The sequence below is a fragment of the Polaribacter sejongensis genome, from assembly GCF_038024065.1.
In the GTDB taxonomy this organism is placed as follows: Bacteria; Bacteroidota; Bacteroidia; order Flavobacteriales; family Flavobacteriaceae; genus Polaribacter; species Polaribacter sejongensis.
In genome coordinates this window covers 2,191,885-3,114,630 of record NZ_CP150667.1, presented here as the reverse complement: position 1 = coordinate 3,114,630, position 922,746 = coordinate 2,191,885, and the positions used below count along the sequence as shown (strand labels likewise).

Sequence of the window (922,746 nt, the reverse complement as noted above, 5' to 3'; positions counted from 1 at the left end):
TTCTTCATGAGAAGTAGCATGACTATCACCATGTGAAGCCTGTTGTGCAATAATTTCTTTAGCTTCTTCAACTGTTTTAGGAGCTGAATAAAAACCATAACCAATTCCCACTAAACCAATAAGTATTAGTGCTAATGAGAATGTTTTTAATTTACCTGAGAATTGATACATATCTTTTTCGTATTCTTTCTAATTGAAATTATAATTCTGAACGTAATTTTTCTACGTACTGTACTATTTGCCAACGCTCTGTATACGTTGTTTGAGATGCATGTGAACCCATTAAGTTTTTACCGTGCATAATTACATGATAAATACTCCCTGTGTTAATATCTCTATCTTTATAATTAGGGATACCAGAAAATTTATCTCTTTGAGATAAAACTCCATTACCATCTCCTGCTTTTCCATGACACGTTGCACAATAGATCTCGTACATTGCTTTTCCATTTGCTAAACTTTCTTCTGTAGTTTCTAACGGATTAGTAACCGTAAGTTTAGACAATTCATATCCTTCATTTGTATTAGGGATATCATAAGTAGCATGTCCGCCTCTTGCAATTGTCCCTGCAACAGGTTTAATGTTTACAGGTTCTCCGTTAAGACCATTGGCTCCATTTACATCATAAGGCACAGATACGTACATATCTGGCATAAATTGTAATTGCGGCTTAGTTTTATCATTACAAGAAATGATACTTGTAAGCGTAAATAAAGCGATAATTAATTTAAAATTCTTCATTTTCTATATATTAGTGCTTGTCTACTACATTAATTTCCACAGCTCCTGTACTAGCTAATAAATCAATAATTTTAGCTTCGTTGTTGTTTACAGGGATTTCCATTAAAAAATGATCATCTGTAGTTCTTGGATCTGGGTTCTCAGCTTCTTTAAATGGCCATAATCTACTTCTCATATAAAAAGTAATTACCATTAAGTGGGCTGCAAAAAACACTGTTAATTCAAACATAATTGGCACAAACGCAGGCATGTTTGCCCACCAAGAAAAGTTTGGCTTACCACCAATATCTTGTGGCCAATCTTGAATCATCATGTAATTAGTCATCCAAATAGCAAATGCTAATCCTGTAATTCCGTATAAGAACGCAGTAATTGCTAATCTTGTTGGTGCTAATCCCATTGCTTTGTCTAAACCGTGAACTGGAAAAGGACAAAATACTTCTTCTATATGAAGATGTTCTGCTTTAACAGCTTTCACTGCGTCCATTAGAACTTCGTCATCATTATAAAATGCGTGAATAACTTTTGATGATTCCATAATTATTCTTTATTAGATTTATCAGTTGTACCTGCTACGTTTGCTACATTAATAGCTGGTTTAGTTGGTATACCTTGTTCTCTTCTCTTCTTGTAAAACTCTCCAGAAGATTTTAAAATTGTTTTTACTTCCGCTTGTGCAATTACTGGGAATGTTCTTGCGTATAATAAGAATAATACACCAAAGAAACCTATAGTTCCCACAAAAATACCAACATCTACAAACGTAGGTTCAAAACGCCACCATGTAGATGGTAAATGACCTTTACTTAATACAATTGCTATAATATCGAAACGCTCAAACCACATACCAATGTTAATTGCAATAGAAATAATAAAAGTAATTACAAAACTTCTTCTAAATTTCTTAATCCATAATAACTGTGGTGTAATAATATTGAATAATATTAGTGACCAGAATGCCCAAGCATAAGGCCCCGTTGCAGCACCTACAGATAAATAGGTATAGTTCTCATAAGGTGAACCTGTATACCAAGCAATAAAGAACTCAGTTGCATACGCTACAGCTACAATACCACCTGTTAAGATAATTACAATGTTCATATACTCAATGTGCATACGTGTAATGTAATCTTCTAAGTTAGTAACTTTTCTCATTATTCCTAATAACGTTTGTACCATTGCAAATCCAGAAAAGATTGCTCCTGCTACGAAATAAGGAGGGAAAATAGTTGAGTGCCAACCTGGGTTAATAGAAGTAGCAAAATCCATAGATACAATTGTATGTACAGAAAGTACTAATGGTGTTGCTAAACCTGCAAGTACCAAAGATACTTCTTCAAAACGTTGCCAGTCTTTTGCTCTACCAGACCAACCGAATGATAATAAAGCATATATTTTCTTTTGGAAAGGCTTCACAGCTCTATCTCTAATCATTGCAAAATCTGGTAATAAACCTGTCCACCAGAAAACTAATGATACAGATAAATACGTTGATATTGCAAAAACATCCCATAATAATGGTGAGTTAAAGTTTACCCATAACGAACCAAATTGATTTGGCATTGGCAGTACCCAGTATCCATTCCATGGTCTACCCATGTGAATCAATGGAAACAATCCTGCTTGAAAAACGGCGAAAATTGTCATTGCTTCTGCAGAACGGTTAATTGCCATTCTCCATTTTTGACGGAATAATAATAGTACTGCAGAAATTAGTGTTCCTGCGTGACCAATACCTACCCACCATACAAAGTTTGTAATATCCCAAGCCCAACCAATGTTCTTGTTCAATCCCCAAACTCCAATACCAGTACCTATGGTGTAAAAAATACATCCAAATCCCCAAAGCGTTGCAGCCAAAGAGATATAAAATGCTATGTACCAATTTTTATTTGCAACTCCTTCAATAGGTTTTGCAATGTCTTCTGTAATATCGTGATAACTTTTATCACCTAGTACTAAAGGTTCCCTTATGGGTGCTTCGTAATGAGACATATTTTTATTACTTAGTTTAATTATAGTTTTTAAACTTTCAAAGTCCTTTAACTTTGAGTTTTCAATTTAAAATTTTCTTACGCTTCGTTTGTATTTCTAACTTTCACTTGATATACTACATTCGGTTTCGTTTGTAAGTAATCTAATACGTGATAAGCTCTCTTGTCTTCTGCTAATGCTGCTACTTCGTCTTTTTCGTTATTTATGTCTCCAAAAACCATAGCACCTGTTGTACAAGCTGATGAACAAGCTGTTTCAAACTCATCTGTATTAACAGCTCTTCCTTCTTTTTTAGCTTTTAGAATTGTTGCTTGTGTCATTTGAATACACATAGAACATTTTTCCATAACCCCTCTAGAACGAACTACAACATCTGGGTTTAAAACCATTTTACCGTAGTCATTATTCATATTGAAGTCAAACTCTTTGTTATTAGAATACTGGAACCAGTTAAAACGACGAACTCTATAAGGACAGTTGTTTGCACAATATCTTGTACCAACACATCTATTATATGCCATTTGGTTTTGACCTTGACGACCATGAGATGTTGCTGCAACTGGACAAACAGTCTCACAAGGAGCATGATTACAGTGCTGACACATCATTGGTTGAAAAGTAACCTCTGGATTTTCTGCTTCAGTTTCTATCGCTTTATACAAGTCTCCACCGCTTAAGCCCATTGCTTTCGCTTCTTCTCTTGTTGCAACCTCAGAAGAGTAATATCTATCGATACGCAACCAGTGCATATCTCTACCAACTCTAACCTCATTTTTACCTACAACTGGCACATTGTTTTCTGCATGACATGCTATAACACACGCACCACAACCTGTACAAGATGATAAATCTATTGATAAGTTAAAGTGATGACCAACTTCTCTATTGTGCTCTTCCCATAAATCTATAGATTTTGCTTCAACTTCTTGATGATCATAAGATACAAAAGCAGGCTTGTTCCAAGAATGTTTTGGATCTACACTACTTACTACCTCTTTTAAAGAAGCTACTTTTAAAATATCATGACGACCTGCAATTGTTTTTTGTACTTGTGTACAAGCAAATTTATGGGTGCCAGATACTTTTTCTATTGTAACTCCGTACTGAATATTGTTTCCGTTAATGTATAATGGATATCCATTAACACCAACTTTCATTTCGTCTTTTAAACCAAAAGTTTTACCATAACCTAATGCTAAACCTACAGAACCAATAGCCTGACCTGGTTGTACCATTACTGGAACAATAACATCAACACCATTAACAGATACTTTGGCGTAATCACCATTAATAGCACCGTTATCTTTTACAGGATTAGAAAAACCTAATTCTCTGGCATCTGCCATAGACATCATTAAGTAATTATCCCAAGAAGCTCTTGTAATAGGGTCTGGAAATTCTTGTAACCAAGGATTGTTTGCTTGTTTACCGTCTCCTAAACCTGTTTTAGTATATAAGTTTAATTCAAAACCAGAAGCTTTCTTCGCTGAACTTGCTAATTTTGATGCAATATCAGAAATTACAACAGTAGATTCAAAAACTTCTCCCTCTTCTTCTAAAGAAAGGTCTTTTTTGAAAAAACCATTATGTAAAGCTTTGTTCCATGAAGCACCACCTAAAACATTGGTAGCTGCGTATGTTTTTAAATAATCGTAATATTTTGTAGTATCTCCAGACCATTTTAATAACGTATCTTGAACCTGACGTGTATTAAATAATGGTTGAATTGTTGGTTGCATTAAACCATACGTTACAGAATCGAACTGTGCATCTCCCCAAGACTCTAAAAAGTGTGGAGTTGGTAATGCATAATCCATTAAAGCAGTAGTGCTGTTATGTTCTGTAGACAATGCTACTGAAATTTCTAGTTTACCTAATCCTTCAGAAAAATCTGATGCATTTGATAATGAATATACAGGATCTACATTGTATGCAATTAATCCTGATACTTTACCAGCTTTCATATCTGAAACTAATTGAGCAACTTCAGCATCATTTCCTTTACGGATGTTTAGCGTATTTTTTGTATCAATAATTTCACTATTTAATGCCTTATTAATCGCTAATGAGATTAATTGTGCATTTTTATCATTCAATCCTGTTAAGACAACACCTTTAGGACCAGCTTTCTTTAAATCTGAAGCTAATTTTTTAATAGTTGCATCTACAGAAGTTGCTTTAGAAGGAACATTTGCTCCTGTAATAGCGTTGTATAAATTTAACAATGCAAATACCTGGTCAGATGGTTTTACAACCACTCTTTTATCAGAATTAGCACCTGTTAAAGACATATTACTCTCTACCTGTACATGGTAAGACATATATCCTTTTTCTGGTTTTCTACCAGCAATATATTTCTTCTCTAAACCTCCGTGGAAATCTCCAAGAAAATCAGCACCAAAAGAAACAATTGTTTTTGCATTTTCTAAATGATAATTTGGTAACACACGTTTACCGTACATTGCCATAAAAGCATCTGCCGCTCCAGATTCTGAAACTGCATCATAAACAACATGTTTTACATTTGGGTTTGCAGCAATAAAGCCTTCAATAACTTTATCCGTAGACGGACTTGCCATTGTACCTGTTAATAATACAACAGGTTTATTTGCCTCTTTTAACTCGCTTAATTTTGCACCAATTTTAGAATCAGCATCTGCCCAAGTTAAAAAAGCTTCTTTATCTTGAGGTTCTTTTAAACGTAATTGTTCATCATATAAAGATAAAACAGAAGCTTGTACTCTCGCACTTGTTGTTCCGTCCGCTTCTTTATTAGGCATAATTTGAATAGGGCGCCCTTCGCGTGTTTTTACCAACACATTTGCAAAATCATAACCATCTGCCATTGAAGTTGCGTACCAATCTGCAATACCAGCAATGATATCGTCTGGTTTTACAACATAAGGAATAGCCTTTCTAACGGGTCCCTGACAAGCTGCTAATGAAGCTGCAGCTGTAGTAAAACCAACATATTTTAAAAAGTCTCTACGTGAAGTAGAAGAATTCTCTAAAGTTTCTTTATCACCTAAAAACTCATCTGATGGAAGTTCTTCCACAAATTCGTTTTTACTTAACGTTTCAACAATAGAACTACCTTTAAGTTCCTCAACACTTTGCCAGTATTTTTTGTCTGAAGCCATTTATACTTTTTATTTAATGATTGAAAGATTCAAACTAGAAAACCCCCAGTTTTGTAACCTTTTAATTTTTAATTCTTTTTAATTAGTAGTGACATTTACCACACTCCTTACCACCTAACTGTGAAATGGTAACTTGATCTACATTGTATTTCTTTGCCAAATCTTCATGAATTTTCTTGTAATAATCATTACCTTTTAAATCCACTTTAGTGTCTTTATGACAATCTATACACCAACCCATTGTTAAAGGAGCATGTTGATACAACTCATCCATTTCCTCTACAGGTCCATGACATTTTTGACAATCGATACCTGCAACTGTTACGTGCTGTGAGTGATTGTAATAAACGAAATCTGGTAAATTATGAACTCTCACCCATTTAATTGGAGCCGTTTCACCTGTATACTCTAAGTTATCTGCATCCCAACCAGCGGCTGTATAAATCTTTGCAATTTCAAGATCTAATTCTTCTTTTCCAAGAACAACTCCATCTCCTAATTCTACAACAGTATCATCTGCAACTTCAGAAATATTTAAGTGACAATTCATACAAACATTTACTGATGGTATACCAGATGTTTTACTATGTTTTGCCGAAGAGTGACAATATTGACAATCTATCTTATTATCTCCTGCATGTATTTTATGTGAAAATGCAATTGGCTGAATAGGTTGATACCCTTCATCCACCCCTACCTGAAATAAGAATCCGAATAAGACATAAATACCAATTAACACTAAAAATATAGTAGTTAAAACCTTTAAGAAAGTATTTTTCATTATACCCGCCCAAAGCTCATGTAAATCTCTTTTAAGATTTGAATCTTCTCCTGCAGCAGTATCACCTTTTAATTCACTTACTTGTTTTAACAAACTAGCAATCATTAAAAAAGCAACTATAATAGCAGCAGACAGTACATATATTAACCAACCTGGAGCACCTGCAGAAGAAACATTTGCAGAAGCATCACCTGCCGCTACTTCTCCTACTTTTTTAAGCTCACCTACAGTAGTATAATATAAAATATCATCTACATTCTGATCAGTTAACTGAGGGAAAGCAGACATTGCAGCTCCATTGTACTCGTCAAAAATTGCATTAGCATCTGAATCTCCAGTAGCTCTTAATTCTGCATTATTTTTAATCCAAGAATGTAACCAATCATTTTCTCTTCTTTCCTCGACACCAGCCAAAGCTGGTCCAATTAATTTCTTATCTAACTTGTGACAAGAAGCACATAACGATTTAAATAATTTTTTCCCTTCTTTTTGGCGTGCCTCATCTATATCTTGTGAATAAGCAGATACACTGAATGCAAAAATTAGGAGAAAAGTAATACTTTTAAGAAGTAATGTGGTTAGTCTATTGTGCAGTTCTACACTTTTCATATTTAAACTTTGATTAAAAATATCTAATATAAAATGACAAAAGTCATTTTTTTCCGTTTGACAAAAGTAATACTTCTTCCTAAGGTTTGAAAAGCTAAAAGAATGTAAAACATAATTTATAATTATTCTAAATAAGCGTTTAATCTAATTTATTCCTAAACTAGTCGTTATTTTTGTACAAAATAAAATTAAGCATGAAAAGTAAATTAACAACACTCTCGTTTTTGATTGTTTTATTAGCAACAAGTTACAATTCTTTCTCACAAAATAGCACAAATGAATCTGCAGAAATAAAGGATATTGTTTCTAAAAAAAGAAGTTTTAATAGCACTTTTGGGTTTGGATATAGAATTCAACTTTACAACGGAAACGAATCAAAAGCAAGACAGTTTATGGCTCGTTTTAGAGCAGAATTTCCCGGAAATTTCTCGAAACTAGTTTATTACGCTCCAGAATGGAAAGTACAAGTGGGTAATTACAAAACAAAATTAGAGGCTGATAAAGATCTAATAAAATTTCAAGAAAAATTCTCTGGAATTATTGTAATTCCAATGGGGAAGTAAATAATACAAAAAACACATTAAAAGTAATTAAAAAAGCTTCATTATTTTGCTCTCTAATAAGAAAACAAAATAATGAAGCTTTTTAATATTACATACTTAAGTAGGTTTTACATGGAAGTAAACGACCAACTATCTAAAGTAAGCAGTAAAGCTTTAATACTCTACCAAGACTGTAATAAGAAAACCTATTCTTCTAAATCAACTTCTTCTTCCAAGGAAACGGAAACTACCGTATTACCCCAACCTAAATGCATGGTAACCGCGTTACCTTCAACTTCATTAAAAACAATTGAAAAAGCTTCAATACTTTTTTCAGATTCAGAAACTTTACCAGAAACTCTAATAACATCATCCTTTTCATCATAAGTATAATGTCCCCATACGTTTCTAACATTACTAAGAATCAGTGTCCACTCTTTATCACCAGGAACCGAAAACAAAGTATACGTACCCGCTTTTACGCTTTCTCCTCCAAATAAAACATCCTTAAAAAAAGTAATTTCAGAAGCTTCATTAGCACCAGTTCTCCAAACGCCTTTATCTGAAACCTCAGCCAAAGAAGACAATGCTCTTCCTTTTAATTGTGGTCTTCCGTAAATAACTCTTACTAACTTATCAGAATTCCTCCAATCACTTGGGTAGGCAGCAACATCTAAAGGACTCACATCTAATCTTGGAAATTTTTGAGCATAAGTATCTGTTGATGAAATAATTGAAAGTACAAGAACAGCAAATAATAGAATTGTTTTTTTCATTTTTATAATTTATGAGGTGATATAAAGATCAGTCATCAAAAATAAAAAATCTTACAATCTTATTTTACTAATTTCATGTTAAACATAATGAAGCGGTAATAAAAGGAATTAAGCAGACACAAACTGACATCCTCATTTCATGAAAATTTGTAGTAGAAAAATATCTTAAATGGTTATAAAAAAGCGAATTAACAACCACAACCAGCGCTACATCCTTTCTTTTTTTTAGAAGGAAAAACATATTTTCTTAATAAAAAAGCTACGGCTAAAACAACTAATATATATGCTATAATTTCTTGCATTAACTTAAAATTTGATAGGTTATAAATGAAGCAACATATGCCATTAAGCCCATTCCGAACAATTGGATCAATGGCCATTTCCAAGTTTTCGTTTCACGCTTTACAATAGCTAAAGTAGCCATACACTGCATTGCAAAGGCATAAAAAACCATTAAAGACATTCCGACAGGGAAATTAAATCTTTTACCACCGGTATCTGGATTTATTTCTGACCTCATCTTTTCTTTAATCGTAGATGTATTTTCATCATCTGCTTCTACACTATAAATGGTTGCCAGCGTACCTACAAACACTTCTCGTGCGGCAAAAGATGTAATTAAGGCAATTCCAATTTTCCAATCATACCCTAAAGGTCTAATAGATGGCTCTATTGTTTTACCAAGAATACCAATATAAGAATTCTCTAACTTTACAGAGGCTATTTTTTGCTGTAACTCTTGATCTGTTAAACCCTGGTTAGCAACATTTTCAATCGTATTTTTCTCAGCGTTCTCAAAAGAAGCTGGCCCATTTGATGCTAAAAACCATAAAACGATAGACAAAGCTAAAATGATTTTCCCTGCTTCTAAAACAAACGATTTTGTTTTTTCAACTACCTCATAAAAGACATTCTTAACAGATGGTAATTTATAATTTGGCATTTCTACCACAAAAAACGACTTCGATTTTATCTTTAACGTTTTATGCAATATATAAGCTGCTATCACTGCTGTTGCAAACCCTAATCCGTATAACAATAACAAAACTACACCTTGTAAATTTAAGAATCCAAAGATTTTTGTATCAGGAATAATTAAAGAAATTAAAATAGCATACACAGGTAAACGCGCAGAACACGTAGTAAACGGCACTACCAAAATAGTAATTAATCGCTCTTTCCAACTAGCAATTGTTCTAGTTGCCATAATTGCAGGAATTGCACAAGCAGTTCCAGAAATTAACGGAATTACACTCTTACCATTCATTCCAAATCGGCGCATAATTTTATCCATTAAAAACACCACACGACTCATATACCCCGTTTCTTCTAAAACTGAGATAAATAAAAATAGAATGGCAATTTGTGGAATAAATATAATGACACCTCCAATACCCGGTATTATCCCTTCTGTTAACAGATCTGTAAGTACTCCATTTGGCAGATTACTTTTTGCAAAATCTGCAATTTGAGCAAAACTAGTATCTATAAAATCCATAGGTACTGAAGCCCAATCGAAAACAGATTGGAAGATAATCAACAATAAAAATACAAAGAAAAAATAACCAAAAACCTTATGCGTAAAAACCCTATCTAGCCTACCACGAAGGTCTTTGGCTTTGGTTTTATCTACTATATAGGTCTTTTTAAGTATTTTATTAATTTCTTGATAACGATAAATAGTTTCTTTATGTTGATACTTTTTCAACTTAGAAACGTCTTTTTTAAAGTTAAGTAATTTTTGTTTTTCTTCTGATGAAATTGTGTCTGGATAATTATTCTGCGTTACCATCAACCATAATTCATACAAAGAATAATTAGGGCTAATTTCTTTTAACTTATCAAAATAATCTGGATCAATCTGATGATTAATTCCACATAAAGGAGAAGCTTTTGCAGCAACATGACAACGAATAATTGCCGCTTTTACATCATCTATTCCCTCATTTTTTCTTGCACTAATTAAAACTACCTCTGTATTTAATTCTTTCTTTAATAAAGATAAATCGATAGTAATTCCTTTTCTGTTCATTTGGTCAACCATATTGATTGCCAAAACTGTTGGAATTTCTAAATCTTTAATTTGAGAAAAAAGGAGTAAATTTCTTTTTAAATTCTCTACATCTGCAACCACCAAAATAACATCTGGAGATTCTTTAATATCCTTTTTTAACAAGGTCTTTAAAACAATACTCTCGTCTAAAGAAGTAGGATTTATACTATAGGTACCTGGTAAATCTGTAATAATTGCATTCTGAGTAGCAGATAGCTTACTAACTCCATTTTTTTTATCAACAGTAATTCCCGGGTAATTTCCAACTTTCTGATTTAAACCTGTAAGTTGATTGAAAAGTGATGTTTTTCCGGTATTTGGGTTCCCTATTAAAGCAACCTTTATATCATTTTTAGACATTATAAATGCGCTTTAAGGATTCGAATTTTAGAAGCTGTTTCTATTCTTATTGCCAAATGACTACCGTTTACGCAAATATACAAGGGGTCTTTTAATGGCGCTATTTGAACTAACTGAACCTCAGCTCCTGGTAGACAGCCCATTTCTAACAATTTTAAAGGAATAAAATCTAAAGACTCTTCAGAAATATATCCTATCTCTCCCTTACGTAATGTAGCTATTGTGCTCAATGAATTTTATTTGGAAGGCAAATATAATCATTTAGAATGATTCTAAACAAGTTATTCAGAAGCATATTCTTCTTTTAACAAAACAATATCATTTTTAAGTTTCTCCATATCCTCTTTCTCCGTCCCATCATAATACCCACGAATTCGTCTGTCTTTATCAACTAAAACAAATTGTTCTGTGTGTATAAAATCACTTTCATCACCATTCCCTTCATCTAAAACTGCAAAATAACTTTTTCGCGCCAACTCATAAATGTGCTTTTTAGAACCTGTAGTTACATTCCATTTCCCATCAATAACCCCTTTTCTATCTGCATATTCTTTTAGAACAGAAACGCTATCCATAACTGGAGTAACAGAATGCGACAAAAACATAATATCATTATCATCTTTATAAAACTCTTGCAACTCTCCCATATTATACGCCATGGCAATACAAATTGTTTGGCAACGGGTAAAAAAGAAATCTGCTATGTAAATTTTATCTTTATAATTATTATTAGTAATCGTTTCTCCATTTTGATTGGTCAGTTTAAAGTCTGCAATGGTATGGTTGTTTTGAATATGCACCATACTATCGTCTACCAATCTTGGGTTAACATCAATAGGGTTAAAAATTTTAAGACGAGTATCTACCTTTAATAAATGATAATAAACTGTAAGTGAAATTGCAGAAAACACCGCAAAAAAGATAAGTAGAGGAATAGACTTTTTAAAGATTTTAAACTCCATAAGATAATTTTGTGACAACAAATTTACGACTTAATAAAACCTTAGAGAAAAAAACAAAAGGGAATAGTTTCCAAAATCTTTGTTAAATTAAAAAGGTACCTCAATTTGTTCTTTTGCAACTACCTTTAAAAACGTACATTTGCGACTATTTTAACTATGATTTAACGCTGAATGGAAATATTAATAAAAGCATCACAATTTATTTTAAGTTTATCTTTATTGATTGTATTGCACGAGTTAGGGCACTTTATCCCTGCAAAATTGTTTAAAACCAAAGTAGAAAAATTCTACTTATTCTTTGATTATAAATTCTCTATTTTTAAGAAAAAAATTGGTGATACCGTTTATGGTATTGGTTGGATTCCTCTTGGTGGATATGTAAAAATATCTGGTATGATAGACGAAAGTATGGATACCGAGCAAATGGCTTTACCACCGCAACCTTGGGAATTTCGTTCTAAACCGGCATGGCAACGTCTAATTATAATGTTGGGTGGAGTTTTTGTAAACTTTGTTTTAGGTATTTTTATCTACATTATGTTAATGTATGCTTATGGTGAAAACTTTTTACCAAACGAGAATGTAAAAGACGGTGTTTGGGTACAGGATTCTTTAGCTATGAACTTAGGTTTACAAACTGGAGATAAAGTTTTAACTATTGATGGAGAAAAAATTAAAAAATTTAACGAACTAACTCTAGGGTTTGTAAACGGTAATAATTTTCAGATTGAAAGAGAAGGACAAGTTATTGATAAAGTAATTCCAGAAGATTTTATCTCTCAATTAGTAGACAGAGGTAAAGATGCTGGTGTAATTTTACTACCTAGATATCCTTTTGCTATTACAAGTGTTTCTGAAGATTCACCAAATAAAAATGCTGATTTAAAAGCGAAAGATATTGTTGTTGCCATTAACGGAAACCCAATAAAGTATTTTGATGAAGCTCAGGTTGAATTAAATAAGTTTAAAAATCAAGATATTTCTGTTACCATAAAAAGAGAAAACGAAACAAAAGATGTCGCTGTAAAAGTTACCAATGACGGTAAATTAGGTGTTGGTTTTGGCTTATTACCTTCTAAAGACTTAGAAAGACTTGGCTACTACGATTTAGCGAATATCGAATACACTTTTGCAGAAGCAATTCCTGCAGGATGGAACAAATCTGTAAAAACACTTACAGACTATATAAAACAATTAAAGAAGATCTTTAACCCAAGCACAGGAGCTTATAAAGGATTAGGTGGATTTATTTCTATAGGAAGTATTTTCCCTTCGGAATGGAGCGCAGAATCTTTCTGGAACATCACAGCATTCTTATCTATTATGTTAGGTTTTATGAACCTTTTACCAATACCTGCTTTAGATGGTGGTCATGTTGTTTTTACCCTTTGGGAAATGATAACTGGTAAAAAACCAGGAGATAAATTTTTAGAATATGCACAAGTAACAGGCTTTATTCTTTTAATAGCTTTATTACTTTTCGCAAACGGAAATGATATCTTTAGGTTGTTTAACTAAACAAAATAAAAGCAATTAAAAAGCCTCACTTTAATAAAAGTGAGGCTTTTTTTATACCTTAAAAGAACGGTTGATAAAAGAAAACCAAGTGTACTGCGTGTTACACTTATCGCAAGCATAAGCCTTAGTACCTGGTATCATTTTAACAAATGCCCCCCTTCTCATTCTGTGGTTAGATGTAGATTTACACTTTGGGCAAGCTTTCATAATTAGTCTGTTTGGTTTACCCCTGAAATTTAGCAAGTTACAACAAGATAATTCTATTCTAAATTATCTGATTTATATACTAAACTAGGATACAAAAAAGAAAGCTTATATAATAAGAAATTTTGGGAAATCTGAATTGATATCAAGTTCTTATAAATACTGATTTTGAGCAAACAGAGTCACAGAAACAAGTTCTGTATAAAAAGATTATACTCTTTTAGAATGGCTTTTTTACTACACTCTAAACGTACGATTGATAAAAGAAAACCATGCATACTGTGTATTACAATTATCACAAGCATAACCTCTTGTTCCTGGAATAATCTTTACAATTCCTTTTCTCATCATTCTATGTCTAGATTCAGATTTACATTTCGGACAAGATTTCATAAGCTAGGGGATATTTATTTTAAACCGCAATTTACTAAATACAAGCAATGTATTTACCCCGTATTAATACCTGTTTAAAAATCAACACTTTAAATCTTCTGCAATAAATTATATATCAAAAAAACCATCATTTAAAAAATAAATGATGGCTTCCGTTAAAACTTGTATGTTTATAAACTAGTTATCTTTGGTATCAATAACCTCAGCAGGTAATTCCGCAGGGATATCTTTTCCTTTTAAATAACTTGGCAACTCCATACCTGCCATATTAAACATTTCTTGTAAAGGCGGTACCGCTTTATACATTCCAGAAATAAAGTTAGAGGTTGATGTTTTTCCATCTGCTCCTCCTCCGTTTTCCCAAACAGTAACTTTATCAATCTTAATATTTTTAATAGCTTCTGCTTGTATTTTTACCAATTCTGGTAATTTATCTGCAATTAATAATAAGGCTGCATTTTGAGAATCGTTTCCAGCAGCTTTCACTATTTGATCTAAACCTTGTGCTTGTTTTGTTAAAACCTCAAACAAACCTTGTGCTTCCGCTTGTGCTTTAAATAAAATTGCATCGGCTTCACCTTTTGCAATTCTTCTAATGTTTTCTGCTCTTGCTTCTGCGTCTATTTCTACTTTACGTTTGTCTATTTCGGCAGGTACAATAATATCTGCTAATTGAGAAGAACGCTCTCTTTCCGCTCTTGCAACCTCTGCTTCTTGCTCTGCAGCATAAGATTCTTTTAATGCATTTGCTGTTTGTACTTTTTCTGATGCAATTGCTGTACGTTCTGCTTCTGCCTCTCTTTGTCTTCTTAAAGAGTCTGAATTTGCTACATTAATTTTTGCTGTATTTTCCCCAGCTACTGCTTGTGCATTTGCTGCTGCAACTTGTGTTCTTTCATCTTGTACTGCGTTTGCTTCACCAATAGAACCATCTCTATTTTTTTCTGCAACCGATTTACGTGCCGCGTTAATTGCGTGCGCAGCTGCTTCTTTTCCTAAAGCTTCTATATAACCAGATTCATCAACAATATCTGTAATATTTACGTTGATTAATTTTAACCCTACTTTCTTTAACTCTGTTTCTACAGATTGAGAAATATTGGTTAAAAACTTATCACGGTCGTTGTTAATTTCTTCAATATCCATCGATGCAACTACCAAACGTAACTGACCAAATATAATTTCTTGTGCTAAATCTTGAATGCTATCTTGATCTAAACCTAACAATCTTTCTGCAGCATTTTGCATGATTCCTGGTTCTGTAGAAACCCCAATAGTAAATCTTGAAGGAACATTTACACGAATATTTTGCTTAGAAAGTGCATTTACCAAATTTACTTCAATAGAAATAGGTGTTAAATCTAAAAATTGATAATCTTGAATTACCGGAAATATAAATGCAGCTCCACCATGAATACATTTAGCAGATTCTCCTCCACCTACTTTTCCATATACCACCAAAATTCTGTCTGATGGACATCTCTTATATCTTTTTACCATTGCAATTAGCAATATAAAAACGAAGAGAATTGCAATTCCGATTCCGATTAATCCGGCAAATTGACTAGTTTGTAATATCATAAAGTTTAGCATAGTTATTTTTTAGTTTTGAGGTTCTATAATTAATGTTCCGTTGTTTGTTACTTCTATTACTTTTATAATTTTTCCTTGTTTTAAATCTTCATTATGATCTGTTAAAGCTTCTAATTCTCTTAAAGCCCCTTGAATTTTAATTTGAATTTTACCTGTTTTAGATCTATTTGCACCTACAGTTAAATAGACTTCACCAATAGAGTTTAAAGCATTTTTCATTTTTAAAGTTCCGCTAGAACTTAATTTACTGATGTAATAAAATAATGCTGCCATCACAAACATCATTACCAATCCACAAAACACAGAGATAATTACAGTAACTACTTTAGAGTTTCCTGCATCTACACTAGCAATACCGCTCCAACCAAATATGGCAAAAAAAGCGACTAAGTTTTTCAACGTAAAAAATTGAAATCCTGCACCTGTATCTGCATCAATTTCTGCATCTACATCACCAATATCATCTGTTTCTGCACCAATTATTGTTGATATTAATACCAACAAAAACATAAAGGTAGAAATCCCTGTAATTATCCAATAGGTCTTCTCGAAAGCAGTTAATTCTTGAAACCATTCCATCATAGCAGTTTGTTTTAAAAGAGATTAAAGATAAATGTTTTTTGACTGAATAAAGCGATTTATTCCATCAATATAAAGTGCAATACCATTTTATAACATCAACTTTTAAGAGCTCTCTTTTTAAGTTGATTTTAAACTTTTTTAACCTCTTTTTTATTCTAGAAATAATAAGATTAAAGTGAGTTGGTATAATTAAGCTTCTCTTATAAGTAGTTAAAGAATCTATTTTGTTACAGTTTTTTTTTGAAAAATTCATCAAAAAAGAAAAAGCCTTGATAAAATAGATCAAGGCCTTTTAAAATTATATAATTTATTTATGTAAAAAATAGTTGCTATAACATCTAAATTAAATACATAATTCATTTCTTAAATCAATTAAAAGAAGGAATATTACTTTTAACCTTTTAGCATCTTACCTTTTTGTTTGGCAGCTTCATTTCTGTCAATTTTATGGCTTGGTCTCGTCCATTTTGGTTTTTCTTCTAAAGATTGATATTTAGAATCTTCTGCAGCAATGGTTTCTGGTTGAACTTTTTTAGTAAATGGTTTTTGAGGATTCAAACCTAATAATTGAAACATCTTCATATCTTCATTTACATCTGGGTTTGGAGTTGTTAATAATTTATCTCCAGCAAAAATAGAATTTGCCCCCGCAAAGAAACACATTGCCTGCCCTTCTCTACTCATTTGAGTTCTACCTGCAGATAAACGAACTTGCGTTTCTGGTAAAACAATTCTTGTGGTGGCAACCATTCTAATCATATCCCAAATTTCCACTGGTTTTTCATCTTCCAAAGGAGTTCCTTCAACCGCAACTAACGCATTAATTGGCGTAGATTCTGGCTGTGGATTTAAGGTAGACAATGCAACTAGCATTCCTACTCTATCTGCAGCAGATTCTCCCATACCAATAATTCCGCCAGAACAAACTGTAACATTCGTTTTACGTACATTACTTATAGTATCTAATCGATCTTGGTAACCTCTTGTAGAAATTACTTCTTTATAATATTCTTCTGACGAATCTAAATTATGATTATACGCATATAAACCAGCTTCCGCCAACCTTTTAGCCTGATTTTCGGTTACCATACCCAAGGTGCAACAAACCTCCATGTCTAACTTATTTACGGTTCTTACCATATCTAAGACGCTATCAAATTCTGGCCCATCTTTTACATTTCTCCATGCAGCTCCCATACAAACACGAGAACTTCCACTTTCTTTTGCTCTTAATGCTTGTGCCTTTACCTGATTTACAGTCATTAAATCATTACCCTCTACATTGGTATGATATCTTGCGGCTTGCGGACAATACCCACAATCTTCTGAACAACCTCCTGTTTTTATTGATAATAAGGTTGACACCTGCACCACATTAGGATTATGTTGTTTTCTATGAACTGTTGCAGCTTCATACAGCAACTCCATTAATGGCTTATTATAAATTTCTAAAACTTCTTCTTTTGTCCAATTATGCCTTACTTCACTCATAGCTATTTTTTTTTAGTAACTATAACGCAAACCAAATAACACATTACTTGGTGGCATTGGTACAAAACCAGATTCTATATATTCTGCATCAAAAATATTATTTGCAGTAACTGTAAAACTAAATTTATTAAAATCTACAATTACAGAAGCATCCCAAACATTATAGCTTGTACCTACAGTACGTTCTGCATGTTTGTAAATAATATTCTGACTTACATTTTTAAATAATTTTGATGAAAAACGAGTTATAAATTGATGTCTTAACGTATTTAAAGAATAACGAGACAACTCTTTATTCTGATCTAAAATGTCATCATCTAAAAAATTATATCCAAAAGATAAAGTCTGATTAAACTCATTTAATTTAAAACGATAATCTGCATTCAATTCAAAACCTCTGGTATTTACTTTTGCAATATTAGTTGCCTCATATTGTGAAGTAGGATCTGTGTCTGGTCTAATAAAATCAATTAGATTATCTGCATCTCTATTAAAAATGGCAACAGAAGTTGTAAATTTTCCAGAGTTATACTTTAAACCAATTTCTTGTGCAAATGCTTCTTCTGGGTCTAAATTTTCATTTCCAATAGTTCTAGGATCATTATAAAATAAATCGGTATAAGTAGGTATTCTATAGGTAACTCCTAAATTCCCATAAGCTTTTAAGTTTTCAGAAACCTGATACCCAATATCTACTCCTGGAAAAGCATGAAATTTAAAATCAGAAAAATAAGTAACTGCAACTCCCGGAGTAATATCTAACTTTTCATTAGCCAATTTAAAACGATGTTCTAAAAATAGATTTGCCATTGTTCTATTTCTTTTTCCTAAATTATTACTACTTATAGAAACTCTAGAAAGATCTATACCAAAACCAGTAATTCCTAAATTAGAAGCATATGAAGCATTAGCCTCTGCACCCACTTTGTTGGTAATATGTAAATTTCTAAAAAAACTAGGATCCTCTCTTTTTAATAAGAAAATATCTTGCCCTCTTCTCCAATAAACTCTTGGTGTAATCTTAAATTTTTCAGTTCTAAAAACTGTAGAAACTCCTATTACGCTATTCTGAGTTTCTTCATACTCATGCCAATCTGGATTTGTTGTATAAAAATTCTCTGCACCATATTTTTTATCGAAAAAAGTACCTAAAACCTCAATAGGCTGTTTCTTCTTATTAAAAATCCCTTTTAGTACATAATTCTTATTTTCATAATCAGAATTAGTTCTATAACCATCTGAAGTTAATGCACCAACATGCACCATAAAAGAAGCGTTCTCGTATTCTTCTCCAAAAGTTACAGAACTATTTAATTGTCCGAAAGAACCACCTTCTACATTTATACTAGCACTGCTTGCTAACCTCTTTTTAGTAACAATATTTATAGCTCCTGTAAATGCATTCTGACCGAAAACTCTTGCTGCAGGACCTTTAATAATTTCTATTCTTTCGATAACCTCTATAGGTAAAGCGGCATTTAATGTATGATGACCGGTTTGAGAATCATCCATTTTAATACCATCAACCAATAATAAAGTCTGGTCGAAACCTCCTCCTCTAATATATAAATCTGCCTGACTACCAGCAGTTCCCCTTCTTCTAATATCTACACCCGCAACTTGCTGTAATAAATCTGCAACATTTGTAGCCGCACTATTTTTAATTGCTTCAGATGAAATAACATCTATAGTTCTAGAGTTCTCTTTAAAAGGTAAATCTATTCTTGTAGACGTAATTACTACTTCTTTTAAAGTATCTCTTTTTATAGGATCTACTTGTGCTTTTGTATGTATCGCTGATAATAACAAAGTTGCTATTAAGGTAATTTTAATTTTCATAAATAATCATTTAAATACGCTGCAAAACTCGTAACTTTCCGGACGATTAAACTAGTCCAGTTTTAAAATGATAGATAGTCCGGTTATTGCACTTTTTAAACAGTTAATTAATTTTGATAAATCAATACCTCAGCCTGTTTACATACAAGTGTCTCAGCAAATTATAAATGCAATACAACGTAGGTTTTTAGTTAAAGGTACCATTTTACCAGGAACACGCATATTGGGGCAGACCTTAAAAATTCATAGAAATACAGCCGTTGCTATTTACGAGGAGTTGGCGTCACAAGGTTGGGTAGAAATTATACCTAATAAAGGTACGTTTGTCTTAGAGCCAGAGCAGAAATCATCAAAAATAAAAGCACCTTCTCAAAAAATAAATCAGGCATATACGTATGCAAAATCTACAGGGTTTCCTTTTCAAAAATCATTTCATTTAGCATCCACAACTCAATTAACAACAGCAAAGTATACCATTAATGATGGTAAACCAGATTTACGTCTACATCCTGTACATGAATTTACAAGATGGTACAGCGCTGCTATGAAGCGAAAAACGCTGATAAAAAAATGGAACAAACCCAATGAATCTTCCTATTCTTTATTTCAAACACAACTTTGTAATTATTTAAATGCAACGAGAGGTTTTCATATAACCCCAAATAATTTAATTAATACACGTAGTACAGAAATGAGTTTGTATATTGTTTCTCAACTATTGATAAAACAAAACGACCTTGTTTTAGTTGGTAATTTAAGTAATTATGCAGCTAATATGATTTTTCAACAAGCCCACGCAACCATTAAAACAATCCCTGTAGATGCAGATGGTTTAGATGTAGATTATATTAAAAAACATTTTATAAAAGGAAGTATTAGATGTGTGTATGTATGTGCACATAGAGATTACCCAACAACAGTAACCTTAAGTGCAGAACGCCGTTTGGCTTTATTGCAATTGGCAAAAGAATATGGTTTTGCTATTATTGAAGATGATTATGATTACGATTTTCAGTTTACTGGTTCTGCAATGTTACCCATGGCAAGTGCAGATACTAACGGAATGGTTATTTATTTAGGAAAATTGGGCCAATCCTTATTCCCTAGTTTTCAAACAGGATTTGTAGTTGCGCCAGAAAATTTAATTTCGGAAGCTAACAATTATTTACAGCTACTAGACAAACAAGGCGATTTAATTCAAGAACAAATGTTGTCTGAATTAATTAATGAAGGTGAAATTTATCGTCTCATGAAAAAAAACATTGTTGTCTATAAACAAAGACGAGATTGTTTGTGTAAACTCTTAACGCACTATTTTTCTGAAACGGCGAAATGGGAAATTCCTGCTGGCGGATTAGCACTTTGGTTGCAATTTTCACAACAAATTTCTTTGGTAAAACTAGCTGAAGAAGCAGAAAAAAACGATTTATTTCTACCCAAAACAATTCTGTATCAAGATAAAAACACGTGTGCAATCCGTTTTGGTTTTGGTCATTTGGCTATAGAAGAAATTGAGATTGTTATTCAGAAATTAAAAAATGCTTACAGTAAAGTGTCTTTAAAATAAAATTTTGTCAATCTGAATTTATTTCAGATTCTCTTAGCTATATCGATCACTTTAATGAGATGCTAGAAATTAAAAAAGGCTTACAGTAAAGTGTCTTTAAAGTAAAATTTTGTCAATCTGAATTTATTTCAGATTCTCTTAGCTATATCGATCACTTTAATGAGATGCTGAAACAAGTTCAGCATGACAATGTCTATTTTATTTATTTCGTTTAATTTTAGGTGGATTTTGTCGAGTATCAAAAACATCACTTATTTCAATCCTCTTTTCTTTAAAATTTATCCAATAAATTAATTTGTAGTTTTTGTAAATTAAAGACCTGAATTCTTCTTTTCGATTTTCTAACAATCCTTCAATTTGTCCTATTTCAGGTTGGTTTTTTTTAAATTAAGCGTTTCATTATAAATTCCTTTTACAAGTTTTTTAGAGATTACAATTCCTGCTTTTTCTCGATAATATTTATAAATACCCTCAAGTTCATTCTTAGCAAATTCAGTCCAAAATAGATTTAATTCCATTCCTCTATTTTGGACTTCAATTCACTTGAACTTATTAATCTTCCATTTTTAGAGTCATTTATAGACTGGTCTATTCGTGAATTAAACTCCTCAATAGACATAGGTTTAAAATTTTCTTGCTTAGAATTTCCTTTTTCTTTTCTTAAGATTTTTTCAAAACGAGAAATAACTTCTTCACTTTGCAGTTTAAGAAATTCTTGAACAAATTCTATTTTTCTAGTTTGTAAATCCATTTTAATTGACTTTTTTCAAAGATATGAAATTTTAAAAAAAGCTAAAATCAATTTATTTTTTATAAATTAAGATATTAACAACGCTATTTTACCTGCTATTTTTAGGTACTTTTATAGCATGTTTGCACTTATAGATTGTAATAATTTTTATGCTTCTTGCGAGCGGGTTTTTAACCCCAACTTACAAGGAAAACCCGTTGCTATTTTAAGTAATAATGATGGTTGTGTTATTTCTATGAGCGATGAAGCTAAGAAATTACAATTGCCTTTTGGTGCGCCTATTTTTAAGTGGGACGCCTTTTGTAAAGCAAATAATATTACGGTTTTGTCTTCTAATTATCCGTTGTACGGAGATATGAGTGCAAGAGTGATGAATATTTTGGCTGATTTTTCTCCGGATGTAGAAGTTTATTCTATTGATGAATCTTTTTTACAATTAAAAGGATTTGAAAATTATGACCTGCAGGAATACGCTACAAGAATGAGAAGTCGTATTTTAAAATGGACAGGCATACCAACTTGCGTTGGCATTGCACCAACCAAAGCATTGACTAAAGTTGCCAATAAAATTGCGCGTTCTAACCTAAAACAATCGAAAGGGATTTGTATTATAGATTCTGACGAAAAAAGAATCAAAGCCTTAAAATGGACAAAAATTGGCAATGTTTGGGGAATTGGGAGTCGTTTAAAAAAAAGATTGGAAGCAAAAGGCTGTATTACGGCATACGATTTTACACAACTTTCTAGTGATTGGGTTTTAAAAGAATTTTCTATTGTAGCATGGCGTTTGCAAAAAGATTTACAAGGCATTTCTAAAATTCCGTTAGAAGAAGTTTCATCAAAAAAAATGATTGCTACCACACGTAGTTTTGAGTACACCTATGCTGATATTGACAATATAAAAGAGCGTATTTCTACCTTTGCAGCTAGTTGTGCAGAAAAATTACGAAAGCAAGAATCTAGTTGTCACATGTTAATTGTACAACTTTCTAGCGATCGTCATAAAAAAGAATTTCAACAACATAGAGAAAGTACAACAGTTGTTTTTTCCTCTCCAACAGATTCTACTTTAACCATTGCCAATGCAGCTGTAGAAGCTGTAAAAAGTATTTTTAAAGCAGGCATAAAATATAAAAGAGCAGGTGTTATTGTTACAGGTTTAGTACCTAATGATAATTTTCAGTTGAATTTATTTTCAAACGAAAACCCAAAACACAAACCTTTAATGTCCGCAATAGACAAATTAAATCGTAAATTTAAAGCAGACAAAATTAAATTAGGAAATCAAGATTTAAACCGCACGTGGAAAATGCGTCAAGAAAGATTATCTGCTAGGTTTACCACAAATATTAATGATGTTTTTATTGTAAAAGCATCTAAATAAAAAATAAAATCTTTTTAAATTCAGTTTGTCATTCCGAACGAGGAACGAGGAGGAATCTCATAATTACAAGGTTTTAACCTTTAAATTGATAATAAATGATATTTTTATGAATGATAATTACAAAATATTAGCCGTTTTTCAATATTCTATAGAAGCACATGTTACTAAGTCTAAATTAGATTTAGAAGGCTTTGTAACAATGTTAATGGATGAAAAGACCATAGATGCAGATCCTTTTATTAGTGATGCTATTGGAGGTGTAAAATTACTGGTTCATAAAAATGATTTTGAAAAAGCCTCTGAAATTTACAATGAAATTAGAATTTATCAAAAGGATGAAAATGGAAATGATTTTATTTGTCCAAAATGTAATTCAAACCGAATTCTAATTGCTCCAATTCAAAGTAAAAATATATTTTACAAGTTATTTCCTTTTTTCGAAAAAACAAGACGCATTTGTAATAATTGTAAGACCCTATTTTAATTGCAAAATAATACCTCTAACATTTAAAGAAAAGTTATAATTTGCAAACATTATGAACGGAACTAAAAACCTTACTTTTTTTACACCTAAAACTTCCTCTGGTAACGGAGCTATTTTGGTTGATGTTGGTATTTCTGCTGGTTTTCCTTCTCCTGCAGATGATTTTAGAGAAACTAGAATTTCTTTAGATGATGAATTAATCCACAACAAAGACGCTACTTTTTTTGCAAAAGTAAAAGGGCAATCTATGATTGATGCAGGTTTAGATGACAATGATTTATTAGTTATTGACAGAAGTTTAGAACCTGCCAACAATAAAATTGCTGTTTGTTTTTTAGATGGCGATTTCACTGTGAAACGTTTACGTGTAGAAAAAAACGAAGTTTGGTTACAACCAGAAAACCCTAATTATCCTATTATAAAAATCACAGAAGAGAATGATTTTATGATTTGGGGAATTGTAACAAGCGTTATCAAAAAAGTTTAAAATTACCTTTTTTTAATATTTTATTATTGTTTTTCGATAATTTTTATATATTTACAGTGTCAAATATGTAAAGTCATGAGAAAAATTAATATTTTAAAAGCAATTGTAGATTTACTTTGGATTTTTTCCATGCCAATAGTCTTAATAATTATCGGATTTTCTATTGCGATTTTCTTTGTAGACCTAGGTGATTTAAATATAAAAATAAACTCAATAGGTCTTAATACCGACACACTATTCTCAAAAACACTTCTTGTTGTTTCTACACTAAATTATTTATTAATTATTGCTGCTTTGTATTTTTTTAAGAAAGTACTAAACCACTTTGTAAGAGTAAAAATATTTGAAGAAACCGTTATTTCATCCTTCAAAAAGGCAGGAAATCTATTATTGATTTCCGGAATTATTTCATTCACAATTTCTATAATCAATAAAGTGTATTTTGAGCAAAAAATATCTTTAGAATTCGGTTTAAATCAGCATTTAGTTATTATCTGTTTAGGATTATTCTTTTTGACTTTAAGTGAAATCTTTAAAATCGCAAAACATCAGAAACAAGAAAACGACTTAACAATATAATATGGCAATCATAGTAAACTTAGATGTAATGCTTGCCAAACGTAAAATGCGGAGTAAAGAATTGGCAGAAATCATTGGCATTACAACCGCAAACTTATCCGTTTTAAAGTCTGGCAAAGCAAAGGCCGTTCGTTTTTCTACCTTAGAAGCAATTTGCAAAGCACTAGATTGTCAACCTGCAGATATTTTAGAGTATCAAAAAGATTAAAAACAGTACTTTTAATCTGCCTTATAAACACATCAAATTAGTTAACGAATCGTAATGACAAAACATTTAAAAATTTTAAGCATACTTTTCTTTTATATATTTATAACAGCTGTAAATGCTCAATTTTCTCCTAGTCTAAAAAACTATATGCTGGCAGAATACAAAGCTGGTAACCAAAATTGGGACATTACAAGAACTGAAAACGGCAAAGTATATGTTGCTAATAATAGTGGCTTATTAGAATATAATGCGCTGGTTTGGAAACTGTATCAATTACCTAATAAAACAACCGTTCGATCAGTTTTAGCTGTAGATGATATCATTTACACAGGTTCGTTCGAAGAATTTGGCTTTTGGGAAAGAGATCATTTCGGAATCCTTAAATACCAATCATTAAGTGACACGATTCTTAACAAGATTTCTCCTAATGAAGAAATATGGAGTATTGTAAAATATAAAGACAAAATAATTTTTCGTTCTTTCTTAAATATTTATATATATGATTATAAGAGCATTACACAATTAAAGTCTGACTCCATACTTATTTCACTTAGTGCTATTGACGATGATTTATATGTAAGTACTTTAAATGGAGGTGTTTTCTTACTTAAAGACAATAAACTAGCACCTTTTTATTCTAATGACTTGCTTTTAGATACTAAAATCATATCTATCAACAAATATGAAGATAAGCTTCTGTTGATGACCTCTCTAAAAGGAAGTTTTTTTCTAAAGAAAGGAAAGCTAATTCCTACCGGTTTTGAGATAAATGAAGCCATTAAACTACATCAACTTAATGATTTTTCTATTCTAAAAAATGGAGAAATGGTTTTCGGAACTATAAAAGACGGCGTTTTCTTAACGGATCATTTAGGGAACTTAAAATTTCATATCAGTAAAGAGAATGGTTTATTAAATAATACTGTTTTGGGTCAAGCACTAGATGATTCAGACAACCTTTGGTTGGGTTTAGATAATGGAATTGCTCATATAGAACTAAGCAGTAGTAATTATTTCTTTAATGATGTTTCTGGGAAACTCGGTGCTGTTTATGATATTATTGAATACAAGGATGTTATTTATATCGGAACTAATACTGGGCTTTTTAAACTTGATGCTAATGATCAATTAGTGTTTATAGAAGGTTCGCAAGGTCAGGTTTGGGATTTAACAATTATAGGTGATGAGCTTTTTTGTGGTCATAATGAAGGAACTTTTTTAGTAGACACGAATACTTTTAAAAAAATCTCTAATTTTACTGGAGGCTGGACGATAAAGAAAGTTCCTGAAAGAAATGATACCTATATTCAAGGTACCTATTCTGGATTGGTAAAGTTTGAAAAGAAAAATGGAGAGTGGACTGTAAAACAGTTTGACAAAGCCTTAATACCTTCTCGCTTTTTAGTATTTGAAAATTCTTACACAGCTTGGGTTGCACATGAAACCAAAGGCGTTTATAAGATTCAGTTTGATGAAGATTATGAAACCATACGTAGTGTAGAGAATTATGAAAAAAAAGGTATTAGCTCTAATTATAATATAAGGGTTTATAATATTAAGAACAATATTAGTTTTAAAACAAGTGAAGGTTGGCAGAAATATGAACCTATTTTAGACTCTATTATTCCTTATAAACTACTTAATAATAAGTTAGGAAAGCATAGTTATATAATATCTGAAGATGACACGAATCTTTTTGCACTGAAAAACAATCATGGCTTTATTAATTTTAAATCTTTCTCTAATGATGACGAACTACTCATTTTAAGTGATGATCAATTAAAAAACAGATACATTATAGGTTACGAAAATGTATCTAAAGTAAATGATTCTGCTTATGCTTTAAATTTAGACAATGGTTTTATGATGATTAATAATACCACAGCCTCTAATAATCGTTTACAAAAGCCAAAAATAGAAGTTATATCTGTAGATGGAATTCCTATTGATATATCTAAGATTAAAAACAATGAAGTCCGTTTTAATTTTAATGAAAATATTACGGTAGCGCTGTCTTCTTCAAAGTCCTTAAACCATTATTTTGAATACAAAATATCTAACACCGGTAATTTATGGTACAAAGCAGAAAACGATAAAATAGAGTTCCCTAACCTTAAAGACGGAGAATATACAATTTCCTTTAGAGCAAAAGGGAATTCAGGAAATATATCAACTGTTCAAAATTTACATATAGATGTATTACCACCCTGGTATAGAGATACTTTTGGGTTCTTGCTATACGCAATTATTGCACTTTTAATTATTGTACTATTATATGTTTTGCAAAATAAAAAAATAGCAAAAGAACAGCGTCTTATAAAAATCAAGTACCAAAAAGAACAAGAAAAATTACTACGCGAAAAGACCTTAGAAAACGAAAAACAAATTGTAGAGTTTAAGAATGAATCTTTGCAAAAAGAAATTAAGCTTAAAAGTAAACAGCTAGCCAATAATGCGATGGCTTTGGTGAAGAAAAATGAAATCCTTGAGGAAATTAAAAAAGATCTGATGGGGCATAAAGAAGGGTTTAATAGTCAGTACAACTTTAAAAAATTGTTGAAAAAATTAGATAATTCTATTGTACTTAAAGATGAATGGGCTGTTTTCGAAAATAACTTCAGTCAAGTTCATGATGAGTTTTTCGAAATCTTAAAAACCAAACACCCAAAACTTACTCCAAAGGATTTAAAGATATGTGCTTACATCAAAATGAATCTTTCTTCAAAAGAAATTGCACCTTTAATGAATATCTCTCATAGGGGTGTAGAAACGCATAGATATAGGTTAAAAAAGAAGTTAAATTTAGAAAATGACATTTCTATCACTGATTATTTGTTAAATATCAAATAATGAACTTCTTTTTTTACCTAATACACAATTAATAACTACGTCATCTATACGTCATTTATTAAATTCACCTTCAACTACAACGTTTTATTTAGGGCAACAAAGTACGTCAACCGCGATTTGTTAATGATTTTTAACATTTGGTGCATTTAGTGACGTATTTAAAATGTAAAGCTCTTTTTAATTTATTTAATAATAGTTTATAATTTAGTCTACCGAATAAACTGAATATTTAATAATTAATAACACTAATATGAAAACAAAGATTAGTCTATTATTAATACTGTTTTTTTCATTAGGTGCTTTTGCACAAGAAATGGAAATAAATGGTATTGTAACAAGTAAAAATGGAGGTACTCCTTTACCAGGAGTAAGCGTTGCTGTAGCAGGAACAAGCAACGGAGTCTCAACCGATTTTGATGGAAAGTACGCTCTTACCGTTAATAAAGGTGAACAATTAACATTTAGCTACATTGGCTTTAAAAAAATTACAGTAACAGTAAATAGTGAAAATGTTATCGATATTTCATTAGAAGATGACGTAGAATCTCTAAATGAGATTGTAGTTATTGGTTATGGTACCCAAAAAAGATCAGATCTTACAGGTGCTGTTTCTAGTATTAAATCAGATGATTTATTAAAACAACCAGCGGCAAACGCAACACAATCTATACAAGGAAAATTGTCTGGTGTAAATATTATTAACACCAATGCACCTGGTAGCGATCCTGTAGTAATGATAAGAGGATTAGGTACTGCCGCATCTGGTACAACACCTCTTTATATTGTAGATGGTATACAAGTAAGTGGTATTAGTAACATAAACCCTTCTGATATTGAAACAATGGATGTTATGAAAGATGCTGCCTCAGCTGCTATTTATGGTATGGATGCTGCAAACGGTGTTATATTCATTACAACCAAAAAAGGAAAGAATGGAAAAGCTAAAGTTTCATTAAGTTCTTACTACGGAGCAACGAGTACGCTGAACCCAGTAAAAATGGCAGATGCTTCAGAGTACATTACTTACTTTAATGAAGTTCGTACATCTTTAGGGTCTACAGATTTATTATCACCGAACCAAGCAAATGATACAGATTGGTATGATGAGTTAACAGACGTTAGATTATCTAATAGTAATAATGTTTCTATTTCAGGAGCTAATGAACATACAAATTATTTCTTTAGTTTAAATAATTACAATGAAGATGGACTTTTAAAAGATCAAAACTTAACTAGAAATACGTTAAGATCTAACAATACCTTCAACCTTTTTGAAAACAGGGTAAAATTAACGCAAAGCTTTAGTGCTGCAATTTCAAAAGGAACTCCAAAACCTTTTAATGCCTTTAATGAAGCATACAGACAATCTCCATTAGTGCCTGCGTACTATGATAATGGTGCTTTTGGTCAATCTAACTGGAATACGAATACAGGAATTGTTGGTTACCAAGGTAACAGCCGTTTAAACTCTATAGGTAACCCTTTGGCAACTGTATATTATAACAATCAAAAAGACGAAACTACAGATTTACAAGGATCTTTTGATTTAGAGGTTAAGATAACAGGTTCTTTAAAAGCAAACTCTCGTTTTGGAGGTACTAAATCGTACTACAAATCAAGATCTTTTAATGATATTAAGTCTCAGTATTTAACTACAAATACAGGGCAAAATGAAGCTGATTTTAATGCTTTAAAAGAAGCAAACCCAACAACTACAGCATATGCAGATAACAACTTATCTTTTAGTAGATCTGAAAGCTATAGATACAACTGGGATAACTATTTAACTTTCGACAAAATAATAGGTAATCACAGCATTAATGTGGTAGCAGGTCTTACAAAAGGAAGTAAAAACAATACGTTTAGCACTTATCAACTTGCTTATGATGTACCACAAAAAGAACAATACTGGAACATCAACTTTGCTTCTGAAGATTATGAACAAACGTCACAACAAAGTTCATCTACGCCTACAAATCAATTATCGTATTATGGAAGGTTGCAATATAACTACAACGAAAAATACTTTCTTCAAGCAAACATTCGTAGAGATGGTATAAGCACATTCAATAATGATAACAATACAGAATATTTTGGAAACTTCCCTTCTTTTAGTGCAGGTTGGGTGTTAACTAAAGAATCATTTTTAAGTGATATAGAAAACCTAAATTTCTTAAAAATGAGAGTAGGTTGGGGTAAATTAGGAAATTCAGATGTTCCTTTTAATGTGTCAACATATTCAACCGCTACCGGAAGTAGTAATGTAAATTACGTATTTGGGGCGAATCAAGATTTAGTGTACGGTGCAGCTTTAGGTGCTTCTATCTACCCTATTTCTTGGGAAATTACTAAAGAAACAAACGTTGGTTTAGATTTTCAGGCGTATAGCTCAAGATTATCTGGTAGTTTTAACTACTACAACAGAAACACAGAAAATGCCATTCTAAATGTAACTCCCGTTTACACTTCTGGTGAAGGAACCAATTATTATGATCATGGAGCTGAGGTGCTAAACAAAGGTTATGAAATAGAATTTAACTGGAGAGATAATATCACTGAAGATTTATCTTACAATTTAGGTTTTGTGTTTTCTGATAATAAAAATAATGTTGAGAATGTAAAATCAGCTTATGATGGTCAAACCGGAGGTAGTTTATCTAACGGTCAAATCACAAAGAAATTACAAGAAGGACAACCTATTTATGCTTGGTGGATGTACGAAGCAGATGGTGTTTGGCAAAACCAAGATGAAATAAATAACAATGCACATTACGGTACTCCATCTCCAGGACATTTACGTTATAAAGATCAAAATAACGATGGTGTTATCGATGATAATGATAAAAAATTCTTCGGTTCTTACATTCCTACTTACAACTTCGGATTTAATGTAGGTTTAAACTATAAAAGTTTTGACTTAGCTATTGATGCTTTTGGAGCTGGAGGAAATAAAATTTATAATGGATTAAAAGGAACGAGCATAGACGGTGGTGAAAACATAGCGTATGATACATTTGCAAATAGATGGACAGGCGAAGGATCTACCAACGTAAACCCAGGAGCAGGTAAAGACTCTTATGCATCAAGTTATTATTTAGAAGATGGAGATTATTTAAGAATCAACAATATTACTATTGGTTATACTTTACCAGTACTAATGAATCAAGTTTCTAGAATTAGAGTTTATGCAACTGCTAAAAACCCATTTATGTTTACTAAATATTCTGGTTTTACTCCAGAAATAGTTGGTTCATCTGGTTCTGCAGGAGCAAGTGGAGCAGCAGGAATAGAACTTTCTGCATACCCAAACACTAAAACCTTCTTATTTGGTGTAAACATCGATTTATAAAATTTTAAAAAATAATTATCATGAAAAATAATATTAAAAATATACAGATTCTATTTGCTATAGGACTGCTTTTCACTACTGTTTCTTGTAGTGAAGATTATTTAAATGTTGATAGTAAAGATCGTTTAGAGCAAGACGATACTGAAACAGTAACGCCTAAAGAAATGGTAAATGGTACCTACGGTATGTTAACCGAATGGGATTATGCTTTTTCTTATCTTGGAATAACAGAAATTATATCTGACAATTCAGATAAAGGTAGTTCTTCTACCGATACTGGGGGTGATAAAGACGTATTAGATGCCTTAACCTATACAAGTAGTGCAGGTTCAATTCTTTCTATGTGGCAAAATTGGTATAAATCTATAAACAGAGCGACTATTGCTATAGATTATACAGAAAATTATGGTCTAACAGATGAAAACGTAAAAAACAGATTAGTGGGTGAAGCGAAGTTTTTAAGAGCTTTAAATTATTTTTGGCTAGTAAGATCTTTTGGTGCTGTACCATTACAAGATGTAGATTTAGTTGAAAGACAACCTGTAGCAGATGTATACGCTTATATAGAAGCAGATTTATTAGACGCTATAGAAAAATTACCTCTTAAAAGTAAGTATGCTTCAGAAGATTTAGGTCGTGCAACTAAAGGAGCTGCTCAAGCACTTTTATCTAAAGTTTACCTTTATGAAGAAGAGTGGCAAAAAGCATATGACATGGCAGAAAATGTTATTAATTCTGGAGAATATGGATTGCATCCAAATTATGAAGAATTATGGAGAGCTTCCACAGAAAATGGTATAGAATCTATTTTTGAGGTGCAAGCTAGAGGAGAATCTATAGCTCATGGTGTGCAACAATATTCTCAAACTCAAGGTGCCAGAGGTGCTGACGGTTGGGGATGGGGATATAACAATCCATCTGAAACACTTGTAAAAGCTTTCGAAGCAGAAGGTGATCTAATTAGAATGAATGCTTCTATTATTTTTGAAGGTGAAACACTATGGGATGGTCGTGAAGTTTTTGAAGTTGAAAACCCTAGGTATAATGAAAAAGCATATTCTACTGCTTCCGCAGGATCAGACGATGGAGATAAAAACATACGAATACTTCGTTATGCAGAAATTCTATTAATAAAAGCGGAAGCTGCAACCTATATTGGTCAAGATGCTGCAACACCACTTAATTTAGTAAGAAGCAGAGTAAATTTACCTTCTATTAGCAACCCTACAGTAGCACAAATCTGGAAAGAAAGACATTTAGAATTAGCGATGGAACACGACCGTTGGTTTGATATTGTTAGAACAGGACAAGCTAAAGAAGCAATGGCTGCAGATGGTAAAACGTTTGTTGTTGGTAAACACGAATTGTTTCCAATTCCTTACAATCAATTAATACAAACTCCAGGAATGACACAAAATCCAGGATGGGAGTAATCTACAATTTCAGCTATGCTTATTATTTTTAAGTATAGCTGAAATTTAATGTATCATTTAAGAACATGTTATATATGCGTAATTTTCTATTAATAAGTATACTATCACTAGCTCTATTTGGTTGTAATAAGCAAAAAGAAGAAACTACTACAGATACCGTTGTAGAGGATAACTTTATTTCTGATGATGCTCTTTTAGATCGTATTCAAGAGCAAACTATCAATTATTTTTGGGAAGGAGCAGAACCTAGTTCAGGTTTGGCACTCGAAAGAATACATATGGATAATGTGTATCTTGAATCGCCTAAAACTACCGTAACTACTGGAGGAAGTGGTTTTGGATTGATGGCTATTTTAGTAGGAATTGAAAGAGGATTTATATCGAGAGAAGCAGCACTTCTAAGGTTTCAAAAAATAGTAGATTTTTTAGACAAAGCAGATCGTTTTCATGGTGCTTGGCCACATTGGATTAACGGTGAAACAGGAAAAGTACAGCCTTTTAGTGAAAAAGATAATGGAGGAGATTTGGTTGAAACAGCTTTTCTTATTCAAGGTTTATTAACTGTTTCTGAATATTTTGATGGCAATACTGTAGAGGAAAAAGAATTGGTTTCTAAAATCGATAATCTTTACAGAACTGTAGAATGGGACTGGTACACCAAAAACGGAGAAGATGTTTTGTATTGGCATTGGTCGCCAGAATATGGTTGGGACATGAACTTACCCGTTCAAGGTTATAATGAATGCTTAATTATGTATGTGCTTGCCGCGGCATCACCAACACACCCAATAAAAAAATCTGTTTATGAACAGGGATGGGCTAAAAATGGTGCTATTGTTTCTAATAAAACCTATTATGATGAAAACATCGTTTTAAACTATTTTTATAATGATACAGATTTGGTTGGACCTTTATTTTGGGCGCATTACTCCTATTTAGGTTTAGATCCTAGAAATTTATCAGATCAATATGCAAATTATTGGACACTAACACAAAATCAAGCTAAAATTCATTACAAATACGCAGTCGATAATCCACTTAATTTTAAAGGATACGGAGAGGATCTTTGGGGCTTAACTTCTAGCTATTCCATAGATGGTTATCATGGACATAGACCGGGTGATGATCTTGGTGTAATTTCACCAACTGCAGCATTATCTTCTTTTCCATATACACCAAATGAAAGCATGAATGTTTTAAGAAACATTTATAAAAATCACGATAGTCTTGTTGGTAAATACGGCCCTTATGATGCTTTTAGTCTTGAAGATAATTGGTACATAGAAAAATATCTTGCAATAGATCAAGGTCCTATTCCTATAATGATAGAAAATCACAGAACAGGTTTGTTATGGCGATTATTCATGAAAAATAGTGATGTACAAAATGGTTTAGATGCACTTGGTTTCACCTATTAATAAGTAAGAAAAATGAAGCTAAAAACACTTATAACAACACTCTTTTTAGTTTTTGTGATGTCTTTTTTAATGAGCGCACAGCAATTAAAAAAGTCTGAAAGTTTGTTTCTAAACAAAACACATATTGTTCAGAAAGACACGCTTAAATACAGAGTATTATTGCCTAAAAACTTTTCTAAAAACAAAACATATCCGTTGGTATTGTTTCTTCACGGAGCAGGAGAACGAGGCGACGATAATAAAAAACAGTTAGCAAATGGTAGCGATTTATTTTTAAATGAAACGACAAGAGATTCATTTCCTGCAATCGTTATTTTTCCACAATGTCCAGAAAATGATTATTGGGCTAAGTTAAAAGCAGATCGATCTACAAAACCAATTACGTTTAAATATAAATACAAGAAATCACCAACCAAAGCAATGGGTTTGGTAATGAATTTGATGGATGAAATGGTAGAAAAACCATATGTAAAAACCAATCAAGTTTATGTAATGGGTTTATCTATGGGAGGTATGGGAACCTTCGAAATTATCTATAGAAAACCAGAAATGTTCGCAGCAGCCATTCCTATTTGCGGAGGCGGACATCCAAAAACGGTATCAGCATATGCCAAATCTATACCTTTATGGGTTTTTCATGGAGCAAAAGATGATGTTGTAGACCCGAATTTATCAGTAAATATGGTATCTGCAATTCTTAAAAATGGCGGATTTCCAAGATTTACACTCTATGATTTTGCAAATCACAACAGCTGGGATCCTGCTTTAGCAGAACCAGAATTATTAACATGGCTTTTCTCTAATTCAAAATAAAAAAAATGACAAAACAATCTATTCTAAAAATAACAGGTATTCTAATTATAGCAATGATCTTTTCGAGCTGTAATTCTAACAATAATACAGGTACAAGTTCTAAAGCAACAGCAGAAAATCCATTCGAGTCAAAAATAGATTCAATTCTAGAACTGATGACCTTAGATGAGAAAATTGGGCAACTTAATTTACCAACTTCTGGAGATATAACAACAGGAACAGCCAAAGGAACTGATGTTGGGGAACGTATAAAAGAAGGTAAAGTTGGTGGGTTATTCAATATTAAAACTGCTGAAAAAATTTATGAAGTTCAAAAAATTGCTGTAGAACAAAGTAGATTAGGAATTCCTCTAATTTTTGGAATGGACGTAATTCATGGTTACAAAACAACGTTTCCAATTCCTTTAGGTCTTTCTAGTTCTTGGGATATGGAAATGATTGAAAAAACGGCAAGAGTAGCAGCTACAGAAGCAAGTGCAGACGGAATTAACTGGACGTTCTCTCCGATGGTTGATATTTCTAGAGACCCACGTTGGGGACGCGTTTCTGAAGGAAATGGAGAAGATCCTTATCTAGGAAGTAAAATTGCTGTAGCTATGGTAAATGGGTATCAATCTGATGATTTATCAGCAAATAACACCTTAATGGCTTGTGTAAAACACTTTGCACTTTACGGTGCTTCTGAAGCAGGTAGAGATTACAACACTGTTGATATGAGCCGTAATAGAATGTATAATGAATACTTAGCTCCTTACAAAGCAGCAGTAGATGCTGGAGTGGGTTCTGTAATGGCTTCCTTTAACGAAATAGACGGAATTCCGGCAACTGGAAACAAGTGGTTACTTACAGATGTATTAAGAGACGATTGGGGTTTTAATGGTTTTGTAGTAACTGATTATACGGGTATTTATGAAATGATAGCACATGGTGTTGGAGATAAATATCAAGTTTCGGAACAAGCTTTAAAAGCAGGTGTAGATATGGATATGGCAGGAGATTCTCCTTCAGTTCCAGCTGCTTTTATAAAAACTTTAAAAGAGTCTTATGAAAATGGTAAGGTAACCATGGATGAAATTGATACTGCGGTAAAACGTATGTTAACAGCAAAATACCAATTAGGTTTATTTGACAATCCTTATAAATATTGTGATCTTGATAGAGCTAAAACAGAAATTTTTACACCAGAAAACAAAGCGTTTGCACGTAAAGTTTCTGCAGAATCTATGGTATTGCTAAAAAATGAAGATCAATTACTTCCGCTTAAAAAATCTGGAACAATTGCTTTAATTGGTCCATTAGCAAAAGCAGCTAACAATATGGCTGGAACTTGGAGTGTAGCTACAGATCAAGAAAAATCAAATTCTGTTTTTGACGGATTAAAAGAGGTTATTGGCGATAAAGCAACCATGCTATACGCAAAAGGAAGTAACATCGATTATGACTTAGAATTAGAACAACGTGCTACTATGTTCGGAAAAGGGATTCCTAGAGATGGACGTACAGACAAACAATTGTTAGATGAAGCTCTTAAAATTGCTGCGAAGTCTGATATTATTGTAGCAACTATTGGAGAATCTGCCGAATTAAGTGGAGAAAGTAGTAGTAGAACTGATCTTGGTATTCCACAAGTTCAAAAAGACTTATTGAATGCTTTGTTAAAAACAGGAAAACCTATTGTTTTAGTATTATTTACAGGAAGACCTTTAGTTTTAGTGGAAGAAAATGAAAATGTACCTGCTATACTTAACGCATGGTTTCCGGGTAGTGAAGCTGGTTTAGCAATTTCTGATGTATTATTCGGAGACGTAAATCCTTCAGGAAAATTAACAGCTACTTTTCCAAGAAATGTAGGTCAAGTACCATTATTTTACAATCATAAAAATACAGGAAGACCTCTTGGAAATACAGAAGGTAAATTTGAGAAATTTAAAAGTAACTATATCGATGTTCGTAACGAGCCTTTGTATCCTTTTGGTTATGGATTAAGCTACACTACGTTTGATTATGAAAACTTAAAATTAGATACCACTTCTATAAACATGGACGGCGAAATTAATGTTTCTGTAGAGGTTACTAATTCTGGTGATTACGATGGAAAAGAAGTTGTTCAATTATATATAAGAGATCTTGTTGGTTCTATAACACGACCTGTAAAAGAGCTAAAAGGTTTCCAAAAAGTAGAAATTAAGAAAGGAGAAACTCAGAATATAACGTTCAAAATTTCTGTTGAAGATTTAAAATTCTATAATTCAGAATTAGATTTTGTAGCAGAACCAGGACAATTTCAAGTTTTTGTAGGAACAAATTCTGACACCAAAATGATGAAAGAGTTTGAATTGACTAAATAAAAACATCACAATTAAATAATAACAATTTTATGCCACACATAATTTTTAAGTTTCTCCCTATTCTTATTATTTTGTGTGGTTTTTACTTGTCAGATTGTAACATAATCTTAGGTTAGTAACTTGGGAATGAAATTTTCAGAAGAGAAAATTAATTTGAACACGCACTAAATTATAAATCATGAAAAAACTACTTTTTTTACTCACTTTAGTATTCCTTTTTTCTTGTAATAATGAAAAAAATCAGAATACAGCACAAACTTCTGATACCAAGAAAGCATCAGAAATAAAAAAAAGGCTTGAAACCTATATCAACCCATTAGATATTGATTATACCTATATGGTGTATAATTCAACGCAAAATAAATCGTACCGTTCTGGTGCAGATCCAGCGGTTATAGAATTTAAAGGAGAGTATTACATGTTTGTAACGCGTTCTTTTGGTTATTGGCATTCTACCGATTTGATAAACTGGAATTTTATTAAACCAGAACAATGGTTTTTTGAAGGTAGTAACGCACCTACAGCTTTTAATTACAAGGATTCATTGGTGTATTTTGCAGGTAATCCTGCTGGTTACGGAAGCATTCTTTACACAGATGATCCTAAAGGAGGAAAATGGACACCAACTGCTTCTATATCTACAGACATTCAAGATTCTGAATTATTTATAGATGATGACGGACAAACCTATTTGTATTGGGGCTCTTCTAATGTGAATCCACTTCAAGTAAAAATGTTGAATAAGGACGATCGTTTTTTAGAAACAGGTGTTCGTAAAGAATTGTTTAACCTCGATGAAGAAAAACATGGATGGGAACGTTTTGGTGAAAATAACTTTCACCCAACCTTAAAGGAAGGCTATATGGAAGGCGCTTCTATGACCAAACACAACGGAAAATATTATTTACAATATGCAGCACCTGGCACACAATTTAATGTGTATGCAGATGGAGTTTATATTGGAGATACTCCATTGGGACCATTTAAATACATGAAAAACAACCCAATGAGTTTTAAACCAGGCGGATTTACAAATGGTGCTGGACACGGAATAACGGTAAAACAAACCAATGGGCAATATTGGCACTTTGCAACCATGGCGCTTGCCTCTAATTCGCAATGGGAACGTCGTTTAAGTATGTTTCCTACTTATTTTGATGCTGACGGATTAATGTATAGCAACACATCTTATGGTGATTATCCGCGTTTTGGAGCGAATCATCCTACAAAAGCAGGAGAACACAATGGTTGGATGTTATTGTCTTATAAAGGAGCTGCTACCGTCTCTTCTTCCTTAATGCAGATAAAGAAATTTACGTCTGATGATGATGCGGTAGAAGTCACAGAATTACCTTTAGAAAAAAATGCTGATGGTCAGATAATTTCTAAAGTATTAACAGATGAAGATCCTAAAACATTTTGGGTTGCAGACGCCAATGATGATAAACAATGGTTGACCATTGAAATGCTAAAACCTGGAAATATCAATGCTTTTCAATTGAATTTCCATGACCATGAATCCGGAATTTATACACGTACCGAAGGATTAAAACATCAATTTACTATTGAAACTTCTATGGACGGTATTAACTGGCAAACCGTTGTAGATAGAAGCACAAGCGAAAGAGACACACCAAATGCTTACATTGTATTAGATGAAGCTGTAAAAGCAAAATTTGTACGTTATAACAATGTAAAAGTACCTGGAGCAAACTTTGCAATGTCCGAGTTTAGAGTATTTGGATTAGGACTAGAAGATAAGCCAACAGGAGTTACAGGGTTCAAAGTAAAAAGAGAAGCAGATCGTAGAGATGTCTCTTTTTCTTGGGATGCGGTAAAAGGTGCTCAGGGTTATAATATCCGTTGGGGAATTGCAAAAGATAAATTATATCAATCATGGCAAGTCTACAATACAAATGAACATTTTATGCGTTCTTTAGACAGAGATACACCATATTATTTTACTATAGAAGCATTTAGTGAAAATGGAATTTCAGTAAAGAGTGATATCACTTATGCTGAATAAATTATAGCAAACAAAATAATTTTAGATACTCTAAAACATAAAAAAACTCCGAATTTTCATTCGGAGTTTTTACTTTTGATAAACTAATAAATAGTTTTACTTATTCATTGGTTTGTCTAAATTCATATACATAATATCTGCATCAGTAGCTTCTTTACCTAATAAATATTTACTAAAATGATCTGCTCTTAGCCAAAAAGAATATTCGGTCATATTACCAAAACCGTGTCTTTGTCCTGGCATAATCATGTATTTAAAACGTTTATTTGCCTTAATTAGTTCGTTTGCCATTCTTATGGTTCCAGCAGGATTTACGTTATTATCCATATCCCCATGGATCAACATTAAATGTCCTTTTAAGTTTTTTGCCAAAGATTGATTGTCATCAATTTTATATTTATAAGAGCTTTTCCCTTTTTCATCAATTTCTTCTTTTACACCATGATGCGTTTCACTCCACCAAGAATTGTACACATTATTATCATGATTTCCTGCAGATGAAACTGCAGCTTTAAAGAAATCTGGATACACTAACATGGCTGCTGTAGACATAAACCCACCACCAGAATGACCGTAAATTCCTACTTTTTCAATATCAATAAAACTATGTTTGTTTGCCAATTGTTGTGCAACATACTTTTTATCAGCCAAACCATAATCACGTAAATTTCCGTAACCATAATTATGATACCATTTAGATCTATCTGGATGTCCTCCTCTATTTCCTAAGGTAATTACCACAAAACCAACTTGCGCCATTCTATCTACACGGTCCATAGAATAAGAAAAAGATTTATTTACCGCTTCTGTCTGTGGACCAGGATACACATATTCTAATAATGGATAAACTTTTGTAGAATCCATATCAAAAGGCTTATACATTACTCCGTAAATATCGGTAATTCCATCATCTGCTTTTACTTTAAAAGTTTCTGGAAACTTGTAACCTGACGCAAATAGTTGTGATAAATCTGCCGTTTCTAAATCCATTACTTTACGTCCGTTTGCATTTCTAAGTTCCGATTTTGGTACAGTATTTACTCTAGAAAAGTTGCTTATAAAGTATTTGTTAGAGTCAGACATACTTGTGTTAGATGTATAATCTCCAGGGTTTAAATTTTTCATTCCCGTACCATCTAAATTGATTTTATAAGAATGCGCATAATAAGGATCTTGTTCTTTATTAACTCCGTTTGCAGAGAAATACAAAGTTCTTGTACTTTCATTTAAACCTTCAAAATTAGCTACATGATAATCGCCTTCCGTAACCTGATTTTTTAAGTTTCCATCGGTGTCATATAAATAAAAATGTGCCCAACCATCGCGTTCTGCCCAGTGCAACATTTCTTTTTCATCATTTAATAAAATTAACGGACGAGATTCTATATAGGTATTAAAACGTTCTTCAATTAAAGTTTTATATTCTCCTGTATTAATATCAGCAACATTTATATCAAACTTTTTACGATCTCTAGAAATAACACTGAAATATACTTTTCCTTTTTTAGATAAAAGCAAAGTAGGTTTAAACTCATCGTCTCTACTAGATTGTTTTCTTGGTGCTCTAAAAACAGAAATACTTTGTTGTTTAATAGTATCTAAAGGTACTTTTACGTGCGATTTTGTTGGAATATCAAAAATTAGTAATTCAGATTTATAATATTCTTGTTCTCCTGGCATGTGGTATTTATAGGTTTCTAAGGTTGGTCTTTTTTTACCTGTAGAATTAATTACCCATAAGTCTTTAATATGTCTAGAGTCAGATTTTTGAAAAACAAACTTTTTAGAATCGTGAGACCAAATACCACCAACACCATTTTTTTTGTCTTTGTTTTTTTCTTTATCAACATTATCTCCTCTAGAACCACGTCCGTAAGCATAATTTTCTTCACCATCTTTTGTCCATTGGTTTTCTACAACTGTACTATCTTTTTTGTCTTTAATAAACTTTTTAAAGTTTATTTTATCCATCCAATACAAATTGTAATTTTTAGAATACAAAACAATAGAACTATCCGGTGCAATGTTTGCCCATTTTTTCCAATCTTCTTTTTCTTTCTTAATCGTATCAATAATTGTTAAGCCATTTCCACCTAATTTATATTCTAGATGGTAGACTTTTTTCTCCATTTTAGGTTTTTTAGACTTTTCTTTTTTATCTTTTCTTGTTGATGTAGAGTCTTTTTCCTCCTCTTTCTTTTCTTCTTTTTTATCATCAATAACTTCAACTTCTTCTGTTGATGTTACTCTAAAACGAATAGCATCTTCTGCTTCGTTAAATGTAAAACTAAAACGAGGTAAATGTTTTGCGTCGTATGGATCTTTAGTGATTTCTGTTAACCACTTTGCCATCTTTACATTATCGAAAAGTGTTTTTTTAGATTTTTTATCTGCATCCACTAAATAATAATTAGCACCTTCTGATGTTTTATAAGCATACCAAAAACGGTTTCCTTTTTTTAACCAATGCGGACTTACAGATGTAGAGTGCACCATTTTTGCCAAGTTTTTTGGCGAGTACTTAGCAGCAGCTCTATAATTAGGGGTTGGAGTTTCTTGTGCAGAAATTGTTGAAACAACAATAAATGGCAAGAATAAAAGTAAGAATTTTTTCATGAAGTAAAATAATTTGAATTAGTTGACGTAAAGTTTCTCTAAAACAAATTATCTCACAAATTTTTAAGATTTATTTACAAAAAGTTTAACAATTCAATAATTAATTTAGATTCCGTTTTTCAATAAAGAATCGTTTTAATAACTGAGAACATTCGTTTTCTAAAATTCCACTAACAACTTTTGTCTTTGGATGTAGTGTCGTTTTTAAATTTACAAAACCTCTATCTGGTTCTGTTGCTCCGTAAACAATTTTACCTATTTGCGCCCAATAACTTGCACCAGCACACATTTGGCAAGGCTCTAGCGTTACATACAACACACAGTCTTTTAAATATTTCCCCCCTAAAAAATCAGCAGCAGCTGTAAATGCTTGCATTTCTGCATGTGCAGTTACATCGTTTAATGTTTCTGTTAAATTATGTGCTCGAGCAATAATTTGATCTTTAAAAACAATAATTGCGCCTACAGGAACTTCGCCTTTATCAAAAGCAGATTCGGCCTCTTGTAAGGCTTTTTTCATAAAATAGGTATCGTCAAAAGGTTGTATCATGCGTTTAAAATTAAATTACTTTTTTATTTTAGATCCTTTAACAATTGCCAACATTACAAAAACAATTGCTATTATTCGAAACCAAAAACCTAAATTATATTCATTACTGGTTACTATATTTAAAATGATAAGAATACAACTTGCTACTAATAATGCTATATTTTTATTATTCATAATAACTATTCTTTTTACAAATCAATATTACAAAAAGTTAAATTGTATTTTTGCTTTTAGATGAAGAATTTGTTAGACCATATAGTAAACCCAAAAGATTTACGAAAATTAAATCAAGATCAATTACCTCAACTTGCTAAAGAATTGAGAGATTTTATTATTGATATTGTAGCTACCAAAGAAGGACATTTAGGTGCTAGTTTAGGCGTTGTAGAATTAACAATCGCTTTGCACTATCTATTTGACACCCCAAATGACTTATTGGTTTGGGATGTTGGCCATCAAGCATACGGACATAAAATCTTAACAGGCAGAAAAGATGTTTTTCACACCAACAGGCAGTTGCGTGGAATTGCAGGTTTTCCGTCAAGAAAAGAAAGTGAATACGATGCTTTTGGTGTTGGTCATTCTTCTACTTCTATTTCTGCCGCTTTAGGAATGGCAATTGCCTCTAATATAAAAGGCGAAACAGAAAAACATCATATTGCGGTTATTGGAGATGCTTCTATTGCCAGCGGAATGGCTTTTGAAGCCTTAAACCATGCAGGAGTTTCTAAAGCAAATTTATTAATCATTTTAAACGACAATGCTATTGGTATCGATCCTGCTGTTGGCGCTTTAAAAGAGTATTTAACAAAGGTTAAAACGGATAAAAGACTTGCGGCTCAAAATAATATTATAAAAGCTTTAAATTTTGATTATTCGGGTCCTATAGACGGACACGATTTACCGAAAGTTTTAGCAGAACTAGAACGATTAAAAACCGTAAAAGGGCCAAAATTTTTACATGTAATTACTACAAAAGGAAAAGGTTTACAGCAAGCTGAAGAAGACCAAGTAACGTATCATGCACCAGGTAAATTTGATAAAATTTCTGGAGAGCGATTAAAAATAGCAAAAAGTTTATATACAAAGTATCAAGATGTTTTTGGAAAAACAGTAGTAGAATTAGCCGATAAAAACGATAAAATTGTAGGCATCACTCCAGCGATGTTAACGGGAGGTTCTTTAAAATTTATGTTAGAAAAGCACCCAAAGAGAACTTTTGATGTTGGTATTGCAGAACAACATGCAGTAACCTTAGCGGCAGGTATGGCAACGCAAGGTTTAATTCCGTTTTGCAATATTTATTCTACTTTTTTACAACGTGCTTACGACCAAGTTATTCATGATGTTGCTTTGCAAAACTTACCCGTTGTTTTTTGTTTAGACAGAGCAGGATTGGTTGGTGAAGATGGAGCAACTCATCATGGAGTTTTCGATTTGGCGTATTTACGTTTAATTCCCAATTTAATTGTTTTTGCCCCAAGAAATGAAATTGAATTGCGTAATATTTTATACACGGCTCAATTAGGATTAAAAAAACCTATTGCCATTCGATATCCAAGAGGAACAGGAACTATTATCGATTGGAAAAAACCTTTTGAAGAAATAGCAATCGGAAAAGGTGTTTGTTTACAAGAAGGAAATAAAACAGCTATTTTATCAATTGGAACCATTGCTAAAAATGTTTCTGAAGCATTAGAATTGGTTGATAATGCATCCAATTTTTCTCATTATGATATGCGTTTTGTAAAACCTTTAGATGAAAATTTATTACATACTATTTTTGACAAACATCAAACTATTATTACTATTGAAGATGGAACGATAAAAGGTGGTTTTGGAAGCGCTATTTTAGAATTTACATCAGAAAATAATTATCACCAGAAAATAAAAACGTTAGGAATACCCGACAATTTTATTGAGCATGGAAATGTTTTAAAACTGCAACAGACACTTGGTTTAAATGCAGAAAAATTAGCTAGTACGTTTAATGTATTCACATAAAAAAAGACGCTATTAAGCGTCTTTTTTATCAATCTAAATTTATTTATAACTCTTACATTGGAAAATCCATTGTTTTCTTTTTAGTTAAGGCTACTTTAAAGAATTTCATTTTTTCATTTTGCAAATAACTGATTACAGCTTCTGTATCCTTTAATACAAACGGAATTTTTTCTTCTTTTATCTCAACTGATTTTTTTGAATTAAATACTGGTTCTAAGCTATCTGTATTGTTATCTTGTTTAATAAATGTTTGATATTTACCCAATCCTTGGTTTTTTAAATCAGCATATTTATCTTTAAAATAGATCCCTTTTATCTTGATATTTTTAGTATCAAGATTTGTGTTTTCATCTAACATTAAATAAATACTGTATCCAGAATCACCACCTCTAACACCAGAACTTTTTGTTTTATAATAAGATTCTAATATATTTAATTCGGGCTTTTTTTCTAGTTTATAAGAGTTTGCGCATCCTAATAAAAAAATTAAAATACAGAAACTAATAAAATTTATTTTAGACATATTTTTAATTAATTTTTAATGAACTTAAAATTCTGATTTTTACCATCAACACTTAAATTTATAAGGTAAACACCATCATTTAAATACTCTACATTAATTTTTTGGTCTTTTAAAACTCCTTTTTTAACAACCTTTCCTGTTAAATCTGAAATAGTATAATTTAAGTTTTGGCTTAAATCTAATGTGTTGCTTTGTAAGTTAAGTTCTTTTTTAGTTGGGTTTGGATAAAATGATAATTGAAGAGCACTTGCATAAGAGTTCGTAGAAAGTGTACCTTCTATAGTTGTTTCATACATTCCGTTACCATGCGTTCCTATTAACAATTTATTATCTGCAGGACGGTACGCTAATGAACTAATTAAAGCCAAGCCTATATTACTTTCTCCCTCCATTTCCCAGTTTACACTTGTTGGATCTGTAGAACTATATAAACCTCTTGCAGTTCCTATAAAATAGACAGTTTCTTCGCCTACTTCCGTTATTTCTGCAGATCGAATTGAATGTGCATTTAAATTTCTTTCTACTAAAGTCCACGTTGGCAATTCATCCGTAGCATTTGTAGTTAAAAATATATTTGAAATACCATAATTTGCATATACTACTAAAACAATATCTGGGTTTGTTGGGTGAATAGCAATATCACTAACAATAGTATTGGAAGAAGTAGTTGCACCCGTTGGAGTAATATCTACAGCATCTAAAAGTGTACTTGTAGGATTTTTTGGATCTTTTAGTTTAAAAACTCCACCTTTATCTCCACCAATTAATAAGTAACTTAAAGCAGAAGAATAAGTACCTCTTGTTGTTGCAAAAGTTCTTAAATTTTGAACATTTGATAAAGTCCCAGCATCCGTCCATGTAGAATCTGTTACAGCAGCAGAGGCATTGGTTTTATACAACTTACTTTTTGCAGCATAATACAAGTAATCCGTATTGTCTGGGTCTAAATAGTAATAAGTAATAAATTGAGCATCAACCCCCGTAGGCGCATCTTTTGGTGTTATTTCTCTAAAGCCATCAGGATAATTTGTATAAATTGCCCCTTGTTGAAACCCTAAAAAATACTGTAATGCTGTATTATTATCTCTTCTTGTAAGACCAACGGCAACTCCATCTCCACCAGCAAGTTGGTTCATTGTAGTATTATTAGCGAGACCAACATGTGTACCACCAATAGTAGTTCCATTATCTTGTGCCCCACCCATAATAATGTTACTTCCTGTAAAAGGATCTAAAGTAACATGGTAATATTGATATGTAAGATAATTATTATTTAAACTTAACCACGCTATACTTGCCTCATTAATATCTAGTGTTTTATGTACTCCTCCATCGGTACCACTATAAAAAACATCATTATTGTTTGGATCAAATTCTAAAACATGTATATCTGGATGATGATTTTCGTATTGTGAGTAACCAGTGTTATTTGCATAACCTCCAATTCTAGAAAATGAAACATCAGTTCTAATATCTGCTATTTTATAGGCATTAGTACCTCCAATTGTTACAAAATTTTCATTATCTGGTTTTACTGTTACTACCAAATCATAACCTCCTTGAACAGCAAAAGGGTCATTTCCATCAGAATCACTACCGGGTTCATCTGGTAATTTAGATGAATAATTTGTCCAAGTAGTTGTTGTAGCATTGTACTGCCATAAATCTCCCTCTAAACCACCTGAATTACCGTTTACATATAACGCATATATTATATTGTCTGCAGATGGTGCTTCACCTAAAACTATTCTACCTGCAGCAGACCAATCTGTTGGCGTACCATTTTGTGCAATTTGTGTCCAAACGCCATTTCCTGTAGGCGACATCCATACACCTCCTAAAGAAGCACCTCCATCAAAACTAGCATACACGTTACCATTGGGTGTTATTACTAAATCTGTTGAACTTGTAGAATTACCTTCTAACTTTAATTCTTGATTTAAACTCACACCATCATATCTATAAATTCTTCCAGAAGTTGCTATGAACAGTTCTCCTGTTATAGGGCTAACTTCTAATGAGTTTGTAAAATCGAAATAACTATCAAATACAGTATGATCGGAATCTGTACCAGGAATTACACTCCATGTCAATCCACCATCTATAGATTTCCAAACACCTTGACCTTTATAAGCAGAACCTAAACTTGCGCTATTTCCAGACCATTCTCCAGTTCCGTAATACCATATATTTTGAAACCCCTCTCTAGGATCTTGTGTTAATGCAGAAACGTTATGGATTTCTCCTAATGGCGTTACTTTTGTCCAACTTAAGCCTCCATCAATAGTTCTAAATAAACCACTACTTACACCTCCAGAAAGCATTGTATTACTAGATGTATCTGAAATATCTACAGCAAAAGCTCTGGTTCTTCCTCCTAAATTTGAAGGACCTCTAGATGTATATGTACTTGATGTTTTTTTTCTAAGTTTTTTTTGAGCCATTAGCCCAAGGGAAGTATTTAATTCCTTTAATTTTTCCTCTTTAGGAATCTCTCCCGTTAATGGATTTATCTGCATATTTGACTCATATTCATCTCTTTTAATTGAATATAACTGTCTAAAGTTCTTAGGTTTATTTTTAGGTTTTAATTTACCTTCTAATGTAATATTAATGAATTCTTCGCTATTATTAGTCTTTTGATTTGTGATATAAAATACACAAATAGCAGCAATAACAATAAACGGAATTAGTAATTTTTTTTTCATATTAATTTTTTAAAAATATATTCTCTAATATTACATTATTTATTACTAAATAATATTTCCTTTTAATTTTTTATGTGTTCTAATCGCATAACTATCAGACATTCTAGAAACATAACTGCATACTTGCATAATTCGTTGATACAAACTTGTTGATTCTGTTTGATATTCTTCAGGTAATAAATTCAATACCAAATCATCAAAATTAGATTCTTTACCATCAAACTTATTATTTAAAGCAGTGACAAAAACATCTAATAAATCAGCAATAATTCTATAACCAGCAATTTCTTTTTCTACAACATCTTTGCTTTTATAAATTTTGGCTACACTTAGTTTGATAATATCTTTTATTTGCGCTTCATATTTACATCTGTCTAATAAAGACCTCTCAAAAGTTCCGTTTAAAATAGCTTCTTCATTTGCTAAGAAAATGGAAACTGCTTCGTTTATTAACACCCCAATTGCCAAAGCTCTTAAGTAACTTATTCTGTCTGTTTTATGTTGTAGAGAATGATACTTTTTAATGTCGATAGTATCTTTCACCAACTTAATCATATATTCTAAAGCAAACTCCTCTTCAATTAAGCCTAAATTAATTCCGTCTTCAAAATCGATAATTGTATAACAAATATCATCTGCAGCTTCTACTAAATAAGCCAATGGATGCCTATAAAAGGAAATTGCCGAAGTAGACTTTTGTTTCATCCCTAAATCTTCTACAATTTCTAAAAAAGCTTCTTTTTCAGATTGAAAAAAACCATACTTTTTATCTACAATATGGTTTGTAGGTTTCTTTGGCAGACTCTCTTTTGGATATTTTAAAAAAGCACCTAGTGTAGCATAACTTAAACGCAAACCACCAGAAATTCCTTCTCTAGATTCCGTTAAGATTTTAAATCCGTTTGCATTCCCTTCAAAATCTATTAAATCTTGATATTCTTTATCAGACAATAGGTCTTTATATTTTAAACCATTACCTGTTTTAAAATACTCGCCTATGGCTTTTTCTCCAGAATGCCCAAAAGGCGGATTTCCGATATCGTGCATTAAAGAGGCAGTTCCTACAATAGCTCCAAAATCGTTAAACGTATATCCTAATTCTTCTAATTTAGGATGACGTTCTAACAACACCTTACCTACTCTTCTACCCAAAGTTCTTCCCACAACAGAAACTTCTAGACTATGTGTTAATCGTGTGTGTACAAAATCTGTTTCTGATAAAGGTATTACTTGTGTTTTGTCTTGTAAACTCCTAAAAGCTGATGAAAATATAATTCTATCAAAATCTACATCAAAACCCAAACGAGTTTCATCTTGAGTTGCTCTTGGGCGTTTTTGTGTATCGCCAAAACGTTTTAAAGAAAGTAATTGTTCCCAGTTCATTTATTTTAATAATAAAGTTTAGTTGGTAAAAATACAAACTATTATTTTGAGGTGATGTTTTGATTAAAAAAACATTTTTTTATCAAAAAATTAAGAGAAATTTAATGTAAAAAAGTTTAAAATGTTCTCAACTTAACTTATTTTTATGAAAATTTTTTAATGAAAACTAAAATATTATTTCTTATTCTAATTTTACCTACCATAACAAACTGTAAGTCAGTAAATGTAACAGACCACGACGACGCTATTACAGAAAAATATTGGAAACTTAAAACTTTATATGGAAATGACATTAAAATGGAAGACAACCAAAAACGTGAAATAGCTATCACCTTAAAAACAAAGGACAATAGATTTAGCGGGTTTGCAGGTTGTAATTCTATTAATGGCGAGTATATTTTAGAGAAAGGCAATAAAATTAAATTCACAAAAATTATTTCAACAAGAATGTTTTGTAATAATACTGATGAATCTAAATTATTAAAAGCAATTAATTCAACAGATAATTATACTATTAAAAATAATAGATTATCTTTAAATGTTGGTAAAAGAGCGCCTTTAGCAGTTTTTGAAGCTGTTTACATGAATTAAAAAAAGATGCGTATCCATTCAATTATCAAATTTATAAATTAAGCTATTATTCATGATAAAAAAATTATTTATTACCCCGTTTCAAAAGTTTGTAAAAATTGAAAGTTTTAGCGGAATCCTGTTACTAATATGTACTTTAGTTGCTTTATTTTGGGCAAACTCACCTCTTCATGAAAGCTACTCTTCTATTTTAGAATATAAAGTTGGTTTTTCAGGAGAAAGTTTTGAATTAAAAAAATCTGTTTTATTTTGGATTAATGATGGTTTAATGGCTATTTTCTTTTTCTTAATTGGATTAGAAATTAAACGTGAAATTTTAATTGGAGAATTAAACACAGTTAAAAAATTAGCTTTCCCTTTATTTGGAGCTGTTGGTGGAGCACTTATTCCTGTTGGTTTATTTATGCTTTTAAATCAAAACCCAGAAACCTTTAAAGGTTGGGGAATTCCTATGGCAACAGATATTGCTTTTTCTTTAGCGGTATTAAACACATTAGGAAAACGTATACCTCTTAGTTTAAAAATATTTTTAACTGCTTTTGCAATTGTGGATGATATTGAAGCTGTTTTAGTAATTGCTGTTTTTTACAGTGAATCTATTCAAGTTGCATTATTATTAATAGGCTTAGGATTAATAGCACTATTATATGTATTAACAAATAGAGGGTATTACTCTAAATTTGTGATGATTGTTGTAGGTATTATCGTTTGGGTATTGTTCTTAAAATCTGGAGTACACCCTACTGTTGCGGGTATTTTAATTGCATTTTCTGTACCAATTAGACAAGAAATAAAAACAACTACTTTTCTTTCTCAATTAGAAGGTATTTACAATAGCATTAAAAGTGCACCTGTATTAAAGGAACCTATACTATCTAATCAACAATTAAAATTAGTAAATAACTTAACGCATTGGAGTAAAAAATTTCAATCTCCTTTACAGCATTTAGAACATAACCTACACAATTGGTCGGCTTATTTTATAATACCTGTTTTTGCACTTGCCAATGCAGGTGTGTTAATAGATAGTTCTGTACATATAGACATGGCTTTAGTTTTCCATATTATACTCTGTTTAGTATTAGGTAAGGGACTAGGTATACCACTAGTTATATTAGTTGCAAAAAAATTAAATTTAATTCAAATACCTGCAGACATTCACTTTATACAAATTTTAGGAGTTTCATTTATTGCTGGTATTGGGTTTACTATGGCTATTTTTATTGCTGGTTTGGCCTTTTCAACATCACCAGAATTTATTAGCTCTGCAAAAATAGGTATTCTTTTAGGCTCGCTTATTTCTGCGATAATTGGTTATCTTATTTTAAGATTTGCACCAGTTAAAGACTTTATTAAACTTTAGTAAGTATTTAAAATATTATTTATAAAAAAAGAGAAGCTTTTAGGCTTCTCTTTTTTTATATAATTACATCTTGTTTTCTAAAACTGATTCTTTTTCTGATCAGAATAATTCAGTAAGGCATTTACACTCATATTGCCGTTTATTAAAGCAAATGGACTTCTGTAGCACAAAAATCACACTTACCAAACCTCAACAGGTATATAGAACTGTATTTTAAAGCGATTTTAGATGCATACATAAACTTTTATCACCTCTACAAGACTCTATTGATTTTTAACTATAAAACCTCTTACGTGTTTTATTTTAACTTACTACCTTTTCTTATCTCAGTTCACTTAAAAACACTAGAGATTTAGTGATATTTTAAAGCATCTCTATGAAGATTTAAAAGAGAAACCTTTATACTCAAATAGCATACAAATAAGTTTAGCCCAGATTGAAGCATTTGTTTGAGCTCTTTTTTTTCTTTTGCTGATAAAAAAAGTGAGTGCCTTTCGACTAAGCTCAAGATAAACACAAAGCTGGAAATAGCTTCAAAAAAAAAGAGAAGCCTTTTCGACTTCTCTTTGTGTTAAATAATTCATTTAAAATCAAGAATAAACTCCCCAATTTTATTTTTAATAAATGTTTATAACCAAAAATCTATATCAACACGGTTTATATTTACTGTTAATCCACGTATTATATCTAAAAGGATAAGACTATAAAAAATACTCTTTACTTTTATGATTTTTAAATTAATATTAATTATTAATTTATTCTCGATTAATCTAAAAAATTCTCTATTCATGTAATTTGGATTAGTAGACTTATCAACTTTTATTTTTTTTTGTTAATAAGTTCTCATTTAAGAGTAATAGACACAGGTGTTTTAAAAACACTTTTTACTCTAAAAAAATCATTAATAAAACTTGGCGAAGAGAATCGTATTTTGTAATTTTGAAAAACAAAAGGGAAGGAGATTGAGTAATCTCAAAATTCATTTCTTTAGATTAAAATTTTGGCCCTAGGAAGCAAAAATTTAAAAATATTACCAAGAAGCGATATGTCTAGTATCGCTTTTTTTTATGCTTATTTTTTTATCTCAAATAAAATATTTTAATTATTTCATAATAAAGAGAAGCCTTTCGACTTCTCTCTCAATTTATTTTATTACTAATTACCCTTCGCAACTAGCACATTCTTTCTTTTGCTTAAATTTCTGAGCAGCATTCATACTGTGTTGGTAATACATAGATTTTACACCTAATTTCCAAGCATTAATATAAACCGAATTCACTTCTTTAATTGGCATATCTGGATGTACCATAATGTTAATAGACTGCCCTTGATCTATATGATTTTGTCTATTAGCTGCCTGATATACAATTACATTTTGATCAATTTCTGAATAGGTTTTAAACACATCTTTTTCTGCTTCTGTTAAAACACTTAAATGTTGTACAGAACCATCATTATCTCTAATACTTTTCCAAATATCTGATGTATTATGTCCTTTTTCTTCCAATAATGCTTCTAAAATTGGATTCTTAATCGTTGTTTTAATTTTTGCAATATCCTTTACATATATGTTAGACCAAATTGGCTCAATTCCTTGAGAAACTTGTCCTAAAATAAATGCTGATGATGTTGTTGGTGCAATAGCATTTAAAGTGGTGTTACGTCTTCCGTATCCTTTTAATACTTCTGGCTCACCATACAACTTAGCCATTTCTTCTGACGCTTTGTAAGATTTTTCTTTAATTACCTTAAAGATTTCACTGTTTAAAGCATACGCTTCTGCACTATCAAAAGCATGCATTTTAGATTGTAATAAAGAGTGCCATCCTAAAGCACCTAAACCTAAAGCTCTATTTTCTTTAGCAAAATTATACGCTTTCTCCATAAAACGAAACGTAAACTGATCGTCTCTATCATCTGAATCTTTATATACTTCTAACTTAGTGATAAACTCTTGCATTACTGCATCTAAGAAATACGTAAGTGTTTCTACAGCATCTGTATCTTTCCACTTATCATAATGTAATAAGTTTACAGATGATAAACAACATACAAAAGACCAATCTTCATTAGAAGGCAACATGATTTCTGTACACAAGTTACTCGCATAAATTTCGTGGTTTTTGTCTTTGTAAACATCTACCGTTCCGTTATTTGCATTGTCTCTAAAAAGTATATAAGGATATCCTATTTCTCCTCTTCTTTGTAATATTTTAGCCCAAATACCTCTTTTTTCTACATCTCCATCAATCATTGCTTGCATCCATTCGTCACCAACGGTAACACCATGCGTTAATTCTTGAATTGGGTTTCCTTCTGTTCCTATTTCTAAAAACTCTTTAATATCTGGATGATCTACTGGTAAATATGGAGAAAAACGTCCACGTCTTACAGAACCTTGACTTACAACATCTACCATTTTTTCGAACAACTGCATAATGTGTACAGAACCAGAAGATGAACCGTTGTTTTTTACATCGGCACCTCTTTTACGCAACTTACCAAAGTATCCAGAAGTTCCTCCTCCTAATTTAGACATCATACCAACTTCTGATTGAGAGAACAAAATATCTCCCATATCATCTGCTACATGCGATCCAAAACAGCTAATTGGTAAACCTCTTTTCTTACCAAAGTTAGACCAAATTGGTGAAGCTAAAGAGTAATAACCCTCTGCCATGTATTTATAAAACTTATCAGAAAACCCATCCATATTTAAAATACGCTCTGCATTGTCTGCAATTTCACGTATTCTTTCTTCTGGTGTAGTATCTCCTGTTAAATAACCAGATTGTAAAAATTTACGACTATTTTCTGTTAGCCATGTAATTTCTGGTTGATCTTTACCTTTAAGCATTTCTTTCCTAGCAGCGTTTCTAACTTGAATTAACTGTTCGTGTTCTGTAAGTTCTGTTGTTTTTGTTTCGTTCAAGTTCATAATTTAAAATAAGTCGTCGCTAGTTATACTTTTTGTTCTTTTACTATAGTTGATTGATCTTTTTACAAAGAAATCACCATGTTTGGTTCCAATAATTTCATCATCAAACCAATCTGTTTCTGCTAATAATTTTTGATCTACCTCAAATACTTTTGCAATACCAATACTTTCTAAAGAATTATTAAATCTATTTTTAATAAATTCATTAATTACATCTTTAGGTAGAAAGTCTAATTCTCCTTTTTCGAAAATCCAATCAATTAATTTACTTTCAGAATTAAAAGCTTCTTTACAAGTTTCTTGAACCAATAAATTGTGCTCTTCACTAAACCATTCTGGGTTTTCTTCTTTTATAATTTTGATTAAATCGATTCCAAAATCTCCATGAATCTGCTCTTCTTTAGAAGTAGCTTCTACCACGTTAGAGATACCTTTTAATACATTTTTATGCTTGTTAAAAGCCATGATAATCAAAAACTGAGAAAATAAAGACACGTGCTCTATAAATAAAGAGAACAATATTATAGACTCAGAAAACTCTTGATTGTCTTCACTATTTACATTTTTTAACGCGGCTTCTAAATAGTTAACACGTTTCATTATAACAGGGTTTTTCTTTAAGTTTTTAAACTCATTATTTAACCCTAAAATCTCTAATAAATGAGAATACGCATCATGATGGCGCACTTCACTTTCAGAAAAAGTTGCACCTACAGAACCAATTTCTGGCTTTGGCATCTTCTTATAAATGTCTCCCCAAAAAGTTTTAACAGCAACCTCTATTTGAGAAATTGCCAACATGGTATTTTTTATCGCATTTTTCTCTACCTCGGTAAGAGAGGTTTTAAAATCCTGAATATCACTTGTATAATTAAACTCTGTATGAATCCAATAAGAATGTCTAATTGCATCTACATATTCTCCTAAAGCAGGATAATCGTAAGGCTTTAAGTTAATTCTCTTCTCAAAAATATTTGGTTTTCTACTTCTAGTTTGTTCGTCTCTATATAATATGTATGCCTTTGCAACGTCATGAAAAGGACTGTCCATTAATTTATATTCTACGATATCTTGTACTTGCTCTACTGTAGGAATATAATCTGGTTCATTTAACCTTCTTTCTAATAATGTACCATGTACAATATTTGATATAGCAATAGCATCATTTCTAGAACCATTGTTAACGGTAAGCATTGCTTTTTCTATAGCATTAATAATTTTCTCTAACTCAAATGTGGTTGTTTCTGAGTCTCTTTTTATAATATGCGTAATTTCCAAGGTAAATGAAGGGTGTTTAATTGTTATTTTTAGTGTTAACAAAGATTGGATTTTTTGCTCCAAAATAAAAGTTATACTTATTCACAAAACCCTTGAAGTTTTTAACAAATTAACAGTTTTTCGAAATTTAACGCTAAAAAAATGATTTTTTAAAAATCTCATTACCATACAATTATCAATACAAAATCGCTGTAACTACTATCGGTATTGAGTTTCTTAAAAGACCTCTATTAAATAATTTTTGTAACAATTATTTACTTTTTTTCACTTACAATCTGTTACGTTATACTTACAAAAAGAAAACAATTATTTAAAACCACATTTTGGTAATATCAATTAATATAATCTTATATTTGCAGTATTATTAACATTTATATTATATTATTTTGAAAAAAGGGACAGTAAAATTCTTCAACGAATCTAAAGGATTTGGATTTGTAACAGAAGATGATTCAAACACAGAGTACTTTGTACATGTATCAGGATTAATTGACGAAATTAGAGAAGGTGACGCAGTAGAGTTCGACCTTAAAGAAGGTAGAAAAGGTTTAAATGCAGTAGACGTTAGAGTTCTATAATTTTAAATTTTTTGAAAAGAACAAGTCGCTTAATTTTTTAAGCGGCTTTTTTTTGTCTTATTTTTTTTTATAAAACATGCCTTTTATAAAAAGTAAAATGCCATTTTAACTAATTGCGTGTAATTATTTAGAAAACAAAGCTGTTTTAAAAACTTATTGGCAAGTATTTCCTTTTTTACAAGAACAAGTCGTTTAATTTATTTTAAACGAATTTTTTTTGCCTTATTTTTGTAAAAACTTTTATTTATAATGAAAAGTAGCTTCACAAAAACTGTACAAATTGCCATTATATCTGTCTACTTAATTTTTTTAGCAGGCTCTGTTGTTAGAATGACTGGCTCAGGAATGGGATGTCCTGATTGGCCAAAATGTTTTGGGTATTATATTCCGCCTACAGCGGAAGAACAAATTACTTGGAAACCAAATTCTGAATTTAAAAAAGGTTTTATCATCATTAAAGATGAGGCGCTGTTTGTTGCAGAACACGATATTAAAACGACGGAACAATTCAATAAAAGTAATTGGGCTACTTATACAAAACATGATTACGCAAATTTTAATAAATTTCACACCTGGACAGAGTACATAAACAGACTATCATCTGTTTTAGCAGGTTTTGTTTTTTTATTCTTAATATACGGAGCCTCAAAATTCTGGAAAACAGATAAAAGAATTCCTATACTTGCTTATACTGCTTTCTTTTTAATGTTGGTAGAAGCTTGGTTAGGAAAAACAGTAGTAGACACAAATTTAAAACCTTCTATAATAACTATTCACATGGTTATTGGTTTAATTATTATCGCGCTGTTATTACAATTAAAATTTATTACTTCAGATAAAAAGAAAACCTACAATTACAATTCACTATTTAGTAAATTACTTATTATTTCTGCCGTATTTTCTTTAATTCAAATAGCAATGGGAACTCAAGTAAGGCAATTTATAGACGAGCAAGTAAAGCTTTATGGTTTCGAAAACAAAGATTACAGTTTAATGAATCCGAGTTTTAAATTCTACTTTCATAGATCTTTTACCATTGCAATTGTATTGATAAACTTTGTTTTATTTTACATAAATCAGGCTAAAAACCTAGGATACAAATTGGTAAATTGGGTAGTTGCATTAATCTTTTTAGAAACCATTACTGGAATGTTAATGTATTATGCCGAGTTTCCTTTGGGTACGCAAGCAACACATTTATTGGCAGGTGCTATTTTATTTGGACTACAGTATTATTTATGGTTGCAAAGTAGACTTACTAAGTAAACAGTATTCAGTCTCAGTTTTCAGAGGATCACTGTTGTGTAAGCTGAATAATACAAAATTGACGACATAGCAATATAGAAAACACAGTGTTTTTTAAACTTTTAAACTTGTTTTAGGACGACATCTGATATCCGCTAGCGCGAGCGTCACGCTCGTGCAAACACCAATAACATGTTAAGTAATTTCCACAAACTTACTCAACAATGTTTTAAGAAAAGATACGAGCGAGACGCTCGCACCAGAGAAGAGGCTTCACTGTTATGTATACTGAACACATAGCAACATAGAAAACATAGTTTTTTTTTAAACTTTGAAACTTATTTTAGGACGACATCTGATATTCGCTAGCGCGAGCGTCCCGCTCGTGCAAACACCAATAATATGTGGAGTAATTTCTACAAACTTATTCTACAATATTTTAAGAAAAAATACGAGCGAGACGCCCGCACCAGCATTGAGAATGTAACTAAGCGCCGAGAACTAAAATTAAGGATGCGCGTTCACCCAAACTTCTCCGTCTGAAAAATATTCTTTTTTCCAAATTGGAACGGTTTCTTTTAAAGTGTCAATTGCAAATTCGCAAGCTTCAAAAGCGGCTTTTCTATGCTTAGAAGACGTAGTTATAATCACTGGAACTTCTCCAATTTGCAACATTCCTTCTGCATGGTGAATGGCAATTTTTTTAATATCAAATTTTTCTAAAGCCAAATCTGCAATTTTTTGCATTTCTTTAATTGCCATTAGCTTATAGGTAGAAAAGTCTAATTGCGTAACTTCTTTTCCTTGAGTATCATTTCTTACCGTTCCTATAAATGCAGAAATTCCGCCACAAGAATCATCTTCTACAAAACGATAACACTCTTGTAAATCTAATTTTTCTGAAGTAATTTTTATTGAAGTTCTTACCATTGTTAAGCAAAAATAGGGAAACAAAGTTGTATTTTTGCAAAAATAAATGAATCGTCATTACAAGGAATTTTCTGTACTTTAAAAATGTTGTAATAATCAACAGAGAATACCTCCAAAAGTTACATTGACAAAAATTATCAATATGAAAAATATCTTTAGAATTGTAAGTATTTTAGAAGGAGTTTCTTATCTATTATTATTATTTATTGCTACACCTATAAAATATTTACAACACGATGATTCTTATGTAAAAATGTTAGGAATGCCCCATGGAATCCTTTTTATGTTATATGTAGTATTGGCTATTGTTATCAAGAAAGAAATGAATTGGAACAATAAAACTTTAGGGATGGTTTTAATTGCTTCTGTGATTCCTTTTGGTACTTTTTATGTTGATAAAAAATATTTTAAGAAATAGATTGTTGATTGGTAGTTGTTACACTGAGACTCGCAGAGAAAACACAGAGATTCACTGAGGGAAACTAAAAATCCATTAAAAAGAGAGCCTCTTCCCTTCGGGAAGATTAATATGAGCTTTTTTAACCTCCACTAACTGGAGGAATTATAGCAACAACGTCATTCTCTTTTAGCAGTAAATCATCAGTTGCATAACTTTCATTCACAGCAATTGCATAAGAATTCAACTTTTCTAACTGCTGATATTTCTCTTTTAAAGAGTTTTTAAAATCTGCAACAGTAGCAACATCCGCTATATTAAGCTCTAAAGCTGATGAACCTACAAAGTCTGTGGTTATTCCGAAAAAAAGTACTTGAATTTTCATGTATCAAAAATATTAAAACATACTCAATCGAAGCAATAAACCTTCATTTTTAATTCCTCCGTGAAAAGATCTTACATAATCTACTCTTAAAAAACGCCATTTACCAAAACCTATATTATCTAAACCAATAGAGTATTCTGTATACGGTTTTTTATCTGCCATCACCAAGGTTTTTGCTCCACCAACTAAATGAAGATTTAATTTATTTAACAACGGAATCTTTCCTAAAATAGCTCCTTTAAAATCATGCTGAATATGTGCTTCTGCATATTTATCATTCGTATAAAATTTATAATATTCTAACAAACCAAAGCTACTTAACTCACGATCTAACGGAAAAAGTAATTGGTTTCCGTTGGCTTGTAAAAAGTCCATAAAAGCTATGTCTTTCTTTTTAAGAAATACTCCACCCCTAACATTATAAGAAAATTCACCATAATTTCCTGCATTGATATCTTGTGTTAAATTTGCTGTGAATACATCTGAATTTAATTCGGAATTAGAAGCTCCAAAGCGTTTGGTATAATTAACATTCAATGACGGATATTTTTCATTGTCTATATTTTCTTTTCTATCAGGATAAGACAAATATTTTTGTCCGAATACAAAAGTAGCGCCTACATTTAAAGTAGCAATTTTATGCTCTTCAAACACATCAATAACATCTGAGGGATTATTAGGCTTATAACCTCCGTTTTTATCTTGCTTTGCAAAAGAGTAATCTGTGGTATTAAAAAGTGGTTTTCTATTTGCATATTCAAATGATGTAGCTAGGTAAATTCCATTTACAATTTCTTCTGAATAATTAATTTTAGCAAACTCCTTTTCGTAAATTCTTAAATAATTTAACCTCCTCATCAAAGAACTCACGGTGTTATTTAATTTCATTAAAGGATTTCTACCATTAAACTGAGCCGTTGTAATCCCTCCAGAAATTGTCATCTTAGGTCTAGAAATATCATTCCAATTTTTAGTTAAAAAGAAAGTAGGCCTTATACGTTTGTCCGAAAAGCCATAATTTACCTTTCCTCCTACATTCCACCATTTCCCTGTATCATTTTGCTTTTTAAAGTAACTACCTCCTAAAGAAACATTAAAACCTTGTACCGTATTAAAGTTAAAGTCATTAATTAAACCATTGTAAGAAATAGCCCATTTCTCATAAGAATTCCTATACGTATAACCTGTTACAGAAGAGAGTAAATTAAACTTGTTTTGTTTTTTATTTACAGAATCTAAATATTTTTTAGATTTTCTTACCACTTTTAAACTGTCTTTAAATTTATAATCAACAGTTTCTTCCTCCGTTAAAGGTACAGGTCTTAAGGTATTCCAATACAAGGTATCTTTTTCGGTTGCTTGTTTCTCAAACGATAAAACCTCATTGGTAAACGTGTTTTCGTTATATTTTGGTGTAAAATTATATGCAGAATATGCTGATGAAAAGCGCCCATCAAAATTAAAACCTAATGCATCTACTTTAAAATCTATACTCTGACTAATTAGCACCCAGGCATCATTTGCCTCTGAATAATTATAGTTTTGTTTTAAATTTAAAACATCTACAATGGGTATGTTTACTTGGGCTCCGGTAACGGAAACATCTGCGCCATAAATAGCCCAATCATCTTCTACAATGTATAAATAACCATTAAAAACACGATCATTTTTACGCTTTGGAAGCAATTTTATTTTATTGATAAGTTTACCATTTGTATCATAAAAAGATCCTTCTAGCCTAAAGTTATAATAACCAAAAGCATTTGTAGATATTGGTGAAATTAAATCGCTACCAAAAGTGACACTATTATCATAAAAATTAATATTTGCATCTTCTGCCCTATTAAAACTAATACCATTGTCTTTTCCGCTTACTTTAGAAGCAATAATTTTTTCTTTAAACTTTTTTGGGTTTTTCTGAAAATGAATTTCCGAAACCGTTTCAGAAAGATAAATAATTCCGCTTCTTGTAGAATCTAATGCTCCACCAAAATCGCCCAAATTTTTACCTAAAAATTTCTCTGGAGCATCTTTAATTTTATACAAACCTCTAGAGTAAAATTTAGCAGTATACTTTGCATATTTATCAGTATTTTTATCCTTATTTGCTATTGTGTTTCTAATAATTCTATTTGCAGGATTGTCTTTTGTAGAGATAGAAATTTCTGCCAACTGTACGTTTTCTTCTTCTAATTGAACATTTAATTCAAAAGGAAAAGACGTAATATTTATTTCCTTTTTTAGTGTTGTATAGCCCAAGATTTGAAAAACAACAGTATGTTTTCCTTTTTTATTGACATTTAAAATATACGCTCCATTATCATTAGAAGTTGTTCCTGTAACAGTTTCATCCAAATAAATACTTACAAATGATAAAGGCGCATTATTTGTATCTGTAATGTTTCCTTTTACTTGTGCTAAGACAGATATTGATACCCAGAAAAACAGCAGAAAAGTATATTTTTTCATAGTTTGGTTGTGTTGATAAGAACAAACATAAACTTTATGATCGACCTAAATCTTTAAAATTTGTTAAACAACAAAAAATAGTACCCTAACATAAAGGTGTTTAAAAAAATAAAAGACCTAATTTTATAAAAATTAACGCCTATCAAAAGATTTGAAAATAAATTCTCTCTTTCACTGAAAATCATATATTTGTAAGCTTAAACAAGCAAAGACTTATTATATGAGCGATTCTAGAAAAAGACACGAAGCTTTATTATATCACGCAAAACCAAAACCAGGAAAAATAGAAGTGGTTCCTACTAAAAAATACGCCACTCAACATGACTTAGCTTTGGCATACTCACCAGGTGTTGCAGAGCCTTGTTTAGAAATTGAAAAAGACAAAAACAATGCTTATAAATATACAGCTAAAGGAAATTTAGTTGCTGTAATATCTAACGGAACTGCCGTTTTAGGTTTGGGAGATATTGGTCCGGATGCCTCTAAACCAGTAATGGAAGGAAAAGGTTTACTATTTAAAATATTTGCAGATATTGATGTTTTTGATATTGAAGTAGATGCTACCGATGTAGAACTTTTTATACAAACTGTAAAAGCAATTGCACCTACTTTTGGTGGAATTAACTTAGAAGATATTAAAGCACCAGAAGCTTTTGAAATTGAAAGACGATTAAAAGAGGAATTAGACATTCCGGTAATGCACGACGACCAACACGGAACAGCAATTATTTCTGCTGCCGCCTTAAAAAACGCCATAGACATTACTAATAAAGATATTAGCAAAGTAAAAATTGTTGTTAATGGCGCTGGAGCTGCTGCAATTTCTTGTACACTTTTGTATTTAAAACTAGGTGTAAAGAAAGAAAACGTAGTAATGTGCGATAGTAAAGGTGTTATTAGAAGTGATAGAGACAACCTTACTTCACAAAAAGCCGAATTTGCAACCGATAGAGATTTACACACGCTAGATGAAGCAATGCATGATGCTGATGTATTTATTGGTTTATCTAAAGGAAATGTAGTTACTCCACAGATGCTTTTAACCATGGCTAAAGACCCAATTGTTTTTGCAATGGCAAACCCTGTGGCTGAAATAGATTACGATTTAGCAGTTGCTACAAGAAAAGATATTATAATGGCTACGGGAAGATCTGACCATCCTAACCAAGTGAATAATGTACTTGGATTTCCATTTATTTTTAGAGGAGCTTTAGATGTTAGAGCGACCAAAATTAATGAGGAAATGAAAATGGCAGCCGTTCATGCTTTAGCAGATTTGGCTAAAAAATCGGTACCAGAACAAGTAAACATTGTTTATGATGAAGTAAGTTTAGCGTACGGAAGAGAATACATTATTCCAAAACCATTTGACCCTAGATTAATTTATGAAATTCCACCAGCTATTGCAAAAGCAGCAATGGATTCTGGTGTTGCTTTACAACCTATTGAAGATTGGGATAAGTATAGAGAGGAATTAATGGAGCGTTCTGGTTCTGGAAATAAAGAGATTAGACTTTTACACAATAGAGCAAAAAGTAATAGAAAACGTATTGTGTTTGCAGAAGCAGACCATATAGATGTTTTAAAAGCTGCACAAAGAGTACATGATGAAAAGATTGGTCACCCAATATTGTTAGGAAGAAAAGAAGTAATCTTAGCTTTAAAAGCAGAAATAGGTTTTACTGAAATTGTGCCAATTATAGATCCAAAAACTGATGAAGAAGCAGAACGTAGAGAGCGTTTTGGAAAAATTTATTGGAAAAATAGAAGACGTAAAGGACGTACTTTATCTGAAGCAACAAAATTAATGCGAGAACGTAATTATTTTGCTGCAATGATGGTGAATGAAGAAGAAGCAGATGCATTAATTACAGGATATTCTAGACCTTACCCAACTGTTTTAAAACCAATTTTAGAACTAATTGAAAAAGACAAAGGAATTACTAAAATTGCTGCAACCAACTTAATGTTAACCAAACAAGGTCCGTTATTTTTAGCAGATACTACAATTAACATAAACCCTACGGCAAAAGAATTGGTGAAAATTTCGCAAATGACTGGTAATTTTGTAAAAATGTTTGGTATGAAACCAAACATGGCAATGGTTTCTTTTTCTAACTTTGGATCTTCAAGTTCAGAAACTTCTAAAAAGATAACCGAAGCTGTTTCTTACTTACACAGACACTTTCCAGACACTATTATTGATGGAGAATTACAAGCAGATTTTGCTTTAAATCCAGAAATGTTAGCAAAAGAATTTCCGTTTTCGAAACTAAATGGTAAAAAAGTAAATGTTTTAATTTTCCCTAATTTAGAGTCTGCAAACATTACTTATAAGTTAATGAAACAATTAAACCACGCAGAATCTATTGGTCCAATAATTTTAGGATTAAGTAAACCTGTACATATTTTACAATTAGGTTCTAGTGTAGATGAAATGGTAAACATGGCTGCGTTGGCTGCCGTAGATGCTCAAGAAAAAGAAAAAAGAAGTAAAATTAATAATAATTTAGCATAAGATTAATTTGATGTAAGAATCGAGTTTAAATAAAATAGAGATTAGACATTTATTTGTTATCATTTAAAGTCTAATCTCTTTGATTTATAAAATATAAATTGCGCTCACACCAAACCTAAAATAAATTCTTACTTTAGAGGCTTAGAAAAAGAAATATATGATTACACAAGTTAGAGGAAGGTTGGTAGAAAAAAACCCAACAGAGGTTGTTGTAGATTGCAATGGAGTTGGTTATTTATTACATATTTCTCTAAATACTTTCTCTAGTTTACCCGATGATGAAGCTGTTGTTTTATACACACATTTATCAATAAGAGAAGATGCACATACCCTTTTTGGTTTTTTTACAAAAACAGAGAGAGAAGTTTTTAAACTGTTAATTTCTGTTTCAGGTGTTGGACCAAGTATTGCAAGAACGATGTTGTCATCTATGACATCAGAAGAAATACAACATGCTATTGCATCAGAAAATGTTCCACTCATACAATCTGTAAAAGGAATCGGTGCAAAAACAGCACAAAGAGTTATTGTAGATTTAAAGGATAAAATTTTAAAAACCTTTAATATTGATGAAGTTTCTACTTTTACAAGCAATACCAATAAGGATGAAGCGTTATCTGCTTTAGAAGTTTTAGGGTTTAATAAAAAGCAATCAGAGAAAGTGATCTCAACAATTTTAAAAGAAAACCCGGAAGCTACCGTAGAAAACTTAATAAAACTAGCCTTAAAAAATTTATAAGAATTTTGAAAAATTTTTTGAAAAAAATATTTTTATTTCTTGCTTTTGCTTTCATAGCAAACACCTCTTATGCGCAAACAGATAAGGATACAGATTCCATAACAGTAAAAAAGGACACTCTAGACTTAAGATATAACTTTAAAAAAGAGCAAACTGGTGGTTTATTTTTAGATTATCTGGCAGAGAAAGAAATTATTTTTGATAAAGATTTAAACAGGTATGTAATTGTAGAAAAAATAGGCGATTATTATACAAAAACACCTATTTATCTAACACAAAAAGAATACGCAGATTATCGTTTAAGGCGAGATATGACGCAGTATTATAAAGACAAAGTAAGTGCTACGAACTCTAACAAAAAAGGATCTAAAGAAGCTCAAAAAGACCTACTACCAACCTATTATGTAAAATCTGACTTATTTAAAACTATTTTTGGAGGAAGTGAAATTAAAGTAACACCTACCGGAAGCTTAAATTTAAAGCTAGGTTTTATTTATCAGAATACAGAAAACCCGCAATTATCCGAAGAAAACAGAAGCAGTTTTACCTTTGATTTTGACCAACAAATTAACGCAAGTATTCGTGCACAAGTAGGTACACGTTTAGATTTTACAGCAAATTACGACACACAATCTACTTTCGATTTTCAGAATTTAGTAAAAATTGGTTACGAGCCAACAGAAGATGATATTTTACAAGGAATAGAAGCTGGTAATATTTCTATGCCCATTAAAAACTCATTAATTAATGGGGCACAAAGTCTATTCGGTGTAAAAACACAGTTAAAATTTGGTAACACAAATATAACTGCTGTTTTCTCACAGCAAAACTCAGAAAGTACAACAACAGTTTCAGAAGGTGGTGCTTCTATACAAGAGTTTCAATTAAAGGCTACAGATTACGATAATGACCGTCACTTTTTCTTATCGCAATATTTTATAGACAACTACGCAAATTCTCTTAAAAATTATCCTTTAATTAATAGCCAAATTAATATTACAAGGGTAGAAGTTTGGGTAACCAACACAAGTTCTAGCACAGAAGATTACAGAAGTATTGTAGCTTTAGCAGATATTGGTGAGTCTGATACCGATGTTTTAGTAAACCAAACAGGAGCAGTACAACCTACAAGTCCGCCAACAACAACCGGAGGAAATATACCAACAAACGAATCTAATAATTTATCTAATTTACTTACTACAACTAGTGGTATTAGAAGTATTTCTACCATAAATAGTACCTTACAACCTTATAATATGAGTGAGGGTACAGATTATTCTGTGTTAGAAAATGCAAGAAAATTGAACACTAGTGAGTTTACCTTAAACTCTCAATTAGGTTTTATATCTTTAAATAGTAGGTTAAATGATGGTGAAGTTTTAGCTGTTGCTTATGAATATACTGTTGCAGGAGGAATTAGTGGCAGCACAGAAACTTCTTTTAAAGTGGGTGAATTTTCTAATGATGGTATTCAATCTCCACAAACTTTAGCAGTAAAATTATTACGTAGTGAGATTTTAAAAACAAAACGTGCAAACATAAACACAGGTGAAGATGAAGCTTTTCCTACTTGGCGTTTAATGATGAAAAACGTCTATGCTTTAGGTGCCTATCCATTATCGCAGGATGGTTTCTATTTTGAAATTCAATATAGAGATGATCAAACAGGTATTTCATCTAATGTTTTACAAAATGCAAATACTGCAGGTATTACCAATTTACCATTAATACAAGTTTTTAAATTAGATCAATTAGACCAAAGTCAATATAGAACTCCAGATGGATATTTTGATTTTGTAGAAGGCATTACTGTTAATTCTCAAAAAGGATTTATCTTTTTCCCAGAACCAGAACCTTTTGGAAATGATTTGGTACAACAGAACACCAATGATGTTGGTTTAGATGAAACTGTAGACAATAACTATTTATTTAAAGAACTCTATTTAAATACAAAAGTAAACGCGCAAAACAACTATCAAAATAAAGATAAATACTATTTAAAAGGATATTTTAAATCAGAAAATTCTGGAGGAATACCAATTGGAGCTTTTAATGTACCTAGAGGATCTGTTACAGTAACCGCAGGTGGAAGACAATTGGTAGAAGGGGTAGATTATGTAGTAGATTACCAAGCAGGTCGTGTACAAATTATAGACAGTGGCTTGCAAGCTTCCGGAACGCCAATAAGTGTTTCTACAGAAAACAACGCGGTGTTTAATCAACAACAAAAAACATTTATGGGAGTAGATGTTGAACATAAATTTTCAGATAAATTTATTATTGGAGCAACCATTTTAAATGTAAATGAAAAGCCTATTACTCCTAAAGTAAATTTTGGTTCAGACCCAATAAACAATACCATGTTTGGGGCAAATATAGATTACACAACAGAAGTACCTTATTTTACAAAATTGGCAAATAAATTACCCTTTGTAGACACAGATGTGCCTTCTAATTTATCGGTTAGAGCAGATATGGCATATTTGCTTCCAGGAACGCCAAGTGGCATTGATGTGGCAGGTGCTGCAACTTCTTATATAGATGATTTTGAAGCTTCTCAAATACCTATTAGTATCTTATCGCCATTAGATTGGCATGAAGCAAGTACCCCAAAATTTTTCGCAGGTTTTAATGGAGATCAAGAAGATTTATCTTACAATTATCAAAGAGGTAAATTGGCATGGTATAATGTAGACCAAATTTTTTACGGTGCTGGAGATACACCTCCAAATATTAATGCTGCAGAACTTTCTAGAGCAGAAACTAGACAGATTAATTATAGGGAATTATTCCCTAATGTGCAGTTAGATATTACACAGAACTCAGTAATAAGAACTTTAGATTTAGCTTATTTCCCATCAGAAAGAGGTTCTTATAATTTTGATACCGGTATTAACGTAAAAGCAGACGGAACTTTCTCTGACCCACAAAATAGATGGGCAGGAGTTATGAGAGCTTTAACAACCAACAATTTTGATCAAGCAAATGTTGAATATGTGCAGTTTTGGGTAATGGATCCTTATGAAAATTATTCAATTACTGAAACAGAAGGTTTACCTATAGGCATGAATCCGGAAGATCCATCAAACCAAATTGGAAATTTATACTTAAACTTAGGTAATGTTTCTGAAGACATCTTAAAAGATAGTCGTAAAATGTTTGAAAACGGTTTACCAGAAACTGGTGGAGAAATAAATACCGTAGAAACAACTTGGGGTAAAGTACCAACAAACTCCTCTATAATTTATGCTTTTGATGAAAATGATGAGTCTAGAGCAAATCAAGATCTTGGATATAATGGTTTAAATGATGCTGAAGAATTTGCGAAGTACAGCACAACCCTTCCTAACTTTAGTAAATTAAACCCTAATGATCCTGCATCAGATAATTTTCAATATTTTAGAGGGAGTGAGTTAGACGCAAATCGTGCTTCTATAATTACTAGATATAAAGATTATAACAATACACAAGGAAATTCTCCAACCTTAAATCAATCTACAGAAAGCTACCCTACCTCCTCTACAACCTATCCAGATGTAGAGGATATTAATAAAGATCAGACCATGAATACCGTAGAAAGTTACTACGAGTATAAAGTTTCTATGAATAGAAATGATTTGGTTGTTGGTAAGAATTTTATTGTTGATAAAAAAACAACAGATGTAACTTTAGAAAACGGAGCAAACCAAACAACAACTTGGTATCAATTTAGAGTACCTATTAGAAGCGGAACACCTGTAAATGGTATTTCAGATTTTAATAGTATTCGTTTTATGAGAATGTTTTTAACTAATTTTAAAATACCGGTAGTACTTCGTTTTGGAGAGTTAGATTTGGTACGTGGAGATTGGAGACGTTATACAAAAACATTAGACGAATCTATTTCTACACCAGAAGATTTAGATGAAAATGAATTAAAAGATTTTGAAGTTGGTGTTGTAAGTATAGAACAAAATGAAGGAAGCTACATTCAGCCTCCAGGAATAGAAAGAGAGCAATTACAAGGTAGTACTAGCGTACAATTACAAAATGAACAATCTGTTACCTTAAAAGTAAATAATTTACCTGCAAACGAAACCAGAGCCATTTATAAAAACATAAGCATTGATTTAAGACGATTTAAGAATTTAAAAATGTTTATGCACCTTCAGAAAAATGAAGGAGCACTTGCCATAAATGACAATGATTTTTCTGCAGTTATAAGGTTAGGTACGGATTTAGATGATAACTTTTATCAAATAGAACTCCCTTTAAAAGTATCTCAAAATGGTACTTCTGCTTTAGATCTTTGGCCAGAAGCAAATAATTTAGATGCTTTTCTAGAAACTTTTGGATTGGTAAAATTAGAAAGAGACAGAGCTGGTGTTGCCATTACAGATATCTATACTTCTATTGAGCAAGATGCCGAAATACCGTATACAATTTCCGTAAAAGGAAACCCAACGTTAGCAGAATTAAAAACAATTATTTTAGGAGTAAAAAACAAAACAACATCACCAATTAGTGGTGAGGTTTGGTTTAATGAGTTACGTTCTTCTGGTTTTGATAATGAAGGTGGATGGGCAGCTGTACTAAATGCCGATGCAAATTTTGCCGATGTAGCAAATATATCTTTATCAGGTAGTATGTCTACCATTGGTTTTGGTAATGTAGAAGACAGAGTAGGACAACGTAGTTTAGATGAAACAAAACAATATGATGTTGCTACTACTATAAATTTAGGTAAAGTATTAACTCCTAAAAAATGGGGAATTCAATTACCAATGAGTTATAGTATTGGTGAGGTTTATATAGACCCAAAATACGATCCTCAGTTTCAAGACGTAGAATTAGCAGATGCTTTAGGTGAAAATGAAAATAGTGAATTTTCTAGAGATTATACCAAAAGAACAAGCATTAGCTTTACTAACGTTAAGAAGAATAGAAACCCTAATTCTACAAAAAAACCTAAGTTTTATGACGTAGAAAACGTAGCTGTTTCTTATGCTCATAACAAAGAATTTCAAAGAAATTACAACATTAAAAAAAGAATTAACGAAAGTGTAAGAGCTTCTGCATCTTATAATTTTAGTTTCGATTCTAAACCATTAGAACCATTTAAAAATAATGATTCTATTTTTAGAAATAAATATTGGCAACTTTTAAAGGACTTTAATTTTAATCCAATTCCTAAAACTTTTGCAATTAATTCTAGTATCAACAGATATTATAATGAACAACAATCTAGAAATTTAGTGTCTGGTTTATCAGAACAACCAGAGTTAAAACAGCGTAGATATTTATTTGATTGGGATTATACTATTGGTTTCGATTTAACAAAATCGTTACAAGTAAACTTTAATGCCACCAACAGCTATATTTACGATACTTTTGGTAGCGATGATGAAATACAAGTTTTTGATGACTTCTTTAATACAGGAAGAGCCAATCATTACCATCAAGCATTAAACGGAACATATAATTTACCAATAGATAAAATTCCTTTTTTAAAGTTTATAAAAGCAGATTATGCATATACAGCAGATTTTGATTGGCAAGCGGCGCCACAAAGTACCATAGACGTTAATGGTGTAGATGTAGCTTCTGTAAACTTAATAGGAAACACCATACAAAATGCAAATACGCACAATTTAAATACCACTATTAATTTTGATGCTTTTTACAAAGGGCTTGGTTTCGAAAAATTATTATTGACTAAAAATCAACGTAAAAGTGCAAAAGGAGATCAAGGTGCAAGTTTACCAAGAACTCCAGGAAGAGTTAAGCAAAACAAAAAATTATCTATCGGTAAAAAGATCTTAAAAGGTACTTACGATGTTCTAACTTCTGTAAAACAAGGTAAAATAAGTTATTCAGAAAACAACGGTCAATTATTACCAGGGTATACAGAAGATGTTGGTTTTTTAGGCGGTGCTCCTACCTCTTTCGCTTTTGGTAGCCAAGTAGATATTAGAAATAAAGCTTTAGAACAAGGTTGGTTTGTATCTAGAAACAATGGAGAAGAATATTACAGTAAAACTTACAGCAAAACACATTACAATAAATTAGATTACACATTTACACTAAAACCAATTAAGGATTTAAATATAGATGTTAGAGGTAATAAAATACAAACAAGAGATCTCTCTCAGCAACTAGACCTTGTATCTGGCAGCAATGAATTTGAAAATACTCCTTTCTTTGAAACAGGAAACTTTAGTACCAGTTACTCTATGATTTCTACTGCATTTACAAACGGAGATGTTTTATTTCAGAATTTAAGAAATTATAGAAGTATCATTTCAAACAGATTAGCTACAGAAAATGTAGTACCTGCAAGTGGTTTTGGAGCCAACAGCCAGCAAGTTTTATTACCTGCTTTTGTAGCTGCCTATTCTGGTAAAAGTCCAGATAAAGTAAATACGGGTCTTTTTAGAGATGTTCCAATCCCTAACTGGACATTGCGTTACAATGGTTTAATGAAGTTTAATTTCTTCAAGAAGAACTTTAGTAATTTTGTAGTTTCACACGGTTATAGATCTTCTTACACTGTATCTAGTTTTACCAATAATTTACAGTATGATGCAGATAACCCTTACGCAAACTTAAATGCTGCCAACAATTATGAATCAGAATTGTTAGTATCTGCAGTTACTTTAGTAGATGAATTTTCTCCACTAATTAAACTAGATATGAAAATGAGAAACTCATTCTCTTTAAGAGGAGAAATAAAAAGTGACAGAACGCTTACCATGAATTTTAACAACAGTACCTTAACAGATATTTCTGGAACAGAATTTATATTTGGAATGGGCTATGTTTTTGAAGACGTAAAATTCAATACTCGTTTTACAGGAAAGAAACAAACACTAAAAGGAGATGTCAATTTAAGAGCAGATGTGTCTTTAAGAGATAATATTACACAAATTAGATCTGTAGATGAAGATAATGATCAAATTAGTGGTGGACAAAAACTTTTTTCTATTAAATTTACCGCAGATTATAGATTAAGTAATAGTTTAACCGCATCATTCTATTACAACCATCAAACATCTAGATATGCAATCTCTACCACTTTTCCTAGACAGGCAATTAATGGAGGATTTAATATTATTTATAACTTAGGAGGAAATTAAACATAACAACAAAAACTATTTAAAAAAATGAATTTACCATCAGAATTAAAGTACACTAAAGATCACGAGTGGATTAAAATTGAAGGAGACGTAGCAACTGTAGGAATTACAGAATTTGCACAAGGAGAATTAGGAGACATCGTTTATGTAGATGTAGATACTTTAGACGATACTGTAGAAGAAGGAGAAGTTTTTGGCTCTGTAGAAGCTGTTAAAACTGTTTCAGATTTATTTATGCCTTTATCAGGAGAAGTAATAGAGTTTAATGAAGAATTAGAAGAGGAACCAGAATTGGTAAACTCAGACCCTTATGGAAAAGGTTGGATGATTAAAATTAAAACATCAGATAGTTCACAAATAAATGATTTATTGGATGCAGCAGCGTATCAAGAGCTTATTGAAGGATAACCTTTTTATCATTGCAATATTCATAACAATTACAATTGCTTATTTGAGTTTAAGGAGAATGCCTAAGATAGAAATAGGTATCGATAACGTTGATAAAATATATCATCTTATTGCCTACTTTACACTTTCTGTAACTTGGTTATTCTCTTTTTATAGAAAACCAACTCTAAAATATGTGATTGTTATTTGTTGTATTTTTTTTGGCATAATTATTGAAGTTTTACAACAGACATTAACTACATATAGAACAGGAGATTATAAAGATGCAATAGCAAATACAGTAGGTATTCTCTTAGGTTTTATTATTTTTAATCTAATTTTGAAAAAAAATACAGTTAATTCATACTAAGACTTGTATATAAACCAATAATTTAATTAAATTAGCGAACTATTAAAAACTCTTTACAATGGAAATTAAAAAAAACCCGAAATCAAATTTAGAAAATTACAGTAAAATTTTTATGCAAATAGGTTTGGTTTTAGCACTATTTGTAACTTACGCAGCTATAGAGAACAAAACTTATGATAAAGTTATTGGAGACTTAGGTACAGTGAGTATGAATGCTGATATGGAAGAAGAAACAGTAATTACTGAAAAAATAGAACCTATTAAACCAAAAACTCCACCACCTCCAGCACCAGAGAAAATAGAAATTGTAGAGGATGAGGAAGAAGTTGAAGAAACTGTAATCGAATCTACTGAAACAGATGAAACTGAAGCTGTAGAAGTTGAAGAAATTGTAGAAATTCAAGAAGTTGAAGAAGTTGTAGAAGACGTAAGTTTTATGATTATTGAAGATGTACCTGTATTTCCTGGATGTAAAGGAAGTAAAAACGAGTTAAAAGCTTGTTTTAGTAAAATGGTACAAAAGCACTTCTCTAGAAAGTTTGATGCTAATTTACCAAACGAATTAGGATTATCTTCTGGTAGAAAAAGAGTATTTATCGGTTTTAAAATTGATAAAAACGGTAACATTGTAGACGTTAACGCAAGAGCTCCACACCCAAAAATTAAAAGTGAAGTTATTAGTGTAATGAAAAAATTACCTAAAATGAAACCAGGTAGACAAAGAGGTAAGCCAGTAGGAGTAAAATATAGTATTCCTTTTACTTTAATTGTAGAGTAATTTATAATACATGTCTAGTCCTAAATAATCGATATAGATTAATAAAGGGTTAAATTTAATATTGAAAACTGAACAATAATGTTATTGTTCAGTTTTTTAATTTTATATGTTTTCATTTGAGTTTTATTTTGCTGGTGCATTAAGTTTGGAGCCAGCATATGATTCGATAAATGTGGTCTTTCTTGATTTTTAAGTTTACCTCAAATTTAGCAATATTAAATTCCAGCTTTAAAATTCCATTTATCCTTTCAGCCACTGTGCGTTTTCATATGGATCATATTTTTCTGTCATACTTGATTTAATTCCTTTTTTTTAACTAGTTCTTGATAATCATTTGAGTAACACTGTAAACCTATTAATGATTAATTAAAGTTGTTTTATTTTTTAAAGCCATACCTAATACTTGTAATGAGCCCTAAACACATAAACTTTTGACAACACGTTAAATCCTACAATTTTCTTTGAATACGCATCTGTTATTAATGCTAGATAACTTGGATTTTCCCTTCATCCAACATAAGTAACCTCACTTGCCCAAATCTGTTCTGATTTATCTATATTTAGGTTACAAACAATATTTTATGTTTTCTAAACCTGTAATGTACCTCTGTTGTAATATGATAAGACTTCTTTAGTAAAGTGTTTTAGCCATAGTAATAAGTGTTTGATTTTACCAGACAAAGGTTACTATATTTTCTTAACCATGTTTTAATGGTAAATCACGCTTTAATACCATATTACGACATACTTCAACCCAGTAATCTCACCAAGTTCTATTTCTTGTACAATTCGAAGTTTAAAAGAAAGTGAGTAATCTTTTTGGACTCCTTTTTTATACCCAGTGTTTTCTATCATTTTCATTACAATATTGGTTTAATGTATCGCTAATTTAGAGATGGATAAACTCAACAAAAAAAGCCTCTCCAAATAGGAAAGACTTTTGAAATACACTGCTTAATTTTTATTTTTTTAAAATTTTACGCGTAAATGTTCCTTTGTTAGTTTTTACATTAACAATGTAAATTGAGGTTGACAAATTACCAACTTCTAAATTAATTTCTTCGTCTAAAACATTTGGGTTCCATGCTTTAATTTGCTGACCATACACATTAAATATCGCTACATCTTCTATAAACAGATTGTTCTTATTAAGTATTGATATTGCGTTTGAATCATTATCCATATAAACTCTCAAATTAAAATCTAACACCTCATCAGAAACAGATAATACTTTAACTTCATTAAAAGTGATAAAAAATCGATCTTTATAAGTTCCTTTTGATAATGCTAATTCAATCACCTCATCCGTTTTTAATTCTTTAGTAGTATCCTCTACCGCATCAAATAAATAAATTTTTCTATCAATATTTTCTAATTCATCTATTCTTAAAAAAACAGGTTCTTCAGAATCAACAAGAATTGTAAGTGGCACTTTTAAAGCATCACTAATATCCTCAACCCCTGCAATAACCAATTTTTTATTTTCCATTTCGTCAAAATCCCAGAATACATCGGTTTCTTGAACATCTATCATTACACTTTCATAACCATAATCAAAAGCAAAAGAATGATTTTCATTAAATGAAACACCTATTTGTCTATGAATTTTCAAATATTCTTTATTTGTAAAATCCATTCCTAATTTTAAAATAGGAAGTGTATTATTAGCAACCTTAGCCTTTTCACCTTTAAAAAAATAAGGCTCTGTTTCTTGATAACTTCTTTGCTTATTATTAAAGTTAATGGTTCCTCCATCTTCGTCTGAAAAAACAAAAAACCCTTGACTAACAGCTATATATCTTTCTGGGGTTGTATAAGTGTAAGATTCTGTTAACCCATTTGTTCCTACAACGCTAGTGGCAGCAACTCCCATTCCAAAAGATAACTGCGCATAACCACCTTCATATCCTGCTTTTATGTGCCCATTATCTGTTGACTCTCCAGAATGTTCCCAAAAATAAAGTGTACCATCAATTGTATTTTCATTATTTAAAATAAACGCATGACCATCTAAGGTACCTGCATACGGATTTCCAATAAGACTATTTGTATTTCCAGAAACATTAAAGGAAATATTTCCATCTAATGGACTTCCATAAAATGTAAAATATTGTGGATTGGCACCTGTACTTTTCATAATATACCCAAAACCTTTATCTATATTACCTGTTTCCTTTACTTGCACCCAACTGTTATTGGCTGTACCATTGTAAGTATAAATCCAATAACTCGCTATTTGTATAGGACTGGTAGCAGCACCATCATAACCACTAACAAAATTAATATCTGATAGCCTTGAACTCGCTGAAAGTTCTCCTCCAGCATCTTTCATTATTTCTGAGACCCTATAGTCATTCCCTTCTTCAAACTCTACTACTGGAGATGACCAATAATTGTACCTATACACGTTAGGTACTTCACTTTTTTGATCTATAAGTAGTTTTCCGTTACCTGTAACATTACGATCACCATCGTGTACTTGTATAAATTGACCAGATCCTAGAATTCTAATTTCTGCATAAATATTAATATTGGTATTATTTAAAACTATTAGCGCATTATTTTTTATACTTAACACATTACTGCCTTGTACATCTAATTTTCTTGCTGATAAATTACTACTAGAATGCTCATAAGATTCTTGAATAATTACACTTCTAGATTTATCCGGAAAACCATTACTCCAACTAGAAGCTGTTCTAATTGTTGGGTTTATTCTGTGTAATCCTAAACCAGAATTCGTTTCAGAAATTGGTGTTTTTACTTCTACTTCTGATAAAAGAGGTGCATTCGCATGTCTTACAATTGCAGGAATGGGGTCTGAATCTCCAACAACTTCAATTGCATCATCTATAAAAGAAATCCATTCTGATGGTGTAAAAGTAATATTTGCTTTTGTTATCTCATCTATACGAACTAATGATGTTAGATCACTAATATTACTAACAACATCATACCTATTTGCCCATGCAGAATCATCTGTTGTGGTTGAAAGAATTATAATATCATTACCGGTAGCTAAATCTGTAACAGAAGCATTCGTTATTTCTGTTGGTGAATTAATTAATGTAACATCAGGTAAGTTATCTACAGATTTTATTACTACAGATTTTCCTGCTTCTAAAGTTGGAACAACCAAACTTGCAGAAGGTCTCACATCACTTGGAGCTGTTGTGTCTTTAAACAGAGATAACCTAATATTATCCACAGTACTTGTACCTATATTTGTTAATTCTATTGCTTTACCTGTAGAAGTTTGATAAACTTGACTAATAATTACTGGCAACAAACTACATTTATCATCTTGTACTGCACTATCTTGACTACTACCTAATTCTTGTCCGTTTCCTGCTAAAAGCGGAATTCCGTCTTCATCAACTTCTCCAGTTAACCTATTATTTACATCAACATCAGACAATGTAAAATCTGCATCACCTTCTAATGCATCCGGACAACCATCTCCATCAGCATCCGCATCTAATTGATCTATAATTCCATCTAAATCAATATCATACCTATCGTCAATATCATCTGAATTAGCATCAACAAAACCGCTAACACTTGGGTCTTTGTAATCTAAAATTCCATTTTTATTTATATCAACTATCGGATTTCCACTAGATGCGTGCTCTATAGTATCTAAAATACCATCATTGTCATCATCTAAATCTACAATATCAATAATACCATCGTTATCTGTATCTGTGGTATCACAAGTTAAAGTGCTATCATTTTGACTGCTTCCAATACTTTGGCCAGATCCAGATCCTGCTTCTGCTTCTACTAAAGTTGGTATTCCATCATCGTTAACACTTCCTGTAATTTTAAAATCTTCATCTAAATCGGTTAAATCTACAGTTCCACTTCCTTCTAATGCGTCCGGGCAACCATCTCCATCACTATCTAGATCTAAATAATTAGGAATTCCGTCTCCATCAAGATCACCTGTTCCTTCATCGGAATCTAAAATACCATCATTATCATCATCTAAATCATTAGCATCATTAACACCATCACAATCATTATCATCTCCATTTTCTGATATTGATAATGAATTGTTTGTTGAATCACTATCTGGTTGAAAAATAGGGATCGCTGTAGCCGTAAAACTTATTGGATAAGAAAAATTATCTACAGAAGTTTCCACACTTAAAGTTACACTTGCTCCTGCTTCTAGTTCACTTATTATCCATTTATTACTGGAACTATTAAAACTTGCAGAAAAAATAGAGGTACCGTTAGTCGTAAAATTAGCAGAACTACTAGTTACAGTTACTCCAGAAAAATCTAAATCTACATCAAAATCTTTTGACAACTCGTTAGACTTATTAGTTATAGTAGTTGTGAAAGTTGCTGTAGTAGGTGCACAAAAATTATCTGCCGTAATAATAGAATTAGAAACTTCTAAATCGGTTGCGGGTAAGTTAATTTCTAAAGCATCTGTATTAAATGCTGTAAAAGCAATATCTGTATTACCCGAGGTAGTATGTACAAAATTATTTGCTTGCGTAAAATTACTACTAGTAATACCAAAATCGCTTAATTTAATAGATAGCACTCTTAAATCTCTCGGGGTATTTTTACGTTTTGTCGGAACCTCTGATATCACACCTGTTGAAGAATTTATTGTGTAAATAGTCCATATTGTTTTTCCAACAACAGAAACATTATCAAAGACCACCTTTAATTCAGTTCCTACAGTATTACCACTACTATCAATAAATTTAAATTTATCCGTTTTACCAGGAGCTCCAGTTTGGGTAACAATAATATCTGGTGTTGCATCATTAATTGTGTTAGATTGATTTATTACAATTGCATCATAAGTTATTACTTGACTTTTAATGTTAAAGAAATTAGTAGCTAATTCCAGTCCATTAATACCATCTCTAACAAAACTTGATGGTACAATAGGGTCAAAAGTTTTAATATAATCTGTTGCACTGTCATCTTGCGTAACACCGCCCCAATTATATCCAATACCAACTAGGTCAGTCGAGTTATAAGAAATATCAGCAGGAATTGGAAATGCATTAAATTCTACTGGAGTGTACGTAATACTATTTGATGTTAGAAGTGGATCATTAACACCTGTAGAATACGTAATACCATTTACTGTAAACCCTAATAAATTATTAGAATCGTCATAACCTACTTTGTCAGAAGCTACTTCGGGATCGGTAGTTATACTTGATGTATAAAAGCCACCATAATCTCCATAAACGGTAGTTACATCTTCTTGTGCATTTAAAAAAAGGGGATTATAAAACAGACAAACTAAAGCCAAAAGGCTAAACAAATTTTTTAAAGGACTCACAATATTAGGGGGTTATTAATTAAATATAATAGTAATTTTATACACTAACATATAGCTATGAAAAACACTGATTTTAATATAGTTTTATAACTTTTGTGGGGGAGGCAATTATTAAAAACTTATTATCATAATTTTGCGAAAATAAATAAACAAAAAAACCTCTCCAAATTAGGAAAGGCTTTTAATTTATCTTTAACATTCTTACTTCACTTCTAGAACATTATTCTCTAAATTAATATCAGCCATTAATCCGCTTTTATCAATAGTAACAGATTTTACAGTTTTAGAAACCGTAAAAGAATAGGTAGGGTTTGCCCAACCCCAATCTTTTAAAATGGTTGCCGATGTTGGCTTAGCACCTCTCATCATTTCAAGAGGAATATTAAAACTTTCTGAAGTTCCATCAGTATAAGTTACCTCAACATCCATTGGCATTGGCATTTGCCCAATTCTTTCTAAAGTAATTGTTTTATTATCTACAGATTTCACACCATAATCTATGGTATGTGTAGTTTGCGTCCATTCGTTTAAGTACCAGCCTAAATCTATTCCAGCAGTTTTCTCCATAGAACGTTTAATGTCGTTTGGTGTTGGATGTTTAAAACTGAAATCGTTAAAATATTTCTTTAATCCATTTGCTACATTTTCTTTACCAATAACATATTCTAATTGACTTAAGAAAATATTTCCTTTTGAATAACTTGCTGTACCATACGCCCAATTTGTATGATATCTATCTGCATGTGTAGACAATGACTCTTCATATCCTTTTGAAACAATAGATCTATAACCTCTGTAAGAACCTGCATGTGGATTTTCTTTACCTTCATCTAAAATTAAGTTTTCTGCTTTATTAGAAATATAAGAAGTAAAACCCTCATCCATCCAAGGATGTAAACTTTCGTTTGATGCTAATAAGAACTGAAACCAAGTGTGTGCCATTTCGTGTGCTGTAACTCCAAAAAGACTACCAAATTTACGTTTCCCTGTAATTAAAGTAGACATTGCATACTCCATTCCGCCATCTCCACCTTGTATTACAGAGTATTGTTTATATGGATATTGACCAACTTGCTCACTAAAATACGTCATTAATTCAGCCGTTTTAGGCTGTAAATCTTTCCAGTTTTTTAAATATTCTGCTTCTAATGTTTTCTTGTATAAAAAATGTAAATCGATTCCATTTTCCATTGTTAAAACATCGTGAATGTATTCTGGATCTGCTGCCCACATAAAATCATGCACATTTGGTGCTTTAAAATTCCATGATAATTTATCGCCTTTAGGCAAGTTTAAATCTTTAGAATCATCTTGGTAACCATGACCAATTTCTTGTGGATTTTGTAAATAACCAGTACCACCAACCGTATAATCTTTATCAATATGAATGGTTACATCAAAATCTCCCCAAACACCTTGAAACTCTCTTGCAATATATGGTGGCGTGTGCCAACCTTGAAAATCGTATTCTGCTAATTTAGGATACCATTGAGACATAGATAATGCAACTCCTTCTGCACTATTTCTTCCAGAACGACGAATTTGAACAGGAACCTGAGCATCAAAATCCATTTCTAAAGTAACCGTTTCACCAGATTTAATTGGCTTATTAAGTTGAACTTCTAAAATAGTCCCAACAGTTTCATGAGAAACTGCTACTCCGTTTTGTTTTAAAGAACCAACTTTAATATACCCAATTTCATTTGACTGTAATTTACTAATTCTATCTCTAACTCTTCTGTCTGGGTCTTTTATATTTAAAGATCTCATATCCATTTGAGAACCTGGTTGAAATGCATTAAAATACAAGTGATAAAATACTTTATCTAGATCGTCAGGAGAATTGTTTGTATAAACTAACGTCTGCTTTCCTTTGTATTGGTAGTTTTTTGCGTCTACATCTACATCCATCGTATAGTCTACATGTTGTTGCCAATATGTTTCTTTAGCCGAATAAGTAGTGTTTTCTATAACCTTACAAGAGGTTAACATGATTAGCGACAATCCTAAAAAATAAATTTTCCTCATATTTATATTAATTAATGTTCAAAAAAAAAAGCAGCATTTTAAAAATGCTGCTTTTTAAGTTTAATAAATTATTTTTTACCGTTTACCATTCTGTCTGCCATTTGTAATGCATTGTAAGCATTAACAACTCTACCAGAAACTGATAAATCTGAAAAAGGAACTAACTCTCCTTTAGGGTTTTCTCTTGACTGAGACCCTGGCTTAATTACCTCTAAATTAATTTTTACACCAGAATTCATCAAAATGTGTTTAACCTGACTTGCAGTTAACTTAGGATAATAAGAACGTACCAAAGCAGCTACTCCTACAGCAGAAGGTGCCGCCATAGATGTTCCGCTAAAGTGTTTATATTCGTTTTCTGGTGTTGTAGAATAAATTTGAACTCCAGGAGCAAAAACATCTACATTTACTTTACCATAGTTAGAGAAATTAGCTGGTAATTTTTCGTTATAATTAGAACTCATTGCTCCAATTGTTAACACGTTATCAGAAACTTCTGTTAATAAATCTTTAGAATCATTAGGATATGTTCTTTCTACATCAATATCCTTACCGTCATTTCCTGCTGCATTTACAATTAACACATCATGTTCTGCTGCATATTTAATTGCATCATATACCCATTCTTTATGAGGAGAATATCCTTTACCAAAACTAGTGTTAATTACTTTTGCTCCGTTATCTACTGCATAACGCAAACCTAAAGCAACATCTTTATCATACTCATCTCCATCTGGAACAGAACGTACAGCCATAATTTTTACATTATCAGCTACACCATTCACTCCTTTTCCATTATTTCTAGATGCTCCAATAATTCCAGAAACGTGCGTACCATGTGCTTCACTTTTAATTGAAACTCCTGGATTTCCATTTCCATAACCTGGAGAATCATTAATATCGTCTGGGTTATCTCCTATTCTATAGTTCGTATATTCGTTATTTAATAAAGCGATAGATTTGTCTAACTCTTTTTTAATTTCTTCTTGCGCTTGGCTTAAAGAAGGCAAACCAAAACCAAACATTTGTTTTGCAATTGCAATGCTCTGTAATAAAGAAGGATCTTCGGTTGTAATTGCCGCAACTTCTATAGCACTATAATCGTCTTTACCAAAGTGTCTTGCTAAATTTTCATCTGCACCTTTAACACCGCTTAACATTTGCTCAAATCTAGTTTTTGTCTTTTCAGCATTTCCAACTTTAATGTCGTGTGCTGCTTGAATCTCTGCAACAATTTCTGGACTTTCTAAAGAAGGATTGTGTAAAATTCTAGCAGACTCCATGTTTTCTTTATAAGCATCGCCTAAAAAGTTCCAACCATTAATATCATCTACATAACCATTTTTATCATCATCAATTCCGTTTCCAGCAACTTCTTTTTCATTTACCCAAGCCACATCTTTTAAGTCTTCATGACCTAAATCTGTTCCAGAATCTACAACACCTACTACAACCGTTACACTCTTTTTACCTTGTAAAAAATCATACGCTTTGTCTACAGACATTCCAGGAATAGAATCTTTTACCAAATCTAAATGTCCCCAGGTATTTTTTTGTTCTTGTGTTAATGGTGCTTTTTTAGCTACTGCTATTATTGCTACATCAGAACCATTAGGAACTGGAATATTAGAAATTGATTTACAACCTGTAAAAACAAGTCCAGCAAAAGCTGTATATAAAATTGGTTTTAAAACTCTCATAATATTAATTAAATATATCTATAAATTTGTGTGTGTTCTTTAATCTAACTCCTTTTTCTGTATGCTGAACGGTACAAAGTTCATTATAAGCATCATGCTCTAAAAAAAGGTAATATTCTTTATCTGCTGCTTGGTTTAAAAAAGCCGCTTTTTCTTTTAAAGTTAACAAAGGTCTTGTATCATATCCCATAACGTAGGCCAAAGGAATGTGCCCAATTGTTGGTAATAAATCGGCTACAAAAACAATTGTTTTACCTTGATAAGAAAGCATAGGTAACATTTGTTTCTCTGTATGACCATCCATAAAAAGGACATCAAAACCTATTTGGTCTTTGTAATTACTATGTATAAAATTTAATTGTCCGCTTTCTTTAATAGGGTTGATATTTTCTTTAAAGAAAGAAGCCTTTTCTCTTGGGTTTGGCTCTGTTGCCCATTTCCAATGTTTATCATTAGACCAGAATTTGGCATTTTTAAAAGCTGGCTGTAAAATGGTTCTTTGTGCATTCCACTCTATAGCACCCCCACAATGATCAAAATGTAAATGTGTTAAAAAAACATCTGTAATATCATCTCTATGAAAACCATGTTTTGCTAAAGATGTATCTAAAGAAAAATCTCCAAAGAGGTAATAATAACTATAAAATTTGTTTGATTGCTTTGCTCCTAAGCCTGTATCAACTAAAATTAAACGATCTCCATCTTCTATAAGCATACTTCTCATGCTCATATCTATCAAATTATTAGCGTCTGCAGGGTTCGTTTTTTGCCAAATAGTTTTTGGCACAACACCAAACATTGCACCTCCGTCTAATTTAAAATTTCCAGTTTCTATAGGGTATATTTTCATTCTGTATAGATTAAAATCATAAAAAAAATTGACTATAAAAATAATCAATTAGAATTCAATATATTCATAATACTTCTTAAAAGTATACAGAAAGCAAAGATGAAGAAAATAAGATAGTTTTTTGTTAAGAAAGTCTAAAGATTACACCAAAACAATTTAAAAATGATTGGCCAATAAATTTTAATTATTTTCTCTGAATTGAAAAAGGAAAACTAAAACATTATGAATAAAATTAGGACTATTTAGAAGCGCTACTAGAATCCATTTCACTTAAAAACTTAGCCACTCTAATAATTACAAATACCAAAGCAATCAATCCCAAAATAACAAACAATAATTGATTGTCTAAGAATGATGAAGGAGTTTCACCATTAATTGGAGTAGAGATTTGTAGCATCATAATAAGGAATACGGTTTAGTTATACCAAAAATCTATAAAAATTAAGCGCAACCTCCTTACTCTTCGATAAAAAACTCTTTTCGTACGTTGACATGCACTTAATCTACTTTAAGTAAATTATTCTTTTACTGTTATTTGCTGATGAATTTCATTCCCAAAATTATCCGTAGCCGAAATAAGATAGTTTCCAGTATTTAAATCCACTCCAAACTCATGCTGTTCTTTTGTGCTTCCTAAGTATTTACTATCAACATACCAATATAAAATAGCTTCACTATTTGCATGTGCTACTTTTAAAACAAGTTCATTTTTCTTTCCGTCGAAATTCTTTGGTAAAAAAATGGTGCTTTTTTCCGTAGGATAAATAAATTTCATCGCGTTTTTTGCCGCACCTAAACAATCATTTCTAAATTTTGGCAACGGTTTATAAAACGGATTTTTATCCTTGTAATAATATTCCATTAAAGGAGGCAACACAAACCAAGATTTTTGTTTGATGTTTTCTAGTTGTTCACAAGAAGTGTTTACCTGATAATTTTCTGACGCATCTACATTTACCAAAACATGGTACGGACAAGGTGCTGCTTTTAAACCTGCATTCTGTACAAATTCTAATGATTTATCTTCACAATTTTGAGTTGCTCTATACCCACTTTGTGCACAAATTTCTATTTCAGTCATTTCATCAAAAGGTTTTTCAAACCATGTTGAATTTGGTAATTTATCAAAAACATCAAATAAAATAGGCGCTGCAGCTTGCACACCAACCAAACCGGGTCTTCCTTCTCCGTCTGCATTCCCAACCCAAACTCCTACTACATAATCTTTAGTGGTTCCTATTGCCCAAGCATCTCTAAAACCAAAACTTGTCCCTGTTTTCCAAGCAATTTGTTTAGAAGCATCAAAAAACTCCCAATTTTGATCTGCATTAGGTCTGTTTACATCTTTTAAACTCTCAAAAGTGAGATAAATAGAAGCGGCATCAAAAATTATTTTTTCTGATGATTTTTCTCCGAAATCTATTTTTTGATCCGCATAGAAAGTAGGTTCACAAAATTCGTTTTTAAAATACCTGCTAGAGTTTTCTGAATAATGATTTACTGTAGATGCCATCGAAGCGTAACTTTTGCATAAATCCCACAAATTACTTTCCGCGCCACCCAAAGCCAATGTTAATCCGTAATAATTAGGATCTTTCTTTAAATCTCTCAGTTCTAATTTTTGTAAATAATCATGAAATTTTTCCAAGCCAAAACTTTGCAACATTCTTACCGTTGGTACATTTAAAGATTTAGATAATGCTAATTTTGCAGAAATTACTCCAGCATATTTTTTATCAAAATTTTCTGGATGATAACTTCCAAAGTTTGTAGGCACGTCTGCAACCAACATATTTGGCAACAAATCTCCACTATCTAACATGGCTGTATATAAAAATGGTTTTAAAATACTTCCGGTACTTCTAGGTTTGTCTATAACATCTACATCTTTCTGGTTAATTCTAGTCGTTTTAGAGTTGCCAACATAGGTTAAAACCTGTCTCGTATTTATATTTAAAACCAAAACAGAAATATTAAATATCTCATTGTTTTTTAACTGATTATAATGATTATTTACAATTAAATTTGTTTGATTCTGCAACCTTTTATTTATCGTAGTTTTTACAAATTTTCCTTTATTTTTTTTATTGATTTTCTGTAATAAATGTGGTGTAATTTGAGGAAGTGGATACGGTTTTTGCGGTAATTCTTCTAAAACTGATAATTCATACGTTATCGAGTCAATGATATTCTTATTCAGTAACTTTTTTAACAATCGATTTCTTTTCACCAATAATCGATGTTGATTCCTCCCTGGATAAATCAAATTTGGAGCATTGGGTAAAACAGCTAGAGTGGCAGATTCTGCCCAAGATAAATCGGATGCTTGCCTATTATAGTAACGCCAAGAAGCAGCATCTAAGCCTACAACATTTCCGCCGAAAGGCGCATTAGAACTCCAGTAGGTAATAATTTTTTCTTTGGATGCTCTAAATTCTAAACGTGTTGCTAAAATTAATTCTTTTACTTTTTCAAAATAGGTTCTAGGTCTGTTATCTCTACTCAAACGAATAACTTGTTGCGTAATGGTACTTCCACCTCTTTTTACACTTCCTGCTTGTAAATTTTGTTTTAAGGCTTTAAAAATGGAAACTGGATTAAACCCAGGATGCATATAAAAATGCTCGTCTTCAAACTGAATTAAGCAAGTTTTAAACTTCTTTGGAACGGAATCTCTATGCGGAAAACGCCATTGTCCATCTTCTGCAATCAATGCGCCCAACAGTTCATTATTACTACTTGTAATTACGGTTGATGTTGGCTTAGTAAATAATTGACTTGGCAAACAAAATGCATAAAAAATCAGCAGAACAATAATAAATATTGTTTTCTTTTTATGACGTTTTATGTAGTTTGTTATTTTCAATTTTGATGTATTAAAAGTTATAATATCCGCTCGTGTGCAGTTAGGAATTTATCAAAACCTCTCGACTGCGCTCGAGGAGACATTTACCATTTTATTTTAACCCCAACTGTCATTTCGAAATAAGCCTTTTTCAGGTGATTGAGAAATCTCACAAGTTTGGTATTGATTATGAGATTCCTCTTCCTGCGTCATTCGGAATGACAATCATACTTCATTCGGAATGACATTTGTAATTACTAGTGACTACTTAATCACCTCAATCCAACGTCCTTTTGTTCTCACCAAATAATCATGATCATACATTGCTTCTACCTGAATTCCTGGTAAATAATAATTCCCTAAATAAGCTGCATTCAACAATACTGTAAAGGTTTTTGTTTCTGCTTTATTAGACTGCTGATTCAGATCGAAATAAAAATTAACCCTGTCATCTCTAATATCTGTATAACGAGCTTCACTTTTTGTAGTTGTACCAAAATCTGTAAAACGAGTGTTCACAATTTCCCATCCAGAAGGAAAAACTTGTGTCAACGCAATGTCTTTTACATTTTCATTTTTAGGATTGCTCACAATTATTTTTGCTACAAAATCCTGACCTTGTTTTAAACTGTTGATATCGATAGATTTTCCTTGTAAATCGACATATTGAACAGACGCACTCAAACCTCTACTTTCTGTAATTTCATCACCCAAAGGCAACTGACCAGAATTGATAATTCTTGCAAACACAACATTATTATCTTCATTTTTTATAGTGATAGAGTTGGCTCCGTTTTTAACCTGAACGGTTCTTTGCACCATAGAACTTTGCGTATCTACAGCAACCGTTTTCCCCTCAATAGTATATTCTAAATTAATAGCTTTCCCTCCGTTTTTAACCACCATTTTACCAATTGCTAATAAACTATATGCAGTAGATTGTGTGCTCATCCATTTACTACCAGACAATTCTTTTGCAATAGATTTCGCTACCTCTTTTATGTCCTTATGATCAGTTATTAACATGGTTTCTAAGGCCATTGCTCGGTTTCTATCGACAGAACCGTAAGAATAATAATTATATTTAGAAGTAGTAAAATTAATATTTGCAGTGTTCATAATTTCTAAACTCGCTTCTTTTTGTCCTGCCAAAGCATACGCTGCAGCCAAACGCCATTTTGCATCGTTAGAAATTTGTTTAAACTCACGCATTCTGTTCATCGCAGACAAATCTGGACTACCAGCCAAAGCCAATGTGTATAAACGATAAGCTTGTGCTAAATCTGTATAATTATTTCTGTAATCTGGTCTCCAATTTCTTGCTGCATTTTTCTGATATCTAATAAAATCACTTTTAAAAGTTAACGGTAAAACAAATCCTTTTTTAGCAGCTTCTAACATAAAATGACCTGCATAGGTTGTTCCCCAATCATCTGTTTCACTTTCTCCCATCCAATAACTCAAACCTCCATTTGCTTGCTGAAAGTTTCCTAATCTTTTAATTCCGTTTTCTATATTTTCTTGAATCTGACGTTTTTTATCCGCAGTTAAATCAAAAATATCATTCAAAAATAATTGTGGAAAAACCCCTGAAGTAGTTTGTTCTACGCAACCATGCGGATACTGAATTAAATACTCTAATCTTCCAGAAAAGTTAATTTGAGGAATGGTAGATAATTCTAACATTGCGGTATTTGATCCTTCAACTCCAAATGTATCAAAATTAATTGTTTGACTTTGATTGCCTTCTACAGTTGCATCTACTACTTTAGATGTAATTGGATTCGGATTTACAACATCTAACTCTACTTTATAAGTTGCTTTTTCTCCGTTTCCGGATGCAATAATTTCAACCGTATTGATGCCGTTTGCTTTTAAAACATCCATTTCAAAATACACCATTTTTTCATCTGGCTTATCAAAATTAAGTTTTTGAATTTTATGACCAATCACTGCAATTCCGTTAGATGTTTTTACCTCTATCGTTACATTTTTTACTTTGTTATCCATTGCAAAAATGGTAATTGGCAATGTAACTTTTTCTTTTGGGGATAATTTTCTTGGCAATGTAGCCAACACCATTAAAGGCTTTTTAACAGGTACCGCTTTTTCTGCATTCCCAAAAGCTTCATTAGTAACATCACCCGCAACTACCATGGTTCTTACAGAGCCAATATAATTTGGTAGCGTAATTTTATGTGATGCCGTTTTTCCTTTTTTAAGATAAAACGGACCAATAAATTTTACAACTGGTTTAAATCTGTTGGCTTTTCTATTTTTTGCAGCAGCAGCACTTCCATCTCCACCAATGGCAAAAACCTGATCTACACTACCTGAATATGCACCAATTACATCATCAAAAATATCCCAAGTTTTTACACCTAAACCTTCTCTTGCATAGAAAACATCAAACGCATTTGGAGTTTTAAAACGTGTTAAATCTAACAAACCTTCTTCTACAACAGCCAAAGTGTAGGTCATGGCTTTGTTGTTTTTTTCAGAAACTTTTACCGTAAATTCTTTTTCTGGTTGCAACTCTTCTGGCATCGAAATTTGAGGCTCTAACTTCGTACTTTCATCTTCTACCAAAAGCGGAATTACACCAAACAATCTTATTGGTAAATCATTTTCAGAAACTTGATGTGGTTGTAATAATGAAATATTTACAAACACATTTGGCGCCATATTTTTGTTGATAGGAATTTCTACAGAAGTATTCCCTTTTGTAGTTTTCATCCATTTTGTTTCTAATACTTTTGTACCATTTTCTATACTGATTAACGCATGACCTTCACTACCTGATGGAAATGTAATTTTTGCAGTTTCACCAACATTGTACTTTTCTTTATCCGCAGAAAACACTAACATTTTTGCAGCTTCTTTATTATCAGAACCAGAATTTTCCCACCAATTTTTATAAAAATAAGCTGTTCTACCCGTTGCGTGACCACTTTTCTTGTCGATTACTCTTATTAAAAAACGACCTCTATCTCTTTCTAGAATATTCAAATTGAAACTTCCATTTCCTTTAGAGTTCGTGCTAATCTTTAAAGTTTTATATGGTTTATTATACGTGCTAGAAGTATATCTAGACAAGTTATCATCCGAAGAACTCCACCACCAACGCCACTCAATTTTATAAACTTCAACCTCTATTTCATCTCTTTTTACTGGACTTCCTTTTTCATCAACCGAAACCACAGAAAAAGTCTGATTTTCATCTGTAAAGAAAGAACCATATCTATTTCCTTCTGGCGATTTTAAACCTATAAAAGAGGTAAATGGCGCATATTTTTTAGTGAAAGCATCTATAGAAAAATCTCCTCCGTTTTCAAAAGCTCTTACTAAAAACTGCACATTTAACATTCCGGGTGCATTTTTACCAATGGCTAGTTTACTATCAATTTTTGCGAAACCGTTTTCATCTAATTTCCCTTCAAAAATATTTATTTCTTCGGATAAAAACTCTCTTGATGGATCTGTAAAAACATAGTCTTTGTAATCTTCAAAACCATAATTTGCCGTAGAAACTTTTGCTTTAATTTCTGCTTTTAGGTTTTTTGCAGGCGTACCGTGTAACCATTTTACATCTAAAGTTCCATTAATTGGTTTATTACTGGCTAAAACCTCATCATCAAAATCCACCTTAATTTTTAAACGATTTGGTTTTACAGTTTCTATTTTTAGTGACTTGTAAAACTTTGCACCACCTACAGAAATTTTTGCATTGTAGTTTCCTGTTTTTGCTTCTTGAGTAGTTGAAAATATAAAGTTGTAAAAGTTATTTACGTTTTCTGATGTTACTTTTTTATACACCAATTTTCCACTAGGGTCTGTAACTTCTAGTTTAACAGGGTGGTTTTTTGGCAATTTATTATCTGCATCATTTAGTAAAAACGTTAAATACACATTGTCTCCTGGACGCCAAACTCCGCGTTCTCCATAAATATATCCTTTTAAGCCTTTTTCTGTTTTGCTACCAGCAACATCAAACTTACTTAAAGACAAAGAATTCCCGTCGAACAGTCGAATGTATCCTTTATTATTCCCTTTAGAAACCACTGCAAAAGCTGCAGCTTTAGAAGTCTCAATATTAGCAAATCCTTCTGAATCTGTTTTGGTAGTTACAATTTCTTGTTGCTGAAAATTAAATAATTTAATAGTTGCTCCAGCCTGAGGTTTTGTGCTTAAAATATCTGTTATGGCAAAGAAATAAGAATTATTTTCTCCTTTTTTCGCAATAATACCTAAGTTTGAGGCTAATAAATTTTGAGTTACTTCTTTATAGTAGTAATAAGAATCTGAACACGGGTTGTCTCTTTCTTGCCAGTTATAATTACGATCTTTATAATCGTATAATTTATTGTCCCAATACAATTCTTCTCTCGCTTCTTCGTCCTCTATTTTACTTAAATCATCATATGTTTCTTCTTCGAAATTAGAGTTTACACTTTTATTTTCTGAACAATCATAAAGTGCCTGACTTTTATTAAAACTCAATTCTACTCTATAAATAGCACCAGGTTCAGCATCTATCAATTTAGCCAAATCTACACTATACGCCTTCCATTTTTGAGTATTAGTTGTCTTGCTGTCAATTAACGTAATGGTTTGCTTAGCAACACGTCTACCAACTCGTATAATTTGGTATTCATTATCACTATTCATACTGTTTTCTTGTAAAAACTGAAGTACATTGTCTTCGTAGATTTTTATAATTCTAACATCAACTTCTTTTACGTTGATGGCTTCAAAATTGAATTTTAAATCTTTAGAATTTGGTAAAATAGCTCCACTACTTATCGCTCTTATTGCTGGTTTCTTTTGTTCAAAAGTGATGGTTTCCTTAAACGATTCTTTCAATTTATAATTATCAGCATTTTTAATTCCCTGAAATACAGAAACTAAAACATCGCCTTGAAACTTATTTTCTGAAAACACTTTTAACTCATTCCCATTGACAATAAAACGTGGGTTCTCTTCATTTTTGATGGTTACCAAACCGTCAAAATTTTGTTGTTTTTTAAGTTGATCTGAAAAGTTAATGGAAATATACTGCTCGGATGTATTGTTAATTTTTAAACCAAGTACTTTAAAATTACTCTTACCAGGAATTAGAACTTCATTTTCACCTTTAGACTCAGCATTTATTGCTTTTCCATCCCAAGAAATGGCTAATTGAGAGTCTTCTACAAAACGTTGAATACTATCAACTTTAAATTCGAAAACCTTTCCGTTTTTGTAGGATTCATTCCAAACGATCTTTTTTGATGTTCCATTTTGAGAAGCACTTATTAATTTTTTAGCATTTTCTAATGAAATAATATCTGCAGATTTTACAACACCTTCTAAATATTGAAATTCTTTAGAATACGATTGTAAATTATTGGTCTGAATATTAAAATTTGGTGCAATTGTTTTAAACTGAAAAGTATAAGTTTCAAAGTCTTGAGGCGTGTCTTTATAAATTTCTTCCAGATTTACAGAAACACTATATTCTGTATCTGCATCTAAAATTTCATCTGGTATAAATATAAAAGCATGTTTATTTACTGTTTTAACGGTACCACTTACATGCGGTTTCACAGAAATAATTTCAGTTGAAATTTCTTTATTTGCTTCCCAACCTTCTACTTCTTTGGCAAGGTTTATTTCTATATTATTTGCTACAGAAACCACTCCAGACGTAGTGTAACTTATATATTCTTTAAACTTAAAAATGTTATCTGTTTTAACTTCTTCTTTCTTACAAGAAAGGATCAGTAAAAAGATTGAGATTGTTAAAAGTAGATTTTTCTTTTTCATAGTAATTGTATTTATAAACACAGCTCAAAAATAAGGATTCCTTTTGACCTTAAGTACGACTATTTAGTATTCGCTATGGTTTATTTAGTATTCGTAAAAAATGGTTATTAACTCTTTTCTTCTTCTTTTAAGGATAAGAGTTTTTTATTACTAAAACCTTAGTCAAGATTTTTACATAAATCCCAAAGACTATATAATCCATAAAAAATTCCAAATAAAAAAACCCCAATCGGAATGACTGGGGTTTTTCGAGGTGTCTAGCGGATTCGAACCGCTGTACATGGTTTTGCAAACCATTGCCTAGCCACTCGGCCAAGACACCTTTTTATCTTAAAGCAAGATGTAAATCTATTTTTAAGGATTGCAAATTTACGCAATTTTACAAAGATTACAAGTATTTTTTTAAATTAATACTCAAAACAAATAAATTTTAAGATTTTAAAACAAGTTATCCTCTTTTTATCTGCGTAAAATTTATCTTTTTTCCGTAAGAATAATTACGACTTCTTCTACGTTTCCACCAATTGGAGGATTAATTTTAGCTACAGAAACCTTCGCTTTTTTTACTCTAGAAATTTCTTTAAAAATTCTATCTAAGATTCTCTGTGCCACTTCTTCTAACAATTTAGAACGAATAGCCATTTCTTCTTTTACAATACGGTTTAAGTGTACATAATCTACGGTGTCTTCTAATTCATCTGTTCTAGATGACTTTTTTAAATTCGCCTTAATTTCTACATCAACGCTGTATTCACTTCCTATTTTTCCTTCTTCGTCTAAACATCCATGAAAAGCATAGAGTTTAATATTGTTTACTTGTATTATTCCCATTTTGTAATTTAAAAGAACAAATATAGCGTTATTAACCGATTTTTATAGACTTTCTACTACTTGTGTTAGTGATTGAAACGGCAGCTTTTTTATAGTTTTTTTTTGGAAACTATAAAAAACTACAGTGGAAAGCACGACCCGCAGGGAAACACCCAAAAAAAGATCTGAAAAATGAGTTATTTTACGTAATTTTGGAGCTTAATTTTGTACCGAAACAGATGTCTGAAGAGAAAAAATCGCTCAATTTTTTAGAGCATATTATTGAAGAGGATTTAACAAACGGAATGCCAAAAGAAAATTTACGTTTTCGTTTTCCGCCAGAACCAAATGGGTATTTGCACATTGGTCACACAAAAGCAATCGGAATTAGTTTCGGTTTGGGTGAGACTTATAATGCACCTGTAAATTTGCGTTTTGATGATACAAATCCAGCAAAAGAAGAGCAAGAATATGTAGATGCAATTAAGAAAGATATTTCTTGGTTGGGCTATTCTTGGGCAAATGAGTGTTATTCATCAGACTATTTTCAGCAATTGTTCGATTGGGCAGTTTTGTTGATAAAAGATGGAAAAGCATATGTAGATTCTCAATCATCAGAAGATATGAGAGCACAAAAAGGTACGCCAACTCAGGTTGGTACAAATAGTCCTTTTAGAAATCGTTCTGTTGAAGAAAACTTGGAATTATTCCAAGGAATGAAGGATGGACAATTTAAGGAAGGTGAACATACTTTGCGTGCAAAGATTGACATGGAAAACCCAAATATGTTACTACGTGATCCTTTAATGTATAGAATTATGTACAAAGATCACCATAGAACTGGTTCTGATTGGTGCATTTACCCAATGTACGATTGGACGCATGGTGAGAGTGATTATATTGAGCAAATTTCGCATTCTTTATGTTCTTTAGAGTTTAAACCTCACAGAGAATTGTACAATTGGTTTAGAGATAATGTGTACGATTTTAGCAAATCTGAATATCCAAATCCGCCAAAACAACGTGAGTTTTCTCGTTTGAATTTGAGTTATACCATAATGAGTAAACGTAAGTTGTTAACTTTGGTTGAACAAGGAATTGTTGCTGGTTGGGACGACCCAAGAATGCCTACAATTTCTGGTTTAAGAAGACGTGGTTATACTCCGGAATCTATAAAAAGTTTTATTGAAACTGTGGGTGTTTCTAAACGTGAAAACGTAATTGATGTAGCACTTTTAGAGTTTAAAATTCGTGAGGATTTAAATAAAACAGCCAAGAGAGTGATGGGAGTTTTAGACCCTGTAAAAGTGGTTATTACAAATTATCCGGAAGGAAAAGAGGAAATGTTAGACGCTAACTATAACGACTATGAAGATGGTTTTGGTAGCAGAGAGGTTCCTTTTTCTAGAGAGATTTATATAGAACGTGAAGATTTTAGAGAGGAAGCGAATAAGAAATTCTTCCGTTTAAAATTAGGTAAAGAAGTGCGTTTAAAAAATGCTTATTTTATTACAGCAACTAGTTGTACCAAAGATGCTGACGGAAATATTACAGAAATACAATGTACATATGATCCGTTAACAAAATCTGGAATGGACACCGAAGAAAGCAAGCGTAAAGTAAAAGGTACTTTGCATTGGGTTTCTGTAAAACATGCTGCAAAAGTAGAAGTAAGAGCTTATGACAGATTGTTTTTAGATGAAGCGCCAGATAGCCATAAAGACAAGGATTTTATGGAATTTATAAACCCTAATTCTTTAGAAGTAATTACTGCTTTTGTAGAACCGAGTTTACAAACAGCTACCATTGGCGAACGTTTTCAGTTTCAGCGAATGGGCTATTTTAATGTTGATAATGACACAACCGAAGACAATTTAATTTTTAATAAAATTGTTGGATTGAGAGATTCTTGGGGCGGGAAATAAGTTGGCAGTTTTCAGTCTCTGTATTCAGTTATCACTGCTATGTTAAAAGGTGGATGTAAGTAGTTCTCACTGTTGTGTTTTAAAATAGAATGTTCATTTAAAATTTATAATTATGAAAAAAATAATTATTTTAAGTTTATTAATATTCGCTTCTTGTTCTAACAAGAAAGAAGTAAAACATGTTGCAGAAATATCTTGTGGCCAATGTCAGCTTGATTTAGATTCTGAAGCAGGATGCAGTTTAGCTGTTAGATTTGATGACAAAGCTTATTTTGTAGATGGTTTTGGCATTGATGATTTTGGTGACGCCCATGATGAAAAAATTGGCTTCTGTAATGTAGTTAGAAAGGCAGAAATTGTTGGTCTTGTAGAGGATGGACGTTTTTTTGCAAGTTCTATTGAGTTGGTGAAATAAAAGAACTAAGACGTAAAAAATAGATTTCTGCTTTCGTAGGAATAAAAACAAATAAAAATCCGATGAAAATTATTTCATCGGATTTTTTTGTCAATCTGAATTTATTTCAGACTCTTATGATTATTGAAGTTGCGACAGTTGAGATGCTGAAACAAGTTCAGCATGACAAGGCCTCATACTTTTTAGAGATTCACTTTTTTATACTGCCTACTGAAGACTGAAAAACTGCCCACTAACCTAAGGTGCTGGATTCGGAATTAACTTATGAACCGCTTCAATTTCTGCTAATATTTCTTCTGACAAATCAATATTTATACTTCCAATATTTTCTTTTAACTGACTCATTTTAGATGCACCAATAATATTACCCGTTACAAATGGCAATTGATTGATGTAAGCCAAAGACAACTCTGTTAAACTCAATTTGTTTTTTAATGCAATCTCCTCATACTTTAAAACCGCTTGCTCCGAAGCACCTGTTTGATATCGAGTAATATAATTAGGATATATAATTCCTCTTGCATCTGCAGGTTTTTGTCCTCTTAAATATTTACCACTTAATACACCTTGTGCCAAAGGAGAATAGGCTAATAAACCTATATTTTCTCTCATAGAAACTTCAGACATTCCATATTCATAACTTCTATGTATTAATGAATATGAATTTTGAATTGTTGCCATTCTTGGTAAATTCAATTCTTTAGCAGCTTGTAAATATTGCATGGTTCCCCAAGGAGTTTCATTAGACAAACCAATTTGTCTTATTTTCCCTTGTTTGATTAAATCATCTAAAGTTTCTAAAATCTCTACATGGTTTTCTGCCTCTTCATTTGAAGTTTTATAAGGATAATCTCTAGTACCAAAACAATTAACACCTCTTTCTGGCCAATGCAACTGATATAAATCTATATAGTCCGTTTGCAATCTTTTAAGACTACCTTCTACAGCCTCAATTATTGCTTCTTTAGCTAATCCATTTTTTCTAATATGTGCGGTATACGGACCAGGACCTGCAATTTTACTAGCTAAAACAACCTTATCTCTGTTTCCTGTTTTTTTAAACCAGTTTCCAATAATCGTTTCTGTGGTTCCGTATGTTTCTGGGGTTGCAGGAACGGCATATAGTTCTGCGGTATCAAAAAAGTTTACACCTTGTTCTAAAGCATAATCCATTTGCTCGAAACCTTCTTCTTGTGTGTTTTGTTTCCCCCAAGTCATCGTTCCTAAACAAATCTTAGAAACTTTAATATCTGTATTTGGTAATTTTGTGTATTTCATATATAAATGAAGTGTAATTGTGTAAATGTTTAATCGTGTAATTGTACAAAAACTTACTGCGAATTTAGAAACTAATATTTTAACCAAAAAATAAAGCGTGTAATTATTAAAATTACACGCTTTATTGACTTATTTTATTTAAAATTAAAGAAGTTTATGGTTTGTAAACCCTGTTAAACAATTACACGATTCAACAAATAACCACTAGATTCCCAATTTCTCGGGAAAGACAGTTTATAGGTATTCTTGAGATAAAAACTCAAGAAACACTTTTCATCTTACTTTAAAATAGCTTCAATTCCTGGTAAAGTTTTACCTTCTAACATTTCTAACATTGCTCCACCACCAGTAGAAACATAACTTACTTTATCTGCAAAACCAAATTGTTTAACAGCAGCAACAGAATCACCACCACCAACTAAAGAAAAAGCTCCGTTTTTGGTAGCTTTATCAATAGAATGACCTAATGCAATTGTTCCTCCTGCAAAAGATTCCATTTCAAAAACACCTAAAGGTCCGTTCCATAAAATAGTTTTACACTTATTTACAACTGTATCAAAAATCTCTCTAGATTTTGGTCCAGCATCTACTCCTTCCCAACCATCAGGAATTTCATTAATATCTAAAGTTTGTGTATTTGCATCGTTAGAAAAATCATCAGCAGCAATAACATCTACAGGTATATGAACTTCTACTCCTTTTGCTTTAGCTTGCTTTAAGATATCTAAAGCCAATTCCATTTTATCATCTTCACAGATAGAGTTTCCAATCTTTCCTCCTTGTGCTTTGATAAATGTAAAACTCATTCCACCACCAATAATTAGGTGATCTACTTTGTCTAAAATATTTTCAATAACAGTAATTTTAGAAGATACTTTTGCACCACCTAAAATTGCTAAAACTGGTTTTTCAGAATTGTTTAATACTTTATCTATACTTTCTATTTCTCTTGCTAATAAATTTCCAAAACATTTGTTTTCAGGAAAAAATTGTGCAATAATTGTTGTTGATGCATGTGCTCTGTGTGCAGTACCAAAAGCATCGTTTACATAAACATCACCTAATTTAGATAATTTTTCTGCAAAATCAACATCTCCTTTTTTCTCTTCTTCGTAGAAACGTAGGTTTTCTAATAATAAGATTTCTCCAGATTGTAAATTTGCAACAGCTTCTTCTACTTTATCTCCAATACAGTCTGCAACAAACTTTACTTTAACTCCTAAAATTTCAGTCGCTTTTTCTACAATGTGACCTAAAGAAAACTCCTCTTGAAATCCTTTTGGACGCCCTAAATGTGACATTAAAATACAGCTTCCTTCTTGCTCTAAAATATCTATAATTGTAGATTTTGCAGCTTGAATTCTGGTAGCATCTGTTACTTCAAATTTATCATTTAAAGGCACGTTAAAATCTACACGAATTAACGCCTTCTTATTCTTGAAATTAAAATCTTTTAATGTTTTCATCTTTTATTAATGTATTTTCAACAAAAATACCGAATTATTTAAACTTTTAGAAATGTTAAACCTTAAATTTAATACAACGTTTGCGAAGCCAAATACTGTGCTTTTCAAATATTTAATCTTTAAAAAGATTGCCTTCTAAAATTGATGGATAAATGCCAAACAAATTTTATATTTGCCCATGCTTTTCAACCAAATTATCGGACAAGAACACATTAAAAAACACTTAAAAGTGTCTGCTGAAAACGGCAGAATACCTCATGCACAATTATTTGTAGGTAAAGAAGGTAGCGGAACTTTGCCAATGGCAATTGCCTACGCACAGTTTTTATTGTGTAATTTTTCTGATAACGTGGACGTCTGTAACTTAAAATGCGACAAATTACAACATCCAGATTTGCATTTTACCTATCCTGTTACTTCTAATGATAATGTAAAAAAACATCCTGTCAGTAGTTTGTTTTTAGAAGATTGGAGAAGCTTTATAGAAACACAATCTTATGGAAGTTTGTTTAATTGGCTACAACATATTGGAGTAGAAAATAAACAAGGAATTATTGGTGTTGATGAAGCCGAAGAAGTGGTAAAAAAACTTCGTCTTAAAAGTTACGAAGGTGGTTTTAAGGTGATGATTATTTGGATGGCAGAAAAAATGAATATTGCTGCCGCCAATAAATTGCTGAAATTGATTGAAGAGCCACCAGAAAAAACGGTCTTTATTTTAATTACAGAAAACGAAGGTCAGATTATAAATACCATAAAATCTCGTTGTCAAGCATTACATTTTCCTGTTTTAAGTGAGCAAGATATTTCTAATGCACTAGTTGAAAAGCATCAAGTTTCAGAAAATGATGCTGCTAAAATTGCACATCAGGCAGAAGGAAATTTCAACAAAGCATTGCAATTGTTACAAAACGATTCTAGTGATCTTGTTTTTGAAGAATGGTTTATTGCATGGATTAGAACTGCTTTTAAGGCGAAAGGAAATGCTGCTGTTGTGCAACAATTAATTGAATGGTCGGACACGATTGCCAAAACCGGACGTGAAACTCAAAAACGTTTTTTAGACTATTGTTTGCAGTTTTTTAGACAAGCAATGTTGCTGAATTATAAATCGGATCACTTGGTTTTTATGGAATCTAAAACTGGGTTCAATCTTTCTAAATTTGCTCCTTTTGTGCATTCTGGAAATATTTTAGACATCGAAAAAGAACTCAATGATGCCATGTATCATATAGAAAGAAACGGAAATCCGAAGATAATTTTATTAGATCTTTCTATGAAACTGACTCGTTTTTTACATAAAAAAGAAGAGACAGTTTAGAGTCTTATCTTTTTATATTGAATAAAATCAAGTAATAACAAGAATGTCATAGAAATGTCGTGCTTAAACCGTTATCAAAATAGTTATTTCATAAGTAGTTTTGTGAAAGATAAAACTTAATTACCAATGAATAATATCGGACAAAAAATTAAAGACGTAAGAAAGAAGAAAGGACTATCTCAAGAGGAATTAGCAGAATTAGCAAAAATCAATTTAAGAACTATTCAACGAATTGAAAATAACGAAAATGAGCCAAGAGGAAAAACGCTCAATTTAATTTGCCAAGTTTTAGACTTAAATACAGAAGACATTTTAGACTATGGAATGCAGACTGATAAAAATTATTTAATTTCCATTCATTTATCAGTATTACTAGGCCTTTTTATACCAACAGGAAATATTATTTTTCCATTTATGTTATGGGTTACAAAAAAGGATAAAATAACTAGCTTAAAGGAAATTGGAGCTAATATTTTAAATTTTCAAATCATCTGGACCTTTTTTGCTTTTTTTGCCTTAATAATAGGTGCAATATTAAAAATCCAACATATATCATTTGGACCTTTTACTTCAACGAGTTCTCCTCTTTTTATATGGTCAATACTTTATTTTATAAATATATTATTACCAATAATATTTGCCATTTTAATTAGAAATGGAAGCACAAGAAAGTTTTATCCTAACCCTATTAAATTCATAAAATAAGGATGATATTGTATAAATAACAAAATTAGACCCTTCAGGTTTTTGAAACCTGAAGGGTCTTTTTATCTGTTAATCTTTAAACCTATATTTTCTATGTTACTATGTGGTTAATTTTAAAAAAATCAGGTACTTTATTCTAGTAAGTTTCTATAAAAAGCTATAATAAAAAAGTTTAACTAATACCGTTTAAAATTCTTTTAGCAACAAACAAATCTGCAATGGTTGGGTTTTCTGGGCAACTTTTTATTTTTATGAATTCATCACCAGCTTTTACAAAACCCGTTTGTAAAACCTTAAAATAAACGCCACAAAAAGTAGTTTTCCAAAACTTTTTTACAATTGTCATATTATTAAAACGAACTCCTAATTTATAACAAGGTTCTCTATGCAGTGTCGCTTCCAAAATAGTTTCACCAACTTTAAAAGTATCTCCAGCATGAATTTTAGTTTCTTCTATATCATCAATGGTTAAATTTTCTCCAAAAATTCCCATTTCAAAATCTACTTTCGGAAAAACAGTATTCCAATATTCATAGTGCTTTAAAGAATATCCGTAAACTGCTTGAAAAACACCACCATGATTCTCTCTATCACAAATAGCATCATCTTTTACATCTTCAATATCTAAAAAAATAGGTTTATCTACAGAATATTTAAAAATACCTGTAGTAACTAAAGTACCTTTGTAGTCTATTTCTTTTCGTTTGCCAATATTTGTTGAAATGATTTTCATTATTCCTTTTTATCCTGCAAGGTTTTAAAAACCTTGTAGGTGTATTATTTTATAAACTTTTGCAATGATTTTTTAGTAAATTCAGATAAAACTAATTCACCAGAAACTGCAGCTCTTTCTGCTAATAAATTATTCCAGCCTTCTGTTCCCTGCCACAATACTTTCTTCATTTCTACCAAAGCTTCCGGATTATAAGAAGCTAATTTTTCTGAGAAAAAACCAACTTCTTCTTCCAGTTCTTTTTGAGATTCAAAAACCCTGGCATACAAGCCTTTTTCTTTTGCCCAATACGCATTTTTCCAATTGGTTGCATCTAATGTTAATTCTGCCGTTCCTGCAACACCAATTTTACGTGTTACAGCGGGTTCAATTACAAAAGGACCAATTCCTATGGTAAATTCAGATAATTTTATGGATGCGCTTTCTGTTGCCAAAACATAATCGCAAGCTGCAGCTAAACCAACTCCACCACCAACAGTTTTTCCTTGAACGCTCCCAATAATTAGTTTTCCACAAGTTCTCATGGCATTTATTACGTTTGCAAAACCACTAAAAAATTGTTTTCCTTCTTCTAAATTAGAAATAGCGACTAACTCATCAAAAGAAGCGCCAGCACAAAATGCTTTTTCTCCTTCAGACTTTAAAATAATAACAGAAACTTCTTCATTATTTCCTACTGAAAGTAATTCTTTAGCTAATCTTTCTAATAATTCACTCGGAAAAGAATTGCTTGCAGGATGCCCAAATTCTATCGTTGCAATTTTATGTTGAATGCTTGTATATAAACTTCCGTTTTGTCTTGTGGTGCTCATAAAATATATCTTTTTGTAAAAATAATGGATTTTATTTTGAATGAGACTTTTTAATCTTTAGAAAATCAATCAAAGAAATTAAAAAATAAGATTCCTCAATCGCTAAAAAGCTCATTTCGGAATGACACGTAAAAATTATTCGTTGACTACTAAAGGTATAAACTTCTTTCTAAACCTAATAATTAATGGCAATCCTCTCGCAATCATCCAAAATGTAAAAGCAATCCAAATTGCAATTAATTTTAAATCGAAATAATCAAAAATCAATAATGTCGGTATAAATACCAATGCAGTAGAAAGAAGTAAGAGGTTTCTTAAATATTTCATTTCTCCCATACCTTTAAACATTCCATCAAAAATAAAAGAGATGGCATTTATAGGTTGCATTAATAAAACAATCCAAAAAACATTGTAAAACTGTTCTAAAACAGCAGGTTCCTTCGTAAAAATTTGTCCGATAAAATTGTAAAAAATAAAACCAACCAGACCAATAAGTATTCCTATTACCAATCCATATTTTAAAAGTTTATTACTTAGTTCTACCAAAGATGTATAATCTTTTGCACCTAAAAATTTTCCAGATAATATATTTCCTGCACTAGCATATCCGTCTACCATAAAAGCACCCAACAACCAAATATTAATACCAATAGTGTAGGCGGCAATGTATTCTTTACCATAATCTGTGGCATATGAAGTAGCAAAGTATAAAGCAGTATTTAAGGCAATGGTTCTTACAAAAAGATTTCCTATCATTCCTAACAAACGCGGAACTTCATTATGAAAAGGCAAACTAACTTTTAAGGAAATAGACGTTTTTTTTAGCAACATAACTAAGGCTATAATAGCCATTGTAATTTGAGCAATAATACTTGCATATGCAGCACCTTCTATATTCATAGCTGGTATATAACCTTCAATTCCGTATACCAAAATGATATCTAAAAAAACATTTAACAAAGCCCCTACAATTGCAATAATCATTGGATAATAGGTGTTTTGTAAACCTCTAAAAACACCAAATACAGCAAATACAAAAAGTGAAAATGGGAATCCGAATATTCGTATTTTAAAATAGGTAATACAATACTCTAAAACAGTTCCGGATGCATTATAAAATTGAAAAATTTGTTTTGCAAACGGATATGAAATTGCCAATATGATGAAACTTCCAAAAACTACAATGGCAATTGCTTGCGCTGGTAACCCTTTTACTTCGTCTAGTTTGTTAGCACCAACATATTGAGAAACAATAGAAGAAATGGCACTTCTAATTTGTCCGAAAACCCAAATTAACATAGAAATAAATGCGCCTACAATACCTACAGCAGCCAAACTTTCTGTTGCGTTTTCAGAGATGTTACCAATAATTGCAGTGTCTGTAATTGATAATAATGGTTCTGCGATACCTGCAATTAAAGCAGGAATTGCTAATTTATTAATCTTCTTTAAAGTAATAGTTGTGCTCAAAAAATTATTTTTTTGCAAAGGTAATTACATTTGCGTTAAGGATTGCAGCCTTTCGACTGCTCTCAAGATAAATTCCATTCCCACAGTGAGAAACAAACGAGGACTTGTAACGAAAAGCCTGCCCCTTGTGGTAAGCACCAAAAAAATATTTTAATATTTTAAATCTGCTGGCTCAATAAAATCTACTTCTAACGTATACATTTCTTTGATGTAAGTTTTTATCTCAACCATAAATTCTTCTAATTTTTCTTCGGTAATTTCTACATCTGGTTTTCTGTAATTGGATGAAAAATTAATCGATAAAAAACCACTGTTTAAGTTCTTAAAAGAATAAATTCCGCCTTCTAACGGTTTCTTAAAATCGTAGTTTTTGCTCTTGGTGTACAAATAAGCATATAATAGTACCTGAATGGCTTTGTGTTGCTCTTTTTCTCTTAGTTTTTCAAATTCTACCACGCGTAAATCTCCACTGCTAACCATACCCGTTTTATAATCTATGATTCGCAAAACTCCATTTAGCTCATCTACTCTATCTACTTGACCGTGAATTTTTATCGGAAAATTGATTCCTTCAATTTCTATTTCTGCGGATAAATTTTCTTCGGTTGCAATAATCTTTAATTGATTGTTTTTGTCTTTTAACAAGTCTTTTTCTTGTGCTAAAAAATTATTGACAAACCTATTTGCAACCTCAAATATTAAACGATTTCTTCCTGTAGAAATATCTCCGTTTTTAAAAGCTTCGTTAAAATGCTTAACTACTAAATCTTTCGATTTCTTGTTCATTAAGTCGATGTCTTTTGCTTGTAAAAATTTATCTACAAATGGAGTATACAATTCATCCAAAGTTTCGTGAACAACAGTACCTAAGGTATTATAGGCAACGGTTTCTTCTACATCCTCAAACTCTTTAAGTTTGATTATTTTTTGTTTATAAAACGAAATGGGATTGTATAAATAATTGGTCAATGCAGATGGAGATATTCCTTTTACAGCCAATTCTTGTAGCTTTTCTAAAACGGTTTCATCTTTTTTAATTTCTTTCAATTCAACTTTTTGATTCACAACTTTGGGAGCAACCGTTTTCTGAATTACATCTGTTCGCATCATTTCTAATTGCGTAACAAACCTACTTTTCTCTCCACTTCCTAAAACGTCGTGTTCTGTATTGTAAATGATAAAAACATTTTTTGCTCTTTGCATTAACCTAAAAAAGTGATAGGAAAAAATTGCATCTTTTTCTCTATAGGTTGGCAGACCAAATTCGACCTTCACATCAAAAGGAATAAAAGAATTTTGCTGACTGCTGGCTGGTAAAACCCCTTCGTTTGTAGAAACTAAAATGATGTTTTCAAAATCTAAAACACGGGTTTCTAACATTCCCATTAATTGCAACCCTCTTAATGGTTCTCCTTGAAATGATAAACTTTCTGAAGAAATTAATTGCCTAAAAAAGAGTGCTAATGTTTTTAAATCCGGGAAGTATTTAAACTCATTTTGTAAGGTTTTTAACTGCGTAAATGTGGTATAAAATCTAAATAAATATTCTTTTTCTAAATCGCTAATATCTTCTTTTAAATAATCTATTAGGTTTAAAATTCTGTCTATAAATTCATCTACAGAAGCATAAGAACTAAATATCGAAACCAATACTTGTTTTAAAGCTACTTCTGAATTTTCTAATAATTTATGAATATCATTTTGATTGATAAACGTCTGATTATGCTTTGCGATATTGTCTGAAAAAGCATCTATTTCTGGAATTAATCTGTAAATAGATTGATGTTTTAAAAACCGAATTACATCTTTATAATAAAACTCATTCACGATTGATTTCTGCAATTTATCTTGAGAAATAAACAGTTGAAATATAGAAAACAATAAATTAGTAGTAGGAACATCTTTTAACGGATATCCCATGGTAATATTAATAGCATTGATATTTTTAGGCAAAGAATTTAACGTAATTGGCAATAAGGTTTCATCTGCTAAAACCAAAGCCGTATTTTTAAAATTAGTGATTTTTTCTAAAATTTCACCTGCATATTTAATTTGAGTGGTATTTTTAGAAGCTCCAATAACTTCAATGTTTTTAGGTCCAGAAAAAGTATCTCCTAAAGTTTTTATATCATTTTTTTCATAATATCTCCACTCCTTTTTATACCTTCTAATAAATTTACCTGCTTGATGATTCGATTTAAAAAATGCTTCATCAATATCCCAATAAATTTCTGAGTTTCCACCTTCTAAAACTTTCTGAAACAACAATTCCTCTGCAGCATTTAACGCATTAAAACCAATGAAAAAGAACTTTTTATTTACGTTATCTTCTAAAAAGGAATCTATTTTCTTACAAGATTCTCTATAAATTAAACCTTGGTACCCTATATTATTTTCTTTTAAAAATTGATAAAAAGCATTGTAATATGTGTTTAGTTTTTCTAGAAACAAGTAATGATCCTTCATTAATTCTGTTTCTTTAAATTCTCCTTCTACAGACCATTTCTTTAAACGCTGAATATCTCTTAAGTAATGAAAAATGTCTTTGGTTGCTATTAAGTGTTGATCTATCTCGTTAAAATCTTGAATAACCGTAAAAGCCCAAGAAGCAAAAACATCAAAAGTTACAGGCTCCTTCTCTATTCCCTTATAAATAGTATAAAAGTGAAATAATAATTGAATGCTATCTGCTTTTTCTATTCCAGAAATTTTATTGATAAATTGCTCTACATTTATAATTTCTGGTAAAAATCCAACGGTAATTTTATCTTTAAACGTTTGTTTTACAAATACTTTTGCTCTTTGAGAAGGAAGTACAAAAATGACATCTTCAAAAGATTTAGTTGTTTTTAAAATAGTCTCTATTGTAGTAGAAATAAAAGATTGCATAGCTTTTTTTTGGATTTCTAAATTACAAAAACTTACTTTTATACATCTTTAAACAGTAAATTATTTTTTGATGCAAAATGAATTAAACATTATTGGTATTCAGTCTGATTTAGTTTGGGAAAATCCTGCGAAAAATCTAGCTTTTTTTGAGGAGAAAATAAATACACTTTATAAAAACACTGATCTTGTGGTATTACCAGAAATGTTTACTACTGGATTTACTATGAAACCTGAAAACGTTGCTGAAAAGATGGATGGAAAGTCCGTTTCTTGGATGCTAAAAATGGCAAAAGAAAAGAATCTTGCTATTTGCGGAAGTTTAGTGATTACAGAAAATAGAAACTTTTACAATCGTTTGATATTTGTACATCCATCCGGAAACATAGAAACATATGATAAACGCCATTCTTTTACTTTAGCAGGAGAAGATAAAGTGTATACTTCTGGCTCAGAAAAATTAATTATAAATTTCAAAGGATGGAAAATTTGTCCGTTGATTTGTTATGATTTACGATTCCCCGTTTGGGCTAGAAATACAGAAAATTACGATCTTTTAATTTTCATGGCAAATTGGCCTACTATTAGAATTAAAGCTTGGCAAACGCTTTTAAAAGCACGTGCAATAGAAAACATGAGTTATGTTATTGGTGTTAATAGAACCGGAATAGACGCTAATAATTATGAACATACAGGAAACTCTATAGTAATTGATTATTTAGGGGAGGAATCTTCTAATCTAAAAAAGAACGAAGTTGGAATTGTAAAGGCTACCTTATTCAAAGATAAACAAACTAGAAGTCGAGAAAAAATGGGCTTTTTAACTGATATGGATGCATTTAAAATTGAACGATAGAAGTTCAACCAAATAACTAAAACACGATTCATTCGAGGTATAAGGAAAGGATACTTAAATCTTATAAAGTACTACAGTAATAATGATTCGAAATTAATTTGTAAATTATCCTTTTATGACTTCATATACCTTCATAATATTGTAAATAATTTGGGCGTGCCCATTTTCAAAACAATAATTATAATAGGTAACATATTGCAAAAAAATGGTCAGGCTATCCGCTACAAGTCCTCGTTCGTCCCTCACTGTGGGCTTTCCACTTCTATCCTTCACGCAAAACAAGAATGCAATTCAGAAATAATACTGCAGTTCTAGAGAATGAACCAAAATTAGTTATACTGAACTTGTTTAAACATCTCAGGTATCATGAATTAATCCCTGTAAGAGTCAAAAATAACTTCAAGTTGGAAAAAAAATAAAAATAAAATAAACAAAGGATTTTTATTACAATCTTTACTCCCGGCTAGTGCTCGTTTGTAACGAGTACCGTCACAGATTAACAGAATTCACACCAATTTGTCTTTTCGACCTTTTGGGAGAAATCACATAACACTATAAAGTAGTGTATGATCAAGCATGTGAAATTTTTCCTACCGTCAAATGATAAATAGATGATTTTATCTAATGCATTGCTTACAAAAAACAACTATAATTTCAGTTTAGGACAAAAAAAACCTCAATTCCGAAGAATTGAGGTTTATAGATACGGAGTTTATTCCGTATTAAAGAAAGGCGGCGACCTACTCTCCCACATAAATGCAGTACCATCGGCGCGATTGGGCTTAACTTCTCTGTTCGAGATGGGAAGAGGTGAGCCCCAATGCTATAACCACCCTAAAATTTTCAGCTAAATTGCTTCAACTGTATAAGTTGACATATGGTAAAATAATATCGTTTTTTTCGTAATAAATAAAGAGTCTGTGCTCCCGCCTTTCGGCGGGAAGCGTACATAAGTCTATGGGTTATTAGTATCACTTGGCTATGACATTACTGCCTTTACACCTATGACCTATCAACGTTGTAATCTCCAACGACCCTTTAAAGAAATCTCATCTTGTGGTGGGTTTCGCGCTTATATGCTTTCAGCGCTTATCCCTTCCCGACGTAGCTACCCTGCTATGCTTCTGGCGAAACAACAGGTACACTAGAGGTCAGTCCAACTCGGTCCTCTCGTACTAGAGTCAGATCCACGCAAATTTCTAACGCCCACAGCAGATAGAGACCGAACTGTCTCACGACGTTCTGAACCCAGCTCGCGTGCCACTTTAATGGGCGAACAGCCCAACCCTTGGGACCTTCTCCAGCCCCAGGATGTGACGAGCCGACATCGAGGTGCCAAACCCCCCCGTCGATATGAGCTCTTGGGGGAGATCAGCCTGTTATCCCCGGAGTACCTTTTATCCTTTGAGCGATGGCCCTTCCATGCGGAACCACCGGATCACTATGCTCTTGTTTCCAACCTGATCGACCTGTATGTCTCTCAGTCAAGCACCCTTATGCCATTGCACTCTACGTACGGTTACCAAGCGTACTGAGGGTACCTTTAGAAGCCTCCGTTACTCTTTTGGAGGCGACCACCCCAGTCAAACTACCCACCAAGCACTGTCCTCATCTCTGAGTTAGACTCTAGATAAGCAAAGGGTGGTATTTCAAGGACGACTCCACAACGCCTAGCGACGCCGCTTCAATGTCTCCCACCTATCCTACACATTACTTATCCAAAGCCAATACTAAGCTATAGTAAAGGTTCACGGGGTCTTTTCGTCCCGCTGCGGGTAATCGGCATCTTCACCGATACTACAATTTCACCGAGCTCATGGCTGAGACAGTGTCCAGATCGTTGCACCATTCGTGCAGGTCGGAACTTACCCGACAAGGAATTTCGCTACCTTAGGACCGTTATAGTTACGGCCGCCGTTTACTGGGGCTTCATTTCAGATCTTCGCCGAAGCTAAACCCTCCACTTAACCTTCCAGCACCGGGCAGGTGTCAGGCCTTATACATCATCTTTCAATTTAGCAAAGCCCTGTGTTTTTGATAAACAGTCGCCTGGACCTTTTCACTGCGGCCCATCCGAAGATGGGCGACCCTTCTCCCGAAGTTACGGGTCTATTTTGCCTAGTTCCTTAGCCATGAATCTCTCGAGCACCTTAGAATTCTCATCCCAACTACCTGTGTCGGTTTACGGTACGGGTTCTTATAATCTGAAGCTTAGAGGTTTTTCTTGGAAGCCCTTAGGCACGCTATCCAATTGTCCGAAGACGCTTGGTACTATCACATTTCACCTAGATCTGCGGATTTGCCTACAGTTCTAATAGCTACATGTTTCAACGAACTATTCCGTCAGTTCGCGGTGCTTTCATTACTCCGTCACCCCATCGCAATTATAAGAAGTACAGGAATATTAACCTGTTATCCATCGACTACTCCCTTCGGATTCGCCTTAGGACCCGACTAACCCTCAGCTGATTAGCATCGCTGAGGAAACCTTAGTCTTTCGGTGTGGGGGTTTCTCGCCCCCATTATCGTTACTTATGCCTACATTTTCTTTTGTAATCACTCCAGCATACCTCACAGTACACCTTCTACGCTGATTACAATGCTCCCCTACCACTAACGTGTCTTTCAACGTTAATCCATAGCTTCGGTAATATGTTTATGCCCGATTATTATCCATGCGAAATCGCTCGACTAGTGAGCTGTTACGCACTCTTTAAATGAATGGCTGCTTCCAAGCCAACATCCTAGCTGTCTAAGCAATTTCACCTCGTTTTTTCAACTTAACATATATTTGGGGACCTTAGCTGATGGTCTGGGTTCTTTCCCTCTCGGACATGGACCTTAGCACCCATGCCCTCACTGCTGAGAAACATTTTATAGCATTCGGAGTTTGTCAGGAATTGGTAGGCGGTGAAGCCCCCGCATCCAATCAGTAGCTCTACCTCTATAAAACTTTTACTCAACGCTGCACCTAAATGCATTTCGGGGAGTACGAGCTATTTCCGAGTTTGATTGGCCTTTCACCCCTACCCACAGGTCATCCAAAGACTTTTCAACGTCAACTGGTTCGGTCCTCCACTGTATGTTACTACAGCTTCAACCTGCCCATGGGTAGATCACTCGGTTTCGCGTCTACTACTACTAACTAAATCGCCCTATTCAGACTCGCTTTCGCTACGGCTCCTTGACTTAATCAATTAACCTTGCTAGAAACAGTAACTCGTAGGCTCATTATGCAAAAGGCACGCCGTCACACCATAAATGATGCTCCGACCGCTTGTAGGCGTACGGTTTCAGGTTCTATTTCACTCCCTTACTTAGGGTTCTTTTCACCTTTCCCTCACGGTACTAGTTCACTATCGGTCTCTCAGGAGTATTTAGCCTTACCGGATGGTCCCGGTGGATTCATACAGGATTACTCGTGTCCCGCACTACTCAGGGTACCACTATCTAAAATTCGCTTACTTTTACGGGACTATCACCCTCTATGGTTTGTCTTTCCAAACAATTCTAATTCACTTATCTTCGAATATCGTGGCCCTACAACCCCTATTTTGCCGTAACAAAATAGGTTTGGGCTAATCCGCGTTCGCTCGCCACTACTAACGGAATCACTATTGTTTTCTCTTCCTCCGGTTACTTAGATGTTTCAGTTCACCGGGTTTACCCCACTTACGTGGTGACATGTCTTCAACATGCCGGGTTGCCCCATTCGGATATCTACGGATCAAAAGGTATGTGCCCCTCCCCGTAGCTTTTCGCAGCTTATCACGTCCTTCGTCGTCTCTGAGAGCCTAGGCATCCGCCATACGCCCTTACTTAACTTATTGTACTTTTTGCTACAGTATGTTTCCATACTATAATGAACTCTTTTATATTTTTATAAAAAAATTATTTAATTAGATTGCTCTAATTGTTCTCTATCTATTTGATTCTTACGATATCATTTTACCAATATGTCAATGAACTTTCTTTCAATTACACAATTATCAGTTAACAATTATCAATTCAAAATTGATCAATGTTAAATGGTCATTGTTAATTGACCTGGTGGAGAATATCGGAGTCGAACCGATGACCTCTTGCGTGCAAGGCAAGCGCTCTAGCCAGCTGAGCTAATCCCCCATTATGAAATTCAGAATAAATCCTAAATTATGAATGTAGAATCCTCTTACTTCCAGAATTTCCTTAGTACTTTTTTGCTTTTTGTAGTCCCGGGCAGACTCGAACTGCCGACCTCTACATTATCAGTGTAGCGCTCTAACCAGCTGAGCTACGAGACTATAATAGCTTAAAATACTTATATTATAAAATTAACAGCAAAGAGTAAAAATGACCTTTTTTTGTAACTCACCATCTTTCTCTAGAAAGGAGGTGTTCCAGCCGCACCTTCCGGTACGGCTACCTTGTTACGACTTAGCCCTAGTTACCAGTTTTACCCTAGGCGGCTCCTTGCGGTGACCGACTTCAGGCACTCCCAGCTTCCATGGCTTGACGGGCGGTGTGTACAAGGCCCGGGAACGTATTCACCGGATCATGGCTGATATCCGATTACTAGCGATTCCAGCTTCACGGAGTCGAGTTGCAGACTCCGATCCGAACTGTGATATGGTTTATAGATTCGCTCTCTGTTGCCAGATGGCTGCTCATTGTCCATACCATTGTAGCACGTGTGTGGCCCAGGACGTAAGGGCCGTGATGATTTGACGTCATCCCCACCTTCCTCACTACTTGCGTAGGCAGTCTCGTTAGAGTCCCCAACTTTACTTGCTGGCAACTAACGACAGGGGTTGCGCTCGTTATAGGACTTAACCTGACACCTCACGGCACGAGCTGACGACAACCATGCAGCACCTTGTAATCTGTCCGAAGAAAACTCTATCTCTAAAGCTGTCAGACTACATTTAAGCCCTGGTAAGGTTCCTCGCGTATCATCGAATTAAACCACATGCTCCACCGCTTGTGCGGGCCCCCGTCAATTCCTTTGAGTTTCAGTCTTGCGACCGTACTCCCCAGGTGGGATACTTATCACTTTCGCTTAGTCACTGAGCTAATGCCCAACAACTAGTATCCATCGTTTACGGCGTGGACTACCAGGGTATCTAATCCTGTTCGCTCCCCACGCTTTCGTCCCTCAGCGTCAGTACATACGTAGTAGACTGCCTTCGCAATCGGTATTCTGTGTAATATCTATGCATTTCACCGCTACACTACACATTCTATCTACTTCCATATGACTCAAGTCAACCAGTATCAAAGGCAGTTCCATAGTTGAGCTATGGGATTTCACCTCTGACTTAATTGACCGCCTGCGGACCCTTTAAACCCAATGATTCCGGATAACGCTCGGACCCTCCGTATTACCGCGGCTGCTGGCACGGAGTTAGCCGGTCCTTATTCTTACAGTACCGTCAAGCTAGTATACATACCAGTGTTTCTTCCTGTATAAAAGAAGTTTACAACCCATAGGGCAGTCATCCTTCACGCGGCATGGCTGGGTCAGAGTTGCCTCCATTGCCCAATATTCCTCACTGCTGCCTCCCGTAGGAGTCTGGTCCGTGTCTCAGTACCAGTGTGGGGGATCTCCCTCTCAGGACCCCTACCTATCAAAGTCATGGTAAGCCGTTACCTTACCATCTAACTAATAGGACGCATAGCCATCTTTTACCAATAAATCTTTAATTAAGTTTTGATGCCAAAACTCAATACCATGGAGCATTAATCTTCATTTCTAAAGGCTATTCTCCAGTAAAAGGTAGGTTCTATACGCGTTACGCACCCGTGCGCCGGTCGTCATCTGTGCAAGCACAATGTTACCCCTCGACTTGCATGTGTTAAGCCTGCCGCTAGCGTTCATCCTGAGCCAGGATCAAACTCTTCATTGTATATTTTAAATATTTTAATGAATAAGTTTCAAAAGAATTTGTTTAAATAAATCTAAACATGGTTATTCTACTCTTTAATTACGCTGTCAATTTCAATATTTTCAATGAACTTTGTTTTAATCTTAATCTGCAACTTAAAAAGTTACTTCCTAAATAAAACTTTGTAGAAATGTTAGACTCGAACTAACTGACTTTCTTAAGAGTCATTCCAAATTTTCTTTGATCGTTTTTGCTGTAATTCTTAGCGGCTGCAAACATACAAACTATTTCTAATCTGACAATAAAAAAATTAAACTTTTTTTTTATTTGTTTTTGTTTGCTGTAAAACTAAAAATCTCTGAACTTTTTTGCCGAAAATTTCGGACTGCAAACATACAACTCTTTTTAATTATAAACCTAAGGAAATTGTTATTTTATTTTTAATAAAATTTTGACATTTTATTTAGATAAAAGACTAATCCTCACCTTACTTACAACTCCTCAATGAACGTTGCTAACTGTGTGATATTACTGTTAGCGGGTGCAAACTTACAACTCATTTTTAATCTAACAACTATTTTTTTACCTTTATTTTAATTTAATTTTACAATAGGTTTTAACGAACTTGTTTTTAGCAGGTTATGAAGGAAGTTTTTTTGAAGTTATTTTGAGGTTTTTGGGGATTAGGGTGGTTTTGGTGGTGGATGCTTGTTTTTAACACATAGGAACATAGAAATCATAGGCTGGATGTAGTGTCAATTTTAGTGGAAATAGACATTTTTGTTGTTTGAGGTTTGATAAAATATGGGGTGTTCTATGAAATAGTGTGGTTGAAATGTGTTTAGTTTATTAAGAATTACATTATTTCTGGCGCAATAATAGTTCTTGATATGATTTTTCTGGCAAGAATCACTTGGGTTAATTATCCTCGGAGTGTTAGAATGATCTTCTTAATATAAGGTTTTACAAAAAGAAAGAAAGAACATAAGATCTAATATATGCGAGGAACACTTTTGAAATGATTTATTATTCGATATAAGTAAAAGGCAAAATTGCTTAGTTCTTTGAAACGACTGTTACTCGCAATGATGTGTTTTCTTATAAACTCATCGAATTAGGTTCTGAACCTATCTAGAACTACTAATTAATTAACTATATCTTTTTTTACAATACATCTTTTACATACAGTTTGGCATTATCACTGTAATGGGATTTCTCAATACTTCGAAGTGACAAATTTTGAGTTTTTTGTGAAAGTTCCAATTACAACTCCTTCATTAGACCTCAATACAAGAAAGCACTTTCTAATAAATACAAAAAAACAGCAGATAGATCATCGAAAACATAATTGTATTAAAATAAAAAAGCTCCTTCTGGTTTTTGAAACCTGAAGGAGCTGATCTTTCTTATATAAGATTACTAGATCATACAAAACATTTGCTTTACAATGACTACATAGCCCTGATTGTAATCGTTCGAATAACTGTTGATATTCTTAACCTTTTTGTTTTTCACAAAAAAATATAACCTTTCGACTTCGTTCAAGATAAACTCCTAACAGGAAATAACTTCTAATACTAACTAGGATTTAACATCCATTTGAATTTAAAGTCAGTCTGAGGAACTACAATTCTTTCTGTAATTCGGTACATTCTGTCTGGTAACTTCATTAGATAATCTCTTGCTTTTTCTGCTTCTGGTGTAAGATTGGTAATTTTATCAATTTCCCAAGCTTCGTTTAGTTTTCTAATAATATCTACATAATCGAAACCTGTATAAACACCAACTCTTTGTGCAACGATAGAAAAATCATCGAACAGAGTTCCTTTTTCTTCAAAAGATTCTCTTAAGTGCATTGCAGGCATTACAATTTTATATTTCATCATGTGTTGAAAAGCCAACATCATTTCACTCGGATCAATTTTAAAGATTTCTTTTACGAATTCTGTATATGCTTTGTGGTGACGCATTTCGTCTCCTGCAATAATCTTAGACATTTTAGCCAAGGCTTTGTGCCCTTTTTTACGTGCAATTTTAGCTACATTGTTATGAGAAACATAGGTTGCTAATTCTTGGAAACTGGTGTATACAAAGTTTTTATACGGGTCTGTTGATGTACCAATATCAAAACCATCTGCAATTAAATGCTGTGTAGAAATTTCTACTTCGCGCATATTTACTCGCCCTGATAAGTACAAGTATTTATTTAACACGTCTCCGTGTCTGTTTTCTTCTGCTGTCCAGGTTCTTACCCATTTTGCCCAACTATTGTCTGGATCTTGACATACTCCATCTAAATCTAATAACCAAGATTCGTATGTTGGTAATGCTTCTTCTGTAATAGTATCTCCTACTAATACAACCCAAAAATCGTCATGTAACTCTTTAGACAATTCTCTAATTTCTTCTACTTCTGTAATAAAAGAGTCTTTTTGAGAATTAGGCAAAAAGTCTGTTGGCTGCCAGATTTTTTCTGCAGGGATTAAATATTTTTCCATAAAGCGATCCATACTTTTTTCTAAAGTTAGCATCACTTCTTTTCTTACGTTGTGTATAGACATGGTTTTAATTTATGTGTTCTTTAATAACTGATTCTGTTTTTTCTAATAATTCATCAAAAGGTAATGTGTTTATTTTTACGGGTTGATGAACTGTAAATGTAATTGGACTACCTAAACCTAATGGAAATTTTCCGTATTTAAAAATTTTCCACGAATTATTTATGGTAATCGGCACAATATAGCCCTCTTTATTGACTTTTGTGATGACTTTTAGTCCGTTTATTGCAAATTGCTTAGGCTTACCGTCTCTACTCCTGGTTCCTTCTGGGAATATAACAGCTCCCCATTTATTTTCCTTTATTCTTTTGGAAAAGGTTATTAAAGCAGAAATGGCTTGCTTTGGATCTTTTCTATCTATTAATGCTGCACCACCATGCCTTAGATTAAATGAAATACTTGGTATGCCTTTACCTAACTCTTTTTTTGATACAAATTTTGGTTGATACTTTCTAAACGCCCAACTAATTGGAGAAATATCAAACATACTTTGATGATTGGACACAAAAATAAGTGAACAATTTTCTGGTAACTTATACGGATTATTAACCTTTACAACGACTCCTAGAATTAATAGTGTTTTGGATAAAAACCAGTTCATGTAATCTACCACCAACTGATGTCCTTTATATCCAAATATTTTTAAACCCAACCATTGTAATGGATGAAATATAACTAGACTTAAAAAAAACACCAATATAAAAATTGGTGATACTATATAACTTAAAATTTTCATTGAACTCTAATAAAGGTTTCTACTTAGGCAGAAATGTTAGTTATTAAAACCAGTTACTCCAAGGTATTCTAGAAAGAATTAATAATAAAGCAATTCCGTAAAAGATTGCAAACGTTTTAAATTTTGCTGTATCTTCTGTTTTCTTTTTATGTTTAGACCAACCTATTGTAATAAGTACAATAGCAATAATCATCATTAAAGGATGTTCTACTGCTAACAATCTTGCTGCTTTGTCTCCCATTACTTCACCTCCGTTAGCTTTTAATGCTTTATACCAAGGCGACATAAAATACCATCCTAAACCAATTAATAATTGAATATGAGATAGAATTAAGGTAAACAACCCTAATCTTAAATCTTTGTCTGTAAATATTCTTTTTTTAATGACACCTGTAATAGCATTAAATACTGTAAAGATTAAAATTGCTAATACTAAATAAGCCCAATATGAATGTACGTCTTTCATTATATTTTTTAATAGATTTTTAAAGCTGTAAAGTTACTAATTTTAATAATAAAAAAACCACCTCATTTGAGGTGGTTTTAAGAATTTATTTAAAAAAATAATATTATCTTCTTTTATAAACGCCTGATGAAAGAGTATAATTAAAAGTTACATTTTGAGCAGATCCATTATAAACAAATACAATAACATCAAAATTTTGCCCCTCATCTGCATCTGGAAAATGAGCTTTTAAAACCGTATTAATTGCAGCGTCTATTTGATCATCTTCCCAATTAAAGGTACTAATGTTACCGTAGCTTTCTAAATTAGCTACCACATCTTCAAAACCTTCTACAGTTCTATAAGTATCTGCAATTAACGTGTAATCTGCTTCAACAAGTTCGTATTTAGTTGCTGGAGCCCAGATTGAACCATCATGTGAAAAATCGATAGTATACTTTAAATCACTCCAAACACTATTAGAATAAATGTATGTATCTCCTTTTAATTGAGCTCCATCGTTATAATATTTATACACTAAAGGAAATACATCTCCTTCTTGTGCATATGGAAATTTATTTGCTAAAAATGCTGGTAAATAATCACCCGGAGATACTGAACTAGAAAAATTACCGTGTTGTCCTGGTCTACCAGATCCTTCTCCCATAGAAATAAAGTCTGCATCACTTAAATAGTAAATATCTTCAGATAATCCCCAAGCACTACCATCAAAAGTATAAAATTCTGAAACACTCTTTGTTTCACCTTCTACACCTGCTGCTTTTAAAGAAACAAGGTTTACTTGATAAGTACCCGCATTCGTTTCTGTTGAAGTGTATTTAAATGCAATATTGATAGTTTCTCCATTATAAGCAGCTAAACTATATTCATCTGATACTATACCGTCCCAACTAGTTCCGTCTGGTGTATTAACCAAATCAATAACATTCCAAGTTGCTGCTGCAACATCATCTGTATAATCAGTTGAGATTAAAACACTAAACCCTGAAGGATCTCCATAATTAAAAGTTTGATCAACTTGAATCGTTGAATTTGGAAAACTAGATAAATCAATATCTGTTGAAATTAACCAATCTTCATTTTCATGTCGTTCTCCACTATCATAACCCGTTACTTCTATCCCATATTCAGTAGCTACCCACGTTTGCTCTCCAATAACACTTACAGCTTCATAATCTAATAAAGATTTTTCCCCTGCAAAATCTGCTGAATAAAACTCTGTAGTTCCGCTTACAGTTTCACCAATATATTGGTTATATTTAGCTAAAACAACATCTCCTTCTACAGCTGATGCAAAGTTAGCTTCTAAGATAGTAGGTAAAAAATCAACTGCGTTTTCGCTTTCATAAAAAGCGACAGCGTTGTCTGCAACATGAGATGGATAATCTGTAAGAGCTAAAGAGTATTCTGATGCTCCTGTATAATCTCCTAACGTTTCTATCTTATATAAAACTGAGGCTGTAGATCCTTTACCCCAAAGTGGGTATTTCTCGGATAAAAAACCCGGTAATGCTACTTTTGCCTCATCTTCTGAACTAAAGTAACGATTATCAAATTCTAAAGTTTCATAATCATCTTCAGTAAGTGTATAAATAACTTCACCTGCAATGTCTCTTCCTTCAACTTCTTCGTAAATATCTTCTAATGGATCACAAGAAGTGAACACCATTGAAAAAACTGTTAGTAATAAAAATATTTTTTTCATTCTTTATGTTTTTCTAAAATTTAACTTTTAATCCTAAACTAAATGTTCTTCCTGCTCCGTAATACACTTGGGCAGTGTCAAAGTCTGAAGTATCACCATTATCTGCATTTGAAATATATTCTACATTAAAAAGATTATTCACATTTGCATTTAATGTAGAAGATAAGCCAGCTATTTCGAAACCATGTCTAAGTCCTAAATCAAATAAATGAAAGTTAGGCATCTTCCATGTGTCAATTCCACTATCATCTACATCTGTTCTAGATGTAACATTCATAGTTGCATAGTTGTCTCCTGCGTAATTATAATCTAAAGAAACACTTGTTTTATCTAATAAGTCATATTTAAGACCTAAAGCAAATGTTGTTTGTGCAGCATTAGATACTTTTAAATCTTTTGCATATACTGTTCCACTAGATATAACATCTCCAGTAGCTTCATCAAATGTAGTAGCAGATGCATTATCTTTCCATCTCCAGTTTCCTAAAGAAGCCATACCTGTAACAGCTAATTTTTCAATTGGTTTAAATAAGAAATCTATTTCTAAACCTTGGTGTAAAGCGTCTAAACCTGTTACGTTAGATGTAATTACTTCTCCACTTGCTCCAGGAAGACTAAAAGTCATAAATCTATCTAACCAAGACGTGTTATATAAGTTTACGTTTGCAGAAAACATTTGTGTTTTAAAACCATATCCTAATTCAAAACTAAATACTTTCTCATTTAATGCTCCTTCATATAAATCTACATCATAATCACTATTGAATACTTGATCTGCAATAGGTGCTCTTGAGAAATATCCAACATTAGCAAATACATTTTGTACATCATCAATATTATAGTTAGCACCACCTTTTGTACTATATCCTAAGAAATCTGCTGATTCAGACTCTCTAGTTTCAGCTCCAAAAGACATTCTATCTACTTTACTATATACAGAGTTAGAAACAGATGAGGAGAAAAATACAGATAAATCATCTTTACTATATTCTAATTGTGCAAATAAACCATATCTACCAACATGACCATCATAATCTTTACTAAATTTATCTCCAACTTTTAACGCTTGACCTCCTGTTCTTTCTTTAAGATCGCTATTATAATAATATTGTCCTCCTAAAAGATCTGTTACTTCGTACCAGTGAGAACCAACATAATCTCTTACATCAACACCTCCAGAAAAAGTAAGTGTTTCTGTTAGATCTGTTTTTAATGTTGATAAAATACCATACCATTCATGAGAGTTCTCTGAAGAAGCAAAAATATCTGTTGCTCCATAAGCACCACTTACTTTATTTTCTGCTACAATTAAATCAAAATCGATTGGTTGATCTATATCTCCTAATCTATAATCATTATTTGTAAATTTTGTTCCTTGAGTTCTTCTACCTCCACCTGAACCAAAAGATGCATAAACAGCTGTAGTTAAAAATGTTTTATCAGAAATTGTCCAATCATAATTTACAGATAATTGAGGTTTATGATAAGAGTTAAAAGCAGTATTTTCTACTTTACCATCTCTGTAACCCCAATCTGGATTAAATCTTTGACCACCTTGTTCTGTAGCTCTATATTGTGCAATTGTTCTTTTATTGAATCTTTGACCATGTTCTTGAATTGTTCCAATAACATTAAAAGACAATTTATGATTATCATTAATTTGTTTAGAAACATTTAAGAAGTAATTAGTTCCTTCAAACTGTAATCCGTTTACATATCCTTCTCCAGAAACTTTAGAAGCAGATGCAGTTACCGCAAAACCATTATCCATCATACCGGTAGATAAAGTCATACCATATTTTTGATACCCATTGTTACCAGTACTCATTGTTATAGCACCACCTTTTATAGCATCAGTAGATTTAGAAATAATGTTAATTGTACCACCAATAGAAGGTACAGCTACTTTAGAAGCTCCTAAACCTCTTTGTACTTGCATTGCAGACGTAACATCTGATAAACCTGCCCAGTTAGACCAATATACATTTCCATTCTCCATATCGTTTACAGGAATACCATTAATCATAACAGCAATGTTTTGAGATCTAAACCCACGTAAGTTAATATCTCCATCTCCGTAACCACCACCTTGTCTAGTAGCATATACACCTGGTGTAGATTTTAAAATTTCAGGAAATTCTTGAGTTCCTAATTTTGCTTCAATATCTGCAGCTTTTACTGTAGAAACTGCCACTGGGGTTTTTCTACCAATAGCAAAAGAAGTTGCAGTAACAACTATTTCATCTAAAGCGCCAGCATCTTCAGTTAACTTAATCATTTTTAAATTAGCTTTTGAAGTAGAAAAAGCAACCTCTCTATTTGTAAAACCAATAAAAGAAATAACGACAGTGCCAGAATTAACATCTGCTGTTAGCGTAAATTTTCCATCAAAATCTGTTGATGTACCGTTTGTTGTGCCTTTCACAACAACACTTGCACCTGGTAAAGGTTGGTTTGTATCATCTACAACCGTACCAGTAATTTTAGTTTGTCCTAAAACAGTAGCCGTTACTAATAGTAGTGCTACAAATAATAAGTTTTTAAAATTTCTCATTGTTTAATTTTATATTATTAAATGTTCTGCAAAATTCCTCTTTTTACAGACGTTTAATGTTAACTTAATGTTAAGGTTTAACAAAAAATTAAGACACCTAAAGCAATAAAACTATACTTTCTTAACTGAAAACTATACTATTACAATAAAAGAAACTTGTATTTTAAGGTTAACAAAACGACAATAAAAATTGAAACCAAATAATTTAAAGACCGCAACCTAAAGACACTCTTATTATAGTGAGTCGATTTCGATAAATTCCTTTTGATAGTTAAGTAAAAGAGCCTATTTATAACACAGAAAAGCCTGCTATATAGCAGGCTTTTCTGTGTTATAAATTTAAAGAAATCTTTATGAGTTACTTAATAATTTCTTAGCCATTTCTTTCCCTAGTTCTACACCAAATTGATCGTAACTATAAATGTTCCATAAAATCCCTTGTGTAAAGATTTTATGCTCATACATTGCTATTAATTTCCCTAAAGAACGAGGTGTTAATTTATCAAAAAGAATCGCATTACTTGGTCTGTTTCCTTCAAAAACTTTAAAAGGCAACAATTTTGCAATTTTATCTTCATCACCAGAAAACTTTAATTCTAAATGCACTTCTTCTTTTGTTTTACCAAAAGCCAATGCATCCATTTGCCCGTAATAGTTAGACATTAATTTTTTATGATGATCTGTTAAACCATATAAAGACTCTTTATATCCTATAAAATCTGCAGGAATTAATTTAGTTCCTTGGTGCACTAATTGCATAAAAGCATGCTGCATATTGGTACCTGTACTTCCCCAAACAATAGTACCTGTTTGGTAATTTACTTTGTCACCGTTTCTATCTACACCTTTACCATTACTTTCCATAATAGCTTGTTGCAAATAAGCTGGAAGTTTTGCTAAATACTGAGAATACGGTAAAACTGCTTCTGTTTCTGCACCGTAAAAATTATTATACCAAATACTTAACAATGCTAAGATTACCGGAATATTATTCTCGAAATCTTCATTTTTATAATGAAGATCCATTTCTTCTGCTCCTTCTAAAAGTTGCTTATAATTATCATATCCTACAGATAAACTAATAGACAAACCAACTCCAGACCAAAGAGAAAAACGACCACCAACCCAGTTCCACATCGGGAAAACGTTTGCTTTATCTATACCAAAACTATCTACCGCTTCTAAGTTTGTAGAAACTGCCACAAAATGTTTTGGAATATCAAAAATAGTTGCCGATTTTAAAAACCAGTTCTTAAGCGTTTCTGCATTAGAAATAGTTTCTTGTGTTGTAAATGTTTTAGACACAATTACAAATAAAGTAGTTTCTGGGTTTAAAGTTTTCATCACTTCAGAAACGTGATCTCCATCTACATTAGAAACAAAATGTGTTGTTAATTGGTTCTTGTAAAACTTTAAAGATTCTACAACCATATCTGGTCCTAAATCAGACCCACCAATACCTATATTAACAATATCTGTAATCGCTTTACCTGTATATCCTTTCCATTTACCAGAAATAACTTTGTTAGAAAAACTTTTAATTTTTCTTAAAGCAGCTTGTATTTGTGGCTTAATATTTTTTCCATCAACTAAAATAGGTTCATCAGAAGTACTTCTTAGTGCGGTATGTAACACCTCTCTACCTTCAGTTACATTAATTACTTCACCTGCATATTGCTTATCTATTGCATCTTTTAAATCTACCTCTTTTGCTAAATCAACTAGCAATTTAATGGTTTCTTTAGTAACTCTATTCTTAGAAAAATCTACTAATAAATCATCAAAATTTAAAGAAAAGTCTTCTTTTCTATTGGTTTCTTTATCTAAATCTTTTATACTGATATTTTTAATATCATTAAAATGATTTGTTAATGCTTCCCATGCATTTGTTGTAGTTGGGTTGATGTTTTTTAAAGCCATTTTTATTTTAATTTTGTGCTATTCTTTCTATAACTTCTGGTTCTTCAACCGGAAGAATTTTGTTTTCTAATTGATATTTAAGCGGTTTAATAAACTCTAAATATTCTGGTAATAAACTTTTCTTTAAAGGTTCTGCAGAAGGTAATTTTTCTTTAAATGGATCTACTTGCTGTCCATGTTTCCAAAAACGATAACAAACATGAGGCCCACCGGTATTACCTGTCATACCTACGTAACCAATAACGTCTCCTTGTTTTACATACTGACCTTTCTTTACATTCTGATTTCTCATGTGTAAATATTGGGTTGAATATGTACTATTGTGCTTAATTTTAACAAACTTACCATTACCACCTCTTCTTGTAGATTCTACCACAGTTCCACTTGCTGTTGCTAAAATTGGCGTTCCTATTTTTGCTGCAAAATCGGTACCCTTATGAGGTTTAATTTTATTACCATAATAGGCAATTCTTCTTCTTAAATTATATCTTGATGATATTCTATATTGAAACTTAATAGGAGATTTTAAAAACTGACTACGCAGCATGTTTCCATTCTCATCATAATACTCAGGAATGCCTAATTTAGAATCTGAAATGAATCTAAAGGCCAGTAAGTTTGCGCCATTATGGTTAAAAACTGCTGATTTAATATTTCCGTATCCCGCAAAAAGAGAATCTTTTATATATTTTTCTTCAAAAACAAGCTTAAATGAATCTCCTTTTTGAAGTTTGTAAAAATCTAAAGTCCAAGCATAAATATCTGCAACTGCATACGTTAAACTTGATGATAAATGCAAACTATCCATTGTATTAGATAGATTAGAATAAATGACTCCTTCTACAACTCTTTCAACCGTTTTTATTGGCTGTGCATAAACATGCGCTTTAATTATTGAATCTTTAAAATCAATAACTGTAGCATTAATTACACTGTTTTTATAAATAAAAACCTTAGCCTCTGCTAAGGAATCTTTACTCGATAAAATTAGGTAAGGTTTCCCTGCCCTTAATCTTCTAACATCAAACTCTTCTCTTATTGAGTTAGATATTTCGCTAATTTTAGGGTAACCTACATGGTGTCTATCTAAAATTTCACCAAAACTTTCTCCACTTCTAATAGTGTCCTGAATTATTTTATAATCATCTGTATTATACCCATATTTAAAAACAGGTTTAGGTTTTACTTTTTTTGGAGGTGTAACGGTTTTCTCAACCTCTTTCTTACAAGATGATACAGAGGTAATTAAGACTAAAAGGAAGATTATTTTTCTCAAGAATAGGTGCTATTGAATGTGGTTTCAAAAGTACAAATAAAAAATATTTCTAAGGCCGCTATCTTTACGAACTTCCGATAACGGTTTCGTTAAAAATTTCTTAATTTTTAACGAAAGTATTCGCCAACCCCTTATACGTCTCTAGTTCAGCTCTTAAAGACCCAACAGCTAAGTCTGCTTTAATTTTTATTGGAATTTTATTAGCATCAGCAGTTATCCAAAGCGTAACACTTTCTTGTGCTTTAAAAACTCTACCAGATTGTACCAAAGGTCTAAAAATTAAAGTATTTATTTTTCCGAATTTTGTTTTTAAAGTTTCTGTTCCTAAGAAACGTAATTTAAAAGGGTATACTTGAGAGTCTAAGAACATATCTATTGCAATTTCCTCACCTACTTTCATACCTGAAACATCTTTATTTCTTAAATAGTAAAAAGAGGAAAGTATATCTTGTACATTAGAAAAAGCCACAGAAGTATCTTTCTGAATAGTAAAATCCTGAACATAAGCTTTCTTAGAGTTATAATTAAAAGAAGTAATTCTATGTTTTTTATAACCACCTTCATCAATCTTTCTTTTAAAAAGATAAGGTTTTACAGAGTCTTTATCAAAATAAGATTCATACAAATCATCTACTTCAAAAAACCATTTTATCATACCAGAAGTCCAACCTTTTCCTTTTGTATAAAAAACTGTTTTGCCATTAAGCTCTTTTTCATTCACTTCTAAAACCGCAGTTCCAGCTCTTAAAAAACCACTGTAACTCATTTTATAACGTAATGACTCTCCGCTTTTAAAAGCTTTTAAATTATCTTGACTATTAGTAGTTGTCAAAAAAACAAGGGCAAAAAATAATAGGGTATATCTTTTCATAAAAATCAAACTTATAAAAAAGTAATGACAATTACCGTTCCAAAACGATAAAAAGCAACTTATTAACTATTTAATACTGTATCCTTAAGGAATAAATAACCTTAAAATGTTCCCCAGTTTTTCAATTCTTCTTCGCTCCATAAATATGGATAAAAAATTCTTCGCTGGTATTTCGGGTGCATATATTTACGCCAACTACTACCTCCCGTTGCTTCTAAATCTTTCTCTTTACCACCAATATATTTTGCTGCCGCATTATAATGTGCCATTACCCATTTTACATTTACAGTATAATCATAATGACGCATGGCTTTAATTAATTCTTTATTTCCTTGAACTTCTTTGGGTAATTGCTTAAACTTTAAGGACAGATTAATATCATTGTAATCTTCCATAAAATCTATAAAATCACCCATATATTTTTGTTCAAAAAGATTTAATAAGGTTGATTTTTGGCCCGTAGTATAATTTTTACCAGCTGCTTGCCAATACAAGTGATTGTAGGCGTTTTTAAAAGACGAATTTCTATCTATTTCATCTCTAAAACGCACATCTATTAAATTGATTAATTCTGTAGATGCAAATTCTATTTTCCGATACTGAGCAGATTGAAAACCACTAGCAGGCGTTAATGTATTTCTAAATTTTAAATATTGTTCTTTTTCCATTCCGTCTGCCATCACATTAAAAGAACTACACAACATATCAAAATATCGACTGATTCTACCCAAATGCAAAGAAAATTTATCTGCAGTGACTTCAATTGTTTTGGCAACCTGATCAATTTCCCACAAAATCATTTTAAATAACAACTCGTTTACTTGATGATACATGATAAAAACCATTTCATCTGGCTGTGTGGTTCTTGGGGTTTGCAAGCCTAAAAGTGCATCTGTTTGAATATAATCCCAATACGTAATTGGTGTGCTCCAGAGTAAACCTTCTAACATAGAATCTACAGGAACACCTAATTTATCGTATTTTTCTTCTATTGCTTTTAGTATTTCGTCTCTATTCATGCTTTTTTAAAATCTAATTTTTTAGAGTCAAGAAACAAGATGATTTTGATTTTTTGACTTTAAGGGCAATTTACTATAAAAATTGATTTTTTTTAGAATAAAAATCTTTCTTGATTTGTCCTAATTTTTAGTTTATACCTACAAGGTTTTTCAAACCTTGCAGGATAATGAATATGTAACTGAAAACTGTTTAATATATTCCCTCTTAATTCTTGGTTCTAAAAATCTTGATTCTTTTCTTAAAGCGTTCCTCTTTTTGCTTGCTCTCTTTCTATCGATTCGAACAATGCTTTAAAGTTTCCTGCTCCAAAACCTTTTGCCCCCATTCTTTGAATAATTTCGAAAAACAAGGTTGGCCTGTCTTCTACCGGTTTGGTAAAAATTTGTAATAAATACCCATCTTCATCAGCATCTATCATAATACCTAAACCTTTTAACTTTTCGATATCTTCTCTTAATTCATGACTGTATTCTTGTAATCTTCCAGGAACTGCATTATAATATTCCTCTGGTGGCGTTGATAAAAACTCTACTCCGTTAGCTTTTAATTGGCCCACCGTTTTTATAATATCATCTGTGGCAACTGCAATATGCTGCACACCAGAACCTTCGTAAAAATCTAAATATTCTTCAATTTGAGAACGTTTTTTCCCTTCTGCAGGTTCATTTATTGGGAATTTGATTCTTCCATTTCCGTTAGACATTACTTTACTCATTAACGCAGAATATTCTGTATGAATTTGTTTGTCATCAAAAGATAAAAAGTTAACGAACCCCATAACATCTTCGTAAAATTTTACCCACGTATTCATTTGATTCCAACCAACATTACCAACCATATGGTCTATGTATTTTAATCCTGCTGCTGGCGGATTATAATCTGATTCCCATTTTTGAAAACCGGGTAAAAATGCGCCGTTGTAGTTTTTACGCTCAACAAATAAGTGTACGGTTTCTCCGTAGGTGTAAATTCCCGCTCTTACTACTTCACCGAACTCGTCTTTTTCTACGGTTGGTTCCATATAAGATTTCGCTCCGCGGGACGTTGTTTCTGCATACGATTTTCTAGCATCTTCTACCCAAAGTGCAATAATTTTTACGCTGTCGCCATGTTTTACAATATGGTTGTTAATTGGCGATTTGCTATTTAGCGGAGTTGTTAACATCAACTTTATTTTGTCTTGTGTTAATACATAACTTACCGAATCTTTTGAACCCGTTTCTAAACCACGATATGCGTGCGACTGAAACCCGAATGCTGTTTTGTAAAAGTGAGCTGCTTGTTTTGCATTACCAACGTAAAACTCTACGTAATCTGTTCCTAACAATGGAAGGAAATCTTGTGCACCTTCAAATATTTTTTCTAAACCGTAGTTTACTGATTTTATTTCTTTTGCCATCTTTATATTTTGTAGACCTCACAGGTTTTAAAAACCTGTGAGGTCTTATTTTTTATTATTTTAATTACACGCAACCCTTTCAGGGATATTAAAAGTATTTTAATTGATATTGCCCTTTAACAAAGCTATCTGCCAGCAGAAATTCTTAGCCCTAATTGCAGTGACATCCTTTTTGTTTTTTACAAAAAGATATAACGAAAAGCAGGAAATAGCTTCTAAAAATTATGCTACTCCAACCAAGATTTATAATACTCTTCATCGGCAACTTTCATAGCTTCCTCCGTAACCATTAAAGGTTTAAAAGTGTCTACCATAACGGCCAATTCTTCGGTTTTTATTTTACCAATACTTTTTTCTGTGGTTCCTGGGTGCGGGCCATGAGGAATTCCAGATGGATGTAAAGAAATATGACCTTGATCGATGTCGTTTCTACTCATAAAATCTCCATCTACATAGTATAAAACCTCGTCGGAATCTATATTACTGTGATTGTATGGAGCAGGAATTGAATTTGGATGATAGTCATACAAACGCGGTACAAAACTACAAATTACAAAGGCATTTGTTTCAAAAGTTTGATGCACTGGTGGCGGTTGATGAATGCGACCAGTTATCGGCTCAAAATCGTGAATTGAAAATGCATACGGAAAATTATAACCGTCGTAACCGACAACATCAAAAGGATGCGAAGCGTAAATCATTTCTATAATTTCGCCTTGTTTTTTTACTTTTATTAAGAAATCACCTAACTCATTATAGGTTTCTAATTCTTCGGGTCTTCTTAAATCTCGTTCACAAAATGGCGAATGCTCTAGCAATTGACCAAAATAATTTCTATAACGTTTTGGTGTGTAAACCGGAGAATAGGATTCTACAATAAAAAGTCTGTTGTTTTCATCATCGAAATCTATTTTGTAAATAATTCCACGTGGAATTACCAAGTAATCTCCATATTTAAAGTTGATGTTTCCTAAATGTGTTCTTAATTTTCCCGTTCCTTTGTGAATAAAGATTACCTCATCTGCATCTGTGTTTTTATAGAAATAATCTGTGCTAGATTTTTTTGGTGCCGACAGAATAATATTACAATCAGCATTTGTTAAAACAATTTTTCTGCTTTCTAAATAGTCATTTTCAGGCGGAACTTGAAATCCGCGAAAACGATACGACTGAATGTTATTTGCTTTGGCAATTTTAGGTTTTACAGAATATTGTTTTCTAATTTCTTTAACCATGGTTGGTCTGTGCTCGTGATATGAGTTGGTAGACATTCCGTCGAAACCAATGGTACCAAACAATTGTTCATAATACAAACTGCCGTCTTTTTTACGAAATTGCGTGTGTCTTTTGGGTGGAATTGTCCCTAGCTTATGATAAAAAGGCATAATTTTAATGTATTAAATGATTAAAAAAATGAATGAATAAAACCTAAATAGTTCTTTGAATAAAGATTTAGATTTTAATTAAGAGATTATGAAACTAGTTCAGAATGACAGCACATTGCTCATCATTCTGGATTTCGCTTTATAAAGAATTTAAGATATATAAGTAAGTCTAAAAACATCGCAATCGATTTCGTTGTTCTACAAATATAACAAAAGATTGTTAGAAGATTGATTTACAGAATTAAAAACTATAATCTTAAAAAATCTTGAAAAGGAGTAAATGCTATTAAAAGAATTAAAATACACGCTAAAATAGTAACCAAAGAAGACATTTTTCTTTCGGCAATTTTAAAACCAACATCTGTACTATTAGATTGAAGTAAAATATCACCTGATTGATATAATGGATAATCTAATTTACTTTTTGGGGAATTATTTTTTGGAATCTTCTGATAATAAAAAAGTAAAAACGAAATTACTACAAATGACCCAAAACTAAACATTAATAAATCATATGCAGTTAAAACCCTATCGTAAAAAGGAAAAAAAGGTAATAAATTAAGACTATTCATCGTTTATAATTTTATCTAAGATAAGTAAAAAAATTAAAAAGACCCTTCAGGTTCTTGAAACCTGAAGGGTCTTATGCAATAAGTTTATGAAACTAGTTAAAAATGAAAAAGTTAATTACTCTATCTTTTTAACCACAGCTTTTGGCGCTTCTTTTTTAGATCCGTCAAAACCTTCTACACCTCCAACAGTTGTGTACTTCATTACATATTTTTTATCTGGAAAAATACGTTGATACGCACTCTGACACATTAAAGTAGCTTCGTGAAATCCACAAAGAATCAACTTTAATTTACCTGGATAGGTATTTACATCTCCAATGGCATAAATTCCCGGTATATTAGTTTGGTAATCTAACGCATTGTTTACTTTAATAGCATTTTTTTCTATTTCTAATCCCCAATTTGCAATTGGACCTAGTTTTGGTGATAAACCAAAAAGTGGAATAAAATGATCTGTTTCAACGATAAAAGGTGCTTCTCCTTTTTTAACAACAGAAACTCCGGTTACTTTATCTGTACCCACAATTCCTTTCACTTCTGCTGGTGTGATCATGGTAATTTTACCAGCATCTTTTAACTCTTGTACTTTATCTACAGAATCTAAAGCACCTCTAAATTCGTTTCTTCTGTGTACTAGTGTTACAGATGAAGCTACGTCTGTTAAAAAGATAGACCAATCTAAAGCAGAATCTCCACCTCCAGAAATAACTACTTTTTTATCTCTGTAAAATTCAGGATCGCGAATAATATATTCTACTCCTTTGTCTTCGAAATCTGCAATATTAGGAATTGGCGGTTTTCTTGGTTCAAAAGAACCTAAACCACCTGCAATTGCTACTATTTTTGCGTGATGTTTTGTCCCTTTATTAGTCGTAACTAGAAAAGTACCATCTTCTTGTTTATCTATTGTTTCTGCACGTTCTCCTAATGTAAACCCTGGCTCAAATTGTTTAATTTGCTCCATTAATTTATCAGTTAAATCACCCGCTAAAATTTCTGGATATGCAGGAATATCATAAATAGGTTTTTTAGGATAAATTTCTGAACATTGTCCGCCTGCTTGCGGCAAAGCATCTATTAAATGACAACGTAATTTTAATAAACCTGCTTCGAAAACAGTAAAAAGTCCGGTTGGTCCTGCACCAATAATTAAGATATCTGTAGTAATCACTTTTTTTTATTTTTAAAGACCTCACAAGGTTTTATTCTTGCGAGGTCTTTTTTTTATGTTGATGAGCGCGTTAGGGATTGAAGCATTTGCTTGAGCTCTTTTTTACTTTTTTAAGTAAAAAAAGCGAGTGCGAAAAGCCCGACCAAGTTTTTTTGCTTGGAACGCCCAAAAATATATTTTTCTAAATACTTAAAAACTGATTTTTATCAGCTTAAGCTACGTTTACAACTTCTACTATTTGTGGCGCATACTTTTTTATGGTTGCTTCAACGCCATTTTTTAAGGTCATTTGATTTACAGAACATCCTGTACAAGCACCTTCTAATTGAACATTAACAATATTATCTTCTATAGATAAAAGTTTAATATTGCCTCCATCACTCATTAAAAAAGGGCGAATTTCTTCTAACGCTTTTTCTACATTATTTAATGTTTCTTGTGCTGTCATATGCTTATTTTTTTACGGAACTACAACCACTCATTGTTGTAATTCTAACAACTTCTGTTGGTGGTAAATCTTCATTTCTTTTTAATAATTCTGCAACCATTTCTTTCGTAATATCATTAAATGATTTTTCTAAAATAGTTCCGTTTTGTAAAGCTACCGGATGACCAACATCTCCTGCCTCTCTAATACTTTGTACTAAAGGAATTTCTCCTAAAAACTTAGTTTTAATGTCTTCTGCTAAATTTTTAGCACCATCTTTTCCAAAAATATAATACTTGTTATCTGGCAATTCTTCTGGTGTAAAATACGCCATATTTTCAATGATTCCTAAAACAGGCACATTAATGTTTTCTTGTTGAAACATTGCAACTCCTTTTTTAGCATCTGCCAACGCAATATTTTGTGGTGTACTTACTACAACTGCTCCGTTAATTGGTAAAGCTTGCACAATTGATAAATGTACATCTCCTGTTCCTGGAGGTAAATCGATTAAAAGAAAGTCTAACTCACCCCAATTACCATCAAAAATTAATTGATTTAATGCTTTTGAAGCCATTGGTCCACGCCAAATTACTGCTTGGTTTGGGTCTGTAAAAAAGCCTAATGATAATAATTTAACTCCATAATTTTCTACAGGTTCCATTTTAGATCTACCATCTATATTTACAGAAAGTGGTCTTGCTTTTTCTACATCGAACATGATGTGTTGTGATGGTCCGTAAACATCGGCATCTAAAACACCTACTTTAAAGCCCATTTTAGCTAAAGAAATAGCCGTATTTGCAGTTATTGTAGATTTACCAACGCCACCTTTACCAGATGCAATTGCAATAATGTTTTTAATATTAGGAATTGCTTTCCCTTTAATTTGATTCGGGTTTACTTTCTCTGCAGGCTTTTCTACTTTTACGTTAACTTTTACAATAATTTGCTCGTCAACATTGGTTTGAATTGCCTTGGTAATCTCCGTTTCAATTTTCTTTTTTGCTTGTAAAGTTGGGTTACTAATGGTAACATCTACTTCTACTTCATTGCCAAAAGTAACAACGTTAGTAACATTATTGTTTTCTATTAAACTTTTACCTTCTCCAGGAGCGGTAATTGTTTCTAATGCCTTGTATATATCTTGTTTCTTAAAACTCACGTTTTCTTATATTTAATCTTACTTGCAAAGATACGTCTTACTGCTCAGAAAAGAAAGTTTGTAGATTGCGATTATTTATGAATTGATAGGTTGAAATTATAGACACCAATTTCGCAAATCGCACCAATGGTTTTGTAATTATTTAATAAATTAGGAAAAACTAAGACAACTCTTCCATAGGGTTCCAAAATACTTTTTCTAAATCCTGAATTTGGTTTTCTATTACAATAATCCCTTCGCTTTCTAGTAATTGCTGCATAAGGTTTGTACCGTCAAAATGATGTTTGCCTGTTAGTAATCCTTTTCTATTAACGACTCTATGTGCCGGAACATCTTCTAAATTATGTGCTTTATTCATTGCCCAACCTACCATTCTTGCAGATCTTGCTGCTCCTAAATAGGTAGCAATTGCTCCGTAACTGGTAACTTTTCCATGCGGAATTAAGCGAGCTACTTGGTAAACTTTATCAAAAAAATTATCGGATTCTTTCACGTTGTGAAGGTAATGATATTCTAAGAAAGTTATGCCACAGGGTTTTTAAATAAAAAATGACACAAATTTCACGGATTATCACTGATGGATGTTGTGGAAAGTTATTACACTGAGATTCGCAGAGAAAAATAGAGATTCACGGAGGTTAAAAATAAAAGACACAGATTTCACGGATTACCACTGATGACTATGGTGAATAATTATTACACAGAGATTCTCAGAGAAAAACAAAGATTCATTGAGTTAAAATCAACATCAATAGTTGTAATGTAATGAGATTCCTCAATCAACTAAAAAGGCTCATTTCGGAATGACAAATGGGGAAGTTAATTCCCCGTAATGACACATTAATACTTTAATCTAAATTTAATGTAGGTAATAGGTTTATCTACTTCTAAATATTGTTTTTCGTAAAAAGTTTGTGTTTCTGTAACTTCTTTTGGTGCGCCTTCATTCTTATATACAGTATGGTTAGCATATAAAATTTCATGACCTTCACCATGCAACAAACCTAACGTATACCCATGCATAAACTCTGAATCTGTTTTTAGATTCATAATTCCTTCTTCATTAAGAATATGATGGTATTTTTTCATAAAACTAGAATTTGTCATTCTATGTTTTGTGCGTTGAAATTTTATTTGTGGATCTGGGAAAGTGATCCAAATTTCTGAAACTTCATTTTCAGCAAAAATAAAATCGACCAACTCAATTTGAGTTCTTACAAAAGCTACATTGTCTAGATTTTCTTCTATTGCAGTTTTTGCTCCTCTCCAAAAACGAGCGCCTTTTATATCGATACCAATATAGTTTTTATTCGGATTTCTTCTAGCCAAAGCAATGGTATATTCTCCTTTACCACACCCTAACTCTACAACAATAGGATTGTTGTTGCCAAAAAAAGAATGCCATTTACCCTTATGAGAAAAATCTGTTACAACTTCTTCTCTAGTTGGTTGAATGACATTATTAAACGTTTCATTTTCTTTGAAACGTTTTAATTTATTTTTACTTCCCAAATTGTTATTTTAAGCTTTATCTTCCGTTCCTTCTCTCTTAAACTTAAGAGTTTGTCCCAACCAATATGCGAATAAACATAATAAAACTAATAGAAATCCCCAATTAACGGCATTAGAAATCCACCAACCATAATCTGCATTTGCTACAGTTAAACGTAACCAATGGAATGGCGTAAATAATAAATCGGTAAATAAACTACCAATCCATCTAAAAATATTGCTTGCTATCATAACTTAATTATCTTTACGCTGCAAAAATAACAAAAGAAACGATGCTAGCCAATTTTTTAGAGAAATCTAAACCAATCAATTTTATAGTCTATTTTGGACTCTTTTTTTGCTTCTTTATAATTACTGTTTTTTCTAACTTGTTAACAGATAATTTCACTTGGCTAAAAACCATGGAAAACATCTCTTTTTTAGGACTCTTTTTAATTGTTTTTTTCTTCTACAATTTTATAGTCTCAAAAAATAAATTAACGTTCGACCACTCTTATGCTTTCTTTATTTTTATATTAACAAGTATTCTTTTCACACCCAAGATACTAGGCCTTAAAGCCTTACTAACATTAATAATTTACCTCCTTTTTTTAAGAAAAATATACAGTTTACGTTCTCCTAAAAAGGTAATTCAGAAATTATTTGATAGTGGTTTTTGGTTAGGTATTCTCTTTATAATAGAACCTCTTACCTTGATTTTTCTCATTCTAATTTACGCATCTATTTTATTGAGAAAAAAGGTTTCTTTTCATACGCTACTAACTCCAATTATTGGGTTTATTTCTCCATTAATCATCTATTTTGCGTACTTATTTTGGTATGATTCTAGCGAAGAATTTCAGCAACTTTTCACTTTTAATACTATAAATAATATATTTATATATAAAAAAGACTCTACACTATGGATTTTTGGAACCATACTTTTACTAACTGTAAGTTCTATATTCTTAAAATCCCCGAAAGCGTTATCTGTAAATAATTCTTTTAAAAAGAGTTGGATTGTTTTAATTATCAACTCAATTATCGCAGTTGCTTTTGCTTTAGTAATTACCGAAAAGAGTGGAGCTGAAATTGTTTATTTTTTAATACCAGCATCTATAATTATAGCAAACGGATTTGAGGTTATAGAAAAAATGATTGTTAAAAACATTCTATCTGGCTTACTACTAATAGGTACAATTCTTACTTATTTTTTACTATAATTTAGTTCCAAAAGCTAAATCTCCAGCATCTCCTAAACCAGGAACTATATATCCTTTATTATTTAATTGATCGTCTATAGCAGCAACCCATAAATGTGTGTTTTCTGGAAATTTATCTTTTATAAACTCGATTCCTTCCTTAGAAGCAATAACCACCAAAACATGAATTTCCGCAGGTGTTCCTTGTTTTTTTATCGCCTCAAAAACAGACACTAAAGATTGCCCTGTTGCTAACATCGGATCTAACAATAATAATGTTTTGTTTTCTATTGATGGTGCTGCAAAATACTCTACTACAATTTCAGATTTAGCACCGTTATTTGGGTGATGACGGTATGCAGAAATAAAAGCATTTTCGGCATCATCAAAATAGTTTAACACACCTTGATGCAAAGGTAATCCCGCTCTTAAAATTGAACATAAAACAACGTCGTTATCAAATAATTGTTCTGTTTTCTCACCTAAAGGAGTTTCAATAGAAACATTTTTATAAGAAAGGTTTTTACTTAATTCGTAGCCTAAAACCTCACCAATTCTTTCAATATTTCTTCTAAACCGAAGTGAATCTTTTTGAATTTTTACATCTCTAATTTCTGAAATAAATTTATTAAGAATAGAATTTTCTTCTTGTAAATGGTGAATAATCATTGTAAATAATTTTAGAATAACAAATGTAAAGCAATTGTATAAATTTGTATCTTGCATCTACACAAAAGATTAAAACATTAACAAAAAACTAAAAAATGGGAATTTTTTCATTCATTAAGAATGCTGGAGCAAAAGTTTTTGGCATTGGAAAAACTACAGAAGAAGAAAACGCAGATAAATCTGAGCAATTAAGAAATGCTATTACTGCTTTAAATTTAGAAGTTACAGATTTAGGTATAGAAGTAGCAGATGATGCTGTAAAACTTTGGGGAGAAACCGCTGACTTAGCTACCAAAGAAAAAGTAGTTTTAGTGGTAGGTAATACCAATGGTATTGCATCTGTAGAAGACAACTTAACAGTTGCAGAAACAGAGGTAATTGAAGAAGCAGAAATGGCACAATTTCATACAGTAGAAAGCGGAGACACTTTAGGTAAGATTGCCAAAACTTATTATGGTAACGCAATGAAATACCCTGTAATTTTTGAAGCAAACAAACCGATGTTATCACATCCAGATAAAATATACCCTGGTCAGGTATTAAGAATACCGCCTTTAGTAGACTAATTAAAAATCAACCAACCAAATTAGAAGAGTTTCAAAATATATTTTGAAACTCTTTTTTTTATCCCTTAAACTAAAAATTATTCTCAACTTTGCATGCTAATTTAAGAATCCTATTTTTTTGAACATAGATAAGAGAACATTAGCATTAATTGCCGTTACCATAGCCACTATAATCTACGGACTAAATTACTCAATAGCTAAAGAGGTAATGCCTATTTACGTAAAACCCTTTGGTTTTATTTTAATAAGAGTTTTTGGAGCAACTATAATTTTTTGGAGTCTTGGTTTATTTATTAAATCTCAAAAAATAGAAAAATCTGATTATCTAAAATTACTCTTAGCAGCCATTTTTGGAATTGGTTTAAATATGCTCTCCTTTTTTAAAGGTTTAAGTTTAACAACACCTATTAGCGCTTCCGTTATTATGGTTACATCACCAATTATGGTTTTAATTTTTTCTAGTATATTAATTAGAAAAGCCATTGGAAAACTAAGAATATTAGGCGTAATCATTGGTTTAGTAGGTACTGTTTTACTTATTACGTATGGTAATTCATCTGGTACAAGCGGTACAAATAGCAATTGGGGAAATTTTTTAATTTTTGTAAATGCCACTTCTTATGGTTTATATTTAGTGATCTCCAAAAGTTTAATTCACAAATATCATCCAATTACGCTTGTTAAATGGCTGTATTTTATTGGGTTCATTTTTGTACTCCCTTTTGGTTACCAAGAATTTACAGAAGTCAATTGGCGAGAAATGCCCACAAATATTTATTGGAACATTGGTTTTGTCGTTGTCTTTACTTCTTGTATTACCTATCTTTTTAATTTATATGGTTTATCAAAATTGAAACCAACAACCGTTAGTGTTTTTATTTATCTACAACCTGTTATTGCAACAATTTATGCTTTAATTATTGGTAGTGATTCTTTAAACATGACAAAAATCGGGGCAACAATACTAATATTTTGTGGTGTCTATTTAGTAACTAGGCAAGTAGAAAAATAGCACTTAATTTCACCATTTAAAACTAGTTACTAAGCTTTGTTCGTTCAAATTAGTCAGATCTCATCAGCATAAAAATTAGTACTAATCTGTATAATATGTGCCTTTATCATTTTCAATGATTTACAAGTGCATTCCCCTAAAAATTCTGTGAAATAAAAACTATATTTGCCCCTCATCTAAAATGTTGATTTTATGATTCAATCTATGACTGGTTATGGCAAGTCTGTATTACAATTACCTACTAAAAAAGTAACCATAGAAATTAAATCTTTAAACAGTAAAAACCTCGATTTAAACGTTCGTATTCCTTCTTATTATAAAGAGAAAGAATTAGCCGTGCGTAAAAAACTAGCAAGAGCGTTGGTTCGTGGTAAAGTAGATTTTTCAATTTTTGTAGAAATGACTGCAGATGAAACGTCTACAACTATTAATCACGGAGTGGTAAAAGAATATATGCAACAACTAAGAAATGTTGTACAAACCGGAACTTCTGACGATGTTGAATTATTGAAAATGGCCGTAAGAATGCCAGATGCTTTAAAAACAGAGCGTGAAGAGTTAGATGAAAACGAATGGAACCTTATCAACGAAAGTGTAGATATTGCTATTAAAGATATTGTACAATATAGAATTGATGAAGCTGCTTCTTTAGAAATAGATTTTAAAGAAAGAATTGCTAATATTAAAACCTATTTAGAAGAAGTAAAAGCTTTAGATGGAGATAGAGTAGAAAACGTAAAAACACGTTTAAAAAAGGCTATCGACGATTTAAAAGTAGATACTGATGAAAACCGTTTTGAACAAGAATTAATTTACTATCTAGAAAAATTAGATATTAATGAAGAGAAAGTTCGTTTGGCAAATCATTTAGATTATTTCTTACAAACAATGGAATCTGAAGATTCTAATGGTAAAAAATTAGGATTTATTGTTCAAGAAATGGGACGAGAAATAAACACCACCGGTTCTAAAGCTAATTTTGCACCTATGCAAAAAGCGGTAATTCAAATGAAAAACGAGCTAGAACAAATTAAAGAACAAATTTTAAACGTATTGTAAGATTTTCTGCAAGGTTAAAAAAACCATGTAACTATTACAATATTCTAATTACAAGATGCTAAAGCAAGTTTAGCATGACAAATAATAAAATATATGTCAGATTTTAAAGGAAAATTATTCGTCTTTTCTGCACCTTCTGGTTCAGGTAAAACAACCATTGTACGTCATTTATTAAAGCAAGAAAGATTCAACCTAGAGTTTTCTATTTCTGCTACTTCTAGAGCACCAAGAGGAGAGGAAAAAGATGGTGAAGACTATTATTTTATCGACCTAAAAGAGTTTAAAAACAAAATTAAAGGTGATGAATTTTTAGAATGGGAAGAAGTCTATAGAGATAACTTCTACGGAACTTTAAAAAGCGAAATTGAGCGTATTTGGGCTTTAAAAAAACATGTTATTTTTGATATTGATGTAGTTGGTGGATTGCGTATTAAAAAGAAATATCCAGAAGAAACATTGTCTGTTTTTGTAAAACCACCAAGTGTAGATGAGTTAAAAATCCGTTTAAAAAAACGTTCTACAGAAAGTGAAGACAAAATAAACATGCGTATTGCAAAAGCTTCTGTAGAATTAGCAACGGCTCCACAGTTTGATAAGATTATAAAAAATTACATTTTAGAAGATGCTTTGCAAGAAGCGGAAGAGTTAATGAGTGATTTTTTGGAATTGAACTAAGAGACAAGACTAGAAAGGAAACAAGAGTCAAGATTAAATAGAGAATAAAGAAAAAGTATTTTTTTGAAAACAAAATAATCTTGCTTCTTGATTCTAAAATCTTTAAAAGGAAATGAGTAAAATAGGTTTATATTTTGGCACGTTTAACCCAATGCATATTGGGCATTTAATTATTGCCAATCATATGGTAGAAAATTCTGATTTAGATGAAATCTGGATGGTTGTTACACCTCATAATCCGTTTAAGAAGAAAAGCTCTTTGCTAGATAATCATGAACGTTTTGAAATGATTTATAGAGCAACCGCTAATTACCAGAAAATTAAACCTTCAGATATTGAGTTTAATTTGCCACAACCCAATTACACCGTTCATACGTTAGCACATGTTTCTGATATGTATCCAAACAAAGAATTCTGCTTAATTATGGGTGAAGACAATCTAAAAAGTTTACATAAATGGAAAAATTATGAAACTATTTTAGAACATCATCACATTTATGTCTACCCTAGAATTGCTGATGGTGAAATGGATGATCAATTTAAAAACCATGCTAAAATTCATAAAGTAGAAGCTCCTATTGTTCAAATATCTTCTACCATGATAAGAAAGGCTATAAAGAACAAAAAAAATACGCAACCATTATTACCTAAAGAGGTTTGGGAGTACATAGATGAAATGAACTTTTACAATTCATAATTAAAATATATTTATATCACTCTTACACATAATATACTCTATGAGCGTTTCGTTGTATATTTGTTAAACATCAAATAAATATTTGTGGCTAAAAAAGATAAAAAAAAGGGAAAACTTAAACAAAAACTAACTGATAAATACAGATTGGTCGTTTTAAATGAAGACACTTTTGAAGAGCGTTTTTCATTAAAACTTTCAAGATTAAATGTATATGTTTTGGGTGGTTTTTTTTCTATATTATTAATAGCTAGTACCATTCTTCTAATTGCATTTACTCCTTTAAAAGAGTATATACCAGGCTACTCTTCTACTGCTTTAAAAAGAAAAGCAGCAAATTTAACTTTTGAAGCAGATTCCTTAAAAATTAAATTAGCAGTTTTAGAAAATTACACAAAAGCCTTAAGACCTGTTTTAACAGGAGAAATTCAACCAGAAAGTATAGATTCTATTCAGGCAGAAGCAAGACATCGTTTTATAGACGAGAGTGAATTGGCTGCCACAAAAGAAGATTCTTTATTTAGAGAAAAAGTAGAAAGTGAAACGCTATTTTCTATTGAACAAAACGCAAAAAGTAATGTTAAGGTGGTCTTTTTTGCCCCTTTAAACGGTACAATATCTCAAGTTTTTGATGCCACCTCTAAACACTTTGCAGTAGATATTACCGCAAAAAGCGGAACACCAATTAAGGCAACTGCAGATGGAACTGTTATTTTTTCTGGATGGACCACAGAAACAGGCTACGTTATTATTTTAAAACATGCTAAAGATTATATTTCTGTTTATAAACACAACGGAAACTTATTAAAAGAACAAGGAGACTTTGTAAAATCTGGTGAAGTAATTGCCACTATAGGATCTACTGGAGAATTAACTACAGGACCACATTTACATTTTGAACTTTGGAGCGGTGGATATGCCGTAAACCCAACAAATTTTATAGATTTTAAATAATGAGCATTAAATCATTTTTTGCGATTCCGTTTGCTAAAATTGCAACAAAAAAAGTTTATAAATGGGCCAACACCCCACATAAAACACAAGAAAAAGTTTTTAAAAATTTAATTTCTAAAGGAAGTAAAACAGCTTTTGGAAAAGATCATAATTTTGATACTATTTCTAATTATGAAGATTTTAAAAAACAAGTAAAAGTTACAGATTACGAAGGTTTAAGACCTTACGTAGATAGAATTGTAGCTGGAGAATCGAATGTACTTTGGACCGGAAAACCACTATACTTCGCAAAAACCTCGGGCACAACTTCTGGCGCAAAATTTATTCCGATTACCAAAGACTCGATGCCTACACATATTAAGGCGGCAAGAAATGCTTTGTTATTTTATATCAAAGAAAAAAACGACGCAAGTTTTGTGGATGGTAAAATGATTTTCTTACAAGGAAGCCCTATTTTAAGTGATAAGAACGGCGTAAAATTGGGTAGATTAAGCGGAATTGTAGCGCATTATGTACCTCAATATTTATTAAAAAATAGATTACCAAGTTGGGAAACCAACTGCATAGAAGATTGGGACACCAAAGTAAATGCCATTGTAGAAGAAACCATTAATGAAGACATGTCTGTAATTAGCGGAATTCCTTCTTGGGTACAGATGTATTTTGAAAAACTGATTGAAAAAACTGGGAAATCGGTTTCAGAACTGTTCCCTAATTTTAATTTCTTTATTTATGGAGGTGTTAACTTTGAGCCTTATAAGAATAAGTTTGAAAGTTTAATTGGTAAAAAAATCGATTATATAGAATTATATCCAGCATCGGAAGGCTTTATTGCATATCAAGATTCTCAGACAGAAAAAGGAATGTTGTTGCAATTAGATTCAGGTATGTTTTACGAGTTTATTCCTGCGGATGAATTTTTTAATGAAAAGCCTACAAGAATTTCTTTAAAGGATGTAAAAATGGGTGTTAATTACGCCATCATTTTAAACACAACAGCAGGTCTTTGGGGGTATAACATTGGTGATACTGTCGAGTTTACATCAACAAAACCTTATCGAATAAAAGTTACCGGTAGAATAAAACATTTTATATCCGCCTTTGGCGAACACGTTATTGGTAAAGAAGTAGAAAAAGCTTTAAACGATTCCATTAAAGGCACCAACATAAATATTAGTGAGTTTACAGTAGCACCGCAAGTGAGTCCGGATAGTGGTTTGCCGTATCATGAATGGTTTATCGAATTTGAAAATGAACCCGAAAACCTAGAGGAATTTGCAGCTAAAATTGATGCTTCTATGCAGGCTCAAAATATTTATTATATCGATTTAATTGAAGGAAAAGTTTTACGTCCTTTAATCGTTAGAAAAGTAAAAAAAGGTGGTTTTCATGAATATATGAAATCTATTGGTAAATTTGGAGGACAAAATAAGATTCCGCAATTGTCTGATAACAGAAAAATTGCAGATGTTTTACATAATTTTATAATTAAAGAGTAATACCAAATGAACATCAAAGTTCATTTAATATAACAAGATACAAACAACATGGGAGGAGATTTTTTATTTTTAGGATTGGCAATAGCTTTGGTTATTGTTTACTTTTACAACAAATTTAGAAACAGACGATAATTAGAATACTTTATCCTTTCGGACAACGAATGACAAGAGATCTTAGTTTACTCAATCGTTCCTCATTTCGAAATGACAAATTAATAAAGAACACAAATGAGTACAATTAGAATTACAAAACAATTTAGCTTTGAAACAGGGCACGCCTTATATGGTTATGATGGTAAATGCAAAAACGTTCACGGACATTCTTACAAACTTTCTGTAACCGTATCAGGAAAACCAATTGCAGACAACACCAACGTAAAATTTGGTATGGTGATTGATTTTGGAGATTTAAAAAAGATTGTAAACGAAGAAATTGTAGATATTTTTGACCATGCAACCGTATTTAATAAAAATACACCTCATGTAGATTTAGCAAAGGAATTAATGGATAGAGGACATCATGTTTTATTGGTAGATTACCAACCAACAAGTGAAATGATGGTAATAGATTTTGCTGAAAAAATAAAAGGCAGATTACCAGAAAACATCAAACTTCACGCTATAAAACTACAAGAAACAGATTCTAGCTTTGCAGAATGGTATGCCAGTGAGAATTAATTTAATGATACAAATTACGCTTAAAAAAAATAGGGCTATCAAAAAGATAGCCCTATTTTTTTCATCAACCTGCATTCATTACAAGTTTTTCATTTAGGTTTATGATTATCAAATTAATGATAATGAAACCTGCTTAATCTTCTAAAATTTATTTTTAGACAACCTTTTTTCACCTAAAATTTCAAGAATTACTTACCATTAAAGGTATTCATGGTATTATTTAAACCTGCGGTACCAAAAGAAGTAATTACTTTAGCTGATGTTGGCAAGCGCTCTATCAATTCACTGGTTTCTTCTTTTTTCCATTCACCAAGGACATAATCTACTTGCCTACCTCTACCATAATTACCACCAACACCAAATCTAAAACGAGCGTATTGCTGGGTATTTAATTTTTCTTGAATATCTTTTAATCCGTTATGTCCGCCTGCAGATCCTTTTGCTTTTAAACGAATTACTCCAAAATCTATATTTACATCATCGGTAACTACTAAAATATTTTCTACAGATATGTTTTCTTTATCCATCCAATATTTTACTGCTTTACCGCTTAAATTCATAAAAGTACTTGGTTTAAGTAAAACAAATGTTCTTCCTTTAAATCGGAAATTAGCTACATCTCCAAGCTTTTCAGTTTCAAAAGTTGCACTGTGCTCTTCCGCAACCTCATCTACAATTTTAAACCCAATATTATGACGCGTATTTGTGTATTGCTCACCAATATTACCTAATCCAACAATTAAAAACTTCTTCATTAACGCTTCTTTAGATTCAACTTTAATACCAAATATTTCAGAAAAAAAGTTTGTAAAATTCATTCTTCAAAAATAAGAAGAATTAAATAAATTTAGATTGCCTATTTATAATTATAAGGGATTAAAATAAATATAAAGCAAAAAAAAAGCGTTACAAATTTGTAACGCTTTTTATAATTTATATTGCAAAAATTATTCTGCAGCAGCTTCTGTAGCTTCTTCTTCTTCATCTTCAGAAACAGTCGCGTTACGAGAAGTTCTTACTTGCACAACAACAGTGTTGTCTGGGTGCATAAATGTATATCCTTCAGTTGCTAATGATGTTACTGTTAATTTACTTCCAATTTTTAATTTAGAAATATCTGCAGTTACAAAATCTGGTAAGTTAGCAGGTAATGCTTTTACTCTTAATTTACGGTTTGTAAAACGTAAAGCTCCACCATTTAATACTCCTGGAGAAGTACCTACTAAAGTTACAGGAATCTTCATTGTAATTTCTTTATCATCAAATAATTGATAAAAATCTACGTGAATAATTTTATCTGTTACAGGGTGAAATTGAATGTCTTGTAACACTGCTGCTATTTTTTGACCATCAATATCTAAACTTGCTGTATACACATTTGGAGTGAATACCAACTTTTTAAACGCTTTTTCTTCTGCTGAAAAATGTATTGGGTTTTCTCCTCCGTATATAACGCAAGGAACCATACCAGCATTACGTAAGGCTTTAGTTGCTACTTTACCTACGCTTTCTCTTTTTGATCCTTTAATTGTAATTGATTTCATTACTTTTTGTATTATTTATTTACATTAAAAATTGTCCACTAATTGAAGTATTGTCTTGCACTTTATGCATAACATCAGCAAATAATGGCGCGCAAGATACCACTTTTATTTTAGATGTCTCCTTTTTTAACGGAATAGTGTCTGAAACAATCAATTCTGTTAATCCTGAGTTTTCTATTTTATCATAAGCGCCACCAGAAAGGATTGGATGTGTACAAATTGCTCTTACACTTAATGCACCTCTTTCCATCATTAAATTTGCTGCATGTGCTAATGTTCCTCCAGTATCAATCATATCATCTACTAAGATTACATTTCTACCTTTAACGTCTCCAATTAACTCCATGTGCCCAATTTGGTTGGCTTTAATACGTTGCTTATAACAAATAACAACATCACATTCTAAGTGCTTAGAGTATGCATACGCTCTTTTAGAACCTCCCATATCTGGAGATGCAATTGTTAAATTGTCTAATTTTAAGCTATTTATGTATGGCATAAAAATAGTAGATGCAAATAAATGATCTACTGGCTTTTCAAAGAAACCCTGTATTTGGTCTGCATGTAAATCCATCGTCATAATTCTTGTTGCTCCAGCAGATTCTAAAAGTTTTGCAACTAATTTTGCTCCAATAGCAACTCTAGGTTGATCTTTTCTATCTTGTCTAGCCCAACCAAAATATGGCATAACTGCTGTAATGTGTCTTGCTGATGCTCTTTTTGCAGCATCACACATTAACAACATTTCCATTAAATTGTCTGCATTCGGAAATGTAGAACCAATAATAAAAACACGTCTTCCACGAACAGATTCTTCAAATGCTGGCTGAAATTCTCCGTCACTAAAGTAAGTTGTTTTAACTTTTCCTAAGGTGGTATTGTATTCTTTTGCAATTTTCTCTGCCAAAACTGTGCTTTGTCTGCAGGCAAAAAGTTTTGGGGCTAACTGATTTGTAGGCATTTAGTTGTTTTTTTTTGTTGTGTTGTTGTAAGAGTACAAAAGTAGAATTTATTTATTGACTTTGAAATTTATTTATAGACTTTAAAATAAAATAATTTTATACATTTGCAATCTTATTAATACTTGCTCAAGTGGCGGAATTGGTAGACGCGCTGGATTCAAAATCCAGTTTTTTCGGAAGTGCGGGTTCGATTCCCGCCTTGAGTACTAAAAAACCTGTTAATCATTTGATTTACAGGTTTTTTTATTTTCACTTACTTGAATTCCTACTATTTATGTACGGTAAACTTTTTAGTATTAGGTAATTGAATGTTTCTACAGTTTTAATTTCTTTATAAATTATCTGGAATGAGTTTTACACCAAAAGAAGTTTTTAATTCAATAAAAAAGACCTACTTAAATTTTAGTATTACATTTAAGCCAGATTTTAGGCAAAAAATTGCAAGCTCGTGGTCAGAAAGTATCGATGATTCTACTGCCAGAAAAGATTGGAACTGAAAACCACAATTGGATTTAGATAGCATGTCTAAAATAATGATTAAAAAATTAAAGAGATATCATGTACGGAAGCATAAAAGAGAATTTACAGAAAGAATTACAAGCCATTAAAGACAATGGTTTATTTAAAGAAGAGCGCATTATTACAACCTCTCAAGATGCCGTTATTAAGGTTTCTACAGGAGAAGAAGTAATTAATTTTTGTGCCAACAACTACTTAGGACTTTCTAATAACAAAGAAGTAATTCAGGCAGCAAAAGACACATTAGACTCGCATGGTTTTGGTATGTCTTCTGTTCGTTTTATTTGTGGTACCCAAGATATTCATAAAGAATTAGAAGCTAAAATTGCCGAATTTTTTCATTGTGAAGACACTATTTTATACGCAGCCGCTTTTGATGCTAACGGAGGAGTTTTTGAACCTTTATTATCAAAAGAAGATGCTATTATTTCCGACTCCTTAAACCACGCTTCTATTATAGACGGAGTTCGTTTGTGTAAAGCTGCTCGTTACCGTTATAACAATAACGATATGGTTTCTTTAGAAGAACAGTTAATTGAAGCGAACAAACAAAACCATCGTTTTAAAATAATTGTAACCGATGGTGTATTTTCTATGGATGGTGTTGTTGCCGAATTAGACAAAATTTGTGATTTAGCAGATAAATATGATGCTTTGGTAATGGTAGATGAATGTCATGCTTCTGGTTTTATAGGTAAAACTGGTCGTGGAACCATAGAACTAAAAAACGTACTTGGCAGAATAGATATTGTTACCGGAACTTTAGGAAAAGCTTTGGGTGGTGCAATGGGTGGTTTTACTACGGGTAAAAAAGAAATTATAGAAATGTTACGTCAGCGTTCTAGACCTTATTTATTTTCAAACTCTTTGGCTCCTGCAATTGTTGGTGCCTCATTAAAGGTTTTTGAAATGTTAGAAAACGATACTTCATTAAGAGATAAGTTAGAGGAAAATACCAATCATTTTAGATCTAAAATGGAAGCCGCAGGTTTCGATTTAGTTGGTGCAGATGCTGCAATTGTACCTGTTATGTTGTATGATGCAAAATTGTCTCAGATTATGGCAAATCAATTATTAGAAGAAGGTATTTATGTAATAGGTTTTTTCTTTCCAGTAGTACCAAAAGACAAAGCAAGAATTAGAGTTCAATTATCTGCAGCACACACAAAAGAACATATAGATAAAGCGGTAGCTGCTTTTATTAAAGTTGGTAAAAGATTGAATGTAATTAAGTAATAGTATATAAACCACTTTATTTAAATAGTAGTATTTTTTTTAAAGATATAGAGCACTTTTAGAATAATCAATCCATACAACGATTGGTTTTCTTTTAGTGCTTTTTTACGTTGTAAATATTTATGGCATCTTAGTTATTCGTTAAAAATCATCAATTTTCTAAATAGGTATCTATATTTTCGCTAGTAATGATATCTATTGGTAATAAGCTTTTGCTAGGTATTTCTTTATTAAAAAGAAAGAAATCAACTAAATAATTCAGTCCTAAATATACTTGTTTTTTAGGATTTTGATGAATCAAGAAATCTATAACGTTTTCTTTTAAATATTGAATATTCTCTTCCAATAAATCGTAGCCAATCAGTTTTACGTTATTCAAATTTTTACTTTTTATAAATTCCGCAACTTCATAAACTTTAGACGTGGTCACAAAAATAGCATCCGAAGTAAATGAATCAGAAAATATAGAATCTAAATTATTTGCTAGGTCAGATTGTTTAGAGTTATGGGTTACAATTTTATAATCAGAATTTTCTATTTCATCAAAATAATCTCTAAAACCTTTTTCTTTTTCCTGCATGTGAATAGAGTTGTTAAAATCTTCATCAACATGAATAATATCTATGGTTGCATTTTTTTTGATGATCATTTGTAATAACCCAGCAGCTATTCTTCCACTTTTAAATAAATCTTGACCAACAAAATTCTTAGTATTTTCAATTTCTAATTGGTTGTTAAATTTGCTAACAATAATATTCTTAAGTGCATATTTATTAATAATACCTACTGTTTCTTTATAAAATAAAGGCGCCAGTAAAACGGCATCCGGGGCTAATTCTAATACTTTCTTATTAACCTCTACAAAAGAATGCACATCATTAGGATGAAAAAAGAAAGGTTCTATAAAAACACCAAAAGAAGCAAACTCATTTACTGCCGCTACAATACCTTCATAACATGGCAACCAAAAAGCATCTTTAGTATAATCTGGTAAAACAACACAAATGTGGTAATCTTTGGTGTTTTTTAAACTTCTAGCAAGCAAATTAGGCTTGTAGTCTATTTCATTTAAAACAGCAGTCACCTTTTCTAAAGCTAACGCAGATACTTTGCCTCTTTTATGAATAACTCTATCTACCGTTCCTTTAGATACACCTGCTAATTCTGCAATATTTTTAATAGTATATTTCTTCATCAAAGCAAATATATACCTTTTTGTTTCAATAATTGTGTTCGAGCACATTTTATTACTATTCTCTTGGTAACACAAAATAATATCTATATTTTTGTTTCAATCAGAAACCATTGCAACTCAACAAAAACAATAATACTGACTAAATATCAACTAATTATGAGTAAAAACAACAAACCCACACTAGTTATTTTAGCAGCAGGAATGGGAAGTCGTTACGGCGGCTTAAAACAAATGGACAGTTTTACCAAAGAAGGAGATACTATTATAGACTTCTCTCTTTATGATGCAATTGAAGCTGGTTTTGGTAAAGTGGTTTTTATCATCCGAAAAACTTTCGAAAAAGATTTTAAAGCTATTTACAACACAAAGTTAGCAGGTAAAATAGCCGTAGAATATGTGTTTCAAGAATTAGAAAACGTACCCGAAAAATATAGAAATCCAGAAAGGGTAAAACCTTGGGGAACAGGCCACGCTTTATTAATGACGAAAGATATAATAAAAGAAAATTTTGCCATTATAAATGCTGACGATTTTTATAGCAGACAAGCTTTTGTTGCCATTGCAGAACAGTTAAGAAATACAGATAAAAATAGTTATGCTTTTAGTATGTTAGCTTATTCTTTAAAAAATACAATTTCAGAAAATGGTTATGTTTCTAGAGGAGAATGCACCGTTGATGAAAACGGTTTTTTAACTGATGTTACCGAAAGAGTTAGAATTGAAAAAATAGACGGAGTATTAAAAAGTGAAAACGATAACGGAGAAATGTTTCCTATTGATGAAAACACGACAGTTTCTATGAATTTCTGGGGTTTTACTCCTAAATGTTTTGAGTTTGGAGACACCTTATTTTTAGACTTCTTAGAAAAAACGAAAGAAAACTTAAAAGCAGAATTTTATTTACCAACCATTGTAAATACTATGTTGGCGTCTAAAAAAGCATCTGTAAAAGTACTAGAATCAGACTCTAAATGGTTTGGAGTTACCTATAGTGACGATAAGGAAAAAGCGCAATTAGAGATTAACAAACTGAAAGAAAACGGAGTGTATCCAACTAAATTATGGAACTAATATGAAGACAGAAACAATTATCTCTATTTTTAACGAGTTCGACCATCAATTTAATTATAAAAGTCATTCAGAATTAAATTCTGGACACATAAATGATACTTTTTTAATAAAAACAGATGGTGATACCAATTATATACTCCAAAGAATCAATCAGGTTGTTTTTAAAGATGTTCTGGGGTTGGTAAACAACAAAGTATTAACGAGCAATCATATTAGAAGCAAATATCCAAACGCATCAGACGAAGTATTAAATAAGACAGTTTTAAGTTTTATAAAAGAAAAGAATAGTAATTCTTATTATCACAAAGAAGGTGTAAATTTCTGGAATGTGATGATTTTTATTGATGATAGCGTGACCCACGAAATTGTAAAAGACGAAGAAATTGCCTACGAAGGCGGAAAACTTTTAGGAGACTTTTTAAACTTAACATCAGATTTTGACAGCAGTCAATTAATAGATGTCATTCCTAATTTTCATAATATGGCTTTTCGCTTTAAGCAGTATGCTTCTTCTATACAAAGTGCCTCTAAAAGTCGCTTAACCAAAGCAGCAGATTACATACAAATAGTGGCAGATTTAAAGGAGGAAATGCACATTCTTCAGAATTTAAAAGATGCAGGTGAAATTCCTATAAGAGTTACACATAACGATACAAAAATATCTAATTCGCTCTTTACAGAAGACAACAAAGGGATTTGTATGATAGATACAGACACCGTAATGCCAGGTATTATTTATTATGATTTTGGCGATGCTATTAGAACAATTTGTAACACAGCCGCAGAAGATGAAACAGATTTGTCTAAGGTGGAATTCAATTTAGATTATTACAAAGCATACGAGAAAGGATTTTTAGAAAAAACAAAAGATTCCTTAACAGAGGTAGAGTTAAAATATTTGCCATTAGCAGCAAAAACCATGATTTTTATAATGGCTTTGCGTTTTTTAACAGACTATTTAAACAATGATACTTACTACAAAACAACCTATGCTGATCATAATTTAGACAGAGCAAAAAATCAATTTAAATTGATAGAGAGTTTTTCCAAAAAATTATAATTAAATTCCAAAATTTGAAATCAATTAAACAACACAAACTAATTTAAATCTTATGAGCACGACTACTAAATCTCAAAACAACCTAGTCCCAATTATGATCATTGGAGGACTCTTCGCTATTTTCGGTTTTGTAACCTGGATAAACGGAGCGCTTATTCCATTCATGAAAACCATTAATGAACTTACGGAAACTCAGGCGTATTTAGTAGCTACAGCATCTTATATTTCATTTGTAGTAATGGCATTACCAGCGTCTTACATTATTTCTAAAACAGGTTATAAAAATGGTATATCATTAGGTTTAGCAATTATGGCAATTGGTGCATTGGTTTTTATACCCGCTGCCGAAGCACGTACTTATTGGATGTTTTTATTAGCTATTTTTATTCAAGGAATTGGAATGACCATTTGCCAAACTGCAGCCAACCCTTATATTACTATTTTGGGACCAATTGAAAGTGGTGCAAAACGTATGGCAATGATGGGAATTGCAAATAAAGTTGCAGGCGCTTTAGGTTCTATCATTTTTGGTGCGTTATTATTGTCTGGTATAGATGATGTAAATGAGAAAATAGGAAATGTTTCTGCTGAAGAAAAAAATGTTCTTTTAGATACCATGGCAGACAGTGTACATACACCATATATTGTAATGGCTGTTGTCTTATTCATTTTTGCTTTTCTAATTAGAAAAGCTGCATTACCTAATGTAGAGGCTACAGAAGAAGAGGCGTTAACAGACGGTGAATCTTCATCAAATAAAACCATATTTCAATATCCACATTTATGGATGGGAGTTCTAGCTTTATTTGTGTATGTTGGTGCAGAAGTTATTGCTGGAGATACCATTATTGCTTACGGAATTTCATTAGGCATACCAGCTGCAGATGCAAAATTCTTTACTACATACACCTTAATGGCAATGGTTGCCACCTACGCTTTAGGTGTCTTATTAATACCTAAATTCATACAACAAAAAACAGCGCTTGTTATTAGTGCTATTTTAGGTATTATTTTTAGTGTTCTTATAATATCTACCTCAGGGTTTACCTCTGTTTTATTTGTTGCAGCTTTAGGTATTTCTAATGCATTAGTTTGGCCAGCAATTTGGCCATTAACTTTAGATGGCTTAGGGAAACATACCAAAACAGCTTCGGCACTTTTAATTATGGCTATTTCTGGAGGGGCAATTATACCACCCTTGTATGGTAGAATTGTAGAAGCAAATAAACACGAATTAATTACCAATGGCCTACAAGAAGCAGATGCATTAGCAACTGCAGCAACGGGTAGTTATTGGATCTTAATTCCTTGTTATGCTATTGTTTTGTTATTCGCCGTATGGGGACATAAAATAAAAAGCTGGAGTAAATAATTATAAAATTCAAACCTAACAAACTACATATTATGTTAAAAAGTACTATAGACAAAGCGACAGGTTTCGAAAAAAGATTCGAAAATATTGGAACTATCGTTTATGAAGATTCTACATCAGCCTCAAAATCAATTGCACAAGAAATTGCAAATCTTATTAAGGTAAAGCAATCGCAAAGACAACCTTGTATTTTAGGTTTAGCAACAGGTTCTTCACCAAAAGGATTGTATGCAGAATTGGTAAGATTACACAAAGAAGAAGGGTTAAGTTTTAAAAACGTAGTGTCTTTTAATTTAGATGAATACTACCCAATGGAACCAGATTCTATAAATAGTTATGTGCGTTTTATGCAAGAACAATTGTTTAATCACATAGATATTTTACCAGAAAACTGTCATGTACCAGACGGAACTTTATCAAAAGCAGCTATTAGAGATTATTGTGATCAATATGAAGCAAAAATTGAAGCTTTAGGTGGTATCGATTTGCAAATTTTAGGAATTGGAGGAAATGGACATATTGGTTTTAACGAATCTGGTTCACTTCAAAATTCTAAAACAAGATTGGTTGCCTTAGACCATATTACAAGAGTAGCAGCTAGTGGAGATTTTTCTGGTTTAGAAAATACACCAAGAACTGCAATTACTTTAGGTGTTAAAAAAATAATGGAAGCTAAAAAAGTCATTTTAATGGCTTGGGGAGAAAGCAAATCTAATATTATAAAAGCTTCTGTAGAAGATGAGGTTACTAGCTTAGTACCGGCTTCTTACTTGCAAGAGCACAGAAATGCAACTTTTATTTTAGACCAAGCAGCAGCTTCTAAATTAACAAGAATCAATACGCCTTGGTTGGTAGAAAAAGTAGTTTGGACAGATACGCTTACTAGAAAAGCCGTTTTAAGTTTAGCACTTTATTTGAAGAAACCAATTTTAATGTTAACAGATGCAGATTACATAGAAAATGGAATGAGCGATTTGTTGGCAGATTCTGGACCTGCGTATGATATTAACATAAAAATATTTAACAAATTACAAAATACCATTACCGGTTGGCCAGGTGGAAAGCCAAATGCAGACGATAGTAAACGACCAGAAAGAGCAGAACCAGCTAAAAAACGTGTTTTAATTTTTAGTCCGCATCCAGATGATGATGTCATTAGTATGGGTGGTACTTTTAAGCGATTACACGAGCAAGGGCATGAAGTGCATATTGGATACCAAACCTCTGGTAATATTGCCGTTGCAGATGATGAAGCGTTACGTTTTGCTAGTTTTGTGTGTGATTATAATGACAAATTTGGAATTGATAATTCTGAAGCAAATGCAATTTACAAGAAAGCAGCAGACTTTTTAAAGAATAAAAAAGCGAGTGAAATAGATACTCCTGAAGTTAGATACATTAAAGGATTAATTAGAAAAGGAGAAGCAAGAGCAGCGAGTCACTTTATAGGTTTACCAGATAGCCAAATCCACTTTATGGAATTACCTTTCTATGAAACCGGAGCCATAAAAAAGAATCCAATTGGAGTTGGAGATGTACAAATAACCGCAGACTTGATCGAAAAAATTAAGCCGCATCAAATTTATGCAGCTGGAGATTTAGCTGATCCACACGGAACTCACAAAGTGTGTTTAGATGCCATTTTTGCAGCTGTTAGAGAGCTAAAACCTAAAAAGTTTATGAAAGACTGTTGGGTTTGGCTGTATAGAGGCGCATGGCAAGAATGGGGAATTGATGAAATAGAAATGGCGGTACCAATGGGTCCAGACCAAGTTCTAGAGAAAAGAAAAGGAATTTTTAAACATCAATCTCAAAAAGATGGTGTAGTTTTTCAAGGGGCAGATAGTAGAGAATTTTGGCAACGTGCAGAAGACAGAAATAGAGAAACTGCAGAATTATATGACCAATTAGGATTGTCTCATTACGCAGCTATGGAAGCATTTGTAAGATGGCATTATTAGAAATTCGATTACTTTAATATCAAAGTAAAAAAGAACCAAAGTATAAACCTCAACTGTAATAGTTGAGGTTTTTTTATTCAATATTCACAAGTGATAATATTTTTTTTAAAGCTAGTCAGAGCGTCTCACTAGTTCTCTAAAGAGTGAGTTTTAAAAAAGAAAGATAAAGGTATCGTGTATACACGAGCGGGACGCTCGCGATAGCGAAAAAGTTTATATCGAGAATAATCCTACACAATTAACAATAACACACAAACGCTAGTGCGAGCGTCTCGCTCGTTCTCCAAAGAGTAAGTTTTAATAAAAAAAAATAAAGATATCGTGTATACACACAGCGAAATAGAGCATCTAGCACATATAGTTATGAATAATTCAAAAAGAAAAAAAAATCAATCTGAACTGACTTAAAACCCACAAAACATCTCAATACTAACAAAATAAGTAGTAATAAAAATATCTTACCTTTTTACAACTGATATATTTTATCCATTAAAACCCACTTCTCCCCTTTTTTAGCCATTGGAAGAGCTTGCTGATACTTCCACATAAAAGCTTCCCATTCTTGTACTTTTACATTATTTTTATCAAGTTCATCTTTCTCTTCAAAAGAAAAAGAAGCATCTACTTCCATAATCATGAATAAGCGATTGTGTACATTAAAAATCTCTAGGTTTAAAATACCTGCATCAAGAATACTTTTAGTGATTTCTGGCCATATTTTTTGATGCGTTTTTTTATACTCATCAATGAGTTCATCATCATCTTTTAAATCTAAAGCGAAACAATATTTTGTCATTTTATTTATAAATCTTCATGGTTCTGGGTCCGTAAAGAGCACTAAAATAGACAAAATAAAAGGAATTAAAATCCCTTTGGAAACTACGGAATCTTTTTTGCTTCAGCCATAAATAATATTTTGTTTTTTTGAACAAAAAAAAAGCACTTTTAATAAATCTAAATTTCGATTTATTAAAAGTGCTTTATAAGATTATTCTTAAAACGATCTATCTGTATTGTGCGTACACAACTTTAGTTTGAAGATATTCTTCCATACCATGTTTACCATCTGCACCACCTAATCCAGATTTTTTCCAACCTGCGTGGAAACCTTGAATAGCTTCAAAATGCTCTCTATTAATATACGTTTCTCCGTATTGTAATTCTTCTGCAGCATGCATTACTTTGTTAAAGTTTTCTGAGAAGATAGATGATGTTAATCCAAATTCAGAATCATTTGCCAAGGCAATTGCTTCATCTAAAGTACCAAATTTCATCACTGGTAAAACAGGACCGAATACTTCTTCTTGCATAATTTGCATGTCTTGTTTTATATTAGTTAATAAAGTAGGTTGATAAAAATACCCTTTATTAAATTGTGGAGATCTAGATCCACCAACCAATACTTCTGCACCTTCTTTTTTGGCAAATTCTACCATTTCAGATACTTTATCTAATTGGTCTTTAGAAACCAAAGCACTCATATCTGGGTTGTTATCAGAAAAAGCATCTTCTACTGTTACCGCTTTCATTTTAGCAGTTACCATTTCTAAAAATTGGTCGTGAATAGATTCTTCTACATACACACGTTCTGCACAATTACAAATTTGTCCGCTATAAGTAATTCTAGAAGTAACAATTGCATTAACAGCCAATTCTAAATTAGCATCTGCACAAACAATTGCTGGTGCTTTACCACCTAACTCTAAAGAAACCTTTGTAATGTTTGCAGAGGCTGCTTCCATAACTTTTTGCCCCGCAAAAACACTACCCGTTAAACTGATAATACCCGTTGTAGGACTTTTACTTAAAGCATTTCCAACAATAGGACCAGAACCACAAACGATATTTAAAACACCTGCTGGTAATTCAATTTTTTGAATCATTTTAACCCATTCCATTATGGTATTTGGAGCAATACAACTTGGTTTAATTACACAAGTATTTCCTGTAATTAAAGATGCCGCTACTTTTCTTGCCATAACAAAAAACGGCCAGTTCCAAGGTAAAATACCTACAGCTACTCCAATAGGAGCTTTGTGTAAAAAGATATGTTCTTTACTACGGTCACTTTGTATAATTTCTCCTTCTATTCTTCTTGCGAAACCTGAATAATAATCAAAATAATCTGCAGTAACATCTATTTCTACTTGTGCCAAACCAATTACTTTTGCTTGCTCTGAAGCTAAAGTTTTGGCTAAAAATATTCTGTTTTCACGAATAACATCTGCCATTTTATTTAAATAATTGGCTCTTTGAATTGCAGGAAGAGATTTCCAAGCATGATGCGCGTTTTGAGCTGCATCTAATGCATTATTAGCATCTTCTACACTACCATGTGGTATCGTAGAAAGGACTTCTTCTGTACAAGGGTTTAAAACTTCTGTTACTTCTGATGAAGTCGATTTTACAAATTTTCCGTTAATATACTGTTCAAATTGCTGCATAAAATATTTTATTAGTTAGTGGTATTTTTAATCAAGAAGTAAGAGAAAATCTTGGTGAATTTCTGTACTTCTTTCGCCTTAGTGGTATTGGTGGTTAAAGCCAATAGGCAAACTTATAAATATATCTGATTAAAATTTTTATCCATATTACGCAATAAAATGTATAATTTAAACATAACAGTAAAATGGAAATAAAAAAAAACACCCTAACCCTTTATTTACAAGAGACAAAGACTCTCCTGTAAATAAAACCACTTATCTATTTATGTATATTTACCAGATTTATAAATTCCAGGTGTTAAACCTGTAACCAATTTAAATACCCTAGAAAAATGATATCTATCTGAAAAGCCTAAATTAAAAGCAACATCTTCTATTGTTTTATTGGTATGCTCAAACAACTCACAAGATCTTGCAATTTTTCTATTCTGAATAAAGTTGTGCAACGTAATGTGCATTTCTTCCTTAAACAAGCGTGCAAAAGAATTAGGCGCCATATTAACAATAGCTGCAATTTCTGTATTTGTTAATTTCTTACTGATATTCGCCTCAATAAAACGAATCACTTTTAAAACACGGTCATCTATATTAATTGCTTTCCAAAGTTCTGGACCAATATTGGTTAATACTTCTTTAATAAATGCCTGCAATTTTAAATTAAAGGTCAATTTAAAATCTTTGTTTTCTATTTTTAATCTTTCCGTAAGATACTCTAATCGATCTCTTAAATAATCTGTTACTTCAATTTCTATAATACCTGGATACACGTTATCGAAAGGAACCCCTAAATTAAAATGAATAAAAAAATGAATTAAAGAGGATTCTAAATAATCTTCTTCTTCATAATCACTTGTTAAATGCCTACCTGAAACATGAATACCATCATTATAAACATGCTTTTTAGAAAAACGAGAAGAGAAAGAAGTAAAAGGTGGAATTATATACAAAGTATCTGGCGTCATTTTATATACATCCTCTAAATGAATTAATTCGCCGCCTTCGTTTCTATTCCAATAAATTCGCCAAAAAGGAAAAATCATATCATGACAATCCCATAAATTTAACAACCAATACCTACAACACAACAATTTCAATTTTAAATCAATAAAATTTTGATAATTGGAAGAAGGGTCTCCTAATGCTATTTTTTTTGAAAACGTCAATAAGTGAATTGTTTAAATTAGATACAAAAATACAGATTTTGAATATTTAATTTCATCGTTTGAGTAAATATCTTTGTGATATCAAATTTACTAAATATTATGAAAACATTAAGCCTTCCATCAGAAGTAGAGATAGAATTAAAAAAAGTATCAACCGTTGCTGGTTATTTATGGCAACGTGAATGGGCAGAAAGAAATGCTGGAAACATATCAATGAACTTAACTTCATTCTTTAAAAAAGAAGAAGTACAAGGAATTGGAACAGAGGTACCTTTCGATTTTCCTAAAGAATCAGCTGGGTTTGTTATTTATATAACAGGTACAGGTTGTTATTTAAGAGATTTAGTAGACCAATTAGAAAACGTGTCTTGTATCCTTTACATTAACGAAACTGCAACAGCATATTCTATTATTTGGGGAGGAAACAGACCTAATTTTGGACCAACTTGTGAGTTAATTTCTCATGCAAGTATTCATTTATTCAATTCTATTCATCACCCAGAAAACTTAGCGGTTGTGCATACACACCCTCTTGAGTTAATCTGTATGAGTCATCATGAATTGTTTGATAATGAAGAAGAATTAAACAGACAAATTTGGATGATGTGTCCTGAGGTAAAAGTATTTGTACCTAAAGGAATTCACTGTACTCCTTACGCTTTATCTAGTACTGCAGCTTTAGCAGAAGTAACTATGGAAGCTTTTAAAACTAGAAACGTTTCTCTTTGGGAAAAACACGGAGCAACTTCTACAGCACCAGATGTTATGCAAGCTTGGGACTTTTTAGATGTGGCTAATAAAGGAGCTAAAATGTTAATGATGTGTTGGGCAGCAGGTTTTAAACCAGCAGGTTTGTCTAACGAGCAATTAACAGAATTAGAACAATTTACATAGGACTTAAAAAATTTATATATAATGAGTAGACTTATAGGTAGATTACCAAAAATAGGAATTCGCCCTGTTATAGACGGACGTGAATTAGGAGTGAGAGAATCTTTAGAGGTTCAAACGATGGATATGGCCAAAGCGGCTGCCAAATTAATTGAAGAAACATTACGTTTCCCAAGTGGAGAAAAAGTAGAATGTGTAATTGCAGATACTACTATTGGTGGTGTTGCAGATGCTGCTGCTTGTGCAGATAAATTTAAAAGAGAAGGTGTAGAAGTTTCTTTAACAGTAACGCCATGTTGGTGTTATGGTACAGAAGTTATGGATACAGACCCATTATTGCCAAAAGCAGTTTGGGGATTTAACGGAACAGAAAGACCAGGAGCGGTGTATTTAGCTGCTGCCTTAGCAGGATATTCTCAAAAAGGATTACCAGCATTTGGTATCTATGGTAAAGAAGTTCAGGACGGTGGAGATCAAACCATTCCTCAAGATGTTTCAGAAAAAATTATCCGTTTTGCAAAGGGTGCTTTAGCAGTTGCGCAAATGAAAGGAAAATCTTATTTATCTATTGGATATAGTTCTATGGGTATTGCTGGTTCTATGGTTGATGTAAACTTTTTACAAGACTATTTAGGCGTAAGAGCAGAATTTGTAGAGTCTGTTGAGCTTTTAAGACGTATAGATGAAGGTATCTTTGACCAAGAAGAATATGCAAAAGCACTAGCTTGGACCAAAGAAAACTGTATTGAAGGAGAAGACAGAAACAATCCTGAAGCACAAAAATCGCGTGAGCAAAAAGATGCTGAGTGGGAAAAAGTTGTGAAAATGACTTTAATCTGTAAAGATTTAATGAATGGAAATCCTAAATTGAAAGAGATGGGATTTGGTGAAGAGTCTAAAGGAAGAAACGCAATTATGGGTGGTTTCCAAGGACAACGTCAGTGGACAGATTACCAACCAAACGCAGATTTTACAGAGTCTATTTTAAACTCTTCTTTCGACTGGAACGGAATTCGTCAGGCATATACATTTGCAACAGAAAACGATTGTTTAAATGCAATTTCTATGTTATTTGGTCACTTATTGACGAATAAAGCACAGTTATTCTCTGATGTAAGAACATACTGGAGTCCAGAATCTGTAGAAAGAGTTACTGGTAAAAAATTAACTGGATTGGCAGAAAACGGAATTATTCACTTAATTAATTCTGGTTCTACCACTTTAGATGCAACAGCTCAACAACAAGATGCTGAAGGAAACGCAACAATGAAAGCATTCTGGGACATTACTAAAGATGATGTTCAAAGATGTTTAGATAATACAAAATGGCCACCTGCTACCGTAGAATATTTTAGAGGAGGAGGATTCTCTTCTAATTTCTTAACGAAAGCAGAAATGCCTTTAACAATGTGTAGAATTAACTTAATTAAAGGAATTGGACCGGTGTTACAAATTGTAGAAGGTTGGAGTGTTGAGTTACCAGAAGATGTACACAATGTTTTAAATGACAGAACAGATCCTACTTGGCCAACAACTTGGTTTGTACCTAGAACAACTGGTACAGGATTCTTTAAAGATGTGTATACAGTAATGGCGAAATGGGGAGCAAACCATGGTGCTATTTCTCACGGACATATTGGTGCAGATTTAATTTCATTAGCGTCTATGTTACGTATCCCTGTAAACATGCACAATGTTTCTGAAGATGATGTATTTAGACCAAGCGCATGGTCTGCTTTCGGTGAAAACTTAGAAGGTGCAGATTATAGAGCATGTGATAATTACGGACCTTTATATGGTTTCAAAGAATAATAAAACACTTTTTTAACAAGAATTGGCTCTTAATTTTTTGAATTATTTGTTAAGATGCCAATTCTTTTTTTATACTGATAAAGTTGCTTCTTTTAAAGCCTATACAATTGTTAAAAGCAAACTTTATCCTTTTTAAGCTTCAATAAAATGAAAAACGTAATCGCAGTTATAGATATTGGAAAAACGAATAAAAAGATATTTTTATTTGATGAAAAATTTGACGTTTGTTTACAAAATTCTACCAAATTCAAAGAAGTATTAGATGATGATGGTTTTCCTTGTGATGACCTAGAGTCTATAGAAAATTGGATTTTAGAACAAATAAAACAAGTTCAAAATAATCCTGATTTCCATTTAAAAGCGATTAATTTTTCTACACATGGTGCATCTCTTGTTTATTTAGACAAACAAGGAAACAGAATTGCCCCTTTATACAATTACCTAAAACCTTTAGACATTAAAAATTATGATGATTTTTATAAATCTAATGGTGGTGTAGAAGAGTTTTCTAGAACAACAGCATCTCCTTCATACGGAATGTTAAACACTGGTTTGCAAATGCAATGGATGCAAAAAGACAAACCAGAAGTATGGAAAAATGTGGAATCTATTTTACATTATCCACAGTATTTAAGCTACTTAATTACTAAAGAAATTACCGCAGATTTTACATCTGTTGGCGCACATACAGCTACCTGGAATTTCGATAAAATGGAATATCATCCTTGGTTAAAAGCTGCAAATATTAACCTGCCCGAACCTGTAAACGGAGAAAAAGCAATCTCTACAGAAATTAACGGACAGCAAGTTGCTGTTGGTTCTGGTTTGCATGACAGTTCTTCTTCTATAATTCCAATTTTAGAAAAAGAAAAAGGCAACGACTTTGTACTTCTTTCTACAGGAACTTGGATTATTGCCATGAATCCTTTTAGTACAGAAACCTTAACACAACACCAATTAACTAGTAATTGTTTGTGTTTTATGACACCTAAAAAACAACAAGTAAAATCTTCTATGCAGTTTTTAGGACGCATACATGAAGTGTACTTAGATCCATTAAGCGCATATTTTAATGTTCATGTAGATAAACATTTAAACCTTCCTTTAGATGAAAAATTATGTCAAGAATTAATTGCTGAAAATGCACAAATTTTTCTGGCAGATGGTATTGATACCAATTTTGAAGCTAATGAAGAATTATTAAAACATTTTGGTTATTATCAAACTGCTTATTATCAATTAACATTCGAAATTGCTAAAAAAGTAATTGCTGGTATTAATTTAATAACAGATAAAGACAAATCAATTAAAAACATTTATATCTCTGGCGGATTTAATAAAAATAGAATATTCATCAAATATTTAACCTTATTAAAGAAAGGCATTGTAATTAAAATTTCTGAATGTAAAAATGAAAGTGCTTTAGGTGCTGCATTAATGATGAAGTCATATTTATAACCAAAATTTGTAGTACTATAAGTACGACAAACAAGTCGATATTAACCTAATCGATTTTCAAGTAGCCAAACCTACTTACGAGGAAAAAACACCTAACAATTGATTGTTAGGTGTTTTTTTACATAGTAACATAGGCTATGTAAACTATGTGGTAAATCTTCTCTCATGCTGAATTTATCTCAGCATCCTACCAGGAATAAAACATACATTTTTGTCATTTCGATCGCAGAGAGAAATCACATAAGGACTTTCTATTTTGTGTTATCACTGTTATGAGACTTCTCCTTTCGTCGAAGTGACAAATACTTGATTTTTTAGTTCTTTTAAAACAAATTACACAAAAAAACCATCTCTAAGGAAGTCATAAAGATGGTTTTATTTTTTTAAATAAAGTATAATCTATTATATTTCCTTTATTTTTTCACCTCTTAAAGATTCATAAACTTGAATCATTTCTGCTAATTTCTCAGGATTTGTTTCTGCCAAATTCTTTTGTTGACCAACATCTTCTTTTAAATTATACAATTGAAGTTTTGGTAAAACACCCAAATCTGTATTTACTTTTTTATTAAATTCCCATCCTTTGTATGGCGGAATCATTAACCAATCTCCACTTCTTAAGGCTGTTTTAGAATTTGCTTCTATTAGTAGATGATCTCTACCTTTATCAGCATCACCTATAAAAGCGCTTAAAATATCTTTACTATCTGTCGTTTCTTCAGACGTTCCTGTTAAGTTTGCCAAAGAAGCTAATAAGTCCATCTGACAAACAATCGCATCAGAAACCGCTGGTTTAATAGTTCCTTTCCAATAGGTAATAAAAGGCACTCTTGTACCTGCTTCTAATAAACTGTATTTTCCACCTCTTAAACCTCCTTTCGGATCGTGTTTTCCTAATTTTTCTACTGCATCATCAAAATACCCATCATTTAAAACAGGGCCATTATCACTAGAAAAAACAATTAACGTATTTTCTAAAAGTCCCTCTTCTTTTAAAGTATTTATAAATTCACCAACTACCCAATCTGCTTCTAAAATTACATCTCCTCTTGGTCCCATTCCAGATTTACCTACAAAACGAGGATGTGGAGTTCTTGGTACGTGTGGTTGCTGCATCGCATAATACAAAAAGAAAGGTTGCTCTTTATGCGTTTTTACATATTCTTGTGCTTTTCCTAAAAAGTGATCTGCCATATCAATATCCGTCCATTTTGCAGCCTCACCACCTTTCATAAATCCAATTCTCGGAATTCCGTTTACAATGCTATTGTTATGTCCGTGATGCCACTTCATAGTGGTCATTTCTGGATTTGATTTTGCTGTAGGCTCACCTTCAAAATTCTTTTTGTAATCTACTTCAATAGGATCATTTTTATCCAAACCTACCACATGGCCGTTATCTATATAAACCGTTGGTACTCTATCTTGCGTAGCCGCCATAATGTAAGAGGAATCGAAACCAACTTCATTAGGACCCGGAGTTATTTTTCCGTTCCAATTAACATCCCCAGATCCTAAACCTAAATGCCATTTACCAACAATTGCAGTTTGATAGCCTTGTTTCTTTAACACTTTTGGTAATGTTTGTTGTGCAACATCAATAATTAAAGGAGCAGAACCCGCTAAAATTCTTGCATTTTTATTTCGCCAAGGATACACACCTGTTAACAACGCATATCTACTTGGTGTACACGTTGCTGAAGAAGCGTACCCATTTGTAAATTTAATTCCGCCATTTGCCAAAGCATCAATATTAGGAGTTTGAATTTCTGTTGCTCCGTAAGCACTTAAATCTCCGTAGCCTAAATCGTCTAAATAAATAACCACAATGTTTGGTTTTTTACTTGTATTTATAGATTTTTCTGCTGTTTTTTCTGATTTACAACTCGTCACTATAAAGACAGACAAGAAAAGAAATTTAAAAATGATATTTTTTAAACACATGTGATTCTATGTTGATTAGTTAATTCTGTTAGAAAGTAAAATTATGAATACTTATTTAATAGTGAGAGTAATTATCGTTCTAAAAAGGTTTCAAAATGAATCTTCCTTTTTGAAAACTTTATAAAATTAAAGTGTTAATTGATTTCCCAGAAATTTCAATATCTTTTTCACCAATATTACCCTTTATCAACTTTAAATCAAAATCTTTATCAGTAACATACAATTGTTTTATAATGCTTTTAAAACTTAATTTAACAGCTTCTTCTTTTTGATTGACCACAACCACAACAATAGTGTTATCTATGTTTTTATACGCAGAAACCAAAACTCCCTTTTCTAAATTTTCAAGAGAATTTTTATCTTTATACTCTATTTTAATTCGTTTTGCTTCTGGTCTTATAAATCTAGAATAATTACCCAATCCCCATAATAATTTTGAGGATTCAAAAGTACCATCTTCCTTATTTTTATCGTGATAAATTAGTCCGTCTTTGTATTTATACGGAGTCATTGCCAACCACCATTGCCAAGAACTTGCATTTGCAATGGTTAAATCTGCATGAATTAATCTGGCCACATACAAAGCCGTTTTCATGTGTAATCCTTTCCCTCTGCCTCTAATTTCTGTATTGTTTTCTAGAATGCAATATTCTGTCATCCAATATTCTAAATTTGGGTATTTGATTAACTTTTCTTTGATTTCTTCTCTTTTTCTTTTTAATTTAGAAATATCCCAAGTGGTAAAATAACTATGTCCTGCAAATTTTGGCGAAACAGTTTCTAAATCTCCAATATACAATTCGCTTGAAGGGTTAAAAAAGACCTCAACTTGATTACTTCTATTTTCTTTTCCTTTTTTTATGGATGTTAAATAGTCTATTTGTCCTGCTTCTGATACTTCTAATTTTGTAGCTAAATGATGCTTTACAAAAACAGAATCTATAATTTTTGTAGCTGTTGATAATTCATCATTATTCCAAGGAGAACCTTCTTGTTTTCCGTTTTTCCAATCCCATTGTGGTTCATTAAACGGACTGATATAATTAAGATGAAGGTCTAAACTATCTTTAAAATGTGTGACTACATCTTTTAGAAAAATCGCATAATTTGCATAGTTATTCCTTTTTAAATTGGTTGATAATCCATCGTCAGAAAAAGCTCTATGATTCTTTGTAAATTGTACTGGCGGACTGTTTACAAAACCTATAAATGACGAAACACCTCTTGCTTTTGCCGCTTTTAAAAACCATTGTTGCCCCAATTGTCGGTTCCAATTATAAGAACCATCATCGTTTAAAAAACCTTCAGCTCTTCTCCATTCGTCTTTAATACTGCTTTCTTCTCCTTGTTGGGCGCTTCCTCCACCAATATTAAATCGCCAAGTTGTAAGACCAATTCCTTTAAAAGTTCCGTCTGCATTTTTTGCAGTACTGAATAATAAATCGGCCATGGCTTCCTTTTTTTCTAAAGGCCATTTCCCAACAAATTGAGCAGACCAAGCATCTGATGCTCCAAAATTATGTATGGTTTGGAATTCTACATCAGAATGAAGTTCTACATTAATTTGTCCAATTTTACTTTGCGAAAACAAAAAACCACCTAAAAATAAGAATATTACAACCGTTATCTTTTTCATGTTTTCTGTTTTATTTAAATTTATTCGGAATAAAACTAGCCTCATACTTCGGATTTAACTCTGTAGGAATTGGTGCATTAATTTCCGTTCTCCAACTCCTTAATTTTTGTAATAATTCTGCTGTTTTCTCTGGATGAACTTCTGCAAGGTTATTTCTTTCGCCAACATCCGTTTTTAGGTTATACAACTCCAGTCCATTATCTTCAAAATACTGATGCAATTTCCAGTCACCATCAATAATTACAGAACCTGGTCTTGTTCTAAAAAATGGATCTCTACCATCATCTGTTTTAAAATTATACGCTTGTAAATAAATAGGGAAATGAAAAAACAAACTTCTTTCTTCTATAGTTTTTCCTTTTAAAAGAGGTAAAATAGACGTTCCGTCTACTATTTTATTAGGTATTTCAACATTTAAAATATCCATAAAAGTCGGATAAAAATCGAGATTGGTAATCGGTGTTTTTGAAACCGTGTTTGGTTTTATAATTCCATCCCAAGAAATAATATAAGGGACTCTAATACCGCCCTCGTAATACGAACCTTTTCCGGCCCGTAACGGATCTTGATGAGAAATATCTCTAATTCCACCATTATCCGAAGTAAAAACTATAAGTGTATTTTTTAAATTTAGGGCTTCAATTTCATCTAAAATCAAACCAATATTTCTATCAACCGCTTCAATCATACCTGCATAAACTGCCTTATTTTGAAAAGAGTTCCCTCCTTTTTCTTTGTATTTTTCTTCTAAAGCATTTGTTGTTGATAAAGGTGTATGTACCGCATAATAGGGTAAATACAGGAAAAATGGCTTTTCTTTATTCTCTTTTATAAATGAAATGGCTTCTTGCGTTAATCTGTCCGTTAGGTTTTCACCTTTCTTATTATCATCAATATTTTTTACATTATACGGACTGAAAAATCCATCCTTTCCCGGGTTTCCATTATTTGCTCCTGCAACATTTACATCAAAACCTTGTGTTTTAGGATCGTCTCCCAAATGCCATTTCCCAAAAGTACCTGTTGTATATCCTGCTTTTTTCAGCATTTCTGCAATGGTAACATTATCGTCTGCTAAATCTTCTGTATTGGGAGTAGGAATTATTTTTCTCGTTTTTTCATGTCCTCTATCAGAATTACTAACCGTAAAAACACCATGTCTTGGTGTATTTTGTCCGCTAATTAAACAAGCTCTACTTGGTGCACAATTTGCCGCAGATGCATACCCATTGGTAAATAGCATACCGCTTTTTGCTAGTCTGGTAATATTCGGAGTTTCGTAAAACGTACTTCCGTAAGTTTCTGTATCCATCCAACCTAAATCATCCACATTAATATAAATGATGTTTGGTTTGCTTTCAGATTTCACCAAATTTTGTGTTGTGCAAGACAACAATCCACATAAAAGAACGACAACGAAGTACTTCATATTATCGTTTATTTTCTTTAGATAATACTTTTTTCATTTTGGCAGGATCTGAATACAATACTTCCTTATTTTCCATTAATCGTTGGTGAATATGATGCGTAACATCCATCCAATCTCTTGGTTCTCCCCAAAGTGGTTCCATCATTTGAGATTCCCAATTTTTTAAAGCCGTATCTAGTTGATAAAACTCTTCTTTATTAGAATTTTGAAGATCGTTCATTTCACCTAAATCATTTTCTACATTGTACAAAGTTGCTCCGTAATCTTGCAAACGCACCATTTTATAATCACCGATTCTTGCGCCTGCTTCTTCTAATTTTCTCCAAAATAAGTGAGCATGCGGATCTCCTGTTTTTTCTCCTTTTAAATATGGTAAAAGATTGACTCCATCTAAAATTAAATCTTCCTTTTTTGTAATATTTGCTGCCGCAATTGATGTTGTAAAAATATCTAAGGAAGAAGATAATCCGCTAAAAGTTTGACCTCCTTTAAATTGAGCCGGCCAACTTACCACAAACGGAACTCTATGTCCACCTTCAAATTTATTTCCTTTCCAACCTTTTAAAGGTCCTCCGGACGAAGTATTATTTGCTGCTCCACCATTATCACTTAAAAAATAAATAAGTGTGTTATCTGCAATACCTAACTCTTTTAATTTGGCCTGAAGTTTACCAACGTTTTCATCTAAAGACCAAGTCATAGCTGCCAAATATTGTCTTGGATGATTTTTATATTTTTCTAAATCTTCCTTTTTAGCTTCCATTGGCGTATGCACTGCATTGTAAGCTAAGTACATAAAAAAGGGATTATCTTTATTATCTTCGATATATTTTACAGATTGATCCCCTAAAACATCTGTTAAATACCCATCAAATTTTACACGTTTTCCATTATGCTGTAACATGATAGATTTTTTGGGATTTTCTATTTGAAAATAAGATCTACTTCCTACTTCAAAACCATAAAACTCATCAAAACCACGATTGTTAGGAAGGTCTGATTCTTCTTTACCTAAATGCCATTTTCCCAATGCCATGGTTTTGTATCCGTTTTCTTTAAACACATCTGCAATGGTTACCACATCGTCAGAAAGTCCAAGATCTCCAGAAGCTTTATCGCCTGTATCATTGGCTTCAAAACCAAAACGTTGTTGGTATTTTCCGGTGATTAAACCTGCCCTACTTGGTGCACAAACGGTAGCACTTACATGCGCATCCGCAAAAACAACACCACTTTTTGCGAGTTTATCGATGTTTGGTGTTTCTAAATCTTTACATCCCATAAAACCGAAATCTGCATAACCAGCATCATCAATTAAAATGACAATTACATTTGGTTTACTTTCCTTTTTTTCGGGATTATTCGTGTTACAAGACCATAAAATTCCGCAAAGTACTACGATATATAAATTCTTCATTTTAAAACTATTTTATTTCTTTTGAGATTTTTTTAGCTAAAACCTTATATCCATCTTTTGTAAGATGCACACCATCTCTAGAATATTTAAAACTGTTTTTCATTAGCTGATGTACATCTATTAGTTTTACATTTTCTTCTGCTGCAATTTCTTTTACCAACGGAATTACCCATTTATTTAACTGTTCTTTACGCTCAACAATATTTTCCTTTTCTAGATTTTTCTTTGCCCAAACAGGTAAAGGCGTTAACACAAAAATCTCTGCTTTGCTATTTTTCTTCTTATAAGCATTTATCAATTTAACATACTCACTTTTAAATTCTTCTTGCGGAGTACCCTTAAAATCTGTTTTTCTTGCAGAATCTAAACACCATTTAGGATTTGCATCGTTTGTACCAAACATAAGCAACACAATATCTGGTGTAAATTTCAGCGATTTCTTGTATTCATCTGTTTTATCATACGGAAAAAAAGTTCCGTCGATTAAAGTTGCACCACCTTTTCCAAAATTTTTAACTTCATAACTAGCTTCTAAATACTCTTGTAAAAATTTTGGATATTGTGCTTTAGTATTGCTATCTCCAATACAAGAAACTTGTTTTAACTCTCTAGAAATTGTTGGTTTCCCTTTTAAATAACCTAACTCTTTTAAGAAAACATCGGTGTCATACATTGTTAAATTGTAGTATTTATTTCCGAAACCATTTCTAAAAAAATCACCATTAAAAAAACCATGATCTACATTTTCTATAGCAACCAATTTACTGTCATTTCCTAATTCATTCATTTTTTCATTAAAACGAAAAGCATTTTCAAAAGGTACCGTTCTATCTTTTGTTCCATGAAACAATAACATAGGAGGCAGCTTTTTTTTCAATTGATCTACAGGTGAAATTTCAGTTTCTCTACCGACCATTTTTTTTGCTCCATAGCCTTTTTCTGTGGTGTCTAAAACAGGGTTATAAACAATAACTGCATTAGGTACTGAGCTCGCTAATAAATTCTCATTTGCATTTTCAAAACCATCAATCACCGCTGTAGAAACTGCTACATGACCTCCTGCAGAACCTCCACTTGCCACAATTTTATCTGGATTAATATTTAACTCTTTGGCATGTTCTCTTACCCAACGAATGGCAGATTTACCATCTTCTACACACTCAAAAGGAGTAGTTCCGTGTGCATTTTTCACTCTGTATTCCGCAGAAATTGCCAATATTCCTCTAGAAGCAAAATAGTCACTTTGCTGATAAAATTGCTTCGGATTTCCACCAACCCAACCACCTCCAAAAAAGAAGACAATTACAGCTGTTGGGGTTTTAATTTCTTTGGGTTGAAACACATGCAAATACAAACTATCTCCATCAATTACTTTGTACAATAATTTTTTATCTGGCTTTATATCTTGTGCTCCAATAGTAAAAATTGAACAGATAAATAATAAAAAAGTTACTGCTATATATTTTGATTTCATTTTATAAATTATTTAGTTTCAACTTCACTTCCCCACCAATCTTTATTAGGTTTCCAATCTGGTGAAAGCATTTGTTTACGTTGCTTTTCTAAACTAGGTAATCTTTTTGTTTTCTGATTACCTAACCAGATTTTACGAGAAGCTTTGTCCCATAAAGCATCTTTGGTTGCATAATGTGTTCCCATAGATTCTAACCAATCTAACAACTGCGTTTTCATCTGTGTTGCAATTTCTGGATTGCTTTCTGCAACATCTGTACGCTCGCCTAAATCGGCATCTAAATTGTACAATTCTGCATGGTTGTCTTCCCAATAATATATCAGTTTCCACTTTCCTTTTTTAATGATAGAACTTGGTTCTCCACCTTGATTTCCGTAATGTGGATAATGCCAATAAAGAGGTCTTTCATCAATATTTTCTCCTAATAAAAGTGGTTTTAAACTCACTCCATCTTTATGTGCTTCTGGTTTTAATGGCAAACCAGATAAATCTAATAATGTTGGAAATAAATCTACCCCTGACACCGGAACATTGATATTTACTCCACTTTGTTTTACCCAAGGAACATCAATAAAATATGGAATTCTAATTCCTCCTTCCCATTGGTATCCTTTACCTCCTCTTAAATTCAATTGATTGGTAGAAAAAGCATCTCCAGAGGTAACTCCTCCGTTATCCGAAGTAAAAACAACAATAGTATTTTTATCTAAATTCAACTCTTTTAAAGTTTTTATTACTGTACCAATAGCCTCATCAACTTGCTCAACTAAACCTGCATACACAGGATTGTCTTGGTATTTTCTAGCTGGTAAAACACGTTCCATTTCGAAACCTGTTTCATGAATTCCTATTTTTTCGGCTTTGTTTCTGTACTTTGACCACTTTTCTTTGGTTGTTTGTAATGGTCCATGAACCGCATAAAAAGAAAGGTATGCAAAAAAGTGACTATCCTTATTTTTAGTGATAAATTTACTTGTTTCACTTGCTAATTTCATTGATAAATTCAGTCCTTTTTCTTCTGGTAAATTTGGTAAATTAGCATTCTTATAAGGAGAAAAATAACCTCCACTTGGACCTCCTGCTTCGTTTCCTCCAATATTCACATCAAATCCATGATCTGTCGGTAACGATTTTTCTTCTTTACTCCCTAAGTGCCATTTTCCGGCAAAGAAGGTAGTATAACCTTGCTCTTTAAAAGCTTCTGCAATGGTTACCGAACTAGAGTCTAAATGATGTTTAAATTCTGGTGGTAATAATTTTGTGTAACGTTTACGCGTTTTCCAAGCTTCACCACTTAAATTATTTCCTTCAAACTGCGTAATTCCATGTCTTGCCGGTAATTGCCCTGTCATTAAACTTGCTCTAGATGGACTACAAACGGTACAAGCTGCATATCCGTTTGTAAAAACAGTCCCTGCTTTTGCTATTTTGTCGATGTTTGGCGTTTCGTAATATCTACTTCCCATTACGCTTACATCTGCATAACCCAAATCATCTACCAAAATAAATAAGACATTTGGTTTTCTAGGAATCGTGTTTGATGTTTCTTTAGCCACTTCTGGTTTAGAATTGCATCCTAAAAGCAAGCCTAATGCTGATAAGAGTAGTGTGTTCTTAATGTGTTTTATCATAATAATTTGTGTTTTGTTCAGTTTTCTATACTGATAATTTATTCGGCTGTTATTTCAAACCTCAACAAATAAGCAACTCCTTTTTTTTGAATCATTGCAATTCCCCAATTAGGCAATTCATCAAAACTATTAGTATCTGATAAACTTGGTCTAAACAACCCTGGCGCTTTTGGTACTTTCTTTAAATTTTGATAATGAGGTTTAAAATTAAGCCCATCTGAAGCAGTACTTATACTATGATTTATAGAAGATAAAGAAGAAATTCCTTCTTTCGTTTTCCAGACTAAAACCTCATGACTTTTGTCTAAAAGAGGTTTGGTTTGTTTTGCATAAGGTCCTTCTGGAGAATCAGCAATAGCAACGCTCATTCGTGTAAAATGTGCTCCTTTATTTCCGTAAACAAGAGATCTACCTTTGTAATACATCCATATTTTATCTTCTTTTACTAATAAACTAGCATCATCTATTCTGTAACTATCAAAATCTTCTGCAACATCACTAATGGTTAAAACAGGGTTATTTTTAACACGAACAAATGGTCCATCTGGAGTATTCGAAACTGCTAATCCTATTGCAGTAATATCATTTTTGGAATTATTTTCAAACTCTCCTTTTTTATTACCTGATGTTGGCTTTACACCTGTATAATACATATAATATTTTCCATGATATTCTAAAATATTAGGCGTAAAAACGGAATGATCATCAAACCCTACTTCTTCACCAATATCTAGTGCCATACCTTGCTCTTGCCAAGTATATCCTTTATCTTTAGAAGTAGCGTACCAAATAGTTGCCCAATATCCCGAAATTGTTGGACTCACCATTTTAGAATACCAAACATAATAGGTATCGCCAACTTTTACAACATCACTATTATCTCTTCTATTGTACAAAGAATCTTTACCAATACCGGTAATTTCTTGATACGTAAATTTAATGTTTTGAGAACTAGAAACTTTTTCAATACTTTCTTTTGTCTGTGGTTTCTCTTCACTTTTAGTTTTACAACTTGTTAAAAGAAGAAGGTTTATTACTATAAAAACAAATACACTTAATTTTTTTTTTAAATTTGAATGTGTCATTATTTATTATTAAAAAGCCTTTTTAATGTCTTCGGCTGTTACTCCAAACACCTTCTTTATAATTGGGTTTAAAGCATCAATACCTCCTTCTAAATGACACGTTAATTGTATATGTATTCCACTTTCTCCAGACTTTAAAGCCATTGCTGGTGAAGATGTTTCTAATTCATAAAAAGGACCTAATGGTTTTTCACCTGGACTTGGTTCTCCATCATTATAAGCATTAATTACATCGCCCGAAAAAGGTTCTTTTTGAATCTCCCACATAGAGTTTACATAGTCCGTTTCGTCTTTTGGTTTGTTGTATTTTAGAATGGTTAAAACACCATTTTCAGAATCGTAAGAACCTGCAACATCCTTAGCTCTCATTGGAGATAATCCTATTTTACTTCTGTACTGACCATCTCCACTAAAATAAATAATACCTTCTTTTACTACCAAACGATCTACTGGTACTTTACCAAAATAGGTATCGTTTACTGGAATACCTAATTCTGATTCTTCTCCAGAAATATAAGGGATCATAATCGTGGTATTAGGAGAGTGATTGTACATACCCAACATCCAAATAGAAAGTAATCCTGTTTCTTTTTTCCAATCAGAATCACCTAAATTAGTAAGCGTGTTTTTAGTTTGATAAGCTACCGTTTTAATGCTTTCGTCAAGCAAATCTAAACCCAACTCTTTTTGTAAATTTTCTTTTGATAATATTGAAATTTCACGCTCAATTCCTAAATCAAACTGAAAACCACCATAGTTTTTTAACGATGCTTCTTTGGTGAGAATTACCTTATTTGAAGTTTTGTTCTTCACATCAAAAGGTTCTAAATCAATCAATCTTGGAGTAAACCAATCATCTAAAATAAACTCATCTCCTTTATTAAAAAAGATTGAATACTGTCCGCCTTCTGGTCCTAACCAAAAACGTTCTTCTCCTCCGTATACATTTATATGTTCTTGAATTTCTTCTGACTCAAATAATTTTTTATTAATCCAACCATAACTTCTTCCGCTTTCTCCAAAAGCACTACTCGTCATTACCCTACCTTGTAAAGCTGCAGAAATAGCTACTTTAGAATCTCCTGAAGCATTAGAAAGTTGAATTAAATCGATATAACTTTCCATGAAAGAAACATCATCTGCATACGTTGTCATATTTTTATTTAGTTTGTTTATTGAACCTTTTAAAAGCGTCTTTTTTACAGCTTCAGTTTTCTTTTTAGGAGAACAGGATGCAATACATAAAATCATGCATCCTATAACTCCAATTTTACGGTATCTATATGATTTTTTATGTTTCATAGTTAGTCTATTAAAAAATTACTCTGCATACAACACTTCATCCCAATTATCTGTTCTAAAAGGAAGTGCCGGTAACCCTTCTTTATTATAAAGAGTTCCATTGGCATTGTTAGACCAGTTATATCTTACCGCAACAGGTTTTGATACTTTGGGTGAGCTCAATATCATTTTGTTTCCTTCTTGTTTTACATTTGCCTTGTGAAACGTTTTGTTTTCCCCAGAAATATAAAATGCCGAAATTTTACCCATTGCAGCACCAACAGAATGTAGTTTAGATCCTAAGGTCTCAAAATTTAGCACTAATTTTTGCCCTTCTGTTTTGTACGATTTTAAAGTAGGTCCTGAATAAATAACATCATTTTTACCATACGTTTTATGTAAGGAAACTAAACTTAATCTGCGCCCTACTTCTTTTTTTTCTGGCGGATGAATATCATAAATAGCACCAATATCTTGCGTGCCTGCAACACCCGTATTTGGTAACTCTAAGGCTTCTAATTGCGCTTCTACAATTTGTGCTACTCCATATTTATCTGGATAATTATAAGGTGCTATTTGCACGAAATAAAAAGGGAAATCACCAATATTCCATTGTGCTCTCCAACTTGTTATCATATTAGGAAAAAGCGTTTTGTATTCTTTCCAGTTTGATACATTCGACTCTCCTTGATACCAAATTGCACCTTTTATTTTATAATTGATAATAGGCGAAATCATACCATTATACAAATTAGAGAATCTTTTTTGACCTCCGTTTTCTAAAGCTGCTTTTTCTACACCTTCTATTGGCGTCCAAGGTTCTACTTTGGTTCCACCCCACGCAGACTGAATTAAACCAACTGGTATTTTTAAATTATCTACTAACTGCTTTCCATAAAAATAACCAACTGCAGAAAATTTTAAAACCGTTTCTGGAGTGCATTCTACCCATTCCCCTTCACAATCTTCTAAGGGCGTATTCGATTTTTTCTTCTTTACTAAAAACATACGAATACTTGGATATGTTGCTTTTTGAGATTCTTCCCAGAAATTTACAATCGGTTTTTGATGATTCTGAAAACCCAATTGTCTTTCCATATTCGATTGCCCAGAACACAACCAAACTTCTCCGAATAAAACATTATTGATGGTTAGTTTTGTTGAACCAGTTATTTTCAACTTTCCTGTTTTAGCTGCTTTAGGTGTGCTTACTAATACTTGCCATTTTCCTTCTTTATTCGTTGTTGTTTTTACTGATTTTGTCCAAGATGGATTCACAACAATACTTTGCCCTGGTGCATCCCAACCCCATATTTTTACATCAGCAGATTGTTGTAAAAGCATATTATCAGACAAAATAGAAGGTAATTTAGTCTGCGCATTTAGTGTTTCAAATCCTACAAGTAGGATAAAAAAAAGTAGTAGTTTGCTTATTACTTGTTTCATTATAATTATTTTATAAAATCAGTATTATTTAAAATTAATTTTAAACACATGAGAGCTACTACCAAAACCTTCTTTTACTTGTACACCTGTTGCTAAATAAAGGTAAGCTGGTACACCATTTATTATCAATACTTGTGCACGCTCTAAATGCCCATCTTTTTTACCTCTGTATGCTGTTCCTTTTTCTAAGGTTTCTTTACCTAAATAATGTGCTAAATCTTCATAACCTCTTTTAGCGTTTTCTTTAGGAAAAATAAATCCATCTGCTGATCTCCATAAAATACCACCACCACTATTTCCGAATGTGCTTCCAAAATCACGACTTATCATAAACACAGAATCGTTTGCGGTATAAGCAAATGCATCTTCTAACGCCATGTTCGGAGGCGTTACTTTTTTGGGTTGAATAACATAAGGTCCTTCTAATTTATCTGCTACTGCAACTCCGTATGTATATGCTCCTCCTCTTTTTTCCCTAGGAATAACCGATTTATGATACAACATATATTTGCCTTTAAACTTTATTAACGACGGATTAGAAACCCCTAATATTGCCTTATAATTCCATATTGTTGAATCTTTGGGTTTTCTTAAAATTGTTCCGTCTGCTTCTGCTCCTTTTGCGGGTTTCCAGGTGTCATTAAGATCATCTGCTACATACATTACAATACGTTGTGTTTTTAATTTATTGTTTTCATTTACAATAAAATTTAGCACATATTTACCATCAATATAATTAACTGTTGGATTGTGTGGTGAATTAAATAACCCATCTTTATCTGCTACCGCAACACCAACATATTTAAAAGGACCTTCTGGACTATCACTAACATAATGCCCTATTTCACAATCTTTAAACCAGCCACTAAAATCTTTTTGAGTATCCATAGACCATTGTGCTGCAAACAAATGCACTTTACCCTCTTTGTCTATTACAGGAGAAGAACCCCAAACATGCATGCCTTTATGCTCTGCAGCAACACCTATATATTCTAATTTCATTTTATTTGAATACGTATTCTGAGGTGTTTTAGGTGTTATAATTTTACTCTTACAGCTAAAATTTAAACTTATTAACAATGCAATTATTGCAAACTTATGTATATTCATGTTCTTTTATTTTTAATGTTTGATTTTATTATGTTTTCTAATATCAATTTTACTATCATTAGTAATTTTTTCCCTGTCCTAGTTCTATAATCGTCTACATATTTTTCAAATAAGTTTATTAACTTAGCTAACTTTTCTGGGTGTTTTTTTAATCTTTATCAAACCCGTCTAAATCTACTTTTTTGGTTCCTTTTAGTGCTTTTGAAGCGTCTTTTTGAATTACATTAGCATGATGTTGCTCTTTTTTAGTTTCTATTTTAAAAGACCAAGCATAGGTAGTTTTACCTAAGTTTTTTGGAGGCGTAATAAAAAGTCCTTTTGAAGTCATTTTATATTTAACTTCTGCATCACTCCCCAATAAGGAAACTGCTTTTACATCTCTTTTTTTCCACCCTTTAGTTCCTTCAATTACAAATGATTTTAAAGGTTTAGTTGTTTTAATTGCAAATAAATTTTTTCCGTTTGTTGTAAAAGATAAGTTTTCGTTGTCTTGATGTGTTATTTTCCAATAACGAGAATCATAAATAGCTTCTCCATTTATTTTTAACCAAGCACCCATTGCTTTTAAACGTTCTACTTGCCATGCAGGAATGGTTCCATCTGCTTTTGGTCCAATATTTATTAAAAAGTTTCCATTACGACTAATAATTTCTACCATTTCGTGAATAACCTCTTCTACCGATTTCTTTTTATGTGGATAATTTGGGTCTTCTTCTGCTGCTAAATATCCAAATGAAGTACCAAAAGTGGTACAACTTTGCCATTTTGGACCGATTACTTTTAATCTTAAATTGTCTTTCTCTAAAGCACCAACACCATCTGGCCAGTTTCTATTTCCTCCTTTGTTGTTCAAATACACTTCTTGACCATGTGCAGCTCCATTATTCATAAAATCAGTAATCATTAATCGTAACTGATCATAATAATATTGAATTTCTGGTTTAAACTGTCCTTTAGCAGCATTGTTTCCATCTCTTGTAAAAATTGGAATATCATCAATCCATAAAAAATCTGGTTGGTATTTATCTTGAATTTCTTTCCAACGTGCAACATAATCATCTACAAACTCTTTGCTATAAGTAAAAGGTCCGTAAAGTAATTTTGCTTTTGGCATGCGTTTTATTTCTTCTACAATATCTGCTCTTGGATCAGCATTAACCACATATTTTTTTGTTGCAAAAAAACCAGTATGTCTTTCTCTGTGATACGAAGGCGCATATTTTAAACCTTTTTCTCTAACCGCTTTTCCTAAATCTCCAACAATATCTCTTTTTGGCCCCATATCTACAGAATTCCATGGCGTTAAATCAGAATCCCAATTTGCCCAACCATCATGATGTTCTGCTGTTAACACTACATATTTTGCACCTACTTCTGCAAATAGTTCAGCCCATTCTTCTGGATTCCAGTTTTCTGCTTTAAATTCTGGAATAATATCTTTATATCCAAATTCTGGTGGATTTGCTCCCCAACGCTCTTTCATATACGGATAATAATAGGCTGGATCTTCGTATAAAATCTTTGGTCCATGTTCTGCATAACCTCTATCTCCTTTTCTATGACCAATAACAGAATAAGGTCCCCAATGGATAAAAATTCCTATTTTACCATCATCAAACCAAGCAGGAACTTCCATTTTCTGAAGAGATTCCCAGCTTCCATCATATTTGTCTTTTGTTTCTTGTGCATACGAGTTTCCATTTAAAAGAAACAGCCAACACATAATTAACATCAGCTTAAAAACTTTTTTTGTAATCATGTTTTTATTTTTTTAGTTTATTACTCCTTAATGTTTATAATTTTTGCCCATTTAAAAAAACCATTGTTGTAATCACCATCACAAGCTTCTAAAAGCATTTTTTTTAATGAATTATATTTTTCTGGATGTTCTATTGATAGATCATTTTCTTCTTTAAAATCTTCTGGTAAATAATATAAATTAAAGGCTTTTTTATTATAATAATATCTAATTTTCCATCCATCATTTGTAATTAACGTTGGTCCTATAAAGGAAGAAAACACTACATAATCATGTTCAGCTTTAGATTTTTTTCCTAATAATTCATCATAAAAAGAAACTCCATCTACTTTTAATTCTTTAGAAAAACCAGTAATTTCTGCAACCGTTGGTAAAATATCATAACCCGCAACCAAGCGTTTACTGACACTTTTTGCTGCTATTTTATTAGGCCATCTTACAACTAACGGAACATTAATACCGCCTTGTAAATTACTTCGCTTAATCCCCGCTCTTCCTCCATTTCCGTCAAAAACATCACCTGCTAATTCACTATAATATTTTCTATCATAATCATCAAAACGCTGTTTTGTATATCTATTGGTGTATTTTTTATCTATTCGTCCTTCTTTTGCATAATAAATTTCATGTCCGTTGTCCGCAGAAAAAATTACGATGGTATTGTCGTCTAATCCATTTTTTTTCAGCTCTTCCATAATTTCACCGACATTATCATCCAATAACTTCACCATAGAAGCATACTCTTTTTCTATCTGAGTTAATCTACTGTCGTTTATATAATCGTCATGAACTTTAGGTATAGAAACTGGTCCGTGTGGTAATTGTGTAGGGAAATACAAGAAAAATGGTTTGTCTTTATTTTTTCTAATAAATGTGGTAATACTATCCATAAAAATATCTTGCGAGTAGGTTTTTTTACCTGTCATATCCCATCGCTCTTTATACGCTTCTGGAGTTTCTGGTTCTATAGATTTTGCACAGTTTAATAGCGTATTACCTGTAATTTTTATCAGGCCTTGATTTCCGAATAAATAAGGAGGATAAAATCCGTGTGCTCTTACATGGTCTAAATAACCAAAATAATGATCCCAGCCATGTCTGTTCATTTGCTGATGTGTAGCTGCAAATCCCCATTCTAATTTTCCGTATTGCGCTGTAACATAGCCTGCTTTTTGAGCAACTTCTCCTAAAAATAAATCTTCTTCTGGAATAGGGGTTAGAATCTTATTGATTTTAGCTTCAATTTCTTCTGGAGAGAAATTTTCTTGTCCTGCTTTTTTATAAATTCCACCTTTAGATATTTCAAAAGCTGTTGCGTGTGTATCTGTTTTACCGCTAATTAAAGAAGCTCTAGAAGGTGCACAAAGCATGCTAGAATACGAATTTTTAAAACGCATTCCTTCATAAGCTAATTGATCTATGTGAGGCGTTTTTATAATTTTTTGCCCTTCATGACCTAACATTCCAATACCTAAATCATCTGCATAAATAAGAATGATATTCGGTTTACTTTTTTGCTCTTGTTTTTTATCACAGGAAAAGAAAATAACAACTAGTAATACTATTAATTTAAAGGAACCATAGCTATTTTTCATCTTTTTTTTAAAATTTTGGTTGATATACTTGATTCTCTTCTGTTTCAATTTCAATAACTTGGTATTTGTACTGAACTTTACAAATTCCGCCTGCTTTAGAGAATATTTTAACAGCGGTTAACTTTCCTGATTCCCATGTAATATCTACATCAAATCCTCCTCTTGCAGACAATCCTTTTACAGATCCACTTGCCCAACTTTTAGGAACTGCTGGTAATAAATTAATAACTCCAGACTGACTTTGCATTAGCATTTCTGCGATTCCGGCAGTTGCTCCAAAATTCGCATCAATTTGAAAAGGTGGGTGTAAGCCAAATAAATTTGGACTGATATTTTTTGACATCAATTTATGTAAACTAACCTCACTATTTTCTCCGTCACCTAATCGTGCATATTGGTTGATTAACCAAGCAGAACTCCAACCCGTATGTCCACCACCATGCTGAATTCTAACATCTAACGATTTTCTTGCTGCTTTGGCTAATTCTGGTGTGTTATTTATATCAATTTGATATCCTGGATGCAAAGCAAAAAGGTGAGAAATATGTCTGTGTCCTGGTTCTTTTTCTTTAAACTCTTCGTCCCATTCCATCAATCTACCATCAGAACCAATTTTTGGCCCAGTCAGTTGTTTTTGTGCGCTTTTTACTTGTTGTAAAAATTCATCATTTTCACCTAAAGCAGTAGCTGCATCAATATAATTTTTAAACAATTGCCAAATAACTTGTTGATCATGTGCAGGTCCCATACAAATTTGAGTTTTACTACCGTCTGGTGCAAAAAAGGTGTTTTCTGGAGACACTGAAGGTCCGGAAACCAATTCTCCATTTTTAGGATTCGGTATTAACCAATCCATATAAAACTGCGTAGAACCTTTAAGAACTGGGAATTCTTTTTTCAAGAATTCTTTATCTAACGTAAAGTAATAATGTTCCATAATATGTGTTGCTAACCAAGCACCACCACCAACATGCATTCCCCAACTAGATTTTTCTCCTGGAGAAGTATAACCCCAAACATTGGTTATAGGATGCACCACCCAACCTCTAGCGTCATAATGCACTTTTGCTGTTTTTCCACCTGGCTTTTGTATAGAACTCATTAAATCGAAAAGTGGTAAATGCATTTCTCCTAAATTAGCCGTTTCTGCCAACCAATAATTCATCTGTACATTTACATCTGTATGGTAATCTCCGTTCCAAGGTAATTGTACTTTGTTTCCCCAAATTCCTTGTAAATTAGCAGGTAAAGATCCTGGTCTAGAAGATGAAATTAACAAGTATCTACCGTATTGAAACATCAATTCTACCAAATGTAAATCTGATTGTTTTTGTTTAAAATTCTCAACTCTTACATCTGTAGGAATTGTATCTAATTCTTTTGTTAATTTTAAATTTACTCTACTATAATATTTTTGATAATCTTTTACATGACGATTTAAAAGCTCGTTATACGCTAAGTCTTTTCCTTTCTGTAAATACGTTTCTGTTAAGTTTTCAAAATCTCTTCCTTTGTACGTTGGATATTCTAAAACATAGTCTGTTGATGCCGTTAAATATAAAGTTACCTCATCTGCATTTTTAACTACTAAAGTTGAATCGCTATAGTTTACTTCTCCATTTTTATTAGAAGCTGATAAGCGCGCCATGTATTTTAAACCATCTCCATCTTTACCATCAGAAAGTGCTCCTTGCATGATTAATTGATCAGCTTTAGAAGATACTTGATATCTTTCTGGTCTAGTTAATGAACTTGTAAAAGAAATTTTACCAGGTTTATTCGCTGTAAATTTAATTGCCATTACTTGATCTGGGTGACTTACAAATATTTCTCTTTTGTACTCTACACCATCTTGTGTATAGCTCACATTAACCGTTGCGTTTTCTAAATCTAATTCTCTATGATAATTTTGATACTCGCTTTGTGAATCAAAATCAATCCATAAATCCCCCAACGTTTGAAAACTACCAAAAGGTACATTGGCACCTTTACCAAAACCAGAACCTGCTCCTTTAGCAATCTGTGTTTTTTTAGTTAACTCCGTAGCTTCTTTATATTTTCCGGCAAACAAGAATCTGCGAATTTCTGCTTGTGCAGGCAATGCTTCTGGGTTGTCATTATCATCTACACTACCAGACCACATGCTTTCTTCATTTAACTGAATACGTTCTTTATTGACGCCTCCAAAAACCATAGCTCCTAAAGATCCATTTCCTAAAGGAAGTGATTTTAACCATTCTGGATCATCTTTTGTTGGTTTGGTAAAATCTTTAACCGTTGCATCTGCAGGTTGATTATACCACAATTTAAGTGATGATGCTTCTTCTACTTTTTTATCACAATTACTTAAAAGCAACAAAAAACAAAAGCTTAGACAGACGTACAGAATATCTTTATTCATATATTTTAGGTTATTCATTTTTTTCATAGTTGATTCGTTTTTCTTATAATTTCTTTATTTCTTTTCTAAAGTATAAATGATTGGTTCAATAGTGCCATCTTCTCTAAAAGTCATTTTATCGAAACAAGTAGACCTTCTATGATAAGAACCTTCATTTACATCACCTCGGTGATAAAAGAAATACCATTCATTTTTAAACTCAATAACCGATGCATGATTTGGTGCATTAGGTGCATCTGGTGCTAATTCTCCTTTTAAAGTAGCAAATTGTGGTAATGGCGAATCTGCCATCCAATACTTTGTAACCTTACCAACTCTAGCATGAAAATAATAGGTATCATTTCTTTTAAAAACATGCACCGCTTCATTTACAGGTTCTTTACTCAGTTGCACCCAAGGTCCATCTAATTCAATCATATTATCTTTTAGCTTTGCGCCCATAATATGTCGTCCAGGTGCTCCAATATCTACTTTACCGTCATTTCCATAAATATAAGCTTGTCCATCATCATCTACAAAAACAGTAGGATCGAAAATGGTTGTAATTTTATCCGACACCGCTTCTTCCCAAGGACCTATTGGAGTGCGGCTTTTTGCAACACCAATATCCGTTTTGTTGTATGGGAAATAAAAATAATACCAGCCGTTTTTATAAGCAACATCTGGCGCATTCATTTGCCCATGAGCCCAACTATATTCACGTGGTTTCAATACAACACCGTGATTAATCCATGTTTTTAAATCTGATGATTCTAAAACCGCATAATCTTGCATAGTACTATAGCCTACCGCATTCTCTACATCTCTAGAAGTATATACATAAACTTTATCATTAAAAACCTCTGCAGCTGGATCTGCAGCGTAAATAAAGCCAGTGTCTTTTTTATGTAAAATTGGGTTTTGAGCAATAGAAATATTGCTTATTAGTGATAATAAAAAAATTAAACAGCTTATTTTTTTCATGATTCTATTTAGTTAATTATCTTTTCAATTTGTTTCCAGCCTTCCATTCCTTCATTGGTTTGGATTGCTCCGTTGGTACTTCTACCGTCTAAAATTAATTTTTTAAGCGCAGCTTTTAACTCAGCAGCTTTTTCCGGATTGCTAGCAATTAAGTTTGTAGTTTCTCCGATATCATTTTTAAGATTAAACAACTGCATTGCTGGTAAATCTAATTGCTGCTTTTTTATATCGTTTGCTCTCGGATAGCTCCATCCACCAGAACCTGGTGTTGTACATAATTTCCAATCGCCATGTTTTATCGAAAAATCTCCGTCTATAGAATGGTACACAATATATTCTCTTATTTCATTTTCGTTTTTTCCTTCTAAAAGAGACAACATACTGTAACTATCTTCTCCTTCCGAATCTTTCATTTTATAACCCGCAATTTCTGCACAGGTTGCAAAAAAGTCTGTAGTACCAATTGTTTTATCTGTACTACTATTTTTTGAAGCTTGATTTGGCCATTCAACAATAAAAGGTACGCGATGTCCGCCTTCATAAATATCAGATTTCATTCCTCTAAACACATAACTAGGATCGTGATCAAATGCTTCTAATTCTTTAAAATTTGCTTTTGGAGAACAGCCATTATCACTGGTAAAAACCAACAATGTATTTTCTGAAATCCCTAAATCTTTTAATTTTTTTCTAATTTGACCTACTACATCATCTACTTGCATTACAAAATCTCCATACAAGTTGGTATTACTTTTTCCAACAAATTCTGCTGGAGGTAAAATAGGTGTATGGGGTGCTGGTAAAGGCAGATATAAAAAGAAAGGTTCCTCACCTTTCGCTTTTTCATCAATATACGTAATTGCTCTATCTGTTAAATCTTGTAAAACTGTTTCGTGTACAAAATCATCTGACGTTGGCCCTCTTCTCCAAGTTCCTTTTGCATCTTTATTAACAGTCATTTTTGTAGGCACCATTGTTGGCATGTCATTTTCTACATACACATAAGGAGGCATGTCTAAAGAACCACAAAATCCGAAGGAATAATCAAAACCATGTGTAGATGGCCCATTTGTAATGGGTGCTGTATAATTTACATCCTGAATTGTATGCAAATTATTTATATTATCTTTTACTTCGCTATTAAAAGCCCAATCCCAACCCATGTGCCATTTACCAATAAATGCAGTAGTATAACCTTGTGTTTTTAACATATCTGCAACAGTAACACGATTTGGCGTTATTAACGATTTTGAATACCCACCAATTACGCTACTTTTTAAGCGACTTCTCCAATTATAACGCCCTGTTAAAATACCGTATCTAGTTGGTGTACAAACCGCAGAAGAAGTATGCGCATCTGTAAACATTACACCGTTAGACGCCATATCATCTAAGTGAACCGTTGGTATTTTACTTTCTGGATTAAAACTTTTTACATCTCCATACCCTAAATCATCTGCCAAAATGTAAATGATATTAGGCTTTTTAGCAACTACATTTCCTTCTTCTTTTTTTACTTTAGAAGAACTACAAGCGGAAAAAATTAATATCGAAACTACTAATAATTGATAGCTATATTTACTCATTTTATCTATAATTTTATTTTTTATTTTCTCTTTTTTTAATTGCTAATGCTCTTGTTTCTAAAGGAAACTCTGCATTTTCTGTTCTTACATTTTTTAATATTGAAAGCATTTCCTTTAACTTCTCTGGTTCTTGTTTTGCCAGATTATTCTGTTCGCCAAGGTCTGTTGACAAATTGTATAATTCTGGTTCTTTTTCTAACAACCAAACTAATTTCCAATCTCCTTGTCTGATAGCTTGAATTGGTCCTTGACGCTCGTTAAACTCCCAATATAAATATTCGTGTTCTTTTTGATCTTTTCTTTTCCCTAACAATTCTGGTGCAAAAGAAATCCCGTTGATGTCTTTATTTTCTGGTGTAACACCTGCAATATCGCAAACTGTTGGTAAGAAATCCCAAAAAGCAGAAATGTGTTCACTTTTAGTTGATGGAGCAACTTTACCAGGATATCTCGCAATTAAAGGAACTCTAATTCCGCCTTCATACAACTCGCGTTTACCACCTCTTAAATCTCCATTACTGTTAAAAAATTTGTCTCTTTTTTCAAATTCTGGGCCATTATCACTAGAAAAGAAAACAATGGTATTATCATCAATTCCTAATTCTTTTAACTTGTCTAATAATCGTCCAATATCTCTATCCATTCGAGAAACCATACCTGCATAACTAGTATTTCCTTCGGGGTCATTTTTGTAATGCCCTGTTGTATTCATTTTACGTTTTGGCCATCCTAAGTCTAGATATTGTTTTTTAGAATCTTCTGGAACTGTAATTTCTAAATGTGGTAATGTTAATGCCATATAAAGAAAAAACGGATTGTCTTTTTCTCTTTCAATATAACTTAGTGCTTCGTTTGCAAATATATCGTGTGTATATTTTCCTTGTTTTAATAAAGGCTTGTTTCCTTCCAAAACATAAGGATCATTATTCAAATAAAGCGTGTCTGCATAATAATGATGCGCTTGTGCATGTTTTTTGTATCCTAAGAAATAATCGAACCCATGTTCTGATGGAAAATTACCATTGGTATTTCCTTCGGATAAACCCCATTTACCTAAAATAGCCGTTTTATACCCTACTTTTTTAAGCTCGTTGGCAACTGTTTTTTCATGTCTTTTTAAATTGACAGGTTCCCCACTATTGGTCCAAACTGGATTTCCTCTTACTGTTGCATGTCCTTGATCATAACCCGTTAACAAACTTGCTCGAGATGGCATGCACACTGTAGAACCCGAGTAATGATTAGTAAAAATCATTCCCTCAGCCGCCATTTTATCTAAATTTGGTGTTTTAATTTTAGTCTGACCGTAAGGTCCGATATCTGCATAACCCAAATCATCAGCTAAAATATAAATGATATTCGGCTTTTTTGCTACTTCCTTATTTTCAGTTATAGAAGCCGTTTTATTTTCTTTTACGGTTTTACAACTTGTAAAAGAAACGGCAGCAATTGCAATTATCAATAGAAACTTTACCCTATTTTTCATTCTAAAATTTATTTATATAAAATTCGTTTTTAAGCATTATTAAAGATTACCAACTTGGTAATATTAAAACTTGTTCTGGCACAGGTTTTACGTTGGCTGTAGAATTTGCATCTCCATACCAATACATTCCCAATGTGTATTGCATGTCACAATCTACCCAACTCCACACTTCCATATCTAGTTTTAAAGAACTACTAAAAGGCATTCCGTCTAAAGCTCTCGTTCTTGTTTCTGTGCTATAGCCTTGAGTGTTTCTTTCGTTGGTAGTTTTTCTGTTGAACTTGTTGTACACATTGCTACGAGGTTGTGCATGAAATGGATGTTCATAGAAATCTGTACTGATTCCTCCCCATGAATACGCATAATAATCTTCGGTTCCGGTACCAAAAATAGATGGAAACTTTTCTCCATCTACATAAATTTTTTCATCTCCTTCTCCCCACCATTTTTTAACCGGATTCATTACCGTAAGTGCATCTCCTACATAAACTCCTCTACCTTTTATGGTGATGTAATTCCAATCTGAAAAAGGACGTGTTGCTACAGGATATTGCTGACGAAAACCTGCATGGAAATACATAGAGTTCTCATCCCATTGCCAAGTTTCTACTTTGGTTTTTAGCTTAAAATCGATAGCTGTTGTACCCAAATTAAGAATGGTAATTTTTGCTTCTTTTTGATAGGGCATTACCCATCTACTAGACAACGTACCATCTTCTGCTACTGTTCTGTACCAACCTTTAAAAGGATGTAAACCAACTCCTGTTCCGAAAAAATCGCCAATTGGCGACCAAACTGTTTCTTTTCCATCAAAATTTATTTTGATAACAACCCCACGTGTAACTGTAGAATCTTGATAACTTTTTAATTTTAAAGCAAGGTTTTTTATAGCAGCTGTTCCTTTTTGAAGCTCAAAAACTTTTTCTTCATTTGGTTTTAGTTGATGAAAATCTGTAGCGTTTTCAAACTCATTTTTATTTTCTGATTGCAAAAGTGTTGTTGCAACTTCTTCTATTGCTGATTTTGCTTGTTGATAATCTTCTAATGTAAACGTTTTTATAGCTGTTTCAGCAGGGTATTCTCTGTAGGTAAATTGATAGAAAAAAGGACGTTCTGTAACTGTAATTTTACAACTCTTTGCATACGGAATTGGGAAAAAAGAAACTGCAGAACGCAATGATTTATGCGCTAACGGAAAAGGAATTAATCCGTCTCCGTTTAATAAATCTAACATATTTCCTTCTAAGGCTGGAGTGTCTGAACCGTCTAAATAAAATTTAATAATACTGTTTGTGCTTGGTTTTTGAGCATTTTTAAAAGGCATCCAAGTACGCACTATTGCGCCAGCACCTTTGTGATCCATTAGTACCCATTCTTTTTGTCCGTTTATTTCTTCAACACGAATAAAATTATGGTCTTTGTTATTGTTATTATGATCTTTATTGTTGAACCATCCAACAGAATCTGTAGGATTTACAGAAGCTCTATTATAACTACTTTCTTGTTTTAATCTAAAATTAGTTTCTGGAAACTGAGCAATATGCTCTCTACTTACCATTTCATTTAACAACGACTGAATAGTAATTTTTTGGTCTACTTTTTTACAGGAAAAGACACTTATCAAAAAAATAAGGGGTATGATTTCACCTATAAGCGATCGTTTCATTTTGCTAGTTTTATATTCAAGTTTTCTAGAGTGGTTATTTCTAGAACTAAATTCAAATATAAAAATATTAGATTCTAATGTTGGAGACTATTGTTGCATCAAATAACTACAAATGTTGCATTTTGGTAAATTGTAGTGATTACAAGAGGTTACAAGACACTTTTGTCTAATTCACTTAAGGTTTAAACAAATAGTAAACACTTCTAATTTATGATTACAAAAAGTTACTAGAATTTTATTCTGACCTTTTAAAAGGTATATTTTCAAAACAAAAGAGGCAAAATTAATAACATTTTTAGTCGTTAATTTCGCCTCTTTTTAGACTATATCTTAATAGCTTTTCTGAAACTTTTTAGCTATTTATTTTAGGTTTTATTGAATAATAATTTTCTTTGTACTTGTTCCTAAATCAGATTTTATCTTAATAATATATAATCCATTAGACAATTCACTCACATTTATTCTAGACTTTAAACCAGTAACTTTTTTAACTTGCTGCCCCATGGTATTGTAAAAAGTTAATGCTACATTATTTTGAGCAAACTCTTCTGAATACTTTATGTTTAAGATTCCGTTATCTACAATTGTTGGGTATACTAAAACTTTAGCATCAACCTCAGCATCTCCTACCGCTAAATTTGCACCTTGCTCATACACTTCCTGTGTGTATGCTACAGGCGAAACATGGTCTCTATACATTTCTCCAGAAATACTTAATGTTACAGGATATCTTACTGACATTAATGAGTATACTTCGCTATCTGGTTGCCAAGTAAATACTGCGTAACGCTCTATAAAATCTGTTTCATCTAATTTATTAAGATACGATTCTAAACCATCGCTAGCTGCTTGGTTTGTAGTTGGCTTATTAGAAACCCAAGTTGCACCATAATTAAATTCTTTAATCCAAATTGGACGTTGCCATTTATCATAAATCTTTTTTAACCAATTGTAAAAATTGGCTGGTGTTGTTTTTTTATAATAATGAACCACCATATAATCTACACGTAACCCTGCTGCTTCCGCCTTGGTCATAAACTCATTTCGCCAAGTTTCTCCTCTTGCACCATCTGTATTTGCAGGAGAACCTAAACGTAAACCAGAAGCTAATAAAAGCTCATATTTTTCAATAGCTTTATCAGTAGTCATATTAGATTGATCATCATTATCTGGCTCGTTAAAAGCCATGTGATGTGAAATATCCATTCTTTTCCCAAGGCTTATAGGTTTATCAATAGAGCCTCCGCCCCATTGGTTTGGTACAAACTCTGCATCTCCAATTGCTTCACCATCATTACCCCAGTTGTAATGCCAAGAAGTATTTAATGCTGCAACAACAGCATCTCCTTTAGCGCCCATTCCTTTTTTAAGTACATCTTTCCATGGAGAAACACGAATAAAAGAAGCCGTTTTTTGTAATACTGCCGGAAGATTAATTCTTAAATTATTGTCTTGAGCAACATATACTTTACTTACTCCAGTACCATTTACATCTTCAGCAAAAGTTACCATATAGCCTTTATCTAATGTAAAAGAAACCGCCCAATTGTCGTAATCTCCTAAAGTACCATTATAATAACCACAATACATTTGATGCTCTGTACCAGAAAAATCATATTCAGAATAAATTTTAAGTACAGGATCATTTACTCTAGTTGCTTCAAAAGCAACTTCTGCTGCTTGTAAATCTGCCAAAGCAGCATCTAATGTTGCAGAAGTAGCTTCACAGTTTGCAAGTGCTATATTAGCGTTGGTTATTGCTGTTTGAAAAGCATCTACCCCAGATTGAGAGTATTGATTATACTTTTCACCTACAACTGCAGTAGAAATTAAAGTTTCTGCAGCACCTACAGTTCCTTGTAAAAGTATGCGGTTTTCACTGGCATTAAGTATGGCAATATTATCGAAATAGAATTGCCCATTGTTTGCATACATATACAATAATTGAATATCTATTTTAGCAATGTCTTCTGCTTCTTCTAAAAAAGGAGCTCCTTCATAAACCAATTCTCCTTTATTATAAAGATTTACTTTTTTAGTTGTAAAATTAATTTGAGCAGAAATACTGTAATCTGTATCCTTATTTAAGGTTACTACAGGTGTTCCATCTGCAAAACCACCTGGAACTCCATTTTCCATTACAGTTGCAATTTTAATGGATGCCGTACCTTTACCTACTGATATACTTGTAAGATGTTTACCTGTTGATGAAACTAAATGAACCTGCCCATTTACAGAGTTACGCGAAGCATTTACATCAAAAGAAAAAGCAGCATTACTTGTTACAGGAGTAAGTGTTCTGTATGCAGATGGCATTGTTGTACTATGTTCAAACTTTAGTTTACCATTAGCAACTGTAACGCTTCCTGAAGTATTGTATTCTGTCCATTCGGTTGGTAATGCACCTGCAGTATCAAAAGTATCATTTATAACACTTCCACAAGGATCTGTTTGTGCAAATCCATAGAAACTAAATAAAATGACTATAAATTTTAGTAAATTTTTCATCTTGTTAGGTTTTATTATTGATTGGTTATTATAATTTTTTTGTTAATTTTTTTATCTCCAGAAATCATCTGAACCAAATAAACGCCATTACTTAAACTAGAAACATCTATTTGCTTTGGAGTATTTGTTTTCTTAAAAACCTCTTTTCCGTAGACATTAAATATTTTTACAACAACATTGTTTGTTATTGAAGATGCTGCATAATTAATAGTAAGCTCTTTACCTGTTATTGGGTTTGGATAAAGTCTAATATTAGATTTCTCAAAACTTGTTACCGCTAAGTTTACACCTTGTTCATATACTTCTTGGGTATACGCAACAGGTGAAACATGGTCTCTATACATAATGCCAGAAACATTTAATTCTATAGGTCTACGTACTGTAAAAAAGGTAAAACGCTCTGCATTATCTGGTTGCCAAGTAAATACAGAATAACGCTCTACAAAGCTAGTATCATCTAACATATTTATATAAGATTCTAACCCATCACTAGAAGCTTGAATGTCTACTGGTTTATTAGACACCCATGGAGCGCCATAATTAAATTCTTTAATCCAAATTGGACGTTGCCATTTGTCATGAATTGCTTTTAGCCAATTGTAAAAATTAGCTGGAGATGTTTTTTTATAATAATGTACTACTATATAATCTACACGTAAACCTTTTGCTTCTGCTTTCTCCATAAATTCATTACGCCAAGTAGCTCCTTTTGCTCCATCTGTATTTGCAGGAGAGCCCAAACGTAAACCAGATGCTAGCAACAACTCATATTTTTCTATAGCCTTATCTGTTGTCATATTAGATTGGTCATCATTATCTGGTTCGTTAAAAGCCATATGATGCGAAATATCCATTCTTTCACCTAAACTAACCGATTTTGAGATGGAACCACCAGACCATTGGTTGGGTACAAATTCAATTTCTCCTAAATTTTCACCAGTATTGCTCCAATTGTAATACCAAGAGTTATTTAAAGCAACAGCAACATCAGTACCTCCACCTGCAAGTCCTTTTTTATGAACATCTCTCCAAGGAGAAACACGAATAAATGAAGCTTTCTTTTGTAATTCTGCAGGAAGATTAATTCTTAAATCGTGGTCTGCCGCTACATATACCTTACTTACACCGGTGCCGTTTACATCTTCTGCAAAAGTTGCCATATATCCTTTATCTAAGGTAAATGAAACTGCCCAGTTATCGTATGCAGCTAAAGTACCGTTGTAGAAACCACAATATATTTCGTGCATATCACCAGAAAAATCATATTCTGAATAAATTTCAAGAACAGGATCATCTTTTTTTGTAGCCTCAAAAACTACTTTTGCTGCTTGTAAATCTGCCAAAGCTTGATCTACTGCTGCAGAAGTCGCCTCACAATTTGCAAGTACTGTTTTTACTTCATTTAATACTGTTTGAAAAGTAGCTACTGCTGTTTGCGGATATTGCCCGTAATTAACTCCAATAGAAACTGCAGAAAGCAAGGTTTCTGATACACTAACACTACTCATTAAGTTTAAACGGTTTTCATCTACACTTAAAAAATAAATATTATCGAATTGGAATTGTCCATTATCATTATACATAAATAATGATTGAATATCTACTTTAGCAATATTATTTGCTGGTTCTAGAAACGGAACATCTGCCGCCATTAATACACCATCTACATAATAATCTATTGTTTTGGTAGTAAAATTGATGTTTGCATTAATTGCATAAAAGGTGTTTGTTTGTAAAGTTATCTCTGGAGATCCATTAGTAAAACCACCAGGAACACCTTCTAAAATGGTTGTTGCATATTGTATACTTGCAGATTTAGAACCAACATCAAGCGTAGCTAAATATTGCCCTGTTTCCGAGATTAAATTTACCTGACAACTTGCATAAGAACGACTGGCAGATACATCAAAAGAAAGCGTTACTTTATTTGAAATAGCGTTAAAAGTTCTGTATGCTGATGGCTGATCTGTACTATGTTCAAATTTTAACTTACCACTAGCAAAAGTTGCACTACCTGTAGTATTATATTCTGTCCATTCGGTTGGTAATGCACCTGCTTCATCAAACGTATCATTTAGTATTGTTCCACATGGATTTGTTTGTGAAAATCCATAGAAAGTGAATAAAAAGACTATTAACTTTAGTAAATTTCTCATTTTATTAAGTTTTAGTTTTGACTAGAAATGATAATTTTTTTAGTCGTTTTTATATCACCAGATACAATTTGAACTAAATAAACACCACTGCTTAAATGAGAAACATCTACTTGATTAGCTCCATTTGATTTGGTTAAAACTTCTTTACCGTACACATTATATATCGTAACAATTGCATTTGTATATAAAGAAGGTTCTGTGTACTTAATAGTTAATAAACGACCTGTTACTGGGTTTGGATAAAGACCAACATTAGATTTCTCGAAATTGCTTACTGCTAAGTTTACCCCTTGCTCATATACTTCTTGAATGTATGAAGGTGCAGGAGATTCTAGATCTCTATAAAATTGTCCTGTAATATTTAGTTGACCATCCGTCATACCACCTATACCAGTAGCTTGCCCGAAGAAATAATACCAATTGTAACGCTCTATAAAGTCTGTCTCTTCTAGAGCTTCTGTTAAGCTTTTTATATTATTATACCCCTTTTCTTGGGTAATATTTGCAGATCCCATATTTGGGTTTCCATAGTTGTATTCTGTTACCCATATTGGAAGATTATATCTATCATGAAGCGCTTTAAATCGCTCTATAAAAGTAGATTTTGAACGACGAACATAATCATGTGCTGGAATAAAATCTACACGATAACCACGTACTACACAAGAATCCATAAATTCTTTAATCCAAGCATCATCATTAAATGAATCGTTATTTGCACTATATTGTATATTCTCTACACCTGGAGCACCAATTCTAAGACCAGAAGCCAATAGTTTTGGATAGGCTTCTAAAGCTTGTGCTACCGTTAAGTTAGATTGATCTGAGTTATCGGGTTCATTAAATGCCATGTGGTGATTTAAGGTCATATCTTTTCCAATCTCTTCCATCTTTTCTATATAGGCATTATTATTAGATTTAGTCCAAGACATTGGCACAAATTGCGTTCCTGAATTTTTATCAGATGCCGCTAAGGTCCAGTTATAATGCCAGGTCACATTATAGGTATCTGCAGTAGTCCATTTTGTATTTCCTAAACTTCCTTTTTTACCAACTGGAAACCAAGGGCTCACACGTATAAATGAAATTGATTTCTGTAGCGCTTCTGGTAAATTAATAGCTAAATCATTATCTTGTGCAACATATACTTTACTAACACCTAAACCATTAACGTCTTGTGCAAAAGTTGCCATATATCCTTTTTCTAATTTAAAAGATACCGCCCAATCTTCGTATACTCCTAGCCCTCCATTATAATACCCACAATAAATTTGGTGTTCTTCGCCTGAAAAACCATAACCTGAATACATTTTTAAAACAGGATCATTTACTTTTACAGCTTCAAAAGCTACTTTTGCAGCTTCTATATCTGCTATAGCCTGATCTATTGCTGCAACGTTAGCAGCACAATTTTCAAGTACTACTTTAGCATTGTTTATTGCTGCCTGAAATGTATCTATATCAGATTGTCTATATTGACCATACTTATCACCAACCTTTACAGAAGAAATTTGCGTTTCGGCAGAACCTACATTACTCATTAAGCTTAAACGGTTTTCTGCTGCGTTTAAAAAAGAAATATTATCGAAATAGAATTGTCCATTATTATTATACATATAAAATATCTGAATATCTATTTTGGCGATGTCTGTAGCTTCGTCTAAAAAAGGAGCATCCTCATAAACTAACTCACCTCCATTATAAAGATTTACTTTTTTTGTAGTAAAATCTATTTTAGCAGAAATATTGTAATCTGTATCCTTATTTAATGTTACTACCGGAGTTCCTTCTGCAAAACCACCAGGAACACCATCTTCTAAAGTAGTAGCAATTTTTATAGATGCTGTACCTTTACCTACTGAAAAACCCGTTAGGTATTTACCTGTAGATGAAACTAAATGCACCTGACCGTTTACCGAGTTACGAGAAGCATTTACCTCAAAAGAAAAAGTAGCATCATTTGTTATTGGAGTAAGTGTTCTAAACGCTCCTGGTAGTGCTGTACTATGCTCAAATTTTAGTTTACCATTTGCAACTGTTACGCTTCCTGTGGTACTGTATTCTGTCCATTCAGTTGGTAAAGCGCCTGCTGTATCAAAAGTGTCATTTAGTATACTTCCACAAGGGTCGGTTTGTGCAAAATAAGTCAGTGAAAAAAGTAGTAGAAAAAAAGTAATTTTTGTTTTCATAAGTTTACATTTTATAATGTTAATATGTTATTTTACTTCTCTATCGACTTCTTAAAAAACAGAAAAAATGCTGCTAACAATTTATCATCAATAGAAAAATATTGTTAATTGATTTCCTCAAAATTATCAAAACCATTTATTTTATAATTCTCATTTAAGAGATATAAATGTTGCAAGTAGGTATATAAATAAGTAAACATAATTTTTACTATGATTTATTAAATAAAAACAGCACAGGAATGTTTTTTAAGATACCGAAGTCAAAATTATATAAGAGATAGGTAAGTTGTTTTTTGAGGGTGCTGTTGGCGAGTTTTTATTATAAGAAGCGGTGAATAAATGTGTTAAAAGGGTGTTGGTATTTTGCATTAAACAACTAATTAACAACTATGTTACCATAGTTATTGATTAGTTTTTTAATTCCTAATTTTTAAGGATGTGTTAAATTTTAACAAATTTTTTGACTAAAGAATTATCGTTGCTCATTAATTTAATTAAATAAACTCCGTTTTTTAAAAACGCTACATTTATTTCAGAGTGGTCTTTTAATAAAACACCCTGATGTGATAATTTACCTTCTAAATTGTATATTTTATAAGTAATAGTATTTTCTTCTATGTTACTTATGTTTAAAATTTCACTAACTAAAGTAGGAGTAACTTGTATGGAAGAAAGGTTGAAGGTTTTGTTACTTAGGTTGGTTTCTGTACACGGAATTAGCTCGTATTTTGCAGATAAAAAGTTTCCGAGATAAAGTTGATCATCGTTTACATCAAAAAGAAACTTTAAAGTAGCATTTTTTAAACTTTCTGTTGTAGTTAGTGTCCCCGTATAATCAACAAAGTCATTCCAATTACCAGTACCATTAATTTCTAGAGATCCAATTTTAGTGTCATTTGCAAAAACTTGTAAGATTCCTGTATTATAACTTGAAGGAACTTTGTGCGAAACATTTAAAGTTAAAAGGTATTGTGCAGGAGTTGGTATGTTAATGGAATCAAATTCAACATAGTTTTGGTTTTTAGTAAAACCTATATTTCCTGCTGATTCAACTTTTACACCAGACCCATCAGCAGGGAATAAATTGTCAACATTTTTAAAATACAAAGTGTCACCTGGATAATATATATAATCAGGAACGATATCTTCTTTATTAATATAACTTGGATCTAAAGAGTAAATTATAGGTTGAATTGTTCCATCGTCATTAAAATACATTTTTTCAAAACCTGCTGATCTACGATGATAGGTACCACTGTTCACATCTGCTCGTTGATAAAAAAAGTACCATTGGTCATTAAATTCAATTGCCGATGCATGATTTGGAGCACCTGGAGCATTTGGAGCAAGCTCACCAGCTAGAGTAGCGTATTTTGGCAATGGGCTATCCGACATCCAGTATTTGGTAACTGAACCAACACGAGCATTTAAATAATAAATGTTATTACGTTTAAAAATGTGAGCAGCTTCGTCTACAGTTTCCTCTGTTAATCGTACCCAATCACTGTCTAACTCTGTCATATTGTCTTTTAGTTTGGCACCATAGATATGCCTACCTTCATCACCAATATTTACTTTGTTATCACTACCATAAATATACGCCTGCCCATCATCATCAACAAACACTGTAGGATCAAAAATAGTTGTAATTTTATCAGAAACTGCCTCTTCCCATGGACCTTCTGGATTACGGCTTTTAGCTACTCCTACATGAGTTTTATCATAAGGAAAGTAAAAATAATACCAACCATCTTTATAGGCTACATCAGGGGCGTTCATTTGTCCACTAGCCCAAGAGTATTCTCGTGGTTTTAATACGACACCATGATTTACCCAGTTAATCATGTCTTCGGATTCTAATACCATATAATCTTGCATACTAGAGTAACCCGTTGCATCGGGTTGATCGTGAGAACAATAAACATAAACTTTACCGTTGTATACTTCTGCTGCTGGATCTGCTGCATATAAAAAACCTTCATCAACATTCCTTAGAATTGGATTGATTGAATTTTGAGTCCAGCTATATAAAGATAGAAGTGTTGTTACTAAGCATAATATCGGTTGTAATATTGCGTTTTTCATTGTTTAAGTTAATTTTAGGATCTAGTAAGAAATTCAAAATAAAGATATTGTTTGTTTTTATTTTAATTATCTCAATAACAGGGTAGATAAGTTGCATAAATAACTTTTTTTTCTGTTTTAAAAAAGAGAAAGCAGAAAATATCTGAACTAATATAATATACAATAGAATGAGTTGTATTCTTGTCCATAAAACCATGTGTTGTTTGAATAAAGTATTTGGGGATGAATCAATTTATATAGAACTAAATTATGGTAAACATTAATTTTGTTGGTTTATTAATAGCCAGTAGATAAGTTGTTGTTTGTATCTATTACAAAAGAGCTAATACTAAATGGGTGGTATCTAAATAAAATAGATTATTTGCATTTATTAGAATCTATTTTTTATCACCTATTATTACTGCTATTTCGTGCCGATTTGTTTGTTTAACATAGTTTAATTTAAGTTAATCAACTTACAAATTATGGGTTTGTGTTACAGTTATTAAATGGAATGAGCCCGATAAAATATCGAGCTCATTGTATAAATTAATTTTTTAATAATCTGTCTAACTTTTTAGCGGCAGTTCAATACAAACTGTTTTTTACCTATTCGATAATTTATCGAAAAACAAATGCTAATTTTTTAATATTTTTTGAGTGATAGCATCCCCTTCAACAGATGTTGCAACAATAATAAATATCCCTTGAGGCAAACCAGAAAGACTTATTTGATTGTTTGGACTTTTTATTGTTTTAACCACGCTACCATTGATATTATAAATCAATAATTCTGCAATTTCTGTTTTAGTTTTTACCAATAATGCCTCTTTAGTTTTTACATAATAAAAATTATTAGAGGCATCACTTGTTATTGATTTAGTTGATAAACTTGCCAATGCTTCTTTAATTTTTTCTGCAGCCTGTATTCCCTGACGTTCACGACCTGCTAAATTAAAATGCACATCATTTGTGTTTTGTTCAGATAAGTTGTTTAATGTTGTTGTAAACTGGTCATCAATAAGAATTTCTGGGTAATTAGCCATTACAGATAAGGCAGCTGTATTGTATGTTACTTCATCACCACGTTTTCTACCACCTGCTCCTGATGGTACATAAGAAGTAGTTGCAAAAATAAGGTTATCTGCTGTGGGTTGTAATATTTTTACAATTGAATCCATATTAACAGCATACTCATCTACCGGAACAACTTGCGTTCCGTTTAAATTAAGATTATTATTAAGTAAGTATTTTAAATCATGAAGACCCCAGTTAAAATGTATTACATCCCAATGTGTATCTCCTAACCAAAGTTCTTGGTTTTCAAACATATCTAAAGTGCTTCCTCCATTATCAGGAATTCTGTACACATTGGCTACGCCTTCTAATTGTTCTCTAACAAAAGGTGTATATCCTATAGATACTGAATTCCCCATTAATAATACATTTGGTAATTCTGGATTGTTCTCCGGAAAATCAAAGGAAGCATGATTACTGTATCCATTTATTTCCATTACTAAATCCCAAACGTCTTCATTAAAATAAAGTTCGCTAATTTCAAAACCTTGTACAATATATTCTTGAATTTTACTTCTAATATTTCCATGGACATCTTTAACGGTTACTTTTATATAAACAACGCCAAAACCATCTTTATTGTAAATAAATGAAGTCTCATCAATTGGTGTAATGCTTCCTTTTCCATAAATAAGATTATACTCATAAGTAAAATCATCACCTTCAGCATCATAAGCATCTACTCGTCCTATAATTTGGTTAACTCCTTGTTCTCCTTCTCCTCCTTGTTGTTCTATTGCAATAGAAAATGAATTTATTTTAGGGGCACCAACAGCCTCATAATCTTTTACTTTAAGAGAGATATTATTATAGGTATAATCTGCCACCGTTGCACCCGTATTTAACCTAAGCTCATAAGTACCAGACTCTTGAATTGTAACATTTAATTGCTCGTTTTTCCAAGATGTTTTTAAATCCATCTCACTAATATCAATAGAAGTTTCCTCCCCTTCAGGAGAATCTATACGATGTAATACAGATTTTAATACAGATCCGGCTACTGTTGATTTACAGTAATATCTAACAGTACATATATCGCCTGCGTGTAATACAAATTTATTGTCACTTGTAATATAAACGGACTCCATTCCATTTGCAATAGATACAGAAACCTTCCCTCTAGGCATATCTACATTTTGCCAGTTAGGCTCTACAATACTTGCAAGAGTTGCTTCTGATCCTGAGTTAAGCCCTAAAGTCCAAGTCCCATCAATATTATCTTCAAATTGAATATTTTCTATTAGATTTGGATATTGTCCAAAGGCAAATTGTATATTTATTAGACAAAGAAGAAGAAGAAGAAGAATGTAATTTTGTTTTTTCATTATGTTTCGTTTTATTTTTATTGAAGAAAAAATGTTGCTAATTGATTTCATCAAAATTATTAAAAGTATTCAGTTTATAATTCTCGAATTAGAGATGAAAATGTTGCAAACTAACCAAAATAAGATTGAGACATAGCAAAATGGCAATACAATTGAATTGGTTACGATTTGTGTTTTTATAAAAAAAGCACCTTAAAAAAGGTGCTCTATATTTAAAAAAAAACTTGAATTTATTTTTTAATTATTTTATGTGTTTCAGAAGTTGTGTCTCCGTCTAACTTTAATAGGTAAATCCCTGTTGATAAATTATGTAAAGTAACACCAACTTTATTCGTTGTCATTTTACCACTTCTCATTACTTGTCCATTCATATTATAAATGATGTATTGCTTAAACAAAGTATCTGGATCTGAAATTGTTAATTTATCTGAAACCGGGTTCGGATAAATGTTTACTCTATTAACAAGAGCCTTTTCTGTAGACAATGCATCGTCTAAATCTATCTCAAAACTAGTAAGACTAAGTGGTGCTATACCTACATTAAATTGATTATCTGCGTTTGCAATAACCTGGTCTTCATCTCCTGTAATTGCTGCAGCTTCGTGCCAATTTGTTTGCTTAATAGTCATGCCTTGTTTCAATCCAAAATTATTAATGTTTATAGAAAAATCTGAATAGGTAGTTTCGCTAGAATTAATTAGCCATAAGGTTAATTTATTATCTTTAATAAATGCCATAGAATTTACATCACCAAAGTTATTAAGCGTCTGTTTTACATAGGTAGCATCGTGTACACTTTCTGCAAATTTTTTCATGATGTAATATGATCTCATACGTCTACCGTTTTGAGATGCTGTAAAAACAATTGGTCTGGCGTAATACTTATTAAAGTTATTATTTTTCATAAAAACTTCAAAAAACAACTCTCCTTGTATACCACCTGCATAACTATTACACTTGTCTTTATACCAAGAAAGTGCATTGGTCATTGGCACCTCATCTTCTGTAGTTTGGCCACCACCACCATGAGAACTTTCATCGTTAATTCCCATTTTATTTACACCATTTAACGCATTCCCATATTGAGCCCAAGTATTGTTTCCTCCATATTTATGTGCCGAATAGGCATGTACATATTGGTCTACATTATTAGAAACATACGTATTAATGGTTTTAATACCTCCTGTTAAAGACCATGCTCCAGAATCAATTATTAATGGCATCTCAATATTTCTAGCAGCTAAATTGCTTATTAAACTTTCAATAGCTGTTTTAGCTCTAGAAGCTGTCATTACACCTGTCCACTCTTTAGAAGTTGATAAATATGTAATTGGCACACCATTATTGCTCATATACTCTACATAATCGGCTAAAAATCTTCCGTACTTAACACCATCATACGCTTTTGAGCCAGACTCATTACCTCCTGTATTATCATAATCATAAATAAATGTTGGTAAATTATTTCTGTTTCCTTGGCTATACCCATGATAATCTGATTTCATGGTAGCAAAAAACTTTATTTCAGGATTTACTTCTAAAATCATTTTCATACTTTTTACTTGCTCTCCATAAGCACCAAACATATCTACATTTCCTTCCGTCATTTCTTGAGTTTTATCATACTTCACTCTAAATGTATTAAACGGAATATCTTTTATTAGCCAATCTACTATTTCTTCTTTATTTGGAGCATCTTGTAAGGCAGCAGCATTACGTTCCATATCTGCACCTATCATTAGAATTTCTTGTTTGGTATCTTGTGCATTAATACTTACAGATTGCACAAACGGGTTACTAGAAGCTTCAAAATTTGAAATTGCTGTTTGTAAGTCTGCGGTTGCCTGGTTTATTTCTGATTCACTTGCAGCACAATTATTTTCTATTACAACTGCTGCCTCTATAGTCGTTGAAAATACATCATAATCATTTTGTGAATACTCTCCACCAGCACTACCAATTACGGCAGAATTTAATAAATTCTGAGCATTGATTACTGCATTAGATAAGGATAAACGGTTTTCATCTGTTGTAGATAAAGTAATATTATCAAAATTAAAATTACCGTTATTGTTATACATAAACAAAGACTGGATATCTAATTTAGATACATTCGTTGCAGTTTCTAAAAACGCTACATCTGCCGCCATTAATACACCATTTGCATAGTAATCTATTGTTTTGGAAGTAAAATTAATATTAGCAGTAATTACATAAATAGTATTTGTTTGTAAAGTAACCTTTGAAGCTCCATCTGTAAAACCACTAGGAACACCACCTGCAGAAATGCTTGTTGCATATTTTATACTAGATGACTTAGAACCAATATCTATGGTAGATACATACTTACCAGTAGATGAAAGTAATGTTACCTGACAACTTGAATAAGAACGAGAGGCAGAAACATCAAAAGAAAAAGTTACATTGTTTGAAATAGCTGAAAATGTTCTATACGCAGAAGGCATTGTTTGACTATGATTGAATTTTAACTCTCCATAAACAACAGTTACATCTCCAGAAGTATTGTATTCTGTCCATTCGGTTGGTAAAGCTCCTGTACCATCAAACGTGTCATTTACTGCACTATCACAAGTATTAGATTGCGCAAAATGAGTTAGTGTAAAAAGAAGGAAAAAGAGAAAAGTAATTTTTGCTTTCATATTTTGAATATTAGTGAGTTATATTTTCAAAATTAATTAAAATCTAAGCTTTACAATTATCACATGGGAGGCACAAATGTTGCAAGGAGTACTAAAAGAGGGAAATATTCTCAATTTTAATAAAAATATCTCTTTCTCTATTTCAAAAAAAGAGGTTGTCTAAAAAGGAAGTTATTTGTCAATCTAAATTTATTTCAGATTCTGATGAAGATTGAAATCCAGTAATTTAAGATACTGAAACAAGTTCAGTATGACAAGATTTAAACCTTTTTAGACAGCCTCCAATATTTTATAAGAGTGGATGTTACTTTTTAATTATCTTATGTGTTTCAGAAGTTTTTATGCCTTCTAATTTTAGAAAATAAAATCCTTTAGAAAGTTTACTGGTATTTATTTCAACTTTTTCTGATGAAATTTCACCGCTTTTAATTACCTGTCCATTTATATTATAAACTGTAAATTGGTTAAATACTGCATCTGGATCTGAAACAACTAATTTATCTGCAACTGGATTTGGATATATATTTACATTGCTAATCTGATGATTTTCTGTAGATAACGCCGCTTTTGGGTCTATCATAAAATAACTAATACTAAGCGGTGCTATATTTGCTTTAAATTGATTGTCTGAATTTGCTTCTATACTATTTTCATTACCCGTAATTAGCGCTGTATCATCCCAATAAATTTGTTGAATATTCATGCCTGCTTTCAACCCCAAATTATTGATGTTTATTGAAAAATCTGAATATGCAGTTTCACTGGAATTCACTATCCAAAACACCATTTTATCATCTTTAAGAAATGCCATGGAAACAACATCTTCAAAATTATTAAGGGTTTGACTTACATACGTTGCATCAACTGCATTTTCTGCAAATTTTTTCATGATGTAATACGATCTCATTCGTCTACCGTTTTGAGACGCCGTATAAACAATTGGTCTGGCAAAATACTTATTAAAATTATTGGCTTTTACACTTAAATCAAAAAAACATTCTCCTTGAATTCCGCCTGCATACATATTAGCACGATCTGTATATTGAAACAATACTTTTGTAATTGGCACTTCTGCTTCTGTGGTTTGTCCGCCACCTCCATGGGAAGATTCATCATCAAAAGAAAGCTTCCCAGCACTTTTTACGGCATCACCAAAATCGGTCCATGTTGTAGTATCTCCTCCGTTATAATTATGGCTACTATAACCGTACACATATTTATTAACATCCTTAGCAACATAAGCATTAACGGTACTAACTCCTTTACTTAAAGACCATGAGCCTGGGTCTATTATCAAAGGCATAGCAACACCTCTTTCAGCTAAAGTGCTAATTAAAGTTTCTATAGTAGTTTTTGCAATTTCTGCGGTTACTACAGACCATTCTTTAGAAGTTGCCAAATAAGTTATAGGCACTCCATTATCACTCATATATGCTACATAATCTGCTAAAAAGAGTCCGTATTTAACGGCATCAAAATATTTTGTTCCTAAAAAACTATCTGTAGCACTAACGTATTCATAATCATAAATAAAAGTTGGTAAATTGTTTTTATTCCCTTGTCCGTAACCATGATAATCAGATCTCATGTGAGCAAAAAACTTAAGCTCTGGATTTACTTTTAACATCATTTTCATGGTTAAAATCATATCGCCATAAACGCTGTCTAATTTTTTATTTCCTTCAACCAATTCTTGTGTTTTATCATACTTAACTCTGTACGTATTAAAAGGAATGTCTTTAATTAACCAATCTACTATTTCTTCTTTATTTGGGGCTTCTTGAATGTTATGTGCATTACGAACCATATCTCCACCCATCATTAATACTTTTTGCTTGGTATCTAATGCGTTTATACTAACAGATTGTACAAACGGAACACTAGAAGCTTCAAAATTTGTAAGTGCTGTGTTTAAATCTTCAAGTGACTTACTTAATTCTGATTGATTAGCAGCACAGTTATTTTCTACCTCAATAGCTGTGTTTATAGCAGTCTGAAATATATCATAATCACTTTGAGCATATTCTCCTCCTTCAGTACCAATTGCGGCAGCATTAAGAATAGATTCCGAATTTCTTACTGCATTTGAAAGTAATAATCGGCCTTCATTACTGATAGAAACTGTAATATTATCAAAATTGAAATTACCATTATTGTTATACATAAATAATGATTGAATATCTACTTTAGTTACATCATTAGCCGTTTCTAAAAACGGAACATCTAACATTATTAATGCACCGTCCGCATAATAATCTACTGTTTGTGTGGTAAAGTTTACGCTGGCAGAAAGTGTATAAATAGTATTTTTAATTAAAGTTATTTTGGATGAACCATCAGAAAAACTACTAGGAACACCTTCTGACATGGTAGTTGCAAATTTTATACTTGATGATTTAGCGCCAACATCTATTGTTGACAAATACTTACCTGTAGCAGAAATTAAATTTACATGACAACGAGAATAGGTTTTACTTGCCGATACATCAAAAGAGAAAATTACATTTTCTGAAACAGCTGTAAAAGTTCTATAGGCAGCTGGTAGTGTTGCATTAAAATCAAACTTTAATTGCCCCGAATCTACAGTTACATTGCCAGTAGTATTGTACTCTGTCCATTCTGTAGGTATAGATCCGGCTTCATCAAACATATCATTAACAACACTGTTACAAGTATTGGATTGCCCAAATTGAGTAAGTGTAAAAACCAGAAAAAAGAGAAAAGTAATTTTTGTTTTCATTTTTTAGTATTAGTTGGAGGTTATATCTTCAAAGTTATTTTAATTATTAGTTTTAAAGTTATCTTTTAAGAGATGTAAATGTTGCAAGTAGTGCTAAAAGAGGGAAGTATTCTCAATTTTAATAAAAATATCTCTTTCTCTATTCCAAAAAAAGAAGTTGTCTAAAAAGGAAGATATTTGTCAATCTTAATTTATTTCAGATTCTTATGAAGATTAAACTCCAGTAAGTTGAGATACTGAAACAAGTTCAGTAAGACAAGATGTAAACCTTTATAGACAGCCTCCAATATTCTATAGGAGTGGATGTTACTTTTTAATAATTTTATGTGTTTCAGAAGTTTGATCTACATCTAATTTTAGAAGATAAATTCCTGTTGAAAGCTTCGTTACATTAACCTCAATTTCTTTGGTATTTATTTTACTTCTACTCATTACCTGTCCGTTAAGATTGTAAATTGTATATTGCTTAAATGCTGCATTTGGGGCGGATATCATTAACTTATCTGCCACAGGGTTTGGATAAATATTTACGTTACTAATTTGATGATTATTTGTAGACAGTTCTGAATTTATATCGATGACAAAACAGCTAATACTTAGAGGTGCTATATTTGCTTTAAACTGGTTATTTGCATTCGAGGTAATATTAATCTCAGCTCCTTCAATTGCTGTAGCATCGTCCCAATAAACTTGCTGGACCTTCATTCCTTCTTTCAACCCTAAATTACTAACGTTTATTGAAAAACCAGAATAATCTGACTCACTAGAATTTACAATCCATAGTGCCATTTTATTGTCTTTAACAAAAGCCATAGAAGACACATCTTCGAATTTATTAAGTGCTTGATTTACATAGTTAGCATCAACAGCATTTTCTGCAAATTTTTTAAAGATAAAATAAGATCTCATACGTCTACTTTCTGTTGCTGTAAAAACTACTGGCCTTGAGTAATACTGATTAAAGTTGGTGTTTTTCATCCAAACTTCAAAAAGCATTTCACCATTAAGACCACTTGCATAGCCATCACATTTGTCTGCATACTTATCTAAAGTACCAGCTATTGGCACCTCCCATTCTGTAATTTGACCACCTGCACCGTGAGATGCTTCATCATTAAAAAACATTTTTCCTGTTTTTTTTACGGCATTGCCATATTGAGACCATGTATTATTTCCTCCATATTTATGTGCTGAATAGGCATAAGCATATTGATCTACATTATTAGAAATATATGTATTAACTGTTTGAATACCTTGATTTAGTGACCAAGCACCAGAATCTACAATCAATGGCATAGCAATACCTCTAGCAGCCAAATTACTAATTAAAGATTCAATTGCCATTTTAGCTCTAGCTGCCGTCATTACTTGTGTCCATTCTTTAGAGGTTGATAAATAGCTTATCGGTACTTCATTATCACTCATATACTCTATATAATCTGCTAAAAAACGACCATATTTAACCCCATCAAATGATTTTGTTCCTGTAGTAACTCCTTCTGTAACATCATAATCATAAATAAATGTTGGTAAATTATTTCTGTTTCCTTGGCTATACCCATTATAATCTGATTTCATGGTAGCAAAAAATTTAATATTAGGATTTGTTTTAAGTATCAGTTTCATACTCATAACTTGTTCTGCATAAGTACCATCCATATCAACAACACCCTCAGTCATTTCTTGTTTTTTATCATATTTAACTCTAAAAGTATTTAATGGAATATCCTTAAAATACCAGTCTACTATTTCTTGTGGATCGGGAGCATCTAATAAGGCAGGAGCATTACGCTCCATATCTCCACCCATCATTACAATTTTTTGTTCAATGTCTAAAGCATCAATATCTATTGTTCCGTCAAATGGAACAGCAGAAGCTTTAAAATTTACCATTGCACCTTTTAAATTTTCAAGAGCTTGGTTTACTTCAGATTGACTAGCAGAACAGTTTTGCTCTACCGAAATTGCGGTATTTATAGCTGTTTTAAAAACATCATAATCATTCTGTGAATATTCTCTACTGTTGGTACCAATAACAGCAGTATCTAGCATAGCATTCGCTATAATTATTTCTTCTGACAATAATTGATGAGCTTCACTTGTAAAAAAAGTAATATTATCGAAATAGAATTGTCCAGTATTAGAATACATATACAATAATTGAATATCTAATTTGGCAATATCTTCTGCCGCTTCTAAGAAAGGAGCACCTTCATAAACCAATGCGCCATCATTATAAAAATTTACTTTTTGTGTTGTAAAATCTATTTTAGTTGAAATCTTGTAATCTGTATCCTTAATTAAAGTTACTTGTGGTGTTCCTTCTACAAAACCTCCTGGAACTCCATTTTCCATTGCTGTTGCAATTTTTATGGATGCTGTCCCTTTACCAACTGAAATAGTTGTTAGGTGTTTTCCTGTTGAGGACACCAAGTGAATCTGACAATTTACAGAGTTACGAGAAGCATTTACTTCAAAAGAAAAATTAGCATTACTTGTTATTGGAGTAATAGTTCTGTAAGCAGCAGGTTTTTGATTACTATGCTCAAACTTTAACTTACCATCCGTAACAGTAACACTGCCAGATGTATTGTATTCTGTCCATTCAGAAGGCAAAGCTCCTGTTCCAATAAACGTATCATTAACAACAGTACCACAAGGATTGGTTTGTGCAAAGTAGGTTAACGTAAAAAGAAGAAAAAAGATAAAAGTAATTTTTGTTTTCATTTTTTTAGTATTAGAGATACATTTAAAACTACAATAACTATTCACTTTATAAATATCATTTAGGAGGTGAAATTGTTGCAATTACTACTATCATTATAATAAAAAATCGAAATATTTATAAAAAAGTACCTCTCACTTTATATCACAAAAAAGCAGCATCTAAATTAATTTTAGATGCTGCTATATTTATTTAAATAAGTAACTTATTTTTTAACTATTTTATGTGTTTCAGAAGATTTTACTCCTTCTAATTTTATAAAATAAATTCCTTTAGAAAATTTAACTGTATTAATTTCAACTTTTTCCGAAGAAATTTTACCACTTTTAATTACCTGTCCATTTATATTATAAACTGTAAATTGATTAAATACAGCATCTGGATCTGAAACAACTAATTTATCTGCAACTGGATTTGGATAAATATTTACGTTGCTAATTAGATGGTTTTCTGTAGACAAAGGTGCGTCCGGTGCAAAAACTTGTACCTCAGCCAAAGTTAATGCCTGTGTAATATTTAATTGAACCTTTACAATCTGTCCTAGAGCACCACCTGCATCAAATGTAATTGAAGGATTTGGATGTGTTGTATATGTTTGGGAAATCTGTGATACTCCTGCACTATTAAGAACAGATACTGTAAAGTTAGACATTCTATCAGCACAACATGCATCTGTTCTGTTAAACACTTTAATTTCACCAATTTTTTGTTCTGTACCCAAATCTACTTGCCACCAAGGGTTTTCTTCATTATTTGTAACTGTTACAGAACCACTACCATAATTACCGTTTGTATCGCCATCTATTGCCAAGGAAGCTGGTTTGTTAAACTGTGGATTTGTAGAAGATTGTGTAGCTGTACCCGTAAGCGCAATATTTTCTGGTATTGCTTCTGGCTTTAAATACAATGCCATCAAAGTTTCTCCACTAGATTTTACAGAACCATCGGTTAAATTAATGCTATTCCATAAATTGTACATTACCAAACCATCTACTTTATATTCTAATGCTTTTTCTAAACGAGTACCGTTTCCTTTAGCATCGTTATGGTTTACTTCAGAATCCCAAACTGGCAATCCTTTTGCTTTTGCTAAATTGATAAATGTTGGCCAAGAAGAATGATTAAAACCTAAATTATGCGTTGCTGCAACTGTTATATAATCTTCTATATTGGTATTGTTCATAACATCTATACTTGCAGGAATTCCCCAAGCACAAGAACCTATTAGTTCTGCTCCGTTTACATTATTGTAAAGAGAAGAATAAATAGTATTCATTTGACTAGGAGTCCAAGGGTTATTAGTTCTTCCATCCTCATTAAAAGCATTAATCCATTTACATTTATACTCTGCAGCGAAGTCTTTTATTCTTTCAATTAAAATATTAGTTGCATTTGCATCATTTTTAACATCACATAAACTTTCTGTAGTATTTAAAACACCACAGGCTATTCTATGACCTCCACTAGATTGTGCAGGATTTGCAAAAATTGGAAAACCTGCTTCTACAGCAATTGTATAGAAATAATCGAACATTTCTTTGTTAGGGTTCAATCCTTCGGCATAAATAGGAATACGAATCCCATTAACTTTAAGATTGATAAAACCTTGTAATAAATTATCTGCTTGTTCTTTTGTTTTAATTTTATCTTGAATAAATGCTTGTTTAGCATCTCCTAGAACATAATCCATATCATTTGTGTAGATTTCAGATGTATGGTTTTGTCCGTTGATATTCACACAACAAACCAGCACTAAAATTGTAAAAATTGCTTTTTTCATTATTTTATATTTTTAATTTAAAATGATTTCAATTACCGGAATCTCAACATTTGGTTTAGTAACAGGAAGTCTTAAGTTTACATCTTGCGCTGCCAAGTCTTTTTTCCCCCAAGCTCCATGAGGATTTTTAATTTGAATTTCTGACATATCATGCAAGAACTGAACGTACTTTATTTTTCCTTTCATCCCTTTTAAGGTAAAGTTTTGTAATGGATAATCTATTAAATGAATATAAAGTCTATTCGTAGTTGGGTTATAGGTTAAAATAGAGTTTTCTGGGGTTTCAAATTCTTCTGGGGCTTGTGTACATCCGTAAATTGCACGTCCATTATATTTCATCCAATCTCCCATTTTTAATAAGGCACCCTCCGCTCGATAATCTATTTCTCCTCTTCCTGTTGGACCAACATTTAACAACACATTACCTCCTTTACTCACAGACTCAATTAATAATACTAATAGTTGCTTATTATCTTTCCATGTAAGTTCATCTCTATAATATCCCCAAGAACCACTAAATGTTTGGCAGGTTTCCCAAGGAATTTTTTTACCTTCATACGTTGGCCATTCGGTTACCTTAAATTGTTCTGGTGTTGTAAAATCCCATCCACCAGCATAATCTTGTATGTCTAATCTATCATTTACAATAATACCTGGTTGTAGTTTTCTAATTAGTTTCATTAATTCTACAGAACCCCAATCGTCCTTATTTTTTCCGTGCTTTCCAGGAATTGAATAATCTAACCAAAGCATATCTACTTGTCCGTAATTGGTTAAAATTTCTGTAACTTGATTTTTTAGGTATTCGCGATAAACACCCATATCACGATTTTTATTGATAGTTTTATACTCTTTCTCGTTTTTTGGTGCTAATGGATGTATTCTATCAATAGTGTAATCTGGATGTTTCCAGTCGATAATTGAATAGTAAAAACCAATTTTTATTCCTTCAGCTCTAAAAGCATCTACAAATTCCCTTATGGCATCTTTACCATACGGGGTATTTGTTACTTTATATTCCGTGTATTTAGAATCGAATAACGTAAACCCGTCATGATGCTTTGTGGTAATTACAGCATATTTCATTCCTGCTGCTTTTGCTAATTTTGCCCATTCTTGCGGGTTGTATAAATCAGGATTAAAATTATCTATGTATTTCTGGTAGTCTTCATCAGAAATTTTTTCACGCGTTTTTACCCATTCATGTCTAGCTGCAAGAGAATAAGCTCCCCAATGGATAAACATTCCAAAACGATCGTTGGTCCACCAAGCTAATCTTTCTGTTTTTTCTTGCTCGGTTTCATCCCATATTTTCTTTTGTTGCCCGTTAGACATTAAATAGGTAAGGCAAAATAAGGTGGTTAGAATAATTTTTTTCATGTGATATAATTTAATTGAATATTACAAAGCTAAATCATTTTTAAATTTTCATTTTCCAACTTAAGGGGTACAAATGTTACATAAAGAAGCCTTTTGCATTCGAAAAACTCCAAAGTGTAAAAAATAAATGATACTTATAACGAAACATTAATACCTATAAATACAACTTAGCGCATTGACAACACCTATAATTTTTGAATCATTTTATACAACAATTCTATTTGATAAACTTTATTTCTCTTAGAATTACATAAAACCATAAACAACTGATAACATATACATTAAACCAACTTCATCTTAATTGCACTTAGGTAATTCGTTTTAAATTTCTTTTTTATTAAAACTATTTTGCACAAAAAAAAGGCCAATATACATACTGGCCTTTTTTGTTATTATAATCAATTGAAACTTAAATATATTAAATTTCTGTTTGATTTACACCATCTACAATTCTGTTTCTAAACTCTAAAACATCCGAAGCTTTATAATTTGCACCATTATAATCAAAAGAATAATTAAGTGTTATTTCTCTTGTGTCTGGATTGTAAATAGAACCTCCATCATCTATAATAGCAACAGAACCCGCAATACTTTCTAAAGTAATTGTGTTATCATCCGCTAATATAACGTGCATTTTTTGTGTTCCTCCTCTAAACTCTGCAAGACCATTATAAACAAATGTTTTAGGTGCTGCCATAGTAAATTCTATTTCATCTGTTATAACGCCAGAATATGTTAAAGTTTCTGAACTTGCCCCATCCTCTTTTACAAAGCTACCTTTTTGAATGTATTTACCATACAATTGGTTTATATAAGTAAACGTTATCATGGTAGATTTTAAATTAGATAAAATAGAATCTGCTTTTACAACATTCTCTAATTGAAAACCTAAAGCATATTTATTACCTAAAGACTCGGTGTCTCCAAGAAAATTAATAGAATCTGCTTTTACATATACAAAACCTTGAGAACTACCTGCAGGAATTGTAATCTTGTTATTTGCTGGGTTACCATCTGCATCTACTAATTGATAGTGACTAGTTGGTAAAACTGTTAAACCTGCATCATTTACTAAATCATCTTGTAAAGAAAATGTAATTTCTACATCTTCTGTATTATCTAATCTTCCTCCTAAAACAGCCCCTACACCTATGCGCATTCCTTCGCCCATAATAAAGGTTCTATCTATTTGTTGATAAGGTAAATAAACAGATGTAAAATCAAATTCATTTTCTACAAAATCGTCGTAGGCACAAGATGAAAAACCTAATCCTGCAATTATTACCAACATTAAGAATTGGGTAACAGTTGTTAACTTGCTTTTATTCATAATCTTTGTTTTTAAATTTTTTACCATCCTTGGTTTTGTTTTAAGTTAGAGTTTAATAATAACTCTGAATAAGGTAAAGGTAAGTAGTAATTTTTAGCTTCATACGCTCTTTCCTCTACCATTTTATTTTGGTACGTAAACGTATCATCTGCATTTTTTGTAATACTTACTCCTTCTACATTTTCTGTATTTACAATATCTTTCCATCTTCTTAAATCATGGAATCTTTCTGCTGTAAAACAAAGCTCTATACGTCTTTCATTTTTAACTAATTTTCTAAAGTCATCAGTATTTGCCGCTGTAATATCTAAATAAGGATCGGTATTTAAACCTGCTCTTTTTCTTACTTTAGCTAAAACATCTTTAGCAGAGAAATTAAAACCTGCTGGTACTGCATTTGGCTGACCAAAAGCTTCATTTGCGGCTTCTGCATAAGATAAATAAATATCTGTAAGCCCTAATTGAACATAAATTTTAGGAAGGTTTGTAGTAGCATCTACAGAAGATGGATCGAAATCTAAATTACTTAAAAACTTTTTTAAATAAAACCCTGTTTTAGTTCCTTCATTAGCTATAAAACCACCAAAGTTATCTAACCCTCCTTCATAAATTTCTAAAGGACTGTAATCCGTACATGTTTCAGATTCGAAACATTGGTCTCCATTATAAAATATAAACTTATAAAATCTTTTATCTCTAGAAGCGTACGGTGTCGTTGCATCAAAACCACTCATAGCATCTGTAATTGGATACCCATTTGCATCTGGAAAAGCTGCTATTAAATTCTGTGACGGATTTACTTCTCCTTGACCATATAAAGTTGGAGGGTATAAACGATTTTCTAAACTATTATTTTTTTCACCAGTACGCAACCTCCAAATATGATCTGGATTATTTACGTTACTAAAATTATAAGCCTTTAAATCTTTTAAACCACCGTTTTTAACAATTACTTCTTGTGCATACGTTGCTGCTAACTCCCATTTTGTTATATCGTTAGTTATATTAAAAGCAGGACTTGCTGCCATTAACGCCACTTTAGCCTTTAATGCATACGCTGCTAAACCACTTGCTCTACCAGTTTCTGTTGCGGTTAATCCAAGATCATTACCTGTATAAGTAAGAGGCAGATACTCGATAGCCACCTCTAAATCTTTCATAATTTGAGCTACACATTCATCATAAGTATTTCTTTTTAAAGTAGCATATGCTTCATTTTCTAAAATGCCGTTTACAATAGGAAAACCTAACATCTGTCCGTCTGTTGCAAGACCTCCAAAAGTTTTAAGTAAATCCCATTCTGCCCAAGCTTTTAAAAAGTGCGCTTCACCATAATACCTTCTAATTACATTCTCGTTTCTAACTTCATCTCCTTCTTCCGCAAAAATTGGAAGACCAATATCGTGTACCAATGTTATATATTGGTATACTTGTCTGATGTTATTGTAAGACTGTTGCCATACATAATTATAAGGGTTACTTGTTGGCCCCCAATAACCAGTTGCTAAATTTGTTTCACTAGAATTTAATACTCCATTATCTGTTAAATATTCTACAGAAAAATCTTCAAAATATTTAAATGCATAATCTGTATAAATATCTTCTACTAAACCACGAGAATTTAGTCTCATATCTATAACTTCCTCTTCACTTGTATATTGAATTGGATCTTCTAAGAAATCACTACATCCAAATACAGAAAGTGACAAGGCTAAAATTACTAATATTTTATTATTATTTAATTTCATGTTTTTATATTTTTTAACCATTATCTTTTATTAAAATGTTACAGAAGCTCCTAAAACAAAAGTTCTCATCATAGGGTATTCATAAACACCAGATCTAATATCCTCTGGATCTAAATCTTTCATTTTACTAAATAATGCTAAATTATTACCTCTTAAAAATAATTTAACGTCTTTTAAAGCACCTTTAGATAAGAACGATTTTGGCAATGTATACCCAAGTTCTACATTAGAAATTCTAAAGTAACTTGCATCTAATGTCCAATAATCTGAATTCACATAATTATTTAAGCTCTTACTTGTACTAAGTCTTGGGTTTGCATTACCGTTTGGTAAATCACTATTTACACTTCCAAAATAGCTACCTAAACCATAATGTGTATAATAAGCCATAGAGTTCATGTTCATATCATAACCAGCTACTCCCATACCTACAACATCAAAATTGAATCCTTTATACTCTGCACCTAAACTAATTCCGTAGTTTAATCTTGGAGTACTATTCCCAATACTTCTTTGATCTCTTACATCAATAACATTATCTCCATTTTGATCTACATATTTAACATCACCAATCTGTACAGTACCAAATTGAGGTAAAGCGCTTCCAATATTATCAGCAGTAAAAAGTCCATCACTAATATAACCCATTATATTATCGTCTGCTTGTCCTTGTTGTAATCTATACGTTTCTAAATGTTGAACTTCTGAAATTTTATCTTTCGTAATTTTATTATATCCTGCATTTGCACCTATATAATAATTGAATTCTCCTACTTTATCATTAAACGTAAAGTTTGCATTAAAACCTTTGTTGGTTCTTTCTGTATAGTTTATTTGTGGTAAATAAACATCGTTTCCTAAAGCATCTGCGTATAACTCACCTGCTTTAATAACTTGACCGTTTATTTCTATGTTAAAATAATTAAAATCTAAACTTAATTTTTTAAACATTTTTAATTCGAAACCTACAAACTGTTGATTGTAAACAACCCAATCTAAATCACTATTTCCTACTTGAGATAAACTATACCCATATAAAGCTTGACTTGCAGTATTGTTTCCAAAATAAGCTGTTCCATTATTTTTACCACCTGACCAAGTATCTAGAAAATAATAAGAAGAAGCAGTATATTCTGTACCCACAACACCATACGAAGTTCTAAATTTTAAGTAATCTATAACATCACTATCTTTTAAGAAATTTTCATTAGAGGCTACCCAAGCAACTCCCATAGTAGGAAAAAGCTTTGTTCTATTGCTTCCTATATATTTATTACTACCACTCATATTCATATTTGCGTACATGATATATTTATCTCGTAATGCATACGATCCGTTTAAGTTAAATGTTAGGTTACGTTTATCTGGATTCGATGAATTTGTATTTGGTTCATAATACAACATGTGGTTAAGGTTAAGGTTTAAAACACCTTCTCTTCCTTTTTTTACATAACTAAAATTACCAGCATATGTAAAAATCCTTTGTATTCCACTAGAATTTCTACCAACTGAAAGATCTATAAGTTCTGTTGTATGTAATTTTAATGCTAAAGAATCTTTACCTTGTATATCCTCTAAATATTCTATAGTATTTAATTCTGGTCTGTTATTTGTAAGTAATACTTGAGAATTATTTGTTCTCATCATTAAATAAGTTTGATATTTAAGACCAGGAACATATTCTTTAAAATCAAAATCTAAACCTAAATCAAAAATCATATTCGCAGAATAATCTGTTCTTGAACCTCCGTTTTCTAATTCTGATAATAAGCTATTTCCAAATTGATTACTTACAATATAAGAATCTTCTACCTGTAAAGGAAAAGCATTTGAAGGTGTACTAGAAATTCTATTAAAAGTATCATCTGCTCCTATAACGGGTCTTTTATTTTCTCCAAATTTACCATAAACACTTGCATGAGCTGAAATTAAATCATTCATACGTGTTTTAATTTTAGTTCTAAAAGTAATGTCACGTCCATCTATTTGAGTTCCTACTTTTTCTAAACCTTGCCAATCTGAATATCCTATAAAAGCACTATAAGAAACATCTTCTGTACCTCCATAAATATTTAATGAAGCAAAATTAGAACTAGAAAAATCATTTAAAAAAGTATCTTGATAATCTACATTTGGATATTTAATTGGGTCAGATCCATTTTGATATGCTGCTATAGCATCTGCACTATAAACAGCTGCTAAACCATCATTATTAGCTGCTCTATTAATAACATTTGCATATTCTGAAGCAGATAATAAATTTGGTAATCTTGTAGATTTATTTATTGCTCTTTGGTACCCTACTTCTATAGTTGGTTTACCTGGTTTACCTCCTTTAGTTACTACATAAATAAGTCCGTTATCTCCTAAGTTACCTAAAAGAGAGTTAAACGTAGCATCATTAAGTACCAATACCTCTTCTACTTCTCTTAAATCTACTTGTAATCCTCTTGGTTGACCATCAACCAAAACATAAGGTGTTCCTCCATTTAAAATAAAAGAATACCCTCCGTTATTTCCAGGTGTATTAGAACCTCTTACAATTCTTAAACCAGGTATTCTTCCTCTTAATGCCTCCGCAAGATTATCTCCAGTTGTTTTTCTAAGTTCGTCTCCAGAAATTCTAAAAACAGCCCCTGTTGTTTGACTTAGATTGAAAGTTCCGAATGGAGTTTCAAGTATCTCGTCATTACTTTTTATTTGTAGCGAATCTTGTACAGCTATACTATTTAAGGGGGTGTTTTGAGCAACACCCATATTAATAGCTACTGTATTAATTAAGCAGAAAATAAAAACTTTTAATTCTGTTAAAGTTAGTTTCATCCGTTTTTTATTGTTTTAAGTTATATATATCTATTTCTTATTGAAATAAAATAATTACTATGCCTTTGTTTTTTTATAATTTATCTAGAAAAAATAATTACCAGCCTGTTGTTTGAGTAAATGATGGAGCAACTTCAGATTCTGAACTTGGAATTGGCCACCAATAATGTCTGTCTGTAAATGTTTTTCTTTTATCCGCCTGATCCACATAATCATAACTAAAACCAGTAGGATATATGGAAGATTCTTCTCCTTGCCAACGCATTTCTAAAAACTCTACTTTTTGGTTTTCATCTAAATGTGCCGTTTTCCATCTTCTCATATCTGTATATCGATGCCCTTCATACGCTAACTCAATAGCTCTTTCATTTCTAATACGTTCTCTTAATTTATCTGTAGAACCAGCATAAGTTGCATTTACATTTGGCATACCAACTCTATTTCTAATTTTATTAACCGCATCTAAAGCAGATAAACTTGCTCCTGGAGCTACACCACCTGGGCCATACGCTTCATTAGCAGCTTCTGCATAGTTTAAATAAATTTCAGCCATTCTAAAGATGTTGTTATTTATATGAAAATCGAAATCTCCATTCCATCCACCTCTCCAGTTAAGACCATTAGGTATCCATTTTCTAATACGTAAACCTGTTGTGTTTCTCACTTTCCAAAGCAAAGCTCCTGCAATTGTTGGATCTACTAAATCTAAACCTCTTTTACCTTGTTCATTAACAAAAGCCAAATCTGTAAAACCTGTTTTGTTTACTGCACCTGCACTTGTTGCCTTCCAAGGTACACCATCAAATAAAATATCATTATAAAACCTAGGATCTCTATTTATAAAAGGCTCTTGTGGGTTATACGATGGATCATCTTCTATTGCCAAACCATTTTTAGTTTCATACTTCGCAATAAAATTAGCAGTTGCACCAATATTCATTGGACCACCATTTCCTTTAATAATATCAAAACCAACTGTTAAAGCTAGCCTTGGCTCTGGATGTAAGAATCCACCAGCAGCAATAATTGACTGATTTACCTCCATAAAAATAACTTCGTTTGGTATTACTTTAGAGATACCTGGGCCTACAAAAATACTTCTATAAGGCTTCATTGCTTCTGGTTCTGAAACAAATAAATCTGCTCCATTATGTCCCACATCTAAAGTAGCCGCTGCACTAGCATCTGCAAGCGCATACAAACCATTATTATTAGCAAAATTTATTAAATCTGAAGCGGCAGTTGCAGCATCTATCCATGCTTGCTTATCATTTGTTGTATTTACCAACGGACTTGCCGCAAATAAAGAAGCACGAGATTTTAATGCCATTGCAGCTCCTTTAGTAGGACGCCCCACATTTTCTGACTTCCAACGAATAGGTAATAAGTCTATTGCTAAATTTACATCTTCTATAATATTGGCATAATTACTTGCATACGTTTCTCTTGCTCTATCTAAAGGTTCGTTAAGGTCTAAATTATTTTTTAAGTAAATTAATCCTCCATGACGTTTGGTTAAAAGATGGTAAAAGAAGGCTCTTAAAAAATAAGCTTGCCCCTTAAGACCGTTTATTTCTTCTTCGTTACTATTTGTAATTAAATCCACATTTTCTAGAAAGCTATTTACAATTCTAATCCCTTTCCAAGCCTCATAATATCTAACTACAAAATTTGGAGCTTGACCATTGTTCTTATTCCAGTTCATTAAACTTAAATAATCTCCTTGAGCGTAATAATTATATATTTCTGGGACATTATTATTTAATCTTCCTGGATATCCTTCTCCAGACATTGTCATGTCTGGTAAATAATCTGCAGAATTACCCTTTGCACTTACATCTGTAATTAACTTACCATAAGCTCCGTCTAAAAAGTATTTTGCCGTAAGAATATCACCAAAGACATCTTCTTCTTGCAAACCTTCAAAATCTTGTTCTTTATCTAGATACGCTTCACAACTAAAGAAAAGCGTAACTATTAATAAAACACCTATATATTTATTTATTTTCATAATCGTTAAATTTTTTAAAGACTAATATTAAGTCCAAGATTAAACCTTCTTAAAATAGGATAACTTCCTGGACTATTCCCTTCTGGATCTCCATATATAAAATTGGTAATTGTAAATAAATTACTACCATTTAGATATAATTTTAAATTACTAATGGTTTTAGAATTACTCATATCAAAAGTATACCCTAAATTAAGACTTCTTAATTTAATATAATCTAAATCTACTATTCTAGAAGAATGTACAGAAGATCTATTTGGGTCTGTAGCAGCGTGTAATGCTGGGTATTTAGCATCTGTATTTGTAGGTGTCCAATAATCTAATTGTTCTGTAAGCCCAGAAGCAACACTATTAGGTAATAGATATGCTAAGTTACCATTAATAAGCCCTTTGTGCCCTTCTACTCCATTAATTAAAGCACTTAAAGACCAACCTTTGTATGCAAAATTCATTTTAAGACTATAACTATTTTTAGGCGATTTTGGTAAATCGAACCTTACTTGATCTTCTAAAACACCAGCAGTTATATCTCCGTTTGCATTATAATCTATATATCTATAATCTCCCAAACCAGGATTCCCTGCAATTACAGGATAATTAACCAATTCATCTATGTTTTGGAAAAAACCATCTGCTTGTATTAATGCTTGAGATCCACTTGGTTTTCCTGCAATTTTAGCATACTCTGGAGTACCTACTCCATCAGAAGGGCTTACAAGAATTCTGTTTTCATAAAAACCATAACCACCCGTAATAGAGTATTTTAAGCCATAAGAAGTTGTATTCTTATACGTTAATGAAATATCTACACCATGACTCTCTGATTCTCCAATATTAGCAAAAGGCAATGCTGCATCAGAACCAAAATAACTAGGTACTGTTTGTATTCTATTTATTAAATCGACTCTACTGTCTTTAAAGAAATCTACCTCACCAGATATTTTATTTTTGAATAAACCAAAATCTACCCCAATATTTTGTTTGGTAACAGTTGCCCAACTAAGAGATGTGTTTCCTAACTGAGATACTTCTATACTTGTAATTCTATTGTTTATATCTTCTCCAAACCAATATCTAGAATTTAATCTTTGAGATGCCTTACTTGTACCGTAGTCATAAAAACTTAAATATTGCCAACGATTTGTACCCAAACCAGATTTAGAACCAGATTGTCCGTAAGAATATCTTACCTTAAAGTTGTTAAGTGCAGGGATATTATCTTTTACAAATTTTTCTTTGGCTAAATTAATACCTACTTCTACAGATGGAAAGAATTGAAAACGCTCTCCTGTATAAAAAGTTTCATCTCCATTATAAGCACCACTTACACTAAAAAAGTAACGAGCATCATAATTATAAGTTGCACGCCCAACCCAATCTTCACTATAATAAGGAAATTGCGTATTTGTTATTTTTTTATTTCTACTAAAAAGTGCTAACCCTGTAACATTGTGCAAACCAAAACTTCTATTATAAGCCAATCGTGCATTTACATAAGCAATTTCACTATTCCAATTAACATTTTCATTTCCTACATTATACTCAAGTGGTTCTTGTACATTATCGCCATCTAAACCACTCCATTCTCCATTTCTATCTAAAAAATAAAGATTTGGTCTCCCTAGAAAAAAGGTACTAGCAAAAGTAGTTTTTCTTTGAGAAGTATAGGTACTTATATAATTGTACTTACCTACAAATTTTAATCCTTTGGTTATAAAATCTAATTTTTGATCTAATTCAAAATCTATAGAAAATACTGTTTTTTGAGTATTTGTTGCTCCACTATTATTAATAGTACTATATATATTATCAGCACTAAATCTCTCTTCTACCAGTCCTGGAAATAATGGATCAGGATATTGTTCCATAACCTCTGCTGGATAAATAGAAGGAACACTACCTGGTGCCAAATTATATACTTGTAAAACATCTGGACTTTTACCTCCATTAGTACCACTACCAGCACCATTTCTATCTTCTAAACGACTACTAACACTTGTTTTTAATTGTGTAGTTTTAGAAATTGTAAAATCTAGATTTGCTCTAAATGAATATCTGTCAAAACTATACTCTGGGTTGTAGTTATGATATTTAACTGTTTTAAAAATATCTCCTTCACTTAAATACCCTGCAGATGCATAGTACTTTACAAAATCTGTACCACCACGTACAGAAACTGTTTGATTAAAACTTGATGCTGAATTCCTTAATACAGCATCTGCCCAATTTGTATCTGCATAAATGTATGGTAAATCTCCATCTTTCCAATGCGCTAAATCTGTTGCAGAAGAATATCCTTTATCATAAGCTTTATCGTTTAAAATACCTACATTAAATGCACTTTGAGCATCATAAGCACCCAATACATCTGGTTCTTCACTTAAAGTTTTTACAGTATACTCACTTGTAAAACTTACAATAGGCTTTCCTATTTTACCACGTTTAGTTGTAATAATAACAACTCCGTTTGCACCTCTAATACCATAAACAGCAGTAGCTCCACCATCTTTTAAAATACTTATAGACTCTACATCTCTAGGATCTATATTAGAAAAACCACCCACAATTTCTACTCCATCTACTAAAATTAATGGATCTGAATTACCACGTATAAAAATCTGACCGTCATCGGCTCCTGGTTGCCCAGAAGATTGAACGATATTTACACCAGGTGCAATACCACTTAGGGCATTTGCAATATTTGGAGACCCTGTTTCTAGTAACTCCGCACCTTTAACTTGGCTAATAGAACTTAAAACACTTTCTTTTTTCTGTTGACCATAACCAATAATTACAATTTCAGAAAGACTTTCGGTGTCTTCTTTCATTATAACATTTAAACTAGCTTGTCCGGTAACTTTAATTTCTTGTTCTTTAAAACCTAGGTAAGAAAAAACTAAAGTAGCATTTGGAGATACCTTAACTTGGTATACACCATCAAAATCTGTACTTGTTCCGTTTTGTGTTCCTTTTTCGACCACACTAACTCCTGGTAAAGGTATTCCTCCAGAATCTTTTACAATACCTTTAATTATATCTTGAGAAAAAGAGCCCCAAGAAATGGATATTAATAATAATAATAAATTGAGTTTTTTCATAAATTTAAATTTTCTGAATTAATAGAATATTGAAATCTCACAATCATAATACTTAATGAGTTAATTAATTGTTTTTGATTATTTTTTTGATTGACAATTCTCCTATTTTTTTGATTATAGTGAGTTGTGTTCTCAATCATTCTTCTAATCAGAACAAAATTAACATATTATTAAGAGTAAAATTTCTCATTTAGGGATTCAAAATGTTGCTTTTTGATGTTTTTTTTCGCCAAAACAAAGGGTTTAGCCGTTTTGGCGATTTTTGTTGCAAATTATTATCTAATAATATAAATAACTTTAGGGTTAATTTAACATATAAAAAATGTTAAGAATTTAGAACTCCTTCCCAACCTCTATTTCTAATTTCTTTACCAACTTCACGTAAAACCTTTACATCTTCTGGGTGCATTTCACCTGAAGGTAATGGACCCGTATTTAACAATAAATTTGCTGGATAATCTGCTGCTTTTTTAAGCATTGCAATTACTTCATCTTTATGTTTATGCTTTCCGTCTTGAGATTTTAAATACCCCCAACCTTTACGTTGTAAATGGTCGCAAATTTCTAAAGGTGTTTTTGGTTCTCCTTCATTTCTATATTTGCGTTCGGGTGCTAAAAAGTCTTCTGTACCTGTTAAACCTTGTTTATAAGAAACTAAGGTTTGTGGTTGTTTAGAATGCACCAAATCGTATAATTCTTGTAATTTAAATTTGCTTCTATCTCCAGATGCTGGTGTACCATGACCATCTAACCAAATACCTGCAATTTGAGAATAATTAGTTAATAACTCATCTACTTGGTTGTTCATAAACTCTAAATACTTGTTTAGATCATGCTCTTCGCCGTATTTATAAGCAGGTTCTTTTGTTGCATATTTAGGTCTTGCAGCTCCTCCCCATTTATCATTGTTTGGTGCATGCGGGTGTTGCCAATCTCTACCATGAGAATAGTATAAGAAAAATGCCAATCCTTTTTTGTTACATTGTTCAGAAAGTTCCGCGACTAAATCTCTTTTTGCTGGAGAGTTTGTACTTTTAAAATCGCTGTATTTTGTATCCCACAAACAAAAACTATCATGATGACGTGTAGTTAAATTGATATATTTCATTCCAGACTCTAATGCCAAATCTGTAATAAAATCTGCATCAAATTTTTCTGCTGTAAATTGGTCTTTTAATTTTGCGTATTCGGCAACATGAATTTTTTCATTATACTGTACCCATTCATGTCTTCCTAAAAGAGAATACAAACCATAATGAATAAACATACCATATTTAGCATCTTTAAACCAATCTATAGACGCTTTACGCGGATCGGTTGCATATGTATCTTTATAATCATTTAAATAAAGAGGCACATTATTATTAGTATTTGTAATTAACCCCTTACAGCCTGTCATTAAAAATGTACTTGCTGCTCCTAATGCAGAAAGTTGCATAAATTTTCTTCTATCTATCATGAGAAATATGTTTTAGTGATTTGTTTTTTTAACCTTTTTTAAGTCTACTCCTTTAAAATATTTGTCTAAAGTATATTTTGGTTGTTTTTTATCTGGTACTTGTTTTAATTTTGTGTAATCATACTCCATTGGTAAAATCTTTTCTGGAGACATGTTTGCAGTATCATCTGTAGTTTTATACCAATCTTCCATTAGGTTAGATAACTCAGCAATTTTAGCTTTGTATTCTGGTTTGTCTGCTAGATTGTTAATTTCTATAGAATCTTTTTTCAAATTGAATAATTGTTGGTAATTCTGATTTGGGTATTTAATTAATTTCCATTCATCTGTTCTAACAGCTCTTACTGTATTTCTGTAAACGGTATATAAAGATTTACGAGTTTCCATTTCTTTTCCTTTTAATAAAGGAGCAAATGTTTGTCCGTCTGTAGTAGTTGGTTTTGGTAATTCACATAAATCTGATAATGTTGGAAAAATATCAAACAAATAAAGCAATGCATCACTTTTTTCATTTTTAGTAATTCCTGGTCCACTAATAATTAAAGGCACTTTTGTACTGTGTTCATACAAGTTTTGTTTTCCTAATAAACCATGACTTCCTAAACCTAATCCGTTATCCGAAGCAAAAACAATAATGGTATTATCAAATAAATTTTGATCTTTTAACGTTTGAATAATATCTCCAATACGATTATCCATATGACTTATTAACGCATAATAATCTGCAAGAGATTCTCTTATTAATTCTGGAGTTCTTGGCCAAGGACCTAGCGTTTCATCTCTAATATTCATATTATCAAACTTAAAAGGATGCCATCCTTTAAAGTTTCCTGGTAATGGAATTGCTTCTTCTTTATACATTCCTATATAATCTTCTCTTGGAGATCTAGGGTCGTGAGGCGCATTAAAAGCTACATAACAGAAAAATGGTTTTTCTGTACCTTCTTTCGCATAATTATTTAAGTAATCAATTGCAGAATCTGCAAAAATATCTGTTGTAAATCCTTTTTTTACAGGTTTTGTTAATTTACCATTAGCATCTAAATCTCTAACAGGAGCACTAAAATAATCTGTCATCCCCATAGTCATTACATTTTTACCTTTATCAAAACTGGCTTCAAAAGCAGAAGGCTCATTATGCCATTTACCGGTACCAAAAGATTCATAACCATAACGCTTAAAATACATAGGCATCGTAGTAACTCCTTTTAATTTCTCATACACATGAAAAAGACTTTTACCACTCATTAACATCGCTCTACTAGGTGCACAAATTGCTCCTTGATTTCCTCCCATAACATACGTGTTTTTAAAACGCGTACCCGTTTCTGCAAGTTTATCAATGTTAGGTGTACTTATATAACCGTTACCACTAGCTCCGTAGGCATCTGCCCTTTGATCATCAGAAAAAATAAATAGAATGTTAGGTTTTTTAACCTCCTTTTTCTGGCTATGACTTGTTGCGCAACTACTTAAACTAAAAATAGTTGCTAAGATTAAAGATTTAATTATGTAATTTTTCATTTTATATATGATGATTTAATTTTTAAATTTATCCGTTCTAAATGGTCTTGCTGGTAAGCCTATCTTATTTACAAGGTTTACCATTGGTTTTGCCGCAAAAGCATAACGTACATGTACAGGAACATCCACTCCTTTTGCTTTAATAATTACTTTTTTTCCTTTGATGACTGCTTCCGCTTGATGCCACTTTTCATTTTTATCTGAAACCCAAAAACCTTTTGGAGAAGATCCATCTTTCGTTTTTAATCCTTTAGCATCAGAAAATTTAATACTGATTTCATTTTTACGAACCTTATAACTTTTAAATTTTGGTCCATCAACCAACCCTTTTTTATGTAAAGTCGCTTTTTCTGCTAAAAGCGAAATTCTTTTTCCAACTGGTAATTTGTCCGTTGGATGAATATTAAAAGCTTCTCCTAAATCTATAGTAGTAACTACTTGTACATTTTTAATTTTATCAAAAGAATATTGAGATTCACGCATCCAAGCCCAAGAGTCTTCTGTAGGATTTTCTGCATCAAAACGAGGTTTTTTATTTTTTTTACCAATATATCCCGGAAGTGCTACTACAATAAATTCTAAAGAAGGTTGTTTCCATTGAGTTCTTAAATAATCTACCCAAAAAGGAAATGTTTTACGATATTGTAACATGTCTTCTTTAGATTTTGCATTTGCCTCTCCTTGATACCATACAATACCTCTGCATGAATATGAAATTAAAGGATGCATCATGGCATTGTAAATAACATTTGGTTGTGTTCTTAAAAAAATATCATCTTTTCTTTGTCTTTTTTCTTTAGAGCTTAAAATTGATTTTATACGTTGCTGTTTTGTCTCATTTGCATCAAAAGTTTCCATCATTGTTTTAAAATGCGGCAACTCTTTTATTATATCTTTAGGCAACCAACCTTCTAGAGAAGAACTACCCCATGCTGCTAAAATAATACCAACTGGCACATCTGCGTTTTTTTGTAAGAAATAAGAAAACGTCATTGCCGTCGCACTCGATGGGTTTTTTAAAGCCCAAACTCCATTTTGTATATTTTCTTCCTTTGAAAACGAAACCGTTCTTGGAACCTCAAAAGTTCGAATATTTTTTGCAAGAGCATCTAATTTGTGAACTTCAGGAATGTTTGCGTGTGGCACTACCATGTTAGATTGCCCAGCACAAACCCAAACTTCACCAATCAAAATATCTGTAAAATTGATCGATTCTTCACCGGAAGTTACTTCAAATTTATATGGTCCGCCAGCTTTAAATTTTGGTAATGTTGTTTTCCATGCTCCAGATTCGTCTGCATAAACAGTTACTATTTTATTTTTTAATTGAATACTTACTAAGCTATTTGGTAAAGATTTCCCCCAAACCTGAATAGGCATATTCCTCTGCAATACCATGTGCTCTTGAAAAAGCGAGCCTAATTTTAGGTCGTTTGAAAATAAGGTACCTATTGAAAATAAAAGAATACATAAAACGAAAGGTCTTTTAAAAAAATTTTTAAATCTCATTTGTAATACATTTTTTACTATCCATATTACCTACGGACATGGGTTTCCTTACAAATGTATCAATTATAGCATTCTTAATAGATCCTATAAATATCAATTAGGGGTAACAAATGTTGCAGTATTTAAAATAACGATATTTATTTTGAAGCTTAGAAGTATATATCGTCTAATGCTAGATAAAAGACTTATTAGTGCAATAAAAAGAGGTTGTCTAGAAAGCCTTTTTTTATCAATCTGAATTTATTTCAGATTCTTATGAAGTCTAAACTTCAGTAAGTTGAGATACTGAAACGAGTTCAGTATGACAAGATTTAATCCTTTTTAGATAACCTCTTTTACATTTGCTTATATCAAAATAAACAAAAGTTTTATTACTCCTTTAAAAATTTACTTTATCAGAATTTCATCAATTAAAACCTCATCATTTCCTAAAGACTCAATCAAGATTGTGTTTGCTCCACGGCCAATCTTAATCGGAATTTTAACCGTTTTCCAGTTATTACCAGAATGCTGCGTATTAGATAATAAAACCTCTTTACGAACAACTTTATCACTTACAATTACTTTTATGTAAGCTCCAGATTTATCTTTAATTTTGGTGCTATAACGAATCGTTAATTCTGCATTACCTGCACTTCCATCATTTTCTTGATACCAAGAAATAGAAGCTCCTTTTTTAGCAAGACTTACAAAACCTTTTCCGTTAAAGTTTTTTCCTTTTAATGAAACTGTTGCATTCACTAACGTTGCTTCTTCTGCTTGTTCACCAATTTGCCCTAAATTCTCTAAAGTTTCATTCCAAGTGAAACCTTCACCTTTTCCGAATTTCTCTTCTAAAATTTGTGTCTCTTTTCCATCAACAACAATTAATGCTTTTACGGTTGTTTCCATTTCTATATCAAAAGCACCATTGTAAACGGTAGAGTTTGTTGTTGGTATGTCTCCGTTTGTAGTATAATACACTTCAATTTTAGGGTTGATTTTATTTCCTCTTAAATTGATCATTTCTGTATCGATACTTACTTTATTAGAAGTGATTAATTTTTTCTCTCCTAAAATACAACTTGCTAATAAATTAACAGCTCCTTTTTCATCAGTCGCAGAAATATACGCACGTGTTAATCCGTAAAATGCTACTCTATGATTTGGTCCAACATGTTGTTCTACATCTACAGGACTTCCATTATCTAGTGCTTTTATTTTTCCTCCACCAAACACATTAAAATAAGTTCTATTTTCTCCATACGGATAAAACTCTCCTTTATCATCTGTAGTTGTTACACGTACTTGAACAATATCATCTAAACTATTTTGTAACGCTTCTCCGTCTACAGATAATTTAATTTTAGAAGGTTGATCTGCAGTTCTAATAATTTTCTCTGAAACTACTTTACCATCTTTATACCCAACTGCTTTTAATGTTCCTGGTTGCCATTTTACCATCCATTGGCATTGCATTTCATCCCATGCGGTTCCTGGTTTTTGTTTTCCTAAAGAAACATCATTAAAAAACAATTCTACTTCTTCTGTATTTGAATATACCCAAACCGGAATTTCAGTATCTAACGCTACTTTTGGATGTGTCCAATGTGGTAAAATATGAACCATTGGTTTTGTTGTCCATTGACTTTGATATAAGTAAAACAAGTCTTTTTCAAAATTTGCTAAATCAATTGCTCCTCCCATAAAAGCTTTAAAAGGCCAACCACCATGCACGTAACCAGCTTCTCCAATATAATCGTAACCTGTCCATCTAAAAGAACCAGCATAAGCAGGAACATCACGTAATTGCTCAATACTTAATCTAGATGAAACACGAACCGTTGCATTATCATAACTAGAATTAAAAATTTGTTTTCTGTTTTTTCTTCCAGCTTCTGGAATCCAATCGTGAGTAAAAACTTCTTTTTCAGTTAAATCAGGAATTTCGTAGGTGTTATTTCTATTTGGAAATCCATCTCTATACCAAGTTTTAGTTCTGTAATACCCTCTAACTTGCCAAGTATGTGTGTTTTCTGTACCTATAAAAACTCTATCCTTCGGATTTTTTGCCAGATTTTCCATAAATCCTTTCTTTTCACTTCCTCCATTAATTCCTAAAACATTCATGTGATCTGAACCAGAGTGACCAGAAGTTACAGGTCTTGTAGGATCTAAAAGATTACAAGTTGCTACTAAATCTTTAGCAATTGGACCACCAGTTTCATTACCAACACTGTAAATAACTATTGAAGGATGGTTTCTATCACGCTTAATCCAATCTGTTAAATCTTGTTTCCACCATTCATCAAAATGATGCGCGCCGTAATCGTTTTTGGCTTTCTTTTTCCAACCATCAAAAATTTCGTCCATCACCATCATTCCTACTTCATCACAAATGTCATAAAATTCTGGTGTTTGTGGGTTGTGCGAAGTTCTAATAGCATTTACTCCCATATCTTTTAACTGCTGTACTCTAAACTTTAAAATTTTATAAGGTACTGCAGCTCCTAAAGCTCCTGCGTCTTGGTGATTACAAACTCCTTGTAATTTTACGTTTTTACCGTTAATCCACATTCCAGACTCCGCAATCCACTCAATATCTCTAACACCAAATTTAGTTTCTACAACATCAACAACCTTATTACCAATAAGTAACTCCGTTTTTAAAGTGTATAAATAAGGCGATTCTACAGACCATAAGTTTGGATTTTTAATGCTTAACTCCGTTTTTACAAGTCCTTCTTTTTCTAGTTTGATTTTATCTTTATCACAAGCAACCTCAACACCATTTTTATCAATAATAGAAGTTATTAACGTTACTTTGCCTTCATTTTCTTTGGTGAATAATTCTGTTTCTACAAAAACTTTATCACCTTCTGTTCTAAGAAAAATCCCATCTCTTTTAACATGAGTATTGTTTTTAATATCAATCCAAGTATGTGCATAAATTCCGCTACCTGTATACCAACGTGCAGCAGGTTGTTTGTCATTATCTACACGAACTGCAAACGTAATAGTTTCTGATGTTTTAGCAATCTCGCTAACATCATAGGCAAAAGAAACCCAACCATAAGGTCTAGTTCCTAATTCTTGTCCGTTTGCATAAACTGTACTATTCATAAAAACACCATCGAAAGCAATTTCTACGTGTTTTCCTTTCCAATTCTCTGGTACTGTAATGGTTTTTCTATACCAACCAAAACCTGCTGGTAAATAACCTGCTCCAGCTCCCATTGGATTGTTTTCACTATATTCTCCTTCTATACTCCAATCGTGTGGTAAATTTAAAGTTCTCCAAGAGGCATCATTAAAGGTAACTTTTTCTGCTCCTGTAATGTCTTGTTGAATAAATTTCCAATTGCTATCAAAACTAAGTCGCTGTACAATTTTATCTTTAGGGTTTTTATCGGTTGAAAAACCAGAGAATATAAAACTAAAAACAAAAAGGATTATTAAATTTTTTATACGCATATCTTTTAAATTTTAAATGTAGTTAAGCATATTTATAATATAAAAATGAGGCTACCTAAAAAGCTGTTTTGTCAATCTGAATTTATTTCAGATTCTTATGAAGTTTAAACCTCAATAAGTTGAGATACTGAAACAAGTTCAGTATGACAAGATTTAATCCTTTTTAGACAACCTCATTATAAAATTACTTTTATTACTTGATAGCTTCTATGGTGTAGCTATAACTTAAATTACCAGCATTAATTTGGTATTGTTTGTGAGGCATTCTACCCCAACTTGTATCTCCACCAACACCCATTTGACCGTAATCTATATTGATGTTTACTAAATCTCTTTGTTTAATATCTGTAGTATGACGTTGTGTTTTTTCATCTCCTGCATCAAAATCTTCATTATATTGATGGTGTGCACTAAAAGAAATTAAATCTGTAGCCGTTACTTTTATTCCTGTTCCAGATTCGTTTTTAAATGTTACCCAACGTGTGTCTGTTTTGTACCCATTTTCTTGCGGACGAATATAAGCGAAATATAAATCTTTTACAGAAGCCTCATAAACACCTACTAAAGCAGCTGTTTTACGATCTTGGTAATTCTCAAAAGGACCTCTACCAAACCACTCTACATTATTAAACTCGTTTTTAACTACAAAATTGTTTCCGAATCTTGGTAAAACTGGTAATTCTGTATTGATTTCTGAAAGCGTAGTGTTTACTAAAATTTTACCCGCTGCATCAATCGTATAATCAATAACTAATTTTCCTTTTACAGGACTTAATGCATACGTTGCAGATACCAAAATAGTATTATCAGCAGTTGTTTTACTGTCTATAGATGTTAAAGATTGGTTGTTAGAAGCTTCTTTCCAAACACCCATTTTTTTACCCATTTTAAAACCGTAATCGTTATCTGTAGTTGGTCTCCAGAAATTAGCTTTAATTCCTTTTAACAATACATTACCGTTTCCATAATCTAAGGTAGTTAACTCACCGTTTTCTTTACTAAAAGCCAAGTTGAATCCGTTACCTGTAACTTTAATAGAAGTTGCATCTGCATCTGCTTTTAAAGAACCATCATTTTTAGCTAAAACAGTTTTAGTTTTAGGGCTTGTAAGTGCAAATTGCTCATACGCTGCTTCATGACCTGCTGGCAATAAACCTGTAGCAGTTTTAGTTTTAGCATATACATTTACATGGTATTCTGCAATTGCATCGTCTAATTTAGGTAAATCGATTTTTACTTTTTTAGTAGTGTAAGGAGCAATATCTAAAACTGGCAATGCACCATTTGCTACTTCTTCTCCATTTTTAAGTAAAGTCCAAGAGAAATCTAACGTATTTAAGTTTGTAAAATCATAAATATTTTTGATTTCGATTTCTCCTTTTTTAATATTTACTTCTTTAAACTTAATGTATTGGTATACTTTTTTAACTTCATATAAAGCAGGATGTGCTGTTCTATCTGGATTTACAATTCCGTTTAAACAGAAGTTTTTATCGTTATGTAAGTGACCAGCACCTAAATCTCCACCATACGCCCAAAACTCTTCGCCTTCTTCATTTTTAGTTAAAATTCCTTGGTCTACCCAATCCCAGATAAAACCACCTTGCATAATATCATACTTTTCAATAACATCCCAATAGTCTTGTAAATTACCTACACTATTACCCATTGCGTGTGCATATTCACACTGAATTAATGGACGTGTTGGGTTACCTTCTGCATATTGTACCATTCTATCAATTGTCCAATACATTGGCGCTTGAATATCTGTATTAGAATACTGCGTAGCTCCTTCATATTGTGTAGGTCTGGTATTGTCTTGCTCTTTTAAATAATTATAAGTTGCAACAAAGTTTTCACCATTTCCTGCTTCATTTCCTAAAGACCAAGTTATAATTGAAGGGTAATTTTTATCACGCTCAAACATTCTAATTGTTCTGTCCATGTGCGCTCCTTTCCATTGTGGTAAATATGCTGGATGCACTGCCTGATCTTTCTTATTGTTATTTAAACCTTGGTTGGTAGTACCCATACCATGCGTTTCAATATTTGCTTCATCAATTACATAAAAACCGTGTTTGTCTGCCAATCTATAAAAGTGTGGGTTTTTAGGATAATGACTACAACGTATTGCGTTTAAGTTATTTTCTTTCATCACTTTCATATCTAACAAGGTTAAATCTTCCGAAATAACGTGTCCTTCTGTATCACTATGATCGTGTAAGTTTGCCCCTTTTAATAATACTGGCATTCCGTTTACTAAAAACTGCATGTTTTTAATAGCAATGTTTCTAAACCCTACTTTTATAGCAGTAGATTCTCCGTTTACACTTAGTAAAAGTGTGTATAAATTAGGGTGTTCTGCGTTCCAAGTTTTTACATTAGGAATATTTTTTGCAAAATCAACAACGTTTCTTCCTTTTGCTAATTGTACGTTTTTAGTAGCTGCATAAATTTCTTTATCACCATCTAATAATTGTACTTTTACTTCTTGCTGAGTTGCCTCTGCAGTATTGTTATCAACTTTTAAATCTACTTTAAAAATACCATCTTTAAAATTTTTTTCTAAATCAGACGTTACTCTAAAATCTCTTAAAGTTACTTTATTAGCAGCGTACACATATACGTCACGCTCAATACCGCTTAATCTCCAGAAATCTTGATCTTCCATATAACTAGCATCAGACCAACGTAAAACCTGAACAGCTAAGTCGTTTTTTCCTTTTTTAACAAAATCTGTTATTTTATATTCAGCAGCAGTTTTACTACCTTCATTATAACCCACTTTTTGTCCGTTTAACCAAATGTACATAGCACCACTTACACCTTCAAAATGTAAGTAAATGTCTTTTCCATCCCAGTCTTCAGAAACTTCAAATTCCTTTTTATAACTTCCGTTGTTATTTAAGTTATGAGGAATATAAGGTGGATTTGGAGGAAACATATACGTTCTGTTTGTATAAATAGGGATTCCATGTCCTTTTAATTCCCAATTAGATGGTACTTCGATATCATCCCAATTAGAAATATCAAAACCTGCTTTATAAAAATCTGTTGGTCTTGCTTGTACACTATCTGCATAGTAAAATTTCCAAGTTCCGCTTAAAGATTTATATAAAGATGAATTTTTCCAGCTTTCATTTTTTAAAGCAGCTGCATCATCTGCATACTTATAAAAAGAAGCTGTTGGCTCTTCTCTATTTATTTGATAAATTTCTGGATTTTCCCATTCTGGATTTTCCCATTTATCAGCTACATAAATAGGTTTCGTGTCGCCCTTATCACATGAAGTGAAAGTAGCAACTAAGGCAATAATGATTAATAAAGATTTTTTCATTTTGATAGATAATTAAGTGATGGTTTAATTTTTACTGATAAACTGATTTACAATGGCACTTTCAATTTGCTTACCACCTTTTACAACAAAGGCTTTTATAGCGTATTTTGAATTTACTTTTACTTTTGAATTAGGAATAAAAACATGAAAAGATTTATTCCTTTCTGCGTCTGGGATTCCTAAAATTTTAATATGCTCTACATTTAAGTAAGAAACATTGTTAATAATTGCTCCGAAAGAATCTTCTGGTTTTAATTTTAATTGATTTAAAACTACTTTAACCAAATACCCTTCTTTTTGAGTTTCTACAACTTGAATTTTAACCTGATTATTTTTTTCTTTTGAAAAAGCGGTAGCAATATTAGGATGAAAATTACTCTCACCAACTTCTGTTTCTGCTTTAACCGTATAATAATATTGTGTATTCTCTTTAATAGAAGCATCTACATAAACAGTATCTTTTATACCACTTGCAACTTTTGTAAATTCATGTAATTCTGTACCTCTATATATATTATAAGAAGTGTTTGACAATACTTTAGCTTGTGGATGCCATTTTACTTCAATTGAATTTGATGCACTATGTATTGCAGATACATTTCTAGGACTATATGGCACTCTAGACGAAACAAATACTTTTTCTTTTTCTGAAGAAATACTTTTACCCAAACCATTGTATGCGGTAACTGTAAATTGATAATTTGTATTATCTTTTAAATCTTCTATTCTATATCCAAAAACATTGTCTGTATCTATTTCAATACTTTTATTGTTTGCATCAACATAGTTAATTAAATAACTCGTTGCATTTGGAACACTTCTCCAGAATAAAGTGACACTATTATCTCTTCTTGAAACTTTAAAAACTTCAGGTTTAATAGGTAATTGATATGTTACAGAAACTGTGTTAGATAGCTCACTAATTTTTTCATCATTCTGTGCTTCAACACTAAAAAAGTATTTTTTCTTCGGATGTAATCCGTTCACTAAAAAAGTATTTGTAGCAGATACATTAATTGTTTCACTTAAGTTTGAAGCATCCGTACCATAATGAATTTTATAGGATTTCGCTTTTGCAATAGCGCCCCATTTTAATAAAACACCTTCTTTTTCTACGGTAGCTTTATAAATGGTTGGTTGCTCTAATTTGTAAGAATCTGTTTTCCATTTTAAAACAGATAAACTAAAAGGTTTTACAGATAGAATTCCGTTTTTAATTTGAGTTTCTTTAATTTCTGTATCTCTTGTATTTAGAGAATCTGCTGCAATATAAGTCACCGATAAATTGTCTTTCAACAACTTTTCATCAATATTAATTTGATATTGATTTGCAACAGCACTTCTATTACTTACCACTAAATAATTATAGCCGTTACTCCCTTTATATCCTTGCGCAAACATTCCGTTTACTTTTGTATTCTTTAAACCATCAACTTGTACATTGTTGGCAATTTCTACATGATATAAGTATTCTGAATTATTAACAGCTTCATTATAAATTTTATAAGCTTTACCTTCTAAATCTCTTCGGATACCTGTTAAAACCGTATCTGTTTCAATTTTCAACTTATTTTCGAATGCATTTTCTACTACATTCCCCATTCCTTTACCTGGGTAATATTTGTTACTTACCTCATGCGCACCTACATATTGTGTATTTGTATGTGCTAATTGACGCATTACATATTCAATATTATAAATACTAGAATAAATACCATTTAAAGGTTTGTTCCAAACACCAAATTCTGTAATTACCATTGGCACATCTTTCCAAGTATAATCTTCAATTTCTGACATTGCATTACTAGAAGTTGCTTCTAATAATTTGGTATTTGCACGTTTGTAAGCTTGTTCTTGCGTATCTTTTTTCCCTGTATGTGGCGCATAAGAATGTTTAGAAAAAACGTTCCAATATACTCCATGTTCTTTTTGATATTGGTTAATCTCTTTCATAAAAGTCCAAACGCCATCCCAAGTATAATTAAGGGTTAATTGCGCATCCGGAAAAATTTGTTGAATAGCTTCTGCATAAGGTTTCATTTTAGCAGCATAGTCAAAACCATCATTCCACCAAAATCTATTTCTGTTTGGAACGTAAAAATAAGGTTCGTTACAAAATTGCCAAACAGCTACTTCTATATTGTTATTTTTACAGAAACGAGCCAATTCTAAAATCATTTCTGGCGACTCTGTAAATGCATTTACAGTAATAATTAATTTACCGTTTACTTCACTTAAAAGTTCATATAAATCGACAACTCTGTGTGGTCCTTTTACCTTTACATATCTAAACCCTTTTAAAAATGGTTTTTCATGATCTAACATAGAAATGTAATCTAAATCATACTGACCTGTTGCACTACTAAAAGCATCGCCCATAGTACCCGAAAAAAAACGCAACCAACCTGGTTTTAATTCTTTTACAGATTGTACAAAATCTGGATGTGTATAACTCCAAATTTTGTCTGCTATACGAACATTAAAGCCACTTGCTCCTTTTTTTATAGCATGCCCATTATTGGTAGTAATATTTATCTTTTTTAAATCTTGCCCCAAAATAGTGTGCACAAAAAGAATGCTAAATAATGTAATAAAAAAGGTGTTTTTTAAAATCATAAACAGAAAGAAGAATTAATTTTTATCTATTTAAAAATATTCTTGTAGTTAGAAACAAAGAATTTCTAACTACAAGTAAAATTTTATTATTTTATTTTAAGCTTCTCTTTTTAAAAAGAAACTTGATCAAAAGTAAACACATCCGAAGGAGTTCTTGCTTCTAAAAACAAAGCCTTCATTTGAGCAACAATTTCTGGGTGTTCATCTGCAATATTATTTTTTTCTCCTATATCTATAGAAAGGTTATACAATTGCATTGGTGCATTTGGTTTCTTTAAAACATTATATTTTACAGCTTTCCAATCTCCTTTTCTGATGGCTTGTCTTCCTCCTCTTTCGTGAAATTCCCAATACAAGTAATCATGCTGTACTTGCTCTTCTGGTTTGTCTAATAATGTTGGTAAGAAAGAAATACCATCTAAGTTTTCTGGAACCTCTACACCTGCTATTTCAGAAAATGTAGGAAACACATCCCAAAAAGCAGAGATTAAATCTGTTTTAGTGCCTGGTTTAATTTTTCCTGGCCATTTAATAGCCATTGGCACTCTAATTCCTCCTTCGTATAAATCTCTTTTAACTCCTCTTAGAGGACCAGCACTATTAAAAAACTTTGGATCTGCTCCTCCTTCTTCATGAGGTCCATTATCTGAAGCAAAAACAATAATAGTATTATCCTCTATACCTAAAGCCTTTACTTTAGCCATAATTTCACCCACTTGCGTATCCATCACTTCTATCATAGCCACAAAAGCTGCATGAGATTCGTCTTGAGATTCGTATTTACCTAATCTAAATTCTGGACCACTATCGGTTCCTTTAAATTTCTTTTCTGGTAAATATTTTCCTCTATACTTTTCTATTAAGTGTTCTGGTGCAGCTAACTCTGCATGAGGAATAATAGTAGGCACATACATAAAGAAAGTGGTGTCTTTATTTTTTTCTAAAAACTGAATAGCTTCTTCCTGAATTAAAATAGGAGCATACTGTTCTTTTTTACCATTATCATTACCTGTTAAAGCAATAGAATCTCTATTAGACCATAAATGGTTTGGATAATAGTTATGACCTAAACGTTGACAATTGTATCCATAAAAAGTATCAAACCCCTGGTTAACAGGATCTCCTTCAGAACCAGGAAATCCTAATCCCCATTTACCAAAAGCACCTGTTACATAACCACCTTTTTTTAACGATTCTGCTAAAGTGAATGTATTCTCAGGAATTGGGTATTGCCCTTCTGGCATAATTTCTTTGTTTCCTCTAACAGGCGTATGCCCTGTATGCTGACCTGTTAATAAAGCAGATCTTGAAGGTGCACAAACCGTATTACCTGCGTAATGTTGTGTAAACATTAAACCTTCGGTAACCAATTTATCAATATTTGGTGTTTTAAACATTGTCTGTCCATAACTACCTAAATCTCCATAACCAAGATCATCTGCTAAAATATAGATAATGTTTGGTTTTCTTAAAGACGTATCTACCTCTTGTAAACTACTTTTTTCTGTTAAACTTTTTGAGCCACACGAAATCACAGTGAAGACTAACAACGCTAAAGAGAGAAATTTTAAACTTTTATTCATTTCCTTTTAATTTTACTTTAATTTACTGATTTGCATAACGAAATAAATTCGCTAGGTTCAAATATATTATTAAAAGAATATTTAAAAATATACAAAACACCCTCTTAATGTTGCATTTTTAGCCAAATATCACAAAAAATCAAAAAACGCAACATTAAAACCCCAGTACAGTATCAACAAACACCTCTAACCTTATTCAACGTCTCATTTTACAGACACTAATTTTGTTGCATTTTACAACCCCTTATATATTTAGCGACTTATTCATACTTTTTTCCAAAATTTAATTAACAAAATTTGCTAAGTACTAGAAAAAAAGCAACAGAAAAACATGCAAAGAGAAGTAAATCAGTGGTTCAATTAATTAAAAAACACTAAAAAAGGAATAAATCAACCCAAATAATCTAATTTTGCAACATATACAACACCAAGATGCAACATTTATCCTCCGTTAAGCATCTATAGAATTAAGGTAAAATAGATAATATTATAGTACCCGTACAGAAACTATTAATAATGAACTTTATGATTATAAAACTACCAAAGATTATAACCTGTAAACCACTATTAAAAAAAATATTCCTGTTTATATGTCTAACTTTTGCTACAATAAGTTTCTCACAAAAAAATGAACCTTATTTTAATGACTTAATAATACAAGGTTCTGCATTTAATAAAAAGATAAATGTGTTGTTTGAAGATAGTATTGGTTACTTATGGATAGGAAGTAATAATGGGCTATTTAGATATGATGGGTACAATTTAGTGTCTTATCAACAAGATGCTTTTGAACCTTTTTCGCTACCTAATAATAGTATTAATTCTATAGTAGAAGATGAGCACAAAAATTTATGGATTGGTAGTGAGAGTTATTTGATTCACTTTAACAGAAAAGAAAATAAGTTTAAAGGGTTTAATAAAAACATTACTTCAGAAGTTTTATACAAAAGTAAAAGCGGAAAAATTTTTATTCAATTAAAAGGAATAGGACTACTTAAAATAGATAGTAACAAAGACTTTGAAAAAATAAACAGTACAAAAAACTATACAAACAGTATTGCAGCCTCAAAACTAAAGGCACAGATAAACTCTTTGATAGAAGATGATTTTGGGAGATATTGGATAGCGACAAACAAAGGTTTTTTTATCTTAAATGAAGATAACACTTACACAGAGACAAATTTTAAAGAAGAAATTGTTAGTGTAAAAGACCTTGGAAACAATAGGTTTGCTGTAATTACTCCTCACGGTTTTTTTATTTTAAAATATAACAAAGCAGATTTAGTTGTAGAAACTATAGAAGATTACCCTGACTTTACGAATTCTATAGAAGAACAAACTACACTAACCTCATTAGCAATAAGCCCCAATAATGAAGATTTATGGATAGGAACTAGAAGTGGATTGTTTAAAGGAACTAGAAGTAATAATAACTACACCTTTGTTAGATACTCTAAAGAATCTGAAAGTGGAAACTTAAAAAATAACTTTATTACTTCTATTGTCTTTGACACTTATAGTAACCTCTGGATTGGCTCATTAAAAGGTATTAACAAATACAGAGTAAGAACATCTATTTTTGAGTATAACGAAATAAAAGCACCTAACAATATAGCTAATGATTTAACAAATTGCTTACTCTTTTATGCTCCTAATAATATCTTAGTAGGTATGAATACAGGTCTTTACACTTATAATACTAGAAAAAACACATCAACAAAAATAGAAACTGGAATCCGTAATATTAAACATATCTCATTTAATAATGAGAAGGACAAACTTTATATAACATCAGGTAATAGTCTATTTGAATCTGAACCTTATAAAAATGACACCAATAAGCTAGCACTAACAAAGTTAAAAACTTATAAAAATGAAATTACTGATATTAAAGTAATTAATAAAAACGAAATTTGGGTTGCACTTTGGAACGGTGGTGTAGATATTATAAATAACACGAATGAGATATCTAAATTTAAACAAGATATTATTACAAGACTGGCTAAAAACCATACCTCAGTTTTTCTTTTAACTGAAGATCAAAATTTATGGATAGGAACAAGGGGAGAAGGTCTCTATAAAGTAGATTTAAACAATGAAACAATCGAAGAATATACACCAACTATAGAAAATAAGTTAACATCTAATGCAATCTTAAGCTTGTATGAAGATAAAAACAAAAATATTTGGGTTGGAACAAGAAGTGGCGGTTTAAACCAATACGTTAAAGAAACAAATAGCTTTAAAAGTTTTAGAAAATTAAATGGAGTTTTATCTAATACTATTTCATCTATAGAAGAAGACTACGATGGTAATATTTGGTTAAGCACACAAGATGGTTTGGTTCGTTTTGATTTAACAACAGAAAAATTTATTCCCTTTAAAATTGAAGACGGAATTAAAGAAAGTCAGTTTAGTTTTAATTCTAGCGCTTCAAACCATAGTAAAAACACCATTTATTTTGGATGTGCAGAAGGTTTTTACACAGTTCATAGCAATTATTTCTTTCAAAAAAGTGTCTTACCAACCACAGTAATCACAAGTTTTGCAACACTCGGAGCAACAAAAAGTAACGAGATAAATTCAGAATTACACATTTCTAATCACTTAAATGTAGATGCAAAAGAACCAATTACGCTACCTTATAATCAAAACAATATTGTAGTAAACTTTTCCTCTTTAGACTTAACAACTCCATATAAAAATGAGTATGCTTATATGTTAGAAGGTCTAAATAATTATTGGGTATACACAAGTGCTTCTAATAGAAATGCAAATTACAATGATCTTTCTTCTGGTACATATAAATTTAAAGTAAAGAGTTCTAATAGCGATGGTGTTTGGAATGAAATACCAACAGAACTAACTTTTAAAATAATGCCTTCTATTTGGAGGTCTAATTGGGCTTATTTAACCTACTTTCTAATTAGCGTAATACTCATTTTTATCAGTATTAAATTAATTAGAAGATGGTACCGATTAAAACAAAACCTTGTAAAAGAAACTGTGAGTAGAGAAAAGGATAATGAGCTTAATAAAATGAAAATGATCTTTTTTACAGACATTTCTCATGAATTAAGAACACCATTATCACTTATTCTTGGTACGATAGAAAAAGTAGTAAAAGAAAAAAAGTTTACCCTAAGTCCACTTACCTCTCAACGTATTTACAATAATACATTAAGAATGCACAGGCTTATAAATCAGATAATGGATATCCGAAAATTTGACCAAGGAAAGTTCAAATTAAACATCTCTAAAAATGATATTATAAAAGATGTAAGCATTATAAAAAATGCCTTTAATGATTTTGCAAAAATCTATGATATTACATACAACTTTACTTCAGACGAACCTGCTAAAAAAGCATGGTATGATGTAGATATTTTAGAAAAAATACTTTTTAATTTATTATCAAATGCTTTCAAATACACTCAAGAAGGAGGAGAAATAAGTGTTGAAACAAAAATAGTTTCTACAGAAGACCAAGAGCTTACTAATTTAAACCTTCCTAAAAGCGAATACATAAAATGTATTGTAAAAGATAACGGAGTAGGTATTCCTGAAAAAGATTTAGTACATATTTTTGATAGATATTACCAAGCAACAAAACCCTATAGTAATCAAATTCCGGGTACAGGAATTGGTATGGAATTGGTTCAAAAACTAATAGAAAGACACCATGGACTTATTCTTGCAGAAAGTGAAGAAAACAAGTTTACCGAATTTACTTTTTACCTACCAATTAGTAAAAAAAGGTTTCATAAAAATGAAATTTTAAAAACAAGTACACCGTTATTAAAAAACTTTATTAAAAATTCAGAATTTCAAGTTATAGAAGAAATTTCTTCCGAATACGATCAAAAAACAACTCCAAAAGACAGTGCAAAACCTACTATTTTAATTGTTGATGATAATTCTGAATTAAGAACAATGCTTAAAGAAGAGTTAATAAGTCAATATAATATATTAGAAGCATCAGACGGAAAAGAAGGCTATGATATTGTCTTAAAAGAACAACCAAAATTGGTTATAAGTGATATTATGATGCCAGTAGAAGATGGTATTTCTATGTTAAAAAGAATAAAACAAAATCCAAAAATTAAAAGCATTCCAATTTTTATGCTAACTGCTAAAAATTCTCCAGACACAAAAATAGAATGCTTATCTATGGGTGCCGATGATTATATAGAAAAACCTTTTAGTATGGAGTTTGTTAAATGGAAAGTTAACAACACCTTGGTATCTAGAAAACAGCTTAAAAACGAATATAGTAAAGTAATTACAGCAGCTCCTTCTGAAATTGAAGTAGAATCTAATGATGAAAAATTCATAAAAAAACTAGTCGGTATTGTAGAGAGTTCTATGGGAGACCATTTATTTAGTGTAGAATACCTTGCTGCAGAAGTAGGTATGAGTAGAGCAAATTTATATAGAAAACTAAAGGTTATTCTAAACGAAACACCTGTTAATTTTATAAAAAAAATACGTCTAAAACGTGCCGAACAACTGTTAAAGAAAAATAGTATGTACATTTCTGAAGTTGCCTACTTAACAGGTTTTAATAATCAAAAGTACTTTAGTAAATGTTTTAATAAAGAATACGGCATTAGTCCTTCAGAGTACATAAAACAACACAAAGAACCTATTGAAAATAGTGACACTTCTTTTATGGATAACGATTCTTAAAAAAACATACTTTTACTGTTCAAACATACATAAATTCAGATAAGAACACCTATACTTACCTTCTTATAACCTAATTTACAGTAAGATGCAACATTTCCTACCGTATTGTGAAACAATAGTATGCCCTATCTCATTTTGTTTATTTTTAAATTAGCATAGATTAACTATTTAAATTAAACAAAATGAAAAAAAATTACTTTTTACTTACTTTACTATGTGTTAGCTTTTTAGGGTTTTCACAAGAATTTACAATAGACTTTGAAGGTACTGACCCTTTATCTAGCCTACCAACTGGAGTAACACATGTAGAGCCAACAGAAAACGTTCTAGCGTATGTTGCAGAAAGCTCGTATATTTTTGATAGTGCTGGAGGAGATATTATTCAATATGTTAGTGATTCTGGAGCAGGTGGTCAGATTATTGACCGTGCTCAATTTGCAAACACTGTTGTTACAGATACAGATAGTTCTAGTAAAACCTTTCAAGGAGATTATACAGGTCATATTATAATTGACGAAAATGCTTTGGGTGCTGATGACTTTACGCTTAGATTAGATTACAAACAATTTGGTCACAAAATGGGAAGTACTAGTTGTGGTTTTATTACGATAGTAGGTGAGGAATCTACTGGAGTATGGAAATCTGATAGAATAACTTCTAAAAATGGTGGATATACGAGTGGTATGGGATTAGCTTTTGGCGGATTTCCATATGGTACCGTTCTACCAGTTTTTAAAAATATCGTATTAACATACACAGCTTCAGATCAAATGTATCGTTTTTATGTAGATGGAGCTTTAGCAAGTACTTCAGATGCCGCTCAAGCTAGTGGAGAGTGGAATAACAGAAAAATTTATCTAGGTTTTACAGGACAAGATCATAATGCTACAACAGACCATTTAGACGCTACTACTGGAGAATTTACGACTAATGGCCTTAGATCTGATGGAAGAATTGCAGATTTACAAACTAGAATGGATAACATTCAAGTTTATAAAAAAGCTATTTCAGATGCAGATGTTACAAAATTATTCAATGGCGGCACTTTAGCAGTTAACCAATTATCTAAAGAAACATTTAAAACATTCCCTAACCCAGTAAAAGATGTTTTATACTTTTCTACAAATACTGTTTCTTCTGTAGAAATCTATAATATATTAGGTGCAAAAGTACTTTCTCAAAAAGTAACAAACAGTGTAGATATGAGTGATTTAAAAGCTGGTATCTATTTATTAAAAGCTACTGATACGAACAATTTAGAAGTAAAAACCTTAAAAGTGGTTAAAGAATAACATAATTATTATTTGAATTTGGTAAAGGGTAAGAAGTTTAAAACTTCTTACCCTTTATTTTTTGGTCTACTAATAGAAGTTACAACTTAATTAAAATAAATGAATCTTAAAATTGATTAAAACAACTTGTAAAAATCAATCAATTAAGGAGGGAAATAATTTAGAATGTAACATAATTACTCCCATTTAGATACAAATCACCACCCTCTTAACAAGTAATTAACAATACGTTTGTAAAGCATAGAGAACTACATAATGAAGGTAATTTTCAGTGTAAAAATTAAAACTCCAAGAAAAGAGTTAGACAAAATATGAATCCCCCAATAGCAGTATGCCTCTTAATTTATTTTGAGGCATATTTATAATTTTATAACAATAATTAGTATCAGTGTGCGGCTAAGCAATACATGTAATAGCCATTAAGTAATAAACAAATTATAATAAATAATGAAAGCAGGTTTTGAAATGTGGGACTATGTAGTTTTTATTGCATATGCCATTTTAATTTTAGGTGTAGGTTTATGGGTTTCTCGAGATAAAAAGGGACACCAAAAAAATGCAGAAGACTACTTCTTGGCAAGTAAATCTTTGCCATGGTGGGCAATTGGTACTTCTTTAATTGCTGCAAATATTTCTGCAGAACAATTTATAGGAATGTCTGGTTCTGGTTTTGCACTAGGTATTGCAATTGCTTCTTATGAATGGATGGCAGCCTTAACATTAATCATTGTGGGTAAATATTTCTTACCTATTTTTATTGAAAAAGGATTGTATACCATTCCAGAATTTGTTGAAAAACGTTTTTCTACCAATCTTAAAACCATCTTAGCAGTATTCTGGTTAGCACTTTACATCTTTGTAAACCTTGCTTCTGTACTGTATTTAGGAGGTTTGGCTATTGAAACCATTATGGGCGTAGATATGATGTACGCTATAATTGGTTTAGCATTATTTGCAGCTGCGTATTCTTTATACGGAGGTTTATCTGCAGTAGCTTGGACAGACGTAATACAAGTAGTATTTTTAGTTTTTGGTGGTTTGATAACTACTTATTTAGCTTTAAATACGGTTTCTGGAGGAGAAGGAATGTTAGCTGGTTTCTCTAAAGTTTGGGAAGCAGCACCAGAAAAATTCCACATGATTTTAGAAGAATCTAATGATAACTATGTAAACTTACCTGGTATCTGGGTATTGGTTGGTGGTTTATGGGTTGCCAACTTGTACTATTGGGGTTTCAACCAATATATTATTCAAAGAACTTTAGCAGCTAAATCTTTAAAAGAATCTCAAAAAGGAATTTTATTAGCGGCATTTTTAAAATTAATAATTCCTTTAATTGTAGTAATTCCTGGTATTGCAGCGTATGTAATGGTAAATGATCCAGCTATTATGGCTAATTTAGGTGAAGCGGGTATGTTAAATGTACCTTCTGTAGATCAAGCTGATAAAGCATATCCTTGGTTGTTACAATTTTTACCAACCGGATTAAAAGGTGTTGCTTTTGCAGCTTTAGCAGCGGCAATTGTATCTTCTTTAGCTTCGATGTTAAACTCTACATCTACCATTTTCACCATGGATATTTACAAGCAATACATCAACAAAAATGCAGATGATAAAACTACAGTAAATGTGGGTAGAATTTCTGCTGCAGCTGCTTTGGTTATTGCAGTAATTGTTGCGCCATTATTAGGTGGTATTGATCAAGCATTTCAATTCATTCAAGAATATACAGGTATTGTAAGTCCTGGTATTTTAGCAGTATTTATGTTAGGTTTATTTTGGAAAAAAACAACCAATAATGCAGCAATTTGGGGAGCGATTTTATCAATTCCGATTGCATTGGCATTAAAGTTTATTCCAATTGCAGTATTCGAACCTTGGATGCATCAAATGGGGATTACAACGCTTTTAACTTTGGCTATTATTATGATAATGAGTAATATTCAGAATAAAGGAGCAGATGATCCTAAAGGAATTGAAATTACGAAAGACTTATTTAAAACGTCTCCATTATTTAATATGGGATCTATTACAGTGTGTATTTTATTAACCGTATTGTACTGTTTATTCTGGTAAGAGTTATCGAAATAGTTTATAACAAAAATCGTCTAAAGAAATTTAGACGATTTTTTTTATTCAATTCATTCTATACTAGATATAGTATACCAGTTAAATTATATAATCTCGTAAAACAATTAAAACTCAAAAATATCTTCCTGAGCATGTCGAAGGATATTAAATTGGTATTACAATATAATTTTCATCAAATCTGATGGATGTTCTAAAATATGCGCTGCTCCAGCTTCTATCAATCCTTTTTTATCTCTAAATCCCCAAGACACACCAACGGGAAGCATTTTTGCTTTTCTAGCAACAAGAATATCTACATCTGTATCGCCAACAAAAATAGTTTCTTCTGGTTTTATCTGTATTTCATCACAGATTTCCAAAGCTACTTTCGGATTTGGTTTTTTATCAACCTCAACTTTCAATCCTAAAACCGGACTTAAAAATTCTGGTAACAAAAAGGCCGATATTTTTTTAGTCAAAGTATCTTCTTTATTAGAAAGCACACTTATTTTAATATTCTTAGCCTTTAATTGATGTAATAAATCTAAGATCCCTTCATAAGGTTCAGTTTTATTAGTACAAATTGCACTGTACACCTGCATCATATCTTTCAAACATGCTGCTACTTCTTCATCCTTAGGGTTTTCATCTGGAAGTGCCTTTACCACCAAACTTCTAACTCCACTACCTACAAAAGTTTTGTAAGTTTCATAATTGTAAGTAGGATATTTGCGTTTTTCGAGTACAATATTCATTGCATCGGCAATATCCTTTATTGAGTTAACAAGCGTTCCATCTAAATCGAAAATAACAGCTTTATACTTCATTTTTTTTTGATAAAATTACTAATAATATCATGATTAAAAGTTGAAAATAATAAAGATTTTCTGCTCTATTTTATAAAGTAATCTATCATTAGCGTATCTTAAAAAGAATTAAGACCGCTGCTCTAAAAGACATAAGAAACAAGACTCTATCAACTAACTGTTTTTAAGTATTTTGTATGTTAAAAAATCGTTTTTAAAAAAATATTCGTAATTCAAATCTTCACGTAATAGTTTCTATCTAACCAAATTGAATTTCATAAAGCCAACTTAAAAACGTGATGTTTTTAGTAGACACTAGAAATATTATCTAAAAGAAAAATCCCTCTAAAAGAGGGATTAAAAACATTAGTTATTATAATTCTTAACACTAAAAGGAATTATAATACTAATAGTTTACTGTACTACTTTATTATTTTCCGCTTAAAAACTTAGGCTTAATGACCAACATTGCCCAAGCCCAATTTTGTGTTCCTGCAGCAGCAGTTTCTGTAATTCCTTTTAATTCATACATACCATCGCTTGCAAACATTTGAGAATACCCAAGTGCTAAAGAATAGCCTTTAAATTTCTTACTATAAACCAAGTCTATTTCTGTTCCTAAAGATTTTTCTCCACTTGCTAAGGCTTGTTCTCCTCTAAAATTAAGCGCTTTTACCATTAAACTAGAAGAATCATTTATAGTAAATTTTGCGCTTACATGATAATCTACCAAACCAACTGAGTTTGCATGATTACCTACATAGAAATAATCCATAAACCCATTAAACTTATGGTTTGTTCCATATAATGGAAAGAAAGCTCCGGTTTCTCCTGCAGCGCCATCATTACCACTTATTACCTCTAAACCGGCTCCTAAACCTACTTTTGGAGCTACTTTGTAAGTGGCGTCCAAACCTACTAAATAAGCGCCTTTTACATCAACATCTCCCTGACGTTTTCCTGTTTGTAAGAATGCATTTGCAGACAAACCAAAACTTCCATCTTTGTATTCTAAATGCGTTCCTAAAGTTTGTAAATTACTTACGCCGTCTGCTTCATTTGTTACAGCATCAAATTCTTGAAAACCGTTGTTTAATAACAATAAACTACCAGATAATTTTTCCCATTTTTGCTTCATATACAACATCTGCATGGTTTTATATGAGAAATAACCTGTTGTGTTGTACGCAGTTCCTGCGGATTGAAAACCGGTTGGATTTGAGTAATCTTGATTAAATGCTAAAGCAACATCTAACATGAAATTTTCCTTTCTATACTTTAATAAAGCAGCATCGTGATTTCTACCTTGCTGCGCCCAATCTAAACCTCCTAAAATTCTTTGATCATCATAAGATAAAACTTGACGACCAACTCTTGTAGAAGTATTCTCGCCTAACTTTAATTCTGCCCAAGCCTGAAAAACGGCAAAAGAATTATTTTGATCGTAAGGCAAAATTTGTCTATTTTCTCCCCAAACCATTACATCTTGTAAACTAACATATACCCAATAATTATCGGTCATGTAGCTCGTATTTAAACGTACTCTTGTAGAAATTCCAAAACTTGCATCTGCTGCATCCGGAATTAAACTTCCAAAACCATTTCTATATTCTGTACGTGGTCTAAACTCTCCATCTAACGTAAATTGTGCGTTTACAAATTGGAAACTCACTAACAACAACGCTAAAACTATGTATTGTTTTTTCATTTTTAATTCTATTTTAAGTTCTGATTTTATTTTTTATTTAAGGTGTAATATAAAAAGACTAAAACATCTTTTTTGTGATAAATGTCATATTTATGGCTAGCATAAAAGAATATTTTAAATTTTTTAATGCGTTTTTATTTAACTAAAACTACTTTTTGAAAACTGCTTTTTGAAGCTTCGCAAAGCGAGCATTCATAACTTTCTGGCAGATCATTAAAAACAGTTTTTGGAGCAATATCTTGTGTAATATCTCCAAAAGCTTCATCATAAATTGTTAAACAATCTGTACATTGATAAACCTCTAACGCTGTAGTTTCTTTTTTAGTTTCGGCCTCTTTCTCTACTTCTTTTTCACTACCTAATTGATCAAAATACAACTGACTTAACTCCATTAACAAACCAGGTAATTCTACCTTATCCACGTCTTGTACGTGCATAATATATTGTCTTGTATTTGGATCAAAATTCTTAGCATACAAAAGATTATAGGTATCTCTTGTTTGAAAATTTCCAATCATTTCTGGTTGTTTATTTTTTTCGACAACAATAGATGTAAAATAATAAGCTGCTTTACTATAATCTGTAATTCCGAAGGTTAAACCATACGTACTAATATCATTCTGATCGAAGTTAGAAACCAAGTATTTCTTTAAATTTAAAGCATCTTTATTGGCAACCGGAATATGCCAATTTAACTCTAACATAGAATGGCGGACGTTGATTCCTCGCTTGCCTAAAAACTTCTCCCAAACCAGTTTAGATTCTTTCGGAATCCCTTTCACTACAAAAGATTTCCAAGGTGTAATAGAAATTTTTCCTATCTTATTTTCAGAGCACAATTCGCACATTTCTTTTAAGAAAGAAATATCATATTTATTGTTTCTCCAATACAAACCCAACCAATATTTATCCATACCAATTTTGTTCATTCCTTCAAAATAAGGAAAAGGATAAAAAGGCACTTCTAAAGGTTTATCAACCGTTCTATTATTGGTATCTATGGCATCACTTACCAAATCAAAAATCATTTCTATGGTTTCTGGTTCTTCTTGTAAGATGTTTTCTATAGCTGTTTCAACCTTATCTAAATCCCAACTATAAATTAAAGCAGGATACATTTGTGTGTTTTTCCATTCTGGAAGCCTCACATACAAATACCAATAATCTTCGTGTTCTGAAGCTATAAAATTGATGTTTCCTGTAAACAAAGGAACTAAACGTTGTTTTGGATCTGTTAAATTTATTTTTAATTTTGATTTTGATCGAAACTGTTCTAATAAATACAAATATCGATCTCCTGTTAACCAAGAAGTACTCGGAAAAATATCTGCACAAACATAAGACGAAACAATGTTTTCTGTACCCGTATCATCTGCTTCTACCAGCTGCAGTTTATCAAATTGAGATAACTCTTCTTGATTTATTTTTTTTGGTAATAAAATATCTTGTCGAGACCCAAAAGAAATCGTTTTTTGACCTAAACTTTCTACGGATTCGCATATATATTTTAGTTCTCCTGGAGATAAAACGCCACCTCTAACTATCAATCTATTTAATTGCTTGCTCATACCGTTACTTTTGCGTTATTCAAAATATCTCTTACTTCCGTTTTACAACTTCCACACCCTAAACCGGCTCCGGTTTTATTACATAATTCTGTAAAATCAGAACATCCACCAGCAATTGCTTCTTCTATATTACCCGATCCAACTTGGCTACAAGAACAAACCAACTCGCCCAACATTGGCGTATCGTTAGAGGCTCCTCTTAACAAAGTATCTCGTTTGTCAGACATTTCAATCTTACTTTCTATTAAGGTTTTAAACTCTGCGAATTCGTTTTTATCACCTACTAAAACAGCACCAATTAATAAATCGTCTTTAACAATACACTTTTTATAATATCCTTTAGAAATATCTGTAAAAATAATTTCCTCGTAACTCGGATCGTTTTCTGGCACTTTAATTTCACCAATACTACACAAGTTTAAATCGCTGAATTTTAAAATATTCATCAAAACAGAACCTTTGTAAGCTTCACTGATATCTCCAGCAATAAAGTTGGCTAAAATTCCTGCTTGCTCTTCTGCTGCAGAAGTAATTCCGAATAACTTATTATTGAATTCTGCTATTTCTCCGATGGCAAAAATATCTGGATGAGAAGATTGTAAATGCTGATTTACCTTTACACCTCTTCCGCAAAGTATTCCGTTATTCTTAGCAATTTCTATATTTGGTCTTGTACCAATGGCATACACAATTGCGTTTGCTGTAATGTATTTTCCAGATTTTAGGTTGATGGTTAATTCGCCCGTATCTTCATCATCAAAAACAGTACTTACTTCATTATCAAAATAAATTTGAATACCTCTTTCTTGTACATTTAGAGATAATAATTTACTAGAAATTTTATCTAACTGACGTTCCATTAATCGAGATGCACGCTGAATGATTGTAATTTTCACATTCTTATGCTTCATAGCAGCTGCCAACTCTAAACCTAACAAACCTCCACCAACAATTACAACATGTTGTTCTTCTGGCGGTAAACCTGTACTGTCTAGGTAATTTTTAAATCTGTCTGCATCACTTTTATTACGCATGGTAAAACGACCAGGTAATTCTATTTGTACATCCTTCGGGATGAAAGGTCTACTTCCGGTTGCTAAAATTAGTTTATCAAAAGAATGTGTTTCTCCGTTAGAATCTGTAACAATTTTTGCTTCTTTATCAATTTTATTGATAATTGTTTCTGGGTGAATTTTTATATTTAAGTTCTTTAATTCAGCGTTTTTTATTTTCAATAATTGCTCCCAAGAAAGTTCTTCTGTAATATATTCTGGTAATAAAACACGGTTGTAAAACAAGTTCTTTTCCATAGAAAAAACATGAATTTCATCAACCTCGTTATAATCTCTATAATTTTGTAAAAATCGAAAAGCAGCGGCTCCTGCACCTGCAATAATAATTTTGTCTTTCGGTTTTTTATATTTTGATACAGAAACAGATGTAAACTTAAAATCGGGTTCTTTAGAAACCGGATCTACATGTGTATTGGTTAAATTATTGGCTCTATTTAAATTGCTTTTTAAAACTTTACCCCAATGCATTGGCAAGAAAACAACTCCTTCTTTAATGTCATCTGTAATTTTAGCACGGACCCTAACAACTCCGTTTGCACTTTTTATTTCGGTAATATCTCCTTCTTTAATTTTGTTTAAAAAAGCATCAACCGGATTAATTTCTAAAACAGGTTTTGGATAATGTGTTTTTAATCTTGCTACCTTCCCCGTCTTCGTCATCGTGTGCCATTGATCTCTAATACGACCTGTGGTTAAAATTAAAGGGAATTCATCGTTTGTTTTTACAGAAGTATTTTCTATGGTAGATGGTGTATTAAAAATTGCTTTCTGAGATGGTGTATAAAACTTTTTATCTTCAAAAAGACGCGGTGTTCCTTTACTTCTATATTCATTTACAGGCCACTGAAAAGTCCCTTCGTTTTTTAATCGATCATAATTTAAGAAAGAAACATCAATATTAGTTCCCTTGGTCATAGACGCATATTCGTCGTAAATTTCTTCTGCTCCATTAAAATCGAAACCTCTAAAGCCCATTCTTTGTGCAAAATCACAGAAAATTTCTACATCTGGTCTTGCTTCTCCTGGAGCTTCTATTTCTTTTGGTAAATAAGAAATTCTACGTTCCGAATTGGTCATGGTCCCCTCTTTCTCTAACCAAGCAGCAGCTGGTAAAACCAAATCTGCAAAAGCTAAAGTATCTGCTTTGTGAGAAATTTCTTGCACCACCACAAATTTAGATTTTGCCATGGCTTTTTCTATCTGATGAGAATTTGGCATACTCACCAACGGATTTGTACTCGCAATCCAAACAGCTTTTACTTTTCCGCTTTCTAAAGCATCAAACAATTCTGTTGCTGTTAAGCCTGGTTTTGCAGATATTTTATCTACGCCCCAAAACTGTGCAACTTCTCTTCTGTGTTCTTCGTTTCCTAAATCTTTATGAACTGCTAACAAGTTTGCCATTCCGCCAACTTCTCGTCCGCCCATTGCATTTGGTTGCCCTGTTAATGAAAAAGGACCAGCACCTGGTTTACCAACTTGACCAGTAATTAAAGATAAGTTTATGAGTGAGGTGTTTTTGTCTGTACCAATTACACTCTGGTTTAAACCCATTGCCCACATGCTGATAAACCCTTTTGCAAGACCAATCATTTCTGCGGCTTTCTGAATTTCTTTTGCCGGAACTCCACAAATTTTGGAAGCTTGTTTTAAAGTTGTTCCAAAAATTATTTCTTTGTAACCATCAAAACCTTGTGTGTGTTTTTTGATAAAATCTTCATCAATTAAACCACTTTTGTATAAACACCTACCAATTGCATTGTATAAAACAACATCTGTTCCTGGTGTTAATTGTAAATGCAAATCAGCAAATTTTGCAGAATCTGTTTTACGAGGATCAATTACAATGATTTTTACATTCGGATTTTCTTCTTTCCGTTTTTCTATTCGTCTGAATAAAATTGGATGACACCAAGCAGGATTTGCCCCTGTAATTAAAAAACAATCTGCTAATTCAATATCATCATAAGAAATTGGCACACTATCTTCTCCGAATGTTTTCTTATAACCAACCACGGCAGAACTCATACATAAACGTGAGTTGGTATCTATATTATTGGTTCCTAAAAATCCTTTTGTTAACTTATTTGCTATGTAATATTCTTCTGTTAAACTTTGTCCAGAAACATAAAATGCTACTGAATCCGGACCATGTTTTTTTATAATGGATTTAAAAACACTGGCTGCTCTATCTAAAGCAGTATCCCAAGAAACACGCTCACGCGGATGCGAACGAGACCATCGCATTTCTGGATATAAAATTCTGTCTGAAGTATCATTGGCAACGTAATGAAGATTCATCCCCTTAGAACATAACATTCCTTTATTAACAGGATGGTCTTTATCACCTTCAACAAAAACCTTGTTGTTAATGTCTTTTTTTACGATAATTCCACAACCTACTCCACAATAAGAACACGTTGTTTTAATTTCATTTTTAATCATTTAGACCAATATTTTATACTAAATACGACATTAAAATTTTACGAACCAAAATTCTATTTTATTAATCTGAATACACTTTTAAAAGTACAGCGAGTTTTTAAATGAACAATAAAAACATTTTAGTTAATTTGTTTTTATTGTTTAAGCTTTTACTTTTATAGGTATTAATTCTGGCTGAAGACCATCTACATCTTGTTTAAAGCTTTCTGCTCCTTCTTCTTCTGTAGAAAACTTAATTGTTAAAGCTACAATACCTGTAATTACAACTACAAAACCAATTAGTAAATATCCGCTAGACACTGCACTTGAAGATGCTGCAGACTGTGCGGCTTTTACAACCTCTGCACTTAAACCTTCACTAGATAAAATTGCTGATTTTTCTGCCAATGCAGATTTCGATTTTAATAACATTGCTGCTAAAAATGCTCCTACGTTTCCTCCTGCTCCAACAATACCAGACACAGAACCAATTGCTTTTTTATTGATAAATGGTACTACAGAAAACGTTGCTCCTTCTGCCATTTGAACACTTAAACTAAACAAAATTAACAATACAACTCCTAAAACCAAACTTGTAGCTCCAGAGAAAAATATCAACATTACTCCCTGTAAAGTTAAAATGAAAGATAAGAATAAAACACGACCTCTTAAGCCTTTTAACTTCCCAAATTTATCTCCAAAGAAACCACCTAAAGTTCTTGCAAAAATATTCATCAATGCAAATGACAATACAATGTTACCAGCTGTAACTCTTTCTAACTGAAAGGTATTTTGAAGGTAATCATCCATGGTACCGTAAACTGTTAATTCAATTCCAAAACTTGCTGCATACACAACAAAAAGAATCCAAACTCTATAATCTTTTAGCACTTCTAAAAAACCAACTTGGTCTTTTTTAGTAACCACCATTTCTCCAGCTTCTTTTAACTCGCTAAAGTTTCCTTTAGGTGTATCTGTTGTAAAAAAGTAATATACAATACCCATTGCAAAACAAACAATACCAGCAATTACCATAGAATATCTCCAAGCCTCACCATCTGCAACACCAAAAGCAACAACTGCTGCAGCAATTAAAGGCATTCCTAATCTATTAGCTCCACCACCTAAATTTCCCCAACCTGCAGAAGTTGCATTTGCAGTACCTACAATATTAGGCGCAAACATTAAAGAAGTGTGTACTTGTGTAATTACAAAGGACGCACCAATAAAACCAATAAATAGTCTACAAACTAAAAATTGAGTCGGTGTTTGTACCAATCCACATAAAATTACAGGAATTGCACCTAACATTAATAACCAAGTATAACATAATCTTGGTCCGTATTTATCACATAATTTACCAATAAGTAAACGTGCAAAAACGGTTCCTGAAACGGCTAAAATTATAGAGTTCCATTTTTGATCTGGTGTTAAACCTAAATCTTTTACAACATCTGGCATAAATGGTACAATACCAAACCATGCAAAAAAGCATAAAAAGAATGATATTGAAGTAATCCAGAATGTACGAGTGGCCACATTCTTAAAGTCGAATAAACTTAATTTTGTTGATTTTTCTTGAGCTAGATTTATCATAATACATATTTTTAGATACACAAAACTAAGTATAAATACTTAATTAACTACCTAAAAAATACGTATTATTTAAAATTTACTAGATTAATAATTACGTAGTATCGAATTTATGAATTTGATAAAATTGGGGTTTAAAAATAATTGGTATGAAAAAGGTGTATTATATAAAATGATGCTATTCATTTAAAAATCATGAGACAAAGTGTAACAAATAGTTCTATTACACTACTAATCAATTGTAAATAAACGGAACAAAGATGAAAAATAATAAAGGAATAAACCTATTTGTACTAGGAATGTCACTTTCTACAATCGGAATGACATTTTTAGCTGATTATAGAACTTTACAATATAGCTCTATGATTCTTGGCTTACTAATTATGATATACAGTGTATTTGTAATTGATAAATTAAAAAAAAATCAAACGAAAAAGTAAGTATTAGTTGTTACACAGAGATGCGCTAAGAAACTCAGAGATGCACAGAGATTCTTTTTTTTGCGAGCTTTGCGGTTTATTCTATATTAACTGATATTCTTTCGCTTTATTGGTTAATTCTTGTAGGTTTTTAGCTTCTAGTTTCTTCATTAAGTTAAAACGATGTACTTCTGCAGTACGTTTACTAATTGCTAGTTCATCAGCAATATCTTTATTATTTTTTAACTCTAAAACTAAAGTCAGTATTTGTCTTTCTCTCTTTGTTAATTTAAAAGGAAGTTCTTTTATTGCTGTTTTTTGTTCTTCTTTTGTCGCAGTATTTCCGTTTACAAAATTGTTCATGATAATGGTAGAAACATCACCCGTAAAATACTTATCTCCTGCTGCAACATTATTTACAGCTTTTAAAAACTCCTCTTTACTCGCTCCTTTTAATAAATAACCATCTGCACCTGCTTGTATAGATTTTACTACGTATTCTTCAGAATCATGCATAGAAAGAACAAGCGTTCTTACATCAATCTTATTTTTAGTAATTTCTGCAACTACTTCAATTCCGTTCATTTCTGGCATACGGATATCTACAATAAGAACGTGTGGTTTGTTTTTAGCAATAACTTCTAGCGCTTCTTTTCCGTTAGAAGCTTCATCAATTACAGTAATTCCTGTTTGATCTTCTAAAAGTGCTTTTATTCCATCTCTTACCAAAACATGGTCGTCTGCTAAAACTACATTTATCATAATTGCAACTATTTTATACGTACAAAAATAAGGTTTTTAAGTAAAACTACGTATTTATATAGGGTGGAGTTTTTACACTCAGTTTGTCTTTTAGACTTTTTCTCAGAAACCTCATAAAGTTTGCTGCACTTTACGTTATCACTGTTATGAGACTTCTCAATACTTCGAAGTGACAAGTTGAGTGGTTATTTTTACGTACAGTTTGTCTTTTCGACCTTTTGGGAGAAATCTCATAAGGCTGCTAAACAGTGTTTTCTTTTCTTGTGAGATTTCTCAATCGCTTAAAAAAAGCTCATGTCGAAATGACAAACTGATTGGTTAATACTGTTTTTTTTTGCTGAAACACAAAATACTCAAGGCGTTGTTTTCTTCCCTTTAAGAAGATTAAGATAGATTATTAAATAGGAATATTCAATGTAACTCTAGTTCCTTCTCCTAATTCAGAATTTAAGAATAAACGACCATTAATATATTTAATACGCTCTTTCATAAAAGTCATACCCATGCCACCATCACCGTTTTTAACTTTTTTTACTTTAGAAGGCTCAAAACCCTGGCCATCATCATCAATATTTATACTTAAAATATTTTGACTATGAGAAAGTGACACTAAAATATGTGACGAATCTGCGTATTTAATAGCGTTATTAATTGCTTCTTGTACAATTCTATAAATATTAATTTCTACTAAAGAATCTAAACGTTCATTAAAATCTGTTTTATTAAAAAATATGATTTCTTTTCCTGTCAATCTACCTAATTCGTGTGTTAACTTGGTAATTGCAGGCACAATTCCGTGGTCTGATAATTCTGGCGGAGTTAAATTAAAAGTAGCAGTTCTAACGCCTTTTATAATATTTGTGGTTAACTCTTTTAGGTGTTCAATTTTTAAAGTGGTCTTCTCAATATCATTCATATTGATGCTTTCTAAATTGTACTTTAATCCAGTTAGCATTTGCCCAATTCCGTCATGCACATCTTTAGCAATTCTGTTTTGCTCCTTTTCTTGATTCTCAATAATCTTACTAGAGATTATCTTTTGCTGACTCATTTTCTCTTCAAAACTTTCTTCTGTAAGTCTTTCTACTTCTATTTGAGCCGCTTTTCTATCTGTAATTTCAGAGGCAATAATTAACAATTCGGACCTGTCTTCTGTTGGTCTATAAGGCACCAAAGACATTTCTAACCAAATATCGATATTTCCTTTTATGGTTGCTTTTACTTCTCCTTGCCAACCTGTTTTTTTATATTTATTAATTAAGCTTTCAATTACTAATTGTTCGTTTTCATTTTTAGATAAAACATTCCAAAATAACACTTCATTCTTTAAGTTTGATAATCTAAACAAGCGTGAAAATTTATTTCCAATATGAATTAAGTTTCCGCTTGGCGAAACCCTTGCAAACAATAACGTTTCATCTATTGCATGGCTAAACGCACGTAATTCTTTTATCGATTTTTCTTTCGAAAGACTAAGTTCGTCAGCATCAAAAGCCATTTTTTTAGCTCTTTTTTCTGCGGATAATAACTCTGAAAGTGTTGCTTTTACCGATTTTGCTGTTGGCCAAAAAATAAATAAAAATTCACCTAAAAGAATTATTAACGTGAAAGACATTAAAAGAAATTCTAATTTTTTTAACCAAGCTATTTTTTTATCAGCTTCTACATTGTATTGATTTACAATTTCATCCATCATCAATAAAAAAGAACCTTCATTATGAGTTACTTTTTTAATTTCTGATGTTAGCGCATCAATAGGAATAGTAGGGTTTTGTGATATTTTTTTTACGATTGATTTTGCTGCTTTTTCAATAGTATTAAAAACAGGATTAATCGCTTTAAATTCACTTTTAATTTTATCGCTATTATGTTCAGGAAGCCCTAAACTGTCATTACCCTTTTGAAGCGCATGATGAGATAACTGCCACAGATAAAGGGTTTCTGAAATTTTATTCTTAAGTAGAAGTCTATTTTTTTTATCAGAATAATCAGAAAGAGAAACTATTTCTTTGGTTAATTTCTGACTCAACATTCTTTGTCTACCAGCCACATTAATTACGGTAGAATCACTTTTTTGAGTTTCTAAATGATTACGAACTAAAACCTGACTAATTACTACAGAAAGTGCAATGGTGCTTAATGCAATAATGTATAAACGGCTTAATTTATCAAACGTTCTTTGGTCTAATGAATTGCCGTTTTTAGTCATGTTAAATTACATTTTATTTATGAAATAGCTTGTTTTACCAAGTCTAGACTTTTTTCTGAAAATGGAATTTTTAACGCTGCTGCATGTCCATTATCAGACATTTTTATCCACGTTTTCTTTAAAATATCGATAATTTTTTCATCGGTATGTTTTGCTGCAAATTCATCAAAATAATAATCTAGAAAAACCAAACAAATAACATCTTCTAAAGTTTGAGCTTCTTCGTTTTTCTTGATGAGTTTTTTTAAGATAATCTTCTGAACTCTGTCTACAAACTGTTCATCAAAACCAACTTGTTCTAAGATTTCTCCAGTAGTATTTGCGTGCATCTTTTTTAATTCTTCACGCCATTTTAAATACCCAACTCTATCCATCGGATATTCTTTTCTACCAATTTTCCAACGACAAATATGCTGTGCTCTTGCCGAAATTTGAAGTGCTTTAGATGCATTTGGATCAAACTGAAGTAACTTTCTTGTCATCCTTTGTGAGTATAACAACTCTTTAGGATACTCTAATCCAGAAACTTGGTAGTTGTTTGGATCTTCAGCGTTTTTTTTATCTATTAATGCAATGGCAGTTTCAAATCTTGTTGGCTTCATCTTTTGTGTTTATTCTGAAAAGCCAATATACACATTTTCTGCTTCAATCTTAATTGGATAAACAGCAATAGGTGCTAAATCTGCATTTAAATTTTCGCCAGTTTCTAACGAAAATGTTTTTTTATGCAATGGACATGCAATTTTAGGAATCCCTTTATGATCACCCAACATACCTCTAGACAATACATTCTCTTGTTTTTCTGGTGATAAATTTTGGCAAGCATACCATTTATCTAATCTCGAAAAATTGAAAACTGCAATTTGTAAATCTTTATACTTTACACAGGCTCCACCATCTTTTGGAAATGCACTAACCGATGCTGCTTTAAACCAAACTTTTACATCTGCTTCTTTTACTGTTTTGTATTTTAAAAGTAATGTATCCATAATTGTTGTTTTTGTTGATATGTTCTCGATACAAAATTTCTGAAAAAGAAATTTCACTCGAACTGACAGTACGTTTTAATAGTTCTAATTTTGTGTTGTCACATCGAGTGATTTTGCTTTTTTGCAAAATTGTATCGAGATGTTGTGATTACTTAATTTATCTTTAATTCTTCCAAAGTTCTGGCATTTTCTGATCACGTAACGGAACAAATACTAAGTTATCATCTCTATCATCTGAATTTACAAAATGCTGAAAACGTTTTTTAATCTCTTCGTTTTCTATAGCTTGTTTCCACTCACATTCGTAAGCATCTACTAAGAATTGCATTTCTTTTTCTAAATCTTCAACAATATTTAAACTATCTTCAACAACCACTTTTTTCAATTGTTCTATTCCGCCTTCTAATTTATCTAACCAAGCAGCAGTTCTCATTAACGGAGCAGCCGTTTGTATGTAATAAATTAAGTATCTGTCTAAATATTTTATAACCGTTTCGTTGTCTATTTTTTCTGCTAATAACTGAGCATGTCTTGGTGTTGCTCCACCGTTTCCACCAACATACAAATTCCAACCACCTTCTACAGCAATAATTCCAAAATCTTTACCTCTCGCTTCTGCACATTCACGGATACAACCAGAAACTCCACCTTTAATCTTATGCGGAGAACGCAATCCTTTATACCTGTTTTCTAACTCAATAGCAAACGTGATACTTTCATCTAAACCATAACGACACCATGTAGAACCGACACAACTTTTAACAGTTCTTAAAGATTTTCCATAAGCATGTCCACTTTCAAAACCAGCAGCAATTAACTCTTTCCAAATAGCTGGTAAATCGTTTAACTCTGCACCAAAGAAATCGATACGAGCTCCACCGGTAATTTTTGTGTATAAATTGTATTTCGATCCAATTTGGCCTAGAACAATTAAATCTTCTGGAGTAACTTCTCCACCAGCAATTCTTGGCACTACAGAATAGGTTCCGTTACGCTGAATGTTTGCTAAAAATTTATCGTTTGTATCTTGAGTAACATCTTCTTTATTTGGCGTGTCATTATATAAACTTGCAAAAATTGAAGAAACCAAAGGCTTACAAGTTTCGCAACCATGTCCGGTTCCACAAGCATCTAAAACTTCATTAAAAGAAGTCAGTTTTTTAGCTTTTATAATTCCGTATAATTCTTGACGGCTATATTCAAAATGTTCACAAATTACATTTTTAACCGTTTTACCAAGAGATTTCAAGGTTTCGTTTACCAAATCTGTAACCATTGGTTTACAACCACCACAACTTGTACTTGCTTTTGTTGATGAAATAACTCCGGCTAAATCTTCACAAGAACCATCTTTTATGGCTCCACAAATCTGACCTTTTGTTACATTCTCACAAGAACAAATTTGCGCTTCGTCTGGTAAATCTAAAGCACTACCAAAAGCACCGCCTTCTGTTGCTGGCAATATTAATTGTGCTGCATCTTCTGGAATTGGCATTCCGTTTAAATATACTTGGTGCAACATATTATAGTCCGATGCATCACCAACTAAGATTCCTCCTAATAAAGATTTACCATCTAAACTAACGTTAATTCTTTTATATAAATGCTGAGTTTTATTTTCGAAAATAACTGAATGTCCTTTTGATGCTGGCATAAAAGGTTCTCCAAAACTTGCTACATCTACTCCAATTAATTTTAATTTGGTAGACATGTCAATTTCAGCAGGCATTAATTCTTCTACATTTCCAATAATTTGATTTACTGCAACGCCCGCCATATCATAACCAGGAGCCACCAAACCAAAAATCATTTGGTTGTACAAAGCAACTTCTCCAATTGCAAAAATACTTGGATCGGAAGTTTGCATTTTATTGTCTACTACAATTCCGCCACGAACACCCATTTCTAAACCAGACACTTTACCTAGCTCATCTCTCGGTCTAATTCCGGCAGAAACTACTAACATTTCAACATCTAAAACATCGTCTTCGCCAAACTCCATTCCGGTAATACATGTATCACCTAAAATTTGATTGGTTGCTTTGTTTAAATGAATATTTAATCCTATAGACTCTAATTTTAATTGCAATACGTTACTACTTCTAGAATCTAATTGTCTTGGCATTAACTTAGAGGCAAACTCTACAATATGAGGTTCTAATCCCATATCCATAACGGCTTTACCAGCTTCTAAACCTAACAATCCTCCTCCTAAAACGGCAGCTCTTGCATTTGGGTTTTTATCTTTCAGTTTTGCTGCATATGCCAACATTCCTTCTAAATCTTCTATGGTTCTGTATACAAAAACCCCTTCTTTTTCTACGCCTTTAATTGGCGGAACAAAAGCAGAAGACCCCGTAGCTAATACTAAGTAATCGTAAGAAAACTCTCTATCGTTTGCCGTAGTAATTACTTTAGATTTTCTATTGATTTCCGAAACTCTTTCATCAACAATTAAATCGATATTGTTTTCTTTATACCATTCTGCAGGTGCCATTTCTAAGGCTTTTGCATCTTGATTTTCGAAAAACTCACTTAAATGAACTCTATCATAAGCAGGTCTTGGTTCTTCACCAAAAACAATAACTTTAAAATCTTTACTTTCTGGAGTTGCTGCAAATTTTTCACAAAATTTATAACCAACCATTCCGTTTCCGACAACTATAACTGTTTTCATAATTACGTATTTGAATTACAAAACTAAGTATTATTACGTATTAATACTTATTAAAAGTAATAAACTTTACGTATTTATCAAATTATTATCGATTTAAAGGAATGAATACTTATAAATTTGATTTTATTTAAAATTAAGTAATTAGAATTGTTAATAGTGTATTTAAGCTTTTATCCAATTACTGTTTTTAATATCTTTACCATTCACACTTAATTATTTTTTTTAATGGACGATTTTTTACTGTATTTTAAAATGGGTTTAAACCATGTGTTAGATTTATCTGCTTACGATCATATTTTATTTTTGATTGTGTTAGCTGTTGTATTTAGCTTTAAACAATGGAAAAAAGTTTTATGGTTAGTAACCTTATTTACAATTGGTCATTCTGTTACTTTGGCATTATCTGCTTACGGAATTCTAAAAATTAGAATAGATATTATTGAATATTTAATTCCGGTAACCATTTTTATAACTGGAGCAATTAATGTTTTTACAGCAAAAAATACTACTTCTGGTAACCAAAACATCAACTTAATATTTGCCTTGTTTTTTGGTTTAATTCACGGTTTAGGGTTTTCTAACTATTTTAAAATGATGGTTGGTAAAGAAGAAAATAAATTGTTTCCGCTATTAGAATTTGCATTAGGTATAGAAGCTGCTCAAATTATTATTGTCTTAGGTATTTTAATTGTTGGTACATTACTTCAAAACTTTTTTAGAGTTAGCAGAAGAGATTGGATTTTAGTTTGCTCGTCTATTGTAATTGGTTTTTCTATACAAATGATGCTAGATAGAGTATTTTGGTAAGCCTTAAAATTTAAAGTATTAAACTGCTGTTTGCAGACTAGCTGCGTTAGGGATTGCAGTGAAAATCCTTTTTATGAAGGATGAATAAAAAGATTGTAGCGGAAAGCCCGACCTATAAGGGAACGCCCAAAAAATTATTCATAACAGCTGAAAATAAATTTTGTCTAATTATTAACGTCATATTTATCTAAATCTTTTTACTTTCGTTCTGTATGACTGAAAAGAAACAATTAAAATACGATAGGGCTTATTTAAAAATGGCTCGCGAATGGGGGAAACTCTCTCATTGCAAACGTAAACAAGTAGGCGCGTTAATTGTAAAAGGCAGAATGATCATTTCTGATGGCTTTAACGGAACACCTACTGGTTTTGATAATTCTTGCGAAGATTGTAATGGAGTTACAAAGTGGGAAGTTTTACACGCAGAAGCAAATGCCATCTTAAAAGTGGCGTCTTCTACACAATCTGCAGAGGGTGCAACCTTATATATTACCTTATCTCCATGTACTCAGTGCAGCAAATTAATTCACCAAGCAGGAATAAAACGTGTTGTGTATGCAGAATCATACAAAGATACTTCTGGTATCAATTTTCTAGAAAAAGCAGGCGTAGAAATTATGCATTTACCTTATGAAGAATAGAAACAACCTCCCTATATACTTGTCTTTAGCAGTTATTTTTGGTTTACTTATTGGACTTTCGCTTAACGGAAGTGGTAGCAATATGTTGTCTTTAAATAAAAATTCGTCTCAAGAACTAAAAATAAGAAAACTTATTAATTTTATTGAAAAAGACTACGTAGATACTGTAAATACAGAAAGTCTTTTAGACGGAGCTATTACGCAAATGTTGGGTAAACTAGATCCACATTCTGTTTATATTCCTAAAGAAAAGCTGCAAGCGGTTACAGAAAACATGCAAGGTAACTTTGTAGGAATCGGCGTTCAGTTTAGAATGATTGAAGATTCAATTACCGTTATTCAACCTATAAAAGGTGGCCCAAGTATAAAAGCCGGAATTAAGGCAGGAGACCGAATTTTAATGGCTAACAAAGATACTTTGTATGGTAAAAAAATGTACACCGATAAAGTGCCTGGTTATTTAAAAGGGAAACCAAACACCAAGGTTGCGCTTAAAATTTATAGAAAAAGTAACGATTCTACTTTTACCGTTTCCGTGACTCGAGGTAATGTTAATATTAAAAGTGTTGATTTAGCATATATGGTGAACGATTCTGTTGGTTATATTAAATTAGATCGTTTTGCAAGAAATACTTACAGTGAATTTAAATCTGCATTAAACACCTTAATTGATGATGGAATGACTGATTTAATTCTTGACATTAGAGGCAATGGTGGTGGTTTTATAGACATTGCAAATAGTATTATTGATGAATTTTTAGAAGATGATAAACTGATTGTTTTTACCAAAAACAATAAAAACGAAATTGATGAATCTTTTGCAACGTCTAAAGGTGATTTTGAAAAAGGTGGTTTGTATGTTTTAATTGATGAAAACTCTGCTTCTGCATCAGAAATTTTAGCTGGTGCTTTACAAGATAACGATAAAGGAACTATTATTGGAAGACGTTCTTTTGGTAAAGGTTTGGTACAAATAGAAATGGATTTAGGCGATGGTTCTGCTGTGCGTTTAACAACGGCTCGTTATTATACGCCAACCGGTAGATCTATTCAAAAACCCTATGACCACAAAGGAAATAAGAATTATTATACAGATTATCAAAAGAGAGTTTCTAATGGTGAACTACTAAGTAAAGACAGCATAAAAGTAGTAGATTCTTTAAAATACACCACTCCTAAAGGAAAGGTTGTTTACGGTGGTGGCGGAATTATTCCGGATGTTTTTGTACCAATAGACACTACTTCTTACATGAATGGTTATTACTTTAATACTATTAATGATTTTGCTTTTGATTATGTTGATAACAATAGAAAAAAGCTACAAAAATGGACAATAGATAGTTTTATTACTGATTTTGATACAGATGATACTGTTTTTAATATTTATTTATCTGATATTAAAGATGCCTATAAACCTTCTTTAACAACCAAAAAAAGCTTAAAAAAATACCTAAAAGCTTCTATTGCAAACACGCTTTTTGGCGATGTTGGCTTTTACCGAATTATGCACCAGGATGATAAAATGATTCAGAAGGTTTTGGAATTGGAGAGTGAGAAGTAGTTTGTAGTTTTAGTTGATCGTTTTACAATAGCAATATTGAATGTTTTACACTGTTTGTCTTTTAGAATGTAGAGAGAAATCACATAATATTATTTGTTGTTTTGGAATCACTGTTATGAGATTTCTCCTAACGTCGAAATGACAATTTGGGTGTTTTTTCATACAGTTTGTCATTCCGAAATGAGCTTTTTTCAAGCGATTGAGGAATCTCATGATTTGCTCATGTTTGTGGTATCACGGTTATGAGGCTTCTCAATACTTCGCAGTGACAAGTTGTAAGTTTTTTGCGTTCAATTTTGTGATTTCGAACGGAGAGAGAAATCTCATAAAATTGCTTTTTGTTATAGTATCACTGTTATGAGATTTCTCCTTGCGTCGAAATGACAATTTGGGTGTTTAATTTTGTGAAATCACTGCTATGAGACTTCTAAATACTTCACAGTGACAAGTTGTGTGTTTTTTTTGCATTCATTTTTATGACTTCAAAATAAGCTCTTTAGCGATTGAGAAATCTCACTATCTTATAAAAGGAAATTGCAATTCCTAAGACATAAAAATACACTAGATTATTTGTTGAAATTAGTTTTTTATAATGAAAAAAGGGGATACTTTTGCATCATAAATTTTTGGTTTTATATTCAATAAATTGAATTAAAATTAAAAGGGAATCAGGTAGTTTTTTTAAGCCTGAGCTGTTCCCGCAACTGTAAGCATTGTCTAATTAGATTATCGTTATTTCTTACACCACTGTCTTTACAAAAGACGGGAAGGTTTTAACAAAATGCAAGCCAGGAGACCTGCCAAAAATTATATTCGTCTTTTTTAACTTTCGGGAGAAAAGTTAAAAAGAAATACGTGTCATATACATGGTTTTTCCGCTTTTTAATAAGAGTAAGAACTTGCCTATTTTGTTATTTAAAATTTTAAAATCAATCATAATGAAAAGTTGTCTAACTAGATTAGCCTTAATTGGCTTATTATTTGCAGTATCTTGTACTAAAAAAGATGTAGTTCCTGAAGCTCCAATAACCTACAATAATGCCTTTATCTTATCTCTAGAAAGTGATAAAACAGCACTTACATTTCTAGACGAAAATCAAATTGCAACACCAAACGTTACGGTATCTGAAAATGCAGAAAGCACCTCTTTTTCTAACTATAATAATCAACTATATATTGTAAGTCAAAATGGACCATCATATATTTCTAAAGTTAACCTAGAAACATTAAGTGTAGAAGAATCTATAACTTCTTCTAACGTATCTTCTCCATCTTATTTACAAATGTATTCTAACACGGATGGTTTGGTAATTAATACCTCTGGAAGTGGAAGAAGTAGAAATTACAATCTTTGCCATGTAAATACTACTACTGGTATTGGTGATGCTATAAGTGAGGTTTCTAATGAAATTCTTTTTAACAATGCTGCACTAATTGTAGATGCAGAAAATGTGTTAATTGCAGATGGAAAGGAATTAGTTGTAATGAATATGACTACTAAAGAGTTTACTTCTGTAATAACTTTTGATGATAGTATTTCTGGACTTTTAAAAGATAAAAACGAAACTATTTGGGTAGCAAAAGAAAAAAGAGCCACAGCTGCCACCTTTACAAAACTAAATGCAGACTATTCTATTAACGAAACAGTAACTGTTACAGATGATGTTATTAATTTATATACAAACAGTATTTTAACAATGAACTCAGAAAGTGTGAATGCTTTTTGGTCTGAATCTGCATCTGGAAAAATTTACACTTTTAATACAGAAACCAAAGTAATTGAAGAGTTTGCAGCACCAATTAACGACGGAATTGCATTTAACACAGTTGTAAAACAACACCCAAATACGAAACAAGTTTACGTTATCGGTTTAAAGGATTTTATAGATCCAGATAATAGTGGTTTAGTAATTTATAACGCCGATAAAACGGTAGCAAAAACGGTAGATAACGTAGGAGCTTCTCCAATAGATATTTACTTTTCTGCTAAAGAGTTTGAAATCTAAAACAAGTACCCTAAAATAAATCTACAAGGAAATACTTTGTAGATTTATTTTTTCAAAAAATCGATACAATTTTCAGTTACCTCTTCTAATTCTTTAGACATGTTTTCTTTTTTCCAAGGATGAGAAACATTAAAAACATGATCTGCATTTTTAATAACTTCAAATTGACTTTCAGCATTCCAAGAATGTATATTTTTACCTTCATCTATAGAAACAGAGGTATCTTTATCTCCGTGAATTATTAACTGTGGAATTTTTAAATTTTCTACCGCTTTCTGAATATTTAAACGCTCTTCGTTTTCTTTAAAATCTAAATAAAACTGATAGAAATGCGGCATATTCTGTTTTGTTCGTCCATTTAAAACGTATTTAACACCTGTTTTTTTCCAGTTCTCTAAATCGCCAATGGTTGAGCTTCTAGAGCCAAAATCGCACACTGCAGCTAAGGAAATTACTTTTTTTACTCTTGCATCTTCATTTGCTTTTAGCAATACAATTCCGCCACCTCTACTATGTCCGATTATTGAAATATCATTTATTTCAACTTCATTTTTATATTTTTCTTCGGATGAAATCCAATCCATAACACTTTCTAAATCGTCTAGTTCTTTGGTATAATTATTATTTCCAAAAGCTTCTAAATCCGGAAAATCTATAGGGTTTTCAGCGGTACCTCCGTTATGAGAAAAGTTGAATTTTATAAAGAAAAAACCTGCTTCTGCAAACGCTTCCGCCATTAAATTCCAAGCTCCCCAATCTTTAAAACCTTTGTACCCATGACAGAAAATAACTACTTTTTTTGGTTGATGATTCTCTTTGTAAAAAACATCTGCAACAATAGCTTTACTGTGTTTTCCTTGAACGATTAAGTTTTTTAAAATTTTCATATTCTCTTTAAATAAATAGTTTTATAAATGTAAAAACAGCTACTAAACCTGTTATTATGGATAAAATTAGATTGATATCTTTTGTGAGTTTCCCTGTTTTCTGTTGAATTACTTTTGCAAATTTCCCGTATAAAAATAGGATATAAAATGTTCCTAAAACAGATCCTAACGTAAAAAATAGTACAGAAACAGTATCAAAACTAAACAACTTAAAAACATCCAACGTAATAATGGTTCCACTAAAAAAAGGAATGCCAAACATGTTTAAAACAGATAGTGAAATACCAGTTAGTAGGGGATTTATTTCTTTGATATTTACCTCATCAATTTTTATTTTCCCTTTTTTTGATTCATTATAAAAATAATAAGATAAAGCTATAAAAACAACGATTCCTGCTTTTTCTAAAGTATCTAAAATGGTAGGGTTTTGCGCAATGTATTTGGTTAAAACAACCGCTATTATCACCTGAGGAATGATAATTAAAGAAACTCCGAATGCATATTTATTAGCTGCTAATTTCCCTTTTTCTAAGCTAATTTTTAACGCAGTCATATTTAACATACTTGGCGTTATAGAACCAGCGAAAGAAAAAATAAACCCGAAGAAAAAGAGTAAAAAGATATTCAAAATAAATTATTTGTAAAGTAGAAAAACAAAGTTTCCTACCGCAACTACACCTGTTAAACTACCTAAAATAAAATCCATTTTAGAAGCAATAAAAGTTAGTTTGTGTTCAATATTTTTAGCAATAATAGCATACAATGAATATAGTGTAAAAGAACCAATTGTAGAACCAATTGAAAAATAAAATCCATTTAAATAAGAATATTCAAAGTATTCTACCCCTATTAAAATAGAAATAGTTGTAAAATAAAACGGAATTGCAATGGTATTTAAAAGAGACATTCCAATACCATGTAAATAGGCTTTAGATTTAGGTATTTCTTCTTTTACCTTCTTTTCTTTTGATGTAAAATACAATCTAAAAAAGTTAATAGATAGCAGCAAGAGAATACCTGTACCTATTTTTTGTAATAAGGTTATGTATTCTGAGTTTTCCATTAAAATACTCGATAAATAAGCACCTATATTGGCTTGAAAAAATAAAACGGTAGCATACCCTCCAATAAGATAAAAAGCTGCTTTTTTTCCATTCCTTAGACTGAATTTAACGACTGTTAAGTTTAAAAAACTAGGTGTTATACTACCTAAAATAGCAACACCGAAACCTAAGAAAATAAAAATTAAAAAGCTCATAAATTGTTTTATATAGGCAAATAAACAAAAAAACGCGTCAAAAAATTGACGCGTTTCATTTATATTATAACTTATAAGAGTTCTATTAAACTACACCTTGTGCTAACATTGCATCTGCAACTTTTACAAAACCAGCAATATTTGCTCCTTTTATATAATCTACAGATCCATCTTCATTTTTACCATATTCTACACAAGAATCATGTATTTTTTGCATGATTTCTTTTAACCTTTCCTCTACTTTTTCTCTAGACCAGTTTAATCTTAATGAATTTTGACTCATTTCTAAACCAGAAGTTGCAACACCACCAGCATTAGATGCTTTTCCTGGAGCAAATAAGATTTTTGCTTTTTGATATTCATGAACAGCCTCTGGTGTAGAAGGCATATTTGCCCCCTCAGTAACACACATACAACCGTTGTTAATTAATGTTTTTGCTTCCTCACCATTTAACTCATTTTGAGTTGCACATGGCAATGCAATATCACATTTAACAGACCAAGGTCTTTCTCCTTTAAAATACTTTGCATTTGGATATTTTTCTAAATATTCGCTAATTCTACCACGCTTTTCATTTTTAAGATACATCACATGGTTTAACTTTTCTGTATCAATACCATCTTCATCATAAATATATCCTCCAGAATCTGAAAGCGTTAATACTTTTGCTCCAAATTCAATAGATTTTTCAGCAGCATATTGTGCAACATTTCCAGATCCAGAAATCACTACATTCTTACCTTTAAAAGAGTCGTTTTTAAGTTTTAACATAGATGCTGCAAAATATACAGTTCCGTAACCTGTAGCTTCTGGTCTTATTAGTGAGCCACCATATTCAATCCCTTTTCCTGTTAAAATACCAGTAAATTCTGTTCTTAATTTTTTATACATTCCAAACAAATACCCTATTTCTCTTGCTCCAACTCCAATATCTCCTGCTGGCACATCTGTATTTGGTCCAATATGTTTTTGTAATTCACTCATAAAATTCTGACAAAAACTCATAATCTCACGATCAGATTTTCCTTTCGGATCAAAATCAGAACCACCTTTACCACCACCCATTGGTAATGTTGTTAAAGAGTTTTTAAACACTTGTTCAAAAGCCAAAAATTTTAAAATACTTGCATTTACAGAAGGGTGAAATCTTAAACCACCTTTATAAGGTCCAATAGCAGAATTCATTTGAACTCTATACCCTCTATTAACTCTTATTTCTCCATCATCATCTGTCCATGTTACTCTAAAAGAAATTAATCTTTCAGGTTCTACCATTCTTAATAAAAGATTTTTACCGTAATATTTTTTATTTTCAAGAATAAAAGGAATTAACGTTTCTGCAACTTCTTTTACTGCTTGTAAAAATTCAGGTTCATGGCTGTTTCTTTTTTCAACCAACTGCATGAAATCTTCTATTTTGGACTCTATCTTTGTAAGCATTTTTTTGAATTTTATAAAAATTTAACGATAGCAAATATAAGTTATATTTAAGTTTTAGTAAAACTTAAGAGAATCAAACTTATGAATCTAACTTGATTGAAATTAAAACTATTAGCCTTCAATAAAATTTATTTAATCTTTATAAACCTTCTTATTATCCCTTTATTTTACTGCTTTTACTACTTTATAAATTCATTTTAAAAGACAAACATTACTGAGTTAAAATCTGTAAAAACCCAGCTCTTTTACGTTTTATAATTCTCTTACATTCAATAGCATACATAAAATATTATTTCTACAAAAAGCAAAAAAAAAACGCATCAATAAAATTGATGCGCTTTAGTATTTAATTTATTTATTTTTATACAACTCCTAAATCTAACATAGAATCTGCTACTTTAATAAAACCAGCAATATTTGCTCCTTTTACATAATTTACATAGCCATCTTCTTCTGTTCCGTATATTAAACAAGCTGTATGAATTGAATGCATTATTTGATGTAATTTTTCATCTACTTCATCTTTAGTCCAGTTTAGTTTCATTGCATTTTGAGACATTTCTAAACCAGAAACTCCAACTCCACCAGCATTTACTGCTTTACCAGGTGCGTATAAAATTTTAGCATCATGAAATGCATGAACAGCTTCTGGAGTACAACCCATATTAGAAACTTCTGCAACATATTGCACGCCATTTGCAACTAATTTTAAGGCATCTTCTCCATTTAATTCATTTTGAGTAGCACAAGGCATTGCAATATCACATTTTACACTCCATGGCTTTTCATTAGGATAAAACTTTGCTTCTGGAAACTCAATTGCATACGGAGAAACAATATCATTATTAGATGCTCTTAACTGTAATAAGTAACTAATTTTATCATCATCTAACCCTTTTTCATCGTAAATATATCCATCAGGACCAGAAATTGTAACTACTTTTCCGCCTAATTCTGTAATTTTTAAAGCCACACCCCACGTTACGTTTCCAAAACCAGAAAGCGCTACTGTTTTACCTTTAAAATTATCATTTTTAGTTTCTAATATTTCTTTTGTAAAGTAAACTCCACCAAAACCTGTTGCTTCAGGTCTTATTAAGCTTCCTCCCCAGTTTAAACCTTTTCCTGTAAAAACACCTGTATGTTCTTGTTGTAATTTTTTATACATACCATACATAAACCCAATTTCTCTACCACCTGTCCCAATATCTCCAGCTGGTACATCTGTACTTGGTCCAATCATTCTCCATAACTCTAGCATAAATGCTTGGCAAAAACGCATAATTTCGGTATCCGATTTTCCTTTTGGATTAAAGTCAGAACCACCTTTTCCACCTCCCATTGGTAGTGTTGTTAAGGCATTTTTAAATATTTGCTCGAATCCTAAAAACTTTAAAATACTTAAATTTACACTTGGGTGTAAGCGAATACCTCCTTTGTATGGACCTATGGCATTGTTAAATTGCACTCTATGCCCAATATTTACCTGAACCTGTCCTGCATCATCAATCCAAGAAATTCTAAAGGTTAAAATTCTATCTGGTTCTACTAAACGTTCAATAATTTTAGCGGCTTCGTATTGTGGATTTTCATTATAAATTGTCTCAATAGACTCTAAAACCTCTTTAACAGCCTGTAAATATTCTTTTTCACCAGGGTGTTTTGTTTCCAAATTTGTTAAAATTTCTTTTACATTCATAATGGTATAATTAGTAATTTTTATTGAATAACTTATACTTCAAAAATACATTTTAAAATTGATTTTAAAATAAAATTTTCAGCATGTTTTTTGATAATTAACAATATTTTATCTCTTTTCTAAGAATTTGAATATTAATTCATTTATTTGAAGTGTTTTTTTATAAAATATACATTTTACATAAATCCTTCTGGAGGCAATTCTTCAAATGATTCTTCTATATTTGAAGTACTGTTTTCCAAAGAGATACCTTCTTTAAAAATAGCTGCTTTATTATTTTCTCCATCAATAATAACAGTAAGGTCATTTTTAAAAGAAATATGCCTTAAAAAAGAATCTTCAAAATCTGCTTCTTGTTCGTTTAAGTAATCAACATCAAAAAAGCCATCTTTTATAAACGGATTGATGGTTAAATACCCTACTTTAAAAGATGTTAAATTTTGAAAAAAATGAGTTCCTTGACTCGGGTCTATTCTAAAATCATTTAAACCGGACTCAACTATTATTTTTGCTGCAGAAATTTGAGACCAAAGTACTGGAATACCTAACCAAGAATCGCTAGATCCCCAACGCCCAGGTCCCACTAAAATATAGGGTTTGTCTAGTGCTACAAATTTTTTATTAATTTCTTCAACGGCACTTGCAATATCTCTTGTATTTGCCGAATTAAACGTTTCTGGCTTTACATAAACTACATCACAAATGTTTTCATATTTACCATTTCCTAAAGCAGATTCAGAATAAATGATAGTTTCAGAAATATCTAAATTTTCAGGTAATTTACTTACGGTTTCCATACTTTCTATAATGGGCCTTATCTGCAAAAAGCTAAATTCTTTTGGTTTACCTGCAGGAACATCTAACTTTACAGCAAATTCTATTTCTATAGGGCTTCTCATTTCTCGTTGCCCAACACGTAAGAGTTCTTGTAAAATTTCTGGCAATGGAAACGTATTGTATTTTAAAATATTATCGAACGTAATTACTCGAATACCATCTTGCATTACACCTGGTCTAATCATATTATTTTGTAAATCATAGGTAGATGCGACAAACTTTAAAGACCCGTGATTTTCTGCTTTTCTAATCGTTACCTTCTTTTTATTGATGGCTTCACAAGTGGAAACTTTATAACTATCCGGATTCAAATCTAAACCATAAAAATACTGTTGCGTTTCTCTTTGTGTGGAGCCGGGAGAAGATAGTTGTAATATTTTTTTGGGATAAGATGGTGAAAAACGTAATGTTTGTCCGCCACCCACAATTATTTCCCCTAAACCTAGAGCAATATTTGCAATTCCTTCACTTGCCTTTTCATCTCCAATGGGATAAAAATTAATAGAACGTGCTACTCCAGAAATATTTGGATAATATACATCTTGATATGGCTTACCAATAACTTCTTGTAAAATTACAGCCATTTTATCTTCTTCTATAGTATGTGATATTGCTTTTAAATACAATTTACTGTTTTCAAAAAAAGCAGATGCTATAACAGATTTAATTGCATTAGCAACCATTTCAACTTTTTTGTTTATTTCAGAATTCGGAATCATGTAGGTTGCAAAAACACCTGCAAAAGGCTGATAATTTGAGTCCTCTAACATACTAGAGGAACGCACTGCAATAGGACAAGTAGTGGTTTTTAAAAATGCTCTAATATCTTCTAAAGCCCATTCTGGTAAATCTTTAGAAATAAATTCGTGTAATATTTTATCATCATCTGTACATTTTGCTGCAAATTTTATTAGTTTATGGGTTTCTATAAACTGATCAAAAACCTCTGTACTTATTACAACAGTTCTTGGTATGGTAATGCTTACGTTTTTATATTTGTTATATAAATTATTCCGTTTTAAAAAGGAATCTATAAAAGCCAAACCTCTTGCTTTACCTCCTAAAGCACCTTCTCCTATTCTTGCATAACCAACAAACTCATCGTATTTATCTTTATTAAACTTTACAATTACACCTCTAGATCTGTAAACTAAATATGCCTTAATAGAATTAAGTAAGAAATCTCTTATTTGACCATTGTTTTCAAATTCATCATATTCTATAACGCTCAATAAATCTGCTAAAGGAAACAGTGCTCTAGATTTTAACCATTTAGAAAACTCACTTCTTTTTGCGTGATACATCAAACAATCTTCAGAAACATTCTTTATAGCTTTTTGAAATTCACCTAAATCTTTGGCTGTTGCTAAAACTTTCATTTGAGTAGGATCCCAAAACTCGAAATCTCCAAAAGCAAAGTATTTTATAATATAATTTTTAATATCAACACCTAAAGTTTCTGAATGTTTATATAAAAATTTACCTTTCAATTCTAACGTTCGCCTCTCATTATTTTCATTAGATGATTGCATTAAAAAAGGAAAATAACGTTTGTATTTTCTTACATAATCTAATAATAAAAAACCTGCTTCTTTGTTTCTAACTCCGTCTTTAAAGTAATTAACATCAGATATTACACCTAGTAAATTTTCTTTGTAGGTATCAAACAAATCAATACCTTCCTCAAAAGTAGTGGCTAATAAAATTTTTGGTCTCCCTCGCATTAACAGCATTTTTCTATGCTCGTTTAATCCTTCAGACATTAACCCTTGCGTTTGTTTAAGGAGAATTTTATAAATAAGCGGAATATATCTAGAATAAAACTTCAGTGAATCTTCTACCAATAAAATAGCTTTAACACCAATCGTATTAATATCCGTTTCTGCATTCATTCTATCTTCGGTTAACTTAATAATTGCCAAAAATATGTCTGCATTACCATTCCAATGAAAAACAAAATCTATACTATCTGTATTTTCTTTTTGTAGCTTACTTCTCAATTGAGAAGAATGATGACTTAAAGCTGCAATAGGAACATCAGGAAAAGCTTCTTTAATTTTTTTTGATGTTTCAAAAGCATTATAATTACCAATATCTAACCAAGTAATAACAATGTCTATTTGATGAGTCTCCATCATTTTAATTGCTCTCTTTGCAGAATTTGCATGAATAAAATTTGGTGGATGCCTTAGGTTTAAAGAAGTGTATTCATTAAAAATTCGTTCTTCAATTCTACCATCTTCCTCAAGCATATAAAAATCGTAGTTAGAACAAACTATTAATACCTTATTAATCCTATTTTGCATTAATTTATCAAAAGTTACCTCTTTAAATGCATATGTTTTTAAATTAGATAAGATATTTTCTTTCATTATTATGCTGTTTTATATAATTTACAATATATTAATTTTCTAGTTTAGAACATTAATATATTACAAGTATTCAGCCAAAAATTAGATTCAACAAAAATAAAAATGTGTAAATTCGCGACCTAATTTAGTATGTAATGTTAGATAAAGTAAAAGAACTGATTGGTGATGTAAAGTCATTTAACGCAACCACAAAAGAAGAAGTTGAAACTTTTAGAATTAAATACCTAGGTAGCAAAGGCTTACTTAAGGATTTATTTGCTGAATTTAAAAATGTAGACGCAGAATTGCGTAAAGATTTTGGACAAGCATTAAATAATTTAAAAAAATCTGCAGAAGGAAAAGTTGCCGAGTTAAGCGAGTCTTTAGACAGTGCTAAGAGTAATAAATCTTTTTATGGAGACTTATCACGCCCTTCAGAGCCTATTAATTTGGGTTCTCGTCATCCAATTTCATTGGTAAGAAACCAAATTATTGATGTTTTTAATAGAATTGGTTTTACCGTTTCTGAAGGTCCAGAAATAGAAGATGACTGGCACAACTTTACAGCTTTAAACTTGCCAGAATATCACCCGGCAAGAGACATGCAAGACACGTTTTTTATAGAACAAGATCCAGATATTTTACTACGTACACATACATCTTCTGTACAGGTACGATATATGGAAGAAAATAAACCACCGATAAGAACAATTTCTCCAGGTAGAGTTTTTAGAAATGAAGATATTTCTGCAAGAGCACATTGTATTTTTCATCAAGTAGAAGGTTTGTATATTGATACAGATGTTTCTTTTGCCGATTTAAAACAAACCCTTTTGTACTTTACAAAAGAGATGTTTGGTAAATCTAAAATACGTTTGCGTCCTTCTTATTTCCCTTTTACAGAGCCAAGTGCAGAGGTAGATATTTATTGGGGATTAGAAACAGAAACAGATTATAAAATTACAAAAGGTACCGGTTGGTTAGAAATTATGGGATGCGGAATGGTAGACCCTAATGTATTGAAAAATGCAAACATAGATCCAACAAAATATTCTGGTTATGCTTTTGGAATGGGAATAGAACGTATTGCCATGTTGTTATACCAAATTCCTGATATTAGAATGTTTTATGAAAACGATAAACGTTTCTTAGAACAGTTTAAATCTGTTTTATAAAACCTAACAAGGAAAGAGTTAACAAGTTTGTATAATCGGTATTGTGAATTTTAATAGTAAAAAATAATTTAGATAATGAAATACTTTACACAATTTTGGGACGAAGAAAGAGATGATGAATATGCAGATTGGGGAACCTCAACTTGGTATTTTGAAACCAATGATGCAGACGAAGTTTTAAAACAAATTACGGTTTACAAAAACGAAAAAGTTACTAAATATAATGAAGATCATCTAGAAGATGAGTTTGGTGGTTTGTGCGAAGGCACATTAACCATAGATGAATGTGATGGAGATGCAATCTCTAAAGAAGAGTTTTATAAACTTTGGTAATTCTATAGTTACAAAAGAAAAATTTTTAAAAAAGCTTATTATCTAGACCTTTATCCGCTTTTAGCGGATAATAAACACATTCCAAACTTACATATTACAAAATTTAAAGCCGATATAACTATCGGCTTTTTCCTTTAACAAAAAATTAACTTCGTTAAGTTCGGTTTGTTCCGAACTAAAAATATATCTTTGCAAAGAATTTGACTGAAAATGAATAATTGAACTTCAAAAACAGTCTTAAAGCAAATAAAATGAAAGAAGAAATCTGTAAAATAAAAATGGACTTGGTTGAAAAACTAGGTGTGCATTTAGAAGACAGAGAACAATTAGCTCCAGTTGCAGCTCGTATTTTAGCTTACATCATCTTAACAGGTAAAAAAGGAGTCACTTTTGAAGATATGGTCACCATACTTTGTGCAAGTAAAAGCACCATTTCTACACACCTTAATCATTTACAAGATTTACATAAAATAGTGTATTTCACAAAAACAGGTGATCGTAAAAAATATTTTATCATTAATAAAGGAATGGTTCTTCAGCATATAGATAGTATGATAGATAAATGGAAAGAAGAGCGTGAAATGCATCTAGAAATAAAAAATTACAAAGAAACTATAAACAAGAATAAAATTGAAAATAAGGAAGAAAAGTTCGATCTAAATTTTCACGATGATTATATAAAATTTATAGACGGAGCAACAACCTCTGTAGAAGAATTAAAAACTAAAATAGCCAACCATAAATTCGATATTTAAACCAAGACAAAAAATGAAACATTATAAATTATTATCATTACTATCACTAGGAGTATTTTTAGTAGTTGCAAGTTGCACCAACAAAGAGCAACCAGCAGCCGCAGCAGCACAAGGTCCTGCACCTTCTTTTCCTGTAGTTACCATGCAACCTAAAACTGTTACAAGTTTTAATGAATACCCAACAAGTTTAGAAGGAGTTGTAAACAGTGCTGTTAGAGCAAAAGTATCTGGATACATTCAAAAAGTAATGGTAGACGAAGGTCAGAAAGTACGTAAAGGCCAAGTATTATTTAGACTAGAAACACAGTCTTTAAGTCAAGATGCTGGTGCAGCAAAAGCGCGTATTAATGTTGCACAAGTAGAAGTGAACAAATTAGTACCGTTAGTAGAAAAAAATATTATTAGTTCGGTTCAATTAGAAACTGCGAAAGCAAATTTAGCACAAGCCAAAGCAAACTATAGTAGTGTTTCTGCAAGTATCGCTTACGGAACTATTAGAAGTCAAGTAGATGGTTATGTAGGTGCTATTAATTATAGAGAAGGCGCATTGGTAAGTCCAGCAGATCCAACTCCATTAACAACCGTGAGTGATATTAGTAAAGTATATGCCTTTTTTAGTTTAAACGAAAGTGAATATTTAGACTTTTTACAAAATGCAGAAGGTAAAAACTTAGAAGAAAAATTGGCAAATTATGCTGAAATCAATTTGGTATTGGCAAACGGAAGCACGTATGCAGAAAAAGGTAAAATAGAAACAAGTACAGGACAAGTAAATAAAAATACAGGTACTGTTAGTTTAAGAGCTGTTTTTAACAATCCTAATCAACTATTAACCAATGGAAATAGTGGTAAAATTCAAATTCCAACTGTTTTCGAAAATGCAATTGTTGTTCCACAACAAGCAACTTATGAACAACAAGGAAATATTATGTTGTTTAAAGTAGGAGAAGATAACAAAGCAGAAACTTCAATTATTAAAGTAAAAGCAGCAGTAGGAAATTTATATGTAGTTGAATCTGGAATCAATTTAAAAGATAAGATTGTAGTATCTGGGGTTGGTAAATTAAGAAGTGGTACCGTTATTACACCACAAGACACTCCTTTTAATGATGCAATTAAACCTGTAGAAACTTTATTTAAAAACTAGCAAACCATAAACTTATTTAGTTATGTTAAAAACATTTATTGAAAGACCCGTTCTTTCAACCGTAATTTCTATTATCATTGTTTTGCTTGGAATTATAAGCGTTACAAGCCTACCAATAGAAGAATACCCAGATATTGCTCCACCAACCATAAAGGTAATTGCCTCTTATGCCGGAGCCAACGCAGAAACAGTTTTAGAAAGTGTAATTATACCTATTGAAGAGCAAATTAATGGTGTAGAAGGTATGACCTACATTACCTCTACTGCATCTAACACAGGTACAGCAGAAATAACTGTTTATTTTAATCAAGAAATAGATGCAGATATTGCTGCAGTAAACGTTCAAAACCGTGTAGCTAGAGCAACACCATTGTTACCTGCAGAGGTTGTACAAACAGGTGTAACTACTCAAAAGCAAGAAACAAGTGCTTTAATGTTTATTTCTATGTATTCTGAAAGCGACAATTACGACGCTACTTTTATTCAGAATTATTTAAAAATAAACGTAATTCCTGCTATTCAGCGTATTAGTGGTGTTGGAGATGTTAGTGTATTCTCTCAACAAGATTATGCTATGAGAATCTGGTTAAAACCAGAAAAATTAGCAGCTTATAATTTAATCCCTTCAGATATTACAGCAGCCTTAGCAGAACAAAATTTAGAAGCAGCTGCAGGTTCTTTAGGTGAAAATAGTGGAGAATCATTTTCATATACATTAACCTATAGTGGTCGTTTTAAAGAAGAAAAACAATATGGAGATGTTATTATAAAAGCATTAGGAAACGGACAATTTCTTCGTTTAAACGATGTTGCAGAAATTGAATTAGACGCACAATCTTATGCGTCTAACGCAATGAGTAAAGGAAATCCTGCAGTTTTTATGGGGATTTTTCAAACAAAAGGTTCTAATGCAAAAGTAATTATTGAAAACATTAAAGAAACCTTAGAAGAGGCAAAAAAAGACTTACCAGAAGGATTAGATGTTTTTGTTCCTTATGATACAAGTTTGTTTTTAAATGCATCTATAGAAAAAGTAATTAGCACGTTGTTAGAAGCCTTTTTATTAGTGTTCTTAGTGGTATTTATCTTCTTGCAAGATTTTAGATCCACCTTAATTCCAGCGATAGCTGTACCAGTTTCTATTATTGGTACCTTCTTTTTCTTGAATGTTTTTGGATACTCAATTAACTTATTAACACTATTTGCATTGGTACTTGCCATTGGTATTGTAGTGGATGATGCCATTGTGGTTGTAGAAGCCGTACATGCCAAATTAGATGAAGGAGAAAAGAGTGCTAAAAAAGCAACTTTAACTGCCATGAATGAAATTTCTGGGGCAATTATATCTATTACTTTAGTAATGGCAGCTGTATTTATTCCGGTAACTTTTATCTCTGGACCAACAGGTGTTTTTTATGAACAATTTGGTGTTACTTTAATTATTGCAATCCTTATTTCTGCAGTAAACGCATTAACTTTAAGTCCGGCATTATGTGCTTTATTATTAAAACCACATAAAGAAGATGAAGAAATTAAAGGTAAAAGTCCTTTAAAGCGTTTTTACACGCTGTTTAATAGAGGATTTAACGCAACTATTGATAGATATGGTAAATCACTACATTTCTTATACAAAAGAAAATGGGTATCTGGTTTATTATTAGTACTAGCTATTGTTGGAATTTTTTGGGCATCAGAACAAACACCAACAGGTTTTGTACCTAATGAAGATAGAGGAATTCTTTTTGCAAATATTGAGTTACCTGCAGGTGCTTCTTTAGATAGAACAAATGCAGTAGCTAAAGATTTGTACAGTAAAATAAATGGTATTGAAGGTATTGTTGCTGTAAACTTTATTAAAGGTAGAAGTTTAATTAGTGGAGCTGGTAGTAATTACGGTTTTGGTATTATAAAATTAGCAGATTGGGGAGAACGTGAAGATCCTTCTACTTCTGTACAAGCAATTACAGGTAAATTATTTGGAATTGCAGCTACCATACCAGAAGCAAATATTATTTTCTTCTCGCCACCAAGTATTAGAGGTTTTGGTAACTCTGCAGGTTTTGAAGTAAATTTACTAGATAAATTTGGAGGTGAATTTAAAGACTTAGACAAAGCAAATAAAGAATTTGCAATGGCTTTAATGAGTCATCCAGAAATTAAATATGCACAATCTTCTTTTAGTACAAATTATCCACAATATGAAATGGAAATTAATGTGCCTTTAGCAAAAGAAAAAGGAGTGCCTATTAATAGTATTTTCTCAACATTGCAAGGTTATATTGGAGGTATATATGCTTCAGATTTCTCAAAATTCGGAAAACAATTTAGAGTATATATTCAAGCTTTACCAGATGATAGAGCAACCGTAGATGATTTAAATAGTATGTATGTTAGAACAAACTCTGGTGAAATGACACCAATTACACAGTTTGTAAAATTAGAACGTGTATATGGGCCACAATCGGTAACGCGTTTCAACTTATTTAATTCTACTACCCTAACAGGTGCAACAAACGAAGGTTATAGTACTGGTGATGCCATTAGAGTTATTGAAGAAGAAGTTGCAAAGTTACCAAGTAACTACACCATTGCATATTCTGGTTTAACAAGAGAAGAAGTAAGTGCGGGGAGCCAAACTATATTTATTTTTGCATTAAGTATTTTATTCGTGTATTTCTTATTAAGTGCACAATATGAAAGTTATTTATTACCATTTGCAGTAGTATTATCACTTCCTTTTGGTGTATTCGGAGCCTATATAAGTACCTGGTTTTTTGGATTAGAAAACAACATTTATTTCCAAATTGCTTTAATCATGCTAATTGGTCTACTCGCCAAGAACGCCATATTAATTGTGGAGTTTGCGCTACAAAGACGTAAAAATGGAGAAAGTATTTCTGATGCAGCTATACATGGAGCAAAATCTCGTTTACGTCCTATTTTAATGACCTCATTTGCCTTTATACTTGGTTTAATGCCATTAGTATTAGCAAAAGGAGTTGGGTCTGAAGGAAACAATTCTATCGGTACAGGTGCCGTTGGAGGGATGTTGATAGGAACCATTTTAGGAGTCTTTGTAATTCCGATACTATTTATATTATTTCAATGGTTACAAGAAAAAGTTTCTAGTAAACCAGCAGTTATTTCTGAACAAAATGAAGAAGCATAAGATGATATCAATTATAAAAAAAAGAAACCTTCAAAAAGGAGTCGTTATAGCTGTTATGGCTTTAACGTTACAAAGTTGTTTTGTTGCTAAAGAGTACACAAGACCAGAAGTTACAGAAACAGAAAACTTGTACAGAACAGATAATTTGCCATCAGATAGTATATCTATGGCAGATGTATCTTGGAAAACATTGTTTACAGATACCTATTTGCAACAATATATAGAAGAAGGCTTGCAAAACAATATGGACATTCGTATTGCTATTCAACAAATAGTTGCAGCAGAAGCATATGCTAAACAAGGAAAATCTGGTTATTTACCTTCTTTAAGTGTTGGTCCTAACCTTACACATCAAGAATTATCTAAAAACACCCAATTTGGGGCGTTTTTAACAGATACTTCTACAGATCAATGGGATATTACTGCATCACTTTCTTGGGAAGCAGATATTTGGGGAAAAATACGAAGCAATAAACGTGCAACGCAAGCAGCCTATTTACAAAGTGTTGCCGGTCATCAAGCTGTAAAAACACAATTGATTTCTAGTATTGCAGCTACTTATTACAGTATTTTAGCTTTAGATGCGCAGTTAGAAATTACCAAAACATCTATTAAAACAAGAGAAAAAGGGGTAGAAACTATTAAGGCTTTAAAAGAAGCAGGATTAACAAATCAGGTTGCAGTAGATCAAAATATTGCACAATACAACAATGCGAAAGCATTAGAAGTAGATTTAGAAGTTGCGCTATTTAGAGCAGAAAATACATTAAGTATTTTATTGGGAAAAACACCTCAGGAAGTGGAAAGAAGTAGTTTAGAAGACCAAACTATAACCACTGAAATGAAATTAGGTTTTGCTTCAGAATTACTAAGTAACAGACCAGATGTAATTGCTGCTGAATATAACTTAATAAGTGCTTTCGAATTGACAAATGTTGCTAGAAGTAGTTTATATCCTTCTTTAACGTTAACCGCTGCTGGCGGATTGCAAAGTTTAGAATTAGATAAATTATTTAATGCAAACTCTTTATTTGCAAATATAGTTGGTGGTTTAACACAACCAATTTTTAATAAGCGTAAGCTAAAAACGCAAAAAGAAGTTGCTATTGCACAACAAGAACAAGCACTTTTAAATTTTAAAAAGACTTTATTAGTTGCAGGTAACGAAGTTTCAAATGCTTTATACTCTTTTAATTCTGAAAATAAAAAGTACGAATTCTTAAAAAATGAAGTGGAAGCTTTGCGTAAAGCAGAGAAAAATTCTGATGAATTATTAAAGAATGGTTATGCTACTTATTTAGACTTATTAACAGCTAGACAAAGTGCCTTAAACTCAGAAATTAAAGTAATTGGTAGTAGATTACAACAGTTGCAATCTGTTGTAAACTTATACGAAGCTTTGGGTGGTGGTTTAAAATAATAACTTAAAATGGTTAGTAAACAAGAACTTATAGAATGTTCTATTACAAATTTCATCAAGTTTGGAAGCAAGCGTTTTTCTATGAACGAGCTCGCTTCCGAACTTGGTATTTCTAAAAAAACCATTTACAAACACTTTAAAACTAAAGACGAACTCATTTCTAAAGGGGTTCGTTTTATTATTGAAAAATACCTACACGAAATAGATAAAATTCTAAAAAAGACAGAAGATCCAATTGAAAAAATAATTTTAATTCAAAAAGTAAATTTTCAGTATTTAGACTATTTTCAACCGACTTTTTTATATGGAATTAAAAAATATCATCACAAAGCAGATGCTGTTTTTATTGATTTTAAAGTCAATTTTATAAAAACCAACTTAAAACCTTTACTAGAAGAGGCTATAGAAAAAGAGTATATTTGCAAAAATTTAAATATCAATTTGTTTTGCGATTTGTATTTTACAAAACTAAAAATCTTAGTTTTTGACCCTATAAATCTTTTTGATAAATACGGTATAGAAAGTGTTTTTAAACACCTTATTGTAAATAATTTAAAAGGTGTAATTACACCAAATTACAAAGACAAAAACAAATTATTTTCTTGATTATTTTTTATGAAAAAAGACATTCAAATACCAGAAGTTACCGATGTAGAAATGGCAATCGCTTATGAATACAATGATATTTATAAAACCAACGATTGGAATGTGTACATCATCAATAATAAAAATGTTGATTTAGAAATGATGGTTGTTGTTACACAAGGTTTTTCTGAAACTAAAATAACGTCATTATTCCGTAAAAAATTAGACAAACTTCCTGCAAATTCTTTTGCTAAAATTGAATTTATTCAACCAGAGTTGTTCAAATTAAACAATCGTTTTCAGGTTACTTTTTTTGAAGGAAATACGTTGTATGAAAAGACCTTTCTCTTTAAAGAAAACACCATTAAAGAAGGTGCTTTACGTATGATTGATTCCATTAAAAAACGTGGTATTTTAGCTGAGTAAAAAGATATTTCATATATATTTATCAACCTCTTTAAGTTTTAAAATTTAAAGAGGTTTTTTATTTTAATGAAGAATTCGAAAAACTTTTAAACTTATTACTTCGACGTTAAAAATAATATTATAGTATTGATAACAAAAAAGGGAACAATCATTATCAGGTTTCTCATAAGTTTATATTGAGCGTAGTCGAAATACTTAAAAAAGCTCTTTTCGAAATGACAAACTGTGTGGTTATTGAGTGTAATTAGATTCAATTAAACCAGAAAAACTCAAAATTGTCACTTCGACGTCAGGAGAAGTCGCATAACAAGTGATACTATAAAACTCTTAGCAAGACTTACACATTTCTCTTTCGCTAGTGCTCTTTTTTAACGAGTACGTGAAGGATTTTCTTTTGATAACGCTCTTAAAATTAAATAAAATTACAAGCTAAAGTGAGATTTCTCAATCGCTGAAAAGCTCATTTCGAAATGACAAATTGTGTGGTTATTCGTGATATAAATGAAACTATAAAAGTTAATAAAACTTCAAAATTGTCACTTCGACGTTAGGAGAAGTCGCATAACAGTGATACCTTAAAAATCTTAACAAGACTCACACTTTTCTCTTACGCTAGTGCTCGTTTTTAACGAGTACCGTACAAGATTTTCCTTTATGAAACTTGGTAAAACAAACAAAATGACAAGCTAAATGTGAGATTTTTCATAAGTTTATATTGAGCGTAGTCGAAATACTTAAAAAAGCTCATTTCGAAATGACAGATTGTGTGGTTATTCGTGATATAAATAGTTCTATAAATATTATGAGATTTCTCCCAAAAGGTCGAAACGACAAATTGAGTGCGAAATAACAATCTAATCAAAATTACAGTTTGTTCGCAATTACGCCCGCGTTAGCGATTGCAACGGCATCCTTTTTGTTTTTCGCAAAAAGATATAGTGGAAAGCGCGACCCTTGTGGTAACGCCCAAATTCTTAAAAAGGATCGTTAAAAAACGAATTTATCCTAAAAAACCGATAATCAAATACATTAAAACTGTAATTACACCACCCACTAAGGCATATGGTAATTGCGTTTTTACATGGTCTATATGATCACTGGCAGACGCCATAGAAGATATAATAGAAGTATCTGAAATTGGCGAACAGTGATCTCCAAAAACACCACCTCCTAAAGTTGCAGCAACCACAATAGTTGGATCTGCTCCATGAATGTTTGCCATAGGTATAGAAATTGCCAACATAATAGCAAAAGTTCCCCAAGAGGTTCCGGTAGAAAAAGCAATAAAAGAACTAATGATAAAAACCACAGCCGGTAACAATTCTGGCGACAACCAATCTTTGGTAACATTGGCTACGTAAATTCCGGTTTCTAGTTCCTTACAAGCGTCTCCAATAGCAAATGCCAACAACATTAACAATGCTAATGGCATAAGTTCACTTATCCCTTTTAAAGTTAAGTTAACGGCTTCTTTTGGCTTCATAATTCCTTGTATAAAATACATTGCCATGGCAACTAGTAAAGCGGTAATTACGGCGTACAAAACTGATGAAGAACCAGATCCCTCTCCGATTGCTTGTGTAATATGGTCTAAAGTAGATGTAGACTCTTTTACAGCAGCCCAACCTGTATAGATTAAATTGATAGGCATCATAAAAACCATCACCAAAAGCGGTACAATCATATTATACGCTTTTGCTTCAATTCCTTCTTTGGGTTTAAATGACGTAATTTCATCAGAAATCATTGGTGTAGAACCTTCATTCATTAACGCGCCTGTTTCTTTGGTTCTTTTTTCGGCTTTTTTCATTGGGCCAAAATCTTTTTTAGATAAGATGATAAAAAACAAAATTCCGATGGCTAAAATTGGATAAAAATTGTATTTAATGGATGCAATCATCATTGCAAAAGGTTTGTCTATTCCTTGTGTTAGCAAAAGTCCCATAATAAAAGCTCCCCAAGCATTAAACGGAATTAATATGGATGATGGTGCCGAACTAGAATCTGCTATATAGGCTAGTTTTTCTCTCGGAATTCCTAATTTATCGAAAATGGGTCTGTATAAAGTACCTACTGTTAAAGAACTAATACTGGTTTCTACAAATAGTAATAAACCAGTAAAGGTTGCTAAAATCTGAACCATTACTCTACTATAACCTGTTTTTTTATTTTCTAGTTTTACTAATTTTCTGTTGATGATATTGATAAACCCCTCTACTCCTCTAGAATATTGAATAAATATTAATAATGCTCCCACCAAAGCACTAAACATAATGGTTCTTGTATTTCCTTGAGATTGAAAAACATTTACCATGCCTTCTATCATTGCCAAAGTTCCGGATAACGGATTAAAACCTTCTATGATTAACCAAGAAAACCAAATACCCAATAACAAGGCAATGTACACTTGTTTGGTTTTTAAGGCTAAAATGATTGCCACAATAGGTGGTATTACTGATAAAAATCCATATTCCATAAAAAAGTGTTTAGAATGCTAAAGGTAGTAATTATTAAACCACATTATCAATCGTTATTTTGTAATTTGGTCAGCTAATAATTACGATTATGTCAAAATTTTATACAAAAATCACTTCTAGGCTTCAAAAATTTATAGAAGCACAAAAAATATTCTTTGTGGCTACGGCTCCAAATGATGGTAGAATTAATTTATCGCCTAAAGGAATGGATTCTTTTAGAGTGATGAATGAAAACCGTGTTTTATGGTTAAACGTTACCGGAAGCGGAAACGAAACTGCGGCTCATTTATTAGAAAACGACAGAATTACCATTATGTTTTGTGCTTTTGATGGTGCTCCGAATATTTTACGTTTGTACGGAAAAGGAAAAGAAATAAAAGAAGGAGATGCTTCTTGGAATGATTTAATTACACTGTTTCCAGAAACTCCAGGAACGCGTCAAATCTTTGATATTACCTTAGATTCTGCACAAACTTCTTGCGGAATGTCCATTCCGTTTTACGATTATAAAGGCGAAAGAAATGAATTAAATGATTGGGCAACCGAACAAGGGAAAGAGGGTATTAAAAAGTATTGGGAAGATAAAAACCAAACAAGTATTGATGGTTTACCTTCCCAAATATTGAAATAATGTTTTGAGTAATTTATAAAAAAGAAAAATATAATTACCCTAATAAGGGGCCTAAACTTGTTGGCTGGTAAAGCAACCAACCCGTTAAACTATACCTGTCTTTAAAAGATTTTAAAACAGCATGTGGTACTTTATCACTTTTAAATAAAACACATCTTTTTGCAATAGGTGCTACTAATTGTAATTTTTTGTTTTTATCTAAAATTTCTAATTGTCCACCATTTTCTGCTTCCCAATTATCATTAAGGTAAATAATCATAGAAATCATTCTATTATTTCTACCTTCAAATTGATCTAAATGTCTTTTATAATAACCTCCAGAAGGATAATGAGCTAAATGAAATTCTTGGCCAGATAAACTTAGATAACAATACCTATTTAACGTACTTTTAGTTTCTTCTAATAAATTCCAAAAACCACTAAGATCCGCATCTCTGTCTTTATTTAACCAATAGGTTTTATCACCACGAATGTTTTTTTTTATTGTGTGTTGGTTAAGAGAACCAATACCTGCTTTATCAAAAACATCTATTTTTTCAAAAAGGAAGTTTTTAATTTCTTTATAAAGGTTGTTGTCTATAAAATCATCAATAATTACATAATCTTGCTCTGCAAGATCGTCCATCCAGGACAACCACAGTTCTAGGTTGTGAATTGTTTGCAATTAAAAATTAAGCCTTGTTCACTAACTTTATTGCCTTAGTAAAATCGGATAAATCATTCTCATTTAAAACTAGTTGAATTGCTTCATCACATACTTTTTCTACATTATCATGTGAAAAATGTAAGCGAATAGCTATTTTTCTCATCAATTGAACTTCAATTAACTTTGCTTCTCCATCAACCAAAATCATTTTAGCCAAACGATATAAACGTTCTATTCTATCTTCATAACTTGCAGGTGCATTTGTTGGATACTTTTCTGGGTTTGTTAATATAAGAATAGATTCTTCTAATGTTATATTTAAGTTTTTGCCTGCTCTAATTAATAATTCTTTTTCACCTTCAGAAATTTCTCCGTCTGCTTTTGCAATTTTTACAATATTTGCAAAATGACCAATTTCTTGTTTGTGTTTTCCGCTAGTATATAAATCTGATATTGCCATTTTTTATTTATTTTCTATAAAAATAGTAAAAATGGTCTAAAAAAAAAGTTAAAAAGAGGTTTCCTTAAATATTCATAAAAAGACAAATCGAATAGATTGCATTTTTGTATTTTGCTAAAGATTAGTTTTCACAGAACTATTCTTTTATTAATTCAACTTAAAATATGAATCACTTTTCTTATTTAAATAGAGAAACTATTACCAAAAATTTACAATCTACCGAATTTGATGTACTAATTATTGGTGGTGGAATTACAGGCGCAGGAATCGCTTTAGATGCAGCATCTAGAGGAATGAAAGTTGCTTTGATAGAAAAAAATGACTTTGCTTCTGGTACTTCTAGTAAATCTACAAAACTAATTCACGGAGGTTTACGCTATCTAAAACAATTCGATTTTTGGTTGGTTAAAGAAGTGGGTACAGAGCGTGCTATTGTGCATGATTTAGCGCCACATTTAGTGGTTCCAGAAAAAATGATTTTACCTTTAATTGATGGTGGAACGTATGGTTCTTGGCTAACATCTATCGGACTAAAAGTTTACGATATTTTGGCTTCTGTAGAAGGAGAAGATAAACGAAAAATGTTAGACAAAGAAGAAGCTCTAGAAAAAGAACCGATGTTGCCAGAAGACATTTTAAATGGTGCTGGTTATTATGCAGAATACAGAACAGATGATGCTCGTTTAACTATTGAAGTTTTAAAAACAGCTTTAAATTACAATGCAAAAATTATAAATTATACCACAGCTAAAGAGTTTATTTACGAAGATAATAGGGTTGTTGGAGCAAAAGTAAAAGACACTTTTTCTGGTGAAGATTATGAAATTAAAGCTAAATATGTAGTAAATGCTTGCGGACCTTGGGTAGATGAATTAAGACAAATTAACCACTCTAAAACTGGTAAAAGATTGCACCTTACAAAAGGAGTTCATTTAGTGGTTGCTCATGATAAATTACCTGTAAAACAATCTGTTTATTTTGATATCCCAGACGGACGCATGATGTTTGCCATTCCGCGTGGAAAAGTTACGTATTTTGGAACTACAGACACCAATTATCAACTAGATAAAAATAATGTAGAAACCAATTTGGTAGATGCTACTTACCTTATTTCTGCTGTGAATAATATGTTTCCAAATATTCAACTTACGTTGGATGACATTCAATCTTCTTGGGCAGGATTAAGGCCTTTAATTCACGAAGAAGGGAAATCTGCTTCAGAATTGTCTAGAAAAGATGAAATTTTTGTTTCTGATACCGAACTGATTTCTATTGCTGGTGGAAAATTAACAGGCTATCGTAAAATGGCAGAACGAATAGTCGATTTGGTTGCCAAAAAATATGAACGCAGATTTGATACAAAATTTGAAGAAATAAAAACCAAAGAAATAGCACTTTCTGGTGGTACTTTTAGTAATTATCAAGAAGTACAAAGTTATACAGATGCTATTCAGAATAGAATAGCAGAAGTAGACTTCGATAGAAAAGATGCAGAATATTTAGTACATAATTACGGAAAGCAAACAGATATTATTTTGCAAAAATTTGATGATTTAATGCATGATAATATGCAAGAGAAAATGATCATTGCAGAAGTTTGGTTTACTATAAACTACGAAATGACCTGCACACCAACTGACTTTTTTATGCGCAGAACGGGTCGTTTGTTTTTTGACGCACACAGTGTAAATTTATACAAAGACTATGTTTTAGATTTGTTTAAAACTCATTTTTCTTGGGATGAAAAAACAACTAAAAAACATCAATTAGAATTAGAAGAAAAAATACAATTGGCGACTACTTTTGAATAAAAAATGTAGGTACTCATTAAAAAATCCTTCAAGTTTTAAAATTTGAAGGATTTTTTAATAAATAAAATACTATATAACTTATTAATTATCAATACAATTTATGATAAATTTATTATCAACATAACTTTTTATAAAATATTTAAAATAATATTTATTTTATTTTTCAATTCAAAAAAAATGTATATTTGATATACATCATCAGTAATTTTAAGGCTTATGAAAATATAGTTTCGAGTACTTCAAAACAATAGCCAATTCTTTTTTAAAAAAAGAATTGCTACTATATTTATTAAAAAATAACTTTAAAATTAAAAATCATGAAAACATTATATGCATCAGCATTCGTGCTGTTATTTACCCTTACTTTTGCTGTAAACACAATTTCTGCACAAGAAAAAGAAAACAAAATTGTTGCTACTTTTAAAGGAGTCACAGAAACTGAATATTTTAAATTTGTAGACGATAAAGATGCTACTATTTTATTCTACGACTTAGATGAAAACATAGAGCTTTCTTTATATGAAGAGGAAATGATTGGTAAGAAATTTATGATTACGTATTCTACAAAACAAATTGATGAATTTGATGAAAATGGTGAAGCAACAGGAGAACTAACAACTGTAAAAACCATACTAACCATCACAGAAGTTAAATAAATTTACAAACCGCTTATTAAAATAATAAGCGGTTTTTTTTACTTTAAAACTCAGTAAAAATTAATCTTCTTTTTGGTTTGCTTCTATCTCTTTTGTTAAATCTAACTCTCTTAAAGTAGGGTTTAAAGCACCAATACCTACAACACTAAGCAACGTCATCGTACCTCCAAAAACAACCGCCATAGAAGCTCCTAAAAACTTTGCAGCTAAACCACTTTCAAAAGCACCTAACTCGTTAGAAGAACCAACAAACATAGAGTTTACAGAAGAAACTCTACCTCGCATATCATCGGGTGTTTTTAATTGTAAAATTGTCTGACGAATTACCATCGAAATTCCGTCTGCGGCACCACTTAGAAACAAAGCTAAAATACTTACCCAGAAAATAGAAGATAACCCAAAAGCGATAATACTTAATCCGAAAATAAAGACAGAAACCAACATTTTTTTACCTGTTTTTCTGTTGATAGGAATGTATGTTGTTAAAAACATGGTAACAATACTTCCCATAGAAATAGAAGCATTTAAAATACCGAAACCTTCTGGCCCAACTTTTAAAACATCTTGCGCAAAAACAGATAAAATAGCTACGGTTCCACCAAATAAAACTGCAATCATGTCTAAGGTTAAAACACCTAAAATAGCTTTATTATGAAATACGAACCTTACACCAGCTTTTAAACTTTCTTTCATTGGTTCTCCAATTTTTTTGTTTAAAATGGGTTTCTTTTCTATTAAAAAAGTAAAAATTAAGGATAGAATGACCAAGATAAAAACCAAACAAAGTGTTTTATCAACACCAATCCAGCTTATAAAAAAACCACCAAATAAGGCTCCAGAAACCGAAGCCGTTTTCCAGGTACTTGTACTCCATGTTGCCGCATTATGATATATCTTTTTAGGAACTAATAATGCCACTAAAGAGAAAATTGTAGGTCCAAAAAACGAACGTAAAAATCCACCAAAGAAAACCAAAGCGTAAATTGAGTATAGAATTTTATTTGTAGACCAATGCCCAACAACAGTATCTGATGTTAATAAGAATAAGCCTAAACTAATCAGCGAAAAAGCCGCTATACAGATAGCAAATAAGTTTCTTTTTTCATTTTGATCTACAATATGACCTGCAAATAAAGCCATTGTAAATGCCGGAATAATTTCCATTAAACCAATAATACCCAAAGATAAAGGATCTTTTGTAATGGAATATACTTGCCATTCTATAACAATAAACTGCATAGACCAACCAAAAACCAGTAAGAATCTAACAAATAAAAAGATATTGAATTCCTTAATTCTTAATGCTGCATAAGGATCTTGTTTTGCCATTATAAAAAATAGATAGTTGGTTGTTTTATAATATCCTACAAGGTTTTAGAAACCTTGTAGGATGATCTGTTAATTTATAATAAGTAACTAAGTTCTATTTAACTCAATTTCATATCCATTAAAATTGCAAAAGTTTGGTTAATATCTTCTTCTTTTACAACTATAGTCATTTCGTTTGTAGTAGAAATAATTTCTTGTAACGGAATGTCTGCCCAAGCCAATTGTTTTAAAATAAAATAATAAATACCAGATTGTTCTTGGTTTTCTTTTGGAAGTTTGATAGTAATAGAAGCCAAATCTAATACGCTAGAAATAAGTCCTTCTTTTTCAAAAATCTCATTTACAAAAGGTTCTAAATTTTTACTAGTAACAATATTCGTTTCAAAAATACCTTGAGAAACCGTCAAGAAATAATCAGAACTTTCTGATGATTTCATTAAAATTTTTGCAATTTCTTTTAATAATGAAGTGGTGTTTTTAAAAGTGAAATCACACAAATCAGATCGTACAATTACATCACCTAAATCTAAAGCTAACTTCTTAATATTTTTTCTGATACGTAATTCACTTGCAGGAGAAAGTCTATTAATAGCCATCATAACTGCACCAACCTTTACTTCTTTCTTTAAAGCAGTAGAAACTTCGGGTAAAATAATTCTTGCTAAAGAAGAAACATTTATCAACTTTTCATTTAAAGCCTCTTCTATAAAAGGTGTTTTTCTAATGGTGCTTTCTACAACTTCTTGTATTGTTTTCATTGTAATTGTTTAATAATTAACTTCAATGTTCAAAATTAAACATTTAATCTAATTTATCTGTCAATTTTTGAAATTCTTTTTTAGGGTTTTTATTTGCATATAGAATATTATAAACGGTATCTATAATAGGTGTATTTGCTCCATTTTCTTCTTTCATTTTAAAAGCACTTTTGGTAGCATAATATCCTTCTGCAATCATGCTCATTTCCATTTGCGCAGATTTTACAGTGTAGCCTTTACCAACCATGTTTCCAAACTGTCTATTTCTACTAAAAAGAGAATATCCGGTAACTAACAAATCGCCCAAATAAGCAGAGTTGTTAATGTTACGTTTCATTTTATGCACCTTTTTTATAAAGCTTTTCATTTCTCTAATTGCATTACTCATTAACACCGCCTGAAAGTTGTCTCCATACCCTAAACCATGTGCAATACCTGCTGCAACCGCATAAATGTTCTTTAACATAGCAGCATATTCTGTACCAATAATATCGTCTGAAATCTTCGTTTTAATGTACCAACTTTGTATCGATTTCTCTATAAATTTTGCATTATCTTCATTTTTAGAAGCAATTGTTAAATAAGATAAACGCTCCATAGCCACTTCTTCTGCATGACAAGGCCCCGTAATTACACCAATATTTTCTATAGGAACATTGTATTCTCTATTAAAATGCTCGCCTATAATTAATCCTGTTTCTGGCACAATACCTTTAATGGCAGAAAAAATGATTTTACCATCTAATGAAGACGTTAATTTTTTTAATTCACTTGTTAAAAATGCAGATGGAATTGCAAAAATAAGAACATCATAATTTTCTACAGTGTAATTTATATCACTAGACAGATCTAATTGTTCTGCATTTAATTCTGCAGATTGCAAATAATTAGGATTGTGTTCATTTTCTTTTATGTGCTCAATTGCCTGTTCATTACGCATGTACCAACCAATTGTACTAATATTTTCAGACAACATTTTTACAATTGCAGTCGCCCAACTTCCTCCTCCAAAGACCGCTATTTTTTTCTGTGTGTTCATGAATCGTGTTTTTTACATCAAAAGTAATAAAACTATTATCTTTTGAGGATTGCATTTACGAATTATTATATTTGTATACTCTAATTCAAACTTATTGAGTTCCTTAAAACGCTTTTTTAAAGACACTATAATATACGGAATTGCCGCTGTTTTACCACGGGCAATTAACATCTTTTTGGTAAAACTACATACCTCTACTTTAGATGCAGAGAAATATGCCGTAAATACAGATTATTATGTGTACGCTGCCTATTTAAATGCACTACTAACCTTTGGTATGGAAACTGCTTTTTTCCGTTTTTTTTCTAAGGAAAAAGAGAAAGGAAAAGTGGTCTCTACATCCTTTATTAGTTTGCTAATCTCCACATTAATTTTCTTCTGTATAGCCCTATTTTTTAATAATGAAATAGCTGTTTTCTTCGGATTTAAAAACCCTTTATTTTTTAAATTATTAGTATATACAATTACACTAGATACCTTAGTTGTTGTGCCTTTTGCCTATTTGCGTGTTACCAACAAACCTTTAAAATTTACTACTATAAAATTGATAAATATTGGTGTGTTCACTATTTTAAATGTTTTCTTTTTGTGGTTTGTTCCTTATGCCTTAAAAAACGAAATTTATTTACCAGAATCCATTGTAAATTATTACAATAATTATCCAAAAGTAATACACATTTTTGTTGCAGGAACTGTGGCAAGTTTATCTACTTTTCTATTACTTTTTCCTGCTGTTTTTAAATTCAAATTCGAGTTTGATATTTCTCTTTTCAAAAGGATGTTAAAATATAGTTTTCCAATAATGGTTGGAAGTTTAGCTTTTGTAACCAATGAAAATTTAGACAAACTTCTTCTGGGAGATATTTTAGGTGAAAAACAAATGGGAATTTACGCTGCTTGTTACAAATTAGGCGTTTTTATGACCTTGTATATTATGGCATTCCGTTTAGGTGCAGAACCATTTTTCTTTAATAATGCTGATAAAAAAAATGCCAAAGAAACCTATTCTAAAGTATTGACTTGGTTTACAATCTTTGGGGCATTCTTTATGCTGATTGTTGTTGTTTTTATCGATTTGTTTGCTCAAATATTATTAGGAAAACCGGAATACTTTGAAGCCCTTTCTATAGTGCCTATCATACTTTTAGCAAACTTATTTTTAGGTATTTATAACAATTTGTCTATTTGGTACAAACTTACGGACAAGACAAAATACGGAATGTATTTTTCTATTATTGGCGCTATCATAACCATTATTTTTAACTTAGTAATGATTCCTAAAATTGGTTTTATGGCTTCTGCTTGGGCAACTTTAATAGCCTTTGGTACAATGATGATAATCTCTTATTTTTTTGGTAAAAAGCATTATCCTGTAAATTATAAGTTGAAAAAAATAGCTTATTATTTAGTGTTCTCAATCATTTTCGAGTGGATTTCTTTTACTTTATTTAGAGGGCAGTATTGGTTTTCTATAGTAACTATTTTACTTTTCTTTGGCTTGATTTATTACAATGAAAAAGATGAAATAAAGCAAATTTTAAAACGATAAATTATGAATAGAATATCTATCCTTTTTTTTGCTTTTATACTTGTTTCTATTTCTTGTAAAGTGAAAAAAGAAGATGTAAAAGAAAATAAATCTAAAGTAAATTCAGAAAGAACTTCTACAAAAGCAGCCAATGTTTCCATTTTAGAAACCACATTTGTTATTAATGGTTTAAATGATATTGCGCATAAAATTTGGTTGTATTTACCTCCAAATTATACTACATCAACAGAAAAATATGATGTAATTTATATGCACGATGGTCAGAATTTATTTGATAATGCCACATCTTTTGTTGGAGAATGGGGAATTGATGAAACATTAAATACTCTATACAAAAACACAGGAAAAAGCTTTATTGTTGTTGGCATAGAAAATGGTGGTGAGAAAAGAATTGAAGAATACACACCTTGGAAAAACGAAAAATATGGTGGTGGAAAAGGTGACATTTATGTAGATTTTCTGATAAATAAACTAAAACCTTTTATCGATAAAAAATACAGAACTAAACCTGCAGCAGAAAACACCGCTATTATTGGTAGTTCTTTAGGTGGTTTAATATCTTTTTATGGCGGATTAAAACATACTGAAACCTTTGGTAAAATTGGTGCTCTCTCTACCTCCTTTTGGTTCTCTAATAAAGTAATTACATTTGCCGAGGAAAATGGAAATCAGCAAAAAACAAAACTATTTCTATTAGTTGGTGATAAAGAAGGAGATTCTATGGTGCCTGATACCAAGAATATGTCAGAATTATTAATATCGCTTGGTTTTACAACACAAAATTTAAAAACGAAAATTGCAGCAAACGGAGAACATACAGAGTCTTTTTGGAAAGCAGAATTTTTAGAAGTAATTACATTTTTATTTAATTTAGAAAACAATGAACGTACAAATAATTAACAAATCGAAACACGCAACGCCTAATTACGAAACCGAAGGCGCTGCAGGAATGGATTTAAGAGCAAATATTGAAGAAGTAATCACATTAAAGCCATTAGAAAGAGCTATTGTTAAAACAGGCTTGTTTATAGCTTTACCAGTTGGTTTTGAAGCCCAAGTAAGACCAAGAAGTGGTTTGGCAGCAAAAAACGGAATAACCGTTTTAAATTCTCCAGGAACTGTAGATGCAGATTATAGAGGAGAAATTGGCGTAATTTTAGTCAACTTATCTAATGATGATTTTGTAATTAATGATGGTGAAAGAATCGCACAATTAATCATTGCAAAACACGAACGTGTAAATTGGCAAGAAGTAACTGTTTTAAGTGAAACAGAACGTGGTGCTGATGGTTTTGGAAGTACAGGTGTTTAAATACCAAACACATATTTTTAATAATACTTATTCCCGCTGTTGCGGGAATTTTGTTTTTTCTTAAACTAATTAACTTTTAAAAAGACAGTTTATATTATTTTATAATTTATATTCTTATAAATAAATTTTAGGATAAAATTATAAATTAATAACATGAATATCCTTTTAACAAGGACAAACATCAAAAAATCAATTATACTTTTTGTTTTACTTTAAAATGTAAATGAGTTTTTAAGCTTCTGAACATACTCTTTTCCTATGGGCACAAAGTTTTCTTCTAAATCTATAAGAGCATCAAGTGGTTGTAAAAAAAGTTGCCCTTTTCTAGTATTTAACTTTTCAATACAATCTTTGTTGATGATAAAACTTTTATGAATTCTAATGAATTTTTTAGGTAAAGTTTCTTCAAAATGCTTTAAGGATTTTGAAGTTGATAACTTCTCTCCTGTGATATTAAAAACATTGGTATAGTTTCTTTCTGCTTGTAAAAAACAAATGTCTTTGTAAGATAAAAGATGAATATCAGAACTTGTTTTTACAGCAAGATGCGATTGTCCTTCTGTAAATCCTTTCTCAAATAATAATAATGACTTTTGTAATTCTACCGGTTCAATTGGTTTACTTAAAAAATAAGATATTTGATTGTTTACCGCCTCTTTTGCATAATAATTATGTGAGGTTGTCATAATAATGGTTGGCAACTCCATAAAAAATTCTTTTAACCTAGGAATAAGCGTAAAAGAATTTTTATCATTTATTTCTACATCTAAAAAAATTAGATCGGGTTTAGTTTTTAAAATTAAAGCAAATCCATCTTCTAGATTCGATGCAACATCTATAAGCTTATAATTAGAATGTTTGTCTAAAGTGGATTTTAAATCATCAAGCGCTTCTTGATTGTCTTGTATAATTACGTATTTGTATTTCATATTCTCTTTTTAAAAGATAAAATTTCTAAAAAATAGACTTCATGCAAATTTACAAATAAAAAGTATTAAATAATAATTAATAAGGATAAACAAATATTTTTATAGGATAAAGATTAAGATACCTTTTCAATTTTAAAACATAATTTGAAGTGTTGTTATTAAATAATGCTTTTTTATTATATCTTTATGATTAGGTTTTCTATATGAAATAGGAATCTTCTTTTAGTAATATTAGAAGTTTAATGGCCTTTATTAACATAACAAAAAATAAAAATATGATTTTAGGTGTTTCAGATTGGTTAAGTCCAAAAATAAATGTAGAAGCAAAGTATATTAGAATAGGCTTTGTTGTTGCCTTTTTATTCGCAGGTGTTGGATTGGGTTTATACCTAATCTTATGGATTGTAAAGTTGCTTTCTAAGTAAACCATTTAGAGTCTTATTCTATTAAATACAATAGATAAAATTAGAAAGAAAACATTTTAAAAATAAGAAAACTGCTATAGATTGATTACTTCTATAGCAGTTTAATAATAATAGTTAGAACTTTTAATATTTATTCTTGATTTTCAATAGCAATCTTTATTTTACCTTCAAGTTCTTCTGCCAACTCAGGATTGTCTTTAATTAAGCCTTTAACAGCATCTCTACCTTGCCCTAATTTTGTTTCTCCGTAACTAAACCAAGAACCACTTTTCTTAACAATACCTAACTCTACACCAATATCTAAAATTTCACCAACTTTAGAAATTCCTTGTCCATACATAATATCAAATTCTGCAATTTGGAAAGGAGGTGCTACTTTATTTTTAACAACTTTAACCTTAGTACTGTTTCCAATAACTTTGTCTCCGTCTTTAATTTGTGTTCTTCTTCTAATATCTAAACGAACAGAAGCATAAAATTTTAATGCGTTACCACCCGTTGTAGTTTCTGGATTACCGAACATTACACCAATTTTTTCACGTAATTGGTTAATAAATATAACAGTACATTTTGTTTTAGAAATAGTACCTGTTAACTTACGTAATGCTTGAGACATTAAACGAGCATGTAAACCCATTTTAGAATCTCCCATTTCTCCTTCAATCTCAGATTTTGGAGTTAATGCTGCAACAGAATCAATAACCACAATATCAATTGCACCAGAACGTATTAAGTTTTCTGCAATTTCTAAAGCTTGCTCACCATGATCTGGTTGAGAAATAATTAAATTATCAATATCTACTCCTAAATTTTCTGCGTAAAATTTATCGAATGCGTGTTCTGCATCAATAAACGCTGCAATTCCACCTGCTTTTTGAGCCTCTGCAATTGCATGTAATGTTAAGGTAGTTTTACCAGAAGATTCTGGTCCGTAGATTTCAATAACTCTTCCTCTTGGATAACCACCAACGCCTAAAGCCAAATCTAACCCTAAAGAACCAGATGAAATTGCATCTATATCTTCAGTTACTACATCACCTAATTTCATTACAGCTCCTTTACCATAAGTCTTATCTAGCTTATCTAGAGTAAGTTGAAGTGCTTTTAGCTTTGCTGTTTTTTCTTTATCTGTCGCCATTAATCTTGCTTGTTTTATTTTTAAATAAGTCCGACAAGTTACAAAAAACTTAAATTAGTTTCCTAAAAAATAACAGTCAAATTTATTCTATTTTTACACAAAGCTTACTAACAATGAATTTTAAAGTATTTTTAAAAAATAAAGAGTGCACAGTTAACATTGAAAAAGGAGAAATTATCAGTTTTCAAAAAGATGATAAAGAATATATTCATCAAAAAGGAAACAACGGTTGGCGTAATTCTGATGATGAAATGTTTCCAGTAATTGGTCCAACTACTAAAAATAATTTTAGAGTTCATACCAAAAATGGTGATGCCATTCTAGACCAACATGGTTTGTTGCGTGAATTAGAGTATTCTTTAATCTCTTCAGATGAAAACTCGGCTAAATTCATCAAAAAATACAAAAAGAATACACTTATTAACAATAGTAAATTTCCTAAAAAATCTACAGAAGAAAAACTTTCTTGGCCTTTCGATTTTACTTTTCAAAAGAATTTTACTTTAGATAATAATACTCTAAAAATAGAATTCATTATTAATTCTGATGAAGGAATGCCATTTATGTTAGGATATCATCCGGCATTTATGCTATCTAACACTGGTAATGAAACTTTAATTTCTAATGGTACAGAAATTACTTTAGCAGATGTTTATAAAGCAGGTGCAAATGCTTTTCCGGTTTTAAATACTGATAAAATCATTTTAAAAAATATTGATAGAAACGATTTAGAAATTACTACAAAGGGATTCAATAATTTTATGTTGTGGACAGAAGTTGATAACATGCTTTGCATAGAACCAATTACTCAATATACGTCGTACACAGACCAAAAATTTTCCGAAGAAAATATGAGTATTTCTAAAAGTGAAAATAGTTTTTCTGTAACTATAAAAGTAATTTAACGACAATATTAAAATCTATACATAATAACATGAAATTTACTTTAATACTTAGCCTTATACTTGTCTTTTCTTGTAAACAACCTACTAATAAAACTACCGTAGAAAAAGAAAATAAAAGCATTGTAAAAGAAATAGACAAAAGTTTTCTAAAAACTACAATCACTTTTCCTTCTAAAGATAGTTTACCAATTACGGCAGATATTTATAAAAACAAAGAAACACCTATTACTATTTTATTATGTCATCAGGCAGGTTATAGTAGAGGAGAATATAAGGATTCTGCTATAGAATTAACTAAACTAGGATATGCTGTAATGGCAATAGATCAACGTTCTGGTAAAACGGTTAATAATATAGATAATGAAACCGCAATGGCTGCTCGTACAAAAGGTTTAGGCGATACTTATTTAGATGCAAAACAAGACATTGAAGCTGCTGTAGATTATATATACAATCAAAACGGCGGACAAAAAATTATATTAGTTGGTAGTTCTTACTCTTCTTCTTTAGCACTTTTAATGGGTGTAAATAATTCTAAAATAAAAGCTGTTGCTGCATTTAGTCCTGGTGAATATTTTAAAGGAATAGACATTAATAAAAGTATAAGTATGTATAAAAAACCTGTTTTTGTTACTTCTTCTTTAAGCGAAAGTGTTGCCGTTAAAACATTAGTAAATAAAGTAGATGCTAGTTATTTAACGCATTTTATACCAGAAGCAAAAGGGATTCATGGTTCTAGAGCGCTTTGGAAAACTACAGAAGGTAATGAAACGTATTGGGCTTCTTTTAAGGAGTTTTTATCTTCTTTAAAAAACTAATAAATTGATAGAAAAACACCGTCATTTTATAATTCACAAACCTTGGGGAATGATTTCTCAGTTTGTAAATCCCGCAAAGCGGAAGAAAAAATTATTAGGAGATTTACATGATTTCCCAGCAGGAACGATGGCAATTGGTCGTTTAGATGTTCCCTCGGAAGGATTACTTTTATTAACAACTGACGGAAAAGTATCCGCAGAAATTAGAAGTAATAAATACGAAAAAGAATATTACGTACAAGTTGATGGTGTAATCACCGAGAAAGAAATAGAACTATTAAAAAATGGTGTAGAAATTGGTTTTAATGGTAAAAAATACATGACAAAACCAGGGAAAGCTTCTATTATTGATGATCCAAAATTTCCGCTGAGAAGCATGAAGATTAGAGATGAAAGACACGGACCAACAAGTTGGGTTTCTATAATTATAAGAGAAGGAAAATTTAGGCAAGTGCGTAAAATGACGGCTGCAGTTGGTTTGCCTACTTTACGTTTAATTCGAGTACGAATTGGTGAAATAGAATTGGGAGATTTAGAAATTAGTGGCGTAAAGGAAGTTGAAGGTTTTATGTGATAATTATCAGAAAAAAACAATATTTATATTTCTAATTTTGTGTTATGAACAATTCTAACACCACTTTATATATAGTAGCTGCCGTAATTATTCTACACTTTGTAGTGGGTTTTGGTTACTTAATTTACAAAATGACAAAAAAGGGAGATAAAAATTAATTTATCTCCCTTTTTTATGTTTAAAAATCGAATCCTACATAAAGTTGCCAAACTCTATTTTTAGGCTTGTCTTCATCATAAATATCATTTTGACCTAAATGGTATCTAACACCTAAACTAACGCCTGAATCACTTTTAAAACCAGCACCTACATTCACACCCCAATCAAAATTATTAGGATCAAATTCTTTTTCGGTATCATATAAAATAAAACCACTTTCAAAGGTTTCTTTATGTGAAATTGAAAAGCCTATTTGTGGTCCTGCTTCTAAAAAGAAACTTTTTACAGGGTATAATTTTAACATCAATGGCACATTTATATAGTCTAGTTTTTGGGTATACGTACTAGATCCATCTATAATTTTATAACCCTGTTTAGAGTACAAAATTTCTGGTTGAATAGAGAGAAATTTACCTATAAAAGATTCTCCATAAATACCTATATGATACCCGTGTAATCTATCTGTTTCCGAGCTACCATCAAAACTTACAGAAGACATATTATATCCTCCTTTAATACCTGCTGTTGCTTTGTTTTTACTGTCTTGCGCATTTAATGATAATACACTTGTAATCATTAATGCCATTGTAATATATATTGTTTTCATTTTTCTATTTTTAAAATTATTTGCCACCATTGGCTTTTAAATCTTCTAAACATTGTGCGTCTAATGTTGGTACTTGTCCTCCAGAAAGCATATTGCCTATTCCTTGGCTTGTTTCTGCTGCCCAATACATTAAACAATCTTCTTCGATACAGTGTTTTGGATGTTCTGTATCTTCATGATTACTTTGTAATTCACTTCCTAAATTTGTTAATCCTAAGAGATGACCAAATTCATGATTAATTACTGAGGACTCTAATAAACTCCTTTCAGGTTCAAAAGCACCATTGCTTAAACCATGAAGCGTTTCTTCATAAATAACAAAAGAAGTGTTCCAATATGCAGCGCCTAAAATAGCACTAGAACTGGTATCTTTAGAAGATTTTCCGTTTACAAATAATACCCAAAGAGCAATGGTTGTATCTGAACTGTATTTAGTTCTATGCTCTTTTTCTAGAGCTACTACTTCTTCTAAAGTATATGCTTCTTTATCCGTAAAAGAAATTTCTTGAGTTATAAAGGTTACTCCTTCTGGTTTATTAGTTCTACTTGTAATAAAATTTTTAAAATTATTTATAGCTGTTTCAGAGGGTTTAAAACCTTCTATATATGCAATTTCTACAATCATTTTTTTTAAAATACCTCCAGAAAGTAAATCGTTTGCAGAAGAACCTGTTACTTGTCTGTTTGTACTTACATTTATTAAGTTACCAGTTTCATTATCTATTATTTCATCTTCTTTAGAAGAACAAGAAAATAAAATACTGCAAACTAAAATTACTTTTAAAAGAATATTTTTCATTCTGGTTTTATTAAAACTTTACAGCTATTACTTTAGGGGTATAGGGTCAATAGCTGCAAAGTTATCATCAACTAACTATATTTATTACTTAATAATCTTTTAAATTTTCTTAAAAGCTAAAGTTACAGAAGCATCAGTTTTACTTTTTAAAGTAATTAATGCACTGCTATAATTAGTGACAACCCAATCATTACCTAATGCACTTACTGTTGTATTACTTGCAAAATCAATAGTTACAAAGGCTTCTATTTCAGAACTTACAGTATAGGTTCCTTCAACTTCATTTAACGTTGCATTTACTACATCTTTGGCTACAACTTTTAAGTCGTTTGTAAATTCTATAGACCAATCTGCATACTCATTTGCAGTATCTACACCTGCTGTAACAAATGATTCTACTTTAAATTTAGTTCCTGTTAAAATAGCCTCTACTTCTACTGCCGTTTCTTTTGCTTCATCTTTTTCTTCTTCATATTGTACACATTCAGAAACCGCATTTTGAAACTCTGTATCACTATTAATTTCTGTTGAAGTACCGTTACTTAAGGTTACATTTATTGGATAATTTACAGCAAATAACTCATCAGATTGTAAATCTGTCATAAACGTATACAATTGTTCTTGTGATTCTAGAACTACGGTTCCTGTTTGTTCTAAACTTATACTATAAGTTAACATCGTTACCGGAAAATTAATATCAATACAAGAAATAGCATCTTTTCCAACTTCTTCTGCTTGCTCACATTCTTCCTTTAAAGCATCTAATTCTGCTTGGTTATTTACAATTACCTCTGTATAATTACTCGTTTTTACACGAATAGGAAAATTAAAAGTTACAGCATCACTATCGTCATTAAACTCTCCCATTATGTTTAAAACTGTAGAGAAATCTAATTTACTAATAAGCGTAATTTGTTTTCCGTTTACAGTTGCTGTTAATGGAAATAACAACTCAGTACATGCGTTTCCGTCTAAAAAGTCATCTTCAGAACCATTATTTTTAGCTGCTCTTTCATAATTTGAAGCTGTTGGAGATGTAGAGGAATTTGTATTTGGGTTTGTACCTACTTCTTCACTTTCGTTAGACTGACAAGATGTAAAACCTAATATTGCAGTCAACGCAATTGCAGTAAATAATTTTAATGATTTCATAATAATAAATTTTGATATTTTTTTTTTTTGTATTTATAAGTAAAACAACAGTAACTATTTATCTTACTTATTTTTTGAATAGCTATATTATTGCTGTCCTGTAAGTAAAACAACTAAACATTTATTTACCCTACCTTTGTCCTCAAAAAAAATTATATTTTTTATTTAATCCCCTTAATATGACTGATAAATCTCTTTGTGATGAAATCAATTTTAATGAGTTTTATACTTCTCATATTCAGTCTGCAAGTAATTTTGCTTATTATAAATCTGGTGATAAAAATGCTTCTTTAGATTTAGTACAAGAAGCCTTTATAAAAATATGGGAACATTGTTCTAAAGTAGATTTTACAAAAGCCAAGTCGTACTTATTTACAGTTATTAACAATCTTTTTCTAAATAAAGTAAAACATCAAAAAGTAGTTTTTGAGTATGCAAAAAGCAGTCCTTATTTAGATGTTAATAACCAAAGTCCAGATTATTTATTAGAAGAAGAAGAGTTTAAAGACAAACTAAAAAATGCTATTGCAGGTCTAACAGAAGGAGAACGTGAAGTTTTTTTGATGAATAGGATTGATGGAAAAAAATACAGAGAAATTGCTGAAACGTTAGAAATATCTCAAAAAGCAGTAGAAAAACGAATGTCATCAGCATTAAAAAAGTTAAGAACTAAAATAGACGGAATTTAATATCAATTTAAGGTAGGGTAAACTACTGATTAGTTGTTTTATATATAGAAGTACAATACAATGAAAAAAGAAAAAGACATATTAAAATGGCTAAACAGAGAAATTTCTGATGAAGAACTAACGCATTTAAAAGAAACAAAAGATTTTAATACTTTAGAAAAAATTGCACATTATTCATCTCAAATAGAAGCTCCTAAAGTTGATGTAGAAAAAGCCTTGGCAGATTTTAAATTAAAAACTGAAAATACCTCTAAAAAAGGAAAAGTTATTCCTTTTAATTATAAGAAACTCTATAAATATGCAGCAGCAGTGGTTGTCTTACTAACAACTTCATATTTTTTTATCTCTAATAATACTGATAATGCTATTTATAAAACAGCCTTTGCAGAAACAAAAAACTTTAATTTACCAGATAATTCTGAGGTGGTATTAAATGCAAATTCAGAAATTTCTTATGCTAAAGATAGTTGGCAAGAAAATAGAAATTTAACCTTAGACGGAGAAGCATTTTTTAAAGTACAAAAAGGAGAAAAGTTTACTGTTAATACAGAAGTTGGTAGGGTTACAGTACTTGGAACACAATTTAATGTAAAAGAAAGAGAAAATTATTTTGAAGTAAAAACCTTTGAAGGTTTGGTAAGCGTTGTTTATAAAGATAGCTTGATTAAATTACCTAGAGGATCTATTTTTAAAGTAGTAAATGGCGTAGTAGATATTAACAATACTTTTGATATTAAAGAGAAATCTTGGTTGCAAAAAGAATCTAATTTTAAAAGTACAGCATTACGTTTTATTTTAGAAGAAATAGAAAATCAGTTTGGGTATACTATTGAAACTACAAATGTAGATTTAGATATTTTATATTCTGGTGGTTTTACACATACAGATATAGATATCGCTTTAAAATCTGTTACAATTCCGTTACAGTTATCTTATAAAATTGATGGTAAAAAAATTACTATCTTTAATTATGAGAAATAAGTATCTTCTTTTTTTTATCAGTTTTATACTGACTAATAATCTTGTATTTTCTCAAAATTCTTCAGAGAAAAAGCCACTTACATCAATTTTATTAGGGCTTGAAAAAAGTTATGATATAAAATTTTCTTATTCTGATAATGATGTAAAAAATATTTTTATACAGCAACCAAAAAAAGATATTTCAATAGAAAATCTACTCTCTTTTTTAAATAAAGAAACCTTTTTACAATTTAAAACTTTAGACAATAGATATGTAACCGTTTCATTTTTAAATAAATACATTTCTGTCTGCGGAACCGTTTTAGATGCTAACTCTTTAGAACCTTTATTTTTAACTTCTGTAAAAGTAAATGGTTATAAATTAGGAACAACCACTAATAATAACGGTAATTTTAAGTTAAAAAATGTACCTGCTAATGCTACTTTAACAATTTCTTTTATCAGTTTTAAAACAAAGATTATTACTGCTAAAGAGTTGTTTTCTTCTAACTGCAAAGAAGTATTTTTAGAAGAAGAAACAGAGGAATTATCAGAAATTATAATGCCTAAGTTTTTAACCGCTGGTTTGCATAAAAATACTGATGGTAGTACAGTTTTAGACACAGAAAAATTCGGAATTTTACCAGGTTTAATAGAACCCGATATTTTAAAAACAATTAAAATTCTACCAGGTATAGAAAGTATAAACGAAAGTATTTCTAATATTAACGTAAGAGGTGGTACAAATGATCAAAATTTAATGCTTTGGGATGGTATAAAAATGTATCATTCAGGTCATTTTTTTGGACTTATTTCTGCTTATAATCCGTATTTAACAAAAAAAATATCTGTTACTAAAAACGGAACAAGTAGTGCTTTTTCAGACGGGGTTTCTTCAACTATAAAAATGGAAACATCTAATGAAATTACAAATAAACTTTCTGGTGGTGGTGGTTTTAATTTATTAAGTGCAGATGCTTTTGTACAAGTGCCTATAAAGAAGAATTTAGAAGCTCATATTTCTGCAAGAAGGTCGTTTACAGATGTTATTAACACTCCAACTTATAAAAATTATTTCTCTCGTAGTTTTCAAGATAATTCTATTTCATCAAGTACTATAAATAACGCCGATTCTAAATTTTATTTCTACGATTATTCTTTTAAAGTTTTATATGATGTTAGCTACAATCATACTATTAGAGCCAATTTTATTCATATAAAAAACAATTTAGACTATCAAGAAAAATACACTACTAATACGACAACAATTGAAGAAAATAGTACTTTAAAACAAGAAAATTTAGGAGCAAACATCAACTGGCATGCAAACTGGGATGCTAAATTTTCTACCAACTTATCTTTCTTTTTTTCTGATTATAGAATAAATTCTACAGATTATAATAAAGATTCAGATCAATATCAAACGCAGTTTAATAATGTGTTAGAAACGGAAGTAAAGTTAAATTCTAAATATGAGATTTCTGATGTTTTACATTTTACTAATGGATTGGTATTAAATGAAATAGGTATAAAAAATACCACAACTGTAAATGCACCTACATATTCTAAAACAGACAAAAATGTGTTGTTAAAAAGTGCCTTTTATACTGAAATTGAGTATCATAAAAAAAATACTTATGCAAGATTTGGAGTTCGGGCAAACTACTTTGATCAGTTTTCTAAATTTGTTGTAGAACCTAGAATTAACATCCGACAGCAATTAAATACAGAATTATCTGTAAAATTAGAAGGCGAATTAAAAAACCAAACAACAGCACAAAAAATAGATTTTGAAGATAATTTTTTAGGAATAGAAAAACGAAGATGGATTCTTTCTGATGATGAAAATACACCTATTATAAAAAGTAAACAGGCTTCTTTTGGAGCAGCATATTCTAAAAACAAATTATATGTAGATATTACTGGTTTTTATAAAAAAGCAAATGGAATTACAGCTGTAAACCAAGGCTTTTATAACAATACGCAAGCCATAAATTCTATAGGAAATTATAAAGTAAAAGGGGTTGAGTTTTTAGTGAACAAACAAACTGAAAAAATTAGTACTTGGCTAAGCTATACCTACGCTAAAAACGATTATACATTCGATATTTTTAATCCTACAACATTTTCTAATAGCTTAGATATTACACATTCTTTAAGTGCAGCATTTAACTATAATTTTACTGAATTTTTTAAAATTTCTTTTGGTGGAGTTTTACGTTCTGGTAAACCTTATACAACACCTATTGATGGAAACGAAACCATAAAAAGTGGTAACAGAACTATTGTAAATTATAACAATCCTAACCAAGAAAAGTTAGATAATTTCTTTAGATTAGATCTTTCTGGAAGCTATAATTTTGATTTTTCTGATGTTATAAAATCCACTATTCGTCTAGGTTTTACTAATTTAACGGATAAGGAAAACATTATAGATTCTTATTATATTGTAGATGAAACTAGTAAAAATAATGTAAATAGAATAAACAATTATTCTTTGCCTTTTACTCCTAATTTAAGCTTTAGAGTCAATTTTTAATCAATAAAAGACACAATAATTGTCACTTTTACAAAGGTAAAATTTCATAAAAAAGCCAGCGAAAAACTGAGCTACTTTATGAAATTTCTCATTAGTTTATCTTGAGCGAAGTCGAAAGGCAAAAAAGCTCATTTCGAAATGACAAACAACAGGTTAATACAGAACGGATAACGAACCATTCAAATTGTCTTTTCGACGAAAGGAGAAATACTATAACAGTAAAAATATTAAACTGAGTGTCTACAAAAACTAATTATTCTCTATCCATTCTAATATGCGGAATACCATCTTCTAAGTACTCCTCGCCTACTTGAATAAATTGATGCGTTTCATAGAATTTCTTTAAATATTTTTGAGCAGAAATTGTAATTTCATCTACCTTAAAATGAGTTTTAATGGCTTTAATAGAAGCTTTTATTAAATCATGTCCAAAACCGTATTTACGTTCGTTAGCAGCAACTACTACCCTACCAATACTGGCATTTTTAAAATAAACTCCTGGTTTAAAAATACGTGTATATGCAATTATTTTATCCTCTTTTAATCCAAAAACATGTAATGCTTTTTGATCTTTAAAATCTACATCTTGGTATACACAGTCTTGTTCTACCACAAAAACTTCAGATCGTAATTGAAGTATATTATACAACTCTGTAGTATTTAATTCTGAAAAAGATTTTATTATAAAGTCCATATTATATCAATTTGAAAGAAAAAATCACTCGAACTAATAGTAAGGTCGAGTGATTTTTATTTATTTTTTATAAATTTTGTATCAAGAATATTTAATAATTATCCTGCACAAGAAATTTTATTTACTCTATCTCCATGTCTACCACCTTCAAACTCTGTAGAAAGAAAAACATCTACAAAACCAATAGCTTGTTGTAAAGAAACAAAACGTGCAGGAATTGTAAGAACATTTGCATTGTTATGTTGTCTTGTTAATGCAACCAATTCATTATTCCAACACAAAGCAGCTCTAATGCCTTGGTGTTTATTAGCGGTCATTTGAGCTCCGTTACCAGAACCACATAAAATAATACCCATTTCTGCTTTACCACTTTCTACAGCATCTGCTGTTGGATGTATTGCATCCGGATAATCCATAGAATCATTTGTATCGGTTCCAAAATTTAGAACTTTATATCCTTTTTCTTCTAAATGTTTTATAATTTCGAATTTGTATTCTGTACCAGCGTGGTCGTTTCCAATGGCAATTGTCATAATAAATTGATTTTAATTGTGTTGTAGCCACAAAAATACAGAAACTAACGGTTATCAACAGTTATAAACAATCAAAAAAATAGCTTTTTTAATAACCTTTTAATTTTTAACTCTTTAGCTATGTTAGGTAATTGTTAAGAAGTATCAGCAAACTTTTATAAGTAAATTTGGTATATTGAATTAAAATTACAATACAGCGAGTACTATGACATACACAACTTTATTTATGAGTTTTTGATAAAAGTTTATCAACATAAAATTAACCATTTGTTTACATCAATTGGGTTGTTAACTATTAAGAGTTTTAGGTTAACTACTGTTTATAACTATTGTTAATAACTCTAATTTTAAATTGATTTTTAAGCTTTTAAGTAACTCATAACTTGTCAATGATTTTTAATAACTGAAATTAAAAAATAAAAAGACATTTTTTTATAGTAGCTATTCACACACTATTATAACCATTATTGTTTTTTTTAAATTTAAAAAGAAAATATAATTATTATAAAGAATGTTTATAACTGTTGAAAACGAAAAAATGAAATAGGAGGAAAGCGAAAAGAAAATAGAGAAGAAATTGACTTAAATTTTATTAGACTCTTTATTTTTCTGTTTATAGAGAATAAAAGTATTTTAATAATTTAAAGTTGCGTTACCTTTTATAAAAACAAAAAAGCATATTGTCTTCAATGTCTTTTTCTTTAAAAATATAAGCTATATTGAAATTATAAAGTTGATTTTTAATTAGTAACTACAAAATTAATAGCTTTTTCAATAATTTTTACTTGTACTTCTCCAGTTCCAATTACCTCACCATCAGCCTGAATAAAAGGTTTTGCTGTTTTTGGAACCACCCTAATTGCTTTAGTTTTATAAGTTTCTAGTTTTTTATGATCTACAATTTTACCAGAATATAATTTAGGTAGATTTAAAATTAAATCTAAGATATTCAGGTTTTTAGCTATGGTAACATCTAATAAACCATCTGTGCTATTTACATTTTTTGTAAACTGCATTCCGCCACCAGAAAATTTACAAATCCCAAAAACAGTCATTAAACAATTAGTTTCTAGTATTTTATCATCAAAAATAATTTTAAACACCGTTTTTTTATAAAATAATAAACCAGCTATTCCGCTTAATATATACGCTAGAGAACCAAAACTCTTTAAAGTTTTTAGTTTATTAACAATGTAACCATCATACCCTAAACCTGCTACATTATTAAAAAAAACAGTGCTATTATCAGTTTCTAAAACACCAATATCTTGTAAAATAATGTTCTTTTTATGAATAATTTCAATCGCTTTTTTAACGTTATTAGGTATATTATAAGTCTTTATCCAATCGTTACCAGTTCCCTGTGGAATTACAGCAATAGTTATATCAGAAGTTTTTGCGTACCTTTGCATCATTATTCCGTTAACTACGTTATGTAGTGTTCCATCTCCACCAATCGAAATAATATTTCTAAAACCTTGTTGAATTGCGGTATCAACCAATTCAATTTCGTGTTTAGAAAATTTTGTAAAAGCAAAAGAAAAGTCTATTTTCTTATTGTTTAGTAATTGTTGAATTTCCTTCCATTGTTTAGAAAAATTCCGATTTCCAGAAATAGGATTTGCAATTATAAACCAAGATGTAGACATAAAAATAATAATTAAAGTAATGCCAAATTACAATTTTAGATTGATAACCATTTTTTAATAGCCAATCACAGTAAATATTTGTAATTTAGTATCATATAATAAGAAGTAAGAATTAATGACAAAAAAGAAGAATAAAATATATAAAAAGAAAGGGAACGTTGTAAAAGACTTAACTAAAAATATATTTAAAGTATTAAAACAAGACAGCGAAAAATCCTATAATCATAAGCAAATTGCTGCAAAATTAAAAATTTCTGATACGGATGGGAAAACCCAAATAATTAAGAAATTAGCAGAATTAGCTGCAACTAAAGAAATAAAAGAAGTAGAACGCGGTAAGTTTCAAGTAAATGTTGATAGAAAATATTCTATTGGTACTTTAGATGTAACTTCTACAGGAAACGGATATTTTGTTACCGATGATTATGAAGACGATATTTTTATTCCGAATATTAATTTGGGTAAAGGTTTACATAACGATACTGTAAAAGCATATGTTTATAAAAGACGAAGTGGTAAGAAATATGAAGCTGACGTTGTAGAAATTATAGAAAGAGCAAAAACAGAATTTGTTGGTGTTTTACAAAAAAGTAAAACCAAAAATTTTGGATTTGTAGTGCCAGATAATAACAAAATGTATGCAGATATTTTTGTATCTGAAAGCAAGTTGAATGGGGCAGTAGATGGCGATAAAGTACAAGCTACTTTGTTAGATTGGCCTAAAAACTCTAAAAATCCTTTCGGAAAAATTACAACTGTTCTTGGTAAACCAGGAGATCATAATACAGAAATGCATTCTATTTTATTAGAATATGGTTTGCCGTTTGAGTTTGAACCAGAGGTAGAAAAAGACGCAGAATCTTTATCAATTGAAATTACAGAAAAAGAAATTTCTAAGCGTAGAGATATGCGTAAAGACTTAACTTTCACGATAGATCCTAAAGATGCGAAAGATTTTGATGATGCCTTATCATTCACAAAATTAGAAAATGGGAATTATGAAATAGGAATTCATATTGCCGATGTTTCCCATTATTTACAACCAAAAACTATTTTAGATGATGAAGCTTATAAAAGAGCAACATCTGTTTATTTAGTAGATAGAGTAGTACCAATGTTGCCAGAAATGTTATCTAACGGAGTGTGTTCTTTAAGACCACATGAAGAAAAATTAACGTTTTCTGCTGTTTTTGAATTGAATAAAAAAGCACAAGTAGTAGGAGAGTGGTTTGGTAGAACAGTAACGTACTCAGACCAACGTTTTGCATATGAAGAAGCACAATCTATTATAGAAAATGTAAAATTATCAGATGATGTTCAGGCGTATACTATGCCAGAAGATATTTCTATTACAGATGAATCTTATGTAGTAGCTCCAGAAGTTGTAGAAGCTACTTTAAAGTTAGATGAATTGGCTAAAATTCTTCGTAAAAAAAGAATGAAACAAGGTGCAATTTCTTTTGATAGAGTAGAAGTGAAGTTCAATTTAGATGAAGAAGCAAACCCAGTGGGTGTATTCTTTAAAGAATCTAAAGATGCTAACAAATTAATTGAAGAATTTATGTTGTTAGCAAATAGAAAAGTAGCTGAATTTATTGGTTTTTCTAAAGGAAAAGCTACCAACAATACATTTATTTACAGGGTTCATGATGAGCCAGATGTAGAAAAATTAGCTTCTTTAGAAAATATGGTCCGTAAATTTGGATACAAAATTAATACAGATACCAAAAAATCTACTTCAGATTCTTTAAATCAGTTGTTAAGTGATGTACATGGTAAAGCAGAATCTAACATGATTGAGACTTTAACTATTAGAACCATGTCTAAAGCAGTGTATACAACTCAAAATATTGGGCATTACGGATTGGCTTTCGATTATTACAGTCATTTTACGTCGCCTATTAGACGTTATCCAGATGTAATGACACATAGATTGCTGCAACACTATTTAGATGGCGGAGAAAGCCCAAAAGCAGATAAGTATGAAGAAAAGTGTAAACATTCTTCGAATAGAGAAGAATTAGCTTCTAAAGCAGAAAGATCATCTATTAAATACATGCAAGTAAAATACATGCAAGATCATAAAGATGAAATTTTTGAAGGTGTAATTACCGGTGTTACAGAATGGGGTATTTATGTAGAAATTTCTTCTAATAAATGTGAAGGAATGGTGAGAATTAGAGATATAAAAAGTGATTATTATCTTTTTGATGAAAAGCAATATGCTATTGTAGGTCAAGCTTCTAAAAAAATGTATCAATTAGGAGATGATGTTAAAGTAAGAGTAAAACATACAGATTTAGAAAGAAAACATTTAGATTTTGCTTTAATAGAAGCCTAATTTTTTTAAATGGTAAATATTTGATTTAAAATTCATTAACTAAATTTTAATATTTTAAGATTATTATCTTTTTTATTTTTGTGACAATAAAAAAGATAAAAAGTCTTTATAGTGGTATAATTGTTGAATTAAATATAATAATCAAAAATTTTAAATAATGAAAAATATAATATATATCTGTACTATACTGTTAAGTTCTGTAACAATTGCACAAACAACTGTAACTAAAAATTTAGGAGATTATTCTGAGTTAAAAGTTTATAATGGAATAGAGTTAGAGTTGATAAAATCTGCAGAGCAAAAATTAGAAATTACTGGAGAAAAATCTGAAATGGTAAAAATTAAGAATGTGAATAACATCTTAAAAATATCATTACCCTTTTCATTAAAGCCAGAAAACAATGCTGCAGATGGTCAAGTATTAGTAAAACTATATTATAACAAAAATATAGCTATTATAGATGCTAATGAAGGTGCAACGGTAACCGGTAAAGATATAAATCAAGATAAATTAGAAGTAAACTCGCAAGAAAGAGCTTTTATTAATTTAACAACAGACGTTAAATATTTAACTGTTAAAACATCATCTGGCGGAATTATAAAATTAACTGGTACTGCAGATAACCAAGAAGTAGATGTAGACTTATATGGTATTTACAATGGTTTTGACATGCAAGTAACTAGTAATTCTAATGTTTTTGCAGGTACAGGAGCTAAAGCAGAAGTTTCAGTAGGTAAAACCTTAAGTGCTAAAGTAAGCTTTGGAGGATCTATTTTTTACAAAGGAGATCCAGAGGTTGTTCAAGATAAAAAAGTAATTGGTGGAATTATTCAAAAAAGGAATTAACAAAGGTTACTGTTATTCCCTTTTTTGTATATTTGTATATTAAATTAAAGAAAACATGTATAGTTTAGCAACAAATTTTATGTTCATTGGTGGTCCACAACTAATCATTATTGTGGTAGTAGTTTTACTATTATTTGGTGGTAAGAAAATTCCAGAACTAATGAAAGGTTTAGGAAGCGGAATTAAAGAGTTTAAAAACGCTGCTAAAGAAGAACCAGAAGAAAAATTAGAAGAGAAAAAATAATAATAAGTTATTCTTTTTAAACATAAAAAAAGCTCAATTTGTATAATACAAGTTGAGCTTTTTAGTATACGAATTAAAAAAATCCCCCAATATTTTTAATCCTTTTTCATTGACACAAATATATATATCTTAATCGAAATTATTAAAAATTTGTTATAAACAGGAAGATTTTTACGGTATTTGGGATAAATGGGAAGGTTTATTGTATCAAACTTTGTAAAGATTGTTTAGAAAAACTTCTAGATACTGGAATAACTATTGGTATTAATTTTGAACCTAATAAATAACCTCGTGCATTTCCAGAAATATCAGTAATATAATTCACATTTACAATATAACTTTTATGACATCTTATAATATTAGGATACTCTTCTAATTCTTTAGTTATTTTGGTTAATGTAACTCTTAATATTTTTTCTTTCAGATTATTATCATGTAACAAAAAGAAACTTGCATAGTTTCCTTGAGAAGTAACATAAACTAAATTATCTATTTTGAAAGTAATATTTTCTTTTCCATTATCTGAAGTAATAGAAATCTTACTGGCTAGTTTTTTAGAAATATCAATTTCTTTATCTTTTTTTATTTCTTTAATTTCTAATACCTTTTTTTCTCTTCTTTCTCTTATATTTTTTTCATTAATAAAAAGAAAAAAGGTTAATGGAATTAAGCTCATTAAAAATGTATAGAAAAGAAATTCTAAAAGGCTAAACCTTCTAAGGTGATAGGGTCTTGTATATAGATCACTAAAATACCAAACAATAGTTCCCATTATTATAATACTTACCACTATTAAAAATAGATTTCTACCAATAGTCCATTTATCTTCATTAAAATAATCTTTAAAAATAAGTGGTGGTACATATTGAATAATAAAAGCAGATATAAAGGCAGTAATACCTATTGATAAAGTATATTCTAAAAGAATAACTTCAAATTGATTCAAATAAAACGGTCTAAAAATATATAAAAATATAAAGATGAATAACCCAAGAGAAAAACTAATTTTTAGTTTAATTTTTATGGATGGATTAAAATAATAGGGCGTTGAAAGCCATTTAAGAATATTTTTCATAAAAATTATATTTTATAAAAATTTTAAAAATAATAGTTATTTATCAGTATTTCAACAAGAATCTATCTAGTTTTCAAACTAAATGAAAGTTAAGATAATTAAATTACGAAGTAAGTTAAACTATTTTTTTATATTAAAAGTGATAATTTATCCTTAGATGATCTTTAATATTTTTTACGAATACAATGTGCATTAAAATTTAGGAAAAAAAGCTTAATAAAATTTTTAGTAGAATATTTTATTAAGCTTATGATCATTAAAAAGTAGCTATTTTACTATAACTTTACTGCTGTTCCAGAGGCTGTAACCATTAGCATTCCTCCATTTTTACCAACAGTTTCATAATCTAAATCTACCCCAACAATAGCTTCTGCACCTAAAGAATTTGCCATTTCTTGCATTTCTTTTAAAGCAGAATCTTTAGCTTCTCTTAAAACTTTTTCATAAGAACCAGAACGTCCACCAACTATGTCTCTAATTCCTGCAAAGAAATCTTTAATAAAATTAGCGCCAATAATGGTTTCTCCTGTTACAATACCTAAATATTGAGTTGCAGGTCTGTTTTCTATGGTGGGAGTTGTTGTAACTATCATTTCTTGTAATTTTTTATAAGGTTACTTCATCTTTTATTAAAGTAACAAAAGATGAAGTATAAATGTATTTACTTATTTATCTAATTTTTTAGGTTTTGCATTTTTCATTGCTTCACCAATTTGGTTACTTGCAGTAAAACTTGCTACCATATCATTCAACATTTGACTACCCGCTTGTGGAGAATTTGGTAATAATATTAAATTACTGTTAGTTTCACTACCAATAGACTGTAAAGTATCATAATGTTGCGTTACAACGATTAATGCAGATGCTTCTTGGCTATTTATACCAACTCTGTTTAAAACGTCTACAGACTCTTCTAAACCACGTGCAATTTCACGTCTTTGGTCTGCAATACCTTGTCCTTGTAAACGTTTACTTTCTGCTTCTGCCTTTGCTTTTTCTACAATTAAGATACGTTGTGCATCTCCTTCATATTGAGCAGCTGTTTTTTCTCTATCTGCAGCATTAATTCTGTTCATTGCTATTTTTACTTGTGCATCTGGATCAATGTCTGTTACAAGGGTTCTAATAATATCGAAACCATAATCTAACATGGCATCATTTAATTCTGTTTTTACAGCAATGGCAATGTCATTTTTTTTCACAAAAACATCATCTAATTTCATTTTAGGTACTTCTGCTCTTACCACATCAAAAACATAACTTGTTATTTGATCATGCGGATAATCTAATTTATAAAAAGCGTCATATACTTTTTCTGTGATTACTTTATATTGTACAGAAACTTTCAATTTTACAAAAACATCATCTAAAGTTTTAGTTTCAATAATAACATCCAATTGTTGAATTTTTAAACTCAATTTTCCAGCAATTTTATCAACAAAAGGAATCTTTAATTTAAGTCCAGATTGTTTAATGCTATGGTATTTTCCAAAACGCTCTATAATGGCAGCAGTTTGTTGCTTCACCATAAAAAATGATGAAAATAAGACAAGTGCAATTATAACAATAGGTATAATAATAGTAGTTGATATCATAGTTTATTTTTTATTTAGTTAATAATTTGTTTATATGTAAAGATAGGGTATTTAAGTAATTATTTATAGGACGTATTTTTATTATATTGTTACAGTTTTATTAAAAAAAAATCCTGTAAAAAGTATTTTTACAGGATTTTTATATTGTGAAGTTTATAAATTATTCTTCTTCTTTTGGAAAAACTTTATATATTTTTTTGTTGTACTTAATCCACTTTTTATATTGCTTTTCAGAAAGTAACGCTTTTATTGTTTTATCAAGTTCTCTATCTTCTTTCTTTAATATTTCAGAAATAGGCTTGAGGTTTTCACTCATTGTTGTCATCACTTTTTTTTGTGAAGAATTATCACCAGTTTTCATTACTGTTTTCTGATAATTTTCAACCATATCTTTCGTACTTCTTAATACAAACGTATTAATTCTAGTGATGTCTTTAATATCTTTATTGTACTTAGTCAATACCCTAGAGAATTCTTGTCCTTCAGTTGAAGAAAGCTTAACACTTGATTTTTTAGCTGCTTTTTCTATGTCATAATTAACAATACCAATATATCTTTCTACATTAAAATCTGGATCTGGAGCCTTTTGTTCCGTTTGTGGCATTTGATTTTGTCGTTGTCTACTACTACCATTTCCATATTGTGCTTGAGCTGTAAGAGCACAAAATAGAATAATAAGAAGGATAAAATTTTTCATAATTAAAGTTTTTCTATTGCGTTTTCTAATCTTTTAATAGTTTCATTTTTACCAATCATTGCAATAATATCAAATAAATGTGGACCCGCTAATTTACCAACTAAAGATAAACGTAAAGGTTGCATTACTTTACCAAAACCAATTTCTTTAGCAGTAATCCATTCTTTAATTTCTTTTTCTGTATTTTCTGATGATAAATCTTTGTTTGATGAAATTACAGTAATTAATTCTTGCATTAATTCAGCTGTTCCTTCTTTCCAATTCTTTTTAGAAGCTTTTGCATCGTATTCTGTTGGTGTTTCAAAAAAGAAACTAGATAAATCCCAAAAATCATTTACAAAAGTTGCTCTTTCTTTAATTGATGAAACTACTTTTAAAACAAACTCTTTGTCTTTTGTAATTCCTTTTTCAGCTAAAAGAGGCAAGTATAGATCAGTCAATTCATCATCAGACTTTGTCTGCATATATTGTTGATTGAACCATTTTGCTTTATCCGGACTAAATTTTGCTCCAGATTTACTTACACGTTTTAATTCGAAAGCTTCAATTAATCCTTCTAAATTAAATAATTCTTGTTCTGTTCCAGGATTCCATCCTAAGAAAGCCAACATGTTTATAAAAGCATCAGAAAAATAACCATCTTCTTTGTATCCACGTGAAACATCACCAGAGACTTCATTCGTATATTCTAAAGGAAACACTGGGAAACCTAATTTATCACCATCACGTTTGCTTAATTTTCCTTTACCAACAGGTTTTAAAATTAACGGTAAATGCGCAAATTTAGGAGCATCCCAACCAAAAGCTTTATATAGTAAAACATGTAGTGGCATAGAAGGTAACCATTCTTCTCCACGAATTACGTGTGTAATTTCCATTAAATGATCATCAACAATATTTGCTAAATGATACGTTGGCATTCCGTCTCCTTTAAATAAAATTTTATCATCTAAAGTATTGGTATCAATTCTAATATTTCCACGAATTTCATCTTCCATTCTTAAAAGCTGATCTTGTGGCGTTTTAAAACGGATTACATAATTCTCACCAGCATTAATTTTGTTTTGTACTTCTTCATCAGTTAAAACCAATGAGTTTACCAAACGTCCTTGTGCTCTGTTATGCCAGTTGTAAATAAAGGTTTTTCCTTCTGCTTCGTGTGCTTTTCTTTCTGCATCTAAAGCTTCAGTAGAATCAAAACAATAATATGCCCAACCAGTTTCAATTAGTTTATCTGCATATTCTTTGTACAATTCTTTACGTTCTGATTGTCTGTAAGGACCAAATTTTTCGTTCTTTCCTGGACCTTCATCAAAAGGAATATTACACCATTCTAAAGCGTCTATAATATATTGTTCTGCATTTGCAACATAACGCGTTTGGTCTGTATCTTCTATACGAAGCACAAACGTTCCATTGTATTTTTTAGCAAATAAATAATTGTATAAAGCTGTTCTTACACCTCCAATATGTAAAGGTCCTGTAGGACTTGGTGCAAAACGAACGCGAACATTAGATTCCATTTTTTTGTTTTTTTTGATTCCTGCTAAAGCAGCTAAGACATTATATATGTACCTTAAAGAATAATTAAGGTGCTTTTTTAATGCGCAAAGATAGTTTTTAAAAGAGAGAATAGAAATTAGGGAAAAGAAAAATTAGCGGTGTTTTTTAATTACAAAAGATGAATAAATAAAATGAATCTTACTAGGTTCTAAATGAATGGTGTTAAAAAGTCTTCTACAAGCTCAGACAGACATTCGTCTTTTTTAATTGGAAGTATAGATTTTTTATTAATTTTAGAATCGTATAAATTAAAAAAAGAAATATCAATTTAAACTCAAAATGTCAAACTGAGCCTGTCGAAGTTTTAATAAAAGTTCATTTCGGAGATAGTTAAATAAATAAATTAAAACTTTTGATAATTTAATTTTAAAGTTCAAAAGTTATTATAATTAAAAAGTCTTCGACAAGCTCAGACAGACATTCGTCTTTTTAATTGGAAGTATAGAATTTTTATTAATTTTAGAATCGTATAAATTAAAAACGAATATCAATTTAAACTCAAAATGTCAAACTGAGCCTGTCGAAGTTTTAATAATATAAAAAGACCCTTCAGGTTTTTAAAACCTGAAGGGTCTGATATTCTTACTAATTTTGATATATGAGTTAATTTTCTAAAACTTTTTATAAATTCCAACTGTTAAAGCTACTTGTTTGGCAACATTGTTTCCGTAAAAAGCAGCGGGTAAACTTGCTGTAATTCCAAAATTATCAGAAAACTCTCCAATTGCTTTTAAACCTACAACTCCATATTCTTGATCATTAACATACAAACCTGTTGCTTTATTAGAATTTGGTATTTCTACATCTCCATTTTTAAATGATTTTTCGATATCTAGAAAACCAATCAACCAAATATTTTTATAAACTTTACCACCATATTCTCCACCAACTTTAAAATTAGAACTGTAATTATTGGTTCTAATTTTTGTACCTATAAATGTTTGTAAATAAGATTTATTAAAACTTTTACCAGCTAAGAATAGGGGAGTGAACGTAAATGCATCATAACCTGTTCTTAAACCAGAATTTTCATCATACGAACCTGTATTCGATTCTATAGAAAACTGACCAGAAAGTAACCAATCTTTTTTATAGAAATTATGTTTTACACCAATTTCAATATTTCCTAAAGCAGTTTTATTATTTGTATATTCTGGACAAGGACCAAATACACAAGGATTTACTAACTCTTTGTGTTTAATAATTTTATAAGGCATATTTACAATCAATGTTGTATTATTTGTAAGACCATATTCACCATAAAGTTGAACTGTATTATCAGTTAGTTCACCATTAATAGTATAATCAGGATCACCAAACAATTCATTATAACTAGGTATGGTAGAAAACGATATTTGTGTGTAAAATTTCCCTTTTTCTTGTGTCCAAGGTCCTTGAGAAAATGCAGATATGGATAAGAATAAAAATAGAAAGTTGGTAATTTGTTTCATTTTTTTAATTTTAAAATTTAGTGGTGCTATTTTTTAATTACTCACAAAAATCGTTTTAACAATTATTTGGTTGTGCATCTATGTAAAAATAGTACTTTTAAACGTTATTTATGGCAGAATTTAAGAATTTAGAAGAGAAGTTACATCAATTTACACGTAAATATTACACCAGTGAATTGATAAAAGGAAGCATATTATTTCTTTCTTTAGGATGTTTATACTTTTTTTTCACGGTGTTTATAGAATATTTTTTGTGGTTAAAACCAACCGCAAGAACTATTTTATTTTGGATTTTTATATTAGTGGAAGTTTTTTTGTTAGTTCGATTTATTTTTCTCCCAATTTTTAAATTAATTGGTCTTAGAAAAGGAATTACTTATGAACAATCTTCCAAAATAATTGGTGCTCATTTTCCGGAAGTTCAGGATAAATTATTGAATGTTTTACAATTGAAAAAAAACAGCAATAATTCTGACTTATTGTTAGCAAGTATTCAACAAAAAGAAACAGAATTACAACCAATTCCGTTTGTAAAAGCTGTAGATTTTACCAAAAACAAAAAGTATTTAAAATATGCGATAGTTCCTGTTATAATATTTTTAATAACCTTATTTACAGATAGTAATGATAAATTATCTCAAAGTTTACAACGTGTTGTAAATCATAATACAGCTTATAATCCGCCTGCTCCATTTTTATTTTCGATTAAAAATAACGATTTAAAAGTGATACAAGGAAAGTCTATTTCTATTTTGGTTGAGACCCTCGGAAAAGTGTTGCCAATCGAAGCGCTTATCCACTTTGAAAATCAGCAATATTTTTTAGAAAATAATGGTAACGGAACCTTTACTTATACTTTTTCTGATGTTGAACAACCAATTGATTTTTTTATTGAAGCAAACGGAGTTCAATCTCAAGATTATAAAATGGAAGTGATAAAAACACCTACTATAAATGCTATTTCTTTAGATGTTAAGTATCCTAGATATTTGGGTAAGAAAAATGAAATGATCAAAAATTCTGGTAATGTAATAGTTCCCGAAGGTACTACTATTACTTGGAATGTATCTGCAAATCAAACAGATTCTATGGCTTTTATCAACAATAAAAAAAGTGTTTTTTTTGATTCAAATTCAGACAATATTTTTTCATATTCTAAAATAATTCAGAATCCGTTAAATTATCAAATTTCATCATCGAATAAAGATTTAAAAGATTTTGAGAATTTACAGTTTTCTGTGGATGTTATAAATGATGAATTTCCATTGATTTCTGTGCAATCTAATATTGATAGTACTTCACGTGGAGCTGCGCAGTTTGCTGGTCAGATTTCTGATGACTATGGAATTAAAAAATTACAACTCGTTTATTATGATGACGAGCAGCCTGAAAATCAAAATAAATTTGAGTTATCAATAACGAAAGAAAATATTCAAACTTTCTTTTATCAGTTTCCTGACGGATTAAATTTGGAAGCAGGAGTTAACTATGAATTGTTTTTTGAGGTTTTTGATAATGATGCTATAAACGGAAGAAAAAAAACAAAATCTAAAATTTTTAATTATCGACAAAAAACAACAGATGAAGTAGAGGAGGAGTTGTTGCAAGAACAAAGAAATACGATTAATAATATTTCAAATTCAATTCAGAAACAACAAAAGCAGCAGAAAGAATTAGAAAAAGTTCAGCAAGATTTACAAGGAAAGAAGCAGATTAATTGGAATGACAAAAAGAAGATTGAGAAATTTGTAGAGCGTCAGAATAATTATAATAAAATGATGCAACGACAAACTGAAAAGTTACATGAAAATTTAGATGAGAAAAAGGAAGAAAATGAGAATCTTCAGGATAAAAAAGAAGAATTAAAAAAGCGTATTGAAGAACTTAAAAAATTAGATAAGCAACAAAAACTTTTAGATGAAATTCAGAAAATGGGAGAGAAGCTTAACAAAGAAGATTTGTTAAAAAAGGCGAAGGAATTATCTCAACAAAATAAACAACAAGAAAGAAGTTTAGAACGTATTTTAGAATTAACGAAACGTTTTTATGTTGAGCAGAAAACAATGCAAATTTCGAATAAGGTTGAAGAATTATCTAAAAAACAAGAAGAGTTATCTAAAAGTAAAGAGAATAATTTAGACAATCAGAGAGAAATAAAAAAGGAATTTGAAGCTATAAAAAAAGATTTAGAAGAATTAAATAAAGACAATAACAAGTTAAAGGAACCTATGGAGCTTCCGGATGTGGAAGATGAAAAAGAAGATATTGATGGTGAATTAAAAAAATCCGAAGAAAGTATTTCTAAAGAAAACAAAGTTAATGCAAAAAAGAGTCAAAAGAATTCATCAAAAAAGATGAAAGAAATGAGTGCTAAAATGCAGAAAGCAATGATGGAAATGGAAGGAGAATCTATGGAAGAAAACATTGATGACTTGCGTAAAATTTTAGAAAACCTTGTTATTTTTTCTTTCAAACAAGAATCTTTAATGCATAAGTTTGAAGAAATTTCTACATCACATCCAGATTTTGGTCAAGATTTAAAAAAGCAAAATGAATTAAAAACTTATTTTGAACATGTAGATGATAGTCTGTATGTGTTGTCTATGAGATTGCCTAAAATCTCATCAATTATTAAAGATGATTTATCTACAACGCATTATAATTTAGAACAATCTTTATATAATTTTTCTGAAAATTTATTTTCATATGGAGTTTCTAATCAACGTTACGTTATGACTTCTGTAAATAGTTTAGCAGATTATTTAAGTAATATGTTGAGTAGTATGAAGAATTCTATGTCTATGAAAAAGGGCAAAGGAAAGAAATCTAAAGGCAAAGGTTTTAGTTTGCCCGACCTTATAAAGAAGCAAGGAGAGTTGTCTGAAAAAATGCAGCAAGGAATGAAAAAAGGTAAAAAACCTAGTGATAATAAATCTGAAGGTAAAGAAGGCAAAAAAGGAGATAAACCAGGAGAAAACGATAAACCCGATGGCAAAGGACAAAATGGTAAAGGAGATAAACAGGGAAAGAATGGAAAGAAAGGCAGTAATGGAGAAGGAGGGTCTATAGATGATTTGGATGGAGAAATTTATCAGATTTATAAGCAACAAAGTTTATTAAGACAAGAATTACAAGAACAAATTAAAATGTCTGAGGAAGCTGGAAATGGTGAAAATTCAGAAGCAAACAAAGCTTTAAAAAAGATGGAAGACTTAGAAAATGAAATTTTAGAAAAAGGTTTTAACGCTGAAACACTTCAAAAAATGCAGCAATTAAATTATGAATTATTAAAGTTAGATAAAGCTGCTTTAGAACAAGGAGAAGATAAAAAAAGAAAGTCTAATTATAATTTAAAAGAATTTGAAAAGAGAAATATAAAGGCTTTAGAATTTAAAAAGCAGTTTTACAATCAAACAGAGATATTAAACAGACAATCATTACCTTTGCAGCAGAATTATAAAAACAAGGTTAGAGCATATTTTTCTGACTCAAATAAGGATTAATTATGGTTACTTTTAATTACGAAACAGATTTTGATTTAAAAGATGAAAATCTTTTAGAATATTGGATTGATAATGTGGTTTCAAAAAAAGGTTTTAGTTTAGGTGAGTTGAACTATATTTTTTGTGATGACGAATACCTTCATAAATTAAATGTAGAGTTTTTACAACATGATACTTTAACGGATGTAATTAGTTTCGACAATACTTTAGGTAAATTAATTAGTGGAGATATCTATATTTCTATTGAAAGAGTTGCTGACAATGCGAAAGATTTTGAGGTTTCTTTTATAGAGGAATTACACAGAGTGATGATACATGGTGTACTTCATTATATGGGATATAAAGATAAAACAGAAACTGAGAAAAAAGAGATGAGAAATGCTGAAAATACGGCATTATCTGAATTCAAATAATTGATAATCAATAATGTAAATACAAGGTTTCACGTGGAACCATAATATAATGAGTTTATTTTCAACAACATACGACGTTATTGTAGTAGGAGGTGGTCACGCTGGGAGTGAGGCTGCAGCTGCTGCTGCAAACATGGGTGCACACACCTTATTAATTACAATGAATTTGCAAAATATTGCGCAGATGAGTTGTAATCCTGCAATGGGAGGAATTGCTAAAGGACAAATAATTAGAGAGATTGATGCTTTAGGAGGTTATAGCGGAATTGTTACTGATAAAACAGCGATACAATTTAAGATGCTTAACAAATCTAAAGGACCTGCAATGTGGAGTCCGAGAGCGCAATCTGACAGAATGCAGTTTGCAGAATGCTGGAGAGCGATGTTAGAGCTGACCGAAAATGTAGATTTTTATCAAGATTCTGTAAACGGTTTATTGTTTGATGATAATAAAATTATTGGAGTAAAAACTGCTTTAGGTTTAGAAATTAAAGCCAAAACTGTGGTAATAACTGCTGGTACTTTTTTAAATGGATTGATCCATATTGGAGATAAAAGTTTTGGAGGTGGTAGAGCAGGTGAGGGAGCATCAACCGGAATTACAGAAGATTTAGTTGCTAAAGGTTTTGAATCTGGTAGAATGAAAACAGGAACTCCACCAAGAGTAGATGGTAGATCTTTAGATTATTCTAAAATGATTGAGCAACCTGGTGATGAAGTTACAGAGAAATTTTCTTACTTACCAACTACTAAAGCATTGGTAAAACAACGCTCTTGTTGGCTTACGTATACAAATTTAGATGTGCATGATTTGTTGCGTACAGGGTTTGATAGATCTCCAATGTTTAATGGTAGAATTAAATCTACAGGACCAAGATATTGTCCTTCGATAGAAGATAAGATAGATCGTTTCGCAACGAAAGATAGACATCAAATGTTTATTGAGCCAGAAGGATGGACTACTTGTGAAATGTATGTAAATGGTTTTTCAACATCTCTTCCAGAGGATGTTCAGGACAAAGCAATTCGTTCTGTAGCCGGTTTTGAAAATGTAAAATTTTTAAGATATGGCTATGCGATTGAATATGATTTCTTTCCTCCAACGCAATTAAAACATTCGTTAGAAACTAAAATAATTGAGAATTTATTCTTCGCAGGACAAATAAATGGAACCACAGGTTATGAAGAAGCTGCTGCGCAAGGTTTAATGGCGGGTGTAAATGCTGCTTTAAAAACGCAAGAAAAAGAACCTTTTGTTCTAAAAAGAAACGAAGCTTATATAGGTGTTTTAATAGATGATTTAATTACAAAAGGTACAGAAGAGCCTTATAGAATGTTTACATCTAGAGCAGAATATAGAACCTTATTAAGACAAGATAATGCAGATTTAAGATTAACACCAATCGGTTTTAAATTAGGTTTAGCCTCTCAAGAAAGATTAGATAGAGTTATCGAAAAACAAGAAAAAGCAGATTTATTAATTCATTTTTTACAAAATACAAGTGTAAAGCAAGAGGAGATAAATCCTATTTTAGAAGCAAAGAATTTAGCATTGATTAACCAATCTATGAAGCTTTATAAAATTGCTGCAAGACCTCAATTAGATTTTTCTGATTTTAAAAGTGTAAAGAAATTAACTGCTTTTTTAGAAGAAAATAATATTGATAAGGAAGCAATTGAACAAGCTGTTATTCATTTAAAATACTCTGGTTATATAGAGAAAGAAAAGAATAATGCTGATAAATTAAATAGGTTAGAGAATGTAATGATTCCTTCTAGTTTTAATTATCAAAAAGTAAAATCTCTGTCTTTTGAGGCTAGAGAAAAGTTGACTAAAATTCAACCGACATCTATATCACAAGCAAGTAGAATAAGTGGCGTTTCCCCCAGCGATATCTCTGTGCTTTTGGTTTATATGGGTAGATAAATTGTGAAAATAATTGCTATGTTCCTCGTGGAACATATTATAAAGAAAAAGTATTATGGGGGAGAAAAGAGGGCTTCACAAAAAGTTAGAACCTTATTTAAACTGCAAAGATTTTACGGTTTCAGATGAAACTTATGAAGTGATGTTTAATACAGAATATGATATGTTGGTAACATCACCAATTCCTGTAGATCTAGAAAATTACTATAAGAGTGAAAATTATATTTCACACACTGATAGTAAAAAAACATTAATGGATAAGGTTTATCAGTCTGTAAAGAATGTTACATTAAGGAGTAAATTAAATTTAATTAATTCCTTTAAAACAGAGTCTAAAAATATTTTAGATGTTGGAGCAGGTACGGGAGATTTTTTAAAAGTTTGCGTATCTAATCATTGGAATGTTCTTGGTGTAGAACCAAGTGCTGATGCTAGAGAAATTGCAAATGATAAAGGAGTTATTTTACAAGAAGAATTACTTGATATCCAAAATAAAAAATTTGATGTTATTACGCTTTGGCATGTTTTAGAACATGTAGAAAAATTGTCTGATTACATTTCTAAATTAAAAGAATTGCTTTCTGAAAATGGAAGATTGATCATTGCAGTTCCGAATCATAAAAGTGATGATGCAAAATATTATAAAGAGTATTGGGCGGCTTTTGATGTGCCAAGACATCTTTGGCATTTTTCTCAAAATTCAATTCAGAAAATTTTTTCTGAAGAGAATATGATTGTAGAAAAAACATTGCCAATGAAGTTTGATTCTTACTATGTTTCGCTTTTAAGTGAAAAATATAAAACAGGAAAAATGAATCCTTTGAAAGCACTTCATAGAGGTTTTGTTTCCAATTTAAAAGCAAGGAAAACAAAAGAATATTCTTCTTTAATTTATGTAATTAAAAATAAGTAGAATTATAATTTTTCTTTTTTAAAAGAATTATCAACCTTCAAAAAAATAATTTTGAAGGTTTTTTTATAAGCAAAAAATCAAGTTGTTCCTCGTGGAACATTTTAGTTTTTAATCTAAAATTAGGAGCGTTTTTTAAAACAATATTTAAAAAATTGATTTAAGAATGGTTTTATGGTTTAGCTACAAACATTAAATTAAAAAATAGATTACCAGATAAGAACGATTTAATTTTATCTAATGATTATTAATGTTGGAGTAGTGGTAGCATTTGTAGAATTATAGAATAACCGTTTTACGTATTTAAAACAAGTTTGAAAAGTTCAGTTACTTCAAGATAAATTACTTTTTTATAAATAGAAGTAATTAGAATGTAATTCTGATTTTTAGTTTCTAAATTAAATTATAATTAGTTTTTACTAAAAATTGTATTCTCTTTTAAATTCTGGTTTAGTTGTGTTTTTTCTTATCGGATAAAGTTCAATTTTTTTTGTAAACAAGTCGTAATGTATAAATATTTAAGAATACTAAATAAAGATGTTTTTAAGAAAGAGATATCAAAATTGAAAAAAAGAAGGTTCTAAAATCAATTTTCAGTTTCATTTACATCAAAAAGAAGAAAAGTATATCTTACTTTAGTTTTTGTACTTAAAAAGCCATTAAAAATGATTTTAAAAAGACTTGTTAAAAGTTTAACTCTAATAGAATAGAAATACCTTAGCTAAAAAAGAAAAGCTCTTAAAACGATTGTTTTAAGAGCTTTTTCTATAAATATTATTTATATAATTGATAAAAAATATCAGTTTTACTTATTTAGTAAATATACACCACAAAGTGAAATGATAAAATAGACACCTAAAGACATCGCTCCTGGATAATCTTTTGCAAGACGTTGCCCAATAAGCATAAAAATTATACTGATCGCAGAAAGCTGTATTCCGAGTAATGCAATTTCTTTTGCTTCTGAAGTATAAATTTGATACACTCCAACAATCATAAATCCTACAGCAAGAATTTCTATGATTAATAAAATGAATAATAAAAACGGAACACTGCCTTTTAATGGAGAATTTTTAAAATGATCTTTTATAAAAGAGATCGTTCCTTTCCAATCTAGTATTTTTTCGAATGCAGATATTAAAAAAGTAATGATTAAAAATAGTAAGATTAAAATCTCAGTTGGGTAATCAGATAAAAAATGCATAATTACTTCTCTTTATGATTTTCCAAATAATCGTTGTAAAAAGCTTTTCGACTTTTCTTTCATCTCTTGTAGTTCTTCTTTAGCATCTTCTGCAAAATCGGCTAAATGTTCTGCAGCGTCTCCAGCTAATTCAGAACCTTTTTCTTTTAAATCTTCATAGGTTTCTTTGGCGTCATCTGTAAATTCAGTTGTTTTTTGTTTTGCTATTTCAGAGTATTCTTCTGCTTTATGTTTTACTTTATCTATGTTTTCATCAGATAAAAGTTCATTTACTTTTCCTTTTGTATCTTCAAAAACTTCTTTAGCATCTTCTATAAATTCATTCGCTTTTTGTTTCGTATTTTCAAGGGTTTCTTTTGCATCCTTAGAAATTGAACCAGCAGTTTGTTTTAGGTTCTCCTCTAAGTTTTTACTTTTTTCTGACATGATTTTTTGATTAATTTGTTCATATATATTTCTAAAGAAAAGCTTTATCTATCGGTTCCCAAAGCTCAATTTTGTTTCCTTCGTTGTCTAAAATCCAACCGAATTTACCGTAGTCATGTTCTTCCATTTCACCCACAATAGTAACACCTTCTTTCTTTAATTCAGCTAATAATTGTACTAAATTTTCTACTCTGTAATTAAACATAAAGTCCTTTTTAGAAGGTTCAAAATGTTTGGTATCCTCTGCAAACGGACTCCATTGTGTTGAACATTTATTCCCATTTTCATCTTTCCACCAGAAAGTACATCCCCAATCATCAGTATTAAAACCTAAATGATTTTTGTACCATTCTTTGGCTGCTTTGGCATCTTCAGATTTAAAAAATAAACCTCCAATTCCTGTAACTCTATTTTTCATAAACTACTTCTTTTTAATATTAGTTTCATAAACTGCTATCCACTCATCAACAGTTATTTTTTTACATAATTCAGCAATTAATTCAAAAGGAATTTCTGCTACTTTTTTAAAACGGATACAACTTTTACCCATATCTAATTTCCGTTTGCAATGTTTTGGATATTCATTTACAAACCAATCTTTAATTTCTGGAACGGCATAAATACCGCTATGATATAAATTTATGGAGTTTTTTTGAGAAGCAAAACTCATAAAAGGCAAAGGTTCTTTTGGGTTGCAATGATAACCATCTAGATACAAAGAATGAGGAACATAATAGCCGATCATTCCATACTGAATACCTTCTTTAAAACCGTTAGGTAGGTTTTCTAGAATAGTTTTTCGTAATTTATGTAACGCACTTTTACGATCTTCAGGTACTTGGTTTATATACTCTTCTACTGATGTTGCTTTGTATGGCATAGTAATTTTTTTATACAATTGTCAATATGAAATGAGACTTTTGACGATTGAGAAAACTCATAAAAATTGACAATAATAAATTTCTTCTTATTTTTTATTAGGAATAAGAAAGGCTAACAAGTTAATGAATTTTTGTGATTTCAAAGTATTGAATAAACCTATAAAGAAGCTAACGTAAAAACGAGCAACCTCATGAGATTACTTCTAAAAAGATCGAAATGACAAAACTGGGTGTAAGCATAGCTGAACATAAAAAAAACACAAAATTGTCATTTCGACCAAAGTAGTAGTCTCATAACAGTGATAACACAACCCTATGTAATTACTCCTTAAGTTTTATAAAATAAAAAGACCCTTCAGGTTTTTAAAACCTGAAGGGTCTGAATGTTAAAATAAAATGATCTAATTAAATTTTGCCTTAATTTTATCTACAATAGTCTGTGCTAATCGTTCTTTACTTTCAACAGTCCAACCGGCTACATGCGGTGATAATAAAACATTTTCTGAATTGATTAAATATTGAAAAGCATCTGGCATTTTATCATCAGAAAACAAATTTTCAAAAGATGCTTTTTCGTACTCTAAAACATCTAAACCAGCACCTAAAATCTTACCTTCTTTTAAAGCTGAAACTAAATCTTTGGTAACAACAGATTTTCCACGTGCGGTATTTATCAACCAAAAAGGCTTTTTAAAACCATTGATAAGGTTTGCATTTATCATATTTTGAGTAAGAGGTGTTTGTGGTATGTGTAAACTTAAAACATCTGCCTTTTCTTGTAATTCTTCTAATGAAACTTGTTTACAATTTGCATCGCCAACATTTGGTTTTATATCATAACACAAAACTTCCACATCAAAACCACGAAGTTTTTTTGCAAAAGATTTCCCCATATTTCCATAACCAATTAAACCAACCGTTCTTCCGTCTAGTTCAATTCCGCGGTTTTCTTCTCGTAGCCATTTTCCATTTCTAACTTCTTTATCAGCTTTGTTTAGCTTGTTAAATAACGATAATAGCATTCCTAAGCTATGTTCTCCTACAGCGTTTCTATTTCCTTCTGGAGCAGCAATTAATCCGATATTTAAGCTTTTTGCGTACTCACAATCTATATTTTCTAATCCAGCGCCAACACGTCCAATAAACTTTAGATTGGTTGCTTTGTCTAAAAATGTTTTATCAATAGAAAAACGACTTCTAATGATAAAACCATCGTAGTTGTGAATTTTAGCTAAAATTTCTTCTTTTGAAGAAGTGTAATCTTCATCGTTAGTATATCCTAAATCATTTAATTGATTTATCAACAAAGGATGATTTGAGTCTAAGTGTAGTATTTTCATTTGTAATAATTTTTTGACCACATAGAAACATAGTCAACAGAGGTTTTTATTTCCCACAGATTTCACAGATAAACACACACTTCATTCGTGTTTATCTGTGAAACTAGTGGATCATATTTTTGTAACAACAAGTCCCTTCCCTTTGGGAAGGTTAGGATGGGCCCTAATACTGCTCTTTATCATTAGGGAAATCACTACTTTTTACATCATCAATATAAGATTTAAAAGCACCCGTCATTTCTGTATGCATATCTAAATATCTACGTAAAAAACGAGGATGAAATTCATGTGTCATTCCTAACATATCATGGGTAACTAAAACCTGACCATCAACACCATTTCCCGCACCAATACCAATTACAGGAATAGAAATAGCCTCTGCAACCTCTTGTGCTAATTTAGCCGGTACTTTTTCTAAAACAACGGCAAAACAGCCTAATCTTTCTAACATTAAAGCATCTTCCATTAATTGTTCTGCTTCTTCTTCTTCCTTTGCTCTTACGGTATACGTACCGAATTTATAGATAGATTGTGGTGTTAAACCTAAATGTCCCATTACAGGAATTCCGGCATTTAAAATGCGTTTAATAGATTCTTTAATTTCTTTACCACCTTCTAACTTTATAGAATGTCCGCCGCTTTCTTTCATAATTCTAATAGCAGAACGTAACGCTTCTTTTGGGTCCGATTGGTAACTACCAAAAGGTAAATCTACAACCACTAAACATCTAGTAATAGCTCTAACTACAGAACTTGCATGATAAATCATTTGATCTAAAGTAATAGGTAAAGTTGTTTCATGACCTGCCATAACATTAGAGGCAGAATCTCCCACCAAAAGAACATCGATTCCAGCTCCATCTAAAATTTTTGCCATTGTAAAGTCATAGGCAGTTAACATGGAAATTTTCTCTCCATTTTTCTTCATATCTACCAAAGATTTTACCGTAACTTTTTTATATTCTTTTTTTGCTGCTGACATACTTTATGTTTTTTAAATAGTATGTAAATGTAAGGAAAAGCATTAAATATTAAACTAGTTAATCTTGCGTTAATCTTAATCAAATAAAAAATAATAACTGATTTAGTTGTCTATATTTATGTTTTTCTAAGAATAGACTTCGTTTTATTTTTGTTGTAATTTATGTCTATTTTAGACTTCTAATTTCTTATTAATTGAATTTATTTAGGAGATTTTACGATATGAAGGAATTGTATATGTACAAAGAATAAAAAAATAACATTATCTTTGAGTTTTATTTATTAGATGACAGAAGAGCAAGTTGTATTAAACACAGACAAATGGATAGATAATTATGCAGATTATATGTATAATTATGCTGTTGTGCGTGTAAATAATAGTGATTTAGCGAAAGATTTAGTTCAAGATACTTTTTTTGCTGGCTTAAAATCTGCTAAAAATTTTCAAGGAAAATCTACCGAAAGAACGTGGTTAATTTCTATTTTAAAAAGAAAAATAATAGATTATTATAGAAAAATAAATTCTAAAAAAGGACAAGCCGAAGTTAGAATGAATTTTTATGATGATGGTGAAAATGAAGGTAATTGGTTAGAAGAGAGAGTGCCACAGAGTTGGGACAATCAGTCGGAAAAAACCATTGAAAACGAAGAATTAAAAAGTCAGTTAGAATCTTGCATAGATGCTTTACCTGAAAAATACGGAATGGTTTTTAGAATGAAAACTATTCAAGAGTTTGAAACTGAAGAAATTTGTAAGGAATTAGATATTACGGCGTCAAACTTATGGGTTATTATACATAGGGCAAGAACACAGCTTAGAAAATGTATGGAAGATAACTGGTTTAATAATTAAGAGATGTTTAAAAGTTTAAAAATTACTTGCGACGAAGCCACAACTATTTGTGATAAAAATCAATATGGTGCAGCTACCTTATTAGAAAAAATGAAATTAGGTATTCATTTTATAAGGTGTAAAAAATGCGCTAAATATTCAAAACAAAATAATCTTCTTACAATACTGTATAAAGGACATGCAAAGAGTTGTAAAGAAAATAAGATTTGTATGAGTAAAGAAGATAAAGAAGCTCTAAAAAAAGAGTTTGATAAAATAAAGTCATAAAGATATTTTGGTAGTTTTTAAAAAACTACATTTTTTGATTTTTTGTTAGATTGAAACGGGATTTATAGAAATATAGATTCCGTTTTTTTAGTTTAGAATATTAGATTATTATTATATTCGATTATTAGAAATTACAATCCAACAATCCAACAATCCAACAATCTAACCATCAAACAATCTAAAAAAGGATGCATTTTTTACCAGAAAATATAGACAATTACGTTGTGGAACATTCACAACAAGAGCCAACCATTTTAAAAGAATTAAGTAAAGAAACTTGGCAAAAAGTATTGAATCCTAGAATGTTAAGCGGTGCTTTTCAAGGAAGAGTATTGTCTATGATTTCAAAATTAATTCAGCCAAAAAACATTTTAGAAATAGGTACGTATACTGGTTATTCTGCATTGTGTTTAGCGGAAGGATTGTCATCCGAAGGAAAAATTTTTACTTTAGATAAGAATGAAGAATTAGAAACACTTCAAAATAAATATTTTGAAAAATCTGGTTTTAGAAATCAAATAGAACAATTTGTGGGGAATGCAATTGAGATTATTCCTACTATTGACCAGAAATTTGATATGGTTTTTATTGATGCAGATAAATCTAATTACATCAACTATTTTCATTTAATTATTGATAAAATGAATTCTGGTGGAATTATTTTATCTGATAATGTACTTTGGAGTGGAAAAGTAGTAGAAAAATTAGATCCTAAAGACAAAGACACCAAAGTTCTTTTAGAATACAATAAACTATTAAATACAGACGATAGAGTAGAAACGGTACTTTTACCAATTAGAGATGGTTTAACAATAACTAGAGTAAAATAGTTTCCGCTCTGCGGGATAAAAAACATCGTTTACAAAAATAAGAATAGCTGTTTTACAAACTGATATACTGTTTAAAAAGTAATTTTTGAATAGTATATTATAGTTTTCTGCCTGGGCAGGAAAGATCGTTTAGAAACGTTTTTGAGAGTAATCTGTTTTTCTAAAAGTAAATTTTGAATGACGTAATAATTAGAAATTACGCTTTATCGGGCCAGTTAAATCTTCAATATCTTGTTTTACAGAATTGATTCCTTTATTAATATCTTTTGTAATATTTTTAAATTCCTGGTTTGCGCCTTGAGATACCTCTTTTGCAGAATCTGCTTCTGCTTTTGGTAATTTAGAACTTTCGTTAATTTCTCTCTTAATATCGTTGGTTGCATCTTTTACTTGACGCATTCCTTTTCCTAATCCTCTGGCAATTTCAGGAATCTTATCTGCACCAAAAAGCATTACCACAATTAACATGACAACCATTATTTCTGGACCACTTATAAATAAAAGAATTGTATTCATATACTACAAAGGTAAATATTTATTCAATATATAAACTTCACAAACCAAAATATTTGTAGTTTAGAAAAAAAATATATTAAAAATAGTTTAAATGCTTAAAAGAGTACTTGTAGTTTTGTTTGTAACTGTCTATTTTACAAGTTGTAAAACGGTTAAATTATCTAGAAATATCGATCAAAAATTAGCAACTTCTTTTTTTGATAATCAATTTACGGGAATTTATATTTATGATGTAGCAGCAGACAAAGTACTCTATAATTATAATGCAGATAAGTATTTTACACCCGCAAGTAATACCAAAATTTTTACACTTTTTACGGGTTTAGAAATGTTGCCAGATTCAATTCCGGCTTTTAAATACGCTGTAAATAAAGATACACTTACAATACAAGCCACAGGAGATCCTACTTTTTTACATCCATTTTTTAAAGACAGTACCGCTTTAAAATTGGCGAAAAAATATAAAAAAGTACATTTAATTGCTAATAATATTTCTGATAAAAGATACGGACCAGGTTGGGCTTGGGAAGATTTTGATAGCTATTTTAGTCCAGAAGTAAGTGCTTTTCCTATGTATGGAAATGTTGTGTTTGTCCAAAATCAAGATTCAATAAAAGTTGCTCCTAACTATTTTGCTAATAAATTAGAAATTACAGATAAAAGTTACGGTAGAAAAGAGCTTTCTAATTCTTTTTACTTCGGAAAAAATAGGAAAAGAGAAACTGAAATTCCGATGATTATCAATGATTCTTTGCTTTTAAATCTCTGGAATGATATTTTACCCAACAAAGTAAGTTTACTGCATAAATCGGCTTTAAAACCCTCTACAATTGCATACAGTATTCCTAAAGATTCTTTGTTTAAAAGAATGATGGAAGTAAGTGATAATTTCTTAGCAGAACAGATTTTAGTTCTAGCATCATCAACACTTTCAGATACCTTAGGTGCTGCAAAAGCAAGAAACTTTATGTTAGAAAATCAATTGAAAGATTTGCAACAAAAACCACGTTGGGTAGATGGCTCTGGATTGAGTAGGTATAATTTATTTACACCGATTTCTTTTGTAGAAGTTTTAACCAAAATACACAATAAAATACCAGAAAAAAGATTGTTTCAATTTTTTCCGGTTGGAGGAAAAACAGGGACTTTAAAAAATTGGTTTTCTGGAAATCCGAAACCATATATTCATGCAAAATCGGGTACCTTGGGGAACAATTATAATTTAAGTGGTTACTTAATTACAAACTCCGGAAAAACATTAATATTCAGTTATATGAACAATCATTATATGCATTCTAATTCTGAAGTAAAAAAGAAAATGCAAGCTGTTTTTGAGGAATTAAGAGATAATTATTAAGTATATTTTAAAAAAGAGCAACATATATGGAAGAAGCGATAAATGATTTTAGTGCAGGTGGTTTTATTTGGCAAGTAATGCAAATAATATTTTTAACGGCCGCGGTATATTTTTTATACAAATTTTCGAAACGTTTTAGTAAAAAATAAATTTTACTGTTTTGTTATTAACAAGTATATTTTTACCATATAATAAATTGCTAAATCTAAAAGTAAATTCTTTTTTTTACCTCCCTTTAACGTATGGATAAAATAAATTTTTACTGGTATACATAACGTTATGCACAAACTAAAAACCGAATTTGGCATTAAAATTGAATAATTAAAAAGAACATTCTAAAAATATAAATATTATGAAAAAGATTACGCTATTATTATTTGCTCTTGGAATTTTTACTGCTTTTGGATTTACTATTTTACAAGGTGGAGATAATCCAATACCTGGAATTGACATTATTATGAAAGAAGATCCAAGTCTTGTACCTATAATGAATCTATCAATGGATGATACTTCACTTAAAGAATTAAGTGCTTTAGAGGATGAAGAGCGTTCTATTTATCTTTCAAAATACTTAACACCGATATTTGAAAAAGCAACTAACGAAAAAGGACTTGAAAAAGTTATCCTTAAAGGTCTTTTACAAAATAGGTGTATAGAATGTAAAAGTTTTGAAACTTTTACATTTAAAGTACCTTCAAATTATAAGAAAAACGGATATACTGTTACATTTAACATAAAATTTGACACAAAATGGATTTCTGTAATTACAGACAGAGAAAATTTTGAAAAACCAATTGCTAATCCTCATAATTTTGAATTAATAGATACCGTTAACGAATTAGAATCAAAATTAAAACCTGAAGAAAAAAAAGAATTAGTTGAAAAATTTAAAAATGAATTTTACAGAATTGAAGGTCATTTAGGAAAAGAATACAAAACTAAAGAACAAGTTTTTAATGCATACATTTCTATTTTGAAAAACATACCACCTCCAGCAATATTAGAAGAAAGAATAAAACATAATGCTATAGAAGATGTTATGGAAATACTTGACCGAAAAAAAGAGAGAGTAAGCCCAGATAAACCAATGAATGAAAAGGAAACAATGCTATTAAAAGAAAAGAAAAAGCAATAAAGTCAGTGCATAACACCGTGTATAATTAATGGCTGGTTTTAGTCAATTTACGAAAGTCCTCGCGGACTTTCTTTGCCAGTAATTATTCACTAAATTAGTTGCTTGAAACACGCAACAAAGCTTACACAACAACGTTGGCGGTAATTTGAGCATACAAAACATCAAAGAAAGAAATGAACGAATATTTAAAATCATTTAATTTATTTACCGACATAGAGATTAATGATTTTTTGAATTTATCTCAAACTATTTTATTAAAAAAAGGCGATTTATATATTAATAATAATGAAATTTGCGATTCTATAGCTTTTGTCAAAAGTGGAATTTTTCGTTCCTATTATTATTCAAATAATGAAGATGAAATCACATATTGTTTCACTTTTCCTAATAAATTATTAATGGCTTATTCTTCATTTATTTCACAAAAAAAATCTGAAGAAAATATTCAAGCTCTGACAGATGCTGAAATAATTTCAATACCAAAAGCAACTTTAGAAAATTTAGCCAAATCAAATAGTAATTGGTTGCGTTTTTTGAAAATTATTGCCGAAAAGGAATATGTTGAATTAGAAAAATGGATATTTAATCATCAAAAAGATAAGGCTCAACAACGCTATTTAGATTTAATTACAACGCAACCTGAATATATCAAAGAGATTCCACTACATTATATAGCTTCTTACCTAGGCGTTACACAACGTCACCTAAGTCGAATAAGGGCTAATATTACGTATTAGACAAATGTCCTCTTCATAAACTTTTAGTGCTTCATAAATTTGCATATAATTTAAAAACAGATATTATATGAAAACAATAATTTTAATTGGAGCAAACGGAAAAATGGGACAAGCTGCTCTTACGGGGCTAGGAAAACACAAAGTTATAACTGCTGGACGTTCTGCTGATAGCTATGACTTTCAAGTAGATATTACAAGCGAAGCATCATTAAGGAAATTATACGAAGATGTTGGTCATTTTGATGCTGTTGTAAACACTGTTGGTGTTTGTGAATATGCAAATTTTACTGAAATGACCGAAGAACAATGGATGAGTACCATTTTAAGTAAAATGATGGGACAAATAAACATTGTACGTATTGGTCAAGAATATATTGCAGATAAGGGGTCATTTACTTTAATAACAGGAATTTTAAATACTAAGCCTATACCTTTTGCAATTGCTGATGCTACTACTAGTGGCGCTATTGATACATTTGTTAAATGTGTTGCTTTTGAAATGCCAAGAGGAATCCGAGTAAACTCAATAAACCCAACTGTTTTAGAAGAGGCTTGGGATGTTTATGGTGAAATGATGCCAGGTTTTGAACCAGTTCCTGGAAAGTTAGTAGGTAAAGCTTTTGAACGTTCGGTTGATGGATTTATTACGGGTCAAGTAATTTTTGTAGATGCATAAATACAAACTTAAGCCGTATATAATTTATTGCTAAGTCCTCATCTATTTACGAAAGTTTGTGAGGACTTTTTATTTAGTTATTATTTACTAAATTAGTTGCTTAAAACACGCAACAAAGCTTATACAACAACGTTCATTGACGAAAAATACTCACAAATAAAAAATAAAATGAATACTAATAACAAAAATAAATTTGGACTAATAATTTCAACAGTTTTAATTTTATTAACAATGATAACTCTAAAATATAATGCTATTGAAACGGGAGCAATTATAGATATTTTTCTTTATTCAGCATTTATAATTAATTTCTCATTAATCTTTGATATTTTCAAAAGTAAAAAAAAGACATCTTAAAAATATTGAACACTTTGCGCAATCAATCGGAATTGAAAAATATTAGGGCATGAAATGCTGACCGAAATCAGAATTTCGCCATTCGTGTTTTATTTAGTGAATTCAATGCTTAAATATCGCAACAACCAAAATGAACATCGAACTAAAAGAAATATCGACTTTTTTTGAAACAGAATACCCATTAAATAAAGATGGTTTACGAAAACTACTTTCATTATTTAAAGTGGAAAATATTAAGAAAGGAACACATATTCTTAATGCTGGAACGGAAGAAAAACATTTGCGATTTCTAAATAAAGGCGTTATTAGAGAATATTATGCAACTTCAGATAAAGAGACAAATATTAACTTCTATACCAAACCTCAATTTATTACAGATTTATATTCCTTTAACGCAGACTCTAAAACTAAAAAACAGCAAGAAACTTTAAGTGACACTCAACTTTTATCAATCAATAAAAGTGCTTTTCGTGAATTACTGAAAGAATATGATTGCGGAAAATCATTCATAGATTTATCATTTCGACAATTATTAAAACAAAAAGAACTTTTTGAATATAATCGGATAACCAAAACCGCGGAGGAACTTTATAATGAACTTTTTATTTATAGACCAAATTGGCTTGATAAAATTCCGCAATACCATATTGCTTCTTACTTAAATATCACACCAGAAACGTTAAGCAGAATTCGCAAACGCAGTTCTTGATTCAAATCAATGGATAACGATATTTCATATTTTAATTTTGCTACTTAAAATATCAAATATGAGGATACATCACTTACGAAACGCTACAATGGTTATAGAAACTAAAGATAAATTTATTTTAGTTGATCCAATGTTAGGAAAAAAAGGAACTGCTGGACCAACTTTTACTCTCTTCAGGTTTAAACCACAACGAAATCCGATACTGGACTTGCCAGATAATGCAATGGAAATAGTAAACAAAACAACACATTGTCTAATTACTCATCTTCATCCTGACCATTTAGATAAAGAAGCTGAGAAGTTTTTAAAAGCAAAAAACATACCAGTAATTTGTAGTTTTAAAGACAAAAAAACATTACAAAAGAGAGGTTTAAATGTTATTGAATCTGTAAATTATTGGCAAGAATCTAATTTTTTAGGCGGTACTATAGAAGGAATTCCGGCAAAACACGGTTATGGTTTCGTTGCAAAGCCAATGGGAAATGTAATGGGATTCTACATTAAAATGCCAAATGAAAAAACAATTTACCTAAGTGCGGATACTATTTACACAAAAGATGTCGATAAAGTTTTGAAAGAATACAAGCCAGATATTAATGTAGTTGCTTGTGGAACTGCACAATTAGATGTTTTTAAACCATTACTAATGACAATGGAAGACATTCTTAAATTTACTAAAAATGCAACAGGAACTGTTATTGCGAATCATTTAGAAGCAGTTAACCATTGTCCAACAACAAGAACACAATTAACGAGTGATTTAAAAAAACACGGACTTATGGGAAAAACAAGAATTCCGAATGATGGACAAGTAATTGAAATTGAATAAAGTCAGTTGCAAACACCCTATAAAATTAATTGCTAGCTTTTAGCCTACTTACAAAAGTCTAAACTGACTTTCTTGGTTCGTGGTTTATTTACTAAATTAGTAGCTTAAAACATGGACCAAACCAAACACAAGAGCGTTACTATTTTAAACATCTTTATCACTATCATTTGCCCTTTATAAAACATTAAAATTTGAAAATAAAGTATAAAATATTAGCTCCTTTTTATAGAAAAAAATCAAAAATTGAATGTCATCAAGTTTTACTGAAATCTAATTCATATTACAAAAATCTTTCAGAAGTTCTTAAAGCTAATTTTCAACTAAGAACATTGTTATTTATTTCTACAACAAACTTCAGTTCAGAGCCTGATTTTTTGGTAAGTAAAAAAATGAAAATTATTATTTCGAGTGCTTTTGTTCAAATTACATTTGGATTAAAAACAGATACTTTAAATAAGTTTAATGATGTATTTGTTGCACCAAGTTCTTACTCTTATAAAAATAATACAGCAGTTTTTAAAGGTGATGTAAATATTGCAACTAAAAAGGTAAATATGTCTTGGCCTGCAATAGAAAAGGGCTTTAAAATTACAGATGATGCGCTTAATTTATCTATTCACGAATTTGGTCATTGTTTAATTTTCGAGAATCATACAAGGTCTTATTTCTCTAAGATATTTAACAAAGCAGATTTTGAAAATTGGAAAAACCATGCAAAAACAAAGTTTCAAAAAGTAAAAGCGAAAGAAAACATCGTTTTAAGAGATTATGCAGCTACTAACCTTGTCGAGTTCTTTTCAGTTTCATTAGAAACTTTTTTTGAACAAGCAGTATATTTTAAAGAAAATGAGCCAGAATTATATGAAAGTATGACGCAATTATTAAAGCAAGATCCAATTAATAAAAAGAATCCTATTTTATAATATTTACAGATTTTCAATCAACTTTAAAACTAAACTTCGCTTGCCGATCATACATAATAATGCTTCCTGCTACGGATACATTTAAACTTAATTCCGATTTAAATTTTACCAAATGATGCGATTTTTCAATGGCAATTTTAGACATTCCATGATCTTCTGCACCTAATAAATACACGCAGCGTCTTGGATGCGTAAAAGTTTCTAATTGTACTGCTTTTTTATCTAGTTCTACGCCAACCAACATAGCACCTTTTGGTAGGTTGTTATAGAAATCTTCAAAAGTTTCGTAATGAAAATAAGGCATTGCACCAGTGGCTTTATGTGTATCGCAAGCTTGTTTTGCATACCGGTTGCCAATGGTAAAAATAAAACTAGCACCCATATTCTGAGCAGAACGCCAAAGGACCCCTAAATTTTCAGGCGTTTTTCCATTCTGAATACCAATTCCGAAAAAACCTTGTTCTAAATTATTTACCATTACTTTTTAATATTATTCAATTTCATCAACGTTTTTTTAGAAGCATCTTAATGCTCTTTAAAATATTTTCTTTCTTAACTCGCTTATTTTGATAGTACTAAAAGATAAAAAAAATATCCATAAATCATATGTTATCTTTATTTAGAACAAATAAAAATAACATTGTATGTTTGCAAAATATTTACCAAAAACTAGTGTGTCATTATCAGATTTCATACTGGAAACATACTATTATTAACAGATTAAAAAAATACTTAAAATCAAAAGTAATGAATTATTTTATAAATTCGAAAAGTTCTATAAACCTCATTAAAATAGTATGCTGTATACTGTTTTTATTAAGTTTCCAAGACGGGAAAGCTCAAAATAAAAGTGGCAAAATTCATGGGAAAATTGTTAATCAAAGTGGTACTTCGCTTTCTAATGTAACCATTCAAATTAAAGAATTTTCTTTGGGAACTTCATCAGATAATAATGGAGAATTTATGTTGAAAACACCTGTTGGTAAGATTATTTTATCTGCTTCTTATGTTGGTTACAAAACAGTTAATAAAACCATAACAGTAAACTCAAATAAAATTTCTGAAGTAAATTTTACACTTACAAATACATCAGAAAATTTAAATGAAATTTTAATTGAAGCTCATTTAGACAAAGAAAAAGTACCTACAGTTTCTCGTTCTGCTACAAAATCTAAAATTAGTTTAATGAACACGCCTGCGCCTGTTGTTGTTGTTGGTGGTTATTTACTAGATCAGCAAGCTAATAATACCATACAACAAAGTATTAGAAATATAAGTGGAGTTACACAAGCGGGTAATAATTATAATATTGGTGATAACTTAGTTATTAGAGGATTAGGAGCTAATTATGCATACGATGGTATGTATGGTGGTGGTAGTTTAGGAAATACATTTAATCCGGTTCGTTCGCAAACAAATATCGAAAGAATAGAAGTTTTAAAAGGTCCATCAGCAGGTCTTTACGGAATGGGTGCCGCAGGTGGAGTGATTAATTTAATAGAAAAGAAACCTTTAGATATTGAACAATATTCTATTGAAACTCGTTTGGGAAAATGGGGACATTATAGAGTTATGGTAGATTTAACAGGGCCAATTTCAGAGAAATTAAGCTATCGTTTTGTTAGTGCAAGTGAAGGTGAAGAAGGTTATAGAGATGTATCATCTGAAAGATTTGAAAATTATGGATCTTTAAAATATGAAACAGATAAACATCAATTTATATTATCTAGTGCATATATAGAAGATGCTGTTCAGATAGATCCCACAGGAAACCCCGTAAGATTAATAAGTACAAGTTTATTGGGCAATCCGGAAGATGGTGGTTATAATTGGGAAAACTTAGTAAATGATACAGGTTTAGATAGTAATGGAAACTTTTCTGGTGTACAATTAACAGATGAGCAACGCCAAGTCTTAGCAAATTCATTAACCAATACAGATGGTTATGAACCTTTTGATATTGGAGATGCTACATTGGTTTCACCTTTGGCAACACCAAACAAGGGAAAAGAATTTAGAGTAAAATTGCGTCATGAGTGGAAACCAAGTGAAACTGTTAACATTACAAACCAGGTTTTGTATAGAAATTATAGCTCAGATTATGTTAGACAAACTGGTGCTTTAAATTATTCTTATTATCAACAAAGTGGTGTTATACATAGTGGTGCTCGTTCTCCATTAATTATAGATAATGTAATTTATCCGTATGCGGCAAGACGTCAAGAATATAGAATTGTTGATGCTCAAGAAAAGATGTTTCAATATTTTGGTGATTTTCAAAAAACATGGGGAAAAGGAAATGCTTTAAGAGGTGAACACTTATTAAGTATAAATTACGAAAATAGAAATATCGATTACAGCCAACATTCTACTTGGGATGCAGATGATAGTAGAGCAACGAATCCTGTGCCATATATTTTAGATATTAGAAACCCTAACTGGGGATCTGGAAGTATTTGGGATTATGACCCAATTTTAAGAAGCCAATACGAAAAAACAGTACAAGGTTATGGTGTAGGTTTTCAGGAAGTTATCTATTATGATAAATTAACAGCTAGAGTAGGTGGTGCTTATTTAGGTACTCAACAAGATTATAGAAATCTTTATGATGATGGACAATTAGTTGATTTTAATGATGCTGGTTTTGCTTATAATTTAGGTTTAAATTATAGAGCTATGGATCAGTTATCTTTATTTGGTAACTATTCTGTTGGTAGAACGGTTTATAGCGTTACTTCTTCTTTAGATGGTGATGATCGTCCTGATTCTGAATCTTTATCAATAGATTTAGGAATGCGTTTTAAGACGAAAGATAACAGTTTATTAGCGTCTCTTGTATTTTTTCAGACAGCAACTACAAACTTACAATATGCTAATGATGATTATGAGGATGATCCTGCAGCATCAAATTTTAATATTGATGTACCTCAGTATTTTTATGATCAAGAAAATAGAACAAGAGGTGTAGAGCTAGATATAAATTATGCGGTTAATAATTTCTTATCTTTTAATACCAATGCAACATTTCAAGATCCTAAAACAATAGAAGGAGCAGATGTTATTACAGAACAAAGTAAAGGTGTACCAAAAACATATGCGCGTTTTTGGGGACAATACAAGTTCTTATTAGGTAAACAAAAAAATCCTTTAAGCTTTAATTTAGGAACAAGTTACGAAAGCAAAAGAACTATTGACGGTTATAGTTTAGTAGATGCTCACGTAAATAGTTATGTTCTTTTTGATGGAGCTTTGGGTTATGGAATTGGAAAAAACTGGGATTTAAGGTTAAATATTGAAAATATCTTTAATACAAGATATTATGTAAAAGCAATGTTTGCAGGAGCTTTACCAGGAGAAACTAGAAACTTACAACTGACAGCAAAGTATAAGTTTTAACAAACTAGAATCATAGATAATTAAGAAGAGCTAAACATTTACGTTTAGCTCTTTTTTACTTTTTAATCAACATTCGTTTAATTTCATTTAGCTTCATTAAAGCTTCAATAGGCGTTAAAGTATCAATATTTGTTGCTAAAATTTCTTCTTTAATATTTTCTAACAAAGGATCATCTAACTGAAAAAAGCTGAGTTGCATTTCTTCATTCTGATCTTGTTTTAAAACGTCTTTAACTTCGGCGTTTTTATTATTTTTCTCTAATTTTTCTAAAATTTTATTCGCCCTATGGATTACCATATTTGGCATTCCAGCAAGTTTAGCAACATGAATACCAAAACTATGATCAGAACCACCAGAAACCAATTTACGTAAGAAAATAATGGTATTTTCTAATTCTTTTACAGACACATTAAAGTTTTTAATGCGCTCAAAAGAAGTAGTCATTTCATTTAGTTCATGATAATGTGTAGCAAACAACGTTTTTGCTTTGGTTGGATGTTCGTGTAAGAACTCTGAAATTGCCCAAGCAATCGAAATTCCGTCATAAGTAGAAGTTCCTCTACCAATTTCATCTAACAAAATTAAACTACGCTCAGAAACGTTATTTAAGATCGATGCTGTTTCGTTCATTTCTACCATAAAAGTAGATTCGCCCATAGAAATATTATCACTTGCGCCAACACGCGTAAAAATTTTATCTACAATTCCGATTTTTGCATTCTGAGCAGGAACATAACTTCCCATTTGTGCTAATAAAACAATCAATGCTGTTTGCCTTAAAATTGCCGATTTACCAGACATATTTGGTCCGGTAATCATAATTATTTGTTGCTGATTTCTATTCAACACTACATCATTTGCAATATAGGTTTGATCTATCGGTAACTGTTTTTCAATAACCGGATGACGACCATTTTTGATCTCTAAATCGGTACTTTCATCCATAATTGGACGCACATAATTGTTATCAACCGCTAAAACCGAAAAAGACAATAAACAATCAATTTTTGCGATAATCTGTGCATTTTCTTGGACTATCTGTACATATTGAATGATATACTGTAATAATTTAGAAAATATTTCTTGCTCTATTTTGGCTATTTTTTCTTCAGCACCTAAAATTTTGGTTTCGTATTCTTTTAATTCTTCGGTAATATAACGCTCTGCATTAACCAAGGTTTGTTTTCTGATCCATTCTTGTGGAACTTTGTCTTTATGAGAATTCCGAACCTCAATATAATACCCAAAAACGTTGTTGAAAGAAATCTTTAAACTTGTAATTCCTGTTCGCTCAGATTCACGTTTTAGCATGTTATCTAAATACTCTTTTCCAGAGTTAGATATGGCACGTAAATCATCTAATTCTTGATGAACACCTGTTGCAATTGCATTTCCTTTATTGATGTTTACCGGAGCGTCATCAAATAAGGTTTCATTAATTTTTTCAATTAAATCTTGGCAAGTGTGTAACTGATTACCAAGTTGTTTTACTGCCTTATTTTTACTTTTTTCTGCGGATGCTTTTATCGGAAGAATCGCTTTTAAAGAATCTTTTAAAAGTACAATTTCTCTTGGTGAAGCTTTACCAGTTGCTACTTTAGAAATCAATCTTTCTAAATCGGATATTTGTTTTAATTGATACGTTACTGTTTCTGAAAATTCATCGGAATCTATAAAAAACTTTACCAATTCATGACGATTTTTAATCTCGTCTATATTTTTTAAAGGAAGTGCCAACCAACGTTTTAAAAGTCTTCCGCCCATCGGCGATATCGTTTTATCAATAACATTTAATAACGTTACTGCGTTTACAGAATTCGGATTATAAAGCTCTAAATTTCGAACCGTAAAACGATCCATCCAAACATAATTATCTTCGGCAATTCTACCAATATGCTGAATATGTTTTAACTGATTATGTTGTGTTTCCGACAGATAATACATTACTGCACCGGCAGCAATAATTCCGTTTTTAACATCTTCAATTCCAAAACCTTTTAAGCTTTTTACTTCAAAATGATTTTGCAACGTTTCGTTTGCATATTCCTTTTGAAAAACCCAATCGTCTAAATAAAACGTATAATAACGGTTTTCAAAAAGCTCTAAAAATTGTTGTTTGTGTTGTTTTTGTACCAAGACTTCACTCGGACTAAAATTTTGCAACAATTTATCAATGTATTCTGCATTTCCCTGCGCCACTAAATATTCACCTGTAGAAACATCAAGAAAAGAAATTCCGAGTTGTTTTTTATCAAAATGAACCGCTGCTAAAAAGTTATTTGTTTTGGTTTGTAAAACTTCGTCGTTTAAAGAAACTCCGGGTGTAACCAATTCTGTAACACCACGTTTTACAATGGTTTTAGTCATTTTAGGATCTTCTAACTGATCACAAATAGCAACACGCATTCCAAACTTTACTAACTTTGGTAAATAGGTATTTAAAGAATGATGCGGAAAACCAGCCAAAGCCGTTTCTGTTTCACTTCCGGCACCACGTTTTGTTAAGGTAATTCCTAAAACATCAGCAGCTTTTTTGGCATCTTCACCAAAAGTTTCATAGAAATCTCCTACTCTAAAAAGTAACATTGCATCAGGATATTTATTCTTGATTGCGTTGTATTGTTTCATTAAAGGAGTAACCTTTTTTGCTTTTGATTTTGCCAAGTTTTTGGAAATTTTCAGTTAGTTTTGCGAAGATAGAAAAAGTAGGCAGTATTCAGTTGACAGTTTGCCGTGAACTTATCCACAAGATATGAGAAAATTAAAGAATAACGAGTTAGGAAGAATTTCAGTTGATGAATTTAAAACTGTTGAAAAGACACCAATAATTGTAGTTTTAGACAATATTAGAAGTTTAAATAATATTGGTTCTGTTTTTAGAACAAGTGATGCTTTTTTGATCGAAAAGATCTATTTATGTGGTATTTGCGCTACTCCGCCAAACAAAGATATTCATAAAACAGCCTTAGGAGCAACCGAATCTGTGGCTTGGGAATACGTAGAAGATACTTTGACTTTAGTCGAAAAATTAAAGGCAGAAAATGTAAAAGTCTTGTCTATAGAACAAGCAGAAAACGCTACAATGCTCGATACTTTTTATCCGACGAAAGGAGAAAAATATGCCATTGTAATGGGTAACGAAGTAAAAGGCGTGCAACAAGAAGTGGTAAGTGCAAGTGATTTGTGTATCGAAATTCCACAATTGGGTACAAAACATTCTTTAAACATCTCTGTTACAACAGGTGTTGTAATTTGGGATTTGTTTCAGAAAATGGGTAAATTATAGTTCTTTTTAGTTCTAAAATTCTATTTTTAGTTTGTAAAAATAAAATCCCCTAAAAATGAGTTTAGAAGAAAAACGAAGAATAGAATTTGTAATTAGTTATAAGGTTGTAAAAGAGTTTGATAAAAGAAAAATATAACCAATTAATAGTTTATTCTTATGCGTAAAAATATTTTTCTACTGCTGCTATTTGTTTCTATTTCTATGTTTTCTCAACAGAAAGACTTACATATAGATTCTTTGGCTATTTATTTAAACACATATACTAAAGAAAAACAAACAGAATTACCAAAAAAAGCATTTTTATTAGCAGAGAAAATTAAAGGAGATTCTTTATTAAAAAACACTTATTTTCTTTTTGGAATGAAAAGTTATTTTAATAAAGATATTGCTAATTTAACTTTAGCATTCCAAAAGCTTAGAAAATTTTATCTTAGAACTAAAGACACTGCTACTTTAGCAAAAGAATATTATTATAAAGGATTATCTTTTAAATTACAATACAAACCAGATAGTACTTTTTATTATTATAGCAAATCTAAAGACATTTCTGTACAGTTAAAAGATTCTTTAGAAGCAACTAGAAGGTTGTTATCTATGGCTGCGTTGCAATATGATGAAAGAGATTATTTAGGTAGTGAAATATCAATTATAGAAGGATTACGTTTTGTCGAGCCTCATATTAAAGATTCGGATATTAAAAATTACCCTAATGAAGTTTTTTTTACGGGGCTTTTATATGAAAGATTAGGGAATGTTTTATTGATGACAGATAGACAAGAAGAAGCTAGAAAAACGTACCTAAAATTCTTTGAACTTCAAAAGAATAGTCCGCTTTTAGATATAAAATACGAGGCGGCAAGATTATTTAATCATTTAGCAAACACCTATGAGTCTGAAGGAAATTATACAGAAGCAATAAATTATTTTAAGAAAAGTTTAGCTATAGACAGTCTTCAGTTTAAAGATGTTTATAGGTATGAAACGGCATTGGGAGGTATTGCTTTTAATAACTTTTTATTAGGAAATAAAAAAGCTGCAATAGAAAGGTATTTGGTGGTTTTAAAATCTAGAAAACAAAGAAATTACAAAAGAGGTTTAGTATTGACCCATTCTAATTTAGGAAAAATTTATGAGGCAAATAATGAAATTAAAAAAGCAATATTTCATACGAATAAAGGATTAAAAAAATCTAAAGCAGTAAATTTCAATAGGTACACTTTAGACAATCTTTTACTTTTATCTCATTTGGTAAAAGGTGAAAAAGGAAGGCTGTTATTAGAAGAGTATATTACTCTAAATGATAGTCTTTATAGAAGAGAAAGGTCTTTAAAAAATCAGTTTGCAAAAGTGAGGTATGAAACGGAAAAGAAAGATGTAGAAAACCATCATTTAAAAGAAGAAAATGCTAGAAAACAATTAAAAATTGACAAAGAAAAACAGCAAAAAATTATTGGTTGGTTACTTGCTGGTGTAAGTATTCTGTTTATTGGTTTTGGAGCAAGTATTGTTGCTAGTAGAAGAAAGAAAATATTGTTTGAAGCTAAATTGAAACAAGTAGAAGTGAGGGAAACTGAGCGACAGCAAATTGCAAAATCTTTGCATGATGAGGTTGCTGGAGATATTAGAATGTTGCTTTTAAAGTTAGAAAAAACGAATTTATTAGAAGAGGTAAAAAGTTTAGATATTATCAAAGAAAATGTTCGGAATTTATCACATCAATTAAGTAGTGAAAGCTTTGATGAAGTTTCTTTTGAAGATCAAGTAGTTAGCTTGGTTTCAGACTTTTTTGAAGTCAATTTTAGAATCAAAGTTCATGATATAGATAGCGTAAATTGGAAAGAAATTAATAAAGCTATTAAAAGAACATTGTTTTTGTCTATAAGAGAAAGTATTCAAAATACGAAGAAACATGCAGCGGCTAAAAATATGATTTTAAGTTTTAGTGAAACTAAAAATGGTGTTTTTTTAACCATTTCAGACAATGGAAAAGGTTTTAATGTTGAAGATAAAAAAAGTGGCATTGGTTTAAAAAATATGAAAGAAAGAATAGAAGAAATTAATGGTGTTTTTAATATGGAAACTCAATTAGAAAAAGGAACAATTATTACGATAGAAATTCCTAAAAATGAAAAATAAAACTAAAATTTTAATTGTTGATGATCACCAATTAGTAATACAAGGAATTCTTTGTTCTTTAAAAGAAGTGGGCGATTTTGATATTGTTACAACCGATAATTGTGATGACGCTTTTCAGTTGATAAAAAGTCATCAAAAAACCAAGCCTTTTCACTTATTATTTACAGATTTAAGTTTTGATAACGCTACAGATGAAACTAATTTAGATGGGGGAGAAGAATTGATAAAAGCCATTAGAAATAATGAGTTTGATATTAAAATAGCGGTTATAACGGGGCATACAGAAACCAATAGAGTCTATAATGTAATTAGCAATTTAAATCCGAATGCCTATCTACTAAAAAGTAAGTGCGATGCTACAGAGATTGGTTTTGCAGTTCAAAAAATGTTAGTAAACGGTTACTATTACACACATGAGATTCATCAGAAAATAATGCGTAGAAATATTGTGCAAATTCAAATGGATGATGTAGCTATTCAAATTTTAAAGGAGCTTCCAAAACACCCTAAAATAAGTAATTTAGAAGGTATAATTATAAAATCAGATAGTTCTTTTTTAAAACTACGTTCTATAGAAACTAAATTGTGTAATTTAAGAACAAATTTAAATGCAAGAAATAATACAGATCTAGTTCTTAAAGCAAAAGAATTAGGAATTATAGATTAATCTAAAAGAGTTTTTTTATTATTTTACCTAGATGTATTTGGTATTAAAACAATAATTATTTTCATTTTGCGGAAAACCGCATTTTTAATTTCGGTTTTTTACATTTTACATTTTTATAATAGCTGTATGTTTGTGGTATAATTATATCACATATAATTATGGGGACAATTGCTGATATGCATTAAGGTATATCGAAAATGAAAAGAATAAAAATCTTTCAGTTTATCTGAAAGGTTTTTTTTTAAGAATAATTTTAGCACTAATTTAATAGGTTTTAAGTATAAAAGTTGATCTTGAAGAAAATTAAACTTAAAATCCTAAGACTAATTTAGCGATAGAAAAGTAGATTAAAATTCCTAAAATATCATTACTAGTGGTAATAAATGGGCCTGTTGCCAAGGCTGGATCAATACCTTTTTTTGCTAAAATAATAGGAATAAATGTTCCGATAATTGAAGCAATAATAATTACGGAAATTAAGGAAGCTGCTACGGTAATTCCTAAATCTAGTGGAAAACCTAAAAATAACATTCCGGCAGACATTAATAAGGCAGCCAATACAAAACCGTTTAACAACCCTTGTAATATTTCTTTTAACAACCTTTTAAACAGCGATCCTTTTAAGCTGTCGTTTGCCAAACCCTGCACAATAATTGCCGAAGATTGTACCCCAACATTACCTGCCATTGCAGCAATTAAAGGTGTAAAAAAGAACAGTTCAGGAAAAGTGTTTATTGCATTATCAAAACTACCTAAAACAGATACGGAAATAAAGCCACCAAAAAGGGCTAAAATTAACCACGGTAAACGCGCTTTTGTAAGTTCCCAAATGGTATCATCTGCTTCTACATCTTGAGAAAAACCAGCTGCCATTTGGTAATCTTTGTCGGCTTCTTCTCTAATAACATCTAAAATATCATCAATGGTAATTCTACCCACTAAAACATTGTTATCATCTACAACAGGTATGGCCTCTAAATCGTACTTAGCCATTATTTTAGCAACTTCTTCATCGTTTTGATGTACGTTTACAGCATCTACTTTTGCTTTACAGATGTCTGCTATTTTATGGTCTGATTTTGCAATTATTAGGTCTTTTAAAGACATTCTGCCAACCAATTTATCTTCTTTATCTACTACGTAAATAGAATGAACTCTGGTAACGTCTTTTGCTTGTCCTCTTATTCTGCGCATACAACCGGCAACGGTCCAGGTTTCATAGACTTTTACCAATTCTTTTGCCATTAAAGCACCTGCAGAATTATCATTGTAGGATAATAATTCTTTAATATCTGCCGCATGATCATCATCTTCTAAAGCAGAAATTACGCGATGTTGACGTTCTTTAGAAAGCTCTCCAATAATATCGGCAGCATCATCGGTGTCCATCTCTCTAACTTCATCTGCAATTTCTTTTGCTGATAAGTTTTTTAAAATTTTCTCACGAGTATCTTCGTCTAATTCGGTAAGAATTTCTGATGTTTTTTCGCTATCTAAAAGTTTGATAATATAGATAGCTTCCTCAAAATTAACTTCGTCTAAAACTTCTGCGATATCGGCAAAATGGACTTCAGAAAATAATGCTGTTATTTCTTTATCATTATTAGAAATGATAAGTTCTGATAGGTTTTCTAAAGATTCATCAGTGATTTCGAACTTCATTTTCTGCCAATTTTTGCGTAAGTAAAATAAACTCAGAAACAGATAATTGTTCTGGGCGTTTCGCAAAGATAGGGTCTTCTTTTAAGGTATCCGAAATATTGAAAGACTTTAAACTAGAACGGAGCATTTTTCTTCGTTGATTAAAGGCTGTTTTTACAACTCTAAAAAATAATTTTTCATCTACAGGCAACGAATAATCTTTTTTACGAATTAATCGGATAACTCCAGAATCTACCTTTGGTGGTGGATTGAATACCGTTGGCGGAACTGTAAATAGGTATTCTACATCAAAAAAGGCTTGGGTTAACACAGATAAAATTCCGTATACTTTACTACCTTCTTTTTCTGCAATTCTTTTAGCCACTTCTTTTTGAAACATACCTGCAAATTCTGGTACAAATTCTCTGTTTTCTATGGCTTTAAAAACAATTTGTGTAGAAATATTATAAGGGAAATTACCAATAATTGCTACTTGCTTTTTATTGAAAATATCTTGAATTTGATTCTTTAAAAAATCGCCTTCAATAATTTCGAAATGTTCTTTAGAAGTATCTAGTTTAATGTGCTCTAAAGGAAATGTTTCATGCAAATAAGCAACAGATTCTCTGTCTAATTCCATGACAGTTACCTTTGCTTTTTTTGGTAATAAATATTTGGTTAAAACACCCATTCCAGGACCAATTTCTAAGACGTCATCATACCCATTACCAGTTAATGCATTGGCAATATCTTGTGCAATGGTTTCATCTGTTAAAAAATGCTGACCTAAATGTTTTTTTGCTTTAACTGACATATTTCTATTTTTAAAAAGTAAAGAATTTGTTCTTAATTGTTCGTGTTTGTAGGATAAAATTCTTTTATCAACCTTAATTCTGTTCTAAAAGCCAACATTTTATCTCCAAATTTTTGAAGACTTTTCTGTTGTAATGTTTCTGCCTCGTGTTTATAATAATCGTCTAAATCTTCTCTAGTATTTGCTGTATATTGTATAGAATAAGTTCTACCACCCATTTCTTCTTCTACCAAAACTTCAGTTAGTTTTGCTGCAGTAAATCTACCAGTATTTAAGACTTTTAAAATATGAGTTTCCATAAATGTAAGCCATTCTTTATGAACGGTTTCATCTATATTTATAGTTACGTTGTATATGTACATTATGCTGTGTAATTGTAATTTTGTGTAAATGTTTAATTGAAAAAAATAGAGCGTTAAATTTTATCTCCTCTTAATTTTCGATATTTTTTTCTAGCATCTACTAGATAAATACTAGAAGAATAGTCAAAAATAATCTTTTGATAGTATTCTGAAGCTTTTTCTGGGTTGTTTAATTGATTATTATACAATTCTGCCATTTCGTAATACACATCATCTGCATAAATACCTTGATTATCGGCCTCAATAATTTTTGAAAAACTTACAATAGCGTCGTCATATTTTTTTTGTTTGATGAATAGTTTTGCTTCAAAAAATAATACATCATCATAAATTACTTCTCCGGGATTTAACCCGTTTTCAAAAACGTTTTTAGGTGTAAATAAACTGTGTAATTCTGTTAATGCTTCCTCATTTTTATTTTGATAAGAGAGCAGTTCTGCTTTTGCCAATTGCTTTAATCCAGACGGAATAGAGTCTACTGGTTCATTATCGGTAATTTTTAAAAACAACTCTAAAGCATCATTCGCAATTAATTGTGTTGTAGAACCTTTTAATACTTTTAATTGTGCTTTAGCCCATGTAAAATCTGCTTTATAATAACTTGTTTGCGCTACTTTAAAACGGGCTTTTTGTGCTAATTCATGGTTTTTAAGTTGCGTTTGAATTTGAGAAAAATAGATTAAGGCTTTGTTATAATTTCCTGTAAAAACTAAAATGTCTCCTAATTTTAATTTTATTCTTGCTTTGTCAAATCGAGAACGTGAATAGTTTAAGGCTTCTTCTAAAACAGTTTTAGCTTCGTTTGGTTGGTCTTTTTTAAAAGTTAAAAAATCAGCATATTCCACTTGTAACCTTATGGTTGATGAATTTTTACCGTACTGATTAAAAAGAGATAAAAACATTTTTTCTACTTCAGGATTATCTGTTGCAATAGCTATTTTTGTAAGGTATAAAGAAGCTTCAATTTTTTCTATTTGTAAAGTTTTTTGTTGGGTAATAAAATAAAAACATTCTTTAGCAGTGCTATAATCTTTGTTTTCAAAAGCTATTTTTCCTAAATTATAAATTGAATTTAAATCAACAGGATTTCTTTTGTACAGAGCTTTTTCTTGCGTAAAAGCTTTATTATAATCTTTCTGCTGTGTAAAAAGCCAACTTAATAAAAGATTCCAAACATCTTTTGGGTTGCTTGCAGATTTTTTTAAAAGTGTTTTTCTAAATAAAATATTTGCTTCATTTTTTGCATCATCTGTAATATAACTACTCGTATATCTTTTTACTAAATCGTAATTTTCAATGTTTTTATCAACTAGATTAAAGTAAGCCTCAAACATTTTTTTTAAATCACCTTTTTCACCATAAATCTGAGCAATTCTAAAGTTGTAATCTGCTTTTTTATTTTTAGCCATTGTTTTTTCATACGCTAAAATTGCATGATCTAAAATATTATAATCTTTAAAAAGTCTACCAATAAATCCGCCATAAAAACTATTTGTATCAATAGCGTTTAAAGCGATAGAGTAATTTTTTTCTGCGAACTCTTGTAATCCTTGTCTTTGGTAGTTATATCCTAAATGCACATAAAAAAAAGCTTGTTTAGGGTCTTTGTCAAGTGCGGTTTTTAATAGTTTTTCTACTTCATTAAATTTATTGGTTTCTTGATAACAAGAAATCAATCTACTTAAATAAGTAGTATTAAAAAGGTTCTTAGAATATAAGTTTTTAAAGATTTGAGTGGCTTTTTCATACTCTCCTTCTCTATAGTAATCTTCCGCCAAATAATAATCACCTTGAGAGAAGCTAACGCTAGTTATAGTAATAAAAATAAGTAAAAACAGTTGTTTCATCAATTTCAAAGATAGGTAAGAAATATGTTAAATTTTTATTAAAGACGTCTGTTCTAAGGTCTTCTTTGTAACATTTTGGCACGAAACTTGTCTAAAGAGAATATAACCAATCAAATTTTAAGAAGATGAATACATTTAAAAAACAATACGAAACAGCAAAAAACAATTCTATAGAGTTTATGAAAAACGGACAAATTAGTGCGTATTTAAACTCACTTTTAGAAATGAATAAATACAAAAGATTAATGGTTGCTGTAGTTGCAAATTAGTTTGCAGTCTCAGTTTTCAGTAAGCAGTCAAAAAAAAGTAATCAGTCTCAGTTTGCAGTACTATTAGAACTGCAAACTGAGACTGATTCATATTTTCACAAACTTTAGCACTCAATACTGCTACTGTAAACTGAATACTAGAATTAATCTATAATATCGAACCCGCAATAAGGTACTAAAGCATCTGGTATTTTAATTCCGTCTGCTGTTTGATAGTTTTCTAGAATACCTGCTAAAACACGAGGTAAAGCCAAAGAACTACCATTTAAGGTGTGTGCCAATTCGCTTTTACCTTCTTTATTTTTAAAACGAAGCTTTAATCTATTTGCCTGAAAAGTTTCAAAGTTAGATGCAGAACTAATTTCTAACCAACGGTCTTGCGCTGTAGAAAATAATTCAAAATCGAATGTTAAAGCAGAAGTAAAACCAGTATCTCCACCACACAAACGTAATATTCTATAAGGTAATTTTAATTCTCTTAAAATATCTTTAATATGTTCTACCATTCCGTTTAAAGCTTGGTAAGAATTATCAGGATGCTCAATACGTACAATCTCCACTTTATCAAACTGATGTAATCTGTTTAAACCTCTAACATGCGCACCATAACTTCCTGCTTCACGTCTAAAACAAGGCGTATAACCTGTTACCGTAATAGGAAATTCTGCTTCTTGCATTAAATTACCACGAAACATATTAGTAATAGGAATTTCTGCAGTAGGAATTAAATACAAATCGTCTACTGTAGAATGATACATTTGCCCATCTTTATCTGGCAATTGACCCGTTGCCGTTGCAGAATCTGCATTTACCAAATGTGGCACTTGTACTTCTGTATAACCTGCTTTTGTGTTTTTATCTAAAAAGTAGTTAATTAAAGCACGTTGTAATCTAGCACCTTTTCCTTTATAAACCGGAAAACCAGCACCGGTAATTTTATTACCTAATTCAAAATCGATGATATCGTATTTCTTAGCTAATTCCCAGTGAGGTAAAGCATTTTCTCCTAAATCCGGAATTGTTCCTTCACTAAAAATGTTCTCATTATCTTCTTCAGAAGTTCCTGCTTTTACAGAAGCATGAGGAATATTCGGAATCTGGTATAATAATGTTTGCAACTCTTCTGCAAAAGCATTAAAATTATCACCAAGCTCTTTAGATCTTTCTTTTAACTGAACTGTTTTTTCCTTTAAAAGATTTGCTTTTTGTACTTCTCCAGATTTGAAAAAACCACCAATTTCTTTGGATAATTTATTAGATTCTGCCAAAGTATTATCTAACTCAACCTGAGTAGATCTTCTATTCTCATCTGCAGTTAAAACTTGTTCAATAATCGTTGCTGCATTGGCAAAATTACGTTTAGCCAAACCCGCTAAAACCGTTTCTTTGTTGTCTCTAATAAACTGTACTTGTAACATTTTTGTAGAATTTTTGTAAATGCAAAGATATAATTTGTGAAGTGGTTTTACACTAAATTATAAATAAAAGTGCGTTGTAAAATTCTAAACAAATAGGCACAAAGAAATCATAGAAAATAGATGTTTTCAAATGTTTTTTGGGCGTTACCACAAGGGTCAGGCTTTCGCACTCGCTTTTTTTGTAAAAAACAAAAAAGAGCTCAAACAATTGCGCTATCCTTAACGCGTAGTGAATACCAAAAAAGGAAGTTATTATGAGGTTACTCAGTTCAGACCCTTCAGGTTTTTAAAACCTGAAGGGTCTTTAATATTAAATACCGAAATTGTCATTTCGACGTAAGGAGAAATCACATAAAGAAGCTAACACAAAATTGCTCCACAAACTTGTCACTTCGAAGCATTGAGAAGTCTCATAACCGTGATAACATAACAATTACCAAACTTTATGAGATTTCTCCTAAAAGGGTCGAAATGACAAAACTGGGTGTAAAAAAACAATCAACTTGTCATTTCGACAAAGGAGAAATCCCACAACGGTAAACCACCCCAATTGTCACTTCGAAGTATTGAGAAGTCTTATAACAGTGATAACACAAATTTGCGGAAAATTAAAAAACTTAAAGATTTTCTTTAATATACTCTCTAGCAGTTTGTTCATCATTTTTAATCTGAACAACTAATGCATCAATAGAACTAAATTTTTCTTCATCACGTAAAAAATAAAGCAACTCTATTGTTAAATATTCGTTGTATAAATTTTGGTTGAAGTCAAAAAAATGAACCTCAATAGTTTGGTAAGTTCCATCTACAGTTGGTCTGCTGCCAATATTCATCATTCCGAAAACAGTTTTATTGTCAATGGTAGATTTTACAACATAAACGCCCGTTTTAGGAATCAGTTTATAAGATTCTTTTACATCAATATTTGCAGTAGGATATCCAATTTTTCCACCTAATTGTTTTCCGTTTACTACCGTACCACTTAGCATAAAATTGTAGCCTAAATAATTATTGGCAGTTTTTAGGTTTCCAGTAGCCAAAGCACGTCTTACTTTGGTAGAACTGACAGAAACATCATCGATATCTTGTGCCGGAATTTCTTCTACCACAAAATCGTATAAATGACTATATTCTGTTAACTGAACAATGTTTCCTTCTCTATTTTTTCCAAAATGATGATCGTAACCAATAATTAATTTAGAAATATTCAATTGATTTACCAAAACATCACGCACAAATTCTAATGCGGTCATTCTAGAAAAATCTTTGCTAAAAGGATGAATGATTAAATAATCTAAGCCAGTTTTTTTAAGTAATTCGGCACGTTCTTCAATCGTATTAATCAACTCTATGGTAGCGTCTTTTTGTAACACCATTCTTGGATGCGGAAAAAAAGTAAGTAAAACAGATTTTCTATTTGCTTTTTTAGCCTCTAAAACCAGTTTATCAATAATTTTTTGATGCCCAAAATGTACCCCATCAAAAGTACCAATGGTTACATATGTTTTTTCTGAAGTAGAAAAATTAGAAATATTCTGAATTGTATTCAATCAAAAAGATAATTAAGTATAATACAAATGTACAATAACTAACGGTTTCTCCTAATATGAAAAAGAGTAGTTTTTAAACTTTCTATTTGATAATATAATAGCGATATATTGCTATAATCTTAAAATAAGCACCTGTTTGTTAAGTTATTCAAAAAATATTGTATTTTGCATTTACTTAACAAAAAAATCAAATTATGATAAAAAAAATTATACTTCTTGCGTTTATAGCTTTTAGTAGTGTAGCAATGGTTGGTCAAACCAAGGTTACAGGTACTGTTACAGACGCTAAAACAGGAGAAACAATTCCTGGAGCAAATATTAAAATTGCTAGAAAAGCGTTAGGAACAACCACCGATTTTGATGGTAATTTTGTATTAAATGTTTCAGACAAGCCACCTTTTACTATAGAGATTTCTGTGCTGGGGTTTCATGTAGAAAAAGTGGAGATTATAAAAAATAATCAAAAAGTAATGGTTGCCTTAATAGAAAATGAAACTTCTTTAGATGAAATTGTAGTTTCTGCTTCTAGAACACCAGAACGTGTTATGGAATCTCCAGTTACCATAGAAAGAATGGATAGTAGAGCTATTAAAAATACTTCTTCACCTTCTTTTTACGACGGATTAGAAAACTTAAAAGGAGTAGATGTAAACACCAACAGTTTAACTTTTAAATCTGTAAATACACGTGGTTTTGCAACTTTTTCTAACACACGTTTTATGCAATTGGTAGACGGTATGGATAATTCGTCTCCTGCATTAAATTTTGCTTTAGGTAATTTACTAGGTATGTCTGAACTAGATGTAAAAACAGTAGAATTATTACCAGGTGCTTCCTCTGCATTATATGGTGCAAATGCATTTAATGGTATTATGTTTATGACCAGTAAAAGTCCTTTTGAAGATCAAGGAATTAGTGTTTCTTTAAAAGGAGGAGTTACAAGTCAAGAAGCAGCAGGAAATAATGAGTTTTATGATTTTAATATTAGAATGGCGTATGCTTTTTCTAATAAGTTTGCGGCAAAAGCAACCTTATCCTATTTAGAAGGAGAAGATTGGCATGCAACAGACTATAGAAATACAAACGGAGATGAATACATTTCAGGAGATAGATCAGATCCAAATTATAATGGTGTTAATGTTTATGGAGATGTAGCTTCTAATGATTTTGGAGGAGCTATAGGAAAAGTGAGTAGAACAGGTTATAATGAAAACGATTTGATGGACTATGGCGTTAAAAGCGTAAAGTTTGGTAGTTCTTTAAATTATAGACCTTTTGGTGATGATCGTTTAGAAGTAATATGGAATACTAAAGTAGGCGTTGGAACTACTCAATATTTAGGTGGTCAAAAATATAGCATTAAAAACTTTCTGTTAGAGCAACATAAATTAGAATTTAAAGGTAAAAACTTTTTTGTACGTGGTTATGTAACAAGTGAAGATGCTGGTGATTCTTATAATACCTTATTTGCAGGTTTAAATATTAATAGAGCTTGGAGTTCAGACCAAAATTGGTTTACAGAATATGCTGGAGCTTATTTAGGAAGTGTTCCTGGTGTTACTGCTAGTTCTCATGAAGCTGCAAGAGCATTTGCAGATAGAAATCGTTTTTTACCTGGAACTGCTGAGTTTAAGAATGCTTTTAATACAGTAACAAGTGACCCAGATTTAATTACAGGTGCTAAATTTAGAGATCAAACAAAATTATATCATGCAGATGCGAATTATAATTTTCAAGACTATATAGACTTTGCAGAAATTCAAGTTGGTGGTTCTTATAGAAGGTATTCTTTAAATTCTTTTGGTAATATATTTACAGATACAGACGGACCTATTAAGTATGATGAATATGGTGTTTATACACAAGCTCAAAAGAAATTTTTAGAAGACGACCGTTTAAAGGTAACCGCTTCAATTCGTTATGACAAAGCACAAAATTTTGATGGTAATTTTTCTCCAAGAATTTCATTTGCATACGCAGGTGGTGAAAATAAAAATCAGAACTTTAGAGCTTCTTTTCAAACAGGATTTAGAAATCCTACAACGCAAGATCAATATATTGGTTTAGATGTTGGTAATGCAATTTTAGTAGGTGGTGTAGAAGATAATATAGATAGATATACCACAAGTTTTACAGATGCTGCAGGTGTAAATTATACTTTAACAGGTAGAGATGCTTATGAAAACTCTTTTACTGTTGCAAGTGGTGGAACTGTAAAAGCAGAGGTAGACTTTGTGAAACCAGAAAAAGTAACCGCTTTTGAAGTAGGGTATAGAGGTCTTATTCCTGTTAATGAAAGTAACCTTACTGTAGATTTAAGTGTGTATTATAATCAATATGAAGATTTTATAGCCAATAAAAATGTAATTGTACCTTACAACGCTGCCGGCGGATTTAAGGTTTTTCAATTGTATACTAATTCTGATGCAGATATTAATTCTTATGGAGCAACCATTGGTTTAAATACCAAAATTTTAAAAGGTTTTAACCTTGGTCTTAATTATACTTATGCAAAATTTGATTTTGATCAAGCTTCAGATCCAGATTTTGAAGCTGGTTTTAATACTCCAGAACATAAAGTAAAATTGCAATTTGGTAAAACAGACTTATTTAAAAACTTTGGTTTTAATGTTAATGCAAGATGGCAAGATGAATATAGATGGGAATCTTCTTTCTTAGATGGTACAATGAAAGCGAGAACCGTTTTAGATGCTCAAGTTAATTATAGTGTTCCTTCAATGAAATCTGTATTTAAATTAGGTGGAGCAAATTTAACAGGTCAAGAATACTTGGGTGCTACCGGTGTAGGAGCAGTAGGTTCTCAGTACTATATTTCTTGGACAATTAATAACTAAAATAAAATACTTTATGAAAAATTATAAATATATAGGATTATTTCTTTTGGCTTTCAGTTTTACTTCTTGTGATGTAAACAATGAGTTAGATGAAATAGTAGATCCAGTAAAACCCCTAGTAACATTAAATAAAAATGGATTAGATTTTTCTACATACATTTCTATAGGAGCTTCTTTTACCGCAGGGTATACAGACGGAGCATTGTTTAAATCGGGGCAAGAAAATTCTTTTCCAAACATTTTAGCAGAAAAATTTGGAACCACATTTAAACAACCTTTAATGAATGATAATATTGGAGGTTTGGTTTTTAACGGAACAGCAGTACAGCCGCCAAGATTTTATTTTGATGGAGCTGGTCCAACTAGGTTAAGTGCTTTACCTACAACACCTTTAACAGCTAAAGTATCTGGCCCTTTCAATAATTTTGGAGTACCTGGTGCAAAAAGTTTTCATTTAGGTGTTGCTGGTTATGGAACATTAAACCCATATTTTGGTAGAATGGAATCTAGTTCTTCTGCTACTGTTATAGGAGATGCATTGGCCCAAGCACCAACGTTTTTTACATTATCAGAAATTGGAGGAAATGATGTTTTAGGTTATGCACTTTCTGGAGGTTCTGGAGTAGACCAAACAGGTAATTATGATCCTTCTACTTACGGTGAAGCGGATATAACAGACCCAAATGTTTTTGCAAATGTGTTAAATGGTATGGTAACCGCACTTACATCAAATGGAGCAAAAGGAGTGGTTGCAAATGTACCTTATATTACAGATTTAGCTAATTTTGTTACAGTACCTTATAACCCTGTTCCTTTAGATGCAGCAACAGCACAAGCTGTAAATACTGGTTATGCGACTTATAATGGCGGTTTACAAGCGGCTGCGGCAGCTTTAGCCGGAACTGGCTTATTAACAGATGATGAGGTAGCTAAAAGAACAATTAGTTTTTCGGCTGGTCAAAATGCTGTAGTAATTATAGATGAAGATTTAACAGATTTAGGAGCTATAAACCCAGCTTTTGCAGGAATTCCAAAATACAGACAAGCAACTGCAGATGATTTATTATTATTAGCAAGTTCTGCTATTATTGGTACTACAGTTAATGGAAATGCATCATTAATTAACGGAGTATCTGTTCCTTTAGCAGATAATTGGGTTTTAACACCACAGGAGCAAGCAGCAATAAAAACGGCTACAGATGCTTATAATGCAACAATTGAAACAATAACGAGTACAAATGAAAATGTTGCATTGGTAGATTTTAAAGGTCTTTTACAAGAAGCTTCCGAAGGTATTATTTTTGATAAATATAGGTTAAATACAAGTTTAGTTACTGGTGGTTTAATCAGTTTAGATGGTGTACATTTAACAGGAAGAGGGTATGCTTTAATGGCTAATGAAATTTTAGAGGCTATAGATGCAGAATTTGGTTCTAATTTTACATTAGCAACAGATGGTTTGGCTAAAGCAGATGATTATCCTACAAATTATTCGCCTACTTTAAAGTAAGAAAATAATTATGAAAACATAAAAAGAGGTTATCTTAAAATATATTTTAAGATAACCTCTTTTATATTATTAAACAATCTTCTTAAGACAACATCATTACTGCTCTTTTAACTCCGCTAACCAAAATATCAATCTCTTCTTTTGTGTTATAGAACGAGAAAGAAGCTCTAATAGTTCCGGGTATTTTATAGAAGTCCATAATTGGTTGTGCACAATGATGACCAGTTCTTACGGCAATTCCTAATTTATCTAATATAGAACCAATATCATACGGATGAATATCGTTTACATTAAAAGAAATTACAGCCGTTTTATCTTTTGTAGTTCCGAAAATTTTTAAGCCTTCAATTTTTAATAATTCTTGTGTTCCGTATGCTAAAAGCTCATGTTCGTATTCAGCGATAGCGTCAAAACCAACGGAATTCATATAATCTATAGCTGCTCCAAAAGCAATTCCGCCACAAATATTTGGAGTTCCAGCTTCAAATTTATGAGGTAAACCTGCGTAAGTCGTTTTTTCAAAAGTTACGGTTTCTATCATTTCTCCACCACCTTGGTAAGGAGGTAGTTTTTCTAACCATTCTTGTTTTCCGTATAACATTCCAACACCTGTTGGGCCACATAATTTATGTGCAGAAGCTACATAAAAATCAACATTTAAAGCTTGTACATCTGGTTTTATATGAGGTGTAGCCTGAGCTCCATCAATTAAAACAGCAGCATTCACCTTATGAGCGGCAGCAATAATTTCTTTAATTGGGTTTATAGTTCCCAAAGCATTAGAAACGTGGTTACAGAAAACTAATTTTGTTTTATCATTCAATAAATTATGATATGCTTCCATGTTTAAAGAACCATCTTCTAACATTGGAATCACTTTTAAAAGAGCACCTGTTTTTTCACACAACATTTGCCAAGGCACAATATTAGAATGGTGTTCTAAAGCAGAAACAATAATTTCGTCGCCTGTGTTTAAAAGTGAGGCAAAACCGGCAGCAACTCTATTAATGCTGTCTGTGGTACCAGCAGTTAAAATAATCTCATACGCTTCTTTTGCATTAAAATGATGTTGAATTTTAATACGCGCTTGTTCATATTTATCGGTTGCTTCCTGACTTAAAGTATGCACACCTCTGTGAATATTAGCATTGTAGTTACTATAATAATCTACAATTGCATCAATAACAATTTGTGGTGTTTGAGAAGTAGCAGCATTATCAAAATAGACTAAAGGTTTTCCGTGAACGGTTCTTTTTAGAATTGGAAAATCTGCTCTAATTTTATCAACATTTATCATACAAAATCAATTTAAAACACAAAGATAACGGATGAAGTTTGAAACTTGTAATAAAGACAATATGATTTTCTTATTTTTACATAATTAAACTCTTTTTCTGATGAAAATTTTTAAACGAATTCTATTTTTAGTATTAATTACTGTGATTGGTGTTGTTATTTACAACTACCCAAAATTGAATCTTTTGGCTGGTTATTCTGCTAAAAACATGGCTTCGTCTGTTTTTATTGCAGATAGAACTCTAGAATTTACTGACACCACAGACAATGATTTTTCTCCAGTTAATTTGGCTTCGGATAAAGTTGATTTAGAAAATAAAAATGCAACATCTTCTGCTTTTGGCTTGTTAACAAGAAAAGCTATTTATAGAGAAGGTTTAGGAGCTGTTTTAACCTTAGAAGAAAGCGATGAAACTGCAGATTATTTAGTTCCTAAAAGATTAGAAGCAGATAATAATACACCTTATCCTTATGGAAACGCCCCACAAATAGATACTATTTTTGCAAATTTAGATTATGATAAAATTGATGAATCTGTAGATTTGTTATTTGATCCTACCAATAAAACAAGAGCTGTTTTGGTTGTTTATAAAGATCAAATTGTTTCAGAAAAATATGCAGACGGATTTCATAAAGAGTCAAAACTTTTAGGCTGGTCTATGACGAAGAGTTTGTTAAGTACTGTATTTGGAATTATGCAAACTCAAGGTGGAATTAATGTGTTTGACAAAGCTCCAATTGATTCTTGGCAAAATGATGAGCGTAAAAAGATTACGATCAATAATTTATTACAAATGAATTCTGGTTTAGAATGGGATGAGAATTATGGGGAAATTTCTGATGCGACTAAAATGTTGTTTTTAGAAAGAAATATGACTAAGATGCAAGAAAATAAGCCTTTGGTTGGTACCCCAAACGAAAGTTGGAATTACTCTTCTGGAACCTCCAATTTATTATCAGGTATTTTAAGAACTTACTTTAAAACACATCAAGAATATTTAGACTTTTGGTATGTCAACTTTATTGATAAAATAGGGATGAACTCTATGGTTTTAGAAGCTGATTTAAGCGGAAACTACGTAGGTTCTTCTTATTCATGGGCAACTGCAAGAGATTGGTCTAAATTTGGGCTTTTATACCTTAAAAATGGAAATTGGAATGGAGAACAATTATTTACCAAAGAATGGGTTAACTATATAAGAACACCAACGAGAGGTTCTAACGGAACTTATGGTGCGCAGTTCTGGCTAAATGCAGAAAATGATTTTAAGGACGTGCCTAAAAACATGTATTATGCAGATGGCTTTCAAGGACAAAGAGTGTACGTTTTACCAGATCAAGAGATGGTAATTGTCCGTTTTGGTTTAAATAATTTTGATGAAAACACCTTTTTAAAGGGGGTGATTGAATCGATTAAATAAATTTTATTATTTCTAAATTAGAAAAATTGCTAGAATTAAAAGAAATATGATACAAACACAAGAAGAATTAATAGAAAATGCGCTTTTATATTTTAAGAGAGGCGATTTTTCTTTAGGGTATAGAACGCTTTTAGATGCTTCTTTAAACACCGATTCTGTAGAAGTTTTTGCCAAAGTATTAGACTTTGTAGAAAAATATGAAAATGAAAGTAGTGATGATAAATCGTCATTACTTTTGTTATTTACAGAATGCTGTAATCAACTTAAAAAGATAAAAATTGAAACCAAAAACTTAGTTGGTACAACAATTTTAAAAGCAGATAACATTACCAAAGATTATAACAAAGGTCGTTTTGTTTTAGGTCCTGTAAATATCGAATTGAAAAAAGGAGATATTTTTGGTTTGGTTGGCGAAAATGGAAATGGAAAAACAACGTTATTAACGGTGTTGGCTTCTTTAAATAAAGTATCTGCAGGTAGTTTAGAATATTCTTTTTCATCAAAAAATAAAGACGCTTACGATGTGTTGTCTAAATTGGTTTACATACCGCAAAGAACTGCAGTTTGGTATGGTAAAGTTTTAGATAATTTAAAATTTGCGTTGGTACATTATGGTGTAAAAGGTGAAAAAAATGATTTATTAGTTTTAATGATGGTTGCCCGGTTTGGTCTTTGGAAATACAAAGATTTAAAATGGAGCGAACTTTCTTCTGGATATAAAATGCGTTTTGAGTTGGCAAGAACAATGTTACGCAAGCCAGAAATTATTTTGTTAGATGAGCCGTTGGCAAACTTAGATATTTTAGCACAACAAATTATCTTAGAAGATTTAAAGATGATGTCTAAATCTCCTGTAAACCCAATTGCAATGGTGTTTTCTTCTCAGCAATTATATGAAGTAGAAAAAATTTCTGATGAGGTTATTTATTTAAGAAACGGTAAACCTTCTAATCAATTAAATATAGAAGAAAAAACAGCAAAGCAGTTAATTATAGAATTAGATGCAACCAATTCTAGAGAAGAGCTAGAAACTGTTTTTAAAGAACTGAATTTAGAAAAGCTAGAGTTTAATGGAGGTGTTTATATCTTGTACTTTAAGCATGATATTACATTTAATATTGTGCTAAATACGATTGCAAGTCATCAATTAAATGTAACGTATATCAGAGATATTTCTAAATCTACCAGACGCTTTTTCGTGTATTAATCATCTAAACAATAAGAATGAATTTCATCAATAAAATAAATAAATACCTTTTAGAGCATTATCCATTAATATGGAATACTCGTTTAGTTTGGATGCTTGGAGTAAATATAATTGTTCATTTGCTTTTCTTTTTAATTGGCTTTTCTTCTGTTAATGGTTTAGCAGACTTAAAAGAACATTATAAGTTAGATGATTTTTTCTTTTTTACATCTAACGTGTATTACAACGTGTTGATTTCTATTTTTATCTTATTAATTTGGATTATTTTTTACCTAAGAAACAATGCTTTTAAAAATTTGTATTCTATAAAAAAGGGAATGATTTTTCAGCAATTTTGTATTGTATTTCTCATCATTTTAATAAGTACAACACAATTTTATTCTTTTAAAACAGGTTTAAAAATTAAAACAAGATCTCTTTATAATTGGCAAGAATTAGATAAAGATATTAAGACTTTTAATAAGTTTAGTTTGTTTTTAATGCAAGAACAAGATGAGTATGAAATAGATAAAAAAGAGTATCCAGCTCCTTTTCCTTTAAAGGTTGCAGTAGGTTATGAGCAGAATTTAACAGATAATATTGATACTACTCAGGTTTTTTTCAAAAAGAATGATCATTTTTTACAGTTTTATAAGTTCAATAATAATTATGATTTAGAAACGAATAACGCTTACAAAACTAGATCTTCGATTGATTTTGATAATTTTGAAGATAGAACTATAATTGATATAAGTGAGTTTAAAGAGTTTTTAAATCCATCTTTATTCAATTACTCAAAAGAGAAATTTAATTACGGTCAAGATACTTTAGATTATAAAAATCAGCTTAATTTCTATCAAGAAATATTAAATAATAAAGATGATGTTAAAATAAAAGAAGGGTTAAAAAAGGTGCTTTCTATCTCAAAAAAATATGAAATAAAACATAACTTAACGGTAGACAATTGGTTTCAATTAATCGATAATAAACCAAATTACCTTTTAACTGAATTGATATATACGAGTAACCCAAAAGAAGAGTATTATGCAAGAACTGGTTATGGAGTAAACAATTTATCTTCGGGTAAAGATATTCCGTATTCTAAGAGTTTATACTTCGATTTTAATGATACTGATAATTTTTTTAAGAACGTATATGAATCTTATTTCTCTGGTTTTGATATTGTCTTTTTGTATTTTATAATTGCCTTTTCTTTTTGTTTAAGCATTCTTATTTTAATATTTAAAACAACAAGTATTAAAACAATATTGTTAAGTTTTGTAGCAAGTTTGGTTGTTTTGGTATTAATAGTTTGGTTAATGTCTTCTTCTAACAATTTGTTTGGGTATAGTAAATATAACGAGTACTTTATAATGTTGTTTATCTCGTTTTTAATTATCGTTTTTTCAATTTTTTCCTATATTTTAAATTGGAAAAAAACGATAATATCTATCTTTTGGTCGTTAGTTTTATTTGCAGTACCAACTTTCTTTTTGTTCGCTGCTTTTAGTTATTCTAGATTTTTAAAAGATGTTTATTTAGAGTTAAATCCTCAAAATTATAATTATAAAAGTAATTTTGAAACGTGGTTTCAGAATTATGGTTTTTGGGCAATACTGTTGGTTAGTATAATTACAATTTATGTGTATTCGTTATTTATCAGAAAATTAAAAGCAAGACCAGAGTAAACTATTTATGATAAAACAAAATAAAACCACTTATTTCTAAGTGGTTTTATTATACAATTTAATGGTAGGTTTATTAATTTTTACCTTTTATCAAACTAAGTGCTACAGCAGCAATACCTAGTGCGATAGTGATATAAGAATTGGTGTTGTCTTGAGATTTTATTAAATCTAGATCGCCAATTGATACTTCTGTTTCTGGTTGTATCATAGTGTAAGTTCCATAAACAAGTAATGCAACTCCTGCTATTAATAATACTGTTTTAATTGTTTTATTCATAATCTTCAGTTTTTTTATAAAGTTACAAAAATTATAAATATAAAAAAACCACGCAATCTGCGTGGTTCTATTTTTTGTATAAGAAAGTAATTTCGAAATTTATAATTCGAAACCAATATTAACGTTTAGTTTCTCTGCAATTAATTTAGTGATACGTTGTTTTACCTCTGGGATTTTAACGCTTTCTAAGACAGTATTTGCAAAAGCAAACATTAACAATGCTTTCCCTTCTTTTTTAGGAATACCACGTTGTTGCATGTAAAATAAAGCATCATCATCTAATTGACCAATAGTACAACCGTGAGAACATTTTACATCATCAGCAAAAATTTCTAATTGTGGTTTTGCATTAATCGTTGCTTTATCACTAATTAAAACATTGTTGTTTTGTTGATATGCATTTGTTTTTTGAGCTTCTTTATTTACAATTACTTTACCATTAAAAACACCGGTAGAGCGCTCGTCAAAAATACCTTTATAATCTTGATGAGATTCACAATTTGGTTCTATATGATGTACCAAAGTGTGGTGATCTACATGTTGTTTTCCTTCAATAATTGTAATTCCTTTTAAGATAGAGTCCATATGTTCTCCACGTTGATAGAAATTTAAATTATTTCTGGTGATATTTCCTCCAAAAGAGAATGTATGTACAGAAACAACACTGTTTGTTTTTTGTTCTATGTACGTATTATCTACTAAAGAAGCATTTATTTTGTCGTTCTGAATTTTATAAATGTCTACCGTAGAGTTTTTAGCTGCAAAAACCTCCGTTACAACATTAGACAACACAGCATTGTCTGTTAAACTTTGGTGACGCTCTATAATTTGAACGTGTGCATTTTCTTCTACAACAATTAAGTTTCTTGGCTGTATCATTGTAGCAGCTTCCGAACCTGTTGTAAAATTAATAATCTGAATAGGCTTTTCTACTTCTACATTTCTAGGAATATAAATGTAAGCCCCTTCATTGGCGAATGCAGTATTTAACGAGGTTAAATTATCTTGTTTTGCAATTTTATTGAAGTAGTTTTCTATAACAGGACTATATTTAGCTTTTGATATTGCTGAAGAAAGTAAACAAATATCTTTTCCATCATGTGTTACATCAGAAAGAAAAGAACTGTATTTTCCGTCTATAAAAATAATTTTATAGGTGTCAATATCATGAATAAAATACTGTTTTACATCTGCAAATTCAACGTTATTTTCTTTGTTAGGGAAAATACTATAATCTTGTTTTAAAATTGAGTTTAAAGAAGTGTATTTCCATTCTTCCAATTTTTTGGTAGGAAACCCTAGTGCTTCAAAATTTTGTAATGCTTTTGTACGTATATCATGTATTTCTGAATTGATATCTACATCATTTTCAAAAGCAACATAAGACGATACTATTTTATCTTTTAATTCCATTGTTTTATAAGTTTCAGGTTTAAAGTTTCTTTTGTTTCAAGTTGTGACTACTTGAACTTAGTTCCTTTAAAATCTCTTTTATTTAAATAGCTGATAAAATTTGCTATTTTTTTACTCAAATGTTCACATTCAATAATTAAATTGTTTAATTTTTCTTCAGAAATATATTCCGAATCAAAGAGTCTGTAAGATTGTGAACGAACTTCTCCAGCAGAACCTTTTGCAATTGATAAATATTGTCTAAACTCTAAATTTCCATCCCTTTCAAAACCTTCAGCAATGTTATCCATTACTGAACCAGAAGAAGCTTTAATTTGATCTTTAAAACGATAATCGTTTTTTCAAATCAGTATTTTTAGAAATAAAAATAACTTGCTGAGCTAATTTTCTAGCTAGTTGCCATATTTCTAAATCTTCGAATCTTCTTATAGTTGCCAAAACATGAAACTTTAAACAATAGAAACAAGAAACATTTTAAACTAATTCTTGTTTAATCCAGTCATATCCTTTTGCTTCTAATTCCAAAGCTAAAGAAGCGTCTCCACTTTTTACAATTTTACCATCGTGTAAAACGTGTACAAAATCTGGTACGATATAATCTAATAAACGTTGGTAGTGTGTAATTACAATAACAGCGTTGTCTTTAGATTTTAATTTATTTACACCGTTTGCAACAATACGCAAAGCATCAATATCTAAACCAGAATCTGTTTCATCTAAAATAGCTAATTTTGGCTCTAGCATTGCCATTTGAAAAATTTCGTTACGTTTCTTTTCTCCTCCAGAAAAACCTTCGTTTAAAGAACGAGATAAGAATTTACGGTCTATTTCTAACAATTCAGATTTTTCTCGGATCATCTTTAACATGTCTTTTGCTGGCATGTCTTCTAAACCTTTTGCTTTACGAGTTTCGTTAATAGCAGTTTTAATAAAGTTTGTTACAGAAACTCCAGGAATTTCTACAGGATATTGAAAAGATAAAAACACACCGTTATGTGCTCTTTCTTCCGGTGCTAATTCACTAATATCTTCACCATTTAACTCAATTGTACCAGCAGTAACTTCATAATCTTCTTTTCCTGCAATAATATTTGCTAAAGTACTTTTACCAGCACCATTAGGTCCCATAATTGCATGTACTTCACCTGCTTTTACTTCTAAATTCAATCCTTTTAAAATTGATTTATTATCAATACTCGCTTGTAAATTCTCTATTTTTAACATCCTTTTTATGCTATTGGCTTTTAGCTTTTGGCTAGAAGCATTATTTTAATAATTATATATCTTATGGTTGGTAATTAATTATCCAACACTTCCTTCTAAACTGATTTCCAATAATTTTTGAGCTTCCACTGCAAATTCCATTGGTAATTTATTTAAAACCTCTTTACTAAATCCGTTTACAATTAAAGCAATGGCTTTTTCTGTATCTATACCACGTTGGTTACAGTAAAATAATTGTTCTTCACCAATTTTACTTGTAGTTGCTTCGTGTTCTATTTGTGCCGATTTATTCTTAGCTTCTATATAAGGGAAAGTGTGTGCTCCACAAGCGTTACCCATTAATAAAGAATCACATTGTGAGAAGTTACGAGCGTTTTCTGCTCTTGCTCCAATATGTACCAAACCTCTATAAGAGTTTTGAGAATTACCTGCAGAAATACCTTTAGATATAATGGTAGACTTGGTGTTTTTACCCAAGTGAATCATTTTTGTTCCGGTATCTGCTTGTTGAAAATTATTAGTAACTGCAATAGAATAAAATTCACCTACAGAGTTATTTCCTTTTAAAATACAAGAAGGATATTTCCATGTTACAGCAGAACCAGTTTCTACTTGTGTCCAAGAAATTTTTGCATTGTTTTCGCAAATACCTCTTTTAGTAACAAAATTGTAAACTCCACCTTTTCCTTCTTTATTCCCAGGATACCAGTTTTGTACGGTAGAATATTTAATTTCTGAATCATCTAATGCAATTAATTCTACAACAGCTGCGTGTAATTGATTTTCATCTCTACTTGGTGCTGTACATCCTTCTAAATAAGAAACATAACTACCTTTGTCTGCAACAACTAAAGTTCTTTCAAACTGTCCTGTTCCTCCTTCGTTAATTCTGAAATAGGTAGAAAGTTCCATCGGACATTTTACACCTTTTGGAATGTAACAAAAAGATCCATCAGAAAAAACTGCCGAATTTAATGCTGCATAAAAGTTGTCTGTTGTTGGTACAACGGTTCCTAAATATTTTTTAACCAATTCTGGGTGTTCTTGAATTGCTTCAGAAATAGGCATAAAAATAATACCTTTTTCACCTAATGTTTTCTTAAAAGTAGTCGCAACAGAAACAGAATCCATTACAATATCTACAGCTACATTAGCTAATTTTTTTTGCTCATCTAAAGAGATTCCTAAACGCTTAAAAGTGTCTAATAATTCTGGATCTACTTCATCTAAAGAGTTTAACTGTGGCTTCTTTTTTGGTGCAGAATAATAAGCAATGTCTTGAAACTTTGGTTTCTCATAATGCACATTTGCCCATTCTGGTTCTTCCATTTTTTCCCAAACCCTGTACGCTTCTAAACGCCATTCAGTCATCCATTCTGGCTCGTTTTTCTTTTTAGAAATTGCGCGAACAACATCTTCACTTAATCCTACAGGAAATGTGTCACTTTCTATATCTGTATAAAAACCGTATTTATATTCTTGGGTTTTTAATTCTTCTTCTAGCTGCTCCTCTGTATACTTTGACATCTTTTTCTTAAATTTTTAAAGTGAGAATGATTCTCCACAACCACAAGTTCTATTTGCGTTTGGGTTGTTAAATACAAATCCTTTTCCGTTTAAACCTCCAGAATATTCTAAGGTGGTTCCTACTAAATATAAAAAGCTTTTTTTATCAACAATGATTTTTACATCATTCTCTATAAAAACTTTATCGTTTTCTTCTTGTTTGTTATCAAAAGTTAAATCGTAAGATAAACCTGAACAACCACCACTTTTTACACCAACGCGTACAAAATCGGTTACTGCATTAAAGCCATCGTCAGTCATTAATTCTATGACTTTCTTCTTTGCTGTGTCTGAAACTTTTATCATAATTTTAAATAGATTAAATCTAAATTGTCTGCAAATATACGATATAAGTCGAAGAAAAATAACAAACTTTCATTAACAAACCCAATTAAACAATTGGTTTTATTGATGGCTCTTTTAATTGACCATTTTATAGACCGCGATACTATTTTAGATTGATCTTATACTTTTGCAGATTGTAAGAAAATATTAAATTCCTGTTGATGTAAATTAATGTACTAAGTAGTTTTTATTGTTGATAGAACGCTTTAAAATGAATTATGAATATTATAACAAAATATTGATAGATTGAGAACTCATTTTGTATTTTCGAAACATGGAATTGCAACCACCTTTTAGAAAAATAATTCATGTAGATATGGATGCGTTTTACGCATCTGTAGCAGAGTTAGACAACCCCGAATTAAGAGGGAAAGCAATTGCAGTAGGTGGAGAAGGTAGAAGAGGGGTTATTTCTGCAGCGAGTTATGAAGCTCGTAAATTTGGAGTAAAATCTGCCATGAGCGGTACGTTGGCAAAGCAAAAATGTCCGCATTTAATTTTTGTTGATAGTGATTTCCCTCGCTATAAAGAAATATCACAAAAAGTTAGAGACATTTTTTACGAGTATACAGATTTGGTTGAGCCACTTTCTTTAGATGAAGCGTATTTAGATGTTACAGAGAATAAAAAAGGAAATCCATCTGCAAATACCATTGCCAAGGAAATCAGAGAGCGAATTTTTGAAGAAACTGGATTAAGAGCTTCCGCTGGAATTTCGATAAACAAATTTATAGCAAAAGTAGCTTCGGATATTAACAAGCCTAACGGACAAAAAACAGTGCATCCAGATGAGGTAATTCAGTTTTTAGAAGAATTACCCGTCAATAAGTTTTATGGAGTGGGTAAAGTTACCGCTGCAAAAATGTATAATTTAGGCATATTTGTTGGGAATGATTTAAAGAAAAAAACCTTAGAAGAACTGATTAAATCTTTCGGGAAATCGGGTGCTCATTATTATAATATTGTTCGCGGAATTCATAATAGCGCAGTAAAACCAAACAGAATTAGAAAGTCTGTTGCTGCAGAGAGAACTTTTAGTGAAAATATTTCTTCGGAAATATTTATGATAGAAAAGTTAGAGAAAATTGCGGATGAGTTAGAAAGACGCATGACCAAAACAGATACAAAAGGAAAGACAATTACTTTAAAAATTAAATATTCAGATTTTACACAACAGACAAGAAGTAAAACCAAGGAATATTTTATGCAGACCAAAAACGAGTTTTTTCCTGTTGTAAAAGAATTGTTGTTTCAAGATAAAATTACAAATTCAGTTCGTTTATTAGGCTTATCTTTTGGTAATTTAAATACCGAAAATAAAGAACCTGTTTGGGTACAATTAAAGTTTGAATTCTGACGCTAAGCGTCTTTTTGTATGCTACAAAATTATGGTAAGGATTACTTAGTAATTTGTTAATTTAAATTATGAAGAGTTCAATTCCCGTAGGCTTGCCTAAAAATGAAAAGGATTAATAATACTTCCAATTGTCATTTCGACGATAGGAGAAATCTCATAATCTAGAAAACATTAAACAGAGTAACTTTATGTGATTTCTCTCAAAAGGTCGAAATGACAAACTGAAAGGAAAAACCATACATCTTATTAGAGAAAAGACTAAATTGTAGGTTATTATTTCGGGTTCATTATTTTTTATCGGGTTTAAAATGACATAAATAACATTAAAAATGAAAATAGAAATTATCAGAACAAATTCTGAAAACCCAGATTTTATTAATTTGGTAAAACAGTTAGATGCCTACTTAAAAATGAAGGATGGAGCAGAACATGCTTTTTATAATCAGTTTAATAATATTGATGTTTTAAAGAATGTAGTGGTTGTTTCTGTTGATAAAAAAGCAGTTGGCTGTGGAGCAATAAAAAAGTTTGATAATACTTCTGTAGAGGTAAAAAGAATGTTTGTTTCTCCGGATGATAGAGGAAAAGGAGTTGCTAAAAAAGTATTACAAGAATTAGAAATTTGGGCTAAAGAATTAGGATATAAAAAATGTGTGCTAGAAACTGGTGAAAGACAAGTGGAAGCAGTAAAATTTTATACCAAATGCAATTATAAAAAGATTCCAAATTACGGACAATACAAAGGAGTAGAAAATAGTATTTGTTTTGAAAAAGCATTGTAAAAGTCAATAGATTAAAATGAAAAAACCTATAAACACAGATAGTTATAATAAAAGCAATTTAGTTGCAGATGTAATTATTATTGGTGGTGGTTTAGCGGGTTTATGTAACGCAATTCATTTATCAAAATTTAATAAAAAGGTTTTGTTAATTGAGAAAAATGAATATCCGAAGCACAAAGTTTGTGGAGAATATATTTCGAATGAAGTTTTACCTTATTTAGACTTTTTAGAGATTAATCCGTTTAATTTTGGTGCTGTTAAAATCTCTGAATTTCAATTATCAACTACAAAGAATAATCTTATTTCGGCAAAGTTACCTTTGGGCGGATTCGGGATTTCACGATATCAATTAGATCTTCTTTTATCAGAAAAAGCAATAAAAAATGGTGTTACAATTTTAAAAGATTCCGTCATAAATGTTGCTTTTGAAAATGATGTATTTTCCGTTGAAACGAAAGAAAATAATACCTTCACTTCTAAAATTACCATTGGAGCTTTTGGCAAACGTTCTTTATTAGATGTGAAAATGGAACGCGAGTTTATCAAGAAAAAATCACCTTATTTAGGTGTTAAAATTCATGTAAAAGGAAATTTTAAAGAAGATTTAGTAGCACTTCATAATTTTAAAGGTGGTTATTGTGGTGTTTCTAAAGTGGAAAAAAATGCAATTAATTTGTGTTATATCACCAATTATGAGTCCTTTAAAAAGTATAAAAACATTGATGATTTTCAGGAGCAAGTCGTTTTTAAAAATCAGTATTTAAAAGAAATTTTCGATAATTCTGAAGCAATTTTCGAGAAACCATTAACGATAAGTCAGATTTCTTTTGAAACCAAAAAACCAGTAGAAAACCATATTTTAATGTGCGGCGATTCTGCAGGAATGATTCATCCGCTTTGTGGAAACGGAATGAGTATGGCAATTCAATCGGCACAAATTGCATCTAAATTGATTTTAAATTACTTGAATGGTGAAAATATATCTAGAAAAGAGCTCGAAAAGCAATATATTAGACAGTGGAATAAAAAATTTAGTTTGCGTTTGAAAGCAGGTCATTTTATTGCAATGTTATTTCGAAAAGATAAAATTGCAGCTATTTTACTTCAAATATTAAAGAAACTACCTTTTTTATTACCCATAATAATCAAGCAAACACATGGTAAACCAATGAAAGTTTAATGGATTTTTTTATCAGCACAAAAAATAGAACAGACAAAGAAGAACTGATGGATGATTTTTCTATTGGCGGAGATTTGCTGCGAGATACTTTAGATAAATTAGAAAATATAAATCGGTATTTAGGCGGAAATTTAGTAACTTTAAATTCACTGAAAAAAGTATTAAAAAATCATCCAAAAGAACAAGAGTTAACCATTGTAGATATTGGTTGTGGTCATGGAGATATTTTACGAGATGTAGCAAAATTCGGAAGGAAAAAAGGCTATAAAATGAAGCTGTTAGGCATAGATGCAAACCCAACAGCAATAGCGTACGCAAATGAATTATCGGCAGCATTTCCAGAACTGAGTTTTAAAACGGAAGATATTTTTTCTGAAGCTTTTAAAAACAGACAATTCGATGTGGTATTGGCAACCTTATTTTTACATCATTTTAAAGAAGAACAATTGGTTTCTTTTCTAGGAAATACACTAAAACAAACAAAAATAGGAATTGTAGTGAATGATTTGCATCGACATAAATTAGCGTATTATCTGTTTATGTTGTTGTCTCTTTTTATCAAAAATAAAATGATTATTGAAGACGGATTAACATCTGTTTTAAGAGGATTCAAAAGAAAAGATTTAGAAGGAGTCTCTCAAAAATTAAATGTAAAACCACAAATTTCTTGGAAATGGGCATTCCGTTTTCAGTGGATACTTAAGAGTTCAAGGTTTTAGGTTTTTAATTTAAAGTTGACATAAATTAGAAAAAATTAAACACAAAATAGTCGATAATCAGTGAAATACGTATCAAAAAATTATATATAAACCTCCGAGAATCTCTGTGAAAAAACTCTGTGAATCTCTGTGTAATACATTAATATGAAAGTAAAAATAACATCAGTTGCAAAACAACTTCCAAAATATCACAGAGAAACAAAAGATATTATTCCGTTTGTAAAATTATGGATGCAAGATCAAGATACTCGTTTTCAAAGAAAAGTGATTAAACTTTTTGAAGGAGCAGGCGTAGACAAGCGCTATTCTATTATGGATCCAGAAGAGGTTTTTATAGCAACTTCTTTTGAGGAAAAAAATGATATTTACGCACGTGAAGTTGTAAAATTAGCAGAACAATCTTTAAAAAAATCTTTAAAAAAAGCGAGTTTAAAACCTACGGATATCGATTATATAATTACCGTAAGTTGTACCGGAATTATGATTCCGTCTATGGATGCTTATTTGATTAATTCCCTGCAAATGAAACAAGATATTGTGCGTTTACCTGTTACAGAAATGGGTTGTGCAGCAGGAGTTTCTGGAATTATTTATGCAAAGAATTTTTTAAAGGCAAACCCTAATAAAAGAGCAGCCGTAATTGCAGTAGAAGCACCAACAGCAACGTTTCAGTTAGAAGATTATTCGATGACAAATATTGTAAGTGCTGCTATTTTTGGTGATGGAGCTTCTGCGGTTATTTTATCTTCTTATGGAGATGATGAAGGACCTGCAGTTATTGATGAAGCGATGTATCATTTTTACGATGCGACTTCTATGATGGGATTTAAATTGGTAAATACAGGTTTGCAAATGATATTGGATAAGGAAGTTCCTCAGAAAATATCAGATCATTTTCCGGCAATTGTGCATCCTTTTTTAGAACGAAATAATTTAACGATTGATGATGTAGACCACTTAATTTTTCATCCAGGAGGAAAGAAAATTGTACAAACGGTAGAAGATTTATTCGGTGTTTTAGGCAAAAATATAGACGATACAAAAGAAGTTTTACGTTTGTACGGTAATATGTCCAGCGCAACTGTTTTGTATGTTTTAGAACGATTTATGGATCGGAATCCGGCAAAAGGAGAAAGAGGGCTTATGTTAAGTTTTGGTCCTGGTTTTTCGGCACAGCGAATATTGTTGGAATGGTAATTGAATTTGAATTAGACCTCACAGGTTTTAAAAACCTGTGAGGTCTGTTAAACTAAATAAATGAACCAAATAGAAATCATAAAAAATCTTCCTTATACAACGCCTTTTTTGTTTGTTGATGAACTCACAGAAATTTCAGAAAATGGAGTTACTGGAAATTACACCTTCAACGAAAGTGCCTTTTTTTATGAAGGCCATTTTAAAGGAAATCCGATTACGCCAGGTGTTATTCTAACGGAAACCATGGCACAAATTGGTGTTGTGTGTTTGGGTATTTATTTATTAAAAGACGAAATTTTATCCGAAGAAAAAAAACTACAAATTGCGTTAACTTCTAATCAGGTTGATTTCTATTTACCGGTTTTACCGAATGAAAAAGTAACTGTAATTTCGGAGAAAGAATTTTTTAGATTCAATAAGTTAAAGTGCAAAGTAAAAATGGTGAATGAGAAAAATGAATTGGTTTGCAGAGGAACCATTTCTGGCATGATAAAAGGTTAATTTTAATAGACCTCACAGGTTTTTAAAACCTGTGAGGTCTAAATATTTAAAAATGAAAAACAGAGTTGTAATTACGGGTTTAGGGGTTGTTGCGCCAAATGGCGTTGGTTTGCAAGAATTTACAAATGCAATAAAAACAGGGAAATCGGGGATTACCTTTCATCAAAATTTAAAAGACAAAGGTTTTTCTTGCTGTATTGGTGGAATCCCTGAGGTTTCCGAAGAAAAAAAAGCAGCCTATTTAACACCTTTACAATTACGGGGATTTAACAGTACGTCGATTTTATACGGTTGTATGGCAGGAATTGATGCCTGGAAAGATGCAGGTTTTTCTGTAGATGAGAACTCTAAATTAGACTATGATTCTGGTTTAATTTTTGGAACAGGAACCTCGGGAATTGAAAAATTTAGAGAAGCAATTTATAAAATTGACGATCAAAATGTAAGACGTTTAGGAAGTACTTCTGTAGTGCAAACAATGGCAAGCGGAATTTCGGCATATTTAGGCGGGATTTTAGGTTTAGGAAACCAAGTAACCACAAATTCATCTGCTTGTACAACGGGTACAGAAGCCTTGTTATTAGGTTTTGAACGTATTAAAAACGGAAAGGCAAAAAGAATGTTGGTCGGCAGTTCTAGTGATAGTAGTTTGTATACTTGGGGTGGGTTTGATGCCATGAGAGTGATGTCTTATAAGCACAATGAAACGCCAGAAAAAGGATCGAGACCGATGAGTGAAACTGCGTCTGGTTTTGTTCCTGGAAGTGGAGCGGGAGCTTTGGTTTTAGAATCTTTAGAAAGTGCTTTAGAAAGAAAAGCTACAATTTATGCAGAGGTTTTAGGTGGAAATATAAATTCTGGCGGACAAAGAAATGGCGGAACGTTAACGGCTCCGAATGCAGAAGCTGTTCAGAAATGTATTACAGATGCAATTTTAGATGCTTGTATTTCTGCAGATGAAATAGATGTAATAAACGGACATTTAACAGCTACTTCTAAAGACAGTTTAGAAATAGAAAATTGGACCAAAGCATTGCAAAGAAGAGGAACTGATTTTCCAACTATTAACTCTTTAAAGTCTATGGTTGGCCATTGTTTGGCTGCTTCTGGTGCTATTGAATCTGTGGCTTCCGTTTTGCAAATTAAAGAACAGTTTGTGTTTCCGAATATCAATTGTGAAGATGTTCATCCGGAAATTTCTGAATTAATTTCTACAGATAAAATTCCGACTAAATTGATTGAGAAAAGCATTACTATTTTAGCAAAAGCAAGTTTTGGTTTTGGTGACGTAAACGCATGTGTTATCTTTAAGAAATATGAAAAATAGACTTTGACAGGCTCAGACTGATATGCGTAGCGTTAATTAGTGTTTTTAATTTTTGATATAAATTTATGAAAGTTAATAATTAAAAACGCTGGAACAATAAAAACTAACAATGTCACACTGAGCTTGTCGAAGTGTAAATAACTATAAAAATGACAAAAGAAGAAATTATATCGAAATTAACTGTTATTGTAAAACCATATATTCAAAACGAAGAAGGTTTTAAAAATTTATCAGAAGAAACAGATTTTATAAATGATTTAGAAATAAATTCTGCAAATTTGGTAGATATTATTTTAGATGTAGAAGATGAGTTTAAAATAGAAATAGACAACGATTCTATGGAGAAAATGCTTTCTGTAAAAGCTACTATTGCTGTAATTCAATCTAAAATGGATGCATAATATTGGCAATGATATTGTAGATTTAAACCTTGCTAGAACGGAAAGTAATTGGCTGCGAAAAGGATTTTTAGAGAAACAATTCACCCAAAATGAACAAGAAGAAATCCATGATGCTGAGAATCCTTTTTTTAAAGTTTGGCAATTTTGGTCTATGAAAGAAGCGGCTTATAAATGTTATACTCAAAAAATAGAAAAGCGCTTTTTTGCACCTCAAAAATTTGAATGTAGTTTAGTTTCTAAAACAGAAGGGTTTGTTCTTTTTGAAGAAAATAAATATTGCACAAGTACAAGTTATAATCCACTTTATATTCATACAATTGCCAAAGAAGAGAGCAGTAAGGTTGCTATTTTTTTAAAGATTGGCGCATCAAAAAATATTTATATCGATTTAAAAACACAATTGTCGATAGAAACAGGAGTTTTATCCGATGAAATCGTAAAAGTAAAAACAATTATTGGAGCTCCTTTGTTTTATCACAAGGAAAAATTATTAACCAAATCTTGCTCAATTTCGCATCATGGAAATTATGGTGCCTTTGTGTTTTCTTTAGAAAAATAAAAATAATATATGACGCAATTAAAAGTTAAAGAAGCACTTTATAAGCAGTGTGAAGCTTTTGTAAATAAACGCTTAAACACGGTTACTGAAATTATATCCTCTAATCAAAAAGCATTGCAATCAGAAACTAAAAGTTCTGCTGGCGATAAGCATGAAACTGGTAGAGCCATGTTGCAGTTAGAAATGGAAAAAGCGAGTCAGCAACTTGCCGGAATTACACAAATGAAAGAAATTTTAGCTAAAATTGATGTTTCTAAAACGTCTAATATTGCGCATTTAGGCACGGTGATTGAAACAACTATGGCTAATTATTTTTTATCTATTTCTGCAGGTCAACTTACAGTTGATAATGTAGTGTATTTTGCTATTTCTGTTTCGTCCCCAATCGGTAAGTTGTTGTTAGGTAAAAAGATGGAAGATGCAATTGTTTTTAATGGAAATACAATAATTATAAAAGGACTAAAATAATAATCTGTATTTTAGAGGTTTTAATACCTTAAATAGATGTCAATTACCCTACACAGAACCCATAATTACTTAAAACTCCAGCAATCAAATTTTGATATTGTTAATTTTCAAGACTTAGATAAGTTTGAAAGTGAAGAAATTCTTACAAAAAATCATAAAGTAGATTTTTATGCATTAATTTTTATAACAGAAGGAAAAGGTAAACACTCAATAGATTTTTCTGATTATGAATATGATAAAGGGACTATTTTGGCTATTAGAAAAGATCAAATGCATCGGTTTTATTTAAATAAGGCAACAAAAGGTTTTCTATTATGTTTTAAAGAAGAGTTTTTAAATAGTTATTTAAATGAAATTGAGGTTGCAAATGCAATTCAGATGTTTAATGAGTTATTAGTTTCTCCAAAAACACAATTAAAAGACTGCGATTTTGAGAGTATTTTTAAATTAATAAAAGGAATAGAAAAAGAGGTTTTAGTTGTAAATGATATTTATTCTTTTAAACTGATAAGGAGTTTATTACATATTTTAATTACTTTGATTTATAGAATTAAATCGACAGGCTATAACACTTTGCAACAAAGTAGGTATTTAAAAGAGTTTATTATATTTCAAAATTTACTAGAAGAAGATTACTACAAAACTAAAAAAGTGTATGATTATGCAAATAAGTTAGGGTATTCTGCAAAGAAGCTTAATATGGTTGTAAAATTTATAGCAAACAAATCTGCTAAAGAGTTTATAGATGATACTGTTATAATTAAAGTGAAAAGATTGCTGATACATTATAATCTTTCTATAAAAGAAATTGCTTTTAAAACTGGTTTTAATGAGCCTACCAATTTGTATAAATATTTTAAAAAACACACTAATTCTACACCAGAAGAGTTTAGAAAAAAATATGTGTAATGTTTTTTTGAATTTATTCGAATAACATTAAGTTTCTATAATTTAAAAGCCGTTTTCACTTAAAAAAGTAGGTGAATTCTTATTTATTTTCCCATTTCTACAGTTTTTTGGAGTATTATTATCTAAAAATGTTTTTAATTAACTTTAGTTTTGCTACAAATAATTAAGGTTTCCCCCAATTTCTTCAATTTTTTAGGAAGTGATTCCTGTTTTTTAAAAACATATATTTAAATCATTTTAATTTTTATAATTAAGATGATTTTTTTTGTACTAAATTTTTAAAATTGATTAATATCAAGTATTACTACTTTGAAATTAAGACTCATAAAGGAGTTTGCTGTTGAATGTTTTTTTAAAAATAAGTGGTATGGAAGTTTACGCATCAATTTGTTTTTCGATTAAAAGGAGTATTTTTGTTTTTTACAAATCATTATTTTCAAAATGAAAAAGACACTATTTCTTTTAACGATACTTTTTACTGTACATTCATTTGGACAATCTAATTTTAAAAGTTTTTTTAAGCTCTCTCCACCAATTAAAAAATGGGTATTTTTTCATCCTTTTAAGGCGACAAAATCTTTAGAAATTTCTAAAGAAACAAATAGGGTTTCAGATTCAATTGCAAAAACAGATTTGTTAGATAAAGATGGAGCAGGTGGGCAGGTAGATGCTTTTAGACATGCTTATTGGATGGCAAGACTAGCGCAAGAAATGGGTGAAAATGCTGCTCGTTCTTTAGGGGAGGCACATGAAAAAGAAAATTATTTAACGTACAAGAAACAAAAATTAGAAGATGGTGTTGTGCCAGATGAAATTTCAACTGAAATGGATTTACACAATAATGAGGAAGGCTTAAAATTAATTGCAAAAGGAAGTATTGTTTCTAAAAACGGGTTGGTTTATAGAATTGTAAATGCTATTGAGAAAGGTAAAATGAAAATTATAAAAAAGGACGAAAAAGGGAATTTTTTGACATGCAATGGAGAAGTAATTCAGAAAGAGGAACTTATGGGGAAGTGGAAAAATGATAAATGTCTAATCTCCTCGGATACTAAATAAATGGCTCATTTTAATTGATAAAATGTACTACAACGTATTCGTTCAATAGATATAGTAGTTGGAGAGCGTGTAGTTTTAAAATATCAGTAACAGCAAGGTTTCTAGTGATAATTATCATAAAAATTAAATACACTAAAGACCTACTTTTGTCTACTTAAATTAAAGTCAATTTTTATAAAAAATAATAAAATTAATATTAAAAATTATGGAATTTTTTTTAGAATTACTCACTAAAGATTACTTTGTGTTATTTCTAGTTATTGGTTTAGGAATCGCCCTAGGAAACATTCGTATAAAAGGGATAAGTTTTGATACTTCTGCGGTTATTTTTGTCGCTATCTTTTTTGGATATCTGTACAATTTAAACGGCATTACCTTTAATATTCCTCCAATTATTCAAAGTGTAGGTTTGGTGTTATTTATTTACACCATTGGTATGCAAGCAGGACCTTCTTTTTTTAGCTCTTTTAAAGAACAAGGAGCTAAGTTAATTGTTTTAGCAGGAATTACAGTTCTAACAGGTGGTATTACTGCAGTGTCTATTTCTTATATTTATGATGTAGATATGAATATGATGAGTGGTTTACTAACAGGAGCACTAACATCTACACCTGGTTTGGCTGCTTCTATAGAGGCTTCTCAATCTCCTTTAGCGTCTATTGGTTATGGTATTGCATATCCGTTTGGAGTTTTAGGTGTTATTTTATTTGTAAAATTAGGTCCTTCGTTGTTTAGGGTGAACATCGAAAAAGAAGAAAAAGATTTTGAAGAAAAATCGAAATCTAGCACTCCAATGGTGATCAATAAAAACCTAATTATCTCTAATGAAAACGTAAATGGTAAAACGATTAGAGAATTGAGAATTCGTTTTATGACCAAAGCGAATATTTCACGTATTATGAAGCCTAATCAGTTGCCTATTTCTCCAACAAAAGATACTATTTTAGAAACGGGAGATATTATAAAAGCAGTAGGTACGGTAAATGCGTTGCAAAGAATAGAGGTTTTATTAGGTAAAGTTACCGATATTAAAATCCCTAGAAGTGGAACATACGAAGTAAAATGGTATGTAGTAAGTAATGATGCTGTGGTAAATAAAACCATTGAAGAACTTAATCTTCTAGAAAATTATTCTGCTACCATAACACGTATTAGAAGAGCTAGTATCGATTTAGCTCCGCATCCATCAACCAAAATAAAATATGGTGATAAAATTTTAGTTTCTTGCTCTAAAGGGAATGTTCCTGCGGTGACGCAACTCTTTGGAGATAGTTTAAAAAGAATAGGACAAACAAGTTTTTTACCTGTAGCATTTGGTATTGTTATCGGTATTCTTGTAGGTGCTATTGCTATTCCTTTAGGAGGAATTGGTTTAAAATTAGGTCTTACAGGAGGTGTGCTTTTATCTTCTATATTTTTAAGTTGGAAAGGAAAGTTTGCTACTGTAATTTGGAATTTATCGGGTCCTGCAAACCAAATATTACGTCAGTTTGGGCTTTTATTATTTCTTACTCCTGTTGGTTTAAAAGCAGGACAAAGTTTAATTTCAGCAATTGAAAAACATGGTTTTATTTTATTTTTATACGGTGCTTTAATTACCTTAATTCCTATGATTATTACTGTTCTTGTTGGACGATTCCTATTAAAAATAAACTTTTTGTCTGTTTTAGGAGCCTTAACAGGAGGTATGACTTCTACACCAGGATTAAGTGCAACAGATTCTATGACCGATTCGGATGCTCCTCAAATTGCTTATGCAGCTGTGTATCCTTTTTCATTGGTTCTTATAATTATTGTAGCAGAAGTAATGGCAGTGTTATAACACGCTAAAAAATAAAGTAATATTTAAAACAAAATCATCACCTTAAAACGATTCTAAATAACCAAAAAACAACCATTATTATTTCAGTAGAGCGTATCTAAATGGTACATTTGTAAAAGAACAATTATAACTTAATTATACATTTATACAATGAGCGGATTTTTCAAATCTTCAGTTGGGAGAAAGGTAGCCATGGCGCTTTCCGCATTCTTCCTCATGTTTTTCTTAATTATACATTTAGCGGTAAATATTACATCACTCTTTAGTGAAGAACTCTTTAATGAGTTGTCTCATTTTATGGGAACCAATCCTTTAGTACAATTTGCGTTGCAACCTGTATTAGTTTTTGGTGTTATTTTTCACTTTGTATTAGGTTTTATTTTAGAAATAAAAAACAAAAAAGCAAACGGAGTTGCTTATGCTAAAAACAATGGTGCAGCTAATTCATCTTGGATGAGTAGAAACATGATTTGGAGTGGAGCAGCTATTTTGGCTTTTATTGTACTTCACTTTATAGATTTCTGGATTCCAGAAGTTAACCATAAATACATTGCAGCATTACCAGAAGATCCTGTAAGATATTTTCATGAGTTACAAGAAAAATTTGTACCTCTTTGGCGAGTTGCATTTTATGTTATCGCTTTTGTTTTCTTAGGATTGCATTTAGCACACGGTTTTACATCTGCTTTCCAATCTATGGGAGTTACTGCAGGTAGAAAAAAAGCATTACAAAACTTTGGTAAAATATATTCTATAATTATTCCTTTAGGATTTATCATTGTTGCATTGTTTCATCATTTTAATCATTAACCATTAATCTTATAACTATGGCTTTAGATTCAAAAATACCAGAAGGTCCAATTAAAGATAAATGGACAACTTATAAAGATAAAATAGATCTTGTAAATCCAGCTAACAAACGTAATATTGATATTATTGTTGTTGGTACAGGTTTAGCAGGAGGTTCTGCAGCAGCAACGTTAGCAGAATTAGGATATAACGTAAAAGCATTTGCTTACCAAGATTCTCCTCGTAGAGCGCATTCAATTGCAGCACAAGGTGGAATTAACGCAGCAAAAAATTACATGGGAGATGGGGATTCTAATTACAGATTGTTTTACGATACTGTAAAAGGAGGAGATTACCGTTCTCGTGAAGCAAACGTACACCGTTTGGCAGAAGTATCTGGTAACATTATAGATCAATGTGTGGCACAAGGAGTTCCTTTTGCACGTGATTATGGTGGTTTATTAGATAACCGTTCTTTTGGTGGAGTTTTAGTTTCTAGAACTTTTTATGCAAAAGGACAAACAGGACAACAATTATTATTAGGATGTTATTCTGCAATGAACCGTCAAATTGCTCGTGGTAAGATTGAGATGTTCAATCGTCATGAAATGTTAGACGTTGTTAAAGTTGGAGGAAAAGCAAGAGGAATTATTGCGAGAGATTTAATTACAGGAGAAATAGAACGTCATTCTGCACATGCTGTTGTAATTGCAACGGGAGGTTACGGAAACGTGTATTTCTTATCTACAAATGCAATGGGTTCTAATGCTACTGCAGCTTGGAAAATCCATAAAAAAGGAGCGTATTTCGCAAATCCTTGTTATACACAAATTCACCCAACATGTATTCCTCGTTCAGGAGATTATCAGTCTAAATTAACTTTGATGTCTGAATCTTTACGTAACGATGGTAGAATTTGGGTTCCTGCAAGAATAGAAGATGCAAAATTAATTCAGCAAGGTAAATTAAAGCCTACTGAAATTGCTGAAGAAAATAGAGATTATTACTTAGAAAGACGTTACCCTGCCTTTGGTAACTTAGTACCACGTGATGTTGCTTCTAGAGCAGCAAAAGAGCGTTGTGATGCTGGTTATGGTGTAAATGCAACAGGTGAAGCTGTGTATTTAGATTTTGCTTCTGCTTTTCAACGTTATGGTAAAGAGCAAGCTAAGATTCATGGTATTAAAAATGCTTCTAACGAAAAAATTATAGAATTAGGACAAGCAATTATTGAAGAAAAATACGGAAACTTATTTCAGATGTATGAAAAAATCATCGCTGAAAACCCATATGAAACTCCAATGATGATTTATCCAGCAACACACTATACAATGGGTGGTGTTTGGGTAGATTATAACCTAATGACTACTGTAGAAGGTTTATACTGTATTGGTGAAGCTAACTTCTCTGATCATGGTGCAAACAGACTTGGAGCTTCTGCTTTAATGCAAGGTTTAGCTGATGGTTATTTTGTATTACCTTATACAATTGGAGATTATTTATCTGATGATATTAGAACGGGAGCGATTGCAACCGATACTAAAGAGTTTGATGAGGCTGAAAAAGAAGTAACAGATAGAATCGATTTCTTCTTGAACAATAAAGGAACAAAATCTGTAGACCATTTCCACAAACGTCTTGGAAAAGTAATGTGGGATAAAGTAGGTATGTCTCGTAACGAAAAAGATTTAAAAGCTGCTATGGCAGAAATTAAAGCAATTCGTGAAGAGTTCTGGAAAGACGTAATGGTTCCTGGTACTGCAAACGAAATGAATGTAGAGCTTGAAAAAGCAGGACGTGTAGCAGATTTCTTAGAATTAGGAGAATTGTTTGCTAAAGATGCTTTAGTAAGAAATGAATCTTGTGGTGGACACTTTAGAGAAGAATCTGTAGAATTAGACGGTGAGCAAAAAGGAGAAGCAAAACGTAATGATAAAGATTTTGCTTTTGTATCTGCTTGGGAATATAAAGGAGAACCTGCAGACGCAGTTTTACATAAAGAAGAATTAGAATTTAAAGATATAGAACTTAAACAACGTTCATACAAATAAGAAAGACAAAATGAATTTAACACTTAAAATTTGGAGACAAAAAGACGCTGGTTCAAAGGGTCAAATGGTAGACTATAAAGTGACTGATATTTCAGAGCATATGTCTTTCTTAGAAATGATGGATGTTTTGAATGAACAATTGGTTAATTCAGGTGAAGAACCTGTTGCTTTTGATCATGATTGTCGTGAAGGTATTTGCGGTATGTGTTCTTTATATATTAATGGAGAAGCACATGGGCCAGATAGAGGTATTACTACCTGTCAATTACACATGCGTATGTTTCATGATGGAGAAACTATTACTATAGAGCCTTTCAGAGCATCAGCATTTCCTGTAATTAAAGATTTAATTGTAGATAGAATGGCTTTTGAGCGTATTCAGCAAGCAGGTGGTTACATTTCTGTAAACACTTCTGGTAATACACAAGATGCTAACTCGTTGCCTATTTCTAAACATGCAGCGGATGAGGCTATGGATGCAGCAGCTTGTATTGGTTGTGGTGCTTGTGTAGCAACGTGTAAAAACTCTTCTGCAATGTTATTTGTAGGTGCAAAAGTATCTCAGTATGCTTTATTACCACAAGGACAAATAGAGGCTGCAGATCGTGTACAAAACATGGTAGCTCAAATGGATTTAGAAGGTTTTGGAAACTGTACAAATACAGGGGCTTGTGAGGTAGAATGTCCTAAAGGAATTTCTTTAGACAATATAGCTCGTATGAATAGAGAGTTGATGAAAGCTAATTTATAATAAGCTAATTTAAATATCATTGCGATTTTTTACAAATCAATCTTAAAGTAAATTTATAAATATAAAAACCCCGAAGCTAATTATTAGTTTCGGGGTTTTGTTTTATAATAAAAGTTGATAATTTAGCTTAAAAAAAAGTGTTTTAGTACCCATATTTAAACAGCCTACAACTGTAAAATAGCCTTAAAAGATCTAGTTTAAAGTCTCTTTCTCTTTATTAAGACATCCACTTGTGGTCATGTTTAATTTAATGGTTAAATCTGTTTGAGAGAGCTCTAACTCTTGTCTTCTTTTTATGATTTTAAGTCTTGTTGATTATCACTGTCATGCGACTTCTCATTACTTTAAAGGGACAAGTTGTACGTAATAACAAGAATTCTACTATTTAGTATTGGATATACTAGAGTGTTCAGTAATAATTTCCACAACAGTAAGCAACTGAAAACTGTTACTGCCAACTGCGTACTTTTTTACTTCCTCCCAAAATCCGCAGGAATTTCTCCCCAAGCTTTGGTTTCCCATTTAAGAATTGGGTTTTTATACGTGTTATTCTTTAGCCAAGTTTCAGCTCTTTTTATCAACTCTAATAAATCTTTGTTAGAAGCATCAAAATGCATGTTGGTTTTGCATCTTTTCTGCTTTACCCAACTCATGGCAATTTTAGAATCGGAATAAATAGGAATATTTTCCTTGTTCTTGCTCTTTAACAAAGCAATTCCGTGCACTAGAGCTAGGAATTCGCCAATATTGTTAGTTCCTCTAGCAAATGGGCCTTTTATAAAAATTTGTTGCTTATTATGCGTTAAAACGCCTCTGTATTCCATTTTACCAGGATTTCCAGAACAAGCTGCATCCACAGAAATACTTTCTAAAATAGGTCTCCCAATTTTTTCTTTTTCTGTTGATGATAACGTTTTCTTTTTAGTGTCTTTCCCTACATAGTCTGCATAACTTTTGGTTGCAGCTATTTCGGCTTCATTTAAATCTGCGAACGATTTATATTGAGCACCTTCAAAACCATCAATTTGCTTTTTACAGACTTTCCAAGACGTAAAAACCCCTTTTCTGTGTCCGTTCCAAACTACATAAAACTTTTTTTTACTCATTTATAGCTAAAATTACATCTTCAATAACTCTAGGAAAGTAACGTTGCTCTAAAATATGGATCTTTTCTGCAATTTTTTCGGGAGAATCTTCCTCGTTTAAGGCTGTTTTTGCCTGATAAATGATGGCACCTTCATCATAATTGGCATTTACATAGTGAATTGTAATACCCGTTTCTGATTCTTTATTTTCTTTTACCGCTTTATGAACGTTCATTCCATACATCCCTTTTCCGCCATATTTTGGCAATAATGCAGGATGAATATTTATGATTTTATTCGGAAAAGCATCGATAATTTTGGTTGGAATTTTCCATAAAAAACCAGCTAAAATAATGTAATCTGCCTGCTCTTTTAATAGGTTTAGCACTTCATCCGAAGTAAAAAAAGCTTCTTTTTTAAAATGTAAACATTTGATGTCTAATTTTTTACATCTATCAAATACTTTGGCATGTTCATTGTTACATAGCACAGTAGTAACCTTAGCGGTTTTAGTATGATTAAAAAATTTAATAATGTTTTCTGCGTTCGTTCCAGAACCAGATGCAAAAATAACAATACGCTTCATAACTTCATTTCTAAGCTACAAAAAAAAGAATAATTATTAACAAATTGATTATTTTAAGAGAAGATTAAATATTTTTATTTACTTTTAAGAATCATTTTCGGGACAAAAATTAGTTTTAATTGCTAAGATTTGTATTTTTGCCCCGATTAAAATTTTAAAAAACACAAAATTATGTCAGACATTGCATCAAGAGTAAAAGCTATTATCGTAGACAAATTAGGCGTAGACGATAACGAAGTAACAACAGAAGCTAGCTTCACAAACGATTTAGGAGCAGATTCTTTGGATACTGTTGAATTAATTATGGAATTCGAAAAAGAATTTGATATTCAAATACCAGATGATCAAGCAGAGAACATCGGAACAGTAGGTCAAGCAGTAAGCTATATTGAAGAAGCTAAAAAGTAAATTTATATGCAGTTAAAACGAGTTGTAGTCACTGGACTTGGCGCACTTACGCCAATTGGTAATAATATTGAAGAGTATTGGAATGCTTTAGTTAACGGAGTTAGCGGTGCAGCACCTATCAAGCGGTTTGATGCTGCCAAGTTCAAAACTCGTTTTGCATGTGAATTAAAAAACTTCGAGGTAACGGACTTTATTAATAGAAAGGACGCTAGAAAAATGGATCCATTTACGCAGTATGCAATGGTTGCTTCAGATGAAGCAATTGCAGATGCAAATTTTGATCTAGAAAAATTAAACAAATTACGCGTTGGTGTAATTTGGGGAGCAGGAATTGGAGGCTTAGAAACTTTTCAAAACGAAGCTATAAATTTTGGAGCCGGAGATGGTACACCAAAATTTAACCCATTTTTTATCCCAAAAATGATTGCAGATATTGCGCCAGGAAATATTTCTATTAAAAATGGATTTATGGGGCCAAATTATACTACGGTTTCTGCATGTGCGTCATCTGCTAACGCAATGATTGATGCTTTAAATTATATTCGTTTAGGTACTTGTGATGTTATTGTAACTGGTGGTTCGGAAGCTGCAGTTGTAATTTCTGGTGTTGGTGGTTTTAATGCCATGCATGCCTTATCTACAAGAAACGAAAGTCCAGAAACAGCATCTAGACCTTTTGATGCAGAACGAGATGGTTTTGTATTAGGTGAAGGAGCAGGTGCTTTGGTTTTAGAAAGCTATGAGCATGCTAAAGCTAGGGGAGCAAAAATTTATGCTGAGGTTATTGGAGGAGGAATGTCTTCTGATGCTCACCATATGACGGCACCACATCCAGAAGGAATTGGTGTGATTGCTGTAATGAATAACTGCTTAGAAAATGCAGGTATTAAACCAGAAGATGTAGATCATATTAATACACATGGTACTTCAACTCCTTTAGGAGATGTTGCAGAATTGAAAGCAATTTCTGCAGTTTTTGGAGAACATGCTAAAAACATTAATATTAATTCTACAAAATCTATGACAGGTCACTTGTTGGGAGCTGCAGGAGCTATAGAGTCTATAGCTGCAATTTTAGCCATGAAAAATGGTATTGTACCTCCAACAATTAATCATGTTAATGTAGATGAAAATATCAATCCAGAATTAAACTTAACTTTAAATAAAGCTCAAAAGCGCGATATTAATATTGCTATGAGTAATACTTTTGGTTTCGGTGGACATAATGCATGTGTTGCATTTAAAAAACTTGATGAATAATACTCTATGAATTTTATTCGTAAAATAGTAAAACCTCACAGTGAAGAGGATGCACAATTATACAACGAATTAAAAAAACTACTTAATTTTTCTCCAAGAAGAATAAATAAATATAAAAAAGCATTTACACATAGGTCTGTGCAAATGTTAGACAGCAAAGGAATTCCTATAAATTACGAACGTTTAGAGTTTTTAGGTGATTCTATTTTAGGATCTGTAATTGCATCTTATTTATACAAAAAAGTACCTACAGGTAGTGAAGGTTATCTTACACAAATGCGCTCTAAAATTGTTAGTAGAGAGCATTTAAATGAATTAGGAAAAGATCTAGACTTAATACGTTTCGTAAAAAGTAATATAGATCAAGCTAACGTAGGCGATAATATTCATGGTAATATTTTTGAAGCATTAGTAGGCGCTATTTATTTAGATAAAAACTACAATACTTGTCAGAAATTTATTTATGAAAATGTAATTGTACCCTACGTAGATATTGAAAAGCTAGAAGGGAAAATTACAAGTTACAAAGGGCTTATAATAGAATGGTGCCAGAAACAAAAGAAGAAATATACTTTTGATACCTATGAAGATTCTGGTAACGAAGCTATCAAACACTTTAGTGTAAAGGTAAGTATCGATGGAGAACAAATAGCCAAAGGTAGAGCTACTTCTAAGAAAAAAGCAGAAGAGCAAGCTGCTAAAAGAGTCTATTTTGCGTTTCAAAAAGAAATCAATTTAGGCTAACCACGATAACGTTTTCGTTAAAATTAACAGTAAAGTTCGTAAACAATTAGTAATTTTGTTTTTCATAAAAACGAGTATTAGTTATAATCTATGCAGGTACACGCTTTAGAAATGGACGATTTTTGCGAAGAAGAATATTCTTTAATAGGAATCCATTCTACTTTAGAAGATTATAAACTTGCCTACTTATTAAATAAAAACCTTAATACCAGGTTTTATAAAGCAAAAGAAGACTTAAAATTTGTTATAGAAGAAAAGAAAGCCTCTTTTTCTATATATAATTATGAAAATATAGAATATGATTACGAGTGGTTTTTAATAACGAATAGTTATAGAACAGAAAACCAATCAGCATCTAACGAGTTGTTATTAACATCAGAAACAATAACATACCTAATTCCAGAAAAGAAAAAAGTAGATTTTTTCTTAAAAATTTGTGGAGATTCAGACGATGATTTTGTAATGAAAACAGTAAATAGAATTAAAAGTATTGATAATGTAATTACCGCATATTCAATAGATAAAAACACCTTAAAGTCTAAAGACTTTTTAATATTTTAAACATGAAAGACTACAAAAAAACAAAAATAGTTGCAACCTTAGGTCCAGCAATCGATACTAAAGAAAAGATGAAAGAGTTGGCAGTTGCAGGTGTCAACGTTTTTAGAATTAACTTCTCGCATGCAAATTACGATATCGTAAAACAAAATGTAGAAAGAATTAGAGAGATTAATGAAGAAGAAGGCTTTAATGTTGCCATTTTAGCAGATTTACAAGGACCAAAACTTCGTGTTGGAGTAATGGAAGAAAATGTTATCTTAAATGATGGCGACTTGTTTACTTTTACAACAGAAAAGTGTATAGGTAACAACAAAAAAGCATTTATGACTTACCAACGTTTTCCTAAAGACGTAAAAGTTGGTGAAAACATTATGGTAGATGATGGTAAATTACGTTTTGAAGTAGTTTCTACAGATAAAGACAAAGAAGTTGTTGTCAAAGTTATAGTTGGTGGACCTTTACATTCTAAAAAAGGAGTAAACTTACCAAACACAGCTATTTCTTTACCCGCTTTAACAGAAAAAGATAAAGAAGATGCCGTTTTTGCTTTAGGCTTAAACGTCGATTGGATGGCACTTTCTTTTGTAAGAACTCCAGAAGATTTAAGAATGTTGCGCGATTTAATTGATGAGCATTCAGATTATAGAGTACCCGTAATTGCTAAAATTGAAAAACCAGAAGCAGTTGCAAATATTGATGCATTAATTCCTTTTTGTGATGGTTTAATGGTTGCCCGTGGAGATTTAGGAGTAGAAATTCCTATGCAAGACGTTCCATTAATTCAGAAGAAATTAGTAAGACGTGCAAAGAGAGCAAGAATTCCTGTAATTATTGCAACTCAAATGATGGAAACAATGATTGATAATCCTGTTCCAACTAGAGCAGAAGTAAATGATGTTGCCAATTCTATTATGGATGGAGCAGATGCAGTAATGTTATCTGGAGAAACTTCTGTAGGGAAACACCCTTTAAAAGTAATTCAGAAAATGTCTGAAATCATTAAAGCAGTTGAAAACTCTAGAATGATTAAAGTACCACATGAAGCGCCACATATTAGAACAAACAGATTTATAACAAAATCAGTTTGTCATCACGCAGCTTTAATGGCAAATGATATCGATGCAACCGCAATTTCTACTTTAACAAATAGTGGTTATACAGCATTCCAAATTTCAGCATGGAGGCCACAAGCTAAAATATTAGCATTTTCATCAGAAAGAAGAATTTTAGGAAAACTAAACTTACTTTGGGGTGTAAAAGCTTTTTATTACGATAAAAACTTAAGTACAGATGATACTGTTGTAGATATTAACAAAATATCTAAAGAAAAAGGTTTTGTTAAAGAAGGAGATTTAATGATTAACCTTACTTCTATGCCAGTTGAAGCAAAAGGTATGGTAAATACATTAAGAGTTTCTGAAATAGACTAAAACAGCCTAAAATTATATTTAAAAAGCATCTAGAGATCTCTAGATGCTTTTTTTTATGCGTTTACTTTTTTAGAAGCTATTTCCAGCTTTCCACTATATCTTTTTTCTTCTGTTCTCGATACAATTTTTCTTCCTTCGTCATAAAAACCACTCGAACTGACAGAAAAAAGGATGCCGTTTCAATCTGGGCTAAACTTGTTTGACAGCTGTTTTTCTTTCTTTAAAAGACAAAGTGCATTATTTATAGAGAATTCTATTTAGACTTTTTTTCTAGATGAAATAGAGGTTTTAAATCAGAAAAACTCCAAAAAATAAGACCGATAATTCTAAATACAGATATAAGAGATGAAAAGGCTTTTATTTGATTATTTGATAAATAAGTTTATTTAAATGTAGTAAATAAAAAAAAACTTAATAGAAAAGTTGTTTAAAACAGAAAAAACAGTAAATTTAAGAGAACCAAAAACGAAACTATTATGGCAATTAAAAGCTTTCAAGGAAAAAGAGATACAAGTCAGGGAAAAGAAGATGCGCAAATTTTAGTATCTGATTACATGACAAAAAAATTGATAACTTTTAAAGCTGAGGATACCTTAGATCATGTAATTGAACAATTAATTACACATAAAATTTCTGGAGGACCGGTTGTAAATGATAAAAACGATTTAATAGGAATTATTTCTGAAACAGATTGTATTAAACATATATCTGAAAGTAAATATTACAATATGCCTTCTGATGTTAACAATACAGTAGGTAAATATATGGCTATCGGTGTGGATACTATTGATAAGAATACCAATATTTTTGATGCAGCTTTTAAATTTATTAGTTCTCACAGAAGAAGATTCCCTGTAGTAGAAAACGGAAAGCTAATTGGTCAAATAAGTCAAACAGATGTTTTAAAAGCTGCAATTAGTGTGAAAGGAAATACGTGGAATAGTTAAAACCTTTTTTTAGATTTAATATTTGGTAAATCTGTAATAATTAATTTTTGTTTATCAGAACTTTCTAGTTCGGCTATTTTAGAATACGAATAGCCTTCTATGGGCTCTTTTAAGCTTTTCCACTTTGCAATACCTGCAACGGTAATTTCTTCTCCAATTTCTATAATGGCTTCAGAGTAGCGTAAGGTTTTATTAAGTCCTAAAAAATTATCACTTTTAATATGATAGCTTTCTAGTAATGCTTTAAACTCTGAAGTTGGGTCATTGAAAGTACCCGATTTTACTTTTTTATCAGCTACTAAATAACTTGTGTAGTTTTTAGGGTTTTGATGGAGTCTTACCATAGCAAAATCACTATTTTTTTCTATAAAAAAATCTTGTACTTTTTCTTCATGTACAATTGTTCGCCAGCTTTGTTGTTTTCCGTTACTTTTCTGTTGTTCAATTTTTATGACATAAAACACACATTTTCTTTTGCTAAATGGCGCAACTAAAGGCTCTTTAACATGTAAGGCTTTTCCTGTAAATCTTGTAAGTTCATTATTTTTTAAGCTTCCTATTTGTTTAATTGGTAGTTTAGAAAGTGTTCTTATAATTTTTTGTTTTGTACTAAAATAATAAGTTATAAAGATAATAAGACCAACTATTATAATAAATAGTATTGGAATTAAAAAGGGTTCGAAATCTGTAAATAATGGCATTTTATAAAAGTATATGTTGATGTAAATTTTTTACTCTTTTCTTATTAATAAAAAAGTCTCATTTTCTAAAGGCAAATAACCTTCATTGTAAACGTAAAAATAAGTATTCCCAGTTTTTGTTTTGTAAATAGAGGTAAAGAACTGAAAATCGAAACCTTTATCGTACAATTTGGTTCTGGTTACTTTTGTTTTACCAGTTGTATTTAATTCTGATAAAATCTTGTAATTTTTTCTAAGTCGATTGTTTATATTTCTAATGAGGTTTTTACTGTCTTTGTTAACACGATTATTGTACGCATTTCTACAATAATCTGAACAAAATTTCTTGTCAATTCTACCTTTAACAACTTCATCACATTCTAAACATTTTCTACTTTCCATAGTTTTCTTTCTTTAGTTCGTACCAATTTACCAGCTTATTACCTTCTTTAAATTCGTTTACAAATTGTAATCCAATTTTTTGTAAAATTTTATTAGAACCAATATTTCCAATTTCTGCAGCACCATAAATAGTGTCTAAATTCATGGTTTTAAAACCGTATTCTAAACAAGCAATAGCAGTTTCTAAGCCGTATCCTTTTTTCCAATATTTCGGAATGAAGCGATAGCCAATATCAATAAAATCTTGAAAACCATTTAAGCTTTCTTTTGTTCCTTTATTTAGTTTTAAACCAGACCAACCTATAAAATTACCTGAAGATTTTTCTATAACAGCAAACCGACCAATACCATTTTCTTTATACTGTTTTAGAATAAATTCAATCATTCTTTTTGCTTCTTCTTTCGTTTTAATTGTCTTTTTCCCTAAATATTTATGAACTTTTGGGTTAGAATCTAACTCAAACATTCCTTCTACATCAGTTATTCTAAATTCTCTAAGAAGTAGTCTTTCTGTTTCTAAATGAAATTTCATAAGGTAAATATACTTAAATTTTATCCGTTTACAAACGACTACAAGTAATTACAACCGAAAGTAATTGTTTTGTAACCGAATAAAATTGTAATGGTGTCGCAACTTTGCAGAGTCAAAACGAATTGACAAAAACAAATTATAAACCTGCATTCAATAAAAATGCATAAAAACTTATCTTATGAATACGTTAAGAAACAAAGTACAGTTAATTGGTAGATTGGGTCAAGATCCAGAAATAGTAACTTTTAAAGATGGTAATAAAATGGCTAAATTTTCTATGGCTACAGATGACAGTTACAAAGACAAAGCAGGTAATAAGGTAGAGCGTGCTTATTGGCATAATATTGTTATTACTGGAGGTTTGGTTAAAGTGGTAGAAAACTATGTAAATAAAGGGCAAGAAATTGCCGTTGAAGGGAAGTTAACAAACCGTTCTTATGATACCAAAGAAGGAGAAAAAAGATATGTTACCGAAATTATGGTGAATGAATTATTGCTTTTGGGAGCTAAATAAATTACATAGAAAGAGGCTGTCTAGAAAGTATTGCACCTTTTTAGATGGTCTTTTTAAATTTGATATTTATGTTTTCTTGTTATAAACTCTCGTTTGTAATTTTTTTACCGGTCATTTCATCAACAGTTATTCTAAAAACAATTGGAATTTTTTTCTGTGTTCTTTTATTAGAGAAATCGCTTATACAATGCAAATTTCTGTGTTCATTTTTTAGAATAATTGCTTTAATACCTTCGGTAAAATCGTGCAAATATTTTTTTGCTACAGAACCCGATAGTTCTTCATAAATACCATGCACTAAAACAGAATTACAAGTATTGCTGTCTGCTTTTTCTGAAACCTGCAGAGAAACTTTTCTATAATTTCTCATTGCCTTTGTTTTATGACCTTCTTCGGAATAGCCTACAATACTATTTTTCTTGTCAAAAAAATAAGTCATGGGTACAATAAAAGGTCTTTCTATATAAATATAGCTCAGTTGCCCTACATAGTTATTTTCTAAGATGTTTATGCATTCATTCTCTTTTAAATTAGTTATCATGATGCTTAGTTTTAGTTAAAGGGAGTGACTAATGTATTAAAAATCAATTAAATAAAATATGATAAAAATCAGTTTATTAATTTTTTATCTTTAATTATATGATTTTTTAGGTGTAAAAAGCCTAAAAAGACTAGGAGGTAGCGCTAAAATAAGGAACTATTTTTATATGAAATTATTTTAGAATTTTATTCGTTTTCGTAAAAATTGAGCTTGTTTTGTAAATCGGTTATTTCTTTTTTTAAAGAATCTACTTGGTTTAATAAATTATAAATTACGTCTACACCTTCTAAATTTATATTTAAATCATAATGCAAACGAATCATTTTTTCAACTTCTGTTATTTGCGTAATTTTAATATAATGATCATTATTTTCTACAATAATCTCTATTAATTCATACTCTTTTAACTCATTTATAAAAGCTGTAGGAATGCTGTAGTGGGCACAAAACTGCTGAATAGATATTAAATTTTGAGTTTCCATGTTTAGCGTAGTTTTTGTAATTCTTTAATTAATGCTATCTCTTTTTCGTTTAATTTAGTTGGTATTTTAAGTTGATAATTGATATATAGATCTCCAAACTGATCTTCTTTTTTATATTTAGGAAATCCTTTTCCTTTTAGTTTTACCTTGGTTCCGTTTGCTGTTTCTGGCTTAACGGTTAATTTTACTTGTCCATCAAAAGTATCAACGGTTAATTGTCCACCTAAAAGAGCCGTATATAAATCTAAATCAACATCAATATAAAGATTGTCTTTGTCTCGTTTAAATTTGGTGTTATTTATAATAGAAAACTGAATGTATAAATCGCCATTAGGTCCACCATTTACACCTTTTCCTCCATGCCCTTTTATTTTGATTACTTGTCCGTTTTCTACACCAGCCGGAATTGTAATTCTAATGTTTTTTCCATTAACAGTAATTACTTGTTTTTGTGTTTTATAAACATCGTTTAAATTTAGTTGAATTTCAGAATTGTAATCTTGCCCTCTAAATTTCGCATTCGTCCTTCTTCCTGAAGAAGCACCACCAAACATGTCTCCAAAAATATCAGAAAAATCTTCTTGAGAATACCCACCTTGATTACTTTGAGACCTACTTTGATGTTCTTGCTGTCTTCGTTTTTCTTGTTCGTAAGCTTCTCCGTTTTGCCAATGCTCTCCATATGCATCGTATTTCTTACGATTTTCTGGATTACTTAAAACTTCATTAGCTTCGTTAATTTCTTTAAAGCTTTTCTCAGCAGTTTTATCATTAGGGTTTAGATCTGGATGGTATTTTCGTGCTAATTTTCTGTAAGCTTTTTTAATATCAGCTTCAGAAGCACTTTTGGTAATTCCTAAAATTTTATAATAATCTATAGAAGCCATCAGTTAAGGTGTTTAAAAAGTAATATACGTATTTTTTTTAATTTGGTTGTGTATTACAACTTGGTTAAAATAATACTTAAATTTATTATTTTTCAAGTTCTAAACTTAGTTTTGCAACCAATTTTAATTCAGATTTATTTAAATCTGCAACAGAAGCAGCTATTTTAGTTGCTGTTTTTATAATTAGACTTTTTATTTCTTCGGTAAATAAGGAAGGATGTTCTTTTTTAAAATCGATAAACTCATTGTAACAAGTTTCTGAATTAGAAAAACTTTCAATATTTAACCAATCGAAAACGGTTTCTATTTGATAGGCTGCATCCGAATGAAAATCATCATCTACAGGATCTACTTTAGTCCATTTGTCTTTTACTATTTTTTTTAAAACATTAAATTCTACTTCTTCTACAATGTTATCTGCAGCTGCAATTGCGAAAAATAATTTACCTAAGTTTTCATAAAAAGAAATAATTGTGTTTTGTGATGGTTTCATAATTAAGAATTTATGAATATGAGTAAAGTTATATAATAATGAGTTATATAATTATGATATTAGTCATAAATTACTATAATTTGAATATAAAATGTAGTATTTTTAATCTTTGTTTAATTAGATAATTTATTGCCAAATGCTAAGTAAAGATCGGGATGTTTTTAATGTACTTTTTGAGGCTGTATCAGAGGGAGTTGTTGTAGTAAACGATAAGCAAAACATAGTTTCTGTAAATTCATCTGTAGAGAGAATGTTTGGTTATGATCCAGGAGAACTTATAAATAAACCACTTAATATTTTAATCCCTAAAAATTATCATGCAGGTCACGGAGCCCATTTTAAGGGTTTTATGAAGAACAAAGAAAAAAGACAGATGGGCAATGGGAGAGATTTGTATGGAGCCCGAAAAAATGGCGCTATTTTTCCGTTAGAAGCAGGTTTAAATCCGTTTCAAATAGAAGGACAAACTTTTATAATGGCTTTAATTATAGATATTTCTGTTAGAAAGCAACAAGAAGAAGAAATACATCAATTAAACAATGATCTAGAAAAAAAGGTTTGTGAACGAACAAAAGAATTAAGTAAAACAGTTCATGAATTAAAAACTGTAAATATAGAGCTGGATAAAGAGAATCATAAACGGCTAGAAGCAGAGAATAAAATTAAAGATGCTTTAAAAAAGCAAAAAGAACTCAATGAGCTAAAAACAAAATTCTTGTCGTTAGTTTCTCATGAGTTTAAAACACCGTTAAGTGGTATTTTAACGTCTACAATGCTTTTAGGTAAATATAAGTTGGCAGAACAACAAGAAAAAAGAGATAAGCACTTAGAAACCATTACTAATAAAGTACATTATTTAAATAATATTTTAAATGATTTTTTATCCATAGAAATATTAGAAACAGGTAAAGTAAATTACAAGTTTCATTCTTTTAAATTGAGTAAGGTAGTAGATGAGGTTATTTATAATGCAAACATGCTTTTAAAAGTAGGACAAAGAATTAAATATCCAGAAGATATAGATGATATTTCTTTATTGCAAGATGAAAAAACAATCGCCTTGGCATTATCTAATTTAATAAACAATGCTATTAAATATTCTCCAGAAAATTCTGAAATAGACATTAAAATAAAGCAAGATAGCACGACGACGACCATCAAAATAAAAGATCAGGGAATTGGGATTCCGAAGGCAGATCAAAAAAATATATTTAACCGTTATTTTAGAGCAGAAAATGCTTTATTAACGGAAGGAACAGGAATTGGTTTAAATATTATTAAAAGTCATTTACAAAATTTAGGAGGAACAATTACTTTTGAAAGTGAAGAGAATATAGGATCAACTTTTACATTGAAGATTATTAACAAAGCAATATGAGAAAAATACTATTAATTGAGGATGATGTAGTTTTAAGAGAAAACACATCAGAACTTTTAGAATTATCAAACTATGAAGTTACCAGTGCTGCTAACGGTAAAATAGGGGTACAATTAGCAAAAAAAATAGTTCCAGATATTATTGTTTGTGATATTATGATGCCAGAGTTAGATGGTTACGGTGTTTTAGAAGCTTTAACTAATAACGAAATAACGCAACACATTCCGTTTATATTTTTATCAGCAAAGACAGAAAGAAGTGATGTAAGAAAAGGAATGGATTTAGGGGCAGATGATTATATAACAAAGCCTTTTAATGAAGATGAATTAATTAGTGCTATAGAAAGTAGATTGGCAAAAGCAGCGATACTAAAAGATCGTAGAGAAAAAATTGAAGTTGTAAAGGAAGAGGAAGAAGACATAAGAAGTCTTAATGACTTAAAAAATTATTTTGAAGATAATGGAGAAACTTTTACTTTTCTAAAAGATGCAAGCATTTATAAAGAAGGTAATAACTCTAATTATATTTATTTAATAAATAAAGGGCTTATAAAATGCCATAAGTTAGATGAGCAAGGAAAACAACTTACAACTGCTTTATATAAAGAAGATGATTTGTTTGGCTATACTTCTTTTTCTCAGAATTTAGCATATCAAGAATCTGCAACGGCAATTCAGAAAACAGAATTAGTTGGTCTTTCTAAAAAAACATTAACAGGTGTTTTAAACAAAAATCATAAAGTAACATTAGAGCTGATAGAATTGTTAACAGAAGACTTAGCAGTTGTAAAAGATCAACTTTTGCAAATGGCGTATAGTTCTGTAAGTAAAAAAACAGCGAAGACAATTTTAATGTTTGCAGAAAAATTAAATAGAAAACCAGACGATCAAATAAAAATTTCTAGAAACGATTTAGCAAGTGTTGCAGGTATTGCAACAGAAACATTAATTAGAACTATGTCTAGTTTTAAAAAACAAGGTTTAATAGAAATAGAAGGTAGAACAATTAAAATTTTAGATTTAGAGAAACTAAAAGATATTTCTTGATTTTAAATGAATTAGCAGCCATATGACTAATATCATTTTTTAAAAAGTATTCTAGCAATAAATTTGTCTTTTAGATAAAAGATGAATTTAAATGAAAGCTATTTTACTCCCTACAGATTTTTCAGACAATTCTTGGAATGCAATTGAGTATGCTTTAAATTTTTATAAGCACGCAACGTGCAATTTTTATTTGTTACACGTTAATAGGTTAAATAATGTTGTAGTAGATGATTATTTCTATGATAACACGCAAGAAGTTATTATAGATGTAAACATAGAAAATGCAAAAAAACAATTAAAAGGACTTCAGCAAAAAATAGCCCTAAACTTTAATAATAAGAACCATAATTTTTACACTTTAACAGATACTAATTTTTTTATTGAATCTATAAGACAGCAGGTAGAAGAAAAAAAAATAGATGTTATTGTTATGGGAACCAAAGGAGCTAGTGGTTTTCAGGGATATATTACTGGGAGTAATACGGGAGATGTTATTACAAAGGTAAAATGTACAACCTTAGTAGTACCTGAGAATGCTAAATTTAAGAAAATAGAAGAGGTGGCATTTCCAACAGATTTTTCTCTATGTAATGAATTACAAATATTAGAACCAATAATAAAAATCTTAGAAGAAAAAAACGCTTCTTTAAGGGTTTTAAATATCAGTAAAAAAGTGATCTCTTTAAATGAGGATCAACAAAAAAGTAAAGAACTATTAGAAGATTATCTCTATAATTACCAACACAGTTTTCATTTTTTAACAAATAAAAAAGTAGAAGATGCTGTGCAATGTTTTGTAAATAGTAGAAATATAGATATGATTGCTATGGTGGCAAAAAATCTTAATTATTTTCAACAAATACTATTTCATACTAAGGTAGCGGAAATAAGCTATCATACCGATGTTCCTTTTTTAGTACTGCATGAATAAAAACAATATGTTATGGATAATTCAATTTTTTTAGCAAAGTTTTGGGGTTATTACTTACTTATTTTTTTCGTTATACTAAGTTTTAATCCAAAAAGGATTAGGCAAATATTTAATGATTTAGAAGATCAAAAATTTCTAATTATTTTTTCTTTTTTAGCCATTATTATTGGGTTGATAAATATTCTATTCCATAACATATGGGAGCCTAATTGGAAACTTATAATTACCCTAATTGGTTGGTCGTCATTACTTATAGGGTTATCTCTTTTTAGTATTCCTAAGCGAACCATACATTGGTTAAAACTTGTAAATATTAGATTTGTACAGGCAATATATACACTACTTTTTCTAATAGGTTTATATCTATTAAATATTGCATATGCTATTATAATAATTTAATTAAAAAGGATTATCTTAGAACTACATACGAAACGATAGGTTTCAATAATTTTTTTATTAATAACTAAAAACACCATAAAGATGAAAATGAATATTCAATTTGTTAACATGTCTACAAGTGAAACTATGGAAGCTTATACAGAAAAAAAGCTAGATGGTTTGGTTAAAAAATTCGAAACAATTATTAAAGCAGATGTGTTTTTTAAAAAGGAAAATGATTCTAAAAACAAAGGTGTAATTTGTGAAATAGAATTAAGTGCACCAGGACCAAGATTATTTGCATCTTCAAATGAAAAAAATTACGAGCTTGCTGTAAAAAATACTATTTCAGATTTAGAAAAGCAGTTACAAAAGAGAAAAGCAATTACAAAACCTTATCTGTAAATGCAGATAAATGCTCGGTTAAATTATTATCAGGCTAATAAAGACTTTTTTTTAGTCTGATAATAATTCTGCAACAGATGTGCTTTATCTTTCTGATAGATATTTAACTCTTTACAAAGGAGAATCTAAGAAATTTAGAGGTTCATTTTATACTTAAAAAGCAACATATTCTATTTTAAAACCATATAGATAAAATAAATTTATAGGTAAAAATCTCTTCTAGGAGGTTATGGAATAGGAAATATAATTTAGAATTTATTAAAAACAAACATCATGAAAAATATACTTTTACCTACAGATTTTTCAGATAATTCATGGAATGCAATTCAATATGCAATTCAATTATTTAAGGACGAAAAATGTAATTTCTTTATAATGAATACTTATACACCAATGATTTATGATGTAGAGTATATGAACCCAGGTGTTGAAGGTTTTAATTTGGTTGATGTTGTAAAAAACACATCAGAGGAAGGACTTGATAAACTTCAACAAAAAATTGAAAATCAATTTAAAAACCCAAACCATACGTATCGTAAAATAGCTTCATTTAACACTCTAACAAGTGAGATAGAAGAGTTGCATGAAAAACATGTAATGGATCTTATTGTAATGGGAACCAAAGGAGCAACAGGTTTAACCGAAATTTTATTTGGTTCTAACACCGTACATATCATTAAAAATGCAAAATGCCCCGTGTTAGCAATACCAAGTAATTATGCTTTTGAAGCTCCTAATGAAGTATTATTTCCTTCGGACTATGAAGTTTCTTTTAATGAAAAACAAGTAAAACTAATTGTAGATATTGGCCTTTCTAATAGTTCTAGAATAAATATAATAAACACTACTTATGGCGATGATTTATCTAAAAATCAAATAGAAAATAAACATAAGTTAGATAAAATCTTAAAAAATGTTTCCCATTTATTTTATAGTGTTAGCAACCAAAGTGTAACAGGTGCTATTTCTGAATTTCAATTAAAAATGCGAATAAATCTGTTAGTGATGATAAACAATAAGCATTCTTTTTTCGAAAATCTATTTTTTAAATCAACAATTAGTCAAATAGGTTTTCATTTAAATGTACCTTTCTTAGTAATTCCTTCAGGGGAAAAGGCAAACTAATTTAGATGATATTAATCATTTTATAAGCTTGTTTTTTTAAGTAAATTAGGGGTGGATAAGTTTTTTAGTGTAGAATTTAATACTATTTATGATGAAAATTAAACATGTAAATACAAGTTATATAAAATGGTTAAGTGTAGAAGAAATGCACAATGATTCTAAAGAATGGCGTTTAGAATTAGAGTTTTTAAATGATGAATATCTCTTTTTCGAAGACTTAATAAAATGGAATACGCTTCAATTAATCGATTTTCAATCTTATGATAAAAGTAAAGAAATTATTGAGAAATTAAGTAATTCTATAAAGACCAATGATGCGTTAATTCAATTGGTTCAAAAACATGAAAATAACCTAGAAGTTATAGAACCTGAGGGTGATAAACAAAAAGAAACTTATAAGAACGAGCATAAAACACTGCTTATTTTATTTAAAAATCACTTAAAAGAACATAGAGAGTTAAAACTAAATTTATTTGATGTTTTAAAAAAGATAAAAAAAGAAGAAAAACAAAAACGAATTATAGATGTGGAATAAAAAAAAAGTAAGATAAAGCTGCGTAAAATTGATTTGAAAAAGTTGAATCCACCCTTTTTAGGGTGGATTTTTTTTTGTTTTAAAGTGTTTTTTAAATTATTAATTCGCTGTTATTTAGTGGTTTATGTTTTGTTTTCGTTAAGATAGTCCCAAAATATATTCATTTAACTTCCAGTTAAAATAACAAAAGCAATTTTTTGTAACTTCCAACTTTAATTTTAAACCGACTTTCTATGCCAAATTATACACTTCATATTAACGGAACAGCGCGTAAAGTATCTGCAGATGCAGACACTCCATTGTTATGGATTTTAAGAGATGAATTCAATTTAGTAGGTACAAAGTTTGGTTGCGGAATTGCGCAATGTGGTGCTTGTACGGTTCATATAGATGGCGTTGCAACAAGAAGTTGTCAAATGCAAGTTTCTATTTTAGATGATGTGAAAATTACCACCATAGAAGGGTTGTCTACAGATGGTAAACACCCAGTACAAGAAGCTTGGAAAGAGATTGATGTGCCACAATGTGGATATTGCCAGGCGGGACAAATAATGACTGCTTCTGCTTTTTTATCAGAAAATAAAAATCCTTCAGAAGAAGAAATTAGAGAAGCCATGCATGGTAATATTTGTAGATGTGCTTCTTATAACAGAATTGAAAAAGCGGTAAAAGTTGCTGCAAATAAAATGTCTTAATCATAAAACTACTTCACAAAATGGAATCTATATCAAAGAATAATTTTAGCAGAAGAAACTTTTTAAAGGCATCAGTTTTAGCAAGTGGTGGTTTATTAATTGGGTTTAATTTATTAACGGCTTGTAAGCCAGAAGCAGTAATGCCAGTGGATATTACAAAATTAAACTTCAATGATTTTAATGCATTTATTAAAATTTCTGATGATGGTTATGTCACTATTTTTTCGCCAAACCCAGAAATAGGGCAAGGTGTAAAAACAGCAATGCCTATGCTTATTGCAGAAGAATTAGATGTCGAATGGAGTAAAGTAAACGTAGCTCAAGGAAACCTAGACACTAATAATTTTACCAGACAATTGGCTGGCGGAAGTCAATCTATTCGCTTTGGTTGGGATGCTTTAAGGCAAACAGGAGCAACCACTAAACAAATGTTGGTAAATGCTGCTGCTGCAAAATGGAATGTAGATGCCAATACATGTAAAGCATCAAAAGGAGTTATAACCAATGCCAATGGAGATACATTAGGCTATGGAGATGTTGTTAAAGAAGCTGCATTATTAGAGGTTCCGGAAAATGTAAAATTAAAGGAAGCCAAGGATTATACCATTATTGGTCAAGAAATTGTAAATGTAGATATTGATAAAATTATCACAGGAAAACCACTTTTTGGATTGGATTACAAAACAGATGGAATGGTGATTGCAACTGTTTTAAGACCACCAGCTTTCGGGCAAATATTAGAAAGTTTTGATGCTACCGAAGCAAAAAAAGTAAAAGGTGTAATTGATGTTATTACCATAGGTGATAAAATAAGAAAGTATGTTGCGTCTGGTAAGAAAAACTGGACATTTACCATGTCTAAAACAGATAAAGTAGTGGTTATTGCAGAAAGCACTTGGGCAGCAATAAAAGGTAAAAAAGCACTTACCGCAATTTGGAAAGAAGATAGTAATTTAGAATCTACAGAAAACCATGATACTGTTTTAACCGATATTTTAGACGGAAAAAACCTAGATACAAGAAGAGAAGATGGTAATATTAAAAAGGCTTTTGCAACTGCAGATAAAGTGATAGAAAAAACATATCATTCGCCTTTTTTACCACACAATTGTATGGAACCTATGAATTTTTATGCTGATGTTACATCAGAAAAAATACATTTAGCAGGTCCTGTACAAACACCAGAATTTGCTGCAAATGTAGTTGCAGATTTGTTAGATTTTGATATCGATAAAATCTCTTTAGAAATGACTAGAATGGGTGGAGGTTTTGGTAGAAGATTGTATGCCGATTTTGTGTATGAAGCTGCAGAGATATCTAATGCAATTAAAAAACCAGTAAAATTGGTTTCTACTAGAGAAGATGATATGACAACAGGTGTTTACAAACCTGCTGTAAAATATAGAATAAAAGCCGCTTTAAAAGACGGTGTGGTAACAGGTTATCATTTAAAAGAAGCTGCGGTAAATGGAAATATGTACGGATTAATTCCTAACTTTTTTCCTGCAGGCTGTATCCCTAATTATAAAGTAGAAACGGGCAGTTATAATAGTAATATAACAACGGGAGCTTGGAGAGCACCTTATACTAACTTTTTAGCGTTTGCAGAACAGAGTTTCTTTGATGAATTAGCATCAGAATTAAATGTAGATGCTATTCAATTGCGTTTAGATTTATTACAGAACGTAAAAGGAACTACAGATAATAAAATAGAATATTCTGGGCAAAGAATGGAAGACACTATTAAGTTGGTGAAAGAAAAAGGAAATTGGGGCAAAACAGAAGAGGGAGTTTATCAAGGTTTTTCTGCTTATTATAGCCACAACACGCACGTTGCAGAAATTGCCGATATTGTATTAAAAGATGGTTTTCCTGTAGTTAAAAAAGTAACTGTTGCGGTAGATTGTGGTATTGTAGTAAACCCAACAGGAGCAAGAAACCAAGTAGAAGGTGGTGTTTTAGACGGAATAGGGCATGCCATGTATGCAGATTTCTCTTTTAAGGACGGAAAGCCAAATGCTAAAAACTTTGATACGTATCGCTTAATTAGAATGCAAGAAACACCAAAAGTAGAAGTGTATTTTGTAGAAAATGATTTATCTCCAACAGGATTAGGAGAACCAGGTTTACCACCAGCAGGAGGTGCCGTTGCGAATGCAATTAATGCTGCATTAGGCAAAAGAATTTATAAGCAGCCATTTATTAACGAATTGAAAGAGAGCAGTGTTTTAGGTTAATGTACTAACAGTATTAAATCTAAAAAGAGTTTTTGAGTAAAATGAAAATCGCTAAAAACAAATGAATGTTCTAGCGATTTAGCATAGGGAGAGTAACTTAAGTTTGTTAAAAATTTAGGGATTCCTAACAAATTACTTCTCTAAATATTTTATAGGGATTATATTACCGTGTTGCTAAATTATTTAATTACTTGATATATATTGTTTTAATTCGTTAAAACGAAGTCAATATTCTTTAAGTCGTTTGTAATTCTCGATAAAAAGTAAAACTACATAGTGTAATTTAAGAATAAAATTCTAACTTATAAATAAAATCATGTAATTTCTACCAAATGGAGAAATTACACGATTCTAATATAAAAAGTTTGTATTAACTTACTTGTTGTCCGTTTTTAACTTCTTTTGTAGGCTCTACAAAAGCTAATTTACCATCTGGTGTATCTGTCATTAAAATCATTCCCTGGCTTTCTACACCTCTAATTTTTCTTGGTGCTAAGTTTACCAAAACAGATACTTGTTGTCCAATAATATCTTCTGGAGAAAAGCTTTCTGCAATACCAGATACAATGGTTCTTGTATCAATACCAACATCAACTTTCAATTTTAAAAGCTTTTTAGTTTTAGCCACTTTTTCTGCTTCTAAAATAGTACCAATTCTAATATCTAGTTTGGTAAAATCATCAAACTCTATGGTTTCTTTTTGTGGTTCTACCACTTTGTTTTCTTGCTCGTTGGCAATTTTTGTAGCTGCTAATTTTTCTAATTGAATTTCAATAGTTTGATCTTCAATTTTAGAGAATAATAATTCAGCTTTATTTATTTGATGCGCTGCAGGTAATAAAACGTCCTTTTCAGTAATATCTTCCCAAGACAACGTTTCATCAAGGTTAAGAATCCCTTTTAATTTATCTGAAGTAAAAGGTAAAAAAGGTTTAGAAACTACTGCTAAAGCTGCAGAAATTTGCAAGGCAACATACATAATTGTTTGTACACGTTCTGCATCTACTTTTATCACTTTCCAAGGCTCTTCATCAGCTAAATACTTGTTACCAAGTCTTGCTAAGTTCATTAATTCTTGGCTTGCTTCTCTAAAACGGTATCTTTCTATAGATTTACCAATAATATTCGGAAACTCTTTTACAGCAGCTAAAACATCTTCATCTACTTCTGTAAAATCATTTGCAGCAGGTACAATACCTTCGTAATATTTGTTTGTTAAAACGACAACTCTATTAATAAAGTTACCAAAAATGGCTACTAATTCGTTGTTGTTTTTTGCCTGAAAATCTTTCCAAGTAAAATCGTTGTCTTTGCTTTCTGGTGCGTTTGCCGTTAAAGTATAACGTAAAACATCTTGCTGATTTGGAAATTCTTCTAAATACTCATGCAACCAAACTGCCCAGTTTTTAGAAGTCGATAATTTATTTCCTTCTAAATTTAAAAACTCATTTGCAGGTACATTGTCTGGTAAAATATAATCTCCGTGTGCTTTTAACATCGCAGGGAAAATAATACAGTGAAAAACAATATTGTCTTTTCCTATAAAATGAACCAGTTTCGTATCGTCTTTTTTCCAATAGTCTTCCCAGTTTTTTCCTTCTCTTGCAGCCCATTCTTTGGTAGAAGAAATGTAACCAATAGGTGCATCAAACCAAACATATAAAACTTTTCCTTCTCCGCCTTTTACAGGTACAGGAATTCCCCAATCTAAATCTCTGGTTACGGCTCTTGGTCTTAAGCCATCTTCTACCCAACTTTTTACTTGTCCGTAAACATTAGGTTTCCAATCTTTTTTATGTCCTTCTAAAACCCATTCGCGTAAAAAAGCTTCGTGTTTATCTAAAGGTAAAAACCAGTGTTTTGTTTCTTTTAAAGTAGGTGTATTACCAGTAATTGCAGATTTTGGGTTGATTAAATCTGTTGCGTTATGAGAAGTTCCACAGCTTTCACATTGATCTCCGTAACTTTCTTCGAAACCACATTTAGGGCACGTTCCAACAACAAATCTATCTGCTAAAAACTGATTTGCTTCTGCATCATACAATTGCTCAGAGGTTTCTTCTATAAACTCACCATCATTATACATCTTTGTAAAAAACTCTGAGGCAGTCTTATGATGAATTTCTGCTGAAGTTCTTGAATAGTTATCAAAAGAAATTCCAAAATCTTCAAAAGATTTTTTGATAATTCCGTGATATTTATCGATAATCACCTGCGGAGAAACACCTTCTTTTTTTGCTCTCATTGGTATGGCGGCACCATGTTCATCAGAACCAGAAATATAGGCAACATCATTACCCGTTAAACGTAAATAACGTGCATAAATATCTGCAGGAACGTAAACACCTGCTAAATGCCCAATATGTATTGGTCCGTTTGTATATGGTAAAGCTGCTGTAATTGTATATCTTTTAGGAGCACTCATGTGTTCTATGTATTAATTATGTACTGATTTTTGAAGTGCAAAAGTACGAAAAAGAGACTTTTAAAAACCATTGAAAATTGATACATTTACAGGAAATAGATTTTTACTAGATTAGAACCCATAAATAAGACATATTTTGATTAAAAAAACACTTTTTACACTTGCACTCTTTATGATTTTTTCAACAATATATGCACAAGAAAAATTAATTACACCACCTTATTTACAACCTGGAGATACGATTGCAATTCTTGCACCTGCCGGAATTTTAAAAAATAGGGCAGAAACCATACAAAGGGCTAAGAAACTAGCAGAAAGTTGGGGTTTAAAAGTAATTTTAGGGAAACATATTTTTAATCAGAATAGTCATTTTGCTGGTACAGATAACGAAAGAGCAGAAGATTTTCAAAAAGCATTAGACAACCCAAATATTAAAGCAATTTGGTCGGGTCGTGGAGGTTACGGTTCTGTGAGGGTTTTAGATAAATTAGATTATACTACATTTTTAAAACAACCAAAATGGATTATTGGGTATTCAGATATTACGGCTTTTCATAGTCATATTCATAATTTAGGCGTAGAAACGATGCATGCAATGATGGGCACTAGTGTAGATGAGAAACCAGAATCAATTATAGAAACAGTTGCTAGTTTTAAAATAGCAATTTTTGGTAAGCAATTAAAGTACACGATTCCTTCTTCTAATTACAATAAAAAAGGAGTGGTTAGGGGACAACTAGTAGGAGGGAACCTTGCATTATTATCCTCTATGTTGGGGTCCAACAGTCAGACAGATACAAAGGGAAAGATTCTTTTTATTGAAGAAATAGGTGAGTATAAATATTCTATAGATAGAATGTTGCAAAGTTTAAAGCGTGCTGGTTATTTTGATAATTGTGCGGGTTTAATTATTGGTGATATTTCTAGAATTAAGAATAATTCTACCAAATGGGGAAGCTCTATAGAACAACTTGTTTTAGATGTTGTAAAAGAGTATGATTTTCCGGTAATGTTTGATTTTCCTGCAGGACACGAACCAGATAATAGAGCTTTAATTTTTGGAAGGAATATTCAGTTAACCGTTGATTCTGGACAGAGTTCTGTTGTTTTTGAAAAATAAACTACAGTGTTTTTATAAAGTAAACCTCAAAGGTTTTTAAAACCTTTGAGGTTTTTTGTGTCATTCAAAACATTAGCATATCTACTAAGATTTAAGCTAAAAAATGTTCAGTTTTTTAAATAATTTAGATAGTAGCTTTTATTTCAAGGATTGAATTTCCTATTTCTTCGGAAATTCTTATAAATTTTTTAGACATAATTTCTTCTCTTCGTCTACTATTTGTCCAGCTATCATCAATAATATACGATAATAAGTTAGTTCCTTTATATTTCGGAATAGAAAAATCAAAGTGAATATTTTGTACTTTTTCTTTTATACTATGTTCAAATTTTGAGTTTTGAAAAAGAGAGATAAATTTATTTACCTCAAGCTTAAAAAGTTGAATTTCATTTTCATTGACTAATTTATCATTAGAATGCCTTAAGCACTCCGTTTTAAGAAATTCCAAATATTTAATCAAGGTTTCTTCACTCATAGTTTATAAAAGTAATCAATATTGTGTAAATTAACACATTGGTAATTTCATTTAACAATAATTCAAGGTTAGTTATAACTGAAAACTTATAATATGGCAGAACACAATGAACTTGGTAAAAAAGGAGAAAAATTAGCCATTGCGTTTTTGTTAAAAAACGACTATAAAATTCTAGAAACAAATTACCGATATTTAAAAGCCGAAGTAGATATTATTGCGCAAAAAGGAGAAGTATTAGCAGCTGTTGAGGTTAAAACAAGAAGTTCAGACTATTTTGAGGAACCACAAGATGCTGTAAAAGCTAAAAAGATAAAATTATTAGTTTCTGCAATCGATTATTATGTGGTAACAAAAGATTTAGACGTGGAGGTTCGGTTTGATATCATTGCTATTATTCATCAAAAAAATAAAACAAAAATTGAGCATTTAGAAGATGCTTTTCTTCACTTTTGACACTTTCTGTCATTCTGAATTTATTTCAGAATCTTGTAATTCTCAATTCAATTTTTTAGTTAGACTTCGTAATCGTTTAATTTTAAAACAATTTTCTAAAACCGTAAGTTTTAGATTCGTTTTATGATGAAAAAAAACTTTTGGTTGGGTGTTTTCTTAGGTGTTTTGGGCATTGTGCTCTTTTCTTCTAAAGCGGTAATGGTTAAGTTAGCTTACAATTATAATGTAGATGCAATTACCATGTTGTTGTTAAGAATGCTGTTTTCTTTTCCGTTTTACGTAGTGATTGCCTATTTATATCGAAATAAAAATAAGGAGATCAAAACTACCAAAAGTGATTATTATTGGGTGGTATTTTTTGGTATGGTTGGTTATTATTTAGCAAGCTATTTCGATTTTGAAGGTTTAACGTATATTAAAGCGAGTTTAGAACGTATTATTCTATTTGTGTACCCAACAATTGTAATTTTATTAAATAGACTTTTTTTTAAGCAACCGATTACTAAATTTCAAGCTTTAGCCATCTTTTTATCCTATTTAGGAATTGTAATTGCATTTTCTGATGAAGTAGATATTTCTGGAAACAACGTTTATTTAGGAGGCTTTTTTGTGCTTTTAAGCGCTATAACGTATGCTTCTTATTTGGTTGGAAGTGGTTGGCTAATTCCTAAATTCGGAGTTGTAAAATTTACAGCGTACGCCATGTTAGTTTCTTGTTTTTGTGTGTTTATCCACTTTAGTTTTATGGGAGAAACAGATTTGTTTAATTTACCTTGGCAAGTATATGGTTTCGGACTTTTAATAGCTGTTTTTGCAACCGTAATTCCTTCTTTTTTGGTAAGCGCTTCTATAAAAATGATTAGCTCTTCTAATTTTGCAATTGTGGCTGGTGTTGGGCCAATATCTACTATTGTTTTGGCGTCTTTTTTCTTAGGTGAAAGATTAACGTTGCTTCAGTTTTTTGGAGCATTTTTAGTGATAGTTGGTATTGTAATTACTTCTTTAAAACAAGCAAAGAATAAGAAAATGTAATTATTTTAATGCTTCAATAATTGCATTCTTTAAGTCGTTAGTTTCTGGCATTTTACTGCCGCTATCTATGTATGCAATTTTTCCTTTTTTGTTGATGATAAAATAAGATGGATAAACTTGTTGCTTATTAAATTTCTGACTAACATCCATAGCAGAATATGCTATTTTAAAATGAAAAGGATGTACTTCTAATAATTTTTCTATAGCTGGTTTTCGGTCTAAAGCAGGTGCAATAAATAGAATATCATCTCTTTTTTCAAATTCTTTTACAAGGTTATTTAATTTAGGGATGTCTGTTAGACAAGGCATGCAAGAAGTAAACCAAAATTTTAAAACAACTACTTTTCCTTTGGTATCATTATTTGTTAATTTACTGCCGTCTGTAAGCCAAAGCTTAAATTCTGGAGCAGTATCATCAATTTTAAAAAACTGTTGACTTACAGCAGAAAAATGAATTAAGAAAACTAAAAAAATAAGTAGTTTTTTTGACATTATTTCTTATCAAAAAATAGTTTTACATCTTTAAAATGTTCCGGTTTTGCGATGATTTTTTTGTTAGCATCTAAAATAAAGTAGCTAGGAGTAGAAATAATATTATAAGTTCTAGCAGTTTTATTTTCCCATTTATTTAAACCTAAAACATGGTGCCAATTTGGTAATGTTTTCTTGAAACTATTCCAACCGAAACTATCACTTTCTAAAGAATAAGCAATTACTTTTACTTGATCGTTTTTGGCTAAAAAGGTATGTACTTGAGGTATTTCTGTTAAACAATGTGAGCATGTAGTACTCCAGAAAATCAATAAATAGTTTTCTGCTTCATTTAATTTAGAAAGGGTTAATTGTTTACCACCTTCTTTCCATGAGAAATCTGGTGCAATTCGGCCTATTTCTGCAGCAAATAAGGCTTCTTTTCCATCTATAAACCCTTTGTCTTGTAGATTGGTTGGTAATTTAGAATAATAGTTATCGAACAAATAATCTATTAGTTCAAGATTCGTATCCGTTTCAAATTGGTTGATTAAAAACTCAATGATTTCCTTTTTATAAGATAGGTTCTCAATTTTAGAAAGAACAGTGTCTACAGACTGTTTAAATAATTTTTGTTGTGTTGCTGGATCTGGAGAGTAATTAATGTAAAAAACATAATCTGTAATTTTATCGGTAATAAAAGCAGAGTTTAATAGTGTTTTGCTCTTAAAATCTATAGGGTCAAAAAAAGTACCAATCATAGTAGCCATATACTTTTCTGGCGTTTCTATGATTTCTGGTAGATTAATTCTTTTTGAAGCTTTAATAAAAGGCTGTACATACATTCCGTTTGAAGCTTCTAAATACCCTTTTTGAATATTATTTACTGTTTTTAAAGCTTCTTTGTATTCATTCTTAAGGTCTAAGTCTTGGTTTTGTAAAACGGCAACTTGTATAGAGTCTAATTTTTCTTGTGCTATAGAAATATTATCTACATAATCCTTGTACAACATGTTTTCTTTAGAAGTTGTAAAAGTGACTGTTTGGTTTGCATATTCTGGGTGAAAACCAAAGTTTACATCTTCTTTATTAAACACAAAATCTACAAATCCTGCATTTTCTAATCTATACGTTATTCTATAAGAACCTACTTTTGTATTTTCTGGAAGTGTAAAACTAAAGCTACCGATTGCTTGTTTTTTTCCTTGAATATCAACAGAATCTATTTTAATTTTTGAGTTTTGTATAAACTTTTGTGATGCGCCTTCAATTTTGTATAAAATTACCCAATCTGTATCTATTGTAGGAGACATGGTTCCGTTAACAGTATATTGTGCTTGTGCAAATGAAGAAATTAAGAATATAAGAACGAGTATTTTTTTCATCTTTTTAAGGTTGATTTTTGGTCTTGTTAAAATATTTTCAAGAAGCATACCAAAAGTACTATTTCTCTATTTTAAAGTCTTATTAATAATTTAAAGCCTCAAAATAGTTAATAATAGCTTCTTTCATTAACACCGTTTGTTCTCCGGGTTTTAAGTTTGGTAACTCTGTTAGAGTTTTATAATGTGGCCAAGTATCATCATCATAATAATCGAATTCGTAATAACCATAAGGCTCTAAAAGCTTACATATGGCAATATGCATAAGGTTTACTTTTTCGTCTTTTTTAAATTCTCTTTGTCCTTGTCCTAATTCTTGTACACCAATTAAATAGATGATTCCATCCATATTTAATTCGTCTCCATCTGCAAATTGGTTGGTTAATTTACTAACTAACAATTCCCATTTTTCTTTTAAGGTGAGTGTTTTTGGCATCTTACTTTTTTTATAAGTTGTAAAGATACAACTGGCATTTTTAAATTGACAAAAAATTATGTAGGTTTGATAAAATTAATTTCATGAATATTTTTGACATTGTTATAGCTTCTTTATTACTTTTTGGTTTTGTTAGAGGGTTATTAAAAGGCTTATTTGTTGAAGTTGCTTCTTTGGTAGGACTTATTGGTGGTGTGTACGGTGCAATTCATTTCTCTTATTTTGTTTCAGATTTTTTAAAAGAGTATGTTTCTTGGAATCCAGAATATATCTCTTTAGCGGCTTTTGCTGTTACTTTTGTTATAATTATTTTGGTAATTGCACTGCTAGGAAAAGCATTGACTAAAATTGCAGATTTTGCTTCTTTAGGAATTTTAAATAAAATATTGGGTGGTGTATTTGGCGCCTTAAAAATAGGATTGATACTAAGTGTTGTTTTTATTTTTTTTGGTAAAATGAATGATACAATCCCTTTTATAGAAAAGGAAACATTGCAAGAATCTATATTATATGCTCCAGTAAAAAAGGTTGCACCTACTATTTTTCCATCAATAATAAAGGAAGAAGAACAAGATAAAGCTTTATAAAAATTGCATAAACTTTATGGCAAAAAGAAACCCAAGGAATTTTCCTTGGGTTTTATTTTTTAATCTAAATGATAAATTTCCATTATATCGTCTAAGTACTTTTCAAAATCAATTTTTAGATCAATTAATTTACCTGTATGTACATCAAAAACCCAACCATGTACTTTTAAACCACGATCTCTATATGCTTTCTGTACAGCCGCTGTTTTAATAAGGTTTACACATTGTTCTTTTACGTTTAATTCTACCAAACGTTCGTATTTTTTTTCTTCGTTTTTAATAGTATTCAGCTCTGTAGCATGAATTCTATATACGTCTCTAATATTACGTAACCAAGGGTTTAAAATACCAAGATCTGCAGATTGCATAGCTGCTTTAACGCCACCACAACCATAATGGCCACAAACAATAACATGACTTACTTTTAAATGATCTACGGCATAGTTAATTACAGACATTACGTTTAAGTCGATACTAATAACCATATTCGCAATATTTCTATGCACAAAAACTTCTCCAGGTTTTGCCCCCATTAGTTCCTCTGCAGTAGCTCTACTGTCTGAACAACCTATGTATAGCAACTCTGGTTTTTGGCCTTTCCCTAATTCTTCAAAATAGTTTTTATCTGTAGCTAATTTTTCTTTAACCCAATTTTCATTGTTCTTAAATACAGTTTCTAAGTTCATTATTAAAGTTTTAGTTAGTATTTTTTTAGTTTATACTTTTTCTAATTGCACATTTATATATGATTATGTTGTGCATTAATAATGGAAAGGTAATTATTATAACTTAATAAAAGAGGCTTGTGTTCCCTCTTTTATTAAGTTGTTTTATTTTTAATTGATAAAATTAACAGATCCATCATTAATATTGTACATCGCTCCAACAATCATAATTTCACCATTTTCTTCCATTGTTGTTAAAACTTCACTCTCGCGTCTAATTCTTTCAATAGTAAGTGTTACATTTCTAGCAGCAACATTATCTACAAAATCTAAGTTAGATGAGGTTCTAGAGCTAGCTTCTTTTGGTTCTAAAACAGCGTTTACAGCTGGTTTAATATTGTTAAGCATTGCAGTTAAGTTTCCTAATTTTGCATTGTCGCAAGCACCTTTTATGGCACCACAACTAGTGTGTCCTAAAACTACAACAAGTTTTGTGCCTGCTAGTTTACAACCAAACTCCATAGATCCTAAAATATCTTGGTTTACAAAGTTACCTGCAATTCTAATACTAAAAATATCTCCTAAACCTTGATCAAAAATTAACTCTGCAGAAACTCTAGAGTCGATACAACTTAAAATTGTAGCAAAAGGAAATTGACCTGTACTTGTATCATTTACTTGTTCTAATAAGTTTCTATGTGCCTTTAAGTTATCTTGAAATCTTTGGTTTCCTTCTGCTAAAAAATCTAACGCTTTTTTAGGCGTCATTGTTGCTTGTGTTTCTTTAGTATGTGCTTTCATGTTCTTTATGTTTTGTATTAATGAAACGTTTGTTTCAATAATTATTTGTTTTGAAATTTAGCATCGTTATCTATTACCTTACAGTACTTGTAGTGTTTTTAGTTTAGATGCTATTTGGTTTTTATATTCTTTTTGTCGTCTTAGTTTTAACTCAAACTAATGTTAGACTTTGGATTTTCCTTAAAGAAATTGATAAAACTTTCTGGGTTTTCTACAGTTCCTCGTTTAGATATAAGTTTAATATCAATATTTCTTTCTTTTGCTTTGTATAAAAAGTCTTCAAGAATTTCTATAATATCATTATCTAAATACCTTGTTTTAATAAGATCTATTTCTAAGTAAGAATCTTCAGGTAAGCTGTCTAATTCTTTTAAAATAGCTCCTTTATTAAAGAAAGTTACTTCTTCTGCTAAGGTCATTTTTATCTTATGTTTACCATTACTATTGTCTTCAATGTGAAGAAAGTGAGAATTTTGGTAACTCTTTAATAAGATCACAACAATTCCTACTAAAAGACCTAAAGCAATTCCTGATAATAAATCTGTAAAAACAATACCTACAACTGTAACTATAAAAGGAATAAACTGTTTCCAACCTAATTTATACATTTGTTTAAAAAGAGCTGGTTTTGCTAATTTGTATCCTACAACTAATAGAATTGAAGCCAAAACTGCTAATGGGATTTTATTTAATAAAGTAGGAATTAAAACTACTGATATCAATAATAAAATACCGTGTAAAATGGTAGATAATTTTGATTTTCCGCCAGATTGCACATTTGCAGAACTTCTTACAATTACTTGTGTAATAGGTAACCCACCTATTAAACCAGAAATAATGTTACCGGTTCCTTGTGCCAATAATTCTCTATTGGTTGGTGTTACATTTTTGTCTGGATCTAACTTATCACAAGCCTCTACACTTAATAACGTTTCTAAACTAGCAACCAAAGCAATTGTAAATGCTACAATCCATACTTCGTGTTGAAAAATAACTGAAAAGTTAGGGAAACTAAACTGCCCTACAAAAGAACTTAAATCTTCTGGAATTGGTACACTTACCATATGTTTACTAGCAATTGAAAGTGTTTCATCACCTAAAGTAAGCGTATAAAATATAATTCCTGCAACAACAGCAATAAAGGGTCCTTGTATAACTTTAAATATTTTTGCTTTCTTACTTAAAATGATGTCCCAAAAAAGTATAATTGCTAAACTTAAAAAACCTATTAAAGCAGCTCCTGGGTTTATGTTACTAAACATTTTAATAAGCTCAGAGAATGTATTTCCACCATCAAGTTCAAAAAATTCTAGATCCCAAGCAGATTCTTCATCATAACCAAAAAAGTTTGGTATTTGTTTTAATATGATGATAATTCCAATACCTGTTAACATTCCTTTAATTACTGATGAAGGAAAATAATAACCAATAACTCCTGCTTTTAAAAAGCCAAAAATTATTTGAATAATTCCACCTAAAACTACAGCCACTAAGAAGTTTTCATAACTACCTAAAGTAGCAATGGCAGTTAATACAATAGCAGCTAAACCTGCTGCAGGTCCACTAACACCAAGCTTAGAACCACTTAGTCCTCCTACAACAACACCACCAACTATACCAGCAATTACTCCAGAAAATAAGGGCGCACCACTAGCTAATGCAATACCTAAACACAATGGTAATGCTACGAAAAACACTACAATACTTGCAGGTAAGTCGTTTTTAATATTTTTAAACATATGTAATATATTTTTACTCTATTCTTTTTAGAGTAGAGCTATTTGTTAAGTTTTATAAATTTTGTTTTTTTGTACGGAAGTTATAGTACAAACTTAGGTGGAGGAGTCACTATATTTGGGTATTCAGAAATGTAGTTTTTAGATCTGTAACGTACATTTTTGATCTTCTGATTTTTTCTAAAAGAGATAGAAACATCAGAATAAGGAATAACTTTTACTTCTTTTAAAGTATTTTTCCCATGATTTTCTTCTTCCTCATTCATGTTAATTAAGACAGAAATGTCTTGGGTACTGTCAATTAAACTAATTACTGTAGGCGTAATTAATAGGGAGGAAAATATCAATATAAAGAAAAGTGCTACTTTAACTTTCAAGTATTTTTTTTGCGAATTTAAGAAAGCTTTTTGTATTTAGTGTTAAAAAAAAATTAAATATCGTTTAATAACTTAATGTCTTCAGCGTATATCCAGCCTAATCTACCATCATTAATCTTAACTTTTTTCCATTCATCTACACCATCTAAAACTATAATTTTAGTTCCCTCATGTAACGTAAATATTTCTTCGGAGTTTAATGTAGGTGCATTTCTAACGTCTGTTTCTTCTGCAAAAACGATAGCTTCTTTATTGTTAAGTGCAAAATTATATTGATTATAAGTGATAAATAATGATGCAATAAGAAGTATAAAGCTAATAATACTCGTTGTAAAATAGAACCTTTTTTTAGTAGGTCCATCAGCAAAATAAAAGAGTAAAAACAAGAAGCTTCCTAAAATTGAAAATACTACAACTACTATTGCCCATTGGTTGTAAGAAAGCTTTTGTAAGTAATTTATTTTAAATTTTTGTAAAACAGTTTTTGGCAATTCTTCTATATTATCTAATGCTAAACGTTTTGCAAAAACCAAATTGTTTTTTACATCAGCATTTAAAGGATCTAATATTAACGCCTTTTCATAATAATAAATAGCTGGCCCAACTTTGTTAAGCTTATAATAAGAATTACCTAAATTGTAATACAATTCTGATGATACTAATTCTTTAGTTTCTATTTGCTTGTAGAACTCAATTGCCTCGCTAAATTTACCATCTTTATATAAGTTATTTGCAGAAACAAATAAGCTATCTACATTTTGTGCAGTAACCGAATTGGCAATTATCAACAATAAAAAAAATATTCTTTTCATTCGAAATAGTCTATATTGAAATATACCTACAGGGTTTTTGAAGCCTTGCAGGAAATAGGTTATAATTGTTTATCTAATTGAACAATAACTTGTTTAGCACGCTCAAATTCAGCTTCCATTTCTGTATTTGTTATCTGTGAGTAACGTGCCATATCAGAGTGTTTTAAAACTTCTATAAATTGAATAATTGTTGTTGGTTCAACCTTTTTATTTTCTAAAATTTCTGTAATTTTTTCTTTACTAATATCTGCTGTTTCAATACCTAATTTTGCTTTTAGGTAGTTGTGTAATGCTCTTTCTAAGGCTTCGTAAAAAGCTTCTTTCTTACCCAGTTGTTTTTGTGCTTCAGATAAATATTTTTTAGCTAATTTTTCTGCTTTTCTTAATTTATTTCCAATAAGGTCATTACTTCTTTCTTCTGCTTTTTTAGCAATAAAAACACCAATAGGAATTGTTATTAACGGCAACAATAACAAAATGTAAAATAGGTTAGACTTAAAGAAATCTTCTGTGTCTAAAAGTTCTAAATTACTTTTTGTTTGTATGTATCTAAAATTATTACCTGTAGAAACCACATCTTGTTTTTGCGTAGCATTTGTATCTATTGCAGGTTTTAGTTCTTTTCCTTCCAAGACATCTACAAAGAAATCATCTGTTGTAATTGTATGGTATTTTCGTTCATTTGGATTAAAATAAGAGAAGGAAATATTCGGTATTTTATATTTTCCTTTATACTGCGGAACTACGGTATATAAATCTGATACTTCACCAGAAATTCCACTAGAATTTACCTGAACTTTTTCTTTTCTTTCTGGTTGATATTTTTCTAACTCAACAGGAGTTGTTACCTCTGGTAATTCAAACAACTTTAAATTTCCCTTACCAGAAACAGCCACCTTAATTTGAGAGCTTTCATTCGCTTTTAAAACCTCTTTGCTTAAGGTAACATCAAAATTAAAATCACCAACGGCACCAGTAAAATTTGTTGGTTTTCCTTCTAAAGGAAGATATCTAGGATTGATTATTTTTTTAGCAGATGCAAATTCTTTTTGAACATTTCTTGTAATTACATTTCCAAAAAAATCGGCTCTACCTGTAGGAACGCCTATAACAATATCCATTTTCATTGGATCTATTGTTAGATTCCCTGTTTTTGTAGGTATTAATAATGCTTTCTGAAGTACAATGTACCTATAATCTTCACCATTGTATTTTCCCATTTTTACAGGGTAATTATTTATTTTAATGGCTTGGTTCCAAAAACCATTGTATTGAGGAGCTTCTGTAACATTAGTATCATACACACTAACATTTTCGCTAACATACAATCTATATTCTACATAAATACCTTCTCCTACATAAGGTCTAGATTTAGATATTTCTGCTACTAGATGAATGTTTTGTTGTGCAATATAGTTTGGGTCATTTGGGTTTTTAGGAATATCTACAGCATCTAAAACTATAATTTTTATAGCTTCAGATTTTATGGTTTTACCAGAAATTTTAATACTAGCTTCTCCAATAGTTAATTCTCCCTTTTTATTTGGTTGAAGAATGTACGTGTAAGATTGTGAAAAACTTGTTTTTCCATTTACCCAAGACTGACTAACAGATTGACTTGGACCACCAACTACTTTAAAATTTGTAAACTTAGGAGGAGAAAAATTGTCTCCACCTTGTTTATTAATGGTAAACTCAATTCGTAAACGCTGGTTTACTGCCAATTTATTTTTGCTTACAGTTGCTGTTAAGGTAGCTTCTTGAGCAGCTAAAAAAGTGGTTACGAAACAAAATATAAGCATAAAGGCACCTCTGACTTTCCCCATTTGTGAAAGCCACTCTTGAGTTTTACTTATTGTTTTAATTTTATATGTATTCAATTTTGTACTTATTTTTTAAACAAACTAATTTTTAGAATATGATGTACGTTAACTTCAATTAAGATTAAGGGTAGATTTCTACCAATCTTTTTCTTGTTTTACTTTTTCGCCTTTTGCTTTTTGAGCATTCATTTTCTTTTGTGTTTTCTTTTCCTCGTTATTTAAGCTTTCTAACAATTGCTTTACTTGTTCTGGAGACATTTTTCCTGGTTGAGGTTTAGGCTTTTCTTGTTCCTTTTTCTCATCTTTTTTAGGATCTTTATTTTTGTCTTTTTCATCATCTCCCTTGCCGTCCTTATCCTTCTGGTCTTTTTGATCTTTGTCTTTATCCTTATCTTTATCTTTGTCGTCTCCGTCTTTCTTATCGTCTTTGTCTTTCTTGTCCTGATCTTTTTTATCCTTGTTGTCCTTATTTTTGTCGTCTTTATTATCCTGATTTTCCTTTTCTAGTAAGGATTGAGCAACGGCTAAATTATAACGAGTTTCATCATCATTAGGGTTATTTCTTAAGGAATTTTTGTAGGCATCTACAGCAGCTTGATATTGTTTTTGCTCCATCATTGCGTTACCAATGTTATGATACGCTTCTGCCTTTGTAAACTTATCTTTTGCAGTTTCTGCGGTTAATTCGTATTGTGGTACCGCTTCTTTAAAATTATTATTTTCATATAAAGCATTACCTAAATTGTAAGATGCTTTATCGTATTTTGTATTGTTTGATAATGATTTCTGATACGCAACTGAAGCATCTGTAAATTGCTTTTTACTATATAAATCATTTCCTTGTCTTAACAACTTTCTAGCTTCTCGTTGTAAGGCAATAGAGTCTTTTTGTGCTAAAATTTCTTTCGGTGAAAATAGCATTAAGAAAACGATAAGGATGTACTGTAAGATCTTCATGTTACCTTTAACTTCTTTCATAATTTGTATCTTTTTACATAAAAGTAATGATTACAAAAGTAAGGTATTCAAAAAAAGAATTTTGTTAATAAGTTGTTATTTTTAAGGAGCCTAATATTCATTGTTTTAGGTTGCTTTTGACGAACTTATTGTATGGTGAAGTGGTTTGGGAGGAAAAATATTGTGTTTAATTTTCTACAAATAAAAACATCCAGTTTACGCTATAAAAGAGCCTCCTGGATGTTTTCTCAATAATTCTACATAGGGGTGCAGAATTATTTATATGTTATTTTTATGCTACTTAAGCGGCTAATTCTCTAGTTAACCAACCACTTTTTCCTGCTGTTGCAATGGCATACGGAGTAATCCAGAACAACCCAAAAGTATATAGTATACTATATGAATATGCCCAAAATGCTTCTTTAAAATCGTATCTTTTTGCGTAAAATAATACTGGAAAAGTAGATATTATTAAAATACTTAATAACGTAGAGCTTATAAATAATGCTGGATGTGCAATTATAAAATATAACATAAATATTAAGAAAGGATAAGACATAATCATTTTAATTGATTGTGTTAAAAACAATAATCTAGATCCGAATTTGTTTCCTTCTTTAAAGTTTGTAAATACAAATTTAGACATTGCAATGTTTTCTCTAACATTACTTCTTCCCCATCTAATAAACATTTTATACAAGCCTTTATAATCTTCCGGTACATTTGTATAAGCAAAAGCATTTCTTTGAAATAATACGCTGTAACCTTGCTTTAATATCATATTAGTTAATGCTCTGTCTTCTCCAATATCAGAAGCTTTACCCATAAATTTTTGATCTATCCATTCTGGTAAACAAGCAAAAACAGCAGTTGATCTATAAGCAGCTAAAGCACCAGGGGTACATAATACTGAGTTTAAACTACTTTCAGCAGAACGTTTAAATTCGAAACTCATTACAAAACTTACATTTAACATTTTTGGTAATAAAGCTTTTTTATTATTCAGTACTTGTATATTACCAGCTACAGCTCCACATTTTTCATCAACAACTAATGGACTTACTAGATTACGTAGTGTGTCTTCTTTTACGATTGAATCACTATCAACAGTAACAAAAATCTCTCCTGTTCCCATGTTAAAACCACGGTATAAAGCATGACGCTTACCCATATTTTTAGGCTGTTGCATAATAGTAACTTGATCTCCTAAAATTCTTTTAGCTTCTTTCATCCACTCCCAAGTATCATCTTTACTACCATCATCAATAGATAATAATTGTAATTTTTCTTTAGGATAATCACTTTTAGCTAAACTTTTTAAGGTAGCCCAAACTTGCTTCCCTTCGTTATATGCTGGCACAATAACGGTAACTGTTGGCAATTCTTCATCACTTACAGATTCAATAGGCTTGTATTTAAAATATAAGTATACATCGTAAAGAAATGTTAATGATGTAAAAACAAATAATACAGCTGCAAGATTAAAAAATACAGCTCCGAAACTATTGTTTAATCTTTCAAAATTAAATTTTGAAAAATCATCTTGTAATAAGTAAACTGCAAAAGCGGCACCAATCATTATAACAAATGAACTAACAAGAACAATAACCGCTCTAAAGTTAATTGGAGAAGTTTTTCTGTCTTCTATGGAAAATTTATTATTTTGTAACTTTAAATTAAATGCTGTTGATTTCATGATGGTGGTTGTTTAGGACTTTTTGTACCAAGATTAAATCAATATATGTACCATTAGTAGATGTATCTGTTTTACAGTAGTTTATCTTTTTCAGGTGTTTTTAAGTGTGTATTATTTACCCATTTTATGGGTAAAAAGTATCCTTATTTAATGAGCGGAAGATTTTATTGTGTAATAGATGAAGTTTTTTCTAACAAATGAAATAAAACAAATGAGCTGATTAAAATTATTAATCAGCTCATCTAAAATGTAACTTTATAAAAAGGTTGTAATTTTAAGAAATTTCCTCGTACCTCGGAAGGAGTAAAGTCGTTATTTCTTCTGTTTTTCTTCATCAAACAAATCTACTTTTCGCAACCATTTGGTTTTCTTGTCAAATAATAAAATATCAATCAATAAGAATAGCAATCCGATGGCTACAAACCATTGAAATTGGTCTTTATAATCAGAAAATTGTTTTGTTTCGAACTCGCTTTTTTCAGCATTTGCAATAATATCTGCAATTACAGTTACAGGTTCATTGGTAATGTTACCATCAATATAATTACCATCTGCAGCATCTGCAATGCCTTGTAAAACATCTGGCATACGTTTGGTGATGACAGTTTCTCCTTTATTGTCTTTTTTGTAGCCAATCATAGATCCATTTACACGCATCGGTATTGGGCCTCCATTTTCTGTTCCTACACCAATTGTGTAAATCTTTACGCCCTCTTCGGTTAATGTTTGGGCTACTTGTTTTGTTTCTTCTTGATGATCTTCACCATCAGAAATAATAATTAAAAAACGATTTGTTTGTTCGTCATTATTATAATAAGTTTTTGCTAATTCTAGCGCTCCATTGATGTCTGTACCTTGACTAGAAACCATATCTGGATTCGCATTTTGCAAAAACATATTTGCAGCTGCATGATCTGTGGTTATTGGTAAAAGCGGATACGCATTTCCGGCATAAATAATAATACCAACTCTGTCGGAACCTAATTTATCAATAGTTTTAGAGATAATTTGTTTAGCTTTTTCTAATCTGTTAGGGGCAATATCTTCTGCCAACATACTTTTAGAAACATCTAAGGCAAAGACAATATCTACACCTTCTCTTTTTACGGTTTGTAATTTGGTTCCCATTTTAGGGTTTACTAAGGCTATTACTAAAAAAGTAATTCCTAAAAGTAAAAATACCAGTTTTAAAACCGATTTAAAAGTGGATGAATTTGGAGCTAAATTTTGAAGTAAATTTAAATCAGCAAATTTTTTCTGTGTTCTTTTTTTCCACCATAAAACCAACAAGAAAACAACAATCATTGCTGGAATGATTATAAGCAGGGAAAAATAAACGGGTTCTTCTATTTTGTACATTGTTTTTAATGTGTAATCGTGTAATTGTTTATTTGTTTAACTGTGCTTTGCGTAAAGCATTTAACATGTTAGATATTTTATAAATTTTCTCACGCAGGCCATTATAAATTTCTTCGTTTATAAATTGAAGTTTATGACATAAAATAATATGATTTAAAACTTCCATAGTTGAACTAAATGCTATTGTTGAAAAATGTGCTTTGTCTTTATTTGTAATTCTAGATGTACCTTCTGCTATATTTGCTGAAATTAAATTTGAAGCTCTTTTTAATTGACTTGTAATTCCGTATTTTTCATCAGTAGGAAAGTTTTTGGTAATGCTATAAACTTCTACGGAGAGATCTATAGCTTCTTGCCAAACCTTCAGCTTTTCAAATGAAAATACATACATCCTTTTTACATTTACACGATTAAACAATTCAACAATTACACATTCTCTAAATAAACGATTTAAAAATGGTGTTTCTCAACAAAAATTCTAATAACAAGAATCCTAATCCTAAAAAGATAAAAATTCTATATTTTTCTTGATAATTGTAATACTTAAATTCTTCTATCTTCGTTTTTTCAAGCTTGTCAATTTCATCATAAATTTCTTTTAAAGACTCATTATCTGTAGCTCTAAAATATTTACCTTGGGTTTCCGTAGCTATTTCTTTAAGCAATTCTTCATCAATTTCTACGGGCAGCTTTCTAAATTGTAATTTTCCTGTTCTTGGGTCTTTACTGTAAGGAAAATCTGCCATTCCATTAGTTCCTAATCCTATGGTGTAGGTTTTAATTTCTAGTTCTTTTGCAAGTTCTGTAGCTGTTCTTGGGTCTATGTTACCAGTATTATTTACACCGTCTGTTAATAAGATAATAACCTTACTTTTTGCAGTACTTTCTTTTAACCTGTTTACGGCAGAACCCAATCCCATTCCAATAGCTGTTCCGCCTTCTAATTGTCCCCATTGAAGTTCGGAAATGGTTCGTTTTACAATCCCTTTATCACTTGTAATAGGTGTTTGTGTAAAGCTTTCTCCGGCATATACAACAATCCCTATTCTGTCGTTTGGTCTTCTATCTACAAAATCTATGGCTACTTTTTTAAGAGCTTCTAATCTGTTAGGTTTTAAATCTTTTGCCAACATACTTGCAGAAACATCAATTGCCATTACAATATCTATTCCTTTATTACTCTTTGTTTTTTTACTAACAGAAACATTTCTCGGTCTTGCTAAAGCGACAATAATTGCCACTAAAGCTAGTATTCTTAAAAGATATAAAAGTGGTTTTAATTTTGATAAAAGCGAATCTGTTTTAAAACCTTTTATACTTGGCATTGTTAATACTGCAGCATCTTTTTTACGCATAAAAAAATGCCAGACTGCTACTAATGGAATTACAATTAGTAACCACAAAAACTCCGGATTATGAAACTCAAAATTACTCCAATTCATCATTCTCTTCAATAATTGGTTTAGGTTTTAAATTACTCAAAATATCCTGAGCATCTTTTCTATCTTCTTCTATTTCTAAAGCTAAAGGTTTCGATTTTGCAAATTTCACTAAATCTGCTTCCCTTAATAAATCTCTTAACTTTTTAATAGTATCTTCTGATGTTTGTATGGTTTCTGCGTCCTTAAAGTCTTTTAGCATGTCTAAAACTTCGTCAGTTGTTTTCTCTAAAGCAGGTACTTTTAATTCTCGCTCTATATAACCACGTACAATTTCTGTCAATTCAGAATAATATTCTTTTACTTTATTGTTTTGCCACAATAATTTTTCGTCTAATTCATTTAATTTTAAAATAGCTTCGTCATAAGGAGGCATTGCTTTATAAGTATCTTCCTCCACTTCTTCTTTTCTTTTTCTGATGACAAACCAATAAATCCAGAAACTGATAATTGCTAATGCTGCTAAAAGTATATAAATGTATATTTTAAAATCATCAAAAGTATATGGTTCACTTTTAATAGATTTGATAGGGAACTTTTTTACTTTAGTTGTGTCAATAGCGATGGTAGCTACATTTACCAATAAAGAATCTGTTAAAAAAGCTTGATTTTTTACAAATATTTGTTGTTGCGGAATGTAAAATGCACCACTATCAAAACCAGTTAAAATATACTTTCTTATTAAGGAGTTTTTGATAGTATCTACTTGAGTAGAATCTATAATTTCTAAACCCTTTAATTGCAATTTGGGCATGATCACATTCTGAGTGTCATCCACAGTAATCTTTAAATTGAATTGTTCACCAATTCTAATATTAGTGGTGTCAATTTCTGCTTTTACCATTGATTCTTGTGCAAAACCTATGGTTGAAACGAATAGTAGTATGTAAAATAGTTGTTTTTTCATTTTTAAGGGTAACTGCGTTACTATCTTCCTTTATGTTTAAAATAACCTAATAATTTTTTTACGTAGTTTTCATCAACTCTTGTGTTAACAGTACCTGCGCCACTCCTTTTAAACATGTTTAAATAGTAATCAGACAAACGTAAGGCATTTGCTTTGTAGCTAGTTCTTACAGATTTTGAAGCAGTGTTTATCAACTGTACATTACCTGTTTCAGAATCTAACATAGGCACCATTCCTAAATTAGGAATTTCTTCATCGTGTTTATCAAAAACTCTTATTCCTGTTAAGTCGTGTTTTTTAGCCGCAATTTTTAGTGTTTTTTCGTAATCATCATCCATAAAATCGGATAACATAAAAACAATCGCTCTTTTTTTCATCACACTAGATAAAAATTTTAAAGCAGCAGCAATATTGGTTTTTTTACTTTTAGGTTTAAATTCTATCAGCTCTCTAATAATTCTTAAAACGTGACTTTTTCCTTTTTTAGGAGGAATAAAAAGTTCTACATCATCAGAAAATAAAATTAAACCTACTTTATCGTTATTTTGAGTAGCAGAAAAGGCCAATGTTGCGGCAATTTCTGTAACCGTATCTTTCTTAAACTGTGTGGATGTACCAAATAATTCTGAACCAGAAACATCTACTAAAAGCATCATGGTTAACTCGCGCTCTTCCTCAAAAACTTTTATATATGGCTCGTTGTAACGTGCAGTAACATTCCAGTCAATGGCTCTTACATCATCGCCAAATTGGTATTGTCTTACTTCAGAAAAAGTCATACCACGTCCTTTGAAAGATGAATGGTATTCACCTCCAAAAATATCATTAGACAAACGCTTTGTCTTAATTTCTATTTTACGAACTTTTTTAAGTATCTCCTTAGTTTGCAACGTGTAATTGTTTAAATGTTGAAGCGTATAATTGAATCGAGTTTATTGAAACATGAGTAAGCAACTGCCTACTGCAACTGTTTTTACTGCAAACTCTTTTCTATGGTACTTCAATTTCATTAATAATTGAGTTGATAATGTCTACAGACGTTACGTTTTCTGCTTCTGCTTCATACGTAATTCCTATTCTGTGACGTAAAATATCAAAAACAACCGCTCTAACATCTTCTGGTATTACATACCCTCTTCTTTTGATAAAAGCATAACATTTTGCTGCTTTTGCAAGGTTGATACTTCCCCTTGGAGATGCTCCGAAACTAATTAAATCTTTTAATTGTGGTAAGTTATATTTCTCTGGATAACGAGTTGCAAAGATGATATCAAGAATGTATTTCTCAATTTTTTCATCCATATATACTTCATTAGCTACTTCTCTTGCTCTAATAATTTGTTCTACAGAAACTACAGGGTTTACTTTTGCAAATCCGCCAGACAAATTCTGACGCATAATTATTTGTTCGTCTTGTAATTTAGGGTAGTCAATAACAACCTTTAGCATAAATCTATCTACTTGTGCTTCTGGTAAAGGATAGGTTCCTTCTTGTTCTACAGGGTTTTGAGTTGCCATTACTAAAAAAGGTTCGTCTAACTTAAAAGTAGTGTCGCCAATAGTAATTTGGCGCTCTTGCATTGCTTCTAACAAAGCAGATTGCACTTTTGCAGGTGCTCTGTTAATCTCATCTGCTAACACAAAATTTGCAAAAATAGGACCTTTTTTGATCTCAAAGTTGTTTTCTTTCATGTTGTAAATCATGGTTCCAACAACATCTGCAGGTAATAAATCTGGTGTAAACTGAACTCTACTAAAAGAAGCTTGTACCGCTTTAGATAACGTGTTAATTGCTAGGGTTTTTGCCAATCCAGGAACCCCTTCTAGCAAAATATGACCGTTTCCAATCAATCCAATTAACAAACTTTCTATCATTTGTTTTTGGCCAACAATTACTTTATTCATTTCTAAAGTAAGAATGTCTATAAAGGCACTTTCTCTTTCTATTTTCTCATTAATAGCTCTTACATCTACATCCATTGTAATATTGTATTAGGTGTTATTTTTTACAGGAACAAAGCTACAATAATAACAAAATTATTGTTGTTAAAAGAAGGTTAAAGATGTCTATTTTTTTAATTTATAAAAAGAGTTATAGCATAAAGAAATTGTTAAAATATTGTATTTTTAGTTTAAAAAGGCGATATTTAGAGATAATAACTTTAAAAATACTTTAATATGAAAGAAAATTACTTATTAAAAAACGTAGTAATCACTTTGTTATTTATGTTGCCTTTGGCTATGGTAGCACAAACAATAAAGGGTAAAGTTACAGATTCATCTGGTGGTGGTTTGCCATATGTAAATGTTATTGAAAAAGGAACAACCAACGGATCGGTTACAGATATTAATGGAGAGTTTTCTGTTGCTGTAGAAAGTTTACCTATAAAATTGGTAGTTTCCTCTATGGGATATGCTTCTAAAGAGGTAAATGTTACAAATACCAATTATTTAACAATTTTGGTAAATGAAGATAATTCTTTAGAGGAAGTTGTTGTAATAGGTTCTAGGAATCCTAATAGAACTGCTATAGATTCTCCGGTTCCAATAGATATTGTAGATATGAAAGAATTGGCTGCATCTTCACCACAAGTAAATTTAAATCAGATTTTAAATTTTGTAGCTCCATCATTTACATCTAATACACAAACAATTTCTGATGGTACAGATCATATAGATCCAGCGTCTTTAAGAGGTTTAGGACCAGATCAGGTTTTGGTATTAATAAATGGTAAAAGAAGACATACCTCATCTTTAATAAATATTAATGGAACTTTTGGTAGAGGTTCTGTTGGTACAGATTTAAATGCAATTCCTGCAGCATCTATAAAACGAATTGAAGTTTTACGTGATGGAGCAGCAGCACAATATGGTTCTGATGCTATTGCGGGTGTTATTAACATCGTTTTAAATGAAAGCGTAAATGAATTGGCTTTAGTAGTTACTACTGGTGCTAATTTTAGTAAAAATGCCAACGGACAAACGGGAGGTGTAGACGGACAAACTACCAATATTAGTGCAAACTATGGATTGCCAATTGGTGATAAAGGTGGTTTTATTAACTTTACTGGAGATTTTGATGTGAGAGAAGCTTACAACAGAATGAAAGATTGGGAAGGAACGATATTCAATTTATATAATACCGTTGAAAGATTTGCAAATGATGATGGTTATGATTTAACCAAATTATTAGATAATGATGTTAGTGATGTTATTCAATATGCAAATCAGGCTGGTATTAATTTAAATGGAGCTACAACAAAATCTCAATTACAGGGTGTTTTATCAGGAGATAATACAACTGCAGAATTAGCAGCAAGAGGTTTAGAAAGTAAAGACTTTAACATGAGAGTTGGACAGTCTAAAGTAAGAGGAGGTAGGTTTTTTGCCAACTTTAAATTACCTTTAGATGACAATGGTACCGAACTGTATTCTTTTGCTGGTTTAGGTTCTAGAGATGGTAATTCTGCTGGTTTTTATAGATTACCAAACCAAAGTAGAACGTACACACCTGCCTATATTAATGGTTTTTTACCAGAAATTAATTCTACTATTTCAGATAAATCTTTAGCAGTGGGAATTAAAGGTAAGATTGGAGAATGGAATGTAGATTTTTCAAATACGTATGGTAGAAATGCTTTCGATTATATGATTGGAAATACATTTAATGCATCGCAAGGAAATGCTTCTCCAACAGTTTTTGATGCTGGTGGTTTTGCTTTTTCTCAAAATACCGTAAACTTAGATTTAAATAAATTTTATAAAAATACTTTTCAAGGTTTAGGTGTCGCTTTTGGTGCAGAATATCGTTTAGAGAATTATGAAATTACTGCAGGTGAAGAAGCTTCTTATACTCAATATACAGCAACAGGTGAGGCTATTAAGATATCTACACAGGTGCCTTTATTAGACTTTTTTGATGCTGCAAGACCAGGTGGTTCGCAAGTATTTCCAGGTTTCAGTCCAAGTAATGAGCTGTCTAGAGGTAGAAGTAGTATTGCTGGTTATTTAGATTTAGATGCAGATTTATCTGAAGCTATTTCGTTAAACTTCGCAACTCGTTTTGAAGATTATTCAGATTTTGGTTCTACTGTAAATTTTAAATTAGCAACTTTAATTAAAGCTTCAGAGAACTTTAGAATTAGAGCTTCTTTTAATACTGGATTTAGAGCACCTTCTTTACACCAATTAAACTTTAATTCTACCTCAACTATTTTTGATCAGAATGGAGATCCACAAGAAGTGGGGACTTTTGCCAATGATAGTAGAGCGGCTCAATTGTTAGGTATTCCTCAGTTAGAAGAAGAGTCTTCTACCAGTTTTAGTGCAGGGTTTACAGCAAAATTACCAGATGCTAATATTACTTTAACTTTAGATGGTTATGTTGTTAATATTGATGACAGAGTAGTTTATACAGGTCAGTTTGAAGGCCCTGGTACTGGGACAGAATTAGATAATTTATTAACGCAAGCAAATGCTTCTGCAGCATCTTTTTTTGCAAATGCAATAGACACACAATCTAAAGGAATCGATTTTGTAATTACGCATAAAGCTGATATTGGTGCTAATTCTAGATTAAAAACAGATTTATCTGCAACTTTATCTAAAACAGAGCAAGTAGGAGATATTAATGCATCTACGGTTTTAGAAAATGCAGGCTTAGTAAGTACTTATTTTCCTGAAGATAGTAGAGTGTATTTAGAAGAAGCAGTGCCAAGAACGAAGTTGAATTTAACAAATAGTTTTACAACGGGTAAATTTAATATCTTTTTAAGAAATGTATATTTTGGTGAAGTAACAGAGGCTACAACAGTAGTTGCTAACCAACAGGTATTCAGTTCTAAGGTAGTTACAGATTTATCTTTAGGGTATAAAGCTACAGATGCTTTAACGTTAACAATTGGTGCAAATAACTTGTTTGACATTTATCCAGATATGGCAGAAGCTTCTTTTGGTAATAGAAGTGATGGTCGTTTCGATTGGTCTAGAAGAGCACAGCAATTTGGTATTGGCGGTAGATTCTTATTTGCAAGAGTAAGTTTTAACTTGAAATAAATGAATTATTTTATATTTAAAAAGCGGCAATTTGCCGCTTTTTTTATGTCTATTATTTTATAAAAGTATTTAAACTAAATCAGTGAAGGTTTATTTTTATGCTTTTAATAACTTAAATTCTTTATCAAACTTACCATAGGTGAAATACTGAATCCAATCTCCAAGATTTATATATGTACTGTTTTCCTGTAGCTCTATTTCTAAAGGAAGGTGTCTGTGTCCGAATACAAAGTAATCGTAATGTTGTTGGGTTAGTTTTTCTTTACAATACAATACCAACCACTCGTTTTCATCACCTAAGTATTTTGCATCATCATCACCAGAAATTAATTTATTTTTTACAGACATATAATGCCCTAAACGTACGCCAATGTCTGGATGCAACCATCTAAACATCCATTTGAATAATGGAAATGTAAACACTTTTTTCATGCGTTTGTACCCATGATCACCAGGACCTAAACCGTCTCCATGACCAATTAAAAACTTTTTATTGTTGATTAAAAACTCTTGTGGTTCATGATAAACAGGAATATTCAGTTCTTTTTGGAAATAATCGTTCATCCATAAATCATGATTTCCTATAAAAAAGTAAATCGGAATTCCTGAATCTTTTATTTCTGCTAATTTTCCTAAAACTCTTACAAACCCTTTAGGAACTACGGTTTTGTATTCGAACCAAAAATCGAATAAATCGCCTAATAAAAAAATGGCTTCTGCGTCTTTTTTTACTTCATCTAACCAAGCGACAAACTTTTTTTCGCGAGGAAAACTAGCTTCAGGAGTTGGTGCTCCAAAATGTTGGTCGGAAGCAAAATAGACTTTTTTATTTTCTGATGTTGTTATGGAAATCAAAAGATGAATTTTTTATATCGGTAAAAATAGAAAAACTAATTTATAAACGGGTGAAAGGCTTTAAAAAGGTTGGATGCAATTTTTGCTACTCAATTTTGTGGTATCACTGTTATGGGACTTCTCAATACTTCGAAGTGACAAGCTTTGTGTTTTTTTGCGTTTAGTTTAGTTTAGTTTAGTTTCCATCCAGTTTTGTTATTTCGACCTTTTTGGGAGAAATCACATAAGGCTTGGTTACGCTGTGTTATCACTGTTATGAGACTTCTCAATACTTCGAAGTGACAAGCTTTGTGTTTTTTTGCGTTTAGTTTAGTTTAGTTTCCATCCAGTTTTGTCCTTTCGACCTTTTTGAGAGAAATCACATAAGGTTTGGTTTCGCTGTGGTATCACTGTTATGAGACTTATCAATATTTCGAAGTGACAAGCTTTGTGTTTTTTTGCGTTTAGTTTGGCTGCGCTTAGTTTTGTTATTTTGATCTTTTTGGGAGAAATCACATAATGCTTGGTTTCGCTATGGTATCACTGTTGTGAGACTTCTCAATACTTCGAAGTGGCAAGCTTTGTGTTTTTTTGCGTTTAGTTTTGGCTGCACTCAGTTTTGTTTCCATTCAGTTTTGACATTTCGACCTTTTTGGGAGAAATCACATAAGGCTTGGTTGTGCAGTGTTATAACTGTTATTAGACTTCTCAATACTTCGAAGTAACAAGCTTTGTATTTTTTTGTGTTTAGTTTGGCTGCGCTCAGTTTTGTTTCCATCCAGTTTTGTTATTTTGACCTTTTTGGAGAAATCACATAATGCTTGGTTGCGCTTTGATATCACTGTTTTGAGACTTCTCAATACTTCGAAGTGACAAGCTTAGTTTAGTTTCTATCCAGTTTTGTCATTTCCGCGTAACAAATCTTTTGAATAATACATGCTGTCAGTTCGAGTGAAATTTCTTTTTCAGAAATTTTGTATCGAGAACACTTCAATCAAAACACTATTCTTTAATAATCTTCTGATACAAGTTTCCTGCATCCGTAAATATTTTAATAAAATAAATACCCTGATTCAATTGACTAAGATTAACCTCCTTATTACTAGTTGTAAAAATTTCTTTACCAAGCGTGTTGTAAATAATCACATTTTTGAATGTAATATTCTTTGAGGTTTCAATCGTTAAAATATCATTTACTGGATTCGGAAACAAAGAAATGTTTTCTGCTATAAATGGATTGTTTTCTATACCTAAAGTAACATTATTGTTTTTAGAAATTAAATGAGTATCTGGATCAAAATCTATTGAATTTACTGTGAAAGTAACGTTTTCTACAAAAGTTTGTCCGTTTGTGGTGTTGTTTAAAATGATGTCTAAAACTTCTCCGTTTGTTCCGTTTAAACGGATGGGAACATTGGCTTCAAAAAAAGAAACAGAAGGATCACTCTGGGTTTGATTCAATGTTATATTTATGGTATTTGTTTCTGGTTGATGCCAGTTTACATTGTAAGTTGGATATCCTTGATTGTAAATCCAATCGTTAAAAAACTCTTCTAAATCTAAACCACTTGCAGTTTCTAAATGTGCTATTAAATCTGGAGTTTTTGCATAATTGTAAGCCAAATCAGGATCTGAAATGTAGTTTTTTAAAGCTTCAAAAAAATGCGTGTCGCCTAGTTTTTTACGCAACATGTGTAAAACCATGGCGCCTTTATTATAAGATAATCTACTATTAAATATTCTGCTGACGCTTGTGGTATCTATATCCGTAAGGTAAACCGCTCCATTTGTAGATGAGGTTACAGAATTAATGGTTGAACTTCTCCAGTTTTTAAAAGAAAGATCTCCATCTAAATGTTCAATGGTTAAACCAGATAAATAAGTTGCAAAACCTTCATTTAGCCAAATATCTTTCCAGCTTCCGCAGGTAACTTTATTTCCAAACCATTGGTGCGCCAATTCATGCGCAATTAATCCACGGCTAAAATTTCCCATAAAGGAAACAGTTGTGTGCTCCATTCCACCGCCCCAACCAAACTGTGCGTGACCATACTTTTCATTTTTATAAGGATAATCGCCAAACAAATCGATAAAATGCTCCATAATATCAACGGTAACTAAAGTGCTGTTTTGGGCTGAAGTTAAACTTTCGGGATACACATAGTTTACAATCGGAAAATTATTATCATTGTGAGAAACATCATGCGAATAAGTTTCATAATTGGTTACAGCAATGGCAATTAAATAAGCCGGAATAGGGTATTGATGTTTAAAATGTGTGGTTTTAAAGCCTAAATTAGTCGATGTGCTCTGCTCTAATCCGTTGGAAACGGAAACATATTGTTCTGGTGCAGTAATATACACATCAATCATATCAATTTTATCATTCAAATCTTGTTTACAAGGCCACCAACCCAAAGCGCCATAAGGTTCAGAAAGCGTCCAAAGAACCGGAGTATTTGCGGTTCCGTGAGTATTTACTTCAAAAGAACCAAAACCATTACTTGTTGGGTTTCCATTGTAATCTATTACAACTGATGTAGAGTTTCCTTGGTTTAAAGTAGCTTGAAGTGTAATAACCAATTCGTCATTTGAGTTTTGAGAAAAAGATAAAGTATTTCCGTTTTGAGTAACCGAAGTCACCGTCATATTATCATCTAAATCAAACGTAACAGTAGATAAATTGTTTAAAGCAGTAAAAGTGGTGGTTACTTTACCAGAAATAGCTGCCACGGAAGGATCTACAGAAAATTCTAATTTATGATAGGTGATATCGTAGTTTGAGGTATTAGAATTTGCTTTAAAATGAATTTTTGTAGCAGCAGATTTAGATTCTGCTTCTGCAATTTCTATGAGTTCTTGAGCAGTTACACTTGAAATATGGAGTAGAATAAAAAAGCAGACTACAAGAAAACGAACCATGAGGAATAGGATTAGAATTTAAAAGTACTGTTTAAATTCTAAAATAAAAAATATAGGTGTTAAAGTAATTCTGTCATTTTTTAGAATGTACCTATCTTTGCAAGATGTTAGAAGATAAAAATACACAAAAGACGTCGTTGGCCGAACTAGGTGAGTTTGGTTTAATCAACCATATTACACAATATTTTAAAGTGCAAAATCCATCTACAATAAAAGCTGTTGGAGATGATGCTGCGGTTTTAGATGCTTCGGATAAACAAACTTTGGTTACCACAGATTTGTTGATTGAAGGTGTGCATTTCGATTTAAGTTATATGCCGTTAAAACATTTAGGATATAAAGCTGTAATGGTAAATTTATCTGATGTGTATGCAATGAATGGAGTTGCAGAACAGATTACGGTTTCTATTGCGGTTTCGAATAGATTTCCTTTAGAAGCAATTGAAGAATTGTATTCCGGAATTCAATTAGCATGTGAAAGCTATAATGTAGATTTAGTTGGTGGAGATACTACTTCGTCTACCAAAGGAATCTTAATTTCTGTTACCGCAATTGGTAAAGCAGAAAAAGAGGATGTTGTGTACAGAGATGGCGCTAAAGAAACCGATTTAATTGTGGTTTCTGGAGATTTAGGTGCCGCTTATTTAGGATTACAAGTTTTAGAAAGAGAAAAGCAAGTTTTTAAGGTGGATCCAAATAATCAGCCAGATTTAGATAATTACACATACTTAATTCAGCGTCAATTAAAGCCAGAAGCACGTAAAGACATTCCGGGTTTATTAAAGGAAATGGAAGTAAAACCAACTTCTATGATTGATATTTCTGATGGGCTTTCGTCAGAACTTTTTCATATTTGTACGCAAAGTAAAGTAGGGTGTAAGATTTATGAAGATAAATTACCTTTAGACCCGCAAGTAATTTCTGCTTGTGAAGAATTTGAGCTAGATTCTACCATGGTTGCTTTAAGTGGAGGTGAAGATTACGAATTGTTATTTACCGTGCCAATTGCAGATTTTGATAAGATAAAAGGAAATCCACATTTTTCTATTATTGGGCATGTTACTGCAGAAAACCAAGGTTTAAATTTAGTAACAAGAGCTAGCCAAGAAATTGCATTGAAAGCACAAGGTTGGAATGCTTTGAAAGAAGAGCAATAAAAAGGCAAATTAATTTATATAAAAAGGCGAAAAATTTAAAATTTTTCGCCTTTTTTGTTTTTTAAGAAACGTTCGTTTAACGGTTTTTGGTATGTTTTGTAGCGTATTTTAAGCAACTAATTTAGTAAATATTTACCGACCAAGAAAATCTGAGAGGATTTTCGTAAGTGTGCAAAAACCAAGCTATAGAATATACCAGTTGTTGTACACGGTTATTTTATTCGTATCATTTTATCATTTTCCATAATCCAAAATTGGGTTAACTCATCAAATGTTCCGTCATCCATTCCATCAAGAATAATCAATGAACTTTCTATTGTTAATTCTGCTCCATATTGATGTTTTAAAGACTGAACAAATTCTCCGTTATATGCGTTAAAAATGTGTAATTCCCATTCTTTATCAGCTTTGTGAATCGGTGTGATTATATAATTGCAGTTATAATAATTTTCAGTTTTCTTGAATTGTCTTATAACTTCTGCTTTATATTTAGTATCAATATTCGAATTTTCAAAATTTGGATTCGTTGAACGAAAACTCATATCACAAAATCCAGATGTTTCAAAATCATTGAAAGTAGGTGTTTCTGTTTTCCAATCTTTCTTTGGTTTTTCTGAACAACTCAATGATAATAATGTAATCAATAAAAGTAATGTTTTTTTCATTTTTCGCAATCGTATCGTGTACAACTCAATTGATATCAAACGTCTTAACATTTTATATCAGAAGTTAAACGAAGTTAGCTGTTTTTTATGAGAAAGTCAAGTAACTTTTTTGCTAATAAATAATAGCAGAAACCTTAAAAAAAAACTATTCGTATTTTAATTTTAAAGCTTTTCTTTTATCTTGATCCGATAACTTTTTTTGTTCCCAATAAGGCTCATTACTAGTTGCTTTAAGTTTTGCAGTTGTGGTTAAACCAGTTCCATCAACTTCTGTGAAACCTAAAATTTTATAGGGAAACTCTTTTTCTACATCAATGGTAAGAGTTCTATTAATATTTAGATACTTTATTTTATAGGTAAACGTTTTTTCTGATGTTGTTTTACTAATTTCCGCTTTCTCTACATCCATTTTTTTGTAGTTAAAACGACTGTAAATAGTAGAAGGAATCAAATTGATTTCTCCTTCAGGTAATTGTCCTTTTGAAATACGAATTTTAGTGAATAATGCTTCTTCTAAATAAGTGGCATTAATTGTTTTTTCCTCGTCTCCATCAACTTCAAAATAAGAAAACTGTTTAAAATTATATTTGTCATCAGCAAGGTTTAGTTGTGTAAAAGTATGTCCGCACCATTCTTGAATACTTGTAGCAGCTTTTAAAGTAAGAGGGTGATTTTTAGTATCAATAGGGGTAAAGGTAGAGGTGACAATAGAGTAATTGTAAATCCCCGTATTAAATTTACGAACCTGGTTTAATTTTAGAACAGAAATATTATCGGTTCCTGCTTTTTGCGGGTTGTCTAACTTAACTTGTTTGCTAACAGAAAAAGGTTCTGTAACAAAAACTAAAACAACTTCTCCGTCTCGTATTTCGCCATATCTAGCTTGTTTTAACGTGTAACTGCTTAATTCTGCTTTACCAGAATACCAATATTTGTTAAATTGATCACTTTTAGAAATAGAGGTGTTTTCTTCTTTTACGGTTGTTTGAGGTGCTGTTTTGGTTTGACCGGATTGGCATCCTATAAAAGAAAAAAGGACTAGGTATAAAAGGGCTGTTTTAGTATTCATTACGTTTTGTGTTTAATTAGCTGTTAACAAATCAGTCGTAATTTAAAAACAAAATTTACAAAACGTATGTTTCACTATTTTTTTTCTGCTAAAAGTTTCTGCAAGTATTCGTTTTGTTTTTCTAAAAGTTCGTTGGTTTTGTGCATTAACTCAATATTTTTTGGAGTCACCACGGCTTTGTTCTTTGGGTCGTCTGCTTTCTTTTTCATAGAATTCATCACTTTAACAACCATAAAAACGGTAAAAGCAATAATTAAAAAATCGATACCTGCTTCAAATAATTTACCATAACCAATAGCAATTTCATCTACCGTAATTTTTTCTTTTATAAGTACAGCTTCTCTTAGAATAATTTTCTTGTTTTCCCATTTTCTACCATTGGTCATAAAAGACAATGGAGGCATAAAAACTTCCTTTACCAAAGTACTTATTACTTTGTTAAAAGCCGTACCAATAATAAGACCAATGGCAATATCTATCATGTTCCCTTTTACGGCAAACTCTTTAAAATCTTCAATTAATTTAAATTTCATCTTTAATTTCTTTATAAGACCATTAAATTACAACCTCTAATATCAGAATTATCGAAACGACCAATAATTTCGAAAGTTCCGTTTTCATGTACTTTGCCTAAATCTTGCGTAGCAATAAAAGCACAAGAGTTATAATTGGCTAAATCAATTACATTAATTCCGCCTGTTTTTCCAACTTGTTGAATTGTTAAAGCATCTTCGGTGTCTCTGGTCAAAATTTTCATCCAAGGTGGTGTGTCAAAAACACCGTTTCCGTTAGAATACCCTTGACTTAATAATTCTGTCATTCCGTATTCTGAGTGTATTTCAGAAACTCCAAATCCGCTTTGTAAAAGCTGATGTAATTCAGCTCTAATCAATTCTTTTCTTCGTCCTTTCATACCACCAGTTTCCATAATAATGGTGTTTTTTAGGTTGAATTGTTGCATTTCTATCAAATCTAACAAAGCAAAAGAAACACCAATTAAGAGCGTTTTTTGTCCTTTTTTGTCTAATTCAACTAGTTTTTTTGCTAATTCTTGAATATTATCTAGATAAAAACCACTTTCTGGGTTGTTAGATTTCTGAATTAAATCATCCACCATAAACACCAAAGAAGAACCATTTCTTTCTAAATAATTTGGCAATAAAGCCAAAACTACATAGTCTTCTATGTTTCCATAAAAATTAGCAAATCCTTTTAGGTAACTTTTTTTGTAGAGGTTAATATCTGTTACAAAATGCTTACTAGTAAGACTTCCTGTGGTACCAGAACTTGTAAAAGTTTCTTCAATTTCTTCTAAGGACGAAAGTACTTTTCTGCTTTTAAAAAACTGAATAGGTAAAAACGGAATTTCTTCAACTTTAGTAACGTCTGAAGGATGAATGTATAATAAATCGCAAAAAGAACGATATACTTTATTGTTTTTAAATTGATGTTTAAAAACAGCTAAAGCAGCTTGCTTAAATTCTTCTTGATTTCGGATGTTAAAAATAGTGTTTTGCATATACTTTGCAAAAATAACAATATTAGACGCAACCTTTTTAAAATTTCTGCATCTTGTAATAAAACACCTAAATAATGCACTTAAAAAAACTTTTCCTTTTACTACTTGTAAGTTTATTTTTTTCTTGTGAAAATAATGAGATACCTGTAGATACTGATAATTTACTAATAGGTTATTGGCAAGAACCAGTTTATAATAATGATACTATAACGTTTAAAAGAGGAAGCTCTTTACCAAATGAGGCATACGGAGTTTCATTTGATCAAGCGGGAGGTTTTATAGAACGAACTTCTGGTTGGTGTGGCACACCGCCTTTAACTTTCTTCAATATTGAAGGTGTTTTTGAACAAGATACTACGCTTATTAACATTGCTACAGAAAGCTACCCAACAAATTATACCTGGAGAATTATAAGGTTAACAGAAGATGAGTTGGTTGTAAAAAAGGAGCTTTCAGAACAAGAGATTGAATATAGAAGTTTAATGGATTTATTTAATGAAATTCAAGAATTGTCTAGCAGTGTTTCTTGCTCAGACGCTACAAATTGGTTGTTTACCACTTACGGCGCAAAAGCTTGTGGAGGTTCGCAAGGATATATAGCTTATTCATCTGAAATAGATACAAATGATTTTTTAAATAAAATAGAAATATACACAGAAGCAGAAAAAACATTTAACGTTAAATGGGGCATAATTTCAGATTGTTCTATAGGAAGTGTTCCTGTTTCTGTTGAATGTGAAAATGGAATTCCAACTCTTAAATATTAATTTAATACACAAAAACCATGAAAAAAATTAGTTTACTTTTATTAGGATTATTTGTCTTTGCTTCTTGTTTAAACAACGATGATGTACCAAATTATAAATTTGAGTTTATGCCAATAGATGAAGCAATTACTCCAGAAAGTTTTACATATGGAGAATCAGATACTATTACTATAAAATATTCTTTTCCAAACGATTGTTATTCTTTTGAACAAATTTATTATGAAACTAAAGATTCTACAAGAACAGTTGCAGTAACTGCAATGGTTTTATTAGATGAAGAATGTACAGAAGAAACTGTGCAAGAAGAAAAGAAGTTTGTTGTTACAGCGTCTCAAACAGAAGACTATATTTTTAAGTTCTTTAAAGGAACTGATAGTGAGGGCGAAAATATTTTTGAGGAAGTAATAGTTCCTGTAAATTAGTACCATCAAACTAGAAGAACTCATACAAGAATGCTGTAAGCAGAAAATTACAGCGCAATCAACAGTTTATCAGCTTTATGCCGATAAGCTGTTTGCAGTTTGTTTAAAATATTCGAGTAATTATCAAGATGCAGAGGATAATTTACAAGATAGTTTTATGACTATTTTCGAAAAAATAAAACAATATAACCACAAAGGTTCTTTTGAAGGTTGGTTAAAACGTGTAACTGTAAATACTGTTTTGCAAAAATATAGAGTAAAGTCTCCTTTGCAAAATGTAAGTGATTTTTCTGATGAATTAGAAACAGAAGAAGAGTTTAATATAGAAGACACTTCTTTTAATGTGGATGTGTTGTTGGGCTGTATTCAGCAATTACCAGATCAATACAGATTGGTTTTTAACTTATATGTTTTAGACGATTATGCTCATAAAGATATTGCAGAAATGTTAGGGATTTCTGTAGGAACATCAAAATCGAACCTGTCTAGAGCAAGAAAAATTTTGAAAGATCAATTAGAAATGCATCAAAAAACAACAGTAAATGATTAACTAATGAAGAATAAGAATTTAGATAAATTGTTTCAAGATCAGCTTAAAAATTTGGAGGTAACTCCAGATAAAAAAGTTTGGGGCAATATAGAATCTAAACTTAAAAAGAAGAAAAGAAGGGTAGTACCTCTTTGGTGGTTTGCAGGTGGGGCAGCAGCGATGTTACTTTTAGGAATGTTACTATTTCCGGTCTCTACAGATGAAACTGATTTTATAAAAATCGATTCTAAAACGATTGTAACAGAGCGTACCGAAAATAAAGTAGAAAAAAATGATCTACCAAAAATAGATTCACTTATTCAAAATACAAAAATTGAAGAAAAGATACTAGTTGCAGATAAAAAAACGAAAGAAAGTATAAAAAGTGTAAAAAAGGATGTAGAAGAACCTCGTTTTCAAAAGAAGTTAGTTCGTGATAAAAACGTTGTGGAAAAGACTTTATTAGCTAATAATACTGCTAGGAATACAACTAAGGAGACGTTAGATTCTGTGAACGATAAAAAGATAGATATCAATAAAAATAAGGAGGTTTTTTCTGAAGAAAAAGAGAGAATTGTAGAGAATGTAGCTATAGAAAAAGAATTGCCTAAAAATAAGGTCGATTTAAATAAATTTATAAAAGATAGGGATAGTGTTTTTTCTATTAAAAATTTAAAACATAAATGGTCTATTGCACCTGTTTTTGCAGTTTTAAATTCGAATTCATTTTCAAATTCATCTCCTGTAAATAAAAGTTTAGCTAATTCCACAAAAGGAAAGAACTCTTTTTCTTATGGTTTTCAGATAGGCTACCAAATCAATAAAAAATGGAGCATTCAATCTGGTGTCCATTTGCAAGAAATGGGTTTTGTGAACAATCAGGTAACAGCTGTTTCTTCAATTTCAAAAAGTACATCACCTGTTGCATTTAATAGTGGTGTTTCTTTATCTTTTAATACAGCTCCGATACAAACTTCAGATTTTGATAACAGTGCAATGATAAGTAGAACGAGTTTAAATGGAGATTTGAATCAAATATTTGGTTATATTGAAGTCCCAATAGAGGTGAAATATAATTTTTTAACTGTTAAAAATTTCAATACACAGGTAGTTGCAGGGTTTAGTTCTTTGTTTTTAAATAAAAATGAAGTTAATTTTAGTTCTCAATTTTTTACTAATTCGGGTAGTGCTAACAATTTAAATAATATTAACTTTAGTGGGAATTTAGGTTTTGATTTTAATTATTTCTTAAATAATAAATGGTCTTTAAACTTAAACCCCATGTTTAAAGCACAGTTAGATACGTTTAGTGAGAATTCCAATGGTTTTTCTCCTTTCAATTTTGGCATATATTCAGGTATTAAATATACATTTTAACGATGTTTATGGTAGTTCTATCGAATTGTAAAAAGAATTACTAATACATTATATTAAATTTGATTTTTTAAAAGAAAGCAAGATGACATTTTTAGCAAACACATATAGAACATTAAGTGGTACCAAAGAAATTATAGTATCATTAGAAGAAAAATCTACACAATGGGTTGTTTATAAGGATGAAAAACCTGCTTATTTTGTAGATTTTTATGATTTAGAGAAAGAATCTAATGCTATGATGAATAGCTTAGTATTGTGTACAAAAAGGACAATTTACGAAGTTCTAGAACTCATAAATAAAAAGAACAATATCAATTTGTCTGTTCCTATAAAATCTAGATTAGGTTTTAAGAAGATTGTAAAATCTAGAAAAATAGAATTAGACTTAGGTCCAATTCCAGAAGAATGGTTGGCTTATTCTTTGTAAATTTTTACAATTAGTTCATTTTTATCGTTCATAGAAGCTCTGTACATTCCTGCTGTGTTAAATTCAAAAGACATATTTCCATTTTTATCTAGTGCAATTACACCTCCAGTTCCTCCAAGTTTAGTCAGTTTGTTTTGTATAACGTCTGTAGTTGCTTCTTTTAAAGCTTTATTTTGATATTCCATTTGTGCAGAAATATCATACGCAACCTGACCTCTTATAAAATATTCTCCCCAACCTGTAGATGAAACTCCGCATGTTTTATTATTTGCATACGTTCCAGAACCAATAATCGGAGCATCACCAATTCTTCCCCAACGTTTGTTTGTCATTCCTCCAGTAGAAGTTCCTGCAGCTATATTCCCACTTTTATCCAAGGCTACACAACCTACAGTTCCAAACTTTGCATTTTTGATATCAGCATCATAAAAAGCAGCTTTTTTATCATCATGATCTAACTCCGTTTTATTTTTATTTTTTATTCTTTGTAAAGATTGAAAACGCTTTTCTGTATAAAAGTAACTTGGATCGACAATTTCTAACCCTTTTTCTTTTGCAAAAATAGAGGCTCCTTTTCCAGAAAGCATCACATGGTCTGAGTCTGTCATCACTTTTATAGCCAACTCAATAGGGCTTTTTACATTGGTAACTCCAGCAACTGCACCTGCATTTAAAGATTTTCCATCCATAAAAGAAGCATCTAATTCATTCGTTTCTTCATGTGTAAAAACAGCTCCTTTACCTGCATTAAACAATGGTGACTCTTCCATTACTTGTATTGTTTTCATTACTGCTTCTTGGCTTGTTCCTCCATTTTTTAAAATAGCATGTCCAACCTTTACAGCTTCTTCTAACTTGGCTTTGTAAGCTGCTTCTTTTTCTTCGGATAAATTCTTTTTTAATATCGTTCCTGCTCCACCATGAATAATAATAGCAAACTCGTGTTTTTTTGTAGTAGCTGTTTTTTCTTCTGATGATGTTGTTTCTTTTTTACATCCAAAAGAAATTAATAATAACAGGGTAATAAAAAAGGATTTCATCATAATTTATGTTTAAAATATAACAATTATTATTGTTTTTGTTTAATTTACTTTTATTTAAAATTATTCGTAAATTGTCATTCGAATGTAAACAACAAAAACGGAATAGCAAAATGACAGACTTTGGAATTAAAGAAGCTTTACAAAAACTAGGTTTAAAAGCTATAAATAACGGAACTTCTACAGGATCTAATAATTTTTCTAATGGTGAGTTAATAGAAAGTTACTCTCCTGTTGATGGAAAATTAATAGGAAAAGTAAAAACGACTACAAAAGAAGATTACGAAAAAGTAATGGAAACTGCTGCCGAAGCTTTTTTATCTTTTAGAAATATGCCTGCTCCACAAAGAGGAGAAATTGTACGTCAGTTTGGTAATAAATTAAGAGATTTAAAAGAACCTTTAGGAAAGTTAGTTTCTTATGAAATGGGAAAATCTTTACAAGAAGGGTATGGAGAAGTACAAGAAATGATTGATATCTGCGATTTTGCTGTTGGTTTATCTCGTCAATTAAACGGACAAACCATTCCGTCTGAAAGACCAGGTCATGTAATGAGAGAACAATGGCACCCAATAGGTGTTGTTGGTATAATCTCTGCATTTAATTTTCCGGTTGCAGTTTGGGCTTGGAACACCGCTTTAGCTTGGATTTGTGGTGATGTTTGTGTTTGGAAAGGATCTGAAAAAGCACCTTTATGTACAGTAGCTTGCCAAAATATTATTGCAGAAATTTTAAAAGAAAATAATTTACCAGAAGGAATTTCTTGTATAGTTAATGGCGATTATAAGGTAGGAGAGATGATGACTACAGATTCTTGTATTCCATTAATTTCTGCTACTGGTTCTACCAGAATGGGACGAATTGTAGGAGCAACGGTTGCCCAACGTTTCGGTAAATCTCTATTAGAATTAGGCGGAAATAATGCCATTATTATTACGCCTACGGCGGATTTAAAAGTAGTGGTTCCTGGTGCTGTTTTTGGTGCTGTTGGTACTTGCGGACAACGTTGTACATCTACAAGAAGGTTAATTATTCACGAAACTGTGTATGATAAAGTAAGAGATGCCATTGTTGGTGCTTACAAACAAATTAAAATAGGAAATCCGTTAGACGAAACCAAACATGTTGGTCCGTTAATCGATAAAGATGCTGTAAACACCTATTTAGCTGCAATTGAAAAAGCAAAAGCAGAAGGAGGAAATGTTTTAGTAGAAGGTGGTGTTTTAGAAGGCGAAGGATATGAATCTGGTTGTTATGTAAAACCAGCAATTATAGAAGCAGAAAATCATTTTGAAATTGTACAACATGAAACTTTTGCACCTATTTTATATTTGATGAAATATGCTGGAGAGGTAGAAAATGCTATCGAAAAACAAAATGGAGTTGCCCAAGGTTTATCATCTGCAATTATGACGAATGAATTAAAAGAAGCAGAGAAATTCTTGTCTTATGCAGGTTCAGATTGTGGAATTGCAAACGTAAATATAGGAACTTCTGGTGCAGAAATTGGAGGCGCTTTTGGTGGTGAAAAAGAAACTGGTGGAGGTAGAGAGTCTGGTTCTGATGCTTGGAAAGTCTATATGCGAAGACAAACAAATACCATTAATTATTCTGATGAATTGCCTTTAGCACAAGGTATAAAGTTTGATTTATAATTGTTATTCCGAACTTGTTTTTAGAGCCTTAAATATATTTGAAACCAACTCATTTGAGTTGGTTTTTCTCTTTTACAGAAGCATTTTAAAACTTGACTTTCTCAAAAAAAACAGCTAACTTCGTTTAACTTCTGATAAAATGAATTAAAACTCACCTTATCATTATAGTTAAACGAACCATATTCCTAATCTCCCACCATTCATACTTTTCTTTTAAGCTATCAAACGATAAGATTTAAACTATCTTTAAATTCTACAGTCTAAGGTTTATGAAATCAGCACATATACAACATTTATATAACAGAGTTGGTTTTGGTATTATACCAAAAGAATTGGCTCGTTTATCTAAGAAAAGTAAAAAAAACGTTGTGAACGAATTATTTACTTCTTCAAAGAAAACAACAATTTTATCGGTAGATACTTCTTTTTTAAAAGGTATTTCTTTTAAAGATGCCAAGGATAAAAACAAACGTAGAGAACTTCAAAAAATTAGCAGGAAAAAAGTACAAGAACTTTCTACCGCTTGGTTTGAACGCTTAAATAATCCTTCAGAAATTTTACGTGAAAAGATGACCTTGTTTTGGGCGAATCATTTTGTGTGTGAAAATAAAAACATATTATTTGTACAGAGTTACAATAATATGTTGCGTGAAAATGCTTTGGGAGATTTTAGAAATTTCACAAAATCGGTTTCTAAAGAAGCCGCTATGCTTTCTTATTTAAACAATAAACAGAACAAGAAAAAAAGTCCGAATGAGAATTTTGCACGCGAATTAATGGAGCTTTTTACCTTAGGACAAGATCATTATACAGAACAAGACATAAAAGAGTCTGCAAGATCATTTACAGGATATAATCATAATTTTAAAGGACAATTCAACTTTAAACAAGGACAACATGATGATGAAGAAAAGATATTCTTTGGTAAATTGGGCCATTTTAAGGGTGATGATATTGTAGATATCATTCTAGAAAAAAAACAATGTGCACGTTTTATATCAGAAAAAATTTACAGCTATTTTGTTAATGAAAGCATTAATAATAACCATGTAGATGAGATGGTAGAGGTGTTCTATAAAGATTATGATATAGAAAATTTAATGCGTTTTGTTTTGCTTTCTAATTGGTTTTATGCTGATGAAAATATTGGAACGAAAATAAAATCGCCTATTGAATTTTTAGTTGGTATAAACACAATTGTACCTTATAAAATAGAAAAACCGAGACAAGTTTTATTACTACAACGCTTATTAGGACAAATATTATTGAGTCCGCCAAATGTTGCTGGTTGGAAAACAGGTAGAAACTGGATTGACAGCAATACCATTGTTACCCGTTTGCGTTTGCCCTCTGTGTTGTTAAACAATGCAGAAATTGCGTATTCAGAAATAGGTGATGAAGAAACCATGATTACCGATTTTAAGAAAAGAAAATTACGAAGAAAAGCTTTCATAAAAGTTTCTGCAGATTGGAGTTCTTTTGAAGAAAATTATAAAAAGGAATCTAATAAGGAACTGGTACATCAAATAATTACATCGAAAATAAATAGTGGAACCGAAGAAATGTTAGAAAGAAATCAGCAACTTTCTAAAAGAGATTTTGTTGTGCAATTAATGAGTTTACCTGAATATCAACTTTGCTAAATTATTAACCACATGAAACGTAGAGATTTTTTAAAACAGACAACTTTTGCTTCAGGTATGTTTTTTGTGCCTCAATTTTTAAAAGCATTTGAACAGCTTCCTGTGAAAACATTTAGCCATAAAAAAGTAGTAATTATTCAGTTAAAAGGAGGTAATGATGGCTTAAATACGGTGGTTCCTTTTAACAACGATATTTATTATCAACAAAGAAATAACATCGCTATAAAACAAAACGATGTATTTAAAATTTCTGATGAGGTTGGACTTCATAAAAGTCTAAAACCATTAGAAGATTTGTATAACAAAGGTTTTGTAAGTATTATAAATAATGTGGGCTATCCGAATCCTAATTTATCACATTTTAGATCTACCGATATTTGGCAAACAGCTAGTGATAGCAATGAATATTTACAAAATGGTTGGGTAGGTCGTTATTTAGATTACACCAAAGGGAATCCATATGCTGCCATTGAAGTTGATGAAAGTTTGTCTTTAATGATGAAAGGAAAAACTCAAAATGGATTGGCAATTACAGATCCAAAAATGTTTTACAATTCTATGCGAGCTCCGTTTTTTAACAACGTGGTAACCAATTATAATGAAGCCCATTTAAGTGAACATAATTTAGGGTATTTGTACAATACCATGATTGATGCAAAATCATCTGCAAAACACATTTACGAAAAAAGCAACACCAAAAGTACGTCTGTAGAATACCCAAAAAATATATTTGGAAAACAGCTTAATACTATTTCTCAATTTATAAATTCTGGTTTAGAAACACAAGTATATTATGCCGGTTTAAGTGGTTTTGATACACACGCAAACCAAGCTGGTACACAAGAAAGATTACTAAAAGTATATGCAGAAAGTATGGAAGTTTTTATCAACGATCTACAAAAAAACAACACTTTTGAGGATGTGTTAATTCTTACGTTTTCAGAATTTGGAAGACGTGTAAAACAAAACGAATCTAAAGGAACAGATCACGGAACAGCCAACAATGTTTTTGTGATGGGAAAAAACTTAAAGAAACAAGGTTTGTATAATAATTTACCAAATTTAGGCGATTTAGATAAAAACGGAAACCTTAAATATGAAATAGATTTTAGAGAGATTTACGCAACAATTTTAGACAAATGGCTGCAAGTAGATGATGTTGCTATTTTAAATAAATCATTTTCTAAATTGAATTTTGTTTAATATTTCTCAAATCCAGAATACGTTTTAATTAAACGATGCATGTAAATTTGGAAAGTCGAAATCTTAAAGTTATCTTTGATAGATAATCAATATTTTATTTTAATACTGCAATGAAATCAATAAAAAGAAAATATCTACAAGGCTTTTATGAGACTCTCGTCCATGGCTTTGTTTGTGCTTCTTTTTCTTTTGCAATGTATAGAAAACGTAAAATTATCTTTGTGTCTTAATTAGGCATTTCGAGTGTGCCTACACAACTCTATTTCATTATTTCTTATAGAAGATATTCAAAATAACAAATTGAATGGCTTTACTCGCATATGTAATAATGTTTCCATTTAGAGTTTACGATACTGTTTTTTTTATATATAAATTTAAAATAATAATATCATGGCTGTATTGAGAAAAAAGCTCACAAAAGCAGAATTAAACGAGAAAAAACAAGAGAAAATTTTAAAGAAATTAGAAGATAAAAAAATGAAGAAACGGAAGTCCAGAAAGTAGCCTATAAATTTTAATATCCCTTTGCAAGAAGAGGTTGTCTTAAAAGTATTAAACGTTGTTTTACTGACAAAAAAAACACTTTTTTAGACGACCTCTTTTTTATTTAATGATACTGCACTTTTCTAATTACACGCATAGCTTCCTTATACTTTATATACGTTGTTTTATCTTTTAAATCTTTTAGGTAGGTTTTTACCTTCTTTAACTGTTTAGAGACGTCTATATAACCGTGTAAATAACAGATTAAATAATTGGTAGGTAAACGTAACACATCCGCATCTTCAATTACAGAAAGAGGGATGTTGTTTTCAATTTTTTTTACAATAGCATTGCAATCATTGTAAATGTGATGTATAATGTTTACATCAAATTTTGGAGGAACAAACAAGAATTCTTTTACAATGTCATGCTGCCCGTTTTCTTTAAAATGGATAATTGTTTTCTCTAAAGGATACAATTCTTCCTGCTTTTCTAATCCTAAATAGATGTATTCAGTAATAATAAAAGAGTGCTGATTATAACTAATTTGTACATCATCTAAAGCCGAAAAAAACAACTTTACTTGCTCGTTAATTAATTCGATATCTACTCTAGAAAAATAAACTTCATCGTTTATAAGCTTTTTTTCTCCTGCCCAACACAGCACAAATTGCTCATTAAAAACTTTATATTGTGGGTTGTAGACTGATTTATGATTGTTGATGAAATCGAAAACACCATCTAAGGTTAGTTCTATATTGTTACGTGCATTTTTCTCTATTGCCTCAACAATATCTTTGTTGGTATTTCGCAATTCAAAATTTCCGGAAGAAGGTATAGAGTTACTTCCTCTTCTATAAAAAGTAGTTCCTTTTCTATATTTCCAAGTATTTTTTAAAAGTGATGTAATTTTATTATTCGGATGAATGGTAACCAAACCAATAACTTTGTGACGCTGTAAGCTAGGAAAAGGAACATTTTCATATTCAATTTTTGGAGGATTTTTTAAATAAGCATTTACCAAATTCTGAATCTTGCTATCATCATAAAAATCGACACCAATAATTTTGTTTTCTTCATCTTCTACACCAATAACGATGTAAGAATTATTTTGTGGATTGGAATTAGAAAGTGCACAAATATGTTTTAAAAACTTTGCTTTTCCATCTTTTGCACTTAATGATAATTTTTGCTTTTTATCATAAAAACTATTCTCATCGTTGTGAGAAAGTAGGTTTTTGATTAAAAGTCTTTTGTTTATCATTTTATGGCATTTCTTCTCCTTGGCTAGCCTCTAAAAGTAGAAACCAATCTTGTCGCTCTAAATTAATTTCTAAAGCTTTATTTGCGTTTAAAATTCGTTCTTTATTTGTGGTTCCAATCACAGGAGATATTTTTGAAGGATGTTTTAAAATCCATGCCAATAATAACACATCTTCAGAAACCATGTATTTTGCTACTAATGTTTTTAAAACTGCTTTTACTCTTTCTGTTTGTGCTGTTTTTTCTCTAAAAACACTTCCTAAAGGACTCCAACACATTGGTTGCATACTTTTTTGTAGCATTTGATCTAAAATGCCATTTTGCATTGCATTATGATATGTTAATGAAAATTCTATCTGATTTACAGAAACAGGAATTTTATCAGCAATTAAATCAACTTGAGAAGGCGTAAAGTTTGAAACTCCAAAATTGATTATTTTTCCACTTTCTTGCAATGCTGTAATGGCTTCTGCAATTTCGTCAGGTTGCATAAGCGGACTTGGTCTGTGCAGTAAAAAAGTATCAAGATAATCTGTTTTTAAGTTTTTTAAAGTAGATTCTACACTCCAAATAATATATTCTTTCGAATAATTATAATGTTTTAATGTATTATCTCTTGCTTCTCCAACAAGTTGGATACCACATTTAGATATTAACTGAATTTCTTCACGCGGAATGCCAGTTTCTACAAACGCTTTTCCAAATTCAGCCTCTGTAGAATAATCCCCATAAATATCTGCATGATCGAATGTTGCATTACCGTTTTCTACGCAGAATTGAATCATCTCAATTTGTTTTTTAGTAGAAAATTGTTTTCCCCATTTCCCCCAAGACATACACCCAATTATAATTTCTGATTTTGGCATTTTAATCTCTATTTAAAATTGTTGGTGTTGCTTGCGCTGTTGGGTACACTACTAAATCTTCTATATTAACATGATACGGTCTAGAAATTACAAAATAAATAATATCTGCAATATCATCCGCTTGTAAAGCTTTATAACCAGCATACACAGATTTTGCCTTTTCTATATCACCTTTAAAACGAACATCTGAAAACTCAGTTTCTACCGCTCCAGGATGAATTGCAGACACACGAATGTTATGTTTATTTAAATCGATTCTCATTGCCTTATTTAAAGCATCTACAGCGTGTTTAGAAGCACAATACACATTTCCGTTAGGATAGACATCTTTTGCGGCTATAGAGCCAATATTTACAATAAAACCATTGTTTCTTTTTGTCATCTGCGGAATGATAGCTTTGGAAACGTATAACAAGCCTTTTACGTTAATATCTAACATAGCATCCCAATCATCTATATCGCCATCTTGTATGCTAGACAAACCATGTGCATTCCCTGCATTATTTATTAATATATCAATTTGTTTAAAGTTTTCGGGTAATGAATTTATGGCTGTTGCAACTTCTTCTCTTTTAGAAATATCAAATTGTAAAGTGGTTACTTCTGTAAGTTTACTTAAAGTTTCTTTAAGTGCTGATAATCGTTCTGCTCTTCTTCCGCAAAGAATTAAACGGATGTTATTTTTTGCGAAAATTTCTGCTGTTGCTTTTCCAATTCCAGAAGTAGCTCCGGTTATAAATGCTGTTTGTTTCATTTGTCTTTTTTCTATTATTCCTGCGGTAGCAGTAATCTAATTCAATCCGTAAAATTGTTCTATAAAATTAAGAAAACATATTTTGATAGTCAGAGTTTTAGGGTTTAATTTTTATCAAATTATAAACAAAGAAAAAACCGTCCTCCACAGGACGGTTTATCTTTCAATTGGTAACTACTCCAATCAAAAATCAACTAACCAAACTTTATTTTAAATTTCTTCTTTCTTTTGTTTCTCTTATTACCTTAGTACGTTTTCTACCATCATTCCTTACAATATCTTTTGCACTTGTTTTAGAATTTTCACTTTTCTTAAATTCTAAATAACCTATTCCAGAAAACTCGTAAGTTTTTCCTGATTCATAATTATAAAGTGCTATCGTTCTATCATTAATAACGTCCAACTTAAACTCTTCTGTATCTCCGTTGTCATAATATAATGTTAAATCCTTTATGTCTTCAAATCCATTGATATCAAAGATTTCATATGCACCAACGTAATCCCAAATACTATAATCAACTTTTGTGCCAACTCCTTCTTGAGAACTATAAAATGTTGTTATATTTTTGGGTGTAAATGCTAAATAATTTTCATTATCAAAGGCATTTGTTAAGCCTCCTTTTGTACTTATTTTTTCCCAAGCAATATATTCTTGCAAAAAGTATTCTATGTTTTCGTAAAATAATTTATCATAGTCAAATTGACTTACCTGATACCCAATTAAGTAATAGGTAACATTCTGTCTGTAATTATATAATTTTATTTCATTGTTAGAAAGTACAGTAACTTCAAAGTCGTTTGCACCGTCTATATCATGATCTGTTTCCAATTCCCCATTATACGTATTGTATGTTCCAACAACAATTCCAAAACCATTTCCGGTTCTTCCAATATCTACAATATTATTGTTTGCGTATAAAATTCCATTTACAAATGATAAAGTAAATGCTCTAGAAACATAAGGGATGTCTCCACTTCCTGTTGTTCTGTGATAATCTACATACCATAAATCATAATCTGTGACTACTTGCTCTAAAGAAACTTGGTAATTATCGTCAACTGTAGAACAAGAACTTAATAGTGTTCCGGTAATGATTATTGTTATAAGTAGTTTTATTGATTTCATAAGCTTGAATTTTACTGTTATGCTTACGTAATTTCAAAATACGTGCCAAAAATAAAAACCACTCATAATTGAGTGATTTTTAAAGAATCTTTTTGCATCTTATTGTATTTGTTGAGTAGGTTTAGTATCCCTTTCTTTAATATCTTTTATTTTATAATATTTTGTTTTTCCATTTAGTTGATAGGTGAGGACTGCTTCATTTTTTGATAATTCAAAAGGAATCTTTTTTTGTATGGGAAGTTTATTTCTAAATTCCTTTTTAGGGTCTAAATGAAGTGTAATATCTAAGTTTTTATTCTTTGAATTAGTATAGTTTGCTATAATTAGAGATGCTTCTTTAATTTCGACTTTTGTGGCCTTGTTTCTAAAGTATAACGAATCAAATGTAATATTCGATTTTTCTTTTAATTGAATTTGAACATTAATACCATGAATTCCTGGTTGTCCTCCAGTCCAAGTCATATAGTTTGCCGAATCAATTATAAAAGGAGTATTCTTTTCAAACTGAGTGCTTCCACATTGTGAAAAGCTCAAGATAAGTAGCAAAATGGATAAAGTTTTCATAATTCTTATTTTGTAATAGAAATCAAACGATATGCCAAGGTATAAAAAAAGAGCTTATCAATTTTGATAGGCTCTTTTTTATATAAGTTTCTGCTTACGCAGGATAATTAAAATGTCTAATTGTTCAATGCTTCCGCACCACCAACAATTTCTAATATTTCGTTGGTAATTGCTGCCTGACGAGCTTTGTTATAAGTTAACAATAAATCGTCTCTTAAATCGGTAGCGTTGTCTGTTGCTTTGTGCATTGCAGTCATACGAGCACCGTGTTCTGAAGCAAAACTATCTCTAAGTGCTTTATATAACTGAGTCTTTAAAGATTTAGGTATTAAAGCTTCAACAATTTGTTCTTTAGAAGGTTCGTAAATATAATCAGAGCTTACTGCTTCTGCATCACCACCTTCAATAGGCTTAATTGGTAAAAATTGTTCTACTTGCGGAATTTGAGTTGCAGCATTTTTAAATTGATTATAAATAAGTTCAATTTTATCATATGTACCCTCTGCAAATAGATGCATTAACTTTTCAGCAATTTCAGCTACGTTATCAAAAGTTAAATCGTCGTAAATTTCGTTATTAGCTTCTGCAATGTTATATTGTTTAGATAAAACATCTCCACCTTTTTTACCAATGGTAAATAGGTCTACATCAACATTACTGTATTTTTCTTTTACAGTTCTAATAACTGTTTTTGTAATTGATGAGTTAAAACCACCACACAAACCTCTGTTAGAAGTTACAACAACTAATAAAACTTTAGAAACCTCTCTTTGATTTGAATATACTCCACCAGCATTACTATCTAAAGTTGCACTTAAATTTTGCAACAATTCAGTTAGTTTAGATGAATATGGACGCATTGCCGTAATTGCATCTTGTGCTTTTTTTAACTTTGCAGCAGATACCATTTTCATGGCAGATGTAATCTGCATTGTAGATTTAATAGAGGTAATTCTATTACGTATTTCTTTTAAGTTTGCCATTCTATTGGAATTTTGAAATTCCCGCTTGCGCGGGAATGACAACTATTTTTTATTCGAAATGAGTAGAAATTTCTTTAGCTGCTGCTTCTAATACTGCAATTGTCTCTGGTGTTAATTTACCAGATTTTAATGTATCTAAAGTATCTCTATGTTTTGAGTTTAAGTAATCGATATAATCTCTCTCAAATTTCTTAACTTGGTTTACAGGAACATCTTTTAATAAGTTCTTAGAACCTGCATAGATAATTGCAACTTGATCTTCTACTGAGTAAGGATCATTTTGAGCTTGTTTTAAAATTTCAACGTTACGTTGTCCTTTAGAAATTACGCTCATTGTAGCAGCATCTAAATCAGAACCAAACTTTGCAAACGCTTCTAATTCACGATATTGAGCTTGATCTAATTTTAAAGTACCAGATACTTTTTTCATTGCTTTAATCTGAGCGTTACCACCAACACGAGATACAGAAATACCTACGTTAATTGCTGGACGAACACCAGAGTTAAATAAATCTCCATCTAAGAAAATTTGTCCATCTGTAATCGAAATTACGTTTGTTGGAATATATGCTGAAACGTCTCCTGCTTGTGTTTCAATAATTGGTAATGCAGTTAAAGAACCTCCACCTTTTACAATTCCTTTTAAAGAATCTGGTAAATCGTTCATTTCACTAGCAATTTTATCATCATTGATTAATTTTGCAGCACGTTCTAATAATCTAGAGTGTAAGTAAAATACATCACCAGGATATGCCTCACGTCCTGGAGGTCTTCTTAATAATAAAGAAATCTCACGGTATGCAACTGCTTGTTTAGATAAATCATCAAAAACAATTAAAGCTGGTCTACCAGTATCTCTAAAAAACTCTCCAATTGCAGCTCCAGCAAATGGTGCATATACTTGCATTGCTGCAGGGTCTGATGCATTTGCTGCTACGATTGTAGTATAAGACATTGCGCCTTTTTCTTCTAACATGTTAGCAATTGCTGCAACAGTAGAAGCTTTTTGACCAATAGCTACATATATACAATATACTGGTTCACCAGCATCGAAAAATTCTTTTTGATTTAAAATAGTATCAATAGCAACGGTAGATTTACCAGTTTGTCTATCTCCAATGATTAACTCACGTTGTCCACGTCCAACAGGAATCATTGCATCAATAGATTTAATACCAGTTTGTAATGGCTCTGTTACTGGTTCTCTATAAATAACTCCAGGAGCTCTACGCTCTAAAGGCATTTGATAAGTTTTACCTGTAATTGGTCCTTTACCATCAATAGGGTTTCCTAAAGTATCTACAACACGTCCTACAACGCCTTCACCTGCTTGTAAAGAGGCAATACGTTCTGTACGTTTAACGTTAGATCCTTCTCTAATAGAAGTTGATGCACCTAATAAAACAACACCTACATTGTCTTCTTCTAAGTTTAATACAATACCTTCTAATCCATTATCGAATTCTACTAATTCACCATATTGAACGTTAGAAAGACCGTAAACACGAGCAATTCCATCTCCTACTTGTAAAACAGTACCTACTTCGTTTAAAGTAGCTTTTGCTTCAAAATTTGTTAACTGTTGCTTTAAAATTGCTGATACTTCAGCTGGTTTGATACTTGCCATCTTTTATAATTTGATGTATAATTAAATTTTTGGAATAAAATGACTGTTGTCAAATTCCTTTTTCAATTCGTATAAATAATTAGAGATACTTGCATCATACTGCACATCTCCCACACGTAAAATAAATCCTCCTAAAATAGCTGGATTAACTACGTTCTCTATATTAGCTTTGTCTCCTGTTATGGCTACAATTTTAGCTAAAACTTTCTTTTCTATTTCTTCTGTTAAAGGAACTGCTGTAGTTACCTTTGCTACTTTTATATTCTTATCAAAATCATAAATAATAGCATATTGCTTTGCAATACTAAGAAGCATTGATATTCTTTTATTATCTTGTAATAAATGAAATAAGCCAAGTGTAATATTGTTTACTTTACCTTCAAACAAAGCTTTTAAAACTTTTGTTTTTTCAGATGGTTTAACAATAGGGCTTTTTAGCATTACTTCAAAAGTTTCATTTTCAGAAATTGTACTAGCAATAAATAACATATCGTCATTTACGGCAGTTTCTTCTTTTGAATCTTTAGCAAGATTTAAAATTGCTTTTGCATAACGTATTGCTGCTCTTGCGTTTTTCATGCTTAAATTAGTTTAAAGTAACATCTTTTAAAAGTCCTTCAACTAATTCTAGTTGATCTTTTTTATTAGATAATTCTTTTTTAATTACTGATTCTGCGATACCAATAGATAATTCGGCAACGTTTTTCTTAATATCGGCTATAGCAGCTTGCTTTTCTTGCTGAATTGATGCTTGTGCTTTTTCTATTAATTTAGAAGTAACTTCTTTTGCATCTTCTTTTGCTTCTGCTAGCATATTATCTCTAATATCTCTAGCATCTTTCATCATTGCTTCTCTTTCTGCTCTAGCTTCTTTTAATAATTTCTCATTATCTGCTTGTAGATTTTGCATTTCTTTACGTGCATTTTCTGCAGCTTCTAATGCATCTTCTATACCTGTTTCTCTTTCTTCTAAAGAGTTTAGAATTGGCTTCCAAGCAAATTTTTTCATCAAAATTAATAAGATAATTAAGATTACTACTTGCATTGCAAATAAGCCTGGTGAAAAGTCGTTTAATAAAGTTTCCATTCTATTTACTAATTATATTGTTCTTTGTTTAATTTAAAAACACTTTCTGTAACCAACCGTTACAGAAATGTGTTTTCGTTTTTTTTTGAGAAAATTATTTCCCTAAGATTAATGCACCAAATGCTAATCCTTCTAATAAGGCACCAATGATGATCATTGCGGTTTGAATTTTACCAGCTGCTTCAGGTTGACGAGCAATACTTTCCATTGCTTTTCCACCGATTTGACCTAATCCAAGTCCTCCTCCGATTACGATTAATCCTGCTCCAATTAAATTGTACATACTAATTGATTTTTAAATATATTAATTAAACAAATTCTAATACTCTTTTTTGATACTTGGTTTGCACCAAGGTTTTAGTGGTGGTCATGTTCTTCAACAGCCATTCCAATAAATAATGATGATAACATTGTAAAAATGTATGCTTGTAAAAAGGCTACTAGCAATTCAATAACCATTATAAACAAAGCCAATGCTAAAGACATTCCTGTAGATGCTACAGGTCCGAATGCTTCTTTCATTGTTACCATTAATGCAATTAAACTCATTACAATAAAGTGACCCGCAGTAATGTTTGCGAATAAACGTACAAGTAATGAAAATGGTTTAATTAAAATAAAACCAGCTAATTCTATAACTGCTAATATAGGTCTTAAAATATAAGGTACACCTGGCATCCATAATGTGTGCATCCAAAAATCTTTGGTACCATTTACTAAATAGATTACCATTGTAAATAATGCCAATGCTAATGTTACAGCAATTTGACCCGTAACGTTAAATCCAAATGGAGTTAAACCTAATAAGTTTAAGATCCAGATAAAGAAAAATACGGTTAATAAAAAGCCTGTAAATTTTTTATATTTTTTCTCACCAATGTTTGGTCTTGCAATTTCGTCTCTAACGTATAAAACTAAAGGCTCTAAAACACGACTAAATCCTATTGGTATTTGTCTCGATTTATATTGTTTTGCTAATCTAGAGAATCCTAAGAACATTAAGAATCCTGCAAATAAAATACCTACAACAGATTTAGTGATAGAAAAGTCTAAAACTCTACTAGCGTTTGTAGCATGATGAGCATCATCAAAAGAAACTGTTGCAGCTCCGTTTTCTAGCTCGTAAATTTTACTGTGTATTTTTGCGAATTTTAATCCGTTTTTTTCTACAATTACATGTCCATCGTCATTATGATGAAATTCTGATGACATAAAAGTAACTAAACCTTCTGTAGTCCAAATAATAACAGGAAGAGGAAAACCTACATGTTTTCTTTCATTGGCATCATTTGTGTAAGAGTAAAATGCGAAATCATGAGAATCTTTAAGGTGATGCTCTATATAAGCTCTTACCTCTTCTTTGGTATTTACTTGTCCTCCGTCGTTTTGGTCGTCGGTCTTTTTACCTGATTCAAATGCGAAACTTGTAGTTGTAATAAGAGCTATTACAGCTATTGTAAGAAATTTGATTGTTTTTTGTGCAACACCCATTTTTAAAATACGCTTTCTAAATTTGCGGCAAAGGTATGTAATTATTCAAATACTTACACTCTTTTTTTTAGCTATTTTATTTTATTGTTTTTTGTTCAGTAATTTAGCTACAAAAAATGCATCTGTTGATAAAAAAATAAGGGTAGGAATTAGCAACGATAATTTTTCTGAAACAGTTAGTGTTTCCTTTAGAAACAGGGTGTCGTAGAAGGCTAATTTAAACAGTACTAGTTTAATAAGAATAGCGGCAAGATATATATAACTTAATTTTTTCTTGAATTTATCAACAAAAGAGAATGCAACAAAATTAGTACAAACCAATACAGAGAAACCAACATTAAATTCGTATATTTCTACTAGCTTAAAATGTAATATCACTTGGTTTTTTTCTATCAGAAAACTATGAATACCATAACAGATAGCGAAAAGTAAAACTAAGGCAATACAGTACGTAATAACAATTCTAATCATTAATTTTATTGGCTTGTTTTATCAAAGAATAGGTTGCTACAAAGATGGCAAATAATGTAATAGCTTCTGTTAAAAAAGCAGTGTTAAATTTTAGATCTAACCATTTACCTAACAATGAACCTAAATATATAGTTAGCCCCATTTGCAAACCCGCACCAGAGAGTCTTATTGCTTTATTAAGCGGTTTTTTCTGATCTGTTTTTTTTGTCATTACTAGAATTTAATTCTTTTACGGCTCCTTTCATAGTACAAGTTGCGTTAAATGTAGCACCTGGTTCTACAGATAGTTTGCCAATTATTACCTCTCCAGAAATGTTTGCGTTCGTTTTTATGGTTAGGGTATTTAATACCAAAAGGTTTCCAGAATATTTACCTTCTATATCTGCATTGGTACATTCTACTTTTCCTTTAACAAAACCATCGGCACCTATAATAACTCGTCCTTTTGTAACTAATGTTCCTTCTAATGTTCCATCAATTCTAAAATCACCATCAGATTTTATGTCGCCAACAATTTTTGTATTTTTAGCAAGAACATTTCTTTCCATAACTTTTTTATTTTGTGGTTTTTTACTTTTATTACTAAACATATTACTTACTTAATTGTTTTACTATTTCTTTTGCTTTCTTTCCTTCTTCTGTATTTCCGTAGCTAACAGCTACAAAGTCCATTGCAATTTTATAAGTTTCTATATCTTGGTATTTTCCTATAGCGTAAGCTTTTAATAGCTCGAATTTTGGCAATAATTTTGAGTCTTGTAATGTTGGAAGCATTTCGTTTATTTTGGCTTCGGTTTCTTCAAACTTATCTTCTTTATATAGATAATAGATTTCTTTATAAGTCTCTTCTATTTCATTTATAGAAACGGCTTCTTCAAGAGGTTTATTCGGATTTCTTATTATTTGTGCAAACTTAGTGGTAGGATAGTCTGTAAGAATGATGTTTTTATGTTGATTAGTTTTTATAGCACTACCTAACTCATTATAAATTTGATATAAATGCCAGTTAATTGGTAAAACTAATTCCTTGCTAGGGTTTAGACCATTTACTCTTTCTAATCTATCTAAGGCTAGTTTAGTGTCTTTAAATTGCTCTTTATAAATAACACCCAATTCATATAAAGCTAGATTTCGGTTGATATTTAAAGTGTCTATTTTTTCTTTTTCAGTAGGAACCGTTTCTAAGTAGCTCGCTAAATCGTAACGTAAATTCTTTGTATTTACTACTAAAGAGTCATTTTCTGCAATGTTGGTAGCTGTTTTTCCAGACCATCTCCAATTATCTTCTAAAGCTCTGTTTCCCCAAATTTTTGAAAATTCTGTTTTACCAAAACTTATCGATTGAGAATTGTAGAAATACCATTTTCCTTTGGTGTTTGATTTTAAAATGTTTCCACCAAAGGTATCGCCAAAGGCTTGCTGATTTAATTTTAACTGAGCTGCTTCTTCATCTTTCTCTTTTAAATCGTCTATGTATTTTTGAAAAAAAGCTTCTTGTTCGGGCTTAGAAAGTGCAACAATTCTTAAAATACTATCATTTTTAGCAACAGTATTTTCAAAATTAATTAAAGAAGCTAAGTTTTTGTGCTTTCTTTTAATACGTCTAAATTTTAAGTTTAAAGTGTCGGCTGCAATGTTTATAATACTATCATAATAAGAACTTGCAACGATGTATTTTGAATTTTTATAATTGATGTTCCCTAATTTTTCGTAGGTAAATGTTTTCTGTTTTACATTGTCAGATTCAGCTCTAAGAGATTTATTATAAAACGCTACAGCTAAATTTATACTATCGTTTTGCTCGTGTAAATAACCAGCTTGATAATACAATTCATCTAAATAAGGTCTGTTTTCTCTTTCTTCAATTAAGTCTTGAATTTTTTCTAAGATAGCACTGGAAGTAGAGTCGCTAGTAGAGTTTTTTGCCAATTCTATATGGGCATGCATTTTGTATTTGTAGGGCGCTTTTCTAAAGTCGATAATTCTCTGAAATGCAAGTGATGCGGAATCTTTTTTATGTTCTGAACTGTAAATCTGACCTAAAACAAATAGATTTCTAGCACCTTGGTTTCTATTATTTAGTGTTTCTGTAGCTTTATTTAGATACTTTTTAGCGTTATCTATACTGTCAGATTTTATATAGGCCATTGCTAAAGCAGTATATCCTTGTTCTCTCGTTATTTCTGGTAAATCTACTTCTAGTGTGTCTTTTACCTGAAGAAGTAATTTTAGAGATTCAATAGCGAACTCTTCATTATCATTTCTAATATTTGCTTTTGCTCTCCATATTTTAGTTTCTGCAATTAAATCTGCATCCGGATACGTAGCAATTACATAATTAAATGCTTCTATGGCAGGTATAAAACGTTGTTCATAATAACGGGCTTTTCCTAATAATAGATACGCATCATCAATTTGTCTGTTGCGCTCTACATCTTTAATATTCATTCCGTGTTTTTGGATTGCTTTTACAGCTTTTTCTTCTGCAATACCAAAAGGAGTGGTGGCTTTATCTTCTTCGTTTCCGTTGTCGTCATTAAAACCAGCACCCATACCAGTATTTAGATTTGGTATGGTAACTTTGTCTTCTTCAAATTTAATAGGTTCTATAGGTATTTGTGTAAACCAATCATCTTTATAGCCTTCGTTAATGTCTTCAACTCCTTTATTAAAAGCTTCTTTACCATTAAACAACACATTGTACTTTGTGTTTAAGGCATGCCAGTTTCTACTAATTACAGTATCTTTTCTTGTGCTACAAGAGTTTATAACTGAAAATACAGCAATTGCTAAAACTATTTTTTTGGTGTAATTCACACAGATATATCTTGATTAAACAACTAATTTTAAAAGTAAGAAACTCTTATTTAAACTAAAATCTATCGAAAATAGTATAAATTGATGTGTAAAAATAGTAATAAATTAAGAATACTAAGCTTCTACAGAAAAATAGCTTTCTAATTCCTCTAAAGTTTCTGTAGATGTTTCTATATCTTTTACCACATTCCCCTTGTCTAAAACTACAATTCGCTCACAAACTTCGGTTACGTGGGTTAAATCGTGACTAGAAATTAAAACGGTAATATCTCTGTTTTCGGTTAACTTTTTAATAATCGTTTTTAATCTTATTTGTGTGGTTGGATCTAAATTAGCAAAAGGTTCGTCTAGAATTACAACTTTAGGATTTCCCATTAACGCAGCAACAATTCCGGCTTTTTTCTGGTTTCCTTTACTTAAATCTCTCAGGTGTTTTTTCTTTCCTATAATTTCTTCGTTAAAGAAATCATCAAACTGAGTTAGAAAAGATGTTACATCTGCTTTGTTCATGCCGCGTAAATCTCCAATAAAATCGAAATATTCTTCTGCAGTTAAATAACCAATTAAAAAAGATTCATCTATAAAAGAACCTGTAAAGTTTTTCCAATCTTCACTTTGGTTTACAACAATTTTATGGTTTGTAATACTCCCTGTTGTAGGTCTAATTAAATCTAAAAGTATATTAAACAAAGTTGTTTTTCCTGCGCCGTTATTGCCTACTAAACCAAAGCTTTGTCCGGTAGGTATTTCTACTGATGTTACATTTAAAACTTCTGTTTTTCCGTATTTTTTAGTAATTGTATCTATTGTAATCATTTGTATATTTTAAAGTTAAATTATGCTTCTTTACCAAAAGCGTTAATCATAACATATTTGTCTTTTATATATTTTTTTTCGATAAAATTCATCACATAATTTTTTAAAGTAAACCCTAAAATACCTACTAATGCAATGGCAATAATACCTGCGTTAAAGTTAATTAGTGTGCTAAAAGCCCAAAATAATAACATTGGGATGCCCATTATTGGTATAACAACTAAAAATTGAGTGGCGCTTGTACCTTGTGTGTTTCCAAAACCTCCTTTTGTTAAATCTATTCTTTTTCTATTAAAAGAACCCGCATATAATAAAAACAGTGAGTTAAAACCAATATTAAAAATAGCACCGGCTGTAATCATTAAAAAAATATCTAGTCCGTAGTATAAATACGGAAAACTTAAAACATATAAAATGGTAGTCATTGTAACCATTAAAACCCATTTAGATTCTAAAAACTTACGGTATCTAAAACTTTGACTCATTAACATTTTATAATGCGAGCTGTCCCAAGCTGGAATAAATTGGCCGTAATTTAAAGTAAAACCTCCCGTAATAAAAAGGGATGCAAAAATTAACATTGCTGGCATATCTGCGTACGTTTTTCCTGAAAAGAATATCATTCCGTAAAAAAGGAATAAAAACGACATTAAAAATACCGTTTTCGTTCTTTTGTTTCTCCAAATTAAACGAATATCATTTTTTATAAACGGAGCAACATCACCTAATCTATCAGTAAAAGATAAATCTGCAGATTTTGCTTCTTCTACTTTAGTAGCAACTGCTTCATCTAAATACACTTGGTTGCGTAATTGTTTGTAATTTAATTGATATAAAAATGCCAAAATTGCAACGCCAACCAATGCGTAAATTGGGTTTTGATAAATTGAGTTGAAGATTGCGCCTCCATAACCAACTACATTAAAAATATCGAACTTCTGTAAACCAATTAAACTTACCAATATTGCACCAATAATTAGTAATGCTTTGTTGTTTTTGTTGATTAAAAAATTTAAAAAATTAGAAGATTGAATAATTAAAATCATGGTTGCTAGCCAACCTAAAACTCCTGCTGTATTATAACCTTCTTTTATTAATATAATTGAGAACGGAATGTAAAAGAAAAGACTTAATATATTAAAAACTGAAAAGATAGACTTCCCTAAAACGTAATGTACCAACTTACTTTTTGGAATTGGTAAAATAAGTAGCGGTTTAATATTCATGATAGGTAATTTCTGCATTAAATACCGAACAATTAAATCTGCAAGAATTGCAAAAAGTAAATAAGAGTTTACCAATTGTAAAGGATCTGATGCTGGAAATTCTTTCTTTAAAAGATAATAGCCTCCAATTCCTACTGTTAAAAAAGCGACTAAAAAATACAAGACAAAGAAGCCCATAAGTATTTTTAATGCAATGCCTTTTTGCCAATGAGAAGAGCGGAAATATTGTTTCCATTCTAGCTTTAAAAAATGTGAAATCATAAGTTTGGGTAATTAGTTTGATTGATAATAAGTAGTTTAGAAATGGATTTTGTTACAGATTATTAAATAATTTCTAGCTAAGGCTCAAAGACGCAAAGTTTTGTGTTTCTTTTTCCATCTAGTTTGGCATATCTACTTTTAGTAGAAATCTCATATTATTGCTCCATTTTGTTTGTCCTTTTTTATGAAACTTCTCTTGCTGTGGAAGTGACATTTGTATTCTATAATTTATTTAGTCGCTTTTTAATAATTTATATTCCGGGTAGGTTTCTTGTAGTAATTCTTCTGATTTTTGAGGAAGTATATAATTAGAAACATAAAATAAAATACATAATAAAGTCAACACAATAGAAATTGCAAAAATCCAATAGATATTTAAATGACTAAAATCGAACCTTGTTAAATTGGCAATGTTAAATAAGTTGAAAAAAGCAAAACCTGTATAGGTGTTTTTTGTAGTACCAAGCATCTCTTCTAAAAGAAATATTTTTTCTTTTTTCAACTCTTTTTGCTTGTGTTCTTTTCTTACTTTATACGAACTGATGCCTTCTAAAGTTAGTAAAACAAGAAGTGTTGCTAAGAAAATATATTCTGAATGTTTTATCTGTAAAAGACTAAAAAATAGTAGAAACACAGAAAATGTGATGATTATTTTAGGAACAGTAAACCACTCTTTTGCAAAACGTAAAATTATTTTCCAATAGCGTTTATTCATTGCTTTTTGTCTGCTTTCTACAACATCTAAAAAACCAAAAATACCGAATTTTTTAAAAGAAACATTTCGTGCTTCTTCAAAAGTTAAATTGGAATTTTCTTCCCAAATTTCTTCTATATCATTTGCTAAATGATCTACCAATTCGGTTTGTACATCATAGTAATACACATAATGTTTTTGGGTAAATTTATAAAGTTCGTCTATGTGATCTTCTGATAATTTCATCAACCTGAAAATTTAAACCAATTTATATTCTGGGTAGGTTTCTGCTAACAATTCTTCCGCCTTTTTAGGAATGACAATTAAAGTGATATAGCCGAAAATCACTATAAATGTGATAAAAAATGCCGAAAAAGCTTTTCTAAAATCTGCCATCACTAAAAATTCTTTTGCATTATTAGGGAAAAAATATTGAAAAGAATAAATCGATATAAAAGCAGTTTGTATCAATCCCTGAACATTAATAATGTTTTTGAATAACCATTTTTTCTGTGTTAAATTAAATTCTTTTTTTAAGGTTCTAGCATTGATGATTGTTAAAATTACTTGTGCTATAAAAACAAACCCAAAAACAGTAACATATACTGTGTAGGCGTTTGAAGTATTTTGTAATTGATAAAAACCTGTAAAAAGTAATATTGTAAGTACAATTTTAGGAAGTTGAAACCACTCTTTAGCAAACTTAAAAATGATTTTAAAGTACTTTTTTGTCATTTGAGATTGTTTTTTCTCTACAACATTCATAAAACCAAAAACACCAAATTTTTTGAAAGATGTATCTCTAGCTTGCTCAAAAGTTAACCTCGGGTTTTCTGTACAAATACTTTCTATATCATTTGCCAAATGATCTACCAATTCCGTTTGAACATCATAATATTCTACGTAATGTTTTTTAGTGAATTTGTAGAGTTTTTCTATGTGAGTGTTGGTTAGTTTCATTAAACTATAGAATTTTATATTTTTTGATAGCTTCTTTGTGTTTTTTGTAGAAATGGAAATAGCTATATGTAGAGAAAACAAAAGCTACTAAAAGGGCTAACTGTGAAGCCTGAAAATCCCCATTTTTATTCATATAATCTAAATCGAATAAAATAATAAAGCCAAAAATAAAATTCCAACTCTGAGTTTTTAAAATAAAACTATAAGTAGTTTTTGTTTTCTCTTTAAATTTTAAAATAAACAGCAAACCGAATACAATAAAAGTTAACACTGTTATTGTTTGTAAAAATAAGTTTAATTCATTTTTTATGCTTTCAGTAAAGTGTAGATCGATTATTGTTAAAATGAACAAGGGAATTATAAATGACAAAACACTAATGAAATAATATTTTTTAAAAGATCTCTTCGCTTTTTCTAATGCAATTTTAGGTAGAGAATATGCAACTCCAAAAATCCAGCTAGACTCTTGTTTTAAATGAATATTCCATTTATCAGTTACATTATAAAAAACAGTTTCAAAATCTAGTTTTTTATCCTCCATTTTTGTTTCAATATCAGAAACAATATGATCAAAAACTTCTGTTCTTATATCTATATACGTAATTTCTTTTTTGTCTAAATAACTTTCTACTCTTTGTAGTTGTTCTGTCGTTAATTCCATAGTTATAGAATTTTATATTTTTTGATAGCTTCTTTGTGTTTTTTAAGAAAATGAGAATAAATATAAGTTACCGCTATATACGTTAATGTTAGGCTATAAATTGGCGTAACACCTTCAATTATTCCCGAAAAAAAGATGGCAACAAAACCTAAGAAAAAACCTAAACTTTGTGTCTTTAATATAAAACTATAACTCGTTTTTTCTTTAATTTTTGAGTTTTTAGTCATTAAAAAAACTAAAATAAAGGAAGAAATTATATTTATAATAACTAAAGAGTTTGTTAAGAATACTTGTGTGTTCTTTGAAAATGAAAGATTTAATTCCTTTTCAGCCATTGATAATAAAATCATTAATGAATTAGAAATTAAGAACCATTTTCTAAAATTGTTATTTACTTTTTTCATTACAATTTTCGGAGCAGAATAGGCAATTCCATATAGCCAACTAGATGTTTGTTTTAAATGAATATTCCATTTATCAGTTACATTATAAAAAACAGTTTCGAAATCTAATTTTTCAGTTTCAATTTTTGTTTCAATATCAGAAACAATATGGTCAAAAACTTCTGTCCTTATATCTATATACGTAATGTCTTTTACATTTAAATAATGTTCTACTCTTTGTAATTGTTGTGTTGTTAATTCCATAGCGTTATTTTTTTAAGAAGTCAATGCTTTTTTCATAAATTCAACTTTAACAATAGTTTTCTTATATAAATTATATCCAGAATAAAAGGCAACGAAATGAACTGGTAAAATAATAAACCAAACTATTTTTTGAATAAATTCACCTTGATCTTTAAAAAAAATAGGAACTGCATTTAAAAGCAGAAAACTCATTGTCATGTAAGTTACACCATAATCTAAGTTAATAGATCTCCCATATTTTTTAAACAATTGACTAATAAACTCTTTAATTACTATAATTAAGGGAAGGATAAATAATCCATAACATAATTTATTAAAAACATTAAAAGAAATATTTTCAGAAATAAAGTAAAGACCTAAAAAACTAATTATAAAGAGAGAAAGGTTTTTAAAACTTTTAAAAAAATTGACAAATCCTTTATTATATTCGCTTCTGTATTTTCTATTTACATTTTGCCAGCCTTCTCTATTTAAATGAGATAAACTTCCTCTCCAGTTAAATTTTTTAAGAGCTCCTTTAAAAGCTTCTTCAAAATTATCAGATTTGAATTCACTTTCTATATAAGACACAGTATGATCTATCATTTCTAGTCTTAAATCCCAATATTTAATCCCCATTTTTTTAAAATGGTTATCAATGTGTTGAATTTGTTCTTTTGTTAATTCCATAGCTAAAATTTTTTACTCCAAACTTAATTTAGGATTCACCAATTGTTGCATCGTTCTTAAAAACTCTTGCATTTCATCCAATTTGTTGGCGGTTTCTTTAGTGCCACTTTCGGTAAGTTTGTAATATTTTCGAAGTCTGTTACCAACTTTAGCAACCTCAACATCTAACAAACCATCGGCTTCTAATTTGTGCAATGCAGGATACAAAGCACCTTCGGTAATTTTTAATTCGCCTTTGGTGAGTTCTTTCACTTTTTGTGTAATTTCATAACCGTACATTTTATCATTCGTTTCTAACAACTTTAAAATGATGGTTTGTAAAGAGCCTTTATATAATTTCTGATTTCCCATTTTTTGATGTGTAATCGTGTAAGTGTTTATTTGTGTAACTGTCATTGCGAGGTACGAAGCAATCTTATAGTTTAAAGCAACAGATTGCTTCGTAAACTCGCAATGACAGTCAAATATACATAATTATCTTATACATTAGATTCTTATGTATAATATTTTAAATAAAAAAAATCTCGAAAACTTAATTTCGAGATTTTAATTCTATTTAAAAGATTGCTTCATTCTTCGCAATGACAAATTTATTTCGTCACTTTTAAAACATCTGCAATAATGCGTTCTAGTTCTGCTTTTGGTAAAGCGCCATTTGCCATTTGTGGTTCTCCTTCTGCAGGACAAAATAACATAGAAGGAATGCTTCTAATTCCGAATGCTGCAGATAATTCTTGTTCAGCTTCTGTGTCTATTTTGTAAATATCAATTTTACCTTCGTATTCTTCAGATAAAACCTCTAAAACAGGTGCTATAGCTTTACATGGTCCACACCAATCTGCATAAAAATCGATTAATGCTGGTTTGTCTCCTTTAAATTTCCATTCTTGGCTTTCTTCAAAATTAAAAACCTTTTCTAAGAAAGTTTCTTTTGTTAAGTTTTCTGTCATAATTTTTTAATTTGCTTCCGACAATATCGGAAATACGTAATCTATTTTCACAAAAGTAGTCGTTTTTATACTTGATAAATTACAAATTGAAGCTTCAAAAGTTAAAAATGCTTAAATAACTATAAATATATTAAATATTCTTAATTTTGATACAAACCAAATTCTTTGAACTCATGAAAAATAAATTAATCATTCCTATTTTATTTGCAAGTGCAATATTTGTTTCTTGTAACGAAGAAGTCAAACAAAAAAACATCAATTTGAAATACCCAGAAACAACTAAAAAACCAGTAATAGATTCACTTTTTGGAACCGCTGTTGTAGACAATTATCGTTGGTTAGAAGATGATAGAAGTAAAGAAACCGAAGCTTGGGTAAAGGCAGAAAACGAGGTTACTTTCGATTACTTAAATAAGATTCCGTACAGAGAACAATTAAAAGAGCGTTTGTCTGAATTATGGAATTATGAAAAAGTAGGAACCCCTTTTATAGAAGGCGATTACACGTATTTTTCTAAAAATAACGGATTGCAAAATCAGAGTGTTATTTATAGAACCAAAGGAGATTCTGAACCAGAAATTTTCTTAGATCCAAATAATTTTTCTGATGACGGAACTACTTCTTTAGGCTCGTTAAGTTTTACTAAAGATGGGGCAATTGCTGCTTATGCAATTTCTGAAGGAGGTTCTGATTGGCGTAAAATTATCATTATGGATGCAGTTTCTAAAACCATAAAGGAAGATACGTTGGTAGATGTAAAATTCTCAGGAATCTCGTGGTACAAAAACGAAGGTTTTTATTATTCTAGTTACGATAAACCTGAGGGAAGTGAGTTGTCTGCAAAAACAGATCAACACAAATTGTATTATCATCAATTAGGAACATCACAAAAAGAAGATGTTGTAGTTTTTGGTGAAAAGGCGTCAGAAAAACACCGTTATGTTGGTGGAAATGTTTCTGAAGACAATCAATACCTTTTTATCTCTGCAAGTGTATCAACCTCTGGAAATAAGTTATTTTTTAAAGACCTTTCTAAACCAAATAGTCCGTTGGTAACTATTTTAGAGCATACAGATAGTGATACCTATCCGATAGAAAATATTGGAAGTAAAGTGTATTTGGTAACAAACTTAAATGCGCCAAATAAAAAGGTAGTAACTGTTGATGTTGCAAACCCAACTTCAGAAAACTGGAAAGATTTTATTCCGGAAACAGAAAATGTATTGAGTTTAAATTCTGGTGCAGGTTATTTCTTTGCAACGTATATGGTAGATGCCGTTTCTAAAGTATTGCAATACGGTTTTGATGGAAAATTAATTAGAGAAGTAAAATTACCAGGAATTGGAACTGCTGGCGGTTTTGGAGGAAAAACAGCAGCGAAAGAATTGTATTTTTCTTTTACCAATTATAGTACGCCAGGTTCGTCATACAAATTCAACCCAGAAGACGGAACATATGAATCTTATTGGAAACCTTCAATCGCTTTTAATACTGATGCATATACAAGTAAACAAGTTTTTTATACCTCTAAAGACGGAACAAAAGTCCCGATGATTATTACTCATAAAAAAGGAGTGGAGTTAAACGGTAAAAACCCAACTATTTTATATGGTTACGGTGGGTTTAATGTCAGTTTAACACCTTCTTTTAGTATTGCAAACGCAGTTTGGATGGAACAAGGTGGTGTATATGCAGTGCCTAATTTAAGAGGTGGAGGAGAATATGGTAAAAAATGGCACGATGCAGGAACGCAATTAAAAAAACAAAATGTTTTTGACGATTTTATAGCAGCTGCAGAATATTTAATTTCAGAAAAATATACTTCTTCAGAGTTTTTAGCAATTCGTGGTGGTTCTAATGGCGGATTATTAGTGGGAGCAACCATGACGCAAAGACCCGAATTAATGAAGGTTGCTTTGCCTGCAGTTGGTGTTTTAGATATGTTGCGTTACCATACATTTACTGCTGGAGCAGGATGGGCGTATGATTACGGAACCGCAGATGATAACAAAGAAATGTTCGAGTATTTAAAAGGCTATTCGCCAGTACATAATGTAAAAGAAGGTGTGCAATATCCGGCAACTTTAGTAACTACCGGAGATCATGATGATAGAGTAGTGCCAGCACATAGTTTTAAATTTGCAGCAGAATTGCAAGCAAAACAGTCTGGAGATAATCCTACATTAATAAGAATTGAAACCAATGCAGGTCATGGAGCAGGAACACCTGTTGCAAAAACCATTGAGCAATATGCAGATATTTTTGGTTTTACGTTATTCAATATGGGTTTTGAGCAATTGCCAAATCCGTTATCTGCTAAAATTAAATCGTAATTTTTATAAGAAGAATTAAGCCTTTTAAAATTAGGTGTTTCTAATCCCTGTAAAGGAAGGAATCTAAAATTAATATATTTCACATAAAAAAGATAGCTGTTATTAATGGCTATCTTTTTGTTTTTTAGCAATATAATTACATAAGTATTTTGCGTCTTTTTTTACGCCTCCTAAAGTGGCAGAACCTCTTGTGTATAACCATGGTAAACCAATAAAATACAAACCTTCCATGTCGCTTACGCCTCTGTAATTTTTAGGATACTGATTTTCGTCTAATTTGATGTTTTCTATCCAATTAAAATTTGGTTTAAAACCGGTTGCCCAAACGATGTTTTTAATATCGGTAACTTGTTGTTTCTCGAAAGTGATGGTTTCTTCATTGGCATCTAACGTTCTCCCAACGCAAGTAATATTTTCTTTTTTAAACAACGTTTTTACATCTGTACCAATAACTGGCTGACCGTTATTGCTCAATTTTTTTCCGATAAAAGAATATTTATTCGCCGTTAAAAAACCTACTTTACTAAACCACCACCACAATGTTTTTCCTAAAAGTTCTTGAGGAAGCGAAACAATATCTGTTTTACCAGAAAAGTAAACCTTTTTCTTAGCTTTAGAAATTTCATTTAAAATTTGTACGCCAGAATCTCCAGCACCAACAACTAAAGTTGCGCCTTCTTTTAATTGATCCGGACTTTTATAATGTTCACTATGAATTTGAAAAATGTCTTTTGATATTTTTTTATGACAACTCGGTGTAAATGGTTTATGAAACGGACCGGTTGCAATAATTACATTTTTTGCTTCAAAAGTTTTGTCTTCACTTTTTAAAGTAAAAATACCATTCTCTTTTTTTAAAGAAGTTATACGTTGGTTAAATTCAATGGGAATATTAAACTTAAAAACATACGCTTTTAAATAATCGGCAACTTCGTATTTGTTAGCATAATGTCCTTTTTTATAAGGAAATTCCATTCCTGGTAAACTATTAAATTCCGAAGGCGTAAATAATTTTAGAGAATCCCATCGTTTTAACCAAGGTTCACCAGTTTCTTTATTTGCATCAACAATTAAAAAATTAGCATTTTGTTTGGCTAAATGATACGCAATCGCAAGTCCAGATTGTCCTGCTCCTATAATTATATAATCCTTCATAAATAGTTTTATCCCTACAAAACTACTATAATTAAAAATGCTACAAGAAGAATATCGATTTAGTTAAATAGATTTTTTGATAAAAAACAGTAAATATTATGCGTTTTTAAACTTTCTTTTTTTCGATAAATATCTAAATCAGTAAAAAATAAATCTTAAAATATGTAACAATATGCTATTTTTGTTACTAATCAAATAATTAAACTCAACAAAAATCAGATAATAATGAAGATAATTAAAAATGTTTTTTTTGTTTCGGCTATTGCCTCTTTAGGTTTAGTAGCTTGTAAACAAGACAGCCCAAAAGAAGAAAAAGCACCAGGTATTGCTTTAGAAAACATGGATACAACTGTAAAACCTACAGATGATTTCTTTAGACACGTAAACGGAACTTGGTTAGATAAAACCGAAATTCCAGATGATCAAACCTCTTGGGGTGGATTTAACCAGCTTCGTAAAAAGACGGATGCAGATGTTTTAACTATTTTAAACAAAGCAATTGAAGAAAGTAATTTTCCTAAAATAAAAGATGCTAAAGGAAATGAAATTGATTCAGATCAAGAAAAAGCAGTAAACTATTACCAAACAATAATGGATACTGTTGCTAGAAATGCACAAGGGAAAGCACCTGTAATGCCTTATTTAGCCAAAGTAGATGAAATTAAAACAAAGAAAGATATTGAAACGTATTTAACAAACATGGCACCCTATGGTGGTGGAGGTTTTTACGGTTTTGGCGTTTATAACGATTTAAAAAACAGCAGCCAATACGCAGGTTATATGGGCGGTGGTTCTTTAGGTTTATCTAGAGATTACTATGTTGATGCTAAAGTGAAAGACAAATTAGAAAAGTACGAAGTTTTTGTAGCAAAAATGTTACAAGAATTTGGTGATGATGAAGCTACAGCTAAAAAGAATGCAGCAGCAATTGTTGCTTTAGAAACTAGTTTGGCAACACCAATGATGTCTAAAGAAGAAAGTAGAGATATTCGTAAAATCTACAATCCAATGACGATTGCTGAATTACAAAAATTGTCTCCTTCAATAGATTGGCAAGCACATTTAGATGGTATTGGAGTTACAGATTTAGAAACAGTTATTGTTACAGATCCTGGATATTTTAAAGCTTTTAGCGATGTTTTTACAAAAGCGTCTGTAGCAGATCTTAAATTATTATTGCGTTGGAATACTATAAATAGCTCTCTAGGTTCTTTATCAACAGATTTAGAAACTGCAAATTGGGAATTCTATTCTAAAGAAATGCGTGGAGCTAAAAAACAACGTGCAAGAGATGAGCGTGCTTTAGGTAGCTTAAACGGTGCAATCGGTGAAGCTTTAGGTAAATTGTATGTAGAAAAAATGTTTCCACCAGAAGCAAAAGTAAAAGCGAAGGAAATGATTGATAATGTAATGCTTGGTTTCGAAGCAAGAATTGCACAATTACCTTGGATGAGTGAAGTTACTAAAGAAAAAGCTTTAGAGAAATTACACAAATTAACGGTTAAAATAGCCTATCCAGATGTTTGGAAAGACTATACAGAATTACAAGTTAAAGGTTTAGAAGATGGTGGTTCTTATTTCGAGAACGCTATTAACGTAACCAAGTGGAACTACAACAAAGAAATGGCAAAATTAGGTAGCGAAGTAGACAGAACAGAATGGGGTATGTCTCCTCAAACTGTAAATGCGTATTTTAATCCTGTAAATAATGAAATCGTTTTTCCTGCTGCAATTTTACAACCTCCTTTTTATAATTATAAAGCAGACGAAGCTGTAAATTACGGTGGAATTGGAGCTGTAATCGGTCACGAAATTTCTCATAGTTTCGATGATTCTGGTGCTCGTTTTGATGGTGACGGAAATTTGAACAACTGGTGGACAGAAGATGATTCTGTAAAGTTTAAAGAAATTGGCGGACAATTAATCAAACAATATTCAGATATTATTGCCATAGATTCTATGCATTTAAACGGTGAATATACCTTAGGAGAAAATATTGGAGATTTAGGTGGTGTACAAGCTGCTTACGAAGGTTTACAGGTTTTCTTACAAAAGAATGGTAGACCAGCAGATATTGATGGTTACACACCAGAACAACGTTTTTTCCTTTCTTGGGGAACCATCTGGAGAACAAAAATGCGTGATGAAGCTCTTAAAAACTTAATCATGACAAACACACACTCTCCTGGAATGTACAGAGCATATATGCCTCTTAAAAACGTAGATGCTTTCTATGAAGCGTTCGATGTTAAAGAAGGTGATAAAATGTATTTAAAACCAGAAGAAAGAGTAAGAATCTGGTAAGGTCGCAGACCTTTTTGGTATGATTCTCTTTATGAAAACCATATATTAAAACTTAAAACCGATGCGAAAGTGTCGGTTTTTTTTGGGCGTTACCATAAGGGTCGCGCTTTACACTATATCTTTTTGCAGAAAAAGCAAAAAGGATGTCGTTTCAATCGCTAACGCAAAAGTTGGTTGTAAAAAAAACATAAAAATCAACAAAATCGCATAATAATTGTCACTTCGAAGTATTGAGAAGTCCCATAACATTGATAACTCAATAATGAACAACATCATGAGATTTCTCCAAAAAAGTCGAAATGACAGCCTGAATAAAAACCCTCAAAATTCCACTACAATTGTCACTTCGAAGTATTGAGAAGTCTCATAACAGTGATAACATAAAATTCAATTTTCCTACAAGGTTTCAAAAATCCATGTTAGAATTTATTTATAATCCTTATTTTTGTAAAATGCTAAAAGTAGATAACGTTTCATTTTCTTACCATAAAAAAAAATCAATATTAAACGATTTTAATTTCACCCTGCAAAAAGGAGAACACCTTTGTGTAATGGGAGAAAGTGGCTGTGGTAAATCGACACTTTTAAAAGCTATTTACGGATTAGTAGACTTAAATAAAGGGAAAGTATTTTGGAAAGACGAACAGATTTTTGGCCCAAAAAAGCATCTTGTTCCCGGTTTCGAAAACTTTAAATACGTAGCCCAAGATTTTGATTTAATGCCATATATTTCTGTATCGGAAAATATCAAAAAATTCTTGTCGAGATTTTATCCAGAAGAAAGTGAATTGCGTACCCAAGAATTATTAGAAGTCATTCAAATGAAGGCTTTTGAGAATACAATGGTTAAAAATTTAAGTGGCGGACAAAAACAACGTGTTGCTATTGCAAGAGCTTTGGCAAAAGAACCTCAGTTATTGTTGTTAGATGAACCATTCGGACAAATAGATAATTTCAAAAAGAACTCTTTACGTAGAAATTTATTCAGTTATTTAAAAGAAAAAAATATTGCTTGTATTATTGCAACACACGATAAAAATGATGCACTTTCCTTTGCAGACAAACTCATCATTATTAAAGACAATAAAATTATAGCAAATAATGCTCCGAAAGAGATTTACAACAACCCAGCTGAAAAATACGTAGCCGCCTTGTTTGATGATGTCAACGAAATTACCATCAACAATAAAACAGTTTTAGTATATCCACATCAAATAAAAGTAGTAGAAAATTCAGAAGTAAAAGCAATTGTTTTAAATTCTTATTTTAAAGGTTCTTATTGGTTAATTGAAGCTGAATTTAATGGGCAAAATGTGTTTTTTAATCATGTTTCTATTTTGGTTAAAGGTGCTGAAATTGATCTGAAGTTTTTGTAGTTCTGCCACTTTTTTAAATGTAAAAATTACAAGTTATAACTCGTTTTAAATAAGTATCAAATTAGAATTTCTCATTGTTGCCGGCACTCGTTAAAAACGAGCGCTAGCGATTAGTAGTACTCGTACAAGCTAGTGCTCGTTTGTAACGAGTACCCACAAGGCTTTTCTATTTTTAGTTTATTACCTTCAGTTTTTTAACCTAAAAAGCCAGTTTCATCTATTTCTAAAACGGTATGATCATCTTGAAAATTTCTTGCACTAGAATATTTCCAATCGATTGAGTTTGTTACAAAACCAAGCTCAATAGGATTGTTGTGAATATAATCTATTTTTTGCTTGATTACTTTTTCGCTCCACAACTCTATTGGTTTATTGTGATGTTGCCAAAATTGATATTTAGTTACATTCGCTTTCTCTTTCCCCGCTTTTTCAAATAACCAAAGTAACAACTCTTTTCTACTTTCCTGTGGATTGTTCTTTATAGCTTCAATTATTTTTTTTGCAGTATGTTTTTTAAAGTCTCTTAGGAGCTCCATGGGTTGTTCATTAGAAGATCTAAATAATAAATGGACATGACTTGGCATAAAACAATACGCATACAGTTCCATACCTTTTTTCACTCTACAAAAATCGATGCTTTTTGCTAATACATCAAAATATACTTGTCTTGTAAAGACTTCTATCCAATATACAGTAGCAAAACTTACAAAATATAAAGCAGATTTATTGTGGAACTTATATTTTCGACTCATAGCTTTTCAAAAATACAAAAAAATAATTTTGAATGTTCTTATTGTTGTCGGAACTCGTTAAAAACGAGCGCTAGCGATTAAGAAATCTAACATGATAGCTTGTACAAGCTAGTACTCGTTTGCAACGAGTACCAGTTTTGTATTCTTATTACTGTTAACACTCATTTTTAATGAATCTCAGCGCGCAAAACATACAAAATATAAAGCAGGTTTATTGTGGAACTTATATTTTCGATTCATAGCTTTTCAAAAACACAAAAAAATAATTTTGAATGTTCTTATTTTTGACGGCACTCGTTAAAAACGTAAGTAAATTACTCTACTTCAAAACTTGTTTTTTCCTCACCAATTTTAACGGTATATTTTCCTTTAGGTAAATAATATACATCGTTATTTCCTTTTCCAATTTCAGATTTTTTATTAGCTTTCTTAAAGTCTTTCAATCCTTTTTTAGAAAAAGAAGCATCATAAACAGTTTCATTATAACCTTTGTCTGCATCTACAGAAATTGAGTTTACTTTTATTTTATCAGCATAAATATCAAGCGTTATTTTTTTATCAGCATTTACATAAAAAGGAATTTTAACTTCTGGAGTACTTACTTTTCTCCATTGACTTCTAGAGCTTCCCCATCTTTTACTTTTTTTGATATTATTTACATCGAAAAGTGCAATAGATTTTACTAAAACACTGTCATTCATTTTTTGGATTGCAGTAATATTCGTTTTATATAAACTACGTCCGTGTGTTGCTACAATTAAATCTTTTACAGTTGGCTGAATCACTAAGTCATGTACGGCAACATTTGGTAAATTCTTACTGAAAGCTTCCCAAGAAGTTCCGTTGTTAAAAGAAATATACAATCCATTATCTGTACCTAAATACACTATGTTTTCATTTTCAGAATCTTCTTTTATAACGTTTACAGCAGCAGTTGGAATTGTGTTTCCAATGTTTTTCCAGGTTTGTCCGTAATCATCAGACATATACACGTACGGAGTGAAATCATCAAAACGATATCCGTTTAAAGTTGCATACACACGCTCTTTCTTAAACTTAGAAGCAATCACTCTAGAAACCCATAAATCTTTTGGAAGATTCTCAGAAATTTTAGTCCAACTTCCTCCTCCGTTTTTAGAAACATGCAGTAAACCATCGTCTGAACCAGTGTAAATTAATCCAAATTGGAACGGGCTTTCAGAAATTGAGGTTAAAGTTCCATAGGCAACATTTCCTTCTTTTCCGCCGTTTGTTAAATCGTCAGAAATTGTTTCCCAAGTATCTCCTTGGTTTAAAGATCTGTGTAATTTATTTCCTCCTAAATATAAAATATCTTGGTTGTGTTTAGATAAATGAATTGGAGTTTGCCAGTTAAATCTGTAAGGTTTTGCGTCTTTTTCTGGTTTTGGTTGAATGTATATATTTTCTTCAGTTTCTAAATTAATACGGTAATAATTACCAAATTGATAGCCTGTATATACAATATTATGGTTTCTGTTGTCTATCTGAACATGCATTCCGTCTCCACCCATAATCGACTTAAAAGGGTTTTGCCCAGATTTATGCCATGCTTTATCAATTTTTGCATTATGTGGTCCAAACCAAACACCGTTGTCTTGCAAACCGCCATACACATTATAGTTTTTTTCATTATCTACATTTACAGAATAAAATTGCCCAACGGCAGCATTGTTTAATTTTATCCAGCTTTCTCCATCATCATAAGAAATATTTAAACCACCATCATTTCCTTCTACTAAATGACCTGGTTTTTTAGGGTTTACCCACAATGCTTGATGATCTGCATGTACATTTTCTCTACTGATGGAAGAAAATGTTTTTCCGCCATCTTTAGATTTTATAATTCCAATCCCTAAAACATAAATGCTGTTTTCATCTTGTAAATTCACTCTAATTTCTCCAAAATAATATCCATAAGAACTGTTGACTCCGTCTAAATATTCAGTGTGTGTTTTTTTCCAAGAAGTTCCTCCATTAGTTGTTTTAAAAACTTCGGCACCAATTACAGGTTCTTCAAAAGCGATTGCCATTTCATCGTCTAAAAAAGCCATTAGTTCTTTCGGTTTTAAACCACCTGGTCTTAACAATTGTTTTGCATTTTCAGCTCTAAATTTTTCTCTAAAACCATACTCTTTTAAATAGTTGTCTAAAGTTTTATTTCTAAGAGCTAGAACATCTGCAGACGATAAATTCTCGAATTGTTCTTTTGTTAAATTGTAAGCAGTCGTTTTCTTTTTCGATTCTCTTCTATATTGACTGTCATGCAAAGCATAAACAGTTTCTGCATTAAAAACTGCTAATCCGATTCTTCCAACTCCATCTCCTATAGGGAAACCGCTTTTATCAGCAATTTTTGTCCAAGAAGTACCAGCATCGGTACTTTTGTAAATAGCAGAATTTTTTCCATTTCCAACAAAATTCCATGCTTTGCGTTCTCTTTCCCAAGAAGCAGCATACATAATATTGAAATTTTCTGGAGCAACATCAACATCTATAATTCCGGTGTCTTCATTAATAAATAATGTTTTTGTCCATGTTTTTCCGCCATCTGTAGTTTTAAAAATCCCCCTTTCTTCATTTGAAGAATATAAATGACCAATAGCGCCTACAATAACTTCATCAGCATTATTTGGGTTGATCAAAATTCTACCAATATGATGAGAATCTGGTAACCCAACATTTTGCCAAGTTTCGCCTTTATCTGTAGATTTTAAAATTCCAATTCCAGCATAACTAGAGCGCGAAGAATTATTTTCTCCTGTACCTACCCAAATGGTTCCAGTTTTCCAATCTACTGCAATATCACCAATGTTTTGGGTTGAAGCATTGTCTAAAACAGGTGTAAGTGTTGTACCGTTATTGTTTGTATACCACAATCCACCAGAAGCATAGCCTACATAAAATTCGGTTGTATTGTTTGGATTTACATCCATATCTACCACACGACCGCTCATTACGGTTGGTCCAATATTGGTAAACTCAACATTTTTTACCAAAGAAGAGTTCATCATTTGAGACTTTTTCTCTAAAGATTGTTGCGTGATATCTGAACTTGTTACTGTTTGTGCAATTAAAAATCCTGAAAGAAATAGTGTTGCAAAAGTGAAAATAGACTTCATAAAAAGTGAGGTTTGTTTTAAGGTGATGAAATTACTACATGTAAAATCAATATCAAAAAAATTAACATAAAAAGGAATTTTAAGAAAAATTCAACTTCAATTTTAAACAACGTATCTTTGTAGGCTGAAACAACTACATAAAGTTGCATTCAAAAAAGTATTTTTATGACATTTAAAGATTTAGGTTTATCCGCTGCATTAGTAAAAGCGGTTGAAGAAAAAGGATATACCAAACCATCCCCAATACAAGAAAAAGCAATTCCACATATTTTAGAAGGTAAAGACATTTTAGCTTCTGCACAAACAGGAACAGGAAAAACAGCTGGTTTTACATTACCAGTTTTACAACATTTAGCTGAAACAAAGCACCCAAAATATAGACCTTTAAGAGCGTTAGTGTTAACGCCAACAAGAGAATTGGCGGCGCAAGTACACGATAATGTAAGAGAGTATAGTAAATATGTAAATATAAAATCTGCTGTAATTTTTGGTGGTGTAAACGCAAAACCACAAATAGCAACCCTAAGAAGTGGTGTAGATATTTTGGTAGCAACACCAGGTAGATTATTAGATTTACACAGTCAGAAAGCAGTTTCTTTTAACAGAATTGATGTTTTAATTTTAGACGAAGCAGATCGAATGTTAGACATGGGTTTTGCTAGAGACTTAAATAAACTGATTAGTTTTATGCCTGCAAAGCGTCAGAATTTGATGTTTTCGGCAACTTTTTCTGCTGATATTAAAAAATTAGCATCAGGTATTTTAAATAATCCTGTCTCTGTAGAAGCTGAACCTCAAAATTCTACAGCCAAAAAAGTAACTCATAATGTTTATAAAGTTGATAAAGGCCAAAAAACAGAGTTTACGATTAAGTTGATAAAAGACGGAAATTGGAACCAAGTTTTAATCTTTACAAGAACCAAGCATGGAGCTAACAAATTAACCGAGAAATTGATTAAAGCAGGAATTTCTGCTGCAGCAATTCACGGAAATAAGAGTCAGGGTGCAAGAACAAAAGCATTAAGAAACTTTAAAGAAAACACTATTAAAGCATTAGTTGCAACAGATATTGCAGCACGTGGTTTAGATATTCCTTTATTACCTCACGTTATTAACTTTGAGTTGCCAAATGTACCAGAAGATTATGTGCATAGAATTGGTAGAACGGGTAGGGCAGGAGCAGCTGGAGAAGCAATTTCTTTAGTTTGTAGTGAAGAAACTGAATACCAAAATGAAATTGAAAAATTATTAAAAGAGAAGTTAAACACTTCTATTGTAGCAGGTTTTGAGCCTACTGATACTGCGGCACCTAAAAGGGCAGCAACACAAAGCAAAGGATCTTTTGGTAAGAAAACTAGATCTTCAAATGGTGGTTCTTCTCAAGGAGACAAGCCAAAAAATAAACCTCATTTTAAAGGAAATAAACCAGCAGGTTCTACTTCTGGAAGAGGAAGAACTGGAGCACCTAAGAAGAAGCGTTTTAGAGACTAGTATCTCTAGTTTACATAAGTTTTATTGTCCTACAAGGTTGTTAACCTTGTAGGATTTTTACTTTTAAAGAAGTATTCATACACTCAATAACTACCAAGTATGTCATTTCGAAATGAGCTTTTTTAAGCGATTGAGAAACCACATAAAGTTTGATGTATAGGTTTATTTTATCACTGTTATGAGATTTCTCAATACTTCGAAATGACAAGTATTGTGGCTCAGTTTTGTGTGATCACTGTTATGAGATTTCTCCTATCGTCCTTTAGATTAGTAAAGTATAATTATGGTATTTCCTTTTGATTAAGGTAGTAGTCATCCCTTTCGTCTTCGCTCAAGATAAATTACAATCCCGATCGAACGCCCAAAAAAACAATAATTATAAGGGACGTTTTTAGTTTTGGGTATAGAGTTAAATTGTAAAATACAAACTTGTAGTAAGAGATTTTTATATTTTATGAGTGTTGAATTTGTAGCCACCGAAATATTGCTACCTTTGTATTTCAACATAAATTCATCAGTATGAAATACGATAAAATAGACTCAAAATTATTTATAAAAAATCGAAAAAACTTTGCTGCTGCAATGAAGCCAAATAGTTTGGCTATTTTTAATTCTAATGATATTTATCCGATTAGTGCAGATAGTACAATGCCTTTTGAACAACACAGAGATATCTTATATTTAAGTGGTGTAGATCAAGAAGAAAGTGTATTGTTTTTGTTTCCTGATTGCCCTAATGAAGATCTTAGAGAAATTTTATTTGTTAGAGAAACAAATGATCATATTGCGGTTTGGGAAGGAGCAAAATTAACCAAAGAAGCTGCTTTTGAAACAAGCGGAATTAAAACGGTTTATTGGTTACAAGATTTAGAAAAAGTTTTGTTTGAACTGTCTACTTATGCAGACACTTTTTACATTAATACCAACGAACATTATAGAGCAAATGTAGAAACGGAAACTCGTGAAGATCGTTTTACAAAATGGTTATTGGCAAAATATCCTGCACATTCAGTTGCTAAAAGCAGCCCTATTTTACATAAATTACGTGCTGTTAAAGACCAAATTGAATTGGATTTAATGCAAAAGGCGTGTAATATTACAGAAAAAGGTTTCCGTAGAATTTTAGATTTTGTAAAACCTGGTGTTTGGGAATATGAAATAGAAGCTGAGTTATTGCATGAGTTTGCAAGAAACAGATCTAAAGGGTTTGCATATTCGCCAATTATAGCTTCTGGAAATAGTGCAAATGTTTTGCATTATATGGAGAATAATAGAGAGTGTAAAAGTGGAGATTTAATTTTATTAGATGTTGCCGCAGAATATGCTAATTATAAAAGTGATTTAACAAGAACAATACCTGTTTCTGGTAAGTTTACCGATAGACAAAAGGCAGTTTATAATGCTGTAAATTACGTTAAAAAGGAGGCTACAAAATTATTGGTTCCTGGAACTTTGTGGAAAGAATATCATGTTGAAGTTGGTGATATTATGACTTCTGAATTATTGAAGTTAGGTTTGTTAGACAAAGCTGATGTACAAAATGCACCAAAAGATTGGCCTGCATATAAGAAATACTTTATGCACGGAACGAGCCATCATATTGGTTTAGATACGCATGATTATGGTTTATTACACAAACCAATGGAAGCAAATATGGTGTTTACAGTAGAACCAGGAATTTATATTCCGGAAGAAGGTTTTGGTATTCGTTTAGAAGATGATGTTGTGATTCAAGAAAAAGGAGAGCCGTTTAATTTAATGGGAAACATTCCTATTGAAGCAGATGAGATTGAAGATATAATGCAAGGTTAAATCTTATATTAAATATAAAAAGCGAGTTTTACGGCTCGCTTTTTTTTGTTTATCGGAATTTATTTCAGATTCTTACATCTGTTATTTTGTTATAAAATCAGTATCACTTAAGGTGTTTAGAAATGAAATAAGGTTCTCTTTTTCGTTTTCTGTAAGTGGAATTCTATTTCCGTTATCTTTTAAAATAGGATCTAAATTATCGGCATCTAAAACACCATTGTCTAAATAATCTAAGACTTCTTTTAAAGTAGCAAATTGTCCAAAACTTCCATAAGGAGCAGTGTATTCTATGTTACGTAAAGAAGGTACTCTAAAACGCATATAATCATCTATTTCTCCGGTAACTCTAGAGCGTCCGCCTTCTTCTGAATCAGGATTAATAGGGAAGCCAATGTTTCTAAAACTTTGGTCTGTAAACAATTCGGAACTATGGCAACTTGCACATTTGTCTTGAAAAGTTTGATATCCTTGTGCTTCTTCATCGGTATATTCTTCTCCCTCTTGTCTCTTTACTTTATCATATTTACTATTGGCAGAAATTAATGTATATTCAAACTGACCAATACTATTATAAATTCTATCGGCAGTAATTTCTTTATAACCAAAAGCATTGTAAAATAAATTTAGATATTCTTCTTCATTTTCAATTTTGCCAATAACCTCTAAAATAGAAGAATCCATTTCTACGAAAGTAATAATAGGAACTAACGGTTGGTTTTCTAAAACCAGTTTATTTCCATCCCAATTATAAAATTGCATAAATGCCATATTTTGAATAGGAGGTGCGTTACGTAGCCCTATTCTACCTTCTATACCAATTCCTTTTTCGTTATGATCTGCAAAAGCATTTTCTTGCATATGACAACTAGAACAAGAAATTGTATTATCTGCACTTAACCTCTTTTCATTAAATAATTTTTCACCTAATTCAACTCCATATTTTGTAGGAACGTTGGCATAAAATGAAGTATTTAATTCTGGGAAATTTACCGGAATACTTATTTCTATTTCTGGGTTGTCAAAAATAAAAGGCTCATAGACATCTTCTTTAGTACAAGATGAAATTAGCTGTATGATAAAGAAACTCAGTAGTATTTTTTTCATTTTAAATATTTAAAAAGAGAAAATAGAGCTATCGTAAGTAAAATTTAAGACAGCTCTATTTTTAGGTTTAGTTTTCTACACTTTCTATAGAGAACATTCCTTCAATATCTGTACCTCCATTACCTCCAATATTATCTACAAATTTCATCATTTCTGTAGCTGTATGAGCACTTGGCGTAGCATTGTTTGTAATATCTTCCGTAGAAACTAATGTTATAGTATTACTTTCTCCGCTTAAAAATTTATCAAAATCTGCTTTAATTTTAATTGTTGGTGCATTATTACCAACAACTGCAGATGTAGAAAGATCTAATGTAATATCTCTATAAGCATCAACACCTTGTGTGTAAGTACTTTCTTCTCCGCTTGTACCTTCAACAGTACTTCCAGAGTGAAAAGATAATTCATTGTTTTCTGTACCATAAAAACCTTCAATTTTTGTAAAACGGTAACCTGTTCCCCATTCCCAATGCATTTCTGTATCATTTGCTCCTGCTGCTGCATAAAAATTAGGGAATTGTTCTTCATTTAAAGTATTTAATTCAGATTTTACTCCTAATCCAAATTTTATCTGCGTGTATTCATCCGTAGGAATATCTGTTAAAACATATTGTAAAGTTGCTGTTTTAGATTGATCTATAATAGTTGCTCCTTCATCTAAATTATTTACGTTATAAGGAAACTCATTACCCTCTACATCTATAAGACGAATGTTGCTAATTACATATTTTAGTTCTTCAAAATGATGTGTTTGATTTTCTGAAGAAGTATTTATTGTTGCTTCTGCAGATGTTTGGTCTCCTAAAACAATAGTAGTTTCATTGAATGTGTTGTTAAACTCTAGTGTTACATTATTTGCAACAGGAATACTGTCTTCACTACAAGAAATGATTGATAATGATATAAGTGATGCTAAAAGATATTTTTTTAAATTTTTCATTGGTATTAATTTTAATTGATTGTGTTTGTTTAAAAATTGATTTCTAAAGACGTAAAAATGTTACGTCCCATTCTTGGGATATTTCCCCAATCTGCGTAGGTGCTGTAATATTCGTTAAACAAGTTTTCTGCACCTACTTGAAAAACTGTTTTGTAATTATTGATGTAAAAAGTATAATCTGCAGAAACATTCCAATTTTTGTATGAAGGTGTTTCATCTTCTCCATATTCCGGACTGTAATGTTTCTGATCAAAATCTCCATTAAGTGAAGTGCTAAAACTGAACTTTTTATGAGAAAAATGCAATGAAGTTTGATAACTTAACGGACGTATAAATGGTAGGTTATTTTGACTGTCATCTAAACCTCTAGCATAGGTTAGCGTTCCTTTCCAATGTAAATTATCTAAAATAGAGTAGTTTGTATTTAAAGAAAAATTAAAAAGTGTTGCATAGTCTAAAGACGTATATCCTTTTACTCCAACCGACTGATAGTTCATTGGGCTTCCTAAACTTAAAATTTTTCCGATAATATAATTCTCAATATAAAAGTAGTTTACTTTGGCATTTACACTCATTTTTTCATTTTTAAAACCAGCACTTATATTGGTTTCATAAGAAATTTCATTCTTTAAATCTGGATTTCCGATGTAATCGTACCGATCGAAACTGTTGTAGATATAATATCCATAAGCTTCGGAAACAGAAGGCGCTCTATGACCATAACCACCACCAACAGAAAAATCAAAATCTCCTACATTTAAATGATAACTTGCATTCAAACTTGGTAAAAATCTTGTTTTTTCTTGTGGCGTTCCTGGGTGAAAAATCCAATTGAATTCTACGTATTTAGAATAATTGTAATTGACACCTAAAGAACCTCCAAAACTTAATTGACTTGTATCAGAAATGTCCCATAAATTGCTCATAGAAATACCTGCATAGGTTGTTGTAACCCAAGGCCAGCTATATGCAAACATGGTTCGCTCACTTCTGTCTTGTGGATACATACGCATTTCTGCAATAGATAAATTGTTGTAGGCATTCAGTTGCACTTCTGAAGATAAATTGTCTTTTTGAAGATTTACTTTAGATACCAAACCATATGTTGTACTCCAACCAGGCATATCCATATGAACTAAATTTTCTGGTCTGGTTGTATCATCCATATAATGTTCAACCGCATTAAAATACAGTTTAGTATCCCATACTTTTACAATTCCTTTTTCGAAAAATTGCTTGTAGGAAACCGATGTAATTAATGCTCTAGATAATGACAAATCCATTGGTAATGCAGGGAAACCAACATTCTTAGCTCTATCAAAAATTGCATCTACTCTTAGAGATGATAAATCACTCGTTTTGTAAGCAACTCCTAAAGAAGCATTCAATTTTTCGAACTGAGAATGTTGTACTTCGTCATTATTACCGTCAGTATAGTTTTCTGCTTTTCTGTTAGAGATACTTCCATCTACTACTAATTTGTCACTAGAATAAGAGGCGTTTGCAAGGTTAAAAAACTGTTTGTTGTTAAACTCGAATCCTGTTTGGTAAGCACCTTTGTAATTCTCCCCAATTGTAAATGCGGTACTTTTCCTTTTCAAATCGATGCTACCAGCAATTGTTGCTCCGTGCAAACTACCCTCTTGTCCTGATTTTATATCAATATCAGATAAATTATTACTTTCTACATAAGACGTTACCGGATCCATTTTATCGGTACAAGCTCCAAAAACATGCATACCATCTATGGTAATTATAGAACGTTCTGTGCTCATATTATTAAGCAGCGGTTCCCATGCATAGGCACCACGTTTAATAAAACTGATGTTGTCTGAAGAAGCTAAAAATTCATCTACAGAAACTGCCATTTTCATGTCTGTTTCTATTTTCTTTTTTTTAGCGGCTATAATTATTACTTCATCTAAGATGCCTCCTAAACTATCTTTTTTTTTCTCAACAGTCTGTGCATTTGCCAAAGTGGCTAATAATAGGATTGCTATCGTTATTCCTTTCATATATTAAAATAAGATATCAATGTGAAGTTCACCTCTTTCTCCTTCAATTCCAGGAGTAAATTCGGTAGAAACTTCTGTTCCTTTTATTATTTGTTGATTTTCATCCTTAAAAATAAAATTCAACGTCCAATTTCCTGTCATTGTGTAATTCACAACACCATGATACAATTCATCGCTTTCTTGTGTTAAATCTTCATTATAAAGTGATGAATGATTTCCCATAGAAGGTTCTGGCATTCTTGGATCTAATAACAACGTATGATTTTCTACAATAGAATACGAAAACTGTGAAATATCAGGAAAATCTCCTGCAACACTAGTTGGTTTATTGTATTTGTAAATACCTGCAACCAAATCATTTTGAGCAACACTCGGACTCTGAGGTGCAACTAAAGCAATAAAATATTGTTCATCATCATTACCTGTAAATGCGGTCATGTTAAGGTTCATATTTGTTTGCGTTTCTACAGTGATAATTTCATCTATAGATTGTGTTTCGTTATTATCGTTAAAACCGATATATAATTGCCAATCTACTGTAGAACTACTCTCATTTGTAAATACAACATATCCTTTGTAATATCCTTCGGTTGCATTGTATGTTAGATTATATTCATGCGGACAAGAAGATTTGTTTCCATTTGCATCGGTCAGAATTGGTAAAAAGGTAATTTCTGAATTCTCGATACTTCCACCAGTTTTTAAGTTGATGACTTTTAGATGAACTTCATTATAACCTTTATATAAAGTACCATTTAAAGCTTCTATGCTAATGCTATAATCTTCATTATTTGCGATAGTTACTTCTTCGAATTCAATATATTCTGTTGTCTCTACAATTAATTCCGCCTCGTAATCGGTTTTATCTAGCGTACAAGAAGTTATTACAATAGAAATTGCAATTACAATTATCTGTAAATGTTTCATTATTTTAGGACTGTTTTATTAAAAAACTGTTGAAAAACTAGTAGCAGCAAATAGATGAATAATTACTCGTTTTTAAGAAAGTATATTGCACATTATCAGCTAAACACAATTGCTATAATTGCATTTTTACTACTAAAAAGAAATCGTTAAGAAACACACTTACCAAGCACTGCGTAAAAGCTTTTGTTTTAAAAAAAAACTTAACTGTGCGTTGTTTTTTACTATTAATTATTTCTAATTGATAGCATATAACTAGAAGCCTAATTGAATTAATTAAGCACCAATTATTTGGTGTATTGTGTTTCTTAGTATGAAGAAATTAAACGAGTGGTGGGTGAAAAACAACATCCGTATAATGGAATTTATAGGTGTTATTATATGAAGTACTTATTTTTAAATTTTCGTCTTTAGACAAAAGAAAAGATTCTTTGTGAGTTGTTTCTTGAAAATAAACAATAGAAATTTCTACTTTAAAAGATTGGTTTTTTTCATTACCACTTTCAGAATCTCCTGCCTTAACAATCTGTTTTGCTAAATGACATTTTCCGTTACATTGTAACTCTGGAGCATCTTTGTTTTCACAAAGTTCGTTTTTAATATAATCGTAAAAGGCAGCATACTCCAATAATGGAAGTAAGGGCTTAGAAAGCAAGAATAACGATAAAAAGATTGCTGCTATTTTCACGGCGCAAATATCTTGTTTTTATTTAACCTTTCCTAATAGTTAATAAGGATAAATTTATCTTTATTAACTATTAGTCTGTACTTTTTATTATTTATCGCTGTAATCTTCCAGTAGTGTTTCCTTCTAGAATACTCATTACTTCTTTTTCGTTTGCGTAATTAATATCACCTAAATAGGTATGCTTAATGGCGCAAGCAGCACTACCAAATTGCATCGCTTTATAGTCATCAAGTTTTTGTAGACCATGTATTATTCCGGCTGCAAAAGCATCACCAGTTCCAATTCTGTCTACAATATGCGTAATGTCTAAATCTTGAGTTTCTTTAAATTCTTTACCATTCCACATTCTCGCTCTAATTTTATGCCAAGAAGAATTGATAGAAGTTCTAATTTTATCGAACACTTTTTCTATGGTAGGATATGTTTCCATTAACTGTTTACTAGCCTCAATAAAATCGTCGTTAGAGTAAGAGTAATTGGTTTCTAAAAGTTCATTAATTTCGTTAACACCACCAATAAAAACGGTAGAATAATTCACTAATTCAGATAAAACTTCTTTTGGAATACCTCCCCATTTCCATAACCCACTTCTGTACGTTGGATCCACAGAAATTCCCATACCTTTTTTTTGGGCAAGAATTAATCCTTCTTTTAAAGTTTCATAACCACCTTTACAAAGCGCAGGAGTGATACCTGTCCAATGAAACCATTTTCCTTTTTTTAAAGACTTTTCCCAATCTACCATTTCTGGTTGAATTTCAGAAAAAGAAGAATGCGATCTATTATAAGAAATAGAGCTCGGTCTCATAACAGCACCAACTTCTAAAAAATAAACACCTAAAGGTCTGCTAGAGCGAACAATTGCAGAAGTACTAACATCAAATTTTCTTAGAAAAGAAATTGCTGTATCACCTATAAAATCATCAGAAACACATGAAATATGTTTTACATCTTGTCCAAAATTGGCTACAGAAATACCAACATTTAATTCGGTACCACCAAAATAAAATTCTACTTGGTTAGATTGAATAAATTTTTTGTTTCCTGAAGGTGAAATTCGCATTAAAACCTCTCCAAATGTAATTATCTGATTCATAATAAAAATGTTTATAAGGTAAATATACCTCATAAAAATCTATTAAAAAAGTGTTTTACACGGAATTAAATGAATGTAATTATAAAGATGTAATAAAACGGATTGTTTGGTTGTTAAACATTTCTGGCTGTTCTACATTTACCACATGACCGCAATTTTCAATTACAAAAAGTGATGCAGTTACATGTTTTGAAACGATGTTTTTTATAGAAGGTAAAAACAAATGATCTTCGGCTCCCATTACATATAATGTAGGGATTTTAATATCTTTTGTTCTAAAAATACGGAGTAAAGGATTGATTTCTGATGTTAATTTAAACCAACGTAAAAATTCTTTTTGATATAATTTCTTCGCTTCGTTAACAAACAGTAATCGAGAGTTTTTATGATTTTTCTTTGGCATAATAATAAATGCAAAGAGTTTGTAAAGCAACATATAAGGCACTACAGATTTAAAGATATTACCAACTTTCATTAAAACTTGAGAGCGAAAATTCATTTTTATAATGGCACCTCCCATAATCATGCTTTTTACCAATTCTGGTCTTTTTTCAGCAAGATTTCTTATTAAAATGGTACCTAAAGAAATACCAATAAAATGAGATTTTTTAATTTTTAAGTGATCAATTACTTCAACAATATCTGCTGTAATAGAATCGAAAGTATATTTTGCTTTAAAAGTATCTTTTAGTGTTGGTTTGCTATCTCCATGACCACGTAAATCTAAAATTAAAACGTTAAAATGTTTTCTAAAGTCTCTTACTTGTTTAAACCAAATAGAACTACTTCCTCCGGCTCCATGAACAAAAGTAACCCATTCTTTAGAGGTTGTATGCGGATATGAATAGTAGTTTAGCAAATAGTTGTTTTTGATATCTATTAAAAATTGAAGTGCAAAAATAAGACTTTTAATTTTGATGTGATTTTTAGTGATTTTTTAAAGCGATATTATTTATAATTAATTTAAAATAGCACCACTAAAAATAAATGTATTTCATATTTTTTTGAATTTTCGTAGATTGCGTAGATGGATAAAGAAAAGAAGGCTAGCGCTAAGAAAAAGAAATTTAATTACGACGAAGAATTAAAAATATTGCACACAGAATTGGTGCACATGCAAGAGTGGGTTAAAAGCCAAGGGTTAAAAGTAGTCATCCTTTTTGAAGGAAGAGATGCTTCTGGAAAAGGAGGAACTATAAAACGTTTTACAGAACCTTTAAACCCTAGAATTTGTAAAGTAGTTGCTTTGGGTGTTCCTACTGAAAAAGAAAAATCTCAATGGTATTTTCAACGTTATGTGCAATATTTGCCAGCTGCAGGAGAAATTGTACTTTTTGATAGAAGCTGGTACAATAGAGCAGGAGTAGAGAAAGTAATGGGCTTTTGTACGAATGATGAATATGATGAATTTTTACGTTCTTGTCCAGAATTTGAACGTATGTTAGTTAGATCTGGCATTATTGTTTTAAAATATTGGTTTTCTGTTAGTGATGAAGAACAAGAAAAACGTTTTAAAAATAGAATTTCTAATCCTTTAAAACGATGGAAATTTAGTCCGATGGATTTACAATCACGCTCGCGTTGGTTAGAATATTCTGAAGCAAAAGATAAAATGTTTGCGCATACAGATACCAAACAAGTTCCTTGGTTTGTCGTAAACTCTGATAACAAAAAGAAGGCGAGATTAAATTGCATTAGCCACATGTTAAGTAAGATTCCTTATGAACAAATGGACATAAAACCAATTGAGTTACCTCCTTTACCTGATAGTAAAGCGTATGTAAGACCACCAATGGATTATCAAACATTTGTGCCAGAAAAATTTTAATAGGAGGGCAAAAGCCAAGGTTTTAATTTACTGAGGATTTCCTTGAAATGATAAATATTTATTTTGTAAGCATACCTTGTACTCATTTGTACGAGGTTGTTTATTTAATAAAAAAGGCGAGCATTTCTGCTCGCCAATCACTACTTGAATTAAGAAAACTATTCTACTATTAAAGTATATTGTGGTGTAGGGTTTAAAGGACAGAAATAAACATATTCACCTTTTTTAAGCGTTACTTCTTTAGAGCTTTCTTTGGTGTTATTTTTTACTTGTGCAGTAACATATGCGTTTTTAATGTGTGCTTTTACATCTGCTTTTGGAGCTAAAACAAATCCTACATTATGACCAACATTGTTGTTTGCTACTTCAAAAACATAAGTTCCTTCAGATAATGTAAGTTGTTTCTGAGTAAACTCACCTTTGGTTTGTTCTAATGAAACTGTTTTTACTTCTTGTGCATTTGTATTGAATGCGAAACCTAAAACTATTACTAAAATTGCGATTACTTTTTTCATGATTGTTGTGTATTACTAATTATTATTAAAATTGATTATGTATTAAATTGTTGCTACTTCTAAAGTTTGTGCTACAGGGAAATCTACTGCAACATCTGTTGTTTTATGAAAGTAATTGGTAATGGTAATTTCTCCTATTAAGATAATTGCATCTGCCAGGTTTCCTTTTGTGTACCCTGCTGCATATAAGTTTTCTACTGCTTCTGTTGTTGCAGCTCCTCTATTAAGTGCTACACTTCTTGCAAACTTTGCTAAGGCGTCTAATTTTGCGTCAAAAGAAGCATTTCCTGTTCTTAATTCTAAGATTTGCTCTTCTGTAAAACCATTCATTTTACCAATTGCAGTGTGAGCAGATAAACAATACACACATTCGTTAACCTGGCTTACCGCTAAGTTGATTACTTCTTTTTCTTTAGCAGAAAAACTAGTTTTACCTTGTCCTATTGCTAAAAAGTTACCTAATGCAGTTTCACTGTGTGCAAATGCTGCGTATAAGTTGGGTACAAAACCTAGTCCTTTTTCTAATTGGTTAAAAATTGCTTGGTTGTTTTCTGATACTTCGTTTTTTGTTGGTACGTTAAATGTGCTCATAATTTTATTTTAAATTGTTTTGTTATTAATATTTTTAAATCTTATTTATTGTTATGCTTTGCATTCGCAAAGTTGTTGTGCTTGGTGTTGCTCGTCGTATGTTTGGTAACCCCAGCAGTTAGGGCATTGTGCGTTTTCTATTGTTTTCATAATTATTGTTTTCTTAGTTAGTTTCCCATTTTCATGGGAATGACACTTTTTTGTTTTTTTTGAAATGCTTTCAAAAAGCGTTTCTGATAATTGACTCTGCAAAGATGCAACCGATAGTGACTTCGAAAATTGGACAAAAGTTCCTTTGATTAGGACTCGTTAAAAATTTGTCTTTTTTTTGATGATTGCAGTGCTTATTTTAGTCTGTCTATTTTACTTCTTAAATTTCTTTCTGTAATTAAACCCGTATGTCTGTCTGCAGGCTCACCATTTTTAAAGAAAATTAACGTTGGTATGTTTCTTACACTATACTTTGCTGCTAATTCTGGGTAATCATCAACATTTATTTTTTTGATGACTACATCGTCTTTTAATTCGTCTGCTAATTTGTTGATAGTTGGTAATAAAGTCTGACAAGGTCCACACCATTCTGCATAAAAATCGAACAATACATTGCTGTTGTTTTCTATAATATTTTTTACGTCTATTTGTTCTAATTGAATTTCCATTTTTTCTTATTTTTAGTTGCTGCTAACGCAGGATAAATTATTTGTTGTTGTGTTGTTATTGTTACACACTGCAAAGATGCAACCAACATCAAGGTTTAAAAATGGACAAAAGTTCCTACTGTTTGGACTACGGAAATTAGTTGGCAAAAATGCATGCGTGAAGGATAGAGCAAGTTGTTTGAGCTCTTTTAAAGTTTGATAAAACTTTATAAAGCGAGTTGCGAAAGCCTGACCTGATAAGGGCACGCCCAAGAAAATAAACTACAAACTTGTCATTTCGACAACAGGAGAAATCCCATAACAGTGATACCACAACACCAACCAACTTTATAAGATTTCTCTCAAAAGTTCGAAATGACAAACTGAACGAAAAAAAACACAAACCTTGTCGATTTGTGTTTTGTAAAATTCTTATAATAAAGTTGAGGTAAATATATTACCGACTAATAATCCTTTTTAAATTGAAGTGGAGATTTAGAAATAGCCTTGGTAAAGAAGCGTGTAAAATACGCAGGATCGTTAAAACCGAGTTCGAAAGCAATTTCTTTTACCGTTTTATCAGTATAAATTAATAGACGTTTTGCTTCTAATAAAATACGATTCTTAATAAAGTCTGATGGTGTTTTTGCGCCCAATTTCTGAAAATGCTTGCTAATCGATTTTGGCGAAAGTCCTAATCTGTTTGCGTATTCGGTTACGGAATGCATGGTTCTAAAATTCTGTTCTACCAACAAACTAAAATCTTTAAAAAGACGTGTTTCGGTGTCTTCTTTAATTACATGATTTTCCTTCTTTACACGAACGGCAGAAATAATAAATTGCTTTAAATAAGATTGTAACATATCGTATTGTGCCGTTTCATCTTGCTGAAATTCTTCTATTAAACTCTCAAGAATAAAATTGAGTTTTGCCGTGTCCTTTTCACAAGGTTTTACAAACGGAGTTTCGTAAATATTGTTGAACAAAATTCCGTTACAAGCCACTTCTTGATCGTGGGTTTGTATGCAGTAAAAATCACGCACAAAAGTTAATTTATAGGCAGTTTTTATTTGCTCGGAATCTACCGTAAAAACTTGTCCGGGTGATAAGAAAAATAGTACATTATCTTCAAAAGTATATTGTTCAAAATCGATATTGTAAGTTCCTTTTCCTTCTTGAATCCAATAAATAGAGTAGGCGTTTTGTTGTACAGAATGATCTATGGTACATGCTTTTTCAAATTGAACGGTACTTACAGAAAAGGTTTCTTTAAAGGAATATTTTACAATGTCTTGAACTGCCATTTATGAATCGTTTGGTTTATTGGTCGTAAAAAAGTGTGAAAACTTTTTTTTATTAACTAATTATAAGGTTAAAAACGTTGATAACTATAAGTTAATAATAAATCTTCTGAAATTAATTTAGTTTAAATTTGTAGAGTTGATTTAAATATTCAAATCGAAATCTTTTCACATTATACAGAAGGAATTTAAGATTATGAGTATTTATAAAAATGAGCCTAAAACTCTAAGAGAGAAATGGCTCAAGTACGAACGGTTAATTAGAGCAGCTGCAAACTGGATTTTTCTAATTTATCGTGTATTATCGGAAAGATAATATTAAAAAGGTTCAAGGAGTGTTAGTTTTGGCGAACTGCACTCTTTGTTCTTTAATCAATACAAATTTAGCTACTATATTTGTATCTACAAATTTTTTAACGTTTTATTTCTAAATGTAAAATTTATTCAATTTTAAAAATAAATAAATTTATTGACCTACATCAAATAATTTTACTTGAGACAATATTAATTTTGCTTTCCTAAATTAAATATAATTTAAAATGGTACTTACAGAATTAGATACATTAAGAATGTTTGGTAATGATAGTAAAGAGCGATTAGAAAAAGCGCTTATACATCTTCAAAATGGAAATGGAATTATCTTAATGGACGATGAGGATAGGGAAAATGAAGGAGATTTGGTATTTTCTGCACATCATATGACCAATAATCAAATGGCACTTATGATTCGGAAATGTAGTGGTATTGTTTGTCTTTGTTTACCTAATAAAAAAGCCGATGCATTAGAGTTACCTTATATGGTAAAAGAAAATACAAGTAGCTACCAAACACCTTTTACAGTTTCAATTGAGGCAAGAGAAGGCGTTACTACAGGGGTTTCTGCCAAAGACAGGTTAACAACAATAAAAGCTGCGAGTAAAGAAAATGCTAAAAGCTACGATTTAGCAAAACCTGGACATATTTTTCCTTTAAGAGCCAAAGATAATGGTGTTTTAGAAAGAAAAGGTCATACGGAAGGAAGCGTAGATTTAATGAAATTAGCGGGTTTAAAACCAGAAGCTGTACTGTGTGAATTAATGAACGATGATGGAACAATGGCAAAAATTGACACCATTTTAGAGTTTGCGAATGAGCATAATTTGATGGTGCTATCTATACAAGATATTATTCATTATCGTAAATTTGTAAGAGACTACAAATAGATGACAGGCAATATAGAACTCACGAATTTCATAAAAAAGAATATACATATTGATGATGAAGATTTGAAAATCGTGTTGTCTTATTTTAAAACAATTAAAAAAAAGAAGAATGAAATTTTGCTTTCCAATGGAAAAAATAGTCAGGTTAGTTATTTTGTAAAAAAAGGTTGCTTAAGACTATTTTATATCAATGAAGAAGGAAAAGACGTAACACGTTATATTGCTTTTGAAAATCAGTTTGCTACAGAACTGGTTAGTTTTATAACCAATGAACCTGCGCAAGAAACGATTCAGGTTATTGAGAACAGTGAACTTCTATACATTACTCATGATGATTTTAGGCATCTTATGACGATTGTTCCTAAATGGAAAGATTTTTATAGCATCTATTTAGAAAAGGCATATGTAAATAATTCTAAGAGATTGATCTCATTTACTACACTAGATGCATCAGAAAGATACAAGCAATTATTCAAGATAAATCCAAATATTGTAAAACGTTTACCAAACAAAATTGTAGCTTCTTATATTAATATTTCACAAGAAACGTTGAGTAGGATAAAATCTAAAATTTAATTACAAAACGCGATCAAAACATAAATTTACGATGTATTGAACTGCTATACCTTGTTTTAGTTGATTGTAAAAAGTGGGTAACAATTAATGTCAGTAAATTGTTGTAAAACACTCTTAAAAATAAAAAGGGGGAAATGAATACATCATTTCCCCCTTTTACAATTCATAGCAATTTTTAATTTTCCTTTTTCAAAAGACTTAACAATAATATATACTATGTAAAAGATTAATTTCAAATAAAGAATACGCGATAATTTTGCGTATTCTTTATTTTTATAAAACTTATATCCCCCAATATAAATTTTATAATTTCTTTTATTTTGAATAATTCTATACTCTAAAAACCTAGTATTTATATACCTTTAACTCTCATAAAAGCAACATGTATTTTTTTCTTTTTCATTCATTGGATTAGAAAATAGGGTGCTAATTATAACAGATAAATCATAACCAATATATTCGCTTTTCACATTCGTAGAATGTTTAAATTTCAAGGCTGGCATATGTAGCTTATAATTTTCAAAAATAGAACCGTCAAAAAGACAAACAAAGTCTATTTGAGTGAAAATTGAAAAGAGTTTATGAAAAATTACCTATAGTAATTTACAATAGATTGTAGGTGTTCTTTAAAATTATCTACCACAGATTTTGGTGAAATAATTTTAATCCACTGGTTAAACTTTAGCATCTCCATTATAAACTCGTAATTTGGTTTGAGTTCAACTTCAATCGTTCCCCAAATATCAGGATCAGCATAGTTTAAGGCTTCTGAATTCCATTTTACAGGCTCAAGAATAAGACGCTGACTAGCGTGTATTGGTTTGCTTATCAGATATTTTAAATGGTGATTGGCAACTTGTAGTATAATTTTCTCTGCTTTTGTTTCATCATTTAAAATACCAATTGCATCTTTAAAATAAGCATTATGATCAAAAGGAATTGCTGCTAACATTTTTCTTTTAAAGATTCTAATATCCTGTAAACGTTCGTCTAAACAAAATGATGTAATTTTAGCATCTAAAGGGCAATACGCAAGCAAATACCACGCTTTATCCTTTTCTTTTAAATGTAAAGGTTGGAAGGCTTTTTTACTAATTTCTTCAAAATAATTATCATCATACCAGCCTTTGTAACTTATATGAATTACATACTTGTTCTCTATGGCATTAATTAGCCCTAACAAATCTAACTTACTATTTAATGAAGATTTTTCTGTAGCTACACAAGAATGATTTTCTGATGCTTTTTTACTTATTAATAAGTGCTCGCATCTATTAAAGATATCTGTAATTTCTTCGGATACATTACCACTTTTAACAAAATATCCATAGCCTCTTTTTAATAAAATATGAACGCCAAACTCCTTTTTAATAAAATCCAAATCTCTATGAACCGTTTTTGGACTGTTGGAATTTAATTTACTTAAAAATTCATTTTCAATAAATTCTGATTGTTTATCCTGTAGTTTTTGTTGAAGTTCTTTATGCGTTACATATAAATCATTATCCACACCAAAAGCTTTTGGATTTGTAATAATTTTTAAGATATAGTAGCGCCTTAGAAACTCTGGGGACATTTTAACAATTTAGGTTACAAGATTACAAAAAAAGTTTAATCTTTATACATTCAATTCTATAATAGATACCTGTGCTTTTTAGTAAACAAGATTTTCTTAATACAAAGTGGTTTATTGCCGAAAAATTAATTCAGTTACTTGTTGGTATCTTTATTATTCCTAAAATTTTTAATTCACTTGGCGTTTTAAATATTGGGAAACTTAAGTTTACTGAAACATTTATTGCCTTTTTTGCACCTGTATTATTTTTAGGATTATCTGCAATTTGTATTCGAGAGATTATTTTTAATCCAAAAAAAACAAAAGAAATTTTAGTAACTGCGTTCTACTTGCGTCTTTTTAGCTGGATTTTATTTTTTCTAGGACTTTTAATTTACAACTACTTTTATAATAGTAACGAGCTATTTTGGCTCTACTTTCTAATTGGTTTTAGCTATTTTATAAGGATTACAGACGTTTTCGAATATTATTTTTATGCTATTAAAAAAACGAATTATATTTTTATAAGTAAAATTTCAAGCTTATTTTGTATTGTTTTGTTGCAATATTATGGCGTTGAACATCAACTTGGAATTCAATATTTTGCATCACTTTTAATTATTGATTTCTTATTGCAAGGAATTATTTACGGCTTTATTTTTATTACTAAAACCGCTATCAGACTTAAAAATAAATATTTTTCTATATCAATGGCAAAATATTTATTAAAAAACTCTTATCCTTTAATACTTTCAAACTTATTAGTATCGCTCTATATTTCTATAGATGATTTTATTTTAAAATACTATTTTGGTGATGCTGCAATAGGTCTTTTCGCTACCATCGATTTTTTGGTTATAGCTCTTACTTGGAGTATTGGTTTTTCAATAATTAACGCATTATATCCTTCTTTAGCAGAGTCTTATAAAACGGATATCAATATATATCAGAAAAAAATAAGTGCTTTGTATAAATACATGCTATTATTAGGAGTTCTAATAGGATTATTTTACACATTTTTTGGAACCTCTATTTTAACCACTTTTTTTAATGAAAGTTATGCTTCTATCGCTACACCGCTAAAAATATTTAGTTGGTCGCCAATATTTATTTTTCTCGGAATGGTTTTTGAAAAACACCTCATCAATAGTAATCAACTTAAAAAAAATGTATATCGATTTATGATAGGTTGTTTTGTAAACTTAATTTTATGTCTTCTTTTAATTCCTACTTACAAAATAATGGGAGCCGCAATTTCTATACTTTTTAGCCATTTTATTACCAATTTAGGGTTTATAATTTTTGATGCTAAAAATAGAAATCATTTAAAATTTATTTTTCTTAAATAAGTTTATTCATGAGCTTTATTTGGCATTAAATTCAACAAAACAAAAACTATCAAAGCAGGCAACACCCAACCTAAACTGTGTTCTGCTAAAGGAATAAGACTTTTAACTCCGGTTAAGTTTTCTCTAGGAATGATAAACCCTAAAAAATCTGGAATACTAAAGATAAAAGTTACAATTACAACACCTCTAAAAACCAATTTAGAAGCATATTTTTCTGGTACAACGTTTAGTAAAATTAGCATAATTGTAATTGGATATACAAACATTAATGCAGGCACCGCAACATCTATAATAAAACCAACATTGTAACTTCCAACAATAATACCCACAATAGATGCAATTGCTGCTGTAATAATATACGCAGTTTTAGAATTGTTGCAAATTCCTTTTATATAATCTGCAGTTCCGGTAACAATACCAACTGCTGTTGTAAAACAAGCTAAAGCTACCAAGACACTTAAAAAAACGGTTCCGTAATGACCTAAAGTCTGAGTGCTTAAACCAGATAAAATTTCTATTCTAGAAGCATCATCTGCAAAGGTTGATGAGAATAAAGATCCGCTTAAAATTAAGCCTCCGTAAATTAATAACAAACCAATTCCTGCTATATACCCCGCTTTTCTAATCAATGTTCTTTTTTCACTAAAAGTGTTGTGATTGCTGTAATCTAAAGAGATAATAATAACAGCACCAACAACAACACCTGCAATAGCATCAAAAGTTTGATATCCTTCTAAAATTCCATCTATAAAAGGATTTTTAAAGGTTGATGGACTTACGGTTCCGGGAGCCGTACCCGTAGCGATAGCAATAATTACTAATAGAATTGCAACAATAATTGGTGTTAAAAATTTACCGATTAAACTGATAATTTTAGAACGATTTACCGCAAAAATAAAGACTAAAACAAAGTAAACAATACTTGTTAAAATAGGTGGTGTGTCAAAAAATGGTTGAATTGCCATTTCATGTGTAACTGCAGCAGTTCTTGGGCTTGGAATTGCCGCTGCAATAATGTAGATTAAAAAACAAAAAACAGTGCTAAATACAGGTGATACCTTTTTACCAAAATCGTACAAAGTACCTTGCAATCTTGCGTGTGCAAAAATGGCAAAAATAGGAATAATGATGGCTGTTAAGATAAAACCTAAAACAACAATCCACCAATCTGATCCAGATTTAACGCCTAAAGTTGGTGGTAAAATTAAATTTCCAGCCCCAAAAAAGAGTGAAAATAATGCAAAACCTGCAATCCAAATATCTCTTGTTTTGTTCAATTTAGTTTACTTTTTTAAAGTTTAAATGATTAAAGTCGAAACTAAAATCTGTAATTGGTGCAATAAATTTCATGGTTGCTCCTGTGGTATTTCCTTTTTCATCAAAAGAAAACTGTACAAAAACATCAGCATCATAACTTCTGTTGTTCCATTTTGCAACGTAGGTTGTTTGGTTGTATGGCAATAATTCTCCAAATAAAGTTTCTGAACGCTCACATTTTATGCTGTAAGAATTTCCATCATTAGAAATGGTCATATTTCCAAACCAGGCATCGTTGTAGGTTCCTACAATTTGATTTGGTTTCGGTAAGCTTTTATCAGCTTTGGCTAATGCAACTTTATTATAAACACTTGCTTTTATACTGTCGTTGTATTTTAAATATTTGGTATTATTTGTACCTAGTTTTTCGATCCAGTTTCTATTTTCATATCCTAAATAAGCGTCTTTAATAGTATTTGTAACAGTGTTAAAAGCGCTACCGTTCATTTGATTTGTCAATACAATAATTCCCAAATCTAAATCTGGAATCATCGTAAACTGTGTAACGGTACCTAATAAACCACCTGTGTGATAGACTTGTTTATGTCCGCCTTTTACATCGGTTACAAACCAACCCAAACCATAACCTCTAAAGTTAGAATTATAAGAATCGTTTTTAGCTACTTTTAAAGGAGTTTGTAATTGCCAAAGTTCATGAAATTGAGTTTCGCTTAGCAAGCGCTCTCCGTTTTTGGTAACTGCATCATTCATTAAAAAATTAGCCCAAGTTAACATGTCGTTTACGTTGCTCATAATTCCACCTGCAGGGTTTGCAGTTTCGCTCCAATCATGCGGAATCTGAATTACTTTTTCTTCTGTTCTCGTGTGTGCATCAATAATATTTGTTCTGTTGGTAACTCGGTTGTAAGATGCTTTACTGTTGGTCATACCAACGGGTTTCATTATTTTAGTTTCAATAAACTCTTCCCATGTAAGTCCGCTAACACGTTTTAAAACTTCACCAGCAACAATAAACATATTGTTGTTGTATTTAAAATCGGTTCTAAATTTACTTGTCGGTTTCAAGTATTTTATATTTTTGATGATATCGTCTGTAGTAAAATCATTGTTTTCAGGAAAAAACATTAAATCTCCAGAACCTAAATCTAAACCACTTCTGTGTGTCACTAAATCACGAACTGTAATATTTTGAGTAATCCAAGCGTCGTACATTTCAAATTCCGGAATGTGTTTTCTTACTTTATCATCCCAATTTAATTTCCCTGCATCGACCATCATTGCTAATGCAAAGCATGTAAAACCTTTACTGTTAGAAGCAATACCAACTATGGTATTTTCATTCATGTCTTTTTTGTTGGTTAAAGAACGTACTCCGTGTCCTTTAGCATAAACTATTTTTCCATCTTTTAAAATTCCGACAGAAATACCAGGAACATCAAATGTTTTTAAGGTTTCTTCTATTAAATTATCGAGTTGTTTCTCGGCAATTTGTGCGTTTAAGGTTAATGAAATAAGGAAAAGGGAGAGTAGTATTGCTTTTTTAAGAAACATATAGTAAAGTTGTTGAATTCACTCCAAATATAGTAAATAGTTTTACCATGTTTTAGATTTCTAAAAACGAATCAAACACTATATTTGTTTCCATGATTTTAGTCTACAAAAACGCTAATATTTTTTATACAGATCAAGGAAAAGGAACTGTAGTTGTTCTAATTCATGGTTTTTTAGAGAATTCCACGATGTGGGATAAAATTGTACCTGAACTTACCAAAAGAAACAGAGTAGTTACAGTTGATTTGTTAGGTCATGGGAAATCTGATTGTTTGGGATATGTACACTCTATGGAATTGTTTGCAGAAACTATAGAAGCTGTTTTAAAGCATTTAAAAGTTAGAAAATTTATTTTGGTTGGCCATTCTTTAGGAGGATATATTTCTTTAGCTATTTCCAAAATGAATTCTAATAAAATAAAGGGCTTATGCTTATTAAATTCAACTTCTAACGAAGATTCTGAAGAACGAATAAAAATAAGAATAAGAGCAAATAAAATGGTTCAAAATAATTTTGAATCTATGGTAAAAATGTCCATTTCAAATTTATTTAATCAAGAAAATTTATTAAAATTTAAAGAGGAAATAAATGCGGTTAAAAAAGAGGCTTTACAAACTTCTTTACAAGGTTATGTTGCTGCGAATGAAGGGATGAAAAACCGACCTAATTTAAATCAATATTTAAAAGAAAGTAAATTTAATAAAATGATTATTGTTGGCGAGAAAGATCTAGTTTTAAATTTAGAAAATTCTAAAGAAGAGGCTGAAAAAACAAATTCTGAACTCGTTATTTTTCCTGACGGACATATGAGTCATATTGAAAACGCACCAGAACTGATTTTCATGTTAAAAAAATTCATAAAATCCTGTATATCTTAACTTTTCTTTGTAATTTATCGAAAATTTCAGCGACTATGTAGAAAATACAATCGATGAAACACGTAATTACACTTTTAGTTCTTATAATTTCCACTTCACTATATGCTCAAGATTACAATACCAAAAAAGGTTTTGTTGCAGAGGGTTATGATGTGGTTTCTTATTTTAACAACACCTCAGTAAAAGGAAATAAAAAATTTGTTGCAGATTACGATGGTGTGCAATTTAAGTTTTCATCAAAAGAGAATTTAGAAATTTTTAATAGATCACCTAAAAAATACGTTCCTGCTTATGGAGGATATTGTGCATATGCAATTGGAGCAAAAGGAGAGAAGGTTTCTATAGACCCGGAAACATTTGAGATTAGAGATGGAAAATTATATCTATTCTACAATTCTTGGGGAACAAATACGTTAGAGTTATGGGAGGAAGAAGGAGCTGAAGGTTTAAAAATAAAAGCAGACAAAAACTGGTTGAATATTAATAAAAAATGATGGTTGAAAGCAATGTCGGGGGATTTTGTGAATGTTGTAAAAAAAAAGAGCTGATTAAATCAGCTCTTTTTTATATTTATCCCTTATGTCATTTCGAAATGAGTCTTTTAACGATTGAGAAATCGCCTTAGATTCTTCATTATTAGTACTTTTATCTACTCGATATTAAAATAATTTTTAATTTCAGAAATATTCGAAATGAGCCTTATAGTTTACTCAACCACTAATAAATAATATGTTTTTTTACCACGTTGTAATAACACATATTTATTTGCAATTAAATCTTCTTTAGTAATCGAATAATCTTCTTTTATTTTTTCTTTATTTACAGAAATTGCATTTTCCTTTAATGCTCTTCTAGCGTCTCCGTTAGATTTTAAGAAGTCTGTTTTAGCTGCTAATGCACCAATCATATCTAAACCTTCCTCAATATCTGTAGCAGATACTGTAGCTTGTGGCACTCCATCAAACACATCTAAAAATGTTTGTTCATCTAAAGATTTTAAATCAGAAGCAGTAGATTTTCCGAATAAAATATTAGAAGCTTTTAAAGCATTTTTATACGCTTCTTTACCATGTGTTAAAATAGTAACTTCTTCCCCTAATTTTTTCTGTAACAAACGTAAATGTGGATTCTCTTTATGCTCAGCAATTAAGTTCTCTACAGTTTCTTTGTCTAAAAATGTAAACTTTTTAATAAAGTTCTCTGCATCTTCATCCGAAGAGTTTAACCAATATTGGTAGTATTTATATGGAGAAGTTCTATCTGTATTTAACCAAACATTTCCGCTTTCTGTTTTACCAAATTTGGTTCCGTCTGCTTTTGTTACTAAAGGAACCGTAATTGCATACGCTTTTCCTTGTGCTTTTCTACGAATTAATTCTGTACCTGTGGTAATATTTCCCCACTGATCTGAACCACCCATTTGCAGTCTGCAATTTTTTTCTTGGTATAAATGATAAAAATCGTATCCTTGAAATAATTGGTAGGTAAACTCTGTAAAACTCATACCAACTGAAGATTCAGAACTCAAACGTTTCTTTACAGAATCTTTAGCCATCATGTAGTTTACAGTAATATGTTTCCCTGTATCTCTTACAAAATCGATTAATGAAATATCTTTCATCCAATCGTAATTGTTTACCAATTCTGCTTTGTTTTCTGCAGCGGCATCAAAGTCTAAAAAACGTTCTAGATTTTCTCTAACACCAGCAACATTTTTTGCCAAAGTAGCTTCATCTAACAAATTACGTTCTGCAGATTTTCCAGAAGGATCACCAACCATACCAGTAGCTCCACCAATTAAAGCAATAGGGTTATGACCTGCATTTTGAAAATGTTTCAAAATAAATATTTGCACCAAACTACCAATATGTAGTGAGTCTGCAGTTGGATCAAAACCAATATAACCAGCAGTTTTATTTTTTAATAAATAGTCTTCCGTGTCTGGCATAATATCATGCAATAATCCACGCCAGCGTAATTCTTCAACAAAATTTGTCATTATAAGTCTAAATTAATTCAATTCAAAATACGAATGCCAAATTCAGCTTGTTTAAGTTTTGTGTCTTGATCGTTTAAATTATCAATCTAGACAAGCTCAATTTGACATCTTATAGCAATTATTTATTTGCTATTTTTCATTATGCAAAGATAAACTTATCAATGAAAATATCATAAATTCGCGTTATGATTTTAGTTACTGGAGGAACAGGTTTAGTTGGCGCACATTTATTGTATCATTTGGTAAAAAATGATGAAAAAATACGTGCTATTTACCGTTCTGAAGAAAGAATTAAAAAAGTACAAGAAGTCTTTTCTTTTTATACGGATGATGCTATAAACTTAATTTCTAAAATAGAATGGTTTAAAGCAGACATTACAGATGTTCCTGCTATGATTCCTGCTTTTATTGGAGTTGAAAAAGTATATCATTGCGCAGCATTTATTTCCTTTAATCCGAAAGATTACAGGGAAATGCGCAAAGTAAATATACATGGAACAGCGATTATTGTAAACCTTGCCATTGATGCTAATGTTCGTAAAATTTGTTTTGTAGGTTCTATTGCTTCTGTGGGAGATTCTCTAAAAGGTGGCCTTATCACTGAAGAGAATGAATGGAATCCAGAATCTGATAATAGTGGATATTCGATAACGAAATTTGGGGCAGAAATGGAAATTTGGCGTGCAAGCCAAGAGGGAGTAGATGTGGCTATAGTAAACCCAGGTGTTATCTTAGGAAGCGGATTTTATACTGCTGGTTCTGGTAAAATGTTTACACAGGTTTATAACGGTTTTAGTTATTACACAGAAGGAATTACTGGTTTTGTAGGTGTTAAAGATGTTGTTGCAGCAATGATTAAGTTGATGAACTCTAGCATTAAAAATGAACGTTTTATTTTAGTTGCAGAGAATAAATCGTTTAAAGAAATTTTCTTTTCTATAGCTGATGCTTTCGGTAAAAAAAGACCAACAAAAAATATTAAGCCTTGGCAAACCGCTATTTTTTGGAGAGTTTCTTGGATGTTGTCTCTGTTTTCGAGAAAAGAGCCATTGTTGAGTAAATACTCAGCAAGAAGTGCACATTCAGTGTCTAAATACTCCTCAGAAAAGATTGAAACAACGATGCCTTTTCAGTTTGAAAAAATTGATGATGTGATAAAAGAAGTGTCTGATAGATATGTTAATTCTTTATCTCAAAATCGTCCTTAGTAGGCTCTAAGATCGGTTCAATTTCTTTAATAGAATCTAATTCTTTCAATTTTTTTCCAACTTTTTTAATAGAATCCCTTCTAATGGAATCTTTTCGAGAGCTCATTTTATTGTAAAAATCTTTTTTTTCTTCTAAGTTTTTTTTAACATCGGTAATCATTTCCTCATATAAATCTATTTTAGAGGTATAATATAGGTTGCTGTTTTGAAAACGTAGGCTATCTATTTTATATTTATCATATATAAAAGCCATGTAATTTACTTTCTTTTGCTCATTTTTGTTTTTAACAAATTTTGCAGAAGAAGCAATCATCATATCCCCAAGTAATAAGGTCATGGTGTCTCTAGGAATAAGGTCTTTTGGCTCTTTAAAAATGGTGTTACTTGTGCAAGAAACCAAGAAAATAGAAACAAGAAAATAGCTTAAGTTTTTCATATTAACGATTAAAAGTCAGGCGTTTTCCTTTAATATTATCATTAAAAACACCTTCATTATAGATTAAATTTCCATTTACAAAGGTATGGGTTATGGTTGATGAAAATGTAGTTCCTTCAAAAGGAGACCAGCCACATTTGTATAAAATATTGTCTTTAGAAACAGTTTGTGGCTTGTTGGTATCAATTAAAACGATATCTGCAAAATATCCTTCTTTTATAAAACCACGTTTCTCAATTTGAAATAATTTTGCCGGATTATGGCTCATTTTTTCAACTAGTTTTTCAATCGGAATTACTCCTTCTTTTACTTTTTCTAAAAGCGCAATAACTGCATGTTGTACTAAAGGTCCGCCACTTGGTGCTTTTGTGTATACATTTGTTTTTTCTTCTAAAGTATGCGGAGCGTGGTCTGTTGCCAAAACATCAATTCTGTCATCTAACAAAGCTTCCCATAAACCAAGTCTGTCTTTTTCTGTTTTTACAGCCGGATTCCATTTTATATGGGTTCCTTTTTCTTCGTAATCTTTATCAGAGAACCATAAATGATGCACACAAACTTCTGCGGTAATTTGTTTTTCTTCTAAAGGAATGTCATTTCTAAAAAGCTCCGTTTCTTTAGCTGTTGATACATGGAAAATATGCAAACGTGCACCTGTTTTCTTTGCCAATTCAATTGCTTTAGAAGACGATAAATAACAAGCTGCTTCACTTCTAATAATTGGATGGTATTTTACTGGAATATCATCGCCATATTTATCAACAAATTCTTGTGTGTTTTTTCTGATAGTTGCTTCATCTTCACAGTGTACAGAAATAATCATTTTTGTTGATGAGAAAATTTTCTCTAGAATTTCTTCATTATCAACCAACATATTTCCCGTAGAAGAACCTAAAAATAATTTAATTCCGGCTACTTTTTTAGGGTCTGTTTTTAATAATTCTTCTAAATTATCGTTTGTTCCACCAAACATAAAAGAATAATTAGCGTAAGAATCGTTTGCTGCAATTTTAAATTTATCTTCTAATAAATCTTGCGTTGTAGCTTGCGGTACGGTGTTTGGCATTTCTATAAAAGTAGTAATTCCGCCAGCAACGGCAGCTCTACTTTCTGTAGCAATATTTGCTTTATGTGTTAAGCCAGGTTCTCTAAAATGTACTTGATCATCTATAAAACCAGGAATTAAAAACTTCCCTTCTGCATGAATAATTTCAACATTTTCAGTTGCATTTATATCTGATGAAATTTCTTTTATAATTCCGTTTTCAATGAGAACATCCCCTAAAAAAGTTTTGTTTTCATTTACAATTCTTGCGTTTTTTATTAAAGTTGATTTCGCCATTTTTTATAATTGTTTTTACTGAAAATACTTTGCTGATTTTTGCAAAGTTAGTAAAGTTTTTAATTGTTTTTTTTACTATTCCTATCTATTAAATACTCATTTTCATGTTCACTAAGATTTTTGTAAAACCAAAGCGTTCATAAGATTTTATTGCCGCAGAATTATTGCTATAAACATCCAATCTTAATTCTTTTATATCTTTTTTTACTGCCCAATTTTTTAAAGACTCTAAAATTAAATTACTAATCTTGTTTCCTCTAAAAGCGGGTTTTACAAATATAAAACCAATATAACCATGTTTTGGGTTTTTGTGATAATGTTTAGAATTTTCTATTCTTAGGTAACCAGAAGCAATTATTTGATCGTTAGAAATAGCAACAATAAAATAAATGTCTTCATTAGAAATTAATTCGGGTATATTGTAATAAGACAATTTACCATCGCCTAAAAAAGGATCTAAAGGTCTTTCTGCTGTTATAACTCCTTGTTCAAATTCTAATAAGGTTTCTAAATCTTGTAAAGTTGCAGTTCTAATAGAAATTTCGCTCATTATACATTTTATTTTGATATACCTTGTAATCTCATTTTTATAACTCCAAATAAGGCTTCATATATTATATTTCCGCTCATTTTAGAAGTTCCTAAAGTTCTGTCTGTAAAAATAACAGAAACTTCTTTTATCTTAAAACCACGTTTCCATGCTTTAAATTTCATTTCTATTTGAAAGGCATAACCCACAAATTTTATTTTTTCTAATTGTATATTTTCTAAGACTTCTCTTTTCCAGCAGACAAAACCTGCAGTTGTATCAAATAAAGGAATTCTTGTAATTAAGCGAACATATTTAGATGCAAAGTAAGAGAGTAATAATCTTTTTATATCCCAATTAACAACATTTATTTTGTTGTTAACATATCTAGAACCTACAGAAACACTAATGTTTTCTTTATGGCATGCATCGTATAAGCGAATTAGATCATCAGGATTGTGAGAAAAGTCGGCATCCATTTCAATAATATAATCATACTTTTTAGCAATGGCCCATTTAAAACCGTGTATATAAGCAGTACCTAAACCACTTTTACCGATTCTTCTTTCTAAAAAAAGCTGATTTGGAAACTCTAAAATTAAGTTTTCTACAATAGCTGAGGTTCCATCAGGAGAATTGTCATCTACAACTAAAATATGAAATTCTTTCTTTTGATTAAAAGTGGCTCTAATAATAGCTTCTATATTTTCTTTTTCGTTATAAGTAGGTATTATGACTAACGCATCTGACATAAATAAAATTTCATGTGGTAAGTAGACAAATATACATTATTTAATTACTAATTTTGTGTTAATCTTACCAAAACAAAAATAGGTGCAAGCAATAGAAAGAGTAGTAATAGATAACAGTTGGATTACCATATTATTGGTGTGCTTGTTTGCCTGTGTTTTCCTTTTAAGAGGGTTGAGTGTAGTAAGGTTAAAGGGTAGTGTATCTTCTTTGTTTAATGAAAGTTTTATCGATTCTGAAATAGAAGAGAATACTTCTTTTTTTAATCCTTTTAAAAATGTCATTTTTATTTTTTCCATTACAGTTCTTGCTTTATTAACCTATAAAATCTATTTGTACTATAATTCTTCTGCAGAACAAGGTTTTTATACTTTTCTGAAGATTTTTGGAGTTGTTTTTTCATATTTAACGATTAAAAGGCTATTAGAATTTTTGCTTTCTGTAGTTTTTAAGATTGATAAAAAGCTAGATTTCTTTTTAGTTTCTAAGTCAGTCTATTTATATTCTGTTTCTTTTTTTCTACTTATAGCTATTGTTTTAGTAGAATACTCACAATTAGACACCCCTTTTTTAGTCTATTTTTCGGCACTTTTATTTTCTATTCGATTTATATTTCATGCGGTAATTAATAAAAAGCTGGTTTTTAGCGAGTTGTTTTATTTTATTTTGTACCTTTGCGCCGTCGAAATAGCACCGCTATTTGTACTGTTTAGATTGCTATTTTAACTAGAAAAAAGAAGCATATGAAAGTGAAAACGATCTTAGTATCGCAACCAGAACCAAAGACTGAAACTTCCCCTTATTTTGACTTGTCTGATAAACAAAAAGTAAAGATAGATTTTAGACCATTTATTCACGTAGAAGGTATATCTGTCAAAGAAGTAAGAGGAGAAAAAGTTGATTTACATAACTTTACAGCTATTATTTTAACAAGTAGAAATGCTGTTGATCACTTTTTTAGAATTGCAGACGAGATGCGATTTAAAGTGCCAGATGCTATGAAATATTTTTGCCAGTCAGAAGCAGTTGCTTTTTACTTACAAAAATATGTAGTCTACAGAAAGAGAAAAATTTATGTAGGTACAAGAACGTTTCCTGATTTAACAAAATTAATTAAGAAACATAAAACAGAAAAATTCTTATTACCTAGTTCAGATAAGTTAAAGCCTTTAATCCCTGAAGAGTTAGATAGTTTAGGAATCACTTGGAAACGATTAGATTTATATAGAACTGTAGTTAGTGATTTGTCTGATTTAGAAGATGTATTTTATGATGTTTTGGTGTTCTTTAGCCCATCAGGAATAGAATCATTGTTAAAAAACTTTCCAGATTTTAAACAAAACGCAACAAGAATAGCTGCCTTTGGTAACTCTACTGTAAAAGCTGTTACAGATGCAGGTTTTAAGTGTGATATTACAGCGCCGTCACCAGAAACACCTTCTATGACAATGGCTTTAGATAAATACATAAAATTAGCAAATAAGAAGTAATATTTCTTAAAACGCTATAAATTACATAAAAAAAACCAAGCAATTTTGCTTGGTTTTTTTTATGATTCTTTTTCAGTTATAAATTTGATTACTTTTTTAAAGTAACTGTTCTGTCAACACTATTAAATGGCCCAGGAATTAAATTTCCTTCAGCATCTATTAATTCTAATTTTATAGAAACTTTTCCTTTTGGTAAACCTTTAATAACCTGTGGTGCCCATTCCGTTATTATAAATTCTTTGTCATTAATAGTTGCACGAACTTTAGTACCATTTTCTGAAAGTTCTGTATTTAATACGAAAAAATCTAGTAATAGATTTTCTGTATCTTTTCCTGTATACTCTCCTTTTGGTCGACTATAAATAAGTGTTGGTGCATTTATATCTAAATTGTTATCGTCTTTAGTATCTTCTCCAACAATTAATTTTTTAACAACTACTGCATCTTCGTTTTTAACAGATTCATGATAAGACCTACTTAAAAATGCAACCAAATGATGCACTCCATTAGGCATGTCTTTTTTAAATGTAGGTTCATAATGCGCAGAATAGGGCTCGTTATTCAAAATAAAATGAATATGCTGTCCTTTTCCTGAATTTGCTAAAAGTGCTGTGTCTTTACTTTTTGTTATTGCACCTAATTCGTAATTGTTTACCTCAAAATTAAAAGCAGTTTCTCCAACACTTTTTATTAATGTATCACTTGGTGTTATCATTTTAAGCGAAGCAGTAGCGTATTCTGGTGAGTTTTCTAATTTTTCTAAGGTAATTTTTGTACTTTTTTCCGGAGTATCGTTCACTTTTTCTTTTTTAGTCTCCTTACAGCCTACAAGTGTTATTAAAGTTAAACAGATAATACTTAATATTCTTAATTTCATATGTATTGTTTTAAGTTAATGATATTTAGTTATAAAGTTCAAATATCAATCCTTTTTAAGATTAATAATATAACAATAGCATTAGATATGAACTCATTCCAAATAAAGAAATGATTTGTTAATTTGAAATTTTACCCCATAAAAGTTTAAAACCCTTTATGAGGTGTTTGATATTAGATATTTATACTGATTCAATTTTATCTAAACCTTAATTAGTGAATTCTTAGGGAAGTCAGGTCAAAACCTGTTTGCTAACTAATAGAAATTATTTTAAGGTATGTTATTTTATAGGTAAATACTTTCAGGCCCTTCAGGTTTTGGGAACCTGAAGGGGGTTTTTACTATTAGTTTTTAGAAAATAAATTATCTTAGTAACTTCGTACAAATAGAACTGATAAATGAAAACTGAAAAACAAAAAATGCTCTCTGGTCAATTATATGATGCCTCAGATATACAACTTACCAAAGAACGATTAGAAGCAAGATTGTTATTAAAAGAGCTAAATGATTTATCAGAAGATAAAGCGGAATCAAAAAATGTTATTTTACATAAATTACTGCCAAATCAAGGGAAGAATCTATTTATACAAACTCCCTTTTATTGCGATTATGGTTACAATATAATTACAGGAAACGATGTGTATTTTAACTTTAATTGTGTTGTTTTAGACGTAACTCCCGTTACAATTGGTTCTAGAACATTAATTGGTCCAAATGTGCAATTATACACAGCAACACATCCTATAAATCATAAAGAAAGAGCTTCCGGACTCGAATTAGCAAAACCAATAACTATTGGAGAAGATGTTTGGGTCGGAGGAAGTACGGTAGTTTGTCCGGGTGTACATATTGGAGACAGAACCGTAATTGGAGCAGGAAGTGTAGTTACAAAAAATATTCCTGCAGATGTTTTTGCAGCAGGAAATCCTTGTAAAGTAATTCGAAAATTAGAAGCTTAGAAAACTTGTTTTGTACTGTTTTTTTTTAGAAGCTTTTTCCTGCTTTTCGCTATATCTTTTTTTGTTAAAAACAAAAAAAGGATGCCGCTTCAATCAGGGCTAAACCTGTTTGTTAGCTAATAGAAAATAATTAAGGTTCCTTGTTTTTTTAATAGTAAAAAAAATAAAGCTTAAGCAAACAAAGTAGCAAAAGCCTCTTCAATCTTACCTACCAAAACCAAACGAATTCCGTGATTTTTAGAAGCAATTTTATTGTATTTAGAGGCGACTAAAGTTTTGTAACCTAATTTTTCTGCTTCGGTAATTCTTTGATCTATTTTAGAAACTGGCCTTATTTCTCCAGCCAAACCAACTTCTGCAGCAAAACAAACATTCGGATTAATAGCAACATCTTGGTTAGACGATAAAATAGCAGCCACCACTGCTAAATCAATTGCAGGATCGTCTACGTTTATTCCTCCAGTAATATTTAAAAAGACATCTTTTGCGCCTAATTTAAAACCTGCTCTTTTTTCTAAAACAGCTAAAATCATGTTTAAACGTTTTAAATTATACCCCGTTGTAGAACGCTGAGGTGTTCCGTAAACGGCGGTAGAAACTAAAGCTTGTATTTCTATCATTAAAGGTCTAATACCTTCTAAAGTACTTGCAATTGCTGTTCCGCTTAAATCTGCATCCTTTTTAGAAATTAAAATTTCAGACGGATTAGAAATTTCTCTTAATCCGCTAGAAAGCATTTCGTAGATTCCTAATTCAGACGTAGAACCAAATCTGTTTTTCTGACTTCTTAAAATTCTGTACGTATGATTTCTGTCGCCTTCAAATTGTAAAACAACATCTACCATGTGTTCTAAAATTTTTGGACCAGCAATGTTTCCATCTTTATTTATATGACCAATTAATAAAACCGGAGTTGCTGTTTCTTTGGCATATTTAATCAGTTCTGCTGCAGTTTCTCTAATTTGAGAAATGCTACCAGGAGATGCTTCTATAGAGCTTGTGTGTAATGTTTGTATAGAATCTATTACCAAAACATCAGGCATTGTCTCTTCTATATTTTTAAAGATGTTTTGGGTGTTGGTTTCTGTTAAAATTAAACAGTTAGAATTGTTTGCTTCTAACCTTTCTGCTCTCATTTTTATTTGAGACTGACTTTCCTCACCAGAAACATACAGTACTTTCTGGCTGATATTTAAAGCAACTTGCAATAATAAGGTCGATTTTCCAATTCCGGGTTCACCACCTAAAAGTGTTACAGAACCTTTTACCAATCCTCCACCTAAAACAGTGTCTAATTCGTTGTTGTTGGTAACAATTCTTTCTTCTGGGTTTAACTGAATGTCAGCAACTTTTAAAGGTTTGTTTACGGTTTGTTTTGCGGTTGTAGATTGTTTCCAAACGCGTTTTTCTTCTTTTTGTATTACTTCTTCTACAATGGTATTCCATTCTTTACAAGCACCACATTGTCCTACCCATTTTGCATGTTGGGTTCCACAGTTCTGACAGAAAAAAGTTGTTTTGGTTTTAGCCATTATAGAAAAAGTTTACAATTTTTTGAGGAACAAAGTTACAAAGTTTATGAGCTTATAAGTTTTAAAAAAAGTAATAAAAAAAAAGATTCCCAAAAAGTTAGCAAATATTTGCGTTAGCGATTGAACTACCTGTTTGAGCTCTTTTTTTGATGCTATTTTTTTAGCATAAGAAAAAAGCGAGTAGTGAAAGCGCGACCTTTTTAGGGAACGCCCTAGAAATTATATAGACTAAAGAATAGCTTAAAGTTACGTTAAAAATTAGTTCTTACAAGGGATATTTCTTATGTTGCCGCCTTTCATTTACAACAAATAAAAAAGTGAATTATGTTTAAAAAACTTATAGGAATAGAGCCTTTAGAGTTAATTGATTCGGTTAATATAAAATTAGAATCTTTAACAGAAAACCTATTATTATACACAGACAGACCAACAACAGACGATGAGATTGTAGCACGTATTGGTGATGCTGATGGTGTTTTATTAAGTTACACCACAACATTAACAAAAGAAATTTTAGAACGCTGCCCAAATGTAAAATATATAGGTATGTGTTGTTCGTTGTATGCGCCAGAAAGTGCGAATGTAGATATTAACTATGCAAACTCACGTGGCATTACCGTTACTGGTGTGCGTGATTATGGAGACGAGGGGGTTGTGGAATATGTAATTAGTGAGTTGGTAAGATGTTTACATGGTTTTGGTACTACTTCTGATGGTAAACCAAGAAATGCTTGGGGTGGAATTCCAAGAGAAATTACAGGTTTAAAAGTAGGGATTGTAGGTTTGGGAAAATCTGGTGGTATGGTTGCGGATGCACTTCACTTTTTAGGAGCAGAAATCACTTATTTTGCTAGAAGTGAAAAACAAGATGCTAAAGCAAAAGGCTATGAGTTTTTACCGTTAGAAGAACTAATGAAAACAAATGAAGTTGTGATTGCTTGTTTAAATAAAAACACTGTTTTATTGCATGAAAACGAGTTTATTAAATTTGGTAATCATAAAATATTATTCAACACAGGATTATCACCTGCTTGGGATGCTGAACCTTTTAATAAGTGGCTAGCAGCAGGTGATAATGCCGTATATTGTGATACTCTTGGCGCTTTAGGTGATAAAGAGCTTTTAAATAACCCTAAAGTTAATTGCTTAGAAGTTTCTACAGGTAGAACACAACAAGCGTTTGTTAGATTAAGCGAAAAGGTATTAGCTAACTTAACTGCTTATTTTAAAAAGCAATAGGCGAAGTAATATTTCTTAATGTATTAACAATACTCCAGCCAGCAATTTTTGCCGTTTGACTATAAATGTTTAAAACGGCATGAATTTCCTGGCTTTTTATTTCTATACGATGATTATCGCCAACAAATTCTGGGATAGTTTTAATAGAAACCTTTACGTTTTCTGGTCCTGTTGATGCCAGTGCAGCCGCAACAGAAACGTTTACTTGTCTTGGAAAAAGTGCGATAGCTTCTACAGCAGTACCTTCAAAAGATTTGTATTCTTGCGTTTCTATAATAGGGTTATAAACTGGGCTATTTCTCATGGCTCTTGGCGATTTTGTAGACTCGAAAGTCACTTCGCTTTCTTCCATTAAAGACACAGTTCTTAATACGTCGAATCCTCCAACGGCTCCTGATGCAATATGAACTCGTGTACCATATTCTGAAGCTGTTTTTTTAACCTCTTCGTAAAAATCGGCATCTGCAAGACCTCCTATGGAGATTGTTACTATTGATGTTCCGTTTTTTAAGGTTGGCAACGCTAATTCTTTTAAAGAATCTGGAGAAGATGCTTCAACAAGATAGTCTGGTTTTAGCATTAATAATTCTTCTAGAGAATGACATGCTGTACAGGTATACCCTCTATCTACATTATTAATATGATTTGAAAAAACCTCGGCCTTATTGAAAGTCCTAGAGTATGTGCCGATAATTTTAAAATCTGGCAACAAGCCTTTATCTAAAGCTTGTGCAACGATGCTTGCAAGTCCGCCGCAACCTACAATTGCTAATGTTTTTTTTTCCATAAAGGCAAACATATTCCTTTTTTACAGTATAAGCAATTATAAAAAGTTATTGAAAAGTTAAATGAAACGGGTCTTGTAAATAGCTATTTACAAGACCCGTTTTCTAAAATTTGTGAGTTAGCGATTGAACATTTTTAAAAGTTCAAGGCAGGCTCATTGTTTGGTGTTTTTTCTTTTGCTGATTTTTTAGTAAAAGAAAAAAGTGAGTAGTGAAAGCACTATCTTTTTAGGAACGCCTAAAAGTTATTTATTCTTATTGTAAATTGGTAGTGCAAAAAATGCCAAACCTCCAAAAACGATAATCATTGCAGTTTGTGCGGTCCACATAATCCAGCCAAAAGCGGTTGCAGGTTCTGTAGGAACATCAAACAAAGCCAAGGCGCCAGCAACAGCAATTGGGTATAATCCAATTCCGCCATTTGTTGCTGCAATGGAAAATCCACCAGCAATAAAACCGATTAAAATTCCGCCAAACGGAACGTGTAAACCTTCAATTGCAGGAATTGTTGCCCAAAACATGGCAACGTACATTACCCAAATAAATACAGTATGAAAGATAAATGCCCATTTATTTTTCATTTTAAAAATACTAGTAACACCTTCTAATAAGCCGGCAACAAAGGTTTTAATTTTTAGTAAAAACCCAGATTTTGCTTTCTTTATAAATGATGTTAAAATGTAAAAACCAAGAATAAGAACCGTTAAGCCAATAACGATTTTTGTTGGATTAAAGTTTTTGGTTAAGAGTTCGTAGATAAAATCGAATTGAACAAAAAGTGTTATTGCAACGATAGAAAGCATCATGATTAAATCTGCAATACGTTCGGCTACAATAGTTCCGAATCCTTTTTCGAACGGAATTTTCTCGTAGTTTGCCATTACGGTTGCTCTAGAAATTTCTCCGGCTCTAGGTATGGCTAAGTTTACTAAATAACCTACTAAAACAGCCAAAACACTATTTGTGTATTTGGGCTTAAAACCTAAAGGTTCTAGCATAAATTTCCATCTGTAGGCTCTAGAAAGGTGGCTCAAAATTCCAAAAAATAGGCCGAGGAGAATCCAACCATATTTTGCATCTTTAAAATATCCTATTAAAACATCTAGAGAGATTTTAGAGAGAGAATACCATACTAAAAAACCTCCCAAAACGAGAGGTAGTACAGTTTTTAATATTTTTTTGATGTTCAAACCTATGTAAGTGTATTGTCTTTCTCGTTAGGGAAAACTAAAGATGGTTTAAAGCTTTTAGCCTCTTCAAAATCCATGAATCCGTAAACGATTAGAATTAAAACGTCATTAACAGCAACTTTTCTAGCTGCGGCTCCGTTTAATGTGATTTCTCCACTTCCACGAGGTCCAGGAATAGCGTATGTTTCTAAACGCTCTCCATTATTATTGTTTACAATTTGAACGCGTTCGCCTTCAATAATGTTGGCAGCATCCATTAAATCTTCATCAATGGTAATGCTTCCTATATAATTTAAATCTGCACCTGTAACTTTTACACGGTGGATTTTTGATTTTACAACTTGTACTAACATGGGGCAAAAATACTATTTTTTTTGATTACTACTATTTTAATCGAATGTTGTCTATCAATCGTATTTCTCCTGCGTAAACTGCAATAAAAGCACGGTTTTTCTTGTTAGATTCTTTGTTTTTTATGGTTTCTAATGATTTTTCATCAGCAATTGTAAAATACTCTAATTCTAATAAAGGGTGTTCTTTAAATTGATTTTCTACCCACTCAGTTACGGTTACAGCATTTTCTATGCCAAATTTACTTTTAACTTTTTTAAGAGTTTTGTAAATAAATGGTGCTGCTTCTCTATGTTCCTTAGATAATCTAGCGTTTCTAGAACTCATTGCCAAACCATCTGCTTCTCTAAAAATAGGACATCCTTTTATTTTTACAGGCAGTCTGTTTTTTCTAACCATTTTTTTGATGATCTGTAACTGCTGAAAATCTTTTTGACCAAAATAAGCTCTATTAGGTGTTACAATTTCGAAAAGGGTTTTTACGATGGTACCAACACCATCAAAATGCCCTGTTCTAAACTTGCCTTCCATTTGGTGTTCTAGTCCGTCAAAATCAAATTTTTCTGAAGCTATGTTTTCTGCATAAATTTCTTCTACAGAAGGTAGGAATAATACATCACAAGAAACACTTTCTAGTAATTTAGTATCATTTTCTATGGTTTTTGGGTATTTAATTAAGTCTTCTTGGTTATCAAACTGGGTTGGATTTACAAAAATACTTACTACAACTAGATCGTTTTTCTCGATTGCTTTTTTAATTAAAGATAGGTGACCTTCGTGTAATGCGCCCATTGTTGGCACAAAACCTATGGTTTTATTACCCTCTTTTTTAGAGGTTAAATATGCATTTATTTCTTGTTTAGTGTTAAAAATTTTCATCTTCAAAAATTAAGTAGAGTCTGCAAACTTACCAATTTAACACGATATTAGCATAAAAATTTGTATTTTTGCGCTTCTTATAAAAGAGTTTGATTTAATGAAGGACAAGAGAATATTATTTGTTTCATCTGAAGTAGTTCCATACTTACCCGAAACAGAGTTATCATCTACAGCCTTTAATGTTGCAAAAAACGCACATTCTAAAGGAGTACAAACAAGAATTTTCATGCCAAGATATGGCGTAATTAACGAGCGAAGACATCAGCTACACGAAGTAATTCGTTTATCTGGGATGAATCTAGTAGTTAATGATATGGATATGCCATTAATTATAAAAGTTGCTTCTATTCCTAAAGAAAGAATGCAAGTATATTTTATAGATAATGAAGAATATTTTAAACGAAAAGCCGTTTTTACAGATGAAGATGATGATTTGTTTGAGGATAATGATGAGCGCGCTATTTTCTTTGCAAAAGGAGTTATAGAAACCGTAAAAAAATTAAACTGGGCGCCAGATATTATTCATGTTCATGGATGGATGGCTTCTCTTTTACCTCTTTATTTAAAAGAGTTTTATAAAGAAGAACCTTTGTTTACAGAAAGTAAAATCATAACGTCTTTATATAACAACCCTTTTGAGGGGACGTTAGATGAATCTTTAGCAGATAAAGTGAAATTTGATAATATTTGTGACGAGAAAATTGCTACAATTAAAACACCAAACTTTACAAACATATTAAAAAGTGCGATAGAAAATTCTGACGCAATTATACATGGTAGTGAAGAAATTTCAGAAGAATTAACTTCTTTTATAGAAGGTAAAGATATTCCGGTTTTAGAATATCAATCTGAAGATTTAAAGGAAAGTTATTTAAATTTTTATGCTGATTTAATTTCAGCTAATTAATTATTTTATAAAGTGAGGAGATTTTTTGAGAAAAGCACATTTATTGTAGCTTTAGTATTCGTATTTACAGCTGTTATTTCTTGTGAAAAAGATTTTACAGATATTAAGTCTAGTATTATTAGTAATACAAAGTTTGATACAGATACCTTAACTGTTAAAGGAATTGTTATAGAAAATAGCCCTATTACAAGTGTTACTTCTGATAATATTTCTGCAGAGGCAGGTTTATATCTACTAGGTGTTCATACTGGTGCAAATGGTGATTACGAAAAAATAGAAGCTTCTATAGTTTCTCAACTAGCTTTAAGTTCAGGTTTAAAGGTAATTGATGATGAAAATATTTACGGTTCTGATACTATTGTGGTTACTACAATAGATACTGCATTTGTAAAATTACCATATCAAGTAACTTTTAATGATGATGGTACAGCGTATGAGTTAGATTCAATTATAGGAGATCAAACTAAAGCGTTTAATTTAAATGTTTATGAAACCAGTACTTATTTAAGTATATTAAATCCTACAGAACCTTCAAAATTGAATAGTTATCAATCTAATGATGTGTTTGATAAAAAAGTAACTAAGTTGAATTTTACTTCAGATTTTAAATTTTCACCAAGCTTAACAGACTCAATTGTAGTTAAAAGATGGTTAAGTGATGAAACTGTAGCTACACAAGATACTGTAAAATATTTTAATTCTACATCTGCTACAATACCAGTACCTTTTGCAGTAATTCCTTTAAAAGAAGATAAAATTAAAGAATTATTCCTAGATAAATATGAATCATCAGATTTTGATTCTCAGGCTGCGTTTAATGACTATTTTAGAGGACTTATTCTAGAAGCTACAGGAGACGAAGGATCTTTAGTTTCTTTTAATTTTAATGCTACGGTTAAGCCATCACTAGAAGTTTATTATACAAATACAGTTGTTGCTGGAGGAGTTATTATAGATACAATTTACAAAAATGATAGTTTTTTATTATCTGGAGTAAGAGCAAGTACTTATAAGATGGATGATAAAGTATATCCTTCAGATAAAATTGTATTACAAGGAGCTGCAGGAAGTGAAGCTAAAATAAACCTTTTTGGAGCAGACACAGATGGTAATGGAGTTGCTGATAAAATAGAAGAATTAAGAGCTAGAAATCTGTTGATAAATGATGCTTCTTTAACTTTTTATATTAATCAATCTATAGATACAACAGCTGTTCCTTATCAATTATTCTTGTACAAGAGTGATGAAAATGTACCACCTGTTTACAGTCAAGTAAAAGATGTTTATTCTGAGGGAGCTACTATTTTTGGAGGTTTGTTACAGAGAGACTCTAATGGAAAGAAAGAGAAGTACACTTTTAGAATTACAGATTATATTTCAGACTTATTAAGTGGTGAAACAAATTACTCTCCAACATTAAGACTTAAAGTAATTAACGCTACAGACTTACTAACAGTTACAGATACTATATTTAAGAATTATAATTGGAATCCGAAGGCAGTAACGCTTTTTAATCATGAAGCTATAAATGGTAATAAAAAGGTAGAGTTAAAGATTTCATATTCAGAGAAAAAGGATTAAAAAAAAAACGAACTAAAAGAAAATTTTATGTGTGGAATTACTGGCTATATTGGCTTTAGAGATGCTTACCCGATCGTTGTAAATGGACTTAAAAGACTAGAGTACAGAGGGTATGATAGTTCTGGGATAATGATGTATGATGGGAAAGAAATACATCTTTCTAAAACCAAGGGAAAAGTTTCAGATTTAGAAGCTATAACTGATAATGACGAAAAAAGAAAAAAAGGAAATATAGGAATTGGTCATACACGTTGGGCTACTCATGGGGTGCCAAATGATGTAAATTCTCATCCACATGTTTCTCAGTCTGGTGAATTAGTTATTGTACATAACGGTATTATTGAAAACTACGACACTTTAAAAAAAGAGTTAATATCTAGAGGTTATGTTTTTAAGAGTGATACAGATACTGAGGTTTTAGTTAATCTAATAGAAGAAGTAAAAAAGAACGAAGGTTGTAAGCTTGGGCAAGCAGTTCAACTAGCATTAACAAGTGTTGTAGGTGCTTATGCAATTGCTGTTTTTGATAAAACAAAACCAAATGAGTTAGTTATTGCTCGATTAGGAAGTCCTATTGCAATTGGAGTAGGAAAAGATAATAGTGAATTTTTTGTTGCTTCTGATGCATCGCCATTTATAGAGTATACAAAGAATGCTATTTATTTAGAGGATGAAGAATTGGCAGTTGTTAAAATTGGTAAAGACATAAAAGTTCGTAAGATTAAAGACGACTCTATGGTTGATACTAATATTCAGAAATTAAAACTGAGTTTAGATCAGATAGAAAAAGGTGGTTATGATCATTTCATGTTAAAAGAAATTCATGAGCAACCTAAGGCTATTATAGATACTTATAGAGGTAGAATGTTACCTAATGAAGGACTTATTAAAATGTCTGGAATAGATGACAATTTAAATAAGTTTTTAAATGCTGATAGAATTATAATTATTGCTTGTGGTACTTCTTGGCATGCTGGTTTAGTTGGTGAGTATTTAATAGAAGATATGGCGCGTATACCTGTTGAGGTTGAGTACGCATCTGAGTTTAGATACAGAAACCCTATAATTACACCAAATGATGTGGTTATTGCAATTTCTCAATCTGGAGAAACTGCAGATACTTTAGCTGCTATTAAATTAGCGAAATCTAAAGGAGCTTTTGTATTTGGTATTTGTAATGTAGTAGGTTCTTCTATCGCAAGAGAAACACACGCAGGAGCTTATACACATGCTGGTCCAGAAATTGGAGTAGCTTCAACAAAAGCATTTACAACTCAAATTACGGTACTTACATTAATTTCTTTAAAGTTAGCAAAGGCAAAAGGAACAATGTCGGACTCTGCTTTTAGAATGTATTTGCAAAAAATGGAATTAATTCCGGCTAAAATAGAGGCACTTTTAAAGATTGATGAAAAAGTAAAGGAAATTGCAGCTGTTTATAAAGATGCAAAAAACTGTTTGTATTTAGGTAGAGGTTTTAACTTTCCGGTAGCATTAGAAGGCGCTTTAAAATTAAAAGAAATTTCTTACATACATGCAGAAGGATATCCTGCAGCAGAAATGAAACATGGTCCAATTGCTTTAATTGATGAGAACATGCCAATTTTTGTTATTGCAACCAATAAAGGTCATTACGAAAAAGTAGTGAGTAATATTCAAGAAATTAAATCGAGGTCTGGTAAAATTATTGCAATTGTAACAGAAGGAGATACACAGGTTAGAGATATAGCAGATCATGTTATAGAAATTCCTGAAACAGAAGAAGCGTTAACACCGTTATTAACTACAATTCCTTTTCAATTATTATCCTATCACGTTGCAGTGATGTTAGGTAAGAATGTAGATCAACCAAGAAATTTAGCAAAATCGGTTACGGTAGAGTAATTTTTATTACACTTTATAAAATTAAACCCAGCTTATAGCTGGGTTTTTTCATTTAATAAAAGTAATATATGACACTTAAATTTTGTGATTAGTTAAATATCAACATTGTATATTGATATGTAAAAAAAAAATATACTTACCTTAGTCCTTAAAATATTTAATGTAGTATATAAAATAGAAAAGATTTTCATTTTATTATGTCTATATAATTATCCCTATTTCTATGAATTATAGTCAAATAGCCCTTTTGTTTATGCAGGGCACTTTAGTTGCTTTGGTAATTCTTTTTTTATTTCACCTTAGAAAACAGTTGGGTATTGGAGTTATGTTTGCATGCCTGGGATTATTTCAATTTGTACAATTATTTTTATACAGTAGAGTTTCTGTTTCAATTACAGATAGTTTTTTTGTTTCACCGGGCTCTGTTGTTTATTTTACGGCATCTCTCTTTGTAATACTTATGGTATATATAAAAGAAGATGCCAGTGAAACAAAAAAACTAATTTATGCGCTGTTTATAGTAAATATAGTAATGACAATTCTTGTACAGGCATTAAACTTACATTTTAATAATACATCAATACAAGGAACTTATAATGCATCAGTAAACCTTTTCGATATAAGTTTAAGAGAATTATTTATTGGTACAATTGTGTTATTTTTAGATGCTTTTTTAATTATACTTTTATTCGAATATATATCTAAAAGAGTAGAATGTTTATTCTTACGCATTTGTATTACCATGTTAATTGTTGTAAGTTTTGATACATTATTCTTTGTAACCCTTAATTTTTGGGGAGTAGATAATTTAAAGTCAATTATCGTATCAGGACTTATATCTAAAGGGGTTTTTACAGTCTTTTATAGTGCGCTTCTTTATTTTTATTTAAGATTTTTTGATTTAAACAAGCAGCTAACAGGCGTGTTTAAAATAAAAGATGTTTTTGAGCCTCTAACTTACAAGCAGAAATTTGAATCTGCAGAAAAAGTAATTGAAGAAACTACAGAGATGTATCGTATACTAACTGATCACTCTAATGATTTAATTTTCTTACAAGAACCAGATGGTGCTTTTAAATATATTAGCCCCTCTATAAAGAATATATTAGGCTACGAACAACAAGATTTAGTAGGTAAAAAAGTTTTTAGTATTGTTCATAAAGAAGATCTTAAGTTTTTAAACGAAGTACTATCAAAAAAGTTGATTAGTAGAGGTGTTATTTCTGAAGCTATTCCTGTTAGAGTTCATCATAAAGAAGGTCATTTTGTTTGGTTAGAGTTTTTGTCATCTCCCGTTTATGAAGGAGATGAAATTAGTTACTTTGTTATCTCTGCTAGAGATATTACGCAGAGAGTTTTATCAAAGAAGAAACTTCAAGATTCTTTAGAAGAATTAGAAAAAAAGGAACACTCTTTAGAGGAAGCTAGTAAAGTTGCTAAAATAGGATATTGGGAATATGATATTAAAACAGAGACTTTTACTTGGTCTGATTATATGTATACTATTTATGGAATGGACCCCGTAAATGGAGTTCCTTCTCAAAAAGAACTGATCTCTCTATATGATAAAGAGTCACAAGAAAAAATAGTACAGGCTGTAAAGGATGTTGCTATAAAAGGAGTTTCTTGTGATGTAGAATTAAGGTTTGTCAACAAACAAAATGAAGTTGTTTGGGAGCGTACTGTAGCCCAATCTATTTACAACGAGCAAAATGAAGTTGTAGGTAGAATAGGTATTATGCAGGATATTACAGCCTTTAAAAAAGCACAATTTGAAGAAGAACTGTCAAAAGAAAAGATTCAATCTTCTCTAGAGCTTTTAGAGAAAAAGGATTATGCCTTGAATGAAGTGAGTAGAATGGCAAAAATTGGTTATTGGGAGTATAATAACGAACAGGTTAATATTATCTGGTCTGATTATCATTATGACATTTTTGGATTTGATTCTAAAAAAGGAATTCCTCCACGAGAAGAAATTGTAGCACTTTTTGATGAAGAATCTCAAAGAAAGATTGTGCAAGTAAATTTAAAGTTGAATTCAAATGGAACGCCTTATGATATTGAATTAAAGTTAACTAATAAAAAAAAGGAAGAAATTTGGGTGCGAAATATAGTGCAACCTGTATTCGATAAACAAAATAAAGTTATTGGAAGAAGAGGTCTTTTACAGAATATTACAACTTCTAAAAAAGCCCAATTAGCCTTAGAGCTTTCTAATGAAAAGATTCAAAATTCTTTAGAAGAATTAGAAAAAAAGGACTACTCTTTAAATGAGAGTAGTAAAATGGCCAAAATAGGGTATTGGGATTATATTACTGCAAAAGATACATATACATGGTCCGATTATATTTATTATATATACGGATTAAATCCAAATGAAGGAATTCCGCCACATAAAGAAGCAGTAAAGGTTTGTGATAAAGAGTCGCTAGATAAATTATTAGCAGCCACTGTAGAGTTGAATACACATGGCACACCTTATAATATTGTTTTAAAATTAATTAATAGAAATAACGAGGAGGTTTGGGTAAGAAATGTAGCTAAGCCTATATATAACAAACAAAATGAAATTATTGGAAGAAGAGGTGTGTTGCAAAATATCTCTGAATGGAAAAAGGCACAATCTGAATTAGAACTGTCTAAGGAAAAGATACAATCTTCGTTACATCTTTTAGAAAAGAGAGATCATTCTTTAACTGAGTCTAGTAGGGTGGCTAAAATTGGGCATTGGGAGTATGATATAGCAACTGATTCTTTTGTTTGGTCTGATTATGTGTATGAAATTTATGGTTTGGCTTTAAATGAGGATATTCCAACACGTAAGGAAATGGTAGCTTTTTACGATAAATATTCTCAGTTAAAGTTAGCAAAATCTACTGTAGACCTTACTTTAAAAGGCACTCTTTATGATATTGAATTGAAATTAATTAATAAAAAAAATAAAGAGTTATGGGTAAGACAAGTGGTTCATCTTGTTTACAACGATAAAAATGAAATTATTGGAAGAAGAGGTGTAGTGCATAATATTACAGCTGCTAAAAATGCTCAAATAGAGTTAGAAATTTCTAAAGATGAGATTCAGAGGTCTTTAGAGTTGTTGGAAATTAGTGAGTTCTCTAAAAATGAAGCTAGTAAAATGGCTAGAATAGGGTATCTAGAGTATGACATTGCAACTGAAACTTTTACTTGGTCGGAATATATATATCATATTTTGGGGATTGATATAAAACAACCAGTGCCTTCACGTAGAGAAATAGCAGATTTTTTTGACGAGGAATCTAAAGTAAAGATGGGGGAAGCTACCTTAAAACTCGATACTGAGGGTGTTTCTTTTGATATTGAGTTGAAATTGACAAACCTAAGAAAGGAAGAAGTTTGGATTAGAATTGCAGTTGAACCTGTTTATGATCAACAAAATAAAATTATTAAAAGAAGAGGTGTTTTGCAAGATATTACAGCTTCTAAAAATGTTCAACTAGAATTAGAGGTTTCTAAAGAAAAGATTCAGAAGTCTTTAAAATTGTTAGAAAGCAGTGAGTTTTCTAAGAGTGAGGCTAGTAAGATGGCTAAAATGGGATATTTAGAGGATGACATTGCAACTGAAACTTATATTTGGTCAGAATATATATATCATATTTTTGGGTTTGACATAAAACAACCCGTACCCTCACGAGAAAAAATTGCAGAACTTTTTAACGAAGAATCTCAAGAAAAGATGAGGAAAGCTACCTTTAGATTAGATACAGAGGGTGTTCCTTTTGATATTGAGTTGAAATTAACAAACCTAAGAAATGAGGAAGTTTGGATTAGAATTGCAGTTGAGCCTGTTTACGATCAACAAAATAGAATTATTAAAAGAAGAGGTGTCTTACAAAATATTACAGCTTCTAAAAAAGCTCAACTAGAATTAGAGCTTTCTAAAGAAGAGATTCAGACTTCCTTAAAACTGTCAAGAATAAGAAAGAATTCTATGAATGAGGCTAGTAAAGTAGCTAAAATAGGATATTGGGAACATGATTTGTTAACAGACACTGTTGTGTGGTCTGAATATGTGCATCGTATTTTTGGATCAAATTCTGAAAATGGAATTCCATCAGAGCTGGAGCTCTTGAAGAAAATGAATAAAGAATCACAAGAAAAATTTGTAGAAGCAACTGCAGCACTTACTATTAGTGGTATTTCTTATGATCTAGAATTGAAATTTATTAATCTAAAAGAGGAAGTTGTTTGGGTTAGAAATGTAGCGCAACCTATTTACAATGAACAGAATGAAATTGTTGGTAAAAGAGGTATTTTACAGAATATTACAGAATCTAAGCAAGCACAACAAGAATTAGAGCTATCTAAAGAAAAGATAGAAAATGCTTTAAAACTTTTAGAGAAAAAGGAATATTCCTTGAGAAAAGCAAGTGAAATAGCTAAAATAGGCTACCAAGAATATGATAATGCAACGGATACTTTTATATGGTCTGATTATGTTTATGATATTTTAAGGTTTGATATAAAAAAAGGGATTCCATCACGTGAAGATGTTATTGCAATTTTTGATGATGAATCTGTAGAGAGGTATACGAAAGCAACTCAAGAACTGATTAAAAATGGGACTCCTTTAGATTGTGAGTTGAAGCTTGTTACCAATGATAAAGAAGAAGTTTGGGTAAGAAATTTTGGTCAGCCTGTTTATAACAAACAAAATGAAGTTATAGGAAGAAGAGGAGTTTTACAAGACATTACTGCGTCTAAAAAAGCACAGTTTGAATTAGAGGTTTCTAAGAAAAATATTCAAACCTCTTTAGAATTGTTAGAAAAAAGTGAATATTCTAAGAACGAGGCTAGTAATTTAGCTAAAATAGGGTATTTGGAGTATGATAATGCTACAGATACTTTTGTTTGGTCTGAGTTTCTATTTCATATTTTTGGATTGGATTCAAAAGACCCAGTGCCTCCATTAAAAGATATTATTAATTTTTTAGATAAAGAGTCGCAAAAAAAGATGAAACAAGTGACTTTAGATCTTGAGCAACATGGTATTCCTTATGATATTGAACTTAGGTTAATTAATAAAAAGAAAGAAGAGGTTTGGGGTAGAATGATAGTTCAGCCTTTATTTAATGAGCAAAAAGAGGTTATTGGTAGAAGAGGAGTTTTTCAAGATATTACAGCTTCTAAAGAAGCGCAGTTTGCATTAGAACTTTCTAGAGAAAATATTCAGAGGTCTTTAGAGTTATTGGAAAGTAGTGAATATTCTAAGAATGAGGCTAGTAAAATGGCTAAAATAGGGTATTTGGAATATGATGTTTCTACAAATACTGTTAAATGGTCTGAGTATCTTTATTATATTTTTGGATTGGATCCTAAACGTGCAGTACCATCTTTAAAAGAAATTATTGCTTTTTTTGATAAAGATTCTCAAGAGAAGATAAGACAAGTGACTTTTGATCTTGAGTTTAATGGAAGCCCTTATGATATAGAGCTAAAATTAATTAATAAAAGAAATGAAGAGATTTGGGCAAGAATGATAGTTCAACCTTTATTTAATGAGCAAAAAGAGGTTATCGGTAGAAGAGGTGTTTTTCAAAATATTACCGAGAGAAAACAAATAGAAAACGAAAATTTAATAATAACAGAGAGGTATAGAAATCTTTTTGATAATGCAACGATTTCTGTTTGGAACGTAGATCTATCTGCAGTAACAGAACAATTAGAAGAACTTAAAAAGCTTAAAATATCTAATTTTAGAGTTTATTTAGAGCAGCATCCTGAGGTGTTCTTTTCGATACTTAAAAAGGTAGTCATAAACAAAGTGAACAAGGCTACTGTAAAACTTTTTAAAGCAAATAGTGAAAAAGAGTTTTTAGAAGAGAACATGGAAAACACATTTGGTACAGGTGCGCATAAAGTATTTGCCGAATTTATCATTTCAATTTGGAAAAAGGAGAAAACATTTACATCCGAAGTAAATTATAAAACTTTTAAAGGGGATGAATTTTCGGCTCTAATTTCAATTCCAATTCCTCTAAATTTAGAACAGCAAAAAACAGTTCCTGTTAGTATACAGAGTATACAAAATATAAAAGATGCTGAATCTGAAAAAAGAGAATCTTTAAATAGGTTAAAAGAAGCACAAGAGTTAGCCCAAGTTGGTAGTTGGTCGTTTGATTTTTCAACAAAAAAATCAGAATGGTCAGATGAAACGTTTCGTATTTGGGATTTTGATTTAAATAAACCAACACTAGAGCAAATAGATATTTTAAATAGAATTCATAAAGATGACCTTGATTATTTTGAAAATGCAGCATCTTTAGTTTACATTAAAGGAATGCCTTATGATATTGAGTTTAGAATTTGTTTGCCAAATAATGTAGAAAAAACCATAAGGTCTATATGTAAGCCCATATTTGGTAAAAATAAGGAAGTAGTCAGTTTAAAAGGTACCAATCAAGATATTACTGCTCAAAAAAAAGCAAGAAGTGAAATTGAGAAAGCAGAAGAGATGTACCGTATATTAACGGATAACTCTAATGATTTAATCTGTTTGCATGAAGTTGATAGTACCTTTAAATATATCAGTCCTTCTATACATAACTTATTAGGTTATGAGCAATCAGAGCTTTTAGGGACAAAAGTGTTTGGTATTGTTCATAAAGAAGATATTAAGCCTTTATTAAAAGTAATGTCTGAAAGAACATTTAGTAATATGTATACTGATGCATTTAGTTGTAGAGTGTTGCATAAAGAAGGTCATTACGTTTGGTTAGAGTTTTTATCTTCTCCAGTTTATAAAGATAATATGATTAATTCCTATATTTCATCAGCAAGAGATATAACACAATGGGTATTGGCGAAGCAAGAAATAGAAGAATACCAATCATCACTTCAGAAATTAACGACAGAAATGACGTTGATAGAAGAAAAACAGAAAAAAGAAATTGCAACAAACATACATGATCATTTAAGTCAGTCTTTAGTAATCTCAAAAATGAAAATTAATGAGTTGAAAAAAAGACCTCAATTAAAATTGATTGATGAGGATTTAAAATTTATTGAAACTCATATTTCTGAAGCTTTAGAAAATAGCCGTAAAATTACGTACGAACTTTCACCTCCCGTATTATATCAATTAGGTATTATTGAAGCGCTAAGTTGGTTGTTTGATAATGTAGAGACTACACATAAGATTGCTTGCGTAGTTAATAGTAATGTAGATAATATTAATCTTGATGAAGTAAAATCTATTTTACTGTATAGAAGTATACAAGAGGTGTTAACCAATGCTATAAAGTATGCAGATGCTTCTTTAATAACTTTAGATCTTGATAAGAATAAGTTTGGGTTAGATATTTTTATTACAGATAATGGAGTTGGTTTTGATACTTCTATATTAAATAGTCTTCATAATCATTCAGGTTCTGGTTTTGGTTTGTTTACGGTTCAGGAGCGAATTAAAAACATTCAAGGAAAATTTACAATAAAATCAAAAATAAATATGGGTACAACTGTTAAAATTTTTATACCTTTATCTAAATGAGTTATTTAAAAGATATTAAAATTGTATTAGTAGATGATCATAAGCTATTAAGAGATGGTTTAAGAAACATTATAGAGCAGAGGTCTAATATGCACATAATTGGGGAAGCTTCCGATGGTAGAGAGGCTATAAAAATATGTCCAAAACTTTTGCCAAACGTTGTTGTTATGGATGTTGCTATGCCTGGTTTAAATGGTGTAGAAGCAACAAGGCAGATTCATAAAAATAATCCAGAAATAAAGATAATTGGTCTTTCTATGCATTCCAGTAAGCAGTTTATACAGAGTATGTTTAAAGCTGGTGCTTTTGCTTATTTGTTAAAAGATGGAGATTCAGATGAATTGATTACAGCAATATGTACTGTAATGCAAAATAAAAAATATCTTTCAAATGATATTAATCAAGAGTTTCTTTCGGTATTAAAAGAGCCTAAAGGAATAGAAAAAACACAATTAAGTTCTAGGGAGAAAGAGGTATTACAGTTAATTGCAGAAGGACGTTCTTCTAAAGAAATAGGAGAAATTTTATTTTTAAGCCCTAAAACGGTTGATGTACATCGAAATAATATTATGAAAAAATTAGACTTATTTACTATTCCCGAATTAACAAAATATGCCATTCAAGAGGGATTAACTTCATTAGGTATTTAATAGGTATATACTTTTTATATAGCTGTTAAAATAGAATGATAAGCACTTTGCTTATGAGAATATCTGTAAAAACCATTTATCTTGCCTTTTAATTAAGATACCCAACCTTATATTGAAAGCAGCATTTCATAATTTACTAATAGTAGAAGATAATCCTTTTATAGGGAGGAATATTTTTGATGCCGCTAAGCAAATTGATAGTATAAGAGATATTTGCTTGACAAAATCTTTGCATGAAGCAATTTCTATTTTCAACAAAACTAATTTTGATGTAATAATACTCGATTTGAAGTTACCTGATGGTAACGGGGTAGAGTTATTAAGAATGCTTCAGAAAGATAAAAAGGATACTAAAGTCTTTGTTTTTTCTATAAGTACAGAGCTAAGAAAAACGTGTTTTAAATACGGAGCGTTTGCCTTTTTTGATAAAGCTAAAGATTTTGATGAATTAATTGAGGCAATAAAGATAGCATAACTATTAGGTTGCTAATCTTTAAAAGATTTAATTCCAAAAAAATATTATTGAGTTTACAGGGTCTATATAATAACAAAAAGCTAAACTTTAAGGGGGTTGTTTAGCTTTTTTATTAATATAATTGGGGGACTAATATATTAATGAATTATTAAAATAGTGGGGGAAGATATTTTAATAAAATATTTTTTAAGTATGATTTAATTTATTTGATAATCAACCATGTACTTGTTTTATACTACAAATATAGATAACATTGTAAGGTTGTTCAATAGGTGAATTTCTTATTTTTTATAATTAGGTATAAAAAATAAGATTTTGGTTATATACAAATCAGAAGAGATTGCTTCTAAACCTTAAAGGTTACTGCTACTGTGTAGATTTTGAGTAAAAAAAGAAAAACCCAACTTTAAAGTTGGGTTTTTCTTTTTATTTATGTTCTAACTTCAAATGTTATTGGTATGCTGTAGCTAACACCTACAGGGTTACCTCTTTGTTTACCTGGAGTCATTGTAGGTAAAGCATTAATAATCTCTACTACTTCTTTTTCTAATCGAGGGTGTGGTCCTCTCGCTCTAACATTTGCTATTTTCCCTTTTTTATTAATTGTAAAAATTACAAACAATTTCTTTTTACCTGGGTCTAAGCCTAATTCAGAGGCTAAATTAATATCAAATCTTTTACCAAAAAATTCTGTAACTTTTTTTGTAAAACAGTCTTTTAATGCTTTATTGTTTCCTTTACAACCAGGGTAAACTGGCACGTTTTCAATTAATATAAAAGGAATATCTTCTACTACTTCTTCTACCTCTTCAACTTCAACAATATCATCGGTATTTACAACTACACCTACTGTTTCGTCTGTTTCTGTAGATTCGATTACTGTTTCTTCAATTTCCTTTTCATCTTCTACCACTGTAATTTGCTCTACAATAGGCGGAGGTGTGTTTTTTGGTGGAGGTATTACCTCTTGCATTTCAATGATAGGAATATCTTCTTTCATATCATCAATCATGTTTGCTTGTCCTAAACTTTTTAGGTCATTCCTTTCATAAGTTTTGTGCTCAATTAAAGTATAGGTAATAAATAAGGCTAATACTAACCCTATTTGTAAGAAAATTTTACTGTAATTTTCTAACTGTTGTTCTGGGTTTTTCTTAATGTCCATTTTGAAATCCTTTAAAAGTGTATAATTTTAACTTCGTTATTAAAAAATAGCTGATAGATTATCGAATTCTTGTAAATTTGATTTTCTATTGTAAAATTAATAATTTAAAGGGTTTTAAAATATGATTTTCATCATACTTTGTCATGTACTTTGGTAGGTGTATTATTGTTCCAAATTGTAAGAATATCTGTAGCAACACTTGCACCACTTCCTGCAGCAATTGCAAATTGACTTCTACAACCAGAGATGGTGCCACAACAGTATAAACTGTCTTTTATAAGGTGGTTTTTATTTTTAAGTTGAATTCTGTCTTTTGCAGGGTTAGCTCTTTGATGAGGTTCTATAAAAGAGTCTAGTCCTTCTATTGTAAAAGGTTTAGAGTAATTTAAAGCTATAATTGCAACCTTAGTAAAATGCGTAGTATGGTTGGTTGTTATTTCATACCCGTTTTCGCTGCTTAAAATAGAAATAACTTTTTCGTTTTCTATTTGTTGTACATGTGGGTATAAAGTAGAAAGCTGTTTTTTACCGTTAAGTAATATGTCTTTACCTAAAGTTTGGGCAGGTATGCCTAATACATTATTAAATAAGGCATCTTGTAAATGAGAAGCTCTCTGGTGGGTGATAATTCCAATAGTTTTACCAGCTGCAAAAGTTTTACTTTTTGCAGAACCTAATACCAAGGCACACTGCAATGCGGAAGCACCACCACCAATAATTAGAACATCAAAATTCATTTAAATAAAAAGGACTTTAATATTTGCTGCAAATAGTTTTACAGAAATAGCTAATAAAATTACACCAAATATTTTTCTAATTATTTGTATTCCAATAGGGCCTATCATCTTTTCTATTTTAGAAGAGGTCTTTAAAACAATATATATTAAAATAATATTCGCTAAAACAGCAATGATAATATTTTCTAAAAAAAACTCAGATCTTAATGAAAGTAGCGTTGTTAAACTTCCTGGACCAGCAATTAAAGGGAAAGCTAACGGAAAAACAGAAGCGGTAATTGCGTTTACATCGTCTTCATTATCTTTATAGAGTGTAATTCCTAAAATCATTTCTAAAGCGATAAAGAATAATATAAAAGCACCTGCAACAGCAAATGAATGTACGTCAATACCAATTAGTTTTAGTAAACTTTGTCCTAAAAACAAAAATACAATCATAATCACACCCGCAATAATAGCTGCTTTTTCTGATTGAATATGGCCTGCTTTCTTTCTTAAATCTATAATAATAGGGATATTACCAATAACATCTATAACTGCAAACAAAACCATAAAGGCTGTAAAGGCTTCTTTAAAATTAAAATTCATAATTTTTTTATATATTTTGCAAAATTAGACAACTTTGTTTAGGAAAACGTAAAGTTATAGAAAAAAATAATACTATTTTTGCGATATGTTTCAACTTGGAAAAACTATAGTTTCAGAAGATATTATCGAAAAAGATTTTGTTTGCAATTTATCTGCTTGTAAAGGTGCCTGTTGTGTAGATGGCGACGCCGGAGCTCCTTTAGATGAAGAAGAAACCAAAATTTTAGAAAGAATATATCCTAAAGTAAAACCTTTTTTAAGAAAAGAAGGAATCGCTGTTATTGAAGAGCAAGGTACTTGGGTAACCAGTGAGTGGGGAGAATTAGAAACTCCTTTAATTAATGGTGCAGATTGTGCTTATGTTATTTTTGATGAAAAAAAGACAGCACTTTGTGCAATAGAGGAAGCGTATAACCAAGGAGAAATAGATTGGAAAAAGCCAGTTTCTTGTCATTTATATCCTATCAGAATAAAAGAATACAGTGAGTTTTCTGCTGTAAATTATGATAAATGGGAAATTTGTGATGATGCCTGTTCTCTAGGAAAAGAATTACAAGTACCTATTTATAAGTTTGTAAAACAAGCTTTGATAAGGAAATTTGGACAAGATTGGTATGATGAATTAGAGGTAATTGCCGCAAAACATTTAGAAAAATAAGTAAATTATTTTATCATAAATAAATAGAAGCAAAAAGCATCAAAGAAATTTGATGCTTTTTTTATGGCACGTTAATTGTTTTAACAAAGTTTTAACATTTAAAAACTTTTGAATTATGAGAAACACCAAGAAATTACCAAGAAAACAATTAGAGAAATTTTCTAATATTTTTACGCAGCTAGGGTTGGTATTAGTGCTCTTTATTATCTTTATAACACTAGAGCACCAAACCGAAGAGAAAATAATGGCCGATTTTGAAACTACTAAAAGAGAAGTCGTTTATGTAGAACCAGATACAGAGGTTGTTTTTACAAAAGAGCCTAAAGTTGTTCCTAAAATAGAGATTGTAAAAGCAGTACCATTTCTTGTAGATGAGGTTGTAAAAGGTGATAATAATATCATTGAAAATATTATTGATAATGTTAAAGTAGAAAATCCTGTTTTAATAGATATCGAAAATGTTGTAGAGGTTAATGTTGAAGAGAAATTTGTAGAAGATGTAGATTTTATCAACATACAAAATGCACCTATTTTTAAAGGATGTGATAATTTATCAAAAGAAGAAAATAAGGTTTGTTTTGAGAAAAAAATGAAACAGTTTGTACAGTGTAATTTTGATGTGGAATTGGCAAATGAAGTAGGATTGCATGCTGGTAAACATAAAATTTATACGCAGTTTGTTATAGATGATAAAGGAGAAATAGTTGATGTTAAAATAAGGACTGCATATAAAACATTAGAAAAAGAGGCGTTAAGAGTTATTAAGAAGTTACCAAAATTTAAACCAGGTATACAAAATAGTAGAACTGTTAAAGTAAGGTACAGTTTGCCCATTGCTTTTAGTTTAGAATAATATAAAACCCAACCAAAAGGTTGGGTTTTATGTTGAAAATATTTTATTATTTGTTATTTTAGCAAGATGAAAATCAGTCAATATTTAGACGCTACTTACTTAAAAACAGCAAGTCAAGCGAATCTTACGGAAGAAGAAAATAAACAAAATGTTATTGATTTAATTCAAGAAGCTATTTTGTACGATTATAAATTAATTATGATTCGTGCTAAATACATTCCTTTAGCTAAGGAAATGCTTCAAGAGGCAAATAAAAGTATTCTTATTGGAACTGTAATTGGTTTTCATGAAGGAACTTATACTATTCAAGAAAAATTAGAAGAAGCACAAGAAGCTATTAATTTGGGTGCAGATGAGTTAGATTTTGTTGTGAATTATGAAGCCTTTAAAAGAGGCGAATTACAATTGGTTACCAATGAAATCACAAAAGGGATTGCACTTGCTTTGGATAATAACAAAGTAATAAAATGGATAATTGAAGTTGCTGCCTTAACAAACAAAGAAATAATTGTAATTTCGCGCTTAATTAAAAATATTGTTTTTACTGATTTTGGCGAAGAAAATGCAGAGAATGTTTTTGTGAAATCATCAACAGGTTTTTTTAAAACAGAAAACAATTTGCCTAACGGAGCAACGTTAGAAACAATGAAATTAATTGCAGAAAATGCAAAACCATTAAAAATAAAAGCGGCAGGTGGCGTAAGAGATTATGAAACGGCTTTAAAAATGGTTGCTTTAGGAGTAGATAGAATTGGCACATCATCTTCTAAAGAGATTGTTAATAAAGAACAAAACAGTAATTCAGGATACTAAATTTGATAGAATATTTTGCACATGAAACGGCTGTAATAGATAACGATTGCAGTATCGGAAAGGATACCAAAATTTGGCATTTTAGTCATATTATGTCTCATTGTATTATTGGTGAACAATGTAATATTGGTCAGAATGTAGTGGTTTCTCCAGAAGTTATTTTAGGTAAAAATGTAAAAGTGCAAAATAACGTATCTATTTACACAGGCGTAATTTGTGAAGATGATGTCTTTTTAGGACCTTCTATGGTTTTTACAAACGTAATCAATCCACGGAGTGCTATCAAAAGAAAAAATGAATACCAACAAACTTTAGTGAAAAAAGGAGCAAGTATTGGAGCAAATGCTACTATTATTTGTGGAAATACTATTGGAGAATATGCACTTATTGGAGCAGGAACAGTGGTAACAAAAGAAGTTTTACCTTTTGCACTTGTTGTTGGCAATCCATCTAAACAAATTGGTTGGGTAAGTGAATACGGACATCGATTAGAATTTAATAAAAACGGAATTGCAATCTGTAAAGAGAGTAATGAAACATATCAATTAAAAAATAATACCATTATAAAGTTATAGGATGATAAAAAAATACATATTTCTAGTTTTATTATTTCCCTCAATATATTTTGCACAAGAAGAAAAGTACCCCGTTTTTGATGCTTGTAAAGATGTAGAAGTTCAATCTTTAAAAGATTGTTTTTATGCTCAAACAAAAGAGTTGTTTTTTGAAGAATTTAAAACACCAGCAATTGCAAACGAAGAAGGTTTTATTGGTTCTGCCAATACTATTTTTGCGGTTACAGCAGAAGGAGAGTTTAAATTAATATATGTAGACACACCTTTTGATGAAATTAGAGATGAGGTAAAGAGAGCTTTTAAAGTGTTTTCTAAAATTACACCTGCTTGGTATAATGACCATGCAATAGAAATGAAATTCGAGCTTCCTATAAAATTTCCTTTAACTGATGATGGTGATGTTTTTGTAGACAATACTGTATTAGAAATTAAAAAAGAAAGCTTAATCGATGTTGTGGCAAAAAAGAGAATTGCAGATTCTACTTTTTTAGAACATAGTAGTAAACTAAATATACCTTTTACACATAGAAGTTATGTAGATTATGAATTTGCGTTGCATAAAGCAAAAGGAACACACACTGCTTCTAAACCTTATTCGTATGATGATATAAAGCCATATTACGATTTAACTAAGGAAAAAAAGAAGTTTTTAAAACCAAATAAAGATACTTGGCTAGGTAAAAAGGTGTGGAACGAGCATTTGGTACAAGTTAAAAAAGACGATTATTGGCTTACAGTAGATTTGCTGTTTGATCTTCAAATAGGGAAAGATAACTCTGATGTAGACTATACATTTAATAATTCTAGAATTATAAATGTAAATGGAGAAATTGGAAACAACTTTTCATTTTCTACAACGTATGCAGAAAGTCAAGGTAGGTTTGCAGAATATGTAAATAGCTTTGTAACAAATAATGCAGCCAATGTAAGACCCCAAAACTCCGAAGGTTTGGTTCCTGGAAGAGGTAAAACAAAAGGATTTAAAGAGGATTCACACGATTATCCTGTGGCAGAAGGTTATTTGGCATATACACCAAATAAATACATGCAGTTTCAGTTTGGAAACGGTAAAAACTTTATAGGAGACGGGTATAGGTCTTTTATTTTGTCTGATGTTTCTTCTCCAACTACCTATTTAAAAATGAAATTAGATATTTGGAAAATACAATATACCAATATTTGGATGTGGAACACAGAACCATCTTTAAGTTCAGTGTCAGATCCTAATGAACATGCAAGAAAGTATGTAGCGGCTCATTATTTGAGTGTGAATGTTACAGATAAATTAAATTTAGGCTTTTTTGAAACAGCAATTTCTGCCGGAGAAAACGGTATAGACGCAGGTTTCTTAAATCCACTTATACTTTATAGGTCTTTAGAGTTTAATAGAGGTGAAGATTCTGGAAACGCAATTATTGGTTTAACAGGAAAATATAAGCTTAATAATAATGTCTCTTTATATTCTCAATTAGTAATTGATGAGTTTTCTGTAGGGAACTTTAGTGATATGAGCGATTGGAAACATAAATTTGCATATCAATTGGGTGTAAAATACTTTGATGCTTTTAAGGTTGATAATTTGTTTTTACAGTTAGAGTACAATCGTGCGCGTCCTTATACCTTTGCACATAAATCACCAATATTAAATTACGGTAATTACAGTCAGCCTCTTGGGCATTTGTGGGGTGCTAATTTTTGGGAAGCAATTGCTATTGCCAGATATAAAAAAGATAGATGGAGTGGTAGTGCAAAAATTATTGTAGGTAAAAAAGGGTTCGATTTAGAAGATCAGGCAATAAGTTATGGTGGTGATATTTATCAATCTTATAACGATAGATTATCAGATACGGGTATAGAGCTTGCACAAGGTAATGCTGCAAATATCTTTATTGCAGACGTACAAGCCAATTATTTAATTAATCCTTCTACGAATACAAATCTATTTGCGGGTTTATCTTACAGAAATTTCTCTTCAGATTCAGATTTAACAAGTTATCCGTCTGGTTCAAATATTTGGTTTTCAGTAGGAGTAAAAGCAGATTTATTTAATTGGTATTTCGATTTTTAAATTTTAGCATTTTTTTAAGAAAAACATAAGAGTTTTATACATACATTTGTAGTGTGATTTTTAATTAAGTCACACTTTTTCTTTTTCATAGCAATTTTCCCACTCAATTTATTGAGTGGGTTTTTTATTTATAGTTAAAACCCAACTAAAAGGGTGGTAAAGTCATAATTAACAAATATCTTTGCAAACTATTTTTATAGAATGGAATCAACAGTAATTACAGACAATAAAATATCTATGCAAGCTATAATTTCAGACTTTAAACAACTTACAAAAGTTGGTTTGTCATTAAGTGTTGTGTTTTCTTCCGTTGCCGGTTATTTATTGGCCATAGATGTTGTAAATTATTTTACGCTTCTAATGTTAGCTATTGGAGGCTTTTTTATGGTTGGTGCATCCAATGCATTTAATCAAATCATAGAAAAAGACACAGACCTTATTATGAAACGTACGCAAAATAGACCTTTACCAACCGGTAGAATGTCTGTTAATGTTGCGCTTACAATTGCAATTCTATTTACCATTTCTGGGTTGTCTATCTTATATAGTATCAACGCTAAAACAGCTTTGTTTGGCGCTATTTCCATATTTTTATATACAAGTGTTTATACACCTTTAAAACCAGTTACACCTTTATCTGTTTTTGTTGGTGCCATTCCAGGAGCCATTCCTTTTATGTTAGGTTGGGTTGCAGCTACCAATGAATTTGGTATGGAAGCAGGTTTTTTGTTTATGATTCAGTTTTTCTGGCAATTTCCACATTTTTGGGCTATTGGTTGGTTACAACATGAAGAGTATAAAAAAGCAGGTTTTAATATGTTGCCAATGGGGCAAAAAAATAAAGGAGCCGTAAAGCAGATTATTTTTTATACGGTAATAATGATATTGGTATCGATTTCTCCGGTTTTAAAATTATCTGGAGCATTCTACATTCACCCAATAACGGCCGTAATTGTTGCTCTTTTAGGAGTATATATGTTATATTTTGGGGTTAAGTTGCATAAAAGTGAAGATAATGTTGATGCAAGAAAATTAATGTTGTCTAGTGTTTTATATATTACAGTAGTGCAAATTGTATACGTAGTTGATAAATTTTTACATTAATAATGGTAAGAGAACAGAGAATAGAGGAAGAATTAGTGATTGCTAAGAAAAAGACTGCAAAACCTATGTTATGGATTTCCATGATTAGTATGGTTATGTTTTTTGCAGGATTAACAAGTGCTTATGTAATAAGTATGGAAAGAGATGATTGGGTTACTTTTAACTTACCGCAATCATTTTATATCAGTACATTTTTAATTGTTGCAAGTAGTATTACGCTTTTTTTCTCGCAAAAATTCTTAAAAAATGATAAAAGACAACTCTCTTTAGTGATGGTTGTGATTACTTTATTGTTAGGAATAGGTTTTATTTGGCAACAATATGTAGGCTTTAATCAGTTAAAAAGTGTGGGATTATTTTTTACAGGACCAGAGAGTACTGTATCAACATCTTTTATAATAGGGATTACATTTATGCACATTTTACACCTATTAGCAGGTGTTCTAGTGCTTTTGGTTGTTATTTATAATCATTTTAAATACAAATACAAATCAGACAATATGCTTGGGTTTGAACTAGGTGCAATCTTTTGGCATTTTGTAGATATACTATGGATTTATCTATTTTTCTTTTTCTATTTTATTAGGTGATGAAAAATAGTTATTTTTGGCAAACTAACTAAGAATTAATTAACAGAGATTATTATATGGAAGCAAATATTGCTATACCTACAGATGGTAAAGATACTTGGAATGGTGGGACACAAAAACCACTAGGAGCAAGTTATGGTAAAATGATGATGTGGTATTTTATCGTTTCTGATGCTTTAACCTTTTCAGGGTTTTTAGCCGCTTACGGTTTAACACGATTTAAATTTATGGATTCTTGGCCAATCGCCGATGAAGTATTTACGCATTTTCCTGGTTTACATGGTGTACATGCACCAATGTATTATGTTGCATTAATGACCTTTATTCTTATTATATCTTCTGTAACAATGGTTTTAGCCGTTGATGCAGGTCATCAAATGAAACAAAAAAGAGTAGCTTGGTACATGTTTGCTACTATTATTTTTGGAATAATTTTTATCGGTTCTCAAGCTTGGGAGTGGAAAAACTTTATTAATGGTACTTATGGTGCTGTAAAAACTACAGATGGTAGACTTTTACAATTTGCATCACAAGATGGTGTTGATGCAGATGGAGAACCAGTATTTCATCAAATAGCATTGTCTGATTTTGTTGTAGGAGAAAGAACAGACGGAAGAGTATTACATGAAAGAGAAAACGGATTGTGGTTTGAGAAAGAAGAAGCGATTGCTACGTATTCTGTTGCTCAAATTCAGGAATCATACAAATCAAATCCAGACGTATTAATTCGTTCAGAATTGATTGATCCAGCAACAAAACAAAAGATCATCCTTTCTAGAGAAGAAGGAATGGCGCAATTAGCCAAAACAAAAATGGTTGTTGAAGGAGCTAACCTACAAGTGAATGAATATGGAAACACAAGTTTTGCAGATTTCTTTTTCTTTATCACAGGTTTTCACGGATTTCACGTACTTTCTGGAATTATCATTAATATCATTATTTTCTTTAACGTAGTACTAGGTACTTATGAGCGTAGAGGACATTATGAAATGGTAGAGAAAGTAGGGTTGTATTGGCACTTTGTAGATTTAGTTTGGGTATTTGTATTCACATTCTTCTACTTAGTATAAAAAATAAAGACCTCTAGGCATTGCCTAAAAGTTCTAATTAAATTGTCTTTCCTACGAAAGTAGGAATCTAAAATAAGATTAAAAAATGGCACACGCACACGAATCAAACACAAAAAGAATCTGGATAGTTTTAGTACTATTAACACTTATAACTACTGTAGAGGTTGTATTAGGTATTATAAAACCAGCATCTTTACACCTTACTAGTATTTTAGGTACAAGTCCTTTAAACTGGATATTTATCATTTTAACATTAGTAAAGGCTTATTATATTGCATGGGCATTTATGCACTTAGAAGCAGAAAATAAATGGTTAAGACGTTCTGTAGTTTGGACCTCTGTTTTCTTAATTTGTTATTTATTAACACTCTTTTTAATAGAAGGTAATTATTTACATAGCGTTTTAGCACCACTTGTAAAATGGTAATTTAAAAATTTAAAAAGGTGGTTTTAACCACCTTTTTTTATATACAAAATATAGGTTTTTATAATCTAATACTAATAATAAAATATTTAGAATTTCTTTATTACCTATTAAGACTTAGAAAGAACTTACCTGGGATGATAAAAAAAAACTTTACGCTTTTTGCGGTTAATTTATAATTTTTAACAATGATGAAACTTACTAAAAAAAGAGTTGTTTTATTTTTACTTTTTATTTTCCCATTAATTTGTTTTTTAATTTTATCAACCGGGACAAATAATTTTAGCAAACTACCTGTTGTTACAAGCAATGTTGTAGATATTTCTACGTTAGATTCATCAAACACATTTGAAGGAAAGATTTCTGTTGTTTGTTTTTTAGGAAACGATATGGATTCTAATAAGGGTGGATTCTTTAATTTGAATGAGAAAATTTATAAGAAATTTATAGAATATAATCAATTTCAAATCATTGCTGTTTATCCAGAAGGAAAAGAGAATGAGGTAGCTGTTCTTAAAAAAGAAATAGGTGCTTTTACCGATATGGTAAAATGGAAATTTACAGCAGGCTCTAAAGAACAAATTAAAGCATTACACGCTGGGTTTAATTCAAATGATACATTATCTAATCTGTATACATCTAATGTTTTTTTGATTGATAAAAATGGAGATTTAAGAGGTAGAGTGAATGATGCAGATAGCGTTGATGGAAAATTATTTGGCTATAATATGAATTCAGTTTCTGTGTTAAACGCAAAATTAAAAGATGATGTATTGGTACTTTATTATGAGTATTATGCAGCTTTTAAAGAAAATAATAAGAACAAAGCAGATAGAAAAGAAGTAGGGTTATGAACAAAAAGTATTCTTATATAGGTGTTTCATTTATTATTCTTTTATTCGGAATTTATGTTGTTAGAAACATAGATAGCAGAATAAATAACAATGATCTTGTTCAAGAAGATAGATTGAATATGGTTGATAAAAAAGGAACAAGCAAAAATGACTTATATACATTTAACAAAGTTCCAGATTTTGAGTTTGTAGATCAAAACGGAACAACTATTAGCAATAAAGATTATAAAGGAAAAGTATATGTGGTAGAATTTTTCTTTTCTACTTGTCCAACTATTTGTCCTTTAATGAATCAAAAGATGATTACAATTCAAGATGAATTTGCTTCCAATAATAATTTTGGAATAGCTTCTTTTTCTATAACGCCAGACATTGATACTCCAGAAGTTTTAAAGGAATATGCTAAAGTGAATCAGATTACTCATAAAAACTGGCACTTATTAACTGGTAAAGGAGAAGATGTAGTGTATGATTTAGCTAATAAAGGTTTTAAACTGTTTGCGGGTAAAGGTGCTGAAGAACATGGTGGGTTTGAACATTCTGGCTTATTTGCTTTGGTAGATAACGAAGGAAATATTAGATCTAGAAAAGACGAGTACGGTAATCCTATTATGTATTACAGAGCTTTGTCTGAACAAGGTTTTGCAGACCAGGTTAAAGAATTAAAAGAAGATATTAAAATTTTGTTGAATGAGTAATTTAGCACAAGAAAAAAAGTATAAGAAAATTATAACTGGTTTATCCATTGTAATTCCTATAGCTGTTGCAGCTTTGTTTGGTGTTAATCTAAAATATTTAGGTTTTAATGTAGAACCGTTAACATTTTTACCACCAATTTACGCTTCTATCAATGGCTTTACAGCTGTTCTTTTAATTGCAGCAGTTATTGCAGTTAAAAAAGGAAATGTAAAATTACACGAGCAACTTAATACAGTTGCAATAGCATGTTCTCTTATTTTTCTTTTGCTTTATATTGGATATCATATGACCTCAAACTCTACCAAATTTGGAGGTGAGGGTGCTATAAAATATATTTATTATTCTATTTTAATAACGCATATTATTTTATCAATAATTGTAATACCATTTGTACTCACAACTTATATGAGAGCAAAATTGGGTAATTTTCCACAACATAAAAAAATAGCCAAATTTACATTTCCTTTATGGTTGTATGTTGCCATTACGGGTGTGATTGTCTATTTAATGATATCTCCTTATTATGTATAAAAAAAGAGTTTTAGTATTTTTTTTGATGATGTTTTTTACATCGAAAATTTCATTTTCTCAATGTGCAATGTGTAAAGCTGTTGTAGAAAATGGAGATAGTTCTATGGCAGAAGGTATTAATAATGGAATAACCTATTTAATGGTATTTCCCTATCTTTTAGTAGGTCTTTTACTTTTTGTAATTTATAGATATAAAAGGATAAATGAGAAATAGGATTATAAGTGTTTTTTTTTTGTAACAAATTATACTTTTAGTCGTCTTATTTTTAACTTCAAAAGAAAAGTTATTCTTTTGTAATTACAATTTATATTATATCAACTAAAAAATAATACGTTTTGAAAACTAAATTGATCCTATTTGTAGCTTTTTTAACCACTATTACTACCTTTTCTCAGAAACAATGGACACTTAAAGAATGTGTAGATCAAGCTTTAGAGAAAAATATTTCTATCCAACAAAATAAATTAAGCTTAGAGCTAGCTAAAAAAGATGTTGCTATTGCTAAGGGAAATTTTTTACCAAACTTAAACCTTTCTACTGGAGGAAGATTTAATGCAGGTTTATCTTCTGATGAAAACGGAGTATTAAAAAACACAAATAATTTTTCATCTAGTTTAAGTTTATCTGGTGGCGGAATTATTTTTAATGGTTTTAGAAATACGAACACTTATAAACAAGCTCAGTTAGGTGTAAAATCTAGTTTGTTAGATCTAAAGAAAATAGAAAATGATATTTCTTTATTTGTTGTAAATGGTTATTTAAATATATTATTTGCCAAAGAAAACTTAAGTTCTGGTAAAGTGCAGTATGAGATTAGTAAAAAACAAATTGAAGCTGCAGAGAGTAGATTTAATTCTGGAGTTATTGCTAAAGGAGATCTTTTAAACGCACAATCTACAGCTGCTACTGACTTACAAAATGTTATTGCACAAGAAAATGCTTTAGACTTAGCTTTGTTAAACTTAGCGCAATTATTACAAGTACCAGTTCAAAATTTCGATATTACTTCTATAGATGTTGGTACTCCTACATCAACTTTATTATTTAAAAATTCTGATGATGTATATGAAAAATCATTAGAGGAAATGCCAGAAATCGAAAGAGCTAAATTGGCTATAGAAAATGCAGATTTAAATATTGATATTTCTAAAGGAGCTTTTTTACCTACTTTATCGTATTCAGTTAGTTCTGGTAATTCTTATTATCATCAGTTTAATAACTTGTTACCAAATCAAACAAACTCTTCTTTTTTCACCCAGTTTGAAGACAGATTACAACACGGATTAGGTGTTTCTCTTAGTATTCCTATTTTTAATAGATTTCAAACAAAAAATAGTGTTGCTAAATCGATGATTAATAAAGAGATTTCTGAAACTCAATTAGAAAGTGAAAAATTAAATTTAAAGCAAACGATAGAACAATCTTTTTTAGATGTTAAGTCTGCATTAAAAACCTACGAAGCTTCAACTATTTCTTTAGAAGCGCAAAAAGAAGCTTTTAAAAATGCACAAGAACGTTACAATTACGGAACCATTACTTTGTTTGATTTTGATCAAGTAAGAACCCGTTTGGTAAATGCAGAAGCTACCATGATACGCTCTAAATACGATTATGTTTTTAAAACAAAAGTTTTACAATTCTATTCTGGAGAATTGATTCTAGAATAAATAAAATAAAGATTCCTTATGAAGCCTCGCACATTTGCGAGGTTTTCTTTTTTCTATAACTTATATTTGCATAAAAATAGAACAATTGGCAATTATCCTTAACATAGAAACCGCGACCAAGAACTGCTCTGTAAGTCTTGCAAAAGACGGACAAGTTATAGCAATAAAAGAATTGAATAATGGTAATTATTCTCACGCAGAAGTATTACACCCTTTTATTTTAGATGTATTAAATGAAGTAAATATTACTTCTACTGAAATAGACGCTGTAGCCGTTAGCAAAGGTCCGGGATCTTATACTGGACTTAGAATTGGAGTTTCTGCCGCAAAAGGGCTTTGTTTTGCTTTTGATAAGCCTTTAATTTCTATTAAAACATTAGAATCTTTAGCGCATGCTACTTCTGTGGACAAAGGTATTATTATACCGATGTTAGATGCTAGAAGAATGGAGGTGTATGCAGCTGTTTTTAATGAGGATTACGAGCAAATAAGAGATATTAAAGCAGAGATAATTGATGAAAATTCTTTTTCAGATTATTTAGAAACAAATACCGTTTACTTTTTAGGTGATGGAGCGCATAAATGTAAAGAAATAATTACCCATAAAAATGCAGTTTTTATTGATGATAAGTTCCCTTCTGCGAAAGAAATGGCACTATTATCTTATAATAAGTACAAAAAAAACGACATCGAAGATGTCGCTTATTTTGAACCATTTTATTTAAAAGATTTTGTGGTTATTCCTGAAAAGAAAAAGAAACCTACCTTTTAAAAATATTATTCGTTTTTGTTGATGTTTACTCTGTGTGGATAAGGAATGTCAATTCCAGCTTCATCTAGAGCTTCTTTTACTTGTTCCATAACTTCAAACTTAACTGTCCAATAGTCTTCTTTTTTTACCCAACCTCTGGTAAAGAAATTGATAGAACTGTCTCCTAATTCAGATAAATTAACTGCAGCAGCAGGAGTTTTTAAAATTAATGGATGGTTGTTTAAAATGCCATAAAGAAGATCTTTTGTTTTCTTTATATCAGAATCATATCCCACACCAAAAGTAAAATCTACACGACGAGTAGCTTCTGTACTATAGTTAACAATATTACCATTAGATAAAGTTCCATTAGGAATTATAATTTCTTTATTATCTGTAGTGTTTAGTTTCGTTGTAAAGATTTCAATCTGTTTTACAGTTCCGCTTTCACCTTGTGCTTCAATAAAATCACCTAGTTTAAAAGGTTTAAAAATCATAATTAAAACACCTCCAGCAAAATTAGCAAGAGATCCTTGCAGTGCTAAACCAACAGCTAAACCTGCTGCTGCTATAATTGCTGCAAAAGAGGTTGTTTCTACTCCTAGTTTAGAGATAACAACTATAATTAATAATATTTTTAGTGCCCAACCAAGTAAATTACTTAAAAAAGTTTGAAGCGTAATGTCAATACCACCCTTACTCATTGCCTTTTTAGCACCTTTAACAACTAGTTTTATAACTAATAAACCAATAATTAAAATGGCTAATGCTACTAATACTTTAGGCGTATATTCAATAATTAATCCTTCTAAATACTCTAAATATTTTTTCATTTTTTATCTTCTGTTTAAGAATTAAATGCAAAAATAAAGGTTTCTTATTGAACAAGAAAAAGTTTAACTATAATATTAAAAGTGAAATAATACCTAGGGTTGCTGGTATCGTTTGTATATAAAGTATGCGGATTATCTTTATAGAATAGGCTCCATAAAGTCCTGCTATTGCAACGCAAGACAAAAAGAAGATTGCAACATCTACTTTTACAGCTATTAAAGACCATATTAATCCAGCAACTATAAAACCGTTATATAAACCTTGGTTTGCAGCCATTCCTTTTGTTTCTTCTGCAAATTCTTTGGTTTTTATAGCGAAGGCTTTCATTGCTTTTTCTGAGGTCCAAACAACCATTTCTAAATAAACGATATATATATGAATGATAGCAACTAAGCTGATAAGAATTATTTGTATAGTATTCATTGTGTTGTATTAGTTAGATTGATTTAATTTTTTATGAAAAAAATAACGTAGGTTTTTTTTAATTTACTTCGAATGTGATTTTTAAGTTTACTCTAAATTCAGCAACCTCATCATTATTAACAACAGCCCTTAGCGCTTTGCGATTGTACAAAAATAGATCTTATATTCTTTACTGATTTAGAAGCTTCTTTTACTGCTATTCTAGTCGCTTCTTCCTAATTTTTTTCAGAATTAGCTAATACTTCAATAACCTCTATAACTGCCATCATGTTTGTTTTAAATTTATATATAGTAAAGGTATTGTTTTTATTTTTAAAACTCCAATGTTAAATTAATGTTACCAAAAGGTTGCTTAATTGTAAGTTTTTACGTATATTTGAACATGTAATGTAACAATAAAAAATTATCGTCATGAAAAAAATACTAACACTTATAGTTCTTTGTGTAGCAACAATAGGATACGCACAAGATAGAGAAACAACTTATACCATAGAAGGAGATTTAGTGAAAGCTACTTATTATTACGAAGATGGTTCTATCAGTACTGAAGGGTACTTTAAAGATAAAAAATTAACAGGTCAATGGACTCGTTTTGATAAAAACGGGAATAAAACTCAAATTGCCAAATACAATGATGGCAAAAAAGTAGGGAAGTGGTTTGTTTGGAATGATGAATCTTTAAAAGAAATTAATTATAACAACAATGCAATTGTTAGCGTAAATTTATGGAAACATGAAGCTAAATTAGCTGCTAATAAATAATTTTTATTTTTGTTTAGCCAATTAACGGGCTATTGAAACTCCAAAAAAGTAATTTTTTGGAGTTTTTTTATGGACTAATATTACTTCTTTATATTAGAAAAATAGATTTAGGGTGTTTGTAAGATTTCTCTTTGTTTGTATTTAATCTTAAACCATAACAAATGCAACTGATTTATTATATCTCTATATAGTTTGGTGTGGTTAAATAACCTAAAAGAACAGACGAAACACCTCCGTTGTCTTCATAAACCAACAATGGAACTTGTTATTAATTATTTTAATTGTAATTAAAATAGCATAGTACTATTGGTATATAAAGTATTACCTTTTTAGTAGTAATTTTGTTAAATAGTACATAGCTACTATTATAGGTTTCTCTAAACGTTTTTTTTATAATGTTGTCCCGTCTAAAACACCTGAACAATGATGTCATTGTTGAGTTTTAAGTATTAAATTTAATACTTTATGAATCTGTATCGACTATTTAGGACTAGACAGTAACAAAACATACAAAAGAGTAATCTAAATTCAATTATCTTTGTGGTTATGAATGAAAACTTAAATCCTGAAAACCACAATTTATCTAACGAAGATTTAGACGTAGAAAAAAAGTTACGCCCACTCTCTTTTGATGATTTTACAGGACAAGATCAAGCCATAGATAACCTAAAAATATTTGTTGAAGCAGCAAATCAAAGAGGTGAAGCTTTAGATCACACATTATTTCACGGACCTCCAGGTTTGGGAAAAACAACTTTAGCACATATTTTAGCAAACGAATTAGAAGTAGGAATAAAAGTTACTTCTGGTCCGGTTTTAGACAAACCGGGAGATTTGGCAGGTTTGTTAACAAATCTAGATGAACGTGATGTGCTGTTTATTGATGAAATTCATAGATTAAGTCCTATTGTAGAAGAATATTTATACTCTGCAATGGAAGATTATAAAATTGATATTATGATAGAATCTGGCCCTAATGCCAGAACTGTTCAAATCAATTTAGAACCTTTTACTTTAATTGGTGCCACAACCAGATCTGGTTTGTTAACTGCGCCAATGAGAGCACGTTTTGGAATAAGCAGTCGTTTACATTATTACAAAACAGAATTGTTAACCACAATTATTCAAAGAAGTTCACATATTTTAGGAGTTCCTATTTCTATGGAATCTGCAATTGAAATTGCGGGGAGAAGTAGAGGAACACCAAGAATTGCAAATGCTTTATTAAGAAGAGTTAGAGATTTTGCACAAATAAAAGGAGATGGAAGTATTACCATAGAAATTGCAAAATATGCTTTAAAAGCATTAAATGTAGATGCACACGGTTTAGATGAAATGGATAATAAAATTCTAATGACCATTATCGATAAGTTTAAAGGAGGACCAGTTGGTTTAAGTACCATTGCAACGGCAGTTTCCGAGAATACAGAAACTATTGAAGAAGTGTACGAGCCTTTTTTAATTCAGCAAGGTTTTATTATGAGAACTCCAAGAGGAAGAGAAGTAACAGAATTAGCATACACACATTTAGGAAGAGTGAAAGGGAAAAGTCAAGGAGAATTGTTTTAATCTTTAGAGACAAGAGACAAGAGACAAGAAACAAGAAACAAGAGAAAAAAGTAAGAATTCCTTCCCTTTGGGAAGGTTAAGATGGGCTAATGAATATAAAAAAGATAATACCAATTTTAGAGTGGTTACCAAATTACAATACATCTCTTTTTAAGGGCGATTTATTGGCAGGTATTACTGTTGGTATTATTTTAATCCCGCAAGGAATTGCGTATGCTTTAATTGCAGGTTTACCACCAATTTATGGTTTGTATTGTGCGTTAATGCCACAAGTTATGTATGCTATTTTTGGGTCATCAAGACAAGTGGCAATAGGTCCTGTAGCAATGGATTCTTTAATCGTAGCAACCGGTGTTTCTACCTTGGCTTTGGCAGGTTCAGAGAGTTACATTTCAATAGCCATTTTGTTGGCTTTAATGGTTGGGGCAATCCAATTTTTAATGGGTGTTTTTAGTTTGGGGTTTATTGTAAATTTTCTTTCAAAGCCTGTTATAACTGGTTTTACATCTGCGGTAGCGTTAATTATTGGGTTCAATCAATTTCGGAATTTATTTGGAGTTGATTTTGTGCAAAGTGATCAATTACAGTATGTTGTAGCAGATGTTTTTGGTAGAATTATTGACTTTAATCACCCAACAACTATTATTGGTTTAATTTCTGTGGTAATTATTATCATCCTCAGAAAAATCAATAAAAAAATACCAAGCGCCTTAATTGTAGTTATTTTAGGTATTCTAATTTTAAAGTTTTTTGGAAGCTCAATAACTGGTGTTTCTATTGTAAAAGATATTCCTTCTGGGTTGCCAATTTTCGGAATTCCAGAGTTTGATATCGACTTAATAAGAGAATTATTACCAATTGCATTTACGCTGGTAATGGTTGGATATTTAGAAACCATTTCTATAGGAAAATCGTTAGAAGCAAAACAGGACGAATATAGAATAAGACCCAATCAAGAATTAATAGCTTTAGGAATCAGTAATATGGTAGGGTCGTTGTTTAAAGCATATCCAACTACTTCTAGTTTTTCTCGTTCTGCAATTAATCAAGAAAGTGGAGCAAGAACAGGTATGGCCGCTTTAATTTCTGTTGTAATGGTAGTTATTACGCTATTGTTTTTGACACCATTATTTTATCATTTACCAAAAACAGTATTGGCAGCAATTATTATTGTAGCCGTTTTTAATTTGGTAAATATTAAAGAAGCCGCTTTTTTATGGAGAGCAAATCATTTAGATTTCTGGTTGATGTTAGCCACATTTATTGGAACGTTATTATTAGGAATCGAATTTGGTATTATTGTTGGCGTAGGGTTGTCTTTAATTGTGTTAATTTATAGAACTTCTAGACCTTATGTGGCGGAATTAGGAAAAGTACCCAACTCAAATTTTTACAGAAATAGAAGTCGTTTTGAAGAAGTTATTATTGAGGATGATGTCTTAATTTTTAGGTTTGATGCGCAAATATTTTATGCAAATTCTAGCTATTTTAGAGACAAGTTAGATGAAATGGCATATAGAAAAGGGGATGCCTTAAAATTGATTGTTCTAGATGCAGAAAGCATAAACAGAGTAGATAGTACAGGTGTAGAAATGTTAAAAGAACGTATTAAATACTATAAAAAGAAAGGGATTACTTTTTTACTAGCAGGCGTAAAAGGTCCAGTAAGAGACGATTTATTTAGAAGCGGAATTTTATCAATTATAGATATCAATCACTTTTTTATGCGCTCTAATGATGCTGTAAAATTCTACAAAACCGGCGATAGAAAACAGCAAGAAAAATATGCGAAATACATACATCAAGCATATAATTAAACAGAATTAGTAACTAAGTCTATAAGTATAATTTTTGAAGTGAAATCAGAATTTGAAAACTTGTAGGTGTTAAAAATATAAAAATGATCATAGAACAAATTTATACAGGTTGTTTAGCTCAAGGGGCTTACTACATAGAAAGTAATGGCGAAGTTGCTATTATAGATCCATTAAGAGAAGTACAAGATTATATAGATAGTGCAGCTAAAAATAATGCGAAAATCAAGTATATTTTCGAAACACATTTTCATGCAGATTTTGTGAGTGGACATGTTACCTTGGCAGAAAAAACGGGCGCACAAATTGTATTTGGCCCAACAGCAAAAACAAATTTCGATGCCATTATTGCAGAAGATAATCAGGTTTTTAAAGTAGGAAATATTACCATTACGGTATTACACACTCCAGGTCATACAATGGAAAGTTCTTGTTATTTGTTAAAGGATGAAAACGGAAAAGACCATGCACTTTTTAGCGGTGATACCTTGTTTTTAGGTGATGTTGGTCGCCCAGATTTAGCTCAAAAAAGCGATGTAACGGAAAAAGATTTAGCAGGTTTTTTGTTTGATAGTTTACGTACCAAAGTAATGACTTTAGCCGATGAGGTTATTGTATACCCTGCTCATGGAGCTGGTTCTGCTTGTGGTAAAAATTTAAGCAAAGAAACGGTTGGTACAATTGGTAACCAAAAAGAAACCAATTATGCGTTAAGAGCAAACATGACCAAAGAGGAGTTTGTGAAAGAAGTAACGGATGGTTTATTGCCTCCTCCAGCTTATTTTCCTTTAAATGTAAAGTTGAATAAAGAAGGGTATAAAAGTATTGATGATGTGATTAAAAACAGTGAAAAACCATTATCTGTTAAAGATTTTGAAATCATTGCAAATGAAACAGGTGCCATTGTTTTAGACGTTCGTCATCAAACGGAGTTTGTAAAAGGGTTTATTCCACAGTCTATTTTTATTGGTATTGATGGAGGATTTGCTCCTTGGGTTGGTGCATTAATTAAAGATATTAAGCAACCAATTTTATTAGTTGCTCCAGAAGGAAGAGAAGAAGATACCATTACCCGTTTGTCTAGAGTTGGTTTCGATAATGTTTTAGGGTATTTAGAAGGAAACTTTGCTGCTTGGCAAAAAGCAGGTAAAGAAGTAGATACATTAACATCTGTTTCTGTTCAGGTTTTAGAAGATAAAATAAAAGAAAATGCAGTAGTTTTTGATGCTAGAAAACCAGGAGAATTTGCAAGTGAACATGCAGTTGTAGCAAAAAATACACCGTTAGATTTTTTAAATGATCATATTTCTGAATTTCCAGAAAAAGGAGATTTTTATGTGTATTGTGGTGGTGGTTATCGTTCTGTAATTGCAGCTTCTATATTAAAAGCAAGAGGTATTCACAATGTAATTGATGTTGCAGGCGGTTATGCAGCCATAAGAAATTCTAACATAGAAAGAACAGCGGCTGTTTGTCCTTCAACTTTAAAATAAGAAATTATGAAAAATGTTTTATGCCTTTTATTTATTGGTTTCTTTTTTATAAACTGTAATTCTCAAGAAGACGTTAAGTCTGTGTCTACACAAGAATTAAAAGAGTTACTTTCTAAAGAAAAAGTTCAATTAATGGATGTTAGAACACCTGCAGAAATAAATGAAGGTGCTATAGAAACAGCAACTTTTGCAAATTATTTTGATGCTGATTTTAAAGAAAAAGCTTCTAAGAAATTAGATAAATCTAAACCAGTGTATTTATACTGTAGAAGCGGAAAAAGAAGTGTAAAAGCCTCTAAAATTCTCAAAGAAAATGGTTATGAAGTCTACAATGTTTTAGGTGGATATAACAAATGGAAACAAGAAAATTAAAAAATATGAAATCTCAAATAGAAATAGAAAACTTAAAATGTGGCGGTTGCGCTGCAACTATTAAAAAAGGTTTGTTAGCCTTAGATGGTGTTACTGAAATAGAGATTGATATCGAAAAATCAATTGTTTCTATTGCATCAGAAAAAGAAAATTTAGAAGAAATTAAATTAAAGCTTTCTAAATTAGGATATCCAGAAGTTGGAGATGCAAATACGATTGTACACAAAGCAAAATCTTTTGTGAGTTGTGCCGTTGGTAGAATGGATTCTTAACGTTAAAAAAGATATAAAAAGAGAGAACAAGAACCTTAAGTTGGGTTTTTGTTCTCTCTTTTTTGTATTTTAGATTTATATAAAATAAACAAGGTTGAGTATTTATAAATCCATTTTTATTGCATTTTTTTTATGCTTTGTAACAAGCTTAAACGCTCAGTATTCTGCTGAATATTTAAAGTATCATAAACTGCATCCAGAAGATGGAAGAGTCCGTTTACAACAAGAAACTAGTATTACAATAAGCATTATAAATGATAGTTTACAAATAGACCAAGAGTTTATTGAAGAAGATTTGTATTTAAATGATGCCGCAACGTATAACTCTAAAAACACCTTAAATTTCTCTGCGTTTTTCGAATTAAAGAATATAGAAGCTTCTTCTTTTTCTTTTGAAAATAATGAATATGTAGAGAACAAAGTAGAAAAATTTACTGAGAAAGATGAATTGAATCAGTCTTTTCATGATGATTCTAAATTGTTAAATTTTGTATATTCTAACTTAAAAAAAGGGTCGAAATCTAGATTAAAATATAGCCAAGAAATTAAAAACCCTCGTTTTTTAACTCCTTTTTATTTTGGTGATTATTTTCCTATTGAACAAAACAAGGTAACCATTATTGCTGATGAAAATGTAACGCTAGAATTTAAGGAATTTAATATTTCTGATGCTCAAATTACATTCAGTAAAGAGAAAAAAGGAAAGACGATTATTTATTCTTGGACGTTAAATAACCAACCCAAATATGAATATGAGTCTAATACACCAAGTTATAAAACCATTTTACCACATATAGTTCCTGTTATTACTTCTTATAAAATTAAGAATGAAAAAAAGAAGTTATTAGGTGAAGTTTCCGATTTGTATAATTGGTATTATTCGATGGTAGAAAATATAAATACAGAAGCTCCAAGTGAAGAATTAGTAGCTTTGGTTTCTAAAATTACTGCGGATAAAAAAACCGATTTAGAAAAGGTAAAGGCTATTTATTATTGGACACAACAAAACATAAAATACATTGCTTTTGAGTATGCTTTAGGTGGATTTATACCAAGAGAATCGAATGATGTTTTTAGAAAAAAGTATGGAGATTGTAAAGACAACTCGAGCATTTTATACAGAATGTTAGAAATTGCAGGCGTAAAAGGAAATTTAACTTGGATTGGTACCAGAAGTATTCCTTACACTTATAACGAAGTTCCAACGCCAGTTGTAGACAATCACATGATTCTTTCTTACGAAAACAATGGAAAAACCTATTATTTAGACGCCACTGGCAGATATATAAAATTTGGAATGCCAACTTCTTTTATTCAAGGAAAAGAAGCATTGGTTGGTTACGGAAAAGATTTTAAGATAAAAAAAGTGCCAATTATTGCAGCAAAAGAAAATGCTGTTATAGATGTTAGTAATATCAAAATAGAAAACGGTAACGTTATTGGTTCTTCAAAGACGATAATTTCTGGATATTTAAAAAGTGATATTTTTAATACACTAGAATCTGGAAATACGGAAGCTAAGTTGAAGAAGTTTTATAAACGCGTATTTGAAAAAGGAAACAATAGCTTTCAAATAAATAGTTTTAAGGAAACCAATAAATATCATTATGATGATGATTTTATAGTAGATTATGATTTTGAAATTAATAACTACGCTAAGAATTTAGGTGATGAAATTTATATCAATCTAAATTTAAAAAAAGAAATCTCTTTATTTAAAGCTGATAAAAATAGAAAAAACGCTATAGAATACGAATATCAAAAACACTATAAGTATACTACTAAATTAGAAATTCCGGTAGGTTATAAAGTAGACTATGTTCCAGAATCAATAACAGTTTCTAATGATTTATTAACTTCAGAAATCACCTATCAAGTAAAAGGAAATGAAGTAATTTATAATCATGAAATTGAGTTAAACTTCTTAGTTTTATCAAGAGAACAACAAAAAGAAGTAAACAAAGAGATTCAAAAAATTGAAAGAAATTATAAAGAAATTGTAGTTTTAAAAAAAGAATAAAAACAAATTAATTAATAATCATGATGTGTTAATCTGAATTTATTTCAGAACTTCATATAACAAATAAGACATGATTTTAAATAAACGAATGATGAAGAATAAAATTTACCTATTAATAGCTTTCTTATGTGTTTTTCAGATTGTAAACGCTCAAGAAAAACCCTTTTTCGAAAGCTATGATTGGGAGGTAAATCCGAATTATAAAGTAGATAAAGAAATTTCTGAAGATATGATTGCTGTTAAAGAAAAGACAGTAACAGAGTTTTATTTTCAAGAGGATTATTTGGTAGAATTCTTTTTAGAACACAAAGTTTTATGGTTAAATTCTGATGATGCAATCGAGGAGTTTAATAAAATCTATCTGCCATTTTCATCGGAAGCAGAAATGCAAGTAAATAAAGCGAGAGTAATTACTGCCGATGGAAAAATTATCAACTTAGATAAATCTAAAATTCTTACAGCAGAAGACGAAGAAACCGGTAATACGTATACATATTTTGCTTTAGAAGGTATTACAAAAGGTAGTTTTATAGAATATATGTATGTGGTAAAAAGACCGCCAAGTTATACCGGAAATAAATTTTACATTCAAGATGATTACTATAAAGATCAAGTAGAATTTGATCTGTATTCTCCAAGTAATTTGTTGTTTAAATTTAAGAGCTATAATAATTTACCAGATGTAGAAAGAGATACATTAAGTACAGATAAAATACATTATAAATTACATGTTTCTAAAGTTGAAAAATTAGAAAATGAATACCAAGCACCTTACAATGCTTCAAGAGGTTTTATCCTTTATAAAATGGATAAAAATGTAGATAATATGGATGTTGATATTATCTCTTACAGTAATATTGCAGAAACTGTGTACGCTTCTTATTATCCTGAATATTCTGAGAAAACAAAGGGATTACTAAATGATTTTATAAAAGAATTAGAGCTGCCAAAAGATGCAGATCAAGAAAGTATTATTAGAAAATTAGATTTTTATATAAAATCAACTGTGTACTCTCAAGATAGTTATAATCCAGATTTACAAGATTTAGACCTTATTTTACAGACACAAATAGCTAATGAAAGTGGTGTTATTAAATTATATGTTGCTGTTTTAAGAACCTTAAATATAGAACATGAATTGGTGATAACAACCGATAGAAATGAAATGAAGTTTGACCCAGAATTTGAAGCAACAAATTTTTTAACCGACTTTTTACTGTATTTCCCTACATCAAAAAAGTATCTATCTCCAAATGCATCCGGAACAAGATATGGTTTTCCGTTACCTTATCTAACGGACAATTATGGTTTTTTTTTAAAGGAAGGTGTTGTTGGAAATCTGAAATCTGTTACAGGTAGAATTACATATATAGAACCCGTAAAAGTAGATGAGGTTTTAGATGTGATGAAGGTAACCATTGATTTTAATAAAGATAATTTAACCGAAAATACCGTTCATTTAGATAGAGCTTTCGGCGGATATTACGCAATGAATATTCAGCCTTTTATGCATTTAATTCAGGGTGAAGATGCTAGAAATGACTTGGTAGATAGTTTTGTAGAAAGCATGACGTACGATTTTGAAGTAGAAAAAAGAGAGTTGATAAATGCCGATGCAGAACTGTTTGGAATTAAGCCTTTACAGATAAAAGTAGATTTTACTACGGAAGGTTTTGTAGAAAAAGCAGGAAGAAAATATTTATTTAAGTTGGGCGATTTAATTGGACAACAAATAGAAATGTATCAAGAAAAAGAAAGAGTTTTACCGTTAGAAGGACAGTTTCATAGAGGTTATAATAGAACCTTAACACTTCATATTCCTGAAGGTTATAAAATAACCAATTTAGAGGATATTAATATCGATAACTCGTATGTGAAAGACGGAAAAGAATTGTTCTTTTTTAAATCTTCTTATCAATTAAAAGGAAACACATTAACAGTAACAGCCAACGAATATTATAAAGAAAACAGTATTGAAGTTGACATGTATGAAGAGTACAGAACAGTCATTAATAGTGCGGCAGATTTTAATAAAATTGTTTTGTTGTTGGAAGCTGAATAATAAAACTACAAGATTTTAGAAAAGGGAGCATTTTGTTCCCTTTTTTTGTTTTTTAAATTACCTATCGTTGATGTATAAGAATAGTTGAGTTTGTAATGATCTTTGATTAAGCGTTAATCCGAAATTATTTTTATAAGGTATTTGAAGTTCGTTGTATTTTGTTTGCTGTTTATTAGTGTAATTTTAGATATAAATTATCTTATTTTTTTGCTCAAATTTTCCATTTTGTTAGATAATTCAACCAAATCGGTAAGTAACATATGAACAGCATCCTCACTCAAAACACCTCGTTTAAGGTCTTGTGGGACTTCATTTATTTTGTCTGCCATAACATCTTTCATATATTGAGATTCATAATATTTTTTTAATGTGTTTAAATTTTTTAAAGAACCAACAAGTTCATTCATTGCTTTGTCAGATTCTTCAACTACCATAGTGAGTTCGTCTAATATGTTTTCCATTTTTGTAATTCGGTCTATTATATTATTCATAAGTAGATGTTTTTTATTTTCATTTCACAAATCTATAATTTTAGATTTGTGAAGTTATTGAATGCATGTGATTTTTATGAACGGCTATTTTCCGAAGGAAAATTGAAGTGAATAAAAATGCAACTAACTTTGGTTAAACACTAAATTAATCAATTTTTTATTCGGTAGTTTTATTTTTTACCAGTTTTAATAAATGTAAATATGTCATTTTATTGTGAGTAAATATGACAGTTTTTCGGAATTATGACAAAATAACACTGAATAATTGTGATAAATACCAATAAATCGATTTTGGTATTTAATTTGTTTAAACATTATCGAAGTCGTAAAGATTTCAACTTTGAAATAATGTTTAATTTAAATTTTTTAATTATGAGCAATTTAGCAACTGTTCCTAAAAATGGAAGTTTAGCGAACAGCAATTCAAATCAAAACTTCCCAACTTTGTCAAATTGGTTAGATGACATCTTTAATAGAGACCTACCATCAGTATTCACTTCAAACTTTAATACTGGAATTACTTTGCCTAAAGTAAATATTAAAGAAACTGCCGATGCTTTTATGGTTGAAATGGCAGTTCCAGGTCTAAAGAAATCAGATTTCAAAATTGACCTTGATAATCAAGTATTATCTATTTCTACAGAAACAAAGTTAGAAAATGAACATAAGGAAGAAAATTATACTCGTAGAGAATTTGGTTATTCTTCGTTCAAGAGAACCTTTAATTTACCGGAAAGTGTAAACGATGAAAAGATTAATGCAAATTATGATAATGGTATTTTAAATATTCTTTTACCAAAAAAAGAAGAGGCTAAACAAAAGCCTGCCAGAAGCATTAATATTTCATAATTGTTTCACTAAATTTTAGAGCAAAGTATTAAGAAGGATGCTGATTTTTTTCAGCATCCTCTTAACAATAAGTTTAATTCTTTAAAATTATAATGTTATGCCAAGAAATTTTAAATCAGGGGATGGGTAACGGTTAAAGGAAAATTTACCTCACCAAAAATGCAAGTTATCAAATATATTTCAAAAACAAATTGATTAAAAATGATAGAAACTAGTAGTTTGTTCAAAACATTTAGAACAAATTCAAAATTAAGTTTAACATAAAATGTAAAGTGATGAATAAGTATATTTTATTATTTATGGTTTGCTTATTAAGTATTAGTTGTAAAGGACAAGCGAATGAAACTAAAAAAGTTGAAAAAGAAAATAATAAAACGGATATAGTTGAAGAGCCTAAAGGCACTTGGAAAGTTGATAAAGAATTTGATGAAAACGGAAATTTAATTAGATATGATAGTGTTTATTCATGGTCTTCAAATGATAAATTAGGTAATCTCTCAATGTCTGATAAAGATAGTTTGATGCAATCTTTTAAATCACGTTTTTTCTCAAATTATTCAGGATTTGAAAATCAAGGATTTGAAGATGTTTTTTCTCAAGATTCACTTTTTAGTAAACAATTCTTTAATGATGATTTCTTTGGAAGTAATTTTGGAAATGACTTTATGGATATTGATAAATTAAGAGAGCAAATGATTGCGAGACAAAAGAAGTTTTTAGAAAAATATCAGTCGAAACTTATCAAACCTGAAGGTGAAGTTGAAGACGAAAACTAAATGGTTTTCGTCTTTTTTTTTGTTAGGTCGAATTCTTCTTGCTTTACACACAATTTATATCAGTCGTCAGACTAAGTTCTGTTTTTTAAACCAAAAAAATCCCAAGCAAAAGCTTGAGATTTTAAAAAGTAATTTCATTAAGGAAACAAACGGTTTACCCTAAATATGTTTTTAAAAGATGTGTTTTAGATTGATGTTGTAAGCGTCTAATTGCTTTTTGCTTTACTTGGCGAACTCTCTCTCTAGATAAATCAATAGTTGCCCCAATTTCGGTTAAACTATAAGGACTCGGAAGATTAATGCCGTAAAACATTTTTATCACTTTAGCTTCCTTGTTAGAAAGCGTGTCTAAAGCTCTGTTTATTTCAATGGATAAAGATTGACTCATTAAGTCTTTATCGGGTCTTGGAGACTCGTCAGACTGTAATACGTTGTATAAGTTAGAATCTTCTCCTTCTTTAAAAGGTGCATCCATAGAAACATGTCTACCAGAATTTTTTAAAGATTGCTCAACTTCATCCTCTGTCATGTCTAACTGCTTTGCAATTTCTTTGTTGGTAGGCATACGCTGTTCTCCTTGTTCTAAACGAGCATAGATTTTTCGTATTTTATTAATACTACCAATTTTATTTAAAGGCAAACGTACTATACGAGATTGTTCTGCCAAAGCAGACATAATTGCCTGACGAATCCACCAAACAGCATAAGAGATAAATTTAAAACCTCTTGTTTCGTCAAAACGTTTTGCAGCTTTTACAAGGCCTAAATTCCCTTCATTGATTAAGTCAGATAGCTTTAAACCCTGACCTTGATATTGTTTTGCAACAGAAACTACAAACCTTAAATTTGCTTTTACAAGTTTATCCAATGCTCTGTTGTTTCCTTTCTTTATTTCTAAAGCTAATTCTACTTCTTCATCAGCAGTAATTAACCCAATTTTACTAATTTCTTGAAAATATTTTTCTAAAGATTTGGCGTCACGATTGGTTACTTGTTTTACAATTTTAAGTTGTCTCATATATTGTTTCGGTTTTTTAAAGATTAATTTTAAATAAATAAATTGCAATCATCACACGTTTTCACTTCTCCATAATACGTTTCTCGGTATTCATGGATAGTTTTAATAGGAATTCCTAAAAAATATTTTTTAATATAAGTTACTCTAGAATTTAAAGTTCCCATTGCAGAGGAATAGTATTTTTGATATTTAGTTTTTCTTTGTATTTTAATTATTTTCATATGTACAGTTTTAAATAAGTGTAAGAACACTTAATATGAAGTTGAAGATTAATACGGGTTTAATTTTCTTAAAAAATTAAGGAATAGAAAAACTAGAAAGCGAGTGCAATTGATTTATTAGAATGACCTTTTAGATAGTAAAAAGCGAGACTATAAATGCTTGTGTTATTATTGATGTATAAAAATGAATTTTTCATAATTTCCAATATACGACAAAACGAGCAATTTTCAATAGAAAATGCTCGTTTTGTTTGTTTTTTGATCAATTTTAATCAAAAACTATTAAAAAATGAAGTTTTTAATCAAAAACCTCGATGTAAGAATAAGAGAATAAATCCTTGGTTATCGCCCTGCGATTAAAACTTTAAGGTAACGCCAACTAAGAAATTTCTAGTTGCTTGCGGATAATAACCTGCACCATCTACCGTAGTAATTTGGTTTGGGTCAGACCAATCATCATCATATGTATAATAATAACCTCTGTCTACATATTCGGTATTAAAAATATTATTTACCAAAGCAGAAAATACAATCGATTTAAAAACTTTGTTTGGTGTTATTTGATACACAATATTAAAATCAGACGTAAAATAATCGTTTAAAACATCGTTATCAGAAATAGCACTTCCAAAATTACTCATGTATTGTTTGCCAACAAATTTAGATAAGAAAGAGAACTGTAAATTGTCTATTGGTTTAAAAATAAACATGTTTCCTGCAATAATATCCGGAGAAAAAGACAAATCTGTATTTCCTAAAGCTTGCGGAGTTGGGGTTCCATCTCTTGTTATAAAAAAGTCTCTGTTTTTATTAGAGCTAAAAGCTACATTCGGTTTTATAGAAAACTGATCTGAAACCGTAATATCTGCATCAATTTCTAAACCTAAACGATAACTGTCTCCAGAAGTTGCTCTTACAGGCGCGCCAACATCATCTAAAGCACCAGTTAATACCAACTGGTTTTTATAATTCATATAATAAATGTTGGAGTTTAATTTAAAGTTCTCCGACTTAAACCTCCAACCAAATTCTAAATCATTTAAAGTTTCGTGTGTGGTAACGCCAGCTTCAAAATCATTTCTGTTTGGCTCTCTGTTTGCAACAGCAAAAGAAGTATATAAATTATTATCGTTGTTAATTTTATAGGTTAAACCAACCTTCGGGTTAAAGAAATTAAAGTTTGCATCCACATCAATTGGTGCTCTTTTAGAAGTAATTCCTTTGGTTTCATAATTTACAAAACGCCCTTGTACATCTGCATAACCTGATAATTTCTCACTAATATCAAAAGTTGCTTTTGCAAAGATTGAAAAATCTGTTTTCTTAGCATCAGAAAAATAATATTGATCTCTAATATTTACATTTTCTGCTAAATCAGAACCCCAAATAACTTCACCAAAATGATCTCCAGAATAATTAGAATACGAAATTCCAGAAATTAAATTCAGTTTATCAGTTTTGTAATTCGTATTAAAATTTACAACATAAAAATCGTTCTCTAACCAACGTCTTACAATCACATCAGAACCATCTACAATTAAATTTCCAAAATCAGCAGCATCTTCTTCCGCTTTATATTGCTCAAAAAAACCAGCACCTTTTGTGTAGTTCAACGCTAAATTAGTAGACCAGTTTTCGTTTAATTTTTCATTCCAATGTAATTGGTAATGGTTTTGGTCATAATCATCTACTTCATTGTCATACGTATAAGGATTCTGTCTTCTATCTTCTTTAAGTTGATCTGCCGTTAAACCTTCCCAAGCTTGGTACGTAACTTCTTTTCCACCAAAAGTAACCGCTTTTATCAACGTGTTTTCATCGGTATAACTACCTTGTAAATAGTACGATTTTATATCAGAGCTTGCTCTATCTACATAACCATCAGAATAAATATTAGACAAACGACCTGCAATTTCTATGTGGTCGTTAATTTTACCTGTTGTAAATTTTACGGTATGTTTTCTAGTTCCGTAAGAACCAAAAGAGTTGGATATTTCTCCACCAGCTTCCTCGGAAACAGCATCCGTTAAAATATTTAAACTCGCACCAAAAGCACCAGAACCATTGGTTGAGGTTCCAACACCACGTTGCAGTTGTAAATTTTCTGTAGAAGAAGCAAAGTCTCCTAAATTCACCCAAAAAGAACCATGACTTTCAGCATCATTATAAGGTATTCCGTTTACGGTAACATTAATTCGCTCTCCGTTAGAACCACGCACGCTCATGTAGGTATAACCAACACCTGCACCAGCATCTGATGATGAAACCACAGAAGGCATATAATTAAGCAGAATAGGAATATCCTGACCTAAATTACGGGTTGCAATTTCCTTTTTAGAAAGATTAGAAAACGTTACTGGCACATCAGCATTTACACGAACTGCAGAAACCAAAACTTCTTCTAAAACAGTTGCATTTGGTACTAAAGTAAATTCAATTTCCTTGTTTTTGTCTAAAGAAATTTCTTTAGAAACGGTGTTATAACCAATATATGAAACCTGAATGGTGTAGTCTCCTTTTAGTAGATTTAATTGAAACTTTCCATCAAAATCGGTAGAAGTTCCTTTGTTGTTTTCTTTCACCAAAATAGTGGCTCCTGGCAAAGATTCATTGTGTTCGTCTACTACTTTTCCTTTTAAAGTTAACGACTGGGCGTTTGCAAATATACCTGCAAACAAGAATAAAAAAAATGTGATTTTTTTCATTTTAAAATAATTTAAAACGAATAAAAAGAGGTAATTATTCTTGTGATTTATGTTGAATAATTAGTGTTTATCATTTATGTAAAATAAGAACAAAATAATTTTCAGTTAAATTGTTTTACGCTACATAACGATATGTTATGCAAAATGGCGATTATCGCCTCCCTAAACAGCATTACCTGTTCTAGGTTCATTGGGTATGATCTCAGCCTTAAAAAGTTGAAAGTTTATATCGTTAAAAGTATAAAAAGTCTGTTGAGACTGAAAACTGATAACTGAAACTGCCAACTAAAAAGCACCCCTTTATGAGAACGCTGCAAAATTACCTCAGTTTTTTGACATAAAGAATAACAAAAGCTTTTTTTTTTGAAGCTATTTCCTGCTTTCACTACTCGCTTTTTTTATCCTAAAAAGGGATAAAAAAGAGCTCAAACATGTCGTTCAATCAGGGCTACATTTGTTTGCTAACTTTATTAAAATAAAATTGTAATTAGTAGTTAATGTTTTTTTCTATCTTTAGAAAACCAAAATCATCAAAATGAAAAAAAGTATTGTAATTTTATGTCTTATAATTGGCTTAATATCTTGTCAAAAAAAACAAAGTGGTTATATTGTAGAAGCAGATATTACAGGTTTAAAAGACAGTACAAAAGTACTTTTATTTAATTCTAATACTTGGAAAGAATTAGATTCTACAATCATCATAAATAATAAATTTACTTTTAAAGGAAAATTAAATGATCCTACACCTGTTGGTATTTATATTTCTGATGTATCTATTGGTTTTTGGTTAGAAAATAAAAAAATTACGATAAATTCTTCTAAAGAAGAACTATTAGAAAAAAATAATGACTTTAGTAAAATTATTACAGGTAGTGAAACAAATAAAATTGCACTTCGTCATGAAAAACTTTTGAAGCCTTTTAGAGGCAGACAAGCAGAAACGTATAAAAAATTTAATAAAAAACTTATTTCAGAAGAAGCATATAAAGCATATAGAGATTCAATTACAAATACTTCTACTAAATTTCTATTCGAGAATCCTAATAATTATTTTTCTTTATCAGAAATCTTAGATTACAGGTTTGATTTAAAAAAAGAAAAACTAGAAGATTATTTCAGTCAACTTCCTTTAGAATTAAAAAAATCTAGTTACGGAAAAATATTGGATGATTTTTTACACTTAAAACGAGTTAAAGAAGGAGATGATATTGTAGATATTATCGGAAAAAACTTAGATGGAGAAGAAATAAAATTAAGTGATTTTAAAGGAAAAGTAGTGCTGTTAGATTTTTGGGCAGGTTGGTGTCCTCCGTGTATAAAACAAATAAAAGAAGAATTTCCTCCGTTAATAGAAAAATACAAAGACAAAAATTTTCAGATTGTAAGTTATTCATTTGATATAAGAAGAGAAATGTGGAAAAATGCAAGTGATAAATTACAAATAAGTTGGCCAAATTTTTCTAAACTAACTAAGATTAATATCGATCCGGTAGCTCTACAATATAATATATCATCCATACCAATTACTTTTATTATTAGTGAAGAAGGTAAAGTGTTAAAACGCGTTGAGTATGATGATGATTTAGAAAAAGAATTGGATAAAGTTTTATTGGGTATAGAGTAAATTTAAATTATACATCATCCTATTTATTATTTTAGCTTTTGTAATTTGCTTTATTATATTACGACTGCTAAAATCTAAAACAAACTTTTGATCAATTTAAAACATTCTAAAACTGCTATTCTTATCTTTTCGCTTTCGCAAGAAGCCGAAAATTTACGTAAGCCTTTCCTTCAAAAAAAGGATACGGCTAGCAAACTGAATGCTTTAATTAAAGAAAAAGTTAGTTCTTTAGATGTAGACTACTTTCATTATACAGAGAAAGATCAAAAAGGAAATAATTTTGGAGAACGTTATGTAAATACCGTTTCAGACATTTTTAAGAAAGGGTATAATAATGTTATAACAGTTGGTAACGATACTTTAGGTTTAGAAAAAAAGCATCTTCGTGCCGCCATAGAATCCGTAGAAAACAATCAAATACCTGTTGGACCTTCTTATGATGGTGGTTTTTATCTTTTGGGTATACGTAAAGATCAATTTAAAGCCTCAGAATTTCTTTCACTTCCTTGGGAGTCATCAACATTATATAAAGAGTTAAAAACACTTTTATCAGAAAAAGAAATAGCAACTGCTACACTTCCTTATTTATACGATTTAGATGAAGAGTTAGATATTTCTAAAAACATTGCGACACTTTCTTTTCTAAAAATAAAAGCACTTAAATTATTACAAAACCTACAAGTAGTAATTTTAAAAGTAAGCAAATACATTCTTCAACAATTTAAAGAAGCTTCATTAAATCACCCATACAATAAAGGACCTCCATTGGTTTGTAATTAATTATAAGTACAATTTTCTGTAAAAACAGGACTTATTATTTTACATACATTTTAACTCAAACTAATGAAAAATTTATTTTTCGGGTTACTTGCGCTATTTACTATTAGCCTAAGTGCTCAAGAAGATCTTGTCGTCTACGTTATAGATTATGAGACCAAAGCACCAATTAAAAACATAACTGTTACGCTTGTGAATGATCAGCAAGGTTATGAAGCAAAAAAGACTACAAACGAAGTAGGTAAAGCCTCTTTTAATTCCATTGTCGCTGCAAACGGTTACCAAGTTATTTTTGATGGAAACAAAACATACGGAACCACTATTTCTGATATGGTAGATGTGCGTTCTAATGAAGAATCAGTAGTCAAATTGTTATTGTTTCCGGCTTCGTTTCAGCAAGAAATATTAAACGAAGTTGTTGTTACTGCTTTAGGTATTAAAAGAGAAAAACAATCTTTAGTTTCTTCCGTAACTACTATAAAACCTGCGGCTCTTACAGAAGTTACGCTTACGAACGTGGTAAATAGCCTTGCAGGACAAGTTGCTGGTGTAAAAGTTACCAATGGTTCTTCTGGTGTAGGATCTTCTTCTCGTATTGTTATTCGTGGAGAGAATTCTTTAAGCAGCTCCAATCAACCTTTATTTGTTGTTGATGGTGTGCCTATTAGTAATGAGCAAATTACAAGTGATTTAGTAAACGATGGTTCGTTACAAGAAGTGGATTATGGTAATGGAGCATCTGAAATTAGTCCGGATGATATTGCTTCTATCTCTATTTTAAAAGGAGCAGGTTCTGCTGCTTTATATGGTGCTAGAGCCGCTAACGGAGTGGTATTAATTACTACCAAAAGAGGTGAAAAGAAAAAAGGTTTAGGTATTAGCATTAATAGCTCTTTAACTATAGAAACTTTATTAACCTTACCAGATTATCAAAATGTATATGGTGGAGGTTCTAATGGTGAATATTCTTTTCAAAATGGTGCTGGAGCTGGCGTTAATGATGGTGGTTTAAGTAGTTATGGTCCGCGTTTAGATCAAGGTTTTTTAATCAATCAATTTGATAGTCCATCTGTAGATATTAATGGAAATACAGTTCGTGCTGGAGACGTTATTGCAAGAACACAAGCAGACGGAACTTTAACGCCTATTACACCAACTGCTTGGGTTTCTAATCCTAATAATGTACGTGATTTTTTTAAAACCGGAATTACGAAGCAAAATAATATTGCTATTAGCTCTTCTGGCGATAAAGGAAGTAGTAGATTTTCGTATAGTAATTTAATAAACGAAGGAATTGTACCTAATACCGATTTAAAAAGAGATGGTATTTCTATAAGTTTAAACCAAGAATTACACAAAAAGTTACATGTAAATGCTTTTGTTAATTATATTAATACAAGAAGTGGAAACCGTCCTAATTTAGGATACGGATACGAAAACCCTCTTTATGGTTTTAATTGGACAGGTAGACAAGCAGATATTAATTCTTTTAGAAATTATTGGCAAGCAGGACAAGAAGGTTCTCAACATTTTGATATTAACTACAACTGGTTAACAAACCCTTATTTAACTGTTTTTGAAAACACCAACAGTTTTAATAAAAACAGATTTTTAGGAAACGCTGCCGCTGTTTACAATATTACAGACAAATTAACTGCAACTGTACGTACTGGTTTAGATACCTATAATGATAAGCGAGAATTTAGACGTGCTGTAAGTACCAATGCAAATCTAGAAGGATCTTATAGAGAAGACAATGTGTTTTTTAAAGAATTAAACACAGATGTATTAATCTCTTATGATGATGTAATTAATGAAAATTGGAAATATAATGTAAGTGCAGGTGCTAACCGTTTTGATCAAGAAATAGAATACAGTTATACTTTAGCGCCTCAATTAGCTATTCCAGATATTTTTACACTTGCAAACTCTAAAGCTGCTTTGGTTGCAGAAAGTAATACGTTTACTAAAAGAATAAATAGTGTATATGCTACTGGTAATCTAAACTATAAAGATGCTTTTTATTTTGATGTTTCTTATAGAAATGACTGGAGTAGTACTTTACCTGCCAATAACAATTCTTTTGGATATTATTCTGCCGGTGTAAGTGCTGTAATTAGTAAGTTAGTGACATTACCTGAAGCAATCTCTTTCTTAAAACTTCGTTTTAGTGGCGCAAGTGTTGGTAATGATACAGATCCTTATCAAAACAACCAGAACTATTTATTAAATCAAAATTACGGAACCAATTTTCGTGTAACCAATGAGAATGTGCTAAAGAATTCCAATTTAAAACCAGAAAGATTAAATGCTTTAGAAACTGGTTTAGAAGCTTGGTTTTTAAACAATCGTTTACAAGTAGATCTTTCTGCCTATCAAAATACGAGTGTAGACCAAATTATATCTAGTCCTATTTCTCAAGCAAGTGGTTTCGGTAATTTTAACATAAACGGTGGAGAAGTTCGTACGAGAGGTTTAGAAATTTTATTGAGTAGTATTCTAATTAAAAATAAAGATTTTAAATGGGAAAGTTCTGTAAATTTCTCTACTTCTAAAAGTATTGTAACAGAGTTACCAGAAGGAGTAGATCAATTTGTAACGGGTTCAGCAGACGTGTTTTCTGGTTCTGGAGGTTCTAATAGTGTTTTTTATATTGCTCAAGAAGGTGGTAGAGTTGGAGATATGTTTGGTACTGGTTTTGTAGAAATTGATGGAGAGATTCTTCACAATGCTAATGGTCTACCTGTACAAGATCCTAATTTACGCTTATTAGGAAATTATAATCCAGATTTTCAAGTAGGTTTTAATAATAACTTCACCTATAAAAATATAAACCTATCCTTTTTATTCGACTGGAGACAAGGTGGAACAATCGTTTCAAGAACTAAAGCTTTAGGAAGTACTTCTGGTGTATTAAAAGAAACTTTAATAGGCAGAGAAACAGGTATTGTAGGTAACGGTGTAGTTAATGTTGGTACAGATGCAGCTCCACAGTATGTTGCAAATACTACTAATGTTTCTGCACAAACATACAATAATAGCTTTTTTGATCGTGGTAATGAAGCAAGTGCATTGTATGATGCTTCTTATTTAAAGTTAAGACAACTAAGTATTTATTATAAATTTAATAAGAGCTTAGTCAATAGAATTGGTTTCCAAAAAATAAAAATTGGGTTAACAGGTAGTAATTTATTCTTATTTACAGAAAACCCTCACTTTGATCCAGAACTAAATGCTTTACAAGGACAAAGTGTAACACAGGGTGTTGAAGATTTCTCATACCCATCTACAAGAAGTTTCGGAATTAGTATTAAAACTGAATTTTAAGAAAATGAAAAATTATAAAAATATATTTTTAGCAATCTTCGTTTTTAGTACATTTTTTACTGCGTGTACTAGCGGTTTCGAAGAAATTAATACAAATAATAATAATCCAGAATCTGTTGCTCCGCAATTTTTATTAACCAATGTTCTTTCGGTTTCTTCCGATTTAAATGCATACGACCAAGGCTTTAGACAAGCCAATTATTTAGCTCAATTTTCGGCTAGTATTGAGTTTGAACGTATTGATCGTTATGAAATGGGATCTAATAGTGGGTATTGGAATGCTATTTTTGGTTTACTTTCTGATATTGAATCGATACAAAATTCAGAAACCACAAACAGTGCTTATAATGCGGTTGGTGATATTATGAAAAGTTATTTATTCTCTCAACTTACCGATTTATGGAATGATGTTCCGTATTCTGAAGCTTTAGGAGCTGTTGATGGTGTTTTTTCTCCTAAATACGATACACAAGAAAGTATTTATACAGATCCTGAAACAGGTATTTTGGCGACTTTAAAAAATGCTGCCACAACATTAGAAAACAACAATGCTATTATTGAAGGTGATGTTTTATTTAATGGAGATTTAAGTAAATGGATAAAATTTGCCAACTCTTTACAAGTCCGTTATTTAATGCGTATTAGTAAGCGTTTAAGTGATTTTTCAGACTTACAAGCTTTGGCAGATTCCGGTAACATCATGCAATCTAACAACGATAATGCGGTTCTTCCTTATTTAAGTACATCACCAAATCAGTTTCCTTTATTTAATGCTGCTTCTGGTATTAATAATGAACATACTATGACGATTACTGTAGAAGAAATTTTAAAATCTTGGAACGATCCTAGAATGGCAGTTTTATATAAAGCAACAAATGCAACTGCTAATACAACCGCAGAATTTCATGGTTTATTAAACGGACAATCGAATAATAGTATTGCCGCTAGTGGTGTAGACTTAAATAATATTTCTTTATTCGGAAGTATTTTTAGAGATACTCCTAACGGCGTAGATGCACAATACATGCAATATTCCGAAACTCAATTTGCTTTGGCAGAAGCTGTTGTAAAAGGTTTTATTTCTGGTGATGCAAATATGTATTACCAAAACGGAATTGCCGCTAGTTTTGCTTATTATAACACAGAAATTCCTGCAGATTATTTTACAAGAACTGCTATTGCTTTAGACGGAAGTGAAGATGATATCACAAAAATTATGACTCAAAAATGGTTGAGTTTAATTTCTGTAGGTCATGAAGCTTGGTTTAATGTTCGCAGAACAGGAATTCCTAATCTAGTAGCTGGTCCAGATAATTTTAATCAAGATCGTTACCCAGTTCGTTATCTGTATCCAGAGTCTGAACAAGCTTCTAATAACGCTAATTATAAAGAAGCTGCAGAAAGGATTGGTGGAGACAATATTAATAGTAAAGGTTGGTGGGAAAAAGATTAATTTTTTAATCTTTAAATTAGAAATAAAGAAAGGTAAACCCATAATTTATACTTTAAAAATGTGGGTTTACAATCGAAATATAAAACATCATTATATAATGACAAATTACATGAAAACGATATACACATTTATATTATTCTTGCTGGTTTCTGCCTTTGCAGAAGCACAACAAAAACCGATACATTTAATTATAGATGCAGACACCGCAAATGAAGTGGATGATCTTTTTGCGTTGGTACGTGCTATAGATGAACCTGCACTTCATCTTTTAGGTATTACTTCTGCACAGTTTCATACATCGCCACAAGCAACTGATAATACGGTTGGTGAAAGTCAGGCTATTAATGAGCAAATCATTAAAGTGATGAACCGCCCAGAGATTAAATTGCCTTTAGGTAGTAATGTTCCGTTAGCGTCTATGACAACACCTTCTCCTTCGGAAGCTTCTAAATTTATTATTGAGAAAGCTCACGAAATGAAAGATAACGAAAAATTAGATTTGGTTATTTTGGGTTCTTGTACCAACGTTGCTTCGGCAATTTTAGAGGATCCTTCTATCATTTCTAAAATCCGAGTAAATTATCTTGGTTTTTGGCACACGGTAAAAACGAATACGTATAACAAAAAAGAGTTCAATTCTCGTAATGATCCTTTTGCAGTGGATGTACTTTTAAATACGGTAGATTTAGAGTTTAATGTAATGACGGCAACTACTTCTCAGCATTTAGTGTTTAAGAAAAAAACGATAGATAAGCAGTTAAAAGGAAAAGGCGGCATTAAAGATATTTTAGTAAATCGTTGGGATACGTATAACCGTTGGTGGACTAAAAAAGATCCTAAAAAGAAAAAATGGGTAATGTGGGACGTTGCTCTTATTGAGGCTTTAATAAACCCAGAATACGCAACGATAACGCCTTTACAAACGCCAAAAGAAAACACAAAACGAACTATTGGTGTGTACACAGATTTAGATAAAAAAGCAATGGAAAAAGCATTTTGGAAACACCTTAACAAGTTCTAATATGAAATATATTGATATACATACAGATTTAAAAGTCATCAAAGAATTTCTATTAGAAATCAATTTTTTAAAGGAGTCTGAAGAAATTTTATCCGTAGAAAAACCAGGAGAAGGAAATATGAATGTGGTGTTGCGTGTAAAAACCAATCAGCGTTCTTTTATTGTAAAGCAATCGCGTCCTTTTGTACAGAAATATCAAGATATTCCTGCGCCAGAAGATAGAATTGATGTAGAATATCAGTTTTATAAAGCGATTGAAAGTCCTGCTGTTACTTCTCATATTCCTAAAATTATTGCTTATGATGCAAAAAATTATGTATTGATTTTAGAAGATTTAGGGAATTGCGAAGACATGAGCTTTCTTTATAAAAACCGTGTTATTGAAACGGAATCAATTCAACTTTTGGTAGATATTCTTTCTAATATTCATAAAAGTGATATTTCTAATACGTATCCAGAAAACAAAGAATTACGTGCGTTAAATCATCAACATATATTTGTTTTACCTTTTGTTACAGATAATGGTTTTTCTTTAGATACGATTCAAGATGGATTAGAAAAAGTTTCTCAAACTTATAAAAATGATGAAAAATTAAAAGAGCAAATCACTTTAGTTGGAGAGCGTTATTTATCCGAAGGAACAACTTTACTACATGGAGATTATTATCCTGGTAGTTGGATGACCAAAGAAGATGATGTATTTGTAATTGATCCAGAATTTAGTTTTAAAGGTTTTCCAGAATTCGATTTGGGAGTTATGGCAGCACATATGGTGATGGCAACTGGAAATAAGCTATTAATTTCTACCGTAAAAAAAGCATATACATTAAAGTTTGATGAACGTCTTTTCTTGCAAATAACAGGAATTGAAATTATGAGAAGGTTAATTGGTTTAGCCCAACTTCCGTTGGATAGAACTTTAGATGAAAAGAAAGAATTGCTAGAAATAGCGAGATTATTAATTGTTGATTAATCTAACCCAGGTTTTTTTCTCAATGCTTTTTTTACAGAAGTTCTCTTTTTCTTTTCAGCATTTTTTCGAACAGAAGATTTACTTGGTTTTGTAGGTCTTCTTTTTTTCGGACGAATTAAATTGACACGTAATAATTCTAAAAAACGTTTGATAGCCAAATCTTTATTTCTGTGCTGAGAGCGAGATTCTTCACAAAATAAGATGAGGTTGTTGTCTTTTGTTAGCTTACTAGAAAGTTTGGTTTTTAAGAGGTCTTTTTCGTTATCAGAAAGAGACAGTGAGTTTTCTAAATCGAAAGTTAATTCAATTTTAGAAGACGTTTTATTTACATGCTGGCCACCAGCTCCAGAGCTTCTAATACCTTTAAAATTGAGTTCTTTTACTATGTTTTCTTTGTCCATTTTTTTATCACCTCGAGCGCAGTCGAGAGGTTTATTAAATTATGAGAAGTCTTAAAGAGTTCTTAATCAAAAAACTTTTTTAATACTCAAAAGGAGTGCCAAAATCACCTGTATTTTGATGCATAAAATGCATGTCTACATCTTGTAAAGAATCAGAGAAAGAATGCAAGTCGTTTTTATTAGCAATTATTTTATCTATAACTTCTGTTGCATTTCTTAAGCGCGTTTCTTTATCGCCTTTTAATAAAATATAGGGTCTGTTGTTATCTATTAAAGATTTTTTGAATGCATTAAACATTTCTAAACGCAATTCTGGTCTGTCTCGTAAATCATCTTCTTCCCAAGGTGTATCAATGTACGTTAACAGATATAAATCATATTGATTTTCGCTTGCCGCTTCGTTTAGTCTTTCATCAACAAAACCACCATAAAACTCTTCTGAGTATACTTTGGTTTCTAGTAAATCGGTATCGCAAATTAAAATTTTATCAGCCTTTTTTGCTAAAGAATTTTCTAATTTCATTTGTCCGATGGCAATAGGAAGTAAATCTTCTTTTTCGCACGTTTTACGCTCGTTGTTCCATTTTTCTTGTAAATATTCACGTGCAAATTCTGGTGCCCAAACCGTATGGTAATAACGTGCTAAATGACGAGAAAGTGTAGTTTTTCCTGAAGATTCTGGTCCAAAAAGCACCACTTTTACGATGTTAATTGGGTCTTGTTTAAGTTCTTTTTCCATGCTAAATAACCAGATATCGCTATAAAAGTAAATATTAAATATTGAAAACTCGTAAAAGTAAACCCTTTATAAAAATACAAAGGAGCAGAAATAATGTCTCCAACAATCCAATAAATCCAATTTTCTATTTTTCGTTTTGCCATTAACCACATACCAACAAAGAAAATTGCCGTTGTAAAAGTATCAACATAAGCGGTCCAGCTTGTCCATTTGTCAAAATAGCTGTAAACGCCATACACAAAAATAAGTGTTGCTATAAAGATGAGAATACTTTGTTTTTTTTCTTTAAAGGTTGTGGTCGAAATAGGTGTTTCATTTTCTCCATCACTTTTATAAGTCCAAATATACCAGCCATAAATACTCATAATAAAGTAGTATGCGTTTATCATCATATCACCTAAAAGTTCCCATTTATAAAGTAGGTACACAAAAATAAGTGTGCTAATCATTCCAGTTGGAAAGACCCAAATTTTATTTTTTTTAGAGTACCAAACCGATAAAAATCCGAAAATTATGGCAATAATTTCTAAAGAGATATCAATAGTAGAATAGGTTTCGTATTGTCCGAAAAGGAAATCGATAATTTCTGACATTTAGTTTTATTTGATGTTGTAAATGTAATCTTTTCAGTTTTTATTAGTAAAGGCAAAAGTAGAATTCATTTAAAACTACTTTCATTTCGACCTTTTGGGAGGAAATCTCAGGAAATTTGGTAATTGTTATGTTATCACTGTTATGGGATTTCTCAATACTTCGAAATGACAATTGTTGAGGTTTCTTTTTACGTTCAGTTTTTACTACACCTAGTTTTGTCATTTCGACCTTTTGGGAGAAATCACATAAAGCTTGGTTGTTATTATGTTATCATTGTTATGAGATTTCTCAATACTTCGAAATGACAAGTTTGTGGTTCAGTGTTGTGGAATCACTGTTATGGGATTTATCCTTGCGTCGAAAAGACAAACTGCGAGAAAAAATTATAGCGTATTATTTTTTAAGTTGATTAAAAAACGCTTCATCATTTTCAAAAGCAGTACCAATAACCACTAAATCTGCACCTGCATTAAACGCATTTTCTAATTGTTTTTTAGAACGAATTCCGCCACCAACAATTAAAGGAATGTTTAAATTCTCACCCACAAGAGTGATAATATTTGCTTCCACAGGTATTTTGGCGCCACTTCCTGCTTCTAAATAAATGAGTTTTTTACCAGATAATTCGCCAGCTAAAGCGGTGTTTAAAATCAGTTCTATATTTTCTTGTGCTATTGGTTTTGTATTGCTTACTTTTTGTGTTGCGGTTTCTTTTTGACCATCAACTAAAATATAACCCGTTGGCAAAATTTCTAAAGAGGAGTTTATTAAAAAAGGCACACTTCTTATTTGTTGTTCAATTAAATACTCCGGATTTCTGCCAGAAAGTAAACTTAAGAATAAAATTCCGTCTGCTTTTTGTGATATATGAGAAACATCACCCGGAAAAAGAATAACAGGCAAATGCGTTGTTTTTTTAATTGCTGCAACAACTGTATCCGTTACGTTGTCTTTATCTGTACTACCACCAACAAAAATATGAGTTGTTATAGATTGATGTACTTTTTCAAAAAAAGAAGCGATGTTTTTTAAATCAATCTTTTCTGGATCGATTAAAACTGCTAATAATTTTTTGCCTTCTTTTTTTGCTGATAAAATGTTCTTATAAATATTCACAACTGCGAAAATAAGAAATTACAAGCAGATTAATATTAAAGTGATCTGTTTTTACAAGTAGTACTAATCGCTTATTTAGAAAGTATATTTTTTTCTAAAATCCATAGGAGTAAAGCCTGTTTTAGATTTAAAGAACCTTGAGAAATAAGCGTAGTCAGAAAATTGAAGTGTCTCTGCAATAGCAGCTAAATTATTTCCAGAATGAATAATTAACCTTTTCGATTCTAAGATAATTCTTTCAGAAATTAATTGACTTGTAGTTTTGTTCAGTGCTTTTTTTACAACCCTGTTGAGGTGTTTGGTGGTGATGTTTAATTGATCGGAATAAAATTTAGGTAATTTCTCTTTATAAAAATTTTCATGTATTAAGTTTTCTAGATTTTCAAGTATCATAGAATAACTGGGAGAAACGAGTTTTTCTAAATTAACATCTGCAGTGTAAGCCCTTGTTAAATCTATGTAAATACTATTAATAAGGTTTATTATTTTTAACTCTCTTAACAGGTTTTGTTGTTGATATTCTGCATAGACTTCTTCAAACTTTAGTTTTAATACATCCATTTTTAATGGAGACAATTCTAAGAAAGGCGGATTCTGATTCGAATAATAAAAAGGAAACGAGTGAAGGGTATGATCTAAAAACTTAATTTCGTAAAATTCTTGAGAGTGAAAAAAGATAAAACCTTCTGGTTTTGTATCAAACTGCCAAGAATGAGTTTGTCCCGGTTTTAAAAAGAAAACCTTGCCTGGGTTTACTTGATAAGAGTTAAAATCAATTTCATGTTTACCAAACCCTTCCGTAAAAAGCACACATAAATAAAAATTATGACTGTGAGGTTTGTCAATTAACTTCTTATTCAACTCAATATGATTTGAGAACGAATTTATATACAGATCATTTAACGACTCGGATTCTTGAAATTGATCAATTTTTAAAACAGGTATTTTCATAATAATGTCCTAAAAGTACAAAAAATGGCGATTATACTATATGGTAAATGTAGTTTTATCAACTTAATTTTGTTCTATTATTAAATTAGAGAGTATGGCAAATGTAATTGATATGTTAAAATGTAAATGTCCTAATTGTAAAAAAGGGAAAATGTATAGTGAATTAGGGAATCTACTTATGTTTAGGTCTCCTAAAATGTATACAACTTGTAGCGAGTGTCATTTTAAATTCGAGAAAGAACCAGGTTTCTTTTTTGGAGCTATGTTTGTAACTTATGCACTTATATCGGCAGAAATGATAGCGGGTATGGTTTTATTTAAGTTTATATTAGGTTTCTCTTATATAACTGTTGCGCTTTTAGCAATTACAACGATTGTATTATTAAGTACCTTTAATCTAAGAATTTCTAGGTCTATCTGGATTTATATGTTTTATAGTGATTAATAAAAAATTGATTCTGAAAAGATATCTAAAAAAAAGTTTAATTTTAGTAATGGTACAATTTTAAATTTTAATTTTTTAGTGTGCAAACACGCACGTAAAACCTTCAAATTCTAAAAATTCTATAGTATAAGAAGTTTCTTCTCCGTCATATCTAATTTCACCAGTTGTCTTTTCATCAGAAAAATTAAAATCGTCAATATAAATATTTTCTAAAAATCTAAGTTTTTTCTTTCCATAGATTTTATACAAACTCTCTTTTCCTCCCCAAACAATGGTTAGTTTACTAATTAAAGCATCATGGTTTGCAATGGTTTTATATTCTTCTACAGGTGTAAATTTATGGGCTATTTTTAAAATTTTATCACGCTGTTTTTCTATATCTATTCCCACTTCAGACTCATAAGAAAAAATAATACCCGTAAATCCAAAAGAATGTGTAATAGAAATAAAACGTCCATTAGTTAAGTTGGGCTTGCCGTGTTCGTCATAAATTAAATCGGCATCAGTTAATCCAACTTCTTTTAAGAGATGTCTAATGCTTAGAAAACCTTTCTGATGGATATCAGATTTCATAGAGGCTAATCTAGCTTCATTGCTTTCTGTTAAAGAGATTCCTTGTTTTAACTCGGCAATAGTTTCTTCAATTTTCCATATGAAAACTTTAGTTGTGTTGCTGATAGTTAATGTTTTGTAAAGAGCCATAATTTTTAAAATGGATGTTGTAACTTTGCAGTTCGTAAAATTAGAATATAAATATACATAATATGAGCACAAAAATAGCTTACGTACCAAACAAAGTTAAAGATATTTCTCTAGCAGCTTGGGGAAGAAAAGAAATTTTATTGGCAGAGGCAGAAATGCCAGGTTTAATGTCTTTAAGAGAAGAATACAAAAACGAGCAACCTTTAAAAGGAGCTAGAATTGCAGGTTGTTTACACATGACAATTCAAACAGCAGTTTTAATAGAAACTTTACAAGCTTTAGGTGCAGAAGTAACTTGGAGTTCTTGTAATATTTTTTCTACACAAGACCAAGCAGCAGCAGCAATTGCAGAAGCAGGTACAGCAGTTTATGCTTGGAAAGGTTTAACTGAAGAAGAATTTGACTGGTGTATAGAGCAAACTTTATTCTTTGGTGAAGATAGAAAACCATTAAACATGATTTTAGATGATGGTGGAGATTTAACGAACATGGTTTTGGATCGTTACCCAGAATTAGCTGCAGGAATCAACGGTTTATCAGAAGAAACTACAACGGGAGTTCACAGACTGTACGAAAGAGTAAAAGCGGGAACTTTACCAATGCCAGCAATTAACGTAAACGATTCTGTTACAAAGTCTAAATTTGATAACAAATATGGTTGTAAAGAATCTGCAGTAGATGCAATTCGTAGAGCAACAGATATTATGTTAGCAGGTAAAAGAGTAACTGTTTGTGGTTATGGAGATGTAGGTAAAGGTACAGCAGCATCATTTAAAGGAGCAGGTTCTATTGTAACTGTTACAGAAATCGATCCTATCTGTGCTTTACAAGCTGCAATGGACGGTTTTGAAGTTAAGAAATTAGAAACTGTTGTTGGTAATTCTGATATCGTTATTACAACTACAGGAAATAAAGATATTATTCAAGGTCGTCATTTCGAAGCAATGAAAGACAAGGTTATTGTATGTAACATTGGGCACTTTGATAATGAAATTGACATGGCTTGGTTAAACAAAAACCATGGTAATACAAAAGATACGATCAAACCTCAGGTTGATAAATACAACATCAACGGAAACGATATTATTTTATTAGCAGAAGGACGTTTAGTAAACTTAGGTTGTGCTACAGGTCACCCAAGTTTTGTAATGAGTAACTCATTTACAAACCAAACTTTAGCGCAAATTGAATTATGGAAAAACGCTGATGCTTACGGAAACGAAGTATACATGTTACCAAAATATCTAGATGAAAAAGTAGCAAAATTACACTTAGCAAAAATCGGTGTTGAATTAACTGAATTACGCGAAGAGCAAGCATCTTATATTGGTGTAACTGTAGACGGTCCTTATAAACCAGAACACTATAGATACTAGTAATTAGTAACTAAAAAGTAAAACTGTCATTTCGAAATTAGCCTTTTTAGGTAATTGAGAAATTTCATATAAACAAAACCCTTTCATTAATTTGAGAGGGTTTTTCTTTTTTCTGTCATTCCAAAATGAGCCTTTTTAGGTGATTGAGGAATCTCATATAAAGTCGTAATCCTTTTTTCTCTTTCTTTCATATCTTTACAACTTAAAATAATCACCTTGAAGAAAAAACAAATACTATCCATCATAGCCATTATCATACTAGTAGTTGTTTTAGGTTCTGAAGAGCTTTTAGATGCTAAAAAAGAAAAAAGTATCATAGAAAACGGTAAAACACTAAAATCAACTAGCAGTCAATATTTTCTACCAACAAGTACCACTAATCAAGTGGTGCATCATCAAAATTATTCATTGTCCTATAGCGAGAAACATGAACAAGCAGAATGGGTTGCGTATGAGTTAAAAGCATCCGATTTAAGCAGTACAAATTACAAAAGACCTTATTTTGAAATAGACAATGCCGTAAAAACCAAAGCTGCACATTGGCGGAATTATAAAAAGTCTGGTTACGATAAAGGGCATTTATGTCCGGCAGCAGACAGACGTTTTACCAAAGCAGCGCACGATGAAACCTTTTTAACGAGTAATATTAGTCCGCAAGAACACAAATTTAACGCAGGCGTTTGGAATCGTTTAGAACAGAAAGTACGTTATTGGGCAAAGAAAAATGATGGTGTTTTTGTAATTACAGGTGGTGTTTTAGAAAACAATTTAAAAACGATTGGAAGTGAATCTGTTTCTGTTCCGAATCAGTTTTATAAAGTAATTTTAGACAAAACAAATGGTAAAATTAAAATGTTGGCTTTTTTAATGCCTCATATAGAATCAAAATTGCCTTTGTATAAATTTGTAGTTTCGGTAGATGAAATAGAAGCCTTAACTGGTATCGATTTCTTTGCTGAATTAGATGATACTATAGAAGAAGAATTAGAAAGTTCTAGCAGTTATAAGAACTGGAGTTTTTAATAGAAAAAGTAATCAAAATCTTTTCAGACTTTAAAGCAAGGTTCTTAGTAATCAAAGGTGGTTTTCCTTATTTTAATCTTATTTTTGTGACCTTATAATCTAAACAGTACAAGTACTTTTTTATGAAAAGCTCAAAGGCAATTTTTTATATGATTTTTAGTGTCATTGCATTTTCACTAATGAATACAGTTGTAAAATATTTAAATGATTTTAGTGCCTATCAAATTGTGTTTTTTAGATCTATTGGTACGTTGTTTTTTACAGTGCCATTAATTTTAAAAGCTAAGATTCCTATTCTGGGTAACAATAAAAAACTGTTGTTTATTAGAGGGCTTGCAGGAGTAATTTCCTTAACAACTTTTTTTCAGGCTTTAAATTATTTAGCAATTGGCACGGCAGTTTCATTAAGATATACTTCTCCTATTTTTGCTGCTATTTTAGCACTTATTTTCTTAAAAGAAAAAATAAAACCAGTTCAATGGTTTTTATTTTTATTATCATTTGCAGGAGTATTAATTATTAAAGGATTTGGTGTAGATGTAAATTCTATAGGAATACTTTTTGTTCTTTTATCCGCAATTTCTTTAGGTGTTATTTTTGTGGTAATTCGTAAAATAGGAGACACGGAAAACCCATTAGTAATTATCAATTATTTTATGGTAATGGCTTTTGTTTTTGGAGGTATTATGTCTATCAATAACTGGAAAAACCCTACTTCATTAGAATGGTTACTGTTATTAAGTTTAGGTGTTTTTGGCTATGTTGGCCAGATATATATGACCAAAGCATTGCAATCTCACGAAACAAATGTAATTGCTCCTTTAAAATATTTAGAAGTCGTTTTTATGATTGCTATAGGAGCTTTCTGGTTTGGAGAAATCTATAATTTATGGACAATATTAGGAGTCTTTTTAATTATGTTTGGGTTGATATATAATATCTATTTAAGGAGGAAAAGAAGTTAATATTTTATCCCAACCAACCATCTCTGTCTAAACTTCTATATTGTATGGCCTCAGCAATATGATCTGGAGAAATATCTTTAGAAGCTGCTAAATCAGATATTGTTCTAGACACTTTTAAAATTCGGTCATACGCTCTCGCGGAAAGGTTTAGTTTTTCCATAGCTGTTTTAAGCAACGTCAAACTTTCTTCGGATAATTTACAAAATTCACGAATCTGTTTTACGCTCATTTGCGCGTTATAGTGTACGTTTTCAAAATCTGTAAAACGCTCAGATTGAATTTCTCTAGATGCGGTAACGCGTTTTCTAATTTCTACGGATGATTCTCCTTTCCGTTCTTCAGACAGTTTTGCAAAAGGAACAGGTGTTACTTCTATATGGATATCTATTCTGTCTAATAAAGGTCCGGATATTTTGCTGAGATAACGTTGCATTTCTTGTGGAGAAGAGGTCATCGGGCTGTTTGGGTCATTAAAAAAACCACTCGGACTCGGATTCATACTCGCAACCAGCATAAAACTACTAGGGTAGGTAACAGTGAATTTTGCACGAGAAATAGTGACTTCTCTGTCTTCTAGGGGTTGACGCATAACTTCCAACACATCTCTTTTAAATTCTGGTAATTCATCTAAAAATAAAACGCCGTTATGAGACAATGAAATTTCTCCTGGACGAGGGTATTGTCCGCCGCCGACTAAAGCGACGTTCGAAATTGTGTGATGAGGGCTTCTAAAAGGACGTTGGTATAGCAAACCTTCCTTTTTAATTTTACCTACTACAGAATGAATTTTTGTAGTCTCTAACGCTTCATGTAGCGTCATTGGAGGTAAAATAGACGGCAATCTTTTTGCTAACATGGTTTTTCCAGATCCTGGAGGGCCAATTAAAATAATATTATGTCCGCCTGCAGCGGCAATTTCCATACAACGTTTAATAGATTCTTGTCCTTTTACATCAGAAAAATCGAATTCTGGGAAATCGATATTTTTATAAAACTCCGCTCTTGTATCTACAATTGTAGGTTCAATTTTTTCATCACCATTAAAATGATTGATAACCTCTAAAATATTTTCTACCCCTAAAACTTCTAAATCATCTACAATGGCAGCTTCTTTCGCGTTTTCCTTCGGAAGAATTAAATATTTATAACCTTCTTCTCTTGCTTTTATTGCAATAGGTAAAGCACCTCGTATGGGTTGTAAACTTCCGTCTAAAGAAAGTTCTCCCATAATAATGTATTCATCAATATGATCAGATTTTATTTGACTAGAAGCCGCTAAAATTCCAACAGCTAAAGTTAAATCATAAGAGGCACCTTCTTTTCTAATATCGGCAGGCGCCATGTTAATGATAATTTTCTTTCCTGGAAGTTTGTAGCTATTGTTGTTGAGTGCAGCAGAAATTCGATATGAACTTTCTCGAACGGCATTGTCAGGTAAACCGACCAAATGGTATCCAATACCTTTATCAATATTTACTTCTACGGTAATTGTGGTTGCCTCAATACCGAAGACGGCAGAGCCATAGACTTTTACAAGCATTCTTTTTCTTTTTTCTAAAGATAAAGAAAATTAATTAAGGTTTGGTTGCTTAAAATTAATAGGATCCCATCTTGTAGGGTCGTGTTTTTGTAAAAAGCCTTTTAATAAGTTTTCATCTCTATAACTTTTATAGTCGTCATAGATAAACTTAGTGGCTTTTGTAGTAAGGTTTTCAGTAGAAATTAAAAATTGGTTATCATCAATTTCTTCAAAAGAAACCGTTGAAAATTTATATCGTTTTTTAAAATTTAAGTCCTTGTTAATGGAAGAATAAGAAGGAGTGTCATCAGCTGTAAGCTGAAAAGAAGAGGTGTAAATACTAACTGGAATAAAATTATTGTTCGTAGTTTGTTGTTGTGAAAAACAAAAACTACCAACAAATAAAGTTAAAAGTAAGAAATTGTATTTTTTCATAGTACGTAATTTTACTTTATAAAAATACTACTTTAATATCACAAAAAAAAATGCACTCATAAGTTGAGTGCATTTTAAATATAAATTATTTTTTGATACTATTTTAAGCAGAGTTTCTACTTGCATTAATATTTCCAAATAAAGAACGCATTACCATTTTTTCATATACTTCAATTTCTTCTGCGCTTCCGCCAGTTTTTTGAAGTTCTTGAATTTTCTTTAAAGCAAATTGTTGAATTGTTAATAAAGGTAATACAATTTGTTCTCTAATTTCTATAGATGCTTTTCCTACAGGGAAACTTTCCATTAATTCAGATTCTCCTGTAAGCTTTAAAAGTAGTCTTTTAGTGGTTTCGTACTCTGTAAATATTAGTGTCCAAAATTCACCAAACTCTTCATCATCTGCCATATAAGAAGTTAAACCAAAGAAAGATTTGGTTAAACTCATCATACTGTTTTCTAACAAAGTTCTAAAGAAATCTGAAGCGTGATAAAATTCTTTTACTTCTTCAAATCTACCAGCATCTTCGTATTTTTTAAGTGCAGTACCCACTCCAAAGAAACCTGGTACGTTTTGTTTTAACTGACTCCAGCTTCCAACAAAAGGGATTGCTCTTAATGCAGAAAAGTCAAGTTTGTCAGAGCCACCACGTTTACTTGGTCTACTTCCAATATTGGTTTTTGCATAATATTTTAACGTACTCATTTTTTCTAAATACGGTAAAAATTTATCGTGATTTTTAAAGTCTACATACGTTTGATAACTTGTGGCAGCCATGTCGTTTATTAATTCTCTATGGCTATCATTTAATTGATCTTTGGTAAAAACATCATTTTTAATACCAGAACTTAATAATTGTTCTAGATTGTATTGAGATGAGTTTAAGGTACCAAAGTTAGAACTAATCGTTTGTCCTTGTATGGTTAATTGTATTTCTTTATCCTCTATTGTTGGGCCTAAAGAAGCATAAAACTGGTGCGTTTTTCCTCCTCCACGTGCTGGTGGTCCACCACGTCCGTCAAAGAAAATTACTTCAATATCAAATTCTCTAGAGATTCTTGTTAAAGCTTCTTTTGCTTTAAAAATACCCCAGTTAGCCATTAAGTAACCACCATCTTTTGTACCATCAGAAAAACCTAACATAATAGTTTGTTTGTTTTTTCTTTTTGCAACATGGTGTCTATAAACTTTATTGGTGTATAAAGTTCTCATTACTTCTTCTGCATTTTCTAAATCATCTACCGTTTCAAAAAGCGGAATTACATCTACTGGTAATTCGTTTTCAAAACCACATAAGTTTAGCATTGCAAAAGTTTGCATTACGTGTAAAGCACTTTGGTTGTTACTAATAATGTAACGGTTTGCTCCACGTTCTCCGTTTCTTTGTTGAATTTCTTTTAAAGCATAAATAGACTCTATGGTTTTAACAGAAGTTTCGTCTGTTAAAATACTTGGGTCAATACTTCCTTTTACAACAGATAAAACTTCAACTTGTTCTTCTTCTGAAAGTCTTAAATAGTTTTCTGGGAATGTGGTATCTCCTGTTTTAAGTAAATCTTCTACAATTTGTGTAAATGCTTGGTGATGCACTCTACTGTCTTGTCTAATATCTAAAGTTGCAAAGTGGAAACCGAAAATTCTAACTTTATTGATAACGTCATTCAATTCTTCTACAAATAAAGATTGATGATCATTTACAATAATTTCTCTTGCAGCATATAGTTCTTCTAATAAGATTTTTTGAGAAAAATTAACTTTTGTATAACTTCTTACAACATGCTTATAAAGTCTCTTTTCTAGCTTTGCAAAAATTTCCTGAACACCATCAAACGTATAACGTCTTTTTAAACGTCTTATGTCTCTATAGTAATTTCTTAAAATTGTTTGACGTAGTCTTTCTGCAACATCTAAAGTTATTTTAGTAGTTACAAATGGATTTCCATCTCTATCTCCACCTGGCCAAAAACCAAGTTCAATAATTTCATTTTCTATCGGTTCACCATCATAAATATGATGTTGGATGTAGTTGTAGATCTTAGGAACAGAGTGATAAAAAACATGCTCTAAATACCAAATTAAACTTACGGCTTCATCAAAAGGAGAAGGCTTTTCTTTTTTATAGAAAGGCGTTTTCCCTAATTGAGCTAATAATTTTCTAATTAGTAATAAATCATCATTTTGAATCGCTTTGTCTAAATCTGTAATGATACCTAAAACAGACCCTGGGTAAAATTGTGTTGGGTGTGCTGTTAATACAATACGTACTTTAAAGTCTTCTAAATGCTTTTTTAATTCGTCTTTTTTATTACTTAATAGCGCTAGCTCTTTAGAGTTTCTTAGGGTACCAAAACCATCCATATTATTTACAATAGGATATGCAGCATCTTCTACAGCATCAAATAAAACTACTTGACGTTCTATAAATTGAATAAAACGAAAAAGTAAATCTGATTTTTCTTTTTCTGAAGGTTCGTCTTGGTATTTATCAAAAAAGTGCTCTACAATTTCTGTAGGATTTTTTTCTAATTTAAAACCTTTGTTACAAACTTTATGTAAAAGAGGTAATAAAACCCCAGTATCGTCTATGGTGTCAAAAGGTAGCGTTGAAAAAATACTGTTGTAAATCTGATATTTAGACAGTACGTTTTCATTAAATCTATCTAGCTTAGGTAAATTGTTCATTTTCTTATGATTTTACGGGATTAAAATTACGAAAAAGGGAAATGATTAAACCTACTTTTTAATGAATAATCATGTTTTTATTTGCGAAAACGATATAAATTACATTCCTTTTTCGTGAATTCATTATTTTCTGTAACTTATTGGATAATTTTGTTTTTATAAGATTAAAAATAGTTTGCATAAATCTTTATGCTCGTAAGTTTTCTATAAAAGAAGTTGTCTAAAAAGTATTTTTGTCAATCTGAATTAATTTCAAATTCTTATGAAGGTTGAATTTCAGTAAGAAGAGATCTTGAAACCAGATCAGTATCAAAACATTTAGTCCTTTTTAGACAATTTCTTAAGTTTTTTTAAGAATCTTAAGGCTTATAATTCAAAAGACTGCAGTGTTTCAACTAATTTTTCATCAGACGGTCTTGGAGCATTCGCATTCACAATATTTCCCTGTGGGTCTATTAATATAAAACGAGGAATTCCTTTTATCATATATTCTTCAACAAATTTAGATTCCCAATTATTGTCAGCAAATAATTGTATTCCTTTTAATTCTTTATCTACAATCATTTTTTTCCATTTTTCATGGTCTTTCGTTTTATCGATAGAAATACTTATAAATTCAATGTTTTTACCATGATACTCTTTTTCTAATTTCTTTAAAGAAGGAATCTCAGCAATACAAGGTCCGCACCAGGTAGCCCAAATATCTAAATACAAATATTTTCCTTTTAAGTCATCTAAAGATGTGGTTCCACCTGCGTTATTTTCATAATCTACAAATTTTGGAGAAATACTTCCTTTAGCCAAAGCCTTCAATTTATTGTAGGCAGTTGTAATTGTTTTGTTGTTTTCTTCGTCAGTAGAATTGTTCGCAAAAAGGGTGTAAAACTCATCTAAATTGTCTGTGTAGGTTATTCCGTCTTTAGCGGTGTCAAATAATAATTTATTTTTTATTTGATTGCTTTCAACTTTTGCTGTCAATGTTAAATAGGCAATGTCATTGGCTATGGAATCTTTTTCAGCTAATTCTGTTGCGTTGATTGCTATTGAGTTACTTACAATATTTCTATATCCTTCAGAGAATAGAAAATCATTTTCATTTTCTAAATCGATATTTTTTAATTCATCTAAGAAATTTTCTGAAGTTTTAAAACTTCTATCTTTAGAATAATATCCATGATAAGGAGCGTAATTGTTTAAAATAGACAAATAGTTGTAATGGATGTTTTTAAGTTCGTTTTGTTTAAAGTCTTCCGGAATATCAGATGCTTTAGATAAAAGCCCTTCTTCTGCAGTTTTTATTTTTAATATGTGTGTTTTAAAATCTGCTTCATCTTTTAAAAACATTTCTTTTTGATCTCCAGTTGCAGTTTTTGTAACTAATACTTTATCAGATAGGTATTTGTTAATAGCGCTATAGCTACCGGTTAACTGTAAAGTAGAATCTTTTTTTGTTGCATCATATTCAATTTTTAGATTGCTTCCTTTTGGAAGATACAATTCAGTAGAATTTTTACCTTGACGCAGTGCGTACAAATCTGTGGTTATTTTTAAAGTATCTCTAAAGGTACCATCCTCTGCAATGGTTATATCAGCAATTTTATTCTTTGTAAATTGGTTATATATTATTGCTGTTTTAGAATCTGTATTTTCAATTTTACCAGAAATAATAGCGTAATCTATATTTTTTTCGATTTCTGGTTTACAAGATAGTATTGTTGTAAAAGCAATTAATAGTAGTAGTTTTTTCATAATTCTATTGGTTTAATTTTATATTGAAATTTTTAAAAGTTCATCTGTAGCTTCGTTTTTGTTAAAACGATTGTCTTTTCTAGATCCAATAATCCAAATAATGGCATTGTCATTATTGCAGAGTAGCCAAGTATTTTGTTTTTGTAAAAGCGAAAATTTTTCGTCTTTAAAATACTTGCTTAATTTCTTTTTTCCTGTCATTCCAGATGGATAAAAGAAATCTCCATCTTGCCATCTTCTAAGTTTTAACGGGAATTTTAGAAGCTGTTTATCGACATAAATAGTTTGTTTATTTTCTATTGATTTTTCTTGTACTTCTTCAATTTTTAAATGGATAGGTGCTGTAATTATGGTCGTATTTTCGTCTATCTCAATTGTTATTTTGGGTACAGCAGAGAAAACTTTTTTAGAAAGTAATAAAAAACTTCTATCTTTTAATAAAGTATGTGTTTTAGAGATAATTTGTTTTCCAGATTGGGCAGAAAGTAGATCAGCAACATCGTCCCATTCTGTAAAATTATAGTCTTTTAAAAGCTGATATAAATAAGCCTTCGGATTCGATAATTTTTCGATTTTAGAAATATCTATTTTAGAAATACTATTTTCTGATGCGATGGCTTCTGATGATATTTCACCAATTTTATCTTCAATGATTTGCTGACTTTCCTTTAAATGTGCCGTTGTTTTTTCAAAAGTTTCTAGCAAACTAGGGTTAATTCCTTTTAAAACGGGAAGAATTTGATGTCTAATTTTATTTCTGATATATTTTGTAGATGCATTGCTTTTGTCTTCTCGCCAAGCAATATTATTTTCTTTTACAAAAGCTAAAATTTCTTCTCTAGAAAATTTTAAAAGCGGACGCACAATATTTCCATTAATTTCCGGAATTCCGGTTAAGCCATCTAAACCGGCACCACGCGTTAAATTAATTAGAAAAGTTTCTAAGTTATCATCTGCATGATGTGCTGTTAAAATATAATCGAATTGGTGTTTTTCTATGAGTTCATTAAACCAATCATAACGGAGATTTCTTGCTGCAATTTGTGTAGATTGTTTGTTTTCTTTGGCAAATTCTGTTGTATTAAAATGAATTGTAAAAACTTCGGTATTTAGATTTTTACCTAAGGTTTTTACAAACTCTTCGTCTATATCACACTCAATTGGTCTTAAATTAAAGTTGCAATGTGCAAGAGAAATATTAAATTTTAAGGCTGATAAAAGATGTGCTAAAACCACAGAATCTACTCCGCCAGAAATGGCGATTAATAACTTTTTATCCTTTAAAAAAGGAAGATTTTTGTGAATGTGGTTCTCTAGTTTTTTTAGCATTATACCTCAAAAATAACAATTTTAAATGTGATAGTGTTGTTTAATTTGAAGAGTATTGTATATCGTCTTTTGTATTCAATTTCCCATCTCCTCCTAAAGAAGTCAATTGGTAATTTTGTCCATCTTTAGATGGGATATATACAAAAGTAGATTTCCAATAATCCGTTGTTAAATTGCTTCTTAACGGGTTGTTTCTAATAATGTCTTTTAATGCTGATGGAAATTTTCCAAATTGTTTCTTTTCTGCTTCTAAAAGTTTAGAAATTTCCAGCATTCTTTTTGTAGTTCTCTTTTTATTCTCATTTTTAAAAAAGAAGAATGAAAATAGGAAGATAATAGGAGTAATAATGATAAAGAAAATCAACAACGGTTTTGTCATTGGATGCCACACAATACTTTTTGGGAGGTTATTTTCTTTTTCATACTTCCTTCTTTTTTTTGTTTTAAACCAATGTTTGATGTCTAAGTAGGTATCTAAAATACATCCTATAAAATCAAACATTTTATTGTTTGTTTAACCAAGCACGAATCTCTTTTCTGATAGAAACTTCTGGTTTTGGCAACGGAATAGTTCTACCAAATTGTTTACTTCTGTTAAATTTAGAAAAGGTAATTTTTAAATCTTTCCATTCCTTTGGGTATAACTTTAAAAACATGTTAAACATATTTTGTTCTGTTGGTTTTTCGTCTAAACTGTCTAAGGTTTTTTTAAAAAGTTCTTCTTGATTTGGTATCATCATGTAAATTTAAATAAAATTATTGATTGTCTTTTATTGCTTTATAAAACACTTGCTGCAGCTTTGGTCTTATATTTAGATTGTATATATTTCTATGGTTTCTATTGGGATACACTCTATTTGATAAGAATATAAAAACTAAGTTATTTGTTGGATCTGCCCAAACAAAAGTTCCTGTAAAACCACTATGTCCAAAACTCTCTGGACTCACTTCTGGCGCAGGATACGCCTCTTTTATAGATAATGTAGCATTGTCTATTAAGGGTTTGTCAAAACCTAAACCTCTTCTGTTTTCGTTTTCTGGATATTGAATTTTAGTAAACTCTCGTACCGTGTTTTCAGAAATATATCTTTTTCCGCCATAGATTCCGTAATTGGCATACATCTGCATAATTTTTGCCAAATCTAATGAAGTACCAAACAAACCTGCATTACCCGAAACTCCACCTAAAAGAGCGGCGTTTTCATCATGAACCCAGTTTTTTGTAAGTCCTTTTCTAAAAAGGCTATCGACTTCTGTTGGCACAATTAAATTATTAAAGTTTTTAGATTTTGGTCTGTAACCTAAAGTGGTTGCTTCTAATTGACCATAAAAATTATCATGCAGATATTCTGTGTAATTTTTATTGGTAATTTGACTGATCAAATCAGGATAAATTAAAAAGCTTAATCCGGAATATTTATATTTTTTTACATCAGAAACTTTAGATCTGTTAATGTGTCTAAAGACTTTATTTTTAAATCGATTCTTAATATAAAGTCCGTCGTAAGCTTCATTTTTAAACCTTCTGCTTGCCTTACTTTTTATAAAACGCGATTTTATTTTACCATCTTTCTTTAAAACTTCATTTAAGAAAATAATATAAGGATTTAATCCTGCTTGATGCGCTAAAATTTCCCTAACGGTAAGTTCTTTCTTGTCTTTTCTTTTTTTCCAAGGTTTCCAATATGTGCTAAAAGGACTGTCTAAATCTAGTTTTCCTTCAGAATGAAGTTTCATTAATGCAGGTAAAGGTCCTGTGATTTTTGTTACAGAAGCTAAATCATAAATGTCATTTAAACTTACTGCCTGAATGCTATCATAGGTATGAAAACCATAGGCTTTATTAAAAATAATTTTACTGTCTTTTACCACTAAAATTTGGGCACCAGGAAATGCTTCTTGCTGTATGCCAACATTCATAATAGAATCTACCTTGGTATAAATGTAAAGTGAGTCCATACCCACTTCAGAAGGATTTCCGTAAGTGATTTTTTCATTTTGAGCGATCGAAAAATGTGAGAAAAATAAGAACCCAATTAGCAGTAAAGTAGCTGTTTTTTTAAATGTTGTCATATTTATTGATAATTATTTTATGATTACTGTTTACTTAGAATTCAATAAAGCAAACTTCATTGCTTTTGCTTTCAGTAAGCATTCTTCGTATTCCTTTTCTACTACAGATTGTGCTGTAATGGCACCACCAACAGAGTAGGAGATGTATTTTTTATCTTCATTATATAAGATACTTCTTATAATTACGTTAAAGTCAAAATCATTTTCTGGTGTAAAATAACCAATCGTTCCAGAGTATAATCCGCGTTTGGTTTCTTCTAAATCTTCAATAATTTTCATGGCAGAAACTTTAGGAGCTCCGGTCATACTTCCCATCGGAAACGTACTTTGTAGCACGTCTATCGGATGTGTGTTTTCTTCTACTTCAGAAACTACTGTAGAAATTAATTGATGTACTTGTTTAAAAGAATATACTTTGCACAATTCTTCTACTTTTACACTTCCTATTTTGGCTGTTTTAGACAGGTCATTTCTAACCAAATCTACAATCATTACATTTTCTGCGCGTTCTTTTTCGTCTCGCGTTAAATCTAACGCTAATTGCGCGTCATCAAATTCGCTTACCAATCTTTTTGCGGTTCCTTTTATAGGTTGAGAAATTATTTTTGTGCCTTCTTTTTTAATATATCTTTCTGGTGATGCGCACAAGGCGTATTGATTATCTAACTTTAAAAAAGAAGCAAAAGGAGGTTCGGAAATCTGGTTGAGGTGTTTATACACTTCTATCGGATTTATAGTAGCGTTTTCTGCATAAAATTCTTGACAAAAATTGGCTTCGTAAATATCGCCTCTTTTTATATGTTCTAAAACTTCGGTTACTTTTGCATGGTATTCATCCTTGTGAATTCGTAGTTTTATTTTGATGTCACTTTTAGATTGCTGGATTGTTGGATTTTTAGATTTAAGAATCTCATCAAAATCACCTTCAATTTCATTATCTACCATTCTTAAATACTGAAACTCTACAGAACTTCCCTTTATAAAAACAAGCTTTTTAGGTTGAAAAAAATACAAATCGGCAAAATCTAAACCATCAAAGTTCTTGGAATAAAGTTGCTCAACATCATTTTTAACATCATAGGTAATGTAACCAAAAATATAATCTTTGGTAATGGTTTGGTATTCCTTTAATTTCTCAAAAGCGTTGTAATAATCTGTTTTAATAGAAGTAAAATCGTCTGCTGCTAATGCACCATCGAAACTAGAGTATTTTTGATGATAATTGTTGGAGTCTAACCAAATAACAGTTTCAAATTGTTGCGCCCAAGACAATAAATTGTTTTTGAACTCAATAGTATTATCAACAGAAAAAGTGCGAGTTGTTCTTTGCATATTCGCTTCAAAAATACAATTCTTATTTCTTTGAGGTATAAATTTTTAAATTGATTTGATGTTGATGTTAAAATGTTTTTCCAATTGTAAATTGGATAGGAATTGCAACACCAGAATTTTTGGTAAAAATATTTCCGTTAGAGTAATGCATAATTCTAAGTTCTGCGTTGTAAGCTCTTTTTTCTCCAAAGAAAACACCTAAACCCATCGTATCTTGATACGTAATTTTAGGTCCTGTTTCTAGATTATCTATGTTGCTTTTGGTTAAAAAAGTAGGCCCAATTAAAGAATAATTGGTGTACATGTCAAAACCATCTCTTCGCATTAAGTAAAAACGCATGGTAGGGAAAATAGAAAACGCAAACACATTTGTATTGGTGGCTTCTGTGTTAAAAGCGGTAACACTTACACCCCAATCTAGAGAAAAAAGTTTTTGTGTTCTAAAAGCAAGTCTTTGGTAGGTGATAGAAAAAGAATTTTCTGCTTTTACATCTCCAACCCAAAAAACTGGAATTCCGAAACTTTCGAAATTACCAACTTTTAAGCTCATTCCGAAAAATTGGTTTGCGCCAAAACCAATTTTACTGGTTCCGTAACTGACTTGTAAAATGTTATTTGGAAAGAAATACCTTTCATCATTTTCGTACTCTAAAGCCAACTCTTCAGGTATTTTCTGAATGTGATATTCAAAACCAACAGAAGCTTGCGAAATAGAAGGTTGATTGTGTTTGTTAGATTTCGGAAAGAAAGTCCCGTTTAGGGCCAGTTTCCATCTGTCATTTAATTGGTAATTGAACCCAAAACCATAGAGTAAGTTTCCAAAATGAGCATCGTCATAAATTACTTTTTCGTCTATAGAAAAACCACTTCGTGTAACATTTGCAGCGCCAACTTCTCCAAAAAAGGATAGCTTTTTAGTGATGTTGATGTTTTTTTTGAGTGACAAATACCAAGCGTTAATCCACACACTTCTAAAATAACCAATATTATTTACATTGTCATATTTAAACCAAGAAGCAGGTCTAATAACTCCAAATTGTAATGCTAGGTTTTCATTTACTTTATAGCCAAAACCTAATTTTCCTGAAAAATAATTTTTACTGAAGGTTTCTGTTTCATAACCATCAATTAAGTTATCATTAGAAAAAGGATAAAAAATACCACCAAAGTTAACACTATAGTAAAAGTTTGATAAAAATTTAGAAGGTTGTGTTTTTGGGGTCTCACTTTCTTGACTATTCAGATTGTAAAAAATCATTAAAAAAGAAAGTAACAGCATATTTTTTTTCATGTTATAAAAGTAAGTAACTTTTTAAAAAGAAAAAGGAAAGATAAAAGCCTCTTGATATGAATTGACAATTATGTTTTTTTTATATTTATTTTTTGGTAGTATATTTACATTATGGAGTTAATTATTTTAGGATTGATTATTGGTTTAGGGATTTCCTATGTGATATCGAAACGATTTTCAGTATCAAAGAAAAAAGATTTAGTAGAAAAGCAATCTGTTATTTTATTGGATAAAATAAAGAAAGTGTCTAAATTGATTACTGTAGAAGGCGATTTCTCTGAAATTTATCATCATGAAAATACCAAAGAAAACTTTTGGGGATTTAGTAGTAAGAAAAAAGCGATTGTTTTAATTCAGGCAAAAGCACACATTGGTTTCGACTTTAGAAAAATTAAACTGGCAGCTAATACAGAAAAAAAGGAAATTGTTTTATCAAATTTTCCGCAGCCAGAAGTAGTTTCTATTGAATGCGATATTAAGTTTTACGACATAAAAAATGGCTATTTAAATAAGTTTGGTACAGAAGATTTTACCAGTTTAAATAAAGACGCAAAAGAACATGTGTTGAATAAAATACCAGAAAGTAATTTAATAAAATTGGCAAATAAAGAAGCTTTAGAAGCCATTTTATTAATGGAAAACATCGTAGAAACTATTGGCTGGAAACTAGATTATACGGCTTTAGAAGAAAATGAAGCGCAAAAAAAAATCTCGAAATAAATGTATTTCGAGATTTTTAAAATTATATGTTTTACTGTTTAAGCATTTAAAGGCTTTCCGTCCCAAGCAGCTTTTGCAGCTTCTTTTACCGCTTCAGAATACGTTGGGTGACCATGACAAATTCTTGCCAAGTCTTCTGCCGATGCTCTGTATTCCATTGCAACTGCAGCTTCCATAATTAAATCTGCAACACGTGCACCAACCATGTGAACTCCTAAGATTTCATCTGTATTTTTATCTGCAATAACTTTTACAAAACCATCGGTATCTCCACTTGCACGAGATCTACCTAAAGCTCTCATAGAAAATTTACCAACTTTGTAATCTACTTTTGCATCTTTTAATTCTTGTTCTGTTTTACCAACAGCAGCAACTTCTGGCCATGTATACACAATACCAGGAATTAAATTATAATCGATATGTGGTTTTTCGCCAGCTAAGTATTCAGCTACAACAACACCTTCTTCTTCTGCTTTGTGTGCTAACATTGCCCCTTTAACAACATCACCAATTGCGTAAATATTAGAAACATTGGTTTGTAAATGATCGTTTGTAGTAACTTGCCCACGTTCGTTAACTTCTACACCAATTTTTTCTAAACCTAAACCTTCTGTATATGCTTTTCTACCAACAGCAACCAAACAATAATCTCCAGTAAAAGTAACTTCTTCACCTTTTTTGTTATTTGCTTTTACGATAACTTCATCACCGTTTCTTTCTACAGAAGTAACACCATGACTTACAGCAAATTTAATACCTTGTTTCTTTAAAACTTTAGTAAGTTCTTTAGAAACATCCGCATCCATAGTTGGTGTAATTTTTGGTGCGTATTCTACTACAGTTACATTTGCTCCTAAACGTTTGTAAACAGTACCTAACTCTAAACCAATAACTCCACCACCAATTACAATTAAATGTTTTGGTACTTCAGTTAATTTTAAAGCTTCGGTAGAAGTAATTACACGCTCTTTGTCTAAAGAAATAAAAGGTAAAGTAGACGGTTTAGAACCTGTTGCGATAATAATATTAGTTCCTTCAATTATTTCTGAAGAACCATCGTTTTTAGTAATTTTTACATGTGTTGCATCTTCAAAAGAACCTAAACCTTCAAAAACATCAACATTGTTTTTGTCCATTAAATATGTGATTCCTCCTGTAGTTGTTTCTACAACTTTGGCTTTTCTTTCTACCATTTTTCCAAAATCGAACGTAGGGTTTTCAACAGAAATTCCATGCTCGTCAAAATGGTTAACAGCATCATAATAATGATGAGAAGAATCTAATAATGCTTTAGAAGGAATACATCCAACATTTAAACAAGTTCCTCCTAAAGTTGAATATTTTTCAATAATTGCTACTTTTTTACCTAATTGAGATGCTCTAACTGCAGAAATGTATCCTCCAGGACCAGATCCAATTACAATAATATCGTATTTCATGATTGCGTTTTTTTGCGTAAAGTGTAACCTTTCGCTTTGTTTCTTATATTGATGAACAAAAATACATATATTTTCATAGAATAAAGTAAGAAATAAGTAGTTTTACCAATCTGAATTTCTTAAATTTTAGCTAAATAAATTTTAAAAAGAAAAGGGTTTTAAATGAAAAATGATTTGAAAGAATTGACAGAACAACATGTCTTAATTATTGGTTATGTTTGGGTTGAGCCAAATTCTTCTGCTGCCGGAAGTAGAATGATGCAATTAATTGAGCAGTTTTTAAAACATAATTTTAAAATAACTTTTGCTTCTCCTGCTCAAAAAAGTGAAAAAGCTACAAGTTTAAGTTCTTTAGGGATTGATGAAGTTTCTATTGAATTAAACAATGCTTCTTTTGATGGTTTTATAAAAGAGTTACAACCAACAATTGTGATGTTCGATCGTTTTATGATGGAAGAACAATTTGGTTGGCGTGTTGCGGAAAATTGCCCGAATGCAATTCGGATTTTAGATACGGAAGATTTACATTTTCTGCGAAAAACACGTCATCAACAATTAAAAAAAGGAGAAGAATTTACAACAGAAGCATTATTAAAATCTGATGATGCCAAAAGAGAAATTGCGGCTATTTTACGTTGCGACATGAGTTTGATTATTTCTACCTACGAAATGGATTTATTAAAATCTGTTTTTAAGGTAGATGAAAAAATCTTGTATTATCTGCCTTTTTTATTAGATAAGATTGATGATCATCAACAAGAAAAATGGAAATCTTTTGATGAAAGAGCAAACTTTGTGTTTGTCGGTAATTTCTTTCACAAACCAAATGTAGACGCTGTTTTAACTTTGAAAACTGAAATTTGGAGTGAAATTAGAGAACTGCTTCCAAAAGCAGAAGTTCATATTTATGGAGCGTATGCGAATCAACAAATAAATCAATTACATAATAAAAAGGAAGGTTTTATTATTAAAGGTTTTGCAGAGGACGCTAAAGAAGTGGTGAGAAATGCGAGAATTGTTTTAGCTCCGTTGCGTTTTGGGGCAGGAATAAAAGGAAAGTTAACCGAAGCCATGATTTGTGGAACGCCAAGCGTAACTACAGAAATTGGTGCAGAAGGTATGTGTGATAGATTTCCTTGGAATGGTTTTGTAGAAAATGATTTTTCTGATTTTGCATTGATTTCCGCAGAATTGTATCGAAATAAAAATTTGTGGAAAAGTTATCAATTAACAGGAGCTGAAATTATCAATGAAATATATGATAAAGAGAAATTAGGTGTGCTTTTTATCAATCAAATAAAAGAAATTCAAGAAAATTTAGAACAACACAGAACTCAGAATTTTTTAGGAAATTTATTGCAACATCAAACGTTACAAGCCACAAAATATATGAGTAAATGGATTGAAGCTAAAAACAGTATTCAGTAATTTATTTTAAAGAGATCAGTACTTGTTTTTAAATATTATAATTGCATAAATAAATGCAATATGTCTGGTTGAACTCAGTTGAAACCTATTTTAGAGATCTAATAGTTCTCGACTGCGCTCGAACTGACAATAGGAATTTAATTTCTATAAAATAATCTCTTTTACAATACTCTCGTTTCCAAATTTATCAACAGCGGTTATGGCAATTGCTTTTAAGATACTTTTTGAATTTTTATCATCAACCTTAACTAATGGAATGTTTTGTGAGTTTGTGAAATTACCATGAATGCTATAATCCCATTTAGAGTTGTATTTGTAGTACACTACCCAATTGGCAATTTTATCAATGTTTTTATGCGTCCAAGTTACCTGTAAGTTGTTTTTTTCTTTCGAATAATTTACCGTTGGTGCTTCTGGTGTTGTTGTACTTAACCAAGGGTAACTTGGTGTTAATGCTTGTTTTTTATAAGGACCGTTAAAAATTGCTTCCGTAAGTTCTGGAGAATCAATTAAAGGCGCAATGCTCCAATGCACCGTTCCTGGAGATTTTGAGGTCATTCCGCGTGTAATCATAATTTGATTGATGGTTTCGTCAATGGCTTCTTCTCCTTTTTTTCTGCCAATACTCATTCCTGGCCAAAGATGTCTTTCTTTGGTGTTTTCTCCTATCCACCAATTTAATAAAACAGGAAAACTAACATCCATTCTATTAATTGGCCAATACAATTGCGGTGTAAAATAATCTATCCAGCCTTCGTTTAACCATAATTTTGCGTCTGCATACAAGTCGCTGTATTGGTCAAAACCAGCAGTTACTGATGCAGGATAATTTGGTCTCCAAAAACCAAAAGGACTAATTCCGAATTTTACGTTAGGTTTTGTTTCTTTTATGTTTGTGTAAATACTTTTAACAAATTGGTTTACATTGTCTCGTCTCCAATCATCTCTTTTTAATTTTCCACCAGTGTTTAAGTATGCTTTCCAGCTTTTATCATCAGGGAAATCTTTATTGTTGTTGTAAGAAGGGTATGGGTAAAAATAATCATCAAAATGAATTCCGTCTACATTATATCTTTCAACAATGTCCATAACAACTTTGTAACTATGGTTTTGCGTTTTTTTATTTCCTGGATCTAACCAATAAAAACCAGTTTCTAGTTTTACAGCTAATTCTGGTTGTTTGCTAACAATAGAGGCTGAGGTTATTTCGCCTCCAGTGGTGTGGTGTGCTCTATAAGGGTTTAACCAAGCGTGTAATTCTAGTCCTCTTTTATGTGCTTCTTTAATCCAAAATTCTAGAGGATCATAATACGGAGAAGGCGCTTTGCCTTGCGTTCCTGTTAAAAAATAAGACCAAGGTTCTAAGTCGCTTTTGTACATAGCGTCTGCTTGTGGTCTAACTTGTAATACAACGGCGTTAAAATTATTTTTATGAAGAAGGTCTAATAATTTAATAGCTTCCTCTTTTTGTTGTTTGCTAGAAAGGCCACGTTTACTTGGCCAATTTATATTAGCAACACTCGCAATCCAAGCAGCTCTAAATTCTCTTTCAGGAGCAGGAACTACCCGCTTTTTTACCTCAATGATTTTTTTAGCTTCAATAATTTTTTCAACATCAACATTTTTTTCAATTTCAATGTTTTTTTGTGTTTCATTGCCTTTTTTTATTTCTGTATTATAGACTTTTTTACTACAATTTATAAATAGTAAAGTGAATAAAACAATAAAATATATTGATTTGGTGTTTTTATAAAAAAGCATTTTCATTGATGTTGTTGTATTTATTCTAATAATCGCTCCTTTTTTCTTAATGAAAATTACATTAAAACTACGCCAGAGTCAATATAGGGTTTTAATATAGGATCGTCTAGTTCTAGATCTGTAATGGCAATATCAATTTCTTTAAGAGGGCAGATATCGTAATTTAGCCTGATATTTAGTTTGTTGGAAGTAGATAGGTAGACATTGCGTTCAGAAGAATCAATCATTGCTTTTTTAACCAATGCAACCTCGTAGCCTTCGCCGGTAATTCCTTGTTCAGCATTAAAAGCACTTACACCTATAAAGCAAAGATTTGCGGTAATGTTAGATAAATATTGAATTACATCTATACCGGTTGTTACCATCGAGTTTCTTTGTATTCTACCACCAATAAAAATAGTTTCAATAGTTGCGTGTTCTGCCAATTGCATTGCAATTGGTAAGCTATATGTATAAATGGTTGCTTTTAAATTTTTTGGAAATAATTTTGCTAACATCAAATTTGTAGTACCTCCACTCATTATAATAACCATTCCGTCTTCTACTAAAGTAATTGCTTTCTTAGCAATAACAACTTTTTCTTCTCTTTTGTAGATTACATCTTCATTATAATGATAGAGTTTTTGCATGGTAGAAATTGCTCCTCCATGTACTTTGGTTAGTAGTCCTTTTTTATCTAACTCCTTTATATCTCTTCTAATAGTGTCTTCTGAAACATTTAATTTTTCAGCCAAAAAAGTGGAACTAACCTGTCTGTTAATACTTACTTCGTCTACTACTTTTTGCTGTCTCTCTTTCTTTTTCATAAAAAAATGATTTTTTCAAAAGTAAGATTTTATTTAACCATTTTGCAAATGCTTTTTATTTAAAATGATTTTTTTTGCCGTTTTTTTGCGTTTTTGTAATTAAAAACGCAAAAATTAACTAATTTACAATTAATGTTAAATAGAGTAGCTTTTGTTCATTTTCCTTAGTGATACATTCATTTATTGTTGTATTTGATTGATTTTGTGCTTATTTGGTAATTTTTAATAATTCTTGAAATCGCAATGGATGCGTGTTTTTTTCTTGAAATATTTAATTTTTCGAATAATTTTATTAAATATTGCAAATTCATGCAATTAACTTGCAGCTTTTTGTTTTTTTTATATCTTTACCTTAAATAATTCAAATTCAAACTAGATGAAAAAAAATTACAAACTAACATTGTCCTTGATAGTGTTTTTGATTGTGCAAAGTACATTTGCTCAATTAAGGACTATTTCGGGAGTTGTTACAGAGAAAGGCAGTGAAATACCATTGCCGGAAGTTAGCGTTTTTATTAGTCAAATTAATAAGGGTAGTGTTACCGACTTTGATGGGAATTATTCTATTAAGGCTGAGGATTTAAAAGGAAAAACAATTGCCTTTAGTTATCTTGGTTATAAAACGGTTACAATAACCTTAACTGGAGAAAATCAAGTTATAAACGCAGCGTTAGAAGCAGATGCTACTGGTTTAGATGAGATTGTGGTTACCGCACTTGGTATTAAAAGAGCGGCAAAATCTTTAGGGTATTCTTTAACGGAAGTTGGTGGAGAAGATATGTCTGCGGTAAAAAGCACAAGTGCTGTTAATTCTTTACAAGGTAGAGTTGCTGGTGTAAATATTTCTGCAGGTAGTGGAGGAGCTGCTGGATCTAGTAGGGTAATTATTCGTGGAGCAAGTTCATTAACAGGAAACAACCAACCTTTATATGTAATTGACGGAATTCCTATTATTAACAACACAAATGGTTCTGTAGTTGGTGCAACCAATGATGGAACAGGAGATGGAGGAGATGATATTTCTTCATTAAACCCAGATGATATTGAAAGTGTTTCCGTTTTAAAAGGAAGTTCTGCTGCCGCACTTTACGGTTCTTTAGCATCTAACGGTGTTATTATGATTACTACAAAATCAGGAAAAGGTCAAAAAAGAATGGGCGTAGAGCTTTCTAGTTCTTTTACTTTTGATAAAATTAATACTGATTTACAAAATTTTCAAACTACTTACGGACAAGGAAATAATAGATTAAAACCAGGTTATGAGTATGATGGTAGCGGTCAGCCAGTTGAAATTTCTAATATAGCCAATGCAATTGATGATTCTTTTGTAAGTTCTTTACAGTCTTGGGGAGATAAATTAGATGGCTCAATGGTTTATAATTGGGATGGTACTAAAAGACCTTATTCAAATACAGGAAATAACCTAGATAAATTTTACAACGTAGGTTCTACAGTTATAAATACAGTAGCATTATCTAAAGGAGGAGAGGAATATAATTATCGTTTGTCTTTTTCTAATTTAGATAATGATGATATTTTTCCGAATACTACTTTAAATAGAAAATCGATATCATTAAATGCTTCTGCAAATATTACTCCTAAATTAACATCTACAGTTAATGCAAAATATGTTATTGAAAAAGTACATAATCGTATTAATATTGGAGATACACCAGGTAATGCAAATACAGTAGCCTATGTGTTGCCAAGTAGTCTTAATATTACAGATTTAAAACCAGGCTTTAATGAAGAAGGTACAGAGTTATTGTTTCAACCAAGTCAGTTTATTTCTAATCCATATTGGGCAACAGATGCTTTTAATAATGATGATAAGAAAAATAGATTTACAGCATCTACATCTTTAAAATATGATTTTAATGATTGGTTATATTTAACAGGTCGTGCAGGTATAGATACCTATGATTTAAGTAGAAGAAGAGTAACTCCTTTTGGAACAGCATACAGACCAGCTGGTGAAATGACAGAAGCAAAATCTACGTATACACTGTTTAATGGAGATTTAATGTTAGGTATTAATAAAGATTTAACAGAAAAAATTTCTACAAGCTCAATTATTGGAGCAAATACAAGAACATCATCTTTCGAATCTTTAAGTGCATTGGGTAGAGGTTTTATTGTTGAAGGTTTAGAAGATATTAACAATACAACGTTGCCAGAACCAAGTTTTGGATATTCTAAAACAAAAACAAATTCACTTTATGGATCTTTTGAAGTAAGTTATGACAAGTACTTTTACTTAACATTTACAGGAAGAAACGATTGGTTTTCTACACTATCTTTTCCTGGAAAGACAACTCCAAACAATGGTTTTTACTGGTCTCTAAGTCAGAGTTTATTATTAAACGAATTGTTTGATTTACCAGAACAAGTTAATTATGCTAAATTTAGAGCAAGTTACGCGCAAGTTGCGGGTGGAGCTAGTAATGCTTATAGTTTAAATTTAGATTATGCAATTACAGGTTCTTTTCAAGGACAATCTTTTGGGCAATTAAATGGTAATTCTATTCCTAACCCTAACTTAGTTCCTTTTCAAAAGAATGAATTTGAAGTAGGTTTTGATGGACGTTTCTTTCAGAATCGTTTAAATTTAGATGTTGCTTATTATCAAAATCAAACTACTAATGATATTGTAAGTGCTTCTGCATCTCAATCATCTGGTTTTACATCGTCAATTCTTAATATTGGAGAACTTCAAAATAAAGGTTTTGAATTTTTAATAGGTGGTACTCCAATTAAAACGGAAGATTTTTCATGGTACACTTCTTTCAATTTTGGTTATAACGACAGTGAAATCGTTCATACAGATGATGAGGATACTGCTATTAATGTTGATGGTAGCCAGACGCGTTCTAGAACAGCAATTATTTCTCATATAGTTGGCGAAAATTATGGTGTAATTTGGGGGTCTTCTTACAAGAGGGATGCTGATGGTAACATTATGTACAATACAACGGGGTCTATTCCGAAACCAATTCAGGGAGAAAATAAAATTTTAGGACAAGGTGTTGCACCATATACTTTAGGTTTTTCTAACTCTTTTAAATACAAAGATTTTTCATTAAACTTTTTAATTGATGCTAAGTTTGGCGGAAGTGTTCATTCTGGTACTAACAGAGAGTTAATGATGCGAGGTTTACATGAAAAAACATTAGAAGGTAGAGAAGATGGTTTAGTGGTGTCTGGCATAGATGATGCAACAGGAAACCCATTTACAATGACTGTAGCACCAGAAAACTTAAGAACTTATTATGGTTTTATTGGTGAAGAAAACTCTGGTATTTCAGAAGAGTTTGTTTACAGTACAGATTTTATAAAATTTAGAGAATTAAGTATAGCTTATAGTTTACCGAAAAAAACGTTAGAAAATATTTTTGTAAGTGATGTAAGACTTTCTTTAATAGGAAGAAATCTATTTTACATTTCTAAAAAAATAGATAACGTAGACCCAGAAGCTTCATTAAACAATTTAAATTCTCAGGGTATAGAAAGATTCGGAACACCATCAACTAGAAGTTATGGATTCGCAATAAATGTTAAATTTTAAAAAAATAGATCATGAAAAAAATATTTATTTCATTCATAATTATAATGTTTACTTTAAGTGCTTGTGACGATGGTTTCGAAGAACTTAATGTAAATCCAACAAAGCCAGTACAATTAGATCCTTCTACAAAATTCACCTATGTTCAGTTATATACAGGTGGTAGTAGTTATGTAGCCTATTTATTTTGGAATATAATTCACTTAATGCAAAACGTACAACATTTAAATAATACGTCGTATGCATCATTTTTATATAAAGAAGGAAATACACATTGGTTATTTGAAGAGCAATTTAAAACTACGGTAAAGAATATTGTAGATTTAGAAGCACAATTAGAGGTAAGTACAGAGCCAACAGCAACGATGGATTTGGCAATTACTAAAGTGCAAAAAGTATTAATTTTTAGTAGAATTACAGATGTGTATGGAGATATTCCTTACAGTGAAGCTGGTAAAGGTTTTTTAGAAGGAATTCGTTTTCCTAAATATGATCAGCAAAGTGCTATTTATGCAGACATGTTATTGTCTTTAGAGAGTGCAACCGCAACTTTAAGTGCTGGCGGAACAAGTTCTTTTGGTTCTGCAGATTTAATGTTTTCTGGTGATGTTGCAAAATGGAATAAGTTTGCAAATTCATTAATGTTACGTTTAGCACTGCGAATGGTAAAAGTAGATGAAGCTGCTGCTAAATCTTGGGCAACCAAAGCAATTGATGGAGGTGTAATGACAAGCAATGAAGATATTGCATATATTCAATACGAAAACTCGGCAAATGATGGAGGACCAAACGTAAACCCGTTAACAAAAGGTTTTACTTCTAGAGCATCTACACAGGTTAAGATTTCTAAAACTTTCATGGATTTTATGAAAACAAGAAACGATCCAAGAGTTTCTGTTTTAGCATCTACAGTGGATGGAAATACTGATTTTGCACTACAATTTGGACAAGATATCAACGATGAAACAAGGGGTGAAGCAAATTCTAAGCCAAATATTAACATTTTTGGAGGTTCTGGTACTGTCATTTATGATGCGCCTTTTTTCTTTCAAACCTATGCAGAAGTAGAGTTTATGTTAGCAGAATCTGCAGAACGTTGGGGTTTAGCCGGAGGAGCATCAAATGTAGAAACGCATTATAATGCAGGTGTAACAGCGGCAATGCAATATTTATCTATGTATGGAAGTGCTGCAGATATTACAACTACTCAAATAAATGATTATTTAAGTGCTAATCCGTTTGTGCCAGCGCAAGCTTTAAAAATGATAAATGAGCAATATTGGGTAGCAACTTTTGGTAATGGTTTAGAGACTTTTTCTAACTGGAAAAGATCAGGATATCCAGCTTTAGTACCTGCAAATGTTGCGGCAACTCTTACCAATGGAGAAATCCCTAGAAGACTTCCTTATCCAGCATCCGAAAAATTAAATAATTCTACCAATGTTGAAGCTGCAATAGCTGTACAGGGAGGAGATCTTTTAACCACAAGAATGTGGTGGGATAAAAATTAATTATAAAGCGAGTCCCCCAATAATTAATTTAATGTTTGTTTTTTTTATTTTTTTGAACTAGTAAGGGGTGAGATGGTATGAAAGTCGATTCTCACTCCTTATTTTAAAGAATGTAATTTGAAGTCAAATATAGGAGGACTAATTTTTAATATATAACTATTTAAGAGGGTAAGAATTAAGACTGTATACATATGAAAAATCATAAATCAATAATACCTTACTTTATTATCCTTTTACTTTTAGTAAGTAATTGTAAAGATAATTCTAAGAAAAAAGTGGAGGAGAGTAACGTGGAGGTTAAGCCGAAGGTTACTACACCAACTACACCAAACAACAATGAAGTTTCCATTGTCAAAGAAGATAATGTTTTTGTTATTGATCAAACTTTTTCAAAGGAAGATGATCAAAAGAATATAATAGGAAAACCTGTAGAGGTTGATTTATCAACAACATCAGGAGCTATGCTTTCAGCGTATTCTAAATATAATGATGATTACACCGTTTTTTATAAAACGCTAGAAAATGACGCTTGGTCTGATTGGGTAGAATTGAAGGAAAATGAGCATGTCGAAAATCCAAATCGCAAAGTCTTTTCGCCACAAAATTTAAAAAATTCGGTACAAAAAGTCCAATTTAAATCAAGTAAAATAACAAAAAGTGAAGTGATATTTAGAATATACACATTTGAAAAATAATCCTCTTTATGAAAAAAATAGTATTCTTATTGGTTTTGATGTCATCGTATTTTTGTTTTGCAGATTGTACGCAACCCGACTTTTGTGGAAGAGCTTGTTGGGATACAAATGGTACGCGTCCTGCTCAAACAAGTCCAAGTTACACAACACCTACTCATATTATAGTACATCATACAGGAGATGGAATTGTTTTTCCAGCGAATACTAATTACGCGGAAAAAATCAGGTATTATTGGGATTTACATGTAAACACCAACGGATGGTCTGATCTTGGATACAATTGGTTAATTGATAGAAATGGTGTTATTTATGAAGGAAGAGGAAATGGTGTTGCAGGAGCACATTTTAGCGGACATAATGCGGGTACAATGGGTGTTTGTATGATTGGTGATTTTACTTTAGAATCTCCTTCTGCAAAAGCCTTAACTTCTTTAAAGAATATAATATCTTGGGAGGCAACAGATAAAAATATAGATGTAACAGGTGCTAGTTATCATGCGTCATCGGGACTTAGCTTAAACAATGTTTCAGGTCATAAAGATGGTGGAGCAACTGCTTGTCCTGGTACAGATCTTTATGATTTGTTACCAAGTATTAGAACTTCTATAAGTGCGTTTTCATGTTATACAGATACCACTCCAGCGCCAGGTTTAGATTGCTCAAGTGCAATAGAACTAAGTAATGGTGTTACCTATTCTGGAAGTAGCTCTACGGCAGGTTCAAAAGTTTCTACTTTCGGGTGCAACTCTTGGACAGAAACAGGTCCGGAGAGAGTTCATAAAATAACTCCTACAGCAGACGGAACAATAACAGTAAGTTTATCTAATTTTTCAGGAGATTTAGATGTTTATATTTTAGGAAGCTGCGATCCTTCAGATTGTTTAGGAGCTGTAAGTTCGTCTTCAGCAACTTTTGAAAATGGTATTGCAGGACAAACGTATTATTTAGTTGTAGATGCAGATGATGGTAGTGGAGGTGCGTATGATATTGTAGCAACATATTCAGAAGCAGTAATTACTGAAGATATTATAATTTCTAATGGACTTGTAAATTTAACAACAGTAAACGCAGGTGAAAATATTGAGGTTTCAGCGACACAAAGTTATTCAGGGTCTCAATTAGCTGTAGACTTACCTAATATTCATTTAGGTTATTATTTGTCTACTGATTGTAATTTGAGTTCAGATGATATTTTACTTGGAGAGAGTAGTGCTAATTTAGGTAGTGATAATACAACTCAAAATGAGAGTGAAACTCTTACCATACCAAACAATACAACTGCTGGAACTTATTTTATTCTATTTTCCGCGGATAATGAAGATAAATTAACAGAAAGAGATGAGACTAATAATGCAAGTTGCATACAAATTACAATAAATAGTTCTGTAGAACCTGAAGATATAAAGGTGATAAATACAGTTGTGAGTCCATTGGTTGTAAATGCAGGAAATAATATTAATGTTACTGCTACGCAAAGTTATTCAGGATCTCAATTAGCTGCTAATTTACCTAGTTTTAATCTTGGTTATTATTTATCTACGGATTGTGATTTGAGTGAAAATGATATTTTACTTGGAGAGAGTAGTTCTAATCTTGGTAGTGATAGTACTTCTCAAAACGAGAGTGAAACTCTTACCATTCCTAGTATTACAGCTGCTGGAACTTATTTTATCCTATTTTCTGCTGATAATGAAGGTAAATTAACCGAAAGTGATGAGGTTAATAATACCAATTGTATTCAGATTACGGTAGATGCTGCTTTGGCGAATGTAGATTATCAATTTAAAAATCAATTAAGTGTTTTTCCAAACCCTACATCAGACATCATAAATATAAAGGCAAACATCAACTTGGTTATTAATAAGCTTTATATCTATAATTTAAATGGGCGTTTACTAAAAGAAAGTACAACTGATTTGAATAAAATTAATATTTCTGAATTATCCAAAGGAATCTATTTATTAAAAGTGGTGAGTAATGAAGATAAAACAGCCGTTTTTAGAATTATTAAAAAGTAAAAATATTTTAATCGACTGATTTAGATTTTAAAACGTTAAACAATAAAGTACATGAATTCAACCATAATTTTATTAATCATTATCTCTTATTTTGGAGTATTAATGTTAATATCTCACTTTGCTTCAAAAAATACAAGTGATGATTCTTTTTACACCGGAGATAGAAAATCTCCATGGCAAGTAGTTGCTTTTGGAATGATTGGAGCCGTAATGTCTGGTGTTACATTTGTTTCTATTCCAGGAATGGTAAGTAATAATTATTTCTATTATTTACAATTTGTTTTTGGTAATGTAGTAGGATATATTTTTATCACCTATGTGTTAATTCCTATTTATTACAATTTACAACTCGTTTCTATTTATAGTTATTTAGAAACAAGATTTGGTCCTAAAACCTATAAAACAGGTTCCTTATTTTTTCTGATATCTCAATCGTTTGGAGCTGCTTTAAGATTATTGTTAGCCGCAAAAATTTTACAATATGCTGTTTTTGATGCGTTGAATATTCCGTTTTTCTTAACGGTAATTATCATATTGATTTTAATATGGATGTACACAAACAAATCTGGTATTAAAACAATTGTTTGGACAGATACGTTGCAAACATTTTTTCTATTATTGGCAGCAGTTGTATCTATATATATCATTAAAGATTCTTTAAATTTAAGTTTTTCGGAAACCATTACATCTGTGACAAATCATAAATATTTTAAGGTTTTTAATTGGGATTTTAATTCTGGTAGCAATTTCTTTAAACAGTTTATTTCAGGAATTTTAATTGCAGTTGCCATGGTTGGTTTAGATCAAAACATGATGCAAAAAACATTAACCTGTAAAAGTAAAAAGGAAGCGCAGCGTAACATTCTTACCTTTAGTTTATTCTTGGCCTTAGCACAATTTTTATTTTTAGGTTTAGGAGTGATGTTATATTTATATGCAGAAAAATTCGGAATTCAATTAGAAACAGAAAACGGTCAATTTATTCATACAGATAACTTATTTCCAATGCTTTCTTTGGGGAGTTTTGGTACAGTAGCAGCAATCAGTTTTATTTTAGGAATTACGGCTGCTTCATTTTCTAGTGTAGATTCGTCATTAACGGCGTTAACTACATCTTTTACACATGACTTTTTAGATATTACTCATAAAAATTCAAAAGAAAAAAAACGTCTTAAAAATTATGTTTTACTAGCTTTCTCTATTGTAATCTTCATTATTATAATGTTGTTTTCAGGAAGTAAAGGAGACGTAATTACAACAATTTTTAAAGTGGCAGGCTATACGTATGGTCCTTTATTAGGGCTTTACCTGTTGGGTATTTTTACTAAAATAAAAATAAAAGATACAGCGGTACCTTATGTCTGTGTTTTAATGCCATTACTTACTTATTACATAAATTACATAGTTAAAGTTAAGTTTTCATTTGATTTAGGTTTTATGAACATTTTATTAAATGCATGCCTTACTATACTATGTTTAATCCTTATACGAAACAAAAATGACGAATAAATTAACTACAGAACAAGCATCAGATTACAATAACTTAGAGCAGATGAGTACCACAGAGTTACTCACAAATATGAATACGGAGGATAAATTGGTTCCTTTAGCAATTGAAAAGGCAATTCCATCCATACATAAACTTGTAGATGTAATTCATGAAAAAATGAGTAATGGAGGACGTCTGTTTTATATTGGAGCAGGAACAAGCGGAAGGTTGGGAGTGTTAGATGCTTCTGAATGTCCGCCAACCTATGGCGTTTCTGATAATTGGGTAATCGGAATTATTGCTGGTGGAGATATTGCACTTAGAAAAGCAGTAGAAAATGCCGAAGACGATACAGAATTAGCTTGGGAAACTTTAAAAGAACATGACATTTCAGATAAAGATGTTTTAATAGGAATTGCAGCTTCTGGTACTACACCTTACGTAATAGGAGGTATGCAAAAAGCAAAAGAGCAGAACATAGTTACGGGTTGTATTACGTGTAATGAAGGTTCTCCTGTTGCATTAGAAGCAGATTTCCCTATAGAATTAGTAGTAGGACCAGAATTTGTAACAGGAAGTACAAGAATGAAAGCAGGAACTGCTCAGAAATTGGCTTTAAACATGATTTCTACTACGGTTATGATAAAACTAGGTAGAGTAAAAGGAAACAAAATGGTAGACATGCAGCTTTCTAATAAAAAGCTAGTTTCTAGAGGTGTAAAAATGGTGATGGATGAACTAAATATTGATACAGAATTAGCAAGTGAGTTGTTGAAACAACATAAAAGTGTTCGGAAATCTATAGAAGCTTATAAAGAAGCGGTAAAATAATATTTTCTATAAAAATGGCATTAAAAGAAAGATTAATAGCATTAGATGTTCTGAGAGGTATTACAATTGCTTCCATGATTTTGGTGAATACACCAGGGAGTTGGTCTTATGTTTATTGGCCATTGTTACATGCAAAATGGCATGGTTTTACACCAACGGATGCTGTTTTTCCTTTCTTTTTATTTATTGTGGGGGTGTCCATACATTATGCTTTTAAAAACTTTAGAGAAAATGAGTATAAAAGGGCACTCAAAAAGATTGTTAAAAGAACTTTAATAATTTTTGTAATCGGATTGTTTTTAAATTTATTCCCAAAATTTAATTTTGAAACGGTTCGGTATTTTGGGGTATTACAAAGAATAGCAATTGCCTATGGTATTGGTGCTACTCTTTGTTTGTTCTTCAATAAAAGAAATCTAATCTATATAACCATATTAATTTTAGTTGGCTATTGGGCTATTTTATATTTCTTCATGCCTGAAAATCCTTATGGTCCACAAACCAATTTAGTAGGTAAAATAGATTTGTATTTATTTGGACCAGAGCATATCTGGAAAGGACTTGGTTTCTCATTTGATCCGGAAGGATTACTATCTACGTTACCATCAATTGCAACAGTACTTATTGGAAGTCTAACTGGTGATTTTTTAAGCAAACGATCTGATAATAGTACTAAAATAAAAACTCTTTTAAACTTCGGAATTGGGCTTGTTGTGCTCGGTTACATTTGGGGTTTTGTATTTCCTATTAATAAATCGCTTTGGTCAAGTACTTTCGTTTGCTTTTCCGCAGGATGGGCAATGCTATTTTTGGCATTTTTAATATGGATTATCGACGAAAAAAAATATACAACGTGGTCTAAACCATTTATCCATTTTGGTACAAATCCTTTATTCATTTTTGTGTTTTCTGGTTTGTATGCAAAAACGATTATTTATTTAATAAAAATCACCAATTTACAAGGTGAAATAGTATCAGTAAAACAATATTTGTATCAAGATGTTTTTTTTCCAATTGCCGGAAATATGAATGGATCACTTCTTTTTGCAGTTGCTCATATTGTCTTTTTCTGGTGTTTAGTGTACCTATTACACAGAAATAAAATATTTATAAAAATTTAATTACTAAAAATGAAAAAATTAATTCCTACACTCTTAGTCTTATTATTCGTTGTTTTAAGTTGCGATAAAAAACAAACGGTAAACAAATCATCAGAAAATACAGAACGAACAAAATGGGTAGATAGCATTTATAATACAATGACTTTAAAAGAAAGAGTTGGGCAATTATTTATGATTGCAGCTTATTCTAACAAAGACCAACAGCATACAGATGATCTAAATAAAATAATTAAAGAACACGGTATTGGAGGGTTGGTGTTTTTTCAGGGAGGACCAGTAAGGCAGGCAAAGCAAACAAATTTATATCAAGCTACTTCTAAAGTGCCTTTGTTAATTGCAATGGATGCAGAATGGGGTTTAAATATGCGTTTAGATAGCACAGCAAGGTTTCCGTATAACATGACGTTGGGTGCTGTACAAGACAATGATTTGGTAATGAAAGTTGGTGAGAAAATAGGCGAACATTGTAGTCGTTTAGGCGTTCATATAAATTTTGCTCCTGTGGTAGATATCAATACAAATTCTAAAAACCCAATAATTGGTGTGCGTTCTTTTTCTGAAGATAAGTATAATGTAACAGAGAAAGCATTGGCTTATACAGAAGGTATGCAGAGTCAGAATGTATTGGCGTGTGCAAAACATTTTCCAGGACATGGAGATACCGATAAAGATTCTCATAAAACGCTACCAACTGTTACGCTTTCTAAAGAACGAATAGATTCGGTAGAAATGTATCCGTATAAAAAATTATTTAAAAACAATATGGCTGGTGTTATGGTTGGTCACTTAAATGTACCAAGTTTAGAAAAAAACGACGGTTTGCCTTCTTCTTTGTCTCACGAAATTGTAACCAATATTTTAAAGGGAAGACTACAATTTAAAGGGTTAATATTTACAGATGCATTAGAGATGAAAGGCGTGTCTACTTTTAAAGAACCTGGTGATGTAGATTTAGCGGCATTTAAAGCAGGGAATGATGTTTTATTAATGGGAGAAGATGTTTCTAAAGGAATTTCTAAAATTGTAGAAGCGTATGATAATAAGGAGGTAACTGAAGAAAGATTGGCACATTCTGTAAAGAAGATTTTAGCATCTAAGTTTGATGTTGATTTAAATAATTTTAAACCAATTGAAATAGAAAATCTTATCAGCGATTTAAATGATGAAACAAATGATGTTTTAAATGAAGCTGTTTTTATAGATGCTATTACTGCTTTAAAGAATGACAATATACTTCCTCTTAAAAAGGATGCTAATGAAAAAATAGCATTTGTAGGTTTGGGTGATGGAGATTCTGCTGCTTTTTTAAACGCTTTAAAATCACATTTTGAAGTAGATGGTTTTTCTGATTTAAAACTACCTGAATTGCTAATAAAGCTTAAAACGTATGATAAAGTAATTCTTGGTTACCATCGATTGAATAGCCGATTGACTAAAAAAATATCTGATGAAGATAAATTAAAAATAGAAGAAATAGCAAAAAGTAACAAGGTTGTTTTAGATGTATTTGCAAGTCAATACAGTCTAGAAAATTTAGACTTCGAAAATATAGAAGCAGCTGTTATTTCTTATGAAAATACAGATATAGCTCAAAAGGTATCCGCAGAAATTATTATCGGGAATAAGGATACAAAAGGAAAATTATCAGCATCGCTAAATGAAAATTTTATAGCAGGTACTGGAATTGAAATTTTAGAATAAAAATAACTTAAACAGATTCGTATTGTAAAAAACTAAAACTTAAAACCAAGAATTATGAAACAATTATTACATTTCACAGTATTTTCCTTGTTTGTCTTTTTCTCTTGTAATAGCCTTTTATCACAAGAAATTATTAAGAAAGGAATTCATGAATTACAAGCAGAAGAGTTTGGTGGTTCAGCCAAACATCAAAAAAGTTCAGGTAAAATTGTTTCAGAAATTATTCCATTGCAAAGCAAAATTGTTAAAGCATTGTCTAAAAAAGTTTTTGGTTTTTTACCTTATTGGGAGCAGAGTAGTGGCGCTCACAATAATATTCAGTATAATTTATTAACGCATTTGGCTTGTTTTGATTTTAGAGTACAATTAGATGCTGCTATTTCTACACCTCCAGGTTGGCCTTGGACTACAGAGATTAATGCAGCACATGCAGCAGGTACAAAGGTGATAATGACTGTTGTAAATTTTGGTGGAGCAGACGGTGCAGATGCAGTGGCTTGGGAGTTGTTTACAAATACAGCTAAGAAAAATATTTTTTTCGCCAATGTTAAAAATTTAATTGAAACGTATAATTTAGATGGAGTTAATATCGATTTTGAAGGAATATCAAGTGCGCATAGAGGTGCTGAGTTAAACACGTTTATGGCTGCTTTAACTGCTTATATTCATCAAGAATTACCAGGAAAAGAAGTTTCTTTTGATGGTCCGGCAGTAAATTGGGGAGGTTGGATTATGGATGATTTAGTAGATAGTGTAGATTATTTAATTATAATGGCATACGATTACACTTCTGGATCTTCTGCCAATGCAGGTCCAGTTGCGCCTTTAACACATCATACTTCTTGGAAAAGATTTGTTCAAAGAACTATAGAAACAGGAACTTATAAAGTGCCTGTTACAGACAATCCAGAAAAGTTGGTGATGGCAATTCCGTATTATGGTCAACATTGGAAAACTGCAACAAGTACTTCTGAATCAGCTACAGTTTCTCATGTAAAATCAACCAGATATAAAGATACTTCTGTAGATGCAAGTGCTTATGGAGGTTGGATTTGGAACAGTGATTTTGAGGTTCCTTGGTATACTTGGAATGATGGTGTAAATTGGAATCAAATATGGGCAGATAATGAATTAAGTATTTCAAAAAAATACGATTTGGCAATAGAAAATAATTTAGGAGGTGTTGGTATTTGGGCTTTAAATTATGATGGAACAAGACCAGAGCTTTGGGAGTTAATCAATACTAAGTTTGGCTCAACCGCTAATGTACATTCCTATTTGAATGACATCATATCTGTATACCCTAACCCTACTAATAATAGTATTCATATTTCAAATGAAAAAAATATAAAATTCGCTAAAATTGGAGTTTATAATATTTTAGGCGAATTAGTTAAAGAAGTCGATTTGCAAAAAACAGCTATTGATATCTCTAATTTTTCAAATGGAGTGTACTTCTTAAAAGTTGTTGATGAATCTGGAAAACAAGCAACATTAAAAATTTTAAAATCATCTTTATAATTTACAATCATGAAAAATTTAATAATACTAATATCTCTTGTTTTAGTTTCCTGCAGTGCTAAGCCAAATAAAGAAAAGGAAACAGAAATTGCGAATTTAACTGAGGTAAAAGAAGATGTTAAAATTATTGTTGCTGCTAACCAAACAGCAGAATACTTAGATTTATTAAAAGGTAAAAAAGTGGGTGTTGTTGCCAACCAAACAAGTGTTATTTTTAAAGGTGATACGCATGTACATTTGGTAGATTCTTTAGTTTCTTTAGATGTGGATGTCACAAAAGTTTTTGCTCCAGAACATGGTTTTAGAGGGAAGGCAGATGCAGGCGAACATGTAGAGGATGGTATTGATGCTACTACAGGTTTACCAATTATATCTTTATATGGCGCAAACAGAAAACCATCTCATGAGCATTTAAAGGGTTTAGATGTTATGCTGTTCGATATACAAGATGTTGGTGTGCGTTTCTACACGTATATTTCTACTTTGCATAATGTTATGGAGGTTTGTGCGGAGTTAAATATTCCGCTTATTGTGTTAGATCGTCCTAATCCTAACGGGCATTATATAGATGGACCGATGTTAAAAGAAGAAGCAAAAAGCTTTGTAGGCATGCATCCAGTTCCTACGGTTTACGGAATGACAATTGGCGAGTATGGGAAAATGATTAATGGTGAAAAATGGTTAGAAAACGGAATTCAATGTGATTTAACAGTAATTCCTTTAAAAAATTACACACATAATTCTGAGTACGATTTACCAATTTTACCATCACCAAACTTACCAAATGCACAATCTATTAATTTGTATCCTAGTTTATGTTTTTTTGAAGGAACAAATGTAAGTGCAGGTAGAGGTACAGAAATGCAATTTCAAATTTTTGGTTCGCCTTTTTTAGCAAAAGATTCTTTTGATTTCAGTTTTACACCAAAACCTAATTTTGGGGCAAAACATCCAAAGCACGAAGGTGAAGTTTGTTTTGGTAGAGATTTACGTACTTATAAAAAATTAAGCAGTTTAAATTTAGAATGGCTTATAGAATCTTATGCGCAAACAGCTGATAAAGAAAAGTTTTTTAATAAATTCTTTTTAAAGCTAGCAGGGACAAAAGAATTACAGCAGCAAATTGAAGCAGGTTTATCGTCTGAAGAAATACAATTAAGTTGGCAAAATGACTTGACTTTTTTTAAGGAAGTTCGTAAAATGTATGTGTTATATTAACAACTTGTTGTTAAATACAAAAAGATAGAAAGTAAAAATATTCAGTCGCAGTTTTTAGTAAATAATTTACTGAATACTGCGACTGAAAACTAAATATTAAATTAACCCTGCTCTTCTTAAAAGTGCATCTGGTTTTGGTTCTTTTCCTCTAAAACGTTTGTACAATTCCATAGGTTTTTCTGTTCCACCTTTAGAAAGTACGTTGTCTTTAAATTTTGTAGCTACTTCTTTATTAAAAATCCCTTCTTCTAAGAAATATTCAAAAGCATCAGCATCTAAAACTTCAGCCCATTTGTAAGAGTAATATCCAGCTGAATATCCTCCTTGAAAAATATGAGAAAAAGCAGTACTCATACAGTTTTCTGCCACATCAGGATATAATTTTGTGTTTTCAAAAGCTGCATTTTCAAACTCTTTAATAGATTTTATTTCTGATGGATCTTGTCCATGCCATTGCATGTCTAATAATCCGAAACTTAATTGTCTTAGTGTTTGCATTCCCTCATGAAAACTAGCAGATTCTTTAATTTTTTCTACATATTTCATCGGAATAACTTCTCCGGTTTCGTAATGCTTTGCAAACAATTCTAATGCTTCTTTTTCGAAACACCAGTTTTCTAAAACCTGACTAGGCAACTCCACAAAATCCCAAGAAACCGACGTTCCGGATAAGCTGTTATAAGTGGTGTTTGCTAACATTCCGTGTAACGCATGTCCGAATTCATGAAATAAGGTGGTAACCTCATTAAACGTTAATAAAGACGGTTTGGTTACGGTTGGTTTGGTAAAGTTACAAACAATAGAAACTTGTGGTCTTTCGTTAATTCCGTTTTTAATTTGTTGCGATTTGTAACTTGTCATCCACGCACCATTTCTTTTTCCTTTTCTAGGGTGAAAATCAGCATAAAAATGCGATACAAAATTTCCGTCTGCATCTGTTACATTATACGTTTTAACATCTTCATGGTATTTGTCGATGTTATTTATTTCTTCAAATTTTAAATCATACAATCTGCTGGCAATTTCAAAAACACCATCAATTACATTTTCTAATTTAAAATAAGGTTTTAAAGCTTCTTGATCTAAATCGAATAATTCTTTCTTCAGTTTTTCTGAATAGTAAGAACCATCCCATTTCTGAAGCTGGTCTATTCCGTCTAATTTTTTAGCGAAATTTTCTAAATTTTCAAACTCTTTTAAAGCAGCAGGTTTTGCTTTTTCTAAAAGGTTGTTAGAAAATTCGATTACTTTTTCTGGCGTTTCTGCCATTCTTTCTTCTAGAACAAAATGAGCGTGTGTTTTATAACCCAATAAATTAGCTCTTTTCTGACGAAGATTTACAATATCTAAAACAACTTGTTCGTTATTAAATTCATTGTCCTGAAAAGCTTTTTTACCAGCAGCAATGGCCATTTCTTTACGCAATTCTCTGTTGTCTACATACGTTAAAAAAGGAATGTAACTTGGGTAGTCTAAAGTGAAAACATACCCTTCTTTATCTCTAGATTTTGCTACTTCTTTAGCTGCTTCTTTTTCGCTTTCTGGCAAACCAGCTACATCTTTTTCATCCGTTAAATGCATTTCGAAAGCATGTGTTTCTGCCAAAACATTTTCTCCAAATTTTAAAGATAATTTAGAAAGTTGCGCATCAATTTCACGCAGTTTAATTTTATTGTCTTCTTTTAAATTAGCGCCATTTCTAGCAAAACTTTTATATTGCTTCTCTAAAAGCATGTTTTGTTCTGTGGTTAAATCTAAATTTTCTTTAGCATCAAAAACAGATTTTACTCTTTTAAATAATTCCTCATTTAAAGTAATGTCGTTACTAAACTCACTTAACCAAGGAGAAACTTCTTGTGCTATTTTCTGAATCTCATCATTGGTTTCTGCAGAATTCAGGTTGAAAAAAACACTGGTGATTTTATTCAGTTTTTCACCAGAAAAATCTAAAGCAACTGTTGTGTTTTTAAAAGTTGGAGTCTCAGAATTGTTTATAATTTCATCAATTTCTGCTTTTGCAATTTCAATCCCTTTTTTAATTGCAGGTTTGTAATCGTCATTAGAAATTTTCGAAAAAGGAGGCGTATTAAAATCTTTTAAAAGTGGATTCATAGGTTCTTTATATATAGTTCAAAGATAGAAATTCTATCAATTTTATAGTTAATATCAGTAGAAAAACTTCCATTTACCAAAGAAACTATTAACTTTATCGAGATTTTACAAATTAAGGTTTGCTTTAGAGTTACCTTTAGATGAATATTTAATATCCCTTAATTATGAAGAGTTTAAATAGAAACTTATTGCTTATATTTTTATTAATAGTTAATTTAGTATCTGCTCAAATACCTTGTTCTACTGGTTTTAATGCAAATGGTATAGATGACTTTATAACCATAGGAAATACAGATGCAATTAACTTACAGAACACAAGAAATAGAACCATAGAATTTTGGTTTAAACCTTCAGATATAACAACAAGACAAGTATTATATGAGGAAGGGGCCCAGGTTAATGCTATTTTATTTTTTATAGAAGGAGGTCAAATATATGCTGGGGGTTTTAGAGATAATGCTGGTACAAATGCAAATAGGCGTTTTTTTAGATCATCGGTAGGGGATATTGCGGTTGATGAATGGAATCATATCGCTTTAACTCTAGAGGATACTGCAAGCCCCGATTTAACTTTTAAATGGTTTTTAAATGGAGTTGAAAAAGATGTTCAGGATGGGGTTCAAATAAGTTCGCATTCTGGAAATATTTCTATAGGTAGAAATGGTGGGAATATGAGATTTCCTTCAAGTTTAATTACAAATTGGACCACAAGTTCTGTTGGGTCTTCGACTTCAGAAACTTATAACAGTGGTTTTACAGGTCAAATAGCTTCTAGTTATAATTATAATGGAAACATTTCTTTGCTAAGAATATGGAATGTAGCGAGAAGTGAAACTCAAATAAATGCTAATAAATCTACATATTTAACATCTGGAACCAGTTTAGTGGCATATCAAGATGGAGATAAAATTAAATATAAAGGAAATGGAAGTACCTCTATTGGGGCAACAGCAACAGCGAATGGAAGTGGAACTACTTACACTTGGGTTGGTGGTAATTCAACAGATTTTTCTAATGATGCTAATTGGTCTGGTACATCTCCAGTTGTTACAAAAACCCAAACCGTAGTTATTAATGATGGCACTAACAGTCCAAGTATAACATCTTCTATTGGTGTTGTTAATATTGGTAATTTAACAATAGAGAGTGGTGCGGAAATTACTGTTGAAAGTGGAGGAACTCTTAATGTATATTATTCGTTAATAAATAATGGTACTATAACTGTAGAAAATGGCGGTTCGTTAATATATCATGCTTGTAACTCTTCGATACAAGGATCTGGTACGTTTAAAATTAAAAGAGTTACGCCTACTTATTCTGACAATAAATTTTACTCATATTGGAGTTCCCCGGTTATTTCTTCAGACTCTAATATTGCAACCGTTTTTCCAGATGCTTCTCTTATTTATAAATTTGATGCGGCGTCTTCAAATTCAGATTGGGTTTCTGCAGGTACTTCAGATTTTAATACAGGTATTGGATACGCTGTTCGTAATGAAAGTGCGGGAGGACAATTAAGAACTTTCTCGGGTAAAATTAATGAAGGTGATATAGAAGTAGATATTTACAATACCTCAAATTTAGCGGGGTCAGATTTTGACGGAATTGTATGGTCTACAGAGGGAGATAATTTGATAGGTAATCCATATTCTTCTGCGATAGATTGGGATTTAGTAGTTTCAGATTTAGATAATAATGAAATAGATGGAACGATGTATCTATGGAGTCAGAACTCAGTTCACATAGGTGAAAACAGACAAGCAGATTACTTAGAGTATAATATGACAGGTGGTGCAAACAATACCACAACAAGTAATATAGGTTCTGGGCAAGGTTTTTTTATAAAAACAACAAGTGCAAACCCTAATTTAAAAATTACCTTTAAAACAACACATCAGGTTGCTGGTTTAAATACAAAATTTCTTAAAAGTAGTACTAATAATGATGGTAATGTAAAAAAGAAAGGTCGTTCTTGGTTTACTTTTAATCATAATGATATTACAAAAACAATATTAATAGGTTTCTTAGAAGGAGCAACAGAGAGTTTTGATCGGTTGTATGATGCTCCTTTTGATGTAGAGAAAAAATCTATGGGCTTTTACTCATTTGTAGAAGATGTACACAAAGCAACCATACAAGGTTTGCCTGTTTTAAAAGAGGATACTAAAATAATTAGAGTAGGGTTTGTGGCAGATAAAATAGGAGATTACTCTATAGGTATTCAAGAAGAGCAAATAGAAGAAGGCTATAATATTTATTTGGTAGATACAGAAAAAGGAATGACTGTAGATTTAAAGCAAGCAGAATATGATTTTATTATTGATGCTGTTGGTGAAAATAATACCAGATTTAAAGTAGTTTATTCTAAAGGCAAATTAAAAACATTAAGTAACGAATCTATTGAGATTGAGGCCAAAGAACTTTCTGTGTATCTCGATGCTGGAAAAGAATTAATAGTAATATACAATAATAGTAAAGATGATATAGACGAGGTTTCTTTGTTTAATGTTCAGGGAAGAAAAGTAGCTTCTTATAAAGGAAGTCAGCAAAAAAACACTTCTAATTTGTCACCTGGGTTTTATGTTGTAAAAGTAAAATTGGAAGATAGTAGCACCTTGAATAAAAAAATATTAATTGCAAATTAGTCTGTTTTAGAGGCATAAAAAAAACTCAGAATTTCTATAAATTCTGAGTTTTTTTTATTTTAAAAAGAATTATTTTCTAACTCTTGCAGAAGCTTGTTCAACTTTCAGTTTCAACTCTTCTTTGTAAGCAATAATTTTATTTAAAACAAGCTCGTCTGAAGCACCAATAATTTGTGCTGCTAAAATACCTGCATTTTTTGCACCATCTAAAGCAACGGTTGCAACTGGTACGCCACCTGGCATTTGTAAAATTGATAAAACAGAATCCCAACCATCAATAGAATTTCTGCTTTTTACAGGAACCCCAATTATTGGCAACGGACTCATAGAAGCTACCATTCCTGGTAAATGCGCTGCGCCACCTGCACCTGCAATAATTACTTTTATACCTCTTTTGTGTGCGTTTTTAGAATAGTCAACTAATTTTTCTGGAGTTCTGTGAGCAGACACAATATCTACTTCTATTTTAATATCAAAACTCTCTAAAATGTCTATTGCTTCTTGCATTATTGGAAGATCAGAATCGCTTCCCATTATTATTCCTACCATATTTTTCAATTATCAATTATCAGTTATCATTGATAACTAATAATTGTTTACTGTTAATTATTTTTACTAATCACTCTAAGAGTCTCCTTAACTTCTTGTGCTACTTTTCTAGCAACTTCAATATCTTTATTTACAATAGTAACATGTCCCATTTTTCTAAACGGACGTGTTTCTTTTTTTCCATAAATATGTGGCGTAACTCCGTCAATTTTTAGAATTTCTTCTATGTTTTCATAAATTACATCACCAGAAAAACCTTCTTCACCTACTAAATTCACCATAATTCCGGCAACTTTACTATCTGTATTTCCTAATGGAAGATTTAAGATTGAGCGTATGTGTTGTTCAAATTGATTGGTATAACTTGCTTCAATAGAATAATGCCCAGAATTATGAGGTCTTGGAGCTACTTCATTTACTAAGATCTTATCATCTACTGTCTGAAACATTTCTACAGCCAACAAACCAACAAAATCTAAATCGCTTACTACTTTTAAAGCTATTTCTCTCGCTTTTTCTGCTACTTGAGCATCTATTCTTGCAGGACAGATTACATACTCAACCTGGTTTGCTTCTGGATGAAATTCCATTTCTACAACCGGATAGGTTTTTACTGCTCCATCCGCATTTCTTGCCACAATTACTGCCAATTCATTTTTAAATGGAATCAGTTTTTCAGTAATACATTCAACATTTGGTAAAGACTCTAAATCCTCTATATTTCTAACAATTTTAACACCATTACCATCATAACCAAAACGAGCTGCTTTCCAAACAAAAGGAAAATTTATCGTATTATTTTCATAAGAATGTTTAATCTCTGTAGAATGTGCAAAATGAGAAAAATCTGCCGTAGGAATTTCATGGTCTACATAAAAATTCTTTTGCCTAGCTTTATTTTGAATAATGCGTAAATCTTTTGGTTTTGGAAAAATGGTTAAACCTTCATCTTCTAATTTGTCTAAAGCATCTAAGTTTACATTTTCAATTTCAATAGTTAAAACATCTACGGTTTTACCAAAGTTGTAAACGGCATCAAAATCTAATAAATCTCCAACCACAAACGTGTTGCAAATTTCTGCACAAGGTGCATTTTTATTCGTTTCTAAAATAGAAGTATGAATGTCTAATTTTTGAGTTTCTGCTAAAAGCATTCTACCTAATTGACCTCCACCAAGAACGCCTAATTTAAAATCTGAAGAATAATAGTTTTTCACGTTGAGAATTGTTGTGTTTAGGCAAAAATAAGCAACTCAATTTAACTAATCTACAATTTTAATTTCTTATTTGAACCCCGTCGCTCCCAATTAGGTTAACAGTGTACATTAACATGCCACAACCTTCTTCTCCAATTAGTTTACCACCTTGTAAATAATTATAATTTCTATCATGGCAAGTACAAGTTATAATTGGCGCATTTGTAATGATATCTAAGGGTGCATTGCAGTTTCTATCCGGACATTCTAAATCAAAAGCTATAAAATCTGAAGCATTATTTCTAATAATATGTATTTGTCTGCCACCAATTGAATATGTTTTACTAGTACCATTAATAGTTAATAATTGGTAGGATGGAAGCCTCGTATTTAAAACTTCAGAGACGTTTACATCTAAAAAACAATCATTAATTTGGGTGTTATCTGAGCATGACATAACAATCATAAAGCAGCAGAATAATACTATTTTTTTAATCATACAAAAGTTTCATTTTATTTAAAACGTTAGCAAGTTACAAATATTTTGTATCTTTGTTATTCAATCTCATTCCTGTTAGGGCAATGGGATTTTTTAATATAAACCCGTGTTGGGTTTTTTTAGTGTAAAAGCAACTTGTTTTTAATAAAATTAAGAAGTTATTAAATTGAGGTTAGAAATTAAAATAAAAAAAAATGAGCGAGATATCTTATTATTCAGCAGAAGGATTAAAGAAATTGAAAGATGAATTGGTGCAACTAGAGCAAGTGGAGCGCCCAAGAGTAACTACAGAAATTGCAGATGCACGAGATAAAGGAGATTTAAGTGAAAATGCAGAATATCATGCTGCAAAAGAAGAACAATCTCACCTAGAATTTAAAATTGCCAAGTTAAAGAACGTTATTTCTAGTGCAAGAATTATAGATGAATCTCAATTAGATACGTCTAAAGTACTAATTCATTCTATTGTAAAAATAAAAAATATAGCTAACAAAATGGAGTTTTCTTACACGTTGGTTGCAGATTCAGAAACCGATGTTAGAAACGGTAAATTATCTGTAAACTCACCAATAGGTAAAGGTTTGTTAGGTAAAGAAGTTGGTGATGTTGCAGAAATTAAAGTACCAAACGGAATTATGAAATTCGAAATTGTAAACATTTCTAGATAATTTTTTTAGAAGCTGTTTCCTGCTTGGAATTTATCTAGAGCGGAGTCGAAAGACTATCTTTTTTTTTGAGAAAAACAAAAAAAGGATGCTGTTTCAAATGCGAAGCATTCAACGACTCAAAGTAATATTAAAGCGGAGTTAATCAGGGCTAGACTTGTTTGCAGGTTTTTAAGACTTTCTAAAACAAATAAACTTTTTATACAAGTTTCCATCATAAATTCGGGTTTTAGCATTGCTAGAACCCGAATTCTTTTTTTACCTTTACTACTGTTTGTAAGATCGAGCATAGTTTAGATCTAGTTTATAAATCAAATCAATAAAAAAAATGAGCATTTTTACAAAAATAATAGAAGGAGAAATTCCTTGTTACAAAGTAGCGGAAGACGATAATTATATTGCTTTTTTAGATATCAATCCAAATGCAAAAGGACACACGTTAGTAGTGCCTAAAAAGGAAGAAAACAAACTATTCGATTTGTCTAAAGAAGAATATTTAAGTTTGATGGATTTCTCTTACCGAGTTGCAGAAGCTTTAGAAAAAGCAGTTTCTTGTAAAAGAGTTTGTATGAGTGTTATTGGTTTAGAAGTGCCTCATGTACACGTACATTTAGTGCCAACAAATGCAATGGCAGACATGCAATTTAATCAAAAAGTAAAATTAACAAATGAAGAGTTTGTTGCTTTGGCGGCAAGTATTTTATCTAAATTTGAATAAAAACTAATAACTCTAACTAAAAATGAAATACGCTGAATTTAATATAGAATCTAATAAAATTGAGTTTTTAAATTCTTTCTTTGGAGTTGAAAGTGTTTTGTTAAATGGAAAAATAATATCTAAGAAGTTCTCTTTTTCTGGAATTAAGCATAAAGTAAAACTAAAATATAGCGATTTAACATTAGAATCAAATTATAAACAATTCGATAAAAAAGAAATTATACTTGAATTGAAAAATAATGAAGAATTGTTAGATAAGCGAATTGTAAAAACAGACAAAAAACAACGTTTTTATTGGATGTTAATAGGAATGATTTTAGGTTTTGGTATTAATAAAATATTAGATTTCTTGCTTTAAAACTATACTGTATAAATTACAAATAATTAGTTGGCAAACAAGTTTAGCCCTGATTGAACGGTATGTTTGAGCTCTTTATTGCCATTTTTTTCGGCAATAAAAGCGAGTAGAGAAAGCGGGAAATAGCTTCTAATTAAAAAGCCTACTATTATATATAGTAGGCTTTTTAATGTTTAGAAATTAGTTTTTATTTCCTAAAAATAAATTATTCTACTGCTATTTTTTTAGTAACTCTTCCATTTTCTGTATCAATATTTACAATGTAAATAGCTTTAGAAATAGTATTAATTTTCAATCTATTTTGGATTGTATTGGTTTCAATTGTATTCCATTCAGCCACTTTTTGACCTAATAAATTAAATAAAGTTACCTTTTTTAATTCTAAATTACTGTTGTTATCAATTACCAATTCTTTAGCGTTATTATCTAAGTAAATAGAAACGTTGTTCTCTAAAATTGCATCTTCTATACCTAATACTTTGCTTTTAATAATTTCAGAAAAAGCAAGTACAAAACGGTCTGTGTAGGTTCCTTTTGCAAGTGTTAAAACAATACTTTCATTATTAAGTAAATAAGATGTTCTTGTTAATTTATCTGTTATGTAGATGTTTCTGTCAATTTCATTCCATTCATCTAAGCTAATTGTTACTTGTCCATCTTTAGAAATAATCAACTCTAAAGGAATTTCTAGTTCTTCAGAAATACTTTGTACACCAGTAATTACATATTTTTCATTAGTATTAGGAAACTTCCAATAGATATCCGTAGTTCCTACATCATAAATTTCAGTATCGTATCCTTTATCAAAGTTAAAAGAGTTATTGTCTTTAAATGAAATAGCTAATTGTCTATGTAAATTGACGTTATTATCATCGGTATAACTCATTCCTAATTTAATAATTGGCAATGTATTTGTAAAGCTTTTTTTAGCTTTTGATTTTCTGTTTTCACTTTTAAAGAAATGAGAATTTGTTCCTTCTTGTACATATTCTCTTTGGCTGTTGTTAAAAACAATAGGTCCAGAGAGTACATCGTCTCCTTCTATAAAAAATCCTTGTCCGATTGCTATAAAAGATTTTGGCTCTGTATAAGATCCATTACCCAAAGTAGGTGTGCCATTATTACTGTTATTATTGTCAACTACACTGTTTGCAGCAACGCCTCCAGATAAGTTTCTAACAGCATATCCACCAACATATCCGCCATAATTATGGCCTTCAGAACCATTTGTAGAACTTTTTTCTCCTACATGTTCCCAAAAATATAAACTACCGTTCGTAACGTCTAAATTATCTTGAATAAACTTTTTAGCACTCATTGCAGATGCATACGGGTTTCCTACTAAATAAGAGTTTCCTGCGTTAATAGTTGTTGTTAATTCTCCATCTTTAGGAGTCCCAACAAAAGTATAATTTTGTGCAGCACCAGGTCCTTTAAAAGTAAATCCATCGGTTTGTGAAATTGTACCACCTTTGTATTTATGAGACCAACCAGATCTTCCATTAGATCCTGTTGCATATGTGTATATCCAATGATCTGCTATAGAAATAGGAGATGTAGTATTACCATCATAACCACTCACAAAGTTAATGTCTGTAATTGCAGAAGTTGCAGAGGTTGGTATTGTACCGTCTTTTAAAACATCTTCTATGGTAAATGTTGTAGCATTAAGAGTACGTACAGGAGAACTCAAATAATTGTATCTGTACTTACTTGGTACTGTAGAGTTTTGGTCTACTAATAATTTACCATTTCCAGTAACTTTAGATGCTGTTTTATGTGTTTGAATTAACTGTGCCTTATTAGTGTTGTCTGAACTAATTAAGCGTATTTCATCGTTTGTATCTTTAATAATTATTTCATTTGTAACTACTAATAGATTATCTGTAATCGTAAAAATACTACTTTCTTTAACTTCTAATTTTCTAGCACTTAACTTACCTGTATGATTATAATCTTCAGAAACCTTTACATTTCTAGATCTATCTGGGTATCCGTTTGTCCAAACACTACTGCCTAATACGGTAGTTCTGTCTGTAAATTGGAATCTATGTAAACCTGGTTTTATATTGGTTTCATCATTAGCAGTAGCTATTTCAGATAATAAAGGATCGTGTGCATGACGTTCTATAGCATTATCATTTGCGTCATCTGAATAAGTAATAATGTCATCGTCTATAAAAGCAACCCATTCTGTTGCATCTGCAGTTTTATTTGGTGCAGAAACTTCATCAATACGTACATAGCTTGTATTGTCTTCTATAGCTGCTATCACATCAATTCTTGATGCCCAAGCATTCGTATTAGATATTCTTGTTAAGGCTAAAATATCATTTGCAGCATCAAAATTGGTTACATTTATATTTACTATTTCTGATGCTGTAGAAAGCTTATTAGAAACAGTTCCTGCAGATATTAGTATAGACTCACCTGGGTTAATAACACTAGTGTTAGAAGTAAAAGCAGTAGGAGTGTTACCTGTTTGATCTCCAGAAGTATTTTTAAAGAGCGCAATAATAGTTGCATTTGGTGCAATGATATTTACAGCATGACTATTGGTAATTTCTATCCAACGTTCTGTGGCTGTTTGATATACTTGTGTAATCATAGCAACTCCACAGACATTTGTGTTTTTATCTAATGCATACGTATTGTAGGTTGATGTATAGTTTATAGAGGTTGTAGTATTATCATTAGTTTCTAGGCTAGCCGCTAATCCATTATCTCCAACAGGGTTATTTGTAATGTTTACTACAGCATCTGCCGTATTTGTGGTGGTGGTATTAATTACGCTTGCACTTTCTAATACAGTAGGTACACTAGCTTCTATAGTATCTGGGCAACCATCTCCATCAGAATCTAAATCTAATTGATTTGGTATACCGTCGTTATCGGTATCGTTATTTCCTTCAGTGGTGTCTAAAACTCCATCATTATCATCATCAATATCATATATGTCTGCTATACCATCTCCATCATAATCTCTTAAGATGTTAAAAGAAACAGAAGGAGAATCACTGGTGATATTATTGTCTGTTTGATCTTGTGTGTTTCTAGCTGTATTTGTTTTGGCAACAGTTGAGTTAGTTCCTGTCATTGGATCTACTTTTGCTACAATTGTAATTGTTTCTACTTGGCCACTTGTAAGATTTCCTAATGTCCAATTAGGAGTTGTCCAAGAACCAATACTTGGGCTTGCACTAACAACTGTTAATCCATTAGGCATTACATCAGAAATATTAATATTTGTAACAGGATTAACACCTTTACTTTCTATTATAATTTTAAAAGTAATGCTTTCTCCTTCCATAACATCACTCTTGTCAGCAGTTTTGTTAACAATGATATCTGGGTTACAATAATAAGCCGAAATTGGTTGAGAATCATAGGTACAACCTCCTTTAGAAACACGTACGTAATAGTCTCCAGATGTTGTTGGGGTATATGTAGGTCCGTTTTCACCAGGGACTAAAACACCATTGTCATACCATTGGTAAGATTCAAAATTTTTAGTAACTACTTCAATGGCACCGCCTGGTAAACAACCTCCACCTGTTATAGCTAATTCTGTAACTGGTACAGTATCAAACCCAGAAAAATAACCAGCGATACCTCTAGCACCGTTAAACCCTAAAAACCCTACAGATATTGGACCTGAAGAATTTACAGATACATCTCCTGTAAGTCCTGTAATATAAAATGTTTTCCAGTCTGCTGTACCTGAAATGGCTTCTTCTGTAGGTAAAGCAACTACACCACTGTCATCAGTAACAACAATATTAGAATTAGCTGTTGTTGTTGATGCTATAATGTATAAACCTCCTGAAGCCGTAATTCCAGAAATATCTTCGATATTAGAAATATAATCCACTGCGTCAGGCAATAAACAATTTACAGGAGCTACAAAATTTAAACTTACCGTAATAATAGATGAACTACCTGAAATTACTTGGTAAGCATATACGTTTTTGGTTGAAGATACAAACATGTTTTTACCAGATGTAGTACCAGAATATTTAGAAGATGGTATTTCTGCATACTCCCCAACACCAATTGTAGCAAAAGGTGTACTCTCATTATTTACATAAATTTCTGTATTTGCTTGTGTTCCTATGATAATTACAAACTCATTAGTTGTACCACCGTTACCACGAACAAAAACATACTCTTTTCCTAATTTGTCTTCAGGTACAGGTTGGTCTGCTCCCGCATCTCTACTTCCACTACTTGGGTTTACCCCAAAATTTAACATTCCGTTACTAATGGCAATATCTTTGTCAGCATCAATAGAGGCACCAATCCATCCGTCTATATTGGCTGTGGTTGCGTCTTTTGCAGCTTCAAGCACATAAGATTGACCTTTGTTTAATGTAATATTAATAGTATTATCAGTAATTCCATCGACATTATTTGTAGCTCTAAATTTACATTCTGTATTATAACCACTTATTTTTATTTGGGTATTGTCTTCAGTAGCCATAATACCTAATGTAGCACTCATAGTTTTATGATTTGCTTCAATAGGAGCGCCTCCCCATTTAAATTTCTGACCTAAAGCAGCTCTACCTTTAGAGGTAATTGAAGCCGCTTGTGAAGCTGATCTACCTCTATAATTCACATAAAATTTTTCTCCATTTTCAGATTCAAAACGCAAACCACTGTTAGATAAAATGATTCCTGTATTGGCATTGGTTACTAGGGTTATATTGTTGTCTCCATTACCTGGGTTATAGGTTTTGGGAGTTGCTTTTGATAGTGATAAAGTAGTAATTTCTGTAGTATTTGTACCTCTATATACTTTTATATTGAAACTTGAAGTTTCTGGTGTAGATAAATAGATGGTTTGTTGCTGAATAGCTTGGTTGTTAGTGTCTTGCTTTAATGGTGGAAGGAAATGTAAATCACTTAATTGACTATAACCAACTTGTGTTATGGTTAATAAAACTATACAGATAAATATTTTATGTAAATTATGTTTCATTTTATAAGTCTTTTAAAATTTGTATAACACTGTGCAAATTGTTATAAATTAAACTATTGCGATACAAATTTATAGAAGACTCTTTAAAATTAGGATATTATTATTTGATTCGGTTTATAGGTTAGACGAATTGCAAGTTACTTTCTTTAAACGGTATTTCTGCTGATAAAAAAAGAGTAATAGTAGCTGCTTGTAGTGTTTTAAAGCTTTTTTTTCTCGTTTTATGAAAGATATTTGTGTTTTGGGTTGAAAAAAACTACACTTTATTCAATAAAATCTCAAAAGTAGTTCCTTTTCCAATTTCAGATTTTTGCACAAATATTTTCCCTTTATGATAATCGGAAACAATACGTTTGGATAGTGATAAACCTAATCCCCATCCACGTTTTTTTGTAGTAAAACCGGGTTTGAAAATCTGTCTAAATAGTTTTTTCGGCATTCCTTTTCCGGTGTCTGAAACCGTAATTTTTATTTTTTTAGATGTATTCTCTATGTTTAGATCTAGCTGACCTTTGCCTAACATGGCGTCAATAGCATTTTTGATGAGGTTTTCTATAACCCAACCAAACAACTCTGTGTTTAAATGGGTGTAAATCTCAGTGTCTGAAGTTGTAAAAGAGAAAGAAATTTGTTTAGAACTTCTAGATTCTAAATAATCGAAAGCTTGTTTTGTTATGGCAACTACATTTTCTTTTTCAAGCTCTGGTGTAGAACCAATTTTAGAAAAACGATTTGCAATGGTATTTAATCTGCTAACGTCTTTTTCTATTTCTTCTACATATTTATCATCTATTTTTTCCATTTTTAAAATGGCAATCCATCCTAAAAGAGAAGACAAAGGCGTACCAATTTGATGCGCTGTTTCTTTGGCCATACCTGTCCAAAGTTTATTGGTTTCTGCAACTTTATTAGAGCTGTAAAACATATAAATAACACTCAAAAATAGAAATAAAATTAAAATTAACGCAATAGGATAATACGTTAATCTGTTTAGTAAATCTGAATTCCGATAATAAATAAACTGTTTGTTTTTTCCTTTATAACTAACCTCAATAGGTAGGTTTTCGGCCTTCATTTCTATCAATTGCTTTTCTAGATATTTAGGATTTAACGCTTTTACAGAATCTAAGTTTTGGAAATATTCTATTTCTCCTTTGTCATTTACCAGAATCATGGGAATATTATTGTTATTCTCAATAATTTTTAAGGGTAAATCTACATTGGCATCTAAGTTGGTATCGCTAGCAATTTCTTTTTGTGCAGTTGCTAAAATTTCCATTTTAATACGCTCTTCTTGTTTAAATTTTTGAAAGAAAGTATAGGTGTTCCATAAAATTAAAGAAACTATAATAAACGAAACAAGAATGGTAATTCGTTTAAATAAAAGGGTATTAGAAAAAAAGTTCATCAAAACAAATATAAGGTTTCCTCTGTATAACTCATTTAAAGATTAGATAGTATCTTTACAAAGCAAATAATATTTGCCAGTTAGCATTTTTACTTTTTTCAAAATTTTATTCTGATAAAAGTATCAAACGAAGATATCGTATTTCGTTAAACTTTTTAGTTGTGCTCTAAATGGCATTTAGTAAAATTTATAAGTATGCTATCTATCAATCCAAAAGAGATTTCTACACAAAAATTACATGGTTATTTATTAGGTGCCATTGCACCAAGACCTATTGCTTTTGCAAGTACGGTTGATGCCGATGGAAATCCGAATTTATCTCCTTTTAGTTTTTTTAATATTTTTGGAGCAAATCCTCCCATATTAGTTTTTTCTCCTGCCAGAAGGGTAAAAGGTAATACTACAAAACACACGTTAGAAAATGTTTTGGCTACTAAAGAAGTGGTTATAAATGTGGTGAATTATGCCATGGTACAGCAAATGTCTTTAAGTAGTACAGAATATCCGCAAGGTGTAAATGAGTTTGAAAAAGCAGGGTTTACCATGTTGCCTTCAGATCTTATAAAACCATTTAGAGTTGCAGAATCTCCAGTACAATTAGAATGCAAAGTAAATGATGTTATTTTTACTGGTGATGAAGGTGGAGCTGGAAATTTAATAGTTTGTGAGGTGGTTAAAGTACATATTTCTGAAGACGTTTTAGCTGCTGATGGAAGCATAGATCAGCATAAAATAGACTTGGTGGCAAGAGCAGGAGGTAATTTTTACACAAGAGCAAAAGATGGTTTTTTTGAGATACCCAAACCAGTAAGTACTTTAGGTATTGGAGTTGATAAAATACCTTTAGAAATACGGAATAGTACGGTGTTAACGGGTAATAATTTAGGTATGTTAGGTAATGTAGAACAATTGCCAACAGAAGCAGATGTTAATAACTTTAAGAAAGATCATTTAGAGTTTATTGGACTAGAAACCACAAAAAAACATACATTTGCCCAAGAGTATTTAAAAAAGAATGATGTAGAAAGTGCTTGGAAAGTGCTTTTATTAAATTAGAAATTATGGAAGTTATTGGTAAAGTAAAATTAATTGGAGACGTTCAAACATTTGGATCAAACGGATTTCAAAAAAGAGAATTAGTGGTTACAACAGATGATCAATATCCGCAAATGATTAATATCGAGTTTCAACAAGATAAAACTGATTTATTAAACAATTATAAAGTTGGGCAAGATGTAAAAGTATCTATCAACTTAAGAGGTAGAGAGTGGATTAACCCACAAGGTGAAGCTAAATATTTTAACTCTATAGTTGGGTGGAGAATAGAGAATTTATCTCAAGCAGCTGCAGGTGGTGGTAATTTACCTCCAGTAGATCAATTTCAGCCAGCATCTAAAGTTACAGATGAGGAGCCAGACGATTTACCGTTTTAAATAGCATCAAGATTTTTAGTATTAAAAATCAAGACAAATAAAAAGAGAGATTTCATTACTGAAATCTCTCTTTTTATTTTATAAAGGTTTGTTTATTTTTTTGTTAGTCTTGTTTCTTGCGTCTAAAAAGCGAAGCAATCTAAACAACTAAAAAATAAAAACTTATTTCTTCTCACCTTTTTTAGGCATTGGTCCACGTAAATGAACAACCAATCCGTTTAAGAAATTACGTAATATTTGATCTTGACATTCAACATATTTTGGGTGTTCTTCACTTCTAAACAAGGCACCTAATTCTGCTTTACTTACTTTAAAATCTACCAAAGCACAAATTTCTACAATATCTGTATCTCGTAATTTATGAGCTACACGTAGTTTTTTTAAAATGTCATTATTTGTTAATCCCATAATACTAATATAATTATTTTAATCTGAATTTAATCTACAACCTGAAAAATTGCCCAAGCATATATTGCAAATCTAATAAAACGAAATAAACCAAAAAAGATAACTTTATTAAATGGATATTTTATCATTCCTGCAGCAATACAAGCAATAGAAAAGGGTAATGGAAATAAAGCACCTACAAGAATTAAAATACCACCCCATTTGCGAGTGTTTTTTAAATTCTTAGCCATTTTTACTTCTAAATATTCTTTAACAGATTTAATTCTTAATGCAGTTTTACCTATAAAGTAAGAAACTAAACCACCACAATATGATAAAGTAGCTAAAATTGCTAAGTTTAATATTGGATCAGGTGTTTTTTTAGACCACGCAATAAATATTTCTGGAGGCACTAAGCCTAACAAGGTTTCAGAAACAAAGAAGAATATTAAAACTGTAAGTCTAGAAACCGTTTCTGTAAAATGATGTAATCCATCATTGATGTTGTATACATATTCGTTAAAAAGAAATAAACATGCAACAACAATTACAATTGGCCAGAAAGCTTTCTTTAAACTCTCCCATATAAACATATAGAACCCTGTTCTATGGAAATAGGAGTGCATCAGTTTAGCTCTATGCGTTTTTGTTTTTTGTTTTGTTTTTTTTGCCATTTTTAGATTTCTCTTTTTCTTTAAACAGAGTACAAAAATAAGGACTTAATTTTTATAAAGTGAACAATAATTTATATTCCTACTCTTTTATGAATTCCTTAATTTAGCAACAAATAAGTTTTTATGATTTGGCTTACAGATAAAATTGAATTTCCACCTTATGAATATACCACAAATGATGGAATTATCGCTTTAGGTGGAGATTTATCTGATGAACGGTTAATTTGTGCCTACAAAAATGGAATTTTTCCTTGGTTTTCAGAAGGAGAACCTATTGTTTGGTATTGTCCGTTGGAAAGGATGGTGTTGTTTCCTGGTGAAATTAAAGTGTCTAAATCGATGCGAAAAATCATTAATAAAGGTGAGTTTACTATCACAGAAAATAAAGCGTTTAGAGAAGTAATCTACCACTGTAAAAATATAGAGAGGAGTGATGGTTTTGGTACTTGGATTACTGATGATATGGAGCAGGCTTACATTAATTTACATCATAAAGGCATTGCTAAATCTATAGAAGTTTGGCAAGACAATCAATTAGTGGGTGGTTTGTACGGTTTAGAGATTAACAATATTTTCTGTGGAGAAAGTATGTTTAGTAAAGTTTCTAATGTTTCTAAATTGGCATTTATTCATCTCGCTAAAAAGAAAGAATACACTTTAATAGATTGCCAAATGTATAATGATCATCTAGCGAGTTTGGGAGCAAGAGAAATTGAAAGAAATGCATTTTTAGAGATATTAAAGGCTTAAATTTTTTTACTATTTTTAGAAAGTGAAATAAAAGAATAATTATTGCTGATGTTTTAATAATCAAAATTTTTTTATGAAGAAAATACTTGTATTAATTGTACTATTATGTGCATTACAATCTTGGTCTCAAGAGAAATTTGGAAGACCTTTTTTTACAGGAGATGTTAATTTAACTTTTGGAATTAATGAAAATTATGAAATAGGTCCGGATGATGATAATGGTCCTTTAATTGTACCTTCTGCAGTATTTCTTAGAGTTGGTTTTGGTTACGAATTTAAGCGAAGATTAGCAATCGCTTTTAATACAGGTTTAGATTATCATTGGAACTATGCTGTAAGTGCTTTTCCTACGTATGGAAGTTTAAAGTATAATATTACTGAAAATGATGATGACACTTTTTTTGTTGAAGCGAGATATGGGAAAATGTGGACGCCTTCATCCAATTATCCTGATGGAAATTATTTTGGTTTAGGAATAGGAACTCAAGTTGCAGGAGAAGAAAGATGGAACACAGTTGTTCGATTAGACTTTCATAGAAAAGGAATAATCGGATTCGAAAATAACAGGTTAAATAGTGTTTCTTTAGGAATCGGATTTTCGTTTTTCTAAAAATCTGGTGCCACTGTAAAGCTCATTCTCTTGTGAGTTGTTGGGTGCGAAAATTCTATAAACTCTGCGTGTAAATGCAACCTGTTTTCTTTGTTTCCATACAAATCATCACCAACAATTGGGGTATTTAATCCGTTTATATGCGCAGCATGAACTCTTAATTGATGTGTTCGTCCTGTAATTGGGTAAAAATGGACTTTTGTCTTTCCATTTTCCCTTTTGATGATTTTCCAATCTGTTTCAGCATTTTTCCCATGAACAAAATCTACTAATTGCTTGGGTCTGTCATCTAAATCTACACGTAAAGGAAGTTTTATTTTCCCACTTTCTTCGGTTAAGTTTCCGTCTAATAAAGCAACGTAACGCTTTTTTACGGTTCTATTTATAAACTGACTTTGTAAAACTTTATTGGCTTCTTTTGTTTTGGTTAATAATAAAATTCCAGAAGTAGACATGTCTAAACGATGTACAATTAATGGTCCTGTTGCATCTGGATATTTTTCTTTAATTCGAGTATATACTGAATCAGAAATATCTTTTCCGGGTACAGATAAAAACTCGGTAGGTTTATTTACAACCAATAAAACATCATCTTCATAAATGATTTCTAATGTTTGTTTTTCTGCTAAATTTTCCAACAATAAATTTTCATCCATTTTAATACCTTCTAACATGTGTGCTAAAATAGGTTTACATCTGCCTTGGCAGGCAGGATAAAAGTTTTTGTGCTTTCTAATTGCTGAGTTTGGCGAAATTCCCCACCAAAATTCTGCCATACAAATAGGGGTATAGTCGTTTAAAAAAGCGTGTTGTAATAATTTAGGAGCAGAACATTCACCAGAACCAGCAGGTGGTTTTATTGCTGGATTGTTAAAAATATCTAATAAACTACGCAGCTCTTTTTCTTGATTTAAAAAAGCATATTTACTAAAAAGCGTTTGTTGTAAATAATTAGACTTTTCTCTTCTATCCTTTTTTAAGGCTGCAATTTTGTCTTCAAAAAGAGTTAATTCACTTCTTTTTTTTGCAATTTTATCTTCGTAGTATTCTACTAGTTCTTTGTAATAAAATTGGTCGTTAAAACTTTCTTGGACTAATTCTTTGTTGAGGTTGTTAAAATCAACTTCATTTAAAGTTGCTTGTCCGTTTGTTTTTCTAGATTTTCTATCCTTTTTCTGAAGTTTTAATTTTTTCCTTTCCTGTGTTAAGTCTTCTTCAATTTCTTTCGATAATTTAAAAAAGGTTTTCTTTAGTTTTAAATAATTTTTATCCTTTTTTAAAAGAGATAATTCCGCATTTATTTGGTCTATTTCTTTTTCACCTTTAATATAGAAACTTCCTTCTGTTCTCATGTTAAAAACAGGCGGAACAAATTTTATAGGCAAACTTTTATCTGCTAATTTTCCTGAAAAGGCAGCCAAATAACCAATTTCATTTTGTTGGTTTTTAACCACCAACACCCCAAACATTTTACCAATTGGCAATTCGTTTTCCTCTTCTGTAAGTCCAAAATTATGTTCAAAATCTGTCTGATTTTCTAAATACTCTTGTAATTCACTGGTAGCAATAGTTGCTAACTGATGAGGTTGGTAATAAAACGGAAACGTAAACTTTTCTGGAAGTTCAATGTCAGAAATATTTGCTTTAAATTTTTGGAAATAAGTCAAATTAAAAAAATATCAAGTTAAAGGCTAAAAGTTGCACGTTGCAATCGGTCGTTAATAGATTTTCCTAAACCCAATTCAGGGAATCTTTCTGCAATAATTACATCTAATTTTAGATGATCTAATTCGTGTAAAGAATCATATAATTTAGAAGCAGCTTCATGCAAAGATCCTTTTTCTGATAAAATAATTTCTGTTAGTAAAGCATCGTTTAATGAATTTTTAAAAGGTAACACTCCAATTTTTTTACCTACATGCTTTTTAACTTCATTCGCAATATCATCGACCAAAAAAGTACGAGTAGCAGGTGCATAATGTCTTGCCAACATTCCTGGAGCATCCGGACTTATTTCTTCTTTATTTTTAATGATAATTTCACCAACAACTGCTTCAATATCTTCTAAAGCCAAAGCACCTAATCTATAAATAATAGGTTCATCGTCTATAAAACCAATAATGGTAGATTCAATTCCGTTTGTACAAGCTCCGCCATCTAGCACCATTTTTATATCGTCTTTAAAATAACGTTCTACATGTGCTGGTTTTGTAGGGCTTATGCTTCCAAAAGGATTCGCACTTGGTGCTGCTAAAGGAAACGGCAGTTGTCTTAATAATTCTAAAGTTATCGGATGATTAGGTACACGAACGGCAACTGTATCTTTACCTGCAGTAATAATATCAGGAATATTTTTGTCTTTTTTTAAGACCAAAGTCATAGATCCTGGCCAAAAAGCAGCTGCTAATAACTTTGCTTTTTCAGGAATGTGCGTTACAATTCCCTCTAAAGCATCAACAGAAGGAATGTGTACAATTAATGGATTGAAAAACGGACGCTTTTTTGTTGAAAAAATGCTTTTTATTGCCTTTTCGCTAAAAATATTTCCTGCTAAACCATAAACTGTTTCCGTAGGTATGGCTACCAGCTCTTCGTTGGTTAATAATTGTATCGCTTTTTGTATGTCTTTAGAAATGATGCTCATTGATTATTCTTATAGACGGCAAATTTAATTATAAAATAGCACAAATAGGTTTAGTTAGTTTGATAAGAAATAAAGTTCTAATTTTTTTTGATAATTAATGCTGTTTTTGTTTTGTTATGAACGTAGGTTCATTAACTTTGTGTAAAATTTAAGAGATGCCTAGACCTCATAAGAAAAGAAAAGTAAATCATCCACCAAAAATGCTGGGTTTTAAACCGTTTGGAATTCGGTTTTGTGATACGGAGCATGTCGATATGCAGTATGAAGAATATGAGGCGGTAAAATTGGTTATTTATGATAATCTTTCTCAAGATGCTGCGGCGGAAAAAATGGAGGTTTCTAGACCTACGCTTACTAGAATTTATAATAGTGCCTTAAAAAAAATTGCACAAGGTTTTGTGGAGGGGAAATCGATTGTTATTAAAGGAGGGAACTTCGAATTTGAAAAAGATTGGTACAAATGCAAAACGTGTTTTAAATTAATTGACGGTGTTACAAATCCTACAACATGTGGTGATTGCCCTACCAATGATAAAGATGAGTTAGTGAATCTAAATGAATAGAATATGCCGAATTTTGATAATAAAGGACCTGAAGGTTTAGGACCAAAAACAGGAATGAAATTAGGGGAATGTAGAAAAAACAAATCTGATGTTAATCAATCTATAGAAAATAGGCCCTTTAGAAAAGGAAGACGTAAAAAAGACAATAGGAGAACAATAGTAAAAATAAATGATTCGTTATGAAAAAAATAGCAATACCAATAACAAAAGACAACAAGGTTGCAGACCATTTTGGAAGATGTAAGTATTATGAAATCTATACTTTTTCTAATACAAATGAAATTTTAGACTTAAAATTGTTAGAGTCGGATGGTAAGTGTGGTTGTAAATCTAATATTGTTAGTGTTTTAGTAAAGGAGTGTGTAACATTTATGTTGGCAGGTAATATTGGTGATAGTGCAATGAGTAAATTAGTGGTTGCTGGTATTGGTGTAGTACGCGGTTGTTCTGGTAAATCTGCAGACGTAATTTTAGAATTTGTTGAAGGAAAAATTACTGATACTGATGTTAGTTGTGCAAGTCATGATCACAAACATAAAAAAGGACATGCACACGCATGTCATCATTAGTAATTATTACATTATTTAAAGACTAAAAAGCGTAAGATGAGGCATCAACTTAATGGTGAGAAACCAGAACAGAATTGTTATGATAACTGATCTTTTTCAATTAAGACCTCGTTATGGGGAAGTCGATAAAATGGGCTATGTATACCATGCCAATTATGTAATTTATTGTCATCAAGCACGCAATGAATTATTGCGAAAATTGGATTTAGATGAAGTTAAGTTAGAGGAAAATCAAATAATGTTACCTGTAATTTCTTTTGATATAAAATACAGAAAACCAGCTCACTTTGATGAGTTGATTACCATAAAAACAATTATCAAAGAAATGCCAAAGGTTCGTTTCAGTTTTGAATTTGAAATAACAAATGAACAAAATGAGTTGCTAAGTAAAGCTAAATTAGATGTTGTTTTTGTAGATATTCAGTCTCGTTTGCCTAAAAGAATTCCAAGTTTTATTGAAAAGAAATTAGCTACTTATTTTTAAAATGTAACTGTGTAAAATGATTGATTTTAAAAGCTAATTATTTCTGGTTAGAAACCTATACAGTCTCTTTTTGTAATTGATTTAATAATACAGAGTTAAAAACTGAGACAGTTCTGTGGTATTGCAGTTTATATAAATAAAAAATTAACAAAGTAATTCATTAATTAACCCTTTTTTTTCAGAGTTTTGCAACTGAAAAAATACTAAATATTTACAGATTAAATAATCCGTAAAACATTCTCATTAGAGAAAGCGACGTTGTAATAAACGTTTAAAATAAAGCACTTATGACAAATAATATAGCGATAGAAGATCAATATAAAAGAACTTCTTTATTTGAAAAAGAAAATATTAATTATCTAGTTCATGTTTTAAAGAGATTTAATACGGTACCAAAAATAAATAACATTAATATTATTACTTCTAATACGGTACCAAAAGTTTTTAAAATTGTTCCGAATGAATCGATAATAATTGGTGCTTTATATCTAAGAAACCCAGTTTTGGCATTGGTTTATTTACGATACGGAATAGAATGGCAGCTTTGGTATAAGTCTTTAGATAGTGAGAAGAAAGATACTTCTTTATGTAATATTGCTGCCTTAGAAGTAACTAGAATTTTTTATAAGTTATTACCTAAAGAGGATAAAGAAAAGTTAGAAAATGTTGATTATTTTTTAATTAATTTGATTAAAAATGAAGATAGTTTAAGTGCTGAATCTTTATTAGAGCATGAAGAATTAGAAGCGTTTCATGGATTAAATACAGGAAATAAAATATTTGAAAAATCTTGGAAACCTATTGTTGATAACCTTGCAAAACCTACAGAGTATTTGTTAATGGATGGAGGAGACCATAGATTAAATATTGATGAAATAGCTTTATTAAATAAATATGGTTGCAGACCTTTTCCACGACCAGAAGCTTTTACGTTTGCCTCTTCTACAGCAACTAGTGTTTCTAATTTTGCTTTTGATAAAACAGATAAAGCAAGAAGTATTTTAATTAAGAATAGCTTAAAAAATGGATTTAAAGAAAGTGCGATAGAATTTTCTGAATTATTAAAAAGTAATTTGAGGAAAATTTTTACTTTAAATGACGCTTGCGAAATAATTTTTTCTCCTTCAGGTACAGATTCATCACTTCAAATAGCAGCTATTAGTCAAATTGTTACCGACAAAGAAATTACACATATTTTAGTTGCTTCAGATGAAACGGGTAGTGGAGTACCAGCAGCATTAAAAGGATGTCATTTCGAAAATAATACAGCTTTAAATTTTCCAGTAAACAAAGGCGATAAACTGGAAGGTTTTAGAGACGTCGATTTGATTAAAATTCCGTTTAGAGATGAAAAAGGAGCATTAAAATCAACTGAAAAATTAGATGCAGAAGTTTATACCGCAATTACAGAAACTCATAAATTAGGAAGACAGGTTGTATTGCATGTGATGGATCATTCTAAATTAGGGTATCAGTCACCTAGTGTAAAAATGATGCAAGAAATAGATGATCTTAAAGACCTTTCATTGCAAGTAATTATTGATGCTGCGCAGTTAAGATTAGATCCTACAGACATTCAGAATTATTTAAATAAGGGATATATTGTTAGTATTACTGGAAGTAAATATTTTACAGGACCTCCGTATTCTGGAGCATTAATTTTTCCGGAATGTGTGAGTCAGCAAATTACTGATGCCAAAAAGAAGTTGCCTAAAGGATTAACGCAATATTTTAATCATTCTGATTGGCCAGTTAATTGGTTTTGTTCTAAAGAATTATCGGACGGATTTAATTATGGATCTTATATGCGTTGGAATGCTGCAATTGTAGAGATGGAAAGATATTATAAAACACCTATTTTATATAGAAATATGGGGATAGAAATGTTTTGTAATTTTGTAGAAGATTCTATTAAAGAGGCTGCTTTCTTAGAACCTGTTTATGGTTATGAGTCTAATTTAAATACAAATAATAACGAAGAATTTGGAATAAGAAATATCCGAACTATTTTTCCTTTTTTCATACTTAAAAATAAAGAAGTTTTACCTGTGGATAAGGTAAAGAAACTTTATACACTTTTAAATTCTGATCTTTCCAATAAATTTGAAGGAGCTCCTTTAGAAGTTGTAAGACTTGCAGCACAAAAATGTCATATTGGGCAGGCCGTAAACGTAAAGTTTGAAGACGATATACAGAGTGCAGTTTTAAGAATTAGCTTAGGTGCTAGAGTAATTTCTGAAAGTTGGGTAAATAGAGATATCAGTCTTTATTTTAGAAATATTGAAGCACAATTGAGTCAGATTACTGTAATTATCAAAAAAATAGAATTGATTCTTAATACTCCAGAATTATTGAAATAATTTTTTAATGTATTAAACCATTACTTTGTGATTAAACTTACAGGGTAATGTGTTTGTTGTACCAATTTAACTTTATTCTGTCATCGCTAAATCAATTGAAAATCTAAATGTCTTCCTGAGCTTGTCGAAGGACATTCTGTAACCAAAATAAAGTACTCAAAAGCTACGGAGAGACATGTTGTTTTTATAATTATAATAGTCAAAAACTAAAAAAGTATTTTAAAGCGACTTTAAATAGTTAAGTTGGTAATATTTTTATAACCCTGACTTATTTTAATACCAAAATCGTTTACTTTTTTCCAGTTTGTAAATTCTATTGGTTCTTTAGATTTTGTAGGCCCATCAGTTAATCTCATAATTAATTTAATCATAATCCTGTCAATTAATGAATATGATTTATAATCTAATTTTCCGGCAAACACTTCTAATAAATCAGGAGTCCAGTTTATCTCTTTTATAAATTTAATGAGATAAGGATTTGTAGAAGGAGTATTTTTATCTTCTTTTCTTGCAACCAAATTAACGGAGAAAAAAGCCGTTTTTACCTCTTTAAGCTGCGCTTTGTTTTTTAAGATAAAGTCATAAACTTGTTTGTTGTGTTTTCCGTATCTAATGCTTGCTCCAATTATTAAAGTGTCAAATTCAGGTAAATTACCATTAAAATTCTCAATTGAAAATAGTACTGATTTTATTTGATCTTTCTTGAAATGAGCACTTAGTTCTTCACAAATTTTTTTTGTTTGTCCGTCTATAGAAGAGTAAATAATTCCGATTTTTCTTTCCATAACATTCTTTTGCCACTTTGCTTTTAATTATTACTTTATTACAGCAAAATGTTCCTGTTTTACAGACTACTAATTTACAAAATTCAGTGGAGTTTTTTGTTATTTAAAAATAAAGAAGCACTTTCTGTAGATAAAGTAAAAAAGACTCTACTCGTTGTTAAACTCAGGCCTTTCTAATAAGTTTAAAGGAGCTTCTTTAGAAATATAGAAGCACAAATGAATGAAATTACTGTAATAATAAAAAAGATAGAATTGATTCTTAACAATCCAGAATTGTTGAATTAAGAGCATTATTCTGATCTAGGTTCAATCTTTAATGATTTCCATATCCTTAAGATTATCCGTCTATAAGACTATAATATATGTGTATAGGTTGACCTTTTTTTAGATTACCTCTTTTAATTACGTGATTTCAAATGTCAGTAAAAATAAAAATCCCGATTCAATTGAATCGGGATTTTTTGTTAAATAGGTTTGGGGGCCTAACTGCGATTAAAAAAATTTTATTACTATTCTAGGATATACTTATATTATTAGTGCTTTTTGCTATGCCCTTGTATTCTTGTAAGCTAATGCCAATAGAAATGCAAAAAACTATTTATAAGCACTTGTTGTTTCGTTTCTTAGGTTTTAAAGTTTTTAGAACTACTAGATAACAATATATTGTACAATTTGAGTACAAAAAGAGTTGACTGACGGTATACCGTTAATTTCTTATAAACTTAAAACACTCAAATAAATTATAAGTACCACCCAAGCCGAAGCAGATCTAAATTAGTAATATTTTTGAGGTAATAATATAAATATAAATGATTGTCTTGTAAATTTAGAAGTCAAGTTTACACTTATCTAAAACTAAAAAAACATCTTCTATTTTATTTTTAAAATAGAAGATACTTTACACTAAGGAACTACTACTTTATTTGATATTCATATTTAAAGAAAATATTGATATTAAAGTATTACCAGTACTTCCAGTTAGTCGTTTTCCCCAAATTTCTATATAGTCATTTGGAGCTAGCTTTACAGTACCGGAAATAGCGTTACTAGAAATATCTGATGTATTATTAACACGCATTAAAGTATTTGTTTCCGTTAAAGTTTCTGAACCATTTTTTCTAATAAAAAATGCATAATAATTACCAATACTATTATCACCTCTAACAGACAGAGTTGCATTTATTTGAAACGTTCTTGTTTTTTGTCCTAAATAGGTTAATCTATTATCTTGAGGAGAAGACATTCTTAATAAATTAACTGCAGTTGTTGAGTTTGTACTACTATTTCCTGACAAATTTATTGGGATATAATTAGATAGGCTTTGCCCAAATCCATTAGTAATACTTCCGTTATAATAAATATTACCAGATGCCACTTGGTCTGATTCTACAGGTAACCCAGGGCAATCTACGGTCCATGCATTATTAAAACTATATCCTGAATAAGACCCAACGGTATATTTTTTTACATATTGAGTACTAGTACCACTAAAACTGGCACCTGTTAATATACCTTTCCCTACTGTGGGATTAGAACTCACATCTAAACCAATAGCAGCTCCATTTAACTCTGAAAATCCACCTTGTTTTTCTACAATGTCAAAAGTTCCCGTTAATGTTTCATAGGTTCCTGAGTTGTTAGAGAACCAACCAATATTACTTAATAACAAATCTGAAATATTACTATATGTTATTCCTGTGGTATTTCCAGAAAACTGAACGATACTAAAAAATACGAGTCCATAGCCATCAATAGTACCTATAGAAGCAGAATTAACAACAATAGAATCTCTAAAAACAAAACTATAAGTGCTATTACCTGTCATATTAAAAATAGTTCCTCCAGAAGCCTTTAGCGTTAAGCTTTTTATTGTTCCTCCCTTAGAACTTACAAACATAGTTCCTCCAGAATTTACTAATATATCTTCATTAGTATCTAAACCAATTAAATAGGCATTATTTAAATCGATGGAATGTGCTAAAGTAACTGTTCCGTTTATTTCATATAATGTATTGGTGGTTAATAAATACTTATTGCCGCTGCCAGCTGCAAGTTCTTCGCTTAAGTCTGCTGCAGATTTGATTATTTTATGATTTACTCTAGAAGCCGACTCTGACTTCATTTTTACCCAAGTACTTGATTGATAAAAATAAAATGCATTTTCAGAAATATCGTAGACTAACAAACCATTAGCAGGGGTTGTTATTGCTACTCTTTCTGCTGTTGTCATTCTTGGTGCTAACATACCCTTTTCTGTAGAACTAATATCTAACATAGAGGAAGCGTCTGGTGTTACTGTACCTATACCAACTTGAGAGAAGGCGTTATAGTTAAAGCTAATAACCGTTATTATTGTTAATATGGCTATTTTTAAGTTTAAATTTTTCATAATTAATAATTTAATATTTTTTTAGTTAATTTGCCGTTACTCGTTTTTATATTTGCTATATAAATTCCTTTGCTTTGGTTAAACGGTATTTGCAGCTTATCTTTATTGTTTAGATTTTTATTTCTGCCTAAAACTTCTTGCCCTAGAACGTTGAATATTTTTATGCTTTCTATTTTAACTCTAGCGGTATTATTCAGTACAATGTGTTTATTACCATCATAAAAAACACCTATACTCAAGAGTTTATCATCGGAAACCGATAAAGATTCTTGGGGTAAAAAAACTAAAGAGTACCTATCTAAATACTCTCCTATTGGTAAATTCACTTGAAAGTTGGAATCGCTTAAATTATGTGTAGTGTTTAAAACATTGTCTTTTAAATAAATGGTGTTTTCAAAATTATCTACTTCATCAATCATAATTTCATGAGAACCAGTTTCCGAAATAAATAATCCTAAAGGAAACTCTAATGCTTTATTAAAATTATGAACACCTTGAATAGCGAACGTATTATTTAAGTCGTTGTCAATTACAAAAAATAGATCGTCTGCTCTGTTGTCAATTATTATGGCATCATAGCCAAAATTATAGTGAATATCTGCACTAGTATCTGGTAAAAAAGCCAAAAGTAATTGTCTATGAAATCCTTCGGGATCTTGATAGCCTAATCTGATGTATTGATTATCAGCACCAATCGCTTTATTTTCTTTTGTATTTACTTCTGTGTCATCAGCTCTATAAAAATGGGCATCTTCTGAAGATTCTGTTTTAAATGCCCTTTGCGAATTATTAAAAACAATAGACCCGTTTGCATAGCCAGAAACAAAAAAACCTTGAGCTACTGATACATATTGTGAAGGTGGTGCTACACTAGAGGAATTACCTAAACCTCCTGGGGACGATAATGCAATCGATGGAGGTGTGCCTCCAGATAAATTACGCATAGCATAACCACCTAAATAAGTTGTTTTATTATGTGAGGTTGAACCTCCATCTACCCAAAAATAAAGCGTATCAAAAAGCAATATGTTATCATTAATAAATTGATCTGCATCTAAAGCAGAAGGATATGGGTTGCCTAACAAAGATTCTTCTCCAGAATTTATTGGCACTATATACTCGCCATTATTTGGTGCGCCATAATAGGTGTAATTTTGATCTACCAAAAGCGTATTTGTTCCTTTCATAATATAGCCTTCACCAGGATTTAAACCACTATTATTATTTAAAGAAACCCAGCCACCGCTTTGTAAGTATTTATAAATCCATCTGGTGTTTATGGTCAATGCAGTGTTGACGTTATTGCTACCATCGACTACCGATGGTGAGCCATTGTATGGTGAACCAGAGCTAAATAACATTTCCTGCGGATTAAATGGATTAATACTAGCATCTGTACCATCAAACTTGCCACTTACTAAAGAAAATACACCACTATTATTTATTGGTGACGACCAGTAATTAAACTTATAAGCCGAGGCGTATCCTTGTTGGTCTATTAAAACCTTACCAGAGCCTATTGTATTTGCGTCTGCACCTACATGTGTTTGAATAAGTTGGGCTTCACCAGTTAACCGAACATCTCCACTCCTTAAATTTAAGGAGTTCACTATATTTAAAGCAAAACCATCTGCTACAGATACTCCTTTTGTATTTGTCGCTGTTATATCTATTTCTAGATTATTAAAATTAATAGCTTTTGAAGTACCCGAAATAGTTACTAATGGGTTTGTGATGCTTTTAAAATACGTGGTTCCTGATGCGGATGTCGTGGTTCCGTTATTTATAAAATTATTGTTTAAATAAAGGTTTCCGTTGCTTTTGTGGGTTCCAGTACTTTTATTCGTGTATTCGTTTTTAAAATACACATCTGTAGATGCTGTAATCTGCAATATGCCTTTATTTACTATTTGTGCATAACTGCATAAAAAGTTAAATAGAAGCAGGCAGTAAAAAAGAAAGTGTTTACTTCTCATGGATTAGGGGGTTGGGGGTTAGTACTATGTATGGCAGATTGCCATAGTTAATTTATAGTAAAAAAGGTTTTACCATAAATTAGTTAAGCTAGTTATATACTGTGTTGTAGTTAGTATAATAGCGCACTGCAGCTTAAAAGGTTTTTAAAAACTGCATCTGGGGGAATTGATGTTTGCATAAAATTTTGAAGGAATAAAAATGGGGGATTAAATAATAAGAATTAACAAAGAAAGTGTATCAAAGCACTTCCTTCTTCATTTTTTGATTTATTAGCTAGAAAATTAAAGGAAGTATTAAAACCAATAGTTTTCCATTGTTATTATTATGTTTTAAAAACAGATTTCAATTTAAATGCCAAAAATCATTTAAAAACAAAAAAAAACACAAAATAATGATTTTCAGTTGTTTGTGGGTGTTATTTGTTTTTTAACGGATAAAGGTAAAATTGCTATACCGTGTAGGTTTTAGATGAGATGCATTTATTCACGGTATTCCGTTAATTTTATTTATTTTTTTATGTTCAGTTTGGTCATTCTATCGCGTAAGGTACTTGCTTTTAAATTTAATACAACTGCAGCTCCATGAGGTCCACTAATTTTCCATTTACATTGTTCTAGTACTTGTATGATGTGATTACGTTGTACAGCATCTAAACTTAAGTTTTTATTATTGATTGGTTTTGCTTTTTGTATAGAAGACTCAAAACCTGGGATAGCCAGTGTATCTGTGTTTGATAAAATAGAGGCTCGCTCAATTAGATTTTCTAACTCTCTAATATTTCCGGGCCATTTATATGCTTTTAACTGACTCATTGCATCATCCGTAATATACTTAATACTTTTTCCGTAAGCTTTATTAAATTTATCTACAAAATGTTCTATCAGTAAAGGAATATCATCTTTTCTACCTCTTAAAGGAGGTACTTCTATTGGAAACACATTTAAACGGAAATATAAATCTTCCCTAAACTCCTTTTTTTCAATAGCGTCTTTTAGATTTCGATTGGTAGCAGCAATAACTCTAACATCTAATTTTTTTAATCCTGTGGTGCCACCAACAACTTCAATTTCTCCCTCTTGTAAAAATCTTAATATTTTAGGTTGCATATCTAATGGTAGCTCTCCTATTTCATCTAAAAACAAAGTTCCTTTATCTGCTAATTCAAATTTTCCTATTTTATCACTAATTGCACCTGTAAAAGACCCTTTTTTATGTCCGAACAATTCACTTTCAATTAGTTCTCTAGGAATTGCAGAACAATTTACTTTAATTAATGGCTTATTGTTACGTAAACTAGTATTATGAATAGCTCTGGCTAGCAATTCCTTTCCTGTTCCAGATTCTCCTAAAAGCAAAACTGTAGCATTTGTTGGTGCTACCTTTTCTACTTCTGTTAAAACATTACTAAACTCATTACTACCATAAATCATTTCTTCATAGTTAAATACTAGATCTAACTCATTTCTTAGGTATACATTTTCTTGTTCTAATTGGTTACGTAAACGATGTAATTCCTTATTGGCTATTGTAAGTTGATTGTTTGCTAAAACAGATGATTTTTCTGCCAATTTTCTTTCTGCACTCTGAATCATTAAAGACACTAAGTTAGCAATAGAAGTTGCAAATTCTTCTTCATCTGTAGTCCATAGATGTGTATTATCTACTTCTTCGAAACATAAAATTCCGTAGACTTCATCGATACCTTGAATAGGAATACTTAATTTAGATTTTATATTTAATGGAATAAGATAATCTTTAAGAAACCCTGCTGAAAGTTCATGTGTTAAGGCATGGGAAGCGGTAACTATTGTATTTTTTATTAAGGTATCAAAAAATCTTTCGTTTCCTATTTTACTAAGTACTTGTCCGCTTTCAAAATCATCACTTTTTCGAGTGTATAATTTTTCGCAGATCATTGCAGTTTTTTGTTTATTAAATTTATGAATACTTCCTCTTTCTATATTTAATGTTTTTGCAGAAAGTGCAGTAATTTTATTTAATGCGTCTTTATAGTCTGAACCTACTAGGCTAGCTAGTTCAATAATAACATTTTTTCTTTCTAATGATTTTTTGGCATTATCTTCTAAAACTCTCTTTGCTTTTTCTTCTTCAGAGATATCTTTAATGGTTGTAAAAATAGCTATTACATCTCCATTATCATTTTTAATAGTACCCGATAAAAAAGAGGCCAAAAATGGTGTGCCATTTTTCCTCACTAATTCTAATTGAAAGAAAGGGGCTTCTTCTTTTGCTACTTTTTCTTTTAATTCCTGAATTTTATCGTAGTTTTCTAAATTAGAAAAGGGATGTGGAAACTCTAAACCAATAAGTTCTTTTTTTGAGTAGCCAAGAAGCTTACACAAAGAATCGTTTACTTTAATAATGTTACCAGACATGTCAAGAATTAGTAAGCCTTCTTGCATAGACATAACTAGCTTGTCATTAAATTCTTTAGCAAGTTTTAAGTCTGTTTCTGCTTTTCTGCGTTCGGTAATATCTTGCATGGTACCAATTAACTTTATGGCATTTCCTTCCTTATCAAAAATCCACTCTCCTATACCATGTATCCATATTTCTTCTTTTGTATTAGGCTTCAACAGCCTATATTCTTTATTAAATCTTACATTACTTCCAATGCCTTTTTTAAAATAATTTAACATCTCGTCCTTCTCATCCGGATGAATAAGATGGCTCCAACTTTCTATTGTTTTTACATAGGACTCTGGGAAACCAAAAATATTATTCAATACTGCAGAACCTTCCCAGATACCAGTATTTAAATCTAATACATACGAGCCAATATTGGCAACTGTTTGAGATTGCCTTAAATAGTATTCACTTTCTTTAAGCTTTCTTTCTGCTTCCTTACGTTTCGTTACATCACGAGCAATGGCAAGTATTTTACCGTCTTTTTGAAGTTTTGCAGACACTTCTACATCTAATAGGGACCTGTCTTTTCGTTTAAGTTTTCTAGCAAAAATTACAGCTTCTCCTAAAAGTAATTTATTGTGATTCTTTGCTTTATGCATGAAGTCTCCAACAATTAGATCTTGAATTTTTAATTTTAAAAACTCACTTTTGGTATAGCTTAAATTTATATAAGTTGCTTTATTGAAGAGGTGTATTTCTCCATCTAAAGAGTAGGAAATGATAGCATCGCTAGCTTGATCTATTAATGCTATATAAGACTCATCTTTCTTTTTTATTTCTGCTTCAATTAAAGATTTTTCAATGGCTATGTATACTAAATTTACCGTAAAATTAAGTTCGTGAATATCTTCTAGAGACGGAGCCTTTATATGCTTACTATATATAGCAAAAGTACCTAACACTTTTTTGTCTTTTGAGAATATTGGAATAGACCAGCAAGACTTTAAATGGTGTTTTAATGCAAGGTCTTTATAATCTAACCACAACTTATCTGTACTTATGTCTGCAACAATCACGGGTTTTTTAGTAAATGCAGCAGTGCCACAAGAACCAGCACTTTTACCAATTAAAAGCCTTTTTATAGCTAAACTATAAGATATCGGTAGGGAAGGTGCAGACTCTAGATTAAGGTGTTTACCATCTTCATCTAACAAACTAATAGAGCCAATATAATCTGGGTATATAGATTGAAAATTTAAAAGTAATTGATCAAATATTTCGTTTAAAGGAGTGTTTACAGAAATTAAATCTAAAATTTCATTTTTATGTATTAATAATTTCTGTGCCTTTTCTCGTTCTAGAACTTCATTACCGAGATCTAAACTTTTTTGCTCTAACTTATTAATGAGTCGCTCACTATAGAGTTTTAAAACCTCATTTTCAGAAATCTTTTCTTTTTTTACTCGCTCTTCATGCTCTTCTTTATTATTAAAAATATGGTTTACGGTTAAAAGTAATTCGTCGTGGTCAATTGGTTTTCTTAAAAATTGCGCAGCCCCTAATTTTAAGCCCAATTCTTCATCGGAACGTTCTGTGTAGGTTGAGGTATAAAAAACAAACGGAATACTTTCAAACAACTTTTCTTTTTGGCATGCTTGACAAAACAAGTACCCATCCATAATAGGCATTAAAATATCTGAAATAATAAGATCTACATTACTATTTTTTTGTAGTTTTTCTAATCCTTCACTACCATTAGTTGCTTCAAGTACGTTATAACCTTCTTCTTTAAGGATTACTCTAAGTAAGTAGAGGTTTTCAAAAGTATCATCTACTATTAAAATAGTCTTTTTATTCATTTTTTATTTTGTCTTAATAATGCTTTTCATTTGATTTACAAAGGTATCTGGATCTATGGGTTTTTCTAAATAGCCATTCGCTCCTGCCTCTATTGCTTTTTCTCTATCGCCCCCATAGCATAGGATGTAACTGCTATGATAGTTGTATTTGTAGGTAGGCCGTTATGTCTTAGTTTAGTACATATTTCATAACCATCCATATCTGGAAGTTGAATGTCTATTAAAATAATTTCAGGATTATTTTCATTTGCAAACTTTAGGCCATCTAATCAATTATATGCTTTAATTATGGTATAATTATTTTGATTAAGCAAAAAAGATAACATATACATGTTCTGCTCGTTATCTTCAATTATTAAAATAGTTTGTTTCATAAAATAATCTACATAGAGTTCTTATTACCAAATGCTTCAATTATAAATATACTAAAATTAAATAAATTATTAAATTTTTAGGTTTTTAAGAGGTTATTTGTTTTCATCACTATTTGAAGGTAGTGTAAATGTAAAGTTACTTCCTTTATCTATTTCACTTTGCACTTTTATTGTTCCGCCTAATTTCTCGACTAAACTTTTGCAAATTGCCAAACCTAGACCTATGCCTTCATGACTTCTACTTAAACCTCCCTCTAGTTGTATAAATGGCATAAATAATTTATTAAGATCTTTTTTATCCATACCAATACCTTGATCAATTACCTGAGTAATAATTAAATTATCTACCACATCTACCTTAATTAGTATTGTGCCGTTATATGAAAATTTTATAGCATTAGATAGTAAATTAAGTAATACCTGCTCTACTCTTCGTTCATCACTATTTATAGTTATATCTATTTCAGAAATTTCTGAATTTATGGTAAGTCCTTTTTTAGATGCCTGTGGTAACAAGAAATTTATTGTTTTTTCTAAGGTCTTTAAATAATTAAAAGGATAATAAGATACTTTTAATTTTCCAGCTTCTATTTTAGAAATATCCAATACATCATTAATTAAGCTTAATAGGTGTTTACTACTGTTTTTAACCATAGACAGTTGTTTTTTTTGATCTTGGTTTAGTGGTCCTGGATATTCTTTTAATAATATTCCTGTAAAACCAATTATCGAATTCATTGGTGTTCTTAATTCATGCGACATGGTTGCTAAAAAGGCAGACTTCATTAAATCTGCCGACTGCGCTTTTACTTTTTCTTTCTCTAGTTGAGTCGATTGAAAATTTATATCCTCTAGAAGGTTTAGCAAGGCTTCTTTACTATCATGAAGCTCTTTGGTTCTTAAGTCCACTTGTTTTTCTAAATCGTATTTATAAACTAGTAATTTTTTTTCGTAATTAATTCTTTCTGTAATGCCTGATGCAATACCTATATAGCCATACATGTTATTATTTGCATCTACAAGTTTAACAGCTTTTGCTTGAAGCCAAGTAATTTTACCTTTTTTATCTTGAAATCTAAGTTCTGATTTAAACTCGGTATCTTTTACAATGGTTTCTTGCCATTCTTTAGTTACTCTGTCTCTATCATCGGGATAAATTGCCTTTTGCCAACCAAAACCACAAGCTTCGGCAAGATTTATTCCAGAATACTTTGTCCATTCTTCATTTACATACGTAAAAGCACCAAGCTTATCTGTATTAAAAATAGCAACTGGCGCGTTAGAAGTAAGACTACGATACAACAATTCACTTTTTTCTATTTGTGCGCTAGAGGTTTCATGAACTAATTTTAATTGTGCTTCTTGTTCTAGTAATTTCTCTTTAATTAGTTCGTTTAGACGTATAGATTGCCCTGTGAAATACCAAACGCTCCAGCCGCCTAAAAAGGTAATAATTAAACCAAATATAGCAAAACCTATTGCTATATCAAATGTTTTTGTTGTTGGTATTACATATAGTTTCCATTCACCAGATGATATTTCTATGGGAACAGCATATTCTTTAAACAACGTTACATCTTCATCTAAAAAATAATTTTCTTCACCTGTTACGTTATTTACTTTTGATAATTGATAAGTATAACTATTATCAAGAACGGTATCTATATTTAAATCATTAAAAAAAGCAGATAAGGTAGTAACTACGGCAGAAAACCCTAAGAATTTGTTCTCAATAAAAATAGGCTGTCTGCTAACCATACCGACACCACCTTGTTTTAAACGAATTGGACCAGCAATAAAAAAATCTTTCTTTTTTATAGTAGCTAGCGCACCACTACTAGTTTCAATGCTTTTTATAATATTATAACCAATTACTTCATTATCTTTTAACGGATAAACATGTGTAATAGCACCATTACTATCAACAAGTTCTACAACGTTAAAATATTTGTTTCTATCTAATAACTCTATAGCTATGTTATCAAAATCGTTTGGCACTCCATTTCTTTCAACAATGTACTCTAGTGTTTTTGTTGCAGAGTAGCTATACATTACTAAGGTTTGTAGTTTTTCTTTAATTAAATCTACTCTATTATTTACTTCTTTTTTTTGCTCATTTTCATTTAATAAATACTTTTGATACGCTATATATTGCGTAACTACAAGTAGTACTATAAAAGTTATAGAACCCAATACAATAGGTTTTTTAAAAAAAGAATAAAAAGCACTACGTTTCATATTTAACAAAGTTAAAAGGTTCTTTTTATGTTTTTATTAATTTTATTCATCATTTTTTAACTTCAATTCTTTAATTACCTTTTTCAGTTCCTTCATTCTTAACTCTCTTCCAATAAATAGTTTATTCATTCATTGTAGTTTAGTGTTTTTAGAATTAACCACCTCATTTCTAAACTTAACTAATTCTATTTTGGCTTTTTTACGTTTTGTGATATCTTTAATAATTCCAATTAATAATTTACGATTAGTATCCTTAATTGATCTTATTAGCTAAATTAATTTTATATTATATGTAAATTGGACAATAATCTGACCTTCCTATCTATGATTGTTTTGTTTCAGATAAATATTTGGTGGTTTTTTAAAAAATCTTTTCAGTTTTACAGCTCTTTAAGTATAAAAAAGAATAGTGTCAACTTGTTTTTTTTTCAGTTGATTATAGGTTATTTGAATATTGGATGGCAAAAGAATGATTCACTAGAGTTAAATATTTATAAGATTATTCACTCCTCATCAAAAGTAGCCGTAGGACAAAATAATAAATCTGTAGGGTTGTCAATTTCATATAAATACTCATACCCTTTAGACTCTTTTTTGCAAAAAGGCTCCAAAAGTCTTGCCATATTTGTAAACCCTTCTAGGGTTAAAATGCAGAAAAAAGTTTCGTTATCTTTGGTTAAAATTCCTTCATCAGTTTTAAATAACCCGAAGATTAAATTGCAATTACGTGGCGTTATAAAATCTAAGGTAGCTAAATCTAACTTTTGTTTTTTATCAATAATGGTATCTACAATTAAGTCTCTAAATAGAATTGCTTCTGCTTTGTCAAAATTGTACAAACGAACAATATTCTGATCGTGTCCGTCTATGTTTTCAATATAATCTAATTCCATTTTAGGGTGTTTTAATAAGTTTCTCTACAAGTTTTAGTAGAAAGTGAGGTGTAAAGAATAATTGATGAAAATAGTTTAAACTTCCTTCATCACTAAAAATAATATCTTTTTATCTTTTTCTGATAATTCATGAGATACTTCATCTGAGTTAAAATGAAGTTTAAAAGAATAAATAGCATTTTTTATATTGCTAGTATTATAGCCAATATATTTTAATGCCAAAGTAGTATCAAAATCTACCGGAAGTGTTACCGTTTTTAAATCTTCTTCATCATACCAAATTCCAAAACCACTTTCTGCTAATGATTTCCAAGGAAATAATGCACTAGGATCTGTTTTTCTTCCAGGAGCAATATCAGAATGACCAATAATATTTTGCGCAGGTATTTTATACTTTGTAGACAGTTTTTCTAGTAAGGAAGTCAAGCTATTAATTTGAGCATAAGAAAAAGGTTCTGTACCGTTATTATCTAATTCAATACCAATAGAAGAACTGTTTATGTCGGTGTTTTTACCCCAACTTCCATTACCAGCATGCCAACCTCTAACCAGGTCGTGTAGCATTTGTGTAATGGTTCCATCATCGCAAATTACGTAGTGAGAGCTTACTTGTGTACGCTCTAAAGCAAAGGTTTTATAGGTTTGCATACAGCTATCTTGAGCCGTGTGATGTATGACAACAATATTAGGTTTTCTCAAATTAAAATTCTGAGATTCTATAACTTTAGTCGTTCTGTTTCCTATGGTGTCTGGGGCAATTTTAACGAGAGATTTTCCGAGTTGTTTTGCCTTTTTGTGATACGTATTTTTAGATACTTGATAGATGTTTTTAGAACACGAAGCAAATAGGGTAATGATGATTAAAAGTCTTAAATATTTCATCGTTTAATTTTTAATGTGCCTGTAACCAGTTTTCTCCAATTCCTATTTCAACATCTAAAGGAACACTCATTTTAAAAGCATTTTCCATTTCGTGTTTAATAATTGGTCTAATAATTTCTAACTCGTCTTTATGCGCATCAAAAACCAATTCATCATGCACTTGTAATAACATTTTAGATTTAAAACCTTCTTTTTCAAAACGATTATGTATGTTAATCATCGCTAGTTTTATAATGTCTGCGGCAGAACCCTGAATAGGAGCATTTACAGCATTTCTTTCTGCACCAGATCTAACCATGGCATTTCTAGAATTGATGTCTTTTAAATATCGACGTCTATTTAAAATAGTTTCTACATAGCCATGTTCTCTAGCAAAATCTACTTGTGCAGCCATGTATGCTTTTAACTTCGGATAGGTTTCATAATACGTATCAATTAATTCTTTTGCTTCACTTCTAGATAAATCAGTTTGATTACTTAATCCGAATGCCGAAACTCCATATACAATTCCGAAATTGACTGTTTTGGCGTTACTTCTTTGTTCTCTTGTAACTTCATCCAACGGAACGTTAAAAACTTTTGCAGCGGTAGAAGCATGAATGTCTTCCCCGTTTTTAAAAGCTTCCATCATGTTTTCTTCTTCACTTAAAGCCGCAATAATTCTTAATTCTATTTGAGAATAATCTGCTGCTAACAACACGTAATTTTCATCCCTAGGAATAAACGATTTTCGAACTTCTTTTCCTCTTTCAGTTCTAATAGGAATGTTTTGTAAATTCGGATTGTTAGAACTCAATCTTCCCGTTGCAGCAACCGCTTGCATGTATTCCGTATGAATTCTTCCTGTTTTAGGATTCACTTCATTTGGTAAGGCATCTACATACGTGCTTTGTAATTTTTTATACTGACGATATTCTTGAATATCTCTTATAATTTTATGATCTTTTGCTAAGAAGGATAAAATATCTTCACCGGTTTTATACTGACCCGTTTTTGTCTTTTTAGGCTTTTTAACCAACTCCATTTTCTCGAACAACACAATTCCTAATTGTTTTGGTGAAGCAATATTAAATTCTTCGCCTGCTTGCTCGTAAATATTTTTTTCAAGTCTGTTGATGTCATCCGTTAAGGCAACAGATAATTCTTTTAAGAAATCGATATTAATGTTAATTCCTTCAATTTCCATGGCGGTTAAAACCGAAACTAAAGGCAATTCAATATCATTAAAAAGAGTAGAAACATTTCCACTTTCTAATTCACCAGTAAAAAGTTGTTTCAATTGAAACGTAATGTCTGCATCTTCCACTGCATATTCAGTCTGATCTGCAACCGGAACAACACGCATAGAAAGTTGATTTTTCCCTTTTTTACCAATTAAATCTACAATAGAAACGGGCTGATAATTCAAATACGTTTCTGCCAACATATCCATATTATGACGCATATCTGGATTGATTAAATAATGCGCAATCATGGTATCAAATAATTTCCCTTTTACAGGCATTTCATAATTCGATAATACTTTAATATCATACTTTAAATTATGCCCAATTTTTTCAATTCCTTCGGATGTGAAAAACGGACGAAATTCTTCTAAAATTGCTTTGGTTTCTTCTTGATCTTCCGGAAAAGAAACATAATATCCTTTACCAACTTCGTAAGAAAAAGCAATTCCGATTAATTCTACTTCCAGAGCTCTCAAACCTGTAGTTTCTGTATCAAAACAAACCGAAGTTTGCTCCATTAACTTATTCAGTAATAATTTTCTAGCAAAAGGCGAATCTATATGTTGATAAAAATGATTCGTATCTTTTATCGATTTAAAACCAGATGCAATTTCTTCTTCAGAAACGCTTCCGCTTCCTGGTGCCGCAAATAAATCAAACTGACCTTCAGGAACTGGAGTTGCTTTTTTAGTTGATGACTTCTCAACTGCATTCGAAGGAACATCTATAGAATTTTCGGCAGAATTTGCTTTTTCAGCATTTTCAATAGCAAAAGTTCTTAAGAAATTGGTTAATAAATTTCTGAATTCTAGTTCGTTAAAAAGTTCTGTTACTTTTTCTTTATCTGGCTGATCTAATTCAAAATCTTTGGCGTCAAAAGTTACAGGAACATCCAGCATAATTGTTGCCAATTGTTTAGAAAGTAAACCTAATTCTCCGTTTGCTTCTATTTTCTCTTTCATTTTTCCTTTTAGCTCGTGTGTATTTGCTAAAAGATTTTCCATAGAACCGTAAGCAGCTAAAAATTTCTTAGCTGTTTTTTCTCCAACTCCAGGTAAACCTGGGATATTATCCGCAGAATCTCCCATCATTCCTAAGAAATCGATGACTTGCTCCGGATTTTCAACTCCAAATTTTTCTTTCACTTCATCAACGCCCCATATATCGTAACCACCGCCAAAACGAGGTTTGTACATAAAAATATTTTCAGAAACTAATTGTGCAAAATCCTTATCTGGCGTTACCATATAGGTTTTGTAACCCTCTTTTTCTGCTTGTTTAGAAAGTGTTCCAATAACATCATCTGCCTCAAAACCTTCTTTTACCATAATAGGAATGTGCATGGCTTTTAAGATTTCTTGAATGTAAGGAACCGCTAACTTTATAGCTTCCGGAGTTTCATCTCGGTTGGCTTTATAAGCTTCAAACATTTCTACTCTGTCTACACTTCCGCCTTTATCAAAACAAACCGCTAAATGATCTGGTCTTTCACGTTTTATTACGTCTAAAAGCGAGTTCATAAACCCCATAATTGCAGACGTGTCTAAACCTTTGCTGTTAATTCTTGGGTTTTTTATAAAAGCATAATATCCTCTAAAAATTAATGCAAAAGCATCCACTAAAAAAACTCTTTTTTGATCTGACATTATATTTGTTTTGTGGTTTAAATTGATGAAAATTTGACCTCAAAAATAGTGTTTTTTGAGATGCGAGAAAGGTACAAAACTTTAACAAGACGTTAAAATCCAATCGAAACTTAAAAACCTACCTTTGCCAACATTTTAAAATTTATTTATGCCACGTTGGGTTTTTCCTTTAATCATATTAACAATTGTTATCACGCTTGTAGAAATTTATACGTTTCAAGCGTTTAAAACAGTTTCTAAAAGTAAAATAGTTCGTTATTCTTTTTTATTGATAAGTATCGCGGTATATATTAATTTTTTCATCACTTTCTTAACATATTCTAGAAGCGTAGGGCAAACGCCGCAGTTTCAAATGGCTGTTGGTTTGTTGCTTACAATTTCTATTCCTAAATTGGTGATTATCATCTTGCTTTTTGGGGAAGATGCATATCGTTGGGTTTTAAAATTATTTTCTGCAATTTCAAGCGGAGAAACAAAACAACTTGTAGGTAGAAGAAAGTTTATTTCGCAGATTGCTTTAGGATTGGCAGCCATTCCATTTGCAGCTTTCATTTACGGAATTATTCAAGGGAAATACAACTACAAAGTTTTAAAATACCAATTAAGTTTTAAAGATTTACCAGATGCTTTTGATGGTTATACAATCACACAAATTTCAGATATTCATTCTGGGAGTTTTACTAACAAAGAAAAAATTCAATATGGCGTCGATTTGATAAATCAGCAAAAATCGGACATAATGTTATTTACAGGTGATATTGTGAATAATAAAGCAGATGAAATGGATAACTGGATGGACGTTTTTGATAAGTTGGAAGCAAAAGACGGTAAATATTCCATTCTTGGTAATCATGATTATGGCGATTATATGGATTGGGACAATCCGCAAGATAAAATAGATAACTTTCAAAAAGTAAAAGACATTCACCAAAAGATTGGGTTCGATTTATTGCTAGACGAACATCGTTATTTAGAAAAAGACGGACAAAAAATAGCCTTGTTAGGCGTAGAAAATTGGGGAAAAGGATTCAACCAAGCAGGAGATTTATCACGAGCGTCTGCAAACATCAAAAAAGAAGATTTTAAAATCTTAATGAGTCACGATCCAAGTCATTGGGAGTACAAAGTGAAAGAAGACCCTTTTAACTATCAACTTACGTTAAGTGGTCATACACATGGTTTGCAAATGGGGATTGAAATTCCGGGTTGGTTAAAATGGAGTCCTTCAAAATATGTCTACAAACAATGGGCAGGTTTGTATGAAGAAGCAGGTAGATTTATAAACGTAAACCGAGGTTTTGGGTATCATGCATTTCCGGGTAGAGTAGGTATTTGGCCAGAAATTACAGTGATAGAATTGAAAAAAGGCTGATCCTCAGAGCATTTAATTAGTTTTCTATATATTTGTTAAGTTACAAGTAACTATTTATACGTTTTTCCCCCTTAAAAAATCTATATTATGGCAAAATTTGGTGATTTAATAAGTGCTGAAAAGCCTGTTCTAATTGATTTTTATAAAGATTGGAGCGAGGTAGATGATACCGTACATACTTTAAGAGATGTTGCTGCCGTTTTAGGTGATAAAGCCAAAGTAATTAAGATTGACATCGCTAAAAATGAAGCGCTTGCAGAAGCGTTACTTGTAAAAGGAAATCCTACTTTTATGATTTATAAAAATGGCGAAATGAAATGGCGTCAAACAGGTGCTCAAGACGCAAACACTTTAATTGGTTTAGTGCTAAAGTATCTTTAATCTTTTTAGAAGCTATTTCCTACTTGAATTTACCTTGAGGGGGCAGAAAGGCTATCTCTTTCTTTTTCTCTTCTCGATACATCTTTTTTGTTCTTGGAAATTCACTATAACTGACCGAAAAAGGAAGGAGCTTGTCGAAAGGTTCAATCAAGGCTAGAACATGTTTGCTAACTTTTCTTATTGTAAGGATTGAGTGAGTGTTTACTGATAATTAGTATGTTATTTTTTTGTAAAATTACAAACGAAATTGATGACATGTAGTTTTGTCATTTCGAACTTTTGGGAGAAATTGCATAAGGAAGATTCGTTTTGTATTTCAATTGTTATGAGATTTCTCAATCGCCGAAAAGGCTCATTTCGAAATGACATTTGGGAGTTTAATCTACTTTTTCTTATTATCTAAAATTTTCTTGACATTTATTATTTAGTAAAAAACTCATTAAAACAATCAATTCGGTTTAAGTTGTTTTCTAGTTCTATTTTCTCTGAAGTTGTATTTGCAATCCAAACTTTTTTAATATTCTTAATTTTTAAACTATCTGTTTTATCTACAATGGCAATAATATTTGCCTTATTATCATTTTTAAGATTACAATAATTTATGGTAATAAATTCAGGTTTCTTTAAATTAGAAATGCTTAAAGTATCTAAAATTTTATAGGTAACGTTATCTAGGGAGTCGGTTAAAATGCCTTTAAAAATCACCAAATTTTTTGATTCATTTTTTAAATGCAGAATTCCATATTTATTTTCTAGATTATTTTCATAAATGGTGGTATCATTTACTTTTACAAACTTTTTAAGTTGAGGTATATCTTTAAAATTTCTGTTAGAAGATTCCATTCCAATTATCGAATTATTTTTTTTGTCTGTTTTGCTGCTACAACTTACTAAAACAAGTAAGATTAAAATGGAGAATAGGTTTTTCATTATGTTTTATTTGGAGTCTAATGTTAGGCTTACAAAAACTGTTCCTTTAATTGGACTTAATTGCTTTCTCAAATAAATTCTCGAACTGTCACATCGAGTGAATTTTATTTTTCATAAAATTTGTATCGAGATGTTGTGTGGATGATCAAAATAGATTTTTAGATTTTTCAATCGCCGAAAAGGCTCATTTCTAAATGACATTTTGAGGTGTTGTTTACTTTTTTCAAGTAAAATAAAAACCTTATGTTTTTTATGTTGCTATGTAGTGCGTTTTATAATAGATATTCTGTAATTCTTATATCGCCTTAAAAACAAATCCTTTATCAGAAAAATGTTTTAATACTTTAGGTAGCGCATATTTCATTCTTTCGGCTGCTTTTACGCTATCATGAAAAACAATAATACTTCCTGGTTCAGTATTTTTTAAAACGTTCTCTAAACACTTTTCATTGGAAATTGTGGTATCAAAATCTGCGGATAAAACACTCCACATAATAATTTTGTAACCTTTTTCAATTAGTTGTTTCGCTTGATTCTTTTTTATTTTTCCGTAAGGAGGTCTAAAGAGTTTCTGAGTAATTGTTGAAGTGTTAAATTGTGTAATTGTTTGCTCGCATTCTAAAGCATTTTTTACATAGGCGTTGGTTTCACTTTTCCAGCCTTTTAAATGGTTTTGTGTATGGTTGCCAATGCTATGACCATCAGTTATCAGTTTACTAAATATTTCGGGGTGATTTTGTATGTTTTTTCCAATACAAAAAAAGGTGGCTTTTGCGTTGTACTTCTTTAATTCCGTTAAAACAAATTCGGTGATTTCTGGCGTAGGTCCATCATCAAAAGTGAGAAAAATCTCTTTTTTATCAGAAAGAAAACGCCACGTATATGTAGAGAAAAATCTCATCATAAAACGTGGCGTTCTGGGGAAATAACTTTTCATTTAAAAGGTGTTATTCTTCATCTGGCATTAGATGATCAAATAGTTTTACAATGCTTATAAATTCATTTTGTAATGCTTCTAAATATTCTTTATCTACTTCGCCTTGTTCTACTTGTGTAATAATGTTTCTGTACATGTAAAGCGTAGTGTCTATGTCGTCAAAAACCAATTCAGTATCTTCCATTGAGAAGGTGCTTAGCCAAATTAGTTTTTCTTTAAATAAGTCTATTAATGTTCTAGCGGTTTCTCTAGCTTTTTTGCTATCTCTTAATTTATAATAAGACTCAGGGTATCCCATAGATAAACTATAATGATCAAAGTCTTTAATAGGCATTTTATCTAGTGATAAATCTAAAATTTCGAGTGCTTTTGCAGTATCTCCTTCTTTAGCAAAAGCTTCAGATAAACGCAATAGACTATTACGCATAGAAATTGAATTTCTCTTCGTTTGTTCGTCTAAGTAAATTTTACCGTCGTTAATGTTTCTCCAATCCCATTTCTGAACGTTGGTGTACATTTTTTCGGTGTCAATTCTTCCCATATCAAACAAGCTTTTATTAGCCATCGGAGTTTTAATAGGTACTAACTTATAAGCCAAACCATCTAATTGTAGGTAATCTTTTAACCAAAGGTACTCTTCTGCAGCATTGGCGCCACCTGTAAAGTAAATTGGTCTTTCCCAATTGTTATTGGCAAGAATATCTAACATTAAAATTCTGTTCTTAAATAAAGCTCTATCATCAATAGTAATGTCTATGTATGGTAAAATTTTATCAGCATCTTTTTGCGCTACAATTCCGCTTTTTAAGACCGCTTCTTTGTTTACAGGAAGTCTGATTTTATTAGTCGGATAAAATTTTTCTTTTTGACCATTTTCTGTTTCAACATAAGTTGCATCACTGTCTGAAGCAATCCAACGCATAAAGTTCTTAATAGTCATTACAGAATCTTTAAAACGCGGGTGATCCATAGAATAAGCAACATCTAAAGTTCCGTATTTGTATTGGTGATGTTCTAGTTGTGATGGAATAGGAGCGGCCTTATAGGTAGCTCGTTTCATTTGGTCTATGTACCAAGGAGTCGCAAATAAAGAAGTATTTACCAGTTTTACATCTGTTCTAAAATCTTCTACTTCTTGCATGTACCAAAGTGGGAACGTATCATTGTCTCCAATGGTAAACATAATGGCATTTTCATCACAACTTTGTAAATACGCTTTTGCGTTTAAGTGTGTTGTATATCTATTAGAACGATCATGATCATCCCAGTTTTGAGCAGCCATTAACGTTGGTACAGCTAAAAGTGAAACCAAAGAAACCGCAATGGCTACCATTTTTTTATTGGCAAAACTCTTTAAGTATTCATACAAGGCGAGTACACCAAAGCCAATCCAAATGGCAAAAATGTAAAAACTACCTACAACAGCATAATCTCTTTCTCTAGGTTCAAATGGTTTTGGATTTGTATAAAATATAATAGCAAATCCTGTAAACGCAAAGAATAAGAAGAGCGTAAAGAAATTTTCCTTATCCCATTTAATTTGATACAATAAACCTATAATACCTAAAATTAACGGTAAAAAGTAGTATTTGTTTCTTCCTTTGTTTTCTAAGGTTTGAGAAGGCAGATCCTGTTGTGAACCTAATCTCATTTCGTCTAATGCATTAATTCCACTAATCCAATTTCCGTTAAAAACATCTAAGTTTCCTTGTATATCGTTTTGTCTTCCAACAAAATTCCACATAAAATAACGTCCGTACATATAGCCAAACTGATAGCTCATCATAAACTTTACATTCTCTGCAAATGTAGGTCTACGTTTACTGTTCTGTGGAATACCCGCAATAGATTTATACATTTTTTCTGAAGCTGGGTTTACCATTCTTGGTATAAAACCTTTGTGCTTGTCAGACCAATTTGGTACAACGCCTTCGTAATTATTTACAATCTCGTATTTACCGTTTAATTTCTCATATTTTGGCTTATCATCCTTGTAAGGATTCTTAGCGTCTTGCTCTCTGTCGTAAGAATTTGAATAATACGTATCGTAAAAAACATTTGCATCTCCATATTGTTCACGATCATAATATGCTAATAATTCTCGCGCACTAGAAGGGTTGTTCTCGTTAATAGTTGTGTTTGCGTTTGCTCTAATTGGTAACATCATCCAAGAAGAAAAACCAATCATAATAAACAATACAGAAAGAACTAGTGTGTTTGCGTGAATTTTATTTTTCTTACGTGTATATTTTAATCCTAAGTAAAATAAAACAACTAAAATAATGGCTGCAATAATACTTCCAGAGTTATAAGGCATTCCTATCGAATTGATAAAAAACAACTCAGAAGCACTAAAGAATTTTAATGTAAACGGAAATAAGAATTTAAAAACAAACATTAACGCTAAAACAGAAATTACGGTTGCAATTGCAGTTGTTTTTATGTTGATGTTTTTATACGTCTTAAAGAAATATAGCATTACGATTGCAGGTATAACCAACAATGAAAGAATGTGTACTCCAAATGATAATCCTACCACAAAACTGATTAAAATTAACCATTTGTTTCCTCTAGCTGTGTGTAGTTCGCTTTCCCACTTTAAACCTAACCAGAATAATAAAGCCATTAAAAAAGATGACATTGCGTATACTTCTCCTTCTACGGCACTAAACCAAAAACTATCTGAAAAAGTGTATGCCAAAGCTCCTACAACAGAACTTCCTAAAATTGCTATGTATTTTCCTTCTGAACCTTCACCGTTTTTTAAAGCAAGTTTTAGAGCTAAATTAGAAATAGTCCAAAACATAAATAAAATAGTGAACGCACTTGCCAATGCAGACATAAAGTTTACCATTTTAGCGATATGAGTAATATCTGTAGTAAACATTGCAAAAAATGCACCTAACATTTGAAATAAAGGCGCTCCTGGTGGATGTCCAACTTCTAATTTAACGGATGTAGAAATGTACTCTCCACAATCCCAGGCACTCACAGTTGGTTCTAATGTAAGGTAGTATGTAATTAAAGCAATTACAAATGTTGCCCATCCTAAGATGATGTCCCATTTTTTAAAGTTTGCTGATGTCATAGTCGTTTTAATAATGTGTGGCGAATTTACTAATAAATATGAATTAAATTAGTTGCGTGTTGCTTTTATAAGGGGATATTTCATCATAAATGTTTGTTAAATGTAAAAAAAATCAAAAAATGTTTGCAGGTTCTAAATAAAGGTTTAAATTTGCACCCGCATTACAGTATTGGCCTATGGTGTAATTGGTAACACACCGGTTTTTGGTACCGACATTCAAGGTTCGAGTCCTTGTAGGCCAACTGCAAACCCTTTTAATCTAATGATTAAAAGGGTTTTTTATTTTTAGTTGTTTTTTGTGTCTGTAATTGTGACGGTTTTGTAAGATTATTGATCAAGTATTAATACGCCGAATGAGGTTGGTGTATGAAAATCAGGAATTTCTGTGTTTGGATTTATCCAAGTAATCCAAGTAGGTTTAAATGTACTGTCTTCTTGTTGGTTGTATTTTGCTCTGTAAATCCCTGTTTCTATAATATCATTTTTTAGCAAGTTTAGATTTTTTAAAGATTGAAGTGAAATTTCAATTTCTACAATAAAGTTATTTTTGTTTACTAATGATTTAACAGCTATTTCTTGTGTGGGCCAATTCCAATTAAAATCGAATTCTCTATTTGGGCGAGCTTTAAAATCCATAATTCTACCTGTAGTGTCTATTTCTAAACAATAATATGGATATAAAGAAGAGTCGCTTCTAAAAAATAATTCTATTCGATCTGAATCATTTATACTTTCATTTTTATCTTTAGAAGGATGGATGTGAGTCTGAGAATCTTCTACTTTAAATTGGAAAAATATTTTTTCTGAATTATGGAGGGCTCTAAATTCTATTTTCTTTACAGGTTTATTATCCCAAGGAGATGTAAAATTGGTTAAAGAATTTGCTTCTTCCCAGATTGGATTATTGCCATCTGCTGAAATATTTATTTCTGTATCTTTTATCGATTTTACGTTGTAGCTATTCATTTGTAGTTTTATGGTGTCAAATTTATTTTCTTGGAATGTAGAAATATCACCTTTTTTTAGCAGATATAATTGCGGTTATTTAAAAGGTGATGACTATTGCATCCAAAGTTACTATTTAAATCTCTTTAATAGTTTGTAAGTTAGACACTGTATTAAATGTTGTTGTGTTTTTGATGTTTTGTGTCTCTTTTTTAGTCTTTTAGTTTCAAGTTTATTAAACAGATAACGTTAATATAAATATCATCTCAGTTAAAAGGGATTCTACATAAACTTTATTTTTGTAAGGAAATAGAATATTAATCTTTAAAATTTATAAACATGAAAGTACAATCATATTTAGCATTTAATGGAAATTGTCAGGAAGCATTAAGTTTTTATGGAGAATTATTTAACGCAAAAATAGAAAACAAAACAACTTACGAGGATAAAAAAATAGACGTTCCTTCTTCGTATAGAAAAAAGTTACAGCACGCAGAGTTAAGGGGTAAGGGTGTAGGTTTTATGGCTTATGATGCTGCGCCAGATACACCAATAAATTCAGGAAATCAGGTTCATATGAGTGTTGATTTTAACGACAAACATGAAGCGGAGTCTGTTTTTAATGATTTATCTAAAAATGGAATTACGCATACCGGATTCGGAGAAAAGGAATGGGGTTTTTATGGAAGGTGTACAGATGAATTTGGTATAAATTGGATGGTAAATGCCAAGAAATAAAAAATATAAAAACAAAAAAGGATAGCAAATTAATGTTATCCTTTTTTTATTTTACTTTAAAAGAAAATCTTTTAAGTCTTGGTAGTTAGAGGCTTTAAAAGCTACTTTTTTATTATTTATCACTTTCTTAATTTGTTCCGGAATTGCAACTTTAACAGGTAGCGTTTCTTCCACAACGTCTAAAAATTTCACAGGATGAGCAGTTTCTAAGAAAACACCAAATTCATTTTCTTTTAAACCGTGTTTTTTCAATCCTAAATAACCAACTGCTCCATGAGGATCTGCAACGTAACCAGAATTTGCATAAATTTCTTTCATAGTAGCACGCGTTTCATCATCAGAAAAACTATACGAAGAAAAAGCGCTTTTAAGAGCCTCTAAATCATTATTGAATAATTCTTGTATTCTAATGAAGTTACTTGGGTTACCAACGTCCATAGCGTTAGAAATGGTGGCTTTAGATGGTTTTGGTTTGTAAACGCCATCAACTAAATAATTAGGAACCGTATCATTCACATTTGTAGAAGCTACAAAGTGTTTAATTGGCAATCCTAATTTTTGAGCCATGATTCCTGCGCAGATATTTCCAAAATTTCCGCTAGGAACAGAAAATATGATGTCTTTATGTTTTTTGTGTAATTCTTTATACGCAAAGAAAAAGTAAAACATTTGTGGCAACCAACGCGCAACGTTTATAGAGTTTGCTGAGGTTAATGTTTTGGTGATTTCTTCATCTAAAAAAGCAGTTTTTACCATTTCCTGGCAATCATCAAAAACACCATCTACTTCTAATGCGGTAATATTTTGACCTAAAGTTGTTAATTGTTTTTCTTGAATATCACTTACTTTACCAGAAGGATATAAAATAACCACATTTACGCCTTTTGCTCCTAAAAAACCATTTGCAACTGCACCACCGGTATCTCCGGAAGTAGCAACTAAAACAGTAACTTCATCATCACTATTTTTGTTAAAGTATTCTAAGCATTGTGCCATGAATTTTGCACCAACGTCTTTAAAAGCCATAGTTGGACCATGAAACAATTCTAAAGAAGCAATATTATCATCAACTTTTACCAAAGGAAAATCGAAAGAAACCGTATTTGCTACAATCTCTTTTAATTTGTCCGCAGGAATTTCATCTCCAACAAATTGTTTTATTACTTCGTAAGCGATTTCGTGATTTGTGTAATCGGAAATATTTTCGATAAAATCTTTAGAAAGTTGCTGAATGTTATCTGGAAAATAAATTCCTCTATCTTTAGCTAAGCCTTCTACAACTGCATTTTTAAAAGTAGATTTTGGCGATTTATGGTGTAAACTGTAATAGTTCATTTTGTATGTTTATTAGTCATTGCGAGAGCAACGAAGCAATCTGTTTGTTAGAAAGAGATTACTTCTGTTATTCTTCCTTTGTAATGACGATTAATTACTATTTATTATTTTCATTCCTTCATGATTCACTTTAGAAATAAACATTTCAAAGTCAATACCAGTATTTTTATAACTCTCTTCGATGCTTTTGTAAACATCTTTGGCAATTGCATCACCTTTACAAAGTGCAAAAATTGTAGGGCCAGAACCACTAATTCCCGCTCCTAAAGCACCCGCTTTAATTGCTGCGTTTTTAACGTCGTCAAAAAACGGAATTAATTTTTTACGATGAGGTTCAACAATAATATCTACTAATGAATTGCTGATTAAGTTGTAATTATCAGAATATAAACCGCTAATTAAACCACCAACATTTGCCCATTGCGTAACTGCATCTTTCAATGCAATTTCTGTAGGTAAAACGTCTCTAGCATCTTTTGTTTTTACTTCTACCTGCGGATGAATTGCTACAACTCTCAATTCACTCGGAACCGGTAATTTTATAATTTCTAAAGGATGATAGCTTCGTACTAATACAAAACCTCCATATATTGCTGCAGAAACATTGTCTGCTATTGGAGTTCCACAGGCAACTTCTTCACCATACATAGCAAATTTAGTCAATTCTAAATCAGAATAAATATTCCCTAATAATTGATTGGCGCCAAAAGCAGCACCTGCAGCACTCGCAGCAGAACTTCCTAGTCCGCTTCCTGGAGAAAACCCTTTATGAATTGTTAATTCAATTCCGAAATCGGCATTTGCTTCATTCAGTATTTTTTTAACAACTGCACTTGCAGCATTTTCATCTACATCATACGTTAAGTCTGCGCCTGTAATATTGGTTATTTTAACACCTTTCTCTGTTGTTTTAGTAAATGTCATTTCGTCTCCAATTTCATCTACAGCAAAACCGAGGGAATCAAATCCGCAAGAAACATTAGCAACAGTAGCAGGAGCAAATATTTTTAAATAATCCATATTTTTTTTTAGTTTGCAGTTTTCAGTCTCGGTTTCCAGTCAGTTGCTAACTGAAAACTGTGACTGCTTACTGAATACTTTTTTATTTGTTAGCAATTCTAATTACATCAGCAAAAATACCAGAAGCGGTAACATCTGCACCAGCACCAGCTCCTTTTATAATTAAAGGGTTTTCTGGATATCTGTCTGTAAAGAACAATACAATATTGTCACTTCCTTCTAAGTTATAAAAAGGATGATCAGACGGAATGTGTTGTAAACCAACATTTGCTTTTCCATCTACAAATTCAGCTACATATTTTAAACGACAATCTTTATCGTTTGCTTCTTTAAATATATTTTGAAAATGAGCTTCGTTCTTTGTTAATGACGCATAAAAATCATCATTATTGTCTGTGTTTAAGCTTTCTTCAGGTAAAAAGGCATTTTTTGCAATGTCTTCTAATTCCATTTTATAGCCACTTTCTCTCGCTAAAATTAAGATTTTTCTAGCAACATCTACACCACTTAAATCAATTTTTGGATCTGGTTCTGTATATCCTTCTTTTTGAGCTGCCGCAACAACATCATGAAAAGTAGAATCAGCATTAAAATTATTGAATACAAAATTTAAACTTCCAGATAACACAGCCTGAATTTTATTGACTCTATCGCCAGAGTTGATTAAATTTTTAAGTGTGTCAATAATTGGTAAACCTGCACCAACATTAGTTTCGAATAAGAAAGAAGCATTGTACTTTCTAGAAACTTGTTTTAAGGTTTTATAATTATCAAAGCTAGAAGCACAAGCAATTTTATTACAAGTTACTACAGAAATGCTATCACGTAAGTATTTTTCATAGATTTCAGAAACCTGCTGGTTTGCAGTGTTATCTATAAAAACACTATTTATATGATTACTTTCTTTAACTTTTTTATGAAAACTATCTAAAGTTGTAGGTTCTCCGTTTTCTAAAGCTTCTTTCCAATTATTTAGATCGATACCATTATCATCGAAAGCCATTTTTCTAGAATTCGCAATTCCGATAACATTAATACTTAACTTTAAGTTTTCTTTTAAGAACTTTTTTTGTTGATGAATTTGTGCTAAAAAGCGCTCACCAACATTACCAACACCTGTTACAAATAAGTTTAACTGTTTCGTTCTTTCTTCAAAGAATTGCTCATGTAACGTGTTTAAAGCTTTCTTTGCATCATATTTGTTAATAACTGCAGAGATATTTTTTTCTGATGAACCTTGTGCGATTGCTCTCACGTTTACATTGTTTCTTCCTAAGGCGCTAAACATTTGTCCGCTTAAACCTTGGTAGTTTTTCATGCTTTCACCAACCACGGCAATAATTGCTAAATTACTTTCAATAATAATTGGTTTTATTTTTTTCTTGTCTATTTCTATACTAAAAGTGTCGTCTAAAAGTTCTTTCGCTTTTGCAGCATCGTTTTCAAAAACCCCTACACAAATAGAGTGTTCTGATGAAGCTTGTGTAATAAAAACAACATTTATTTTAGCAACAGAAAGAGTTTCAAACAAGCGTTTAGAAAAACCTGGAATTCCAACCATTCCACCACCTTCTAAAGTAATTAAGCTAATATCTTCTATGTGAGAAATACCTTTTACTTCATTACCGTTTTCTGGGTGTTTGCAAATCAATGTTCCAGCACTTTCTGGTTCGAACGTGTTTTTAATACGAATAGCAATTCCTTTTCTTAAAGCAGGTTGAATTGTTGGTGGATATAAAACTTTTGCACCAAAGTGTGACAATTCCATTGCTTCTTCGTAAGAAATTTCTGAAATAGGATATGCTTGTTTTACAACTCTAGGGTTTGCAGTAAACATACCAGAAACGTCTGTCCAGATTTGCAATTCATTCGCTTCTAAAGCTGCAGCGTAAATGGCAGCAGTAAAATCAGAACCACCTCTACCTAAAGTAGTTGTTTCTTCAAAAACATTAGAAGAGATAAAACCACCTAAAACAACAACTTGATGTTTGTTTTCTTCAAAAAATGAAGTAATATTATTATTAGTGACTTTAAAGTTTACCTGCGCATTTAAATACTCATTATTAGTAATGATTAATTCTCTACTTTCTTTATGGTCTGCATCAAACAATTCTTTTGCAGCATTTGCAATAATGTAAGAAGAAAGTCTTTCTCCAAAACTATATACTTTTGCTAATGTTTTGTCAGATAATTCTTGTAGTAAGAAAACACCTTCGTAAATAGATAATAATCTATCAAATAAATAGGTAACTTCTTCGTGAACTTCTTTTTTGTTTTTAGCAATTAAATCATCAATTACTTCAAAATGAAGTTCTTTAACAGTTCCTAGAAGTTCTTTAGCTGTGGTAATGTCTTCTAAAGCTTCATTAGCACCAGCTAATAATTTATCGGTAGTTTTTCCGAATGCAGAAACTACTACGGCTATTTTTTCTTTTTTAGATGCAGCCTCAACAATAGCTAAGACTTTTTGTATTTTCTCTGAACTTGCGACAGATGAACCGCCAAATTTTAATACTTTCATTTTTAATGAATAGTTTGAGTAATTAAATTTTTTTGAGTTTGTTTCGTTTTTATTCGAAACAATATATAACCTGTGGTGATATGAATATAGTAGAACCCCTAAAGGGTAATTGTTGTAATTGTGCGTGTAATTGTGCGCATAGAAGTATAAACTACGATGGTAGTTTTAGAAGAATTAATATGTGTATTAGATAAACTCACAAAGCAAAAATAGGAGTATTATTTAATATTTCCCCTTTTGATGGAGATTATTTCGTAAAATTTAATGATTTATGCAGTATTATTAAAAATAAGCTATTTCTAATGTAATTTTAATATTATTTGCTAATTGGTTTTATTTTTTCTTTAATAATTAAAGCAATCGGTTTATTTTGAATTTTGCTCTCTAACCAAGATAAGATGTCTAAATATAAGAAAGCTCTTTTTTCATACGGATGATTTTCGAACGTTTTTAATTTGGCATGAATTTTCTTAAACTCACTCCTTATTTCATGCGGAAAAACATCACTTAAATCTCTAATAGAAGTTAGAAAAACTTTCTGAACTTCTTGTAGGTTTTCCATTTTTAGTAAGAACTTATAGGTATCTACAAACTGTCTTTCTAAATCGTAATCTAACCCACATTCATAATGTGCAATTAAGTTTAAAATACGTGCAAAACATTGTAAATCTTCTGCAGAACCTATGTTTTTAGAGCGAATTATTTTTTGTAAATAAATAATACACAATTTGTTTTTACCCATTCCAAAATACAAACAAGCTATTTTGTAGTAGAGTAAAACAATAAAATGACTGTCTAGTCTATTTTTATACTTTTCAATTTTATTATTAATAATGTCAACAAGATATTCTCCTTTTTCAAAAGAACCTTCTAAAAAGTGAAGGTGTAATTTATTAGAATAGAAATACAAGAAAATTAATAGTTCTGTATTGGTATTCATTGGTATTTCTTTTTGATCTATTTCAGATTCAAAAAGAGTTAATTCTCTTTTAAAAGTAGAAACTTTTTTCACTAAAAAAGAAGCTTCAAGTAAGTAGTTTTTAGATTTTAAATAGAAAACTGGGTGTGTATTAATCAGTTTTGGGCTGTCAAATAAATCAACACATTTTTTAGCATATTTATAGCTTAATAAAAAATCTTGCACCAAAAAACTATGCCAAAGATGTGCTTTGTATAACCATAATTTTTCACGAAAACCTAACTTTTGATAATCGTACTTTGGCATTCTATCGCTAAAATATTTTTCAACAAACTGTAATTCTTCTTCATTTTTAACATAGCCATTTTGTATTAAATGACTGTAGAGTTGTAAAGATAAATTAGAAAGTTTACTAGCAATTACATTGTCTTGGCTTAGTTCTTTTGCTTGTACAGATAGTTGATTTGCTCTGTTGCTTAAACTCCTTGTAATGTATTGTGTTTCTATTACTTTTTCTAGTTCTACAATTTCATAAGCTATATTTTTCTCTTCATTATCCAAAGCCATGTTTTTAGCTTTTTCTAAAAGTTTCAAACTTTGTTTGTAGAGTCCTTTTTGATATAATACCGTAGCAAAATCTAATTGTTCTCTAATTTGAATTCGCACATTTTTATGGGCAGGATTTAATCGTAAACTAATTAAAATTTGTTTGTATAAATGCGCCTTTAAGTTAGAAAGTTGTTGTTTAGAAACAATTCCGCTGCCAATAATAACTTTTTCATCATATACCTTTAGTTTTTCTAAAAATTTAAATAAAGAAAAAAACTTAGCATCGATGTTTCCACCTAATCTTCCTACATATAAATTAAATTGCCTCTTTTCTGATTTAGTTAAAGACTTAATTAAAACAAATAGAGCATCATTTTGTTGATTGGCTAATGTAACATTTTTACTCATAAAAAACTGGTAATTAGATATTTAAGTTTTTATAGGTGATATTAGAAATCGTACGGAGCTGTAAAAATAACTATTTATTTTAAGTTCGATATATACATTTGAGTTTAAATAAGATAATCTTTACAGATATTATGCAAGATAACAAGGTTCAAATTTTTGATACAACATTGAGAGATGGGGAGCAGGTCCCTGGGTGTAAGTTAGATACAAAACAAAAATTGGTAATTGCTGAAAGATTAGATTTGTTGGGTGTAAATGTAATTGAAGCTGGTTTTCCGGTTTCTAGCCCAGGAGATTTTATTTCAGTAACTGAGATTTCAAAAATTATAAAAAATGCTACAGTTTGTGGTTTAACCAGAGCTGTAGAAAATGATATTAAAGTAGCTGCAGAAGCACTAAAATATGCAAAATACCCAAGAATTCATACGGGTATTGGTACAAGTGATTCTCATATTCAATTCAAATTTAATTCAACAAGAGAAAAAGTAATAGAACGTGCTGTAAAAGCTGTTTCTTATTCAAAGTCTTTTGTAGAGGATGTAGAGTTTTACGCAGAAGATGCAGGTAGAACAGATAATGAATATTTGGCAAGAGTATGTGAAGCTGTTATTAAAGCAGGTGCTACTGTGTTAAACATTCCAGATACAACGGGGTATTGTTTGCCAGAAGAATATGGAGCAAAAATTAAGTATTTACGTGAAAACGTAAAAGGAATAGAAAATGTAATTCTTTCATGCCACTGTCATAACGATTTAGGTATGGCAACTGCAAATTCTATTGCAGGTGTAATTAATGGTGCTCGTCAAATAGAGTGTACAATTAATGGTATCGGAGAAAGAGCAGGAAATACAGCTTTAGAAGAAGTGGTAATGGTGTTAAAACAACACCCATATTTAAACCTAGAAACAAGTATCAATACAAAACTATTGTATGATACAAGTATAATGGTTAGAGAAAGTATGGGAATGCCAGTACAACCTAACAAAGCAATTGTTGGTGCAAATGCATTTGCGCATAGTTCTGGTATACATCAAGACGGAGTTATAAAAAACAGAGAGACATACGAGATTATGGATCCTGAAGATGTTGGTGTTACAGAAAGTGCCATTGTATTAACTGCAAGAAGTGGTAGAGCAGCGTTAGCATACAGAGCTAAAAAGATTGGTTACGAGTTAACAAAAGTTCAACTAGATGTTGCTTACGATGCTTTTTTAAGTACTGCAGATAAGCAAAAAGAAGTAAAAGATGATGATATTCATGCTATTATGGTAGAGGTTGGTAAAATTTCTAAAGTAGCAACAGTATAAAAAGAAACTTTGTCTTCGAGGGTAGTTGTGAATTTTGATACACCAATTAAAAATAATCAACTACCTTTGATAACAGAATAATTTTAGATTACAAGTACAGAATGAAATATACAATTGCAATAATCCCGGGAGATGGTATTGGACCAGAAGTAACCACGCAAGCAAAGAAAGCTTTAGATGCGGTAGCAGAAGTTTACGACCATATATTTTTATATAAAGAAGCTCAAATGGGCGCTTGTGCAATTGAAAAAACGGGTGATCCATTACCGCAAGAAACCATAGACATATGTAAAAATGCAGATGCAGTTTTATGTGGAGCTATTGGAGAATTAAAATATGATAATGACCCAACCTTAAAAGTAAGACCAGAACAAGGTTTATTGCGTTTAAGACAAGAATTAGAGTTGTTTTGTAATGTTAGACCTGTAAAAGCATACCCTAAATTACTTAAAAACTCTCCTCTTAAAAAAGAGATTATTTCAGGTACAGATATCCTTATCTATAGGGAGTTAACTTCAGGTATTTATTTTGGTAAAAAAGAAATAAGTGAAGATGGTTTAAGTGCATCAGACGTTTGTTCTTATACGGTAGATGAAATTTCTAGAATTACACACTTAGCTTTTAAAGCGGCTCAAGACAGGAAGAAAAAAGTAACTTTAATTGATAAAGCAAATGTTTTAGCAACTTCTCGTTTATGGAGAAAAACAGTTGCAAAAATTGGAGAAGAATATCCAGATGTTGCTTTAGATTTTATGTTTATAGATAATGCTGCAATGCAAATTGTATTAAATCCAACACGTTTCGATGTTATTTTAACAGAAAACCTTTTTGGAGATGTTATCTCAGATGTAGCTTGTGTAATCGGTGGTTCAATCGGTATCTTGGCATCAAGCTCGGTAGGAGGAAAAAACGCGTTATTCGAGCCAATTCACGGTTCATATCCACAAGCAGCAGGTAAAGATATTGCCAATCCTTTAGCATCTATTTTATCAGCAGGACTAATGTTAGAGCATTTAGGTTTGCATGACGAGGCAGATGCAATACAAAGAGCTGTAGAAAAATCGTTAGATTTAGGTATTACAACACAAGATTTAAAAGGTAAAAATCAATATTCAGCTTCCACTGCAAAAGTGGGCGATTTTATTGCGGATTATATTGCAAATCAAGAAGACAGTAATATGAATTTTAAAAATATTCATATGGGACAAAGCACAATCATTTAAGTTTTTTAGAAGCTATTTCCAGCTTTCATTACTCGCTTTTTTTGCTTCAAAAGGCAAAAAAGAGCTCAAACAGACCATTCAATCTGGGCTAGACTTGTTTGTAATCGGCTATCAATAAAAAAATATATTAGTTGTGTATTTAAATATAAATCGCAATATTTACACCAATGAAAAAACAATTATTAAATATTATTTCTACTATCAATGTCATCGTAATTATTACGAATTGGTAAGGAAGTGATATTTATATTTTTTATAAACGAACCTTCCACTAAAATGGAAGGTTTTTTTATGAATTTATTTTAAAGATTGAGTATCATAATTAAGTAGGGGTAATTAACTTAAATTCAGTTAATTAAGGTGTTTTTTTAACACGTGAATTTAAAGTAAGTTATTGAATTTTATTCAATAAAAATGGAGAAACATAGTAATTTAGACAACAAATTGAAGAAAACATTAAATGAAACTAAATAAGCACAGTAGCAGATTAACACAAGACGAATCTCAACCGGCATCACAAGCAATGTTGTATGCGGTAGGTTTAACGGATGAAGACATGCAGAAAGCGCAAGTTGGTATTGCGAGCACTGGTTATGATGGTAACCCATGTAATATGCATTTAAATAACTTGGCTGCAGAAGTCAAGATTGAAAGCAAAATTGCAGGTTTAGTCGGTTTAGGATTCAATACAATAGGAGTTTCAGATGGTATTTCTATGGGAACCTCTGGTATGAATTATTCATTAGCATCTAGAGATATTATTGCAGATTCTATAGAAACTGTAATGAATGCTCAAAGTTATGATGCATTGGTTTCTGTAGTGGGTTGTGATAAAAACATGCCAGGAGCAGTAATTGCAATGTTGCGTTTAAACCGTCCATCGATTATGATGTATGGTGGTACAATTGCATCAGGAAACTACAAAGGAAAAAAATTAAATATTGTTTCTGCTTTCGAAGCTTTAGGTCAAAAAATGGCTGGAGAAATAGAAGAAGAAGAATATAGAGAGGTTATAAAAAGAGCAATTCCTGGAGCTGGAGCCTGTGGTGGTATGTATACTGCAAATACAATGGCTTCTGCAATAGAATGTATGGGATTCTCTTTACCATATAACTCATCAATCCCGGCAGAAAATCCTAATAAATTATCTGAAGCAGAAAGAACAGCTTTGGCTATTAAAAATTTATTGGAATTAGATTTAAAACCTTTAGATATTATTTCTAAAAAATCTTTAGAAAACGCAATCGCGTTGGTAAATGCTTTAGGTGGATCTACAAATGCTGTATTACACTTTTTAGCAATTGCGCATGCAGCAGATATTAAGTTTACATTAGCAGATTTTCAAAAAGTTAGTGACAGAACTCCGTTAATAGCAGATTTAAAACCATCTGGTAAATATTTAATGGAAGATGTTCATAGTATTGGAGGGACACCTGCAATAATGAAATACTTGTTAGAAAAAGGATACTTACATGGAGATTGTATGACGGTTACTGGTAAAACATTAGCGGAAAACTTGGTAGATGTAGTAGCAATGGAGTTTGATGAGCAAGATGTAATTCACCCAACAGATAAAGCATTAAAATCTTCTGGTAACTTACAAATTTTGTATGGTAACTTAGCTCAAGAAGGAGCTGTAGCAAAAATATCTGGAAATGAAGGGTTACTTTTTGAAGGAAAAGCAGTGGTTTATGATGGAGAACAAGCAGCAAATACCGGAATTATAAACGGAGAAGTAGAAAGAGGAGATGTAGTCGTCATTAGGTATGTTGGACCTAAAGGAGGACCAGGAATGCCAGAAATGTTAAAACCAACTTCTTTAATAATGGGAGCAGGTTTAGGAAAATCTGTAGCTTTAATTACAGACGGTCGTTTTTCTGGAGGAACTCATGGTTTTGTGGTTGGACATATTACACCAGAAGCACAAGAAGGAGGAACTATCGGAATTCTTGAAACTGGTGATAAAATTAGAATTAGTGCAGAAGATAATTCAATTAATGTATTGCTTTCTGATGAAGAGTTAGCGGCAAGAAGAGCAAATTGGATTGCACCAGCATTAAAGCACAAAAAAGGGATTTTATATAAATATGCAAAATCAGTAGCATCAGCATCTAAAGGATGTGTTACAGATTTGTAGTTTTATAATAAAATCAAAAAACAAGATAAAAAAAAGAGATAAGATATCCTGCGAGGTTTCAATAACCTTGTAGGTATTTAAAAATATAAAACTATGGAAACTCAAACCATACAAAACAAACAAAACACAGCAAAAGTTACAGAAAGGATTTCTGGTAGCGAAGCAATCGTTCGATGCTTAATTGCAGAAGACACAAAAATAATTTATGGGTATCCTGGTGGAGCAATTATGCCAGTGTATGATGAGTTATATAAATATCAAGATAAAATTCATCACGTTTTAACACGTCATGAGCAAGGTGCAACACATTCTGCACAAGGGTTTGCAAGAATCTCTGGTAAAGTAGGTGTATGTATTGCAACTTCTGGTCCGGGAGCAACCAATTTAGTTACTGGTATTGCAGATGCACAAATAGACTCTACACCAATGGTGTGTATTACGGGTCAGGTGTTTTCTCATTTATTAGGAAGTGATGCGTTTCAGGAAACAGATATTGTAGGTATTTCTACACCAGTCACAAAATGGAATTGTCAGGTTACCAAAGCATCTCAAATTCCAGAAATGATGGCAAAAGCTTTTTACATTGCAAAAAGCGGAAGACCAGGACCTGTTTTAATTGATATTACAAAAGATGCACAACAAGAAATGTTCGATTTTTCGTATGAAAAATGTACGAAGGTTAGAAGTTATTTTCCAGTTCCAAAAACAGATGCTTCCTCTTTAGAAGCGGCTGCAAAATTAATTAATGCCGCTAAAAAGCCATTAGTGGTTTGGGGGCAAGGAGTAATTTTAAGTGAAGCAGAAGAAGCGTTTAAAGCTGTAATTGAAAAAGCCGGAATACCTTCTGCTTGGACAATTTTAGGAGCTTCTGCAATTCCTACTTCACATCCATTAAATGTGGGGATGGTTGGTATGCACGGTAATTATGCACCAAATGTTTTAACTAACGAGTGTGACGTTTTAATTGCTATTGGTATGCGTTTCGATGATCGTGTTACTGGGAGTTTAAATACGTATGCTAAACAGGCTAAAGTAATTCATTTTGAAATTGATCCTGCTGAAGTAGATAAAAATGTAAAAACAGATGTAGCTGTTTTAGGTGATGCAAAAGCAAGCTTAGAATTATTGTTACCGATGTTAAACGAAAATAAGCATCCAGAATGGCGTCAAAAATTTGCAGATTTATACGCTATTGAGTATGAAAAAGTAATTAAAGACGATATTCATCCAACGAAAGAAGGATTGACAATGGGTGAGGTTATAAAAGAAATCAACATTCAGAGTAAGGGAAATGCGGCAATCGTAAGTGATGTTGGTCAACATCAAATGATTGCTTGTAGATATGCTGAATTCAATCAGTCAAAAAGTAATATTACTTCTGGTGGTTTAGGTACCATGGGCTTTGGTTTGCCAGCAGCAATTGGAGCTAAAATGGCAGCTCCAGAAAGAGATGTAGTTTCAATTTCTGGAGATGGTGGTTACCAAATGACAATTCAAGAATTAGGTACTATTTTCCAGCAGAAAGTTGCTTTAAAAGTAGTGGTCTTAAATAATGAGTTCTTAGGAATGGTACGTCAATGGCAACAATTATTTTTTGACAAACGCTATGCGTCAACAGAAATGGTAAATCCAAACTTTGTAGCTATTGCAGAAGGGTATTATATAAAAGCAAAGAAAGTTACTAAACGAGAAGAATTGGCTGCGGCAGTTGAAGAAATGATGGCAAGTAAAGAAGCTTACTTTTTAGAAGTTTGTGTAGAAAAAGAAGGAAATGTTTTTCCTATGATTCCTACGGGAGCAAGTGTTTCAGACATTAGACTAGAGTAATAAAAAGAACAAGGAGTAGAGAACAATGGGTAAAGGTTTATTGGAATAAAAGGCAATAATGGTCTAATTTCTATCATCTTTCTTCTAATATCTTTAAAAAAAATGAGTACAGAAAAACAATTTTACACAGTATCTATTTATACTGAAAATAATATTGGATTGTTGAATAGAATTTCAGCAATTTTCCAAAGAAGACACATTAATATTGAGAGTTTAAATACGTCTCCATCAGAAATACCGGGTGTTTCTAAATTTACCATTGTTGTAAGTATGACAGAGGAAAATATTAAGAAAATTATTGGTCAGATAGAGAAGCAGGTAGAGGTTATTAAAGCGTATTATCATAATGATGATGAAACAATTTATCAGATTTCTGGGTTGTTTAAAATTAAATCTGAATTGTTATTTGAAGAACCTCAAATTCAGAATATCATTAAAAAGAGCCACGCAAGAATTGTTACTGTAAATACTGAGTTTTTTGTGTTGGAAAAATCAGGAAAAAAAGAAGAAATAGTAGCACTATATGATCAATTAAGCGTTTTTGGTATTATGCAATATACACGTTCAGGACGTGTTGCTATTACTAAAGAAGAAATGAAAATATCAGCATTACTAGAAACATACAACAACTAAATAAAAAGAGTAAAGAAGCTAGAGGTTCGTTTATAGATGATTACGTAAAGTTAATATGATGTCTATATTCTAAAATCTTAATTCTAAACAACAAACAAAAACAATAAAAATGTCAAATTATTTTAACACATTAACATTAAGAGAGCAATTAGAACAATTAGGGAAATGTCGTTTTATGGACGCTTCAGAATTTGAAGACGGAGTAGAAGCATTGAAAGGGAAGAAAATTGTGATTGTAGGTTGTGGTGCACAAGGTTTAAACCAAGGTTTAAATATGAGAGAATCTGGTTTAGATATTTCTTATACATTAAGACAGGCTGCTATAGATCAAAAAAGACAGTCTTATATTAACGCATCTTCAAATAATTTTGAAGTTGGTAGTTATGAAGAAATGTTACCAAGTGCAGATGTGGTTATTAATTTAACGCCAGATAAACAACATACAAATGTTGTAACTGCAGTAATGCCTTTAATGAAAAAAGGAGCGACATTATCGTATTCTCATGGTTTTAATATCGTTGAGGAAGGAATGCAAGTTCGTGAAGATTTAACCGTAATTATGGTGGCGCCAAAGTCTCCAGGATCTGAAGTTAGAGAAGAATATAAAAGAGGATTCGGAGTACCAACATTAATCGCAGTACATCCAGAAAATGATCCACAAGGAAAAGGTTGGGCAGAAGCAAAAGCATACGCTGTTGCAACAGGAGGTCATAAAGCGGGAGTTTTACAATCTTCTTTTGTTGCTGAGGTAAAATCTGATTTAATGGGAGAGCAAACTATTTTATGTGGTTTGTTACAAACAGGAGCAATTTTATCTTTTGATAAAATGGTTGAAGAAGGAATTGAGCCAGGTTATGCTGCTAAATTAATTCAGTATGGTTGGGAAACTGTAACTGAAGCTTTAAAGCATGGTGGAATTACCAATATGATGGACAGATTGTCTAATCCTGCAAAAGTTGAAGCTTTTAGATTATCTGAAGAATTAAAAGACATTATGCGTCCGTTGTTTCAAAAACATATGGATGATATTATGACAGGGCACTTCTCTCAAACAATGATGGAAGACTGGGCTAATGATGATAAAAACTTATTAACTTGGAGAGCAGCAACAGGAGAAACTGCTTTTGAAAAACAAGAAATTACAAGTGATGAAATTTCTGAACAAGAATACTTCGATCACGGAACTTTATTAGTTGCTTTTGTAAGAGCTGGTGTAGAGTTAGCTTTCGAAGCAATGACAGAATCTGGTATTATTGCTGCTTCTGCTTATTATGAGTCTTTACACGAAACGCCATTAATTGCAAATACAATTGCAAGAATGAAATTGGCAGAAATGAACCGTGTAATTTCTGATACTGCAGAATATGGTTGTTATTTATTTGACCATGCTTGTAAGCCTTTATTAACAGACTTTATGAAGAATGTAAAAACTGATATTATTGGTAAATCTTTTAGCTCAGAAAATGGAGTTGATAACCAAGAATTAATTAGAATTAATGCTATTATTAGAAACCATCCAGTAGAAGTAGTAGGAGCAAAATTAAGAGCTTCTATGACAGCTATGAAAGTTATAAAAACGGCTTAATATAGTCTGTTTTTATATTGAAATAAATCCTCAAAAGAGGTGTGATTTAGGTTTCTATAAATTATAATGTCCCCCAAAAATTGAGTTAAAAAAACCTGTCAGATTTCATAATCTGACAGGTTTTATTTTTACATTTGATCGATGCAAACAAACCAAATTTATTATCCAAGTTTAGAAAGTGTAAAAGAGGCTTTAGAAAACTTAAAAGGTGTCGCTTTTGAGACGCCGCTTAGTAAAAACTTTAATTTATCAAAAGAGCTAGCAGCAACCATTCTTTTTAAAAGAGAAGACTTGCAGGTGGTACGTTCTTATAAGATTAGAGGGGCATATAATAAGATGTCTTCTTTAACTTTAGATGAAAAACAGCGAGGAATTGTTTGTGCAAGCGCTGGTAATCATGCACAAGGAGTCGCTTTGTCTTGTAAGTTATTGCAGATTAAGGGAACTATCTTTATGCCGTCTCCAACACCAAATCAGAAAATTAACCAAGTAAAAATGTTTGGTGAAGATTTTATTGAAATTGTAATTGAGGGAGATACTTTTGATGATGCTTCTGATGCTGCAAAAATAGAGTGTGATTCTAAAAATAAAACGTTTATCCATCCTTTTAATGATGAAAAGGTGATAGAAGGTCAGGCTACTGTTGGTTTAGAAGTTTTAAATCAAACTAAAGAGAAAATTGATTATGTTTTTGTGCCTATTGGCGGTGGAGGTTTGTCTGCAGGATTGTCTTCTGTTTTTAAATACCTATCACCAGAAACAAAAATAATTGGTGTTGAGCCAGAGGGAGCTCCTTCTATGCTGACATCTCTTCAAAATAAAGAAAATACTACGCTAGATAAAATTGATGCTTTTGTTGATGGAGCTGCTGTAAAGAGAGTAGGCGATTTGAATTTTGCTATTTGTCAACAAAACCTAACAGAAGTAATTACAGTTCCAGAGGGTAAAATATGTCAGACTATTTTAGATTTGTATAATAAAGATGCCATTGTAGTAGAGCCTGCAGGTGCATTAAGTATTGCTGCTTTAGATTTTTTTGCTGATAAAATTAAAGGAAAAAACGTGGTTTGTGTAGTTAGTGGTAGTAATAATGATATTACAAGAACTGCAGAAATTAAAGAACGTGCATTACTGTATGCAAATCTTAAGCATTATTTTATAGTAAAGTTTCCACAAAGAGCAGGAGCGTTAAAAGAATTTGTAGTAGAGATTTTAGGTCCTAATGATGATATCACTCATTTTGAATATACCAAAAAGAATAATAGAACAAATGGGTCTGCTGTGGTTGGTTTAGAGTTAAAATCTTCTCAAGATTTAGCTCCTTTAATTGAAAGAATGAAAGAAAACAATTTCTTTGGCGACTACCTAAATGACAAGCCAGATTTATTTCAATTTTTGGTATAATTACATTGCATATTTAAATTATAATAAAAATAGAACCTCGAAAACCATTTCGTGTTTAAAAGTGTAAATGAGGTGTTATACAGTTATTTTTAGTTAATTTTGGACTATAAATAATTAAACTATTTATTTTTAATTATTATTTTTTTTATACAATTTATAAAATTAATTTATGAAGAAACAATTTACAGAGATTCCAGAAGCATATAAGATAACATCACTATTGCACCAAAAAACATATTTAGTTAGTGGTGAGTTAAAGGAGTGGAAAGGTGAAACTACAGAAGTATATTCTACAATTTCATCAACAAAAGAATACAAACCAACATTATTGGGTACTGTTCCTAATTTAACAGGAGAAGAAGGTCTAGAAGCATTAAATTCTGCTTATAGAGCTTATGATAAAGGGCAGGGTTTGTGGCCTACAATGCGAGTTGCAGACAGAATTGAATGTATGGAGGAGTTTGCAGAGCAAATGAAAACCAAACGAGATGAAGTTGTAAAACTGCTAATGTGGGAAATAGGAAAGGCATTACCAGATTCTGAAAAAGAATTTGATAGAACCATCGAATATATCTACGATACTATTGAAGACTATAAGCAAATGGATAGAGATTCTGCTAAGTTTGAAAAAAGTAGTGGAGTACACGCGCATATTAGACGTGGTCCTTTAGGTGTCGTTTTATGTTTAGGACCTTATAATTATCCTTTAAACGAAACGTTCGCCTTGTTGATTCCTGCATTAATTATGGGAAATACAGCTGTTTTTAAACCTGCAAAACATGGGGTTTTATTATTATCTCCGTTGTTAGAAGCTTTTCAAAATAGTTTTCCAGAAGGTGTGGTAAATATCATTTATGGTAGAGGTAGAGTTTTAGCTACGCCTATTATGAAAACAGGTAAAGTAGATGTGTTGGCCTTAATTGGTAACAGTAAGTCTGCAAATGCAATTCAAGCAAATCACCCTTTTAAAAACAGATTACGTTTGGTATTAGGTTTAGAAGCTAAAAATCCTGGAATTGTATTGCCGGACGCAGATTTAGATTTGGCAATAGATGAATGTCTTTCTGGAGCAACTTCTTTTAACGGACAACGTTGTACTGCTTTGAAAATTTTATATGTACATGAACATATTGTAGATAAATTTAACAAACGATTTGCAAAAAGAGTTGATGCATTAAAATTTGGAAATCCATGGGAAGACGGTGTAAAGTTAACGCCTCTACCAGAACCAGAAAAACCAGCATATATTCAAGAATTAATTGACGATGCGACTTCTAAAGGAGCAAAAGTGATTAATAAAAAAGGAGGTAAAACTTCTGAAAACTATATTTTTCCAGCTGTTTTATATCCAGTATCTAAAGATATGAGAGTTTTTAAAGAAGAGCAATTTGGACCAGTAACGCCTATTGTTTCTTTTAAAAATATTCAAGAGCCTTTAGATGATATGGCAGAATCTAACTACGGACAACAAGTAAGTGTTTTTGGTAGTGAAGTAAAAACTTTGGCACCGTTAATTGATACTTTGGTTAATTTAGTGTGTAGAGTGAACTTAAATAGTGCGGCCCAAAGAGGTCCAGATGCATATCCGTTTACGGGAAGAAAAGACTCTGCAGTGTCAACTTTAAGTGTACATGATGCTTTGCGTTCTTTTTCTATTAGAACGTTTGTAGCCTCTAAAGATACACCTTACAACAATGCTATTTTAGAAGAGTTGTTAGATAAAAAGGCATCTAATTTTATAAGTACAGATTATCTTTTGTAAAAAAAAGATTGAAATTATATATTTAAAAAACCTCCAATTTTGGAGGTTTTTTATTTTTGAAACCTATCTAAAAATTAAACCTTAATTGTTAGCATAGGTTTTAAAGCGTTTTTAGTCAGGTTTTTAATAACACTACCTGTAAATAAATGAGCTAACCCACTTCTACCATGAGTACTTAAAGCAATTAAGTCCGCATTAACGTCTTTAGAAAAGTTTAAAATGCCTTTTTCTACTGAAACATCACTGTACACGTTTATTTTATGTTTTGGTAAATTGTAATCAGAAATAAAATCTTTTATTTTTTGTTTTGCTTCCGAAGTTGATTGAAAGTTTGCGGGAGTATTTATTTTTAGTAAATGAATATTGCTATTAAAAATTTTTGAAAAATCGACAAACTTACCAAACACTTCTTTATTCTCTTCTTTGAAGTTAGATGCGAAAACTAAATTTTTTAATTTGAACTTTTTACTGTCTTTTTTTACAACAATAACTGGTCTTTTAGAATTTCGTACTACTTTTTCTGTATTAGAGCCAATAAGCATTTCTTCTAGTTCAGAATGACCTTTAGAACCCATTATTATTAAATCTGTATCAATTTTATAGGCATATTTTTGTATGCCCTCAAAAGGATTGTTTAGTTTTATAAAATATTTAACATGGGTGTCTTTGCTAAAAAAGTTCTCTTTAAATTCTAGTACCTTTTCTCTAACTTTTCTTAAATACAACATGCTTTCAGGAATACTAAATTTACTTCCAGATCCCATGTCTGTAATACCCTTAGGAAGTTCTATTAAATGAATAAGATAAACGGTGGCCTTTGTTTTTGCTGCTATTTTTTCGGCCATTTTACATGCGTATTCAGAAGTTTTAGAGAAATCTATTGGGACTAAAATTTTTTTCATAGTACAACAAATTAGAGGTTAAAGTGATTGTATATAAAGTTACAAAAAATAATTGACTTAAACTTAGTTTGGTAAATCCCAAACATTTAGTATATTTGCACCGAAATTTACAATAAATGGAGAAGGAAGGGGACTAAAGAGTCCCCTCTTTTTATATTTTATTTTAGGATTTAAAATGGACCAAACCAAAGTAAGAAATTTAGTAGAGGAAGCACTGGCCGAGAATGAGTCGTTATATTTGATAGATTTGTCTATCTCAGAAAACAACAAAATTCAGGTTACAGTAGATGGTGATAATGGTGTTCCTTTAAGTGAATGCATTAGAATTAGTAAAAGTGTAGATGGTAATTTTGACAGAGAAGAAGAAGATTTTTCTCTAGAGGTTTCTACACCAGACATATCGCATCCACTAAAAGTGAAGAGACAATATATTAAAAACATCAATAGAATACTTAAAGTAAAAACTTCTGAAGAAGAATTTGAAGGGACTTTGGTAGAAGCGGATGAGGATAAAATTGTTTTAAATTGGAAAGCAAGAGAGCCAAAGCCAATAGGTAAAGGGAAGGTTACTGTAACAAAAACAGCAACTTTAGCCTATAAGGATATTATAGAAGCAAAAGTGAAGATTGTATTTTAAGCAAAAAATGTAATGGAGAATATAGCATTAATTGATTCGTTTTCAGAATTTAAAGATAACAAGAGTATAGACAGAGTAACATTAATGTCTATTTTAGAAGAAGTTTTTAGAGCTGCCCTAAAACGTAAGTTTGGTTCGGATGATAATTTTGATATAATTATTAACCCAGATAAAGGAGATTTAGAAATTTGGAGAAATAGAGTTGTTGTTGCAGATGGTTTTTCTGAAGATGATAATGAAGAAATTGAATTAGCGGAAGCAAGATTAATTGAGCCAGATTTTGAAATTGGTGAAGATGTATCTGAAGAAGTTAAGTTGATAGATTTAGGTAGAAGAGCTATCTTAGCATTACGTCAGAACTTAATTTCTAAAATTTATGAACACGATAGTACAAATATCTTTAAACAATTTAAGGATTTAGAAGGCGAGTTGTATACTGCCGAAGTACATCACATTCGTCACAATGCAATTATTTTGCTTGATGATGAAGGAAACGAAATTGTATTACCAAAAAGTGAACAAATTCGTTCAGACTTTTTTAGAAAAGGAGATTCTGTAAAAGGAATTATTAAAACGGTAGAATTAAGAGGAAACAAACCAGCGATTATCTTATCTAGAACATCGCCTGTTTTCTTAAATAAATTATTTGAGCAAGAAATTCCAGAAGTTTTTGATGGTTTAATTACTGTTGAGGGAGTTGCAAGAATACCAGGAGAAAAAGCAAAAGTAGCGGTAGATTCTTATGATGATAGAATAGATCCTGTTGGAGCTTGTGTTGGTGTTAAAGGTTCAAGAATTCATGGTATTGTACGTGAATTAGGTAATGAGAATATAGATGTTATTAACTATACCAAAAACGAGCAGTTATTTATTTCAAGAGCATTAAGTCCTGCAAAAGTGACTTCAATGGAAATAGAAATGTTTGAAGAAGAAAGAAATGGTAAAAAAGGACGTGTAAGCGTTTTATTAAAACCAGAAGAAGTTTCTAAAGCAATTGGTAGAGGTGGTGTAAATATTCGTTTGGCAAGTGAGTTAACAGGTTACGAAATAGACGTTAAGAGAGAAGGTCTAGAAGAAGAAGACGTAGAGTTAACAGAATTTGGAGACGAAATTGAAGATTGGGTTATTGCCGAATTCAAAAAGATTGGTTTAGATACTGCTAGAAGCGTATTAGAAACTAGTGTTGCAGAGTTGGTAAAAAGAACCGATTTAGAAGAAGAAACAATTACGGATGTTCAAAAAATCTTGAAAGAAGAATTTGAGGACTAAGTATAGTAAAGAAGTAACGTAAAAAGCATATTTTTACAAGTATAAAGTTAAAAAGAATATATGTCTGTAGGCAAAACAATGAGGCTTAATAAAGTTTTAAGAGAATTAAACATTTCTCTTGATAGAGCAGTCGAATATTTAGCGGGAAAGGGTCACGAAATAGAATCGAGGCCAACCACTAAAATTACGGGTGACGTCTATCAAGTTTTACTTGATGGCTTTGAAAAAGATGCTAATAAGAAAGCAGCATCTAAAGAAGTTGGTGAAGAAAAACGAAAAGAGAAAGAAGCTATTCGTTTAGAGCATGAAGCTAAATTAGAGAAGAAAAGAGCGGAAGAGGTTAAGAAGGAAGAGGTTTTAAGAGCCAAAGCAGATAAATTAGAGTTTAAGACTGTTGGTAAAATCGATATTGATAATATTGGTAAAAAACCTGCTGAAAAAGTTGAAAAGGTAAAAGAAGAACCTGTAGAGGTTGTTGCTGAACCTAAAGCTAAAACAGAAGAGCCTAAAGTTGAAGAACCTAAAGTAGTAGCAGAAGCACCAGTTGTAGAGACTAAAGCAGAAGCTTCTAAGGTAGCAGAAACTCCGGTTGTTGAAAAACCAGTTGAAGAAAAATCAAAGGTTGTTATACCAGAGGTTAAAAAAGCTGTTTCTGAAATAGAAAAAGAAGTTTCTAAAGTTGGTGATAAACCAAAAGGGAAAAAAGACGCTTCAAAATCAGAAGAAAAAGCAGAAGAGGTTACTGCAGAAAATGCAGAAGCTATCAAAACGCAATATAAAAAGCTAGATGGTCCTAATTTTACAGGGAAGAAAATTGATTTAAAACAATTTGAAAGACCTAAGAAAAAGAAACCTGAACCTAAAAAAGATGCAAACGCAGACAAAAAGAAACGTAAGCGTATTGTAACTAAAGCTGGTGCGCCAGGTTCTGCTACGGCAAGACCAAGTAGACCAGGTCAAGGAAATAGAGCAGGTGGAAGTAGACCTCCATTTAATAGAGGTGGTAGAGGTGCCGCTAGACCAGCAGCAGTTAAAAAAGAAGAACCAACTGAAGCAGAAATTCAAAAACAAGTAAGAGAAACACTTGAGAAACTGCAAGGAAAATCTTCTAGAGGAAAAGGAGCAAAATACCGTAGAAATAAAAGGGATGCCCATAGAGAGCATTCTGATGCTGAGTTAGAAGCTCAAGCATTAGACAACAAAATCTTAAAAGTAACAGAGTTTGTTACTGTAAGTGAAGTTGCAACGATGATGGAAGTACCTGTTACAAACATTATTTCTGCTTGTATGTCTTTAGGTATGATGGTAACAATGAATCAGCGTTTAGACGCAGAAACATTAGTTATTGTTGCTGAAGAATTTAACCACAAAGTAGAATTTGTTGGTGCAGAAGTAGAAGAGTCTATAGAAGAAGTAGTTGATAAACCAGAAGATTTAGAAAATCGTGCACCAATTATTACGGTAATGGGTCACGTAGATCATGGTAAAACATCTTTACTAGATTATATTAGAAAAGCAAATGTTATTGAAGGCGAAAGCGGAGGGATTACACAGCATATTGGTGCGTACTCTGTAAAAGTTGGAGATCAAAAAATAGCATTTTTAGATACACCAGGTCACGAGGCGTTTACAGCAATGCGTGCACGTGGGGCTCAAGTAACGGATTTAGTTATTATTGTAGTTGCAGCAGATGATGATGTGATGCCGCAAACTAAAGAAGCAATTTCTCATGCGCAAGCAGCGGGAGTGCCAATTATATTTGCAATCAATAAGATTGATAAACCAAATGCAAATCCAGATAATGTAAAAACGCAATTATCTCAAATGAATTTGTTGATAGAAGAATGGGGTGGTAACATACAGTCTCAAGATATCTCAGCAAAACATGGAACAGGTGTTCCAGAATTATTAGAGAAAGTTTTATTAGAAGCTGAAATTTTAGAATTGAAAGCAAATCCTAATAAAAATGCAGTTGGTGCAGTAGTGGAAGCATTATTAGATAAAGGTAGAGGATATGTTTCTACTGTATTAGTACAAGCTGGAACTTTAAAAATTGGAGATTACTTGTTAGCAGGTAAACACAGTGGTAAAGTAAGAGCAATGTTTGATGATAAAGGAACTAATTTAAAAGTTGCAGGTCCATCAACACCAGTATCTATTTTAGGTTTAGACGGAGCGCCACAAGCTGGAGACAAGTTTGTAGTTTTTGATGATGAAAGAGAAGCAAAACAAATTGCCTCTAAACGTTCTCAATTACAACGTGAGCAATCTGTAAGAACTCAGAAAACATTAACGTTAGATGAAATTGGACGTAGAATTGCGTTAGGAGACTTTAAAGAATTAAACATTATCTTAAAAGGAGATGTAGATGGTTCTGTAGAAGCTTTAACAGATTCTTTCCAGAAACTATCAACAGAAGAAATTCAAGTAAATATTTTACATAAAGGTGTTGGAGCCATTACAGAAAGTGATGTGTTATTAGCAACAGCTTCAGATGCAATTATTGTTGGGTTTAATGTACGTCCGCAAGGAAATGCAAGAGCAGTAGCCGATAGAGAAGAAGTAGATATTAGAACATACTCTATTATTTATGCAGCTATCAATGACTTAAAAGACGCCATGGAAGGAATGTTATCTCCAGAAATGAAAGAAGAAGTTACGGGTAATGTAGAAATTAGAGAAATCTATAAAATATCTAAAGTTGGTAACATTGCAGGTTGTATGGTAATGTCTGGTAAAATCCAAAGAGATTCTCAAATTAGAATTATTAGAGACGGAATTGTAGTGCACGACGGAACTTTAACAGCGTTAAAACGTTTTAAAGATGATGTTAGAGAAGTTACAAAAGGATTCGATTGTGGTATTCAAATTAAAAACTATAATGATATTATAGAAGGAGATGTAATTGAAGCTTACAAAGAAGTAGCAGTTAAGAAGAAATTGAAATAATAATTTCAAAACTTAGATATAAGATCGAGATTTCAGCATGCTGAAATCTCGATCTTTTTTTATGCCAATAAATTTAATCAGTCGTTTTGATGTTTATTTGGTATTATACTTATTTTAGCATAAATAATCATAAACCTTTGTAAGGTTTTCACTTTTAAGAAGACTTGAATACTAATATTATAAATAAATATAACAAACCATGAAAAAATCTATTTTATCAATTGCAATTTTTGCTATTACATTAATTAGTTCAACAGGAACAAATGCACAAGACTTTAAAGGTTTAGATAAAAGCCCAATGGATGGTGCTGCATACCCAAGTAGTTACAAAATTTCAGACAAAGTTGTAAAAGTAACTTACGGAAGACCACAGTTAAATGGAAGAGAATTAAGTAAATTAGCTCCTGTTGATGAAGTTTGGAGAACAGGTGCAAATGAAGCTGCAGAAATCACTTTCTACAAAGATGTTGTTTTTGGTGGTAAGGATGTAAAAGCAGGAACTTATACGTTATTTACAATTCCTAAAACAGAAGGAGATTGGGTTGTAATTTTAAGTACAGCAAAAAATGTTTGGGGATCTTATTTTTATAAAGAAGACCAAGATGTTGTTAGAGTACCAGGTACGGTTTCTACATCAGACAAAAATATAGAAGCGTTTTCTATGATGTTTGCAGACGATATGACTTTAAAAATGGGATGGGCTAATACCATAGTTTCTGTTTCTGTTAAATAATTTTCTTTAAGAAATAATTGAAACCGTCTAAAGAAATTTAGACGGTTTTTTTATGTCATTTAATTTAAAGAAATGAATTTCTTGCTTACAAAGAATAAACGTAAATTTGTGCACTTTAATAAAAGAATCAAATGCAATATAATCACTTAGATATAGAAAAGAAATGGCAAAAATTTTGGGCAGAGAACCAAACTTTTAAAGCCAGTAATGAATCGGAAAAACCTAAATATTATGTTTTAGACATGTTTCCTTATCCATCCGGAGCAGGTTTACATGTTGGGCATCCTTTGGGATATATTGCCAGTGATATTTATGCACGTTACAAGCGTCATAAAGGTTTTAATGTATTGCATCCGCAAGGATATGATTCTTTTGGTTTACCAGCAGAACAATACGCAATTCAAACAGGTCAGCATCCTGCAAAAACTACAGAAGATAACGTAGAAACATATAGAAGACAATTAGATACTATAGGTTTTTCTTTTGATTGGAGCAGAGAAGTAAGAACTTCTAGTCCGGAATATTATAAATGGACACAGTGGATCTTTATTCAATTGTTCAATTCTTGGTATAATAAAGATTCTGACAAAGCAGAAGATATTTCTGAGTTAGAAAAAATCTTTAAAAAAGATGGAAATGTAACTGTAAATGCCGTTTGTGATGAAGAAATTAAAACTTTTTCTTCGGATGAATGGAAAGCATTTACAAAAGTAGAGCAAGAAGAAATTTTATTACAATATCGTTTAACATTTTTGTCGGATACAGAAGTAAACTGGTGTCCTGCTTTAGGAACGGTTTTAGCAAATGACGAAATTGTAAACGGAGTATCAGAAAGAGGAAGCCATCCTGTTGTTCGTAAAAAGATGACACAATGGTCTATGAGAATTTCTGCTTATGCACAACGTCTTTTAGACGGATTAGAAAAAATAGATTGGCCACAACCTTTAAAAGACTCTCAAACCAATTGGATTGGACGTTCGCAAGGAGCAATGGTTACTTTTAATGTTGATAACGGTGCTAAGAATACTTCTTCGGAAGTAAAATTAACTTATAAGGAATTAGAAGCATTAAAAGAATTACGTCAGAATTTATCTAAAGCAGAAACAGTTCTTTGGGACGAATTAAAGAGTAAAAAAGGAGCTTCAAAATTCAGAAAAAAATATACAATAGGTACCTTTTTGGTGGATTATGTATGTTTAGCAAAGAACTTAATTGTTGAATTTTCTGGTAAAGAAGATGAAGCAGCAAGAACAGAATTTTTTAACAATGAAAGTTTTAATGTTGTTCGTTTTAAAAACGAAGAAGTCGTTGAAAATGTATTAAAAGTTGTTGCGGCAATTAATACAGCAATTCAATTTCCAAAAAAGATTGAAAAATCAGTAGAAACAGAAGTAGTTGTAAAAGACGAGAAATCTTATAAGATTGATGTTTTTACTACAAGACCAGATACTATTTACGGAGTAAGCTTTATGACATTAGCTCCAGAACACGAGTTAGTTTCTAAAATTACTACAGATGCTCAGAAAGCAGAAGTTGAAGCATATATTGCTGCTACAGCAAAACGTTCTGAACGTGATAGAATGGCAGATGTAAAAACCATTTCGGGTGCTTTTACAGGAGCGTATGCAATTCACCCTTTTTCAGGTGAGAAAGTTCAAATATGGATTGGAGATTACGTTTTAGCAAATTACGGAACCGGAGCAGTTATGGCGGTTCCTTGTGGTGATCAACGTGATTATGATTTTGCGAAACATTTTGGAATTCCGATTCCTAATATTTTTGAAGGTGTAGATATTTCTGAAGAAGCACACACAGGAAAAGATGGAACAAAAATTGCAAATTCAGACTTTTTATCAGGATTAAAATATAAGAAAGCATTAAAATTAGCCATTTTCGAAATGGAAAAACGTGGCTTTGGTTACGGAAAAATAAACTACCGTTTACGTGATGCTGTTTTTAGCAGACAACGTTATTGGGGAGAACCTTTCCCTGTATATTACAAAGACGGAATGCCACAAATGATTGACGCAGAACACTTGCCAATCGTTTTGCCAGAAGTAGAAAAATACTTGCCAACCGAAGATGGAAAACCACCTTTAGGAAACGCAACAGAATGGGCTTGGGATTCTCGTGGAAAGAAAGTGGTTTCTAACGATAAGTTAAAAAACAAAACTGTTTATCCTTTAGAACTAAATACAATGCCTGGGTGGGCAGGTAGTTCTTGGTATTTTAACAGATACATGGATGCTACAAATTCTAACGAGTTTGCAAGCAAGGAAAACTTAGACTATTGGAAAGAAGTAGATTTATATATTGGAGGATCTGAACATGCAACAGGGCATTTGTTATATGCTCGTTTTTGGCAAAAATTCTTGTTCGATAAAGGAATTGTACCTGTAGATGAGTTTGCTAAAAAGTTGATTAATCAAGGAATGATTTTAGGAACTTCTGCTTTTGTTTACAAAGCAACAGCTTTTGTAAAGAATGGTTGTGGTTGTTCTGATGAAAAATCTATGGATGATGTTTTAGAGAAAATACCAACTGTATTTGTGTCTAAAAATGCCTTTAATTCTGATGATGAATTTGAAACGGTTGTTAAAAATTACTTGTTAGATAATAAATTCTTAGATCCTAATTTTGCTGATTTAGTAATGATTACTAAAACGGCTTTACATGCAGATGTTTCTTTAGTAAATGCTTCTGATGAGTTAGATGTAGACGGTTTTAAAAATCATGCTTTAAATTCTGATTATAAAAATGCTGAATTTGTTCTAGAAGACGGAGCTTATAAGGTAGGACGTGAAGTAGAAAAAATGTCTAAGTCTAAATACAATGTGGTAAACCCTGATGCTATTTGTGAAGAATACGGAGCAGATTCATTACGTTTATTCGAAATGTTTTTAGGCCCTTTAGAGCAAGCAAAACCTTGGAAAACTTCTGGTATTTCTGGAGTTTCTTCTTTTTTAAAGAAATTATGGAAACTATACTTTAACGAAGAAGTATTTGAAGTATCTGATGCAGCAGCAACTAAAGATGAACTTAAAACATTACATAAAACCATTAAAAAAGTAGAAGACGATATAGAGAATTTCTCTTTTAACACTTCGGTTTCTACCTTTATGATTGCCGTAAACGAATTAACTGCTTTAAAATGTAATAAACGTGCAATATTAGAACCTTTAGCAATTTTGGTTTCTCCTTATGCACCGCACATTGCAGAAGAATTATGGAGTTTATTAGGTAATACTGAATCTATTTCTACAGCAGATTTCCCTGTTTTTGAAGCAAGTCATTTAGTGGAAAGTGCTAAGAATTACCCTATTTCTTTTAATGGAAAAATGCGTTTTACGTTAGAGCTTCCTTTAGATTTATCTAAAGAAGAAATAGAAAAAATAGTAATGGAAAACGAGAAAACAATTGCTCAATTAGAAGGTAAAGCTCCTAAAAAAGTAATTATCGTTCCTGGTAAAATTATAAACATAGTTATCTAAAGGCGCAGCTATTTTAGGTATTAGCTTGTTTGTAGTTTGTTTTGAAAACTAAGATTAAAATACAAGTTGTCATTTCGAAATGAGCTTTTTTAGGCGATTGAGAAATCTAATAAAAATTAAAAAGTCATTACAAAATTATTTGTAATGGCTTTTTTTATTTAACTATCTTGTCCTCTTAATGAAAGTAACAAAAAATCAACTTTTTAAAAGACAAATTACTTTGTCTGAAATTGGTGAAGTCGGACAAGGAAAATTACAAAAATCAAGTGTTTTAGTAATTGGTTGTGGCGGATTAGGAAGTCCGATTGCGGTGTATTTAGCCGCTAGTGGTATCGGTAAAATTCATTTAGTAGATTTTGATACTGTAGATATTTCCAATTTACATAGGCAAGTCTTTTATTGTTTAGATGATGTAGATAAACCCAAAGCAGCAGTTTTATCAGAATTTATAAAAAAGAGAGCTCTTTTTACAGAAGTAGGTTTCACTAACAAACCAATTACAAAAGAGAATGTTTTTGAGTTGATTAATCAATTTGATATTGTTGTAGATGGTACAGATTCTTTACCAACAAAATACTTATTAAACGATGCTTGCGTTCTTAAAAAGAAACCTTTGGTTTATGGCTCTTTGTATAAGTTTGACGGTTATGTAGCAAGTTTTAATGTTTTGCAAGAAAACGGAAGTTATTCTGCTAATTTAAGAGACGCTTTTCCGGAAATGGCTACCGATGTTCCCAATTGTTCAGAGGCAGGCACAATGAACTCTATTGTTGGTATGATCGCAACGCAACAAGTAAATGAAGTTTTAAAGTTGATAACAGGGGTAGGAAAACCCTTAGCAAACGAATTGTTGATTTACAATTCACTTCAAAATACACAATTGAAAATGAAGTTAAAACCAACCGTTTTAAAAGATAAGATTGCTAAATTATTTGAAGTACAAACGTATTTTGATGCAGTTTGTGAGCTTCAAAATAAGGATTGGCAAATATCATCAGAAAAGTTAAAAGAACAATTGTCGGTTGGAGAGCAGTCGAGAAGTTTAGAGTTAATAGCTGTTTTACCCAATTTGAAATTGCCTTTTAAGGTGGGGCAAACAATTCCTATTCAAGAGTTTGATGTAGATACTATTCAGGTAGATTTTAATAAAACCTATGTAATGGTTTGTCAAAGAGGTTTTAATAGTTACAAAGCAACCAAAATGTTAAAAAAGAAATACCCAACACTTAAGGTTTTAAGTTTGTTTGGTGGAATTTCTAATTATAATAAATAATATTAGAATGAATACTCCCTCCCATTTTTATAGTGAAGAAAAGTCAGCATTAGAAAAAGAATCAGCACAATTAAAAAAGAAATCTATAAACCTTAGTATTTTTAGATTTGGCGTCTTTTTAGCAACTGGCTTTCTAATTTATCTAACTTTTGGTAAATATCCTGATGTTTTTATCATTGCCTTCTTAGGTATTCTATTGTTTGCCTTTTTAGTGGTAAAACATATCAATTTACAGAAAAAAAGAGCAATTATTAAGGCTAAAATCAGCATTAATACAACAGAAATTGATGTTTTAAATAGAAAATTTCATCAATTAGAATCTGGTAAGGAATTTGTAAATCCGATGCATTATTATAGTAATGATATCGATTTGTTTGGTGTTGGTTCCTTTTTTCAATACTTAAATAGAAGCGTTACTGCTGAAGGAAAAAAGTTACTAGCTAATACTTTTACAGAAAACAAAACAGACGGAATTGTAGAGAAACAAAACACTATAAAAGAATTAGCTACAAAAGTAAAATGGAGACAACATTTTGGTGCTTTGGCAAGTTTAATTACTACAAAAGACACCTCTGGCTTTATTGTTAGTTGGATTCAGAATTACAAAATAGTGTTGCCAAAAGTTTTAGGGATAGTTCAGATAGTGTTCTCTATTGCTTCATTAACCATAATTGGTTTGGTGTCGTTTGGTATTGTTCCGTTCTCAATTTTAGTAATTTGGTTTTTTATTGGTCTTTTTATTACAGGAGCTTTTGTTAAAAAAACGAGCAATTTATATGCAGATACAGATAAAGTAAGAGAAACTTTTAAGCAATATCATGTATTGTTAAATGAAATTGAGAATGAAAATTTTACATCAAAAGTTTTAGTAGAAAAACAACAAATTATCAATTCTGAAACTAAAAAAGCCTCTGCCATTTTTAAAGAGTTTTCTAGAGTTTTAGATGCTTTTGATCAGCGAAATAATGTGGTGATTTCAGTAGTTGGTAACGGACTTTTTTTAACGGAGATTAGAACAGCGACCAATGTAGAAAAGTGGATTTCTAAATACAAACACACCGTAGATAAATGGTTTTCTGTAGTTGCTTTTTTCGATGCTCAGAATTCATTGGCAAATTTTCATTTTAACCACACAAAGTTTGTTTTTCCAGAAATAACTTCAGACAAAGAAGTTGTAAAAGCTACCAATTTAGGACATCCGTTATTAGATGCGACTAAAAGAATTGATAATAATTTTACCATTCATAAAGAAGAGTTTTTTATTGTTACCGGAGCAAATATGGCGGGTAAAAGTACTTTTTTAAGAACTATTTCTTTGTCTATTGTTATGGCGAATTGTGGTTTACCTGTGTGTGCAGAAAACTTTAAATATGCACCCATAAAGTTGATTACAAGCATGAGAACTACAGATTCTTTAACAGAAGATGAATCGTATTTTTATTCTGAATTAAAGCGTTTAAAGTTTATTGTTGATGAAATTAAAACTACAGATTATTTCATTGTTTTAGATGAAATTTTAAAAGGAACCAATAGTAAAGACAAAGCAATTGGCTCTAAAAAGTTTGTAGAAAAATTGACAAAATCTAAGTCAACCGGAATTATTGCAACCCACGATGTGAGTTTGTGTGAATTAGAAAATGAGTTTACAGACATTAAAAATTACTATTTTGATGCAGAAATTAGCAACAACGAACTAAGTTTCGATTACACTCTAAAAAACGGAATTTGTAAAAATATGAACGCTTCTTTTTTATTACAGAAAATGGAAATTGTTTAGTGTGAATGCTTTAAAAAAGTGTAGAGTTGTCACTTCGATTGCAAAGAGAAGTCACATAACAGTTATAACACAAACCTGAGTAACGTGATGAGATTTCTCCCCAAAAGGTAGAAATGACAAACATTATCAACTAAAGCTAGCAAACAAGTCTAGCCCCGATTGAAACGGCATCCTTTTTTCTGTCAGTTCGAGTGAATTTGCTTTTTTGCAAATTTGTATCGAGAACAGAAGAAAAAAGATATAGCGGAAAGCGGGAAACAGCTTCTAATAATAAATCTACACTTTTTGTAAAATACTCAAAGCCGTTTTTACGGAATCAATTCTTATAAAAGTGATTAATAATCGCAATCCGTTTTTAGATTCTTTCTCTTTCATAACACAACTTTTAGGGTTTAGCTGCACATATTTTAACATCCGCGTAAAGGCATCTGTGTGGTAAAATTCACTTTGTTGATTGGCAACAAAATACCCCATCATTCTTTTTTGCTTTAGAATAACCTTTTCTAAACCAAGCTCTTTTGCCAACCATTTTATACGAACAGAATCTAATAAATCTTCTACTTGCGTAGGGAATTCCCCGAATCTATCAATAATTTCAGTTTCAAAAGTTTGTAATTCATCCTCGGTTTTTAGCTCACCTAATTTGTTATACAAAGCCAATCTTTCTGTAATAGAATTGATATAATCATCCGGAAAAAGAATCTCGAAATCGGTATCTATTTGTACTTCTTTTACAAACTCTTTAGGCTTAGAATTATCTGTAGGATAGAGTTCCTTAAACTCATTCTCCTTTAACTCTTCAATAGCTTCTTGTAGTATTTTCTGATAGGTATCAAAACCAATATCGTTTATAAATCCACTTTGTTCACCACCTAATAAATCTCCAGCTCCACGAATTTCTAAATCTTTCATGGCAATATTAATTCCGCTTCCTAGATCGGAAAATAAAACCAAAGCCTCAATACGTTTTCTGGCATCATCCGTCATCATATGGTACGGCGGAGTTATGAAATAACAGAATGCTTTTTTATTTGAACGACCAACTCTACCACGCATTTGGTGTAAATCTGATAATCCAAAATTGTTTGCATTATTAATAAAAATAGTATTGGCATTTGGTACGTCTAATCCGCTTTCTATGATGGTTGTAGAAACCAATACATCGAAATCTCCTGCCATAAAACCGAGCATTAAACCTTCTAGTTTTTTTCCTTCCATTTGCCCGTGACCAATACCTACTTTTGCGGTAGGAACCAATCTTTGTATTAAGCCAGCAACTTCTTTTATGTTTTCTATTCTGTTATGAATAAAGAAAACTTGTCCTCCACGAGAAACTTCGTAAGAAATAGCATCACGAATGATTTCTTCAGAAAAACGAATGACATTACTTTCTATTGGATGTCTGTTTGGAGGAGGCGTTTTTATTACTGATAAATCTCTTGCAGCCATTAAACTAAACTGTAGAGTTCTAGGAATTGGCGTTGCTGTTAAGGTTAATGTATCTACATTTTCCTTTAAAGTTTTTAATTTATCTTTTACGGAAACTCCAAATTTTTGTTCTTCATCAATAATTAAAAGACCTAAATCTTTAAATTGTAAACGCTTATTTGTCAATTGATGCGTTCCGATAATAATATCTATAGAACCATCATTTACACCATTTATGGCTTCTGTTTTTTGTTTGGCAGTTCTAAATCGGTTTAAATAATCAATACGGACAGGAAAATCTTTTAAACGTTCTGTAAATGTTTTATAATGTTGAAATGCAAGAATGGTTGTAGGAACTAAAATTGCGACTTGCTTGCCATTATCTACAGCTTTAAAAGCGGCTCTTACGGCAACTTCTGTTTTACCAAATCCAACATCTCCACATACCAAACGGTCCATTGGTTGTTCTTTTTCCATATCGGTTTTTACATCTTGCGTAGATGTAAATTGATCTGGCGTGTCTTCATACATAAAACTACCTTCTAGCTCATGCTGAATGTGTGTGTCTGGACCAAAAGCAAATCCTTTTTGTAGTTTTCTTTTCGCGTATAATTGAATTAAATTAAACGCAATATGTTTAACTCTTGCTTTTGTTTTCTGTTTGATTTTTTTCCAAGCTCCAGAACCTAATTTATATATTTTAGGTGCTTTACCGTCTTTACCGTTGAACTTAGAAATTTTGTGAAGCGAGTGAATACTTACATATAAAATATCTCTTTCTCCGTAGACTAATTTTATGGCTTCTTGCTTTTTACCTTGAACATCAATTTTTTGTAAACCACCAAATTTTCCAATTCCGTGATCCATATGTGTTACATAATCTCCAATTTCTAATTTGTTTAAATCCTGAAGCGTAATTGCCTGCTTTTTAGCGTACCCGTTTTTTAATCGGAATTTATGATAACGCTCAAAAATTTGATGATCTGTGTAACAAACTAACCTGTTTTCAACATCGACAAAACCTTGATATAATGGAAAAACTACCGTTTCATAATGTACTTCTTGTGCTGCATCATCAAAAATATCATGAAAACGTTTTGCTTGTTGATCGTTTGCACAAAAAATGTAATTTGTAAATTCTGCTTTATGATATTCTTCTAAATTCTCTATTAATAAATCGAATTGCTTATTAAAAGAAGGTTGTGCAATGGTATTAAATTTAATTTCAGAAAGACCTTTCGTTTGTGTTTTAGTAGAAATTTCTATCAGTGAAAAATCTTGTATTTGATTTTTGATAAAACTTCCATCACAAAATAACTCACTTGGTTTTGCGTGTTTTATTTCTTTGGATAAATCTTGGAAAGCTTCTTCAGCCTTTTGATAAAATTTATCTAGGTTTCCGGTAATTAAATCGATGTTTTTTGCAAAAATGACAGTTTTAGGCGAAATGTATTTAAGAAAGCTTTCTCTGTTTTCTTGTAATGTTTTGTTTTCTACATTTGGCATAATAGAAACCTTTTTCAGTTTCTCATTAGATAATTGTGTCTCTACATCAAAAGAACGAATACTGTCTATCTCATCACCAAAAAATTCAACTCTGTATGGTTCATCATTAGAAAAAGAAAAAACATCTATAATTCCTCCACGAACAGAAAAATCACCTGGTTCTGTAACAAAATCTACACGTTTAAATTTGTATTCGAATAAAACTTCGTTTACAAAATCTAAAGATAGACTTTCTCCAACTGCTACTTTTAATGTGTTTTTTTCTAGCTCCTTTTTGGTAACCACTTTTTCGAACAATGCCGTTGGATAGGTTACAATTACAGCAGGTTTTTTACGAGAATTAATTCGGTTTAAAACTTCTGAACGTAGTAATACATTTGCATTATCAGTCTCTTCTATTTGATAAGGTCTTCTGTAAGAACCAGGATAAAAAAGGACATTTTTTTCTCCTAATAATTGTTCTAAATCGTTAAGGTAATAAGCAGCTTCTTCTTTATCATTAAAGATTAATAGATAAGGTTTGTCTGCTTTTTTAAAGGTTTCTGAAATAACAAAAGACAACGAAGAGCCGACCAAATTCGATATTTGAAAATGGTTTTTGTCTTGTTGAAGTTGGTTAATTATCTGCGATACATTCGCAGAGTTTTGATATTGATTTACAATGTGCTGCTTGCTCAACCCGAAATGTTTTAGCAAAGATATTAATTTGAATTTGTTAAATATAAAATGTTTAAAAACTATTTTAAATAAGATATAATCTTTTCTTAAAATAGTTTAGTGAAATTTACGTTTTATATTCTGTAAAGGGGATTTAATTATCTTTGTTGTACCTTAAATCAGTAGATTATAATGTAAGGTATTGGTTTGTAAATTATCAATTTATAATTTATTAGGTGTTATTTTTATCATTTTCGAATAAATTAAACTTTAACGCAAATAAAATATACAGTACTTTATTTTCTTTGTTAAATCAATATATTTGCCAAAAGAAATATTAGAAATTGCAAATTGCTTTTCTTATCCCTAAAAAAGAAAATTTAAATGAAACATATAGTTCTTATTCTTGTTTTTTTATTCACACTAAATAGTTTCAGTCAGAATGAAGTTAATAAATGGGCTGTAACACTTGGCTCTGGTTTTGTACTTTATTCTGTAGAAGATGGACCAGATATGGGAGGTAGGCTTATTTCTCAATTCCCTAGAATATCTGTAGCGACCTATGTGTTAAAAAATATAACTTTAGCAGGTAGTATTTCTACTGATTTTAATGATAATCAAAAATACACCACTTATGATGGTGAAGTTAGATATGATTTTGGTACTTCACAAAATACCATTAATCCTTATGTACTAATTGGTGGAAGTCTTATAGAATCTAAACATGTATTACCAACTTTAAATTTTGGTATTGGTGGTACACTTTGGATTTCTAATCGCTTAGGATTACAAGGAGTATTAATGCACAAGTATAATGAAGAAAGATTCCAAAGTCAACGTTCTCATACTTACGCTTCTGTAGGTATTACATACCGTTTTTCACTAAGTGGAGGGAATGGTCGTTCTACTTCTGGAAGAAAACGTATTTGGGAATCTAAACATTAATTTCTTCTTTTATTTTATGGCAATTTGCCATTATGATTTTTATTTGACCGCTATGTAGCTTGTTAATATTTTACTGATTTCTTCTGCTGATAGAAAAGAGTCTATTTGCTCATCAATCGTATTATTTGCACTTAAAATAATCGTAGAAGGATAGCTAATGGTATTGTTTTTAGAAGCGAGTACTTCTACTATTTCGTGAGTTCCTGATTTATTTTTAAATATTTTACCTTTTATATTTACGGATTCTTTACTTTCTGCATCAAAAGAAATAAAGTAATAATGTTTGTTTAATAGATCTATAACTTTTTTATCGATAAAAGTATTCTTTTTCATAGCAAAACAATACTTACACCAGTTTGTGTGAAAAAATACTATAATTGGCTTCTTTTCTTTTTCTTGTAACTTAAAAGCTTCTTCAAAAGAATAATTTATTAAATTGTTGGTTTTCTGCCCGTATAAAAAACAGGTGGAAAGTATAAAAAAGAAAAGAAGCGTATTTTTCATTATTGTATTTTATATCTAAGTCCTACAAACATACGTATACCTTGGTTACCAGCATATACATAAGCTGGATCGAACGCTAATTCTGGATTTGTTTCTGTGTCTACTCCAACGTCAAAAGGATTATCGCTATTTAAGATACTGTTAGCAGCAGGTGTGAAGTTTAATAAATTTTTTACTCCACCAAAAACCTCAAAAGTGTTGCTGATTTTTTTAGTAGCTTGTATGTTTTGTATACTATACCAAGGAGATGTTGGAGATCTTGGATCATTTTCTCCTAGTAAAGGTAGATCCATAGGTCCGTAAATGTTACCAGTGTAGTCAAGTAATAAATCGATAGATTTTATTTTGTAAGAAATACTCCAAGTACCACTAAAGCTTTCTGTTAATAGCTGTCTTTCGGTAACTCCTTCTTCTGTGGTAGATACATCCATTAAGGTTGCACCAGCTATAATTGAAAGACCATTTCTAAAATTTATATCTGTATTTAAAGATATACCTTTTGATACTGCATAACCATCATCTAAGTTGCCATAGATTATTTTTGAAGTATCGGTTTCATAATCTGCAACTATTTTATTGTTGAAATGCGTGTAAAAAACACTTCCATCTAAATTAATAATAGTATTGTTGTTTGTGACTATTTTCTTAACATAGTTAATGTTAGCATTCCAAGAAGTTTCTGGAAGCAACTCGTCTTCAAAAAATACGTCTCTGTTTCCTGTAAGGGCAGCATGGTCTTCTGTAAAAACATTAGCAACTCTAAAACCATTACCAATACTAACTCTTAAAACATCTTCGTTATTATCAGAATTCCATTTATAATTTACTCTTGGAGAAAAAACACTTCCATGTACATTATTATGATCATATCTTGCACCTAACAGCAGTTTACTTTTTGGTGCTAATGTAATTTCATCTTGAATAAAAATACCTGGTAAATGCGTGATTGATGGATCGTTTTCTGTTTCGCTACCAGTTGCAGTGGTATTGTCGTCGTAATTTGTGTAACGATAAGCAACTCCCATTAATACATCATGATTTTTTCCAAAAGTAGTGTCGTATGTTAATTGTCCGAAGGCAATAAATTGATCAGCTTTGTAAAAAGTATCTCCGTAGTAAGAATTTTGATCATGTCCATTCGCACTAAATTGAAAATTTAATTTTTCATCTGTAGGTAATTGGTAGGTTCCAAAAGTTTCCCATCTACTCGTGTAAATACTTTCTCCATAAATATCTGTTCCCCCTCTAAATTCAGGTGTCCAATCCATTTCTCCACCCCATCTATCCTCGTAAACATAACGCCCAGCTACCGTAAAAACACGATTGTTTTTCCTTTCGAAATCAAATTTATTAAAAATAGAAATTCTGTTTTGTAAGGTTAAATCTGTAAAACCATCATTATTGTTATCAATTGGGTTTTGGTAATTAAAATAATTGATACCTAATAAAGCATTCGTTTTTCCTAGCTTGTATTTTAAACCAATATCAGTATTTACTTCTCCCCAAGAACTCGCGTAAGAATCTATTGTAAACAAAGGTGAAGAAGCTGGTTTTTTTGTAATTATATTAATGATACCTCCAACGGCCTCAGAGCCATACAGAGTGGAAGCAGGTCCTTTTACAATTTCTACACGTTCTATTAATGCTTGCGGAATTCCTGTTAATCCATAAACCGTAGAAAGTCCGCTTACAATTGGCATTCCGTCAATCATAACAAATGTGTAAGCTCCCTCTAGTCCGTTTATATGAATATCACCAGTATTACAAACGCTACAGTTTACTTGTGGTCTAACACCATTTATATTCTCCATAGATTCAAAAATAGAAGGTGATGGGTTTTTCATAAAAAAGGTAGGAGAGTATACTTCTACAGGTACAGGACTGTCTAATTTCTTAACTGGTTTCATGGTTCCAGATATAACTATTTCATCTAAAGAATCATCTTCTGACAGTGATAAATTTTGAGTAATTTTTTGATTTTCATCAACAGAAATTTTTATGAATTTAGATTGATAACCAACACTACTGGCAACAAGTGTGTAATTTCCTTTAGGAATATCTTTTAGTTTATAATAACCGTTTTCGTTAGAAGCTGTTCCAATTTTAGAGTTTTTTAAATAAACATTCACGTAAGCTAATGCATTTGAGCTATTCGTTATTTTACCAGAAACAGAATTATTTTGGGAAAAAATTGTGTTTAAGCTGATAAGAGCTGTAAATAGTATAAGTCTTTTTAGTTTCATTTGATAAATATTTTTGACAAATGTAATTTATTTTTTAGACTTGTCTAAAAATATATTTATTAAATTTAAAAAGTATATCTTTGTAATATAAAATTTATAGATGTTTACACTTTCTGAAGAAAATTATTTAAAAGCAATTTATCATTTAGAGTTAGATGCTGTTAAAGGAATCAGTACAAATGCTATTGCTAAAAAATTAGAAACAAAAGCTTCTTCTGTTACAGATATGATAAAAAAATTGTCTGAAAAGGAAGTAGTTGTGTATAAGAAATATAAAGGAGTTAAATTAACTAGTTTAGGAAAGAAGACTGCTGCAAGTATTGTACGTAAGCACAGGCTTTGGGAAGTTTTTTTGGTAGATAAGTTAAATTTTTCTTGGGATGAAGTACATGATGTTGCAGAGCAATTAGAGCATATTAAGTCTTCAAAATTAGTAGAGCAATTAGATGCTTTTTTAGGTTTTCCATCGCATGATCCTCATGGAGACCCTATTCCAGATAAAGAAGGGAATTTAAAAACGATAGATAAAAGTTTATTATCAACTTTATTAAAAAATGAAAGTGGAATTTGTATTGGTGTTGATGATTCTTCTTCAGAATTTTTAAAGTTCTTAGACAAAAAAGGAATTACTTTAGGGCAACAGATTACGGTTTTAGAAAAAGAAGACTTTGATGATTCCGTTTCTATTAAGGTTGATGATAAGAAATTATCAATTTCAAATAAAATAGCTAACAATTTATATATAAAAAAAATATGAATACCTACAACCCAATAGTAGCGCTCTTAGTGTTTTTTGGCGTTATTTTAATCTTGTATTTTATATTTAATCCTAAAAAAGGACTTTTCTTTAAATATCTCAAGGCTCGTAAAGAAACAGAAAAAACAGCTATTGAAGATGTTTTAAAGTTATTGTATCATGATCCTAAAACATCTATAAGTACCATTTTTGATGAATTAGATTTTAGTCATAGCTTGTTGTTAGAAAGTATTGATACTATGTTAGAAACTGGATTGGTAAAAAAAGAGCATGAGCTTTTTTCATTGACCAAAGAAGGAGATGAATATGCATTAAGAATTGTAAGAGCACACCGTTTATGGGAAAAATATTTATCAGAAAAAACGGGTTTTCATAAAACTGAATGGCATAGTAGAGCAGAGAAAAAAGAACACGAGTTATCTGGTGAAGAAGTAGAAGATTTATCTACGCTTTTAGGGAATCCGAGATACGATCCTCATGGAGATCCAATTCCAACTAAAGCTGGTCAAATTCCTGAGAAAAAAGGAATGCTACTTGCCGATTTACCGATTCTAAATTTTGGAAAAATTATTCATATAGAAGATGAGCCTACAAGTATTTATAAGCAGATTTTAGCGAAACATATTCATTTACATTCTCAGGTATATATGAAAGAGATAAGTGAAAATCGCATTGTTTTTGAATCTGAAGGAGAGCAATTTGTTTTGCCGCCTATAGTAGCTAAAAATATTACCGTAATTTCTTTAGACAAAGCAGATGTTGTAGAAACAGATACGTTGCGTTTATCTAATCTAGAAAATAAACAAAAAGCAACAATTATAGGTGTCTCTAAAGAATGTAGGGGAGAAAATAGACGTAGATTATTGGATTTAGGTTTTGTAAAAGGAGCAACGGTTAGTATCGATTTGTTAAATCCGTTAGGAGATCCAAAAGCATTTTTAATTAAAGGAACAGCCATTGCTTTAAGAAAAGACCAGGCTGTTAAAATTTTAATTACCAAAGCATAAAAAAATGAAAACAGCAACAAAATCAGCTTGTGACACATGTGCGCATCATACTTTAGACGGAGTTAAAAAATTAGGTGTAGATACTGAAAATGTCGACTTTGTAATTGCATTAGCAGGAAATCCTAATACAGGAAAAAGTACTGTTTTTAATGCGTTAACAGGTTTAAGGCAGCATACTGGGAATTGGCCAGGAAAAACAGTAACTAGAGCAGAAGGCGCGTTTGAATATCAGCAACAAAAATTTAAATTAATAGATTTACCAGGTACCTATTCTTTAATGTCTCGATCGGAAGATGAAGAAGTTGCTAGAAATTTTATCCTTTTTGGTAAGCCGACATTAACAGTTATAGTTGTTGATGCGAGTAGGTTAGAACGTAATTTAAATTTGGTACTTCAAATTTTAGAAATTTCATCGAACGCCGTTCTTTGTCTAAACTTAATGGATGAGGCGGAAAAAAATAATATAAACATAGATTACAGAAGTTTATCTAGAGAGTTAGGGATTCCTGTGGTACCAACAAGTGCAAGATCTAAAGAGGGGATTCCAGAATTAATTGCTGCAATTAGCGATTTGGCAAACGGAAAAATAGTTTGTAAACCTTATAAAATAAAAAGCATTCCAAAACATGTAGAAGATGCTGTGCAGAAATTGAGTGCAGCCATTAAAGAAGAATATCCAACAGTTTCAAACAGCAGGTGGTTAGCTTTTAGAGTTTTAGAAGGAGATACGCATATTTTAGATGCCTTAAAAACAGGTGATTTTATTTAATTGAAGAGAATGGGAACAAAAAACATTGATAAAATTATAGAATTATCTAACGAATTGCGTTGGCAAATTGGCGATGATTTTCACGATAATTTAACGGAAGCAATTTATGCTGATGCTTCTAAGATTGTTGAAAAAACAGTTGTAAAGGATAATAAAAAAGGAGCTTTTTATTTAAATGCTAAAATAGATAGAATTGTAACTAGTAAAATTTGGGGTTTTCCAATCATGCTATTGTTATTAGGTTTAGTACTTTGGTTAACGATTATTGGAGCAAATTATCCGTCTTCTATGCTGGCTAGTTTGTTGTTAGATACAATTCATCCATTATTAAAGGAAGGAGCTGCATTTTTAAGTTTTCCTTGGTGGTTGTCTGGTTTTTTAATTGACGGTGTGTATTTAGCAGTTGCATGGGTAATTGCTGTGATGTTGCCCCCAATGGCTATCTTTTTTCCATTATTTACCTTGTTAGAAGATTTTGGGTATTTACCAAGAGTTGCTTTTAATATGGATTCGCTTTTTAAAAAATCTGGAGCACATGGTAAGCAAGCTTTAACGATGACCATGGGTTTTGGTTGTAATGCAGCCGGAGTTGTAGCAACTAGAATTATTGATAGTCCGAGAGAGCGATTAATTGCAATTATTACTAATAATTTTTCTTTGTGTAATGGTCGTTGGCCAACGCAGATTCTATTAGCAACGATTTTTATTGGTGCCGTTGTACCGTCATCATATTCAAGTTTAATTTCTTTGGTTGCTGTTGTAGGAATAGCTGTTTTAGGAATCTTTTTTATGTTTTTCTTTTCTTGGGCATTGTCTAAAACAGTTTTAAAAGGAGAGGTTTCAACGTTTAATTTAGAGTTGCCTCCTTATAGAACACCTTTATTTTGGAAAACCATTTACACTTCTTTAATAGATAGAACATTAATTGTCTTATGGAGAGCCATTGTATTTGCAGCACCGGCTGGAGCAGTAATATGGTTAATTTCTAATATCTTTATTGGTGATGAAAGCATTGCGTTGCATTTAATCGATTTTTTAGATGGTTTTGGATTTTTATTAGGATTAAATGGTGTTATTCTATTGGCTTATGTAGTTGCTATCCCTGCGAATGAAATTGTAATTCCGTCTATATTAATGTTAACGGTAATGGTAACGGGAGCTGTTGGTGGAGCTGGAGCGGGTGTAATGTTTGAGTTGGACTCAGTTACAGCAACAGGTGATATTTTAAGAGGTGGTGGATGGACGCTTTTAACAGCGGTGAATGTAATGTTGTTTAGTTTGTTACACAATCCTTGTAGTACAACTATTTACACCATTTATAAAGAAACAAAAAGTACAAAATGGACTGTGGTAGCAACAATTTTACCTGTTATAGCAGGTTTTATAATTACGTTTTTGGTTGCGCAAATTTGGAGAATTTTAAGTTAATCACCCTAAAATAAATTCTGATATTTACCTGAAATTAATTGCTTAATTTGTATTTTGCAGTAAAATAAATTGTGCAAAATACATCATCCTTTCAGGTTTATAACGCTTCTGCGGGAAGTGGAAAAACCTTTACGCTCGTAAAAGAATACATTAAAGTTTTATTAACTTCTGATGATATTTTTTCGTTTCAGAAAATTTTAGCCATCACGTTTACCAATAAAGCTGCTGGTGAAATGAAAGAACGTGTGCTGTCTAGCTTAGAAGATTTTGCAGATGGTAAGGAGAATGATTTACTCAATATTATTGTTGATGAAATCACTATTGATAAAGCAATCATTCAAGAAAGAAGTCAGAAGATTTTAGATGCAATTTTAAAAAATTATTCTGCTTTTTCAATTACTACAATAGATAGTTTTACACATAAAATAATTAAAAACTTTGCGTTCGATTTAGGCTTGTCGCTTAATTTTGAAGTAGAAATGGATGCCGTTTCTTTATTAAATGAAGCTGTAGATGTTTTAATTTCTAAAATTGGAACAGATAAAAAACTGACAAACCTTTTAATAGATTATTCTTTAGATAAAACAGATGATGATAAATCTTGGGATATTTCTAGGGATTTAAGTGAGTTTGCACGAATCTTGTTAAATGAAGATGATGTGCAGCATTTTAGAAGTCTTGCAGATAAAAAATTAGAGGATTTTACAAACTTAAAGTCGAAGTTGTATAATCAACAAAAAGAATTAAAAGATTCCATTAAAAAAGTTGGTGAAGAATGCCTTCAATTGATAGAAAATAACGGTTTAGAGCATAAGAGTTTTATGCGCGGTACCATTCCTAAATTCTTTGCAGATCTAAGTATTAAGTCTGTAGATATAGATTTTATCAAACGAAGCGAAACCATAAAAAAAGCGATAGAGAATAATCAATATTATTCAAAGTCTACCACTGAATTTGTTGCAAGTTCTATAGATCAAATTGTACCAGATATTGTTCGGTTATTTAAGGAAGCTGAGGTTATTTATCAGCAATTCTCTATGAATAAATTGGCGTTGAAAAGCATTATTCCTTTAGCGGTTTTAAATAATATCAATTCAGAATTAGAAAATATAAAAGAAGACAATAATATTCGATTAAATGCAGAATTTAATCAATTGATTTCTGATAATATAAAAGACCAACCAGCTCCATTTATTTACGAGCGAATTGGGCAGCGTTTTCAGCATTATTTTATTGATGAGATGCAAGACACTTCTGTGTTGCAGTGGCAAAATTTAGTGCCATTAATAGACAATACGTTGGCGCAAGAAAATAGTAATTTACTGTTAGTTGGCGATGGAAAACAAGCGATTTATAGATGGCGTGGAGGGAAAGCAGAGCAATTTATAGAGTTAGGTTCAGATAGAGTGAATCCTTTTCATGTTTCTAAAGAGATTAAAAATTTAGAAACCAATTTTAGAAGTTATTCAGAGGTTATCAATTTTAATAATTCGTTTTTTCAGCATACGGCGAATTTTATTCAGAATGAATCGTATAAAAAAATCTTTATAGAAGGGAATAAGCAAATAGAAAATGCTAAAAAAGGTGGTTTAGTTTCTTTAACCTTCCTTGAAAAAAATGAAGATAAAGAGCTCGAAAAAGTAAAATATCCGCAGAAGGTTTTAGAGAAAATCCTTCAATTAAAGGAGAGTTTTTCTTTAAGTGAAATTTGCGTGTTGACTCGTACTAGAAAAGACGGAGTCGCAGTGGCAAATTATTTATCAGAAAAAGGAATTGATATTGTTTCTTCGGAAACCTTGTTGTTAAAAAATAGTGCAAAAGTTACTTTTATTGTTGATGTTTTAAAGGTTTTACAAAACCCGAGTGATGAGGAGACGCGTTTTGAAATGCTGTATTTTTTACATCAACATTTACAAATAGAAAAACCAAAGCATGTCTTTTTTAATGAATTTGCAAAGGCTGATAATGAAACTATTTTAGAGTCTTTAAAAAACCTTGGTGTAGCGTTTAATGCTTCAGCATTTCATCAATTACCATTTTACGAGAAAATAGAAGAAATTATTAGAGGTTTTAATTTGATAAATTCTTCTGATGCGTATATTCAATTTTTCTTAGATGTTGTTTTAGAACAGCAAAGAAACGGAACCGATGTTGGTGAGTTTTTAGAATTTTGGGAACTTAAAAAAGAACGACTAAGTATTGTTGCTCCAGAAAGTGCAGGAGCTGTTCAGATTATGACAATTCATAAATCGAAGGGGTTAGAATTTCCGGTGGTTATTTTTCCTTGTGACGTAGATATTTATAGACAGATAAAACCAAAATCTTGGTTAGATCAATTACCAGAATCATATGAAGGTTTCGATGAGTTGTTGGTAGATTATAGTAAAAGTTTAAGTATTGTTAGTGAAAGAGGTTTAGATATTTATAACAAGCAACGCGAAGAATTAGAATTAGATAATTTTAACCTACTGTATGTTACTTTAACAAGGGCTGTAGAGCAATTACATGTTATTACTGATAAAAAAATATCATCTAAAGGAGAAGAAAATACTAATTTTTATTCGGGTGTTTTTATCAATTATTTAAAACAACAAAATCTCTGGAGTGATGATCTTTCTGAATATATTTTTGGAGATGTGCAAAGGGTTAGTGAAAAGAAAGAAGAAAGTTCTGTTGCAGAAATCCATGAGAAATTTATTTCAACTCCTTGGCAAGAACATAATATTGTTTTGTTAGCAAATTCTTCTAAATTATGGAATACAGAACAAGGAAAAGCTATTGATTTTGGAAATTTATTTCACGAAATTTTATCTAAAATTATAACTTTAAATGATGTTGAGAAAGTTATTTCTATGTATTACCAACAGGGAGTTATAAATAAAGAACAGCAAATTTTTATAACAAAAAGTATTCTTAGTATTGTAAATCACCCTGAATTAGAGTTTTATTTTTCAGATAAAGTTAAAGTTTTTAATGAAAGAGAAATTGTTGATGTAGATAATCAGATTATTATTTTAGATAGGTTGATTTTTATAGCGGATAAAAAAGTAGTTATCATTGATTATAAGACAGGAAACCCTTCTTCAGAGCATCATCAGCAGTTATTAAGATATGAAAGAACTTTAAAATCAATGAATTTTACAGTAGAGGAAAAATTACTGATTTATATTAATGATCAAATAGATGTTGTTGCGGTGTGATTTGTAGAAAAGCATCAACTTTAAAATTAAGATAAATTTATAAATAAAACAGTAATTTAACTGCTTAATTCTTTTCTCTTTAGAGCTGAAAGAAAAAGTCAGAAAAAAGAATTGATTATCCTTTAATTCATGTTAATGAGTGGTTTAAAGAGCTTTATTGAGGTCTTTGTAAAAATTAGGTAGTGGATTCAAGGGGAATTAGAATTAATAAAACGTATTGTTTTAATAATATTTTGTAGATTTGTCTTTGTATATACGATTTAAGGATTTACTTTTGCGTATAATAATAACGAACTTTTAATTTAAAAATTTGATAATGAAACGATTAAGAATAGCTGTGATAGCTTTGTTTACGTTGGTAACAGTTGGTAACGTAAGCGCACAAGATGAAAACAACCCTTGGGCTGTAGGTTTTGGTGTAAACGTAGTAGACTTTTACAATGGTGATGACTTTAGTGACCAAATAAAAGATTTATTAGGTAACGGAGATTGGAATATTTTACCTTCTATTTCTAGAATATCTGGAGAAAAGTATTTAGACAAAGGTTTCTCTTTACAATTAGCGGGGTCTTTAAATAAAATTGAAACAGTTACAATTAAAGATGATTCAGATTTTCTTTACTGGGCTGTAGATGCAGTTGTAAAGTATGACTTAAATAACTTAGTTGGACAAACAGGTTGGTTTGATCCTTATGTATATTTAGGTGGAGGTTATACTTCTGTAGATTCTAGTGGTGAAGCAATGTTAAATGGTGGTGTTGGTTTTAATACTTGGTTTAATGACAACTTAGGATTAAACTTTCAAACAGGAACTAAAAAAGGTTTTTCTGATAACGTAAGAGCACACTACCAAACTTCTTTAGGTTTAGTAATTAAATTTGGAGGAACAGATACAGACGGAGACGGAGTATATGATAAAGATGATGCTTGTCCAGAAGAAGCAGGTTTAAAAGAATTTAACGGTTGTCCTGATGCTGATGGCGATGGAGTAAAAGATTCTGATGATGCTTGTCCTAATGTTGCAGGTTTAGCAGCTATGAATGGTTGTCCTGATTCTGACGGAGACGGTGTAGCTGATAAAGATGATATGTGTCCTAATGCTAAAGGAACTAAAGCTAACAAAGGTTGTCCTGATGCTGATGGAGACGGTGTAGCTGATAAAGATGATAAATGTCCTTCTGTTGCAGGACCATCTGATAATGCAGGATGTCCTTGGCCAGATACTGACGGAGACGGAGTATTAGATAAAGATGATAAATGTCCTGAGTTTGCAGGTGTTGCTTCTAATAATGGTTGTCCAGAAGACGCTATGACAGCAGAACAAATTGCAGCTTTAGCAGGATATTCAAAAGAAATCTTATTTAGTACAGATAGCGCTAAAATTAATAGAGCTTCTGCAGGGAAATTAGATAAAGTTTATGATTTAATTAGTTCTGTAGATAATGTAATCTATGTAATAGAAGGTTATGCAGATAGTAGAGGAGCTAGTGCTTACAACGTATATTTAACTGAAAGAAGAGCAGAATCTGCTAAAGCTTATTTAGTTGAAAAAGGTTTTGACGCTAATAGATTAGAAACTGTTGGTCAAGGAGAGAAAAATCCTATTGCATCTAACAATACTAGTTCAGGAAGAAGTAAAAACAGAAGAGTAGTTATTAAGTTATCTGATAAATAATTTTCAACTACATTTTAATATAAAAACTCTGCTCATTTTGAGCAGAGTTTTTTTTGTTTCTGTTATTTGTTTCTTTTTCAATTAAAAAAGAGGAAAATCTTTTTTAATTAAGGACAAAAAAATTACCTTTGCAATCTGAAAAAAGAGGCTGAAATCTCTGAAATAAAATAATAACTTTAATTAGATACATAATGTCTACAATAACAGGTAAAGTTTCACAAATTATTGGGCCAGTAATTGATGTTGAATTCAATACTGAAAATGAACTTCCTAAAATTTACGATTCGTTAGAAATCAAAAAAGCTGACGGCTCTATTTTAGTATTAGAGGTACAACAGCATATTGGAGAAGATACAGTTAGAACTATCTCAATGGATGCTACTGATGGATTAAGTAGAGGAACTGAGGTTGTGGCTACAGGTAATCCTATTCAAATGCCTATCGGAAACGATATTTATGGCCGTTTGTTTAATGTAACTGGAGATGCTATTGATGGTTTAGGGAACTTGAAAAAAGAAGGTAAAGATGGTTTACCAATTCACAGATCTGCACCTAAATTTGAAGATTTATCAGTATCTACAGAAGTTTTATTTACAGGTATAAAAGTAATCGATTTAATTGAGCCTTATGCAAAAGGAGGTAAGATTGGATTATTTGGAGGAGCTGGAGTAGGTAAGACAGTATTAATTCAGGAGTTAATTAACAACATTGCAAAAGGACATGGTGGTTTATCAGTTTTTGCAGGTGTAGGAGAAAGAACTCGTGAAGGAAACGATTTACTTCGTGAAATGTTAGAGTCTGGAATTATAAAATACGGAGACGATTTTATGCATTCTATGGAAGCAGGAGGATGGGATTTATCTAAAGTAGATAAACCAGGAATGAAAGGTTCTAAAGCGACTTTCGTATTCGGTCAAATGAACGAGCCACCTGGAGCACGTGCGCGTGTTGCATTGTCTGGTTTAACAATTGCAGAATACTTTAGAGATGGAGCTGGAGAAGCAGAAGGTAAAGATGTACTTTTCTTTGTTGATAATATTTTCCGTTTTACACAAGCAGGTTCTGAAGTGTCAGCACTTTTAGGACGTATGCCATCGGCGGTAGGTTACCAACCAACATTAGCAACAGAAATGGGTGCAATGCAAGAACGTATTACATCAACTAAAAAAGGTTCTATTACATCTGTACAGGCAGTTTATGTACCTGCAGATGATTTAACAGATCCAGCACCAGCAACAACGTTTGCGCATTTAGATGCAACAACAGTATTGTCTCGTAAGATTGCAGAATTAGGTATTTACCCAGCGGTAGATCCTTTAGATTCTACTTCAAGAATTTTATCTGCTGAAATTTTAGGTGATGAGCATTATAATACTGCAACAGCTGTAAAAGAAATTTTACAACGTTATAAAGAATTACAAGATATTATTGCAATTTTAGGTATGGAAGAATTATCTGAAGAAGATAAATTAGTAGTTCATAGAGCTAGACGTGTACAACGTTTCTTATCTCAACCTTTCCATGTAGCTGAACAATTTACTGGTATACCAGGAGTTTTAGTTGATATTAAAGACACTATTAAAGGTTTTAATATGATTATGGATGGTGAGTTAGATAAATACCCTGAAGCAGCATTTAACTTAAGAGGATCAATTCAAGATGCAATTGATGCTGGAGAGAAAATGTTAGCAGAAGCATAAAATTAGTCAGCGGTTTGCAGTTTTCAATCTTAAAAAAGAATGTAAACTGCAAATTGAAGACTGTAAACTATAAGAGATATGTTTTTAGAAATTGTAACACCAGAAGCTATATTATTTTCAGCAAGGATTGACTCATTGTCAGTTCCTGGAGAAAATGGTGAGTTTCAAATGTTAAATAATCACGCACCAATTGTTGCTAACTTAAAGGAAGGAATAGTTAAAATTCATGTTCATAGTAAAGAACATTTAGAATTTGATCAATTTAAAGGGCATTATGAAATTCATATAGATGATGATAATATTCTAACAATTGCTATTAAATCTGGAACTTTAGAATTAAAAGATAATAAAGCAATTATTTTAGCAGATTAAATTTCTAAAATAATTATAAAAATTAAAAGTCTCAAAACAACAGTTTTGAGACTTTTTTAATTTAAACACTCTCTATAAAATATCAAGTGTATTTTTTGCAATTTCCCCCTTTACTTTTCTTTTTATTTCATACTTCAAAATTGGTAAATAATTAAGAATAAACGGTTAGTGTAAATCATTGAATTTATACAGGAAAAACACCCTTTTAGATAAGGTTAATATAAGTAATATTTTAATTAAACATTTGATATATAGTGAGTAATGTTGTTTTTGGTTTTTATCTTTTTTATATTATAATTTAATTTGTATTTTCATGCGTATTAATCCAACTACTATGTTATGAAAACAGTTTTTAAATTTTATCAAATATTTTTTTTAGCATTATTTATCATTAGTTGTAAGTCTGAAGCAATATCTCAAGTTACTGAAGTTGATAGTTCTAGACCTTCTAATACGATCACTTATAAAGAAATGGCTAGTATGTTTCATCAATATGATGTAGGACAGAAACCTGTTTTAGATGAATTTAGGAAAGAATTTACAGGTGATGCTAATGAAATTGAGAGTATTTCTCATTTTTACGATATTAATCAATTAAAGCAATATATTGCGTATGTAGAAAGGTTATCAAAGGAAAAAGATATTGAGCTTACAGGTATTAGAATTTTTTCAGCAGCATACCCTAAAGATTATCCAGAAGAGCTTTTAAGAGGTAGACAAACTTTAATTTTTATGCCTACAGCAGATACAAAAGAAAAGAAAAATGTTGCTTATGAACCTTTGTATTCTAATAAAGGAGAGGCAATACCTTTTACAAAATTCTTAGATCAATTTAGTAGTAAAGAAACAAAGAATGTTGCTAGAGCTTCTTTTTTACCTTTTATAGGAGCTAATGAAGACCTTAAAAGTTCTGGAGCAAATAAATTGAAACCAACACCACCAATGTAATCTTTTGGATAAAATAATTTACATATTATATTTTATAGCCATAGTAGTCTATGCTATTTTCTATTTTAAAAAATCTTTTGATGTTGATTTAAAATACTTTTTGGGGTACTTAATAGCTATGTTTACTTTTGAAATGATTGCTAGCTATGTGAAATATAATTTAGCGCTATATAATTTATGGGTATATAATACCCTTACTTTTGTTGAATTCAATTTATTATTTTTATTTACAAAACAAATATTAACTTCAGGAAAAACACAAAAAACAGTTTTAAGAGTTAGTATGCTCTTTAATGTTATTTATTTGCTAACTACGTTTTATTATTTGTATCAAGGAATTTATTTTGAAACCTACAATAGCATTGCTTCTATTTCTGGAAGCTTATTAATAGCTATTGTTTTATTCTTATTTTATAGGGATTTTTTATCTTCTAATGAAATTCTTAATTATAAGAAATCGCTTACTTTTTGGATTGCTTTTGGTTTGTTATTCTATTATTTAGGCACTATACCAATAACTTCTATTATAAATAACATGAAAGGAACACCAATTGAGGTGATAGAATATTTATATAATATTCAGTTTGTTTTATTGATATTTATGTATAGTTGTTTTATATTGGGGGCACTATGGAGTCAGAAGCGAGTCAAATAATATTAATTGTAACCACTATCATTATAGCTACGTTTGTTGTTTTTATAATATTATTGTTTACTGTTTTTCAGAAAAGAAAGAACTCGTTGTTAGAACAGCAAAAAGAGAGTAAAAAAAGATTTGAAAGAGAAATAGCAGAAACACAAATAGAAATTAGGGAAGAGACCTTAAGAAATATTAGTTGGGAGTTACACGATAATATTGGACAGTTATTAACTTTAGCTAAAATTCAACTACAAAATGCTTCTCAAGATAACATTCACGAAGTTTCAGAAACAATAACCAAAGGCTTAACCGAAGTTAGAGCTTTGTCTAAATTAATTAATCCTGAAGCTATAAAAAACATCAAATTAAGAGAAGCGATACAGCTAGAGATAGATAGATTTAATAGATTAAATTTTATCAATTCTGCCTTAATTATTAAAGGAGAGGGAGAATTAAATAATGAAAAATCTTGTATTATTATTTTTAGAATTTTACAAGAATTTTTTTCCAACACCATTAAACATTCCAAAGCATCTAATCTAACTGTAGAGTTAAATTTTAGTGAACATTATTTAGAAATTACAGCGAAAGATGATGGAGTTGGTTTTTCCTCTTTAGAAGGTAAGTCTAATGGAATAGGGTTAGAGAATATTAAAAATAGAGCAAAATTAATCGGTGCAACTGCAGTTTTTACTTCCGAAGTAAATAAAGGTACTTCCCTAAATATAGTATATAAATTATGATGAAATATTCTGTTGTTATTGTAGATGACCACACACTGCTTTCACAAGCAATTGCTGCTATGGTAAATACTTTTAATAAATTTAAAGTTTTATATACGTGTAAAAATGGACAGGAATTAGTTGATAAATTCTCTTCTTCACCAGAATTTATTCCAGATGTGGTTTTAATGGATATTAATATGCCTATAATGAATGGAATTGAAACAACTGAATGGATTTCTAAAAACCATCATGAAGTACATGTAATGGCGCTTTCTGTGGAAGATGAAGACGCTACTATTTTAAAAATGTTAAAAGTTGGTGCTATTGGTTACTTATTAAAAGATACCGAAAAAGTAGTTTTAGAAAAAGCTTTGGTGGAAATAGCCGAAAACGGATTTTATCATACCAAAAATGTAACCAATTTATTAATGAAATCTCTTTCTGGAAATGGAGAGACAGAAATAAAATTTAAAGAAAGAGAAATTACTTTTATGAAACACGCTTGTTCTGAATTAACCTATAAGGAAATTGCAGAAATTATGTGTTTAAGTCCAAAAACAATTGATGGATATAGAGATGTTCTGTTTACTAAATTACATGTAAAGAATAGAGTTGGTTTGGTTATGTATGCAATCAAAAATAAAATTTACACTCCATAAAAAAAGTGTAAATTTGCAGCATGGAAGAAACGAACAGACAACGTAAAATTGCAGGAGTATTGCAAAAGGATTTGGTAGATGTTTTACAGAAAGCAGCGCAAGATGGAATGAAAGGAATAATTATTTCTGTTTCTAAGGTTCATGTAACTTCAGATTTAGGAGTTGCTAAAGTTTATTTAAGTGTATTTCCTTCTAGCAATAGAGAAGAAATTATTAAAGGTGTACAATCTAATACGGTTTTAATTCGCCATGAAATGGCAAAAAGAACAAAACATCAATTACGTAGAATGCCAGAATTATTATTTTTTGGAGATGATACGTTAGATTATATTGAGGAAATTGATAAATCTTTAAAAGGTGAAGATGACAATCCTATTAAAGATCCTAGCGTTTTACCAAGACGTAAAAGAAGTTAAATTTATTCTCGCATTTGAACTTTCCCTTATACATAGCCAAAAGATATTTATTTACTAAAACAGGTAATAATGCCATCAATATTATTACAATTATTGCTTCTTTTGGGGTAATTGTAGGTTCATTGGCCTTGTTTATTATTCTTTCTGGCTTTTCTGGTTTGCGTACATTTAGTTATAGTTTGTTAGATGTGTCTGATCCTGATATTAAAATTACTTCTAGTAAAGGGAAAACTTTTCTCTATACGGATGATGTTCATCAAGCCTTAATAGATAATACTTCAATAAAAGCAACTTCTAAAATTATAGAAGAACGCGTTTTTTTAGAATACAATGATAAGAATGAAATAGCTTATATAAAAGGCGTTGAAGACAGTTATACTTCTATTACAGACATAGATTCTGTAATCAGTTTAGGGAATTGGTTAGATTTAGATCAGCCAAATACAGCGGTTGTTGGTAATGGAATTTCAAGAAAGTTATCATTAGGAGTTTTAAATTACGGAGCTCCTTTAACAATTATGGTTCCTAAACCTGGAGTAGGTTTTATAAACCCAAATAATGCTTTTTATAAAAAAGATGTGCAAATTGTTGGTTTGTATTCTGGTACGGAAGAATTTGAAAGTAAATTTGTTTTTGTTTCTATAAATGAAGCAAAAAACTTATTGAATTTTGATGAGAACCAAATAACAGGTGTAGAAATTAAATTAAAAGATAATTTAGACGCCGATTTGTTTTCTGAGCAACTACAACAGCAATTAGGAGATCAATTTAAAGTACAGACTAAACAACAGTTAAATGAGGTTTTCTATAAGGTAATTAATACCGAGAATTTTGTGTCGTACCTTATTTTTACATTAATTGTAATTATAGCATTATTTAATGTTATTGGTGCGATAATAATGATGATTATCGATAAAAAATCGAATTTAAAAACCCTTTTTAGTTTAGGTGCTTCTATTAAAGAAATTAAAAAAGTTTTTATTTTACAAGGTTTCTTGTTAACTTTTTTAGGAATGATTATCGGTTTGTCGCTAGGAATTCTAATTGTTTTTATTCAGAAGGAATTTGGCATATTTATGATTACCCAAAACTTTGCTTATCCGGTTGAATTTAGATTTTCGAACCTGCTTATTGTAATAGCTACCATTACAATTTTAGGTTTTATTGCCTCTAAAATTGCTAGTAGTAGAATTTCTAAAGAGTTTATAGAAAGATAGGGGTAGTTTTTTGTAGCTAAATCAATTTAAAACTGAGGAATAATCGTATTCCCAAATTTAGCTTCCACTTCATCAAACGTAGCAAAAACATCCTTTGCATCATCAGAAGTTACCATTTTCATTCTGTATTCTTTAAAATGCGGAATCCCTTTAAAATAATTGGTATAATGTCTTCTCGTTTCAAAAACACCTAATACAGGTCCTTTCCAATCAATGGCCATTTGTAAATGTCTTCTTGCTATTTCTACACGTTGTGCAATTGTTGGTTTTGCTAAATGTTCACCAGTTTTAAAGAAGTGTTTTATTTCATTAAAAAACCAAGGATAACCAATAGCAGCTCTACCAATCATACAACCATCTAAACCATAAGAATCACGCATTTCCATTGCTTTTTCAGGTGAAGTTACATCCCCATTTCCAAAAACAGGAATATGCATTCTTTGATTGTTTTTTACATCGGCAATTGGTTTCCAATCTGCCTCACCTTTATACATTTGGGCACGCGTTCTACCATGAATAGAAATTGCTTTACATCCTACATCTTGCAAACGTTCGGCAACTTCTACAATTCTAATAGAATCATGATCCCAACCTAAACGCGTTTTAACTGTAATGGGCAAATTTGTGTGTTTTACCATCGCTTCAGTTAATGAAACCATTAAATCTATGTCTTTTAAAATTCCTGCTCCTGCACCTTTAGAAACGACTTTCTTAACAGGGCATCCAAAGTTGATATCTATAATATCTGGATTCGATTTTTCTACAATCTCCACCGTTTTTAACATCGATTCTAAGTTAGCTCCAAAAATCTGAATTCCTACTGGACGCTCTTTTTCATAGATGTCTAGCTTCATAATGCTTTTTGCTGCATCACGAATCAAGCCTTCAGAAGAAATAAACTCTGTATATACCACGTCTGCGCCTTGTTCTTTGCACAAGGCTCTAAAAGGAGGGTCAGAAACATCTTCCATTGGTGCTAATAAAAGAGGAAAGTCTGGTAATTCTATGTTGCCGATTTTAATCAAAATGATTTAATTTTTTGCAAATTTAGTGATTTTTAGCCTTTTTTAGCTGAAAATTATTTTCTTCGGTTTTTGAAGCACTGATAGCTTTTAAATTCGCCCTTTAGAAATATGAAAAGCATTGTTTTTTTAAAATAAAATGATATCTTACAGTATAAAAGAATCAAATTATATTATGGGAGCAAAAGAAGATATTTTAAAAAAAATCAGTTTTTTAATCACTAGCAAATTTCAAAGTCCGGCAGAAGCTTTTCTTTTTTTTGATAAAGACAAAGACGGGAAATTAAATAAAGATGAAGTAAAAGACCTATTAAAAGATGCTGATATCAGCGGTTTTTTTAGAGGAATTGTAGCTGGTGAATTGATAAAAGGCTATGATAAATCTGGAGATGAATGCATCAATTTGGACGAATTTAAGATTGCAATTGCAGAATTAGAAAGAGATTTGTAAATCTCTTTCTAATTTGTTATTTACAGAACAAAAGAACACACTTAACAAGGTTTTAAAAATGCTTTCCTTGTAGACTGCAAAAATTAGCTATCAACTGCAAAAATTAAGATACTTTTAGTTATTTAATTCACAAACTTATTTACCTATCTTTGTCAGTTGAACGCAGTTAGAAAACGAAGTATGAAAAACATTAGAAACTTTTGCATTATCGCACATATAGATCATGGTAAAAGTACGTTAGCAGATAGGTTATTAGAGTACACAGGTGCTGTAACAGATCGTGAAAAGAAAGATCAGTTACTAGATAATATGGATTTAGAGCGAGAACGTGGTATTACCATAAAATCGCATGCTATCCAAATGGATTTTGAGCACAAAGGAGAACACTATATCCTTAATTTAATTGACACTCCTGGTCACGTAGATTTCTCATACGAAGTTTCTCGTTCTATTGCTGCTTGTGAAGGCGCATTGCTAATTGTAGATGCTGCACAAAGCATACAAGCACAAACAATTTCTAATCTATATCTAGCTTTAGAGAACGATTTAGAGATTATTCCTATTTTAAATAAAGTAGATTTACCTTCTGCAAATCCAGAAGAAGTAACAGACGATATTGTAGATTTATTAGGTTGCGACCCAGAAGATGTAATTCACGCAAGTGGAAAAACAGGTTTTGGAGTTGATAATATTTTAGCTGCAATTATAGATAGAGTTCCTGCTCCAAAAGGAGATCCAGATGCGCCGTTACAAGCCTTAATTTTCGATTCTGTTTACAATTCTTATCGTGGAATTGAAACGTATTTCCGTGTTTTAAACGGAGAAATAAAAAAAGGACAAGAGATTAAGTTTATGGCAACTGGTAAAAATTATTTTGCCGATGAAGTTGGTACTTTAAAACTGACTCAAGTTGTAAAAAAATCTGTAAAAACAGGAGATGTTGGGTATTTAATTACAGGTATTAAAACGGCAAAAGAAGTAAAAGTTGGAGATACTATTACAGATGCTCTTAACCCAACTACAGAAATAATTGATGGTTTCGAAGATGTAAAACCAATGGTTTTTGCTGGTATTTATCCTGTGGATACAGAAGATTACGAAGAGTTGCGTTATTCTATGGAAAAATTGCAATTAAATGATGCTTCTTTGGTGTTTCAACCAGAAAGTTCTGCCGCTTTAGGTTTTGGTTTCCGTTGTGGGTTTTTAGGAATGTTACACATGGAAATTATTCAAGAACGTTTAGAGCGTGAGTTTAATATGACTGTTATTACAACGGTTCCCAACGTTTCTTACCACGCGTATACTAAGAAAAATCCCAACGAAATATTACTTTTAAACAACCCTACAGATTTACCAGATCCATCGAGATTAGATAGAGTAGAAGAGCCTTTTATCAAGGCAAGTATTATTACCAAGTCAGATTTTGTTGGACAAGTAATGAGTTTGTGTATCGAAAAACGTGGAGAAATTACGAATCAAACTTACTTAACTACAGAAAGAGTAGAGTTAACGTTCGATATGCCTTTGGCAGAAATTGTTTTCGATTTTTATGATCGTTTAAAAACTGTTTCTAAAGGGTATGCTTCTTTCGATTATTCGCCAATTGGTATGAGAGAATCGAAACTAGTAAGAGTAGATATTCTTTTAAACGCACAACCTGTAGATGCGCTTTCTGCACTTTTACATGCAGACAATGCGTATACAATTGGTAAGAAAATTGTAGAAAAGTTAAAGGAATTAATTCCTCGTCAGCAGTTCGATATTCCTATTCAGGCTGCAATTGGAGCAAAAATTATAGCCCGTGAAACTACCAAAGCATTGCGTAAAGATGTTACCGCAAAATGTTATGGTGGAGATATTTCTAGAAAACGTAAGTTATTAGAAAAGCAGAAAAAAGGGAAGAAAAGAATGCGTCAGGTTGGTAATGTAGAAATTCCGCAAGAAGCATTTATGGCGGTATTGAAGTTGAATGATTAGATAAAAAGAATCAAGATTTTTAGAATTAAGACTAAATAAATAATGTAGAAACCTTTTTGAGAAATCAAGAAGGTTTTTTTTATGCACGTCATTGCGAAGTTTACTTTTTTGTAAACTGTCAATCTGTTAATTTTTTGAAGCTATTTCCTGCTTTCACTACTCGCTTTTTTTACTTATGTTCTCGATACAAATTTGTTCATTCTTCACAAATTCACTGGAACTGACAGTAAAAAAGAGCTCAAATAAAAAGCCTGTCTTGAGCCTGTCGAAAGGTTCAATCTGGGATAAACTTGTTTGTCAGCTTAACTTTTATCCTGCGAAAGCAGTATTCATAAAACTACTTTTATATCAAGTTTCCAATCAATATAAATCAAAAAAAACACTTTCGAAATGAATCAAAAGTGTTTTAAATTAATTTATCACTTAAAAAGTAAATACAAAAAAGCATCTGCGATGCTAATCTCTTCCTCCTAAAATTTGCATTCCCCAATATAATAAGGTTGCTAATGAACCCAAGGCAGCAACTAAATACGTTCTTGCAGCCCATGTTAAAGCATCCGTTGCTCCCGCTAATTCTTCTTGAGAAACCATGTTTTTGTTTTTTAACCAAGCTAATGCTCTATTACTAGCATCATATTCTACAGGTAAGGTAACAAAACTAAAAACTGTTGCAAAGCCCATAAAAATTAAACCTGCAACGGCAATGTAAAAACCAATTCCTGTAGCTCCTGAAGCTGCTCCCATAATTAACCCACCAATTACTAACCATTGAGAAAATTTAGAAGTTACACTTACAACGGGTACTAATTTAGATCGCATTGTTAAATAACTATATGCTTGTGCATGTTGCACTGCGTGACCGCATTCATGCGCAGCAACTGCAGCAGCAGCAGCATTTCTTTGGTTGTAAACAGACTCACTTAAATTTACTGTTTTATCTGCAGGGTTGTAATGGTCTGTTAATCTACCAGGAGTAGAAATTACTTTTACATCAAAAATACCGTTATCAGCTAACATTTTTTCTGCAATTTCTGCACCACTCATCCCGTTTCTAAGCTGAATTTTAGAGTATTTTTTAAATTTATTCTTCAGCGTATTACTCACTAACCAACTAGCCAAAGCAATTACTCCAATTAAAATATAGAATCCTATCATAATTTATATTGTTTAAAAATTGTATTTCATTTTTGTTTGATAAATTTACAACATAAAGTATTCCAATTTATTGTTTGGAAGATAAAAATGACAAAATGACAAGAAAACCTAACATATTACTTATATATACTGGCGGAACGATTGGTATGATGAAAGACTATAAGACAAATGCCTTAAAAGCATTTGATTTTAGTCAGATTGTAGAAAAAATTCCAGAATTGCAACAGTTAAATTGTAATATAGAAAGTATTTCTTTTGAAGATGCAATAGATTCATCAAACATGAATACTAAATACTATATAAGTATTGTTGAAATTATTGAAGAAAATTATAAAAAATTTGATGGTTTTGTTGTGTTAACAGGTTCCGATACCATGGCGTACACTTCTTCTGCGATTAGTTTTATGTTAGAAAATTTACAAAAACCAATCATTTTTACAGGATCTCAACTGCCAATTGGAGATTTAAGGACAGATGCTAAAGAAAATTTAATCACTTCTATAGAGGTAGCGTGTGCATATAAAAATGGAAAGCCAATTGTATCTGAAGTTTGTTTGTATTTTGAATACAAGTTATATAGAGCAAATAGAACCACTAAAATAAGTTCAGAGTTATTTGAGGCGTTTACATCTATGAATTTTCCGCCATTAGCAGAAAGTGGAGTGCACCTTAAATTTAATGAGCATTTAATTCATCAAGAAGAACAAGAGGAAGCATTAATTGTAAGAAAGCATTTGGTTGATGAAGTGGTTATTTTAAAGTTGTTTCCAGGGATATCAAATCTGGTAGTAGAAAGTATTTTAAATATTCCTAATTTAAAAGGAGTTGTGTTAGAAACGTATGGATCTGGTAATGCACCCAATTCCGAAAGCTTTATTTGTTTGTTAAAAACGGCAATTGACAAAGGAATTAAAATTATAAACGTAACCCAATGCAAAAGTGGTAGGGTAATGATGGGGCATTATGATACAAGTTTACTGCTTTTAGAAATAGGAGTGATTAATGGTAGAGATATTACTACGGAGTCTGCGATAGCTAAGTTAATGTACTTATTAGATAAAAACCTATCAGATGATGAGTTTAAATATTTCTTTGAGAAATCTTTAAGAGGCGAATTAACTGATAATTATCATTTTTAAACATATTATTGAGTTAATTGAAGTTTTTAACATCAAATACATTGATTTTTTTTTTAAATGCTCAATATTTTTTTGTTACTTGGCACTCTCAAAAGTAATAGAGGGATGATTTTTTAATTATTTTAGTTAAATTGTCTTTCATATTATTTTTTTGGGATGAAAATTAATATCTTTAACCCGTTAACTATTAAAAATTAATTATAACAAAGATGAAAAAAGTAGTAAATGTCCTATCCGTAACAGGATTTATGTTTTTTGGAGCTATTCAATCAACTTTCGCACAAGAAGCAGCTGAAGAGTCAAAAACTTTCCACCAAGAATTAAAACAACGTTTTATTGAGGGTGGCCCAGAATTTATGGGAATTGTATTAGTAGCCTTAATTTTAGGTTTAGCAATTGCAATTGAAAGAATTATTTATTTAAACATGGCAACAACGAATACTAAGAAATTAGTAGCAAGTGTAGATGATGCTTTAAGTTCTGGTGGTATAGAAGCTGCTAAAGAAGTTTGTAGAAACTCTAAAGGACCAGTTGCATCTATCTTTTACCAAGGTTTAGATAGAGTAGATGAAGGTGTAGATGCTGCAGAAAAAGCTGTAGTTTCTTATGGAGGAGTTCAAATGGGACTTTTAGAGAAAAATATTTCTTGGTTATCTTTATTTATTGCTTTAGCACCGATGCTTGGGTTTATGGGTACGGTAATTGGTATGATTCAGGCTTTTGATATGATTGCAGTAGCAAATGATATTTCTCCTGGAGTTGTAGCTGTTGGTATTAAAGTAGCATTATTAACAACTGTATTTGGTTTAATAGTAGCAATTATTTTACAGATTTTTTATAATTACATCGTATCTAAAATCGATAGTATTGTAAATAACATGGAAGATGCATCTATTCAATTAATAGATTTATTAGTGAAATATAAAAAATAAGATATATTATGAAAAATAATTTATCAAAAATTTTAAACATATTTATAGCTGTAATAGCTGTAATTGGAGCCTTTCTCTTTATCAATATCTTTATGACAGATGAGGGAGATACAGCAGCCTTAAGTGGTTCTGTTGGTAGTATAGTTACATTTTCTACTATATTACTTTATTTTGCAGTAGGTGCAACAGTGTTGCTTTCTTTATTTAGCCTTTTTACAAATCCAGAAAATTTGAAAAAGACTTTAATGGGAGTTGCTGCTTTAGGTGTAGTATTAGTTTTTGCTTACTTTTTAGCAGATAGTAATGCTGTACTTGATACACAAGGAAAAGTACTTGTAGGTGGTGAAGCAGGAGCTTCTAGTAACCAATGGGTAGGAACGGGTATATGGTATAGCGTTTGTCTAGGCCTAGTAGCTAGTTTGTTCTTTGTATACGATTTAGTAAAAGGATTAATAAAATCATAATAATATGGCAAGAAGAGAGAATCCAGAAATTAATGCAGGTTCTATGGCAGATATTGCCTTCTTGCTGTTAATCTTTTTCTTAGTAACAACAACAATGAATGTGGATTCAGGAGTTTCTAAAAAACTATCTGAAAAACCACCAGCAGATTATGTGCCACCTGTTATTAAGGAAAAAAACATTTTTGAGGTAAGTATTAATAGAAATAATGAGCTTTTAGTTGAAGGCGAAAGAATGGATATTAAAGACCTAAAAGAAGCCGCTATCTCATTTGTAGATAATGGTGGAGGAGAAGGTAAAGTTGAAAATGGCGTTGCTACCGGACCATGTAGTTATTGTAAAGGTGATAGAAGTGATGATTCTTCAGATCACCCTAATAAAGCTATTATATCGGTACAAAGTGATAGGTTAACAGAGTATGGAACTTATTTAACTGTTCAAGATGAATTGTTAAAAGCTTATAGTTTTTTAAGAAATAGACTAAGTGTTGAAAAATACAAGATTCCATTTGAAGAACTTGAAGAAAGTTATAAGGATAATAGAGCTAATGAGAATTTGAAAAATAAAGTTGAGTTTATCAAAACAGCTTATCCTCAAATTATTTCAGATCAAGAACCTACAAATTAATTTTTAAAATTTAACAGTATGTCTAAATTTAGAAAAAAGAAGAAAGGAATGCCTGCAGTAAATACTGCAGCTTTACCAGATATTGTATTTATGTTGTTATTCTTTTTTATGGTTACTACAACCATGAGAGAAACTTCTTTACAAATTGATGCTCCAAGGCTACCTTCGGCAACAGAAGTAAAGAAATTAGAGCATAAAAGTTTGGTGACTACTATTTATGTAGGTAAAGCTAAAGATGCTAAGTACGGTACAAGTTATAATAGAATTCAATTGAATGATAAAATTGCTACTGCGGATGAAGTCCCTGCATTTATAATAAATGCAAGATCTAAAGTTTCTGAGGCAGAAGTTCCATTTATGACAACTTCTATTAAGGCAGATACAGAATCTAGTGTTGGTACAATTATTGATATTAGATTAAAATTAAGAGATGTAAATGCTCTTAAAATTAGTTATTCTGCTTCTAAAAAGACTGAGTAATCTATATAATATAATTTTTAAGAAAAAGGATAATTCATTGAATTATCCTTTTTTTTATGTTTTTTTTAGAAATTAAAATTCTAATAAAATATTCTTACTTTATAAAACGTTTGATTTATATATGAAAATAGCCTTAACTCTCTTTATAATTTTGTTTAGTGTAATTGGGTCTTTTGCACAGAAAGATTCCTTAAACCTAGGCGATAGGTATGCAGAAGATCAAATTTATGTGGCAGTTTCTTATGCTCAGTTTGTAGATCAACCCCAAGAAATATTTAAAAGTAATTTTTCATATGGACTTTCAGTTGGCTTTTTAAAAGATGTGATTTTAAACAAACAAGGTAATGTCTCTATAGCAGCTGGTGTAGGATATGGTTTTGATTTTTTTAATCATGAGCTTAAAGTAGAAGAAATAAACAATACAACAGATTTTAGTAATGATGAAACTATTAGCGCTAATCTATTTAAATCTCATAACTTAGAATTTCCATTAGAACTTAGATGGAGAACTTCCACAGCAAATAAATATAGTTTTTGGAGGATATATGGTGGTATTAAATTCTCTTACAATTTCTCTAATAAATTTCAGTTTGATGATGAAAATGGGAATACCTTTAAGTATCAGGATGTTTCTAATTACAATAAATTGCAGTATGGCTTAACTTTGTCTACGGGGTATGACGAGTTTAATATCAACCTTTATTACGGATTAACACCTGTTTTTGAAAATAGTACTATAAACGGAGAAGTTATAAATACTAAAATCTTAAAATTCGGACTTATTTTCTATCTTTTATAGAAAGTAGAAAACAATACTTGGAGATAGAAACCCTAGTATAAAACCTAAATACACTTCTTTATGTGTGTGTGCTTTTAAGTGCAACCTTGCGCTTGCTAAAATTCCAGAGAGAAGCAAACCACAGATAAGTACTGCTGTTACGTTTTGCTGATACATAAAACTCAATACATAAAAGAAGCCAATTGTAATCCCTATAGATATTAAATGGATGCTTGTTTTTATTTTAAAAGCAAACAATATGTATATAAATACCAATCCTAATGAGGTGGCGTAAAAAAGCATTCCTAAATCTCTTAAGTTAGCTATTCCATATAGAGTATTACCTAGTAAATAAAACAATACTATCATCATAGCAACAGGAACTTTTCTTTCCTTAATACTTTCAGCTTTAAAAGATTTTATAAGCTTAAATCGCCTAAAAAGTATGAGTATGAGTAAAGGTACAATGTATGTAGTAACAAAAATTAGACCTAAAACAGCAAACTTTTGATTCTTGCTAAAACTATTTTGAATCAATATAAAATATAAGGTGATTCCAATTGTAGGTATTACAATCGGATGCAGCATTACAGATATAAATTTATAAAACTTCATTAAATTTCTTTACGTAAACGAGCTACAGGTAAGTCTAACTGTTCCCTGTATTTTGCCACTGTTCTTCTAGCAATAGGATACCCTTTTTCCTTTAGAATTGCTGCTAGTTTTTCATCCGTTAGAGGTTTCTTTTTATCCTCTTCTAAAATTACGGTCTCTAATATTTTCTTTATTTCTTTGGTAGATACATCTTCTCCTTGATCATTTTTCATAGATTCAGAAAAGAATTCTTTAATTAATTTTGTACCATAAGGAGTAGAAACATATTTACTATTTGCAACCCTAGAAACAGTAGAAACATCCATGTTAATTTTATCTGCAATATCTTTCAAAATCATTGGTTTTAGCTTGCGCTCATCACCTGTTAAGAAATAATCATACTGATAGTGCATAATTGTATTCATAGTCACTAAAAGTGTTTGCTGACGCTGTTTAATAGCATCAATAAACCATTTTGCCGAATCTAATTTTTGTTTGATAAAAAATACAGCATCTTTTTGAGACTTACTTTTTACGGTAGCTTCTTGGTAGCCTTTAAGCATATTGTTATATTCTCTAGAAATATGCAATTCAGGAGCATTTCTAGAATTCAAAACTAAATCTAATTCCCCATCAACCAACTTAATAGAAAAGTCAGGAACAATCTGTTCTGCTATTTTATTATTACCAGCATAAGAACTCCCAGGTTTAGGGTTTAGTTTAGAAATTTCTTTATTTACTTCTTTTAATTCCTCTTCAGAAATAGTAAACTTTTCTTGTAATTTTTTATAGTGTTTTTTTACAAAATGATCAAAAGCAGTTTCTAGAATATCAATTGCTAAACTTCTAATTTTGTTGCTTTCTTTTCTCTTTAGTTGAATAATTAAACACTCCTTTAAATCTCTGGCTCCAACACCAATAGGATCTAAAGTATGCACCACTTTTTTTAGAATAGAGATAACTTTTTCTTCTGTGGTAAAAACATTTTCTGTAAAAGCTAAATCGTCTACTATATCTATAATTTCTCTTCTGATATAACCACTATCATCTATACTACCCACTAAAAACTCAGCTATAGAAAGTTCTTCATCAGTAAAAGTATAGGTACTTAATTGATTTTTTAAAGATTGATGAAAACTAGTACCACTAGCATAAGGTACGTTCTTCTCTTCATCATCAGCAGAGTAATTATTAGCTTGTGTTTTGTAATTTGGTATTTCGTCATCACTAAGATAATCATCTATATTGATGTCTTCTGCTTCTATTTTTTCGGTTCCAGCATCATCATATTCATTCGACAAATCATCATCTATAGAATCCGCTTCATCTTTACCAGTATCTAATGCAGGATTTTCTTCAATTTCTTGTTTTAGACGTTCCTCAAAAGCTTGCGTAGGCAATTGAATTAACTTCATCAACTGTATCTGTTGAGGAGATAATTTCTGTAATAGCTTGTATTGTAAACTTTGTTTTAGCATATAGACAAATATATGAAATAGGTTAAAATAAAAAACGTCATTCTGATAGGAATGACGTTTTTAGTGCTTTAATTTTTATTTTTTTATTAAAAATCTGCATTTTGTGGCGTTCTTGGGAACGGAATTACGTCTCTAATATTACTCATTCCTGTGGTAAATTGTACAAGTCTTTCAAAACCTAATCCAAAACCAGAATGAACTGCTGTACCAAATTTTCTTAAATCTAAATACCACCAAAGTTCTTCTTCAATACCCAGTGTCTTCATTTTATCAGCTAAAACATCATAACGTTCTTCTCTTTGTGATCCTCCAACTATTTCTCCAATTCCTGGGAATAGAACATCCATAGCTCTAACTGTCTTTCCATCATCATTTAAACGCATGTAAAATGCTTTGATGTCTGCTGGATAATCAAATAAAATAACCGGACATTTAAAGTGTTTTTCAACTAAAAAACGTTCGTGTTCAGATTGTAAATCTGCTCCCCATTCATTAATAGGGAATTGAAATTTTTTCTTTTTATTTGGTTTAGAGTTACGTAAAATATCAATTGCTTCTGTATAAGAAACTCTCTTAAAGTTGTTATCTACAACAAACTTTAGTTTGTCTAACAAACTCATTTCACTTCTTTGTGCCTGTGGTTTGCTTTTTTCTTCTTGTGTTAAACGTTGGTCTAGAAAAGCTAAATCATCTGCACATTTATCTAAAACATAATTTATCACATACTTAATAAAGTCTTCTGCTAAATCCATATTACCATCTAAATCCATAAAGGCAACCTCTGGTTCTATCATCCAAAACTCAGCTAAATGACGGGTAGTATTAGAATTTTCTGCTCTAAAGGTTGGTCCAAAAGTATACGCTTTTCCTAATGCCATTGCAAAAGTTTCAGCTTCTAATTGGCCAGAAACAGTTAAATTAGTTTCTTTACCAAAGAAATCTTTAGAATGGTCAATTTTACCATCTTCGTTTAAAGGAGCTTCGTTGTCTTTAAAGGTTGTAACTTTAAATATTTCTCCAGCACCCTCTGCATCAGAACTTGTAACTATTGGTGTGTTCACATAATTAAAATCTCTTTCTTGAAAATACTGATGTACCGCAAAAGATAATTTAGAACGTACACGCATTACAGCGCTAAAAGTATTTGTTCTTACACGTAAATGTGCATTTTCTCTTAAAAACTCGAAACTGTGTTTTTTAGGTTGAATAGGATACTCATCTGGATTAGAATCTCCTAAAATTTCAATTTCTGAAACTTGAATTTCTACAGATTGACCTTTTCCTTGGCTTGCAGCCAAAGTCCCTTTTATACAAAGAGCGGCACCAGTTGTAATTCTTTTTAATGTGGTTTCATCTGTGTTTTCAAAATCGATAACACATTGTATGTTGTTAATAGTAGTACCATCATTTAAAGCAATAAAGCGATTGCTTCTAAATGTTCTAACCCATCCTTTTAGGGTTACTTCTTGTAGTAATAATCCTTCCGATTTTAAAAGTTCGGCTACGTTGCTGTTTATCATATTCTTATAATATTGATATAAATATATGTTATTAATAGGTTGTATTATTCTGATGTTTTTTTCTATAAAACTCCTTTTTTAGGAAGAATTATATAGAAATCTAATTTTTTGATTGTCATATATCTTTAAGAAAAAAGAGATATTTTTTATCAAAAAAAGTTAAGTATAAAATACAAAAAATGTTTTTTATTAAGGAGTAAAGATACTTTTTTGTGAGAAGATGAGCAATGATATTTACAGTAGTTTTAGGTGCTGTTTGCTTAAAATACTGTTAATTTATATCGTTAAAACATTATTCATTCTTCTATTAAAAAATCGGATGTTAAATAATAACATCCGATTTTTTAGTAAATATTTATATATCAACTAAATCTTTATTCTTCTAATTTGTCTTCTTCCTCTGGTGGAATAATTCTTATAGAAGGTTCCTTAAATACTTTTTTGTTTGCTATTTTCTTTTCAAAAGTTAATAATAATGAAGGTAATAATAGTAAGTTAGAAACCATTGCCAATAATAAGGTTACAGAGACTAAGCCACCTAATGCAATGGTACCTCCAAAACTAGAAAGTGTAAAGGTTAAAAAGCCAAAAAAGAGTACAATAGAAGTATAGAACATACTTACTCCTGTTTCTCTAAGTGCTCCATAAACCGATGGTTTTACACGCCAATTATTAGCCATTAATTCTTGTCTGTATTTTGCTAAAAAGTGAATCGTATCATCTACAGAAATACCGAACGCAATACTAAATACAAGTATTGTTGATGGTTTTATAGGAATACCAAAGTAGCCCATTAAACCAGCTGTAATTAGTAATGGCAATATGTTAGGCAGCAATGAAATAAAAATCATTGGTGGAGATCTAAACATCCAAGCCATAAAAATGGCGATTAAGAAAATAGCCAATGATAAAGAAATAACTAAATTCTTTATTAAATAATTGGTTCCTTTTATAAAAACTAATGCTTTTCCTGTAACTGAAACGGTATATTTATCTGACGGAAATTCTTTAGCAATTACCTCTCTTAAACGTTCTTGAATTACATTCATCTTTTCAGTACCAATGTCTTTCATAAAAGTAGTTATCCTTGCATAACGTCCTGTAGAATCTACAAAGTTTTTAAGCATACTTGCATCACTATTTGAGTTTTTGGTATATGCAAAAATGTAACTTTGTTCCTGACTTGTTGGTAATTGATAATATTTAGGATTCCCTTTATAGTAAGCCTGTTTAGAGTATTTTACTACATTGGTGATAGAGATGGGTTTAGATAGTTCCGGAAAAGCTTCTATGGCTTCATTTATTTTTTCCATCTTTTTTAAAGTCGATAAACTCATAACTCCTTTTTCTTTTTTAGTATCTACTAAAATCTCTAAGGGCATAATACCGCCAAACTCACTTTCAAAGAATTTTATATCTTGATAAAATTCTAAACTTTTAGGCATGTCTTCTATTAAACTACCCGAAACTTTTATTTTGTAAACCCCTATAATTGCTGCAACAATAACAATAACTGTGGTAAAATAGATTGTTATTCTCCTGTTTCGTACCATTTTTTCCATCCAATTCACAACATTTTCAATCCACTTTGTCTCTAAGTGGTTTAAATGCTTCTTTTTTGGAAGTGGCATAAAACTATATAAAATAGGTATAATTAATAAGGCTAGTATAAAAATACTAATGATGTTTACGGAAGCAAGAATACCAAATTCTCTAAGCAAACTACTTTTTACAAAAACAAATGTTGCGAAACCAGATGCAGTTGTAATGTTCGTCATTAATGTAGCATTACCTACCTTAGAAATTACACGTTGTAAGGCTTTTGCTTGCTGACCATGTTTCTTTATTTCTTGCTGATATTTATTAATCAGAAAAACAGCATTGGGTACACCAATAACAATAATTAAAGGAGGTATTAATGCCGATAAAACTGTTATCTCATAACCGAACCATCCTATAAAACCAAAAGCCCAAATAACACCTGTCATTACTACCAATAGTGTAATAAAGGTTGCTCTAAAAGATCTGAAGAAAAAGAAGAAAATAACTGCGGTAATTCCTAATGCACCTGCTACAAAAAGTAATATTTCATCTTGTATGTTTTGTGCATTTAGTGTTCTAATGTAAGGCATTCCAGATACTCGAATGTCTACATTATTATCTTTTTCAAATTTCTTTATGGTCGGAATTAAAGTGTTAAAAATGAAATCTCTACGTTGTGGTGTATTTATGATTTCTTTTTTAATATAAATGGCCGTTTGTAACGTACCTGTTTCTTTATTAAAGAGTAAATTATCGTAGAAAGGTAGTTTTTCAAAAAGTTGATTTTTTATGTCTAAAACCTCTTGTGTTGTTGTAGGTTCCTTCTCATACAAAGGTTCTAATACAAATTTTCGTTGTTTTCTGTCTGCCTTTAATTTTTGAACATCTGCTATAGAAATTGTAAAATCTATTTCTTCTAAACTATCAAATTTTCGAACTAAATTATTCCAAGCATTAAACTTTTTTGGTGTAAATACTGTAGAATCTTTAATTCCTAAAATAACCAGATTGCCTTCTTCTCCAAAAATTTCTAAAAATTGGTTGTATTCTAGATTTGCTATGTGATCTTCAGGTAATAAATTTGCTTCTGTATATGAGAATTTCATATACTTCATTTGTGAAGCTAATAAACCTGTAATGATGGCAATAACTAATAAAACCAAATAACGGTTTCTTAAGATAAGGCCAGCAACTTTTGTCCAGAAATTCATTAAGTTAAATTTTAGAAATTGTAATTAATTGTATATTATTGTAAATAAAAAGAGAGTGTTAAGAAACACCCTCTTTTTTTATTGTGTCGGTTTTTTTAAACCTTCATGATTTCTACTTCTTTAACAGCGAGTGTTTCCTCTATCTTTTTTACAAAAGTATCTGTTAATTTTTGAACATCATCTTCTGAAACTTTTTTAAGATCGTCAGAAACATCTGTTTTTTTGATATCATTATTAGCATCTTTACGAGCATTTCTAATACCTACTTTTGCGTGTTCTGCTTCTGCTTTGGCTTGTTTTGCTAAACCGATTCTTCTTTCTTCTGTTAATGGCGGAACGTTAATCATAATAATATCACCATTATTCATTGGGTTAAAACCTAAGTTGGCAACCATTATAGCTTTTTCTATAGGTTGTAACATGTTTTTCTCCCAAGGTTGTACAGCTATTGTTCTTGGATCTGGAGTTGTAACATTTGCAATTTGGCCTAACGGAGTTAGAGATCCATAATAATCTACCATTACATTTGCTAACATTGCAGGTGTTGCTTTACCAGCTCTAATAGTTCTTAGTTCTTTAATTAAATGCTCAATAGCATTATTCATCGCTTCTTTAGCGGAATCAAGAATAAATTCAATTTCTTCGTTCATGGTCAGTAAATATTTTTATAAAACCTAATTATTGAGTATTAACAATAGTACCAATTTTTTCACCAGAAACTAATTTCATTAAGTTTCCATTTGTATTCATGTCAAAAACAATAATTGGCAATTTGTTTTCTTCACTTAATGTAAATGCAGTCATATCCATCACTTTAAGACCTTTTTTAATTACGTCTTTAAAAGTGATGCTTTCAAATTTTACAGCATCTTTATTTTTTTCTGGATCTACATCATAGATTCCATCTACACGAGTTCCTTTTAAAATAGCATCTGCATCTATTTCAATTGCTCTAAGAACTGCAGCTGTATCTGTTGTAAAATATGGATTTCCCGTACCTGCACCAAATATAACAACTCTTCCTTTTTCTAAATGACGGATTGCTTTTCTTTTAATATATGGTTCTGCAACTTCTTTAATTTCTAAAGCTGTTTGCAAACGCGTATGCACATCTTCATCTTCTAGTGCACTTTGCAATGCAAGGCCGTTAATACAGGTTGCTAACATTCCCATATGGTCTCCTTGTACACGATCCATACCATTTGCAGCACCAGCAACACCTCTAAAGATATTTCCACCACCAATAACAATGGCAACTTCTATTCCTTTTTGTACTACTTCTTTAATTTCTTTTGCGTATTCAGCTAAACGTTTAGGATCAATTCCGTATTGTCTTTCGCCCATTAAAGCTTCTCCACTTAATTTTAAAAGAATTCTCTTGTATTGCATAGTTTATTTTGAAAGTTGTGCAAAATTAAGCTTTTTTTTTGAGTTTCCTTTTTTTGGGATACAAAAAAACCTCGCAATTCTAAAATTATAGAATGCGAGGTTTTAAATATTTAAATTCTTGTATTTACAAAAATAGAAGATAAATGTTTATCCTAAAGTAACTCTTTTGAAACCACTTACAGAAACATCACCATATGTACTTACATATTGTGCAACATTTTTCTTTTCATCTTTAATAAAAGCTTGGTCTAAAAGACATTGCTCTAAATCTAAAGTTGTGTTATCTGCAATAAATCTTTCCATTTTTCCTGGTAAAATTCTATCCCAGATTTTTTCTGGTTTTCCTTCTGCAGCTAATTCAGCTTTTGCAGCTTCTTCAGCTTTTGCTAAAACTTCTTCAGATAATTGAGACATAGAGATAAATTGAGGTACGTTTTTCAACGTTTTTCCTAATCTTCCTAATTCAATATTATCTTTTTCAATTACAGCAATTCTTGCTTCAGTTTCAGCAGCAACAAATGCAGGATCAAAATCTTTGTAAGATAAAGAAGATGCACCCATAGATGCTACTTGCATAGCTACGTCTTTAGATAAAGTTTCAGCGTTATCTACAGCAGCAGTTAAACCTACTAAAGCAGCAATTTTACCAATGTGAGTATAAGCACCAACATAAGCAGCTTCGATTTTCTCAAAAGCAGTTATCTCTAACTTTTCTCCAATAACACCAGTTTGCTCAATTAATTTATCAGCAACAGTCATACCTCCAAAATCAGCCGCTAAGAAAGATTCCTTATCAGCATGATTTAAAGCAATCTCTGCAAATTGACTTCCTAATTCAACGAAAGCATCGTTTTTACCAACAAAATCAGTCTCACAAGCTAAAACGATAGCAACACCAGCAGTGTTATCAGCATTTATTTTTGTTACTGCAACTCCTTCTGTAGATTCTCTATCAGCTCTTTTTGCAGCAATTTTCTGACCTTTTTTACGTAAAATGTCAATTGCTTTATCAAAATCACCAACTGCCTCAACTAATGCCTTTTTACAGTCCATCATTCCAGCTCCAGTTGCTTCTCTTAATTTTTTAACATCAGCAGCACTAATCTTTACTGTTTCCATGTTATGTATGTTTTTTAGTTAGAATTATTTTTTTTCTTCAGCAGGTGCTTCAGTAACTTCTGCCTTAGGAGCTGCTGCTTCAGCTTTTGGAGCTGCAACTTCTTTAGTTTCTTTTACTTTTTCTTTGTCTGCTTTTCTATCTGATAAACCTTCTGCAATTGCATCAGTAACATAAGATAATACTTTGTCTATAGACTTAGAAGCATCATCATTTGCTGGAATGATAAAATCTACTAATCTAGGATCAGAGTTCGTATCAACCATTGCAAAAATAGGAATGCTTAATTTTTGAGCTTCTGCTACTGCAATGTGCTCTTTTTTAATATCTACTACAAATAATGCACCAGGTAAACGAGTCATATCAGAAATAGAACCTAAATTCTTTTCTAATTTTTCTCTCTGACGGTTGATTTGTAATTTTTCTCTTTTAGATAATGCATCAAAAGAACCATCTTGCTTCATTCTATCAATATGAGCCATTTTCTTAACAGCTTTTCTAATAGTAATAAAGTTAGTTAACATACCACCTGGCCATCTTTCTGTAATGAAAGGCATGTTTACTGCTTTTGCTTTTTCAGCAACGATATCTTTTGCTTGTTTTTTAGTAGCTACAAATAAAATTTTACGTCCAGAGTTAGCGATCTTTTTTAAAGCTTCTGAAGTTTCTTCTATTTTTGCTGCTGTTTTATACAAATCGATGATGTGTACACCATTACGTTCTGTATAAATGTATGGAGCCATGTTTGGGTTCCATTTTCTAGTTAAGTGTCCAAAGTGTACACCACTATCTAATAACTCTTGAATGTTTACGTTTGCCATTTTCTTAAATGTGTTTACTTTCTGTTTTGAAATCAATAGTTAGGTAGTCTTTCGAGTCCTAACTATTTAGATGCTAAACTGTTTAATATTAAAATATAATAACAGTTCTCGATATAATATAGTCCAGAATAAATTCTGAATAATATTAACGTTTCGAGAATTGGAATTTTTTACGTGCTTTCTTCTGACCGAATTTCTTACGTTCAACCATTCTTGGGTCACGAGTTAATAAACCTTCTGGTTTTAATACCAATCTGTGCTCTTCGTTAATAGAAACTAAAGCTCTTGTAATAGCTAAACGGATAGCTTCTGCTTGTCCTGTTACACCACCACCGTAAACATTAACTTTGATATCATAAGACTCTAAGTTTTCTGTTAACATTAAAGGTTGTTGTACTTTATACTGTAAAGTTCCAGTAGTAAAGTAGTTTTTGTAATCTTTTTTGTTTACTGTAATGTTTCCTGTTCCTTCAGAAAGATAAATACGAGCTACAGCTGTTTTTCTTCTACCGATTTTATGTACTATATCCATTATTTAAGATCGTTAAGGTTAATAGCTTTAGGTTCTTGACCTGCATGTTTGTGCTCTGTACCTGCATATACATACAAGTTTCTGTAAAGTGCCGCTCCTAAAATATTTTTAGGTAACATTCCTTTTACTGCTTTTTCGATTAATCTTGTAGGATCTTTCTCAAACATTTCTGTTGCAGTTAACGATCTTTGTCCTCCTGGATAACCTGTGTGACGGATGTAAGATTTCTCTTTCCATTTGTTACCAGTTAAAACAATTTTTTCTGCGTTGATGATAACCACGTTATCTCCACAATCTACGTGAGGAGTAAAATTAGGTTTGTTTTTACCTCTAATTAGCTTTGCTACTTTAGAAGCTAGACGACCCAACGTTTGCCCGTCTGCATCAACTAAAACCCACTCCTTGTTTACGGTAGCTTTGTTTGCTGATACTGTTTTGTAACTTAATGTGTTCATAATTACACTATTAGTTTTTGTTTATTAATGATTGAATTTTCCTTAAAAAAGGAGTGCAAATGTACTGTATTTTATTTGATTGACAAATAGCACTTTAGATTTATTTTAATAATGTTTAATTTTTATAAAATAGTTTTTTTGTTTTCTGATGAAATAAAAGCTAAGTAATTGGTAACAAGCTTGTAGTAGCTAACTTCGCTGGTGAGAGCAAAGTGTGTTTTTTTAGCTTCACCTTTGCTATGTATTGTGTTCTAATAATTCTGAATTTGTGTGTTTAAAGCACAAAAAAAGCATCAAAATTAATTGATGCTTTTAAATAATATATTTTAACTGTAAATTGTTTACTTAATAATTACTCTCCATCCGTAAGGGTCTTCGGCTTGGTTTGTTTGTATATCAGTAATTGCTTTCTTTAGAATTCCTGCAAAAGGAGCTTCTAATTCAGGTAAATCATAATCAGAACCTTGGTATCCAAAACCTGCAATAGGAGAAATTACTGCAGCAGTTCCTGCTCCAAACATTTCTTTTAAACTACCGCTTTGTGCAGCAGCAATTACTTCAGAAACTGTAATTTTTCTAACTTCTACATCAATATTCATATCCTCTGCAATCTGAATAACACTTTTACGTGTAATTCCGTCTAAGATTCTATCACTTGTAGGACTTGTAATTAAGGTGTCATTAATTCTAATGAAAATATTCATTGCACCAGCTTCCTCAATATATTCGTGCGTATTATCATCCGTCCAAATAACTTGATTGTAACCTTTTTCGATAGCCAGTTGTGTAGGGTAAAACTGAGCAGCATAATTACCACCAGCTTTCGCAAAACCAACACCACCATTTGCTGCACGAGCATATTTTTCTTCAATTAAAACTTTTACTTTACCAGAAAAATACGAGCCAGAAGGAGCTGTACATATTATAAATTTATAAGCATTTGCCGGAGAAGCGTGAAATCCTATTCCAGAAGCAAACATAAAAGGTCTAATATATAAAGAGCTTCCTTCGTTTGTAGGAATCCATTTATTATCAACTTCTAATAACTTCTTTAAACCTTCCATAAATACATCTTCAGGAACAGCTGGAATAACCAAACGTTCTGCAGATTTATTTAAACGTTTCCAGTTTTCTAAAGGTCTAAATAACATGGTATTATCATCTGCATCTTTGTAGGCTTTCATACCTTCAAAAATAGATTGTCCGTAGTGGAAAATCTTTGCAGCTGGGTCTAATGAGATAGGTGCATAAGGTTTAATAACAGGTGTTTGCCACTCGCCATCTATAAAATCACACTCTAACATGTGGTCAGAATATACACTACCAAATGGTAGATTGTTAAAATCTACAGAATCGATCTTCGATTTTTCTATACGTTGAATTTCTATATCAGATTTCATTCTTTTTGATTGAATTATTGGACAAATGTACATAAAATATTCATCGGTCGATATAACTAATCATTGCTTTTACTCATTATAATATGTACTTTTGTTCGATACTCATTAAATTTAGAAAATATGAAATATGTAATATCCTTTTGTTTGGTTATTTTATTTGGTTTTACGGCATGTAAAGAAGGCAAGAAAGCAGCCAATGAAACATCAGAACCAAAACAAGAAGTGGTTTATGAATCTTTCGGAGAAAAAATTGCGTTAGACAATGCAATTACTTCAGAAGAGTTATTAGCTAAATTTAAAACCATGAAAACTGGTGATACAATTAATGTAAAGTTTGCATCTAGTATTAAAGAAGTTTGTTCTAAAAAAGGATGTTGGATGAAGTTGCCTTTAAATGAAGAAACTGAAACGATGGTTCGTTTTAAAGATTATGGTTTTTTTATGCCTTTAGATTCTCAAGGAAAAGAAGTGGTTTTAAATGGTAAAGCATTTGTACAAGAAACATCTGTAGAAGAATTGCAACATTATGCGGAAGATGCAGGGAAAACTAAAGAAGAAATAGCAAAAATTACCGAGCCTAAAAAAGAATTTACTTTTGAGGCAGATGGTGTTTTAATGAGAAAGTAAAAATTAGTTTCAATAAGTAATAAGTCTACATATTTTGAAAAGAGAAATTCTAATAACTTCCGATGGTTCTACAACCATTAATTTACCCGATTTAAATGAACAATATCATTCTAAAAACGGTTCAATAAACGAGTCTTACCATGTTTTTATTAATAGCGGATTAAAATTAGTTACTGCAGAAGAAGTATCTATCTTAGAAATTGGTTTTGGTACAGGTTTAAACTGTTTTATTACCTATTTAGAAGCAAAAAGAAATATAAACTATGTTGGTGTAGAAGCATATCCTGTTACTGCAGAAGAAGTAGAGAATATGAATTTTATTACTGTTTTAAAAGCAGAAAAAGAAAGTGCTGTATTCGATATAATGCACGCTGTTTCTTGGGAAGAAAAGCATCAAATTTCAGATACTTTTTCACTCACAAAAAGGAAGCAATTTTTTGAAGATATCGAAGATAAAGACACGTTTAATTTAATTTATTTTGATGCCTTTGGTGCTCGTGTACAACCGCAATTATGGACGGTAGAGATTTTCCGTAAAATGTTTGATGCATTAAAAGAAAACGGAATTTTAGTAACTTATTCGGCAAAAGGAAGCGTTAGAAGAGCGATGCAAGAAGTTGGTTTAACAGTAGAGCGTTTGCCTGGACCTCCGGGGAAAAGAGAAATGTTAAGAGCAACTAAAATAACGACAAAAACGAACGAGTAAAAAACATTCAGATGGAATTCAAAAGAAAATTTGGAAGACAAAAGCAATCTAAACCTACAAAAGGCCTTTTTTTAATTGCTGTTTTAGCTTTCGTTTTAATCCTTTGGTTTAAAGCCGAAGATATTATGAATGCTTTATTTTAATAGTTTTTTAGAAGCTATTTCCTGCTTTACATTATATCTTTTTATAGCTGTCTTTGCTAAGTTTACTTTTTTGTAAACTGTGGCAATCTCTTTAAGGTTAACAGATTGCTTCGTTCCTCGCAATGACGATTTTTTAACAGGGAATATAAAGGTTGCTACTTCAATCAGGGCTAAACTTGTTTGCAATAAATATTCATTTACCTAAAGTAGAAGTTACTTTTTAAAACGTCTTCCTTTCCAATTGTACTTAAAAAAGAGCGATTTAAAAATAACGAGAAGGCTAAAAAAAGGATACAAGAAGCTTGCAAAAAGATACCATTTATAAAAGTGTTTTTCCTGTTTAAAAAACTGAATTGTAGGCAAGAATAAAAACAAATCAATAATTACTTTTAACACAAAAGGAATAAAAAGCATTTCTAAGCTTCCAAGCAATAAATAGTAAACAACAACAAAGTTGGTGAGTAAAACCAATAAACCAATTAGCTTTACTTTTAAAGAACTAAAATTACCGGTTTTTGCAGCCCAACGTGTTCTTTGGTTTACTAAATCACTCCATGTTTTTACAGGAAATGTAGTAACAATAGCCGCTGCTGATTTTAAATAAAAAACACTTTTTTTATCAGCAATTATAAATTTTTCAAACAGAAAAACATCATCTCCGCTAGCAATATTGTTGTTGCCTTCAAAACCGTTTAGTTTTATAAAGGCATCTTTTTTATAAGCAAAGTTTGCACCATTACACAAAAAAGGAAAATCCATTCCAAAACCACCAATAGTAGTTCCTTGCATGCTCATAAAATCTAATAATTGAAACTGTTCTAAAAAGTTGTTTTTAGCTTTGTAGTTTACAGGAGCAACTACCATTTTTGCATTATTATTCTGAATAAAACTATCTAAGCTTTTTAACCAATTTTCAGGTAAAATACAATCTGCATCTGAAGTAACAATCCAATTGTTTTTTGCCTCAGAAATAGCTGTTGTAATGGCGTCTTTTTTTGGTGATTTTGAGGTTCTTATGTTTTTTATGACGCAAAACCTCAAAGGTTTTAAAAACCTTTGAGGTTTATGTATAAACTTGTTAATAATCTCAACAGAACCATCCGTAGAAGCATCATCAACCAAAATAAATTCTACCAATTCTTTTGGGTAATTTAACTCAGCAATAGATTTCAATAAAATAGGTAATTTTTTAGCTTCATTTCTAAAAGGAATAATTACAGAAAATGAGGTTTTATGGTGTTTTGCTACTCCTTTAAATTCTTTCACTTTTTTAAAGCCAATTGTTAGCCAAACAATTAGAGTTGCGTAAAAAGTAAATATAAAAATGAGTAACCAAATCATTTTGTAAAATTAGGCTTAAAAGTTAACACAAAATAACTACCAATAATTGCAGGTAGTACAAAATTTAAAATCCACATTAAAGTGGTTGTAGATAAAATGATAAGTGGTTCTATATTGAAAAACGAAAATATCCAGATAGCTACAGAACCTTTTAAAACAACATCAAATAATGATAACATTGGTATTGTAGAAGCAATTAAGTAGATAGAGGTGATTCCTGAAATTGCATCAACATAAGAAATATCAACGTTAAAAATGAGCAATAAAAAGTAAAACTGATGCGAGAAAATCAAGAATCTAAACATTGATAAAACAGCAACTTTTATATTTAGCGCTAAAGGTATATTTTGTATAAAATTCCTTACTTTTTCAAAAGTAAAACCTTTAAAATTAAGTTTTTTAATCAGAAAAAATAAGACAAGAATTAGAATAAATACTAAAAGTAAAATTTTTAAAATTTGATACAGATCAATATCAATTTTATGATTAAGAAGAAAGTAACAGAAACCAAAACTTCCAAAAAGTAAGGTCATAAGCATTTGATAAAAGTTTCCCACTAAATTTAAACCTAAAATTTGTTTTCTATATTTCTTTTCAAAATACAGTGCTTTTGCGCCGTATTCTCCAATTCTGTTGGGTGTAATTAAAGAAGTTGTTAATGAGGCTAAGGATTGCTTTGTGGCCTCAATAAAAGAGATTTGTTTTACAAAACCGACAAGAGATTTCCATTTTAAAACTTCTAAAAACCAATTTAAAAAAGTAAAAAGAGATAGAAAAAATATGTTTTTGATGGAAAAAACATCATTTTTTATTAATTTTTTATAAAATACAGTAAATTTTAGCTGCTCGTTATCAATTAGTTTTGTGTAAATAAAATATCCGCAGCCAATTACAATCGATAGTTTTATTATCAACCAAAAGAATTGTTTAGATTTGTATGAAAGCGAATTATACATGGTTTGCAAAGTAACAAATAATCATCTGTAAGTTTGGTGATAAAAACAAAAACAATCTACCACTTTGGCGATAGAAAAAATTATTTTAGGCATTGACCCTGGAACCACAATTATGGGTTTTGGTGTGATAAAAGTTGTTGGTAAAAAGATGGAATTTATTCAAATGAATGAATTAATCCTCAAAAAATACGACGACCATTACCTGAAATTAAAACTTATTTTTGAACGTACAATTGAACTGATCGACACGTATCACCCAGATGAAATTGCTATTGAAGCACCTTTTTTTGGTAAGAATGTACAATCAATGTTAAAGTTAGGTAGAGCGCAAGGAGTTGCAATGGCAGCAGGTTTGTCTCGCGAAATTCCGATTACAGAATATTTGCCAAAGAAAATCAAAATGGCAGTTACCGGAAGTGGAAGCGCTAGTAAAGAACAAGTTGCTTTGATGTTAAAATCACTTTTAAACTTAAAAACTTTGCCTAAAAACCTAGATGCAACAGATGGTTTAGCAGCTGCAGTTTGTCATTTCTACAATTCAGGAAAAGTAGTTGGCGGAAAGAATTATACTGGTTGGGCGAGTTTTGTGAAACAAAATCCTAAAAAAATCAAATAATTTTTTTCAATTGTCATTTACCAATAACCAATTATCGATATTATGAAGTTAAAAAATAATCCATTACAAAACAAAAGTTATGATTTGGCTTTATTAATTGTTAAATTGAGTAAAAGATTAATAAAAGAGAATAAAGAGTATGTTTTGTCAAAACAAATTTTAAGAAGCGGAACTTCTGTAGGTGCAAATATAATTGAAGCTAATGGAGCAATTTCAAAAGCAGATTTTTCTGCTAAAATGTCTATTGCTTATAAAGAATGCTTAGAAACCAAATATTGGTTACATTTATTAAAAGATAGTGGGGATTTAGATATAGAGAGTTTTAAAGACCTTTTTGAAAAGGCAGATGAAATAGGTAGAATTTTATTTTCTATTTTAAAAACTACTAGAATAAACAAGTAGTTACGATAATTGATAACCGATAATTGATAACCGATAATTGATAATTTATTTTGGCTGGAATATACATTCACATACCATTTTGTAAACAAGCATGTTTTTACTGCGATTTTCATTTTTCTACTTCGATGAAGAAAAAAGAAGATATGATTTTATCACTTGTAAAAGAGATAGAGATTAGAAAAGACGAATTGCAAAACACGACTATAGAATCTATTTATTTTGGAGGTGGAACACCATCTGTTTTAACTGTTGATGAAATTCAAGTATTGATTGATGCTGTTTATAAAAATCATACAGTAATTGAGAATCCAGAAATAACGTTAGAGGCAAATCCGGATGATTTATCCGAAGAAAAAATAATAGAATTATCTAAAACACCTATCAATAGATTAAGTATTGGCGTGCAATCGTTTTTTGAGAAAGATTTAAAACTCATGAACCGTGCGCATAATTCAGATGAAGCTAAAAATTGTCTATCTGTGGCGATTCGCCACTTTAGTAATATTTCTGTCGATCTAATTTACGGAATTCCAGATTGTACAAATGAAGAGTGGAGAGATAATATACAAACAGCACTGAGTTTCGGAATTCCACATATATCTAGTTATGCTTTAACGGTTGAGCCAAAAACAGCTTTAGCAACGTTGATTAAAAAAGGGAAAATTAAAAATGTAGATGATGAAAAAGCAGAGGAACAATTCCATATTTTAATTGAAGAATTAAAAAAGGTAGATTTTGTGCATTACGAGTTGTCTAACTTTGGGAAAGAAGGTTTTTTTAGTCAGAATAATTCTTCTTACTGGCTAGGGAAACCTTATTTAGGTATTGGACCTTCGGCACATTCGTTTAATGGAATCCAACGAAGTTGGAATGTTAGAAATAATGCGAAATATATAAAAGCTATTCAAGAAAATACGCTTCCTATAGAAAGAGAAACACTCACAAAAACAGATGGTTATAATGAATATATTATGACAGGTTTAAGAACCATCTGGGGAGTTTCTCTCGAAAAAATAAAAAAAGATTTTGGCGATAAATATGTAACGTATTTAGAAAAACAAGCCAAAAAACATTTAGAACAAGAATTATTGATCATTGAAGATCGAGTTTTAAGAACTACGCCAAAAGGGAAGTTTTTATCAGACGGAATTTCTTCAGATTTATTTATGGTCAATTAGTTTTTTATTAATGTTAAATGTTTAGATTACATCTAACATAAAGAAAGAAAACTTATATTTGAGTTTGAAGTAAAAACTAAAAATTACGCAAATAAGGTCGGCAAAAATATGAAAGCGGTAATAGAGTACAATTCAAGAAAAATAGAAATAAACGTTTCAGAACCATTAGACATTTCAATTCCTATTGATATGAATAAAGGGAAAGTAAATGCTTGGGGAATTGATGATCCTAAGATTGAAGTAGAAAAATTTGATGATTATGAAGTAAGTGTTGCAAATGGTGCTGTGGTTAACTTTAATAGCATTAAATTTAATCCGCATTCTCACATAACTCATACAGAATGTGTTGGGCATATTACCAAAGAAGTACACTCTGTGAATCAACATTTAAAATATTTTATTTTTTTAGCAGAAGTAGTTACTATTGCTCCTTTGTTTCATAATGGAGATTTTTTAATTGGAGTGAAGCAATTAAAACATGCTTTACGAAATAAGAAACGTGATGCTATTGTAATTCGTACTTTACCTAATTTAGAGGAAAAAAAGAGTATGAAATACTTTAATACGAATCCAACTTATTTATCTGAAAAAGCTGCAATTTATTTAAAAGAAAAAGGAATAAAACACTTGTTAATTGATTTACCTTCTGTAGATAAGGAGAGAGATGATGGTAAACTTTTATCTCACAATGCTTTTTGGAATACTGGTGGTGAATTAAGAATGGATGCAACCATTACAGAATTTATATATGTGCCAAATACTATAGAAGACGGTGAGTATTTATTAAACTTAATGATTGCACCTTTTGAGAATGATGCAACGCCAAGTAAGCCTGTTTTGTATAAAATTATAAAGTAGATAACATTTAAAATTATTGGACCCTTCAGGTTTTTAAAATCTGAAGGGTCTTTTTTTTTTTACTAAATTGGTTAAAAAGAAAGAGTAGTTTAAAGTAAGTGTATCATTTTTGTTAATGAGAATCTTATTTATTAAAACCACTTTTTACGTTTAAAATACCAAACAGAAACAATGGTAACTAATGCCATAACACCCAATAAAATAAAATAACCATATTTAGATTTTAATTCTGGAATGTTTTCAAAGTTCATTCCGTAAATTCCTGCTAAAAAAGTTAATGGTATAAAGATTACTGACAAAATAGTCAGTGTTTTCATTACCTCATTTAAGCGATGTCCTTGAATACTGAAAATTAGGTTTATTTTACTTTCTAATTCTTGCAATTCAAAATCGATATTAGAAATTAGGTTATTGGTTTGTTCTTTTAACTCATTAAAGTATTTTACATTAAAATCTTTAATTTCTATTTTTTCTAATTTTATAATGGTATCTCTTAAACTTAAGGTTGCTTTTTTAAAATTGAATAATTCTTGCTTCCTTTTTTCAACTAAAGAAGTAAACTCTGGAGTTGGCTTTATGTGAGTAGAATTTAGTTTATCTGCGCTTAAATCTGCATTTGCTTCATAGGTGTCTTGGTAGTTATCAATTATAGACTCTAATATTAAATACAGTAAATAGTCTGTTTTTTTCTTTCTAACAATTCCTTTGTTACCTTCTAAACGCTCACGAATCCAGCCAAAATAATCTCCATGTTTTTCTTGAATAGACCATAAAAAGTCTGAAGAAACGATAAAAATCATTTGTTCAGAATCTAATTTCTGACTTTGAGTAATTAAAACTCTGGTGGTTATAAATAGTAAATTATCTAATAAAATTACTTTGTTAGGGTGCTCTTCATCTCCTAATAATTTTATTAAAAAATCGTCTAATTTATTTTGGTTAATTACTTTTTTATAAGCCTCATGAAATCTTATACCGTAAGTATTTAGCCATTTAGTATTCGTTTTGTTTTCTGAAAAAATAATTTCTGAAATTGCGTTATAAGTTGTTTTTTCATAATTCTTTGCAGAATAACTAATTATGGAGGTGTTGTCTAAAAAATCATTTTCAGTCATAAAAAAGTTGTAATTTTGGTTTATAAAGATACTTTTTAAATCTTAATAATAAAGGTTATTTTAATAATTGAGCGGATGCATATAGAACAATTAAGAGATTTTTGCATTTCTAAAAAAGGAGTAACAGAACATTTTCCTTTTGATGATGTTACACTGGTTTTTAAAGTGATGGGTAAAATGTTTTTGCTAACCGGATTAACTTCTTGGGAGAAAGGGGAAGCTAAAATTAACTTAAAATGCAACCCAGAAAAAGCAATAGAATTAAGAGAAGAATTTGAGGGGATTATTGATGGTTATCACATGAGTAAAAAACATTGGAATACTGTTTTGCTAAATTCTAGTGATGTTTCAGATGATCTGGCAAAAGAACTTATCAATCATTCTTACGATTTGGTTGTAAAAGGGTTGACTAAAAAACTACAAAAAGAATTAGAAGAATTGTAGCTTTCTAAAATGATGGAAAATAAGAAAAGCGAAATATTAGAAAAACATTGTTATACAGAAATGGTATATCAACGGATAAATAAAAAGTTAAAAATAGCTTTTTCTAAGGATGAAAATGAGCAATTTATCAGAAAGGTTTTAGAAGAAACAGTTATAGAAAACTACTTGAAAAAGGGAAAGAATTTTTACGTTTCTAATAAAGAACACAACATCAGAATTACTGTAAATTCTAATACTTTTAGAATTATTACGGTAGATAGAATTTAAAATATAGTAATTTTTTCAATAATGAAAAAGCAAGAATTTAGAAAGATTTACAAACAGAAACGAAACGATTTAACTGAAACTCAAATTCAGGAATTTCAAGAAAATATCTACGAACAAATTTACGATTTAGAAATTGTTGGTGTTAAAAATGTACACCTATTTTTATCACTTACAAAGTTTAAAGAAATAGATACACAACCAATTATTAATTACTTCAGAAGCATAAAAAAACGAATTGTGGTTAGTAAATCTGATTTAGAAAACAATACACTTTCTCATTTCTATTTAGAAGAAAATACGGTTTTAGAACTCAATAAATACGGCGTTCCAGAACCTGTAAATGCAGAACAAGTAGATGAAAAGGAACTAGACCTTATTTTTGTTCCGTTGTTAATTTCTGATGAATTAAATTACCGAGTTGGTTACGGAAAAGGATTTTACGATCGTTTTTTATCGAACTGTAAAGTAGAAGCAAAATTTATTGGACTCAATTATTTTAAGCCTATTTATCAAATTGAAGATTCTAACGATTTTGATATTCCGCTACATCAAGTAATCTATCCTAAATAAACTTTAAATCGCCTTTAATTCTTTGTAAATTTGTTTTAGAAACAGAAAGCAAATGATTGTACAAGGAAACATAGTCGATATACAGAACAAAATAATTTACAAAGGAGAAATTGAAGTTGTAAACGGAAAAATTTTGTCTGTAAAAGAAGTAAATCATAGTAAAGAAAATTACATTTTACCAGGTTTTGTTGATGCACATATTCATATAGAAAGCTCTATGTTGGTGCCTTCGGAATTTGCGAAAATTGCCGTAAAACATGGTACAGTTGCAACGGTTTCCGATCCGCATGAAATTGCCAATGTTTTAGGTGTAAAAGGAGTTGATTTTATGATTGAAAACGGAAAGAAAGTTCCGTTGAAATTCAATTTTGGAGCACCAAGTTGTGTGCCAGCAACGTCTTTTGAAAGTGCAGGAGCAATTATAGATGCTGATGATATTAAATTGATGATGGAAAATCCGGATATTAAATATTTGGCAGAAATGATGAATTATCCCGGAGTATTGTTTGATGATGCTGAGGTTTTAGCTAAGATTCAACACGCAAAAAATAACAACAAACCCATTGATGGTCATGCGCCAGGTTTAAGAGGCGATGATGCTACCAAATATATTGCTGCCGGAATTTCTACAGACCACGAATGTTTTTCTTTTGATGAAGCTTTAGAGAAGCTACAAAAAGGTATGAAAGTAATTATTAGAGAAGGTTCTGCAGCAAAAAACTTCGAAGCTTTAATAGGTTTATTACCCGAACATTTCGAAAATATGATGTTTTGTTCAGATGATAAACACCCAGATGATTTATTATTAGGGCATATCAATCAGTTATGTGAAAGAGCAGTTGCCAAAGGAATTGATGTTTTTAAAGTGTTACAAGCAGCGTGTGTAAATCCTGTAAAACACTATAATTTAGATGTCGGACTTTTACAAAAAGGAGATGATGCAGATTTTGTGGTGGTTGATAGTTTAGAAAAATTCAATGTTTTAGAAACCTATATAAACGGAGAATTAGTCGCTAAAAATGGCGAATCTTTTGTAAAGCATGTGGATTTTGAAGTATTGAATAACTTTAATACAGATACAAAAGAAGTTACTGATTTTAGATTCGAATCTTCATCAGAAAAAATTAGAGTGATTGAAGCGTTAGATGGTGAATTAGTGACCAATCAAATTGAAGCAGATGCTTTAATTGTTAATGGAAATTTAGTGTCAAACACAGAAACTGATGTTTTAAAAATGACAGTTGTTAATCGTTATCAGAATGATGCACCTGCAATTGCGTTTATCAAAAATTTCGGAATAAAAGAAGGAGCTATTGCAAGTTCTGTTGGGCACGATTCTCATAATATTATTGCAGTTGGTGTATCGGACGAAGCAATTTGTAAAGCGGTAAATTTAATCATCAAAAATAGAGGCGGAGTTTGTGCTGTAAATAACACCCAAGAGAAAATAGTTTCTTTGCCAGTTGCCGGAATTATGTCTGACAAGCCTGCTGAGGTTATCGGTAAAGCCTATGCAGAACTAGATACAATGGCAAAAGAAATGGGTAGCAAATTACGCGCACCTTATATGAGTTTGTCTTTTATGGCGTTATTGGTGATTCCTGCTTTAAAGTTGTCTGACAAAGGTTTGTTTGATGGAAGTACTTTTAAATTTACTTCTTTAGATATTAAATAACATTCAATTTGTCTTTTCGACGATAGGAGAAATCTCATAAAGTTGCTTGGTTTTGGCTTTTCACTGTTATGTGACTTCTCATTCTTCTAAGTGACAATTTGTTGGGGAAATAGAAAATACGTTTACAAACAAGTCTAGTCTTGATTGAACCTTTCGACTTCGCTCAAGACAGGCTATTTGTTTGAGCTCTTTTTTATTCCTTTTTAGGGTAAAAAAAGCGAGTACCTTTCGACTTTGCTCAAGATAAACTCCACACAGGAAATAGCTTCTCGTTAAAAATTTATCAAATTCTTAATTTTTAACGTACTTCTTTAGGTAATAATTAGCATTTTTCATATAAAAATGTACTTTTGCACAACAAAAAATATATTATGAGTTTACAACAAGATTTAGAAAACAGAAGTGGAAATAAATGCGAATTATGTACATCAACAGCTAATTTATCAGTTTATGATGTAAAGCCAACAATTACTGGTGGCGGTGGAGTAGATGGTAGCGTATTGGCTTGTGAAACTTGTATTACTCAAATAGACAATCCAGAAGAAACAGATGCAAATCACTGGCGTTGTTTAAATGACTCTATGTGGAGTGAATATAGAGGTGTAAAAGTGGTTGCGTGGAGAATGTTGTCTCGTTTAAGAGCAGAAGGTTGGCCACAAGATTTGTTAGACATGATGTATTTAGAAGATGACGATTTACGTTTTGCTAAAGAATCTGGAGATCATTTAGATGATAGCGAAAAGATAATTCATAGAGATGCAAACGGTGCAATTTTAGAGGCCGGAGATTCTGTGGTTTTAATAAAAGATTTAAAAGTAAAAGGATCTAGCTTGGTTGCAAAACAAGGAACTGCGGTACGTAGAATTTCTTTAGATCACGAAAATGCTAAGTTTATAGAAGGTAAAGTAGGACCAACGCAAATTGTAATTATTACAGATTACGTTAAGAAAATGGCAGATAAAGAGTAGGTTGTCACTTCGAGTGATTTTCTGAAAGAAAATTGTATCGAGAAGTTGGGCGTTCCCTTGCGGGTCGCGCTTTACACTATATCTTTTTTTCGTACCTCAAAAAAGGATGCCGTTTCAATCGCTAACGCACTTGTTTGCTAGCTAAAAATAGTTTAAATTTATTTTTTTCATTATTTAGAAACATAAAAAAACCTCGAAATTTTCGAGGTTTTTTTTAGTTTGTATACTGTAATTTTATTCTTTTTTGCTCGTAATATAAATGGAGCCACCACCATCTTTATCTTTTTCTACATTCACACTTTCTATATTGTCTGGTTTTACTTTTTTCATTTCTTTTTTAGAAATGCGTTTTCCGTCTAAGTAGAAAATCGGTTCTTTTTTCTTCTTTATAGAAATAGTAGAACTTCCATTTTCTTTTTTAATAACGTTTACACTTTCTATATTACCCGCGTTTACTTTGTCCACTTCTTTTTTAGAGGCAACTTCTCCGTTTAAATAAAAAATAGGTTCCTCCTTATTTTTTTCTGTTATAGATGTATAAGGAAATGGTACTGCTGTTTTTTTCTGAGACTCGCTTAATTGTGCATATAGTTTTTCTAACTTTTCTATATCCTCTTTTTTTGTATCGGCATTATCTTTAGATTTTGCTTTTTTAGCTAAAGAATTATATTCTATAACTATTTTGTCCTTTGCTTTTTCTTGTGCTTGTACACGTTCTGCAAATAAGAAAAGGAAGCCAACTAACAACGGAATTACCGAGAGTTGTTTTAATAAAATTTTGGTTTGTGAACTTTGTTTTGTCATCATTTTTAATCTTTTTTTAGTGAGTGAATAATTCAAATTACTGGCCAAGTAATATTCGTTGTTCCAAGCAGCTTTGTTTAATAATAAGTGCTGGTATTTATTGGTATTTTTATGTTGATTGATAACCTTTTCATCAGCTAAAAATTCGTGATTTAATTGTATTGCTTTTTTTAAGAAGATAAATAATGGGTTTATCCAAAACATAATTTGAAATAACTCAATAATTAGAATATCTAAGGTGTGTTTTTGCGTTACATGCGTTAGTTCATGTGTAAAAAGCTCTTCTTCAATCTTTCCTTCTTTGTAGTCTTTTTTATTAATGAAAATGAAATTCCAGAAAGTGTGAGGTAGTATTTCATCCTGCACCAAAACAAGTATTGCCTTTTGATATTTTATAGTTTCGTTTGTTCTTATTTTTTGAATAATCTTTGCAAAGTTTTTTACAAATCGAATTAAAAATAAGATTGATATAATTAAATAAACACAAATTAATAACTGACTGTAATTAAAACCTTCATGAACTGCTGCTAAAGATGTATTTCCTATAAAAATAGGTTCTCCGCTGGTTTCTAATGCGTTGTTAGCCTGAACTGTAATTGTTGCTAATGGAACCAAGAAAGAAATAATAACACCTGTTAAAAGGTAAAAACGATTAAAGATGTGCATTTTTTCCTTTTCTAATATAAAATGATAAAAGAAAAGTAATAACGCTAAACAACTAGCCGATTTTAGTAGATAAATTATCATTGTTGTTGCTTTTTAATTTGACCGTCAATTATTCTTTTTAAATCTTCTAATTCTTCTGTAGAAAGGTTGGTTTCTTTTGTAAAGAAAGAAGCAAACTGACTAGCGGAATCGTTAAAGAAATTTTTAATCAGCCCATTTACATGTTTAGAGAAGTAATCTGTTTTTCTAATTATTGGAAAGTATTCTCTCGATTTTCCGAATAAGGTATAGTCTATAAAACCTTTGTCTGCAATTCTTTTTAACAAAGTGGCAACGGTTGTTGTTGCTGGTTTTGGTTCTGGAAAATCTTCTAACAATTCTTTTAAAAATGCTTTTTTACGTTTCCATAAATATTGCATTAATTGTTCTTCTGTTTTAGATAATTGCATGTTCTTTTTATTTTACTCTACAAACATAGAATAAAAAACTGTATTCTACAAATGTAGAGTTAAAATATTTTTTATGAAGTAGTAAACCTCAAAGGTTTTTAAAACCTTTGAGGTTTGTATGTAATAAAAAGGTTTCTAGTTTTACTTAAAGTAGGCAAGTACATTTGCATTAAGGATTGCAGTAGTTGTTTGAGCTCTTTTTTCTTTTTTCAGAAAAAAAGCGAGTACCCTTCAACAAGCTCAGGATAAACTTCAAGCCTGACGCAATTATTTTTTTCAAATAATTGGGGAATGCCCTAAAAAAAATCCGCTCATTGCTGAACGGATTAGTTATTTTATTGATTCATTTCTGTAAAATATTTATAGAAATATGGAATGGTTTCAATCCCTTTTAGGTAATTCCAAACTCCGAAATGTTCGTTTGGCGAGTGAATGGCGTCAGAATCTAACCCGAAGCCCATTAAAATAGTCTTGCTTTTTAAGTGCTGCTCAAATAGGGCAACAATAGGAATACTACCACCGCTTCTTTGAGGAATAGGCGTTTTTCCAAAGCTAGTTTCATAAGCTTTACTTGCAGCTTTATACGCAATATTGTCTATTGGAGTTACATAACCTTGTCCGCCATGATGAGGTTTTACAACCACTGTTACAGATTTAGGAGCAATACTTTCAAAATGTTTTTTGAATAATTCTGTAATTTCTTTCCAATCTTGATTTGGTACCAAACGCATTGATATTTTAGCGAATGCTTTACTAGCAATTACTGTTTTTGCGCCTTCACCAGTATAACCACCCCAAATTCCGTTTACGTCTAAAGTTGGTCTAATTGCGTTGCGCTCGTTGGTAGAATAACCTGCTTCTCCGTGAACATCATCTATTTTTAAGGCATCTTTATATTTCTCTAAAGAAAAAGGTGCTTTTGCCATTTCTGCTCTTTCTTCGGTAGATAATTCTTCTACATTATCGTAAAAATCAGGAATAGTAATATGGTTGTTCTCGTCGTGTAAAGAGGCAATCATTTTGGTTAAAATATTAATAGGATTTGCAACTGCGCCTCCGTATAAACCAGAATGTAAATCTCTATTTGGTCCTGTAACTTCTACTTCTACATAACTTAAACCACGTAAACCTGTTGTAATTGAAGGAATGTCATTCGCAATCATTCCTGTATCTGAAATTAAAATTACGTCATTAGCTAGTTTTTCTGTATTTCTTGGTACAAACCAAGCTAAACTTTCTGAACCAACTTCTTCTTCACCTTCTATCATAAACTTTACGTTACAAGGTAAGTTTCCGGTAGAAGTCATGTATTCTAATGCTTTTACGTGCATATACATTTGTCCTTTATCGTCACAAGCACCTCTTGCAAAAATTGCTCCTTCTGGATGAATTTCTGTGTTTTTAATAACTGGCTCAAATGGAGGAGAGGTCCAAAGTTCTATTGGATCTGCTGGTTGTACATCATAATGACCATAAACTAATACGGTTGGTAAGTTCTTATCGATGATTTTTTCTCCGTAAATAATAGGATACCCTGGAGTCTCGCACATTTCTACGTTGTCGCAACCTGCTTTTTTTAAACTTTCTAAAACAAAATCTGCTGTTAACAAAACGTCTTTTTTATATGCCGAATCTGCACTTACAGAAGGGATTTTAAGGAGTTCTATAAGTTCGTTTAAGAAGCGTTGTTTGTTGTCTTTTATGTAAGATTGAATGGTATTCATAAGATATAATTTTATTTCTTCATCAAAAGTAGAAAAATTATTATGAACTGCTTTGCAGTTTGCAAGGAATGTTTATATTTGCAGCCCAATTAAATTGGAAAAGTTGCAGGCGTGGTGGAATTGGTAGACACGCTAGACTTAGGATCTAGTGCCGCGAGGTGTGAGAGTTCGAGTCTCTCCGCCTGTACAATAAGAGAAAGCTGACTTTTTAAGTCAGCTTTTTTTGTTTCTAGGTAACACATAGGTAACACATTTGTATTATTTTTTGAATTACTAACAAATATTTATGACTTTAGAATAAAGGTAATAAATGATGAATATCATCTTAACATTAGATAAAATACAAGTTAATACGGCGTTAAATTGGTTGTAAAGACTTATAGAGTATAAAATGTTACTAAAAGAGCTTTATTTTTATTAAAAACTTAATAAAAGGTGTTTTAGATTTATATTAAAGGAAAATATTTGATTTCAACATGACTATTAATTGTTTTGCTACAAATATAATTATACTTTTTTAACACTAAAAAGTGGTAAATAAAAGAAGATACCTATTAAAGAAAATACTAAACCTCCTATAGAACCTGCAGCAAATGAAAACCAGAAGGCTTCGTTTTGTCCATTCCAAATAAACGGAATTAAACCCACAATAGTTGATACAATTGTTAGAACTACAGGTTTTATTTTTGAATTAAAAGCTTTAAAGTAAAGACTTCTTAAATCTCTATTTGGAAATTGCATCTTTAAATTATTATAATCATTGATAATATACAAAGCAGAATTAACGCTAATTCCACATAATAAAATAAATGAAGCATAACCCCCTTGGTCAAAATTAAAATCGAACAGGTAGAAAGTTAAGAACACACCAATAAACGAAATTGGAATCATACTTATGATTGCAAAAGGTTGTTTAATTGATTCCAATAAAATAGCACATATAAATAAAATTATTCCAATGACTATAAATAAATAGTAATACTGAGCTTTGTCTTTCTTATTCCATCTGTTATATTTTTGCTCTGAAACCTTATATCCTAATGGTAACTTAGGTTTAAATTTCTCTATATTTTGTTCTCTTACTTTTTGGGCTAAAATTGCTGTGCCTAGAAAATCATATGTAACTGTTAAACTGTATTGTTGATTATTTTTTTTTATGGTATTACCTGTTTTCTTTTTTTCTATAGAAGCTAATTGACTCAGTTTGTATTGTTTGTTATTTATTAAAATAGGCGTGTTTTTAAGATCCCAAACACTAAATTTTTTGTAACGGTCAGAGATTAATTTTACACTTTGAAACTCATTATTTTGTATAATCGAAGTTAAATTACCAGAATGTACTTGATTTTTTAAATAACCATATAACTGTTGTTGAGAAACATTCTCAAAAGCAAGGCGCTTATCATCAAAATCTAAATAATATTCATACAAAGCATTATCACGCCAACCGCTACTGGTTATTTCTATATCTTTTACTCTAGAACCAGAACTATCAATAAGCTGTTGTTTTAGTTGTTTTGCATAACTATATAATTTATCATAATTATAGCCTTCTAAAATAATTCTGTTTTGTTTAGATCCAGTTCCTAAAGCATTAGAAAAACCTCGACCAACACCACTAACGGACCAATCTAAACCACCTAAACTAATGGCTTTAGATTCTAATACGTTTTTTAGAGTATAAGGAAAACTACCAAACTCAAAATCTTTTTTAAAATGAATTGAGATGTTAGAATTTCTATAACTCGATATCCTTGTTTCAAACAATTCAATTTCATCAAATTGACTAAGGTAAGATTCCATTTTTTTAATTGCCGTATTCAATTGTTTTATAGTACAACCATCTGGCATAGTACCAGTTACACGCAATGCTGTTCTTTCTGGTTCTGAATAATAGGAGTTTTCAAAAACATCTTCTGTAAAAAGGCGTAATGTACCCCCAATAATTTTTTCTAATGTTGGTCTTACATCATTTGAAAACCATTCATTTCCAATACTTTTGTTATATACATCGGTAAAAAAACCTTCTTCTTCAATTTCTTTTGGTAAAAAATGAAAAGGGATTCCAAAACCTAAAATAAAAAGCAAAATAAACGCCCATTTAAAACGAGGTCTTTTCATCCAGCAAATCATTCGGGTGTAAAAGTTTGTAAACTTTACAATTCTTCTTTTCCTTTTTCTTGAAAAAGAAAGCTGTTTTTTAGATACTTTAAATTTATTTAAAAGTGCAGGTACATAGTATAACGATACTAATAGAGATACACTTAAATTAATAGCAATTACCAAAGCAAAATCTAGTAAGTTGGCTTGCTGGTTTTCTTCTAATAAAAAAATAATCATTAATGCCCCTATAGTAGTTAAGGTTGCAGCTAAAATTGCTAAAAATGCCTTTTTATTCCCTTTATTTCGAATGTGGTCTATCATAATGATACTATTGTCTATAATAATACCAAAAGAAATAGTTATTCCTGCAAATGAATATAACTGTAGTTCAACATGTAACAAGTAATAAAAAATAACTGCAATTAATAGATTTGTTATAATGCTTAAAAATAAAATAGCTAGATATTTAAAACTTCTATTAATTAATAAGATTAATACTAATAAAATAAGAAAGGAAAATAAGGTTCTACTTTGTATTTTTTGTAACTCCTCAACTACATACTCAGTACTATCTTGTGTAAGTTTAATAGTATATCCAGTGTCTATTTGATTATTTAAAGCAATCACTTTTAACTTTACGGTGTTTGCTAAATCAATCGTATTAACATTTTGTTCTGCGTATACAGTAATATTAATAGTGTTTAATCCATTAATTCTGTAATAACTATTTACAGCACCTTCTTTATACTTAACAGTTGCTATATTTCGTAAATAAATGACTCTATTGCCTATCTTCTTAATAGGAATGTTATTCCAATCTATAATTTTGGCTATTTTGTACCCTAAATTTAAAGATATTTCAGAATCATAATTATCCGTATTTGTTCTAAAAACACCTTTGCCCAATTCTTGTGTTTTTAAATAAGTATTAATTCCTTGTTGAATATCTTTTACAGATACTTTTAACTGCATCAGTTTATTTGTATCGTATTCTATTACCCATTCAAAAGGAGCTGCCCCATAAACATTTACTTTATTTACGCCTTTAAGTTTTGCTAGTTTTGGTATAATATGTTTTTCTGCATATTTTTTAATAAAATAAGAGCTTTCATTTGCATTTACACTGTAGGATAAAATAGGAGATTTATTTTCATTGGCAGCACTTAAAGATAAATTAGGATAGCTAATACCATCTGGAAGTTCTGAATAAGACTGGCGAATTAGGTTTGCAAGTTCAAACCGAACCGCATCCATATTTACGTTTTTTTTAAATTTAAGAGAAATACTTCCTTTGCCTTTGTCTGAATTTGAAGTAATTGATTTTATTCCTTTAACTGTATTAAAAACACCTTCTAGTTTTGCTGTTACTTCTTGCTCTATCACTTTTGCAGAAGCATCTTGCCAGTTATAACTTATATTAATTGAAGGTAGTGTTTTTGAGGGGGTTAATTGCAAGCTTAATAAAGGTATTAAGCTAGCCCCAACAATAGAAAGACATACAAAAATGGTAATGATAGAAAATGAAGAGAGTGTACGTTTCATTTGCTTAACACTTTTAATTTACAGCTTTCAATAAACGACTCCAATTAAACTCCCCACCATAATTAGAATACAACACACATTGTACTTTACCTATAATGTTCTCTTCTGGGACAAAACCCCATTTACGAGAATCTAAAGTTCCTTTTCTATTATCTCCCATCATAAAATAATAATCTTGCTTAAATGTGTAATAAGTAGCTTTTTGACTATCAATATAATAAAAACCATCTATTTCTTCTATTTTACAACCTTCTGAGCTATTGATTGCTCTTTTATATATTGCAAACGTTTCTTTGTTTAAAATTATTTTCATCCCTTTTTTGGGGATTATTATGGGACCCATATTATCAAAACCCCATTGTAAGCTTGGTAAGTTAACAAATAGTTTTTTTTGAGCAAAAGTATCTATCTGTATACTTACAGAATCAATATAGTCTTGTTTTTTTAGATGTTCTAATTGAGAGGCTGTTAAACTTGCCAAATTGAATTTATTGTAACTGTTTTTCAAAATAACGTTGTTTGAAAACGAATCTAAGGCTTTATATAAAGTGGCTTTATTTTCAGCTTTAAATTTATAGTTATTTTTAACAGATCTTGGCTCAATAAATTCGTTATTATTTGTATAAATAGTACCGTTTTTTATTTGTAATGTATCACCAGGCAAGCCTATACAACGTTTAACTAAAATAAATTGCTTGCTCCAAGTAGAATTAAATACAAAAATATCACCTTGTTTAATATTTGTAATGCCAGAAAGCCTTTTGTAAGACCACCAATTCTCTTTTATTCTTTTTTTTGCATTGTCATTGAAATAAAAAGCAATATTGACAAAAGGGATATCAAATGGAGAGCGTGGTAATCTGGGACCATATTTTAGTTTATTAACCATAATTACATCTCCACTAAATAAAGTGTTCTCCATTGAAGAACTGGGTATTTTAAATATATCAAAAGTAAGTGTTTTAGCACCTATAATTGGAATAAAGACAATACACACACTTATTAGATATTTTAATATTCCAGGTTTAAAAGCTTTAATAAATTTATAATAAATTATAATTTGTAAGATTAGAAATATAACCAACCACCATAAACCAAAAAGAAAAAGAAGTGAACTAAATAACAGAAGTACAAATATGTAAATTTTATCGGTCATTTATATTAAATTGTTTGAAATATAAGTTTTATTTATATACGAAATATTAGACTATGAACTTAAAAATGTTTGTTACACCATTTTTTGCATAATAGAATAGATACTAAATTTTTAATTTAGTTGAATGATTTAGCTTCTTATTTTTGTGGTTTACTTTCTTTACTTTTGTACTCTATTCTTTTTTAAATTCATTAATGTATAAATTTTTAATCTCATTTGATTTAGTTGGGTTTCCCATCAATATTATTTCATTTTTTTTATTTGTAAGAACAGTTTCAAAATGGTCCGATTTATTCATAAAGGTGTTTAATTTCAGGAATTCGTTATTACTATCTAAAAAAAAATGGGTATTTAAAGAAAAATCGGATGATGCATTATAAGTATATTTAAGAAGTCCAAAATCATCTGTAGATTGACATATTAAAATTATTGGAATATTGTATTTTCTAAATTCTAAACTTAATTTCTTCCATTCCTTAATATTCTGAACACAATCACCACAGGATGCATTTATCTTCGAAAACACCTTATATTTCGAATTTAAAATAGTTAATGAATCAGCTAAATAATTTGAAAAGGGTGCGTATATCATCAAACTGTCAGGTAGAATAAGTTTTTTACCTAAAGTACGGTCTATTGTGAATTTCAATGATTCTGTTTTATCCTCTTTTTTTTTGGAGCAAGATAGCATAGCAATTATAAAAATAAATAATATTAAATACTTTTTAACTGTTAATAATTTATACGTCATTTAGTTTATTTTAGATTCTATGATAAATCCAGTTTCAATGTCATAAGAGTAGATAGTACTATCATCGTCAGAGATTCCCAATGTATAAATATATCTATCTAACGTTATTTTTTTTATAGGGTTTCCATCCCAATCATAAACATACACTTGTTTTCCGTAAGTCCATTTTTTTCTATCTGCTTCTGATCTATTTTTCCTTTGATGTCCTGAAAATATTAAATATATATATTTATTAGTAACAGCACCATTAATGAAGGACTTTTGGGTAGTTTTACTTTTACCCATATAAAAAAAGTTTTGGTTTTTTTCTTGAGTATAATTTACATCAAATTTTTGTGGACCTTGTATGGAAATACATTTTTCTGATTTCAAATCATAAATCTCAATTAAATCTGAGTATCTATACCCTAAAACAACTTTATCTCCTGTTGGTTTTGAAAATATGGTAGATGTATAAATATCTGAAATAGTTTCTAATTTAATTTTTTTGGAAACATTTACATATTTCCCGTAACTGTTTGTTGATTTACTTGAAGTTAAGTTTAAGTTTTCAAACTTAGAAGAAGTTGGGGATAGTTTACTTCTAATTCCAACAAACTTAAGACTATCTATAAAATCAATTTTGTAATAATTTTCATTCAATTTTTTTACGTTTGGGTTTGAAAAAGTGTTGTGAGCTATTGCCTTGTTCTTATTGGTTGTAAGTATTTTGTTTGATGTAGCGTCATAAACCCATAAACTATTGCCAAGGACACCTCCAGAAGCTGCGGAGATTACTTCATGAGGACCATTACCTTTTTGTAAGTAACCATCTCCAAGTATACCCGTATTTAAAGAGTAGTTACTGAAAATGTATTGTGATTTTTTAGGGATATTAAAAAAAATTAAAGTTGAATCGATAAGTAATATTCTTCTAGGAATCCCAATCTTATAATCAACTAGATTTTTAAAAATAATATTATATTCTAAAGGAAACTCATTAAAATATTGTGTGTCTTTATTTAATTTAAGTTTATTAATATTATTTTCTTTACATGAGCTAAATTGTTGAATACAAATCAACATTATTATCATTGTTCTAATTTTCATCATAGAAATTTTACTGATTTATAGTTAATCCAAAATAAAAGTTTGGTTTAAATACTTTTTTAAAGTATAATACATACCTCTTTTTTTAAGGAAGTATGTATTATAAATAGTTTACATACAATCTGCTAAAGTGTACCATGTGTCTGGTTCACAGTCATAAGCAATATAGGCGTGACCATTTTGAATGAATGTACAGCCAGGTGCATCCCATTCGTCACTACATATATCACCATCATCATATTCTGCATTGGCAACATTTATTGCAATTAAACTAGCCAAAGTACTATCATTGTTTTTAACGTAGTTTGTGTTCATAAACATTGTCATAGCAAATGCACAAACTCCTATTATTCCTATTATTTTTTTCATTTTATTAAATTTTATTAAATTTTAATTATTTCTTCTCTAAAGTCTAAAAAGGAAATACTACTTTTACAAAATATTAAATAGCTTAATTTTTTAAAACAACTATTTAGTCAATAAATAATTAAAGACTTCCTCTGGGTATTTTGGCTTATTACATAGGCATATTTTTAGTTAAACGATTAGGTGATGCTATTTTTTAATTATATATAAATAATACCTGGAGGGTTTTTTACAAAACACCTAAACCTACAATAATTATCCTACAAAGAAAACACATGGGAGGGACAATTTTTGTCCCTTTGTTATTCTTTTAAAAGATATTTATTACACTTTCTACAATAGACTATATTAAAACCTTCTTCTCGTAAATTTAAGAGCATTCTTTTTATCGTTCTACTGCTGCACTCATAATCATTTGCGATTTTTTTTAGATTAAACAATCTTTCTTGCTCTATTAAATATAATAAGTGTTTTTCTTTTTCTTTTCTTTCAGGGTATGTCATAGCTTTTTTTATTAATCTTCGAGTATGCTTTTAAAATCTTGCACTAAAGGAGTCTTTTTTATAAAATTATATAAGGTTAACTGTTGTACTTTATAATAGAGGTTCCAATAACTTTGTAAGGCTTGTATATAATTTTCATTGGCTATTTGCCAAGCTTTTCTAGAAGAGGTTAAATTTAAAAAATCTACATTTCCAGACAGAAACCGTTTTTCTGTTAAACTATAAGACTCTTTTGCTATTTCACTGGTGCGTAATGCACCAAGAACTAGTTCATTTTGTAAATTAAAATCTAAAACGTTTAAAGTAACATCTTGCTTATAGGTATCTTCATTCTGTTGCAACTCAATATCTACCACCTCTTTATTCATTTTTGCAGTTTTTATATTCCCTTTTCGTTCTCCCCAATCTAATACGGGTACACTTAATTGTATGGCTACAATCTGCTGGTCTAAAAAACGCCCATAAGCATCTACAAACGTATTGGCTTGTTGGTTTAAACCGTAGCTTGCTGTTAATGATAAATCGAACCTGTTTTCTTTAACAGCTTTGTCTAAATCTCTTAAAGCGGTTAGTTTTCTAATTTTTAAATTAAGAATATCAGGGTTGTTCTTATAAGCAAGATCTAGCGCTTTATTAATATCTATATGTAAATTTGAGATCAATTCGGGTAATTCAGGCACTGCATTTTCTGGTAATTGATCTCTTAAAAATAATTTGAGTGCAGCTTTTGTTTTTTGTAAAGTTTGTAAATTTTGAGTTAAATTCGTTTTTGCGTTATATACATCTAATTCTAAATTAAGAAGGTCGTTACGTTCAATAGCAATAATATCATAACGCTTTTTACCTATACTGAATAATTTTTCTGCGGTAGTTTTATTCTCTTTTGCTATTTCGACATTTTTACTTGCCAAAGCCCAATTAAAAAATAAAGAAACCGATTTTAAATTAATAGTTTGTAGTTCGTATAGAAAATCTTTTTTTGCTTTTTCAAAGGCTAATGGAGCTGTTTTTTTTTGCCATTTAAAAGCATTAAATGCCATAATAGGTTGTGATAAACCAATTCTAATGGGGGTTGTGTTGTAGCTTTCATATGCAGAATCTCCAAAGTTTTCTAACCGATTAAAGCTGGAGTTCATATAAATATTAGTACCTGTTGCCCCAATATTTTGGCTTATAGATAAATTTGCATAACTATTAATAGTTTGTTGTTGCCTAAAAACATCTATGTTTTGCTCAGAATCATAACGTTCAACTAAAGCACTGTTATAGGTAAATGGTTGGGCAGTAAAGTTTATTTTTGGTAATAAGCTAGATTTAAACGATTTAAACTCCCAATAATTAACCCCGTATTGTCTTTTAGCTTTAAAAACATCTAACGAATGTTTACTTGCCGTATTTAAAACATCAATAAGCGTAGTTTTTTGTTGTATTGCTATATCATTTTTATTTTGTTGGGCAGTTATTATTGTGCAACTTAAAATAAGTCCTATAACAATTATTTTATTTTTTATTTTTCTATTCATAATCTTATTTTTTAGCAAAGTAATAATAACAAAGAGGAATAAAATAAAGACTTACCAAAGTACCTAAAAGCATACCGCCAATTAATGCCACTGCTAATGGTGCTTGCAATTCTGCACCCAAACCACCAGAAAATAATAAAGGTACTAAGGCGAGTATGGTTGTTAAACTTGTCATTAATATTGGTTTTAAACGCCTTTGTCCTGCAACTAGCATAGCTTTTATTAATGAAAACCCTTGACGTTGCAGTTGAATGATAGTATCTAATTTTAGAATAGAATCATTAATAATAATACCACTCATTACCACAATACCTATCATTGACATCAAATTAATACTCATGCCAAAAAGTTTTAGAAATAAAAATGCACCTGCTAAATCTATGGGGACTTCTAATAATATAATAAGAGGTAAAACAAAAGATTCAAATTGTGAAGCTAAAATAAAATACAGTAAGATCAATGATATTAAAAGGACCACCTTTAACTCTCCCATCAATTCTTGATTAGAAAAATAGCTACCTGAAAAACTGACATCATACCAAGAGTTATTACCTGCTACTTGTGTTACACTATTAATCGTTCTTTCAATATTTTCTTCTTTTACAATTAAATCTATCGGATAGTATTCTCCTTCCATGCCACCAGAGATACTTTTTAAATCTGCTGCTTTTACCACCTTAATAAAATCTTTTACTTGAAAAACAGCACTATCCTTTGATTTTACAGTAGTTTCAGTTAAAATTTCTTGAATGTGTTTAGTGTTTCCTCCTAAAATTACGGGGGTAAAGTTTTGATTGCTTACAATAGAAAGTACTTCACGCTCATTAAAAGCGCTTTTTAGCGTGTTAAAAAGTGTATTTGAAGAAATGTTGTAGGTAATTAGCTTTTCTTGATTAGCAACAAGTGTCATGTTTTCTTGCCATGCAATTGGTGTTAATTCAATTCCTTCAGTATTTTCCTGAACTTGATACCATATTTTTTTTAATTGATTATTTTGCTCATGTCCTAAATTCTCTACATTTCGTAACCTTGCCACCAAAGGTGCTTCTTGGTTTGAAAAAATTAAATTAAAAATATTATCAACCTCTTTGTATTCATAGACAATGTTCGTATATGTGTTGTCTAAAACATCATTTAATTTCGATTGAATATTTAACAACTCATCTTGCGTATTTGTTTGTAGATAAATAGTGGTTTCTGATGTTTTAGCATTCGAATCTTTATCTAACAAAAACTGTTGCGTACCTACCAAAGCGGTTTGATTGACTAAGTTTTCTTGTAAAGGCTCTATTAAATCAAGTACCCGACGTTTATTTTCTTCAACGTTTATTTGTTCATTCCAATCTATTTTTAGTAAGGTTTCATTGCTTGTAAGTGCCGGCATTTGTGTTTTTGGTAATACATTAAACAAACCTATGGCAACTAATAATAAAAGAATACTGATACTCCAAGCTACTTTTTGTTTTCTCATTACCCAACGAAATCCTTTTTCGTATAAAGCCTCATAATCTATGGTGTTTGTTTTAGCTAAAAACCGAGTTATTTTATCAACTTTAGAATCGTCTTTTAAATGAAATAAACGATACAATACAGGTAATAAGGTAACAGAAACCAATAACGACACAAACAAACCGATACTTATAGCCATTGCTTGGTCGTAAAATAATGTTCCACTAATACCACTTAAAAAAACCAAGGGTAAGAATACTGCACAGGTGGTTAATGCTGAACTTAGTAGTGGTTTTAAAACTTCATTGGTTGCTAAAATACAGGCTTTAGACAATTTATAACCTCGTTCTCGATATTGTGTAATATTATCTATAACTATAATGGAATTGTCTATCATTAAACCAATTCCTAAAACCAATCCTGATAATGATATGATGTTTATTGAGATATCTAAAAGATGAAAAAACAACAAACAAATGATAATAGAAGTTGGAATGGTAATTCCTATTAACAAAGGCGATTTTATATTTTTTAAAAATATAAACATAATAACAAAAGCAAGAAGCATTCCCCATAATAGGCTTTGAAATAAATTATTAATAGCATAATCTAACAACTTCGTCTGATCTCTAGTAATGGAGAAGTTAATGGTAGGATAGTCTTTCTTTAAGTTTTTAATCAGCTTATTTAATGATTCTTTCAAATCATACATTCTAGCATCGCTTTGTTTTATAATAGCCATGGTTAATGCTTCATTACCATCAGACAAAACCAAACCTGTTCTTTTTTGCGGATGTTCTATAACTTCTGCTAGTTCTTTTAACTGAAAAACACGATTACTTTTACTGATATAAATGTTTTCAATATCTTTTATGTTATTTAATGAAGTACCTAAACGTACATCGTATTGATACTGATTGTCTTTAATTAACAAACTACCTATATCTAAATCATTTTTCTTAACCGCAGCTTCTATATCTTCTAAACTAATACCTAAAGCATCTAACTTATTTTGATTTGGTATTATTAAGATTTCCGGGGCAATTAAGCCACTTACGTCCACCATAGCAACCTCATTAACTTGCTCAATTCTTTTACGAATAACTTGGTTTGCAAAACGATTAAAATCTACAAATTCTTGCGAAACAAAATATGGGTTAGTATTCTTATTGATAGATTTTTTAATTGATTGAGCAGGCACTTTAACAGTCATGCTTAAATAAAATACTGGAATATCTGTAGCACTTGCCTTTATAACTTTAGGGCGCTGCATCGTTTTGGGTAAGCTTCCAATTATTCTATCTATTTTTTCGTTAACCTCTATAAATGCGTAGTCTATATTACTACCATGAGTAAAACTTAATCGGATAATTCCAGACTCATTATTAGACTCACTTTGTATGTCTTTTAAATGACTTACTTGCATTAAACGAGAACGCATTGGTTTTATAACGGCATCTTCAAGTTGTCTTGCAGACATATTATCTGCTTGTACTTGTACCGTTATTTCTGGAATGTCAATATCTGGCATTAAAGATATAGGTATAAACCCAAAAGCATACAACCCTAAAATAATGAACCCTAAAGCAGTCATTAGAGTTGCTATAGGTTTATGTATTAAAAATTTAACCATAGTAGTTTTTTTGTAAATAACTAATTATTAGGTTTTATAGCGATTTCACTATCGTGTGCTAAATTCAAATTATCAGAAATAATAATGGTATCTCCTTGCTGTAAAGATGCACTACTTTTATCTGGATGTGGAATTACAGCATATTCCTTACTGTTTTCTATAGTAGTTTGTATGTAAGTCCAATATGCTTTACCCTTTTTAAGCGTAAATAAAACTTCTTGATTATCTCTTAGAACAACGGCAGATTTAGGTACGACAAATTGATTTGGAATGTCTTTTTGAATAAATATTTTTACATTCATCCCTTCTAACAAGTCACCATCATTTTTCACTTTTGCTTTAATTAAAATGGTACCATCTTTTTCTATTTGTGGGTTTATAGTGGTAACATAGCCTTTATATGTTTTGTTTAAAGCAAAAGGTTGCATCGTTATTTTATCTTTTTTCTTAATGTCTTTTAGTTCAGATTCTATAACATAAAACTCTACTTCAAAAACAGCGTCATTAATTAAGGTTATAAATTCTTTTCCTGCATTAATTTGCTCATGTTTTTTACTTATCACATTTGCAACTTTACCACTAAAAGGTGCAATTAATTTTGTGGATTTTAAATCAAATTGTGCATTTTCTAATTGATGTTGTGCATTTTTATAGCCAGATTTTATAGCCATCATGTCATATTCTTTTTTATTAGAATCATCTATATTATTAGCATTAAAACCTCTGCGGACTTGTAAGTCTTCAAATTCTAAAGTAGCTTGTTTTAAATCTATTTTAGCTTTATTTACTTTTTGTTGATAGGTAAATGCATTTAAAGAGGCTAGTATTTTACCTCTTTTTACATAGTCTCCGTTTTTAATATAAATATTGGCTAATTTTTCGCTAACATTAAATTTTAGAGCACTTTTTTCTAAGGCTATTAAACGTCCGTTGCTAACTAATTCTTTTTTAAAAATGCTACTTTTTAAAATCATAATGTTTACCTCATTTTTATCTTGGAGGTATTTCTTTTTTTGAATGAGTTCTTCATTTTGTTTAGGTTGTTCTTTTTTACAAGAGACACATACAACTGCTAAAAGAACTAAAAGTATTTTTACGAGAACATTTAAATTAACTTTCTTTAACATATATTTAAAAATCTTAATTATTTAATACTATCAATTTCTTTTGGATACGGAACTTTTCCTTTTATGATTAACTTTTTTGGTGAATCTTTACCATTATAAAACACGGTAATCGTTTTATTAAAACGACCAGGGTATTTCGCATCATAAATCACTCTAATTTCACCTCCTTCTCCCGTTTTTATAATCTTTTTAGGATATTCAGGCACTGTACAGCCACAGGTAGCTTTTACATCTTTAATTACGATTGGGTTTTCTCCTGTATTAGAAAAATTAAAAATAGCTGTGGCTTCTTTTTTTGAAGGTATTACTCCGAAATCATACAATTCAGCTTTAAAAGAAATATTTGAGTTTTTACCACTTACTAAAATTTCTTCTCTTTTATTTTTTGAATTGCAGGAAAAAACTAGTAATATCAAGAAAAAAGGAGTTATTTTAAATATCTTTTCAGATGTCTTTTTTACTCTATTGTATTTTTTAATCATTTTTTGTTAGAGGTTTTTTAATTAGTAATTTTTTCATGGCTGCCTTTATTTCTTCAATAGCAGTTGAAGGTATTTTAACTTTCTTGTTTAGTATTTTTTTAGCTAACACTTTTGCTTTTTCATTCTGTCCACTTTCTTCATATAGTTTTGCCTGTAAATACAGTGGGTAAAAACGCACAGGAATCATATTTTCCGCGTGTTTATAAGCTATTTCTGCTTTATTATATTCTTCTAAGTTTTTATATGAATCTCCCAGAGCGGTTTCAATAATCGTTGTATTTAAATGTTTTTTAGCCTGTTCTAAAATTTCTACAGCTTTTTTATCGTTTTTATAAAGAGATAATGCTTTACCATAGTTCATTAAAAACTCGCCATTACTTTTTAATTGTGGGTAGGCACTTTCATATTCTTGTATAGCACTTTCATAATCTCCATATTGATAACTTTCCAAAGCATATTTCCAAGTTTTAAAACTTGCGTTCACTTTATTTATATATTTAAAACTTATGATAGTAATTCCTAAACATCCAGCAACTGCTATAGCTTTAATTAATAGTTTCGAGAAATTAGTTTTAATATTTTTGAATAGTTGTATCTTTTCACTATTTAAAGAAGATAGAATCGCCAATAAAACAACTATTACCAGTTTTATTGGTAAAATTTGCATAGGATAGGAAAAAAAAGCAAAGACACAAATGGATAATAAACTTGTTTTTACAATATTATTTAAACATTTATTTTCTTTTTTAGTTGAAGTATTTAAAATTAAATACAGAATTACTATTAATAGTATGAAACCAACGATTCCGTTTTCTGTAATAAATTGTATAAATTCATTAAATGCATAATAAGTATTATCTGCGACTAAAGCTTCTGCTGTTTCTCCCATTTCAGCAAAATAATGTGCTTGAGCATTCATATAATAAACTTTAAATCGATCAAAACCAACTCCAAAAACTGGATTGTCTTTGATGATTTTAGTTGAAATTTTCCAAATAAAAAGTCTACCATCTGAAGACCCTTTTTTTAAGTTATAAACTCCAGATAAGGCTAGTGCAATAATTAAGGAAGTGGTAATAATTAAAAATGTTTTTTTAACTTTAGTGAGCTGCTTAAGCTTCTTTTTTATGATTTGATAACGTAATTCGAATATAAAGAAACTCGTTATTATAATAGCCAACCATGATGCTCTAGATTGTGTTGCTGGAATAACGATAATAATACTCACTATACCAATTAAAGGTATGTACTCGAATACATATTTAATAATAGTATTTATTGTCAAATAGTATTTACTTTTTATATTAGAAGACAAATAACTAATTACTTTTTCTTTAAAAAGATAGAACCCTAAAGCAATAGAGAAAACGATTGTTAAAAAACCAGCATAAGGTCCAGGGTTAAAAAAACTACCTGTTAAATTGAATCCAGAATGGTTAGATGTGTAATAACCTAATAATTGTAAGTTACCATAAATTGCTTGTATAATTCCAGAAATTATAACTCCTAACAATATCCATAGAAATATTCTTATAGATAAAGTTCTTAGAATTACATAAAATAAGGAAAGTCCAATAAGTTCTATAAATCGAATTGAAAAACTGTATTCATTCTGAATAAAATACCTGTTAAATAAAATATATAAAACTAAAATGGAAAGATAAACATCTATTTTTGAAATAATAAGTTTACTAATAGGTGTTTTCTTAAATAAGAATTGAATGAGCCAGAAACAAAATAAAACAATTAATCCTTTTATAAGGAAAATAGTTTTTGAATTTATCGTAGAATTAACCAAAGAAGAATCATTAATAGACGGTATAAACAAAACAAGAAAGAATAGAGTAACACAAAATATCGATTTAATCCCTATTTTAAAATATTTTAAACTTTCTATCTTCTTAGTCATTACAGTTAGTTTAAAATTGTTAATAATTATCAAAACCTAACCATTTCTGATTACCATCTTTATCTACAGTAAAAACATGTTCTTCTTTACCTTTTGTAAGATTTCGTAACCAAAGTAAAGAGTTTTTAGGAACGTTATTGTAAGATAGTAAAGTGTCTTTAGCAATCTTCATTCCTAAAGAATTCCATGTTTTATCCCAATAAAACAATTCATAATTTTCACCTATATTTATATGATTATCATCATTTCTAGCTTGGAATTCAATAAAACCTATTGATTTTGGTGTATTTAATTTTAACCCAAAAGTAAAATCTTTTCCTCCTGAAAAAGATAAAGGGTTTTCATCATAAGCACCATTTTCCCATATATAAGAAATCGTATTTTCTTTAATTACTTTTCCTTCTAACTTGATATTGTCCTTGTCATAAAAAGTAAGTTTAGCTAAAAAAGATTCTTTTCCATTAGCATTAAAACGTATATATTTAAACTTCCTTTTAATATCTATGTCTATCTTATTAATTTGAGTACTAAGAAGATTTGATATTTCATGTAATTTTGTTGAATTTTTAAAGTTTGAATTGTTAGATCCTTCAAAAAAACCTGTATTAAGAGATTTTAACCAATTCATTTTATTTCTTTTTCTTGGTACAGTAAAACCAGTTTTTCTAGTTATCAAAACTGAATCTTGCTCATTTTTAATTGGTTTGAAAAAATGAGTGTTTTTATCTTTGTCAATAAAAAATGGATAATTAATAGGGGTAATTTGATTCTCATGAATTATAGCTGCTAAGTACAAGACATTAGTTCCTGTCCTTTTAAAACTAAAAGTTTGACCATTATTGGTACTCCCATAAGCCACAGGCCTCCATTCGGTACTGGAATTAAAAATACATAAAAAAGGGTTACCATTTGGAGCATCAAAAGCATTATAAATTTCTAAATCTAACGTATTTACATACTCATCAGTAACATCAATTGTTAAAGGTGAAAAAGTGGAATTATTTTGATGTCTGTATAATAACCTATTTACCTTTGGAATACTTTCTTTAGAGTATTTAACTTTATTATCAACCTTTCCACCTACGTCAGTAGAATACTCTTGATTTCCATATTTAGTATAAATCCAAGAATGTCCACTCAGATTATGATTCCCCCATTGAGATACATAATCTTTAGAACAAATTAGACCTAAAGATCTAAAAACATTTACAAAATAATTAACTCCGTCATCACATGCTCCTAATTTTGATTTTTGGATTTGACTAATACTTAAGGATGGAGAGTAATGTTTCCTTATCTGTTCAAGATTAATAAACTTAAACTCTGATGTAACACTATCTAATATCGATTCAATAGTACCATTTTGATTAATTATTCGATAAACCCATGAGTATTTTTCAAACAGTTTTTTACGTGAATCACTCTCTAATGGTTCATTTGAACATCTATACGGCAAAATGTAATTACAAAAATCATCAAAACAAGCTCTCTTTTCCTTAGGAATTTTATACCAAGCTTTAAAAGCTAATTCTATATTATTAATAATAAATTCTGAACTTAAGTTTTCTATATCATAAATTCTTTTTGATTTTGTCCTTACGACCTTCTTTGACACTGAATCTAGCATGTTTTCAAAAATATCCCTTCTTAAAACACTATATGGATATTTTTGAATACTATCAAACACTTCTTCAAATCTAGTGTCAGGACTTATATATGAATGATAAGGCATGTTTTTTATAAGAAAAACAGCTGCTTTATACTTAAGAGTATCTCTTTGATTAGACTTGTAATGAGTTAATACTTTTTCTAATTCTAATCTGTTTTCTCCAGATAAATTTAAAGCAAAACTTAAAGATTGATCTGCTGAATTTTTACAAGTACAGAAAAGAAGAATAAAAGTACATATTAGTACTGTTAAATTAATTTTTTTCATAGCAATGTAAAGTTATTAAAAACTTGCTATCAAAAACTATAAACTATAGATCCTATTCTATAAATTAATACCCTTTTTAAGCAATGAACCAACTTATAACTATAGTTATTTTAAAATTTAAGTTTTTTAAAAAAATCAAATTTTTTTAATTTACTATTCCGTTTTAAAGATCTGTTGGTTTTTTTTTCTCAAGCAAGCGTTAAAAAAATCAACTGATCTTTAAAATGAGCCTCAGCGGCAGGCGTCATGTACAGTTTGTCTTTTTATATAAAAGTATAAGTATGTTTTTATATAAATATACAAAGTGATAATTATAAAAATATAAAGCTATAAGTCTACATTTATAGCTTTATACATTGTTCTTTCTCTATTAAAAAATCACCTTTTAAAACCTCTATTTTTTTTATTTATCTGTTTTTCTTGTTCTTCATAAGACAATAGCTTTTCAATTCCTTTTAAAGATAGTTTTCTGTCTATTTCAGAACCTTTTTTTCTTACTCCCTTAGCATCAGTAAAAGAAATACCACGACCTATTTTAGTTTGTATATTTTTATTTTTAAGGATAAAAACAACATCTTCAATACTGTCTGAAATATCTATTGCAGAAAAAACAGCTTCTTTAAGGTCTGTAGTATGTTTGTTGTTAGGCATAAATTCTTGATTCATTTTTAATGCTTCAAGCTTTCTACCCACTTTTCGTAAGTTATATTCTTTTTCAATAACTCTAGAGAAATCTTGACTTTTATAATGTGTAAAGCTATTTGAGATAGCTAAATTATCATCACCAATCCTTGTGCTTACTATGTGAACGTGTTCTTTATCTGTATTTTTTTCATGTAGGTAAACTGCAAACATATTATCTTGAAAACCTATTTTTAGAGCATATTTATTAGCAATATCAATCCAATCTTGGTTGTTTAACTTTCCTTTGTCTTCTGGAGCTGCTCTAATTTTTATATGAAACGTTTTATTAGTGCATCTATCATTCTGTGCTTCTTTTTCTTTTATTTGATTATAAATATCATTTGCACTTCCAAAACATTTATTAGTAGTTAAGACTTCACCCCCTTTTTCACAGTATAGTAAAGCGTTCTTTGTGAAAGAAATACTTTGTAGTTTTGTTATCATCTTTCTTTATCTAAATTCTCTAATTGTTTTTCTAAGGCTTCTTTTTGTAGTTGAGTATTGTATTGTTTGCTTAGTTTATGCACGTACTGTAATAATACCGTATCTTTTTGCTGAATATCATTTAGAGTTGAAACAATATTTTTAGATATTTTATTATTTTTAGAGTAAGCATCTAAAAAAACATACTGATAGAACAACTCATATTCATCTCTTTCTGTTTTAATAGCACTATTTTCTGTTAAATAAATCGGTATATATTTAAATCCAGAAGATGCTATAAAAATAAAAGCGATAGTAATAAGTAAAAGCTTAGATGAAAACGGGGTGTCCTTTCCAAACAAATAATATTCTTTTTTTTGATGAATTACCTTTGGTTTATTACCTAATAATTCTATTTTTTTTTCTAAATCTATTATATGAGAATTCATAGTTGTTTGACTTTTAATTAGCATATTTTGATTAGAAACTATTCGTTCTTCTAATTCAATGAATTCCGCGAAAGTTTCGCATTCAACTTGACTATCACTAATAATATTAACGTTACCAGATAGAGCGTCTAATTTGTCACATACGTTTTGCATTAAATACAATACTTTTTTGTTTTCTTCCATATTAGTTAAGTTTAGATTGTATATCAATAATGTGTTTTTTTAATTCTTCAATATCATTTATTATCAAATCTTCATCTGTTAATTTTAACTTGATTCCTGAATTTAATTTTCGAGAGATTTGATTCAAATTATTACCTATTTTATAAAGTTGTAATGTGTAATTTTTGGTCTCTAAGTGTTTTTGTTTTACTTCTAAAATTGGTTTACCTAATTTTTCGAGAACACATTGTCGGATGTAGAAAGAGGCTTTAACTTGTAATAATTCACATTGATTATTTAGTAGAATTTTATCATTAAAATCTAAATAGAATACTATTCTAGTCTTATTTTGATTATTCATTATTTTATATTTCTTTAGTTTGTTTTTTTCTATGAGCATTTTTATGCGAATAGCAAGATTTGATTAAAAGTGCACGAAGTGAGCACGTTAATCACACCTTGCTAAGAACTGACTGCTTTAATTTCGATGCGCTAAATAGTGATTTAGGTCATTATGTTTTTTATAATAGACTCTATTGTCTATGATTTTACTATTTATATTTTCTAATAGAAAATCTGTAGCTTTATTTCCACTTTCATCATTATCAAAAAACAGTTTTATTAAAGCATAATTATCTAGTAAACCAATCGTCTTTTTCACTAAAGAAGTAGAGTTAAGTATGATGAAATTCTCTTTTGGAATTTCTTTTTTCAAGGTGAGATAAGAAAGGAAATCCGACGAAGATTCAAATAATGAAACGACATCAGAATTATTATTTATGGTTGTTATTTCTTTTTTACCTAAGCAACCTTTAAAAAATTTATTTCTAATTTCTAATCCGCCCATATCATTCATAAAACCAATTCCGTACAATTCTTTTCCATTAGAAAAAGAGTAATGAACTTGAAAACAAAATTTTTTAGCAAATTTCAAATTGATTTTCCTATTGCTTAAATAATCCAATAACTTTTGATTTGTTAATTCAGTTACTTTTTTAATAGAGTAGGTGGGGTTTGTCTCGTTCTTAATTTGTTTTTTTTGCTGGTGAATAAGAAAAGTATCTTCAGATAAAATGACTAAGGCTTCTTTAATTGAACAATTATTGTATTTCATTACAAAGTCAATTATTGTGCCTCCAACTCCTTCTGCAAAATCATACCAGACGTTTTTAGTAATATCAATTTTAAAAGAAGGTGTTTTTTCGTTATTCCTAAAAGGAGAGTAATACCAAACGTCTTTTGTAGTTTTTTTACCAACCCTAAACCCCTGTTTGAATATATAAGAATTCATTTCTATAGTTTTAGCTATTTTACAATTCATTTTTTTATTTTTTTGTGGTTTTTATCTTACCCATCTTACCTTTTTTATGAAATAGGTAAGATGGGTAAGATAATTTGATGAAAACTTTTATTTTTTTCTTAACTGAATTAAGTATCCTTTTACTCCTGTGGTTCTGCTGTTAACTCTCTTAAAATTTAACTTTCTTAAAATTTTACCAATCGTTATGTGACTTACGGATGAATACTCTTTCTTAATTATCATTGTAATTGTTGTGGTTGTCATAAAATCATCTTTATTGTCAGATTTTTCAAACAGTTGATTTATTAACTCTTCTTCGATAGTTGTGTGCTTATAGTTTTCATTCCTTTTTTCATTTTCTTTTATGTCATTCACAGTTAAATCACAATTAAAACTTTTGTCCTTGTAAGCTAGATGAAAAGCTTGCTCCCAAACTTTATTGATATCGATGTCTTTTGAGTAATTAAAATCAATTTGTCCTATGAGTTCTATGCAAACCCATCTAACATTACCTGTTTCATCTCTTAAAAAATTTATGAGGTTAGTTGAGCCTATAAAGGAGCAATTTCGGGTCTGATGTGAATTGTTTTTTGCGTACGGTAGCCTAATGTTTATGTGTGTTTTTGAAAACATCGATTTATAGGCGTTTATGTATTTTATCGAAAGTTTATCTATTTCATCTAGATTGATTAAGAGGTTTTTACACAGTTGGATTAATCCATCTTTATCATCACTGATGTTCTCTGCGATATGTTTTTTTAATTCAGGCGGACAAATAAACCTACATAGACTGCTCTTTCCAGAGTTTTGTTTTTCCTGAAGAAACACAAGACATTGCTTGTTGTAGAAGTTTTCTTCCAATGCAGTTTTTATACTTCTTACAAGCCATTTTTTTAAGTGATATTCAAAAAACACATTATCATCAGTTGGTATATATGAGGTTAGGTTTTTAATATGATCTACTCCATCCCATTTATTAAGATTATTAAAGTATTGCTTTAATGGGTTAATTTGTTTTATATAATTAGAACCTAAATATGTTTCTAATTCAAATTTTTTAAATTTAATTTTCTTTTTGGTTAGTTCAATCATTAAAGATTTTTCATTGAGAACTTCCCATTCTTTAGAGCCTTTGTACCTAATTAGTAATTCGTATGTTATTATATTAAGTACGATTTCATATCTACCGTTCACATATTTATGAATCGTATCATACACTGTAGTGTTCTTTATTAATTTATTATTTATGTATAGTTCTTCATTGTCCATTTTTGTAAATAGAGTTTTAAACCGTATATTTGTCTCATGACAATACGGTAGTTAATATTGTTTTTTTTTTTTGAAAATATTATAAAGCAGTGAGTTCGTACCTCGTTGCTTTTTTTATTTAGATTCCTTCATAAGTTCTAATGCTAGTTCAGTATCAACAATAATTTTACGACCATTTTGTATAATGGCTTCATCAATAATTCCTGATTTTTTAATTCTGTTTGCTGAGGATTTACTACAGCCGAAAAGTTTTGCAATGCCTAGTATACCAAATACATGTTTTTCCTTTTTTTCAGGTTGAACATTTTTTAAAGGTACTTCGTTGTTTAAATTGTTTTGTAGGAATATAAACTCTTCTCCTGTCATTTGGATGAGTAGTTTGACTCTTAATATTTCTAAATTCATAATATCTAATTTGTTGTATTAAACTTAACCGTGTACATCGGTTGTTACATTCGAATACTGTAAAATTAGACAGGAATTAAAGTGTTGAAATGGTGAGGGTGTTTTTATTTTTGGCTATAATAGGTTAAATGACAGTCTATTGTAGTTCTTGGAAAAATAATTATGGTGGTGATTTAGTTTTAGTATTTAATAGACGCTCATTAACATCACTTTTTAATCAAAACTAATATTTATAGAATTTTTAATATCTATTAAACTTTCTGAATAGCATTCAATAATTTATATGCAAAATTATTCTGGATTTTATCGATTCCTTTTAATCCATCATATTTGGTTTTTTCAAAGGTTTTCTTTTTGTCAAAAACGCCTCTATCTTTTTCAAAGTAATCTAAAATTTCTTTAATCCATATTTCCTTGTGATTTTCACCTTTAATTGTCTTGGAAAGACAATCTACAAAAAAATAGAACTTTGTATCTGACATTTTTTTCATTTCCAGTTTTATTCCAGATAATTGGATTTCGTTGAAAAAATCTTTAGCAGAAACAGCTGTTAGGGGTGGGGTGAAATATTCGTTTATCATTTCTAATAAGTCATTATTGAAATTTAAACTAAGTAATTCTATGTTTTCTAAGTAGTCTTGTTCTATAATATTTTCTATTGCCTCTAAGTTTAGTAAAAGATTGTAAAAATTGAAACCTAAGAGATTGTAGTATTTTCTTTCAAGCGTTTTACGTTCTTCAATCCATTCATTATAAATGTTTAATAGTCCTTCTTTTTCTTTCTTTAAGATTTGTATCTTTTTTAAAATAGCTATTATTTCGGGGTGTTTGTCAGAAAGTCTAAGAGACATGTTTTCGTAATCTCCTGTTAATTTAGTTATAGATTTATTGGTTGGTATTTGTTTTCTATATGCAAGTGTTTCTTGTAACTCTATTGGTTTTATTAAGGTTTTTAGTAAATATATAGTATCTATTGAATTTAAGCTTATTTGATTCTCGCTATAAAATTTTGAGTAATCTTTAATTGCTGACAAAATTAACCTTAATTCCTGCTTTAAGTTTTCTCTTCCGTTAGTATCTCTATATTCTCTAATAGAGCCTCTAAACTTATCAGCAGAAAAAATATAACAAAATTTTTGAAAATTCTCTAAATCAGTTATTCTTATACTTTTAATTTGTAATACTTTTAAATCATCCTTTATACTAAGAATACAATCTGTAATTGTTTTAAAATACATCATAAATTTTTAAATTTTTCGTCGCTTTTTTTAAAAAGTTATTATTGAATCTAAAGCATCATCAGCGCTTTTATGAATAAAATTACCCTGATATCCGATTGTTGTACTAAGGTGTGTGTGACGATACAGTTTTTGAAGCATTTGAGGTGAAACTTTATCACCAGCTATATTTCCAAAAGAATGACGAGCAATATGATTTGTGATTTTTTTGTCAATTTCAGCCATAATACCAAGTTTTTTTAAATTTGCATTTAATTTTTTGGTTTGGGTTTTTGTAGCTGTATATATTTTCTTTGATTCCTTCTTAGAATCCTTTTTTAAAACTTTTTCTGAGTTCTTTTTAGATACGTTCTTAAAGTGTGGGAAAATATAATCGGAGTTAGAAACTTTATCTTGTTTATAGTGTGATAATATTTCGGTTATTTGAGCAGGAGTTTTAAGAGATACCGTTTTGTTGTTTTTTCCCATTTTGTAATAAACCCTATCATCTACAACATCTTTCCATTTCATACTTAATACGTCTCCTATCCTGATCCCTGCTAAATAAAACGAGAACAAAAAAACATCTCTTGTTTTAGAAATTTCAGGATATTGTGATAAATCTAATTCTTTAATTTTACGAATTTCCATTTCATCAAGTCCAATCTTTATCGTTTCAGGATATTTTATTTTTATTTTACCCTTGCCAAAAGGGTAGAATTTTTGATCTACTAAGTTCTTCCTTATTCCATTATTATATAGTAATCGTATTAAAACGTAAATATTCATTATCGACCTTTCAGAAATAGTCCCAATACCTGCAAGGTGAATTTTTAGTTTTTTGAGAAAATATTCATCAATTTCTTCAAAGGATAAATTTTCATTCTTTGCAAATTCTTTGATTCTATTAATTTTACTTTGATCTGATACTGCTCTATTATGCTTTTCTAATTTGGTTAAGTCTTCTATATGTTCTTTTGCTAGTTCAAAAAAAGTTTGTTTCTCCTTATTATTTTTAATAGCATCCATTACTTGAATAGCTGTATAGCTTTTATTAGTAGAATCCATTTCTAAAATATAATCTTCTATTTCTCCGTACTTTTTCCTAATTAATCGGTTAAGTTGTTTGTGTTTTGGGTGTTTTGTATTTAATTTTTCAGCATGAGCATCCCAGTGTTCAGGGGCAATGTTTTGTAATAACTGAAGGTAAGAACGTTTTCGGTTAACTGTAAGACGTATAGTTAATCTGAAAATAGTATTTCCATTGTTATCTTTTTTTGGATGTAAAACAGTTTTTAAAGTACTCATCGCTTGATTTTTTTTTCAAAGATAAGTAATTTAGGTAACACATAGGTAACACTTTTTTTGACATTCTATGATTTTTAGTGAATCCTTAAAACTCTATAAGTCTTTAATTGCATAGGTTTTATGGTGTATTGATACTTTGGTAGTCTCTGTGGATTTGTAATTCGCTAGACTTAGGATCTAGTGCCGCGAGGTGTGAGAGTTCGAGTCTCTCCGCCTGTACAATAAGAGAAAACCTCAGCTTTATAGCTGAGGTTTTTTTATTTATAGTTAAGATGTTAATGGTGTTTTATTATTAATTCGGATGTATAGAATTATTTTCACTACGATTATTTATTTAGAACTAATGATGTATGTTCTATATGATTAGTGTAGATATTCCATTTTAGTGCTAAATTTGAATGTGTTTTCATAGTACATAAGTGCTCTTCATTTTACTGACGTTCATTTTGAATCGTTAAATAATATAGTTTTTATTTACTTAACCTAATATTTATATTAAGGTAATCTTAAAAGTATATTCTTGTGGGTTTAAATGTACACTATGACAAGAGTAGTATTATTCGTTTTTTTTATAACATTACAAACTTTTGGTCAACAAATTAAATTTGATAATTTTTCGATAAACGAGGGGTTGTCTAATAATTCTGTAAAAGATATCGAAAATGATATTAATGGAGGTTTGTGGGTTGCAACTTGGGATGGTTTAAATTATTTTGATGGATATACATTTACTTCCTTTAAACATGACATTAATAACAATAATTCTATTGCTGGTAATTACATCGCTAAAGTTAAACAGGATATAAAAGGTACAATTTGGATTATTACAGAAGATGCTAAAATAAGCAGATATTTAGGTAATAAAAAGTTTAAAAATTACACTTTTAAGAACAAACCAAATGATATTTCTGTTACAAAAAATGGTAATATTTTAATTCACACTCAAAATAGCTGTTACGAATTTGTTGCTGGTCAATTTCAAGAAATTAATAGACTAACATCAAAAATAAACAACAACGCTTTAAACAACATTCTTTTAACAAAATACCCAAAACTTATTATTAATGATGTTTTAAAAGATAAAACAGGTAATATTTGGTATGCCACTCGTAAAAATGGTTTATTCATCATTAAAAATATATTAGACAAAGCCAATAAATATCATATAGAAAATTACACAAAAGACCCTTATTCTAAAGAAAGTTTTAAAAGTAATGAAGTAGAAACTTTACACGAAGATTATTTTGGAAACATTTGGCTTGGTTTAAAAGATGGTGGAATTAGTATGGCTTACTCTAATTCTGATAAAATAGCATCTATTGCACCTCACCCAATAAATTCTCCTAACATTCCTAATGAAACTTTACGTGCAATTACCAAAGACCTACAAGGGAAACTTTGGTTAGGTTATTACACAAAAGGACTATATAATTACAATTCTACTTCTAAAAACTACAAAGAATTTAAAATCAAAGAAGCTACCAATGAACCAGATTGGAAGCGTATAAGGTCTTTGTTTACCGCTTCTGATGGAACTATTTGGGCAGGAACTTATGCTGGAATTATCAGAATAGAAAAAAATGGAGATTATAATTTATATAATTCTAAGAATAATAAAAACATACCTAACAATAGAAATTATTCTATTTACGAAGATAGTAATAAACAATTATGGGTTGCTTGCTGGGGTGGAGTTGCTAAATTTAATCTAAACACAAATAATTTTGAGTCTTTTATTGGTCAAGAATTAATTCGTAAATATCATATAAGAAATTTAAAATTGATAGATAGCGAGCTTATTCTTGCTACAGAAAATAATGGGCTGCAATTATTAGATATTAGCAAAGGAAAATTAAAAACAATAGAAACCCAAAATAACCTTTCTCATTATCATAAAGAGCAAAAAAACACATTAAAATCTAATAATAAAGGTTTAAAATTAATTGATATTAAAAATGGCGAATTACAATCTATAAATACTAATAAAGGTCTTTTAAGTAATAGTATTTATGCTGTTTATAAAGATGAAAAAACAAATTATTATTGGATTGCATCACTTGGTGGATTAAGTGTTTTTAGTAAAGAAAAAGGAATTATTAAGAATATTACAGAAAAAGAAGGTTTACCTAGCCAATTAATTTACGGTGTTTTAGATCATAAAGAGCAAGTTTGGTTAAGTACCACAAAGGGAATTGTTGTGATTGATAAAAAAAGTTTTGAAGTAAAAACTTTTCATCCCAAAGGAGGTTGGCAAGTTTCTGAATTTTCTGAAGGTGCTTATTATCAAGATGCTAAGGGTGATTTGTTTTTTGGTGGAATTAATGGTTTAAATTATTTTAATCCTAGCAATATTCAGTTTAATAACACTAAGGCAAAAATTAAATTACTGGTTGATGATAATGAAAACTTCTCTCCAAATATTATAAAAAGCCATAATGAAAATCAAATTAGTATTGATTTAATTCCGATTAGATTCCCCAAAAAAACAGAAAAAAATATCTATTATAAATTAGAGGGCTTAGATAGTAATTGGACTTTATTAGATATTGATAACAAGATAAAATATCAAAATTTAACTTCTAGAAGTTATAATTTTTTACTTAAAGAAGGTAAAGAAAATGAAGAAGAATTACTTTTCTCCTTACAAATAAAAAAGGCTTTTTATAAAACGAACTTATTTTATGTGCTCTTATCTGTATTTATATTAATTACAGCAATAATACTTATCTATCTTAAGAATTTAAGAACAAAATCACTTCAAAAAAACCTAGAAAAAAAGATTTTAATTCGTACAAATGTTATCGAAAATCAAAAAAAAGATTTAGAGGTTATTAACAATCAATTAGATGAAAAAAATAAAGAAATCTTACGTCAAAAAGAGACACTTTTAAAACTACATAACAATCTTAAAAATGAAGATTTTGAAGTCGAAAAATTTAAAACATTTGTTTTATCAGAGTTTCAAGAACCAGTTTCTAAAATTTTAAAAACTGCAAGTTGTTTGTCAGAAAATTCTGATGATAAAAAAACTATTTTAGAAGAGTCTAACAAAATGGTAAATCTAATTTCTGAATGGAATTATCTAAGCCACGTAAAAGAAATTGGAGCTATAAAGACTTCTGTAATTAATTTATTTCCGGTTTTAAAGAACAGTATTAATAAGTTGGAGGAATCTTTACAAACTAATAAAGTAGATTTTAATTTTAATATAGACACTTCTATTAATTGGGTAGAAATAGATGTTTTACGTTTTCGATTAATGCTACAATACTTTTTTAATGACATTAATAAATACTCAGATAATGGCAGTAAGTTAAACTTAAAAATTAATTATAAGAATTCTTTTGTGGTTATAGAAATTTCATCTAATAGTGATCTTCTAAAAAACAATTGGTACAGTGTTTTACATTACAGTCCTTATTTTAAAGCGTTACAAACTCTTTTGGGTGATTTAAAAGGAAAACTTATCAATTATAATTTAGACCAAGAATTTAAGGTAGCATTACAAATACCAATTACCAAAATAAACCCGAAGGATAAGTCTATAGAAACTATTTCGTGGAAACATTTTAATCAACAAGAAAATTTATCTGCAGACAAAAAAAATGTATTAATCTTTAGTGATGAAGAAAATTTTGCAGCTGCAAATCAAATTTTAGAACATAATAATTATAATTTAATTTTTGAAAACTCTGCAAATAATTTAAACTCGATTACCAAACAAATTCAGATACATATTATTGTAATCTATCAAGTTTCTTTCTCTAAAGATCTTTTATATTTTATCAATAATTCTGATGCAACAAAAAACAAGAAAATCGCTATAATTTATATATCAGAAGATATTAATTACGAACTAAGAGAACAATCGATTGAGTTTGGTGTAGACACTCTTATTCAGCTTCCGGTAAGTGAATCTTTTATTCAAAAGAAAATAGACTCTTTAATAAATAGAAAATATGTTTCTACTGAAGAGAATAAATTTCAAGAAAAAATATTCGACATTTTAACAGGTAAAGATCTTGTTTTAACGGCTAATGATAAATTATTAAAAAAGAGTTTAGAAGTTATAAAGAAAGAATTACATAACTCTTCTTTTAATGTAGAAATGTTGGTAGACTTATTAGATGTTTCTAGGGTAAAGTGTTATCGATTATTTAAAGAGCGGTTAAAACAATCTCCTTCAGATGTAATTATGTCTCTTAGATTACAAAAAGCAGAAGCTTTGTTAAAAACTAAAAAATTAAATATCTCTGAAATAAGTTTTGAGTGCGGTTATAACGATCCAAAATATTTTGGAAAAGCATTTAAAAAGCATTTTGGTAAAAGTCCTAAAGAGTTTAAAGATCAATTTAGCTAAACCGTTTGTTGCTATAGGATTTTCTTAACGTTAGCTAATTGTTACTGTAACGAAAACACACCTAATCTGCTTCTTTTCTATGCTGATTTGAACGATTAATACTCTTTGATGAAACAAAAACACCCCAACCAACACTTTCTGTAAATTAGTTTTACCACAATTTAAAAATCAAACTAGATGAAAAAAATTTATTTAATTTTAATACTTGCATTAGGTTTTACTTCCTATTCTATTGCGCAAGTTAACGTGTCTGGAACCGTAGTTTCTGATGCAGATGGAATACCAATACCTAATGTTTCTGTTGTTTTAAAAGGACAGCTTAATACAGGAACTATAACAGATTTTGATGGAGTATTCTCTATCAATTTAAATGATGAAAATGGCGTTTTAATATTTTCATATTTAGGTTATGAGACTAAAGAAGTTCTTTATGCTGGAAACCAAAAATTAAATATCATTTTAAAAGAAGAAGCAAACTCTTTGGATGAGGTTGTTATTGTAGGTTATGGATCTCAAAAAAGATCTGATGTAACTGGAGCAATTTCTTCTGTAAAAAGTGAAGATTTTAACCAAGGAGTTGTTGCAAATGCGGGTCAGCTTTTACAGGGTAAAGTTGCTGGTGTAAACGTATCTTCTTCTAGTGGTGAGCCTGGTGCTACACAAGATATTGTTATTAGAGGTGTTGGTAGTTTACGTTCTGGTACTACTCCACTTTATATTGTAGATGGTTTTGCATTAGATAATTCTGGTAATGGTATTGCTACTAATCCGTTAAACTTTATAAATCCACAAGATATAGAAAGTATAGAAGTTTTAAAAGACGCCTCTTCAACTGCAATTTACGGTTCTAGAGCAGCAAATGGTGTTATTGTAATTACTACTAAAAAGGGTAAAAAAGGAAGAAACAAAGTAAACATAAACGTATCTAGTGGTTTTTCTACGCTAGCAAATAAAGTTGATGTTTTTACTGCTGATGAATTTAGAGCTAATGTAACTGCCGTAAATGGTACTTTAATTGATGGAGAAGCATCTACAAATTGGCAAGATAAATTAACAAGAACTGCGGTGTCAAAAAACATTAACCTTTCTATGAGTGGAGGTACAGAAAATTCTTCTTATGCAGCTTCTGTAGGTGTTGATGATCAAGAGGGTATTTTAAGAAACAGTAACTTAAAACGTTATTCTGGTCGTTTAAACTTAACTCAAAAAGCAATTGATGATAAATTTAATGTTACTTTTAATTTAACAGCGACTAAATTAGACAATACAAGACCTAATTCTGGTAGTGTTGTAAGTGATATGTTAAGCCTTAACCCAACAGACTCTCCTTATGAAAATGGTGAATTAAAAGGAAACTTAAGTAACGATATTTTAAATCCTTTTATTGGAGAAACAATTTACGGCGATTACACAAACAACAACCGTATTTTGGCTAATATTTCTCCTTCTTATAAAATTGCAAAAGGTTTAACTTATAAATTAAATCTTGGTGTAGATTATTCTATTACAGAAAGAGATGTGCAATACATGCCTTACGCTACAGAAACAAATACAACTTTAGGTAGCTTAAATACAGCGACTACTAAAAATAGCAATACTCTTATAGAAAATACTTTAACGTATAGTTTTCATAAGAAATTAAGTAGTTTTACTTTTCTGTTAGGGCATACTTATCAACAAACCGAAGTAAATCAAAAACAATTTTATTTAGAAGGTTTTCCTGAGAATGGAGTAGAACCAAGATATCAAATAGAAACAGCAAACCAGCAAACAACGCAGTCTGCTTACGCTACTAAAAATGAGTTGCAATCTTTCTTTGGTAGAGTAAATTATACCTTTAATGATAAGTATTTAATGACTGCAACAATGCGTGCAGATGGTTCTTCTAAATTTGGTGAGAACAATAAATATGGATATTTTCCTTCTGTTGCTTTAGGATGGAACATCAATAAAGAAAATTTCTTGAAGGATTCTGATAACATCAACAACTTAAAGTTAAGAGCAAGTTGGGGGCAAACTGGTAGTCAAGAAATTCCTTCTAAAATAACACAAGCTAGTTATACAGAAAGTAATACAGGTAACAACACATACCCACTAGATTCTAGCGCATCAGATTTAGGCGGATATCCTTATGGTTCTATCTTTACTCGCTTAGCAAACCCAAATATTCAATGGGAAGTTTCTACACAGGCAAATATTGGTTTAGACTTTGGTTTATTTGGTCACAAGTTAACAGGTACAATCGATTATTTTAGTAAAGTTACAGACAACATTTTATTACAAGTTACCCCTACAGATCCTATTGTTCCGGTTTCTAGTTATTGGACTAACATTCCTAATATGGAAATTAGAAACAACGGTGTTGAAATTGCTTTAGATTACAACAATACTATAAATAAAGATTTCTCTTATAATATTGGTGGTAACATTTCTATCACTAAAAACGAAGTTGTTAACTCTCCTTATCAAATATTAACAACTGGTGCAGCACAAGGTTCAGGACAAACAGGAGCTACAATTAATGGTGTTTTAAACGGAGAAGCTATTGGTACTTTTTATGTTCAGGAATTTACCGGAATTGGACAAGATGGTTTAAATCAATTTGCAGACATTAATAATGATGGTGAAATTTTAGATGATGATCGTATTGTAGCAGGTAATGCTTTACCAGATTATATTTATGCATTCTACTTAAATTTTAACTACAAAAAATTCGATTTAGGTTTAAACTTTAATGGAGCTGGTGGTAATAAAATTTACAATCACGTTGCTATGTCTTCTTTTAACAAAGGGAATTTAGCAAATTCTTTTAATACTACAGATAGAGCCGTAGAATATTTAGATGAATCTGCAACAAATTCTAACTTAGTTTCTACAAGATATTTAGAGGACGGAGATTTTTTAAGATTAAACAACGCAACTTTAGCATACAATTTTACACCAGAAGCATTAGGTCTTGGAGATAGTATCAAAAATCTTCGCTTATCAATTACAGGTCAAAATTTATTTGTGATAACAGATTATAGTGGTTTCGATCCAGAGATTAATACAGGAAGTCCTGTTGGAGGTATTCAAACTTTTGGTATTGACTATTACAGTTACCCAAAAAGTAGAACAATCCTTTTAAGTCTAAATGTAGAATTTTAATAAGACAAAAATGAAAAACATAATAAAAAACACAGTATTTGCAATTAGCATTCTATTAATGTCTAGCTGTAGTGATTTAAAAGAGGAAGTTTTAGATGAATCCTTAACTGGTGCTGGACAAGCAGAAGCAATTAGTGGAGCAATTGCACCTGCGTACGGACAGGTTGCTTGGACTTGGAGACACACAAACTATTACGGTTTGCAATTAATACCAAGTGATGAGGCAATTTTACCTTACAGAGGAGGGACAGATTGGTATGATGGAGGTAAGTTTTTAGCGGCTCATTCTCATTCTATAACTTCTACAAACGATTTGGTAAAAAGTGCTTGGACAGAACTTACAATAAATATTTCTAGAACATTAACTGCTATAGAAGTTCTTACGCCAATGGCTGAAGAAGGAAATACAGAAGCAGAAAGTGCCCTTTATGAAATGAAAGCGCTTAGAGCTTATTTAAATATCTTAACTTTAGATAGTTGGGGACTTGCCTTTAAAAAAGAATCTTCTAATGAAAATTCAGAAATTCTTAGAGGACAAGATGCAATAGATTATATAGAAAGCGAATTGTTATCCGTTGTTGATGTGATAAATACTGATAAAGGTTCTGGTAGAATGACGCAGTCTGCCGTTTGGGGATTTTTAGCAAGATTAAATCTAAATGCAGCTGTTTATAGAGATCCATACGGAACTCCTAATTTTACAACAGAAGACATGGATAAAGTTATCGAGTATACAGATAACATTATCAATTCAGGAAAGTTTTCTTTATCTCCAGAATATTTCGATTTATTTAATGATAGTAATAGCAATAATGCAGAATTAATTTTCGCATTAGACCAACGTGGAGTTTTAAAGAATGAACATAGCCGTTGGGCATATTGGTCTTTACCAGGTTCTATGTTTCCTAGGCCAGAATTTACAAATGCAGATGGTACAGATGGTCCTGCAATTACATCAGACTTTTATCAAACTTGGGTAGATGCTTATGGTAGTGTAGATCCTGCAGATGCAGACCCTAGATTTCTTCAGAAAAACACCCAAGAAGTTACTTATGGCTTAGATGACCTTACAGGTCTTTCTCCTTTAAATGACGAAGATCATTATTACTGTGTAGGAGCAGAAGATTTTGAGATAGATAGGGGGATTTTAAGAGGAGTAACTTGGGCTGTTAGAAAAGATGAAAATGGTGCTTTTTATACTTGTGATGAAGGTTATAGAATTTATCCCGTAAAGCAAATTAAAGGAAACGGTACAGATAAAAATGTAGGTTACGTAAATCTTACTCAACAAGCAGATTTTACAAACGAAGGTAGAGCACACCATACAGGTTATCGTGTTTCTAAATATCAATTTAGCCACACTTCTAATAACGGAAATAACTACAGTAGTGTAGATTTGGTGTTAATGCGTTATGCAGAAATTTACATGATGCGTGCAGAGGCAAAATTAAGAAAGGGAGATGTGGCAGCGGCTTTAGCAGATGTAAATGTTGTTAAAACCTCTAGAAATGCACGCGAACCAATAGCAACCGCTCTTTCATCAATAGATTTAGATGTTTTATATAGAGAACTTGGTTTTGAGTTTTATTGGGAAGGTTTAAGAAGAACTAATCAAATCCGTTTTAGTCATTACGAAGATTCGTGGACAGAAAAAAAAGATACAGATGTAAACAATAGGTTATTTCCTATTCCACAAGTGGCCATAGATGGAGCTTCTAACACGCTAGGGTATTTAGAACAAAATAAAGGATATTAGTTGTTTATTGTTTTATTTTAAGGGAGCTCTTCTAGAAAAATAGCTCCCTTTTTCTATTGTAATATTAATAAAAATATACTTTCAAATTTTTTGAAAAATGAAGAAAATTATAATACTGAGTTTAATTTCTATGTTTTACATAGGATGTGAAAAAAAATCAGAAAAAAGAACCCAAGAAGAACCGTTAAATATCATTTTTATGATTGGTGACGGTATGGGACTTGCCCAAATTTCTACTGCTTTTTATTTTGGAAAAGAAACGCCTAATTTTGAGCAATTTAAAAATATTGGTTTTATAAAAACACCAAGTACAAGTCATACAATTACAGATTCTGCGGCTGGTGCTACTGCTTTTTCAACAGGAGAAAAAACATATAAAAGAGCAATTGGTATGTCTAAAGACAGTTTGCCTTTGCCTACAATTTTAGAAACTTTACAAAAAGAAGACTATCAAACTGGTTTTGTAACTTTAACACCAATCACACATGCAACTCCTGCTTCTTTTTATGCACATGTAAAAGATAGAGACTTACATGAAGATATCGCTTTAGATTTAGTAAAATCTAATGTAGATTTTTTTGCTGGTGGAGGTTTAAAATACTTAAAACGTAGAACTGATAAAAAAGATTTATATACAGAGTTAATTGCAAAAAACTACAAATTAGATTCTGTGAGTTTATCAAAATTTGATGTAAACAAAAAGAACGGATATTTACTAGCTGAAGAAGGTTTACCATCTAAAACAGAGGGTAGAAAAAGTTTTTTACAAGATGCAACTCAATTAGGTTTAGATTATTTTACTAAGAAAGGAAAACCATTCTTTTTTATGATAGAAGGTTCTTATATAGATTGGGGAGGGCATGCAATGGATGCAGAATTATTAAAACAAGAAGTCTTAGATTTTGACAAAACAATTGGTTTGGTTTTAAGATACATAAAAAAACACCCAAACACACTTTTAGTGGTTACTGCAGATCATGAAACAGGAGGTGTTAGTATTGGTAAATCCTATATGATTGATGAAGAAACCGGGGAGAAATCTGAAGAAGTAGATAATGTTTCTATCAATTTTAACAACGATCAACATAGTGGAACTTTAATTCCGGTTTTTGCAAAAGGGAAAGGTTCAGAAAATTTTCAGGGCATTTATGAAAATAATGAAATTTACCATAAAATGTTTAAAGCAATCAATAATAAATAACTTAAAATGACACTAAATATAAAAACTTTATTCCTTGTAATTACAGTCTTTTTGGGAGTAAAAAATACAAGTATTGCTCAAAATACTGCAATTATTCACTCTCACAACGATTACAATCAATCAGTACCTTTTTGGAATGCTTTTGCAAATGGAGCAACTTCTTTTGAAGCAGATATTTTTCTAAAAGACAACAATTTGTATGTTGCTCATGATTATGAAGACATTACTGTATCAAAAACATTAGAAGCTTTATATCTAAATCCATTAGAAACTGTTTTTAATATGGAGTACAAAAAGGAAGAACAATTAATCCTTTTGATTGATATTAAATCTGATGCTGTTAAAACCTTAGACAAACTTATAGAGGTTCTAAAAAAACATACTTATATAATTAACAATAAGCAGATTAAAATTGTTATTTCCGGAAACAGACCAAAAGCTAAAGATTATGTCAATTATCCTGATTTTATCTTTTTTGATTATCAAGAATTAGAAACTTCTGTTTCATCAGAAATTTGGAAAAAAATTGCTATGGTTAGTTTAAATTTTAAACAATTTTCTGAATGGAATGGAAAAGGAAGGTTAACACATGATGATGAAAATCGTATTGTAGAGGTTTTAGAAAAAGCAAATAAAACGAATAAACCTTTTCGTTTTTGGGGAAGTCCAGATTCTAAAAGAGCATGGAGAACTTTATCTGAAATGGGAGTTGCAATCATAAATACAGATCATCCTTTTAAATGTGTTAATTATTTTAAATCTTTACCAAGCAGATTGGTAACTGCAACTACTTTTTCTAAAGTTTACAAACCAAGCTTTAACAATGATCAAAAAGACTTACCTGTTAAAAATATTATTTTATTAATTGGAGATGGAAATGGTTTGGCTCAAATTTCATCAACAGCACTTGCAAATAATGGCGAATTAACTTTAACTCAATTAAAAAGTATTGGTTTTATAAAAACACAAGCTGCAGACGATTTTACAACAGATTCAGCTGCTGCAGGTACTGCTTTAGCAACCGGAGTTAAAACAAACAACAGAGCAATTGGTACAGGTGTAAACGGAGAGCCTTTAAAAAATATTACAGAAATTTTAAGCGAACAAGGTTTTTCTACAGCATGTATTACTACAGATAATATTTTAGGAGCAACACCTGCGTCATTTTACGCACATGCGAAAGATAGGTCTGATGATTCTGTAATTTCTAAAGATTTAATCAATAGTAAACTAAATCTTTTTATTGGAGGTGGGGCTTCTACTTTTAAAAAGACAAACCTTACTGATAACTTTAAAATAGTTTCATCTTTTAATGATTTAAAAAATACTACGGATGACAAAGTAGGTTTTTTTATGTCTGAACACGGTATGAAATGGATTTCAGAAGGAAGAGGTAATGTTTTAGTTGATGCTACTAAAACGGGGCTTGATTTTTTAAGGAAAAAGGAGAAGCCTTTCTTTCTAATGATTGAAGCTGCAAAGATAGATCACGCAGGTCATTCTAATGATACTGCAGGAATTTTAGCAGAATCGATAGATTTTGATAAAGCAATTACAGAAGCTTTAATATTTGCAGATAACAACCCAGAAACCTTAGTTATTATAACTGCAGACCACGAAACATCTGGTTTTAGCATTCCGCAAGGTGATGTAAAAACACATCAAATAGAAGGTTATTTTGCTTCTTATGATCACACAGCAATTATGGTTCCTATTTTTGCTTACGGAGCTAAGTCAAACGAGTTTCAGGGAGTTTATGAAAATAATGAAGTGTTTTCTAAAATTCTTAAAGTTTTAAAATAAATAAAAGGAATAGCAAATCTATTGTATAAACTGCTTAATAGTAACCTTTATGCAAAATAGGTTGTTATATAATTATATAAAGCTATAGGTGTACAAAAAAATACATTTATAGCTTTATTCATGATTCATTTTTATTCAAAAATTATATTTTTTCTTCCAATGAATCAGCCCTTTTGATAATCAGTCTTTTATCATAAATTTTATAGATATCAATCCAATTTTGAATATTCTAAATTCCTTGCTTTATGTGTACAGTTTGTCATTTTAGACAGGGTGAAAGATTATATAAGGTTTGTCAGTTGTTATTTTATTAAGGTTATGACAGTTTATAAATAATAGGTGTGCAACCTATTAAAAATAAAAAATCATCTAAAAATTGCTTTTTAGATGATTTCCGTTATTTCTAAAAGTTTGTAATTTCTACAAACAATCTTTTATCATTTTTACAGCTTGTTCTGCAGTAATATCTCTTTGTGGAGTTCCAAACATTTCGTAACCAACCATAAATTTCTTTACAGAAGCGCTTCTTAATAATGGTGGATAAAAACTCATGTGAAAATGCCAATGTTTGTTTTCATTTCCATCTGTTGGCGCTTGATGAATTCCGCTAGAATATGGAAAAGAAGTATTAAAAATCTTGTCGTATGCTTTTGTCAATACAGAAATTGCTTCTCCGTATTGTAACGTTTCTGCTTCTGTCATTTCTAAGATGTTAGACAAAGGTCTTTTAGGAACAATCATGGCTTCGAATGGCCAAATTGCCCAAAAAGGAACTAAAACTACAAAACCATCATTTTCAAAAATAATACGTTCTTGTTTTTCTAATTCTTGCGCTAAATAATCACCCAATAAACTACTGTTGTTGTTATTGTAATAATTTAATTGTTGAGTATTTTTTTTATCAACTTCGTTTGGTAAAGAAGACTGACTCCAGATTTGTCCGTGAGGGTGTGGATTACTACAACCCATTACAGCTCCTTTGTTTTCAAATATTTGAACATAGTTGATATTTGGCTTTTCAGCTAATTCTTTAAATTCTCTTTGCCATGCAAAAACAACTTTCTGAATTTCTGTTGCAGACATATCTGCCAAACTTTTTGAGTGATCTGGGCTAAAGCAAATTACCTTGCAAATACCAGTTTCACTTTGTGCTTTTAAAAGTCCGTCGTTTACGTTAAACGTTGGCGAATCATTTTGTAAAGCAGCAAAATCGTTTGTAAAAACAAAAACGTCTTTATAATCTGGGTTTACTTCTCCGTTAATTCTTGTGTTTCCTGCACATAAATAACAAGATTCGTCATGTGTTGGTCTTTTTTCATTATTAACCTCTTCATTTTGTCCTTGCCAAGGTCTTTTTGCTCTATGAGGTGAAACTAACACCCATTCTCCTGTAAGAATATTAAATCGCTTGTGCGAATAATCTTGTAAATTTGTATTGCTCATTTTCTTGTGTTGTAATTATTGTTTTACGATATGTGTACCTTCAGAAAGTTCAATAAAATACACTGAACATTCATTATTAAATTCATTTTTATAGGCTTCAGAAGCCGTTTCTGCGAAAGATTTTGCTTCGCTTTTATCAATTAAATTAATGGTGCAGCCACCAAAACCACCACCCATCATTCTTGCTCCAAGAACGTGTTTGTTTTTCTTAGCTTGTGCAACTAAAAAGTCTAATTCATCGCAACTTACTTTGTATTGATTAGATAAACCTTCGTGAGATTGGTAAATTAAAGAACCTAACAATTCTAAATCATTGTCTTCAATAGCTTTTGCAGCTTTTATAGTTCTATTATTTTCTTGAATAACAAATAAGGCTTTTTGATAATTTGCAGGTGTCACTTTATCTGCAATAGTTTCTAAATCTGCTTCTGTAGCGTCTCTTAACGCCTTTATATTTAACAATTCAGATACGCTTTCGCAAGCAGAACGTCTGTCGTTATATGCACTGTCGGATAAACTATGTTTAACGTTGGTGTTTATCAACATTAATTGATGGTTTTCGAAATCTATTTTATAAGGCTTAGATTCTACGGTTCTACAATCTAAATGCAGTGCATGGTCTTTAATACCAAACATACTTGCGTATTGATCCATAATTCCGCAGTTTACACCCACATAATTATGTTCTGCTTTTTGCGATATTAAAATCATTTCGTGCTTGGTTAAGCCTAAATCAAACAATTCATTTAAACCAAAAACAACACTATTTTCTAAAGCAGCAGAAGAAGACATACCGGCTCCACCAGGAATATTTCCTTTAAAGATGATATTAAAATTACCTATCACTTTATTTTTATTCTGTATTTCTGCTACAACACCAAAAACATAGTTTTCCCAACTTCCTTCTTTGGATGGTTTAATTTTATCTAATTCAAATTTTATAGTACTGTCTAAATCTAAAGCGATGGCTGTAGAGCTGTCAGCATCAGTTTTTTGAATAGCAGCAGCAATACCTTTATTTACAGCTGCAGGAAATACAAAACCATCATTATAATCTGTATGTTCTCCAATAATATTGATTCTACCTGGAGAAAAAATTAATAGAGGTTCCGTTTTAAATTCTTTGATGAATGTCTCTTTAACATCCTTAATTAGTGTTGCACTCATAATCTGCTTCGTTAATTGTTAATTATGTTTATTTTCCAAACAATGGAATATTTTTCATTAGGGTTTAATGTTTGTAATCCTATTTTATTATTAAAACTATTAGAAACACCCGTGGTAGGCTCAATAGCTATGGTATTTAATCTAGGAGGCGTATATGCTTGTAAAAAATTACCAGTACCGGATGATTGAAAGTTTAATTGATATTTAGGAGTGTTAAACGCAACTTTGTCAGAATTTAAACCCCAACAATCATCTAATTGTTTTTTCTCGATATCTAAATGTATCATAGAATTTACAGTCTCAGACCCAGTAGTAATATTACGGTCTCCAATAATTAATTGTTGATCACAATCAAAATTTAGAGAACTTTCTGCTAAATTATCACTGCTAAAATACGGGTGCCACCCTAAAGTAAACGGAAAAGGTTTAGCGTCGGTATTTCTTACAGTAACAGATAAATCTAGTCCATCATTTGTAAAAGTATAAGTAACTACAATTGTGTATGTATACGGAAAACCATTATTTCGAATGTTTTCATTATACTCTACAGTTATTCTTGCAGTAGTTGCAGATGTTTCTTTATCAATTACTTTAAACGTTTTATTGTATACAAAACCATGTAATGCATTTTGCTCTTCTTCTTGGTTTTTTTCTAATTGAAAATCTTCACCATTAAAAGAGTATTGTCCGTCTTTAATTCTATTTGCAAACGGAAATAAAATAGAAGAGGCAAACGTAGAATCGTATGTTAATGGAGTTAAATCTTGAATAATGGCATTTCCTCCCAAAGTTAGTTCTTGCAAACTTGCTCCGTCATTTAGGTGAATTTTACCAAAAACCGTGTTTTCAGTATTTCTTACTTCTAAAATATTTGTTTCTGTGTTATGGTTTATAGTATACAATGTGTTGTTATATTGAGTTTCTAATAATTAATTTATTCGGATTTTCTATTTTCCCTTGTTCTTTGTTCAAAATCATTTTTGCCAACCTTTTACCCATTTCGTTAAAATCTGTAGTAATGGTGGTAATGCCTCCTTCAACAATTTCTTTTAATAATGTATCGTTATAAGAAATAACGCCAATGTCATTTACTAAAGTCATATTCTGACTTTTCATTTTCTTGATAATTCTTAGTAAACTGATATCATCTAGCAATACGTAAAGTTCATTTTTTATTAAAGGAGCTTCTTTTACAGTGCTTAAAATTTCAAAAGGCATAGCACTTTGTTCGCAGAATTGTGTAAACCCTTTAAGAATGCCTTTGGGTTGTTTTTCTTCTGAAAATATAAGATTAATTTTATTATATTTTGAAACAAATCCTAAAGCCTTAGTTAGGTTTTCGTAGATAGATTTTTCAAAATTTTGATAGATGGATGGATATGCTGCCAAATCTTCTGGCACCTGATCTAAAATGTAGACCTTATCATCGGGTAATAATTGAATGCTCTTGCTGGTGTTTTCTAAATTTGCAGGCATAATTACATAATAATTGTAACTACCAGCATTGTCTTTTATTAGTTTTTTAAAAATAGCTTCATTAAAATGATGAAAGAAAATATCTACCTGAACTGTATCTTCTAAGTTTTCTAAAAAAGAATTATACAAATCTTCTTTAAATGAATTTAACTCATCAAAAAGTAAAAATATTTTTTGATGTACATTAATGTCTTCACTTAAAACATAATATCCTTTACCTACAATAGATTCTATAATACCTCTGTTCTTTAACTCATTAAAGGCCATTAAAACGGTATCTCTAGAAAGCTTATTATTGTTTTTAATAGTGTTAATAGAAGGCAATTGATCTCCTTTTTTTAACAAACCATTTTCTATAGCACTTTCTATAGCGTTAATGATTTGCTTATATTTAGGAATGCCTATTTCTTTTTTAACTTCTATCATAATTAATTACAAATATATACTTTTTTAGACACAAAACCTACCCGACCCTACTAGTTTGATAAAAATGTACTGAGAGACACATTTCTTTGGGCTTACAGATACATTTTCTGAAATTATATACATATATTTGACTTGTATAAATAATTAACTAAAACAAAAATAATAATTATGAAAGCAGGTTTTGAAATGTGGGACTATATAGTCTTCATAGCGTATGCCATTTTAATTTTAGGTGTAGGTTTATGGGTTTCTCGAGATAAAAAAGGACACCAAAAAAATGCAGAAGATTACTTCTTGGCAAGTAAATCTTTGCCTTGGTGGGCAATTGGTACTTCTTTAATTGCTGCAAATATTTCTGCAGAGCAATTTATAGGAATGTCTGGTTCTGGTTTTGCCTTGGGTATTGCAATTGCTTCTTATGAATGGATGGCAGCCTTAACTTTAATAATTGTTGGTAAATATTTCTTACCTATTTTTATAGAAAAAGGATTATATACAATTCCAGAATTTGTTGAAAAACGTTTTTCTACCAACCTTAAAACAATCTTAGCTGTATTTTGGTTAGGTTTATACATATTTGTTAATCTTGCTTCTGTTTTATATTTAGGAGGTTTGGCTATTGAAACCATTATGGGAGTAGATATGATGTATGCAATTATTGGTTTGGCGTTATTTGCAGCTGCATACTCTTTATATGGAGGTTTATCTGCGGTAGCTTAGACAGATGTTATACAAGTAGTATTTTTAGTGTTAGGTGGTTTGGTTACTACTTACTTAGCTTTAAATACGGTTTCTGGAGGAGAAGGAATGTTAGCTGGTTTTTCTAAAGTATTAGATGCGGCACCAGAAAAGTTTCATATGATATTGGATGAATCTAATGATAACTATGTAAACTTACCTGGTATTTGGGTATTAGTTGGTGGTTTATGGGTTGCAAACTTATATTATTGGGGATTCAACCAATATATTATTCAAAGAACTTTAGCTGCTAAATCTTTAAAAGAATCTCAAAAAGGGATTTTATTAGCAGCATTTTTAAAATTGATTATTCCTTTAATTGTTGTAATTCCTGGTATTGCAGCGTATGTAATGGTAAACGATCCAGCTATTATGGCTAATTTAGGAGAAGTAGGTATGTTAAATGTGCCTTCTGCCGAACAAGCTGATAAAGCATATCCTTGGTTACTACAATTTTTACCTACAGGTCTTAAAGGTGTTGCTTTTGCTGCTTTAGCTGCTGCAATTGTATCTTCTTTAGCTTCGATGTTAAATTCTACATCTACCATTTTTACAATGGATATTTATAAGCAATACATCAACAAAAATGCAGATGATAAAACAACGGTAAATGTGGGGAGAATTTCTGCAGCTGTTGCTTTAATAATTGCTGTTATTGTAGCGCCACTTTTAGGGGGTATCGATCAAGCATTTCAATTTATTCAAGAATACACAGGTATTGTAAGTCCAGGTATTTTAGCGGTATTTATCTTAGGTTTATTTTATAAGAAAACAACTAATAATGCAGCTATTTGGGGTGCAATTTTATCTATTCCAATTGCATTAGCATTGAAATTTATTCCAATAGCAGTATTCGAACCTTGGATGCATCAAATGGGAATTACAGCTGTCTTAACGCTTATTATCATTATGGTTATGAGTAATATTCAAAACAAAGGGAAAGATGATCCTAAAGGGATTGATTTCGGAACAGATTTATTTAAAACAACTCCGTTGTTTAACTTAGGTTCTATTGTCGTTTGTATTTTAGTAACTGTACTATATTGTTTATTCTGGTAGGAATTACCAAATAGTTTATAAAAAAAATCGTCTAAAGAAATTTAGACGATTTTTTTTACCCAATTTTTTAGGTTTTAGAATTGATAGCTTGTAAAGAAAGTAAGACACTGAAACATGTTCAGTGTGGCACGACAAGGTTGAATTCTTTTATTCAGTATTTTTTATACTCTTAACTTTTTTTAAGTGCTATTTCTTCAAAATCATCGCTTTTTTCGGCAGAGTCAAACAAATATTGAGCTTCTGCAGGTGGCATGGTTAGTTTTCGTTTTGTTAAATCTATCCAAGCTCCATATACTTTTATAATTGCTGATAACTCTCCTGCCTCATTAAAAACCTGATGTGTAATTTTCCAACGTTCACCATTTTTAGATAAACCAGAAAGTTTAAAATCTACAGAGATATTTTCTCCTAAATGGATTTCTTTTCTAAAAGAAGTTTCTTCTGTAAATAAAATAGGGCCAAGGTTGTGTTTTGTAAACTCTTCTATAGAGAAATTTTGATCTCTAAAATATCGTACTCTTACTTCTGCTGCATAGTCATTATATGCTGTGTGACGCATGTGTCTGTTTGGGTCAAAGTCAGACCATTTTGTGTGAAATGTTACTTTAAAACTCATGTTAGCTTTTTTTTGAAACAAAAAACCTGATAACATTAGACAATATTATCAGGCTTGTTGTTATTTAATATTTGGTAATTATTGTTTTACTATTTCGCTTTTAGTGTTCATTTTTAATTCACTTAAAACGTTTATAGCTTCAAAAACATAGACATCTTTCGATAAATTTTTATGCCATGCCAATCGTTTATCTGCTAGTGCTGTGTCTTTTTTAATTAATGAAAGTTCGTAAGTTGGAGAGTTAAATGTTAGATCTGATTTATAATCAAAAACAGATTTGAATTTCTCTGCATCTTTTTCATTGGCTACATTTATTTCTTCAAATTGTTTATAGTTTAAAGAGTAAGAATTATCATCTTGCTTTTGCTTTAACCATTTTGCATATTCGTTTATCAACTTAAATTTAGAATCTGTAGCAATTCTTTGTTTACTATTATTAACTACATCATTAAAATTTTGGTAAGAATTTGTTTGCACATAATCTGCCTGCTTTACTTTGTCCCAAACCAATGCGCCATCTAAATCTCTTTCGCCAAATTTCATATAACTATATCTGTCTGGCATTGCAATATCTGAATACACACCTTCAATTTGAGTAGAACCACCATTAACTCTATAGAATTTTTGAATGGTCATTTTTAGAGCTCCTAAATCTTTATCGTATTTTGTAAACTGATTAATAGGTAACACACTTTGCACGGTTCCTTTTCCGTAGGTTTGGTTACCGCCCATAATTACCGCTCTTTTATAATCTTGCATTGCTGCAGCAAAAATTTCTGATGCAGAAGCAGAAAACTCATTTACAAGAACAACTACTGCTCCTTCCCATTGAATTTCTGGATCAATATCTTTTTTAATAATTGGATCTTCACCTCTGTATTTTACTTGTACAATTGGACCTTCATTAATAAACAATCCACTAATTTCAATGGCTGTTTTTAAAGAACCACCTCCATTATTTCTTAAATCTACAATTAAGCCAGTAACACCTTCACTTTTTAAGCGTTCTATTTCTTGCTCCATGTCTTTTGCAGAATCTCTATAACTTTCCTCATTAAAATCGATATAGAACTTAGGTAAATCTATAATCCCGAATTTTTTACCGTCTTTTTCTACAATACTAGATTTTACAAAAGTTTCTTCTAGCTCTACAACATCTCTAGTAATAGAAATTACTTTGGTTGTACCATCTAATTTTTTCTTAACGGTTAATTTAACTTCAGTACCTTTTTTTCCTTTGATGAATTTTATAGCATCGTCTAAACGCATTCCTACAATATCTAAAGGTTCTTTGCTTCCTTGGGCAACTTCTAAAATAACATCACCAGGCTCTAAACTTCCTTCTTTCCATGCAGGACCTCCAGAAACCAATTCAAAAATTTCGGTATAAATTCCTTTTTTTACTAAACGTGCTCCAATTCCTTCTAATTTACCAGACATATCTTGGTCAAAACGTTCTTTAATACTTGGAGCCATGTAGGTTGTGTGTGGGTCAAAAGCACCAACAACACTGTTTAAAAAAGTAGAAAACCAATCTTCATGTTCTAATTCTTCAATTCTAACATATAAATCGTCCATGTTTTTAAGAACTTCTGCGCGTGCCTCTTTTTCAAGTTCATCAAAACTTTTTGTTTTGTGATTTTTATCTTTAAGTACGTCAGCCTTTTGTTTGTCTAATTTATCTTGAATTCTAATAAGAGTACTTAATTTTAGTTGCTTACGCCAGTAGTCTATTAATTCGTTTTCATTTTTAGCAAAAGGAAGTTCCTCATAATTTACATCAATGGTTTCCGTTTTGTTAAAGTTAAAAGGTTGTTTTAACAAATCTCCATAATATGATTTTGCATTTTTAATTTTACTTGTAAATCGTTCATAAACCAAATTATAGAAAGAGACATCTTCTTTTAAAAGTTGATTATCGATTTCATATTTGAATTTAGAAAAATCTTTCATATCCTTTTGGGTGAAATACCTTTTACTTGGGTCTAAACCATCAATAAATTCGGTATACACATATTCAGAAAAATCATCATTCATGTCTTTTACAACAAAATGACTTCTGGTTAAAATATTTCTAAGAATGTAAACTAAAATTTTATCTTTTTCAGGATCTGAATTGGTATCCGTATTAGCAGCTTGAGTTTGCAAGCTAGTTGCAAATAGAAGTATTGCTAATAAAAATGTGGTGATTTTATATTTTGTTTTCATATTTAGTTCTGTCGTTGTTTTAATTCTAAAATTACTCTTTTTGCTTTGCTAAACTACTAAAATAATGCCAAAATTATTTACTAGGTTCTAGACTTATTTGTTTTTTGCTGTTTTTGTTTAAGCATTAAATTATGCTTTTTTCTTTCAATTTATACTTTTAAACTTCAAGAACAGCTTTCTTTCTTACAATATTACGCAAAAAAGAGAAATTGTATTCTTTACAAAATGTTAAAAAGGAATCGTATAAAATCAATTATATTTGCTTAAAATAATTTAGAATTTAAAGTTCAATTTTTAAATTGAAAACTACCTTTAACTTTGAATTCTAAATTTTGAACTTTAAACAATGATGATGCAAAACAAACCATTAATTTTAATTACAAATGATGATGGAATTACAGCTCCTGGTTTAAGAGCTTTAATTAGAATAATGAATAAAATTGGTGAAGTTGTTGTGGTGGCTCCCGATAGTCCGCAAAGCGGAATGGGGCATGCAATTACAGTTGATAATGTTTTAACATGCAATGCCATAACTATAGATGATGGTCCACAATTAGAATATACCTGTTCTGGTACGCCTGCAGATTGTGTAAAAATGGCGGTGAATGAAATTTTAAATAGAAAACCAGATTTATGTGTTTCTGGTATTAACCATGGTTCTAATGCCTCTATTAGTGTTATTTATTCGGGTACTATGAGTGCTGCAATAGAAGCGGGAATAGAAGGAATACCTGCCATAGGTTTTTCATTATTAGATTTTAAATGGCATGCAGATTTTAAACAATCTGAAGAATATATAAAAAAGATTACTTTAAATGCGTTGCTAAACGGAATTCCGGAAGGCGTTGTTTTAAATGTAAATATTCCGAAGTTAAAAAAGGAAGAAATAAAGGGTGTTAAAATTTGTAGACAAGCAAATGGGTATTGGAAAGAAATTTTTGATAAACGAAAAAACCCAATGGGTAAAGAATATTACTGGCTTTCTGGTGAGTTTATTAATAAAGATAAAGGTCAAGATACAGATTTGTACGCATTAGAAAATGGTTATGTTTCTGTAGTTCCTGTTCAGTTTGATATGACTGCACATCACATGATTCAAAAATTAAACGCTTGGGAACTGTAAAAAAACATATTTTAATAGGCGTATTGGTTTCATTATTTGCCACTTTTGGAGGTATATTTTTATATTTAGAATATATTTCGAAATTTGGATTTTACGAAACCATCGATTTAATTAAACAAGGAGAATTATACGGAAAAGTATTGTCTTTGGCTGCAATTCCTAATTTATTTGTGTTCTTTATTTTTATTAAAAAGAAACAAGACAACAAAGCAAAAGGAGTTTTATTGGCAACCATTTTAATTGCATTAACTACTTTAGTTTTAAAGTTTTTCTAACAAAGATAATGTCTCCTCGAGCGCAGTCGAGAGGTTTAATAAGGTCTCGACTGCGCTCGACCAAACAAGTAAAAACTTATGAAATATTACATAATTGCTGGTGAAGCTTCAGGAGATTTACATGGATCTAACCTAATGAAAGCATTGTATAAAGAAGATGCAAATGCAGACATTCGGTTTTGGGGTGGAGATTTAATGCAAAATGTTGGCGGAACTTTGGTAAGTCATTATAAAGAAAGAGCTTTTATGGGCTTTTTTGAAGTTATTATGAACCTTTCTAAAGTATTGGGTTTTATTAAATTTTGTAAAAAAGATATCGCTCAATTTAAACCAGATGTGCTTATTTTGATTGATAATTCGGGGTTTAATTTACGCGTTGCAAAATGGGCAAAAGAACAAGGTTTTAAAACCAATTATTATATTTCTCCGCAAGTTTGGGCAAGTAGAGCAAGCAGAGTAAAAGATATTAAAAGAGATATCGATAAAATGTTTGTTATTCTTCCTTTCGAAAAGGAGTTTTACGCAAAATATGATTATAATGTCGAATTTGTTGGGCATCCTTTAATTGATGGAATTGCTGAGAGAAAACAAGTAAAAGAAGCTGCTTTTAGAAAAGAATATAACTTAACAGATAAACCTATTATTGCGTTGTTACCGGGAAGTAGAAAGCAAGAAATTACAAAAATGCTCTCTGTAATGTTGTCTTTAATTGATGATTTTTCTGAATATCAACTTGTAATTGCTGGGGCTCCAAGTCAAGATTTTAGTTTTTATCAAAGTATTATTGGTCATCGTAAAGTGTCTTTTATCAACAATAAAACGTACGATTTGTTAAGTATTTCTTATGCTGCAATTGTAGGGTCTGGTACCGCAACTTTAGAAACCGCTTTGTTTAAAGTGCCGCAAGTGGTTTGTTATAAAGGAGGAACTATTTCTTATCAGATTGCAAAAAGAATTATCACTTTGAAGTTTATTTCTTTGGTAAATTTAATCATGGATAGAGAAGTGGTTAAGGAATTAATTCAGAATGATTTTAATAAGAAGAATTTAAAAACCGAATTGACTAAGATTTTAGATGATACCTATCGAGAAAAACTATTTTTAGAATATTTTGAATTAGAGAAAAAATTAGGTGGAAAAGGAGCTTCAGAAAAAGTGGCAAAACAAATTGTAAGTGATTTAAAATAAGAAGGTAATTAGTTTTAAGTTTCATGAATTATAATAATAAAAAGTTTAAAGTTGTTCAAAACGCTGATAATGGACAAACTTCAAAAGAAACCATTTTTACATACAAGCAAAAAGGTGCTATTTTAACGTCTGAATATAAAGGCGGACAAATAGTAAAAGGTCATTTAATAGGTCTTGTAGATGAGTATGGAAATATAGAAATGCGTTATCATCAAGTGAATCTTAAAGGAGAATTAATGACAGGTATTTGTTACTCTAAACCTGAAATTGCTGCTAATGGAAAAATTACTCTTTATGAAAATTGGACATGGACTTCTGGTGATAAAACAAGTGGAACTTCTGTTTTAGAAGAAGTTTAATGAAAGTACAAATGATACGTAAAAGAATATTTAATATGAAGAAATGGAGTTTTTTAATAGTTGTAATTTCTTTATTATTAAGTTCTTGCGCATCCACTAAAACGGTTGTTAAAAAGACACCAAAACCAATTACTAAGGCGGATAAAATAGTAGCAAATGCCTTAGAGTATAAAGGTGTTCGTTATAAATTTGGAGGAACTACCAATAGAGGGATGGATTGCTCTGGAGTGATATATGTTGCCTTTGGAAGCGAAAATGTACAATTGCCAAGAATCTCTAGAGATATGGCAAAGAGAGGTGATAAAATTGCTTTAAGTAAAGTTAAAAAAGGTGATTTATTGTTCTTTAAAACTAGTAAAAACAGACGAGGAAATATCAATCATGTTGGCCTAGTGGTTTCCCACTCTAAAGGACAAATTAAGTTTGTACACGCCACTACTTCTAGAGGTGTAATTGTTTCTACACTATCCGAAAAATACTGGAAAAATGCTTTCGTAAAAGCAACAACAATCTTGTAATTAATAGTTAACGTTTTTTTTAGTAACTTTAACTTGCTATGAAAAGGTTGTACAATTACATACCCTTGCACTTTGTTGTGCTTGTAATTATTGGAATTTATTTCCAGTTTTTTACTCAATTTTGGACTTTTAGTTTTCTTAGAACCACGATTTTTTTGCTAGGTTTAACTGTTTTATTCTTTCTGATAAAACATAAGGTTTTAAGAACATGTACTGCTTTTATTTTATTCTTTGGTATCGGTGTTTCGGCTGTTTATGTGAGTGATGACAGAAATTACGATTCGTATTATCAGCATCATTTAAAAGATAATTCTAAGGTTGTTTTACATATTCATAAAATATTAAAACCTGGGAATTATTACCAAAAATATGAGGCTGTAATTGTTCAGGTTGATGATCTGAAAACTAGAGGAACAATACTTTTAAATGTTAAGAATGATAGTAGTGCAAATTCGTTGCAAATTGATGATCAGTTATTCTTAAAACCTACTTTAAAAGAGCTAATTCCGCCTTTAAATCCGCATCAGTTTAATTACAAATCTTATTTAGCAAAACAAGGTATTCATCATCAATTATTTGTGGATACAAATCAGTTTTTAAAGCTTCGTTCTCAGTCAACCTCTTTGTTTGGTTTATCAGCTATCTTTAGAAATAAAATTCAGGAAGCGTTACATAAATACAATTTTAAGAAAAATGAATTAGCGGTTATAAATGCGCTATTATTAGGGCAGCGACAAGATATTTCTAAAGAATTGATTGTAGATTATCAAAGAGCAGGTGCAATCCATATTTTGGCAGTTTCTGGCTTACACGTTGGTGTTATTCTGTGGATTTTATCTTTCGTTTTTAAACCTGTTGAAAGAATTAAGTACGGGAAATTTATAAAAACACTCATCATTGTTTCATTACTTTGGATGTTTGCCTTTATCGCAGGTCTTTCGGCGTCGGTAGTTAGAGCTGTTACTATGTTTACTTTTTTAGCCATCGGATTGTCTTTTCAAAGAAAAAATGTCGTGGAGTTTTCTTTTATTTCTTCCATGTTTTTTTTATTGTTGATAAAACCTATGTTTTTGTTTGATGTTGGTTTTCAACTCAGTTATTTAGCAGTTTTTGGTATTCTTTGGGTACAACCTAAGTTATTTGAAGTTTACAATCCTAGGTTTATTCTTTATAAGAAGATTTGGCAATTATTCACTGTTTCAATAGCAGCTCAAATAGGAATTTTGCCTTTAAGTATTTATTATTTTCAACAATTTCCGGGATTATTTTTAGCATCGAATCTTGTGATTATTCCTTTTTTAGGGGCAATTTTAATAGGAGGGATTTTAGTTATTATTACATCACTTTTAAATATTCTACCTCAGGTTTTAGCAAATATATATGGAATGATTATTTCTTGGATGAATGATTTTGTAAGTTGGGTTTCTCATCAAGAAGAATTCTTGTTTAAGGAAATTTCCATTTCATTTATTGCTATGTTGTTTTGGTATATATTCTTGTTTTTAGGAGTTTCTTTTTTTATCAAAAAATCACCTAAAAATTTGATTTACTTTTTAGTTTCAATACTATTTCTACAAACTATTTTTCTGATTGAAACGAAAGAAAATAAATCGAAAGAAGAGTTGATTGTATTTCATAAAAGTAGGTTTTCTATCATAGGAAAAAGAGTAGGTGAGCAGCTCTTTTTACAACACGATTTAGATAGTGTAAGGTTGAAAAATGAAAATAGTATTAAAACATATCAAATTACAGAAGGTATTGATGAGGTTAAAGAAATCAATTTTAAGAACTTTCTTCAATTTTCTAAAAAGGATATTTTACTGATTGATAGTTTGGGAGTTTATACCATTTCCGGAATGGTGAAACCAATTGTTGTATTGCAATATTCGCCAAAAATAAATTTATCAAGATTGATAAAAACTATAAAACCATCACAAATTATTGCAGATGGTTCTAATTATAAGAGTAGTGTAATTCGTTGGGAAGAAACTTGTTTAAAATATCAAATCCCATTTCATTATACAGGTCAAAATGGAGCATTTATCATTGATTAAACAAGACTTGTAAATATTTGTGTCTTAAAAGGGTATTATTTCAAATTACTTTTAAAATCAGTATTAAAGTCTTCCCATTTCTTAGTTTTGTACAATTCTTCAGAAAAATAGACCAATACTTTTTCCATAATTTCTTTATCTAAATAACCAGGAATTCTATCTAATAATTCTACTTCTTCCGATAAAAATAAAGTAGTAGGGTACGATAATTGACCATCCATTAAAGAAGCTGCAAGCTGGTGGTAACCACGTCTGCCTTCTTTTTGAAATTTAAATGTATGATCATTAAAAACGATATCCTCTTTGCCTTCACCATCTAGTTTAACAGCATAAAAGTTTTTATTTATATAATCGCCAATGGTTTTGTTAGAGTAAGTGTTTAGGTCCATTTTTTTACAATAGCCACACCAATCTGTATAAATATCAACTAAAATAGGTTTTGGGTTTTCTTTGTTTAACTCAAGAGCCTCTTCAAAACTAAGCCATTTAACATTTTCTTGCGCATTTGTATTTGTATAAAATAACGAAATCGCAAAAAGTAGAATAAGTTTCTTCATAGTGAATAGGTCGTAATATTTTTGTCGAATTTACAAAAAAAAAAGAGCCTTATAAAAAGCTCTTTTTCTTCAAATATTTTGAGGAGTTTACTTCACTCCGTGCATTAGTTTCTTTAATAATGGTGTTAGGCTCATTACTAAAACACCAGCAATGATAGGTACAAAAGTGAAAATTAAAAAGAAAGTACTCATAGAGTATTTAGTTGTTATTTCATCAATCATTCCACCCATTGAACCAGCTATTTTATTTCCCATACCAACTGCAATATACCAAAGACCAAACATCATTGCAATCATTTTTCCTGGTACTAATTTAGAGACGTAAGACAAACCTACAGGAGATAAACTTAATTCACCTAAAGTGTGAAGTAAATATGCTAAAATAAGCCAAATAACACTTACAGAAGCTGTTTTTGCTCCTTGAGGAATGCTAGCAGACCCATAAGCTAAAACTAAAAATCCTAATCCTAACAATATTAATCCGGCACCAAATTTTACGGTTGCTGGTGGATTGAATTTGCTTTCCCATATTTTAGAAAATAAAGGCGCAAATGTTATAATAAAGAATGAATTTAAAATACCAAACCAAGAAGCAGGTATTTCCGTAGAAACTTCACTAAACTGGTTTTTTAACATGATGATTACGATGATCCAAATTATTGCAAAACTGATTCCTAAGAAAAGATTAGATAATGCATATTTTTTAAAAGTAATTTTAAATAAACTAATTAAAACATAGGTAATAATCATTAAAGGTACAACAGTAAGTAGTGTATTTGAGATTCTAAAAATATTTGCAGCGCTACCTTCTAATACTCTATTCGTATAATCTTTAGCAAAAATAGTCATAGAACCACCTGCTTGTTCAAATGCGGCCCAAAAGAAAATAGTAAAAAAGGCTAAAATAGCAACAACAATATATCTGTCTCTCTGTACATTGCTTGGTACGTCGTCATAACTCTTTTCATCTTTACTGGCAACTGCATCAGATAAATCAACAACTTTACTAGGTTTTGTACCCACATTACCAAAAATGCTTTGAGCAAAATAGAATTGTAACATTCCGAAAAACATAAAAATACCAGCTAAACCAAAACCAAAATGCCAACCATAAGTTTCACCTACATAACCACAAAGCATAATACCTAAAAAAGCACCGGCATTTACACCCATATAAAAAATAGTAAATGCACCATCTTTTTTTTCTTGAGCGTTTTTATAAACACCATTAATAATTGAAGTAATATTAGGTTTAAAGAAACCATTTCCTGCAATTAGTAAACCAATACCAACATATAATGCCCAAGGAGTATCGAATGCCATGGCTGCGTGTCCAAGTGTCATTAATAGAGCACCTATAACTACCGCATTTCTGTATCCTAAAAATCTGTCGGCTAAAATACCTCCAATAATAGGAGTAAAGTACACTAACATAGTATAAGTACCATATAAACTTAAAGCGTCTTCACGACTCCAAGCCCAACCACCATCTGTTAATGATGAGATTAGAAAAATAACTAATAATGCACGCATTCCATAATATGAAAAACGTTCCCACATTTCTGTGAAAAATAAAATAAATAAACCTGCTGGATGTCCTAGCAATAATTGATTGTTCATTTCTGAACCTTCAAATCTGTATTTAGCGGTGTTCATGTAAAAAAGTTAAAATTATTTAAGAATAACAAACCTCATAAAGTTAAGCTTATGGGGTTGTTATTTTGTTTTATTAATTATCTGCTAATTCGAAACCTTCTGTTTCTTCATTTTTAATTACTTTATTATCTTCTGCTCCATGCGTCAACCTTTTTAGAGGTTTTAGAATTGCAATCAATAATAAACCAAAAATAGTACATGTTATTGCAATTCCTGTAAACACTTCAAAATCTCCAGCATCTTCAGAAAGTCCACCAATAAAACCAGCAACTTTATTACCTAAACCAGTTGCTGCAAAATATGCTCCCATCATTAGAGAAGCGTATTTTAAAGGCGCTAATTTAGTTATAAATGATAATGCAACCGGAGAAGCACAAAGCTCACCAATAGTATGAAAAAGGTATGCTAATATTAACCAAATCATTGCAGATTTTTCTGCTACTTCGTCTCCATTCATTACTACTTCAGAAGCAGCTTTACTCATAAAGAAAAAACCAAAAGCCATAATAATTACACCAATAGCCATCTTAAATAAAGAAGAAGATTCTCTTCCTTTCTTTTTCCAGTTAAACCAAAATCCACCAACTGCAGTACCTAAAACAATAATAAAAAAGGCATTTACAGATTGAAATACAGCTGCAGGAATTTCATTTCCTATTAAAGGTAAAGAAAAAGATAAAATTCTATTTGTTTTTTGTTCTGTATATAAACTCATTAAACCACCAGCTTGCTCAAAAGCACCCCAAAAAACAATAATAATTAAGAAAGATAAAAACATTACTAACATTCTATCTTTTTCAATTTTTGTAAGAGGTTTTTTTAGTAACTCTTTGTTTGGTGAATCATCATTTCCAATAAAGTCACCAACATTACCTAAATACTTTATACCATACATATATACAATTTGACCTAGCGCCATACCAATACCTGCTAAACCAAAACCATAATGCCAGCCATATTTAGCGGCTACTGCACCAACTAAAATAGCACCTAAGAAAGCTCCTAAGTTAATTCCTATATAGAAAACGTAAAAACCTTTATCTCTTCTTTCGTCTCCTTGTTTGTACAAACCACCAACCATTGTAGAGATGTTTGGTTTTAAAAAACCTACACCAATAACAATAAAAAGAAGTCCTGTAAAAAATGCCCATTGTGCTTCTACTGCTAAAATTCCATGACCAATACATAGTAAAATTCCTCCTAGCATTACTGCTTTTTTCTGTCCTATAAATTTATCTGCAATCCAGCCTCCAGGAATGGAAGTTAAATATACAAACATGGTATACGTTCCGTAAAAAGATAAAGTTTCACCGTTAGACCAACCAAAACCAGATTGTGGATCTCCTATAATAATTGGAGCAGCAAGATATAAGGTTAAAATTGCACGCATTCCATAATACGAAAAACGCTCCCACATTTCAACAAAAAATAATACGTACAATCCTACAGGATGCCCAAATAATTCTTTTTCGTGTGGTTCTTTTATTAAATTACTCATAGTTTATCCTTTTATTTAGTTGATTCTGTATTTAAATTTTCGTCGATAAAGTTAGTCATTTTTGTGAACAAATTTAAACGCGTATTTCTTCCTTTATAAATTCCGTGTGCTCGGTCTGGTACAATAAACATATCAAATTGTTTATTGGCTTCAATTAAAGAATTTATCATTCTATAAGAATTTTGCACATGTACATTATCATCACCAGTTCCGTGCACTAATAAGTACTTTCCTTTTAATTTATCTGCATAGTTAAATGGCGAATTATCATCATAACCACTTGCGTTTTCTTGCGGAGTTTGCATATAACGTTCTGTATAAACAGAATCGTAAAAACGCCAAGAAGTAACCGGAGCTACTGCTATTGCTGTGGTAAAAATATCATTTCCTTTTAAAATACAATTGGTGCTCATAAAACCACCGTAAGACCATCCCCAAATACCAACATTATTATTGTCTATATAAGAACGCTCTACTAATTTTTTTGCTGCTGCTATTTGATCTTCAACTTCATATTTACCCAATTCTTTTTGAGTCACTTTCTTAAAATCTGCACCTTTGTAACCTGTTCCTCGTCCATCAATACAAACTACAATAATTCCTTTTTGGGCTAACATATTGTGCCAATAATCATTACTTCCGTTCCAAGTATTTCCAACTTGTTGAGAACCTGGGCCAGAATATTGAAACATTAATAAAGGATATTTCTTGTTTTCATCAAAGTCTAAAGGTTTAATCATCCACATGTTTAAGTCGTTTCCATTGATGTTGATTGTAGAAAACTCTTTAGGACTCATTTTATATGCCGATAATTTTTCTTTTAAAGCATCATTGTTTTTTATCACTTTTAACATTTGTCCTTTAGCAGTGTATAAAGAATAAATAGGAGGTGTTTCTGCCGATGAATACGTGTTGATAAAGTAGTTTAAGTTTTTACTGAATGACGCAGTATTTTGTCCACTTTCATTACTTAATAACTGTTTCTTTTTTCCTTTTAAGTTGATAGAATACACTCCTCTGTTGATAGATCCGTTTTCTACAGATTGATAATAGATTGTTTTCTTTTTTTCGTTAAAACCGTAATAGTTGGTTACTTCCCAATCTCCTTTTGTAATTTGGTTGATTAATTTTCCATTAAAATCGTAATGATAAATATGATTGTAACCATCTTTCTCGCTTGTCCAAATAAAACTGTTATCGGCTAAAAAAGTAAGATTGTCAGTAATATCTACATATGCTTTGTCTGTTTCGTTTAATAATAAAGTAGCAGTAGCATTTTGCGAATTAACTTTGTGTAAGTTTAAGTCATTCTGATGACGGTTTAAAGTAGTTGCCACTAAAATATCTGTATCATTAGACCATTTAATTCTAGGAATATATTCATAATCTCCTAAAGAAATTGTTTCTGTATTTTTAGATGAAATCGTGTACATGTGTAAAGTAACATCTGCATTTTTCTCTCCTGCTTTAGGATACTTAAAAACTTGTTGTGTTGGGTATAATTCTGTACCTACAACATCCATAGAAAAAGTAGGAACGTTGGTTTCATCAAAACGCAAAAAAGCTAAATGAGTTCCGGTTTTATTCCATTCAAAAGCTCTTACAAAAGCAAACTCTTCTTCATACACCCAATCTGTAATTCCGTTTATGATTTCATTTATTTTACCATCCGTAGTAACTTGAGTAATTTTGTTAGAAGCTACATTTTTAATAAAAATGTTATTGTCCTTAGCATACGCTACATTTTTATTATCAGGAGAAAAAACAGGTTCTTGAATTGCCTCACCAATCAACGTTAATTCTTTAGAAGCAATATCATACGCATAATACGTTCCTTTTTTAGAGTGACGATAAATTTGTTGGAAGTTGGTTCCTAAAATCAGTTTGGTTTCATCATTATTAAAACTATAAGAAGAGAAACTATTTAAACCTTTTAAATCTGTACTATTTACAATTGTTTCAACTTTTTCTAAAGTTTTGTAACTGTATTTATCCACAGTAACCGATCTAGATGATCTATCAAAATCTAAAACAGCATAATAATCGCCATTCATAGAATTTAAAGAATTCATTCTATCTGCAGAAAATGTTCCGTTCCAGATTTCTTCTAATGTTATGTTTTTTTTGTTTGATGTTTTACTTGCATTTACTTGCGCAAATGTTATACAGTTAATTAATAGTAAAATAACTGTAAGGGAGACTCCTTTTCTCATTGTAGACCTTGTATTTGATAAAAGTTTGCCAAGTTTACGCAAAAATCCATAAAAAATATCTTAAAAATCCATAAATGTTGATTATCTATTAATGTTTTAACAGTTTGACTTATCTTTGTTGTTGATAGTTTTATACACAAATTAATGAGCAAACTTATTTCTGGTTTTTCTAAGTTAACGAAAGATGAAAAAATTACTTGGTTAACAGAGAATTATTTCCATAATCATACCAAAACTAAAGATATAATTAAACAGTATTGGAATGATAATGATGATTTACAACAATTACATGATGATTTTATAGAGAATACAATTTCTAACTTTTACATGCCTTTTGGTATTGCACCAAATTTTGTAATTAATGATAGAACTTATGTAATTCCTATGGTAGTCGAAGAAAGTTCTGTGGTAGCAGCGGCTTCTTTGGTTGGTAAATTTTGGAGCACAAGAGGAGGTTTTAAAACCAAGGTAATTGGTACCACAAAAATTGGGCAAGTCCACTTTATGTATGCTGGAGACAAAACGAATCTTGAGGACTTTTTTAATAAAAATAAAACAGAATTATTTGCTGCAACGGCTTCCATCACTAAAAATATGGAAAAACGTGGCGGTGGAATTTTAGATATAAAATTAGTTGATAAAACTGATAAATTAGAAAATTATTACCAACTGCACGCAACCTTTGAAACGAAAGATTCAATGGGCGCAAACTTTATAAACTCATGTTTAGAAGCAATTGCTAAAAAGTTTGAAAAAGACGATATAGAAATTGTGATGAGCATTCTTTCTAACTATGTTCCAGAATGTGTGGTTAGGGCAGAAGTGAGTTGTAAGATAGAAGAATTAGGCGGAGAGAATCCTCAGCAATTTGCAGAGAAATTTTACCAAGCCGTAAAAATTGCAGAAATAGAACCTTATAGGGCGGTAACGCATAATAAAGGAATCATGAATGGAATTGACGCTGTTGTTTTAGCAACTGGTAACGATTTTAGAGCTGTAGAAGCGGGTGCGCATGCGTATGCTTCTAAATCCGGACAATACTCTAGCTTGTCTCATTGTTCTATTGATGATGGAATCTTTAAATTTTGGATTGAAATTCCGTTGGCATTGGGAACCGTTGGAGGCTTAACAGGTTTACATCCAATGGCAAAATTGTCTTTAGAAATGTTGCAAAAACCATCTGCAAGAACTTTAATGCAAATTATGGCAGCAGCAGGTTTAGCACAGAATTTTGCAGCTTTAAGAGCCTTAACAACTAAGGGAATTCAGCATGGACACATGAAAATGCATTTGCAGAATATCTTAAATCAGTTTAATGCAACAGAAGAAGAAAAAGAAATAGTTACTGCTTTTTTTGACAAAAAAACCGTGACACATTCTGCAGTTGTAGAAAAAATAGATGCTTTAAGAAAACCATCAATCAATTGGATTGATTTTTCAAATAAAAGTCTGGTAAGTTTTAAACTGTCTAAGATTGATAAAAACACAAAACCTCTTTTTGGGAAGATGAATGGACAGCAAATGATAGAACATTTAAGTTTTCTATTACAAATTTCTAATGGAAAAGTAGCTGCCGATTATTATGTTTCTGATGATAAATCAGCAAGAAGAAAACCTTTTTTAAATACAGAAGGAGAATTGCAAGTTGGTTTTAGAGCGAGTATCTTGTCTGAAGAACCAGATGCCTTAAAATTTAATTCTGTAGGAGAAGCAATTCATGATTTATTTATTCAAATAGATGCTTTTAAGATTCATTTTGAAGCAGCTAAAGCTGAAAATCATCCATTTTTTGGGGAATTAGATTATGAGTATTGGCAAAAATTTCATGTAAAACATTTTACACATCATTTTAAACAATTTGGATTAGTCTAATGAATTTTTATTCAAACGGAAAATTATTATTAACAGGAGAATATCTTGTTTTAGACGGCGCAAAATCTTTAGCAATTCCAACTAAATTTGGACAAGATTTAGTAGTGGAAAAAATAAAAGAACCAGAAATTATTTGGGGAAGTTTTACACATACAGGAGAATGTTGGTTCGAGGCTGTTTTCGATTTAAAAAAACTACGTTTGATAAATTGTACTTTCAATTCTGATAAAGAAGGAAGTGGAGAAGTGATTGCAGAAACGTTGTTAGATATTTTAAAAGAAGCTAAAAACTTAAATCCAGATTTTTTATCATCAGAAAACGGATTTGTTGTAAAAACGAATCTTACTTTTCCTAGAAATTGGGGATTAGGAACTTCATCAACATTAATAAATTCTGTTGCTTCTTGGGCAAAAATAGATGCTTTTAAGTTGCTTTGGAATTCCTTTAAAGGAAGTGGTTATGATATTGCTTGTGCACAAAATGATACGCCTGTTTTTTATCAAATAGAAAATCAAGAACCTGTTGTTGAGCCAATTGAATTCAATCCGAGTTTTAAGGAGAATTTATTTTTTGTACATTTAAATCAGAAGCAAGATTCTAAAGAAGGAATAGCGAAATTTAGAGAGAGTAACATCAGTTTTGATGAAGAAATAAAAAGAATTTCAGAAATTTCTGATGAATTTTTAACTACAAAGTCATTAGAAGAATTTGAAAAATTAATAGTTGAGCATGAGCAAATTATCAGTTCAATTATCAAATTAAAAACAGTTAAAGAAAAGTTGTTTTCAGATTATTTTGGAGCAATAAAAAGTTTAGGAGCTTGGGGAGGAGATTTTGTTTTAGTAACAGGAGACGCATCAACACCAGCATATTTTAAAAATAAAGGGTATGAAACTATATTGACTTACCGTCAGATGGTTTTATAAACTTACATAAGACCTCATAGGTTTTTAAAACCTGTGAGGTCTCAAAATAAAAAACATGAAAAAAGTAATAATTATTGGAGGAGGAGCAGCAGGATATTTTACAGCGATAAACGCGAAAGAAAATAACCCTGAATTAGATATTACGATTCTCGAAAAAGGAAAAGACGTTTTACAAAAGGTGAAAATTTCTGGAGGTGGAAGATGTAATGTAACACATGCATGTTTTATTCCGAAGGACTTAACAGAATTCTATCCAAGAGGAAAAAAAGAATTGTTAGGGCCTTTTCATCAGTTTATGACAGGAGATACTTTTGAATGGTTCGAAAATAGAGGAGTTCCTTTAAAAATAGAAGATGATAATCGTGTTTTTCCGGAAGCCAATACAAGTCAGGCAATTATAGATTGTTTTCAAAACGCTGTTGATAACTTAGGAATTAAAGTGTTGACAAACTGTGGTGTAAATTCAGTTTCTCAACAAGATAATAAATGGGTTATCAACACAAAAGAGCAAGTTTTTGAAGCAGATAAATTAGTCATTGCTGCAGGAAGTTCTAAAAAAGTATGGGAATTATGCCAAACATTAGATCATGCTGTTGTAGAGCCTGTTCCGTCTTTATTTACGTTTAACATCAACGATAAACGTTTGGTAGATTTATTAGGAACTTCGGTTCCGAATGCTACGGTTACCATATCAGGAACAAAATTAGAGGCATCAGGACCGTTGTTAATTACACATTGGGGAATGAGCGGACCAGCAGTTTTAAAATTATCCGCTTTTGGCGCAAGAATTTTAGCGGACAAAAATTATCAATATAATGTTGAGGTAAATTGGTTGTCTAGACCAACTGATAAAGTTTTAAATGTTCTTTTAAACTTAAAAAAGAAAGAGCCTAGAAAAACGGCAATTTTAAAATCTCCATTTGCTGAGGTTTCTAAAAGATTGTGGGAACGTTTTGTGCTCGCTGCAGGAATTAGTGCAACTCAAAATTGGGCAGATTTAAATAATAATCAACTAGAAGGTTTAGCAAATCAATTGACAAAAGGTGTTTTTAACGCTAACGGAAGAACTACTTTTAAAGACGAGTTTGTAACTGCTGGAGGAATCGATTTAAAAGAAATTAACTTTAAACGTTTTGAAAGTAAGAAACATGAAAATCTATTTTTTGTAGGTGAAGTTTTAAATATTGATGCGGTTACTGGTGGATTTAATTTTCAAAATGCATGGACAAGTGGTTTTATTTGTGCGAATGCTTTGGCGGAAGATTAGTAAAGTATAAATTTTATAAACGTGTCATTCCGAATGAGGAACGAAGAGCAATCTTATCGATTGGGTGAGATTCCTCAATCGCCTAAAAAGGCTCATTTCGGAATGACATTCTGAATATAAATAATAATATAGAAAACATAGTTTTTATAAGCTATGTTTCTATGTGGTAAAAGACAATAATTATGGCAAGAGCAGAATCTAACGAGTTTAAAAACGGAACAAAAGCACCAGATTTCAATTTATTAAATACGGTTGATGATACTTTTCTTTCTTTAGAAAAAGCGAAAGGAGAAAAAGGAACCGTAATTATGTTTATTTGTAATCATTGTCCGTTTGTGATTCATGTAAATACTGAGTTGGTAAAAATGGCGAATGAGTATCAGCAAAAAGGAATTAACTTTATAGCAATAAGTTCTAATGACGTAGAAAATTATCCGCAAGATTCACCTGATTTGATGACGCAATTGGCCAAAGATGAAAACTATCCTTTTCCGTATTTATATGATGAAACGCAGGAAGTAGCAAAAGCATATGATGCTGCTTGTACTCCAGATTTTTATGTTTTTGATGAAAGTTTAAAAGCTGTTTATCACGGACAGTTAGACGATTCTAGGCCAGGAAACGGAAAACCAGTTACAGGAATAGATTTACGTAATTCTTTTGATTATTTATTAGAAAATAAACCGGATTTAGAAAACCAAAATCCAAGTATGGGTTGTGGTATTAAGTGGAAATAGTATTTATTAAATATCATTATTTACTTCAATCCAATAACCATTTGGATCTTGAAAATACACTTGTAGAATTCCATCATTTCTAACATAATCTTTGTTTGGGGTACCAATCCAATCGGAATATTCAATTTTTAATTCTTTTAAATGCAGTATAAATGTGGCAATGTCTGCCGTTGATAAAGCAAAATGCACCGCTTTATTCGTTTTAATGATAGCATCAGGACGAGGAATTATATGAAGTTGTTTTCCTTCACCAATTGATAACCATCTTGTCTTTGAATTAGATGCAGTATTTTTAATTTCTTTTAGTTGAAGTACTTTTTGATAAAAGGCTATAGATGTATCTACATCTTTTACAGAAAGGGCAATATGATTAAATATAAAAGGTTGCATTTATAAAGTTTTATGAGGAGTTTACTTTTCCAAACAACAAAACTAATAAAGAATATCTAATTTCAATTGACGTACCTCTTTTCTTTTAATCAAATTCAATATAGTTTTTTATATCAATTTTAGGAAAACATCAATGACCTATTAGGTATTGAGCATTGTATAAATAAGAACGAATCTTACTTGATGTATATAAACAAGTAAGATTCGTTATTGTTTTGAGGGTATTATGCAGCTTTATTTTGTTGCTGATTTTGAAGTAATGAATTAATTATTTTGTTCCATTTTTCTATAGAATCGAACTCGTTACCAGGTTGAAAATTAATATCTGAATTATAAAATTCAAGAACAATACTAGGTTTGTTTTTACCAATAACGTTCAGTTTTAAGTTTAATTTGTCTAGTGTTGTTTCGTTCTTTCCTATAGATTTACTGATGTTATTTATCTCACTATTTTTAATAGTGCTAAGATCTATAAACTGAAGATTAACCTGGTCTTTTGTTTTTTGTAAAAATGAAATTGCATGTTTAGTTTTATCTAATCCAATAGCATAACACTCACTAATTTCGTGCTCTGTAATTTCAGAATCATGCTGTTTTGCAAACTCTTTCAACGAGTTTAATATTTCTTTTTCTTTATTTTTTTTATTTCTATTTGTTAATACAAAAGGTAGTGCACATAATGCAATACATATTACTCCTATTATTATTGTACCTAAATCCATTTTATGTTTTTTTAATTTTTTTGATATACTGGTTTTTATATGAAACGGGTATCCGCAACATATCAATGTTTTATTTTAACTACGTAAAAGGTAGTTGTTAGTAAATAAAATAAAGGGTTACCAAAAATTATGGAAAGGAAAAATAAGATCAGACTTTCGTTGTCTAATCAGGGTGTTTTCTAAGTAGTTTTTATACTGTTTAAACTTAGAATTAAACTCTTGTTTAGTTGTATAAGAAGTTGCTAATAAATCGTCTGAAGACAATTTAAAATTGGGTAATGAAAAATCTATTGTTTCAGAAACTAAGTTTTCTGATTGTTGTGTATGCGCATGAAATACTTTAGATGCGGTAACTAAATAGGTAAGTTGTTCTGTGTCTTGCTTCGCATTTTTTGCGCTAAAATAAGATGTTGTATTTGCAGAAAGATACATCCCAGAACAATAAATTGAAATGAGTAATAGTACTTTTAGTATTTGGTGTTTCTGCTTCATTATTTTTAGCCATACAAATTATGACACTGCAAAATTAGTTAATTTTATAATAGGAAAAATAAAAAAGTGTATTTGTTGTATAATAATTAACTATTCTAAAATAAGATTACCCAATTTCTCCTCGATGTGGTTTTAAAGCATCTCTATAAACTTTCATATCTATTTCATCTACGGTTATGAAGGCAGAAAATAACATAGGATTTTTTTCTTCAATATCTATTTCAAAGAAAGTTAAGTTTTCTTTTTCTGCAAATTCTTTTAAGTGAATGGTATGATGTTTTGCGGTTTGTGCTGCATCTGGACCTCTAAAATCCCATAATAATTTTATTTTTCTAGACATTTATTTGTTTTAATGGTTGATGAAAATGAATAACTCGCCACTTTCAAAAGTAATTTTAATATCGTTATTAGTCGCTTTATTTCTTGTACCAATTCTTTCTCCGAAAGATAAATCTTCTTTTTTTAAAGGATACTGCAATCCTTCTGTAGTAATATTTATTGCTTTAGGGAAAGGAACCAAAGAAACCATTTTGTTTGTACAATTCGAAATTGAAGTGTTTTTATCAGCTAAAAAATAACGACTATAATCATCAAAAAAAGTAAGCTGTAATTTGTTTTTCCACTGAATTGTTGTGTGCAAGTTTCCTAAAAAATGATCTTGTTCTTTTCCGCTTCCACCATAAATATCAATGTTTTTGTAGCCTTTATCAAATAGAATTTTTAGCATTTTATCAAAATCTGTAAAATCTTGATTCGGAGTATGAATAACCTCTATGTCATTTGGTAAATTTTCTAGAGAGTCAAAATCGCCACTAATAAAATGAGGTGTAGTATTTTGTTCTTTTAAAAACTGATACGCGCCATCTGTAGCACAAATAATTTCATATTCGTCTAAATCAGGGAGTGTTTTTGGCGGTTCTCCGTTTAACAATAGAAAGACAGTTCCTTTTTTCATGGATGCAAAAATACCCATTTCAAAATTAATGAAATGGGTGTTTTGAAAGTGTTTATTAGGGTTTATTTTTCTTTTATAATAAGTCCGATTATTCCTAATCTGGCAATTAAAAAAATTGTCATACCAATTATTGTTGGTGTTATGGAATATTTGAAACCTACTGCTAGAACACCAGCTGATGAGTCTGTAGCAATAGCAACCATTTCGAATATCCAAAACAATTCTTGAAAAAGACACCCAAATCCAAAAACTAGAGCAAAAAGACTTATTTGTTTAACAAGTTCTCTGTTTTTCTGTGTATTATTTTTAATGCTTTTTATAAGTAAAATGATAGTAATAATAAAAATGATAATTAATGGGATTATAAATAAAGGATATCCGTTTGTGATTGTTTCCATAGTATATGTTTTAAAGTTCGTTTTTAAAATAGTAAGAATGTTTGTTCTTATAATATAATTGAGACCAGTGGATAGTTTTTAATTTGTTTTTACTAAAACTGTTTTTTTTGTTTATTCTTTTTTCATCCAAGTAAGTGGAATTACACCTAATCTGCCAATAAGAAAAATGATAAAACCAAATATAACTGGTGTAATTTCGCATTTTAAGCCTATTCCTAAGACCTGGTGAGATACATCATTCGCTATTGCAATCATAGTAAACATTTGGTACAAACCAATAAAAAGGTTTAAAAAACCAAATACAAGTGCAAATAAACTGACAGATTTAATGAGTTCCCTATTTTTTTCTGAATTTATTTTAAAACCCTTCATGACTAAGAAAAGTGTTAAAAGTAAAAGAATAATTAAAGGAATCATAAATGTATTGCCTCCATCGATAATATATTTCATAATATAAGTTTTTAAATTCGTTTCAAAAATATTGGTAATGTTTGTTCTTAAAATATAATTGAGACGAGTGAATAGTTTTTAATTTGTTTTTACTAAAACTGTTTTTTTTATTTATTCTTTTTTCATCCAAGTAAGTGCAATTACACCTAATCTACCAATTAAAAAAATGATGAAACCAAATAAAGTTGCTGTAATTGCACATTTAAACCCCACCGCTAAAACACCGTGAGATATACTGTTTGCTATTGCAATCACAGTAAACATTTGATATAATCCGAGAAATAGACCAAAAAAACCAAAAACAAGGGCAAATAAACTTACTGATTTAATAAGTTCTCTGTTTTTGTCTGAATTTACTTTAAAACTTTTTGCAATTAAAAAAAGTGTTAAAAAGAATAGAATTAATAAGGGGATCATAAATTGAGTGCCTCCTTCGGTTATGTAAGTCATAATATGTTTTTTTAAATTCGTTTCAAAAATATTGGTAATGTTTGTTCTTAAAATATATTTGAGACGAGTGAATCCTTTTTACTTGGTTTCTACAAAAAACAGGTAGTTTTAGTATAAAAAGTGTCAAATTTGCTTTTTAGAGATTAAAATAAGTAATCCGTCGTTAATTATCCTAAAAATTAAATCTTTATTTTTATTTTGTAACATATGCAAAAAGAACTGATTTTAGTCTTAAAAAAAATACCAATACATTTTTTATGTTGGATGCTTGTTTGGTTTTTCTTCAAAAGTTTTTTTAGTGTAGGTTCATCAAACAAAGCTTTTTTATTTTGGTTTTCTTCTCTTTTAAGTATTGTAACATTAATTACTGCATATGTTTTTGTATATGATTTAATTCCTAAATATTTATTAAAAAAACAATATAAGAAATTTGTTCTTTATACTATTTATTCAGGTGTTTTTGTTGCTACAACTATTTTAATGATAGAAGTAGTTGGGTTTGTGTTTTATTTTAATTTAGAATTTCAAAAAATGCCAGCATTAACTACAAATCCTGCTGTAATTTTGATTTGTGTTTTTTTTATAGTTGTTCTGGCAAGCGGTTTAAAAATATTAAAACACAGTTATAAATCGTTAGATGAAAAAAAGACTTTAGAAAACAAATTTTTACAAACTAAGTTAGAGTTAAAGGAGCAAGAATTAAAGTTTTTAAAGATGCAAATTCATCCGCATTTTTTGTTTAATTCTTTAAATACTATTTATGGTTTTGCTATCACTAAAGCAGATGAAGCGCCAGAAATGATTTTAAAATTATCTAATTTACTAGATTATATTTTATATCAAGTAGAAAAGCCAAAAGTACTATTAGTAGAAGAGGTAAATCATTTAGAAGATTATATTGCATTAGAGAAAATGCGTTTTCACGATACTTTAAAAGTGAGTTTTAAAAAGGAAAATATAAATGAAGAAGTACAAATTCCACCGATGTTATTAATTCCGTTTGTAGAAAATAGTTTTAAACATGGTTTTGCTGCTAACGGAATTTTAAAAGTTGATATTCATCTTAAAATAGATGCTAATTATTTGTTTTTTGAAATAGAAAACTCATCCAAAGAAAAAGAAGATATAAGTGCAGGAATTGGTTTAGAGAATATTAAAAAAAGACTAGAAATGTTATATCCGAAGAAACATCAACTAGAAATTATAGCTAAAAAAGATGCATTCAAAGTGTCTTTAAAAATTGAATTTTAATAGAGATTGTCATTTCGACCTTTTGGGAGTAATCACATAAGGGTGCTAATTGTTGTGTTATCATTATTATGTGACTTCTCTCTCTGTTCTAAGTGACAAGTTTTGGAGGTTTTTTCCACCCAGTTTGCCTTCTCGACAGAAAGAGGAACGAATGACGAGGAATCTCATGCTTTCTAATCTAAAAATAAATAACTAAAAAATGAACCAAATTAATTGTGTTATTGTTGATGATGAACCCGTTGCTAGAAAAATTATAGAAACTTTTGTAGCTAAAATCCCGAATTTAAAATTGGTTAAAAGCTGCAAAAATGCCATGGAAGCATTCGATGTTGTAAATACACAAAACATAGATTTATTCTTTTTAGATATTAATATGCCAGACGTTTCTGGTTTGTCTTTGGCAAAATCTATCAACAAAAATTCTAAAATTATTTTTACAACTGCGTATAGAGAATATGCTGTGGACGGTTTCGATTTACAAGCAGTAGATTATTTGTTAAAACCAATTGCATTCGATCGGTTTTTACAAGCAGTAAATAAGTTTTTTGAAACTAAAATTACTATAAAACCTTCGGTTGAGGTTACAGAAAGTGTTGTTAAAAATGACTATATTTTCGTAAGATCAGACCGAAAAATGGTGAAAGTTATTTTTGATGAAATTCTGTATGTAGAAAGCTTATCAGATTATATTAAGATTTACACTAAAGACAAAATTTTAGTAACAAGGGAAACCATTTCTAATTTAGAAGTAAAATTACCTTCTCGTCAATTTTTAAGAATTCATAGGTCTTATATTATCAATTTAAACAAAACAGATTCGTACACTAATGAGTTGGTAGAAATTGAAAAAAATGCCATTCCAATTAGCAGAACCTACAAAGAAAATGTACTTAAAAAGTTAAATGAAAATTCTTTGAAATAGTTTTATCTTTGATGCAAAATTAAGACGTTTGGATACAGCACAATTTATTTCGAAAGGAAGTACTAATTTAGTAGAAAAAGCAAGTTTTACTTGGCAAACACCAAGTAATATTGCATTGGTAAAATATTGGGGAAAAAGCAATCCTCAAATACCAAAAAATGCTTCTATTAGTTTTACATTAAACAATTGTCATACCATTACTACGATTGATTTTAAGAAAATAGAAAAGGTAGAAACTGTAGATTTCGATTTGTTTTTTGAAGGAAAACAGAAGGATGCTTTCAAACCAAAAATTGCAGAATTCTTTAAACGAATACAAGAATATTGTCCTTATATTTTCGATTATAAAATGACTATTAATTCAGAGAATTCTTTTCCACATTCAAGCGGAATTGCATCGTCTGCAAGCGGATTAAGTGCTATTTCCATGTGTTTAATGAGTTTAGAGTCTGAGTTAAATTCTGATTTATCAGCAGAAGAAATTAATAAAAAAGCATCATTTTTAGCACGTTTAGGATCTGGAAGTGCAAGTAGAAGTATAGAAGGACCAATGGTTGTTTGGGGAAATCACCCAGAAATAGAAGGAAGTTCAGATCTGTTTGGAGTAAAGTTTCCATATAAATTACATTCAGTTTTTGAAAATTATCAAGATGCTATTTTGTTGGTTGATAAAGGCGAAAAACAAGTTTCTAGTACCGTTGGTCATAACTTAATGCATGAGCATCCGTATGCAGAAAGTCGTTTTACACAAGCAAATGATAACTTGAGTAAAATATCAGAAATTTTACAAAACGGAGATATAAAAGCATTTGTAAATTTGGTGGAAAGTGAGGCATTAACGTTGCATGCAATGATGATGACGAGCAATCCGTATTTTATTTTGATGAAACCCAATACCTTAGAAATTATCAATAAAATTTGGGAATATAGAACCGAAAATGATAGCAATATCTGTTTTACTTTAGATGCTGGTGCAAATGTGCATGTGTTGTATCCTGAGGTAGAAAAAGAGAAAGTGAATCAATTTATTGAAAAAGAACTTTCTAAATACTGTCAAAAAAATCAGTATATTTATGATTCTGTGGGTTTTGGAGCTAGTAAGAAATAGAATCTCAGAATTAAAAATAATTTAAATGAAAGCTTTTATAAAGTTACTATCAATTTTAATTTTCTTTTTTACGATAACTATTTCTGCTCAAAAAACCAAGTGGTTAGATGCACACTTAAAAGAAACAAATAAAGCTAAATCATATTATTACAAAGTAGTTCCTACTGATGGTAACGAAGTAAAGTATTACTACAAAAGTGGCAATGTTTTTAGAAAAATCGGCTATTCTAAAGGAAAGTATGATGGAGTTTTTTCTGAGTTTTATGAATCTGGCGAATTAAGAACTTCTGGAACCTATGTGGATGGTTTAGAGGAAGGTGTTTGGAAAACATATTATAAAAACGGGAAGAATAAAGAAAAAGGAAAATATACAAAAGGAGAAAAAGTTGGTGTCTGGAAAACTTTTTATAAGAATTTTTAATAAGGTTTTGTTAATTTATTAATTCGTATTTTTGCAACACTATAAAAAAGAAAAATGAAAGGACCATTGTTTTATGCTAAAATTCTGCTCTTCGGAGAATATGGAATCATCAAAGATTCTAAAGGATTAGCTATTCCGTTTAATGCTTATAGAGGAGCGTTAAAAACGTCATCAGATTTATCTGGAAATCGCAAGGTTTCAAATGAAAATTTAGAACGTCTTTGCAATCATTTATCTGCTTTAAAAACAGATTTAGTTACTTTTAATTTAAAAGATCTAAAGGCAGATATAGATAACGGAATGTACTTTGACTCTTCTATACCACAAGGTTATGGAGTAGGAAGTTCTGGTGCTTTAGTAGCTTCTATTTATGATAAATATGCTGCTGATAAAATAACTGTTTTAGAAAACTTAACGAGAGAGAAGTTATTAAAGTTAAAACAGATTTTTTCTTTAATGGAATCTTTTTTTCATGGTAAAAGTTCTGGTTTAGATCCTTTAAATAGTTACTTAAGTTTGCCGATTTTAATCAACTCTAAAGACAATGTAGAGCCAGCAGGTATTCCTTCTCAAAAACAAGGAAAAGGTGCTGTTTTCTTATTAGATTCCGAGCAAATTGGAGAAACGGAACCTATGGTTAACATCTTTATGAATAAGATGAAAAACGAAGGTTTTAGAAAAATGATCAGCGAAGAATTTGCAACTACAACAGATGCTTGTATTGAAGACTTTTTGGGAGGAAACGTAAAATCTTTATTTGGTAATGTAAAATCATTATCCAAAATTGTTTTAAAGAACTTTAAACCGATGATTCCAGATGCTTTTCATAAAGTTTGGGAAAACGGAATTAAAACAAATGATTATTACCTGAAACTTTGTGGTTCTGGTGGTGGTGGTTATATTTTAGGTTTTACGGAAGATTATGAAAAAGCTCAAAAAAGTCTTAAAGATTATAAGTTAGAGTTGGTTTATAGATTCTAAATATATGCCTAGTTTTAAAGTCAAAAGAATTATTTTTAAACTTTTAAGCTTAGTTTCTGTAATCAGGGGTTATAATATTCTTGTTTTAGTTTTAGCGCAATACTTAGCGGCTATTTTTGTTTTTTCACCTACAAAATCTCTTCGAGCAATTGTTTTTGATGCAGACTTGTTGTACATTGTTTTAGCAAGTATATGTGTGGTGGCGTCTGGTTATATTATTAATAATTTTTATGATGCAAAGGTAGATCGTATAAATAGACCATTAAAAACGGGTTTAGATAATTATGTAAAACAGTCTACGAAGTTAAAGCTTTATTTTACTTTAAATTTTTTAGGTTTTATTTTTGGATATCTAATTTCTGTTAGAGCAGCTTTGTTTTTTGCTATTTATATATTTGCTATTTGGTTTTACTCTCACAAGCTTAAGAAGTATCCTTTTACTGGTTTAGTTTCTGCTACTGTACTTACCATTTTGCCTTTTTTTGCTGTATTTGTGTATTTTCAGAACTTTTCTAAAATCATTTTTGTTCATGCAATTTTTTTATTTCTAGTAATAATGGTTAGAGAGTTGTTGAAAGATTTACAGAGTATGAAAGGGGCAATTGTGAATGATTACGATACTTTTCCTGTTTTTTATGGAGAGGTAAGAACAAAGAAATTATCAATATTCTTATTATTTTTAACGTTGTTTCCTATTGTAGTTTTGTTTAGTTATCCCGCTTTAAGCTACATGAGATATTATTTTTACTTTGCTTTATTTGTTCTTGTTTTTCTAGGCTTTTATTTATGGAATTCTTCTGAAACGAAACATTATAGATTAATGCATAACGTTTTGAAAATCTTACTTTTAATAGGAGTTTTTTCTTTAATTTTTATAAAGCCTGAACTAATTGTAGAAAAAGTAATAGACCGATTGAATTAAGGTTTTTTTACGTATTTTTGCAAAAATTTTAAGTAATGAATTCAAATAAAAACTCGTCGAGAGGACGACAAGAAGGTAAAAAAAGTACTCCTTTAAGTAGAAAAAGCAAACCTGTAGCTAGAAAAACTCCAAAGAAAACTTTTACCAAAATTAAAGAAACTCCAAAGGCAAGTAATGACGCCTCAGGAATCCGTTTAAACAAATACATTGCAAATTCTGGAGTTTGTTCTCGTAGAGAAGCAGATACCTATATAGAACACGGTAGTGTAGAAGTAAATGGAAAGTTGGTGACAGAAATGGGATATAAGGTTCAGCCAGACGATATTGTTCGTTTTGATGGAACTTCTATTACACCAGAACAAAAAAGATATATTTTACTGAATAAGCCTAAGAACTACATTACCACTATGGATGATGATAGAGGTAGAAAAACAGTAATGGAATTGATTGCTAATGCATCAAAAGAAAGAATTTACCCTGTAGGTAGATTAGATAGAAACACAACTGGTTTGTTGTTGTTTACTAATGATGGTGACTTAGCTAAGAAATTAACACATCCAAAACATAATGTTCGTAAACTATATCACGCTTCTCTAGATAGAAAATTAGAGTTAAGAGATTTAGAGAAATTACGAGGAGAAGTTATTATTGAAGGTAGAAAAGTATTTATCGATGCTGTTTCTTATGTAGATGGTCAACCAAAATCTGAAATTGGTATCGAAATCCATTCTGGTAGAAATAGAATCGTTCGTAAGATATTTGAACATGTTGGTTATAAAGTAAGCAAGCTAGATAGAGTTGTTTTTGCTGAATTAACTAAGAAAAACTTACCGAGAGGTAGATGGAGAGAGTTAACTAATTTAGAGGTTACCAATCTTCAGATAATGAAATAGAATACTTAAGAATCCAGCTTTTAGCTGGATTTTTTTTTGCATATAATCATATATCGATATTATGTTTATAGATAGTTAATCTGAGCTCCTTAATTCAGTCGAGGTTGAAAAGGTGTCTGTTTATACTATAAACTTTTACGAAACAATATTCAGGTATAATAATCAAAGTGTTTAATAGCTGGGAGCTGGGCGGAAAGTTTATAAAAGCAAAAAACCGTTGAAAATCGAAAGATTAACAACGGTTATTGTACTGAAGGCGGGACTTGAACCCGCACGGCCATTACTGACCACTGGATTTTAAGTCCAGCGTGTCTACCAATTCCACCACTTCAGCATGGTATTTTTATTTGTAAAGTAAAGATGATAATTAAATCAAATCTTACTTTCTATTTAATGAACTTTTTATAGTTGTCCTTATTTCTAAGGAGTGCAAATATATTATCTTTATTAGTAGTACGCAATGTTTAAATGGAGAAATAATTAATTATTTTTATATTTTTTTATAAAGTATTAATAATCTATTGTTTAAGAGTTTTTTTTTGTTTGATATAGGGCTGTTATTATTGATGATTATTTAAGTATGAAATTAAATAAGTTTAATAAAAAGTGAAAAGTAGTTGGGGGCAAGTTTGTAAAAGCAAAAAACCGTTGAAAATCATAAGATTAACAACGGTTATTGTACTGAAGGCGGGACTTGAACCCGCACGGCCATTACTGACCACTGGATTTTAAGTCCAGCGTGTCTACCAATTCCACCACTTCAGCATGGTAATTGAATAGAGCGAAAGACGGGATTTGAACCCGCGACCCCCACCTTGGCAAGGTGATGCTCTACCCCTGAGCTACTTTCGCAGTCATAATTTTAAAAGAACTTTTCTTTTTAATTACCCTTATTCCTAAGAGCGGTGCAAATATAATATCTTTTATTATTCTGACAAGTTTTTATTTAATTTTTTTCATTTTTTATTAATCGAATAAAATTCCTAGTCTTTAATTGGGTTCTCGGAACTATTTTAAGTGCTATTTATATGAACTAATACAGGTGAAATTCTTTAAGTTTTATAGTGTTTTATGTCGAGTTTAATCGTTTTACATTCTAAATTACTCTGTAACAGAATCTTGGTTTTTAAAAGAAGAGTCAATTTTAATTTACGTATTCATTTTATAAATAATCCGTAGATTTATAAGGTTAAAAATATAGAGTTTAAATATGAAATCAATCAAATATATAAGTTTTGTCCTTTTCGTTTTTTTTACAATATCATCTTGTAAAAAAACATCAGAAAAGAAGATTATCAATGAAGTTAAAAACCAACAGCCTAATATTATTTGGCTAATGGCAGAAGACATGAGTACAGATTTGGAGGTCTATGGAATGCCGAACGTAAAAACACCTCATTTAAACAAGATGGCGGCAGAAGGTATCCGTTTTAACAATGCTTTTGTAACTAATCCAATCTGTTCGCCAAGTAGATCTGCAATGATGGTTGGTACTCATCAGGTTAAAACAAACTCGCAGCATCATAGAAGTAACAGAAAAGTACCTTTAGATACTATTTTTAAACCCTTTACAAAATTGTTAAGAGATGTTGGTTATACAACAATATTAGGGCATCACGCTGTAATGGGAAAAGGTAGAAAAACAGATGTCAACTTTAAAAGTAAACCTATCGGTAAATGGGATGGAAAAACAGAATTTGGTTTGTTTGATAAATATGATACGTTTACAAAAGAAGATCAACCTTTCTTTGCTCAGATACAATTAGATGTTACACATAGAGGAGATTGGTGGGATGAGGTGAGAGCAAAATCTAAACATCCTGTAGATCCAGCAACACTAACATTACCTCCTTATTTGGCAGACGATCCTGCAATTCGTTTGGACTGGGCTAAGTATTTAGATCAAATTGAATATATGGATCATGAGGTTGGAATGATTTTTAAGGAATTAGAAGACAAGGAAATGTTAGATAATACTATTGTCATTTTTATTGGGGATAATGGACGTTGTAATACCCGAGGAAAAGGATATTTACAAGATTCAGGTTTAAGAATTCCTTTTATTATATACTACCCAAAGCAATTTAAAGGTGGTCAGGTAAGAACAGATGTGGTCTCTTCTACAGATATTACTGCTACAATTGTAGATTTTGCAGGCATTGAAGTTCCTAGTTATATGACGGGTAAACCAATTTTTAAGAAAGGTTTTGATAGAGATTTTGTTTATGGAACAAGAGATTTATGGGATGAAATAGATGAGAAATCAAGAGCTGTTACGTCTGGAGATTGGTCTTATATTAGAAATGAGAAACCAGAAATTCCTTATGATGCACAACAAGCTTATTTAGAGTTTTATAGACCAGCAGTGCATGTTATGAGAAAATTATATAAAGAAGGGAAGCTAAATGGAGATCAAAAACCATTTTTTGAGCCAACAAAACCTAAAGAGGAATTGTATAATTTAAGGGAAGATCCACATCAATTAAATAATTTAGCAACCAATGCTGCGTACAAAGAAACTTTAGAATTGCTTAGAGCTAAAACTTTCGATTTTGATAAAGAAATGGCACCAAACAGCGTTGTGTATAATCCTGCTCCTGTTCCGGGTTTAGCCTTTGTAAAATGGTTTGAAAAAGAACATCCAGAAGCACATCAACAAATGAAAGAAGGTGTAGAGGTTGGATATAAAAAATATAGTAAAGAATATAAAGAGTATTTAAAAAAGCAGCAATAATAGCCAATAAAAAAAGCATCCTAAATTTAGGATGCTTTTTATTTATAAGTGTTAAGTAGACTCACTTTTAAGGTGTTTTACTTTAATTGTGAGGTGCTTAAAACAACTACGTTGCCTTATTTTGCTGCTGCGTAACGTTTTTCTACTTCGTTCCAGTTAATTACATTAAAAAATGCATTAATATAATCTGGTCTTCTGTTTTGGTAGTTTAAGTAGTAAGCGTGTTCCCAAACGTCTAATCCTAAGATTGGAGTTCCTCCACAAGTTACACCTGGCATTAATGGATTGTCTTGGTTTGGTGTAGAACAAACTTCTACTTTACCTCCTGGTAAAACACATAACCAAGCCCAACCAGAACCAAACTGAGTAGCTGCTGCTTTAGAAAAAGCGGCAATAAAATCATCTTTAGTACCAAAAGCAGCTTCAATAGCATCTTTTAATTCACCAGATAAATATCCTCTGTCATTCGGGTTTAAAACTGTCCAGAATAATGAATGATTGTAAAAACCACCACCATTATTTCTAACAGCTCCATTGCTCATATCTAAATTAGTAAGAATATCTTCAATAGATTTTCCTTCTAAGTCAGTATCTGCAATTGCATTGTTTAAGTTATTTGTGTATCCTTGGTGATGTTTACTATGGTGAATCTCCATAGTTCTTGCATCAATATTTGGTTCTAACGCATCATAAGCGTATCCTAATTCCGGTAATTGAAAAGCCATTTTTTTATGTTTTTTAAAAGTTAGTATACTATTTACGCTTGTAAAATTAACCATAATAGGATGGTTTTACAAGTATTTTATGTTTTGATAATTGATTACAGTATAAATAAGATTTATTCTCCGTGTATTTGCATAAATTCTTCCAATTGTTTTACCATATTTTTGCTTCCACAGATAAAAGGAACCCTTTGGTGTAGCTCAGTAGGCTCCACATCCATAGTTCTTGTATAACCATCAGAAGATTTTCCGTTAGCTTGTTCTGCTATAAAAGCCATTGGGTTACATTCATAAAGTAAACGTAATTTTCCGTTCGGGTTTCTAGAGCCTTTTGGATACATATAAATACCTCCTTTTATCATGTTTCTATGAAAGTCAGAAACCAAAGAACCAATATATCTACTGGTATAAGGTCTGTTTCCTTCTTCTTCCTGGCAGTATTTAATATATTTTTTTACACCTAAAGGAAAATCTAAATAATTTCCTTCGTTTACAGAATACATCGTTCCGTCTTCAGGAAACTCCATATTTGGGTGTGACAAGTAAAAAGAGCCAATTGCAGGGTTTAATGTAAATCCATTAACACCATCTCCGGTTGTATAAACAATCATCGTAGAGGTTCCGTAAACTACATAACCAGCAGCAACTTGTGCGCTTCCTTTTTGTAAAAAATCTTTTAATTCTACAGGAGTTCCTGTTGGTGTAATACGTCTGTAAATAGAGAAAATAGTTCCTACAGATACATTTACATCAATATTAGAAGAGCCATCTAAAGGATCAATTAAAACAACATATTTGTTTTGATGATTTTCATCATTACTGTTAATAGAAATAAAACTATCTTCTTCTTCACTAGCAATACCACAAACAATATTTCTTCTTGTTAAAGTCTGTATAAACTTATCATTTGCATACACGTCTAATTTTTGTTGATCTTCTCCTTGAATATTTGTGTCTCCGGCTGCACCAATAATATCTACTAAACCAGCTTTATTAACTTCGTGATTTACTACTTTTGCAGCTAATCTAATAGAGTTTAAAAGGCTAGAAAGCTCACCAGAACTATATTTAAAAGCATGTTGATGTTCAATAATAAATTCACCTAAAGTTTGTTTTTTTCCTGTCATTTTACGTGTTGTGTTGTTAATTTTAACAAATATCTATTTTTTTTAAAGTTACTACAACGTTTTAGTTATTTAATTTTCGTTCAGAAATTTAAACAATTCAAAAATAATTGTCTAAAATATTCAATTATTTTTGGTAGATATGTAAATAACTATCTTTGACTAAAATTTATAAAAAGATGGACTTTACTGTAAGATTAGGAGAAGAAAAAGACATGCAATCTGTGTTGAATTTAATTACAGAATTAGCAGTTTTTGAGAAAGAACCAGATGCTGTAGAAGTAACAGTAGAAGATTTAATAAAGGATGGTTTTTCTAAGAATCCTAAGTTTAAAGTTTTTGTAGCAGAGCAAGAGAATAAAATTATTGGTATTGCTTTGTTTTACGAACGTTATTCTACCTGGAAAGGAAGAACTATTCATTTAGAAGACTTAATTGTCACAAAAAGTAAACAGAAAATAGGAGCAGGAAAAGCTTTGTATACAGCTGTTTTAAAATATGCTCATGATCATAATTTTAAAAGAGTTGCATGGGAAGTAATTGATTGGAATACCAATGCAGTAGAGTTTTATAAAAGTACAGGAGCCACGTATTTAAACGATTGGTCTGTAGTACAAATGGACAAAGAAAACTTATCAAAATTTATTCAAAATAATTAAAATGAAGATTTTTAAATTTGGAGGAGCGTCTGTAAAAGATGCAGCAAGTGTAAAAAATGTAACACAGATTTTACAAAGCGAAGGAACGGAAAGTACTGTAGTTGTAATTTCTGCAATGGGTAAAATAACAAACGCTTTTGAAGAGGTTATAGATGCCTATTATAATAAGACCGATAAGTTGTCTGAAAACTTAGGTATTATTGAAGACTTCCATAAAAATTTAATGAATGATTTGTTTGATAAAGATGATGAAATTTATAAAGAAATTGATATCCTTTTAGGGGAATTAAGCTGGTTTTTAGCTAGAAATACTTCACAAAGATATAATTATGTTTATGATCAGATTATATGTTTTGGAGAGCTTTTATCAACTAAAATAGTAAGCGCTTACTTAACTAAAATTGGTGTAGAGAATAACTGGTTTGATGTTAGAAATTATATAAAAACAGATAGTAATTATAGAGATGCAAAAGTAGATTGGGATTTAACGCAAGAACTAATTAGTAAAAAATTAGATGCTTCTAAATTAAATATTACTCAAGGTTTTATTGCGGCAAATGATACAGAAAACACCACTACTTTAGGTAGAGAAGGATCGGATTATACGGCAGGTATTTTTGCGTATTGTTTAGATGCAGAAAACGTTACAATTTGGAAAGATGTTCCTGGAGTTTTAAATGCAGACCCAAGAGTTTTTGAAGATACTACTTTATTAGAGCAAATTTCTTATGAAGAAGCTATAGAAATGGCGTTTTACGGAGCTTCTGTAATTCACCCAAAAACATTACAGCCCCTAGAAAGAAAAGATATTCCGTTATTGGTGCGTTCTTTTGTAAATCCAAAGGAAACAGGTACAAGGGTTTCTAAAGGAAAAATGTTAGAACCTTTTATACCTTGTTTTATAGTTAAAAAAGATCAGATTTTGGTTTCTATTTCTGCATTAGATTTTTCTTTTATGGTAGAAAACAATATCAGTTATATTTTTCAAAAATTACATGATTATCAATTAAAAGTAAACTTAATTCAGAACTCTGCAATTAGCTTTTCTGTTTGTATTGATAATAAATTTAACAAGTTTGATGAATTTTACAATGAGTTAAAAACGCAGTTTAAAATTGATGTTCAAAAAGGTGTAGACTTGTTTACGGTGCGTCATTTTGATGATAAAGCTGTAGCAAGTATAGAAGCTAAAGGGACTCCTTTATTAACACAAGTAAATAAAGAAACAATTCAAATTGTTTTGGTAACAAAATAACTTCACAATAAATATAAAAAGGACACTAAATTTATACGTTGCCAAAGATTAAAAAGCTATATGTTTTAATAGCAAGAGAATCTTTGATGCATATAAAATTGGTGTCTTTAATTCTGTTTTAGTAACTAAATAGTAATTCAATTTTTTTTTAGTAAGTTTGCAGTTCCGTCTAATTATAATATATGGCATTAGTAACAGCTAAAGAGGTTTCGCAAGTAATTGGTTTACAGAGGTTTGGTTTTTAAGAGCTTTTATTGGGGGGATTCTATTAAGGATACTTCGTATTTCTGAAATCAATAGAATCTACGCTAAGAATAAAAATAAAAAAGATTTAAATTTTTTAAATAGTATTTTAGATGATTGTAACAAATACTACAATTTTTAAATCGATAATAGCCAATTCAAAAGGTAAAAAAGAATTGAAATAATCTCTATTTTTTCATATGTAGAAGGTATTAAAATGTATCCTAATCATAAATATGTTTTAATATAGAAAGTAGATAAAACTTCTAAAGTTGAAACAGATATTATGGCAAGGGTGTTTATTTATTTCTGTGAAGAAGCGTTAGGATTAAAATAAAATAAGGTTTAAATGTTTTCAAAAAATACTCTTTTTTTTAGTTTTTTAACAGTTTTTATTTTGCTTTCTTGTGTTTCTAGTGAAGTAAAGTTACCTATAATTAACAAAGCTTTTCTTGAAGATAAAAATATTTCTGAAATAGAATCGATGTCATTTAGAAATCAATTTAACAAAGAATTCTCTGTTACAAGTTTAAAAGGTAAGGTTCATCTTGTAAATTTTTTCTTTGTTTCTTGTACAACTATTTGTCCTATTATGGCGCACAATTTAAAAGATGTTGTTTTAGGAAATAATAACATAGATCTACTTTCTTTTACAATCGATCCAGAAAATGATTCCATATCCGTTTTAAAAAAATACCATAAAAACGTTGCTGAAAATGTACCAAATTGGACTTTTTTAAGAGGAAACAAAAAAGACTTAAGAAATATTGCGAAGCTTTATCTTTCTTATATTACAAATAATGGGTCAGATGATAGTTATTTTTATCATTCTAGTTCTGTAGTATTATTAGATAAAAAAATGAGAATTAGAGGTGTTTACGATTCTTTAGATAAAGAAGAAATAGCATTATTAGAAAGAGATATTAAAATACTTTCTAAAAAATAAAACACTTAGATTTGTAATTATTTAATCTTTTCATTTTTTTGTGATTATGAGAGAATTAATTAACTCTTTTATATTTAATTGTATTTTATGATAAAAAAAATTCTAATAGTTTTTGCTTTTGTAATACTTGGTGGGCTTTGCTACTATTTATCCTTAACAACAATAAAAAAAAATAAAGTAAAAACTAAAGCACTGCATACTTTAGGGGTTCTGAATTCTGAATGGAAAATGAAAACTTCAGAAAAAGATGAAAAATTTAGCACAACTTTTAATTCATCAACCATATTAATAGATGGTGTTTATACCTCTATGGAAGGTCCAATTTCATACAATAGATTTAAGTTAAACGAAGAAGAAAATGAATTGTATTGGATTACTAAATTCGAAGGAATGGCAAATAGTAAATATAATTCTGAAAAAATTTCAAACGATTTTATTTGTCATATTAATTTATATCATAGTGATGTAGAACATTTTGCTAGAATGGGGTTAAATGAAAGAATAAGCAGGCAGCAATCAGATATTTTAATGTTAACTAAAGGAGGTTTATCTATAACTTTTCCTAATGGTTTTGGTTACCCCTTATACTCTAATGAGAAAATTTTAGTAGGTACACAAGCATTAAATTTAAATAAAGAGAACGAAATTTTTAACGTAGACTACAAATTTAAATTACATTATTTAAAAAATAAGGACAAACAATTACAACCATTATATATGCGTTATGTTGTTTTAGCTTTGCCTTATAAGGGAAAAGATGAGCAAACAAAACCCTCTATTAATGGTGATGAAAAAATGTTTGTAAGATGTGCAGGACCAAATAATAGAATGGAGAATGATAGAGGTGAAAAAATGACAACTTTTTGGAAAATCCCAACTGGAAAACATTCATTTGTAAGTAATGTTACTAAGATTTTATCACTAAAAAAAGAGGAGACAATACACTTTATTAATGTACATGTTCATCCTTATGCAACATCTTTAGAATTAAGAGATTCTACTGCTAATTCAACAGTGTTTAAATCAATTATTACTAGTTCTAAAGAAAAAAAAGGTATTGAAAATATCACTGAATTTTCATCGATTAAAGGAGTTAAATTATATCCAACACATCAATATTATTTGGTTCAAAAAGTTAATAATACTTCTAATAAAGAGATAGATATGATGGCAAGTATGTTTTTATATTTTTATGATGAGGATCTAGATAAAAAACTGAACTAAATACACTTTTTTTCAATAGAACATTAAGCTCTCCATACTTCTTTTTTTAGTAAGTTTGCAGTTCCGTCTAATTATAATATATGGCATTAGTAACAGCTAAAGAGATTTCACAAGTAATTGGTTTACAGAAGTTTGGTTTTTTAGGAACTTTTATTGGGTGGATTCTATTAAGGATACTTCGTATTTCTGCAATCAATAGAATCTACGCTAAGAATAAAAATAAAAAAGATTTAAATTTTTTAAATAGTATTTTAGATGATTGCGATATCAAATTTGAAATTCCGGAAGAAGATTTAAAGAGAATTCCAAAAGATGGTCCTTTTATTACGGTGTCTAACCATCCTTTAGGCGGTATAGATGGTGTTTTATTACTAAAGCTACTCATCGAAAAAAGAGCAGATTACAAAATTATAGCTAATTTTTTACTACACAGAGTTGAGCCTTTAAAGCCTTTTGTGATGCCTGTAAATCCTTTTGAATCAAGAAAGGATGCTAAATCTAGTGTAGCTGGTATTAAAAATGCATTATTACATTTAAGAGAAGGGAACCCTTTGGGAATTTTTCCTGCAGGAGAAGTATCTACTTATAAAGATGGAAAGTTAAATGTAGATAAACCTTGGGAAGAAGGTGCGGTTAGGTTTATTAAAAAGGCGAATGTGCCTGTAATTCCTATTTATTTTCATGCAAAAAACAGTCGTCTATTTTATTTTTTATCAAAAATATCAGATACTTTAAGAACTGCAAAATTACCATCTGAAGTAATATCTCAAGGAGGTAAAGTTATAAAGGTAAGGATAGGGAAACCAATTTCGGTTAAAGATCAAGATGAGTTTAAAGAGATTTCTGATTTTTCAGAATTTATCAGAAAGAAAACTTATATGTTGGCAAACCCTTTTGAGAAAGCCCATAAGCTACTTTCTACTCAAAATATCAAAATAAAAAAAACAGCAAAAAAAATAACACCTCAAAGAAATACAAGTTTATTTGTTAAAGAAATAGATGTTTTAAGAAGAGGGGATGGTAGATTATTAGAAAGCAAAAATTACGAAGTGTTTTTTGCAAGTGCCAAAGAAATACCTAATCTATTGCATGAAATTGGTAGATTAAGAGAAGTTACCTTTAGAGCCGTTGGTGAAGGAACCAATAAGGAAATAGATTTAGATAAGTTTGATAAATATTACCACCATTTGTTGCTGTGGGACAGAGAAGCAAACTGTTTGGCAGGAGCTTACAGAATGGGGCTTGGAAAAGATATTTATAAAAAATATGGTATTAATGGTTTCTATATTCAAACACTGTTTAGAATTGAGCCAGAATTATACCAAATGATGGACAATACCATAGAAATGGGTAGAGCTTTTATTATTGGCGAATATCAGCAAAAACCAATGCCTTTATTCTTATTATGGAAAGGAATTGTACATGTTACTTTACGTTATCCTGAGTACAAATATTTAATGGGTGGAGTTTCTATTAGCAATCAATTTTCAGATTTCTCAAAATCGTTAATGATAGAGTTTATGAAATCTCATTATTACGATCCGTATATCGCTCAGTACATTCATCCGAAGAAAGAGTACAAAGTAAAATTAAAAGATGGTGATAAAGATTTTGTGTTTGATGCTACAAAAGCAGATATGCAAAAATTCGATAAAATTATTGATGAAATAGAACCAGGAGCACTAAGAATTCCGGTGTTGATTAAAAAATACGTCAAACAAAATGCACGTTTGGTTGCGTTTAATGTAGATCCTAAATTTAACAATGCTGTAGACGGTTTAATGTATATTAAAGTGTCCGAAATTCCAGATAGTACAGTAAAACCTGTTATGGAAGAATTTCAGGCAGAGTTAGAGCGTAAAGCTACAGAATTACAGAATAAATAAAATTAAAAATGTTCTAATTAGGGCGTTACCCAAAAAGGGTTGGGCTTTACGTTACAAGTCCTCGGTCGTTCCTCCCTGTGGGCTTTTCACTGCAATCCCTAACGCGGGCTTGTTTGTAGAAATATGTTATGTCTTCTAATTTTATATTTAACTTCTTTAAGATGAATTTCTGTTGCTCGTTTCTAAAGAGTGACACATATAAAATTAGTATTTAAAAAAAAATGGTTTTCCTGCTTTAGAACAAGAAAACCAAAAGTTAATATAGTTTGTGAAATAGGTTATACACGCACATTACCATCGCCAATAATATAATACTTATTGGTTACTAATTTCTTTAATCCTAACGGACCTCTGTGGTGTAATTTGTCTGTACTTATTGCTAATTCTGCACCAACACCTAACTGACCACCATCTGTAAACCTCGTTGAAGAATTTTTGTAAACAGCAGCACAATCTACTTGTTGCATAAAATTATCAGCATTTTCATCATTGGTTGTCATTATTGCGGCAGAATGACCTCCAGAATATTTGTTAATCATTTCTGTTGCCTCGTCTAGATTTTCTACGGCACCAATACAACATTTTAAAGCTAAAAACTCTTCTTTCCAAACGCTTTCTTCCGGTATTAGAGTTTCATCAGATAATACTTCTTTTACTTTTTTATCAACTAAAATAGTAACCTTCTTTTCTTTTAAAACAATTTGTAGGTCTTTTAATTTAGACTCGTAATTTTCTATGTTTTTATTGATAAGGATTTTGTCTAATGCATTACATGCAGAAATTTTAGCAGTTTTTGCATTGATGATTACCGCTAATGTTTTGTTCCAGTCGGCACTTTCATCAACATAAATAAAGTTATTTCCTCTTCCGCTAATTAATACGGCACACGTTGCATGTTCTTTTACAAAACTAATTAAGCGTTCTCCTCCTCTTGGTACAATTAAATCTAATTGTTCTGTTGGGTTTCTTAAGAATTCTTGTGTTTCTGTTCTGTTCATTTGCAAGAACTTAATATAATCTTCACTTAGATTGTTTTCTGTTAATGCTTTGTGCCAAAAATCTACTAATATTTTATTACTATATAAGGCTTCTTTACCACCTTTTAATAAAATTCTATTGTTAGATTTAAAGGCTAAAACGGCAGCTTCTACAGTAACATCTGGTCTCGATTCATAGATGATCATGATAGTACCAAATGGAGCTGTTTTATTAGTTACTTTTAATCCGTTTTCTAAAGTAATATCACTAATAATTTGATTTACTGGGTCTTCTTGCGCTTTCACTTCATTGATGGCTTTTATCATTCCATCAATTTTTTGATCGTTTAAAATCAAACGGTCAAACATTGCCTGATCCTCTTTATTAAAAGCATCTAAATCTTTTTTATTTGCTTTTAATAAGGCTTCTCGATTTTTATCAAGAATCTTGGTCATGCTTGTTAGTACGTTATTTTTAATGGTTGTTTCTAATAATTTCATCTTGTAGATTTTAAAGTGCCACTTTTGTACCGACAGACTTTCCGTCAATAATATCAATAATGGTGTTATCTCTTTTTCCGTTTGCAATATAAGTTGGGATGTTGTTAGAGGCTGCTTCCTGTGCATAATCTAATTTAGAACCCATTCCGCCTCTACCTTCACCAGGTTTTTTATTGCTATCTTTTATATATTTATCTAAATCGTCACCCGGATTTACATTGGTAATTAAATTACTGCTTTCAGCTTCAGGGTGTCCTGTGTACAATCCGTCTATATCTGTTAGAATAATTAATTTATCAGCATTTATTAACTGTGCAATTAAACTAGCTAGCTCATCATTGTCTGAAAACATAGACATGGTAACAGAAACAGCATCGTCTTCATTTGCAATAGGAATTACACCTTCAGATAATAAACCTTCGCAGCAATTAATCATATTTTGTCTGTGTACGCCAGGAGAAAAATCTCTTTTTGTAGGTAAAACCTGCGCACATTTCATACCGTAATCATTAAAAAGGTTGTAATAATGACGCATCATTCTTGGTTGTCCAATTGCAGAGTAGACTTGCCTTCTTTGAGTTTCATTTTCAATACTAGATTCTCCTAGTATTTCTTTACCTGCAATTACAGATCCAGAAGAAACTAGAATACAAATAATTCCACGTTCATATAGTTCTGCAACTTGTTTAACTAAGCGTCTTAAAACAGGTCTAACAATTCTGTTATCTCTGTTTGTCATTACGTTGGTACCTACTTTAATTACTATTCTTTCTTTGTACATTTTAATGTTCTTTACCCATTTCTACAGCTCTGTTAAAAGCGGCAAAAGCGGCGTCTTTAATTAATTCATTTACATTATTATCTTCCATAGAATCTAAGGCAGCACGTGTAGTACCTCCTTTAGAAGCAACTTTTTCCATCCAAGAATTTGGAGATAAGTTAGATTGATTAAACAACTCGATAGCTCCAGTAAAAGTCTGACTTACCAAAACAGAAGAATCATTTTTAGAAAAGCCCATTTTTAATGCAGCCTCCATCATGCTTTGCATAAAATAGAATACATATGCAGGTCCACTACCAGAAATTCCTGTAGAAGCATCAATTAATTTTTCACTGGTTACTTCCATAGATTTACCAGTGGTGTCTAATAAACTTTCTACGGTTAATTTTTCTAACCTAGATACTTCTTCCGAAGTTACGTAAGACGTTAAGCCTTTACCAATTTGCGCTGGTAGATTAGGCATTGCTCTTACTATTTTGTTTAACCCAGAATATTTTTTTATGTTTTCTATATTAACACCAGCCATAATAGATACAATTACCTGACCCGGTTTTGTAAAGGGCTTTAATGCTTTAAATAAGTTTTCTGCGTGGTATGGTTTTACGGCAATAAAGATAATGTCTGCTTTTGGTACACAGTCTTCTAGTTCTTTAAAGGCATCAAAGTGAGATATGTTATTTAGTTCTTCTAGCTTTTCTGCAGACTTGTCTAAAACCATGATGTTTTTTTTCTTTAACAATTTAGATTTAGACATTCCTTGAGCGTACGTTAGCCCCATGTTTCCTGCGCCAATTACTAATATTTTCATTTTTTTGTGTTAAGTGTTACTATTATTTTTGTGTTTTATTTTGAGTATTATTTATGTAATGTCATTTGAATCTTTTGTGATACAAATCCGTTTTTCTTAAATAATTCGATCGCATCATTATTTTTATTAATGTTTAGAGATAGGTTTCCGTTGCAATATTTGGTAGCTTCTTTTATTAGTTTTGTAGCAATTTTTTGTTCTCTATATTCTTTATGAACTGCTAAGTAGGTAATAAGATTTTCAGATTGATATTCACTCATGCCTGTTTTATTAACTACAATTGCGCCTATTATTTTGTCTTTTTCTTCTATAACAAATGCATAACCACCTAGATTAGATGTTTCTTTGGCAGCATATAAAAGTGATTTACGAATAGCACTTTTGTCCTCTTTACAGTCGTCTTCTAAGTGCTTGTGTAAAAATTTTGAAATTTTATTAATATTTATGTAGGACATCCTCGTAAAGGCGTCAAAAGTTTTAATCATCATCATTATTTCTATTGATTTGATTTATCTAAAACGATAAAAAATGAAAAGCTAAAAAGCTTAAAAAAGAAGTTAAACGCTAGGAGCGTTTATTTAAAAAAAAGAGTGAGGAGGTATGAATTTTTTAGGTTGGTTTTTAAACACTAAAAAATTAAAGTTGAATATTCTAAAGTTACGCTGTTTGTGTATCCTTATTTTCATAATGCAAAGGTACAAAAAGCATATGCCTCTATCAAATTATATAGGTTTAATACCAAAATATCTTGTTTTATAGATTTATAAAGGTAAAAAAATGTAGTTGTCTAAATATTATGTGTCAATATTGTTAGCGGGACGTAAAATTGTTTTTTTTAAAGTGATAGATACATCCGAAGAAAATACCCCAAACAAATGATTGTGGTGCTTTTTTGTTGAATCCGATATCCATAACCTTTTATAAGTTATACTGTTTTCTTTAGGGGATGATCTCTTATTTGATTTTTGATAATTTTAAAGATTGTTGGTTTTTATTGGTTTTAGTTTTTACCTATTAATGTATTATACATAGTGATTGGTTTAAATTTTGTCTAACATAGTTATTAGTATTTAGGATTAAATACAAACGAGCCCAAAACCAAAGCATGACAAAAAAGCAGACTTTTTCATTTGGTACAGTTTTGGCAATTATCTCTAAAAATAAACAGTATGAAAACCTTTTTAAAAATTTTATTAACGGCTTTGGCAGTAATTGTCTTAGCTAATATTTTACCAGGTATTTCAGTAGCAGGTTATGTTGCGGCAATTATTGTAGCTGTGGTTATATCGTTACTAAATATGTTTGTAAGACCACTGTTAATCTTTTTTACATTACCTGCAACTATTGTCACTTTTGGCTTATTTATTTTTGTAATTAATGCGTGCATTATATTATTGGCAGATAAGTTAGTAGATGGTTTTGCTGTTTCCGGATTTTTTGCGGCTCTATTATTCAGTGTTTTACTGTCTGTTTTTAGATCGGCATTATTTTCATTATTAAAAGAGGATACCAAAACAATTCAAAACTAAATAACAATACTGAATTAGAAGTATTTAACATTTGTGCAATCAATTAAAATTATTAATTTTGCACTCGATTTTTCAAGATAAAAGAACAAGAAATGAATATTACAAAAGAAAGCATTGATGCGTTAAACGCAGTTGTAAAAGTAGATATCGTAGCAGAAGATTATCAAGCAAAAGTATCAAGTTTATTAACAGATTACCGTAAAAAGGCAGATGTTCCTGGTTTTAGAAAAGGACATGTACCAATGGGGATGATTAAAAAGCAGTATGGTAAATCTATTATGATAGATGAGGTGAACAAGCTTTTACAAGAGTCTTTAAATAAATTTATAGCAGAAGAAAAATTAGAAATGTTAGGTAATCCTTTACCTAGAATGACTGAAGATTTTAACTGGGATGCAGAGGAGTTTTCTTTTGAATTTGAATTAGGTTTAGCACCTGTTTTTGAGGTAGACTTAAAAGCTAAAGATAAAGTTACACAATACAATATTGTCGCAACAGAAGAATTACTTGATGAAGAAGTTAAGAACATTCAGACTCGTTACGGTAAAGTAAGTGCTATAGAAGAAGCTACTGAAGAATCTAATATTACAGGTACTTTTGTAAATGAAGAAAATGAAATCAACAAAAAATCAACTTTTATCGTAAAAGACTTAAATGGTGATGAGAACATCGCTAAATTAGTTGGCGCTAAAGTTGGTGACGTAGTTGAGTTAGGTACTAAAGATTTATTTGAAGATGCTCATAGATTAGAACACATTTTAGGTGTTTCTCATGATGTAATTCACGATTTAGATATTACGGTTTCTTTTACTGTAGAAGAAGTTACAAAAACAGAGCCAGCAGATTTAGACAAAGAATTGTTTGATAAATTATTTCCTGATGGAAGTGTAACTTCTGTAACTGAATTAAGAGAAAAAATTAAAGAAGACGCAGAAAAGCAATTTCAACAACAAGGAGATCAACAATTATTAAATGCTATTACAGAGTATTTAGTAGAAAGTACAAAGTTTGATTTACCAGCAGATTTCTTAAAGAAATGGTTAAGAACTGCAGGAGAAAAGCCTTTAACAGAAGAAGAAGCTACAGCTGAATTTGATAAATCAGAAAAAGGTTTACGTTATCAATTAATCGAAGGAAAGGTTATGAAAGATAATGATATCAAAATTGATTATACAGAATTGGTAGACTATGCAAAAGGATTTATCCGTACGCAAATGGCTCAATTTGGTAATACAAATCCAGAAGAAAAAGAATTGGATGATATTGCTGGTAGAATCTTACAAAACCAAGAAGAAGCTCAGAAATTACAATCTCAGTTAATTAGTAACAAGTTATTAACTTTTTACAAAGAGAACATGAGTTTTAAATCTAAAGAGCTTTCTTACGAAGACTTTATTAAAGAAGTATATAAATAACAGTAAGTTATTTATAGGTCACCTCGAGCACAGTCGAGAGGTTTTAAAATTATAAATAATTAAAAACCTGAATTGTTATATTCAGGTTTTTTTAGCGACAAACTGAAACAAAATAGTAAGAAATAGTTCTTATATTTACAATATTAAACTTAAAAAAGCATCAGAATAATGGATTACGGAAAAGAGTTCGAAAAATACGCAACAAAACATCACGGAATTAACAGCAACTATTATGGTAAAATTACAAGTAGTGTAACACCATATATTATGGAAGAGCGTCAAATGAACATTACGCAAATGGATGTTTTTTCTCGTTTAATGATGGATAGAATTATCTTTTTAGGAACAGGAATTAATGACCAAGTAGCAAATATTATTCAAGCACAATTATTGTTCTTAGAAAGTGTAGATGCTAATAAAGATATTTCAATTTATATCAATTCTCCAGGTGGAGGAGTGTATGCAGGTTTAGGTATTTATGACACTATGCAGTTTATAAAACCAGATGTAGCAACAATTTGTACAGGTATGGCAGCTTCTATGGGAGCCGTTTTAATGTGTGCAGGAGCAGCAGGTAAACGTTCTGCATTACCACACTCTAGAGTTATGATTCACCAACCTTTAGGTGGTGCACAAGGTCAGGCTTCAGATATCGAAATTACTGCAAGAGAAATTATAAAGTTAAAAGGAGAGTTGTATGATATTATTGCAAACCACTCTGGTCAAACTGTAGAAAAAGTACACAACGATTCTGATAGAGATTATTGGATGAAAGCAGATGAAGCAAAAGCGTACGGAATGATTGACGAAGTTTTAGCAAGAAAAAAGTAATTTTTTAAGCTATTAGCCTTTTGCAATTACCCATTTGCAAAAGATAGATTTTTAAAGCATACAGCTAAATGCCTAAAGCAAATAGCCAAAGCGAAAAGCGAAATATAATGTCGAAAGAAGAAAATTTAGAATGTTCGTTTTGCGGACGAAAAAAAGCAGAAACAGACTTGTTAATAGCAGGTATGGATGCTCATATTTGCGATAAATGTATAGAGCAAGCGCACGGAATTGTAGAAGAAGAAATTACTGAAGCAAAATCTAGCGACTTATCTAAAGATTTAACGCTTAGAAAGCCTTTGCAAATTAAAGAGTTTTTAGATCAATATATTATTGGTCAATTAGAAACTAAAAGAGCAATGGCCGTAGCGGTTTATAATCATTACAAAAGATTATTACAAACCAAAGACGATAAAGACGATGTAGAAATAGAGAAATCTAACATTGTTTTAGTTGGAGAAACCGGAACCGGAAAAACCTTAGTAGCAAAAACAATTGCAAGAATGCTAAACGTTCCTTTTGCTATAGTAGATGCCACTGTTTTAACGCAAGCTGGTTATGTTGGTGAAGATGTAGAAAGTATTTTAAGTAAATTATTACAAGCTGCAGATTACGACGTAGAAAAAGCGCAAAGAGGTATTATTTTTATCGATGAAATCGATAAAATTGCTCGTAAAGGAGATAATCCATCTATTACAAGAGATGTTTCTGGAGAAGGAGTACAACAAGCTTTATTAAAATTATTAGAAGGTACGGTTGTAAATGTTGCTCCAAAAGGAGGTAGAAAACATCCGGAGCAGAAATTTATAGAAGTAGACACTAAAGAGATTTTATTTATTGCAGGTGGTGCATTTTCAGGAATCGAAAGATACATTAGCAAGCGTTTAAATATGCAAGCTGTAGGTTTTGGAGCTTCTTTAGATGATGATAAAGTAGATGAAGACAACTTGTTACAATATATTATTCCTTCAGATTTAAAAGCTTTTGGTTTAATTCCAGAGATTATTGGGCGTTTACCAGTTTTAAGCTATATGAATCCTTTAGATGCTACTACGTTAAGAGCAATTTTAACAGAGCCTAAAAATGCTATTATTAAGCAATATTCTAAGTTGTTTACAATGGATGATGTGGAGTTTACGATAGAAGAAGAAGCTTTAAATTACATTGTAGAAAAAGCGGTAGAATATAAATTAGGCGCAAGAGGATTACGTTCTTTATGTGAAGCAATTTTTACAGATGCAATGTTCGATTTACCAAGTTCTAATGAAAAAGAACTAAATGTAACTAAAGAGTATGCAGAAGCAAAATTATCTAATTCTACCTTAAAGAAATTAAAGGCAGCTTCTTAATTTATTTTGGGCGTTACCACAAGGGTCAGGCTTTTGCACTCGCTTTTTTTGTAGAAAAACAAAAAAGAGCTCAAACAATTGCGCAATCCTTAACGCGTATCGCAAACTAAAAAAGGAAGTTTGTAAAAACAATTTTTTAAAATTTATACAAACCTCAAAGGTTTTTAAAACCTTTGAGGTTTTATTTTGTTAGAACTTTTTATAATAGAAAAAATAACGTTCTAATTATTATCTTTGTCATCACTTTCCAATAAAACCAATAAATGATATTAAGAAGTACCATAGACCGCATTTTCGAAACAGCTAGAGTAGAAGAGGTTATTGGCGAATTTGTTGTGCTTAAAAAAGCAGGAAGTAACTTTAAAGGTTTAAGTCCGTTTACAGACGAAAAATCACCTTCTTTTATGGTGTCTCCAGTAAAACAAATCTGGAAAGATTTTTCTACCGGAAAAGGAGGGAATTCTGTTTCCTTTTTAATGGAGCATGAACATTACACCTATCCAGAAGCATTAAGGTGGCTAGCCAAAAAGTACAATATAGAAATTGAAGAAGCAGAGCAATCATCCGAAGAAAAAGCTCAGATGAATGAACGAGAAAGTATGTATTTGGTTTCAACCTTTGCCAAAGACTATTTTCATGAGTTAATGCTTACTTCAAATAAAGGAAAAGCAATAGGATTATCTTACTTTAAAGAACGTGGTTTTACAGACGAAACCATTAAAAGGTTCGAGTTAGGATATTGTATGGACGAGTGGGATAATTTTACAAATGCTGCTTTAAAAAAAGGCTACGATTTAAAGTTTTTAGCATCCACAGGACTTACAATTGTAAAAGAGAACAAACAATTCGACCGTTTTAAAGGACGTGTAATGTTTCCGATACATTCTATGTCGGGACGTATTTTAGGTTTTGGAGGACGTATTTTAACAGCCGATAAAAAAGCTGCTAAATATTTAAATTCACCAGAAAGTGATATTTACCATAAGAGTAAAATTCTATACGGATTATACCAAGCAAAGAAGGAAATCGCCAAACAAGACAATTGTTTCTTAGTAGAAGGATATACAGATGTAATCTCTTTTAATCAATCTGGCGTAGAAAATGTGGTAGCATCTTCTGGTACTGCGTTAACACCAGATCAAATTAGATTAATAAATAGATTAACAAAAAATATTACTGTACTTTTTGATGGTGATGCAGCCGGAATTAGAGCATCCATTCGTGGTATCGATTTAATTCTAGAGCAAGGAATGAACGTAAAAGTAGTTCAGTTTCCGGATGGTGAAGATCCAGATAGTTTTGCAAAAGCCAATTCAAATGCAGAATTAGCAGCTTATTTAGAGGATTCTGCACAAGATTTTATCAACTTTAAAGTATCCCTTTTATTAAAAGATTCTAACAACGATCCTATAAAAAAAGCAGGTGTAATTAGAGATATTGTAACAAGTATCGCTAAAATTCCAGATGGTATTCAGCGAGAAGTATACGTACAAGAATGTTCTAGAATTATGGATATTTCAGAACGGGTACTTTTTAGTGAGTTAGCGCAGTTGTTAAAAAAGGGGATGCAAGAAAAAAGCAAATCTAGCAGACAGTTAAACAATCCTCAGCAAAACCCAAATGAGCCTCCACCAGATTTTGCTAGTGGACAAGAACAAACTAAAATGGGCTTGGTTAAAGGTGGTGTAGTTGCTAACCAGAAAATAGATCAACTTTCTATTTTAGAAAATGAGATTATTAAAATTTTACTTTTATATGGAAATGAAGAAGTAGAGTTTACAGAAGAGGTGATAAATGTAGATGATGCAGGTAGAGAGAAAATAGATACAAGGAAATATGAAAATACGGTTTCTGCAGAAATTTATGTGCATTTGCATGAAGATGAAATAGAATTTTCTAACGTACTTTTTCAAGAAATTTATACCGAAATTATTCATCAGTTAAATCAATTAGAAAAATTAGATATTGATGGTTTAATTAATCATAAAAACACGGAGATATCTACCATTGTAACTTCTATTTTAATGGAAAAAGAAAATCCTAATAGACAATTAAGTAATTGGGAAGGGCAAAACATAGAGGTGAAGTCTGCTTTAGAGGTTTTAGCCAAAGATGTGAACGATGTTGTGTATAATTTAAGACGAGTTTTAATAGGAGAAAAGATAGATGAATTGATGAGTGAGGCTGTAGCAAACCAAGGCGCACCAATAGATTTAGAGGTTATTAGGAATTATACAAACCTGAAAATGAGGCTCTTTGAAAAGTTGAATAGAGTTGTTTAATATTATTAAATTGTAAAATCGGGTGTTTATCCCTATAGTCTTAAATTATAATCAAATAGATTTTTTGTATATTGCATTCGCAAAAAGAAAACCCTCAGTATTATGAAAAGATTATTACAATTTTTAAGAATTATTCAATTATTCCTATTATTACCATTTGAAATTTCATCAGGATCTAAGAAAAGAGCGTATTTAAAGATTAAAAAAATGATGGTTGCAGCAAATTTGCTGTAATGATAAAATTATAAATAGAAAAGCCTTAATTTAATAGAATTAAGGCTTTTTTTATGTTTTTATTTCATTTCATTTGGAATTTCACAAATAGGAATTGGCAACATTTTGTGTTGGTTAATGCTATTTAATCTTGTGTAAATTTTAAAAACTTCTAGATCTCTTCCAGAAAAATCATTTTCAGATTTTCCTTTTTCTTGCATCACCATGGCCCATTCTAACTCATCATAAGAAGCACCTATTTGATCTTCATCTGTTCTGCTGTCCCCAAATAAACCGTCTGTTGGTTGTGCTTTTTGTATAGAGTTTGGCACTTCTAAAAACTCAGATAATGCATATACTTCAGATTTCATTAAATCTGCAATAGGACTTACATCTACACCACCATCACCATATTTGGTGTAAAAACCAACACCAAAATCTTCTACTTTATTACCTGTTCCGGCTACTAAAGAGCTATGTAAACCTGCTAAATAGTATAATGTTGTCATTCTAAGTCTTGCTCTTGTATTCGCTAAAGACAAATCTACTTTTGCAGAAGGGGCTACATTTGGTACTACATTTTTAAAATCTTCGAAAGTAGAAGTTAAATCTACGCAAACATCAGAAACATTGTCAAAATTATTTTTTAATTGTGTAATATGCTCTTGTGCTCTACTAACCTGAATTGGAGATTGATGAATTGGCATTTCTACACATAAAGTAGGTAAACCAGTTTTAGCACATAAAGTTGAGGTAAGGGCAGAGTCTATACCGCCAGAAACTCCAACTACAAATCCTTTTACTTTTGCATTCTCAGCATAATCTTTTAGCCATTTTATAATGTATTCGGCAACCTTTTCAGTCTTCATTGATAAACTATTTTAGTATTTTTAGCGTTCTTAAATCTAATGACTAAGGTACAAAGAATATGAGATTTTATTTTATGATTTTAATGGTTTTATGTGTGTTTTTTTCGTGTTCTGATAAAAAAAACACTCAAATTGATGTTTCTACAGTAAATATTGATTTTACCACAAAAAGATACGAAGTTGATTTTTATAATTCAACAGCAAATACATTACCAGCACTTAAAAATAAATATCCTTATTTATTTCCAAAATCATTTTCAGATAGTTTGGCAATTTCAAAAATAGCCGATAAGGATGAGCAAGAGTTATTTTTAGAGACTCAAAAGTTATATGCAGATATTTCTCCCTTAGAATCTCAATTAACCTCTCTTTTTAAGCATGTTAAATATTACAATACCAATTTTAAAGCGCCCGATGTCGTTACTATGGTTTCTAACATAGATTATAATAGTAGGGTAATTTACGCAGATAGTTTATTGTTTATTTCTTTGGATGTGTACTTAGGGAAAACACATAGGTTTTATGCAGATTATCCAAAATACATCAAAGAAAACAATACCAAAGAAAATATAGTTGTTGATGTAGCAAATTCTATGATAAAAAAGCAATTCGTAGCATTATCTAATAGAAGTTTTTTATCAAAAATGATTCATGAAGGAAAGAAATTGTATGCATTAGATTTGTATTTACCAGAAGTTTCAGATCAATTTAAAATTGGGTATTCAAGTGAAAAGTTAGATTGGGCTATTGCCAATGAAGAAAATATTTGGAAATATTTTGTAGAAAGAAAGTTACTATTTAGCACAGAAACAGCCTTGAATAAAAGGTTTTTAGACAATGCTCCCTTTTCTAAATTTTATTTACAGAATGATAATGATTCCCCAGGTAGAATTGGTGCGTGGTTAGGGTGGCAGATTGTGAAGTCTTTTATGCAAAATAATGATGTATCTTTGCAAGAATTATTAATGATTGATTTTGAAGAATTATTCCAAAAATCAAATTACAAGCCTAAAAGATAATGTCAATAAAACATAATTCACAAATTAATTTTGAAATTGGTTTAGATGAAAACAAAGTTCCAGAAGAAATTTACTGGACAGCAAAAGATGGTGGTATAGATAATGAAGAATCTAAAGCCATTATGATTTCTGTTTGGGATCATAAGAAAAAAGATACTTTACGAATGGATCTATGGACAAAAGAGATGCCTGTAGATGAAATGAAGCAGTTTTATCATCAGACATTAGTATCTATGGCAGATTCATTTGAACGTGCAACCGATGATCAAAAAATGAGTGCTACTATGCGTGACTTTTGTGATTATTTTGCAGAGAAACTAGAGCTGAAATAAATACTACTTATTATTTAAAAGAATAAAGGTTGTCCATGTTAATTGGACAACCTTTTTTTGTTCTAATAAGTACTAGTATTAAGTAAATGGTTAGTATTTCTAGTTTAAAAGGATACAGTCTATTTTTGTTGACAAGTACCTTTTCATGGTAGTATTTACATTATCTCATTTTTATTTCTGACAAAGATTTAATCGGTACAACAATCGTTTTTGCCCACAAATCTCCAACTCTTTGATTTAATTCTGTATTTTTAATTGTTACAATTCCAACCAATCCAAAAAATAACATATCAATTGGGTCAAGCAAATGTCTTTTAAAAGATTCTTTAAAAGTTAACTTTCGGTTTGTTCCGCTTTTCGGAATTGGTTTTAGTCCAACTAAATAATTTCCAGCTGTTGCTCCGAAACCAACTTCAAGCCCAACAGTCATAATCAGCCAAAAAACTATTGGTATTAATCCGGGTAAACCATTTAATGAATATCCACCTGCATCATTCGGTTCTCCAAGTGTGAAAACTAAAAAGAAAGTTACTCCAAAAATTATTATATAATCTACTATTCCAGCAGCAAATCGATTTCCAATATTCGGTTCAGTTTTAATTTCAGTGGTTAAGTTTGTTTCATTCATTGGTTTTGTAAAATATATGGTGGTTAAATATATACTTGCTAGTCTAATATCTTGCTTATTCTTATAAAGAGTTCTTGCTTTAGAATGCTAGATATCTACAAAAAAAAAGAGACTACCTAAGTAGCCTCTTTTTTATATATGATAGATTTATTAATTATTCATCAATTCTTTCTACCTCACCTATTGCATCAATAGGTTTAATTTCTACCCTTCTGTTTAATTGTCTTCCACCTGCATTCTCATTAGAGAATTTAGGTCTAGACTCTCCATAACCTACTGGTTTTAGTCTATCACTTGATATACCTCTCTTAATCATGTATTTTCTAACACTTTCAGTTCTTCTTTGAGATAAGTACAAGTTGTATCTGTCACTATTTCTATCATCTGTATGACCTTCAATTACGAATTTTACATCTGGTATTTTTTTCATCAATGTAATAATTTGATCAATAGTACTATAAGAAATTAATTTAATATCATCCTTATTAGTATCAAAATAAATACTAGTTGCTAACAATCCAATTTGTTGCGTAATGTTAACAGGAGCTACTGCTTCTTGTTTAGGACAACCTCTATTTTCTACTGGACCTGGAGTATTAGGACATAAATCTTTTGCATCCATTACACCGTCTCCGTCTGTATCTATATTTAAAGGACAACCTTCATTTGATAATGGTCCATATTCCAAAGGACATTTATCTTTGTAATCTGGTAAACCATCTCCGTCTGTATCTACAGCCTGACCGTTACCATATACCATTGCACCTTTTGGTGTGTTTGGCTCTACATCTAATTCATCCATTACACCATCGTTATCTGTATCAACAATTTTAAATTGTGCTCCAGGAGCTTCTTCAGCAGCCCATATAATGTATTCTTTTTTCTTTCCTAATTTAAAAACCACACCTAAACTAGTAACAAAAAAGCTTTCCCAAGTTTGTTTATCAGAAACAGCTGCATCTAAATGATCTTCATTATTAAAATACATTCCTGTTCTAAACTCAAGATCTAATCTTCTACTTATTTTTCTTTTCACACCTAGTTGTGCAGATAAAAAGATAGAACTTGCTTCATTTACACTATTTCTATCAGCGTTGTAACCAAAGTCAACTAAAAGTTCATCTGGTGTTGCTCCTGTTGGATCCATTTTATAAAGAGCAGAATCATATTGATGATATCCAACTCCAAAATATCCAGCAGCATGCCATTTAGTAGACTCTCTTTTAAACATATTTGTTAAACTTACAATTAAATTTAACTCAGCACCGTAAGATCGACCTTCAAAGCGTAAGTCAGCATCACTAATTTTATTATCTGGTGATACATACCTAACGGAATATCCGTTTGAGAAAGATTGTACTCCTCCAGACATTTTAGTATAGGTAGCTTTAAGTTCTAAACCTAATATTGGGTTGAACATTTTATCTACATAAATATAACCACCGAAATTCCAATAATTAGAGTCATCAGCAACTGCAATAGAACGTAAATCTCCATGCATGATAAAATTACTAAAACCACCACCAATTGCCCAGGTGTTATTGTCTTTAATAATGTCCTTACCTTTTACTTCGGTACTGTCTGTGTTTATGATGTTTTTTTCGGTAGATTGACCGAATGATTGAGCTACAATAGTACTGCTCAATAGAATAAATAGTATAATTCTCCTCATTTTAATTTGATTTTTTGTTTTAAATATTACAGGGGAATGATTCCCGCAAAAATATATATTTTTTTTTAGAATTGCTTTATTTTGTTAACAATGTTCTTGTAATCATCTTGATTATTAAGAAAATCCATATCTGAAACGTCTATTACTTGTAAATTTAAACTTTTTTCGGTCTTAATAAAATTTCTGTAGCCATTATGAATCTGTTTTAGGTAATCTGGTTCAATTTTTTGCTCATAAGCTCTTCCTCTTTTTTTTATATTTTCTAAAAGGCGTTCTGTATTCTGAAATAAATAGATATATAAATCTGGTTTTGTTATTTCTTTGTACATTAAATCAAACATTTTTCTGTATAATAAATACTCTTCTTTTTGTAATGTTACTTGTGCAAAAATTAAAGATTTAAAAATATAGTAATCTGATATAATGAAGCTCTTAAATAAGTCGAACTGCGCTAAATCATCGCTTAATTGTTGATATCTATCTGCCAAAAAACTCATTTCTAAAGGAAATGCATATCGTTCTTTATCTTCGTAAAATTTAGGGAGAAAAGGGTTGTCTGCAAAACGTTCTAGTACCATTTTGGCATTAAATTCGTTAGAGAGTAAGTTGGCTAAAGTTGTTTTACCAGCTCCAATGTTCCCCTCAATAGCAATATAATTATACTTTTCTGAAATAGGAATAGGTCTTTCTAAAATTTCATTTAATTTCTGAATTTCTGATGAATCATCACAACCTTGTAAACAAACTGCAATTTCTTTTTTTTCTACAGGATGAATTGTAGATGCAGCTATTTCTGCCAATGGAAGCATTACAAATTTTCGCTGTAACATTTTAGAATGGGGTACTATCAATGCTTTAGACAAGATTATTTCATTATCGAATAATAAAACATCGATGTCTATATTTCTGTTTTGATATCCTTCTATAGCACTGCGTTGTCTTCCTAATTTATTCTCTATTTTTAATAAAGAATCTATTAAAATTTCTGGTTCTAAATTAGTAACTACTTTTATACAAATATTAAAAAAATCGTCTCCATCAAATCCCCAAGCCGGAGTTTTGTATATAGATGATATTTTTTGAATACCTCCAATGCCATCATCTATCAAATTGATAGCATTTTGTAGGTTCTCAAGTTTATTTCCTTGGTTTGTTCCTAAAGATAAATATGTAATATGTTGTAAATTCATTGTCGAGTGCAAAGAAAATAAAAGCATTCTATAAATACCCTATAAACCAAAAAAATCGCCAAAATTAATTGGCGATTTTTAATATCAATTAAAAAAAGAAATTATTCTTCTTTTCTTGGTTCTCTAGGTTTTCTGTCATCACGTCCGCGATTATCTCTGCTTCTGTTATCACGTCCACCAGAACGTTTATCATCTCTAGGTGGTCTTTCTACAAAACCTTCTGGTTTTGGTAAAATAGCTTTTCTAGAAACTTTTTCCTTACGTGTTCTTGGGTCTAAACCAAAGTATTTTACATCTAAAATATCTCCCATCTTAACAACATCAGAAACATTATCTGTACGTTCCCAAGCTAATTCACTTACGTGTAGTAAAACTTCGTTACCAGGAGCTTCAGTATATTCTACAACAGCACCAAAATCTAACATTTTGATAACTTTTACTTCGTATACAGAACCTTTTTCTGGTTTAAATAACATAGACTCAATCTTAGCAATAACTGCTTCGATTCCTTCTGGTTTAGTACCTAAAATTTCAATAATTCCTTCTTCTGTTACAGGATCTTCAGTAATTACAATTGTAGTTTCTGTTTCTTTCTGTAATTCTTGAATGTTTTTACCTCCTGGTCCAATAAATGCACCAATTAATTCATTAGGTATTCTTCTATTAACCATTTTAGGTGCATGTGCTTTAACTTCTATGTTAGCACCTGCAATTGTATCTGTTATTTTTCCTAAAATATGTAAACGACCTTCACGAGCTTGTTTTAGTGCATTCACTAAAATCTCATATCCTAATCCTTTTACTTTAATATCCATTTGACAAGCAGTAATTCCTTCTGAAGTACCAGTTACTTTAAAGTCCATATCTCCTAAGTGATCTTCATCACCTAAAATATCAGATAAAACTGCGTAACGATCTCCATCAGAAATTAATCCCATTGCAATACCAGAAACTGGTCTTATCATTTGAACACCTGCATCCATTAACGCCATTGTACCAGCACAAACAGTTGCCATAGAAGAAGAACCGTTAGATTCTAATACTTCAGATACTACTCTTACTGTATAAGGACAGTCTGCAGGAATCATTCCTTTTAAACCACGTTGTGCTAAGTTACCATGACCAACTTCTCTACGAGATGTTCCTCTTAATGGTCTAGCTTCACCTGTACAAAAAGGAGGGAAGTTATAGTGTAAATAGAAGTTCTCTTCACCTTCATAAGATGGCATATCTATTTTCATTGCATCTCTAGATGTTCCTAAAGTTACAGTTGCTAAAGCTTGAGTTTCTCCACGAGTAAAGATAGAAGAACCATGCACAGATGGTAAATAATCTACTTCACACCAAATAGGTCTAATTTCGTCTGTTTTTCTTCCATCTAAACGTAAACCTTCAGATAAAGTTAATTCTCTAACAGCTACTTTTTGAGATTTGTTGAAGTATTTACTAACTAAATCTCCATAATCTGCTAATTCTTCTTCGGTAAAAGAAGCTTTTAATTCTTCTTTTACTTCAGCAAATGCAGTTGTACGTTCTACTTTAGATGTTCCTTTTTTAGCGATAGCATAACATTTGTCGTAACAAAAGTCATTTATTTTTGCTGCTAATTCTTCATCTTCTCTTTCTCCTTGGTATATTCTAGTTTCTTTCTTACCGAAAGCTTCTGCTAATTTTACTTGAGCAGCACACTGAATTTTAATAGCTTCATGTGCAAATTTAATTGCTTCTGCCATTTCTTCTTCAGAAATTTCATCCATTTCACCTTCAACCATCATTACAGAATCTGCAGAAGCTCCAATCATCATATCGATGTCAGATTCTGCTAATTGTGCTCTGTTTGGGTTGATTACAAATTGTCCGTTGATACGACCAACTCTTGCTTCAGAGATAGGGCATTCGAAAGGGAAATCTGATAATTGAATAGCTGCTGATGCTGCTAAACCTGCTAATGCATCTGGCATAACGTCATCATCATGAGACATTAATTGGATCATTACTTGTACTTCTGCGTGATAATCTTTTGGGAATAAAGGACGTAAAACACGGTCTACTAGACGCATTGTTAATACTTCTCCATCACTTGGTCTTGCTTCTCTTTTAAAGAAACCACCTGGATATCTACCTGCAGCTGCAAATTTTTCTCTATAATCTACTGTAAGTGGTAAAAAATCAACGTCAGATTGTTTGTAGTTAGAAACTACAGTACATAATAACATTGCTTTACCCATTTGAACAACAACAGAACCGTGTGCTTGTTTTGCTAATTTACCGGTTTCTAATGAGATAGTTCTTCCATCTCCAAGGTCTATAACCTCTCTAAATACTTTTGGAATCATAAATTTTAATTCTAAATTTTTAATTTGTTTGTTGTTGCGTTGTTGTACGTTGTTGCAATGGAAATTCAAAAATGCTGTTACTATTTTTGATTTTTTTTCCTGCCTTTGCAGGAATGAGGCTAATTAATTTAACCTTTTTTATATAGATTCTGTTTGTTAGTCAGAATTTAATACTTTTTTCTATTCTCGGTTTAGTGAGAATCATTTTTTACGATTCTAAAGGAATGCTTTAAAATTTAAAAACAAAAAAGAGGAACGTTTATAGCCCCTCTTTTCTATAAGAATTATTTTCTAATTCCTAATTCTGCAATAATTGCACGATATCTTAAAATATCAGATTTCTTTAGATAATCTAATAAACTTCTACGCTTACCAACTAACATTACTAATGAACGCTCTGTGTTATAATCTTTACGATTATTTTTTAAGTGTCCAGTTAAATGGTTAATTCTGTGTGTAAACAATGCAATTTGACCTTCTGAAGAACCAGTATCGTTTTTTCCTTTACCGTGTTTTTCGAAGATGCTTTCTTTTACTTCTTTAGTTAAATACATTCCAATATTATTTAAATGATTATTATGTATATCAATGATATTTTCATTGAAGCTGCAAATATATGACTATTTTTTTAATTTGAGATAGTAAAATATATACATTATTTAGCTCTTTGTAATATGTATAACAATCTGTTTAAAGGTTTAAAACTAAGATGTTACTTGGTTTTAAACCTTTAATAAAGAAGTTTTAAATTATGCTCTAACAGGTATATTCTGTATTAAGTCGATATATAAATTAATCTGTTTTTTTAAGTTCTTACGCTCGTAGATAGCATCTAAGAAACCATGTTCTAAAACAAATTCTGATCTTTGGAAACCTTCTGGCAAATCTTTACCTGTAGTATCTTTTACAACTCTTGGTCCTGCAAATGCAATTAATGCATTTGGTTCTGCAATGTTAATATCTCCTAACATAGCATAAGATGCAGTGGTACCACCTGTTGTTGGGTCTGTACATAAAGAAATGTATGGAATGTTAACTTCTGCTAATTGTGCTAATTTTGCAGATGTTTTTACCAATTGCATTAATGAAAGTGATGCTTCCATCATTCTTGCTCCTCCAGATTTAGAGATCATTAAAAATGGAATTTTGTTTTTAATAGAGTAATCGATAGCTCTTGCTATTTTTTCTCCTACTACAGATCCCATAGATCCACCAATAAAAGCAAAATCCATGGCTGCAATTACAATCTCTTTTCCTAAAGACAATCCTACGGCTGTTCTAACAGCGTCGTTTAATTTTGTTTTTTCTTGAGCAGCTTTTAATCTATCTGGATATTTTTTTGTGTCTTCAAATTTTAAAGGATCTTTAGAAGTAAGGTTTGCGTCTAATTCTTTAAATTTATTTTCATCAAAAAATAATTCGAAATATTCTTTACTACCTATTCTTACATGGTAACCATCTTCTGGACTTACATATAAGTTTCTTTTTAATTCTTCTGTATCTATTATTTTTCCACTAGGTGTTTTGTACCATAACCCTTTTGGAGTGTCTTTTTTATCTTCTGTAGAAGTCTGTATTCCTTTATCCGTTCTTTTAAACCAAGCCATACTAGTTGTTGTGTTTTAGGTTGTTTCTAAATTTATGTAAAAAAAATTAGAACCGCAAATGTAAAAGTTTTTTATTAAAAGTATCCTTTTTGATCTCTAAACTCATAAAAAAAGCACTTTGATTTTAATCAAAGTGCTTTTTAAAAGTATTTTATAGATTGCTTTTATAAAGTATCTACGTTGTTTAAGTCAGAAAATGCTTGTTTTAAACGTGTAATGAAAGTTGCTTCACCTTCACGTAACCATTTTCTTGGATCGTAATATTTTTTGTTTGGAGATTCAGGACCATCAGGGCTTCCAATTTGAGATTTTAAATAATCTGCTTTTTCCCCCATATAATCTCTAATTCCGCTCATAAAAGCATATTGCATATCTGTATCAATGTTCATTTTAATAACACCGTAACCAATAGCTTCTCTAATTTCTTCTAATGTAGAACCAGATCCTCCGTGAAATACAAAATCGATATGATTTTCTTCAACACCATATTTCTTAGTAATAAATTCTTGAGAATTTTTTAAGATTTTTGGAGTTAATTTTACGTTTCCTGGTTTATAAACACCATGAACGTTACCAAAAGCTGCAGCAATTGTAAATTTATCACTTACTTTAGAAAGCTCTTCATAAGCATAAGCAACTTCTTCTGGTTGTGTGTATAATTTAGACTCATCAACATCACTGTTGTCAACACCGTCTTCTTCACCACCTGTAATACCTAATTCAATTTCTAAAGTCATACCCATTTTACTCATACGAGCTAAATATGTTTTACAAATCTCAATGTTTTCTTCTAAAGGCTCTTCAGATAAATCGATCATGTGAGAGCTATAAAGAGGTTTACCAGTTTCTTCGAAATGTTTTTCTGAAGCATCTAATAATCCGTCTATCCAAGGTAATAATTTTTTAGCACAGTGATCTGTATGTAAAATAACAGGCACTCCATAAGCAACTGCTAATTCATGTACATGTTTTGCACCAGCTATACCACCAGCAATGGCAGCTTTTTCACCTTCGTTAGATAAACCTTTTCCTGCATTAAATTGTGCACCACCATTAGAAAACTGAATAATTACAGGAGCATTTAAATCTCTTGCTGTTTCTAAAACACCGTTAATAGTGTTAGATCCAATAACGTTTACTGCTGGTAAAGCAAAACCTTTTTCTTTTGCAAAATTAAAAATAGCTTGAACTTCTGATCCAGTTGCAACACCTGGCTTTATATTATGACTCATGTTTGTATATTTTAATCATTAATTACTCATCAAAAGTACTAAAAATACAGCTGAATGTAAGCATAAAATAACGAAAACGTTATAGGTTTTATTCCTAATTTAGAAGGGATAGTTAATACCTATATTGTAAACAGCATTAGAAAAGTTGTAGTTTTTAAGCCATTTATTACCAGTTAAATAAGGTTCATAAGTTTTAAAACCAACATCTAAACGTAAAATTAAAAAGCTAAAATCTAATCTTGCTCCAAATCCGGTACCTACGGCAATATCTTTTAGAGATGATACATTATTGAATTTAGATTCTTCGTCAACAAATTCAGAACCAGTAATGTCCCAAATATTACCAGCGTCAATAAATAAAGCTCCTTTTAATTTGCTAACCACATCAAACCTGTATTCTGCACTGGTTAAAAACTTAAGGCTTCCTACATTGAACTCTAGACCGGTATTTCTGCTTCCGGGACCCAATTCATAAGTTTGCCAAGCTCTAATATCATTAGAACCTCCTGCAAAATAACTTTTTGTAAAAGGGATGTCAGAATTGTCATAAGGTATAATTGCACCTAAAAAAGTTCTAATCCCAAATACTGAATTACCGCCAACATCCCAAAATTTCTTATACTCTAAATCCGTTTTAAAGTACTGGGCTAGTGGTATGTTTGCAAGTGTTTTTTTGTTGTTTACATTTGTTTTGTTTGATAGTAACCCTAAGGCATTTCCAGAATTTGCAAGTCTTACTTTAAAGAATGAGAAATTATTATCATTAAAATTTGTTTGACTATTATATGTAAAAGAATAAGCTAGCACAGGAATTAAGAAATCGGATGTTATAATATTATATCGATTTAAAATATTTAAAGCATCGTTGTATTCGTCAGAATTTGTTGTTTTAAAACCAGTATCATTGGCAACCTTTCTCATAAAAGCCAATGCTTCTGGTACCTGATCATTTATATCCGTAGAAAGCGGATAGTTAGGATTGGTAGTAATATTATTAGCAGTATCATAAGTTTCAGCAACATCATCTAGATTCGAAAACTCCGAACTATAAATATCAAAATAACTACTAATGTTTAAGTTTTGAATATATTGTGTGTTTAAAATCTCTAATTGAATTGTTTTTTTTGCATTATACTGCCACTTATAATCAGATAAAAAAGTAAATGTTTGTCTGTCTAAACCTATATTTTTCTGAAAACTAGTTCCAATAGAAAACAAGGTTCTTGGTGACATTTCTTTAGGGACTAATTTATTTAATCCAAAAGGAGCAATAAGTCTTGGTATTTCTAAAGAGGCATCTGCACCAAACTCCCAACCAGGACCACTGTTTGAGTTAAAATAAGACCCTAAAAAAGATAATTTTAATAATTCTGCACCTCTAAATGCATTTCTATTTGTAATTGAAAACTTTGCAGAAGAACCAATTTCTCTAATGTTAGAATGTGTTATTTCTGTTTCTAGCCCTAAAGTGAATTTTTCTATAGGTGATAGCTTTACAAGCATTTTTAATTCATCGTCTGTTCCTGAAATTGGTATAAATTCTATATTGGTAGATTTAAAATTCTTAAGTGATTTTAAGTGATTTCTTGTTAAATTTCTTAAAGTGTCTTTGTAAATACTTCCTGGTTTTAAGAAAATGGATTGTGATAAATACTTTGGGTTGAATTTATTTCTACGATGTGCTAAAAATTGAATGCCTTCATAATTTATAGAATCTAAATAAGGCTCTCCTTTTCTTGTAAAAGAATAATCTGTATAAACACTTACTTCGGTTACCTTTTGTACTTGATAAGGTTTGTTTACATATTGACCTCGCTCTTCTTCTTTTAATTGACCGCCAGAGATTAAAAAATCTACATTTGTTTTGTTATCCGTTCTTGTAGAATCTACATAAAACCCTAAAGCAGATTCTGTAAAATTATAAATACCATTATTTCTAAAAAGTTTTAAAACTCTATTGGCTTCATTTCTAAAAACTTTGTCATTATATTGATTTCCTGTTTTTAAGAGAGATGGTGTGCTTGTGTTTTTATAAATAGAATCTAGCACTAAAGATTCTATTTTAAAATTGATACTATCTAATAGCGTTGGCTTCCCTTTGGTTATTTTATATGCTACAGTAGCTTTTTTACTAATTGAATCTCTATTGATTTCGGAGGTTACCTTCGATTTAAAATAACCTTGGTTTTTGTAATACGTTAATAAATTATTTTCGGTATTTTTTACTTTTCCCTCACTAACAATAACGGGGCCTTGGTAATTTAAAAACCATTTATTTAATCCAATAAAAGTTTTGGCGTATGCAATACTTTGTTTTTCAGAAAAAATATTTTTAATAAAATTATAAGAACGAAGATTTTTTTCTCCCCAGGTAGCAGGTGTTTTAGGTTTGTTGGGATCTCCTATATTATAAAAATACAAACCAACCGGTAAGTTTAAAAACTTTGGATTTGGTTTTTGTAGAATGTATTTTTGAATATCACTACTATTATTTTTCACACTATCTACATATATATAATTTTGAGTAAGCATGTGTTTTCCTTCCGCAACATTCTTTGTAGAATTACATGAAACAAAAAGGAGTAATAATAAAAGGGATAAAGAAAGTTTTTTCATTAATTTAGCAGTGCTATCAAATTCAAAAATAGTATTTTTCGGCGGTTTATTTCCAATTCCAATCAATTAATGAGTATCTCAAAAAATCAATTTAAATTAATAACAAGTTTATCTCAAAAAAAGTATAGACAAAAGCATAAATTATTTATAGCGGAAGGTATAAAAGTTGTGCAAGAAATCTTAAATTCTTCATTTGAACTTGAAACACTTTTTTGTACGGATGATTTTTCTTCGGATGTTTTAGAAGAAAAAATAGTTCGTGTTTCTGAAGCTGATTTGAAGAAAATCAGCAATTTAAAAACACCAAATAAGGCTTTAGGTATATTTAAAATACCTGACGAAAAACCTAATTCAAATAATGGCTTAACGGTGGCTTTAGATGCTATTAATGATCCAGGGAATTTAGGTACTATTATTCGTTTATGCGATTGGTTTGGTGTAGCTGAATTAATTTGCTCTAAAGATACTGTAGACTGTTATAATCAAAAAGTAGTGCAAGCAAGTATGGGGTCTTTAACTAGAATATCTATTCGTTATGTAGATTTAACTGAATATTTGTCTGAAACCCAAAAACCAACTTTTATAGCAGATATGGATGGTAAAAATGTGTACAAAACAAGTTTGCCAAAAGAAGGGGTTTTAATAATGGGAAATGAAGCAAATGGTGTTTCAGATACCATTAAAAAACTTATTACTCATAAAATTTCTATTCCAAGATTTGGAGATATTCAAGAAACTGAAAGTTTAAATGTAGCCACTGCAACAGCCATTCTATTGAGTGAATTTAAAAGAAGTTGTTAGTTGTATATTTTTTTGCAAAGGAGCTAAGTTTGCTCCTTTATTTTTAGTTACAACTAATACTTATTCAAAAGCTAAGGTAAGAAATACGCCACGTGTTCCCATATAGTTTATTGGAGCTGTCCAAGCACTATTAGGGTCATTATCATATTTAACTTCACTAGGTAGTGCAAAAACACCACGTATAGAAGGAGAAAATTTAAAATAATATAAGTAAATATCTATACCAACTCCAACTTCGTACATAAAGTTACTAGTTTTGGTTCTAAATTGTCCTCCGGAGTTATCTTCACCTTCCTCATTACTAGAAAAATTATAGTCGTAAGAAATTCCCGCTAACACATAAGGTCTAATATTTTTATATCTGTCCGTGCTAAATTTAAAAATTAATGGAACATGTAGGTATGTAGAACTTACCTCTCTAACACTATCTTGTGGAGTAGGTAAGTGGTTAAAGTATATTTTCTTTGAGTTGGTCATTAAACCTGGTTCTAAACGTAAGTTTACATTTTTATGCAAACGTAAATCTGCAATTAAACCTACGTTAAACCCAACTGAAGGTTCTACTGTAATGTCTGCATTCGGAACGCCAGAATTGTTATTGTAACTAAATTTAAAATCATTCTGATTTAAACCAAGGTAAAAACCATAATGTATTTTTCTTTGATCAAAAGTAGGTAAGTATTCCACTTTTTCTCTTTGCGCAAAAAAAGCGATAGAAGTTAAAAGGAAAAAACCGAATATTATAAATTTCTTACTCATCATTATTTACTTGCAGTATAAATTGTAGCAACTCCAAAAGTTACTGGTGTATCTTCTGTATGTCTAAACCCATTTTTTTGTAAAATATTGTTGAACGCTCCTCCAAAAGGAAAAGAATTTGCAGATTCTGATAAATAAGAATAGGCAACTTTATCTTTAGAAAATAATTTACCCACAACAGGTAAAAATAAGTTTGTATATAATTTATAACCTTGCTTAAAAGGGAATTTTGTTGGGTTAGAAGTTTCTAAAATAACTAAAACACCGGTTGGCTTTAAAACTCTAGCTATTTCTTTAATTCCTTTATTTAAATTAGCAAAATTTCTAACACCAAAAGAAACTGTAATTGCATCAAAAGTATTGTCTGCAAAAGGCATTTCTTCAGAATCGCCAACTACCATTTCTATTTTATCAGTAAGATTAGCTTTTGCAATTTTTTGTTTTCCTACTTCTAACATTCCTTCAGAAATATCTAAACCTACAATTCTATCTGGGTTTAAAGCTGCCATCATAATAGCTAAATCACCAGTACCTGTAGCAATGTCTAAAATTTGTTTCGGATTGTTTTGTCCAACAATTTTCACTACTTTTTTACGCCATTTAACATCAATTCCTAAAGAAATTACTCTGTTTAAGCCATCGTAGTTTTCAGAAATATTATCAAACATTTGAGCAACTTGCTCTTTTTTGCCAAGTTTAGAATCTTTGTAAGGGTTTATTTTTTCTGCTGACATTATTTTTGCTTTAAGCTTTTGGCACTATGTTTTAAGAGTTTATAAAGCATAGTGCGTATTGCAAGTTTATCCGTTAATTGCTACTACTTCGTTAATCTGATTTGGTAACATTTCTTTTAATAAGCTTTCTATTCCGTTTTTTAAAGTAGCGGTAGAAGAAGGGCAACCACTACAGGCACCTTGTAAAACTACACGTACTATTTTGTTTTCTTCATCATAAGAACGGAAAGCGATATTACCACCATCACTTGCAACTGCAGGTTTAATGTATTCATCTAAAATATCTGATATTTGTGCTGAAATTCCTTCTAATGCTACTTGTGGTTCAGCTATTTTGTTTTCTGATGTTGATTTTTCTTCGGTTGGTAGTTCTTTAATAATCGTTTTTCCAGAAACTAAGTATTCACGAATAAAAGTTCTTACTTCTGCATACACATCATTCCACTCTACCATATCATATTTGGTAACCGATACATAATTATCAGAAATAAATACTTCTTTTACAAAAGGGAAATTAAAAATTGCTTGTGCTAAAGGAGATGATTTGCTAGCTTCATCTATATTCTTATACTCAACATCTGTTTGTGTTAAAGATTTGCTGCTTCCAAACTTCATCACCGAAGGGTTTGGAGTTGCTTCTGCATAAACCTCTATAGCTTCTTTTTTAGAAGTTGGAGATTCGTTTACAACAACGCCATTGTCATTTAAATATGCTTCAATTTGTTCTTTAACTTCTTCTTGTACATCTATCCATTCTAAAATGTCATAACGTTGTACAGCAATAAAGTTTGCGGTAATAAAAATCTTTTTTACAAAAGGTAAGTAGAATAATTCTTGCGCTAAAGGTGAGTTTTTAGCTTCATCTATATTATTATATTCATAACTTCCTCCATTGATTAAAATTTGATTGGTATTAAATTTTATAATGGTATTGTTAGTAGTTTCTTGAATTGTTATTTTTACGTCTTGCATAGTGCTAAATATTGATTTGCAAAATTAAGGGAAAAAAGGGAGATAGAATTGTTTTTGATATGTTAAATAAAAATCCGCTTGCGGATACTAGTTGTATCTACAAGCGGATTTTTTATTGTATGTTGTTATCGTTTACAAATTAAAACTAATCGATGCAGTAATCGTTTTATTGTCTATTTTTAATTCTGATGGATTTACTACAGTATTAAGGTTTGAGTATAAATTGTATACACCAGTTCTGTTATTATCGCTAAAAGAAAAGTCTAGTTTCATATTCCCAAAGTTGTAACCTGCACCTAAAGAATATCCTTTTAAATTATCTGAGGCTATAGATGATTTGCTAGGATCTTGCTCAAATTTATAACCACCTCTTAGACTAAATCTATCTATACGCCATTCTGTACCAATATTAAGAGAATGTGTGTTTCTTAAGTCGTTTTCAAAAAACTCATTTTCAACCGTAAAACCACCGTTGGATAATTTTATATTTTTATAATTTTTGTTGATGTAATCTAAACTAATTAAACCATCTTTTCCAAAAATAAAGGCAGCACTTGCGGTTATTTTACTTGGTGTTTTTAATTTATAAGATATAAATTGACGAGGATTGTTTTCAGAAAAGGAGTAAACTTCATCCGGGAAAAAAGCTGTTTCTCCAATATCAATATTACTGTCTTGGTTGTAATTTGTGTCTTGTAAGATTTCGGTATACCAAGTTGGTGTTTGATAAGCTAAACCAAATCTGAAATTTTGATTAGCTTTATAGATAAATCCTGCGTTTGCAGAGAAACCTGTTCCTGTTGTAAGGTTTTCTTGATATAATTCTACGTCAAGGATATTGCCGTCTTCATCACTATTTAACTCTGTTAAAACAGATTGTTGAGTGAAATTCAAATCATAAAAATTAAGCCCTAAACCTACGTGTAATTTGTTTTTATGAACTGATGAAAAAGCGATGTTTAATTCCGTTGTTTCTCCGTTGTAATTTGTGTCGTATAGCTGTCCATCTGTGTAATTGTATATGGTACCTGGATTACGAGGGTTTGTGTCAAATCTAGTAACAGCTTCATTTCCTTGTGCTGAAAAACTGTTTTCAAAATCGTTCGTAATTCTATAGTTAAAACCAATTGCAAACTTATTCCAGTCAGATCTGTAAGCACTGTCAAAAACTAATACAGCACCGGCGTGAGAAAGGTTGAAATATTTATTATCAGTTGTCGTCTTTCTTCTATCGTTAAAGTTAGCGTCTCCAAATTCTGCAGAAATATCTGTATTTCTAGAATTTATAGTTCCGGTAAAATAGCTATTTGTAAATACAGAAATACCAGCAGGGTTAACACTCATAGCAGAAACATCTCCTCCTAGTGCGCCAAAAGCACCGCTCATTGCTGTAAATCGGGCAGAGCCATTATCATCATTCTTAGAAAATAAAACACCTAAATCTTGGTATCTTAAAGATTGAGAATAAGTCGTAACTGTTGCTGCGAATAAGAAAGCTATCGTTATAATTTTTTTCATACTAGTATTTGTTTATTACCATTTAAAGATTGTAAAACTTTTTTTATCCTCTTCTTTTAGATGAGGATGAAGAAGATCTACTAGAGCTACTACTTCTGGTTGAAGAACTTCTAGTTGGTGTGCTTTTTGTTGGTGAAGACCTAGAAGGAGTACTTCTAGTAGATGATGATCTAGTTGAAGACGAACTTCTTGCAGATGGTGTATACGTATTGTTACTTCTGCTAGAAGTATTGGTTCTACTTCTTGTTGATGTTTTTTTTGTAGAACTTGAGCTTCTAGTTGTTGCAGCTCTGCTAGTACTTCTATTTGTTGATGAATTAGAGCTTCTAGTAGTAGAAGGTGCTGATGCTCTTCTTACAACTACAACTTGCCTGTTGTTTCTACTATTTGTATTGTTGTTTACGCTTGCGCTATTATTTCTTCTTGTTGTTGTTGTAGAACGACTTCTAGTTCCGCTGCTTCTTGTGCCACTACTTCTAGTTCCGCTGCTTCGTGTAGAAGTACTACTTCTAGTACTTCTTGTAGGTGTTGTACTTTTTCTTGTAGTTGTAGTAGATCTTATTCTAGGTGATGTTGTTGTACTAGTTCTCCTACTTGTAGTGTTTGTAGGTCGTCTATTTACGGTACTACTTCTTCTACTTGTTGTACTTCTGTTTCTAGAATTAATGGTACTACTTCTTCTGTATGTACTATTGTTAGTTGCTCTTCTTCTGTAAGTATTGTTTCTGTAGGTATTATTAGTGTATCTATTATTGTAGTTTCTATATCTGTTAGTGTAACCATAATGATAAGGTTGGTAATAATAAGGAGAATAAAAACCTACATTCCAAGCATAATAATTATGGTAAGGATGCCAATAAGGATTATGATTCCAAGCATATCCTCTATAATTCCAGTTTCTATACCCCCAAGTATCGTAGTAATTATAACCGTAATAATTATTCCAATATGGACTTTCAATTACATTTATATTTACAGCTACATCGTTGTTGCTGTTTTGACCCCAAGGTTGGTTAGATTTATAGTTTAATGTTTCATCTATATCTGCTTCATCAATATAAATGGTGTCTACAGAATTGTAGTTGTCAACATCTGTAAAAACATCATTATTATCTACATTTTCTAAACTATTTAATTTGTTTAAAAAATAATTATCATTGTAATCATCATATCCATCTTGATCAACATAGATTACATTTCTATTTTCATTATTTGCTGTATCGCTACCATAAATACCATCATTATTATACGCACTTTGGTAAGTACCGCAAGAAACCAATACTAAACTAGTTGTTAGTATAGTTAATAGTTGGCTTAGGTTAAGATTTGTATATTTTAGTTTCATAATGAATATATTTAGATGAATACTTATTTTATTAATTAAATGTAGTTAAAACTCTTTAATTTATAGTAGTTTTGTACTGTTTTCGTATATTATAACTAATTTTTAACAAACATTTACACAATAAAGGTTACAATATTTGTGCCAAACTTTTGATTATGAGTAAACATTTAACAAAAAGAGCCGACGATTATTCTAAGTGGTATAACGAGTTAGTAGTGAAAGCGGATTTAGCTGAAAACTCTGCCGTTAGAGGTTGTATGGTTATTAAACCTTATGGTTATGCCATCTGGGAAAAAATGCAAGCAGAACTAGATAGAATGTTTAAAGAAACTGGGCATGAAAATGCTTATTTCCCTTTACTTGTGCCTAAAAGTCTATTTGAAGCAGAAGAGAAAAATGCAGAAGGTTTTGCTAAAGAATGTGCTGTTGTTACACATTATCGTTTACAAAACGACCCTGAAAATCCAGGTAAATTAAGAGTAGATCCAGAAGCTAAATTAGAAGAAGAATTGGTGGTAAGACCAACTTCTGAAGCAATTATATGGAATACTTATAAAGGGTGGATTGAATCTTATAGAGATTTGCCTTTACTTATAAATCAATGGGCAAATGTAGTTCGTTGGGAAATGCGTACACGTTTGTTTTTACGTACAGCAGAATTTTTATGGCAAGAAGGGCATACTGCTCATGCAACAGAAGCAGAAGCTATAACAGAATCTAAGCAGATGCAAGATGTTTATGCAGAGTTTGCAGAGAACTTTATGGCTATGCCAGTGGTAAAAGGTGTAAAATCTGATAGCGAACGTTTTGCTGGAGCAGTAGATACATATACTATTGAAGCTTTAATGCAAGACGGGAAAGCTTTACAAGCAGGAACAAGTCATTTTTTAGGTCAGAATTTTGCAAAAGCATTTGATGTTAAGTTTACTTCTAAAGAAGGAAAACAAGAACATGTTTGGGCAACTTCTTGGGGAGTTTCTACGCGTTTAATTGGTGGTTTAATTATGACACATTCGGATGATCATGGTTTGGTTTTACCTCCTAAATTAGCGCCGATACAAGTTGTAATTGTTCCAATTTATAAAGGAGATGATCAATTAGAAGCTATTTCTGAAAAAATGAATGTAATTGTAAAAGAATTACGTTTAAAAAGAATTTCTGTAAAGTTTGATACAAGAGATACGTATAGACCAGGAGCTAAGTTTGCTGAATACGAATTAAAAGGAGTGCCTGTAAGAATTGCCATTGGAAATAGAGATTTAGAAAATGGTACTTTAGAGATTGCTAGAAGAGATACTTTTGAAAAACAAATAGTAGCACAAGATGATGCAGTTGCTTTTATTGAAAATCTTTTAGAAGAGATTCAAGAGAATTTATTTAAAAAAGCAATTGATTATAGAAAAGAGCATACAACAGTTGTAGACGATTTTAAAGAATTTAAAAAAGCCATTAAAAGTACTGGTGGTTTTGTTTCTGCACATTGGGATGGTACAGAGGAAACTGAAGATAGAATAAAAGAATATACCAAGGCTACAATTAGATGTATACCTAATGATGCTAAAGAAGAAGCAGGTGTTTGTGTTTTAACAGGAAAACCGTCTTCTAAACGAGTTCTTTTTGCAAAAGCATATTAATTTAGAAAAAAAATCATTTTTTTTTCTAAAACTATTGTGAGAATTAAAAAACATTGTATATTTGCAGCCGCAATTAGGATATACTTAATTGTTCTGGTCCGTTCGTCTAGGGGTTAGGACGCATGGTTTTCATCCATGTAACACGGGTTCGATTCCCGTACGGACTACAATGTTTTATTAAAAAAAACAAATTAAAGTATTATGGCAAATCACAAGTCAGCATTAAAGAGAATTAGAAGTAACGAAGCTAAAAGGTTACGTAACAAATATCAGCATAAAACTACCCGTAATGCTGTAAGAGATTTACGTGTTGTAGAAGATAAGAAAGATGCTGAAGAGAAATTAGTTAAAGTTATTTCTATGTTAGATAAATTAGCAAAAACTAATATTATCCATAAAAATAAAGCGGCTAATTTAAAATCTAAATTAACAAAGCACGTAGCTGCATTGTAAGATTTACGCCTAAAAACATTTAAAACTCTGAATATTATTATTCAGAGTTTTTTTTTGCCTTTATTTTAAGTTTTAATACTTATTTCTCTATTTTTTTTTAATATACTGTGTGGGGTATTTTTTAATATCTGCTACTGATATGATATTTATTTAAAACTCATAATTTTCTTTTTTTTGTAAAAAAGTAAGAATGTGGTTTAGTTAACTGATATATAGTAATTTGGGTTGTGTTTGATTTGTATTCGTTCGATGTTGATCAATTATTTTACAAAAAAATGTATATTTTATAAAATTTACTTGCAGGAATTAAAAAACATTGTATATTTGCAGCCGCAATTAACGCATTGTTAATTGTTCTGGTCCGTTCGTCTAGGGGTTAGGACGCATGGTTTTCATCCATGTAACACGGGTTCGATTCCCGTACGGACTACAAGTTTTAATATAAAAAACTAATAAATTAAGTATTATGGCAAATCATCAGTCAGCATTAAAGAGAATTAGAAGTAACGAAGCTAAAAGGTTACGTAATAAATATCAGCATAAAACTACACGTAATGCTGTAAGAGATTTACGTACTGTAGAAGATAAAGCAGATGCAGAAACTAAATTAGGTAAGGTTATCTCTATGTTAGATAAATTAGCTAAGAATAATATTATTCACAAGAATAAAGCTGCTAACTTAAAATCTAAATTAACAAAGCAGGTTGCTGCATTGTAAGGTTTAAAAGCATATAAAATTTAAAAGCTCTGAATGAAAATTCAGAGCTTTTTTTTGTTCAAAATTTAAATAATTATTCTTGTAAAGTATTAAAGTAGTTCTTTACTCTTTGTAAAGAGAATTCTATATTACTATGCTTCTAATTTACTGTTTAAAGGCTTTTCTTTATCCTTGTTAAGCCTATTCGGTTTTGTGTATTATTATCTCTTACAGCGAGGTTTTTATAGTCTTGTATAAGAATAATAATTAAAAGTTAATAAAATAGTTGTGCTAAGAGAAGGTTTAATACTTACTTTACCAATCGTAGTGTTTATGGGCATCTAATCTAATAAAGATAAAGAGTAAGATTGTAAAACCCCAAAGAGACGAACCTCCGTAGCTAAAAAAGGGTAGAGGTATACCAACAGTTGGTAGTAAGCCTATAACCATTCCTATATTTACAATAACATGAAAAAAGAGAATAGAAGCCACACTGTAGCCATATATTCTTCCGAATTTATTAGCATGTGTTTCCGACAGATATATTATTCTATACATCATCAACATAAAAAGAATAATAACAATACTACTTCCTAAGAAACCCCATTCTTCTCCAATAGTACTAAAAATATAATCGGTGTGTTGTTCTGGTACAAAATTTCCTTTAGTAATATCTCCTTTTAAAAAACCTTTACCTGTCCAACCCCCAGAACTAATAGTTAATTCTGATTGGTGTGAGTTGTATCCAATATTTTTTTTATCAGTTTTTAAACCTAATAATACTTCAAAACGATCTCTATGGTGTTGTTTAAAAATATTGTTATAAGTTAGGTTTGTTCCGAACACAAATAGTGCGGTAACAATGTATAGTGCTAATACTTTATACCAATTAAATCTAAAAAATGTTTTTCCTCCTCTATAAATGGCATAACCAACAGCGATTGTAATTAAAGATAATAGGGTAATTAATACAGAAGCAAATCCGAAGAAAATAGTTGAAATAAAAATAACGATAGCCAGAGTACCTAAAATTATGTAATTTAGGGTTAATCCCTCTCTGTTTAGAACAAAGAAAAATGCCAAATAAATTAAGGCAGAACCTGCATCTGGTTGCAATGTTATTAATACGGCGGGTGTAAAAATTATTATAAAAGCCTTTATTTGGTTTTTAACTAAACCTAAATTGTATTGTCTATCACTTAAAAGCTTGGCAACAGCAAGTGCTGTAAATGCTTTTACAAATTCAGAAGGCTGTAAACTCATACCCCCAAAACTAAACCAAGATTTTGCACCATTTATTTCTTTTCCAAATGGAAATAAAAGAATTAACATAATCAATGAAACTATGTAGAATATACTTGAGTATTTCTCGTAAAATTTTGAATTAAAAAAAAGGATGATCACAATTAATGGAACACTTAAAATAATCCAAAGAATTTGTTTACCATAATTAGTAGAAAAATCTAATATCTGTATATTATCTTCAGTTTTGGATGCAGCATATATATTCATCCAACCAAAACCTACAAGAATAGCAAATAAGAAAACTAAAAGCCAATCGATCTCAGCAAAAATGTTATTTCGTTCTTGGCGCAATTTATTTAGTTTTTTGATTTAGTTTAGCGTAAATATCTTTTAAGTTTAAGTCTAACATTCGTTGTTCTCTATATTTATTTTCTTTAGAGATACTACCATTTATATACTTTTCTATCAGTAAACTGGTAATTGGAGCAGCTATTGTAGATCCATATCCACCATTTTCAACAAAAATTGCTATCGCTATTTTAGGGTTTTCTTTAGGTGCAAATGCCACTAGAATTGAGTGATCCGGTAGTTGAATTTTTTGACCGTCTATTCTAGCAAAGTTTTCTGCAGTTCCGGTTTTTCCACAAATTTCAATACCTTCTACTTGATTAAATCTCCCTGTTCCTGTTTTAAATACTTCATGCATTGCTTCCACTACTGGAGAAAAATACTTTTTATCTATCGTTGTTTTTTTTGCAATTGTATATACAGAATCTTTAATAGGATTTTTATTCACTTCTTTTAATACGTGTGGTGTATAGAAATATCCTCTGTTGGCAATTACTGCTGTAAAATTAGCTAGTTGAATAGGTGTTGTTAAAACTTCTCCCTGACCAATTGCATTGGAAATAGTAGTAGAACCATTCCAAGAATATCTATAAATATCATCATAATATTTTCCGGTAGGTATTAAACCTGGACTTCCAGCAGGTAAATCATAACCTAAATAATTACCTAAACCAAAGCTGGCAATATGGTTGTGCCATGTATCTAAACCTTCTGAGGGTTTATTGTTTTTTTCTATAATTTTCTTATAGGTTTGAGAAAAGTAAGTGTTACAAGATCTAGCAATGGCTGCTTTTAGTTGTACTGGCCTTCCTGTAATTCCGCAATGGCATCCCATAAATGCACCTGCTCTACTACCGTATCTAAAACCATGGTTACATCTAAAACCTGAATCCTCTGTAATAACACCTTCTTGAAGGCCAATTAAAGCATTCATCATTTTAAAAGGAGAACCAGGAGCATAGGTAGCCAACAACCCCCTGTCATAAGAAGGTTTACTTATGGTATCATTAAATAGTATTGTAGAGTTTCTAGATCGTTTTCTACCAACCAACATGTTAGGATCGTAGGATGGTGCAGTAACTAATGCTAAGATTTCTCCGGTTGCTGGTTCTATAGCTACAATTCCACCTCTTTTACCCGACATAAGTTTCTGTGCATAAAGTTGTAGTTGTATGTCTAAGGTTAATGTTAAGTCTTTTCCATTTTCTGGAATAGTGTCGTATGAACCGTCTAAATAAGATCCCGTAACTTTATTTAGGTTGTTTCTTTGTAGATATTTTTTACCTTTAGTTCCTCTTAAATAATCTTCATATTGCCTTTCAATTCCATCTTTTCCAATTAATTCTCCGGGTTGATAATAGGCATTTTCTTTTGCTAAAGTTTCATTTACTTCTCCAATATAGCCAAGTACATTTGCAGCTGCATTTATAGGATATTTTCTAATGATTCTTTTTTGAATAAAAAAACCAGTGTATTTATGTAATTTTTCTTGAAGAAAAGCAAAATCTTCTTTTGCCAACTGTTTTAAAAATACTGAAGGTAGGTAAGGTGCATAATTGTCTGCTTTTTTTAATCTTTTTAAGAAATCTGCTTTATCAATTTTTAATAGATTACAAAATTCTAATGTATCTAATGGTGTTACCTGGTTGGGTTGCACCATAACGTCATAAGAAAGCTGGTTTGCAACTAAAAGTTCTCCGTTTCTATCATATACATATCCTCTTTCTGGATAATCATACTCTATTTTTACGGCAGAATTATGAATAGGGTCATAGTTAGCACCTCTAATTACTTGCAATTGAAAAAGTCTCCCAATAAAAAGAATTCCGATAAGTGTTATTAAAAAATAGAGTAAAAAACTTCTTTGCATTATTCGCTTTTAGTAAAAATATAAGTTCCTAGAAAAAATAAAATCAATGTAAAAACACTAGAGTATAATGTGTTTAAAAAAACCATTGATAAATTTTCAAAACTAAAATTAGCAAAAGTAAAATAAATAAGGTGATGAATTACTGTTAAAGTTACTACATAGTTGAAAACTTTACCAAAAGATTCAGATTTTAAGCTAAAGAAAGGGTAGTCTGCAGGTATTTTTCTAAAGTATACATTCACAAAAAATAACCTAATATAAGCGATAAATAAAGTTGCAAATGCATGTATACCTCCAGAATCTGAAAAGAAATCAACAAATAGTCCTAAAAGGAAACTTATAAAAAGAAAGGAATATCTTTTTTCATTTAAAGGATATAGAATTACAAAGCTTATATAAAGATATGGATTTATATGCCCTAAAAAATTGATGTTATTTAGCACTAATACTTGCAAGAATAGCAAGAATAAAAAAGATAAAATTTGATTTATACTTTTATTCATTGCTCGTATTTTCTAAAAATTGTAGTTCTTCCTTATCTAAATTTTTAACAATATATACATAACCAAGGTTACTCATATCATTAAATAACGTTACATCTACTTGATTATTAGCGGTGTTTCCTTTGTTTATTTTAGAGATCGTTCCAATAGGTATTCCTTCAGGGAAAATAGTGGATTTTCCTCCTGTTTCAATGGTGTCTCCAATTTTTAATGGCGCTTGTCTTGGCATATCGTGTAACTGAACAATATTGTAATCTACACTGTTCCATTTTAACGTTCCGTAATAAAAATCATTTCCTTTAAGACGTGCATTAATACCACTATTTTTATTTAAAATAGATTGTACTCTCGTATAATTATTTGATGAGTTTTCTGTAATTCCAATAATTCCTTTACTATTAATTACAGCCATTTCTTTATCTATATTTTGATTTTTACCTTTATTTATAGTTAAAAAATTAAATGGTTTAGAATAATTATTGTTGATGATTTTTGCGTTTGTGAAAGTGTAATTTTGATGGTATTTTGTTGAGTCCATCACAGTAGAATCAATATCAAAATTTACAGATTTGTTTTTTTCTAAAAGATTTTTTAGACGTGTGTTTTCTTCTGACAATAATTTATTTTCAGACTTTAATCCTAAATATTCTGTAGAATTAGAAAGGGTTGTAAGAAAACCACCTGTCACACTATTAGCAGAGTTTATAAACTTGCTTTTATGAAAACTAAGGTTGTTAAAAGTGAAAGTTAGCGCTATTAACTCTAACAATATAAAAAACAGAAAATACTTAAACTTCTGAAAAAAATAGATAATCTGCTGCATTGTAAGAACTTAAAAACTACTATTTCATTAATACATTTTTGTATTTTTTTAATTCTTTTAATGCAATTCCTGTTCCACGAACAACTGCTCTTAAAGGGTCTTCGGCTACATAAACAGGTAAGTCTGTTTTTCTAGACAAACGCTTGTCTAAACCTCTTAACATAGAACCACCACCTGCTAAATAGATACCTGTATTATAGATGTCTGCAGCCAATTCTGGCGGAGTCTTAGATAAAGTTTCCATTACAGCATCTTCAATTCTTAAAATAGATTTGTCCAATGCTTTTGCAATTTCTCTATAAGAAACTTGTACTTGTTTAGGTTTTCCGCTTAGTAAATCTCTACCCTGAACCAACATTTCGTCTGGTGGAGTTTCTAAATCTTCTGTTGCGGCACCAATAGTAATTTTAATTTTTTCTGCAGTAGATTCTCCAACATGTAAGTTGTGTTGGGTACGCATGTAGTACATAATATCATTTGTAAAAAGATCTCCTGCAACTTTTACAGATTGATCACAAACAATACCTCCTAAAGCTATTACAGCAATTTCTGTTGTACCACCACCAATATCAATAATCATGTTTCCTTTTGGCTCCATAATGTCTATACCAACACCAATTGCAGCAGCCATAGGCTCATAAATTAGATAGATTTCTTTTGCATTCATGTGTTTAGCAGAATCACGAACAGCTCGTTTTTCTACTTCTGTAATTCCCGAAGGAATACAAATAACCATTCTTAATGCAGGTGGAAATAAACGCTTTTTAATAGAAGGAATTTGCTTTACAAATTCTTTAATCATCTGTTCAGATGCCTCAAAATCTGCAATAACTCCGTCTTTTAAAGGGCGAATAGTTTTAATATTTTCATGGGTTTTTCCTTGCATTAGGTTGGCTTCTTTACCAATTGCAATGATTTCTCCAGTAATTCTGTTCCTGGCAACAATAGAAGGACTATCAATAACCACTTTTCCGTTGTGGATTATTAAAGTATTTGCGGTACCTAAATCAATCGCAATATCTTCCGTCATAAAATCGAAAAAACCCATAAAATATATTTGTTGTTTTATTCTTGATGTATTCTTACAAAATTACTAAAATTCTGTATGTAAAATACATATTTATTATTAATGTTTAAAATGTCTTGTTCCTGTCATTACCATAGATAAATTGTTTTCATTACAATAATCTATACTTAATTGGTCTTTGATAGATCCACCAGGTTGAATAACACTTTTTATTCCTGCATTATCAGCAATTTCTACACAATCAGGGAAAGGGAAAAATGCATCACTTGCCATTACACATCCATTTAAATCAAATTTAAAAGAAGTTGCTTTTTCTATAGCTTGGTTTAATGCATCAACTCTACTTGTTTGTCCTGTTCCACCAGCTAATAATTGTTTGTTTTTAACAAGTATTATGGTGTTCGATTTTGTGTTTTTACACAATTTAGAAGCAAATAACAAATCATCTAACTCACTTTGAGTTGGTTTATTGTTGGTTACGTACTTTAAATCTGATAATTGATCTGTAATACTATCTTTATCTTGCACTAAAGAACCATTTAAACAAGTTCTAACAGTTGTTGTTGGTAATGCAACATCTTTCTGAATTAAGATAATTCTGTTTTTCTTACCTTTTAAAATAGCTAATGCATCCTCAGAAAAAGAAGGAGCAATTACAACTTCGCAAAATAAAGTATGAATTTTCTCTGCAGTTTCTTTGTCAATTTCTGTATTAGCAATTAAAACACCACCAAAAGCAGAAACAGGATCTCCTGCTAAAGCATCTGTATACGCTTGACTAATTGTGTCTCTTTGTGCAAAACCACACGCATTGTTATGTTTTAAAATAGCAAAAGTTGGTGCTTCTCCTTTAAATTCTTGGATTAAATTTACAGCAGCATCAACATCTAATAAATTATTGTAGCTTAATTCTTTACCATGAAGTTTATCAAACATTGCTTCTAAGTCACCAAAGAAATATCCTTTTTGATGAGGGTTTTCTCCGTAACGTAAAACGTTTGCATTTTGTTCACTTGCTTTGTAAACTATTTCATCTTCGTTAAAGTAGTTAAAAATAGCAGTATCGTAATGAGAAGAAATATTAAATGCTTTTGCAGCTAATTTTTTTCTTTCAGAAATGGTAGTTTCTCCATTTCCTTCAGAAAGAGTATTTAAGAAACCTTCATATTGATCCATAGAAGAAACAATAACAGTGTCTTTAAAATTCTTTGCAGCAGCTCTAATTAAAGAAATACCACCAATATCAATTTTTTCTACGATATCTTGTTCTGGTGCTCCAGAAGCTACCGTTTTTTCAAACGGATATAAATCTACAATTACTAAATCTATTTGTGGAATATTGTATTCAGCCAATTCAGCAACATCGCTTTCATTGTCTTGTCTGTTAAGAATACCTCCAAAAACTTTTGGATGCAATGTTTTAACTCTACCACCAAGAATAGATGGGTAAGAAGTAACCTCGTCTACCGGAATTACATTGATTCCTAAATCTTTAATAAACTTTTCTGTACCACCTGTAGAATAGATAGTTACATTAAGTGCATCTAATTTTTTTACAACTGGTTCTAGACCATCTTTGTGAAATACCGAAATTAATGCGGATTTAATTGTTTTTGAAGTGCTCATTTAGTGTTGTGTTGTTAAGCGTGCAAATTTAGGTAAAGCAATCTTCTAAGGCAATAAAAGATAGTAACAAAACAAGTAAGTAATTAACAACAAACTTTTAATGAAGTTTTTTTAATTAGAAAAAAAACAGATCCACTACTCGGCGTTATCTAAAAAATCTCGAAACCAAACTACAAAATTATCTACAATAGATGTTTTTTTTGAAGTATAATTAGATGTTGAATTTTTAGATGTTATGGTAGTGGATTCGTATTTTCTCATTATTTAGAAGTATGTCGATTTGTGAATTGTAGTATTTTTATCAAAAGTAGTAAAAAGATAAAAATAAATCAACAAAATTACAGAATATTTGATAATTCTTTGCAAATGTACTCTAGAAGTGCTTCGTCTTTTGCGGAAAATGTATTTGCTGTATGAGAATCTATATCAATTTGACCAATATTCTCGCCTGCTACAAAAATTGGAATTACAATTTCAGATTTTACTTTCCATCCGCAAGAAATATAATTGTCTTGAGCAGAAACATCTTGTACTACAAAGTTTTCGTTACTAACAGCTACTTGTCCGCAAATACCTTTCCCAAACGGAATAATTGTGTGTTCTGTTTCTTCTCCTGTATATTGTGCTAATTTTAACTCGTTTTTATCTCCGTTTTTAAAATAAAAACCGACCCAATCATAGTAAGAAATTTCTTTTTCTAAATAATCGCATATCGCTTGTAACTTCTCCTCTATTGTAGTGTTAGACGAAATAATTTTGTCTATCTGTTGTTGTAAAGTATCTATATTCATTTGTATATTCGTTGTGTAAATAAGTGGCAAAATTAATTAAAATTTATTGTGAAGAAACATAAAAGCATCATCATTTTTCTGATTAAGTTTTTTGTAACCTATTTTTTATTAGTTACAATTTATAACACTTACTTACAGCGTTCTCAAGAAAAAGAAGGGACTTATAAAACAGCATCCATAACAACACTTGTGGCCGACCAAACCGTAAAAGTGCTTACTTTTTTCGATTATAACGTAGAGGCTGTTCAGCATGATAAAGAAGTTTCTGTAAAACTAATCATAGAAGGTAAATATACCGCTAGGGTTATAGAAGGGTGTAATTCTATTAGTTTAATTATTTTATTTATATCATTTATTATTGCTTTTTCAGGATCTTTAAAAGCTACTTTCTTTTATTCTCTGTTTGGTAGTTTGCTCATTTATACAATCAATGTATTAAGAATTGCATTTCTGACAGTAATGATTTATAAATATCCAGAAAATCAAGAATTTTTACATGGTTTGGTATTTCCTGCAATTATTTATGGTACTATTTTTATGCTTTGGGTTGTTTGGGTTAATAAATTTTCTAAGTTTAAAAAATGAGTAAATACCTAAAAATAGTACTAGTGTCCTTACTTTTTGTGCTGTTAATTGCTGTAAGAGCTTTTCAAGCGAATTTGTTTTATGACCCTTTAATTGTATATTTTAAAAATGATTATTTGTACACAGGTATTCAGAATATAGTTGTTTGGAAGTTAGTGATAAATATGTTCTTTAGGTACCTCATAAATTCTATCATTTCATTAGGTATAATTTGGGTGTTGTTTGAGCGAAAAGAGTATTTAAGATTTGCTAGTTATTTTTTAATGATAGCTTTTGTAATCCTTATTACTGTATTTGTAATTTTAATTAAAGATAATTTTGAGAGTGGTTACTTGTTACCATTTTATATCCGTAGATTTATAATTCATCCACTGTTTTTATTAATACTGCTGCCAGCTTTCTATTATCAAAAATTGAGTAATAGATAATTTTATATAGAATTTGATTTTCTTATTGTAAATTTGCAAAAGCAATGAAACAAGTTTTTTCTAAAATAGCGTCTTTTTTATTAGCACTTTTAGTGTTGTTTTCTACGTTTTCTTTTACGGTAGAAAAGCATTACTGTGGAGATTCTCTTATGGATGTTTCTTTTATAGGGAATGCAAATGATTGCGGCTTAGAAATGCAAGAAATTGCAGCTAAGACTAGCTGTTGTAAAAATGAAATTCATCAAATTAAAGGCCAGGATCAATTAAGGCAAACTCAAGTTGATGATTTTGATTTTTCTAAACAACAATTTTTAGCATCGTTTTATTTTTCTTTTAATGATCTATTTCTTGAACAAGATTCTAAAGAAATAAACTACAACAATATTTCTCCGCCTGAAATTTTATTAGATTATCAGGTTATATACCAATCTTTTTTAATTTGATTTTAATTTTTAAACTATAAATATTGCCTAAAGGCGATAAAATTAGCGTTATAAATTAAAATTAACACACATAATGAAAAAATATATAATTAGTAGTTTTCTGCTATTTATTCCTGTCATACTCTTTTCTCAAACTACATTTAAAGGGATGATTATGGACAAAAATAATCCTAAAGATAATTTAGGAGTTGCTGATGTAACTGTACATTGGTTAAATACAAATGTAAGTGCAATTACAAACAATAAAGGTTGGTTTACTATAGATTATAAATTAGAATATAAGAAATTAGTAGTTAATTATTTAGGCTATAAAACCGATACTTTAACTATTAAAAACTTAGATCCTATTCATCATTATATTACGCCAGAAGGTAATTTAGATGAAGTGGTTATTAAGAGTAAACGAAACGCAGTTCAGAAATCATTTTTGTCTACTGCTAATATGTTTACTGTAAATGCAGAAGAATTGCTAAAAGCTGCGTGTTGTAATTTGGCAGAAAGTTTTGAAACCAATCCATCTATAGATGTTAGTTTTTCGGATGCTTTAACAGGAACGAAACAAATACAAATGTTAGGGTTGACAAGTCCGTATTTGTCAATTACACAAGAAAATATTCCTTCTGTTAGAGGTGCAGCTCAGGTTTTTGGGCTCACATTTACACCAGGTACTTGGGTAGAAAGTATTCAAATTACAAAAGGAGCTGGTTCTGTTGTTAATGGGTATGAGAGCATATCCGGACAAATAAATGCAGAATTGGTAAAACCTTTTTCTGATAATAAATTCTTTGTAAATGCCTATGGTTCTTTAGATGGTAGGTTTGAATTAAATACACATTTTAATCAAAAAGTATCTGATAAATGGTCTACAGGTGTTTATATACATGGAAATTATAGAGGTGAAAAATTTGATAAAAACAATGATAATTTTTTAGACAGTCCGTTATCAGATCAAATAAATGTAATGAACCGTTGGCAATATGTTGATGCAGAAAAAGGTTGGGTAAGTTTTATTAATGTGCGTTTTTTAAATGATGAAAAACAAACAGGTGAGATTGATTTTAATCCATCTTTAGATAAAGGAACCACTAATGCTTGGGGAAGTGAAATAGATACCAAACGTTTTGAGACTTCTGCTAAATTAGGGTATGTTTTTCCAGAATTACCTTTTCAAAGTGTAAGTCTTCAGTTTGCGTATAGCAATCATCAACAAGATTCTTATTTCGGACAAAAAATTTACGATATAGAGCATGAAAGTATATTTTCTAATATTATTTTCAATTCTATAATAGGGGATACTAGAAATAAGTTTAAAACAGGACTTAGTTTTACGCATGATAATTATCAAGAATTGGTAAATATTACCGATTATGATAGAAAAGAAACCTCTGCTGGTGCTTTTTTTGAGTATGCTTTCGATAATTTGAATGATTTTAGTTTAACAGCAGGTTTGCGTATAGATACTCATAATTTATTAGGAACTTTTGTAACCCCTAGAATTCACGCAAGATATGTACCTTGGGAAAACAGTGTTTTTAGAGCGTCTGCAGGAAGAGGCAAGCGTAGTGCTAATATTTTTGCAGAAAATCAACAATTGTTTGCTAGTTCAAGAGTCATTAATATTGATGATGTTGGCGGTAATATCTACGGATTAAATCCGGAAGTTGCATGGAATTATGGAGTTTCTTATATGCAAAGGTTTAATCTATTCAATAAAAAAGGAGATGTTACTTTCGATTTTTATCAGACAGATTTTTCAAATCAAGTAGTGGTAGATTGGGAGAATCCACAAGAAATATCATTTTATAATTTAGACGGAAAAAGTATTGCAAATAGTTTTCAGGTTGAAGTGAATTATAACATTGCACCGTATTTTAATTTTAGAACGGCATATAAATATTTTGATATTTCTACGGATTATACTTCGGGTAATTTGCAAAAACCGATTCAACCTAAGAATAGATTTTTTGCAAATCTTTCTTATGAAACACCTGTAAAGGAAAATAATGCACACTGGAAGTTTGATGTTACTTTTAATAATATAGGAGAGCAACGTTTACCAAGTAATGTTAATTCTTTGGGGTATTCAGATCCTTATCAATTATTAAACTCGCAAATAACAAAGGTTTTTTCAGACAAGTTTGAAGTATATGTTGGGGCAGAGAACTTGACAAATGTTCAGCAGAAAAATCCTATTTTAGGTAGTGATAATCCTTTTGGTTCAAACTTTGATAGTACCATTGTGTATTCACCAATTTTTGGAAGAGCATTGTATACAGGATTAAGATTTAAGATTAAATAACCCACGCAGTGGAAATAAGTAACATAATATAAAATTAGAAAAAAGATGAAAAAATTATTATTCGTATTCAGTTTATGTTTGATTGGTTTCTCAACACAATCTCAAGAAGTAAAAAAGAATAAAACTGCAAAAGTGTCTATAGAAGTAGATGGAATTTGTGGTATGTGTAAAAAACGTATAGAAACAGCTGCTTTAAAAACAAAAGGCGTAAAATTTGCAATTTGGAGTGTAGAAACACATCAATTAAATGTAATTTTAGACGAACGTAAAACTGATGTAGATGCGGTTCAGAAAAGTGTTTTAGCAGTAGGGCATGATGTTATTTTAGATGAAGAAAATAAAATAATTGCAACAGATGAAGCGTATGGTTCTGTGCATGGATGCTGTAAATATAGAGATGAAGAAATTATTACAGATCACAATGGAGAATTGAAAAAGCAGAAGAAGGAATAAGTTTTTTACTTATAAAATCTAAAAGTTTTGTTTTTCGAAACCAAAAAAAAATCCGATAGAAATTAATCTATCGGATTTTTTAATATCTCTATTTCACCCAAGAGTAAAATAAATTATCTATAGCGATTCGCTATTACATCATTCCTGGCATTCCACCACCCATTGGAGGCATTCCTGCAGGAGCATCTTCTTTAATGTCTACTAAAGCACATTCTGTAGTTAAGATCATTCCGGCAACAGAAGCAGCATTTTCTAATGCAACACGTGTTACTTTTTTAGGATCTATAATTCCAGCCTCTAGCATATCTACGTAAGTATCACTTTTAGCATCATAACCAAAGTCTTTTTTACCTTCTAAAACTTTGTTTAAAACAACAGAACCTTCACCTCCAGCATTCTCTACAATAATTCTTAGAGGAGCTTCAATAGCTTTATTAATAATTTGTACACCTGTAGTTTCGTCTAAATTATCTGTAGTAATTTTTTCTAAAACTCTTTTAGCGCGTACTAAAGCAACACCACCACCAGCAACAATACCTTCTTCTACTGCAGCTCTTGTAGCGTGTAAAGCATCATCAACTCTATCTTTCTTCTCTTTCATCTCCACTTCAGAAGCAGCACCAACATATAAAACAGCAACACCACCAGCTAATTTAGCTAAACGCTCTTGAAGTTTTTCTTTGTCATAGTCAGAAGTTGTAGTTTCAATCTGAGCTTTAATTTGACTAACTCTTGCTTTAATAGCATCTGCATTACCAGCACCATTTACAATAGTTGTATTGTCTTTATCAATAGTAATACCTTCTGCAGTACCTAAAAGATCTAATGTTGCGTTTTCTAAAGAGAAACCTCTTTCTTCAGAAATTACAGTCCCACCAGTTAAGATAGCGATGTCTTCTAACATTGCTTTTCTTCTGTCTCCAAATCCTGGAGCTTTTACAGCAGCAATTTTTAAACCACCTCTTAATTTATTTACAACTAAAGTAGCTAACGCTTGTCCGTCTACATCTTCTGCAATAATTAATAAAGGACGTCCAGATTGAGAAACTGGTTCTAAAATTGGAAGAATTTCTTGTAAGTTAGAAATCTTTTTGTCGAATAATAAAACATAAGGATTTTCTAAATCTGCAATCATTTTATCTGCATCGGTAACAAAATAAGGAGATAAATAACCTCTGTCAAATTGCATACCTTCTACAACGTCAACATACGTTTCCATTCCTTTTGCTTCTTCAACAGTAATAACACCTTCTTTACCAACTTTAGAAAAAGCAGTAGCAATTAAATCTCCAATAATTGCATCGTTATTTGCAGAAATAGCAGCAACTTGTTGAATTTTTTCAGAAGAATTACCAACTTTTTTAGCTTGTTTTTCTAAATCTGCAATAATTGCAGCGACAGCTTTGTCAATTCCACGTTTTAAATCCATTGGGTTTGCACCAGCAGCAACGTTTTTTAAACCTTCTTTTACAATTGCTTGTGCAAGAACTGTAGCGGTTGTTGTACCATCACCAGCTAAATCGTTGGTTTTAGAAGCAACTTCTTTTACCATTTGAGCTCCCATGTTTTCAAGCTCATTTTCTAACTCAATTTCTTTTGCTACAGAAACTCCATCTTTAGTAACTGTTGGAGCTCCAAAAGATTTAGAAATAATTACGTTTCTTCCTTTTGGTCCTAAAGTTACTTTTACTGCATTTGCTAAAGCATCAACTCCACGTTTTAATCCGTCTCTTGCTTCAATATCAAATTTTATATGTTTTGCCATTTTCTTTAAATGTTTATTTGTTTAACTATTTATTCGTTTAATTGTTGCTACTGAATGCTGCAACTGAAAACTAAATACTTTTAGATAATCGCTAAAATATCAGACTCACGCATCATTAGGTAATCTTTACCTTCTAATTTTAAATCAGTTCCACCATATTTACTATATAAAACAGTGTCTCCAATTTTTACAGTTAATGGCTCATCAACTTTACCATTACCTACTGCTACAACAGTTCCTTGTTGTGGCTTTTCTTTTGCGTTATCAGGAATAATTAATCCTGATGCTGTTTTTGTTTCTGCTGGAGCAGGTTCTACAAGAACTCTGTCTGCTAAAGGTTTAATGTTTAATCCCATTGTTATATTTTTAGTTAATTAATTTATTATTACTAACAGTAAATTGTCAGAAATTGTGCCATTACACTAAAACTGACAATTTTTCTTTGATTGATTTTATTGTTAAATTTTAAGCATAAAAAAAATGCCAACGTGTCATTTACGTTGGCATTTTTAATTTATCTCTAACGGATAATTAATTTAAACTATCGTTAGTTATAGGAGTTGTGTTTTCAACAGGAGTAGAAGTTTCAATACCATCTAAAGTATCGTTTAACTCAAAGTTGTTGTCTCCATCTCTAGGAATTGCAAAGTTTGCTAATAAAATTAATGCAAACATAGCAATTGCTAAAGTCCAAGTTGTTCTGTCTAAGAAATTGTTAGTGTTTTGTACACCACCCAAAGATTGTGCTCCACTACCTCCAAAAGAAGAAGTTAATCCTCCACCTTTAGGATTTTGAACCATCACGATTAAGATTAATGCAACGGCTACAATCAAAATAAGAATTAAAAATGCTGTGTAACTCATGATTTATTTTTTTGTAAAATTTGTATTCTTTTAATTTGGTCTGCAAAGAAACCACTTTTTTCTGGATATTTCAAACTTAAAATTCTATAAGCTTGCATTGCATTTTCATACTTTTTCTGTTCCAAATAAACTTTAGCCAATGTTTCTGTCATTAAAGAGGAATCTTGACTGTTTTTAGCAACCGGAACAGCTACTATTTTATCTTTTGCTAAAGGCTTAATTTTAGGATTATTTTCTATAAAAGTGTTTATTAAGTCCTCTTTTTCCGTAGGTTTTTCTACAGGAGTTTTTTCTATTTGCTTTTTTTCTTCCCTAACAATAGGTTTTTTGGAAGAAAGTTGTAACCATTCTCCAAAAGAGTGATTCTCTGCAGAAGAAAAAGATATCGGCTTGCCAATTTCTAATGCAGTTTCTACTTCAATAATGTTTTCTGAAATTGCTTCAGTATTTTCTACTGGACTTTCAATTGTTTCAGAATGGGGTTCTGTTTCAGGAAGAGTTGCTACTATTTTTTCTGATGATATTTTTTCAAATATTTGTTGATGAATATCTTCTTTCTGATTACTAAAATTGTTTGAGGTAATATAATTGAATAATAAAGTTCTATCTGTGGTATAAGAAGCAGTTACTTTTAATTCGTTATTGTATTTAAAACTATCCTGATTTTTTAATCCTTTTAAATATAAAACCCGTGCTGCTTGAAAATACGGATACTCTTCAACAACAGTTTTTAACTCAGCAGTTTCTACTTCCTGAATTTGAGTTTTGTTTTTTATTAAATCTATAAAAGTACTTGATTTCAAATCTTAGTTATTTTTATCTACTTTTTACTGAATACTGCAACTGAACACTGTTTACTTTTAACATTACCATTTTGCAACGGAAGCATTAAAAATATCTTGAGTTAATCTCTCCATAATTTCATCGAAAGCAGCTTCTAAAACGGCACCTGTAAGTTGTGCATCTGCAGCATAATCAGAATAAAAAGAGAATTGTTTTTCAAAATCGTCTTTTTCTACAAGTTTGTTTACAAAACGAACATTTACAGTGATGGTAAGTCTATTTTGTGCGGCAGTTTGGTCTGCAGTAGCACTCATAGGTGTAATTCTGTAGCCCGTTATTTCTCCACTAAAATATAAATCTCCATTAGAAGTTACGGTGGTTAAGTTGGTTTGTCTTGTAAATAAATCTAGCATGTCTTGGGTAAAACGCTGACTTAAAGTTGGCTCCACTAAAGATGCTTGATTAGGGAAATAATCTATTTGTAAGGTTTTGGCATCACCTGTGCTTCCTCCTGTAAAAGAGTATGGACCACAAGCAACAAAAAATAATGTGCTTAATGAGAATAATGTTATGTAGAGTATTTTTTTCATAATTATTGGTTCAGAATTTTAAGTTTTAGATTCAAATTTTTTTTAAAAAAACTTCCAATTGTCATTTCGACGATAGGAGAAATCTCATAATTTAGAAAACTAAAACGATGAAGCTTTATGTGATTTTTCCCTCTGGTCGAAATGACAAAACTACACGTTATTTTTTTTAATTAAACAATTCAACTTTTAAACAATTCTACATTCTTTTACAAATCGTATTGTTTAATTTTTCGGTATAAAGTTCTCTCAGAAATCCCTAGTTCTTTAGCAGCTAACTTACGTTTATTGCTGTTTTTCTCTAAAGATTTTTTTATCATTTCTACTTCTTTGTCTTGTAAAGATAAAGACTCGTCTTCCTCTATAGTCTCAATAAAATCATAATCTTTTTCTGTGGATGAGTTTTGTGGAATATTCATCACTTCTACATTAGATTTATGTGCATCTTTGTTTTCGTACATCTTTTCAATTAATTGATGATGTTCTTCTTGTACTTCCTCTACATTACCACTTTTCATTAAATCGAGCGTCAACTTTTTTAAATCGTTGATGTCATTACGCATATCAAATAAAATCTTATACATAATATCACGCTCAGTAGAAAAGTCATTTTCCTTTTTACCACCAATAACAGCAGGTAAATTACCATTATTATTCGGTAGATACTGTTGCATTTTAAGGGCGGAAATAACTCTTTCTTCTTCAATAACCGAAATTTGTTCTGCTAAATTTTTTAACTGACGAATATTCCCCGGAAAACGATAGTTTAATAGCATTTTTACCGCGTTATCATCTAAACGAATAGAAGGCATTCTGTATTTCTGAGCAAAATCTGCAGCAAATTTCCGAAACAATAAGTGAATATCTTCATCACGCTCTCTTAAAGCAGGCAAATGAATTTCTACGGTACTTAATCTGTAATATAAATCTTCTCTAAATTTTTCTTTCTGAATTGCAGATTGCATATTAACATTCGTTGCAGCTACAATTCTAACATTGGTTTTTATAACTTTAGAAGAACCAACTTTTATAAATTCGCCATTTTCTAAAACACGTAATAAACGTACTTGGGTTGTTAAAGGCAATTCTCCAACTTCATCTAAAAAGATAGTTCCACCATCGGCAACTTCAAAATATCCTTTTCGGTCTTGTGTTGCCCCTGTAAATGATCCTTTTTCGTGACCAAATAATTCACTATCGATGGTTCCCTCTGGAATTGCACCACAGTTTACAGCAATGTATTTTGCATGTTTTCTATGTGATAATTGATGTACAATTCTTGGAATATTTTCTTTACCAACACCACTTTCTCCTGTAACTAAAACAGAAATATCTGTAGGTGCAACTCTAAGTGCTTTTTCTAAAGCTCTATTTAAGTGAATATCGTTACCGATAATTCCAAAACGCTGTTTTAAAGCTTGTAAGTTTTCCATTTTTTTAAGGTGCAAAGTTTTTATAGTTGCAAAGTAACAAAGTAAAAAAGTTTTTAAGAATTATATAAAGCCCACTTTGCAACTTTGAGCCTTTGTAACTTTTTTACTAATTTTTAATTATTATCAGAATATCCAACAACAGTTCCTTTTAAGGTTGCAGAAGTACAATCTTCTACTTTTACCATTACAAAATCTCCTAATTTATAGTCTCCTTTATCAAAAACAGCTACGGTATTTTGCGTATTTCTACCTTTCCATTCATTTGGGTTTTTCTTAGAAGTACCTTCAATTAAAAATTCTTCTGTCTTCCCTAAATGTTGTTGCGTTCTGTATAAAGCGTGTTCTTGTTGTAAGTCGATAATTTCTTGTAAACGACGTTTTTTTGTAGCAAAAGGTACATCATCTACCATTTTCTTAGCCGCTAAAGTTCCTGGTCTTTCAGAATACGTAAACATAAAGCCGAAATCGTATTTTACATATTTCATTAAATCTAAAGTATCTTGATGATCTTCTTCTGTTTCTCCACAAAAACCAACAATCATATCTTGACTTAAAGACATTTCCGGAACAATCTTAAAAATATTATCAATTAACTCGATATATTCTTCACGAGTATGTTGTCTGTTCATTGCTTTTAGCATGTTATTACTGCCGCTTTGTACAGGTAAATGTAAATATTTACAAATATTTTTGTGTTTTGCTATTGCGTGAATAACATCTAAGCTAATATCCTGCGGATTAGAAGTTGCAAAACGAAAACGTGTTTTTGGAAATTCTGTAGCACACATATCTAATAATTGTGCAAAATTTACAGCAGTGGCTTGTGCCATTTCAGAGGCTTTACCAAAGTCTTTCTTTAAGCCTCCACCATACCATAAAAAACTATCTACATTCTGACCTAAAAGCGTAATTTCTTTAAAGTTTCTATCGACCATAGATTGAATTTCTTCAAGAATACTTTTAGGATCACGGCTTCTTTCTCGTCCACGTGTAAACGGAACCACACAGAAAGTACACATATTGTCGCAACCTCTGGTTATAGATACAAATGCAGTAACTCCGTTAGAATTTAAACGCACCGGAGAAATATCTCCATAGGTTTCTTCTTTAGATAAAATTACATTTACGGCATCTCTACCAGCATTTACTTCTTCTAGTAAATTAGGTAAATCTTTGTATGCATCGGGTCCAACAACTAAGTCAACAATTTTTTCTTCTTCTAAAAACTTTTCTTTTAAGCGTTCTGCCATACAGCCTAAAACACCTACTTTCATGTTTTTGTTTACTTGTTTTACAGCGTTGTATTTCTGTAATCTTTTACGAACAGTAGTTTCTGCCTTCTCTCTAATAGAGCAGGTGTTTACTAAAACTAAATCTGCTTCTTCTAGAATTTGAGTTGTGTTGTAACCTTCTTTATCTAAAATAGCGGCTACTATTTCACTATCATTCATATTCATTTGACAGCCGTAGCTTTCTATGAATAATTTTTTAGTGTTATTTTTTTTATTTTCGGTTACAAGAGCTTTCCCTTGTATTTTCTCGTCTATGATTTTTTCTACGTATTCCATCTCTCAATTTATCATTTAAAGGTGCGCAAAGATACAACCAAATTTAATTTATTGTGACAAATTGGCAGAAAATTTAATGGACTAATTCTAATGTTTTTTGTTGAAAATTGATGAAATAATTTTTTTTTACAAAAAACTAACTACTTTTGCAATCAAAAATAGCGCGTTTTTAAAGCGTTCTAGCGACAAAAGAGAGATAAATGGCAAAGAATTTAGTAATTGTAGAGTCACCAGCAAAAGCAAAAACCATCGAAAAATTTCTTGGAAAAGATTTTCAAGTAGAATCTAGTTATGGTCATATTGCAGACTTACCATCCAAAGAATTGGGTATTGATGTAGAAGGAGATTTTAGTCCAAAATATATTATTTCTGATGATAAAAAACCTGTAGTTAAAAAGTTAAAAGCTTTAGCAAAGAAAGCAGACACTGTATGGTTAGCAAGTGATGAGGATCGAGAGGGTGAGGCAATTGCATGGCATTTAAAAGAGCAATTAAATTTAAAGGATGAAAATACAAAACGTATTGTTTTTCATGAAATAACAAAAAACGCCATTTTAAAAGCAGTCGATAATCCAAGAGATATAGACTATAATATGGTAAACGCACAACAAGCACGTAGAGTTTTAGACAGACTTGTTGGGTATGAGTTATCGCCAGTTTTATGGCGTAAAGTTAAAGGAGGTTTATCTGCAGGTAGAGTACAATCTGTAGCAGTTCGTTTAATTGTAGAAAAAGAAAGAAGCATTCAAGAGTTTAATGCAGAAACACATTATAAAGTAGTAGCAGAGTTTTCTAATGTTGAAGGAAAAACGTTTAAAGCAACGATTCCAAAGAATTTTGATACTAAAAAAATAGCAGAAAATTTCTTAAAATCGTGTGCAAATGCAGATTTTTCGATTGCTGAGTTAACTAAAAAGCCAGCAAAGAAATCTCCAGCAGCACCTTTTACAACGTCTACACTACAACAAGAAGCATCTAGAAAATTAGGTTTTCCGGTAGCAAAGACCATGCAAGTAGCACAACGTTTGTATGAAGCCGGTTTAATTACTTATATGAGAACAGATAGTTTAAATTTATCTGTTGATGCAAGAAATGCTGCTGAAGAAGAAATTACAAATTATTACGGTAAAGAATATAGCAAACAACGTGTTTTTAAAACGAAGTCAAAAGGTGCCCAAGAGGCGCATGAGGCGATTCGTCCTACCAACATGAAAATGCATTCTATAGATACAGAATATGACCAAACTAGATTGTATGATTTAATTTGGAAAAGAACATTGGCTTCTCAAATGAGTGATGCTCAGTTAGAGAGAACCAATTTTAAGATCGAAAATTCTGAGAACTCAAAAATATTCACTGCAAATGGTGAAATGATAAAGTTTGATGGTTTCTTAAAAGTGTATCTAGAAGGAAAAGATGATGATGAGGAAGAACAAGCAGGAATGCTACCAAATTTAAAAGTTGGTGAAGCATTAGAGTATTCTTTTATAAACGCAACACAACGTTTTACAAGTCCGCCTTATCGTTTTACAGAAGCTTCTTTGGTAAAACAATTAGAAGAACTAGGTATTGGTAGACCATCTACATACGCACCAACAATTTCTACTGTACAAAGAAGAGGATATGTAGAAAAAGGAGAGGATGAAGGGTTAGAAAGAAATTACGAACAAATGATTTTAGTTGATGGAACTGTAAAAAGTGAAGCATTAACGGAGAAAACAGGTTCTAATAAAAATAAGTTAATACCTACGGATATTGGTAATATTGTGAACGACTTTTTAGTTGCTAACTTTTCTAATGTTTTAGATTTTGGTTTTACTGCTAAAGTAGAATCTTCTTTTGATGATATCTCTGAAGGAAATGAAGATTGGATAGAAATGATTAAAGGTTTCTATACAAAGTTTCATGACACGGTGGAAGATGTTAAGGAAAATGCAGAAAGAGAAAGTGGAGAACGTATTTTAGGGAAGCATCCAGAAACTGGTAAAACGGTTTTAGTTCGTCTGGGTAAATTTGGACCAATTGCACAAATTGGAGCACCAGAAGACGAAGAAAAGGTGTTTGCTAGCTTAAATAAAGATCAGAATTTAGGAACCATCACTATGGAAGAAGCACTAGAATTGTTCTTGCTTCCAAAAACATTAGGTGGTTATGAAGATGAAGAGGTTATTGTTTCTAACGGTCGTTTTGGTCCTTACATTCGTTTCGGAACCATGTTTGTTTCTTTAGATAAGGGAGAAAATCCTATGGAAGTAGATTTGCCAAGAGCTATAGAGTTAATTGTTGCAAAACAAAAAGCAGATGCGCCTATTTATCATTATGAAGATTTACCTGTACAAAAGGGAGTTGGTCGTTTTGGACCTTTCTTAAAATGGAATAATATATTTATCAACGTTAATAAAAAATACGATTTCGATAATCTTACTGATGACGATATTATTGAGTTAATAGAAGTTAAGAAACAGAAAGAGATTGATAAAGTTATCCATAACTGGGAAGATGTAGAAATTCGTGTAGAAAAAGCACGATGGGGACGTTTTAATGTAATAAAAGGGAAAATTAAAATAGAATTACCTAAAACTACAGAAATAGAAAAACTTTCTAAGGCAGAGGCTGTTAAAATGATTGAAGCTAAAACGCCAAAGAAAAAAGTGGCGAAGAAAAAAGCTGTCAAGAAAAAGGTAGTTAAGAAGAAAGTAACCAAAAAGAAATAATATTTTTCATAAATTACATTTGATTTTAAAAAATTAATGAACCAAGACTTTTTAACCCCTGTAAAAGAATCGATTGTAAAATCTTTAGAAGAACAATCTAATTTGTGCTTAGGGAAAACCTTTAGAATACATACTCTAGAAGACGGTTTGCCTGATTTAGAAAATGTGCAAATTGCAATTTTAGGAGTTCAAGAAGATAGGAACTCAGAGAATAATTTTGGCTGTGGAGAAGATTTACATTTTATCAGAAAAAAATTATACAATTTGTTTCCAGGTAATTGGAACACTCAGATAGCAGATTTAGGAAATGTTTTAAAAGGAAATTCTGTTACAGATACGTATTATGCTGTTTCAGAAATTATTACGGAACTACTTAAGAAAAATATAATACCTGTAATTATTGGTGGAGGTCAAGATCTTACATATGTAAATTATAGAGCTTATGATTCTTTAGAGCAGACCGTTAATATTGCTGCTGTAGACAGTCGTTTCGATTTAGGTCATTTAGATGATCCATTAACTTCTCAATCTTATTTAAGTAAAATAATTATGCAAGAGCCTAATAACTTGTTTAATTATAGCAATGTAGGTTATCAGACGTATTTTAATTCGCAAGATGAAATACAGTTGTTGGATAACTTATTTTTTGATGCATATAGATTAGGGAATGCAAAAGAATTAAAAAATATTGAACCTGTTTTTAGAAATGCTGATATTGTTTCTATAGATTTGGGTTCTGTGAGACAAAGTGAAGCACCTGCAAATAATAATGCTTCTCCGAATGGGTTTTATGGAGAAGAAATTTGTGCCATTTCTAGATATGCAGGCCTTAGTGATAAAGTAACTTCATTTGGTGTTTATGAGTACAATTCTAAGCTAGATAATAATCATCAGACAGCACATTTAATTGCTCAAATGATTTGGTATTTTATTGAAGGTGTTAATTTTAGGGTAAAAGATTATCCGTTTTCAGGAAAGGAAAATTATCAGAAATTTACCGTTTTATTAGATGATGATGATCCTTTAACGTTTTATAAAAGTAATAAATCTGGAAGATGGTGGATAGAGATAAAAATCTTATCAGATAATAAATACAAAAGACATGCGTTAATACCATGTACATATAATGATTATACAGAAGCCACTAAGCAAAATATTCCTGAAAAGTGGTATAAAGCGATGCGAAAATTAGTGTAATAAATAAAGATTAAAAGATTAGAACGTTAAAAAGCAATTTGCTTATTGTTTTTTAACAAAAAAAATAATAGGTTTACGGACTTTATAGTAAAGACATTTTTAAATATGAAGAAAGCAGCAATATTTGCACTTTTAATAGTAGTTTTTTACAGTTGTGGCTCTAATGATAGAGGAGAATTGGTTGGAGTTAAATCGAATAAAAAGTGGTTTTCAGAAAAACCATTTGGTATGGCGTTAATTCCTGGAGGTGCTTTTACAATGGGTAAACAAGACGAGGACCTTATCGGTACAATGAATTCACCTACTAAAACAGTTACTTTAAGACCATATTACATGGACGAAACTGAGATAACTAATAACGAATATAAAGAATTTGTTCAGTGGGTTAGAGATTCTGTTGTAAGAACTAGATTAGGGTATCAACAAGAATTTGCAAGTATGATGGGAACACCAGATCCAAACGGTGCACTTCCTTCTGGAGGTATTAATGATTATGCATTTGCTGTATTAAAAGATACTACAGGAGCTAATGCTTATGAAAAATACATGTATGAAAACTACACGAGTTTAGAGTTGGATTCAGATTCTGTAAGACCATTAAACTGGGAAAATGATATTATTTGGGAAAAAGAAGATTTTCCGGATGCTGATTATGTAGAGGTTATGGATACTTTATTTGTAGCTAGAGATGAAGCTGTAGATGGTGTTAGAACTTTTAACGTAAAATACTTAAAATATAAATACACTTGGTTCGATAGAGACAATGCTGCAAGACAAGGTGGTAATAGAAAAGACTTTGTAAAACACGAAAAATTAAACATTTATCCAGATACTACTGTTTGGGTAAAAGATTTTAGTTATTCTTATAACGACCCAATGCACCAAGATTACTTTTATCACCAATCTTATGGAGATTATCCTGTTGTTGGGGTAAACTGGGGGCAAGCAACTGCTTTTTGTAACTGGAGAACTAAGAAGAAAAATAATTATTTAAAAAGTAGAAAAAACTCAATTGGTGTTCCAGACTTTAGATTACCAACAGAGGCAGAATGGGAATATGCTGCAAGAGGAGGATTAGAATTTGCTACGTATCCTTGGGGTACTGGTAATACCACTTCAGACAGAGGTTGTTTCTTAGCAAACTTTAAACCGGTAAGGGGAGATTATGCTGTAGATGGAGCGCTATATACTATGGAGGCTAAATCTTTTAATGCAAATGATTACGGTTTGTATAATATGGCTGGTAATGTTTCTGAATGGACAAACACCGCTTACAACCTATCTTCTTATTACATGGCTTCTACAATGAATCCGAATGTAGAGGATAGAAAAAACAAAAGAAAAATAATTCGTGGAGGTTCTTGGAAAGATGTAGCGTACTTTTTAGAAGTGAGTTCTAGAGATTATGAATACGCAGATACTGCAAGAAGTTACATTGGTTTTAGAACCGTTCAGAATTACATTGGTACAACTAACAAATAATCAAAAAAAATAAAAAGAAAATAAATTATGGCACAGTCAAAATCTTACAAAAAAATAATGAATTTCGTTTACGGAATGGGAGCAGCAGTTGTAATTGTTGGAGCATTATTCAAAATTCAGCATATGAGTTTAGGTCCTATTACTGGAGGTATGATGTTAACGATTGGTTTATTAGTTGAGGCTGCCGTTTTTGCTGTTTCAGCTTTTGATACACCAGAAGATGATTTTGATTGGTCTAAAGTATATCCTGAATTAGGAGATGATGGTTTTACTACTGTAAAAGCAGTGAAAGAAGAAAAAGAAGAAGTTGGTGCTCAAGGTTTATTATCTCAAAAATTAGATACTTTATTACAAGAAGCTAAAATTGATGCTAGATTAATGACAAGCTTAGGTACTAGTATGAAAAACTTTCAAGGAGCTGCAGAAGGTTTATCTGCTGCATCAGAATCTATTTCATCTACTAACAAATACAACGAACAAATGTCTATGGCTGCTATTCAAATGGAGTCTTTAAATAATTTGTACAAAGTACAAGTAGAAAATGTAAGCAAACAGTCTGCATTAAATGGAGCTGTTGTAGAAAATACAGAAAAATTAAAAGATCAAATGGAGTCTTTAGCAAAAAACTTATCTTCTTTAAACGGAGTTTATGGAAATATGCTTTCTGCAATGTCTAAATAATAATTAGTTAACAAATACAAATATTAATTTAAAAAACTAATTATAATGGCAGGAGGAAAATTGTCCGCAAGGCAGAAAATGATAAACTTAATGTACCTTGTATTTATTGCAATGTTAGCAATGAACATGAGTAAAGAAGTTTTATCTGCTTTTGGTTTTATGAACGAAAAGTTAAGTGAAAATAATGTTTCAACAACAGCAAAAAATAATGAAGCGTATGCTAATTTAGCAACTAAAGCTTCAGAACAAGCTGCGAAATTTGCAACATTAAATCAAGAAGCAATAAAAATTAAAGGCTATTCTGCAGATTTTTATACTTATTTAGAGGAGTTAAAAGCTAAAATGACATCTGATATAGAAGATAAGAATGATTATGAATCTATGGATAAAACCGCTTTTTTAGATGAACATTTCTTTAAAGGTGATAAATTTACAGTAGAAGGTCAAGAGTTTTTAGATAAAATAAATAGCTATAGAACAAGTGTAACTGGTGCTTTAGGAAAAGACAGTAAGTTTGCACCAATTGTTGCAAATAGATTTTCTACAAGTGATGTTACAAATAAAGATGGTAAAACCATAAAATGGTTAGATTATAGATACAAAGGATTTCCTTTAGTAGCTTCTTTAACAAGTTTAACTCAAATGCAAGCAGATATTAAAAACACAGAAAGTGATATTGTATCTGATTTATTAGGTGGTAAAATGGAAGAAGCATTGTCTTTAAACAACTATAAAGGAATTGTTGCTTTAGATAAGAACGCTTATTTTGCTGGAGAAAAAGTTACAGGAAAAATTGTTTTAGGTCGTTATGATGCTACTATGATTCCAGATAATGTTACTTTAAATGGTAAAGATTATAAAAACATTCAATCGGGTCAAGTAATTATAGACATGCCTGCCGGTAATGTTGGTAGTCATGATATTAAAGGTCAGATTGCTTTTACACAAAACGGAGAAGTGGTAGAAGTACCTTTCGAAAGTACGTATTCTGTAATACCACAACCAGGTGATGCTGTTGTTTCTGCAGATAAAATGAATGTAGTTTATAGAGGTTTAAGCAATCCTATTTCTGTTTCATTACCAGGTGTTAGCGATAACAATTTAAGAGTTTCTGCATCAGGAGGTTCTTTATCTGGTGGAAGAGGTAAATATATTTTAAAACCAGGTGGAGGTAACTCAGCAGTTATTAATGTAAGTGCAACGTTAAGCAATGGGAAAGCTGTAAACTCTAAAGCTACCTTTAGAATTAAAGACATACCAGCAGCTATGGGATCTGTAAGAGGTCAATACGGAACCGTAAGAATGCCTAAATCAGGTTTATCTAATGCTCCTATTGCGGCAGGATTACCAGATTTTGAATTCGATTTAAGTATTAGAGTTCAGAGTTTTAAAATAAAAGTACCAGGAGAATTAACTATTATTGTAAATGGCTCTTCTTTAAATGCTGCAGCAAAACAAAAATTAGCCAAAGCAAAAAGAGGAGATCAAATTAACATTTTCGATATTAAGGCAACTGCTAATGGAGTAAAACTTAAACAAGTATTACCTGTTAGTATAGAATTAACAAACTAGAAGTTAAAAAATAAAATATGTTTAAAAATTGTTTAGTATTATTTTTCGGTTTGATGATTAGTAGTTCAATAAACGCACAAATAGGTTTATTAAACGCTAAAACAGTAGATCAAATAGGAAAGAAAAACGAGCAACAAATTGCAGCAGATAACGATGCTCCTTTAGCCTACGGATATGTAGATGATAGAGATGTATTATGGTCTAAAGTAGTTTGGGAATTTGTAGATCTAAATCAAAAAATAAATTTACCCTATTATTTTCCTATCGATAACTCAAATGTTTCTTCTAACAGAAGATCTTTATTTGATACTTTAATTAAAGGAATCAAAGAAGGTAATATAGATGAAGTATATTCAGACTCTTTCTTTACGTCTAAGATTACTCAGAATGAAATAGATTCTAGAATGTCTAGTGTAAGAGAATCAAATGGATATAGTGATACTATTAGACTTCAATCTCAGGATGTAGAAGGGTATATGATGAAGGGAATGTGGTATTTTGATAAACGTCAAGGAGAATTAAAATACAGATTGTTAGCAATTGCACCAATGGGTAAAGATGTACAGACTTTAGGTTTGGGACTTGATGGTGGGAATGAAGAAGAATTGTATGAGTTGTTTTGGGTGTTTTATCCATCTGCAAGAGATGTTTTACACGATGCAAAAGTCTTCAATCCAAAAAATGCATCACAACCAATTTCTTTTGACCATATGTTAAATGCAAGACGATTTAGCAGTACCATTGTTAGAGAAGAAAACATTTATGGCGATAGAGCAATTTCAGATTACGTTAGAGGAAATTCTTTATTCCAGTTATTAGAAGCTAATAAAATTAAAGAAGGTATTAGAAATAGAGAAATGGATATGTGGAATTACTAAAATTCTACCATTTTTTAAAAATATTAAAACGTTCCAAATCTTTGGGACGTTTTTTTTTGAAGCTATTTCCCGCTATCTCTACTCGCTTTTTTTATCCTATATCGGAATAAAAAAGAGCTCAAACATACCGTTCTATCGGGGCTATACATTTTAATAAAGTTCAGTAATAATATCATAATTATTGCAAATTCACGTATTTTTATCACATGAAAGTAGATTATATAATAGTTGGTTTAGGATTAGCAGGTTTGGCTTTTGCAGAAGAATTAATTGCAGCAAAAAAATCATTTGTTGTTTTTGAAGATGACTCCCAAACTTCATCATTAGTTGCCGGAGGCGTTTACAATCCTGTAATTTTAAAACGTTTTACACCTGTTTGGAACGCAAAAGAACAATTAGATGTTGCGCTTCCTTTTTATAAAAGGTTAGAAGAAAAACTAAACATTACTATAGACCAAAAATTTGTAATTAAGAAATCTTTTAAATCTGTAGAAGATCAAAATAATTGGTTTGGTGCTTTAGATAAGCCAAAGTTGACCGATTATTTAGATCCTAAATTAGATCCTAATTCTTATAACGGAGTTTTAGCTGATTTTAGTTTCGGAAACGTAAATGAAACAGGTAGAATAGATACAGAAAAATTAATAAATGCTTACAGAGCATATTTAGAATCTGAAAACTTCATTCGTTTTGAACAATTTAAACACGAAGAATTAAAGATCGAAGAAGATTCTTTAATGTATAAAGATATTGAAGCTTCTAAAATTGTTTTTTGTGAAGGTTTTGGAGTGGTAGAAAATCCGTATTTTAATTATTTACCAATAAATGAAGCAAAAGGAGAACTATTAACTATTCATGCTCCGGAATTAAATATCGACTTTTTATTAAAATCCACACTTTTTGTAATGCCTTTGGGTGACAATACGTATAAAGTAGGAGCAACGTTTAATTGGACAGATAAAACATCTGATCCTTCTGAAGAAGGAAAAGAAGAATTGGTAGAAAAGTTAAAGAAAGTACTAAATGTTCCTTACACCATCGTTTCGCAATCTGCAGGAATAAGACCTACGGTTTCTGGCAGAAGACCTTTGGTTGGTATTCATCCAGATTATGCGCAATTAATTGTTTTAAATGGATTAGGAACACGAGGAGTAATGATTGCACCTACGGTTGCTAAAAATCTATTCAACCATATTTATAATGATGAATCTTTGGATGAAGAAATAGATATTGTTCGTTTTAAACATTTGAAGGATAAAAGAAAGTAATAATAAAAAAACATGCTGATACGTTGAACCATCGTTTTTATAATAAGAATGAAAAAGAGCAAAATAGAATACTAATTACGATAGCAATTTGTTCTCTTATAGTTATTGTGTTGTCAATTATTATATCAATATATTCAAGAATATATGTAATTGGAATTTTAACATTTTCTATTACTTTATCTATAATTGCTCCATTCTTTGATATGCCATCCTTAAACAAAAGTGGTAGAATAATTTATTATTCATCTTTATTTGTAATCGAAAAACCTAAAAATGGCCGAATCAAAATTCACGGTGGAACTTTATTTGATTACTATTTCGTAATTGAAAATCAAATGAATGGAAAACAAAGAACTGATTTTATAATCCAACAATATTTAGAAGGACTTTTACATCTACTTAAAAAGCATGAGAAGGATAAAAGAATGAAAATTAGTGGTACAAGCTATATTATAAATAAGAGAACCGCCGAAAAAATTGGCTTTAGAATTATTGAAACTGATTTTTTACAAAAAATAATCCTAACTTATAATTACTTTAATATTTTAATTTCAAATTCAATAGCAAAAAATAAATTATCATTTCCAAAATTAAATAAAACTAAAACATTTGAGGCCAACATAGCTCAATTACTTGAGCGAAAAGAATATATTGAAAAATTAAATAATTTATTAAAAAACAAGATTGTTAATTCTTTACAAGATTGATTATTATGTGTATGTTTTTAGAGGTTTTTCAATAAGTTCCTTCTTAGTTTGCAATATGCGCTAAGGATAGAGCCCTTCGACAAGCTCAAGACAAGCTAACTGTTTAAGCTCTTTTTGTTTTTACAAAAAGTGAGTAACGAGTGCCTGTTAAAGCGTCTAAAAACCGTTTATAATTGTTTTTTCTTAAATCTTTTATCAAAATGGATAAACATATTGATCCATATTATTCTAGATAAGCGTAAATTAAAAGGTGCTAAAATTAATAATGCGATTACAATTGCGGCAAAACATTGTAACAGACTTAAGCCAAAAAACAAACTACTTATTACAAATACAGCAACAGAAAGTGCCACTGTTAAACCATAATTAACATACATAGCTCCGTAAAAGAAGGAAGGTTCCATCATGTATTTTAAATTACAGTTCGGGCAATTGTTATGTAATTTGGTTACTTTATTGGGATTAAAAGTGAATTTATGGGCAAAGAAATCGCCTTCATGACATCTAGGACATTTGGCTTTAAAAATACTATATAACTTGGTACCCTTTTTCAACATAATAGACCTTAATTTTGTATACTTTTGCAAATATAGAGTTTTAAACTTTTTTTTAAGTAACAATTATTACATTAGATGCTAAACGTACACAACTTATCGGTTTCTTTTATGGGAACTGATTTATTTTCAGGAATAACTTTCAAATTAAATAAAGGAGATAGAATTGGTCTTATCGGAAAAAATGGAGCAGGGAAATCTACGCTTTTAAAAGTGCTTTCTAAAGATATAGAAACAAGTGGTGGTACCATGGCTTTTGATAAAGATATTAGAATGGGGTTTTTAAGACAAGATATAGATTTTGTTGAAGGAAGAACTATTTTAGAAGAAGCATACCAAGCGTTTGTTGAAATTAAAGAAATTGAGATAAAACTTGATGAAATTAATGAACAATTAGCGACTAGAACCGATTACGAAAGTGAAGGCTATACAGAATTAATTCACGATCTAACGGATAATACAGAACGTTATGAATTACTTGGTGGTTATAATTACCAAGGTGATACCGAAAAGATTTTACAAGGTTTAGGTTTTCAGAGAGAAGATTTTGACAAGAAAACCGATACTTTTTCTGGAGGTTGGAGAATGCGTATAGAATTGGCAAAATTATTATTACAAAATAATGATATTTTGTTATTAGATGAGCCAACGAATCACTTAGATATTGAATCTATTATTTGGTTAGAAAATTTCTTAAAAGGATATTCTGGTGCTATTGTATTGGTATCGCATGATAAAATGTTTTTAGATAATGTTACCAACAGAACAATAGAGATTTCTTTAGGTCAGATTTACGATTATAAAAAACCATATTCTGAGTTCTTAGTTTTAAGAGCAGAAATTAAAGAAAAGCAATTACAGGCACAGAAAAATCAAGAGAAAGAAATAAAGCAAAAGCAACACTTAATTAATAAGTTTAAGGCAAAGGCGAGTAAAGCATCAATGGCGCAATCTTTAATGAAACAACTTGATAAAGTTGAATTAATTGAGGTTGACCAAGATGATAACCAAGCAATGAATGTTAAGTTTGCTATCTCTAAAGAACCTGGTAAAATTATTGTTGAAGCAGAGAAACTTTGTAAAAGTTATGGAGATAAACATGTTTTAGAAGATGTAGATTTATTAATTGAGAAAAACAGTAAAATTGCCTTTGTTGGTCAGAACGGACAAGGGAAATCTACTTTGGCAAAAATGATGGTTGGAGAAATTCCTTTTGAGGGAATTTTAAAACTGGGTCATAATGTAGAAGTTGGTTATTTTGCTCAGAATCAATCTGAAGAATTACCACCAGAAAAAACAGTATTGGAAATTATGGAAGATGCTGCCACAGACGGTAACAGAGTTCGTGTTAGAGATATGTTAGGTTCTTTCTTATTTGGTGGAGATGCTGTAGATAAAAAGGCAAAAGTACTTTCTGGAGGGGAAAGAAATAGATTGGCATTGTGTAAATTATTATTACAACCATTTAATGTTTTAATAATGGATGAGCCAACCAATCACTTAGACATTGCCTCTAAAACTGTTTTAAAAGAAGCTTTAAGAAACTTTAATGGAACCTTAATTGTAGTATCTCACGATAGAGATTTTTTACAAGGTTTAACGGAAACTGTTTATGGTTTTAAAGACAAAGAAATTAAAGAATATTTAGGAGATATTGACTATTTCTTAGAACAACATAAAATAGAGAATTTAAGAGAAGCAGAAAAAAGAACGGTTGTTAAAGTAGAGAAAGATACTTCTAAAAAAGAAGCACATCAATTATCTAGAGATGAAGAAAAGCAACTAAAGAAGTTAAAGAATAAACTGTCTAATGTAGAAACTGAAATTGCAGATTTAGAAAAAGAAATTGCAAAGATAGATTTAGAATTGGCACAGAATTATGATGAAGTTTCTGCAAGACCAAATTTCTTTGAGAAATACAAAGCTAAAAAAGCAAAATTAGATTCAGTAATGGAAAACTGGGAGAAAATAGAAGCAGAAGTTTCTAATTTTTAAATATCTTTTAATAAATATTTATTAACTCCTTCAGGTTTAAAAATCTAAAGGAGTTTTTTTATAAATATTACTCTCTTACAAAGTAAACTTTTTTAATTTTATTATTTTCAATACGATAAATAGCTATTGCTTCTTTTGTTATATCATTAAATTGTACAACTTCTTTATCTATAACAACATTACCTTTTACAATTCTTTCTGTTAATTCGCAATGTAAATTGGTAACATTCTCAAACATTTTTGCATACCTCTTTCTCATATTTTCTTTTCCTTTATAGTTTAACGTATTCGGAAAAGTATACACTTCTACATCATCTGCATAAGGTTCTAAAAAAGCTTCTATATTTCTAAGATTGTAAGCATTTAATTGTCTTTGTGCTAAATCTCTGGGAGTATCTTTTAATAAGTCATTCGGATTAAAAACAACACCTTTATTAATAACAGTATGTATATCAGTTAGGTTTTTTATATCTTTTATAGGATTTTTATTTAAAAGAATAAGATTTGCTTTTTTACCAATGGTAACACTTCCAAATTCATTCTCTTTATCAAAAATTTTAGCGCCATTTATTGTAGAAGCTTCAAGTATTTGCCAATTACTCATGCCACTTTTTTGCATTAATTCTAGCTCTTTTATATAAGAAGAAACATGTAAAGTACCAATATTACCAGCATCTGTACCAGTTGCAATTAATACACCAGCATCAGAAAGTGTTTTAAGATTTACACTACAAATAGAATCTGCTTTTTTTAAGTTGGCAATTCTATTGGGTTTATTTAAACGTGTTTTATAATTATTTACCAATAAAGTGTCAGAAAGATGTTTTAAATCTAATAAAGAACCCAATTGATAAGGATCTGCTGTTAACAATTCATCATTGCTAAACTGTAATCTTTGTCCAAATGTTTTACCATATCCTCCGCTGACTTGTAATGTAGGAGAAAGAATCGTTTTGTTTTTCTTTAATAATTGTATAAAGTCTTTTGATAAAATTTTATCCTTTACACTATGTACCAAAAAATCTGCCCCATTTTCTACAGCTAATTTTGCCGTAATTTCTTGTGTTGCATGTACTGCAACTTTTAAATCGTTTTTATGAGCTTCATCAATAACAGCTTTTACGATAGGTAAGTTTTTACGAGCACTTTCTTCTATACTTAAACCATCTCTACCTGCTATATACCAAATTTTAATAAAGTCTGGCTTATATTTTAATTGATCTTTAACGCCGTTAATGCCATCTTCAATACTTTCTGTTAAAGTAAAAGGCTCATCATGCTTTAAATTCTTGTAAACTTCAGATTCGTAAGTTGTTAATAAAGGACCTGTTATGAAAATTTCTGGAGCAAAATCTTTATCAGTAAATGTATTACGCTGTTCAAGGAAATTATAGGTAGCTCCAACATCAATTAAAGTTGTAATTCCGTTTTTTAAATACCTTTTCAATTTGTTTTCCATATCAGATTTTGCCAAAGCAATTTCTTCTGTATAACTAACATACTTTCTTAAATCAATAGCATCAGGTCGTGTATATAATCCTCCATTTTGAAAAAAATGAATGTGTGCATCTACCAAACCAGGAGCAATATACTTACCAGTTCCGTCAATAATAGTTGCGTTTTTAGGTAGTTTTATCTTATTGCTTTTTCTGATGTTAGAAATTAAATTGTTGGTAATTTCTATAGTTTGATTAGATACTAGTTTTTGTTTTTCTACATCAACTACTGTTACGTTGGTGATATAGGTTTGTGCAAAAAGTGAAAAAGAAGAAATTAGAAATGTGAATGTTAATAAAAAATTATTTTTCATTTTATGCAAGGTATTGGGGTTTTGTTTATTGAATTTTTATAAATATCAGCGAATCTATGATTTCAATTTATTAAAATAAAATTTATGGTGAGTTAGTATTGCTTATTATGGAACATCTATCTCTTTTTATTTTGATTAACATAGCAATGTTAAATTTGCTAGCTTATACAATCATATATTTCTGATATATAAGATTAAATGAATTTTAATTCCAAAATAATATCAAAACCAACAAATTTTTCTTCTTGATTTAGAAGAGAAAAAGTTGACTTATTTATTAAAAGAGAATATTTAGTTCATCTTTTTACTTTTGGTAATAAATTTAGAAAGTATAAGATTCAGAAACTAAAAAGCAGCAGAAGTTTCTAATTTCTAGTTTTATTGTTGAGTGAAAGAGTCTAAGGTTTTATCAGCATTAGAGCTTATCAAAAATAAATTCAATTTTAAAATTATTAGCAGATACAATAGCTTTTAATTGCTTGTTTTCTAAATAGTATTGTATGGTTTTTGGAAATTCATTTTTAGGGTTTTCACAAACAAAAGAAGAGTCCGTTTGTTGTGTTAATTTGAATAAAGTAGCAGTATCATTTACGCCTTCCACTTTTAAAAATAATGTATCTTTTACCGTAATAAAGCTCAATTTTTCTTTAAAAATAGTATCGTTTTCTTTTAAAGTATAACCTAAACCTTTAAGGTTTGTATTCCAAGATTCATAAGTAGTATTGCCCTCTTCTTCGTTTACACGAATCCAATCTCCAACTAGAAAATTGGGGATAAGCGTACTAGGTTTTTCTTTCTGACAAGAAGTGATCAATAAAAAAGAAAATACTATAAAGAGTAATTTCATAAAAATAGTTTCCTTTGTTCAAATATAATTATAAAAATTGTAAATTCGCAATCCAAGAAAAGACAGAAGATGTTAGATAAATTAAGAATTGTTAAGCAGCGTTATGATGAAGTTTCTGATTTAATTATTCAGCCAGAAATCATCATGGATCAAAAGCGTTATGCGCAATTGATGAAAGAATATAAAGATTTAGGTGATGTTGTTAAAAAGGGAGATGAATATCAAACCTTAACAAACAATATAGAGGAGGCAAAAGAAATACTTGCCGACGGTTCTGATGCCGAAATGAATGAAATGGCTAAGATGGAAATCGAAGAAGCCAATATTAGAATTCCTCAATTAGAAGATGAAATAAAAGTTTTATTAATACCAAAAGATCCTGAAGACTCTAAGAATGCAGTTGTAGAATTGCGTGCAGGTGCGGGTGGAGATGAAGCAAGTATTTTTGCTGGAGATTTATTTAGAATGTACACAAAATATTGTGAAAGTAGAGGCTGGAAAGTTTCTACTGTAGATTATTCTGAAGGTACCAATGGTGGTTTTAAAGAAATTCAGTTCGAAGTTACTGGTAATGATGTTTATGGGATTTTAAAGTTTGAGGCCGGTGTGCATCGTGTACAAAGAGTTCCACAAACAGAAACACAAGGACGTGTGCATACTTCTGCAGCTACTTGTATGGTTTTTCCGGAAGCGGAAGAATTTGATGTTGAAATTAACCCAAAAGAAGTTCGTATTGATTTCTTCTGTTCTTCTGGTCCTGGTGGGCAATCTGTAAATACTACGTATTCTGCAGTGCGTTTAACACACATTCCAACTGGTTTGGTTGCACAATGTCAGGATCAAAAATCGCAACATAAAAATAAAGAAAAAGCATTTAAAGTGTTACGTTCTCGTTTGTATGATATGGAGTTGGCTAAGAAGAATGCAGAAGACGCTTTAAAACGTGGTTCTATGGTTTCTTCTGGTGATAGAAGTGCTAAGATTAGAACTTATAACTATGCACAAGGTAGAGTTACAGACCATAGAATTGGTTTGTCTTTATACGATCTTCCAAATATTGTAAATGGAGATATTCAGAAAATTATTGATGAATTGATGTTAGCTGAAAATACTCAAAAATTAAAAGGATTAAGTGACGGAATATAGTGCTCTTAATATTTATAAGTAAAACCTTAAAACATTGTTTTAAGGTTTTTTTTTGGTTTAAAAATAAAAGCGATCATAGTTTAGGGAAACTATAGATCGCTTTTTGTGTAATTCAAATAGTTAAGAAATCTTAAACAATTTTTATTTTGTTTAGGGGGAAGATTACTTATGTTACAAATATATACTGGTAATTGAAACCCCACAATACCCATTTATGGGGTAATTTCATTTCACCGTTTTCGGTGAGTCAGTTCACCAGAAATGGTGATGATAGATTTTATTTCTAAAAATATATAGCTGTTAAAACTCTTTTGCACCACTACTTCAAATAATTTTTATAAGAATAGTATTGTTTTAGTGATTTTTGATTTTCCATTAGATTCTTGTATTTGTGCAATTTTAAATTTGAACAAGATTTTATGGCACAAAAAAAAAGCGATCATAGTTTAGAAAAACTATAGACCGCTTCTTTTTCATTCAATTATTTAAGAAATCTTAAACAATTTTTATGTTGTTTAGGGGGAAGATTACTTATGGTACAAATATATGCTTGTAATTTAGATGCTACAATACCCATTTATGGGGTATTTTCATCTCACTGTTTTCAGGTAGTAATCTCACTGAAAACAGTGAGGTGAATTTTTATTTGTAATTAGTTGTAGCTGATAAAACTCTTATAAAAGAATATTTATATGTTTTTGTAAAAAAGAACATTGCTTTTGTTGTTTACAATATTCTTTGAATGGGGTGTGTATTTGTGAAAATTAAAATCTTTGTAATATTATTACAAAAAAAAAGCGATTATAGTTTAGATAAACTATTAATCGCTTTTTGTGTAATTTAAATACTTAAGAAATCTTAAACAAATTATATCTTGCTTGGGGAAAAGATTACTTATGCTACAAATTTACACTAGTAATTTAAAACCTACAATACCCATTTATGGGGTATTTTCATCTCACTGTTTTCAGGTGGTCATATCACTGAAAACGGTAAAAAAAAACTTATTTTCCTATTAGATGTAATTCAGTAAATCCTTTATCTAGAAGTATAGATTGGGTATCTCCAGAAATTACACGGTCTATATTTGTTTCAACATTATCTATTTGAATAGAAGTAATCGTAAAAGGTAAATTATGGAACACAATATTAAACTTGCTGTAACCTGCGTTAAAGTCACCACGTTTATGTTGTTGTATAATTAATTCTTCTTTTTTTCCTGTTACCTTAAAAGTTCGTAAACTAAATCTACCTTTTTTATAATCATAGCCATCATGAGCATCATCGTATAATTGTGAAGATTCTTTCCCTTCTTTATAATAAAGATCTAAAGTAATTTCGTCAAATTGTTTTTCATCAACATATTGTTGTACAGGGTATTTTGGAATCACTGCACCTTCTTTAATAAATATAGGCATGCTATCTATGTCTGCATCTACCCACATTTCTTTTCCTCCAACTACAAGTTCATTTGTCCAGAAGTTATACCATTTACCTCTAGGAATGTACATTCTTCTTCCTCTAGCATTTGGCTCTTGTATTGGGCATACTAAAATTTGCTCACCATAAACAAATTCATCACTTCTATGGTGTGTAGCGGTATCTTCTTGGTCGTATAAAACTAACGATTTCAAAATAGGTGTTCCGTCATTAATATAATTCCAGAAACAAGTATATAAATAAGGTAATAATTGGTATCTAAGTTCCACAAACTTTCTTACAATGTCTGTAACTTCATCACCGAATACCCAAGGCTCTTGATCTCCATGATCTCCAGAAGAATGTACTCTACAAAAAGCATGAAAAACTCCTAATTGTACCCAACGAGCAAAAAGTTCCCCTTGTGGTTGTTCAGCAAATCCACCAATATCAGAACCCGCAAAAGAGAAACCAGACATTGCCATTCTTTGTGCTTGGTTATTTGCAATTGCTAAATGTTCCCAAGTGGCAACATTATCTCCCATCCACGTAGAAGTATATCTTTGTGCACCAGAATAAGCAGATCTTGTAATTACAAAAGGTCTCTTCGGATACGCATATTTCTTTAAACCATGGTATGTTGCACGTGCCATTTGAGTTCCATAAATATTGTGTGCTTTTCTATGAGAACAAGGATTTCCATCATAATCATGACGAACATCATCTGGGAAAGATTTGTTAGGAACGTCCATTACTGCAGGCTCGTTCATATCATTCCAAACTCCTTTTACTCCAAAATCTTCAATTAGTTCTTTAAATAAACCAGACCACCATTCTCTTACTTCTGGTTTGGTGTAATCTGGAAAATAACATTCACCAGGCCAAACTTTACCTTTCATATAAGGACCATCGGCACGTTTACAGAAATAATCTTTATCTAATGCCTCTTTAAAAACATCGTATTCTAAATCTATTTTAATTCCTGGATCTATAATAACTACGGTTTTAAAACCGTCTTCTTCTAATTCTCTAACCATTCTTTTAGGATCAGGAAAATGGTTTTTATCCCAAGTAAAACAACGGAACCCATCCATATAATCAATATCTAAATAGATAGCATCACAAGGTATTTTTAAATCTCTAAAAGTTTTTGTTACTTCTTTTACGTTACTTTCTGGAAAATAACTCCATTTACATTGATGAAATCCTAATGCCCATAATGGAGGTAAAGCGTGTGGTTTTCCTGTTAAATCTGTATAATTTTTAACTACATCTTCCATTTTTGGCCCGTAGATAAAATAATAATTCATTTCACCACCTTGTGCCCAAAAGCTTGCTACATTTCTTCTTTCATGTGCAAAATCGAAATGTGATTTAAATGTGTTATCAAAGAAAATTCCATAAGATTTATCGCCTTGTATAGCCGTATAAAAAGGAATTGCTTTATAAATAGGATCTGTATCTTTACCAAAAGCATATGAATCTGTAGCGTAATTTTCGAAACGTTTTCCTTTTAAGTTAACATCTACAGGTTTATCTCCTAAACCATAAAAACTTTCTGCTCTTTGGCAAGCTTTACTCATTTTTACGATGTCTCCACCATACTCATAACTTTCTTCCCAGTGAAATCCAATTTCATCCTCGTTTATTAACTTTAAGTCTACAGCATCAAAAAGTTTAACTTGTAAACTACTTTTTTCTATTTTACAGATTAATTTGGAAGTTGTAACAACATAGTGAGTTTCATCTTCTGTTACGTCTAAAAAGTAATACCCTCTAGATGCGTGAATAGTAACTCCGTAAGAAAAATCGTTTTCAAATTTACCTGTTGTAGAGTATCTAAATCTTATTACACTGTCTCTTACTACAGTAAGTTGTAAAATTACATTGTTCTTTGTGGTAAAGTATAATGTGTCTACATCTTTCTTGTAGCTCACTATTTCTGAAGGAAATAAGTTTCCTTTTTGTTCTAACTCTGTATTAACAATCATAATTTTGGTTGTTTGTTGTACTTATAAAAATCGTAATTATTTGTAAAAGAGTATTATGGAATACTTTTTTATCTACGATAATGGATTGGTTTAATTAAGATGTAAAAATATTGCTTATTTATTTAAATATAAATAGATTACATTTTCTTTTTTAAATTGACGGTGTTTTTCTTAATGTCTTAAAAATGAGGTTTTCTTATTGTGAAGTTAAAAAAAATATTCCTCTTTTTTTATCAGAATAATAGAATGATAAAAGAAGAGGATTTGCATTTTAAATTTATTTGTACTTGTAAGCAATCATTCCTAACGGAGGTAAATTTAATTCTATAGAATTTTCTCTATTATTCCATACCTTTTCTTCCGAAGCTAACTTTTTGTTTGCATAGTTTCCTGTACCATTATACTTGGTATCATCACTATTAAAAATAGGTTTTAAGGTACCCGATTTTGGTAAACCTATTCTATAATTTTCTCTAGGTACAGGAGTTAAGTTTAAGATAACAATTATATTATCTTTTTCATTTTCTCCTTTTCTAATATAAGACATAACAGAATTTTCATGGTCTCCATGATCTATCCATTCAAAACCTTCATGAGAAAATTGTTTTTCATGTAACGCTGGTTCTTTTTTGTATAGTTTATTTAAGTCTTTTACTAAATTTTGTGCACCTTTATGTACACCGTATTCTAATAAATGCCAATCTAAACTTCCGTCAAAATCCCATTCGCTTGTTTGTCCAAATTCTGCACCTTGAAACAATAATTTTGTTCCTGGGTGTGTGTACATCAAACTATATAACATTCTTAAGTTTGCGAATTTTTGCCATTCATCACCAGGCATTTTATCTACCAAAGCTTTTTTACCATATACTACTTCGTCATGAGATAGAGGTAACATAAAGTTTTCTGTAAATGCATAATTTAAACTGAATGTTAATTCATTTTGATGATGCTTTCTGTAGATAGGTTCTTTTGCAAAATAATCTAGTGTATCATGCATCCAACCCATCATCCATTTCATACCAAAACCTAAACCTCCATCATAAATGGGTTTAGATACTTTAGGGAATGACGTTGACTCTTCTGCAATAGTTTGCACATCTGGGAAAGACTCATAGACAGCTGCGTTCATCTCTTTAATAAAATTGATGGCATCTAAATTTTCTCTTCCACCAAATTCATTTGGTTCCCATTCTCCTTCTTCTCTAGAGTAATCTAAGAATAACATAGAGGCAACTGCATCTACTCTTAAACCATCTGCATGGTATTGGTCTAGCCAGAAAATAGCATTACTAATTAGAAATGATTTTATTTCGTTTCTTCCGTAGTTAAAAATTAAACTTTTCCAATCCTGGTGATATCCTTTTCTTCTATCTGGGTGCTCATATAAATGAGAGCCATCAAAGAAACCTAATCCGTGGTCATCTGATGGAAAGTGAGAAGGAACCCAGTCTAATAAAACTCCAATTCCTTTTTCATGAAATTTATCTACTAAATATTTAAATTCATTCGGATATCCAAAACGAGATGTAGGAGCAAAATAACCGGTTAATTGATACCCCCAACTTGGGTCATACGGAAATTCCATAATTGGCATAAATTCTACATGCGTAAAATTCATTTCTGCAACATAATTAACTAATTCTTCTGCTAATTCATTATAGCTTAAAAAGCGTCCTTCCTCAATTTGCTTTTTCCAAGAACCTAAATGAACTTCATAAACAGAAAAAGGTGCATCTAATGCATTATTTTTCTTTCTATTTTTCATCCATTTTTTATCATTCCAAGCGTAGTCGTCTTCCCAAACTTCTGATGCAGTTTTTGGTGGATGCTCGCATCTTCTTGCAAAAGGGTCTGCTTTTTCTGTAGTTATATCGTTATTAGTACTTCTAATTTTATATTTATAAATTGTTTCTTTACCAATATTCGGAATAAAACCTTCCCAAATACCGCTTCCGTCCCAACGTACATTTAAGTGATGCTCTCCTTCTAACCAAAAATTAAAATCTCCAATTACTGCGACCGATTTTGCGCTTGGAGCCCAAACGGCAAAATAGGTTCCTTCTACACCATCTACAGTAACAATGTGCGATCCAAATTTTTCGTATAATCTATAATGCTTTCCTGCTTGAAAAAGGCTAATATCAAATTCTGTAAAAAGACTGTGTACTTTTGTTTGTGCCATAGTTTTATGAGTTCAAAAAAGTACCTTTTTAAAAAGGTACTTTTTGTTATTTATTGATTTTAAAGATATGAAACGGAAGTGTTGCATGTAATTCTACATAATTCCATTCATTATACCAATTGTAACAATTTTTAGTTACCAAATCTTCTACCTCAATTTTCTGACCATGATTTATTTTTAAGGCTTGTAATGGTAATTGAATAGAACCAGATTGAGAGTTGTAAGCATCTAAACTTATAACTGTTATGGTTTCATTAGTTCTAGTATCATTCCATTTATAAAAAGCTATAATTTGGTCATTACCAGTTTCTAAAAATTGAATATTATTTGTTTGTTGATAAGATTCATGCTCTTTTCTAATATGATTAATTTTAGATATTAAAGTAGTTACTTTATTTTCTTTAAACCAGTCATAATTGCAAAGTTGAAATTTTTCTGACATATAATACTCTTCCTTACCAGGAATCGGATCACTTATCATTTGTTCAAACACAGGTCCGTAAATACCAATATTAGAACTTAAAGTTGCGGCTAAAGCATAACGTTGTAAGTATTTGCTTTCTGGAGCACCTTGTAAATGAAACGGATTAATATCTGGTGTATTTGGCCAGAAATTAGGTCTCATATATTCTTTTTGTTCCGTTTTGGTTAATTCGTTCATATACTCGATTAATTCGTGTTTAGAATCTCTCCAAGTAAAATAAGTATAAGATTGTGTATAACCTTGTTTTGCTAGTTGCTGCATTATTTTTGGACGTGTAAATGCCTCTGCTAAAAATAATACATCTGGATGCTGTTTTTTTACTTCAGCAATAATCCAACCCCAAAAAAAGTATGGTTTTGTATGTGGGTTATCAACTCTAAATACGTTAATTCCACAATCAATCCAATATAATAAAGTGTCTAAACATTCTTTCCAAAGATTTTTAAAGTCTTTACTTTCCCAATAAATTGGAAGAATATCTTGGTATTTTTTAGGTGGATTTTCAGCATACTGTACGGTTCCGTCTGGTCTCCATTTAAACCAATCTGGATGCTCTTTTACCCAAGGATGATCTGGTGCTGCTTGCAAAGCATAATCCATGGCAACTTCAATACCTAATTCTTTTGCCTTGGCAACTAAGTTTTTAAAATCTTCTAAAGAACCTAATTCTGGATGTAAGTCTTTATGACCACCATGTTTAGAGCCAATTCCCCAAGTAGAACCAACATCGCCATCTTGTGCTACAGTGGTATTGTTTTTACCTTTTCTATTTACTTCACCAATAGGATGAACAGGAGGGAAGTATAAAGTATCAAATCCCATCTTAGCAACTCTTGGTAATAATCTGTGACAGTCATTAAAAGTTCCATGTCTTCCTTCTTGCTCAGAAGCAGAACGTGGGAAAAATTCATACCAAGTACTAAATCTTGCTTTTAGTCTATCTACATATACTTTGTATTCAGGAGAAGTTTCTATTAAAATTTTCTCTGGATGCTTTTTAAAAATAGATGTTAATCTTTTAGAGACAGCTTCTTTTACAGCTTCGGAATAGGTTTCATTATTTTTAAAGATGAATATAAGGTGCAGTAAGTAATTTTTATCTTCAGAAGAAACTTTTTCTAGCATTGGAACTAAAAGTTCTGCTCCTTCTAAAAGTTCTGAACTTACATGTTGAGAATCATCTATTTTTCTTCCTAAACCATGTTGCCAATTTAAAGCATAATCTACCCAACCTTCAATTTTATATGAATAATAACCTTGTTTTGATGTTTGAAAGCTTGCTAAATACTCGTCATTAGATGATGGTGTCATTCTAATTTCTGACCATTCATTATCTTTTTCATGTTTGAATAATAAATTAGCCTGAAGTACATCATGACCATCAACTAAAACATCTGCAGTTACATTTACAATTTCATCTACAACACGTTTAATGTCTACTGTTCCGTGGTTTATTTGCGGAGCAATATTCTCTACTACAATTCTACTTTGATTTTGCATTAATTTTGTTAAGTTTAAATAATAAAAAAGTAAAAAAATGTGCTATCCTATGTTTGTTCCTTTAGGAATAATAGCATCCTTTTTAATAACTACAATTCCATCTTTAACCATATAGGTATCTGTTTCTACATCTTTTATGTGCTTTCCTCCATTTATTCTAACATCATCACCAATTCTACAGTTTTTATCTACAATACAGTTGTGTATATAACATCTGTCTCCAATTCCCATCATAATATCAATATTATTTTCAGACACTTCGTCTAAAGTTTCATAAGAATCGTTACCCATCATATAGGTATTAGATATTAAAGAGTTTTTTCCAATTCTAGAACGAATACCAATAACTGACCTTTCTATTTTTTCTGCATGAATTAGACAACCGTCTCCTATAACTACTTTATTTAAAATTGAACCTGCAATCTTAGAAGTAGGTAATATTCTTGGTCTTGTATAAATTCCTTTTTCATCATATAAATTAAATTGAGGAACATCATCTGTTAAACCTAAATTTGCTTCAAAGAAAGATTCGATAGTACCAATATCTTCCCAATAACCTTCATATTGATAACTAAATGTTTTATGCTTATCAATTGCTTGAGGAATAATTTCTTTACCAAAATCATTCGTATCAGGATTACTCATTAACTTTATTAATAAATCTCTATTAAATATATAGATACCCATAGAAGCTAAGTAGTCTCTTCCTTGTGCTTTCATTTCATCACCTACATCAGAAGTCCAATCAGGTAATAACTCTGCTGCA

The 922,746-nt window shown here is 30.9% G+C and carries 747 protein-coding genes, 11 tRNA genes, 3 rRNA genes, 5 pseudogenes and 1 riboswitch (2 of these 767 cut by a window edge); of the genes and pseudogenes, 346 read left to right on the top strand and 420 right to left on the bottom strand.

Annotation, left to right across the window (positions count from 1 at the left end; genetic code table 11):
* The 6 genes from WHD08_RS12925 to WHD08_RS12900 form a co-directional block, all read right to left on the bottom strand.
* Window positions 1-171 carry the start of a quinol:cytochrome C oxidoreductase gene (locus tag WHD08_RS12925; protein ID WP_208890544.1) on the bottom strand. Its footprint begins 1,236 nt before the window's first position, so the window shows 171 of its 1,407 coding nt (coding positions 1-171); it begins with the start codon at window positions 169-171; its stop codon lies beyond the left edge, outside the window.
* Between the two features lie 28 nt (window positions 172-199).
* Window positions 200-742 carry a c-type cytochrome gene (locus tag WHD08_RS12920; RefSeq protein WP_205860218.1) on the bottom strand — a complete coding sequence of 181 codons (543 nt, stop codon included), beginning with the start codon at window positions 740-742 and terminating at the stop codon, window positions 200-202.
* Window positions 743-752: 10 nt separating this feature from the next.
* Complete coding sequence (locus WHD08_RS12915) at window positions 753-1,280, bottom strand: DUF3341 domain-containing protein (RefSeq protein ID WP_165731663.1); 528 nt, start codon at window positions 1,278-1,280, stop codon at window positions 753-755.
* Between the two features lie 2 nt (window positions 1,281-1,282).
* Window positions 1,283-2,737, bottom strand: coding sequence for an NrfD/PsrC family molybdoenzyme membrane anchor subunit (gene nrfD, locus WHD08_RS12910; RefSeq protein WP_165731662.1), 1,455 nt, complete (start codon window positions 2,735-2,737; stop codon window positions 1,283-1,285).
* Window positions 2,738-2,814: 77 nt separating this feature from the next.
* Window positions 2,815-5,877 carry a TAT-variant-translocated molybdopterin oxidoreductase gene (locus WHD08_RS12905; protein ID WP_208890545.1) on the bottom strand — a complete coding sequence of 1,021 codons (3,063 nt, stop codon included), beginning with the start codon at window positions 5,875-5,877 and terminating at the stop codon, window positions 2,815-2,817.
* An 82-nt stretch (window positions 5,878-5,959) separates the two neighbouring features.
* Window positions 5,960-7,267 carry a cytochrome c3 family protein gene (locus WHD08_RS12900; RefSeq protein WP_208890546.1) on the bottom strand — a complete coding sequence of 436 codons (1,308 nt, stop codon included), beginning with the start codon at window positions 7,265-7,267 and terminating at the stop codon, window positions 5,960-5,962.
* A gap of 194 nt (window positions 7,268-7,461) precedes the next feature.
* Between WHD08_RS12900 and WHD08_RS12895 the strand changes: the two genes are divergently transcribed.
* Entirely contained in the window at window positions 7,462-7,830 is a 369-nt protein-coding gene (locus WHD08_RS12895) for an SPOR domain-containing protein (protein ID WP_165731659.1), read from the top strand.
* A 185-nt stretch (window positions 7,831-8,015) separates the two neighbouring features.
* Here WHD08_RS12895 and WHD08_RS12890 read toward each other — a convergent pair whose 3' ends face one another.
* The 5 genes from WHD08_RS12890 to WHD08_RS12870 all read right to left on the bottom strand — a co-directional run bounded on the left by WHD08_RS12890 (window position 8,016) and on the right by WHD08_RS12870 (window position 11,960).
* Window positions 8,016-8,585: a DUF2911 domain-containing protein gene (locus WHD08_RS12890; RefSeq protein ID WP_208890547.1), complete on the bottom strand. Its 570-nt coding sequence runs from the start codon at window positions 8,583-8,585 to the stop codon at window positions 8,016-8,018.
* Window positions 8,586-8,773: 188 nt separating this feature from the next.
* On the bottom strand, window positions 8,774-8,887 hold the full coding sequence (locus WHD08_RS12885; RefSeq protein ID WP_165731657.1) for a FeoB-associated Cys-rich membrane protein: 114 nt from the start codon (window positions 8,885-8,887) through the stop codon (window positions 8,774-8,776).
* The gene (gene feoB / locus WHD08_RS12880) at window positions 8,887-10,998 is read right to left on the bottom strand and encodes a ferrous iron transport protein B (RefSeq protein WP_165731656.1); all 2,112 of its coding nucleotides are present in this window, start codon (window positions 10,996-10,998) and stop codon (window positions 8,887-8,889) included. The genes WHD08_RS12885 and feoB (WHD08_RS12880) overlap by 1 nt, the downstream gene beginning before the upstream one ends.
* On the bottom strand, window positions 10,998-11,228 hold the full coding sequence (locus tag WHD08_RS12875) for a FeoA family protein (protein WP_165731655.1): 231 nt from the start codon (window positions 11,226-11,228) through the stop codon (window positions 10,998-11,000). The genes feoB (WHD08_RS12880) and WHD08_RS12875 overlap by 1 nt, the downstream gene beginning before the upstream one ends.
* A 51-nt stretch (window positions 11,229-11,279) precedes the next feature.
* Window positions 11,280-11,960, bottom strand: a complete 681-nt coding sequence (locus WHD08_RS12870) for an SCO family protein (RefSeq protein WP_165731654.1) — start codon at window positions 11,958-11,960, stop codon at window positions 11,280-11,282.
* A gap of 171 nt (window positions 11,961-12,131) precedes the next feature.
* Here WHD08_RS12870 and rseP point away from each other — a divergent pair, with 171 nt between their 5' ends.
* Window positions 12,132-13,478 carry an RIP metalloprotease RseP gene (rseP, locus tag WHD08_RS12865; RefSeq protein WP_165731653.1) on the top strand — a complete coding sequence of 449 codons (1,347 nt, stop codon included), beginning with the start codon at window positions 12,132-12,134 and terminating at the stop codon, window positions 13,476-13,478.
* A gap of 441 nt (window positions 13,479-13,919) precedes the next feature.
* Here the strand turns inward: rseP and WHD08_RS12860 are convergent, their stop codons facing one another.
* From WHD08_RS12860 to WHD08_RS12840, 5 genes are all read right to left on the bottom strand, one after another.
* On the bottom strand, window positions 13,920-14,075 hold the full coding sequence (locus WHD08_RS12860) for a hypothetical protein (RefSeq protein WP_165731652.1): 156 nt from the start codon (window positions 14,073-14,075) through the stop codon (window positions 13,920-13,922).
* Between the two features lie 177 nt (window positions 14,076-14,252).
* Window positions 14,253-15,656, bottom strand: a complete 1,404-nt coding sequence (locus tag WHD08_RS12855) for a flotillin family protein (protein ID WP_165731651.1) — start codon at window positions 15,654-15,656, stop codon at window positions 14,253-14,255.
* 21 nt (window positions 15,657-15,677) lie between these two features.
* Window positions 15,678-16,250, bottom strand: coding sequence for a hypothetical protein (locus WHD08_RS12850; protein WP_208890548.1), 573 nt, complete (start codon window positions 16,248-16,250; stop codon window positions 15,678-15,680).
* Window positions 16,251-16,643: 393 nt separating this feature from the next.
* On the bottom strand, window positions 16,644-17,741 hold the full coding sequence (bioB, locus tag WHD08_RS12845; protein WP_208890549.1) for a biotin synthase BioB: 1,098 nt from the start codon (window positions 17,739-17,741) through the stop codon (window positions 16,644-16,646).
* Between the two features lie 12 nt (window positions 17,742-17,753).
* Window positions 17,754-19,580 (bottom strand): TonB-dependent receptor, encoded by a 1,827-nt coding sequence (locus WHD08_RS12840; RefSeq protein WP_208890550.1) that lies wholly within the window; start codon window positions 19,578-19,580, stop codon window positions 17,754-17,756.
* 67 nt (window positions 19,581-19,647) lie between these two features.
* Here WHD08_RS12840 and WHD08_RS12835 point away from each other — a divergent pair, with 67 nt between their 5' ends.
* On the top strand, window positions 19,648-21,147 hold the full coding sequence (locus WHD08_RS12835; RefSeq protein ID WP_166383585.1) for a PLP-dependent aminotransferase family protein: 1,500 nt from the start codon (window positions 19,648-19,650) through the stop codon (window positions 21,145-21,147).
* Between the two features lie 362 nt (window positions 21,148-21,509).
* Here WHD08_RS12835 and WHD08_RS12830 read toward each other — a convergent pair whose 3' ends face one another.
* A complete protein-coding gene (locus WHD08_RS12830) occupies window positions 21,510-21,665 on the bottom strand; it encodes a type II toxin-antitoxin system RelE/ParE family toxin (protein WP_208890551.1) in 156 nt (51 codons plus the stop codon).
* Complete coding sequence (locus tag WHD08_RS12825) at window positions 21,656-21,898, bottom strand: hypothetical protein (protein WP_208890552.1); 243 nt, start codon at window positions 21,896-21,898, stop codon at window positions 21,656-21,658. Before WHD08_RS12825 ends, WHD08_RS12830 begins: the two co-directional genes overlap by 10 nt.
* 118 nt (window positions 21,899-22,016) lie before the next feature.
* Here WHD08_RS12825 and WHD08_RS12820 point away from each other — a divergent pair, with 118 nt between their 5' ends.
* The 12 genes from WHD08_RS12820 to WHD08_RS12765 all read left to right on the top strand — a co-directional run bounded on the left by WHD08_RS12820 (window position 22,017) and on the right by WHD08_RS12765 (window position 39,277).
* The gene (locus WHD08_RS12820) at window positions 22,017-23,282 is read left to right on the top strand and encodes a Y-family DNA polymerase (protein ID WP_208890553.1); all 1,266 of its coding nucleotides are present in this window, start codon (window positions 22,017-22,019) and stop codon (window positions 23,280-23,282) included.
* A gap of 106 nt (window positions 23,283-23,388) precedes the next feature.
* Entirely contained in the window at window positions 23,389-23,766 is a 378-nt protein-coding gene (locus WHD08_RS12815; protein ID WP_208890554.1) for a DUF2007 domain-containing protein, read from the top strand.
* 52 nt (window positions 23,767-23,818) lie between these two features.
* Entirely contained in the window at window positions 23,819-24,253 is a 435-nt protein-coding gene (locus WHD08_RS12810; protein WP_208890555.1) for a LexA family protein, read from the top strand.
* Window positions 24,254-24,328: 75 nt separating this feature from the next.
* Entirely contained in the window at window positions 24,329-24,832 is a 504-nt protein-coding gene (locus tag WHD08_RS12805; RefSeq protein WP_208890556.1) for a DUF2975 domain-containing protein, read from the top strand.
* Window position 24,833: 1 nt separating this feature from the next.
* Window positions 24,834-25,040, top strand: a complete 207-nt coding sequence (locus WHD08_RS12800) for a helix-turn-helix domain-containing protein (RefSeq protein ID WP_165731639.1) — start codon at window positions 24,834-24,836, stop codon at window positions 25,038-25,040.
* A gap of 54 nt (window positions 25,041-25,094) precedes the next feature.
* Window positions 25,095-27,890: a helix-turn-helix and ligand-binding sensor domain-containing protein gene (locus tag WHD08_RS12795; RefSeq protein ID WP_208890557.1), complete on the top strand. Its 2,796-nt coding sequence runs from the start codon at window positions 25,095-25,097 to the stop codon at window positions 27,888-27,890.
* A gap of 250 nt (window positions 27,891-28,140) precedes the next feature.
* Window positions 28,141-31,239 carry a SusC/RagA family TonB-linked outer membrane protein gene (locus WHD08_RS12790; protein WP_208890558.1) on the top strand — a complete coding sequence of 1,033 codons (3,099 nt, stop codon included), beginning with the start codon at window positions 28,141-28,143 and terminating at the stop codon, window positions 31,237-31,239.
* Between the two features lie 20 nt (window positions 31,240-31,259).
* Window positions 31,260-32,672, top strand: a complete 1,413-nt coding sequence (locus WHD08_RS12785) for a RagB/SusD family nutrient uptake outer membrane protein (protein WP_208890559.1) — start codon at window positions 31,260-31,262, stop codon at window positions 32,670-32,672.
* Window positions 32,673-32,746: 74 nt separating this feature from the next.
* Window positions 32,747-34,090, top strand: coding sequence for a glucoamylase family protein (locus WHD08_RS12780; RefSeq protein ID WP_208890560.1), 1,344 nt, complete (start codon window positions 32,747-32,749; stop codon window positions 34,088-34,090).
* 12 nt (window positions 34,091-34,102) lie between these two features.
* Window positions 34,103-34,903 carry a prolyl oligopeptidase family serine peptidase gene (locus WHD08_RS12775; RefSeq protein ID WP_165731634.1) on the top strand — a complete coding sequence of 267 codons (801 nt, stop codon included), beginning with the start codon at window positions 34,103-34,105 and terminating at the stop codon, window positions 34,901-34,903.
* A gap of 53 nt (window positions 34,904-34,956) precedes the next feature.
* On the top strand, window positions 34,957-37,251 hold the full coding sequence (gene bglX / locus WHD08_RS12770; RefSeq protein WP_422894404.1) for a beta-glucosidase BglX: 2,295 nt from the start codon (window positions 34,957-34,959) through the stop codon (window positions 37,249-37,251).
* Window positions 37,252-37,429: 178 nt separating this feature from the next.
* The gene (locus WHD08_RS12765) at window positions 37,430-39,277 is read left to right on the top strand and encodes a family 43 glycosylhydrolase (protein WP_208890562.1); all 1,848 of its coding nucleotides are present in this window, start codon (window positions 37,430-37,432) and stop codon (window positions 39,275-39,277) included.
* 96 nt (window positions 39,278-39,373) lie between these two features.
* Here WHD08_RS12765 and WHD08_RS12760 read toward each other — a convergent pair whose 3' ends face one another.
* From WHD08_RS12760 to WHD08_RS12750, 3 genes are all read right to left on the bottom strand, one after another.
* Window positions 39,374-41,893, bottom strand: a complete 2,520-nt coding sequence (locus tag WHD08_RS12760) for a S9 family peptidase (protein WP_208890563.1) — start codon at window positions 41,891-41,893, stop codon at window positions 39,374-39,376.
* 100 nt (window positions 41,894-41,993) lie between these two features.
* Window positions 41,994-42,443 carry a nucleoside deaminase gene (locus WHD08_RS12755; RefSeq protein WP_165731631.1) on the bottom strand — a complete coding sequence of 150 codons (450 nt, stop codon included), beginning with the start codon at window positions 42,441-42,443 and terminating at the stop codon, window positions 41,994-41,996.
* 15 nt (window positions 42,444-42,458) lie between these two features.
* The gene (locus WHD08_RS12750; RefSeq protein WP_208890564.1) at window positions 42,459-42,617 is read right to left on the bottom strand and encodes a hypothetical protein; all 159 of its coding nucleotides are present in this window, start codon (window positions 42,615-42,617) and stop codon (window positions 42,459-42,461) included.
* Window positions 42,618-42,677: 60 nt separating this feature from the next.
* On the opposite strand from WHD08_RS12750, the gene dxs reads away from it, so the two are divergent.
* Window positions 42,678-44,447 carry a 1-deoxy-D-xylulose-5-phosphate synthase gene (dxs, locus tag WHD08_RS12745; RefSeq protein ID WP_208890565.1) on the top strand — a complete coding sequence of 590 codons (1,770 nt, stop codon included), beginning with the start codon at window positions 42,678-42,680 and terminating at the stop codon, window positions 44,445-44,447.
* 52 nt (window positions 44,448-44,499) lie between these two features.
* On the opposite strand, the gene WHD08_RS12740 is transcribed toward dxs, so the two are convergent.
* Genes WHD08_RS12740 through WHD08_RS12730 form a run of 3 tightly spaced genes read right to left on the bottom strand, consistent with a single transcriptional unit; the run spans window position 44,500 to window position 49,061 of the window.
* Window positions 44,500-44,970, bottom strand: coding sequence for a hypothetical protein (locus WHD08_RS12740; protein WP_205860216.1), 471 nt, complete (start codon window positions 44,968-44,970; stop codon window positions 44,500-44,502).
* Between the two features lie 8 nt (window positions 44,971-44,978).
* Entirely contained in the window at window positions 44,979-47,678 is a 2,700-nt protein-coding gene (locus WHD08_RS12735; protein ID WP_244183313.1) for a T9SS type A sorting domain-containing protein, read from the bottom strand.
* A 45-nt stretch (window positions 47,679-47,723) separates the two neighbouring features.
* Window positions 47,724-49,061: a deoxyguanosinetriphosphate triphosphohydrolase gene (locus WHD08_RS12730; protein ID WP_165731629.1), complete on the bottom strand. Its 1,338-nt coding sequence runs from the start codon at window positions 49,059-49,061 to the stop codon at window positions 47,724-47,726.
* A gap of 159 nt (window positions 49,062-49,220) precedes the next feature.
* Here WHD08_RS12730 and WHD08_RS12725 point away from each other — a divergent pair, with 159 nt between their 5' ends.
* On the top strand, window positions 49,221-49,652 hold the full coding sequence (locus WHD08_RS12725) for an META domain-containing protein (protein WP_165731628.1): 432 nt from the start codon (window positions 49,221-49,223) through the stop codon (window positions 49,650-49,652).
* Window positions 49,653-49,704: 52 nt separating this feature from the next.
* Window positions 49,705-51,015 carry a Na+/H+ antiporter NhaA gene (gene nhaA, locus WHD08_RS12720; RefSeq protein ID WP_165731627.1) on the top strand — a complete coding sequence of 437 codons (1,311 nt, stop codon included), beginning with the start codon at window positions 49,705-49,707 and terminating at the stop codon, window positions 51,013-51,015.
* Between the two features lie 1,159 nt (window positions 51,016-52,174).
* On the opposite strand, the gene WHD08_RS12715 is transcribed toward nhaA, so the two are convergent.
* Complete coding sequence (locus WHD08_RS12715) at window positions 52,175-53,953, bottom strand: ribonucleoside-diphosphate reductase subunit alpha (protein WP_165731625.1); 1,779 nt, start codon at window positions 53,951-53,953, stop codon at window positions 52,175-52,177.
* A 3-nt stretch (window positions 53,954-53,956) separates the two neighbouring features.
* Window positions 53,957-55,231: a ribonucleotide-diphosphate reductase subunit beta gene (locus WHD08_RS12710; RefSeq protein WP_165732010.1), complete on the bottom strand. Its 1,275-nt coding sequence runs from the start codon at window positions 55,229-55,231 to the stop codon at window positions 53,957-53,959.
* A gap of 386 nt (window positions 55,232-55,617) precedes the next feature.
* On the opposite strand from WHD08_RS12710, the gene WHD08_RS12705 reads away from it, so the two are divergent.
* Together WHD08_RS12705 and WHD08_RS12700 are read left to right on the top strand one after the other, a co-directional pair.
* Entirely contained in the window at window positions 55,618-55,809 is a 192-nt protein-coding gene (locus WHD08_RS12705) for a cold-shock protein (protein ID WP_068447358.1), read from the top strand.
* Window positions 55,810-56,058: 249 nt separating this feature from the next.
* Complete coding sequence (locus WHD08_RS12700) at window positions 56,059-57,075, top strand: COX15/CtaA family protein (protein WP_208890567.1); 1,017 nt, start codon at window positions 56,059-56,061, stop codon at window positions 57,073-57,075.
* 486 nt (window positions 57,076-57,561) lie between these two features.
* Here WHD08_RS12700 and WHD08_RS12695 read toward each other — a convergent pair whose 3' ends face one another.
* Window positions 57,562-57,984: a molybdenum cofactor biosynthesis protein MoaE gene (locus WHD08_RS12695; protein ID WP_208890568.1), complete on the bottom strand. Its 423-nt coding sequence runs from the start codon at window positions 57,982-57,984 to the stop codon at window positions 57,562-57,564.
* A gap of 142 nt (window positions 57,985-58,126) precedes the next feature.
* Here WHD08_RS12695 and WHD08_RS12690 point away from each other — a divergent pair, with 142 nt between their 5' ends.
* Window positions 58,127-58,402 carry a DUF3817 domain-containing protein gene (locus tag WHD08_RS12690; protein WP_165731622.1) on the top strand — a complete coding sequence of 92 codons (276 nt, stop codon included), beginning with the start codon at window positions 58,127-58,129 and terminating at the stop codon, window positions 58,400-58,402.
* A 121-nt stretch (window positions 58,403-58,523) separates the two neighbouring features.
* On the opposite strand, the gene moaD is transcribed toward WHD08_RS12690, so the two are convergent.
* Both moaD and WHD08_RS12680 read right to left on the bottom strand, forming a co-directional pair.
* The gene (moaD, locus tag WHD08_RS12685; protein ID WP_208890569.1) at window positions 58,524-58,766 is read right to left on the bottom strand and encodes a molybdopterin converting factor subunit 1; all 243 of its coding nucleotides are present in this window, start codon (window positions 58,764-58,766) and stop codon (window positions 58,524-58,526) included.
* 12 nt (window positions 58,767-58,778) lie between these two features.
* Window positions 58,779-61,235, bottom strand: coding sequence for a DUF5686 and carboxypeptidase regulatory-like domain-containing protein (locus WHD08_RS12680; RefSeq protein WP_208890570.1), 2,457 nt, complete (start codon window positions 61,233-61,235; stop codon window positions 58,779-58,781).
* A gap of 220 nt (window positions 61,236-61,455) precedes the next feature.
* Here WHD08_RS12680 and WHD08_RS12675 point away from each other — a divergent pair, with 220 nt between their 5' ends.
* The 6 genes from WHD08_RS12675 (at window position 61,456) to WHD08_RS12650 (ending at window position 73,142) form a co-directional block, all read left to right on the top strand.
* Window positions 61,456-63,753, top strand: coding sequence for an NADP-dependent malic enzyme (locus tag WHD08_RS12675; RefSeq protein WP_208890571.1), 2,298 nt, complete (start codon window positions 61,456-61,458; stop codon window positions 63,751-63,753).
* 157 nt (window positions 63,754-63,910) lie between these two features.
* Window positions 63,911-64,492, top strand: a complete 582-nt coding sequence (ruvA, locus tag WHD08_RS12670; RefSeq protein ID WP_165731618.1) for a Holliday junction branch migration protein RuvA — start codon at window positions 63,911-63,913, stop codon at window positions 64,490-64,492.
* A gap of 17 nt (window positions 64,493-64,509) precedes the next feature.
* Entirely contained in the window at window positions 64,510-71,607 is a 7,098-nt protein-coding gene (sprA, locus tag WHD08_RS12665) for a cell surface protein SprA (RefSeq protein WP_244183314.1), read from the top strand.
* 27 nt (window positions 71,608-71,634) lie between these two features.
* Entirely contained in the window at window positions 71,635-72,015 is a 381-nt protein-coding gene (gcvH, locus tag WHD08_RS12660) for a glycine cleavage system protein GcvH (RefSeq protein WP_208890573.1), read from the top strand.
* 58 nt (window positions 72,016-72,073) lie between these two features.
* Complete coding sequence (locus WHD08_RS12655) at window positions 72,074-72,364, top strand: VanZ family protein (protein WP_240915438.1); 291 nt, start codon at window positions 72,074-72,076, stop codon at window positions 72,362-72,364.
* A gap of 58 nt (window positions 72,365-72,422) precedes the next feature.
* Window positions 72,423-73,142, top strand: coding sequence for an energy transducer TonB (locus WHD08_RS12650; RefSeq protein WP_165731616.1), 720 nt, complete (start codon window positions 72,423-72,425; stop codon window positions 73,140-73,142).
* A 961-nt stretch (window positions 73,143-74,103) separates the two neighbouring features.
* Here WHD08_RS12650 and WHD08_RS12645 read toward each other — a convergent pair.
* The 9 genes from WHD08_RS12645 to folB all read right to left on the bottom strand — a co-directional run bounded on the left by WHD08_RS12645 (window position 74,104) and on the right by folB (window position 92,518).
* On the bottom strand, window positions 74,104-78,429 hold the full coding sequence (locus WHD08_RS12645; RefSeq protein WP_208890574.1) for a T9SS type A sorting domain-containing protein: 4,326 nt from the start codon (window positions 78,427-78,429) through the stop codon (window positions 74,104-74,106).
* Between the two features lie 231 nt (window positions 78,430-78,660).
* Window positions 78,661-80,451: a M1 family metallopeptidase gene (locus WHD08_RS12640; protein WP_244183344.1), complete on the bottom strand. Its 1,791-nt coding sequence runs from the start codon at window positions 80,449-80,451 to the stop codon at window positions 78,661-78,663.
* A 104-nt stretch (window positions 80,452-80,555) separates the two neighbouring features.
* Window positions 80,556-82,187 (bottom strand): S8 family peptidase, encoded by a 1,632-nt coding sequence (locus WHD08_RS12635; protein ID WP_208890576.1) that lies wholly within the window; start codon window positions 82,185-82,187, stop codon window positions 80,556-80,558.
* Window positions 82,188-82,191: 4 nt separating this feature from the next.
* Window positions 82,192-83,037 carry an MBL fold metallo-hydrolase gene (locus WHD08_RS12630; RefSeq protein WP_208890577.1) on the bottom strand — a complete coding sequence of 282 codons (846 nt, stop codon included), beginning with the start codon at window positions 83,035-83,037 and terminating at the stop codon, window positions 82,192-82,194.
* 238 nt (window positions 83,038-83,275) lie between these two features.
* A complete protein-coding gene (locus WHD08_RS12625; protein WP_208890578.1) occupies window positions 83,276-83,437 on the bottom strand; it encodes a hypothetical protein in 162 nt (53 codons plus the stop codon).
* 117 nt (window positions 83,438-83,554) lie between these two features.
* On the bottom strand, window positions 83,555-85,903 hold the full coding sequence (gene pbpC, locus WHD08_RS12620; protein WP_244183316.1) for a penicillin-binding protein 1C: 2,349 nt from the start codon (window positions 85,901-85,903) through the stop codon (window positions 83,555-83,557).
* 243 nt (window positions 85,904-86,146) lie between these two features.
* Complete coding sequence (locus WHD08_RS12615) at window positions 86,147-91,687, bottom strand: alpha-2-macroglobulin family protein (protein WP_208890579.1); 5,541 nt, start codon at window positions 91,685-91,687, stop codon at window positions 86,147-86,149.
* 251 nt (window positions 91,688-91,938) lie between these two features.
* Window positions 91,939-92,009, bottom strand: a tRNA-Cys gene (locus tag WHD08_RS12610).
* A gap of 152 nt (window positions 92,010-92,161) precedes the next feature.
* Window positions 92,162-92,518 (bottom strand): dihydroneopterin aldolase, encoded by a 357-nt coding sequence (folB, locus tag WHD08_RS12605; protein ID WP_165733935.1) that lies wholly within the window; start codon window positions 92,516-92,518, stop codon window positions 92,162-92,164.
* Window positions 92,519-92,736: 218 nt separating this feature from the next.
* On the opposite strand from folB, the gene WHD08_RS12600 reads away from it, so the two are divergent.
* Together WHD08_RS12600 and WHD08_RS12595 are read left to right on the top strand one after the other, a co-directional pair.
* Window positions 92,737-94,422, top strand: a complete 1,686-nt coding sequence (locus WHD08_RS12600) for a glutamine--tRNA ligase/YqeY domain fusion protein (protein ID WP_208890580.1) — start codon at window positions 92,737-92,739, stop codon at window positions 94,420-94,422.
* Window positions 94,423-94,534: 112 nt separating this feature from the next.
* Window positions 94,535-94,837 carry a DUF6370 family protein gene (locus WHD08_RS12595; RefSeq protein ID WP_208890581.1) on the top strand — a complete coding sequence of 101 codons (303 nt, stop codon included), beginning with the start codon at window positions 94,535-94,537 and terminating at the stop codon, window positions 94,835-94,837.
* Window positions 94,838-95,074: 237 nt separating this feature from the next.
* Here WHD08_RS12595 and WHD08_RS12590 read toward each other — a convergent pair whose 3' ends face one another.
* Together WHD08_RS12590 and WHD08_RS12585 are read right to left on the bottom strand one after the other, a co-directional pair.
* Window positions 95,075-96,115, bottom strand: coding sequence for an aldo/keto reductase (locus tag WHD08_RS12590; protein ID WP_208890582.1), 1,041 nt, complete (start codon window positions 96,113-96,115; stop codon window positions 95,075-95,077).
* 278 nt (window positions 96,116-96,393) lie between these two features.
* Window positions 96,394-97,581: a phosphoglycerate kinase gene (locus tag WHD08_RS12585; protein ID WP_208890583.1), complete on the bottom strand. Its 1,188-nt coding sequence runs from the start codon at window positions 97,579-97,581 to the stop codon at window positions 96,394-96,396.
* Between the two features lie 178 nt (window positions 97,582-97,759).
* Between WHD08_RS12585 and WHD08_RS12580 the strand changes: the two genes are divergently transcribed.
* Window positions 97,760-98,902: an ATP-binding protein gene (locus WHD08_RS12580; RefSeq protein ID WP_208890584.1), complete on the top strand. Its 1,143-nt coding sequence runs from the start codon at window positions 97,760-97,762 to the stop codon at window positions 98,900-98,902.
* Window positions 98,903-99,028: 126 nt separating this feature from the next.
* Window positions 99,029-99,607, top strand: coding sequence for a helix-turn-helix domain-containing protein (locus WHD08_RS12575; protein ID WP_208890585.1), 579 nt, complete (start codon window positions 99,029-99,031; stop codon window positions 99,605-99,607).
* 172 nt (window positions 99,608-99,779) lie between these two features.
* Here the strand turns inward: WHD08_RS12575 and WHD08_RS12570 are convergent, their stop codons facing one another.
* From WHD08_RS12570 to WHD08_RS12555, 4 genes are all read right to left on the bottom strand, one after another.
* Entirely contained in the window at window positions 99,780-100,340 is a 561-nt protein-coding gene (locus WHD08_RS12570; protein WP_208890586.1) for an MOSC domain-containing protein, read from the bottom strand.
* Between the two features lie 44 nt (window positions 100,341-100,384).
* Window positions 100,385-101,152: an enoyl-CoA hydratase/isomerase family protein gene (locus tag WHD08_RS12565; RefSeq protein ID WP_208890587.1), complete on the bottom strand. Its 768-nt coding sequence runs from the start codon at window positions 101,150-101,152 to the stop codon at window positions 100,385-100,387.
* A 135-nt stretch (window positions 101,153-101,287) separates the two neighbouring features.
* Window positions 101,288-102,622: an MATE family efflux transporter gene (locus WHD08_RS12560; protein ID WP_208890588.1), complete on the bottom strand. Its 1,335-nt coding sequence runs from the start codon at window positions 102,620-102,622 to the stop codon at window positions 101,288-101,290.
* Between the two features lie 150 nt (window positions 102,623-102,772).
* The gene (locus tag WHD08_RS12555; protein ID WP_208890589.1) at window positions 102,773-105,511 is read right to left on the bottom strand and encodes a PD-(D/E)XK nuclease family protein; all 2,739 of its coding nucleotides are present in this window, start codon (window positions 105,509-105,511) and stop codon (window positions 102,773-102,775) included.
* Window positions 105,512-105,581: 70 nt separating this feature from the next.
* On the opposite strand from WHD08_RS12555, the gene WHD08_RS12550 reads away from it, so the two are divergent.
* Window positions 105,582-106,364 (top strand): amidohydrolase, encoded by a 783-nt coding sequence (locus tag WHD08_RS12550; protein ID WP_208890590.1) that lies wholly within the window; start codon window positions 105,582-105,584, stop codon window positions 106,362-106,364.
* Window positions 106,365-107,091: 727 nt separating this feature from the next.
* Here WHD08_RS12550 and rrf read toward each other — a convergent pair.
* The 23 genes from rrf to WHD08_RS12435 form a co-directional block, all read right to left on the bottom strand.
* Window positions 107,092-107,201, bottom strand: a 5S ribosomal RNA gene (rrf, locus tag WHD08_RS12545).
* 108 nt (window positions 107,202-107,309) lie between these two features.
* A 23S ribosomal RNA gene (locus WHD08_RS12540) occupies window positions 107,310-110,194 on the bottom strand.
* 218 nt (window positions 110,195-110,412) lie between these two features.
* Window positions 110,413-110,489: transfer RNA gene (locus WHD08_RS12535), tRNA-Ala, on the bottom strand.
* A gap of 84 nt (window positions 110,490-110,573) precedes the next feature.
* Window positions 110,574-110,647, bottom strand: a tRNA-Ile gene (locus WHD08_RS12530).
* Between the two features lie 84 nt (window positions 110,648-110,731).
* A 16S ribosomal RNA gene (locus tag WHD08_RS12525) occupies window positions 110,732-112,249 on the bottom strand.
* The 16S, 23S and 5S rRNA genes sit together here with 2 tRNA genes alongside, the layout of an rRNA operon.
* Before the next feature lie 1,556 nt (window positions 112,250-113,805).
* A complete protein-coding gene (locus WHD08_RS12520) occupies window positions 113,806-114,789 on the bottom strand; it encodes an acyl-ACP desaturase (protein ID WP_165734367.1) in 984 nt (327 codons plus the stop codon).
* Between the two features lie 4 nt (window positions 114,790-114,793).
* A complete protein-coding gene (locus WHD08_RS12515; protein ID WP_208890591.1) occupies window positions 114,794-115,522 on the bottom strand; it encodes a lysophospholipid acyltransferase family protein in 729 nt (242 codons plus the stop codon).
* Window positions 115,523-115,565: 43 nt separating this feature from the next.
* Window positions 115,566-115,988 (bottom strand): hypothetical protein, encoded by a 423-nt coding sequence (locus tag WHD08_RS12510; RefSeq protein WP_208890592.1) that lies wholly within the window; start codon window positions 115,986-115,988, stop codon window positions 115,566-115,568.
* A 103-nt stretch (window positions 115,989-116,091) separates the two neighbouring features.
* On the bottom strand, window positions 116,092-117,693 hold the full coding sequence (locus WHD08_RS12505) for a choice-of-anchor J domain-containing protein (RefSeq protein WP_208890593.1): 1,602 nt from the start codon (window positions 117,691-117,693) through the stop codon (window positions 116,092-116,094).
* Between the two features lie 13 nt (window positions 117,694-117,706).
* Window positions 117,707-120,247, bottom strand: coding sequence for a TonB-dependent receptor (locus WHD08_RS12500; protein WP_208890594.1), 2,541 nt, complete (start codon window positions 120,245-120,247; stop codon window positions 117,707-117,709).
* Between the two features lie 351 nt (window positions 120,248-120,598).
* The gene (gene pgi, locus WHD08_RS12495) at window positions 120,599-122,167 is read right to left on the bottom strand and encodes a glucose-6-phosphate isomerase (protein WP_208890595.1); all 1,569 of its coding nucleotides are present in this window, start codon (window positions 122,165-122,167) and stop codon (window positions 120,599-120,601) included.
* A 7-nt stretch (window positions 122,168-122,174) separates the two neighbouring features.
* On the bottom strand, window positions 122,175-123,443 hold the full coding sequence (locus WHD08_RS12490) for a peptidoglycan DD-metalloendopeptidase family protein (protein WP_208890596.1): 1,269 nt from the start codon (window positions 123,441-123,443) through the stop codon (window positions 122,175-122,177).
* Between the two features lie 100 nt (window positions 123,444-123,543).
* Entirely contained in the window at window positions 123,544-124,314 is a 771-nt protein-coding gene (locus tag WHD08_RS12485) for a DUF3108 domain-containing protein (protein ID WP_208890597.1), read from the bottom strand.
* Between the two features lie 101 nt (window positions 124,315-124,415).
* Window positions 124,416-125,333: a tryptophan 2,3-dioxygenase family protein gene (locus tag WHD08_RS12480; RefSeq protein ID WP_208890598.1), complete on the bottom strand. Its 918-nt coding sequence runs from the start codon at window positions 125,331-125,333 to the stop codon at window positions 124,416-124,418.
* A gap of 239 nt (window positions 125,334-125,572) precedes the next feature.
* The gene (gene hppD, locus WHD08_RS12475) at window positions 125,573-126,733 is read right to left on the bottom strand and encodes a 4-hydroxyphenylpyruvate dioxygenase (protein WP_208890599.1); all 1,161 of its coding nucleotides are present in this window, start codon (window positions 126,731-126,733) and stop codon (window positions 125,573-125,575) included.
* A gap of 227 nt (window positions 126,734-126,960) precedes the next feature.
* Window positions 126,961-128,118 carry a homogentisate 1,2-dioxygenase gene (locus WHD08_RS12470; RefSeq protein WP_208890600.1) on the bottom strand — a complete coding sequence of 386 codons (1,158 nt, stop codon included), beginning with the start codon at window positions 128,116-128,118 and terminating at the stop codon, window positions 126,961-126,963.
* Between the two features lie 248 nt (window positions 128,119-128,366).
* Window positions 128,367-128,690 carry a hypothetical protein gene (locus tag WHD08_RS12465; protein ID WP_208890601.1) on the bottom strand — a complete coding sequence of 108 codons (324 nt, stop codon included), beginning with the start codon at window positions 128,688-128,690 and terminating at the stop codon, window positions 128,367-128,369.
* Between the two features lie 115 nt (window positions 128,691-128,805).
* Window positions 128,806-129,861, bottom strand: a complete 1,056-nt coding sequence (locus WHD08_RS12460) for an NAD(P)/FAD-dependent oxidoreductase (RefSeq protein ID WP_208890602.1) — start codon at window positions 129,859-129,861, stop codon at window positions 128,806-128,808.
* A gap of 211 nt (window positions 129,862-130,072) precedes the next feature.
* The gene (locus tag WHD08_RS12455; protein ID WP_208890603.1) at window positions 130,073-130,309 is read right to left on the bottom strand and encodes a NifU family protein; all 237 of its coding nucleotides are present in this window, start codon (window positions 130,307-130,309) and stop codon (window positions 130,073-130,075) included.
* A 4-nt stretch (window positions 130,310-130,313) separates the two neighbouring features.
* Window positions 130,314-131,453 (bottom strand): Mrp/NBP35 family ATP-binding protein, encoded by a 1,140-nt coding sequence (locus WHD08_RS12450; protein ID WP_208890604.1) that lies wholly within the window; start codon window positions 131,451-131,453, stop codon window positions 130,314-130,316.
* 160 nt (window positions 131,454-131,613) lie between these two features.
* Window positions 131,614-131,946 (bottom strand): MGMT family protein, encoded by a 333-nt coding sequence (locus tag WHD08_RS12445; protein WP_165734352.1) that lies wholly within the window; start codon window positions 131,944-131,946, stop codon window positions 131,614-131,616.
* 347 nt (window positions 131,947-132,293) lie between these two features.
* Window positions 132,294-132,965: a tRNA (guanosine(46)-N7)-methyltransferase TrmB gene (gene trmB / locus WHD08_RS12440; RefSeq protein WP_165734351.1), complete on the bottom strand. Its 672-nt coding sequence runs from the start codon at window positions 132,963-132,965 to the stop codon at window positions 132,294-132,296.
* Window positions 132,966-132,974: 9 nt separating this feature from the next.
* On the bottom strand, window positions 132,975-133,196 hold the full coding sequence (locus WHD08_RS12435; protein ID WP_165734350.1) for a DUF6341 family protein: 222 nt from the start codon (window positions 133,194-133,196) through the stop codon (window positions 132,975-132,977).
* A gap of 41 nt (window positions 133,197-133,237) precedes the next feature.
* Here WHD08_RS12435 and WHD08_RS12430 point away from each other — a divergent pair, with 41 nt between their 5' ends.
* Window positions 133,238-134,167 carry a DUF6427 family protein gene (locus WHD08_RS12430; RefSeq protein ID WP_244183317.1) on the top strand — a complete coding sequence of 310 codons (930 nt, stop codon included), beginning with the start codon at window positions 133,238-133,240 and terminating at the stop codon, window positions 134,165-134,167.
* Here the strand turns inward: WHD08_RS12430 and upp are convergent.
* A complete protein-coding gene (gene upp / locus WHD08_RS12425; RefSeq protein WP_208890606.1) occupies window positions 134,162-134,815 on the bottom strand; it encodes a uracil phosphoribosyltransferase in 654 nt (217 codons plus the stop codon). The genes WHD08_RS12430 and upp overlap by 6 nt on opposite strands.
* Window positions 134,816-134,910: 95 nt before the next feature.
* Between upp and lysM the strand changes: the two genes are divergently transcribed.
* The 8 genes from lysM to WHD08_RS12385 all read left to right on the top strand — a co-directional run bounded on the left by lysM (window position 134,911) and on the right by WHD08_RS12385 (window position 141,952).
* Entirely contained in the window at window positions 134,911-135,381 is a 471-nt protein-coding gene (gene lysM / locus WHD08_RS12420) for a peptidoglycan-binding protein LysM (protein WP_208890607.1), read from the top strand.
* A 124-nt stretch (window positions 135,382-135,505) separates the two neighbouring features.
* Window positions 135,506-136,393: a DMT family transporter gene (locus tag WHD08_RS12415; RefSeq protein WP_208891187.1), complete on the top strand. Its 888-nt coding sequence runs from the start codon at window positions 135,506-135,508 to the stop codon at window positions 136,391-136,393.
* 204 nt (window positions 136,394-136,597) lie between these two features.
* Complete coding sequence (locus WHD08_RS12410) at window positions 136,598-137,452, top strand: YicC family protein (RefSeq protein WP_208891188.1); 855 nt, start codon at window positions 136,598-136,600, stop codon at window positions 137,450-137,452.
* Between the two features lie 93 nt (window positions 137,453-137,545).
* Window positions 137,546-138,127, top strand: coding sequence for a guanylate kinase (gene gmk, locus WHD08_RS12405; protein WP_165734346.1), 582 nt, complete (start codon window positions 137,546-137,548; stop codon window positions 138,125-138,127).
* 112 nt (window positions 138,128-138,239) lie between these two features.
* On the top strand, window positions 138,240-138,824 hold the full coding sequence (gene nadD / locus WHD08_RS12400) for a nicotinate (nicotinamide) nucleotide adenylyltransferase (RefSeq protein ID WP_208890608.1): 585 nt from the start codon (window positions 138,240-138,242) through the stop codon (window positions 138,822-138,824).
* A gap of 84 nt (window positions 138,825-138,908) precedes the next feature.
* Complete coding sequence (locus WHD08_RS12395; protein ID WP_165734344.1) at window positions 138,909-139,775, top strand: M23 family metallopeptidase; 867 nt, start codon at window positions 138,909-138,911, stop codon at window positions 139,773-139,775.
* Entirely contained in the window at window positions 139,775-141,274 is a 1,500-nt protein-coding gene (locus tag WHD08_RS12390; protein ID WP_165734343.1) for a GH3 auxin-responsive promoter family protein, read from the top strand. Before WHD08_RS12395 ends, WHD08_RS12390 begins: the two co-directional genes overlap by 1 nt.
* Window positions 141,275-141,502: 228 nt before the next feature.
* Window positions 141,503-141,952 carry a 6-pyruvoyl trahydropterin synthase family protein gene (locus tag WHD08_RS12385; RefSeq protein WP_165734342.1) on the top strand — a complete coding sequence of 150 codons (450 nt, stop codon included), beginning with the start codon at window positions 141,503-141,505 and terminating at the stop codon, window positions 141,950-141,952.
* 188 nt (window positions 141,953-142,140) lie between these two features.
* Here the strand turns inward: WHD08_RS12385 and pth are convergent, their stop codons facing one another.
* From pth to WHD08_RS12370, 3 genes are all read right to left on the bottom strand, one after another.
* Window positions 142,141-142,770 (bottom strand): aminoacyl-tRNA hydrolase, encoded by a 630-nt coding sequence (pth, locus tag WHD08_RS12380; protein WP_422894390.1) that lies wholly within the window; start codon window positions 142,768-142,770, stop codon window positions 142,141-142,143.
* Between the two features lie 129 nt (window positions 142,771-142,899).
* On the bottom strand, window positions 142,900-143,496 hold the full coding sequence (locus WHD08_RS12375) for a 50S ribosomal protein L25/general stress protein Ctc (RefSeq protein ID WP_208890609.1): 597 nt from the start codon (window positions 143,494-143,496) through the stop codon (window positions 142,900-142,902).
* A 19-nt stretch (window positions 143,497-143,515) separates the two neighbouring features.
* Window positions 143,516-144,457, bottom strand: coding sequence for a ribose-phosphate pyrophosphokinase (locus WHD08_RS12370; RefSeq protein WP_165734339.1), 942 nt, complete (start codon window positions 144,455-144,457; stop codon window positions 143,516-143,518).
* A gap of 125 nt (window positions 144,458-144,582) precedes the next feature.
* Between WHD08_RS12370 and WHD08_RS12365 the strand changes: the two genes are divergently transcribed.
* From WHD08_RS12365 to kbl, 3 genes are all read left to right on the top strand, one after another.
* A tRNA-Leu gene (locus tag WHD08_RS12365) sits at window positions 144,583-144,664 on the top strand.
* A gap of 141 nt (window positions 144,665-144,805) precedes the next feature.
* Entirely contained in the window at window positions 144,806-144,955 is a 150-nt protein-coding gene (locus tag WHD08_RS12360) for a hypothetical protein (protein WP_165734338.1), read from the top strand.
* Between the two features lie 61 nt (window positions 144,956-145,016).
* Window positions 145,017-146,213: a glycine C-acetyltransferase gene (gene kbl, locus WHD08_RS12355; protein WP_208890610.1), complete on the top strand. Its 1,197-nt coding sequence runs from the start codon at window positions 145,017-145,019 to the stop codon at window positions 146,211-146,213.
* Window positions 146,214-146,364: 151 nt separating this feature from the next.
* On the opposite strand, the gene WHD08_RS12350 is transcribed toward kbl, so the two are convergent.
* Window positions 146,365-147,408: a LacI family DNA-binding transcriptional regulator gene (locus WHD08_RS12350; RefSeq protein ID WP_208890611.1), complete on the bottom strand. Its 1,044-nt coding sequence runs from the start codon at window positions 147,406-147,408 to the stop codon at window positions 146,365-146,367.
* Window positions 147,409-147,564: 156 nt separating this feature from the next.
* On the opposite strand from WHD08_RS12350, the gene WHD08_RS12345 reads away from it, so the two are divergent.
* From WHD08_RS12345 to nagB, 4 genes are read left to right on the top strand one after another with little or no spacing between them, the layout of a single operon-like run.
* A complete protein-coding gene (locus WHD08_RS12345; RefSeq protein ID WP_208890612.1) occupies window positions 147,565-148,479 on the top strand; it encodes a nucleotidyltransferase family protein in 915 nt (304 codons plus the stop codon).
* Between the two features lies 1 nt (window position 148,480).
* Window positions 148,481-149,539, top strand: coding sequence for a phosphotransferase enzyme family protein (locus WHD08_RS12340; protein ID WP_208890613.1), 1,059 nt, complete (start codon window positions 148,481-148,483; stop codon window positions 149,537-149,539).
* Between the two features lie 52 nt (window positions 149,540-149,591).
* A complete protein-coding gene (locus tag WHD08_RS12335; RefSeq protein WP_208890614.1) occupies window positions 149,592-150,911 on the top strand; it encodes a sugar MFS transporter in 1,320 nt (439 codons plus the stop codon).
* A 32-nt stretch (window positions 150,912-150,943) separates the two neighbouring features.
* On the top strand, window positions 150,944-152,872 hold the full coding sequence (nagB, locus tag WHD08_RS12330; RefSeq protein WP_208890615.1) for a glucosamine-6-phosphate deaminase: 1,929 nt from the start codon (window positions 150,944-150,946) through the stop codon (window positions 152,870-152,872).
* 466 nt (window positions 152,873-153,338) lie between these two features.
* On the opposite strand, the gene WHD08_RS12325 is transcribed toward nagB, so the two are convergent.
* The 3 genes from WHD08_RS12325 to WHD08_RS12315 all read right to left on the bottom strand — a co-directional run bounded on the left by WHD08_RS12325 (window position 153,339) and on the right by WHD08_RS12315 (window position 156,479).
* Window positions 153,339-153,668, bottom strand: coding sequence for an L-rhamnose mutarotase (locus WHD08_RS12325; RefSeq protein ID WP_208890616.1), 330 nt, complete (start codon window positions 153,666-153,668; stop codon window positions 153,339-153,341).
* A 208-nt stretch (window positions 153,669-153,876) separates the two neighbouring features.
* The gene (gene aldA / locus WHD08_RS12320; protein WP_208890617.1) at window positions 153,877-155,316 is read right to left on the bottom strand and encodes an aldehyde dehydrogenase; all 1,440 of its coding nucleotides are present in this window, start codon (window positions 155,314-155,316) and stop codon (window positions 153,877-153,879) included.
* A gap of 263 nt (window positions 155,317-155,579) precedes the next feature.
* Window positions 155,580-156,479, bottom strand: coding sequence for a helix-turn-helix domain-containing protein (locus WHD08_RS12315; RefSeq protein ID WP_165731294.1), 900 nt, complete (start codon window positions 156,477-156,479; stop codon window positions 155,580-155,582).
* Window positions 156,480-156,578: 99 nt separating this feature from the next.
* Here WHD08_RS12315 and rhaD point away from each other — a divergent pair, with 99 nt between their 5' ends.
* The 3 genes from rhaD (at window position 156,579) to WHD08_RS12300 (ending at window position 160,640) form a co-directional block, all read left to right on the top strand.
* Window positions 156,579-157,373 (top strand): rhamnulose-1-phosphate aldolase, encoded by a 795-nt coding sequence (rhaD, locus tag WHD08_RS12310; protein ID WP_208890618.1) that lies wholly within the window; start codon window positions 156,579-156,581, stop codon window positions 157,371-157,373.
* Window positions 157,374-157,394: 21 nt separating this feature from the next.
* Window positions 157,395-159,182: an L-fucose isomerase gene (locus WHD08_RS12305; protein WP_205860197.1), complete on the top strand. Its 1,788-nt coding sequence runs from the start codon at window positions 157,395-157,397 to the stop codon at window positions 159,180-159,182.
* Between the two features lie 147 nt (window positions 159,183-159,329).
* Window positions 159,330-160,640 (top strand): FGGY family carbohydrate kinase, encoded by a 1,311-nt coding sequence (locus WHD08_RS12300; protein WP_208890619.1) that lies wholly within the window; start codon window positions 159,330-159,332, stop codon window positions 160,638-160,640.
* A 402-nt stretch (window positions 160,641-161,042) separates the two neighbouring features.
* On the opposite strand, the gene WHD08_RS12295 is transcribed toward WHD08_RS12300, so the two are convergent.
* From WHD08_RS12295 to WHD08_RS12105, 39 genes are all read right to left on the bottom strand, one after another.
* Entirely contained in the window at window positions 161,043-162,584 is a 1,542-nt protein-coding gene (locus WHD08_RS12295) for a sulfatase family protein (protein WP_208890620.1), read from the bottom strand.
* A 118-nt stretch (window positions 162,585-162,702) separates the two neighbouring features.
* Window positions 162,703-164,220, bottom strand: a complete 1,518-nt coding sequence (locus WHD08_RS12290; RefSeq protein ID WP_208890621.1) for a glycoside hydrolase — start codon at window positions 164,218-164,220, stop codon at window positions 162,703-162,705.
* Between the two features lie 10 nt (window positions 164,221-164,230).
* The gene (locus WHD08_RS12285; RefSeq protein ID WP_208890622.1) at window positions 164,231-165,649 is read right to left on the bottom strand and encodes a sulfatase; all 1,419 of its coding nucleotides are present in this window, start codon (window positions 165,647-165,649) and stop codon (window positions 164,231-164,233) included.
* A gap of 1 nt (window position 165,650) precedes the next feature.
* Entirely contained in the window at window positions 165,651-167,066 is a 1,416-nt protein-coding gene (locus WHD08_RS12280; RefSeq protein WP_208890623.1) for a sulfatase-like hydrolase/transferase, read from the bottom strand.
* 7 nt (window positions 167,067-167,073) lie between these two features.
* Window positions 167,074-168,540, bottom strand: a complete 1,467-nt coding sequence (locus tag WHD08_RS12275) for a GDSL-type esterase/lipase family protein (RefSeq protein WP_208890624.1) — start codon at window positions 168,538-168,540, stop codon at window positions 167,074-167,076.
* Window positions 168,541-168,548: 8 nt separating this feature from the next.
* Window positions 168,549-170,171 carry a sulfatase gene (locus tag WHD08_RS12270; protein ID WP_208890625.1) on the bottom strand — a complete coding sequence of 541 codons (1,623 nt, stop codon included), beginning with the start codon at window positions 170,169-170,171 and terminating at the stop codon, window positions 168,549-168,551.
* Between the two features lie 38 nt (window positions 170,172-170,209).
* Window positions 170,210-171,256: a family 43 glycosylhydrolase gene (locus tag WHD08_RS12265; protein WP_208890626.1), complete on the bottom strand. Its 1,047-nt coding sequence runs from the start codon at window positions 171,254-171,256 to the stop codon at window positions 170,210-170,212.
* 9 nt (window positions 171,257-171,265) lie between these two features.
* Window positions 171,266-172,558, bottom strand: coding sequence for a DUF6786 family protein (locus WHD08_RS12260; RefSeq protein ID WP_208890627.1), 1,293 nt, complete (start codon window positions 172,556-172,558; stop codon window positions 171,266-171,268).
* A gap of 18 nt (window positions 172,559-172,576) precedes the next feature.
* Window positions 172,577-173,983 carry a sialate O-acetylesterase gene (locus WHD08_RS12255; RefSeq protein WP_208890628.1) on the bottom strand — a complete coding sequence of 469 codons (1,407 nt, stop codon included), beginning with the start codon at window positions 173,981-173,983 and terminating at the stop codon, window positions 172,577-172,579.
* 24 nt (window positions 173,984-174,007) lie between these two features.
* A complete protein-coding gene (locus tag WHD08_RS12250) occupies window positions 174,008-175,093 on the bottom strand; it encodes a glycoside hydrolase family protein (RefSeq protein ID WP_165731304.1) in 1,086 nt (361 codons plus the stop codon).
* Between the two features lie 148 nt (window positions 175,094-175,241).
* Entirely contained in the window at window positions 175,242-176,852 is a 1,611-nt protein-coding gene (locus tag WHD08_RS12245) for an alpha-L-fucosidase (RefSeq protein WP_165731306.1), read from the bottom strand.
* 20 nt (window positions 176,853-176,872) lie between these two features.
* Complete coding sequence (locus WHD08_RS12240; RefSeq protein WP_208890629.1) at window positions 176,873-178,447, bottom strand: arylsulfatase; 1,575 nt, start codon at window positions 178,445-178,447, stop codon at window positions 176,873-176,875.
* A gap of 7 nt (window positions 178,448-178,454) precedes the next feature.
* Window positions 178,455-180,875, bottom strand: coding sequence for a glycoside hydrolase family 95 protein (locus WHD08_RS12235; RefSeq protein ID WP_208890630.1), 2,421 nt, complete (start codon window positions 180,873-180,875; stop codon window positions 178,455-178,457).
* 27 nt (window positions 180,876-180,902) lie between these two features.
* Window positions 180,903-181,811, bottom strand: coding sequence for a family 43 glycosylhydrolase (locus tag WHD08_RS12230; protein ID WP_208890631.1), 909 nt, complete (start codon window positions 181,809-181,811; stop codon window positions 180,903-180,905).
* An 8-nt stretch (window positions 181,812-181,819) separates the two neighbouring features.
* The gene (locus tag WHD08_RS12225) at window positions 181,820-183,397 is read right to left on the bottom strand and encodes a sulfatase family protein (protein WP_205860204.1); all 1,578 of its coding nucleotides are present in this window, start codon (window positions 183,395-183,397) and stop codon (window positions 181,820-181,822) included.
* Window positions 183,398-183,410: 13 nt separating this feature from the next.
* A complete protein-coding gene (locus WHD08_RS12220) occupies window positions 183,411-184,883 on the bottom strand; it encodes an arylsulfatase (protein WP_165731309.1) in 1,473 nt (490 codons plus the stop codon).
* A gap of 46 nt (window positions 184,884-184,929) precedes the next feature.
* Window positions 184,930-186,549: a glycoside hydrolase family 172 protein gene (locus WHD08_RS12215; protein ID WP_208890632.1), complete on the bottom strand. Its 1,620-nt coding sequence runs from the start codon at window positions 186,547-186,549 to the stop codon at window positions 184,930-184,932.
* A 372-nt stretch (window positions 186,550-186,921) separates the two neighbouring features.
* Window positions 186,922-189,057 (bottom strand): glycosyl hydrolase, encoded by a 2,136-nt coding sequence (locus tag WHD08_RS12210; protein WP_165731310.1) that lies wholly within the window; start codon window positions 189,055-189,057, stop codon window positions 186,922-186,924.
* A 14-nt stretch (window positions 189,058-189,071) separates the two neighbouring features.
* Complete coding sequence (locus WHD08_RS12205) at window positions 189,072-191,213, bottom strand: glycosyl hydrolase (protein WP_208890633.1); 2,142 nt, start codon at window positions 191,211-191,213, stop codon at window positions 189,072-189,074.
* 11 nt (window positions 191,214-191,224) lie between these two features.
* Window positions 191,225-193,402: a glycosyl hydrolase gene (locus WHD08_RS12200; protein ID WP_165731312.1), complete on the bottom strand. Its 2,178-nt coding sequence runs from the start codon at window positions 193,400-193,402 to the stop codon at window positions 191,225-191,227.
* A gap of 441 nt (window positions 193,403-193,843) precedes the next feature.
* Window positions 193,844-195,487, bottom strand: a complete 1,644-nt coding sequence (locus WHD08_RS12195) for a family 43 glycosylhydrolase (protein ID WP_208890634.1) — start codon at window positions 195,485-195,487, stop codon at window positions 193,844-193,846.
* Between the two features lie 617 nt (window positions 195,488-196,104).
* Window positions 196,105-197,868, bottom strand: coding sequence for a T9SS type A sorting domain-containing protein (locus WHD08_RS12190; RefSeq protein WP_208890635.1), 1,764 nt, complete (start codon window positions 197,866-197,868; stop codon window positions 196,105-196,107).
* A 230-nt stretch (window positions 197,869-198,098) separates the two neighbouring features.
* Window positions 198,099-200,528 (bottom strand): T9SS type A sorting domain-containing protein, encoded by a 2,430-nt coding sequence (locus WHD08_RS12185; RefSeq protein WP_208890636.1) that lies wholly within the window; start codon window positions 200,526-200,528, stop codon window positions 198,099-198,101.
* 304 nt (window positions 200,529-200,832) lie between these two features.
* On the bottom strand, window positions 200,833-203,268 hold the full coding sequence (locus tag WHD08_RS12180) for a T9SS type A sorting domain-containing protein (RefSeq protein WP_208890637.1): 2,436 nt from the start codon (window positions 203,266-203,268) through the stop codon (window positions 200,833-200,835).
* Window positions 203,269-203,574: 306 nt separating this feature from the next.
* A complete protein-coding gene (locus tag WHD08_RS12175) occupies window positions 203,575-205,995 on the bottom strand; it encodes a T9SS type A sorting domain-containing protein (RefSeq protein ID WP_208890638.1) in 2,421 nt (806 codons plus the stop codon).
* A gap of 203 nt (window positions 205,996-206,198) precedes the next feature.
* The gene (locus WHD08_RS12170) at window positions 206,199-207,773 is read right to left on the bottom strand and encodes a T9SS type A sorting domain-containing protein (protein ID WP_165731317.1); all 1,575 of its coding nucleotides are present in this window, start codon (window positions 207,771-207,773) and stop codon (window positions 206,199-206,201) included.
* Between the two features lie 12 nt (window positions 207,774-207,785).
* Entirely contained in the window at window positions 207,786-209,153 is a 1,368-nt protein-coding gene (locus tag WHD08_RS12165) for an alpha-L-fucosidase (protein WP_165731318.1), read from the bottom strand.
* A gap of 418 nt (window positions 209,154-209,571) precedes the next feature.
* Window positions 209,572-210,483, bottom strand: a complete 912-nt coding sequence (locus WHD08_RS12160; protein ID WP_208890639.1) for a DUF1735 domain-containing protein — start codon at window positions 210,481-210,483, stop codon at window positions 209,572-209,574.
* A 20-nt stretch (window positions 210,484-210,503) separates the two neighbouring features.
* Entirely contained in the window at window positions 210,504-212,231 is a 1,728-nt protein-coding gene (locus WHD08_RS12155) for a RagB/SusD family nutrient uptake outer membrane protein (protein ID WP_208890640.1), read from the bottom strand.
* 30 nt (window positions 212,232-212,261) lie between these two features.
* Window positions 212,262-215,054, bottom strand: coding sequence for a SusC/RagA family TonB-linked outer membrane protein (locus WHD08_RS12150; protein WP_208890641.1), 2,793 nt, complete (start codon window positions 215,052-215,054; stop codon window positions 212,262-212,264).
* Between the two features lie 97 nt (window positions 215,055-215,151).
* Window positions 215,152-217,065 carry a RagB/SusD family nutrient uptake outer membrane protein gene (locus WHD08_RS12145; RefSeq protein ID WP_208890642.1) on the bottom strand — a complete coding sequence of 638 codons (1,914 nt, stop codon included), beginning with the start codon at window positions 217,063-217,065 and terminating at the stop codon, window positions 215,152-215,154.
* Between the two features lie 14 nt (window positions 217,066-217,079).
* Entirely contained in the window at window positions 217,080-220,163 is a 3,084-nt protein-coding gene (locus WHD08_RS12140) for a SusC/RagA family TonB-linked outer membrane protein (RefSeq protein WP_208890643.1), read from the bottom strand.
* 325 nt (window positions 220,164-220,488) lie between these two features.
* Window positions 220,489-221,622 carry an alpha-L-fucosidase gene (locus WHD08_RS12135; protein ID WP_208890644.1) on the bottom strand — a complete coding sequence of 378 codons (1,134 nt, stop codon included), beginning with the start codon at window positions 221,620-221,622 and terminating at the stop codon, window positions 220,489-220,491.
* 12 nt (window positions 221,623-221,634) lie between these two features.
* On the bottom strand, window positions 221,635-223,146 hold the full coding sequence (locus WHD08_RS12130; protein WP_208890645.1) for a sulfatase-like hydrolase/transferase: 1,512 nt from the start codon (window positions 223,144-223,146) through the stop codon (window positions 221,635-221,637).
* Window positions 223,147-223,161: 15 nt separating this feature from the next.
* Complete coding sequence (locus tag WHD08_RS12125) at window positions 223,162-224,655, bottom strand: sialate O-acetylesterase (RefSeq protein ID WP_165731326.1); 1,494 nt, start codon at window positions 224,653-224,655, stop codon at window positions 223,162-223,164.
* A gap of 387 nt (window positions 224,656-225,042) precedes the next feature.
* On the bottom strand, window positions 225,043-228,108 hold the full coding sequence (locus WHD08_RS12120; RefSeq protein WP_208890646.1) for a glycoside hydrolase family 2 TIM barrel-domain containing protein: 3,066 nt from the start codon (window positions 228,106-228,108) through the stop codon (window positions 225,043-225,045).
* A 193-nt stretch (window positions 228,109-228,301) separates the two neighbouring features.
* A complete protein-coding gene (locus WHD08_RS12115; RefSeq protein ID WP_208890647.1) occupies window positions 228,302-231,445 on the bottom strand; it encodes a glycoside hydrolase family 2 TIM barrel-domain containing protein in 3,144 nt (1,047 codons plus the stop codon).
* A gap of 24 nt (window positions 231,446-231,469) precedes the next feature.
* Entirely contained in the window at window positions 231,470-234,061 is a 2,592-nt protein-coding gene (locus WHD08_RS12110) for a fibronectin type III domain-containing protein (RefSeq protein ID WP_208890648.1), read from the bottom strand.
* Between the two features lie 110 nt (window positions 234,062-234,171).
* Window positions 234,172-235,644 (bottom strand): arylsulfatase, encoded by a 1,473-nt coding sequence (locus WHD08_RS12105; RefSeq protein WP_208890649.1) that lies wholly within the window; start codon window positions 235,642-235,644, stop codon window positions 234,172-234,174.
* Between the two features lie 525 nt (window positions 235,645-236,169).
* On the opposite strand from WHD08_RS12105, the gene WHD08_RS12100 reads away from it, so the two are divergent.
* From WHD08_RS12100 to WHD08_RS12090, 3 genes are all read left to right on the top strand, one after another.
* Window positions 236,170-240,333 (top strand): hybrid sensor histidine kinase/response regulator transcription factor, encoded by a 4,164-nt coding sequence (locus WHD08_RS12100; RefSeq protein WP_208890650.1) that lies wholly within the window; start codon window positions 236,170-236,172, stop codon window positions 240,331-240,333.
* Window positions 240,334-240,515: 182 nt separating this feature from the next.
* Window positions 240,516-241,625, top strand: a complete 1,110-nt coding sequence (locus tag WHD08_RS12095; RefSeq protein WP_208890651.1) for a T9SS type A sorting domain-containing protein — start codon at window positions 240,516-240,518, stop codon at window positions 241,623-241,625.
* Between the two features lie 447 nt (window positions 241,626-242,072).
* A complete protein-coding gene (locus WHD08_RS12090; RefSeq protein ID WP_208890652.1) occupies window positions 242,073-243,701 on the top strand; it encodes a sodium/sugar symporter in 1,629 nt (542 codons plus the stop codon).
* 170 nt (window positions 243,702-243,871) lie between these two features.
* Here the strand turns inward: WHD08_RS12090 and WHD08_RS12085 are convergent, their stop codons facing one another.
* From WHD08_RS12085 to nirB, 10 genes are all read right to left on the bottom strand, one after another.
* Window positions 243,872-244,522: an HAD family hydrolase gene (locus WHD08_RS12085; protein ID WP_208890653.1), complete on the bottom strand. Its 651-nt coding sequence runs from the start codon at window positions 244,520-244,522 to the stop codon at window positions 243,872-243,874.
* Window positions 244,523-244,931: 409 nt separating this feature from the next.
* Window positions 244,932-246,209 carry an alginate export family protein gene (locus WHD08_RS12080; RefSeq protein ID WP_208890654.1) on the bottom strand — a complete coding sequence of 426 codons (1,278 nt, stop codon included), beginning with the start codon at window positions 246,207-246,209 and terminating at the stop codon, window positions 244,932-244,934.
* Window positions 246,210-246,343: 134 nt separating this feature from the next.
* A complete protein-coding gene (locus tag WHD08_RS12075) occupies window positions 246,344-247,777 on the bottom strand; it encodes a rubredoxin (protein WP_208890655.1) in 1,434 nt (477 codons plus the stop codon).
* Window positions 247,774-251,295, bottom strand: a complete 3,522-nt coding sequence (locus tag WHD08_RS12070) for a nitrate reductase (protein ID WP_208890656.1) — start codon at window positions 251,293-251,295, stop codon at window positions 247,774-247,776. The genes WHD08_RS12075 and WHD08_RS12070 overlap by 4 nt, the downstream gene beginning before the upstream one ends.
* A 141-nt stretch (window positions 251,296-251,436) precedes the next feature.
* A complete protein-coding gene (locus tag WHD08_RS12065; protein ID WP_208890657.1) occupies window positions 251,437-252,870 on the bottom strand; it encodes an MFS transporter in 1,434 nt (477 codons plus the stop codon).
* Between the two features lie 518 nt (window positions 252,871-253,388).
* Entirely contained in the window at window positions 253,389-254,048 is a 660-nt protein-coding gene (locus WHD08_RS12060; protein ID WP_208890658.1) for a response regulator transcription factor, read from the bottom strand.
* A 397-nt stretch (window positions 254,049-254,445) separates the two neighbouring features.
* Window positions 254,446-256,257, bottom strand: coding sequence for an ATP-binding protein (locus tag WHD08_RS12055; protein WP_208890659.1), 1,812 nt, complete (start codon window positions 256,255-256,257; stop codon window positions 254,446-254,448).
* Window positions 256,258-256,274: 17 nt separating this feature from the next.
* Complete coding sequence (locus tag WHD08_RS12050) at window positions 256,275-256,859, bottom strand: DUF4202 domain-containing protein (protein ID WP_208890660.1); 585 nt, start codon at window positions 256,857-256,859, stop codon at window positions 256,275-256,277.
* Between the two features lie 9 nt (window positions 256,860-256,868).
* Window positions 256,869-257,246 carry a nitrite reductase small subunit NirD gene (gene nirD / locus WHD08_RS12045; RefSeq protein ID WP_208890661.1) on the bottom strand — a complete coding sequence of 126 codons (378 nt, stop codon included), beginning with the start codon at window positions 257,244-257,246 and terminating at the stop codon, window positions 256,869-256,871.
* 163 nt (window positions 257,247-257,409) lie between these two features.
* Complete coding sequence (nirB, locus tag WHD08_RS12040; RefSeq protein ID WP_208890662.1) at window positions 257,410-259,923, bottom strand: nitrite reductase large subunit NirB; 2,514 nt, start codon at window positions 259,921-259,923, stop codon at window positions 257,410-257,412.
* A gap of 225 nt (window positions 259,924-260,148) precedes the next feature.
* On the opposite strand from nirB, the gene WHD08_RS12035 reads away from it, so the two are divergent.
* From WHD08_RS12035 to WHD08_RS12020, 4 genes are all read left to right on the top strand, one after another.
* Window positions 260,149-260,730, top strand: coding sequence for a HupE/UreJ family protein (locus WHD08_RS12035; protein WP_208890663.1), 582 nt, complete (start codon window positions 260,149-260,151; stop codon window positions 260,728-260,730).
* Window positions 260,731-260,942: 212 nt separating this feature from the next.
* A complete protein-coding gene (locus WHD08_RS12030; protein ID WP_165731347.1) occupies window positions 260,943-261,371 on the top strand; it encodes a deoxycytidylate deaminase in 429 nt (142 codons plus the stop codon).
* Window positions 261,361-262,932, top strand: a complete 1,572-nt coding sequence (locus WHD08_RS12025; RefSeq protein WP_208890664.1) for a S41 family peptidase — start codon at window positions 261,361-261,363, stop codon at window positions 262,930-262,932. The genes WHD08_RS12030 and WHD08_RS12025 overlap by 11 nt, the downstream gene beginning before the upstream one ends.
* A 610-nt stretch (window positions 262,933-263,542) precedes the next feature.
* Window positions 263,543-263,750: riboswitch (cobalamin riboswitch) on the top strand.
* 120 nt (window positions 263,751-263,870) lie between these two features.
* Window positions 263,871-264,938, top strand: a complete 1,068-nt coding sequence (locus WHD08_RS12020) for a DUF5074 domain-containing protein (RefSeq protein ID WP_208890665.1) — start codon at window positions 263,871-263,873, stop codon at window positions 264,936-264,938.
* Between the two features lie 44 nt (window positions 264,939-264,982).
* On the opposite strand, the gene WHD08_RS12015 is transcribed toward WHD08_RS12020, so the two are convergent.
* The 6 genes from WHD08_RS12015 to WHD08_RS11990 all read right to left on the bottom strand — a co-directional run bounded on the left by WHD08_RS12015 (window position 264,983) and on the right by WHD08_RS11990 (window position 273,432).
* Window positions 264,983-265,825: an alpha/beta hydrolase family protein gene (locus tag WHD08_RS12015; protein WP_208890666.1), complete on the bottom strand. Its 843-nt coding sequence runs from the start codon at window positions 265,823-265,825 to the stop codon at window positions 264,983-264,985.
* 7 nt (window positions 265,826-265,832) lie between these two features.
* The gene (locus WHD08_RS12010; protein WP_244183318.1) at window positions 265,833-266,378 is read right to left on the bottom strand and encodes a glutamate dehydrogenase; all 546 of its coding nucleotides are present in this window, start codon (window positions 266,376-266,378) and stop codon (window positions 265,833-265,835) included.
* Window positions 266,379-266,459: 81 nt separating this feature from the next.
* Window positions 266,460-267,083, bottom strand: coding sequence for a LysE family translocator (locus WHD08_RS12005; protein WP_208890667.1), 624 nt, complete (start codon window positions 267,081-267,083; stop codon window positions 266,460-266,462).
* Window positions 267,084-267,168: 85 nt separating this feature from the next.
* Window positions 267,169-268,524 carry an NADP-specific glutamate dehydrogenase gene (gene gdhA, locus WHD08_RS12000; RefSeq protein WP_422894389.1) on the bottom strand — a complete coding sequence of 452 codons (1,356 nt, stop codon included), beginning with the start codon at window positions 268,522-268,524 and terminating at the stop codon, window positions 267,169-267,171.
* A gap of 361 nt (window positions 268,525-268,885) precedes the next feature.
* Entirely contained in the window at window positions 268,886-270,223 is a 1,338-nt protein-coding gene (gdhA, locus tag WHD08_RS11995; protein ID WP_208890668.1) for an NADP-specific glutamate dehydrogenase, read from the bottom strand.
* Between the two features lie 176 nt (window positions 270,224-270,399).
* The gene (locus WHD08_RS11990; protein ID WP_208890669.1) at window positions 270,400-273,432 is read right to left on the bottom strand and encodes a PEP/pyruvate-binding domain-containing protein; all 3,033 of its coding nucleotides are present in this window, start codon (window positions 273,430-273,432) and stop codon (window positions 270,400-270,402) included.
* A 134-nt stretch (window positions 273,433-273,566) separates the two neighbouring features.
* Here WHD08_RS11990 and pheS point away from each other — a divergent pair, with 134 nt between their 5' ends.
* From pheS to WHD08_RS11950, 8 genes are all read left to right on the top strand, one after another.
* Window positions 273,567-274,586 carry a phenylalanine--tRNA ligase subunit alpha gene (gene pheS / locus WHD08_RS11985; RefSeq protein ID WP_165731354.1) on the top strand — a complete coding sequence of 340 codons (1,020 nt, stop codon included), beginning with the start codon at window positions 273,567-273,569 and terminating at the stop codon, window positions 274,584-274,586.
* A gap of 75 nt (window positions 274,587-274,661) precedes the next feature.
* Window positions 274,662-274,919 (top strand): hypothetical protein, encoded by a 258-nt coding sequence (locus WHD08_RS11980; RefSeq protein ID WP_165731355.1) that lies wholly within the window; start codon window positions 274,662-274,664, stop codon window positions 274,917-274,919.
* 251 nt (window positions 274,920-275,170) lie between these two features.
* Window positions 275,171-275,674 carry a GbsR/MarR family transcriptional regulator gene (locus WHD08_RS11975; RefSeq protein WP_165731356.1) on the top strand — a complete coding sequence of 168 codons (504 nt, stop codon included), beginning with the start codon at window positions 275,171-275,173 and terminating at the stop codon, window positions 275,672-275,674.
* Between the two features lie 13 nt (window positions 275,675-275,687).
* Entirely contained in the window at window positions 275,688-276,821 is a 1,134-nt protein-coding gene (locus WHD08_RS11970; protein ID WP_208890670.1) for an efflux RND transporter periplasmic adaptor subunit, read from the top strand.
* Between the two features lie 22 nt (window positions 276,822-276,843).
* Window positions 276,844-279,990, top strand: a complete 3,147-nt coding sequence (locus WHD08_RS11965) for an efflux RND transporter permease subunit (RefSeq protein ID WP_208890671.1) — start codon at window positions 276,844-276,846, stop codon at window positions 279,988-279,990.
* A gap of 1 nt (window position 279,991) precedes the next feature.
* On the top strand, window positions 279,992-281,410 hold the full coding sequence (locus WHD08_RS11960; protein WP_208890672.1) for an efflux transporter outer membrane subunit: 1,419 nt from the start codon (window positions 279,992-279,994) through the stop codon (window positions 281,408-281,410).
* Window positions 281,411-281,419: 9 nt separating this feature from the next.
* Window positions 281,420-282,016 (top strand): TetR/AcrR family transcriptional regulator, encoded by a 597-nt coding sequence (locus tag WHD08_RS11955; protein ID WP_208890673.1) that lies wholly within the window; start codon window positions 281,420-281,422, stop codon window positions 282,014-282,016.
* Between the two features lie 9 nt (window positions 282,017-282,025).
* Complete coding sequence (locus WHD08_RS11950; RefSeq protein WP_208890674.1) at window positions 282,026-282,421, top strand: hypothetical protein; 396 nt, start codon at window positions 282,026-282,028, stop codon at window positions 282,419-282,421.
* Between the two features lie 1,000 nt (window positions 282,422-283,421).
* On the opposite strand, the gene WHD08_RS11945 is transcribed toward WHD08_RS11950, so the two are convergent.
* Window positions 283,422-284,897: a Na+/H+ antiporter NhaC family protein gene (locus WHD08_RS11945; RefSeq protein WP_208890675.1), complete on the bottom strand. Its 1,476-nt coding sequence runs from the start codon at window positions 284,895-284,897 to the stop codon at window positions 283,422-283,424.
* Between the two features lie 89 nt (window positions 284,898-284,986).
* On the opposite strand from WHD08_RS11945, the gene WHD08_RS11940 reads away from it, so the two are divergent.
* On the top strand, window positions 284,987-285,529 hold the full coding sequence (locus WHD08_RS11940) for a pyridoxamine 5'-phosphate oxidase family protein (RefSeq protein WP_208890676.1): 543 nt from the start codon (window positions 284,987-284,989) through the stop codon (window positions 285,527-285,529).
* Window positions 285,530-285,563: 34 nt separating this feature from the next.
* Here the strand turns inward: WHD08_RS11940 and WHD08_RS11935 are convergent, their stop codons facing one another.
* Together WHD08_RS11935 and WHD08_RS11930 are read right to left on the bottom strand one after the other, a co-directional pair.
* Window positions 285,564-286,154 carry a 2OG-Fe(II) oxygenase gene (locus WHD08_RS11935; RefSeq protein WP_208890677.1) on the bottom strand — a complete coding sequence of 197 codons (591 nt, stop codon included), beginning with the start codon at window positions 286,152-286,154 and terminating at the stop codon, window positions 285,564-285,566.
* Window positions 286,155-286,200: 46 nt separating this feature from the next.
* Window positions 286,201-286,635 carry a TerB family tellurite resistance protein gene (locus WHD08_RS11930; protein WP_208890678.1) on the bottom strand — a complete coding sequence of 145 codons (435 nt, stop codon included), beginning with the start codon at window positions 286,633-286,635 and terminating at the stop codon, window positions 286,201-286,203.
* 164 nt (window positions 286,636-286,799) lie between these two features.
* Between WHD08_RS11930 and WHD08_RS11925 the strand changes: the two genes are divergently transcribed.
* Complete coding sequence (locus WHD08_RS11925; RefSeq protein WP_208890679.1) at window positions 286,800-288,446, top strand: glycerol-3-phosphate dehydrogenase/oxidase; 1,647 nt, start codon at window positions 286,800-286,802, stop codon at window positions 288,444-288,446.
* Window positions 288,447-288,763: 317 nt separating this feature from the next.
* Complete coding sequence (locus WHD08_RS11920) at window positions 288,764-289,102, top strand: hypothetical protein (protein ID WP_208890680.1); 339 nt, start codon at window positions 288,764-288,766, stop codon at window positions 289,100-289,102.
* A 60-nt stretch (window positions 289,103-289,162) separates the two neighbouring features.
* Here the strand turns inward: WHD08_RS11920 and WHD08_RS11915 are convergent, their stop codons facing one another.
* The 3 genes from WHD08_RS11915 to WHD08_RS11905 form a co-directional block, all read right to left on the bottom strand.
* Window positions 289,163-290,431 carry an MFS transporter gene (locus tag WHD08_RS11915; RefSeq protein ID WP_208890681.1) on the bottom strand — a complete coding sequence of 423 codons (1,269 nt, stop codon included), beginning with the start codon at window positions 290,429-290,431 and terminating at the stop codon, window positions 289,163-289,165.
* Between the two features lie 98 nt (window positions 290,432-290,529).
* Window positions 290,530-291,189 carry a hypothetical protein gene (locus WHD08_RS11910; protein WP_165731370.1) on the bottom strand — a complete coding sequence of 220 codons (660 nt, stop codon included), beginning with the start codon at window positions 291,187-291,189 and terminating at the stop codon, window positions 290,530-290,532.
* Window positions 291,190-291,232: 43 nt separating this feature from the next.
* The gene (locus tag WHD08_RS11905) at window positions 291,233-292,228 is read right to left on the bottom strand and encodes an NAD(P)H-dependent glycerol-3-phosphate dehydrogenase (RefSeq protein WP_208890682.1); all 996 of its coding nucleotides are present in this window, start codon (window positions 292,226-292,228) and stop codon (window positions 291,233-291,235) included.
* A 94-nt stretch (window positions 292,229-292,322) separates the two neighbouring features.
* Between WHD08_RS11905 and WHD08_RS11900 the strand changes: the two genes are divergently transcribed.
* Genes WHD08_RS11900 through dut form a run of 3 tightly spaced genes read left to right on the top strand, consistent with a single transcriptional unit; the run spans window position 292,323 to window position 295,089 of the window.
* Window positions 292,323-293,777 carry an oligosaccharide flippase family protein gene (locus WHD08_RS11900; protein ID WP_208890683.1) on the top strand — a complete coding sequence of 485 codons (1,455 nt, stop codon included), beginning with the start codon at window positions 292,323-292,325 and terminating at the stop codon, window positions 293,775-293,777.
* A gap of 3 nt (window positions 293,778-293,780) precedes the next feature.
* Complete coding sequence (locus WHD08_RS11895) at window positions 293,781-294,677, top strand: alpha/beta hydrolase (protein ID WP_208890684.1); 897 nt, start codon at window positions 293,781-293,783, stop codon at window positions 294,675-294,677.
* A complete protein-coding gene (gene dut, locus WHD08_RS11890; RefSeq protein WP_165731374.1) occupies window positions 294,658-295,089 on the top strand; it encodes a dUTP diphosphatase in 432 nt (143 codons plus the stop codon). The genes WHD08_RS11895 and dut overlap by 20 nt, the downstream gene beginning before the upstream one ends.
* Window positions 295,090-295,301: 212 nt before the next feature.
* Here dut and WHD08_RS11885 read toward each other — a convergent pair whose 3' ends face one another.
* Window positions 295,302-296,018 carry a LytR/AlgR family response regulator transcription factor gene (locus WHD08_RS11885; protein WP_165731375.1) on the bottom strand — a complete coding sequence of 239 codons (717 nt, stop codon included), beginning with the start codon at window positions 296,016-296,018 and terminating at the stop codon, window positions 295,302-295,304.
* Between the two features lie 275 nt (window positions 296,019-296,293).
* Here WHD08_RS11885 and WHD08_RS11880 point away from each other — a divergent pair, with 275 nt between their 5' ends.
* Window positions 296,294-296,443 carry a PspC domain-containing protein gene (locus WHD08_RS11880; protein ID WP_165731376.1) on the top strand — a complete coding sequence of 50 codons (150 nt, stop codon included), beginning with the start codon at window positions 296,294-296,296 and terminating at the stop codon, window positions 296,441-296,443.
* A 130-nt stretch (window positions 296,444-296,573) separates the two neighbouring features.
* Here WHD08_RS11880 and recA read toward each other — a convergent pair whose 3' ends face one another.
* Window positions 296,574-297,581 (bottom strand): recombinase RecA, encoded by a 1,008-nt coding sequence (gene recA / locus WHD08_RS11875; RefSeq protein WP_068447884.1) that lies wholly within the window; start codon window positions 297,579-297,581, stop codon window positions 296,574-296,576.
* A 113-nt stretch (window positions 297,582-297,694) separates the two neighbouring features.
* Here recA and WHD08_RS11870 point away from each other — a divergent pair, with 113 nt between their 5' ends.
* From WHD08_RS11870 to WHD08_RS11860, 3 genes are read left to right on the top strand one after another with little or no spacing between them, the layout of a single operon-like run.
* On the top strand, window positions 297,695-298,486 hold the full coding sequence (locus WHD08_RS11870; protein ID WP_165731377.1) for an aldose 1-epimerase: 792 nt from the start codon (window positions 297,695-297,697) through the stop codon (window positions 298,484-298,486).
* 29 nt (window positions 298,487-298,515) lie between these two features.
* The gene (locus WHD08_RS11865) at window positions 298,516-299,304 is read left to right on the top strand and encodes an alpha/beta hydrolase (protein WP_208890685.1); all 789 of its coding nucleotides are present in this window, start codon (window positions 298,516-298,518) and stop codon (window positions 299,302-299,304) included.
* 7 nt (window positions 299,305-299,311) lie between these two features.
* A complete protein-coding gene (locus WHD08_RS11860; RefSeq protein WP_302849292.1) occupies window positions 299,312-299,878 on the top strand; it encodes a pseudouridine synthase in 567 nt (188 codons plus the stop codon).
* A gap of 178 nt (window positions 299,879-300,056) precedes the next feature.
* On the opposite strand, the gene WHD08_RS11855 is transcribed toward WHD08_RS11860, so the two are convergent.
* The 3 genes from WHD08_RS11855 to WHD08_RS11845 form a co-directional block, all read right to left on the bottom strand.
* Window positions 300,057-300,644, bottom strand: coding sequence for a porin family protein (locus tag WHD08_RS11855; protein WP_205860209.1), 588 nt, complete (start codon window positions 300,642-300,644; stop codon window positions 300,057-300,059).
* A gap of 16 nt (window positions 300,645-300,660) precedes the next feature.
* The gene (locus WHD08_RS11850) at window positions 300,661-301,443 is read right to left on the bottom strand and encodes a membrane metalloprotease (protein WP_165731380.1); all 783 of its coding nucleotides are present in this window, start codon (window positions 301,441-301,443) and stop codon (window positions 300,661-300,663) included.
* A gap of 99 nt (window positions 301,444-301,542) precedes the next feature.
* Window positions 301,543-302,595, bottom strand: coding sequence for a hypothetical protein (locus tag WHD08_RS11845; RefSeq protein ID WP_165731381.1), 1,053 nt, complete (start codon window positions 302,593-302,595; stop codon window positions 301,543-301,545).
* Between the two features lie 179 nt (window positions 302,596-302,774).
* On the opposite strand from WHD08_RS11845, the gene WHD08_RS11840 reads away from it, so the two are divergent.
* From WHD08_RS11840 to WHD08_RS11830, 3 genes are read left to right on the top strand one after another with little or no spacing between them, the layout of a single operon-like run.
* Window positions 302,775-303,284, top strand: coding sequence for an RNA polymerase sigma factor (locus WHD08_RS11840; RefSeq protein ID WP_165731382.1), 510 nt, complete (start codon window positions 302,775-302,777; stop codon window positions 303,282-303,284).
* Window positions 303,285-303,344: 60 nt separating this feature from the next.
* On the top strand, window positions 303,345-304,265 hold the full coding sequence (locus WHD08_RS11835; protein WP_165731383.1) for a FecR family protein: 921 nt from the start codon (window positions 303,345-303,347) through the stop codon (window positions 304,263-304,265).
* On the top strand, window positions 304,255-306,783 hold the full coding sequence (locus tag WHD08_RS11830; protein WP_244183319.1) for a TonB-dependent receptor: 2,529 nt from the start codon (window positions 304,255-304,257) through the stop codon (window positions 306,781-306,783). Before WHD08_RS11835 ends, WHD08_RS11830 begins: the two co-directional genes overlap by 11 nt.
* A gap of 253 nt (window positions 306,784-307,036) precedes the next feature.
* On the opposite strand, the gene WHD08_RS11825 is transcribed toward WHD08_RS11830, so the two are convergent.
* From WHD08_RS11825 to WHD08_RS11815, 3 genes are all read right to left on the bottom strand, one after another.
* Window positions 307,037-307,477, bottom strand: coding sequence for a GNAT family N-acetyltransferase (locus WHD08_RS11825; RefSeq protein WP_208890689.1), 441 nt, complete (start codon window positions 307,475-307,477; stop codon window positions 307,037-307,039).
* Between the two features lie 98 nt (window positions 307,478-307,575).
* Window positions 307,576-308,010, bottom strand: a complete 435-nt coding sequence (rpiB, locus tag WHD08_RS11820; RefSeq protein WP_165731386.1) for a ribose 5-phosphate isomerase B — start codon at window positions 308,008-308,010, stop codon at window positions 307,576-307,578.
* A 740-nt stretch (window positions 308,011-308,750) separates the two neighbouring features.
* Window positions 308,751-309,659, bottom strand: a complete 909-nt coding sequence (locus WHD08_RS11815; RefSeq protein ID WP_208890690.1) for a diacylglycerol/lipid kinase family protein — start codon at window positions 309,657-309,659, stop codon at window positions 308,751-308,753.
* Window positions 309,660-309,774: 115 nt separating this feature from the next.
* Here WHD08_RS11815 and rnr point away from each other — a divergent pair, with 115 nt between their 5' ends.
* The 3 genes from rnr (at window position 309,775) to tatA (WHD08_RS11800) (ending at window position 313,091) form a co-directional block, all read left to right on the top strand.
* On the top strand, window positions 309,775-312,000 hold the full coding sequence (rnr, locus tag WHD08_RS11810; RefSeq protein ID WP_208890691.1) for a ribonuclease R: 2,226 nt from the start codon (window positions 309,775-309,777) through the stop codon (window positions 311,998-312,000).
* Window positions 312,001-312,157: 157 nt separating this feature from the next.
* Window positions 312,158-312,847 (top strand): head GIN domain-containing protein, encoded by a 690-nt coding sequence (locus tag WHD08_RS11805; RefSeq protein WP_208890692.1) that lies wholly within the window; start codon window positions 312,158-312,160, stop codon window positions 312,845-312,847.
* Window positions 312,848-312,902: 55 nt separating this feature from the next.
* Window positions 312,903-313,091 carry a twin-arginine translocase TatA/TatE family subunit gene (tatA, locus tag WHD08_RS11800; RefSeq protein ID WP_068447859.1) on the top strand — a complete coding sequence of 63 codons (189 nt, stop codon included), beginning with the start codon at window positions 312,903-312,905 and terminating at the stop codon, window positions 313,089-313,091.
* Between the two features lie 199 nt (window positions 313,092-313,290).
* On the opposite strand, the gene WHD08_RS11795 is transcribed toward tatA (WHD08_RS11800), so the two are convergent.
* The 6 genes from WHD08_RS11795 to WHD08_RS11770 all read right to left on the bottom strand — a co-directional run bounded on the left by WHD08_RS11795 (window position 313,291) and on the right by WHD08_RS11770 (window position 319,472).
* The gene (locus tag WHD08_RS11795; protein ID WP_208890693.1) at window positions 313,291-314,166 is read right to left on the bottom strand and encodes a LytTR family DNA-binding domain-containing protein; all 876 of its coding nucleotides are present in this window, start codon (window positions 314,164-314,166) and stop codon (window positions 313,291-313,293) included.
* 275 nt (window positions 314,167-314,441) lie between these two features.
* Complete coding sequence (locus WHD08_RS11790) at window positions 314,442-314,759, bottom strand: heavy metal-binding domain-containing protein (RefSeq protein WP_165731391.1); 318 nt, start codon at window positions 314,757-314,759, stop codon at window positions 314,442-314,444.
* A 72-nt stretch (window positions 314,760-314,831) separates the two neighbouring features.
* Window positions 314,832-315,761 carry an SPFH domain-containing protein gene (locus WHD08_RS11785; RefSeq protein ID WP_208890694.1) on the bottom strand — a complete coding sequence of 310 codons (930 nt, stop codon included), beginning with the start codon at window positions 315,759-315,761 and terminating at the stop codon, window positions 314,832-314,834.
* Window positions 315,762-315,921: 160 nt separating this feature from the next.
* Window positions 315,922-316,458 (bottom strand): hypothetical protein, encoded by a 537-nt coding sequence (locus WHD08_RS11780; protein ID WP_208890695.1) that lies wholly within the window; start codon window positions 316,456-316,458, stop codon window positions 315,922-315,924.
* 2 nt (window positions 316,459-316,460) lie between these two features.
* A complete protein-coding gene (gltX, locus tag WHD08_RS11775) occupies window positions 316,461-317,981 on the bottom strand; it encodes a glutamate--tRNA ligase (protein WP_208890696.1) in 1,521 nt (506 codons plus the stop codon).
* A gap of 651 nt (window positions 317,982-318,632) precedes the next feature.
* On the bottom strand, window positions 318,633-319,472 hold the full coding sequence (locus WHD08_RS11770; RefSeq protein ID WP_208890697.1) for a hypothetical protein: 840 nt from the start codon (window positions 319,470-319,472) through the stop codon (window positions 318,633-318,635).
* Window positions 319,473-319,582: 110 nt separating this feature from the next.
* Here WHD08_RS11770 and WHD08_RS11765 point away from each other — a divergent pair, with 110 nt between their 5' ends.
* Genes WHD08_RS11765 through WHD08_RS11750 form a run of 4 tightly spaced genes read left to right on the top strand, consistent with a single transcriptional unit; the run spans window position 319,583 to window position 326,228 of the window.
* Complete coding sequence (locus tag WHD08_RS11765) at window positions 319,583-322,975, top strand: DUF4175 family protein (protein WP_208890698.1); 3,393 nt, start codon at window positions 319,583-319,585, stop codon at window positions 322,973-322,975.
* Window positions 322,976-322,977: 2 nt separating this feature from the next.
* Window positions 322,978-323,388, top strand: a complete 411-nt coding sequence (gene ybeY, locus WHD08_RS11760) for an rRNA maturation RNase YbeY (RefSeq protein ID WP_208890699.1) — start codon at window positions 322,978-322,980, stop codon at window positions 323,386-323,388.
* A 49-nt stretch (window positions 323,389-323,437) separates the two neighbouring features.
* On the top strand, window positions 323,438-325,315 hold the full coding sequence (gene mnmG / locus WHD08_RS11755) for a tRNA uridine-5-carboxymethylaminomethyl(34) synthesis enzyme MnmG (protein WP_208890700.1): 1,878 nt from the start codon (window positions 323,438-323,440) through the stop codon (window positions 325,313-325,315).
* Between the two features lie 55 nt (window positions 325,316-325,370).
* Window positions 325,371-326,228: a class I SAM-dependent methyltransferase gene (locus tag WHD08_RS11750; protein WP_208890701.1), complete on the top strand. Its 858-nt coding sequence runs from the start codon at window positions 325,371-325,373 to the stop codon at window positions 326,226-326,228.
* An 802-nt stretch (window positions 326,229-327,030) separates the two neighbouring features.
* Here the strand turns inward: WHD08_RS11750 and WHD08_RS11745 are convergent.
* The 6 genes from WHD08_RS11745 to panB form a co-directional block, all read right to left on the bottom strand.
* Window positions 327,031-327,429 (bottom strand): DoxX family protein, encoded by a 399-nt coding sequence (locus WHD08_RS11745; RefSeq protein ID WP_208890702.1) that lies wholly within the window; start codon window positions 327,427-327,429, stop codon window positions 327,031-327,033.
* A gap of 12 nt (window positions 327,430-327,441) precedes the next feature.
* Window positions 327,442-327,855, bottom strand: a complete 414-nt coding sequence (locus WHD08_RS11740) for a hypothetical protein (RefSeq protein ID WP_208890703.1) — start codon at window positions 327,853-327,855, stop codon at window positions 327,442-327,444.
* Between the two features lie 31 nt (window positions 327,856-327,886).
* Window positions 327,887-328,273 carry a VOC family protein gene (locus WHD08_RS11735; RefSeq protein ID WP_208890704.1) on the bottom strand — a complete coding sequence of 129 codons (387 nt, stop codon included), beginning with the start codon at window positions 328,271-328,273 and terminating at the stop codon, window positions 327,887-327,889.
* A gap of 3 nt (window positions 328,274-328,276) precedes the next feature.
* Window positions 328,277-328,735, bottom strand: coding sequence for a DUF1801 domain-containing protein (locus WHD08_RS11730; protein WP_208890705.1), 459 nt, complete (start codon window positions 328,733-328,735; stop codon window positions 328,277-328,279).
* A gap of 402 nt (window positions 328,736-329,137) precedes the next feature.
* Window positions 329,138-330,076, bottom strand: coding sequence for a 2-hydroxyacid dehydrogenase (locus tag WHD08_RS11725; protein WP_208890706.1), 939 nt, complete (start codon window positions 330,074-330,076; stop codon window positions 329,138-329,140).
* A 163-nt stretch (window positions 330,077-330,239) separates the two neighbouring features.
* Entirely contained in the window at window positions 330,240-331,058 is an 819-nt protein-coding gene (panB, locus tag WHD08_RS11720) for a 3-methyl-2-oxobutanoate hydroxymethyltransferase (protein ID WP_165731405.1), read from the bottom strand.
* 285 nt (window positions 331,059-331,343) lie between these two features.
* On the opposite strand from panB, the gene WHD08_RS11715 reads away from it, so the two are divergent.
* The 3 genes from WHD08_RS11715 to WHD08_RS11705 all read left to right on the top strand — a co-directional run bounded on the left by WHD08_RS11715 (window position 331,344) and on the right by WHD08_RS11705 (window position 333,007).
* Window positions 331,344-331,910, top strand: a complete 567-nt coding sequence (locus WHD08_RS11715; RefSeq protein WP_208890707.1) for a sigma-70 family RNA polymerase sigma factor — start codon at window positions 331,344-331,346, stop codon at window positions 331,908-331,910.
* Between the two features lie 3 nt (window positions 331,911-331,913).
* Window positions 331,914-332,177 (top strand): hypothetical protein, encoded by a 264-nt coding sequence (locus WHD08_RS11710; protein ID WP_208890708.1) that lies wholly within the window; start codon window positions 331,914-331,916, stop codon window positions 332,175-332,177.
* Between the two features lie 188 nt (window positions 332,178-332,365).
* On the top strand, window positions 332,366-333,007 hold the full coding sequence (locus WHD08_RS11705) for an O-methyltransferase (protein ID WP_208890709.1): 642 nt from the start codon (window positions 332,366-332,368) through the stop codon (window positions 333,005-333,007).
* A 189-nt stretch (window positions 333,008-333,196) separates the two neighbouring features.
* Here the strand turns inward: WHD08_RS11705 and tatA (WHD08_RS11700) are convergent, their stop codons facing one another.
* The gene (gene tatA / locus WHD08_RS11700) at window positions 333,197-333,523 is read right to left on the bottom strand and encodes a twin-arginine translocase TatA/TatE family subunit (protein WP_165731409.1); all 327 of its coding nucleotides are present in this window, start codon (window positions 333,521-333,523) and stop codon (window positions 333,197-333,199) included.
* 91 nt (window positions 333,524-333,614) lie between these two features.
* Here tatA (WHD08_RS11700) and WHD08_RS11695 point away from each other — a divergent pair, with 91 nt between their 5' ends.
* The 7 genes from WHD08_RS11695 (at window position 333,615) to WHD08_RS11665 (ending at window position 340,246) form a co-directional block, all read left to right on the top strand.
* A complete protein-coding gene (locus WHD08_RS11695) occupies window positions 333,615-334,880 on the top strand; it encodes a D-alanyl-D-alanine carboxypeptidase/D-alanyl-D-alanine-endopeptidase (protein ID WP_208890710.1) in 1,266 nt (421 codons plus the stop codon).
* A 352-nt stretch (window positions 334,881-335,232) separates the two neighbouring features.
* On the top strand, window positions 335,233-336,015 hold the full coding sequence (locus WHD08_RS11690) for a hypothetical protein (RefSeq protein WP_208890711.1): 783 nt from the start codon (window positions 335,233-335,235) through the stop codon (window positions 336,013-336,015).
* 173 nt (window positions 336,016-336,188) lie between these two features.
* Entirely contained in the window at window positions 336,189-336,752 is a 564-nt protein-coding gene (locus tag WHD08_RS11685) for a Crp/Fnr family transcriptional regulator (protein WP_208890712.1), read from the top strand.
* 67 nt (window positions 336,753-336,819) lie between these two features.
* Window positions 336,820-337,428: a short chain dehydrogenase gene (locus WHD08_RS11680; protein ID WP_166386127.1), complete on the top strand. Its 609-nt coding sequence runs from the start codon at window positions 336,820-336,822 to the stop codon at window positions 337,426-337,428.
* Window positions 337,429-337,915: 487 nt separating this feature from the next.
* Entirely contained in the window at window positions 337,916-338,494 is a 579-nt protein-coding gene (locus tag WHD08_RS11675) for a Crp/Fnr family transcriptional regulator (RefSeq protein ID WP_208890713.1), read from the top strand.
* Window positions 338,495-338,552: 58 nt separating this feature from the next.
* Window positions 338,553-339,323, top strand: a complete 771-nt coding sequence (locus tag WHD08_RS11670; protein ID WP_208890714.1) for an MBL fold metallo-hydrolase — start codon at window positions 338,553-338,555, stop codon at window positions 339,321-339,323.
* Between the two features lie 191 nt (window positions 339,324-339,514).
* On the top strand, window positions 339,515-340,246 hold the full coding sequence (locus WHD08_RS11665) for a zinc-dependent peptidase (RefSeq protein WP_208890715.1): 732 nt from the start codon (window positions 339,515-339,517) through the stop codon (window positions 340,244-340,246).
* A gap of 13 nt (window positions 340,247-340,259) precedes the next feature.
* Here the strand turns inward: WHD08_RS11665 and WHD08_RS11660 are convergent, their stop codons facing one another.
* Window positions 340,260-340,724: an RNA methyltransferase gene (locus WHD08_RS11660; protein ID WP_208890716.1), complete on the bottom strand. Its 465-nt coding sequence runs from the start codon at window positions 340,722-340,724 to the stop codon at window positions 340,260-340,262.
* Window positions 340,725-340,993: 269 nt separating this feature from the next.
* On the opposite strand from WHD08_RS11660, the gene WHD08_RS11655 reads away from it, so the two are divergent.
* Window positions 340,994-343,642, top strand: a complete 2,649-nt coding sequence (locus WHD08_RS11655; RefSeq protein ID WP_208890717.1) for a TonB-dependent receptor — start codon at window positions 340,994-340,996, stop codon at window positions 343,640-343,642.
* A 55-nt stretch (window positions 343,643-343,697) separates the two neighbouring features.
* Here the strand turns inward: WHD08_RS11655 and mutS are convergent, their stop codons facing one another.
* Entirely contained in the window at window positions 343,698-346,271 is a 2,574-nt protein-coding gene (gene mutS / locus WHD08_RS11650; RefSeq protein ID WP_422894403.1) for a DNA mismatch repair protein MutS, read from the bottom strand.
* 124 nt (window positions 346,272-346,395) lie between these two features.
* On the opposite strand from mutS, the gene WHD08_RS11645 reads away from it, so the two are divergent.
* The 3 genes from WHD08_RS11645 (at window position 346,396) to WHD08_RS11635 (ending at window position 349,732) form a co-directional block, all read left to right on the top strand.
* Window positions 346,396-346,929 carry an RNA methyltransferase gene (locus WHD08_RS11645; protein WP_208890719.1) on the top strand — a complete coding sequence of 178 codons (534 nt, stop codon included), beginning with the start codon at window positions 346,396-346,398 and terminating at the stop codon, window positions 346,927-346,929.
* Between the two features lie 156 nt (window positions 346,930-347,085).
* Window positions 347,086-349,065, top strand: a complete 1,980-nt coding sequence (locus WHD08_RS11640; RefSeq protein WP_208890720.1) for a tetratricopeptide repeat-containing sensor histidine kinase — start codon at window positions 347,086-347,088, stop codon at window positions 349,063-349,065.
* A complete protein-coding gene (locus tag WHD08_RS11635; protein ID WP_208890721.1) occupies window positions 349,055-349,732 on the top strand; it encodes a response regulator transcription factor in 678 nt (225 codons plus the stop codon). Before WHD08_RS11640 ends, WHD08_RS11635 begins: the two co-directional genes overlap by 11 nt.
* Before the next feature lie 309 nt (window positions 349,733-350,041).
* Here WHD08_RS11635 and mgtE read toward each other — a convergent pair whose 3' ends face one another.
* The 4 genes from mgtE to WHD08_RS11615 are packed head-to-tail and all read right to left on the bottom strand — an operon-like array spanning window position 350,042 to window position 354,396.
* Window positions 350,042-351,394, bottom strand: coding sequence for a magnesium transporter (gene mgtE / locus WHD08_RS11630; RefSeq protein WP_208890722.1), 1,353 nt, complete (start codon window positions 351,392-351,394; stop codon window positions 350,042-350,044).
* Complete coding sequence (gene rsmA, locus WHD08_RS11625; RefSeq protein ID WP_165731421.1) at window positions 351,375-352,187, bottom strand: 16S rRNA (adenine(1518)-N(6)/adenine(1519)-N(6))-dimethyltransferase RsmA; 813 nt, start codon at window positions 352,185-352,187, stop codon at window positions 351,375-351,377. Before rsmA ends, mgtE begins: the two co-directional genes overlap by 20 nt.
* A 32-nt stretch (window positions 352,188-352,219) precedes the next feature.
* Entirely contained in the window at window positions 352,220-352,549 is a 330-nt protein-coding gene (locus WHD08_RS11620; RefSeq protein WP_208890723.1) for a DUF4286 family protein, read from the bottom strand.
* 53 nt (window positions 352,550-352,602) lie between these two features.
* Entirely contained in the window at window positions 352,603-354,396 is a 1,794-nt protein-coding gene (locus WHD08_RS11615; RefSeq protein ID WP_208890724.1) for a tetratricopeptide repeat protein, read from the bottom strand.
* 125 nt (window positions 354,397-354,521) lie between these two features.
* Here WHD08_RS11615 and WHD08_RS11610 point away from each other — a divergent pair, with 125 nt between their 5' ends.
* Entirely contained in the window at window positions 354,522-354,665 is a 144-nt protein-coding gene (locus WHD08_RS11610; protein WP_165731424.1) for a hypothetical protein, read from the top strand.
* Window positions 354,666-354,808: 143 nt separating this feature from the next.
* On the opposite strand, the gene serS is transcribed toward WHD08_RS11610, so the two are convergent.
* Together serS and WHD08_RS11600 are read right to left on the bottom strand one after the other, a co-directional pair.
* The gene (gene serS, locus WHD08_RS11605) at window positions 354,809-356,083 is read right to left on the bottom strand and encodes a serine--tRNA ligase (RefSeq protein WP_208890725.1); all 1,275 of its coding nucleotides are present in this window, start codon (window positions 356,081-356,083) and stop codon (window positions 354,809-354,811) included.
* 617 nt (window positions 356,084-356,700) lie between these two features.
* Window positions 356,701-357,633 carry a bifunctional riboflavin kinase/FAD synthetase gene (locus WHD08_RS11600; protein WP_208890726.1) on the bottom strand — a complete coding sequence of 311 codons (933 nt, stop codon included), beginning with the start codon at window positions 357,631-357,633 and terminating at the stop codon, window positions 356,701-356,703.
* A gap of 194 nt (window positions 357,634-357,827) precedes the next feature.
* On the opposite strand from WHD08_RS11600, the gene WHD08_RS11595 reads away from it, so the two are divergent.
* Both WHD08_RS11595 and WHD08_RS11590 read left to right on the top strand, forming a co-directional pair.
* Window positions 357,828-360,488 (top strand): TonB-dependent receptor, encoded by a 2,661-nt coding sequence (locus WHD08_RS11595; RefSeq protein WP_208890727.1) that lies wholly within the window; start codon window positions 357,828-357,830, stop codon window positions 360,486-360,488.
* A gap of 13 nt (window positions 360,489-360,501) precedes the next feature.
* On the top strand, window positions 360,502-361,998 hold the full coding sequence (locus tag WHD08_RS11590; RefSeq protein WP_208890728.1) for a G-D-S-L family lipolytic protein: 1,497 nt from the start codon (window positions 360,502-360,504) through the stop codon (window positions 361,996-361,998).
* A gap of 82 nt (window positions 361,999-362,080) precedes the next feature.
* Here WHD08_RS11590 and WHD08_RS11585 read toward each other — a convergent pair whose 3' ends face one another.
* A complete protein-coding gene (locus WHD08_RS11585) occupies window positions 362,081-363,295 on the bottom strand; it encodes an aminotransferase class V-fold PLP-dependent enzyme (protein ID WP_208890729.1) in 1,215 nt (404 codons plus the stop codon).
* A gap of 100 nt (window positions 363,296-363,395) precedes the next feature.
* On the opposite strand from WHD08_RS11585, the gene WHD08_RS11580 reads away from it, so the two are divergent.
* Genes WHD08_RS11580 through WHD08_RS11570 form a run of 3 tightly spaced genes read left to right on the top strand, consistent with a single transcriptional unit; the run spans window position 363,396 to window position 367,589 of the window.
* Complete coding sequence (locus WHD08_RS11580; RefSeq protein ID WP_208890730.1) at window positions 363,396-364,715, top strand: serine hydrolase domain-containing protein; 1,320 nt, start codon at window positions 363,396-363,398, stop codon at window positions 364,713-364,715.
* A 46-nt stretch (window positions 364,716-364,761) separates the two neighbouring features.
* Window positions 364,762-365,922: an ATP-binding cassette domain-containing protein gene (locus WHD08_RS11575; RefSeq protein WP_208890731.1), complete on the top strand. Its 1,161-nt coding sequence runs from the start codon at window positions 364,762-364,764 to the stop codon at window positions 365,920-365,922.
* Window positions 365,923-365,939: 17 nt separating this feature from the next.
* A complete protein-coding gene (locus tag WHD08_RS11570) occupies window positions 365,940-367,589 on the top strand; it encodes a hypothetical protein (RefSeq protein ID WP_208890732.1) in 1,650 nt (549 codons plus the stop codon).
* Between the two features lie 73 nt (window positions 367,590-367,662).
* Here the strand turns inward: WHD08_RS11570 and WHD08_RS11565 are convergent, their stop codons facing one another.
* The 6 genes and pseudogenes from WHD08_RS11565 to WHD08_RS11540 all read right to left on the bottom strand — a co-directional run bounded on the left by WHD08_RS11565 (window position 367,663) and on the right by WHD08_RS11540 (window position 372,375).
* The gene (locus WHD08_RS11565) at window positions 367,663-367,866 is read right to left on the bottom strand and encodes a hypothetical protein (RefSeq protein WP_165731433.1); all 204 of its coding nucleotides are present in this window, start codon (window positions 367,864-367,866) and stop codon (window positions 367,663-367,665) included.
* 99 nt (window positions 367,867-367,965) lie between these two features.
* Window positions 367,966-369,279 (bottom strand): Fe-S cluster assembly protein SufD, encoded by a 1,314-nt coding sequence (sufD, locus tag WHD08_RS11560; RefSeq protein WP_165731434.1) that lies wholly within the window; start codon window positions 369,277-369,279, stop codon window positions 367,966-367,968.
* Between the two features lie 47 nt (window positions 369,280-369,326).
* A pseudogene (locus tag WHD08_RS11555) lies at window positions 369,327-369,717 on the bottom strand (four helix bundle protein).
* 36 nt (window positions 369,718-369,753) lie between these two features.
* The gene (sufC, locus tag WHD08_RS11550; RefSeq protein ID WP_165731435.1) at window positions 369,754-370,503 is read right to left on the bottom strand and encodes a Fe-S cluster assembly ATPase SufC; all 750 of its coding nucleotides are present in this window, start codon (window positions 370,501-370,503) and stop codon (window positions 369,754-369,756) included.
* A 78-nt stretch (window positions 370,504-370,581) separates the two neighbouring features.
* Window positions 370,582-372,030 carry a Fe-S cluster assembly protein SufB gene (gene sufB / locus WHD08_RS11545; RefSeq protein ID WP_208890733.1) on the bottom strand — a complete coding sequence of 483 codons (1,449 nt, stop codon included), beginning with the start codon at window positions 372,028-372,030 and terminating at the stop codon, window positions 370,582-370,584.
* A gap of 15 nt (window positions 372,031-372,045) precedes the next feature.
* Window positions 372,046-372,375: a HesB/IscA family protein gene (locus tag WHD08_RS11540; RefSeq protein ID WP_165731437.1), complete on the bottom strand. Its 330-nt coding sequence runs from the start codon at window positions 372,373-372,375 to the stop codon at window positions 372,046-372,048.
* Window positions 372,376-372,688: 313 nt separating this feature from the next.
* Between WHD08_RS11540 and dinB the strand changes: the two genes are divergently transcribed.
* The 16 genes from dinB (at window position 372,689) to WHD08_RS11460 (ending at window position 388,286) form a co-directional block, all read left to right on the top strand.
* Window positions 372,689-373,771 (top strand): DNA polymerase IV, encoded by a 1,083-nt coding sequence (gene dinB, locus WHD08_RS11535; RefSeq protein WP_165731438.1) that lies wholly within the window; start codon window positions 372,689-372,691, stop codon window positions 373,769-373,771.
* A 329-nt stretch (window positions 373,772-374,100) separates the two neighbouring features.
* Entirely contained in the window at window positions 374,101-374,553 is a 453-nt protein-coding gene (locus WHD08_RS11530) for a GNAT family N-acetyltransferase (RefSeq protein ID WP_165731439.1), read from the top strand.
* A gap of 16 nt (window positions 374,554-374,569) precedes the next feature.
* A complete protein-coding gene (locus WHD08_RS11525; RefSeq protein WP_165731440.1) occupies window positions 374,570-375,733 on the top strand; it encodes an NAD(P)/FAD-dependent oxidoreductase in 1,164 nt (387 codons plus the stop codon).
* Window positions 375,733-376,452, top strand: coding sequence for a methyltransferase domain-containing protein (locus WHD08_RS11520; RefSeq protein ID WP_208890734.1), 720 nt, complete (start codon window positions 375,733-375,735; stop codon window positions 376,450-376,452). The genes WHD08_RS11525 and WHD08_RS11520 overlap by 1 nt, the downstream gene beginning before the upstream one ends.
* Window positions 376,453-376,596: 144 nt before the next feature.
* Entirely contained in the window at window positions 376,597-377,649 is a 1,053-nt protein-coding gene (locus WHD08_RS11515; protein ID WP_208890735.1) for a type III polyketide synthase, read from the top strand.
* A 60-nt stretch (window positions 377,650-377,709) separates the two neighbouring features.
* Window positions 377,710-378,150: a 3-hydroxyacyl-ACP dehydratase FabZ family protein gene (locus WHD08_RS11510; RefSeq protein WP_208890736.1), complete on the top strand. Its 441-nt coding sequence runs from the start codon at window positions 377,710-377,712 to the stop codon at window positions 378,148-378,150.
* A 52-nt stretch (window positions 378,151-378,202) separates the two neighbouring features.
* Window positions 378,203-379,477, top strand: coding sequence for a beta-ketoacyl-[acyl-carrier-protein] synthase family protein (locus WHD08_RS11505; protein ID WP_208890737.1), 1,275 nt, complete (start codon window positions 378,203-378,205; stop codon window positions 379,475-379,477).
* 149 nt (window positions 379,478-379,626) lie between these two features.
* Window positions 379,627-379,878: an acyl carrier protein gene (locus WHD08_RS11500; protein WP_165731445.1), complete on the top strand. Its 252-nt coding sequence runs from the start codon at window positions 379,627-379,629 to the stop codon at window positions 379,876-379,878.
* Complete coding sequence (locus WHD08_RS11495) at window positions 379,871-380,437, top strand: 4'-phosphopantetheinyl transferase family protein (protein ID WP_208890738.1); 567 nt, start codon at window positions 379,871-379,873, stop codon at window positions 380,435-380,437. The genes WHD08_RS11500 and WHD08_RS11495 overlap by 8 nt, the downstream gene beginning before the upstream one ends.
* A 9-nt stretch (window positions 380,438-380,446) precedes the next feature.
* Window positions 380,447-380,905 (top strand): 3-oxoacyl-ACP synthase, encoded by a 459-nt coding sequence (locus WHD08_RS11490; protein WP_208890739.1) that lies wholly within the window; start codon window positions 380,447-380,449, stop codon window positions 380,903-380,905.
* A gap of 36 nt (window positions 380,906-380,941) precedes the next feature.
* Window positions 380,942-381,814, top strand: a complete 873-nt coding sequence (locus WHD08_RS11485; protein ID WP_165731448.1) for a helix-turn-helix domain-containing protein — start codon at window positions 380,942-380,944, stop codon at window positions 381,812-381,814.
* A 441-nt stretch (window positions 381,815-382,255) separates the two neighbouring features.
* The gene (locus WHD08_RS11480) at window positions 382,256-382,873 is read left to right on the top strand and encodes a DUF6973 domain-containing protein (protein ID WP_165731449.1); all 618 of its coding nucleotides are present in this window, start codon (window positions 382,256-382,258) and stop codon (window positions 382,871-382,873) included.
* Between the two features lie 205 nt (window positions 382,874-383,078).
* Complete coding sequence (locus WHD08_RS11475) at window positions 383,079-384,695, top strand: aspartate:alanine exchanger family transporter (RefSeq protein ID WP_208890740.1); 1,617 nt, start codon at window positions 383,079-383,081, stop codon at window positions 384,693-384,695.
* Between the two features lie 150 nt (window positions 384,696-384,845).
* Window positions 384,846-385,505, top strand: coding sequence for a succinate dehydrogenase cytochrome b subunit (locus WHD08_RS11470; RefSeq protein ID WP_208890741.1), 660 nt, complete (start codon window positions 384,846-384,848; stop codon window positions 385,503-385,505).
* A 17-nt stretch (window positions 385,506-385,522) separates the two neighbouring features.
* On the top strand, window positions 385,523-387,535 hold the full coding sequence (locus WHD08_RS11465; protein WP_165731452.1) for a fumarate reductase/succinate dehydrogenase flavoprotein subunit: 2,013 nt from the start codon (window positions 385,523-385,525) through the stop codon (window positions 387,533-387,535).
* 10 nt (window positions 387,536-387,545) lie between these two features.
* Complete coding sequence (locus WHD08_RS11460; protein WP_165731453.1) at window positions 387,546-388,286, top strand: succinate dehydrogenase/fumarate reductase iron-sulfur subunit; 741 nt, start codon at window positions 387,546-387,548, stop codon at window positions 388,284-388,286.
* 470 nt (window positions 388,287-388,756) lie between these two features.
* Here WHD08_RS11460 and WHD08_RS11455 read toward each other — a convergent pair whose 3' ends face one another.
* Window positions 388,757-389,392, bottom strand: a complete 636-nt coding sequence (locus WHD08_RS11455; RefSeq protein WP_208890742.1) for a viroplasmin family protein — start codon at window positions 389,390-389,392, stop codon at window positions 388,757-388,759.
* A complete protein-coding gene (locus tag WHD08_RS11450; protein WP_208890743.1) occupies window positions 389,385-389,957 on the bottom strand; it encodes a phosphoribosylglycinamide formyltransferase in 573 nt (190 codons plus the stop codon). Before WHD08_RS11450 ends, WHD08_RS11455 begins: the two co-directional genes overlap by 8 nt.
* Window positions 389,958-390,128: 171 nt before the next feature.
* On the opposite strand from WHD08_RS11450, the gene WHD08_RS11445 reads away from it, so the two are divergent.
* The 6 genes from WHD08_RS11445 (at window position 390,129) to WHD08_RS11420 (ending at window position 395,307) form a co-directional block, all read left to right on the top strand.
* Window positions 390,129-390,365, top strand: coding sequence for an acyl carrier protein (locus WHD08_RS11445; protein ID WP_004569249.1), 237 nt, complete (start codon window positions 390,129-390,131; stop codon window positions 390,363-390,365).
* A 6-nt stretch (window positions 390,366-390,371) separates the two neighbouring features.
* Window positions 390,372-391,625: a beta-ketoacyl-ACP synthase II gene (gene fabF / locus WHD08_RS11440; protein ID WP_165731459.1), complete on the top strand. Its 1,254-nt coding sequence runs from the start codon at window positions 390,372-390,374 to the stop codon at window positions 391,623-391,625.
* A gap of 6 nt (window positions 391,626-391,631) precedes the next feature.
* Complete coding sequence (rnc, locus tag WHD08_RS11435; protein ID WP_165731460.1) at window positions 391,632-392,369, top strand: ribonuclease III; 738 nt, start codon at window positions 391,632-391,634, stop codon at window positions 392,367-392,369.
* Window positions 392,370-392,480: 111 nt separating this feature from the next.
* Complete coding sequence (locus WHD08_RS11430) at window positions 392,481-392,930, top strand: IPExxxVDY family protein (protein WP_340832493.1); 450 nt, start codon at window positions 392,481-392,483, stop codon at window positions 392,928-392,930.
* A gap of 2 nt (window positions 392,931-392,932) precedes the next feature.
* Window positions 392,933-394,360 carry a pyruvate kinase gene (gene pyk / locus WHD08_RS11425; protein ID WP_208890745.1) on the top strand — a complete coding sequence of 476 codons (1,428 nt, stop codon included), beginning with the start codon at window positions 392,933-392,935 and terminating at the stop codon, window positions 394,358-394,360.
* Window positions 394,361-394,836: 476 nt separating this feature from the next.
* Window positions 394,837-395,307 (top strand): CBS domain-containing protein, encoded by a 471-nt coding sequence (locus tag WHD08_RS11420; RefSeq protein WP_165731463.1) that lies wholly within the window; start codon window positions 394,837-394,839, stop codon window positions 395,305-395,307.
* Here WHD08_RS11420 and WHD08_RS11415 read toward each other — a convergent pair.
* From WHD08_RS11415 to WHD08_RS11405, 3 genes are read right to left on the bottom strand one after another with little or no spacing between them, the layout of a single operon-like run.
* A complete protein-coding gene (locus WHD08_RS11415; protein ID WP_208890746.1) occupies window positions 395,304-396,008 on the bottom strand; it encodes a hypothetical protein in 705 nt (234 codons plus the stop codon). The two genes, WHD08_RS11420 and WHD08_RS11415, sit on opposite strands and share 4 nt — an antisense overlap.
* 30 nt (window positions 396,009-396,038) lie before the next feature.
* Window positions 396,039-396,389, bottom strand: coding sequence for a hypothetical protein (locus WHD08_RS11410; RefSeq protein WP_165731465.1), 351 nt, complete (start codon window positions 396,387-396,389; stop codon window positions 396,039-396,041).
* Window positions 396,379-396,921 (bottom strand): GNAT family N-acetyltransferase, encoded by a 543-nt coding sequence (locus WHD08_RS11405; RefSeq protein WP_208890747.1) that lies wholly within the window; start codon window positions 396,919-396,921, stop codon window positions 396,379-396,381. Before WHD08_RS11405 ends, WHD08_RS11410 begins: the two co-directional genes overlap by 11 nt.
* Window positions 396,922-397,099: 178 nt before the next feature.
* On the opposite strand from WHD08_RS11405, the gene WHD08_RS11400 reads away from it, so the two are divergent.
* A complete protein-coding gene (locus WHD08_RS11400; RefSeq protein ID WP_165731467.1) occupies window positions 397,100-397,435 on the top strand; it encodes a single-stranded DNA-binding protein in 336 nt (111 codons plus the stop codon).
* Between the two features lie 79 nt (window positions 397,436-397,514).
* Here the strand turns inward: WHD08_RS11400 and WHD08_RS11395 are convergent, their stop codons facing one another.
* From WHD08_RS11395 to WHD08_RS11380, 4 genes are all read right to left on the bottom strand, one after another.
* A complete protein-coding gene (locus WHD08_RS11395; protein WP_208890748.1) occupies window positions 397,515-397,976 on the bottom strand; it encodes a pyridoxamine 5'-phosphate oxidase family protein in 462 nt (153 codons plus the stop codon).
* A gap of 185 nt (window positions 397,977-398,161) precedes the next feature.
* A complete protein-coding gene (locus tag WHD08_RS11390) occupies window positions 398,162-398,458 on the bottom strand; it encodes a chaperone modulator CbpM (protein WP_208890749.1) in 297 nt (98 codons plus the stop codon).
* A 2-nt stretch (window positions 398,459-398,460) separates the two neighbouring features.
* A complete protein-coding gene (locus WHD08_RS11385) occupies window positions 398,461-399,345 on the bottom strand; it encodes a DnaJ C-terminal domain-containing protein (protein ID WP_208890750.1) in 885 nt (294 codons plus the stop codon).
* 85 nt (window positions 399,346-399,430) lie between these two features.
* On the bottom strand, window positions 399,431-399,838 hold the full coding sequence (locus WHD08_RS11380; RefSeq protein WP_208890751.1) for a hypothetical protein: 408 nt from the start codon (window positions 399,836-399,838) through the stop codon (window positions 399,431-399,433).
* Between the two features lie 136 nt (window positions 399,839-399,974).
* Between WHD08_RS11380 and WHD08_RS11375 the strand changes: the two genes are divergently transcribed.
* From WHD08_RS11375 to WHD08_RS11340, 8 genes are all read left to right on the top strand, one after another.
* On the top strand, window positions 399,975-401,216 hold the full coding sequence (locus WHD08_RS11375; RefSeq protein ID WP_208890752.1) for a PAS domain-containing sensor histidine kinase: 1,242 nt from the start codon (window positions 399,975-399,977) through the stop codon (window positions 401,214-401,216).
* The gene (locus WHD08_RS11370; protein ID WP_208890753.1) at window positions 401,213-402,262 is read left to right on the top strand and encodes a response regulator; all 1,050 of its coding nucleotides are present in this window, start codon (window positions 401,213-401,215) and stop codon (window positions 402,260-402,262) included. Before WHD08_RS11375 ends, WHD08_RS11370 begins: the two co-directional genes overlap by 4 nt.
* Window positions 402,263-402,353: 91 nt before the next feature.
* Window positions 402,354-403,193: a universal stress protein gene (locus WHD08_RS11365; protein WP_208890754.1), complete on the top strand. Its 840-nt coding sequence runs from the start codon at window positions 402,354-402,356 to the stop codon at window positions 403,191-403,193.
* Window positions 403,194-403,673: 480 nt separating this feature from the next.
* Window positions 403,674-403,976 carry a ribosome hibernation-promoting factor, HPF/YfiA family gene (gene hpf / locus WHD08_RS11360; protein ID WP_068447682.1) on the top strand — a complete coding sequence of 101 codons (303 nt, stop codon included), beginning with the start codon at window positions 403,674-403,676 and terminating at the stop codon, window positions 403,974-403,976.
* Window positions 403,977-404,249: 273 nt separating this feature from the next.
* Window positions 404,250-405,101 carry a universal stress protein gene (locus tag WHD08_RS11355; protein WP_165731475.1) on the top strand — a complete coding sequence of 284 codons (852 nt, stop codon included), beginning with the start codon at window positions 404,250-404,252 and terminating at the stop codon, window positions 405,099-405,101.
* 88 nt (window positions 405,102-405,189) lie between these two features.
* On the top strand, window positions 405,190-405,636 hold the full coding sequence (locus WHD08_RS11350) for a hypothetical protein (protein ID WP_208890755.1): 447 nt from the start codon (window positions 405,190-405,192) through the stop codon (window positions 405,634-405,636).
* Window positions 405,637-405,869: 233 nt separating this feature from the next.
* Window positions 405,870-406,331, top strand: a complete 462-nt coding sequence (locus tag WHD08_RS11345) for a (2Fe-2S)-binding protein (RefSeq protein ID WP_166383884.1) — start codon at window positions 405,870-405,872, stop codon at window positions 406,329-406,331.
* Window positions 406,332-406,351: 20 nt separating this feature from the next.
* The gene (locus tag WHD08_RS11340) at window positions 406,352-408,568 is read left to right on the top strand and encodes a xanthine dehydrogenase family protein molybdopterin-binding subunit (protein ID WP_208890756.1); all 2,217 of its coding nucleotides are present in this window, start codon (window positions 406,352-406,354) and stop codon (window positions 408,566-408,568) included.
* 370 nt (window positions 408,569-408,938) lie between these two features.
* Here WHD08_RS11340 and metG read toward each other — a convergent pair whose 3' ends face one another.
* Window positions 408,939-410,993: a methionine--tRNA ligase gene (gene metG / locus WHD08_RS11335; protein ID WP_208890757.1), complete on the bottom strand. Its 2,055-nt coding sequence runs from the start codon at window positions 410,991-410,993 to the stop codon at window positions 408,939-408,941.
* 172 nt (window positions 410,994-411,165) lie between these two features.
* Here metG and WHD08_RS11330 point away from each other — a divergent pair, with 172 nt between their 5' ends.
* Entirely contained in the window at window positions 411,166-412,113 is a 948-nt protein-coding gene (locus tag WHD08_RS11330; protein WP_208890758.1) for a S66 peptidase family protein, read from the top strand.
* A 124-nt stretch (window positions 412,114-412,237) separates the two neighbouring features.
* Here WHD08_RS11330 and WHD08_RS11325 read toward each other — a convergent pair whose 3' ends face one another.
* Complete coding sequence (locus WHD08_RS11325) at window positions 412,238-412,588, bottom strand: hypothetical protein (protein WP_208890759.1); 351 nt, start codon at window positions 412,586-412,588, stop codon at window positions 412,238-412,240.
* A gap of 93 nt (window positions 412,589-412,681) precedes the next feature.
* On the opposite strand from WHD08_RS11325, the gene WHD08_RS11320 reads away from it, so the two are divergent.
* Both WHD08_RS11320 and WHD08_RS11315 read left to right on the top strand, forming a co-directional pair.
* Entirely contained in the window at window positions 412,682-413,041 is a 360-nt protein-coding gene (locus WHD08_RS11320) for a YraN family protein (protein ID WP_208890760.1), read from the top strand.
* Between the two features lie 123 nt (window positions 413,042-413,164).
* Complete coding sequence (locus WHD08_RS11315) at window positions 413,165-414,073, top strand: DMT family transporter (protein WP_208890761.1); 909 nt, start codon at window positions 413,165-413,167, stop codon at window positions 414,071-414,073.
* Here the strand turns inward: WHD08_RS11315 and WHD08_RS11310 are convergent, their stop codons facing one another.
* The 3 genes from WHD08_RS11310 to WHD08_RS11300 all read right to left on the bottom strand — a co-directional run bounded on the left by WHD08_RS11310 (window position 414,074) and on the right by WHD08_RS11300 (window position 416,362).
* Window positions 414,074-414,565 carry a peroxiredoxin family protein gene (locus WHD08_RS11310; protein WP_208890762.1) on the bottom strand — a complete coding sequence of 164 codons (492 nt, stop codon included), beginning with the start codon at window positions 414,563-414,565 and terminating at the stop codon, window positions 414,074-414,076. It lies immediately after the preceding gene.
* Window positions 414,565-415,929, bottom strand: coding sequence for a TlpA family protein disulfide reductase (locus WHD08_RS11305; RefSeq protein ID WP_208890763.1), 1,365 nt, complete (start codon window positions 415,927-415,929; stop codon window positions 414,565-414,567). Before WHD08_RS11305 ends, WHD08_RS11310 begins: the two co-directional genes overlap by 1 nt.
* An 82-nt stretch (window positions 415,930-416,011) precedes the next feature.
* On the bottom strand, window positions 416,012-416,362 hold the full coding sequence (locus WHD08_RS11300; protein WP_165731484.1) for a hypothetical protein: 351 nt from the start codon (window positions 416,360-416,362) through the stop codon (window positions 416,012-416,014).
* An 83-nt stretch (window positions 416,363-416,445) separates the two neighbouring features.
* On the opposite strand from WHD08_RS11300, the gene WHD08_RS11295 reads away from it, so the two are divergent.
* Window positions 416,446-416,949 (top strand): CvpA family protein, encoded by a 504-nt coding sequence (locus WHD08_RS11295; protein WP_208890764.1) that lies wholly within the window; start codon window positions 416,446-416,448, stop codon window positions 416,947-416,949.
* Between the two features lie 59 nt (window positions 416,950-417,008).
* On the opposite strand, the gene WHD08_RS11290 is transcribed toward WHD08_RS11295, so the two are convergent.
* The 14 genes from WHD08_RS11290 to WHD08_RS11225 form a co-directional block, all read right to left on the bottom strand.
* A complete protein-coding gene (locus WHD08_RS11290; protein ID WP_208890765.1) occupies window positions 417,009-417,635 on the bottom strand; it encodes a carbonic anhydrase in 627 nt (208 codons plus the stop codon).
* A 150-nt stretch (window positions 417,636-417,785) separates the two neighbouring features.
* On the bottom strand, window positions 417,786-418,433 hold the full coding sequence (locus WHD08_RS11285) for a carbonic anhydrase family protein (RefSeq protein WP_302849293.1): 648 nt from the start codon (window positions 418,431-418,433) through the stop codon (window positions 417,786-417,788).
* 128 nt (window positions 418,434-418,561) lie between these two features.
* Complete coding sequence (locus WHD08_RS11280) at window positions 418,562-420,154, bottom strand: SulP family inorganic anion transporter (RefSeq protein WP_208890767.1); 1,593 nt, start codon at window positions 420,152-420,154, stop codon at window positions 418,562-418,564.
* Window positions 420,155-420,234: 80 nt separating this feature from the next.
* Window positions 420,235-420,528, bottom strand: coding sequence for a hypothetical protein (locus WHD08_RS11275; RefSeq protein WP_165731489.1), 294 nt, complete (start codon window positions 420,526-420,528; stop codon window positions 420,235-420,237).
* Window positions 420,529-420,581: 53 nt separating this feature from the next.
* Window positions 420,582-421,340: an SH3 domain-containing protein gene (locus WHD08_RS11270; RefSeq protein ID WP_208890768.1), complete on the bottom strand. Its 759-nt coding sequence runs from the start codon at window positions 421,338-421,340 to the stop codon at window positions 420,582-420,584.
* Between the two features lie 59 nt (window positions 421,341-421,399).
* Window positions 421,400-423,166 carry a BatD family protein gene (locus WHD08_RS11265; protein WP_244183320.1) on the bottom strand — a complete coding sequence of 589 codons (1,767 nt, stop codon included), beginning with the start codon at window positions 423,164-423,166 and terminating at the stop codon, window positions 421,400-421,402.
* Window positions 423,167-423,298: 132 nt separating this feature from the next.
* Window positions 423,299-424,141, bottom strand: a complete 843-nt coding sequence (locus WHD08_RS11260) for a tetratricopeptide repeat protein (RefSeq protein WP_244183321.1) — start codon at window positions 424,139-424,141, stop codon at window positions 423,299-423,301.
* 280 nt (window positions 424,142-424,421) lie between these two features.
* Entirely contained in the window at window positions 424,422-425,816 is a 1,395-nt protein-coding gene (locus WHD08_RS11255) for a glycosyltransferase (protein WP_165731491.1), read from the bottom strand.
* Window positions 425,817-426,128: 312 nt separating this feature from the next.
* Window positions 426,129-427,175, bottom strand: a complete 1,047-nt coding sequence (locus tag WHD08_RS11250; RefSeq protein WP_208890769.1) for a VWA domain-containing protein — start codon at window positions 427,173-427,175, stop codon at window positions 426,129-426,131.
* 28 nt (window positions 427,176-427,203) lie between these two features.
* A complete protein-coding gene (locus WHD08_RS11245) occupies window positions 427,204-427,566 on the bottom strand; it encodes a four helix bundle protein (RefSeq protein ID WP_208890770.1) in 363 nt (120 codons plus the stop codon).
* 46 nt (window positions 427,567-427,612) lie between these two features.
* The gene (locus WHD08_RS11240) at window positions 427,613-428,617 is read right to left on the bottom strand and encodes a vWA domain-containing protein (RefSeq protein WP_208891194.1); all 1,005 of its coding nucleotides are present in this window, start codon (window positions 428,615-428,617) and stop codon (window positions 427,613-427,615) included.
* A complete protein-coding gene (locus WHD08_RS11235; protein WP_208890771.1) occupies window positions 428,604-429,521 on the bottom strand; it encodes a BatD family protein in 918 nt (305 codons plus the stop codon). The genes WHD08_RS11240 and WHD08_RS11235 overlap by 14 nt, the downstream gene beginning before the upstream one ends.
* 20 nt (window positions 429,522-429,541) lie before the next feature.
* Window positions 429,542-430,411 carry a DUF58 domain-containing protein gene (locus tag WHD08_RS11230; protein ID WP_208890772.1) on the bottom strand — a complete coding sequence of 290 codons (870 nt, stop codon included), beginning with the start codon at window positions 430,409-430,411 and terminating at the stop codon, window positions 429,542-429,544.
* 100 nt (window positions 430,412-430,511) lie between these two features.
* The gene (locus WHD08_RS11225) at window positions 430,512-431,501 is read right to left on the bottom strand and encodes an AAA family ATPase (protein WP_165731495.1); all 990 of its coding nucleotides are present in this window, start codon (window positions 431,499-431,501) and stop codon (window positions 430,512-430,514) included.
* 198 nt (window positions 431,502-431,699) lie between these two features.
* Between WHD08_RS11225 and WHD08_RS11220 the strand changes: the two genes are divergently transcribed.
* Window positions 431,700-434,576, top strand: coding sequence for a TonB-dependent receptor (locus WHD08_RS11220; RefSeq protein ID WP_208890773.1), 2,877 nt, complete (start codon window positions 431,700-431,702; stop codon window positions 434,574-434,576).
* A 96-nt stretch (window positions 434,577-434,672) separates the two neighbouring features.
* Here the strand turns inward: WHD08_RS11220 and WHD08_RS11215 are convergent, their stop codons facing one another.
* Together WHD08_RS11215 and WHD08_RS11210 are read right to left on the bottom strand one after the other, a co-directional pair.
* Window positions 434,673-435,431 carry a UDP-2,3-diacylglucosamine diphosphatase gene (locus WHD08_RS11215; protein ID WP_165731497.1) on the bottom strand — a complete coding sequence of 253 codons (759 nt, stop codon included), beginning with the start codon at window positions 435,429-435,431 and terminating at the stop codon, window positions 434,673-434,675.
* Between the two features lie 981 nt (window positions 435,432-436,412).
* A complete protein-coding gene (locus tag WHD08_RS11210; protein WP_208890774.1) occupies window positions 436,413-438,332 on the bottom strand; it encodes a M1 family aminopeptidase in 1,920 nt (639 codons plus the stop codon).
* A 104-nt stretch (window positions 438,333-438,436) separates the two neighbouring features.
* Between WHD08_RS11210 and thiL the strand changes: the two genes are divergently transcribed.
* On the top strand, window positions 438,437-439,489 hold the full coding sequence (thiL, locus tag WHD08_RS11205) for a thiamine-phosphate kinase (RefSeq protein ID WP_208890775.1): 1,053 nt from the start codon (window positions 438,437-438,439) through the stop codon (window positions 439,487-439,489).
* 212 nt (window positions 439,490-439,701) lie between these two features.
* On the opposite strand, the gene WHD08_RS11200 is transcribed toward thiL, so the two are convergent.
* From WHD08_RS11200 to WHD08_RS11185, 4 genes are all read right to left on the bottom strand, one after another.
* Entirely contained in the window at window positions 439,702-440,115 is a 414-nt protein-coding gene (locus WHD08_RS11200) for a hypothetical protein (protein ID WP_340832476.1), read from the bottom strand.
* A gap of 184 nt (window positions 440,116-440,299) precedes the next feature.
* Complete coding sequence (locus tag WHD08_RS11195) at window positions 440,300-441,223, bottom strand: septum formation inhibitor Maf (RefSeq protein WP_208890777.1); 924 nt, start codon at window positions 441,221-441,223, stop codon at window positions 440,300-440,302.
* A gap of 74 nt (window positions 441,224-441,297) precedes the next feature.
* Window positions 441,298-441,756: a large conductance mechanosensitive channel protein MscL gene (gene mscL, locus WHD08_RS11190; protein ID WP_208890778.1), complete on the bottom strand. Its 459-nt coding sequence runs from the start codon at window positions 441,754-441,756 to the stop codon at window positions 441,298-441,300.
* A gap of 11 nt (window positions 441,757-441,767) precedes the next feature.
* A complete protein-coding gene (locus WHD08_RS11185) occupies window positions 441,768-442,742 on the bottom strand; it encodes an acyl transferase (protein WP_208890779.1) in 975 nt (324 codons plus the stop codon).
* Between the two features lie 74 nt (window positions 442,743-442,816).
* Here WHD08_RS11185 and WHD08_RS11180 point away from each other — a divergent pair, with 74 nt between their 5' ends.
* The 5 genes from WHD08_RS11180 to WHD08_RS11160 all read left to right on the top strand — a co-directional run bounded on the left by WHD08_RS11180 (window position 442,817) and on the right by WHD08_RS11160 (window position 446,264).
* Window positions 442,817-443,509 carry a hypothetical protein gene (locus WHD08_RS11180; RefSeq protein WP_208890780.1) on the top strand — a complete coding sequence of 231 codons (693 nt, stop codon included), beginning with the start codon at window positions 442,817-442,819 and terminating at the stop codon, window positions 443,507-443,509.
* A 17-nt stretch (window positions 443,510-443,526) separates the two neighbouring features.
* A complete protein-coding gene (locus tag WHD08_RS11175) occupies window positions 443,527-443,931 on the top strand; it encodes a hypothetical protein (RefSeq protein WP_165731505.1) in 405 nt (134 codons plus the stop codon).
* Window positions 443,932-443,935: 4 nt separating this feature from the next.
* Complete coding sequence (locus tag WHD08_RS11170; protein ID WP_208891195.1) at window positions 443,936-444,481, top strand: RNA polymerase sigma factor; 546 nt, start codon at window positions 443,936-443,938, stop codon at window positions 444,479-444,481.
* Between the two features lie 3 nt (window positions 444,482-444,484).
* Window positions 444,485-445,837 (top strand): outer membrane beta-barrel protein, encoded by a 1,353-nt coding sequence (locus tag WHD08_RS11165; protein ID WP_208890781.1) that lies wholly within the window; start codon window positions 444,485-444,487, stop codon window positions 445,835-445,837.
* An 82-nt stretch (window positions 445,838-445,919) separates the two neighbouring features.
* Window positions 445,920-446,264, top strand: a complete 345-nt coding sequence (locus tag WHD08_RS11160) for a hypothetical protein (protein WP_165731507.1) — start codon at window positions 445,920-445,922, stop codon at window positions 446,262-446,264.
* Here the strand turns inward: WHD08_RS11160 and WHD08_RS11155 are convergent.
* Window positions 446,252-447,304 carry an isoaspartyl peptidase/L-asparaginase gene (locus tag WHD08_RS11155; protein ID WP_205860231.1) on the bottom strand — a complete coding sequence of 351 codons (1,053 nt, stop codon included), beginning with the start codon at window positions 447,302-447,304 and terminating at the stop codon, window positions 446,252-446,254. The two genes, WHD08_RS11160 and WHD08_RS11155, sit on opposite strands and share 13 nt — an antisense overlap.
* A 113-nt stretch (window positions 447,305-447,417) precedes the next feature.
* On the opposite strand from WHD08_RS11155, the gene WHD08_RS11150 reads away from it, so the two are divergent.
* The 3 genes from WHD08_RS11150 (at window position 447,418) to WHD08_RS11140 (ending at window position 451,805) form a co-directional block, all read left to right on the top strand.
* Window positions 447,418-448,959: an aldehyde dehydrogenase family protein gene (locus WHD08_RS11150; RefSeq protein ID WP_208890782.1), complete on the top strand. Its 1,542-nt coding sequence runs from the start codon at window positions 447,418-447,420 to the stop codon at window positions 448,957-448,959.
* A gap of 269 nt (window positions 448,960-449,228) precedes the next feature.
* Window positions 449,229-450,602: a DUF1800 domain-containing protein gene (locus WHD08_RS11145; RefSeq protein ID WP_208890783.1), complete on the top strand. Its 1,374-nt coding sequence runs from the start codon at window positions 449,229-449,231 to the stop codon at window positions 450,600-450,602.
* Window positions 450,603-450,614: 12 nt separating this feature from the next.
* Complete coding sequence (locus WHD08_RS11140) at window positions 450,615-451,805, top strand: DUF1501 domain-containing protein (protein WP_208890784.1); 1,191 nt, start codon at window positions 450,615-450,617, stop codon at window positions 451,803-451,805.
* A gap of 607 nt (window positions 451,806-452,412) precedes the next feature.
* On the opposite strand, the gene WHD08_RS11135 is transcribed toward WHD08_RS11140, so the two are convergent.
* The 24 genes from WHD08_RS11135 to trxA (WHD08_RS11025) all read right to left on the bottom strand — a co-directional run bounded on the left by WHD08_RS11135 (window position 452,413) and on the right by trxA (WHD08_RS11025) (window position 472,221).
* Window positions 452,413-453,552 (bottom strand): ATP-binding protein, encoded by a 1,140-nt coding sequence (locus WHD08_RS11135; RefSeq protein ID WP_208890785.1) that lies wholly within the window; start codon window positions 453,550-453,552, stop codon window positions 452,413-452,415.
* Between the two features lies 1 nt (window position 453,553).
* Window positions 453,554-454,417, bottom strand: coding sequence for an aldo/keto reductase (locus tag WHD08_RS11130; protein ID WP_208890786.1), 864 nt, complete (start codon window positions 454,415-454,417; stop codon window positions 453,554-453,556).
* Window position 454,418: 1 nt separating this feature from the next.
* Window positions 454,419-455,171: an SDR family NAD(P)-dependent oxidoreductase gene (locus WHD08_RS11125; protein WP_165731527.1), complete on the bottom strand. Its 753-nt coding sequence runs from the start codon at window positions 455,169-455,171 to the stop codon at window positions 454,419-454,421.
* Window positions 455,172-455,376: 205 nt separating this feature from the next.
* Entirely contained in the window at window positions 455,377-456,297 is a 921-nt protein-coding gene (locus WHD08_RS11120; RefSeq protein WP_165731528.1) for a hypothetical protein, read from the bottom strand.
* A gap of 99 nt (window positions 456,298-456,396) precedes the next feature.
* Entirely contained in the window at window positions 456,397-456,861 is a 465-nt protein-coding gene (locus WHD08_RS11115) for a hypothetical protein (RefSeq protein WP_165731529.1), read from the bottom strand.
* Window positions 456,862-456,977: 116 nt separating this feature from the next.
* Window positions 456,978-457,844, bottom strand: coding sequence for an ATP synthase F1 subunit gamma (gene atpG / locus WHD08_RS11110; RefSeq protein ID WP_208890787.1), 867 nt, complete (start codon window positions 457,842-457,844; stop codon window positions 456,978-456,980).
* A gap of 49 nt (window positions 457,845-457,893) precedes the next feature.
* The gene (atpA, locus tag WHD08_RS11105) at window positions 457,894-459,471 is read right to left on the bottom strand and encodes a F0F1 ATP synthase subunit alpha (RefSeq protein ID WP_208890788.1); all 1,578 of its coding nucleotides are present in this window, start codon (window positions 459,469-459,471) and stop codon (window positions 457,894-457,896) included.
* A gap of 21 nt (window positions 459,472-459,492) precedes the next feature.
* The gene (gene atpH, locus WHD08_RS11100; RefSeq protein WP_208890789.1) at window positions 459,493-460,050 is read right to left on the bottom strand and encodes an ATP synthase F1 subunit delta; all 558 of its coding nucleotides are present in this window, start codon (window positions 460,048-460,050) and stop codon (window positions 459,493-459,495) included.
* Window positions 460,051-460,057: 7 nt separating this feature from the next.
* Window positions 460,058-460,558 (bottom strand): F0F1 ATP synthase subunit B, encoded by a 501-nt coding sequence (locus tag WHD08_RS11095; RefSeq protein WP_165731533.1) that lies wholly within the window; start codon window positions 460,556-460,558, stop codon window positions 460,058-460,060.
* Between the two features lie 94 nt (window positions 460,559-460,652).
* Window positions 460,653-460,841 (bottom strand): ATP synthase F0 subunit C, encoded by a 189-nt coding sequence (atpE, locus tag WHD08_RS11090; protein ID WP_068447578.1) that lies wholly within the window; start codon window positions 460,839-460,841, stop codon window positions 460,653-460,655.
* Window positions 460,842-460,915: 74 nt separating this feature from the next.
* On the bottom strand, window positions 460,916-462,049 hold the full coding sequence (atpB, locus tag WHD08_RS11085) for a F0F1 ATP synthase subunit A (protein ID WP_208890790.1): 1,134 nt from the start codon (window positions 462,047-462,049) through the stop codon (window positions 460,916-460,918).
* A gap of 81 nt (window positions 462,050-462,130) precedes the next feature.
* The gene (locus tag WHD08_RS18635) at window positions 462,131-462,520 is read right to left on the bottom strand and encodes a DUF6168 family protein (RefSeq protein ID WP_367889102.1); all 390 of its coding nucleotides are present in this window, start codon (window positions 462,518-462,520) and stop codon (window positions 462,131-462,133) included.
* Window positions 462,513-462,731, bottom strand: a complete 219-nt coding sequence (locus WHD08_RS11080) for an AtpZ/AtpI family protein (protein WP_208890791.1) — start codon at window positions 462,729-462,731, stop codon at window positions 462,513-462,515. The genes WHD08_RS18635 and WHD08_RS11080 overlap by 8 nt, the downstream gene beginning before the upstream one ends.
* A complete protein-coding gene (locus tag WHD08_RS11075) occupies window positions 462,697-463,110 on the bottom strand; it encodes a bactofilin family protein (protein WP_165731536.1) in 414 nt (137 codons plus the stop codon). Before WHD08_RS11075 ends, WHD08_RS11080 begins: the two co-directional genes overlap by 35 nt.
* A 1-nt stretch (window position 463,111) precedes the next feature.
* Window positions 463,112-465,337 carry a tetratricopeptide repeat protein gene (locus tag WHD08_RS11070; protein WP_208890792.1) on the bottom strand — a complete coding sequence of 742 codons (2,226 nt, stop codon included), beginning with the start codon at window positions 465,335-465,337 and terminating at the stop codon, window positions 463,112-463,114.
* A 114-nt stretch (window positions 465,338-465,451) separates the two neighbouring features.
* The gene (locus tag WHD08_RS11065) at window positions 465,452-466,153 is read right to left on the bottom strand and encodes an ABC transporter ATP-binding protein (protein ID WP_208890793.1); all 702 of its coding nucleotides are present in this window, start codon (window positions 466,151-466,153) and stop codon (window positions 465,452-465,454) included.
* A 20-nt stretch (window positions 466,154-466,173) separates the two neighbouring features.
* On the bottom strand, window positions 466,174-467,640 hold the full coding sequence (locus WHD08_RS11060) for a DUF5687 family protein (protein ID WP_208890794.1): 1,467 nt from the start codon (window positions 467,638-467,640) through the stop codon (window positions 466,174-466,176).
* A gap of 232 nt (window positions 467,641-467,872) precedes the next feature.
* On the bottom strand, window positions 467,873-468,580 hold the full coding sequence (locus WHD08_RS11055) for a hypothetical protein (RefSeq protein ID WP_208890795.1): 708 nt from the start codon (window positions 468,578-468,580) through the stop codon (window positions 467,873-467,875).
* A 12-nt stretch (window positions 468,581-468,592) separates the two neighbouring features.
* Window positions 468,593-469,294: a hypothetical protein gene (locus tag WHD08_RS11050; RefSeq protein WP_208890796.1), complete on the bottom strand. Its 702-nt coding sequence runs from the start codon at window positions 469,292-469,294 to the stop codon at window positions 468,593-468,595.
* Window positions 469,295-469,298: 4 nt separating this feature from the next.
* Window positions 469,299-469,955: a hypothetical protein gene (locus WHD08_RS11045; RefSeq protein WP_208890797.1), complete on the bottom strand. Its 657-nt coding sequence runs from the start codon at window positions 469,953-469,955 to the stop codon at window positions 469,299-469,301.
* Between the two features lie 2 nt (window positions 469,956-469,957).
* Window positions 469,958-470,602: a hypothetical protein gene (locus tag WHD08_RS11040; protein WP_208890798.1), complete on the bottom strand. Its 645-nt coding sequence runs from the start codon at window positions 470,600-470,602 to the stop codon at window positions 469,958-469,960.
* A 12-nt stretch (window positions 470,603-470,614) separates the two neighbouring features.
* Window positions 470,615-471,271, bottom strand: coding sequence for a hypothetical protein (locus WHD08_RS11035; RefSeq protein ID WP_208890799.1), 657 nt, complete (start codon window positions 471,269-471,271; stop codon window positions 470,615-470,617).
* A 12-nt stretch (window positions 471,272-471,283) separates the two neighbouring features.
* Window positions 471,284-471,622, bottom strand: a complete 339-nt coding sequence (locus tag WHD08_RS11030; RefSeq protein ID WP_165731545.1) for a PadR family transcriptional regulator — start codon at window positions 471,620-471,622, stop codon at window positions 471,284-471,286.
* A 239-nt stretch (window positions 471,623-471,861) separates the two neighbouring features.
* Window positions 471,862-472,221, bottom strand: coding sequence for a thioredoxin (trxA, locus tag WHD08_RS11025; RefSeq protein WP_165731546.1), 360 nt, complete (start codon window positions 472,219-472,221; stop codon window positions 471,862-471,864).
* A gap of 173 nt (window positions 472,222-472,394) precedes the next feature.
* Between trxA (WHD08_RS11025) and WHD08_RS11020 the strand changes: the two genes are divergently transcribed.
* Window positions 472,395-474,554, top strand: coding sequence for a prolyl oligopeptidase family serine peptidase (locus tag WHD08_RS11020; RefSeq protein WP_208890800.1), 2,160 nt, complete (start codon window positions 472,395-472,397; stop codon window positions 474,552-474,554).
* A gap of 102 nt (window positions 474,555-474,656) precedes the next feature.
* Here WHD08_RS11020 and WHD08_RS11015 read toward each other — a convergent pair whose 3' ends face one another.
* Window positions 474,657-475,709, bottom strand: coding sequence for a flavin-containing monooxygenase (locus WHD08_RS11015; RefSeq protein WP_208890801.1), 1,053 nt, complete (start codon window positions 475,707-475,709; stop codon window positions 474,657-474,659).
* Window positions 475,710-475,934: 225 nt separating this feature from the next.
* Here WHD08_RS11015 and WHD08_RS11010 point away from each other — a divergent pair, with 225 nt between their 5' ends.
* Together WHD08_RS11010 and WHD08_RS11005 are read left to right on the top strand one after the other, a co-directional pair.
* Window positions 475,935-478,013 (top strand): M13 family metallopeptidase, encoded by a 2,079-nt coding sequence (locus WHD08_RS11010; protein WP_208890802.1) that lies wholly within the window; start codon window positions 475,935-475,937, stop codon window positions 478,011-478,013.
* A gap of 452 nt (window positions 478,014-478,465) precedes the next feature.
* Complete coding sequence (locus tag WHD08_RS11005; RefSeq protein WP_208891196.1) at window positions 478,466-479,389, top strand: ABC transporter ATP-binding protein; 924 nt, start codon at window positions 478,466-478,468, stop codon at window positions 479,387-479,389.
* A gap of 194 nt (window positions 479,390-479,583) precedes the next feature.
* Here WHD08_RS11005 and WHD08_RS11000 read toward each other — a convergent pair whose 3' ends face one another.
* Window positions 479,584-480,141: an REP-associated tyrosine transposase gene (locus tag WHD08_RS11000; RefSeq protein WP_208890803.1), complete on the bottom strand. Its 558-nt coding sequence runs from the start codon at window positions 480,139-480,141 to the stop codon at window positions 479,584-479,586.
* Window positions 480,142-480,455: 314 nt separating this feature from the next.
* Complete coding sequence (locus tag WHD08_RS10995; RefSeq protein ID WP_208890804.1) at window positions 480,456-483,281, bottom strand: WD40/YVTN/BNR-like repeat-containing protein; 2,826 nt, start codon at window positions 483,279-483,281, stop codon at window positions 480,456-480,458.
* Window positions 483,282-483,446: 165 nt separating this feature from the next.
* Between WHD08_RS10995 and WHD08_RS10990 the strand changes: the two genes are divergently transcribed.
* Both WHD08_RS10990 and WHD08_RS10985 read left to right on the top strand, forming a co-directional pair.
* A complete protein-coding gene (locus WHD08_RS10990) occupies window positions 483,447-484,772 on the top strand; it encodes a DEAD/DEAH box helicase (RefSeq protein ID WP_165731551.1) in 1,326 nt (441 codons plus the stop codon).
* A 519-nt stretch (window positions 484,773-485,291) separates the two neighbouring features.
* The gene (locus WHD08_RS10985; protein ID WP_208890805.1) at window positions 485,292-486,584 is read left to right on the top strand and encodes an aminopeptidase P family protein; all 1,293 of its coding nucleotides are present in this window, start codon (window positions 485,292-485,294) and stop codon (window positions 486,582-486,584) included.
* Window positions 486,585-486,665: 81 nt separating this feature from the next.
* On the opposite strand, the gene WHD08_RS10980 is transcribed toward WHD08_RS10985, so the two are convergent.
* The 7 genes from WHD08_RS10980 to WHD08_RS10950 form a co-directional block, all read right to left on the bottom strand.
* Window positions 486,666-487,688, bottom strand: a complete 1,023-nt coding sequence (locus WHD08_RS10980; protein ID WP_208890806.1) for a cytochrome-c peroxidase — start codon at window positions 487,686-487,688, stop codon at window positions 486,666-486,668.
* Between the two features lie 67 nt (window positions 487,689-487,755).
* Window positions 487,756-488,628 carry an MbnP family protein gene (locus WHD08_RS10975; RefSeq protein ID WP_208890807.1) on the bottom strand — a complete coding sequence of 291 codons (873 nt, stop codon included), beginning with the start codon at window positions 488,626-488,628 and terminating at the stop codon, window positions 487,756-487,758.
* Between the two features lie 29 nt (window positions 488,629-488,657).
* Window positions 488,658-490,643, bottom strand: a complete 1,986-nt coding sequence (locus WHD08_RS10970) for a TonB-dependent receptor plug domain-containing protein (RefSeq protein WP_208890808.1) — start codon at window positions 490,641-490,643, stop codon at window positions 488,658-488,660.
* Between the two features lie 3 nt (window positions 490,644-490,646).
* Window positions 490,647-491,570, bottom strand: coding sequence for a hypothetical protein (locus tag WHD08_RS10965; protein ID WP_208890809.1), 924 nt, complete (start codon window positions 491,568-491,570; stop codon window positions 490,647-490,649).
* Between the two features lie 319 nt (window positions 491,571-491,889).
* Window positions 491,890-492,255, bottom strand: coding sequence for a hypothetical protein (locus WHD08_RS10960; RefSeq protein ID WP_208890810.1), 366 nt, complete (start codon window positions 492,253-492,255; stop codon window positions 491,890-491,892).
* A gap of 91 nt (window positions 492,256-492,346) precedes the next feature.
* A complete protein-coding gene (locus tag WHD08_RS10955; RefSeq protein ID WP_208890811.1) occupies window positions 492,347-493,351 on the bottom strand; it encodes a sugar kinase in 1,005 nt (334 codons plus the stop codon).
* Window positions 493,352-493,430: 79 nt separating this feature from the next.
* Window positions 493,431-494,210 (bottom strand): alpha/beta fold hydrolase, encoded by a 780-nt coding sequence (locus WHD08_RS10950; protein ID WP_165731559.1) that lies wholly within the window; start codon window positions 494,208-494,210, stop codon window positions 493,431-493,433.
* Between the two features lie 168 nt (window positions 494,211-494,378).
* Here WHD08_RS10950 and ppk2 point away from each other — a divergent pair, with 168 nt between their 5' ends.
* On the top strand, window positions 494,379-495,179 hold the full coding sequence (gene ppk2 / locus WHD08_RS10945) for a polyphosphate kinase 2 (RefSeq protein WP_208890812.1): 801 nt from the start codon (window positions 494,379-494,381) through the stop codon (window positions 495,177-495,179).
* Window positions 495,180-495,337: 158 nt separating this feature from the next.
* Here ppk2 and WHD08_RS10940 read toward each other — a convergent pair whose 3' ends face one another.
* The 4 genes from WHD08_RS10940 to WHD08_RS10925 all read right to left on the bottom strand — a co-directional run bounded on the left by WHD08_RS10940 (window position 495,338) and on the right by WHD08_RS10925 (window position 498,227).
* Window positions 495,338-495,694, bottom strand: coding sequence for a cupredoxin domain-containing protein (locus tag WHD08_RS10940; protein ID WP_165731561.1), 357 nt, complete (start codon window positions 495,692-495,694; stop codon window positions 495,338-495,340).
* Window positions 495,695-495,736: 42 nt separating this feature from the next.
* Entirely contained in the window at window positions 495,737-496,285 is a 549-nt protein-coding gene (locus tag WHD08_RS10935) for a carboxymuconolactone decarboxylase family protein (protein WP_208890813.1), read from the bottom strand.
* Between the two features lie 344 nt (window positions 496,286-496,629).
* Complete coding sequence (gene trxA, locus WHD08_RS10930; RefSeq protein WP_165731563.1) at window positions 496,630-496,944, bottom strand: thioredoxin; 315 nt, start codon at window positions 496,942-496,944, stop codon at window positions 496,630-496,632.
* A 443-nt stretch (window positions 496,945-497,387) separates the two neighbouring features.
* The gene (locus WHD08_RS10925; protein WP_208890814.1) at window positions 497,388-498,227 is read right to left on the bottom strand and encodes a helix-turn-helix domain-containing protein; all 840 of its coding nucleotides are present in this window, start codon (window positions 498,225-498,227) and stop codon (window positions 497,388-497,390) included.
* A 536-nt stretch (window positions 498,228-498,763) separates the two neighbouring features.
* Here WHD08_RS10925 and ribB point away from each other — a divergent pair.
* Window positions 498,764-499,426: a 3,4-dihydroxy-2-butanone-4-phosphate synthase gene (gene ribB / locus WHD08_RS10920; RefSeq protein ID WP_165731565.1), complete on the top strand. Its 663-nt coding sequence runs from the start codon at window positions 498,764-498,766 to the stop codon at window positions 499,424-499,426.
* On the top strand, window positions 499,427-500,002 hold the full coding sequence (locus tag WHD08_RS10915) for a Crp/Fnr family transcriptional regulator (protein WP_208890815.1): 576 nt from the start codon (window positions 499,427-499,429) through the stop codon (window positions 500,000-500,002).
* A 589-nt stretch (window positions 500,003-500,591) separates the two neighbouring features.
* On the opposite strand, the gene WHD08_RS10910 is transcribed toward WHD08_RS10915, so the two are convergent.
* The gene (locus WHD08_RS10910; RefSeq protein ID WP_208890816.1) at window positions 500,592-501,578 is read right to left on the bottom strand and encodes a helix-turn-helix transcriptional regulator; all 987 of its coding nucleotides are present in this window, start codon (window positions 501,576-501,578) and stop codon (window positions 500,592-500,594) included.
* A gap of 71 nt (window positions 501,579-501,649) precedes the next feature.
* Here WHD08_RS10910 and WHD08_RS10905 point away from each other — a divergent pair, with 71 nt between their 5' ends.
* Window positions 501,650-502,906, top strand: coding sequence for a flippase (locus WHD08_RS10905; RefSeq protein ID WP_208890817.1), 1,257 nt, complete (start codon window positions 501,650-501,652; stop codon window positions 502,904-502,906).
* Window positions 502,907-502,908: 2 nt separating this feature from the next.
* Here the strand turns inward: WHD08_RS10905 and brnQ are convergent, their stop codons facing one another.
* Complete coding sequence (brnQ, locus tag WHD08_RS10900) at window positions 502,909-504,183, bottom strand: branched-chain amino acid transport system II carrier protein (protein WP_208890818.1); 1,275 nt, start codon at window positions 504,181-504,183, stop codon at window positions 502,909-502,911.
* Between the two features lies 1 nt (window position 504,184).
* Window positions 504,185-505,735, bottom strand: a complete 1,551-nt coding sequence (locus WHD08_RS10895; protein WP_165731570.1) for a serine hydrolase — start codon at window positions 505,733-505,735, stop codon at window positions 504,185-504,187.
* A 92-nt stretch (window positions 505,736-505,827) separates the two neighbouring features.
* On the opposite strand from WHD08_RS10895, the gene WHD08_RS10890 reads away from it, so the two are divergent.
* Window positions 505,828-506,613 carry an alpha/beta fold hydrolase gene (locus WHD08_RS10890; protein ID WP_208890819.1) on the top strand — a complete coding sequence of 262 codons (786 nt, stop codon included), beginning with the start codon at window positions 505,828-505,830 and terminating at the stop codon, window positions 506,611-506,613.
* A 53-nt stretch (window positions 506,614-506,666) separates the two neighbouring features.
* Window positions 506,667-507,107: a YHS domain-containing (seleno)protein gene (locus WHD08_RS10885; RefSeq protein ID WP_208890820.1), complete on the top strand. Its 441-nt coding sequence runs from the start codon at window positions 506,667-506,669 to the stop codon at window positions 507,105-507,107.
* A gap of 212 nt (window positions 507,108-507,319) precedes the next feature.
* Here WHD08_RS10885 and tyrS read toward each other — a convergent pair whose 3' ends face one another.
* Window positions 507,320-508,612 carry a tyrosine--tRNA ligase gene (gene tyrS / locus WHD08_RS10880; RefSeq protein WP_208890821.1) on the bottom strand — a complete coding sequence of 431 codons (1,293 nt, stop codon included), beginning with the start codon at window positions 508,610-508,612 and terminating at the stop codon, window positions 507,320-507,322.
* 185 nt (window positions 508,613-508,797) lie between these two features.
* Here tyrS and WHD08_RS10875 point away from each other — a divergent pair, with 185 nt between their 5' ends.
* Complete coding sequence (locus tag WHD08_RS10875; protein WP_208890822.1) at window positions 508,798-509,820, top strand: NAD-dependent epimerase/dehydratase family protein; 1,023 nt, start codon at window positions 508,798-508,800, stop codon at window positions 509,818-509,820.
* Here WHD08_RS10875 and WHD08_RS10870 read toward each other — a convergent pair.
* From WHD08_RS10870 to WHD08_RS10855, 4 genes are all read right to left on the bottom strand, one after another.
* The gene (locus tag WHD08_RS10870; protein WP_208890823.1) at window positions 509,792-510,256 is read right to left on the bottom strand and encodes a DUF4296 domain-containing protein; all 465 of its coding nucleotides are present in this window, start codon (window positions 510,254-510,256) and stop codon (window positions 509,792-509,794) included. The two genes, WHD08_RS10875 and WHD08_RS10870, sit on opposite strands and share 29 nt — an antisense overlap.
* Before the next feature lies 1 nt (window position 510,257).
* Window positions 510,258-511,598, bottom strand: a complete 1,341-nt coding sequence (locus WHD08_RS10865) for a dihydroorotase (protein ID WP_208890824.1) — start codon at window positions 511,596-511,598, stop codon at window positions 510,258-510,260.
* Window positions 511,599-511,686: 88 nt separating this feature from the next.
* Entirely contained in the window at window positions 511,687-512,148 is a 462-nt protein-coding gene (locus WHD08_RS10860; protein WP_208890825.1) for a GNAT family N-acetyltransferase, read from the bottom strand.
* An 8-nt stretch (window positions 512,149-512,156) separates the two neighbouring features.
* Window positions 512,157-512,879, bottom strand: coding sequence for a polyprenol monophosphomannose synthase (locus tag WHD08_RS10855; RefSeq protein WP_208890826.1), 723 nt, complete (start codon window positions 512,877-512,879; stop codon window positions 512,157-512,159).
* Window positions 512,880-513,051: 172 nt separating this feature from the next.
* Here WHD08_RS10855 and WHD08_RS18630 point away from each other — a divergent pair, with 172 nt between their 5' ends.
* Both WHD08_RS18630 and WHD08_RS10845 read left to right on the top strand, forming a co-directional pair.
* On the top strand, window positions 513,052-513,603 hold the full coding sequence (locus WHD08_RS18630; RefSeq protein WP_367889105.1) for a DUF4271 domain-containing protein: 552 nt from the start codon (window positions 513,052-513,054) through the stop codon (window positions 513,601-513,603).
* A 17-nt stretch (window positions 513,604-513,620) separates the two neighbouring features.
* On the top strand, window positions 513,621-514,367 hold the full coding sequence (locus WHD08_RS10845) for a uroporphyrinogen-III synthase (RefSeq protein ID WP_208890828.1): 747 nt from the start codon (window positions 513,621-513,623) through the stop codon (window positions 514,365-514,367).
* 88 nt (window positions 514,368-514,455) lie between these two features.
* Here the strand turns inward: WHD08_RS10845 and WHD08_RS10840 are convergent, their stop codons facing one another.
* Window positions 514,456-515,244 (bottom strand): hypothetical protein, encoded by a 789-nt coding sequence (locus tag WHD08_RS10840; RefSeq protein ID WP_208890829.1) that lies wholly within the window; start codon window positions 515,242-515,244, stop codon window positions 514,456-514,458.
* Window positions 515,245-515,642: 398 nt separating this feature from the next.
* On the opposite strand from WHD08_RS10840, the gene WHD08_RS10835 reads away from it, so the two are divergent.
* Complete coding sequence (locus WHD08_RS10835; protein WP_165731582.1) at window positions 515,643-516,203, top strand: sugar O-acetyltransferase; 561 nt, start codon at window positions 515,643-515,645, stop codon at window positions 516,201-516,203.
* Between the two features lie 170 nt (window positions 516,204-516,373).
* Here the strand turns inward: WHD08_RS10835 and radA are convergent, their stop codons facing one another.
* A complete protein-coding gene (gene radA / locus WHD08_RS10830; RefSeq protein ID WP_165731583.1) occupies window positions 516,374-517,735 on the bottom strand; it encodes a DNA repair protein RadA in 1,362 nt (453 codons plus the stop codon).
* A 324-nt stretch (window positions 517,736-518,059) separates the two neighbouring features.
* Between radA and WHD08_RS10825 the strand changes: the two genes are divergently transcribed.
* Window positions 518,060-518,974, top strand: coding sequence for an NAD(P)-dependent oxidoreductase (locus WHD08_RS10825; RefSeq protein WP_208890830.1), 915 nt, complete (start codon window positions 518,060-518,062; stop codon window positions 518,972-518,974).
* Here the strand turns inward: WHD08_RS10825 and WHD08_RS10820 are convergent.
* The 4 genes from WHD08_RS10820 to panC all read right to left on the bottom strand — a co-directional run bounded on the left by WHD08_RS10820 (window position 518,961) and on the right by panC (window position 522,179).
* A complete protein-coding gene (locus WHD08_RS10820) occupies window positions 518,961-519,761 on the bottom strand; it encodes an aspartate dehydrogenase domain-containing protein (RefSeq protein WP_208890831.1) in 801 nt (266 codons plus the stop codon). The genes WHD08_RS10825 and WHD08_RS10820 overlap by 14 nt on opposite strands.
* Before the next feature lie 243 nt (window positions 519,762-520,004).
* On the bottom strand, window positions 520,005-520,949 hold the full coding sequence (locus WHD08_RS10815) for a lysylphosphatidylglycerol synthase transmembrane domain-containing protein (protein WP_208890832.1): 945 nt from the start codon (window positions 520,947-520,949) through the stop codon (window positions 520,005-520,007).
* Window positions 520,950-520,951: 2 nt separating this feature from the next.
* A complete protein-coding gene (panD, locus tag WHD08_RS10810; protein ID WP_165731587.1) occupies window positions 520,952-521,302 on the bottom strand; it encodes an aspartate 1-decarboxylase in 351 nt (116 codons plus the stop codon).
* 31 nt (window positions 521,303-521,333) lie between these two features.
* On the bottom strand, window positions 521,334-522,179 hold the full coding sequence (gene panC, locus WHD08_RS10805) for a pantoate--beta-alanine ligase (RefSeq protein ID WP_208890833.1): 846 nt from the start codon (window positions 522,177-522,179) through the stop codon (window positions 521,334-521,336).
* Window positions 522,180-522,276: 97 nt separating this feature from the next.
* Here panC and WHD08_RS10800 point away from each other — a divergent pair, with 97 nt between their 5' ends.
* The 6 genes from WHD08_RS10800 to WHD08_RS10775 all read left to right on the top strand — a co-directional run bounded on the left by WHD08_RS10800 (window position 522,277) and on the right by WHD08_RS10775 (window position 535,204).
* Window positions 522,277-523,086 carry a glycogen/starch synthase gene (locus WHD08_RS10800; RefSeq protein ID WP_208890834.1) on the top strand — a complete coding sequence of 270 codons (810 nt, stop codon included), beginning with the start codon at window positions 522,277-522,279 and terminating at the stop codon, window positions 523,084-523,086.
* Window positions 523,087-523,098: 12 nt separating this feature from the next.
* Window positions 523,099-524,667 carry a DUF4270 family protein gene (locus tag WHD08_RS10795; protein ID WP_208890835.1) on the top strand — a complete coding sequence of 523 codons (1,569 nt, stop codon included), beginning with the start codon at window positions 523,099-523,101 and terminating at the stop codon, window positions 524,665-524,667.
* A gap of 27 nt (window positions 524,668-524,694) precedes the next feature.
* Window positions 524,695-526,551 (top strand): glutamine--fructose-6-phosphate transaminase (isomerizing), encoded by a 1,857-nt coding sequence (glmS, locus tag WHD08_RS10790; RefSeq protein WP_165731591.1) that lies wholly within the window; start codon window positions 524,695-524,697, stop codon window positions 526,549-526,551.
* A gap of 223 nt (window positions 526,552-526,774) precedes the next feature.
* Window positions 526,775-534,079 (top strand): PAS domain-containing protein, encoded by a 7,305-nt coding sequence (locus tag WHD08_RS10785; protein WP_208890836.1) that lies wholly within the window; start codon window positions 526,775-526,777, stop codon window positions 534,077-534,079.
* Window positions 534,076-534,729: a response regulator gene (locus WHD08_RS10780; protein WP_205860213.1), complete on the top strand. Its 654-nt coding sequence runs from the start codon at window positions 534,076-534,078 to the stop codon at window positions 534,727-534,729. The genes WHD08_RS10785 and WHD08_RS10780 overlap by 4 nt, the downstream gene beginning before the upstream one ends.
* A 112-nt stretch (window positions 534,730-534,841) precedes the next feature.
* Entirely contained in the window at window positions 534,842-535,204 is a 363-nt protein-coding gene (locus WHD08_RS10775) for a response regulator (RefSeq protein WP_208890837.1), read from the top strand.
* A gap of 430 nt (window positions 535,205-535,634) precedes the next feature.
* On the opposite strand, the gene WHD08_RS10770 is transcribed toward WHD08_RS10775, so the two are convergent.
* The 3 genes from WHD08_RS10770 to WHD08_RS10760 all read right to left on the bottom strand — a co-directional run bounded on the left by WHD08_RS10770 (window position 535,635) and on the right by WHD08_RS10760 (window position 537,694).
* Window positions 535,635-536,369, bottom strand: a complete 735-nt coding sequence (locus WHD08_RS10770; RefSeq protein WP_165731594.1) for an energy transducer TonB — start codon at window positions 536,367-536,369, stop codon at window positions 535,635-535,637.
* Window positions 536,370-536,500: 131 nt separating this feature from the next.
* Window positions 536,501-537,106 (bottom strand): NAD(P)/FAD-dependent oxidoreductase, encoded by a 606-nt coding sequence (locus WHD08_RS10765; protein WP_208890838.1) that lies wholly within the window; start codon window positions 537,104-537,106, stop codon window positions 536,501-536,503.
* The gene (locus WHD08_RS10760) at window positions 537,107-537,694 is read right to left on the bottom strand and encodes a MarC family protein (protein ID WP_208890839.1); all 588 of its coding nucleotides are present in this window, start codon (window positions 537,692-537,694) and stop codon (window positions 537,107-537,109) included.
* Between the two features lie 85 nt (window positions 537,695-537,779).
* On the opposite strand from WHD08_RS10760, the gene WHD08_RS10755 reads away from it, so the two are divergent.
* The 15 genes from WHD08_RS10755 to tsaB all read left to right on the top strand — a co-directional run bounded on the left by WHD08_RS10755 (window position 537,780) and on the right by tsaB (window position 550,373).
* Window positions 537,780-538,352, top strand: a complete 573-nt coding sequence (locus WHD08_RS10755) for a DUF3109 family protein (RefSeq protein WP_165731597.1) — start codon at window positions 537,780-537,782, stop codon at window positions 538,350-538,352.
* A gap of 115 nt (window positions 538,353-538,467) precedes the next feature.
* Window positions 538,468-539,205 (top strand): energy transducer TonB, encoded by a 738-nt coding sequence (locus tag WHD08_RS10750; RefSeq protein ID WP_208890840.1) that lies wholly within the window; start codon window positions 538,468-538,470, stop codon window positions 539,203-539,205.
* Between the two features lie 66 nt (window positions 539,206-539,271).
* The gene (gene deoC / locus WHD08_RS10745; RefSeq protein ID WP_165731599.1) at window positions 539,272-540,018 is read left to right on the top strand and encodes a deoxyribose-phosphate aldolase; all 747 of its coding nucleotides are present in this window, start codon (window positions 539,272-539,274) and stop codon (window positions 540,016-540,018) included.
* A gap of 2 nt (window positions 540,019-540,020) precedes the next feature.
* Window positions 540,021-540,593: an acyltransferase gene (locus WHD08_RS10740; RefSeq protein WP_165731600.1), complete on the top strand. Its 573-nt coding sequence runs from the start codon at window positions 540,021-540,023 to the stop codon at window positions 540,591-540,593.
* 1 nt (window position 540,594) lies between these two features.
* Complete coding sequence (locus WHD08_RS10735; RefSeq protein ID WP_208890841.1) at window positions 540,595-542,661, top strand: gliding motility protein RemB; 2,067 nt, start codon at window positions 540,595-540,597, stop codon at window positions 542,659-542,661.
* A 201-nt stretch (window positions 542,662-542,862) separates the two neighbouring features.
* Window positions 542,863-543,765, top strand: coding sequence for a heme o synthase (gene cyoE, locus WHD08_RS10730; protein ID WP_165731602.1), 903 nt, complete (start codon window positions 542,863-542,865; stop codon window positions 543,763-543,765).
* A gap of 2 nt (window positions 543,766-543,767) precedes the next feature.
* Entirely contained in the window at window positions 543,768-544,355 is a 588-nt protein-coding gene (locus WHD08_RS10725; RefSeq protein ID WP_208890842.1) for a cytochrome c oxidase subunit 3, read from the top strand.
* A gap of 56 nt (window positions 544,356-544,411) precedes the next feature.
* Window positions 544,412-545,425 (top strand): cytochrome c oxidase subunit 3, encoded by a 1,014-nt coding sequence (locus WHD08_RS10720; protein WP_208890843.1) that lies wholly within the window; start codon window positions 544,412-544,414, stop codon window positions 545,423-545,425.
* A gap of 85 nt (window positions 545,426-545,510) precedes the next feature.
* Window positions 545,511-545,852, top strand: a complete 342-nt coding sequence (locus tag WHD08_RS10715) for a cytochrome C oxidase subunit IV family protein (protein WP_165731605.1) — start codon at window positions 545,511-545,513, stop codon at window positions 545,850-545,852.
* A 185-nt stretch (window positions 545,853-546,037) separates the two neighbouring features.
* Window positions 546,038-546,703, top strand: coding sequence for a hypothetical protein (locus WHD08_RS10710; protein ID WP_208890844.1), 666 nt, complete (start codon window positions 546,038-546,040; stop codon window positions 546,701-546,703).
* On the top strand, window positions 546,700-547,401 hold the full coding sequence (locus WHD08_RS10705; protein WP_208890845.1) for an SCO family protein: 702 nt from the start codon (window positions 546,700-546,702) through the stop codon (window positions 547,399-547,401). Before WHD08_RS10710 ends, WHD08_RS10705 begins: the two co-directional genes overlap by 4 nt.
* Entirely contained in the window at window positions 547,394-547,933 is a 540-nt protein-coding gene (locus WHD08_RS10700; protein ID WP_208890846.1) for a DUF420 domain-containing protein, read from the top strand. The genes WHD08_RS10705 and WHD08_RS10700 overlap by 8 nt, the downstream gene beginning before the upstream one ends.
* Window positions 547,934-547,958: 25 nt before the next feature.
* Entirely contained in the window at window positions 547,959-548,147 is a 189-nt protein-coding gene (locus tag WHD08_RS10695) for a hypothetical protein (RefSeq protein WP_422894388.1), read from the top strand.
* Window positions 548,148-548,269: 122 nt separating this feature from the next.
* Window positions 548,270-549,601 carry a TolC family protein gene (locus tag WHD08_RS10690; protein ID WP_208890848.1) on the top strand — a complete coding sequence of 444 codons (1,332 nt, stop codon included), beginning with the start codon at window positions 548,270-548,272 and terminating at the stop codon, window positions 549,599-549,601.
* Between the two features lie 85 nt (window positions 549,602-549,686).
* Window positions 549,687-550,373, top strand: coding sequence for a tRNA (adenosine(37)-N6)-threonylcarbamoyltransferase complex dimerization subunit type 1 TsaB (tsaB, locus tag WHD08_RS10685; RefSeq protein WP_208890849.1), 687 nt, complete (start codon window positions 549,687-549,689; stop codon window positions 550,371-550,373).
* Between the two features lie 5 nt (window positions 550,374-550,378).
* Here the strand turns inward: tsaB and WHD08_RS10680 are convergent, their stop codons facing one another.
* The 3 genes and pseudogenes from WHD08_RS10680 to WHD08_RS10670 all read right to left on the bottom strand — a co-directional run bounded on the left by WHD08_RS10680 (window position 550,379) and on the right by WHD08_RS10670 (window position 551,875).
* Window positions 550,379-551,185, bottom strand: coding sequence for a mechanosensitive ion channel family protein (locus WHD08_RS10680; RefSeq protein WP_208890850.1), 807 nt, complete (start codon window positions 551,183-551,185; stop codon window positions 550,379-550,381).
* Window positions 551,186-551,252: 67 nt separating this feature from the next.
* On the bottom strand, window positions 551,253-551,609 hold the full coding sequence (locus WHD08_RS10675) for a DUF1304 domain-containing protein (RefSeq protein ID WP_208890851.1): 357 nt from the start codon (window positions 551,607-551,609) through the stop codon (window positions 551,253-551,255).
* Between the two features lie 58 nt (window positions 551,610-551,667).
* Window positions 551,668-551,875, bottom strand: a pseudogene (locus WHD08_RS10670) (dodecin family protein).
* Window positions 551,876-552,020: 145 nt separating this feature from the next.
* On the opposite strand from WHD08_RS10670, the gene WHD08_RS10665 reads away from it, so the two are divergent.
* The 8 genes from WHD08_RS10665 to WHD08_RS10630 all read left to right on the top strand — a co-directional run bounded on the left by WHD08_RS10665 (window position 552,021) and on the right by WHD08_RS10630 (window position 561,973).
* Window positions 552,021-552,371, top strand: coding sequence for a toxin-antitoxin system YwqK family antitoxin (locus WHD08_RS10665; RefSeq protein WP_208890852.1), 351 nt, complete (start codon window positions 552,021-552,023; stop codon window positions 552,369-552,371).
* A gap of 546 nt (window positions 552,372-552,917) precedes the next feature.
* Window positions 552,918-553,940 (top strand): Holliday junction branch migration DNA helicase RuvB, encoded by a 1,023-nt coding sequence (gene ruvB / locus WHD08_RS10660; RefSeq protein ID WP_208890853.1) that lies wholly within the window; start codon window positions 552,918-552,920, stop codon window positions 553,938-553,940.
* 89 nt (window positions 553,941-554,029) lie between these two features.
* Window positions 554,030-555,757 carry a SulP family inorganic anion transporter gene (locus WHD08_RS10655; protein ID WP_208890854.1) on the top strand — a complete coding sequence of 576 codons (1,728 nt, stop codon included), beginning with the start codon at window positions 554,030-554,032 and terminating at the stop codon, window positions 555,755-555,757.
* Window positions 555,758-555,840: 83 nt separating this feature from the next.
* On the top strand, window positions 555,841-557,247 hold the full coding sequence (locus tag WHD08_RS10650) for an MBL fold metallo-hydrolase (protein ID WP_208890855.1): 1,407 nt from the start codon (window positions 555,841-555,843) through the stop codon (window positions 557,245-557,247).
* A 6-nt stretch (window positions 557,248-557,253) separates the two neighbouring features.
* Window positions 557,254-557,619 carry a rhodanese-like domain-containing protein gene (locus WHD08_RS10645; RefSeq protein WP_244183323.1) on the top strand — a complete coding sequence of 122 codons (366 nt, stop codon included), beginning with the start codon at window positions 557,254-557,256 and terminating at the stop codon, window positions 557,617-557,619.
* A 5-nt stretch (window positions 557,620-557,624) separates the two neighbouring features.
* Window positions 557,625-557,891, top strand: coding sequence for a heavy-metal-associated domain-containing protein (locus tag WHD08_RS10640; protein WP_208890856.1), 267 nt, complete (start codon window positions 557,625-557,627; stop codon window positions 557,889-557,891).
* Window positions 557,892-557,985: 94 nt separating this feature from the next.
* Window positions 557,986-559,911, top strand: a complete 1,926-nt coding sequence (locus tag WHD08_RS10635; protein ID WP_244183324.1) for a transglutaminase-like domain-containing protein — start codon at window positions 557,986-557,988, stop codon at window positions 559,909-559,911.
* A 91-nt stretch (window positions 559,912-560,002) separates the two neighbouring features.
* Window positions 560,003-561,973, top strand: coding sequence for a DUF3857 domain-containing protein (locus WHD08_RS10630; protein ID WP_208890857.1), 1,971 nt, complete (start codon window positions 560,003-560,005; stop codon window positions 561,971-561,973).
* Between the two features lie 194 nt (window positions 561,974-562,167).
* Here WHD08_RS10630 and WHD08_RS10625 read toward each other — a convergent pair whose 3' ends face one another.
* Window positions 562,168-562,464, bottom strand: coding sequence for a DUF4298 domain-containing protein (locus WHD08_RS10625; protein ID WP_208890858.1), 297 nt, complete (start codon window positions 562,462-562,464; stop codon window positions 562,168-562,170).
* Between the two features lie 372 nt (window positions 562,465-562,836).
* On the opposite strand from WHD08_RS10625, the gene WHD08_RS10620 reads away from it, so the two are divergent.
* On the top strand, window positions 562,837-563,313 hold the full coding sequence (locus WHD08_RS10620; protein WP_208890859.1) for an Hsp20/alpha crystallin family protein: 477 nt from the start codon (window positions 562,837-562,839) through the stop codon (window positions 563,311-563,313).
* 275 nt (window positions 563,314-563,588) lie between these two features.
* On the top strand, window positions 563,589-564,089 hold the full coding sequence (locus WHD08_RS10615; RefSeq protein ID WP_208890860.1) for a hypothetical protein: 501 nt from the start codon (window positions 563,589-563,591) through the stop codon (window positions 564,087-564,089).
* A 154-nt stretch (window positions 564,090-564,243) separates the two neighbouring features.
* Here WHD08_RS10615 and WHD08_RS10610 read toward each other — a convergent pair whose 3' ends face one another.
* The 3 genes from WHD08_RS10610 to WHD08_RS10600 form a co-directional block, all read right to left on the bottom strand.
* Complete coding sequence (locus tag WHD08_RS10610) at window positions 564,244-565,107, bottom strand: sigma-70 family RNA polymerase sigma factor (protein ID WP_208890861.1); 864 nt, start codon at window positions 565,105-565,107, stop codon at window positions 564,244-564,246.
* Window positions 565,108-565,136: 29 nt separating this feature from the next.
* Window positions 565,137-565,328 (bottom strand): hypothetical protein, encoded by a 192-nt coding sequence (locus WHD08_RS10605; protein ID WP_208890862.1) that lies wholly within the window; start codon window positions 565,326-565,328, stop codon window positions 565,137-565,139.
* Window positions 565,329-565,684: 356 nt separating this feature from the next.
* Entirely contained in the window at window positions 565,685-568,033 is a 2,349-nt protein-coding gene (locus WHD08_RS10600) for a TonB-dependent receptor (protein WP_208890863.1), read from the bottom strand.
* 535 nt (window positions 568,034-568,568) lie between these two features.
* Between WHD08_RS10600 and WHD08_RS10595 the strand changes: the two genes are divergently transcribed.
* The 6 genes from WHD08_RS10595 to WHD08_RS10570 all read left to right on the top strand — a co-directional run bounded on the left by WHD08_RS10595 (window position 568,569) and on the right by WHD08_RS10570 (window position 577,208).
* Window positions 568,569-569,657: a TlpA disulfide reductase family protein gene (locus tag WHD08_RS10595; protein ID WP_208890864.1), complete on the top strand. Its 1,089-nt coding sequence runs from the start codon at window positions 568,569-568,571 to the stop codon at window positions 569,655-569,657.
* An 87-nt stretch (window positions 569,658-569,744) separates the two neighbouring features.
* Window positions 569,745-570,437, top strand: coding sequence for a TIGR04282 family arsenosugar biosynthesis glycosyltransferase (locus WHD08_RS10590; protein ID WP_208890865.1), 693 nt, complete (start codon window positions 569,745-569,747; stop codon window positions 570,435-570,437).
* A gap of 63 nt (window positions 570,438-570,500) precedes the next feature.
* Window positions 570,501-573,761: a SusC/RagA family TonB-linked outer membrane protein gene (locus WHD08_RS10585; protein WP_244183325.1), complete on the top strand. Its 3,261-nt coding sequence runs from the start codon at window positions 570,501-570,503 to the stop codon at window positions 573,759-573,761.
* Between the two features lie 4 nt (window positions 573,762-573,765).
* On the top strand, window positions 573,766-575,214 hold the full coding sequence (locus WHD08_RS10580) for a SusD/RagB family nutrient-binding outer membrane lipoprotein (protein ID WP_208890866.1): 1,449 nt from the start codon (window positions 573,766-573,768) through the stop codon (window positions 575,212-575,214).
* Between the two features lie 109 nt (window positions 575,215-575,323).
* Window positions 575,324-576,235 carry a nucleoside hydrolase gene (locus tag WHD08_RS10575; protein ID WP_208890867.1) on the top strand — a complete coding sequence of 304 codons (912 nt, stop codon included), beginning with the start codon at window positions 575,324-575,326 and terminating at the stop codon, window positions 576,233-576,235.
* A 1-nt stretch (window position 576,236) separates the two neighbouring features.
* Complete coding sequence (locus tag WHD08_RS10570; RefSeq protein ID WP_208890868.1) at window positions 576,237-577,208, top strand: phosphotransferase; 972 nt, start codon at window positions 576,237-576,239, stop codon at window positions 577,206-577,208.
* Here WHD08_RS10570 and arfB read toward each other — a convergent pair.
* From arfB to WHD08_RS10545, 5 genes are all read right to left on the bottom strand, one after another.
* Window positions 577,205-577,609 carry an alternative ribosome rescue aminoacyl-tRNA hydrolase ArfB gene (gene arfB / locus WHD08_RS10565; RefSeq protein WP_208890869.1) on the bottom strand — a complete coding sequence of 135 codons (405 nt, stop codon included), beginning with the start codon at window positions 577,607-577,609 and terminating at the stop codon, window positions 577,205-577,207. The genes WHD08_RS10570 and arfB overlap by 4 nt on opposite strands.
* Window positions 577,610-577,688: 79 nt before the next feature.
* Complete coding sequence (locus WHD08_RS10560; RefSeq protein WP_208890870.1) at window positions 577,689-578,348, bottom strand: AAA family ATPase; 660 nt, start codon at window positions 578,346-578,348, stop codon at window positions 577,689-577,691.
* Window positions 578,309-578,941, bottom strand: coding sequence for a nicotinamide riboside transporter PnuC (gene pnuC, locus WHD08_RS10555; RefSeq protein ID WP_208890871.1), 633 nt, complete (start codon window positions 578,939-578,941; stop codon window positions 578,309-578,311). Before pnuC ends, WHD08_RS10560 begins: the two co-directional genes overlap by 40 nt.
* A 394-nt stretch (window positions 578,942-579,335) precedes the next feature.
* Entirely contained in the window at window positions 579,336-580,058 is a 723-nt protein-coding gene (locus WHD08_RS10550; RefSeq protein ID WP_208890872.1) for a geranylgeranylglyceryl/heptaprenylglyceryl phosphate synthase, read from the bottom strand.
* A 75-nt stretch (window positions 580,059-580,133) separates the two neighbouring features.
* Window positions 580,134-581,009 carry a helix-turn-helix domain-containing protein gene (locus WHD08_RS10545; protein WP_208890873.1) on the bottom strand — a complete coding sequence of 292 codons (876 nt, stop codon included), beginning with the start codon at window positions 581,007-581,009 and terminating at the stop codon, window positions 580,134-580,136.
* 94 nt (window positions 581,010-581,103) lie between these two features.
* On the opposite strand from WHD08_RS10545, the gene WHD08_RS10540 reads away from it, so the two are divergent.
* The gene (locus WHD08_RS10540) at window positions 581,104-581,454 is read left to right on the top strand and encodes a DUF983 domain-containing protein (protein ID WP_208890874.1); all 351 of its coding nucleotides are present in this window, start codon (window positions 581,104-581,106) and stop codon (window positions 581,452-581,454) included.
* Between the two features lie 75 nt (window positions 581,455-581,529).
* On the opposite strand, the gene WHD08_RS10535 is transcribed toward WHD08_RS10540, so the two are convergent.
* Window positions 581,530-582,156, bottom strand: coding sequence for a 4'-phosphopantetheinyl transferase family protein (locus WHD08_RS10535; RefSeq protein WP_165733905.1), 627 nt, complete (start codon window positions 582,154-582,156; stop codon window positions 581,530-581,532).
* A gap of 62 nt (window positions 582,157-582,218) precedes the next feature.
* Between WHD08_RS10535 and ahcY the strand changes: the two genes are divergently transcribed.
* The 3 genes from ahcY to WHD08_RS10520 all read left to right on the top strand — a co-directional run bounded on the left by ahcY (window position 582,219) and on the right by WHD08_RS10520 (window position 585,520).
* A complete protein-coding gene (gene ahcY / locus WHD08_RS10530; RefSeq protein ID WP_208890875.1) occupies window positions 582,219-583,532 on the top strand; it encodes an adenosylhomocysteinase in 1,314 nt (437 codons plus the stop codon).
* 216 nt (window positions 583,533-583,748) lie between these two features.
* Entirely contained in the window at window positions 583,749-584,555 is an 807-nt protein-coding gene (locus WHD08_RS10525; protein WP_208890876.1) for a DNA/RNA non-specific endonuclease, read from the top strand.
* Window positions 584,556-584,677: 122 nt separating this feature from the next.
* Complete coding sequence (locus WHD08_RS10520) at window positions 584,678-585,520, top strand: DMT family transporter (protein ID WP_302849289.1); 843 nt, start codon at window positions 584,678-584,680, stop codon at window positions 585,518-585,520.
* A 4-nt stretch (window positions 585,521-585,524) separates the two neighbouring features.
* Here WHD08_RS10520 and WHD08_RS10515 read toward each other — a convergent pair whose 3' ends face one another.
* From WHD08_RS10515 to WHD08_RS10470, 10 genes are all read right to left on the bottom strand, one after another.
* A complete protein-coding gene (locus tag WHD08_RS10515) occupies window positions 585,525-587,060 on the bottom strand; it encodes a YifB family Mg chelatase-like AAA ATPase (RefSeq protein ID WP_208890877.1) in 1,536 nt (511 codons plus the stop codon).
* 30 nt (window positions 587,061-587,090) lie between these two features.
* Entirely contained in the window at window positions 587,091-587,474 is a 384-nt protein-coding gene (locus WHD08_RS10510) for a hypothetical protein (RefSeq protein ID WP_208890878.1), read from the bottom strand.
* Between the two features lie 103 nt (window positions 587,475-587,577).
* A complete protein-coding gene (locus WHD08_RS10505; protein WP_208890879.1) occupies window positions 587,578-590,157 on the bottom strand; it encodes a phosphoenolpyruvate carboxylase in 2,580 nt (859 codons plus the stop codon).
* A gap of 366 nt (window positions 590,158-590,523) precedes the next feature.
* Window positions 590,524-591,906 (bottom strand): TlpA family protein disulfide reductase, encoded by a 1,383-nt coding sequence (locus WHD08_RS10500; RefSeq protein WP_208890880.1) that lies wholly within the window; start codon window positions 591,904-591,906, stop codon window positions 590,524-590,526.
* An 18-nt stretch (window positions 591,907-591,924) separates the two neighbouring features.
* The gene (gene tilS / locus WHD08_RS10495; RefSeq protein WP_208890881.1) at window positions 591,925-593,235 is read right to left on the bottom strand and encodes a tRNA lysidine(34) synthetase TilS; all 1,311 of its coding nucleotides are present in this window, start codon (window positions 593,233-593,235) and stop codon (window positions 591,925-591,927) included.
* A gap of 40 nt (window positions 593,236-593,275) precedes the next feature.
* A complete protein-coding gene (locus tag WHD08_RS10490; RefSeq protein WP_208890882.1) occupies window positions 593,276-593,737 on the bottom strand; it encodes a hypothetical protein in 462 nt (153 codons plus the stop codon).
* Between the two features lies 1 nt (window position 593,738).
* Window positions 593,739-593,972 (bottom strand): hypothetical protein, encoded by a 234-nt coding sequence (locus tag WHD08_RS10485; RefSeq protein WP_208890883.1) that lies wholly within the window; start codon window positions 593,970-593,972, stop codon window positions 593,739-593,741.
* Between the two features lie 19 nt (window positions 593,973-593,991).
* The gene (locus WHD08_RS10480) at window positions 593,992-595,308 is read right to left on the bottom strand and encodes a serine hydrolase domain-containing protein (protein WP_208890884.1); all 1,317 of its coding nucleotides are present in this window, start codon (window positions 595,306-595,308) and stop codon (window positions 593,992-593,994) included.
* Between the two features lie 30 nt (window positions 595,309-595,338).
* The gene (locus tag WHD08_RS10475; RefSeq protein ID WP_208890885.1) at window positions 595,339-596,640 is read right to left on the bottom strand and encodes an anthranilate synthase component I family protein; all 1,302 of its coding nucleotides are present in this window, start codon (window positions 596,638-596,640) and stop codon (window positions 595,339-595,341) included.
* Window positions 596,641-596,707: 67 nt separating this feature from the next.
* Window positions 596,708-597,931 (bottom strand): acyloxyacyl hydrolase, encoded by a 1,224-nt coding sequence (locus WHD08_RS10470; protein WP_244183326.1) that lies wholly within the window; start codon window positions 597,929-597,931, stop codon window positions 596,708-596,710.
* Between the two features lie 111 nt (window positions 597,932-598,042).
* Between WHD08_RS10470 and WHD08_RS10465 the strand changes: the two genes are divergently transcribed.
* Entirely contained in the window at window positions 598,043-598,651 is a 609-nt protein-coding gene (locus tag WHD08_RS10465) for a DUF4230 domain-containing protein (RefSeq protein WP_165733894.1), read from the top strand.
* Between the two features lie 38 nt (window positions 598,652-598,689).
* Here WHD08_RS10465 and lpdA read toward each other — a convergent pair whose 3' ends face one another.
* Window positions 598,690-600,090 carry a dihydrolipoyl dehydrogenase gene (lpdA, locus tag WHD08_RS10460; RefSeq protein ID WP_208890886.1) on the bottom strand — a complete coding sequence of 467 codons (1,401 nt, stop codon included), beginning with the start codon at window positions 600,088-600,090 and terminating at the stop codon, window positions 598,690-598,692.
* A gap of 162 nt (window positions 600,091-600,252) precedes the next feature.
* On the opposite strand from lpdA, the gene WHD08_RS10455 reads away from it, so the two are divergent.
* Window positions 600,253-601,518, top strand: a complete 1,266-nt coding sequence (locus WHD08_RS10455) for a glycosyltransferase family 4 protein (protein WP_244183327.1) — start codon at window positions 600,253-600,255, stop codon at window positions 601,516-601,518.
* Window positions 601,519-601,662: 144 nt separating this feature from the next.
* On the opposite strand, the gene WHD08_RS10450 is transcribed toward WHD08_RS10455, so the two are convergent.
* Both WHD08_RS10450 and WHD08_RS10445 read right to left on the bottom strand, forming a co-directional pair.
* Complete coding sequence (locus tag WHD08_RS10450) at window positions 601,663-603,285, bottom strand: glycoside hydrolase family 10 protein (protein ID WP_244183328.1); 1,623 nt, start codon at window positions 603,283-603,285, stop codon at window positions 601,663-601,665.
* A 50-nt stretch (window positions 603,286-603,335) separates the two neighbouring features.
* Window positions 603,336-604,085, bottom strand: a complete 750-nt coding sequence (locus WHD08_RS10445; protein WP_165733892.1) for a DeoR/GlpR family DNA-binding transcription regulator — start codon at window positions 604,083-604,085, stop codon at window positions 603,336-603,338.
* A gap of 376 nt (window positions 604,086-604,461) precedes the next feature.
* Here WHD08_RS10445 and WHD08_RS10440 point away from each other — a divergent pair, with 376 nt between their 5' ends.
* From WHD08_RS10440 to WHD08_RS10395, 10 genes are all read left to right on the top strand, one after another.
* Window positions 604,462-607,650, top strand: coding sequence for a SusC/RagA family TonB-linked outer membrane protein (locus WHD08_RS10440; RefSeq protein ID WP_165733891.1), 3,189 nt, complete (start codon window positions 604,462-604,464; stop codon window positions 607,648-607,650).
* 11 nt (window positions 607,651-607,661) lie between these two features.
* Window positions 607,662-609,158 carry a SusD/RagB family nutrient-binding outer membrane lipoprotein gene (locus WHD08_RS10435; RefSeq protein WP_208890887.1) on the top strand — a complete coding sequence of 499 codons (1,497 nt, stop codon included), beginning with the start codon at window positions 607,662-607,664 and terminating at the stop codon, window positions 609,156-609,158.
* Window positions 609,159-609,349: 191 nt separating this feature from the next.
* On the top strand, window positions 609,350-609,853 hold the full coding sequence (locus WHD08_RS10430) for a hypothetical protein (RefSeq protein ID WP_208890888.1): 504 nt from the start codon (window positions 609,350-609,352) through the stop codon (window positions 609,851-609,853).
* Between the two features lie 8 nt (window positions 609,854-609,861).
* Window positions 609,862-611,871: a T9SS type A sorting domain-containing protein gene (locus tag WHD08_RS10425; protein ID WP_208890889.1), complete on the top strand. Its 2,010-nt coding sequence runs from the start codon at window positions 609,862-609,864 to the stop codon at window positions 611,869-611,871.
* A 51-nt stretch (window positions 611,872-611,922) separates the two neighbouring features.
* Window positions 611,923-613,380 carry a sodium:solute symporter gene (locus WHD08_RS10420; RefSeq protein WP_165733887.1) on the top strand — a complete coding sequence of 486 codons (1,458 nt, stop codon included), beginning with the start codon at window positions 611,923-611,925 and terminating at the stop codon, window positions 613,378-613,380.
* On the top strand, window positions 613,370-614,191 hold the full coding sequence (gene murQ, locus WHD08_RS10415; protein ID WP_165733886.1) for an N-acetylmuramic acid 6-phosphate etherase: 822 nt from the start codon (window positions 613,370-613,372) through the stop codon (window positions 614,189-614,191). The genes WHD08_RS10420 and murQ overlap by 11 nt, the downstream gene beginning before the upstream one ends.
* Window positions 614,192-614,205: 14 nt before the next feature.
* On the top strand, window positions 614,206-615,312 hold the full coding sequence (locus WHD08_RS10410; protein ID WP_208890890.1) for an acyltransferase family protein: 1,107 nt from the start codon (window positions 614,206-614,208) through the stop codon (window positions 615,310-615,312).
* Window positions 615,313-615,321: 9 nt separating this feature from the next.
* On the top strand, window positions 615,322-617,013 hold the full coding sequence (locus WHD08_RS10405) for a glycoside hydrolase family 3 protein (protein WP_208890891.1): 1,692 nt from the start codon (window positions 615,322-615,324) through the stop codon (window positions 617,011-617,013).
* Window positions 617,014-617,067: 54 nt separating this feature from the next.
* Window positions 617,068-618,534, top strand: coding sequence for a glycosyl hydrolase family 18 protein (locus WHD08_RS10400; protein WP_208890892.1), 1,467 nt, complete (start codon window positions 617,068-617,070; stop codon window positions 618,532-618,534).
* A gap of 9 nt (window positions 618,535-618,543) precedes the next feature.
* Entirely contained in the window at window positions 618,544-619,752 is a 1,209-nt protein-coding gene (locus tag WHD08_RS10395) for an exo-beta-N-acetylmuramidase NamZ family protein (protein WP_208890893.1), read from the top strand.
* Between the two features lie 96 nt (window positions 619,753-619,848).
* Here the strand turns inward: WHD08_RS10395 and WHD08_RS10390 are convergent, their stop codons facing one another.
* Window positions 619,849-621,864: a M3 family metallopeptidase gene (locus tag WHD08_RS10390; RefSeq protein WP_208890894.1), complete on the bottom strand. Its 2,016-nt coding sequence runs from the start codon at window positions 621,862-621,864 to the stop codon at window positions 619,849-619,851.
* A 164-nt stretch (window positions 621,865-622,028) separates the two neighbouring features.
* On the opposite strand from WHD08_RS10390, the gene WHD08_RS10385 reads away from it, so the two are divergent.
* On the top strand, window positions 622,029-624,509 hold the full coding sequence (locus WHD08_RS10385; RefSeq protein WP_208890895.1) for a LamG-like jellyroll fold domain-containing protein: 2,481 nt from the start codon (window positions 622,029-622,031) through the stop codon (window positions 624,507-624,509).
* A 69-nt stretch (window positions 624,510-624,578) separates the two neighbouring features.
* On the opposite strand, the gene purE is transcribed toward WHD08_RS10385, so the two are convergent.
* The 3 genes from purE to WHD08_RS10370 are packed head-to-tail and all read right to left on the bottom strand — an operon-like array spanning window position 624,579 to window position 626,753.
* On the bottom strand, window positions 624,579-625,058 hold the full coding sequence (purE, locus tag WHD08_RS10380; protein WP_165733879.1) for a 5-(carboxyamino)imidazole ribonucleotide mutase: 480 nt from the start codon (window positions 625,056-625,058) through the stop codon (window positions 624,579-624,581).
* A gap of 53 nt (window positions 625,059-625,111) precedes the next feature.
* A complete protein-coding gene (locus tag WHD08_RS10375) occupies window positions 625,112-626,275 on the bottom strand; it encodes a 5-(carboxyamino)imidazole ribonucleotide synthase (RefSeq protein WP_208890896.1) in 1,164 nt (387 codons plus the stop codon).
* A 58-nt stretch (window positions 626,276-626,333) separates the two neighbouring features.
* The gene (locus WHD08_RS10370) at window positions 626,334-626,753 is read right to left on the bottom strand and encodes a Rieske 2Fe-2S domain-containing protein (protein ID WP_165733877.1); all 420 of its coding nucleotides are present in this window, start codon (window positions 626,751-626,753) and stop codon (window positions 626,334-626,336) included.
* Window positions 626,754-626,947: 194 nt separating this feature from the next.
* Here WHD08_RS10370 and greA point away from each other — a divergent pair, with 194 nt between their 5' ends.
* From greA to WHD08_RS10355, 3 genes are all read left to right on the top strand, one after another.
* Window positions 626,948-627,421, top strand: coding sequence for a transcription elongation factor GreA (greA, locus tag WHD08_RS10365; protein WP_165733876.1), 474 nt, complete (start codon window positions 626,948-626,950; stop codon window positions 627,419-627,421).
* 325 nt (window positions 627,422-627,746) lie between these two features.
* Window positions 627,747-628,136, top strand: coding sequence for an HIT family protein (locus WHD08_RS10360; protein WP_208890897.1), 390 nt, complete (start codon window positions 627,747-627,749; stop codon window positions 628,134-628,136).
* A gap of 22 nt (window positions 628,137-628,158) precedes the next feature.
* Window positions 628,159-628,494, top strand: a complete 336-nt coding sequence (locus tag WHD08_RS10355) for a hypothetical protein (protein WP_208890898.1) — start codon at window positions 628,159-628,161, stop codon at window positions 628,492-628,494.
* Between the two features lie 205 nt (window positions 628,495-628,699).
* On the opposite strand, the gene WHD08_RS10350 is transcribed toward WHD08_RS10355, so the two are convergent.
* Complete coding sequence (locus WHD08_RS10350; RefSeq protein ID WP_208890899.1) at window positions 628,700-633,475, bottom strand: T9SS type A sorting domain-containing protein; 4,776 nt, start codon at window positions 633,473-633,475, stop codon at window positions 628,700-628,702.
* Window positions 633,476-633,731: 256 nt separating this feature from the next.
* On the bottom strand, window positions 633,732-634,883 hold the full coding sequence (locus WHD08_RS10345; RefSeq protein WP_165733872.1) for a sensor histidine kinase: 1,152 nt from the start codon (window positions 634,881-634,883) through the stop codon (window positions 633,732-633,734).
* Window positions 634,884-635,078: 195 nt separating this feature from the next.
* Between WHD08_RS10345 and WHD08_RS10340 the strand changes: the two genes are divergently transcribed.
* On the top strand, window positions 635,079-635,939 hold the full coding sequence (locus tag WHD08_RS10340; RefSeq protein WP_208890900.1) for a flavin reductase family protein: 861 nt from the start codon (window positions 635,079-635,081) through the stop codon (window positions 635,937-635,939).
* Window positions 635,940-635,944: 5 nt separating this feature from the next.
* Window positions 635,945-636,316 (top strand): DUF3127 domain-containing protein, encoded by a 372-nt coding sequence (locus tag WHD08_RS10335; RefSeq protein ID WP_165733870.1) that lies wholly within the window; start codon window positions 635,945-635,947, stop codon window positions 636,314-636,316.
* A 162-nt stretch (window positions 636,317-636,478) separates the two neighbouring features.
* On the opposite strand, the gene WHD08_RS10330 is transcribed toward WHD08_RS10335, so the two are convergent.
* Together WHD08_RS10330 and WHD08_RS10325 are read right to left on the bottom strand one after the other, a co-directional pair.
* The gene (locus WHD08_RS10330) at window positions 636,479-636,724 is read right to left on the bottom strand and encodes a DUF1456 family protein (protein ID WP_068449322.1); all 246 of its coding nucleotides are present in this window, start codon (window positions 636,722-636,724) and stop codon (window positions 636,479-636,481) included.
* 29 nt (window positions 636,725-636,753) lie between these two features.
* Complete coding sequence (locus tag WHD08_RS10325) at window positions 636,754-637,377, bottom strand: YqaA family protein (RefSeq protein WP_165733869.1); 624 nt, start codon at window positions 637,375-637,377, stop codon at window positions 636,754-636,756.
* A gap of 123 nt (window positions 637,378-637,500) precedes the next feature.
* Between WHD08_RS10325 and aat the strand changes: the two genes are divergently transcribed.
* Together aat and WHD08_RS10315 are read left to right on the top strand one after the other, a co-directional pair.
* Complete coding sequence (gene aat, locus WHD08_RS10320; protein WP_208890901.1) at window positions 637,501-638,127, top strand: leucyl/phenylalanyl-tRNA--protein transferase; 627 nt, start codon at window positions 637,501-637,503, stop codon at window positions 638,125-638,127.
* Window positions 638,128-638,200: 73 nt separating this feature from the next.
* The gene (locus tag WHD08_RS10315; protein ID WP_165733867.1) at window positions 638,201-638,737 is read left to right on the top strand and encodes a hypothetical protein; all 537 of its coding nucleotides are present in this window, start codon (window positions 638,201-638,203) and stop codon (window positions 638,735-638,737) included.
* Here WHD08_RS10315 and WHD08_RS10310 read toward each other — a convergent pair.
* On the bottom strand, window positions 638,734-640,404 hold the full coding sequence (locus WHD08_RS10310) for an RluA family pseudouridine synthase (protein ID WP_208890902.1): 1,671 nt from the start codon (window positions 640,402-640,404) through the stop codon (window positions 638,734-638,736). The genes WHD08_RS10315 and WHD08_RS10310 overlap by 4 nt on opposite strands.
* Before the next feature lie 17 nt (window positions 640,405-640,421).
* Window positions 640,422-641,381, bottom strand: a complete 960-nt coding sequence (locus tag WHD08_RS10305; protein ID WP_208890903.1) for an L-threonylcarbamoyladenylate synthase — start codon at window positions 641,379-641,381, stop codon at window positions 640,422-640,424.
* 155 nt (window positions 641,382-641,536) lie between these two features.
* Here WHD08_RS10305 and WHD08_RS10300 point away from each other — a divergent pair, with 155 nt between their 5' ends.
* The 5 genes from WHD08_RS10300 (at window position 641,537) to WHD08_RS10280 (ending at window position 645,357) form a co-directional block, all read left to right on the top strand.
* Window positions 641,537-641,944: a DUF134 domain-containing protein gene (locus WHD08_RS10300; protein WP_208890904.1), complete on the top strand. Its 408-nt coding sequence runs from the start codon at window positions 641,537-641,539 to the stop codon at window positions 641,942-641,944.
* A 3-nt stretch (window positions 641,945-641,947) separates the two neighbouring features.
* Entirely contained in the window at window positions 641,948-642,127 is a 180-nt protein-coding gene (locus tag WHD08_RS10295) for a DUF5320 domain-containing protein (RefSeq protein ID WP_208890905.1), read from the top strand.
* Window positions 642,124-642,513, top strand: a complete 390-nt coding sequence (locus tag WHD08_RS10290) for a NifB/NifX family molybdenum-iron cluster-binding protein (protein WP_208890906.1) — start codon at window positions 642,124-642,126, stop codon at window positions 642,511-642,513. Before WHD08_RS10295 ends, WHD08_RS10290 begins: the two co-directional genes overlap by 4 nt.
* 79 nt (window positions 642,514-642,592) lie before the next feature.
* On the top strand, window positions 642,593-642,997 hold the full coding sequence (locus tag WHD08_RS10285) for an acyl-CoA thioesterase (protein ID WP_165733861.1): 405 nt from the start codon (window positions 642,593-642,595) through the stop codon (window positions 642,995-642,997).
* 287 nt (window positions 642,998-643,284) lie between these two features.
* Window positions 643,285-645,357, top strand: coding sequence for a hypothetical protein (locus WHD08_RS10280; protein WP_208890907.1), 2,073 nt, complete (start codon window positions 643,285-643,287; stop codon window positions 645,355-645,357).
* A gap of 230 nt (window positions 645,358-645,587) precedes the next feature.
* Here WHD08_RS10280 and hemG read toward each other — a convergent pair whose 3' ends face one another.
* The 9 genes from hemG to polA all read right to left on the bottom strand — a co-directional run bounded on the left by hemG (window position 645,588) and on the right by polA (window position 661,996).
* A complete protein-coding gene (gene hemG / locus WHD08_RS10275) occupies window positions 645,588-646,142 on the bottom strand; it encodes a menaquinone-dependent protoporphyrinogen IX dehydrogenase (protein WP_165733859.1) in 555 nt (184 codons plus the stop codon).
* Window positions 646,143-647,061: 919 nt separating this feature from the next.
* Entirely contained in the window at window positions 647,062-648,531 is a 1,470-nt protein-coding gene (locus WHD08_RS10270; protein WP_240915503.1) for a hypothetical protein, read from the bottom strand.
* 2 nt (window positions 648,532-648,533) lie between these two features.
* Complete coding sequence (locus WHD08_RS10265; protein WP_240915502.1) at window positions 648,534-650,423, bottom strand: T9SS type A sorting domain-containing protein; 1,890 nt, start codon at window positions 650,421-650,423, stop codon at window positions 648,534-648,536.
* Window positions 650,424-651,014: 591 nt separating this feature from the next.
* A complete protein-coding gene (locus WHD08_RS10260) occupies window positions 651,015-654,737 on the bottom strand; it encodes a sigma 54-interacting transcriptional regulator (protein ID WP_165733857.1) in 3,723 nt (1,240 codons plus the stop codon).
* An 89-nt stretch (window positions 654,738-654,826) separates the two neighbouring features.
* Window positions 654,827-654,952, bottom strand: a complete 126-nt coding sequence (locus WHD08_RS10255) for a hypothetical protein (RefSeq protein WP_290247752.1) — start codon at window positions 654,950-654,952, stop codon at window positions 654,827-654,829.
* Window positions 654,953-655,204: 252 nt separating this feature from the next.
* Entirely contained in the window at window positions 655,205-657,349 is a 2,145-nt protein-coding gene (locus WHD08_RS10250) for an ATP-binding protein (protein ID WP_208890908.1), read from the bottom strand.
* Between the two features lie 503 nt (window positions 657,350-657,852).
* The gene (locus tag WHD08_RS10245) at window positions 657,853-658,242 is read right to left on the bottom strand and encodes a hypothetical protein (protein ID WP_165734267.1); all 390 of its coding nucleotides are present in this window, start codon (window positions 658,240-658,242) and stop codon (window positions 657,853-657,855) included.
* 75 nt (window positions 658,243-658,317) lie between these two features.
* Entirely contained in the window at window positions 658,318-659,124 is an 807-nt protein-coding gene (locus WHD08_RS10240) for an N-acetylmuramoyl-L-alanine amidase (protein ID WP_208890909.1), read from the bottom strand.
* 10 nt (window positions 659,125-659,134) lie between these two features.
* Window positions 659,135-661,996 carry a DNA polymerase I gene (polA, locus tag WHD08_RS10235; protein ID WP_208890910.1) on the bottom strand — a complete coding sequence of 954 codons (2,862 nt, stop codon included), beginning with the start codon at window positions 661,994-661,996 and terminating at the stop codon, window positions 659,135-659,137.
* 148 nt (window positions 661,997-662,144) lie between these two features.
* Here polA and WHD08_RS10230 point away from each other — a divergent pair, with 148 nt between their 5' ends.
* The gene (locus WHD08_RS10230; protein WP_208890911.1) at window positions 662,145-663,368 is read left to right on the top strand and encodes a metallophosphoesterase; all 1,224 of its coding nucleotides are present in this window, start codon (window positions 662,145-662,147) and stop codon (window positions 663,366-663,368) included.
* A gap of 87 nt (window positions 663,369-663,455) precedes the next feature.
* Window positions 663,456-663,749 carry a thioredoxin family protein gene (locus tag WHD08_RS10225; RefSeq protein ID WP_165734271.1) on the top strand — a complete coding sequence of 98 codons (294 nt, stop codon included), beginning with the start codon at window positions 663,456-663,458 and terminating at the stop codon, window positions 663,747-663,749.
* 420 nt (window positions 663,750-664,169) lie between these two features.
* Here WHD08_RS10225 and WHD08_RS10220 read toward each other — a convergent pair whose 3' ends face one another.
* The 3 genes from WHD08_RS10220 to WHD08_RS10210 form a co-directional block, all read right to left on the bottom strand.
* Entirely contained in the window at window positions 664,170-664,679 is a 510-nt protein-coding gene (locus tag WHD08_RS10220) for a hypothetical protein (protein ID WP_208890912.1), read from the bottom strand.
* Between the two features lie 295 nt (window positions 664,680-664,974).
* Complete coding sequence (locus WHD08_RS10215; RefSeq protein WP_208890913.1) at window positions 664,975-665,616, bottom strand: polysaccharide deacetylase family protein; 642 nt, start codon at window positions 665,614-665,616, stop codon at window positions 664,975-664,977.
* A 10-nt stretch (window positions 665,617-665,626) separates the two neighbouring features.
* Window positions 665,627-668,704, bottom strand: a complete 3,078-nt coding sequence (locus WHD08_RS10210; RefSeq protein WP_208890914.1) for a DUF2723 domain-containing protein — start codon at window positions 668,702-668,704, stop codon at window positions 665,627-665,629.
* 170 nt (window positions 668,705-668,874) lie between these two features.
* Between WHD08_RS10210 and WHD08_RS10205 the strand changes: the two genes are divergently transcribed.
* Window positions 668,875-668,946: transfer RNA gene (locus WHD08_RS10205), tRNA-Gln, on the top strand.
* 85 nt (window positions 668,947-669,031) lie between these two features.
* On the opposite strand, the gene WHD08_RS10200 is transcribed toward WHD08_RS10205, so the two are convergent.
* Window positions 669,032-669,670 (bottom strand): carbohydrate-binding family 9-like protein, encoded by a 639-nt coding sequence (locus WHD08_RS10200; RefSeq protein ID WP_208890915.1) that lies wholly within the window; start codon window positions 669,668-669,670, stop codon window positions 669,032-669,034.
* 318 nt (window positions 669,671-669,988) lie between these two features.
* Here WHD08_RS10200 and WHD08_RS10195 point away from each other — a divergent pair, with 318 nt between their 5' ends.
* Window positions 669,989-670,387, top strand: a complete 399-nt coding sequence (locus WHD08_RS10195; RefSeq protein WP_208890916.1) for a VOC family protein — start codon at window positions 669,989-669,991, stop codon at window positions 670,385-670,387.
* A 51-nt stretch (window positions 670,388-670,438) separates the two neighbouring features.
* On the opposite strand, the gene thrC is transcribed toward WHD08_RS10195, so the two are convergent.
* From thrC to WHD08_RS10175, 4 genes are all read right to left on the bottom strand, one after another.
* On the bottom strand, window positions 670,439-671,722 hold the full coding sequence (thrC, locus tag WHD08_RS10190) for a threonine synthase (protein ID WP_208890917.1): 1,284 nt from the start codon (window positions 671,720-671,722) through the stop codon (window positions 670,439-670,441).
* Window positions 671,723-671,812: 90 nt separating this feature from the next.
* Window positions 671,813-672,742, bottom strand: a complete 930-nt coding sequence (locus WHD08_RS10185; RefSeq protein WP_208890918.1) for a homoserine kinase — start codon at window positions 672,740-672,742, stop codon at window positions 671,813-671,815.
* Between the two features lie 82 nt (window positions 672,743-672,824).
* The gene (gene thrA, locus WHD08_RS10180; protein ID WP_208890919.1) at window positions 672,825-675,263 is read right to left on the bottom strand and encodes a bifunctional aspartate kinase/homoserine dehydrogenase I; all 2,439 of its coding nucleotides are present in this window, start codon (window positions 675,261-675,263) and stop codon (window positions 672,825-672,827) included.
* Between the two features lie 316 nt (window positions 675,264-675,579).
* Entirely contained in the window at window positions 675,580-677,139 is a 1,560-nt protein-coding gene (locus WHD08_RS10175; protein WP_208890920.1) for a hypothetical protein, read from the bottom strand.
* Between the two features lie 131 nt (window positions 677,140-677,270).
* Here WHD08_RS10175 and WHD08_RS10170 point away from each other — a divergent pair, with 131 nt between their 5' ends.
* The 8 genes from WHD08_RS10170 to WHD08_RS10135 all read left to right on the top strand — a co-directional run bounded on the left by WHD08_RS10170 (window position 677,271) and on the right by WHD08_RS10135 (window position 689,017).
* Window positions 677,271-678,446: a 2-isopropylmalate synthase gene (locus WHD08_RS10170; protein ID WP_165734280.1), complete on the top strand. Its 1,176-nt coding sequence runs from the start codon at window positions 677,271-677,273 to the stop codon at window positions 678,444-678,446.
* Between the two features lie 101 nt (window positions 678,447-678,547).
* Window positions 678,548-679,669: a 3-isopropylmalate dehydrogenase gene (gene leuB / locus WHD08_RS10165; protein ID WP_165734281.1), complete on the top strand. Its 1,122-nt coding sequence runs from the start codon at window positions 678,548-678,550 to the stop codon at window positions 679,667-679,669.
* Window positions 679,670-680,129: 460 nt separating this feature from the next.
* A complete protein-coding gene (ilvD, locus tag WHD08_RS10160; protein ID WP_208890921.1) occupies window positions 680,130-681,806 on the top strand; it encodes a dihydroxy-acid dehydratase in 1,677 nt (558 codons plus the stop codon).
* 93 nt (window positions 681,807-681,899) lie between these two features.
* Complete coding sequence (gene ilvB / locus WHD08_RS10155) at window positions 681,900-683,633, top strand: biosynthetic-type acetolactate synthase large subunit (protein WP_208890922.1); 1,734 nt, start codon at window positions 681,900-681,902, stop codon at window positions 683,631-683,633.
* Between the two features lie 102 nt (window positions 683,634-683,735).
* On the top strand, window positions 683,736-684,266 hold the full coding sequence (gene ilvN / locus WHD08_RS10150; protein WP_165734284.1) for an acetolactate synthase small subunit: 531 nt from the start codon (window positions 683,736-683,738) through the stop codon (window positions 684,264-684,266).
* 109 nt (window positions 684,267-684,375) lie between these two features.
* Window positions 684,376-685,851: a ketol-acid reductoisomerase gene (ilvC, locus tag WHD08_RS10145; protein WP_208890923.1), complete on the top strand. Its 1,476-nt coding sequence runs from the start codon at window positions 684,376-684,378 to the stop codon at window positions 685,849-685,851.
* Between the two features lie 141 nt (window positions 685,852-685,992).
* On the top strand, window positions 685,993-687,255 hold the full coding sequence (gene ilvA, locus WHD08_RS10140) for a threonine ammonia-lyase IlvA (protein WP_208890924.1): 1,263 nt from the start codon (window positions 685,993-685,995) through the stop codon (window positions 687,253-687,255).
* Between the two features lie 169 nt (window positions 687,256-687,424).
* On the top strand, window positions 687,425-689,017 hold the full coding sequence (locus tag WHD08_RS10135; protein ID WP_165734287.1) for an NADP-dependent glyceraldehyde-3-phosphate dehydrogenase: 1,593 nt from the start codon (window positions 687,425-687,427) through the stop codon (window positions 689,015-689,017).
* Between the two features lie 74 nt (window positions 689,018-689,091).
* Here the strand turns inward: WHD08_RS10135 and WHD08_RS10130 are convergent, their stop codons facing one another.
* On the bottom strand, window positions 689,092-689,919 hold the full coding sequence (locus WHD08_RS10130; RefSeq protein WP_208890925.1) for a universal stress protein: 828 nt from the start codon (window positions 689,917-689,919) through the stop codon (window positions 689,092-689,094).
* A gap of 175 nt (window positions 689,920-690,094) precedes the next feature.
* Here WHD08_RS10130 and rimP point away from each other — a divergent pair, with 175 nt between their 5' ends.
* The 7 genes from rimP to WHD08_RS10095 all read left to right on the top strand — a co-directional run bounded on the left by rimP (window position 690,095) and on the right by WHD08_RS10095 (window position 702,048).
* Complete coding sequence (gene rimP / locus WHD08_RS10125; RefSeq protein ID WP_165734289.1) at window positions 690,095-690,556, top strand: ribosome assembly cofactor RimP; 462 nt, start codon at window positions 690,095-690,097, stop codon at window positions 690,554-690,556.
* Window positions 690,557-690,568: 12 nt separating this feature from the next.
* Window positions 690,569-691,825, top strand: coding sequence for a transcription termination factor NusA (nusA, locus tag WHD08_RS10120; protein ID WP_165734290.1), 1,257 nt, complete (start codon window positions 690,569-690,571; stop codon window positions 691,823-691,825).
* 60 nt (window positions 691,826-691,885) lie between these two features.
* Window positions 691,886-694,774 carry a translation initiation factor IF-2 gene (infB, locus tag WHD08_RS10115; RefSeq protein ID WP_208890926.1) on the top strand — a complete coding sequence of 963 codons (2,889 nt, stop codon included), beginning with the start codon at window positions 691,886-691,888 and terminating at the stop codon, window positions 694,772-694,774.
* Between the two features lie 199 nt (window positions 694,775-694,973).
* Window positions 694,974-695,507, top strand: coding sequence for a DUF2911 domain-containing protein (locus WHD08_RS10110; protein ID WP_208890927.1), 534 nt, complete (start codon window positions 694,974-694,976; stop codon window positions 695,505-695,507).
* 131 nt (window positions 695,508-695,638) lie between these two features.
* The gene (locus tag WHD08_RS10105) at window positions 695,639-698,998 is read left to right on the top strand and encodes a leucine--tRNA ligase (RefSeq protein WP_208890928.1); all 3,360 of its coding nucleotides are present in this window, start codon (window positions 695,639-695,641) and stop codon (window positions 698,996-698,998) included.
* Between the two features lie 178 nt (window positions 698,999-699,176).
* A complete protein-coding gene (locus WHD08_RS10100; RefSeq protein WP_165734294.1) occupies window positions 699,177-700,271 on the top strand; it encodes a HesA/MoeB/ThiF family protein in 1,095 nt (364 codons plus the stop codon).
* 7 nt (window positions 700,272-700,278) lie between these two features.
* Window positions 700,279-702,048: a MutS-related protein gene (locus WHD08_RS10095; RefSeq protein WP_165734295.1), complete on the top strand. Its 1,770-nt coding sequence runs from the start codon at window positions 700,279-700,281 to the stop codon at window positions 702,046-702,048.
* A 276-nt stretch (window positions 702,049-702,324) separates the two neighbouring features.
* On the opposite strand, the gene mfd is transcribed toward WHD08_RS10095, so the two are convergent.
* Window positions 702,325-705,660: a transcription-repair coupling factor gene (gene mfd / locus WHD08_RS10090; RefSeq protein WP_208890929.1), complete on the bottom strand. Its 3,336-nt coding sequence runs from the start codon at window positions 705,658-705,660 to the stop codon at window positions 702,325-702,327.
* Window positions 705,661-706,023: 363 nt separating this feature from the next.
* Here mfd and WHD08_RS10085 point away from each other — a divergent pair, with 363 nt between their 5' ends.
* On the top strand, window positions 706,024-706,584 hold the full coding sequence (locus WHD08_RS10085; protein WP_208890930.1) for a hypothetical protein: 561 nt from the start codon (window positions 706,024-706,026) through the stop codon (window positions 706,582-706,584).
* A gap of 39 nt (window positions 706,585-706,623) precedes the next feature.
* On the opposite strand, the gene WHD08_RS10080 is transcribed toward WHD08_RS10085, so the two are convergent.
* Together WHD08_RS10080 and WHD08_RS10075 are read right to left on the bottom strand one after the other, a co-directional pair.
* Window positions 706,624-707,088 (bottom strand): thioredoxin family protein, encoded by a 465-nt coding sequence (locus WHD08_RS10080; protein ID WP_208890931.1) that lies wholly within the window; start codon window positions 707,086-707,088, stop codon window positions 706,624-706,626.
* Window positions 707,088-709,331, bottom strand: coding sequence for a TonB-dependent receptor (locus tag WHD08_RS10075; RefSeq protein WP_208890932.1), 2,244 nt, complete (start codon window positions 709,329-709,331; stop codon window positions 707,088-707,090). The genes WHD08_RS10080 and WHD08_RS10075 overlap by 1 nt, the downstream gene beginning before the upstream one ends.
* A 100-nt stretch (window positions 709,332-709,431) precedes the next feature.
* On the opposite strand from WHD08_RS10075, the gene WHD08_RS10070 reads away from it, so the two are divergent.
* The 13 genes and pseudogenes from WHD08_RS10070 to WHD08_RS10010 all read left to right on the top strand — a co-directional run bounded on the left by WHD08_RS10070 (window position 709,432) and on the right by WHD08_RS10010 (window position 724,844).
* On the top strand, window positions 709,432-710,088 hold the full coding sequence (locus WHD08_RS10070; RefSeq protein WP_165734300.1) for a metal-dependent transcriptional regulator: 657 nt from the start codon (window positions 709,432-709,434) through the stop codon (window positions 710,086-710,088).
* Window positions 710,085-711,095, top strand: coding sequence for a DtxR family transcriptional regulator (locus WHD08_RS10065; RefSeq protein WP_208890933.1), 1,011 nt, complete (start codon window positions 710,085-710,087; stop codon window positions 711,093-711,095). The genes WHD08_RS10070 and WHD08_RS10065 overlap by 4 nt, the downstream gene beginning before the upstream one ends.
* Window positions 711,096-711,099: 4 nt before the next feature.
* Window positions 711,100-713,292 (top strand): annotated as a pseudogene (gene feoB, locus WHD08_RS10060) (ferrous iron transport protein B).
* A 71-nt stretch (window positions 713,293-713,363) separates the two neighbouring features.
* A complete protein-coding gene (locus tag WHD08_RS10055; RefSeq protein ID WP_208890934.1) occupies window positions 713,364-716,492 on the top strand; it encodes a UvrD-helicase domain-containing protein in 3,129 nt (1,042 codons plus the stop codon).
* A 316-nt stretch (window positions 716,493-716,808) separates the two neighbouring features.
* On the top strand, window positions 716,809-718,167 hold the full coding sequence (locus WHD08_RS10050) for an OmpA family protein (RefSeq protein WP_208890935.1): 1,359 nt from the start codon (window positions 716,809-716,811) through the stop codon (window positions 718,165-718,167).
* A gap of 191 nt (window positions 718,168-718,358) precedes the next feature.
* Entirely contained in the window at window positions 718,359-719,867 is a 1,509-nt protein-coding gene (gene atpD, locus WHD08_RS10045) for a F0F1 ATP synthase subunit beta (RefSeq protein WP_165734304.1), read from the top strand.
* A gap of 78 nt (window positions 719,868-719,945) precedes the next feature.
* Window positions 719,946-720,239 carry a FoF1 ATP synthase subunit delta/epsilon gene (locus tag WHD08_RS10040; RefSeq protein WP_165734305.1) on the top strand — a complete coding sequence of 98 codons (294 nt, stop codon included), beginning with the start codon at window positions 719,946-719,948 and terminating at the stop codon, window positions 720,237-720,239.
* 339 nt (window positions 720,240-720,578) lie between these two features.
* Window positions 720,579-721,187, top strand: a complete 609-nt coding sequence (locus tag WHD08_RS10035; protein ID WP_208890936.1) for a hypothetical protein — start codon at window positions 720,579-720,581, stop codon at window positions 721,185-721,187.
* Window positions 721,188-721,191: 4 nt separating this feature from the next.
* Window positions 721,192-721,842: a hypothetical protein gene (locus WHD08_RS10030; RefSeq protein WP_208890937.1), complete on the top strand. Its 651-nt coding sequence runs from the start codon at window positions 721,192-721,194 to the stop codon at window positions 721,840-721,842.
* The gene (locus WHD08_RS10025) at window positions 721,818-722,570 is read left to right on the top strand and encodes a sensor histidine kinase (protein WP_208890938.1); all 753 of its coding nucleotides are present in this window, start codon (window positions 721,818-721,820) and stop codon (window positions 722,568-722,570) included. The genes WHD08_RS10030 and WHD08_RS10025 overlap by 25 nt, the downstream gene beginning before the upstream one ends.
* Entirely contained in the window at window positions 722,567-723,211 is a 645-nt protein-coding gene (locus WHD08_RS10020; protein ID WP_208890939.1) for a response regulator transcription factor, read from the top strand. The genes WHD08_RS10025 and WHD08_RS10020 overlap by 4 nt, the downstream gene beginning before the upstream one ends.
* Before the next feature lie 20 nt (window positions 723,212-723,231).
* Complete coding sequence (gene rbfA, locus WHD08_RS10015; protein WP_165734310.1) at window positions 723,232-723,627, top strand: 30S ribosome-binding factor RbfA; 396 nt, start codon at window positions 723,232-723,234, stop codon at window positions 723,625-723,627.
* A 14-nt stretch (window positions 723,628-723,641) separates the two neighbouring features.
* Window positions 723,642-724,844, top strand: coding sequence for an ABC transporter permease (locus WHD08_RS10010; RefSeq protein ID WP_208890940.1), 1,203 nt, complete (start codon window positions 723,642-723,644; stop codon window positions 724,842-724,844).
* A 26-nt stretch (window positions 724,845-724,870) separates the two neighbouring features.
* Here the strand turns inward: WHD08_RS10010 and dusB are convergent, their stop codons facing one another.
* Window positions 724,871-725,869, bottom strand: coding sequence for a tRNA dihydrouridine synthase DusB (gene dusB, locus WHD08_RS10005; protein ID WP_208890941.1), 999 nt, complete (start codon window positions 725,867-725,869; stop codon window positions 724,871-724,873).
* Between the two features lie 136 nt (window positions 725,870-726,005).
* Here dusB and WHD08_RS10000 point away from each other — a divergent pair, with 136 nt between their 5' ends.
* On the top strand, window positions 726,006-726,317 hold the full coding sequence (locus tag WHD08_RS10000) for an EF-hand domain-containing protein (RefSeq protein WP_244183329.1): 312 nt from the start codon (window positions 726,006-726,008) through the stop codon (window positions 726,315-726,317).
* A 180-nt stretch (window positions 726,318-726,497) separates the two neighbouring features.
* Window positions 726,498-728,294: a translation elongation factor 4 gene (gene lepA, locus WHD08_RS09995; protein ID WP_165734314.1), complete on the top strand. Its 1,797-nt coding sequence runs from the start codon at window positions 726,498-726,500 to the stop codon at window positions 728,292-728,294.
* 456 nt (window positions 728,295-728,750) lie between these two features.
* On the opposite strand, the gene WHD08_RS09990 is transcribed toward lepA, so the two are convergent.
* On the bottom strand, window positions 728,751-729,449 hold the full coding sequence (locus WHD08_RS09990) for a zinc metallopeptidase (protein WP_208890942.1): 699 nt from the start codon (window positions 729,447-729,449) through the stop codon (window positions 728,751-728,753).
* Between the two features lie 95 nt (window positions 729,450-729,544).
* Here WHD08_RS09990 and WHD08_RS09985 point away from each other — a divergent pair, with 95 nt between their 5' ends.
* From WHD08_RS09985 to WHD08_RS09960, 6 genes are all read left to right on the top strand, one after another.
* Complete coding sequence (locus WHD08_RS09985) at window positions 729,545-730,588, top strand: asparaginase (protein WP_208890943.1); 1,044 nt, start codon at window positions 729,545-729,547, stop codon at window positions 730,586-730,588.
* Between the two features lie 209 nt (window positions 730,589-730,797).
* Window positions 730,798-731,520 carry a MotA/TolQ/ExbB proton channel family protein gene (locus tag WHD08_RS09980; protein ID WP_165734317.1) on the top strand — a complete coding sequence of 241 codons (723 nt, stop codon included), beginning with the start codon at window positions 730,798-730,800 and terminating at the stop codon, window positions 731,518-731,520.
* A gap of 8 nt (window positions 731,521-731,528) precedes the next feature.
* Complete coding sequence (locus WHD08_RS09975; protein ID WP_165734318.1) at window positions 731,529-731,984, top strand: hypothetical protein; 456 nt, start codon at window positions 731,529-731,531, stop codon at window positions 731,982-731,984.
* 4 nt (window positions 731,985-731,988) lie between these two features.
* Window positions 731,989-732,609 carry an ExbD/TolR family protein gene (locus tag WHD08_RS09970; RefSeq protein WP_208890944.1) on the top strand — a complete coding sequence of 207 codons (621 nt, stop codon included), beginning with the start codon at window positions 731,989-731,991 and terminating at the stop codon, window positions 732,607-732,609.
* A gap of 18 nt (window positions 732,610-732,627) precedes the next feature.
* On the top strand, window positions 732,628-733,089 hold the full coding sequence (locus WHD08_RS09965) for an ExbD/TolR family protein (protein WP_208890945.1): 462 nt from the start codon (window positions 732,628-732,630) through the stop codon (window positions 733,087-733,089).
* Between the two features lie 121 nt (window positions 733,090-733,210).
* Window positions 733,211-733,888, top strand: coding sequence for a porin family protein (locus WHD08_RS09960; protein ID WP_208890946.1), 678 nt, complete (start codon window positions 733,211-733,213; stop codon window positions 733,886-733,888).
* On the opposite strand, the gene WHD08_RS09955 is transcribed toward WHD08_RS09960, so the two are convergent.
* From WHD08_RS09955 to WHD08_RS09905, 11 genes are all read right to left on the bottom strand, one after another.
* A complete protein-coding gene (locus WHD08_RS09955) occupies window positions 733,883-734,482 on the bottom strand; it encodes a hypothetical protein (protein WP_208890947.1) in 600 nt (199 codons plus the stop codon). The genes WHD08_RS09960 and WHD08_RS09955 overlap by 6 nt on opposite strands.
* On the bottom strand, window positions 734,482-735,939 hold the full coding sequence (rpoN, locus tag WHD08_RS09950) for an RNA polymerase factor sigma-54 (protein WP_208890948.1): 1,458 nt from the start codon (window positions 735,937-735,939) through the stop codon (window positions 734,482-734,484). Before rpoN ends, WHD08_RS09955 begins: the two co-directional genes overlap by 1 nt.
* Window positions 735,940-736,025: 86 nt before the next feature.
* On the bottom strand, window positions 736,026-737,459 hold the full coding sequence (gene asnS, locus WHD08_RS09945; RefSeq protein WP_208890949.1) for an asparagine--tRNA ligase: 1,434 nt from the start codon (window positions 737,457-737,459) through the stop codon (window positions 736,026-736,028).
* Window positions 737,460-737,833: 374 nt separating this feature from the next.
* Window positions 737,834-740,212 carry an efflux RND transporter permease subunit gene (locus WHD08_RS09940; RefSeq protein ID WP_208890950.1) on the bottom strand — a complete coding sequence of 793 codons (2,379 nt, stop codon included), beginning with the start codon at window positions 740,210-740,212 and terminating at the stop codon, window positions 737,834-737,836.
* A gap of 95 nt (window positions 740,213-740,307) precedes the next feature.
* Window positions 740,308-740,862 (bottom strand): ribosome recycling factor, encoded by a 555-nt coding sequence (frr, locus tag WHD08_RS09935; RefSeq protein WP_208890951.1) that lies wholly within the window; start codon window positions 740,860-740,862, stop codon window positions 740,308-740,310.
* Window positions 740,863-740,890: 28 nt separating this feature from the next.
* On the bottom strand, window positions 740,891-741,601 hold the full coding sequence (gene pyrH / locus WHD08_RS09930; protein ID WP_208890952.1) for a UMP kinase: 711 nt from the start codon (window positions 741,599-741,601) through the stop codon (window positions 740,891-740,893).
* Between the two features lie 147 nt (window positions 741,602-741,748).
* The gene (gene tsf, locus WHD08_RS09925; protein ID WP_208890953.1) at window positions 741,749-742,720 is read right to left on the bottom strand and encodes a translation elongation factor Ts; all 972 of its coding nucleotides are present in this window, start codon (window positions 742,718-742,720) and stop codon (window positions 741,749-741,751) included.
* A 24-nt stretch (window positions 742,721-742,744) separates the two neighbouring features.
* Entirely contained in the window at window positions 742,745-743,539 is a 795-nt protein-coding gene (gene rpsB / locus WHD08_RS09920; protein ID WP_165734329.1) for a 30S ribosomal protein S2, read from the bottom strand.
* A 145-nt stretch (window positions 743,540-743,684) separates the two neighbouring features.
* Window positions 743,685-744,071: a 30S ribosomal protein S9 gene (gene rpsI, locus WHD08_RS09915; protein WP_165734330.1), complete on the bottom strand. Its 387-nt coding sequence runs from the start codon at window positions 744,069-744,071 to the stop codon at window positions 743,685-743,687.
* Window positions 744,071-744,526 carry a 50S ribosomal protein L13 gene (rplM, locus tag WHD08_RS09910; RefSeq protein ID WP_208890954.1) on the bottom strand — a complete coding sequence of 152 codons (456 nt, stop codon included), beginning with the start codon at window positions 744,524-744,526 and terminating at the stop codon, window positions 744,071-744,073. Before rplM ends, rpsI begins: the two co-directional genes overlap by 1 nt.
* Window positions 744,527-744,867: 341 nt before the next feature.
* Window positions 744,868-745,926 (bottom strand): branched-chain amino acid aminotransferase, encoded by a 1,059-nt coding sequence (locus WHD08_RS09905; RefSeq protein WP_208890955.1) that lies wholly within the window; start codon window positions 745,924-745,926, stop codon window positions 744,868-744,870.
* 120 nt (window positions 745,927-746,046) lie between these two features.
* On the opposite strand from WHD08_RS09905, the gene WHD08_RS09900 reads away from it, so the two are divergent.
* From WHD08_RS09900 to WHD08_RS09890, 3 genes are read left to right on the top strand one after another with little or no spacing between them, the layout of a single operon-like run.
* On the top strand, window positions 746,047-746,553 hold the full coding sequence (locus WHD08_RS09900; protein WP_208890956.1) for a DUF4920 domain-containing protein: 507 nt from the start codon (window positions 746,047-746,049) through the stop codon (window positions 746,551-746,553).
* 34 nt (window positions 746,554-746,587) lie between these two features.
* Entirely contained in the window at window positions 746,588-747,259 is a 672-nt protein-coding gene (mnmD, locus tag WHD08_RS09895) for a tRNA (5-methylaminomethyl-2-thiouridine)(34)-methyltransferase MnmD (RefSeq protein WP_208890957.1), read from the top strand.
* 11 nt (window positions 747,260-747,270) lie between these two features.
* Complete coding sequence (locus WHD08_RS09890; protein ID WP_262887957.1) at window positions 747,271-747,402, top strand: hypothetical protein; 132 nt, start codon at window positions 747,271-747,273, stop codon at window positions 747,400-747,402.
* Here the strand turns inward: WHD08_RS09890 and WHD08_RS09885 are convergent.
* Genes WHD08_RS09885 through WHD08_RS09875 form a run of 3 tightly spaced genes read right to left on the bottom strand, consistent with a single transcriptional unit; the run spans window position 747,394 to window position 749,657 of the window.
* The gene (locus tag WHD08_RS09885; RefSeq protein ID WP_208890958.1) at window positions 747,394-747,588 is read right to left on the bottom strand and encodes a hypothetical protein; all 195 of its coding nucleotides are present in this window, start codon (window positions 747,586-747,588) and stop codon (window positions 747,394-747,396) included. The two genes, WHD08_RS09890 and WHD08_RS09885, sit on opposite strands and share 9 nt — an antisense overlap.
* Before the next feature lie 27 nt (window positions 747,589-747,615).
* Window positions 747,616-748,743, bottom strand: coding sequence for a glycosyltransferase family 2 protein (locus WHD08_RS09880; protein ID WP_208890959.1), 1,128 nt, complete (start codon window positions 748,741-748,743; stop codon window positions 747,616-747,618).
* On the bottom strand, window positions 748,740-749,657 hold the full coding sequence (locus WHD08_RS09875) for a hypothetical protein (RefSeq protein WP_244183330.1): 918 nt from the start codon (window positions 749,655-749,657) through the stop codon (window positions 748,740-748,742). The genes WHD08_RS09880 and WHD08_RS09875 overlap by 4 nt, the downstream gene beginning before the upstream one ends.
* 106 nt (window positions 749,658-749,763) lie before the next feature.
* On the opposite strand from WHD08_RS09875, the gene ruvC reads away from it, so the two are divergent.
* From ruvC to WHD08_RS09855, 4 genes are all read left to right on the top strand, one after another.
* On the top strand, window positions 749,764-750,315 hold the full coding sequence (ruvC, locus tag WHD08_RS09870; RefSeq protein ID WP_208890961.1) for a crossover junction endodeoxyribonuclease RuvC: 552 nt from the start codon (window positions 749,764-749,766) through the stop codon (window positions 750,313-750,315).
* A gap of 42 nt (window positions 750,316-750,357) precedes the next feature.
* On the top strand, window positions 750,358-750,717 hold the full coding sequence (locus tag WHD08_RS09865) for a four helix bundle protein (protein ID WP_208890962.1): 360 nt from the start codon (window positions 750,358-750,360) through the stop codon (window positions 750,715-750,717).
* A gap of 50 nt (window positions 750,718-750,767) precedes the next feature.
* Window positions 750,768-751,895: a radical SAM family heme chaperone HemW gene (hemW, locus tag WHD08_RS09860; protein WP_208890963.1), complete on the top strand. Its 1,128-nt coding sequence runs from the start codon at window positions 750,768-750,770 to the stop codon at window positions 751,893-751,895.
* A 108-nt stretch (window positions 751,896-752,003) separates the two neighbouring features.
* Complete coding sequence (locus tag WHD08_RS09855; RefSeq protein WP_165733844.1) at window positions 752,004-752,753, top strand: cyclase family protein; 750 nt, start codon at window positions 752,004-752,006, stop codon at window positions 752,751-752,753.
* 131 nt (window positions 752,754-752,884) lie between these two features.
* Here the strand turns inward: WHD08_RS09855 and WHD08_RS09850 are convergent, their stop codons facing one another.
* Complete coding sequence (locus WHD08_RS09850) at window positions 752,885-753,868, bottom strand: magnesium and cobalt transport protein CorA (RefSeq protein WP_165733843.1); 984 nt, start codon at window positions 753,866-753,868, stop codon at window positions 752,885-752,887.
* 75 nt (window positions 753,869-753,943) lie between these two features.
* Here WHD08_RS09850 and WHD08_RS09845 point away from each other — a divergent pair, with 75 nt between their 5' ends.
* The 5 genes from WHD08_RS09845 (at window position 753,944) to WHD08_RS09825 (ending at window position 757,792) form a co-directional block, all read left to right on the top strand.
* A complete protein-coding gene (locus WHD08_RS09845; protein WP_208890964.1) occupies window positions 753,944-754,312 on the top strand; it encodes an MmcQ/YjbR family DNA-binding protein in 369 nt (122 codons plus the stop codon).
* A 12-nt stretch (window positions 754,313-754,324) separates the two neighbouring features.
* A complete protein-coding gene (locus tag WHD08_RS09840; protein WP_208890965.1) occupies window positions 754,325-754,579 on the top strand; it encodes a DUF3781 domain-containing protein in 255 nt (84 codons plus the stop codon).
* Window positions 754,580-754,600: 21 nt separating this feature from the next.
* Window positions 754,601-755,149, top strand: coding sequence for a 5-formyltetrahydrofolate cyclo-ligase (locus WHD08_RS09835; protein WP_208890966.1), 549 nt, complete (start codon window positions 754,601-754,603; stop codon window positions 755,147-755,149).
* A gap of 52 nt (window positions 755,150-755,201) precedes the next feature.
* Entirely contained in the window at window positions 755,202-756,824 is a 1,623-nt protein-coding gene (gene ade, locus WHD08_RS09830) for an adenine deaminase (RefSeq protein ID WP_208890967.1), read from the top strand.
* A gap of 371 nt (window positions 756,825-757,195) precedes the next feature.
* Window positions 757,196-757,792 carry a PhnA domain-containing protein gene (locus WHD08_RS09825; protein WP_208890968.1) on the top strand — a complete coding sequence of 199 codons (597 nt, stop codon included), beginning with the start codon at window positions 757,196-757,198 and terminating at the stop codon, window positions 757,790-757,792.
* A gap of 234 nt (window positions 757,793-758,026) precedes the next feature.
* Here the strand turns inward: WHD08_RS09825 and WHD08_RS09820 are convergent, their stop codons facing one another.
* The 3 genes from WHD08_RS09820 to WHD08_RS09810 form a co-directional block, all read right to left on the bottom strand.
* Window positions 758,027-759,343 (bottom strand): M56 family metallopeptidase, encoded by a 1,317-nt coding sequence (locus tag WHD08_RS09820; RefSeq protein WP_208890969.1) that lies wholly within the window; start codon window positions 759,341-759,343, stop codon window positions 758,027-758,029.
* Entirely contained in the window at window positions 759,340-759,711 is a 372-nt protein-coding gene (locus tag WHD08_RS09815) for a BlaI/MecI/CopY family transcriptional regulator (RefSeq protein ID WP_208890970.1), read from the bottom strand. Before WHD08_RS09815 ends, WHD08_RS09820 begins: the two co-directional genes overlap by 4 nt.
* 335 nt (window positions 759,712-760,046) lie before the next feature.
* Window positions 760,047-761,435, bottom strand: a complete 1,389-nt coding sequence (locus tag WHD08_RS09810; protein WP_208890971.1) for a dipeptidase — start codon at window positions 761,433-761,435, stop codon at window positions 760,047-760,049.
* Between the two features lie 105 nt (window positions 761,436-761,540).
* Between WHD08_RS09810 and WHD08_RS09805 the strand changes: the two genes are divergently transcribed.
* Window positions 761,541-761,622, top strand: a tRNA-Leu gene (locus WHD08_RS09805).
* Window positions 761,623-761,942: 320 nt separating this feature from the next.
* On the opposite strand, the gene WHD08_RS09800 is transcribed toward WHD08_RS09805, so the two are convergent.
* The 19 genes from WHD08_RS09800 to WHD08_RS09710 form a co-directional block, all read right to left on the bottom strand.
* Window positions 761,943-765,080 carry an efflux RND transporter permease subunit gene (locus WHD08_RS09800; protein ID WP_165733834.1) on the bottom strand — a complete coding sequence of 1,046 codons (3,138 nt, stop codon included), beginning with the start codon at window positions 765,078-765,080 and terminating at the stop codon, window positions 761,943-761,945.
* Window positions 765,081-765,093: 13 nt separating this feature from the next.
* The gene (gene lepB / locus WHD08_RS09795; RefSeq protein ID WP_240915498.1) at window positions 765,094-766,236 is read right to left on the bottom strand and encodes a signal peptidase I; all 1,143 of its coding nucleotides are present in this window, start codon (window positions 766,234-766,236) and stop codon (window positions 765,094-765,096) included.
* A 172-nt stretch (window positions 766,237-766,408) separates the two neighbouring features.
* Window positions 766,409-766,987, bottom strand: a complete 579-nt coding sequence (locus WHD08_RS09790) for a hypothetical protein (protein ID WP_165733832.1) — start codon at window positions 766,985-766,987, stop codon at window positions 766,409-766,411.
* Window positions 766,988-768,079 (bottom strand): TolB-like 6-bladed beta-propeller domain-containing protein, encoded by a 1,092-nt coding sequence (locus WHD08_RS09785; RefSeq protein ID WP_261971900.1) that lies wholly within the window; start codon window positions 768,077-768,079, stop codon window positions 766,988-766,990. It lies immediately after the preceding gene.
* A gap of 108 nt (window positions 768,080-768,187) precedes the next feature.
* Window positions 768,188-768,391 (bottom strand): hypothetical protein, encoded by a 204-nt coding sequence (locus WHD08_RS09780; RefSeq protein WP_165733830.1) that lies wholly within the window; start codon window positions 768,389-768,391, stop codon window positions 768,188-768,190.
* 565 nt (window positions 768,392-768,956) lie between these two features.
* Window positions 768,957-770,468, bottom strand: a complete 1,512-nt coding sequence (locus WHD08_RS09775; RefSeq protein WP_165733828.1) for a TolC family protein — start codon at window positions 770,466-770,468, stop codon at window positions 768,957-768,959.
* 4 nt (window positions 770,469-770,472) lie between these two features.
* The gene (locus tag WHD08_RS09770; RefSeq protein WP_165733827.1) at window positions 770,473-773,550 is read right to left on the bottom strand and encodes an efflux RND transporter permease subunit; all 3,078 of its coding nucleotides are present in this window, start codon (window positions 773,548-773,550) and stop codon (window positions 770,473-770,475) included.
* Window positions 773,551-773,570: 20 nt separating this feature from the next.
* Window positions 773,571-774,524, bottom strand: a complete 954-nt coding sequence (locus WHD08_RS09765) for an efflux RND transporter periplasmic adaptor subunit (protein WP_208890972.1) — start codon at window positions 774,522-774,524, stop codon at window positions 773,571-773,573.
* 170 nt (window positions 774,525-774,694) lie between these two features.
* Window positions 774,695-775,159 carry a DUF1573 domain-containing protein gene (locus WHD08_RS09760; protein ID WP_165733825.1) on the bottom strand — a complete coding sequence of 155 codons (465 nt, stop codon included), beginning with the start codon at window positions 775,157-775,159 and terminating at the stop codon, window positions 774,695-774,697.
* Entirely contained in the window at window positions 775,152-777,068 is a 1,917-nt protein-coding gene (locus WHD08_RS09755) for an O-antigen ligase family protein (RefSeq protein WP_340832383.1), read from the bottom strand. The genes WHD08_RS09760 and WHD08_RS09755 overlap by 8 nt, the downstream gene beginning before the upstream one ends.
* A gap of 19 nt (window positions 777,069-777,087) precedes the next feature.
* Entirely contained in the window at window positions 777,088-779,004 is a 1,917-nt protein-coding gene (locus WHD08_RS09750) for a hypothetical protein (protein ID WP_165733822.1), read from the bottom strand.
* Between the two features lie 378 nt (window positions 779,005-779,382).
* Window positions 779,383-780,132: a relaxase/mobilization nuclease domain-containing protein gene (locus WHD08_RS09745; protein ID WP_165733821.1), complete on the bottom strand. Its 750-nt coding sequence runs from the start codon at window positions 780,130-780,132 to the stop codon at window positions 779,383-779,385.
* Window positions 780,129-780,743: a hypothetical protein gene (locus WHD08_RS09740; protein WP_165733820.1), complete on the bottom strand. Its 615-nt coding sequence runs from the start codon at window positions 780,741-780,743 to the stop codon at window positions 780,129-780,131. Before WHD08_RS09740 ends, WHD08_RS09745 begins: the two co-directional genes overlap by 4 nt.
* 1 nt (window position 780,744) lies before the next feature.
* Window positions 780,745-781,122, bottom strand: a complete 378-nt coding sequence (gene mobC, locus WHD08_RS09735; protein WP_165733819.1) for a plasmid mobilization relaxosome protein MobC — start codon at window positions 781,120-781,122, stop codon at window positions 780,745-780,747.
* 78 nt (window positions 781,123-781,200) lie between these two features.
* Window positions 781,201-782,043, bottom strand: coding sequence for a toprim domain-containing protein (locus WHD08_RS09730; protein ID WP_165733818.1), 843 nt, complete (start codon window positions 782,041-782,043; stop codon window positions 781,201-781,203).
* 87 nt (window positions 782,044-782,130) lie between these two features.
* Complete coding sequence (locus tag WHD08_RS09725; protein WP_165733817.1) at window positions 782,131-783,291, bottom strand: VapE domain-containing protein; 1,161 nt, start codon at window positions 783,289-783,291, stop codon at window positions 782,131-782,133.
* Window positions 783,292-783,405: 114 nt separating this feature from the next.
* Entirely contained in the window at window positions 783,406-783,699 is a 294-nt protein-coding gene (locus WHD08_RS09720) for a DUF3853 family protein (RefSeq protein WP_353959059.1), read from the bottom strand.
* Window positions 783,700-783,947: 248 nt separating this feature from the next.
* A complete protein-coding gene (locus WHD08_RS09715) occupies window positions 783,948-784,934 on the bottom strand; it encodes a hypothetical protein (protein ID WP_340832382.1) in 987 nt (328 codons plus the stop codon).
* A 30-nt stretch (window positions 784,935-784,964) separates the two neighbouring features.
* A complete protein-coding gene (locus WHD08_RS09710; RefSeq protein WP_165733814.1) occupies window positions 784,965-786,221 on the bottom strand; it encodes a site-specific integrase in 1,257 nt (418 codons plus the stop codon).
* A gap of 541 nt (window positions 786,222-786,762) precedes the next feature.
* Here WHD08_RS09710 and WHD08_RS09705 point away from each other — a divergent pair.
* The 5 genes from WHD08_RS09705 to WHD08_RS09685 all read left to right on the top strand — a co-directional run bounded on the left by WHD08_RS09705 (window position 786,763) and on the right by WHD08_RS09685 (window position 798,488).
* The gene (locus WHD08_RS09705; RefSeq protein ID WP_208890973.1) at window positions 786,763-790,581 is read left to right on the top strand and encodes a two-component regulator propeller domain-containing protein; all 3,819 of its coding nucleotides are present in this window, start codon (window positions 786,763-786,765) and stop codon (window positions 790,579-790,581) included.
* A 177-nt stretch (window positions 790,582-790,758) separates the two neighbouring features.
* Entirely contained in the window at window positions 790,759-793,728 is a 2,970-nt protein-coding gene (locus tag WHD08_RS09700) for a SusC/RagA family TonB-linked outer membrane protein (protein WP_165733812.1), read from the top strand.
* A 10-nt stretch (window positions 793,729-793,738) separates the two neighbouring features.
* Window positions 793,739-795,484, top strand: coding sequence for a RagB/SusD family nutrient uptake outer membrane protein (locus tag WHD08_RS09695; RefSeq protein ID WP_208890974.1), 1,746 nt, complete (start codon window positions 793,739-793,741; stop codon window positions 795,482-795,484).
* 97 nt (window positions 795,485-795,581) lie between these two features.
* A complete protein-coding gene (locus WHD08_RS09690) occupies window positions 795,582-796,685 on the top strand; it encodes an alkaline phosphatase (RefSeq protein ID WP_165733810.1) in 1,104 nt (367 codons plus the stop codon).
* A 6-nt stretch (window positions 796,686-796,691) separates the two neighbouring features.
* Window positions 796,692-798,488 carry an alkaline phosphatase gene (locus WHD08_RS09685; protein ID WP_208890975.1) on the top strand — a complete coding sequence of 599 codons (1,797 nt, stop codon included), beginning with the start codon at window positions 796,692-796,694 and terminating at the stop codon, window positions 798,486-798,488.
* 420 nt (window positions 798,489-798,908) lie between these two features.
* Here the strand turns inward: WHD08_RS09685 and WHD08_RS09680 are convergent, their stop codons facing one another.
* Genes WHD08_RS09680 through WHD08_RS09665 form a run of 4 tightly spaced genes read right to left on the bottom strand, consistent with a single transcriptional unit; the run spans window position 798,909 to window position 803,000 of the window.
* On the bottom strand, window positions 798,909-799,931 hold the full coding sequence (locus WHD08_RS09680) for a UDP-glucose--hexose-1-phosphate uridylyltransferase (RefSeq protein WP_208890976.1): 1,023 nt from the start codon (window positions 799,929-799,931) through the stop codon (window positions 798,909-798,911).
* A 15-nt stretch (window positions 799,932-799,946) separates the two neighbouring features.
* Window positions 799,947-801,098 (bottom strand): galactokinase, encoded by a 1,152-nt coding sequence (gene galK, locus WHD08_RS09675; RefSeq protein ID WP_208890977.1) that lies wholly within the window; start codon window positions 801,096-801,098, stop codon window positions 799,947-799,949.
* Window positions 801,099-801,109: 11 nt separating this feature from the next.
* Entirely contained in the window at window positions 801,110-802,000 is an 891-nt protein-coding gene (locus tag WHD08_RS09670; protein ID WP_208890978.1) for an aldose 1-epimerase, read from the bottom strand.
* A gap of 7 nt (window positions 802,001-802,007) precedes the next feature.
* Entirely contained in the window at window positions 802,008-803,000 is a 993-nt protein-coding gene (locus WHD08_RS09665) for a GntR family transcriptional regulator (RefSeq protein WP_208890979.1), read from the bottom strand.
* A gap of 168 nt (window positions 803,001-803,168) precedes the next feature.
* On the opposite strand from WHD08_RS09665, the pseudogene WHD08_RS09660 reads away from it, so the two are divergent.
* Window positions 803,169-804,797, top strand: a pseudogene (locus WHD08_RS09660) (sodium/sugar symporter).
* 169 nt (window positions 804,798-804,966) lie between these two features.
* Here WHD08_RS09660 and WHD08_RS09655 read toward each other — a convergent pair.
* Together WHD08_RS09655 and WHD08_RS09650 are read right to left on the bottom strand one after the other, a co-directional pair.
* On the bottom strand, window positions 804,967-805,413 hold the full coding sequence (locus WHD08_RS09655) for an acyl-CoA thioesterase (RefSeq protein ID WP_165733803.1): 447 nt from the start codon (window positions 805,411-805,413) through the stop codon (window positions 804,967-804,969).
* A gap of 78 nt (window positions 805,414-805,491) precedes the next feature.
* On the bottom strand, window positions 805,492-807,621 hold the full coding sequence (locus WHD08_RS09650; protein WP_208890981.1) for a carboxy terminal-processing peptidase: 2,130 nt from the start codon (window positions 807,619-807,621) through the stop codon (window positions 805,492-805,494).
* 352 nt (window positions 807,622-807,973) lie between these two features.
* On the opposite strand from WHD08_RS09650, the gene surE reads away from it, so the two are divergent.
* The 6 genes from surE to WHD08_RS09620 all read left to right on the top strand — a co-directional run bounded on the left by surE (window position 807,974) and on the right by WHD08_RS09620 (window position 813,138).
* Window positions 807,974-808,744, top strand: a complete 771-nt coding sequence (gene surE, locus WHD08_RS09645) for a 5'/3'-nucleotidase SurE (protein ID WP_208891205.1) — start codon at window positions 807,974-807,976, stop codon at window positions 808,742-808,744.
* Window positions 808,732-809,019: a hypothetical protein gene (locus WHD08_RS09640; protein ID WP_208890982.1), complete on the top strand. Its 288-nt coding sequence runs from the start codon at window positions 808,732-808,734 to the stop codon at window positions 809,017-809,019. Before surE ends, WHD08_RS09640 begins: the two co-directional genes overlap by 13 nt.
* Before the next feature lie 78 nt (window positions 809,020-809,097).
* On the top strand, window positions 809,098-810,207 hold the full coding sequence (gene lpxB / locus WHD08_RS09635; RefSeq protein ID WP_208890983.1) for a lipid-A-disaccharide synthase: 1,110 nt from the start codon (window positions 809,098-809,100) through the stop codon (window positions 810,205-810,207).
* A gap of 23 nt (window positions 810,208-810,230) precedes the next feature.
* The gene (locus WHD08_RS09630; protein WP_208890984.1) at window positions 810,231-810,566 is read left to right on the top strand and encodes a n-acetylglutamate synthase; all 336 of its coding nucleotides are present in this window, start codon (window positions 810,231-810,233) and stop codon (window positions 810,564-810,566) included.
* Window positions 810,567-810,577: 11 nt separating this feature from the next.
* Complete coding sequence (locus WHD08_RS09625; protein ID WP_340832380.1) at window positions 810,578-811,084, top strand: C40 family peptidase; 507 nt, start codon at window positions 810,578-810,580, stop codon at window positions 811,082-811,084.
* Between the two features lie 155 nt (window positions 811,085-811,239).
* Window positions 811,240-813,138, top strand: coding sequence for a ComEC/Rec2 family competence protein (locus WHD08_RS09620; protein WP_244183331.1), 1,899 nt, complete (start codon window positions 811,240-811,242; stop codon window positions 813,136-813,138).
* 35 nt (window positions 813,139-813,173) lie between these two features.
* Here the strand turns inward: WHD08_RS09620 and WHD08_RS09615 are convergent, their stop codons facing one another.
* From WHD08_RS09615 to WHD08_RS09600, 4 genes are all read right to left on the bottom strand, one after another.
* Window positions 813,174-813,695, bottom strand: a complete 522-nt coding sequence (locus tag WHD08_RS09615; RefSeq protein ID WP_208890987.1) for a thioredoxin family protein — start codon at window positions 813,693-813,695, stop codon at window positions 813,174-813,176.
* An 87-nt stretch (window positions 813,696-813,782) separates the two neighbouring features.
* Window positions 813,783-815,351 carry a peptide MFS transporter gene (locus tag WHD08_RS09610; protein ID WP_208890988.1) on the bottom strand — a complete coding sequence of 523 codons (1,569 nt, stop codon included), beginning with the start codon at window positions 815,349-815,351 and terminating at the stop codon, window positions 813,783-813,785.
* A 73-nt stretch (window positions 815,352-815,424) separates the two neighbouring features.
* Window positions 815,425-816,849, bottom strand: coding sequence for a peptide MFS transporter (locus WHD08_RS09605; protein WP_208890989.1), 1,425 nt, complete (start codon window positions 816,847-816,849; stop codon window positions 815,425-815,427).
* Between the two features lie 11 nt (window positions 816,850-816,860).
* Complete coding sequence (locus WHD08_RS09600) at window positions 816,861-819,062, bottom strand: S9 family peptidase (protein ID WP_208890990.1); 2,202 nt, start codon at window positions 819,060-819,062, stop codon at window positions 816,861-816,863.
* 132 nt (window positions 819,063-819,194) lie between these two features.
* Here WHD08_RS09600 and WHD08_RS09595 point away from each other — a divergent pair.
* The 5 genes and pseudogenes from WHD08_RS09595 to WHD08_RS09580 form a co-directional block, all read left to right on the top strand.
* Window positions 819,195-820,475: pseudogene (locus WHD08_RS09595) on the top strand (hydroxymethylglutaryl-CoA reductase, degradative); the annotation flags it as partial.
* A 93-nt stretch (window positions 820,476-820,568) separates the two neighbouring features.
* Window positions 820,569-820,934: a DUF1569 domain-containing protein gene (locus WHD08_RS18625; protein WP_422894402.1), complete on the top strand. Its 366-nt coding sequence runs from the start codon at window positions 820,569-820,571 to the stop codon at window positions 820,932-820,934.
* A complete protein-coding gene (locus tag WHD08_RS09590; protein ID WP_208890992.1) occupies window positions 820,934-821,860 on the top strand; it encodes a GYDIA family GHMP kinase in 927 nt (308 codons plus the stop codon). The genes WHD08_RS18625 and WHD08_RS09590 overlap by 1 nt, the downstream gene beginning before the upstream one ends.
* 55 nt (window positions 821,861-821,915) lie before the next feature.
* Window positions 821,916-823,127, top strand: coding sequence for an NAD(P)/FAD-dependent oxidoreductase (locus WHD08_RS09585; protein WP_208890993.1), 1,212 nt, complete (start codon window positions 821,916-821,918; stop codon window positions 823,125-823,127).
* A 182-nt stretch (window positions 823,128-823,309) separates the two neighbouring features.
* Complete coding sequence (locus WHD08_RS09580) at window positions 823,310-823,864, top strand: thioredoxin family protein (RefSeq protein ID WP_208890994.1); 555 nt, start codon at window positions 823,310-823,312, stop codon at window positions 823,862-823,864.
* 6 nt (window positions 823,865-823,870) lie between these two features.
* Here WHD08_RS09580 and WHD08_RS09575 read toward each other — a convergent pair whose 3' ends face one another.
* From WHD08_RS09575 to WHD08_RS09540, 8 genes are all read right to left on the bottom strand, one after another.
* Window positions 823,871-824,254: a VOC family protein gene (locus WHD08_RS09575; RefSeq protein WP_208890995.1), complete on the bottom strand. Its 384-nt coding sequence runs from the start codon at window positions 824,252-824,254 to the stop codon at window positions 823,871-823,873.
* Between the two features lie 224 nt (window positions 824,255-824,478).
* Window positions 824,479-824,976 carry a hypothetical protein gene (locus WHD08_RS09570; RefSeq protein WP_208890996.1) on the bottom strand — a complete coding sequence of 166 codons (498 nt, stop codon included), beginning with the start codon at window positions 824,974-824,976 and terminating at the stop codon, window positions 824,479-824,481.
* Between the two features lie 117 nt (window positions 824,977-825,093).
* Window positions 825,094-825,468, bottom strand: a complete 375-nt coding sequence (locus WHD08_RS09565; protein ID WP_208890997.1) for a hypothetical protein — start codon at window positions 825,466-825,468, stop codon at window positions 825,094-825,096.
* 106 nt (window positions 825,469-825,574) lie between these two features.
* Window positions 825,575-825,808 carry a hypothetical protein gene (locus WHD08_RS09560; protein WP_208890998.1) on the bottom strand — a complete coding sequence of 78 codons (234 nt, stop codon included), beginning with the start codon at window positions 825,806-825,808 and terminating at the stop codon, window positions 825,575-825,577.
* Between the two features lie 9 nt (window positions 825,809-825,817).
* Window positions 825,818-826,423 (bottom strand): thiamine diphosphokinase, encoded by a 606-nt coding sequence (locus WHD08_RS09555; protein WP_165733784.1) that lies wholly within the window; start codon window positions 826,421-826,423, stop codon window positions 825,818-825,820.
* Window positions 826,424-826,485: 62 nt separating this feature from the next.
* The gene (locus tag WHD08_RS09550; protein ID WP_165733783.1) at window positions 826,486-826,821 is read right to left on the bottom strand and encodes a hypothetical protein; all 336 of its coding nucleotides are present in this window, start codon (window positions 826,819-826,821) and stop codon (window positions 826,486-826,488) included.
* A gap of 111 nt (window positions 826,822-826,932) precedes the next feature.
* Window positions 826,933-827,271 (bottom strand): hypothetical protein, encoded by a 339-nt coding sequence (locus WHD08_RS09545; RefSeq protein ID WP_208890999.1) that lies wholly within the window; start codon window positions 827,269-827,271, stop codon window positions 826,933-826,935.
* A 111-nt stretch (window positions 827,272-827,382) separates the two neighbouring features.
* On the bottom strand, window positions 827,383-827,721 hold the full coding sequence (locus WHD08_RS09540) for a MotA/TolQ/ExbB proton channel family protein (protein ID WP_208891000.1): 339 nt from the start codon (window positions 827,719-827,721) through the stop codon (window positions 827,383-827,385).
* A 207-nt stretch (window positions 827,722-827,928) separates the two neighbouring features.
* Between WHD08_RS09540 and WHD08_RS09535 the strand changes: the two genes are divergently transcribed.
* From WHD08_RS09535 to WHD08_RS09505, 7 genes are all read left to right on the top strand, one after another.
* Window positions 827,929-828,972, top strand: coding sequence for a sensor histidine kinase (locus WHD08_RS09535; RefSeq protein WP_340832369.1), 1,044 nt, complete (start codon window positions 827,929-827,931; stop codon window positions 828,970-828,972).
* Window positions 828,973-829,171: 199 nt separating this feature from the next.
* The gene (locus WHD08_RS09530) at window positions 829,172-829,894 is read left to right on the top strand and encodes a LytR/AlgR family response regulator transcription factor (protein ID WP_208891003.1); all 723 of its coding nucleotides are present in this window, start codon (window positions 829,172-829,174) and stop codon (window positions 829,892-829,894) included.
* Between the two features lie 28 nt (window positions 829,895-829,922).
* Window positions 829,923-831,002: a diphosphomevalonate/mevalonate 3,5-bisphosphate decarboxylase family protein gene (locus tag WHD08_RS09525; RefSeq protein WP_208891004.1), complete on the top strand. Its 1,080-nt coding sequence runs from the start codon at window positions 829,923-829,925 to the stop codon at window positions 831,000-831,002.
* 25 nt (window positions 831,003-831,027) lie between these two features.
* Window positions 831,028-831,423 (top strand): toxin-antitoxin system YwqK family antitoxin, encoded by a 396-nt coding sequence (locus WHD08_RS09520; protein ID WP_208891005.1) that lies wholly within the window; start codon window positions 831,028-831,030, stop codon window positions 831,421-831,423.
* Window positions 831,424-831,477: 54 nt separating this feature from the next.
* Window positions 831,478-832,404 (top strand): mevalonate kinase family protein, encoded by a 927-nt coding sequence (locus WHD08_RS09515; RefSeq protein WP_208891006.1) that lies wholly within the window; start codon window positions 831,478-831,480, stop codon window positions 832,402-832,404.
* A gap of 4 nt (window positions 832,405-832,408) precedes the next feature.
* Window positions 832,409-833,326 carry a geranylgeranylglycerol-phosphate geranylgeranyltransferase gene (locus WHD08_RS09510; RefSeq protein ID WP_208891007.1) on the top strand — a complete coding sequence of 306 codons (918 nt, stop codon included), beginning with the start codon at window positions 832,409-832,411 and terminating at the stop codon, window positions 833,324-833,326.
* A gap of 35 nt (window positions 833,327-833,361) precedes the next feature.
* Complete coding sequence (locus WHD08_RS09505) at window positions 833,362-834,219, top strand: pseudouridine synthase (RefSeq protein ID WP_208891008.1); 858 nt, start codon at window positions 833,362-833,364, stop codon at window positions 834,217-834,219.
* 248 nt (window positions 834,220-834,467) lie between these two features.
* Here WHD08_RS09505 and WHD08_RS09500 read toward each other — a convergent pair.
* The 3 genes from WHD08_RS09500 to WHD08_RS09490 form a co-directional block, all read right to left on the bottom strand.
* Window positions 834,468-834,553, bottom strand: a tRNA-Leu gene (locus tag WHD08_RS09500).
* Between the two features lie 345 nt (window positions 834,554-834,898).
* A tRNA-Leu gene (locus WHD08_RS09495) sits at window positions 834,899-834,984 on the bottom strand.
* A 15-nt stretch (window positions 834,985-834,999) separates the two neighbouring features.
* Window positions 835,000-835,071: transfer RNA gene (locus WHD08_RS09490), tRNA-Gly, on the bottom strand.
* Between the two features lie 358 nt (window positions 835,072-835,429).
* Here WHD08_RS09490 and WHD08_RS09485 point away from each other — a divergent pair.
* The gene (locus tag WHD08_RS09485) at window positions 835,430-836,953 is read left to right on the top strand and encodes a sulfatase family protein (protein ID WP_208891009.1); all 1,524 of its coding nucleotides are present in this window, start codon (window positions 835,430-835,432) and stop codon (window positions 836,951-836,953) included.
* A gap of 116 nt (window positions 836,954-837,069) precedes the next feature.
* Here WHD08_RS09485 and WHD08_RS09480 read toward each other — a convergent pair whose 3' ends face one another.
* Complete coding sequence (locus WHD08_RS09480; RefSeq protein WP_165733774.1) at window positions 837,070-837,678, bottom strand: superoxide dismutase; 609 nt, start codon at window positions 837,676-837,678, stop codon at window positions 837,070-837,072.
* Between the two features lie 113 nt (window positions 837,679-837,791).
* Window positions 837,792-838,802, bottom strand: coding sequence for a class 1 fructose-bisphosphatase (gene fbp, locus WHD08_RS09475; protein WP_208891010.1), 1,011 nt, complete (start codon window positions 838,800-838,802; stop codon window positions 837,792-837,794).
* A 176-nt stretch (window positions 838,803-838,978) separates the two neighbouring features.
* Here fbp and WHD08_RS09470 point away from each other — a divergent pair, with 176 nt between their 5' ends.
* The 5 genes from WHD08_RS09470 (at window position 838,979) to WHD08_RS09450 (ending at window position 845,012) form a co-directional block, all read left to right on the top strand.
* Complete coding sequence (locus WHD08_RS09470; RefSeq protein ID WP_165733772.1) at window positions 838,979-839,458, top strand: GNAT family N-acetyltransferase; 480 nt, start codon at window positions 838,979-838,981, stop codon at window positions 839,456-839,458.
* A 1-nt stretch (window position 839,459) separates the two neighbouring features.
* Complete coding sequence (locus WHD08_RS09465; RefSeq protein WP_208891011.1) at window positions 839,460-840,713, top strand: aspartate kinase; 1,254 nt, start codon at window positions 839,460-839,462, stop codon at window positions 840,711-840,713.
* Between the two features lie 592 nt (window positions 840,714-841,305).
* Entirely contained in the window at window positions 841,306-841,902 is a 597-nt protein-coding gene (locus WHD08_RS09460) for an SCO family protein (RefSeq protein WP_208891012.1), read from the top strand.
* A gap of 87 nt (window positions 841,903-841,989) precedes the next feature.
* Window positions 841,990-843,126: a hypothetical protein gene (locus WHD08_RS09455; protein ID WP_208891013.1), complete on the top strand. Its 1,137-nt coding sequence runs from the start codon at window positions 841,990-841,992 to the stop codon at window positions 843,124-843,126.
* 80 nt (window positions 843,127-843,206) lie between these two features.
* Window positions 843,207-845,012, top strand: coding sequence for a GNAT family N-acyltransferase (locus tag WHD08_RS09450; protein ID WP_208891014.1), 1,806 nt, complete (start codon window positions 843,207-843,209; stop codon window positions 845,010-845,012).
* 278 nt (window positions 845,013-845,290) lie between these two features.
* Here the strand turns inward: WHD08_RS09450 and WHD08_RS09445 are convergent, their stop codons facing one another.
* From WHD08_RS09445 to WHD08_RS09430, 4 genes are read right to left on the bottom strand one after another with little or no spacing between them, the layout of a single operon-like run.
* Window positions 845,291-846,490, bottom strand: coding sequence for a glutamate-5-semialdehyde dehydrogenase (locus WHD08_RS09445; RefSeq protein WP_208891015.1), 1,200 nt, complete (start codon window positions 846,488-846,490; stop codon window positions 845,291-845,293).
* Between the two features lie 10 nt (window positions 846,491-846,500).
* Window positions 846,501-847,271 carry a glutamate 5-kinase gene (gene proB / locus WHD08_RS09440; protein WP_165733768.1) on the bottom strand — a complete coding sequence of 257 codons (771 nt, stop codon included), beginning with the start codon at window positions 847,269-847,271 and terminating at the stop codon, window positions 846,501-846,503.
* Window position 847,272: 1 nt separating this feature from the next.
* A complete protein-coding gene (proC, locus tag WHD08_RS09435; RefSeq protein ID WP_208891016.1) occupies window positions 847,273-848,079 on the bottom strand; it encodes a pyrroline-5-carboxylate reductase in 807 nt (268 codons plus the stop codon).
* Window positions 848,080-848,126: 47 nt separating this feature from the next.
* Window positions 848,127-848,534, bottom strand: a complete 408-nt coding sequence (locus tag WHD08_RS09430; RefSeq protein ID WP_208891017.1) for a GNAT family N-acetyltransferase — start codon at window positions 848,532-848,534, stop codon at window positions 848,127-848,129.
* Between the two features lie 714 nt (window positions 848,535-849,248).
* On the opposite strand from WHD08_RS09430, the gene WHD08_RS09425 reads away from it, so the two are divergent.
* The 6 genes from WHD08_RS09425 to WHD08_RS09400 all read left to right on the top strand — a co-directional run bounded on the left by WHD08_RS09425 (window position 849,249) and on the right by WHD08_RS09400 (window position 855,716).
* Window positions 849,249-849,608, top strand: coding sequence for a phage holin family protein (locus tag WHD08_RS09425; protein WP_068449469.1), 360 nt, complete (start codon window positions 849,249-849,251; stop codon window positions 849,606-849,608).
* Between the two features lie 92 nt (window positions 849,609-849,700).
* Window positions 849,701-851,023, top strand: coding sequence for a trigger factor (gene tig, locus WHD08_RS09420; protein WP_208891018.1), 1,323 nt, complete (start codon window positions 849,701-849,703; stop codon window positions 851,021-851,023).
* A gap of 168 nt (window positions 851,024-851,191) precedes the next feature.
* Window positions 851,192-851,854, top strand: a complete 663-nt coding sequence (clpP, locus tag WHD08_RS09415) for an ATP-dependent Clp endopeptidase proteolytic subunit ClpP (protein ID WP_165733763.1) — start codon at window positions 851,192-851,194, stop codon at window positions 851,852-851,854.
* Window positions 851,855-851,961: 107 nt separating this feature from the next.
* Window positions 851,962-853,200 (top strand): ATP-dependent Clp protease ATP-binding subunit ClpX, encoded by a 1,239-nt coding sequence (gene clpX / locus WHD08_RS09410; RefSeq protein ID WP_208891019.1) that lies wholly within the window; start codon window positions 851,962-851,964, stop codon window positions 853,198-853,200.
* A 263-nt stretch (window positions 853,201-853,463) separates the two neighbouring features.
* Window positions 853,464-855,482 (top strand): DNA primase, encoded by a 2,019-nt coding sequence (dnaG, locus tag WHD08_RS09405; RefSeq protein WP_208891020.1) that lies wholly within the window; start codon window positions 853,464-853,466, stop codon window positions 855,480-855,482.
* A gap of 102 nt (window positions 855,483-855,584) precedes the next feature.
* Window positions 855,585-855,716, top strand: a complete 132-nt coding sequence (locus WHD08_RS09400) for a hypothetical protein (protein WP_261971860.1) — start codon at window positions 855,585-855,587, stop codon at window positions 855,714-855,716.
* A 59-nt stretch (window positions 855,717-855,775) separates the two neighbouring features.
* Here WHD08_RS09400 and nadE read toward each other — a convergent pair whose 3' ends face one another.
* Entirely contained in the window at window positions 855,776-856,564 is a 789-nt protein-coding gene (gene nadE, locus WHD08_RS09395) for an NAD(+) synthase (RefSeq protein WP_208891021.1), read from the bottom strand.
* 59 nt (window positions 856,565-856,623) lie between these two features.
* Here nadE and gldB point away from each other — a divergent pair, with 59 nt between their 5' ends.
* Window positions 856,624-857,583: a gliding motility lipoprotein GldB gene (gene gldB / locus WHD08_RS09390; protein ID WP_208891022.1), complete on the top strand. Its 960-nt coding sequence runs from the start codon at window positions 856,624-856,626 to the stop codon at window positions 857,581-857,583.
* Entirely contained in the window at window positions 857,583-857,915 is a 333-nt protein-coding gene (gldC, locus tag WHD08_RS09385; RefSeq protein ID WP_165733758.1) for a gliding motility protein GldC, read from the top strand. Before gldB ends, gldC begins: the two co-directional genes overlap by 1 nt.
* A 160-nt stretch (window positions 857,916-858,075) precedes the next feature.
* Here the strand turns inward: gldC and WHD08_RS09380 are convergent, their stop codons facing one another.
* The 8 genes from WHD08_RS09380 to WHD08_RS09345 all read right to left on the bottom strand — a co-directional run bounded on the left by WHD08_RS09380 (window position 858,076) and on the right by WHD08_RS09345 (window position 869,196).
* Window positions 858,076-858,543, bottom strand: a complete 468-nt coding sequence (locus WHD08_RS09380; protein WP_208891023.1) for an RDD family protein — start codon at window positions 858,541-858,543, stop codon at window positions 858,076-858,078.
* A 154-nt stretch (window positions 858,544-858,697) separates the two neighbouring features.
* Window positions 858,698-860,215 (bottom strand): OmpA family protein, encoded by a 1,518-nt coding sequence (locus WHD08_RS09375; protein WP_208891024.1) that lies wholly within the window; start codon window positions 860,213-860,215, stop codon window positions 858,698-858,700.
* A gap of 65 nt (window positions 860,216-860,280) precedes the next feature.
* Window positions 860,281-861,405, bottom strand: coding sequence for a 2-amino-4-hydroxy-6-hydroxymethyldihydropteridine diphosphokinase (folK, locus tag WHD08_RS09370; RefSeq protein WP_208891025.1), 1,125 nt, complete (start codon window positions 861,403-861,405; stop codon window positions 860,281-860,283).
* A 101-nt stretch (window positions 861,406-861,506) separates the two neighbouring features.
* Complete coding sequence (locus WHD08_RS09365; protein WP_208891026.1) at window positions 861,507-863,741, bottom strand: polyribonucleotide nucleotidyltransferase; 2,235 nt, start codon at window positions 863,739-863,741, stop codon at window positions 861,507-861,509.
* A gap of 284 nt (window positions 863,742-864,025) precedes the next feature.
* Window positions 864,026-864,295, bottom strand: coding sequence for a 30S ribosomal protein S15 (gene rpsO / locus WHD08_RS09360; RefSeq protein WP_068449458.1), 270 nt, complete (start codon window positions 864,293-864,295; stop codon window positions 864,026-864,028).
* A 195-nt stretch (window positions 864,296-864,490) separates the two neighbouring features.
* Window positions 864,491-865,348, bottom strand: a complete 858-nt coding sequence (gene accD / locus WHD08_RS09355; RefSeq protein ID WP_165733754.1) for an acetyl-CoA carboxylase, carboxyltransferase subunit beta — start codon at window positions 865,346-865,348, stop codon at window positions 864,491-864,493.
* 164 nt (window positions 865,349-865,512) lie between these two features.
* Window positions 865,513-866,580 carry a class II fructose-bisphosphate aldolase gene (gene fbaA, locus WHD08_RS09350; RefSeq protein WP_208891027.1) on the bottom strand — a complete coding sequence of 356 codons (1,068 nt, stop codon included), beginning with the start codon at window positions 866,578-866,580 and terminating at the stop codon, window positions 865,513-865,515.
* Between the two features lie 99 nt (window positions 866,581-866,679).
* Window positions 866,680-869,196: a BamA/TamA family outer membrane protein gene (locus tag WHD08_RS09345; RefSeq protein ID WP_208891028.1), complete on the bottom strand. Its 2,517-nt coding sequence runs from the start codon at window positions 869,194-869,196 to the stop codon at window positions 866,680-866,682.
* Window positions 869,197-869,265: 69 nt separating this feature from the next.
* Between WHD08_RS09345 and WHD08_RS09340 the strand changes: the two genes are divergently transcribed.
* Window positions 869,266-869,997, top strand: coding sequence for a TrmH family RNA methyltransferase (locus WHD08_RS09340; RefSeq protein WP_208891029.1), 732 nt, complete (start codon window positions 869,266-869,268; stop codon window positions 869,995-869,997).
* 60 nt (window positions 869,998-870,057) lie between these two features.
* Here WHD08_RS09340 and WHD08_RS09335 read toward each other — a convergent pair whose 3' ends face one another.
* The 5 genes from WHD08_RS09335 to WHD08_RS09315 all read right to left on the bottom strand — a co-directional run bounded on the left by WHD08_RS09335 (window position 870,058) and on the right by WHD08_RS09315 (window position 875,325).
* Window positions 870,058-870,759 (bottom strand): porin family protein, encoded by a 702-nt coding sequence (locus tag WHD08_RS09335; protein ID WP_244183332.1) that lies wholly within the window; start codon window positions 870,757-870,759, stop codon window positions 870,058-870,060.
* On the bottom strand, window positions 870,759-871,490 hold the full coding sequence (gene ubiE, locus WHD08_RS09330) for a bifunctional demethylmenaquinone methyltransferase/2-methoxy-6-polyprenyl-1,4-benzoquinol methylase UbiE (RefSeq protein WP_208891030.1): 732 nt from the start codon (window positions 871,488-871,490) through the stop codon (window positions 870,759-870,761). Before ubiE ends, WHD08_RS09335 begins: the two co-directional genes overlap by 1 nt.
* 66 nt (window positions 871,491-871,556) lie before the next feature.
* Window positions 871,557-872,462: a NifU family protein gene (locus WHD08_RS09325; RefSeq protein WP_208891031.1), complete on the bottom strand. Its 906-nt coding sequence runs from the start codon at window positions 872,460-872,462 to the stop codon at window positions 871,557-871,559.
* A gap of 132 nt (window positions 872,463-872,594) precedes the next feature.
* Window positions 872,595-873,980, bottom strand: coding sequence for an OmpP1/FadL family transporter (locus WHD08_RS09320; protein WP_208891032.1), 1,386 nt, complete (start codon window positions 873,978-873,980; stop codon window positions 872,595-872,597).
* A gap of 43 nt (window positions 873,981-874,023) precedes the next feature.
* The gene (locus WHD08_RS09315) at window positions 874,024-875,325 is read right to left on the bottom strand and encodes a hypothetical protein (RefSeq protein WP_208891033.1); all 1,302 of its coding nucleotides are present in this window, start codon (window positions 875,323-875,325) and stop codon (window positions 874,024-874,026) included.
* A 155-nt stretch (window positions 875,326-875,480) separates the two neighbouring features.
* On the opposite strand from WHD08_RS09315, the gene proS reads away from it, so the two are divergent.
* The 5 genes from proS to rpsT (WHD08_RS09290) all read left to right on the top strand — a co-directional run bounded on the left by proS (window position 875,481) and on the right by rpsT (WHD08_RS09290) (window position 878,130).
* Complete coding sequence (gene proS, locus WHD08_RS09310; RefSeq protein ID WP_208891034.1) at window positions 875,481-876,959, top strand: proline--tRNA ligase; 1,479 nt, start codon at window positions 875,481-875,483, stop codon at window positions 876,957-876,959.
* A gap of 95 nt (window positions 876,960-877,054) precedes the next feature.
* A tRNA-Glu gene (locus tag WHD08_RS09305) sits at window positions 877,055-877,126 on the top strand.
* Window positions 877,127-877,160: 34 nt separating this feature from the next.
* On the top strand, window positions 877,161-877,412 hold the full coding sequence (gene rpsT, locus WHD08_RS09300) for a 30S ribosomal protein S20 (protein WP_165733745.1): 252 nt from the start codon (window positions 877,161-877,163) through the stop codon (window positions 877,410-877,412).
* Window positions 877,413-877,770: 358 nt separating this feature from the next.
* Window positions 877,771-877,842, top strand: a tRNA-Glu gene (locus tag WHD08_RS09295).
* 36 nt (window positions 877,843-877,878) lie between these two features.
* Window positions 877,879-878,130, top strand: a complete 252-nt coding sequence (gene rpsT, locus WHD08_RS09290; protein ID WP_165733744.1) for a 30S ribosomal protein S20 — start codon at window positions 877,879-877,881, stop codon at window positions 878,128-878,130.
* Window positions 878,131-878,424: 294 nt separating this feature from the next.
* On the opposite strand, the gene rodA is transcribed toward rpsT (WHD08_RS09290), so the two are convergent.
* The 7 genes from rodA to WHD08_RS09255 form a co-directional block, all read right to left on the bottom strand.
* Window positions 878,425-879,705, bottom strand: coding sequence for a rod shape-determining protein RodA (gene rodA / locus WHD08_RS09285; RefSeq protein WP_165733743.1), 1,281 nt, complete (start codon window positions 879,703-879,705; stop codon window positions 878,425-878,427).
* Window position 879,706: 1 nt separating this feature from the next.
* Window positions 879,707-881,572: a penicillin-binding protein 2 gene (gene mrdA / locus WHD08_RS09280; protein WP_208891035.1), complete on the bottom strand. Its 1,866-nt coding sequence runs from the start codon at window positions 881,570-881,572 to the stop codon at window positions 879,707-879,709.
* On the bottom strand, window positions 881,572-882,075 hold the full coding sequence (gene mreD / locus WHD08_RS09275) for a rod shape-determining protein MreD (RefSeq protein ID WP_165733741.1): 504 nt from the start codon (window positions 882,073-882,075) through the stop codon (window positions 881,572-881,574). The genes mrdA and mreD overlap by 1 nt, the downstream gene beginning before the upstream one ends.
* A complete protein-coding gene (gene mreC, locus WHD08_RS09270; protein WP_208891036.1) occupies window positions 882,068-882,898 on the bottom strand; it encodes a rod shape-determining protein MreC in 831 nt (276 codons plus the stop codon). Before mreC ends, mreD begins: the two co-directional genes overlap by 8 nt.
* Window positions 882,899-882,917: 19 nt before the next feature.
* Window positions 882,918-883,946 (bottom strand): rod shape-determining protein, encoded by a 1,029-nt coding sequence (locus tag WHD08_RS09265; RefSeq protein WP_068449442.1) that lies wholly within the window; start codon window positions 883,944-883,946, stop codon window positions 882,918-882,920.
* A 78-nt stretch (window positions 883,947-884,024) separates the two neighbouring features.
* On the bottom strand, window positions 884,025-885,551 hold the full coding sequence (purH, locus tag WHD08_RS09260; RefSeq protein WP_208891037.1) for a bifunctional phosphoribosylaminoimidazolecarboxamide formyltransferase/IMP cyclohydrolase: 1,527 nt from the start codon (window positions 885,549-885,551) through the stop codon (window positions 884,025-884,027).
* Between the two features lie 338 nt (window positions 885,552-885,889).
* Window positions 885,890-886,342: a GAF domain-containing protein gene (locus WHD08_RS09255; protein WP_165733738.1), complete on the bottom strand. Its 453-nt coding sequence runs from the start codon at window positions 886,340-886,342 to the stop codon at window positions 885,890-885,892.
* Between the two features lie 48 nt (window positions 886,343-886,390).
* On the opposite strand from WHD08_RS09255, the gene xrtF reads away from it, so the two are divergent.
* The 5 genes from xrtF to WHD08_RS09230 all read left to right on the top strand — a co-directional run bounded on the left by xrtF (window position 886,391) and on the right by WHD08_RS09230 (window position 890,550).
* Window positions 886,391-886,927 carry an exosortase family protein XrtF gene (xrtF, locus tag WHD08_RS09250; RefSeq protein ID WP_208891038.1) on the top strand — a complete coding sequence of 179 codons (537 nt, stop codon included), beginning with the start codon at window positions 886,391-886,393 and terminating at the stop codon, window positions 886,925-886,927.
* The gene (locus WHD08_RS09245) at window positions 886,924-887,355 is read left to right on the top strand and encodes an exosortase F system-associated membrane protein (RefSeq protein ID WP_208891039.1); all 432 of its coding nucleotides are present in this window, start codon (window positions 886,924-886,926) and stop codon (window positions 887,353-887,355) included. The genes xrtF and WHD08_RS09245 overlap by 4 nt, the downstream gene beginning before the upstream one ends.
* Window positions 887,356-887,399: 44 nt before the next feature.
* On the top strand, window positions 887,400-887,798 hold the full coding sequence (locus WHD08_RS09240) for an HYC_CC_PP family protein (protein ID WP_208891040.1): 399 nt from the start codon (window positions 887,400-887,402) through the stop codon (window positions 887,796-887,798).
* A gap of 73 nt (window positions 887,799-887,871) precedes the next feature.
* Window positions 887,872-890,097, top strand: coding sequence for a TonB-dependent receptor (locus tag WHD08_RS09235; protein ID WP_208891041.1), 2,226 nt, complete (start codon window positions 887,872-887,874; stop codon window positions 890,095-890,097).
* 45 nt (window positions 890,098-890,142) lie between these two features.
* Window positions 890,143-890,550 carry a heavy-metal-associated domain-containing protein gene (locus WHD08_RS09230; RefSeq protein ID WP_208891042.1) on the top strand — a complete coding sequence of 136 codons (408 nt, stop codon included), beginning with the start codon at window positions 890,143-890,145 and terminating at the stop codon, window positions 890,548-890,550.
* 133 nt (window positions 890,551-890,683) lie between these two features.
* On the opposite strand, the gene groL is transcribed toward WHD08_RS09230, so the two are convergent.
* The 7 genes from groL to miaB all read right to left on the bottom strand — a co-directional run bounded on the left by groL (window position 890,684) and on the right by miaB (window position 897,550).
* Window positions 890,684-892,315: a chaperonin GroEL gene (groL, locus tag WHD08_RS09225; RefSeq protein ID WP_165733732.1), complete on the bottom strand. Its 1,632-nt coding sequence runs from the start codon at window positions 892,313-892,315 to the stop codon at window positions 890,684-890,686.
* An 80-nt stretch (window positions 892,316-892,395) separates the two neighbouring features.
* On the bottom strand, window positions 892,396-892,671 hold the full coding sequence (locus WHD08_RS09220; RefSeq protein ID WP_068449432.1) for a co-chaperone GroES: 276 nt from the start codon (window positions 892,669-892,671) through the stop codon (window positions 892,396-892,398).
* Between the two features lie 175 nt (window positions 892,672-892,846).
* A complete protein-coding gene (gene secG, locus WHD08_RS09215; protein ID WP_165733731.1) occupies window positions 892,847-893,179 on the bottom strand; it encodes a preprotein translocase subunit SecG in 333 nt (110 codons plus the stop codon).
* On the bottom strand, window positions 893,176-893,982 hold the full coding sequence (locus tag WHD08_RS09210) for a hypothetical protein (RefSeq protein ID WP_208891043.1): 807 nt from the start codon (window positions 893,980-893,982) through the stop codon (window positions 893,176-893,178). Before WHD08_RS09210 ends, secG begins: the two co-directional genes overlap by 4 nt.
* A gap of 63 nt (window positions 893,983-894,045) precedes the next feature.
* Window positions 894,046-894,552 carry an LptE family protein gene (locus WHD08_RS09205; protein WP_208891044.1) on the bottom strand — a complete coding sequence of 169 codons (507 nt, stop codon included), beginning with the start codon at window positions 894,550-894,552 and terminating at the stop codon, window positions 894,046-894,048.
* 206 nt (window positions 894,553-894,758) lie between these two features.
* Window positions 894,759-895,982 carry a sigma 54-interacting transcriptional regulator gene (locus WHD08_RS09200; protein WP_165733728.1) on the bottom strand — a complete coding sequence of 408 codons (1,224 nt, stop codon included), beginning with the start codon at window positions 895,980-895,982 and terminating at the stop codon, window positions 894,759-894,761.
* Between the two features lie 113 nt (window positions 895,983-896,095).
* The gene (gene miaB, locus WHD08_RS09195; protein WP_208891045.1) at window positions 896,096-897,550 is read right to left on the bottom strand and encodes a tRNA (N6-isopentenyl adenosine(37)-C2)-methylthiotransferase MiaB; all 1,455 of its coding nucleotides are present in this window, start codon (window positions 897,548-897,550) and stop codon (window positions 896,096-896,098) included.
* Between the two features lie 200 nt (window positions 897,551-897,750).
* Between miaB and topA the strand changes: the two genes are divergently transcribed.
* The 8 genes from topA to WHD08_RS09155 all read left to right on the top strand — a co-directional run bounded on the left by topA (window position 897,751) and on the right by WHD08_RS09155 (window position 908,049).
* A complete protein-coding gene (gene topA, locus WHD08_RS09190) occupies window positions 897,751-900,264 on the top strand; it encodes a type I DNA topoisomerase (RefSeq protein WP_208891046.1) in 2,514 nt (837 codons plus the stop codon).
* Window positions 900,265-900,300: 36 nt separating this feature from the next.
* A complete protein-coding gene (locus WHD08_RS09185) occupies window positions 900,301-901,461 on the top strand; it encodes a formimidoylglutamase (RefSeq protein WP_165733725.1) in 1,161 nt (386 codons plus the stop codon).
* A gap of 105 nt (window positions 901,462-901,566) precedes the next feature.
* Window positions 901,567-902,943 (top strand): gliding motility lipoprotein GldK, encoded by a 1,377-nt coding sequence (gldK, locus tag WHD08_RS09180; RefSeq protein ID WP_165733724.1) that lies wholly within the window; start codon window positions 901,567-901,569, stop codon window positions 902,941-902,943.
* A gap of 27 nt (window positions 902,944-902,970) precedes the next feature.
* Window positions 902,971-903,624 carry a gliding motility protein GldL gene (gldL, locus tag WHD08_RS09175; protein WP_165733723.1) on the top strand — a complete coding sequence of 218 codons (654 nt, stop codon included), beginning with the start codon at window positions 902,971-902,973 and terminating at the stop codon, window positions 903,622-903,624.
* Window positions 903,625-903,669: 45 nt separating this feature from the next.
* A complete protein-coding gene (gene gldM / locus WHD08_RS09170) occupies window positions 903,670-905,196 on the top strand; it encodes a gliding motility protein GldM (protein ID WP_208891047.1) in 1,527 nt (508 codons plus the stop codon).
* 17 nt (window positions 905,197-905,213) lie between these two features.
* Window positions 905,214-906,074: a gliding motility protein GldN gene (gene gldN, locus WHD08_RS09165; RefSeq protein ID WP_165733721.1), complete on the top strand. Its 861-nt coding sequence runs from the start codon at window positions 905,214-905,216 to the stop codon at window positions 906,072-906,074.
* A gap of 206 nt (window positions 906,075-906,280) precedes the next feature.
* Window positions 906,281-907,342: an NAD(P)/FAD-dependent oxidoreductase gene (locus WHD08_RS09160; RefSeq protein ID WP_165733720.1), complete on the top strand. Its 1,062-nt coding sequence runs from the start codon at window positions 906,281-906,283 to the stop codon at window positions 907,340-907,342.
* Between the two features lie 23 nt (window positions 907,343-907,365).
* Window positions 907,366-908,049, top strand: a complete 684-nt coding sequence (locus WHD08_RS09155; RefSeq protein WP_208891048.1) for a hypothetical protein — start codon at window positions 907,366-907,368, stop codon at window positions 908,047-908,049.
* Between the two features lie 167 nt (window positions 908,050-908,216).
* Here the strand turns inward: WHD08_RS09155 and WHD08_RS09150 are convergent, their stop codons facing one another.
* Window positions 908,217-908,636, bottom strand: coding sequence for a DUF983 domain-containing protein (locus WHD08_RS09150; RefSeq protein ID WP_340833823.1), 420 nt, complete (start codon window positions 908,634-908,636; stop codon window positions 908,217-908,219).
* A gap of 45 nt (window positions 908,637-908,681) precedes the next feature.
* Here WHD08_RS09150 and WHD08_RS09145 point away from each other — a divergent pair, with 45 nt between their 5' ends.
* Window positions 908,682-910,598, top strand: coding sequence for an ABC-F family ATP-binding cassette domain-containing protein (locus WHD08_RS09145; protein ID WP_165733717.1), 1,917 nt, complete (start codon window positions 908,682-908,684; stop codon window positions 910,596-910,598).
* A 67-nt stretch (window positions 910,599-910,665) separates the two neighbouring features.
* Here the strand turns inward: WHD08_RS09145 and WHD08_RS09140 are convergent, their stop codons facing one another.
* Together WHD08_RS09140 and WHD08_RS09135 are read right to left on the bottom strand one after the other, a co-directional pair.
* Complete coding sequence (locus tag WHD08_RS09140; RefSeq protein ID WP_208891049.1) at window positions 910,666-912,408, bottom strand: amidohydrolase family protein; 1,743 nt, start codon at window positions 912,406-912,408, stop codon at window positions 910,666-910,668.
* A 415-nt stretch (window positions 912,409-912,823) separates the two neighbouring features.
* Window positions 912,824-913,255: a hypothetical protein gene (locus WHD08_RS09135; protein WP_208891050.1), complete on the bottom strand. Its 432-nt coding sequence runs from the start codon at window positions 913,253-913,255 to the stop codon at window positions 912,824-912,826.
* Window positions 913,256-913,324: 69 nt separating this feature from the next.
* Between WHD08_RS09135 and prfA the strand changes: the two genes are divergently transcribed.
* Window positions 913,325-914,401, top strand: coding sequence for a peptide chain release factor 1 (gene prfA, locus WHD08_RS09130; RefSeq protein WP_165733714.1), 1,077 nt, complete (start codon window positions 913,325-913,327; stop codon window positions 914,399-914,401).
* Window positions 914,402-915,405: 1,004 nt separating this feature from the next.
* On the opposite strand, the gene WHD08_RS09125 is transcribed toward prfA, so the two are convergent.
* The 4 genes from WHD08_RS09125 to WHD08_RS09110 all read right to left on the bottom strand — a co-directional run.
* Window positions 915,406-917,811, bottom strand: coding sequence for a glycoside hydrolase family 31 protein (locus WHD08_RS09125; RefSeq protein WP_208891051.1), 2,406 nt, complete (start codon window positions 917,809-917,811; stop codon window positions 915,406-915,408).
* Between the two features lie 277 nt (window positions 917,812-918,088).
* Complete coding sequence (glgB, locus tag WHD08_RS09120) at window positions 918,089-919,996, bottom strand: 1,4-alpha-glucan branching protein GlgB (protein ID WP_208891052.1); 1,908 nt, start codon at window positions 919,994-919,996, stop codon at window positions 918,089-918,091.
* A 46-nt stretch (window positions 919,997-920,042) separates the two neighbouring features.
* Window positions 920,043-921,980 (bottom strand): alpha-1,4-glucan--maltose-1-phosphate maltosyltransferase, encoded by a 1,938-nt coding sequence (locus WHD08_RS09115; protein WP_208891053.1) that lies wholly within the window; start codon window positions 921,978-921,980, stop codon window positions 920,043-920,045.
* Between the two features lie 42 nt (window positions 921,981-922,022).
* Window positions 922,023-922,746: the 3' portion of a glucose-1-phosphate adenylyltransferase gene (locus WHD08_RS09110; protein ID WP_165733710.1), read on the bottom strand. It continues 542 nt past the right edge of the window; only the last 724 of its 1,266 coding nucleotides appear in the window; the start codon falls outside the window, past its right edge — the gene reads right to left on this strand; it ends in the stop codon at window positions 922,023-922,025.

Bases quoted from the DNA above. Each gene is read 5' to 3' on its own strand.
- WHD08_RS12920 (WP_205860218.1), bottom strand. From the start codon at position 742: ATGAAGAATTTTAAATTAATTATCGCTTTATTTACGCTTACAAGTATC.
- WHD08_RS12915 (WP_165731663.1), bottom strand. From the start codon at position 1,280: ATGGAATCATCAAAAGTTATTCACGCATTTTATAATGATGACGAAGTT.
- nrfD (WP_165731662.1), bottom strand. From the start codon at position 2,737: ATGTCTCATTACGAAGCACCCATAAGGGAACCTTTAGTACTAGGTGAT.
- WHD08_RS12905 (WP_208890545.1), bottom strand. From the start codon at position 5,877: ATGGCTTCAGACAAAAAATACTGGCAAAGTGTTGAGGAACTTAAAGGT.
- WHD08_RS12900 (WP_208890546.1), bottom strand. From the start codon at position 7,267: ATGAAAAGTGTAGAACTGCACAATAGACTAACCACATTACTTCTTAAA.
- WHD08_RS12895 (WP_165731659.1), top strand. From the start codon at position 7,462: ATGAAAAGTAAATTAACAACACTCTCGTTTTTGATTGTTTTATTAGCA.
- WHD08_RS12890 (WP_208890547.1), bottom strand. From the start codon at position 8,585: ATGAAAAAAACAATTCTATTATTTGCTGTTCTTGTACTTTCAATTATT.
- WHD08_RS12885 (WP_165731657.1), bottom strand. From the start codon at position 8,887: ATGCAAGAAATTATAGCATATATATTAGTTGTTTTAGCCGTAGCTTTT.
- feoB (WP_165731656.1), bottom strand. From the start codon at position 10,998: ATGTCTAAAAATGATATAAAGGTTGCTTTAATAGGGAACCCAAATACC.
- WHD08_RS12870 (WP_165731654.1), bottom strand. From the start codon at position 11,960: ATGGAGTTTAAAATCTTTAAAAAGTCTATTCCTCTACTTATCTTTTTT.
- rseP (WP_165731653.1), top strand. From the start codon at position 12,132: ATGGAAATATTAATAAAAGCATCACAATTTATTTTAAGTTTATCTTTA.
- WHD08_RS12860 (WP_165731652.1), bottom strand. From the start codon at position 14,075: ATGAAATCTTGTCCGAAATGTAAATCTGAATCTAGACATAGAATGATG.
- WHD08_RS12855 (WP_165731651.1), bottom strand. From the start codon at position 15,656: ATGATATTACAAACTAGTCAATTTGCCGGATTAATCGGAATCGGAATT.
- WHD08_RS12850 (WP_208890548.1), bottom strand. From the start codon at position 16,250: ATGATGGAATGGTTTCAAGAATTAACTGCTTTCGAGAAGACCTATTGG.
- bioB (WP_208890549.1), bottom strand. From the start codon at position 17,741: ATGAGTGAAGTAAGGCATAATTGGACAAAAGAAGAAGTTTTAGAAATT.
- WHD08_RS12840 (WP_208890550.1), bottom strand. From the start codon at position 19,580: ATGAAAATTAAAATTACCTTAATAGCAACTTTGTTATTATCAGCGATA.
- WHD08_RS12835 (WP_166383585.1), top strand. From the start codon at position 19,648: ATGATAGATAGTCCGGTTATTGCACTTTTTAAACAGTTAATTAATTTT.
- WHD08_RS12830 (WP_208890551.1), bottom strand. From the start codon at position 21,665: ATGGAATTAAATCTATTTTGGACTGAATTTGCTAAGAATGAACTTGAG.
- WHD08_RS12825 (WP_208890552.1), bottom strand. From the start codon at position 21,898: ATGGATTTACAAACTAGAAAAATAGAATTTGTTCAAGAATTTCTTAAA.
- WHD08_RS12820 (WP_208890553.1), top strand. From the start codon at position 22,017: ATGTTTGCACTTATAGATTGTAATAATTTTTATGCTTCTTGCGAGCGG.
- WHD08_RS12815 (WP_208890554.1), top strand. From the start codon at position 23,389: ATGAATGATAATTACAAAATATTAGCCGTTTTTCAATATTCTATAGAA.
- WHD08_RS12810 (WP_208890555.1), top strand. From the start codon at position 23,819: ATGAACGGAACTAAAAACCTTACTTTTTTTACACCTAAAACTTCCTCT.
- WHD08_RS12805 (WP_208890556.1), top strand. From the start codon at position 24,329: ATGAGAAAAATTAATATTTTAAAAGCAATTGTAGATTTACTTTGGATT.
- WHD08_RS12800 (WP_165731639.1), top strand. From the start codon at position 24,834: ATGGCAATCATAGTAAACTTAGATGTAATGCTTGCCAAACGTAAAATG.
- WHD08_RS12795 (WP_208890557.1), top strand. From the start codon at position 25,095: ATGACAAAACATTTAAAAATTTTAAGCATACTTTTCTTTTATATATTT.
- WHD08_RS12790 (WP_208890558.1), top strand. From the start codon at position 28,141: ATGAAAACAAAGATTAGTCTATTATTAATACTGTTTTTTTCATTAGGT.
- WHD08_RS12785 (WP_208890559.1), top strand. From the start codon at position 31,260: ATGAAAAATAATATTAAAAATATACAGATTCTATTTGCTATAGGACTG.
- WHD08_RS12780 (WP_208890560.1), top strand. From the start codon at position 32,747: ATGCGTAATTTTCTATTAATAAGTATACTATCACTAGCTCTATTTGGT.
- WHD08_RS12775 (WP_165731634.1), top strand. From the start codon at position 34,103: ATGAAGCTAAAAACACTTATAACAACACTCTTTTTAGTTTTTGTGATG.
- bglX (WP_422894404.1), top strand. From the start codon at position 34,957: ATGATCTTTTCGAGCTGTAATTCTAACAATAATACAGGTACAAGTTCT.
- WHD08_RS12765 (WP_208890562.1), top strand. From the start codon at position 37,430: ATGAAAAAACTACTTTTTTTACTCACTTTAGTATTCCTTTTTTCTTGT.
- WHD08_RS12760 (WP_208890563.1), bottom strand. From the start codon at position 41,893: ATGAAAAAATTCTTACTTTTATTCTTGCCATTTATTGTTGTTTCAACA.
- WHD08_RS12755 (WP_165731631.1), bottom strand. From the start codon at position 42,443: ATGATACAACCTTTTGACGATACCTATTTTATGAAAAAAGCCTTACAA.
- WHD08_RS12750 (WP_208890564.1), bottom strand. From the start codon at position 42,617: ATGAATAATAAAAATATAGCATTATTAGTAGCAAGTTGTATTCTTATC.
- dxs (WP_208890565.1), top strand. From the start codon at position 42,678: ATGAAGAATTTGTTAGACCATATAGTAAACCCAAAAGATTTACGAAAA.
- WHD08_RS12740 (WP_205860216.1), bottom strand. From the start codon at position 44,970: ATGTCTAAAATAAATTTTATTAGTTTCTGTATTTTAATTTTTTTATTA.
- WHD08_RS12735 (WP_244183313.1), bottom strand. From the start codon at position 47,678: ATGAAAAAAAAATTACTAATTCCGTTTATTGTTATTGCTGCTATTTGT.
- WHD08_RS12730 (WP_165731629.1), bottom strand. From the start codon at position 49,061: ATGAACTGGGAACAATTACTTTCTTTAAAACGTTTTGGCGATACACAA.
- WHD08_RS12725 (WP_165731628.1), top strand. From the start codon at position 49,221: ATGAAAACTAAAATATTATTTCTTATTCTAATTTTACCTACCATAACA.
- nhaA (WP_165731627.1), top strand. From the start codon at position 49,705: ATGATAAAAAAATTATTTATTACCCCGTTTCAAAAGTTTGTAAAAATT.
- WHD08_RS12715 (WP_165731625.1), bottom strand. From the start codon at position 53,953: ATGAACTTGAACGAAACAAAAACAACAGAACTTACAGAACACGAACAG.
- WHD08_RS12700 (WP_208890567.1), top strand. From the start codon at position 56,059: ATGAAAAGTAGCTTCACAAAAACTGTACAAATTGCCATTATATCTGTC.
- WHD08_RS12695 (WP_208890568.1), bottom strand. From the start codon at position 57,984: ATGGTAAGAACTTCAATAAAAATTACTTCAGAAAAATTAGATTTACAA.
- WHD08_RS12690 (WP_165731622.1), top strand. From the start codon at position 58,127: ATGAAAAATATCTTTAGAATTGTAAGTATTTTAGAAGGAGTTTCTTAT.
- moaD (WP_208890569.1), bottom strand. From the start codon at position 58,766: ATGAAAATTCAAGTACTTTTTTTCGGAATAACCACAGACTTTGTAGGT.
- WHD08_RS12680 (WP_208890570.1), bottom strand. From the start codon at position 61,235: ATGAAAAAATATACTTTTCTGCTGTTTTTCTGGGTATCAATATCTGTC.
- WHD08_RS12675 (WP_208890571.1), top strand. From the start codon at position 61,456: ATGAGCGATTCTAGAAAAAGACACGAAGCTTTATTATATCACGCAAAA.
- ruvA (WP_165731618.1), top strand. From the start codon at position 63,911: ATGATTACACAAGTTAGAGGAAGGTTGGTAGAAAAAAACCCAACAGAG.
- gcvH (WP_208890573.1), top strand. From the start codon at position 71,635: ATGAATTTACCATCAGAATTAAAGTACACTAAAGATCACGAGTGGATT.
- WHD08_RS12655 (WP_240915438.1), top strand. From the start codon at position 72,074: ATGCCTAAGATAGAAATAGGTATCGATAACGTTGATAAAATATATCAT.
- WHD08_RS12650 (WP_165731616.1), top strand. From the start codon at position 72,423: ATGGAAATTAAAAAAAACCCGAAATCAAATTTAGAAAATTACAGTAAA.
- WHD08_RS12640 (WP_244183344.1), bottom strand. From the start codon at position 80,451: ATGTTAACCTCTTGTAAGGTTATAGAAAACACTACTTATTCGGCTAAA.
- WHD08_RS12635 (WP_208890576.1), bottom strand. From the start codon at position 82,187: ATGAGAGTTTTAAAACCAATTTTATATACAGCTTTTGCTGGACTTGTT.
- WHD08_RS12630 (WP_208890577.1), bottom strand. From the start codon at position 83,037: ATGAAAATATACCCTATAGAAACTGGAAATTTTAAATTAGACGGAGGT.
- WHD08_RS12625 (WP_208890578.1), bottom strand. From the start codon at position 83,437: ATGATGCTACAAATCTCTACTCCAATTAATGGTGAAACTCCTTCATCA.
- WHD08_RS12615 (WP_208890579.1), bottom strand. From the start codon at position 91,687: ATGAAAAAGAAAAATCTACTTTTAACAATCTCAATCTTTTTACTGATC.
- folB (WP_165733935.1), bottom strand. From the start codon at position 92,518: ATGGGAATAATACAAGTAAACAATATTAAACTCTATGCTTTTCATGGA.
- WHD08_RS12600 (WP_208890580.1), top strand. From the start codon at position 92,737: ATGTCTGAAGAGAAAAAATCGCTCAATTTTTTAGAGCATATTATTGAA.
- WHD08_RS12595 (WP_208890581.1), top strand. From the start codon at position 94,535: ATGAAAAAAATAATTATTTTAAGTTTATTAATATTCGCTTCTTGTTCT.
- WHD08_RS12590 (WP_208890582.1), bottom strand. From the start codon at position 96,115: ATGAAATACACAAAATTACCAAATACAGATATTAAAGTTTCTAAGATT.
- WHD08_RS12585 (WP_208890583.1), bottom strand. From the start codon at position 97,581: ATGAAAACATTAAAAGATTTTAATTTCAAGAATAAGAAGGCGTTAATT.
- WHD08_RS12580 (WP_208890584.1), top strand. From the start codon at position 97,760: ATGCTTTTCAACCAAATTATCGGACAAGAACACATTAAAAAACACTTA.
- WHD08_RS12575 (WP_208890585.1), top strand. From the start codon at position 99,029: ATGAATAATATCGGACAAAAAATTAAAGACGTAAGAAAGAAGAAAGGA.
- WHD08_RS12570 (WP_208890586.1), bottom strand. From the start codon at position 100,340: ATGAAAATCATTTCAACAAATATTGGCAAACGAAAAGAAATAGACTAC.
- WHD08_RS12565 (WP_208890587.1), bottom strand. From the start codon at position 101,152: ATGAGCACCACAAGACAAAACGGAAGTTTATATACAAGCATTCAACAT.
- WHD08_RS12555 (WP_208890589.1), bottom strand. From the start codon at position 105,511: ATGCAATCTTTTATTTCTACTACAATAGAGACTATTTTAAAAACAACT.
- WHD08_RS12550 (WP_208890590.1), top strand. From the start codon at position 105,582: ATGCAAAATGAATTAAACATTATTGGTATTCAGTCTGATTTAGTTTGG.
- WHD08_RS12520 (WP_165734367.1), bottom strand. From the start codon at position 114,789: ATGTCTATACACAACGTAAGAAAAGAAGTGATGCTAACTTTAGAAAAA.
- WHD08_RS12515 (WP_208890591.1), bottom strand. From the start codon at position 115,522: ATGAAAATTTTAAGTTATATAGTATCACCAATTTTTATATTGGTGTTT.
- WHD08_RS12510 (WP_208890592.1), bottom strand. From the start codon at position 115,988: ATGAAAGACGTACATTCATATTGGGCTTATTTAGTATTAGCAATTTTA.
- WHD08_RS12505 (WP_208890593.1), bottom strand. From the start codon at position 117,693: ATGAAAAAAATATTTTTATTACTAACAGTTTTTTCAATGGTGTTCACT.
- WHD08_RS12500 (WP_208890594.1), bottom strand. From the start codon at position 120,247: ATGAGAAATTTTAAAAACTTATTATTTGTAGCACTACTATTAGTAACG.
- pgi (WP_208890595.1), bottom strand. From the start codon at position 122,167: ATGGCTTTAAAAAACATCAACCCAACTACAACAAATGCATGGGAAGCA.
- WHD08_RS12485 (WP_208890597.1), bottom strand. From the start codon at position 124,314: ATGAAAAGATATACCCTATTATTTTTTGCCCTTGTTTTTTTGACAACT.
- WHD08_RS12480 (WP_208890598.1), bottom strand. From the start codon at position 125,333: ATGAATAGAGACGAAATACTAAAAGCAATAGAAGAAAAATACGATAAA.
- hppD (WP_208890599.1), bottom strand. From the start codon at position 126,733: ATGGCAAAAGAAATAAAATCAGTAAACTACGGTTTAGAAAAAATATTT.
- WHD08_RS12470 (WP_208890600.1), bottom strand. From the start codon at position 128,118: ATGCCTTTTTATCATAAGCTAGGGACAATTCCACCCAAAAGACACACG.
- WHD08_RS12465 (WP_208890601.1), bottom strand. From the start codon at position 128,690: ATGAATAGTCTTAATTTATTACCTTTTTTTCCTTTTTACGATAGGGTT.
- WHD08_RS12455 (WP_208890603.1), bottom strand. From the start codon at position 130,309: ATGACAGCACAAGAAACATTAAATAATGTAGAAAAAGCGTTAGAAGAA.
- WHD08_RS12435 (WP_165734350.1), bottom strand. From the start codon at position 133,196: ATGATAGCAAGCAATATTTTTAGATGGATTGGTAGTTTATTTACCGAT.
- WHD08_RS12430 (WP_244183317.1), top strand. From the start codon at position 133,238: ATGCTAGCCAATTTTTTAGAGAAATCTAAACCAATCAATTTTATAGTC.
- upp (WP_208890606.1), bottom strand. From the start codon at position 134,815: ATGATTATTCACCATTTACAAGAAGAAAATTCTATTCTTAATAAATTT.
- lysM (WP_208890607.1), top strand. From the start codon at position 134,911: ATGGGAATTTTTTCATTCATTAAGAATGCTGGAGCAAAAGTTTTTGGC.
- WHD08_RS12410 (WP_208891188.1), top strand. From the start codon at position 136,598: ATGACTGGTTATGGCAAGTCTGTATTACAATTACCTACTAAAAAAGTA.
- gmk (WP_165734346.1), top strand. From the start codon at position 137,546: ATGTCAGATTTTAAAGGAAAATTATTCGTCTTTTCTGCACCTTCTGGT.
- nadD (WP_208890608.1), top strand. From the start codon at position 138,240: ATGAGTAAAATAGGTTTATATTTTGGCACGTTTAACCCAATGCATATT.
- WHD08_RS12390 (WP_165734343.1), top strand. From the start codon at position 139,775: ATGAGCATTAAATCATTTTTTGCGATTCCGTTTGCTAAAATTGCAACA.
- WHD08_RS12385 (WP_165734342.1), top strand. From the start codon at position 141,503: ATGAGTACAATTAGAATTACAAAACAATTTAGCTTTGAAACAGGGCAC.
- pth (WP_422894390.1), bottom strand. From the start codon at position 142,770: ATGAATTTTACAAACTTTTTTTCTGAAATATTTGGTATTAAAGTTGAA.
- WHD08_RS12375 (WP_208890609.1), bottom strand. From the start codon at position 143,496: ATGAAATCAATTACAATTAAAGGATCAAAAAGAGAAAGCGTAGGTAAA.
- WHD08_RS12370 (WP_165734339.1), bottom strand. From the start codon at position 144,457: ATGCCTACAAATCAGTTAGCCCCAAAACTTTTTGCCTGCAGACAAAGC.
- WHD08_RS12360 (WP_165734338.1), top strand. From the start codon at position 144,806: ATGAGTTTTACACCAAAAGAAGTTTTTAATTCAATAAAAAAGACCTAC.
- kbl (WP_208890610.1), top strand. From the start codon at position 145,017: ATGTACGGAAGCATAAAAGAGAATTTACAGAAAGAATTACAAGCCATT.
- WHD08_RS12350 (WP_208890611.1), bottom strand. From the start codon at position 147,408: ATGAAGAAATATACTATTAAAAATATTGCAGAATTAGCAGGTGTATCT.
- WHD08_RS12345 (WP_208890612.1), top strand. From the start codon at position 147,565: ATGAGTAAAAACAACAAACCCACACTAGTTATTTTAGCAGCAGGAATG.
- WHD08_RS12340 (WP_208890613.1), top strand. From the start codon at position 148,481: ATGAAGACAGAAACAATTATCTCTATTTTTAACGAGTTCGACCATCAA.
- WHD08_RS12335 (WP_208890614.1), top strand. From the start codon at position 149,592: ATGAGCACGACTACTAAATCTCAAAACAACCTAGTCCCAATTATGATC.
- nagB (WP_208890615.1), top strand. From the start codon at position 150,944: ATGTTAAAAAGTACTATAGACAAAGCGACAGGTTTCGAAAAAAGATTC.
- WHD08_RS12325 (WP_208890616.1), bottom strand. From the start codon at position 153,668: ATGACAAAATATTGTTTCGCTTTAGATTTAAAAGATGATGATGAACTC.
- aldA (WP_208890617.1), bottom strand. From the start codon at position 155,316: ATGCAGCAATTTGAACAGTATATTAACGGAAAATTTGTAAAATCGACT.
- rhaD (WP_208890618.1), top strand. From the start codon at position 156,579: ATGAAAACATTAAGCCTTCCATCAGAAGTAGAGATAGAATTAAAAAAA.
- WHD08_RS12305 (WP_205860197.1), top strand. From the start codon at position 157,395: ATGAGTAGACTTATAGGTAGATTACCAAAAATAGGAATTCGCCCTGTT.
- WHD08_RS12300 (WP_208890619.1), top strand. From the start codon at position 159,330: ATGAAAAACGTAATCGCAGTTATAGATATTGGAAAAACGAATAAAAAG.
- WHD08_RS12295 (WP_208890620.1), bottom strand. From the start codon at position 162,584: ATGTGTTTAAAAAATATCATTTTTAAATTTCTTTTCTTGTCTGTCTTT.
- WHD08_RS12290 (WP_208890621.1), bottom strand. From the start codon at position 164,220: ATGAAAAAGATAACGGTTGTAATATTCTTATTTTTAGGTGGTTTTTTG.
- WHD08_RS12285 (WP_208890622.1), bottom strand. From the start codon at position 165,649: ATGAAGTACTTCGTTGTCGTTCTTTTATGTGGATTGTTGTCTTGCACA.
- WHD08_RS12280 (WP_208890623.1), bottom strand. From the start codon at position 167,066: ATGAAGAATTTATATATCGTAGTACTTTGCGGAATTTTATGGTCTTGT.
- WHD08_RS12275 (WP_208890624.1), bottom strand. From the start codon at position 168,540: ATGAAATCAAAATATATAGCAGTAACTTTTTTATTATTTATCTGTTCA.
- WHD08_RS12270 (WP_208890625.1), bottom strand. From the start codon at position 170,171: ATGATAAAACACATTAAGAACACACTACTCTTATCAGCATTAGGCTTG.
- WHD08_RS12265 (WP_208890626.1), bottom strand. From the start codon at position 171,256: ATGACACATTCAAATTTAAAAAAAAAATTAAGTGTATTTGTTTTTATA.
- WHD08_RS12260 (WP_208890627.1), bottom strand. From the start codon at position 172,558: ATGAAACATAAAAAATCATATAGATACCGTAAAATTGGAGTTATAGGA.
- WHD08_RS12255 (WP_208890628.1), bottom strand. From the start codon at position 173,983: ATGAAACAAGTAATAAGCAAACTACTACTTTTTTTTATCCTACTTGTA.
- WHD08_RS12250 (WP_165731304.1), bottom strand. From the start codon at position 175,093: ATGAATATACATAAGTTTGCAATAATTGCATTGTTAATAAGTTTAAAT.
- WHD08_RS12245 (WP_165731306.1), bottom strand. From the start codon at position 176,852: ATGATTACAAAAAAAGTTTTTAAGCTGATGTTAATTATGTGTTGGCTG.
- WHD08_RS12240 (WP_208890629.1), bottom strand. From the start codon at position 178,447: ATGAAAAATAGCTATGGTTCCTTTAAATTAATAGTATTACTAGTTGTT.
- WHD08_RS12235 (WP_208890630.1), bottom strand. From the start codon at position 180,875: ATGAAAAAAATGAATAACCTAAAATATATGAATAAAGATATTCTGTAC.
- WHD08_RS12230 (WP_208890631.1), bottom strand. From the start codon at position 181,811: ATGAAAAAAATAAGCTGTTTAATTTTTTTATTATCACTAATAAGCAAT.
- WHD08_RS12225 (WP_205860204.1), bottom strand. From the start codon at position 183,397: ATGAGTAAATATAGCTATCAATTATTAGTAGTTTCGATATTAATTTTT.
- WHD08_RS12220 (WP_165731309.1), bottom strand. From the start codon at position 184,883: ATGAAAAATAGGGTAAAGTTTCTATTGATAATTGCAATTGCTGCCGTT.
- WHD08_RS12215 (WP_208890632.1), bottom strand. From the start codon at position 186,549: ATGAAACGATCGCTTATAGGTGAAATCATACCCCTTATTTTTTTGATA.
- WHD08_RS12210 (WP_165731310.1), bottom strand. From the start codon at position 189,057: ATGAAAAATTTACTAAAATTTATAGTCATTTTATTTAGTTTCTATGGA.
- WHD08_RS12205 (WP_208890633.1), bottom strand. From the start codon at position 191,213: ATGAGAAATTTACTAAAGTTAATAGTCTTTTTATTCACTTTCTATGGA.
- WHD08_RS12200 (WP_165731312.1), bottom strand. From the start codon at position 193,402: ATGAAAACAAAAATTACTTTTTTTCTACTACTTTTTTCACTGACTTAT.
- WHD08_RS12195 (WP_208890634.1), bottom strand. From the start codon at position 195,487: ATGAAAAACGCAATATTACAACCGATATTATGCTTAGTAACAACACTT.
- WHD08_RS12190 (WP_208890635.1), bottom strand. From the start codon at position 197,868: ATGAAAAAACAAAATTACATTCTTCTTCTTCTTCTTCTTTGTCTAATA.
- WHD08_RS12185 (WP_208890636.1), bottom strand. From the start codon at position 200,528: ATGAAAGCAAAAATTACTTTTCTCTTTTTCCTTCTTTTTACACTAACT.
- WHD08_RS12180 (WP_208890637.1), bottom strand. From the start codon at position 203,268: ATGAAAACAAAAATTACTTTTCTCTTTTTTCTGGTTTTTACACTTACT.
- WHD08_RS12175 (WP_208890638.1), bottom strand. From the start codon at position 205,995: ATGAAAACAAAAATTACTTTTATCTTTTTTCTTCTTTTTACGTTAACC.
- WHD08_RS12170 (WP_165731317.1), bottom strand. From the start codon at position 207,773: ATGAAAAAAGCAATTTTTACAATTTTAGTGCTGGTTTGTTGTGTGAAT.
- WHD08_RS12165 (WP_165731318.1), bottom strand. From the start codon at position 209,153: ATGAAAAAAATTATTCTAACCACCTTATTTTGCCTTACCTATTTAATG.
- WHD08_RS12160 (WP_208890639.1), bottom strand. From the start codon at position 210,483: ATGAATAAAAGCAAGTTAACAACTGTTACCCAATTCTTAATGTTGGTA.
- WHD08_RS12155 (WP_208890640.1), bottom strand. From the start codon at position 212,231: ATGAAATTAAATAATAATAAAATATTAGTAATTTTAGCCTTGTCACTT.
- WHD08_RS12150 (WP_208890641.1), bottom strand. From the start codon at position 215,054: ATGAAACTAACTTTAACAGAATTAAAAGTTTTTATTTTCTGCTTAATT.
- WHD08_RS12145 (WP_208890642.1), bottom strand. From the start codon at position 217,065: ATGAAAATAAATAAATATATAGGTGTTTTATTAATAGTTACGCTTTTC.
- WHD08_RS12140 (WP_208890643.1), bottom strand. From the start codon at position 220,163: ATGAAAAAACTCAATTTATTATTATTATTAATATCCATTTCTTGGGGC.
- WHD08_RS12135 (WP_208890644.1), bottom strand. From the start codon at position 221,622: ATGATAGATAGAAGAAAATTTATGCAACTTTCTGCATTAGGAGCAGCA.
- WHD08_RS12130 (WP_208890645.1), bottom strand. From the start codon at position 223,146: ATGAAAAATTACATAATTAAATCTTTAATCTTAGCAACTATTTTTAGT.
- WHD08_RS12125 (WP_165731326.1), bottom strand. From the start codon at position 224,655: ATGAGATTTAAAAATTTTTTTAAAAGACCTTTCGTTTTATGTATTCTT.
- WHD08_RS12120 (WP_208890646.1), bottom strand. From the start codon at position 228,108: ATGCGTATAAAAAATTTAATAATCCTTTTTGTTTTTAGTTTTATATTC.
- WHD08_RS12115 (WP_208890647.1), bottom strand. From the start codon at position 231,445: ATGAAAAAATCTTTATTAATCATTATTGCCTTAGTTGCTACTTTCACT.
- WHD08_RS12110 (WP_208890648.1), bottom strand. From the start codon at position 234,061: ATGATTTTAAAAAACACCTTTTTTATTACATTATTTAGCATTCTTTTT.
- WHD08_RS12105 (WP_208890649.1), bottom strand. From the start codon at position 235,644: ATGAATAAAAGTTTAAAATTTCTCTCTTTAGCGTTGTTAGTCTTCACT.
- WHD08_RS12100 (WP_208890650.1), top strand. From the start codon at position 236,170: ATGATTATAAAACTACCAAAGATTATAACCTGTAAACCACTATTAAAA.
- WHD08_RS12095 (WP_208890651.1), top strand. From the start codon at position 240,516: ATGAAAAAAAATTACTTTTTACTTACTTTACTATGTGTTAGCTTTTTA.
- WHD08_RS12090 (WP_208890652.1), top strand. From the start codon at position 242,073: ATGAAAGCAGGTTTTGAAATGTGGGACTATGTAGTTTTTATTGCATAT.
- WHD08_RS12085 (WP_208890653.1), bottom strand. From the start codon at position 244,522: ATGAAGTATAAAGCTGTTATTTTCGATTTAGATGGAACGCTTGTTAAC.
- WHD08_RS12080 (WP_208890654.1), bottom strand. From the start codon at position 246,209: ATGAAAAAACAATACATAGTTTTAGCGTTGTTGTTAGTGAGTTTCCAA.
- WHD08_RS12075 (WP_208890655.1), bottom strand. From the start codon at position 247,777: ATGAGCAAGCAATTAAATAGATTGATAGTTAGAGGTGGCGTTTTATCT.
- WHD08_RS12070 (WP_208890656.1), bottom strand. From the start codon at position 251,295: ATGATTAAAAATGAAATTAAAACAACGTGTTCTTATTGTGGAGTAGGT.
- WHD08_RS12065 (WP_208890657.1), bottom strand. From the start codon at position 252,870: ATGATAAATCTAGCTCAAGAAAAATCAACAAAATTAAGTTTATTCGAC.
- WHD08_RS12060 (WP_208890658.1), bottom strand. From the start codon at position 254,048: ATGATAAATGTAGTTTTAGCAGACGACCATGTTTTGGTAAGAGATGGA.
- WHD08_RS12055 (WP_208890659.1), bottom strand. From the start codon at position 256,257: ATGACTAAAAACGGCAATTCATTAGACCAAAGAACGTTTGATAAATTA.
- WHD08_RS12050 (WP_208890660.1), bottom strand. From the start codon at position 256,859: ATGAAGCCAACAAGATTTGAAACTGCCATTGCATTAATAGATAAAAAA.
- nirD (WP_208890661.1), bottom strand. From the start codon at position 257,246: ATGGATACATTACTTTTAAAATACAAAACAGTAAAAGAAGCAGATGTA.
- nirB (WP_208890662.1), bottom strand. From the start codon at position 259,923: ATGAAAACAGTTATAGTTGTCGGAAACGGAATGGTTGGTTATAAATTT.
- WHD08_RS12035 (WP_208890663.1), top strand. From the start codon at position 260,149: ATGGACGATTTTTTACTGTATTTTAAAATGGGTTTAAACCATGTGTTA.
- WHD08_RS12030 (WP_165731347.1), top strand. From the start codon at position 260,943: ATGACTGAAAAGAAACAATTAAAATACGATAGGGCTTATTTAAAAATG.
- WHD08_RS12025 (WP_208890664.1), top strand. From the start codon at position 261,361: ATGAAGAATAGAAACAACCTCCCTATATACTTGTCTTTAGCAGTTATT.
- WHD08_RS12020 (WP_208890665.1), top strand. From the start codon at position 263,871: ATGAAAAGTTGTCTAACTAGATTAGCCTTAATTGGCTTATTATTTGCA.
- WHD08_RS12015 (WP_208890666.1), bottom strand. From the start codon at position 265,825: ATGAAAATTTTAAAAAACTTAATCGTTCAAGGAAAACACAGTAAAGCT.
- WHD08_RS12010 (WP_244183318.1), bottom strand. From the start codon at position 266,378: ATGACTGCGTTAAAAATTAGCTTAGAAAAAGGGAAATTAGCAGCTAAT.
- WHD08_RS12005 (WP_208890667.1), bottom strand. From the start codon at position 267,083: ATGAGCTTTTTAATTTTTATTTTCTTAGGTTTCGGTGTTGCTATTTTA.
- gdhA (WP_422894389.1), bottom strand. From the start codon at position 268,524: ATGCTTACAAAGATAGAGTCCAAAATAGAAGATTTCATGCAGTTGGTT.
- gdhA (WP_208890668.1), bottom strand. From the start codon at position 270,223: ATGAATGTAAAAGAAATTTTAACAAATTTGGAAACAAAACACCCTGGT.
- WHD08_RS11990 (WP_208890669.1), bottom strand. From the start codon at position 273,432: ATGAAAGAAAATATCTTATCTAATTTAAAAACATATGCATTTAAAGAG.
- pheS (WP_165731354.1), top strand. From the start codon at position 273,567: ATGTTAGATAAAGTAAAAGAACTGATTGGTGATGTAAAGTCATTTAAC.
- WHD08_RS11980 (WP_165731355.1), top strand. From the start codon at position 274,662: ATGAAATACTTTACACAATTTTGGGACGAAGAAAGAGATGATGAATAT.
- WHD08_RS11975 (WP_165731356.1), top strand. From the start codon at position 275,171: ATGAAAGAAGAAATCTGTAAAATAAAAATGGACTTGGTTGAAAAACTA.
- WHD08_RS11970 (WP_208890670.1), top strand. From the start codon at position 275,688: ATGAAACATTATAAATTATTATCATTACTATCACTAGGAGTATTTTTA.
- WHD08_RS11965 (WP_208890671.1), top strand. From the start codon at position 276,844: ATGTTAAAAACATTTATTGAAAGACCCGTTCTTTCAACCGTAATTTCT.
- WHD08_RS11960 (WP_208890672.1), top strand. From the start codon at position 279,992: ATGATATCAATTATAAAAAAAAGAAACCTTCAAAAAGGAGTCGTTATA.
- WHD08_RS11955 (WP_208890673.1), top strand. From the start codon at position 281,420: ATGGTTAGTAAACAAGAACTTATAGAATGTTCTATTACAAATTTCATC.
- WHD08_RS11950 (WP_208890674.1), top strand. From the start codon at position 282,026: ATGAAAAAAGACATTCAAATACCAGAAGTTACCGATGTAGAAATGGCA.
- WHD08_RS11945 (WP_208890675.1), bottom strand. From the start codon at position 284,897: ATGGAATATGGATTTTTATCAGTAATACCACCTATTGTGGCAATCATT.
- WHD08_RS11940 (WP_208890676.1), top strand. From the start codon at position 284,987: ATGTCAAAATTTTATACAAAAATCACTTCTAGGCTTCAAAAATTTATA.
- WHD08_RS11935 (WP_208890677.1), bottom strand. From the start codon at position 286,154: ATGGACGATCTTGCAGAGCAAGATTATGTAATTATTGATGATTTTATA.
- WHD08_RS11930 (WP_208890678.1), bottom strand. From the start codon at position 286,635: ATGGCAATATCAGATTTATATACTAGCGGAAAACACAAACAAGAAATT.
- WHD08_RS11925 (WP_208890679.1), top strand. From the start codon at position 286,800: ATGAATCACTTTTCTTATTTAAATAGAGAAACTATTACCAAAAATTTA.
- WHD08_RS11920 (WP_208890680.1), top strand. From the start codon at position 288,764: ATGAAAACATTATATGCATCAGCATTCGTGCTGTTATTTACCCTTACT.
- WHD08_RS11915 (WP_208890681.1), bottom strand. From the start codon at position 290,431: ATGGCAAAACAAGATCCTTATGCAGCATTAAGAATTAAGGAATTCAAT.
- WHD08_RS11910 (WP_165731370.1), bottom strand. From the start codon at position 291,189: ATGAAAACAATACAAGAAGTTGTAGAAAGCACCATTAGAAAAACACCT.
- WHD08_RS11905 (WP_208890682.1), bottom strand. From the start codon at position 292,228: ATGAACACACAGAAAAAAATAGCGGTCTTTGGAGGAGGAAGTTGGGCG.
- WHD08_RS11895 (WP_208890684.1), top strand. From the start codon at position 293,781: ATGAATAGAATATCTATCCTTTTTTTTGCTTTTATACTTGTTTCTATT.
- dut (WP_165731374.1), top strand. From the start codon at position 294,658: ATGAACGTACAAATAATTAACAAATCGAAACACGCAACGCCTAATTAC.
- WHD08_RS11885 (WP_165731375.1), bottom strand. From the start codon at position 296,018: ATGAAATACAAATACGTAATTATACAAGACAATCAAGAAGCGCTTGAT.
- WHD08_RS11880 (WP_165731376.1), top strand. From the start codon at position 296,294: ATGATTTTAGGTGTTTCAGATTGGTTAAGTCCAAAAATAAATGTAGAA.
- recA (WP_068447884.1), bottom strand. From the start codon at position 297,581: ATGGCGACAGATAAAGAAAAAACAGCAAAGCTAAAAGCACTTCAACTT.
- WHD08_RS11870 (WP_165731377.1), top strand. From the start codon at position 297,695: ATGAATTTTAAAGTATTTTTAAAAAATAAAGAGTGCACAGTTAACATT.
- WHD08_RS11865 (WP_208890685.1), top strand. From the start codon at position 298,516: ATGAAATTTACTTTAATACTTAGCCTTATACTTGTCTTTTCTTGTAAA.
- WHD08_RS11855 (WP_205860209.1), bottom strand. From the start codon at position 300,644: ATGAAAACAATATATATTACAATGGCATTAATGATTACAAGTGTATTA.
- WHD08_RS11850 (WP_165731380.1), bottom strand. From the start codon at position 301,443: ATGAAAAATATTCTTTTAAAAGTAATTTTAGTTTGCAGTATTTTATTT.
- WHD08_RS11845 (WP_165731381.1), bottom strand. From the start codon at position 302,595: ATGAAATCATTAAAATTATTTACTGCAATTGCGTTGACTGCAATATTA.
- WHD08_RS11840 (WP_165731382.1), top strand. From the start codon at position 302,775: ATGACTGATAAATCTCTTTGTGATGAAATCAATTTTAATGAGTTTTAT.
- WHD08_RS11835 (WP_165731383.1), top strand. From the start codon at position 303,345: ATGAAAAAAGAAAAAGACATATTAAAATGGCTAAACAGAGAAATTTCT.
- WHD08_RS11830 (WP_244183319.1), top strand. From the start codon at position 304,255: ATGAGAAATAAGTATCTTCTTTTTTTTATCAGTTTTATACTGACTAAT.
- WHD08_RS11825 (WP_208890689.1), bottom strand. From the start codon at position 307,477: ATGGACTTTATAATAAAATCTTTTTCAGAATTAAATACTACAGAGTTG.
- rpiB (WP_165731386.1), bottom strand. From the start codon at position 308,010: ATGACAATTGCCATTGGAAACGACCACGCTGGTACAGAATACAAATTC.
- WHD08_RS11815 (WP_208890690.1), bottom strand. From the start codon at position 309,659: ATGTCTACATCTTGGTTTATAATTGCAAATCCTATTTCTGGAAATCGG.
- rnr (WP_208890691.1), top strand. From the start codon at position 309,775: ATGACAAAAAAGAAGAATAAAATATATAAAAAGAAAGGGAACGTTGTA.
- WHD08_RS11805 (WP_208890692.1), top strand. From the start codon at position 312,158: ATGAAAAATATAATATATATCTGTACTATACTGTTAAGTTCTGTAACA.
- tatA (WP_068447859.1), top strand. From the start codon at position 312,903: ATGTATAGTTTAGCAACAAATTTTATGTTCATTGGTGGTCCACAACTA.
- WHD08_RS11795 (WP_208890693.1), bottom strand. From the start codon at position 314,166: ATGAAAAATATTCTTAAATGGCTTTCAACGCCCTATTATTTTAATCCA.
- WHD08_RS11790 (WP_165731391.1), bottom strand. From the start codon at position 314,759: ATGATAGTTACAACAACTCCCACCATAGAAAACAGACCTGCAACTCAA.
- WHD08_RS11785 (WP_208890694.1), bottom strand. From the start codon at position 315,761: ATGATATCAACTACTATTATTATACCTATTGTTATAATTGCACTTGTC.
- WHD08_RS11780 (WP_208890695.1), bottom strand. From the start codon at position 316,458: ATGAAAAATTTTATCCTTCTTATTATTCTATTTTGTGCTCTTACAGCT.
- gltX (WP_208890696.1), bottom strand. From the start codon at position 317,981: ATGGAATCTAATGTTCGCGTTCGTTTTGCACCAAGTCCTACAGGACCT.
- WHD08_RS11770 (WP_208890697.1), bottom strand. From the start codon at position 319,472: ATGAAACAAATTACCAACTTTCTATTTTTATTCTTATCCATATCTGCA.
- WHD08_RS11765 (WP_208890698.1), top strand. From the start codon at position 319,583: ATGGCAGAATTTAAGAATTTAGAAGAGAAGTTACATCAATTTACACGT.
- ybeY (WP_208890699.1), top strand. From the start codon at position 322,978: ATGGTTACTTTTAATTACGAAACAGATTTTGATTTAAAAGATGAAAAT.
- mnmG (WP_208890700.1), top strand. From the start codon at position 323,438: ATGAGTTTATTTTCAACAACATACGACGTTATTGTAGTAGGAGGTGGT.
- WHD08_RS11750 (WP_208890701.1), top strand. From the start codon at position 325,371: ATGGGGGAGAAAAGAGGGCTTCACAAAAAGTTAGAACCTTATTTAAAC.
- WHD08_RS11745 (WP_208890702.1), bottom strand. From the start codon at position 327,429: ATGCATTTTTTATCTGATTACCCAACTGAGATTTTAATCTTACTATTT.
- WHD08_RS11740 (WP_208890703.1), bottom strand. From the start codon at position 327,855: ATGTCAGAAAAAAGTAAAAACTTAGAGGAGAACCTAAAACAAACTGCT.
- WHD08_RS11735 (WP_208890704.1), bottom strand. From the start codon at position 328,273: ATGAAAAATAGAGTTACAGGAATTGGAGGTTTATTTTTTAAATCTGAA.
- WHD08_RS11730 (WP_208890705.1), bottom strand. From the start codon at position 328,735: ATGCCATACAAAGCAACATCAGTAGAAGAGTATATAAACCAAGTACCT.
- WHD08_RS11725 (WP_208890706.1), bottom strand. From the start codon at position 330,076: ATGAAAATACTACACTTAGACTCAAATCATCCTTTGTTGATAAATCAA.
- panB (WP_165731405.1), bottom strand. From the start codon at position 331,058: ATGTCAGCAGCAAAAAAAGAATATAAAAAAGTTACGGTAAAATCTTTG.
- WHD08_RS11715 (WP_208890707.1), top strand. From the start codon at position 331,344: ATGACAGAAGAGCAAGTTGTATTAAACACAGACAAATGGATAGATAAT.
- WHD08_RS11710 (WP_208890708.1), top strand. From the start codon at position 331,914: ATGTTTAAAAGTTTAAAAATTACTTGCGACGAAGCCACAACTATTTGT.
- WHD08_RS11705 (WP_208890709.1), top strand. From the start codon at position 332,366: ATGCATTTTTTACCAGAAAATATAGACAATTACGTTGTGGAACATTCA.
- tatA (WP_165731409.1), bottom strand. From the start codon at position 333,523: ATGAATACAATTCTTTTATTTATAAGTGGTCCAGAAATAATGGTTGTC.
- WHD08_RS11695 (WP_208890710.1), top strand. From the start codon at position 333,615: ATGCTTAAAAGAGTACTTGTAGTTTTGTTTGTAACTGTCTATTTTACA.
- WHD08_RS11690 (WP_208890711.1), top strand. From the start codon at position 335,233: ATGAAAAAGATTACGCTATTATTATTTGCTCTTGGAATTTTTACTGCT.
- WHD08_RS11685 (WP_208890712.1), top strand. From the start codon at position 336,189: ATGAACGAATATTTAAAATCATTTAATTTATTTACCGACATAGAGATT.
- WHD08_RS11680 (WP_166386127.1), top strand. From the start codon at position 336,820: ATGAAAACAATAATTTTAATTGGAGCAAACGGAAAAATGGGACAAGCT.
- WHD08_RS11675 (WP_208890713.1), top strand. From the start codon at position 337,916: ATGAACATCGAACTAAAAGAAATATCGACTTTTTTTGAAACAGAATAC.
- WHD08_RS11670 (WP_208890714.1), top strand. From the start codon at position 338,553: ATGAGGATACATCACTTACGAAACGCTACAATGGTTATAGAAACTAAA.
- WHD08_RS11660 (WP_208890716.1), bottom strand. From the start codon at position 340,724: ATGGTAAATAATTTAGAACAAGGTTTTTTCGGAATTGGTATTCAGAAT.
- WHD08_RS11655 (WP_208890717.1), top strand. From the start codon at position 340,994: ATGAATTATTTTATAAATTCGAAAAGTTCTATAAACCTCATTAAAATA.
- mutS (WP_422894403.1), bottom strand. From the start codon at position 346,271: ATGAAACAATACAACGCAATCAAGAATAAATATCCTGATGCAATGTTA.
- WHD08_RS11645 (WP_208890719.1), top strand. From the start codon at position 346,396: ATGAGAAAATTAAAGAATAACGAGTTAGGAAGAATTTCAGTTGATGAA.
- WHD08_RS11640 (WP_208890720.1), top strand. From the start codon at position 347,086: ATGCGTAAAAATATTTTTCTACTGCTGCTATTTGTTTCTATTTCTATG.
- WHD08_RS11635 (WP_208890721.1), top strand. From the start codon at position 349,055: ATGAAAAATAAAACTAAAATTTTAATTGTTGATGATCACCAATTAGTA.
- mgtE (WP_208890722.1), bottom strand. From the start codon at position 351,394: ATGAAGTTCGAAATCACTGATGAATCTTTAGAAAACCTATCAGAACTT.
- rsmA (WP_165731421.1), bottom strand. From the start codon at position 352,187: ATGTCAGTTAAAGCAAAAAAACATTTAGGTCAGCATTTTTTAACAGAT.
- WHD08_RS11620 (WP_208890723.1), bottom strand. From the start codon at position 352,549: ATGTACATATACAACGTAACTATAAATATAGATGAAACCGTTCATAAA.
- WHD08_RS11615 (WP_208890724.1), bottom strand. From the start codon at position 354,396: ATGAAACAACTGTTTTTACTTATTTTTATTACTATAACTAGCGTTAGC.
- WHD08_RS11610 (WP_165731424.1), top strand. From the start codon at position 354,522: ATGAATACATTTAAAAAACAATACGAAACAGCAAAAAACAATTCTATA.
- serS (WP_208890725.1), bottom strand. From the start codon at position 356,083: ATGTTACAAGTACAGTTTATTAGAGACAACAAAGAAACGGTTTTAGCG.
- WHD08_RS11595 (WP_208890727.1), top strand. From the start codon at position 357,828: ATGATAAAAAAAATTATACTTCTTGCGTTTATAGCTTTTAGTAGTGTA.
- WHD08_RS11590 (WP_208890728.1), top strand. From the start codon at position 360,502: ATGAAAAATTATAAATATATAGGATTATTTCTTTTGGCTTTCAGTTTT.
- WHD08_RS11585 (WP_208890729.1), bottom strand. From the start codon at position 363,295: ATGATAAATGTTGATAAAATTAGAGCAGATTTTCCAATTCTAAAAAGA.
- WHD08_RS11580 (WP_208890730.1), top strand. From the start codon at position 363,396: ATGAAAATTTTTAAACGAATTCTATTTTTAGTATTAATTACTGTGATT.
- WHD08_RS11575 (WP_208890731.1), top strand. From the start codon at position 364,762: ATGATACAAACACAAGAAGAATTAATAGAAAATGCGCTTTTATATTTT.
- WHD08_RS11570 (WP_208890732.1), top strand. From the start codon at position 365,940: ATGAATTTCATCAATAAAATAAATAAATACCTTTTAGAGCATTATCCA.
- WHD08_RS11565 (WP_165731433.1), bottom strand. From the start codon at position 367,866: ATGAATAAAACAATTAAAACAGTATTATTAATAGCAGGAGTTGCATTA.
- sufD (WP_165731434.1), bottom strand. From the start codon at position 369,279: ATGGAATTAAAAGATAAAATAGTATCGTCTTATGTTGCTTTTGAAAAT.
- sufC (WP_165731435.1), bottom strand. From the start codon at position 370,503: ATGTTAAAAATAGAGAATTTACAAGCGAGTATTGATAATAAATCAATT.
- sufB (WP_208890733.1), bottom strand. From the start codon at position 372,030: ATGTCAAAGTATACAGAGGAGCAGCTAGAAGAAGAATTAAAAACCCAA.
- WHD08_RS11540 (WP_165731437.1), bottom strand. From the start codon at position 372,375: ATGATAAAAGTTTCAGACACAGCAAAGAAGAAAGTCATAGAATTAATG.
- dinB (WP_165731438.1), top strand. From the start codon at position 372,689: ATGGAATTGCAACCACCTTTTAGAAAAATAATTCATGTAGATATGGAT.
- WHD08_RS11530 (WP_165731439.1), top strand. From the start codon at position 374,101: ATGAAAATAGAAATTATCAGAACAAATTCTGAAAACCCAGATTTTATT.
- WHD08_RS11525 (WP_165731440.1), top strand. From the start codon at position 374,570: ATGAAAAAACCTATAAACACAGATAGTTATAATAAAAGCAATTTAGTT.
- WHD08_RS11520 (WP_208890734.1), top strand. From the start codon at position 375,733: ATGGATTTTTTTATCAGCACAAAAAATAGAACAGACAAAGAAGAACTG.
- WHD08_RS11515 (WP_208890735.1), top strand. From the start codon at position 376,597: ATGAAAGTAAAAATAACATCAGTTGCAAAACAACTTCCAAAATATCAC.
- WHD08_RS11510 (WP_208890736.1), top strand. From the start codon at position 377,710: ATGAACCAAATAGAAATCATAAAAAATCTTCCTTATACAACGCCTTTT.
- WHD08_RS11505 (WP_208890737.1), top strand. From the start codon at position 378,203: ATGAAAAACAGAGTTGTAATTACGGGTTTAGGGGTTGTTGCGCCAAAT.
- WHD08_RS11500 (WP_165731445.1), top strand. From the start codon at position 379,627: ATGACAAAAGAAGAAATTATATCGAAATTAACTGTTATTGTAAAACCA.
- WHD08_RS11495 (WP_208890738.1), top strand. From the start codon at position 379,871: ATGCATAATATTGGCAATGATATTGTAGATTTAAACCTTGCTAGAACG.
- WHD08_RS11490 (WP_208890739.1), top strand. From the start codon at position 380,447: ATGACGCAATTAAAAGTTAAAGAAGCACTTTATAAGCAGTGTGAAGCT.
- WHD08_RS11485 (WP_165731448.1), top strand. From the start codon at position 380,942: ATGTCAATTACCCTACACAGAACCCATAATTACTTAAAACTCCAGCAA.
- WHD08_RS11480 (WP_165731449.1), top strand. From the start codon at position 382,256: ATGAAAAAGACACTATTTCTTTTAACGATACTTTTTACTGTACATTCA.
- WHD08_RS11475 (WP_208890740.1), top strand. From the start codon at position 383,079: ATGGAATTTTTTTTAGAATTACTCACTAAAGATTACTTTGTGTTATTT.
- WHD08_RS11470 (WP_208890741.1), top strand. From the start codon at position 384,846: ATGAGCGGATTTTTCAAATCTTCAGTTGGGAGAAAGGTAGCCATGGCG.
- WHD08_RS11465 (WP_165731452.1), top strand. From the start codon at position 385,523: ATGGCTTTAGATTCAAAAATACCAGAAGGTCCAATTAAAGATAAATGG.
- WHD08_RS11460 (WP_165731453.1), top strand. From the start codon at position 387,546: ATGAATTTAACACTTAAAATTTGGAGACAAAAAGACGCTGGTTCAAAG.
- WHD08_RS11455 (WP_208890742.1), bottom strand. From the start codon at position 389,392: ATGAGTAAAAAAAAGTTTTATGTAGTTTGGAACGGACACAGAAAAGGG.
- WHD08_RS11450 (WP_208890743.1), bottom strand. From the start codon at position 389,957: ATGAAGCGTATTGTTATTTTTGCATCTGGTTCTGGAACGAACGCAGAA.
- WHD08_RS11445 (WP_004569249.1), top strand. From the start codon at position 390,129: ATGTCAGACATTGCATCAAGAGTAAAAGCTATTATCGTAGACAAATTA.
- fabF (WP_165731459.1), top strand. From the start codon at position 390,372: ATGCAGTTAAAACGAGTTGTAGTCACTGGACTTGGCGCACTTACGCCA.
- rnc (WP_165731460.1), top strand. From the start codon at position 391,632: ATGAATTTTATTCGTAAAATAGTAAAACCTCACAGTGAAGAGGATGCA.
- WHD08_RS11430 (WP_340832493.1), top strand. From the start codon at position 392,481: ATGGACGATTTTTGCGAAGAAGAATATTCTTTAATAGGAATCCATTCT.
- pyk (WP_208890745.1), top strand. From the start codon at position 392,933: ATGAAAGACTACAAAAAAACAAAAATAGTTGCAACCTTAGGTCCAGCA.
- WHD08_RS11420 (WP_165731463.1), top strand. From the start codon at position 394,837: ATGGCAATTAAAAGCTTTCAAGGAAAAAGAGATACAAGTCAGGGAAAA.
- WHD08_RS11415 (WP_208890746.1), bottom strand. From the start codon at position 396,008: ATGCCATTATTTACAGATTTCGAACCCTTTTTAATTCCAATACTATTT.
- WHD08_RS11410 (WP_165731465.1), bottom strand. From the start codon at position 396,389: ATGGAAAGTAGAAAATGTTTAGAATGTGATGAAGTTGTTAAAGGTAGA.
- WHD08_RS11405 (WP_208890747.1), bottom strand. From the start codon at position 396,921: ATGAAATTTCATTTAGAAACAGAAAGACTACTTCTTAGAGAATTTAGA.
- WHD08_RS11400 (WP_165731467.1), top strand. From the start codon at position 397,100: ATGAATACGTTAAGAAACAAAGTACAGTTAATTGGTAGATTGGGTCAA.
- WHD08_RS11395 (WP_208890748.1), bottom strand. From the start codon at position 397,976: ATGATAACTAATTTAAAAGAGAATGAATGCATAAACATCTTAGAAAAT.
- WHD08_RS11390 (WP_208890749.1), bottom strand. From the start codon at position 398,458: ATGGAAACTCAAAATTTAATATCTATTCAGCAGTTTTGTGCCCACTAC.
- WHD08_RS11385 (WP_208890750.1), bottom strand. From the start codon at position 399,345: ATGGCTTCTATAGATTATTATAAAATTTTAGGAATTACCAAAAGTGCT.
- WHD08_RS11380 (WP_208890751.1), bottom strand. From the start codon at position 399,838: ATGAAACCATCACAAAACACAATTATTTCTTTTTATGAAAACTTAGGT.
- WHD08_RS11375 (WP_208890752.1), top strand. From the start codon at position 399,975: ATGCTAAGTAAAGATCGGGATGTTTTTAATGTACTTTTTGAGGCTGTA.
- WHD08_RS11370 (WP_208890753.1), top strand. From the start codon at position 401,213: ATGAGAAAAATACTATTAATTGAGGATGATGTAGTTTTAAGAGAAAAC.
- WHD08_RS11365 (WP_208890754.1), top strand. From the start codon at position 402,354: ATGAAAGCTATTTTACTCCCTACAGATTTTTCAGACAATTCTTGGAAT.
- hpf (WP_068447682.1), top strand. From the start codon at position 403,674: ATGAAAATGAATATTCAATTTGTTAACATGTCTACAAGTGAAACTATG.
- WHD08_RS11355 (WP_165731475.1), top strand. From the start codon at position 404,250: ATGAAAAATATACTTTTACCTACAGATTTTTCAGATAATTCATGGAAT.
- WHD08_RS11350 (WP_208890755.1), top strand. From the start codon at position 405,190: ATGATGAAAATTAAACATGTAAATACAAGTTATATAAAATGGTTAAGT.
- WHD08_RS11345 (WP_166383884.1), top strand. From the start codon at position 405,870: ATGCCAAATTATACACTTCATATTAACGGAACAGCGCGTAAAGTATCT.
- WHD08_RS11340 (WP_208890756.1), top strand. From the start codon at position 406,352: ATGGAATCTATATCAAAGAATAATTTTAGCAGAAGAAACTTTTTAAAG.
- metG (WP_208890757.1), bottom strand. From the start codon at position 410,993: ATGAGTGCTCCTAAAAGATATACAATTACAGCAGCTTTACCATATACA.
- WHD08_RS11330 (WP_208890758.1), top strand. From the start codon at position 411,166: ATGATTTTTTCAACAATATATGCACAAGAAAAATTAATTACACCACCT.
- WHD08_RS11325 (WP_208890759.1), bottom strand. From the start codon at position 412,588: ATGAGTGAAGAAACCTTGATTAAATATTTGGAATTTCTTAAAACGGAG.
- WHD08_RS11320 (WP_208890760.1), top strand. From the start codon at position 412,682: ATGGCAGAACACAATGAACTTGGTAAAAAAGGAGAAAAATTAGCCATT.
- WHD08_RS11315 (WP_208890761.1), top strand. From the start codon at position 413,165: ATGATGAAAAAAAACTTTTGGTTGGGTGTTTTCTTAGGTGTTTTGGGC.
- WHD08_RS11310 (WP_208890762.1), bottom strand. From the start codon at position 414,565: ATGTCAAAAAAACTACTTATTTTTTTAGTTTTCTTAATTCATTTTTCT.
- WHD08_RS11305 (WP_208890763.1), bottom strand. From the start codon at position 415,929: ATGAAAAAAATACTCGTTCTTATATTCTTAATTTCTTCATTTGCACAA.
- WHD08_RS11300 (WP_165731484.1), bottom strand. From the start codon at position 416,362: ATGCCAAAAACACTCACCTTAAAAGAAAAATGGGAATTGTTAGTTAGT.
- WHD08_RS11295 (WP_208890764.1), top strand. From the start codon at position 416,446: ATGAATATTTTTGACATTGTTATAGCTTCTTTATTACTTTTTGGTTTT.
- WHD08_RS11290 (WP_208890765.1), bottom strand. From the start codon at position 417,635: ATGAACTTAGAAACTGTATTTAAGAACAATGAAAATTGGGTTAAAGAA.
- WHD08_RS11280 (WP_208890767.1), bottom strand. From the start codon at position 420,154: ATGTTTAAAAATATTAAAAACGACTTACCTGCAAGTATTGTAGTGTTT.
- WHD08_RS11270 (WP_208890768.1), bottom strand. From the start codon at position 421,340: ATGAAAAGAATATTTTTTTTATTGTTGATAATTGCCAATTCGGTTACT.
- WHD08_RS11265 (WP_244183320.1), bottom strand. From the start codon at position 423,166: ATGGGGAAAGTCAGAGGTGCCTTTATGCTTATATTTTGTTTCGTAACC.
- WHD08_RS11260 (WP_244183321.1), bottom strand. From the start codon at position 424,141: ATGAAAGAAGTTAAAGGTAACATGAAGATCTTACAGTACATCCTTATC.
- WHD08_RS11255 (WP_165731491.1), bottom strand. From the start codon at position 425,816: ATGAAATCAACAGCATTTAATTTAAAGTTACAAAATAATAAATTTTCC.
- WHD08_RS11250 (WP_208890769.1), bottom strand. From the start codon at position 427,175: ATGTACAAAATAGAAGAACCCGTTTATTTTTCCCTGCTTATAATCATT.
- WHD08_RS11245 (WP_208890770.1), bottom strand. From the start codon at position 427,566: ATGTATGTATTTTCATTTGAAAAGCTGAAGGTTTGGCAAGAAGCTATA.
- WHD08_RS11240 (WP_208891194.1), bottom strand. From the start codon at position 428,617: ATGAATTGGAGTAATTTTGAGTTTCATAATCCGGAGTTTTTGTGGTTA.
- WHD08_RS11235 (WP_208890771.1), bottom strand. From the start codon at position 429,521: ATGAAAAAACAACTATTTTACATACTACTATTCGTTTCAACCATAGGT.
- WHD08_RS11225 (WP_165731495.1), bottom strand. From the start codon at position 431,501: ATGGATGTAGATGTAAGAGCTATTAATGAGAAAATAGAAAGAGAAAGT.
- WHD08_RS11220 (WP_208890773.1), top strand. From the start codon at position 431,700: ATGAAAGAAAATTACTTATTAAAAAACGTAGTAATCACTTTGTTATTT.
- WHD08_RS11210 (WP_208890774.1), bottom strand. From the start codon at position 438,332: ATGGTTCGTTTTCTTGTAGTCTGCTTTTTTATTCTACTCCATATTTCA.
- thiL (WP_208890775.1), top strand. From the start codon at position 438,437: ATGTTAGAAGATAAAAATACACAAAAGACGTCGTTGGCCGAACTAGGT.
- WHD08_RS11195 (WP_208890777.1), bottom strand. From the start codon at position 441,223: ATGAATACTAAAACAGCCCTTTTATACCTAGTCCTTTTTTCTTTTATA.
- mscL (WP_208890778.1), bottom strand. From the start codon at position 441,756: ATGAAATTTAAATTAATTGAAGATTTTAAAGAGTTTGCCGTAAAAGGG.
- WHD08_RS11185 (WP_208890779.1), bottom strand. From the start codon at position 442,742: ATGCAAAACACTATTTTTAACATCCGAAATCAAGAAGAATTTAAGCAA.
- WHD08_RS11180 (WP_208890780.1), top strand. From the start codon at position 442,817: ATGCACTTAAAAAAACTTTTCCTTTTACTACTTGTAAGTTTATTTTTT.
- WHD08_RS11175 (WP_165731505.1), top strand. From the start codon at position 443,527: ATGAAAAAAATTAGTTTACTTTTATTAGGATTATTTGTCTTTGCTTCT.
- WHD08_RS11165 (WP_208890781.1), top strand. From the start codon at position 444,485: ATGAAGAATAAGAATTTAGATAAATTGTTTCAAGATCAGCTTAAAAAT.
- WHD08_RS11160 (WP_165731507.1), top strand. From the start codon at position 445,920: ATGACATTTTTAGCAAACACATATAGAACATTAAGTGGTACCAAAGAA.
- WHD08_RS11155 (WP_205860231.1), bottom strand. From the start codon at position 447,304: ATGAAATCCTTTTTTATTACCCTGTTATTATTAATTTCTTTTGGATGT.
- WHD08_RS11150 (WP_208890782.1), top strand. From the start codon at position 447,418: ATGACAGACTTTGGAATTAAAGAAGCTTTACAAAAACTAGGTTTAAAA.
- WHD08_RS11145 (WP_208890783.1), top strand. From the start codon at position 449,229: ATGAAATCAGCACATATACAACATTTATATAACAGAGTTGGTTTTGGT.
- WHD08_RS11140 (WP_208890784.1), top strand. From the start codon at position 450,615: ATGAAACGTAGAGATTTTTTAAAACAGACAACTTTTGCTTCAGGTATG.
- WHD08_RS11135 (WP_208890785.1), bottom strand. From the start codon at position 453,552: ATGATAAACAAAAGACTTTTAATCAAAAACCTACTTTCTCACAACGAT.
- WHD08_RS11130 (WP_208890786.1), bottom strand. From the start codon at position 454,417: ATGCCAAAATCAGAAATTATAATTGGGTGTATGTCTTGGGGGAAATGG.
- WHD08_RS11125 (WP_165731527.1), bottom strand. From the start codon at position 455,171: ATGAAACAAACAGCATTTATAACCGGAGCTACTTCTGGAATTGGAAAA.
- WHD08_RS11120 (WP_165731528.1), bottom strand. From the start codon at position 456,297: ATGAAATCAATAAAACTACTTATAACAATAATCATTACCGGAACACTA.
- WHD08_RS11115 (WP_165731529.1), bottom strand. From the start codon at position 456,861: ATGAAAACTTTATCCATTTTGCTACTTATCTTGAGCTTTTCACAATGT.
- atpG (WP_208890787.1), bottom strand. From the start codon at position 457,844: ATGGCAAACTTAAAAGAAATACGTAATAGAATTACCTCTATTAAATCT.
- atpA (WP_208890788.1), bottom strand. From the start codon at position 459,471: ATGGCAAGTATCAAACCAGCTGAAGTATCAGCAATTTTAAAGCAACAG.
- atpH (WP_208890789.1), bottom strand. From the start codon at position 460,050: ATGAAAAACGCAAGAGCAGCAATACGTTATGCAAAAGCAATTTTAAAT.
- WHD08_RS11095 (WP_165731533.1), bottom strand. From the start codon at position 460,558: ATGGAAACTTTATTAAACGACTTTTCACCAGGCTTATTTGCAATGCAA.
- atpE (WP_068447578.1), bottom strand. From the start codon at position 460,841: ATGTACAATTTAATTGGAGCAGGATTAATCGTAATCGGAGGAGGACTT.
- atpB (WP_208890790.1), bottom strand. From the start codon at position 462,049: ATGGGTGTTGCACAAAAAACAATCAAATTTCTTACAATAGCTGTAATA.
- WHD08_RS18635 (WP_367889102.1), bottom strand. From the start codon at position 462,520: ATGATTAGAATTGTTATTACGTACTGTATTGCCTTAGTTTTACTTTTC.
- WHD08_RS11080 (WP_208890791.1), bottom strand. From the start codon at position 462,731: ATGACAAAAAAAACAGATCAGAAAAAACCGCTTAATAAAGCAATAAGA.
- WHD08_RS11075 (WP_165731536.1), bottom strand. From the start codon at position 463,110: ATGTTTAGTAATAAAAGTAAAAAACCACAAAATAAAAAAGTTATGGAA.
- WHD08_RS11065 (WP_208890793.1), bottom strand. From the start codon at position 466,153: ATGATTACAATAGATACAATTACTAAAAAATACGGAAAAACAGAAGTT.
- WHD08_RS11060 (WP_208890794.1), bottom strand. From the start codon at position 467,640: ATGATTTCACATTTTTTAAAGCTAGAATGGAAACAATATTTCCGCTCT.
- WHD08_RS11055 (WP_208890795.1), bottom strand. From the start codon at position 468,580: ATGAAATTATCAGAAGATCACATAGACGAACTTTATAAATTTACCCAA.
- WHD08_RS11050 (WP_208890796.1), bottom strand. From the start codon at position 469,294: ATGAAACTAACCAACACTCACATAGAAAAACTCTACAAATTCACTAAA.
- WHD08_RS11045 (WP_208890797.1), bottom strand. From the start codon at position 469,955: ATGGAATTAACGACAGAACAACTACAAAGAGTAGAAAGTTATTTAGAC.
- WHD08_RS11040 (WP_208890798.1), bottom strand. From the start codon at position 470,602: ATGGAATTAACAACACAACAATTACAAAGAGTAGAACATTATTTAAAT.
- WHD08_RS11035 (WP_208890799.1), bottom strand. From the start codon at position 471,271: ATGGAATTAACAAAAGAACAAATTCAACACATTGATAACCATTTTAAA.
- WHD08_RS11030 (WP_165731545.1), bottom strand. From the start codon at position 471,622: ATGGGAAATCAGAAATTATATAAAGGCTCTTTACAAACCATCATTTTA.
- trxA (WP_165731546.1), bottom strand. From the start codon at position 472,221: ATGACAGAAAACTTAACAAAAGAAACTTTCTTAGAAAAGGTTTTTAAT.
- WHD08_RS11020 (WP_208890800.1), top strand. From the start codon at position 472,395: ATGAAAAATAAATTAATCATTCCTATTTTATTTGCAAGTGCAATATTT.
- WHD08_RS11015 (WP_208890801.1), bottom strand. From the start codon at position 475,709: ATGAAGGATTATATAATTATAGGAGCAGGACAATCTGGACTTGCGATT.
- WHD08_RS11010 (WP_208890802.1), top strand. From the start codon at position 475,935: ATGAAGATAATTAAAAATGTTTTTTTTGTTTCGGCTATTGCCTCTTTA.
- WHD08_RS11005 (WP_208891196.1), top strand. From the start codon at position 478,466: ATGCTAAAAGTAGATAACGTTTCATTTTCTTACCATAAAAAAAAATCA.
- WHD08_RS11000 (WP_208890803.1), bottom strand. From the start codon at position 480,141: ATGAGTCGAAAATATAAGTTCCACAATAAATCTGCTTTATATTTTGTA.
- WHD08_RS10995 (WP_208890804.1), bottom strand. From the start codon at position 483,281: ATGAAGTCTATTTTCACTTTTGCAACACTATTTCTTTCAGGATTTTTA.
- WHD08_RS10990 (WP_165731551.1), top strand. From the start codon at position 483,447: ATGACATTTAAAGATTTAGGTTTATCCGCTGCATTAGTAAAAGCGGTT.
- WHD08_RS10985 (WP_208890805.1), top strand. From the start codon at position 485,292: ATGAAATACGATAAAATAGACTCAAAATTATTTATAAAAAATCGAAAA.
- WHD08_RS10980 (WP_208890806.1), bottom strand. From the start codon at position 487,688: ATGAAAAAAATACTACTGAGTTTCTTTATCATACAGCTAATTTCATCT.
- WHD08_RS10975 (WP_208890807.1), bottom strand. From the start codon at position 488,628: ATGAAAAATTTAAAAAAATATCTTTTAGCATCACTTATATCATTATCA.
- WHD08_RS10970 (WP_208890808.1), bottom strand. From the start codon at position 490,643: ATGAAAGGAATAACGATAGCAATCCTATTATTAGCCACTTTGGCAAAT.
- WHD08_RS10965 (WP_208890809.1), bottom strand. From the start codon at position 491,570: ATGAAACATTTACAGATAATTGTAATTGCAATTTCTATTGTAATAACT.
- WHD08_RS10955 (WP_208890811.1), bottom strand. From the start codon at position 493,351: ATGAATCAGATAATTACATTTGGAGAGGTTTTAATGCGAATTTCACCT.
- ppk2 (WP_208890812.1), top strand. From the start codon at position 494,379: ATGGATAAAGAAAAGAAGGCTAGCGCTAAGAAAAAGAAATTTAATTAC.
- WHD08_RS10940 (WP_165731561.1), bottom strand. From the start codon at position 495,694: ATGAAAAAAGTAATCGCAATTTTAGTAATAGTTTTAGGTTTCGCATTC.
- WHD08_RS10935 (WP_208890813.1), bottom strand. From the start codon at position 496,285: ATGAGCACATTTAACGTACCAACAAAAAACGAAGTATCAGAAAACAAC.
- trxA (WP_165731563.1), bottom strand. From the start codon at position 496,944: ATGGAAATTCAATTAGAACAAATAGACGTAAAAAATATTATAGAAAAC.
- WHD08_RS10925 (WP_208890814.1), bottom strand. From the start codon at position 498,227: ATGGCAGTTCAAGACATTGTAAAATATTCCTTTAAAGAAACCTTTTCT.
- ribB (WP_165731565.1), top strand. From the start codon at position 498,764: ATGGTACTTACAGAATTAGATACATTAAGAATGTTTGGTAATGATAGT.
- WHD08_RS10915 (WP_208890815.1), top strand. From the start codon at position 499,427: ATGACAGGCAATATAGAACTCACGAATTTCATAAAAAAGAATATACAT.
- WHD08_RS10910 (WP_208890816.1), bottom strand. From the start codon at position 501,578: ATGTCCCCAGAGTTTCTAAGGCGCTACTATATCTTAAAAATTATTACA.
- WHD08_RS10895 (WP_165731570.1), bottom strand. From the start codon at position 505,735: ATGTTTCTTAAAAAAGCAATACTACTCTCCCTTTTCCTTATTTCATTA.
- WHD08_RS10890 (WP_208890819.1), top strand. From the start codon at position 505,828: ATGATTTTAGTCTACAAAAACGCTAATATTTTTTATACAGATCAAGGA.
- WHD08_RS10885 (WP_208890820.1), top strand. From the start codon at position 506,667: ATGAAACACGTAATTACACTTTTAGTTCTTATAATTTCCACTTCACTA.
- tyrS (WP_208890821.1), bottom strand. From the start codon at position 508,612: ATGACAAATTTTGTTGAAGAATTACGCTGGCGTGGATTATTGCATGAT.
- WHD08_RS10875 (WP_208890822.1), top strand. From the start codon at position 508,798: ATGATTTTAGTTACTGGAGGAACAGGTTTAGTTGGCGCACATTTATTG.
- WHD08_RS10870 (WP_208890823.1), bottom strand. From the start codon at position 510,256: ATGAAAAACTTAAGCTATTTTCTTGTTTCTATTTTCTTGGTTTCTTGC.
- WHD08_RS10865 (WP_208890824.1), bottom strand. From the start codon at position 511,598: ATGGCGAAATCAACTTTAATAAAAAACGCAAGAATTGTAAATGAAAAC.
- WHD08_RS10860 (WP_208890825.1), bottom strand. From the start codon at position 512,148: ATGAGCGAAATTTCTATTAGAACTGCAACTTTACAAGATTTAGAAACC.
- WHD08_RS10855 (WP_208890826.1), bottom strand. From the start codon at position 512,879: ATGTCAGATGCGTTAGTCATAATACCTACTTATAACGAAAAAGAAAAT.
- WHD08_RS10845 (WP_208890828.1), top strand. From the start codon at position 513,621: ATGAAAGTGAAAACGATCTTAGTATCGCAACCAGAACCAAAGACTGAA.
- WHD08_RS10840 (WP_208890829.1), bottom strand. From the start codon at position 515,244: ATGAAATTAAGAATATTAAGTATTATCTGTTTAACTTTAATAACACTT.
- WHD08_RS10835 (WP_165731582.1), top strand. From the start codon at position 515,643: ATGAAAACTGAAAAACAAAAAATGCTCTCTGGTCAATTATATGATGCC.
- radA (WP_165731583.1), bottom strand. From the start codon at position 517,735: ATGGCTAAAACCAAAACAACTTTTTTCTGTCAGAACTGTGGAACCCAA.
- WHD08_RS10825 (WP_208890830.1), top strand. From the start codon at position 518,060: ATGTTTAAAAAACTTATAGGAATAGAGCCTTTAGAGTTAATTGATTCG.
- WHD08_RS10820 (WP_208890831.1), bottom strand. From the start codon at position 519,761: ATGGAAAAAAAAACATTAGCAATTGTAGGTTGCGGCGGACTTGCAAGC.
- panD (WP_165731587.1), bottom strand. From the start codon at position 521,302: ATGTTAGTACAAGTTGTAAAATCAAAAATCCACCGTGTAAAAGTTACA.
- panC (WP_208890833.1), bottom strand. From the start codon at position 522,179: ATGAAAATTTTTAACACTAAACAAGAAATAAATGCATATTTAACCTCT.
- WHD08_RS10800 (WP_208890834.1), top strand. From the start codon at position 522,277: ATGAAGGACAAGAGAATATTATTTGTTTCATCTGAAGTAGTTCCATAC.
- glmS (WP_165731591.1), top strand. From the start codon at position 524,695: ATGTGTGGAATTACTGGCTATATTGGCTTTAGAGATGCTTACCCGATC.
- WHD08_RS10785 (WP_208890836.1), top strand. From the start codon at position 526,775: ATGAATTATAGTCAAATAGCCCTTTTGTTTATGCAGGGCACTTTAGTT.
- WHD08_RS10780 (WP_205860213.1), top strand. From the start codon at position 534,076: ATGAGTTATTTAAAAGATATTAAAATTGTATTAGTAGATGATCATAAG.
- WHD08_RS10770 (WP_165731594.1), bottom strand. From the start codon at position 536,369: ATGGACATTAAGAAAAACCCAGAACAACAGTTAGAAAATTACAGTAAA.
- WHD08_RS10765 (WP_208890838.1), bottom strand. From the start codon at position 537,106: ATGAATTTTGATGTTCTAATTATTGGTGGTGGTGCTTCCGCATTGCAG.
- WHD08_RS10760 (WP_208890839.1), bottom strand. From the start codon at position 537,694: ATGAATTTTAATTTTAAAGAAGCCTTTACAGCCTTTATGGTTTTGTTT.
- WHD08_RS10755 (WP_165731597.1), top strand. From the start codon at position 537,780: ATGTTTCAACTTGGAAAAACTATAGTTTCAGAAGATATTATCGAAAAA.
- WHD08_RS10750 (WP_208890840.1), top strand. From the start codon at position 538,468: ATGAGAAACACCAAGAAATTACCAAGAAAACAATTAGAGAAATTTTCT.
- deoC (WP_165731599.1), top strand. From the start codon at position 539,272: ATGAAAATCAGTCAATATTTAGACGCTACTTACTTAAAAACAGCAAGT.
- WHD08_RS10735 (WP_208890841.1), top strand. From the start codon at position 540,595: ATGATAAAAAAATACATATTTCTAGTTTTATTATTTCCCTCAATATAT.
- cyoE (WP_165731602.1), top strand. From the start codon at position 542,863: ATGGAATCAACAGTAATTACAGACAATAAAATATCTATGCAAGCTATA.
- WHD08_RS10725 (WP_208890842.1), top strand. From the start codon at position 543,768: ATGGTAAGAGAACAGAGAATAGAGGAAGAATTAGTGATTGCTAAGAAA.
- WHD08_RS10720 (WP_208890843.1), top strand. From the start codon at position 544,412: ATGGAAGCAAATATTGCTATACCTACAGATGGTAAAGATACTTGGAAT.
- WHD08_RS10715 (WP_165731605.1), top strand. From the start codon at position 545,511: ATGGCACACGCACACGAATCAAACACAAAAAGAATCTGGATAGTTTTA.
- WHD08_RS10710 (WP_208890844.1), top strand. From the start codon at position 546,038: ATGATGAAACTTACTAAAAAAAGAGTTGTTTTATTTTTACTTTTTATT.
- WHD08_RS10705 (WP_208890845.1), top strand. From the start codon at position 546,700: ATGAACAAAAAGTATTCTTATATAGGTGTTTCATTTATTATTCTTTTA.
- WHD08_RS10700 (WP_208890846.1), top strand. From the start codon at position 547,394: ATGAGTAATTTAGCACAAGAAAAAAAGTATAAGAAAATTATAACTGGT.
- WHD08_RS10695 (WP_422894388.1), top strand. From the start codon at position 547,959: ATGATGTTTTTTACATCGAAAATTTCATTTTCTCAATGTGCAATGTGT.
- WHD08_RS10680 (WP_208890850.1), bottom strand. From the start codon at position 551,185: ATGAAAAAATATTTAGAGTATTTAGAAGGATTAATTATTGAATATACG.
- WHD08_RS10675 (WP_208890851.1), bottom strand. From the start codon at position 551,609: ATGAATACTATACAAATAATTCTTATCAGCTTAGTTGCTATCATTCAT.
- WHD08_RS10665 (WP_208890852.1), top strand. From the start codon at position 552,021: ATGAAAAAAATACTAACACTTATAGTTCTTTGTGTAGCAACAATAGGA.
- ruvB (WP_208890853.1), top strand. From the start codon at position 552,918: ATGAATGAAAACTTAAATCCTGAAAACCACAATTTATCTAACGAAGAT.
- WHD08_RS10655 (WP_208890854.1), top strand. From the start codon at position 554,030: ATGAATATAAAAAAGATAATACCAATTTTAGAGTGGTTACCAAATTAC.
- WHD08_RS10650 (WP_208890855.1), top strand. From the start codon at position 555,841: ATGATCATAGAACAAATTTATACAGGTTGTTTAGCTCAAGGGGCTTAC.
- WHD08_RS10645 (WP_244183323.1), top strand. From the start codon at position 557,254: ATGAAAAATGTTTTATGCCTTTTATTTATTGGTTTCTTTTTTATAAAC.
- WHD08_RS10640 (WP_208890856.1), top strand. From the start codon at position 557,625: ATGAAATCTCAAATAGAAATAGAAAACTTAAAATGTGGCGGTTGCGCT.
- WHD08_RS10630 (WP_208890857.1), top strand. From the start codon at position 560,003: ATGAAGAATAAAATTTACCTATTAATAGCTTTCTTATGTGTTTTTCAG.
- WHD08_RS10625 (WP_208890858.1), bottom strand. From the start codon at position 562,464: ATGAATAATATAATAGACCGAATTACAAAAATGGAAAACATATTAGAC.
- WHD08_RS10620 (WP_208890859.1), top strand. From the start codon at position 562,837: ATGAGCAATTTAGCAACTGTTCCTAAAAATGGAAGTTTAGCGAACAGC.
- WHD08_RS10615 (WP_208890860.1), top strand. From the start codon at position 563,589: ATGAATAAGTATATTTTATTATTTATGGTTTGCTTATTAAGTATTAGT.
- WHD08_RS10610 (WP_208890861.1), bottom strand. From the start codon at position 565,107: ATGAGACAACTTAAAATTGTAAAACAAGTAACCAATCGTGACGCCAAA.
- WHD08_RS10605 (WP_208890862.1), bottom strand. From the start codon at position 565,328: ATGAAAATAATTAAAATACAAAGAAAAACTAAATATCAAAAATACTAT.
- WHD08_RS10600 (WP_208890863.1), bottom strand. From the start codon at position 568,033: ATGAAAAAAATCACATTTTTTTTATTCTTGTTTGCAGGTATATTTGCA.
- WHD08_RS10595 (WP_208890864.1), top strand. From the start codon at position 568,569: ATGAAAAAAAGTATTGTAATTTTATGTCTTATAATTGGCTTAATATCT.
- WHD08_RS10585 (WP_244183325.1), top strand. From the start codon at position 570,501: ATGAAAAATTTATTTTTCGGGTTACTTGCGCTATTTACTATTAGCCTA.
- WHD08_RS10580 (WP_208890866.1), top strand. From the start codon at position 573,766: ATGAAAAATTATAAAAATATATTTTTAGCAATCTTCGTTTTTAGTACA.
- WHD08_RS10575 (WP_208890867.1), top strand. From the start codon at position 575,324: ATGAAAACGATATACACATTTATATTATTCTTGCTGGTTTCTGCCTTT.
- WHD08_RS10570 (WP_208890868.1), top strand. From the start codon at position 576,237: ATGAAATATATTGATATACATACAGATTTAAAAGTCATCAAAGAATTT.
- arfB (WP_208890869.1), bottom strand. From the start codon at position 577,609: ATGGACAAAGAAAACATAGTAAAAGAACTCAATTTTAAAGGTATTAGA.
- WHD08_RS10560 (WP_208890870.1), bottom strand. From the start codon at position 578,348: ATGGAAAAAGAACTTAAACAAGACCCAATTAACATCGTAAAAGTGGTG.
- pnuC (WP_208890871.1), bottom strand. From the start codon at position 578,941: ATGTCAGAAATTATCGATTTCCTTTTCGGACAATACGAAACCTATTCT.
- WHD08_RS10545 (WP_208890873.1), bottom strand. From the start codon at position 581,009: ATGAAAATACCTGTTTTAAAAATTGATCAATTTCAAGAATCCGAGTCG.
- WHD08_RS10540 (WP_208890874.1), top strand. From the start codon at position 581,104: ATGGCAAATGTAATTGATATGTTAAAATGTAAATGTCCTAATTGTAAA.
- WHD08_RS10535 (WP_165733905.1), bottom strand. From the start codon at position 582,156: ATGGCTCTTTACAAAACATTAACTATCAGCAACACAACTAAAGTTTTC.
- ahcY (WP_208890875.1), top strand. From the start codon at position 582,219: ATGAGCACAAAAATAGCTTACGTACCAAACAAAGTTAAAGATATTTCT.
- WHD08_RS10520 (WP_302849289.1), top strand. From the start codon at position 584,678: ATGAAAAGCTCAAAGGCAATTTTTTATATGATTTTTAGTGTCATTGCA.
- WHD08_RS10515 (WP_208890877.1), bottom strand. From the start codon at position 587,060: ATGCTTGTAAAAGTCTATGGCTCTGCCGTCTTCGGTATTGAGGCAACC.
- WHD08_RS10510 (WP_208890878.1), bottom strand. From the start codon at position 587,474: ATGAAAAAATACAATTTCTTACTTTTAACTTTATTTGTTGGTAGTTTT.
- WHD08_RS10505 (WP_208890879.1), bottom strand. From the start codon at position 590,157: ATGAACAATTTACCTAAGCTAGATAGATTTAATGAAAACGTACTGTCT.
- WHD08_RS10500 (WP_208890880.1), bottom strand. From the start codon at position 591,906: ATGAAAAAACTACTACTATTAATTGCTTTTACAACAATACTATCTTGT.
- tilS (WP_208890881.1), bottom strand. From the start codon at position 593,235: ATGCTAAAAAAACTAGAGAACCACATTCACAAAAATCTTCCTTTTTTA.
- WHD08_RS10490 (WP_208890882.1), bottom strand. From the start codon at position 593,737: ATGTTTGATTTTATAGGATGTATTTTAGATACCTACTTAGACATCAAA.
- WHD08_RS10485 (WP_208890883.1), bottom strand. From the start codon at position 593,972: ATGATACCAAATCAAGAAGAACTTTTTAAAAAAACCTTAGACAGTTTA.
- WHD08_RS10480 (WP_208890884.1), bottom strand. From the start codon at position 595,308: ATGACAACATTTAAAAAAACAGCTACTTTACTGCTAATTGGGTTCTTA.
- WHD08_RS10475 (WP_208890885.1), bottom strand. From the start codon at position 596,640: ATGCAAAGAACAACTCGCACTTTTTCTGTTGATAATACTATTGAGTTC.
- WHD08_RS10470 (WP_244183326.1), bottom strand. From the start codon at position 597,931: ATGAAAAAAAATATGCTGTTACTTTCTTTTTTAATGATTTTTTACAAT.
- WHD08_RS10465 (WP_165733894.1), top strand. From the start codon at position 598,043: ATGGAGTTAATTATTTTAGGATTGATTATTGGTTTAGGGATTTCCTAT.
- lpdA (WP_208890886.1), bottom strand. From the start codon at position 600,090: ATGAAATACGATATTATTGTAATTGGATCTGGTCCTGGAGGATACATT.
- WHD08_RS10455 (WP_244183327.1), top strand. From the start codon at position 600,253: ATGAAAAATGATTTGAAAGAATTGACAGAACAACATGTCTTAATTATT.
- WHD08_RS10450 (WP_244183328.1), bottom strand. From the start codon at position 603,285: ATGAAAATGCTTTTTTATAAAAACACCAAATCAATATATTTTATTGTT.
- WHD08_RS10445 (WP_165733892.1), bottom strand. From the start codon at position 604,085: ATGAAAAAGAAAGAGAGACAGCAAAAAGTAGTAGACGAAGTAAGTATT.
- WHD08_RS10440 (WP_165733891.1), top strand. From the start codon at position 604,462: ATGAAAAAAAATTACAAACTAACATTGTCCTTGATAGTGTTTTTGATT.
- WHD08_RS10435 (WP_208890887.1), top strand. From the start codon at position 607,662: ATGAAAAAAATATTTATTTCATTCATAATTATAATGTTTACTTTAAGT.
- WHD08_RS10430 (WP_208890888.1), top strand. From the start codon at position 609,350: ATGAAAAATCATAAATCAATAATACCTTACTTTATTATCCTTTTACTT.
- WHD08_RS10425 (WP_208890889.1), top strand. From the start codon at position 609,862: ATGAAAAAAATAGTATTCTTATTGGTTTTGATGTCATCGTATTTTTGT.
- WHD08_RS10420 (WP_165733887.1), top strand. From the start codon at position 611,923: ATGAATTCAACCATAATTTTATTAATCATTATCTCTTATTTTGGAGTA.
- murQ (WP_165733886.1), top strand. From the start codon at position 613,370: ATGACGAATAAATTAACTACAGAACAAGCATCAGATTACAATAACTTA.
- WHD08_RS10410 (WP_208890890.1), top strand. From the start codon at position 614,206: ATGGCATTAAAAGAAAGATTAATAGCATTAGATGTTCTGAGAGGTATT.
- WHD08_RS10405 (WP_208890891.1), top strand. From the start codon at position 615,322: ATGAAAAAATTAATTCCTACACTCTTAGTCTTATTATTCGTTGTTTTA.
- WHD08_RS10400 (WP_208890892.1), top strand. From the start codon at position 617,068: ATGAAACAATTATTACATTTCACAGTATTTTCCTTGTTTGTCTTTTTC.
- WHD08_RS10395 (WP_208890893.1), top strand. From the start codon at position 618,544: ATGAAAAATTTAATAATACTAATATCTCTTGTTTTAGTTTCCTGCAGT.
- WHD08_RS10390 (WP_208890894.1), bottom strand. From the start codon at position 621,864: ATGAATCCACTTTTAAAAGATTTTAATACGCCTCCTTTTTCGAAAATT.
- WHD08_RS10385 (WP_208890895.1), top strand. From the start codon at position 622,029: ATGAAGAGTTTAAATAGAAACTTATTGCTTATATTTTTATTAATAGTT.
- purE (WP_165733879.1), bottom strand. From the start codon at position 625,058: ATGGTAGGAATAATAATGGGAAGCGATTCTGATCTTCCAATAATGCAA.
- WHD08_RS10370 (WP_165733877.1), bottom strand. From the start codon at position 626,753: ATGATTAAAAAAATAGTATTATTCTGCTGCTTTATGATTGTTATGTCA.
- greA (WP_165733876.1), top strand. From the start codon at position 626,948: ATGAGCGAGATATCTTATTATTCAGCAGAAGGATTAAAGAAATTGAAA.
- WHD08_RS10360 (WP_208890897.1), top strand. From the start codon at position 627,747: ATGAGCATTTTTACAAAAATAATAGAAGGAGAAATTCCTTGTTACAAA.
- WHD08_RS10355 (WP_208890898.1), top strand. From the start codon at position 628,159: ATGAAATACGCTGAATTTAATATAGAATCTAATAAAATTGAGTTTTTA.
- WHD08_RS10350 (WP_208890899.1), bottom strand. From the start codon at position 633,475: ATGAAACATAATTTACATAAAATATTTATCTGTATAGTTTTATTAACC.
- WHD08_RS10345 (WP_165733872.1), bottom strand. From the start codon at position 634,883: ATGAACTTTTTTTCTAATACCCTTTTATTTAAACGAATTACCATTCTT.
- WHD08_RS10340 (WP_208890900.1), top strand. From the start codon at position 635,079: ATGCTATCTATCAATCCAAAAGAGATTTCTACACAAAAATTACATGGT.
- WHD08_RS10335 (WP_165733870.1), top strand. From the start codon at position 635,945: ATGGAAGTTATTGGTAAAGTAAAATTAATTGGAGACGTTCAAACATTT.
- WHD08_RS10330 (WP_068449322.1), bottom strand. From the start codon at position 636,724: ATGGGATTAACAAATAATGACATTTTAAAAAAACTACGTGTAGCTCAT.
- WHD08_RS10325 (WP_165733869.1), bottom strand. From the start codon at position 637,377: ATGGCAAAAAAAACAAAACAAAAAACAAAAACGCATAGAGCTAAACTG.
- aat (WP_208890901.1), top strand. From the start codon at position 637,501: ATGATTTGGCTTACAGATAAAATTGAATTTCCACCTTATGAATATACC.
- WHD08_RS10315 (WP_165733867.1), top strand. From the start codon at position 638,201: ATGAAGAAAATACTTGTATTAATTGTACTATTATGTGCATTACAATCT.
- WHD08_RS10305 (WP_208890903.1), bottom strand. From the start codon at position 641,381: ATGAGCATCATTTCTAAAGACATACAAAAAGCGATACAATTATTAACC.
- WHD08_RS10300 (WP_208890904.1), top strand. From the start codon at position 641,537: ATGCCTAGACCTCATAAGAAAAGAAAAGTAAATCATCCACCAAAAATG.
- WHD08_RS10295 (WP_208890905.1), top strand. From the start codon at position 641,948: ATGCCGAATTTTGATAATAAAGGACCTGAAGGTTTAGGACCAAAAACA.
- WHD08_RS10290 (WP_208890906.1), top strand. From the start codon at position 642,124: ATGAAAAAAATAGCAATACCAATAACAAAAGACAACAAGGTTGCAGAC.
- WHD08_RS10285 (WP_165733861.1), top strand. From the start codon at position 642,593: ATGATAACTGATCTTTTTCAATTAAGACCTCGTTATGGGGAAGTCGAT.
- WHD08_RS10280 (WP_208890907.1), top strand. From the start codon at position 643,285: ATGACAAATAATATAGCGATAGAAGATCAATATAAAAGAACTTCTTTA.
- hemG (WP_165733859.1), bottom strand. From the start codon at position 646,142: ATGGAAAGAAAAATCGGAATTATTTACTCTTCTATAGACGGACAAACA.
- WHD08_RS10270 (WP_240915503.1), bottom strand. From the start codon at position 648,531: ATGAAAAATTTAAACTTAAAAATAGCCATATTAACAATAATAACGGTT.
- WHD08_RS10260 (WP_165733857.1), bottom strand. From the start codon at position 654,737: ATGAATAAAAAGACTATTTTAATAGTAGATGATACTTTTGAAAACCTC.
- WHD08_RS10250 (WP_208890908.1), bottom strand. From the start codon at position 657,349: ATGAAACGTAGTGCTTTTTATTCTTTTTTTAAAAAACCTATTGTATTG.
- WHD08_RS10245 (WP_165734267.1), bottom strand. From the start codon at position 658,242: ATGGAATTAGATTATATTGAAAACATAGACGGACACGATCAGAATATT.
- WHD08_RS10240 (WP_208890909.1), bottom strand. From the start codon at position 659,124: ATGAAATATTTAAGACTTTTAATCATCATTACCCTATTTGCTTCGTGT.
- polA (WP_208890910.1), bottom strand. From the start codon at position 661,996: ATGTCAGATCAAAAAAGAGTTTTTTTAGTGGATGCTTTTGCATTAATT.
- WHD08_RS10230 (WP_208890911.1), top strand. From the start codon at position 662,145: ATGCCACGTTGGGTTTTTCCTTTAATCATATTAACAATTGTTATCACG.
- WHD08_RS10225 (WP_165734271.1), top strand. From the start codon at position 663,456: ATGGCAAAATTTGGTGATTTAATAAGTGCTGAAAAGCCTGTTCTAATT.
- WHD08_RS10220 (WP_208890912.1), bottom strand. From the start codon at position 664,679: ATGAAAAACCTATTCTCCATTTTAATCTTACTTGTTTTAGTAAGTTGT.
- WHD08_RS10215 (WP_208890913.1), bottom strand. From the start codon at position 665,616: ATGAAAAGTTATTTCCCCAGAACGCCACGTTTTATGATGAGATTTTTC.
- WHD08_RS10210 (WP_208890914.1), bottom strand. From the start codon at position 668,704: ATGACATCAGCAAACTTTAAAAAATGGGACATCATCTTAGGATGGGCA.
- WHD08_RS10200 (WP_208890915.1), bottom strand. From the start codon at position 669,670: ATGAATAGCTACAACGTAAAATCGATAAAAGATACAGAAATAAATATT.
- WHD08_RS10195 (WP_208890916.1), top strand. From the start codon at position 669,989: ATGAAAGTACAATCATATTTAGCATTTAATGGAAATTGTCAGGAAGCA.
- thrC (WP_208890917.1), bottom strand. From the start codon at position 671,722: ATGAACTATTACAGTTTACACCATAAATCGCCAAAATCTACTTTTAAA.
- WHD08_RS10185 (WP_208890918.1), bottom strand. From the start codon at position 672,742: ATGGATTATTTAAAAATATTTGCTCCTGCTACTGTTGCTAATGTTTCT.
- thrA (WP_208890919.1), bottom strand. From the start codon at position 675,263: ATGAAAGTATTAAAATTTGGCGGTTCATCTGTCGCAAGTTCAGAGAAA.
- WHD08_RS10175 (WP_208890920.1), bottom strand. From the start codon at position 677,139: ATGAGTAAAAATGTTACATTAGCCAATCAACAAAATGATGCTCTATTT.
- WHD08_RS10170 (WP_165734280.1), top strand. From the start codon at position 677,271: ATGCAAGATAACAAGGTTCAAATTTTTGATACAACATTGAGAGATGGG.
- leuB (WP_165734281.1), top strand. From the start codon at position 678,548: ATGAAATATACAATTGCAATAATCCCGGGAGATGGTATTGGACCAGAA.
- ilvD (WP_208890921.1), top strand. From the start codon at position 680,130: ATGAAACTAAATAAGCACAGTAGCAGATTAACACAAGACGAATCTCAA.
- ilvB (WP_208890922.1), top strand. From the start codon at position 681,900: ATGGAAACTCAAACCATACAAAACAAACAAAACACAGCAAAAGTTACA.
- ilvN (WP_165734284.1), top strand. From the start codon at position 683,736: ATGAGTACAGAAAAACAATTTTACACAGTATCTATTTATACTGAAAAT.
- ilvC (WP_208890923.1), top strand. From the start codon at position 684,376: ATGTCAAATTATTTTAACACATTAACATTAAGAGAGCAATTAGAACAA.
- ilvA (WP_208890924.1), top strand. From the start codon at position 685,993: ATGCAAACAAACCAAATTTATTATCCAAGTTTAGAAAGTGTAAAAGAG.
- WHD08_RS10135 (WP_165734287.1), top strand. From the start codon at position 687,425: ATGAAGAAACAATTTACAGAGATTCCAGAAGCATATAAGATAACATCA.
- WHD08_RS10130 (WP_208890925.1), bottom strand. From the start codon at position 689,919: ATGAAAAAAATTTTAGTCCCAATAGATTTCTCTAAAACTTCTGAATAC.
- rimP (WP_165734289.1), top strand. From the start codon at position 690,095: ATGGACCAAACCAAAGTAAGAAATTTAGTAGAGGAAGCACTGGCCGAG.
- nusA (WP_165734290.1), top strand. From the start codon at position 690,569: ATGGAGAATATAGCATTAATTGATTCGTTTTCAGAATTTAAAGATAAC.
- infB (WP_208890926.1), top strand. From the start codon at position 691,886: ATGTCTGTAGGCAAAACAATGAGGCTTAATAAAGTTTTAAGAGAATTA.
- WHD08_RS10110 (WP_208890927.1), top strand. From the start codon at position 694,974: ATGAAAAAATCTATTTTATCAATTGCAATTTTTGCTATTACATTAATT.
- WHD08_RS10105 (WP_208890928.1), top strand. From the start codon at position 695,639: ATGCAATATAATCACTTAGATATAGAAAAGAAATGGCAAAAATTTTGG.
- WHD08_RS10100 (WP_165734294.1), top strand. From the start codon at position 699,177: ATGAAAGTAACAAAAAATCAACTTTTTAAAAGACAAATTACTTTGTCT.
- WHD08_RS10095 (WP_165734295.1), top strand. From the start codon at position 700,279: ATGAATACTCCCTCCCATTTTTATAGTGAAGAAAAGTCAGCATTAGAA.
- WHD08_RS10085 (WP_208890930.1), top strand. From the start codon at position 706,024: ATGAAACATATAGTTCTTATTCTTGTTTTTTTATTCACACTAAATAGT.
- WHD08_RS10080 (WP_208890931.1), bottom strand. From the start codon at position 707,088: ATGAAAAATACGCTTCTTTTCTTTTTTATACTTTCCACCTGTTTTTTA.
- WHD08_RS10075 (WP_208890932.1), bottom strand. From the start codon at position 709,331: ATGAAACTAAAAAGACTTATACTATTTACAGCTCTTATCAGCTTAAAC.
- WHD08_RS10070 (WP_165734300.1), top strand. From the start codon at position 709,432: ATGTTTACACTTTCTGAAGAAAATTATTTAAAAGCAATTTATCATTTA.
- WHD08_RS10065 (WP_208890933.1), top strand. From the start codon at position 710,085: ATGAATACCTACAACCCAATAGTAGCGCTCTTAGTGTTTTTTGGCGTT.
- WHD08_RS10050 (WP_208890935.1), top strand. From the start codon at position 716,809: ATGAAACGATTAAGAATAGCTGTGATAGCTTTGTTTACGTTGGTAACA.
- atpD (WP_165734304.1), top strand. From the start codon at position 718,359: ATGTCTACAATAACAGGTAAAGTTTCACAAATTATTGGGCCAGTAATT.
- WHD08_RS10040 (WP_165734305.1), top strand. From the start codon at position 719,946: ATGTTTTTAGAAATTGTAACACCAGAAGCTATATTATTTTCAGCAAGG.
- WHD08_RS10035 (WP_208890936.1), top strand. From the start codon at position 720,579: ATGAAAACAGTTTTTAAATTTTATCAAATATTTTTTTTAGCATTATTT.
- WHD08_RS10025 (WP_208890938.1), top strand. From the start codon at position 721,818: ATGGAGTCAGAAGCGAGTCAAATAATATTAATTGTAACCACTATCATT.
- WHD08_RS10020 (WP_208890939.1), top strand. From the start codon at position 722,567: ATGATGAAATATTCTGTTGTTATTGTAGATGACCACACACTGCTTTCA.
- rbfA (WP_165734310.1), top strand. From the start codon at position 723,232: ATGGAAGAAACGAACAGACAACGTAAAATTGCAGGAGTATTGCAAAAG.
- WHD08_RS10000 (WP_244183329.1), top strand. From the start codon at position 726,006: ATGATATCTTACAGTATAAAAGAATCAAATTATATTATGGGAGCAAAA.
- lepA (WP_165734314.1), top strand. From the start codon at position 726,498: ATGAAAAACATTAGAAACTTTTGCATTATCGCACATATAGATCATGGT.
- WHD08_RS09990 (WP_208890942.1), bottom strand. From the start codon at position 729,449: ATGATAGGATTCTATATTTTAATTGGAGTAATTGCTTTGGCTAGTTGG.
- WHD08_RS09985 (WP_208890943.1), top strand. From the start codon at position 729,545: ATGACAAGAAAACCTAACATATTACTTATATATACTGGCGGAACGATT.
- WHD08_RS09980 (WP_165734317.1), top strand. From the start codon at position 730,798: ATGAAAAAAGTAGTAAATGTCCTATCCGTAACAGGATTTATGTTTTTT.
- WHD08_RS09975 (WP_165734318.1), top strand. From the start codon at position 731,529: ATGAAAAATAATTTATCAAAAATTTTAAACATATTTATAGCTGTAATA.
- WHD08_RS09970 (WP_208890944.1), top strand. From the start codon at position 731,989: ATGGCAAGAAGAGAGAATCCAGAAATTAATGCAGGTTCTATGGCAGAT.
- WHD08_RS09965 (WP_208890945.1), top strand. From the start codon at position 732,628: ATGTCTAAATTTAGAAAAAAGAAGAAAGGAATGCCTGCAGTAAATACT.
- WHD08_RS09960 (WP_208890946.1), top strand. From the start codon at position 733,211: ATGAAAATAGCCTTAACTCTCTTTATAATTTTGTTTAGTGTAATTGGG.
- WHD08_RS09955 (WP_208890947.1), bottom strand. From the start codon at position 734,482: ATGAAGTTTTATAAATTTATATCTGTAATGCTGCATCCGATTGTAATA.
- rpoN (WP_208890948.1), bottom strand. From the start codon at position 735,939: ATGCTAAAACAAAGTTTACAATACAAGCTATTACAGAAATTATCTCCT.
- asnS (WP_208890949.1), bottom strand. From the start codon at position 737,459: ATGATAAACAGCAACGTAGCCGAACTTTTAAAATCGGAAGGATTATTA.
- WHD08_RS09940 (WP_208890950.1), bottom strand. From the start codon at position 740,212: ATGAATTTCTGGACAAAAGTTGCTGGCCTTATCTTAAGAAACCGTTAT.
- frr (WP_208890951.1), bottom strand. From the start codon at position 740,862: ATGAACGAAGAAATTGAATTTATTCTTGATTCCGCTAAAGAAGCGATG.
- pyrH (WP_208890952.1), bottom strand. From the start codon at position 741,601: ATGCAATACAAGAGAATTCTTTTAAAATTAAGTGGAGAAGCTTTAATG.
- tsf (WP_208890953.1), bottom strand. From the start codon at position 742,720: ATGGAAACAGTAAAGATTAGTGCTGCTGATGTTAAAAAATTAAGAGAA.
- rpsB (WP_165734329.1), bottom strand. From the start codon at position 743,539: ATGGCAAACGTAAACATTCAAGAGTTATTAGATAGTGGTGTACACTTT.
- rpsI (WP_165734330.1), bottom strand. From the start codon at position 744,071: ATGGATATAGTACATAAAATCGGTAGAAGAAAAACAGCTGTAGCTCGT.
- rplM (WP_208890954.1), bottom strand. From the start codon at position 744,526: ATGAACACATTAAGTTACAAAACAGTATCAGCAAACAAAGCTACCGTA.
- WHD08_RS09905 (WP_208890955.1), bottom strand. From the start codon at position 745,926: ATGAAATCTGATATAGAAATTCAACGTATAGAAAAATCGAAGATCGAT.
- WHD08_RS09900 (WP_208890956.1), top strand. From the start codon at position 746,047: ATGAAATATGTAATATCCTTTTGTTTGGTTATTTTATTTGGTTTTACG.
- WHD08_RS09890 (WP_262887957.1), top strand. From the start codon at position 747,271: ATGGAATTCAAAAGAAAATTTGGAAGACAAAAGCAATCTAAACCTACA.
- WHD08_RS09880 (WP_208890959.1), bottom strand. From the start codon at position 748,743: ATGATTTGGTTACTCATTTTTATATTTACTTTTTACGCAACTCTAATT.
- WHD08_RS09865 (WP_208890962.1), top strand. From the start codon at position 750,358: ATGAAGTTAAAAAATAATCCATTACAAAACAAAAGTTATGATTTGGCT.
- WHD08_RS09855 (WP_165733844.1), top strand. From the start codon at position 752,004: ATGAAAGCGGTAATAGAGTACAATTCAAGAAAAATAGAAATAAACGTT.
- WHD08_RS09850 (WP_165733843.1), bottom strand. From the start codon at position 753,868: ATGACTGAAAATGATTTTTTAGACAACACCTCCATAATTAGTTATTCT.
- WHD08_RS09845 (WP_208890964.1), top strand. From the start codon at position 753,944: ATGCATATAGAACAATTAAGAGATTTTTGCATTTCTAAAAAAGGAGTA.
- WHD08_RS09840 (WP_208890965.1), top strand. From the start codon at position 754,325: ATGGAAAATAAGAAAAGCGAAATATTAGAAAAACATTGTTATACAGAA.
- WHD08_RS09835 (WP_208890966.1), top strand. From the start codon at position 754,601: ATGAAAAAGCAAGAATTTAGAAAGATTTACAAACAGAAACGAAACGAT.
- ade (WP_208890967.1), top strand. From the start codon at position 755,202: ATGATTGTACAAGGAAACATAGTCGATATACAGAACAAAATAATTTAC.
- WHD08_RS09825 (WP_208890968.1), top strand. From the start codon at position 757,196: ATGAGTTTACAACAAGATTTAGAAAACAGAAGTGGAAATAAATGCGAA.
- WHD08_RS09820 (WP_208890969.1), bottom strand. From the start codon at position 759,343: ATGATAATTTATCTACTAAAATCGGCTAGTTGTTTAGCGTTATTACTT.
- WHD08_RS09815 (WP_208890970.1), bottom strand. From the start codon at position 759,711: ATGCAATTATCTAAAACAGAAGAACAATTAATGCAATATTTATGGAAA.
- WHD08_RS09810 (WP_208890971.1), bottom strand. From the start codon at position 761,435: ATGAATACCATTCAATCTTACATAAAAGACAACAAACAACGCTTCTTA.
- WHD08_RS09800 (WP_165733834.1), bottom strand. From the start codon at position 765,080: ATGAAACGTACACTCTCTTCATTTTCTATCATTACCATTTTTGTATGT.
- lepB (WP_240915498.1), bottom strand. From the start codon at position 766,236: ATGACCGATAAAATTTACATATTTGTACTTCTGTTATTTAGTTCACTT.
- WHD08_RS09790 (WP_165733832.1), bottom strand. From the start codon at position 766,987: ATGACGTATAAATTATTAACAGTTAAAAAGTATTTAATATTATTTATT.
- WHD08_RS09785 (WP_261971900.1), bottom strand. From the start codon at position 768,079: ATGATGAAAATTAGAACAATGATAATAATGTTGATTTGTATTCAACAA.
- WHD08_RS09780 (WP_165733830.1), bottom strand. From the start codon at position 768,391: ATGAACACAAACTACGTTAAAAACAATGATAGTACTTTGGCTAGTTTA.
- WHD08_RS09775 (WP_165733828.1), bottom strand. From the start codon at position 770,468: ATGAATAGAAAAATAAAAAATAAAATAATTGTTATAGGACTTATTTTA.
- WHD08_RS09770 (WP_165733827.1), bottom strand. From the start codon at position 773,550: ATGGTTAAATTTTTAATACATAAACCTATAGCAACTCTAATGACTGCT.
- WHD08_RS09765 (WP_208890972.1), bottom strand. From the start codon at position 774,524: ATGATTTTAAAAAGTAGCATTTTTAAAAAAGAATTAGTTAGCAACGGA.
- WHD08_RS09760 (WP_165733825.1), bottom strand. From the start codon at position 775,159: ATGATTAAAAAATACAATAGAGTAAAAAAGACATCTGAAAAGATATTT.
- WHD08_RS09755 (WP_340832383.1), bottom strand. From the start codon at position 777,068: ATGACTAAGAAGATAGAAAGTTTAAAATATTTTAAAATAGGGATTAAA.
- WHD08_RS09750 (WP_165733822.1), bottom strand. From the start codon at position 779,004: ATGAAAAAAATTAATTTAACAGTACTAATATGTACTTTTATTCTTCTT.
- WHD08_RS09745 (WP_165733821.1), bottom strand. From the start codon at position 780,132: ATGATAACAAAACTACAAAGTATTTCTTTCACAAAGAACGCTTTACTA.
- WHD08_RS09740 (WP_165733820.1), bottom strand. From the start codon at position 780,743: ATGGAAGAAAACAAAAAAGTATTGTATTTAATGCAAAACGTATGTGAC.
- mobC (WP_165733819.1), bottom strand. From the start codon at position 781,122: ATGCTCATAGAAAAAAACAAACTAAAGAAATATAAAATAATGAATAAT.
- WHD08_RS09730 (WP_165733818.1), bottom strand. From the start codon at position 782,043: ATGAATTGTAAAATAGCTAAAACTATAGAAATGAATTCTTATATATTC.
- WHD08_RS09725 (WP_165733817.1), bottom strand. From the start codon at position 783,291: ATGGACAATGAAGAACTATACATAAATAATAAATTAATAAAGAACACT.
- WHD08_RS09715 (WP_340832382.1), bottom strand. From the start codon at position 784,934: ATGTATTTTAAAACAATTACAGATTGTATTCTTAGTATAAAGGATGAT.
- WHD08_RS09710 (WP_165733814.1), bottom strand. From the start codon at position 786,221: ATGAGTACTTTAAAAACTGTTTTACATCCAAAAAAAGATAACAATGGA.
- WHD08_RS09705 (WP_208890973.1), top strand. From the start codon at position 786,763: ATGACAAGAGTAGTATTATTCGTTTTTTTTATAACATTACAAACTTTT.
- WHD08_RS09700 (WP_165733812.1), top strand. From the start codon at position 790,759: ATGAAAAAAATTTATTTAATTTTAATACTTGCATTAGGTTTTACTTCC.
- WHD08_RS09695 (WP_208890974.1), top strand. From the start codon at position 793,739: ATGAAAAACATAATAAAAAACACAGTATTTGCAATTAGCATTCTATTA.
- WHD08_RS09690 (WP_165733810.1), top strand. From the start codon at position 795,582: ATGAAGAAAATTATAATACTGAGTTTAATTTCTATGTTTTACATAGGA.
- WHD08_RS09685 (WP_208890975.1), top strand. From the start codon at position 796,692: ATGACACTAAATATAAAAACTTTATTCCTTGTAATTACAGTCTTTTTG.
- WHD08_RS09680 (WP_208890976.1), bottom strand. From the start codon at position 799,931: ATGAGCAATACAAATTTACAAGATTATTCGCACAAGCGATTTAATATT.
- galK (WP_208890977.1), bottom strand. From the start codon at position 801,098: ATGAGTGCAACACTAATTAAGGATGTTAAAGAGACATTCATCAAAGAA.
- WHD08_RS09665 (WP_208890979.1), bottom strand. From the start codon at position 803,000: ATGATAGAAGTTAAAAAAGAAATAGGCATTCCTAAATATAAGCAAATC.
- WHD08_RS09655 (WP_165733803.1), bottom strand. From the start codon at position 805,413: ATGAGTTTTAAAGTAACATTTCACACAAAATGGTCTGACTTTGACCCA.
- WHD08_RS09650 (WP_208890981.1), bottom strand. From the start codon at position 807,621: ATGAAAACAAAATATAAAATCACCACATTTTTATTAGCAATACTTCTA.
- surE (WP_208891205.1), top strand. From the start codon at position 807,974: ATGCAAAACAAACCATTAATTTTAATTACAAATGATGATGGAATTACA.
- lpxB (WP_208890983.1), top strand. From the start codon at position 809,098: ATGAAATATTACATAATTGCTGGTGAAGCTTCAGGAGATTTACATGGA.
- WHD08_RS09630 (WP_208890984.1), top strand. From the start codon at position 810,231: ATGAATTATAATAATAAAAAGTTTAAAGTTGTTCAAAACGCTGATAAT.
- WHD08_RS09625 (WP_340832380.1), top strand. From the start codon at position 810,578: ATGATACGTAAAAGAATATTTAATATGAAGAAATGGAGTTTTTTAATA.
- WHD08_RS09615 (WP_208890987.1), bottom strand. From the start codon at position 813,695: ATGAAGAAACTTATTCTACTTTTTGCGATTTCGTTATTTTATACAAAT.
- WHD08_RS09610 (WP_208890988.1), bottom strand. From the start codon at position 815,351: ATGAACACCGCTAAATACAGATTTGAAGGTTCAGAAATGAACAATCAA.
- WHD08_RS09605 (WP_208890989.1), bottom strand. From the start codon at position 816,849: ATGAGTAATTTAATAAAAGAACCACACGAAAAAGAATTATTTGGGCAT.
- WHD08_RS09600 (WP_208890990.1), bottom strand. From the start codon at position 819,062: ATGAGAAAAGGAGTCTCCCTTACAGTTATTTTACTATTAATTAACTGT.
- WHD08_RS18625 (WP_422894402.1), top strand. From the start codon at position 820,569: ATGAATGGACAGCAAATGATAGAACATTTAAGTTTTCTATTACAAATT.
- WHD08_RS09590 (WP_208890992.1), top strand. From the start codon at position 820,934: ATGAATTTTTATTCAAACGGAAAATTATTATTAACAGGAGAATATCTT.
- WHD08_RS09585 (WP_208890993.1), top strand. From the start codon at position 821,916: ATGAAAAAAGTAATAATTATTGGAGGAGGAGCAGCAGGATATTTTACA.
- WHD08_RS09580 (WP_208890994.1), top strand. From the start codon at position 823,310: ATGGCAAGAGCAGAATCTAACGAGTTTAAAAACGGAACAAAAGCACCA.
- WHD08_RS09575 (WP_208890995.1), bottom strand. From the start codon at position 824,254: ATGCAACCTTTTATATTTAATCATATTGCCCTTTCTGTAAAAGATGTA.
- WHD08_RS09570 (WP_208890996.1), bottom strand. From the start codon at position 824,976: ATGGATTTAGGTACAATAATAATAGGAGTAATATGTATTGCATTATGT.
- WHD08_RS09565 (WP_208890997.1), bottom strand. From the start codon at position 825,468: ATGAAGCAGAAACACCAAATACTAAAAGTACTATTACTCATTTCAATT.
- WHD08_RS09560 (WP_208890998.1), bottom strand. From the start codon at position 825,808: ATGTCTAGAAAAATAAAATTATTATGGGATTTTAGAGGTCCAGATGCA.
- WHD08_RS09555 (WP_165733784.1), bottom strand. From the start codon at position 826,423: ATGAAAAAAGGAACTGTCTTTCTATTGTTAAACGGAGAACCGCCAAAA.
- WHD08_RS09550 (WP_165733783.1), bottom strand. From the start codon at position 826,821: ATGGAAACAATCACAAACGGATATCCTTTATTTATAATCCCATTAATT.
- WHD08_RS09545 (WP_208890999.1), bottom strand. From the start codon at position 827,271: ATGAAATATATTATCGATGGAGGCAATACATTTATGATTCCTTTAATT.
- WHD08_RS09540 (WP_208891000.1), bottom strand. From the start codon at position 827,721: ATGACTTACATAACCGAAGGAGGCACTCAATTTATGATCCCCTTATTA.
- WHD08_RS09535 (WP_340832369.1), top strand. From the start codon at position 827,929: ATGCAAAAAGAACTGATTTTAGTCTTAAAAAAAATACCAATACATTTT.
- WHD08_RS09530 (WP_208891003.1), top strand. From the start codon at position 829,172: ATGAACCAAATTAATTGTGTTATTGTTGATGATGAACCCGTTGCTAGA.
- WHD08_RS09520 (WP_208891005.1), top strand. From the start codon at position 831,028: ATGAAAGCTTTTATAAAGTTACTATCAATTTTAATTTTCTTTTTTACG.
- WHD08_RS09515 (WP_208891006.1), top strand. From the start codon at position 831,478: ATGAAAGGACCATTGTTTTATGCTAAAATTCTGCTCTTCGGAGAATAT.
- WHD08_RS09510 (WP_208891007.1), top strand. From the start codon at position 832,409: ATGCCTAGTTTTAAAGTCAAAAGAATTATTTTTAAACTTTTAAGCTTA.
- WHD08_RS09505 (WP_208891008.1), top strand. From the start codon at position 833,362: ATGAATTCAAATAAAAACTCGTCGAGAGGACGACAAGAAGGTAAAAAA.
- WHD08_RS09485 (WP_208891009.1), top strand. From the start codon at position 835,430: ATGAAATCAATCAAATATATAAGTTTTGTCCTTTTCGTTTTTTTTACA.
- WHD08_RS09480 (WP_165733774.1), bottom strand. From the start codon at position 837,678: ATGGCTTTTCAATTACCGGAATTAGGATACGCTTATGATGCGTTAGAA.
- fbp (WP_208891010.1), bottom strand. From the start codon at position 838,802: ATGACAGGAAAAAAACAAACTTTAGGTGAATTTATTATTGAACATCAA.
- WHD08_RS09470 (WP_165733772.1), top strand. From the start codon at position 838,979: ATGGACTTTACTGTAAGATTAGGAGAAGAAAAAGACATGCAATCTGTG.
- WHD08_RS09465 (WP_208891011.1), top strand. From the start codon at position 839,460: ATGAAGATTTTTAAATTTGGAGGAGCGTCTGTAAAAGATGCAGCAAGT.
- WHD08_RS09460 (WP_208891012.1), top strand. From the start codon at position 841,306: ATGTTTTCAAAAAATACTCTTTTTTTTAGTTTTTTAACAGTTTTTATT.
- WHD08_RS09455 (WP_208891013.1), top strand. From the start codon at position 841,990: ATGATAAAAAAAATTCTAATAGTTTTTGCTTTTGTAATACTTGGTGGG.
- WHD08_RS09450 (WP_208891014.1), top strand. From the start codon at position 843,207: ATGGCATTAGTAACAGCTAAAGAGATTTCACAAGTAATTGGTTTACAG.
- WHD08_RS09445 (WP_208891015.1), bottom strand. From the start codon at position 846,490: ATGAAATTATTAGAAACAACCATTAAAAATAACGTACTAACAAGCATG.
- proB (WP_165733768.1), bottom strand. From the start codon at position 847,271: ATGTACAAAGAAAGAATAGTAATTAAAGTAGGTACCAACGTAATGACA.
- proC (WP_208891016.1), bottom strand. From the start codon at position 848,079: ATGAAAATATTAGTAATTGGCGCAGGAAACATGGGGCTAACGTACGCT.
- WHD08_RS09430 (WP_208891017.1), bottom strand. From the start codon at position 848,534: ATGTCCTACATAAATATTAATAAAATTTCAAAATTTTTACACAAGCAC.
- WHD08_RS09425 (WP_068449469.1), top strand. From the start codon at position 849,249: ATGAAAACCTTTTTAAAAATTTTATTAACGGCTTTGGCAGTAATTGTC.
- tig (WP_208891018.1), top strand. From the start codon at position 849,701: ATGAATATTACAAAAGAAAGCATTGATGCGTTAAACGCAGTTGTAAAA.
- clpP (WP_165733763.1), top strand. From the start codon at position 851,192: ATGGATTACGGAAAAGAGTTCGAAAAATACGCAACAAAACATCACGGA.
- clpX (WP_208891019.1), top strand. From the start codon at position 851,962: ATGTCGAAAGAAGAAAATTTAGAATGTTCGTTTTGCGGACGAAAAAAA.
- dnaG (WP_208891020.1), top strand. From the start codon at position 853,464: ATGATATTAAGAAGTACCATAGACCGCATTTTCGAAACAGCTAGAGTA.
- WHD08_RS09400 (WP_261971860.1), top strand. From the start codon at position 855,585: ATGAAAAGATTATTACAATTTTTAAGAATTATTCAATTATTCCTATTA.
- nadE (WP_208891021.1), bottom strand. From the start codon at position 856,564: ATGAAGACTGAAAAGGTTGCCGAATACATTATAAAATGGCTAAAAGAT.
- gldB (WP_208891022.1), top strand. From the start codon at position 856,624: ATGAGATTTTATTTTATGATTTTAATGGTTTTATGTGTGTTTTTTTCG.
- gldC (WP_165733758.1), top strand. From the start codon at position 857,583: ATGTCAATAAAACATAATTCACAAATTAATTTTGAAATTGGTTTAGAT.
- WHD08_RS09380 (WP_208891023.1), bottom strand. From the start codon at position 858,543: ATGAATGAAACAAACTTAACCACTGAAATTAAAACTGAACCGAATATT.
- WHD08_RS09375 (WP_208891024.1), bottom strand. From the start codon at position 860,215: ATGAGGAGAATTATACTATTTATTCTATTGAGCAGTACTATTGTAGCT.
- folK (WP_208891025.1), bottom strand. From the start codon at position 861,405: ATGAATTTACAACATATTACATATTTATCTTTAGGAACAAACCAAGGA.
- WHD08_RS09365 (WP_208891026.1), bottom strand. From the start codon at position 863,741: ATGATTCCAAAAGTATTTAGAGAGGTTATAGACCTTGGAGATGGAAGA.
- rpsO (WP_068449458.1), bottom strand. From the start codon at position 864,295: ATGTATTTAACTAAAGAAGTAAAAGAAAGCATCTTCGAAAAACACGGT.
- accD (WP_165733754.1), bottom strand. From the start codon at position 865,348: ATGGCTTGGTTTAAAAGAACGGATAAAGGAATACAGACTTCTACAGAA.
- fbaA (WP_208891027.1), bottom strand. From the start codon at position 866,580: ATGAGTCATAATATAAAGCCAGGTGTTGCAACTGGATCAGAAGTTCAA.
- WHD08_RS09345 (WP_208891028.1), bottom strand. From the start codon at position 869,196: ATGAAAAAACTTTCTTTATCCCTTTTATTATTACTCCTTTTTGTTTCA.
- WHD08_RS09340 (WP_208891029.1), top strand. From the start codon at position 869,266: ATGAGTATCTCAAAAAATCAATTTAAATTAATAACAAGTTTATCTCAA.
- WHD08_RS09335 (WP_244183332.1), bottom strand. From the start codon at position 870,759: ATGATGAGTAAGAAATTTATAATATTCGGTTTTTTCCTTTTAACTTCT.
- ubiE (WP_208891030.1), bottom strand. From the start codon at position 871,490: ATGTCAGCAGAAAAAATAAACCCTTACAAAGATTCTAAACTTGGCAAA.
- WHD08_RS09325 (WP_208891031.1), bottom strand. From the start codon at position 872,462: ATGCAAGACGTAAAAATAACAATTCAAGAAACTACTAACAATACCATT.
- WHD08_RS09320 (WP_208891032.1), bottom strand. From the start codon at position 873,980: ATGAAAAAAATTATAACGATAGCTTTCTTATTCGCAGCAACAGTTACG.
- WHD08_RS09315 (WP_208891033.1), bottom strand. From the start codon at position 875,325: ATGAAACTAAAATATACAAATCTTAACCTAAGCCAACTATTAACTATA.
- proS (WP_208891034.1), top strand. From the start codon at position 875,481: ATGAGTAAACATTTAACAAAAAGAGCCGACGATTATTCTAAGTGGTAT.
- rpsT (WP_165733745.1), top strand. From the start codon at position 877,161: ATGGCAAATCACAAGTCAGCATTAAAGAGAATTAGAAGTAACGAAGCT.
- rpsT (WP_165733744.1), top strand. From the start codon at position 877,879: ATGGCAAATCATCAGTCAGCATTAAAGAGAATTAGAAGTAACGAAGCT.
- mrdA (WP_208891035.1), bottom strand. From the start codon at position 881,572: ATGCAAAGAAGTTTTTTACTCTATTTTTTAATAACACTTATCGGAATT.
- mreD (WP_165733741.1), bottom strand. From the start codon at position 882,075: ATGAATAAAAGTATAAATCAAATTTTATCTTTTTTATTCTTGCTATTC.
- mreC (WP_208891036.1), bottom strand. From the start codon at position 882,898: ATGCAGCAGATTATCTATTTTTTTCAGAAGTTTAAGTATTTTCTGTTT.
- WHD08_RS09265 (WP_068449442.1), bottom strand. From the start codon at position 883,946: ATGGGTTTTTTCGATTTTATGACGGAAGATATTGCGATTGATTTAGGT.
- purH (WP_208891037.1), bottom strand. From the start codon at position 885,551: ATGAGCACTTCAAAAACAATTAAATCCGCATTAATTTCGGTATTTCAC.
- WHD08_RS09255 (WP_165733738.1), bottom strand. From the start codon at position 886,342: ATGAATATAGATACTTTACAACAACAGATAGACAAAATTATTTCGTCT.
- WHD08_RS09245 (WP_208891039.1), top strand. From the start codon at position 886,924: ATGAGTAAATACCTAAAAATAGTACTAGTGTCCTTACTTTTTGTGCTG.
- WHD08_RS09240 (WP_208891040.1), top strand. From the start codon at position 887,400: ATGAAACAAGTTTTTTCTAAAATAGCGTCTTTTTTATTAGCACTTTTA.
- WHD08_RS09235 (WP_208891041.1), top strand. From the start codon at position 887,872: ATGAAAAAATATATAATTAGTAGTTTTCTGCTATTTATTCCTGTCATA.
- WHD08_RS09230 (WP_208891042.1), top strand. From the start codon at position 890,143: ATGAAAAAATTATTATTCGTATTCAGTTTATGTTTGATTGGTTTCTCA.
- groL (WP_165733732.1), bottom strand. From the start codon at position 892,315: ATGGCAAAACATATAAAATTTGATATTGAAGCAAGAGACGGATTAAAA.
- WHD08_RS09220 (WP_068449432.1), bottom strand. From the start codon at position 892,671: ATGGGATTAAACATTAAACCTTTAGCAGACAGAGTTCTTGTAGAACCT.
- secG (WP_165733731.1), bottom strand. From the start codon at position 893,179: ATGAGTTACACAGCATTTTTAATTCTTATTTTGATTGTAGCCGTTGCA.
- WHD08_RS09205 (WP_208891044.1), bottom strand. From the start codon at position 894,552: ATGAAAAAAATACTCTACATAACATTATTCTCATTAAGCACATTATTT.
- WHD08_RS09200 (WP_165733728.1), bottom strand. From the start codon at position 895,982: ATGGAAAACTTACAAGCTTTAAAACAGCGTTTTGGAATTATCGGTAAC.
- miaB (WP_208891045.1), bottom strand. From the start codon at position 897,550: ATGGAATACGTAGAAAAAATCATAGACGAGAAAATACAAGGGAAAGCT.
- topA (WP_208891046.1), top strand. From the start codon at position 897,751: ATGGCAAAGAATTTAGTAATTGTAGAGTCACCAGCAAAAGCAAAAACC.
- WHD08_RS09185 (WP_165733725.1), top strand. From the start codon at position 900,301: ATGAACCAAGACTTTTTAACCCCTGTAAAAGAATCGATTGTAAAATCT.
- gldK (WP_165733724.1), top strand. From the start codon at position 901,567: ATGAAGAAAGCAGCAATATTTGCACTTTTAATAGTAGTTTTTTACAGT.
- gldL (WP_165733723.1), top strand. From the start codon at position 902,971: ATGGCACAGTCAAAATCTTACAAAAAAATAATGAATTTCGTTTACGGA.
- gldM (WP_208891047.1), top strand. From the start codon at position 903,670: ATGGCAGGAGGAAAATTGTCCGCAAGGCAGAAAATGATAAACTTAATG.
- gldN (WP_165733721.1), top strand. From the start codon at position 905,214: ATGTTTAAAAATTGTTTAGTATTATTTTTCGGTTTGATGATTAGTAGT.
- WHD08_RS09160 (WP_165733720.1), top strand. From the start codon at position 906,281: ATGAAAGTAGATTATATAATAGTTGGTTTAGGATTAGCAGGTTTGGCT.
- WHD08_RS09145 (WP_165733717.1), top strand. From the start codon at position 908,682: ATGCTAAACGTACACAACTTATCGGTTTCTTTTATGGGAACTGATTTA.
- WHD08_RS09140 (WP_208891049.1), bottom strand. From the start codon at position 912,408: ATGAAAAATAATTTTTTATTAACATTCACATTTCTAATTTCTTCTTTT.
- WHD08_RS09135 (WP_208891050.1), bottom strand. From the start codon at position 913,255: ATGAAATTACTCTTTATAGTATTTTCTTTTTTATTGATCACTTCTTGT.
- prfA (WP_165733714.1), top strand. From the start codon at position 913,325: ATGTTAGATAAATTAAGAATTGTTAAGCAGCGTTATGATGAAGTTTCT.
- WHD08_RS09125 (WP_208891051.1), bottom strand. From the start codon at position 917,811: ATGATTGTTAATACAGAGTTAGAACAAAAAGGAAACTTATTTCCTTCA.
- glgB (WP_208891052.1), bottom strand. From the start codon at position 919,996: ATGGCACAAACAAAAGTACACAGTCTTTTTACAGAATTTGATATTAGC.
- WHD08_RS09115 (WP_208891053.1), bottom strand. From the start codon at position 921,980: ATGCAAAATCAAAGTAGAATTGTAGTAGAGAATATTGCTCCGCAAATA.